Below are 915,441 nucleotides of genomic sequence, written 5' to 3'. Positions count from 1 at the left end.
TCCCGGTGCTGGACCAGTGGAACTACCCGCGACACCGCCGAGGTGTCACCGAAGTCCCGGGCCTCTACGCTGTGGGGCTGCCGTGGCTGACCAAACATTTGTCCGCGACTCTGTCAGTGGTGGGCGACGATGCGGAGTTCGTGGCCGGGCACATCGCAGGGCGGTGACCGGGCCCGCCGTCGCCGCGCTTACAAGTAGTCTCCGGCCCGTTCGCGGGCGATTTCGAGCAGCGTGGAATGGAAGGCAACCTCTGCCGGGGCGTATACCTTGTCCTGGCGCTGGGCCAGGAGCACCCGCCGCAGGGGCGCGGCGGAGCCCAGGCTGATCACCCGGACGTCCGGGTGCTGCAGGGCCACGGCCGTCTTCGGCACCATGGCCACACCCATCCCCACGCTCACCATCGCCTGCGCCTCCTGATAGTCGTTGGCCAGGAAGCCGATGGTCGGTTCGAACCCGGCCTCGTGGGCGGAGCGCTGCAGCACCTCGACGACGGGGTGGGCCTCCGCCCGCACAATCCACGATTCCTTGCGGAGCTCCTCCACCCGGATCTCGTCGCGGCCAGCCAGCGGGTGCGCGCGGGACACCAGCAGGACGGTGCTCTCCTGGAACACCTCCGTGATCCGGATGGAATCGTCATGAAAGCGGTTCCAGGGGTAGTCCCAGAGCAGGCACAGCCCGGTCACTCCGGACTGCAGGTCGCTCACCAGGTCATCGAAGCGCGCACTGCGGACGGACAGGCCGATGGCCGGGTACCGCTTCTTGAAGGCCCGGATGACCACCGGCAGGAAGGACCCGGCCAGCGTGGGGAACGTCCCGACGGTCAGCGAGCCGCGCTTGAGGCCGGCGATCTGATCCAGGTCGGACTGGGCGGCGCGCATCTGTCCGATGACTTTGCGCGCGTGGCCAGCGAGGATCTGCCCTGCTTCGGTGGGCACTACCCCGCGGGAGCGCCGGTTGAGGAGCGGCTGCCCGACTTCCTGCTCAAGCTTCCGCAGCTGCTGCGAGACGGCGGAGGGCGTGTACATCATCAGCTCGGCCGCGGCGGTGATGGATCCCTGCTCCACGACCTCCACCAGCAGGGCAAGGCGCCGGATATCGAACAATTCATGCTCCGGATCGTTAAGCAACGCTATGCCCTTCTGTTGAATCGGTTAATTCTATACATTCTTGCTTCCATTCGCGGGGTGGCGGGAGCATTTTTCGACGGCGGCACCTCCCTAGGCGAGATCAAGTGTGCTTCAGTGGCAATGAATGAAGCATCACTACAGTCCCGTGCAGAAATCCAACCTTGTCTTCATTTGTGATCTGGATCAATCTCGAATCAAGCCCTTGAACACCTGGGCAGAACCGAAGCAAGGAACAGACCATGAAGATCGAAGCGGAGTGGATGCGCGGAGGCACCAGCAAATGCTGGGTCTTCGAAACCGGCCAGCTGGACGAGACCGGCACCAGCCCGGACATCCTGCTGCCCCGGCTGTTCGGCAGCCCCGACCACCGGCAGATCGACGGCGTGGGCGGCGCCACCTCCACCACCAGCAAGGCGATGATCCTGCACCGCCCCGCCGAGGCCGGCGTCGACGTCGAATTCACCTTCGCCCAGGTGGGCATCGAGGAAGCCGCCGTGGACTGGGGCAGCAACTGCGGCAACTGCTCCGCCGTCGTCGGCCTGTACGCCATCGAAAAGGGTTGGGTGATCCCCGACGGCGACGTCACCCGGATCGTCACCCGGAACACCAACACCGGCCAGATCATCATCCAGCGGGTCTCGACGCCGGCCGGCGCCCTGCCGATCGTCCCGCAGGCCCAGATGCCCGGCGTCCCGTTCCCGGGCTACCGGGTGGGGCTCGGCTTCCTGGATCCGGCCGGCAAGACCACGGGCCGGCTGCTTCCCACCGGATCGGCGACGGACACCATCACCGCCGGCGGCACCCGCTGGACCGTGTCCATGGTCGACGCCGGAGCACCCGTCGTGATGCTGCGTGCCGAGGACCTGGGCCTGGACCCGGAGCGTCACGCCAGCTGGACCGCCGGGCTGGAGCTGCAGTTGGACACCCTGGAGCACATTCGCCGCCAGGCAGCCGTCCGGATGGGGCTGGCAGCGACGCCGGGCGAAGCCGCCCGCGCCGTCCCCAAGGTCGCCGTCGTCGCCGCCCCGGCGCCGTCCGACGCCGAGTCCGACGTCGCCGTCGTCATGCTTTCGATGGGCAAGCCGCACCCGGCCCTGGCCATCACCGGCAGCATCGCCCTCACCCTCGCGGCCCGCACCCCGGGCACGCTGCTGGGCGACATCACCGGCGGCGCCGCCGACCCCACCCTGCGGCTGCGTACCCCGGCCGGGGTGATCGAGACCTGGAGCGAGGAGCGGGACGGGTCGCTGCTGGTCGGCGTCGACCGCACCGCCCGCACTATCGCCACCACCACCATCCACCTTCCCGAGGCCCTCGGCACCGCCGTCGACGCCTCCCTTGCCAGCGCTACTCGATGAGGAGACAGCATCATGACTAACATCGCAGAAAAGACGCCAGAAAAGTCCGCTGAACGGGCCCCAGGACAGACCGACCTACAGGCTGCCCCCGGCGGCACCCGCGTCGCCGAGCCGTCACGGCGCCCCGATCGCCGCCGCCGTGTCCTGCTGGTGGCGGTAGCCACCCTTACTATGCTGGGTCTGGCGGCCCTCCTGTTTGGAGGTGTCCTCTTTAACCCCGCGGCCGCCTCTGAATCGGAGCCGACCATGACCGCCACCCAGATCATTCCGCTCGTCATCCTTGTGGTGATGTTCGTCGTCGCCACCAAGTGGCCGCTGAACATCGGCGTCATGGGGCTGGTGGCGTCCTTCGGCGTCGGCTACTTCATGCTGGGCATGAGCGACAAGGAGATCCTGGCAGACTTCCCGGCCAGCATCGTCCTGACGATCATCGGCGTGACCTACTTCTTCAGCATGGCCCAGCGGAACGGGTCCATCGACATCATTGTCCAGACCTGCGTGCGCATGGTGCGGGGCAAGACCATGCTGCTCCCCTGGGTATTCTTCCTGCTGGCCGCGGCGCTGACGGCGCTGGGCACCTTCTCCCCCGCAGCAGTGGCGCTGCTGGCGCCTGCGGCCCTGGGACTGGCCTACGAGTCGCGCATCCACCCGGTGGTGATGGGCGCCTTCGTGATCAACGGCGCCCACGCCGGCGGCTTCTCCCCGCTGTCCGTGGCCGGCGTGCTGGTGCACGACATCGCGCTGAAGAACGGCTTCCCCATCTCGCAGGGCGGGCTCTTCCTGGCCAGCTTCGCGCTGAACTTCATCCTCTCCGTGCTGACCATCGTGGTGTTCGCCCTGCTGGGCAAGCTGCGTGACAAGCACGGCAACGAGTACACCGGCCTGGACACGGCCCGCGCCGGCCGTCCCACCGGCCAGCAGATTTTCACCCTGTTCCTGATCGCCGCGATCCTGGTGTGCACCCTGGGCTTCCACATGCCGATCGGCTTCGTGGCCCTCTCCGCCGGCCTGCTGCTGGCGTTCGTCAACATCAAGGAACACAAAACGTTCATCGGGGGCGTGTCCTGGTCCACCGTGTTGCTGGTGGCCGGCATGATCACCTACGTCTCCCTGCTGCAGCACGTGGGCGTCATCGACACCCTTGCCGAGATGGCCCTGGCCCTGGGGGCGCCACTGCTGATCGCCCTGGTGCTCTGCTACGTCATCGGCGTCGGCTCCGCCTTCGCATCCTCGACGGCGCTACTCACCGCGTTCATCCCGATGGCCGGCCCGCTGCTGGCCACCAGCTCGCTGAGCGCCTCCGGCACGGTCGCGGCCCTCGCCATCGCGGCCACCGTGGTGGACGTCTCCCCCTTCTCCACCGACGGTGCCCTGGTGGTGGCCAACGCCCGGGACAACGACCGCCAGCGCGTCTACCGCCAGCTCATGATGTATGCCGGGGCGGTCGTCCTCGTGGCGCCCGCGCTGGCCTGGGTTCTGCTGGTGCCGACCGGGATTATGTAGGAGGGACGCCCGGATCCCGGGGCCCGCGCAGGCACGTAGGACTGCCGGACCGACTCCGGCAAGCGCACGGGACATCCCTGCACTCCAACGCAACAGGAAACCCGATAGACGGGCGCAGGTAATCCCCGTACGTACCAAAGGCAGGACGGCTCTGACAGCCGCCCTGCCTTTGGCTTGCCGGGAAGCGTTGGTCCATATCAACAGTGACTCAGCATCGGCGCTCCGGTCCGGACGGGTGCGGATGTCACGCGCATCGCGCCCGCGGAGGGCGGCGGCTTCGACGTAGCCACCATGCAGGGAAGCTGGCGGGCCCGGAACGTGGTGCTCGCCACCGGCGGCTACCAGACGCCGAAAGTCCCCGCGCTGTCGGCGCAACTGCCCGGCCACATCGTGCAACTTCACACCGACGGCTACCGCAACCCGGGCCAACTGCCTGACGGTGCCGTGCTCATCGTCGGCACCGGCCAGTCCGGCGGCCAGATCGCCGAGGAACTGCTCGCCGTCGGCCGCGACATCCACCTGGCGGTGTCCACGTGCCCGGAAGCACCGCGCCGTTACCGCGGCCAGGACCTCCTCTATTGGATGATGCATCTTGCCCAATTCGGCCCCGACTACGGACTGAACGGCCTCACCGTGGGGCCGCTGCCCTCCCCCGCGGCGAGGTTCGCCTGCAACCCGCTGGTGTCCGGTGCCGACGGCGGCCACGACATCCACCTGCGGGACCTCGGCCGGCGCGGCGTCCGGCTGCACGGCCATTTGGAAGCAGCCGACGACGGCGACCTCGTCTTCAGTGATGACCTTCCGGAACGGCTGGCCCTGGTGGAGGGCGCGTTCTACCAGCGGATGAAGCCGATGTTCGACAGCTATATTGCCGCCGCTGGCATGCCGGCACCGGAGCCGGAGCCGCCGCGCAAGGACGACTGGCTTCCTTCGGAGCCGGCGCGGCTGAACCTCGACGCCGCCAACGTCACGTCGGTCCTCTGGGCCACGGGCTACCGGCTGGACTTCAGCATCCTGGATATCCCGGTGCTGGACGAATGGAACTACCCCCGGCACCACCGCGGCGTCACCGAACACCCGGGCCTGTACGCAATCGGGCTGCCGTGGCTGACCGGGCACGGCTCGTCCATCGTGGCGGGCGTGGGCCGCGACGCCGACTACATCGCGCAGCACATCGCGGAGAACAATCCACAGAACATCGCCGCCCGGTGAAGCCGGCGTTCCAGGGGTTGGCTACCCCCCGCAAAGCCCGTCGAAGTCCACGGGTGCGGCGAGGCCGGCCGAGCTGAACCATTCCCTGGCCCAGGCCTGGACCGAGGGGATCGCGAGTTGCTCGGCAACAAGCTCCGGCGGGCCGCCGAACACGGACTTCCCCTCCGCCAGGAGGTCCCCGCTGCCGCTGCCGGCGAGCAGCCCGAAGAGGGCAGGCTGGTCGAGGAAGGGTAGCTTCCCGCCGTCCCCGTCGGTCAGTACGCCCCAGACCGAGGTGAACAGCGAAAACTCCTCCGGTCGTTCCCCGTGGTCGGCCACGACCGGGCAGGCTTCGGCGTCGAGCTGGATCCGCCGGTAGTTGGGCTCTGTTTCGTCGAGGGCCATCAGTTGGACGTCGTCCAGCCACGACAGCCAGACCGCTGTGCACTCCCCTACCAGCGGATACGGGGCGGCGGCGATGTAGCCGGCCTTGCTCACGTGGGCGGAGTGGCCAACGGCGATGTTGTGGAGCTGGCCTCGGACCAGCGGCAGGACCGCGCTGACAGGCCGGCGGTAGTTGGCGAATTTCCGCCGCATCACGTCGGGGCTTGAATTCGAGCCGATGGAGACCACCAGGGAGCGGGCTTCCAGCGGTGCCGCGCCGGCTTGCGCGAGGGCTTCCTCCAGTCCGTCTGAAGGCTCAAGGGGCCGGAATTCATTGCCGTTTATGACCCCCGAGGCCCCGGGCGGGTCCCACGGATACAGCAGCGGATCGAGATGGCCGGCGCCACCGGCCCCACTCAGTTCCATGGAGTCAGCAGGATGAAGCCGTCGGCGTCGTGCTGGGGACTAATCAAGGTGGCCCGCTTTCGTGGTTCGGGACTTCCAGTGTCCCGCACTTTTGCTAAACCGGCAGTGTTCTCCTGCATTCAGGAGCGACGGTCCAGCAATCCCGCCCCGTGGTTCAACCTCTCCACGTTGAGGCCATCAGCCGTCCTGCTCAATGGGTCCAAAGCAACTATTCACCGCGAGGTTTCGACAAGCCGACTAATCGGAACGGTCTAGCCAGACGTGTTGTCCTTAAAGGTGACCTGGTACCCAAGCGAACCGAACAGGCTGGTTAGCGTTTCCTTGGTATTCTCGGCAGCCCGCTCCCGCAGCTCGGACTTCTCCGCAGCGGCAGCCATTCTAGTTTCGGCGAGCTTATAGAGCTCCGCCTGCTGCGGTGCATCGAACACATCTGCGATCCGGTCGACCAAGCCACGATCGTCTTTGTACACCTTGAACCGGTCGTGGTCGATATTTGGCTTGTCGAGCGCTGGCTCGGGGAGCCGCAGTTCCACCGACTTGCCGTCCGGAGACAGTGTCAGGTCCTTTTCTGCCAAGCCTGCGAGATCGACGTGAGCATTGACGGTGCCCGCCGCGACAAACAGAGTCCGCCTTCCGGCGATAAAGTCGGGCATCCCCTCATCCTCGTCTCCGGTGTCGACTACCAGTTCAAAGGTGCCGATCGCGCTGTGAAGCTGGCTCACATCCCTGACCGACTTGAGAAGAACCGTCTGAGTCCGATCGCCCTGGCCCGATGGGAACGGACTGTACCCAAACACGTTCGCTACACCGAGCACGGCCAGCGCCGCGACAACCACAGCCGCGACGCGCTTGAACAGTTTTGGTGCCGGCATCGGACCCCTTTTTGCCTTGAAACGGCTTGGGTTCCGTTCCTTTCGGTTTGCCCGTCCGGCGAGTGCGGGGGGCTGATTCAGCATCAGTGTAGCGCTCGTGCTCGACTCGGCTTGCTTGGGCACGCCGAGCTCGCCGCGCCGCCAGCGTCGGCATTTATCTAACTCGTCAAGACACCCCAATTAGCCTCGAGCAGGCGGATGAATTCTCGGGCAGGAGGTGTGGGGTTTGCGCCGAATGGCCGTCCAGCAAGTCTCGTCAAGCACGGGACCCGGGTGTCCCCACGTCCACGCGGGACGACAACGAATAGCCTTGACCATCCGGGCAAGGGCTCCGGTCTGCGGTCAGCGGTTACTATGGGTGTCGCTGCCACCGTCTATGGTGGGAGTCGGTTTGGGGAGGGGACAAGACGTGACCACTGATAACAAGGCACTCGTGCCGGTATGGACACTCGCTACGGAGGCCGTGACCATGGCGGACGTACTAGGCGATGAGGGCATGACACGGGCCCGGCTCGCTGAGCTGAGGACAGTCCTAGCTATGCTCGCGGATTCCCCCATTGTCACGCTGGAGGCGCATCCGCTTTCGAAGAAGAGCAATCGGAACGGCGGGATTGTGCTGCATGCTGCAAGTCCGCTTGCAAAGCAGTTATCGAACCTTGTGACAGAGACAGCGAAATCGGCGCCTCCGACGCTGAACGTCGCGGCTACCGGTGAAGTGCTCTACCGAATGGTGGTGCCGGCAAAGGTCGCCGCGCAGGTCGGTAAAGGTCTGGTGAATCCCATGGCCTCGAAGGCAGTTGCAGGGGGTGTTTACAGCGCGCTCCGCGACTCCACCGGCGTCGTGGCTAACGCCACGTTTGTGCCCGTTGCTGGCAAGGCCGCAGTTGCAGGTGCTGCGACCGGCTCGGCCGCAACCGCCGGCGTGGCGGTCGCGAGCGCCGGGGCATTGACAGTGGCCGCGCCACTTGTGCTGATGGCCATCGCGGTCAGCGCCAGCGCCTACGCCGATCACCAGCGCCAGAAAGCGATCGAGCGAATTACCGACCTCTTGGAGCAGTTGCACGACGACAACCTCGATAGCGAACGCAACGAGCTAGAGGCTTGTCCTGATGCGATCGACAAAGCGACGTCGATCCTCCTCGACCAGGGCCGCATTGGCCTATCGCTAGGACTGGATTCTTCATCGCACGCGATCAGCACGGCGATTGCAGCAACCCGGAGGCGGCTCAAAAAGTGGCAAGCCGGACTCGATTCACTGCCCGACGGACCGGTCGAAGTCGGTGCATTGACGAAATCATTCCCCGGTATCGATGAAGAGGGCGGTGCGTTCCGCGCACACCTAGAGATTGCACGACTGGCCATTGCACTCAAACGCCGAGTGCTCGTGCTTCAAGCAGTTGAACACGCTCAACAGGACACGAACAATCCATTCAAGAGCTTCATCGGATCATTGCGCGACGACGAACGTGGGATAGATGAGTTGGAATCAGGCATCAGCTCAGTTCTTCTCCGACTGTCAACTCTCGAGTTGAAGCGCGACGGCGGTTTCCGGATCCCCGCGTTCACTTCGGGCGAGGTCGACCACCTACTCAAGGCCGCATATCTTCTTCGCGCCTTGGGCGATGGCATCAATGGTGGATTCCAACAAGCTGACGTTGCCATTGAGATCGAACGAAGCGGCGACGGATCGCTCGTAGTATTCCCTGCACTCGCTGCCTAACCGGAGACCGCATGCACTTCCGCCGGCGCATCGGCGACACCTGACGAACCACCGACGATACGGAGCAAACCATGGCTGTAAAAGCAGATAAAGCCGCAACCCTATTAAAGAACGGCGGGGACAAACTAAAAGCCGGCAGCGCCAAGCTCTACGCCCTCGCCAAGGACCCCGAGGTTCAGGCCAAAGCGGCGAAACTGCTCCAGGAGGGCAAGAGGATGTATCGGGCAGCAACAACCCCCGAGGCCAAGCAGGCCTACCGCCAGGCAGCGGAATTCATTAACAAGTCGCGGAAGAAATAGCCCGGGCTGAAGACCCACCAAGCTCTTTGCTTGGCATTCGCGGAGAGAACGGACTTCGATTCCAGGGCCTCAACGCATGGGATGTTTGCGTAATATGGCGGGAGCTGCTCGCACTGCTACTTGCCTTCGGGCGGGTCATCAACCGTGTGCTCCGTAAGCCAACATAGGTTGGCATTTTTGTCGTGGAACGGGTAGGTCTGTGAATGGTCCAGACTTGCCAACGCGTAATCGATGCTCATGTGATCAGCGCTTGCCATGATTAGCAGCGCTTCCTGCCAGGTCAGGTTAGCCCCGAGAAGTTCATCCGCCCCGGCCACGAACGGCTCGCCCTGCCTTGTGATTTCGTACCGCTTCATCGTGCTCTTTATCTGCGTGGAAGAACTTGTAGAGCGAACTACCCCCACGTATCAGCCCGTCAGGTGCACCACATCACTGCGCAGCTCAAGTCGCTCGGTGTCCACGCCATACTGGAGGCCTTCATTGAGCCGCGCGGTGATTCCGGCAGTCCTGCGCTTTCCGCCAAAGAGTCGGATCGTCTCTCGGTGCAGCTCGCTGACTGAGATTCCGCCGGACAGCCGGACAATTTCCACCATCGCATTGCGAAGCTCCACCACGCTGATGTGTTCGGGCTTCCGATCGGCGTCTTGCCCGTTGGTCCGGAACTCAGACCATTCCTCCCGGTCAATGGACGCGTGCCAGATAAAGCCGTCATCATCGCAGCGGTGCATTGACGTATCCAGGACATCCAGCACAGAATTCGCGCGTTGGGCGTTCACCTTATTCAGGCTGAAGGCGGCACAAGTTAGTTTGGCCAGCCGCTCCTGATGGATCGGCCCCTCGGCCTCCACGATGGCGCGGATCGCCTCCCGGACGGAAGCAGCCGACCGACGCGACGGCAGGCTGTCCAATACATCAATACTGCCGAACCGCCGGACTGTCCAAGGCTCATACGCAGGACGTTCCGGTTGGACGACGTCCGTCGCGATCCTGGAGCCGCCCACCTGCGCCGCCAGCAACGGCGCAGGATCTGCCCCAAGAACATGGCTGTGGACACCGCTCGTGGTGGCCGTCGGCAAGGCGACAGCTGGCACACCGCCCGGAAGTTCAACAACGGCGATGGCCGGCGTCGAACTGGGCAGAACTGAACCCGCCTCAGCGAACGCCTTCTCCAACTTGTCCAACACTGCTTCGCGATCGCTGATCCAAGCTGGCAGCCACACTCGCTGAACCGAAGGCCAGCGCATCATGCGGGTAAGCACATCCCCCGGAAGCCCGTCCCGGTCCCCCGCAGTCCGCCGTGCGGCCCAGGCCGGGCTATCCAGCAGGATGGCCATGAACGGCCGGTCCGGCCTATCCAAGGAAGCCATACTGATGTCGACCTTGAAGTCGGACAGCCCGACGTCGGTGGCGACGGCGTACCCGCGGTCCCGGAGCGCGTCGGCGATCTCCTCACGGTGAAGGTCCACCGCGATGGTGCGGCGCCCGTCGTAGGGTAGTGCGCCGGTTCCGTGTTCGGCAAGATCGAGGTACGAGCGCAAGTGCTTGATCCCCACGGAGCTCGTCTCCTCGGCCCGCAGCTCGGACGGACTGAAGCTGGAGAAGACAATGACCTGCCGCCGCGCACGAGTTACAGCCACGTTGAGCCGCCGTTCGCCACCGGCCCGGTTCAACGGGCCAAAGTTCAGCGGCAGGTAGCCCTTGTCATTCTTGCTGAAGCCCGTTGAGAAGAGGATGACGTCCCGCTCGTCACCCTGGACGTTTTCGAGGTTCTTCACAAAGAGACCTTCAGGGTCTTCGTCCAAGGCCTTGATAATGCGAGGGTCTTCTGTGTCTCGCAGAAGGCTTTCGATCAGGGCCCGCTGTTGTAGGTTGAACGTCACCACTCCCACGGAGGGCGACTCTGTGCCGACGTCGAACCGCCGCAGCACTTCCGCCACGACTGCCTTCGCCTCGATGGGGTTGGTCCGCAGCACCTTCGACGTTCCGGACCGATGGAACTGGCCTTCCACGCGCACGAAGTTCACGCCGTGACCCCGCAGTCCGGGGTCCGGGGCTCCGTGGGAGGGACTGGGGAAGGACGACAGCTTGCTCTCGTAGTACTGCTGGTTGCTGAACGCGATGAGCGATTCATCCTGGCTGCGGTAGTGCCACGACAGCCACTGCCGCGGCACGCGCGCCTCGACACATTCGGACAGGATGGACTCCATGTCCTCGACGGCGGCGACTTCGTTCTCTGCATCGTCGAGGGAATCGCTGGACGATTCCGCAAACGACGTCGGTGGCATCTGCTTGCTGTCGCCCACGACCACCACCGAGGCGCCGCGGCCCATTGCACCGACAGCGTCTGCCACCCGGATCTGCGACGCCTCATCGAACACCACAATGTCGAAGAGGTCGGCTCGTGCCGGGAAGAAACGTGCGACGGAGTCCGGGCTCACCAGCGTGCAGGGCATGATCTGGGTGATGAGGTCGGCGTAGCTTTCCATCAGCTTGCGGACGGTAAGGCCGCCGCGTTGCCTGGTCAGCTGTCGTTGCAGCTCCCCCATCCGTCCGGACGTCGACGTCGTCGAAACCCGCCGTGAACTCACGACGCCGGCGGCAAGGTTGCGCTTTAGGAGTTCGCGAACCAGCGCGGCTCGGGTGCTGAACCGGTCGATTGTTCGCTCGTGTGCTTGGGCGTCAAAATCCTGCAGCCCGGTCGCCAGGCTGCGTTCTGCCAGGGAGCTTTCGGCCAGTCCGCGTTCGAAAGCCGTTGCGGCGTCATCCGCGTCAAGTTCGCCGTCCAAAATTGCCGCCCGCACTCCGTGCAAGCCCACGGCTCGCAACGGTTCCGCATGGCGCAGCAGTTCCAGCCACCGCTCCAGGGTGCGGGACCCTGTGGCGTCGAGGCCGCGGGCGGCTCGTGTGCTGGCCCAGACATCCAGGAATCCGTTGCCTCCCGTCCAGCGGTTGAGCTCGGATTCGTCAACAGCCGGAAGTTCCGTCAAGGCTTCCCACGCTGCAGCGAGCTCGTAGAGCCACGCGATCACGTTCTCGTGGACGGGCTGGCCGCTGTCGAGGAAGGTGCGCAGCGCAGCTTGGAAGGGGACTGAGTTGTCGCCGGCGTTGGGTTGGACGGCTTGCGCGGCCCAGCGCAGCCACCCGAGCCGGTGCTCCAGCGCTTGCTGGCCGGCCTCGGTCAATGGATTCCAGCCCTGAGGAACTGCCATACCGGGAACGGCCTGGGCTTCGGTCTGAAGTCCGCGGATTTGCTGCTGCGCGGCAACCAGGTTCTGCAACAGCGGCACCAGCTCCTTTGGCCGGACATTTGATCCGGGGTGCACCACGGTGTTAAGTTCCGCGACCACTGCCAGCATCCGCTTCTTTCGTCCGAAGAATCCGCTAGCCGCCGCTTGCTCCGCGCGGCCGAGGATGTCTTGGAGTGAAAGATCCATGGCCTCCGGTCCAACTTTTTCCAGACCGGGGTGGTTCACGGCTGCGAAGGCAGAGACCAGCTGCTCCAAGTGCTGAGCTCCAGCGGACCACTGTCCAGACCTAACGACGTCGAGGGTTTCCACGGGTACGCTGCGGTCCTCGAGGAGCGCAGCAAAGATGCGGAGTTCGGAAGGAGACGTGGCCGACGAAACGACGCCGGTTAGCCCCTCGACGGAACGAACGACGTCGAGCGCCGCGTCGATGCGCTGTCCGGCGCCGGTCAGTTGATCTTTTGCGTCAGCGCTGGCGGCGGACTCGACGAACCGCCAGGGGTGATTCGTGGAAGGACGTGCCCGGTCGGTGTACTCGGGCAGCTCCCGCAGCACTGCACGGACGGGCTCAAGGACGGTCTCATTCGCGGAAGCCGTGAACTCCACAGTCAGTGGGAGCGCCGAATTATCTGTATCGAACGTCAAAGCTTTGGTCCGGGCGCTGTACAGGGAGAGCTGAGCGCCGTTTTCCTCGTGGAGACGGCTGGCATAGCGGATGAGACCGCGGCGCGCGGAGGCGAGGTCGGTCGAGGCGGTGTCGAGCTGCTGGGCGTCGGAATCCAGACGCAGCTCCAACGCGTGCTTGATTTGGGCACGGACGGCAGCAGGTTTACTCCCCTTGTCGTGCAGATCAAGTGAGAACGGGCCCATGCCCACCTCTTCGAGGCGCTTCTGCACGACGTCCAGGGCGGCGCGCTTTTCGGCTACGAACAAGACACGCTTACCCTCAACGATCGCGCGGGTGAGCAGGTTAGTGATGGTCTGGGACTTGCCGGTGCCGGGCGGTCCTTCGAGCACGAAGGTCTGGCCAGCTACCGCCGATGCGACAGCCTGCAGCTGCGACGAGTCGGCCGGGATGGGGCACTGTGCAGACAGAGCATCGAGGTCCGCCTCCTCTGCCGCCTTTATCGGGTCGTTGAAAACCTCCGTCGGGCTGCTGATGAGGTGGTCCACGAGGCGGTTTTTGGCGAACTGCTCCCAGCTTTCGTCCAGGTCTTTCCATAGCCGGAACTTTGCGAACTGCAGCATGGACAGGTCCACCGTGTTCTCCACCCGGAAAGCCAGCCCCTTGGCAGAGACAGCTTCCCTGACTGCCTTGAAAGCAGCGTCCAAGTCGATGCCGGAACCGTCTTCCGCCGGCTCCGCCAGACCGGGAATTCGAAGCCCATGGCTCTGGGCAAGCTTTTCCAGCAGGCAGTAGTTGGGCGTTGACTGCCCAGCCTCGTCCAGCGTGACCCGGTACAGCCCATTCTTTCCGGCCGAGGCGAGGTTGACGGGGACGAGCACCAGCGGCGAGCGGAGGGTACGGCCATCGAGTTCCCACAGGAGGCTGCCGAGGGCCAGATACAGGTTATTGGCGCCGGTTTCCTCTGTCTGGGTCTTGGCCTTGTAGGCCAGCCCGCGCATTTTGGAGTTGTAAGCCTCCTCGGAGACCTCCGCGTAGACGGCCTTCTTTGCGCTGAGCATGCCAATCAGTTCGTCCTGCGGGAGATCGCGGCCGAAGCGGATGCCTCGTTCCTGGTTGACGGCGCTGATCTGGTTGGACGGAATCAGGCTGATGGATGTGCCATTGTTGACGAGATCTTCGAACGGGCCAATCCATGTGCTTGGAACTGCCAGGGGAAATCGTGCCGTGTCCGTGAAGTTGATCAGCCTGTTTCTGAGGCTGAGATCCAGCAATGCGTTCTTCCACTGCGTGACTCGCGCAGGAACATCTGACGCGGTCCCATCATGCCGGGCGCCCTTGCCTTGTTTCTCAGGAACAACGGGGGCAACTTTGGGCTGCGGGACGTAGTTGGTGACTACGTTCTCGCCGGACTCACTAGTGGTCCGAGCTGGCAAGGGGTGGATGCCATCAAAGCGGGCCCGCCGGATGTCGGTAACCGCTTGAATCTTCTCTTGTCCCGCTTCGATGTAATCGGACTCAGGGCTGCTGCGTAGCGACGCTGGCGTGATGAGCTGACGGCCGGTCAGCATAGTGGTTTCAATGAGGCCGATGAAACCACGCTGAACAAGGCTGATGAGTTCGGGCACATCGTCGGAAGCTGCCGTTGAAAGCGATGTGTCCTCCCGCCAGTACCCAAGGAAGGCGTGCCCGTTCACGAGCCACAGGAGCGGGGCGATGCCGCAGAACTCCAGCGCGGCCGCCATGACAATCGTCGTATCGAGGCAGGTTCCGAGGCGGTCTTCCAGAACTTGCGCAGGGGTGCGGATCTGTTGGCCCTGAACGCCCCAACTGGCGGGTGGCATGCTGTAGCGGATGTCGCGCTTGCTTGCCGCCTGGGCAAGCGCGAAGACAATTTCGTCCACCCGCTCGGCGCTGTCCATGTAGCCGTCGAGGCTGCTGCGGCCAGTAGCTTTCTCCAGAAGGTCGGCGGCCTCGGAGACCAGCTTGGAAATGGCCGGGTGATGCGGCTGCACGAAGGCAGCCAAGAACTCGTACGAAACCAGACCTCTGCCGGCTATCCATAGCTGGGCCGGGAGGAGCTGAAGGCGCGCTTCGGCCTTGCCCAGTTCCTTTGCCGCCGGCCCGGCCGCAAAGGACTCGATCGTGACAACCACTCTGCCAGGCTGCTTGTCGGAAAGCTCATACATCGTGGCCGCGGAGACGTGCACGTCAACATCGTCCAAGACGATTGCCTGCCCAGCCGCAAGGTCAACGTACTGCTGAAAGTCCTCTGAGATCCTGCCCGTGCTGGCAAACACCTCCACGCGGACCACAGCACCGCGGATCTCCGTGCCCGGGTTCGTGATCTTGATCTGACGCACGAACTTGAAGCCGTTGTGCACCATGGAATAACTGAGCGACTCGGCTGCGGTAATCTCCACGGTGACGGGGTGTTGCTTCACCGGGTGGTGGGGCGCGCGGTTCGGGTCTGTAAGCTCTTCTGCTGCGTTCCCACTGCCAGTATCCGGCACATCGATGGCGTCATCTGCAGCGTCGCGCGTCTTGTATTCATCGAGCAGGGCGGTCAGCGCTTGTGCGGCGCCTTTCAGCTCCAGGTGCTTGGCGAGACGGCCAACCGTATCCAGAGCGCGAAACGTGTCGGCGTCATCGAAAGTCTCGTTGTGGGCCCAAAGGTTACGGGTCTGGCGAAGCTCGGAGGTGTAGCTCCGGGCGTCGTGGCTAAGGTTGAAGGGGTAACCTAGCGTTCCCAGGGACTCGGTCATGACGCGCAGCTGCACGCTGAGATCCGTGGGCGAATATGTCATCGGCGGTCTGCCAGCGCTAGCGTCCTTGTGCTCCAGAAGCTTCGGCCAGGAAATGCCAGGCGCAGCAACTTCCAGAACTGAAGCAATGTAGGAACGAAGGCCGGCTGCCAAGGTATCCAGAGCACGGCCAACGTACTCGCGGTTAGAAAGCCCCATTGTGTTTCCCCCATCTGCGGCATTTGAGCCACCATCAATTCAACTCAGAGTAATGCGTGAACGGGGGTCTCCCAACCGTAACTTCGTCATTCAATTAAGTCTCGCATCACAACCGCCACTCATTTTCCTGCAGCGCCTTGCCGACGCTCTTCAACTTGGGTCAAGGTCTGCCGGCTGCCGCAGTTCCGGAGACTGAATCAGGTGCCATGTTCACCCTGGTCTAAGAGCCGCACAAATAAACAGAAACACCTTAGAGAATCTTTGGGGTCAGGTGTCCAACGGGCATGGGAGCCTGCTTGGATCTGCCCCACGGTGTGTTGCTCACCGTACGCGCTGCCGGCTGATAGATTCACGGAGCTGGCGGTCTAAGCGTCTTTGCCCGGACAACGCGGAAACACAGTCGCCCCTGAACGGACCCCGAGTCTCGGCCCACTCTCCGGAGGTAATACGCAGTGAAGAAGATCGACGGTATCGCCAAGTCTGTGAACGACATTCTTAAAGGCAACCGCTACTCAATCGACTACTACCAGCGCGAGTACAAGTGGGAACCGAAACAGCTAAAGGAACTTGTAAACGACCTGACTGGAAAGTTTTCCGAGGCCTGGGATCCAACGCACGAACGGAGTCAGGTCGAGAAGTATCCGTACTACTTCCTTGGATCCATCATCATCTCGGAGAAAGATTCAGTCCCGTTTATCGTTGACGGCCAGCAGCGACTTACGAGTTTGACCCTCCTCCTGACTTTTTTGCGGCGACTGCAGGGAGAACGGCACGACCAGGTATTGATCGACGATTTACTCATGGTCGAGAAGTACGGAAAGAAGTCGTTCAACCTCGACGTTGCAGACCGGGTTTCTTGCATGACCGCCCTCTTTGAAAGCGGAACATGCACCCCCGCCGAACATGCCTCCGAGTCTGTCCGAAATCTCGCTGCGCGCTACGACGAGCTCGACGATGTCTTCCCGGAGGAGCTCCGGGAAGACGCTCTACCGTTCTTCATAGATTGGCTGATCTACCGCGTTCAGATCGTTCAGATAACCGCCTACACGGACGACGACGCTTACACCATCTTTGAGACCATGAATGATCGTGGACTCAAATTGACTCCCGCAGACATGCTGAAGGGCTACCTTCTGGCCAACATCAGTGACGGCCCGCTGAGAGCAGGGGCCAATGACCAGTGGCGCCACCGGATGCTCGAGCTGGGCGACTTGGATCGAGACGGGGACTCCGACTTCCTCAAGACTTGGCTTAGGAGCCAGTACGCACTTAAGATCCGCGAACGCAAGAAGGCGGCAAAGCCCGAGGACTGGGACCGGATTGGAACAGAGTTTCACAGGTGGCTTCGGGGCGAAGCCAAACGAGTAGGTCTGACCAAGTCAGCCGGGTTCTACGATTTCATTTCGACCGACCTTGACTTCTACAGCCGGCAATATATTCGCGTGGTCAACGCGGCGACTTGGAAACAGACTGCGCCTGGCTTGGAGTTCATCGGCTACAACGCCGATCGCGGATTCACCCTGCAGCATCAGCTTCTCCTCGCGCCACTCACGCCGGACGATTCAGACCACGTCGTAGACACCAAGCTTGAACTCGTCGGAAGATATCTCGACATTCTGCTGGCATGGAGGACCTGGAACTCTCGGAGCATCGCTTACTCCACAATGTCCTATGCAATGTTCGTAATCATGAGAGATATCCGCCAATTGAGCGTCAGCGAGTTGGCAAAACGTCTACATGCCTCGCTGCTCGCGGAATCAGAGACATTCGAGAGTAATGACCACCTTCGCCTGCATCAGCAGAACCGTTTCCAGGTACACAGGTTGCTGGCGCGTATTACAGACTACGTTTCATTGCAGTCCGGCGAAGCTCCCAAATACCGCGAGCTGACTAATGCAACAAAGGTGCGATACGAGGTCGAACACATCTGGGCCGACCATGCAGAGCGGCACACGGAAGAGTTCGCCCACGCACATGACTTCGGGGAGCATCGAAACCTTATCGGTGATCTGCTGCTGCTCCCCAAGTCCTTCAACGCCAGCTACAACGACGACGAGTATGAGAAAAAGCTTCCCCACTACCTCTCGCAAAACATCCTGGCGCGATCGCTTCATAGCCAGGGATATGAGAAGAGCCCAGGCTTTATGCAGTTCGTGAAGAAGACAAATCTCCCCTTCAAGCCCTACACGTCTTTCAAGAAGAAGGACGTAATAGAGCGGGGCCATTTGTACCGCGAAATAGCCCAGAAAATTTGGGATCCGGCAGATCTGCTCTCCGTCGCGAACCTCGTCTAAACGGGGTGGTATCAACGAGAGGCCTCGGCTCCAGTCTCGAACACACTGCGGACTCCCTTATGGTTCTCTTTTCCAATCTGTCGCGCCACCTCCCGTCCCTCGTAATTCACAATCCGGTCGGCCCGAGCACTGAGTTAGGGCCGGCTCGGACACCGCGGGCTGCGCAGTATGCCTAAGAGGTGCGCTGGTAGATCACATTAAACGATTTAACCCTGCGGAACTCTTGAACACTTTGACCAAGGTAGAGCTGCTTCTCCGACTTCTCGAACATGTCCAGCCCACGTCCAAGCGAAATGTCCCATCCGGTATCAGTCCTCACCCAACGGTCGTGTAGCTCCGCCGGTTCCAAGAGCTGCACGTCCATCTTTATCCCGGCAGCCTCGACCGATCCCTTGATCTGCACGAGGTCTCCAAGCTGTCTCTGTGCATACCCCGGGTCGTCATCTTGCACTGTCTTCACTAAGAGATTCACTTCATCACCCGGTTGGATCAGTCGCGCCCAAGTGGCGATGAAGTCGACCAGGTTGCGCATTTGGTGCGGGGTGCGAAGATACGGATCTTCCAAGACGACACTCGTCGCCCCGGCCAGATAGGGGCCGAATATCCTCTCGTAGCTCGCCCCAGTTTGGCCGTTTTGGAAAGTTAGAGTCTGCCCCAACGGTTGCGACGACGGCCGCGGGGCAACCGTCGCAGCTTCGTCTTCAGATGGGGCATGGGACGTCGACGGACCACCGCCGTTATCTGTCCCACCTCCGCCTTGCTGCGTGTTGCCACCGTCGGATTCCGGCTGGCCGCCTAGCCGGTTGTAAATACTGGGGTACCGAAGTTCCTCGGCCGTAGCGACGCCTTGCCACTCGCCCTCGAGCGTCTCGTAGCCGAACTTCACCGCCGACATGGTTTTATCGATTCGGAGGATCTGGTCCTTGACTCGTTTCCTTCCCTCAATTGCCAGGCGCAGTATCTCTTCGATCTCCTCTACGCTGGCATCACCGTGCGGGTACAAGATTTTCATGAGTCCCGAGAATGTCTTATGTATACCGTCGCGGTCTCGAGTAGAAATGTCCGCCGAGAGCGTGAAGAACTCCGTGTAGCGGTCGGAGTAGTCGTGGGCCCGCTGGGATTTCAGGATCTCAGCGATGTAATCGACTACGAACCCGTATCCGGCGGAGAACATCTCACCACGGATGATGTCCACTTCCCAGCCGGGGATGTAGTGGTGCAATCGATCGAGGAAAGCAGCATCGTGGTACGACGGCGGCAGCTCGTCGAAGAGGTCCGAGTGCTTCAGCATATGGGGAACCGTGTGCTGAGTGTTGCCCACAAAGACCATTGAAGCCTCTGCACCGAGTGTCTCCACGCCCCGCGAGAACGTCTTGTTCGCCATGTAGTTCTTCATAATGTCGACCAGAGCTTTGTCCGACTTCTTTGTCTTGCCTGCAAACTCGTCGAATGCCACGGCGTCCCAGTAGCCGACGAGTCCCAGCCGCCCGTTGGCGTTGTTCACGAAAAGCTTCGGGACCGTGATTTCTCCACCGGAGATCAGCATCCCGTGCGGCGAGAACTCCGAATAGATGTGGGATTTGCCGGTGCCTTTGGGACCCAGCTCGACCAGGTTGAAGTTGCGTTCGCAGTAAGGAATGAGCCGAATCAGCTGGATGAGTTTGGCGCGGCGGTCGAACATCTCCGGATTGAACCCGATCGACTGGATCAGCAAGTCAATCCACTCGTTGGTGGTGAACTCAGCCCGGTTCGACAAATAGGCGTCCAGGTCAAAACTGGAGAGCTGGATCGGCTTGAGGGAGGCAAGGATCCACGGGCTCTGGCCTTTGTCGGGCGAGTGCTCGTACTCGACGTCTGCCAAGCACCATACTCCGCTGACCAGCAGCTTGGGGTGCTGCTTTACCGTCCCCGCGTCGACAAGCACCTTGCTCAGTTTCAGGTTCGAGAAGCTGGCTTCATAGACATCGTCCTTGTCGTTAAGCGTCACGCTGATCTTGTCGATGACTTTGTGGCGTCCACGTTCGCGGATGGTCGAGCGCACGAGCTCGGATTCGTTGCGGTGCACGTAGTGGTCGGCGAGGATCCTTCGCACGGATACGATACCGCCCTGGATCTGTGCCTCGTCATCTGTGGCACAGTACTGTCCAAGCAGATATTCCAAGACGTATGAGGGCACAATCGCGTTGCCTTTGACCGTTTTGACGAGGTCTTTACGCACCACAGAGCCCGCAAAGACGCTGTTAATCTTTTGATCGAGCGACACAGTGGTATGCCCCTTTCCCTGGTTCGTATCGAGGACGGTCTCAGCATCCATCAGAACCCCGTGAACTTGTTGTGTAGCGCCGTCCCGAATTTGGAGTAGTTGGCCTTGACCCCGTCGTCCAGGTCTATGTCGATCTGTTCCGTCGCCAGCGGGTACAGCACGCTCTGCTCCCACGCCTCCAGCTCCAGCAGCATCTTCCCGATCTGCTCCGATTCCTTCCGCGCAGCCGTCTGCTCCTTCGCCGTCGACAACGTCGACACCCCCGTCTGGTCCAGGTTGGACCGGCGTGCCCGCAGCTTCGCCTGGAACTCGTGCAGGTAATCGTTCAGCACCACGCTCACCGTGTCGGGCCGGTATCTGTGCATGTAGATCAGCGCGTTGAAGGAGCCCTTCGGCGAGGAGAACATCCAGTAGATCGGACGCTTCTTGTACCGCTGCACGTGGTCCTTGTAGAAGTCCTGCACAAAGTACTTCCGGATGTCCTTGCCCAGTGCATCTTCGACGGACCGAAGGTTCTCCTCGAAATGCTCCTCACCGAAGGAGGCCTTCAGGAACTCGCGGAACCGCTCGACGATGTCGTCATCAAACCAACCGTCCGACAGCACCGGAAGCACGTTGTCCTCATCCGGCATAAACGAGGGCGACGGCACCCTCGCTAGATACTCTGCCAACGAGTCACCATGATCTGCCAACACCAGACCGGGCGCGTCCAGACTGAATCGTCCGAACATACAACCGACCGCGTATGAGACGAAACTGTTGATCGCATCCCGTCCCAGAAGTCGATAGCCGTCGGATTGATCGACACCTCCGCCGAAACGGTATGCAGGGTTGCACGTAAGCGTTACGTCCGCTGGTTCGATCTCGGCGTTGATGGTCGATGAGAGTCCGTAGGCTTCCAAGACGGCGGCGTTGTTGCGGGTCTCAAGATCGGATACTTCCTCAACTCTCCTTTGCCATGATTCAGTCACGGCTGAAACCGACTCACTGATGCTCTTGAAATGGCCCGCCGCCAAGAGAACGCTCCCTTCGAACCCAGGCGAGTTTTCGCTCTCATCCCAGTCTTGGCGTGCTAATTCCACCAAACGCTCTAGGTCTGGGTCTCGCCTCGGGGTGCCAGCATTCTTGAGTGGAAAAGCGGCGATCTGTCCCACCCCGTAATGAAGTGACGTGCATAGTATGTCTGTGAACCGCTCAGCCACAGCGGAATTCAAGATCCCGGCAATACGGAGGGACTGCAGGTCATCGTAAATCATTGGCCCTGAGTCTGTAGGAATGGCACCGCTAGGAACAACTCGAACGGCGAGTTTGTTACTCGAAACATCATTCCACGAAAGACCGGCACGAAAGTATTCTCCTTCGTTCCTTATTGCAGCAAGCGGCTTTCCCGATACGTCTCGACGGCTGCGCAACTCATTACCATTGTTTTCCCAATTGATCACAAACTCATTATTTCCATACCACTTACGATACGCCCCGCCTTTAGTGATGGAAAACCATTTGCTCCCCGAATGCGAAGCGAGCTTGGCCTTCGAGACTTCCCAGAAGTATCGGTAGTAGGCGTCAGTTCCGCTGCAGCTCAATCCCTTCTTCGCTCGGGCGCCAATCATTTCGCTTCCATTGAATGCCTCTGCCACCTGCGGCGAAACCCAATATGCCACTGGCGACCCGGGGATCTTAGCGAGGGCCGAAAAGCTCGTCCGATATAGAAATTCTTTGTCAATTCCACGACAAACATTCAGTAGCATTTCGGATTTATGAGTCTCGTTTGAGCCGCCCGTCAACCGAATGAAAGACCCAACCCGGTCCGCTGTTGCTCCCCTGACTAAGGTGAACGCTGCGGTTGCAACGACTTCACCACCGATGCTGTCGAATGCCCTTGTGCCGAAATGCGCCAGGGAGTGCACGCCACTATTTGCAGAAACCCGTGATCTGAGATTGGTGTAGGTTGTGAGAAATAGCCAGCCTTGCATCGTTATCATGGAAACGGCACCGAAGCGCAAGCAGGTATTCAAACAACGTTCGATGAACATTGCGAAGAGGTCTGCCTTCGAGTCCGGGTACTCCCGCTTGGCGAACTCCGCGAGCTTTGACCCCATATTGCCGGATCCCATGTAGGGCGGGTTGGCGACGACCACGTGGTACCGGGTCGAGAGATACTCCGACTGGCGGAGCACGGTCCGGGCCCGGTCCAGAACCTCCCCGGCGAACAGTGTTTCGGCTTCCCCGAGCGACTCGACATGGGCAGCAAGGGGTGCGATGAGCTCCTGGTTCGGGCGGATCAACGACCCGAACGTGTCCGCGTCCTCAAACGCCTGCCAAAACGCGACCTCCGCGTGCTTGTCTCCGCCCCGGGTCACGAGCATCTCCAGCTCATCAGCGGTGAACCGGACCGGCTCCAGCACGCAGATATTCGGTGCCGTGCCCTTCCCCGGATTCAGGAACGACTTCTGCTGCGCCCTGGCCTTCATCACCAGCGCGAACGCCGCCAACGCACCGGCCCTTGGATCAATCTCCGCCCCAAACAAATTGTGCTTCAGAATCAGGCCCGGGATGTCCGAGGGCGCGTAGCCGGCCTCCTCATACATCAGGAACAACAGATCAAACGCATACGTGAGCATGTGCCCGGACCCGCACGCCGGATCCAGGACCTTCAACTCCTCCGGACCAGTAATCTTCAGGAAGTCCGTCTCCGGCTCCACCGGAGCAATGTAATACTCCATCCGCGACGCCAGATCCGAGGCCGGGTTGTTCAGCAGCCACAGCCGCCCCAGCGAGTTCTCCACCAGATACTTCACAATCCAGTGCGGGGTAAACAACTGCGTCGCCGCCGGGATCTCCACCGCCGTCGCCTTCTTGTTCTTCTTAAACCCCGCGAAGACCTCGTCCTTCCGCGCGGCAATATAGAACTGGTACAGCCAACCGATCACCTCAACATCCGAGCAGACCTCAGGCGTCAGCGTCCGCAGTATCCGGGCCACAATCGACCGGTCCGAGAGCAGGTCATCCGGAACCAGCAGCTCCGTGAAATCCCCCGTCCGCTCAAACATGAACGGCATCGGCCCCGCCCAGTGATTGCAATACGCCGCCAGCAGAAGCTTAAACGCCTCCCCCTGAGCATCCCCGGACACCACAGAACCCGACAATAAACCAATTACCCGGTCCCGGACCTTCTCCCCCACCACCTCAACATCAATATGGCCGGCCTTCGCGTCCGCCAACACCTCCGGCTGCCCCGCCACAGCACCCCCCGCAGGGGACACCACGCCCACACCCGTATAACCATTCACGTCCATAAACCGCAACGCGACCAAACGGTTAAACCACGTATACGCCACCTGATCGACCACAACATCACGGCCCGAGCGCGCAACCACACTCTCAAGACGCCGGACCGCCTCAGGAAACTCCACCCGCTCCACCGACCCAGGCAACAACACCCCAGCCAACCGGGCCCCAACAACACCCACCAACTCAACCCGAACACCCGCAGCAAACCCACGCAACAACGACAAATCCATGTCTATCCCCTATGAGTCAAAATCGCTGGTGAAGGAGCGGCTGAGCTTGAGTGTTTTCGATGCATAGACGCCCCAGTGTGTGGTCTTGAAGGCCTTTGCCATGAGGCGGAGCTCGACATTCTCCTTCATGAGGTCATCGGCGTCTTTGCTCAGAAGTAGCTGCAGTGACACCATCCGCTCGCGCTTGTCGAGGCCAGCCAGATCAAAGTCGTGGATCACTTCATTTGAGATGAGCCGGTCACCGAAATAGAGACCAACCTTCAGTTGCCGCGCTTGGACTTTGTCGCTGACAGGCTCCTTCTGGAACAGACCGACGACAACCTGATTGGTTGTAATCGAATCCTTCTCCTGCATGATTTCGACGTCGACGAGCGAGACGTCCCCCGCCTTTTTCTTGTTCACCCGCAGTACAGGCACTACTACCTCCTGCAGCGAGGCGCCGCCGTGCACAAAACGGGCACCTGCTCCCTGACGCTTCAGTCTCTTGATGGATTTCGGGATCTGAATTTCAATATCACCCTCGAGGCCCAGTTGAGCTGACGTGAATGCCCGGAGCCCGTGCAATGGTTTCAGGTTGCGTCCGAGCACGAAGCGTCGGTTCTCGAAGAAGAACTCGTCGCCGTGCGGGGTCTCAGACAGAAAATCGCTGGCGTCGATGGGCTTGTCCTGGTAAATGAACCCGTGATCAGCCGTGATGAGCATATTGCTGACGTTGGCGCCCGCTGTCTTCTTGACCAGCGAAACCAGATCAACCAACGCTTGCTCGGCTGCATGGAATGCAGACGTCTCTGTAGCAAGCTTGTCGCCGGTGTGGTCGATGGTGTCGTGGTAGATGTAGACGACCTGGTTGTCCTTGAAAAGAGCCCTCTGCTCGTCACGAGTCAGATCACGAAAGGAGGTCGCCTTGATTGCTGTGCCGCCGACGGACAGCAGGATCTTGGACCGATTTTCGGTGCCCCCGGACGGCGCCCCGTCCAGCAGGACCAAAGCATTCTTTCCGGCCTGCTGCTCCAGCTTTGAATGCGGCAGCAGCGAAGCCATGCCCAGCTGGGTGTAGCTCGGGAGGACGCCCAGCTGCGCGTCAAGAGCAGCCTCATAACCGCTTTCCTGGCGCACGCGGGAGCCGAGCTCCTCGGCGATCTCATAGCGCATGGCGTCGGAAATGATGACGCAGACCTTGTTCTTCTTGGCCAGCTGCGGTTGGACATACTTGGCGAAGAAGTCGCGTTGTGATGGGACGACAGCGGATTTCCACTCCTCCAGAGCGTCCACTCGCACCTGCCACGCGTCGTTCAGCGGAATCAGGAACTTGTTGGAGTAGTGGCTCTCGACGACGTCGCGGAGCTGCTCAAGCGGCTGGCCGAATTCGGTCTTTCGCACCCGGTAGGTAAACCGTCTGTACAGGCTGTCGATCCGCCACCATGTCTGCGAGTACTTTGTCAGCCCGTCGTCAAAGGAGTTGATTTGCAGCTGGAAGGCATTGACTTCCTCAAGGAGGGCGACGCCAGCCTCGATAGCGAGATAGAGGTCCTGGTAGTCGGGCCACCACAGCGAACGGCGCCGGTGCCGCAAAACGTTACCGGCGTCCTTGCTGGCCAGATTCTTCTGGGCCGCCAGACGGGCCATCTCTGAAATGATCTTCTGGTCCACGACTTCGAAGGCCAGATTTTCGAGCAACTCAGTGTAGGGAGTGCCCTCTATGGCCTTGTCGATTTGGAGGACCTTGGAGGCGTCGCCCGACAGCGTGGTGAAGGCTTGGGAATGCCTTATGTCGTGGCTCCAGGAGCCGAAGAACAGCCGCGCGTTGCGGGCATGATGGCCCGCCTTGGGCTCATGTCCCGGCAAGGTGGATTTGAAGAGCCAGAGCGCGAAATCCTCAAGGCTGGGTTCGACCGAGTCGTAACCGTAGATCGACTGCAGCCCCTGGAATAGGAAGCCCGTCAGCTCGGAGTCCGCGATTTTCTTCATCCGAGCGGTCTTGTTCTTTGCGGAGTCATCCAGCAGAATCCCTACGATCTCGTCCAGCCGGTGGTCCGAAGCATCGCAACTGACTGCCAGCATCTTCGCTTTGACGTCCACCGCGGAGTCCGAATCTACGAGCATCGCTTTCAAGGCTTGCCGGTTCTTGTCGTCGCCAAAGAAACCTGGATGCTGTGGCACCAAGTACTTGAGGTCCTGCGGCAGGCCGCTGACGTCGGCGGCAAGGTCAACTTTGTTGGCGCTGAACTTTGCGTAGAAGAGTTCGACGTCGTAGAGCCAGTTGTCTATCCCTTCCTTGACTGGTCCTGTCCGGTAGAGAACGTAGCGCGGCACGGGATTGCTACGGAGGGCTTCAAACTTCCGCGCGAACTCGTCGTTCTTGACCTCTCGCTTCTCAACGCCATCTTCTTCGAACGAGTCGAAGTCAGCCCGGAACTCGCCGGCCGGATCGTTCCACACGACAATGCGCGACTTTCTCAACGCCTCGTTGAGATGCTGATGGATCTCACTCATTAGCTTCCAACCCCACAATCTTCTTCAGCGCGGCTCCGAATTTGGGGTAGTTGGCCTTGACTCCGTCGTCCAGGTCGATACCAATCTGCTCGGTCGCCAACGGGTACAGCACGTTCTGCTCCCATTCCTCCAGCTCCAGCAGCATCTTCCCGATCTGCTCCGCTTCCTTACGGGCAGCCGTCTGTTCCTTCGCCGTCGACACTGTCGACACCGCCACCTGGTCCAGACTCCCCCGGCGGGCCCGCAACTTCGCCTGGAACTCATGCAGGTAATCGTTCAGCACCACGCTCACCGTGTCCGGACGGTACCGGTGCATATAAATCAGCGCGTTGAACGAGCCCTTCGGCGAAGAGAACATCCAATAGATCGGACGCTTCTTGTACCGTTGGACGTGGTCCTTGTAGAAGTCCTGCACGAAGTACTTCCGAATGTCCTTGCCCAGAGCATCTTCAACGAACCGCAGGTTCTCCTCGAAATGCTCCTCACCGAAGGAGACCTTGAGGAACGCCCGGAATCGTTCGACAACGTCATCCTCAAACCAGCCATCGGAAAGAACCGGCAGAACGTTATCTTCATCCGGCATGAACGACGGCGACGGCACCTTCGCCAAATACTCCACCAACGAGTCACCCTGATCAGCCAACACCAGCCCCGGGACATCGAGGCTGTAGCGACCGAACATGCATCCCACCGAGTAGGACAGTAAATCTGGAACCCTCAGTCGCGCCGCAAGCGAGTTCGCTGTGCCGGTAGTCGCTCGGTCAGACTCATCCAGTGTGTGCGCGCTCGTTATTGAAGCTTTTCGGGTATCTACGTCGGTCGACACCTCTGAGCCCAAACCAAATGCCTCAGCGAAGTACTCGTTGTTGGCGAGCTCCAAGTCTCTGGATGTCCTTAGCAGCGATCGATCGTTCTCCACGAGGCGGCAGAGGCTCATCTGCAACGTGTCGCGAGAATGGGCGGAGCGAATCAAAGCATTCTCAGTGAACTGCCACGATGTTTCATAGGCATCCCAGTCTGCTTTTGAGATTTCAATCAGCTGTTTCACTACGTTCACATGAGACGCCTGTCGCATGGAGACAACAGGAATCCTCGCAATATCCCCCGCTTGAAAATTCAGTGTGGGGGCCAGAACTCGCAGGGCTGCAGCCGCGACCGTCGAATTCAGGAGCCCCAACAGGGAAAAGTGGGTCAGCTCATCTTCCGCAAAGACAGACATGCCTGCCACATCGAATATGAATCCCTCGGGATAATGCCTAAAGGAAGGAACGCTTGTGCCAATTAGAGACCATGAAATTGACCGCCGGAAGTAGAACGCGGTGTTCTTCGCGACGAAACCGGCATTGCCATTTAGATATGGATATTTCCTTATTATATTTGCTTTTATCTCAGTTCCGTCATTTTCCCAGTCAACGATGAACTCCTGGTTTCCGTACCATCGCCGGAAGTCGCCTCCTTTATTATAGGGGAACCATTTCTTAGCTGTTGACGCGGCATCCTCCGTAGACGCCAGATCAAAGCCTATTCGCCTGTAGGAAACCTCGTGCCACCGCCGCACAAACTGTCCGTTGTCAGTGGTTGCGAGACCCTGTCTAGGCGAAGCAATCTCAGCCAAAGAATTATTGACCTCGAAGATCTTGAGAAAGTCACTCGAAAGCCAATAGGCCACGGGCTCACCGTCGATCACCTTAAAGTCTCCCATTCGGGCTAAGTGGCGATTGGAAGACGTAGGATCTGCAACCGCTGCTGCAGCCGCCTTCTGAATGGCCGCCGGACCGCCCGATTCCTGAACCAGGCCAATGAACACTGTCGGATTCTGCGCGTACGGCCTTTTACGCAGCAGGAATGCACAGATCTGAACGGTTGCCTCCGCAAAGCCGGAAAGCGGTAGTTCCACCAGGGCGACGAGCGAAGCCGCAATCCCAAGTCGCTGTCGCAGCTTAAGGTGCGAAGAAATGTACATCCAAACATTAGGCGACATTATCCCCATATACGAGTCATTCAAGCCTAATTCACATGCTCGCACAATGAACGCAGAGAATAGATCCTTCTTGCTCTCCATGTACTCGGAGGAAAGGAAAGTCAGCAGAGACGAGCCCATGTTCCGGGAGCCCATGTAGGGCGGGTTGGCGACGACCACGTGGTACCGGGTCGAGAGATACTCCGACTGGCGGAGCACGGTCCGGGCCCGGTCCAGAACCTCCCCGGCGAACAGTGTTTCGGCTTCCCCGAGCGACTCGACATGGGCAGCAAGGGGTGCGATGAGCTCCTGGTTCGGGCGGATCAACGACCCGAACGTGTCCGCGTCCTCAAACGCCTGCCAAAACGCGACCTCCGCGTGCTTGTCTCCGCCCCGGGTCACGAGCATCTCCAGCTCATCAGCGGTGAACCGGACCGGCTCCAGCACGCAGATATTCGGTGCCGTGCACTTCCCCGGATTCAGGAACGACTTCTGCTGCGCCCTGGCCTTCATCACCAGCGCGAACGCCGCCAACGCACCGGCCCTTGGATCAATCTCCGCCCCAAACAAATTGTGCTTCAGAATCAGGCCCGGGATGTCCGAGGGCGCGTAGCCGGCCTCCTCATACATCAGGAACAACAGATCAAACGCATACGTGAGCATGTGCCCGGACCCGCACGCCGGATCCAGGACCTTCAACTCCTCCGGACCAGTAATCTTCAGGAAGTCCGTCTCCGGCTCCACCGGAGCAATGTAATACTCCATCCGCGACGCCAGATCCGAGGCCGGGTTGTTCAGCAGCCACAGCCGCCCCAGCGAGTTCTCCACCAGATACTTCACAATCCAGTGCGGGGTAAACAACTGCGTCGCCGCCGGGATCTCCACCGCCGTCGCCTTCTTGTTCTTCTTAAACCCCGCGAAGACCTCGTCCTTCCGCGCGGCAATATAGAACTGGTACAGCCAACCGATCACCTCAACATCCGAGCAGACCTCAGGCGTCAGCGTCCGCAGTATCCGGGCCACAATCGACCGGTCCGAGAGCAGGTCATCCGGAACCAGCAGCTCCGTGAAATCCCCCGTCCGCTCAAACATGAACGGCATCGGCCCCGCCCAGTGATTGCAATACGCCGCCAGCAGAAGCTTAAACGCCTCCCCCTGAGCATCCCCGGACACCACAGAACCCGACAATAAACCAATTACCCGGTCCCGGACCTTCTCCCCCACCACCTCAACATCAATATGGCCGGCCTTCGCGTCCGCCAACACCTCCGGCTGCCCCGCCACAGCACCCCCCGCAGGGGACACCACGCCCACACCCGTATAACCATTCACGTCCATAAACCGCAACGCGACCAAACGGTTAAACCACGTATACGCCACCTGATCGACCACAACATCACGGCCCGAGCGCGCAACCACACTCTCAAGACGCCGGACCGCCTCAGGAAACTCCACCCGCTCCACCGACCCAGGCAACAACACCCCAGCCAACCGGGCCCCAACAACACCCACCAACTCAACCCGAACACCCGCAGCAAACCCACGCAACAACGACAAATCCATTAGGGGGTCACCTTGGTTCCACTAGAGATTTCGGCCTTCAGGGCTCGGCGAACAGCATCCACAAAATCCTCGATGTCAGCGGTTGTCTCAATAAGCTGGATGTCCGAGTCCAACTCAAGGGAGCCGAATGGCACAATCTTGACGGGCTTATTGGGCTCGGGATCGCCGTTCGGATAGGTTGGCGATCCAGTGGGACGCTCCTTTGGGTTTTGAGCCAGGATTTGGAACAACGCGGGCTTCACGTCATCCTGGAAAGCACTCGCTTTGCCTTTCAGAGTGACGATCTGTTTCTCCGCCGCGATACCGGCTTCAAAGCTTTCAACGCGTTTGAGCACATGTGCCTGCGCGTCGTCCGTTGCCTTCAGGAAATGATCACCGCCGGTAATCGCCGTGGCTGCCTTTCCGACAGCTCCCTGGGCATCTGAGCGGGCCGCATTTACGGCACCTTCCAGCACCTCACGGAGCTGCTGAAGCTGAATGTTTAAGGCGGGTATCTTTCCACCGCGGAAGAGCGTCGGATCGTCCAGGAGCTTCTCGATGATTCCGGGCAGCTCCGAGTCAATTTGCGCGAGGTTTGACTGCTCGCCCCTCAGCAAGGCGGCCGCGTCATCGTAGATTTTCTTCTGCTGTCCATTGAGGAAGCCTTCGATGGGGTCAATGAGATCGGCCTTGAAGTCTTGCAGCTCGTCCATGTGAGTGCGGAAGGACGTGAGGTACCAATCGTCTGACTGACCGCACACCTTGGCCAGCGCCTCCGTGGCGTCGGAGAGGGAGCTCATGAACGGATAGTTGAACTTGGCCCGGTCCGACGTCAGCTTGTCGCGCAGGGACTGCAAACGAGCTTTGGTGGCAGCTGCCAGTTCCACGGGGTCAGCGGTCGGCTGCGGCTCGAGAAAGAAGTCCTTATAGAAATCCGCCAACGCGCGGACGTCCGCTGACCGGTAGGCGACAGGAACGGTCAGAACCAGGACTGGGAAGCGGGCGGTGTTCTTCAGATCTGATCCCGCCTCTGTGCGGGCCAGCTTCACGCCGTCACGGCTCACCGCAACCTTGCCAAGGCCAATCAACTTTGCAAGCTGCACCTGAATTGCAACGGTCGACCACCCGTACGGCTTCTGCACGAAGTGTTCGTCGACCGACTTGACTGTGACTTTGGCAGCTTGGGCGTTCTGCAGAGTAACCCAGTTCAGGATTTCTTGTTCGCCTGCCGAGACCATTTGGGCAGCGTCGCTTTCGAGCGCGCCGTCGAGGACTTTGAGGTTCTTCTGGATCTGGTCCTCAGTGAATTTCGCGCTGCCAAGCATCGAGAGCATCGGGTATGTCCGGGCAATAAGATCCTGGAATGCCAAGTCAATCCGCGCGGCCGGGTCTTCTGAAGTCACGGCGATCTCCGAGGCGTTGGCCACCATTGTCGCTTTCGCAACCAGGTTACGAAGTCGGCCGACCACTTCTTTCCGCCTCTCGGCGAGCTGCCGCCCCTTGACTTCCAGAATGTGCCGCACAGCGTCGGATTGCTGGCTGGAGCTTTTCAATTTGAGGTACTTCTCAGTCCTGAGATACAGCCGCAAATCTGCCATGAGCCTGCCGTCGTCGGCGATGACTACGCGAAGCTCATCCTTGCCGGAGCTGTGGGCCTTAAGGGTCTCGAGCGAGTCTGCGTACTCGTATTCCGGGCTGATGAAGTGGAGAGTCAGCTCCTTCTGCTGACCATAGGGGCTATCGTCAAGTCGTACCCCGAACGGGAAATCCTGGCCATTGGAGACGTAACGCACCTTCGATGACTTCAGGATGTCGCCGGTGAGGAACGCCGCGAAATCCGATCCGAACTTGTTTGAGTCCAGTGGAACCGACTTGATCTCCTGCTCAATGTCCTTTTCATCACTTGTCAGGTATTCATAGGTAGAGCCGTTGAGCTGGATGAACGTTTGCTGCTCCAGGAGATTCAGCGCGTCCTTCACTTTGGTGGAAAAGTCGACCATGTTCAGGCCGAACCGGCTGTACAAGAGGATGGTGATATTCCGCGGTGTGGCCTTGAAGTCCGGCACGTACTTCACTAGGAAGAGCGCTTTGAGCACCTGCACCGCGAACAGATTCTGCGGGCTGACGTGGTCCTCAGCGGTCATGATGGCCCCTTGGACCTGCGATTTTAAGGAATGTCGAATTCCCTCGAACATGCGGTCAAAGGTCGCGAGTTCGCCGACCGGGGTATCTTGCAGCTGTTGGATGACGTCCTGGAAGACTCCGAGCATGGACCGAGCTCCGACCGCAAGGTTGTTGCCCTCAAACGCATTGTGGGCGGACAGCCCCTTGAGGGCGTCCTGGAACAGCGTGTATTGGTAGGTGATGAAGGGGTAGCTCGATGTGAAATTCTCTTCATCCTGGAAGATGCGGTACTTACGTGATCCATCCGCGAAATCGAAAAGCGTTTTGAAGTTGTTCGCTTCGGCCGCGTAAATTCCGCCCAACTGGATTGATCCGCTGGCGGTTTTTTCCAGCAGGCGTTTCTGAATGACTTCTTCCACATCCGCACTTGTGAGCTTTACCCGGTTCTTGAAGCGCGCCTGGATCTTGGAAAAGTCGTTACCCTGTTTGCTCGTCCGGTCGCCGATGACGGCGTCGACGTCCTCCTGGGAAGTGACTAGTACCCATGCCCGGCCATTGCATCTAGTGGCGAGCGTCTCCGCGACAGTCTGGAGATTCAGCATGAGCTTCGTATTGTCCGCAATGAACTGCCCGACCTCGTCGACGAAGAAATTGAGCCGGTAGTTTCCGTCCTGGCTATCCAGCCACTCCCTAACGTCGTTCGCAAAGTCTTCGATAGAGACGCTGTACTCGGAACGGTACTTTGAAAGGATCTGCGTGGGCGCTGTTTCATCCTGGCCCGTTACACGCGCGTAAGCCTTAGCGATATTGCCTTCTTGGAGGATGCCGAGGGTGCGCCCCTCTTCCCACGCTTTGGACGAAATCTCTTGGTAGACGCCCTTGAAACTGTCGAAAATGCCCTCTTTGACGAGGTCCCTCTCGAACTTTGCCACGTGACCCAGCTGCCCGTAGAAGCCGCAGGACTCGTTGAAGACTTTCACGAAGACGCTGAGCAGCGCATCCGGCTGGTCCTTGCTCTGCAAGGTCGCCTTCTGGTCGATGTTGAAGAGAATGCTCTTCGCCGGGATCTGCCGGGACTTTTCTATCGCCGCACGGAGGATGCCATTGCCGGCGGTCTTCTGGATGAAACTCTCGACTACTTGGTCCCTCGAGACCTTTTGCCCTTCGACGTCGCCGAGTAGGTGAGCCAGCATCTTGAGCATGTGGGACTTACCGGATCCGAAGAATCCAGAAACCCAGGCGCCGTTCGCGCCGGCGTAGTTGTTGTAGGCGTCCAGGAGGGATTCCATCCGCTGGCTGGCCTCGTTAGTGAGCACGTACTCACTAACTTCCGTGCCGATCTGGGACTCGTCGTCGGCTTTGACGACGCCCTCAATCGTTCGCGAAATATCTTTCGCAAAGATGTCATGAAGCTTCATGGTTCCCCCTAGTTAACGTGATAGTCGAAGATGTTGAACGCGCGGTAGTACTGGTCATCGGTGAGCTGCCCGAAGAGGACTAGCGAGGACCCCTGCGAAGCTGACTGGCGATATTCCCCCGGGAAGAACATCAGCATCGGTTTGTCTTTCGAGATGCTTAGGAGATTGTTGAGCACCGTGTGCGACCGGATGTAGGGAAAGACTTCGCCAATCCCGGTGAGGAAGAAGATGTCGTGCGGCGCTTTGAGTTTCTCCCTTACGCGCGGAGCGAGCTCGTGCGCTGGATCGAAGATCTGCTGGAACAACTCTCGAAACTCGTCCTTGGAGTGCTGGGATTCCGCCTCCAGAACACTGTCCCATAGCTCCCGTTCTTGGAGGATCTCGACTGTAAGGTCGTAGAGATTGATCTCCAGGACTTCGATGCCGTCGACTCTAAGACGGCTCTGAAGTCGCTTCTGAACCTTCTCCATCGCGAGAGCCTCAGCTGGCGCGAAGGGACAGATAAAGAAGGGAACTTCGTTCCCGGGCACCTTGTTGTCAAGGAAACGCCGGCTCGTGAGCGCCTTGAGGAGGTGCTCTTCGCGTTTAGCGAGGGGCATATCTGAGACCTTCTTATGCATGCATCAAACTTTCAATTTCGAAATCCGCGATGGGGAAAACCAGGAACGACCCCGGACCGCGTCGGCGTAAGGCTTCGGCCACCCGTTCTCCTATCACTTGAGGAAGGATATGGCCTGCCTCTGACACTATTTGCGCTTCCCGGAGCATCCTGAACAAATTCTGCCGAAGCTTGTTCTTCGTGCTGGGCTTGAGGTCCTCCAACTCACCGTGCCAGAACGACTTCTTGACGAAGAACGTATCCAGAGCACCGGGGCCCAGCTCGTTGCTCATGGATAGGTATCTCTCTCTAACTTCCTCTTCGGCGAAGTCAGCGACGAAGGGGTACTGGAGGCAGATAGCCAGCCATACGAGCTGTTGGCGCTCGGGGGCGTTGCCGCCGACCACGATCTCCAGCTCGGCGTCAGTCAGCATGCTGGCACGGTCCATCGCCTCGCGGCTGATGCGCGCGACGGCGGACGCGGTGCGCTTCTGGATGAGGTTGTTCGCTCTCACCGAGGCTCTGGCCTCCCGCCAGTCACCGAGCCGCAGATACTCCGCAGCTAGGACACGGCACTCGTTCGCCAGAAGTCCGCCCGTGGTGAAGGACAGCTTGTAACGTGTCTCGTCGCTCAATCCGACGGTCCACCTTCGGCCGCCCCGCCGGCAACAACCCACGAATCTACGTCGCTGAGCTTGAACTTCCACAGCCTTCCGACGCGATGAGCCGGCATATTCCGCTTTGCGAGCCAGGCGTACACGGTGTCCTTGCTGACGCCTAGGTGCTCCGCCACGTCATCCACCGATGACCAGGGCTCAGTCATGGAGACATGACTTGGGTGTTTGCGGCATAGGCCCGATCTTATCTGACGAGGTCGGGTTCGTTCGTAGTTGGGCCGTGCCGCGGGCGAGGTGTCCCCTCGCATCCGAGGAGTCAACGACGCTTTCCGGTCCCTTGTGAGGTCCCAAGTCTTACGCGCCGCCAGGCCCGATCGGTCTCCAAATCTTCGCGAGGAGAATCGCTGAGCAGTGACCAATGGTCTTCGCCCCGAGTCGCGGCGCTTGAAAATTTCGCGCTACTGCGTGCGTTCGTGATCTGCAGAACGGCAGGACGCTCTTTCAGACGCTTGTTGACGGACCTTACAAGAGACTCGACACGACGTGACGCGATCGGGACGCTGGCCTTCGTGCTCGTTGGGCCGGACCCGATCGCACGCTTCGACCCCGCATTGCTGACGACGGGTTGCCCGACACCGCCGCAGAAATTGCCCTTTCGATCAGCGTGCTTGGTCGCCAGTCCACCGGGGGACACTTGCGCCAACAACTTGAGGCAGACCCGACATTGCCCCTTGCCGCCCTTCGGCCGAGCGACTTTGACCATGCCAACCCCTTTGTGCCCTCACTTGATCTTTTGGTTCAACCTACAACACGTTCTGGTAGCACGGACGTGTTCACCCAGGAATGTCGGACGTTTCTGCTTTAATTTGTTCGATAAGTCACAGGGGGAAGCATGACCGCGCAATTGCAGGACACCGATAGAGACGCGTTTGAGGCCGAGAAGGCCCTCGAGCAGAATTACTTCGACTCAACCAAGATGGTGTACGACAAACATCTCGAGGACGCCTCCAAGGCTGTGGTCAGCGGCAACACTCATGATCGAGCCGCGCAACGCGCTGCGCTTCAGAACCGCAAACGGCTGGAGCCATCCGAAGCAGTTGCGACTGCGCGCATGGACCTGGACGACGGCGACACCATCTATCTTGGAAGCGTTGCCATCCGCGACCACAATTATGACCTCTTGGTTAGCCCTTGGCAGTCAGAAATCGGCAACTCCTTCTACGAGGCCACGTCTGAAGACCCTCACGGAGTGTCACGCAAGCGGGTGTTCACCTCAACGCGCAACCGGATTGATTCCTTTACCGACCAGATTTTCCAAGAGCTCTCTGATGATCTCGCGGCGGAGACGTTTGTAGGTCTGGACCCCCTCCTTGAGGATCTTGGACGCGACCGTGGCGAGTTCATGGCCGATATCGTTCGCACGATCACGGCAGACCAGAACAGGATCATCCGCGCGAACAAGGACCAGTTGCTGCTGATTCAAGGCGGTCCAGGGACGGGCAAGACTGCGGTGGCACTACACCGGGTCTCATGGATCCTGTTCACCTTCCGCGAGGAGCTGCAACCGAAGGACGTTTTGGTCGTGGGCCCAAACCCCACCTTCACCAAGTACATCAAGCGCGTCCTGCCTACCCTCGGCGACGTTGACGTGGTGCAGCAGTCTCTCGCGCAACTCTTGGCCGGCGACCTTGCACCTCGTGGCCACGACCGCACCGACGTCGCCCGCAAAAAGGGTTCGGCTAAAATGGAATCCATCGTTTACAAAGGCTTGGCTAATCGGGAGCGAATCCCGGCTAGCGGCCTGGCTGTAAAAAGGACGGACTCCAAGACCCGCACTTTGCAGGTGACCAATCTCGAAGTTGGTGACACCCTGGCCGGGCTGAAATCAAAAGTCACATATGCGCGGCGTCGAGCGCAGTTCAAGGCTGCCGTTCAAACAATGCTGTTGTCAAAAAACTTCGGCGGACGGCTGGATCCCCTTTCTCTCATCGATCAGGATTCCCTAGAGGAGCAAGTAGACAGGGTCTTGCCCCGATTGTCGCCTCAGCAGTTCGTTAGGGATCTGTACGGATCTATGGACCGGCTTGTCCGTGCCGGCGCAACCGCGGCGGAGGCGGAACTGCTTTTTCGTCCGCCGTCCGCGCGGATGGGCGACGAAGTCTGGACCATGGCGGATCTAGGCGTAATCGATTCCGCGTCCGCCGCGATAAATGGTACATCCTTCCGATACGGCCACATCGTCGTCGACGAAGCGCAGGACTTGTCCTACATGCAGCTTCGCGCGGTTCGCCGCCGAAGCTTGAACGGATCTATGACTGTTGTTGGTGATATAGCACAGGCAACGTCGGCCTTCGCCCGCAAGGACTGGAACCAGGTCCTGACCACTCTCGGCGAAGATGAAAACTTCACTGAAGCTGAGCTAAAAGTCGGATATCGAGTTCCCGCACCGGCTCTTGCGGTAGCTGCCAAGGTCCTTGAATCGGCCGCTCCTGGATTGTCCGCACCGCAGGCCTTTCCTCGCCCCGTCGAAGAGGAACCTCGGTGGCATGTGGCTGAAGAAAGCGAAATTATGGACGCCGTCATATCGGCCGTACAGACCCATAGTTCGCGCGGCCTGTTCGTAGGTGTAGTCGTCCCACCTGCCCATATGGACCCAGTTCAGAATGCATTCAGAGCGGCCGGAATGAAATTCAGTGAATCCGCTGACGGCGGCTTGTCGCAGGGTATCAACCTAGTGTCTCCTGAAGAATCCAAAGGCCTCGAATTCGACGCTGTCGTGGTAGTAGAACCGAAGACCATCCTCGACATGGCCCAAGGTGCAAAGCTCTTGTACGTGGCCCTAACACGGACCGTGCACCACCTCGACATCGTTCTTCGTACGGACCGAATACCAGCGATGCTCCGAGAGTTCATCCCGAATCGGGTTACTCCGGGCTCTGACGTCAGTGTCGACGAAGCGGAAATCGAACAGCAGGACGGAGACGACGACGGTGTTGCCCCCGAACAGCCGGAGACCTCCAACGACGACACCATGGCTCTTCCTCCTGGGAACGATGACTCTGATCCGGCGGACGCCGCACCTCGTGGCAACATCCCCGACGACACGACAGACATCGCGTGCCCTATCGCCGGCGGCGAGCTGAAACCCATGCTCGAACGCATCGCACAGGGCATAGCTACAGACTTCTTCGACGTCCTTCGCGAGATGAGCCCGGGTGTGCAGCAGCGAGTGGTCGACCTTCTCTGGGACAAGTTGGAAGGAACCGGCCCGGCAGACTAGTTGGTCTGAGTGTTTGGCAAGTGGGGCCCGATATAGCCGACGACGATCTTTCCACACGTGCCGGTGGCGTCGATATAGTGCAATCGTGGTGACACCATGCCGTGTTTTGCGATCCGGAAGTGGGCACCCATGAACGCTTTTCCACTCGGATCAACCTCTACTGGCACGGGGAGCGTTCGCGGCCCCGAATAGCTTGGATTCTGCTTCACGGTTTCGCTTTCATCACGTGCGTGACGACCGGGTGGATACGTTCGTCCCCCGCTGGGCGGGCACTCCAAATATGTGTGCACTCCGCCAACGTCCATGCCTTCCGCTTTTAGTCGCGCATAGTCGTTCAAAGCCGCCAAAATGCTCCACGTCATCACGCACCACTGTCCCACCGCGTCGTGATTATCGAGGGAAGCCGTCGTGTCTTTGTTTCCCGTGTAGACCACGAAGGGAAGTTCCGTAAAGGATTCGACCAGGCTGTTGAAGTTCTCGGGAATGGCCAGCTCAGCCGCTGCAGTGTCTTCCAGTTCGGTCCAGTCGACGTCGGCGCCGGAGCCAGCTAGCAGTGCCCGCAGCTTCAACTCGGCGTCCTGAGCTCCGCGGGCAGTAGCCGTCTGCGCCTCAAGCAGTTCCCAGGTTTCCCACGCGTCGAGCTCAAGGTCGTCTATGAGGTGGCGCAGTCTGTCTTGTTCAACCATCGCTGCATCCAATGCGGCCGATGACTGGTCAATTTTGGCGAGGAGCCGTGTATTCATCTTTTCGGCATCACGTCCGGCTTCCAAAAGTCCACGGACTACCTCGACGGAAACCGCCGATGGCGCGCTTCCCGTAAATTCCTCCACAAGTGCCCTGAGGGCAAGGTATATTTCGGCTTGTGCCCCAACCGTGGCTTCAGGTACCAGAGGCTCTGCAGGTCGCTCCAGTTCAGACGGAACTGCGGTCTGCTGGTCCTGCGCCGACTGCGATTCAGAGTGGCTGGTGACTGTGCCATCGTTGGGCGACGGCGAGGATTTTGGCGCCACGATTTCTGGAGCCGTCGCAGCGGCCTTCACCGTAGACGAGGGCGAGAGTTCCATGAGGAGCTCTGCTTCTTCCAAACGGCGGTCTAGGAGACGAACCCCGTCGTCCAACAGTGCTGCTTGGGTAACTTCGCGGGCCCTGTAGCTCAACGTCTTGCGAAGTCGGCCGACATTCTGCGTCGCAATGGACTCGGAGGTCAGAAATCTATGGCGGGCCGCGTCCTGCGGATCAAGGATGTTAAGCTCTGGAAGATAGGTTCTGAGCATGCCGGGCCGGACACCGAAACTCTCTCCCACACGTTGGTTGAAGATCGTTGTAGCGACAGGGTCCAGCACGTAGCCGGATGCCTGGCCGATGGTCTGCTTCAGGAGATCTCCGACGAACTCTTTCCAGGCCTTCATCGGTAATCCCGCGCTGCTGCCAGCGATGAAGGAGAGGGTTCGACGTCCGGGGCGCCCTAGTAGCCGGATCAGCTCATCCACCTGCTGTGGACGAATTATCACCGGACGCTTCGTGAGCCTAACGCCACGATCAGAGCACGAGTAATGTTCGATGAGCGAGCTGACGAGCCTCGGCGCGCCCGCCCAATTCGGCCCTTCGACATCCATCCAGAACCACGGTCGTCCGTCCGAAGGCTGCCTCACAGTGAGCGTGGAGACCCAGTTGCCAGCCGGACTCTCTTCCGTGAGGATCAGCCGCTGAGTCCCCACAAATTCTGCCGACTCCGGAGCAATCCATTTAACTCGCGCGTTTGCTGAGACCGTCACTTCGCTGTTGGGTACGAGTGCTTCAACATCGAGATTCTTGTCGCGCAACCACTCCACAGTCTTGTCGATAACGCCTTGGACCACATTATCTTCAGGTTGCGGATTGATAGTTAGCAGAGTCCGATAGCTCAGCACGCAGGTTCCCCTTTCGGGCATAGATGAAGTGAAATCATACTTGTCGCCATCGACGGCAGTAGTCCTCCCACGCCCTATTGCTGACCGCGGAATGGATCGGTTGCTCCGCGTAGCCTGAACACGTGCAACAATCTAGTATTCAATTTCCAATGATGGACTATTTTGGGGGCCGGACGTGCCAGAAGATGCATACGGACACTGGGATTCTGGGACTTATTCAGGCTCGTCCCCGGTAAATGCACCGGCCACCAACATCCAGCTCGGAGCTCTGACGGATGTTTTGCGCAAGATGGGGATCTTCAGCGATGAGGACAAACTAAGGACAGTCTCCCAGCTCGTCGGACGCGAAGTAACGGTCTTGCGCGGACTGCGTCGTGATGAAGCGAACGACCTTCTGAAGCTCCTAAGAGTGGCTCCCGACGGCAGAGAGACAGCCTTGGCCGCGCAGTCTTGAGCTCGACATTCGACCGCTGTACCCGATTCTCCACTGTCGAAGGCAGAATCCATGCTGATTAAGCCCTTGTTGCTCCCCCGAGACCTCCATGTCTTGGACTGCCCTGTAACTCACGTCCGCAGGTCGGAGGTCCACCTCCTCACCGCCAAACGTAACGCTTGGAACAGCACGACGATCAATCAGTACAAAACCAGCTCCGCCATCTTCACCAATGCGATCTCCGCACGCAAAGCGGCTGAGCGACAAAGGAAGCCCGGCACCTATTTCGAGATTGATGAAATTCCGTCGCTCATATTCGACATAGCACAGCGCAGCCTTGTCGTCTGCCAGCTCAATGCCTCTCCTCTGTTCAGGTCCTGGAACATACCCAGGGTGATGATCGCCCGTGACCACCCAATTACGGGAATTGAGGTCTTCAACATGTTTGCTGGCGGCAACTACAGGGAGTCAATTTCAGGCTGGCGAGCTATGGAGGGGGAGCCCCACGTTATCCTCGGAATCGTGGAAGGAGATGCGCTGGCCAGTTCAGCAGGCAGCGGGCAGCTTCAGCTAGAACGCTCCTCCGTGGAATCAGGCGGTTGGATGTCGTTTCGTGTCGTGCGAAAGACGCGTGCCAATCCATCGCATATAGAACGCGTCATCGGCGAACTCGGCCACCTGACTCAACAACAACTTCGTGTCCACGAAATCGCAGACAGATTTCATGTTACGAGCGCGAATGTCCTCGACATGTTGCAGATAATTGGAGCTCCGGCGAAGGGTCCACGCAGCTGGGTTGACGTTGCCGCCATCGAGCAGATACGGCCGCTCGCTCGGAAACTACTGCGCGACCGGGTCGCACAGCCATAATTGACTTCCTGATTTGAGCCAAGCCCGCCAGGCACCCTATGCCTCCCTGAAACGCGCATAAGCAGCTTCTAGGAGCGATCTGCTGGGACGCTCAGCACGCTTCGATGGGACACTCATGAGCGGTTGCCTGTGCCGCTCTTGGAGACCATACTTCAGCATCGGACCGTCAACCTCGGCCAGAATGTCGGTCCGTATTTCGACTACGAGGTCGGGCCGGACTCCTAAGATTTGCGAATCAAACGCCGCATGGTGAATTTTGCACATTGCCATGCCATTGACCACCGTCGGAACACCGTCGTCGTGCGCGTCCGGGATGATGTGGGCGGCATCCAGCAGTACCTTATGCCTGAGGTTACAGATAGCGCAGCGCGTTCCATATGCGTTGATGACCGTTGACCGAAATAGGCGCTGGTGAAGCCGGGTGCGGGCAATCCGAGTCCCATAGCGTTTTATGGCGTCGACCTCCATCGGAGAGTCCAGATTCGCGTCGCCCTCCAGAAATGCCCGCTGTGGGTCAATGTCCACGACAAACTGCTGCTGGTCCACCTCCTCGTCCACCAAGAACACCGGGAAAACCGGCTGAAATAAACCAGGCGCGACTCCGAAAAACCAGATCAGCGGGAGTCCCGCGTCCATGGCCGTGCGCAACGCCCGGTTGTCGGAAGCGTCGGCATCATCCCCCTGCCACTTGTAGCGCAGCATTCCGTCCGACCCGACTTCGTCCTCGTAGGGCCTCTCCTGCCCGGGGCGTCGAAAAGTTGTAGAAATCGACAGTGCTGCATCCAGCTGGCGAGGCTTCCAGATCCCCCGCTGCCTACTTTTCAACGGCAGCCTGGCACCTTCGAATTCAAAATCTTCCAGATCGAGATAGCCGATGGAATCCTGACCATCATTGGTGCGGACTGCTAACCAAGCCTGCGCTGCCCGTCGGAGGCGGGAATCCAGCGAGTGGGAAGAAGTATCCAAATAACGGAGAACGTCAGACTTGGGCACCTTGAATGCGCCGCGAGCACCGCTGCCCGTGTCTACGTAGACGTTTGGAAATACTCCCCGCTGCACATAGTCGGCCGCAGTGCTCTGATGACGGCCAATCATGACAGCAACTTCCGTTGTGCTCAGGTGGGGCCCTGCGCTCACGGGAGCTTCAGGAAAGTCACGTTTCATGTCGCCAGGATAGCCGGGATGCGCAGACGAGGGCGTAGCAGCGACTTATGTCGGGTCTCAGTTTCCCAACATATGTGACGAGTGTTTGCCAGCAAACCAACGCCCCGTTTCGCGGGATTTGCGAAATTCACCGATGTATCCAAGCGGGGCTGACGTCACATCCACGCGCCACGAGCGCCCATCAGAACGGTCGGGGAGACCATCCCCACGTAGATGCAACGACTCGTACCATCCGTACGCGTCTGGCAGGAGAAGGTGGGCACGCGGCACGGAGTTAGCATCGTGGCCCCCTGCGAGCCGAATCGGCTGCGGACCAGGTCCCAGCAGTAGCCTCCGCAAATGCTCGTTAAGGTGCAGTGAATCTGAACCACCGGACGACATTGCTGACCACCTACGACGACTACCAACAGCTTGAGTAATCGCTGAACTGCGGAGCAAAATTTGCGACGGGTCGTAAGCCTCATCACCCGTGCATCGGCGATCGAGGACTCTCGTTACCACCATATTCGCAGCCTCGGGCACATTCCTGTTGAGTATCAGTGCCGCCACATCAGCTCCGTAAAGTCGTTTCAGCCCGGAGAGTACGCCACCATCTCCAGGCATTCCGGAGTTTACCCAGCGGGCTATGCCCAGGGTCGGATTCGACCAAGCCAAGTGGCCCAGCACGATCGCGCACAGTGAAAACCAGTATGTTATGAAATCGGCCATACGGCCCGAACCCGCCGGATCTTTCGGCGGCAGCCAATCTTTTTCTGGAGATCTCAGAGCGTTCAAAACCAACGAGAGATCGTATTCAGAGTTGCCGAGGCCACTATGCCAACCCGAATTAAAGTCGTTCGATTGCCATCCGAAGTCACTCAGTTCCCGCACTTCGTGCACCGAATCGACAAGCTCGCACAACCGTCCCAAGAGAAGCTTCACTAGGTTAAGGTCGGCCGGCCTCATGTTGGCAGGTTCGGCTAATAACGAACTAGTTGTGATGCCCAGCAGGCACTGACTAGCCGATGCAACGTTGGCGGCATGCTTGTCCGGCTCGCGATTGGGCATGATTCCGGGCCCTGGCGGAAAATCACTGGAGGACTTCAGACCCAACACGTCATACAAGAAATGCGACAACCTACCGCGGAGAACTTTTGTAAAGACACTAGGACGTCCGTCGACCGACTTTACTGACGCAACGGAAGCGAGCTCTGCGATCCCCCGGAGCCGGGCAATGTCCTTTGGCTCCAAGAGCGCAATCTTCACGGCAATCTCAGTCTCAATTTCTCGACTCGACATCATTCCCTATTGTTCGTGTGTGCTACCGATTTAATGAGCTTACGTAGCATCTGCGCACCTCACGGGAGGCGCGCTAATCTGCACCCCGCACCCACAACCGCGACGGCCTCCCCCGCGTCCCGTCGGACATCTGCCCGGTCCCCTTCAGCTGCGGCTCCATGAACCGCCGGAACGTGTCCCGCATCAGAGCCGAGCCCGCTATCGTCTCATGCAGCTCCCGCAACTCCTTCAGAGTGAACGGCTCGGTCAGCAGCTCCCCCGGGTCCGGTGCATCCGCGTAGGCAACCCGCAGCCACTCCACCGCCTTCGCCACGATTTCCGCGTGGCCGTAGGGCAGCCCGGCGATCAGCTGCGGCTCCCCCGTCACGGAAGCGAGCCGGACGCCGTCGGACTTTAACGCCTCCTCCAGGGCCGCGAGCGGCACCACGTCCACGTGCGCCACAGACAACACCCAGCCGCGGTCGTCGCGCGCCGGGTCGTCGAAGACCTGGAGCTGACGCGGCACGCGTCCTGAGATTCCGGCCTTCTCCCGCAGGGAGCGCAGCACCGCCGCCGCCAGGGTCTCGCGCTCCCGCAAGAAACTGCCGGGCAGCGCCCACCGTCCGTGCTGATGATCCTCCGCGCGCCGCACCAACAGCACGCAGACGGAATCGTCCGCCACCGTCAGCACCGCCGTATCCACCGCCACCGAGGGGCGCGGGTAGTCGAGCAGGGAGGCGCCGGGGCCGTTCTGGGAATCCTTCACAGGACTATTTATTTCAGTATTGCGCTAAAGATGCAAGCCGTGCATACTGAAGTCAATTAGCGCAGAAATGATCTAAAGCAACCGGAGGTTCCCCATGAAAGTCCCCCAGCTCCACGTCGGCGCCGGCAGCAGGCTCGGCCCGCTCAGCATCTTCCCCGTCTGGACCTCCGGCTCCGGCAGCCTCGGCATCAGCACCGGCACCCACGCCGACGTCGCCGTGACCGAACTCGCCAGCGGCCCCCAGGTCGCCCGGCTCACCGTCACCAACAACGGCCCGCACCCGGCCCTGCTACTGGAAGGCGAGTTGCTCGAGGGCGGTCAGCAGCACCGGACCTGCGCCCGCGACGTCGTCCTCGGTCCCGGCGAAACCCGCGACATCGACACCTTCTGCGTCGAGGCCGGCCGCTGGGAAGCCGGCCAGTCCAGCCACCGCCGGCAGGCACGGCGCGCCCCGCTCAATGTCTGGTCCGAACTGGCCAACAGCCTCGACGGCCGGCGCGGCGGCGACCGGCAGGGACGGATCTGGGAGCGGGTCAGCCGCTTCGACGCGGCCCGCGGCCCATCGGTGACCAGCTCGCTGCTGGACCACATGGACCTGTTCAAGGACAACGCGCACAACCGCTTCGAAGCCGCCGACGCCCCGGCACCGCTGGAGGGCCAGCGCGGCGTCGTCATCGGGCTGGGCACGCAGCCGCTGCTCCTGGAGGTCTTCGGCACCGGCACGCTGTTCCGCCGGCACTACCGCCAGCTGATCGACTCCGCGCTGCTGGACCTCGAGCTCCTCTCACCCCAGGCGCTGGCGTCCGGTCCCATGCCGGGCCAGCGGGCCCGCGACTTCGCCGCCCACGTCCAGGCGATGGACTTCGGCACGTTCGACGGCGGCGCCGCGGCTGTCGAGGTCCGAAGTCACGGCTCCCTGCGGAGCCGCAATGTCACCCGCGCCGCCGGCACGGTTTCCGCGGCCGGCATCGCCGTCGAGCTCCCCAAGCGCCGCCCCCAGCTGGCCCACCTGACCGGCTGGAACACCAAGCACCCCCTGATGGAGCTGGCATGAAACTGACCCCCTTGCAGAATGACCGCGCGGCCGGAGTCCTCGTCGCACTGGCCGCCGGCGACGCCCTCGGAGCCGGCTACGAGTTCGGCGCGCCGCTGCCGGACGGCGCCGAAGTCACGATGAAGGGCGGTGGGCCGTTCGGGTTCGCGCCGGCCGAATGGACGGACGATACCTCCATGGCCATCCCGATCGCTCAGGCGTTTCTCGAGGCAGCGTCCGACGCCGGATCCTCCTTCCCCGCGGCGCTCACCACGATTGTCCGGGTCTGGACCGCTTGGGCCGCCGGGGCCAAGGACGTGGGCGACCAGACCAGCTCCGTGATCGCCGCCGCCGGTCGGCTGGCGTCCGCGGCGGGGCGGAGCAAGGTGAGCGCCGGTGATTTCGGTGCCGCGGCCGCGGACTTCCACGCCCGCACGGGCCGCAGCGCCGGCAACGGCTCGCTGATGCGCACTGCACCGCTGGCGCTGGCCTACCTGGACCGGGACCCGGCTGAGCTGATGGCCGCGGCGGGGGTGCTCAGCGCGCTGACCCACGCTGACCCGGATGCGCAGGAAGCCTGCGGGCTCTGGTGTGTGGCCATCCGGGAGGCGGTCCTGACCGGACGGCTGGACGTGCGGGCCGGGCTGCCGCTGCTGTCCGCCGAGCGGGCGGCCCTGTGGCTGGGACGGATCGAGGTGGCCGAGCGGTCCCGGCCGCGGGACTTCGCCCGCAACGGCTGGGTGGTCGAGGCTTTCCAGGGCGCCTGGAGCGCCATCCACTTCGCGGGCCTGTACGCCTCCGGCCCGGCGCACCTGCGGGCGGCGCTGGAGGAAGCCGTCCGCGGCGGCCGGGACACCGACACCGTCGCCGCCATCGCCGGCGACCTGCTCGGCGCCGCGTACGGCTACACGGCGGTGCCGTTCGAATGGCGCCGGCGCCTGCACGGCTGGCCCGGGCTCCGGGTCCGCGACCTCATGATGCTCGGCGTGGAACTGGGCCGCGGCGAGGGCCGCCGGCCCGCGTCCTGGCCGCGCGCCGAGTCACAGGATTACAGCATGTGGGGCCGCACCGACGCGCTGGTCCAGCACCCGCACGACGCCGGCGTCTGGCTGGGCGGAGTCGGATCCTTGGGGCGGGTGGCGGACCTGGGGATCGATGCCGTGGTGTCGCTGTGCCGGTTGGGAACCGGGATTGCTCCCTCCGTTACGCCGGAAGACCATGCCACTTTCTGGATCGTCGACTCCCCTGTGCAGGATGACAACGCGCATGCCTCGTTTGTGCTCCAGGACGCGGCGGCCGCCGTCGAACGCTTCCGCGCGGAGGGCAAGACGGTACTGCTGCACTGGGTCCGGGCGGAGTCCCGGACACCGACAGTGGCCGCCCTGTACGGGGCGCGGGTCGCGGGGGTCTCTCCGATTGAGGCACTGACTGATCTGCGGCGGGTGCTGCCGGGGGCGAACCCGAACCCTCTGTTTCTTAGGCTGCTGACGGAGGCCGAACAGATGTCGACGCTGAAGGCGTGCGAGGCCACGGCCTCAAGTGGCCAATAATGTCCGACGCTACTGGTAGGAATGTGATCATGACTACAACTCCTGAACTCAGTCGGGAACAGCGCGACGCTGCCATGGTGGAGCGCTACGCAGACGGCGAGACCCTCGATGCCCTACCGCGCGGTCACGGATCGTGGATGAACTCCTTCCGTTCCGTGCAGGATTAGGAGTCAAACATGGGGGAAAGTACTTTGCGGGCAGTCGAAACGACCCGTTGCTTCCGTTCGCCGGAAACAATGCGCAGCGAAATGGCAAGCGCCGCTTACGCCGCCGGAGAACCTCTCCGCGCCATCGCTGCCGGTCTGGCTTGCACCGTCGACGAACTCTGCAATTCCTTGGCCAAGCAGCTAACCACGAACATCGAGCTTGAGCGCGCCCGTTCTGTTCGGCAGCGGAGCCTGGCTACGGACGAAGTCGTCTACGAGAACCGCGGCCTGCTGTACCGGTTGAACGACGCAGGAATTGCCTGGTCTGATACGCCGAAGGTCCTGATGGCGCTTGAGACGGACATTGACGTGGAAGTCGCCGTCGAGCTCGTGAACATTCCCGGAGTCTATTCCGATCGGATGGACAGGGCACTACCTCCAAGAGCCTTGAGCGACAAGCTCAGTCTCTTGTACATCGCGGGCAAACACCACGGAATCGAACCGGACTATCAACTGGCGCTCGGCACCATGCCGATCGAGGAGCTGGCCGCCCTTCGGTCACTTACGCAGCCCAACCTCTCCCCGCGGCGCCTGGCGGAGTTCGCCGCCGTGGCGGAAACAACCAAGCTCGCCATACGGGCCCGAGAGGTGCAGACCGTCTCCTACTCGGACTACGCGAAGACGGCGGAGACGATTTCTTTGCGCCTGGGAAACTTTAGAGTTGCCGCCGCTGACAAGTGGCCGGCACCGGCTACCGTGCTACTACGCCGTTACGGTCATGGTTTCTGGGAGGACGCGCTGCATGCTGCAGGCCTGCGCCTGCCAAGTTCAGAGTCCAGATTTACCGAAGACGACTTCCTCGAAGCGCTCGACGGATTCACGGAGGAATGCATCGATTTTGAGCATCCCATGAGCATTGCCATCTACGACCGGTGGGTCTTCTCCGAAGCGTCCATGCGAAACGACCGTCCGTCGGCGGTGGAAATCGTCCGTCGCTACGGCAGCTGGGCTTCGGCCATGGAGGTCATCCTCCCGGAGGAGGAGGACGAAGACGAGGACCCGGCCGAAGTGCTCGAAGAAGATATCGAGCAAGGCGCGCTGGTGGGCCCGCCATCCGCTGTCCGGCGCGCGATCCACGCGCCGCAACAATCACTGGGGTTTTGAGCGTGAGGACACTTTCATCAGAGGCTGACGTTCCTCCGCGCGACGTGATTGGGCAGGTGACCAGATCCTTCCTGGCCGGGGATCCACTGCGGTGCATCGCGGACGCCGCGAAAATGAGTAGCTGGGAGCTTCTGGGAATCCTCGGTAACCGGGTCGCGGACCGGGGTGAGGAGCAGCGGTCCAGGGCCCTCCGGAATCGATGCAATGCCACCTTGGCAGCCCTTTACCAGGAGCGCGAACGTTTCGAGCAGCTCCACGGCGCCGGTATCGACTTCGTGGATATACCCAAGGTTCTCGCCGCGCTCGGAGCACCCGTCGACGTCGACATTGCCGAGGAAATGCTCCGGACTACGCACACGTTCAAGGAACTTGCGCACCGCGCCTACCAACTGCATAGGGGTGAGGTGGAGTTTGTTCCACCCATCGAAATGCTCAGCTTGCTCTACGTGACGGGCCGCCACCGCGGAGTCCAACCCGATTATGAAATGGCTCTGGGGATGATGCCGCTCTCATCGGTCGCCGAGATCCGGGACTTCCTGGGTCCGGGCAGCCCCTACGGCCAGTCAGCCGAAATCCTGGCGGTCATTGAAACAACAGCGCAGGCCATCCACGCCGGCGATGACGCCGGAATCTCGTTCTCAGACTACGAGGAGATAGCGGAGACAATCTCGGCCGACTTTGGAGACGAACTGCCCGGTCGCGGAGACCTTTGGCCGATACCGGCACGAACGGTGCGGCGCCACTTGGGCCAAGGGTTCTGGGACACCGCGTTGGCTGCCGCCGGGCTGCAGCCGACGTTGGACCCAGTTAGCTTCAGCGCGTCTGATTTTGTTGAGGCGGCCCGTAGATTTAGAGACGAGTACCGCTACTTCGGCTCCCCGAAAGACGTGGCTAGCTACGACAGTTGGACGACTGTCGAAATGGCCGCCGGCCGCCATCGCCCGTCCGTAGTCGCCATCCGAAGGCACTTCGGCGCTTGGGAGTCGGTGATCGGCGCCGTAATGCCGTCGGAAGTCGAGGATGAGTACGACGGTATGGTCAACCACATCAGAGCCGAGAACGACGTCCAGGAAGGCTGGGCGAAAGCGGGCGAACTGATCAGTGAGGTTCTCGCAAACATGCCGTGGAACTCATTCCTCAGCATTCAATACGCCGAGGACACCGGAGGACTGACACCGTACGCCCAAGCAGTTCCCAGCGCCGATGGGGTCTGGTTCGAAATTGTGTCCGAGCAGTATTTGCCAGCCGACACGTGGCCCATAGATGCCGGCTACCTGACCGGGAATGGCTGGTCTGTTCCGAATAGCGATTTTCCAAACTGGTTCAAGGACGGTATCCCGCACATTGAAGCGGGGCACCAGATACTCGAAGGCTTCAGATATGGCCGGGGTTGCCACGACGCAAGGAAGCTTGAATGGCATACCGGCGAATTTCCGACCGGCACCGGTCCGGACGGCGGCGTCACCCTTGCCGATGCTCTTGCCGGCGCAGTCCAGACACTTCAGAACGCGGCCTGAGCAATTCCGCAAGCCTTTGCTCGGCGACCCGCCGCATGCATCGAAAATTTTGACAACCATTGGGGATCACGGCATGACGACACAGCAATTTGCATCGGCTCAGGCCGCCCTCGCCGAATTGGAACGGCTGGTGCAGGAGGCGAAAGCGGGAGACCCGTTCGCGCCGGTGACCGTGCTCGTCCCGTCCCGGGCCAGCGCCCTCGATATTCCGCGCTATTTGGCGAGGGAGTCGGGCAGTGGTGTCGTCGGAGTCCGCGCATTCACGCTCATTGACTTGGCTATTGACCTCTTTGCACTGAGTCCGGAGGCCAGTGGCCGAGGTTTGTTGGACCCCATGATCAGGCAGGGCGCTCTGACGGCAAGTCTCGCCCGCAACCCTGGAGTCTTTATGGAGGTTGCAGACCAGCCCGGCACCGCCGCAGCCCTGACCAAGACCTCCTCGGGGCTGGACGGCGTCAACGTCGATACTGCGGCGTCACTGCCTGAGCTCGTCCAGGACGTGCTTCGCCTGAACGACGGGGCCATGGCCGCCCTCAAATCGGCATGCTTCACCGAGGCCGAGGCACTCTCGGGAGCGGCGAAACTCCTCAGCCAGCCGGGGGCTCTGGACCAACTCGGTACAATCATCGGTTTCATGCTTCCTGCGGACCAGGGGCCCAGCACCGCGCACCTGCTCGGCACGCTGTCCGCTGCGGGTATGCAGTCGCTGGCGGCGGAAGGTTCGGTCCGCGGGGTGGACAGCATCTACAGCGCTTCCGATTCCGACGATGAGTGCCGCGCCATCGTGCGCTCCGTTGCGGAGTTGCTCGGCTCCGGCGTCGCTGGGCATCGCATCGGGGTTTTCTACTCTGCGTCAGACCCGTATCGCTCCTTGCTGGCCCGCCGGCTGGATGAGGCCGGCATCGAGTTCAGCGGCCCCGCGGCCCAGGATCTTCGCGATTCGCCCCAGGCCCGCGGCTTGCTGAGACTGCTGCAACTGGACCCTAGCGCTTTGGACGTGAGGGCTGTTCTCAACACCATGGCCGAAGGCAGTGTCCACTGGAGCACCAATGACCTTCCGTCCGCCGCCGCCTGCGAGCGCCTGTACCTGAACCCGCCGCGAGACGAGGAAGCACCGGAGAGCGACGTGGTGCTGGACGAGAAGTCCCACGAGCGAAAAGCCCGAAGACTGGCCGAGCTGGCCCAGTTCGTCAGTTTCCGCAACGCTCTGTCCGGAGGGTTGGCTCGCGTCGCGAAGGCCTCCTCATGGCCTGAGGCAGCAGCGGAACTCCGAGACTTCATCCAGGAGTTCCTGGGCCCGCGGTCGGCTTCAGAGCACCCGCGGGTCAGCGCCGCCCGGGGTGAAGTCTTCGAAATAGCGGACAGCCTATCCCTGCTCGACGGAGTGGCGCCCGCGCCCAGCGGTGGCGCGTTGCGCACAGCGCTGGAACAAGGAATCAACCGCCGCTCCGGGCGGAGAGGAAAGATCGGCGTCGGGATCTCGGTTGGGACAATCGCCGACGGCGTTGGGCGGGACCTCGACGTCGTGATCCTGGCAGGAATGGCTGAGGGCCTCGCGCCCTCCAAAGTCCGAGAGGATCCGCTGCTCCCTGACCACTTCAAAGTCGAACTGGGCACCGGACTCCCAACGGCGGAACAGAGAATTGCCCTGACACACCAGCAGTTTCTCGCGACGCTGGCCAGCGGATCCCGGACGCTAGTGTTCTTCCCGCGCGGAAATCTTCGAGGCGGGGGATCCTACGAGATGTCCCGCTGGATCTCCGCCGGCCTCGAAGATCCAAAGTCTGTGGTGGAACTCAGGTCGTACGAGCACGGAATCCGGACGGGCGCCGGAACAACAAACGGCTTGGCCCCCACTGCACAGGAGTGGCGGCTCAGGTCCTGCCTGAGCGGCAAACGCAATGAGCTTGCATCCGACGACAGCGTGCTCCACCGCGCCCTGGAAATCCGCCACGACCGCCACCACGGCGCGTTCTCGCGCTTCAACGGGGATCTGTCGCGTTTTGCTGGAAACTTCTTCAATCCGGCCAAGGCCATCTCACCCACAAGCCTCGAGGACTGGGCGACCAACCCCTTCAGCTACTTCATGAAGCGGGTCCTGAAGGTCAGCGTGTTTGAGGACATTCAATTAGAGCTGCAGATCAGTCCGATACAGCGCGGAGAGCTCATTCACAAAGCCCTCGAAACGTTTGTGCTCGGAGCAACCGAAGGTGCGCAAGCATCCACTGAGCAGGACCTCACTTCGATAGGCGAAGTCCTCTTCCAGAAACCCGAAAACTCAGCGTGGCTTGGCCACCTCTGGGATCGGGATAGGAGCCGAATGCTCGCGGACCTGCGGCGGGTGTTCGCGGCGGACCAACGTGACGCTGCCAAGGGGTGGACCTATCAGCAACCGGAGGCAGGGTTCGGGCCGGCCGAATACGGCAAGCAGTATCAGCATGAGCCGGTAAACCTGACGCTGCTCGACGGACAGGAGATTCAGTTCCTTGGCTTCGTTGACCGGATCGATCGGCACGAATCCGGGGCCGTTCGGGTCATCGACTACAAGACTGGTGGCACCAGCAGATTCAAGGGAATGTCTCAAACAGATCCTACGGCTGGCGGGAAGAAGTTTCAGCTGCCCGTCTATGGGCTCTTTGCGCGCAGACTCCAGGCCGACACTGCAGTTCCGGTCCAGGCCCAGTACTGGTTTGTGTCGCAGGATGCAGACCCGATTGGGTATGCAGTCGACGACGCGGTGCTCCATCAGTTGAGGACGGACGCCTCCGTGATCGTCTCCGCTCTGCACCGCGGCGTCTTTCCGCACAAGCCGGAGGAGTCGAGTTTCTCCAACTTCACTAACCTGGCCGGTACCGCCGGCGCCAAACATACTTGGCAGCGGCTTTCAAAAGCCTCCGAATTGGTCTCACTCGCTATCCTGAAGGACGACAAATGAGCAGCGCAACAGTTCTTCCCCCAGCTCTGGAGCTGCGCGATGAAAGCCACCGCGTTATCGTGCGCACGATGCTGGACAAAACAGTTTTCGTTGAGGCGGGCGCCGGCAGCGGCAAAACCCGGGAGCTTGTGGAACGCATCTGCGCTCTGGTGGATTCCGGCGTCGAGCTCCGTGGCATCGCGGCCATTACATTCACCGAGAAAGCAGCCGGCGAGCTGCGGGAGCGCGTCCGCAAGCGGCTCGCCGCAGCTGCTGAGTCCTACGAGGCCAGGGAAAACACTAGGGCGCTGCGGGCGGCGGCCCTCAACCAGCTGGACACGGCACCCATCGGGACCATCCACTCCTTTGCGGCCCGGCTGATTGGCGAGAACCCAGTGGCGGCAGGTGTCCCGCCGATGATCGACGTCGTCGACGAGCTGCGGTCCCAAATCGCGTTCAACAAACGCTGGGAGGCTGTGGTCGCCGCCCTGTTCAACGAGCCCCGCGCGGACAAGGCGCTGAGGGTGCTGCTGGCCGTCGGTGTCACGCTGGACAACCTCCGCGACCTCGGACGGGCCCTCGACTCAAACTGGGATCGTCTGAAGCACAGCCCGTCGGAGACCAGATACATCCCCGAGCTGAACGCCGGGCCGGTTATCCGGCAATGCTCTGACGTCCTGGCCATGCGGGAACATTGCACCAATCCGAACAACGTCCTGCTGGCCAAAGGCCTGAGCGGGCTTGAGGCCTGGCTAGTGCAACTCCAGGAAGCACAGTCCGCTGACGACCCGAACATGTTGATGAGTGTCCTGCGCAAAGTTCCGACCGCCCATCTCAAGGGCGGAGCCAAGGGCGACTGGCAGATCCCCGTCGACCAGGTGCGAAGTGCCGCACAGGATGTTGTGGCAAATGTCGCGGAGCTGATTGCGAGCATTGTGGGACCCTCGCTGGAGAACGTCACGTCCATCATGTCCGGGATCTTCCTGGACGAGGCGGGGAAACGTCAGCGGCGGGGTGAGTTGGAATACCACGACCTGCTGGTCCACGCCCGCAATCTGCTTGTTGGCGATGAGCGACGCGAGATCCAGGCCGCCGTTCGCCGCCGCTACCACCACGTCATGCTCGACGAGTTCCAAGATACTGACCCTATCCAGGCTGAGATTGCCCTCCGGATCTGCTCCGACGAGGTGTGCGGGCCCAGCGGCTGGGAGAAGCTCCCGATACCCCCCGGGCGGCTCTTCACCGTCGGCGATCCAAAGCAGTCCATTTATCGGTTCCGCCGGGCTGACATCGCCACATATATGACGGCCCGAGGGCGTGCCGAAGCGGATACGGCGGCGGAGGTCGCACGGCTCAACACAAACTTCCGGTCCACTCCCGCCGTTCTTCGCTGGGTCAATCACACGTTTGCACAGTTGATCGAGGCCAACGGAAGCATCCAGGCGGACTATCAGCCTCTCCATGCAGACCCCTCCAGGCCCGAGGTGGATGGCTCCGCTGGTCCCCCCGTAGCTGTCATCGGACGCAGCGGCATGCTGCCGGGCGCGGACGGAGAGAAGCCCAGCGCCCAGGCCCGGCATGCGCAAGAAGCCGCAGACGTGGCTTCAGCCATTGGTTTGGCGTTGGGTCACGGCGGCACGCCGTGGCAGAAGCAGTCCGGGGCCCCCTCCTACGCTCTCTCCAACCTGGAGTCCCGGGACATCTGCATCCTCCTGCCCACCCGGACGTCCCTCTCTCACATTGAACATGCCCTGGACTCGGCGGGCATCGAGTACCGGGCTGAAGCTTCCTCATTGGTCTACGGAACACAGGAGGTCCACGATCTGCTCCTCCTGCTCCGGTCCCTCGCCAACTCGGCGGACCAGGCGTCCCTGGCGCTGGCACTGCGGACGCCCTACCTCGGATGCGGTGACGACGATTTGTACGAATGGCACGCCGGAGGCGGGTATTGGAGCATCCATGGAACGGCTCCCGAGGCCTTAGCGGGATCGTCTGTAGCCCGCGCGCTGGCCTATTTGAAAACGCTCTCCTGGGATCTTTCCTACAGTCCCCCGTCGGAGATCATGGAACGCATTCTGGCTGACCGCCGGGTGCTCGAGTCCGCGACGGACTCGCCACGCTACCGGGACGTCTGGCGCCGCTTGAGGTTTGTGGTCGATCAAGCGCGCGCGTGGTCCGAAGCGACCCACGGCGGCCTGCGCGACTACCTGCTCTGGGCCGCCGTTCAGCAGGAGGAGAATGCCAAGGTCAAAGAAGCCGTGGTACCCGAAACAGACGCCCAAGCGGTCCGGATCATGACCATCCACGCCTCCAAGGGGCTTGAGTTCCCCATGGTGGTACTGGCCGGGGCGGGCAGCACCAGAGGCGGCTCGTCGGACATGGCACTCTGGGACGAGTTCGGTCAGTTGCAGGTGCACATCTCGGGCAACATCGAGTCGGCTGGCTATCCCGAGGCCAAGGAGGCGGAGGCCGAACTGCTCGCTGCGGAGAAACGCCGGCTGCTGTACGTGGCCTGCACACGGGCCACCAGCCACCTCGTCGTATCCCTCTACAGCGGAGGCCCTTCGAGCCTCAGCGGGATGCTGGGCTCAGTCGACGATCCGGAAACGGTGCAGGAACTGGAGTTCCCCGATGCGTTCCCCGCCCGCGAGAAATCCCAGCACGGAGTGTCTCCTGTACCGGCGTTCGACGATTGGCAGGACATGAGAGCTCGGTGGGTTGCGCAATCCGCAATTCCTGCCAGCACGTCTGTGACTGCACTGACCAAGGGCGGCTCTGTACCGGCCGTCGAAGCGGCGGGTGCGCAGGACGAGCCGCTGCAGGAACTGAGCTTCGCCGACGACGCCGGTGCCGGTTCGCCATTCGCAAGCGGCGCGGTCGGTATGCACGGAGCTGACTTCGGCACGGCATTGCACCGCCTCATGGAAGTGTCAGGTCTGCAGGCCGATGACGGCTTCGGAGGACTGGCCCGGACCGTGGCCCTGCAATTCGGGCTGGAGTCCGCGGCTGACCTTGAAGCCTGCGCCCGATCGGCGATGTCAGCTGTTCCCGTCCGACGAGCAGCCGAGCGCCGGCATTGGAATGAGCTGCCCGTTGCAGTCGAACGCGACGGGGTAGTGATCGAGGGCATCATCGATCTGTTGTACCGGGAGGACGACGGCAGCCTGGTCATCATTGACTTCAAAACGGATGTGCAAATGTCGGAGGCGACTCAGTCCGCATATTGGAAACAGCTCAGCCTGTATGCCGAAATGCTCGCCGAAACCACCGGCGAGCGAGTGAGCGAACTCCTATTGGTGCTGTGCAGACCCAATTTCGCTGACGTCCGCCGGCAGAAACTCGAGAATCTGCCAGTGCCGGTTTCCTGATGCGGCAGAGAGAGGTACAACGATGAGATGCATTCCAGCCGAGCCTGAGTTCAGCGATGGCCAGTTGGCCGAGAAAGCCGTGTGGGAAGCACTGAAGGCCAGCCTGCCGGAGGAGGCAGTGCTGGCGCATTCTGTCCAGGTTCGGGACGGCAGATCAGAGCACGAAATTGATCTGCTCGTCCTTTGGCCCGGCGTCGGTATGGCCGCCATTGAAGTCAAGGGCGGCCAGATCTCCGTTGACGATGCCCAGTGGTACCAGTCGGATAGGAGCGACAAGCGCAAAATTCAGAGCCCGGTTGCCCAGTCGCAGGGTTCCCAGCACGCCTTCAAGAACTGGATCAGCGGCCAAATAGGGTCTCGCCTGACTAGTCGCTTCGCTTACCTCGTGGCCTTTCCATACACAAAGGTTCCTCAGACGTGGAACATGGCTGGTTGCCCGCGAGCCTTGGTCCTGGACCAGACGGATATACCCTCCGCCGCTGAACTTGTCCGTCGAGCAATCGAACAGGAAGGAGGTGGCGCTACTCCACTGGCAGCGGCTTTCACTGAGCGAATCGTTCGCCACCTAAGCGGAACTCTTGAGCCCGCCGGCGCCCACCAGGACCCTGCGCAAGACGAGTACTTGCAGGACCATCTGACCGAAGGACAGGCAGTGCTACTCCGCGCAACGCGGTCACTGCGCCGTGTGCAGTTCACCGGAGGCGCCGGCAGCGGTAAGACATGGCTGGCTGTCGAAAAGGCAAAAGTGCTCGCCAAGTCCGGGAAACGGGTTGGCCTGTTCTGTTACAACAAGGGCCTCGGACAGTACCTTCAGGACCAGGTAGAGCCCTGGCGACAAGCCAAGCCGGTGTTCACCGGGGAGTTCCACGACTACGCCCGCGGGCTCGGCGTGCCGGACGGCGTCGGCCAGGCCTACTTCGACGAGGAAATGCCCCGGCAACTCAAATCGCTTGCTGCCACCATGGACGCGTCGCTGAAGCTGGACGCCGTCGTCGTGGATGAAGCTCAGGATTTCGCGCCACTGTGGTGGGAAGCGCTGTTGGCTTGCACGAAAGACCCGGACACCAGCGAAGTCTTCGCGTTCCAGGACGATCATCAGGACGTCTACAGCCGTTGGACCGGTGCCTTGGGAGAGTTCGGTCATCCGGCGGTTGGTCTGGTGCCCATCCACATAGACGAAAATCTCAGGAACACCCGAAAGATCGCGGATACATTCAAGTCGTTCGCCGGTGAGCATTTCACTCCGAGAGGCAGCACCGGACTGCCTGTCCGTCGAGTTGAATGTGCGACCCAGGACGCCCTGGACGCCGCTGAGGACTGTGTCGATGGCCTTATCGAGGAAGGGTGGGCGAACAACCAAATCGCCCTGCTGACGACGAAAGCACGGCACCCCATCCATCGAGAGTTCTTCGAGACCGGCACGACCGAGGACTATTGGCGCGAGTTCCATGCGAACGAACGAGAATTCTACGGCCACGTCCTGGGCTTCAAGGGTCTGGAGCGCTCCGTAATAGTGTTGTGCGTGAACGGTTTCAAGGAGCCTAAGCGTGCGGCGGAGCAGCTTTATGTGGGCCTATCGCGGGCACGGAGCCTCCTGGTCGTAGTCGGCGACTCCGGGCTGCTGGCGGAGGCGGGCGGTTCTGAACTGGGCAGGATTCTGTCGAGAGCGCAGATCTGGAGGCCCGCTGACGTATCGAGATGAGCGCCAGCAGATGCCGGTCCTGACCAGATAATGTCCGACCCTCACCACCAGCGGTGGCGACACTCCGGGTTCTGGCACGCCCATTTTGGTGTGCCCCACTCGACTTTGCCCGTGGCGGGGTAGATGCGTTGTTCTTCGACGATCACGCAGCCAGCAAACTCAGTCTCGGACATCTCTTGGCGCGCCGACGGCATGATCATCCCGTAGGCAATCCGCCATCCCTCGTGGCCGCACACCGGGCACCGCCGCGTGGCGGCGCGTTTTGTCGTCGGGTCGGGGGCGGGGGTTGATTCATCGGGAGTCATGGAAGCACTGTAGGCGGACGCTCTGACAGAAAAGGCATCTAGTGGGTTACAAAAACTTCTGGGGCGTTTCACTTTTGGCAACCCAGCCAACGAACGACAACCTAGGAGCCGGGGGCTACCTGGCCCGCCCCCTCGTTCGCTATGGAGTTCAGCGGATTGTGGCGGCGTTCTGTGATCGTTTGGCGTCAACCAGGCTTTGAGTTGTATTGCATGCCATCTTTTTTCCGACACACTATTGGTTACCGCACACACGCACGCCTATCACTCGGTCGTGCCGTAAGTTCGTCCTATGGAGCAGAACAAGGTCGCACGAGAGCAACAGATTGCCGTATTCGGCGAGAGCGGAAGCGGCAAGACGGTGCTTTTGTCCTCCTTCTACGGGTTAGCGGTGGAGCAGCTGCTCTCCGGAACGGAGCAATTCGACGTTCTCGCAGGCGATAACGCTCAAGGTCGACGTTTGCATCAGAACTACCTCGGCATGAAGAATTCAGCCGCGCTACCGATGCAGACTCGGTTTTCCGCGACGGCTTACGCGTTTTCGATCAAACGCAAGCCGGGGACGGCTTCCAAGGCGAGGAAAAAGGCTCCCGAAGAACTGCGCCTGGTGTGGCACGACTACCCCGGCGAGTGGCTCGAAACGGAGCCGCAGCCGGAAGAAGAAGATCGCCGGATACACACGTTCCGAGCTCTGCTGGGTTCCGATGTCGCGCTCGTGTTGGTGGATGGCCAGCGGCTTCTCGACAACGCGGGCGAGGAGGAGCGATATCTCAAAGCGCTTCTGACCAACCTCAGCAATCAGCTGCTCAAGCTGCGTGACAACCTTCTGCAAGATGGCAAACCGCTGGTGACGTTCCCGCGGATCTGGCTGATGGCACTGTCGAAAGCCGATCTGCTGCCGGACATGGATGTGATCGATTTCCGGGACCTGCTCGTAGAGAAAGCCGGATCAGAGCTGAACAAACTGCAAGAGGTGATCGCAACGTTCGTGGAAGTTCCTGAGGCGTTGTCAGTGGGCGACGATTTTGTGCTGCTGTCCTCTGCACAGTTCGAGCCCGGGAAAATTGAGGTGGCCAAGCGTGTGGGATTGGATTTGATCCTGCCGATTGCGGCAATGCTTCCCTTCTCTCGTTACGTCCGCTGGGCGCTCGCAATGCGAAAAGGCGCAAACGTGGCCGAGCATTTGCTGCGCGTCGCCAGGCCGGTGGCCGATTTCATTAGAAACGATAAATTGCCCGCTCTCCTAGTACGACTTCCTGGCCCGTTCGGCAACGCTGTGGCCTTGATAGGGCCATTTCTTATACAGACCGTGCTCGATCTCACCGATACCAAGGTGCTGGACTTGCATACTGAGGCGAAAGCAAAGCACGACTTCCTCAGCGAAACGTTGACCGGCTTCCAGCTGCAGCTAGACCATGGTGATGGTGAGAAGGTCCTGCTGAGGAGCCGCTCGTGACCTCCGACAGTAGTTCCGCAGACCATGAGATTGCCTTCGTTTGGGCAACTCGCGGGAAAAACTGGGGCTTCCGTTTCCTGCGCACTGCAGGTCGGTCGAACCCACTTGAGATTTACGAAGCCGCGTTTTCCGGAATCGAGGACACCACGGAAACCTTCCGAGCAAACGCAGACACGGTTGCGTTTCGGTTTCTAGATCCGGAGAAACGTCGCGATGCAGCAGGCAGAGTCATCCCGCACGAGTTCGTGCTGCTTCCACCACTGCCTGGCACGGTCAGCTCAGTAGACGACGGGTTCCATCTGGTCTGGCCTCTCGTCAAAGATGACTTCGCCCGTGACTGGGAGCAACCTGGTCCGCGCACCAACGGTTCTTGATCGTCAACGGACCTGAGGACCCCACTGAACAAGCGCATTCTCGCAACCCTAGGGATATTAGACGTCTCACCGTCCGAACCACGACCGGGACGACGCCAGAACACTAAGTTTCGCCGAAGGGTATCAGTTCGTCCGCGGTTGGCGATTCCCGTGACTACGTCTCGAAATATTATGACTGAACCGGTGTATTCACCGTTAGTTGCGAGACCCGTCGAAGCCAGCACTGATCGGCTACGCACGCGTTTTCGACGCGCCAGCAGTCCACCGATCGGCAACTGGCGGACTTTTCTGGACGGTTGCAGGCGCTCACGGACTAGGCGCGTTGCATCCTCCTCGAGCGACGCCAGAACGCCACAAAAGAGCGATCAATCCACCCCCGTTTACGAAACGCAACGCGATCCCCCACCCACCCCTTACTGTTGATCCTGCACGCAACGAAACCGTTTACGTAAACCGTTTTCCGAAACCGATTACGTGACAGGGGCACAAGACAACAGACACCCTCAGGGAGGAGGAACAGTGGTCACCATCCGCGATGTCGCCAAGCACGCCGGCGTCTCCCCTGCCACCGTTTCCCGGGTTGTTAACGGGCTCGTCGGCTACTCCGACGAAACAAGGGAACGCGTCGAAACCGCGGTCAAGGGCCTCAGCTACGAGACGGACTACCTCGCCCGCGGCCTCAAAACCCGGCAGACCTCCGTGATCGGGCTCCTCGCGCCCATGGTCTCCGACGCCCTCGCCTCCCAGGTCATGCAGGGCGTCGAGGAAGAAGCCCAGGAACGCGGCTACGCCGTGATGCTCGGCCGCACCGGCGCCAAGTCCGCCTACATCGCCGGCTACCTCCGGACCCTGCGCACCTACCGGGCCGCCGGCGTCATCCTCATCTCCGCGGTGATCACCCCGGAGACCAGGCAGCTGCTGGGGCCCAACGTCCCCATCATCTCCGTCGCCATCAGCGACAAATCGGGCTCCCCCAGCGTGGCCATCCACGACGAACAGGCAGCCTACGACGCGACCCGTCACCTGCTGCGGCTCGGCCACCGACGCATCGGCCTCCTCACCGGCGACCCGGCGTCGGTCTATGTCGCCCAGCCCCGGAAACGCGGCTACCTCCGCGCCATGACCGAAGCCGGCTGCACCCCCGTCACGGCCACCGGCAGCTTCTTCTACGAAAGCGGCGCTCCCGGCGTCGACGAGCTGCTGCAGCAGGAACCCGGCCTCACCGCGATCTTCGCGATGAGCGACGAGATGGGCGCCGCCGTCGTCAACGAACTGCAGCGGCGCGGGCTCCGGGTGCCGGAAGACGTCTCCGTCCTGGGCTTCGACAACACCTCCACCGCCCTGCACGTGAACCCGCCGCTGAGCACCATGGCGCAGCCGCTCGAGGAGATGGGACGGATGGCCGTGAAAAAGCTGCTCCGCTCCCGCGATCTGGGGCCGAAGATCATGCCGCACCGGCTGATCGAGCGCGGCTCCACCGCCCCGCCCAACTCAACACAGCCCAGTCCAACGCCGCCGGGACAGCCAGAACCCACCACCTAGCCCTCACAAAACCACCGGCGACAGCCGGCACTCCCCCGTGCCACAAACCAGCCACCGCCGCAGTTCCGCATGCACCAAACCACCCGCACCACCCGCAACGCACCACCCCCAATGAACAAGGAGCAACACATGAGGCAGCGCCGCCGCACCTGGCAGACTCTTCTCGCCACCACCGCAACCCTGACCGTCGCCGCCGTCGCCCTCACCGGCTGCGGCGGTGCCTCCTCGGACGCGAAGAGCACCCCGAAGGCCGCCGCCGCGTCCTTCGAGGGCAAGGGCCCCATCAACTACGTCTCCAACCGCGACGCCTCCGGTGCCGCGAACAAGACCATCGAGGAGTGGAACGCCGCCCACCCGGAGGAGAAGGTCACGTTCATCGAACTGCCGGACTCCGCGGACCAGCAGCGCCAGCAGCTCATCCAGAACGCGCAGATCAAGTCGGACACCTTCAGCGTGCTGAACCTGGACGTCGTCTGGACCTCCGAGTTCGCCGCCAACAAGTGGATCCTGCCGCTGCCCGCGGACGCCGTCCCCACCGACAAGATGATCCCCGCCACGGTCAACGCCGCGACGTACCGGGACTCCCTGGTCGGCGCCCCGTACTACACCGACGGCGCCCTGTTCTACTTCCGCTCCGACCTGCTCCAGGCCGCCGGCATCGCCGCCCCGCCCAAGACCTGGGACGAGATGAAGACCGCCTGCAAGGCGATCCTGGCGCTCCCCGAAGCCGCCGGCATGTCCTGCTACACCGGCCAGTTCGACAAGAACGAGGCCCTCACGGTCAACTTCTCCGAGGCCGTCGCCTCCGCCGGCGGATCGATCGTCGACGCCGACGGCAAGCCCACCGTCAACACCCCCGAAGCCAAGGAAGGCCTGAACCTGCTGGTGGACGGCTTCAAGGACGGGCTCTTCCCGTCCGACGCCATCACCTACCTCGAGGAGCAGGGCCGCCGCGCCTTCCAGGACGGCAAGCTCGTCTTCATGCGCAACTGGCCGTTCCTGCACGCCTCCCTGAGCGCCACCGACGGCTCCAGCAAGGTCAACGGCAAGTTCAGCATCACGTCCATCCCCGGCACCGACGGCCCCGGCGTCTCCACCCTCGGCGGCCGCAGCCTCGCCATCTCCCCGTTCACCCCGAACAAGGCCACCGCGCTGGAGTTCGTCAAGTTCTTCACCAGTGAGGAACAGGCCCAAAAGCGCCTCGCGCTGTCCTCCCGCGCACCGGTGTACGCCTCCCTGTTCGAGGACCCCGCCGTCGTCGCCAAGCGCCCGTTCTTCCCCACCCTGCTGACCTCGCTGAACAACGCCCAGCCGCGCCCCAAGGTGGTCCAGTACGGCGCCACCACCAAGGCGATCCAGGAAGAGGCCTACGCTGCGATCACCGGCGCCAAGGACACGGACACGGCCCTGAACGACATGCAGGCCAAGCTCACCGAGCTGGCCAAGTAAACCAGCAGTAAACCAGCAGTTCAGACCCCACGCCTGGCCGGCCGGTCCACCCCGGCCGGCCAGGCAGCTGCAACTCCAGTTAGGTACCCAGCATGACGACGACGACCGCCCCGCCCGCCGGCGCGCAGACCGGCACGCCCCAAGCAGGCAGCCCGCGCAGACGCGGGAAACGCTCCCCCGGCGAAGGCCGCATGGCCGCGATGCTGCTCTCCCCCACCATCCTGGTGCTGGCCCTGGTGATTGTGTACCCGCTGCTCTCCGCGGTGCACCAGTCCCTGTTCCGCGCCGAATCCGGCCTGGACGCGGACGGCTTCGTCTCCGACGTCGAATCCTTCGTGGGCCTGGCCAACTACGCCGACCTGTTCGTGGGCGAGTCCGGCCGGCGCTTCCTCAACGCCTTCGCCAACACCACCTTCTTCACCGCCACCACGGTGTTCCTGGAGACCGTCCTGGGCCTCTGCCTGGCCCTGGCCATGAACCGCGCCTTCCGCGGCCGGTCCTTCCTCCGCGCCAGCATCCTGGTCCCGTGGGCCGTCCCCACCGCCGTCTCCGGCCTGCTGTGGCGCTGGATCTTCCAGTCCGACGGCATCGCCAACAACCTGCTCGGCAGCGAAATCCTCTGGACCGCCGAGGGCAACGCCTCCAAGGTGGCCGTCATCATCGCCGAAGTCTGGAAGACCGCCCCGTTCATCGGCCTCCTGGTCCTCGCCGGCATGCAGGTCATCCCCGGCGAAGTCTACGAAGCCGCCCGCATCGACGGCGCCGGCTGGTGGCGCCAGCTCGGCTCCATCACCCTCCCGCTGGTCAAGCCCACCCTCCTGGTGGCCGTGCTGTTCCGCATGCTCGACGCCCTGCGCATGTTCGACCTGCCCTTCGTCCTGATCGGCCCCGGCAAGGAATCCGTGGAAACCCTCTCCATGCTCGCCTGGGACGAATCCAACCAGCTCCGCTACGGCTCCGCCTCCGCGTTCGCCGTCATGCTCTTCCTGTACGTCGCCGTCGTCGCGATCGTGTTCGTGAAGGTCCTCGGCGCCGACGTCACCGGTGCCAAGGAACTGAAGCTGCTGTCGAAGAAGACCGCCCGGAAGACCCGCCTCGCGGCAAACCAGACGCCGGCGACCGCTGACCAGCCGACCTCAGACCACGCTGACCACAAGAAGGCCGAGGCCACCCGATGACCATCTCCGACCTCCGCAACGCCGCGGCCGATTCCGGCACGGGTTCCGGCGCACCCAAGGCTAGTGCCGCCGTCGGGCCCCAAAAGCCCAACCCCAAGCGCACCTGGCGCTCCTACAGCGTCTACGCGGGCCTGGCGCTGATCTTCGCGTACTGCCTGGCGCCGTTCTACTGGATGCTGGTCTCCAGCCTCCGCCGCACGGCGGACATCTTCGACAACACGCTGCTGCCGGCCCCGTTCTCGCTGGAGAACTACGCCAAGGTGTTCGACGGCTCCACGATGTTCGGCCAGGCGCTGCTCAATTCCCTGATCGTCGCAGGCACCACCACCACGTTCGCGCTGGTCCTGGGTGTGTTCGCGGCCTACGCCATCTCCCGGCTGAACTTCCGCTTCAAGTCGGTGATCCTGGGCGTCATCATCGCGACGTCGATGTTCCCCGGCATCTCGGTCGTGGTCCCGCTGCTGCGCCTCTTCACGGACATCGGCTGGATCAACACCTACCAGGCGATGATCGTGCCGAACCTGTCCTTCGCGATCCCGCTGGCGGTCTGGAACCTCACCACCTTCATGAAGGCCCTGCCGTTCGACCTCGAAGAGGCGGCCATGATCGACGGCTGCACCAAGTGGCAGGCGTTCCGCCGCGTGCTGCTGCCGCTCGCCGCGCCGGGCGTCTTCACCACCGCGATCCTGACCTTCATCCACAGCTGGAACGAGTTCATCATCGCACTGTCCATGATCAACGACCCCAAGATCCAGACCGCCACCGTCGCGATCTCCAAGTTCACCGGCGCCACCGAATTCCAGGCGCCCTTCGGCGAGCAGATGGCGGCCGGCGTGATCGTCACCGTCCCGCTCGTGATCATGGTGCTGGTCTTCCAGCGCCGGATCGTCGAGGGCCTCACCGCGGGCGCCAGCAAATGAGCCCTGATTTGGTCGAGGAAACCGCCCTCGCGCCCGCCGCTTGGTGGGAATCCGCCGTGATCTACCAGGTCTACCCGCGCTCCTTCGCGGACGGCGACGGCGACGGCGTGGGCGACCTCGCCGGGCTGATTGCCCGGCTGCCGTACATCGCCGCGCTCGGGGTGGACGGCATCTGGATGACCCCGTTCCAGCCCTCCCCGCAGGTGGACCAGGGCTACGACGTGTCCGACTACTGCGGCGTGGACCCGCTATTCGGCACCATGGAGCAGTTCGATGAGCTGCTGGAGCTCGCCCATTCGCTGGGCCTGCGCGTCCTGCTCGACGTCGTGCCCAACCACTGCTCGTCGGCGCACCCGCTGTTCCAGGCGGCTTTGGCGGCCGGGCCGGGCTCGCCGGAGCGGGACATGTTCCACTTTGTTGAAGGCGCCGGCGGCGACGTTCCGCCGAACAACTGGCAGAGCGTCTTCGGCGGCCGCGCCTGGAGCCGCGCCGACCTGGAGTCCGAGACGGACACCGACTGGTACCTGCACCTCTTCTCCCCCGAGCAGCCGGACTGGAACTGGCGCAATCCCGCCGTCGGCGAGTACTTCGACGGTGTGCTGCGCTTCTGGTTCGACAAGGGCGTGGACGGCCTCCGGATCGACGTCGCGCATGCCCTGTTCAAGGCCGACGGCCTGCCGGATTCGCCCTCCGCGGGCGGCGTGGTGGACGGGCTGCGGTCCAACCCGCAGGTCTCAGACCAGGAGGAAGTCCACGAGGTGTACCGCCGCTGGCGCACCCTGGCCGACAAGTACGAGCCGCACCGCCTGCTGGTGGGCGAGGTCAACCTGGAGCCGGCGCGCGCCGCCCGCTACACCCGCGCGGACGAGATGCAGCAGGCCTTCGCCTTCGCGTTCGTGAAACTCGGCTGGGATCCCGAGGCCTGGGCCGCCGTCGGGAACGAGCTCGAGGCCGCCCGGCAGCTGCACGGCGCCACGCCCACATGGGCGCTGGAGAACCACGACATCGTCCGTTCCGTGACCCGCTTCGGCGGCGGGGAGGTTGGTGCGCTGCGAGCCCGCGCGGCGCTCGTGGCGCTGCTGGGCCTGCCCGGCCCGGCGTACCTGTACCAGGGCCAGGAGCTCGGGCTGCCCGAGGTCGACGTGCCGCTGGAGTCCCGGGTGGATCCGATGTGGGCCCGCGGCGGCGTCTGCCGCGACGGCGCCCGGGTGCCCCTGCCATGGACCGAGGGCGAGGCGCTGAGCCACGGCTTCTCGCTGGCGGAAGCTGCCGCGCAGCCATGGCTGCCGGTCCCTGCCGGTTGGGGCACGCACGCGATCGAGCTCCAGCAGCAGGACCCCGAGTCCTCGCTGGCGCTGGTGACCAAGGCGCTGGAGCTGCGCCGGCTGCTGTGGAAGACGGAGGTCTTCGGGCCGAACGACGGCGGCACCTGGCGCATCGAGGCGGGGAACCTGCTGATCTGCGAACGCAGCGCCGACTTCTTCGTCGCCGTCGCAATGGGAACCGAGCCGGTGCGGCTGCCTGCCGGATCGGTCCTGCTCAGCGCCGCGCCGCTTGCGGAGGACGGCTGGCTGCAGCCGAACAACGCGGCCTGGGTACTGCGGGACTGAGACCTGCGGCTCCCGGGAGGTTACATTTGAATTCCCTGGGTGATGCCGACGAGGACAACTGCGGCACGGGTAGATCGGTGCGGCGGCTATATAACCCTAAGCGGTGCGGATGCGGTGCGGAGAGTGAGTCATCGTATATATTGCAAGGCATGGCTCATCCTCTACCCCCCGACACAAATCCGCGCGATGCCGTCATTTTGTTGTTCCAAGAACTGGTGAAGCGGGCGGAAGCAGCCAAACTCGAGGCAACTTACGTGCCATATGAAGACATATTAGAATTAGACGATGATCCGGGCTATGTCGAGCTTTATCTTCCTGCCGGGCACTCTACTCGTCGAATCCTCGTAAACAGCGGCCGCGTCAAGCAACTCTTAAAATTCGATCTCTCATCCATCCGCGCGCTTGGTGAATATACGGGCGTAATCGACTCGACTACGGGAGTCATAGAGGTTTCGCTCAGCAGTGGAGATCCGCGGACAGGACCGATTTCGAGAATTCCTTTGTGGGATCTGCCTGGAGCGGAAATCCTAGACGAAGAGTCTGAAGTCAATGTAGAACCGGACGATGAGGGCGAGATTGTCGTTCCGAGGCGCCCGACGGAGTGGCGTCTGCGCGTTGAAGACGGCCCCAGAAGCGTCGAGATATCCCCGACGTCAGAACTCGCTGCGGGTCTTTACGGGAGTAGGAACTTCACACTAAAAATAGCTGGCTACGAGGTAGATCGCCACGATCGCGCGTTATCAGTTCTGACCCGCGTGGGCAATGCGTTCCTTTTTGACCTAGATGTAAGATACGGCATTGCTCTTCAGCTTCTCAAGCGAAGAAATCGGCTTCGGCCTCAAAGGCAAAAACCAGTCGAGCATGCCCCGGATTTCCCGCGAAATGAGTATTCACAAGAAGCCCTAGCGTTGTATCAGTATGGGCGAAGTGCAAGCGGGCTGCCGCTCCTACAGTTTTTGGCCTACTACCAGTCACTTGAATATTTCTTTCCCGTTTTCGCCCGAGAAGAAACCGTGAGCTCGCTGCGGGCTGCCCTACTGAACCCCCGATTCAATCCAACCCATGATGTCGATGTGAACCGTCTCATTAATTTAGCCGCCCCTGCCGTCAAAGCTGGCGTTGGGGAACGCGAGCAGCTTCGGGCAACCGTCCGTGCTTCAGTCGCGGCGAGCGATTTACGCAGCTTTATTGAAGCTTCGAATATTTACGAGGAGCATTTCTGTGCAAGCAAGCAAACAATCACCGGGGCAGGCGCCATTAAGCTGAAAGGTGACCAGATGGACCTACGTGACCAGATCGCGGAACGGATTTACAAGATCAGGTGCCGAGTTGTCCACACCAAGCAGGACGGATCTGGGCAAGGGGAAGAGCTACTGCTCCCGTCAAGTCCTGAAGTCGACGCGCTCGGGCCAGACATTGACATGCTGAGGCTAATCGCACAACAAGCGTTGGTTGCGCGCGCAAAGCGTGCGTAGTAGCGATTATCTCGGGCCCTTCGAAGAAGGGGCCCGAGCGGTCCGACGCGGGCGGGCGGACTACGCTACAGCTGGGCGGTCGCTTTCGGACTGCTACTGGCGAAACTGCTGAGCCTGTGGCTGGTGCTCCGGATCCTGTTGCCTCGGGGACACGCCCCTGCCGGAAAGCGGCCGGTTCTCCTGGCTTGGGCCGCCGCGACGCTTGCCCTCGACGGGTTCGCGCTGTGGTTATGCCTCGTCTACGCCCCCGCCCGGTTCTTCACCAGCCTGTCCGTCATCGTCCGCCAGGTTCCCGACGTCGGCATCTTTCTTGGTGCCGGTTCTGGCGCTGGCTATCCTGTGGCCGGTCCCGCGAACAGTGTGGCTGATGCGGGCCTCGCGGGAAGCACCCTGAGAAGAGATGCTGACCCGCCTGCCGCGGCTTCCTCGCCCAAAGCGGAGCCGCCGGCCCCTCTCGGGCCCCGTATATAGACTGCTCGGGTATGTGTCCCTCGACTTATAGGAGAAGTTCATGAGCTACAGCGGAAGCCCGTCCGAGAAGCCGGTCGCAGCCGGTGACCTGGACCGCAGCCATATCGGTCAGACTGTGAGCTTTGAATCCAACGACTTCACAGTTGTCTTCGGAACACTCTCCGGCGTTGCCCGCACGGACGCCATGGTCTACCTGTCCCTTCGGGGTGTGGGCGGCGGCACCCATCTGAAGGACGAGTACGACTTGCCCGTCGGCCAGAACGTCTACGTTCAGTTGGATCCCCTGAGCAGTGCCAGCAAGACCCTCTCGGAGGCGGAACGGGTCATCAAGGAGAAGTTCGACGAGATCAAGAAGAACCTCCGGGACCGGGAACAGAAACCCGGTTCCGAGTAACCGGCATCCAGCCACAGAGGAACCCCGCCGTGCCCGGCACTGCGGGGTTCTTTTGTTTGTCACCGTGCCCAGGGCGCCGCCCATAGGATGAGGCATGGACTTCGAGGGCACGTTCTGGACGGTTTTGGGGGCCGGGCTGGTTCTGCTGATGCTCGTTGATGTCTTTCGTACGCTCCTATACCCGCATGGGTCCGGCCCCTTGGGCCGGGCGATCATGCGCGGATCCTGGCTGGTGTCCAGAAAACTGCGGGGCCGGGGCTCCTTCATCGCAGCACCTTTGGCCATGGCCGCGGTCATTGGCGCCTGGGCAAGCCTGGCAGCCATCGGCTGGGCCCTGCTCTATCTGCCCCACCTCCCGGCCGGCTTTGTCCACGGACCCGGGGTTCCACAGCGGGGCGACTTTGCAGAAGCGCTCTACATTTCCCTCGTCACTCTTTCCACTTTGGGGTTCGGCGACATCGTGCCGGCGGATTCGCTGCTCAGGCTGGTTGTGGCCCTCCAGGCCGTGACCGGTTTCGGGTTGTTGACGGCAACGGTCACTTGGATCCTGCAGACGTACCCGGCTCTGAACCGCCGCCGGACCCTTGCCCACCAGCTGAACCTGTTCAGGGAAGCTGCAGGTCCGTCGGGTGTATTGTCGCTGGATCCCGGGCATGCGGCCGGACTACTGGAATCAATGGCCGGAAACGTGGCGTCGGTGAGCATAGATCTGGTTGCGTTCCATGAAACCTATTACTTCCGTGAAATTGAACAGCGCGGCTCCCTTCCGGCCACGGTGGCCTACGCCCAGGAGTTAGCATCGCAGGCCCAGCGCAGCGACAGCCCTGAACTCCAGTTCGCCGGCCGGATGCTCCACGCGTCGCTGGATGCTCTGGCAGAGGTCCTTCGCGGCAAATTCGGCCATTCAGGAGCCACGTCCTCCGATGTGTTCGACAGTTACGAGCTGCACCACCGGCACCTGCGGCGCGGCGAACCGGATACGGACCAACCCTAGACATGTGACCAATCAGTCACCTATTCTGGAGCTGTGGACGCCGTATTCAGGGCCTTGGCCGACTCCACCCGCCGCGATCTCCTGGATGAGCTCTTCAGGAACGACGGGCAGACCCTCCACGCCCTTGAGGCCCGCTTCGAGATGACCCGCTACGGCGTGATGAAGCACCTCAGGGTCCTGGAGGAAGCCGGCCTGGTGGTGACCCGCCGTCGGGGGCGCGAGAAACTCCATTTCCTGAATCCGGTGCCCATCCGGCTGGTCCACGACCGCTGGGTGAGCAAGTATGCCGAACCATGGGCCGCTGGCCTCAGCGACCTCAAAACCAGATTGGAAAGTCCCATGGAAAAGATCTTCGAAATCTACATCAAGACCACCCCGGAGCGGCTCTGGGAGGCCATCACGGACGGCGGGATCCGCAGCAAGTACCAGTTCGGGTCCGTCGTCACCTCGGACTGGACGCCCGGATCCCGGTTCCAGATGGCAACCAAGGGCGGGGAACCCCTGGGCGAGGGCGAGAACCTGGAAGTGGACCCGCCCCGCCGGCTCGTCCAGAGCAAGCGCGCGCTCTGGGGCGAGGACGTCAAGGCCGAAGGCACGTCCCGGATCACCTGGGAGATCGAGCCCGTGGGCGATTCCTGCCGCCTGACCGTCACCCACGACCAGCTCCGCGAAGGCGCCAACGACCAGCTCTTCGGCGGCTGGCCGATGATCCTGTCCGGCCTGAAGACCTGGCTGGAAACCGGCGAGCTCCTGACCACGCCCGGCTCCCTCATGTACACCTGAGCCGGCCGGCGGGCGCAAGCCGGCCGCCGCCGTCGTGGTGGGGCCGGCGCTTTACCAGGTGGCCGCGCCGGTGGTCCCGCGCCACGTGGTCAGTGGCGGGGCGGCGGCGGCACCTGGCGGTCCTTGCCGATGTTCTGGGTCCCGACCGGCGCGCCCTCCCGGGTGTTGGTTCTCCTGTTGATCAACCAGGTGACGAGCCACAGCACCATTCCGATCGCCATCAGTCCCCCGGCGATCTGGTACTGGATGACGTTGCGGCCCACCCATGGTCCGGCGAGGAAGGCGCACAGCAACGCCGCGACCAGGGGTAGCTGCCCCGGCGAGGTGAAGAACACCTCACGGTTGGGGTCCCGCTTGCGGCGCAGGACAAGGCAGGCCACGTTCACCAGGGTGAACACGCACAGCAACAGGAACGCCGTCGTGCCCGAGAGGTTCGCCACGACGTTGCTGTTCGGGTCGGACGTGACGTACCAGATCAGCCCCAGCGCCAGGACGGTGGAAAACAGGATCCCGGCCCACGGCGTCCGGCGTCCGGGGAGCACCCGTCCCAGCGGCCGCGGCAGGACATCCTGGCGGGCCATGCCGTAGATCAGTCGGCTGGCCATCAGCATGTTGATCAGGGCGGTGTTGGCCACGGCGAAGACGGCGAGGAACGGGAAGACCTTGTCGATGGGGAAGTCCGGCGCCCCCTTGGACACCACCTCAAGGAGCGCGGCGCCTTCGGCCTCCCGGATCCCCGCGAGCTCGGTGGGCGTGAGCACGCTGACCACGGATACGGCCACCAGCATGTAGAGGATGACGGCGATGCCGAGGCCGGTCAGCATGGTCCGGGGGAAGATCCGCTCGGGGTTCTTCGTTTCCTCGACCATGTTTACGGAGTCCTCAAAGCCGACCATCGCAAAGAACGCGATGGACGTGGCCGCCGTGACCGCCAGGAACAGGCCCTTGTCCTGGTTGTCGGCGAAGACCGTGATCTCGGCGGGATTCCCCGTCCCCTGTGCCATCACGTAGAAGCCGACGCCGATCACGATGCACAGGGCGATCATCTCGACGAGGGTGAGCACTACGTTGAACTTCACGCTCTCCCCCACGCCGCGCAGGTTGATCGCGGCCAGCAGCAGCATAAAGCCCAACGCAACGGCGGTGACCGCACCCCGTCCGGGCATCTCCATCCAGCCGTTGATCGCCAGGCCGCCAAAGAAGTTCTGGGCTAGGACATTCGCGGAGGTGGAGGCGCTGGTGATGCCGGAGCAGACGACGGCGAACGCGACCAGAAAGGTGACGAAGTGGATCCCGAACGCCTTGTGCGTGTAAAGCGCCGCGCCGGCTGCCTGCGGGTATTGGGTGACCAGCTCCAGGTAGGAGAAGGCGGTCAGGGTCGCGACGACGAACGCGAGCAGGAACGGCAGCCAGACGATGCCCCCCACCGTGCCGGCCATGGTTCCGGTCACGGCGTAGACGCCGGCGCCGAGGATGTCACCGACGATGAACAGGAGCAGGAGCTTGGGCCCGAGGACCCGCTTGAGCGTGGGTTCGTCACCTTCGGGCGTTACATCGAAGACCTTGTCGGACGTGGTGCTCATGGTTGACCTCCGCAGCGAGTACCCGGCTCCTGAGAGCGGCGGCCGGACTCCCGGCCTCGATGTGACCTACTTCACTGTGATCTTCCCGGCTGGGTTTGGCAACTCCGCTGACGGAAGCGGCCGAACTGGTGAAGTGGTGGGGTCCGCAGGACTTCACCATCCCGGCAGTCGAACTAAGCCTCACAGCAGGCGGCATCACCAACGTGTGTCATACCTCCCTTCCGCGCGTTCCTTAACGCCGCGCAGGACGCCGACTTCCATGTAGTGGTGCAATGGGTCCGCGATGAGAAAGTCGATGCCGCGGGCCAGCAGCATCGCCCCGGGCACATGCTGAAGGGCGAAAACGACGGCCTTGGTCAGCGCCGGAGCGTCCGCCGCGGCGCCCTGGGCCGCAGCACTGAGGTAGCCCATCCCCCGCCATCGAATGATGAGGCGGGTGCGGTTCCCCGGGAGAGGGCGCAGCACGAACGCCTCTCCTGCGACAAGGTGCCGGTTGGGCTCGATCTCTGACACGGGGGCATAGACGCCACCGCCGTAAGGGACCAGGTCGCCGACCTTGAGGTCCTGCAGCTCCGGGTGGATGCGCGTCGCCGAGTGCTTTCCTTCGACGTACCGGGCGTGAAACATGGCCCGCTCCACCCGGTCGTGGGTGTAGAACCCGGCGCGGTAGATCCCCATTTGCACTATCCAGGGCCATACGCGCTCCGGCGGCACGTTGATGGTGATGGCCCGCGTGCTTTGAAACGTCGGACGAGGCACCCGGTCATCACCCGGCAACGGCTCAACGGCCTCCTCACCCTGAGTTCCCCACCGCAGCATCGACGGACGCCACACCAGATAGGCCGCTATCTCAACGACCAGTGCTACTCCGAAAACCAGCAATCTCCTGCGGTTGACCATCCCACGCACCAGCCCTGTAGCTGCGAGTCCTAACGGATGCCCGTCCATAGCTCCCGCTCCCAGGTGCGCGGATCGTGGACCACGCGGGTATCGGTGTTGAAGACAATGGTGGTCCTGCGTTCGGGATCGTAGCCGGGCCAGCCTGGATCGCCGGTGGTGGCGAAGGAAACCCAGGCGGCGTGCAGCGCGTCAGCCAGTTCCTGTGGCGGGTCTGCCCCGAGCAGCGGCCCGAACAATCTGGAGTCCCTGTCCAGGGTGTCGAAGACGAACGGGATCTCCATGCTGTGGACGGCACCGAGGCCGGGGGCGGGCCAAGCGAACTCGTACATGTACGTCCGCGCTGAAGTCGCCGAGGCGGCCGTTGCGTGGGCATCGGCTAAACGGATCGCCGGAATCCGCACCCACCAGTCGGTTTCCACGGCGGCGAGCAGATCTCCTGGCGAACTGTCCGGATAGTGGGCGCGGTATTCGCGGAGTGCGGTCTCAACGGGAAGCCCGTAGGCGCCGAGGGGCGGGAAGCCGTCCACGCTTCTGGATTCCGCCAGGTCCTGCTCGGTGACCTTCCCGATCACGCCGGTAATGGCAAGAAACAACTTCCAGTCCTCGGTGTTGGTCCCGACCATGATGTCCACCATCGAGCCCGCTCCGGCGGCGATCCCTTCGATGGGTCGCAGCGGCACCGTGACGCCGTCGATTGTCGGCTGCCAGAGCATACTGCTGGCCAACACCTCAGGTCCCCAGCGCTCCGGGTCCGGACGGCCAAACAGGTCCGCCTTCAACTCCGCCTGCGCCGCGAGGAACCGCTGGGCCGGTACCGCCGCCATCGCCTCCCGGGTTGGCGGGACGCCCAGCTTCTCTGCGAGGAACCCGCCGATGCGTTGGGCGGTCTCGGAGGATAACGCGTGGTGGGCTGCCCCGCTCTGCAGGATAGCCCTCCGGAACAAACCCTCGGCCCGGGGCATCGAGAGCAGGACGCCAATGCTCATCGCACCCGCCGACTCGCCAAAAACGGTGACGTTACCGGGGTCACCGCCGAAAGCTGCAATGTTCCCCCGCACCCACTCCAGGGCCGCGATCTGGTCGAGGAGACCCACGTTGGCCTGTCCGTCGCCGAGGTCCAGGAACCCGTCGGCGCCCACCCGCCAGTTGATCACCACACAAACGACACCATCCCGGGCGAAATTCCGGCCGTCGTACGCCGCCGTCGAACCGAATTCGAACGCGCCGCCCTGAATCCAGACCATGACCGGCAGGCCGGCGCTGCCGGGGTCCGGTGTCCAGACATTGAGATTCAGGCAGTCCTCGCCGGCCTGCGCGGTATCCCACTCCGTGCCCGCACTCTCCGGGGGAGCCAGCTGGAAAGGGGCTGAGCCGTACTGCGTGGCATCGCGGGTTTCCGACCAGGGCTGGACGGGCTGCGGCGGGCGGAGCCGGTTCGCCCCGGACGGGGGCGCACCGTACGGGATGCCCAGGAAATGGTGCACGCCTTCGTCTGCGCTGCCGCGCAGCGGGCCAAGTGTGGTGCTGACGACGCTGTCCATGCCTGCCACCTTCATGTCCGGGGACGTCCGGGGTCGGCTTCCAGCCTTGCAGGCCGCAGTGGCGTGGTTGAAGGGCCGAAGGTCATGTACTGGATCGGCCTTCGCCCCCGCGCCTTGCCGCCCTTTAAACCCCGGCGGTAGCCTGAAGATCAGATGACGGGCCGCGCGGCGCCCACGGGCTCCGACCCGCCACCGGAAACGGGGAGGCGCGATGTCTGCACTCGCACAGGGCCGGGAAGCCTACGCCGAACGGCGCTGGCCGGACGCCGTCGGGCAGTTCACCGCGGCCGACCACGACGCCGAACTTCCGGCCGGCGATCTGGAACAGCTGGCCACCTCCGTCATCCTCACCGGCCGGGGCTCCGAGGGAGTGGACATCCTGGCCCGGGCGCACCTGAAGTACCTCGCCGACGGCGACTACCCCGCCGCCGCCCGCTGCGCCGTCTGGACCGGGATGAACCTCATCCTGCTGGGCGAACCGGCCCGCAGCGCCGGCTGGCTCGCCCGCGCCCGCCGGATCGTCGAGGACCTGCCCGAGCCCTGCCGCTTCGAGGGCCTGTTGTCCGTCCCCGCCGGGCTGGGCGCCCTCTACCAGGGCGACGGCGACGGCGCCGCGGCAGCTTTCACGCGGGCCGCCGACCTCGGACGGGCACGCGGCGATCCCGACTCGGCCGCCCTCGGCACGCTGGGGCTCGGGCAGGCCAAGGTCCTGCTGGGTGAGATCGACGACGGCCTGGCCCTGCTCGACGAAGCCATGGTGGCCGTCACCGTCGGGGAAATCTCCCCGGTCCCCGCCGGAATCATCTACTGCGCAGTGATCGAAACCTGCCATCAGGCCTTCGACCTGCACCGCGCCCACGAGTGGACCCGGGCCCTGGACCGGTGGTGCGACGCGCAACAGAAGCTGGTCGCCTTCAGCGGCCAATGCCAGATGCACCGGGCCGAGCTGTACCGGCTGCACGGCGCCTGGGCCGAGGCGCTCGACGCGGCCACAGCGGCGCAGGACCTCGCCTTCACCGGCGACCGGATGGCCACCTACGGCGGCTTCTACGAACAGGGCGAAATCCACCGGCTCCGGGGCGACTTCGACGCCGCCGAAGCCTGCTACCTGCACGCCCAGGACACCGGTTTCCCGGCACAGCCCGGGCTGGCGCTCCTGCGCCTGGCCCAGGGCAGGCCGGAGCAGGCCCAGTCCCTGCTCCGGCCAGCCATGGACGGCGTCGGCCCTGCCTACCGGCGTCCGATGCTCGCCGCCCGGGTGGACATCGAACTGGCAGCAGGCGACGCACTGGCAGCACGGGCCGCCGCGGAGGAACTGGCCGCGCTTTGCGCCTCGATCGACATGCCCATGCTGCACGCCTTCGCCGATCAGTCCCAGGCCGCGGTCCTGTTCCACGAAGGCGACCCGGCTGCTGCCTTGGTCCCGCTGCGCCGCGCGTGGTCCCGCTGGCTCGATCTCGACGCACCGTTCGAAGCGGCCCGCTGCCGCGCCCTCCTGGCCAGGGTGTGCGACGCGCTCGGCGATGAGGAATCCGCCCGGCTGGAGCGCGAGGCGGCGCGGGCAGTCTTTTCCGAGCTGGGCGCCGCGCCGGCGCTGGCGGGGCTGGAGCAGTCGCTGCCCGAAGCGCCGGGCACCCGGACCGCCCCGGCGCCCACCACCGTGAACGGCGCCCATCACGCCGCCGACGCCGGGCCGCTCACCGCCCGCGAAACCGAGGTGGTCCGGTTTGTGTCCGCCGGACTGAGCAACCGGAACATCGCTGCCGAGCTGTTCATCAGCGAAAAAACAGTGGCCCGGCACCTGAGCAATATCTTCACCAAGCTGGACCTGACCTCCCGGGCGGCGCTGACGGCCTACGCCTACGAGCACGGCCTCGCCCGAACCTCCCGGCCTGCATAAGATTGCCCACTCCGGATCTAGCCCCAGGCCCAGGGAAATGGGTGATTCGCCCGATTCGCCGCGACGCGACGAAAATTAGCGTTAATGGCATGAACGTTTCAGTGCTCGCAGGAATGGTTTCCACCGGCCTCTTCGCGGTGAGCTACCTGCCCATGCTGCTCAAGGCCCTCCACACGAGGGATCTTGACTCTTACAGCCTCGGCTACCTCGCGCTGAGCAACGTCGCCAACGCGGTGCACTCCGTGTACGTCTTCAGCCTCCCGCCGGGGCCGATCTGGCTGCTGCACCTCTTCTACGTCGTTGCCTCCGCGCTGCTGCTCATCTGGTACCTGCGGTTCCGGTCCGGACCCGCCGGCACCCCCTGTACGCAGCAGGCGCAGCAGGCACAGCGTTCATGACCACCCCGCTGCACAAACAACTCCAAGGAGGCACCACGATGAACACCACCCCAGCAACTGACACCGGCGGCGCCGTCGGTCCGGGCAAAGTCGGCACTGGCAAAGTCCGCACATCCGCCGTCGACACGGTCATCATCGGCGCCGGACAGTCCGGCCTGGCGCTGGGCTACTACCTGGCGCAGAAGCACCGGGACTTTGTCATTCTCGACGCCGGCACGCGGGTTGGCCAGGCGTGGCGGGACCGTTGGGACTCACTGCGGCTGTTCACGCCCGCCAAGTACAACGGCCTGCCCGGCCGGCCCTTCCCGGGCGACCCCCTCGCCTTCCCCACCAAGGACGAGCAGGCGGACTATCTGGAGGACTACGCCTCCCGGTTTCATCTGCCGGTCCGCCTCAACACGGCCGTCACCCGGCTGAGTCACGACGGGCACCAGTTCCAGATCACGGCCGGGACGCAGCGCTGGACGGCGTCGAAGGTTGTCCTCGCCACCGGCGCCTGCCAGCTGCCCAGGACACCGGGTTTCGCGGCGGAACTGCCGTCCGACGTCGTGCAGTTCCACTCCCGCGACTACCAGAACCCGGCCCAGCTCAAGCCCGGACCCGTCCTGGTGGTGGGGGTGGGCAACTCCGGGGCGGAGATCGCGCTGGAGACCAGCCGCACGCATGAAACCTGGCTGGCCGGCCAGCCGAGTGGCGAGCTCCCGTTCCGGCACGGCCGGACCGCGGCCCGCTTCTTCCTCCCGGTGATCCGCTTCGCCGGGATGCATGTACTGAACACCAACACGCCGGTGGGGCGCAAGGTGCTGCCGAAGATGGCTGCCACGGCTACGCCGTTGATCCGCACCAAGCTAGCGGACCTGGCCGCAGCCGGCGTCCACGTGGTGCCGCGGGTCACCGGAGTCCAGGACGGCGACTTAATCCTCGACGGCGGCCGGGGACTTCGGGTGGCAAACGTCATCTGGTGCACCGGCTTCACCGAGGCCTACCCATGGCTGGACATCCCGGCGCTGCCCGCGAACTGGCGGGAGCAGCAGCACCGCGGGATGGTGGATGCCCTGCCGGGCCTGTACCTGCTGGGAAAAGAATTCATCTTCGCAGCAGCATCGGATACCCTCCCCGGCGGGTGCCGGGACGCCAAATACCTTGCGAAGCGGCTCGCCGCCACCCGGGCTCCGCAGCACGCAGCGGAGATCCAGAGCGGGCTGGCGGCATAACGCATGCGGCCACTTCCGGGCCGGGCCGTATGCACCCGCCAACCGGATCCACTTCCGTCAGCGTCCGCAGGATGCCAGAGTTGAACGATGAACAAGGAAACCGGAAATGCGGAAGCCGGCGGGCTGGTCCTGGACCTGGAATGCACGCTGGATGCTCCCCCGGAAGAAGTTTTCAAGATGCTGACGGAGTCGACCGAACTGGTGAAATGGTGGGGCCCGCACGGCTTCACCATCCCCGCCGCCGATGTGAGCCTGACGGAAGGCGGCAGCTACCGATTGCGTATGACGCCGCCCGACGGCGATGCGTTCCACCTCTCGGGCGAGTTCCTGGAAATCGATCCGCCATGGCGTCTGGTGTACACGTTCCGCTGGGAGGAACCGACGCCGGACGACCGTGACACAGTCGTCGACCTCGCACTGGGGAGTACCGGGGAAGCCACGCGCCTGGTGCTCTCGCAGGGACCATTCCTGACAGAGGAACGGCTTGCCCTGCACCGAAGCGGATGGACCGAGTCGTTCGAGAAATTGCAGACGGTACTGGAAAGTCGCACTTGAGGAGGACTGGTCCGACACCAGTTGCGCTATCACTCGTGGTTGCTCAGAGCGCTCAGAGCAACGGTAGGTGATAGCGCAACTGCGGCGTTGATAGGTGCCAGGCTCAGGGCTAGGCGCGTTGGGAGACGTTGATGATGTTTCCCTCGCTGTCCAGGAACCAGGCTGCCTTCCCCCAGTCGGCGGTGGCGATGCCGTTTTCCGTCTTCAGGCCGGGAAAGTCGTACTCTTCAAAGACGACGCCGCGGCCGCGCAACTCCTCCATCTCCTGTTCGAGATTGTCTGTTTCCCATCCCATCTGGGTGTTCTTGGCTGTCCCTGCATTGTCCGTCTGGTAAATGAGGAAACCCGTTCCTTGGGCGCAGCTGTACATCAGGCTCCCCTCCTCCATGGAATCGGAGGGCTCTATTCCCAGCTTGTCCCGGTAGAACTCCTTCGCCCGGTTGATGTCCTTCGCGGGGAGGACAGCGATGATGTTTGAATCCTTGAGCATGATGATTCCCTTCTATGCGTTGATGATCGCAGCGATGGCGTGCTCCCCCCGGTTTGGGTCCCGGACTGCTGGTCCGGAGCCGTGTCCGCCCCGTGAGCCGGGGCAGTCACCTGGGACTCTTCAACGCCACCACTCATCACCGGCGCGAGGGTCCCCGAAGCTTATGTGGCCATTATGGACCGATCTGGTCTCGCGGAAAATGGGCTGCAGGCAGTCCGGCCGAACGGTCCGGGGACGGCCGGCGGCGCCGAACGACGCCGTCTGGGTGGTGCGGAACTGGCCCGGATCGTGGCAAAGTTTCCGCCATGACAGCTTTCAACCAGTCCGACGACCTCCGTGGAGCAGAATTCGTCGATGCGAACCTGCGGGGAGCCCGGTTCGTCCGGTCCGACCTGTCTGGCACAGTGATGCGCGGGGTGGACATTTCCGGGTCAGACATCGATGCGCCGTGGCTGTTCGACGGCGGGAACGCCCTGCGCGTCAACGGCGTCAATGTGGTCCCCTTCGTCGAAGCCGAACTCAACCGCCGCTTTCCCGGCCGCGCCGAAAGACGGGCCGGCGATCCTGATGGTCTTCGAGCCGCCTGGGCAGCACTGGAGCGGACCTGGTCTGCTACGCTCGACCGCGTCGCCGCGATGCCCGCCGGCACGGTCGCTCTCTCGGTCGACGGCGAGTGGTCGTTCGCCCAGACACTGCGCCACCTGGTCATGGCCACCGACACGTGGCTGCGCCGGGCCATCCTGGAGATCGAGCAGCCGTACCACCCCATTGGCCAGCCGAACTTTGAGTACGAACCGGACGGCAACGACATGTCGGTCTTCTCGACGGCCGCACCGACGTACGCCGAAGTGCTCGAGGTCCGGGCAGGCCGGGTGGCCATGGTGCGTGACTTCCTCGCCACCGTCACCCCAGCTGAACTGTCCGCGGTGCGCAAGAATCCGTGGGCACCACGGCAACCGGAGACAACCCTCTCCTGCCTGCACACCATTCTTGACGAGGAGTGGGAACACCACCGCTACGCCGTCCGTGACCTGGAGGCCATCGAGGCGGGACTCGACGCGTAAACCCTGACGTCCGACGGCGGTCTTGCCGGCCGCCGTCGTGCGTTGATTTTATTCAGGCAACCGCCATGGCACCGATCTGCTGCATGAGGGTCATGTTGTCCGTGGTGCCCCAATGCTCTGCCACTCGGCCGTTCTCGACGCGGATAATGTCCGTGCAGTCGAACTCCACATTCTTGCCTGATGCCGGGATGCCCGCCAACTCACCTTTGTGGGTGCCGGCCAGGACCACGTGGCAGGCCTCCAGGTTCCCGGCGGCCAGCGAGGGCTTGATTTCCTTGACCTTGATGTCAGGGAAAGCCGACCTGATGGTACTCACGAAGAATTTCACGCCGTCCTTGCCGGGTGGTTGCCCCGGAAGGCCCTTCTCGTGGTCAACGAAGCTGTCCGCCGTCAGTTCATCAACGAGGGCGAGGTTGCCGCTCTCCATCACATCCCGATAAAACCGCTCAATCAGTCCAACATCTTCAGCCATTTCCGACTCCTAGCAGGCACGAGACCGATTTGGATCCCCCAGACGTTTGGCGCCCGCCACGGCCTGCCACCGCCGGACGTGCCACATTTCGTGGGCTGGCGCCGGGCGCTGGGAAGTAGTGTCAAAGGTTCGTGGGTCGGGCGATACGCCCCCCGTTAAGGCCGAACTTAATCCGGGGTTCTGGGCGTGTCAAGATGCCGTGACTGCCGCCGCCGAAGGCCCATCTGGTCCGCGAAACTACCCGCGGGGAGACGGCATCCGGGCCCGCGGCCCTCAGCCCCGCCGCTCCCGCCACAGCAGCGACACCACCAGCACCACTCCGCCGAGTCCCAGCATCGCCAGCACCATAATTTCCCAGTTGGCCTGGCTGACGCCGGTGCCATAGAAGATCCCGATCAGCACCGTGGCCGTGATCGCCCCGACGTACCGGCAGGTCTGGAAGATCCCGGCGGCCACCCCACGCTCCTCCGGCCGGGTGGAAAGGTACATGCCCTGGTTGTACGCGATGCTCGCCACCCCGTACGGCACACCCAGCAGTGCGGTCAGCGCAACCACCAGCGGGATGGCGAACGAGGCGGTCAGCAGCCACATCGCCGCCGAGGCCACCATGAGCAGCACGACGCCGGCGACCAGCACACGCTTGACCCCGAACCGGTCCATCGCGCGGACGGCCACCGGCGTCGAGACCACCGAGACCGCGGCCAGCGGCAGCACCAGGAGCCCGACGACCCGGGGATCGTAGCCGCCGGCCTCCTGCAGCAGCTGCGGCAGCCCGAAGAAGGCGAAATAGTAGACGCAGCTGAACAGTGCGAAGCCCAGATAGACCAGCAGCAGCGGCCGGTTCCTGCCCAGCAGCCGCAGGTCCAGGAACGGCGGGGCGAAGCGCAGCTCGCGCCAGACGAAGAGCACGGCCAGCAGGGTGCCTCCGCCGAGCAGCCACCAGCGATAGCCCGGCAGCACGTTGAGCAGCGCCATCATCACCAGGACCATGGAGCCGATGAAGGCCAGGATGCCGGGAATGTCCGAGTCCCGCAGCAGCTCCGAGGCCCGGCCGCGTTCCCGGGCCCCGTCCGCCGGGGCGAACCGCCGGACCAGGAGGATCGCGGCCAGGGCCAGCGGGACGTTCAGCAGGAACAGGGCCTCCCAGCCCACGAAGCCCACCAGCAGCCCGCCCACCACGGGCCCGACGGCCGCCGCCGAGGTGTTGGCCATCTGGATCCGGCCCAGCGGCCGGGTGGACTTCACGTTCGCCTGCTTCGCCAGCGCCCCGACCATCACGACGGCGCTCGGGTACGCGGCCGCGGTGCCGAGGGCCATAACGGCGCGGGCCACGCAGAGCACCGCAAAGTTCGGCGCCAACGGGGCCAGCGCGCAGGTCACCGCCACCAGTGCCATGCCGAGGAGGAACAGGCGCCGCGGCCCGAACCGGTCCGCGAGCCGGCCCATGAGCGGCTGCCCCGCCGCGGACGTGAGGTAGAAGGAGGTGATCACCCAGGTGACGGTGGCGACGTCGAGCCCAAAGTCAGTGCGCAGCACCACCAAGGCGACGGCGATCATCGAGGAGTTCAGCGGGTTCAGGGCCGTGCCCAGGCTGAGTCCGGCGACGGCGAGGCCCGTCCGGGGAGAGTTGCTCACGGCAACAGTCTGTCTCACGGCGGGCGCCAAAATCGAACCGGGGTTCACTTTCCGCGGCGAGGGGCCGGATGGCGCGTCACGCAGCGCAGGCTTTTGGCCCGGCCGGGGCGGGGGTCCCGCGGAATGCCGCGGAAGTCCTCGCTGCGGGGAGGCAAATGGCTGCCTCGCGTGACGCCTGCCCGGGGGCCATCACCGTTTACGGGCGACGACGTCGTAGATGTGCCAGTGTTTGGGGCCGCGGAACGACTGGCCGTCGGCGTCGTACACCTCGAACTTCACGATCTCCAGCCCGGCGAAGAGCTGCCGCGCCTCCGGTTCGGAGTGGAAGTTCCATTCCGGGATGTCCGCCCAGGAGTCCCGGTCCCCAAAAAGGTTCACGGCCAGGACGCCATTGTGCTGGAGGGCATCCAGCACTATGGCCCAGAACCCGCCGAAGGTGTCCGGGTGGATGAAGGGCAGCGAATAGCCGGCGAAGATGAGATCGGCCGGCGGGAGGATCCCGAGTTCCTGGAATGCCCGCACCTCGATGCTGAGCCTGCCGTCGGCGTCCGGAGCGATCGCCCGAAGCCGGTCCGGGGTGTCGGGCAGGGAGTCGACGGCGTGCACATGCCAGCCGTTGTTCAGGAGGGCCAGCGTTTCCTTGCCCGCCCCGCAGCCGAGGTCAATGGCTCGACGCCCGGTTCCCGGACCGGCGAGCGCCATGGCGTCGAGGCAAAGGGACCGCACGGGTCGGTCTGCCTGGGCCGCGTTGTAGTCGGCCCAGACCTTGCTGTCTGCGACGCTTCCCACGGGTTAATTTTTCCACTCGGGCGGCGGCGAAACCACAGGTCCCGGCGAAGCCACAGCCCTACGCCGCGACGTGCGACGCGGCCGGATGCCCCCAGGCCAGCTCGCGGAGACGGATCAGGTCCAGCGCCGGCTGGGCGGGCGGGACGCCCGGGCGTTTCCGCGGAACCAGGACCCGCAGGGCTGCAGGTTCCACCGTGCACCGCACCGGGGTGGGAATCAGCAGCGCCTCGCCGTCCACGCCGACCGGGATCTCGGGCACGTCGGCGTCGACCACCACCTCCACTGCGGTCCGCTGGACCAGGCCGCGTTTCGTCGCCCGGCGCAGCAGGCCGACAGCCTCGCGGGTGCTGGACGCGGAGAGTGCCACCGCGCCGAGCACGCCGCGGTCGAGCCGGGTGCGGCGGCCCAGGCCCGCGAGGTCGTGGCTGCCGTACGGGCCGTTGCTCACGAGCACGGCCTGCGGCCCGTCCACGGTGGTGCCGTCGAACTTGGCGTGCAGCCGGGCCCCCTTGTCGCCCTTGATCAGGTCCGGGAGCATCTGCAGCACGGTGCCGGTCTTGTCGTCGCGGTACTCCGGGCTCTGCACCACCTCGGCGTAGACCCCGAAGGAGGAATTGTTGACGAAAGTGCGGCCGTTGATCTTGCCCAGGTCGACGTGCAACTCCACACCGTCGCGGAGGGCGTCCAGGCAGCCCGTGGGGTCCTCGCGGTCCAGGCCCAGATCGAGGGCGAAGTGGTTGCGGGTGCCGGCGCTAATCACCAGGAAGGGCAGGTTGTGTTCGGCCGCGATGCCGGCCACCAGTGCCTGCGTCCCGTCACCACCGGCGACGCCGAGCAAGTCGGCTCCGCGTTCCACTGCCTGCCGGGCCAGCGCATCCACATCCACCTGTCCGGGTCCCTCGAGCAGCGCCACCTCAGCCCCGAGTTCCTCAGCCTTCCGCTGCAGGTCAAACTTCACCACTTTGCCCCCGCCGGAGCGCGGATTCATCACCAGGAAGGGATGCCGCCAGGCCGGAGCGGGGTACTCGGTCATCTTCGATCCTGCCCGGGGTTCCCGCAGGGCCGCGCGGGCAAAGACCACGGCCACAAACACCAGCCCCACGGCGATCATGACCTCCAACAGCAGGCCCGCCTGGACGTACAGGAACACGACCACCAGCGGGGCGAGCACCGCGAGCGCCAGCGCACACCAGCGCAGGAATCCGCGGCTGATGAGGAACCAGTAGATTCCGGCCACGGTCACGACGACGGCGCCGGCACCGGTCAGGAGCAGCGCCACAATGCCCGCCACGCCGGCGGCCGTCAACGGGACCAACACCGCGCACACCACCGCGAGGTAGGCGGCCCGCGCCCACCACCGCCGGGTCGACGGGACCTCTTCGAACGGAACGACAGTCATAGCTGGCTCCTTGCCGTGTCCGGCCCCGGCCGATCGCACCCGACCGCGGCCCAGCCGTCAGGTCTTGATCTTCGCGACGGTCATCAGGATCGCCGAGTCCTCTTCAGCTTCCAGGCTGTGCAGCCCGTCCGGCACGATCAGTAGATCCCCGGTCTTCCCCTGCCAGGATTCCTTGCCGGCCCTGAGCCGGACGCAGCCGCGGAGTACAAACACGGTCGCTTCGCCCGGGTTCTGGTGCTCGCTCAGCTGCGTCCCCGCCCGGAACGCCATCACCGTCTGGCGGAGGGTCTTCTCATGCCCGCCGAACGCCGTATCCGCAGCACGTCCGCTCGGTGCCGCCACCGCAGCCGCTATCTGCTGCCGGGCAAGGGCATCGAGCGATATCTTCTGCATGGGGCCACCCTACTCAGAATCGTGCCCGCTGCCGAGGGTCCTTTGCCCCGGTCGCGGCCGGGGTGTTCGGTTTGCGGCACGTCGCACGCTTTGGCACCCTGCCCGTGGGACATGCCCATTCTTCCCGCCCAGGAGTAGGCATGGCGGGAATATGTCCACTGGCCGAGGCGGAGGGGGGGCATGTCCCGTGCCCCGGGGAGCACCAGGTAGCCCAGGCCACCCCGCCCGCGGGACATGCCCATTCTTCACGCCCAGGAGTGGGCATAACGGGAATATGCCCACTCGCCGGGGCGGAGGCGGGGCATGTCCCGTGCGAAGGGGAGGCGTTCCCGCTGAACTCCCGCGTGGAGCAACCTGGGCCACGGCCTACCCTCAGTACACCACCCGGAAATTGCTGAACGCCCCCGTGGCCCGGGAGATTGATTCATCCACGTTCTCCACCCGCCCCGGAGCCTCCGGCGAGCGCAGCCAGCGCCGGAACTCCAGCACCACGGACTGGGGTCCCTCCGCCGCAATGCCCACGGTGCCGTCGCTGTTGTTCCGCACCGTGCCGGTCAGGCCCAGCTCCTCGGCCTTGCGCACGGTCCAGTAGCGGAAGCCGACGGCCTGCACCACTCCGTCCACCCGTGCAGTCAGCCGGACCCACTCGCCGGAATCACCCTTCGGAATCTCAGCCATGCTCCCAATTTAGCGCCCATCCCGGAGCCCGCCGCCAGAGGAACTGCGCACTTTCCACATAGGGACCTTCGCCCCTTACGATCCGCAGAGTGCAGCCGGAAGGATGGGCAAGTGCACTGTGGGGACTTGTCGAGAAAATGGCATGGCACATAGAAGTGCTTCACCCGCCCGCCGTGCCGCATTGCCCGAAAGGACAAAAACGATGGCAGGACAATTCGAAATCTTCACGGACGCTGAGGCGAACGTCCGTTTCCGGCTCCTCGGCGCCGACGGAACGGTATTGGCGATATCCAAGGCCTTCGCGGACAAGCGGGCAGCCGCGGACGGCATCATGGCAGTTCGCGAATGCGCCGGCACGGGCCTGATCAGGGAGTCCCGCTCCAACGCCTGGGGCGGCACCGGCACCACCAGGGCGGGACTGCCGACGCCGTCGCGGCGCCGGCACCGGCATATCCCCGCCGTCTAAAGCGGCGGATCGGCAACACACGGGCGGGCAGTCCGGAATAGGCAGCCCGGCATAATCGAGGGCGCTGTGGACGAGGCACGGGCCACATCAGCGGCTGCCGAAGGGACTTCGGCGACACCACCGTTGTCCGTGACCTGTCCTTTGACGTGCACGCCGGGCGGCCTTCGGGTTCCTCGGCAGCAACGGTTCCGGCAAGACAACCACCATCGGGGCCGTACTCGGTATCAACGAGCCCACCGCCCAGGAGTCCGGCATCTTCCTGGGCGTGCTGATGCCGCTGAACGCCGCGCCGCTGACGCCGATGCCCTGATCATCACCGCTCCCCAGCACGTGATCGCCCCGCCGGCGAGTCCCCGCCGACGTCGTGCCGCTAACGGGATTTCCGGCTACTTTCCGGTCGAGGTCCCGGTCGGGGTCCCGGGCGAAGCCGTTGAGCTCCTTCCCGGCCGCAGGGACGTGATCATCTTTCGGATGTCCTGGTACTCGGGGGTGGCCGCGTACAGCCTGGCCTTCTCCAGATACGGCAGCGCGGGGTCCCCGGGCGTCGCGTTGTTCTCCGGGTTGTACGTCCCGCCAAAGAACGCGCCGCTCGGCGGCCACAGGAAAAGGTGGAACATCGGGCACGCCAGGTCGCCGGACTCTTCGGGGACCATCGTGATGCCGTAGGCCGCGATGGTGGACCGCGTGGCCACCGCGTCAGGGTCGTCCCCGCGGGACTCGAACACGTAGCGGGGCACCCCGCCGTCGCCTCCCCCGCCCTCGGCGAGCGCAACCATCGGCGCGGAATCGTAGACCTGATACGGACTCTTGCCGACGCACTCCGCACCGGTCACAATGTTGGTCCGCAAACCGGCAATCGATTTCCCCTCGGCGTTGAACACGTCCACGAAATCTCCGCCGAGCGCCCCGCCGGGATCCTTGACCGTCCAGCCCGCGGGGTAGTCGAACGCGAGAGCACCGTCCGTCGTTGTGAACGTCTTCCAGCCCGACGACGGCGTGGCCTCGGACGGCGACCCGGACGGCGTCGGGCTGGCCGGCGAGGTGGCGCCGCCTTGGGTCTGGCCCGGGGCCGAGGTCCCGCCCGGCGGGGCCGGCAGCAAACCGCATGACGCGAGCAGCAGGACCAGCCCCAAGGCGCCGGCCGTGGCGCGCACCTTGGCGTCCAGGGCAGTGCCGGGTGCTCGCGCCGGTTTCCTCACGTGGCTACTTTCCGGCCGGCCGCAGTGAAGTGATGGCCTGCTTGACGTTTTTGTACTCGGTGGTGTCCATGTACACCTCGGGGGTGTCGACGTTCGGAGGACCGCCCGGGGTGGTGTCGAAGGGGTCGTAGACACCGCCGAACATGGCGCCGCTGGGCGGCCAGGTGAAGACCTGGGAAATCGGGCAGGCGGTGTCGCCGGTGGGCTCCGGTCCGGAGGTGATGCCGTAGGCCAGGCTGAGGGACCCCGCCGGGTCACCAGTCTCGGGGCCGGTCCGGCCCTCGTAGACGAACCGCGGCGTGACTCCGCTCTGGGCCAGCGCCGGGACGGGCTCGGTGTCGTACACCATGAAGGGGAACTTCGCCGTGCATTCGGAACCGGTGGCCACGTTGGTCCGCAGGGTAGCCATTGTCTTGCCGTAGTCACTCACCAGACCTACAGCAATACCGCCCTCAGCCGGTTCATCGGCCGGGTCCTTGATAGTCCACGACTCCGGGTAGTCGAACGCGAGCGTGCCGTCCGACGTCGTAAACGTCTTCCAGCCCGCCGGGACCGTTGCCGCGGGCGAGGTGGCGGTGCCCGGCGACGCTGTGGCCGTGCCAGATGAGGATGTGGCGGGCGGGGAGCCCGTGGCGGGGGCCGGCGCCGGTGACCCGCACCCTGCGAGCAGCGCCGCCGCGCAGAACGCGGAAATGACAGTGGCCAACGATGCGGCTGGGCGCATGACACCCTCCCCCTGGGAATATTCAGTGATTGGTCCATTCTCGGTGCTTCCCGCGGGGAAACTAGGGCCTTTGGACCCTTGGTCATTGCGACTGCGCGCGTCCGGCGGCCCTAGTATCGCCGGCCGTGATGCTTCCCACGTTGACATCCCGCCAATTTCAATTGGCCGCGGAAGCTTGCTAGAGCTTAAGTAATGCAAGATGTCCTCGATCCCGCCATGCCCTTTCTGGCCCCCATCCTCGCCGTGGCCCTCGCCGTCGCCGCCGGGCTCCTCGCCTCCTGGCTGCTGCGCCGGATTGTGCTCCGGTTCAACCGCAATCAGCCCGCCCTGCGCGAGACCTCCCGGGTGGCCCGCCTGCCGTTGCGTTTCGCGCTCTGCCTGATCGGCGTCCGGATCGCCCTGGGCCTGACGACGGAGGATGCCGAATGGCGCCGCAACGTGGACCACGCGCTGCAGATCGCGCTCATCGGGTCCATTGCCTGGCTGGCCATCGCCGTGCTCCTCATCATCGAGACCATGGTGCTCACCCGCTACCGGGTGGACGTGGCGGACAACCGCCGTGCCCGCAGGCTGCGCACGCAGGTGATCCTGGCCCGGCGGATCGGGGTGGCCCTGATCGTCATTGTGGCCCTCGGCATCGCGATGCTCACGTTCCCCGCGATCCAGGCCCTCGGCGCGGGGCTGCTGGCCTCCGCCGGTGTGATCTCGATCGTGGCCGGCCTCGCAGCACAGACCTCACTGGTGAACGTCTTCGCCGGCATCCAGCTTGCCTTCACGGACGCCATCCGGGTGGACGACGTGGTGGTGGTGCAGAAGGAATGGGGCCGGATCGAGGAGATCACCCTGACCTACGTCGTGGTCCACATCTGGGACGACCGCCGGCTGATCCTGCCCTCCACCTACTTCACCACCACCCCGTTCGAGAACTGGACCCGGCGGCAGTCCGAGGTCATGGGCACGGTGGAGTTCGACCTCGACTGGCGCGCCCCGGTCGAGGACATGCGCGCCGAGCTCAAGAAGGTCCTGGCCACAACCGACCTCTGGGACGAGCGGGTGGGCATCCTGCAGATCACCGACGCGACCGCCGGCTTCGTCCGGGTCCGCATCCTGGTCAGCGCCGCGGACAGCGCCCAGCTCTTTGACCTGCGCTGCCTGATCCGCGAGGAACTCGTGCTGTTCCTGCAGCAGGAACACCCGACGGCGCTCCCCCACGTCCGGCTCGAATCGCTCGGTGCTGTTTCACTCGGTGCCGGGACGTCCGGCACCTCGTCCGACACACCCGGTTCAAACCCCGCCAAGCGGCCCGGCAAGGTCTCCGCCGCGGACCAGCCCAGCCGGCACCCGTCCGATCCGCACGACTCCCAGCTGTTCACCGGATCGATCGAGGCGATCCAGCGCTCCAAGGCGTTCACCGGCCCCAGCGAGGAAGTGTACGAGGACCGGGACAAGAGCATCGCCGCGCAGAACTGACCCGCCAGCGGGGTCTTCCCTGCCTGCGGTAACTGTTCAATAATCAGACGTTGGTGAGTCAGCGTCGGCGCTGGCCACCGAGCCTGCTGGACCAGCTGAGGAGTTCGGATGACGGTAGAACAGCCCACTGAAGAATCCGTTAGGGCTCCTGGCCGCGACTGGTTCCAGAGCGCCGTCGTCTATCAGATCTATCCGCGTAGCTTCGCGGATTCCAACGGGGACGGCATCGGGGACCTGCGCGGCATCATCAGCAAGCTGGACTACCTGCACGGGCTCGGCGTCGACGTCGTCTGGCTGTCCCCGATCTACACCTCCCCGCAGGACGACAACGGCTACGACATCAGCGACTACCGCAATGTCGACCCGCTTTTCGGGACCCTCGAGGAGCTGAGGGAACTGACGGACGGGCTGCACGCCAGGGGCATGAAGCTGGTCATGGACCTGGTGGTCAACCACACCTCGGACGAGCACCCCTGGTTCATCGAGTCAAGGTCCTCCAAGGACAACCCCAAGCGGGACTGGTACTGGTGGCGGCCGCCGCGCGAGGCCGCGGACGGATCCGCCGACGGCCCGGGCGTTGCGCCGAAGAACACGGCGCCGAACAACTGGGGTTCGGCGTTCTCCGGCCCGGCGTGGGAGTTCGACCAGGCCACCGGCGAGTACTACCTCCACATCTTCTCCCGGAAGCAGCCGGACCTGAACTGGGAAAACCCGCAGGTCAGGGCCGCGGTCTACGAGATGATGAACTGGTGGCTGGACCGCGGCGTGGACGGCTTCCGGATGGACGTCATCAATTTCATCTCCAAGGACACCGCCCTGCCGGACGGCCCGATCGCCGCCGGGATGCTTTACGGCGACGGGACCCCGTTCTACATCGGCGGCCCGCGGATCCATGAGTTCCTGCAGGAAATGCACCGGGAGGTCTTCGCCGGGCGGACGGGTCCGCTGCTCACCGTCGGCGAAATGCCCGGCGTCACCGTGGACGAGGCCATCCTGTTCACCGACCCGGCACGGGCGGAGGTGGACATGGTGTTCCAGTTCGAGCACGTGGCCCTGGACCAGGAGGACGGCAACAAATGGCGGCCCAAGAAGCTGAAGCTCACGGACCTCAAGGCGACCCTGGGACACTGGCAGACCGGCCTGGCGGAGCGCGGCTGGAACAGCCTCTACTGGGGCAACCACGACCAGGCCCGGGCGGTGTCGCGCTTCGGCGACGACGGGCCGTACCGTGAGCTCTCCGCGAAGATGCTCGCCGGTATCCTGCACCTGCACCGCGGCACGCCCTACGTCTACCAGGGCGAAGAACTGGGCATGACCAACATGACCTTCGGTGCGATCAGCGACTACCGCGACATCGAGGTCCTCAACCACCACCGCGAAGCCACCACCCACCTGGGCCACACCGACGCCGAGGTCCTCGCCGCGCTGGCGCCGCTGAACCGCGACAACGCGCGCACGCCGGTCCAATGGGACGCCTCGCGGCACGCGGGTTTCACCACGGGTTCGCCCTGGATTGCGGTCAACCCGAACGCCAACCACATCAACGCCGCCGCGCAGGTGGACGACCCGGACTCGGTCTACAGCTTCTACCGGTCAGTGATCGCTTTGAGGCACAGTGAACCGGTGGTGTCGCACGGGGACTTCACGATGCTGCTGCCGCGCGACGAGCACGTCTACGCCTTCGTCCGCTCGCTCCCGGACACCCGGCTGCTGGTGCTGGGCAACTTCTCCGGCCAGGACCAGGACGTAACGCTCGACGACGCCGATGTGCCGCTCGCCTGGGGCAGCGCGGAACTGGTTTTGGGCAACTACCCTGCCGACGCCGCGGTGCCCCGGCTGCACCTGCGGCCCTGGGAGCTGAAGGTCTTCCGCGCCGGAGCGGCGCGGCCGGACCGGTAAAGGCCGGCAGGGCCAGTCCGGCGCAACACGAACCATCCATCAAGAGTGAGGGAGCCTGGCATGACCATTCCACCGCCACACGAACCGGAGCCGTTTCCGCCGGAACCCGGGCCCACCACGCCCGAGCCGCAGCCGGGGGACCCGTTCCCGCCGGAGCCTGGTCCGGTCACTCCCCCGCCGCCGATCCCGGAACCTGGCCCCGCACCAACCCCCGGCCCGTTTCCCACGCCTGGCCCGCTGCCGATTCCCGACCCCGGCCCGGTCCCGCCGAGGCCGGACCCGACACGGTTCTAGCGACACGCCATCCCGCCCGCGACGCTCCATCCTGCCCGCGCTACGCAGAAGACCCCTCGCCACCCGTATTCGGGTGTCGAGGGGTCTTTTGACCGTCGGCGGGAAGAACGCGCGTCGGCGGCTACGCGAAGACGATGTCGCGGGTCCGGTGGTCGTAGTGGATAACCAGCTGGCCGCCGGAGTGGTGCACCTCGTGGTTGGCGCCGTCGAACGCGCCAAAGGCACCGAAGTTCTCGTCCCAGGAGCGGTTCAGCGCGATCTTGAAGCTGTAGTTTCCGGCCGGGAGGTCTGCCGCGATCTTCCAGAGCTGATCGACCTGGTCCAGTTCCATCTGGGATTCGTCGTACTGCGGGGCCCAGTTGGCCGGTGCGCCCAACAGGACGTTGAAGTCGCCTGCCACGGCCACTGCTTCCGGCTGGTCGATGGCCTCGACGCTGACGGCCGGCGCCGCAGCAGCTGTAGCCTCGGCGGATGCCGCAGCAGCCGGGGCGCTAGCTGGCTTGCGCTTACGGACCGCCTTGGCGACCGGAGCCACAGCCTCTTCGACCAGCTTGGCAGCCTTGCCGGCGACCTTCTCGGCAACCTTGGCGGCCTTCGGCGCCGCCTTAGTTGCCGGCTTCCCGGCGGGCGCCGACGGCAACGGGGTGTCGGCGGGAACGGGCGTTCCGGCGTCGAGCGCTGCGGCGAAAGCGGCAGGGTCTGCGAACGCCACCGTGGCGCGCTGGCCGTCCTCCGTGATGGTCCAGCCCGCACGGCCCTTCACCAGCCAGCCTGCCTTGACCAGCTTCGCCGTGGCGGTGGTCAGCGTCTTGTGGCCGCGGGGAATTCCGCCGCTCAGCAGCTCACGCTCGAACTCGTTGAGCGGAACGCGGGTGATGGCCTCGCCCAGCACCGCTCCGGCGTTCAGCTTCTCATCCGTCCACACCCCCTCGGTCAGAACGTCCAGCACGGCCTTCAGTCGTCGGTTGGTGTTTTCGGCAGTGTTCGCGCCCATGGGTCTCCTCTAGAAGCAATTGATCCACCTGCATTTTGCCAAGAATGGATGCGTTTCCGCGAGTAGAAACAGTTAACTCTGTGTGTCGTGACCCACTATTACACCCCATCGCGGTGGGGGCGAGGGGCCGAAGGCAGGGGTACTCGCGAGTAGCTTTTCGCCAGGGCGTCCCCGCCCTGCCGCAGGCCCTCCTTGCAGGCGGCTCTGGGATGCCGCCGGTGCGGCGCCCCTGGCGCACCCCGACGTCGGGTGCGGCTAGTCCTCGGCGCTCCAGTCGGCGCCGGTCTCGGCCATGTAGGCGGCCACCGCCGCGTCGATCGTGCGGTAGAAGTGGCGGGGATCGATCTGGCGGGTCAGTTCGTAGCGCTCGATCTTTGTCCGGACGCCGTGCTTGAGCTCCGCGAACACCAGCGACGTGCCCTGCGCGTTCAGCTCCTCGTCCAGCTCAAGCAACACGTCCGAGGCGGTGGTGTCCACGTCCGTGATGGGCTCGGCCGCGATGACGATCCACCGCGGCTTGGGTTCGGTCCGTGCCAGCCGCCGGATATTTTCGCGGAACGGCCGGACGTTGGCGAAGAACAGCGGCGCGTCGAACCGGTAGATCACCAGGCCGGGCAGGTGCTTAGCGTCCGGGTGGAAGTGCACGTCATGGAACCCCTCGACGCCGGGCACCCGGCCGATCACCGTCTCGTAGGGCCACCACGCCCTGCGAAAGATGTTGAGGATGGACAGCCCCACCGCAATGCCGATGCCGGGCAGGACCCCCAGCAGCGTCACCCCAAGGAACGCCGCGATCGAAAGATTGAACTCGGTCTTGCGCTGGTGCCAGAGGCGCATCGTGCCGGGGATATCGGCGAGGGATATTGATGCGGTGATCACAATGGCCGCCAGGGCCGGCTGCGGCAGGTTCCGAAACAGCCCCGGCAGCAGCACCAGCATCAGGATGATCAGCACGGCGCCCGTCACGCCCGTGAGCTGGGTCTTCGAGCCGGAGCGTTCCGCCACGGCGGTCCGGGAGCCGCTGGTGCTCACCGGGAAACCCTGGAACAGGCCCGCGGCGAGGTTCGCCGCACCGATGCCGATCATTTCCTGGTTGCCACGGATCTCGTCGCCGGATCGCGCGGCGAACGCCGACGCCGTCGAGATCGTGTCCGTCAGGGACACCAGCGCGATGCCGAGGGCGCCGGCGAACATCAGGGCAATGTCCGAGAACTCCAGGTAGGGGATGGTGAACGGCGGGAAGCCCTGCGGGAGCTCCCCGACCAGTGATACGCCCCGCTCGGCGAGGCCGAAGAGCGTCGCCGCCCCGATCGCGAGCACCACCATGACCAGCACCGACGGGACCTTGGGCAGCCACCGCTGCAGCGCAAGGATCAGCACAATTCCGGAGATGCCGACGGCGGCCGCGGCCAGTACCGCCTCGCCGCTGGCCAGCCCCTGGATGAACCCCACGAGATCCCCGATGAAGTTATCCGCGCTCACCGAAAAACCGAAGAGCTTCGGGAGCTGGCCGACCAGGATGGTGACCGCGAGACCGTTCATGTACCCGATCATCGTGGGTTTGGAGATGAGGTCCGCGATGAAGCCGAGCTTCGCGACGGAGGCGAGGACCATGATCACGCCGACCATAAGCGCGAGCATCGACGCGAGGACCACGGCCTTCTGCGGATCGCCGTCGGACGCGACGAGCGGCAGGACGGTCGCCGCGATCATCGGGCCCAGCGAGGAGTCCGGCCCCAGCACCAGGATGCGGGACGGGCCGAAGATCGCGTAGGCGAACAGGCACAGGACGGTGGTGTACAACCCGGTGATCGGAGGCAGCCCCGCCAGCTCCGCGTAGGCCATGCCCTGGGGAACCAGCAGCGTCGCCAGGACAATTCCGGCGACGATGTCCTTGCCGAACCAGCTCCCCTGGTACGACGCGGCGACGTCGACGCCTGGCATCAGTTGGCGCAGCCAGCCCGTCCGCGACTGTCGGGTCTCGGTCATACCTGCACTTTGCCGGGCGGGGGCGCCCGGTACATCCTCCGCCGAGGGTGACCCGGAAACAGCAACGCGCAGGCGGGGCTGAGCAGACACGGGTCGGTTGTGCGCCCGGACCGAGAGGCCTAGAGTGGCCATCGGCCACCTTCGTGCCGCCCCGGTGCACGGACACGCGCCGGAGGCCGCTCCCACCGTTCTGATCGAGGAGATATCTATGGAAACCCGCACGCTCGGTTCACTCACCGTCTCCGCCCTGGGTCTGGGCTGCATGGGCATGAGCGAGTTCTACGGCCACGGGGAGGACAGCGAATCCGTCGCCACCATCCAGGCCTTCCTCGACGCCGGCGGAACCCTGCTCGACACAGCTGACATGTACGGCCCGTTCACCAACGAAGAGCTCGTCGGCCGGGCCATCGCCGGCCGGCGCGACGACGTCGTCCTGGCCACCAAATTCGGCAACGAACGCCGGGCCGACGGATCCTGGGTGGGCATCAACGGCTCCCCCGACTACGTACGCGCCGCTTGCGACGCAAGCCTGCAGCGGATGGGCGTGGACCACATCGACCTGTACTACCAGCACCGGGTGGATAAGAACGTCCCGATCGAGGAAACCGTCGGGGCCATGGCTCAGCTGGTCCAAGCCGGCAAGGTCCGGCACCTCGGCCTGTCCGAGGCCAGCGCCGACACAGTACGCCGGGCCCATGCGGTGCACCCCATCGCCGCTCTGCAGACCGAATACTCGCTGTGGGAACGCGAGCCGGAAACCAAGGTCTTCCCGGTCCTGGCAGAGCTGGGCATCGGGTTCGTCCCCTACAGCCCGCTGGGCCGGGGCTTCCTGACCGGCCAGTTCCGCAGCCCCGATGACTTTGCGGCGGACGATTTCCGCCGGTACTCCCCTCGATTCCAGGGCGAGAACTTTGACCGAAACCTGCACCTCGTGGATCGGGTCAAGGAGTTGGCGGACGCGAAAGGCTGCACCCCGGCGCAGCTGGCACTGGCGTGGCTGCTGGCCCAGGGCGAGCACATCGTGCCCATCCCCGGCACCAGGAAGCACGACCGCCTGCGGGAGAACCTGGGCGCCGCCGACGTCGAGCTCTCCGCCGAGGACCTGATCCGCCTGGACGAACTCGCTCCGGCCGGGGCGGCAGCCGGTGAGCGGTACCCGCAGATGGACTCGATCGACGTCTAAGCCGGCCCCAGCGGACAACCAACGCGGGGTCACTTCCGGCCCATGGGATGCCCCGGGATGGGCCGGAAGTGACCCCGCGTTGCCTGTTCTTAGTGCCCGGAGGCGGCCAGTTCGGCCAGCAGCTCCGTCTTGCGTTCCTCGCTGGCGAAGGACGAGCGGATCGAGTTGGCCGCCATCCGCACGCAGTCGAACTCGGACAGGCCGATCACCGATTTGAGCTGCGCGAAGTTGTCGTCCACGTACCCGCCGAAGTACGCCGGATCGTCCGAGTTCACGCTCACGTTCAGCCCGGCCGCGAGCATCGCCGGCAGCGGGTGCTCCTTCAGGGTGTCCACGGCCCGGAGCCGGACGTTGGACAGCGGGCACACGGTCAGCGGCATGAGTTCGTGCACCAGCCGTTCCACGAGCTCGGGGTCCTCCATGCAGCGGATGCCGTGGTCGATCCGCTCCACCTCCAGCAGGTCCAGCGCGTCGATGATGTACGACGGCGGGCCCTCCTCGCCGGCGTGCGCGATCCGGTGCAGCCCGGCGGCCTTGGCCCGGGCGAAGAGCCGCTCGAACTTGGCCGGCGGGTTGCCCACCTCTGCCGACTCCAGGCCAATCCCGGCAATCGGTGCGCCCGTGGCGAGCAGCTGCTCCAGTACCTTAAGTGCGGCTTCCTCGGACAAGTCACGCATGAACGCCGCAATCAGGAGCGTCGAGATCCCGAACTCCTCACGCGACGTGGCCAGCACCGACGCCACGCCGTTGACACACGTTTCCAGCGACACCCCGCGTGAGAGGTGCGCCTGCGGGACCAGCATGATCTCGGCATGCCGCACCCCGGCGAGCGCGGCCCGTGACAGGTACGCCCGTGTCATGTCCGCGAAGTCCTGTTCGGTCTGCAGCACCGCCATGTTGGCGTAGTACAGGTCAAGGAACGACTGCAGGTCAGTGAACTCATACCGCGAGCGCAGCTCGTCCAGATCCGCGTACGGCAGCCGGATGCCGTTGCGTTCGGCGAGCGCGAAGATCAGCTCGGGCTCGAGGGTGCCCTCGATGTGGAGGTGGAGCTCTGCGACGGGCAGCGGGCCGTGCACCTCCTCAGGGACCTCGGCGAATTCGGGAACCTCGGGGGTGGCTGGTGCTGGGCTGTCCTGCGCAGTGCCCTCGGTGGCAGCGGCGCCGTCGTTAGTTTCCATTCGGTAAGGATATGCCCGCGCGCGGCAGACCCGGATAGAGTCAATTGGATGCACATTGATCAGCATGCTTCCGAATCCGCCGGCCCGGCCATCCCGGGGCTGGACGCCAGCCACCCCACGGACGGCTTTGTCCGCGTGCGCGGAGCCAGGGAGAACAACCTGCGGAACGTGGACGTGGACGTGCCCCGCGACGCGATCGTCGCGTTCACCGGGGTTTCCGGTTCCGGGAAGTCCTCGCTGGCCTTCGGCACGATCTACGCCGAGGCCCAGCGGCGCTACTTCGAGTCCGTGGCGCCCTATGCCCGGCGGCTGATCCAGCAGGGCCACAACCCCAAGGTGGAAATGATCACGGGGCTGCCGCCCGCCGTCGCGCTCCAACAGCGCCGCGGGACCCCCAGTTCCCGCTCGACGGTTGGTACGGTCACCACGCTCTCCAATTCGCTGCGTATGCTCTTCTCCCGCGCCGGCAGCTACCCCGACGGCGCCACCCCGCTCGATTCGGACTCGTTCTCCCCCAACACCGCCGCCGGGGCGTGCCCGGAGTGCCACGGCCTGGGCATCGCGCACACTGTCACCGAGTCCTCCCTGGTCCCGGACACCTCGCTGAGTATCCGCGACGGCGCCATCGCTGCGTGGCCCGGCGCATGGCAGGGCAAGAACCTGCGCGACATCCTCACCCATCTGGGTCACGACGTCGACACCCCCTGGCGGAAGCTGCCCAAAAAGGACCGCGACTGGATTCTCTTCACCGAGGAGCAGCCCGTCGTCGAGGTGACACCCCAGCGCGACCGGGTCGCCAAGCCGTACAAGGGCCGCTTCTGGAGCGCCAAGAGCTACGTGCTGCACACCCTCGCCGATTCCAAGAGCACCGCCATGCGCGACCGCGTGCTGCGGTTCATGGAAACCGGCCCCTGCCCCGTCTGCGGCGGCAGCGGCCTGACCCCCGCGGCGCTGGCCGTGACGTTCGCCGGCAGGACCATCGCGGAGCTCAACGCCGTGCCCATGAGCGAACTGGCCGAGATCATCCGCCCCACCACCGAACTGGCCGCCGCGGGGACCGCCTCGCGCAAACAGAGCTCCGGCGAGGGCAACGAGGTGGCCGTCGCCATCACACGCGACCTGCTCCAGCGCGTCACCGTGCTGCTGGACCTCGGCCTGGGTTACCTCGCGCTGGGCCGGTCCACCCCCACCCTCTCCCCGGGCGAGATGCAGCGGCTGCGGATCGCCACCCAGCTGCGCTCCGGCCTGTTCGGCGTGATCTACGTGCTGGACGAGCCCTCCGCCGGCCTCCATCCGGCCGACGCCGAGCCCCTCCTCGCGGTCCTGGACCAGCTCAAGTCCTCCGGGAACTCGGTGTTCGTGGTGGAGCACAACATGGACATCGTCCGCCGCGCCGACTGGCTGGTGGACGTCGGCCCGCACGCCGGCGAGGGCGGCGGCGAGGTGCTCTACAGCGGCCCCGTCGCCGGGCTCGCCGACGTGGACGCGTCCGTGACCCGGCCGTTCCTGTTCCCGAACGGGTCAGGTCCGGACGCGGCTGCAGCGGACGACGACGGCGGCAGCGGTCGCCGCCGCGACGCGGCCGGTTCATCGGCGGCCGGTAACCGCCGGGAAGCTGCCGGCTGGCTGGAGCTGCGCGACATCTCCCGCCACAACCTGCGGGAGCTCGACGCCGACTTCCCGCTCGGAGTCCTGACTGCGGTCACCGGCGTCTCCGGTTCCGGCAAATCGACCCTGGTCAGCCAAGTCCTCGCGGAGGTGGTGGGCGCCCGGCTGCATCCGGAATCCGGCACCGCGGCGAAAGCCACCGATGACCCGGAGTCGTCCGACGCCGAGTCCGCCGGGCTGCCCACCGCCCCGGTCAGCGTGGGTCCGGTCGCCGGGCTGGACCAGCTGGACCGTCTGGTCAAGGTGGACCAAAAGCCGATCGGCCGCACCCCGCGCTCCAACCTCGCCACGTACACCGGACTGTTCGACGCCGTCCGCAAGGAATTCGCTGCCACGGATGAGGCCCGGTCCCGCGGTTTCGGTGCCGGCCGCTTCTCCTTCAACGTCGCGGGCGGCCGCTGCGAGATCTGCCAGGGCGAGGGCTTCGTCGCCGTCGAGCTGTTGTTCCTGCCGGGAAGCTACGGCCCGTGCCCGGAATGCCACGGCTCGCGCTACAACCCTGAAACCCTCGAGGTCACCTACCGCGGCAAGAACGTGGCGGAGGTCCTAGGCATGACGGTCAACGCCGCCGCCGAGTTCCTCGACGCCGTCCCCGCCGCCGCGCGCAGCCTGCAGACCCTCCGCGAGGTGGGCCTGGGCTACCTCCGGCTCGGCCAGCCCGCCACGGAGCTCTCCGGCGGCGAAGCCCAGCGCATCAAGCTCGCCACCGAGCTGCAGCGCGCCCAACGCGGCCATTCGCTGTACCTGCTGGATGAGCCCACCACAGGGCTGCACCCGGCCGACGTCGAACTACTTATGGCGCAACTGCACCGGCTGGTGGACGCGGGAAACACCGTGATTGTGGTGGAACACGAGATGGACGTGGTGGCCGCAGCGGACTGGGTAATCGACCTTGGCCCTGCCGGGGGCGACGCCGGCGGCAAGATCATCGCGGTGGGGACGCCGGCCGCCGTCGCGCGTTCCAAGAAGAGCCGGACGGCGCCGTACCTCGCCGCGGTACTCGGCTGAGGCGGGCGCGCCCCCGGAGGCCGCGGACTGATTTTACCCGGGGTGCCGCGGAAAATAACTTCTTGATAACGGCGGGGCCCTGTCTTAGCCTTGGGTTCATGCCCGGACACCGGGCATGAATGCCCGGTGCTGCCACCACCAGATACTGCCCGACCGGTAGACACCGTACTGACCTCTATTGTCAGGGGCGGGCAGTAGTGCGACAACGTCCGGGGACGGACCGAGCACCGGTGGCCCTCAGGAGCATCGATCCCATGAAAAAATCAACCTACAGCACTGCCGCGCGCCGCGGTGTCACTCTTGCGGCCGCCTCCATCGCCGGCGTCGCTTTGTCCGCCTCGGCCGCCAACGCAGCCGTCCCGGCAACAGCCCCCGCCTCCGCCTGGGATTCCCTGGCCCAGTGCGAAAGCGGTGGCAACTGGGGCATCAACACGGGCAATGGGTATGCGGGCGGGCTGCAGTTCAGCCCCGGCACCTGGGCCGCTTATGGCGGATCGGGGTCCGCGGCCAGCGCCAGCCGGGAACAGCAGATCGCCGTTGCCGAGAAGGTCCAGGCCAGCCAAGGCTGGGGAGCGTGGCCGGCCTGCGCCGCGAAACTGGGCCTGAGCGGCGGCGCAATCGCTCCGCAAAGCACGCCCAAGTCCCTAGCTCCCGCTGCCGTTCCGGCGCCGGCCAAGGCGCCGGCCAAGGCGCCGGTCCGGACCGCGGCTCCCAAGGCCGCCGCCCCCAAAGTTGCAGCCACGGCACCGCGCCACGTGGCGGCTGTCGCCCTGAGCGGCCAGACTTACACCATCCAGAGCGGCGACACCCTGAGCAAGGTCGCCGAGCAGCTCAACATCGCCGGCGGCTGGCAACTGCTGGCCGACGCCAACGCCAACACGATCAGCGATCCTGATCTGGTGTTCCCGGGCCAGGTGCTGCAGCTGCCGGCCTGACCTGTCGGGCTAGTCAGCCCGGCTGCTCTGCTCGGCTGGCTGATGTCAGCAAGCGCTTAAACCACGACGCCGGAGCGTCCCCTCAGGGGGACCCTCCGGCGTCGTGCTGTGTTCTGGTGGTGCGCTGCTTGCTGTCCGGACTGTGCTTGCCCGGACCTAGGCGGCCAGCGGAATCTCCCGGACGATCCGCACCTTCCAAGCGGTGTCGTCGCTCGTGTCCAGCAGGGCAACGGTGCCCATGGCCAGATGCAGCGCCACCCGCTTAGCTGCGAGGAGTTCGAGATAGAGGTTCTCGTTCATGCGGGCCGGGGCGTCGATGACGTACTTCACGGCGTCGCGGACCTTGCGGTAGTTGTCGCTTTTCTCGCGGTTGAGATGCAGTTCCAGCATCCGCCGCTGCTTGATCTTCGGCTCATGTCGGTTCAACCACGACACTGCAGCGTGGACCGCCACCACGAGGGTCAAGGAGATGACGTAGATCTCCCAGCCGCTGGAGAGCAGGAACAGGGGAAGGTTGGCGATGGCCACGCCCGCGATGAACAGCCGGAGCGCCAGCAGCCGCCGCATGGTCAGCGCCACGGAGGCCAGCGCCGTCCGGAAGCCGTGCTGCTCCTTGCGGGCCGCCGCAGGATCGATCGTGAACTCTTCCAGGACCAGGATGCCCTGTGCTTCAGGGCTCAACATTCGTCCGTACTTGGGCAGGTTTCCAGGCGCAGGCGGCGCCGCAGGTGCAAGGATTAAATTGGTCGACATTGGCGTGCCTTCCGCGGCGCAGGGATGGTTTGTGCTAGTTTACGCGTCAACCGAGGGGCCTGTCTGTCCCATTCCGAAATGTGAACACGCTCACCCGCGGCCTCCCGCAATTGGTGCATTGGCTCCGTGGCCTCAAACTGGAGAGATGCAGACTTTTCTCCCCTTCCCCGATTTCCAGCAGAGCGCCGCGGTTTTGGACCGCGCACGGCTCGGCAAGCAGCGCGTCGAAGCGCTGCAGACCCTGCGTGCGCTGGTGATCCCGGAGTACGGCTGGCAGTCGCACCCGGCCATCCGGATGTGGATGGGGTACGTTCCAGCACTGACTCTCTACGGCCTGGCCATGGTCGACGAGTGGACCGCCCGAGGCGGCGAGGACACCACCCGCGAGAAGATCATGGAGTTCGCGCCCCAGGCGGCCCACCCCGACTATGCCGCGAAGATCCCGATGCCGCCGTGGCTCGGCGCCCCCGAGGTGCACCTCAGCCACCGCTCGCGGCTGATCGCCAAGGACCCGCGGTTCTACACGGAAGTGTTCCCCGGTACCGATCCTGACCTGGAGTACGTCTGGCCCGAGCCCAAGCATGAGCTGGTGCCGGAGGATCCCTCCGGCGACCGCATGTGGGTCCTCCGCCTGCCGCTCGGGGACACGGAGCCGGACAAGCTGGACACCGTCAGCCTGCCGCCAGTGGGCAAGGCCAAAGCCGCCCCCGCGGGCGAAGAGGAATACCAGTTCGTGTACGCCGACTCCGGTTCACGCCGGCCCAAGGTGCGCAAACTCCCGCCGAAGCAGCTCGTCAAGAAGCCCACCCGCAAACGCCAGCACCAGGAAGATGCGTTCACCACGCTTCCGGGCAACTCAACGATTGCCGTCCCGTTCGACGGCGGCGCGTCCTTCGCCGTCGGCAAGGTCCTGGGCCGTCCGATCACCGTGGAGGGCCGCTTCGCACGGAACTTCAAGGTGGACGAGATCCTGAGCCGCTCGGACTTCGATTACCCGGCGCTGCTGCAGGATCCGCGCGTCTTCTTCCCGATCCCGGCGCGGTAGCCTTCACAATATTTCGGGTGCCGCCCGCCTATACCCTGAATCGCTACGGACGGTGTGCGGTGAACGTGAGGGTGCCGATGCCGCGTCCCACCGGTTCTCCGTGATACCCGCCGAACACGTCATCGACGGCGAGTCCTGCGTGGTCCAGCATGGCGCGGAGCTGTCCTTCTGAGCGGAAACGGATAGGCCCGCACTCGACACGTTCGATCCCGTCCGGACTGATCTCGTGCGCGCAAAAGTCCACCAAACCGGTCCGTTCATCTACCTGAGTGGTTTGGTACCAGTGCTGGCTGGCGCCTTGCGGGAGATGGACGATCTTGTGTGTGCGTTCCTTCGTCCAGGCTTCCCAGCCGCGGGCGTTGGGATCGCGTGAATCGAAGGCCAGGCGACCTCCCGGGACAAGGTGGGCGGCGATGTCAGCGAGTGACCGGGCAAGCTCGTCGTCGTCGAGAATCTCCTGAACGACGTTGGAGGTCATGAGGGCAACGTCGAACAGCGCAGTGGACGGAATGGCACGGGAGTTGCCGTCGATCCATGCGACGCTGCCAGCACCCGGCTTCGCGCGGGCTGCCTGGAGGGATGGCTGGTCGGGGTCAACGCCGGTAACGATGCACCCTGCTTTCGCGGCGGCGATTGTTAGTCCGCCGGTCCCGCAGCCGAGGTCAAGGAGGCGCGCGCCGGGAACGGTCGTCGCGAAGCCCAGGAAAAAGTCATCGCTGGGGCCCCAGTTGTTGACCGCGTCGTACAGGTCTGATGCGTGGTTCTCCGTCATCGTGTCCACGCTATAGAGCCTCCGGGCCGGTAGCCGCAGCGGATTGTGGCGTGTCGGCGCACTGGGACTGGTTGGCCCATGCTGTCGCCGTGGCCCGGGATATTGACCGACCGCTTAAGGGCATCGGCTAAGGGCGCAGCACCGGTGAGGCCTGGGCGACCACTAGGGTGGCGTCTATGCGTATAACAGCAGAAGTTTCAGGCTCTGCGCCGCGAAGCCCGGAACAGTAATGGCTGACCTGATTCTCTTAAACGGGCCGCCCGGCATCGGGAAATCGACTCTGGCCAGGATGTTCGTCGACCGCCACCCGGGTACGTTGAATTTGGACATCGATCAGGTCCGCTGCCTGATCGGCGGGTGGCAGGACGATTTCCGGGCCACAGGGGAAATAGTCCGCCCCGTGGCGGTGAGCATGGCTGCCGCTCACCTGGCCGCAGGGCGGGACGTCATCATGCCGCAGTTCCTGGACTCGGATGAAGAGATCGCAGGATTCCGCGCCGCCGCAGAGGATACCGGCAGCGGTTTTCACGAGATTGTCATCATGGATACGAAACAGCGCGCCGTGGAACGGTTCGCAAACCGAGGGGCAGGGCAGGACGTTCCCTGGCACGAACAGATCAAAGCAATCGTGAACCTGGGCGGCGGCCCGCAACTGCTGGAGTCCATGTACGACGGCTTGGTCAGCGGACTTCGGAAGCGACCATCCGCAATCCTCATCCACAGCACTCATGGAGCTATTGAGGAGACCTACGCGAGCTTGATCACCGCGCTTGCTCCGGCCCGCTCCCCGACCGGTGCTTTTCGTCACCGCTAGGCTCAATGCCAACAGGATGATTGGGGAAAAGCATGGGAGTCGTTGACGACGGGCCTGCGGTCATGGAGCCGAAGCTTCGCCGCTACCCAGCGTTCGTTCGGTTCTGGCTGGCCTCGACGGTGTCCGATTTCGGCACCTATATTACGACCCTGGCATTGTCTGTCCTGATTCTGGTGACGATGAACGGCACACCATTGGACCAGGGCCTCATCAACGCTGCCAGGTGGACTCCGTATCTACTGTTCGGGTTGGTCGCCGGCGTCTGGATTGACCGCTTTCCCCGACGCACGGTACTCATCGGCGGAGACCTGGGTCGGGGCCTGATCCTCGCTGGCGTATGCGTGACAGCAGTGATGGGGACCCTCTCAGTTCCGACGCTGATGGTCCTGATGTTCACCTTCGGAACCCTCGCGCTGACCAGTGACGCCGCGTATCAAAGCTTCCTCCCCCAATTGGTCCCCAGATCCCTGCTGACCCAGGCGAACGCCCGGCTACAGCAAAGCGATACCGTGGCCCAAACCACGGGAAGCGCCGTAGCCGGTGGTCTGGTGGCCGTGGTGACCGCCCCCGTGGCTCTTCTTGTGGATGCCGTCTCGTATTTCTTCTCGGCAGCCGTTCTCCTTAGCCTGGAACGGCCATCCGGTCAGGCGCCAGTTCGCAGCAAGTTAAGACTTCATCAGAAGGTCGCGGAGGGTCTCCGGTGGGTCTACGGCCATCCCCAACTGGCGCCTTTGGCCTGGAGTACCCACATCTGGTTCATCGGTTCCGCCATCCTCGGGACCGTCCTGCCGACTGTGATTCTGAATGACCTTCACCTGGGTGCCTTGGGGTTGGGTTTGGTGCTGGGGTGTTCCGGAATCGGCGCCGTCGTCGGCACCACACTGTCCACCCGGCTGGGGCACCGACGGGGTACGGGCAACGCCATGGTCGCGGCGCGACTGGCACAACCCTTTGCTGTTGCGTTGGTGGCGCTGGCGCCCCTCGCGGCCGGCGGGGGCCACGCTGGAGAGGTTCATGATTCTCCGCTGCAGTGGCCGGGCGAGTTGTGGGCTGCGTTTGCCCTGGCCGGTTTGGGCCAGCTGCTGTTCGGCTTGGCCATGGGAGTCGAAGGGCCACTGGAAATGGGCTACCAGCAGGCTGTAACGCCGGACCGGCTGATAGCCCGCATGAGTGCCACGAGGCGTTCGGTGAACCGGGGAATGATTGTGATCGGAGCTCCCTTGGGCGGTGTCATAGCCATCGCCGCGGGCACCGATATGGCGCTCTGGGCAGCCGTCGCCTTCCTCCTCCTGGCCTCTCTCGTGCTTCTGTTCTCGAGGTTCAGAGACGCGCGGATAGAGGATCAGCAACTTTCCGACGAAGAAGCACTTATTCCCTAGTCAGTGAGGCGGCGTTGGCGCGGCTACGACGGGCTTTGGCGGTGCGGGTTCGCAAAGACGAAAAGTTCGCTCGTTTCGTTGCAATCGCCCTAGGTCGGCGCCGGCCTCGGCCGCCGCTCGAAATTACATCGTGAACTGTCGGATTGCGCCGGGAATATACGACAGGGTGGTGAACAGCGCCAGGGCGGCGATGCCATACCCAACAACCAAAGCAGCGATTGCCAGCCCACGGCCTCTTTCACCGCGCGATTGGATCTGATTCAGCGAAACGTGTCCCGCGCCAACGGCGAATACGGCAAGGACCGCCACACCGAACACCCAGAGTCCTGCCGCCGCTATGGCCGCAAAGACAATGGCTGCGACAGCAAGTTTGTTCAGCCGACCGGTTTTCGCGCGAGCCGGCACCGAAGTTGAAGACATCTGGTTCCCCCACCCTTGTCAGTTTGGATTGAGTCTAACCGCAGCCTGCCACCGGGAGAACGACCTCCCCGGTCCATACAGACCTTGAATATTGCCAAGCTATCTACTTAGTGACACTATCTATCCGTGGATTACGTCGACTTTGACCAGGAGCTGACCCGCGCAGCGCTGCCCCAGGCAGTGCTCGCGGTGCTCACCCACGGGGACAACCACGGCTACGCCATCGCCGAAGTCCTCCGCCAACACGGCTTCAGCCGCATCAAAGGCGGGACGCTCTACCCCCTCCTCAAGAGACTGGAAGACCAGGGCTTCGTTGAACACACGTGGCTGCACGAACAGGCAGGTCCTGGCCGCAAGCAGTTCACCCTCACCGGGCAAGGACGCAACGAGCTGGAGCGCTCGGCAGCAGCCTGGCAGCAAATGAGCCAGGCCCTCACCGACATCCGAACGACCCGACAGGAACAACCATGAGCTACGAGCGGCGCCTGGCCTTCAACCTCAGAATCCGCGGGTTGGCCGAACCCGAAATCGCCGAAGTTATCGATGAGATGCGTTCGCATCAGGCCACCACAGCAACTCCTGCGGAAGCTGAATTCGGCCCAGCCGAGGAGTACGCGAAGCAGTTCCCCAAGATGAAGAGACGGTCGCGGGGACAAATCATTTTGACGATTGGGACGGCCTTGGCTTTCGCCTACGTTCTCTTCGCAGCCCTCCTGGCACTTCTTTTGAGGGTCGACATTCGCGAGTACGTCGGTCCGATCACCCTCCTGCCGGGGCTCGCGCTGATCCTGGCCGGTATCGTGGCAGGGTTTCTCACCGACTACTTCCAGCCCGTGCAGAGCTCCCGCGGTGCCCGCTAAGGTCACCGAATTTTGAAACCCAGCACCCTGCTTCTGGCTATGCTGTCCCGATGACTGACATTTCCCGCGACCCGATGTGGTACCTCTTCGATTACGGAATGGTGGTTTCCACGGCGCCGCAGCCTCATGACTGGCGCGCCTTGGAGCACGAGACCGGCTTGGATCTCCAGCCGAAGACCAGTTCCTACTGGACCAACCGTGAGAGCTTTGATGCCGGAAGCGTAAGCCCGGATGAATACTGGACCGGCGTGCTCGGACGGGCAGTGGCCCCGGAACAGGTCAGCCAGCTGGAAGCCCTCGACGCGGCACAGTGGTCCCACCTGAATGCCGACACCGTATCGGTCCTGGAAACTTTGCAGGAAGCCAGCGCCAATCTGGCCCTCCTCTCCAACATGCCCGCCCCGATGTCGCACCGGTACCTGGCCGGTTCACATTGGACAGGCTTCTTCTCGAAAATGTATTTCAGCGGACAGATGGGCTTGGTCAAGCCCGACGTACGGATTTTTGAACACGTCGTGGCCGACCTAAATTCGCCGCCGGAGGACATCGTTTTCATCGATGACAACACGCTGAACATCGAAACGGCGGAAAAGCTGGGGTTTCAAACGGTGCTGCACACCCAAGAGACGGATCTTCGGGAAGAGCTTTTGAGGCGCCGTACCTAGAGACCAGCATCAGCCAAACGCTCCCCAGGGGCTGCCATTCGGGGCGTGGCGGCGCCCCGATTGCTGGCAGACTGGGCCTATGACTGTACTCATGGCCGGTTGCGGCGATCTGGGCACCGAGGCCGGGCTGCGTTTCGCCGCGGCCGGCCACAGAGTGGTGGGCTGGCGGCGTTCGCCCGGGAAACTGCCCGCCGCCATCGAAGGGGCCGCGGCGGACCTAAGTTCCGGCGAACTGCCGGCCGTCCCGGCGGACACCACCGCCGTCGTCGTCGCAATCGCGGCGGACTCCCCCACGGAGGCCGCCTACCGGGCGGCGTACGTGGACGGGCTGTCGAACGTCCTCGACGCCGTCCTGGTCTCGGGGGCGCCGGTCCGGCGCGTGCTCTTCGTTTCCTCGACTGCTGTCTACGGCGACGCCGGCGGGGATTGGATTGATGAACGCACGACGCCGGAACCCGGCGGGTTCTCCGGGCGCATCATCCGCGAGGCCGAGGAGCTCCTTTTCAGCCGGCTGGACGGCACGGGCATCGTGCCGGTGGTCCTGCGGCTCGGAGGCATCTACGGCCCGGGGCGGACCCGGCTCATTGACCAGGTGCGCGGCGGGTCGGCGGTGATTCCGGTGGAGCCACGCTTCACGAACCGCATCCATCGGGACGACGCCGCAGCAGCGATCGTCCACTTGTGCACCATGGGCCCTGTCCCGGCAGCGGTGTACCTGGGGGTGGACAACGAACCTGCCGAGCTGGGCGAGGTGCTGCGCTTTCTGGCCGCCGAGCTGGGACTCCCCCAGCCGCCGTCGGGCGGGGTTGAAAAAGCCGGCGGCGAACCGTCCCGCGGGGGCAATAAACGCTGCAGCAACGCGCTGCTGCGGAGCACCGGATTTGAGTTCGCCTATCCGAGCTTCCGGGAAGGCTACCGGGACATTCTGGCCGGCGTGGGCGTACGGTACCCGTAAGCCTTCCCCGTTCAAGCCACCAGCACGCATTATCAATGAGGGGAACTATGGAACTTCCGCAGATCATCGAGGCCGCCGGCCGGTACATGGACGTCGCCGGCGTGGCCGTCATGGTGATTGGCGCCATCGTCTCCATCCCGCTGGCGCTGCGGGGATTCCGGCCGAGGAAGCTGCCAGAGGGGGCCGAGCCGCTCTCCGTCTACCGCTCCTACCGGCAACTGCTGGGCCGTTCGATCCTGCTCGGGCTGGAGCTTCTCGTGGCGGCCGACATCATCCGCACAGTCGCTGTCGCACCCACCTATGAAAGCGTGGGGGTGCTCGCCATCATTGTGCTGATCCGCACGTTCCTCAGCTTCTCCCTCGAACTCGAAATCACCGGCCGGTGGCCCTGGCAGAAGGAACCCGACGGGTCCCCGGCTGCCGCGCGGGTGGGCTGATTGCCGTTTGAACAATTAGTGGACGTTTCTATGGAGCTCGACCCCTGGCCCATTGCCCCACACCTCCCGACGCCGATCATCATGGATCAACGGTGGACGGATGCGGTCTTCCTCCATTGGCGCATTCCTGACGCCGTGGCCGCCTCGTTTATGCCTCCCGGGGTGGTTCCGGACAACTTCGACGGGTCCGCCTGGGTGGGGCTGATCGGTTTCCGCATGCAGGGGGCTGGGCTGGGCCGTGGTCCCGGGATTCCTTACTTCGGGAGTTTCAACGAGATCAACGTGCGCCTCTACTCCCGGGAGCCGGACGGCACCAGGGGTGTAGTTTTCCTCAGCCTCGATGCATCGCGGCTGGCTGTGGTGCTCGCTGCGCGGGCTGCCGGGATACCCTACGTGTGGTCGCGGGCGGGCTTTCGGGGTGCGGAGGGTTTCGGTCCGGAGGTCCGGTCCGCCGGGTATTGGGTCCGGCGGTTCCGTGGCGGGGCGAGGACCGGTTTCAGGGTTGCCCCGGAGCCCGACGTCGAAGCAACCGATCCGTTGTCCCTCCACCTCACGGCCCGGTTCGGTCTGCACACCCGGTTCCGGGGCCGGACCCTGTATGTTCCCAACACCCACAGCGCGTGGCCGCTGCACCGGGCGCAGCTGATTTCTTGTGAGGACCAGCTGGTTGCAGCGGCCGGGATCGACGTCGAGGGACCGCCCGATTCTGTACTCTTCTCCCCCGGCGTCCGTACCCAGTTTGGCCGGCCACGGTTGCTCGTCTAGCCGGCTTTACCCGGTTGAGCGACATTCATCCGACCGAAATCTGCGCCCGAGGCCGGGCCGCACTCTTTTTGTCGGTGGTCACTGATGTACTGGTTTTATGGAAGCCGTCAGGGATTTCATTACCGTCGAGGACTCGGGCCGGGGCAACGCACCGGCCCGCCACGCCGGTGCGGGCCGCGTTGAGGAATTGCACTCCGCGGACGCTCCGGTCAGCACGGACAGTTTGAGCGGCGCCCTGGCGTTGTTGCGGGATGCGGGTTCGACGGCGGCCGGGGATTCGGCGTTGATGGGGTTCCGGGAGGCGGCGGATTTCGCCGGCACGGTCGAGGAGTTCTCACGTATCGCGGAGTACCTCCAGCTCGTGGCGGCCGGTGCCGTGGACCGGACCAGGACCCAGGCCGCTGCCGCGGCCACGAGAGCCGGCACGGGCTGGACCACGGGCTGGCGCGATGACACCAGCTACGGGATCCCCGCCACGCCGGATGATGTTTTCGGGGCTGTGGGCACGGCCTCCGCCGCGGCAGCCGTGGCGGGGTCCGCGGCGGATTCAGGTGCCGCGGCGGTGGATGACGGGTACCGGAACACCACGGAGTTCCTGCGGGCGCGGCTGCGGATCAGCGCCGCCGAGGCCCGCCGCCGACTTTCCCTCGCCGGGAGCCTCCTGCCGCGGCAGGGATTCACCGGGGAACCCCTGCCTGCCGTCCACGCCGAGCTCGGGGCCGCCGTCGCCGCCGGCGAGGTCCCGTCCCGGTCCGCGACCATCATCACCCTGGCCCTGGACCGCGTCCGGCACGTCTGCGACGCCGACGCCGCCGACCGGCTGGAGCACGCCCTGACCCGCATTGCTGCCGAGAACGACCCGGACGTCCTCTCCCGCGTGGCCCGGAACTGGATTGACGCGCTGGACCAGGACGGCGCCGAGCCCTCCGAGGAACTCCTGCGCCAGCTCCAGGGCGCCTTCATCCGCAAACCCCGCCACGGACTCCACCACCTGGAAATCTTCGCCACCGCCGAACAGTTCGAACACCTCCTCACCGTCATGAACACCGCCACCAAACCCCGCACCAGCACGTCAGTACAGGCAGGGAACCCCTCCGGCGGCACGGACACTGAACCGGAGAGTCCAGCAGCGGCCGGCGGTGCCCACGACAACGCCGGTGTGGACGTCCCACTGGACCTGCGTTCGCGCCCGCAGAAACTCCTCGACGGCCTCGTCGGCGCCAGCAAAGTCGCCCTCGCCGCCGGCACCCTGCCCGCAGCCGGAGGGCTCCGCCCGCAGGTCATGGTCACCATCGACTACCGCGACCTCCTTGCCCGGCTCTCCAGCACCGACGACGAAGCCGCCCGCGGCGCAACGACGGCGCACACCGGGAACCTGCTCTTCACCGGCCCCGTCACCGCCTCTACCGTCCGGAAGATCGCCTGCGATGCGGACATCATCCCCGTCCTCCTGGGCGGCGACGGCCGGATCCTGGACATCGGCCGAGCTTCCCGGGTCTTCCCGCCGCACATCCGCAAAGCCCTTACCGCCCGCGACCAAGGCTGCGCCTTCCCCGGCTGCACCATCCCCGCGACCTGGTGCGAAGCCCACCACATCACCTACTGGTCCCGCGGCGGAACCACCGGCACAGAGAACGGAACCCTGCTCTGTTCACACCACCACCACCTGATCCACAAAGAACAATGGATCATCCAGCTCCGCAGCGGCATCCCCTGGTTCATCCCGCCACCACACATCGACCCACACCAAAAACCCCGACGAAATTACTACTTCCACCCCACAGACCTTGGCACCGCAGCCTGATTCTTAGGTTGAAAAGTACCGGCTGCAGCGGGTGGGGAGAAATCCCCGGAAACCAGATATCTCGATCATGGAGATAAGATCGAACTGTGAAGGATGCAACACCGGAGGGCCCTGGACCCTCAAGTGCTCCTGTCCCGGCGGAAGTGGCGCAGCTCGACTCCACGGGATTTAGTTCAGCAGTCCTGCACTGGAGCGGCGTCGCAACCGCGTCAGCGCTGATCGTGGTCCCACTCTGGATGTTGTTCGGCAACAGCGCAGTCCTCGGCGGTCACCCCGCGCTGCCCATCCTGCTCTCGGCCGCGGCCGCACTGGGCTTCCTCTGGATGTTCAGACTCGCCAAACGATTGACACTGCCCGAAACATGCGGCCTGAACAAACCCGGAACCCTGCTACAACGTCAACAGCCACAGGGTAGGCTGTCGCGCTGGCAGCTGCTCCGCGGCGTTGTGGCACGAGTTGTTGCCTTGGGCCTCGTCGCGGGGTTGGCGTGGCTCAACCCGTTTACGTACCAGCCCGGCGGTACTGCCGGCCAGGCCATGGAGACAACCGGGACCACGCAGACCACCACCACCGAAGACGCCACCACCATCACCCTCGCCCCGGAAGGGAAGGCCAGCGCGGGCCTCGTCTTCTACCCGGGGGCGCGGGTTGATGCGCGCGCCTACCAGGACATCCTGCGCCCGCTCGCGAACGCCGGCTATCTGGTCGTCATCTTGAAAGTACCTCTGGGCATCGCCCTGCTGAATACAGGCCAGGCCCGCGGAGCCATGGACCGGCATCCGGACATCACCTCGTGGGCAGTCGGTGGCCACTCGCTGGGTGGAGTGAGTGCAGCCGGCTTCGCGTCGTCGAACGCCGACGTCGCCGGACTCCTGTTGTTTGCCTCGTACCCCGCGGAGAGCATGACGGATTCCAGCCATCTTTCGGTGCTGTCCATTTCCGGCTCAAACGACGGCCTCACCACTCCGGACAAGATCGCGGCGTCAAAGCCCCTGCTCCCGCCGGCCACCGTCTACGCAACAGTGGAGGGCGGCGTGCACGCCTTCTTCGGTGACTACGGCGATCAACCCGGGGACGGCGAGCCGGGCATCTCCCGCCAGCAGGCGCAGCAGCAGATCGCCGCCGAGTCGGTCCGCTTCATGGACGGGCTCGCGTCAACCGGCTGACAGTCGATGGCTCAATACCGGGTCACAGCCGGCAGGACTCTGCCACGATGGAAGCATCCGCATCGCACTGCGAACAAGGAGGCCCGGCATGCTCAACCGTTTCTACGTCAATCCGATCCTGCCCGCCCAAAACGGCCATCGCGCCCGAAAGTTCTACCGTGACGTCCTCGGCCTCGACCTGCTGACCGGCCCGACGGAGGATCCCATGGTTTTCGGGGCAGCCGAGGGCTCGCGCGTTGCCCTGAGCGAAATGCCCGACCGTACTCCACCGCCGTACCCCATGATCAGTTTTATGGTCACCGGCATCGAGGAAGTCGTCGCGGAGCTCAAGGCCCGGGGTGCCAAGTTCCAGCCGCTCGGCCCCGCCAGCTTCGCCGGAGTGGAGGGCAAAGCCAGCGGGGACGTCATGGACTTCGGTCAGGCGAAATCAGCGTTCCTGAAAGACTCCGAAGGCAACGTGATCGCACTCAACGAATTCACCGGCTGAGATCCCCGGACGCGCCCGTCGACACGGAGCGATACGAGCAGGCTTCACGAAACCTGCCCCTACCGCCCCGCGGCGTAGCCCTGAGCGCCCCGGGGATTAGCCGCGGCCTGCAGGACCCCCGTCGACGGGTCCCGCACGACGGCGGAGAGGCGGCCCAGCGTCCAGCCGCCCGCCCTGGTGACCACATGCCCGCGGCGCTCAAGTCCCGCAATCACGTCCTCACCGAGCCGGTCCTCGACGACGGCGCCGCCGGGCTCCCACGTGCGCGGCCAGAATGATCCGGGCATCGACGTCGTATGGAACGTCGGCGCGTCGACGGCCTGCTGCGGCGAGTAGCCGCCAACGATCGTGCGCAGCAGGTACGGCAGCTGCCACTGGTCCTGCTGGTCCCCGCCCGGCGAACCCAAGGCGGTCACGGCCCTGCCGTCCCGCAGCACGAGCGTCGGCGTCAGCGTTGTGCGAGGGCGCTTGCCCGGCGTCAGCGTCGATGGCGTGTCCCGCTCCAGCCACGTCATCTGCAGCCGGGTGCCGAGGCAGAAGCCCAGTTCCGGGATGGCAGGCGAGGACTGCAGCCAGCCGCCCGAAGGCGTGGCCGAGACCATGTTGCCCCAGCGGTCCACGACGTCGATATGGCAGGTGTCGCCGCGGGTCTCCCCGCTCGGTGCCACCGTCGGCTCCCCCACCCCAAGCCCGGCGGCCCCGGCGGAACCGGAGCCCTCTCCCGCGAGCGCCGGCGGGGTGTACTGCGTCCGCAGAGGCGGCAGATACGGCTCATAGCCGGGCACGGTGCCGGGGCGGAATTCGTGCGAGGCCCGCTCCCCGATCAGCGCCCGGCGGCCGGCGCAGTACTCGGCGGACAGGAGATACTCCAGCGGAACTTCCGTGTCGCCGTAGTACGCTTCCCGGTCCGCGAGCGCCAGCTTCTGCGCCTCGAGAATGGTGTGCGCCCCGAGCTCGGTGGACGGATCCAGGTACCGGTCATCGAACCCTTCGAGGATGGCGAGCGTCTGAAGCAAGGCCGGGCCCTGCCCCCACGGCCCGGTCTTGGCGATCGTGTGCCCCCGGAATTCCACAGTAGCGGCGGCTTCGTAGCCCGCCTCGAACCCGGCGAGGTCCTCCATCGCCAGCACGCCGCGGTGATCCGTCCCTGAGGAGTGCCGGTGCGGAGCCTGGACGGACTCCACCATCGCTTTGGCCACAAAGCCTTCGCGCCATTCCCGGCGGGCTGCGTCGATCCTGGCCTCACGGGAGGACCCACGCGCGCCGCTTTCCGCCCCGGCCGTCTTACCCGAACTCCCAATCGGACTGGCAACGGTGACCGGCCCGGCAGCCCCGGCATCGACCAGCCGCTGCAGCGTCCGGGCATAGGCCGGATTCCGGACCAGTTCCCCCTCAGCCAGCATCCTTCCGCCGGGCATCCACAGCTCCGCCGACGTGGGCCAGTGCGTCTGGAACAGCTCCGCCACGGCCGCGATGGTCGTACCGACCCTGCCCAGCATCGGGTGCCCGTCGCGGGCGTAGCCGATGGCAAATTCCAGCACGTCACCCAGTTCCCAGGTCCCGTGGTCCCGCAACAGCAGGAGCCAGGCGTCGACGGCGGCGGGAACCGCGGCGGCCAGCGCACCTGAGCCCGGCACCAGGTCCAGGCCTTCGGCGAGGTAGTGCTCCACGGTGGCTCCGGCCGGGGCAGGCCCCTGGCCCATGAGGACCACCGGTGTGCCCGGTTCCTCCGCGGTGACGAAAACTCCGGTCATGTCCCCGCCGGGGCCGTTCAGGTGCGGTTCGACGACGTGCAGCACAAAGGCTCCCGCCGTCGCGGCGTCGAACGCGTTGCCGCCGCGTTCCAGCACCGCTTGGGCGGCCGCCGTCGCGAGCCAATGTGTGGAGGCGCTCATCCCAAAGGTGCCCTGGAGCGTGGGGCGGGTGGTGAACGGATCTGGGCGGGTGAACTCCACAGCGGACTCCGGCGCGGCCTGCAGCGTGCCCGTGTGTGGGGAGGCCGGGGAACCGGTGCCGACGTCAGCCAAACAGGGCCGCCACCCGGGTGAGGGTCTCGTACACGCCGTACCCCAGCGGCACTCCCACGAGGGCCCAGGCGACCACCAGCTTCCCGGCCGACGGGTTTACAGGTGACGGGTTCACAGTCGTCTGCGCAGTACTCATTTCAGGCCTCCATGGCGGGTTCTTCGGTGCGGACACGGTCGGGGCGCGGTTCGTGGAACCGGGTATCGACCGGTTTGACCAGCAGGTTGGCCACGAAGCCGATCACCAGCAGCCCCACCATGGTCAGCAGCGCGGGCTGGTAGGACGCCGCGGTCAACTGGCCGGGCTTGCCCTGGGCATCCAGGAAAGCATTGACGATCAACGGCCCGGCAATACCGGCCGCGGACCACGCGGTCAGGAGCCGGCCGTGGATCGCCCCGACCTGGAAGGTGCCGAAGAGGTCGCGCAGGTAGGCCGGGACGGTCGCGAAGCCGCCGCCGTAGAAGGAAATGATGACGAACGCGAGCGCCACGTAGAGGAACGTAGTGCCGGATCCGCCCAGGGCCAGCACTGTGTAGAGCACGGCCCCGACGCCGAGGTACATCATGTAGATGCGCTTGCGTCCGGTCACGTCCGACGTCGCGGACCAGGCGAAGCGGCCGGACATGTTGCCGATCGAGAGCAGCCCCACGAAGCCGGAGGCGACGGCGGCGCTCACCAGGGACACGCCGTCGGACTGGCGGAAGAAGTCCTGGATCATCGGTGCAGCCTGTTCCAGGATGCCGATGCCCGCTGTGACGTTGCAGAAGAGGGCGATCCAGACGAGCCAGAACTGCCTGGTCTTTACGGCGTTCCGGGCGGAGACATTGTCCGTGGTGACGAGCGTGGCGGCCTTGACCTTGCCCGGGTCGAAGCCGGCCGGCTTCCAGCCCTCTGCCGGCACCTTGATGGTGAACGCGCCGAACATCATGTAGGCGAGGTACACGACGGCGAGGGTCAGGAAGAGCTTGCCGACGGATTCGCCGCTGGCCACCCAGCCTTTGGAGCCGGAGTTGGGATCGTACATCTTCAGCAGCGCGGTGGAGACGGGGCTGGCGATCAGGGCACCGCCGCCGAAGCCCATGATGGCCATGCCGGTCGCGAGGCCCGGGCGGTCGGGGAACCACTTGATCAGAGTGGAGACCGGCGAGATATAGCCGATGCCCAGCCCGATGCCGCCGATGAAGCCGTAACCGAGGTAGACCAGCCACAGCTGGCCGCTGAAGACCCCGAGCGAGCCGATCAGGAAGCCGCTGGCCCAGAACACGGCCGAGGTGAACATCGCCTTGCGCGGGCCGTTCTTGTCCACCCACGTGCCCATGATCGCTGCCGAAAGGCCCAGCATCACGATCGCGATCGAGAAAATCACGCCGATTTCGGTCAGGCTGGCGCCGAAGTGCTTCACCAGCGCCGTTTTGTAGACACTCGTGGCGTAGGCCTGGCCGATGCACAGGTGCACGGCGAGCGCTGCTGGCGGCACCAGCCACCGGTTGAATCCCGGCGGGGCGATTGTTCGGTCTCGGTCCAGCCAGCCCATAAGTGCTCCCCTTGCTTGTCGAAGACGTCGGTGTCCCTGCGGCATAGAGGCGAAAGGCCCTCGATTGGGCCGTTGCCTCCGGCAATCATGGTGCAGATCGACAGCAAACGTACTACTTCTGCGACGAGCGGTAGGAATTCCGCGACGAACGGTCGCCCAGGATTCGGTGACCTACGTTTCCTGACCCACTTCCTGCGGAGCTACTTGCCGAGCCCAGCCCTCCGGAGTGCCTCGGCCATCGCCGTGTTGGCCGGTGCGGGCGCCGCCTTCTGCGGCTGCTTGGCGGGCGTCCGCCGCTCGGGTGCCGGCTTCCCGGTCGGCTGTTTCGACGGCGTCTGCTGTTTCGACGGCGTCTGTGGAGCCGACTGCCGCGGGCGATCCGGCCGCACTGCCGGCCCTCCGGGGGCGGCCGGCCCGCCAGCCGCACGCCCGCCGGCCGGGTGGCCGCCCCCGCGCGCCACGGCCGCCGCCGGTTCGTCGTCGAGCCTCAACGTCAGGGAAATGCGTTTCCGTTCCGGATCGGCCTCGAGCACCTTGACCCGCACCACCTGGCCGGATTTGACCACGTCCCGGGGATCGGAGACGAAGCGGTTGGCCAGCGCGGAGACATGCACCAGGCCGTCCTGGTGGACCCCGACGTCGACGAACGCGCCGAACGCCGCCACATTGGTCACAGTCCCCTCGAGCACCATCCCGGGCCTGAGGTCCGAGATCTTCTCGATCCCCTCCGAGAACGTCGCCGCCGCAAAGGCCGGACGCGGGTCACGGCCGGGCTTCTCCAGCTCGGCGATGATGTCCTGAACCGTCGGCAGGCCAAACGAGCCGTCGACAAAGTCCTGCGGGTTCAGCGCCGCGCAGCTGCCCGAGCCCGGCCCTGTTCCGGCGGCGGCTTTGATCTTCCGCGCCACCGGGTACGCCTCGGGGTGCACGCTGGAGGCGTCCAGCGGCTCCGCTCCCCCGGTGATGCGCAGGAAGCCGGCGCACTGTTCGAACGCCTTCGCGCCGAGCCGCGGCACCTTCTTCAGCTCGCTGCGCTTGCGGAAGGGACCGTGCTCGTTCCGGTAGGCCACGATGTTCTCGCTGAGCAGCGGCCCGACGCCGGCCACGCGGCTGAGCAGCGCCGGCGAGGCGGTGTTGACGTCCACGCCCACCGCGTTCACGCAGTCCTCGACCACGGCGTCGAGGCTGCGGTCCAGCTTCGCGGCGGTGACGTCGTGCTGGTACTGCCCGACGCCGATCGATTTCGGTTCGATCTTCACCAGCTCCGCGAGCGGGTCCTGCAGGCGCCGCGCGATGGACACGGCGCCGCGCAGGGACACGTCCATGCCGGGCAGCTCCGCGGCGGCCAGCGCCGAGGCGGAATACACGGACGCTCCTGCTTCGGACACCACAATTTTCTGCGGTTTGGTGCCTTTCGCCTGGTCCGAGCCGGCCGTGAGCTGCTTCAACAGTTCGGCGGCGAGTTTGTCCGTCTCCCGGGACGCCGTGCCGTTGCCGATCGCCACGAGTTCAACGCCGTGCTTCCTCGCCAGGTTCACGAGCGTCCGCAGCGCCTCGTCCCACTTCCGGGCCGGGGCGTGCGGGTAGATGGTGTCCGTGGCCACTACCTTGCCGGTGCCGTCCACCACCGCCACCTTCACGCCGGTGCGCAGTCCCGGGTCCAGGCCCAGGGTGGCGCGGTTTCCGGCGGGCGCAGCGAGGAGCACATCCCTCAGGTTGGCGGCGAAGACCCGCACGGCCTCGTCCTCGGCGGCGGCGAACATCCGGCTCCGCAGATCAGCGGTCAGCCGGGCCAGCACTCGCGAGCGCCAGGCGAGCTGCGCGGTCTGCAGCAGCCAGGCGTCGGCGGGCCGGCCGCGGTTGGCAACCCCGAGGAACCGGGCCACAGCGGCTTCGTAGCGGCCGCGCGCGGCGGTGAGGGCGGCGTCGTCGTTCGGTTCAGCCTCGGCGAGATCCAGCTCCAGCACGCCGTCCTTTTCGCCGCGCAGCAGCGCCAGGACGCGGTGCGAGGGCATGCCGGCGGGCTGCTGGGAGAACTCGAAGTAGTCCTTGAACTTCTGCCCCTCGGCGTCTTTGCCCTTTTTGACGCGGGACACCATCCTGCCCTGTGTCCAGAGCCGCTCCCGCAGCGTGGCGGCCAGGTCGGCGTCTTGGGCGACGCGTTCCACCAGGATGGAGCGGGCACCCGCGAGCGCCGTCGCGGCGTCGCCGATGGAGTGCCCGGCGTTGAGATACTTGGCCGCTTCGCGTTCCGGGTCCAGCTCCGGACGCTTCAGCAGGGCGTCGGCGAGCGGTTCCAGGCCGGCTTCGCGCGCGATCTGCGCCTTGGTCCGCCGTTTGGTCTTGAACGGCAGGTAGATGTCCTCCAGCCGCGACTTCGTGTCGGCGCCGAGGATCGCGGCCTGCAGTTCCGGCGTCAGCGCACCCTGAGCGGCGATCGCTTCGAGGACAGTCCGACGGCGGTCCTCCAGCTCACGCAGGTAGCGCAGCCGCTCCTCCAGGTCGCGGAGCTGGGTGTCATCGAGCGTCCCGGTGGCTTCCTTGCGGTACCGGGCGATGAACGGCACGGTGGATCCGGCGTCGAGCAGGTCCACCGCGGCCTTGACCTGCCAGGCCTGCACGCCAAGTTCGGCGGCGATCTGCGCGGCGATGCCGGACTCCTGCGTGTGCGGGGTCTGGGTCTTGGCGGACGGCGTCGTGGGAGACGGTGCGGAGGCTGACGGGGAGGGGCGCTGCGGGAGTTGAGTCACCCAGCCATTTTGCCTTACCCGGGTCAGGGACCGGCGGTGCCGGCAGCAGGGTGGGGCTGTTCGACGTCCTGAAGGACCTCGTTGCGGCGGAGGAACCACGGTTTGAACGGCGGATCAAAGCGCGCGAATCTGGGCGGTCCCAAGGCCGTCAGACCGGCCAGCACGAGGGCGGCTTGGAGTCCCTCGTTGCGCCGTTCAAAGGCAGCTTCCGAGCCGCTGCCCGAGAATCGAAGGGCAGCCGTCAGGGACCCCGGGACAGTCCGGATCCTAACCTCCGGATTCGTCGGGACCGGGGCGGTCTCCGCCGTCAGGCCGGCAGGGAGCACAAAGGCGACCACATAGTCAGCGGTACCGTCGCTTCCCGGCAGCGGACCGCTCTGGAGCACGGGGGCGGTCATGGCAAGCTTCTGCGAAGGACCGGTCTCCTGGAGCACCGGGGCCGTCATGGCCAGCTTCTGGCGGGCGTTGTTGCTGCCACTGATGTAGTTGAACAGGGGCCGGAAAGCATCATTCCCCGCCCGGTTAAACGTCGCGCTGACCTGTATCTCGGCCACAACGTACGCGGGATACCGGCGCAACTCGAAGTGCGCGAAGCGCTGGACCAGCTCATAGGGCTGCTGTTCGGTCATGGTCCTCAGACAATACGCCGGGCTTCCGACAAGAACCAGCCCATCCGGCCGGTGTGGCCGTCGGATTGTCAGAGGGCTTTGATAGCTTGAAGAACATACGGCGAGGCTGCGCTGACTGCACACCCCAGGCGGCAGAACCTTCCATACGGCAGTAAGCATCGGGGGCACAGTGTTTTTTCTTGAACCGGAAGTGCCGGGTTCCGCACAGGACCTGGTCTATTCCGCGAGCGACCTCGTCACGGCCGCCGGCTGTGAGTACCAGCTGCTCCGGAAACTCGACGAGAAGCTGGGCCGCTCCCCCAAAGCCGCCTTCGACGACGATGAGATGCTCAAGCATGCCGCCGTATTGGGCGACCTCCACGAGCACCGGGTCCTCGACGGGTTCGTCGCGGAGTTCGGCCACTGGGATCCGGCCGCCGGACACGGCGTGTACGACGTCGTCCCGGCCGAGGCCATGGACCGCGCGACTTTGCTGGCCAAGCACAGGGAGTCCATCGACGCCCTGAACTCCGGCGCCGACGTGGTGTTCCAGGCCGCCTTCTTCGACGGCCAGTTCCATGGCCGCTCAGATTTCCTCGTCCGCCAGGCCAACGGCAGCTACGCGGTGTTCGACACCAAGCTGGCCCGCCACGCCAAGGTGACGGCCCTGCTCCAGCTGGGCGCCTACGGCGACCAGCTGCTGAAGGCGGGGATTACGCCGGATCCGGCGGTAACGCTGGTCCTTGGAGCCACGGTTCCGCTGCCGGGCGGCGGCTTCGAATACGTCAGAAGCCACCACAAACTTTCGGAGATCCTGCCGGTGTTCCGGGAGCGGCGGGACCGCTTCCTGGCGCTGACCTCCTCGCATCTGGCGCAGCCCGGCCCCGTGCAGTGGGATGCTCCTGGCATCACCGCCTGTGGCCGCTGCGACTACTGCCAGGAGCAAGTCGTTGCCACCGATGATCTGCTGCTCGTGGCCCGGATGAACTCGGCCCAGCGCAAGAAACTCCGCGCCGACGGCATCCGCACGGTCCGGGAACTCGCGGAAGCCACCCTGGTCAATCCCAACGCCTCACTGCTGCGACTGCAGGATCAGGCCAGGATGCAGAGCGGCATCGGCGGTGCGGATGGGGAGGTGTATTTCGTCAAGGACGGTTCTGGGCACCGCATCCGCTTCGGCGTGATCCCGGAGAACTCGCTGGCCGAGCTGCCCCCGCCCAGCGAGGGCGACATCTTCTTCGATTTCGAGGGCGATCCGTTGTGGCAGGAAAGCGCCACTGGAGTCTGGGGCCTGGAGTACCTGTTCGGTGTCATCGAGGCGCCGACGGGTCCGGGTGTTCCGGGAGTGTTCAGGCCGTTCTGGGCGCACAGCCGGGAGGCGGAGAAGCAGGCCTTCCTCGATTTCCTCGAGTATGTGGAGAAACGCCGGCGGGACTACCCTGACATGCACGTCTACCACTACGCCGCCTACGAGAAGACGGCGCTCCGGAAACTTTCCGTGATGCACGTCGCCGGCGAAGACACTGTGGACCAGTGGCTGCGGGACGGGCTCCTGGTGGACCTGTACCAGACCGTCCGGAACAGCATCCGGATCTCCGAGAATTCCTACAGCATCAAGAAACTCGAGCCGCTCTACATGGGGACGAATCTGCGTTCCGGGGACGTGAAGGACGCCGGCGCCTCGGTGGTTGCCTACGCCCATTACTGCGACGCGCGCGACGACGGCCGGGCCGAGGAAGCCGCCACCATCCTCGCCGGGATCTCCGACTACAACGAATACGACTGCCTCTCCACCTTGGAACTCCGGAACTGGCTCCTGGGCCTGGCCCGGGAGCGCGGCATCAAGCCGCTCGGCGGGATCGGACTCGGCGGCGGCGCCTCCCCCGCCACGACGGCGGCCGGTGCGGACACCGGCGCAGTCACCGGACTGGCTGACGCCGACCTGGATCCGCTGGAAGTGGCGCTGGCAGAACTGGCGGCTCCCGTCGTCGGGCTGACCGAGAATGACCGGAAGGCGGTATCCATGCTGGCCGCGGCGGTCAGCTATCACCGCCGGGAGCGCAAGGCGTTCTGGTGGGCGCACTTCGACCGCTGCGAGAACGGCCCGGACACGCATCACCAGCAGGACCGCAACGTTTTCCTTGTTGAGGACGCGGAGGTGCTCGAGGACTGGTGGAAGGACGGCGCAAAGCTTCCGGAGCGGAGGGTGAAGCTGATCGGCACGGTCAGTCCGGGCTCGGACCTCCGTGAGGGCAGCACATGGTTCCGCATGTACGAACCGCCGCTTCCGGCCGGGCTCGAGGGGACGGGCATCAACGGGACCGGGCGTAACGGCTGGTTCGGCACGGAGGTTCTGGAGCTGGGCCACGAGGATGGCAGGGACACCGTCATCATCCGGGACAAGCTGCGCAAGACCATCGAACCGTACGCCCAGGTCCCCGTCGCGCTGACCGAAGACCAGCCCATCCAGACCAAGGGCCTCGAGGACGCCTTGGCGGACCTTGCCACGGGAGTCACCGCGGCGTTGCGGGCCGGATCCGCCTTCCCGCATCATCCCGCCCTGGATCTGGTCCGCCGGGTTCCGCCTCGGCTGGCGTCCGGGGCTCCGCTGCCTGCGCCCGGCGAAGGCCCGGACCGGTTCATCGATGCGATCACGGCGGCCGTCGAGGCCCTGGATCATTCCTACGTAGCGGTCCAGGGTCCTCCCGGGACCGGCAAGACCCATGTGGCGTCGCACGTCATCGCCCGGCTGGTGGCCCGCGGGTGGAAGGTCGGCGTCGTCGGCCAGTCCCATGCCGTGGTGGAGAACCTGCTGAAGACCGCTGTGGGCAAGGCGGGCGTCGATCCGTCCGTGGTCGCCAAGGAAGTGAAGCACTCGGAGCCCCTCCCTTGGGACCAGCGCTCCGCCAAGGATGTCGCACGGCTGCTCAGCTCACCAGGCGGGGCGCTCGTCGGCGGTACGGCGTGGACCATGACGGGCGCCACCGTTCCGGCCGGGTCTCTGGACCTGCTAGTGATCGACGAGGCCGGACAGTTCTCGCTGGCCAACACCCTGGCCGTGGCCCGGGCCAGCAGCCGGCTGCTGTTGCTCGGCGATCCCCAGCAGCTGCCGCAGGTCAGCCAGGGCGCCCACCCAGAACCCGTGGACGAGTCAGCCCTGGGCTGGGTTTCCGCCGGTCATGCCACCCTGCCGCCGGAACTTGGCTATTTCCTGGCCGACTCGTGGCGGATGACGTCGGAGTTGTGCCGGGCCGTCTCCGAACTCTCCTATGAGGGCAAGCTGCACTCGGCTCCGGCCGCTGACCTACGGCGGCTCGAGGGGGTTCCGGCCGGGATCGAAACCGTCCTGGTAGAACACGGCGGCAACATCACGTCGTCCGCCGAGGAGGCTGCCGAGGTCATCCGTCAGGTGCGGCGGCATCTGGGGCTGAGCTGGCATTCGGAGCAGGGTACGCGGCCGCTGGGCGTGGCGGACATCCTGGTGGTGGCGGCCTACAACGCCCAGGTCAACGTCATCCGCGACGCCTTGGATGCCGCGGGGCTCCCCGGCGTGCGGGTGGGAACGGTGGACAAGTTCCAGGGCCAGGAGGCCGCCGTCGTGATCGTGTCCATGGCGTGCTCGGCGGTGGCCGAGGCGCCGCGCGGCATGGAGTTCCTGCTCTCGCGCAACCGGATCAACGTGGCGGTCTCCCGCGGCCAGTGGCGTGCCGTCGTGGTCCGCGCACCCGAGCTGACCAACTACCTCCCCACGCACCCGGAGGGCCTGGAGCAGTTGGGCGGGTTCATCGGGCTCTGCCAGCGGTCAGTCGTCGCGAGCTAAGCGGGACATGCCCATTCTTGGCACCCGCCAAGGGACATGCCCATTCTTCGCGCCCGCACCCACGGGACATGCCCATTCTTAAGCACGAGCAGTGGGCAGAATGGCATTCTGCCCACTGTTCGTGGCTCCCGCGGAACATGTCCAGTGGTGTGACCGGCTCCCGCGGGACATGTCCAGTGGTGCGGGTAGCTCCCGCGGGACATGCTCATTCCTTGCATCTGCGCCCACGGATCATGCGCATTCTTCGTGCAGCCACCCCAAGTCCTGAGCCAGCCGCGACGTCCACCCGAGGGACATGCTCATTCTTGGCACCTGCGCCCACCGGACATGTCCATTCTTAGACACGAGCAGTGGACAGAATGGCGTTCTGCCCACTGTTCGTGGCTACCGCGTGACATGTCCAGTGGTGTGACCGGCTCCCGCTGGACATGTCCCGTGGTGCGCGTGGCGCCGGGCGCTGATTAGTTCTGGTACGCCGGGTAGTCCGTGTAGCCCTTGGCGTCGTCGGTGTAGTACGTGGCCGGGTCCGGCTCGTTGGTCGGGAGTCCTTCGCGCCAGCGGCGGACCAGGTCCGGGTTGGCGATGGCAGGCCGTCCCACGACGACTGCGTCAGCGTGCCCATCCGCAACCAGGGCAACAGCTTCCTCGCGGGTCGTGAGAACACCGAAACCGGAGTTCAGCAGGAAGGTTCCGCCGAAGCGTGTGCGCAGGTCCTGCACGAGCTCGCTCGTCGGGTCCTTGTGCAGCACGCTCAGGTACGCCAGCCGCAGGGACGCCAGGGCATCCACAAGGACCTTGTAGGTCTCGTTGACATCCGCGGCGTCGGGCTCCACAGCGCCCTGGACGTTGTGTTCCGGCGAGATCCTGATGCCGACCCGGTCCGCGCCGACGGCGTCTGCCACGGCCCGTGCTACCTCAATGACGAAGCGTGCCCGGTTCGCGGGCGAGCCGCCGTAGACGTCGTCGCGCTGGTTGGAGGACGGAGCCAGGAATTCGTGCAGCAAATAGCCGTTGGCGGAGTGCAGCTCGACGCCGTCGAACCCTGCGCCGATCGCGTTGAGGGACGCCGTGACGAACTCCTGGACGATGCCCGGAAGCTCAGTAGTGGACAGGGCGCGGGGCACGGGGAAGGGCTTCTTGCCCTCGTATGTGCGGGTCTGGCCGTCGATCGCGATGGCGCTGGGCGCGACCACTTCGTGGCCGCCGTTGGTGTCTTCATGCGTGACGCGTCCGGCGTGCATGACCTGGGCGAAGATGCGGCCGCCCTCGGCGTGCACGGCGGACGTGACGTTGGCCCAGCCCTTGAGCTGTTCCTCGGTCACCAGGCCGGGCTGGCCCGGGAATCCTTGGCCGGCCCGGCTGGGATAGGTTCCCTCGCTGACGATCAGTCCAAGCGACGCGCGCTGCCGGTAATGCTCGACCACGAGAGGCCCGGGGATGCCTTCCTTGCCGGAGCGGACGCGGGTCAGCGGCGCCATCACGAGTCGGTTGGGCAGTTCCAGCTCGCCGAGGGTCATGGGAGAAAACAGCATGCAGTTCCTTTCACAAGACATTGAGGTCTGTATGCGCCAACTGCAAGGCGCCTGCAACTATTCCATGTGCGACTCGGATCACTACGGGTGGACGATGATCTTCACCGCTGTGTCGTTGTGGTTGATCAGGGTGTCGAAGCCCTTGTCCACGAGGTCATCCAAGGCGATTCGTCCCGTTATGAAGGGTTTCAGGTCGACTTTCCCGTCCTGGACGAGCTTGATGGCGGCCGCGTGGTCGCCGCAGTAGGCGATGGTGCCGCGCAGGTCGATTTCCTTCAGGACCACCTTTTGCATGTCCACAGTGGCCGGATGTCCCCAGATGGACACGTTGACCACGACACCGGCCGGCCGGACGACGTCGAGCATGGTGTCCAGCACGGCGTTCACGCCGGCACATTCAAAGGCTGCATCAGCCCCTGCCCCCTCAGTCAGTTCCAGCACACGCGCCTTGACGTCATCCGAGCTGGGGTCCAGAACATGGTCAGCGACCCCCGAGGAGACCGCCTTGTCCTTCCGCGCGGCCGACAGCTCGGTGACGATCGTGGTGACGCCCAGGCCCTTGAGGACCGCTGCGGTCAGCAGCCCGATGGGGCCGGCACCACCGACGACGGCGGCGTCCCCGGCTTTGACGCCGCTGCGCCCGACGGCGTGATAGGCCACCGCGAGGGGCTCGATGAGGGCGGCTTCGTCGAGCGGGATGTCGCCGACGGGGTGAACCCAGCGGGTGTCGACGACGATCGTCTCGCTCAGGCCCCCGCCGCCGCCCGCCAGGCCGATGAAGCCCAGCTTGGTGCACAGGTTGTAGTGACCGCTGAGGCACGGGCCGCATTCGTTGCAGACGATATACGGCTCAACCACGACACTGTCCCCGACGGCGAGCCCGGTCACGCCCTCGCCCAGTTCCTCGACCGTGCCGGAAAATTCATGTCCCAGGGTCACCGGGGCGGCTTCGTGGGAAAGAACGTGGGGGCTTCCGGGCGGGGGTGTGAAGATGGGGCCTTCGAGGAATTCGTGGAGGTCCGTGCCGCAAATCCCGCACCAGGCGACGGCGATTTTCACCGCCCCCGGGCGCAGCTCCGGCACCGGAATATCTTCGATCCGGAGGTCCTCACGGGCATGGAATCGTGCTGCTTTCATGGTGTTCTGCCTTCGCACTCCGGGCCGTGGATGCGCCCGAACAGGCTCATCCACGGCATGTCGTTGGATTGTCAGAGAAAGTGGCCGTCACCCCCAGTGTGGTTCCCGGAGGGTGGGATTGTCACGGACCGCCCGGGTCAGGGGGCCGGAGGTGCGACGCCGGGGCAGCCTTGGCCTTGCGGGTTGCGGAGGCAGTCGTCAGCGTAGTTCCGGGTGATGGAACGCCAGACGCTCACAGTTTGCGGGGGTGCATTGAATTGCCCCTGGCCCGGGATGGGCAAGGGCAACGGCGGGCCGCCGTTGACAGAGTAGGTCCCCTGGAAGTGGGTGGTCAGCACCACGGGGAAATCACCAGTCTGGGTGTAGACGTGGCTGGTGGCGGTCTTTTCGCCCCAGCGGTCCTGCGGCAGGGGTCCGCCGGCGGCAGTCTGGGGTCCCAGCGAGGTGTCGTCACCGTAACTCCAGGTGTATTGGACGGGCTTGGCGACGACGTGGACTTTCTGGGCCAGAATGGTGACGTCGAATTTCTGCTCCACGGCTTCAGCGAAGAAGTTAGTTTCGGCGCCCCTGAGTGTGTGCGGGCTCGGCTGGGCTGTGACCGATCCTGCCGCGATCGGTAGCCGCTGGAACTCCGTTTGGATCACGGCGGCGATCCTGGGGAGCAAGTCCTCAGGCCTCGGGTCGAAGAGACACGTGGGTCCCGAGTGAAAAGTCCAGGTTGGATTCGGCACTCCCGCCGGCGCTTTCAGCCAGACGACCGGGATTCCTTCTTTTCCGTCGGGGCCATTCTTGCAATCCACGAGGACAGCAAGGCAGTCCGTGTCGAAGTCGCCGCCGCCCAAGTGGCACTGAAGTTCGTACTTGTATTGGTTTGGGTCGGCACGTACTGTCCCCGGCCCAGCCCAGACGAATCGACCAGTGCCCGCGTCGATCGCCCAGCCACCGACATCGACAGTGTCCTCACCCCAGTCGCCGGTTATAGGCGGCGAGTCAGTGGCACCAAACGCTGGCACGGGTAGTCCTACCAGGCCTGCGACTAGTGCCGCCGGCCAGACCAGTCGGAACCACCACGACGCTTTCATTGGCTAGCCGACTATTGGCTGAATGTTATTTACGTACCAGGCGCCATCGCGGAAAACCGCGAGCATGAGATTGCCCGTATCCTCGGGCTTTGGTGCGGCTTGATGCAGTGTCCCGTCCGCGTTGTAGTAGGAAATCGACGCTTGTGACCCTTGGACAGCGACCTGATAGTTCCCATCGGGTGCCACGATAAACGTCGTGCTGACAGAAGGCGTATCCACCTTGCCGCCAACAAGCCATCTCCCTTCGTCGTTCCAACCTGTCATGACCGCCTTTGCCCGCTCGCAGGCTCGACAAGTCGGACTCGTGATATCCACAATCCGCGATACGTCCCCCGTCTCGTACCCGTAACTAAGCAGCTGAAACCAGTACCGCGCGAACGCTTCGAGTCCCTCCTTCGTCTCCGCCTTCGCGGCTTCGGGCAGCACCGGAATTGGGACGTTCTGCGCCCTGCCGGAGGCGTCCGCCGGCTTGTAGCTGGCCGTCGGCGTCGGGGTGGCAGTGGGGGTGGGCGAAGCGGCCGGGCTCGAAGTCGCAGGGGCGGCCGATGCACTTGGAGTGGTTCCTCCGCCGGTGCAGGCTGTGACAGGCAACAGGGTCATCGCAACCAGGAGGGCGTACATGCGTCTGCGGCGGCCGAAAAAAGTGCGAGATGTCATGGTCAGCTATTCCCCCCGATAGAAATCAAGACGCCTGCAGCCAAACAATGCCTTAAGGGTAACCGACATCACATTTCGGGCATCAAGGTTATCCACAGGCGTTCGCCTGACCCCGCCTCACACCGATTTCCCGGCGCAGGACTCTGGCGCTTTTCTACATGGCCCAGAACAATGAACCCATGATGTTCGAACATGCAGATGACGACCCCATCCTCGTACTCGATGACGATCAGTGCTGGAAGCTCATTGAGGCCACCAAACACGGCCGGCTCGTGGTCATCGTGGGCGGCGAACCCGATATTTTCCCGGTGAACTACGCCGCGAGCGGCCGGAAGCTCTACCTCCGGACGGCTCCCGGCAACAAACTCGCCGAACTGACCATCAATGCCAAGGTGCTGTTCGAAACTGACGGCATTCTCGCCGACGAGGCCTGGTCGGTGGTCCTTCGCGGCACAGCCCGGGTGCTTGACCAGTCTGCAGACATCGCGGACGCAGAGGCCCTGGGGCTCAAGCCGTGGGTGCCCACCTTGAAGGACTTCTATGTCGAGATCGAGCCCACGACGGTCAGCGGGCGCCACTTCCAGTTCGGCGAGCATCCGGAGCGGGAGATCTAGCAGCCGTACGACGGCGGCAACGCCGCCTGCCCGACCTGGCCACCGCCGTCGGGCGCTCCACGGCCCTTTCCCACACGGCGCCTTCCCACACGGTCCGACAGGCCCTGCCGGCATACGAACCAGCCCCGCCGCCTAGACTTAATTCATGGCGGACAAGCTGACACCCGAGCGGCGCAGCTGGAACATGTCCCGCATCCGCGGGAAGAACACCAAGCCTGAACTGTTGGTCCGGAAGCTGCTGCACGCCAAGGGCTACCGCTACCGGCTGCACGGTACAGCCCGGGGCGGACGCCTGCCTGGCAACCCGGACCTGGTCTTCGCCGGCCGCCACAAAGTCATCTTCGTCAACGGCTGCTTCTGGCACTTCCATGACTGCCGGGTGGGGCAGCACGCACCCAAGGCGAACGCTGAGTTTTGGGAGACCAAACGCACCAGAACGCGGAACCGCGATGCACTGCAGCGTGCACAGCTGGCGGGCATGGGTTGGGAAGTCCTCACCGTCTGGGAGTGCGGGCTCAAGGATCTTTCCGCGCTGGAAAGGCAACTGGACGAGTTCCTGCTGGCCAGCAGCCCGCACACCACCGCAGCAGAACCACGTGCCGCAGCACGTCCTGTCACAGCACCGCTCGCCGCAGAAGCACCCGCTGCCGGCCTCGAAGACTAGACCCGGTGGTGGTCGATCAGCCAACCGGCCATTTGACGGGCGCGGCCGGCAGCGGCAAGGTCCCCCTCGGCGGCTGAAACGATCGAGCCCTTCATCAGGATGTGGCAGGACCGGGAAAATTCCTCCGGATCCCTGAGCCGCGCTTGCTCCGCAAGGTGCTGCACGTGTCCACGGATCTTCGCGAGGTAGTCGATGCTGGCCTTGCCCAGCGGGTGCCGGGGTCCCATCTCAAGCAGCACGTTGACGAACGAACACGCCTCGAAGTCCTCGCGCGCAAACCAGTCGGCGAATACATCGAAGATCGCCAGCAGTTGCTCCTCGGGTTTGGTTCCCCTCCGCAGCGCTTCGGAGACAATCTTGTCCAGGGTCCATTGCTGGTCCCTTCGCGCCAGGAAGGCGAGCACCAGCTCATCCTTGGAAGCGAAATGCCGGTAGAAGCTGGCCTTCGCCACGCCCGAGCGGCTGATCAGTTCGTTAACGCCAACGCTGCGGACGCCGCGGGTGGAGAAGAGTTCGTAGGCGGCCGCGAGAATACGGTCCCGGACCCCGGGCACAGCAGATCCGCCGTCGGCCGCACCACGCGGCCGCGGTCCTGAAACTCCGGAACTAGCTGAGAGCGACATAAGAATCTCTTTGCGTCCATACGAGACAGACTGTTCTGCCTCGGGTAATATCCGAATCTGGGGACAAGGACTCTATCGGGTCCGCACTTACTCGTACTTCTACTCAACGGGAGAGCGCCAGATGCCGCACTTGCTGAGGTCCACCAAAATGCCGAGGACTATCGCTCGACCCTCGAAATCATCCCCTGATTTTCGGCCGCAGGAGTACCGGCGGTCCCCCGCGGTCGATCCAGATCTCGAACCCCTGCGTCGACAGGTATCCACGATCATTGATGCGATTCTCTCCGACACCAAGCCCGAAGAGGCGCACGTGCGCGAGAAACTTCGCTGGCATGTCGCCAACAACCCCGGCCAGCCGGAAAAGGCGCTTTTGAACCACCTTCTGTCTGTTTCCGTGGAGCAGGAAGCCGGCTAGCCGCGACCCGCCAGGGAGTAAGTCAGCGGCTGATGGTCGCCTGACGCACCACTTCGCCCCAGGACTGCTGTGCCAGGTCCGCGACGGATGCCAGGATTTCCGACGGCGGCCTCGACAGGTCCAGCGGGAACTCCACAACATCGATGTCAGTGTTGAGGATCCGGCGCAGCTTGATCTCTCCGGCGCCCGGATACACCAGCCAGGCTGTCGGCACGCGCAGGGACGTGCAGTACGCCAGCATCCGGTAGTGGTCCCCCGAGAGTGACGCCCCGGCGTCGGCCGCGGCCTGGTACTTCGCGTCGTAGACCATCACCGGCCGTCCTCCCAGCAGGTGGACCGCCCCGGGCTGCACGACGATCCGGTCCGAATCGCGGACGGCCTCGTTGAGCAGGGCGTTGTACCGCAGCCGCATCTCCCCCGGGTACGCCGCCATGGCCTCGCGCAGCGCTGTGCCGACGAAGTCCTCGAACACGACGGACATGTCCACCACGAACGACGCCGACTGTTGCGTGCCGTCGCCGGCCTCCGCCGAGGCATGGCGCAGGATCACCTCGGCGAGCCGCAGTGCAGCCTGGTACCGGGTGTTCATCCGGCTGGCCCGCCACGCCGGCAAGGGAGCGCCGGACTGCAGCCGGGTCACGGCGGCGAGCTTGCCCTTGAGCTGGCGGAGCCGGCTCAGCACCTCGGGCCGCACCCCCGGGACCTGGGACATCCGTTCCAGCGCCGCCCGCAGGATGCGGTTCTCCGCGATGTCCTCGGTGAACTCGTCGTAAGACACCTCGAGCGGCACGAGCATCCCGGGCCGGCGCGAAATCTGGTCCGAAATGCGGATCCGGCCCTTGACCGTCCGCAACGATTCGTCGACGTTCAGGTAGCCCTGCAACACGCCGCGGCTGAGCGCACGGTCCGAGAGCTGTGCCAGCGACTCCGCCAGCGCACTCCACAGATCCGCCTCCTCGACCGCGGCGACGGAATCCTCCCGGAAGCCCTGGTCGCCGGCGTAGCCGAGCAGGAACAGGAGCCGGTCAAGGCCGAGCCGTTCTTTGGGCCGTACTTCGAGCTGCACCGTCGGCGTCCGCACCGAACCGACTTTCCCCACGGGCTCGATCCGGTACAGGCCCATGCCCATCGGCGAGGCCTTGGCCAGTCCGCTGCCGTTGAGGTAGGCCGCGCTGTCCGGGTCCAGCCGGTCGACGACGCCGCCGGAGAGCTCGTCGAGGACGATCCGGCGGACCGGCTGCGAACCCGGTGCGCCGTGGCTGGCCGGCTTCGGCTGGCTAGACGCGCGCAAGGCGGTCAAGCAGCGGGTCCAGTCCGAACCGCTCCTCCAGCTGGGCCCGGTTCAGCTGGCCATGGTAGTGCTCCTCCAGCAGCGGCATCAGCTCGTACTTCCAGATCCGGCGTAGGCCCTTGGGCGTCTGGGCGGACTTCTTCATGAAGTAGGACGGGCCGATCATGAGGTCGCGGTCCCACTCGTCGATGGCGTCGTTGAGCGCGTCCATCAGCAGGGCCGGCGTCGTATCCAGGTCGCGGGCCTGCAGGAACCGCAGCAGCGAGCCCTTCACCGGCTCCGTCTTGGGGTGCAGCTCAATGAAGGAGAAGCGGCGGCGGATGGCGGCGTCCATCATCGCAATGGACCGGTCGGCGGTGTTCATCGTGCCGATGATGTAGAGGTTGTCCGGCAGCGTGAAAGGCTCGTTGGGGCTGTACTGCAGGTAGATCCGGTCGTCGCGGTATTCGAGCAGGAAGTACAGTTCGCCGAACACCTTCGCGAGGTTCGCCCGGTTCATTTCATCGATGATCAGGAAGTACGGCTTGCTCTCATTCCCGGGCTTGGCCGCCTCTTCCGCGATCCGGCGCAGCGGCCCGGCCACAAGCTTGAAGGACACCTGGCCTTCCTCGGTCTTGTCCGGGCGGAAACCCTCGAAGAAGTCCTCGTACGCGTACGAGGGGTGGAACTGCACCAGCTTGACGCGTTCGTCGGTGGTGTCACCGGCGAGCTGGGCGGCCAGGTGCTTGGCAAGGTAAGTCTTGCCCGTGCCGGGCGGACCGTACAGCACCAGCTGGCGGTTCTCCTCCAGCAGTTCGGCGATCTCCTGCAGCGGCTCCAGGTCCATGTGCAGGGACGCGGCGAACTCCGGTGTCAGCGGGCGGAACCCTTCACAGGCAGGCTCGACGACGGCGGCCGGCTCGTTGTCGTCGCCGGGCTCAGCTTCCGCTTCGGCGGGCAGCAGCGCTTCGAGGGCCTGGATGACGCGGGTGATGTCCACAATGATGCCGGAGGTGGCCAGCTGCCGCTGCACGTGGCGGGGCAGTTCAGTCATGTCGTGGGTTTCGTCGAACCAGCGGACCTTGCGGCGCAGCCGGCGGTTGTCCTCGTGGTGTTCAGGCTCGCCGAGGACCACACCCACCCGGACGGTGCCGGAGCTCTGGTAGAGCGTCAGGTCGCCGGGCTTCATCACGGTCAGGAAGGCGAACACAGCCGTCTTGGTGTCCTCACGTTCGACGTAGCCGAGGTGCTTGTAGTCCTCGTCCACGGCGTGCTGGACCAGCCCGGCGGTGACGCCGGGGTCCAGCAGGCGGAGGTGCTCGACGTCGAGCGTCACCGATTCCTCGGCCTGCCAGGTGCCGAGGAGTTCGGCGTTGTCGTGGTGGGTGCGCAGCAGCCAGGCGCGCCGGCCGGGGTCGCCGACCTTCCGCCACTGACTCACGAGCTGCCGGGAGTACCAGTCGATCCTTTGGCCGGCCTGCTCGTCGAGGTGCAGCCGGATGCGGTGGATGTCCGCGGAAATTTCCTCGTCGGTGTCGCCCTTCGCCCCGCCCACCAGGGAGGCAAAGGCGTCGCGGATTTCCTGGCGCTCGACGTCGGCCACGACCGGCTCGAAGTAGCTGGGCCAGACCAGGAACTCGATGCTGCGGCGGATGGCCGGTTGGTCATCGGGTGTGCCGGCCACCAGCTGGTGGAAGGCCAGCGGATCCTTGACGGCCGCCGCGACGGCGCCTGCCGGCCGCTGCGCGACGTGCTGCACGAACCGGCAGAGCCATTTCAGGTGGTCCCAGATGGTCCAGTTGAACTCCGCGGTGCGGTCCCGGATGACACCGTGATCCGTCATGCCCGCGAACAGCTCGTCCGGCAGTTCGAGCGGCGGCTCCAGCCAGGACGCGGCCTCCGCCACCCGCGCGCGTTTGACCTTGAGTGATTTCACCTCGTGGGCCAGCGGCAGGGACTGCAGGAAAAGCAGCTCCACGGCCAACTGCTTGGCGCCCCGGGAGGCGTCCTGGAGGTTCTGCCGCAGGTTGGTCATCATGGGGGCTTTGGGGTCCGGGACCCCGCGTTCGAGGCGGTCGAGCAGCTCCGCGGCGGCCTGCACCGACCACGTTTTGGTGCGTCCGTCCAGGGCAGACGGTTTACCGTGCAGCCCTGGCCCCAAGACAAACCACGCAGCGTCTTCGATCTCCTTGGAGATGCCGAGGGCGCGGTGCATGGCGGGCTTTTTGGATGGGGTCATGCTTTCAATTTACAGGCTTAAGCTGACAACCCGCATCACGCGGCGCCCGGATGCTACTGAGAAGTAGGTTCGAATGAGCGGCCTGCCCTCCCTTCAGCCGTTCCTACTTGGCTGCGGCATGCCGCTTGACGCCAAAGGTGAAGTAGCTGCCCGGGCCGACGAAGTTGATCAGCGTGGCAACCCGCCACATCGCCTTGCTGCCGCGGATCTGATCCGCGGGGCGCCGGGTGATGTCCGTCTGGGCCGCGACAAGCAGCGAGAGCTGGACGACGGCGGCTGCGATGGTTCCGAACTTCGCCGTCGGCGAGAGGTCCTTCCATGCCTTCTTCCGGGCGATCATCTTCCTCTTATTGGCAATCATCTGTGCTCGTTTGTTCACCATGATCTGTGCTCCTTGGCTTCGGGGCTCACTGCCCGCGGACAGTTCATTCTAGGGACGATCCGAAGAGCGAGGTAGAGGCCATAGGACCGGTTCCGCTTGCCCGTTGGGACGGGCTGGCTCACCCGGAGTGAACCGGCGTGAGGCGGGCGAGCTTCCCTTTCTGCTCCGGCGTAAGCCTGAGCACCCGCCCCGTGGCCTCGTCCACGAACGCCAGATGGCTCGTGGCCCGAACGCAGTCCTCACGGGTGACGGGGTCCTGGACGAGGTAGTGGATGTCGAAGCTGGCACCCTTCACCGCGCCGATCCACAGCTGCACCAGGGCCGGCACATTGCGGTATTCGAGGGTCCGGACGTAGCGGATCTTGTGCTCCACGATCAGCGCCAGCGTCCCCTCCGGGACCTCGTTGAACAGAGGTACCGGAGGCTCGATGCCCGGCAGCCCGGAGCCCCGCGGCGGGCCGAAGGCCGCGATGCGGGCTTCCTCGAGGATCCGGACGATCTGGACGTTGTTGATGTGGCCGTAGGCGTCCATGTCGCCCCAGCGCATCGGGATCTGCACCTCGATGCGCCGGGACACAGACTCTGCGGACTCCGCCCCGGCGCCGGCGGCGCTCAGCTGTGTACCGCCGTCGCGTCGTCAGCCGTGTTTTCCGCGAAGGCCATCTCTGCGTCCTCGCCGGCGAACTGGGACATGTACAGGCGGTAGTAGGCGCCCTTGAGGTCCAGCAGTTGGGCGTGGTCGCCCTGCTCCACGATCCGGCCGGCCTCCATCACCAGGATGGTGTCGGCATCGCGGATGGTGGAGAGGCGGTGGGCGATCACGAAGCTGGTGCGGTCGGTGCGGAGGGCGGCCATGGCCTTCTGCACGAGCACTTCGGTGCGGGTGTCCACCGAACTGGTGGCCTCGTCCAGGATCAGGAGCGACGGATTGGCCACGAAGGCCCGGGCAATGGTGATCAGCTGCTTCTCGCCTGCGCTGACGTTGTTGCCTTCCTCGTCGATGACGGTGTTGTAGCCGTCCGGAAGGGCCCGGACGAAGCGGTCCACGAAGGTGGCTTTCGCCGCCTCCATCACCTGTTCCTCGGTGGCGTCCAGCTTGCCGTAGCGGATGTTGTCGTAGATGGAGCCGCCGAAGAGCCAGGCATCCTGGAGCACCATGCCCACCTTGGCGCGCAGCTCAGCACGGCTCAGGTGGGTGATGTCGACGCCGTCCAGGGTGATGCTGCCGCCCTGGAGCTCGTAGAACCGCATCACGAGGTTCACCAGGGTGGTCTTGCCGGCACCGGTGGGACCCACGATCGCGACCGTGTGCCCGGGCTCTGCGGTGAAGGACAGGTCCTCGATCAGCGGCTTGTCCGGGGTGTAGCTGAAGGTGACGTTGCGGAAATCGACGTGGCCGTCGGTCTTGGCCGGCAGCTGCTCGGTGGCGGTCTCGGCGTCCTGTTCCTCGGCGTCGAGGAATTCAAACACGCGTTCCGCGGAGGCGACGCCGGACTGGAGCATGTTGGCCATGCCCGCCATCTGGCCCAGCGGCTGGGTGAACTCGCGCGAGTACTGGATGAACGCGGTGGCGTCGCCCAGGCTCATCCCGCCGGACGCGACGCGGAGGCCGCCGACGACGGCGATTCCAACGTAGCTGAGGTAGGACACGAACTGCATGACCGGCATGATCATGCCGGAGACGAACTGCGCGCCGAAGCTGGCCTTGTAGAGGGCGTCGTTCCGCTCGTCGAAGCGGTCCAGCATGTCGGCGTCGCGGCCGAAGACGCGGACGAGGTCGTGGCCGGAGAAGGACTCCTCGATCTGGCCGTTGAGCTCGCCCGTGTTCTTCCACTGGGCGGCGAAGAGCTTCTGGCTGCGGGAACCGATGATGCCGGCGGCGACAGCCGAAAGCGGCAGTGCGACCAGGGCAATCAGCGCCAGCTGCCAGGACACGATGAACATCATGATGACGATGCCGATCACCGTCAGCGCCGAGTTCACCAGCTGCGCGAAGGCCTGCTGCAGGGCCTGCTGGATGTTGTCCACGTCGTTCGTGACACGGGAGAGGATGTCGCCGCGCTGCCGGGTGTCGAAGTAGTTCAGCGGGAGCCTGTTGAGCTTCTTCTCCGTGTCGTCGCGCAGCTGGCGGACCACCCGCATGACCAGGATGTTCAGGACGTAGCCCTGCAGCCAGAGGAAGATGTTGGCGACGAAGTACATCACCAGAACCACGCTGATCAGGAACGCGAGCTCCTGGAAGTCGATGCCGACACCGGGGATGACATCCATCTTGGCAAGCATGTCCGCGAAGTTGTCCTGGCCCTGGGCGCGCAGGCCCTCGACGAACTGCTCTTTGGTGCCGCCGGCCGGCAGCTGCTTGCCGATGACGCCGCCGAAGATCACGTCCATCGCCTGGCCAAGGATCCGGGGCGCCACAACGTTGAGGACGACGGCAACCGTCACCATCGCAAGCACGGCGATGATGCCGGCCCGCTCCGGCTTCAGCAGGCCCATCAGCCGCTTCGCGGAGGGCCAGAAGTGCTGGGCCTTCTTGGCCGGAATGTCGCCGAACATGCCGCCGTCGGCTTCGCCCGGCCGGTACTCCTCTTCATAGAAGTCATCATCGTCCGGCTCGGCGCCGGTAACGTGCGCGCCGGAGAGCTGCGATTCGGGAACCAGCGGTTCGGGGGTCTGCGAGTCGGGCGCCGTGGAGGCCGGCTCTGAGGAGTTCCGCTTCCGGGAGTCGGGCGAGACGTTCTCTTTGGTGCTCATGCCACTGCCTCCGCGGTCAGCTGGGATTCGACAATTTCCTGGTAGGTGCTGGAGCTCTCCAGCAGTTCTTCATGCGTGCCGCGGTCCACGATCCGTCCGTTGTCGAGCACCAGGATCTGGTCGGCGTCGGCGATGGTGGAGACGCGCTGGCCGACAATGATCACGGTGGCATCGGTGGTCTTCGCCTTGAGCGCGCGGCGGAGCCTGGCGTCAGTGGCGACATCGAGCGCGGAGAAGGAGTCGTCAAACAGGAAGACCTTGGGCTCGGTGACGAGGGCGCGCGCGATGCAGAGCCGCTGGCGCTGCCCGCCCGAGACGTTGGTGCCGCCCTGGGCAATCCGGGAGCCGAGCCCGTTCTTCTTCTCGCGCACAAAGTCCGCCGCCTGGGCCACCGTCAGGGCGTCCCAGAGTTCCTCGTCCGTGGCCTCGGGCTTGCCGAAGCGCAGGTTGTGCTCGATGGACCCCGAGAACAGGTAGGGCCGCTGCGGCACCATGGCGACGCGCTGGGTGATTTCAGCCCGGTCCAGGTGGGTGACCGGGACGCCGTCGAGCAGCACCTCCCCCGAGGCTGCGTCGTAGAGCCGGGGCAGCAGGGCCAGCAGGCTGGACTTGCCGGCACCGGTGGATCCGATGATCGCCACAGTCTGGCCGGGCTCGGCAGTGAAGCTGATGTCGCTGAGCACCGGCGCTTCGGCGCCGGGGTAGGCGAACGACACGTTCCGGAATTCGACGCGGCCGGCCTTTTCAGCCGGCGCCACGGGGGCGAGCGCCTCGTGGATGGAGGGTTCGACGTCGAGCACCTCGCCGATGCGGTCCGCGCAGACCGAGGCGCGGGGAATCATCATCGCCATGAAGGTACCCATCATGACCGCCATCAGGATCTGCAGCAGGTACTGCAGGAAGGCCGTGAGCGCGCCGACCTGCATTTCACCGGCGTCGACCCGCTGGCCGCCGAACCAGAGCACTGCGGCGGTGGAGATGTGCAGGATCATGCCAATGGCCGGGAACATCAGCACGAAGAGCGAGCCGATCTTCAGTGACACGTCCGTCAGTTCCTTGTTGGCCGCGCCGAACCGCTCGGCTTCGTGGGGTTCGCGCACGAAGGCGCGGACGACGCGGATGCCGATGATCTGCTCGCGCAGGATCCCGTTGAGCCGGTCGATCTTGACCTGCATGGACCGGAAGAGCGGCATCAGGCGGACCACGAGGTAGCCCACCACCACGATGAGCACCGGCACGGAGACCCAGACCAGCCAGGACAGGTTGAGGTCCTCGCGAAGGGCCATAAAGATGCCGCCGATGCACATGATGGGGGTGGCCACCATGAAGTTCAGGCCCATCAGCATGAGCATCTGCACCTGCTGGACATCGTTGGTGCCGCGCGTGATCAGGGTGGGGGCGCCGAAAACGTTGACGTCCTTCGCGGAAAAACTAGTGACCTTGCGGAACACGCCGCGGCGCAGGTCGCGGCCGAACGCCATGGCGGCCTTGGACCCGAAGTACACCCCCGCGATCGCGGTGGCGACCTGGATCAGCGCCACGCCAAGCATCACGCCGCCGGTCCGCCAGATGTAGTCCGTATCGCCGCGCGAGACGCCCTCGTCAATGATCTGGGCGTTCAGGCTGGGAAGGTACAGCGCCGCGATGGTGGAGGCGAGCTGGAAGAAAATGACTGCCCAGATGTATGGCAGATACGGCTTCGAATAGCGCCGTATGAGAGTGACGAGCATGCCCACGAGTCCTTAAGGAAATACCGAATAAATGAGGCTGGAGAAGGTTCTGGCGAGGGAACATCCACCGGATGCTCCTATTACTAGCAGAGGGGGCCGACAGCCATAGCCATCCAACTCTACGAAACGACCGGCCCGCGGGGAACATCGGCGACGGAAAATCATCCAAACGGCGTACTTTTCGTAGCTTTGACGGACTTCCTCACCTTGGGTCCCAGTAGTTACCCGTAGTTACCAGTAGTCACAGTAGTACCGGCAAAAAAAGAACCGGTAGCCCACGGGGTAGCGATTACTCGTGTCCGCGAGCGTTCATCGACCTAGCGTGAAGTTGTCAGCAACTGGACAACTCTGCAGGGGAAACGAAGGTTATCTGGGAATCTTCGATGAGCGGTCGGCTCGGCCACGAGCCCCCACCCCCAGCAGTCTGGTCAGTCCAAAATGATCCAGAAAGAGCACTGCCATGAAGAAAGTCCTTGCAGCGGCCGGCATTGCCGGCCTTGCCCTACTAGCGACCAGCGCCCCCGCTTTTGCCGGCCCAGACGACAAGATCACCATCTGCCACGCGACCGGCTCGGACTCTCATCCATACAACGAAATTACGATCAGCGAGAACGGACTCAACGGACACAACGCCCAGGGCGTGCACGACGACGACATCGTTCCGGCCCCGGCCGGTGGGTGCCCGGGTGGCGACAACGGGAACAACGACGACGATGACAACGGCTCGGATTCGAAGAAAGTCACCATTTGCCACGCAACGGGATCTGAGGAGAACCCCTACAACGTCATCACCATTTCCGAAAAGGCGTGGCTGAACGGGCACAAGGACGGCCACAACGGCAACGCCGACATCTACCCGGTCCCTGCCAAGGGCTGCCACGAAGCTGATGACGACGACGAGGAAGAGAACCCGGGCGGCGGTGGCGGAACCACTGAGCCGCCCACGGTTGTTCCTCCGGCGGTTGTTCCTCCAGCGGTTGTTCCTCCAGCGGCGGTGCCGCCCGGAGCGGGCGCAGCCGCTGTAGTGCCTTCGGGCGCCGGGGCCGCCGTTGCGGTCAACCGCGGGTTCAACGCTCAAACCGCCGTTTCCAACAGCTCCGACGCCGGGCTTCCGGGGTGGGCGGCTGGCCTGGCGGCACTGCTCGCGGCCGGTTCTGTGGTCGCCTTGCGGCGCCGGGGACGCGGGCAGGGCGCGGACGCAGCCATCTAGCGGTTGCGTTGGCGAGGGGACACCGGATCCAAGCGGGTCCGGTGTCCCCATCGTTCCGAACTCACGAAGGAGCTCCGATGCCCTTCCGCCACTCCACCGCCCGGCACTCCCTGGCCCGTGGCGCAACGACCGCGAAACACCAGACCTGGAACCGCGGCGATCTGCTGATCCTGGCCTGCGGACTGGCCGCTTTCCTGGTCTTGGCCTATCTGTCCGGGCAGGGAACGCCCGCCCGGTCCGATCTGGCAGCCAGCCTGCCGGCAGCACCGGCACTTGTGGCTCCGGCAAGCCCCAGTCCCGGCCCGCTGGAGACGGCCGCCGTCGCTCCGGGCAAGGTTGCGGCCGGCAGCGCAGCGCAAGCGGCGCCTGCACCGCCACCTGCGCTGCCCCTGGCGGCGGCACCCGTCCGCATCGTCTACCCGTCGGCAGGCTTCGACGTCGTGGTCCACTCCCTGGATCCAAGCCCAGCCGAAATCGAAGCCCAAACCATCGTGCCGCCCGTGTCCTTGGACGGTTACTGGGTCACAAACTTCGGCGTTCCCGGGGCGGGATCCACCAACACGACCTACATCATGGGCCACAGCTGGGAAGGCCGGGACGCACCGTTCAACCGGCTCAGTTCGGCCGCAGCCCCCGGGGACATCTTCGAAGTGACGACGGCCGCCGGACAGATCCGCTACCGGGTTGACTCCATCTCCACCGAAAATAAGTCCTCACTCAAGGACAATCCGATCTGGCAGGTCGTTCCCAACCGCGTCGTCATCATCAGTTGCTACACGGAAGACCTGTTCGGGAAAAACGTTGTGATCGTGGCCTCTCCGTTCCCCGAACCCGGGCCATAACCAAGCTCCCCCGTTCAGTTGCCCCGGCGCTGGCTTTCCCGCTGCCGGCCGAGGACGTCAATGAACTCCCGGTCGAGGTCGACGATTCCGGTCCCGGCCAGCGGGCTGGCGGATGACGCCGCGGCGGGGGCCGCCGACTCGACCGCAGTCGCGGCGGACGGGGCCGGGCCGCCGTCGTCGATGCCGTCATCGCCTTTGGCGGAGGGACTGACGATGTCCACGGTGCGCCGCAGCGGCTGTTCCTTGATGAAGAGAATCGCCACCAGTGCGACCAGGCCGATGACCGCGGAAATCATAAAGATCTGCGCGGTGGCGTCACCGTAGGCGGCCCGCATGATTTCCCGGACGGGCTCCGGCATGTCCTTGAGGTCCATGCTGGCGCCGGCACCGCCGCTGACGGTAATCCCCGCGGCGGCGAGTCCCTCGGTGGCGAGTTCCTTCACCCGGTTGGCCATGACGGCGCCCAATACGGAGACACCGATGGCACCGCCGACCGACCGGAAGAACGCCACCGAGGCGCTGGCGGTTCCGATATCGCTGGCCCGCACGGTGTTCTGCACCGCCAGGACGAGGTTCTGCATCAGCAGGCCGAGGCCGAGGCCGAGGATCGCAGTGTAGACACCGGTCTGCCAGAGCTCAGTGGTGTGGTCGATGGTTCCGGTCAGCCCCAGGCCAGCGATCAGGAGGATGGCGCCCGCGAGCAGGTACCGCTTCCATTTTCCGGTCCGGCTGATCAGCTGCCCGGAGACGACGGAACCGATCAGGTTGCCGGCGATCATCGGGAGGGTCAGGAGCCCGGCTTCGGTGGGTGATGCGCCGCGGGCCACCTGGAAGTACTGGCCGAGGAAGGCGGAGGAACCGAACATCCCGACGCCGACGGCGATTGAGGCCAGGATGGCGAGTGCGGTGGTGCGCTGCGAGATGATCTTCAGCGGAATGATGGGCTGCGGCACCCTGGATTCCACCAGGACTAGCAGGGCCAGCAGGACCACGCCGCCACCCACCATGGCCGCGCTCTGCCAGGACAACCAGTCGTAGTAGTCCGGGTTGCCGGCGAAGGACACCCAGATCAGCAGCAGGCTCACGCCGGAGGTCAGAAGGATGGAGCCGAGCCAGTCGATCTTCGCGGGGCGCCTGACGTGCGGCAGTTTCAGGGTGACCTGCAGCAGGATCAGGGCGATCACGGCGAGCGGGACGCAGACGAAGAACGTCCAGCGCCAGCCCAGCGGGCTGTCCACGATGAAACCGCCGAGCAGCGGTCCCCCGGCAGTGCCAACAGCCATAACGGCGCCCATGTAGCCGGAGTACTTGCCGCGGTCGCGGGGCGGGATGATGGAGCCGATGATGGCCATGGCCAGCGCGGTGAGCCCGCCCATGGCGATGCCCTGGATGACGCGGGCGGTCAGCAGCAGCGGGATGGTCTCCGACAGGCCCGCCATGACGGACCCGGCCACGAAGATCACGATGCTGAGCTGGACCAGGAGCTTCTTGTTGAAGAGGTCGGCCAGCTTGCCCCAGATTGGGGTGGTCGCGGCATTGGCCAGCAGGGCAGCGGTGATGACCCAGGCGAAGTCAGTCTGGGTTCCGTGCAGCTCGGACATGATCGTGGGCAGGGCGTTCGCCACGATCGTGCTGCTGATGATCGCGGTGAAGAATGCGGCCAGCAGGCCGGTCAGGGCTTCCATGATCTGGCGGTGGGTCATCACCGCCGGCGGTGCGGGGGGCTGTTCTGTGATTGCTGCCATGGGGCGCTCCTCAAACAATTTCGGTCGTGGTGGTGGATCCGGCCGTCGTTGCCCGGGCTGATGTCCTGAGGGACTCAGCAAGTTTCTGGAGGGTGTTCGTTGTCTCTTCGACGTCCTGCTCGCTCCAGTCCTGCAGGAAGCCAAGGAGTGTCGCGGCGCGCTGGTCCTCGATGAAGCGGAGTTTCTCGACTCCTGACGCGGAGAGCGCGATCAGCTGCGCCCGTCCGTCCAGGGGGTCGGGCCGGCGGACCACGTAGCCCTGCTCCTCCAGTTCGGCAATGTGCCGGCTGAGGACGGGGGCGCTGACTCCGAGCCGGTCCGCGAGCCTGGTGGCCCGGGATTCCCCCTCCCCCACGAAACGCAGGACACCCTGGAGTGCCACTCCGGTGTCCTCGCCGCGGAGTTTCAGGGCGGCGACGCAGCGGACGGCGCGTTGCAGGTCGAAGATCTGGTGGACGAGTTTGGCTGCGGTGTCCGGCGCGACTGCCATCACGGCTCCCTATTTCTTGCCTTTATTGGCTTTGCTTGCCTTAGGCAACAAATATAGCAGGAATTTAGTTACTTTGGGAAACTAACCCTGTTTTGCGATGCCCGCGGCTTAAATGCCAAGCGCGGACCGGCAGCAGTGCTGCCGGTCCGCGCCGGGCATTTTGAGCAAGGAGCTGAGCTTGGCTCAGGCCTCCAAATGGGTGGGGGCGAACATCTTGAGCAGGGTTTCGACGACGACGACGTTCGGCCCGTCGGCGGCGAACCCCGCCCTGAGCGCGTCCCCGACATCCTCGGGGGCCACCCGGACTGCGGGGACGCCGAAGGCCTCGGCCAGCTTGACGAAGTCGGGACGGGCGAGCTCGGTGGCGGTGGCCTTGCCGAACGCGCCGACCATGTATTCGCGCAGGATGCCGTAGCCGCCGTCGTCGACAATCAGCCAGGTGACCGGAACGTTGTGCTGCTTGGCCGTGGCCAGTTCGGAGATGGAGTACATCGCCGAGCCGTCACCGGACACCGCGAGCACGCGGGCATTTCCAGCAGATGCGCCGCCGGGCGTGCCGGTGGTTTCCAAGCCGACTGCGCCGCCGATCGCCGCGGGGAAGCCGAAACCGAGTCCGCCGGCGCCCTGGGCGGAGTGGAACTGGCCTTCGCGGGCGTCCCAGCAGCTCCAGGCCCAGTAGGCGGAGATGGTCATGTCCCAGAACGTCTGCATGGCGGAGGGAACGGCTTCCCGGATGTCAGCCATGAACTTCAGTTCCTTGCCGAGGTCCTGGGATTCCAGCCGGGCCTTGACTTTGGCCAGGGTTTCCTTGACCAGGGTCTCCGGTGAGGTGCCGTGCCAGTCCGCGCGCTCTCCGTGCGGTTCCGTCAGGGCGGCGTCGAGCGCGGCGAGTGCCTGGCCAGCGTCGGCCCGGATACCCAGGCCGGGGCGGTTGGATTCCAGCACGCGGGGTTCGGCGTCGATCTGGATGATCCGGCCGCGCGGCTCAAAGGTGAAGTAGTTGGAGGTGACCTCGCCCAGGGAGGAGCCGATGACGATCAGCACGTCGGCGTCCTCGAGCAGCTCCGTCATGTGCTGGTCCTCGATCCAGGCCTGCAGCGAGAGCTCGTGGCTCCACGGGAATGCGCCGTTGCCGCCGGGGGTGCAGATGACCGGCGCGCGGAGCTTCTCCGCAATGGAGAGAAGCGACTTCTCGGCCCGGCCGCGGCGGGTGCCGCCTCCGGCGATGATGGCGGGACGTTCCGCCGTCGAGAGCCATTTCACTGCCTCGCGGACGAGTTCCACGCGGGGCGGATTGTCGGCGGCTTCGGCGAGGGCGTCCTCCACCGGGGGCACCATGATGGGATCCAGCAGGACGTTCTGCGGGATTTCCAGCCAGACGGGGCCCTGCGGCGAGGAGATCGCCTCGGTCCAGGCGTCCTGGATGGCGGAGGGAATGCCGGAGGCGTGCTGGATCAGCCGCTGGCTCTTGGTGACGTTGGCGGCCGAGGCCTTCTGGTCATCGAGCTGGTGCAGCATGCCCTTGCGGCGTGCGCCGAGTCCTTCCAGCGGGATCTGGCTCGCGACGACCACCATGGGAACGCCGGTGGCGTAGGCCTCCTGCAGCCCCGCCAGGGAGGTCAGTGCGCCGGGGCCGGTGGAGAGGAAGAGTACGCCGACCTCGCCGGTGGCGCGGGAGTAGCCGTCCGCGGCGAAGGCCGAGTTGTTCTCCACCCGGGAGGAGACGAAGTGCAGGTTGCCGCGGCCCATGGCGTCGAAGAGACCCAGGGCGTGCTGGCCCGGAATGCCGAAGACGGTTTTGGCGCCGAGCGCCTCGAGTGTCTCGACGACGAGGTCGCCGCCGTTGCGCACGCCGGTCACTGGGAGACCCCGCTCTCAACACGCTGGGACGCCGGCGTTGCGAAGCCGGCCGGGCGGCGGGATTCCTGGCCGAGGGCCTGCGCGGCGTAGCCGGTGGCCGCACCGAACCGGTCGCCTTCGACCGCACGGTCTGCCATCAGCGTGACGAGTTCGTAGGCCACATGGCTGGCGGCGACGCCGGTGATGTCTGCGTGGTCGTACGCGGGGGCGACCTCGACGACGTCGGCCCCGACCAGGTTCATGCCGCGGAAGCCGCGGATGATTTCCAGCAGCTCGCGGCTGGTGATGCCGCCGGCTTCCGGGGTTCCGGTGCCGGGCGCGTGGGCCGGATCCAGCACGTCGATGTCCACGGAGATGTACAGCGGGCGGTTGCCGATCCGGTCGCGGACCTTGGCGACGGTTTCCAGCACACCCTGGTAGTAGACGTCGGCGGAGGTGACGATGCCGAAGCCGAAGCGGTGGTCGTCGTCGAGGTCCTTCTTGCCATAGAGCGGGCCGCGGGTGCCGATGTGGCTGATGGCCTCGGTGTCCAGGATGCCTTCCTCGACAGCGCGGCGGAAGGGCGTGCCGTGCGTGTATTCCGCGCCGAAGTAGGTGTCCCAGGTGTCCAGGTGGGCGTCGAAGTGGAGCATGGCGACGGGCTCTCCGGCGCGTTCCGCGGCAGCGCGCAGCAGGGGCAGGGCGATGGTGTGGTCCCCGCCGAGGGTCACCAGTTTGCTGCCGGAGGCGGTCAGGTCCAGGGCGTTCTGCTGGATGGTCTCGATCGCTTCATTGATGTTGAAGGGATTGACGGCCATGTCGCCGGCGTCGGCCACCTGGATGTTTTCGAAGGGGCTGACGTCCCAGGCTGGGTTGTACGGGCGCAGGAGGCGGCTGGCTTCGCGGATATGGTTGGACCCGAAGCGGGCGCCGGGGCGGTACGAGACCCCCGAGTCGAAGGGCACGCCCACAACGGTGACGTCCGCCTTGGCGACCTGGTCCAGCCGCGGCAGGCGCGCATAGGTGGCGGCTCCCGCGTAGCGCGGGATGCGGGATGAATCGATGGGGCCAAGGTTGCCATTGGCCTCGATGCGCAGCTCTTCCAAAAGAAAGCCTCTCCTTCGAGGATTGACCGACGGGTGTGACAGCCATCATACACTCGAAGTTGTCTCTTGTGCATCAAATGTTTACCTATGCTTCCTGGCGACGCCGGGTTCTGACGCTCCAGCCCAGTTACTTCCACCCGCAGGCCGCCCGCGCGGAGCGATTCCGCGGAATACCGGGTGTTGTGTTGGGCTGGGGCCGGTGCTGCCGAAAGTAACTGGGCAGGAGCGCGGCCCCCCTTTGCTTCGGGCGGGTGCCCCGAGCCACGAAGTTGTGGGCGTGACTTATCCAGATAGCCCAATCCGCCGGCACTCCCCAGCCCGTAGCGGCCGTGTACTGGGTGGATGGACCGCTTGGACTTCCTGACCCAGCTCGGCGGCGTCGCCCGGACCGGACAACTTTTGGCCGCCGGCTACTCCCGGACGGACATCTCCCGGCTTGCCACGATTGCCCGCCATCCCCGGCGCGGCGTCTTCATCCTCCCCGAGTGCCAACCCGAGTTCGAGGCCGCGATCCGGCACAACGCCCGGGTCAGCTGTGCGAGTGCGGCGGGACACTATGGCCTCTGGCTGCGGGAGGCCCCTAAGCAACCCCACCTCGCCTGCAACCACGGCCACGGCGGGGGCTTCATCCGGCACCGGACGGTCAGGTTCGACGGTCACCCCTCGCTGCCGCTGGCCGGGATCGAGGACGTGGTGCTCCATGCAATGACCTGCCTCGCTCCCCCGGCATCGACGGCCATCGCCACCTCTGCCATGCGCCTGCATGGCGTCCCGCTCGAGCTGTTGAAGGCCCAGCTCACGGCAGACCGGTCCGGCCGGGCCCTGAAAGCGCTGCACCAGCTGGATCTCCGGGCCGAATCCATTGTTGAGGTCGACGCCCAGCACCTGTTCCGGTCCAACGGAATTGGCTACGAGGCGCAGGTCTACCTGCCCGGAATCGGCCGGGTCGACTTCCTGATCGAGGGCTACCTGATTGTCGAGGTTGATGGCTTCGCGTTCCACTCCAGCCGCGAGTCCCTGCGCCGGGACCTCGGCCGGAACAACGCCTCAACCCTGAGCGGCTTCGCCGTGCTCCGGTACATGCCCGAGCACATCTGGTTCGAACCGGAACGCGTCCTGGAAGCACCCCGGAAGGGAGTAGCCGGGAAGGAACGCAGCCCAAACCTCAACCCGGGCCCAGGACCCTAGCGGCTCGCGGCGGGGACCAGCACCCAGAGGACCTCGACGGCTTCATCCGTCGGGTTCACCCACGTGTGCGGCTCACGGCCCGGGAAAGTCACGGTGTCCCCCGTGTGCAATTCGAATTCCTCATTGGTGAGGATCAGCCGGATGCTGCCGCGGACGACGTGGAGCACATCGACGTCGCAGTCCACCGCGTAGAGTTCCGACTCGCCGCGGCCGCGGGGCTCGATCACGGCCTGGATGATCTGCACGCGGCGTTCTGAGCGCGCGGTCAGCAGCCGCTCCACGATCCCCTCGCCGCCGAGCGAGATCCGCGGGCCTTCGTTCTTCTTGGTGAGATGCGTTTCGGGGGCGGCAAAAAGATCGCCGATCGAAATGGAAAGCACCTGGCACAGCGTCACAAGGGACGCCACCGAGGGAGAGGTAAGGTCGCGCTCGACCCGGCTGAGGAATCCCTTGGTCAACCCGGTCGCGTCGGCGACCTGCTCGATGGTGAGCCGCTGCGACTGCCGGGCGGCACGGATCCGGGAACCGATGGCAACGGGAACGTTGCTCGGTTCTACTGGTAGAGCCTTCATTTAGGAACCTTTCACGGCCGGCCGCTTGGCCCCATCGTTGGAGCAATACTAGCGGGACGGTGTCCCGTGGAGGCCGGATGTACCCGCGACGCGTAATGCGTCTTGACTGTTACCCGGGTCACAACATACTGTTTGGCAACAAGTGTTGCCTATGAGGCAATTGCTGCCGAATAGACACGGTGGAGTAACTTACCCAAGTGACATTTCCGCCGGCAATCCGTCACCGTACCCGTCAAGAAGCACCTGATTCTCCGGCGCCCTGTTGAGCGCCGGCCGGGTCAGCCCTGCTCCGAACAGCTCTGAGGAGCCCTTAATGGACGCAAGTTTCGTCAACATCGCCATTGTGGTGGTGTACCTGGTCGCCATGCTGGCGTTCGGGTGGTGGGGTAAGTCCCGCACCAAGAACAACAGCGACTTCCTGGTGGCCGGCCGCCGCCTCGGCCCGTTCCTGTACACCGGAACCATGGCCGCCGTCGTGCTCGGTGGCGCCTCCACCGTCGGCGGCGTCGGCCTGGGCTACAAGTTCGGCATCTCCGGCATGTGGCTCGTGGTCGCGATCGGCGTCGGCGTGCTGCTGCTCAGCCTGCTCTTCGCCGGCACGATCCAGAAGCTCAAGATCTACACCGTCTCCCAGATGCTGAGCCTGCGGTATGGCAGCCACGCCACCCAGACCTCCGGCATCGTTATGCTGGCCTACACGCTGATGCTCTGCGCCACGTCCACCGGCGCCTACGCCACCATCTTCGTGGTGCTCTTCGGCTGGGACCGCGCCCTCGCCATCGCCGTCGGCGGCGCGATTGTCCTGGTCTACTCGACCATCGGCGGCATGTGGTCCATCACTCTGGCCGACCAGGTCCAGTTCGTCATCAAGACGGTCGGCATCTTCCTCCTGATGCTGCCGTTTACGCTCAACGCCGCCGGCGGCCTCGACGGCATCCGTGCCCGCGTGGACGCCAGCTTCTTCCAGATTGACGGCATCGGCATCCAGACGATCATCACGTACTTCGTCGTCTACACCCTTGGCCTGCTGATCGGCCAGGACATCTGGCAGCGCGTCTTCACCGCCAAGACCCCCACGGTCGCCCGCTGGGGCGGCGCCACCGCCGGCATCTACTGCATCCTCTACGGTGCGGCCGGCGCCCTCATTGGCCTCGGCGCCCGCGTCGCGCTGCCGGACATCGACGTCAAGGCCCTCGGCAAAGACGTTGTCTACGCCGAGGTCGCCACCAACCTGCTGCCGATCGGCATCGGCGGCCTGGTCCTCGCCGCGGCCGTCGCCGCCATGATGTCAACGGCTTCCGGTGCCCTGATCGCCGCCGCCACCGTGGCCCGCGCCGACGTCCTGCCGTTCGTCGCGAGCTGGTTCGGCAAGAACATCAACACCGACGACACCGACAACCCGGAGCACGACGTCAAGGCAAACCGCATGTGGGTCCTCGGGCTCGGCATCGTGGCGATCGTCATCGCCATCATCACCAAGGACGTCGTCGCGGCCCTCACCATCGCCTACGACATCCTGGTCGGCGGGCTCCTCGTAGCCATCCTCGGCGGCCTGGTCTGGAAGCGCGGCACCGGCGTCGCAGCGGCCGCCTCCATGGCAGTGGGCTCGGTCATCACGCTCGGCACCATGATCATCCTGGAGATCAACGCCGAGGTGCCGCTGGACGGTATTTACGCCAACGAGCCGATCTACTTCGGCCTGCTGGCCTCCGCCGTGGTCTACATTGCGGTGTCACTGCTGACCAAGCCGACGGATCCCGCGGTCATGGCCAACTGGCACCGCCGGGTCGCCGGCGGCGCCGCCGAGGACGAACAGGTTCCTGTCCTGACGCACTAGCAGCCAAACATACGACGACGGCGGTGCTTCCCTTCCGGGAGGCGCCGCCGTCGTCGTTGGTTTCGTCAGTTTCGTCATGGTTAGGCCAGAGGGAGAGCTGCTTACTCCGGTTCTTCCGGCGGGCGGAATTCGTCCCCGTCCAGGGGCACCACCGGCTGGTCTTCCCCGAGGAAATCGTCTTTGTCCAGCGGGACCAGCCGCTCAGCCTCCTCGAGCAGTTCCTCCTCCTCGGTCTCCGATGCATCGACCGGGGTGTCCTCCGCGTAGTCATAGGCCGGATCGGATTCGACCGTATCCCTTGCCGGCTGGACGGGGTGGGATCCGCTGTTGTCCATGGTGCAACCTCCGTAGGGCCTCGGTGGCGGCAGCGGCTCCGGAGAACCCGCCGTGGCTTTCATTCGAACACCGCGGACCCGGACGGTCAAGGGCTCTACGGCCCGGGGACGGCCTGCGCACAGCCCGGTTTGCGCCCCGGCCCGGACCTACCCCGCGGCGCCCTACTTTTTACGGTCCGCCTAAACTCCCCGCTGAGGATCGCCAGCCGAAAATACGCGGAAATAAGCGGTACGCTGGAGACGCAATGGGGCCGAACCATGCCCTTTCAAGCCCAGGAGCTTCCGTGTCCCAGCACGCCACATCCGATCCGTTCAACACCGGACCCCGCCGCCCGGAACCCCTCCACCCCGCACCGCGCCACGAGGCGCCCGCCGCGGCACCGAGCTCCGCGGACATCAAGCGGTGGCGGCAGTATCTCGCCGACGAACGGGCCGAAGCCGCCGTCTACCGGGACCTGGCCCAGAACCGCAGCGGCGAAGAGCGCGCCATCCTCCTCGCTTTGGCCGAAGCCGAAGGCCGCCACGAAGCCCACTGGCTCCAGCTCCTCGGCGACCACGCCGGCCGCCCCCGCCCCGCCTCGCTTCGCAGCCAGTTGCTGGGCTTCCTGGCCCGCCACTTCGGCTCGGTATTTGTCCTGGCCCTTGCCCAGCGGGCGGAAAGCCGTTCGCCGTACGCCACGGATCCCTCCGCCACTCCGGCTATGGTCGCCGACGAGCAGATCCACGAGGAAGTGGTCCGCGGGCTCGCGACCCGGGGCCGCAACCGGCTGGCCGGCACCTTCCGCGCAGCCGTCTTCGGCGCCAACGACGGGCTGGTCAGCAACTTGTCCCTGGTCATGGGCATGGCCGCCTCCGGCGTAGGCAGTTCCGTGGTCCTGCTCAGCGGCGTCGCCGGGCTGCTGGCAGGAGCGCTGTCCATGGGCGCCGGCGAATTCATTTCCGTGCGCTCACAGCGTGAACTCCTGGCCGCGACCCGCCCCACCCAGATCACCCTGGCCGCCGCACCCTCGCTGGACATCGAACACAACGAACTCCTGCTGGTTTACCTGGCCCGCGGCATGTCGCGGGAGGCTGCCGAGCACCGCGTTGCGGAGCGGATGGGCCTGCGCGACTGCGACTGCGATCCCAGCCTGTCCCTGCAGCCGGAGGTCCCGGAAGCCCGTGACGAGCACGAAGCGGTCGGCACTGCCTGGAGCGCGGCGGCGTCGAGCTTCTGTTTCTTCGCTTCCGGGGCGATCGTGCCGATTATCCCCTTCGTCCTGGGCATGACCGGAATTGCGGCGCTCGCGCTGTCCGCCGCGCTCGTGGGCCTGGCGCTCCTGTTCACCGGCGGCGTCGTCGGGCTCCTGTCGGGCACCTCACCGGCAACCCGCGGCCTTCGCCAGTTGGCGATCGGCATGGGCGCGGCAGGCGTGACGTATCTGCTGGGCATGGCCTTCGGCGCCGTGGTCGCCTAGTGGAGGGTCCTGAGTTCCGGGACCGGTCACCGCGGCACAGCCGCTCCCGAGCCACATGGCGGATCCTCCGCGGCCTCGCGACCGCAGCCCTGATTGCCGGCGCCGCGTTCCTGGCCGCCGGTTTCATCTACGGGGATCCGCGTTTCGCCGGACTCTTCGAAGTCAGCCGCGGCACCGGCCCTGGCACGGCGATGGCAGGCCAGCCCGGCCAGCCGGCGTCGGCGGAGGCGGTGCGGACCGATACTCCCCCGCCCGGCGTCGAAGAGCAGGCCGAGCCGCTCGGACACCCGCTGAAACCGGCCGTCGCCAGCAGCTCGTACAGGTTCCTGGCCATGAACGACGACGGCACTCCTGTGGGCTATTCACCATGCCGGCCGCTGCACTACGTGGTGAACGCGGCACTGGCTCCGGAAGGCGCCGAGCGCCTGGTCGAGGACGCAATCAGTACGATATCCCGAGCTACCGGCATCAAGTTCGTCAACGACGGTGCGACCACCGAGGCGCCCTCCCAGACTCGCGCCCCCTACCAACAGGCCGCGTACGGGGACCGCTGGGCGCCGCTGCTGATCGCCTGGACCACCCCGGACCAGGCCCCGCAGCTCAAGGGTCCGGTGATCGGCACAGGGGGCAGCACCCACTTCAGCTTCGGTGACGGACCCAAGAGCTTCGTCACCGGAAGCCTGGAACTCGATGCCCCGCAGATCGCCGAGGACCTCGGCCAGCGGGATGGCGCCGCGTATGCCACCGCAGTGATCCTGCACGAACTGGGCCACGTGATGGGGCTGGAGCATGTGGACGACCCGGTACAGCTCATGTATCCCGAGATCGGCGCCCCGGACGGCCTGGCCGCCGGTGACCTGAACGGCCTGTACGAGCTGGGCAAGGCGCAGTGCCGCAAGGATCTCTAGGCGGCTAAGTGTCCAGGACGGCGAGCGCCTCTTCCACCGTGTCCACCAGGAAGATCCGGTTCTCCATCCCCCGTCCGGCCGCGAGGCTCTGCAACAGTGGCCACGCCGGGTAGCGCCGCAGCCAGTGCTCCTGCCCCACCAGCACCATCGGCATGATGGTCTCCGGCGTGCCGTAGTAGTTTTCGCAGGCGTCCTGGAAGATCTCCTGCACCGTCCCCCCGGAGCCGGGCAGGAACACGATGCCGCCGTTGCACAGCTCCAGGAGAATGGCCTCGCGGATGGCGTTGGCGAAGTACTTTGCAATGTGCGTGGCGAAGAAGTTCGGCGGCTCGTGCCCGTAGAACCAGGTGGGAACACCCAGTGAAGGCGTGCCGCCCGGATGGCGTTCGACGACGGCGGCGGCGGACCGCGCCCACGCCGAAACAGAGGGCCGGAACCCGGGAACCGCAGCGAGGTCGTCCAGGGCGCGCCGGAAGTCATGCTCTGGGGCATCGCTCAGGTAGGCGCCGAGGTTGGCCGCCTCCATGGTGCCGGGACCGCCGCCGGTGGCAACCACCCGGCCCTCCCGTGCCAGCAGCCGCCCCAGCAGCGCGGCCTCCTCGAACACGCCGGAACCGCGGTGCGCTGCGTGCCCGCCCATGACACCCACCATGGTCCGGCCGGCGCAGAAGTCCGAGCGCGTCAGCTCATCGAGGGCATCGCCGATCGAGTGGTCGTGCAGGGCCGCGGCCAGGGTCGCGTCCAGGCGATGGCGCTGCCCCGGCCGGATGCTCCACTGGTACACCCTGGCATCCGGGGTGTCTTCATAGCGCGAGTCGGCGATCCCCTCGTAGAGCTCCTGCGGGGTGTACAGCCGCCCGCGGTAGGGGTTGAACGGCACCGCCTCAAGCTTGGGGAAGATGAGGGCGCCGCGGCTGCGCAGTGAATCTTCCACGCCGGGGTCGAAGGTGCACCCGAGGAAGATTCCGCCCTGCGCCCGCATGGCCTCGAGCTGCGCCCTCCGTCCGCGGAGGTCCAGCGACTGGGCGTGCCAGCCCTGCATGGACCGCGACCCGGCCGCGACCAGCCGGTCGAAGCTGTCCAGGCTTTCGACCTCCAGCGTGCGCGGGCTGGGGTGCAGACTGCGGGCGGCACTCATCCGGGGCGCCTAGTGGAGTTGACCCGGGCCGGAACCGGATCCGGCGCCGGATGCGGCCTCGGAGGTCATGTAGGCGTCAAGTTTGGCGAGGGTCTTCTCCAGGTTGGCAGGGTGCCGCCGCAGGTAGCCCGCGAGCCGCAGGAAGAATTTGCCGCGGACCAGCCGGGCGTCCCATTGTTCCGTGACAAGGGTGCCCGGGTTGCCGGCGTCATCCGTGACGGGCTCCAGGAGATAGCGCCAGACATGGCCGTAGAAGTGCCGCCACGCGATCCGTCGGCCTTCCTCGAACTCGCAGACGGTGTTCAGGATCTTGTAGTCCAGCTTCATGTTCATCTCCATGCCGAACTTGGCACCAAGCGCGAGCCGCTCGGGGCCGCGCGGCTGGGCACCCTTGACGGTGTCGGAGCCATCGATCACGCTGTGCAGTGCCGGCGTGGCGAGCACCTCGAAGATGGCTTCCGGAGCGGCCGCGATGAAGCGGCTGCGGGACACGAGATATCTGTTCGTCATCCGGCAATCCTAGCTCCGGCCGATCTGATGCAGAATAAATCATGCAGACTCCGCCCCTCCCCCGCAGCAGCCGGCCCCGCATCGGCATTCCCGTCCGGCTCAGCAGCTCCGCGGACCCGGATCCGCGGGTGGCGGAGGCCAACGGGCTCTTCGACTACATCGTGGACCTGGTGCGCGACGGCGGCGGCGAACCGGTGCTGCTCACGTCACCGGTAGAGCCTCTCGAGGCGCTCGACGGCGTCATCCTGCCGGGCGGTGGAGACCTGGACCCCGGGCTCTACGGCGAAGCGCCCGGTGACGCCTGCTACGACGTCAGCCACGCCCAGGACGAACTGGACCTCGCCGTCGCGCGGCGGTCGATCGGCGCCGGGCTGCCGGTGTTCGGCGTCTGCCGGGGGCACCAGTTGGTCAACGTCCTCTACGGCGGCACCCTGATCCAGGACATGGATCCGGGAACCGTGGCGCACCGGGAGCCCGCGCCCGTGCACGGGGCAGGCCCGTGGGCCTGGCACGCGGTCGAGGTGCGGGGCGGAACCAAGGTGGCCGGACTGTACGGTGCCAACCGGGACGGCGCCCAGGTGGACGCCGAAGGTGGGAACCCCACCAATATCACCGTCAAAATTGCCTCCGGCCACCACCAGGCAGTAGCCAGGGTCGCCAAAGGACTCATAGTGACAGCGGTGGCCGAGGACGGGACCATCGAGGCGCTGGAGGACCCGGAGCGCTGGGTCGCGTCAGTGCAGTGGCACCCCGAGGCACTGGAACTCCCGGCCGCAGAACGGCTGGCACCGTTCCGCGCCTTTGTGGAGATCTGCCGGGGACGATAGATCCACGTATTTTGTCCTGACACCACCCGCTACCCCTGATAGCATTTACTTAGGTAGTATGTCCTATCAAGAGAACATACGCCGGACTAGTGAACGGCGGCCCCACCGGGTTTCCGGTCCGGGGCACAAGGGAGCGCTTGAACAGTGGCTATACAAAAAGTGGCTAATCAACTTAATCTCAACATCGACCGGTCCTCCCCGATACCTCTCTACCACCAAGTGGTCCAGGGCATCGAGGCCGCGATCCACGGCGGTGTCCTCCCCCCGGGCAGCCGGCTCGACAACGAGATCGACCTTGCCGCCCAACTGAACCTCTCGCGCCCCACCATGCGCAAGGCCATGGACGAGCTGGTCCGCTCGGGCCTGCTGGTGCGCAAGCGCGGCGTCGGCACCCAGGTGGTTTCGAGCCAGGTCCGGCGCCCCCTTGAGCTTTCCAGCCTCTTCGATGACCTCAGCAACAACGGCAGCAAGCCCACCACGGACGTGCTGAGCTTCTCCCATGACGAGGCCGACGCCGCCACCCGGGCGGCACTCCAGCTTCCCGCCGGCGCGAAGGTCTACCACTTCACCCGGCTCCGGAAGGTCGGCGGGAAACCGCTGGCCCTGATGGAGAACTGGGTCCGCGATGACATCACCGCCATCGACGAAGCGCTCCTGGGCTCACAAGGCCTCTACGGGATCCTGCGCAACGGCGGCGTGAACTTCCGGCTCGCCTCACAGCGGATCGGCGCCATGATCGCCAACGACTACCAGGCGGCACTCCTGGAAACCACCCCCGGCTCGGCCCTCGTCACCATGGAGCGCACTGCGGTGGACGACACCGGGCGCCAGGTGGAGACCGGCCACCACGTCTATCGCGCCGATTCCTACAGCTTTGAAATGACGCTCGTCCAGCGCTAGGCGCTGCCCGCGCCGGACTCCCTGGGAACTGCCCGGCGCACTGAAGCTCCCCACCCGCATACACCCGCGCCTTCCTCCGGCGCAGCAACGAAAGGGCAGAACTCATGGCCAACTGGGTCTATCCGCTCGGCACCGCCACCCAGGGAAAATGGGACGTCTCGATTGGCACGTCCGATTCCACCGTGGAGGTGGAGGGCTGGGCCCACACAGGGCTGAAAGTCGCAACGCTGGGGGCGGCGGCCGCCGTCGAACTTCCCGCCGCGGACGAGGAACGCATCATGGTCCCGCTGAACGGCTCCTTCACGGTGTCGGTTGAGGGCGGGGAGTACCGGCTGGCCGGCCGGGACAGCGTCTTCAGCGGTCCCAGCGACGTCCTCTACACGGGAACCGGCAAGGCCGTGACCATCAGTTCGGCCGACGGCGGACGCGTGGCCGTGGCCACAGCTCCCGCAAGAGCGTCCTACCCCACCCGCCTCATCACGGCCGCCGAGACGCCGGTGGAACTGCGCGGAGCCGGCAACTGCTCCCGCCAGGTCCACAACTTCGGCACGCCCGCGGCGCTGGAAGCGGACCGCTTCATCGTCTGCGAGGTCCTGACCCCGGCCGGCAACTGGTCCTCCTATCCCCCGCACAAGCACGACGAGGAAAAAGACGGCGAGACCAGCCTCGAGGAAATCTACTACTTCGAAACCCGGGCCGCGCAGGGCCACCCTTCGCGGCCGGGCCTGGTGGACGCGATCGGCTACCAGCGGGTCTACGCCTCAGACGAGCGGCCCATCGACGTCTCCGCGGAGGTGCGGACCGGCGACGTCGTGCTGGTGCCCTACGGCTGGCACGGCCCGGCCATGGCGGCACCGGGCTACGACTTGTACTACCTCAACGTGATGGCGGGCCCCGGCCCGGTCCGCGACTGGCTCATCAGCGACGACCCGCACCACGGCTGGATCCGCCAGACCTGGGAAGGCCAGGACATCGACCCGCGGCTGCCGTTCGGCGCCTGAGAGGGCCGCCTGAACGGCACTCCTGAACTGCGCGGTCCCCGCGGAAGCCAGAGAACCCCGGAGCCATGAGGGCTCCGGGGTTCTCTGTCTTCTTCGGCGCTCCACCCCGGTGACGGAACCGGGGTGGAGCGCCCCGTTCAGAGCGCCCGTTCAGTGGGCCACGGTCTGGACCACGCGGACCGGCACGCCGGTGGCGAGCGATTCCTGGGCGGCGTCCGCCACGCGGGAGGCAGCTACGGCATCTTCCGGGGTGCAGGGGTTCTCCCGGCGCCCCAGGATCAGCTCCACGAAAGCCGCCATCTCGGAGCGGTAGGCCTGGTCGAAGCGCTCGGCGAAGGTGCGGTGGGGCTCCCCGGCCGGGAACGAGATCCCGGCTTCGGCCGAGGCCAGCGCCGTTTTGTCGTCCAGGCCGACCATCAGCGAACTGCGCGAGCCCTGGATTTCCAAGCGCACGTCGTGGCCGGCACCGTTGTACCGGGTGGCCGAGACCGTGCCGACGGTGCCGTTGTCAAACGTCACCAGCGCGAGGGCCGTATCCACGTCGCCGGCCTCCCCGATGGCGGGATCCCCGTTGTTGGAGCCCCTGGCATAGACCTCGACGATTTCCCGGCCGGTGAGCCAGCGCAGGATGTCGAAATCGTGGACCGAGCAGTCCCGGAAGAGCCCGCCGGAGCCGGCCAGGAACTCGACCGGCGGCGGCGTCATGTCGCACGTGACGGCGCGCAGCGAGTGGATCCAGCCAAGCTCGCCGGCCTGGTAGGCACGCCGGGCCGCCTGGTAGCCGGCGTCGAAGCGGCGCTGATGGCCGATCTGGACCACTCCTTGCCGCTCCCGGATGTAGTCGAGCACCGGCAGGGCGTCCGCCACGTTCAGCGCCACGGGCTTCTCGCAGAAGACCGGGATCCCGGCGTCCACCCCGGCCTTGATCAGGTCCGGGTGGGTTCCGGTCCCCGTGGCGATGACGAGCCCGTCCAGCCCGGAGGCGAGGAGCGCCTCCACGGACGGAACGAACTCGGCACCGAGTCCGGCGGCTATGGAGCGGGCGTGGTCTTCGGCAACGTCCGTAAGCCGGAGCCGGACGTTGATGCCCTGCGGATTCAGGACGTCGTTGAGCGAGGCGATGTTGTTGGCGTGCATGACGCCGATCCGCCCTACTCCGACCAGTCCGAGGATGACGTCTTTCATACTTGTGCTCCCGTGTGTAGTGCGGGCACGGTGAATGCTGCCCGGAAGGCCTCGAGGGCCGCGTTGCTGTCGCCGCTGGCCCAAGCTTCCATGCCCACGGTGCCGTCGTAGCCGGCCTCCGCGAGCGCCGTGGCGACGCCCGCATAGTTGATCTCCCCGGTTCCGGGCTCGCAGCGCCCGGGAACATCCGCCACCTGGATTTCGCCAAGGTACGGCAGGGCGTTCCGGACGAGCTCGATCAGGTTTCCCTCCCCCATTTGGGCGTGGTAGAGATCAAGCATGAGCCTCGCATTCGGGTGCCCGGCGGCCTGCACCAGTGCCAAGGTGTCTTTGGCACGGGCCAGCGGGATGCCGGGGTGGTCGAGGATGGTGTTGAGATTCTCGAGGCAGAAGGTCAGCCCGTACCTCTCGCCGAGCTTGCCCAGTCGTTCCAGGGTCCGGGCGCCGGTGGTCCACATCTGGCCGGTGGCACGGTAGACCGGGCGGGCCGCCTGGCCGTCGATGAGTTCTGCCGGGTGCACCACCATCCGGCTCACGCCGAGCTCCAGGGCGGTGGGGATCAGCGACTCCGCCGTCCGGACGACGTCGTCGGCCGTGTCGGGATCCACGAGGCTGCCGGCGGTGTATCCCGTCATGGAGGAAAACACCGCCCCGGTGGCCTTCAGGGCACCAATGTCCTTGGTCCGGGAGTCCCAGAGTTCGACGTCGAAGCCTGCCTCGTGGATCCGCCGCACCCGCTCCGTGAACGGGAGGTCGGTGAAGACCATTTCCGCGCAGACGGCAAGACGCATCAGAGGACTGCCGTCTCTTTGACGGACCCCGTGGCGGCGGCCACCGTGTTGACTGCCACTGCTTTGACTGCCACTGGGGTCCCGCGCTTGACCGATTCGATGCAGGCAAGCGCCATGGCCAGCGCCCGCCGGGCGTCCGCTGCTCCGGGCGTGAGCGAGTAAGCGGCCGACGACGGCACGGTATCGTCACTGCGGCCGTCACGCCGTGCGCGCACGGCCTCGGCGAAGTCGGAGAGTTCATCCGTGTACGCCTGCCGGAAGAGCTCCACGTTGAGCCGCGGAGTGTCGGCCGACATCCCGTCTGCGGTGTACCGGCGCGTCGCGGTTTCCGTGGCACGCCCGGCCTGCACCATGCCCTTGGAGCCAAAGACTTCCCCGCGGATGTCGTAGCCATAAAGGGCGCTGAAGTTTGCCTCGGCCACGGCGATGGCACCGTTGCTGTAGCGGATGGTGACGACTGCCGTGTCCAGGAAGCCCTGGTCGCGCAGTCCGGGTTCCACGAGCGCGTCGGCAATGGCGTAGACCTCCACCGGCTCGGCGCCTTCGTTGAACCAGTTGAGCGTATCGAAGTCGTGGATCAGGGTTTCCAGGAAGACGGTCCACGCCGGGACCCTGGCCGCGTTCGGGATGCTTCCCGTGCCCGGATCCCTCGTCAGCGAGCGCAGCAGCTGCGGCGTCCCGACCGTTCCGGCGGCCAGATCCTTTTTGGCGGCCTGGAAGTCCTCCGCGTACCGGCGGTTGAAGCCGATCTGGAAGTGCACCCCGGCTGCCTCCACGGCGGCGAGGGCGGCGTCGAGTTCATCGAGGCCCAGTCCGGCCGGCTTCTCGCAGAAGACGTGCTTGCCGGCGGCGGCGGCCTGGGCGATGAGCGAGGAGTGGAAGCGTGCGGGGCTCGCGATAATCACCGCGTCGATCTCCGGGTCGGCAAGGATGTCGGCGGCGTCGGCCGTCACCTTGCCGGCACCGAGGACGGACGCCAGCGCGGCGGCGGACTCAACATTGGGGTCTGCGATGGCCGCGAGCTCGGCGCCGGGGACCCGGCGGGCGATGCTCTCGGCGTGGAAAGCGCCCATCCAGCCCGAGCCGATCAGCCCGATCCTCACGGGCAGGGTGGCGTCGGACGGGGTGCGGTTCAGGTAAGCCAAAGGCTTTTCCTTTCGAAAATCGGGACGGCTGGTGCTAGTAGGACTTGCCGGTGGTCTGGGCCACGTCGGCGACCTCGCTCTTGACTTCCTTGACGATGTCGCTGTGGCCGCCAAGTTGTTCGAGTTCGTGCGCGAGTTCGGCGAGTTCGGCGCCGCCGGCCATTTGGGCGGTGAGCTCGTCGAGGGTGATGTCTTTTTTGTCGTAGTAGCCGATTGATTTGCCGCGCTTGAGCAGCAGGAACCGGTCGCCGACCGGGAAAGCGTGGTGCGGGTTGTGGGTGATGAAGATGACCCCGAGGCCGCGGTCGCGGGCCTGCAGGATGTAGCGGAGCACGACGCCGGACTGCTTCACGCCCAGGGCCGCGGTGGGCTCGTCGAGGATCAGGACCTTCGCGCCAAAGTACACGGCGCGGGCGATCGCGACACACTGGCGTTCACCGCCGGAGAGCTGGCCGATGGGCTGCTCCACGTCGCGCAGGTCGATGCCCATCTCGGCGAGTTCCTTGAGCGTGATCTCCTTCATCTTGTCGACGTCCATGCTCTTGAACGGGCCGAAGCCGGACGTCAGTTCGGACCCGAGGAAGAAGTTCCGCCAGATCGGCATCAGGGGCACGACGGCGAGGTCCTGGTAGACGGTGGCGATGCCGGCGTCCAGTGCGTCGCGGGGGGAGGAGAATTTGCGTTCCTCGCCCATGATGTTCAGGATCCCGGCGTCGTGCTGGTGCAGGCCGGCGATGATCTTGATCAGTGTGGACTTGCCCGCACCGTTATCGCCAAGCACGCAGGTCACACGGCCGTTGTCGACGGCCATAGTGACGTCGGACAGGGCGATGATGTTGCCGTAGTGCTTGCCGACCCCCTCGAGGGAGAGCAGGTGCACCGGGGTGTGGGTGAGGGGGTCTTTTTCGTTCTGGAGCAGCGTCTGCTGGTCGATTTCGTTGGCATTCATTTCTCTAAGCCCCTTTACTTGAGTTCCGCGCGGCGCTTGACGATGAGGTTGACAATGGTGGCCAGCAGCAGCATCAGGCCGAGGAAGAATTTGAACCAGTCCGGGTTCCACTGCGCGTAGACGATGCCCTTGTTGGCCATGCCGAAGATGAACGCGCCGATCGCGCCGCCGATCGCCGAGCCGTAGCCGCCGGTCAGGAGGCAGCCGCCGATCACAGCGGCGATGATGTAGAGGAATTCGTTGCCCACGCCTTCACCGGACTGCACGGTGTCGAAGGCGAAGAGGTTGTGCATGCCCAGGATCCAGGCGCAGAACCCCACGGCCATGAACAGGCCGATCTTGGTGGCCTTGACCGGAACACCCACGGCGCGGGCAGCGTTCGCGTCCCCGCCGACGGCGAAGATCCAGTTCCCCACCCGGGTCCGCATCAGCACCCAGGTGGCCACCGCGACCAGCGCGAACCAGATGAACACCGTGATCTTCACGTCGACCCCGCCAATGCTCACCGAGGAGGCGAACACCGCCCGGGCCGAGGCGAAGCCGTCCATGTTCGAGATCGAGGGTGAGGACACCGAGCCGCCGATCAGCCGGGTCAGGCCCAGGTTCAGGCCGGTCAGCATCAGGAACGTGGCCAGGGTGACGATGAAGGAAGGCAGCTTGGTCTTGATCAGGATCCAGCCGTTGATGAAGCCGATGGACAGGGACACCAGCAGGGCCAGGCCCACGCCGACCCAGACGTTGGTACTGAAGTTCCAGCTGAACAGCGACGCCGTCAGCGCCGAGGTGATCACGGCGACACCGGTGGAGAGGTCGAACTCCCCGCCGATCATCAGCAAGGACACCCCCACCGCCATGATCCCGATCGTGGAGGAACCGTACAAAATGGTCGCCAGGGCCCCGGGCTGGGTAAAGGTCGGGGACACCAACGCGAAGAAGATGAAGAGGACGATTGCGCCCACCAGGGCACCGACCTCGGGACGTCCCAGAAGTTTCTGGAACGGGCTGCGCTTGGCGACGCGCTCATCGGGCGCCGGTGCTGTGGTCTTTGTCTGGGTGATGGTCATGATAGTTCTCCTTGCTGCCAGGCCGGCCCTGGGCCGGCCCGGCCAGCGGGCTGTTAGCGGATACCCTGCTCGGCGAACTTCAGGACATCGCCTGCGTTTGCCTGATCGATGATGGCGGGGCCGGTCAGGACCGCCTGACCGCCGCCGATGCTGAATCCGCCGCGCTTGTTCTGCCACAGCGCATCAACGGCACCGTAGCCCTGGAGCCAGGGCTGCTGGTCCACCGTGAACAGCACGCTGCCGTCGGAGATCTTCTGCGCCAGTTCCTTGTTCAGGTCGAAGCTGGCAACTTTGGCGGTACTTCCGGCGGTCGCCACGGACTTCAGGAGCGTCAGGGTGATGGGAGCACCCAGCCCGATGATGACATCAGCATCCTTGGATGCCTGCAGCTTTGCAGTCGCGGTCGACTCGACCGACGTCATGTCCGCACCGTTCACGTACAGGATCTCGGTCCCGGGTACCTTTGACTTCACGCCGGCGCACCGGGCTTCCAGGCCGACATGGCCCTGCGCCTGGATAACGCAGACGGGGTGCTTGAACCCGCCCTCGGCCAGCTTGGTACCCACGGCCTGGCCGGCAAGCTGTTCGTTGGAACCGAAGTGTGTGAAGGCTCCGAGCTGGGTGGCGACTGATTCGCCGGCGTTCAGGCTGACAATCGGGATGCCCGCGTCGGAGGCCTTCTTCAGGGCATCCTTCAGTGCGTCCGGCGTAGCCAGTGTCACCGCGATGCCGTCCACTTTCTGGTCCACGGCCTGCTCGATCAGCTGGGCCTGGCGGCCGGCCTCCGGATCGCCCGTGTACAGCAACTCAACGTTGTCCTTTGCAGCTGCCTCTTCGGCTCCCTTGCGGACCGTGTCCCAGAAGGTGTCACCGGCCGGAGCATGGGTGATCAGCGCGATCTTCATCCGCTCTGTGGTGGCGACCTGGCCACCGCCGGCCGCATTGCCTGAGTCTGCGGGCTTGCCACCGGTGCTGGAACACGCGCTCAGGGCCAGCATGGGTACTACGGCCGCCACGAGGGCCGTCTTCCGCCACGAGAACTTGGTCACGATCAATCTCCTTTGATCCGGGCCACGCCGACCGCTTCGTTGCGTCAGTCCGTGAGCCATCTACAACTGATCATGGTGACTTGGCTCACTAATGTCAATAGTTTGTCCTGACATTAGGATGTAATCACGTAACGATTGACCCGTGCCCCGTAAAGAAGCACCGGATTGCAGGCATTCGGCGGAGCAGCACCGCCCGGAAAACGACGGCGACGGCGGCCCCGAAAGGCCGCCGTCGTCGTTAGATCCACACTGCCGTGAGGCCCCTAGGCCCGCTGGAGCTCCGCTTCCCGCTCGGAATCCACGCCAGCTTCACCCGTTTCCGGGCCTCCAGTGACAGGTCCGGCGTCATGCCGCTTTGCCGCGGCCGCCGCGAACACCATGACGGCAAGGCCCAGTAGCGTGATGCCGGCACCCGCCCAGATAGGCGAGGTGTAGCCGAGCCCGGCGGAGATGGTCACGCCGCCCATCCACGCACCGAGCGCGTTGCCCACGTTGAAGGCCCCGATGTTGGCGCCGGACGCCAGCGTGGGCGCCGTCGTGGCGTACTTCATGACCCGCATCTGCAGACCGGGGACGGTGGCGAAGCCGAAGCCACCCAACAGCACCATGGAGGCGATGGTCAGCTGCTGGTTGCCGGCAGTGAGGGCGAACGCCACGAGGACAACCACCAACGCGGAGAGCGCCACCAACAACGTGCGGTCCACGTTCCGGTCGGCCGCCTTTCCTCCGGCGGTGTTGCCGATAAAGAGGCCCACACCGAACAAGATGAGCAGCCACGGCACGGTGGAGGCCGTGAATCCGGTGACCTCGGTCAGCGTGAACGCGATGTAGGTGAAGGCGCCGAACATGCCGCCGTAGCCAAGGATGGTGACCAGGATGGAGAGCCAGACCTGGCCGGACCGGAAGGCGCGGAGTTCGCCGCGCAACCCGCCGGAGGTAGCGTCACCGGAGCCCGTATTGGGGACCAGCGTCAGGATCCCCACGAGCGCAAGGACGCCGATGCCCGTGATGGCCCAGAACGTGGACCGCCAGCCGGCGGCCTGGCCCAGCATCGTGCCGAAGGGAACGCCCAGGACGTTGGCCGCCGTGAGCCCGGTGAACATGATGGCGATCGCGCCGGCCTTTTTGGTGGGGGCGACCATACTGGCGGCGACCACCGCGCCGATGCCGAAGAAGGCGCCGTGCGCGAGCGCCGCGATGATGCGGCCGGCCATCATCGTCCAGTAGTCGGGCGCGACGGCGGAGACCAGGTTGCCGGCAATGAAGAGCACCATCAGCACGGCCAGGACGGGCTTGCGCTCGAAGCGGGTCACCGCGGCCGTCAGGAGCAGGGCCCCGACGACGACGGCGAGCGCGTAGCCGGAGATGAGCCAGCCAGCCGTGGCCTCGCTGACCCGGAAGTCTGCGGCCACCTCGGGCAGCAGGCCCATGATGACGAACTCGGTGAGTCCGATCCCGAACCCGCCGAGGGCGAGTGCTATCAGGCCAATGGGCATGGAGAAGCTCCTTCAAAACTGTACGGAAAGAATTGCGAAGCGTAAGCTATTAGTTGCAGACGCGTTATTTATTGTTGCACAAGCAACTATGCCGCGCAAGCAACTAATTTGTGGGCTGTGGGTGTTCCGTGATTTTTCGGGACCGGGCAGGCCGATCTGAAGGGAAGAACTGATGGGCATCAAGGACGACGCCGTCGAGGTCCGGGCGCAAGGCTGGCGGACCCTGGCGGCCTTGCACGGACTGATCGAGGCGGAGCTGGAACGCGCGCTGCAGGCCGCGGCGCAACTGTCTGTCGTGGAGTACACCGTGCTGGATGCGCTGAGCCGCCAGGACGGCTGGCACATGCGGATGCAGCAGCTGGCCCGGGCAACCGCGTTGAGCGCCAGCGCCACCACACGCCTGGTCAACCGGCTCGAGGACCGGGGCCTGCTGACCCGGATCCTGTGCGCCGATGACCGGCGGGGAATCTACACCGAGCTGACCCCGAGCGGGATCAAACTGCTGGAGGAGGCAAGGCCCAGCCATGACGCCACACTGGAGCGTGCGCTGGCCGAGGCGCAGGAGGTGCCGGAGCTGGCGCCCCTGGTAGATGCGCTCCCCCGGCTCCACGCAGGCGTCTAGCTCCGTCTGGCCCCAGCAGAAAGCCCCGCACCGCGGCAGCCCAACTGACTAGCAGCAGGGGCCGTTTTGAGCTCTCAAAACGGCCCCTGCTGCTAGTTACTTGGGTGGTGCCGGGGGGGCTTGTTCTGCCGGGGCTACGCGGCGGCGGGTTGTTTGGCGGCTGCGTTCTTGAAGTAGTGCTCCACGTCCTCAAGGCTCTTGTCCTTGGTTTCCGGGACCACGCGTTTCACCCAGACGATCGCAACCAGTTGCATGGCCACGAAGATGAAGAACGTCGTTGAAACGCCGATCCAGGCGACCATCTGCGGGAAGAAAAAGCCGATCAGGAAGTTGATCATCCACAGGACGAACACACAGATGCCCATGCCGATCCCGCGGACATGCATCGGGAAGATCTCGGACATCGTCAGCCACGTAACCGTGCCGATGCAGGACTGCATGGAAGCCAGGAATGTCACCATGAACAGGAGCACCAGATAGCCGCGGAGGGGGCTTTCCGGGATCAGCATCGAGATCAGGCCAATGGCCAGCAGCGAGGATGACGTACCAATCAGGCCGACCACCAGCATGGGTTTCCTGCGGACCCGGGCCATCAGGGACATCCCAACGATGACGGCGACCACGGAGGTGACGCCGTTGACGACGTTGGCGATGAGGGCGCCCTGGTCCCCGAAGCCGGAGCTGGAGAGGATCGAAGTGCCGTAGTACATGATGGCGTTGACGCCGCTGACCTGGTTAATGACCGCCATGCCCAGTCCCACGACGAAAATCCTGCGGATCCACGGCACGGTGAGATCGCGGAAGGTCCCGAGCCTGGATTGGTAGTCTTCCCTCGCAGCCTGCCGCACGTCATCGAACTCCATCGAGACATCGGCCGACGCGCGGGACTTGCGCAGGACGTCCAGGACCTCGCCGAAGCGTCCGGCAGAGGCCAGCCAGCGGGGGCTTTCGGGCAGGACCAGCATTCCGAACCACAGCACGACGGCGGGCAGTGTCGCGATGACCAGCATCCAACGCCACACATGGGAGGCCTCGGGGAAGGCGTTGCCCAGGACTGCGTTGAAGGTGAAGGCCAGGAATTGGCCCGTGACGATCATGAGCTCGTTCTGCGTGACGATCCGGCCGCGTTGGGCGGCCGGTGACATTTCCGCGAGGTAGACGGGAACGATCACCGAGGCACCGCCGACGGCGAGGCCCAGGACTGTCCGTGCCAGCACCAGCAGCTCCGTCGTGGGGGCGAGGGAACAGGCGACTGTGGAGAACGCGAAGACGAGGGCCAGCGCCATGATGGTCTTGCGGCGGCCGAAGCGGTCGGACAGCCGGCCGGCCGTGATCGCCCCGAAAGCGGCGCCGAACAGCAGAGTCGAGGTGACCAGGCCTTCAGTCAGCGGCGTCAGCCCGAGGTCGCGTTGCATAAACGGCAGCGCGCCGTTGATGACGCCGGTGTCGTAGCCGAACAGCAGGCCGCCGAAGGTCGAGAACAGCGCAACCCGCCGCATGAACTTCTTGGGGTTCGCGGGCGTTCCGGCCGTGCCGCCGGTGCCGCCGGTGCCGGCGGTGCCGGCGGTGCCGGCGGCCGCAGCGTGGGCCGAGGAAATAGTGAGCGTATTTTCCGTTTGCTTCATAGGGCGGCCGCTACCGTGCTTTGGCGATGTAGTTGTTCATCGTGTCCAGCTGGTAGCGGGAGACCTCGGCGGCGTCGTCATCCTCGGCGAAGACGCTGGAGACCATCACGGTGTCCTCGCGGTCGAGGAACCCGATTTCCTGCAGGCCGCCGAAGAACTCGTCCCAGTTGACGTCGCCGTCGCCGATTTTCAGGTGCTGGTGCACCCGGACCGGGTTGCCGGGCGGGTTGGTGATGTAGCGCAGCCCGTGTGAGGCGTGGTGGTCCATGGTGTCGGCGACGTGGACCAGGCGGAGCTTGTCCCCCGCCGCGCGCATGATCTCCAGCGGTGCGTTCTTCATGTGGAAGCTGTGCGAGGCCACGTAGACCAGTCCGACGTTCTTGGAGTTGAGCCCGCGGATCACCCGGATCGCGGCCAGGCCTTCCTCGACGAAGTCGTCGGGGTGCGGGTCGATCAGGAGGTCGATGCCTTCGCGCTCGATGATGGGCAGCAGTTCTTCCATGGAGCGGTAGAAGGCGCGTTCGGATTCCTCGGCTTTCTCCGGCCGGCCGCTGAATTCGGTGTTCATCGTGCTGACGCCCAGGTCCACGGCGATCTGGATGGCCCGCTTCCAGTAGCGGACGGCGGCTTCGCGGGCGTCCTCGTCCGGCCCGGACCAGCGGAGCACCGGCAGCACGGAGGCGATTTCGATTCCGGCGTCCTTGCAGGCGGCCTTGAGCTGGCCCACCAGTTCGTCGTCGGCCTTGGGGTGGTTGTAGAACGGGATGAAGTCGGCGTGCGGGGTCATCTGCATGTACTTGTAGCCGAGGTCCGCCACCACCCGGGGAAATTCGAGCAGGCTGTGCGAGTGGTGGAACGGCGTTGGATCAAGTGCGATTTTCACGTGGAACACTCCATTGTGGATCAGTCGGGCTGTGCGTGGAACGGACGGGAAGGGGGCCCTGCCCCCTTCCCGTCCGTCCTAGCGGTACAGGGCGGGCTTGGGGTTCAGCTTCACGGCGACCTTTTCGCCGTTCTTCTGCGCTTCCTTCTGCGCTTCCACGCCGGCCTCGCAACAGGCCGCGGTGGCGTACCCGTCCCACGCTGTCGGGCCGCCGATTTCTCCGCGGAGGGCGGCGTCCACCCAGGACTGGATTTCGACGTCGTAGGCTGCGCCGAAGCGCTCCTCGAAGCCGGGGGTGATGTTTCCGCCCCAGCGGCCGGCACTGCGCGTGTACGGGCCCTTGTCGCCGCCGATGCTGACGATGCCGTCTTCGAAGGAGGCCTGGGTGGCCACTTCGTAGCCGAACTTGGCGTTGACGAAGATCTCGACGTCGGCCAGGACACCGGACTCGGTTTCGATCAGCACGTGCTGAGGGTCGTGCTGGCCGGCCGGGGCGTTCTTCGTGGCCTTGCCCAGGCGGACCTGGACGGAGGTGATCTCCTCGCCGGTGAAGTAGCGGATGGCGTCGAACTCGTGCACCACGGAGTCGTTGATCAGCATCTCGTTGGTGAAGCCGGCCGGAGTGGTCGGGTTGCGGTGCTGGTGGTGCAGCATCAGCAGTTCGCCGAGTTCGGAGTTCCGGATGATGCCGCCCAGGGCGGCGTATTCGGCGTCGAAGCGGCGCATAAAGCCGACCTGGATGCGCTGGTGGCCGAGCTTTTCCTCGGCCTGGACGATCTTCCAGGCGGAAGCGGCGTCCGGCGTGAGCGGCTTCTCGCAGAGGATCGGGATGTCCTTGGCGATCGCCTTGAGCAGGATGTCTTCGTGCAGGAAGCCGGGGGTGGCGATCAGGACGGCGTTGACGTCGCCGTTGTTGAGCGCCTTGTCGGCGTCGGCAAGGGCGACGGCGCCCGGGATGCCTTCGATGGCCGCCTGCGCGCGGGCGAGGTCGACGTCGACGACGGCGGCAACTTCGGCGCCGTGGATGCGGGTGTTGAGGCGCTGGATGTGGTCTGCGCCCATACGGCCGGCGCCAATGACAGCTACGCGGAGGGTCTTGGTCATGGTCTTGTCCTTAGGTTCTGGTTGGCGTCTAGTTGACGACGGTGCGGGAGCCGCAGGAGAGCAGATAGTTCCGTGTGCGCTTGGCGATAGGCATCGGGACGTCGAAGGCGACGGGGTACATGTCCTGTTCCACAATGCCAAAGATCGGCCGGTTCAGCGCCTCCACGGCTTCGATGACGGCGCGCAGGTCCGGCAGGCCGTTCGGCGGTTCGGTCATCACGCCGGCCAGGTTGGCGGCGGCCCAGGTCATGTTTTCGTCGTTGACCTTTTTCAGGATGTCGGGGTTGATCTGCTTGAGGTGCAGGTAGCCGATCCGGTCCGGGTAGTTCTTGATCAAATCCAGGCTGGAGGCCCCGCAATATTCGGCGTGGCCGGTGTCCAGACAGAGGTTGAGGTACTTCGCGTCGGTGGCGGCGAGGAGGGTCTCGATGTCCTCCTGCGCGCCGACGTGGGAGTCCGCGTGCGAGTGGAACTGCTGCTGCAGGCCGAAGTCCTCCAGCAGGGTCTTGCCCAGCCGGTTGTGGCCGGCGAACAAGTCGCTCCACGCCTTTTCGGTGAGCTCGCCGCTTTCCAGGGCCTCGCCGGTCACGTCGTCGCGCCACATGGCCGGGATGACCACCATGTGCTCCCCGCCCATCGCGGCAGTGAGTTCGGCGACCTTGCGGGCCGGCTCCCAGGCGGTTTCCCACTGGTCCAGGCCGCGGTGGAACGCGGTGAACACGGTGCCGGCCGAGATCTTCAGATCGCGGGCTTTGAGCTCCTCCGCCAGCCGGGCAGGGTCGGTCGGGAGGTAGCCGTAAGGGCCCAGTTCGATCCACTTGTAGCCGGACTCGGCTACCTCGTCCAGGAAACGTTCCCACGGGGTCTGCTGCGGGTCATCCGGGAACCAGACGCCCCACGAGTCCGGCGCGGTGCCGATGATCAGCTTGTTCTCAGTCATTTCCATTCCTTCTCATCGGTTGCTCCACAGGTGCCGTTCTGGACGCTCAAAACGGCGGTTGTGGAGCAGCCGATGGGGGTTGTCGGGGATTGGTCGGGTCGCCTAGTTGGACGGGAAGTTGTAGGAGGCGCCCGAGGCGTGGGTGGGTTCCGGCCAGCGGGACGTGACCACCTTGCCGCGGGTGTAGAAGGAGACGCCTTCCGGGCCGTAGATGTGCTTGTCGCCGAAGAGCGAGGCCTTCCAGCCGCCGAAGGAGTGGTGCGCCACCGGGACGGGCAGCGGCACGTTGATGCCGATCATGCCCACGGTGACGGAGCGCTGGAACTTCCGGGCGTTGGCGCCGGAGGAGGTGAAGATGGCGGTGCCGTTGCCGTAGGGGTTGGAGTTGATCAGGGCGATGCCGGCGTCGAGGTCCTCCACCCGGACCACGACGAGGACCGGCCCGAAGATTTCCTCGCTGTAGGCAGTCATTTCGGTCTTGACGTGGTCGATGACGGTGGGGCCGACCCAGAAGCCGTCCTCGTGGCCGGGGACGACGAGGTCGCGGCCGTCCACCACCATCGCCGCTCCCGCGGTTTCGGCTTCGGTGACGATCCGGACGATGCGCTCCTTCGAGGCCGGGGTGATGACGGGTCCCATCTCGGCGCCCGGCGCGGTGCCGTTGTTGACCTTGACGGCGAGGGCGCGTTCCTCGACCTTCTTGACCAGCAGGTCGGCCGCGTCACCGACGGCGACGGCGACCGAGATGGCCATGCAGCGCTCGCCGGCGGAGCCGAAGGCGGCGGCAGCGAGGTGGTCAGCCGCGTTGTCGAGGTCGGCGTCGGGCATGACGATGGCGTGGTTCTTGGCGCCGCCGAGGGCCTGGACGCGCTTGCCGTGGGCGGTGGCGGTCTCGTGGACGTACTTGGCGATCGGGGTGGAGCCGACGAAGGAGATGCCGTCCACGTCCGGGTGCGTCAGGAGGCCGTCGACGGTCTCCTTGTCGCCGTGCAGGACCTGGAAGACACCGTCGGGCAGGCCCGCGTCCTTCCACAGCTTGGCCAGCAGCATCGACGCGGAGGGGTCCCGTTCGGAGGGCTTGAGGATGAAGGCGTTGCCTGTGGCGATGGCCATCGGCGCCATCCACAACGGCACCATCACGGGGAAGTTGAACGGGGTGATGCCGGCGACGACGCCGAGCGGCTCGCGGAAGGAGAACACGTCGATGCCGGTGGAGACCTGGTCCGAGTAGTCGCCCTTGAGCAGGGTCGGGATGCCGCAGGCGTACTCGATGACCTCCAGGCCGCGGCCGATTTCACCCTTGGCGTCGGAGAGGACCTTGCCGTGCTCGGCGGTGATCAGCTCGGCGAGCTGGTCAACGTGGGCCGCGACGAGTTCGCGAAACTTGAACAGCACGGCGGTGCGCTTGGCCAGGGAGAAGTCGCCCCAGGAATCGGCGGCGGCGCGGGCGGCGGCGACCGTGGCGTCCAGGTCCGCCCGGTTGGCCAGCCGCAGCTCTGCGGTGACGGCGCCGGTGGCGGGGTTGTAGACGGGCTGGGTGCGGGTGCCGGTGCCCGCGGTTTCGGCGCCGTTGATGAAGTGGTGGATGGTTTTGGTGGTGGTGAGGGTGGTCATCAGAACGTCCTTGGAGTTGGAGTCAGTGGTGGCTGAGGGCCGGTGTTCAGCGGCCAGTTCAGCCGAGCAGCTTGCGCTGGCGGTTCTTGTGGTCGGCGTAGGTTTGGAAGGCCTGTTTCGTGGAGTCGAGCTCGGAGACCTGGGAGACGGGCACGTCCCACCAGGACTCGGAGCTGGGGGCATCCAGCAGCGGATCCGATTCCACATGGATGACGATCGGGCCGCCGCGTTCCGGGGCGGCCTTGGCATCCCGGACCGCCTGTTCGAGTTCGGCGATGGCCTTCTCCCCCGGTTCGATCCGGATCACCTTCACGCCGAGGCTTTCCGCGTTCAGGGCCAGGTCCACAGGGAGCCGGTCGCCGTCGTCGAAGCTGTGGTGCTCCTCGTCCAGGGCGCGGTACTGGGTGCCGAAGCGCTGCGAGCCGAGGGATTCGGAGAGCGAGCCGATGGAGGCGTAGCCGTGGTTCTGGATCAGGATCACGATCAGCTTGATCCGCTCGGCGACGGCGGTGACGAGTTCGGTGTGCATCATGAGGTAGGAGCCGTCCCCCACCATCACGACGACGTCGCGCTGGGTCCCGCCGCGCGCGGCTTCGGCCAAGGCGGCGCGCTTGACGCCGAGGCCGCCGGGGATCTCGTAGCCCATGCAGGAGTAGGCGTATTCGACGTGGTAGCCGAACGGGTCCCGGACGCGCCACATCTTGTGCAGGTCACCGGGCAGGGACCCGGCGGCGCAGATGACAACATCCTGGGCGTCCATGGCGCGGCTTGTGGCGCCGATGATCTCGTTCTGCGCAGGCAGCGGGGTGAAGCGGGTGTCGAAGGCCTCGTCCACCGTGGCGTCCCAGCGGGTCTTCTCGGCCGCGATCTGCCGTTCCAGGTCGGCGCCGATCCGGTAGCCGCCGAGGGCCTGGTTCAGCTTGACGAGCGCCTTGCGGGCATCCGCGACGATCGGCAGGGACGTGCCGTGCTTGTAGGCGTCGATCGGGGCGACGTTGATGTTGATGAATTTCACGTCCGGGTTCTGGAAGGCGGTCCGGGACGCAGTGGTGAAGTCCTCGTAGCGGGTGCCGATGCCGATGATGAGGTCCGCCTCGGCGGCGATGGCGTTGGCCGCCGTCGTGCCGGTGGAGCCGATGGCGCCGAGGGAGAACCTGTGGTCCCAGGGCAGGACGCCGACGCCGGCCTGGGTGTTGCCCACCGGGATGCCGGTCATCTCGGCGAGCTTCGCGAGTTCCTCGTGGGCGTAGGAGTAGAGCACACCGCCGCCGGCGATGATCAGCGGGCGCTTCGCGGCGCGGATCGCGTCTGCGGCGCGGCGGATGTCCTCATCGTCGGCGTCGGGGCGGCGGATCCGCCATTCGCGTTCGGCGAGGAATTCCCCGGGCACGTCGAAGGCCTCGGCCTGGACGTCCTGGGGCAGCGAGATGGTGACGGCGCCGGTCTCGGCCGGGTCGGTTAGGACGCGCAGGCCGTGGTGGAAGGCGGAGAACAGCTGCTCGGGCCGGGTCACCCGGTCGAAGAACTTCGACAGCGGCCGGAAGGCGTCGTTGACGGTGATGTCGTAGGCATAGGGCTGCTCGAGTTGCTGCAGCACGGGGTCCGCCGCACGGGTGGCGAAGGTGTCACTGGGCAGCAGCAGGACGGGCAGCCGGTTGGTGGTGGCCAGCGCTGCGCCGGTGAGCAGGTTCGAGGAACCCGGTCCGATCGAGGTGCTGATCGCGAAGGTCTGGCGGCGCCGGGTGTGCCGGGCGTAGCCGACGGCCTGGTGGGACTGGGCCTGTTCATTGCGGCCCTGGTAGTACGGCATGATCGCCGGATCGAGCTGCTGGTACTGCTTGAGGGCCTGCCCGACGCCGGCGACGTTGCCGTGGCCAAAGATGCCGAACATGCCCGGAATCAGGCGTTCCCGGAAATCCTGGCCGCCGACCGTGTCCACGGTGTACTGCTTGGACAGGTATTCGACGACGGCCTGTGCCACCGTCATGCTGCGTGTTCCTGAGGCAGTTCTGGTTCCCATGGAAAGTTACTCCGATACTTCTGCGGTGCGGGTGGATGCGGTGCGGGTGGATGCGGTGCGGCCTGATTCGGTGTGGTGCAGGAGCGAGGCGGCAGTGGCCACGGCCCCCGCGACGTCCCCGTCCGCCGGGTAGAGCAGGGTCCGGCCAACCGTGAGGCCCTGCACGCCCGGCAGGGCGAGGGCGTCCTGCCAGCTGGCGAAGACCTCGTCCTGGCTGCTGTCCGGGTCGCCGCCGAGGAGCACGGTGGGCATGGTGGTGGCCGCCATGACGCGTTCCATCTCGGCCACCACGGGCAGTTTCATCCACGTGTAGGCGCTGGTGGAGCCGAGGCCTTCGGCGATGGCGACAGACTTGATGACGGCGTTGGTGGAAAGGTCGTTGCGGACCTTTCCGTTTTCGCGGATGGAAAGGAACGGCTCCACCATCGCGATGAGTTTGCGCTCGGCGAGGGAGTCGATGGCCTGGGCTGTTGCCTCGAGCGTGGCCACGGTGTCCGGATCGCCGAGGCAGATGCGCGTGAGCATCTTGCCGCCGTCCGCGCCGAGGGCTTCGAGGGCGGCGGCGGTGTGGCCGGTGAAGCGGTCGTCGAACTCATTCACCAGGCCGGAGAGGCCGCCGCGGTTCATCGAACCGAAGAGCAGCTTGCCCTCGAGCGCGCCCAGCAGGAGCAGGTCGTCCATGATGTCCGGGGAGGCCAGGACACCGTCCACGTCCGGATTGGCCAGGGCGATCTGGAGCCGGTCCAGCAGCTGGCGGCGGTCGGCCATGGCCACGGGGTCGCTGCCGACCGCGAGGGCGCCGCGGGCCGGGTGGTCGGCGGCGACGATGAAGTTCTGTTTGCCCGCCTTGACGCCGGGATGGCGGCGGCGGGTCTGCGCGGCCCGGGCGATCGCAGCCGGATCCTCGAGGCGGATGACGCTCAGGTGCTCGTAACGGCGCGGATTGTCGTCCACCGTGAGGGTGGCGGCGGCGGGGTTGACACTCACAGGGTTGCTCCTTCGGTGGCGTAGGTTCCCGGCACAAGGCGGCCGCGTTCGGCGAGAAGGCCGGCGACTTCCTCCGGCGTCGGCATCGCATCGGCGCAGGACAGGCGGGAGGCGACCAGGGCGCCGGCGGCATTGGCGAAGTCGAGCACCTGCGCCAGCGGCCAGCCGGACAGCAGTCCGTGGCAAAAGGCCCCGCCGAAGGAGTCGCCGGCGCCGAGGCCGTTGACGGTTTCCACCGGCACCGGGGCGGAGACGACGCGCTCGGTCCGGGTCTTGGCCATCACGCCTTCCGGTCCGAGCTTCACGACGGCGATCTCGACGCCGGCCGCGAGCAGGCGGTCGGCCTGTTCGTCCGGGGTGCCTTCGCCGACGGCGACGGCGCATTCCTTGTCGTTGCCGATGGCCACGGTCACGTGCGGGAGGATCCTGGCGACCTGCTCCCGGGCGTCGGATTCCGAGGCCCAGAACATCGGCCGGTAGTCGAGGTCCAGGATGGTGAACTGGCCGGGCTTCAGCCCGGTGCGGGGCCTGGCCTCATGCGCCTTGATGTGGGCGGTCCGGCTGGGCTCCTGGCACAGTCCGGTGACCGTGGACCAGAAGATGCCGGCGTCCCGGATGGCGGAGAGGTCCAGCTCCTCGGCCTTGATCTGCAGGTCCGGCGCCGTGGGGACCCGCCCGTAGAAGTAGAGCGGGAAGTCCTCCGGGGGCTTGATTGCGCAGAACGTGACCGCCGTGGGCCACTCTTTGACTGCCGTGACGAAGGAATCGTCCACGTTGAACTTGTGCAGCTCGCGGTGCAGGTATTTGCCAAAGGCGTCGTCGCCGGTGCGGGTGATCACGGCGGCGCGGCGGCCGTGGCGGGCGGCGGCGACTGCCACGTTGGAGGGCGAACCGCCAAGGTACTTTCCGAAGGACGTGACGTCCTCCAGATCCACCCCGATGTCATTCGGGTAGATATCAACGCTGATGCGCCCGATCGTAAGAAGTTCGTGGGTCACGGTGATCGCGGACCTTTCTGGTGGAAACTCGGGACCTTTGCGCAGCCTGAGCTTCGGTGCTTAGGAAGCCGGCGTGAACCGGGCCACATCCACTACTTTGCCTTAGAATCCATGTGCTGTCAAAGGTTTGTACTGACATATTTACAACATGACACGACCGGGGCATATGCCCGCGGCGGACCGCCATTTTGGCGACCCCTGCGCGCCCCCGCAGGCTACGTGCGAGGCTTCGCGCCCGGCACGCCCAGCTCGCCGGTGACGTACTGTGCCCGGCCAAATCCGAACGACCAGTCCCCCGCCGCGTTCTCGACGTAGCCGATGAACACGTCCTCGCCGGCGACTCCAACGGCGGCCAGCATTTCCGCGATGGCAGCAAACAGCGACTGCTTTGCCTCCTGCCCGCGCCCGGCCTGGGTAAAGATCTGGATCATCACGAGATCCGGCGTCCGCTCGAAGCCGAGCCCGGCGTCCTGGGCGACGATCTGCCCCGCGGGATGCTCGGTCAGCACATGGAAGTAGTCCCGCTCCGGAATGCCATATTCGGCAAGGATGGCGTCGTGGATGCTCTGGCTGATCGCGCGGAGCTGTTCGGGGCTGCGGCCCTGGTTGACGTCTATTCGCACGAGAGGCACTCGCTGCTCCTTCATTAGTTTGTCCTGACATACTAACAAAGTTAGGATCGTGGGTACAATACTGGTCTGCGACAAAAAACGCGGGGTCCCTTCGCGCCTTTCCCGGGTAGGGGATGGACGCGAAGTGACCCCGCGTTGTCTGATCGTGCGACGGTGGGTGTGGCGGGGCTACCCTGTGACGGCGGAGCTCCGGGCTGTCCCGTCATAGCCGCCGGCAGGGGGCGTCAGCCCGTAGATACCGCCGATCGTCGGCGCGACGTCGGCGGTCCGGGCAGCTTCGGAGGACACCGACCCTTTCACTACCCTCGGGTTACCGCCGGAGACGAAGAAGGGAATTGGCTCCGTGGCGGGGTGCCCGTGGTTGCCCGGGATGGGGTTGGACGCCACGTACGGGTCGGAGAAACGCCACCCCGCGCGGCAGTAGGCCACCAGGTCTCCGGCCTCGCCGCCCAGCCGGAGGTCTTCCGGCCTGTTGACCGACAGCACGCCCTCATGGGCCGCGACCAGCTGTTCGACGGCGGCCAGCCCGGCCGCGCGGTCCTCTTCGGGGCCGGTCCAGTAGAGCAGGTCCGCGCCCCCGTTCTGGGCAACCGCGACGTTCGCCTGCAGCTCCGGCCTGGACTGCAGGATGAGGTTGATCGAGATGACGTTGCTGGGAATGGACCAGTCCATGGAATGGTCAGCGAGGACCATCAGCACACTGGAATCCCATTTGCCGGCGCTCTTGAGATGGTCGACGAACCGGCCCACCTGCACGTCGGTGTCCGCCAGAGCAGCCTCGCGCGCCGCCCGCAGCGTGGTCCCGGAGAGGTCTGAGTGGCCCACGCGGTCGATGTCGCCCAGGCTGGTGAAGACAAAATCCGGGTCCGGGCCGCTCACCATCGCCAGCAGGGCGTCCATGGTGGCGGCGTCGGGAGCGTGCCCGGTGACGGGAAGCAGCGGCTGGGGCTCCCAGCGGTAGCTGGCTCGTGCACCGAAGATGCCGTAAAGGTATTTCTTGCTGAGCACCGATCCGGTGGTGAGGCCACGCTCCTGCAAGCGTTCCAGGAGGGTCGGGAAGCGCAGATCGGTGGACCGGTCGAGGTCGCGGACCACACCTTCAGCCCGGTCGAAGACGGAGTTGGCAGGCACACCCGAACGGTCCGGGCGCACCCCCGTCATCATCATGACGTGGTTGGGAATGGTCTCCATCACCGGCAGGGAACGTGCAGCCGGGAAATTGGTGCCCGCATCGCGCAGTGCCGCCAGCCTCGGCGTCAGGGCGGGTGTGATCTCGTCGGGCCGGCAGCCGTCCACCACCAGCACGTAACTTCGGGTCCGTCCGGCGGCCGGCGCGGCCCAGGCGGTGCCCGGCGCGGCGGAAAGCACGACGGCGGCGCCTCCCGCAGCGGCGAGTTGCAGGAACTGCCGGCGGCCCGGCGTCGGACGGTTGGTTGATGAACGGCTCATGCGAGACCTCCCTGGGCGGGCGTGACCTTGCCCGTCGTGGTTTGAACATTGAAGGAAGTGGACAGGGTGGATCCGGACCCGGCGGACGTGCGCTCGGCAAGGACGTACCAGTCCATCCTGACTCCGGCGGCTGTCACGTCCAGGACGGAGTAGCCGTGCGAGTCGAAGTCCAGGTACTTCACGTGCGGGTTGGCCGCCTTGATGGCGTTCTCGACGCCGACGGATCCGGTCCGGGGCGGAACATTCAGGATGTCGTCGAGGTTGTCGCTCGTGACGGAGGTGCAGACCAGTTCCGCGGCCACGGAATCGCCGGTGGCCGGGTAGCTGGCCGGATCCGCGGGGATGTCGCAGGCCCAGCCGGAGTGGATGTCGCCGGTGAGGAACACTGTGTCCTTCACGGCGTTGTCCCGCAGGTGGCGGACCACGCGGTTGCGGTCCGCCTCGTAGCCGTCCCACTGGTCCACGTTGTAGGGCACCCCGCTGATGCTGGTCCCGCCCATCAGCTTCTGCACTCCGGCCAACTCTGCGCTGCTCAGCGTCGAGGGAACCCGGACCGGCGCGATCATGACAGGGTTCCCCACGAGCTTCCACTGCGGGCCCGTGGACTTGAGGTTGCCCAGCAGCCAGTCCATCTGGGCGGCGCCCGTGATTGTGCGGGCGGGACTGCTGATCGCGGGATCGGCACCGTTGGCGGCCTGCTGGTCGCGGTAGGTGCGCAGATCCAGCATGGACAGGCTGGCCAGCGAGCCGAAGTCCAGCCGGCGGTAGAGCTGGCCGCCGGGCTCGTAGCGCACCGGCATCCACTCCGCGTAGGCCTGGTGCGCGGCGGCGAAGCGCTCACTCCAGGCGCCTTCGACTCCGGGGGTGTGGTTTTCGGCTCCGCCCTTCCAGGCGTCGTTGGCCGATTCGTGGTCGTCCCAGGTCACGATGAACGGGGCCGCGGCATGCAGGGCCTGGAGGTCGGGGTCGGTCTTGTACTGGGCGTGGCGGCGCCGGTAGTGCTCCAGCCGGGTCATCTCGAAGGCCGGGTCGTGCGGGCGGACGACGACGTCCCGGGCCTGGTAGTCCCCCGGCGCGTATTCGTAGAGGTAGTCACCAAGGTGCAGGACGGCGTCGAGATCGCCCCGCGCGGCCAGGTGGCGGTAGGAGGAGAAGTAGCCCGCCTGCCAGTTGGCGCAGGACACCACACCGAACTTCAGACGGTCCACCGCCGCCCCCGCGGCCGGAGCGGTCCGCGTGCGGCCTGCAGGAGAGATCTCCTCCCCAAGAGCGAACCGGTACCAGTAGCTCGTGGCGGGCAGCAGCCGGTCTGCAACGACCTTGACGGTGTGGTCGCGGGCCGGGCCGGTGGAGGCGGTACCGCGGGCCACCACTTTTGTGAAGGCTGCATCGGCCGACACTTCCCAGCTCACGGAAACGTCCGGGCCGGCACCGCTGCCGGGTAGTGATTCCGGGGTGGGCGTGACGCGGGTCCACAGCAGCACGCTCCCCGGCATGGGATCTCCTGAGGCGATCCCGTGGCCAAAGAGGCCGGTTTGGGAGGCTGAAAATGCGCCCGCGGGAGTGCTGGCGGCCATGGCTCCGGCCACGGCGGCGACCCCTGCGGAACGCAGTACTTGACGACGAGTAAAGGTAGTCATGCCTTCCAGTATCTCCACGCCGGATCGGCCAAACGGCGGATTTCCTGCCCCATTGGCCGGACGTTTGCCGAGAGTTCACCGTGGCGCAGTGCCCATTCCCGCCGACGGAGCGATACACCCCTTGCGTTGCCGCGGCACCCGTCTTATCCTTAAACAACCAGAAGGTTGATAAACCTTTGAGTTGATTACAGGCGGCAGGAGGTGGCGCTCCCAATGGACGAACGCGACGACGGAATGCTCGACTCGGCGTTCCTGGCACTCGCCGACCCCGTCCGCCGCCGCATCATCTCCCGGCTCAGCCGGGGTCCGGCCACCGTGAATGAACTGGCGGAACCTTTCGCGATCACCAAGCAGGCGGTCTCGAAACACATCCAGGTCCTCGAGCAGGCACAGCTGGTCACGCGCACGCGCGACGCCCAGCGCCGGCCCGTCCACCTGAACCCCGCGCGGCTGGAGGCGCTCACCGCATGGATCGGCCAGTACCGGCTGGTCCGCGAGGAGCAGTTCCGCAGCCTTGACGCCGTGCTCCAATCCAATGCCGCGGCACGCGGCACACAGGCAAAGGATTCATCATCATGACCAACGCCCTGAAACTCAGTGTCCCGGAGGGACTGCCCTTCATCGATTGCGAGCGGGAGTTCGATTATCCCGTTGCCGACGTCTTCCGGGCCCACAAGGAGCCTGCCCTGGTCGCCCAGTGGCTCGGCCCGCGGCGGCTGAAGATGGACATCGACCATTACGATTTCCGCACCGGCGGCAGCTACCGGTACACCCACACGGGACCGGACGGCGACTCGTACGGCTTCAACGGCGTCTTCCACACGGTCCGGGAAAACGACTTCGCCATCCAGACCTTCGAGTTCGACGGCTACGCGGATGTGGTCAGCATCGAGTTCCTGACCTTCGAGGATCTTGGCGGCGGCCGCACCCTGCTGAGGGCCCACGGGGTCTATCCCAGCATGGAGGCGCGCGACGGCATGGCGCAGTCCGGCATGGAAGGCGGACTGTCCGAAGGCTACGAGCGGCTCGACGAGCTCCTGGCCGGCGCGAAAGTCTAGGAGCGCCGTCGTACTTAAACAACCAACGCGGGGTCACTCCGCGCCCATCCCACGAGGTGGAATGGGCCGGAAGTGACCCCGCGTTGCTTTGGTGCCTGGTGGTGCTTCGGGCCTAGAGGGCTGCGAAGACCTCGCGCAGGAGCTTGGCGGTCTCGGACGGCGTCTTGCCGACCTTGACGCCGGCAGCCTCGAGGGCTTCCTTCTTGGCCTGGGCGGTGCCCGCGGAACCCGAGACGATGGCGCCTGCGTGGCCCATGGTCTTGCCTTCCGGAGCGGTGAAGCCGGCCACGTAGCCGACAACCGGCTTTGTGACGTGTGCCTTGATGTAGTCGGCGGCACGCTCTTCGGCGTCGCCGCCGATTTCGCCGATCATCACGATCGCCTTGGTCTCCGGGTCAGCTTCGAAGGCTTCGAGCGCATCGATGTGGGTGGTGCCGATGACCGGGTCGCCGCCGATGCCGATGGCGGTGGAGAAGCCGAGGTCGCGCAGTTCGTACATCATCTGGTAGGTCAGGGTGCCCGACTTGGAGACGAGGCCGATGGGGCCCTTGCCCGTGATGTTGGCCGGGGTGATGCCGACGAGGGCCTCACCCGGGGTGATGATGCCGGGGCAGTTCGGTCCGATGATGCGGGTGACCTGCTTGCCGTTGGCGTCGACCTTGGACTGGGCCAGTGCCCAGAACTCGGCGGAGTCCTGGACCGGCACGCCTTCGGTGATGACGACGACCAGGCCGATGCCGGCCTCGATGGCTTCAACGACGGCGTCCTTGGTGAAGGCCGGCGGAACGAAGACGATGGAGACGTCGGCGCCGGTCTCGGCCATGGCTTCCTTGACGGTGCCGAAGACGGTGATCTCGGTGTCGCCGTGCAGGACCGTGGTGCCGGCCTTGCGGGCGTTGACGCCGCCGACGACGTTGGTGCCGGCCTTCAGCATCAGGGCGGTGTGCTTGGTGCCTTCGCCGCCGGTGATGCCCTGGACGATGACCTTGGAGTCCTTGTTCAGATAAATAGACATAGTCGAGTCCCTCTACTTCGCTGCGTTGGCGAGCTCGGCAGCCTTGTCGGCGCCCTCGTCCATGGTGGCGGCCAGGGTAACCAGCGGGTGGTTGGCCTCGGCCAGGATGCGGCGGCCTTCCTCAACGTTGTTGCCGTCGAGGCGGACTACCAGCGGCTTGTTCGCGGAGTGGCCCAGCTCGGCCAGTGCACCGACGATGCCCTTGGCGACGGCGTCACAGGCGGTGATGCCGCCGAAGACGTTGACGAAGACGGACTTGACCTGCGGGTCGCCCAGGATGACGTCGAGGCCTGCTGCCATGACCTCGGCGGAAGCTCCACCGCCGATGTCCAGGAAGTTGGCGGGCTTGACGTTGCCGTGGTTCTCGCCGGCGTAGGCAACGACGTCGAGGGTGGACATGACCAGACCGGCACCGTTACCGATGATGCCCACGGAGCCGTCCAGCTTGACGTAGTTGAGGTCCTGCGCCTTGGCCTTGGCCTCGAGCGGGTCAGCAGCGTCCTTGTCTTCAAGGTGCGCGTGCTTCGGGTGGCGGAAGTCTGCGTTCTCGTCGAGGGAGACCTTGCCGTCGAGGGCAACGATGTCACCGGCGCCGGTCAGGACCAGCGGGTTGACCTCCACGAGGGTGGCGTCTTCCTTCTTGAAGACGTCCCAGAGCTTCAGGATGACGCCGGCGACCTTGCCGCGCAGTTCCTCGGCGAAGCCTGCAGCGGCGACGATTTCGTCGGCCTTGGCCTGGTCGATGCCGACGGCCGGGTCGATCGCGATCTTGGCCAGGGCTTCGGGGCGCTCAACGGCGAGCTGCTCGATTTCCATGCCGCCTTCAACCGAGCACATGGCCAGGTAGTTGCGGTTGGCCCGGTCCAGGAGGACGGAGAAGTAGTATTCCTCGGCGATGTCTGCACCCTGGGCGATCATCACGCGGTGGACGGTGTGGCCCTTGATGTCCATGCCGAGGATGTTGGTGGAGTGTTCAAACGCCTCGTCAGCGGTCTTGGCGACCTTGACGCCGCCGGCCTTGCCGCGGCCTCCGGCCTTGACCTGTGCCTTTACGACAGTTACGCCGCCGATTTTTTCGGCAGCTGCCTTTGCTTCTTCAGGGGTGTGCGCCACGATGCCAGCAAGCACGGGTACACCGTGCGCCTCGAACATATCGCGCGCCTGGTATTCAAACAGGTCCACGGTTTAGTGTCCTTCTACGTCGAAGTAGTTTCTGTACAGCCGGACCCCACGTTATCGCGGTTACCGGGCTGCGGAATAAACGCACCCTGCGACTAGCTTGGAAACGAGCCACACGGCGCAATGCTCCTTTCGGAACTCTAGTCCTTCCTTGGGAGCAGCCCGTTCCAGAGTACCCGTTATGTGAGTAAGGACACTATTCTATTGAGCGTAGAAAAACCCCTAGATTACGGGGTTTTTGGGGCTCCTGAGGGGCTCTGCGAGGTTTGTTTCCCGGTGTTGGGAATCAGTTCGTAACGGTCCCGCGTAACGAAGAAAGCGACGCCCGCGGAGACGTTTCCGCAGGCGACACCGCCGTTGTAGGCGGAGCAGCGCAGGCCGTTGCGCTCAAGCCCCTGGCCCTCGTCGAGGACCGGCAGTTGGGAGATCGGGCCGGTGCGGCTTCCCTTGGGCCCGAATTCGGCTTCCTGCTGTGTGACGCCCGAGCGGCATTCGCCGTACCCGGCTTTCTCCGGCGTCAGCAGCACCGCGCCGCCAAGGTAGCCGAGGCCCGTCCCGCCACAATCGTCAGCGATGTCCTGGGCCTCCGGCCTGGGATACGCCGCGAGTTCGCAGTGCGCCACCGGGACGGTGGCCATCTTGTTGTTGGCGGAGTCCGAGAAACCGTTCTGTTCATACGGCAGGTTCACGTGCCCGCCCCTGGCCGAAGTCAAAGAACAGGCCACGTTCCGGTCCGCGGTGGCGAAACTGATGATGTCCTGGCCTGCCACGAACTTCGTTGCGTCCGCCAGGGGGGCTTGCCTTAGCTGTTCCAGCGCAGGCAGCGGCGCGGGCGGAACGTAGTCCGGGTCCTTCTGGGTGATGGTGCACCCCGAGGAGGCCAGCAGGGTGAGGGCGGCCAGGATCCCCAGAAGTGTCCGTCGCATGGGCTCCATTATGCCTGCAGGAATGCAAGGCGCCCGGCGGCTGGCGGCGTCATCCGACGACGCCGGGTGTCCCTTCGTCGCGTATCCCTAACCCGGGTGTCCCGCCGCCGGCGGTCGCTATGATGACGTCGACGGCGGCGCCGAGGCTGTCTTCAGCCTCGAACTGGCCCTGCATGGCCTGCGCCCGGGCGCGCCAGGCCGGATCTCCCAGCACGGTGTCGACGGCGGAGCGGATTGCCGCGGTGCTGGGTGTCTCGGTCTTGAGGTTGACGCCGACTCCGGCGTATTCCACCCGCGCATTGACGTCGCTCTTGCCCTCGTTGATGCCCGCCGCCACGAGCGGGACCCCGTGGGACAGGCTCAACAGCACCCCGCCGAAGCCTCCGTTGGTGACGAAGACGTCCGTGGCGGGAAAGACCCGGGCGAAGTCGACATAGTCCTCGACCACGACGTTGGGCTGCGGATACCGCCGTCGCAGTTCATCAGTGTTCGCGCCGCCGGTCGCCACGATGATGAGGGAATCGGTGTCCTTCAGCGCCTCGATGGCGGGGATTATCAGTTTTTCGGGGTCCCTGTTGTCCACAGTTCCCTGGGTGACGACCACGGTATGGCGGTGCGTTGCGGCCGCCGGCGCGGCGGACACCGGACTGTCGGCTGCGGCCGGCCGGTGAGGCAGCAGCGCGCCGACGTAGTGGACCTTCGGGTTGACGCGCCGCCGCGGAAAATCCAGCGACGCCGTGCCCGTCTGGATGATCGCATGGGACCACAGGTAAGTCTCGTCGGTGATGGGGGTCCCCCGCCGGGTGTTGAGGCCGTAGCCCTGCAGTTGCCGCGCGTAGCTGGTTCGCGCCGGCTTGGTGACGAACTGGTCCGAGACCAGGCGGGCGCCGGCATGGAGGACCTTGTCGGCCGGGGTCCGTGCGGGCGCGAAGCCGAAGAACATCGGCGGCACCAGCGGGTCGCTTTCCATGTTGCCGATGGGGACGAAGCTGACCACCGGCTTGCCCAGCACCACCGCCACGAGCCTCTGGATGAACATGGTGTTGTCCATAACGACGGCGTCGAAGGGGAAGCGCTGGTGGACGTCCCTGATGTCCTCGAAGAAATTGGTGACGTTGCTCGCGAAAATCCGTTCGCCGTCGAAGCGGATGGCCATCGGGCCCTTGAGCCGGGCGCGCTCCGGGTAGAGCTCATTGAGGTTCTCGCCCGTGTGCTCAACAGCGCGTTCGAACGGGTAGTGCGGGATGCCCAGCTCGTCCAGCCTGCCGGCAAGCGTGCCGCCGGTGTACCAGCCGACCTCGTGGCCCTCGTCCTTCAGCCGGACACCGATGCCCGTCATGGGGTTGAAGTGTCCGGCGATCGCCTGGCTGGCCAACAGAATTTTCACGCTGCGCCCCGTCGTTTGTTGAGCTGGCGCGCCGGAGCGGAATGCCGCCTCGTGGCGCCCGATTCTCCGACTGTAGGCGGGGCGGCGCCGCGGGACAATGCGCCCCGCCAGCCGCTTTTCCGGGCGGGTGTCAGGCGTCGAGCTTTGTCAGCGGGGCGTAGCGGAGCAGGAGCCGCTTCTCGCCGACGCTGAACTTCACCTTGGCGACGGTCTTGTCTCCCGCCCCCTCGACGGCCAGCACGGTGCCGTTGCCGAAGCTCGTGTGGTTGACCTTGTCTCCCACGCTGACGGCGACGACCTCCTTCTGCGGCTGGACCCGGTTCTTGGCGATGGCCGCCGGAACATCGGCGTTGAAGCCGGCCGAGGGGCTGGCCTCCGTGCCGCGCGCCGTGCCGGCTCCCCAGAAGGATCCGCCGTACCGGCTCGAGCCGATGGACGCGCCGCTCCCCCAGCCGCCGGTCTGGCGGGTGGAGCCCTCACGCTTCCATTCCACGAGCTCGGCCGGGATTTCCTCGATGAACTGGCTGGCCGGGTTGTACTGGCTCTGGCCCCACATGCTGCGCACCTCGGAGCGGGTCAGGTACAGGCGCTTCCGGGCCCGGGTCAGCCCGACGTAGGCCAGCCGGCGTTCCTCGGCCAGTTCCTTGGGGTCGGTGGCGGAGCGCTGGTGCGGGAACAGCCCGTGCTCCATACCGGTCAGGAACACCACCGGAAATTCCAGCCCCTTGGCGGTGTGCAGGGTCATCAGGGTGACCACGCCCAGCCGCTTGGCTTCGGCGACGGCGGCGGCCAACTGGTCGGGGCTGCCCGCGGGGGCGTCCGGGATCTGGTCGGCGTCGGCCACGAGGGAGACGCCTTCCAGGAAGGCACCGAGGGAACCTTCGGGGTTGTCCCGCTCGTATTCCCGCACGACGGCGACGAGTTCGGCGAGGTTCTCCACCCGGGACTCGTCCTGCGGATCCGTGCTGGAGCGAAGGGTTGCGAGGTAGCCGGTCTGTTCGAGGACAGCCTCCAGGGCTGCAGCAGCCCCGGATCCGGAGGCCACCTCGGCCAGGTCGTCGAGCAATTTCACGAAGCCCTGGACCGCGTTAACGGAGCGGGTGGCCATGCCGGGAGCCTCGTCGGCGCGGCGGGCCGCGGCCATAAACGAGATCCTGTCGCGCTGCGCGAGTGATGCCACGGCCCCCTCGGCCCGGTCGCCGATGCCGCGTTTGGGCTCGTTCAGGATGCGGCGGAGGTTGACGTCGTCGTCGGGGTTGACCAGTACTCGCAGGTAGGCGAGCGCGTCCTTGATTTCCTTGCGCTCGTAGAACCGGGTCCCGCCGACCACCTTGTACGGAAGCCCGACGCGGACCAGGACATCCTCGATGGAGCGTGACTGGGCGTTAGTGCGGTAGAAGATGGCGACGTCGCCGGGGCGGAGGTCGCCCTCGTCCTGCAGGCGGTCGATTTCCTTGGCGATGAACTGGGCTTCGTCGTGTTCGTTCTCGCCCACGTAGCCGACGATCTTCTCGCCATCGCCTTCCGCTGTCCACAGCCGCTTCTCCGGCCGGTTGGGGTTGCGGGCGATGACCGAGTTGGCGGCGCTGAGGATCGTCTGGGTGGAGCGGTAGTTCTGCTCGAGCTTGATGGTGCGGGCTTCGGGGTAGTCCTTCTCGAACTCCACGATGTTGCGGATGTCGGCGCCGCGGAAGGCGTAGATGGACTGGTCGGAGTCGCCGACGACGGTCAGCTCAGCCGCGCCGGGGCCTTCGCCGACGATCTCGCGCACGAGGGCGTACTGGGCATGGTTGGTGTCCTGGTATTCGTCGACCAGGACGTGCCGGAACCGGCGCCGGTAGGATTCGGCGAGCGCGGGGAAGGCGCGAAACATGTAGACCGTTTCGGCGATCAGGTCGTCGAAGTCCATGGCGTTGGCCTGGCGCAGGCGCTGCGTGTAGCCCTTGAAGACCTCGGCGACGGCCTGTTCGAAGGGGTCGTTGTAGTTTGCGCTGGAGGAGTAGCTGTCGGCGTCGATCAGCTCGTTCTTGAGAGCGGAAATCTTGTGCTGAATGGCCTTGGGGGCAAAGCGCTTCGGATCTAGGTCCAGGTTCTTCGCAACAAGCGTGATGAGGCGCAGCGAGTCCGCGGAGTCGTAGATCGAGAAGTTGGAGTTAAGGCCGACATTCTTGGCTTCGCGGCGCAGGATCCGGACGCAGGAGGAGTGGAAAGTGGACACCCACATGGTCTTGGCCCGGGGGCCCACCAGGGCTTCGACCCGCTCGCGCATTTCGGCGGCGGCCTTGTTAGTGAAGGTGATGGCAAGGATCTCGCCGTGGTGCGCGCGCCGGGTGGCGATCAGGTAGCCAATGCGGTTGCTGAGCACGCGGGTCTTGCCAGAGCCGGCGCCGGCGACGATCAGCAGGGCGCTGCCGGCGTGCTTGACGGCCTCCTCCTGCTGCGGGTTCAGCCCCTCGAGGAGCTCAGCCGCGCCCGGGAGCCGGTGGTGGTCCGGTTCGCCGGACGGGTTATCCCCGTGGCCGCCTTTGGGCCCGGCGCCGTGGGCAGAATCCAGTGCCGCCATCCCATGGCCGGCAGGCGTTTTGGTGCGCGCCGCCGTGGTCGAGGCAGCTTGGAAGGGTCCGTCGGCGTAAGGGTCAAACAACATATCCATGGTGTTAACAAGTCTAGGCGGTGCCACTGACAGTCAGGTCCGCCCCCTCGGGACATGCCCTCCCCTGCCCCCAGCCACTGGACATACTGCCCATATGCCCACGCCCCGCAGCCAACAATGGACATGTCCCGCGGCCCTCACTGCGCCCCCTCGGGACATGCCCTCCCCTGTCCGCAGCCACTGGACATAATGCCCACATGTCCATGCCCTCCGGCCAACAATGAGCATGTCCCGCGGCCTTCTAGGGGCACCCGAGGGACATGCCCTCCCCGGGCCGCGCCCACTGGACATATCACCACTATGCCCACGCCCCGCAGCCAACAATGGGCATGTCCCGCGGGTTGCTGCCGGAACCTACCGGACGGAGCCGGATTCGAGGGCGGCGCGCAGGTGACGGACCGCCGTCGTGCCTCCGGCGACGAACCAGTCGAGGCCATTCACCCGGACGACGTCGGCCGCGCCGCCGGCCGCGAGGACGATGGCTTTCCCGGGCAGCCAGTCCCATTCCGGGCAGCTGTGCTGGAACCAGCACCCCAGTTCGCCGTCGGCCACGCGGCTGAGGTCGCAGGAGCCGGAGCCAAACATCCGCAGCGCGGCGGCGGAGGTGGCGGCGGCGTGCCACGGCATCGCGCACATCGGGTCGGCGAGCCAGGTGGGGTGGATGTAGGTCGCGGCACCGAGTTCGGACAGGGGCGTGTCGGAGCGGCCCGTGCCCGGGGCACCGTTCGAGCGGAAAGTGGTCAGCCGTTCACCGTTGAGCGTTGAGGCACGGCCTGTTCCGCCGAGCCAGAGCTTGTCTTCCTCAGGCTGGAAGATCCCGCCGAGCACCACACCGGAGGAGTCCTTGAGGGCAATAGCCGAGCACCAGTAGGTGGATCCATGCAGGAAGTTGTAGGTCCCGTCCACGGGGTCGATAACCCAGGTCCGGCCGCTGGTGCCGTCGACGGAGGCGCCCTCCTCGCCCAGGATGCCGTCGTCGGGCCGGCAGCGCTGGAGCTGTTCCAGCACATATGCCTCGGCGGCGTGGTCCGCGGCGGTGACGACGTCGGAAACCGATGTCTTTTGGCGGCCTTCCAGACCGGCCTGACGCATGAGGAGCGCCAAGGTCCCGGCCTCGCGCACGAGGGCCTCGGCGAGCTGGTAGTCGTCCAGGGCGGGGTTGAGTTCAGCGGAGCTGTGCCGGCCGAGCCGGTGCTTTCCTAGTTCGGTCACGCGCTCCAGCCTATCTGCGCCTGCCGGCAGTGAACAGGCGGACGGCGCCGGGCCTCGGGACCCCGGCGTCCGGTTGCACGCGTGCCCGGGCGATAATGGTGCCATGGCCAAGACACCCGCACAGCGGATCAAGAAGCACGGCGCGAACGCCGTCGTCCCCCAGCACCAGCTGCCGTCGGTGATCAACCCGAGCACCAGCCGGACCCCGCAGAAGGCGCAGAGCAACAGCAACCTGATCCTGATTGCGGGTGTTGTGGCCAGCCTGTTCCTCTTCTGGTACCTCCACCTGCTCACCCTGAACCAGCTCACGCAGCTCAGCGGCGGCCTTGCCATGCCCGATTCCCTGGTCGGGGGCTTCGACCCGGGCTATGTTGAGCAGCTGCGCTCCGCGATGGATGAGGACGCCAGAGGGCAGCTCAATTACATCCACAAGACCGCCGGCTCGCTGTTCCCGCTGATCTTCGGCTTCACCTGGCTCCTGCTCATCGGCACGAACGTGGCACGCAAGGGACTGCGCTGGGCGCTGTGGGCAGTGCCCCTGCTTTTCGCGGCAGTCAGGCTGTGGGGCAACGCCGTGATCGATTCGATGCTGTCCGCCCACACTCTCGACGCCGGCCAGGTCGCCCTGGCATCGGGCCTCACTGTCGCCGGTTGGGCGCTGCTGGTGCTGAGCCTGGTCGTTGGAGGCGCCGCGGTGTTCCTTGGCCGCAAGCCCGCTGCGGCGACGGCCCCCACCAAGGGACATGCCCAGCCCTAGGCCCGGCCACTGGACATAGCCCCACTATGTCCATCCGTCCGGGCACCCGGAGGGCATGCTCAATGGGGCGTGCCACGGGACCTACGGGACATGCCCAGCCTTAGGCCCGGCCACCGGACATAGTGGCACTATGTCCATCCGTCGCGGCACAGGGAGGGCATGTCCAGCGTGGTGCGGCAGGGAAAGCCGCAACGCACCGCCAGCTGGGCTCAATGCTGATTTGCGAGGTACTCCCGGGCCTGGTCCGCGCGCTGGGGTGCGCCCGCAGTTTCGAATTGCTCGGCAGCGCGCAACAAGTATTCATCCGCCGCGGCGAAATCGCCGGTGTCTTTGTATGCCCGGCCAAGCAAAAGACATGCCTCACCGGAACGCTGCGGCGAAAGGCCATTTTCCAGCTCGCAGAGTCCTTCCAAAAGGCTGATGGAGGCGGGAATATCCCCCGAAAGGTAGGTCCAGTGTGCGCGGTTCAACTTCAGGAGGTGGTGATCGTTCGCGCTACCGCCGATGACGTCCGTGGCCAGTTCTGCCCGTTCGATGCAGCGGAGCGTGTCGGAGTCCGCAATGTCAGCGGCCAATCGCATGGCCGCAGAGGCCTTGTTGAACTTCGCCCAGACATCAAGATTATTGGCCGGCGAAAAGGTGTCGGCCGCAAGCTCGTGGTAGCGCAGCCCCTCCTCGATCATGTTGCAGAGGAACGCCACATTGCCAATAGCCCAATACGCCTTGCCAACCAGTTGGTCGTCGACTTCGTCCGAAACGATGTCGGCGAGTACATTGCATTCGTCCCAGGCATCCGCCAGTCTTCCACAGTCTGCCAAGGCCGCGATTAGAGCGTGGCGAGCCTTGACGTTGGTCTCAATGTCGGCCTCTTCGGCCGTGAGATTCGCCGCCGTCCGTGCGGACTCGACAGCTTGTTCGAGTAGACCAGCCCGCTGTCTGGCTGTCGCCAGAAGAATGTGCGCTTTCGCCTTGGCCTGCGCCGTGGGCGCGCCATAGGGCCCCGCAGCCAAGGCCACGGCCAACGTGGCCGACTCGCCAAACTCACCGGCGTCCAACAGATTCTCCACTTGGAAGAACCTCATGTCCCACCCAGCGGCTTCTTCCCCTCCAGCCAAGGCTATAGCCGCGGCCTCATCGGCGCTTCGTGCTGCCGCTTTGAAGTCGTGATCGTCCCGGTACTGCCGGGCCTGAAGCTCAGCGGCGAAATATGCGGGAGGTAGGAAGTTTTGTTGCATAAGCCAATTATCCGTCGCCAAGGACGGAGAAATGTACATGACGTGTAAGTGGGAGCGTCGCAGTATTCGCGCAGGAGTCGTGCAGGCACGCATAAATAACACAGGAGTTATGGTTAGGAGACATTTTATTCTTTCTAGGCGTGTCGGGTGCCCCTATACTGAACTCGCACCACATGAGTCACATCAGCCCCTTATGTATCAGGAGTCCAAATGAAGAAAACCCTCGCTACACTCCTCGTCGCCGGTGCGCTGGCCGCCGCGGGCCTGTCCGCAACTGCTGCCGTCTCGGCAACCGGAAACTCGGGTCAGGGCTCTGTAGTAGCCATCGAATGGTGGCCGCACTCCACTCCGAAGAACTAGCGGAGACGGCGTTGTCGAACGGTGGGTGTCGGATTCCGATACCCACCGTTTTTCGTTCAAAAGTGCCTACCGGCTCCCCTGCCCTATCCTCGCGTCGATGTCAGACGCCGGAACGGGCCTGCCGAAGTAGTAGCCCTGGCCGCTTGAGCAGCCCAGCCGGACCAGCTCCGCGGCTTGTTCCGCCGTCTCGATGCCCTCGGCCACAGCCTTAAGCCCGCAGGCGTGGATCAGGTGCAGCACCGCCTCGACGAACTTGCTCTGCTCCGTGTCGGTGCCCAGACCGTCGATCAGGCTCTTGTCGATCTTGACCACGTTGACCGGCAGTTTCCGTAGGTAGCTGATGGACGAATAGCCGGTGCCGAAGTCGTCGATTTCGAGCTGCACACCCAGCCGCCGCAGCCCACTGAGGGAATACCTGTCCACGTCCCCTCCGTTGACGGCCATGGACTCCGTCAACTCCACGATGAGGTTGGCGGCGTCCACGCCTGTTTCGTGCAGGATGTCGCGGACGTGTTCAATCAGATCGAGGTTCTGCAGCTCGGTGGTCGAGATGTTGACGCGGACGTTGAAGTCGGCGTCCACGTTCAGGTCCTGCTGCCAGCGCCGCAGCTGGCGCACCGCGTTCCTCAACACCCAGTGGCCGAGGTCCACGATCATCCCCGTCTCTTCAGCCAGCGGGATGAAGGAATCTGGCATCAGGAGGCCGCGCTCCGGGTGGTTCCAGCGCACCAGCGCCTCAACGCCTTCGATCTTGCCGGTGGCCAGTTCCACAACCGGCTGGTAGTGCAGCGTGAGCTGGTCCTGGAGGATCGCCTCGCGCATTTCGGTGATCATGACGCTCTGCAGCCGGCGGGCGTAGAGCAGGGCCGGCTCGAACACCTTGATACTGCTGTGCGGCTGGGCCTTGGCCGCGTACATCGCGGTGTCTGCTTCCATGACCAGGTCGTCGACGGACTGCCCGGGCTCCGCCACCCGCAGTCCGATGCTGGTACCGCAGGTGATGCGCAGATCCCCGATTTCCAGGCTCTCGCCGAGCGCCTTGAGGATTCTGTTGGCGACCCGGCGTGCCCGGACAAGGTTGGACTTCGGCAGCATGACGGCGAATTCGTCGCCGCCGAGGCGCGCGACTGTGTCTGTGTCCCGGACTGCGTCCTGCAGCCGCTTCGAGATCACCCGGAGGACGTCGTCGCCGGCGCTGTGTCCCAGAGTGTCGTTGATGCCCTTGAAGGAGTCCAGGTCGAGGACCAGCAGTGCCGGCGGCATTTCGCCCCGGGACGTTTCGGCAAGGGCGTGGCTCAGGACGGAGTTGAGCGCCGTCCTGTTGGCGAGCTGGGTGAGCGGGTCAGTCAGCGCCATCCGCTCGAGCTCGACCTGCGCTTCGCGCAGCATCGCCGTTCGGCTTTCGACGCGTTCCTCAAGTTCCTGGTAAATGGTCTGCAGGTCGTCGGCCATCAGGTTGATCCCGGCAATGACCGCGGCGACGTCGTCCCTGGCACCGGAATGGGGAATCCTGGTGGTCAGGTCGCCTCCTGCGATGCGGACGATGCCTTCGACGAGGGCATGCAGTCGGGGGTCCGGCGGATCAGTCTTCACTCGTGTATTGCCCTAACCAGTCGATGGCCTCGGCCTCGGACGTGAAGAACTGCGCGGGGATCGTCTCGGTCTTGGAGCGCAGCAGGTAGTGCGCGATCACGCGGTCCACGGGGCTTTCACCGACGAGGGCGAACGCTGAAGCGGCGATGGATCCTGCGTAGACCTGCCGGGCTTCGACGCTGACGCCGACCACGCCGGTAATAACGAGCATCACCGGCATCCGTCGGCCGTTGGCCATCGCGCGGACCGTGGCGCCGGCAACACGCGCCTCGGGCCCATCGATTTCCTCGTTGGCCGGGAGCGCGACTTCGATGATGCCGCCGTCGAGCATCCGGACGCCGATCGGGGCACCGGTGCGGATATCCAGCCCGCCATTGTGTTCGGCCGCGGGCTCCTGCGGGAGCAGTTGGCCGGATTCCGCCGTAGCCTCGATCGTCATAGGTCCGCAACCCAGCGGCAACAGGCCGACGCCGGAAAGTCGCCGGTCCCCCGGCTACTCGCACGTCGGACAATGCCCTCCGCCAGGACCCCCACGGCAGTCGCTGCGGCACGGCGCGGCAAGGCTAGCTGATCAGACATTCGTCCCCATTGGACTCCAAGGTCGGCAAGTTGGCCAGCGCCGGAGTCACGTAGCGCGGGCGGCACCGGAATGTTCCGGTGAATGCCCTCATGATAATCCACGGCCGGGCCATTGTGAGACATAAGACACCCCGGAACAATAGCGCCGTCATGAACGGCCGACGTCGGGCGACCGTGCCGGGACTCCTCGTCCCCTGGTGGACCCGGTCAGTGCCCGCCCGCCCGCCTCCGCTGGACCCCGGCAGTGCCCGATCGGACCCGTTTCGCGGCGGCCCGCTGCTCCCCCAACCGCTGCGCAACGACCAGCCCCACGGCCGCCATGCCGATCGTGATGGGATACCCCATGAGCCGCTCCAGCGTGCCTGGCTCCGGCACGTCCATCCCCGTCACTCCGCCGGTGATCAGGGCGCCGAGAGACACGACGCCGCAGGCCAGGATGGGCCAGCCCAGCGGTGTCTGCCGAAGCCACAGCCAGCCCAGCAGCAGCAGGGCAAGGCTCCCGGCGGCGAAATACATGATGGCGCCCACCGCGTGCCACACGGAGCCGGCGTCCTCGGGGACCAGCCCCACCAGGACGGTGCCGGCACCGGCGGCGGCCGTGAGGGTACGTGCCGAGATCGCGGCAGCCCACGGAACCCGGCCGTCCGGCACCCTCGTAATCTGCGCGGATGGCCGCGCTGCCGTGCACAGCAGCACCGAACTCAGCAGCAGTGCGCCGACCATCATCCCGATGCCTTGAACCACGAACGAGGCGTTCATGAGCACGTGCGCCGGCGAGCAGACGTCCCGGCCGTCGAAAACCGCGCAGCCCGCGGCGCCCAGATCGCTGATGAAGCCAGTTCGGCGGCTGTACGGCTGCTGCCCCGCCCACGCGCCGATCACGGCTGCCTCCGCCACGAAATACTGCAGCACGCTGAGCAACGCCAGTGCGCCCGCGTAAAACCGCGTGGACGGCAGATCGGGGATATAGATGATGTCCTGGGACGGGGAGTCAGCGGGGGCGGCCATGCCAAGAGCGTAGTACGGCCCGTCACCTTGTATGCTTGTATCCGTGTCCGAACGGGCCGGCCAGCGGCCGTCCAGCACGGATGCCCGCCCTCGTAGCTCAGTGGATAGAGCACGGCTCTCCTAAAGCCGGTGTCGTTGGTTCGATTCCAATCGAGGGCACTTGAACCCCCAGCCGCCGGACGCCGCTCCGGCCTTCGATCTCCGCGCCTACCTGCTGGGCTCCTGGACCGTGGAACGCACCCTCCTCGACAGGTCCGCCGGCACCCGCGGGTCCTTCACCGGCGTTGTCCGCTTCACCGAAACGCCCGACGGCGGCCTCCGCTTCCGCGAAGAGGGCACTGTCTCCTGGGCGTCCGTCCCTGGCGGGCCGGCGGGCATACCGTTCTCGGGGCCGGCCAGCCGGGAATACCTGTTGCGGCCCACCGGCGCCCCGGACACGATGGACATGTTCTTCCCCGACGGCCGGCCGTTCCACCGGATGGGATTCGGGCCGCAGAGCGGCAGGGACGAGCACTGGTGCAGCCCGGACAGCTACAGCGTGCACTACACGTGGACCGGTCCGGATGAGTTCCGCTACCAGTGGGATGTCACCGGCCCGGCCAAGGACCAGTTGCTGACGTCCGTGTTGCGCCGGACGGCGGACACGGGATGAACGCGATGAACGCGCCGGGCACGAACCCCCTCATCGTTGTCTCCGCCGTCTGTGTCTTCGACGAGGCCGGGCGCCTCCTCACCGTCCGCAAACGCGGCACGGACAAGTTCATGCATCCCGGCGGCAAGCCAGAGGCGGGCGAGACGGCCGCCCAGACGGCGGCACGGGAGCTGGCGGAGGAAGTCGGGATCGTCGTCGCGGCGGACGAACTGGTGCTCCTGGGCATCTGGTTCGCGGACGCCGCCAACGAGGCCGCGACGCAGATCCAGGCCACGGTTTTCACCGCCCCCGGGGTCTGGCATGCCCACCCCTCCGCCGAGATCGCGGAGATCCGCTGGCTGGACCTGGCCGAGAAACTGCCGGACGACCTCGCCCCGCTGCTCACCGACCACGTCCTGCCCGCCCTCTCGGGCCAGCCCGGCTAGGGCCCGGGAACACTACAGCCCGGGCACGGACTCCTCCGCCACGGCGCTGGCTTCGGCGAACTGGGTCCGGTACAGCTCCGCATAACGGCCCTCGGCGGCCAGCAGCTCGCTGTGCGTTCCACGCTCCACGATCCGGCCGTCCTCCACCACCAGGATGGCGTCGGCGGCCCGGATCGTCGAAAGCCGGTGCGCAATCACGACGGCGGTGCGGCCCTCGAGCGCGGCGCCGAGCGCCTCCTGGACGGCGGCCTCATTGGTGGAGTCCAGGGCGGCGGTGGCCTCGTCCAGGATGACGACGCGCGGCTGCGCAATGAGCAGGCGGGCGATGGTGAGTCGCTGGCGTTCCCCGCCCGAGAGGCGGTAGCCGCGCTCCCCCACCACCGTGTCCAGGCCGTCCGGCAGCGACCGGATCATGTCTTCCAGCCGGGCCTGCCGCAGCACATCCCACATGAGCTCGTCGCTGGCGTCCGGGCGGGCCAGGCGCAGGTTGGAGGCGATGCTCTCGTGGAACAGGTGCCCGTCCTGGGTCACCATGCCGAGGGTGTGCCGCATGGAATCAAACGTGAGGTCACGGACGTCCACGCCGGTGCCGGGAACGGCTCCGCCGAAGCGCACGGCACCGGAATCGACGTCGTAGAGACGCGACAGGAGCTGCGCAATCGTGGACTTGCCGGCGCCCGAGGAGCCCACGAGGGCGACCGTCTGGCCCGGTTCCACCCGGAAGCTGATGCCGTGCAGCACCTCTTCGCCGCCGCGGGTGTCGAGCGTTGACACGTCCTCCAGCGAGGCGAGCGACACCTTGTCCGCCGAGGGGTAGGAAAAGCGGACGTCGTCGAACTCCACGGACAGCGGCCCGGGCGGCGACGACACGGCGTCGGGCTTCTGCTCGATGAGCGGCTTGAGGTCCAGGATCTCGAAGACCCGCTCGAAGCTGACCAGGGCACTCATGATCTCCACGCGGGCATTGGAGAGCGCGGTGAGCGGGGCGTAAAGGCGGGTCAGCAGCAGGGCCAGCACCACGACGTCGCCGGCGGCCAGTTGCCCCTGCAGCGCCAGGAAGCCGCCCAGCCCGTAGACCAGGGCGAGGGCCAGCGCGGAGACGAGCGTCAGCGCCGTGACGAAGGTGAACTGCAGCATGGCGGTGCGGACGCCGATGTCCCGCACGCGGCCCGCGCGGACGGCGAATTCCCGGGACTCCTCGTCAGGGCGGCCGAAGAGCTTCACGAGCGTGGCGCCGGGGGCGGAGAAGCGCTCCGTCATCTGGGTGCCCATGTTGGCATTGTGCTCGGCCGCCTCGCGGCGGAGGTCGGCGAGCTTGGAGCCCATCCGGCGGGCCGGAATCAGGAAGATCGGCAGCAGGATCATGGCGAGTACGGTGATGAGCCAGGACTTGCCCAGCATCACCGCCAGCGTCAGGGCGAGGGCCACCACGTTGCTGACGACGCCCGACAGGGTTCCGGCGAAGGCCGACTGCGCGCCGATCACGTCATTGTTCAGCCGGCTCACCAGCGCCCCGGTGCGCGTGCGGGTGAAGAAGGCGATCGGCATCTTCTGCACGTGGTCGAAGACCCTGGTCCGCAGATCGACGATCACGCCTTCGCCGATGGTGGAGGACAGCCAGCGGGTGACGAGTCCCAGCCCCGCCTCGGCAACAGCCACAATGGCGATCAGCACGGCCAGCCAGACCACGACGTCGGTGCCGGCCCCCGCGATAATCGCATCCACCACTTGCCCGGCGAGGACCGGGGTGGCGACGGCCAGCACGGCCATCACGACCGACAGCAGGACAAAGGCGATCAGCTTGCCCTTGTGCGGACGGGCGAAGCCGAACACACGCTTGAGCGTTTCCTTCGAGAACGGCTTCGAGCCGCTTGAGGCGCGCGTGATGTTGTAAAGGGAGCTCCACGCTACCCGGTCCATGCTCATGTGTTGTTGCCTTTCAGGGCGGTATGGCCCAGGAGTTCGGTGACGACGCCGCTCTCCACGTTCCAGCGCGCGTCGAGGCGCACGTTTTCCAGCAGCCGGCGGTCGTGGGTGACCAGCAGCAGGGCGCCGTCGTAGCTCTCAAGGGCCTCTTCAAGCTGTTCGATCGCAGGGAGATCCAAGTGGTTGGTGGGCTCGTCGAGCACCAGCAGGTTCACGCCGCGCGCCTGCAGGAGGGCCAGCGCGGCCCGGGTCCGCTCCCCAGGCGACAGGGAGTCGACCGGCCGGGAGGTGTGGTCTGCCTTGAGGCCGAACTTGGCCAGCAGGGTCCGGACTTCCGCCGGGGTCTGGTCCGTCAGCACGGCTTCGACGGCGTCTGCCAGTTTCAGCTCACCGGTAAGCAGTCCGCGGGCCTGGTCGATCTCGCCGACGGCGACGGACGCGCCCATCGAGGCGTCACCGGAGTCCGGCCGCTGGACGCCCAGCAGCAGGCGGAGCAGCGTGGACTTGCCGGCACCGTTGGGGCCGGTAATGCCGATCCGTTCCCCGGCGTTGAGCTGCAGGTTAACTGGACCGAGCGTGAAATCGCCCTGGTGGACAACGGCATCGCGGAGCGTCGCCACAACAGCGCTGGAACGCGGCGCCGCCCCGATGCTGAACTGCAGCTGCCATTCCTTGCGGGGTTCCTCGACTTCTTCGAGCCGGGCGATGCGGGATTCCATCTGGCGGACCTTCTGGCCCTGCTTTTCGGACGACTCAGTGCTGGCCGCGCGGCGGATCTTGTCGTTGTCCGGGTTCTTCTTCATCGCGTTCCGGACGCCCTGGGAGCTCCACTCGCGCTGGGTGCGGGCCCGGGAGACCAGATCGGCCTTGGTGTTGGCGAACTCCTCGTACCGTTCACGGGCGTGCCGGCGTGCCACGGCGCGTTCCTCAAGGTAGGCCTCGTAGCCGCCGTCGTACACCGCCACGGAGTTTTGCGCGAGGTCCAGTTCCACAATGGTGGTCACGCAGCGGGCGAGGAACTCACGGTCGTGGGAGACCAGCACGACGCCGCCGCGGAGTCCCTGCACGAACGCCTCGAGCTTGGCCAGCCCGTTGAGGTCCAAGTCGTTGGTGGGTTCGTCCAGGAGCACGACGTCGAAGCGGCTGAGCAGCAGTGCCGCGAGCGCCACGCGGGCCGCCTGGCCGCCGGAGAGCCCCGTCATGTCGGCGTCCTGGCCGACGTCGAGGCCGAGGTCCGCCAACACGGCAGGGACGCGGTCTTCCAGGTCGGCGGCGCCGGACGCCATCCAGCGATCGAACGCAATCGAGTAGTCGTCGTCGGCGCCGCTGGCACCGCTGCCCAGGGCCTCTGCCGAGGACTCCATCTCCAAGGTTGCCTGGGCGCAGCCGGTACGCCGGGCAATGTAGGCCCCCACCGTTTCGCCGGCGATCCGTTCGTGTTCCTGGGGCAGCCAGCCCACGAACGCGTCGGCGGGGGCAAGACTGACCGTGCCTTCCTGCGGCTCGTCCACACCGGCAAGCAGCCGGAGCAGGGTCGACTTGCCCGCACCATTGGCTCCCACGACGCCGACGACGTCGCCCGGCGCGACGGTCAGAGAGAGTTTGGAGAAGAGTGTGCGGTGGTCGTGACCACCGGCGAGGTCCTTGGCAACAAGGGTTGCAGTCATTAGTCCATCCTCTCACCGCGGCCCAAAACCGATGGCCGGAGGGCGCTCCGGGCGGCCAATAACGGCCGGGCATAAAAGAACCCGCTGGTCCGGACTTGGGGGGTGTACGGACCAGCGGGTTCGAGCATCTAGCATAGTTGAATCAGCACCTCGCGTAAAATCAGTGCAGTTCTTGCTCCACCGAACTTCAGAAGCACCCCTTCCATTCGACTCCGCAGGAAGCCATAGATGCCACTACCCGCCAAGGCGTTTCAACTCTGGCTCCATGGCGTTGCCCCGACGGCGAGCACGGCCGACATCTGCAGGATCTCCGGGATCAAGCGCACCACCCTCGCCCAGCAGCTGGTACGGGGAAAGGTGGCGGAAACCACGCTGGTAAGCATCAGCCGCGCCCTGAAACGCAGCCCCCTGGACGACCTCGGCTCGTTTGACAGCTTTAAGGGCCTTGCGGAGCAGCCGCAGCCTCCCACCGCTGCCGAACTCGTCAGCCAGATCGCGACGATGGACCTGCTCCGCGCGGTGATTTCCCGCTCGTCCCCGGCGTATGGCGGTTTCGGAGACAGCGGCAGCACGCTGACACCCCCGCTCAGCGCAGCCCCGCACGCCACCTCCGTCCGGAACTGGGTGGACGCGATCGACGACGGCGAATTGCGGCACCGCGTATCGGCGGCCACGGGAGTCGCGCCGCAGAACTATTCGGCCCAGTTGACAGCGAACCGGCTGTCCCCGGAACTGGCGGTCGCAACCTCCCGCGCGGCTGGCGTAGGCTTCACGGGCGGACTCGTTGCCACCGGACTATTGACGGAGCAGGAGGCCGGCTGGGCGCCGGAAGCAAGGCAAGCCGCCCTGGACGCGCTCTCGGATGGCGAACTCACGGCCCTGGCCGGCGAGCGCCTGCAGTCCCTTGGCAGGACCCTGCGCCGCCAGGAGCAGGAACACGAACAGACAAAAAAGATTTGGGAGAACCTTGGATGATCGCGATCCTGCAGTGGACCACCTTGGCGGTCTGCGCCCTCGTCGCAATTTTCCGTGTCCCCAGTGCCCTCCGGGGTGAGAACCGGTCAATTTTCGGTATTTTCGCGCTGTCAACGTTTGCGATCATGTTGAGCATCAACGCCGTCTATCTTCCAGTGGACGCATGGCTGGGTTCGCAGAACTACACGAATCTCATCCTCCGCTTCCTCATTTACGGCGTGGTTCTCCTGTCCGGCTACAAGATTGCCAAGGGCTTCGACGCACAACGCAGCGTCCGGCTTATTGTCGGTCCGGTTGGCGTCGCAGTGCTTGGTCTCGTGGTGGTCGCCACGGTAGTCCCGTTCCTCCTTGCCAACACGGCCGGGAGCTCGACCGGACTGAGCGCCCTACCGGACCAGAGTGCCAACAACGTCGACCTCATCAGGCTCTATACGGTTGCCGGCAGGTTCTACCCGTCCTTCGTGGCCGCATGCCTGCTGCCGGCCACCATCAGGACCATAAGAAGCGGACTCCCGAGGCTTCCCAGGAGCGGGGCCGCGGTCCTCGCCGTGGGATCCAGCGCCATGATCCTCCTGTCGCTCAGCGACCTGCTGCCGCGCCATCTCGCGTATCTGCAATACTTCATCAGCTCCACCGCCATTCTCGGCCTCATCCTGGGGCTCACACTGATGTGGCTCAGCCGGGTGCTGGCAACCAAGCGTCCCGCCCGCAGGTAGCCCAGCCCCCTGTCGAGCACTCCATGCGGTCCGCGCCGGACGCATGACCCCCTTTAAGTGGAAACACAACAGAAAGTCTTGGAACCCCCGATGATCGCGATCCTGCAGTGGACCACGTTGGCGGCCTGCGGTGTCCTGGCCGCATTCCGCGTCCCCACCGCGCTCCGGGGTGAGAACAGGTCGCTATTCTTCATCTATGCACTCATGACGGCCGCCATCCTCTTGAGCATCGAGGCGCCGTACGTGGCCGTTGACCAGGTCTTGGGCGGCGTGAACCTTGCCAACCTGTTGCTGCGCTTCATCATCTTCGGCGCCATCTTCGCCCTCGGTCTCAGGATCGCGCGGGGCTTCGGCGCCGACGACGCCCTCAGGCTCATTACCGGACCCGCCGGGACAGCGTTCGCCGCGGCCGCATCCCTGGCAGTGGTGGCGGTCTTTTTGATGATGGATACCGCGGGTTCGTCCGCAGGACTGATCGGGGTCTACGACAAAGATGCCCGCAATGCGGCGCTTGTCGAATACTACGGAGCCGCCGGACGCCTGTATCCGGCGTACATCACACTTGCCCTCCTTCCGGCCATGGTGAGGACGGTCCGCAGCAGTCTGCCGGGCCTCGTGCGGCTCGGCGCCGCGCTACTGGCCCTTGGGTCCATTGGCGTCACCTTGGGCCTCCTCTCTCCCGTGATTCCTGCGCCACTGGGTTATCTGCGCTTCGTCTTCAATTACACGGCCATCCTCTGCCTCCTGACCGGGCTTGCCACGTTCTGGCTGTCGAAGGCGGTGGCCAAGCGGACGCGGAAGATGCAGACTAACGTCACCGGATAGTCATTGTGTGCTGAGCCGCCAAGCGATTTGGGAGATCCCTGCTGATGGCAACCCTTGAGTGGGCGACACTGGTGGTGTGCTGTGCGGCGCTTCTCCTGCGGGTCCCGGACGCTGTTATGGGCCGGAACAGAACCGTCTTCGGAATCCTCGTGCTGGCCACGCTATGCAGCCTGCTCGCCGTCTCCGAACTGTACGTGGTGATTGATGGCGCCCTGGGCGGACGGCATGTGACGAGCCTGATTCTGCGGTATCTCGTCTTCGCGACTGTCCTGCTCGTGGGCCTCCGCATCACGAGGGGTCTCGCCGCAGCCAGAGGCTATGGCCTCATCGCAGGCGCTACCGGGCGCTGGGTCCTGGCGCTCTGCTGCCTGACGGTGCTGGTGACGTTCCTCCTGATAGTCAGCACCTGGGGGCCCGCGGGGCCGCAGGTCGCCTCCGATATCGGCAGGAACGCCTCCCGGGCCCCCTATTACACCGCTGCCGGCAGGACGTACCCCGCGTTCGTATCGCTCGTTCTGGCGCCCCCGTTGCTGGCCACGGTCAGGAGCCGGCAGCCGCGCTTAGTCAGGGCCGGAGCCCTGCTGGTCCTCCTCGGCGCCCTGTTCGCGATCCTAAGCCTCCCCGCCTCCTTGGCCCCGGCCGCCTGGGCCGAGGGGTTGCGCTTCGTCAACTACGCGGCGGTGCTGGGCTACGTCGCGGGCCTTGCCGTCCTGTGGTTCTCCGGGCTGATCAGCAACCCATCAGGTAACACTAAGACAACATTACGCCGCAACCACGGCTAGGCATTCACAAAATCATTAGACCGTGAGAGAATCATGAATGTGTGAAAGCGGCATTCGCTTCGTGAACGGGAACAATCCGTGCGGAGCCGAGGCAGCCGCCCAAGCGCCATTGGGGGGATGAGTGGTAGCGGTCCGGCTGGACCGCTCCCACTCAGCCTGTTTAACGGCCCAGGAGGCAGCCGGGGCCAGCGTCAGGCTCCGCGGCTCCCGACCTCAGCGCACAAACCGCAGAGTCACCAGCTGGAACGGCCGGAGCGCCAGTTCCGCCGAGTTCCCCGCCAGGGCTACGCCCGGCGAATCCGCCGGGCGCTCCAGCAAATCCACGGTCTGGACGTCGTTGACGTCGAAGCAGGCCGCCACGAGCCCTGCGGACCGCTCCCCGAGCGATTCATAGACCCGCACGATCACGTCGCCTGAGCCGTCCTCGGCGAGCTTCACAGCTTCAACGACCAGGGCCGGGTTGGAGACCTCAATGAGCGGTTCTGCGCCGTGGGCGCCCTTGTGCACCCGCGGGGAAAGGTTCGTTCGGTAGCCTTCCCGGACGGCGTCGGCGATGCTGGCACCGGGCCGGATCGTGACGTTCAATTCGTGCAGGCCGCGGTCTGCACCGGGGTCGGGGAACTTGGACGAGCGCAGCAGCGAGAGTCGCACGGTGGTGGTGGTCCCGCCGTCGTCCTCCCGGATGTTCCGGGTGACGTCATGGCCGTAGGTCGACGAGTTGGAAATAGCCACGCCATAGCCGGGTTCGGCGACGTGGATCCACCGGTGGGCGCAGATCTCGAACTTCGCTGCCTCCCAGGAGGTGTTCACGTGGGTCGGGCGGAACACATGGCCGAACTGGGTCTCCGCGGCCGAGCGGTCTGCCCGGACGTCGAGGGCGAACCCGAGCTTGAGCAGCTTTTCGCTTTCCTTCCAGTCCACGGCAGTGGAAATCGCCAAAGATTCCGCTCCCGGCCCCAGCGAGATCCGCTGCTTCACCGCAGAGGTTCCCGCCAGCCGTTCCACCACGACGACGGCTTCCTCGCCACTGTGTTCCACCGCCATCGAGCGGACGGCGGTGAGCCGGACGACGTTGCGGCGGTAGAAAGCGTCGATGTCCCAGGCATCCCATTCGTTGGGGGTGTCCCGGTGCAACTCCAGCAGGTTCCCGAACTGCCCCGGGGCGACCGCGTCGCGCCCACTCGCATGGTCGACCAGGGATTCGAGCAGGCCGCTGGCGTTGATGACGGCGCGGATGACCCCGTTGTCCAGGATGTAGCCGCCGGCAGACTCAGTGACCCGCACCGGCTGACCGGCGAGGACCGGCTCGGCCGCGCCGAGAGCGGCGACCCCCTTGCGCCCGTGCGGAGCGGCGTTGAGCAGGAAGTCCGTGTCCCCGGCCCCCAGCAGGGCCCCGGCGGCGTCGGCGATGATCGCCTCAAGGTGTTTGCCGACGGCGGCGTAATTCCGTTCGGCGTCCTGGTGCACCCACGCGATGGAGCTGCCGGGGAGGATGTCATGGAACTGCTGCAACAGCACCAACCGCCAGAGGCGCTTGAGCTCTGCCGCCGGGTAGCTGTATCCGGTGCGCACCGCGGCCGTGGCGCACCAGAGCTCGGCTTCGCGCAGCAGGTGCTCGCTGCGCCGATTGCCCAGCTTTGTCTTGGCCTGGCTCGTGTAGGTGCCACGGTGCAGTTCGAGGTACAGCTCACCGACCCAGACGGGCAGTGCCTCGTATTCGGCCTGGGCACGGGCGAAGAAACCGGCCGCAGAGCCAAGCTCCACCTTCGGCGAACCCTCAAGGTCGGCCGCGCGGCGCGCCGCCGCCAGCATCTCGCGGGTGGGGCCCCCTCCGCCGTCGCCGTAGCCGAACGGGACCAGCGAGGTGGTGCCGCGGCCATGGTCCCGGTAGTTCCGCTCGGCGTGGGCGAGCTCCCGTCCGCTGAGTTCCGAGTTGTAGCTGTCCACCGGAGGGAAGTGCGTGAAGAGCCGGGTGCCGTCGATTCCTTCCCAGTTGAAGGTGTGGTGCGGCATCCGGTTGACCTGGTTCCAGGAGATCTTCTGGGTCAGGAACCACTTGCTGCCGGCGGCCTTGACGATCTGCGGCATGGCGGCCGAATAGCCGAAGGTGTCCGGAAGCCACGCTTCCTCGCATTCCACGCCGAACTCGGCCAGGAAGAAGCTTTTCCCCTCCAGGAACTGGCGGGCCATGGCCTCGCCCCCGGGCATGTTGGTGTCCGATTCGACCCACATGCCGCCCACTGGGACGAACTGGCCGGTCTTTACCTTCTCCCGAATCCGTCCAAAGAGTTCCGGGTACAGTTCCTTGATCCACGCCAGCTGCTGGGCCGATGAGCAGGAAAACACGAACCCGGGATCCTCGTCCATCAACGCCACGACGTTGGAGAACGTGCGGGCGCATTTACGGATGGTTTCGCGGACGGGCCAGAGCCAGGCGGAGTCGATGTGCGCATGCCCGGTGGCGAGCAGGCGATGTGCCGAGGCGTAGGCGGGCCTGGCGAGGACACCGGCGAGAGCCTCCCGTCCCGCCGCAGCTGTGCCCGGGACGTCGTCGGGGTCCATAACGTCCAGCATCCGTTCCAGCGCACGGAGGATTTCGTGGCGGCGGGGCAGTTCCATCGGCAGCTCGTGCATGAGCCCGCTGAGGGTCCAGATGTCCTGCTGCAGCTCCCAGACCGTCTGGTTGAGTTCGGCGATGGCGATCCTGCCGAGCCGGTACTTTGGTTCATTGCCCGAGGTCGCCTTGTCCCCGTAGCGGGTGGCCGCAAAGGTCCACCCCTGCGACAGGTCGGGGTTGGCGGCCGCCTCGACGTAGAAATCCACGGACATGCCGCTGCCCAGGAGCTTGAGCGGAATGTACTGGTTCCGCGGCGAGATGGCCTTGACGATGGTTCCGTCCCGACGCCAGGCGATTCCTTCGCATTGGAAGCCTGGCGAATCGCTGCTAAATCCCAGGTCCACGATTATTTCGACCGAGGTGTCCGCCGCCGTGCCCCAGCCGTCCGGAACCTGCCCCTCCAGGCGCAGCCATTTGGTGCTCCACGGCCGCCCCCAGGCCGAGCCGTGCTCCTGCGGCGTGAATTGCTGCCGGAGGGCCTCCAGAACAGGTACCGGCTCATCCGGGACGTCCCAGCTGCTCAGTGTCAGCGGAACGCTGCGCGGGTAGACCGCGGGGGCGAGGCGTTCGCGGACAAAGCGGTCGAGCCGGACTTCCGTGAGACGACGGTCGTCGTGCAATGTGATCCTCTTAGCGCTGGCGTGGATGACGCTGAAATGCATCCAATCGATGGATATAACTTACTTTGCCGCCGGCCCTCAAGCCAAGGAACAGAGAACGTGGTCACCGGGCGACGGTTGCCGGCAACCCAACGCGGTGGGGGCCCGCATAAACATTCAGCGATGTGCCGCGGCTGAATCCGGCCAGCGTCATGCCGCTCGCCTCGGCCAGCTCCACGGCCAGGCTCGACGGCGCGCTGACCGCGGCCAGGACGGGAATACCGGCCAGTGCGGCCTTCTGCACCAGTTCGAACGACGCTCGACCGGAGACCTGAAGCACGGTTCCGCGCAGCGGCAGCAGGCCCTCGCGGAGGGCCCAGCCCACAACCTTGTCCACGGCGTTGTGACGTCCCACATCCTCGCGCAGGCACAGGAGTTCCGCGGAGCCGCCGTCGGCGATCCGGAACAGGCCGGCGGCGTGCACGCCGCCCGTGACGTCGAAGACGGCTTGGGCTTCCCGCAGCTGGTCCGGCAGCGACGCAAGCGTGGCCACGGGGACCACCAGCGGGTCGGCCGCGGGGCTGAAATGCGAGGACTTGTGCACGGCCTCTATGGAATCCGTGCCGCAGATGCCGCAGGAGCTGGAGGTGTAGACGTTCCGTCCCGTGTCGGGGCGTGCGACGTCTGGCCTGAGCTGGGCTTCCACCACGTTGAAGGTCTGGACGCCGTCCGCGTCTTCCCCTGCGCAGAACCGCAGCGAGACGAGCTGGTCGGGGCTCCAGATGACGCCTTCAGACACGAGGAAGCCCGCCACGAGGTCAAAGTCGTTCCCGGGGGTCCGCATGGTGACGGAAAAGGACAGGCTGCCGATCCGGATTTCCAGCGGTTCCTCGACGGCCAGAACATCTTCCCGGTGGCGGACCGGGAATTCGAGGGCCTGCGGCGACCCGTCCAGGACATACTTGTGCACCTTGCGGCGCTGCGTCACGCGGCCCATCAGGTACTCCTAACCAACATATCTCCATCATGGCAAGCGCCGGGCCGGGTGGCCAGCGCGCGTTCAAGGCCGGGCACTACCCCAGCAATTCGCTCCAGTCCACGGTGCCGCCGGTGCCGGTGGGCTTCCGTGCGGCCCGCTTGGGGGCGGGCTTCTCCTTCGTCGCGGCCAGGTCCGGCAGGGCCTTGCCCCACGGAAGGGCGAAGGCCGGGACCGGTTCCCCCAGCTGCACGCCGTGCGGCGGTACCACCAGCACACCGTCGGCTGCGGCCAGTCCGCGCATCATTCCCGGGCCTGTGTGCTGCGCGGGAGATGCCATGCCGTACACCAGCCTGAAAGGCATCAGCCGGGTCCTGCCGGGGTCCGGGTCGATCATGGAGCCGCAGGGCACCTCGGTGACGGGCGGCAGCGTCCGGTGACCCAGCGCAGCCAGGAGCGGGGCACCGATGGTTGAGAGGGCCATCATGGCCGCGAGCGGGTTCCCGGGGAGCCCGATTATGAACCTGCCGTCGGGCAGTTCGGCCAGTACGGCGGGATGGCCGGGCCGCATGGCAACCCCATCGATGAGCAACCGTCCGCCCAGCTCGGCGACCGAACGCCGCAGGTGATCCGTGCCGGACCGGCCGGTGCCGCCCGTGGTGATGACGACGTCGGCGGGCAACAGTTCAGCGGCAGGAACCAGGTCGGTGGCGGATCCCCCCGAAGGCTGCGGCGTGATCGGCTCGCCGGCTCCCTCGGCGGGCTCGGTGTCCTCGAGCGCCGCGAGCCATTCGGCGTAGCTGTCGCCAATTTTTGTTTCGCCGGCACAGGTCCCGCCGAGCATGTCCACAACCGCCCCGAGCTGGGGACCGAACGTGTCGCGCACCTCACCAGGGCGCGGGATCCCTGCCGTGACCACCTCGGAGCCGGTGAACACCAGCCGGACCAGCGCTTTGCCCAGGACCGGGAGGGCGTCGTGGCCGGCGAGGGCTGCGAGGGCCAGATGGGCGGGGTTGAGCAGCGTGCCGCTCTTGATCAGCACGTCGCCGGCGGCGGCCTCCTCGGCTGCTTTCCGGATGTGTTCGCCGTTCCGCGGTTCGCCGGGTTTAGCGGCGCCGGCCAGCCGCAGGACCGGGAGACCATCCTCATCGGCGGCGATCTCGCCGCTTTCGCTCCGCAGCACGGCCTTTGCGCCGGGCGGGATCAGTCCGCCCGTGGCGATCGGGCTCGCCTGGTGGGGGGCCAGCCGCTGGCCGGGTTCCGCGAGGATCCAGGGTCCGCTGCCGTTGACGGCCCAGCCGTCCATGGCGGACGAGGCGTAGTGCGGCATGTCGACGAGGGCTTCCACGTCGGCGGCGAGGGTTCTCCCCAAGGCGTTCCGAAGGGCAACGGGCGCGGCGGGGATGGGAGTCGCGCAGTCGAAGGCGAGCTGCCAGGCCTCCTGCCAGGTGTGCGCGAGGTGCCGGTGCGGCACCTCCGTGTCTCCGCCGGGGCCGGAACTGGCGGCACCGCCGTCGGGAGTTGCGCCGGCGGTGCCTTCAACGGGCGTGTCACCGGCACGGTCATCCCCGGTGGCAGCAGCGCTGCCGTGAGGGGGTGCAGGCGTCATGCTCCGGAGACTTCGTTGGCTGCGTAATCCGTGGCAAGTTTGCGGGCTACGCCCATCGCGGCCTGCATCGAGACGGCGTCAGTGGCCTGGCCGGAGCCCGAGGCCAGGCCTGCGGCGAAGCCGGCAATGAATGTCGTCAAAGGTGCAGCCGGGCGGACCACTGAGTGCGCGGCGACACCGGCTAAAGCCAGCACCGCGTTCACATCTACCTCGACATCTTCCAGTTCCAGGGCCTGAAGCAGTGCGCGGCACCAGTCTTCCAGTGTTTCATCCTGGCTCTTCACCGCTTGCCTCCAAGGTCGAATTCTGCTGGGGAGCCCCGTGCCGGCTGGCTGCCGTGTGGCTGTCGCGGCCATGGCTGCCGGGCGGAACGGTTACCCCTAATGCGGACGCATCGTCCCAGGTGTCCACGTCATCCGTGGACCCCTCGGGGACGGGGACTTCCCGCACCTCCAGACTAGCAAGAAGGGCGAAAACCGAGGCATTATCGAGGGCGCCGCGCTGCCCGGCTTCGGTAACGCTCCTTTCTAGCGCGGCCGTGCCATATAAACCCACCAGCGGTTGACGCCGCCCGTCAGCGGCGACCGCCATCAGCCCGTCAGCCGAAGCGTCTTGCCCTGCCGCTTCCAGCAGCGTCCTGACGGCGGCGCCCGCCCGGGGCATGTCGCAGGCGAGGACAAGGGTGAACGGCGCCGCCGGCAGGTGCCGGCTGTCCGCGCCGCGGTGCCGTTCCAGGGCGGAAAGCCCTGCCGCGATGGCAGCGGCCGGCCCGGCAAAGGGCGGGTCCTCCCTGCAACTCAGCACTCCTTCCGGCAGCGTTCCCGGGTCGGGCCCGACGACGGCGACTGCTGCCGCGCCCCGCGCGGCCTGCAGGGCGCGCTCGAGGAGGGTGGCGCCGTCGTGCATCAGCCCTGGCTTGGGCACACCCCCCAGCCGGGAGGACCGGCCCCCGGACAGGATGACAGCATCGAATTCCACCGGACCAGCCTAACGCGCTCCGACACTGGCCGTCGGGCTCAGAAGGTCAGGCGCCGGCGAGCCGATTCAGGCGGCGGATTCCGGTAGCAGGAATGGATCCCAGGCAGGGGTGGGCTTTTCCAGCTCCTTGATCTGCCAGGTTGTGCCCTTGGGCGGCGCGGGGCTGAAGCTGAGCTTCCATCCCATTTCGCCCGGCGTGTGGTCGCCTTTGGCATTGTTGCAGCGCAGGCAGGCAGCAACGAGGTTTTCCCAGGAATCCGCACCGCCCCTGGATTTGGGCTGGACATGATCGATGGTGTGGGCGGCCTTGCCACAGTACGCGCAACGGTGCCCGTCGCGGCGGAGCACACCGCGGCGGCTGACCGTCGTCAGGGTGTTGTACCGGGGCCTGATGTAGCGATTCAGGAGAATCACCGAGGGCCGGCCAAGGACGTCCTGCGGTCCGACGACAGGATCGTCGCCCTCCGCCACGACACTGGCCTTTCCAGTCAGGACAAGGACGAGTGCCCGGCGGAAGGTCACTACCGCCAGTGGTTCATATCCAGCATTCAGAACGAGAGTGCGCATCCGCATACCTCTTCACGGCCGCACCCGCCAGGGGCACGAGGGCCGGCTGCCCTCTGCATGGTCGGGCTATGGATCGACAAAACAAGAGTAAACACCGAGGTGCCGTTTCACCGAATCCTTTCTTGCCGTCCGTGGTCCGTGTCGGCCGAAGTTCACGTTGCGGGAACGCAAAGGACCCCTGCCAAATGGCAGGGGTCCTTTGCGTTGTAACAGTTGGTGTCTTTAGCCGCCGACGCGGATGAAGACCGGGCCGGAGCCGACGTTCACGCTCTGCAGGGAGGTGGTTCCACCGTTCCAGCCGCCGTGAACGGCCATGCCGTTGCCGACGTAGACGGCGATGTGGGCCATGCCAGCGCCACCGTTCTGGTAGTACGCGAGGTCGCCCGGCTGTGCCTCGGCGGCGCTCACGGTGCGGCCGAGGGACAGGTAACCTGCCGGCCAGCCGTGGTAGTTGATACCCGCAGCGGCCAGAGCGTTCGTGGCGAGCGCGGTGCAGTCCTGGCCAACGCCGATCTGGGCGTAGGCGGCAGAGGCGATCGTGGCGCCCATGCCGCTGGCGACGTTGGTACCGGCCACGGCAGCGGTGGCGCCGATCTTGGTGCTGGCGGTCTTGGCGGTCGGCGTTTCCTGGACCTTTACGACGGGCTTCGGGGCCTCGACGACGGGGGCAGCAGTGGTGGTGACAGCCGGCTTCTCGTAGGAGATCGCAATGCTGGAAGCAGCCGAGATGGTCGCGGGGGCCGCGGACTGGACTTCGAGCGTGGAAGCGGAGGTGGACTCGCGCTGGACATTGGCCTCAGCAGCGTTGGCCGCGATGCCGCTGGTCAGGACGAGGCCGGAAGCTGCAGCGATGACTGCTGCCTGGCGGCCCATGCCACCGGCGTTGTCTCCGACAGTCTTAGCAATAACAGCCAGCGAGTTGGTCTTGGTGACCTCGGCGCGGTGCCGTGCGTTTGCACGAGTAGTCATTAAGTTCTCTCTTTCGTGATCCTGTGGCCGCGCTTTCAGGCGCAGGCTGAGGACGCTCCGGCATCTTGGGGGTACGCCGGATCGCCCCGAATGGGTTAGTTAGCGAAGGGTGTACTGCGAAGACGCGCCAAAAGCAGAAACTGCGTGCAGGTGCATAGCCTGCGGGCCGGACTCAGCAGAGATTGAGGCGGCGGTGTGAGATCCGTTCCGGGCGCCGGCAAGGGCGGCCCGGGAGTCGGATTTCAGCGGGCTCGTAAGAGCCGCGCAAGCGCGGTGACGCGCAGCATTGTGGCGTGAAGACACGAAAGTAGCCTCTCCCAATGCCTGCGAGGTGAGCTGTCGGATTCGGATGGGAGTCACCCGGCCGCGCCGCTTCCTGGGAAGCTTTGCGACTTAACCCCAAGGCCTTCTTTCGAAGACCAAAATTGGTTCCCCCGCCCCTGCCAGACGATGTAATGCGAACGGACCTTGAGCGGTGGCAGAGCTAGGCAATCCACTCAAGAGCGCCAACTTCGGAAAAGTTGGCGTAGGTCAAACGTACAACAGTTGGGACTCAATGTCACATTCGGATCACGGCGTGTCACAAGAATGCGAGAGCGTCCGATCAGCTTTGTTAAAGCCAGCCGGTCGGGTCAACAACTTCGCCGTTGACCATGACCTCGAAGTGAAGGTGGCAGCCTGTGGAGGCGCCGGTGGTGCCGCTCATCGCCACGACATCGCCGCGGGAGACCTGCTGGCCCACCTTGACGGTGTCTGAGGACAAGTGGTTATAGGTGGTCTCCAGGCCGTTGCCGTGGTCGATTACTACGCGGTTGCCACCACCGTAGGGGTGCCAGCCCGTGAACGTCACGGTTCCGCTGGCAGCAGCCATGACGGCCGTGCCGCACTGGGCGGCATAGTCCTGGCCGCGGTGGAACTCGCCGGAACCGCCGGTGATGGGACTGACGCGGTATCCAAAGGGTGACGCGGTTTTCAGCTGGGCCAGCGGCGCCCCGAGGCTGCCTGCGGAGGCCGCGCGGGTGATCGAACCCACGGACTGGGCGCTCAGCAGCTGCTTGAGCTTTCCGTCCGGGTCGCCTTGGGTGGTGACGGCGGTCCGGTTGAAGTCGATTTTTGCCTCGCCGGCCGTGACATCCGGCTGGACCGCGGCCGAGATGGATCCCGTGGATCCAGTGTTGGTGGCCATGACGGGGCCCGTGGCGGGGACGGTAACGGTGAGGACCAGACCCGTAGCAGCCAAGGCAATGCCGGCTTTTTGCCCCACGCCACTGGCGGCGGCAAAGTCTGTTACCTGGCGGAACGGGCTGCGGCGGCCTCTGCGTTCGTCACGGTGCGGGTCACGTGGGCGGTCTGCCATGATGGCGACGGCCGGACGCGGCTCCGGAGCGGGACCGGTCGCACGACGGCGGCCCCTGGTGGTCTGGGTGGTCAAGAACGGTTCCTCTCTGGAGAGCCTGCGAAGTTAGCTGTCGGATTCGGGTCAGAGAGATCAAAGACCCGGTCCGCCGTGGCAGGCGTCCAGACACAGAGGCATCCAAAGAGTCCCTCGGTGGTGTGCGCTTGCCGCTGACGGACTTCACCCCAAGGCTGCTGAACAGCCGGAAGTGGTTCCCCCGCCCCTGCCAGAAGGTGACTCTGCTACTGATCCGCTGGCAGAGCTCGGCTTCGGATCAGATAACGCTTTGGTATCGGTACTAGTGTTCAACTATAGGCGATTAAGCCTTGCAGAGATAAATCCGTTATCGAGCCTGTGCACAACTCATGGGTCGTCCGATGAGCAGTGGGTTAAGGGCTGTTAACCCACGGTAACGAAGACGTGGGCCGCAACCTCGGGCGGAAGTTCCAGGGCGCCTTCGATGTCCGGTACCCGGACGGAGATGTACTCCCCGACCCGCTCCAGCGACACCAGGGCGCCGGGCCGGATGCCGCCTTCCTCGAGTTGGACGAGCAGTTCCGGTTCCACCTGGATGGGCTCGGCCAGCCGGTTGACCATGACCCGGGATTCCGGACCGTAGCCCGCCATGGCTTCGAGCAGGTTCACAACCCCATCCCCGTAGGGCTGGGAAGGCAGGCCACCAAGTTCCGCGAGGCCCGGAATCGGGTTGCCATAGGGAGACACGGTGGGGTGATTCAGCAGCTCGAAAATCCGCCGCTCCACCCGCTCGCTCATGACGTGTTCCCAGCGGCAGGCTTCCTCATGCACATAGGCCCAGTCGAGCCCGATGACGTCCGCCAGCAGGCGCTCGGCAAGGCGGTGCTTGCGCATGACTTCGATGGCACGTTTCCGGCCGGTTTCCGTCAGCTCAAGGTGCCGGTCGCCGGAAACAACCACCAGGCCGTCGCGCTCCATGCGGCCGACGGTCTGGGAAACAGTGGGACCCGAGTGACGCAGCCGTTCGGCGATGCGGGCGCGGAGGGCAACGATGTTCTCTTCTTCAAGTTCCAGAATGGTCCGAAGATACATCTCGGTGGTATCGATCAGATCCGTCATTCAGCTCAGCTCCTCGAGCGCCGTCCTTGCGTGTTCCCACCGTACCGCGTGCTGCTTGCGCCCTGGCGGGGTCCGCCGTACGTTCGCAGGTCAGCTTAGCCTATTTTGAATTACTCCGGATAATCTCAGTGACCGGACTATGACGGACTTTTTTGCCTCCCCCGCCGGGCAGTCAGGCAGAATGAAACGCAAGGCTCCGTTGCAGCCACCCTGCCGGGCCACCTGCCGAGCCACGCTTTGTACCAGCCGAAAATTGGAGCCACTGTGAGCGACACCAGCATCACGATTCCCGCCAACCTCTTGCCCAAGGACGGCCGGTTCGGCGCCGGACCGTCCAAGGTCCGCCCGGAACAGATGGAAGCCCTTGCCGCGGCTTCCGGGCTGCTGGGTACATCCCACCGCCAGGCGCCGGTCAAGAACCTCGTGGGATCGGTCCGGAACGGGCTTAGCCAGTTCTTCCGCGCACCCGAGGGTTATGAGGTCATCCTGGGCGTCGGCGGGTCGACCGCATTCTGGGACATTGCCAGCTTCGGGCTCGTGGAAAACAAGGCCCAGCACCTGTCCTTCGGCGAATTCGGCTCGAAGTTCGCCTCCGCCACCAACAAGGCACCCTTCCTCGCGGACTCCTCCATCATCAAGTCCGAGCCGGGGACCCGCCCGGCGGCGCAGGCTGAGGCCGGCGTCGATGTTTACGCCTGGCCGCAGAACGAGACGTCCACTGGCGTGGCCGCCCCGGTCCGGCGTGTGGCCGGCGCCGATGCAGGCTCCCTCGTGCTGGTTGACGCCACGTCGGCGGCCGGCGGGCTGGACGTCGACGTCGCTGAAGCGGACGTCTACTACTTCGCCCCGCAGAAGAACTTCGCGTCCGACGGCGGCCTGTGGCTCGGCCTGTTCTCCCCGGCCGCGCTCGAGCGCGCGGCACGGATCAAGGCCAGCGGCCGCTGGATCCCGGACTTCCTGGACCTCCAGACCGCCATTGACAACTCGCGGCTGAACCAGACGTACAACACCCCCGCGCTGGCCACGCTCGTCACCCTCGACGCCCAGGTGCAGTGGCTCAACGCGAACGGCGGGCTGGACTTCGCCTCCGCCCGGACCGCGGATTCCGCCGGCCGCATCTACCGCTGGGCCGAGGCCTCGGAATATGCCACCCCGTTCGTGGCGCAGGCCGAGGACCGCTCCAACGTCATTGCGACTATCGACTTCGACGACGCCATCGACGCCGCGGCGATTGCCAAGGTGCTCCGCGCCAACGGCATCGTGGACACCGAGCCCTACCGCAAGCTGGGCCGCAACCAGCTCCGCATCGCAACGTTTGTGGCGATCGAGCCGGACGATGTGTCGGCGCTGCTGGAATGCATCGACTTCGTCGTGGGCGAGCTGAAGAAGTAACTCCCCCCGCAACCGGCGGAGCTGGCAGCGTCAGCTCCGCCGCGGTCGACGGCGTCGTCCGGGTCCTCTACCCGGGCGGCGCCGTCGTCGTTAGCGACCGCCCGCGTCCGGACCGGCTTCGCCAGGGCCGGTTGAGTCCGGGCCCGTTCCGCCTGGGCCGGCAGCCACGACGCGGAAGTGGCGCAGCCCGCGGGCCCTGCGGTCGAACCTGATCCTGAGTTGCTTGGCGCGGATGATCCACACAAGCCCGATCAGGGCCGCGATGAGGCCGGAGGCCGCCGCGACGCTCAGCGACCAGCGGGGACCGGCGACGTTCGCGACCCAGCCCACGAGGGGCGCCCCGATGGGCGTCCCGCCCATGAAGATCGCCATGTAGAGGGCCATCACGCGGCCCCGCATTACGGGATCCGTGGTCGTCTGGACGTAGCCGTTGGCGCTGGTCATCATCGTGATGGCGAAGAGCCCCACGGGAACCAGCGCCACGCCGAACCAGAAGTAGCTGGGGGCCAGCGCTGCGACGCCGGAGGCCACGCCGAAGGCGCCGGCGGCCCCGAAAATGATCCGCAGCCTGGGTTTCTTGCGCCCGGCGGACAGCAGGGCGCCGGCAACGGAGCCGATGGCCATGACGGAGTTCATCAGCCCGAAGGCGCTGGCGTCCAGGCCGAATTCCGTTCCGACCATGGCCGCGATGAACAGCACGAAGTTCAGGCCCAGGGTGCCCACGATGAAGACCCCTACCAGCACCACCACGATGTCCGGCCTGAAGCGCACGTAGCGCAGCCCCTCCCGGATCCGGCCCTTGCCCGCCGCGGCCCGGGGCAGTTGGCGCAGCGACGCGGTGGGAATCTTCCACAGGCTCAGCAGCAAAGCCACGAAGGTCAGGGTGTTGATCAGGAAAACCCAACCGGGACCGACGGCGACCGTGAGGATGCCGGCCACAGCGGGGCCGATCATCCGGGCCACGTTGAAGGACGCACTGTTGAGGGCCACGGCGTTGGGCAGGTAGTCGTCCCGGACCAGTTCGGAGACGAAGGTCTGGCGCACGGGGGCATCGAGGGCGGAAACGACGCCCAGCAGCAGGGCAAAACCGTAAACGTGCCACAGTTCGGCGGCTCCGGACACCACGAGAATGCCGAGGGCTGCACTCAGCAGCGCCATGGCGGACTGGGTCAGGACGAGCAGCTGTTTGCGGTTGAAGCGGTCGGCCATCAGCCCGGCCACCGGGGCGAGGAAGAGCTGGGGCCCGAGCTGCAGGGCCATGGTGATGCCCATGGCGCCGGCATCGTGTTCGGTCAGGTGGTCAAAGACCAGCCAGTCCTGGGCAGTGCGCTGCATCCAGGTCCCGATGTTGGAGATGACGGCCCCGATGAACCAGATCCGGTAGTTCAGGATATGCAGGGACTTGAAGGTGGACATCATGTCCAGCCCTCACTGCGCGGCGTCCCTGAGAGTTCCAACCGCTAGTCAGCCTCCGCGGCGGTCGACTCGCCTTCCGGAGCGTCTCCGGCGGCGTCTTCGGAGTCGTCTTCGGAGTCGTCTTCGGAGCCTTCCGGCGCGGCGTCAGCGCCGGGGGCGGCCTCGTCTGTGTCCTCCCGGGGCGCCACTGGCGCGGTTTCTCCGGGTTCGTCCTCGCCCTGCTCATCGCCGGGGCGGACCCGTTCGGCCCACGGAATCCATTCGGGCGCGAGGATCGAGTCTTCGGAAGGCAGCAGGCCCAGCTCGTCGACCGTAACAGCCTTGGACCTGGAGTTCCGGGTCAGCACGGCGTACCACTGCCAGCCGCCGTAGCCGGCGAGCTTGGACTCGAAGAGGTGCGTGACCAGGCGGTCGCCTTCGCTCTTGGCCGCAAGGTGCTGGCCGATCTGTTCGGCCGGGGCGATGCCCTCGATAGCCGCGCGGGCGACGTCGACGGCGGCGGCCAGGAAGGCATCCGGCTTGCCGGTGCGCCAGACGGGAACCCCGGCGCGCGGCTTGGAGCCCACTTTGGTTCCGGCTTTCTTGTCCCCGGCGGCGCTGTCCCCGGAGGCGGGCGCGGTCTGATCGGTTTCCGGAGTCATCGCCGGGCCTTACGCGTCCAGCTCGTCGGCAACCTTACGCAGGGCGACGGCGATCGCCTTGCCCTTGTTGCCTTCCGGGTACTTGCCCGCGGACAGCGTTCCGGACAGGTTGTCCAGCACGCTGACGAGGTCCTGCACCAGCGGGGCGAGGTCCTTCGCGCTGGGCCGTTTGGCCTTGGCGATGGACGGTGTCTTGTCCAGCACCCGCAGGCCCAGGGCCTGGGCACCCTTGCGCCCGTCGGCCACGCCGAATTCAACCCGGGTGCCGGCTTTGAGCTCGGTTACGCCCTCAGGCAACGCTGACTTCGGCAGGAAGACTTCCTGACCGTCCTCGCCCGCGAGGAATCCAAAGCCCTTTTCCTTGTCATACCACTTGACCTTGCCGGTAGGCACGTAATCAACCTTCTTCGTTCTGCGGGTGACACGGCCGGCGGTCACCGCATCCGCATTGATATGCGGGTTCAGGGTATGACTGCCCGGACCGTGTTGGTCTGTTCCCTCAAGGTTATCCTGCCCGGCCCACTTTGGCCGTTTGGGGCGCGGAACAGGCCGGACTGTTAGCGTTAGCTCCATGACTCCATTGCGATTCCGGCGGCCACTGTTGATCGTCGCGGCCGTCGCCGCTGTGCTGTCGCTCGCGGCAGTCGGCGTCGTGATGGCGATGGCCTTCAACAATGCCGTGTCGCCGGTGTGGATCACCTCCACGGCCCTCTACGGGCTTCCCGTGGCCTTCCTGCTGATGCTCTTGCTTGTGGTCGACGGCGTGGCAGCCCGCCGGCGCACACGAGGGCCGGACGAAAGGTAGCCTTGCACTGATGTCCCTTATCCGCGCACTGAGCAAGGAACTGCAGGCACGCAGCGATGATTCGTTGCGTGCCTTGTTCTCCGCGCGGCCGGACCTCATTTCCCCGGGCGTGCCGGACTTCGCGGCACTCGCCGCCCGGGCAAGCGGCCGCGTCAGTGTGCAACGCGCCCTGGAGCGGCTCAACCGCCCGGAAATGCAGGTCCTCGAAACCCTGCACCTGTGCACCAACACCGATACCGGGCACAGCGCCTCCGCCCCGATGCTGAAGAAGCTGATCAACGGCTCCACGCTGGCCTCTATCGAAAAGATGCTGCATTCGCTGCAGGAACTGGCCCTCGTCCACCGGGCGGAGCCACCGCACGGCGCCCCGGCCGCCGGGCCGAAGCAGCGGTATTACCTGCCGGTGGGCAGCCTCAAGGACGTGATCGGCATCTATCCGGCGGGGTTGGGGCGCAGCTACACCGAACTCGTGCGGCTCCAGCCGGCCTTCGCGCAGCGCGTGGTCCAGCTCGTCGCGGAACTCCACCGCAGCGGCGCGGCGGTCTCCCCCGCGACCACGCCGATGGAAGCCGCCCTGTCGCTGCAGCACTGGACGGCCACACCGGAGTCCCTCCGGCAGATCCTGGACACCGCCCCGGAACGCACCACCGCGCTGCTCGCACGCTTCGGAAACTGGGCCATGGGCGCCGTGCCCCAGGCGCAACGGCGCGCCTCCGTGCTGCACGAGCCCGCCGACGTCGGGCCGGTGGGCTGGCTCCTCGCCCGCGGGCTGCTGGTGCCGCTGGACGCGGCCCACGTTGAACTTCCGCACAGCGTCGGCGTCTCGCTGCGCGGCGGCTTTGTCATCGAGAAGTTCGCGCTGACTCCCCCGGTGCCACGGCTGGGTTCCACCACGGCCGCCCTGCGCCGCAATGCCGCGCTGGGCGCCATCGCCGAGACATTGCGGCTGGTCGGTGAACTGCTCTATATCGTCCGCGAGCAGCCCCTCGTCACCCTGCGCAGCGGCGGCGTGGGCGTCCGCGAGCTGAAGCGCCTCGCGGACGGGCTGCGTCTCGAGATGCACGACGCCGGTGTGCTGGCGGAGTTGTGCGCCCTGGCCGGACTCATCCGCCTGGACGTGGACAGTTCCGCCTGGGTCCAGCCGGCGCAGCTTGAATGGCTGACGCTTCCGCGGCAGGAGCAGTGGCTCTGGCTCGTCAATGCCTGGCTCGCCAGCGAGCGGGCGCCCTCCCTCGTCGGACAGCCCGTCAACGGCCAGTCCGCTGCCATGGCCGGCCACCGCGGCGCCGCCGGCAGTACCATCAACGCCCTTTCGGCCGAAGCCCAGCGCCCGGACGCCCCGGTGGTCCGGAAACGGATCCTGGAAATTCTGGCTGAACTGACCCAGGAGGCCGCGGCGTCGGACGGGCAGGCCCCGGTGCTGGACGCCGCCGCGGTGCTGGAGCGCGCCGACTGGACCCAGCCCCGGATGGCACGGCGTTTCAGCTCCCTGATCCGGGGTGTCCTGGCCGAGGCGGAGATGCTCGGCCTCATCGGTTCGGGCGCCCTCAGCCAGATCGGGGCGGCAATCGCCGCCGAAAATCCTGACGAGGCGCTGGGAATCCTGGGCGAACACCTGCCGGCGGCCCTGAACCATGTGCTGCTCCAGGCCGATCTCACCGCCGTCGCGCCCGGCTACCTCGCTCCGGAACTGACCGAAAAACTCCTCACCATGGCCGACGCCGAAGGCCAGGGCCCGGCCACGATCTACCGTTTCTCCGTCTCCTCGGTCCGGCGCGCGCTCGACGCGGGCCAGGATGCCCAGGCCTTGCTGGATTTCCTGGGCCTGCACTCGGCCACAGCAATCCCGCAGCCGCTGAAGTATCTGATCGAGGACACGGCATCCCGCCATGCCAGGCTGCGGGTGGGGGCCGCCACGAGCTTCATCCAGAGCGACGACGAGACGGCGCTCCTGGAACTGCTGAACACGCCCGGCGCGTCCGGCCTCGGCTTGGTCCGGATCGCACCCACCGTCCTTGTCTCGCACGCCGCGCCCCGGGACACAGCGCATGTCCTTCGGAGCCTGGGGCTGTCCCCGGCGGTCGAGGAATCCGAGGCCGGCGGCATCCGGCTGCGCCGCACCACCGCGCTGCCCGGCAGCGCCCGGCCGGTCTACAGCGCCCCGCGAACCGCCCCTCCGGAAGCCGACGTCGACGCCCAGCTGGCGGTGCTGCGCAGCGGACGGCCCTCAGCGGGGGGCGCCGCCGGACATCCCGCCGCGGCCCCCGGCAGCGAGGAGGCAACCCAGCTGGGCCTGGAGACCTTGCAAAAGGCGATCCGGCTCAAACAGCGCGTGGTGATGAACGTCGTCGATAGCCTGGGGAATTCCGTGCGGGAAACTGTTGTTCCGGTAGCTGTGAACGGTGGACGGGTCCGGGTGTTCGATCCGGAGAAGGACACCGAACGTGTACTGTCCATCCACCGGATTATTGACGTAGAAGCCGCAGAGGAATTGCTCCAGTGAACGACGGACCGCTGATCGTCCAGAGTGACAAGACCATCCTGCTCGAAGTCGACCACGAACTCGCCACCGAAGCACGCCACGCCATCGCCGCCTTCGCCGAACTGGAACGCGCCCCCGAACACGTCCACAGCTACCGGCTCACGCCGCTGGGCCTCTGGAACGCCCGGGCCGCCGGCCTCGACGCCGAAAAAGTGCTGGATACACTGCTGAAGTACTCGCGTTTCCCCGTGCCGCATTCCCTGCTGATCGACGTCGAAGAGACCATGTCCCGGTACGGCCGGCTGCGGCTCGAAAAGGATTCCCAGCACGGACTGGTCATGCGCACTTCTGACTATCCGGTGCTGGAGGAAGTCAGCCGCGCCAAGAAGATCGCACCTCTGCTGGGCCCGAGGATCGACGGCGAAACCGTTGTGGTGCACTCCTCCCAGCGCGGGCAGCTCAAGCAGCTGCTGCTGAAGATCGGCTGGCCTGCCGAGGACCTGGCCGGCTACGTCGACGGCACGCCGCACCCCATCATGCTCGACGAGTCCGGCTGGAAGCTCCGCCCCTACCAGCAGCTGGCGATGGAGAAGTTCTGGGCCGGCGGCAGCGGCGTCGTCGTGCTCCCGTGCGGGGCAGGCAAAACACTGGTGGGGGCCGCCGCGATGGCCACCAGCTCCACCACCACCCTGATCCTGGTGACCAACACGGTGTCCGCCAGGCAGTGGAAGGACGAACTCCTCAAGCGGACGTCCCTCACCGAGGAGGAGATCGGCGAATACTCCGGCTCCGTCAAGGAGGTCCGTCCCGTCACGATCGCCACGTACCAGGTCCTGACCACCAAGCGGGGCGGGCTGTACCCCCATCTGGAGCTGGTGGACGGCAACGACTGGGGACTCATCATCTACGACGAGGTCCACCTCCTGCCCGCCCCGATCTTCCGGATGACGGCGGATTTGCAGGCCCGCCGCAGGCTCGGCCTCACCGCCACGCTGGTCCGCGAAGACGGCCGCGAGGGCGAGGTCTTCAGCCTGATCGGACCCAAGCGCTACGACGCGCCGTGGAAGGACATCGAGGCGCAGGGCTACATCGCGCCCGCCGACTGCGTCGAGGTCCGGATCGACCTGCCCCGCGACGAACGCGTGGCCTACGCGATGGCCGAGGACGCCGACAAGTACCGGCTGTGCGCCACGTCCGAATCCAAGACCCTGGTGGTGGAACAGCTCGTCGCCGAGCATGCCGGCGAGCAGCTGCTGGTGATCGGCCAGTACATCGACCAGCTGGACGAGATCGGAGAGCGCCTGCAGGCGCCGGTCATCAAGGGCGACACATCCGTCAAAGAACGCCAGAAACTCTTTGATGCCTTCCGCGCCGGCGACGTGCAGACCCTCGTGGTGTCCAAGGTCGCCAACTTCTCCATCGACCTGCCCGAGGCGTCCGTCGCGATCCAGGTCTCCGGCTCCTTCGGCTCCCGGCAGGAGGAGGCCCAGCGCCTTGGCCGGCTTTTGCGGCCCAAGAAGGACGGCCGCGCGGCACGCTTCTACTCCCTGGTGGCCCGGGACACGCTGGACCAGGACTTCGCGGCCAAGCGCCAGCGCTTCCTGGCCGAGCAGGGCTACGCCTACCGGATCATGGACGCCAAGGACGTCGGGACAGTGAGCTGACCGCCCGGAACTCCTGGGCCCCGGGCAGTGCGCGGCGTACCGGCAACCGGGCGTGCCGGGAACACGCAACGCACATCTGGCATTCAGAAAACTCCCAGAGTCTGGGAGGATCATGGGAATCATGAAAAAGAACGGTCCCGAAGCCAAGCTGCTCGTCGTCGATGATGAACCGAACATCCGCGAGCTGCTGTCCACGTCCCTGCGCTTTGCCGGCTTCGAAGTCGTGTCGGCGTCCAACGGGCGCGAGGCCTTGGCGGCGGCGGATCTCCATTCCCCGGATCTGGCCGTCCTGGACGTCATGCTGCCGGATATGGACGGCTTCACCGTCACCCGCAGGCTGCGCGCTGCGGGCAAACACTTCCCCGTCCTCTTCCTGACCGCCAAGGATGACACCGAAGACAAGGTGATGGGCCTGACCGTGGGCGGCGACGACTACGTCACCAAGCCGTTCAGCCTCGACGAGGTGGTGGCCCGCATCCGAGCCGTGCTGCGCCGCACCCAGCCGTTGCAGGACGACGACGCGGTCATCCGCGTCGATGACCTGGAACTCGACGACGACGCCCACGAGGTGCGCCGCGGCGGCACGGTGATCGAGCTGTCGCCCACCGAATTCAAGCTCCTGCGCTACCTCATGCTGAACCCCAACCGCGTGCTGTCCAAGGCCCAGATCCTGGACCACGTCTGGGAATACGACTTCAACGGCGACGCCTCGATCGTGGAGTCCTACATTTCCTATCTGCGCCGCAAGGTGGACATTGATCCCGACGCCCCGGCGCTGATCCAGACCAAACGCGGCGTCGGCTACGTGCTGCGGACGGCCGAGAAGCGCTGACCCTGTTGCTGCACCGTTGGAAGTCGGCGTCGCTGCGGTCGCAGCTGGTCGCCATTATGACCGCGCTGATGCTGGTGGCCCTCACCGCCACCGGCGCCGGCACCCTGACCCTGCTGCATAGCTACCTGCAGGGGCAGGTCGACGACAAGCTGCGGGCCGCGGTCGCCTCGGTCCGCCAGCAGCAGTCCTTCAGCCAGCTGCAGGACCAGAACCAGAGCATCCCCACGGACTACTCCCTGATGCTCTTCGCGCCGGGGCAGCCGCCGGTGCCGTTCGGCGGGAACAAGGAAGTCCGCCCCGACATCACCAGCATCACCGCCGCCGAGACCGCGGACCGGCAGCAGAACCCCTTCCAGGTCCGGGGCACGGACGGACGCAACTGGCGGGTGGTCGCGCTCAATGTTGTGGACAGCAACAACCGCAGCTCCGTGGTGGTCATCGGGCTCCCCTTGTGGCCGGTCGATTCCGTTATGGAACATGCCGTCCTGGTGGTGGTCGGCGTCGGGCTGCTGACCCTTGTCCTGGCCTTTTTCATCGCCACCTGGAGCATTTCCCGGTCGTTCCGGCCGCTGGCCCGGGTCGAAAAGACCGCCGCGGCCATTGCGGCGGGCGATCTCTCACGCCGGGTGGAAATCGAAAACCCCAACACGGAGGTGGGCCGGCTGGGCAGCTCCCTCAATGCCATGCTTGCCCACATCGAAACGGCCTTCGCCGCCCGGATGGCCTCCGAGGCCCGGATGCGCCGCTTCGCCGCCGACGCCTCGCATGAACTGCGCACCCCGCTCGTGACGATCCGCGGCTTCTCCGAGCTGTACCGGCACGGCGCCCTGTCCACCCCGGAGGATGTGGCGACCGCCATGGGGCGGATCGAGAGCGAGGCCAAACGGATGGGCGCCATGGTGGAGGACCTGCTGCTGCTGGCCAGGATCGACGAGCAGCGGCCGCTCCAGCAGAAGCCTGCCGATCTGCTGCTGATTGCCAACGACGCCGTCGTGGACACCCAGGCGAGCGACCGCGGCCGGGTTATCACCCTGACCGGGCTCGACGGCGGCGCCCCCGGCCCGGCCCCGGTCCTGGGCGATGAGGCCAAACTGCGCCAGGTGGTCGGGAATCTTGTGGGCAACTCCCTGCGCTACACCCCCGAGGGCACGCCCATTGAACTGGCAGTCGGCGTCCGGACCGCCGGGGACGGCACCCGGCAGTCCGTCATCGAGGTCCGCGACCACGGCCCCGGAGTCCCGGACGAGGAAGCAGCGCGCATCTTCGAGCGGTTCTACCGCGCCGACACTTCCCGCACGCGGGAGACCGGCGGCAGCGGGCTGGGACTGGCGATCGTCGCGGCCATCGTCGGCTCGCATTCCGGCACGGTCAGGGTCACGAAGACGGACGGCGGCGGCGCGACCCTGGTGGTCAGCCTGCCGTTCCTGGACGACTCCCTGGCCGACCAGGGCTCCAGTGCCGGTGCCGGCGCCCGTGACGGCGCCGCGGAGTAATCCGCCGGTGTCTGTGCGGCTTTTCCACATACCGTGGCCCGCCCCGTGCCCGGGGGCCGCGGCCTGCCTAGGCTCGAAGTGTCCGGAGAGCCCGGATCAGGCACTGTAGAGAGGCCACGCCATGAGCATCATCTCCGTTGATACGGAACTTCTCCAGCTCAAGTCAGCAAACGTCAAAGCCACGGTCGACCGGATCGGTGCCGACGTCCAGGCCATGAAACGCGGCCTTGACGAGCTGCAGGGCACGTGGCGCGGTGCGGCCGCGACCAACTTCCAGGCCCTTGTCGCCGAGTGGACGCTGACCCAGGGGAAAGTCGAAGCATCCCTCGCGTCGATCAACCTGGCGCTGAACTCCGCAGCGGCGAGCTACGCCCAGGCCGAACTGACAAACACCCAACGGTTCAGCTGACCGGCCTTCCGGTACGCCGGTGGGCGGCTCAGGCTTCGGGGGTGCCCTGGTGGAAGCGGAGCCGCCATTGGGCGCCGTCATGGACCCACAGGGAGCTGCGCAGGGCCGTTCCCGTGCGGGTGTGGGTGCGGTAGGTCAGGAGGATGGTCTGTTCGCCCAGACGGTCTGCGCCCAGCATTTCCAGCTCGGCGGGACCGCCCGGGTTCTCTTCCAGGGACATCATCATGGCGTCCCGGGTCCAGATCCGTCCCGAGCTGCCGATTTCGGTGAAGTCCGGGTGCAGCAGCACTCCGGTACGTCCGAGGTCGGCGCGTGTTTCCGGCTGGAGGAGTTCGCGCTCGAGTGCCTCGACGATCGTTTCCGGGCTCGCGTCCGTGCCTGGTGCGGGCGTGATGTCCTCGTCGAGTTCGCTGAAGAGGTCGGGTTCGTCGAAGAGCGTCGGTTCGCCGAACAGCGGCTGCCGGCCGGTCGGAGCCTGCGCCGCGCGGGGCGCCGCCTGCCCTCCAGCCGGTGCTGCCTGTGCTGCGGGTCCCGGTGCTGCTGCCATAGCCTCTTCTGCGGCGCCGAACCCGGGGCCCTGGCGCACAGCGACTCCCTGCTGATAGGCCGTGGCCGCGGCCCTGGCACGGTCATCCGCCGCCTCGTTGAGGTCATGCCCGGCGTGGCCGCGCACCCATTCAAACTTGTATTTGCGGCCGACCAGCGCCTGGTCGATCTCCTTGAGCAGCTCGACATTCATGACCGGCTTGCCGTCGGACTTGCGCCACCCCTTCCGCTTCCAGCCCGGCATCCATTTGGTGACGGAGTTGATGACGTACTGGCTGTCGCAGAGGATGTGCAGGTCTTCGCCCGGCAGATGCGCGGTGGAGCGGAACAAATCCAGCACGGCCATGAGCTCGCCCATGTTGTTGGTGCCGTGCGGCCATCCCCCGGCTCGCCAGCAGTCGTCGTTCACGTACCAGGCCCATCCGGCCGGGCCGGGATTTCCTAAAGCCGAACCGTCGGCTGCCGCTGTAATCGTCACTGCACCATCCTGCCAGACCTCCGCCCCCACAAATGCCCCGCTGCCACTGCGCCACCGGCTCCGCCCCTTTCACGAGGCCCAACGCCGACGGCGGCCCCACCCGAAGGAGGGACCGCCGTCGTTTTGTACTAGACGTTCAGTGCTGATTGCTCAGCGACATCCAGTGCTGCTTGCTATGCGCGGTTAGAAACCGCCCATGCCGCCCATGCCGCCCATGTCGTCGCCGCCGCCCATCGGGGCGCCAGCCTTCTCGGGCTTGTCGGCCACAACGGCCTCGGTGGTGAGGAACAGGCCGGCGATGGACGCCGCGTTCTGCAGGGCAGAGCGGGTGACCTTGACCGGATCGTTGATGCCGGCAGCCAGCAGGTCGACGTACTCGCCGGTGGCGGCGTTCAGGCCGTGGCCTGCGGGCAGGCCGCGGACCTTGTCCACCACAACGCCCGGCTCGAGGCCGGCGTTGAAGGCGATCTGCTTCAGCGGGGCGTCGATGGCGACGCGGACGATGTTCGCACCCGTTGCCTCGTCGCCGTCGAGCTGCAGGTTGGCGAACGCCTTGGCACCGGCCTGGATCAGGGCAACGCCACCGCCGGCGACGATGCCCTCTTCGACAGCAGCCTTGGCGTTGCGGACGGCGTCCTCAATGCGGTGCTTGCGTTCCTTGAGTTCAACTTCGGTTGCGGCACCGGCCTTGATGACTGCAACGCCGCCGGCCAGCTTGGCCAGGCGCTCCTGCAGCTTCTCGCGGTCGTAGTCCGAATCGGAGTTCTCGATCTCGGCGCGGATCTGGGAAACGCGGCCGGCGATCTGGTCTGCGTCGCCTGCGCCCTCGACGATGGTGGTCTCGTCCTTGGTCACAACGACCTTGCGGGCGCGGCCCAGGAGTTCGAGTCCGGCGGTCTCCAGCTTGAGGCCGACTTCCTCGGAGATGACCTGGCCACCGGTGAGGATGGCGATGTCCGCGAGCTGCGCCTTGCGGCGGTCGCCGAAGCCCGGAGCCTTGACGGCGACGGACTTGAAGGTGCCACGGATCTTGTTGACGATGAGCGTGGCCAGGGCCTCGCCCTCGATGTCTTCGGCAATGATCAGCAGCGGCTTGGAGGACTGCATGACCTTTTCGAGGACAGCAACCAGTTCCTTGACGTTGGAGATCTTGGAGTTGACGATCAGGATGTACGGATCCTCGAGGACCGTTTCCTGGCGCTCAGCGTCGGTGACGAAGTAAGCGGAGATGTAACCCTTGTCGAAGCGCATGCCTTCGGTGAGTTCCAGCTCCAGGCCGAAGGTGTTGGACTCCTCGACGGTGATGACGCCTTCCTTGCCGACCTTATCCAGGGCCTCGGCAATCAGGGCGCCAATCTCGTTGTCACCGGCAGAGATGGACGCGGTGGCGGCAATCTCTTCCTTGGTTTCGATTTCCTTGGCGGAGGCCAGGAGTTCGCGGGTGACAGCCTCGACGGCCTTCTCGATGCCGCGCTTGAGGGACAGGGGATCAGCGCCGGCCGCGACGTTGCGCAGGCCTTCCTTGACCAGGGCCTGTGCCAGCACGGTGGCGGTGGTGGTGCCGTCGCCGGCGACGTCGTCCGTCTTCTTGGCAACTTCCTTGACCAGCTCGGCGCCGATCTTCTCGTAAGGATCGTCCAGCTCGATCTCCTTGGCGATGGAAACACCATCGTTGGTGATCGTGGGGGCGCCCCACTTCTTTTCGAGGACGACGTTGCGTCCACGCGGGCCGAGGGTGACCTTGACGGCGTCGGCGAGGATGTTCAGGCCCCGCTCAAGACCGCGGCGTGCCTCTTCATCAAATGCAATGATCTTGGCCATAACGGCAGTAGTCCTTTCGGGACAGTCGTTAAGAATGAACCTTCGCTGCGGTGCCCGCGACGGACGATCCCTGGCCCGGCGGCCTCTGTATGCCGTTGGGCCCGGGATCTCACCCCAGCCAGGTGTTTCTTTCGCTCCAGGATCGGCTGCTTCAACTCCGCTGCCGGGCGAACCGGGCGTCGTTTTAGCAGTCAATACGCGGGAGTGCTAACTCAATAATTAGCACTCCCCCGGGGAGAGTGCAAGCAGTGGCCGCGCAGGATGACCCACCATCGGCATGCTGGCGGCACTCCGGCAAGGCTCAATACGCTACGGGCGATTAAGACCCGCTGCTGCTGGCAGTTTCGTTGCCGCTCATCGTCGCGGTGTTGTCCGGGCCGTAGGTGTAGACAACATAGTTTGCGGAGCTGACGTCTCCATTCGAATCGAAGCCCACCGGCCCGGATTCCCCATCGTAGTCGGGGCGCTTGCCCGCCCGGATGGAGTCGAGGCATTCCTGGTAGCTCTTGCATACCGCGGCTTCGCCTGACGGCGCACTGTTGCCTGACGTCTGGGCTGTTCCGCCCGAGACGGCGATCAGGCTGGCCGCAATGGACGTTCCGGCGTCGTCCTGGGCCGCGGCCGCGGCAATGGCGGCAAGGTTGACGGCGTCGTACGTCTCTGCGGCGAATGTCATGTCCTTGAGTCCCGGATCCACGGCAACCAGCTCGCCCTGGAAGTGGGCGGAGGCAAAGGTCCCCGGCAGGATCCCCCGCGCGCCGTCGAGGGCCCTGGAGCCGAGGCCCGAACCGTACTGGCTGACCGCCCCGTCGCTGAGGATGAGCTTCTTGCCGGCCAGGCCTGCGTTGTTCAGCTCGGCGATGGCGCCCTGGGCGCCCGCGCGGGAAACCAGCACGACGGCGTCGGGAGCCGCTGCTTTCGCCGCGGCAGCAGCCGTCTGTGCCTGGCCTGGGGCGAACCCGGCCACGACGAGGGGCCCAACGCCGCACGCCTTGGCCGCGGCGGCCACCGCGTTAGACACGTCTTTGCCGTAGGTGCCTTCCTCATACACAACCGCGATGGTCGCCGCGCCGCTGTCCTTGGCGAGCTTGACGAGAACGGGGGCCTGGGCGATGTCGGCTGCCGAAGTGCGGAAATAGTAGCCGTTGCTCTCGTATCTGCTGAGCCCGCCGGCGGAGTTCGCGGGGGAAATGATGGCCACCTTGGCGTTGGACAGGACGTCGATGGCGGCGGGCGCCCGGCTGGAGTCCGTCGGACCGATGACGACGTCGGCTTTGGCGGCAACTAACGCTTTGGCCTGCGCCGCGGTGTCACCGCTGACGGTCGCCGGGAGAAGCTCCACCGGTTTGCCCTTGTGGCCGCCTGCGGCATTGATTTCCTTGACAGCGAGCTTCGCTGCGGCGAGCTGGGGGGCGTTGAGGAAGTCCTGCGGGCCAGTGTTGTCAAGGATGAGTCCGATTCGCAGGGTTCCGTCGCCGCTCGCGTCGGCCTGCCCGACGCGGGCGCCCCCCGCCGGCCCCAGGCACGCGGTGGTGGCCAGGACGGCAACGGCCGCCACCGCCAGGGCCCGGGCCCGCCGCAGGGCCACCGCCCGGGTGCGGACCGTGTTGCGGATCGTGCTGCCGGCGGACTGCCGGCCGGAAGTCGTTTCGGCAGGGTCCTGCGACACCTGTGCTCCGGCGGAGAAGACCACTAGGCGGGCCGGACGCTTTCGGCCTGCGGGCCCTTTTCGCCTTCGCCGATTTCGAGTTCCACCCGCTGCCCCTCATCCAGGGCGCGGTAGCCCTCGCCCGCGATCGCTGACCAGTGCACGAAGACATCAGCGCCGGAATCGTCCACGGTGATGAAGCCGTAGCCCTTTTCGGCGTTGAACCACTTGACGGTTCCCAGTGCCATGATGTCCACACTTTCAATCGGCTTGGGCGGCCCACCACAATGTGCGCCGCGGGATGCGAACCGCAGAATGCTTACCGCAGAATGCGACCCGCAGAATGCTTACCGCAGAATGCACGACTCAGGTGCCGTCCGCGGGATGCAAAAGTTGTCCGCAAGTACTCTATCCACACCCTCCCGCCAGCGCGCAGGGAGCCGGCGGGTCGCTGCGGGAATAGTTATTCAGGCGTAACCGGAAGGGGCTACTGGAAACCGGGCCCCAGCACCACAACGAGCGGCATCTGGAATTCGGCCGAGTCCACTACGGTCTGGATACCGAGGAGTTTGCCCAGGGCCTCGGCATTGCTCTTCTGCGCGGCGCCGCTGTAGAAGACGACCGAACGCTTCTGGGGCGCGCCTCCCCAGTTTCCAAGCGTGCCGAGGGTCCAGCCGGCGGTGGAGACCGTTCCGCCAACGCGGTTCGCCAGCCCCGCGGTGGTGGTGCCGTTGAAGATCGCCACCGGCTGTGTCTTGTCGACGGCGGCTGCGGTCGGCGTCGGTGTCGCGGAGGGGGTGGCAGACGCGGAGGGTGTCGCGCTGGGAGCCTGACTGGAGGCTGTCGGGGCGGGTGACGCGGCGGCGCTGCTGCCGCCTTGCTCGGCCGATACCGCCACAGTGTTTCCGCCGGAGGAAAATCCGAGCTTCGGCAGGATCAGGAAGGCCACGAGGCCGACAGCCAGGGCCGCGGCGCCGACGGCCAGGATGGGTGCCAGACGGCGGCGGCTGGAGGCGGCGACGGCCCGGTGGACACCCTGGCGAGTGGAGGTCTCCGGGACCCGGTCAAATTCATCCCGAGCGTATTTGGTCATGGTAAAACGACGTCCTTGCTGATTTCTGACGAATTGTCCACGCCGACCCTACCGCGGGATTCCGCGCATCCGGCTGTGCTTTTACGCGTCTGAGCCCAAGCGGCGAGCAGTGCGCGCACGTTGGCGTGACGTACGTAGTCTACGCAATCTCTTCACCAACATGGGATCGTGGGCCAGCGCATCCTCGGTGTCGATGAGGGCATTGAGGATCTGGTAGTAGTGCGTGGCGGAGAGGTCGAAGAGCTCGCGGATGGCCTGCTCCTTCGCGCCGGCGTACTTCCACCATTGCCGTTCCAGCGCCAGCATCTGCTGGTCCCGGCCGCTCAGCGGCGACTCGTCGCGGACATCCGCGGCAACGGACTCAGCCGTCGAAAGGTGCTCTTGCGCTTGTTCGGCCACGACACACTCCCTGCTCGTTCCGGCACTGCTGGTTCCGGTGAAAAGTCCTCCCCCATGCTACGGGCGAATAACAGGCTTGTCATTCGCCGCCCTGCGAGAATGGGCCTTGTGCCGAACTCCGATTCCCTTGATTCCGATGCCCTGTTCGAGCTGGAGCCCCCGGCGGCCGAGGCTGCCGGCTTCGCCGAGCTGGCCGACAGGCCGTTGGATGAGCTCGTGGCTCCCGGCTGGGCCGAGGCACTGGCGCCGGTCGAAGGGCAGTTGCGGGGTGTCCTGGCTTTCCTCGGCGGGGAGGTTGCCGGTGGCCACGCGGTCCTGCCGCCGCCGTCGAACATCCTGCGGGCCTTCCGGCAGCCGATGGCGGATGTCCGTGTGCTGATCGTGGGCCAAGACCCGTATCCGACGCCGGGCCACGCCGTGGGGCTGTCCTTCGCCGTGGACGGAGCCACCCGGCCCATCCCGCGGAGCCTTGCAAATATCTACAAGGAACTCGACGCCGATCTAGGGCTGCCGCCGCGGATCCACGGCGACCTCAGCAGCTGGGCGGACCAGGGTGTGCTGCTGCTCAACCGAGTCCTCAGCGTCCGGGCAGGGGCGGCTGGCTCGCACCGGAACAAGGGGTGGGAAGCAGTCACGGCGGCGGCGATCAGCGCCCTGGCGAACCGCTGCACCGAGAGCGGTGCAGCCGCGCCACTCGTGGCAATCCTATGGGGCAAGGACGCCGAGACCGTACGCCCGTTGCTGGGTGCCACCCCGGTGATCACCAGCCCCCATCCGAGCCCGCTCTCGGCCGCGCGCGGCTTCTTCGGCTCCCGGCCGTTTAGCCGCACCAATACGCTGCTTCAGCAGCAGGGCGACGGCACGGTGGATTGGGAACTGCCCCCGCTTCCCTAGCCGGCGTCACAGTCAGGGTCCGGCTCAACCTTCTTGGCTAGGCTTGGTCCCATGACATCAGTGCCCGCCGCCACCTCGGCCACCCGGAATTCCCGCCCGCAGACCAATCTCACCGTCCTGCGGCGCGAGCAGCTCTCTCCGCACATGGTCCGGATCATTGCGGGCGGCCCGGGCTTCGCCGGCTACGCCAACAACGCCTTCGTGGACCGCTACGTCAAGATCGTGTTCCCGCAGCCGGGAGTCGCCTACCCGGAACCGCTGGACCTATGGGAGATCCGGGAGTCCATGCCGCGGGAGCAGTGGCCGCACACCCGGACGTACACCGTTCGCTGGGTCGACGAGGCAGCAGGGGAACTCGCTATCGACTTCGTGATCCACGGGGATGAAGGGCTGGCCGGACCTTGGGCCGCGTCCGCCCAGCCCGGCGACGCGTTGGTGTTCACCGGCCCGGGCGGCGGGTTCAATCCGGATCCGGCCGCTGACTGGTACCTGTTTGCGGGCGACGAGTCCGCGCTGCCGGCCATTGCCGCCTCGATCGAATCGTTGCCGGCGGACGCCCGCGGCATCGCCTTCCTCGAGGTGGACGGCGACGCCGACATTCAGGCGATTGCCTCGCCGGACGGCGTCGAACTGCGCTGGCTTTTGCGCGGCGGCGTTCCGGCCGGGGGCAGCGACCTGCTGGTCACCGCGGTGCGCGACGCCAAGTGGCCCGAGGGCCGGGTGCAGGTCTTTGCGCACGGCGAGCGCGGCTACATGAAAAGCCTGCGGGAAGTGCTTTACGTGCAGCACAGGCTCGAACGCTCACAGGTCTCACTGTCCGGCTACTGGGCGAAGGGCCGGGTGGAGGACGACTTCCAGGCCGAGAAGAAGCTCCCCGTCGGACAGATTTAGCAGCAAGATCTGACGGCACGACCTACCGGCGCCGCGGAGTTTCCCCATCTTCGCCCCACCGTCGCCGGGACACACCGGCGCGGAGGACTGACTCGCCGTGGTGCACCCGCAAAGGTGGGGAAACCCGGCGCCTGGCGGCCGGAGGGGCTGTCCTCGCGGAGCTAGCGGCGCCGCGCCCGGCGTCGTTCGTTGCTGGCCTGGCCGCGGGTCAGGGGCCGGGCGAGAGTGTCACCGAGCACGATGCCGGCCGCGACGCCCATCACAATGGCACCGGCATTGAGCATGCCCCCCGCGCCCAGCAGGATTTCCGATTCCTCGATGGTCAATACATACATGGAACGGAATATGGTGAGTCCGGGCAACAGGATCAGGGCGGCCGGAACGGCCACCACCAGCTGAGGGGCTCCCATCCGGAGCGCCACCACCCGGCCCAGCAGGCCGATGACGACGGCGGCCACGGCCGGTGAAAAACGCTGGCCGATGCCCAGGTTCTCGGCTCCGATCAGGACCAGATAGCCCACCACGCCCACGGCCGCTGTCGGCAGCAGCAGGGTCCAGCTGGTCTGTTCGGTGATGCCGATCATGAGCACCGCGATGGCGATCAGCAGGATCACCACCCACAAGGGATACGTCGGCGGGAATGTTTTGGTGACGTCAATGGATTCCATCGCCATCATGGCCCCCACCACAAATCCCACTGCGATGCCGGCCACGAGCGCACCGAAGGTCAGCATGGTGGACAGGAACCGGCCGGCCGCCGTGACCGGGAAGCCGTTGATGGCATCCTGGACCGAGGAGACCAGCCGCCCGGTCGGCAGGAGCAGCAGGATGCCGCCCACCACCACGATCTCTGGGGCGATCTGGATGCCTACCACGCTGCCGAACCGCCAGAGCAGCAGCGCGATGAAGGTGACCAGGAAGGAGCATGAAGCCGTGATGAAGAAGTCCGGGGTACGCCAGCGGCCCAGCTGCCGGGCCAGCAGGCTGACCAGAAGGTTGGACACGAACGCCACCGCGGAGGCGCCGGGTCCGCCGCCCAGGACACCGACAAAGGCTGCGGAGAAGATTCCGAACGCCACGGTGACCATCCAGCGGGGGAAGGGCTTGGCGCTGCGGGTGATCTCCTCCAGCCTGCGCACGGCCTCATCCCGGCCCACCCCGCCGGCCACGATTTCCGTGACCAGTTGGTGGACCTGGGACAGTCCGGCGTAGTTGTTGGTCCAGGACCGCACGACGCGCAGCAGCGAAATCGGAGTCTGGTCCTTGGGCGCGTAGTTGATGGCCACCGACTGGTTGGTGATGTCCACCTCGATGTGTTTGAGACCTAGCGCCGCCGTAATGGCGATGATGCTGGTTTCCACTTCGAGGGCGCCGGCACCGTAACGGAACATGGACTCGGCCAGGTGCAGTGCGAAGTCGATCGTCTTACGGGCCGAGGCGTCAACCCCGCCCACCTGGATCATCGGGTTGGCGTAGGGGCTGCCGGCGAGCCGGTCCACGATGCTCATCGGGGCGGTGGGCGGGTTCTCCCCTTGGACCAGCCGGCGCAGCATCCGCTTGGCCGCGGCGTTCTGCCGCACCTGCGTGGCCGACATCGGCTCGGTCTTGGGCAGCCCATCGGTATGCGGCCTGCGGCGGCTGTCGGGTTCCTTGGTCATTCCGGCGTCCTCAGTTTCCGTGGCAGCCGGTTTAGTAGAACTGCTGGCCCGTGCGGCGGGTGTAGAGCTGGCGGGCAACCCGCTCCCCCGCGGCCATCCAGGCCTTGTACTTCAGAGGGCTCAGCACCTGGTCGTAGCAGCCGACAAAGTCGGTCACCGTCTTGCTGAAGCTGGTCTTGAACAGTCCCAGGCCGTGGAACGGGTTGGACGTGTCCTTGAGCTGGTCGCTGGGTGGTGTCCCGCAGAAGTCGTACTCGGTGCAGCCGAGGTCCTTGAGCTGGTTGATGGCCGTCCACTGCACGAGGTGGGAGTCGCCGTACTGGCCGCGCTTCTGCAGCGAGCCGCCGTCCTTGTAGGTGCCCTTGCGGCCGTAGTTGATGACGAAGGCGCCAACCGACGGCACGCCGTTCTCGTAAACGAACAGCAGCCGGCCCTGGCCCCGGTTGATGAAGTTGGTCCAGAACTGGCGGTAGTACTCGTATTCGCGGACGCGGACCTGGGACTTGGCTTCCACGGTGTTGGTCATCAGCGCGTACATGGCGCGGAAGTTCTCTTCGGTGGGCTCCACATTGCACACCTCCACACCTTCGCGGAAGGCGCGGCGGACGGCGTTGCGGCCGCGCGAGTGCAGGTTGCGCAGCAGCTGGTTCTCTTCCGGGGAGATGTCCAGCAGGGCCGTCGAGTCGTTGGGCTGGAGGTTGTGGGTCTTGACGAGGCCGGCGCTTTCGATCACCCTTCCGGCGGCCTCGGAGCGCACGATGTCCGGCTCAATCTTGATGGCGAAGACCCCCAGTCGGGCGCGCTTCACGAACTCGGCGTTGGCCGCGGCGATGCCCGGGATGTCCTCGACGGAGGCCACATCCGGGCCTTTGATCAGGTACCAGAGCTTGCCCAGCAGCGGAAAGGACTTCTCCAGGGCGAGGTTGTAGCTCGTATAGTCTGCCGTCTCGTAGACGAGGTGGAGAGGTTTCCAGCCGAAGTGCTGCTTGACCTCGGCGAACGCCTCCGATTGCAGGAGGTTGCCGCCGTTGGGATTCGCGGTGACGTGGGCATCCCAGTTGGCGATCTCTTCGGCAGAGGCAAAACGGGCAGTGAATTCACGCAAGGGTGCGGTATCCAATCATTGCGGTACGAGCGTCGGCGGCATGCGGACATGCAGGTTCAAGTCTATCCGCCAGGGCCCGTGCTCCAGCCCGGAAAGGAGCCGCTACGCTGGAAGCATGCCGCCTGACCACCAATCATTAGCCACAGGATCCGGACGCCGGGGGCACTCCACCGGAATGCGCGCGATGGGCCCCCAGCTGCTGGGACTGCTGGTCTTTCTCGCGGCCTCCGCCCTTGTCGCGGGGCTCGGCGGCCTTGCCACCGCCAGCAACGTCAACGGCTGGTACGCCACCGCGGACAAGGCGCCGTGGTCGCCGCCGAACTGGGTGTTCGGACCGGTCTGGACGCTCCTCTACACCGCAATGGCGGTAGCCGCCTGGCTGGTCTGGCGCCGCCGGGCCGAGGGTACCCGGCACGCCCTGACGGCCTATGCCGTCCAGCTGGTACTGAACCTGCTGTGGACGCCGGTCTTCTTTGGCCTGTACCCGGTGCTCGGCACGTCCGCGCTGTGGATCGCCTTCGGCATCATTGTCGCCCTGGCGGCAGCTGTGGCGGTCACTGTTCTCTACTTCGGACCAATCAGCCGGACGGCCGGGCTGCTGTTGCTGCCCTACCTGTCCTGGATCGTGTTCGCCGCATCGCTGAACCTGTGGGCGGCACTTTACAACTGAGTCAGCACTCCACGACGTTCACGGCGAGCCCGCCCATCGCGGTCTCCTTGTACTTGGAGCTCATGTCCCGGCCGGTCTCGCGCATGGTCACGATGACCTCGTCCAGGGACACACGGTGCGTGCCGTCGCCCCACAGGGCCATCTTGGCGGCGTTGATGGCCTTCGCCGCTGCGATCGCGTTGCGTTCGATGCAGGGGATCTGCACGAGCCCGCCGATCGGGTCACAGGTCAGGCCCAGGTTGTGTTCCATCGCGATTTCCGCGGCGTTTTCCACCTGCTGCGGGGTGCCTCCCATGACTTCGGCGAGGCCGGCGGCAGCCATCGACGACGCCGAGCCCACCTCGCCCTGGCAACCGACCTCGGCTCCGGAGATCGAGGCCTGTTCCTTGTAGAGCACGCCGATGGCGGCGGCGGTCAGCAGGAACTTGACCACGACGTCGTCGCGATCGGCCTGGGTGGCCTTGTCCATGCCCGGGGCGAAGTGCAGGGCGTAGTAGAGCACTGCGGGGATGATGCCGGCGGCCCCGTTGGTGGGGGCAGTGACCACGCGTCCGCCCGAGGCGTTTTCCTCGTTCACGGCGAGGGCGATCAGGTTGACCCACTCCTGCCAGTACTTCGGGTCCCGGTCCTTGTCCTCTTTCATGAGGCGTTCGTGCCAGTCCGGTGCCCGGCGTCGGACCTTGAGGCCGCCTGGCAGCAGCCCCTCGCGTTTGAGGCTGACCTCGACGCAGCCTTCCATCACGGAGTAAATGTGCAGCAGGCCTTCGCGGATTTCTTCTTCAGTGCGGGAGGCACGCTCGTTGACGAACATGATCTCGCCGATCGAGAGGCCTTTGGACTGGCAGCGGCCCAGCAGTTCCGCGGCGGTGCGGAAGGGCAGCGGCAGTTCCTTCTTGGATTCGTCGAGTTCCTTGAGCGCGGCATCCTCCTCGCCTTCGCGCACGATGAATCCGCCGCCCACGGAGAAGAACGTGGCGGAGCGCAGGACCTCGCCGTCGGCGTCCGAGACGGTGAACGTCATGCCGTTGGTGTGCCGCGGGAGGATGGTCAGGGGACGCAGGATCATGTCCTTCACCCCATAGGGCAGCGGCACGCCGTTACCCTCTCCGGCGCCGGCAAGCTGCAGGATGCCCGATTCGGCGATGGCGGCGAGCCGCTCCTCCACTTCCTCGGGGAGGATCAATTCCGGGTGGAAGCCTTCCAGGCCGAGCAGGATCGCGGTCATGGTGCCGTGTCCGTGGCCGGTGGCGGCGAGGGATCCGTAGAGGTCCACGCGCAGCCCTGCCACCCGGTCCAGCACTCCGGAAGTTTTCAGTTCTTCGGCGAACACCGCGGCGGCCCGCATGGGGCCAACGGTGTGTGAACTGGACGGTCCTATTCCGATGGAAAAGAGGTCGAAGACTCCAACGGCCATTGTCGGTTCCTAACTGGCTTTAACTGTGGCCCGGCAGGGGGTCCTGCCGGAAGGCGGTGTGGCCGCCGGTTGGCGGCAGCGCCGCCGGATGCACGACGCCGGGCGGCAGCTTGTGGCGGCGGCCCGGCGTCGTGATCTGTACTGCTACTACTTCTGTAATACGTCCCTTAGGCGAGGTTATCAACCGAGGGATAGAGCGGGTGGGCGGCGGCGAGGGCCTCCACCCGGGCACGCAGCTCGGACAGGTCCGCGCCGGCGTCGGCGATCAGGGCCTCAGCGATGATATCCGCAACTTCCACGAACGCCGCCTCGCCGAACCCGCGGGTGGCCAGAGCGGGCGTGCCGATGCGCAGGCCCGAGGTGACCATCGGCGGGCGCGGGTCGAACGGCACGGCGTTGCGGTTGACGGTGATGTCGATTTCCGCGAGGCGGTCCTCGGCCTGCTGGCCGTTCAGTTCGCAGTCGCGCAGGTCCACGAGGACGAGGTGGACGTCGGTGCCGCCGGAGATCACGTTGATCCCCTTGGCAGTGACATCCGGCTGGACCAGCCGCTCGGCGAGGATCCGGGCGCCGGCGAGCACGCGCTCCTGGCGTTCCTTGAACTCGGGGGACGCGGCGATCTTGAACGCCACGGCCTTGCCGGCGATGACATGCTCCAGCGGGCCGCCCTGCTGGCCCGGGAACACAGCCGAGTTGATCTTCTTGGCGATGTCGGCGTCGTTGGAGAGGATGATGCCGCCGCGCGGACCGGCGAGGGTCTTGTGCGTGGTGGAGGTGGTGACGTGCGCGTGCGGCACCGGCGAGGGGTGCAGCCCGGCGGCGACAAGCCCGGCGAAGTGCGCCATGTCCACCATCAGGTAGGCGCCCACGGAGTCGGCGATCCGGCGGAACTCGGCGAAGTCCAGCTGCCGGGCGTACGCGGACCAGCCGGCGACGATGAGCTGCGGCTTGTGCTCCTGGGCCAGGCGCTCCACCTCGGCCATGTCGATCCGGTGGTCCTCCTCGCGGACCTGGTACGGGATGACGTTGTACAGGCGGCCGGAGAAGTTGATCTTCATGCCGTGCGTGAGGTGGCCGCCGTGGGCCAGGTTCAGGCCCATGATGGTGTCGCCCGGACGGATCAGCGCGTGCATCACGGAGGCGTTGGCCTGCGCGCCGGAGTGCGGCTGGACGTTGGCGTACTCGGCGCCGAAAAGGGCCTTGACCCGGTCGATGGCGAGCTGTTCGATGACGTCGACGTGCTCGCAGCCGCCGTAGTAGCGCTTGCCCGGGTAGCCCTCGGCGTACTTGTTGGTCAGCACGGAGCCCTGCGCCTGCATAACGGCCTTGGCCGTGTGGTTCTCCGAGGCGATCATCTCGAGTCCGTCCCGCTGGCGGGTCAGCTCGGCGTCGATCTTCGCGGCGATCTCCGGATCCAGTGCGGACAGTTCGGCGTCCAGGCTCGGGGAGATTACCTGCTCAAACGCCGCTACCTGCGCCGCGCTCACAGCTCGCCGCCGTTCTTGGACGCGTACTCCTGCGCGGAGAGCAGCGGGCCGTCCGATTCGGCGGCAACCTTGAAGAGCCAGCCGGCGCCGTACGGATCGCTGTTGATCAGCGAGGGATCGTCGACGACGGCGGGGTTGGTCTCGGTGACCTCGCCCGTGACCGGGGCGTACAGGTCCGAGACGGACTTGGTCGACTCGACCTCGCCGCAGGTCTCCCCCGCGGTCACCGTGGCGCCCACCTCGGGCAGGTCCACGTAGACGATGTCGCCGAGGGCATCGGTGGCGACAGCGGAGATGCCGATGGAAACAACGTTCCCGGCCTCCCGTGCAACCCACTCGTGCTCGTCGGAGTACTGCAGTTCAGGGGCAACTTTTGCCATGTGTTTTTCCTTTACGTTTGAAAAGTCGTGGGCTAAATCAATTGTGGCTGGGTTTGGGTGGCGGATGAGGCAATTCCTCCGCGTGCTCGGTCGCGAAGGCGCCCGCTGGGCGGACGCGACGCTCCCCACCGTCTCCCTAGCCTCGCAAGCTCGGCCAGGGAACCCTGACGGTGTGGGCCCCCCTTAGACGCACGCTTCCGGAATCCCCTCATCCGCCACTATTCAGTTCAGTTTTCGGGGCCAACAGATCTCCGGAAAGAACCTTTGCCGTTCGTATTCTTCGAGGGACGGGCTGCTCCCCGGCTTAAGCGTGTCATCAAGCTCAACCCCCGCAATGATCGAGCTTGCCCTTACACACTCTCGGGACAAGCCGACCCTCGGCAGGCTGTTCATCCCCCAGCACCTTTGGCTTTCGAAGGCGCCGGTTCCCGTTGGTCCTGTGGTGGTTGGTTGTCCTACGGAGTTAAACCTCGGGTGAGGCCGGGCCCTTCGGGCCCGGCATCCGGCAGCATGCGTCTAAGGGAGCGTCACGTCCGCCCAGCGGGCGTCTTCGCGACCGAGCATGCAGAGGATGTCGGGCCCGAAGGGCCAACACAACCCCGGCCCCGGGTACCGCTGTGGCACCCGGTCCCGCTGGGGTACTTGTTGGGCTACTTTTGGCGCTTGTAGAAAGGCAGTGCGACAACTTCGAAGGGCTCGGCCTTGCCGCGGAGGTCGATGTCCAGGGCGGTGCCGGGTTCGGTGAACTCGACGTCGACGTAGGCCATCGCGACCGGGTAGCCCAGGGTCGGGCTCGGCTGGCCGGAGGTGACTTCGCCGACGGTGTTGCCGTCCTTGAGCACCGGGTAGTGGCCGCGGCCGGCCCGGCGGCCGAGGCCCTTGAGGCCGACCAGCTTGCGGCCCGTGGAGGACCCGGCTCCGGCTTCCTTCTTGGCGGCCAGGGCGGCCTTGCCGACGAAGTCGCCTTCCTTGGACAGGGCGACGATCGGGCCCAGCCCGGCGGCGTACGGGTCGCCGTCGAGGGAGAGCTCGTTGCCGTAGAGCGGCATGCCGGCTTCGAGCCGGAGCGAGTCGCGGGACGCGAGTCCTGCGGCGGTCAGTTCGCCGTCCTCGGCGATGGCGACGAGCGCCTGCCAGAGGGCGGCGGCGTCGTCGTTGGCGACGAAGATTTCGAAGCCGTCTTCACCGGTGTAGCCGGTGCGGGCCAGCAGGAGATCCTGGCTGGTGCCCCCGAACATAAACGGGACCTCGACGGCGGCGTAGTACTTCAGGCCGGTGACGAGCTCGTGCTGCGCGGCCGGGACCAGGCGCAGCAGGATCTCCTCGGCCTTGGGCCCCTGCACCGCGATCAGCGAGGTCCGTGCGGACGCGTCCTCGACGGTGACGTCGAACCCGCCTTCTTTGGCAGAACCTGCACGCTCGGCCAGGGCCGCGGCTACGACCTTGGCGTTGCCCGCGTTGGGAACCACGAGGAACTTCTCGTCGTCACGCCGGTACGTGATGAGGTCGTCGATAATGCCGCCGTCCGCGTTGCAGATCAGCGAGTACTTGGCCTTGCCGATCGCCATCGCGGAGATCTTGCCGACCAGGGCGTAGTCCAGGAAGGCTGCGGCGTCGGGGCCGGTGACCCAGACTTCGCCCATGTGGGAGAGGTCAAACAGGCCCGCGGACTTGCGGACGGCGTGGTGCTCGGCGAGTTCGGAACTGTACTTCAGTGGCATCTGCCAGCCGCCGAAGTCCGTGAAGGAGGCGCCGAGCTTCTTGTGCTCTTCGTAAAGGGCCGTGTAGTTCTCAGTCATCGTTCGCTGTCCTTCAGTTGGCGGAGTCGTCGGAGTGGTCCTCGAAGGCTTCGAGGGGAGGGCACGAGCAGATCAGGTTGCGGTCCCCGGCGGCGCCGTCGATCCGGCCGACCGGCGGGAAGTACTTGTCCTGCTTGAGCGTGTGGACCGGGAAGACGGCCTGCTCACGCGGGTATTCGCGGGTCCAGTCGGTGCTGATGACAGCGGCGGCGGTGTGCGGGGAGTTGCGCAGCGGGCTGTGCTCAACGGTGAAGTCGCCGTGGGCAACCTGGTCGATCTCGGCGCGGATGGCGATCATCGCCGTGATGAACCGGTCGATCTCGCCAAGGTCCTCGGACTCGGTGGGTTCGACCATCAGGGTCCCGGCCACCGGGAACGCGAGGGTGGGGGCGTGGAAGCCGTAGTCGATCAGGCGCTTGGCCACGTCCTCGGCGGTGACGCCGGTTTTGGCAGTGAGTTCGCGCAGGTCCAGGATGCATTCGTGGGCCACGAGTCCGCCTTCGCCGGTGTAGAGCACCGGGAAGAAGTCGTTCAGGCGGGCCGCGATGTAGTTGGCCGCGAGCAGCGCCGACTTGGTGGCCTCGGTCAGTCCCTGGCCGCCCATGAGCTTCACGTACGCCCAGGAGATCGGCAGCACACCGGCGGAGCCGTAGCGGGAGGCGGAGATCGGCGTGCCGCTTTCGCCGTTGGCCGGATCCGCTGCGTTGCCGGGCATAAACGGTGCCAGGTGTGCGCGGGCCGCGACCGGGCCGACGCCGGGGCCGCCGCCGCCGTGCGGGATGCAGAAGGTCTTGTGCAGGTTCAGGTGCGAAACGTCGCCGCCGAACAGGCCGGGCTGGGCCAGCCCGACGAGGGCGTTGAGGTTGGCGCCGTCAATGTAGACCTGGCCGCCGGCGGCGTGGATGGCGTCGCAGACCTCGCGGACGTCGGCGTCGTACACACCATGGGTGGACGGGTAGGTGATCATGATGCAGGACAGGGCGTCCTTGTTCAGCTCGATCTTGGCCTGCAGGTCGGCGTGGTCGATCGTGCCGTCCGAGGCGGTCGCGACGACGACGACCTTCATGCCGGCGAGCACGGCCGAGGCCGCGTTGGTGCCGTGCGCCGAGGCGGGAATGAGGCAGACGTTGCGCTGGGCGTCACCTTTGGAGAGGTGGTAGCCGCGGATGGCCAGCAGGCCGGCGAGTTCGCCCTGGGAGCCGGCGTTGGGCTGGATGGAGACCTGGTCGTAGCCGGTGATCTCGGTCAGCTGGGCCTCGAGATCCTCGATCAGTTCACGCCAGCCCGCAGTCTGGGATTCCGGGGCGAAGGGGTGGATGGAGGCGAATTCCGGCCAGGAGATGGCTTCCATCTCGGCGGTGGCGTTCAGCTTCATGGTGCAGGAGCCCAGCGGGATCATGGTGCGGTCCAGGGCAAGGTCGCGGTCCGAGAGGCGGCGGATGTAGCGCAGCAGCTGGGTCTCGGAGCGGTGAGTGTTGAAGACCGGGTGCTGCAGGTAGTCGGAGGTGCGCTCGACGGCGGCGTCCAGGGCGAAGCCTGTGTCAGTGCCTGCGGCCGCGGCGGTCACCGTCGCCCCGAAGGCGGCGACGACGTCGGCGACGTTTGTCCCCGTTGTGGCCTCATCGGCGGAGATGCCGACGGTGTCCGCGTCGATGCCGCGCAGGTTGATGCCCTTGGCCTCGGCGGCGGCGACGATTTCCGCGGCCTTGCCCGGCACGGAGACGGTGACGGTGTCGAAGAAGGAAGTGTGCAGCACGTCCAGGCCGGCGGCCTTGAGGGAGGCGGCGATGGTCCGGGCGTGGCCGTGCACGGTTTCGGCGATGGCCTTCAGGCCGTCGGGGCCGTGGTAGACGGCGTAGAACGAGGACACGATGGCCAGCAGCGCCTGGGCGGTGCAGATGTTGGAGGTGGCCTTCTCGCGGCGGATGTGCTGCTCGCGGGTCTGCAGGGCCAGGCGGTAGGCCGGGACGCCGGCGTTGTCCTTGGAGACACCGACGAGGCGGCCGGGCATGGAGCGCTCCAGGCCCTTCTGGACTGCCATGTAGGCGGCGTGCGGGCCGCCGAAGAACAGCGGGACGCCGAAGCGCTGGGCGGAGCCGACGGCGATGTCCGCGCCCTGCTCGCCCGGGGAGGTGATGAGGGTCAGGGACAGCAGGTCGGCGGCGACGGTGACGAGCGCGCCGCGTTCCTTGGCCTCGGCAATGACGGCGGTGTGGTCGAACACGCGGCCGGAGACACCCGGCTGCTGCAGGACGACGCCGTTGATGACGCCGTCGGGCAGTCCCTTGGAGAGGTCTGCGACCTCGACCTCGAAGCCGAGGGCTTCCGCGCGGCCTTTGACGATGGCGATGGTCTGCGGGAGGCAGTCGGCGTCGAGGACGGTCTTGCCGTCGTGGGCCGTCTTGTTCTTGTTGGCGCGGCGCATCATCAGCACGGCCTCGGCGACGGCGGTGGCTTCGTCCAGCAGCGAGGCGTTGGCGATCGGCAGGCCGACGAGGTCCTGGACCATGGTCTGGAAGTTCAGCAGCGCCTCGAGCCGGCCCTGGGAGATCTCCGGCTGGTACGGCGTGTAGGCGGTGTACCAGGCCGGCGCCTCGAGGATGTTCCGGCGGATGACGGCCGGGGTGACGGTGTCGTAGTAGCCCTGGCCGATCATCTGGACGGCGGTCTTGTTCTTCGCGGCCAGCTGGCGCAGTTCGGCGAGGACCTCGACTTCGCTGAGCGCTGCGCCGAGCGAGAGCGGGGAGTCCTGCCGGATGTCCTTCGGTACGGCGGTGTCCACGAGGGCGTCGACGGTGTCGTAGCCGACAGCCTTCAGCATGGCGTCGACGTCGGACTGACGGCGGGCGCCGATGTGCCGGTCAACGAAGGACGTGGAGGCTGAGGTAACAGTCACAAGGAACTCCATAACTAAGGCGGCGCAGGGTACGCCACATTGATTCGGGTTCCTCCCCGCTCTGTATTGGACCTGAGAGTTTCCGCGCAGCCGTGCTCTCGCATGGCTCCGCTTGCACCGTCGGTGAGCACAGCATGTCTAAAGACAGCCTGCTACTTTCCAGAGTTGCCTTGCCGCGGCGGTACATGGGCCTGAGAGATTCCTGGGGAGGATTTGCTCCTACGGCGCCTGCTTGTACCTACAAGCAGAACTCTCCCGCCGCAGATCAAAGGCATATTTACTTGGCGTGACAACAGTCACAGCTCTCATTGTCCTACGCCCGGCCCGCGTCCGCAAACCAGCGACCGGGCATCGGCGAGCGTTACGCGCGGGGACCGCCGTCCGGCGCGAATTCGCGGGAACGCGGCGGCCTCGCCGGAACGTTCCGGCGACGCCGCAGAATTCCGGCGAGTTCGACGGCGCCCGGGCGGACTGGCCGCTTCGGGCTCAGCCGCGGAGCCGCTCGAGGGCGGTGAGCAGGCTCTCGACGTCGGGGCCGACCTCCGGCAGCGGCCCGCCCGGCCCGCGGGCCAGCATGGCATTGAAATACAGCCCGTCCCCCATATAGAGCACCGGTTTGGCCATCGCGGGACCGACGTCGGCCGCCAGCAGTTCCAGCCAGGACGCCTGCACGGCGGCAATCCGCCGCAAGGTTTCCTGATGGGCCACTTCGGCCAGCCGGGTGGCGGCGACGAAGACCCGGTCCAGCGGCGTGTCAGCCCAGACCGAGGACTTGATGAAGAACGCCGCAGCGCCTTCGGGGGCGGCGGCCATAGCAGCGAGGTCCTCGGCGAGCAGCCGGTCCAGCCGCTCCAGCAGGACGGCGATCATCGCCTCCTTGTTCGGGAAGTGGTACAGCAGCCCGCCCTTGGAGACGCCGGCCAGCCTGGCCACGGCATCCAGCGTCGCGGCACGCTCGCCCTCTTCGATCAGCAGGGATTCGAAAGCGTCGAGGACGGCTTCGCGGGCGACGGGTTTTCTGGCCATGCGTCCTATCATGCCCCCTGGCGGGGGCTTCATTTCTTAACTGTACCGTCCAGACGGTACAGTTAAGTGGATGAGCAACACTTCCTTCACCCGCAGCACCACCGGCGCAGTTGGCAAGTCCGCCGCCGGGGCCACAACCAACCATGCACCGCGCGCGCCGTGGCGCGACTGGCTGGCGCTGGCGCTGTTGATGTTTCCGGTGTTGCTCGTCGCCGTCGACAACACTGCCCTGACCTTTGCGCTGCCGGCCATCGCGCGCGGCCTCGACGCCACCGGAGTCGAGCTGCTCTGGATTGTCGACGCGTATCCCCTGGTTCTGGCCGGTCTTCTCGTGGCCATGGGCAGCCTCGGGGACAGGATCGGCCGCCGCCGGCTGCTCTTCATCGGCAGCACGGGTTTCGCTGCCGTCTCGGCGGTCACCGCCTTCGCCCCCAGCGCCGAATGGCTGATCGCCGGACGCGCAGGGCTGGGGTTCTTCGGCGCCATGCTGATGCCGTCCACCCTGTCCCTGATCCGCAACATCTTCCCCGAGCCCAACCGGCGCCGGCTGGCCGTAGCCATCTGGGCCGCCGGCTTCTCCGGCGGCGCCGCGCTGGGCCCGATCTTCGGCGGCTGGCTGGTGGAGCACTTCTGGTGGGGCGCAGTCCTGCTCGTAGCCGTGCCGATCATCCTCCCGCTGCTGGTCCTGGGTCCGGCCCTGATCCCGGAATCCCGCGACCCGAACCCGGGCCGCGTGGACGTGCCCAGCATCGTCCTGTCCCTGCTGGTGATGGTGCCGGTGGTCTACGGCATCAAGATCCTGGCCACCCACGGACCGGCCGCTGAACCACTGGCCGCCATCGGCTTTGGCCTGCTGATGGGCTACGTCTTCATCCGGCGCCAGCGGCAACTCCTGTCGGGCGGTCCGGCGCAGAGCAACATGCCCCCGGCCGACGCCGGGGCACGGAACCGCACCGCTCCGCTGCTGGATATCAGCCTCTTCGGCAACCGGGTCTTCAGCACCGCCATCATCGCGAACGTGCTGGCACTGTTCTCCTTCAACGGCTTCATCCTGTTCCTTGCCCAGCACCTCCAGCTGCTCGAGGGGCAGTCCCCCTCGGCATCCGGCGTTGCCATGGTTCCCGCCCTGATCGCCACAGTGGCGGCGGGACTGCTGGTGGTGCCGCTGGTGAAGAAGGTCCGCCCTGGTTTCGTCGTGGCCGGCGGACTGCTCCTCAGCGCCGCCGGCTACTTCCTGGTGGCCTTCGGTGATCACGGCAACGGCCCGGCGCTGCTGCTGGCTGCCCTGCTCGTGCTGTGCCTCGGCGTCGGCGCCGCGGAGACCATCTCCAACGACCTAATCCTCGGCGCCGCTCCCGCGGAGAAATCCGGCGCAGCGGCCGCGATTTCCGAGACCGGCTACGAAATAGGCTCGCTGCTCGGCACCGCCATCCTCGGTTCCATTCTGACGGCCTCCTACCAGGGCAATCTCCGACTGCCCGCCGGCGTCGCCGAGGCTGCCCCTGCCGAGGCGTCAGCCCAGGCCGGCGAGACGCTTGCGGGGGCGGTGGAGCTGGCCCAGGCTCTCCCGGGACCGCTGGCGGACGCAGTGATGACCGCTGCCCGGGCTGCCTTCGACTCGGGCGTCCACATCACGGCGGCCATCGCGCTGGTCCTGATGGCGGGAGCCTCGGTCCTCGCCGCCGTCGTCCTCCGGAAAGTGCCAACCGCGCGGTAGCCCTGCGGCCCGCGGGCTTAAATGGCGAGCGCCCGGCGCCGGTGGGAACCGGAGCCGGGCGCTGACAAACTGCCGGGGGACGCTACTTGCTGTCCGCCGTGGTGACACTGGCGCTGGCCCGCATCGTCTCGGCGTTGACCATCCAGGCGTACTGCTCGAACTTGGCGATGAACTCGTGCAGCAGATCCGCCGTCGTGGGGTCCTCCTCGTCCACTGCGTCGTGGACTTTGCGCATGGTGCCGACAGCGGCTTCAAGCGCCGCGACGATCCGCTCGATGGCGTCCTTGGTATTGATCAAACCGGCCGGGAATTCGGCAAGCGAGGTGGACTTGGACACCGTGGAGCTGCGGCCGTCCGGGAGGGCGTGCAGTGCGCGCATGCGCTCTGCCAGGTCATCCGCGAAGGTGCGGGCCGAGTCGATGATCTCGTCGAGCTGCAGGTGGAGGTCCCGGAAGTTCGTCCCGACGATGTTCCAATGCGCCTGTTTGCCCTGAACGTGGATTTCGATCAGGTCCACGAGCACTGCCTGCAGGTTCGTCGTGAGCGTTGGTGATGCCTTCATGTGTCCTCCTGAGTAGTCCCGGTATCGCCGCGCTTCTGCTGAAGCTGCCGTTTGAAGCTGCCGTTGAAACAAGTGACAAAGCGTGCGATACCGCCAGATACGATGCTAACGACGCTACCCCAGGGCATGGAGGGACCGCGACGCTCCGGGAAGGATTTCTCGGTCAGCTTACTAAGTTGGCTTACTACCGGCCGGGAAAGGCGTTCGCGGCCGTTCAGACCGCTTCGTTCAGTACCGGCCCGTGCGGGAAGATGGCCCTGGTGATGCCGCCCGCAGTGGTCTCCGCCAGCTGGGCGAGGTAGTCGTTCCGGCGTTTCGGCGTGATCCGCGACTGGGGCTCGAAGCCCTGCCCGGGATCGTCCGAGTAGTGCGCGGTCAGGCCGTCACGCATGAGCCGGATGGCCTCGGCCCGCTGCTGGGAGACCGCCGCGTGGGTCGATCCAAGTTCCGCGGCCAGATCCTTGACGGTCCGGTCGCCAAAGTAGATCTCCTCGACGACGTAGCGCATCCGCTCGGGAAGGGACTTCACCGCGGCGCGGAGGTACTGCAGCCGCTCGTCCGCGAGCACGGAGTGCTCCGGGGTAAGGGTCTCGGCGGCCAGCGTGTCGACAACGGCCTCGTCCAGTGGCGTCAGCGTCCTGGAGGCATCGGCCAGGGCCGCCTCGACGACGCTCTGCTGCACACCCAGGGCCGCGGCAATCTCGTCGACGCTGGGGGTGCGTCCGAGGGCTGCGGCGAGGGTCTCCTGGACCGACATGGTTTCTTTGATCCTGCGGCGCGCCGAGCGGGTGGCCCAGTCGCTGGCTCGCATCTCGTCGGCAAAAGCGCCCAGGATCCGCCGGCGCGCGAAAGCACCGAACGGCACACCGAGGTCCGGGTCGAAGGAATCCGCCGAGGTGATCAGGGCAATGGCGCCCGCCGACGCCAGGTCATCGCGGGAAAGGTGTGACGCCTTTGAGCACAAGTCTGAGACGAGGTAGCCCACCAGCGGAAGATGCTGTGTGACCATCTCGTTGCGTTCCACGCGATTCAATAGAGTGTCCCCCCATGAGACAGGATGCGGCAGCCTTAAACGAACGAGAGCCGCCCCCGAAATGGGCCCCGTGCTTTCCCCATGAAAGTCGGTGTTTAAAACCCGGGTGCGGCACCCAAGACGAAACCTATCACCTGATCCCCGCTCTGCGTGTAACCTCAGGGAAAAGCTTGGCTGAAAATGCGGTAAGGCTTCTCGGCCGGGGTGGCAAGGGGAATGGGGCCCATGGGTGCAGGTGATCTTTCGGCAGCTCTCTGGCAGGAACGCCGACAGCTGGAATTGCTGTTGTTCAGGCTGGAAACGCAGCGGCTTCATGTCCTGGCCGGCAACCTCCAGTGGTTGAGCTTCACCGCTTCCGAAGTGGAGAGTGTCCTTGATCGGCTGCGCTTTGAAGCACTGGCCCGGAGTGTCGAGTCGGCCGCTGTGGCAGCCGAGTGGGGCTTGCCCGCGCAGGCGACCCTGAATGAGCTTGTCGCAGGGGCACCTCCCGGCGCCTGGGCTGAAGTCCTGCAGGATCACCTGGACGGGCTGCGCGAACTGCTCCGGCAGCTCGACGACGCCGCCCGCACCAGCGTAGACACTCTGGGCAATCTCAACCGTCCGGTGGCCGGCGCGCCCGCCGGACCGCGCAACGGCGACCCCGTGTCTTTGCCGGCGGACACCGCAGGGGTTCTTGATCAGCTGACGACGGCGGGAAACATTGAGCGCGCCCTGGCGGTCACCCGCCGGACCAACCAGCCCATGCTGGACCACTACCTCGGCGGCCACCGCGATTGACCGGTGGCCGCACCCCGGGACTCGGGACTCAGGACGGCCCGGCAGTCAGTCCGCGGGGGCGACCGGCGCTGTGGAGGGGGCCGCCGGCGGCAAGAGCCCGCGCAGCGCGTCTTCCGTGTCCTGGCCGGCGTCCGCGCCGGCCTCAGCTGCCGCCAGGTTCGCCGCGGCAATGGCTTCGATGACTTCCCGGCGCTGGATCGGCACTCCACGGGGCGCCTCAATGCCTATCCGAACACCGTCGCCGCGGCCTTCGAGAACCGTGATGACGATCCCATCGCCGATCATGATCTGTTCGCCCGGCTTGCGTGTAAGTACCAGCATCCTCTCAATCTACCCTTCGCTGTGCGGCGCTGCCGACGAGTCCCGCTGCGTGTGCCCGGATCGTGCCGCGCATCTCAGATCCTGGCCGAACGGGCCTGGCCGGAATCGATCCAACCCACCGGCAGTCCCAGCGTGTTGACGGTTTCCGGGGTGGCCGTCTCCGCGGCCCCCACGACGGCTACCGCAGTGATGTCCAGTTGGGCGGCGAGCACGCCCACCCAGCGCTCTGAGTCCTCCTGTTTGCGTCCGGCGTCGACCACCACCCACAGCTGGTCGGCGGACAGTGCGGCGACTGCCTGGAGCCGCGCGAGCGCATCGCGGGCTTTCCCGAGGCCGAAGGCCACGAGCACGGTCTGGTCCGTCAGCACGGCATGGGCGCGGGCCGCCGTCGCGCCCTGGCGTCCTTCGACGTGCAGATGACCGTAGGCGGACAGCTTCCCTGCCGTCCGCACATCGGCGCCACCGGCCGCCGTGGACATGGCCAGGGCTGTGTCCAGCGCGTCGTCGCCAAGGCCCACAAGGACCACCAGATCGCCTGTACCGCTCAAAGGCACCGGCACGGACTCGCGCAACGGTACCGGCGCCGACTCAGCCCGAGTCACAGCGCCCGCAGCCAGGGCTGAGGCAGGGGCAGGGGCCGTTCCGGACGCCTGCCGGTTGCGGCCGCCGGGGACACCGGGCGCGTCGGCCGGGCCGCGCAGCCCGGTGCCGAGCTGTTCCAGCAGTTCGGCGAAGTCCGGGGACTCCGTTGAGAGACCGGGGTTTCCGGGGCGGTGCAGGCTCAGTTCGGCGGCATCGGCTTCCTCGAGCAGGGCCGCAATCGCTGCCCCCTTCAAGTCGTGGGCCGGCGCAGCCACCGCGGGCTTCGCGGCCCCGGCTGGCCGTGCGGCGGGCACGTCGGCCTCGGACAGGATGTCGGGATCCGGAACCACCTCACCGGTGACCACCTCGTGCCCGGTCACCACCTCGACGATCGCCTCGTAGCGGTCGCCGGCGAAGAGTCCGGCGATCCCCGGACTGATGACGCGTTCCGCGGAGACAATGCGCGCGGCGGGGCCGTGCTGCTGTTCCGCCTTGCGGCGGATTTCCTCCAGCGAGGCGCCTTTAAGCCGAAAGCGGTTCTGCATGGCGAACGACTCCTACTGTTTCGATCCGGACGTTGGCTGAGGTGACTTCGCGGTAGGACAGTACCGGCACGGAGCCGGGCTGCGCTCCCACAAGGCGGCGGATGGCGGGGCGGAGCGCCGGCGCGCAGACCAGCACGGCCGGCCGGTTGGCGGCCGCCGCGGAGTCGACGGCGGAACGCACCGAGCGGAGTACGGCGTCGAGCCGGTCCTGGCCCATCACGATCTGACTGCCGCCCTCGGCGGGCCGCATGTCCTCGAGCATGTGTTGTTCCAGGACGGGGTCGATCATGATCACGTTCAGCACAGGGCCATCCATGAACTTGGCCGTCAGCGCCGGGCCCAGGGCCTGCCGCGCGGATTCGACCAGTGATTCCGGGTCGGTGGAGACCTTGGCGCGGAGGGTGAGGGCCTCGTAGATCCTGGCCAGGTCGTTGATGGGCACCTGCTCATCCAGCAGGCCCTGGAGCACGCGCTGCAGCTCGGCGAGGGAGAGCAGCGCGGGAGTGAGTTCGTCGACGGCGGAAGGGCTCTGTTTCCGCACTCCCTCGGTCAGGACCCGGACGTCCTCGCGGGACAACAGCCGGGCGGCGTTGGCGGTGACGATCGAGGACAGGTGGGTGACCAGGACGGAGACGCGGTCGATCACGGTGGCGCCGGTCATCTCCGCATTGTGCCGCATCTCCGCCGGGATCCATTTCCCGGCCAGGCCGAACACCGGCTCGATCATCGCGACGCCGGGGAGCGAGTCGAGACTGTCGCCCAGTGCCAGCATCTGGCCGCTCGGGGCAGTGCCGGCGCCCGCCTCGACTCCGGCGATCCGGATCGAGTAGCTCGCAGGGGGCAGGTCGACGCTGTCCCTGGTCCGGACCGGGGGGATAACCAGGCCAAGTTCCATGGCAATCTTGTGCCGCAGGGACCTCACCCGCGCCAGCAGGTCATCCGAGGCACCGGAGACCATGTCCACGAGGTCCGGGGCGAGCAGGATCTCCACCGGGTGGACGCGCATGTCCTCAAGCAGCTTCTCGTTCGGATCCATTTCCGGGAAGTTCAGCGCACTCGCCTCGGCGTCACGGGTTTTTGCCTCCTGCGCCTTCTGGGCCGCGATCCGGCGCGACGCGAAGATCAGCCCGGCACCGACCAAGATGAACGGCAGCGGCGGCATCCCGGGAATAAGTGCCATTGCGACGGCGGCGACGCCGGCGATCATCAGCGCATTGGGTGACTGCATCAGCTGGGTGGAAGCTGTGCGTCCCATGTCCGACTCGGCGTTGGAACGGGTCACGATCATGCCGGTGGACACGGCCATCAGCAGTGCCGGGATCTGGGTCACAAGGCCGTCGCCCATGGTCAGGATGCCGAAGGTGTTTACGGCGTCGCCGATTTCCATGCCGCGCTGCAGCATGCCGATCGCGATACCGCCGACGAAGTTGATGATGATGATGATGAGCCCGGCGATCGCGTCACCCTTGACGAACTTCGAGGCGCCATCCATGGCGCCGTAGAAGTCGGCCTCGGCCGAGACTTCGGCACGGCGTTCCCGGGCCTGGGTATCTGTGATCAGCCCCGCGTTGAGGTCGGCGTCGATCGCCATCTGCTTGCCCGGCATGGCGTCCAGGGTGAAGCGCGCACCGACTTCGGCCACGCGCTCCGCGCCCTTGGTGACCACCACGAACTGGATGACCACGAGGATGAGGAACACGACGGCGCCGATGATCATGGAGCCGCCCACGGTGACCTGGCCGAACGCCTCGATGACCTGTCCCGCGTGCCCCTCCCCCAGAATCAGCCGGGTGGAGGCGACGTTCAGGCCCAGCCTGAAGAGGGTGGCGACCAGCAGGAGCGACGGGAAAACGGAGAAATCCAGCGGCTTCTTCACGAACATGCTGGTCAGCAGCACCAGGAGCGCCAGCAGGATATTGCAGACGATGAGGACGTCCAGCAGGGGCGCGGGCACCGGAACAATCAGCAGCAGCACAATGCCGACGATGCCGATCGGCACTGTCAGCGGGGCGAACCTGTTCTTCATGGTGCGGTCCTTTCACAGACGCTGGCTGGAGGAAAGTTCATGGGGCCGTGGCCATCCGGTGCATGCCGCGGGCGGCGCCGCGGGCCTTGAGTGACATCACGAAGGCCAGGACCCCGGCCACCGCGCGGTAAAAATCCACCGGGATCTCCTGGCCCAGCTCGCAGGCGCTGTGCAGGGCCCGGGTCAGCGGAATGTCCTGGACCATTGGCACGTTCTTTGCCTCCGCCTCTTCCCTGATCCTGGCCGCAATGTGGCCGGAGCCCTTGGCCACCACGCGGGGCGCGGACTTTCCGGGTTCGTATTTGAGCGCCACCGCGAAGTGTGTGGGGTTGACCAGCACGACGTCGGCGTCCCCGATCGCGGCGATCATCCGGTTCCGGCTCATCGCCATTTGCCGGGCACGCCGCTGGGACCGGATCAGCGGGTCGCCTTCGCTGCTTTTGTTCTCGTCCTGGACTTCCTTCTTGGACATCCGGGTCTTCTTGCGGTTGCGGCGCATGACGACGAAGAAATCGGCCGCAGCCAGCACGATGCCGGCCGCTACGGCGAACTGGACCAGCGACGCGATACCGCCGCCCGCGGCCTGCACGACCCCCGAGACCGGCATGCCTCCAGCCGTCAGCAGCACCGGAACCAGCCCCTGCACGACGCTGTAGAGGACCAACCCCACCACACTGGCCTTCAGCAGCGCCTTGACCCCGCCCCAGATCGCCTGCGTGCCGAAGACGCGCTTCAGGCCACTGAGCAGTTTGAAGTGCTCGAAGTCCAGCTTGAATTTCTTCATGTGCACGCCGCCCTGCAGCGCGGCCGCGGCGAGGACCACGATAAACACCGCAATCAGCATGGGGCCGATGATCCCGGCCGTGGAGGCGAGTCCGTCCTCCAGGGCTTTGACGGCCTTGCCCGGGTCCGGGGCAGCAACAATGCTGCGGACGCTGAAGAGTTGGTCCGTGGCGGCGTTGGAGGCGCGTTCGACGGTGGCCGGAATCATGATGGCAGCGGCGCCGACGCCGACCCACGCGGTGAGGTCCTGGGACCGGGAAAGCTGGCCCTGGGAGCGGACCTCTTTCATCCGTTTGTCGGTGGCGTCCTCGGTTTTTTCCTGTGAATCTGACATCAGCCCACCCCCAGCACTGTCTTGGCGGCCTGGTTGGCGAGGCTGGAGACGACCCTGGGCAGCGCCAGGAACATAAATCCGGCCAGCATCAGCGTCATCAGGATCTTGAGCGGGAAGCCGAGCGAGAAGGCGTTGAGCGCCGGGGCCACGCGGGTGAGCAGGCCCAGTCCGACGTCGGCGAGGAACAAGACCACCACCAGAGGTCCGGCGATCTGGACGGCGGCGAGGAACATGCCGGTGACCGCCGACGTCATGGCCTGGACCGGCTGGGCCAGATCGATGCCGCCGGCCAGTGGCAGGGCCACGAAGCTGCCCGTGAGCCCGGTGATGACGAGCTGGTAGCCGTCCGAGGCGAACAGCAGCGCGAGGGCGGCCATCTGCAGCAGCCTGGTGAACTGGGCGCCGTTGACGTTCATCTGGGGGTCGAAGCTCTGGGCCAGCTGGAACCCGCTGAAGAGGTCGATCAGGCTACCGGCGGACTGGACGGCGGAGAAGACCACCAGCACCAGGAACCCCAGGGCCAGCCCGGTGACGAGCTCCAGGACCACGCCCGTGATGAAGCCGGCCGTGTCCCGCGGCCTGTAGCCTGCGGACACCCATTGGGAGACCGCCAGTCCGAGCCCCAGCCCGAGCATGGCCTTTACCCGGCCCGGGAAGGCCTGTGAGGCGAAGGGCGGTGCCACGATCAGGAAGGCCGTCATCCGGACGGTGGCCAGCAGAACCGCTTCCAGCCACGTCGGGTCGATCGGTATGCCCACCTCACAGGCCTCCGAGCAGGGCCGGGATCTTGGCGAAGAGATCGTTGGTGAAGGCGACCATCTCCGAGATCATCCAGTGGCCGCAGATCACCAGGGCGACTGCCACGGCCGCGGCCTTGGGCACGAAGGACAGAGTGGCTTCCTGCAGCTGTGTAATGGACTGCAGCAGCGCGATGGCGAGCCCGACGACGAGGGCGGTCACCAGGACGGGAGCGGAGAGCTTGGCCGCGACGATCATGGCCTGGAGGCAGATGTCCAGGACGGCGTTGGCGTTCATCCGGTGCCTGCATAGCTCTGGATGAGCGCGGTGATGATCAGGCCCCAGCCGTCCACCAGGACGAAAAGCAGGATCTTGAAGGGCAGGGAGATCATCACCGGCGGGAGCATCATCATGCCCATGGACATGAGGGCTGCGGAGACCACGAGGTCGATCACGAGGAAGGGGATGAAGATGACGAAGCCGATGATGAACGCGGCGCGCAGTTCCGAAATCATGAAGGCGGGGATGAGGGTCTGCATGGGGACGGCCTCGGGGGTGGCCGGATTCTCCGCTGCGGCGGCCCGGGACATCAGGGCGATGTCCTCTTCCCGGGTGTGGGCCAGCATGAACTGCTGCAGGGGGCCGCTGGCGGCGTCTACGGCCCCGTTGAAGTCCAGGTTGCCGTTGAGGTAGGGCTGGATGCCGATCGTGTTCATCTCGTTGATGACCGGCCACATAACAAAAATCGAGAGGAAAAGGGCCAGCCCGGCGAGGACCTGGTTCGGCGGGATGGACGGCAGCGACAGGGCGTTTCGGGTCATCGCCAGAACCACGAAGATCTTGGTGAAGGACGTCATCATCAGCAGCAGCGCCGGCGCCACCGAGAGCAGCGTGATGCCGAGCAGGGTCAGGACGGCCGTGGACGGTTTGCCGTCGAGTCCGTTGATCTCGATGTTGACGTTGCCGCCGCCCGGGTTCGCCGGATCCGTGGGAGCAACCGGCGGGGTTGGGTCAACCGGGGCGGCGTGGCCGGCCGAGGCGTTCAGCCACAGCAGCAGCAGCGTAAACAGGACGACGGCGATGCCGAGGACGAGGGCCCTGCCGGGCCGGGCCGTGCCGAACCGGACCGTCTCAGCGGCGGCGGCGGGCGAGAGCGTGGGGGCAGGCGGGAGCGCCGGGGCGGAGCGCAAAGTCAGGAAGCTCAATTGCGGCGTCCGCCCCTGAGAGCGGCAGCGGCCTGCTTCCATGTGGAGCCGGCAAGGATTGAACCGTGCAGGGGCGCGTGGCCGTGAGGGCCGGACGGGTTGCCGCGCTGCGCGGATCCGCGCGCGTGCGAGTCCCGGTGAAGGGTGCTGCGGCGGGACAGCGGGGCATTCCCGGGACTGGAACCGGCCGGCTCTTCGCTGCCGTCGCCGGGAAGTTCCTCGAAGCTGGACTGCCCGCCGGGAAGCGAGCCGAACCCGGAAAGGATCCGGGCAAATTCGCCTGCTCCGCGGCGGGTTTCGGGAACCGCGGCTTCCTCGGCTTCGGCCGGGATGTCGCCGGTGTGCAGGACGTTGACTGCGTGTTCCGTGACGCCCAGCAGGAAGCGCCGGCCGGAAGCGTCGACGACCACCACGGAGGCCTTCTGGCCCAGGCTCTGCCGGCTGACAATGGTCAGCGCGCGGTCAGCCCGCCGCCGTCCGGTGCCTTTGCCGAGCCGGCGTTGCAGCAACCACATGAGGCCAAGCACCGCGCCCAGGGCCACGAATACCCGCAGCCCGAGGATCAGTGCGTCCATTCAGCTGAGCCCCTCGGCAACATCGAGGATTCGGGTGATCCGGACAGCGTAATCCTGGTCCAAGACCACCACTTCGCCGTGGGCGATCAGCCTGCCGTTGAGCAGGACGTCCGCCGGGGCACCGGCGGAGCGGTCGAGTTCAATGATTTTGCCTGGTTCGAGCGAGAGCACGTCGCGCACTGACATCCGGGTGCGGCCGATCTCCACGGTCAGGGCCATTTCGATGTTGTTGATCCGCCCGAGCCGGCCGGCCACGGCCTCGCCGCCGGCGAACACGTCCCCGGCGCGTTCCTGGCTGGTGCCGTGCTCGCGGAGGCGGACGGCGAACCAGGCAGCGGCAGTGGAGCCGTCGGAGAGCTCGAAGACAGCGGTGTCGGGATCCGCAAGCAGCCCGGAGGCGTCGGACTCGCGCAGGTCGCTCAGGACACCGGCGCCGAACACGGAACTGGCGCTTTCCATCGCGGGACGCAGCACGTCAGTCACCGAAACGTGGCCGGGCTGGGTTCCCGCCATTCCACCTGCCGCTTCGTCGAGGAACGTTCGGTCGCTCAACATCAAGGCGAGATCGGCGGTGACGGAGCCGACGAAGGTTGCGGTGACGGCCTGGCGGGCGTAAGGCGCGGCCGCGCGGGCCGGCACCAGGGCCAGCACCTTGAGGGCTACCGGGCTCGGCAGTTCTTCAACGAGCCGTTCCGCCGACGATTCGTGCCTGGTCAGGGTGATGCTCATCGGTGATTCTCCTCGATTGTGACAATGACAGCGGCCGCGCGGGATCCGTTGCGGGCCGGGGCGGCAGTTGCGAGCCGGGTGCCGTCCAGGGTGAGGTCAAACGGCCGGTTTTCCAGGTGCGGCAGCGTCAGGACGTCGCCGACGGCGAGGCCCAGGACCTGGCTGGGGGTGACGAACGACGTCGAAAGCCGGACGGAAAGTTCCACCGGAACCCGTTCCAGCTGGGCGGTGACTCGTGCCGCGTTGTCGCCACGGTTGTCGGTTGGGTTGACCTTCTTGAGGCGCCCCAGCAGGATGCTGGCGGGGACTGCCAGGGTGGCGGGGGCGCTCATGTCGCCGACGTTCATGGTGAATGCCGCCACGATCATCAGTTCGCTGGGGGCTGCCGCCTGGGCGAACTGGGAGTTGTACTGGATGGTGTCCACCCGGATGGTTTCGCTCAGCAGCGGCCCTAGGGAGTAGCCGAGGTCTTCAAGGGCCTCGTCCATCAGGCCTTTGACCAGGGCCTGTTCGATCTGCGTGAACTTGCGGTCCGGCATGGGCGAATCGTTCGAGGCGCCCAGCATCCGGTTCACCCAGCCGAGGGCGGCCGGGGCGGGGAACTGCACCACGAGCTTGGAATCGTGGCCCTCGACCGTGCACAGGACCATGGCGGTGACCGCGGGCAGGGAGGCGGCGTACTCGTCGTAGCTGAGCATGCTGACGTCTTCGAGCCGCACCACGGATTTGACGCGGACCTTAGCGGTCAGCTGGGTACCCCACTGGCGGGCGTACGTTTCGAATGCGAGTTCCAGGACGCGGCTGTGTTCGCGCGCGAGCGTCGCGGGGCGTCGGAAGTCGTAGACGCTGACCGTCCGCTCCCGTGCCACTTCCCGCTCATCCAAAACACTCACGGTTGCCACTATCGGCAAGGGATCCCGCGGCGTAAGGAATATGCCGGAGGCAATACAGCGGGCAATTCAAGAGGCGATACAGTATGCAATTCAATAGGCAATTCAGCCAGCAGTAGAGGCTCTACTGCCCGCTAAGCTTCAGCACTTCGGGAATCAGCGCCCGCACGACGTCGGGCTGGTCCGAGATGATCACGATGTCCACGCGTCGGTTCAGCTCCATGAGTTCCGGGGTGGAATCGTCGTTGACCTGCCTCGCGGAGCCGAAGGCGACTGCCCCGATGGTCCCCGGGGCGATCCCGCCCCGGTCCACCATGAAGCGCAGGACATTCACGGCACGGGCCGAGGAGAGCTCCCAGGTGGACGGGTAGGCGGTCACCCCGTTGGCGGCGTGGCCCTCGACCATGACCTCCAGTGCGGCCGGTCCGAGGATGGGAGAGATGATTGCCAGGACCTGGGAGGCCCGCTCGGTGAGTTCGGGCCGGTCAGGTGCGAAGAACGTTTGGGAGCCGACCAGCTTGACCGTGAGACCGCGCTGGTCAATCTGGAACTCAACGTTCTCGGTGAGCCCGGCGGCCGCCAGGCCGGCCTTCATCTGCTCCTCAAGGGCGCGCAGCCGGTCCACTTCTTTCAGGGCCGCCTCGAGGGCGTCCGGTGCCGCCGCTGAATCCTGCGTCTTCATCGCGGCGAAGGCTTCCAGTTGTTCGTTCACGAATTCCGGCGGGACCACTGTGCCCTCGGCCGTATCCACTGTTTCGCTAGCGACCGCCCCGAAGCCGGTGGCGAGGGAATTGCGCAGCTTCTCGAACTTGTTCGCGTCCACCGTGGACATGGCGTAAAGGACGATGAACAGGCACATGAGCACCGTGACCATGTCCATGTAGGACGCCATCCAGCGTTCGTCGACGTGGTGCGCTTCGGGTTTCTTGCGTGGGCGCCGGCGGCCACTCACGCGGCGGTATCCATCGTTTCAGCGTCGCCGGCAGCGGCCTTGCGGCCGCCTCCGGAGCTCTTGAGCTGGTGCTCGGGGACCATCGAACGGAGCCGCTCGGCGAGCAACAGCGGCTGGGCGCCGGCTTGGACGGCGAGCATCCCTTCCATGAGCAGCGTCCGGCGTTCAATGTCCAGCTCGGACAGCCGCGCAATGCGGCCGCTGAAGGGAAGCCAGATGAAGTTGGCGGACAGCAGGCCCCACAGCGTGGCAACGAACGCGGCAGCGATCATATGCCCCAGTTCGTCCGGCTTGGACAGGTTTTCCAGGACGTGGGTCAGGGACACGACGGTTCCGACGATGCCGACGGTGGGGGCATAGCCGCCGAGGGACGCGAAGAACTTCGAGTTGGAGTGGTCGGTGCGGGCCTTCGTGTCGATCTCGTCCTCCATCTGCATCCGGAGGTCTTCGGCGTCGGTGCCGTCCGCAATATTCTGCAGCGCACGGGCAAGGAAGGGATCGTTGACGCTGGCTGCCTCTTCCTCAAGGGACAGCAGGCCCTCGCTGCGCGCCTTTTCCGCGAACCGGACCATCTGGTCGATGCTGTCCTGCGGCTTCGCGGTCTTACCGATGAACATTCCAGGCACGGCCTTGAACGCCTGGACGACGTCCTTCAGGGTGTTGCCGGCAAGTCCGATGGCCAGCGTGGCTCCGAAGACGAGGATCATGGGGGCGGGCAGCAGAAGCGAGGAGAGGCTGCCGCCTTCCAGCAGGACCATAACGATGAGGGAGCCAAAGGCGAGGAGCAGTCCGATGACTGTTGCGGGATCCATGGATTACTTTCTTGGTGGCTCAGGTGCGGGGCGGCGGCCGTCATCCGAAGGGTCCGACGGCGGCACGAGGCTCAACGGGTATCCCGTCACGGCGGGGAAATCCCGTGCCTTGCTCAGGACGTACGCCCGGTAGTCGGCGATGAGTTCGACCACTTCCGCCAGGCTTTCCAGCACCACGTATGCGGCGCCGTCGAGCGTCACCAGATGGGTGTCCGGGCTCTCGTGGATACGCTCGATCAGGTCCGGATTGACCGCGAAGCGCGTTCCGTTGAGGCGTGTGACGACGATCATGGGCCGATTCTGCTCTGTTTTTCTGCTCAGCGTTGGTTCCGCTTAGCGTGGTTCAGCAAGGGAGGGTGTTCTCCTCCTACTGTCGGCAGGGGTGGCCGTTTCGTTAGGCGGGGGCCTTCGCTGAACTGCGGAGCCCGTGGACGAACTCGAGTTTGTCGATCACCGGGCCAGGGAGGACAAAGGGGTACAGATCGTCCTTGCCCATGCTCCGGTTGACCTGGTTCAGTGCGATCGAGAGTGGCAGCCATTCGGTTTCCACAAGGACGCGGAACGACGACGACTCCGGCTTAGTTGATATCAGGCCGAATTCCCGGGCGGTTTCGATGGTGTCGCTGATATGCAGGTAGTGCGCAAAGGACTCGGCAAAGTCCTCGTAAGGGTGCATTGTTGCGTACTGGGAGATGTAGTGCTTTTGCCAGTCCGCCGGGGCGCCCTCCGAATAGTGGCGGTCAATCTCTGCCTGGTAGTCCTTGGTGTCGTCGCCGAAAAGATCCCGCCCCGCGCGGGTCCGTTCGTCATTGCTGAAGACGAGCGCGTCCTCAAAATAGTGGCCCACTTCGTGCCGGAAATGACCGAGCATCGTGCGGTACGGCTCATCGAGCCGGGCGCGTATTCTTTCGCGGTGAGCGTGGTCGCTTTCTGCAAGGTCTATGGTGATGATCCCGGTGGCATGTCCGATGACCACGTTCTCGTTGGCGCTGGACAGCAGGTCGAAGGCGAGGCCCTTATCGGGGTCTTCGGTGCGGGTGACGATTGGCAGGCCCAGCCCGTCGAGTTCGGTGATGAGCTGACGCTTGGCCCGCTCAGCGACAATGAACTGCGAGAGTCCCTTGGCGTCGTTGTCGTTCGGACGGGTCCGCGTGAGGTCGCAGCTGAAGCACTGGCCGCCGCTTTTGGGGGCAAGCCACGTGCAGCCGGAGAGCCTTAGATTCGTGCAGGCGTACCAGACCGTGGCGGTGGCATCCCGGTACCGCCCTTGCCCATCCACGGCGACGATGGTGCGGAGCTCCCGCAGGTATCCCAGGTTCGTTCCGCAGTGCAGGCAGACCGAGTTTTCAAAGTACACGGCCGAGCCGCAGGCACTGCAGGATTGTTTTTTCACCTCATGATCCTACCCGCGCCAAATGCCGCAGCACCCGGCGCCCGCGGGGGCACCGGGTGCTGCGTGGGGGTCGGAGGCTAGCGCTTGAGGTTGCCGAGCTCCTGCAGGACCTCGTCCGACGTCGTAATGATTCGGGCGTTGGCCTGGAAGCCGCGCTGGGCGACGATCAGGTTGGTGAATTCCTGGGACAGGTCCACGTTGGACATTTCCAGCGATCCGGCGGCGAGGCTGCCGATGCCGGCGTCGCCTGCTCCGCCGAGCTGCACGCCGCCGGAGTTGGCGGTGGCCACGTACGAGGATCCGCCGGCTTTCTCCAGTCCCGAGGGGTTGGTGAAGTTGGCCAGCGCGATCTTGGCGAGGACCTGCTTGACGCCGTTGCTGAAGGAACCGATCACGGATCCGTCGTTGCCGATCGTGTAGGACTCCAGCTTGCCGGCCGCGGAACCGTTCTGGCCGCTGACAGCGAGGGAGGTCATTCCGGCGAACGCCGAGATCCCGCCGAGATTGACGGTGATGCCGCCGCCGACGGCCAACGTGGCATTCGCCGGCGTCAGGTTTCCGCTGGCATCCTGGGTCAGCGTTGTGGTGGTCGCGCCCGAGCCGTCGTTGCCGGTGACGGTCCAGTCGTTTCCCGTCCGGGTGAAGGTGAGGGTGAGGTCCCGCACCGCACCGGCGCCGTCGTAAACCTTGACGACGCGCTCGAGCGGAGCGCCGACAGTGCCGTCGCTCGGCAGGTTGCCGTCAACCGTCACGGAATTCGTCGCCTTGGCAGGCACCAAATTGTTCGCGTTCAGTGTGATGCCGCTGACCGGGCCGCCGGTGTTGAGCACTCCGTTCACGGCAGACCAGCCCTGCAGGATGCCGCCGTCGGGGCTGACCAGCTGGCCGGCGGCGTCGGGGCTGAAGGCGCCGGCGCGGGTGAAGAGCTGCTGGCCGCCCTTGCTGGTGACGAAGAAGCCGTCGCCGGAGATCATCATGTCCGTGGCGCGGCCGGTGCTCTGCGAAGAGCCCTGGGCGAAGTTGGTGCTGACGCCGGCGACCCGGACACCGAGGCCGATCTGCGCGGGGTTGCTGCCGCCGGTTTCGCCCTGCGGCGCGGAAGCCCCCTGCGTCATCTGCGAGAGGGTGTCCTGGAACTGTGTGGAGGAAGCTTTGAAGCCAGCCGTGTTGACGTTGGCAATGTTGTTGCCGGTGACGTCCAGCATGGTCTGGTGGGCACGAAGGCCGAAGATTCCGGAGTACAGCGAGCGGAGCATGGGAACTGCCTTTCTACGGGTGGAAAACTGGTCAGGAAGCGGCCGGCGCGGTGAGCCCGGTGATGGAGTCTAGGGGGATGGACAGCTCGCCGACCTTGACGGTCGGAACTGCCCCGGAGTAGGACACGGAGCTGGCGATCCCGGTGCCGGTGGTGCCGTCCTCAAGGATGTAGCCGACGGAATGGCCGATCAGCGCAGCGGCGGCCTGCCGCATCTGCAGGGAGAACCCTTCCTTGCTGTTCGTGGTCAGTTCCTGCATCTTCTCCATCATGGAGAGCTGGATGGTCTGGCTCATCATCTGGTTGGTATCCATGGGCGCGCTCGGGTTCTGGTTCTTGAGCTGAGCGACCAGGAGGGACATAAAGACCTCCGAATCCATGGTCTGCACGGGTGCCCGCACGGCAGTTGCCTGGGCGGTCTCCCCGGTGGCCGTGACCGGCTGCGGGGCGATGGGCTGGATCGTCATGAGTCGCGTTCCTTCGTGTCAGACAAGAATGTCGAGAGTGGTCTGGGGTCCGTTGAGGATTCTTGCGTCGCGCAGGGCGGCGCCGTCGGCGAGGGCTTCCCAGCGGTGGCCGGGGCGCGGATCGCCCGGGCTGTTCCGGTTGCCTGTCCCGGAGCCGGAGTCCCGCCCGGCGCCGTCCTGGCCCGCGCTGCCCTGGCTGGTTCCGTCCCGGGCTGCGTTGCCCGGTCCGCTGTGCTCGGAGACGTCGAGGCTGGCACCGAAGCCGGCATCCGCGAGTTCCTTGCGGAGCTCCGGCAGGATCCCCCGGATGGCCTCGCGTCCGGCGTCGCCCGGGGCGAAGAGCTCGATCCGGACGCCGGCGGCATCAATGTGCGCCCGGACCGTCATCGGCCCCAGGTCCTCGGGGGTCACTTGCAGCGTCATGATGTGCTGCCCCTGGGGGGCTCCCGCGAGCGTGAAGAGCGGTTTGGCCAACTGCGGCTGGAGCGTGGCGCCCGGCTGGGGAGCCGGGGGGGCTGCGGGTTGTGGTGCGGCAGCGGGTGACGACGTCGGCTGGGCGGCCGGCGCCGCGGCGGCCGCTGCGGTTCCGGTGGCGGCCAGGGCGTCCACTGCTGCCGTGGCGGGAGCGGCGGCGGGCGTGGTCCCGGTGCGGGCGGGGCGAGAAGTGGCGCCCACGGCTGGCGCTGCGGCCGGGAAGCCGGCTGCACTGCCGGCGTCGGTCACGGTGCTTAGGGGTGCCGTCGACGACGGCGCCCCGGCCGTCGCCGGGGCCGGGTCCGGCGCCTGCGCGTTGCGCAGTACAGCTGCCGACGACTGCGCGCCCGTGGCTGGCGCCGTGAGCGGGCCGGTTCCCGCGCTGCCGGAAGGGACGCCGACATTCAGCGTCTGTTCGGCTGCGGGCGCCTGCATGGTGAACGCCGCTGCAGTGCTGTTGGCTCCTGGCACTTCTCCGGCGGCGGGCGGGGCGGCCGGAGGGACACCAGTACCAAGGCCTGCGCCCGGAACGGAAGTGATGGCGGCCTGCGCTGTCTCCGGCGCGGCCGTCTGGAAAGCCGCTGTCTGCAGGGCAGCCGACTGGAGGGCCGCCGTCTGGACGGTCGCCGCCGACAGCGCTCCCGGCACGGCAAGCCGAGGGTCGGCACCGGTGGCTGGCGCCGCAGTCACGGGGACCGCTGACGGTGCCTGGTCGTCCTGCACCGGGAGAGCCGCTGCCAAGGTCAGCGCTGCCTGCTGATCGGCGGGGCCTCCGGCGACATGCCCGGAAGCGTGCGCGGCGGAGCCTGCAAAGGCCGTGCCGTCATCCCCGGAGGCAAGGGCCGGGTTCTGCACAGCGGCCGAACCGTATTCGCTGCCCTGCGCGGCGCTGTCGCCGGAAGTGCCCCCGCCGGCGTCGTCCGGCTGTCGATGCGCGGCGTCGGCAACACCGTGGACGTCGTTGAAGACCGCGTCGAAAGACTTCGTATCGTCGTTCCCCGCCTCGGTCCGGGAGCGTGCGCCCTGCCCGGAACCGCGGCCCTGGACCGGCGCGGCCAGCGCGGAAGCCAGATCCATGCCTTTCATGATGCAGCTCCTGCCGGGACAATGCGCCGGATGGAGGTCAGGTTGGACTGCTGCTCCCAGGCGTCCCGGATCTGAATGGTCTTGCCGGGGACCGGTGCGTCGATGGCCTTGCCGTTGCCCAGGTAGATGGAGATGTGGTCCCCGCCGAAGCTCACCAGCAGGTCGCCGGGCTTAGCTTCGGCCAGGGACGCCACCGGCGTCCCCTGGCGCATCTGGTCACTCACCACACGGGGAATATCGATGCCGAGGTCCTTGAAGACCCGCTGGGTGAAGCCGGAGCAGTCCATGCCGGTGGCCGGGTTGGTTCCGCCCCAGACGTAAGGGACTCCGATGTACTTCTTGGCCATGGCCACGACGTCGTTGCCTGTCGCCGCGCCGGGCGCGGGCGCGGTGATGCCCTTGAGCGCGCCGATCGCCGTCGTGCTTCCCAGCCCCAGGCTGTTGGTGAGGGAGGAGATGTCGGTTCCGTTGGTTCCGCCCAGCGCCGCGGTCAGCGCCTCGGTGAAGGACGCCGCGTCTCCGTTCCCCGTCCCGGTGGCGAGCGAGGTTGCGGCCGCCGACTTCAGGGCAGCGGCATCGGTCTCGGCCGCCGCGGGCCGCGTCAGGTCAGCAATCATCGACTGGATGCCCTGCATCCGGCCGATTGCCTCGGTCATGCTCATGACCTCACCTCCTGCTCTTCTCGGTGCCAGACGGTGGAGGCGATCTCGTCGAGGGTCGATTGTTCGGCGCGCAGGTCCGCCATATGGACCTCTGCGTCGTGGCGGGCCTGCAGTTTCTCCAGGCCGACGGAGCGGGTGCGGGCGGCGATGAATTCCTCGCGGGCGGTGGCTTCCTCGGTCTCCGCGATCCGCGAGAGGTTCTGCAGGTCTGCGAGCATGCTGTGCGAGGAGGACCGCGCCGCCGCTACTGCCCGCAGGGACGCAGAGCTGGAAATCGGTGCATCGCCCTCGGCGAGATTGCGGCGCGCTGACGCTTCGCGGGCCCGCACGGAGCTGGAGCGCAAGCGGGCGCTGGCCAGCCCGGTGGCCGCCTGGTCCTGCTGGATCTGGCGGAGGCGCAGGAGTCCTGCCAGTGAAAATTGGCGGTTCATGCTGCTGCTCCCAGGATCGAGGTGAGGTGGTTTAGCCGCTGCCAGGACTCAGGATGGGCAGTGGATTCGTCCATCGGCTGTTGCAGGAAAGCGCTGACGTGCTGCTCGTGGTTCAGGGCCGCGTCCACCAGCGGGTTGGTGCCTGCCTGGTAGGCGCCGACGTCGATCAGGTCCTGCGCGGCCTTGCGGGCTGCAAGGACGCGCCGCAGGGCCGCCGCCGCTTCAAGATGCGGTCGGGCGTTGACCTTCGTGGCGACGCGGGAGACCGAGCCGAGCACGTCCACCGAGGGGAAGTGTCCGGTGACGGCGAGCTTCCGGTCCAGGACGACGTGGCCGTCCAGGATCGAGCGCGCTGCGTCGGCGATCGGTTCGTTGTGGTCATCGCCGTCGACCAGCACGGTGTAGATGCCGGTGACGGAGCCGGACTCGGCGGTGCCCGCGCGTTCCAGCAGCCGGGCCAGGATGGAGAAGGTCGACGGCGGGTAGCCGCGGGTGGCGGGCGGCTCGCCGGCGGACAGCCCAATCTCGCGCTGGGCCATTGCCACGCGGGTGAGGGAGTCCATCATCAGTACGACGTCCTGGCCGTTGTCCCGGAAGGATTCGGCGATGCGGGTCGCGGTAAACGCTGCGCGCATCCGCATCAGGGCGGGTTCGTCCGAGGTGGCGACAACAACGACGGAGCGGGCCAGCCCGGCAGGGCCGAGGTCGTCCTCGAGGAACTCGCGGACTTCACGGCCTCGCTCCCCCACCAGGGCGATCACCGAGACCTCGGCGTCGGTGCCGCGGGCGATCATCGAGAGAAGGGACGACTTTCCAACGCCCGAACCTGCGAAGAGTCCCATGCGCTGGCCCTTGCCCAGAGTCGTCATGGTGTCCAGCACACGTACCCCGGTCTGCAGGGCCGTGTTGATGCGGGCGCGTTTCATGGCATTGGGGGCTTCATTGTCGATCGGCACGCGGGGGCCGCTGTTGAGCGGACCCTTGCCGTCGATGGGCCGGCCGAGTCCGTCAATCACTCGGCCAAAGAGCCCCGGCCCGGTGGGAACGAGGACGGTGCCGCCCTTGGCCCGGACGGGATCCCCCGCCGCCACACCGGCGAGCCGGCCCAGCGGCATGCAGCGCACGGAGCTGTCCAGGGCCGCCACCACCTCGGCGTCCAGTCCCGGGTTCGAGCCCACGGTCACCAGGTCGCCCAGGGCGCAGTCGAGTCCGGAAACTTCGAGGCCGAGGCCCATCACAGAGGTCACGACGCCGACGCGCTGCGGCGCTGCGGCCCGCAGGGCGGCAGCGTAGTCTGCGCCCTTGGGACGCCACCCGGCGATCATCGCTGGTCCCCCGGCGACGTTTCTGCCCAGTCCTGGTCGCCCAGCAACGCCGTGCGGGCGCGTGCCAGGGCGCTGCCGAGGCTGGCGTCGAGCCAGCCCTGCTGGTATTCGACCTTCGCGTCGCCGCGGTTGAGCGACTGATCCGCGAGCAGCGGCAGGCCGGCCGGCAGGTCCTGGCCTTCCCTGGCCAGGACCTCGATGTCCGTCGGGTTCAGCCGGATGGCCAGCACTGTGGCGGCGTCGTTTCCGGAGAGGGCACGGTCCAGGGCAGCGCGTGCGGTCCTGGTTCCTTCAGCCAGTTCGTAGCCCAGGATGGCCTCGGCGAGTTCCAGTGCTGTGCGAGCGAGGACTTCCTCGGCGTCGTGCAGGGCCTGCACGTTCCGGTGCGCGAAGTCGGTCCGTGCCACGGCCAGGGCGCGGACTGCGCGGTCGAGGTCCTGCTGCCCGGAGGCCAGTGTGGCGGCCTGCTCGGCAGACATGCGGTCGCGCCAGCGGCGCTGTTCCTTGGCTGCGGCCCGGACGCCGGCTGCGTAGCCGGCGGCGTGGCCTTCGGTGTAGCCGGCCTGTTCGCTGGCGGGTCCGCTGGCGCGGAGCGACGGGAAGATGATCCGGGCCGGGGCGCTGTTGGTAGCGGTCCCGTCAGTAGACATAGTCTTCTTCGTCCCCGCGCTGGATGGTGATCTGGCCTTCAGCCTCGAGCTCGCGGATGGAACGGACCACCGCGGCCCGGGCTTCCTCGATCTGGGAGGCGCGCAGCGGCCCCAGCGCGGCGATCTCTGATTCGAGGATTTCCAGGTTGCGGCCGGAGACGTTGGTGGTGATGGTCTCCAGGACGGGCTCCGAGGCGCCCTTCATGGCCACGGCCAGCACGGATGCGTCGAGGCCGCGGAGGACCAGCTGCACGTCACGGCGTTCCAGTTTCACGATGTCGTCGAAGGTGACCATCTGGGCACGGATCTCCACTGCGAGGTCCGGATCCAGCAGGTCCAGGCCATCCAGCACGGAGCGTTCCGTGCCGGCGTCGGTCCGGTTGATGATTTCCAGCAGCGGCTGGATGCCGCCCACCACCTTGGACGCCTGCTGCGAGACGGCCGCGCCGCCACGCAGTTTGAGGGTGTCGGCCACGATCCCGATTGCCTCGGGCGCACCGGAACCCATGGTTGCGATGCTCAGGGCGACGTCGGCCCGCAGGGAGCCGGGCAGTCCGGACATCACGGCCGAGGCCTTGCGGGGGCTGAGGTGCGCCAGGACCAGGGCGATGGTCTGCGGCAGCTCGCCGTCGATCAAGGCGAGGATCTGGACCGGTTCGATGTCCTCCAGGAACTCAAAGGACTTGCCGGCCATGTTGACTGTGAGGCGGTTGAGCAGTCCGGCGGCTTTTTCCGAGCCGAAGGACGCTTCCAGTAGGCCTTCGGCCAGCTCACGTCCTCCGCGGGCCTGCCGGGGGCTGGACATCGCTGCTTCGTGGAAGTCCTTCATGATCTGCTCGGCGACTTCGGGGTCCACCTTGCGAAGCCGGACGATTTCCGCCGCGATGTCCTCGGCCTCGGCGTCGTTGAACTGGGCCATCACCTTGGCGGCGTTGACCGGACTCATCTGCATAAGTACGACGGCGACACGCTGGGTACCGGTGAGGGTCGTTTCGGCTAGTTTCATACCGGCTGCCTGTCATCCATGAGGCCGCGCAGGTAGTCGGCCGCTTTCTCCGGGTTGGAGGCAACCATGTTGTCGATCTCGAACCGTCGGCGCTCGGCCTCCACCTGGGCAGGTGGCGGCACCATCGGCGGCAGGGCGGTGAGCGGGATGGCTGACGTAACGGGTGCCGGGGGCAGCGCGGTGACGGTTGGCATCACCGGAATCATCTCCAGGTCGAGGCGTTCGCCGAGGTCCACCGGTTCGCGCTTCTGTCGGCGGCGCAGCACCATGGCGACGACGAGGGCCAGGACCAGCAGGCCCAGCAGGATGCTGCCTGCCGTGACCAGGGTGCCGAAGAATGCGGACTGCTTCTGGGCTTCAAGGTCGGCCTTGGCGGCTTCGAGGGACGCGGCCGCCTGGTCCGCCGCGGCGGTGCTGAACGGCACGACTTCGACGGTCACGATGTCGCCCCGGTCGGCGTCGACCCCGGCGGCGGCGGTGACGAGTGCGGTCAGCGAGGCGAGGTTGAGTCCGCCGGCGGCGGCCTGGTCGACGGCCACGGAGATGGTCTGCCGCTTGACGGCGCCCGCCGGGATCATCCGGTCCTCGGTGATCTTGTTGACGGCGTTGTTCTTGGTTTCGGTGGACGAGTCGAAGCTGCCGTTGCCGCTCGTGCCGCCGGGAACCGCAATGTTGTCCGGGCCGAGGACGCCTGCGGCGCCTCCTCCGGTGCCGGTGTACTTCTCGGTCTTGGAAGACTCGCTGAGCGGAAGGGCGCCTTCTGCGTTGGTGAAGGTTTCGCTCTTCTGCTGGGCGGATTCGCCTGTGACGTCCGCTGCCACGGCCACTGTGGAGTTCCCGGGGCCCACTACGCGGTCCATCACGGCCTTCACAGCGTCGGAGGTGCGCTGCTGGTAGTCGGTGGCCTGCTTGGACGCGGATCCCGCGGCGCCGCCGCCGACGGAGGACAGGACGTTGCCCTGCGAGTCGACGACCGAGACGTTGGCGGGTTTGAGGTTTTCGATGGCGGCAGAGGTCAGGTGGACGATCGCCTGGACCTTGTCGCCGGAGAGTGTGGAGCCGGGGGCGGTCTCCACGAAGACGGAGGCTGTGGTGTCCGGGGTTTTGGAGACAAAAACGGTCTTTTCCGGAATCGCGAGCCTGACCGCGGCGGTCTTTACGCCGTCCATGGCGGAGATCGTGCTCGCGAGTTCCCCTTCGAGGGCGCGCTTGTACGTGACGGACTGCTGGAACTCGGACGAGGTGACGCCCATTTTGTCCAGCAGGGAGTAGCCGGTGGCGGCGGCCGTGGGGAGCCCCGCGGCGGCGGCCTTGAGGCGCTCGTCGTAGACCTTGTCCTGCGGTACGAGGATGGTGGAGCCGCCGTCGCTGAGCTCGTATGGCACGTTGTCTTTGCGCAGCTGCTCCACGATGCCGCTGGCGTCGGTGTCCTTCAGGCCGGAAAACAGCGGGGTCAGGGCGGGCTTGGAGAGCCAGGCGGAGAGTGCGATGATGCCGACCACCAGCAGGGCGGCGCCGATCACGGCGACTGTGCGCTGGCCGGTGGTGAAACTTTTGAGGCCCGCACCGAAGCGCTGGAAGAAGACCGTAATCTGCGGAGGCATCAGGCCTGCATCCTCATGATCTCGTTGAACGCGTCAACGCCCTTGTTGCGCATGGCGGCTACGAGCTCGAGGGTGATCTGGGCGCGGCTCGCGGCAAGGGTGGCATTGTGGATGTCGTCCAGGTTGCCGGTGACGGCGGAGACGGCAAGCTCTTTCGACGTCGACTGCAGCTGCTGGAGGTTGTCCACCGCACCGGTGAGGGACGCGCCGAAGGCGGATCCGTCAGTGCCGGTGGCAGCGCCCACACCGGAGATGTAGTCAGTCGGCATGACGCCCTGGACGGGAGCGATTGGGGAAACAGGCATCAGGATCTTCCAATCTCAAGGGCGGCCAGGTAGCTTTCACGGGCGCGGTCCACAACCTGCGCGTTCGCCTGGTAGCCGCGCTGGGCGATGATGAGGGCGCCCATCTGCTCGGCCATATCGATGTCCGGGTACTTCACGTTGCCGTCGGCGTCCGCCAGGGGGTGGTCCGGCTGGTAGACGATCCGGCCTTCGCCGTTGCCGAACTGGGTGCTCTTGACGTAGACACCGGTGCCCTCGGCGCCTTCGGCGGCCTCGACGTACTTGGCCTGGAATGCCGGCCCGTTGGTGCGGGAGGCGTTGTTCATGTTGGCCAGGTTGTCCGACACGGCGTCGAGCCATTTGCGGTGCACGGTCAGGGCCGAGCCGGCGATGCCGATTGCGTCAAAAGTCATTAGTTGGTCCTCATCGCGGCGCGCACTGCATTGAATTCCCCGCCGATGGCGCGGGCGGCGAACTGGAAGCGCAGCACGGTGTCGATGTTGGACAGGGTCTCGGTGTCCAGGTTGACGTTGTTGCCGTTTAACTGGGTGGGCTCAAGCGAGGTGCCGGTGGTGGCGCCGACGCTGCCGTCACCGGAGCGCACGGAGTCCGCGAGGGCTGCCTCGAAGCTGACGCGTTTCGCGTGGTAGTTCGGCGTGTTGACGTTCGCGATGTTGTTCGCGATGGCGCGCTGGCGCAGCGCCAGGCCGTCCATGGCGCTGGCCAAGGCGGCGGAAGTCACGGATTCGAGCACAGAGTCCTGCCTGGGATGGTGGGGTGGCCGATCCGTGGCCGTTAAACGAGCGATCCGTGCTCTATCAGTGGTTATCGGCACTGGTCAGCCGCGCGTTAGCAGAAATATGAAAGGTTTTGTGCAGGTTTTTTCCTGGGCGTTTTACCCGTTGGTCTGCGGGCTATTTCGGCTCAACTTAAGAGGCAGTTCAGCCGTTTACGTCGAGGTAGACAGCACCGGAGGGATCCCCGACGCCGGGAACGGAGGTGACCGCGTGCAACTGCTTCGCGACCTCCAGTCTGGCTTCCTCGAGCCTCTTGGCGACGCGTTCCTGGGCCGCCGAGAGCGCGAGGGCGCGGCGCCGGGCTTCGGCCGGCAGTGCCCCGGGAGGCACCGGCGGCTGCCAACGCTCCTCCGGCAGGGGCACCGCCCCGGACTGGGGCGCGGCGGACAGCGGGCCGAGCGGGTCCTTCAGAGTGCGCTCCGCGGCGCCGACAGCCATCTCGAGCACGTCCAGGATGGCATTCCAGGCCGCCAGGGCGGTGTCCGCGGGCGTACTCAGGGTTGATTCGGAGTACTGGCTACCGGCTCCCCCTAAGCCGGTCACCACGTCCGTTTGGTTACCCAAAGCCGAGGCTCCCTCCACCTGTTCCGGGCCGGGTGTTCCAGGCGCCCGCCGAGGCAAAGCCTGTGGGGGCGGTTGCGAATGCAGCCGGACCTGCCGGCGCCGGCGCGGGAATCGCGGCGGCGGCCTCATGCCAGGCCTGGCGCAGGGGTTCCAGGAGTTCCATGGCTTCACGGGTCAGTGCCGGATCGCGCTGGATGTTCGCGTTGACCAAGGCGGTGAAGGCGTAGTTGTACAGGCCAAGGAGGCCGTCGGCACCGTCCCAGGCGTCCGTCTTGAGCGAGGAGATGAGTTCGGCGATGATTGCTTGGCCGTGCAGGAGATTCTCCGAAGCGACGGGCCAGTTGGCTGATTCCTGTGCGGTCTCTGCCCGGCCAAGGTCCAGCATGAGTCGGTCGTAGAGCATCGTGAGCAGCCGTGCCGGCGGGGCCGAGAGGACGGAATCGGCTAGGTACTGGTTCCGCTGGGCGGCATTGCCGTAGCCGCTGCCGAAGGACGCTGTGGTCATGCTGAGTTACTTCCTGAAGAAAGGCCGCCGAGCTGCGCGCTGAGCCAGGACTGCTGCGCCTTCATGTTGCTCAGCGCCACTTCGAGGCCCGAGTACGTGCGCTGCAGCGTGGCCTTGCGGGATTCGAGCCTGGTGTCCCAGTCGCTGATCCGGTCCGCAAGGTCACGGACTTCGGACTGCTGACCGGTGATCTTCTTGGTCAGGGTGCCGTCGAACTTGTCCGAGGCATTAGTCGCAGCCGCGGCGATACGCGTGGCGATCTCCTGGACCTTGGCGGCGGTGCCAGCCGGGTCCGAAGCAAGAGCCGCCGAGAACTTCTTCTCGTCAAATTCCATGGTGCCGGTCTTGGTGATGCTGATTCCAATTTCCGACGGCGACCGCGGCGGAGTGCCCACCGGCAAGGACGCGGCGGACAGGATGCTCTGGTTCACGGAGCGCACCGCGCTGTCGCCGGCCAAGATACCGGCAGTGGTTGAGGTGCCGCTCGTGTTGGTGGTGCTTGTGACGGCGGTCTTGCTTGCCACGTAGGAGAAGATGCCATTGACGCCTGAGACGAGGTCGGAGGCGAGCTTGGTGATGCCCGCGTCGTCGCGGGCCACGGTGAGCGTGACGGGAGCAGCTGTCACGTCTTTTGCGGTGATGGACACACCGGGCAGCAGGTCGGTGAAAGTGTTCGTCGATGACTTCACCACCTGGGCTGCCGTGGTTCCGGGCCAAAGTGAAATTTCGGCGTCCTGCGCCGTCTTGACGTTCGCGTAGGCGGTGCCGGGATCGCTGATGGTGAAGGAACCGGCTTCGCCGGACTTGGTGGCGGTGAACTGCAGGCGGTATTCCCCACCACCGACGGCTACCTTGCTGGCTGTGACGCCGGCTCCGGCCGCGTTGACAGACTTTACGACGTCGTCGAGGTTGCTCGAGAGCGGCTCGATCGTGTAAGACTGGCCACCGCTGTTGATGGTCATGGTGGTGTACGGCCAGCCGACCACTGCGTTCACTATGGGTGTGACGGTGATTTGGGTCTGCGCCAGCTTGGTCACCTGAAAGTCGAGCGCACCGGCTTTGGCGGCGGCCGTGGTGGTGGCCGTGACCTTGTCGCTGCTGGTGGTTGCGGTGTTGAGGTCCAGGGCGCCGGGCTTGGCTGCGGCGGTGGACTGGGTGGCGAGCGCGGCAACCCTGCTGTTGAGGCCCTGCAACGCTGACACCATGGACTGAAGGTCCTGGGACTTGTACTTCAGCAGCGTTTGCGGGACGGCCTCAACCTGCATCACGGAGCTGATGAGCGCGGTGGTATCGAGCCCGCTGGCTAGTCCGTCGAGTGAGATTCCCATCGCTGCCTTTCATTGCCGCAAATGACTGCTGGTGCCAAATATTCGGAAGTTCAAATGTTGCGCGTAAGGGCCGGACGATGGATTACTCGCATCGTCCGGCCCTTCCGCAGGAACTTGATCGGGATTAAGTCTTCGTCCGATCAGGGTGGCAGCCTCATTTCTGGACTACCGGACTTGCCGGAACCGGTTTAGCGCAGGAGCGAAAGAACGCCCTGGCTGGACTGGTTTGCCTGGGCCAGCATTGCGGTGCCGGCCTGGGACAGGATGTTGGCCTTGGTGAACTTGACCATTTCCGAAGCCATGTCGACGTCGGCGATGCGGGACTGAGCGGCCTGCAGGTTCTCACCGGCGATGTTCAGGGTCTTGACGGCGTGCTCAAGGCGGTTCTGGGTTGCGCCGAGGTCCGCGCGCTGGGTCGAGATCGCTGCAATGGCGGTGTCGAGCGTGCCGACCGTGGTCTGTGCCGCGGCGTTGTCCGTAACGCTGAAGCCCGTGGTAGTTCCGTCGCCGAGGCCGACAAGCGTCGTCGCAACGTTGGCAAGGTTGACCTTGATCGTGTCGTTGGCAGTGCCGCCGGTGCCGACCTGAATGTTCAGGGTTGCGGGCGTGCCCGACAGGAGGCTGGTGCCATTGAAGTTGGTCGACTTCACCATGCGGTCCAGCTCCGCGCCGAGGGCGTCGCCTTCCTTCTTGATAGCGGTGCGGGCAGCGCCGTTGTTCGTATCGTTCGCACCCTGGACAGCAAGGTCACGCATACGCTGCAGGATGGAGTGCACCTCGGTCAGGGCGCCTTCAGTCGTCTGGATGACGCTGATGCCGTCCTGGGCGTTGCGGGCGGCCTGAGCCGAACCGGTGACCTGCGACTTCAGGCCCTCGGAAATGGACAGGCCTGCTGCGTCATCGCCGGCGCGGTTGATGCGCAGGCCGGTGGACAGCTTCTCCAAGGACTTGGAGAGGTCGTTCTGCGTGGCGTTGAGGTTGCGGTAAGAGTTGTTTGCCGCGAGGTTGTTGTTAATAACGAAGCCCATGATGTTTCCTCCGTGATTTGGGACTGTAAGCGATGGCCCATCCGTGGGCCTTCAGGAGTAGTTATCGCCCTTTCGGAAGCACAGGTAAGGAAAAATCCAAAATTCTTTTCGCGACCGCCTTCCCTTCCATTCCGCCTGTAATCCGCTTTATTCCCGCTAACGAATTCCGCTCCCCTGCCGATAGTTTCTACGAACCCTGCTGATGGCTGCAGCCGACACCTTATGTACTGCATGCCCGGCACCACCGCGTTAGTCACTTTGAGGGAGCCGTCCGGACCATGGCCATCCACGAACTTTCAGCCCTGCTGTGGCGGGAGCGTGAACTCCTGGACGTTCTCACCTTCAAGCTTGAGGAAGAGCAACTGCTGCTCACCTCGGGCAAGTCCCGCTGGCTGCCCCACGGCACCCGGGAAGTCGAGCAGGTCCTCGGGCACCTGTCCCAGGCGAGCCTGGCGCGCACTATCGAAGCCGCCGTCGTCGCCGAGGTCTGGGGCCTCCCCACCGATGCGACCCTGGCTGAACTGGCTGCCGCGGCACCGGAAGGTGCCTGGGCCGAGATCCTCACCGCACACCTCACCGCCTTGACCCGCCAGACGGCCCTGATCAAGGAGCTGCGCGACTCCAACGAGCAGTACCTGCGTACCGCTGTCCGCTCCACCCAGGAGTCCTTGGCCGATCTGCGCCCCGCTGCCGCGGCCGGCACCTACGACGCGCACGGCAAGACCGGGGACACCGCCGGCTCCCGCATCTTCGACAAGCAATTCTAAGGAAGCGACAATGAGCACCTTTGGCGCCCTGAACACCGCCTACCGTGGACTGACCGCAGCCCAGCAGGGTATGAACGTGGCCGGGCAGAACATCGCCAACGCCGCCACCGAGGGGTACACGCGGCAGCGCGTCGACCAGTCGTCTGTGGCAGCGCCCGCCCGTGGACTCTTCAGCGGCGGAGCGTTGCAGGCGGGCCAGGGTGTGTCCGTGAACGCTATCGCCCGGCTTGGCAGCAGCTTCCTCGACGCCGGAGTCCGCTCCGCCGGCGCCCAGGCCGGCTACGCCAGCGTCCGCTCCTCCGCGCTGCAGGGCATCGAGGGCATCCTGCAGGAACCCGGTGACAACAGCATCTCCACCGCGTTGCAGGGCTTCTGGTCAGCATGGCAGGGCGCGGCAAACCAGCCGGACAAGTCCGGTCCCAAGGGTTTGCTGCTGAACGCTGCCAATTCCGTGACGGACAAGATTTCCTCCGCCTACAAAGCCCTCGACTCGCAGTGGAGCAGTGTCCGGGGCGAGGCACAGGACACGGTGGCGGCCGTCAACGCAGCAGCCGCCCAGGTCGCTTCCTACAACACGACCATCCGTTCCACCCTTGCCGCCGGCGGATCGGCCAACGAGCTGATCGACGCCCGGGCCAAGCTCACGGACCAGATCGCCGGCCTCGCCGGCGGCACCGTCCGCGAACAGCCCGACGGCACCGTCGATGTCCTTGTTGGCGGAAATGCCCTCGTGACGGGCGGATCCGTCCGGACCCTGGCCCTCTCCGGCACTCCCGCCGACCGGATGGGAACGTCGGTGCAGCTTCGCTGGGAAAACCCGCCCGGCATCGCAGCCCCCGACGGCGGCGAACTCGCCGGCGCCCTCGCCGTTCTGGCTCCGGCCTCCGGAGGTACGGGCGGCGCCATTGCCGAGGCAGCCGAGTCTTACAACAGGTTCGCGACCGCTCTCGCAACGGCGGTCAACGACGTCCACCAGGACGGAGTCACCGGCGCAGGCGCCTCCAACGTCGACTTCTTCACGATCGTCGGCACGGGACCTGCCGCGCTCAGCATCTCCGGCCCTACCAGCACCAACAACATCGCCCTCAGGTCTTCGGCGGGCGGTGCACTGGACACCAGCATTGCGGACGAGATCTCTCAGCTAGGCACCGGCGCCGGCTCTCCCGACAGGATCTGGTCGGGCATCGTCACTGGAATCGGCGTCCAGTCCCGGGGAGCCCAGCAGCACGAGGCACTCACCTCCGCCGCCCAGGCCTCCGCCCTGACCGGCCGCGCGTCCCAGGCTTCCGTCAGCCTGGACGAGGAAAACGTCAGCCTGCTCACCAACCAGCATGCCTACCAGGCCGCTGCCCGCGTAATGACCGCCGTCGACGAGGCCCTTGACGTCCTGATCAACCGCACCGGATTGGTAGGAAGGTAGACCCATGCTGAACCGCGTAACGAACCTGACCATGAGCGCGAATGCCCAGCGGACCCTGCAAACCCAGCAGTCCAGGCTGTCCGAACTGCAGGAAAAAGCCACCACACTCAACAAGATCTCCCGTCCCTCGGACGATCCTGCGGCGACCGCCAAGGCGCTGGAGACCCGCTCCCTTCTTGCGGCCAACGCCCAGTACGGGCGGAACATCGACGACGGCAACACCTGGCTGACGGCAGCGGATTCCGCGCTCGAGCAGGCCACCAACGTGATGCACCGGATCAAGGACCTCACCGTCCTGGCAGGGAACGGCTCGCTGAACCAGTCCGGCAAGGATGCCATCGCCGTCGAACTGGAGTCCCTGAACAAGGATCTGGTTTCGATCGCCAACAGCAAGCACCTTGGCCGGAACATCTTCGCCGGGAACTCTGATAACCCCGAAGCCTTCAGCGGCGCAATTCCTCCCGCGTACAACGGCGCCGGCCTCAGCCCCGTCGAACGTCGCTTCAGTGCGACCCAGACGGTTCGTGTCGACGCCGACGGCCAGAAGGTCTTTGGCAGCGGCCCGGGATCAGTCTTCGCCTCCGTCAAATCCATTGCCGATTCGCTGAGGGGCGGAACGGCCCCCAGCGAATCGCAACTCGGCAACGTGGGTACTTGGTTTACCAGCATCGTCGACGGCCGTGCTGAGATTGGAACACGCCAGGCGCAGCTGGAACGCGCGGGCAACGTCAACACAGAATTGGAGGCCACCTTGGATGCCCAGCGGACTGGCATTGAAAAGGCAGATCTCGGCAGTGTCATCATGGAGCTGAAGCTCCAGGAAACCAACTATCAGGTGGCTCTGGCCGCCACGGCACGGGTTCTGCAGCCCACGCTGATGGACTTCCTGCGATGAACACGCCTGTGGCTGACGCGCCCGTCACCAACACCCCGGTGACGTTCATCGCGCCCATGCCGGGCCTCGAGAAAGTCCAGGACTTCGCCCTGCGCAGCGTCGAAGGCGCCGCAGGTCTCTACGCACTCGAAGCCGGGTCACCCAGCCCGGTCCGGCTCTTCCTCGCCGACGCTGCCGTGTTCGTTCCGGGGTACGCCCCATCGATTCCGGAGGCCACGTTGCAGGCCCTTGAGCTGGAGGAGGACCAGGAGGCTCAGGTCCTCGTGGTGCTCAACCACTCCCCCGCCGCAACCACGGTGAACCTCATGGCGCCGATTGTGTTCAACCCGGCGACACGCCGCTGCGCCCAATTGGTCCTGGACGGCCGCGAATATCCGCTCCGGGCGGACCTCAACTCGCTCTAGCCGGAATCATCCCGCCTGCAGCCACGCCTCACCAGAAATGCGCGACGTCGATCACAAGCCGTGAGCCTGCGTCCGGCCCGACCAGGGTGAACACGCGGAACGGCAACCGGGCCCGGACTCCAAGGCCAAGGGTTGAGTACCCCTCGAAGCTTCCCGCCCACGCCACCTGCCGGAACGTCTGGTAGCCGGTGACGTCGGTCAGTTCATTCGGGTTTGCCGGGTTGTACGTGGCGTTGCCGCTGTCGTCATAGGCCGGGGCGTTGACAGTGACCTGAAGGAAAGCCTGGCCCCGCAGCGCGACCGGGAGGCCGGAACCGTCCTGTGTCACTTGCGGCACGTAGCGGACGGTATTGCCCCCAGCCGGCCCGTTGAGGTCAATGACCAGACGGTCGAAGCAGTAGTGCTGGCCGGTGCGGACGTTCGTCACTTTGGCCTGGCTCATGGCGGGGTCCTCTTTGGCCAGCGACCCCCACACGAGCCCGCAGTACGGCGCTGCTGATGCGGGTCCGGGCGCCACGAGCCCCGATCCGACAGCCAACAGGACCGCTATCAACCACACCCTGAACTTCTTCATTTGGGCCGCCCCTCAAGCGCTGAGATAGCTCCAGAATAGGAGCGATTCCTGCCCGAATCGAGGCCCTGGGCCGGATCGGCGTCCAACCGTTAAGCGGGGCGGCTCCGGGTCACGGGACGGTTGCGCCGCCGTCGTATCCCGTTCGCGGAAGCCCGTGGAAACGGCGAAGCGCCGGTCCCCGTGCGGGTTCCGGCGCTTCGCTTTGCCTTAGTGGTGGTGCGCGGTGGAAGGTCCCCTAGCCTTCGCAATCGCGGCAGTACTTCAGGCCATTCTTTTCCTTGGCCACCTGGGACCGGTGACGGACCAGGAAGCAGGATGAGCAGGTAAATTCGTCGGACTGCTCGGGAACAACAATGACCGTCAGTTCCTCGCCGGAAAGATCGGCACCGGGAAGGTCGATGCCTTCGGCCGTGTCGTTCTCGTCGACGTCGATGACAGCAGTCTGCGCGCCACCGCCGCGGGACGCCTGAAGGGCCTCCAGCGACTCAGCGGGAGACTCTTCTTCTGTCTTGCGTGGTGCGTCGTAATCGGTAGCCATTTGGGGGTTCACTTTCGTTGCTGCGCAGCGCCATTTCAGGCACCTCAGTGAAGCAGTTTAGGACATTATGCACGCAGTTGAAGAATAGTGTGGTTAAACCGACACTTTGCGTCGCCCGGGTAAATCCGGAGCGCCCCTGGCGCAATGCGGACCCGTCAGGCCACCGGCCAGACGATGAGTGTCTTCCACTTTGCCGGGTCAGGCTCGGCGGCCGGGTCGCTGAGGTAGTACTCCCACATCATGTCCCCCGGGGTCAGTCCCTCGGCCCGCATTTTCCCCGTGATGGCGCTGTACGTCTCCGGTAGTTTCTCGTACGGCCCCACGTGCATCGCTTCCATGGCGCGGCCGGCGGGAAGGGATCCCGCTGTCACTCCCCCTTCGCTGCCCGGCCACGGCAGCGGCGCCGCCACCGGAAAGCCCGCCTCCACGTCGACGACGTCGGTCGGCATCCCGTGGTAGAGGGCGAACGGCGGGCCGGCCAGTTGGACCTGCTGCTGTTCTGCCACGGCCAGCACGGCCTGGTAGGCGCGGCCAAAGAACTCTTTCAAGGTGTTCATTGGAACGGATTCGCGCAGCACCGCCGTCGGCTGTTCGTCGAGTTGGGTGGACTTGATGTCCGGCGTCTTTTCCGGATTCGCTTGGGTCATGAGCCCAGACTCCGCCGCACCGTTTCAGCGGTCTAGGGCCTAACGTCCCGCTGGCGCAACGCCCTGCCGGAAACGCAAACCCTGCGGGGACATGGATACGATGCACTCGGCACCCTCCAACGCGAGACCGGAAGGCGGCGGTGCCTGCTGACGTTTGGGGGAACACAGTGAAACGACGTACGGGAATCTTTCTCGCCGCGACAGTCCTGATCGTGGGGGTCTCGTTCTTCCTCATCCGGGCCGCCGATGACCGGACCACCGACGACATGATCTCCCGTGCCGACCGTCTCGCGATCCCGTCCAATTGAACCCGACAGGACACCATTGTGCGAAGGGAGCAGTTCCTGTGTATCAGTACCAACCCGTGTCCGAGCATCGCCCGGCGGTGGGACACCGGAACGGAGCTGACCCCAGCGGACCTCCAGGCCATCGCTGCACCGGCATCCCTCGTCCTGAAGATGGACGGGACCTGCCAGCGGCGCCCCAATTCCGGCGGCAATGTCCCTGTCTGCACCGGCACCGCAACGGACGGCGACTACGACTACAGGCTGGCCGTGGCCAGTCCCGGCCCGGGGGAACCGGTTGAATTCATCCTTGAGGTCAAACCAGCCAGCGGGTAACCGGGAAACTGGCACTAGTCGATGCCTAAGTACTCGCCCGCTGCCCTCTGGGAATGATCATGAACGGCGCCCCCGCACGGGCTGTCTTCGTCTGGAACGGACAACGCGGGGCGGCGGCCCTGCATCTCTGCGCAGCCTTTTCAGGCATGAAAAACCCCCCATCCCGGGCACATCGCCGGAATGGAGGGATGAGTGGGGCCCCCTGTCGGATTCGAACCGACGACCCCCGCTTTACAAGAGCGGTGCTCTGGCCAACTGAGCTAAGGAGGCATTCCTGCGCGCCAGCCGGCACCGGGCCGCAAAGGACCTGGCGCGATGGCGCTAGATAAGGTTAGCCCACGGATGCCCGGTGATAAAAACAGCCCGGCCCCGGACGAATCCGGAGCCGGGCTGTTTCTTATCACCGGGCAGGCTGTGGGCTGGGCCCTTTACTGCTTCGCGTCGATCGCGGCCTGCAGGAACTGCTCGAACGGGGTCTGGGCGCTCTCGCCCTTGCCCCACTGCTGGCCGTCAACGAAGACGGTGGGTGTGCCGGTGACGCCGATGGAGGCAGCCTGCTGGGTGGTGTACTTGACCCACGGGCGGAAGGTCTTCTGCTCCACGCACGTATCGATGCTCTTGGCCCCGACGTCGGTTGCCATCTTCTTCAGATCCGCATCCGAGATGCCGGCGCCGCCCTCTTGGGGCTGCTTCTCAAAAAGCACATTGACGAAGTCGGCGTACTTCTCCGGCGATTCGTTCACGACGCATGCCGCCGCGTTGGCCGCGCGGGAGGAGTAGTTGGTGGTGGAGCGGGTGTCCAGGAAGCCCAGCGGACGGTACTCCACGGTGATCTTGCCTTCGTTGCGAAGGTTCGTGAGCGTCTCGTTGTACTGGGTCTCGAAGTTCTTGCACACCGGGCAGATGAAGTCGATGTAGAGAACCACCTTGACCGGCTTGCCGGCCTCGGCTTCGGCGCCCGGCGCCGTCACCACTGCCGGCGGGGTTGCGGCCGGAGCGGGAATGTCGGCGATCCGGACGGTGGCGGGTTCCGTCTTCGCCACCTCGGTGTTGGCCAGCAGCGTCACGCCGCCGTAGACGTTGCCGTTGGCAGGGGTGGGTCCCTCGTCCGCGACCGGCGCGTTGTTCTGGATGTTTGAGGTAACCACCAGCGCCACCACAACAATGATGGCGACGACGGCGACGACGATGCCCCAGCCGATGAGCAGCTTGTTGCGCTTGTCCTTCTTCAGCTGCGCCTCGCGGATCTCACGGGCTTTCTCGCGGGCCGCGGCAGTTCGCTCTGACTTGGACTGACGGGGTTCGTTTGCGGGGCTCATTGGTTCCTCGGGTCGATCGGCCTGTGGTGTCCACTGGGTGGCAATTCATCATTTTAGGGGAGAAAACTGGGAAGTTGCGCTTTCAACCTTCCCCCACGCGTCCCAACGGACGAATAGCACAGAAGATTCCGCACGGCTAGGGTGGATAGGAGCCACGAGCAATCCCCAGGGGGCACCAATGCAGGCCACAAAACACGCCGAATCGGATCCAAAATCCGCAGACGAGTCCGCGCACGGCACCAGCAGCACCGATCCGGACGCGCAATATGACTTCATGGTGGTGTCCAACCGCCTGCCTGTCGACCGGTGCTCCCCGGATGAGCCTGGTTGCGAGGACGGCTGGCGCCGCTCCCCCGGCGGCCTGGTCACGGCCCTTGCACCCATGATGACAAAGACCGACGGCGCGTGGGTGGGCTGGCACGGCGCACCGGACGAGCACCTCCAGCCGTTCACCCACGGCGGCATCGACCTCGTTCCGGTCCAGCTGAGCACGCAGGACATCGAACTCTTCTACGAGGGCTTCTCCAACGCCACGCTCTGGCCGCTTTACCACGACGTGATTGCGCCGCCGGAGTTCCACCGGACCTGGTGGGACTCCTACCGCAAGGTCAACCGCCGGTTCGCGGACGCTGTCATCCACCACGCCAGCCCCGGCGCCACGGTCTGGGTCCAGGACTACCAGCTGCAGCTCGTTCCGAAAATGCTCCGCGAGGCGCGCCCGGATCTCACGATCGGCTTCTTCAACCACATTCCCTTCCCGCCGCCGGAGATCTTCGCGCAACTGCCCTGGCGCCGAGCCATCATCGACGGCCTGCTGGGCGCGGACCTGGTGGGCTTCCAGCGCAGCAGCGACGCCGGCAACTTCATGCGCTCGGCCCGCCGGTTCCTCGGCGCCAGCGTCAAGCAGCAGCAGGTCCACGTCAAGGGCACCGACGGCGAGACCACCCACATTGCCCGCGCCCAGGCCTTCCCGATCTCCATCGATGTCAAAGCGATCAGCGAGCTGGCCGGCAACCCGGAGATCATCGAGCGCGCCAAGCAGATCCGCCGCGACCTCGGCAATCCCAAGACCATCCTGCTGGGCGTCGACCGGCTGGATTACACCAAGGGAATCCGGCACCGGCTGAAGGCCTACGAGGAGCTCCTGCAGGACGGCGAGGTCACTGTGGAGGACGCCACCCTGATCCAGGTGGCCAGCCCCAGCCGCGAGCGGGTGGAGCAGTACCGCCTGCTGCGCGAGGAAGTGGAAGGCACCGTCGGCCACATCAACGGCACCTACGACACGATGCAGAACACCGCGGTCCGGTACCTGCACCACAGCTACCCGGTCGAGGAGATGGTGGCGCTGTACCTGGCGGCCGACGTTATGCTCGTCACGGCCTTGCGGGACGGGATGAACCTGGTGGCCAAGGAGTATGTCACGGCCCGTACCAACAACGACGGCGCCCTGGTGCTGAGCGAGTTCGCGGGCGCCGCGGACCAGCTCAAGCAGGCCCTGCTCATGAACCCGCACGACATCGACGGCCTCAAGGACACCATCATGAGGGCCGTGGACATGCAGCCCGCCGAAGCCGCCCGCCGGATGCGCGCGATGCGCAAACAAATCCTGGACCACGACGTCGATCTTTGGTCCGCCGACTTCCTGAACGCGCTCAAGGAAAAGGTGATCCGCGATGACTCCTGAGCTATCACCGGAGCAGACCCCCCTTTCGCTCTCCCCGGACCTGCTGGAGGCAGTGCACGCCATCGCCGCGACGGAGCACCTGCTCGTCGCTATGGATTTTGACGGCACCATGTCCCCGCTCGTGGACCATGCCGGGGACGCACGCGCCCTCCCCCGCTCGGCAGCGGCTTTCGCCGCCCTCACGGAACTACCGCGGACGACGACGGCGCTCATCTCCGGCCGGGCGCTGGACAGCCTGCGGGCGGTCGCCTTCCCCCCGGAGAAGACCCTGCTGGTCGGCAGCCACGGCGCGGAGGTCTGGATGGGACCCGGTTCCTCGAAGCTGGAACTCGACGACGCCCGGCGGGAACTGCTCGCCCAGGTCCGGCGCGAGCTGGAGGGCATTGTGGAAGAGGCGCCAGGCACCCTGCTGGAAGACAAGCCGGCCGGCGTCGTACTGCACACCCGGCTGGCCACGGCGGACGTCGCCGAGGACGCCGTCGCGGCGGCCCGGGCCGTCCTGCAGGACCGGCCCGGCGTCTTCCTGAAGAGCGGCAACCGTGTGCTGGAGACCTCCGTGATCCATGCCTCGAAAGGGGAAGGCATAGCGTTCCTCCGCCAGGCGACAGGCGCGACCGCCACCATCTTCGCCGGCGACGACACCACCGACGAGGACGCCCTTGCCCGGCTGCTCCCAGGGGACCTCGGCGTGAAGGTGGGCCTGGACTTCACCCAGGCCCAGTTCCGGGTCGAGGCTCCGGTCCACGTGGCGGAGTTGCTGGAAGCCCTGCTGCGGGAACGGAAGAGCGCCCTCGGCCTCTGATCTCTAGCTCATGCGGGCCCGGTAGTCGGCCGAATCACATGTGACATCTGTAACATTTTGGCCCATTTGCCATAAATCTGACATACTCTGGTTGTGATGTGGCGCACAAGTACCGTGCGGCGTCATTGGATACTCCTCGGCTTCGGCCGGGGAGTATGCGCACGATCAGGTGCTGACAATTGAATTAACAACTGAAGAATAAGACCATTCACTACGGATCGTCCGGCACGTACCTGCCGGTGAAGGGATTGATAACTGTGGCTACAGTTACTTTTGATAACGCAACACGTCTGTACCCGGGCACGGATAAGCCCGCTGTTGACAAGCTCAACATTGAAATCGCCGACGGCGAATTCCTGGTCCTCGTTGGACCCTCCGGCTGTGGCAAGTCGACCTCCCTACGAATGCTTGCAGGTCTTGAGGACGTCAACGCCGGCCGGATCCTGATTGGCGACCGCGACGTCACCGACGTTCCCCCCAAGGACCGCGACATCGCCATGGTTTTCCAGAACTACGCGCTGTACCCGCACATGACGGTTGCCGACAACATGGGCTTCGCCCTGAAGATCGCCGGCGTCAGCAAGGAAGAGCGCGCCGAGCGTGTCCGTGAAGCTGCCAAGCTCCTGGACCTCGAACCGTACCTGGACCGCAAGCCGAAGGCACTCTCTGGCGGCCAGCGCCAGCGTGTCGCCATGGGCCGCGCCATCGTGCGTAACCCGCAGGTCTTCCTTATGGATGAGCCGCTGTCCAACCTTGACGCCAAGCTGCGCGTGCAGACCCGCACCCAGATCGCGTCCCTGACCCGCCGCCTGGGCGTCACCACTGTCTACGTGACCCACGACCAGGTCGAGGCCATGACCATGGGTGACCGCGTCGCCGTGCTGAAGGACGGCCTGCTGATGCAGGTCGACACCCCGCGCAACCTGTACGACAAGCCGAAGAACGTCTTTGTCGCCGGCTTCATCGGCTCCCCCGCGATGAACCTGCTCGAGCTTCCCGTCGTCGACGGCGGCGTCCAGTTCGGCGGGACCGTGTACCCGGTGCCGCGCGATGTCCTCGAGGAAGCCCACGGCCAGACTGTCACGGTCGGTTCCCGCCCGGAAGACCTCGAGACCGCACCGGAGGGCGAAGGCCTGCACGTTGAGGTCGACGTCGTCGAGGAGCTCGGCGCCGACGCCTACGTCTACGGCCACACCACGCTGGACGGCCAGAGCCACGACATCGTGGCCCGTGTCGACGGCCGCCGTCCCCCGATGAAGGGCGAGTCCATCTGGGTCCGTCCGCAGTCAGGCCACGTACACCTGTTCGACACCAAGACGGGTCTGCGCCTGGGCGACTAGTCCCCACCGGCACAGCACTACGCACCCGACGGCGGTCCTCCTCACTGGAGGGCCGCCGTCGGGCTTTAACTGGCGTTGCAGCAGCCATTCGTTAGGGCGGGCGCCCTTAGTACGGAAGAATTGGTTTATGACCGAGCAAAGCCCCAGCACCGAGGACAACAGTGCCCATTGGCACGACGAACCTACCGACTACGGCCAGATCGGCAAACTGCCCCGGTTCGAAGCCGCCAGCGCCAATGACAGCAAGGGGTCCGTGGCCTCGAGCTCGCTGAGCATCACGGCCGCCGCCACCGAGCCGGAGCTCCTGGACCTGCCGTGGCACATCGCGCTGGAGGACTGGCCTGCGGAATACCTCGCCGCCCTCCCCCGCGGCATTTCCCGCCACATTGTGCGCTTCGCCCATCTTGGCGGCTCGGTCATCGCCATCAAGGAAACCTCCGAACACGTGGCCCGCCACGAGTACCACATGCTCCGCAAGCTCGCCCGGCTGGACGTCCCCTGCGTGGAACCCGTCGCCGTCATCACGGGGCGCACCACCCCGGAGGGCCGGCCGCTGAACCCCGTGCTGGTCACCCGGCACCTGAAGTTCTCCATGCCGTACCGCGCGCTCTTCTCACAGATGCTGCGCAAGGACACCCTGACCCGCCTGATCGACGCGCAGGCCCTCCTGCTGGTCCGCCTGCACCTGATCGGCTTCTACTGGGGCGACGTCTCGCTGTCCAACACGCTGTTCCGCCGCGACGCCGGCGCATTCGCCGCCTACCTCGTGGACGCGGAGACCGGCGAGCTGTATCCGGACCTCTCCACCGGCCAGCGCGAATACGATCTCGAAATCGCCCGCGTCAACATCGCCGGGGAGCTGATGGACCTGCTCGACGGCGGACTCATCGAGGAAAAAGTGGACCCCGTGGCCACCAGCGAACTCATCATGGACAGCTACCGGCGCCTTTGGACCGAGCTGACCGAGAAGGAATCGTTCGAGATCGGCGAACGCTGGCGGGTGGCCGCCCGCATCCGCAAGCTCAACGAGCTGGGGTTCGACGTCGAGGAATACGCGATCAAGACGACGCAGAACGGCTCCACTATCCAGCTCCAGCCCAAAGTGGTCGACGCCGGCCACCACCAGCGCCGGCTGCTGCGCCTGACCGGCCTGGACGCACAGGAAAACCAGGCCCGCCGGCTCCTGAACGACATGGATTCCTTCCGTGCGGACAACAACCCCGGGATGGACGAGGAATACAGCGCCCACCTGTGGGTCAGCCAGATCTTCGAACCGATTGTCCGCTCCATCCCCCGCGACCTGTCCGGGAAGCTGGAGCCGGCGGAGGCTGTGCACGAGATCCTCGAGCACCGCTGGTACATGTCGGAGAAGGAGAACCGGCACATCCCGCTTGCCGAAGCAGTGCAGTCCTACATTGACTCCGAGCTGCGCCACCGCAGGGACGAGGCCGCCATCATGCTCAACCCGGACACGGGACTGCTCAAGATCCTGGAAGTGGAGACTGAGGAATCGCGCTACGGCGCCGACGAGTCCATCGACGAGTACCCGGACGCCGACGACTAGGGGCGCGCCCAAGTGACTGGCAGCAGGGGCCGTTCTGGACGCTCAAAACGGCCCCTGCTGCCAGTCAGCTGGGGCCGTTAACAGCACACCCGGGCTAAATCGCCTTGCCGGGATTCAGGATGCCCGCCGGGTCGAACAGTTCCTTGATCCGGCGCTGCAGTTCGCGCACGGGCTCCTTCTGCTCCAGGCCCAGCCAGCGCAGCTTGAACTGGCCGATCCCGTGCTCCCCCGTGATGGTGCCACCCATCGCGAGAGCCACGGTGATGGATTTGTCCAGCGCGGCGCCGAGCCGCTCGATGGCGTCAGCGTCGGCAGCGGCGTCCACCCGGTCCACCCAGAACGTGGGGTGCAGGTTCCCGTCGCCGGCGTGCGCCACCACCTTGAGCCGGACGCCGTACGCCGTTGCCATGGCCTCCAGCTCGGCGACGTAGTCCACCAGCCGGGAGCGCGGAACGGCGACGTCCTCACCCACCCGGTATTCGTCGTCGACTTCCACGCCCCGGCTGTTGCGCCGCAGGTCCACGAGACGCTCCGCCTCGGCGCTGGCCTCCATCGTCACCACTGCCCCGCCCGCCACGAGGACGGGCCGGATCGCCGCCGCCTCCGCCGCTGCGCCGAAGCCGTCGGTCTGGATCAGCAGCAGGGACTGCCCCCGGGCGGCGAGGTCCGAACCGTGGATCTCGTCGAGCTGGGCCAGGCTGCCGCTGTCGAGGAGTTCCATGATGGCCGGCTGCACGCGGGCCCGTCCCACGGCCAGGACGCCGGCCGCGGCGCTGCGGAAGTCCGGGTAGAAAGCTGCGATGGTGTGGACGTCCTGCGGGAGGTACTTGAGCCGGACGGTGACGCCGACCACGATTCCCAGCGTCCCCTCGGAGCCGACGAACAGACCGGTGAGGTCGTAGCCGGCGACGCCCTTGAAGGTCTGGTGGCCGGTGTGGATGAGGGAGCCGTCCGCCAGCACGACCTCGAGCGCCAGCACCGAGTCCCGGGTGACCCCGTACTTGGCGCAGCGCAGGCCCCCGGCGTTGGTGGCAACGTTGCCGCCGATGGTGGAGAGCTTGAAACTGGCCGGGTCCGGGGCGTACATCAGCCCGTGCGCGGCGGCGGCGGCGTTGAGGTCGGCGTTGATCACCCCGGGTTCAACCACGGCCGTCTCGTCGTCGGGGTTGAGGTCCAGGATGCGGTTCATCCGTTCCAGGCTCAGCACCACGCAGTCCTTGCTGGCGTGCGCGCCACCCGAAACGCCGGTGCCGGCGCCGCGGGCCACCAGCGCCACGCCGTGGGCGGCGCAGGCGCGGACGGTGGCCTGGACGTCTTCGATCGATTCGGCATGGACCACGGCCTGCGGCAGCTGGTAGTCCAGAACCGGTGCCTGGTCCACGGCATAGACGCCAAGGGTGGAGGCATCCAGCGCGATCTTCGCCGGGTCCAGGGCAGAAGTGAGCTCGTCGATGATGCTCATACAGTCTCCAGTTCGTCGAATCCGGCCTTCAGTCTATGGCGCGGATTCGGGTGCGCAAGATTGGGCTGCCCTGGGCGGCGTGGCTCCAGGCAGCGGCGTGCCGGGAAGCACCCACACCCCGGCCGCGGGGCCGCGGGTGCAGATCAGGGCGCCTGGGGCCGCGCCACCCACCCTGATCTGCACGTCCCCCGGGGGAGCTGTGCTGAAGGAGGCTGTGCTGAAGGGGGCCGTGCTGAACTGATCAGTGCTGAAGACCGGATCCCCGTCGAGCGCGCCGAACTGGGCGTCGGTGAGTATCCCTGCCGGAAGCTTCACCTCCGCGGCAGCCCTGGCCACGACGACGAGCACGGAACTCCGTGCCGTTTCGCGCACAAACGCCAGCGCGTCCCCGTGCGCGTGCAGCCAGCGGATTCCGCCGCCGGCCAGGGCGGGCTGGTCCCGGCGCAGCGCGGCGAGTGCGGCGTAGTCCTCGCGGAAGTCGTCGAGGATCCGGTCCGGGTCGTTCCAGGGCATCGGCGTCCGGGAGGCTTCCCCGTTGTGTCCCTTGAGCCCGAATTCGTCGCCTGCGAATACGACGGGGACGCCGGGCAGCGTAAACATCAGCGCCGCCCCGAGCCGCTGGCCGCCGTCGATCATGACTGTCGCCGCCCGGGCGGTGTCGTGGCTGTTCAGCGCGTTCATGTTCTGCTGCCGGACGGCCCAGCTGAAGGCTGCCGACAGGTCCAGGTGGGTGGCCAGGAAGTCCTCGGCGCGTGTCCGGTTGGGGCCGGGCAGGGGCGTGCCGAAGAAGTTGACGTGTGCGGCGTCTCCGGCGAGCCAGGACCAGAGCGGCCGGGTGAAGTTGGAGTACGTCATGGCGCCGTGCCAGTGTTCGCCACTAAAGTCCGGGGCGGCGTCGTTGGTGGCCTCGGCCAGCAGGGCCGCCTCCGGGTTGATGGCGCGGACCCGGTCGGCGATCAGCCGGGCCACGTCCTGGTTCAGATCCGTCGCGCCGAGCCGTCCGGTCATGTTGCCGACGTCGATCCGCCAGCCATCCAGGTTGAAGGGCGGCTTGAGCCAGCGGGCGACGGGTGAGTCGTCAGCCAGGACGAATCTTTCCTTGAGGCCCGGCGAGGCCCAGTTGAGTTTCGGCAGCGAAGGGACGCCGTACCAGGCTTCGTACCCTGTGCGGTCCTCGTTGAAGTGGTAGTAGCCCGCCTCCTCGGAATCCGGTTCGGCGAGGGCATGCCGGAACCATTCGTGGGCGTCGCCGGAGTGGTTGGCGGTAAGGTCGCCCATCACCTTCAGGCCGCGGGCGTGCGCCGCCTCAACGAGCTCCACCAGGGCCAGGTCACCGCCGAGCAGCGGATCCACGGACGCAAAAGTCGAGGCGTCGTAGCGGTGGTTGGAGCGCGCCGGGAAGAACGGCGTCAGGTAGATGACGTCCGCGCCGAGCTGCCGGATGTGGTCCAGGTGCTCCGTGATGCCGTGCAGGTCGCCGCCGTAGAACTGCACGGGCGTCTGCGCGGAGGCGCCCTGCACCTGGGTGCTGTCCCAGTCGCAGGGCACGGCCCAGTCCGGGACCGCGTGCGCCGAGCCCCGGGCCGAGCGGGCGAAGCGGTCCGGGAAGATCTGGTACATCGTGCCCCGGCGGAGCCACTGCGGCGCTGCCGGGAACGTGGTCAGCCTGAAGTCCGCGTAGTCGGAGACGTCCCGGCTGAAGAGGCCCTGGGCGTTCAGGCTCCAGTAGCGCAGCTCTCCTGCCGCCGCGCCCGACCCGCCGTCGTCGGCAGCTGTGTGCCCGGCCGGGACCTCCAGCAGGAAGCGGTACCGGGCCACCGGGTTGGTGACTGTCATGGCCGCCTGCCACCACACCCAGCCGTCCGCCTCACCGAGGTTGGAGCACGGCGCATAGCGCGGCTCGCCGTCGTGGATCGAACGGAGCCAGACCCGTGCGGCGCGTCCCCAGCCGGCGGGAACGCGGACCCGCAGTATGGCCTCGTCACCGAGCGCCGCCTGTTCCGGGGCGTGCAGGCCGGACCCGTCGTGGTGCGGCAGCAGCCCCAACGTGCCCGTCCCGGCCCTACCGAACCCGTTGCTGCCCGGCCCGGTCGTGCCCAGCCCGGTCATGCCTAGCCCTTCACCGAGCCCTGGGTGAGCCCGCTAACGATGTAGCGCTGCAGGAAGAGGAACAGGGCCATTACGGGCACGGCGGCGAGCACGGCGCCGGCGGCGAAGACGCCCCAGTTTTCGGACCGCTGCTGGGCCACGAAGGAATACAGGCCGACGGCGAGGGTCTGGCTGTCCGGGTCCGTGAGCACCACGCTGGCGATCACGAATTCACCGGAAATGCCGATGAAGGACAGCAGGCCCACCACGGCCAGGATCGGTGTGACCAGGCGCATGATGATGCCGAAGAAGATCTGCGTATGGCTGGCGCCGTCGATCTTGGCCGCCTCGTCGAGGGACTGCGGGACGGTGTTGAAGAAGCCGTACATCAGGTAGGTGTTCACGCCCAGGGCGCCGCCGAGGTAGACCATGATGAGGCCCAGCTGGCTGCCGAGGCCGAGCGCCGGGATGACCTCGGAGATGCCGCTGAGCAGCAGGAAGATCGCGACGACGGCGAGCAGCTGCGGGAACATCTGCAGCAGGAGCAGGCTGAGCAGGCCGATCCGGCGGCCCTTGAAGCGCATCCGGGAGAACGCATACGCCGCCATTGCGCCGAGGAACACGGTGGCCGCGGACGTCACGACGCCCACCACCATGGTGTTCACGAACCAGCGGGCATAGGGCCGCGAGGGGTTATTGAACAGTTCGACGAAGTTCCCGAAGTCGATGCGGCTGAACAGCGCGTTGGAGCCCACCAACGTGCCGGTGGAGTTGAACGCGGCGGAGAGGACGTAGAGCAGCGGGAAGATCGCGAAGATCGTCACGGCTATGCCTACGAGGTGGCGCCAGCCCTTGTCCTTGAACCAGACGCCGAAGGGGCGACGGCGGTGAAGCGCCTTCAGGTCTTCGACCGTTGTGCGGTGGGCTGTGTGATCGACGTCGGCCGGTTCCTGCGTTGTACTGACGGTGCCTGGTGACCCGTTCATGAGTTCACGTCCTCGAGTGCCTTGGTCTGCTTGAAGCTGATGGCCGAAACGGTGGCCACAATGATGAAGATGATGATGGCAAGGGCGCTGGCGAGGCCGTAGTCGCGTCCCGTCCCCTGCCCGAAGGCCACCTTGTAGACGAGGGTGATCAGGATGTCCGTGGCTCCGATGTCGCGGTCGGTGTCCGCGAAGCGCGGGCCGCCGCCGGTGAGCATAAAGATCACGTTGAAGTTGTTGAAGTTGAAGGCGAAGGAGGAGATCAGCAGCGGCGCGATGGAGACCAGCAGCAGCGGGAGCTTGATGGACCGGAACACCCGCCAGGGGCCGGCGCCGTCCATCCGGGCGGCCTCGTCCAGCTCCGTGGGCAGCGACTGCAGGGCGCCGGTGCAGACGAGGAACATGTACGGGAAGCCCAGCCAGAGGTTGACCACCAGCACACTGATCTTGGCCAGGAACGGGTCCGTGAGCCAGCCGATCGTGGCGCCTCCCAGCAGCGTCTGGTTGAGCCAGCCGAACTGCGGGTTGAGGATGCCGGACCAGACCAGCCCGGAGAGGAACGCCGGGAAGGCGTAGGGAAGGATCATCAGGATCCGGTAAACCTTCTTGCCCCGCAGGTCCTCCCGGTTGAACGTCATGGCCAGGAAGAGGCCCATCGCGAAGGTCAGCGCCACCGAGGCGATGGCGAAGGTGAAGGTCCAGAGGATGACGCCGAGCAGCGGTCCGCGCAGGCTGGGATCGGTGAAGGCGCGGGCGAAGTTCTCCATGCCGACGTCGATCTTCCAGCCGGTGGTGAGCGTCTCGCCGTTGCCGGCAGCGAAGGCGCCCTTGCCGTTGTCCCGGTACACGGTCCCGCTTTCGGTGTCCGTGAAGGTGTCCGCGGCGGCGTCGTAGGTCAGGGCCGGTTTGAACTGGTAGGCGTTGCTGCCGTCTGCCGTGCGCAGCGTCCCGTCGGCGGGGTCCTCGGAGACCGGAACGGTGATGCCGAGGATGCTCTGCTGGTTGGCGACGATCTCCTGGAAGTTCAGGGTCCGGTAGCCGTCCACGGCATTGGCCTTGCCGGTGGAGTCCGTGCCGGCGTCGGATATTTCCTCGAGGGGGGTTTCCGTATTGCCGAGCGAGACTTTGCCGTCCGGATCGGTGAACAGGAGGTAGAAGGAATTGTCCTTCGCCAGGACAGCGGCTTTGTAGGCCGGGGAATCGGGGACGCGTTTTTGCGCGGTCAGCTGGATGGCGGCGATCGCATCATCCTTCGTGCTGTTGTGCCCGTCGCCGTAGTTCGTGAAAGCGATGTAGCCGCTGAACATGACCACGAACACCTGGAAGACCAGCAGGAACAGGACTCCGGGGGCGAGGTACTTGGCAGGGAGTCCACCCTTGCGCAGGTAGATCCAGTTGATCGCCAGGACGACGGCGGACGATACCGCCAGCGCGCCCCACGACTCGCTGAGGAAAAGCATCATCAGGACGTAGACGGCCAGCGCGTCGACGAGGCCCAGCAGGACGATCTTGGCGACCGTCCCCTTGGTTGTGTCAGGGCCGAAGCGGCGGCGCTTCTTGCCCGGGCGGCCGGGCCGACCGGCGGCGCCGTCCGGGGCTGTTGCCGTGCCCTTTGCGGCGGCCGGGGTGCCGGCCTGGCGGAGTTCGGTGTCTGTCATGGCTGTCTACAGTCCTTGGGGGCAGCTGGTGGTGGTGCAGGAACGGGCCGGGCGGCATCACTGCCGCCCGGCCCGGTACTTGCCGGTCCGTGACGATCCCTCGGAGTACCGGAGAGTCAGGAACCGGCGCGGGAACTAACCCGCGATTTTGGCCTTGATGCTGGCGGCCATCTTGGCCCAGTCGGCGGCGGGGTCGCCCTGGCCCTTGATCAGGGCAAGCTCGGTTGCTCCCCAGTCAGCCCAGACGGCGCTCATTTCCGGGATGGCCGGCATCGGGACGCCGGTGGCGCCGATCTTGCCGAACGCTGCCACGACGGGATCGCTGGCGGCCTTCTCGAAGGATGACTTCAGTGCCGGCGGACGGCCTCCGGCCTTGTACATGGAATCCTGGGCGGCCTCGGAGGTGAGGTAGTTGGTCACGAACTCGTTGGTGGCCAGGGCGTTGGCGCTCTTGGCGCTGATGAAGAAGCCGTTGACGCCGATGAACGGCTGGGCCGGCTTGTCACCTGTAGTCGGCAGCGCGTCCACGGCGAACTTGATGCCCTTCTTCTGCACGTCCGGCACGTTCCACGGGCCCGTCAGGAAGTACGGGGACTCGCCGGCAAGGAACTTCTCCTTGGCGATGTCGCCGGTGATGTTGGAGTTGATGATCTTCTCGCCGGCGTCGCCCCAGGCGGCCAGCTTCTTGGCGAACTCGACGCCGGCGGCGTCGCCGATCAGGAGCTGCTTGGGATCGTAGCCGCCGTCGGCAGCCTTGCCGAAGACCTGCGAGCCCATGGAGGCCTGCAGCGGGTACAGGTGGTACGGATCGCCCTGCTTGGGATCCATGCCGACCAGGAACGGGAACGTCGCCTTGCCGTCGGCGACGGCCTTCTTGCCGTTGGCGACAACCTCGTCGAAGGTCTTCGCGGCGGCGGGAACGATGTCAGTGTTGCGCAGCAGCGCGATGTTCTCGATCGCGTACGGAACCCCGTAGACGGAACCGTTGAAGGTCATGGCCTTGATCGAGGAGTCCTGGAAGCCGGAGGTCTTGTCGCCCAGCTCAACCGGGGCGATGACGCCGTTCTGGACGAATTTTCCGACCCAGTCGTGCGGGCCGACGATCAGGTCCGGGCCCTTGCCGGTGGGGACCTGGGTGATGAAGTCGTCGCGGACTGCTGCGAAGTCCTTGACCACGAGCTTCACTTCGATGCCCGTGTCAGCCTGGAACTTGGCGGTGATGTCCTTCAGCGCGGGCGAGCGCTCGGCATCGACCCACATTGTGATGGTGCTGGCCCCGGAGGCCTTGAGGTCCGGTTTGGCGGTGGCCGTGGCCGGGGCGGTGGCCGCTGCGCCGCCGCAGGCGCTCAGTGCCAGCGCGGCAACTACGGAGATCGCGCCGGCCGTGAATACACGGCGGCTGGTCCCGGTTGTGAGGGTGTTCTGCACCTTCATTGGTGTCCCTTTCATGAATCCTGCATCCACGCTGAAGGCTCCGTCCGAAGCTTCTGGCGAAGACTCCGGAGGCCTGGTGGCATCGTCGGTGATGTGGCTCACAGCTGCAAGCGCTTCCAAGTTACATGCTCAGCGTGACTTTGGAAAGTCACACTACCGGCGAGTATTGGACGGGGTCGAATCCGCCTCGAGGACCCGGCGCGTTCCAGCATCGGCGCACTTCAGCGAGATGGCGGGGCTGGAGCCCGAGGAACCTCCATTTGCCGGCGGAATCCGGCTTCGCCGCGGCCGCCGCTGGAAGCGTTTTCATTTTGGCTGATTCGGCCTTACGATTACCGGCATGTCCGTTGATTCCACACTCATCGCCCCCGCCGAAACCGCCGCGGCCCTGGCCGGTCCTTTGACCGGTCCGTTGACGCCGGTGCACGCCGCAGACCACCTCCCCGGGTGGTGGCGTTCCGCCGTCATCTACCAGGTGTACCCACGCTCGTTCCGTGACCTGAACGGGGACGGCATCGGCGACCTCGCGGGGATTACCGCTGAACTTCCGAAGCTGGCCGAACTGGAGATCGACGCGGTCTGGCTCTCTCCGTTTTATCGTTCGCCCCAGCGCGACGCCGGCTATGACGTCAGTGACTACTGCGACGTCGACCCGCTGTTCGGCACATTGGCGGACTTCGACGCCATGATGGCTGAAGCCACGCGCCTGGGCCTGCGGATGATTGTGGACCTCGTACCCAACCACTGCTCGGACCAGCACGTCGCCTTCCAGGCCGCACTGGCCGCGCCCGCAGGCAGCCCGGAACGGGACATGTTCATCTTCCGCGACGGCCGCGGAACGTTCGGTGAAGAACCCCCGAACAACTGGGAATCCCACTTCGGCGGCCCGGCCTGGACCCGGATCACCGAGCCGGACGGCACGCCCGGCCAGTGGTACCTGCACCTGTTCGACACGTCCCAGCCCGACTTCAACTGGGACAACGATGCCGTGCACGAGGAATTCGAACGCGTCCTGCGGTTCTGGCTGGAACGCGGAGTGTCCGGCTTCCGTGTGGACGTCGCCCATGCGCTCGTCAAGGCCCCCGGCCTGCCCGAGTGGGGCGGCCGCGCCGACGGGAACAGCAGCGACGGTTTCCCCGGCCACGACGCACCGATGTTCGGCCAGCCCGCCCTGCACGACATCTACCGCAGGTGGCGGCGGATCCTCGCCGAATTCGGCCCGGACCGCATCCTCTGCGCCGAGGCGAACGTGGACCCGCTCCCCCGCCTGGCCGACTGGGTCCGGCCGGACGAAATGCACCAGGCCTTCAACTTCCCGTACCTGCACGCCGGACTGGACGTCCACCGCATGCGCGGCGTCATCACCGAGTCCCTGACGGCGCTGGACGCCGTCGGCGCCCCCAGCACCTGGGTGCTCTCCAACCACGACGTCGTCCGGCACGCCACCCGCTTCGGCTACAACGGCCACGCACCGCGCGACGGCGATGGGATCGGCAGCTTCGATCCGCAGCCGGACGAGGCCCTCGGCCGTTCCCGGGCCGCGGCTGCCTCAATGTTCATGCTTGGACTGCCCGGCGGCGCCTACCTCTACCAGGGCGAGGAACTTGGTCTGCCCGACGGAATCGACATTCCGGACGGCCAGCGGCAGGACCCCACCTTCGCCCGCACCGGCGGCGAACGGCTGGGCCGCGACGGGTGCCGCGTTCCGCTGCCGTGGAGCGCCGGCGAGCCCAACGCCGGATTCGGTTCCGGCGCCGCTCCCTGGCTTCCGCAGCCGGTGAGCTTCACAGGGCTTGCGCGTGACGTACAGGCCGCCTCGCCGTCGTCGCATCTCAACCTGTACCGCCGCATGCTGGCGGCCCGGCGGGAACTGCGCCTTGGCCAGGGCTCACTTGCCTGGGCAGAGGAATGGTGCACGGACACCTGCCTCGCGTTCCTCAACGGCAGCACCCTGGTGCTGCTGAACGTGGGGCCGGATTCTGTAGAGCTCCCCGCCGGACAGGTGCTCCTGCGGAGCTCGCTGGATTCCGCAGGGGATGGTGCCGGGTCATCTGCCCGGGCCGGCTCCGTGCATCGGTTAAGCTCAGGGGAAACTGTTTGGCTGAATATCTACATCGAGGACGCGGAGAGCTAAGAATGCCCGGCATCAAGGACGTTGCGGAGCGCGCTGGCCTCTCCATAGCCACCGTTTCGCGCGCCTTGAGCGGCAAGGGCAATGTTTCGGCCCGCAGCCGCGAGCTCGCCCAAACTGCCGCTGCCGAGCTCGGTTTCGTCCTCTCCTACCACGCCTCCAGCCTGGCCTCCGGGCGGAACCACAACGTCGGCGTCGTGGTTCCGTCCGTGCACCGCTGGTTCTTCTCGTCGGTGGTGGAGGGCGTCTCGGCTACCCTTCTCGACGCCGGCTACGACCTCACGCTCTACAACGTCAGCGAGGGGCAGGAACGCCGGCACAGCGTGTTGAACGACTTCCTGCTGCGCAAGCGTGTGGACGCGGTGATTGCCGTGTCGCTGGAGCTCAGCGAGGCCGAGATCCAGCAACTGCTCGCGATCCACCGGCCCATCGTCGGGATCGGCGGGCCGCTGCCCGGGGCCTCGACCATCCGCATCGACGACTCGGGCATCGCCCAGTCCGCTGCCCGGCACCTCATCCAGCTCGGCCACAGCAAGATCGCCCACATGACCGGGGACGCCGCCTACGAGCAGGACTTCCGCCTTCCGGGCACACGCCAGGGCGGCTTCAAGAAAGCCATGAAGGGCGCTGGGCTGGAAGTCCGTCCGGAGTGGCAGGTCTCCGCGGACTTCACCATCCAGGGCGCTTACGCCAGCGCCAGGCGCCTGCTGGGCGGCTCCGAGGAACGCCCGACGGCGGTCTTCGCCGCATCCGACGAGATGGCGATCGGCACAATTCTCGCGGCCCGCGACTTCGGGCTCCGCGTGCCGTACGACCTGTCGGTCATTGGCATCGACGGCCACGAACTCGGCGAGGTCTTCGGGCTCACGACAATCGACCAGGACGCCCGCGGCCAGGGTGCGTTGGCAGTCCGGCGCCTGCTGGCAGGACTCGACGGCGTCAGTGATTCCGCGTCGCCCGACACTGAGTACCCGACGCGCTTCGTGATCCGTTCCAGTACAGCTGTGCCGCCCGTGGACACGGCGCCGCTCCGATAGCACGGTGCTGGCCCCTGCGGCCGCACAGGTCTCCCCGGCCGCGGTCCTTCCCAGCTACTCGCTCCCTTGCCCCGCTCCCCGGGAAGAAACGCCCTGTATTCCGGGGAAGCCGCCGGGAGCAAAGGACCGGCCTGCCTGGTGACTGGGCAGGAGCGCGGCGCGTGGGCCGCCGGCCGGGCCTCCTTAGGCGCCGGCGCCACCCATGAAGCGCACGAAGCGGTCCAGCACTCCGGGCCAGCCGGCGGCGTAATCCGCCCGCGTTCCGGCCGGGTCCTCGGCGCCCTCCCACCCGGTGTGGACCAGGCGCAGCTCCGTGCCCTCCTCGACGGCCCGGAAGGCGACGCGCAGTTCCGTGGACCACACAGCGGACGAGCCGGGGTGCCAGCTGGCATGGAAAGAAAGCGGGGGCTGCCAGTCGTCAATGGATCCCCAGATGGCAGTTCTGCCGTCATCTGCGGTCTCCAGGATCAGGTTCTCCTCGAACTCCACATAGGAGCCGGCACCGAAGACGCCGTGCTCCTCCAGCGGCCACCACAAGTGGGTGTGTTCGGTGAAACCCACAAAGGCACGGGCGACTGCGCCCGGCACAACAACGCTGTAGACGACGGGGTCCAGCCCGTCTGCCGCTGCCGGTTCCGGCGTCTCGTCCGCGTCAGGGGCTGCGTGGCTGAAGAGGTTATCCATGGGCACCAACTCTACCCGCGGCCGGGCGCTGCCTCAGCTCCAGCGGGAGATCGCCGGTGCTTCCGGTGCCTGGGTGTGGTGGGTCGCTAGTTGGCGGCGGTGTTGGCGCGTGGCATTGCCGTGAACTGCTGCCCCGGCAGGACCTGCGGTGGGTAGCGTGTGTGGCCGGCGGGCTCGCCCTCGAGCTCCTGGCCTGGATCCACGGCAGGAAATTCCCCCGCTGAGCGGCGCCGTTTTGTGGTTTGTGGGTTAAATGCGGGAGAGCCCCAACCGTGTGGTTGGGGCTCTCGACCGTGTAATGATGTTCCGGCGGTGACCTACTCTCCCACACCCTCCCGGGTGCAGTACCATCGGCGCTGTGGGTCTTAGCTTCCGGGTTCGGAATGGGACCGGGCGTTTCCCCCACGCTATGACCGCCGTAACCCTTGCTCCCGTACCGTTCCGCCCCTGGGGGTGGTGGTGGGAAATCTGTGGTTACAACTGTGGTGTTGTATTCAGTTGTTTTGGTTCTCAAGCAACGGGTTTGTTGGTTGGGAACCACATAGTGGACGCAAGCAGTCTTGTTTCTTTTTACCACCCTTGGCGGGTAAACCTCTTTTGAAGGATTGGTTTACCCAGGTGGTGTGTGGTGTAAGTTATCGGCCTATTAGTACCGGTCAGCTTCACGAGTCTTTAGTCCTCGCTTCCACATCCGGCCTATCAACCCAGTGGTCTGGCTGGGGGCCTCTCACACACAAGGTGTATGGAAATCTCATCTCGAAGCGAGCTTCCCGCTTAGATGCTTTCAGCGGTTATCCCATCCGAACGTAGCTAATCAGCGGTGCACTTGGCAGTACAACTGACACACCAGAGGTTCGTCCGTCCCGGTCCTCTCGTACTAAGGACAGCCCTTCTCAAATTTCCTGCGCGCGCAGCGGATAGGGACCGAACTGTCTCACGACGTTCTAAACCCAGCTCGCGTACCGCTTTAATGGGCGAACAGCCCAACCCTTGGGACCTACTCCAGCCCCAGGATGCGACGAGCCGACATCGAGGTGCCAAACCATGCCGTCGATATGGACTCTTGGGCAAGATCAGCCTGTTATCCCCGAGGTACCTTTTATCCGTTGAGCGACGGCCATTCCACAATGTACCGCCGGATCACTAGTCCCGACTTTCGTCCCTGCTCGAGATGTCTCTCTCACAGTCAAGCTCCCTTGTGCACTTACACTCGACACCTGATTGCCAACCAGGCTGAGGGAACCTTTGGGCGCCTCCGTTACTTTTTAGGAGGCAACCGCCCCAGTTAAACTACCCATCAGGCACTGTCCCTGACCCGGATTACGGGCCGAAGTTAGATGTCCAAAGTGACCAGAGTGGTATTTCAACGATGACTCCACCCGAACTGGCGTCCGGGCTTCAACGTCTCCCACCTATCCTACACAAGCCACTCCGAACACCAATACCAAACTATAGTAAAGGTCTCGGGGTCTTTCCGTCCTGCTGCGCGTAACGAGCATCTTTACTCGTACTGCAATTTCGCCGAGTTTATGGTTGAGACAGCGGGGAAGTCGTTACTCCATTCGTGCAGGTCGGAACTTACCCGACAAGGAATTTCGCTACCTTAGGATGGTTATAGTTACCACCGCCGTTTACTGGGGCTTAAATTCTCAGCTTCGCCTTGCGGCTAACCGGTCCTCTTAACCTTCCAGCACCGGGCAGGAGTCAGTCCGTATACATCGTCTTGCGACTTCGCACGGACCTGTGTTTTTAGTAAACAGTCGCTTCCCCCTGGTCTCTGCGGCCCCTGCACGCTCCGGACAGCAAGTGTCCATCACGATGGGGGCCCCCCTTCTCCCGAAGTTACGGGGGCATTTTGCCGAGTTCCTTAACCATAATTCTCTCGATCGCCTTAGTATTCTCTACCTGATCACCTGTGTCGGTTTGGGGTACGGGCGGCTAAAACCTCGCGTCGATGCTTTTCTCGGCAGCATAGGATCACCGAATCCCCCCCTACGGGGGTCCCATCGGGTCTCAGGCATCATGAACGGCGGATTTGCCTACCGTTCGCCCTACATCCTTAGACCGGGACAACCATCGCCCGGCTCGGCTACCTTCCTGCGTCACACCTGTTAATACGCTTGCCTCCCAGGATCAGGTCCCGCGCTCCACCAAAACCCTTCACCCACAAGGGGTGTCGGGCAGGTTTCGGGCGGTTAGTATCCCCTGTTCAGCATGGGCGGTTTTTCGCCGGTACGGGAATATCAACCCGTTGTCCATCGACTACGCCTGTCGGCCTCGCCTTAGGTCCCGACTTACCCAGGGCAGATTAGCTTGACCCTGGAACCCTTGATCATTCGGCGGACGGGTTTCTCACCCGTCTTTCGCTACTCATGCCTGCATTCTCACTCGTGTAGGCTCCACCGCTGGTTTACACCGCGACTTCACTGCCCACACGACGCTCCCCTACCACTCCAGACGCCTGAACCAACCCCGCAAGGGGGCGGCTTAGCTAATATCTGAAATCCACAACTTCGGCGGTGTACTTGAGCCCCGCTACATTGTCGGCGCGGAATCACTTGACCAGTGAGCTATTACGCACTCTTTTAAGGATGGCTGCTTCTAAGCCAACCTCCTGGTTGTCTTCGCAACTCCACATCCTTTCCCACTTAGCACACGCTTAGGGGCCTTAGTTGGTGGTCTGGGCTGTTTCCCTCTCGACTATGAAGCTTATCCCCCACAGTCTCACTGCTGCGCTCTCACTTACCGGCATTCGGAGTTTGGCTGACGTCAGTAACCTTGTAGGGCCCATTAGCCATCCAGTAGCTCTACCTCCGGTAAGAAACACGCAACGCTGCACCTAAATGCATTTCGGGGAGAACCAGCTATCACGAAGTTTGATTGGCCTTTCACCCCTACCCACAGCTCATCCCCTCCATTTTCAACTGAAGTGGGTTCGGTCCTCCACGACGTCTTACCGTCGCTTCAACCTGGCCATGGGTAGATCACTTCGCTTCGGGTCTAGATCACGCCACTGCAACGCCCTATTCAGACTCGCTTTCGCTACGGCTTCCCCACACGGGTTAACCTCGCGACGTAACACTAACTCGCAGGCTCATTCTTCAAAAGGCACGCCGTCACAACTACAAGGTTGCTCCGACGGATTGTAAGCACACGGTTTCAGGTACTGTTTCACTCCCCTCCCGGGGTACTTTTCACCTTTCCCTCACGGTACTGGTCCGCTATCGGTCATTAGGGAGTATTTAGGCTTATCAGGTGGTCCTGACAGATTCGCACGGGATTTCTCGGGCCCCGTGCTACTTGGGATACTTCACCGGGCGGTACACAACATTTCGGTTACGGGGCTCACACCCTCTCTGGCCGGCCTTTCAAGACCGTTCACCTATGCCTGTACTACTCACCCCACTGCCCCGGCAGAGACAGAATGGGAAGTCCCACAACCCCGACCATGCAACGCCCGCCGGCTATCACACATGGAACGGTTTAGCCTGATCCGCGTTCGCTCGCCACTACTGACGGAATCACTATTGTTTTCTCTTCCTGCGGGTACTGAGATGTTTCACTTCCCCGCGTTCCCTCCACGCACCCTATGTGTTCAGATGCGGGTCACCAGGTAACTCGCGCCCCTGGCGGGGTTTCCCCATTCGGACACCCTGGGATCACAGTCCGGTTATCGACTCCCCCAGGCTTATCGCAGATTCCTACGTCCTTCTTCGGCTCCTAATGCCAAGGCATCCACCGTGTGCTCTTAAAAACTTGACCACAAAAGATCAAAAACGCTAATTTTCGAGAGAACCACGAAAACCAACCCACACACCCCAAAGGGCGCCCGGGCCAGATCCAGGTTCATATTCTTGGAAATTGCTTCTTATAAAAGATGCTCGCGTCCACTATGTAGTTCTCAAACAACAACCCCGTACCACACACCCCACACACTCACGTGCGCGCTCGGTGCAGCCAGGAAACCAGAAACACAAGTCCCACACCCCGCACCCCACCCCAAAGGGCGAAGCACAGACCATGGTCCTGTTGTCTCAGGACCCAACAGTGTGCCAAACACTACCCAGCGAATCATTCCGGCCGCGTTCCAGGACCACCGCACTCCCAAAGGAGGACGCAGGGTCCGTACTTGCCGCCGGCATGTGCCGCCAGGCACCTATTTGTTGATATTCCACCCGTGAGCACCCGCCGCAGAACTAGCGTCTGCGCAACGGGCATATACTCCTGACAACCCCTCCACACCCAAATGCATGAGGCAAGGTGGTTGTAGGTGCTCCTTAGAAAGGAGGTGATCCAGCCGCACCTTCCGGTACGGCTACCTTGTTACGACTTAGTCCCAATCGCCAGTCCCACCTTCGACAGCTCCCTCCCACAAGGGGTTAGGCCACCGGCTTCGGGTGTTACCAACTTTCGTGACTTGACGGGCGGTGTGTACAAGGCCCGGGAACGTATTCACCGCAGCGTTGCTGATCTGCGATTACTAGCGACTCCGACTTCATGGGGTCGAGTTGCAGACCCCAATCCGAACTGAGACCGGCTTTTTGGGATTAGCTCCACCTCACAGTATCGCAACCCTTTGTACCGGCCATTGTAGCATGCGTGAAGCCCAAGACATAAGGGGCATGATGATTTGACGTCGTCCCCACCTTCCTCCGAGTTGACCCCGGCAGTCTCCTATGAGTCCCCGCCATAACGCGCTGGCAACATAGAACGAGGGTTGCGCTCGTTGCGGGACTTAACCCAACATCTCACGACACGAGCTGACGACAACCATGCACCACCTGTAAACCGACCGCAAGCGGGGCACCTGTTTCCAGGTGTTTCCGGTTCATGTCAAGCCTTGGTAAGGTTCTTCGCGTTGCATCGAATTAATCCGCATGCTCCGCCGCTTGTGCGGGCCCCCGTCAATTCCTTTGAGTTTTAGCCTTGCGGCCGTACTCCCCAGGCGGGGCACTTAATGCGTTAGCTACGGCGCGGAAAACGTGGAATGTCCCCCACACCTAGTGCCCAACGTTTACGGCATGGACTACCAGGGTATCTAATCCTGTTCGCTCCCCATGCTTTCGCTCCTCAGCGTCAGTTAATGCCCAGAGACCTGCCTTCGCCATCGGTGTTCCTCCTGATATCTGCGCATTTCACCGCTACACCAGGAATTCCAGTCTCCCCTACATCACTCTAGTCTGCCCGTACCCACCGCAGATCCGGAGTTGAGCCCCGGACTTTCACGGCAGACGCGACAAACCGCCTACGAGCTCTTTACGCCCAATAATTCCGGATAACGCTTGCGCCCTACGTATTACCGCGGCTGCTGGCACGTAGTTAGCCGGCGCTTCTTCTGCAGGTACCGTCACTTTCGCTTCTTCCCTACTGAAAGAGGTTTACAACCCGAAGGCCGTCATCCCTCACGCGGCGTCGCTGCATCAGGCTTTCGCCCATTGTGCAATATTCCCCACTGCTGCCTCCCGTAGGAGTCTGGGCCGTGTCTCAGTCCCAGTGTGGCCGGTCACCCTCTCAGGCCGGCTACCCGTCGTCGCCTTGGTGAGCCATTACCTCACCAACAAGCTGATAGGCCGCGAGTCCATCCAAAACCACAATAAAGCTTTCCACCCCCCACCATGCGATGAGGAGTCATATCCGGTATTAGACCCAGTTTCCCAGGCTTATCCCAGAGTTAAGGGCAGGTTACTCACGTGTTACTCACCCGTTCGCCACTAATCCCCCAGCAAGCTGGGATCATCGTTCGACTTGCATGTGTTAAGCACGCCGCCAGCGTTCATCCTGAGCCAGGATCAAACTCTCCGTTGAAGTAAAACAGACACACCATGCGCCCCCGGGAAAACGGGATGCACACAATGCACAAAATTTGAAACCAGCTGTAAAAACCAGACCATCCACGGGGTGGACAACCCGGTCAATTCAACCAATTCAATACAATAAATTGGTATCAACAAACTTGGCACACTATTGAGTTCTCAAACAACAGACACACCCGGCACCACCACAACCTCAGCCGTGGATCGCTCCGGAGCAACTTATCTAACTTACCGGGCCGCTTCACCCTTGTCAATTCGGCGTCCCGATCCAGTCTCGCCGTGAGGCATCTGGGTCTTCTTGGCCGATCAACTCCGGGGAGCAGCGCGGAAATAAACTCTACCACCACTTCGCCCTGGTGACAAAGGCGCCTCGGCAGCACCCTCCGACGGGACACCAAAAAGCCCGGAATCACGGGGATTCCGGGCTCTTCGGCGGACCTCAGCCTGGCCGCTGCCGGAGCAGCGGGCCCGGCGTCAGCGCACGGGTTTGAAGTACGCGGCCCCCAGGGGAGGCAGCGTGACGGTGAGAGTGGCCGGCTGTCCGTCGATGTCCACGTCCGTTGCCGTCAGAGTGCCCCCGTTCAGGACGCCGGATCCTCCATACGTGTCGGCGTCGGTGTTCAGCACTTCCTGCCACTCGCCCACCGCGGGAACGCCGAGGCGGAAGTCGTTGTGCGGCCCTCCGGAGAAGTTGAAGGCGCAGACCAGCGGGTTGCCCGCGGCATCCCGGCGGATGAACGTCAGGACGTTGCGGTCCGCATCCCCGCCGTTGATCCACTGGAAGCCGGCAGGGTCGTTGTCCTGTTCGTAGAGCGCCGGCGTGGCGCTGTACAGCTCATTCAGGTCCTTGGTGAGCAGCTGCATCCCACGGTGCGCCGGGATTTCGGCCAGCCACCAGTCCAGGCCGTGCTGCTCGGACCATTCGGCTTCCTGGCCGAACTCGGTGCCCATGAAGATCAGCTGCTTGCCCGGGTGCGCCCACTGGTAACCCAGGAAGGCGCGCAGGTTGGCCAGCTGCTGCCAGCGATCCCCCGGCATCTTGCGCAGCATCGAACCCTTGCCGTGCACCACCTCGTCATGGCTGATCGGCAGCAAGAAGTTCTCCGTGTAGGCGTAGACCATGGAGAAGGTGACAGTGCCGTGGTGCCACTTGCGGTTGAACGGATCCTCGGAAATGTATTTGAGCGAGTCGTGCATCCAGCCCATGTTCCACTTGATCCCGAAGCCCAGGCCGCCCTGGCTGGTGGGCGCCGTGACACCTGGGAACGCTGTTGATTCCTCGGCGATCATGACCGCACCGGGGTGCGTCTTGTAGACCGTGGCGTTAACCTCCTGCAGGAAGGAGATCGCCTCGAGGTTCTCCCGTCCGCCAAACCGGTTCGGCTGCCATTGCCCCTCCTCGCGGGAGTAGTCGAGGTAGAGCATGGAGGCGACGGCATCCACGCGCAGGCCGTCGATGTGGAATTCGTCGAGCCAGTACAGCGCGTTGGCGACGAGGAAGTTGCGGACTTCGCGGCGGCCGAAGTCGAAGATCAGTGTCCCCCAGTCCGGGTGTTCGCCAAGGTTCGGGTCGGCGTGCTCGTACAGGGCTTCGCCGTCAAACCGGGCCAGAGCCCACTCATCCTTGGGGAAGTGCGCCGGCACCCAGTCCAGAAGCACGCCGATGCCGGCCTGGTGGAGTTCGTCCACGAGGTACCGGAACTCGTCGGGGTGTCCGAAACGCGACGTCGGCGCGAAGTAGGACGTGACCTGGTACCCCCAGGATCCGCCGAAGGGGTGCTCCGCCACCGGCATGAACTCCACATGGGTGAAGCCGAGCCACTTGACGTAGGCGACAAGTTCCTTGGCCAGTTCCCGGTAGCTGAGGCCAACCCGCCAGGAGCCGAGGTGCACTTCATAGACACTCATCGGCGAGTTGTGCGGATCCCGTGCTGCACGGGCGTCCATCCAGTCCGCGTCCTTGAAGGCGTAGGAGGGCTCGACGACGCGCGACGCCGTCAGCGGTGGAACCTCGGTTCCAAACGCCAGCGGATCCGCCTTCTCCACCCAGTAGCCGTCTTTGGTCCGGAGCTCAAATTTGTAGCACGCCCCTGCTACAACGCCCGGGATAAAGAGTTCCCAGACCCCGGAGGAGCCGAGGGACCGCATCGAGTGCTGCCGCCCGTCCCAGCCATTGAAGTCGCCCTTGACGCGCACCGCTTGGGCGTTGGGCGCCCACACCGCGAAGGACACGCCGTCGACGTCGCCCATCGTGGACTTGTAGTGCTGGACATGCGCCCCGAGCACGTCCCAGAGACGTTCGTGGCGGCCTTCACCGATCAGGTGCAGGTCCAGTTCGCCGATGGTGGGCAGATACCGGTAGGGGTCATCGGCCGGCTGCGGCGTCTGGCCCTCGTAGGTCACTTCCAGCCGGTAGTCCGGCACGTGGCCCGACTCCAGCGGCTCTAGCACGGCAACCCATACCCCGCCCGACTCGTGCGTCATCGGGAAGGTGCCGGCGGCGGTCACAACGGAGACGGCTTCGGCCAGGTGCTTGACCGTGCGGATGGTGACGTGCCCGTGGTCATCGAGGTGCGCGCCCAGGACCGAGTGCGGCGCATGGTGTTCGCCGGAGGCGACCCTGGCCAGGGTGTCCGCATCCACTGGCATGGGACTTCCTGGACGATCGATACGTGCTGAACCTGTCATTTTGATACCTTCCGCTGCGGCTTCGGCCGGGACGCCGGAGCCAGTACTGCCGAGGAGACGACGTGATGCGTGGACCGGAATGGAGAGCCAGTCCGGTCTGTTCCGTAGTTCGTAGATGACTTCGTAGAGGGCTTTGTCGAGCCAAAGCGCCACGAAGAGGGGCGAATCACGGTCGATGCTGCCGGGGATGACTTCCGCGTAGCCGGCCAGGAAGGCCTCGGCGCAGTCATCGACCCAGGATTCCGGGACGTCCGCGGCCGGGTGCTCCCGGACGGCCGCGCCGGCGGCGTAGTCAAAGGACCGCAGCATTCCCACGACGTCGCGCAGCGGGACGTCCGGGAAATTGCGTTCCGAAATCGGCCGGAGCGGCTCGCCCTCGAAATCGAGGATGGCCCAGCGCGGGGCTTTCCCGGGTCCGCCCGGAACCTGGAGGATCTGGCCCAGGTGCAGATCGCCGTGGATCCGTTGCAGGGGGCCGGCGCCGCTGCCTTCGAGCCGGACGAGGAGGCTGTCCAGCGCTTCACCGTAAGGGCCGACGGCGGTTCCGGCCTGCGCCCAGGACTGCCGCACGCGCTCGGCCACGCCGGGCGCAATGTCGCGGCCGGGAACGGATTCGGAGGCGACGCCGAGTGCCTCTGCCAGCCGGCGGTGTACCGCGGCGGTGGCGGCGCCCAGCGCGTGGGCCTCCGCGGTGAAGTCCTGTCCGCTGCTCGCCGCGTCGACGGCGAGCCGCCAGGCATCCAGCCCGCCGGCAAGGAACTCGTGCGCCACTGCCAGTTCGCCGAGCGCGCGGCCGGTGCCGTGCTGCCCGGGCGGGTACTCCCACTCGCCGGTGACCCAGCCGAGGGTGGCGGGTACTTCGACGGTGTGTCCTGCGGTCAGGGCAGCACCGATTTCCACCTCCGGGTTCTGGCCTTCGGAGAGCACCCGGAAGAATTTAAGGATCGCAGCCGACTCGCCGTCGTCGACGATCACCGAACTGTTGGACTGCTCCCCGGAGAGGACCTTCACGACGCCGGTGGCACGGGGCAGCACGTAGCCGGACTCAACGAGGTGGCCCGTAGCATTCCCGGACGGAGTGCTGCCGCCGTTGCGCATCAGTTCCAGCCACGCCGCGATGAACGCAGGGTCGTGGACGCCGTCGTAAATCCACCGGGCGTCGGGCGCCCCGTCGGCCTCCGATCCCGCGGGTCCGGCGGAACCGGCGGGTCCTGAAATCTGCCCGATCAGCGCTGATTCCGCCCCCGCCAGGGGCGCGCTGCGGATGCTGAGCGGGACCTGGACGACGTCGGTGCGGGAGCCGTCCGGCGTCGGGTAGCTCACGGCCAGCAGCAGCACCTCGAGCCCGGCACCGTCTGCACGGTCAGGTCCGGCAAATCCGGCAGGACCGCCGGCGAGGCTCAGGCCCCCGGCCGGCTCGAAGCTGAACGCCGCGCTCTTCACGGGGAACCAGCGCTGGAGTGGAAGCCAGCCGCCGAGCAGTCCGCTCAGGGCAGGGGCAAGGGTCGGTCGGGTCATCTCAGCCTTCGATGGACAGGATAGGCATGGCCTGCGTGTGGGGCGACGCCGGGTTCGAGGAGGCCGAGCGGATCCGCAGCCAGAAGAAGTCGTGGCTGCCCAGGGTCAGCGTCAGCGTTCCATCCTCGGAGATGGCCGGGAACGCCTGCCCGCCGAACACGTCCCGGAGGCCGCGGCCGGCGAACCTCGGAACCCGCAAAGTCGTGGCCACCGGATGCTGGGACAGGTTGAAGGCGCACAGGATAGTTTCGCTGTCCTCGCCGGCCGAGTTGCCTTCCTTGAGCTCGCGCAGGTAGGCGAGGACGACGTCGTGGTCCGCTTCGACGTGCTCGAAGGCGCCCAGGCCGAAGGCGGGGTGGTTCTTCCGGACACTGAGGATCTGACGGGTCCAGCGCAGCAGCGAGCCGGAGTGGGCCGCCTCCGCTTCGACGTTGGCCATGCTGTAGTTGTAGACCAGCGACTGGATCACCGGGAGGTAGAGCTTGCCGGGGTCTGCGTGGGAGAACCCGGCGTTGCGGTCCGGGTTCCATTGCATCGGGGTACGGACCGCGTCGCGGTCCTCGAGCCAGATGTTGTCGCCCATGCCGATCTCGTCCCCGTAGTACAGGAACGGGCTGCCTGGCAGGGAGAGCAGCAAGGCATTGATGAGTTCGATCTCGGAGCGGGAATTGTCCAGCAGCGGCGCGAGCCGGCGCCGGATCCCGATGTTGGCGCGCATGCGCGGGTCCGGGGCGTACCAGCCGAGCATGGCGGCGCGCTCGTCGGCGGTGACCATTTCTAGTGTCAGCTCGTCGTGGTTCCGCAGGAACGTGCCCCACTGGGCGCCGTCGGGGATGTCCGGGGTGTCCTTCATCGTTTCGATGATGGGCGCTGCCTTCTGGTCCCGCAGCGCGTAGTACAGCCGCGGCATGATCGGGAAGTGGAACGCCATGTGGCATTCCGGTTCCTCCTGCGTGCCGAAGTACTCCACCACTTCAGCCGGCGGCTGGTTGGCCTCCGCGATGATCACACGGCCCGGGTAGCTTTCGTCGACCATTTTGCGCAGCTTGCGCAGGAACTCGTGGGTCTGCGGCAAGTTCTCGCAGTTGGTGCCCTCTTCCTCGAAGAGGTACGGGATGGCGTCCGCACGGAATCCGTCGATCCCTTGGTCCAGCCAGAACCGCACGACGTCGAAGAGCGCGTCGATGACTTTGGGGTTCTCAAAGTTCAGGTCGGGCTGGTGGCTGAAGAAGCGGTGCCAGAAGAACTGGCGGCGGATCGGGTCGAACGTCCAGTTGGATTCTTCGGTGTCCACGAAGATGATGCGGGCGTCTTCGTACTTTTCGTCCGTGTCGCTCCAGACGTAGAAGTCGCCGAAGGGGCCCTCCGGGTCCTTGCGGGATTCCTGGAACCACGGGTGCTGGTCCGAGGTGTGGTTCAGCGGGAGGTCGATGATCACCCGAACGCCGCGGGCATGGGCCTCGGCGACGAGCCGCTTGAAATCGCTGATCGTGCCGAATTCGTCGAGGACGGAGTTGTAGTCGGAGATGTCGTAGCCGCCGTCCCGGAGCGGGGACTGGAAGAAGGGCGGGAGCCAAAGGCAGTCGACGCCGAGCCACTGCAGGTAGTCCAGTTTGTCGATCAGCCCGTGGAAGTCACCGGATCCGTCCCCGTTTCCGTCCGCGAACCCCCGGACCAGCACTTCGTAGAAGACCGCCTTGCGATACCAGTGCGGATCATGCTGGAGGCCGGGCGCGTTTAGTTCAAAAGTCCCTTTCGGGCTGAAGTGCTGGTTGGGGTTCGTCGGGCTGAAACTCACTCGTGCTACCTCCGGATGTTCAAAATGTGCGCGGGTTCAACATGGGCGTCGAGGCGAACATAGTTGTACTCGCCCCATTCCCAGCTTTCGCCGGTCAACAGATCATCCACCATGAAGCGGCCGTTGTGCGTCAGGTTCTCCGGGTCCAGCTCCAGCGCCGCCAGGTCCAGGGTCACCGTGCTTTCACGGATGCCGTGCGGGTCCACGTTGACGACGACGATGAGTGTGTCTTTCGTGCCGTCCGGAAGGGTCTTGTGCTTCGAGTAGACGACAGTGGCGTTGTCCGTGCTCGCGTGCACCGTCAGGTTCTGCAGGTCCCCGAGGGCGGGGTGTGCCCGGCGGATCGCGTTGAGCCGGGTGAGGTACGGGGCCAGCGTCCGGCCGGACTCTGCCGCAGCGTCCCAGTCACGGTCCTTGTACTCGAACTTCTCGTTGTCGATGTACTCCTCGGCGCCGGGCCGGGCCACGTGCTCGTAGAGTTCGAAGCCGGCGTAGACGCCCCAGATGGGACTGGCCGTGGCAGCCAGCGCGGCCCGGATCTTGAATGCGGGCGGCCCGCCGTACTGCAGGAATTCGGTGAGGATGTCCGGGGTGTTGACAAAGAAGTTCGGCCGGAAAAATGCGGGCGATTCGTGGCTGACTTCCTGGAAGTACTCCTCCAGTTCCTCCTTGGTGTTCCGCCAGGTGAAGTAGGTGTAGGACTGCTGGAAGCCTGCCCGGCCCAGTGCGTGCATCATGGCCGGGCGGGTGAACGCCTCGGCGAGGAAGACGACGTCGGGGTGCTTCTTGTTGACCTTGGCGATCAGCCACTCCCAGAACCACACAGGTTTGGTGTGCGGGTTGTCGACGCGGAAGATCTTGACGCCGTGGTTCACCCAGAGCAGGACGATGCGCAGGATCTCGTTGGAGAGGCCTGCGGGATCGTTGTCGAAGTTGAGGGGGAAGATATCCTGGTACTTCTTCGGCGGATTCTCCGCGTAGGCGATGCTGCCGTCAACACGGGTAGTGAACCACTCGGGGTGGCTTCCGACCCAGGGGTGGTCCGGTGCCGCCTGCAGCGCGAGGTCCAGGGCGACTTCCAGCCCCAACTCCCCGGCCCGCGCCACGAAGGCGTCGAAGTCTTCAAATGTGCCCAGGTCCGGATGGATGGCGTCATGGCCGCCCTCCTTGGCACCGATGGCCCAGGGGGAACCCGGATCGTGCGGCCCGGCCAGCAGGGTGTTGTTCGGGCCCTTGCGGTGCTGGATGCCGATCGGGTGGATCGGCGGCATGTAGATGATGTCGAAACCCATGGCCGCGACGGCGTCGAGCCGCTTGGCGGCCGTGCGGAACGTGCCGGAGGTCCACTCGCCGGTGGCGGCGTCGCGGACGGCGCCTTCGGACCGGGGGAAGAACTCGTACCAGGAGCCGCGGCCGGCAAGCTCGCGCTCCACCAGCAGGGGGTAGTTCTCGGAGACGGTGACCAGTTCGCGGATCGGCTGGCGGTCGACGACGGCGGCCACGTCCGGGCTGAATCCGGCCGCGAGACGCTCCTCGGGCGTCTTGCCGGCGTCGTTGAGCCCGACGACGGCCATCCGCAACGTCCGCCGGTCGGCGGACGGACGGGAGGAGTCCTCGGAGGCTTCGGAGAGCAGCGCGGCACCCTCGGCCAGCATCAGGTCGACGTCGATGCCGGCTTCGATCTTGACCTCGGCGTTGTGGTGCCAGGTGCCGTAGCGGTCGTGCCAGGCCTCGATCACGAACGACCAGTTGCCCGTGGCGGTCGGGGTCAGCAGGCCTTCCCACCGGTCGGTTCCCTTGCCGCGGTTGCCGCGGGGCGGGGCGAGACGGACGCGCTGGCGTTCTTTTCCGCGGGGATCCAGCAGGACGGCGCTGACGCCGAGCAGGTCGTGGCCTTCGCGGAAAGCAGTGGCACCCACCACCAGGGTTTCTCCGACGACGGCCTTGGCGGGGAATTTCCCGCCCTCGACCGCAGGCTGAACGGCGGTGATCGGAAAACGGCCAAAACGAAGGCCTTCCGTGATCAGGGCCTTCGGCTTTTGCTTGGACACGGCACTGGTTCGCGAGTTAGTCGTCACAGGCTCGACGTTATCGACAAATCGGCCAGATTGCTAAGGCTGCTCAGTTTTTCCGGAGGATTTCCGGAAGCCGGTCCGTCATTTATACAAAAGAGACTTAAAGCGGTTCCGGGCCCCCGACTTGTCGGTTAGTGTTTCGCTGGTGAAGGCAATCCGCAGATTTACCGTCCGAACCGTTCTTCCCGAGCCGATCCGGCCGCTGGCCCGGCTGGCCACCAATCTTCGGTGGTCCTGGCACCGGCCCACACGACAGCTTTTCGAGGGCCTGAACCCGAAGATCTGGGCCGAGAGCTCCCACGATCCGGTGAGCTTCCTCGGCCTCGTCAGCCGGGAGGAACTGCAGCGTCTCGCCGCGGACCAGGACGTGGTGCAGCGGGTCCACGCTGCCGCCGAAGACCTCGACCAGTACCTCGAACAGCCCCGCTGGTACCAGAGCCTCGGCGACGGTGCCCCGGCGTGCATCGCCTACTTCTCCCCCGAGTTCGGCATTACCGAGGTGCTGCCGCAGTACTCCGGCGGCCTCGGCATCCTCGCCGGCGACCACCTCAAGGCAGCCTCGGACCTGGGAGTGCCGCTGATCGGCGTCGGCCTGCTGTACCAGGCCGGCTACTTCAAACAGTCCCTGTCCCGTGACGCCTGGCAGCAGGAAACGTATCCTGTCCTGGACCCCGACGGGCTGCCGCTGACCCTGCTGCGCGAGGCCTCCGCCGACGGCAACGGCAAGCCCATCCAGATCTCGCTGCCGCTCCCGAACGGGCGCCGCCTGCTGGCGCACGTCTGGCGCGCCGACGTCGGGCGTGTGCCGCTCCTGCTCCTGGACTCCAACGTTCCGGGCAACGACGAAGCCGCGCGCGGCATCACCGACCGTCTGTACGGCGGCGGCGGCGACCACCGCCTCCAGCAGGAACTCCTGCTCGGCATGGGCGGCGTCAAAGCCCTGCGCGCCTTCCAGAAGCTCACCGGCAGCCCTGCCCCGGAAGTGTTCCACACCAACGAAGGCCATGCCGGTTTCCTCGGAGTGGAGCGGATCCAGGAAATGATGTCCGCCGCGGACCCGCTGAGCTGGGAAGAAGCCCTGGCCGCCGGCCGCGCGTCCACCGTGTTCACCACCCACACCCCGGTCCCCGCCGGCATCGACCGCTTCGAGGTCTCGCAGATCCAGCACTTCTTCGACGCCGGGCTGGCGCCCGACGTTCCGGTGGCCAAGATCCTGAACCTCGGCCGCGAGGACTACACCGACGGCAATCCGTTCGTGTTCAACATGGCCGTCATGGGCCTGCGGCTGGCCCAGCGCGCCAACGGTGTCGCCAAGCTGCACGGTGTGGTGTCGCGCGGCATGTTCTCCGCGCTGTGGCCGGGATTCGACCACTCCGAGGTGCCCATCACGTCGGTCACGAACGGCGTGCACGTGCCCACCTGGGTGGATCCGCGCGTCTCCGCACTGGCACGTGACCAGTTCGGCGCCGACGCGGAAGAGCAGGGCCGCTGGGACCTTGCCTACAACGTCAGCGACGAGGACGTCTGGGCCCTCCGCCGCGAAATGCGGGTGTCCCTCGTGGAGGACGTCCGCCGCCGTCTCCGGGCCGCCTGGAAGAAACGTGGCGCGGCCGACGCCGAGCTCGCCTGGACCGATTCCGTGCTGGACCCGGACATCCTGACCATCGGTTTTGCCCGGCGCGTGCCGACCTACAAGCGGCTCACCCTGATGCTGCGCGAGCCCGAGCGGCTCAAGGCGCTGCTGCTGCACAAGACGCACCCGATCCAGCTGGTCATCGCGGGCAAGTCGCACCCTGCCGACGACGCGGGCAAGAAGATGATCCAGGACCTCGTCCGGTTCACCGACGATCCTGCGGTGCGGCACCGGATCGCGTTCCTGCCCAACTACGACATCGCCATGGCCCGGACCCTGTTTCCGGGCTGCGATGTGTGGCTGAACAACCCCCTGCGTCCGCTGGAGGCGTGCGGAACCTCCGGCATGAAGGCGGCCCTGAACGGCTCGCTCAACCTCTCCGTCCTGGACGGCTGGTGGGATGAGATGTACGACGGCGAGAACGGCTGGGCGATTCCGACAGCCAACAACGACGCGTCCCCCGAGGAACGCGACGACATCGAGGCCGCTGCGCTGTACGAGCTGCTGGAGACGCAGGTGGCCCCCCGCTTCTACGGGCTCACGGTCTCCGACGGCGCCGGCGCGGCCGGGCCTTCCGCGTCCGGGCCGCAGGCGGTCCCCACGCACTGGGTCTCGATGATCAAGCACACCATGTCCCACCTGGGCCCGGCTGTGTCCGCGGACCGGATGCTCAAGGACTACGTCAACGTCCTGTACCGGCCGGCCGCCGTCGCCGGCCGCCGTGCGGTGGCGGACAATTTCGCCGAGGCCAAGGCCCTCGCGGCCTGGACGTCCCGGGTCCGGGCCGCGTGGCCCCAGATCCAGGTGGAGCATGTGGACTCGGTGGGTGTCTCGGAGGACCCGCAGATCGGCGACATGCTCCAGGTCAACGCCTACATCGCCCTGCGCGACCTCACGCCGGATGACGTGTCCGTCGAGGTGGCGTACGGCAAGGCCGAGGACAGCGACGAACTGGCCGACGTCACGGTGGCGGAGCTGAAGGCGATTGAAGACCTCGGCAAGGGCCGGCACCTTTTCAGCGGCACCGTGGTGATCGACCGGTCCGGTTCCTTCGGTTACACAGTCCGGGTGCTCCCGAAGCACACGGCACTCGCGTCCAAGGCGGAACTGGGCCTGATCGTCAACGCCTGACCAGTAGCTCCGCCAACCGCGTGCCCGTTAGAGGCAGACGGCGATGACGGCCAGGTTCTTTCCGGAATAGCGTTCGGCGTCCTGCAGGATTTCGCAGATGACGCCGAAGGAACGGTCGGCGCGGAAGACGGCAGGGACTTCCCAGATGAACGTGATCGGGGCCTGGCCGTCGTCGGAAACCGCGTCGGCGAAGTCGTGCAGGGAATCGTTGAGGGCGTCGAGGTTCACTCCGTAGTCCTCCGGGAAGTCCAGCGTCTCCGCGAACGTCTCGAGGACAGTCCGCTTGGTGTCAGCGGCGGGAATCAGCACCGTGCGCCGGCCGGCGTCGGCCACCAGGGCCTGCAGTTCCTCGATGGTCCAGGTGTCTGCGGAATAGATCTTCATGGGTTCCCTTATTTGCCTTCGATGATGAATGTGAACGAGTTGTAATGGTCCGCGGTGTAATATTTCTCGCCCGCTTTTCCGGCCACGATCCGGCGTGCTCCGCGGTCGGATTCACCCGGTGTCGGGACCGTGTATTCCTTGTAATAGCCGGAGGACTTCCGCGGAAGAATGCGCTCGAAATTGCCGAAAGTGACATCGTCGCGGTTGTAGGGATAGGGTCCGCCCCGGGCGATGAGCGCCAGTGTCCGGCGGGCTTCGTCGGGAAGTTCCGAGGCCCGCACTTCCGGCAGGCCGGACGTGTTTGTGACGTCCGGCGCCGGGGACTGTGCGGTGCCCGGCAGGCTGGTGCCCGGCAGGCTGGTGGCCGGCTGGCCGGCGTCGGGCGGGGCCGATCCCGTCTGCGGCAAACCGGCAAGCACGAACGCCAGCACCACCAGCCCGGCCAGCAGGGCAAGCAGGGCCGTCAGCCGCTGGAGCTTCACTTGTGGTTCCCCTATGCCTGAATCGAGGGCCGAACTATGTGCGGTAGATGTTGATGGAATTGGCCTGCACGACGTCGCGCTCCCCCGAGGCGACGCGGACGCCCTGGCGCCGGTCATGGAGCCCTGACGTGGTCAGGCGCAGTTCGAAGAGCCGGTGGCCGGTGCCGTCCTCGTTGCTGAGCGGCGGCAGCGTCACCTTGACGTCGCTGGTGCCGCCGTTGACCACCACGAGTCCGTCCACGTGGCCGTCGTCGGAACCGAGCAGGAGCTGCACCACCCGGTGCCCCGGATCCTGCCAGCTGTGGCCGGCCATCGGCTCGCCGCGCTCGTCGAACCAGTGGAAGTACGACTGTTTTTCGCGGGTCGGGTAGTCGTGTGGCTGCCCGGCCAGGAATTCCTTGCGGAGCCGGATCACGCGTTTGGTGGTGCGCAGCATCGAGTGTGATTCCGGGGTGCTGGTCCAGTCGATCCAGGTCATCGGGTTGTCCTGGCAGTAGGCGTTGTTGTTGCCCTGCTGGGTGCGGCCGATCTCGTCGCCGGCGGTGATCATGGGCACGCCTTGGGAAATCATGAGCGACGCCATCAGGTTGCGGCTGGACTGCGCACGCCGGGCGAGGATGTCCTCGTCCTCCGTGGGGCCCTCGAAGCCGTGGTTGTAGCTGCGGTTGTCGCCGTGGCCATCCCTGTTCTGTTCCCCGTTGGCCTCGTTGTGCTTGCGGTCGTAGGACACGAGGTCGGCCAGGGTGAAGCCGTCATGCGCCGTGATGAGGTTGACCGAGGCGAGCCGGGACCGGCCGGACGGCTCAAACAGCCGCGCGGAGCCGGAGAGTGCATCGGCGAGGCGGGCGACCGAGCCGCCCTGACCGCCGGCGTCGATCGCGGCGCGGTCGGCGAGCCAGAAGCTTCGGACGGCGTCGCGGAAGTGATCGTTCCAGTCCACCCAGCCGGCCGGAAAGCGGCCGGTCTGCCAGCCGCCATAGCCGATGTCCCAGGGCTCTGCGATGAGTTTCGTGGCGGACAGCACCGGGTCGGCGCCGATCGCGACCAGGAACGGGTGCCGCGGATCGAATTCGTTGGCGGCGTTGCGGGCCAGCGTCACCGCGAGGTCGAAGCGGAAGCCGTCGATGTGGAATTCCGTCACCCAGTAGCGCAGGGAATCCAGGACCAGCTGCACCACCCGGGGCTCGCCGAAGTTCAGGCTGTTGCCGCAGCCGGTGGTGTCCACGTACTTGCCGTGGCCGTCGTTTCGGTAGTAGGTCATCTCGCCCAGTCCGCGGAAGCTGAGCGTCCGGCCGTCCGGGCCGCCCTCGGCGGTGTGGTTGTAGACGACGTCGAGGATCACCTCGAGGCCGGCGGCGTGCAGCAGCTTGACCATGCCCTTGAACTCGTCCTGGACTGCCTGGGCGCCCGCCGCCTGCGCCGCCTGCGTGGCGTAGCCGGGGTGGGGGGCGAAGAACGCGGCTGTGTTGTAGCCCCAGTAGTTGGTCATGCCGAGGTTCTGCAGGTGCGGTTCGTCCACGTGGAAGTGCACCGGAAGGAGCTGGACGGCGGTGACCCCCAACGCGATCAGGTGCTCGATCATGGCCGGGTGGGCCAGCCCGGCGTAGGTGCCCTGGAGGTCTTCGGGGATGTCCGGGTGGAGCTTGGTCTGGCCGCGGACGTGCGCCTCGTAGATGATGGTGTTGCGCCACGGAACCCTGGGACCGCGGTCGTTGCCCCAGTCGAAACCGCTCTCCATCCGGACGCTCGTGATGAAATCGTCGCGCTCATCCACGGCCCGGCCATAGGGGTCCAGCAGCAGCGGCTGCTCGCCGATGACGTCGAAGTCAGTCGAGGGCATGGACAGCGGGAGCGCCTCGTGGTCCGGGGAGGCCCGGAACCCGTAGCGCGAACCGGCCGGGATCCCTTCGACGATGCCGTGGTGCACGCCGTCGGTGACGTTCGGCAGGGTCTTCAGTTGCCAGGTGCCGCCGGGCGCCTGGTAGGCGATCTCGAGGGTGGTCACGCCCGGTGCGTAGACAGCGACATTCGCGAAGGCACCCCGAGGGTCGTCCGTTGCCGGCGAACCGGTGACCGGAACGCTGATTCCCAGCGGAAACGCGCGCGAGGCGTCTACGGTGGAAGCTGTGTCTACGTAGGGCATAACCATTGCTTAAAGTTTAGCGGGGCCGAACAAATGACCCCGGTTCCTGATTTCCTGACGAAGTGCAGTGTACGGAATAGACGCGTTGCATACTGGAACAAGCGCCGAAATTGGAGGTAATAGTGCGGATTGCACTCGCTCAAATCATTACCGGACGCGATCTTGCCGGAAACCTGGCCCTCGTGGCGGACTACGCGGCCCGGGCCAAAGCCGGCGGGGCCGAGCTCGTGGTGTTCCCCGAGGCCACCATGCGCGCCTTCGGCAACTCGCTCCTGGACATCGCCGAGCCGCTGGACGGCCCGTGGGCATCGCAGGTGCGGGCCATCGCGGCGGAACAGGACATTGTGATCGTCGCGGGCATGTTCACCCCGGGCTCCGCGGACGACGGCGGCAAGGTGCGCAACACGCTGCTGGTCACCGGCCGCGGCATCGAGTCCAGCTACGACAAGATCCACCTCTTCGACGCCTTTGGCTTCGCGGAATCAGACACAGTCGACGCCGGCACCTCGCCCGTCACGTTCGAGTTCGACGGCGTGACGTTCGGCCTGGCCACCTGCTACGACATCCGCTTCCCGGGCCTGTTCACCGAAAACGCGGACCGCGGCGCCCAGGTCAATATCGTCTGCGCGTCCTGGGGCTCCGGCCCCGGCAAGGCCGAGCAATGGAAGCTTCTGGCCCGGGCCCGCGCCGCGGATTCCACCACCCTGGTCCTTGCCTGCGGCCAGGGTGATCCGGCCAGCCAGGGAATCGAGCCCAAGGGCGCGGCGCCCACCGGCGTCGGGCACTCCGTCGTAGTCTCCCCCTTCGGAGAAGTCCTGGAAGAGCTCGACGGCGCCCCCGGCCTCCTGTTCGCCGACCTGGACCCCGCCGTCGTCGACGAAGCCCGCACCAAACTCCCGGTCCTCGCCAACCGCCACAAGTTCTAGGCAGCTTCCGCCGGTTAGCCGTGGTCACCTTCGCCATGGTTACCTTCGCGGACACCGGAGCTTTGCCGTGGTCACCTCCGCGGACACCGGCGCCTTGCCGTCGCTTAGACACCTCCCGACGCCTACTTCGGCCGCTGGGCGGCCTCATCCGGCTCTGGTCGGCGATGCGCTCCTTGCAAGCCCCCGGCACCCGCTCGAATTCAACTCACCTGTGTCGAGGTACTTCGGGAAACGACGTTCCCTCACCTTTCGCCGTTTAACGGGAAACGCTCCCTCACGAGACGTGAGAGAGCGTTGCCCGAATTGTCGCCATAGGTGCGGGAGCGTCAGAGCCGGTACCGGCGGAGCCAACCACGACTAAGCGACGGCAAAGCTTTGGTGCCGGCGGGACCGAACCACAACTCAGGTGACGACAACCGCCACCTGAAGCGAAGGTTACTTAGCCGCCCGTTGGCGGGAGATCTCGTAGAGGGAGATGCCGACGGCCATGGAGGCGTTGAGCGATTCCATGGCGGAGTCGATCGGGATGGAGACGATCTGGTCGCAGTTCTCGCGGACCAGGCGGCTGAGGCCCTTGCCCTCGGAACCGACGACGATGCAGACCGGCTCTGTGGCCAGCGCAAGGTCGGGCAGCGAGACGTCGCCGTCGCCGTCGAGCCCCAGAACATAGATGCCCATGTTCTTGAACGCCTTCAGCGTGTTGTTCAGGTTGGCCGCGCGGGCCACGGGGACGCGGACGGCAGCGCCGGCGCTGGTCTTCCAGGCCGAGGCGGTGACGCCGACGGACCGGCGCTCCGGGACGATGACGCCGTGGCCGCTGAACGCCGAGACGGAGCGGATGATCGCGCCAAGGTTGCGCGGATCAGTGATGCCGTCGAGCGCGACGAAGAGCGGCGCGTTGGCGACGTGGCCCTTCTTCCAGGACTCGATGGTCTCTTCCGCGAGTTCGTAGGCGTCCTGGTACTCATACGGCGGGATCTGCAGCACAAGGCCCTGGTGGATGGCGTCGTCCGTCATCCGGTCGAGTTCCGGCTTGCCGGTTTCGAGCAGCGGGATGCCGCGCTCTGCCGCCAGCTTGAGGGATTCCTTGACGCGGTCATCCATCTCGATGCGGATGGCGACGTGCAGGGCCTTGGCCGGGATGCCGGCGCGGAGTGCCTCGACGACGGAGTTGCGCCCGGTGACGACTTCCTCCGTGGCGCGGCCCTTGGGGCCGGAGCGGGCACCGGGGTTGCGCGGGGCTCCCGGGCGTTTGGCGGCGGAGCGTTCCGCGAGCTGCTTGTTCTTGTGGGCCTTGTGATACGGGCGGTCCTCCGCCTTCGGCGTCGGCCCCTTGCCCTCAAGAGCCTTGCGGCCATGGCCCCCGGTTCCGACGGAGGGGCCCTTCTTCAGTTTGACCGAGCGGCGACCGTTGTTGGCCATGAGTTTCACCCTTTTAACTACGCGATTCGTTGATAAGTCTGAACTCCAGTCTACTGACTCGCGTTAAATCCTCGACCGCAGGGTGTGGCGGTGCCCCGGTTCAGCGCCCACAACGGCATAGGGTCAGCCGCGTTTGAGGCTCCAGTTTGCGCCGTCGGGGCCGTCCTCGACGACGACGCCGGCGGCGGCGAGAGTATCGCGGATGGCATCCGATGCAGCCCAGTCCTTGCTGGCCCGCGCTTGCGCCCTGGCCGAGAGCTGCGCCTCAACGAGGACGCCAAGCGCGGTGGTGCCCTGTTCATCCACTGCCGGCGCCGCAGCGTCATTGAGACCAAGGACACGCAGCATGTCGGTGACGCTGGCAAGTGCCGCCCGGGCGGCGTCGAGCTCCCCGGCGGTCAGCGCGGTATTGCCCGCCCGCACGGTGTCGTGGAGTACCGCCAGTGCCTGCGGGACGTTGAGGTCATCGTCCATCGCGGAGGCAAAGGCGTCCGGGACGGTGCCGTAGCTGGCGAATCCGACGCTTGCGGGGGTGCCGCCGTCGACGCCAGCAAGGGTCCGGAGAGCGCGGCTGATGAAACCGTCGATGCGTTCCATGGCCGCTCCGGCTTCCTGCAGGGACGTCGGCTGGTAGTCCAGCACCGAGCGGTACTGCGCCTGGCCGAGGTAGTACCGGACCACACGCGGCGAGGCGAGTTCCAGCATTTCGGCCGGGCTGACGGTGTTGCCGATCGACTTGGACATCTTTTCGCCGGCGTACGTGACCATGCCGTTGTGCATCCAGAAATTGGCGAAGCCGTGGCCGGCAGCCTGGGACTGGGCCATCTCGTTTTCGTGGTGCGGGAACCGCAGGTCCAGCCCGCCGCCGTGGATGTCGAACTCGGTGCCGAGGTACTTGGTGACCATCGCGGAGCATTCGAGGTGCCATCCCGGACGGCCGGCGCCCCACGGCGAGGCCCAGCTCGCCGTCGTCGGCTCCCCCTCCTTGTGGCCCTTCCAGAGCGCGAAGTCGCGCGGATCCTTCTTCCCCCGGGGGTCGGCGTCGGGAGCCCCCTGCATGTCGTCGATCTTCTGCCGGGTCAGCGAGCCGTACTTGGCCCAGGAGCGCACGTCGAAGTACACGTCGCCGGAATTATCCAGGGCGGGGTACGCATGGCCGCGGTCGATCAGCTGCTGGATCAGGGCGTGCATTTCCGGGATGTGGCCGGTGGCGCGCGGTTCATACGTGGGGCGGGAGACGCCCAGCGTGTCGTAGGCCTTGAGGAATTCCTGCTCGTAGCGGTAGGCAAGTGCCCACCATTCCTCCTCGCGGACAGAATCCGGCTCGTCTTCAAAGTCCGGGGCGAAGGAATCCGCCGACTTGGCCAGGATCTTGTCGTCGATGTCGGTGACGTTGCGGACCGCGGTGACGCGGAATCCGCGGTACTGCAGCCAGCGGGTGAGCTGGTCGAAGGCGATGGCGGAGCGGATGTGCCCGACATGCGGCATGCCCTGCACCGTGGCACCGCAGTAGTAGAGGCTCACTTTGCCCGGAACCAGGGGGACGAAGTCGCGGACTTCGGCGGATGCAGTGTCATAGAAGCGCAGGGTCACCGCTCCAGATTAGCCGATGGCGTTCCCGCCCCGGAGTGCGGACCGCGCCGGATGCCTACTTGCAGTGCTCGCCGATCTTGTTCATCTGTTCGGCGAGCTGTTTGGTCTGTTCGTCGCTTTTGGCGCCGAGGGAGGACCCGGAGACGTCCTTCATAACGTCAGCCATCTTCTGGATGGGCGCCGCCACCTCGGGCGCCACCTTGTCCGCGACTTCCTGGTAATGCTTGGCGATCTGTTCCGCCTGCTGCTGCTGGTTGCCGGTGGGGACGAACGTGTCCTTGTTGAGGAACGCGCAGCTGTCCGGGATGCTCATCTTCGGCGTTCCGGCGCAGCCTGTCAGCAGCAGTCCGGCCACAAGTACGACGGCGGGCAGCAGCTTTGTCACGGGGAGTCTCCTGGTGTCTTGCGGATGGGATCTGCAATCAAGCCTAGGCGACCGACCCCGGATCCGCCGAGGGGGCGGGGTAGACGAGGGCCGTTGCCGTGGCGGAAATGCCCTCGCCGCGGCCGGTGAAGCCCAGGCCGTCGCTGGTGGTGGCCGAGACGCTCACGGGAGCGCCCGCGGCCTCGCTCAGGACCCGCTGGGACTCTTCGCGGCGGGGGCCGAACTTGGGCCTGTTGGCCACGAACTGCACGGCGATGTTCCCGATCTCGAAGCCTGCGGCACGGACAATCCGCGCGGCTTCGGCCAGTAGGGTCACACCGGAGGCCCCGGCGTACTTCGGCCGGTCGGTACCGAAATGCGTCCCGAGGTCCCCGACGCCGCAGGCGGAGAACAGTGCGTCGGCGGCGGCATGGGCGACGGGGTCGCCGTCGGAATGGCCGGACAGTCCGCGTTCCCCGTCCCAGAACAGCCCGCCAAGCCAGAGCGGCTGGGGAGCGTCGTCGGGGGCGTAGGCGTGGACGTCGATGCCGATGCCCGTCCGCGGGATGACGGGCATCGGGGTGTTCTGGGTTCCGGACATGTTCAGCCTTCCACCCAGCGGGCACCCAGCGGGCCTTCGAGGAGCCCCTCGGCGATGATCAGGTCCAGCGGTGTGGTGATCTTCAGCGATTGGCTGGCTCCGCGCACCGCGTGGACGGGTACGCCGAGGAGTTCGACCAGCATGGCGTCGTCCGTGACGGCGGCCGCCTGGCCGGCGTCGAACGAGGCCGCTGCCTCGTGGGCGCGCCGGAGCGTGGCAAGCTCGAAGCCCTGCGGGGTCTGCACGGCCCGCAGGGTTTCCCGGGCCGCGGTGCCGGTGACGAGCTCGGGGGCGATCGCGGCGCCGTCTCCGGCGGTCGGTTCCACGGTCTTGACCGTGTCGACGACGGGGATGACCGGGATGACGGCCAGGGCGCCGGCAGCGAGGGCATGGGACACCCGGTGGAAGACGGCCTCGGGCGTCAGTGCGCGGGCGGCGTCGTGGACCATGACGGCTTCCGTGGCCGGCAGGAGGGCTGCCAACGCGGCGCGGACCGACTCGGCGCGGCTGGCGCCGCCGTCGACAATGGTCACGACCGGAAGCTGGCTGGAGTCCCCCGCGTCAGGCGTGCGCAGGCGTTCGGCCTTGAGGTCCTGCGCGAAGCCGTCGCAGAGCGCGTGGAGTTCCCGGTCGCCGGGCGGGATGGCGACGCAGATCTGCTGGGCGACGCCGGCCGCCGCGACGCCGCGCAGGGCGTGGGTGAGGATGCTGTCTCCGCCCAGCGGAACCTTGGCTTTGGGCATCCCGTAGCCCAGTCGCTGGCCGGAGCCGGCGGCCACGACGATGACCGCGGTGACGGGGTTTCTCGGTGCAGAGTCCATGCGCACAAGACTACGTCCCCGCGCCCGGCGCATCCCACTGAGCTATTAGTTCTGGTGCTTTGGGGGCGCTCAGAGGGACCACAAGTGACAGAGCAACCAGGGGTGGCGGCTGAATGCGGGCAAGAAGAAACCCCGGCAGCGGTTACGCCACCGGGGTTCGATTCTTGTCTTTTCGACTGTTACTTAGGAAGCCAGGACCTCGTCGAGAACGCTTGCAGCCTTCTCTTCATCAGTCTTCTCAGCCAGCGCCAGTTCTGAAATCAGAATCTGGCGGGCCTTGGCCAGCATGCGCTTCTCTCCTGCGGAGAGACCCCGATCGTGATCGCGGCGCCACAGGTCGCGGACGACCTCTGCCACCTTGATGACGTCACCGGAAGCAAGCTTCTCCAGGTTTGCCTTGTATCGACGTGACCAGTTGGTGGGCTCTTCAGTGAACTCGGCCCGCAGCACTTCAAACACGTGCTCCAGACCTTCTTTGCCCACTACGTCCCGGACCCCAACCAGGTCAACGTTTTCTGCTGGAACTTCAATGGTCAGATCACCCTGAGCCACCTTGAGCTTGAGATACATCTTCTCTTCGCCCTTGACAGTGCGCATCTTGATTTCTTCAATTTTGGCTGCACCGTGGTGAGGGTAAACTACTGTCTCGCCGACCTCAAAAACCATGTGGACATTCCCCTTTCCCGCAGACCAGTTTATCACGTTTAAGGCATACGTCTGCCATGGAACGCACCCAAGAACCGCATGAATACGGGGAAAATGGCCTTAAACAGCCCCTCCAAACCCTTGACGAAAGCGGATATTAGTGCATTGCACTCCCTTTGCCAAGGGCCCGCACCATCCCCGCAAACGGCCTTCCGGCCGCGGATCCGGCGGCATCGTGCACGGCAATGCGCAACGCTGTTCGTGCGGCTATGTGAACGGCTCTGTGTACCGCCCGAATCATCGTTTGGCGCGGATTGCCGATAGGCTATGGCTGAATAATGTTCCAAGACTCTCAAGGAGTGCGTGACGTGGGTTTCACTGCGATGAACCGGGGCCAGCGCGGCAAGCTGGCAATGGCAACGGCGGCTGTGGCCATCGGCCTGCTGTCCGTAACGGGCTGCGGCTACATCAACCCCCAGCAGACCACCGAGCATTACGCTGCTTCGGACGGAACGCAGGCCAATGTTGGCCCGCTGCAGCTCCGCAACATGATGATCATCTCCGGCGGCGAAGACAAGCCCGGCCGCGTGCTCGGCGCTGTCTACAACTCGTCCTCCGAAGACGTGACGCTGACCATCGTCGGCGCCGCCGGTTCCCAGACACGGGTCCCGGTCAAGCAGAACTCCTACACGCTGCTCAACGATTCCACGGACGAGGCCATCCTGAGCACCACCGGCGGCGCTCCGGGATCCCTCGTTGAGGTCAGCATCTCCGAGGACGGCACCAACCAGAACGCCAAGTTCAAGGTTCCGGTGCTGGACGGCACGATTTCGGACTACGAGCAGTACCTGCCGGCAGGCAGCGAGCCCACGGGTTCGGCCACGCCGACGTCGACCCCGTCGCCAACGAGCAGCGCAAACCACTAGCTTCCACACAAAAGGAGGGGCACCCGGCCGGGTGCCCCTCCTTTCGTCTGTGCCCTCCCCGGCCCGGCTGCCGCCGCCGGGCTGCAGTTCCTCCCGGCTTAGGGGTCGAACTTGTAGCCGAGGCCGCGGACCGTGATCAGGTGCCGCGGCGCCGAGGGGTCCGGCTCGACCTTGCTGCGAAGCCGTTTGACGTGGACATCCAGGGTTTTGGTGTCCCCCACGTAGTCCGAGCCCCAGACCCGGTCGATCAACTGCCCGCGGGTCAGGACCCGGCCGGAGTTCCGCAGCAGCATCTCCAGCAGCTCGAATTCCTTCAGCGGGAGGGAGACCTGCTCGCCGCTGACAGTGACCACATGCCGCTCAATGTCCATCCGGACCGGTCCCGCCTGCACAGTGCTGGACACCAGTTCCTCGGGCTCGCTCTGGCGCCGCAGCACGGCCCGGACACGGGCCACCAGTTCCCGGGACGAGTAGGGCTTGGTGACGTAGTCGTCGGCGCCGAGTTCCAGCCCCACGACCTTGTCGATCTCCGCGTCCTTCGCCGTCAACATGATGACCGGGACCGACGAGCGCTGCCGCAGTTGCCGGCAGACCTCAGTGCCCGACTGCCCGGGCAGCTGCAGGTCCAGCAGCACCAGGTCGGCGCCGTTGCGGTCGAATTCGGTGATGGCGTCAATTCCGTTGTCCACCACCTCCACCTCGAACCCTTCCTTGCCCAACAGATAGGACAACGGGTCGCTGAACGACTCTTCGTCCTCGACAACTAGAATCCTGCTCAAGCGGTAGCTCCTTGCTCATGGGCGCCTGCGGCGTCGCGTCGTATGGATCGTGGGTTCGGGGACGGGTTGTGCTCCGCAGCATGGGAGGCCGCACGGGCCGCCGGGCCGCGCGCCTCGGCACCGTCGTCGTCCTGGCCTTCCAGCTCCGGAAGCCGGATGGTGAAGGTGGAGCCCTGGCCGGGCTTGGACCAGAGGGTCACCTCGCCGCCGTGGTTGGCCACGACGTGCTTGACGATGCTCAGGCCCAGGCCGGTGCCGCCGGTATGGCGGGACCGTGCGGCGTCCACGCGGTAGAAGCGTTCAAAGACGCGTTCCTGGTCCTCCGGGCTGAGTCCCTCGCCCTGGTCCGTCACGGACACGGCCACGAGGCCGTCCTTGGACCGGATGCCGATCCCGACCCTGGTGTTTTCCGGGGAGTAGCGGATGGCGTTGTCGATCAGGTTGCGCAGCGCCGTCACCAACTGGTCCTGGTCGCCGTAGACCTTGGCGTCCGCATGCCCGCCGACCACCAGCTCGATGGACTTGCTTTCCGCCGGCAGCTGGGACCGGTCCACCGCCTCAGCGACCACGGTGTTGATGTCCACCGCCCGTCCCTGCTGCGCGACGTTGGCGCCCTGCAGCCGGGAGAGCTCGATGATGTCCTGCACCAGGGCGGCCAGCCGGGCGGATTCCTTGTGGGTGCGTTTGGCGAAGCGTCGCACGGCCTCCGGGTCATCCGCAGAGGACTCAAGCGCCTCCGCCAGCAGCGAGATGGCCCCGACCGGGGTTTTCAGTTCGTGCGAGACGTTGGCGACGAAGTCGTTCCGGACTTCCTCCGTGCGGGTGACCTCGGTCCGGTCGTCGGCGAGCAGGAGGATGTACTCCTCCGCAATGACGGCCGCCCGCACCTGCACCACGATGGTGCCCTGGCCCAGCGGACCCCTCGGCAGTTCGAGGAGCCGTTCGAGGATGACGCCGTCGCGCCGCACTTTGGCCGTCATCTCCAGCAGCTGCTGGTGGACCAGGGTGTGGCCGCGCACCAGGCCGTAGGCGTAGGCGGCGGGGCTGGCCCGGACGACGCCGTCGATCGCGTCCACCACTACGAAGGCCCGGCCGACGGCGGCGAGCACCTCGGCGGCTCCCTCTGGAAGTGACGGATCCTCGAACTCGACGTCGACGAGTTTGCGCTGCTGCTCGCTGACCCGGAACGCGAGCACGCCGAAGACGCCAAGCGACAGGCCGACCAGGCCGGCGATCACGCCGATGAGCATTGGATCCACGGCTCCAGCTTATGCTCTGGTCCGCGTCAGAAACGGAAATCTCCCGCTATTCGCGCCGCGGTTCAGCTAACGTTCACCTATTGGGGCGTAACAGTTCACCGGACGCTGGAACACTTGACAGTTGGAGTGCCGAGAGGTGACCGAAATGGGCCCGCCGCTGCTGGTGGCTGGCAATATTTCCGAGGAAAGGACGCACACGTGCGCAAGGTTTTTCAGGAAGAGCTCGCCCAAGTGGGGGAACAGCTCGTCGAAATCTCGAAGCTGGTCAGTGAGGCCATCGGGAAAGCAACGACTGCCTTCGAGGGCGCCGACATCGATCTGGCCGAGGATGTCATCGCGGCCGACGCGCGGATCGACTTTCTGCAGAACAGCCTGGACGAGCGTGCCATCGACATCCTCGCCCTGCAGGGTCCCGTGGCCAGCGACCTGAGGATGATCGTGGGCTCCCTCCGGATGAGCGCATCGCTGGAGCGGATGGGCGACCTCGCCCGCCATCTCGCCCAGCTCGCGCGCCTCCGCTACCCCGCAACCGTGGTTCCCGCCCAGCTGCACGAGACCTTCAAGAGCTTCGCCGCGTACGACCTGCTGATCGCGGAGAAGCTCACCGTGCTGCTGGAAACCCGGGATCTTGAAGTGGCCCGGGACATCATGAAGGCCAACACCGCCGTGAACGATCTGCACCTGAGCGTGTTCCAGGCGATCGCCCGGAGCGACTGGCAGGAGTCCCCCGCGACGACCGTCGACGTCGCACTGGCCAGCCGCTACTTCGAGCGCTTCGCGGATCACGGCGTCTCCGTCGCGCAGAAGGTCACCTACCTGGTCACCGGCGCCTGGCAGCCGAACGGCATCGAACACAGCTAGCTCGTAACGCACGACGCCGGCCGGTCACCTTGGGGGGTGACCGGCCGGCGTCGTTAATTCCGGGTGTCGGACCGGGCTATTTCTTGCCTTGGTTGGCGACGGCCTGGATGGCCTCAGCCGCGGCCTCGGGATCGAGGTAGGTGCCGCCCGGATTCAGCGGCTCGAAGTTCTCGTCCAGGTCGTAGACCAGCGGGATGCCGGTGGGGATGTTCAGCCCGGCAATGGCTTCGTCGCTGATGCCGTCGAGGTGCTTGACGAGGGCGCGCAGCGAGTTGCCGTGGGCCGTGACCAGGACAGTCTTGCCGGCCTTGAGGTCTTCCTTGATGTCCGATTCCCAGTAGGGCAGCAGGCGGACCAGGACATCTTTGAGGCACTCGGTGCGGGGCAGGGCGTCGCCGAGGTCCGCGTACCGCGGATCATGCGCCTGGGAGAACTCTGAATCGTCGGCCAGGGGCGGCGGCGGGGTGTCGTAGGACCGGCGCCAGGTCATGAACTGCTCCTCGCCGTATTCGGCCAGCGTCTGGGCCTTGTCCTTGCCCTGCAGGGCCCCGTAGTGGCGCTCGTTCAGCCGCCAGTCCCGCTTGACCGGGATCCAGCCGCGGTCCGCCTTGTCGAGGGTCATGTTGGCCGTGTTGATGGCCCGCTTCAGGAGCGAGGTGTACACGATGTCCGGGAGGATGTTGTTCTCCACGAGAAGCTCGCCACCGCGGATCGCCTCGGCCCGGCCCTGGTCGTTCAGGTCAACGTCCACCCAGCCGGTGAACAGGTTCTTGGCGTTCCATTCGCTGTGGCCGTGGCGCAGCAGAATCAGCTTGTAAGTCATGGTTTTTATCCTAGCGGAGCGGTCCCGGACCGTGCCGTGCGTTACATCACGGGCCCAGGACCGCAGGATAGGGTGGTCTGGTGGTGCAGAAGGCTGAGCGGGTGGCGCCCCCGCAGACCCCATTCATGGAAAAACGCAGCGTCGAAAAGCGCGGCCCTGCGCAAAGCGGACCGCGCGCCGGCAGGCCGGTGGGCAACATTACCCGCGGCACCACCAACCCCAACCGGATGCGCCGACTGGACCGCTGGCTGACTGGTCCGCAGGCCTGGCGGCTGCGCGCGGCCGCCAATCCCCTTGTGGTGGATCTGGGCTACGGCGCCTCCCCGGCCACCGCCGTCGAACTCTTTGAAAGGCTGTCCGCGGTCCGTCCCGATGTGCGGGTGGTCGGCGTCGAAATCGAGCCCGAGCGGGTCCGGCTGGCCAGGGAACTGGAACGCCCCGGACTGAGCTTCCAGCTGGGCGGGTTCGAACTGCCGGTGGCCGGCCGGCCCGTTCTCGTGCGGGCATTCAATGTGCTGCGGCAATACGAGGAAGCCGACGTCGCGGCGATCTGGCGGCTCGTGCAGGGCCGGCTGGCGCCGGAGGGGCTGTTCATTGACGGCACGTGTGACGAGATCGGCCGCCGGGTGACGTGGGTGGCGCTGGACGCCCAGCGGCCGCTGAGCCTGAGCCTGTCCATGCGGTTTGGCAGTTTTGCGCTGCCCTCGGAGGTGGCCGAGCGGCTGCCGAAGGCGCTTATCCACCGGAACGTTCCCGGCGAGAACGTCCACGCCTTCCTGCAGGCAATGGACAAGGCCTGGCTGGAGGCGGCGCCGCTGGCCTCGTTTGGGAACCGGCAGCGCTGGACGGCCATGTGCCGGGCACTGCGCGACGGCGGCTGGCCGGTCCTTGACGGCCCGTCCCGGTGGCGCTTGGGCGAACTGACGGTCGGCTGGGACGCAGTCGCGCCTGGTTAGGTCACCAGGGGCCGTAGGGACCCATGTTGCGGCTCCCGCCGCGGCCGGCGTCCTTGACCGCCGGGCGGACGTCGGCGAGGTAGACGGACGCTGCCGTCACCGCGACAAGTCCGAAAAGCCCCAGTGGGCCCAGGAGGCCTCCGCCCCCGCCGCCCAGGAGGGAGAGCAGGCCCACGGCCAGGGCGCCGCCGGTGACGGCCAGCCAGAAGGTCTTGGTGCGCTTGGACACGGCTTCGAAGGCATTCGCCTTGTGACGCAGGCAGTCAAAGAACGCCCACACCTCGAGGGCGAGTGCTACGAGGGCCAGGAGAAAATAGATCCCTGTTTCGACATAGTAAATAAGCGCTCTTCCGTCCATCCCCCCAGCCTAGCCGTCCAACGTCGCCAAGGCCTGTTCCAAATCGGCCCAAAGATCCTCGACGTTTTCGATCCCGATGCTCATCCGGACCAGGTTGTCCGGCACACTGGCCGGCTCGGCCAGGTGGCGGCGCCGCCGTTCGATCAGGGACTCCACGCCGCCCAGCGAAGTGGCCGGCAGCCACAGCTTAAGGGCCTGGATCATCCTGTCCGCCGCGTCAGCTCCGCTGAGGCCGCCGTCGAGGCCACCGTCGCCGCTGCCGCTGTTTCCGCCGCCGGCGATCGGGGCCATTTCGATGCACAGCACCGAGCCGAACCCCTTCATCTGGCTTTTGGCCCGTTCGTGGCCGGGATCCGAGGGGAGGCCCGGGAAACGGATGCTGCCGACCCGGGGGTGCGTGCTCAGCCGCTCGGCCAGCACCGCCGCCGAGGCCTGCGACCGCTCGACCCGCAGGGCCAGCGTGCGCAGCCCGCGCAGCGCCAGCCAGGCCTCGAAGGGTCCCGCGATGCCGCCGTGGATCGTGCGGTGGTGCAGCAGCGAGGCGCGGAGTCCGGCGTCGGACGTCACCAGGGCGCCGAGCACAACGTCGGAGTGGCCGGAGAGGTACTTCGTCACCGAATGCAGGACGACGTCGGAACCCAGCGCCAGCGGCTGCTGCACGAGGGGGGTGGAGAACGTGTTGTCGGTGACGACGACGGCGCCCGCCGCGTGCGCGGCGGCGGTCAGCGCACGGATGTCCGCGACGCCCAGCATCGGATTGGTGGGGCTCTCCAGCCAGAGCATGCTGGCGGGCCGCCCGTCCGCCGGGGCGAGCTGCGCCAGGACGGCGTCGGTGTCCGCAATGTCTACCGTCCGCAGTTCCAGGAAGCCTTTCTCGGCAAGTTCCGTGGCCATCACCAGGGAACCTGCGTAGCTGTGGGACGGCATGACCAGCACTCCCCCGGCGGGAACCAGGGACAGGGCCGAACTGACGGCAGCGAGGCCGGAAGCGTAGAGCAGGCCCGGGAGCGCGGCGCCTTCAAGCTGGCCGAGGGCTTCCTCGAAAGGGTCCCAGGTGGGGTTGGAATACCGCCCGTAGCCGCGGTCGCCGTCGCCCAGCGGTCCGGTGCCGAAGTAGGTCGAGGAAAGCACCAGCGGAGGGTTGACCGGCTCATCACGCTGGCGCGGCGGCCGACCCGCCGCCACAACGACTGTTTCTGCGGAGAGCGCGGCTGCCTGTTCTTCGGAAAGACTCATGGTCACAGGGTACTTCGGGGCCCCGCAGGGCACCCAAGGCGTTACGCCGCGGCACGTTTCTGTCAGGGATTGTCGGTAGGCTAGAACAGTGACCACCCAGAACCCCGGACTGTTTATCGCCTTCGAAGGCGGCGACGGCGCCGGCAAGTCCACGCAGGCAGCTGAGCTGGCTGCGGCCCTTGAGTCGCGCGGCCTCACCGTGCTGCGGACCCGGGAGCCTGGCGGCACTCCGATCGGCGAGAAACTGCGCTCCCTGGTCCTGGACCACGGCCACGGCCACATCGACGCGCACACCGAAGCCCTGATCTTTGCGGCGTCCCGCGCCGCGCATGCCAGCCAGGTCATCCGCCCCGCCCTCGAACGCGGCGAAATTGTCCTCACCGACCGCTACATCGACTCCTCGGTGGCCTACCAGGGCGCCGGCCGCGACCTCGGCACCGACGCCGTCCGGGATATCAACAATTGGGCCACCGCGGGCCTGCAGCCGGACCTTACGGTGCTGCTCGACGTCGACCCGGAAGTCGGCCGCCGCCGCCGGACGGCGGGCGACGCGGCCGAGGACCGGCTGGAATCCGAGGCCGATGAATTCCACGCCAGGATCAGGACCGCCTTCCTCAACCTCGCCGCGTCCCGGCCGGAGCAGTACCTCGTCCTCCCCGCCCACCTCCCGGTCGACCAACTGGCTGCCAGGATCCTCGAGAGGGTGGAGTCCCTGCTGCCACTCCACCGCGCGGTGAAGTCATGAGCGTCTGGGAGGACCTCCAGGGCCAGCCCGCCGTCGTCGAGCAGCTGCGCCTGGCAGCCCGGGGTGAGGGCCTGACCCATGCCTGGCTTTTCACCGGCCCGCCGGGTTCCGGCCGGTCCAACGCGGCGAAGGCCTTTGCCGCCGCGTTGAACTGCGACCAGGAAGACGTCAGCCTGCGCGGCTGCGGCGAATGCCCAGCTTGCTTGACGATCCTGGGCGAAACACACTCCGATGTGGCCTTTGTGCGCACCGAAAAGGTCACTATCACGATTAACGAAGCCCGCGACCTGGTCTCTACCGCCGGGAACCGGCCCTCCTCGGCCCGCTGGCGCATCATCGTCGTGGAGGACGCGGACCGGATGGCGGAACGCACCACGAATGTGCTGCTCAAGGCGATCGAGGAACCCACCCCCCGCACCATCTGGATGCTGTGCGCGCCCTCCCCCGCCGACGTACTGGTGACCATCCGCTCCCGTTGCCGCCCGGTGGCACTGCGGCTTCCGCCTGCGGCCGACGTCGCGGCCCTTCTGGTCAAGCGCGACGGTATCGACCCGGCGGTCGCCGAAAGCGCGGCCAGGGCAGCGCAAAGCCATGTCGGGATCGCACGCCGGCTGGCACGGGATCCCGAAGCCCGCGACCGTCGGCTCGAAACAGTGCGGTTCCCGCTCGGCCTCCGAGGTGTCACCGCCGCGGTGCTTATGGCCGAGAAGCTGGTCAAGATCGCCACCGAGGAAGCCAACAGCTCCAACGAAGAGCGCGACGCGGCCGAGAAAGCCGCCTTGCTCGCCACGCTCGGCGCGCCCGAAAGCGGCACGCTGCCGGCAGCCATGCGCGGGCAGGTGAAGCAGCTCGAGGACGACCAGAAACGCCGTGCCAAGCGTTCGGTGACCGACTCACTGGACCGCACGCTGACCGACCTGCTGTCTTTCTACCGGGATGTGCTGATCATCCAGATGGGGAACGCCGTGGAACTGGTCAACGTTGAACTCAGGAGTGAACTCGTTGAGTTTGCCAGCCACTCCTCCGCAGAAACCACCCTTGCCCGCATGGATGCCATCAACAAGGCCCGCAACCGGATCACGACCTCCAACGTGGCCCCGCTGCTGACCATCGAGTCCATGGCCGCCAGCCTCATCTGAGGGAACATGCAGTGACCCCTTCCCCGGTGAACCGACCATCCGACCCGCCCCGTCCGCCCGCATGGCGGGAGGCGGAAGCCCCTCCGCTCCGATCCGATCCTCCAAGGAGAACCGTATGAAGTCTGCACGAGCAGTGTCCGCCAGATCCCGATCCGTAGCGATCGGCCTGCGGGCAGCCGGCGCCATGGCCCTGGCCCTGGTGCTCGCCTCGTGCAGCCTCTTCGGCGGCGACAGCGGGGCGAAGAGCCCCAGCACACCGAATCCTGAGATCGCCGACGCCGCGCCCGCCGATCTCCGCAGCTACTACACGCAGAAGGTCGAGTGGGTCCCGTGCGAGTCGGACTTCACCTGCGCCAAGATCAAGGTCCCGATGGACTACAGCAAACCGGATGGAGACAGCATTGAAATCGCGGCCCTGAAGCTGTCTACCAAGAGCAACAGCAAGAAGGGCAGCCTGCTGGTCAACCCCGGCGGCCCCGGCGGCTCCGGCTACGACTTTGTCCGCGACGCCGGTTCCACCAACATCTCGGAGAAGGTCCGCACCAACTACGACATCGTCGGTTTCGATCCGCGCGGCGTGAACCGCTCCGCCCCGGTCACATGCCTCACCGACCAGGAACGCGACGCCTCCCGGGCGAAGACCTATGCGCTTGACACCGACGCCGGGCTGGCCGAGGCCCTCGCAGACAACAAGGCCATCGCCGCCAAGTGCGCAGAAAAGACCGGCCCCGTGCTCGGCCACCTCGACACTGTCAGCGCCGCCAAGGATCTCGACATTCTGCGCGGTGTGCTCAATGACGGCAAGCTCAACTACCTCGGATACTCCTACGGCACCTTCCTCGGCTCCACCTACGCCTCACTCTTCCCGGACAACGTCGGCCGGATGGTCCTCGACGGCGCGATGGATCCCTCGCTGAGCTACGAGGAGCTGACGAACGGACAGGCGAAGGCGTTCGAGAAAGCCATCCTGGCCTACGTCACGCATTGCCTCGACAGCAGCGGCTGTCCGCTCAGCGGTACCCCGGAGGAGGCTGTTGGCCAGATCCAGGACATCATCAAGGCTGTGGAGGCGGACCCAATGTCCGCGAAGGACGGCCGCGTGGTCAACGCCTCAATGTTTGTCAGCGGCTTCATCCTGCCGTTCTACAACGATGACAACTGGCCCGTGCTGACCCAGGCCCTGGGCAGCGCGCTCAAGGGTGACGTGTCGCCGATGCTCCGGCTCGCCGACTTCGGCGCCGACCGGGAGCCGAACGGCAAGTACTCCGGGAATTCGACGTTTGCCTTCGGCGCCATCAACTGCCTGGACTACCCCATGGTGACGGACACGGCCGGAATGCGTGCGGATGAGCAGCAACTCCGCCAGGCCTCCCCCACGCTCGGCTACTACTTCGCCTACGGTGGCACCAACTGCAAGGACTGGCCGTACCAAAGCGTTCGGACCCCGGCACCTGCGGAGTACAAGGGTTCCACCGACATCGTCGTGATCGGCACTACGGGCGACCCGGCTACCCCCGTGGAATGGGCCAGCGAGCTGCGCAAGCAGCTGGGAACAGCCGCACTTCTGACGTGGAAGGGCGAGGGCCACACGGCCTACGGCCGCTCCAACGACTGCATCGGCAATGCCGTGGACAGTTACCTGGTGGACGGCAAGACACCGGCCGACAACACCGTCTGCTGAGGCGTCCGACACTCATTTTGACCCGGGCCGGACGACTCTACTACAGTTGTCTCTGGCATGAATCGCCCGGGTCATCCGGGCACTTGATGCGGTTGCTTCCTTAGCTCAGTTGGTAGAGCGTCTCACTCGTAATGAGAAGGTCGCCAGTTCGATTCTGGCAGGAAGCTCGAGAAGAACCCCTGGAAATCAACGATTTCCGGGGGTTCTGTCGTTTTTTGACGGTGGGACTGGGTGGCGACCATGCAAGCGACGGCTCCCTGCCTGGGATAAGGGAAAAAGACCCTATCTCCGGGCGTGCCGGATATGCCAAAGTGTCGCCATGCCTACACTTCTAGGGATTTTCGTCATCGTGCTGATGATCGCCTACTGGCAGTGGACGCTGGCCGGGATCGCCCTTTGGATCTTCTTCCGCATCATGTGGCGCCATGTCAGCAAGGCCGCCGCCCCGCATCCGAAGCCGAAGCAGCAGCGGGCACTCAAGCCCGAGCCCGTCCGGACCAAGCCGGTACGCGAGGGCGTCCTGCAGTCCCCACCTAGGCCCAAACCTGTGCCGGCGCGTGAACTGCCGGCACAGGACTACCTGCCCAGATGGACCACCACGCGCCGGTTTTACACCAATCGCGAACATGACGACTGGCAGCGGCTGTTCGACAACGTGGCTTAGCATAGCCCCGCGCCGTCAGGGAAACACGCGGTAGGGCCCCGGGGCGGTGCCCTACGAAGGCAGTTCAGTTCGGCGATTTAGGTCGGCGTCCTGCCGATCTGCCGCCAACGCTCCCCGCCAGGGTCCCAGCCAGGCGCCCTCCGCGCCTCTACGATGGATCGGGTGAAGACCACAAAAGGGGCCTGCTACACGGTCACGGCCGCGCTGATGCTGGCATCCGCGCCCCTGATCCTCGCATTGCCGGCCATCGGCGCCCCCTGCGACCCCGTGGGAGGGATCGTCCCGGCCCTGATCTGCCCGTCGTCCCCGGACCGCCCAAAACCCAAGGCAACGCCTGTTCCGACAGCAAGCGCCACCGGCGTTCCGACCTCACCCACGGCCCCGCCTGGAAAGGGCCCGGCTCCGCGCCCCTCAGCGGTACCTGCTCCGACAGGAACCCAGGCGGCTGCAGCGCCTACCGCCGACCCCGGCGCCCAGCCGCCGGCCGGGACTTCGCCGACCACCACTTCTCCGGCCGATGGCAGCATGGCCACCCCGGCCCCGTCAGCGCCCGCCCCGACGGCAACGGCAGGCGTTTTCGCCGCCGAGTCGCCGGCCTCCCGGGACCTGGATGGCCGCATCGTCGCCGGCGCGCTCCTGCTGGCACTCGGTGGCCTGCTGGCCATCGCGTGGGTTTTCCTGGACATCCGGACCTCCGCCTGACACCAAGCGGTTCTGCCGGGCCCTTGTCCCGCCGCGCTACGTCCGCGAGCCTTGGGAAATGAACCGGCCCCACCAAAACTTCCCAACCCGCGGGCGGGCCAAGGGGCCTGCACGTGACGGGGCGCACCGGCGCGTGCTCTGGGGCCCGGTGATCGGACTCGGGCTCGTCAGCCTGGCCGCCGACGTCGTTTCCGACGGCGCCCGGCCGCTGGCTGGTCCCCTGCTCGCCCAGTTGGGTGCCTCCGCACTGGCCGTCGGTCTGGTGACGGGTGCCGCCGAAGCTGCGGCACAGGGACTCAGGCTGATCTTCGGCCCCTGGGCAGACCGCACCCGCAGATACTGGACGTTCACGCTGACCGGCTACGCCCTCACCGCTGTCTGCGTTCCCCTGCTCGCCGTCGCACCTCTGGCCGGAACGTCCGGACTGGTTCTGGCTTCCGTGCTGATCATCGGCGACCGGATCGGAAAAGCCGTCCGCAGCCCGGCAAAGACGGTGTTGCTGGCCGCGGTCGCCAAACCGGTCGGCCGGGGCCGCGGCTTCGCCGTCCACAAGTCCCTCGACCTTGTCGGAGCCCTGCTCGGACCCATCCTGGTCGCCGCGGTCCTCACGGCCACCGGAAACCTCTCGGCAGCCTTCGCTGTGCTGTCCATTCCCGCGGCGGCGGCCATGTTCCTGCTGTTGTGGCTGCGCCGCCGGATCCCGGATCCCGGCACCGGCCGGCCCCCGGCGGTCCCGGCCGGCCCGCATCAGGAAACTGCAGTCGATCCGGCGCCTGCGGGTGTGGTCGGCCGTCCGGCGTCGTTGTTCACCCGGAGCTTTGTCCTGTTCGCTGCCGCCGCCTTCTGCTGGAGTGCCGGCCTGGTTGCCTTCGGGGTTATCTCCTTCCACCTCACGACGACGGCGGCCGTTCCGGTGTCCGTGGTCGCGCTGCTGTACGCGGCTGCGATGGCGGCGGCTGCCCTCGGCGCCCTTGCCAGCGGAGCCCTCTACGACCGGTCCGGAGCCTGGGTGCTCCTCACGATTCCCGTGCTAACCACCGCCGTGCCGGTGCTGGCCCTGGCCCCGGCGGCCGGGCTGGCGTTCACCGGGGTACTCGCGTGGGGCATCGCACTGGGCATCCAGGACTCGACCGTCAAGGCGCTGCTCGCCGACCTGGTGCCGGAACAGCGCCAGGGAACGGCGTACGGCGTTTTCGCTGCTTTTCAAGGGGCCGGGGCGCTGGCGGGCGGGGTCCTGTACGGCGCCCTCTATGACACCCGTCCACTGCTGATCGCGTCAGTGGCGGTCCTGCAGCTGCTCGCGTTCGTGGTGCTGGTTGTCGCCCTGCGCGGCAAGCGCGGTCCCTAGCCGCAGCCGTCGCTGATCGGCACGGCCAGGGACCGGGTTAAGCGGCCCAGACCGAGGCCGCGCCGGAATGGCCTGTGATGATGCTCTGGTAGATAAAGAAGGCCCCCGCAGCCGCCGCGAGAACCAGAAGGGCCAACCGGACGCCGCGGTTCGTCCGCAGGCGGCCCAGGAAGGAGAAGTGCCGGCCTATGGGGTCATAGCTCGCGATCAGCGCCGCGGTGACGACCACGAAGAAGACCACGGATACGGCCTTGAGCACGTCCCCCTGCTCCGCATGTTCCCTGATCAGGGCCGAAGCGGGGCGGGTCTCCTCTAGCTGCTCCCCTGCCTGCGCCGTGAGCAGGGACAGCGGAACAAGGCCCAGGGACAGCACTCCCAGCGGCCAGGCCAGCTGGCTGCGCCACCGCGGCACCGCGGCAAACACGATAGCGGCCAGTCCGGCGATCGGCGCCAGCACCACGACGGCGTGGATGAGCAGGATATGCGCCGGGAGCCCCGCAATTTCGATCATGAGTGCCTTGCCTCCTGGAAAATGGTCCGGTGGCGGCGGAATTGCCGGGGCCGGGCTTCTATGATTCTTGCATGGGAGATCAGGGGCTGGCCGACGTTGCCGCACAGCTCTATGCGCTTCCGTTCGACGAATTCGTCTCCGCCCGGACAGCCGCAGCCAAAGACGCGGCCGCCGCGAAAGAGCTGCGGTCCTTTGCCGCAGAAGTGCGGTCCCTGCCCAAGCCGTCCGTCGCGGCATGGACGGTGAACATGCTCGCCGCCCGGCGGCCGGAGACCCTCCGCGACCTCGCCGGGCTGGGGCAGTCGATGCGCGCCGCGCAATCCTCCCTCGACGCACCGGAACTCCGCCGGCTCGGACAGGAACGACGCCAACTGCTAAGCGGCGCGGTCAAGGAAGCACAGGCAGTCACCGAACAGCTGGGCCGGAAGATCAGCGGCGCGATCGCGGCGGAAGTGGAAGCAACGCTGCGCGCGGCCACAGCCGATGCAGGGGCAGCGGCAGCCGTGCAGTCCGGCCGTCTCCTCCGGGCACTGTCCGCCGACGGCGTCGACGTCGTGGATCTTTCGGGTGCGGTTGCGCTGCCCGGGCTCGTGGTCCCGGCGGGTCCCGCGCCCAGCCCATCCGACGAGGCGGTCCCGACCGAAACCACACGCCCGAACGAGGCGGAGCAGCCCCGCCTGCGAGCTGTCCGCCCCGAACCCCGGAAAACCTCTCCCTCCGCGCTGGAACGGGCCCGGTCGCTTCTCCAGGAGGCCGAAGAGGCCGCCGAAGCCGCCGCTCTGGAAGCTCGGCAGGATGAGGAGGAGCTTGCCTCGTTGACCGCCCTGACCACGGAACTCTCCGACACGGCGCGCAGGCTGCGCGGGCAGCTTGCCCAGTGCGAACAGGAACTCAAAGCTGCCGGGAAACGGCGCGAACTGGCCCTGGCCGAGGCCCAGCAGGCGGCACGGGCTGCGGAAAAGGCGCGGCGCACCGCGGACCTTGCCCGGGAACGGGTGCTGCGGCTTGGCAACACGCCGGACCCATGAGCTCATAGTGTCGGAGGCCGGCTGCACACTTAATTCATGGAAACCACGCAGTACTTTGAAGTCACGTATCTGGACACGGATTGTGGCCGCATCCGCGCCGAGGCTTTCGATGCCCTTGCCGACGCCGAACGTTTCGCCAGCCGCCAGGCCGCCGGCGAGCATGGCTGGGCCACCATCGACGCGGTGCCGGTAAGGGAAAGCCGGAAGGCCGCTTAGCTGCTTCTCACGATCCGATGGATCCCCGGCTGGCGTGACCAATACACCCACACTGGGCGGTTGCCGCTGGGGCCCGTCTGGGCATCAGCGGGACCTCGACAGGGGTTTGGGCCGGGCCAATAATTGTAAGGGGACGTCTGCTCATAGCGGGGCGCGGGATTTCCGTCCCCGCCTGCGGGCGGGATCCGAATGCCCTCGGGAGGGCAACATGACTGATTTCGTTGTGTATCTCGACACCTCCGAGGTCCGCCCCGGGAAGCTTGGCGAGCTCAAAGTCGCGATGGCGGACCTTGCGAGCTTCGTCGAAGCCAATGAGCCGCGGATCATCGCCTACAACGTTTACTTCTCAGGCGACGGCAGCCGCATGAGTGTTCTTCACATCCACGAGGACCTAGCGTTGCTGAATTTCCACATGTCGGTAGCCGGCCCCCTCTTCCCGCCGATAGCGCCTCTGGTCAACCTTCTGACGATTGAAATCTTTGGCGCGGTCAACGACGCACTTTTGGAACAGCTTGTGGCCAAGGCCCGTATTCTGGGCGGGACCGTCATCATCCACGACTTTGGTTCAGGATTCGCCAGGGTGTGAGCCGGCCAAAGCCGACCCCCAGGGCGGGACCGCAGAGGTCACCGGGCAGCAGAAAGGCCCCCACCCTGTCGGGTGAAGGCCCTGCTGCGGTTCACGCCGATTTAGCCGGCAGTCCGGCCGGCTAGGCGCGTGGCTTAGGCGAAGTCCGAGACTGCCGGGTCGGGGCCGATGCGGCCGGCGCCCTCAGCTGAGTTGTCCAGGCCGTTGATGGCCTGCACATCGGTCTCATCCAGGCTGACATCCAGCGCTGCGTAGTTCTCACGGATGCGGGATTCCGTGACGGACTTGGGGATGACAACGTTGCCGATGGCCAGGTGCCAGGCGATGACCACCTGCGCCGGGGTGGCGCCGTGCTTGGCCGCGATCTGGCCGATCACGGCGCTCTCCAGCAGCTCCCCGCCCTGCCCCAGCGGCGACCAGGCCTGAGTGAGAATGCCCTTGGAGGCATTGAACTCGCGCAGCTCGGCCTGGTTGAAGAACGGGTGCAGTTCAACCTGGTTGATGGCCGGCACGACGCCGGTCTCGTCAATTAGGCGCTGCAGGCCCTCCTTGGTGAAGTTGGAGACGCCGATCGTCTTGACGCGTCCCTGCTTCTGCAGCTCGATGAGAGCCTTCCAGGTGTCCACGTACTTGTCCTGCTTCGGCTGCATCCAGTGGATCAGGTACAGGTCCAGCGTCTCCAGGCCCAGACGCTCCATGGATTCTTCGAAAGCCTTCAGCGTGGACTCGTAGCCCTGGTCCGCGTTCCACAGCTTGGTGGTGATGAAGATTTCCTCGGGAGTGAGGCCCGATCGCTCGATCGCACGCCCCACCCCCGCCTCGTTGCCGTAGATCTTGGCGGTGTCGATGTGGCGGAAGCCGGCTTCGAAGGCCTGGACGACCACCTTCTCGGCGACGTCGTCTTCAACCTGCCACACTCCGTAGCCGAGCTGGGGAATGGTGTTGCCGTCATTGAAAGTCAGTACCGGTGAGAAAGTCATCCAGCCATCCTGCCAACGCCCGCCCCGGACCGCCAGCGCAAAGGGCACAGCTAAGCTAGGCGCTTAACCGGGAATTTAGGTAGGCAAGCGCGGAGCGACGCGGCATCTCAGTCCGCGGCGGCTGCCTCCGCAAGCCGCCGTTCGGCGTCGCTGACCTGTTCCAGCACCGACGCTGCGCGGCGCCGTACCGACGCCGCGCCGGCGGGGACGGGACCGACGGCGAGGCGGAGCATCGCAGCTGCTTCGGCTGTGGTCGCCAAGGAGTTTCCGGCCGTGGACAGGGCGCGGTGGACTCCGGCCAGGGTTCCCGGGATGTCGAGTCCCTCGCTGGGGGCGCGGCGCTGGGCCTCGACACAGACCTGCCGGACCCGCCCGGAGAGCGCGGACAGCTCGTTGGCGATCTCCAGGAGCTCTGCATAGAGGGCCTCGTCCTCCACCCCCTCGAGGACCTGGTGGTAGCGGTCCAGGCCCCTGATGAAGCGGTCGTTTGCCCGCCGCCAGAGGCCCTTGCCGAGTTCGGCGTCGTCTTTGCGCCCCTGCCGGGCGGTGCTGAAGAATCCCAACGGTGCCCTACAGGTACTGGCCGGGGCCGTGGTCCGGGTCAGCGGGCACGGGAGCCCGTGAAGGGTCCTCACCGGGCCTGGGCGCGGCGGCCCGCTGGGGCTCGCCGTTCTCCCCGATGATGACGCCGGGGGCGATCACTGTTCCGGGCGGCAGCTGGCGGAGCTGAGCCTGGGCGACGGCGTGGTCCCGGGCGGCATGCTGGGCTGCGAGTGCAGTCTGGATGCCGTGGAAGAGGCCCTCCAGCCAGCCGACCAGCTGGGCCTGGGCGATCCTCAACTCCGCGTCCGACGGCGTTCCGTCCGCGGGGAAGGGCAGGGTGATCCGTTCCAGCTCCTCGACGAGTTCCGGCGCGAGGCCGTCTTCGAGTTCTTTGATGGAGCGGTCATGGATGCCGGCCAGCCGGACCCGTGCCGCGTCGTCGAGCGGTGCGGACTTCACCTCGTCCAGGAGCTGCTTCATCATGGTGCCGATGCGCATCACCTTCGCGGGTTCATCGACCAGATCCTGGAGCTGGCTGGGCCTGGGCCGAGTGGCCCCCTCGGGCCGGCCCGGCTTCTCCGGTGGTCCGGGCTGGTACCGCCCCTGTGTCCCCTGACCGTCGTCGGCAGCCGGCCGGGGATCCAGCGTGGCGCCCTCGACCGGGGCCTGGTCGGCGGGCTGAGTGTCGTGCGGATCGCTCATGGCTTCATACTCTCACGAGCCCGGAGCCGCGCACGCGGCCCGCCCCGGAGGGAGCTTCCGGGCGCACTGTGGGGCGCAACAAAGGCCCGGACACAAGTGCCGGCAACCGGCGAAACACACAGCAGAGGGCGCCGCCGGGCACTGGTGTGCCCGGCGGCGCCCTCTGTCGGCGGCAACGCTGACCAGCCGGAACCGGTCAGCAGCACCGGCCCTGCGGGTTGGCGTCCTGACGGTCCGTCTGGTCCCGCCAGAACTCCCGCTCGGTCATCGGCGGCGAGCCGTGACCGGCTTCGGCGTGGTGCGCCAGGTACTTCTCGTACGCGTCCGCCCCCATCACGCCGCCCAGATACCGCGAGAATCCCCGGAAGCCCGCAAGTATTGCGTTCATGTCTGACTCCGCCTTAGTGGTGGCCGGCTTTTTCGGCCCGCCGGTCCGCCGGCAGTTGGTTCCACGTGGCCATGAGCTCGCGCTCGGAAGCCGAGGGCACCGGGCCCGCCGGGGCGAAGGCGCGGGAAGGCAGTGCCGGATCCTCATTGTCGGTGTTGATCACGCCGGCCTTGGCGTTGCGGAACGCCTTGTAGGTGGCGATGAGCGCCGTCGTGATGACGATGATGCTGAGCACCACGAAGATGACCGAGAGCCAGCCCTGGATCGCAGTATTGCGGATCACGGCTTCCATGGCCGGGACGGTCTTGGCCGTACCGAAGGAAGTCTTCCCCTCTGCAAGTGCCTTGGAGAAGGCGGCGTTGTTGGCAAAGTAGCCCACTGCCGGAGTGGACGAGAAAATCTTCTGGTAGCTCGCCGTGATGGTGACGACGGCTGCGAACGCCATCGGGATCGCCACGATCCACAGGTACTTGAAGGAGCCCTTCTTCGCTGCGATGGCCAGGCAGACGGACAACGCGATGGCGGCCAGCAGCTGGTTGGCGATGCCGAACAGCGGGAACAGCGTGTTGATGCCGCCCAGCGGGTCCGTGACGCCCATCAGCAGCACGGCGCCCCAGGCAGCGACCATCACGGCGGTGGCGAGCCAGGCGCCGGGACGCCAGGAGTGCTCCTTGAACTTCGGGACGAAGTTGCCGATCGAGTCCTGCAGCATGAAGCGGGCAACACGCGTGCCAGCGTCGACCGCGGTGAGGATGAACAGGGCCTCGAACATGATGGCGAAGTGGTACCAGAAGCTCATCATGGCGGTGCCGCCGATGAACTGCTGCATGATGTGGGCCAGTCCGACGGCGAGGGTCGGGGCGCCGCCGGTGCGGGAAACGATGCTGGCCTCGCCGACGTTGGCGGCCGTCTCGGCGAGCATGTTCGGGCTGATATTCACGCCGGACAGTCCCAGGCTGTTGACCCAGGCGGCCGCGGTTTCCACTGTTCCGCCGGTCAGGGCGGCCGGGGCGTTCATCGCGAAGTAGAGCCCGCGGTCGATGGAGATCGCCGCGACGAGGGCCATGATGGCCACGAAGGACTCCATGAGCATGCCGCCGTACCCGATGTACCGGGTCTGGCGTTCCTTTTCGATCAGCTTTGGCGTGGTGCCGGAGGCAATGAGGGCGTGGAATCCCGACAGGGCGCCACAGGCGATGGTGACGAAGAGGAACGGGAACAACGCTCCCGGGAAGACGGGCCCGTTGTCGCGGCTGGCGTACTCACTGAAGGCCGGGACCGAGATTTCCGGACGGACCACGATGACGGCCAGGGCCAGCATCACGATCACGCCGATCTTCATGAAGGTAGAGAGGTAGTCCCGGGGAGCCAGGAGGAGCCAGACCGGCAGGATCGCGGCGACGAAGCCGTAGATGATGAGGGCCCAGGCGATGGTGACCTTGTCCAGCGTGAAGAGCGCGTGGCCCCATTCGGTGGCCGCGACGGCGCCGCCGCCGATGATGGCGGCCATGAGCAGGACAAACCCGATCAGCGAGACTTCCATGATCTTGCCGGGGCGGATGAAGCGCAGGTAGACGCCCATAAAGAGGGCAATCGGGATGGTCATGCCGACGGAGAAGACACCCCAGGGGCTTTCGGCCAGGGCGTTGACGACGACGAGGGCCAGGATGGCGACGATGATCACCATGATCAGCAGGGTGGCGATCAGCGCGGCGGTGCCGCCGATGACGCCGAGTTCCTCACGGGCCATCTGGCCGAGCGAGCGTCCGCCGCGGCGCATGGAGAAGAACATCACGACGTAGTCCTGGACGGCACCGGCGAACACAACGCCGATGATGATCCAGATTGTGCCCGGGAGGTAGCCCATCTGGGCTGCGAGGATCGGCCCCACCAGGGGTCCGGCGCCGGCGATGGCGGCGAAGTGGTGACCGAACAGGACGTTGCGGTCCGTGCGGACGTAGTCCTTGCCGTCCGCTTTGTACTCCGCGGGCGTGGCCCTGCGGTCGTTCGGCTTCAGCAGGTAGCGCTCAATAACCTTGGAGTAGAAGCGGTAGCCGATCAGGTAGGTGCACACCGCGGCGAACACGAACCAGATGGCGTTGACCGTTTCACCCCGGACGATCGCCAGCATGAACCAGGCCACGGCGCCCAGCAGGGAAATTGCCACCCAGATCGCGATTTTGGTTGGCGTCCACTTGCGTTCTTCCGCCTCGCGCACGGACTCGTCCACGGCTGTGGGCGGCAGTGCCGGGTCCGGCGTAATGCCGTCCTCGACCAGTGTGTTCTTTGGCTTGCCATCTGGCATTGTGCCCATGTCTCCTCCTTGAGAAACCCCAACCGGGCAAATCCACTCGACAGATGTGCCCCAAGGCACCCTACCAACGGCGGGGACGCCTGGGTATGCCCTTGCGCCGGGCGGCCCCGTGGGGGCGACGAACGGTTGGGCAGGGGCGTTGAACGGCGAGAGTGTTACCGGCTGGCGTTAATATTGGCACCGCTGGCCACGGGAGGCTAGGCGGGCGGCCCGACCAGCTGCATCAGCCGGGCCTCGCAGAGATCCAGCCAGCGCACCTCGGCCTCGGTCTGGAAGATCAGGGAATCCAGCACCAGCAGCCGGGCTGTATCCATTGGCCGGCGCTGGGACGCCATTTCACGCCGGGCTTTGGTGTAGTCCTGCAGAGCCCGGATGGAGACGGCGCGCTGGGCATGGATGGCGGCGCCGACGTCGACGCCGGGAAGCGTCAGTGCCAGGGCGAGCTTGATGGCCAGTTCGTTCCGCGGAGGGCTCGTTCGCGGCACAGGGGACGTGAACCAATTGCGGACCTCGGCACGCCCCTCGGGGGTAATGCTGTAGATGACGTGGCCTTCACCGTCGGCGCCGTCTTTGCGGGCAAGGCCGTCGCGCTCCAGGCGGTCGAGGGTGGTGTAGACCTGCCCGATGTTGAGGGGCCACGAGGATCCGGTGCGGTCTTCGAATTCGACCCTGAGCTGGTAGCCATAGCGTGGGCGGTCCTGCAGGAGGGCGAGGAGGCTGTTACGGATGGACATGATGCTCCCGAAGGATAGCGGGACGACAGCATACACGCGCCCCAAGACGCGTGTATACCGCGTATGGAATCACCTTACAGTCATTCGCTGTGGAGTAGCAATTCGGTGTATGTCAAGGCCGGCATATGTTTGTCACATGACCAGCAGGATCTTTCCCACATGGTCGCCGCTGTCGAAATAGCGGTGCGCGTCCGCGACCTGCTCCAGCGGGAAGGTCTTCGCCACCAGCGGCCGGACCCGACCATCGGCCAGCAGGGGCCAGACCGCGTCGCGGACGGCGTCCATGATCACGGACTTCTCCTCCACCGGCCGTGGACGCAAGGCCGTCGCAATGATCGCGGCACGCTTGCTCAGCAGCTTGCCGAGGTCCAGTTCGCCCTTGGCGCCGCCCTGCAGTCCGATCACCACCAGCCGCCCGTAGTCCGCCAGCGCGTCCACGTTCTGCTGGAGGTACTTGGCCCCGACGACGTCGAGAATGACGTCCGCGCCCTTGCCGCCGTTTTGCGCACGCAGGCTCTCAGGGAAGTCTTCCTCGGCGTAGTTGATCGCGATGTCCGCGCCGAGGAAGGCTTTGGCGGTGCCGACCTTCTCCGCGGTGCCGGCCGTGGTGGCCACCACGGCACCCAGGGCCTTCGCTAGCTGGATGGCCATCGTGCCGATTCCTCCGGTCGCCCCGTGGATGAGCACGGTCTCGCCCGGCTGCAGCTGCGCTGTCATGACCAGGTTGGAGTAGACCGTGGCCGCAACTTCCGGCAGCGATGCAGCGGTGACCAGATCGACGCCGTCGGGGATCCTCAGAACCTGGCCCGCTGGCACAGCCACCTGTTCGGCGTAGCCGCCGCCCGCCAGCAGGGCGACGACCTTGTCCCCGACGGAGAACGGCTTGGTCACCCCGGGTCCGAAACCGGCAATCCGGCCCGAGACTTCCAGCCCGGGAACCTCCGAGGCGCCGGGCGGGGGCGGGTAGTAGCCCTTGCGCTGCTGGACATCGGCGCGGTTGAGCCCGGCGGCGACGACGTCGATCAGCACCTCGCCGGTGCCGGGCACCGGGGGCGGGACGTCGCGGACCTCCAGGGCCTCGGGTCCGCCGGGCTCTGAGATATAGACAGCCTTCATGGAGAACTCCCGATTCCTAACAGACTTCATGCAGCCTCCCTTGCAGGGAGGCGCCTGTGGCACACCACGTCCGAGGCGCCTTCTCCCAGAGTAGGCGGAGGAACTACGGCTGTCCGCGAGCGCAGCTGCGTTTTTTGTTGCTGCCGACTGCCTATGAAACACTACTCGTTAGGGAAGGTTGTCCGAGCGGCCGATGGAGCTGGTCTTGAAAACCAGTGTGCGGTAACCCCGTACCAAGAGTTCGAATCTCTTACCTTCCGCGAATAATGCCCCTGGTTTTGCGCCTTGCCGCCGAGCCGGGGGCATTTTTGCGTCAGGGGCGCGGCGCGGGCGCTGTGGCGCAGCCTGCGGCGGGGGCAGATGAGGGCGGATCCGCGCCCCGAATCCGCCCTGATCTGCCCGCGCGGACCTGCCGGAGTGGGACGGACCGCTTGGCCGGTGCCGTGCATCGGGGCCCATTGAAACCGTCGGCCCCCGGGCATAGTCTCACTGTGTCTTCATCACTACCCCACAGACGCGCTGGCCCGGCAGAGCATGTCCCTGCCGCACAAGAAAGCGGGACCCACCATGCCAACACCCGACCACCCCAACGGAGCGCCGTGCTGGATCGACCTCATGACCTCCGATGTCGCAAAGGCTAAAGCGTTCTATGGCGAGCTATTTGGCTGGATTTTCGAGACCGGCGACCAGGAGAAATACGGCGGCTACATCACGGCGCTGAAGAACGGCAAGTCCGTCGCCGGAATGATGCAGAAGCAGGAAGCCCAGGCCGGCTTCCCGGACGTGTGGTCCACCTACCTGCGCACTGACGATGCCAGGGCCACGGTCAAGAGCGCGGCGGAGCACGGCGGACAGGTCCACATGGAACCCATGGACGTGCCCGGACAGGGCAGCATGGCCATGGTGGGCGACGCCACCGGCGCGGCTGTAGGCATCTGGCAGCCCGGCGAGATGAAGGGCTACGAGCTCGCGGCCGAACCGGGCACCCCCGCCTGGCACGAACTCCACGCCCGGGACTACGCCAAAGCCGTGAAGTTCTACCAGGACGTATTCGGTTGGGAAACCGAAGTCCTGAGTGACAGCCCGGAATTCCGCTACACAACGCTGGGAGCCGGAGACGACGCCAAAGCCGGGATCATGGACGCCTCCGACTACCTTCCCGCGGAAGTCCCCGCCAGCTGGCAGGTCTACTTCGCCGTCGAGGACACGGATGCCACCATCGAGAAGGCCGTCGCGATGGGAGCCGAAGTGATCGACGGACCCGACGACAGTCCGTTCGGCCGGCTGGCCACCCTCTCCGACCCCACCGGCGCGATGTTCAAAATTGTGGCCGATACCGGACAGGGAACCGAGGCCGCCGCGGACGCCTAGATGTGGGGCGGACAGTCCATTCCCGCCTAATTATCAAAATTGTTGTAAGAAATACCGGCCAGCCCCTTTCCGAAGGGCTACTGGCCGGTATTCTGCTGTGGAGCGTCCGGCGGAGGCACCAGCCGCCCACTCATAGGCACCACCAGAAACCCGGCCCCGGGCGTTCGAGTCGCTCCGGGGAGGCTGTGACGCGTTCCGCTGGGGAACGTCTCGCCGAATGCACATGCCGTACACATCGTGTTCATTCACCCCTGTTTTGCTGTGCCGGAAACTGCTTGACCAGGAGCAGCGACCGGCGAGTCCGCGGGCATCACCCGGACACATTCCACCCAGCCCTTACCCGGGCAACTAATGAGAGTTAGAGCGGATGAAACACATACCTTGGAAGACCGCGCTGGGCACAGCGCTGTCAGTGGGGCTCATCGCAGCGCCGCTGGCAGCCGTCCCGGCGTTCGCCGTGGAGGCCTCCCCGGCTGCCGGCACCTCGCCAGTCATCATCAATGAGGCGTACCTCAGCGGCGGCAGCGCCGGAGCAGCCTACAAGAACAAGTTCGTTGAGCTGTACAACACCTCGGACGCCGCGGTTTCACTGGACGGCTGGTCGCTGCAGTACCGCTCAGCCACGGGTACCGGCGTCCCGAGCACCGTTGTACCCCTCACCGGAACCATCGCGGCCAAGGGCCTCTACCTGCTCAAGGGCGGGAGCAACGGCACAGTTGGACAGGACCTGCCCGCCGCGGACGCCACGGGCACCGGCTTCAACCCCGCCATCGGCGGCGGAACCATCGTGCTGGCCAAGCAGGCAACTGCGGTATCGGGTCTCGCCACCGGCTCGGTCATCGAGCCCGCCAACGTTGCCGACCTCCTCGGGTACGGCAGCTCACTGACCTTCGAGACCCAGGCCGCCACCGCGCCGTCGGGCACCGGTGACGTCAAGAGCCTGAACCGCAGCAACGGCATCGACAGCAACAACAACGCCGCGGACCTTACCCTGAACGCCGCAATCACCCCCAAGGCCGCCAACGGTCCCGCCGCCCCCGTCGATCCTCCGGTCGATCCGGGCCCGGTCACTCCCCCGGCGGTCAAGACCATTGCCGAGATCCAGGGCAGCGGCACGGCCAGCCCGCTGGTCGGCTCCGCCGTCACCACCCGCGGCAAGGTCACCGCCGCCTTCCCCACCGGCGGATTTGCGGGCTACTACATCCAGACCCCCGGCACCGGCGGCGACCTGACGGCGGCCAACCACTCGGCGTCGGACGCCATCTTCGTCTTCTCGTCCGCCACGGCCGGTTCCGTCCAGATCGGCGACTACGTCGAGGTGACCGGCGCGGTCAGCGAATACTTCGGCATGACCCAGGTGACGGTAGCCGCCGCGGCGGACCTGAAGAAGCTCACCGAGGCAGCCCCTGAGGTCAAGGCCACCGGCTTTGCCCTGCCGGCCGAGGAAACTTTCCGCGAATCCCTCGAAGGCATGCTGCTCGCCCCGCAGGGACCCGTGACGGTGAGTGACAACTACTCGCTGAACCAGTACGGCGAAATCGGACTGGCCGGCGGCACCACCCCGCTGGAACAGCCCACCGCCGTCGCGGAATACGGTTCCGCCGCGTACACCGCCACCGTCGCCGCGAATGCCGCCCGCGGCATCAAGCTCGACGACGGCGCCACCACCAACTTCCTCAAGGACGCCACAACCAAGGCCCTGGAACTGCCGTACCTGACCACGGCGGATCCTGTCCGCGTCGGTGCACCGGTGAGCTTCAAGACCAACGTGGTGCTCAGCTACACCAACAACTCCTGGAAGTTCCAGCCGCTGACCCACCTGACCCCCGCCAACGCGGACACGGTCCAGCCGGCCGGCTTCGGCGCCACCCGTGCGGAGGCCCCGGCAGCGGTGGGCGGCAACCTCAAGATCGCCTCGTTCAACGTGCTGAACTACTTCCCGACCACCGGCGACACGATCTCCGGGTGCAAGTTCTACACCGACCGGGCGGGCAACCCCATCACCGTCAGCGGCGGCTGCAATGTCCGCGGCGCCGCCAACGCTGAGAACCTCAAGCGCCAGCAGGACAAGATCGTCGCCGCCATCTCCAAGTCCGGCGCCGACGTCGTCACCCTGATGGAGGTCGAAAACTCGGCCCAGTTCGGCAAGAACCGCGACGACGCCCTGTCCAAGCTGGTTGACGCCCTGAACATCGCCACGCCCGGCATCTGGGACTACGTCCGCACTCCCGCGAACGCACCGCCGCTGACCGACGAGGACATGATCCGCACCGCGTTCATCTTCAAGAAAGCCGCCGCGGAGCCGGTGGGCGAATCCGTCATCCTCAACGACACCGTCGCCTTCGCCAGTGCCCGCAAGCCGATGGCACAGGTGTTCAAGCCCGTCGGCGCAGCCGACGACAAGAAGTTCATCGCTATCGCCAACCACTTCAAGTCCAAGGGCTCAGCCGCCACCCCGGATGACACGGACAAGGGCCAGGGCGCCTCGAACCTGGCCCGCACCGCACAGGCCAAGTCCCTGCTCGCGTTCTCTAACGACCTGCAGGCCTCCAAGGGCACCGACAAGGTCTTCCTGATCGGCGATTTCAACTCCTACGCCAAGGAAGACCCGATCAACGTCCTCACGGCCGCCGGGTACATGAACCAGGACGAAAAGGCCAAGAACGCCGATGGTTCCGCCAAGCACTCCTACCTCTTCGGTGGCATGGTGGGCTCGCTGGACCACATCCTCGCCTCCCCAGGCGCCAACGCCGTCGTCACCGGCGCCGACATCTGGAACATCAACTCCGTGGAGTCCGTCGCCCTGGAGTACAGCCGCTACAACAACAACGTGACCGACTACTACGCCGCGGACCAGTTCCGGGCGAGCGACCACGATCCGGTGGTGGTGGGACTGAACCTTCCCGTTACCCCGGCGAGTGTTGACCTGAACTTCCTCGGGATCAACGACTTCCACGGCCGCATCGATTCCAACACCGTGTTCTTCGCAGGGACCATCGAGAAGCTGCGGGCACAGGCTGCCCCCGGTGCCACCGCGTTCCTGTCCGCGGGCGACAACATCGGCGCCTCGCTGTTCGCGTCGGCCGTTGCCAAGGACCAGCCGACCATTGATGTGCTGAACGCCCTGGAACTGCGGACCTCGGCCGTGGGCAACCACGAGTTCGACGGCGGCTGGGCCGACCTGCGCGACCGCGTCGTCGCGGGCGGCAGCAACGCCAAGTTCCCCTACCTGGGCGCCAACGTCTACAAGAAGGGCACCACCGAGCCGGTCCTGCCGGAGTACACGGTGCTCGACATGAACGGCGTCAAGGTCGCCGTGATCGGAACCGTCACGCAGGAAGTGCCGTCGCTGGTCACCCCCGCGGGCATCGCCGATCTCGAATTCGGCGACGCCGTCGACGCGATCAACCGCGTCGCAGCGAAGATCAAGGCCGGGAAGCTCGCCGACGTGATCATCGTGGAGAACCACGACGGCGCCGGCTCCGGTGTACCGGAAGGTTCCACCCTGGCGCAGGAAGTCGCCGCCGGCGGCCCCTTCGCCCGGATGGTCACCGAGGTAACCCCGGATGTTGCCGCCATCTTCAACGGCCACACCCACAAGCAGTACTCCTGGGATGCTCCGGTCCCGGGCGTTGAGGGCAAGACCCGCCCGATCGTCCAGACCGGCAACTACGGCGAGTACATCGGCCAGATCCAGCTCACCATCGACACCAAAACCATGTCGGTCACCGGCTACAAGGCCGGCAACGTCAAGCGCACCACCACCGCTGACCAGCCGGCTGACGTTCTGGTCCGCGACTACCCGCGGGTCGCCGCCGTCAAGACGATCGTTGACAAGGCCCTGGCCGACGCAGCAGTGGTCGGCAACCAGCCGGTCGGCAAGGTAACCGCGGATATCACCACCGCGTTCACGGCTGCCACCGCCACGACCCCGGCCGGACGCGATGACCGCGGCAGCGAGTCCACCCTGGGCAACCTGGTGGCGGATTCACTCGTGGATTCGCTCAAGGCTCCGGAACTCGGCGGTGCCGAGATCGGCGTCGTCAACCCGGGCGGCCTGCGCAACGAGCTGTACTTCGCGCCGGACGGGACCATCACGTACGCCGAGGCCAACGCGGTCCTGCCGTTCGTGAACAACCTGTGGACCACGTCGCTGACCGGTGCGCAGTTCAAGACGCTCCTGGAGCAGCAGTGGCAGACCAACCCGGACGGTACGGTTCCCAGCCGCGCCTACCAGCAGCTGGGCCTGTCCAAGAACGTCAACTACACCTACGACGCCGCCCGCGCCGCCGGTGACCGGATCACCTCGATCCGGATCAACGGCGCAGTGATCGACCCGGCGAAGTCCTACCGGATCGGAACGTTCAACTTCCTGGCAACGGGCGGCGACAACTTCCGCATCTTCAAGTCCGGCACCGACACCAAGGACTCCGGACTCGTGGACCGCGACGCGTGGATCAAGTACCTGCAGGCCCACAACCCTGTGGCGCCGGACTTCGCACGCCGCTCCGTTGCCGTGGTGAACACCACCGCGGCAGAGGTCAAGGGCGGGGAAGCCGTCACCCTGGCGGTCTCCAAGCTGGACCTCACCTCGCTGGGCAGTCCGGCCAACACCTCGCTGCGCGCCGAGTTCACGGATGCAAAGGGCACCGTCACGGACCTGGGGTCTGTACCGGTTTCCGCAGGTGCCGCCAGCGTGGACGTGAAGGTCCCCGCCGGCGCGGCCGCCGGCACGGGCACACTGGTGCTCACCGCCGTCGAGTCCGGCACCGTGGTGAAGACCAGCGTCCTGGTTGCGGCCAGCACGCCGGTCCCGCCGAAGTGCACCGCGCCGGTCAAACCGCAGCGGCCAGCGGACCTCGTGGGCCAGGCAAACTACGGCCAGGCCATGGCCGCCTACCGCCACTGCCTCAAGGGGTAGGTAGTTTCGTAGCCCTGCACCAGTGAGCATGCCCTCCCCCGGGCTGCAGCAACGGACATATCGCCCATATGTCCACTGCGCAGCCCGGACGGAGGGCATGCTCATTTCCCGGGTGCAGCCGCCGCCCCGCGGAGTGATACCCATGTGACAGGAGGGGCACAAGTTGCGCTGGTAGCATGTGCCCCGTGCGAAAAGGAAGATTTAATCGGGCTGTCGGCATCGTCATCGCCCTGACAGCAAGCGGTGCGGCCGCACTCCTCTGGTTTGCCGTCGCCGCCGGCGGTCCGGCGCTGAGCGAGTCCCCCGCCCACGGCCTGTTGCTCGGCTTCTGGAGCATCCTGTACAACACGGATGCACCGGCCCCCCGCGTGCTCCTGGCCGCCATAGCCCTGGCACTCCTGATGGCAGCCTTGGTGGCCACAGTGGACCGCAGGATCGCCAACCGCTCGCGCCGGTCCCTTGACCCGCTCACCGGACCGCTGGCACCCCGGGTGGTCATGTCCGCAACGCGCGGCGTCCACGCCGGTCCGGTAACGGTCACGGTGCTCATCCCGGCCCACAACGAGGAAGCCTCGCTTCCCCTGACCATCGCCTCCCTGCTGAAGCAGTCCCGCCGTCCGGACCGCGTCATTGTAGTGGCGGACAACTGCACCGACGCCACCGTAGCCCTGGCGCGCCAGGCCGGCGTCGACGTCGTCGAATCGGTGGACAACACACAGAAGAAGGCCGGCGCACTCAACCAGGTGCTGAAGCGGCTGCTTCCCGGGCTTGGCGACAACGACGTCGTGATGGTCATGGACGCGGACACCCGGCTCGACGACGGCTTCCTCGCGGCGGCGGTGGACCGCTTCAGCCACGACCGGGCGCTCATGGCGGTCGGCGGCCTGTTCTACGGCGAGGAAGGCCACGGACTCATCGGCCAGTTCCAGCGCAACGAGTACCTGCGCTACAGCCGGGAGATCGGGCGCCGGCGCGGCCGCGTTTTCGTACTGACCGGGACCGCCTCCATGTTCCGGTCCCGGGCCCTGCGCACCGTGGCGGAGAGCCGCGGAGCCTCAATCCCCGGCACCCCCGGCGACGTGTACGACACCGCCGCGCTGACCGAGGACAACGAACTGACCATCGCGCTGAAATCCCTCGGCGGGCTGATGGTCTCGCCCGCGCAGTGCACCGTGGTGACGGAGCTGATGCCCAGCTGGACAACGCTCTGGGCACAGCGGCTGCGCTGGCAGCGCGGGGCGCTGGAGAACATCGGCGCCTATGGCATGACACCGCAGACCCTGCGCTACTGGGCCCAGCAACTGGGGATCGGGTACGGCGTGATCGCCCTGGGCTCCTACCTGCTGCTGATCTTCCTGATGGTGTTCTCGCTGGACACCTGGATCTGGTTCCCGTTCTGGCTGGGGCTGGGCGTCCTGTTTATGGTCGAACGCGTCGCCACGGTGTGGAAGGGCGGATGGCGGGCCCGGCTCCTCGCACTGACCCTGTTCCCGGAACTGTTCTTCGACATGTTCCTCAATGCGGTCTACCTCAAGGGCGTCGCCGACATCTCACTGGGCCGGACAGCCAGCTGGAAACACGTCACCCATGTCCGTCCGCTCGAGACCACGGGGGCGGAACGCTCATGACCGGTATGGCCGTTGCTATCCCCGCGGGAATGCTGTTTCCCGAGTCACTCCTGCATTCCCACTGGTTCGCCATCCTTGCCACTTTCGTGGCGATCAACACCGTGATGTACGCCGCGCTGGCTGTGGCCAAGATCCTGCCCAAAGTGAACCCCTCCGACTGGATCCGCAAACGCAGTGAGCGCTCCGAAACGCGCAGCATCGACCCCGGTTCGTCCCGCTGACCACGCCGTCCCAGGGAGGGACATGCCCTCCTCCGGGCCGCGGCGATGGACACATTGCGCATATGTCCAGCGCTCGGCCCCGACGGAGGGCATGCTCACCTTTCCTGAGCCGCGGACAGCCCCCAGCTAGCGCCCGAGAATGGCCCGGGCAATCTCGTCGGCGTCCCGCAGCGTGCGCTGGCCGCTGCGGTACACCGGTCCGCTCTTCTGCCGGGCCTCAGCCGCAATGGCGGTTCCCCACTGGACGGCGGACAGCTGCAGTCCGAGGACATAGAGTCCTTCCGTCACCGAGCCATTTGCGCCCAGCGGCCGGTACGGGTGCGGGGCCACGTCCAGTCCCGACGTCGGCACGGGAGTCCCCTCCACCGTCATCATGAGCCGGGGCCGGACCAGGCCTTCGGCGAGCAGCTGCTCCAGCAGGGGCGACTCGTTGACCGCCACCCGGTTGGCCGGCGCCAGCGCCTCGACCATAGCCACGGCATTCACCACTTCCCCGGCGCCGTCTTCCGCGCGGTTCCCCACCCAGGGCGACACCGCCGTGAACGTCCCGGCTTTGCGGTCCACCCCGAATTTCGGGTCCGGCCCGACGAACCGGACCACTCCGGCGCTGACCAGGGCAGCGAGCTGTTCGGCCCGCAGCGCCGGCGGCCCGCTGGCCAGGCCTTCCACAAACGATTCGAACCAGCCGCGGAGCCCGGCAACCCACGATTCATCGGTGATCCCGCCGTCCGCGACGGCGGTCTTCAGGACCGCGCGGCCGTGGTGCAGGGCGCCGATGGTCATCTTCACCGGGTCGTCCTCCCCCAGTGCGGAACGCCGGGCGTCGTCGAGCAGATACTCGACGACGGCGCCGTCGAGTTCCGCGCGGGAGCCGAACGACCGCCCGGCCAGCGGCGCCGCGAGTCCCAGCAGGTTCAGCCGGTGGGCGGGACGGACGTGGATGTCCAGGACGGTGTCCACCAGGTTTTCCCATTTCGCGGCGGAGTGCGCATGCGGGTGCAGGGCGTGCTCCAGTGCCTTCAGGAACTCCTTCGCATCCGTCAGGATGGCCCCCGGCTGCGAGCGCGCCAGCGTTGAGTAGTAGGCCCACAGTGCGTCGCGGTGCAGGAGGGGCCAGAGGTCGTGGTCGAAGGCGGGCCGGATTCCGGTCTCCGCGAATTTCGCCAGCGCGCTCTCGGTGCAGTATCTCAGCGTCACGGCGTCGGGGTAGTACCCGGCGAGGGTGGCCTTCGCCCGGTACGGGGTGCCGCGCCGTGAGGCCGCGATGATGAGCGGTTCGCGGCCGGAGGGAAGGTAGCTGAGCCGGCCGTCCGCGCCGGGCAGGAACCTGCCGCCACGGCCTTCGGTCAACTGGCCCATGGCATCAAAGAAATTCAGTCCCATGCCGCGCACCAGCACCGGTTTGACGGCCGGCACCAGCGACCAGTCGACGTCGGCCGGCGCGGCCGGCGGCAGGTACAGCAGCCCGAATTCCTCCGCCGCGGCCTGGAGTTCGCGCTGTTCGGGGCTGAGCCTCGATTCGAGGTGGCCGAGGGCCAGCACCACGGAATCGACGGTGAGGACCCCGCCGTCGGCCAGTTCGACGTCGAACGTCACCCGGCTGCCGTCCCCGTCACCGGTTGCGCGGGCGGCCGTGTGGCGGACGGACGTCGCCGTCGTGCTGTGGAAATCCACCGTGGCGCCGGCGGGGAGGCGGGACAACAGCTCCTCCAACGTGGAGCGGAGGTAGCGGCCGTACAGGGCCCTGCTGGGGAAGTCCGCCGAGTCCAGCCCGGTCAGTTCGGCCCGCTCCTCGGCCGTGAGGGCGGGGTGGGGCTGCTCCCGCTGCAGTTCACGCCAGCGGTCGAAGGTGTGCCCGGCCAGCGGCCGCGCAAGCCCTGGTTCTTCTGGAATGACCGTGGGATAGAACGACTGGGTGTTCATCAGGTAGAGCCGGGACTGTCCGGGCTGCCAGACATGCCCCGGGCCTGCGGGATACGGATCAACGACGTCTATGTGCAGGGCGGCGTCCGGCCCGGCGGGCACCCAGTTGGCCAACAGCCGCTCCAGCACGCTCGTGCCCCGGGGACCGGCGCCAATCACTGCCGTCCGGATGCTCTGCGATATGCCCACGGCATCCAGCGTATCCGCTGCGGGCCCGCGCTCCTGACCCGCCTGACGGTCGCGGGACTCGTTCCGCGGGGCGCCCGCTTGACTTGCTACCGGCGCGCCGATGTTGCTTGGATGGAAAAATGACCACCACTGAAGCTGCTCCCCCGCCCGCGTCCGACCGTCCCGCCGGGGCCGCCACCGAGGGAACCGCCCCCGAACCCGTCGACGAGAACGTCTGGCTCGAGGAGATCTACGGCGCGGAACAGCTTGCCTGGGTCCGGGAACAGAACGCCCGCACCGAAGAGCTCTTGGAGGACGCGGAGTACGCCGCACTGGAAGGCAGCATCCTCGAGGTCCTGGACTCCACCGACCGGATCGCGATGGTGGGCAAGCACGGGGACTGGTACTACAACTTCTGGAAGGACCGGCAAAACCCGAAGGGCCTGTGGCGCCGGACCACCTGGGACAGCTACCGCGGCGGAGCACCGGACTGGGATGTCCTGCTGGACGTGGACGCCCTGGCCGCAGCGGACGGCGAGGAATGGGTCTTCCACGGCGCCAGCTTCCTGCGCCCGGCCGACGGCGAGCCGCACCGGCTGGCGCTGCTTGCCCTCTCCCCCGACGGCGGCGACGCGAACCGCTACCGCGAGTTCGACGTCGAGACCCGCAGCTTCGTGGACCCCGCGGCCGGCGGCTTCGACCTGCCGACAGCGAAGGGCAACGCCTCCTGGCTGGACGCGGACACGCTACTGGTCGCCTCCACGGCCGAGGGGCTGCCCAGCACCACATCCTCCTATGCCCGGACCGGCGTCAAGCTGCGCCGCGGCGGATCCCTGGCCGCAGCGGAACGGCTGTTCGAAATCCCCGAAGACCACATGATGGCGCTCGTGGCGCACGACTCCACGCCGGGCCACGAGCGGACCTTTGCCGTGGACTGGATCAGCTTCTTCGAGAAGACCACCTCGGTGTTGCGGGACGGGCAGTGGGTGCAGATCGACGTTCCGGTGGACGTGAACCTCAGCTCGCACCGCGAATGGCTGCTGTTCCGGCCCCAGAAGGACTGGACCGTCGGCGCAGCGACCTACCCGGCGGGGTCCCTGCTCGCCGCCGGCTTCGAGGCCTTCCTGGCCGGCAGCCGGGACCTGTCCGTGCTGTTTACCCCGGACGAGCGCACGTCCCTGCAGTCTTGGAGCTGGACGCGGGACTTCCTGCTGCTGAACCTGCTCCGCGACGTCTCCTCGGAGATCCGGGTCCTCGATCCGCACCAGCCCGGCACGGACACCGCCTGGGCCTCGACCGTGCTGGATGCCTGCCCGCCGCTGCACGACGTCAACGCCTACGCCGTCGACGACGAGGACACCGCCGGCGGCTCGGACGACGACGATACTGACGGCACCGATGCTGCCGCCCCTGTGTCCGAGACCGAGGCGCCCGGGGCCGGGAACGACTTCTGGCTCGTGGCCACCGGTTTCACCACGCCCAGCACGTTGACCCGCGGCACCCTGAAGCGTGCCGCCTCCGGCGGGGTGGACAGCACACACGAGGTGGTCCGGACTTCGCCGTCGTTCTTCAACGAAGAGGCCTACGAAGTCCAGCAGCACTTTGCGGTGTCCAAGGACGGCACCCGGGTGCCGTACTTCCAGGTGGCGGCGAAGGATCTGGTCCTGGACGGCCAGAACCCCACGCAGCTTTCCGGCTACGGCGGCTTCGAAATCTCCCGGACCCCCGCGTATAGCGGCGCGATCGGCCGGGCCTGGCTGGAACGCCGCACCGAGGAATCCGCCGGGCACGAGGGGGACGCCCCGCATACCCGGGGCGGCGTCTACGTGGTGGCCAACATCCGCGGCGGCGGCGAGTACGGTCCCTCGTGGCACCGCGCGGCCCTGCAGGAGAAGCGGCACCGGGCCTACGAGGATTTCGCCGCTGTGGCTGCGGACCTGATCTCGCGCGGCGTAACGTCGCGGGCGCGGCTCGGCTGCGTGGGCGGATCCAACGGCGGCCTGCTGGTGGGGAACATGCTCACCCAGTACCCGGAGCTCTTCGGCGCCGTCTCCTGCGGGGTCCCGCTGCTGGACATGCGCCGCTACACCAAGCTGTCCGCCGGCTACTCCTGGATCGCCGAATACGGCGACCCGGACGTGCCGGACCAGTGGGAGTTCATCAAGACCTTCTCGCCCTACCACCTCCTCCGGGACGGGGTGGACTACCCGGAGGCGTTCATCTGGACGGCCACGTCGGATGACCGGGTGGGCCCCGTCCAGGCCCGCAAGATGGCCGCCCGCATGCAGGCGATGGGCATTCCCAACGTCTGGTTCCACGAGGCGCTGGAGGGCGGCCACGCGGGAGCCTCGGACAACCGCCAGGCGGCGGCCCTGCAGAGCCGCAGCCAGCACTTCCTGTGGCGGGCGCTGGCAGGCCGGAACGCCTGACCCAGGGCACCTGCCAGCGAGGCCAACGCGGGGTCACTTCGCGCCGGTGTGCGGGCCCGGCATGGGCGCGAAGTGACCCCGCGTTGGCCGTTTTGCACTGCATGGCACCTTCTGCGTATCCTTGGTTGGCTAGTTAATAGCAATTGGAGACGTGCCAGAGCGGCCGAATGGGCTTCACTGCTAATGAAGTGTGGGGCACAACTCCACCGGGGGTTCAAATCCCCCCGTCTCCGCGTTTGGCCCCGGTCCCTGGACCGGGGCCTTTTGCGTACCCGGCCCCGGCCAGTGGCGGCATCCTCTCCGGCGCCCGCCGCCACGGTACGTCCGGGGGCCGGACAACAGACGTATTCCGGCGGCCCGGATGGCAGGATAGGCCCATGTCGAGCAACCCCATGTCGAAAAACAGCGCATTTGACGCGATCATCGTCGGCGGCGGCCACAACGGCCTCGCCGCGGCTGCGTACCTGGCCAGGGCCGGCCGGCAGGTCCTCCTGCTGGAAAAGCTTGAGCATCCCGGCGGCGCAGCCGTGTCCGCCCAGGCGTTCGACGGCGTCGACGCGCGCCTCTCGCGGTATTCCTACCTCGTGAGCCTCCTCCCGCAGCAGGTCATCGCCGATCTGGGTCTGCGCATCCGGCTGGAGCGGCGGCGGTACTCGTCCTACACGCCGGACCCGCACGACGGCGGCCGCGCGCTGCTGGTCGACAACGGGGATGCCGCGGCCACCGCCGCATCCTTTGCCGCCGTCGGGACTCCCGACAGCGAATTCCGGGCCTTCAACGAGTTCTACGCCGGCTTCCGGCAGCTCACCGAGGCCCTCTGGCCCACCATGACCTCGCCGCTGCCGACGCGGTCCGAGGCGAGGAACCTCGCGGCCCGGGCCGGCGCGGAGGCGGTGTGGGATGCCCTGACCGAACGGCCCATCGGGGACACCATCGCCAAGTCACTCCAGCACGACCTGGTCCGCGGCGTGGTGCTGACGGACGCCCTGATCGGCACGTTCGCCCGGGCAGACGACGAGGACCTGCAGCAGAACATCTGCTTCCTGTACCACCTGGTCGGCGGCGGAACGGGCGACTGGGACGTGCCCGTCGGCGGCATGGGCGCGGTGTCCGGGGAACTGGAACGCGCCGCCCGCGAGGCCGGGGCGACCATCCTGACATCCGCGGACGTCACCGCCGTCAGCCCCGGAGGTACGGTCAGCTACCGCCACGACGGCGCAGAGCACACGGCCACCGCTTCGTGGGTCCTCGCCAACGTGGCCCCGGTGGTCCTGGACCGGCTCAGGAGCTCCGACCCCTCCAGCGGCACTGCCCCCACCACGAACCCGAACCATCTCCGGGAGGGTGCCCAGGTCAAGGTGAACCTGCTGCTGAAGCGGCTCCCCCGGCTGCTGGATGAAACGGTCAGCCCGGAAGCGGCCTTCGGCGGGACGTTCCACATCAATGAAACCTGGTCGCAGCTCGACGCCGCCTACCTCGCCGCCGCGGCCGGCACCGTCCCGGACCCGCTGCCGTGTGAGATCTACTGCCATTCCCTCACGGACCCCAGCATCCTGTCCCCGGAGCTGCAGGCCGCCGGCGCGCAGACCCTCACCGTGTTCGGCCTGCACGTCCCGGACCGGCTGATCACGGCGGAGAACAATGAGCGGCGCCGGGCGGAGCTGCAGGCGGCCGTCCTGAAGTCGCTGAACTCGGTCCTGGCTGAACCCATCGAGGAACTGCTGCTGACGGGCCCGGACGGGCAGCCCTGCATCGAAACCAAGACCACCCTGGACATCGAACGGGCGGTCGGCATGCCGCGGGGCAACATCTTCCACGGGGGCCTGGACTGGCCGTTCGTCGAGGACACCGCGCCCCTGGACACCCCGGCGCAGCGCTGGGGCGTCGCGACGGATGACCCGCAGATCCTGCTCTGCGGCTCCGGCGCCAGGCGCGGCGGTGCCGTGAGCGCGATCGGCGGGCACAACGCGGCCATGGCGGTGCTGGAATCCGGGCCGGCCGAATCCGGGCCGGCCGCCCGGGACTGAACCCGGCGTCGTGGAGATTCCCGCATGAGTGAGCCCTCGCCGCCGTCCGGCGCATCCGCGGACAGGTGGAGTCCCCGCCTGGCCCTCCTCGTCGCCGCCACCTTTTTTATGGAGTTCCTGGACGGCACCGTCCTGACCACGGCGATCCCCAGCATCGCGGCGGACTTCTCGGTCCCGTCAGCGGACGTCAACGTCACCATGACCGCCTACCTGATGACCGTGGCGATGGGCATCCCGCTCAGCGGGTGGCTGGCGGAGCGGCTCGGGGCGCGGCGCGTGTTCTGCCTGGCCATTGCCGTGTTCACCGTGGCCTCGCTGCTGTGCGCGCTCAGCCAGGACCTCACCATGCTCACCCTGAGCCGGGCGCTGCAGGGCGCGGGCGGCGCCATGATGGTCCCGGTGGGCACCCTCGTGGTGCTCCGCGGAACGGCTAAGAAGGATCTGCTCCGCGCCACGGCCTACCTGGTGTGGCCCGGCCTGCTGGCCCCGGTCCTCGCCCCGCTGGTGGGAGGCGCGCTCACAACGTTCCTGTCCTGGCACTGGATCTTCCTGGTCAACCTTCCGCTGGGGCTCGCCGCGTTCGTCGCGGCGCTGCGGCTGGTCCCGAGCACCAAGGGCGACCGTTACCGCCGCCTGGACTGGCTGGGGCTGGCGCTCACGACCCTGGGCGTGGGGTCCGTCATGGTCGGTCTCGAGCTGGCCGGCGGCCGCGAGTCCGGCGCTTTCGCAGCCATCGGCATCACGGCAGGGCTGGTGTTCCTCAGCGCCGCGGCCTGGTGGATGCGGCGGACGCGCTCCCCCCTGTTCGACCTGGGCGTCTTTTCCACCCGGACGTTCCGCTCCACGGCGACCGGCGGCTTCATCTACCGCCTGACCATCAGCGCCGTGCCCTTCCTGCTGCCCCTGATGTTCCAGAACGGCTTCGGCTGGGATCCGCTGCGCGCCGGGGTGTTTGTCGCGGCGGTCTTCATTGGCAACATCGGGATCAAACCGGCCACGACCCCGCTCATCCGCCGCTTCGGCTTCAAACCGGTCCTGGTCTTCGCCTCGCTTGCTTCTGCGGCCACCTTCGCGCTGTGCGCCCTGCTCGACGCCGGCACGCCGCAACCGCTGATCTTCGCCCTGCTGGTCGCCAGCGGAGCCTTCCGGTCCATCGGGTTCTCGGCCTACGCCTCGGTGCAGTACGCCGACACCGTTCCCGCCCAACTGCCGTCCGCCAACGCCGTCTCCGCGACCATGGTGCAGCTCGCGACGGCGGCCGGGATCGCGATCGGGGCGCTCCTGATCCGGGTCTTCGAGGCCAGCGGCCCCCTGATGGCCCAGGCGGGCGCCTCCGGAGGGGACCCCGCGGGACCTTACCGGGCGGCGTTCCTGGCGATTGCCGTGATCATGCTCCTCAGTACCCTGGACAGCCTGACGCTGCCCCTCCATGCAGGGGCCGAGGTCAGCCGGCCTGGCCAAGCACCAACGGCAGCACGGCCCCGGCGCCCGCGAGCCTGAGGGCCCGGCCGGCCACCGTCACGGTCCAGCGGCTGTCGACCAGGTCGTCGATCAGCATGACGCTCTGGCCCTGGATCCCGGCCAGGGCCGCTTCCAGTTCCGGTCCCACCACGAGACGGTCCCAGACACCGGCAAGCCGGTACGCGCTGTTGCCCCCGCGCCCTCCGGTCGGTCCGCCGTGCTCAAGCTGCAGCTGCCCCAGGTACGGGATCCGGCCGATCTCCGAGATGCCGCGGGCCAGCGAATCCACCAAGGCGGGCTTGCTGCGGGACGGAACGCTGATGATGGCGGCCGGCCGCCCGGCCCCGCTCCAGCCGGGAGTCCGGCTGTCACCCGCGCCCCACTCGCGGAGCACCTGCACACACGCCTGCAGCATGCCGGGGTCCACGGTGCGGTCGGGGGCACCGGCGGCAAAGGCTTCGCGCAGGGCTCCGCCCCAGCCAAGGTCCGTAAGCCGCGCCAGTGCCCGGCCGCCGGCGACGCTCTCTTCGGGTTTGATCTTGCCCTTCACGGGAACGCCGAGGCGGTCCATGCCGCTGGGCCACTGCAGCCGCGGTTCCAGCGGGACACCGGCGCGGCTCAGCGTCTGGCCCGCGGCTTCGGTGGCCGAGGCGGCAATGTCTGCCGGGAACCACGTGCCGGCGCAGTTGTCGCAGCGGCCGCAGGCACGGGCGGTCTCATCGTCGAGGACCGAGGTGATGTATTCCATCCGGCAGCCCGCGGTGTCCTGGTAGATCACCATGGAGTCCTGTTCGTCCACCCGGGCCTCCGCGATCCGGCCGTAACGCTCGGCGTCGTAGGTCCACGGCTGGCCGGTGGCGCGCCAGCCTCCGCCGACCCGCTCGACAGCACCGTCGACCGCCAGGACCTTCAACAGCAGCTCCAACGGTGTCCGGCGCAAGTCCACGCGTGCCTCCAGCGCCACCGTGGACACAGCGGTCCCCGCTTCGGCGAGCGCCGTCAGGACGGCACCGGCTTTTTCCTCCGACGGCATGGACGCGGTGGCGAAATACTGCCAGATGTCGCGGTCCTCGGAACCGGGCAGCAGGAGCACATCGGCGTTGGCGGCGCCACGGCCGGCGCGGCCGACCTGCTGGTAGTAGGCTACCGGGGACGACGGCGCCCCCAGGTGCACCACGAACCCGAGGTCCGGCTTGTCGAAGCCCATGCCCAGGGCGGACGTGGCAACGAGGGCCTTGACCTGGTTGTCTTTGAGGAGCTGTTCCGCCCGTTCCCGGTCCGCCGGGTCGGTGCGTCCGGTGTAGGCGAGGACCTCGTGGCCGGCTTCGGCCAGGAGCCGCGCGGTGTCCTCGGCCGCGGAGACCGTCAGGGTGTAGATGATTCCGCTGCCGGGCAGGTCTGTGAGGTGCGTGAGCAGCCAGCCGAGCCGGTCGCGGGAGTCCGGCAGGCTCAGCACACCCAGCCGGAGGGACTCGCGGCCCAGGGCGCCGCGGATGGTCAGCACACCGGCGCCGAGCTGCTCCTCGATGTCGTGGACCACCCGGGAGTTGGCCGTGGCAGTGGTGGCCAGGACCGGGACGGTATCCGGCAGCTGGGTGATCAGGTCCGCGATGCGCCGGTAGTCCGGGCGGAAATCATGGCCCCAGTCGGAGATGCAGTGCGCCTCGTCAATGACCAGGAGACCGGTGCGGCGGATCAGCTCGGGCAGCTGGTTCTCGCGGAAGGAGGGGTTGGTGAGCCGCTCCGGCGAGACCAGCAGGACATCGACCTCGTCCGCCGCCAGCTGTTCGCGGACGGTGTCCCAGTCCAGCTGGTTGGCGGAGTTGATGGCCACCGCCCGGACCCCGGCCCGCGCCGCTGCGGCCACCTGGTCACGCATCAGCGCCAGCAGGGGGGACACGATCAGGGTCGGCCCGGCGCCGCGCCGCCGCAGCAGCAGGGACGAGACGAAGTACACCGCCGACTTTCCCCAGCCGGTGCGCTGCACCACGAGGGCGCGCCGGCCGCCGTCGACAAGGGCCTCAATCGCCTCGAACTGGCCGTCATGGAACTCCGCGTCCGGGTGCCCGACCAGCTCGCGCAGGACCTCCTGGGCCTGCTCCCGCGTCCCCGGTTGTCCGGCGGATGCGGCGTGCGGAGCGGACAGGACTGCAGCGTTCTGGTTATTGGCCATTGCTTCAGTATCCCAGCCCCCTCCGACAGCCACGAAGCCACGGGCGCCGCTATGTGGACAATCACTGCGGTTGCCCCGGCAGTCCGGCGGCTGACGGAATCCGCCACCGCTCCTCCACGGCCCGAATCGGCTTCAACGTAAGATAAGACGCGTGACTACGGAAAAGACAAAGACTTTTGACCTCTCGGCCTCCTTCAAGGCCTACGACGTGCGCGGCATCGTCGGCGAATCGATTACCGCGGAAATCGTCGAGGCTGTGGGCGCGGCGTTCGTCGACGTCCTGCAGCTGGAGGGCAAGACGGTTCTCGTCGGCGGCGACATGCGCCCCTCCTCCCCCGAATTCAGCAAGGCCTTCGCCAACGGTGCCGCCACCCGCGGAGCCAACGTCCAGCTGCTTGACCTCATCTCCACCGATGAGCTCTACTACGCCTGCGGTGCGCTCAACGCAGCCGGCGCGACGTTCACTGCGAGCCACAACCCAGCGGAGTACAACGGCATCAAGATGGCCAAGGCCGGCGCCGAGCCGATCTCCTCCGAGTCCGGGCTCAAGGAAATCCAGGCGCGGGCCGAGGAATACCTCAACTCCGGGTCCATCCCCGCCGCCCCCAGCCGCGGCCTGATCGGTGTCCACGATGTCCTGAAGGGCTACTCCGAGTACCTCCGCAGCCTCGTGGACCTCCGCGGCACCCGCCCGCTGAAGGTCGTCGTCGATGCCGGCAACGGCATGGCCGGCCTCACCACGCCGGCAGTCCTCGGCGACGCCTTGCTGCCCAAGCTTCCCCTTGAGATCATTCCGCTGTACTTCGAACTCGACGGTTCGTTCCCGAACCACCCCGCCAACCCGCTGGAACCGGAAAACCTGCGTGACCTGCAGGCCGCCGTCGTCGAGCACGGCGCGGACATCGGACTGGCGTTCGACGGCGACGCCGACCGCTGCTTCGTCATCGACGAGAAGGGCGAACCCGTCTCCCCGTCCGCGATCACCGGCATGGTGGCCCGCCGCGAGATTGCCCGCGCCCAGGGCCTCGGCGAGTCAACTCCTACCGTCATCCACAACCTGCTGACCTCCCGCGCCGTCCCCGAACTGGTGGAACGCCACGGCGGCCGGGCGGTCCGCACCCGCGTCGGCCACTCCTTCATCAAGGCCGTGATGGCCGCAGAGGGCGCCATCTTCGGCGGCGAACACTCCGCCCACTTCTACTTCCGCGACTTCTGGAACGCAGACGCCGGCATGCTCGCCGCGATGCACGTCCTGGCAGCCCTCGGAGAGCAGGACGGTCCGCTGTCCGAGCTCGGCCGCGAATACGAGCCCTACATGTCCTCCGGCGAGATCAACTCGGAAATCGAGGACAAGGCCGCCGCCGTCGAGCGCGTCCGGCACGACTTCCACGACGAGGACGTCGAGGTGGACTACCTCGACGGCAGCACGTTCATCGCCACTGACGGCAGCTACTGGTTCAACCTGCGCCCTTCCAACACCGAGCCGTTCCTGCGCCTCAACGTCGAAGCGACCGACGCCGCCACCATGGAACGCGTCCGCGACCGAGTCCTGGCGCTGGTCCGGGGCTAGGACCGTGTCGGAACTGCCGGCGGAAACCGCAGCCGAGCCCGCACCGGCGTCCACTGACGGGTCGTGGCGCGACAGCGTCCCCGAGGCCAGCGCCACCGATCTGGAGAACCTGCTCGGCACCGGGGTCGGAGCCGCCCAGGAGCAGCTTGAGCGCAACGGCGGGTTCCTGCCGTTCGCCCTGGTGGTCGAGAACGACGGCGAGGTCCGCCTTGTCGCCGTGACCCCCGCCGACGCGGCCGAGGGCGCTGATGCGGACTTCGACGCGGACTCGATGATCAGCGACCTCACCGAGCTGCTGCGCCAGCACCGGGACGAGTTCCGCGCTGCCGCGATCGTCTGCGACATCACCCTGCTGGAGGAAGCCTCGGACGCCATCCACGTGGCCGCGGAGCACCGCGACGGTTCCCTCTTCGCGGCGGTCCTTCCGTACGCAGCGAACCCCGCAACGCGTGAGCTCGAATTCGGGGAGCTCTCCGCCGATACCAACGAGCCCGGCGTCTGGGTGGACTAGACCGCCCGTAAACTGGTGTTATGAAGATCAACGCCTTCGCGGATGTGAGCCTGCGCGCCATGATGGTGCTCGCGGCCGCTCCCGACGGCGGGCTCCTCACCACCCAGAGCATCGCAGACGCCGTCGCGACGCCGTACAACCATGTCAGCAAGGCGATGGCGAAGCTGCGGGAGCTGGGCATGATCGACGTTGAGCGCGGCCGGCACGGCGGTGCCCGGCTCAGCAGCGCCGGCCGGCTCGCCACCGTGGGCCAGCTCCTGCGCCAGCTGGACACCCGCACCGATCCGGCCGACTGCGCCGGCGCCGGCGGGGCGTGTCCGCTGATCAACGAATGCCGCCTCCGCGGAGCCCTCGCCCGCGCCCGCGAGGCTTTCTACAGCGAACTGGACGGCATCGTCGTCGCGTCGCTGCCAACCTCCCGGCAGATGGCGCCGGTGTTCCAGGCGATCGGGCTGCGCCCCGGGCTTTGAGCCGACGCGCCGCCACTCTCTGCCGGCCACCTCCAAAACCACCGCGGCACCGGACCCGCCACGCCCGGGAATCCCGTCGATTTGAACTTGTTTTCTACGCCATGTAGAACTGAGCTATAAATACACGCATTTTAAATGCTGGTATTTGCATCGGTCCGGTTGCAGACCCCGGGCCACTACCTCAGGAGTCAATATGCTCTCGGACAAGTCCTTCCCCGTCATCGAGGCCACCCTGCCGCTGGTCGGATCCCGGATCGGTGAAATCACCCCCAAGTTCTACGCCCGCCTCTTCGCAGCGCACCCGGAACTGCTGGACGGGCTGTTCAGCCGCTCGAACCAGCGCAACGGCAACCAGCAGCAGGCCCTGGCCGGAAGCATCGCCGCTTTCGCCACCCACCTGGTGAACAACCCCGGAACCCTGCCGGAGACCGTGCTGGCCCGCATCGCCCACCGCCACGCCTCTCTCGGCATCACCGAACCGCAGTACCAGGTGGTCTACGAGCACCTGTTCGCCGCCATCGCCGAAGACCTGGCCGAGGTCATCACCCCGGAGATCGCCGAGGCCTGGACCGAGGTCTACTGGCTCATGGCGGACGCGCTGATCAAGCTGGAAAAGGGCCTCTACGCCGCCCAGGCCAACGGCACGATGTGGAGCCCGTGGCGGGTCGCCGCCAAGACCGCCGCCGGCACCGGTTCCATGACGCTCACCCTGGAACCGGCGGACGACACACCCATCACCTCCGCCCTCCCGGGCCAGTACGTCAGCGTGAAGGTCACCCTCCCGGACGGGCTCCGCCAGGTCCGCCAGTACTCCCTCTCCGGCGACGCGGGCACGAGCCGCAGCTTCACCACCAAGAAGGACGACGGCGGCGAAGTCTCCCCGGTGCTGCACAACAACGTCCAGGTGGGCGACATCCTCGAGATCTCCAACCCCTACGGCGAGATCACCCTCAAGGAAGGCGAAGGCCCCGTCGTCCTGGCCTCCGCCGGCATCGGCTGCACGCCCACCGCGTCCATCCTCCGCTCCCTCGCGGACTCCGGCTCGGACCGCCAGGTCCTGGTCCTGCACGCGGAAAGCGACCTCGAGTCCTGGGCGCTGCGTTCCCAGATGACGGACGACGTCGAGCGCCTCGACGGTGCCGACCTCCAGCTCTGGCTCGAGCGGCCGGTCGCCGGAACCAGGGAGGGCTTTATGTCCCTGCGCGAAGTGGACCTCCCCGCCAATGCCTCGCTGTACCTGTGCGGTCCGCTGCCGTTCATGAAGAGCATCCGCAACGAGGCCATCAACGCAGGCATCCCCGCAACGAAGATCCACTACGAGGTCTTCGGCCCGGACATCTGGCTCGCCAGCTAATTTCCCCCATCGAGTGCTCCGCAGCTGCCCTTTTGAGGGGTCAAAACGGCAGTTATGGAGCAATCGACGAGGGTTCGACGGCGGCCCGGCACCTTTCGCAGCAAAGGTGCCGGGCCGCCGTCGTGGTTAACCTGGCCAAACAGCCCGGCCCTGTTCACGACGCCGGCGGCGCCCCGGTGATTGTGTGGCCGAAGCGCAGGAGGTTGCCCGGGTCGTAAGCGGACTTCGCGGACCGCATCCGCTCGTAGACGGCGGGAGACCAGGCCCTGGCCCGGTCGGCCTCGTCGCCGGGCTCGCCATGGAAATTGACCAGGGTATATCCGGTTGAGTGGGGAGCCATCGCGGCAAGGATCCCGCGGATGGAGGCCGCCACCGCCTCCGCAATGGGCGGTGTCTTGAAGCCGACGAGGAACAGCATGAAGGCCGCGTCCCGTCCCGACACCGCATCCGGCGGCCCAGCCTGGGACAATGCGGCCCGGGACAGTGCGCCGCCGAACGGCCGGATCTCCACCAGCAGCAGCGGACAGCCCGAACGGTCCCCGGTGAGTTCAAGCAGGTCCGCAACAGTCTCGTCGCCGAAATCCTTCAGGATCGCTCCGCCCTCCGTGAAGGGCAGCGGGTCCGCCGGATCCATGTGGATCTGGTCGACATCGAGGTAGCTCATGGGCCCGGCTGTGTCCATCAACGGAGTCGACACCGCACGCATCGGGGCAAGCAGCGCGTCGCCGTCCTCGCGGTTGCCCAGGAAGGCAAAGCGCAGGTGCACGACGAACTGGTTCCGCAGCGGCTCGGGTACGAAGTCCATGTCCGGAAGACGCAGCAGGGAGATCGACGGCGAGGCGTCGTCGGGCAGCGTGGGCAGCCACTGACGGAAGGCAGCCAGGATCGTGGCCGCGTCCGCCCCGGGATAGATGATGCCGCCCCCGTAAAACTCACTGACCGGAAAGAGGCTGAACTCTAGTGCGGTCACGATCCCGAAGTTGCCCTTGCCCCCGCGCATCAGTGAAAACAGCTCGGCCTCGGTGTCGGCATCGATTCGGCGCAGCGCACCGTCGGCGGTGACGATGTCCATGCTGCGAACATGGTCGGCCGCGAAGCCATGGGCGCGGCCGAGCACGGGCAGACCCCCGCCCACCGTGTACCCGACGACGCCCACATCGGTACTCGAGCCGTGCAATCCGACTAATCCGTGCGGCACGCTCGCCTCTAGGACGGTGCGCCACTTCACACCTGCGCCGACGCGTGCCGTACGTTCAACCGGATCGATCCGCAGGTCCTGCAGGCGCCGCGTGTTGATGAGCAGACCGCCGTCGATCGCGGAAGAGGCGCCGTGCCCGGTGGACTGGACGGACACGGGAAGCCGGCGTTCCGCCGCCCATTTCACCGCGGCTGCGACGTCCTGCGCATCCGCGGCACCAAGCACGACGTCGGGCCGGTGCACCGTTGCGACGTTGAAGGCGAAGGTCTCCTCCGCGAATTCGAGGCTGTCCGGCAAGGCGACCGGACCGCTGACCGCATTGGACAGGGCCTGGATGTCGTCGATGGCAAGCATGATGGACTCCTGAGCTCTCGCGTGCTGCGAGCAGGTCGGGGCACAGCAGCGCACGCGTCGAGTGCCCCCAGCGCCCTCCCCAGTCGGCGGGCGGCCCGGCTGATGAATGCGTTGAGCCTAGGACGCCCCCGCGGCTGCGGTCTAGGGACCTAAGTCCCCCGCGTCCGGTTCGCCGGCCCAGAGACTCGATGGGGAGTACGACGGCGGCCCCGCACCTTTCGCAGGTGCGGGGCCGCCGCCGTCGTGTTTTGCTGGCTGCTAGTGCGCTGCCAGGCGTGCCTTCAGGCTGTCGAGCTCGGACCGCAGAGCATCGGGCAGGGAGTCGCCGAACTTCGCGTACCACTCCTCGATCGAGGCCAGCTCGGCATCCCACTCCTCGCGGTCCACGCGGACGGCGTCCTCTACGTGGGCGTGCGTCAGGTCCAGGCCGGAGATGTCCAGCGAGTCCCCGGTCGGCACGAAGCCGATGGGGGTCTCGACGGCGTCCGCCTTGCCTTCGATGCGCTCGATGGCCCACTTGAGGACCCGGGCGTTGTCGCCGAAGCCGGGCCAGGCGAAGCCGCCGTCAGCCGTGCGACGGAACCAGTTGACCAGGAAGATGTGCGGCAGGCGTTCCGGGTTGGCCTTGCCTGAAACGCTGATCCAGTGCTTCAGGTAGTCACCGGCGTCGTACCCGATGAAGGGCAGCATGGCCATCGGGTCGCGGCGCAGCACACCCACCTGGCCGGCAGCGGCCGCAGTGGTCTCCGAGGAAAGGGTGGAGCCCATGAAGATGCCGTTGGTCCAGCTGCGAGACTGGGTGACCAGCGGAACCGTCGTCTTGCGGCGGCCGCCGAAGAGGATCGCGGAGACTTCCACGCCGTCAGGGCTGTAGTACTCCTCGGCGAGCATGTCGATCTGCGAGATCGGCGTGCAGAAGCGCGAGTTCGGGTGCGCTGCGGGCTTGTCGGAATCGGGCGTCCAGGAGTTGCCCTGCCAGTCGGTCAGGTGCGCGGGCGTCTCGTCAGTCATGCCCTCCCACCACACGCCGCCGTCGTCCGTGAGGGCGACGTTGGTGAAGATGCTGTGGCCCTTGGCAATGGCGCGCATGGCGTTGGGGTTGGTGCCCCAGCCGGTGCCCGGAGCCACGCCGAACAGGCCGGCCTCCGGGTTGACGGCGCGCAGTTCGCCTTCCTTGCCGATCCGCATCCAGGTGATGTCGTCGCCGAGGGTTTCGACCTTCCAGCCCTCGATGGTCGGATCCAGCAGGGCGAGGTTGGTCTTGCCGCAGGCGGAGGGGAATGCCGCGGAAACGTAGTAGTTCTTCTTCTCCGGCGAGGTCAGCTTGAGGATGAGCATGTGCTCGGCAAGCCAGCCCTCGTCGCGGGCCATCACGGATGCGATGCGCAGGGCGTAGCACTTCTTGCCCAGGAGGGCGTTGCCGCCGTAGCCGGAGCCGAAGGACCAGATGGAGCGCTCCTCGGGGAAGTGCACGATCCACTTGTCCGGGTTGCAGGGCCATGCGACGTCGGCCTGGCCGGGGGCCAGCGGTGCGCCGAGGGAGTGCAGGGCGGGGACGAAGAACGCGTTGGTGGCGGTGATCTTGTCCAGGACCTCGGTGCCGATCGTGGCCATGATGCGCATGGAGGCGACAACGTAGGCGCTGTCCGTGATCTCCACCCCGAACTTGGGATCCTCGGCGTCAAGGTGCCCCATGACGAACGGGATGACGTACATGGTGCGGCCGCGCATGGAGCCGCTGAACAGTCCACGCAGCTTCTCCTTCATCTGGGCCGGAGCCATCCAGTTGTTGGTGAAGCCGGCATCGCGTTCGTTCTCGGAGCAGATGAAGGTCTGCTCCTCGACGCGGGCCACATCGGCGGGATCGGAGAATGCCGCGAAAGATTTGGGGAACAGCTTCTCGTTGAGGCGGGTGAGCGTGCCGGCGGCAACGAGCTCGTCCGTGAGCCGGGTGTTCTCTTCTTCGGAGCCGTCTACCCAGTGGATCCGGTCCGGCTGAGTCAGTTCGGCTACCTCTTCAACCCATGCCAGCAAGCCGGCATGCGTGGTGGGTGCCTTTTCAAGCAACGGCAGTCGCGCCAGATCTCCCATTACGGTTCCCTTCCTCGGGTTCAGTGGTGTTTCCTAAATGTAGGGCTAGATCACCCCCCGAAATCGGGGCAAGATGTGGGATGTCTGGGGGCCGCGAAATCAAAAACCCCGGAAATTCAAGGAATCGACGTTACAAAAAGTCCCGATTTTGTGACTAAGGTCACGTAGACCGGTCTAGTCAGCCAGATTACACCCGTTTCGATTTGTAACTACGGCCCCACCTCGCGTAAAGTAATTCGAGGTTCGGGGAGCGAGAAGTTCCAAGAACAGAGAATGCGCCCATAGCTCAGCTGGATAGAGCGTCTGTCTACGGAACAGAAGGTCAGGGGTTCGAATCCCTTTGGGCGCACAGAAAAAAGATCCGCACCGGTCCGCCGGTGCGGATCTTTTGTTTAACGCCCGACGGCAGTGACAGCTTCAGGCGGCGACGGCGCGGGCCCGCCCTGCGACGGCGGGGCGCGCGACGGGTCATAGGCGGTCTCGCCTGGCGGCTGGGCCCGGGGGCACTTTGACACGAACACGCCGCGAACGCCCGGCCCGAGGTCCGAAATCTCGTCCAAAGTCGCCCCGGACGGCGAGCCGTAGTGTCGGGAGCTTCCCTTCGTTTGCGGGGTCGATGGGCAGCGTCTGCGGCGCGGGTTCCTGGCGGGCGCCTGCGCGATCGACGGGTCGGCGCACATCATCGCGTCCACTCCAGCGTCACCCGCTCACTCGTTGGTCCTGTAACACCATCGACTGCTCCGTAACCGCCCTTCTGGGCGGCCAAAAGGGCGGTTACGGAGCACTCGACGGGAGTTCGACGGCGACAGCGGGGCGCGGCGGGGCGGCGCTACGGCGCGAGGGCCTGGCTGATCCGGTCCCGGATACCGTCAAAGTGGCCGTTGAGCCGCTGGGCCGCGAGAACCTTGTCCGCGCTCGCCACCGCCTCGTAGATCCCGCGGTGCACGGCCGCAGTTTCCTGGAGGCGTGCTACCTCCGCTGCGCGCAATTTAGCCCCGCCCGCCTCAACACCTCCCGATGCCGCAGCGCCCACGTCAACTCCGCCCGCCTCCAGCCCGCCCAATTCAAGCTGGATCCGCCGGTACACCTTCCAGAAGACACCCAGCAGGCTGACCAGCAGCTCGTTGTTGAGCGGCTCGAACAGCCGGCGGTGAAATTCGGCGTCGGCTTCGAGGAAGTGTTCCCCCGCGGCTGCCAGCGATTCCATTCGGAGCACGGATTCCTCGACGGCCGCCAGGCGCTCCGCGGTCATCAGGTCCATGGCGCGTGCAATCAACCCGGACTCCAGCGCCTGCCGCACGTCCACGAGCTGCAGGGCCTCCTGCCCATGGTGCCGCAGTGACAACCGGCCACGGAAGGTGAGCCCGTCGGCCAGGGCGTCGAAATTGTTGGGGGCCACGAACATCCCGAAGCCATGGCGGATTTCGATCACCCCCAGGGCCTGCAGGACCTTCAGGGATTCCCGCAAGGTGTTCCGCCCCACGCCCAGCACTGCGGAAAGCTCATTCTCGGTCGGCAGCGCATCCCCGGCTTCCAGCTCACGTTCCAGGATCAGATCCATGATGTCCACCTGCAGCGCCCGCAGCCGGGCCTGCGCACTGAACCTCGCCGGAGGCAGAGACCTGCCGGCAGCCGCACTCGTGCCGCGCACGCCCGCACCGCCGACGGTCGCGTTGCCTGACGTCATCGCCTTCTCCTCCCCCAATGCTGTTCCCAACAGTAGTAGTGGTCCCACGTCCTGCAAAGGGCCTCCAGCGCGGTTCCCGGGCCCGACTCCGGGCGTAGGCTTTTGCCATGACGGCACAGTTTGAACGGGAATTCGATGTCATTGTGATCGGCGCCGGCGCCGTGGGCGAGAACGTGGCCGACCGCGTGGTGCAGGGCGGGCTGACCGCCGTGGTGATCGAAGCCGAACTGGTCGGCGGCGAATGTTCCTACTGGGCATGCATGCCTTCCAAGGCGCTGTTGCGTCCCGGCACGGCCCTCCACGGCGCCCAGACCGTCCCCGGCGCCGAAGAGGCCGTCACCCGGACCCTCGACGCAGCCGCCGTGCTGAAGCGCCGCGACCACTTCACGTCCAACTGGCAGGATGACAGCCAGGTCAAGTGGCTCGAGGATACCGGGATTGAGCTGATCCGCGGCCACGGCTGGATCACGGAGACCCGGAAGGTTGAGGTCGCCGGGCTGGACGGCAACAGCTACGCGCTCACAGCACGCCACGCCGTTGTGGTGGCCACTGGGTCATCGCCTACGGTGCCGCCCATCGAAGGGCTGTCCGACGTCGACTACTGGACCACAAGGGAGGCGACCTCCACGTCCGAGATCCCGGACCGGCTGGCGGTCCTGGGCGGCGGCGTAGCCGGCACCGAACTCGCCCAGGCCTTCGCCCGGCTCGGCGCCGCCGTGACCCTGGTGGCCCGGGGCAGCCTGCTTCGCGCATTCCCGGCGGAGGCCGCCTCGCTGGTCGCGGCGGGGCTGCGGGCGGACGGCGTCGATCTCCACCTCCACACCGGGACCCATAGCGTCCGGGAGAACGACGACGGCACCCTCACCCTCGAGCTGGAGGGCGGCGCCACCGTGACGGCGGACAAGCTTCTGGTCACCACCGGCCGGCATCCCGCGCTGGAAGGGGTCGGGCTGGAGAGCGTCGGCCTCGGCGCTGCGGACGGGAAGGAACTGCGGCTCGGCACCGACTCCACTGGCCTGGTCTCGGGCGGCACCGGGAACGACGTCGACCCGTGGCTGTACGCCGCCGGCGACGCCGGAGGGAAGGTCAACCTGACCCATCAGGGAAAGTACGGGGCGCGCGCCACGGGCGACGCGATCTCCGCCCGGGCCAAGGGTGAGCTCAGCGGCGGGGCAGCCCCGTGGAGCCGCTACGCCAGGACCGCGGACGACCACGCCGTGCCCAACGTGGTGTTCACCGATCCGGAACTGGCCAATGTGGGCCGGAGCGTGCGGCAGGCGGAGCAGGACGGCTTCAGGGTGTCCTCCGTGGAGCTGCCCATCCAGGTGGCAGGGTCCTCACTGCACGCCGATCGATACGAGGGCTGGGCCCAGCTGGTGGTCGACGAGGACCGGAAGGTGCTGCTGGGCGCCACCTTCGCCGGCCCGGATGTGGCCGAACTGCTGCACGCCGCCACCATCGCCATCGTCGGTGAAGTGCCCCTGGACCGGCTCTGGCACGCCGTGCCCGCCTACCCCACGATCAGCGAGGTGTGGCTGCGCCTCCTGGAGGAGTACGGGCTCTGATCCGGCGCGCCGGCCGGACGAAGGACCGGCACGGTCTGCTTGATCACATTCACCCCCTTCTATTTGAACTGACTAGTCAGTTTAGTTAGCCTTGTCGTAGACATTCTTCTGCGAAAGGCTCCCCTTGCTCCGCGTGCAACAGCTCTCCGTGAACGGCAGACGGGACGAGCTGCTGCCGGCCACCTCCCTTCAGGTCCGGCGCGGCGAACTCCTGCTGGTCTCCGGCAACCGCCAGGACCGGCGCACCGCCCTGGCGCTGGCCCTGAGCGGACGGCTGAAACCTTCGGGCGGCGACTTCGAGTGGGACGGCAGCACCAGGATCAAGACGCTGCGGCAGGCGAGCGCCGTCGTTGACTCCCCCGGCGTGAACGAACCCGAGCAGCACCTCAGTGTCCGCGATCTCGTCACCGAGGATCTGGCCCTGGTTCCGCGCCGCTACCGGGGTTCGCTGCTCAGCAAGCCCTGGCTCAAAGTCAACCGCTTCGAGGACATCGCGGGGTTGTGGACCGAACAGCTTCCGGCCGCCCGGCGGGTCGAGCTTCTCACCGCCCTTGCCCTGGCAAACCCGGCCACGGATCTGCTGGTGGTCGATTCCCCGGACCGGCACGGCGCCGATCCCGAGGACTGGCTGCCGCGGCTGGAGGAGCTGGCTTACGACGCCGGCCGTCCCCTCGCCGTCGTCGCCACCGTCATGAGCTTTCCGGCAGGCTGGACCGGACCCGCAGCCGCCATCGGCAACGCGGGCATCGGCAACGCGGGCCCCGACGCAGACGCCGCCCCCGAACCCCTTGAAGCATCCAACTCACCCGAAACTGAGGACGCAAAGTGACTGTGCTGCGGCTGGCCCGCTCCGAACTCAAACGCATGACCGGCGGTTTGCTGCCCAAGCTGACCATCCTGGCGCTGATCATGGTGCCGCTGCTCTACGGCGCGGTGTACCTGTACGCCAACTGGGACCCCTACGGAAAGCTCAACCAGATCGATGCGGCGCTGGTGGTGGAGGACGCTGGCGCCACGTCCGCCGACGGTACCCGGCTTGAGGCCGGCCGCAAGGTGGCCGAAAGCCTCGTGGACGGGCACGTCTTCAACTGGCAGACGGTCTCCGGCACTGAAGAAGCCGACCAGGGCGTGAGCACGGGCAAATACGCCTTCGCCCTGAAGATCCCCCGGGACTTCTCGGAGAACCTCGTCTCACCCGGCAGCTTCGACGCCGCCAACCAGGCCATGCTCAACGTCACCACCAACGATGCGAACAACTATCTCCTGAGCACCATCGTGGACAAGCTCACCACCGCCGTGCACACCACCGTGGCCACCGAGGTCGGCGAGGAGACCGCCAACCAGCTCCTCACCGGCTTCGGAACCATCCACTCCCAAATGCTCAAAGCCTCCGACGGCGCCGGTGAACTCGCGGGCGGCGTCGCCAACCTCCACGACGGGACGGTCACCCTGCACCAGGGCACGGGGGACCTCAGGAACGGCGCGGCCGAGCTCTACACCGGCCAGCTGAAGCTTCGGGACGGCGCCAACGCCCTCAGCACGGGGGCAGCGGAACTCAACGGCGGGCTGGCCCAGCTCAAGGACAAGACCGCCACGCTGCCGGCCGATTCCCGGGCACTCGCGGACGGCGCCGCGCAGGTGGCCGCCGGCAACGCCGCCCTCAATTCCAAGGTGCAGGGCCTCGCCGGGCAGCTGGCCGCCTCCGAACGGGCCTCCGCCCAGGCGGCCGCCCTGGCGGAGCGCGGACGGGTGGCCGCTTCCACCAGCCGGCTCGTCGCCAACGGAACCATCACCCCCGCCCAGGCGGAGGCTGTCCTTGCGGACTTCGATGCCAACCCGGCCCCACCGGCACCTCCCGGGCCCGCGGCGGCCTCCCTCCAGGCCGCGGCGGCGCAGACCCGGCAACTGGCGGACGGGTCCGCTGCCGTCAGCGCCGGGGCGGCCAAGCTGGCCGCCGCCACCCCAGCCCTCGGCGGCGCCATCAGCCAGGCATCCGCCGGCGCCGGCCAGCTTGCCGGCGGCGCCGCCACTCTCGCCGCCGGGCAGCAAAGCGCACTGGACGGCGCAGCGAAACTCTCCGAGGGCGCGCAGACGCTCGACGACGGCGCCGCCCGGCTGGAAAGCGGGGCGGCCACGGCCTCCGAGGGCGCCGGAACCCTCGCAGCTGAACTCGCCAAGGGCGCCGGCCAGGTCCCCAACCCCGACGACTCCCAAAAAGACAGCCTCGCCAAGGTGATGGCGGATCCGGTCGCCGTCAGCAACGTCTCCCAGGCCAAGGCCGGCTCCTACGGCGCAGGCCTGGCACCATTTTTCCTCACCCTCGCGCTCTGGATCGGCGTCTTTATGCTGATCCAGGCCATGCGGCCCGTCACCCAGCGGGCGCTGGCATCAAACGCCCCGGCGTGGAAGATCGCCGTCGGAGGCTGGCTCCCGTTCCTGGCCGTCTCCGCCGTCCAGGCGAGCCTGCTCACCCTCGTGGTGGACGTGGGGCTGGGGCTCAACCCCGCCCACCCCTGGCTGATGTGGTTCCTGATGCTGGCCGCCGCGATGGCGTTCAGCGCGATCATCCAGGGCGTCGTCGCATTGCTCGGATCCCCCGGCAAACTCGTCGTGCTCATCCTGCTGGTGCTGCAGCTGGTCTCCTCCGGGGGCACGTTCCCCTGGCAGACCACGCCCCAGCCGCTCCACGTGGTGCACCAGCTCCTGCCGATGGGGTACGTGGTCAACGGCATGCGGCACCTGATCTACGGGGCAGACCTTGCCGTCATCCTGCCCACGATGCTGGGGCTGCTTGGCTACACTTTGCTGGGAACGGCACTGTCCACCCTGGCCGTCCGGAAGCACAAGTACTGGACCCTGAAGACCCTGAAACCGGAGATCGCCGTATGAGCAGCCGCACGGACAAAACTGCTGTGGAAACTGCCGCGGAGACGCCGGCAGGGACCGCGAAGAAGCTCCGGCCGTCCCGCACCAACGCAACCAAACAGAAGCTGTTCGAGGCCTCGATGGAGCTGATTGGCGAGCGCGGCGTGGCGGGGGTGACGGTCGACGAGATCGCGGCGGCCGCCGGAGTCTCCAAAGGCACGGTCTACTACAACTTCGGCAGCAAGTCGGACCTGATTGCCCAGCTGCTGCGGCACGGCGTGGACATCCTGCTGGCACGGCTGCTGAGCGTCAGGGACGATTCCGCGGACCCGCTCGCGGCGATGGACGAAATGATCGGCCAGGCCATGGACTTCATGGATGAATACCCGTCCTTCGCCCGGCTGTGGGTCAGCGAGAACTGGCGGACCCCCAGCGAGTGGCAGGACACTTTCGCCGAGCTGCGCGGACGGCTGCTCTCCGTGGTCGGTGCGGCGATCGATGGAGTGGCTGCCGCCTATCGGGTGGACCCGGGGGTGTCCCGGGGCAGCCTCGAGACAGCCATCTTCGGGGCCTGCTTCGTGGTGGGCCTGGACCGGCAGACCTACAACCCGGAGCGGACCAGGGAACAAAGTGTCACCGCGATCATGGCGTCCATGCGCGGCTACATCGTGAAGTAGCCCCTTTCGGGGATGATTATTCACATGGGCCACATGGGTAACAACGGCAAGATTGCCATCGGTGCGTTTCTCGCCGCCCTGGCGCTGCTCGCGCTGGCCGGCATCACCCTGCACGAGACCGTGTTCCTGTGGTTCCTGGCGGCCTCCGCGGTGGCCTACGTGGCGTGCGTCTCCGAGGTGGTTATCCGCCGGCGGCACCGGACGCTGGCCGCCAGCGGAGTCGGGAGCATCCTGTTCATCGCTTTCGGCATCGCGTTCCTCCGGCAGTGGGGCCTGGCCTTCAACGCCGATCCGGACGCAATGTCGGCTCCGGTGGATACCGCCTATCCGGACCTGTACTTCTACCTTGCTGCTGCCTCCGGCGCAGCCACCCTGCTGCTGCTGGTGGCCGGAACGGTCCTTCCTGGCAGGGGCTGGCGTGCGCGTGCCGCCGGCTCCGCCCCGCGGCGGCGTCCGGCGTCGGGCGCGAGACGCCAGGCGCCCCGGAGTTCCGGCACGCGGCGCGCACCGTCCCGGACCTCCACCCCGCGGCCGACGCCGAGGCCGGCAGCACCCCGGGCGGCAGCACCCCGGGCGGCGGCCCCACGGTCGGCAGCACCCCGGGCGGCCGCCCCCCGGACCCCTGCACGCCCCGCCGCGAAGGCGGGGGCCGCCAAAACCGGGGCGGTCAAGGCAACGGGAACGAGGGCGCAGCCGGCCAGTACTCAGTCGGCCCGGGTTCCCGCCCCGCGGGCGGCATCCCCGGGGCTCAAGCGGCCGGCTTCCTCCGCCGGGGGGACCGCTGCGGCCAAGTCCCCCGCCACTTCAGCCGCGCGCCCATCGGCGCGGACATCCCCGCGCCGCTGAGCCCGCGGGCAGCGGTCCCGCTGCCGGCTGTCCCGCGCCCGGACATTCCAGAGGCGGACATTCCAGGGGCGGAGCACCGCCGTCGCCACCCCGGCGAGCAGCAGAAGCCCGCCGGTCACCTCCGCCGGGGTCGGCACTTCACCCAGGATGAGCCACGCCGTCGTCATCCCGACCACCGGAACCAGCAGGGTGAACGGCACGACAGCGGAGGACGGGTACAGTCCCAGCAGCCTGTTCCAGATCCCGTAGCCCACCAGGGAACCAAAGACAGCCGTATAAAGTGCGCTCAGCACCGTGACGGGCTGGACTTCCACCAGGGCCTGCACCACCGTGGTGGGCCCGTCAACCAGCAGGGACAGTCCCAGCAGGGGCAGCGGCACCACGGCCCCTGACCACACCACGAGCCCCAGCCCGGACGCCGCTTTCGCCTTGCGGGCGACGATGTTGCCGGCGGCCCAGGACAGCGCCGCGGCGAGCACGATCATGAGCGGCAGCACCGGGGCGACCTGGCTGCGGCCGACAGCCACAACAGCGAGCCCGGCCACGCCCAGCACAACGCCGGCGACCTGCCGCCGGCTGGGCCGTTCTCCGAGGAAGCCGGCCGCCAGGAGCACGGTCAGCAGGACCTGCGCCTGGAGGACCAAGGAGGCCAAGCCCGCGGGCATACCCAGGGCCATGGCCAGGTACAGCAGGCCGAACTGCCCGGCGCTCATCAACAGCCCGACGCCGACGATCGCCTTCCAGCCCACGTCCGGCTTTCGGATGAAGAAGATGCAGGGAACGACCACCAGGGTGAACCGCATCACGACGAACAGCAGCGGCGGCATCTCCGCACCGTCCGGGTGCAGGCCGAGGTCGATCGCGACGAAGTTGGCTCCCCAGAGCACCGCAACGAGCAGGGCGAGCGCGGAATGGCGGGTGTTCACCCTGCCACTATGCCGGTTCCCGCCCTGCTCCGCCGCAGTGCCGGGCCCACGTGTCGAAGGTTAGCCGGAGGCTGAACGGTCAGAGGTTCCGGGGATTGTCCTCGCGGGGCTTGTCGGTACGGGCCGGTTCAGTGGGGGCCTGCTGATGGGATTCCTGGCTGCCGTCCGCATTGGGGGCCGGGGCGGCGGGGCCAGGGTTCCGGTCGCCGCGGTCGCGGCGCAGCTCTTCGCTGCCTGCGGCTTCGCGGGGCGTTTGGGTATCGCGTTCGGTAGTGACGACGTCGGGGTCCAGTTCGTCCGCTTTCCGCAGCTGCTCCTGGGCGCCCGCACGCACGTGCTCGGCTTCCCGCTGCCGTTCGCGGGCTTCCTCCCGCAGACGCTCGGCCTCGACTTCTGCCTGCTTCGCGTCGGCCTCGGCGCGGGCGGCCTTCGCCTCGCGCTCCCTCGCACCGATCTCTTCGGTCTTGGCCTGTTCGCGCATTTCAACGGCCTTGTTGCGGTTGGCTTCCACCTTGCGCTTGCGGCTGACCATGGTGACCACGACGACGATCGCGATCACAACAACGATGCCGATGATGATTCCAATAAGCTGCCCTGAATCCACGATGATTCCGCCTTTTCTCTCGATCGCCATAAGTCCACGAGTCAACAGGATCAGTAAACCGCAGAATCGCCTGCATGACTATGCGTTGGGGCGGATCGTCCAGGAAGCGGCGCCGGCGCGTTATTTGGCGCGGGGAACCTTGAAATGTGTGAGTCTCGCGTCCTGGCCGTCCAGTTCGGCCCAGGTTTTCTCGGTCTCCATGATGGTCAGCGCGCTCGTGGGGTACCGGGTGGCAGCGTCCATGTAGGCGTCGTGGTTGGAATCCCTGGAGGCAAGATGCATGGCGAGGTCCTGCACGCCGGGCATGTGCGAGATCACCATAAGAGTGGTCACGGTATCCGGGACGTGGTTGATGACTGTCAGCATCCGCTTGGCCGAGGCGGCGTAGAGTCCGTCCTCCAGTTTCGGCGTCGGAGCTTTGTCGCCGAGTTCGCTGCAGACCCACGTGCACGTCTGCCGGGTGCGCAAGGCGCTGGAGCAGAGGATGAAGTCCGGGACCACACCGTGCTTCAACAGCCATTTTCCGGCCTGCGGAGCATCGCGGTGACCGCGCTCTTCGAGCGGCCTTTCATGATCCGCGACGCCGCCGGGCCAATCCGACTTGGCATGCCGCATGATCACCAGCCGTTTGATGTGATGCGCGCTCATGGCTCAATCCTAGTGCGGCGGCTGGTCCCCGGGCGCGCATCCCACCACCGGTCGCTCAGTCGTCCAGGACGAAGGTCACTTCAAGCACGACGTGCCAGGCCACAACAGCGCCGTCGCTGATTTCGACTTTCTGTTCCTTCACCCACGCCCCCGTGACATTGCGCAGGGTCTTGTTGGCCCTGTCGACGCCTTCCTTGATGGCGGCATCAAACGAGGTCTTGGAGTTCGCGCTCAGGGTAGTGATCCGTGCAACAGACATGTCTTCCTCCCAATAGTCGGCCCAACGCTCCGAGACTACGCCGGACCCAGCAAACGCAACAGAGCCACCCGAACCCACCATCCGCGGAGGCCAATACCCGTCAGCCAGCCCACCCAAAGCCCGCCCGCCTCGTCGTGCGGGCGCTGTAGCGGGAGCGGCACATCGCGCGTCGAACCCGAGCCGGGAAACGCAAAAACGCCCGCCCCAGCAAAGGGACGGGCGCTTGCGCGGGCTGAAAGCTAGATCGAGTATTCCGGAGCGGCCCAGACTACGACTTCGGGGTGCTCGTAGAAGCGGTAGCCCTGGCCGCGCACGGTGCGCACGGTGTTGGCGAGGCGGCCGAGCTTGGAGCGCAGGCGGCGGATGTGGACGTCGATGGTGCGCTCGTTGGGCACCTCTTCGGCATTCCGCCACAGGCCCTCGAGCAGCTCGTCGCGGCCCACGGTGCGCGTGCCGTTCTCGACGAGGTAGTTGAGGAGTTCGAATTCCTTGAACGTGAGGTTCAGGGATTCGCCGTCGAGCGCCACCTCACGACGGGCAAGGTCGATCAGCACGCCGGAGGGGCGCGGGTCCTGCGGCTGCTGCAGGCGGGCGGTCTCGGACCGCTGGCGGGCACCCACCGTGGGGTCACCGAAGGTGGAACGGACGACGTCGAGCGCGGAGCCCGGGGCGCTGGCCGGGGCGACGGCGACGGCGGCGTAGCTTTCAGCCCCGGAAACCAGGGACTGGGCGTAGGCCCGGATCTCCTGGGCGAGCTTCGCGATGGAGGTGCCTGCGGCCGCAGCGGTTTCCTCGTCGATCCCCATGTACAGCACGAAGCCGCGGGCGACGTTGTCGTTGGGGACGGGGCGGACGGGGCTGCCGTCACCCGGGGTGATCACGGGCGTCGGGGCCGTGGCCGGCGCCGGCGGAACAGCGCGGAGCTGCCCATAGGAGTTGGGGTTATATCCCTGCGGTGCATAGCCCGGGGCGGGGAAGCTGGCGCCGGATCCGGCAGGGGCGAAGGACGGGCGGCTGCCGAAGCCCTGGCGGATACCGGAGGCCTGGCCGGCCTTGCCGGCGTTACGGACGGAGATGTGGACGTATCCGGATGCAACTGACATGGATTGCTTACCTCAATGTGAATGGCCGTCATCGCGGCTCGAATGCTACTTTTCCCCGCAATGAAATCTGGGGAGGGGCGCCCTACGCTGGGCTGGGGGCGAATGCCTAGAAACTTTCGGGGTGTAAAAGTTAGGCGTGCATTCGACAACAACGCTTATCGGTATCAGCGGGTGTGCTGATCCAAAAAACTGCGACTGCAGGTGCTGTTGAGTTCTTGTTCACAATTGAAGTGTGCAACGTAACAATGAAAACTTGCAAGTAACAATGGACCCGAATGTCCACCATGCGAGACGAAACGCTGATATGTAGCGTAGATCACAATTCTGCCCGGCCAATAAAATAACAATCGTTCTGGTTATCTAGCGCCGCCGTGGTGTCTTTGACCGAATATTGTTCGTGCAACTAGGGCTAATAAGCAAAATAGTTCACGGTAAGCCAACCCGGACAGACAGTTCGCCTGCTTATCAATAGCCGCAGGCCGTCCCACAGAGTGGTCACCGCGGAATTCCAAAAATTGCGGCCGGACCAGCGCTCCCCGGGATGTCCAGCTCGCTAGGCTGGGATTCACAGGTGCCGCACAGGATCCCCAAAGGCGGACCTAACCGGCAGATCGGAGAGTAGTCCCATGGCCACTTCGCACTCCATGACCAACAATCTCCCCCAGCTGACCCATCCGGATGGCTCCCCCATCCGCGCCCTGGTCGTGGACGATGAGCCCAGCCTCTCCGAACTTATGAGCATGGGCCTGCGCATGGCGGGCTGGTCGGTTGCTGTCGCCGCGGACGGCCCGGAAGCCGTAAAGCTGGCCAAGGAGTTCCGTCCCGACGTGCTGGTGCTCGACGTGATGCTTCCCGGGTTCGACGGTGTGGAACTGCTGGGCAGGATCCGTGCCTTCACGCCGGAAGTCCCGGCCCTGTTCCTGACAGCGAAGGACGACGTCCAGGACCGCATCGCCGGGCTGGCTGCCGGCGGGGACGACTACGTGACCAAACCGTTCAGCATGGAGGAAGTGCTCCTGCGGCTGCACCGGCTGGTCCAACGTTCCGGGGTGGCCGCCATGGATACCGCCGAACTCGTCGTCGGAGACCTCGTCCTGAACATCGATACGCGGGAAGTGCGGCGGGCGGGGGAAGAGCTCCACCTCACGGCAACCCAGTTCGAGCTGCTGCGCTACCTCATGGAGAACCCGAAGCGAGTCGTCAGCAAAGCCCAGATCCTGGACCGGGTCTGGGACTACGACTTCGGCGGTCAGGCCAACATCGTGGAGCTCTACATCTCTTACCTCCGTAAGAAGGTCGACGCCATCCACCCGCCGATGATCCACACGGTGCGGGGCGCCGGCTATGTCCTGAAGCCGGCGGACTGATACGTGCCCGAACCCTCCGGTACCACCAGCCCTTCCAGGCTCAACTGGCGCGACCCGGCCACGTGGCATCTGCGCACCCGGCTTGTCCTGGTCGCCATGGCACTGCTCGTGGCGATCTGCGGAGCCATCGGCATTGTCAGCTACGCCTCGATGGACCTCTTCCTGACCCGGCAGCTGGACAAGCAGTTGCAGCAAGCCTCGGACCGCGCCCGCGATTTTGGCCGCTCCGGCGGCCGCTCCGATCCCCTTGAGGCACGCGGCCAGGGGGTCGGCACCCTCAACGCCAGGATCGTGGACGATTCGGTCCGCAGCGCCGGTTTTATCGCGGAGGACGCCACCCGCAAGTCGCTCACCAACGAAGACGACGAGATCCTCCTGAAGCTTTCTCCGCACGACGAGCCCGTCAACCGGACCCTGTCCGCCGGTTTCTACCGCCTGGTTGCTGTGCAGGCCCCGGATGGCAACGTGATGGTGACCGGGCTCCCGCTCGCGGAGAAACAGAACACGCTGGCCTCCCTGGTCTGGACCACGGTGTTCGTATCCGCCGGCGGCCTCGTTGTGATCGGTCTGGCCGGGACGGCGCTGATCCGCCGGACCATGAAACCGCTGGACCAGCTCTCCGACGTGGCGACGAGAGTCTCGCGCCTTCCGCTCGACGCCGGAGAAGTGGGACTTGCCGTCCGCGTACCGGCGTCGGCGGCCCATCCGGGAACCGAGGTGGGCAGCGTTGGCCATGCCTTGAACCTGATGCTGGACAACGTCTCCAACGCGCTCGAAGCCCGGCAGGAGAGCGAGATGAAGGTGCGCCAGTTCGTGGCGGATGCCTCACACGAACTGCGCACGCCCCTGACCGCCATCCGTGGCTACACCGAGCTGATGCGGATGACCGAACATTTCACCCCCGACGGGCAGAAGTCCCTGGCCCGCGTGCAGAGCCAGTCGGAGCGGATGACCACCCTGGTGGAGGACCTGCTCCTGCTCGCCCGGCTGGATGAAGGCCAACCGCTCAAGCTCGGAGATGTGGACCTCACCCAGCTGGCCGTGGAGACAGTGAGTGACGAGAAGGTGATGGCCCCTGACCGGGTCTGGCAGTTGGAGCTCCCCGAAGAGCCCGTGGTGGTCCGCGGCGACGCCACCCAGCTTCACCAGGTGCTGGCCAATTTGCTCTCCAACGCCCGCAAGCACACGGGACCCGGCACGACGGTGGTTACCGGCGTGCAGCGCACCCCGGACGGGAGTGCCGTGGTGACCGTGACGGACAACGGGCCCGGGATCGCCCCCGAGTTTGTGGGCCGCGTCTTTGCCCGCTTCACCCGGGCGGATGCCTCCCGGAAGAATCCGGTGCCAGTGACGACGCCGGCAACCGTCCGCCTACCCCTGCCGCACCTCCCGCTCCGCCCGCCCCGGCCCCCGTCCGCCACGAGTGCTTCCACAGGGACCCCTCCGCCGACTTCCGCCGAAGGAACCAGCGGGCTGGGACTCTCGATCGTGCAGTCGATTGTTGAGGCCCACGGGGGGACGGTCAGCGTGACGTCGGTGCCGGGCAGGACCGAATTTGTGGTGCGGCTGCCCGCGCCCGGCCCGGCTGTCGAAGAGGTTCCGGCGGCGCAAGCCGCCACACCGCCGTCGTGATCCCCGTTACCCAAATGTGACTTAAGCATCCGGGTCCTGTACGGTTTTTAGGGTGCGGCCATCACTGACGCCGCATATCCGGATGCACGCCAAACTCTGCCGCCTCCCGGATTCCGCTGGACCAGGCAGAGGCGGGGGACCCAGAGTTCCCGGGCATTTCTGCATCTTGCACCCTTGGGGTGAAGCCGACACGTGAGATTCCGTGCGGCCGGATGACCTCATCCGAACCCGACAGCTAACTCCGCAGGCGTTGAGAGGCGAACATGACTGACTTTAAGCCACAAACGCGCCCTGAAGGCGTTACCACGAAGACCCGCTCCGAGCCGTCGCGCCACCGCGCCGAACCGGCCAAGCCCGCTTCAGGCCTGTCCCGGTTTGCCAAGAACTTCGGCTCCAGGGGCCGCCGGGCGGCTGTTGTTGCCGCGACCTGCGCGGTGCTTGTGGGGGTCGGCGCCGCCGGACACGCGTCCGAGACAGCTGCCCGCAATGCCAGCGCGGGCACTTCCACTGACGCAGCCACCACGGCGGATCCCCTGACGCCCCTCGATTTTGAGCGCGTCCGTGTCGTCAACCAGACCACCATCCCCACCGGCGATGTCGCGGCCCAGCCTGCCGAGGTCAAGCCTGCCGAAGCACCGGCCCCGGCAGCTGCGCCGGCACCCGCACCGGCACCCGCGCCCGAGCCGGCACCGGCGCCCGCCCCCGTTGCCATCGACGACCCTGCCGGCGCGCAGGCCTACGCAGCCAGCCAGCTGGGCTCCCATGGCTGGGCCGCAGACCAGATGCAGTGCCTCAATAAGCTCTGGACCAAGGAGTCGGACTGGAAGACGACGGCCACCAACAAGAGCAGCGGGGCCTACGGTGTGGTCCAGTCCCTGCCGGCCGAGAAGATGGCCAGCGCGGGCGCTGATTACCGGACCAACTACCGGACCCAGATCAACTGGGGCCTGAATTACGTCAAGGAACGTTACGGCTCACCGTGTGGTGCCCTGAACTTCCACTACGCCCACAACTGGTACTAAACACCAGACCCGGCGGACGCGAACGTCGGAATGAAGTGCCCTTGTAAGAGCGCTAAAGCGAGGCCCCGGATCCGCTGGATCCGGGGCCTCGCTTGTGTCCGCGACAATCCGCGGGAACCCGGGCCTTACCCCGGGTCGGTTCGGTTAGGGGTGTCTAGCCGTTGGGACGGTTGGGCAGGTACTGCACCGCCCATTTATTGCCGTCGGGATCTGCGAAGTAGACGAAGTGCCCCCAGTCCTGGACATCGACGTCGCTGACGTCCACGCCGTTGTCCTTGAGCTGTTGGTGGGCGGCCTGAATGTCGCTGACCACCAGCTGCAGGCTGGGGGCCGTGCCGGGCGGGGCGTCGTTGAGGCCCTCGCCAATGGCGATCGAGCAGCCTGAACCGGGCGGGGTCAGCTGGACGAAACGGATGCCGTCCATGGGCCGCTCGTCGTAGTCGGCGTTGAACCCGACCTTGTTGACGTAGAAATCCTTGGCGCGGTCCACATCGGACACGGGGACAAAGACGAGTTCAAGTTTCCAGTCCATGGGGCACAGGCTAGTCCCGGACAGCGTTTTCCGGTAGGGCAACCCCAACCGCGGGAAACCCGCAGCGGGGGCGGCGTCGAAACCGGCGGCTGGTTAGCCGGCCACGCCGTAGAGGCGGTCGCCGGCGTCGCCCAGGCCCGGAACGATGTAGGACTTCTCGTTGAGCTTCTCGTCGATGGAGGCGAGCACGATCGTCACATTGGCGTCGGAGAGCTCCTCCTCCAGCTTCGCCAGGCCTTCCGGAGCGGCCAGCAGGCAGATGCAGGTGACGTCGGACGCGCCGCGCTTGAAGAGGAACTTGATGGCCTCGCGCAGCGTGCCGCCGGTGGCGAGCATGGGGTCCAGGACAAAGATCTGGCGGTCGGTGAGATCCTCGGGGAGCCGCTCGGCGTACGTGATGATGTCCAGGGTCTCTTCATCCCGGGCCATGCCCAGGAAGCCCACCTCGGCGGTGGGGACCAACTTGGTCATGCCCTCGAGCATGCCGAGTCCCGCCCGGAGGATGGGGACCACCAGCGGGGTGGGCTTGGTGAAAGCGGTGCCGATGGTGGTGCTGACCGGTGTCTCGATGGTAACCGGTTCGGTGCGGACTTCGCGGGTGGCCTCGTACGCAAGGAGCGTGACCAGTTCCTCGGTGAGCTGGCGGAAGACCGGGGACGGGGTGTTCTTGTCCCGCAGAACGGTGAGCTTATGGGCGACCAGCGGGTGGTCCACAACGAAAGTGCGCATGGGTCAAAACTATCACCCGGCGGCTGGTGGCCCGCCCGTGGGACCGCGGGCGCCGACGTCGTCCTTGCCACCGGACCGGCGGTCTTTGCCGGTGCTGCTGGCGGTCCCCCCGACGCCGTCTCTGAGGTGCGCGGGGTTGTCGAACGTGGGCGCGGGACCCGCGTGTTCCCGGTGCCGCAAGACATGGAAGAGCCTGTGGGCCATGATCACGATCGCCACCCACGCCAGCCCCAGCAGCCATCCGAAGATCACATCGGTCATCCAGTGATGGCCCAGGAAGACCCTGCTCATCCCCATTGCTGCCACGAAGATCACACCGGCAGCGATCAGGGCGACGCGCGCAATGGTGCGCTGCACCTGCAGGCAGGCGAGGTACACCACGAGCCCGATCACCACCGTGGTGTTAAGCGTGTGTCCACTGGGGAACGACGGCGAGTCCTCGTAGGGAGGCACGGCGTCCGCGTGGTCCGGGCGGTTCCGGCCGATCAGTTTCTTGCCCATCGTGGTGGCCGTGGTGGACACAGCGGCGGCGGCGCCGATCAGGATCAGCGGCCGCCAGGTCCGGGAGGCCCAGATGAGCCAGGCAGTGAGGATGCTGGCCAGGATGGGCATGCCGACGCCTCCGCCGATGTTCGTGAACCCTGTAACGAAGGAGTCCAACCCGGGGCTGCGGAGCTGTTCCATTAACGCCAGGGTTGGCTTGTCCAGATTCGCCAGGCCGGCGTCGTCCACCACGTTGTCATAGACCTCGGCGCTGAGCACCGCCAGGAGAACCACCAGCACGCCGCCCACGAGCATCGTGATCCACAGGGCGGCGTACGGCACAACCCACTTGCCCCAGCGCCGCATGAGCCAGCTTTCCGTCCTGGTGGTCACGGCCATCTCCTGACTACTTCGTGCTGCACAGCTTGCTTAGTGTTCGAAACTATCATTGAGCCATGACTTCCCCTGAGCCCCGCCATGCCGACTGGATGGGCCTTGCCTTGGGCGAGGCGCGTGCCGCGCTGGCCACGGCGGACGTGCCGATCGGCGCCGTCGTCATTGGTCCCGACGGCACCGTGCTCGGCCGCGGGCGCAACGAGCGGGAGGCCATCGGGGATCCGACGGCGCACGCTGAGATGGTGGCCATCCGCGCGGCTGCCGCGCGGCTGCAGGAACTCAGCGCCCGGGGCGGGAAGGCCGGTGACGGCTGGCGCCTGGAAGACTGCACCCTGGTGGTGACGCTCGAGCCCTGCGCCATGTGCGCCGGTGCCGTGGTGCTGGCCCGGATTCCCCGGGTGGTGTTCGGTGCGTGGGACGAGAAGGCGGGGGCCGCCGGTTCCGTGTTCGATGTTCTCCGCGAGCGCCGGCTCAACCACTGGGTTGAAGTGTACGGCGGGGTCCGGGAACAGGAATGCGCGACGTTGCTCCGGGACTTCTTCGCCGGGCACCGGGGCGCCTGAGCCTTCGCCATCGCGCCTCCCCGTGCCCGCGGTGTCCCCGCCGCGCTAACTGGCGGCGGCCGAGCCTGCTGCGGCAGCCGCCAGGTTGTCGATCCGCTTCTGCCGGGTGGCTGGTGAGTCAAGGCTGAACGCGCGGAAGTCCCCCAGGTCCTCGCGGATCCAGTCCTCGGTTTCGCCGATCCGCCGGGTCACGGCCGCCGTGGGCGCGCGGAACAGCCAGGGCACGATCCGTTCCCTGCCGGGATCGTACTGCCACAGCCCGATGATTCGGCCCCGGTCGAAGATGGGATGGTCCGGGAGGTCCGCCTGAAGCGCCAGCGAGCCGAGGGCCTGTGTGTGCTGGTCCTCGTCGGCCAGGAGTTCGGCGGCATTGCGCCGCAACAGTGCGAGGGAATCCGTTCCGGCGAGCAGTTGGATCTGCTCGTCGGCCGGCTCTTCGAAAACGGCGAGCTTTTCGACATCGTCGGGCAGCATCCACAGCGTCACCCCGGCGGCCGTGGGAACCTCCACCGCGCCCGCCGCGGCCAGCGCCGCCTTGCTCTGGACAACGGTGAACGCCGTGAACCATTGCGATTGTTTGAACGTGGCCCCGCCGGTCCAGCCCAGGTAGCGGCGGATCAGCTCGGCGCGGGCTTCGTCCTCGTCGAGCGGGCTCGGCGGCAGGTTCCAGAGCTCGTAGGCGTAGCGCTGCTGGTCCAGGCGCCCGTTGGCCGGGACCCGCCGGATCCGGCCCTGCGCCTGCAGGATGCCGAGGGCCGTGGGCAGCGTGGTGGTGGCGCCCTTCTTTTTGCCTTCCTCGCCGAGGTTCCGCACGGATTCGCCGAGTTCCTCCTTGAGCTGCCGCGGGTCCAGCGGAACGGCTGCCTCGGTCAGCGTGTGCAGCACCTGTTCCTCCAGCAGGGTGATTTCGCCGCGGTCCACCCCGAGCCTGCCGACCACTTTGAAGGCGGCCTCGGCGGCGTCCCGTCCGAGTTGCAGCGCCCAGGCGAAGTCGTCCCGGCCCAGGACGTACGTGCAGCCTCGCGCCGTCGGAAGTTCCAAGATCCGGTGCGCCAGGACGTCGGCGTCCACTTGGTCGCGCCGGATGCCGGCGCGGGCGAAGAGCGTCAGGTAGGGGTTGGCGCCGCCCACGGAGCGGGCCCAGCCGGCGCGGGCAAAGACCTGCTCCGAGGTGCTGCCGGCCAGCGACCCGTCCAGGCCCTGTTTGTGCCAGGCCCAGGCGCGGAGCCGCTCGCGGGTGAGGGTCCGCGCCGGCGGCGCGTTCGCGGTCAGGGGCTGCGTGGTGAGGGGCTGGGGCGTCATGGGGTCATTGTCCAACAGCTTGTGCGGCAGGGGAATCTTCCGCGGCCGGCTTTTCGTCCCCGGCGGCCGCCGGCGGCGGGGACGGGTGTCCCGGGTTCACCACTTCCAGCACGGTCCGGGCCGTGGCATTCCAGCCGGGCAGCCGGTCCCGCGCGTCAACCGCCGCGGCCCGCCAGCGGGTGCGCAGTGCCGGTTGGGCCAGCCAGCGCCGCAGCACGTCCGCGAGGGGAGCCGGGTCCGTGTCCAGGACGACGGCGGTTCCCGGGAGGGTTGCCGTACTGTTCTCTGCTGCGCGCGCGGCAGCCGGCCCGGCCGCCGGCGTGCCGGCCGCGAGCGCTTCGACGGCGCCGGTGCCGGCCCGGACGACGACCGGCACTCCCCTGGCAATCGATTCCGTGACCACGAGCCCGAAAGTCTCGGCCCGCGAGATGAGCAGGCTAAGGTCGGCCGCGGCCCATTCTGCATCGAGGGCACTGCCGCGCAGCTCCCCCGGGATCCGGAGGCGGTCCTGCAGGCCCAGCCGCGTCACCGCGTCCCGGAGCTGCGCGGCGTAGGCCGGGTCCGCGGTGTCGGAACCGATCAGCGACGCCGTCCACGGCAGGTCCGTCAGGGCTGCGAGCGCGGCAAGGAGCAGTGACTGGGCCTTGTTCGGCAGCAGGGCGGCGACGGCCAGCAGATGCGGCGGCTCCGATCCGGGGGCCAGCGCGGCGGTGTCCGTGCCTGGCAGGGCAACCCGGATTCCGTCGAGTGCGTGCCTGGCCCGGATTGCGGCCGCAGCCGAGGTGCTCGTGCAGATGACCCCGGCAGCCGCCCGCAGCGCGCGGCGCTCCAGCCCGGCTTCATCCTGCCCGGTGTCGTCCAGCGGCATGTGCAGCAGGATCCAGGCGGGCCGTCCGGCGGCTGCGGCGGCTGCCAGTTCATCCGGTGCCCCGCAGGCGAGGAGCCCGTCGACGATCGTGACGGTGTGCCCGGCGGCGGTGCGCCCGGAGGCTCCGCCGTCGTCGCGGAGCAGTGCGGCCAGCCGCCGCCGGTCCTCCGGGCTGCCTACCGGCCAGCCGCCGTCGAGCGGAAAGGTTTCCACGTCCACGCCCAGCCCGGCAAGTTCGCGGGCGAGGGCTGCGTTGTAGACGTTGCCGCCGGAGTTGTGGCGCACGCTGCCGGGCACGACAAGCCGGACGCGGAGGCTGCCCGGCTTCAGCGTGGTCCCGGCTGGCGGCGTGTTCCTGGCCGGCACGGAGGTCCTAGCTGGCCTCGAAGTCGAGCGAGTAACTGGCCCAGGCGTCGGGGGTTTCGCGGAGGGTAACGTCCAGCCCGGCCAGCTCCCGGCCGTCGGCGCCATTGCGGATCTTCGCCGCAACGGCGTCGGCGACGTACTGGGCCAGGGCCTCTGTGGTGCTGAGCCTGCCGGCGAAGTCCGGGTGCTCGTCCAGGTTCTTGTAGTTCAGGCCTTCGAGGACGGCATCCAGCACTTCGCCGGCCTCGCCGATGTCCAGGACGATCGAGTCGTCATTGAGAGTGCGGCGGCGGAAGGTCACCTCCGTGACGAAGGTGGCGCCATGCAGGCCCTGGGCGGGGCCGAACGCCGGGCGCGGGAGGCTGTGGGCGATCATGAAGTTGCGGCGGACGGTCAGGCTGAACACGGGTTTACCTCGTGGCTTCTGTTGTGGCGGGGTATTCGATGACGTGGCAGAGCGCGTTCAGCGCGCCGTCGGAGAGCTGCCGGACGACGTCGGGCAACTCGTCGAGGGTGGAGGAACCGGTGAGGAATACGTCGAACCCCGGATCACGCAGCAGGGAGACGGCGAGCTGGAGCCGGTCGGCGTTGGTGCGGCGGTGGCGGCGGGCGCGGGCCACGACGCCCACCTGGCTGGCGCGGATGGAGAGCCGGCGGGCGTGGAAGTCCTCCCCCAGCGGCACGGTGACGTTGCGGTCGGCGTACCACGACATCTCGATGACGTCGCTGTCGTCCCCTGCCAGCTGCAGGGCCCGCGCCAAGCCTTCCTGGGAGGCGGAGCAGTGGATCACGATGTCGCAGTCCGGCAGGGCGTCGTCGGGGTGGCTGAACTCGACGCCGAGCGTTTCGGCTAACGCCCGCTTGGCCGGGTCGACGTCGACCAGCTGGAGCCGTCCGAGCGGAAAGGAGGCCAGGAGCCTGGCCACCATGCCGCCGACGAGACCGGCGCCGATCACGGCGACCCTGTCGCCGAGGCGTGGCCCGGCCTCCCAGATCCCGTTGATCGCGGTCTCGACCGTGCCGGTCAGCACGGCGCGGCGGGCTGGGACGTCCTCCGGAACCTCGGTGAGCGACTCCACCGGCACGATGTAGCGGTCCTGGTGCGGGTACAGGCAGAAGACGGTCTTGCCGAGCCATTCAGCCGGGCCGTCCTCGACGACGCCGACGGAGAGGTAGCCGAACTTCACCGGGGACGGAAAGGAACCTTCCTGGTTCGGGGCGGCCATTTCCTCCGCCACACACTCCGGGACGCGGGCGTTGTGCACGACGAGTTCGGTGCCTTTGCTGATGCCCGAGAACAGGGTGCGGACCAGCGCTTCGCCGGGGCCGGGCGCGGGCAGGTCCTCGCGCCGGAGCTCCCCTTGCCGGGGGCCGATGGTCCAATATGCGGTGGCTGTGGTGTGCTGGTCGGAAGTACTCATCTTGCTGAAGAATCTAGTGCCAGTCGCTGACGCAGGGAAGCTTGTCCCTTACGGGCGGGTCCCGTTCCGGCGCTTCCGAGGCGCCCCGTGCCGCCGTTTTGTGGATCAGCGCTTGGCTCCGGTAACCTATTCAGGTTGGTGACGTGTCCGAGCGGCCGAAGGTGCAACACTCGAAATGTTGTTTGGTGTAAAAGCCAACGTGGGTTCAAATCCCACCGTCACCGCCAAGTATCGAGGCCCCTGGTTTCCTTTGATTACAAGGGAAGCAGGGGCCTTTGCTTTGCCCGGAACGGACCCGTTGGCAAAGAATTGGCAATGCTTTCCTCCTGCACGCTCCAGCCGTCACACGCCGGTCCTGAATCGAGCTGCCATCTCACGGGGTCTTCTCCCCGGTTGCAACCACTGAGCAGGACGGGTCGGCTTCAATACCCAACCGTGGCGCCAGCGCAGCGTGCGCGACCGGGTGGAAGTCCCAGAGGTCAGTTGTCATCGACGCGGAAGTGTCCGTTGAGGATCCGTTGGCGGACCCGCTCAACATCGCACTCGACAGGGTTTTCGCTGAGATCGATCTTGGCCTCGTCCGTGCCGACGCCCGGAGTGTCGCGGATGCCGATCCGGAAAAAGCGTCCGTCGTCCAGTTGGCCGCTCAGATTAGCGTCAATCCCCTCCACGCGGAGGCAGTCTACGGTTCCGTGCACGGCAGGCTCCCCGGGCAGCTTGAAGGTGATGTTGCCGCTGGCTTCGAGCCGGTCTCCGGCGGAGGGCACGTTGGCGCTGACGGTGATTTGGGCCGTGCCGTCCCCGAAGCGGATCGTGCCACCACCCGTGGCCCCGTCGAAGGGGGCAGCCGCGGTCGCGGGCGACGTTAAGGCGAGAAAGCTGGCGGTGAGCAGCGCGATGACATGTGGCTTTTTCATGGTGGCCTCCTGGGTACTGGGGATGTACGTTGAGGTGCCCCTGCGGGGTGCTTGACCTCCCCGGCACGTGGGCCTGAAGGCGCGAAGGCTCTGATGCTAGCACCGTGTCCGGGGACCAGGAAGGCGGCCGGTTAACCTACCGCGGGGCCCCATTAGCTCTCGAGGCTGCTCATTGCTCCTGTTCGCAGGGTGGCCACGAGGAGTCCGTGGCTGGTCTCGACTGCTACGGGAATCGGGGTCTGCGGTGTATCGCCGTGCTCGGCGAGTAGGTCCAGCAGGATCTTGTAGCCCCTTTTGTGTCGGGTCCGGTCTCCGTCCCTCCGGCTAGCGGTTCTTGGTGCGGGCGTAGGACTTTTCCGGGTTCCGGGCGCAGTCAGCGACCATTCCGCGGCTCACGAGTTCGGCCAGCAGCACGGCGAGGCGGTAGTCGGTGGTGTCCTCCAGTGCCAGCTTGAGGTACCGGGCAGCGAATCTGGACTTGCCTTTGAGCCATTCCAGCCAGCCGATCAGGCACAGCATCGGGGCGCGCTTTCCTTCGGGGGCTGCCTTCATCAGTTCGAAGGCGACTTCCTGGGCGGTGTCCACACGGGCCCAGTCCGGGCGGCCCCGGAACACGCCCAGCATCACGGGCGTGAATTGATCAGGTGCGTTGGTGATGACGTCCCTCATCAGGTAATCCCGGGTGATCGCGTCCTGAAAAGCTCCTGCCAGTTCCTGCGCGGTCCGGGCTGTCAGGGAGGCGGGGTTCCGCAAAACCTGAGCCCATTGCTCCCGGATGCGTTCCAGCCCTTCACCCCGTCCGTCCGGGCTGTAGGCCGGGATGGTGTCACAGGTTCCGGTGGTACCGGTGAACGGGGCCGGTTTGGTGAATCCGGTGATATTGCTTCCGGCGTAGACCAGGGCGGCGTTTCCGGTGCTGGCGGTGAACTTTTCCAGCGACTCCTCAGTGCAGCAGCCCAGGTCCGTGCGGAGGTAGTTCATCCAGACTTCGCAAGCGTCCGTCCATGCGTCCCGCAGCGGCATTACCGCAGTGTCCGATTCGTAACGCAGTGCCGCGACGTGATCGGTGTGCGGTCGGGGGCTGTTGGAGCGGAGCGTGGCACCGAGCCGGTTTCCCTGCATGGTCAACACGTGGCGGTATCGCTAACACTCATTACAAGAAAACGTCCATCCTGGGGTTGCGTTAAGGCTGGCCGGCGCCTCTTGGGGGCAGACGCCGGCCAGCGCTCACAGTGGAAGGCCCGCCGGAGGACTGGTGGGGGGTCCAAGCTCCGGCGGCGCCTGCAAAGCGGTAATCGCTGGAGAACCCCGAAAGGTTACGCACCCACCGGAATCTTTTTCGGGATCGTTGCCTCGGTGCTGAATGGGGACTGGCGATGCAGGGCGGGTGACGACCCGCTCCAAGGTTTTCCCAAGGTCGCAGGACTAGAACTTGTACCCCTCAGGGTGACCATAGATTCAGCCGCCACCCGTTGAACGTCAGTGCGCACATCCGCATGCACATCCCCCATTTTCAAGCGTGGTTTCCCGGGACTTTTCTCCCAGATGACAGAGAGGTCATCATGCGCATAGTCGCCAGAATCCTCACTCCCTTGATGGTGGCTGGACTGCTTGTGGGGCTCGCCGCTCCGGTCGCGAGTGCGGCCGTGGTGCAGGTCAGCGCAACGGTCGAAACTGCCCCGATACACGGATCAGGGGATGCCGCGGACGACCCGGCCATCTGGATGCATCCCACCGATCCGTCGAAGAGCACCATCATCGGCACGGACAAGAGCACTGATGGGCGTGGCCTTGTCGTCTACGACCTGTCCGGACGGGAGTTGTTCTACTACCCCGACGGACGGATGAACAACGTTGATGTCCGGTACAACTTCCCCCTCGGCAGCAGCCGCGTCGGCTTGGTCGGTGTCTCGAACCGGGCACGGAGCCTTGACTTCTACAAGGTCAACGAGTCGGATCGCTCGCTGACGAAGGTCGGCAGCTTCGCCCCCACCGCCAGCATCGCCACGCCACGCGGGTTCTCCTTCTACCACTCCCCGGACACCGGTAAGTACTTCGCTTATGTCACCGATATCGGCAAGGTCGAGCAGTGGGAACTCGATGGCTCCACCGGATCAGTTAAGGGACGGCTCGTGCGCAGCTGGACGGTGAGCGGTCCCGCCCACACCGAGGGCCTGGTGGCCGATGATGAGATGAAGCGGCTCTACATCGCCCAGGAGGACATCGGCGGGATCTGGCGCTACGGCGCCGAGCCTGGGGACTCGACCGCCGGGACGAGAGTTGTCAGCACCACCGAAAATGGCGGCGACATCGTCCAGGACGTCAAGGGCATCAGCATCTACTACGGCAGCGGTGGCGCCGGATACCTGCTGGCCGCCAGCCAGGGCTCCAACCGATTCCACGCCTACGCCCGCGACGACAACAGACCGCTCGGGGCCTTCGCCATCCCGGCCGGAAACGGGATCGATGCTGTCACCGGCATGGACGGGGTAGACGTCACCAACTTCGGCGTCGGCGGGCCCTTCCCCCAGGGCTTCTTCGTCACACAGGACACCGCCAACGACGGCGGGCAGCGCCAGAACTTCAAGGCGGTGCCATGGCAGTCCATCGCTGCCGCTTACACGCCGGCTCTACTCGTCGACGCTGCCTACGACCCGCGCAAGATCGGGGCTGGGACCCCCACTTCCCAACCGCCGGACACGACGATCACGAGCCAGCCAGCCAGCCCGACGAGCTCCACATCGGCTCAGTTCGGCTTCACCTCGACGTCGACCGGCGCGACCTTCGCCTGCTCGCTCGACTCGGCAGCATTCGCCAACTGCATCAGTCCGGTGTCGTACACAGGACTGTCTGCTGGCGTGCATACCTTCCAGGTTCGTGCATCCGACCAGAACGGCGCCGACCCGACTCCCGCCAGCCATACGTGGACCGTGGACACGACCCCACCGCCGGCGGACACGGTGCCCCCGGAGACGACCATCACGTCGGGACCACCTGCGGCATCGACGTCGACCAGCGCCTCCTTCGCATTCACCTCGAGTGAAGCCAACTCGACGTTCCAGTGCAGCCTGGATGGTGCGCCGCGCGTCGCATGCACCTCGCCCCAGACCTACACCGGATTGTCGATCGGATCCCACACATTCGGGGTCTGGGCCACCGACGCGGCCGGCAACACCGATACGACGGCAGCGACGCAGACCTGGAGCGTCAGCCCCAGCGACCCGGGAGGCGGCAGCGGCATCATCGTCCGTGAGTCGGTCAGCCAGGCAACGAACACCACAGCGGGCACCACACTCACGATCCCCAAACCCGCCAACGTCGCCCCAGGAGATCTCCTGGTCAGCTGCCTCGCCCTGAACGGCGGCAGCATCACCACGACGGGCGTCCCGGCCGGCTGGACACGGCTGGCCGCGGTGACCACCATCGCAAACCCGAAAGTCTACGGCTACTACAAAGTGGCCACTGCGTCCGAGTCGGCAGGCTATTCCTGGACGACGACTTCGACGACGAGCGGAGGGGGTATCGCAAGGTATTCCGGCGCCTCAGGGCTTGACACCGCCGCGACGTCTGCATCCGGTGCGGCGGCATCCTCGGGAACCGTCCCGGCAGTAACGAGCACAACGGCGAACGCGATGCTCGTCGGCTGCATGAGCGTCAACTCCAGCTCGGCCAGCCTCACTCCGCCGGGCGGCATGGCCCAGGCAGTCGAGGCTGGCGCACGCCGCTTCGAGATTGCCGACGGCATTCAGTCGATCGCGGGGCCAAGCGGGGCGAAGACGTGGACTTTCAGCGCCGCCCGCGAGTGGGCCGGCTGGCTGGTAGCGCTTCGACCGAAGACGCCGTAACTACCCCCGCCCCGGCTCTCAGGGGCGGGGTGAGGGGACTGCGTATCGGAAAATAGCTAGCAGGTCGAATGCGTCTTCTCCCTGCGCGTCTCACCCTTCGTGATGACCATCTGGGAGTTGGTGCGGCATGTCACGCCACCCTCAGTAAATGTGTTCTGGCTACTCAACTTTGTCACGTTGTCCGTCAGGTTGTAGTGCGTTTTATAGTCGAACGACGACTGGCCGTCAGTCGTCTGATCGCGGGTATTGGTCGTGTAGTGGCCTTCGACGTTTCGGGTGGCGCCACGGTACTCAGAGGTGTAGGACCCATCGGCGTTGGTAAATTCGGTGCGTTCCACCTGGGCGCGGTTGCCGCCCGGGTCGGCCGGCGGCGCGGCCAGCGCGGGCGAGGCAGTGAGTGCGAGAGCCAGGCCAGCGCCGGAGGCGACGACCAAGCGGGTCAAAAGGTTCATGGTTAGGGTCCTTCCGCATCTTTGTCGGACGGCCCCAACCGCAGTGAGAGGACTCTAACGTTCCCGTATAGCTCCGTCAACCAGTCGCGCCGCCGCCCCCGAGGGAGCCTGCGGGCCGTCATCGGCGTCGCTGCTCCAGGCAGCGGTGGCGAACTTGACGGACGATGCGGCTCGAACGCCCTAGGCATGGGTGGCCGGCGCGGCAAAAGCCGGGCTACTTCACCTGCCCGCTCCGACCTGCAGCCAGCCATCTAGCCAAAGATTCCTGCAGCTGGCTCCATCGTTTTGAGACCATGGAGCCAGCCGTTGCGGAATCCAACTCGATCGGAACACCGAAATGGTCTCTCCCCAGAAGATGCCCGGGTCAGATCCCAACGTCAGGCTAGTCGGCTTAGCTTTGACGGGCAATAGCGCCCATTTGACTTGAAAATCGGCCCGTCCTGTGATGTCTAAATCTTCGCTTTCCAGGCTTTGCGCGCATTTAAGACATTCATCAGCCCGCCGGGGCCACAACGTCCTCCAGCACCGAGCGGTCGAAAAAGCGGACTTCGCCTGTTTCAACGAAGTAGACAGGCACCACGGACGTGCTCGGGTCTTTCGAGGTCTCGTAGATTTCGGCCGGGCTCCCGTGCTTGCGGGCGATTGTTCCGACCAGGTCCGTACCGCGAACCTTGACGGTTCGAAATTTGTAGCTCATTGGGGCTCCCTTGGTGACGTGAGACACACCCTACTCCTCGCTCCCCAGAGCGTCATGGAAGAACCCGCGGCCCGCACTGGTGCACAATGCGTTCATGACCAATGACGCTCCCCGCCCGGTCTACTTCCTTTCGGACAGCACGGGCATCACCGCAGAGACCCTCGGCAACACCCTGCTGACGCAGTTCCCCGAGAACGAATTCGACCGCATCACGATCCCCTTCATCACCACCGCCGACCAGGCCAGGGCCGTCGTCAAGGTGATCGACCACCGTGCCGCCACCGGTCTGCAGCCGATCGTGTTCTCCACCGCCGTCGGAAGCGACATCCGCCACACCCTGGGCACGTGCAACGGGATCATCGTGGACCTCATCGGGACCCATGTCGGGCAGCTGGAGCGCGCCCTGGGAACCGAGGCCAGCGGGGAACCGGGCCGGGCCCACGGGCTGGGCAACGCCGCCCGGTACCAGTCCCGGATGGCCGCCGTCGAATACGCCATGGAGCACGACGACGGCCAGAGCCTGCGCGCGCTTGAAAAGGCCCAGGTCATCCTGGTGGCCCCGTCGCGGTGCGGCAAAACCCCCACCACCATGTACCTGGCGCTGCAGCACGGCATCTTCGCCGCGAATTTCCCGCTGGTGGACGAGGACTTTGAACGCGAAGGGCTGCCCAGGCCGCTCCGGCCGTTTGTTTCAAAGTGTTTCGGCCTCACCACCAACCCCCTGCGCCTGAGCCAGGTCCGCACCGAACGTCGCCGGGGCTCGCCCTACGCGTCGCTGCGGCAGTGCGGCTTCGAGCTGCGCAGCGCCGAACGCCTGTACGTGTCGCACGGCATTCCCTACCTCAATTCGGCCAGCGTCTCCGTTGAGGAAATGGCAGCCACTATCCTGCAAAAGATGAATCTCAAGCACTAGGGCAAGGGCTTCACAAGTGTTGCGTGGACCACATCAGGTGGAATCACCGGCGGAGACCTGTCACTGTGGACAGGAATTGCGCCCATCAACCGGCGACCGCCCGGGCGGGCGGCGATACCGCATGCCATCATCTGCAAAGGAGCAGTAACCATGACGACAGACATCCTGTGGTTCTCAGAACTCGGCCTCAAGGACCTGGACCGGGTGGGCGGCAAGAACGCCTCCCTCGGCGAGATGGTGCAGAACCTGACGTCTGCCGGCGTCCAGGTCCCGGACGGCTTCGCCACGACCGCCGACGCCTACCGCAGCTTCCTGGCGGACTCTGGACTGGACCAGAGGATCGCCGACAGGCTGGTCGGCCTGGATACCGATGACGTGACGGCGCTGGCGGCAGCCGGCCAGGAGATCCGCAAACTGATGCGCGATACGCCCTTCCTGCCGGACTTTGAAGCGCAGATCCGCGCCTCGTACCAGAAGCTGGTGGAGAAGCATGGTGGCTCCGAGGACCTCTCCTGGGCCGTCCGCTCCAGCGCGACGGCGGAAGACCTCCCCGACGCCTCTTTCGCCGGCCAGCAGGAAACCTTCCTGAACGTCCGCGGCATTGAGAACATCCTGCAGGCCATCAAGGATGTCTTCGCGTCCCTGTACAACGACCGGGCCATCGCCTACCGGGTGCACCACAAGTTCGAGCACGCTGAAGTGGCACTCTCGGCGGGCGTCCAGCGGATGGTCCGTTCCGACGTCGGCGCTTCCGGCGTGATGTTCACGATGGACACCGAATCCGGGTTCCAGGACGCCGTCTTCGTCACGTCCTCCTACGGCCTCGGCGAGGCCGTCGTCCAGGGCGCCGTCAACCCGGATGAGTTCTACGTCTACAAGCCCGCCCTGGAGGCAGGCCGCCCGGCGATCCTCAAGCGCGGGCTGGGCGAGAAGGCCCTCCAGATGACGTACACCAGCAACCGCGAGGTGGGCCACACCATTGACTTCGTTCCGGTTGAGGCTTCGCTGCGGAACCGCTTCAGCCTCACCGACGACGACGTCGAGCAGCTCGCCCGCCATGCCGTCGCCATCGAAAACCACTACGGGCGCCCGATGGACATCGAATGGGGCAAGGACGGGATCGACGGCGGCCTGTACATCCTGCAGGCACGCCCGGAAACCGTGCAGTCCCGCAGGACCTCCGGCAGCCTCAGCCGCTTCCGCCTGAACGGGACGGGCCGGGTGCTGGTCGAGGGCCGCGCCATCGGCCAACGCATCGGTGCCGGCAGCGTCCGCATCCTCACCGCGATTGACCAGATGGCCGCCTTCAAGACCGGCGATGTCCTCGTCGCGGACATGACCGACCCGGACTGGGAACCGATCATGAAGCGGGCCTCCGCGATCGTGACCAACCGCGGCGGACGGACCTGCCACGCGGCGATCATCGCCCGCGAACTGGGGATTCCCGCCGTCGTCGGCACCGGGGACGCCACGGATGTCCTCTCCGACGGGCTCGACGTGACCGTTTCCTGCGCCGACGGCGAGACCGGTGTCATCTACGAGGGCCTGCTGGACTTCATTGTTGAGGAAACCGAGATCACCCAGCTGCCCGAGGCCCCGGTCAAGGTCATGATGAACGTGGGCACACCCGAGCAGGCGTTCACGTTCGCGCAGCTGCCCAACCACGGCGTGGGCCTGGCCCGGCTGGAATTCATCATCAACCGCCAGATCGGCATCCACCCCAAGGCGCTGCTGAACCTGGAAGACCAGCCCGCGGACGTCCTTGCCGAAATCCGGGACCGGATTGCCGCCTACGACAGCCCGCGCGACTACTACATCAAACGCCTGGCCGAAGGCGTGGCCACCATCGCCGCGGCGTTCGCGCCGGAGCCGGTGATTGTGCGGATGTCCGACTTCAAGTCCAACGAGTACGCGAACCTCATCGGCGGGCCCGCCTACGAGCCGCATGAAGAGAACCCGATGATCGGTTTCCGCGGTGCCTCCCGGTACCTGGAGCCGTCCTTCCGGGACTGCTTCGACCTGGAGTGCGAGGCCCTGTCCTTCGTCCGCAACGAAATGGGCCTGACCAACGTCAAGCTGATGATCCCGTTCGTTCGCACCGTGGACGAGGCCAGCGGCGTCATCGACCTGCTCGCCGAGAACGGCCTGCGCCGCGGCGAAAACGGCCTCGAGGTCATCATGATGTGCGAACTCCCGTCCAACGCACTACTGGCCGACGAGTTCCTGGACTACTTCGACGGCTTCTCCATCGGCTCCAACGACATGACCCAGCTGACCTTGGGCCTGGACCGGGATTCGGCCATCGTGGCCGGAAGCTTCGACGAGCGCAACCTTGCCGTCAAGAAGCTCCTGAGCATGGCCATCAAGGCCTGCAAGGCCCGCGGCAAGTACGTGGGCATCTGCGGCCAGGGGCCCAGCGACCACGCGGACTTCGCCGAGTGGCTGGTCGAGGAAGGCATAGACTCCGTCTCGCTGAACCCCGACACCGTGGTGGACACCTGGCTGCGCCTCGCCGGCGCTGCCGTCGCCGCCCCGGTGAACTGACGGGTTGAGCTGACGTCGAGAACTGACGCGGTGAGCTGAATTCACAGCGAACAGAGATGCCCCCGGTCCCCGGACCGGGGGCATCTCTGTTTAACGGCCAGCTTGCCCCCTCGGTTCGTTGGACGGCTGCACAAGGCGGAACTGTTGTTGCCGTCAGTTGCTCCATTGAGGAGCTACTTCCCCACAGGGGAAGCTGAATCCATCAGCGTTCCGCACCAATGACGTTCAGGACACAACGTGACTTTGCAGCAAGATCGGGCCAACGGCGCCCCCGGACTTTGGCCCGACGTACGAACCGGCGACCGTCTTGAGGACCTCGCCGCAGACGCACTGTGCCCGGACAACTGCCACTACTGCTCGGGTCCCGAAACAGACTGACGCCTTCCGGGGCGCTTTTCGCAGCCCGGTAGAACTCGCCGGTAGAATCGGGAGTCAGCCCGCAGGCAGTAAGGCCCGCGGGAGCAACCACGGCCGCAGCCGGTGAAGGGAGTGTTCCGTGCGCACAGCCGCCAGAGCCCCGTTCCACGCCCTGCGTTCGGCCATGGTGGCACTCACGGTCCTCTCCCTCGGCGCCGGGGCGCACACGCTGGCCGGCGGCCAGCTCCCCTCCCCCGGCATCCTGCTGGCCCTGTTTGCCCTGACCGCGCTGGCTTCCACCACCGCCACCCGGCTGAAGCTCAACTTCCCGGCCATGGCGGGGCTGCTGGGCACCGGGCAGCTGGTGCTGCACAACGCGTTCACCGCCTTCAGCGCTCCTGCCATTTCCCCCGCCCAGCCCGGGGCCGCGTCAGTACCCGTGGGAATGGCAGCGCCGCACCACCCCGGACCGCTTCCCCTGCCCGTCGGTGACGGCCAGCTCGCAGCATCGGTGCCGGACGCACAACTCGCCCTGCTTTCGGTGCTGATGCTGGCCGGCCACGCGCTGGCAACCCTCCTCTGCGCTGTCCTGCTCGCCAGGGGCGAGGCGGCCCTGTGGGCCCTCGCTGCCTGGCTCCGCCCGCTGCTCGGGCTCCCGGTCCCGGTGGCGCCCGCAGCCGTGGCGGCACCGCCGGCCGCCACCTGCTGGCTGGCGGACGCCGCGCCGCTGCCGTGGCGGAACCTCCGGCGCGACTGCCGCCGCGGGCCGCCCGCCGCCGTCGTATATTCCTGACTCGCACCCGGCCGCGGCCGCGTCGTTGCCAAGACATCCCGCCCAGAACATCGGTGCCCGGAGCACCAGCATAGCCGCCGCGCCACCCTCCCATCTTTTGCGATGCCCCTGGGCAGCGCATGCCTGAAAGGCAACCCTGTGAAGACTTCTTCCCTACCCGTCCTGCGCCGTACCCTCACTGCCACTGCCGTGGCCGGCGGAACCGCGGCGCTGATGCTCGCCGGCGTTTCCGGCGCCTCGGCCCACGTCGGCGTCACGCCGGATAAGACCACGGCGAACTCCTACGCCCTGCTGACTTTCGGAATCCCGCACGGCTGCGAGGAATCCGGCACCACCAAGGTGACCATCACCCTGCCCGCCGAACTCAACGATGCGCAGCCCACGGTCAACCCGAACTGGACAGCCGAGAAGGTCACAGAACAGCTGGCCGAGCCGAAGAAACTCGCGGACGGCGCCTCCATCACCAAGCGGACCAGCCAGATCGTCTACACCGCCAAGGCACCGCTGGAACCCTCCCTCCGCGACGCCCTGGTGCTCTCCGTCAAGCTGCCCGACGTTGCGGGCAAAACCCTGTACTTCCCGACCCTGCAGAACTGTGAGGTCGGCCAGACCGACTGGTCCCAGCTCCCCGCCGAGGGACAGGACCCGCACTCGCTCAAGGCACCGGCGCCGTCCGTGACGGTCACGGCTTCCGCTGCGGCCGACGGGCACACAGCCCATGCCGCCGCTTCGGACACCACCCCGGAGACCGTCCAGGCGGCTGCGGTGAACGACGACGGCGCCCAGGCCCGCAGCTGGGCGGGGCTGGTGGCCGGCGTCGGCGGCCTCGCCCTCGGCGGGCTCGCCCTGGCCCGCGGCCGGAGCAACAAACCGGTTCCGGCCGGGGCTTCGGCACCCGGCTCCGCACCCAAGGAGTAGCTGACCGCGGTTGATGCCCGGAAATCACAATCCGGGCATCAATCGGGCGCGGCCGTCGTGGCATCGTTGACTCAGGCCACAACGGGCACGAAGGTGGTGCCATGACGGCTCAGCGAATCAACAACAGACTGGCATTTACCACGGCGGCAGCCGTGGCAGCGCTCTTCCTTGCCGGCTGCGGCACCGGCACGCCGCAGTCCCAGACGTCCAGCACCCCGGCGGCCTCCCCCGCCGATTCCGCGAGCCAGCCCGCCGCCTCCGGTGCGGCCGCCGGCCCCGCCGCGTCGACTCCCGCTTCGGCGGCGCCCGCGCCCGCCGGCCCGGCACTGTGCAAGGCCGCCGGGCTGACGGCCACCACGGATTCCACCGGCGGTGGCGCGGCCGGCAGCGTCTACATGCAGCTGCTCCTGACGAACACGGGCTCCGAACCCTGCTTCCTGTCGGGCTTTGCCGGCGTCTCCCTCACCGCCGGTGCCGATGGAGCCCCGATCGGCGCCGCAGCGGCCCGGGACACCACCCCCGCCACCGAGGTTCTGCTCGAACCGGGCCAGGCCGGCGCCGCCACCTTGCGCTATACGCAGGCCGCCAACTACCCGGACTGCAGTCTGACTCCTGCCGCTGGCTTCCGCATTTACCCGCCGGAGGACACCGCCTCACTGTTCCTCGCCCAGCCCAGGGACGCCTGCGCCAACGCCGGCATCAACCTGCTCACCATCGGCGCCTTCCAGGCCCAGTAGCTCCGCTGCCGCCGAGGCGGGACGTCTGGTGACACCCCGGATTGCGGCCCGCCATTTCTTGTCGTTGCCTTAGGGCATGATGGAGGAATGAAGGGGCAGCACGCCGGCGGCACACTCGAGGCAGACGCCATGGACCGGTTCAGCAGGCCGACCCGGGAGTGGTTCCTGGGTGCCTTCACGGCGCCCACCCCGGCCCAGAACGGCGCCTGGAACGCGATCTCCTCCGGTGCGCACGCGCTCGTGGTTGCTCCCACCGGTTCCGGTAAAACGCTTGCGGCCTTCCTCTGGGCGCTCGACCGGCTGCTTGTCTCGGCCCCCGCCGAGCCCGAGTCGCTGCCCGGCCTGGACACCGCAAGAAGCGCCCGGCGGAAGGCGCCCAAGCGCAAGACCAGGGTCCTCTACATTTCGCCGCTCAAGGCGCTCGGCGTCGACGTCGAACGCAACCTCCGAGCCCCGCTGATCGGGATCACCCAGACCGCCAAACGCCTGGGCCTGCCTGCGCCGCTGATCACCGTGGGCGTCCGCTCCGGCGACACCCCGGCGTCGGACCGCCGCGCGCTGCTGAGCAACCCGCCGGACATCCTGATCACCACTCCCGAGTCGCTGTTCCTTATGCTGACGTCCAAGGCGCGGGAGACGTTGAGCGAGGTGGACACCATCATCGTTGACGAGGTCCACGCCGTCGCGGGTACCAAGCGCGGCGCGCACCTGGCCGTGTCGCTGGAACGCCTCGACGCCCTGCTGCCCAAGCCGGCCCAGCGGATCGGCCTCTCGGCGACGGTGGAGCCCAAGGAGCTGGTGGCGCAGTTCCTCGCCGGCTCCGCGCTGGTGGAGATCGTGGCCCCGCCGTCGAAGAAGAACTGGGATCTGACCGTCTCCGTGCCGGTGGAGGACATGTCCGATCTGCAGGGCGCGGCCGGCGCGTTCGACTCCGGCCCGGCCTCAGGGCTGCAGCCGCAGGCATCGATCTGGCCGCACGTCGAGGAAAAGATCGTGGACCTGGTGCTCGCCAACCAGTCCACCATTGTGTTCGCCAATTCCCGCCGGCTCGCCGAACGGCTGACCGCCCGGCTCAACGAGATCTACGCCGAGCGCCAGCTCATTGACGCCGGCGGCGGCTGGGCCGAGTTTGGTGCCGGTGCGCCGGACTTCGAAGCGGTCCCGGCGGCAGCGCCGGCGGGCGGCGCTGCCGGGGCACCAGGGCCGGGATCCCCGACGTCGACGGCGACCCCGGCCCACATGATGGCGCAGGCCGGCAGCACCGCCGGCGCGGATCCTGTCCTGGCCCGCGCGCACCACGGTTCGGTCTCCAAGGACCAGCGGGCCCTGATCGAGGACGACCTGAAATCCGGGCGCCTGCGCTGCGTGGTGGCCACTTCCTCCCTGGAACTCGGCATCGACATGGGCGCCGTGGATCTCGTGGTGCAGGTGGAGTCCCCTCCGTCCGTGGCCAGCGGGCTGCAGCGGGTGGGCCGCGCCGGCCACCAGGTCGGGGAGGTCTCCCAGGGTGTGCTGTTCCCCAAGCACCGCGCGGACCTGGTGCACACCACCATCACGGTGGAACGGATGCTCGCCGGCAAGATCGAACGGCTTTTCGTCCCCGCGAACCCGCTGGACATCCTGGCCCAGCAGACCGTCGCGGCCACGGCCCTGGGTTCCATCGATGTGGAGGACTGGTTCGCCACCGTGCGGCGGTCGGCCCCGTTCGCCTCGCTCCCCCGCTCCGCCTTCGAGGCAACCCTGGACCTGCTCGCCGGCCGCTACCCCTCGGACGAATTCGCGGAACTGCGGCCCCGCATCATCTGGGACCGGAACGCCGGCACCATCGAGGGGCGCCCCGGCGCGCAGCGGCTGGCCGTCACCTCCGGCGGCACCATCCCGGACCGCGGGCTCTTCGGCGTCTACATCATCGGCACCGAGGTCGAAGGGACCGGTTCCTCCGGCGCCAAGGGCTCCGCCGGCGGCGACGGCCGGGCTGCCAGCCCGGCCGCAGCCGCAGCCAAGGGCGGCCGCCGGGTCGGCGAACTCGACGAGGAAATGGTCTACGAATCCCGCGTGGGTGACGTGTTCGCACTGGGTGCGACCAGCTGGAAGATCGAGGACATCACCCACGACCGCGTCCTGGTCTCCCCCGCCTTCGGCCAGCCCGGGAAACTCCCGTTCTGGAAAGGTGATTCCCTCGGCCGCCCGGTGGACCTGGGCCGCGCCCTCGGCGCGTTCGTGCGCGAGCTGTCCGCGTCCGACGTCGGGCCGGCCACCGAACGCTGCAAGGCCAGCGGCCTGGACGATTTCGCCGCCAACAACCTGATCCAGTACCTCGGCGAGCAAAAGCTGGCCACCGAGGTGGTCCCCAGCGACACCACCTTGGTGGTGGAGCGCTTCCACGACGAGCTCGGCGACTGGCGGGTGGTGCTGCACAGCCCCTTTGGCATGCCGGTGCACGCGCCGTGGGCCCTCGCCGTCGGGCAGCGGCTGCACCAGCGCTACGGCATGGACGGTTCCGCAATGGCCGCCGACGACGGCATCGTCCTGCGGGTACCCATGATGGAGGATGAGCCGCCCGGCGCCGAGCTCTTCCTCTTCGATCCGGAGGAACTCGAACAGATCGTCACGGCGGAGGTCGGCGGCAGCGCGCTCTTCGCCTCCCGCTTCCGCGAGTGCGCCGCCCGGGCCCTGCTCCTGCCCCGGCAGAACCCCGGCAAACGGCAGCCCCTGTGGCAGCAGCGGCAGCGCTCAGCCCAGTTGCTCGACGTCGCCCGGAAGTACCCCACGTTCCCGATCGTCCTCGAGACCGTCCGAGAATGCCTGCAGGACGTCTACGACCTCCCGGCGCTGAAGGATATCGCCGCCTCGATCGAGCGCCGCGAGCTGCGGATCGTGCAAACCACCACCCAGCAGCCCTCACCGTTCGCCAAGTCCCTGCTGTTCGGCTATGTCGCGCAGTTCCTTTACGAGGGCGATTCCCCGCTCGCCGAGCGCCGGGCCGCGGCGCTGGCGCTGGATTCGACCCTGCTCAATGAGCTCCTTGGCCGGGTGGAGCTGCGGGAGCTGCTCGATGCGAAGGTCATTGACGCCACCGAGAGGGAGCTGCAGCGCCTCGCGCCGGACCGGAAGGTCCGCGGGCTCGAAGGGGTCGCGGACCTGCTCCGCCTGCTCGGCCCGCTCACCCCGGAGGAGGTCGCCGCACGGCTCGAACCGGCGGTTGAGCCCGGGGCGGCCGCTGGGCCTGCTCCGGAAACTGGGCCGGGCGTTGACGCGTGGCCTGTAGAGGCTCCGGAGGTCGAGGTTCCGGAGGTCGCGGCCCCCGTCGCCGACGCCGCCGCCCACCTCGTGGCGCTCCACCGCGCCAACCGCGCCATCAAGGTCAACGTCGGCGGCGGCGAGCGCTACGCCGCAGTGGAGGACGCCGCCCGCCTGCGCGACGCCCTCGGCGTCCCGCTGCCGATGGGGGTGCCGCTGGCCTTCATCGAGCCGGTCGCTGATCCTTTGGGTGACCTCGTCTCACGCTACGCCCGCACCCATGGCCCCTTCACCTCCGCCGAGGCGGCCGCCCGGCTGGGACTCGGCGTCGCCGTCGTCGGCACAGCGCTGAAGCGGCTCGCCGCGGACGGACGCGTCGTTGAAGGCGAGTTCCGCCCGCACGCCGCGCCGTCGGCACCGGCGCCCGACGATGAGGCCGGCGACGGCGACGCGGCTGCCGCGACGGCCGCCGCACCCGCGGCCCCGTCACTGGCCGGCGTCAGCGAATGGTGCGACGCCGACGTCCTGCGCAAGCTCCGCCGCCGTTCGCTCGCCGCGCTGCGGGCCGAGGTGGAGCCCGTGGACGCCGCCGCGTACGGCCGTTTCCTGCCGGCCTGGCAGAACGTCCGGGTCCCGGGCAAGCGCGGGCAGTCGGCGCTGCGCGGCCTGGACGGGATCATCACCGCCGTCGACCAGCTCTCGGGCGTGCCCATTCCGGCCTCCGCCTGGGAACCGCTGATCCTCGCCAGCCGGGTGTCGGACTACCAGCCCGCCATGCTCGATGAGCTCATGGCAGCTGGCGAAGTGCTCTGGTCCGGCGCGGGCGCGCTCCCCGGCAACGACGGCTGGGTGAGCCTGCACCTGGCCGATTCCGCCGAACTGACCCTGAACCCGGCCATCGAGTTCGAGCCCGGCGACGCGCAGCAGCGGCTGCTGGACCACCTGCGCAACAACGGCGGCGGCTATTTCTTCCGGCAGCTGACCGACGTCGCCGGCGGCATGGACTCGGTGCTCAGCGACCAGGACGTCGTCTCCGCGCTCTGGGACCTCGCGTGGGCGGGGCGGATCACGGGCGACACCTTTGCCCCGGTCCGGGCGATGATTGCCGGCGGCCACACGGCGCACCGGCAGGTTGCCCGCGCCCCGCGGGCCCGGGCTCCCCGGATGAGCCGGCTGGGACGCGCCCACGGGACCGGTTTGCTGGGTTCCCCCGGGCTGACCGGAGGGCGGTACGGCTCCGTGACCGGCACGGCTCCGACTCCGCCCCTGGCCGCGGGCCGCTGGTCCGCTCTTCCCGCCCCCGAACTGGATGCCACAATCCACGCCCGGGCCACCGCGGAACTCCTCCTGGACCGGTACGGCGTGGTCACCCGGGGGTCGGTCATGGCCGAGAACATCCTGGGCGGTTTCGGCCTCATGTACAAGGTCCTGGCCCGGCTGGAGGAAGCCGGCCGGTGCCGCCGCGGCTACTTCATCGAGCACCTTGGCGCGGCACAGTTTGCCGTGCCCGCGACCGTTGACCGGCTCCGCTCCTACGCCGAGGATACCGAGCTGCACAAGCCCGAGCCGGTGGCCCTGGCCCTGGCCGCCACGGACCCCGCCAATCCCTACGGCGCCGCCCTGCCCTGGCCGGCCCTGAACGTCGAGGCGGGAACCGGCCACCGCCCGGGCCGGAAGGCGGGTGCCCTTGTGGTGCTGGTCGACGGCGCCCTGGTCCTGTACGTGGAACGCGGCGGCAAGACCCTGCTGGCGTTCAGCGAGGACACGGAGGTCCTGGCCGCGGCCGGCGCGGCCCTGGTGGGCGTGGTCACCCGCGGCGCGGTGGACAAACTGATCATGGAAAAGGTCAACGGCCACGGCATCCTGGACACACCCGTCGCCGCAGCCCTGGCCCACGCCGGCGCCTATTCCACTCCGAAGGGACTGAGGATCCGTGCCTGAGGGCGATTCGGTCTTCCGAGCGGCCGCCCAGCTCCATGCCGCGCTGGCGGGCCAGCAACTGATCTCCTCCGATTTCCGCGTGCCTCGGTTCGCCACCCTCAAACTGGGCGGCTGGACCGTGACCGAGGTGGTCCCGCGCGGCAAACACCTGCTGATGCGGGTGGAGGGCCCGGCACGGCAAGGTGGCAGCCCGGCGGAACCGGACCGGCTGACAATCCATTCCCACCTCAAGATGGAGGGCACCTGGCAGGTCTACCCACCGGGTGGCCGGTGGCGAAAACCGGGCTTCACCGCCCGCTGCGTGCTGCGCACCGCGTCGGCGGACGCCGTCGGATTCTCGCTCGGCATCCTCGAGGTGGTCCGCACCTCCGAGGAAGACTCCATCGTCGGCCACCTGGGCCCGGATCTGCTCGGTCCGGACTGGGACCTCGCCGAGGCGGAGCGGCGGATCCGCGCCGCGCCCGACGTTCCGATCGGCGTCGCGCTGCTGGACCAGCGGAACCTCGCGGGGATCGGCAACATCTACCGCTGCGAGGCCTGTTTCCTGGCCGGTGTGCACCCGGCGGCGCCTGTCTCGGCCGTGCCTGACGTGGCCGCGATCATCGCCCATGCCAGGCTCCTGCTGGAGGCCAATCTGGGGCCCGGACGCCGGACCACCGTCCTGAACCCGCGCGGTGCTGCCGTGGGCCGGACGTCAGGGCTGCCCGGCTACTGGGTCTACCGGCGCGAACACCAGCCCTGCCTCAAGTGCCGGACCCCGGTGCGGCGCGGAGTCCTCGCCACGGCCACCGGCACGGAGGAACGGGACATCTATTACTGCCCTGCGTGCCAGCCGGCGCCGGGCGCGGGCTAGCTGCATGCTGCGGCTCAGGGTGCGGCGACCGCAGGGCCGGGTGCCGCCACCGGGAGCGCGGGTTTCTTCAGCTCCGGCACGGTGAACCGCGGCAGCAGGAGTTGCACCAGCGGGCCGATCGCCAGGGCGTAGAGCACGGTCCCCACGCCGACGGAGCCTCCGAGCAGCCAGCCTGCGGCGAGCACCACGACTTCGATGCCGGTGCGGGACGTCCGCACGGACCATCCCGTCCGCCGTGCGAGTCCGGTCATGAGCCCGTCCCGCGCCCCGGGTCCCAGCCGGGCCCCGATATAGCAGGCGGAGGCGATTCCATTGAGCAGGATGGCGCCCGCGAGCATCCCGGCCTGCCCGCCGAGGTGGGAGAACTCGGGGATCAGCGCCAGTCCGACGTCGGCGAAGACGCCCACCAGCACGGCGTTGCACAGGGTGCCGATGCCGGGCCACTGCCGCAGCGGGATCCACAGCAGGAGCACCAGGAAGCTGACGATCACCACCACCGTGCCAATGCTCAGCCCGGTCTTGACCGCGAGTCCCTGGTGGAACACGTCCCAGGGGTCCAGGCCCAGGCCGGCACGGATGAACATGGCCAGGGATATGCCGTACATGGCGAGGCCGATAAGGAGCTGAACGAGTCTGCGGGTCATCATGGACCTAATCCTCCCGGAAAACTGGCCTTGCATTCCATAGCCAGTTTGAAATACTGGCCCTATGTCCGGATCCCTGAACCCCAGTTCGCTGGCCCGGCTGCTCGGCGAGTGGAACCTCGGCGCGGCACCCGCGTATCGTGAGCTCGCCGACGTCGTCCGCCTTCTGGTCCTGGACGGACGCGTGCCGCTCGAGGTTGCGCTGCCCAGCGAACGGGCCCTCGCCGCAACCCTCGGCATCAGCCGGACGACGGTCACCGCAGCTTACTCATCGCTGCGCGAACAGGGCTTCCTCAGCAGCGGCCAGGGCAGCCGCGGCCGGACGTGCATCCCGCAGGCCGGTCCGCACGGCGGCAGCAGCGGCGGGACAAACCTCAGCGGCGCTCCGGGCCTGGCCGTTCCGGATGGAATTCTCGACCTCGCGTACGCCTCGCTTCCGGCCAGCGGCGAGGTGGTGCACCGGGCGTTCGCCTCGGCCCTGACCGAACTTCCCGCGCTGCTGCCCGGGTTCGGCTACGACGCCCTCGGCGTGAACCCGTTGCGGGAAGCCATCGCGGGACATTACGCGGCGGCCGGCGTGCCCACCACCGCGGAGCAGATTCTGGTGACGTCCGGCGCGCAGCACGCGCTGAACATCGTGCTCCGCACCCTGGCCGGCCGGTCGGACAAGGTCCTGGTGGAGCATCCCAGCTACCCGAACGCGATCGACGCCATCCGGGCCGCGGGCTGCCGGCTGGTGCCGGTGGCCATGCCTGCCGCCCGTTTCGCCGTCCGGCCGGGGCCGGCTTCCGGCGGCCCCCCGGGCTGGGACCTGGCGGCTCTCGAGACCGCACTGATGCAGCAGCGGCCCGCCATGGCCTACGTTGTTCCGGACTTCCACAACCCCACCGGACGGCTGATGTCCGATTCCCAGCGGCGCCGGCTGGTCCGCGCCGCCGCAGCAGCGGGCACCGTCCTCGTCGTCGACGAGACACTGCGCGAGCTGAACCTCGACGGCGCCGCCTCCACACCGCTGGCCGCCTTCAGCCCCGCCGTGGTTTCCATCGGTTCCCTCAGCAAGTCGCACTGGGCGGGGTTGCGGACCGGCTGGATCCGGGCCGATGAATCCCTTATCCAGCGTTTCGCCGCCGCCCGGACCACCATGGACCTCGGCGGCCCGGTGGTGGAACAGTTGGCGGCGGCCCACCTGGTCAACGCGCTCTCCGAACCGCTCCCGGCCCGACTGGCCACCTTGCGGGACAACCGTGACGCCCTGCTGGACCTCATCGCCGGGCACTTGCCGGACTGGCAGGGCGAACGGCCCGACGGCGGCCTGTCGGTGTGGTGCCGCCTTCCCGCCCCGATCAGCACCGCGCTGGCCGTGGTGGCCCCGGACTTCGGCATCCGGCTGGCGGCCGGGCCCCGCTTCGGCACCGGCGGCGCCTTCGAGCACTACCTCCGGGTGCCGTTCACCCTGCCACCGGAGCAGTTGGAAACCGCCGTGCGGGCCCTCCGTGCTGCCCAGGACAAGCTGGCGGCTTCGCCGCAGTTGCGGCGCAACCTCCCTGCCCCGCCGGCCGCGGCCATCGCCTGAGCCGGCCCCGGCCGGAGGTTCGTGGCCCGGGCAGCGGGCCCGGAGGCCCAGGGGCGGAAGATACCAGCGGGCTAGGCGTAGACCTTCTCCAGGTACGCACCCCAAGCCTTCGCCGTGGTTTCGGAATCCCCGCTGCCGCTGAAATCGTGGACAGTCATACCGACCGTGGCGCCGAAGGCATTGCGTCCGAAGAACCGGTACATCGTGTCCGCGGTGCGCAGGCCGAGGAAGTTCTCGTTCGCGAAGTCCACTTCGCCCGAGAGTTTCCCGACGCCGTCGAGCTCCAGCTCCACGGTACTGCCGGCCGCCGCCGCCTCAACGCCCAGCGCCTTCTTGAGCCGCACAAAGCCGTCCGGGGTTGCCGAGGAGGCAGGGGCCTGGACGTCGGTGAAGACCACGGGCTTGCCGTCGAAGTACTGCAGGTACTGGCCGAGGGTGTGCAGGTAAAACGCGGTGTGCTTGCTGGCGCCGTCGTACTGCTGGTCCCAATCCTCTGCGAAGATGCCGCTGTGGACGTAGTGCAGCCGGGCGCGGCCGCCGTCGAGCGGTTCCAGGACGTGCTCCAACTGGTTGAACCAGCCGTCCGGCCCGTCCATCCGGGACACCAGATGGGCAGGGTACTCCTCCACAGTCCGCACGGCCGGCCACTCGTCCGTGGGGAACATCCACGCCGGCGTGCCGGCGGTGACGGCTTCCCAGACCCGCTCGGGGGTGCCGGGCAGTTCCGTGTCAACGATGATTTCGAAGTTCCGCTTGTCAGTCATTGTCCTGCTCCTTAGCTGATGGGGTTTCAGGTGATGCCTTGGGTGGTGTCTTGAGGGAAGGGTGTAGCGCGACTACGAGGCGGTGCTTGCGTCCGCCGCCCGCAGCCGTGGCCGGCCCCTGGGCCGACGGTCCGCCGTCGTGGTATTTGTCCACCAGCCGGGTCACGGCGACGCCGAGTTCCTCGGCGAAGGCGGCCCGGTCCGCGGCCGTGCGGAAGGTGATCTCGCCATCGATGGCGAAGGTGGCCAGTGGCTGCTTGGCCGCTGCGGCGCCGGCGATCAGCCGGCCCGTCTCCTGGACCATGCGGCTGGCGAGCGCCAGCAACCAGAAGGCCGAAAAACGGTCGGAGAACCGCTGCGGGTCCGGGGCCACCGAGGCCAGCGCGGCAGGGGAAATAAGGTAGGAGGCGGCGCTTGCCCGCAGGATGCGCTCTGTGACGTTGCCCTTCCGGCGCTCCTCCACAAGTTCCACCAGCCCGTGCCGCTCCAGGGCCTTGAGGTGGTAGTTCACCTTCTGCCGCGGCAGGCCAACCTTGTTTGCGAGCTGCGTGGCCGAGCCGGGTTCGGCGAGTTCCATCAGGATGCGGGTCCGGATCGGGTCGAGCGATGCCTCCGCCGCGGCCGGGTCCTCGATCACTTCGATGTCCAACATGCTTCCAGTCTGGCAACCGACAGTTTTATTTGTCAAGAACTATTTTACCGTCGGTGCCTTCCTGCCCCGAGGTCGCCGGAAGCTGGCCGGTTCGCCGTAAGCTCCGGCGACTTCGCGGGCATCCGGCGAAGTCGCGGCGCGTCAACCCCGGCAAAGTAGAATGGACCGGTGATGCAATCCCCCCTGCCCGTGCGCGACGGCGTCAACGCGACCCGCCTCCGCCTCCCGGACGAGGGGCCCTGGGACACCGCCATGGACTACATGATGCACCGCTGGGGCCACATCGACCCGCAGGGCATCGAGGACCGTTTCGACGCCGGCGAGATCGTTGGCGAGGCCGGCATCCCGCTTGACCGCGCCACCCCGCTGCGGAACCACACCTTCATCTGGTACTACCGCACGCTGCCTCCGGAGGAACGGATCCCGGTCGAGCTGACCATCCTGCACCAGGACGAGCACCTCCTCGTGGTGGACAAGCCGCACTTCCTGCCCACCACCCCCGGCGGCACCTACATCCAGGAGTCCGCGCTGGTCCGGCTCAGGAACCAGCTGAACCTGCCGGACCTCATTCCCATGCACCGGCTGGACCGCATGACCGCCGGAATCCTGCTGCTCTCCACGAATCCCGAGACCCGGGGCAAGTACCAGGTGCTCTTCGAGAAGCGCCAGGTCCAGAAGGAATACGAGTGCGTGTCCGCCGCCGAGCCCGCGCCCGGCCACCCCGCCGTCGACTTCCCCGTGGTGGTCCGGAACCGGATGACCAAGTCGCGCAGCTACCTGCTCGCCGAGGTGATCGACGGCGAACCCAACGCCGAGACCAGAATCGAACGGCTGCGGACCTTCGACGACGGCACCGCCACTATCGCGGCCGACGGCGCCGCCATGCGCCGTGCGCTGTACCGGCTGGAGCCGCACTCGGGCAAGACCCACCAGCTCCGGGTGCACATGGCCTCGCTGGGGCTGGGGATCGTCAACGACGCCTTCTACCCGGAACTGCTGGACAAGGCCCCGGACGATTACTCGAAGCCGCTCCAGCTCCTCGCCCGCGGGATCCGGTTCGTGGACCCCATCACCGGGGTGCCCGTGGAGTACCGCAGCGGGCTGGAGCTCACCGAGGCCCGCTAGGCCCCGCAAGCATCCCTCCCGGGAAGCCGCACAAGCCCGCACCCGTCATGGACAGGCGTCCGGCCGGAAGTGCGGTACCTTGTGCCCATGGACTTCGGCAACGCTGACAGCTGGGGGGAAGCGATCTATTTCTGGATCATCCCGGTGGTCATGGGCGATGCCATTTTCCCGCCGCTCCCGTCCGAGATGGTGGTCATCACCGGCGGCGCCCTGTCCGCCGTCGGCCGCGCCAACGTGTTCCTCGTGGTGCTCCTCGCCGCGGCGGCCTCCTGGCTCGGCGACATCCTGGTGTTCCAGCTCTTCAAACGGCGCCTGAGCCATGTCCTGGACCGCTGGCGCTGGGGCAGATCATTCCACCAGTCCGTGCACACGGCGATCGGGAAGGCCGGCCGGTCCACCACCTACGGGGCCATCATCGGAATCCGCTTCATCCCCGGCGGACGCCTGGCGACCACGGCCGCCGCCGGCATCGCCAACGTCTCCACCCGCGGCTTCAGCCTCTGCGCAGCCCTCGGCGGCCTCCTCTGGGCCATCTGGTCCGTCGGCCTCGGCTATGCCACCGGTGCCGCCACCGGACTGCCGTTCTGGGCGAGCTCACTGATCGGGGTCGGCGTCGGGATGGTGGTCGGCGCCGTCGTGGGCGTGATTGTCACGCGGAAGCGCGGCAGCCGCTCCCCGGTCGTGGACGGGCCCGAGGAGGAACTGGACTTCTGAGGCGGCGCCCGGCACCTGCCTACACGGGCGCCCAGCGGCCGCGGTTGCGGCGGAGCACCATCAGGTTGCCGGTCACTGCAACGCGTTCGACGGCGTCGCGCATCATCGCTGCCGACTCCAGCGCCTGGCTGTTCTCGCCGCTGTAGGAGGTGGGCTCGACGAGGAAGCGCAGGTTCAGCTGCGGAACGCCCCCGGCCAGGTCGAGCTGGTTCGCTTCAACGTGGTGCCGCGTCTCCAGCGCTTCGACGGCGGCTGCCATCACGGCCTCCGGCGGGTTGCCCGGCTTGAGCCCGGTGATCTTCAGTCTGGTCTGGAACGACGGCATGCCCCAACCCTATCGGGACCGCGGGGCGGACCCCCAGCCGGGGTCAGCCGGTGTTGCGCAGGCCGGCCGCCACGCCGTTGACCGTGATGAGCATGGCGCGCTGGAGGCGTTCGTTGATCTCGCCGTTGGGCATGCTCTCCCCTGCGGCCTCGGCGCGGACCCGCCGCAGCAGTTCCACCTGGAGGTAGCTGATCGGGTCGAGGTACTGGTCCCGGATCTCCAGTGAGCGCTTCAGCGTGGGCTGCGCGTCGAGCAGCAGGTCCTCGCCGGTCAGGTTCTGGATCTCGGTGACGGTCAGCTCGTATTCGGCCCGGATGACACGGAACAGGTGGTGCAGCTCCTCCGGCACCAGGGTCGAGACGTAGTAGCCGGCAATGTCCATGTCCGTCTTCGCCAGGGTCATTTCCACGTTGGAGAGCACCGAGCGGAAGAAGTGCCAGCCGTCCATCATCTCCACCAGCTGGGCCGAGTGGCCGGCCTCGCGGGCGGCCTTGAGGCCGGAGCCGACGCCGAACCAGCCCGGGACGATCTGCCGTGACTGCGTCCAGCCGAATACCCACGGGATGGCCCGCAGGCCCTCGAGGCCCGCGCCGGAATCGGGCCGCTTGGACGGCCGGGAACCGATGTTGAGGGACCCCAGCTGTTCCACCGGGGTGGACGCCATGAAGTAGGCCGGCAGGTCCGGGTCATCGATCAGCGTCCGGTACCGGCCGAAGGCGGCGTCGGAAATGGTCTCCATGACGTGGCCGTAGCGTTCGCGCTGGTCCTCCGAGGTGCGCGGCGTGCGGTGCAGCGCCGAACCCTGCATGACCGCCGCGAGCGAAAGCTCGAGATTCTCGCGGGCGAGTTCGGGCAGCGAGTACTTGTCCGAGATGACCTCACCCTGTTCGGTGAACTTGATCTCGCCCTCCAGCACCCCGTTGGGCTGGGCCATGATGGCGTCGTAGGTCGGGCCGCCGCCGCGGCCCACGGAACCGCCGCGGCCATGGAACAGGCGCACCCGGACACCGTGCTTCGCGGCGACATCCCGGAGTTTGCGCTGGGTCTTGTGGATTTCCCACTGGCTGGTCATCACGCCGGATTCCTTGTTGGAGTCCGAGTAGCCAAGCATGATTTCCTGCACGTCGCCGCGCAGCCGGACCAGCTCGCGGTACGAGGGGTCGGAGAGCAGCGCATCCACGATCTCGGCCGAGGCCCGCAGTTCCTCCACGGTTTCCAGCAGCGGCGCGAAGCCGATCCTGGCGTACGGGGCTTCGCCGAAGAGGCTGACCAGCCCGGCTTCGCGGGCCAGCACCGCCGCGGCCAGGACGTCGTCCGCGCCGCGGGTCATGGAGATGATGTAGGTCTCGATCACGTCCGGGCCGTAGGTGCGCAGGGCGCGCCGGATCTCGCGGAAGACATCGTACGTGCCGTCCGCGACGCCGTCGAGCTTGATCGGATGACCGGAGAGCGGGCGGCGGGAGGCAAGCTCGGAACCCAGGACCTCGAGCCGTTCGGAACGGCTTAGTTCCGCGTACCGGACGCCGGGCCCGCCAAGACGGTCCATCAGCTGCCCGACGGCGTCATGGTGGTGGTCTGCGTGTTCGCGGATGTCGAGTGTAGCCAGGTGCAGGCCGAAGGAGGCGATGGCGCGGCGGACCCGGGCCAGGGCGCCGTCGGCGGCGAGCGCGGCGTGGTGGTTGCGGAGCGAGCGCTCCAGCAGGCCAAGCTCGGCCAGTAGCTCCGCGGTGGCGGTGTAGTCGCGGCCCGGCTCGTGCGCCGATCCGGCCGAGACGCGCCGGGCGGTGTTGATCAGCTTGGCCTTGATGCAGGTGAGTTTGAGCCGGTAAGGCTCCTGGGCGTTCAGTTCGAGGACGCGGCGGTCCAGGCCCGGCAGGTTCCCCAGGTCGACGTCGATCGAGTCCAGCAGTTCCTGGTCCGCCCCGGCGAGCGCCGTCGAGTTGGACAGGATGGAGATCAGCCCGTCGATCAGGCCGATGCTGATCCGGACGGCGTGCTGGTTCTGGATCTGCAGGATTTCGCGGGTGACGGCGGCGGTCACGTTGGGGTTGCCGTCCCGGTCGCCGCCGATCCAGGAGCCGAAGCGCACGGGGGCCTTCTCCGCGGGAAGGCTGACGCCGTGCTCGGAGAGCAGTTCGGAGAGATCCGAGAGCATCTCCGGCATGGCGTCGCCAAGGATGCCGGTGAGGTAGTAGATCGCATTCCGGGCCTCGTCCACCGGGGTGGGCCGGACCTGGCGGAGTTCGTCCGTCTGCCACATCTGGTCGATCACTTCGGCGAGCTGGCGGTCCTGGCGGCGGCGCGCGGACGTGCCCTCCGCGGTGGACACAGCGAGGATGTCGGAGAGCCGGCGGACCTTGTCCAGCACCGAGCGGCGTGACGCCTCGGTGGGGTGCGCGGTGAAGATGGGCCGGACGTCGAGCTCGTTGACGACTTCCTGGAGCACCGCAGGGCCTGCCTGGCCGGCGATGTCGGTGACGGCTTTGGCCAGCCAGCCGTCCTTTTCCTGCCGGGTGCGCAGCCCGCGGACCCGGTGGACCTGCTCGGCGGCGTTGGCCAGGTGGAAGTAGAACGCGAAGGCGCGGACCAGGTCGGTGGCCTGCTCGAGGGGCAGGGAGCCGAGCAGCTCGCGGACCTGGGCGACGACGTCGTATGAGCTCCACGGCCCGGTGGCGTCCGCACCGCCGCGGGCGGCTTCCTTGGATTCCTTGGTCAGCAGGCGCACCTGCTCCACCAGGTCCAGGAGCTCGGGGCCGTGCTGGCGGACGAGGGATTCGCCGAGGAGGGTGGACACCCGGCGGACGTCGGCCCGGAGTTCGGCCGCGAGGTCGGCGCCGGAATGCATTGCAGTGTCAGCCATGGAAACTATCTTTCGAGAGGACTTGGCTCGTACACTGCGCTGGATACTGTGAGCCGGGTTACTTTCTTCCTTAAGGATGCTACCCGCAGCCGCGGCCGGCGGGGAATCCGTCTCAGATAGTGTCGGCGGCCCCGGTTTGATGCTCGGCGGGCGGCTTCGCGGGCAAAGTGATCCGGCCGCTGTAGGGGTCGCCGTGATCCTGGCCGGTGCCGGACTGGCTTGATTCATGCCGCTGCTGCTTGAGTTCTTCCCGGGCCGCGGCCGCTTCCTGGCGGGTGGGCGCACCGGTGGCCGGGTCCATCATGCCCAACACACTGCCCAGGGTGCCGGTGGCGCCTTTCGGGTTCCCGCCCCGCCGGAGCGCGGACATCCCCGCCAGAGTGAATCCGACGATCACCGCCAGGCAGGCGAGAACTGTCCCGAGGGTTTCCAGAGCCATGCACCCACCGTACGCCCGCCGCAGCTGCCGGACCAGATCCGCCCCGGCCACCCCTGCCACGCGCCCGGCCGACGGGCCGCGGTTCCCAGGACTCGCAGCACGGTGAACGGTCCTACCGGGCGACCTTGAAGTTGAATGTTCCGGTTCCAAGCGCGCCCCAGACCCGCAGCCAGAGCGGCAGGATCATTTCGGCACCGCGGGCGGTGGTGATGTCCCCCAGATCGATGATGTCCCGGTGCCCGAAATCCTTGAGCAGCCCGCTCACGATCCCCTTGGCATCCGCGTCGTTTCCGGAGAGGAAGACGGAATGGTCTCCCCCGGCCACGCTCACCGGGTCCACCATCACGCTGGCGGTCATCGTGTTGAGGGTCTTGACTACACGGGCCTCGGGAAAGGCACGCTGGATCTGCTCACCGAGGCTGTCAGTGTTCACCGGGCTCAGCGACGGCGGAAACCCTTGCGAGAAGTCCAGCGGGTTCGCGATGTCCAGAAGCACCTTGCCGCTCAGGTTTTCCGCACCGGCCGCGGTGAGCGCCTCGAGGGAGCCCCCGCCGTTGGTGGCATTGACGACGACGTCGGCGCGCCCGGCTGCGTCCGCGAAAGTGGCGACGTCGATCCCGGCGTGCCCCGCGTGCCACACGGCAAAGGGTGCGCCGCCCATCGCGCCGGGCTCGGTCCTGGCCAGGGTGGTCCGCGGATCGCGCGTGCCGATGACCACGTCGTGCCCCAGGGCGGCCAGCGCCGCGGCGATCGTCTGGCCAACGCTTCCGGTTCCCAGTACAGCAATTTTCATGGCATCCTCATTCCGAATCAGCGGAGTAGACAGGTTCGTCTACGTGTGGGCAAGACGCTATCAGACAGACCTGTCTACTGCAACAGAAGCCGTGCGGCATGTCCGCCCGAGTTCGGCTGACAAAGTTTGAAATCTGTCAGTTGATTGTTGTACTCTTGTTCCATGACAACTTCCACACTCGGCGCAATGCGCACCCTGGGCTCCACGGGTCCCGCCACCGCCCCCATCGGCCTGGGGCTGATGGGCATGTCCGATCTCTACGGCCCCGCCGACGACGCCGAGAGCGTCGCCACGATCCAGGCTGCCCTCGACGCGGGCGTGACCCTGCTGGACACCGGGGACTTCTACGGCATGGGGCACAACGAGCTCCTGCTCCGCGATGCCATCCGGGGCCGCCGGCGCGAGGAGGCCCAGATCAGCGTCAAGTTCGGCGTCCTGCGCGATGCCCGAGGCGGCTGGAATGGCGTTGACGCCCGGCCGGCAGCCATCAAGAACTTCCTCGCCTACACCCTGCGCCGGCTCGGCACAGACTACGTCGACATCTACCGGCCCGCCCGCCTGGATCCATCCGTTCCCGTGGAGGAAACCATGGGAACACTGGCCGAGCTCGTGAAGCAGGGCCTCATCCGCCGCATCGGCCTCTCCGAGGTGGGCGCCGACACCCTGCGCCGCGCCCACGCCGTCCACCCGGTCTCCGACCTCCAGATCGAATACTCGCTGATTTCCCGCGGCATCGAAGCGGACATCCTCCCCACGGCCCGGGAACTGGGCGTCGGCATCACCGCGTACGGCGTGCTGTCCCGCGGCCTGGTGTCGGGACACTGGCCCGCCGCCGGAACCGGGAACCGGCGGGACTTCCGCGCCCATCTCCCCCGGTTCTCCGGCGAGAACCTGCAGCGCAACCTCGAGCTGGTCGAGCGGCTGCGCCTCATTGCCGAGAGCAAGGACGCCACGGTGGCCCAAGTGGCCGTCGCCTGGGTGCTGTCCCGCGGGGAGGACATCGTCCCCCTGGTCGGCGCCCGCCGCCGCGAGCGCCTCACCGAGTCCCTGGGAGCGGCCGGCCTGGTGCTCTCCGACGCGGACCTTGCCGCGATCGAGGCCGCCGTTCCGGCCGACGCCGCCGCCGGCACCCGCTACGACGCCGGCCAGATGGCCATGCTCGACAGCGAACGCCGGTGACCCCTGCCGCCGTCGTCCTGACGGAAGAGCGCATCCTCGACGCCGCCGAAGACGTCCTGCGGCGCTTCGGTCCGGCCAAGGCCACCGTGGTGGACGTCGCGAAGGCCCTCGGCGTCAGCCACGGCAGCGTCTACCGTCACTTCCCCACGAAAGTGGCGTTGCGGGACGCGGTGGCCCGGCGCTGGCTGGACCGCCTGGTGGATCCGCTGGATCCCGTCAGGGACACGGACGGCCCCTCGGCCGAACGCCTGCTCCGCTGGCTGGAACGCCTCGCGGCCATCAAACAGGGCATGGCGCTGAACGATCCCGAACTGTTTGCCACGTTCAGCCAGCTGACTGCGGAGGCGCGGGAAGTCGTGGCGGCCCACGTTGACCATCTCGCCGCCCAGCTCACGGAAATCGTGCAAGGCGGCGTCCGCAGCGGCGAGTTTTACGCCGCGGACCCCGTGGCCTCCGGCCGGGCGCTCCTGCACGCCACGGCGAGGTTCCACCACCCGCTCCACGCCGCGGAATGGGCCGACCCGGCGATCCACGAAGACCTCATAGAGGTATGGAAGCTCCTTGTCCACGGGCTGGCGGTGCGCCGCTGACGGCTGGGCGCCCGAGGGGCGCAGCACGCACTGTCCAACCGCGCCAGTGGACACAGACCGGACATAGACAGACTTGTCTGTGTAGCATGGAGCCATGACGCCGCCAGCAGCCGCAGCACCGCGGGCCGCCCGCACACCCGCAGGTCAGGCCAGGGACAAGATCCTGGCCACGGCATTCCGGCTGTTCTATGCCCACGGCCTCCGGGCCGCAGGCATCGACACGATCATCGCCGAGTCAGGCGTCGCGAAAGCCACGTTCTACAAGTATTTTCCGGCCAAGGACGACCTGATCCTGGCGTACCTGGAGAGGGTCGACGGCATCTGGACCGGCCAGCTCCACGCCGCGGCCGAAGCAGCCGGGCCCGCCCCTGAGGACCAACTCGTGGGGCTGTTCGACGCGCTGACCAGCGCCTGCCGCCGCGACGGCTACCGCGGCTGCGCCTTCATCAACGCCGCCGCCGAATCTGCCTCCGGAACCCGCGTCCATGAACGGACTGTGGCCCACAAAGAGCAGATCCGGGCGTGGATCCGGGACCTCGCCGTCCAGGCCGGCGCCCAAAATCCGGACCAACTCGCCCGCAGCCTGACCCTGCTTCTCGACGGCGGCCTGGCCAGCGGCGTGCTCGACGCCGACCCCGCAGCCGCCGCGGCCGCCCGGGACACGGCAGCGCAGCTCGTCGCGGCAGGCCGCAGAACCGCCCCCACTCCCAACTGACTCGCAGCAGGGGCCGTTTTGGAGCCTCAAAACGGCCCCTGCTGCCAGCTACTTGCACCGATGCCCCAGGAGGAACCCGTGAGTCCTACGCACCGCGATCCCGAAGCCCAGCTCGCCCGCTGGCAGCGCTTCAGGAACAGCCGCAACACGGCCCTGGCCAGCGACTACGGCTGGCTGACACTGACTTCCTTCCAGTGGCTGGAAGAACGGCCGGCCGCCGTCGAACTCGTTCCCGGGCTCTGGTCCACGGACGGCACGACGGCGTTCCTCACCGCCGCAGCGGCTGACGGACTCACGCTCGTGGAGACCGGCTGGGCCGTGGACGGCACCATCACCGCAACACTGTCCGACGAGGAGTCCCTGTTCTGGGTCCAGTACGGCGGCGAGGACGGCCGGCAGGTGGTGGTCGAACTGGCCATGCGCGCCAACAAGTACGCCGTGCGCACCCGGGATTCGACGTCGCCCGTGTTCACGGAGTTCGACGGCGTCCCCACCTTCGACTACCGGCCCGATCTGGTGGTCGAGGCCAGCTTCCGCCCCTACCCCGAGCCCGTGGACGTGCCGATCGGCACGGCCAACCCGCTGGTCGACGGCATCCACCGCTCGGTCGGCGAGCTCGTGTTCCGGCTCCCCGGCAAGGACCACGAGTTCCACCTGCAGGCCGAGGAGGAAAAGCTCGGGGCGCTGACCGTGACGTTCCACGACGAGACCAACGGGGAATCGACAGATGAGTGGCGGAAGGTCTCCACAGCCCGGCCGCGGCCGGACAACACGGTGATCCTGGACTTCAACCGCGCCATCAACTACCCCAGCGCGTTCACCCCGTACGGCACCTGCCCCATGCCGGTAAAGAACAACAGCCTGGACTACCGGATCGAGGCCGGGGAGAAGGAGCCGGCGCTGTTCTAGACGCCGGCTCCTGACAACCGCGGCTAGACGCCCGGTCTAGACGATCGCGGAAACCCCGGTCACGGCCCGGCCCACGATCAGTGTGTTGATCTCGAACGAACCCTCATAGGTGTAGATCGCCTCGGCGTCGGCGAAGATCTTGGCCATCCGGTAGTCGGTGACGATCCCGTTGCCGCCCAGCAGGGACCGGCCCATCGCCACGGTTTCCCGCATCCGGGCGCTCACATAGGACTTCGCCAGGGCCACCTGGGGCATGTCCGCGGCGCCCTGGTCCTGGAGCTGGGCGATCCGGACCATCATCCCCATGCTGGCCACGGCGTTGCCGAGCATCGTCACCAGCTGCTGCTGGACCAGCTGGAATTTCGCCAGCGGCCGGCCGAACTGCCGGCGTTCGACGGCGTACTGCCGGGCGACGTCGAACGCGGCCAGCTGCTGGCCGACCCCCTGCCAGGCGACCATGATCCGCGACCCGCGGAGCAGCTCGTTCGTGTCCTCGAAGCTGTTGATCCCGGCGAAACGGTCCGCCTCGGCCACTTTCACGTCCTTGAAGACGATGTCGGCGTTCTGCACAGTGCGCAGAGCGATCTTGTTCTCGATCCTGCTCCGGCTCACACCCGGCAATGTGGCGTCGACGATGAAGCCGCGGACGGCGCCGTCGGCCTCGTCCCGGGCCCACACCAGCATGTAGTCGCAGAACGTCCCGTTGCCGATCCAGCGCTTGGCGCCATTGAGCACCCAGGTGTCGCCGCCGTCGGGAGCCCCGCCGGGAACGCGACGGGCGAGGGTCTCCATGCCGCCGGCCACGTCGGAGCCATGTTCGGGTTCGGTCAGCGCGAAGGCGCCGGTGGTCCGGAGGTTCGCGGCGTCGTCGAGCAGGCGCGCCTTTTGCTCCTCGGAGCCGAATCCGTAGAGGGATTCGACAAAGAGGTCGTGGTGGACCAGGAAAAACGTTGCCAGGGAGGTGTCCACCCGGGTGATCTCGGCGATGACCAGTCCGGCGAACAGGTTGCTGTAGCCGCGCTGGGCCGGCGCGCTGAGCTCGAGGGCAGCAAGCTTGGGGAGGATGTGCGCGGGGAACTCGGCCTTGTTCCACCAGTCACCGGCAAAGGGTGCCACCTCGCGGGCCAGGAAATCCCGCAGCTCGGCGAGCTTGGCCTGTTCGGCAGCGTTGAGCATCGACTCGAAGCCGAAGAAGTCGGCCGTCGGCAGCCCCTCGACGGAGGCAGGTGGCGCGGAGACAGCCGGCGCGGAGGCAGCCGGCGCGGAGGCAGCCGGCGCGGATGGGTCGGCAACCCCGGCGCACATCACTTCGGCCCCATCCGGATGGCACCGTCAAGGCGGATGGTCTCGCCGTTGAGCATGGCGTTGTCGACGATGTGCGCGGCCAGGTTCGCGTACTCGGCGGGGCGGCCCAGCCGGGACGGATGCGGTACCTGCTGGCCGAGGGAATCCCGGGCTTCCTGCGGCAGCCCGGCCATCATGGGCGTCTCGAAGATGCCCGGCGCGATGGTGACCACCCGGATCAGCGAGCGCGCCAGTTCACGGGCGATCGGCAGCGTCATCGCGTGGACCGCCCCCTTGGAAGCGGCGTAGGCCGGCTGGCCAATCTGGCCGTCGAACGCAGCGACAGAGGCTGTGTTGATGATGACGCCCCGCTCCGGACCGCCGAGCCCGGTCACGGCCGGCTCGGTCGCCGCCATCGCGGCCGCGGCCAGGCGGATGACGTTGAAGGTGCCCACGAGGTTGATCTGGATGACGCGGTTGAAGCTCTCCAGCGGCAGCACGCCGTCGCGGCCCAGGACCTTGCCGGGGGTCGCGATTCCGGCGCAGTTGACGACGATCCGCAGCGGGCCGAGGGCGACGGCGGCGTCGACGGCGGCCTGCACCTCGTCTTCGCTGGTGACATCGGCGGGAACGAAGACCGCCTTGTTCGCCGCCTCTTTTCGGTCTCCGGCGGCGGGGGCCTCCACATGGGCTTCTACATGGGCTTCGCCCCGGGAGTTCAGCTCGGCGGCGAACGCGTCACCGGCGGAGCTTGGCAGGTCCACGAGGACCACGGAGGCGCCGGCGTGGAACAGGCGCCTGGCTGTCGCGGCGCCCAGGCCCGAGGCCCCGCCCGTGATCAGCGCGACTGTACCTTTGATGTCCATGCATCCTCCTTGATGTGGAACCGGAACCCGCCACGACACTGTGTGCAGTGTCACGAAGTTGCAGGGAACATTAGTTAGTGAATGTTAACTGGAATACGGAAATTCCGCACCTTCAGCGGCCCCCCGCCCGCCGAGATGCGGGCCGATTCCGGCCGCGGGGCCGGAATCGCCTCCCGCGGCGCTGCCACGATCCCGCTGCGGACGCACTGCCGCTACTAGGCTGGAGTCATGACCCCAGCAGAGATTTCCACCGCCCCCAACTGGTCGTTCCGTGCCGACGAAGCGGCCCGCTCTGTGACCAGGCTGTTCGGGCAGCGGCTCTTCTTCCTGCCGGGGACACACATCGCCGCGATCGTGCGGCCCTCCGGCCGGTTCAAAAATCTCGCCAGGCCCTGGCACTACTGGTGGCAGGCGCACTACGTGGACTGCCTCGTGGACACGGGCCGCCGGGAACTCGGCAGCGAGGGCCGGCCTGGAACACGATTCGACGGCGAGAACCGGCCCAGCGCCGGCCGGCTGGCCTCCCAGCTGGTCACCGGGATCCGGCTGCGGAACTTCCTGACCTTCGTCAACAACTACTACGACGACATGGCCTGGCTGGCGCTCTCGACGCTGCGGCTGAAAAAACTCGCGGAGGACAGCCGCAAGGCCGCCGGACGCCGCCGCAATGCCAAGGTCCTGAAAAGCCTGACGCTGCAGTTCGATTCCGCCTCCACGGACGACCTCGGCGGCGGCACGTTCTGGAGCAAGAAGCGGGATTTCAAGAACACACCGGCCACGGCACCCGTGGCGCTCTACTACGCTCGCACCGGCAGGGCAGCCAAGGCGCAAGCCCTGCTGGACTGGCTGGAGGCCCGGCTTTTCGACCCGGAACGGGGCATGTACCTGGACGGCCTGCGCATCGCCCCCGGCGGCGACGTGGTGCTGGAAAGCTCCATTTACACCTACAACCAGGGGCCCGTCCTCGGCGCGCTGCTGGAGCTCGGCGGCGAAGCCAACCTGGCCCGCGCCTCCGCGCTCGTGGCTGCCGTGGCCCGCAACCTCACCCTCCCCGCCCCGCTGATGGGACGCAGCGCCACGGTGCTGCGCTGTGAGGGCACGGGCGACGGCGGCCTGTTCACCGGCGTCCTCGTCCGGTACCTGGCACTGGCCGCCGTCGACGAGCGGCTTCCCGCCGAGGCACGGAACACTGCGGCGACCCTTGTCAACGACACCGCCGAGGCCTTCTGGGAGGGCCGCCGCATCGTGTCGGCCCAGGAACCGCTGGCCCGCAAGGGTGGCCGGATCCTCTTCTCCACCCGCCCGGAACTGCCGGCGCGGCGCAGCTACCCGGCGGGCGCCGCCGTCGAGCTTTCCACCCAGCTGCAGGCCTGGATGGTGCTGGAAGCCGCGGCCTCGATTACCGGCAGGTCCGCAGCCACAGAGGAGACTGCGGCGGAGACCGCCGAGGCCGCGGACGCGGAGACCGCCGAGGCTGCGGACGCCTCGACGGAAGCATCGGGGGGCGGGGCCGCCGGACCGGCGGCGCGGGCGACACCTGCTGCGATGACCGGCACGCCGGCAGAATCACGCACGGAATCGCCTGCCGGCAATTAAGTCACGCAATAGTTTCGTAATTGATGTGATCCTGATCACTTATGGGGCTCTCAGCTTGGTTGCTTAGGTTTGGCTAACCTACAGTTTTTCCTAGTGAGCATGCCCTAACTTCCCCGCTCACAGGGGGCTAGGGTTCCTAAGAACTTCCTTGCAGAAAGCAGCCCCCATGAAGATCCGCACCAACGCGCTGGCAGGTATCGCGCTTGCCGCCACCGCCGCGCTCGGCCTGGCCGCCTGCGGCTCCGGCGCCTCGACTTCCCCCAGCAGCGCCGCTGACGGCAAGATGTCCGGCGAGATCACGGTCTACAACGCCCAGCACGAATCCCTGACGAAGGAATGGGTGGACGCGTTCACCGCGGAAACCGGCGTCAAGGTCACCCTGCGCCAGGGCTCGGACACCGAAATGTCCAACCAGATCATCCAGGAAGGCAAGGCCTCCCCCGCCGACGTTTTCCTCACCGAAAACTCCCCGGCCATGGCCCAGGTCGAAAACGCCGGACTCTTCGCCGACGTCGACAAGGCCACCATTGACCAGGTGCCCGCCGAGTTCCGGCCCTCCACCAACAAGTGGACCGGCATCGCGGCCCGCTCCACCGTGCTGGTCTATGACAAGGCCAAGCTCACCGAGGACCAGCTGCCCAAGTCCATGCTGGACCTGGCCAAGCCGGAGTGGAAGGGCAAGTGGGCGGCGTCGCCGTCCGGCGCCGACTTCCAGGCGATCGTCTCCGCCCTGCTCGAACTCAAGGGTGAAGCCGCCGCGGAGGAATGGCTCCAGGGCATGAAAGAGAACTACAAGGCCTACAAGGGCAACAGCACGGCCATGAAGGCGGTCAACGCCGGCGAGGTCGATGCGGCCCTGATCTACCACTACTACTACTACGGCGACCAGGCGAAGACCGGCGAGAACTCCAAGAACGTCACGCCGTACTACTTCAAGAACCAGGACCCGGGCGCGTTCGTGTCCGTCTCCGGTGGCGGCGTGCTGCAGTCCTCGAAGAACGCCGCAGCGGCCCAGGCCTTCGTCAAGTTCATCACGGGCAAGAAGGGCCAGGAGGTCCTGCAGAAGGGCACTTCCTTCGAGTACGCCATCGCGTCCGGTGTCCCGGCCAACGAGAAGCTGGTCCCGCTGACGGAACTGCAGGCCCCCACCGTGGATCCGGCCAAGCTCAATTCCGCAAAGGTCACCGAGCTGATGACCAAGGCAGGACTGCTGTAGCTACGTGACAACCAAGCTGGCGGCTCCCGGAACTTCCGGAAGCACGACGACGGCGGGCCGGGGCAAACGCCCCCGCCCGCCTTTCGGCGTTTCCGCGGTGTCCATCATCGCCGTCCTCATTGCCCTGTTTTCACTGATCCCGCTCGGCTACGTCATAGTCATGACGGCGGCCACGGGGTGGGAAACCGCCGTTGAACTGATCTTCCGCGAGCGTGTAGGTGAGCTCCTGCTCAACACGGTGCTGCTGATGGCGGTCACCGTGCCGCTCTGCCTGGCCCTGGGCGTGGGCGGCGCCTGGCTGGTGGAACGGACCACGCTCCGCGGGCGGAAGTGGTGGGCCGTCCTGCTCGCGGCACCGCTGGCCATTCCCGCCTTCGTCAACAGCTACGCCTGGGTCTCCGCCGTGCCGTCCCTCGAGGGCCTGTGGTCCGGCGTGCTGATCGCCACGCTGTCGTATTTCCCGCTGGTCTACATCCCGGCCGCCGCCACGCTCAGCCGGCTGGACCCGGCCATCGAACAGTCCGCCGCGGCCCTCGGCCTCGGCGCCTGGCGCGCCTTCTTCCGGGTGGTGCTGCCGCAGCTGCGCATCGCGATGACCGGCGGCGCGCTGCTGGTGTCCCTGCACCTGCTGGCCGAGTACGGGGCCTTCGCGATGATCCGGTTCGACACGTTCACCACGGCGATCATGGTGCAGTACCAGTCCACTTTCAACGGCACCGCCGGGAACATGCTGGCCAGCGTCCTCGTGTTCCTCTGCCTGATCCTGCTGCTGGTGGAAGTCCGCAGCCGCGGCAGCGCCCGGTACGCAAGGATCGGTTCGGGCGCCCAGGCCGGCGCCCTGCGCCTTCCGCTGCACGCTTACCAGTTCCCGGCCCAGCTGTTCCTGGTCGCACTTACCGCGCTGGCTTTCGGGCTGCCGCTGACGTTCGTGCTGCGCTGGATCATCTCCGGCGGCCCGGAGATCTGGGCCGCGGACGAGTTCCTGCCCGCCCTGCTGCAGACCCTGATGTACGGCCTTGCCGGCGCCCTGGCCACCACCGTTGTCGCGTTCCCCATGGCGTACCTGGCCGTGCGGCACCCCAGCTGGTTCAGCAAGGCCCTGGAGCTGTCCAACTACATCACCAGCTCCCTGCCGGGGATCGTGGTGGGCCTGGCCTTCGTGACGGTGAGCATCAAGGCGGCGCCGGACCTCTACCAGACCTCGACCCTGCTGATCGCGGCCTATGTGCTGCTCTTCCTGCCGCGGGCGCTGGTCAACATCCGTTCCGGCCTGGCCCAGGCGCCGAAAGAACTTGACGAGGCCGCCCAGGCGCTCGGCAAGCCCCCGCTGATGGCCTTCCTCCGCGTGACGCTGCGGCTCACCGCCCCGGCCGCCGCGGGCGGCGCCGCCCTGGTGTTCCTGGCGATCGTTAACGAACTCACGGCGACGCTGCTGCTCTCCCCCAACGGCACCCGGACGCTCGCCACCGAGTTCTGGAGCAAGAGCAGCGAAATCGACTACGCCGGCGCCGCCCCCTATGCCCTGCTGATGATCCTGATTTCGGCACCGATGACCTACCTCCTCTTCCAGCAGTCCAAGAAAGCAGCGGGACAGTGACCGACCACAGCCCTTCCCGGCTCCCGGAACCGCGGATCGCCGCTTCCGTAGCCACCAGCACCAACAGCCACCTGGATATCGACTCCGTCACGAAGAACTTCGGGACCCAGGCCGTCCTCCAGGGCGTCAACCTCTCGGTCGCCAAGGGCGGCACGACGGCGATCGTGGGGCCCTCCGGCTCCGGCAAGACCACGCTGCTGCGGCTGATCGCCGGTTTTGAGCACCCGGACACCGGCAGCATTTCGCTCAACGGCGCCAAGGTGGCCGGGGAGGGCGTCTGGGTTCCGGCGCACAAGCGCCACGTGGGCTACGTGGCGCAGGACGGTGCGCTCTTCCCGCACCTGAGCGTCGGGCAGAACATCTCCTTCGGACTCGACGCCGCCAAGCTCCCCGGCGGGCACCGCGGCGTGAAGGCCCGGGTGGCGGAACTGCTGGAAATGGTGTCGCTGGACCCCGGCATGGCCAAGCGCCGCCCGCACGAGCTCTCCGGCGGGCAGCAGCAGCGCGTCGCCCTGGCCCGTGCCCTCGCCCGTGAGCCGGAACTGATGCTGCTCGATGAACCGTTCTCCGCCCTGGACGCCGGCCTGCGCGTGGCCACGCGCCGGGCGGTGGGCAAGGTGCTCCACGACGCGGGCGTCACCACCATTCTCGTCACCCATGACCAGGGCGAGGCGCTGTCCTTCGCGGACCAGGTGGCCGTGATGCGCGGCGGGCGGCTGGCGCAGATCGGCAACCCGTTCATCGTCTACACCCGCCCCGCGGACCGCGCCACCGCCGAGTTCCTGGGCGACGCCGTGATCCTGGACGCGTGGATGGAAGGCTCCCTGGCCACGTGTTCCCTGGGCGGCATCCCCGTGCGCCGGCCGCCGGCGCAGGGCCGGGTCCAGCTGATGCTGCGCCCGGAGCAGATCCGGATCGCCGAGGACGGCCCCATCCGCGGCGTCGTTGTGGACACCGACTACTTCGGGCCCGAAACCACCGTCCGACTCAAGCTCGCGGTACCGCCCGTCCTCGCGGAGGGCGCCGTGGCAGACCACCGCTACCCCGGCGGCGGCGAAATCATCACGATCCGGCACTGGAACGCCTCGATCGCCCGCCCCGGCACCGAGCTGTGCCTCCGCGTCGTCGGCGAGGCAGTGGCTTTCCCGGTGGACGACCTGCCCCCGGCGTAGCCGCAGCCGGCACGGCCGTTCCTTCACCGAAGAGCCATCGCACGCCGGGACGCACCCCCGACGGCGCCCGTTGAGCCCGTGCGGCTCCCGGCATAGGGTGGGGCGCATGACTGTTCAGCCAGCGCTCCACCGCCAGCACTGCTCCGTTGCCGCCCCCACCCAGCTGTGGCTCGACGCCGACGGGCGGCTGGCCGGAGCCGCCGGCGGCACTGGCGCCCCTGGCGATTCCAGCCCCTCCGGCGCAGAGGGCGGTGGCTGGTTCACGGGCCTGCTGCACGGGGACACCCGGATGCTGTGCCGGGCAGAGGTCCGGGTGAACGGCATGGAGCCGGAACCCGCCACGGTCGAGGCGGAAGCCGGCGGCGTGCTGCGCGTGCGGGGACTGGTCCGCGGCATCCCGGGGCCCACGGAGGACCCCGCCGTCGAACTGCTCCAGATCTGGACCGTCACGCCCGGCGTCGTCCGGCACTCCCTGCAGGTGGCCACCTCCCTCGATTCGCTCGACGTGGAAATCGAAATCCGGCTCGCCGCGGACTTCACGGACATGGCCGCCATCCGCCTCAGCCGCTTCCGGGATCCCTCCGAGCCGTTCGCGGCGGACGATTCCACGCTGCGCTGGCGCGACGGCGGACGGACTTTGACCGTCGCGGCCCCGGGCTGCGTCGCCGCTGGTGAGAGGCTCCTCTGGCGCGGGACGGCAGGGCGGGGACGCCCGTTCGAAGCGGAGTGGCAGGCTGTTCTGGCCGACAGCGAAGACGCAGTGGTGGCCGGCCGGCCGCCCGCCTCGCGCCGGGTCCGCACCGAGCCGTCCGGCGCCCTGGGCTTGCTGCTGGACAACGCCCTCGATGATCTCGCCGGGCTCCGCCTGGCCACCCGGAAGCTGCCCGACGCGCCGTTCCTCGCCGCCGGGGCGCCCTGGTACTTCACGCTGTTCGGACGTGACTCGCTCTGGGCCGCCCGGCTGCTCCTGCCCCTCGACGCCGGGCTCGCCGCCGGAACGCTGCGCTCCCTGGCAGCGTTCCAGGGCACCCGGGATGACCCGGCCGCCGCCGAGGAACCCGGCAAGATCCTGCACGAGCTCCGGTCCAAGGAACTGGTGCTGGAGAGCCAGAGCCTGCGCCTGCCGCCGGTGTACTACGGCGCCGTGGATTCAACCCCGCTGTGGCTTTGCCTGCTGGCCGAACTTGGCGGGTCCGGACTGGACGACGCAGCGGTCCGTTCGCTGCTGCCCAACGCCGCACGGGCGGTGGAATGGCTGCTGGCCGCCGGCGGCGCGCCCGGAAGCCCGAACAACGGATTCCTCAGCTACCAGGACGCAACCGGCCACGGCCTCAGCAACCAGGGCTGGAAGGATTCCCGGGATGCCATGCAGTTCCGCGACGGCCGCCAGGCCGACGGCCCCATCGCCCTGTCCGAGGTCCAGGGCTACGCCTACCAGGCCGCCGTCGACACGGCCGATCTGTTCGACGCCTATGGCGAGCCCGGCGGCCAGGCGCTGCGGGACTTTGCGGAGGCGCTGCAGCAGAATTTCCGCGAGCGCTTCTGGGTCGAGGACGACGGCGGGCCCTTCCCGGCCATGGCCCTCGACGGGCGCGGCGATCCCCTGGACGTCCCCGGGTCCAACATGGGGCATCTGCTCGGCACCGGAATCCTGGATGCCTCGGAATCGCGGCTCGTGGCGGACCGGCTGCTGAGCCCCGAGCTGTTCTCCGGCTACGGTGTGCACACGATTTCCCGGCGGGCCGCCGGCTTCTGGCCGTTCAGCTACCACTGCGGCTCGGTCTGGAGCCACGACACCGCGATCGCGGTCCGGGGGCTGCTCGCCGAGGGCTTCCTCCCCGAAGCCCGGACCATCGCCGAGGGCCTCCTGGCCGCATCCGGCTCCTTCGGCCACCGCCTCCCGGAACTGTTCGCCGGCATCAGCGCGGAGGAGGCCGGGCACGCGGTGCCATATCCGGCGTCGTGCCATCCGCAGGCGTGGTCCTCGGCGTCGGCCGTGGTGGTCGCCCAGGCCATGGGCGTCGGCTTCTAGCGACCGCCAGAAAACTTGCCCGCCGGCCAGGGCGGCCAGGATTCTGGCGGTCAGGATTCTGGCGGACGTTTTTTCTGCGGGTACGGCGTTTCGTGCCGGGCGAGCATCTCGACGAATCCCGCGATCTTCTTCTCCCGGGTGGCGGCCTGCTTGACTCCGTTGGTCCGGTAGATCAGGGCGAACCTGTTCACCGAGGTCAGTACGTCGAACATCGCCTGTGCCCGCGGGTCGGCAGCGATGGCCGCTGCCAGGTCCGCCGGGACTTCCGCCGTCGCCGCGCCGGAGTAGGCAACTTCCCAGCGGCCGTCCGCTTTGGCGCTGTCGACGGCGGCGCGTCCGGCGGGAGCCATCCGCCCCTCGGCTTCCAGGCGCCCGATCCGTTCGACGTTCCGGGCGGACCACACGCTTTTCGGTCCCCGGCGGGTCATCCGCTGGAAGGAACTCTCCGCGTCGCGGCGCCGTCCCTGGCCGTCGATCCAGCCGAAACACAGCGCTTCCTGGAGTGCTGCCTCGTAGTCCAGCTCCGTCACGGAACCACCCTTCTTGTGCAGCACCAGCCACACGCCGGGGCTCTCCGCGTGATGCCGTTCCAGCCAGGCGCGCCACTGGGCGGCGTCCTTCACCAGCAGTTCCACAAGTTCATCAGCCATGGGACCATTGTGCTCCGCACCCCCCCACAAGCGTCCGCTTTGGTGGGACGATATCCCTGAGAGCCGGAATCCGTTCCAACCCTGAGGAGCAACGATGCTGCGAGTCCGCCCGATCCACTTCACCTCCCGCCTGGACGAATGGGAGCGGCTGCTCACCAGCCTGGGCATGGTCAAGACCGTTGACGAGCCCACCTGGCGGGAGTTCGACGCCGGCTCCGGCCGCCTCGCCCTCCACTTCACCGAGCAGGGCTCGGCCGCGGACGGCACCACCTCCCTGGGCGTCGAGGTGGGTGACCTGAAGGAATTTGCCCGGCGGACCAAGGAAGCCGGAGCGGCTGAAAGCACCACGGCAGGCGGCACCACCGCGGAACTCATCGAGGCGGACCACGGTCCGTCCTGCCGGGTCACCGCCGCTGACGGTTTCAGTTTCCTGGCCGACCCGGCTTCCCGCGCCAGCGACGGGAGCTGGAGCGGGTCGCCGGAAGCGGACCCCGGCCTCGCCGTCGTCGGCGTCTGGTTCGCCGAGGACGCCGTCGCTGCGGCCCAGACCCTGCGCAACATCGGCGCCCGGCCCCGCCCGGTCCCGGGCACCGCTGGCGACGCCGGCATAGACTCAGACACTGCCGAATCGGAATCGTTTGCGGCGAAGAACGGCGGGATCCTCATGGTCGGCGCAGGAACCGGCACCGGCAGTGCGGGCCTGGGCTTCGAATACACCGGGGACTTTGACGCCCTGCGCGAACGCCTCGAGGAGGCCGGACACGAGGCCGCGGTCCTCGAGGAAGCCTTGATCCCCACCCTTCATGTCGCCAATCCCGATGCGGACGGTACCGCCGCTCACCCGCCGCTCTGGATCTCCGCGGCACCGGCTGCCGGTTGAGTGTGACCACAACGCAGCGGCGGGGATGGGGTAGAACTTAACCATGAACGTTCGCACCCCTGACCCGAACCCCGGCTGGCTCTCCGACGATGATTTGTTCGAGGCCCGCGGCCGGTTGCCCATGGTCTACGTCGAGGCCGTCCCGGTCCGGCTGGATCCGCTCGGGTTCGTGAACGAGGTCGGCACGCTCCTGCAGGCCGACGAGGACGGCACGATGGTCCGCTCGCTGGTTTCCGGCCGGGTGCTCTACCGGGAGACCATCCGTGCTGCCCTGCTGCGCCATATGGAGAAGGACCTGGGCCCGCTCGCGTTTCCGCAGCTGCCCATCAGCCCGGTGCCGTTCACGGTGGCCGAGTACTTCCCGTCCCCGTCCCACACCGGGTTCACCGACGACCGCCAGCACGCCGTCGCGCTGGCGTACATCATCCCGGTCACCGGCGAATGCACCCCGCGCCAGGACGCCCTGGAACTGACCTGGATGACGCCGCAGGAAGTCATGAGCTCGGATGTCCAACTCGAATTCAGCGGCGGCCGCGGCGCCCTGATCCGGCAGGCACTGGCCTTCGCGGGCGTCGGGAACTGACCGCCGCCGGCTGAGGGAACTGACTTCCGCCGGCTGCCCACACGCGCCTTTGTAGACTGTTGGGCGGACCGCAAAAGAATTTAAGGACTCCAGATGACCCACCCCCCGGCCGCCCCGAACTACATCGAACAGCAGGCTGGATCTCTGCAGAGCGGCGATCATCTGCTCCTGCCCGACGGCAACCGCTCCGCCGAAATCCAGCGCGTCGACGTCGAAACCGACGATTTCGGTATCCCCGCCATGGTCCTGGCGACCCTCACCGGCGGCGGCGGACTCCGGATCGCGGCGGCCTCCACCGTTCTGATTCTGGAGGCGGCTGCCGAGGCTGAAGAGACCCAGTTCGAAGACTCCGGCTCCCCGCTGCAGCTCGTCGAACCGGCCACGGATGATGACGGCACCCGCGGCGGCACAGGCGATCCGGACAGCAGCCAGGAGCCCGTCGGCGGCACCGCCGCTGCCGCCGTCGTCGTGCCGCCCCTGCCGCCCATTCCGCCCGTGGTGAGCGGCCCCAGCGAAGAGGACCTGGCGCTGATCCCTGCCCTGGAGGGCACGCCCGAAGCCGTGGTGGAGGCGGCGGCCCGCGCCCACCCGAAGTCCGTGGGAGTGCTGCTGCTCAGCGAACGGCTGGCCAAGGGAATCAACACCAAGTCCGGCAGCTGCCTCAAGGACCTCAACGACCTCGCGCAGGAACTGTTCATCATCCTCAAGGACGCCAAGAACGCCCTCGCCGTTGCCGATCTGCTCAATGTGCTGCCTTTCGACGGCAACCGCGGGCGCTGGTCGTCGGTGGAGGGTTCGCTGGCCCTGTCCAGCTTCATCTGCCGCCAACTCGGCCAGGAGGAACGGGCCGCGGTCTACGAGAAGTTCCTCCGGGCCCCCGACGCCATGGAGACGGACCCGTTCAAGGCCCGGATCAACGCCAAGGTCCGCCAGCGCTCGCTCAACGAACCGAACCTGTACGACAAGGAAATCTTCCGTGCGATGGACAACTCGAATCCGGATGCGGAACGCGAGTGGCGGCTCCTGCGGCTCGAGGCGCTGCTCTTCCTGCGCGCCCACGGCGGATCGGAAACCATCGGCGCCCCGGAGCTGGACCGCCGCATCGGCAACGAACTTGAGTCCGTCCGTTCCTGAGGCGTTTGGCCCCTATCCCCTCAGGGCAGTGCGTTGTAGATTCACCCCATGACGAACAATCTGAGCGTTGTGATCAACTCCGACGCGCAGCAGGTTTGGACGATGCTGCGCGAGCCCGCCAAGGTTGCCCAGTGGCACGGCTGGGAAGCCGACGACCAGGCGGCCGAGATCAATGAGATCTACTTCAGCCCCAATGTGGTCGAAGGCGCCGACCACACGTCCCTTGTGGTCGATGGCGGGGACGTGTTCACCTTGAAGCCCGTCCCGACCGGCACGGAGCTCAGCGTCACGCGGGCCGCCGTGGACCACAATTCCGAGTGGGCCGCCTGGGACGAGGACATCACCCAGGGCTGGCTGACGTTCATCCAGCAGCTCCGCTTTGCCCTCGAACGGCATCCGCACGGCAAACGCCGGACCTTTTTCTTCTCCGTCCCCGGCAGCGAGGGGTCCGCCATCGAAAAACTGGGCCTGTCGGATGTGCCCAAGCCCGGCGAGCCGTACTCGCTCACCCTGGCCACGGGCGAGGAAGTCTCCGGCAAGGTCTGGTTCCGCAGCAACCACCAGGTGGGGCTCACGGTCCACCACTACGCAGAACACGGCGAGGGCCTGGTGATCGTCGCGGACCAGCCCGCCATCAAGGACATCAGGCCCGAGGGCGGCTCACTGGTCATCGTCTCGACGTACGACCTCGGTGCGCACCAGCTGGAGTCCATCCGCAGCTACTGGGACAAGTGGCGGGCTGAGAACTACCCCACATCGGATCCGCTGCACTAAAGGTTGCAGGCTGTTAGCTGGCACACTTGAACGGTGCCAGCCAATCCTGACTTTGCGTCCCTGCCCCCCGAACCTGCCCGGCAGTCCGAGTTTTCCTTCCGGGTGGGCAAGCGCCTGAGTGAAAGCTGCTCGCCGTCGGCCGATCAGGTTGCCGCCAACGGCGGGGAGTTCCTTGGCCGCACCGGCACCATCACCACGCCGCATGGCGAGATCCAGACGCCGGCGTTCATCGCCGTCGGCACCAAGGCCACGGTCAAGTCGGTGCTCCCCGAGTCCGTCGCCGACCTCGGGGCGCAGGCCGTGCTGGCCAACGCCTACCACCTGTACCTGCAGCCCGGCGCGGACATCCTGGATGAGGCCGGGGGCCTGGGCGCGTTCATGAACTGGCGCGGACCCACGTTCACCGACTCCGGCGGGTTCCAGGTGATGAGCCTGGGCTCGGGGTTCAAAAAGGTCATCGACATGAAATCGGTGGACAATTCCGGACCGGACGACGCCGTCGCGCCCGGCAAGGAACGCCTGGCCCACGTGGACGAGGAAGGCGTGTGGTTCAAGAGCCACCTCAACGGCGACCGGCACCGCTTCAGCCCCGAAATCTCCATGAACGTCCAGCACCAGATCGGCGCGGACATCATGTTCGCCTTCGACGAGCTGACCACACTGCAGAACTCCCGCGGCTACCAGGAAGAGTCCCTGGAGCGCACCCGCCGCTGGGCCGAGCGCTGCATCACGGAGCACTTCCGGCTCACCGCCGAACGCGCGGGCAAGCCCTACCAGGCCCTGTTCGGAGTGATCCAGGGTGCCCAGTACGAGGACCTGCGCCGCAAGGCCTGCCGGGACCTCGGCGCGATGAACTTCGACGGCTTCGGCATCGGCGGGGCGCTGGAGAAAGAGAACCTCGGCACGATCGTGCGCTGGTGCAACGAGGAGCTGCCGGAGAACAAACCCCGGCACCTGCTGGGCATCTCCGAACCGGACGACATTTTCACCGCAATCGAAAACGGCGCGGACACGTTCGACTGTGTCTCCCCCACCCGGGTGGCCCGCAACTCGGCGTTCTACCACCCCACTGGCCGGTACAACCTCTCCGGCGCCATGTACAAGCGCGACTTCGGCCCGCTGCAGGAAGGCTGCGACTGCTACGCCTGCCTGAACTATTCGCGGGCCTACATCCACCACCTGTTCAAGGCCAAGGAGATGGTCTCGGCCACCCTGATCTCGATCCACAACGAGCGTTTCGTGGTGAAGATGGTCGACGACGCCCGCCTGGCCATAGAGGCCGGCAACTTCTTCGAGTTCAAGGCCGAGACGCTGCGGCAGTACTACTCCTAGGTTCCGGCGCCGGCGTCGGCGGGGTCGCGCGTCGACGTCGCCGGGGTCGCCGGAAGCGTGCGGGATCGCCGGAAGGTTCCGGCGATCCCGGAGCTTTCCGGCGATCTCGCGGTTTACCGGGCGATCAGTTCGTGAGGTGCAACGACGCCGAGAGCGCCGCGTCGGCGTCCCGCAGCACCTTGGCCGCCACCTGGAGGCCCTCAATCCGGCCGAGGGAAACGTCCTCGTGCTCGATGTTGACCAGCATGTCTGGGTCCACCTCGTACAAGGCCCGCAGGAACTCGGTCCAGTAGGCGGTATCGTGCCCGCGGCCGAGGGCCACGAAGTCCCAGGCGGAGTTCTTGGGCCACTCGTTGGCCCACTCGTCGCCGCCGAGGTTGGTGCGGTTTTCCTCGGGTGAAAGCCTGCGGAAGCTGTTGTCGAGGACCCCGTAGAGTGCTGCGTTCGCAGTGTTGACGCGCACGTCCTTCGCCGCCGCCTGGAAGACCAGCGGGCCGAGTTCGCGGACCACGGCGACCGGGTCCATCTGCTGCCAGAACAGGTGCGAGGCGTCCAGCTCGACGCCCACATGGGTCGCGCCGGTGAGCTCGATGAGCTTGTGCACGTCGGCGGTGTTGAACACGAGGTTCTGCGGGTGCAGTTCGAGGGCCACCTTCACGCCGTGGTCGGCGGCGAGGCGGTCGGTTTCCTTCCAGAAGCCGGCTGCGATGCCCCACTGGTAGTCGAGCACGTCCAGGGCGGCCGAGTTCCAGGCGTTGACCACCCAGTTGACCGTGGTGGCCCCCGGTTCTCCGCCGGGCAGCCCGGACATGGTGACCACGCGGTCCTGCCCCAGCCGCTGGGCCAGACGGATGCTGCGCCGGATGTCCTCGGCATGCTTCTCGCCGATCTCGCGGTTGGGGTGCAGCGGGTTGCCGTTGCAGTTCAGGCCGGCGATCGAGACGCCGGTCCCCTCGAAAATCGCGAGGTAGTCGTCGCGGGCCGCATCGCTTTCAAGGATCTGGTCCATATTTGGAACGTGGACGGCAGGCAGGAATCCACCAGTGTTGATTTCGATGCCGGTGAGCCCCAGGCCGGCGATGACCTTGAGGGCCTCGGGAAGGGGGCGGTCGTGCAGGATTGCGTTGTAGACGCCGAGTTTCATAACGTGATTTTCTTTCCGTTGTTCAGTGCGGATTCCGTGACGGCGCCGAGCAGTTCCATGTTGCGCACGCCCTCGTCGAAAGTGGCGCAGCGGGGCAGGGAGTCCGCTTCGCTGAGGCCGGCGACCTCCTCCAGGAATGCCCGGGCCTGGTAGCCGAACGCGTCGTTCTGGCCGAATCCGACGCTGGGCGCGTCCATAGCCAGGCCACCGGCGATGTAGGGGTGTCCGGGGCCGAGGATGACCTGGCGGTAGCCGTTTTCGTTGGCCGGGCCGTCGTTGAGGAACAGTTCGATCTCTGCCGGCCGGCGCTGGTCGAACCGGGCGGCGCCGTTCTCGCAAAAGACCTCGAAGATGAGGCTGTTGGCGTGGCCGGCCGCCACCCGGGAGACCTCGAAGCCGCCGGCACCGTTCTCGAATTCGGCAGAGAAGACCGCGTAGTCGTCGTTGTCGACGGGCTCGAACGTGTCGCTGACAGCGGCGTGGTCATGGCCCATGACGGCGCCGAGCGGCAAGGGGCGCTTGTCAATCACGGTGCTGAGGCGTCCGCCGCTGATGGACTTGATGTCGCCGCAGAGGAATTCGGCCACGTAAGTAAGGTGGCTTCCGACGTCGGCCAGCGCGCCGGAGCCGGGACCGCCCTTGTACCGCCAGCTCATAGGGGCCGAGGGGCTGAACCCGTAGTCGGTCCAGTAGCGGCCGCTGAAGTGGAGGACGTTGCCCAGGACACCGGACCGAATGAGGTCGCGGATGTAGGCGATGCCGGGGGTGCGGCGGAACGTGAACCCGATGCGGGCGATCGAGCTGGCGTTGCGGGCAGCGTCCGCCATGGCGCGGGCGTCCTCGAGGGAGTCGCTCAGCGGCTTTTCGCACAGCACGTGCTTTCCGGCGGCCAGGAGGCCCTCCACCACTTCACGGTGAAGGGAGTTCGCAATGACGACGCTCACGACGTCGATGTCGTCGGCTTCGGCGATCGCCTGCCACGACGTGTCATTGCGTTCGTAGCCGAAGCGCTTCGCTGCGAGGGAACCGAACTCGGCGTTGACGTCGCCGATGGAGACCAGCCGGATGGGCGGAAGGACCGGGCTGTAGAGCGCCGATGCCGTGCGGTACGCGGCCGCGTGGGCCTTGCCTGCCATGCCGGCGCCGATTACGGCGACTCCTAGACTGTCAGCCATCGATTTCTCCTTTGAAATTCGGCCAGGCCGCGGCCCGACTCTTGAAAATTGGAGCGCTACAAAAAGTTTCGCTGACTAGAAGATTAGCTATGTGAATATGTCCTGTCAATGGTTGACTGGTTATCCTCGGATGAGACATGAAAGGCTCTCCAGATGACGCTGAACACCTCACGAAACCGCCGCCCGACGATCTACGACGTCGCCAAGAGCGCGGGCGTCTCGCCATCACTGGTGTCCCTGGTGCTGCAGAACCCGTCAAAGGTCAGCGAGAAGCGCCGGACGGCTGTCCTGGCGGCCATGTCCGAGTTGGGCTACCGGCCCAGCCGGGCGGCGACGACGCTCGCCAGCAGCCAGACGAAAAGCATCGGGCTGGTCATTGACGATTTCCGCAACCTTTGGTTCGTGGACCTCCTGCGCGGGCTGGAATCCGCCCTCTCCCCCCACGGCTACCAGGTCACGCTCGCGGACTCACGGCCGGGCGAGAACCGCATCACGGAAGCGACGGACGGCCTGCTGTCCATGCACGTGGAGGGGCTGGTCATCGCGGCAGAACCAAGCGAGGCGATGATGGCCGGAACCTGGGTTCCCGCCGTCGTCGCGGGCTGGCGGGATGGTGTCCCCGCCGGGGCCGGCCTCATCACGAATGACGACGACGGCGGCGGCCGGATGGCCGCTGAACACCTGCTGGGGCTCGGACACACCCGCATCGGGCACCTCTCGGGCACCGGAGGCGCCGCCGCCCATCGGAGGGAAGGCTTCCGCGGCCGCATTCTGGAAGCCGGCGTAGAGGTCCGGATCGCCGGCGAGTCCCAGGGGACCTCCGAGGAGGACGGCTACGCGGCGGCCTGCTGGATGCTGGACCACCACCCGGACACGACGGCGCTGTTCGCCGCCAACGACTCCATGGCACTGGGTGCCCTCGCCGCCGCCAAGGCCCGGGGCCTGTCCGTCCCCGCGGACCTGTCCGTGATCGGCTACGACAACTCCCAGCTGGCCAAGTCGCGGTATCTGGACATGTCCACCGTGGACAACCGCAGCGACATCGTCGGCGTCGATGTCGCCAACGCGCTGCTGGCGCGAATCCAGGACCCCACGCTCGAGCCCGAACGCAAGCTGATCGAGCCGGCCCTCGTCGTCCGCGGCACCACGGCCCGCGTTTCCGGCTGACGGCGTCCGCTCGGTCTGCGGCCCGGCAGCGAACCAGCGACCCCCGCCTTCCCGATGCCGGCGGCCGCGCGCTGCGGCCCGGACCCTATGCCCCGTAGCTCGGTTCGCGTTTCTTGATCCAGCCGATCGCGGCCGCGGTCACCGGAACGAAGAGGAACTCCACGAGGGTCTTGTAGAGGAAGCCCACGGCGACGTAGTTCACGAACATGCCGATGTCGGTAATCCCGATCACGGAAGCCGCGATACTGCAGAAGATCAGGGTGTCCACGAACTCCCCGACCACCGAGGAGCCCATGATCCTTGCCCACAGGGACTTCTCCCCCGTGCGGGCCTTCATCTTCACGAGGATCCAGGCGTTGATGGTCTGCCCGGCCAGGAACGCCAGCAGCGAGGCGAGCACGATCTGCGGAACCGGTCCCAGGGCGCCTTCCAGCGCGGCCTGCTTGGCGGTGCCGAAGTCGTCGTCGAACCCTGGCAGGGCGATGACGATCCAGTAGCACAGGGACGCGAAGACCGAGAGCGCGAAAGTGGTGATGATGGCCTTCCGCGCCACCTTGAACCCGTAGACCTCGCTGATCACGTCGCCAAGGATGTAGGCCAGCGGGAAGAGGAAGAAGCCGCCGTCGGTGATGATCGGGCCGATCGCCACACCTTTGGACGCCCCGATGTTGGACAGGATCAACACCACGGCCATGACGGCCAGGAGGATGCCGAAGTACGGGGAACCGATCGAGGCGAATTTCGGCGGCGCGGCGGCCGGAAAAGTCTTGGCGGAGGTCATGGCTGTTCCATTCATAGTGGTTCGCCTGGTGCCCGGATCCTCATGGAGGACAACGTGGCAGCCGGCTGTATTAGCACTGGAAGGCTCCGTGCAGGCTGGCCGCCGGAACCGCCTTCCATTCTCTCACCCCGCCCCGCTGTTAACCACGACGGCGGACCGCCGGCTGCCGGAACCGAAGTCCAGCAGCCGGCTGCCCGCCGTCGTAAGCGCCGTCCGTTTCCGAGCGGCGGGTGGCCCTAGCGGCGCGAGGCGTCGACGAGGTCCTTGTCGTCGTCCCTGCGTCCGTCGCCCGTCACAGCCGTGCCAGCGGCAGGCTCCCACGCGTGGCCCTGTTCGTGGTCCAGGTGCGTGGACTTCTTGTTCTTCAGCGCGAAGATGTAGACCAGCAGCGAGAGGCCGATGGCCACCGTGACGTAGGTGAAGAACACGTCCACCTGGCCGGCCTTCTGCAGCGCTGCGCCAATCAGTGGAACCGTGCCGCCGAACAGCGAGTTGGCAATGGCGTAGCCCAGGCCCACGCCGAGGGCGCGGATGGAGGCAGGGAACAGCTCGGCCTTCACGAGGGCGTTGATCGAGGTGTAGCCGCCGACGATCAGCAGGCCGCCCATCATGAGCAGGAACGCGGTGAACGGGTCCTTGGTCCCGGCCAGGGTGGACAGCAGCGGCCAGGTGAACAGCAGGCCGGTGATGCCGAACCAGAGCAGGAGCGGCTTGCGGCCGACCTTGTCGGAGATCATGCCGTAAACCGGCTGGAGCAGCATAAAGATGAACAGTGCCCAGAAGTTGATCACCGACGTGTCGGTCTTCGCGATGCCGGAGGTATCGTTCATGAACTTCAGGATGAAGTTGGTGTACGTGTAGAACGCCACCGTGCCGCCGAGGGTGACGCCGATGCAGATCAGCAGGGGCTTCCAGTACTGGGTGAAAAGCAGCTTCATGGTGCCCGGCTGGGCAACGCCGGCAACGGCGGGAATTTTGGCGGCCTCGACCTGCTCCTCGGACACGGTTTCTTCCATCGAGCGCCGCAGCCACAGGACCACGAGCGCCGCGACGCCGCCGATTGCGAACGGGATGCGCCATCCCCACTCGGTCAGCGCTGATTTGTCCATGGTGTTCTGCAGGATGACCAGGACCAGCAGCGCCAGCATCTGGCCGCCGATCAGCGTGACGTACTGGAAGCTGGAGAAGAATCCGCGGCGCCTGGAGGTAGCGGCCTCGGACATGTAGGTGGCGCTTGTGCCGTATTCGCCGCCAACGGAGAAGCCCTGGATCAACCGCACAACGATCAGCAGGATCAGCGCCCAAACACCGATCTGCTGGGTGGTCGGCAGGATCGCGATGGCGAAGGAACCGGCCGACATCAGCGTCACACTGAGCGTCAGCGCAGCTTTTCGGCCCTTGCGGTCGGCGTACCGGCCGAAGAACCAGGCGCCGATCGGGCGCATGAGGAACGACGTCGAGAAGACGGCCATCGCCTCCAGGCCGGCCTGGAGCTCGTCCTTGGAATTGAAGAAGTGCGACTGGAAATAGGCCGCGAAGACTGTGTAGACGTAGAGGTCGTACCACTCCACGAGGTTGCCGGCGGAGCCTTTGAGAATATTGCTTACGGCTCGTCTCGTCTGTGCCGATTCGGACAGCTGGGTGCTCATCAATGAACCTTCCTGGATCCGGCGCCGCAAGAAAGCAACACCGTCCGCCACCTTATTCGCGGTGATCCGGAACACGTGGGTTTTGTTCATATTGGTCATGCGCACAATACGGACGGTTTTCCGGGAATGGCAGGATGGGACCATGACTTCCACCGCCTTTGACTCCGCCGCCCTGGCGGCCCCCGCCCACGACGACGCCCCGGCTGCTCCCGCCGTCGCCTTGACCATCGCCGGCTCCGAAGCGACCGGCGGCGCCGGCGCCCAGGCCGACCTGAAGACCTTCCAGGAACTTGGCGTCTTCGGCATCGCCAACCTGACGTGCATCGTGTCCTTCGATCCGCAGGACAACTGGAACCACCGCTTCGTCCCGGTCGACCAGCAGGTCATCGCCCACCAACTGGAGGCGACGACGGCGGCCTACGGCGCCGCGTCCGGCGCACCGTCGACTCTGGACACGGTGAAGATCGGGATGCTGGGCAGCCCGGCAACGATTTCGACCGTGGCCTCGGCCCTGGCCGCGGGCGGGTTCACCAACGTCGTCCTGGATCCGGTGCTGATCTGCAAGGGCCAGGAGCCGGGCCACGCGCTGGACACGGACCAGGCCCTCAAGGCTCAGATCCTGCCCCTCGCCACGTTTGTCACGCCGAACCACTTCGAGGCCGAGTCCCTCTCCGGCCTCGAAATCACCGACCTCGAATCGCTCAAGGCCGCCGCGGTCCGGATCCACGAACTCAGCGGCGCCGCGGTGCTCGCCAAGGGCGGCGTGCGCCTGGCCGGGCCGGACGCCGTCGACGTCTACTACGACGGCGAGACGCTGGAAGTCCTGTCCGCCCCGAAGGTGGGCGAAGTGGCAGTGTCGGGTGCCGGCTGCTCGCTGGCCGCCGCAGTGACGGCCGAACTGGCCAAGGGCGCGACCCCGCTCGAGGCTGCCCGGACGGCCAAGGCGTTTGTGACCGCGGGAATCCGCAACCGGGTGGCTTCGGGAGCGCCGTTCGATGCGCTCTGGCAGGGCGGCCCGCGCTAACGCCGTCCCACCGGGTCCCGGCGCGCGGTCTGGGCCCAGTTCGCGGAAGGTCGGTTATTCACGCGCCGGCTGCGCGGGGGTCGGACACCCTGCCCATAAAGAGGGGCAGCCCGCTCGCGACGTGGACGATCTCATACAGGAACGGCCGGTCGAACCGGATCACCTCGGTCGCTGCCACTCCGCTGACTGCCCGGGCGTTGATCTGGCTCACGGCGGCAGCAATCGTGCCCTTCTCGGCCACGGTGATGCTGGCGGACTGTGCGGCCGCCTGGATCTTGAGGCCGTGCTGGATTGAGCCGAAGTCGGTCTGGGTCTGGAGCATCGTCTGCAGCCCCAGGTCAGTGAAAACCTGGCGCAGATCAAAGTCGCTCTTGTGGTCCCACCGCGGCAAGACGATCTGCACGGGCGCCGGGTCGGCGGCTTCAAGGGCCAGGGCTGCGTCGACGGCGTCCTGCGCCCCGGGCCCCGAAGTCCCGGAATCCGGGAGCACGAGCCGCATCACAAATCCCTCGGCGTAGGGCAAATCGACGGCCTGCCAGCCTGCACCCCGGGCGTAGGCAAGGTCCTGAACGCCCGACATGGTGGGGACGGAAACCTGCCCGCCGTCGGACGTCGTAAACGGCAGGTCAGAAGTGTCCGCCGGGTCGAAAGGGACCTTCCACGCCGAGGCGAAGTACACCGCGTTGAGCACGCTGAAAGTGTCCCTGCGGTCGTACTTCGCGGGCGCCTCCTTGATCCGTCCGCCGGTGTTCTGGTTCACCCAGGCGTCGATTGCCGGCTTGGTGGCGGCCTCATCCTGGAAGTCCACCGGGTATACGCCGGTTCCGTAATACCGCGCCAAGGACTGCAGATAGCGTTCCCCCGTGGGCTCGCCCTTGTCCACGAACAAGCCGTTTGCCGTGTGCAGGACCGGCCGGCGCGGCGGGTCCTTTTCATCCACCGAGCCTGGGTCGCCGTCGAAAGCTTCCAAGGAAGTCAGCAGCGCGTTCAGGGCTTCGTCGCGATGCTCCGCGGGGAAGCCCAGCACACTGTCCATCTCGGCAGCGGTTGCGCCGGATGCGCCCACCCGCAGCATTGCCAGGGCAACCAGCAGGCTGCCCGGGGACGAAACCACGTTTCCACTTCCGGCGTCCCCGCCGTCTGTCAGAAGGGCGGCGCCCAGCTTCCGCGCCGATGCCCGAAGGAGAGCCAACTCGGCCGGATAGGCGGACTCTTCCGCCGAGACGCGTTCGACGCCGTCGGCCTGCACCAGCGCCGGAGGCGAGGCGGAACAGGCCGTCAAGGCCAGCGCCAGGGCAGCCCCCGCGGCAACAAGCCGCGCTGTGGTCTTCTGTCTCATCGCGCCCCCAAGGCCCGCACAACAGCGAAAGTAGAAGGGCGGAGATCCCGCCTACGGCCAGTCAAGCACCGGGCCCGGCAAAGCGCGACCGCGCCCGGGTCACGATTTGACGCCGTTTTCCCGCCCAAGCACCAGCCCCCAGCCCGTCCACCCACGTCGCGCAGCCCAGTTTCGCCGGAAACAGTCCAGTTCGCCGGGGAGCTCCGGCGAACTCGCACGTTTCCGGCGAACTCGAACCGCCTTAGCCCCGGGGAATGTTGCGCAGGTTGCTCCGCGCCATGCTGACGGCCTCTCCGGCACCCCGGTTGAGGACCGCCTTGGACATGGCCGTGGCGAAGCCCAAGATCTGGGCGCCCTTGATCTTGGGCGGGAGGGACAGCGCCTTGGGGTCCGTGATGAGCTCCACCAGCGACGGCCCGGGGTGGGCGAAGGCTTCCCGGTAGGCCGCCTCAATCCGGGACGGGTCCGTGACCCGGACGGCGTGAAAGCCCAGGGCGCGGGCCACCGCGGCATAGTTGGCATCGGGGACGTCCACGCCGAAGTCCGGGAGCCCGTCCACCAGCATCTCCAGCTTGACCATGCCCAGGGTGGAGTTGTTGAACACCACCACGTTGACCGGGAGCCGGTGCGCTGCGACCGTGATCAGCTCCCCCAGCAGCATCGACAGGCCGCCGTCGCCCGAGACAGAGACAACCTGCCGGCCGGGGTAGGCCAGCTGGGCACCGATCGCATGCGGAAGCGCGTTGGCCATGGAACCGTGGAGGTACGAGCCGATCAGCCGGCGGGTGCCCAGCGGGCTGATGTACCGGGCGGTCCAGACGTTGCACATGCCCGTATCGGCGGTGAAGATCGCATCCTTCGCTGCGACCTGGTCCAGCAGCGAGGCCGCGTACTCCGGGTGCATCGGCTGGGTCTTTTCGACCCTCCGCGTGTAGGCGCCGACAGCCTTGTTCATCAACCGGTCGTGCTTCTTGAGCATCGCCTCGAGGAAGCGCCGGCTCTTCTTCGGCTTCAGCAGGGGCATGAGGGCCGCGAGCGTTGGCAGTACGTCGCCGTGGACCGCGATGTCGACGTCGGTCCGCCGGCCCAGGTTCTGCGCGGCCCGGTCCACCTGCGCCGTGCGGGTTCCGGGCAGGAACTGGTCGTAGGGGAAGTCAGTGCCGAGCAGGATCAGCAGGTCCGCGTCCTGGATCCCCTCGGCCGCGGCGCCGTAGCCCAGCAGCCCGGTCATGCCGATGTCGTAGGGATTGTCGTACTGCATAAAGTCCTTGCCGCGGAGCGAATGCCCGATCGGCGCGGCGAGCAATTCGGCGAGGGCGATGACCTCGTCGTGGGCACCCTCGACGCCAGCCCCGGCGAAAATCGCGACCTTCCCGGCGTCGTTGATGGCCTCCGCCAGTTCCCGCACGCTGGCCGGGTCCGGCACAAGCGTGGCCGGGCGGAACGCGGCGGGAGCCGGGGTTGGAGCGGTCGCCTCCACCCCGGCGATGTCGCCGGGGAGGGTCACGACGGCGACGCCGCGGAGCGCGACCGCGTGCTGGATGGCGCTGTGCATCACGCGCGGCGCCTGCTCGGCGGTGCTGATGAGTTCGGAGTAGACCGAGCACTCGTTGAAGAGCCGGTCAGGGTGGGTCTCCTGGAAGAAGCTGCTGCCGATCTGCTTGCTGGGGATGTGCGAGGCGATGGCCAGCACCGGGGCGCCGGAGCGGTTGGCGTCGTAGAGCCCGTTGATCAGGTGCAGGTTGCCCGGCCCGCAGGAACCGGCGCAGACCGCGAGCTTGCCGGTCAGCTGCGCCTCCGCCGCTGCGGCGAACGCGGCGGCCTCTTCATGCCGGACGTGGATCCAGTCGATCCCGCCTTTCGCGGCGCCGCCGGTCTTGCGGACGGCGTCGACGATCGGGTTGAGGCTGTCGCCGACAATTCCGTAGATCCGCTGCACGCCGGCGGCTTGGAGTTGTTCGATGAGCTGGGTTGCAAGTTCCTTGGCCATGGCTGGGCGCTCCCGCAGTCGAATCCACTAGCTGACACGGCCAATATAGTCCGCTGAGCTTTCAGCCACGCACAGCAGACGCCCCCTCACCTGATGTGAGGAGGTCAGCTGCCCGAGTGCGCCTGCAGGAAGGAGTAGACCTCGGTCTCGTCCACGCCGGGGAAGGCGCCCGGGGGCATCGCCGCGAGCAGGTGCGAATGGGCCCGCGCCGAGGGCCAGGCATTCCCGGCCCACTCCGAGGTCAGGGCGGCCGGGGGCCTGCGGCAGCAGCTCTCGTCCGGACAGGTGGATTTGGAACGCTCGGTGGTGTCGCGGCCGCGGAACCACTTCACCTGCGCATACGGCACCCCCACGGACAGCGAGAACTCGCCGTTGGCGGAGCGCTCGGTCCGGGCCGTGCACCAGTAGGTCCCGGCCGGGGTGTCCGTGTACTGGTTGTAGGCGCTGAACTTGTCCGGCACGTCGAACACCACCCGGGAGGTCCAGTTCTTGCAGGAGGGCTGGCCCTCGATGGCGCCGGTGTGGTCCTGCGGGAACGTCACGCCGTCGTTCTCGTACGCCTTGTAGATGATGCCGCTCTTGTGCGTCTTCTGGAAGTGGGTGCGGATGTCCAGGTGCTGGGTGGCGAGGTTGGTGAACCGGTGCGCGGCGGTCTCGTAGGACACGGCGAAGGCATCGCGGATGTCCTCGACGGCGATTTCTTTTGCCTGCTTGGCGCGCTGCAGGAATTCCACGGTCGCCTGCTCGGGCAGCAGGAGCGCGGCGGCGAAGTAGTTCGTGGCCACGCGCTGCATCAGGAAGTCGCCGTAGTTCGACGGCGTCTGGTGGCCCAGGACGTAGTGGCCCAGCGCCTGCAGCAGCACGGACCGCGGGTCGTGGTCGCTGCGGGCGTTCTGCGTCAGGTAAATCCGGCGGTTCTTCAGGTCCGTCACCGAGCGGGTGGAATGCGGCAGGTCGCCCACATGGTGGAGGCTGAAGCCGAGGTGCCCCGCGATGTCCGCGATGACGTGATGGGACAGCGGTCCGGACGTGTGGCCCACGGAGGCCAGGACCTTCTGCGCCTCCGCCTCGTACTCCGGGAAGTAGTTGTTCCGCTCGCGCATCATGGCGCGGAGCTCTCCGTTGGCACGGCGCGCCTCTTCCGGCGTCGCGACCTGCTCGTTCAGCCGGCGTTCCAGCTCGTGCTGCAGCCCCACCATGGACTCCAGCACGTCCATCGGAAGCCGTGAGCTGATGCGGATCTTGGGCAGGTTCAGGGACTCGTAGATGGGGCTGCGCTGGTAGCGTTCCAGCTCGATCTCCAGTGCGGCGCGGCGGTTGGGTGGCTCCGCGCCGAGCAGTTCGTCGATGCTCACGCCGAGGGCCGCCGCGAGCTGCTGGAGCAGGCCGAGTTTCGGCTCGCGCTTGCCGTTCTCGATCAGGCTCAGCTGGCTGGGGGCCGTGCCCACGGTGGCGCTCAGGTCATCCAGCGTCAGCCCGGCCGCCTTGCGCAGGTGGCGGACGCGGCGGCCCATGCTGATGACATCCACCTCGGGCGCTGCCGAGGACGGGGACGAGACGGGGCGGTTCCAGCTGGCGGGATGCATTTCTTGAGAATACGCGAAGAAGTGCATTTCTTTCCAGAGTTTTGGTCTAGAAAGCCCCTTGAAAGTACAGAAAAGTAGGTCTTACGGAAATCCCCAGCCGCTCCCCCACCTCGCAAGCTCGGTGAGGGACCCCGGCGGCCGGGGGCCCAACACCGCTCCGGATCAGCCGGCTTGACCTGCGAGGAAGCAGCCAAGCCGGCCCCGGACCCCCACCAAGGAGACAAAGATGACTGCAGCATTTGAGCCCACCCAGCAGACGCCCGAAGAGCAGGCCGCCGCCCTGGAGCTCGAGTGGGCTGCCAGCCCGCGCTGGGAAGGTGTCACTCGGGACTACAAGGCTTCCGACGTCGTCCGCCTCCGCGGCCGCGTCTCCGAAGAGCACACGCTGGCCCGCCGCGGCTCCGAGAAGCTGTGGAAGCAGCTCACCGAGGAGCACAAGGAAGGCAAGTACACCAACGCCCTCGGCGCGCTGACCGGCAACCAGGCCGTGCAGCAGGTCAAGGCCGGCCTCCGCGCCATCTACCTCTCCGGCTGGCAGGTCGCCGCCGACGCCAACAACTCCGGCCACACCTATCCGGACCAGTCCCTCTACCCGGCCAACTCTGTTCCCACCGTGGTGCGCCGCATCAACAACGCCCTGCTCCGCGCCGACCAGATCGAGTTCTCCGAAGGCGTCCAGACGGTCGAGGACTGGATGGTCCCGATCGTCGCCGACGCCGAGGCCGGCTTCGGCGGACCGCTCAACGCCTACGAGCTGATGAAGTCCATGATCCAGGCCGGCGCCTCGGGCGTGCACTGGGAAGACCAGCTCGCGTCGGAGAAGAAGTGCGGCCACCTCGGCGGCAAGGTCCTGATCCCCACCCAGCAGCACGTGCGCACGCTGAACGCGGCCCGCCTGGCAGCCGACGTCGCCGGCACCCCGTCGGTCATCATCGCCCGCACCGACGCCGAGGCCGCCACCCTGATCACCTCCGACGTCGACGAGCGGGACCAGGAATTCATCCTCCGCGAAGGGGGACAGCCGGTTCGCACCGCGGAGGGCTTCTACAAGGTGCGCAACGGGATCGAACCCTGCATCGCCCGCGCCAAGGCCTACGCCCCCTACTCCGACCTCATCTGGATGGAGACGGGCACCCCGGACCTGGAACTGGCCCGCAAGTTCGCCGAATCCGTCAAGGCCGACTTCCCGGACCAGATGCTCTCCTACAACTGCTCCCCGTCGTTCAACTGGAAGAAGCACCTCGACGACGCCACCATCGCCAAGTTCCAGCGCGAACTCGGCGCCATGGGCTTCACCTTCCAGTTCATCACCCTGGCCGGCTTCCACGCCCTGAACTACTCGATGTTCGACCTCGCCCACGGCTACGCCCGCGAAGGCATGAGCGCCTACGTCGAACTCCAGGAGAAGGAATTCGCCTCCGAATCCCGCGGCTACACCGCAACGAAGCACCAGCGCGAAGTCGGCACCGGCTACTTCGACGACATCGCCACCGCGCTCAACCCGAACGCATCCACCCTCGCATTGGTCGGATCGACCGAAGAGGGCCAGTTCCACTAACGCTTACGACGGCGGCAGCTCCGCCAGCGGTCCGAACACTCCTCCGCGTGCTATTCCCCATTGCCGCCTTCGCCACCACGCACCTCGGCGGGGCGGCAATGGGGCCCCATTTACGCACGCTTCCGGAGCATCCGGCCCGCCGCCTCCAGCGCACGTCACCACTCGCCGTCGTTCTTCCTATTTAGGAGATTTGAAATGAACAGCTTCACTGACAACTTCACCATCAACGGGATCACGCTGACCGCGCAGCCGATTTGCCGGCAGGGCGAGGTTCTTACTCCGGACGCGCTGGCGTTTGTCGCCAAGCTGCACAAGGCCACCGCGGGCCGCCGGCTGGAGCTGCTGCAGGCACGCCGTGACCGCCGCCAGCAGATCGGCAAGGGCCAGGACCCGCGGTTCCTCCGGGAGACTGAGTCCGTCCGAAACGATCCGAACTGGCGCGTCGCTCCCCCGGCCCCGGGCCTGACGGACCGCCGCGTCGAGATCACAGGACCGGTGGACAAGAAGATGACCATCAACGCGCTGAACTCCGGTGCCAAGGTGTGGCTCGCGGACATGGAGGACTCCTCCACGCCGTCCTGGCGCAACGTCATCCAGGGCCAGCTCAACCTCACCGACGCGCTGGAGCGGAGGATCGACTTCGTCACCCCGGAGGGCAAGGAGTACAAGCTCCGCGCCGCCGAGGACCTGCCCACGATCGTGGTCCGGCCCCGCGGCTGGCACCTGCCGGAGAAGCACATGCTTATTGACGGCACCCCGATTGCCGGCGGAATCGTCGACTTCGGGCTGTACTTCTTCCACAACGCCCGCCGGCTGATCGCCCAGGGCAAAGGCCCGTACTTCTACCTGCCGAAGATCGAGAACCACCTTGAGGCCCGGCTGTGGAACGACATCTTCGTCCTCGCCCAGGACCTGCTTGGCATCCCGCAGGGCACCATCCGCGCCACCGTGCTGATCGAAACCATCACAGCCGCGTTCGAGATGGAGGAGATCCTCTACGAGCTGCGCGACCACGCCGCGGGCCTCAACGCCGGCCGCTGGGACTACATCTTCTCGCTCATCAAGAACTTCCGCACCCGCGGACCGCGCTTTGTCCTGCCGGACCGCAGCCAGGTGACCATGACCCAGCCGTTCATGCGCGCCTACACGGAGCAGCTGGTCCGGGCCTGCCACAAGCGCGGCGCCATGGCGATCGGCGGCATGGCCGCGGCCGTCCCCAACCGCAAGGACGCGGACGCCAACGCGATCGCCATCGAGAAGGTCCGTGCGGACAAGACCCGGGAGGCCGGCGACGGCTTCGACGGCTCCTGGGTGGCCCACCCGGACCTGGTTCCGGTTTGCCGCGAAGTGTTCGACGGCGTTCTCGCCGACCGCCCGAACCAGCTGGACCGCCTCCGCGAGGACGTCACTCCGGACGACCGCGCTCTGCTCGACATCGCCTCCACCACCGGCACCATCACCGAGCAGGGCATCCGGAATAACATCGAGGTCGGAATCCGCTACATCGAGTCCTGGCTCCGGGGCAACGGCGCCGTCGCCATCCACAATCTGATGGAGGACGCCGCCACTGCGGAGATCTCCCGCTCGCAGCTGTGGCAGTGGATTTTCTCCCGCGCCATCACGGACCAGGGCGACGTCATCACCCGCGAATGGGTCGAGGACATGGTGGACGAGGAGTTCGCCGGGCTGGAACGTTTCGAGGGCGACCGCTTCGCCGATGCGCGGGACATCTTCGAGGAAGTCACGCTCACGCCGTCGTTCCCGGCCTTCCTGACGCTTCCCGCTTACGACCGGTTCCTGCATGAAGCTCGCGACGGCGCGGAAGTCCCCAGCGAGGACCCGGCGCTCGTCCCCGCCTAACGGCAGGGCACAGATTTCCGTTTGCTGGGCCGCCATGCCCTTCGCAACAGGCACCCCGAGATCCGGGGCGGCAGCCCAGCAACGGAAGACCCCTCCGACCACGGCGTCGAGGTGACAGTTCAGGCCCATGGTCCCGACGGACATGGGGCTGAACTGTCACCTCGGCGTTCACTTCGACATCCTTCAGTGCGCCTTCGGGACGTGCCGGAGCGAAAGTGCGGTGCCGAGGATGAACAGCACCACCGAGCAAAGCACCATCAGCAGCGGGCCGGTCCAGGATCCGGTGACGCCGTTCGCGTAGCCCAGCAGGGTCGGTGCCAGCGCGCCGAAGGAGTAGCCCACACCCTGCACGACGGCGGACATCCGTCCGGCGGAGGCCTGGTCCCGGGCCAGCCGGATGATGGCAATGAAGATCAACGTGATGCCGCCGCCCTGGGCGATACCGCCAAACGAGGACCACAGCCACCAGAGCTCCGGCGCCAGCAGCAGGCCCAGCGGAACGGTCACCCAGAACACACCGAGGGTGAGCCCGACCGCCGTCGTACTGGCGAAACGCGCCGCGAGCGGAACGCCCAGCCCTCCCACGATCGCAAGGATCTGGAACAGCGAGGATCCGGCGCCGGCGCCCGCGGCCGTCATGCCCAGTTCGTCCGCGAGGATGCTGGGCAACCAGGCGGTCACACCGTAGTAGGAGAACGCCTGTCCTGCGAAGCCCACGGTCAGCCCGACCGTGATCCAGCGCGACGCCGGCTTGGCCCCGGCGCGCACCGGCCCCGGGCCGGGAACCGGTTCGGGGCGGAACGCCCGGCCACCGAAGGCGAGCACCCAGACGACCAATGCCGCGATGGCGAAGAGCCCGCAGGAAGCGAGGGCCAGCCGCCAGCCGAACAGCTCGGCCAGCGGAGCCATCACCATGGCCGTGATGAAGGAGCCGATGTTCAAGGCGGCGGTGTAAATGCCCATCGCTGTGCCCTGCCGGGCCGGAGCGAAGTCCCGCCGGATGATCAGGGGTACGGCGATGTTGCCGATCGTAATGGCGACGCCGAGAATCACCGTGCCCATCATCACGACGGCGCCGTTGCCCGCCGAACGCACAACCACGCCGAGCAGCACGCCCAGGAGGGTGAGGGTAACGGCGACTTCCGCGCCGAGTTTGCGGCCGGTCAACGAGGCCAGCGGCGAGGCCAAGGCGAAGCACAGCACCGGGATGCCGGTCAGGAAGCCCAGTTCCACCGGGGAGAACCCGAGTTCCTGTTGCATCAGGCCGACCACCGGCGCCACGGCCACGAACGGGCCGCGCATGTTCAGTGCAATGAGCCCGATGGCGGCCAGCAGGATCCAGCTCCGCGGCACCTTCGCCAGCACGCCGGCGCTCATGGGTGCCGCCGCTCGGCCGGCAGGCAGAAATATGCTTTCATCAGGTCCATTGCTATCACGTGCCCGCGCCGGACCCTTCGATTGTGACTCCCCCGGGGTCAGCGACCGCGTCAGCCCGCGGACTGCAGGGTCGCCTCGATCACCGCGGGCGAAAGCACAAACTGCGTGACCATCTGGCTGGCGCCCAGGATGGCTGCCTGGTCCCCCGCCATGGAAAGACCAATCCGCAGATGGGTGGTCGCAAGCGGCAGCGACCGCCGGTAGACCACTTCACGAACGCCCGCCATGAGGTGTTCACCGGCCTGGCCCAGGCTTCCGCCGATCACAATGACCGACGGATTGAGCAGGTTCACCACGGTGGCCAGCACGTCACCCAGGTCCCGCCCGGCCTGACGCAGGGCCTGAATGGCCTGTAAGTTCCCCTCGGCCACGAGCCGCAGCACGTCGCCGCCGTCGTCCGCCGTCACGCCTTGGAGCGTCAGGGACTGCGCGACGGCGGGGCCGGAGGCGAGCGCCTCGAGGCAGCCGTAGTTGCCGCAGCGGCAGAGCACATTGTCGCCGCGCGGCACCCGGACGTGGCCGAGGTCCCCCGCCGTGCCGTCGGCGCCGCGCTGGAGCTGGCCGCTGCTGATGATGCCGGCGCCAATCCCGGTGGCGACCTTGATAAACAGGAAGTTGCCGTGTTCCGGCCAGTAGGAGGCCTGTTCGCCGAGGGCCATGATGTTGACGTCGTTGTCGACCAGCACGGGGACCGGAAGCGAGCGCTGGACGTGCCGGACCACGTCGAACCCGTCCCAGCCGGGCATGATCGGCGGCTTCACTGGCATTCCGGTGGCGTGTTCTACGGGGCCGGGCAGGCCGATGCCGATGCCGGCGAGGTCCTCCGTGCCGCGGCCCGCCCGTCTGAGCAATTTGGTCCCTTCCGACACCACCCGGTCCAGCACGGCTTCCGGGCCGTCGGCTACGTCCTGGCCCAGCCGGCGCTCCGTCAGCACAGACCCATTCAAATCCGTGACGGCTATGTTCACGTGGGTGGCGCCGACGTCGACCGCCAACACCACGCGGGCGGCGGGGTTGAAGGCAAAGCGCGACGGCGGCCGGCCGCCGCTGGAACTGGCCTCGCCTGCCGGCCCTACCAGTCCGGATTGAATCAGCGCGTCAATGCGGGAAGCGACTGTGGAACGCGCCAGGCCGGTGGTGAGGGCCAGCTCGGCGCGGGTGCGGGCCTTGCCATCGCGCAGAAGTTGAAACAGGTCTCCTGCACGGGACATGCTGCCCGCTGCCTCGGGTGCGGCGGCGTCGGTGCCGGTAGGCGAAGTCATGTGTCAGTGATAGCACGGGCACTTCTGCGTGTCACGTTCTCAGAATCCGGAACCCAGTTTCCAACTTTTGCTTGACGATCGACAAAAGTCGTCCTAGCTTGAGTGTGAGGCAGCTCATACCCCAACGACGAGGAGAGACAGTGCCATTCTCGATCCCGCTCTACGCGGTCGACGTCGAAAGCTCCGCATCCGCAGCCCTCCCGGAGGACTGTGATCCCATGGCGTCCACCCGGTAGGGCCAGCTATGCCTCCCGAGGAATCCATGCGCGTCCAGGAACCCACTCCCGGCCGGCAGCCGCTCGGCGTAGCCATGATCGGGTACGCATTCATGGGTAAGGCCCACTCGAACGCCTGGCGCAACGTGGCCAGCTTCTTCCATGTCCCTGCCTTCGAGCAAAGGGTCCTGGTCGGGCGGGACGCGGAGCGGGTCGCGGACGCCGCGGAGAGATACGGCTGGTCCGAATCCGCCACGGATTGGCGGGTGGTCATTGCCCGCGATGACATCCAGATCATAGACATCTGCGCCCCAGGCGTGATGCATGCCGAGATTGCCACCGCCGCCCTCGCCGCAGGCAAACACGTGCTAGTGGAGAAACCGCTGGCGAACACCCTGGCCGAGGCCGAAGCCATGGCCGTAGCCGCCCGCGACGCGCAGTCCCGTGGTGTGCAGTCAATGATCGGCTTCAACTACCGCCGGGTCCCGGCCTTGGCCCTGGCCCGCGAACTGATCTCAGAGGGCAGGCTGGGCGCCGTCAAGCAACTCCGGGCCGCTTACCTGCAGGACTGGCTGACAAACCCGGAATCGCCCATGACGTGGCGCCTGCGCAAGGACACTGCAGGGTCCGGGGCGCTCGGCGATATCGCATCACACGCCATCGACCAGGTGTTGTTCCTGCTCGCGGACCAGGTCACAGACGTTTCCGGACGGCTGCACACTTTCACCTCGCACCGCCCGGGCGCCCACGGACTGGAAGAAGTCACCGTCGACGACGCCGCTTGGGCGACGCTGACGCTGGCGTCCGGCGCCATCGCATCAATTGAAGTCTCACGCGTGGCCACAGGAAAGAAAAACTCGCTCAAGCTGGAAATATACGGCGACCGGGGCTCGATCCTGTTTGACCTCGAGAACCTCAATGAACTCGACTTCCTGGACGCCACGCTTCCGGCACGGGAGCAAGGCTACCGCCGCATCCTGGTCAACGAACCCGGACACCCGTATATGGCCGGCTGGTGGCCGCAGGGCCATGTCATCGGCTGGGAACACACATTTACTCACGAAATCCGCGACTTCCTCGTGGCGGTGGGCACGGGAACCCCGCCCTCGCCGTCGTTCCAGGACGGGCTGACTGTCCAGCGTGTCCTGGCCGCCGTGGAGGAAAGTGCGGCGGCCGGCGGCTCCCGGGTCAAGCTGGACAATTTCCAGGCAGCCTCCGCCCCCACCACCGTCCCCCAAGGAGCATGACGTGACACGCCCGTACACCCTGTTCACCGGCCAGTGGGCCGATCTGCCGTTCGAGGAAGTCGCGCGCCTGGCCTCCGGCTGGGGCTATGACGGACTAGAGATCGCCGTCTCCGGGGACCACCTGGACGCCTGGCGCTGGGACGAGCCGGGCTACGCCCAGTCCAAACTTGCCGTCCTGGAAAAATACAACCTCAAAGTCTGGGCCATCTCCAACCACCTCAAGGGCCAGGCCGTGTGCGATGACCCGATCGACTTCCGCCACAAGGCAATCGTCGGCCCCAAGGTCTGGGGCAACGGCGACCCCGAAGGCGTCAGACAGCGCGCCGCGGAGGAAATGCAGCACACTGCGCGGCTCGCCAGGGCCTTGGGCGTGGACACCGTCGTCGGGTTCACTGGCTCCTCGATCTGGCAGTACGTCGCGATGTTCCCGCCCGTCCCGGCCGCCGTGATCGACGCCGGCTACCAGGACTTCGCGGACCGCTGGAACCCGATCCTGGACGTGTTCGACGAGTGTGGGGTCCGGTTCGCCCACGAGGTCCATCCCTCCGAGATCGCCTACGACTACTGGACCACCGTGCGCACCCTTGAGACGATCGGCCACCGCGAGGCCTTCGGGCTGAACTGGGACCCGTCCCATTTCATGTGGCAGGGCATCGACCCGGTGTCCTTCATCTGGGATTTCAAGGAGCGGATCTATCACGTGGACTGCAAGGACACCAAGCTCCGGCCCACCGGCCGGAACACTGTTCTGGGCTCCCACCTGCCCTGGGGCGACCCGCGCCGCGGCTGGGACTTCGTCTCCGCCGGCCGCGGCGACGTGCCCTGGGAATCGTCCTTCCGCGCCCTGACCGCGATCGGCTACGACGGCCCCATCTCCGTCGAGTGGGAGGACGCCGGCATGGACCGCCTCCACGGGGCTCCAGAAGCCCTGGCCGCCCTCAAAAGATTCGACTTTCCGGCGTCGAGCAGCTCCTTCGACGCCGCGTTCAGCGCCGCGGACCCGGCCAAACGGCCGCAATAGTGGGCGCTCGCGTATCACTGAACGGAGCACAAGCAGCCCTTGTCACAGTTAGCCCGGAGGACGCATCGATGGAGAACCACAACTCCCCGGCACCACCGCCGATCCTGGAAGTCCGCGGATTGACCAAGAGTTTTTTCGGCATTCCCGTCCTGGAAGACGCCCATCTCAGTCTTCACCGGGGCCAGGTGCACGGCCTCATGGGGGAAAACGGGGCCGGGAAGTCCACCCTGATGAAGGTTCTGGCCGGCGTGTACCAGCCAGACGCCGGAACCGTGCTCCTGGAGGGCCAGGAAGTTACCTTCAGCCACCCCACCAAAGCCCACGAAGCCGGACTGTCATCCGTGTTCCAGGAATTCAACCTCCTGCCTGACCGGACAGTGGCCGAGAACATCTACCTCGGCCGGGAGCCGCGCCGAGGACTGCTGGTAAACAAGGCCCTGATGAATTCGAAAACGGCGGAGCTGCTGGGGTCCTTGGGCATCACCGAGATCCGGCCCACCACGCAAGTCAGGAGCCTGACTGTGGCCGAGCAGCAGGTCGTCGAGATCGCGAAAGCGGTCAGCTATGACGCCCGGATCATCTCCATGGATGAGCCCACAGCCGCCCTTGCCGGCGCCGAGGTTGAACTTCTTTACGGGATCGTGGCGCGTCTTCGTGAGCGCGGAACGGCCATCCTCTACGTCTCCCACCGCCTGAGGGAAGTATTCGACCTCTGCGACGTCATTACCGTCTTGAAGGACGGCAGGGTGGTGAGCACCCAGCCCGCGGCCGAACTGGACGACGCCGCGCTGGTCCGGTTGATGGTGGGCCGGCCAATCTCGGCCTTCTTCCCGGACAAGCTGCCCCGGGAGCAAGTGGAAGCCGACGGCGCTGAGAAGGAGCCGATCCTCGAGTTGGACGGCGTTGGCAATGGCCAGCTGGACGGGATAAGCCTCAGCATCCGGCCCGGCGAGATTGTCGGTTTGGCGGGGCTCCAAGGGTCCGGCCGTACGGAATTGCTTCACGGCATCTTTGGCGCAGCACCCTTCACACGGGGAACGATGAAGTTGGCGGGCCGGGAGGTGATGCCCAAGTCGCCGCGCCAAGGCGTGCGGGCACGGATGGCACTGATCACCGAGGACCGCAAGGCTGAGGGCCTGAGCCTGAACCAGTCCATCCTGGACAACGCCCTCAGCGTGATCCGGTCCGTGTTTCCGCGCCGCACCGGGTCCGTCAGGACGGAAATCCCAGGCGTGTTTTCCTCCCTCGAGGTGATCGCCCGCGATCTGGACCAGGAGGTGCAGTACTTGTCGGGCGGCAACCAGCAAAAAGTGGTCCTCGCCAAGTGGCTGGCGATCCGGCCCCGGCTTGTCCTGCTGGATGAACCCACCCGCGGCATTGACGTCGGGGCCAAAGTTGCCGTGTACCGGCTGATGCGGCAGCTGGCGGCGGAGGGGAAGGCCATCCTGATGGTGTCCAGTGAGCTTCCGGAAGTCATCGGCATGTCTGACCGGATTCTTGTCATGCGCGATGGCCGGCTGGCCGGCGAACTTCCCGCCGGAACGTCTGAAGAAGCCATCCTGCAGATGGGAACCGGCGCCAGGACAGCACCCGAAGGAGAGGCATGACACAGCGAGTGGGATTCTTCCAGAAACTGTCCTCCACGCAGATCGTCTACGTCGTCGCGCTGGTGACCCTCCTCCTGGGCGCATTGCTGGTGAACTCCGTGGGTCGGAGTTTTTTCAGCGCGGGAAATATCTCCAGCATTCTGACCGGAACCAGCGTCCTGGGCTTCATCGCGATCGGTCAGACGCTCGTCATCCTGGCCGGCAGCCTGGATCTGTCGGTTCCCTATGTCACCAGCCTGGCCAGCCTTATCGCCGCCGGAGTGATGGCCAACAACCCCAACAACGTCCTGTCCGCAGTTCTGCTGACGCTGGGGGCGGCAGCCGTCATTGGCCTGGCGAACGGACTGATCGTCGCCCGCCTCCACGTGCACGGGTTTATCGCCACGCTCGGTGTGGGCCTGATAATCAGCGGCTTCCTTGCCACCAACTTCAAGGGCAGCTTCGGCCAGACACCGCTGGCGTTCCGCTTGGTGGGGGCCACGGGGCTCGGCCCGGTTCCGATCTCGACGATCATCATGCTGGCCTGCGCGGGCCTGGCCGGCCTGCTCCTGCACCGCACACGCGTCGGGCACCATCTGTACGCCGTCGGCGGCGACATCGCCGTGGCTCGTACGTCGGGAATCCGCGTTGATGTGCCGGTCATTACTGCGCACGTCATCTGCTCGGTACTGGCAGCCATGGCAGGACTGCTGCTTGCCAGCAGGCTTGGCGTCGGCAGTCCCACAGTGGGTTCACAGGGCGGCTACGACCTGCTCTCCATCGCCGCAGTCGTGCTCGGCGGCACGTTGCTCTCCGGTGGCAAGGGGACTATCACAGGCACCCTCGGGGGCGTGCTGATCTTTGCCATGCTGGACAACATCATGTCCGTCATGCAGGTCAACCCGTTCCTGAAGGACGTCGTCAGGGGCGTCGTCATCGTCGCGGCCGTCGCCGTCTATGCCGGGCGCCGGATCGTGAGTAGACCGGAACGGTTCGCCTCGAAAGGTCCCGCGGGAACGCCCGCGGGCCAGCCTGTGTCCGTGGAGGGGCCATGAGTACGGCACTGAACTCCGAGCGTGGCGCGGTTCTCAAGCAGAACCGTGCGAGCCGTTCCGAGCGGCTCCTGCGGGCCGTGCGCACTCCCGGCGGCGCCGTCTTCGTCCTGCTGATCGGCCTCCTGGCCGCCATCATTGTGCTCAATCCGTCTTTCGGCGAGCCGAGCTCCTTCATCCGGTTCATCGGCAGGACTGCCCCCATTGCCATCGCCGCCATCGGCCAGTACTTCGTCATTGTCGGCGGGGAATTCGACCTGTCGATGGGCTCGGTCGTGACCATGCAGGTCATCGTTGCCGGCAACCTGATCGGGCAGGACGATTCCAAGGTGATCCCGGTGCTGGTCCTGATGATTATGCTGGGCGCCTTCATCGGGCTGGTCAACGGACTCATCACCACTTTGCTGCAAGTCCCGAGTTTCATTGTGACGCTCGGCATGATGCTGGCGTTGCTTGGGCTGGTCCTCTATTGGACCGGCGGAGCGGCGCAGGGCAACCCTGCGGCCAGCTTCCGGCAGATCGGGCGCGGCGGTATCCAGGGCGTGCCGGTCCTGGACATCATTCCCTATCCGGTCATTATCCTCACAGCGGTGGCCGTGGCGGCGTCCGTCCTGATGCGGCGCCCGTTCGGCCGCATGTTGATCGCGGTGGGCGACAATTCTGTTGCGGCCGCCCTGGCCGGCTCAAGCGTGTGGTGGGTGCGGACGCGGGCCTTCATCATGTCGTCGCTGTCGGCAACCGTGGCCGGAATCCTGCTCGTGGGTTACGCGGGCGTCCACCCGTCGGTGGGGCGCGGCTACGAGTTCACGGCCATCACCGCCGTCGTTCTTGGGGGCGTCGTGCTGGGCGGCGGGCGGGGCTGGGTCCTGTCCGCTGCGGCCGGGGCGTTCGCCCTCGAGTCGCTATTCACCCTCCTGAACTTCATGGGGGTCCAGGCGACCTGGCGAGACACGGTCCAAGGAATCATCATCATCATCGCAGTGGCCGCCGCATCCAGATCATGGCAGCGCAAGCGCAAGGGGGCCAGTTCCGCTGCCCATGACGAACAGCACCAATTGGCCGCAGCACCCACGCCCGACGAGGGCACCGAACAAGGAGGAGAAAGAGTCTGATGCGCAATAACTCTGTCCGCGTGATCGCCCTTGCCGCAGCATTGCCGCTGGCGGTCCTGACCGCGTGTACCACCACCGACCCGTCCGTCACCCAAACGACGGGGGCCGGCACCGGCTCTCCGGCAGCCAGCAGTCCGGCGAGTAAAGATTGGTTTGACCAGACGCTCTACGACACCCAGAACCAGCAGCGCTCCGCCACCTTTGAAGGGGACCCGGAGCAGCCTTACCTGCAGTACATCGCCGGCCCAATGACGGACACGTCCAAGTTCGCCGCCCAGGGAGCCCAGAAGGTGTGCTTTGCGAACGCCTCCATCTCCAACCCCTGGCGGCAAACCGGCTGGATCACCATGAATCAGCAACTCAAGGAACTCCAGGCCTCGGGCGTCATTTCCGAAATGGAAACCCGTGACGCCAAGGACAATGACAACACCCAGATCGCGGACATCGACTACTTCATCGCCGAAGGCAAATGCGGTGCGTTCGTCATTTCTCCCAACTCCACGGCAGCTCTCACCCAAGCCGTCGAACGTGCCTGCCAGACAGGGAAACCCGTGGTGGTGTTTGACCGGGGCGTGGAGACCAAATGCGCCACTACGTTCATCCACCCGATCGGCGGCTTCGCGTGGGGCATCGACACCGCCACTTTCCTCAGTGAGAAGCTGAAATCGGGCGACAAGGTGGTGGCCTTGCGTATCCTCCCGGGTGTGGACGTGCTGGAGCACCGCTGGGCGGCGGCCAAGAAGATCTTCGAGGAAAAGGGCATCCAGGCCAAGGACTACTTCACCGGCGCGGATCCCACGGAGATTAAAAAGATCATCTCCGACGAACTGGCCACGGGTGACGTCAAGGGTGTCTGGATGGACGCCGGCGACGGCGCAGTGTCTGCCCTCGAGGCTTTCGAGGACGCCGGCAAGGCCCTGCCTGTGATGACCGGCGAGGACGAGATGAGCTTCCTGACCAAGTGGAAGCAGACCGGGATTGCCGCCATGGCCCCGGTCTATTCCAACTTCCAGTGGCGGACCCCGCTGCTGGCCTTGGAAAAGATCTTCAAGGGCGAGCAGGTTCCGACCGAATGGGTCCTCCCGCAGAAGCCCATCCTGGCAGACGAACTGGACGACTGGCTGCAGCGCAACGAGGGCATGCCAAGCGGGCACTACGCCAAGTTCGGCGGCGAGGACCTGGACGGCTACCCCGAGGTCTGGCAACAGCGGCAGATGCCCTGACCGGGACTGGCGGTCCCGGGGGGTTCCCGCGGGACCGCCACAGCCTGGAATCGGCAGCAGGACAAGTAGAAGGGAGAAAGCAGCTTTGGCACGTCTGGCCGGAATCAGCACGTGGGTCTGGGAATCCCCCTTGACCGACGCCAACCTCCCCGGGCTGCTGGCGAAAATCGCCGGCCTGGGTTTTGACGCCGTCGAACTTCCGCTGGAAAACGCGGGCGACTTCTCTTCCGGCACGGTGCTCAACTCCCTTGCGGGTACCGGCCTGAAACCTTTTGTAGTGGGAGCCATGGCGCCGGGGCGGGACCTGGTGGCCGCGGATCAAGCCGCCGTGGAAAGGACACAGGCCTACCTGGGCGACTGCATCACGATGGCCAGCAGCATCGGTTCGCCGACCGTGTGCGGGCCCTTCTACGCCCAAACCGGCAGGGTCTGGCGGATGTCGGGGGACCAGCGGCGGGACGCCTACGCCGAGCTGCGCCGAAACCTCCAGCCGGTCGCGGCCCGGGCCCAGGACTCGGGGGTGGTGCTGGGCATCGAACCCCTGAACCGGTACGAAACGTCGCTGATCAACACAGTGGAGCAGGCGCTTGAGGCGCTGGAGCCACTGCTCGGGAACGGCGTCGGCCTCGCGCTGGACACCTACCACCTTCACATCGAGGAGCGCTCGGTGGCTGCGGCCGTCCGGGCCGCCGGGGAACATTTGGTCCACGTGCAGGTCTGCGGAAACGACCGCGGCGCCCCCGGCGGGGACCAGACGGATTGGGAAGGCTTCCTGCAGGTCCTGGATGAGGTGGGCTACGCGGGACCACTCAACATCGAGAGTTTCACCGTTGAAAATGCCGCCATTGCCGTCGCGGCATCGATCTGGCGGCCGCTGGCCCCGAGCCAGGATCAGCTGGCTGAAAATGGATTGGCCTTCCTCCGCGGCCTGTACCGGGACAATGGAGTATGACCCACGTAATCCGGAGAGCAACCGCGGACGACGCCGGCAGGCTGGCCCGGCTTGCCGCCGTCACCTTCCCGCTGGCCTGCCCGCCCGGTTCGACGGCGGCGGACATCGCCGCGCACCTGGCGGCCACCCTCAGCGAGGACCATTTCCGCGCCTACCTGGCCGATCCGGAGATCACCATCCTCGTGATCGACGCCGACGGCGAGCTCCGCGGCTACAGCCTCCTCGCCGCCCGACCCGCCAGGGACCCGGACGTGGCCGGCGCCTTGAGCATCATGCCTTCGACCGAGCTGAGCAAGTGCTACGTCCACCCGGACCACCACGGGCTGGGCGCCGCCGCCGAGCTGATGCACGCCAGCGTCGTCGAGGCCGCGGGGGCCGGCGCCCGCGGCCTCTGGCTCGGCGTGAACGAGCTGAACGCCCGCGCCATCCGGTTTTACGAAAAGTCCGGCTTCCGCAAGGTCGGTACGAAATCGTTCAAGCTCGGCAGCACCGTCGAACACGACTTCGTGATGGAGCGCCCGGTCACGCAGTGAGCGCCCCGCCCCTCAGTGACCAAGCCGACAGGCCGTCCGGGAATGGCCCCGCACCCGGCGGGGTTGACGCCAGCATGAAGATTGAGATCTGGTCCGACGTGGCCTGCCCCTGGTGCTATATCGGCAAGCGCCGCTTTGAGACCGCCCTCGCGGCCTTCCCGCACCGGGATTCCGTCGAGGTCCAGTGGCGCAGCTACCAGCTGGATCCGTCGCTGCCGGAGCACTATGACGGCACCGAGCTGGACTACCTGAGCACCCGCAAGGGCATGGCCCCGGCCCAGGTTGCCGGCATGTTCGCGCACGTGGCGGAGCAGGCCAGGGGCGAGGGGCTCAACTACCGCTTCGACGATGTCGTGGTGGCCAACAGCTTCACGGCCCACCGGCTGATTCACCTTGCCGCGTCCCACGGGAAGCAGGACGCCGCGAAGGAACGCCTGCTCAGCGACCACTTCGAGCAGGGCAAGGACATCGGCAGCCGGGACTACCTCACGTCCCTTGGCCTGGACCTCGGGATCGACGCCGTCGAACTGGACGAGCTGTTCACCACCGACAAGTACGCCGACGACGTCCGGCTGGACTTCGAGGAAGGCCGGGCCCTTGGTATCAACGGTGTCCCGTTCTTCGTGATCGACCGGAAATTCGGGCTCTCCGGCGCCCAGCCCGCCGAGACCTTCACCGCGGCCCTCGAGCAGGCATGGCAGGAAAGCCAGCCGCTGGTCATGGTGGGAGCCGCTGACAGCGGCGAAGCCGGTACCGCATCTGCCGAAGGCGAAGCCTGCGGCCCGGGCGGCTGCGCCATCTGACGCTCCGCGGACGTCGAACTCGCCGGAAGCGTCCGGGGTCGCCGGACGTTTCCGGCGACCGGGCCGGTTTCCGGCGAACCCGGACTTTGGCCGCGGCCACAACCGTATTTGCTGACAGATCGCGCTAAAGTGTCTGTATGCCCAGGATTTCGGCCGCGAGCAACGCCGCCCAACGCGCCGAGACCCAGCACCGCATCCTGACGGCATTCGGTGAGCTCCTCTTCACCCACGGCCTTCCGGGGCTGACCATGACCGACGTCGCCCGTCACGCCCGGATCGGCCGCACCGCGGTGTACAACTACTACGCGGACATCGAAGAGCTCCTGATCGCCTACGCCCTGGATGAGACTGAGCGGTTCCTGGTTGATCTGCGGGAGTCCCTGGACTCGCTGGAGAACCCCGTGGACCGTCTGGCACTGTACGTGCGGGCGCAGGTCGAGGACCTCAGCCGGCGCCACCTGCCGCCAGGACCCGCGATGGGCGCTGTGCTCTCCCCTGCGTCGTTCGCGAAGCTTGCGGACCACGTCGGGGAGCTTAGCGTGCTCCTGCAGGGCATCCTGCGCGACGGCGTCGCCCAGGGTTTCCTGCCGGAGGCGGACATCACCCAACTCGCGCAGCTCATCCATGGAACCCTGTCCTCCAGCGCCGCCCGTGGTGACGGTGCGGGGGAGGACGCGGAGGCGGAGGCCCGGCTGGCCCGCACCGTGCAGTTCGTCCAGCTCGGCGCCGGGGCCCGCTTCGGCGACGACGGCCGTCCCGTCCGCCTGACGCCGCGTGAGCCCGCAGTGCCGGGCGGCAGCTAAGGCTAGCTGCCGGGAGTAGCCGTCGGCATGACGGGCCACTCGGATTCGTCCACAATCCGCCGGTCCTCGCGCGGGCAGCTGAGTTGGCCCGGCGTCTGGTCGACCAGCTCCGGTTTCGCCAGGTCCTTGAAGTCCCCGGTGAGGATGATGTCCACGCTCGGGTCCGTCCGGGCGTCCTGGAAGTAGTCCGAGCCCGGCAGGTTGCGCTGGACGCTGAACGCCGCAGACTGGCCCGCGGCGCCAGAAACAATCAGCGCCACGCCCCGGTAGCTGGACGTCGTATTGGCGACGGCCCCGACCATGAATTTGCGGGCAGCGAACTCATCGGCCACCGTCCGGGCCAGGCCCGGACGGGACGTCGAGTTGAAGACGTTGAGATTGATCTTCTCCGGAGGGGTGTAGTCATAGACCGCCACGGGGCAGACGGGCGTGGCAGCCCGGCTCCGCTCCGCCGTCGGGATCTTGATCTGGCCGTTCATGATGGCCAGCGAAACGACGATCGCGGCGGCCACCACTCCGAGCAGCAGCACCAGGACGGCGCCGTGCAGGATGCGGCGCCGCATCCTGACGGGATTGTCCCGGAGGTCGTCATCTTCCACGAAGGTGGCGCGCAAATCCGCGCCGGAAATGACCTGGTGCCCGTGCAGGACGGTGACGTCCTTCGGCTTCCTAGCCATTTATCACCAGGACGCGCGCGTGGATCGCCGTGCGCTGGTGCAACGCGGTCCGGACGGCGCGGTGCAGGCCGTCCTCCAGGTACAGGACGCCCCGGTACTCCACGACGTGCGGGAACAGATCGCCGAAGAACGTCGAGTCCTCCGCCAGCAACGCCTCAAGGTCCAGCGTGCGTTTGGTGGTCACGAGTTCGTCCAGCCGGACCGGCCGCGGCGGCAGCGCTGCCCAGTCCTTGGGCGTGTTGTAACCATGGTCGGGGTACGGGCGTCCCTCGCCCACGGCTTTGAATATCACCCTGCAAGCCTAAGGAACTTGGCGTGCCAAGGGAATCTTCGACTCCCCGCGCCGGGAGGTTGTAGCCAAACGGTAACCATTTGTCACACCGCCCGGCCTTTGATGTCACAGTCAATACCTTGCTGGCGGCACGGTCCACAACACATGCAAAGACGCCCGCCGGCTGGGAGAATGGAGCCATGACGACTCCCGAGACCCCAGCTTCCCACCCGCCGTCGGCTCCGCCACTGGCGCTGCTGCTCGACGTCGACGGGCCCGTGGCGAGTCCTGTCACCCGCGCGGTGCAGCCTGCGATCATCGCCGACCTCCTGGCGCTGGCTGCGGCGGGGATCCCGGTCATCTTCAACACGGGCCGTTCCGCCGCGTTCATCCGCGAGCAGGTGATGGAGCCGATGATCGCTGCCGGGATGCCGACCGACATCCTCATTCACGCCATCTGCGAGAAGGGCGCGGTCTGGTTCAGCTACACCTCCGCGGGCCCCGGCGCCGTCCACGTAGATCACGACTTGGCCATCCCGCGGGCGTTTGGCGACGACGTCCGCCGGCTAGTGGCCGAGGACTACGCCAGCCATATGTTTTTTGACGAGACCAAGCTGGCGATGGTGTCCGTGGAGCAACACATCTCGGTCGAGAACTCCGACTACCGGGACGAGCAGCAGCTGTTCGACGCCGATGCCATGGAGCTGATGGGCCGGCATGGCCTGGGAGTGGTGCGGCTGGACCACCATGCCCCTGATTCCGATGACCGGATCGACTACCGGGTGGACCCCACCATCATCTCTACCGACATCGAGTCGGTCCGGCTCGGCAAGGACCTCGGCGCGAGCCGGGCCGTGGAGCTGCTCGCCGCCCAGGGCGTCACCCCGCAGGCCTGGCGCACTGTGGGCGACTCCCGCACCGATTACGCCATGGCCGACTGGCTGCACCACAATGACCACCCGGTGAAACACGTCGACGTCCGTCCTGCCGACGGCGTCCCGGTGAAACCCTACGAGGTGCTCACGGCGGCGGATCTCGGGCTGGGTGCGGACGTCATCCACGACGACGCCGGGGCGGCCTTCCTGCGCGGCTGGCGCTCGGCCCTTGCCGGCTGAACTAGCAGGCTGAACCACGCTGTAACGCAGGGTTGAAGGCGTAAGGCAAAGGGGCGCTTGCGGCCCCTACCGGCGGCGTTTCAGCCGCGGATTATCAGGGCGATTTTGGGGCGGGCGATATTATGCAAGCAGGGAGACATTCACACAAAGAATTACGGAGAACCGACATTACAGAGTCATTGGTCCAGGACGAGATCTACTACGGCAGCCAGGCATCGGTAGAAGCCCACGACGAGGTCACCTCCGCGGCCGCCGTCGCGCGGTTCCGGACCCGCCAGGACGTTGTGCGCCGGCGGGGCCGGTACGGACTGATCAATGAGAACCGCACGCCGTACCAGGCCATGGTTGAGGACCTGATGTTCATCCGAACGGTGCTTGACGGCGCCGGCCTCGACTATCTCCTGGTCCGCGGGAACAACCACCGGCCGGTCATTGCCGTGGACTGGAAGGACCGCAAGGAACTCCGGGATGCCCTTGTGGCGGCCTGCCACGATGAGCCCTTCTACTCGATGAGCGTCGACGCGAAGAAGAAGTCCTCGGTGCTGGTGGCCGACGGGGAGCTCTCCCCCAACCGGCAGTCCCGGATTTTCCGGCTGTACCGGCCCCGGGTCGAGCCCGAGGGCGGTTTTGAGTTCGGCGCGTCGGCCGGGGTGCAGCTCGAACTGTGGAGTTTCGAAGGAGACCAGCTCATCCTCCCGATCGAGAACTCGCTGACCCGCCGCACGCTCCTGGCCCAGGACGCCGTCCGCGGAACCGTGGAGCGCTACGGCCGCACCTGGCCGACGATCGAGAACATGTTCGCGGACCACGCCAGTGACATCAGCTTCGATATCGATCTTGTGTTCTCCTGGGTCGACGGCAGCTCCCCGGAATACATCGCGGCCCGTCGCGCGCGAATGGCCGGCGTCGTCGTGGGTGAAGGCGACGACCACGAGGCCCGGTTCCGCCAGATCGACGAGCTCAAGTATGCGCTGCGCTCGGTGTACATGTTCGCGCCCTGGATCCGCAGGATCTTCATCGCCACGGATTCCCCCGCCCCCTCCTGGCTGGCCGACCACCCGAGCGTCACGATTGTGCGCAGCGAGGAGTTCTTCGCGGATCCCTCAGTGCTGCCCACCCACAACTCGCAGGCCGTGGAGTGCCAGCTCCACCACATCGACGGCCTGTCCGAGCACTTCCTGTACTCGAATGACGACATGTTCTTCGGCCGCGCCGTCGGACCGGACATGTTCTTCACACCCGGCGGCATCACGAAGTTCATCGAGGCGGAGACCCGGATCGGCCTCGGGGACAACGACGCCGAGCGCAGCGGTTTCGAGAATGCCGCCCGCGTGAACCGGAAGCTTCTGTGGGACCGCTTCGGCCGGATCACCACCCGACACCTGGAACATACGGCCGCTCCGCTGCGCCGCAGCGTCGTGGCCACGATGGAGCAGGAGTTCCCGGCGGAGTTCGCCAAGACGGCTGCCAGCACGTTCCGCGCAGCCGACAACATCTCGGTGACCAACTCGTTCTACCACTACTACGCGCTGCTGACGGGCCGGGCCGTCACCCAGACGGCGGCAAAGGTGCGTTATGTGGACACCACCGCCCGGGCCGGGCTCAACTACCTGCCCAAGCTGCTCGCCAAGCGGAACATGGATTTCTTCTGCCTCAATGACGGCAGCTTCCCGGAGGTTGCGGCCGAGGAACGCGCCGAACTCGTGACGGACTTCCTGGAGAAGTACTACCCGATCAAGGCTCCCTGGGAAAAGTAAACGGTTCCAATGGCGGCGGGCCCTCAGTTTCTGGCGGTCAGCCGCCGGTGGCCGGTGATCCTGGCCTGGTCCTCGAGCTTCGCCTTGCCCGGGATACGGATTCCTGCCGCCAAGATCCTCCGCTGGACTTCCGCGGCGGTGACCAGCTCGCCGACAGCCGGTGTGTCGCCGAGCAGGACCACGGAGTGCACAATCGTGTGTTCGTAGACGTGGACGAGGTTGAACGCCTGGCCGCCGTCGCGTCCGCGGGTTCCGCCCACCGGAACGTTGAGGTCCTGCGTGTAGCACGTGGCTGACGCGACGGAGACCGGGATCCCGGCGAAGGTCGCCGTCGTCGAGTAGTGCAGGTGGCCGCCCAGGATGGCCCGGACGTCGGAGTTCCGCAGGACCCCGGCGAGTGCCGACTGGTCCCGCAGCTCCACCAGGACGGCGAGGTCCAGGACCGAGGGCACCGGCGGGTGGTGGAGGGCAAGGATCGTTCCGTCCGGGGCGGGGGTGGCGAGTTCAGCCTCGAGCCACTCCAGCTGTGCAGGGCTCAGCTCGCCGTGGTGGAAGCCTGGAACCGAGGTGTCGAGAGTGATGATCCGCAGCCCGTTGACGAAGTAGGTGTGGTCCACGGGCGCATCGTCCGCCGGGAGGTCCAGCAGGCCGGTGCGGAAGTTTTCCCGGTTGTCGTGGTTTCCCATAGCCCAGATGACTTTCGCGCCCAGCGCCTGGCAGGCGGGCTCGACGATGGCCCGCAGCTTCGCGTAGGCCTCAGGTTCGCCCCGGTCGGCGAGGTCGCCGGTGAAGATCACTGCTTCGGGGCGGGCGCCGGAGGCCTGCACTTCGTCGAAGAGTTGTCGGAGCAGGGCGTCGCTGTCGACCACACCGTGCAGCGGTGCCGTACCTCCCAGCAGATGGGGGTCACTCAGATGGAGTAGAAAATGACGTGGCCGGGGGTGCTCGGCCTCGATGGGCTCCATTGCTACCTTCCTGGTTGGGTGGAGGCTGTAGCCCCCGACTTCCCTCTCAGTAATGTCTATCCAATCAGACATTCGGCCAACAATGCGCAAACTCCAGTAGGCATGTTTGAAAAGACGGCAACAACGAGTAATCCGGCGGACACATACCTGCCCCGGTATGTGTCCGCCGGACCCTGCTTACTCAGGTACCTGGCGGCTAGCTCAGGTAGCCGTTCGGGTTCAGCACGTACTTCGTGGCCGCGCCGGCGTCGAACTCCGCGTAACCCTTCGGCGCGTCCTCCAGCGCGATCGCCTTCGCGTTGACGTTCTTGGCGATGTGGACCTTGTCATGCAGGATCGCCATCATCAGCTGGCGGTTGTACTTCATCACCGGACACTGGCCGGTGGTGAAGCTCAGCGACTTGGCCCAGCCGGTGCCAAGGCTGAGGGAGAGCGCGCCCTTCTTGGCCGCCTCGTCGATGCCGCCCGGATCCCCGGTGACATAGAGTCCCGGGATGCCGAGCGCTCCGCCGGCCGCGGTAATCTCCATCAGCGAGTTGAGCACCGTTGCCGGAGCTTCCTTGGCGTCGTGGCCGTGACCCCTGGCCTCGAAGCCGACGGCGTCGACGCCGCAATCGACTTCCGGGACGCCCAGCAGCTGTTCGATCTGCTCGGCGGGCCCGCCCTGGGTCAGGTCCACGGTTTCACAGCCGAAGCTGCGCGCCTGGGCCAGCCGGTCAGCGTTCAGGTCCCCAACAATAACGACGGCGGCGCCCAGCAGCTGGGCGCTTGTGGCCGCAGCCAGCCCGACCGGGCCGGCTCCCGCGACGTAAACCGTGGAGCCGACTCCTACACCGGCGGAGACGGCGCCATGGAAGCCGGTGGGGAAGATATCCGACAGCATCGTCAGGTCCATCATCTTCTCGAGGGCCTGGTCCTTGTCCGGGAACTTCAGCAGGTTCCAGTCCGCGTACGGCACCAGGACGTAGTTCGCCTGGCCACCGACCCAGCCGCCCATGTCGACATAGCCATAGGCGCTGCCGGGGCGGTCAGGGTTGACGTTCAGGCAGATGCCCGTCTTCCGCTCCTTGCAGTTGCGGCAGCGTCCGCACGCGATGTTGAACGGGACGGAGCAGATGTCCCCTACCTTGATGAATTCGACGTCCGGTCCGACCTCCACCACTTCGCCGGTGATTTCATGGCCGAGGACCAGGTCCGAGGGGGCTGTCGTGCGGCCACGGACCATGTGCTGGTCGGAGCCGCAAATGTTCGTGGCAACGGTTTTGAGGATTACGCCATGGCGCACCGAACGGCCCACGTTGGCGGGGTTGACCCCCGGACCGTCTTTGAGTTCGAAGCTGGGGTAGTCAATGTCGATAAGTTCGACCTTGCCCGGCCCCTTGTAGGCAACGGCTTTGTTCCCTGTCATCACTTTCCTCCTGGTTTCACGGACCCCCAATAAGAGTGTCCAGTTGTGATTCACGAAGCGTGCTGATGCACCGTCCCCCGGCTCTCGGCGGCTGCACCGCCGATGCCCGGACGCGCGTCGGCGCCATGGGCGTGCCCGGTTTTCTTGGAAGGTCCGGCCAGTCTAGGCGGTAAGCATGCTTAGGGATAGGGGCCGTTGGCCCCTTGTGGTCTGGGAGTCTGCTCTCAGCTGAGAGCGGACTGAACCGCCTCAATGACCTCCGGCGCGTCCGGCTCCACCGTGGGGGCGAAACGGGCCACGACGTCGCCGTCGCGGTTCACCAGGAACTTCTCGAAGTTCCATTTCACTAGCCCCGGCAGGACGCCGTTCCGGAATTTGGTGAGTTCGGCGTAGATCGGATGCTGATTCTTGCCGCGGACATTGGCTTTGGTGGTCAGCGGGAAGGTGACGCCGAAGTTCCGTTCGCAGAATTCGGCGATCTCGGCGTCGGCGGCGGGCTCCTGGCCCGCGAACTGGTTGCAGGGGACACCGAGCACCTGAAAGCCCTGGTCACGGAACCTGTTGTGGAGGGCCTCAAGTCCTGCGTACTGCGGAGTGAACCCGCACTGGGATGCGACGTTCACCACCAGCACCACTTCGCCCTTGAAGCGGCCAAAGTCGGTGTCCGTACCGTCGATCAGGGTGAGCGGGATGGTGTGGAGAGCGGTCATGGAGGGTTCCTTGCGAATTCGTCGGAGTGAAGATCGTGTCCGGAGGGTGTCCGGAATTGGTCACGACAGTCATTCGACGCCAACGCCCGAGGGTATGGGTTTATGCCTGCTACGGTCCGGGTGTCAACGACGGGTCCGTGGTCGCCGACGGTTCAGTGGACTGCGTGGGCGGTGCAGGTGCCGACGTGGGCTCCGGCGCGGGCGGCGGTGGCGCCGGTGGCGCCGGTTCCACGACGGGCGGCGGCGGCGCAGGCTCCTCAACGGGCGGCGGTGGCGGCGGTTCCACAGCGGGAGGCGGCGGCGCGGGCTCCACAACGGGCGGTGGCGGTGGCGGTGGCGGTGGCGGTGGCGGCGCAGGCTCCTCAATGGACGGGAGCGGCGGCACTGTCGGCGCGGTGGGCTCCGGCGACGGAGTCTGCGTCGGCGTTTCCGTAGGTGGCGGCGTTGTGGTGCCGGGCGCCGTGGTCGGCGGCGGGTCGCCAGGGGTCGGGGTGTCGCTCGGCGGCTCGGAGCCACCCGGCGCCGTGGTTTCCCCTGTTGATCCGCTCGACGGCTCGCTGGGTTCTGGCGTTGGCGTGTCCCACCGCGTCTTCGTCGGCGAGAGGGAGTCCCCGGTCGACGGAGTGGGGGTGGCCGCGGCAGAGGTGGAGAACGGTGTGCTGGCCCACGCCGAGGCGGGCGATTCGTGGGCTCCGCCGGCCACCACGTGAGTCCCTTCTTCGGACACCGGGATCGCCCAGCCGAGGGATGTGTTGGACGGCTTGCCGGCGTCGGGTGCGTAGCTGGTCATGTCGATGGTGCCCAGCTGGTCCGTCTGCTTGATCGGCAGCAGCGTCCAGTCGTGCGGGTTCTTGTGGGAGCCGTTCAGGATGGTCTCAAAATGCAGGTGGCAGCCGGTGGACGATCCGGTGGTTCCCACCCGGGCAATGACCTCGCCCACCCGTACCGAGTCGCCCTTCTTGACGGCGATCGCTTCGAGATGGTTGTAGGTGGTGATGAGCCCATTGCCGTGGTCGATTTCCACGCGGTTCCCGCCACCCCACGGGTGCCAGCCCACTGCCCGCACAACTCCGGAGTCGGCCGAATAGACACGTGTGCCACAAGCCGCGGCGTAGTCCTGCCCCCAGTGGAATTCACCCGCTGTCCCCGTGATGGGGCTGGTCCGCAGGCCGAACGGCGAGGACTCCGAAAGCGATTCGAGCGGCGCCATAAGGAAGCCTTCCGCCGGCCGCTTTAGCCCGGCGGACGCAACATTGAGTTCACCCGGAACACCATCTTTGGAGGTCGTCTCGACTGTGGACCGGGTGTAGGCCACGAGCGCCAGGGTGTCCGCGGTGAAAGAGGACGAGGCCAGGGCCTCGGCGCCCGAGCCGGTCGGGGCGCCGGTGGTTCCCGGGTCCAGGACGCCGGGTCCCACAACGCCGGAGGCCGGAGACGGGGACGGCGTAACAGCGAGTCCGGCGCCGGACAGACCCTGGACTCCGAAGGTCAGGACCGCCAGTGAAAGGCAGAAGCCCCCGGACAAACAGCGCACGGCGGTGATACGCGCCCTGACTGCCTGCTCACTCGATGAGGTTCCCCAGTGTTTTCCCACGACGTGACTCCTGCACTCTGTCCGCCAGTCCCCTGGTTCGCGGACTCACTTTCTTATGGGACCACAATCGGGCGGCACTGGGAACCGTAAAAACTACCCCTTTCAAACTCGAGTGGTGGCCCAGTAGTACTGGGCATGGGGGCAAGTACCGGCCCTGGCAGCGTTGGGCGGAGAATGGAGCATGCGCAATCTCCTGAGGGAATGGCAGGCCGAACTCAAGCAGACGTTTACCGGAACCCGGGACACCGTGCCGGAGTGGGTGCCGCGGCTGGCGGAAGGCGACGATCCTGGCTACCACCGGCCGGGTTCCGCGGTCTGGGCCGTCCATGGGGACATGCCGACGATTGTGGCCGGCATACGGGCCCTGCTGATGCAGGCGCTTCATCCTGGCGCACTGGCCGGTGTCCACGACCACTCCCGGTTCCGGGAGGATCCACTGGGCCGGCTTGCTGGAACCATCCGCTGGATCTTCACAGTGTCCTATGGATCAACCGCCGCGGCCCGTGCAGCCTCCGACTGGGTGCTCCGCCTGCACGGATCCGTGCGCGGGGACTACGTGGACGGGCACGGGATTCCCCGCAGCTATGCGGCGAATGATCCGGAACTTCTCCGCTGGGTCCATATTGCATTCACCGATGCTTTCCTCTCGGCACACAAGATCTGGGGCCGGCCCATCCCCGGCGGTCCCGATGCCTACGTGCGCGAGTGGGCGCAGGCCGGCGAGCTGATGGGGGTTGACGCGCCGCCGCGCAGTGAGGAGGACATGCGCCGGCAGCTGGACCACTGGTACGACGCCGGCGAGCTCCGTTCCGACGAAAGGGTCGCCGAGACTGTGGCGTTTATCCGCAATCCGCCGCTCCATCCCGCGCTCAGGCCGGGCTACCGGGTGCTCTTCGCGGCGGCCGTGGTGAGCCTCCAGCCCAAGTACCGCGCGCTGCTGGGCCTCCGGACCGCACGGCTGGGCCCTCTCCCCCTGCCCGTGCGCCTGGCCACCAAGGTGACACTCGGCGTCGTCCATCTTGCCCTGGGCCGGACCGGACCCAGCGAGCAGGCTGCCCGGGCCCGGCTCCGCAGGCTGGGCTACCGGGCCTGAAGGCGGATGCGGACCGCGTCCGGGCCAGGCTTCCGGGTTGTTGGCCAGCACCCCGCATTTGGCTGCTCACCCGCTTTCCGGGGCAGCCCGGACACAAAAAGGCCCCGGTCCAAGGGACCGGGGCCAACCGCGGAGAATGGGGGATTTGAACCCCCGAGGGCGTTAACCCAACACGCGTTCCAGGCGTGCGCCATAGGCCGCTAGGCGAATTCTCCAGTAGCTTCTGAATCAAAAGCAGATACTAGACTACCTGAACTTCCCGGCATCGCCCAATTGGCCCCTCGGACCCCCGCGCCACGGGACATGCCCCGCCCCCGACGCAGCCGGTGGACATAGTCCAGCCATGCGCACTCCCAGCCGCCAGGAAGGGGCATGTCCCACTGGAAAATCCGGGCCCACGGCGCACGATTCGGGGCACACTCAATCGTCGGGTAAACTTGCTGACGGCCCCTCATGTGGCGTCATCCTGTTGAACTCCCCCAGGACCGGAAGGTAGCAAGGGTAAATGGGCTCTGGCGGGTGCATGAGGGGTCTTTTATGTCTGTGCCGATTGGTAGGGTTTAGCTGTGACTGTTACTACCGCTCTTTACCGTAGATACCGCCCCGATTCGTTCGCGGACGTTATCGGGCAGGAACACGTCACCGAGCCGCTGATGACGGCCCTGCGCAAGAACCGCGTGAACCACGCCTACCTCTTCTCGGGCCCCCGCGGTTGCGGAAAAACCACCTCGGCCCGCATCCTGGCCCGTTGCCTCAACTGCGCCGAAGGCCCCACGGACACCCCCTGCGGCAAATGCCCCAGCTGCATTGAGCTCGCCCGCGGCGGCTCCGGTTCCCTCGACGTCATCGAAATCGACGCCGCCAGCCACGGCGGCGTGGACGACGCCCGTGACCTGCGTGAACGGGCCACCTACGCACCCGTCCGTGACCGCTACAAGATCTTCATTATCGACGAAGCCCACATGGTCACGTCCGCCGGGTTCAACGCGCTGCTCAAGATCGTCGAAGAACCGCCGGAACACATCAAATTCATCTTCGCCACCACGGAGCCGGACAAGGTCATCGGCACTATCCGCTCCCGCACGCACCACTACCCGTTCCGGCTGGTGCCGCCGGAGCCGCTCATGGCTTATCTCGAGCTGCTCTGCCAGCAGGAGAACGTCCCCGTGGCGCCCGGCGTGCTCTCGCTCGTCATCCGCGCCGGCGGCGGTTCCGTGCGCGACTCGCTCTCCGTCCTGGACCAGCTCATGGCCGGCGCCGGACCAAACGGCCTGGACTACGAACTCGCCGTCGCCCTCCTGGGCTACACCCACGCCTCCCTGCTGGACGACGTCGTGGAGGCGGTGGCCGCGTCCGACGCCGCCACCGTGTTCCGCGCGGTGGACCGGGTCATCCAGACCGGACATGACCCCCGCCGCTTCGTGGAGGACCTGCTCGAGCGCTTCCGGGACCTCATCATCGTCCAGGCCATGCCGGAAAGCGCCCAGTCGATCCTCCGCGGCATGCCCGCTGACCAGATCGCGCGCCTCCAGAACCAGGCCCACAACCTCGGCGCCGCCGAGCTGTCCCGGGCAGCGGATGTCACCAACACCGCCCTGACGGAGATGACGGGCGCCACATCGCCGCGGCTGCACCTCGAATTGCTCTGCGCCCGCATCCTGCTGCCGTCCTCCGAGCAGACTGAGCGGGGAATTGCCGCCCGCATCGATCGTGTGGAGCGTCGCCTGAATTACGCCGGGAACGACGTCGGGGCTCCCGCCACGGCACTCCCGGCTCCGGCGCTTTCTGTTCCGGCAACCGCGGTTCCGGCCGCTGCCGCCACGCCGGCGCCGGCGCCGGTTCCGGCCGCTGCAGCTCCGGCGGCCGCGGCACCTGCCCTGGCCCCTGCGCGTGACGCCGAACCGGCCCGGGAAACGCTCACCCCTCCGCGTGTCAGCACGGGCGACTGGCCCGTCGACGAGCCAGCGGCGGCCAGCCGTGTCCCTTCCGGGAAGGCCACCTCACCTGTTGCGCCCGCGCCGGTGCAGCCAGCGCCGGCAGCCGTTGCGTCATCCGCTCCCGCCGGCACGACCCCTGCGCCGTCTGCGCCGGCCGCGCCAGCTCCGGTCCAGAACCAGCCGGCACCGTCGGCTCCTGCTGCAGCGCCCGCCGCGGCCGGCGCCGGGTCCGGTCCCGACGTCGAGGTCCTCCGCCGTGCCTGGCCGGAGATCCTGCAGACGCTGACCAAGATCAAGCGGAGCACGTGGGCCCTCGTCGAACCGAATGCCCAGGTGGGCCACTTTGAGGACCACGTCCTGACGCTCGCCTTCACCACCTCCGGGCTGGCCGGCGCGTTCGGCCGGGCGGACCACTCCGAGAACCTGCGGCAGGCGATCCACAAGACGATTGGCATCGAGTGCCAGATCACCGCAGTGGCCGGCGGAAGCAACAGCGCAGCGAGCTCTGAGCCAAACCCAAAAGCACCCGTTAGCCGGGACGTCCCGGCCACGGCTACCGACGTTGACTGGGGCCTGCCCCCGGCCGATGCCCCGGCTCAGTCCACCCCCGCCCAATCCGTCCCGTCCAACCCCGGACCGCCGCAGACGGTGCGCACCGCACCGGCGCCGCCGACCCCGGCTGCCGTCATTCCGGACGCGCCTGCTGCCCCGGTTGCTCCTGCTGCCCACGCTCCTGCCCAGCAACCCGAAGCTCCGGTCGCCCCGGTGCAGGCACCCGCTTCCCAAGCGCCGTCCCCCGCCCCGGAGGCTGTTGCCCCCGGGGTAACCCCGTCCACCGCTCCGGCAACCGAACCGCAGGTAACGCCGTCTGAGGCCGCCGGGTCCTACGCTTACCCCGACGATGACTGGGGCCCGCCGCGCGACGAGGATGCTCCGCCGCTGGACGAGGAGCCGCCCATGGACTGGGATCCGTCGGCGCCCGCCGTCGCGCGGCCCGTCCAGCCGGCCGCCGCGTCCGCCGGCCAACGGAAGGCCTCGCCGGCTCGTTCCCGCGCTGCGTCCAAGCAGCCCCAGGCCAGTGACCCGGCCCCCCAGGAGCCGGACACCGCCAACGACCCGTGGGCCCGCGCTGTCGAGGAGGCCCCGGGGATCTGGGCGGTCGGCACGGCTTCCAACGTCGGGAGCCACCGCCCGGAGGAGTCGGTGACGCCCGAGCCCACGCCTGAGCCGGAACCGCCGCACTACGAACCCGCGGCGGCCCAGGTCCCGCATTACGCCGCAGCGGTGTCGGCTTCCGCCGCCTATGAGCCCGTGGAGTCATCATCGAACGGCTGGGGAGACTCCGCCGAGTTGGTACCGGCCGGCGTCGCGCCGGCTTCAGCCTCAGCGGGCGCTGCCCTCGCCACAGCGGCACCGTCAACAATTGCGGCCCCGGCATCCCAGACTGAGCCAACGGCGACGGGCCGGCAAAGCCTCTACCAGCGGCTGTCCAACAGCCCCGAAGCCGAAGCCGGACGTGCCAAGGCGCCGGCCCGCGCCGCTGCCGCCACCACCACGTATGTCCAGGACATCCCGAGCGCGGACGACGAAACGATCGAGGAATCGGGCGTCTTCGGACGGGCCGCCGTCGAACGTATCCTGGGCGGGAAACTAGTGGAGGAGCGGTCACTGGACGGAAGCCCGCTCCCTCCGCGCTTCTAGCCGCCCCGCCGGGCCCGCCGCCCGTCATCACCCCAAACGAACGAGGACATTGTGTACGAAGGTGCAGTTCAAGAGCTGATTGACGAGCTCGGACGCCTTCCCGGAGTCGGTCCCAAGTCCGCCCAGCGGCTGGCTTTCCACATCCTTGAGGCCGACCCGCAGGACATGAAGCGGCTCGTGGACGCCATCACCACAGTCAAGGAACGGGTCAAGTTCTGCACGGTGTGCGGCAACGTGACGGAGCAGGAACTGTGCAACATCTGCCGCGACCCGCGCCGGGACCCCTCAATAATCTGCGTCGTCGAAGAATCCAAGGATGTCCTCGCCGTCGAACGCACGCGCTCGTTCCGCGGCCGGTATCACGTGCTGGGCGGGGCGATTAACCCCATCGCCGGCATCGGCCCGGAGCAGCTCCGGATCCGCGAACTCCTCACCCGGCTCAACGACGGCGCCATCCAGGAAATCATCATCGCGACCGACCCCAACCTGGAGGGCGAGGCCACGGCCACCTACCTCGCCCGTATGCTCAAGTCGATCGGCATCGCCGTCACCCGGCTGGCATCGGGCCTGCCGGTGGGAGGCGACCTTGAGTATGCCGACGAAGTCACCCTCGGCCGCGCCTTCGAGGGCCGCCGCAACGCTTTGAGCTGAGCGGAGTCCAACCCATGTCCCGGCCGGCCCCGATCCACACCGAACGCCTGGTGCTGCGCCCAGTCGCAGTGGAAGACGCGGCGGCGGTCATGCGATTCCGTAGCGACCCTGTGGCCACGCAGTATCTGTCCCACGAACCCTTGGGTCCCGAGGAGAATATCGCCAGGCTGGTCCGGGTGGTTGGTGCCGCTGAAGCGTCCGGCGTGGATTGGTTCAACTTCGGCTGGGCCATTGAGCTCCGCGAGACGGGCGAGGTCATCGGTGACGGCCGGACATGGAACTCGGAAGAGCCGCCGGCGCCGGGCAAGATACCCGCCGACTGCGGGAGCCTCGGGTATGTCCTCCATCCCGACCACCACGGCCGTGGTCTGGGCCGCGAGGCAGCGGGCGCCCTGGTCAACTGGCTCTTCGAAGAACGCGGAACACAAACGGTGTTCGCGGGAGTGTATGAGCCCAATCTCCCCTCCCGACGGCTCTTGGCCGGCCTGGGCTTCCGGCAAGACCGCCATTTCTCAGCCTCGCAGGACACAACGGGCAAGAAACTTCCGTCCCGGCGCTACAGACTGGACCGGCCTTCCCTCCCGGCCGGCCCCCGAACCGGGCGCTCCGCCGTCCCGAGACAACCCGCAATGGACATGCCCAGCGCACACGCCCAGGAATGGACATAGTGCCAATATGTCCGTCCGCCGACCCTGGCGGAGGGCAAGCGCAGACGGGCGGGAGCGCATGTCCAGTCGTGGCCCGCGGCGGAGGGCATGTCCGGCGGAGCCGGAGCCCAGGTGTCTGGCATACGGTCACAATTCAGCAACCGGGGCCCCGCGGCGATAAACTGGGCGGAGAAGTTACGCCGTCGCGCCGTTTGGTTGCTTGGCCCATAACCCCGATCCAGTGAGGGTGCGCGCATGAGTTTGCCCATTACCGAAGTCCACCCCGGACCGCAGCCACAGGAGCTGCCCGTCTCTGCCAGCACCACGAAACATCTTGTGGTGAAGAAGTTCGGCGGTTCCTCCGTGGCGGACGCGGAGGGCATTAAGCGCGTGGCCCGGCGGATCGTGGATGCCCAGAACGCAGGCGACGAAGTGGTCGTCGTCGTGTCCGCCATGGGCGACACCACCGACGAGCTCCTTGACCTCGCATCGCAGGTCACCGATTCTGCCCCGGCCCGGGAAATGGACATGCTCCTTTCCGCCGGGGAACGCATTTCCATGGCGCTGCTCGCCATGGCCATCAACAAGTTCGGCGCCTCGGCCCAGTCCTTCACCGGCTCGCAGGCCGGCATGATCACCGACGGCATCCACGGCAAGGCCCGGATCATCGACGTCGACCCGCACCGCATCCGCACGGCCCTTGATAAGGGGCATGTTGCGATCGTCGCGGGGTTCCAGGGCATGAGCCGCACCACCAACGAAGTTACGACCCTGGGCCGCGGCGGCTCGGACACGACGGCGGTGGCGCTGGCAGCCGCCCTCGACGCAGATGTGTGCGAAATCTTCACCGACGTCGACGGGATCTACACCGCCGATCCGCGCGTTGTCCCGTCCGCCCGAAAGATCGACCGGATCTCCAGCGAGGAGATGCTCGAACTAGCGGCGTCCGGCGCCAAGATCCTGCACCTGCGCTGCGTCGAGTACGCGCGACGCTTCGGTGTGCCCCTTCACGTCCGGTCCTCATTCAGCCAGAACGAAGGCACCTGGGTTCTGCCCGGCGCCGACGACAAGATCACAACCCAACAGGGAGTCGCCTTGGAGCAGCCAATCATCTCCGGAGTTGCACACGACCGTTCGGAGGCCAAGGTTACGGTTGTCGGTGTTCCCGATATCCCCGGCAAGGCCGCAGCGATCTTCCAGGTCATCGCCGATGCGCACTCAAACATCGACATGATCGTCCAGAACGTCTCCACCCACGGCACCGGCCGGACCGACATTTCCTTCACGCTGCCGATCGTCGAGGGCGCAGATGCCCTGGCCGCCCTGCACGCCGCGCAGGACCGGATCGGCTTCGAGAGCATCGAGTACAACGAGAAGATCGGCAAGCTGTCGCTGATCGGCGCCGGCATGCGCTCCCACCCGGGCGTCTCGGCGCGGTTCTTCGCGGCGCTTTCAGAAGCAGGCATCAACATCAACATGATCTCGACGTCTGAGATCCGGATTTCCGTCGTCACGCACGCGGACCTTCTGGACGACGCGGTGCGCGCCATCCACAAGGCCTTCGACCTGGACAGCGAAGACGAGGCGACGGTTTATGGCGGTACCGGCCGCTGAGCCACCCCGCTGGCACCACGACTTAACTGACAAAGGGAGCGGCGTCCGCCGCTCCCTTTGTCATGCCCCCGGTGTTCTCTCCCCAGCTCGTCGCTGTTCAGACTTCCTCTTTGGGGAGGTCTTCCTTCCGGACCGCGTAGCGATGTCCCTGCGCATCGGTCTCCACTTCGAAACCGGCAAGGTCCGTTGCAGAGGCCTGCTCGTAGTCGTCATGTTTGTGCACGACCGGCGCGGCGGGGTCTCCCCGCGAGGCCGGGCCGAAAAGGAAGCGTGCCCACGAGGACGGGTGCAGGTGCTGCCTCAGTGCAGCTTTCCTCAGAGCAAGTGCCACAATTCCCACCCCCTCTCCAGCCTTGGAGTCATGCGGAACGGCTGTGCCAGTGCCCTCATTTTACGCCCGACGGCGGGAAAAGGCATGGGCGGCGGCGGGCCGGAACGCAGTCCACAGCCTCGCTAGCGCAACGACTTGTCCCCGGGGTCGCGGGGCACGACGTAAGTGCTGCCGTCGGGGCGGCGCAGTGTCTCCCACTGCATGGTTTCGGCTTCGCGCTGGGCCAGCAACTGCCTGTTCTGCTCCGTCATCTCGTGGCCAAGGGCGCTGCGGTTGGCGGGTCCGAAAATCATCCGCAATTTCCCCATTTTGTGCATGAACCTCTGGGAGGCGTTTCCGGTGCTTTCCTCTGCCATCACTATCCACTCCTAAGAACAAGACGTTCCCATCAGTGTACGCTAATGATTAGTGCACTAACTATCTACGGGAGGGCCCACATGACAGATGTGACCGAACAAACCCAGGATGACCTCCTGCTGGAACACCAGCTCTGCTTCGCCCTCACTGTGGCCTCCCGCAGTGTCGTCGGCGCCTACAAACCGGTCCTGGACAAGCTGGGGCTGACCCATCCCCAGTACCTCGTGATGCTGTGCCTTTGGGAATCAAGCCCGCGTTCCGTTCGCGACATCAGCGGCGCCCTCGCCCAGGAGCCGGCGACCATCTCGCCCCTGCTGCGCCGTCTGGAAACGGCCGGGCTCATCACCCGCCAGCGTGTTCCCGGTGACGAGCGGACCCTGGCCGTGGGCCTGACTCCACAAGGCGCAGCGCTCCGGCAACAGGCCACGGCCGTGCCGGGTACCATGATGGACCGGCTGGGCCTGACCCGCGAACAGGTCACCCACCTGCATGCCGCCATGATGGATCTGATTGCGGCCACACAGACCGTCCCCGAGGACCCGGCCCGGCGGTAGACTGGGCAAAACACAGGAGGTCAGCTGATGCGCAAGCTATTGAGCCACGCGGCACTGGTTCTGATGGTGGCGGCCGGGCTGGCGGCCTGTTCCCCAGGCGGCGGGCCCGCCCCGACGGCAACCGCGCCCACTGGCACGGAGAGTCCGTCCGCGACGGGCACCCCGTCGCCGGACACCGAGACCAAGACCCCTGCCCCCTCGCCGTCCGCCGCGCCCGTGACCTCCGGCCCCGGGCAGGGCAACGCCGAACTCTCGATTATGGTCAAGCCTTCCGAGACCGGCACCCCCGCGAACTTCACCCTGGTCTGCGTCGACGGCGTCCCCGCCGCTGAAAGCCAGCATCCCAACGCTGCCGCGGCCTGCCTCGCCCTGAAGACCAACGCCGCAATCCTCAGCCCTGCGCCCCGGCCCACGGACCAGGCCTGCACCATGCAGTACGGCGGCCCGCAGCTGGCAACAGTGACCGGCGTTGTGGACGGCCGGCCGGTCGAAACGAACTTCAGCCTGCGCGACGGCTGCGAGATCGCCACCTGGAACGCCGCCAAGGACGTCCTTGGCACCACTGGCGGAGCTGTCTAAGCTGCAACACCTCCGCCAGGACGACTGGCTGACCCGCCAGGCCGCCCATCAGACGCGTGTCCGGCGCTATGCCGACCCTTACCTCGCCCGGAGGTCGGCGGGCAAGAAGCACCCGGTCGAGGACTTCCTCTTCACCTACTACACGCAGAAGCCGGGCAAGCTGATGCGCTGGCACCCGGGCGCCGGCGCCGTGTTGTCCGGGCCCGCCGCGGCCGAGCGGACCACCTGGAAGTACTACCGCATGCCCGACGACGGCGAACTCGCCGCCGCCGGGCTGCCGGCCGGCACCCCCGCTGTCACGGTCGACGTCGAAGCATTCGTGCGGGACCGCCGGGACGCCCTGCAGTTCGCCGGGATCATCCTGGCCGGGACTGCGGCGAGGCCGGCCCAGTTCGGCTGCTTCGGGCTGCACGAATGGGCGATGGTCTACCGGCAGGACAAATTCGAGCTCCGGCATGAATACCTCCAGCTGCGGCTCGGCCCCGGACGGACCGACGAGGTCGTGGAAGAGAACAGGATCCGCTGCTCGCACTTCGACGCCTTCCGGTTTTACACCCCGGATGCCGTGCCGCTGAACAGCCTGGAACCGAGCCGCGAGAACCAGCGGGCCATGGAACAGCCGGGCTGCCTGCACGCCAACATGGACCTGTACAAGTGGGCCTACAAACTGGCGCCGCTGCTCCCCAGCGAGCTCGTGATGGACTGCTTCGAGCTCTCCTGGCGGATCAGGGCCATGGACATGCAGGCGTCCCCCTATGACCTGAAGGCGTGGGGGTATCCCGCCATCCTGATCGAGACCCCCGAAGGCAAGGCCGAGTACGTCGAGTACCAGCGGGCTTTTTCCGCCGAATCGCAGGAGCTGCGGCAGCGCCTGCTGCGGGAACTGTCGCCCTTGCTCCAGTTGGCGGGTTCCGTCCGGAACCCAGCCCCCGAAAGCCCGGAAGGACCACAATGACAGCCGCTCACGATAGTCACCGCCGCCACGAGATCGACCTGACCGTCCGCCTGACCGAGGCCCCGGGCGCCCCGGAATACGTGTTCCGGCTGGCGGCCAGCAACGGCGCCCTTGCCGATGAGTGCACGCTGCCGGATTCCGCGGCCGCCCTGGCGGCAGTGGAGCGGCACGGGGAGGACATCTTCTTCCCCAAGCCCGGTCCGCCGAAGATGTGCACCCAGCAGTATGGGGGCCCGCAGGTGGCCGTGGTGACCGGTTGGTTCCTGGGCAGGGAGGTCACCAGCCAGTTCAGCCGCACCGACGGCTGCGAGATTGCCCGCTGGCGCACCATGGCGCCGCTGCTGGGCGGGGTTGCAGGCTCCACCGGGGCAATTTGAGCCCGCGGAACCCCGCAGGCGTCACCACTTAACAGGCAAAGGCAATGGCCGGCGGTGCGAACCGCCGGCCATTGCCTTTGTTGTCAGGTTTAGTTGCGCCTAGATTGCGTAGTTGGGCCGCTCAAGCTCCTGGTTCTGGAACTTGGACTGCGCAGCTGCGCTGCCTGAAGTCGGCGCCACGGAGGCAACGCCTGCAGCATTCACGACGAGGCTGACAAACGTCGGCTCGCTGGCACCGGCAAAGGTGATCCGACCGATGTAGGAGCCGGGCTTCAGACCCAGCCAGTTCAGCGTGATCTTGCCCGTTTCACCGTTCGGCAGCACCAGCGGGTTCGGCGTGATGGTCGCATTGTTCTCGTTGGCACCGAGGATCGCGGCATCAACGCTTGCCTTCGTGGCCTTGCCGCCCGCGCTGGAGTACAGGTTCGCGTAAATCGTGTAGTCGCCTGCGGCCGGGTTCGAGATCGACAGTGTCTCGCTGGACGACGACGTCGCCACCTGCTCGACACCACCGGGCGTGACGACCCACATGTCGAAGTCCGCGGCCGGGTCGGAGGAGATGACCGAGAACTTGGCCAGCGGAGCACCGGCCTTGACTGTCACCTTCTTGACGTAGGTCGAGGCATCGGGGCGGCCAGCGAACGGACCGGGGACCAGCTCCACGGCAGAGGAATCCGCCTTGGACAGGCCGTCGAGGGTCATGTTGATCGGGCTGCTCGAGCCGGACACAACGCTGATGTCGCCCGAACCGGTGCCGGCCTCGGTGCTCAGGAAAACATCCTTCGCGGCGACGACAGACTGCGGCCGGACTGCGATCGGCGAGGTGACGGTCTTTCCTGCACCCTCCCAGCTCATCGAACCCATGGCGAACTTGCCCAGGGCAGCGTTCTTGTTCTCAAAGGTGACCTTGAAGGTCTTCTTCTCGCCGGCGGCCTTGAAGTTCAGGGCTGCCGGAGCCACGTTGACCTGGATTCCGGGCACGTTGGCTTTGACCTTGTAGACGCCCGGGGTGAGGGCGGTGACCGTGCGGGTAACCTCGATCTTGCCGGTGAGGTTGCCCAGCGAGAAGGACGCAACGTTCATGTCGCGCGGCAGCGTGCTGGACGGCAGGCCGAGGTTGATCCCGGTGCCCTGGATGAACTTCCAGTAGTCCTCTTCGTTGGCGTCGTAGACAAGACCCGGGTCGACCATGCGTGCCGGATCCACCTGGCCCGCGCCCGTGGCGTGGACGTCGGTGTTCTTGGAGCCATCAGCGTTCACGACGTTGCCGGCTGTGGTCATCATGGCGGACTTGACCGTTGCCGGGGACCACTTCGGGTTCTTGCCCAGGAGCAGCGCGCCGAAGCCTGCGACGTGAGGTGCTGCCATGGAGGTACCGGACATAAACCCGAACTTTGCGCCGTCAGCGCCGATCGGCGAGACACCGGCGAGGACTGCAACGCCCGGAGCCGCAACATCAGGCTTCAGCAGGTCCGAATCGGTGGCCAGCAGCGGCCCTCGGGAGGAGAAGCCGGCGATCTGCGGCTGCGCCTCCAGCGGGAGTCCGGTGGTGTCCTTGTTGACCAGGGAAACCTTGATGTCCGGGGTGGCAGTTACCTTGGCCTTGATGGCCTCGGTGGCCGGCGGGTTCACGTGGACAGTCGGGACTGCGTGCTGATCGGTGTCCAGCGAGGAATTGCTCAGGTTCACCAGGATCATGCCGACGCCGCCGCCGCGGGCGACCTCGGCGCTCTTGGCGACGCGGTCGACAACGCCGCGGTCGCAGACGACGACCTTGCCGGCGACCTTCGCCGGGTCCAGGGTGCCGGGACCGCACAGGGCCGGGTTCGACGGCGGGGTCGCCGCGGCCGCGTTGACAGCCAGCACAACGCCGGCGTCCTTGACTTCCTTGTTCATGATGCTGGCGCCGCGGAACTTGGTGCCGTCAGCGAATTCAACCGTGCCCTGAAGCTCCTGGGAGAAGCTGCTGGCCGCAACCGTGGTGACCCAGGGGCCGCCGTGGTTGACAGTACTGGCCGTCGGACCGGAGTTGCCGGCCGAAGCGGCGACGAAGATGCCTGCGGAGGCAGCGTTCAGGAAGGCAATCGAGACCGGGTCAATAACGGACGTTGCGGAACCTGAGATCGAGTAGTTCAGCACGTCGACGCCGTCTTTGACGGCACGGTCGACGGCGGCAACGGACGAGGAGCTGTAGCAGCCGCCCGTGTTGGGGTCGGTGTCTTCCCAGCAGACCTTGTAAACGGAGAGCTTGGCGGCCGGCGCTACGCCGCTCGTCAGGCCGAAGCTGCGCCCGTCGACGAAAGTCTCGACGTTGGCGTTGCCCGCCGAGGTGCTTGCCGTGTGGGTGCCGTGGCTGGCGACATCGACCGGAGAGAGCAGTTCTTCCGGAGCGCGGTTGCCCGGGGGCGTGAACTTCAGGAAGTCCTCGGCGAAGTAGTGCGCGCTCAGGACCTTGGAGTTACAGGCAGAACCGTCGAAGTCCTGGCCCTTCTGGCACTCACCGATAAAGGTGTCGCCGTCGGACTTGAGCATTGCGATCTTGCCGTCCGCCGTCCGGTACGGCACACCGACGACAGGCTGGCCGACGAGGGGCTTGACCTCTTCCCCGGCGAAGAACGCGCTGGACGGGGTGTAGCCGGTGTCGATGACGCCGACGACGACGCCCTTGCCGGCGCCGTCCTGGCCGCCGAACTTCGTGTTCCAGGTTCCGTTGGCTCCGCTGAGCTTCAGGAAGTCGGTGCTGGAGTAGTCCGGAGCGTTTTCCGTGTCAGGGGCAACCGTCAGTACGCTGGGGTCCTTGGCCAATTTGAGGGCCTGGTCCGCGGTGAGGTTGGCGCTGAAGCCGTTGAGGACGGCGGTGAACTGCCGATTGATCTGGACGTTCTGCGTGCCCGCGACGTCGGCCTGCTTCTTTTCGAGGTGCGCCTCGTACTTCTTGACTTCGGCCCTGTTGGTGTCGAGCTTCTTGCCCGATTCCGGCTTGGTTGACGCGAGGCCGGGCGTGCCGCCGTCATACGTGGCTGCCGGCTTCTCGGTCAGGACAACGATGTAACGGCCGTCCTTATAGCTGCTGGCATCCAGATTCTTCTGGGCCACCGCCGCAACGGCGGAACCCTGCACTGGGGCCGCGGTGGCGGGCGAGATCGCGACTGTCGACAAGAGCACCGGCAAGCCCAGGGTCAGTGCCACGGCCCTCCGGAGTCCCCCGCTTCGAAGGAAGCTCTTTCCTGGTGTATTCACGTGTTGTTGAACCTTTCATAAGGAACGGTCCCGACGTTGCTGCCGGGTCAAGGGACTGGCAGGACAGAAAGAGCTGAGACTCTCAGGGCCCCGACGGATACCAGCCGATTCATACAGTACAGACTGAGAGCCAGTTATGACATAGAACACAAAGGGTAAATCAAAATTTGTCACACCCTTCGACAGAACTCCCGCGGCCGGCGGGGTGAAAGAGGGTGGCGAAGGCCCCGCGGAGCCACGCGCACGCGGGCGCGGGGCCGCTCCGGGCCGGCTACTGCCGGGGCGTCCGGACAACCTCGCTGATCCAGGCGCGGGTCTTCGCATCGACCGGCCCGGCCACATTGCTCTGCCGGGCCCTGCGGTCCGCTTTGATCTTCTGCAGGACCATCCGTCCAAGTCCCGCGAACACAGCGGCGGCAACAACGGGCAACAGCACAGATTTCGATTTCTCAGACATAAGCACATGCTACTGACGGGGCACAGGGGTGACCATAGCGTCGCCGCAGGTCACCCGCGTGACAACGCCGGACAGCGGGGAGCGTTCCGGCCGGCCGCCCCGGCAACCGGGCGGGCAACGTTCACACTCCCGGCCGAATGCGGCCGGGAGCACTGGGGCCGGTAGAATAGGCATGCAAGCTCGCGGAGCGCCCTTTCACGCTGTATTCACCACACTGTCCTCACACACAGCGGATCGGCGTGAGACGGCACCCTCCGCTGCGCCCTTACCCAATGCTCACGCACAGGAGTTGCCGGATGCCCCGGATCGTTGTCGACGTCATGCCCAAGCCCGAGATTCTCGACCCGCAGGGGAAGGCCATCGTGGGTGCACTCCCCCGGCTGGGCTTCACCGCTTTTAGCGCTGTCCGCCAGGGGAAGCGCTTTGAACTCACCGTCGACGGCGAGGTGACCGAGGAGATCCTGGCCCAGGCCCGGAACGCCGCGGAAACCCTGCTGTCCAACCCGGTCATCGAGGACGTCGTCAACGTCGAGGTCGTCGAGGCCTGAGATGACTGAACTCCCCCTGATCGGCGAGGCCATCGCCGTCGCGGCCCACCCGCAGCTCGCTGGTGCGAAGATCGGCGTCGTTACCTTCCCCGGCACCCTGGACGACCGCGACGCCGTCCGTGCGGTCCGCCTGGCCGGCGCCACGCCCGTGGCCCTCTGGCACGCAGACACCACCCTCGGCGACGTCGACGCCGTCGTCATTCCCGGCGGTTTTTCCTACGGCGACTACCTCCGCGCCGGGGCCATCTCCCGGTTCGCGCCGCTGATGTCCAGGATCATCGACGCCGCCAACTCGGACGCCAAGCTGCCGGTCCTGGGCATCTGCAACGGTTTCCAGATCCTCACCGAATCGCACCTGCTGCCCGGTTCGATGATCAAGAACGACCACCTGAAGTTCATGTGCCGCGACCAGGTCCTGCGCGTGGAGAACAACACCACCGCCTGGACCGGCGACTATGCCGTCGGCCAGGAAATCACTGTGCCGCTGAAGAACCAGGACGGCCAGTACATCGCCGACGAGAAGACCCTGGACGCCCTGGAGGCGGAGGGGCGGGTGGTGTTCCGCTACGTCGGCTGGAACCCCAACGGCTCGCGCCGCGACATCGCCGGCATCTCCAACGCCGCGGGCAACGTGGTGGGCCTCATGCCGCACCCGGAGCACGCCGTGGAGGCAGGGTTCGGCCCCGAAGACGGCTCCGGCACCGAAGGCCTCGGCTTCTTCACCTCTGTACTGAACAAGATCGTGGGAGACAACAAATGACGGAGACGTCGACGGGCCGGACGGCCGGCACCGCCACCGAGTCCAAGAAGTTCAACATCGACACCGTCGAGAACGCGGCCAAGACCCCGGACGTGGAGCTCCCCTGGGCCGAGCTGGGCCTGAAGCAGAACGAGTTCGACGAGGTCGTCAAGGTCCTGGGCCGCCGCCCCACCGGCGCCGAGCTCGCCATGTACTCCGTTATGTGGAGCGAGCACTGCTCCTACAAATCCTCGAAGAACCACCTGCGCCAGTTCGGCGACAAGGTGACCGACGAGATGAAAAAGGACATGCTCGTGGGCATCGGCGAAAACGCCGGCGTCACCAACCTGGGCGACGGCTGGGCCGTGACGTTCAAGATCGAGTCCCACAACTCGCCGTCGTTCGTGGAGCCCTACCAGGGCGCGGCAACCGGCATCGGCGGCATTGTCCGCGACATCATCTCCATGGGCGCCCGCCCGGTGGCCGTCATGGACCCGCTGCGCTTCGGCGCCATCGACCACCCGGACACCGCCCGCGTTATGCACGGCGCCGTGGCCGGGATTGGCGGCTACGGCAACTCGCTGGGCCTGCCCAACATCGGCGGCGAAATGGTCTTCGACTCCGTCTACCAGGGCAACCCGCTGGTCAACGCCCTGGCAGTCGGCGTGATGCGCCACGAGGACATCCGCCTCGCCAACGCCTCCGGCAAGGGCAACAAGGTGGTGCTCTTCGGTGCCCGCACCGGCGGCGACGGCATCGGCGGCGCCTCCGTGCTGGCCTCGGAGTCCTTCGACGACACCAAGCCGTCCAAGCGCCCCGCTGTCCAGGTGGGCGACCCCTTCGCCGAGAAGGTCCTGATCGAGTGCTGCCTCGAGCTGTTCAAGGGCTCCCTCGTGGAGGGCATCCAGGACCTCGGTGCCGCAGGCATTTCCTGCGCCACGTCCGAGCTCGCCTCCAACGGCGACGGCGGCATGGAAGTCGAGCTGACCTCGGTCCTGCTGCGTGACCCCACCCTGACCCCGGGCGAAATCCTGATGTCCGAGTCGCAGGAACGCATGATGGCCGTGGTCACCCCCGAGAACATCGCCGCGTTCGAAGCGGTCATGGACAAGTGGGCCGTGGAGTACTCCTGGCTGGGCGAGGTGACCGACACCGGCCGCCTGATCATCACGTGGGAAGGCGAAGTCATCGTCGACGTCGACCCGCGCACGGTCGCCCACGACGGTCCGGTCTACGACCGCCCCTACGCCCGCCCGGAGTGGCAGGACGCCGTGCAGGCCGATGTCTTCACCGGGTCCGTGCAGGATGCCGGACGCCCCTCAGCCCCGGCTGAACTGGCCGCCGCCATCACCGAACTCGTTGCCTCTCCGAACATGTGCAGCAAGTCCTGGATCACCAACCAGTACGACCGCTACGTCGGCGGCAACACCGCCATGGCGTTCCCGGACGACGCCGGAGTGGTCCGGGTGGACGAGGAAACCGGCCTTGGCGTGGCCCTGGCCACCGACGCCAACGGCCGCTACACCTACCTCGATCCGTACCACGGCGCGCAGCTGGCCCTCGCCGAGGCGTACCGCAACGTCGCCACCTCCGGCGCCGTGCCGATGGCGGTCAGCGACTGCCTGAACTTCGGCTCCCCCGAGGACCCCGACGTCATGTGGCAGCTCGCCGAAGCAATCCGCGGCCTGTCCGACGCCTGCATGGTGCTCGGCATCCCGGTCACCGGCGGCAACGTCTCGCTGTACAACCAGACCGGCACCACGCCCATCCACCCCTCCCCCGTGGTTGCTGTGCTCGGCAAGTTCGACGACGTCGCGCGCCGCACGCCGTCGGGCTGGAAGGAAGACGGCCAGGCCATCTACCTGCTCGGCACGACGGCGGCGGAACTGGACGGTTCGGAGTGGTCCAACATGCGCGGCCACCTCGGCGGGCTGCCGCCCAAGGTTGACCTGGCCGCCGAACGCGAACTGGGCGAGATCCTGATCAACGCCTCCCGCGACGGCATGGTGGACTCCGCTCACGACCTCTCCGAAGGCGGCCTCGCGGCAGCCCTCGTGGAGTCCTCGCTGCGCTACGGCGTGGGTGCCCGGATCGCCCTGCAGGACGTCCTGGACCGCGACGGGGTGGACCTGTTCACGGCGCTGTTCTCCGAGACGCAGGGCCGGGCCATTGTGGCCGTGCCCCGCTCCGAAGAGATCCGCTTCAAGGACATGTGCACCGCGCGCGGCTTCGCACACATCCGGATCGGCGTTGTGGACGCCGAGGGCGGCACGCTGGAGATCAACGGCGTCGAGACCCTGAACCTCGGGTCCCTCCGCGAAGCCCACGAGGCCACCCTGCCGAAGTACTTCGGCTAGTCCCCACCGCCCCCGTCGACTGCTCCGTAGCTGCCCTTCTGGACCCTCAGAACGGCAGTTGCGGAGCAGTCGTTTGGGTTTAACCGCCGGGACGCCAGCCAGCCTGAACGAGTGCGGTCCGGACCTTCGCCACCGCGGCCCTGGCGTCGTCGTGCATGTGGCGTTTGGAGATCCGGACCTCGGTCCAGCCGAGAGCCGTGTACCGCTCGGAACGGGCAATGTCCCGGACAATCTGCCCCTCGTCACCGTGATGCTCGCCTTCGTACTCGATGCCGATCCGGTACTTCCGGTAGGACAAGTCGGGTTCGTGGTGCCGTGCTCCGCCGTCGTCGATGATCGGCACATTCAGTTCCGGTTCCGGAAGACGGGCCCGGACAATGGCAAGCCTCAGCATGGATTCCTGCGGCGAATCCGAGCCCACGCGAATCAGTTTGATAGCCTCCCGCGCCCTCCGGATTCCGCGTTTTCCCCTGTGGCGGTCGATCATCCGCTGCAGGTCCCCGAGGCTGCACAACGGCAAGTCCCTGCCATCGAACTCACGACGGGGCACCCGGACACAGCTGTCGCCGGCCACCACGAGTTCGTCTACGCTCAGCATTTCGGCCAGATCCAGCCAGGTCCGCTCCGGGGTGGTGATCGGAATCCCATCCAGGAGTGTCACCTCGTCGTCGTAGAGTTTCATCCGGTGAACGATCACATGCGGCCGGTTGAGATGGGCCGCACCTTCGGGCCTGATCACGTGGTACATCTCGGGTCCCTCCTTTGCTTGCCGTGCCGGAAGCGAACCAAGCTCCGCCGCGGTGTGGTGCGACGCGGCGCATCGCTCATTGACCTCAATGAAAGGCCGCACTCTCACGCTCAGGGGAAGCCCCGGCACCGGATCCTGGGAACGAATGCCCCTGCCGAGCGCTGCGAGGGAGCGGTGGCGGAGCCGCTTGGACGACACCCCGACTGCTGCCGCTTCGGCAACGGTGAAGGGTCGTCCGTGGAAATCATCCGGCAGCGGGCTCGCGGTTTTCATGGCTTCATAAGACCAGAACCGCGTCGACGCCGCAGAAGTTATCCACAACGTCCCATCCTCTGCTCCATAAGCGCCGTTATGACGCCTCAAAAGGGCGGTTACGGAGCAGTCGACGGGGGTTAATCGTCGCTGCGGAGTTCGCGCTGGCGGGCGCTGAGCAGTTCCAGTTCGGGCCGCGCGGCCACAAAGCGTTCGACGGCGGCAAGCACCTCGACGAGATGCGCACGGTCCGCCGCGACCAGCCCCACACCAATCAGGGCCCGCCGGTACTGGTCCTGCAGTCCGGCCTCGGTCACGGAAACGTCGAAGCGGCGCTTGAGCTCGGCCAGCACCGGGCGCACCACGGAGCGTTTCTCCTTCAGGCTGTGGACATCGCCGAGGAGGACATCGAATTCAATCCAGCCGATCCACATGATCCAAGCCTATCCATTGCTCCGTAAGGGCCGTTTTGAGGGTTCAAAAGGGCGGGTACGGAGCAACGGACACGGGTCAGATGGTGAGTTCGCCCATCCGGTCCCAGCCCTCGCCGTCGAGCTGGCGGCTGATGATCCGGGGTGTTTCGGCCAGGGCCTGGGGCATGTCCGCCATGGCCTTCTTGAAGTGGGCGCTGTTGACATGGTCCCCGGCGGCGTCGTCCTTGAAGGCCTCGACCAGGACAAATTCGTTGGGGTCCTCCACACTGCGGGACCAGTCGAACCAGAGGTTCCCGGGTTCCTGACGGGTGGCCCGGGTGAAGTCCTCCACGAGCCCGAGCCAGCGCTCTGACCAGTCGGGCTTTACCTTGAATTTGACGACGATGAAGATCACGGGAGAGTGCCTTTCGGTACAGCGGGACGGTGTTCCATTCTTGCAGGAGGCTCAGCAGGCCCGGATCGCTTCCCGGGCCAGTTCCTGCTGCCGCGGGGTGCCGACGCGTTCGGCCCACTGCTCCGCGAGCTGGAACTCCACCATCGCCTCCGTGCAGCGGCCTGCGTCGTGCAGCGTCCAACCCAGGTTGTTGTGCAGGGCCACGAGCCACTGCTTGGTCCGCTCGTCGTGGACCGTGGAGGCGTACTCCAGGGCGCTCCGGGTCCAGGTCTCGGCGTGGGCGGAGTCGGCAATGGCCAGCATGTGCAGCGCATCCACGGCCAGGAATTCCTCGCCCAGATGGTCTGCGAGTTCGGCGGCCTGCTCAAAGAGCGGCACGGCCATCTCGGGGTGGCCGCTGGAATTGAGCACCCGGCCGCGTTCCAGCAGCACCCGGACGGCCACGGTGGGTTCGTCGCCGTCGATCGCGTCCAGGAGCGCGTCGGCTTCCTCATACCGGCCCTGAAGCCCGATGGCCCGGCCCAGCTGGGTGGAAAGCTCGGCCCGTTCGTCGGCATCGAAGCGGTCCTCGGAGGCGGCCGCGCGGAAGCGGGCTTCCGAAAGGGCAGGGTCATCGAAGTCCCATAGTTGGTCAAGGGTCTGTTGATTCAGCATTCTGCCTGCTCTCAGTCCACACCTGCGGCCAGTTCCTGTGCACTCCTAATGTAACGGGAAGTGATGTGAGCCCGCGCCCGCTTCGTCAGGGCGCCGCCCGCCGCGTAGAACCAGTTGGACGGCCCACCGAACGCCGTGATGTGGATGTAGACCCGGCCCTTCGCATCGACGGAAATCTCGAATGCTTCCTCACCGCGGACCGGATGCCCGGGAAGGGTCCCGTAGCCAAATCCGGCGGACTGCGGGGCGCCGCCGGGCACCGGGCGCCGGACCCAGACCACCTCGCAGGGTGCGTCCAGCCGGAACGGCCCGACGCCGAAGCCGGTCACCACGCGAGTGCCGGGGACCACGACGTCGGATTCCGCGCGGACCCGCAGCCCCGCCCGCTTCTGCAGCTGCCAGGTCAGCATGCCCTGGACCACGCGGCGATACGTGGCCATTCCCTCGCCCACAAAGGCATGGGTGACCAGGCAGTCGGCGTCTGCGGGCGGAGGCCCATGCTCCGTGGAACCGATCCCTGCATAGTTCAGCTCCCCGGCCGCGATCCGCGCGCTCACGATCGGCCGCCGGCCAGCCGCGCCCAGCCCAGCTGCTCCTGCTGGCGCCGGCTCAGCGAAGCCACCACCAGGTCGTACGAATCCTCGACCATGTCGCGCACCATCGAATCGGGCAGGGACCCGTCCAGGCGCACTCCGTTCCAATGCTTTTTGTTCAGGTGCCACGCCCCGGTGATTTCCGGGTGCGCGGCGCGCAGCTGCTCCGCCAGGGCAGGCTCGCATTTCAGGCTCACGGAAAAATCGTGCTGGTCCATCGCGGACAGTGCGAACATCTTGGCTGCGTGGCCGGCCCCGCCGGAGACTGCGGCCCGCACCTTGAAGACGGACGTTTCCGGTCCGAACGGGAAGTCCTCGAAAGCGCCGGGAAAGCCAAGGCAAATTCCACGGAGTGCTGCTACATCCATGATCCGAGCCTACTGGCCGGCCCGGACACTCTGCCGGGACCTTGCTGCTCCACCCCGAAGGGCCCTCAGAGGCCGAAGCGCCTGGCGTCCTGCGCCGGGCAAGCGTTCATGATGACGTCGAGGCCGGCGGCCTTCGCGCGGGCCGCCGCCGCTTCATCGATGACGCCCAGCTGCATCCAGATAGCCTTCGCGCCGACGGCGATCGCCTGATCCACTACTGCCCCCACTTTCTGGGAATTCACAAAACAGTCGACGACGTCGATCGGCTGCTTCTCGGCCGGGATGTCGGCCAGGGCGGCGTAGCCGGTCTCCCCGTGCACGGGATCAGCGGGCAGATTCACCGGGATAATCTCCATCCCGAGCCGGTCCCGGATGAACAGGGACGTGTCATAGGCGGCACGCCATTGATTCGTTGACAGGCCGACAATGGCCCACCGCCCCTTGGTGCGCATGAGTTTTTCGAGGACTGCCGGATCGTTGACGTGGGCCATGTGCACAGCCTATCCGCCGCGGCGCCGGGTCCCGGTCAGTTGCGGGGCATCCGCGGGTCCTGCAGCGAACAATTGACTGAAGCCCCAGCGCCGAATGACTGATCGCCGAATATTACGCGACAAATCCCCGGAATTTGAGGAAATGCCCGCGATCCGTTTTAGTTGGGAAGGACCATCCCGAGCGGCCAAGAGACCTGGATCAATGAAGCCGCAGCAACCCTGATTGCAGGGTGCTACCGCCAGGACCGATGGAGTATCCCTATGACAACTACCCTTATCTCGCCTGCGCCCAGGACGCGCCCCACGGCCCCGGAGGCCGCCCCTGCCACCGAAGCCGAGCGTCTCTCCTTCTGGGAGGCGGCCGCCCTCCGGCTCGACTGGGAGGACGCGCCCGGGCAGGACAAGCCCTGGCACACCACCCACCGCCGCGTTCCGGCCGACGTCGATGCCGGCACCGGCCCGGACATCAGCTGGTTCGAGGGCGGAAGGCTCAACGTCGCCTACAACTGCGTCGACCGCCATGTAGCGGCGGGACGCGGGGACAAGGTGGCCCTGCACTTCGAGGGCGAGCCGGGCGACCGCCGCACCATCAGCTACGCCGAACTGCAGCGCGAGGTCTCCAGGGCCGCCAACGCGCTGCTGGACCTCGGCGTCACCAAGGGCGACCGGGTGGTCATCTACCTTCCGGTCATCCCCGAAACCGTGATCATCACGCTGGCTGTGGCCCGGATCGGCGCCATCCATTCGCTCGTCTTCGGCGGCTTTTCCGCCGAGGCGCTCAAGTTCCGGGTGGAGGACACCCTCGCCAAACTGCTGGTCACCACCGACGGCCAGTTCCGCCGCGGCACGGCCGTGCCGGTCAAGGACAACGCGGATGCGGCCGTGTCCGGGGACAACGCGATCGAACACGTCCTGGTGGTCAACCGCACCACCGCACCGGAACTTCTGGACACCGTCCCGATGACCGCGGGCCGCGACGTGTGGTGGCACGACGCCGTCGGGACCGCCTCCGATGTCCACGACGCCGAGGCGTTCGACGCCGAGACGCCGCTGTTCATCATGTACACCTCAGGCACCACCGGAAAGCCCAAGGGCCTGGTCCACACGTCCGGCGGCTACCTGACGCAGGCGTCCTGGAGCTTCGAGCACCTGTTCAGCAACCCGGACCCCGCGCTCCGGGACCAGGACGTGCACTGGTGCACGGCCGACCTCGCCTGGGTCACCGCCCACACCTACGAGCTGTACGGCCCGCTCTCCAACGGCGCCACCCAGGTGATCTTCGAGGGCACCCCCAACACCCCGCACCCGGGCCGGCACTTCGAAATCATCGAACGCTACGGCGTGACGCAGTACTACACCGCGCCCACCCTGGTCCGGTCCCTGATGGGCTGGTTCCCGGACGGCGTCCCGGCCGGCTACGACCTCTCCTCCATCCGGCTGCTCGGTACCGTCGGCGAGGCCGTGAACCCCGAGGCGTGGCGCTGGCTCAGGGACAACGTCGGAGCCGGCACGGCCCCCGTGGTGGACACCTGGTGGCAGTCGGAAACCGGCGCCACCATCCTCTCGCCTGCCCCGACTGACACGGAGTTCAAGCCCGGCTGCGCGGCCCGTCCGCTGCCCGGCGTCGGCACCCGGATCGTCGACGACGCCGGCAACACTGTGCCCCCGGGCGTTCAGGGCTTCATCGTGGTGGATGCCCCCGGCCCCGCGATCGCCCGGACCGTGTGGGGCAACCCGCAGCGCTACTTCGACTCCTACTGGCGGCAGTACGCGGCGCAGGGCTGGTTCCTCGCCGGCGACGGCGCCAAATACGACGACGACGGCGACATCTGGATTCTCGGGCGCGTGGATGACACCCTCAACGTCTCCGGGCACCTGCTCTCCACGATCGAGATCGAATCGGCCCTGGTCTCCCACCCGGACGTTGTGGAGGCTGGCGTCTGCCCGGTCGCGGACCCGAAGACCGGCCACGCGATCGTCGCTTTTGTCGTGCTGAAGGATTCGGCCGCGACGGAAGGCATCGCGGCCGGACTGAAGGCACACGTCGCGAAGGCGATCGGGCCGATCGCCAAGCCGCGCGACGTCGTCGTCGTTCCTGATGTGCCGAAGACCCGCAGCGGCAAGATCATGCGCCGGCTGCTGACCCAGCTGTTCGAAGGGATCGCGCTCGGGGACACCACCTCGCTCCAGAACGAACCATGCATCGCGGACATCCAGGATGTCCTGCGAATCCGCAATACCCAGAAGTAAGGAACACCCATGACTGACATCAGCAGCGTCGCCCGTCTTTCCGAACCACTCAAGTTCGCCTATTGGGTTCCCAATGTTTCCGGCGGCCTGGTGGTTTCCACCATCGAACAGCGCACCGGCTGGGACTTCGACTACAACAAGAAGCTCGCCCGGATCGCCGAGGACTCCGGCTTCGAATACGCCCTCACCCAGACCCGCTACGCCGCCTCCTACGGCGCGGACAAGCAGCACGAGGCCACGTCGTTCAGCCTCGCGCTGCTGGCCGCCACCGAGCGCCTCAAGGTGATCTCCGCCGTCCACCCGGGCATGTGGCACCCCGGCGTCCTGGCGAAGTTCATCATCACCGCGGACCACATCTCCAACGGCCGCGCCGCCGTAAACATCGTCTCCGGCTGGCTCAAGGACGAGTTCACCAACTTCGGCCTCGAATGGCTTGAACACGACGAGCGCTACGTCCGTACCGAGGAGTTCATCAAGGTCCTCCGCGGGCTCTGGACGGAGCAGGAGTACAGCCAGGCAGGCAAGTACTACAACATCAACAACTTCACCCTGCAGCCGGCCCCGGTGGACGTGCCGGGCCGGGCGCACCCGGAGATCTTCTTCGGCGGGAACTCCACGGCCGCGCAGGCCACGGCCGGCCGGGTGGCGGACTGGTACTTCTCCAACGGCAAGGACCTGGAAGGGTTCAAGGAGAACATCGCCGGCGTGGTCGCCGCGGCCGGCGCGGCCAGGCGCGGCACCGGGGACGCCCTCCCCTCCCTGGATTTCCCGAAGTTTGGCCTCAACGGATTTGTCATCGCCCGGGATTCCGAGAAGGAAGCCCGGGACACGCTCCGTGAGATCGTCGGCAAGGCGCACAAGCCCGCCGTCGAAGGGTTCCGTGCCGCCGTCCAGGAAGCCGGAGCGTCCACCAAGGACGGCAAGGGCATGTGGGCCGACTCCAGCTTCGAGGACCTCGTCCAGTACAACGACGGCTTCAAGACCCAGCTGATCGGCACGCCGGAGCAGATCGCCGAGCGGATCGTGGCGTACAAGAAGATCGGCGTGAACCTGTTCCTCACCGGCTACCTGCACTTCCAGGAGGAGGTCGCCGCGTTCGGTGCGGACATCCTGCCGATCGTGCGCGAACTCGAGGCGGAGCTCGCGCGCAAGCACGGCGTCGAGCTGGACCTGTCCCAGACCCCGGCGGCCAACGGCACTACCAGCAAGCTGGTGAACGCGTAATGGCTGACCGCAAGTTCGGTTTCCGCACCCGCGCCCTGCACGCCGGCGGCACCCCCGACGCCGAGCACGGCGCCCGCGCCGTGCCGATCTACCAGACCACCTCGTTCGTCTTCAAGGACACCCAGGACGCCGCGAACCTCTTCGCCCTGCAGAAATACGGCAACATCTACTCCCGGATCGGCAACCCCACGGTCGCCGCGTTCGAGGAGCGCATCGCCTCCCTCGAGGGCGGCATCGGTGCGGTGGCCACGTCCTCGGGCATGGCCGCCGAATTCATCACCTTCGCCGCCCTGACCCAGTCCGGGGACCACATCGTCGCCGCCTCCCAGCTTTACGGCGGCACCGTGACCCAGCTGGACGTCACCCTGCGGCGTTTCGGAGTGGACACCACATTCGTCCCCGGCACCGACCCCGCTGACTACGCCGCCGCCGTCCGGGAAAACACCAAAGCGATCTTCGTCGAGGTCGTGGCCAACCCGTCGTCGGAAGTCCAGGACCTGGAGGGGCTGGCCAAGGTAGCGCATGACGCCGGCATCCCGCTCGTCGTCGACGCCACCTTGAGCACCCCGTACCTTGTGCGGCCGATCGAGCACGGGGCGGATATCGTGATCCACTCCGCCACCAAGTTCCTCGGCGGGCACGGCACCACCCTCGGCGGCGTGATTGTCGAGAGCGGCCGCTTCAACTGGGGCAACGGCAAGTTCCCCACGATGACCGAGCCCGTGGCCTCCTACGGCAACGTCTCCTGGTGGGGGAACTTCGGCGAGTACGGCTTCCTCACCAAGCTGCGCTGCGAGCAGCTGCGCGACATCGGCCCCGCCCTGTCCCCGCAGTCAGCCTTCCAGCTGCTGCAGGGCGTGGAGACGCTCCCCCAGCGGCTGGACGAACACCTTCGGAACGCCCAGGCCGTGGCGGAATGGCTGGAGGCGGACGAGCGCGTGGCCTACGTGAACTTCTCGGGCCTGCCCTCGCACCCGCACTTCGAGCGGGCCAGGAAGTACCTGCCGCTGGGTCCCGGCTCGGTGTTCTCCTTCGGCGTGAAGGGCGGCCGGGCCGCTGGCCAGAAATTCATCGAGTCACTGCAGCTGGCCTCGCACCTGGCCAACGTGGGCGACTCGCGGACCCTCGTAATCCATCCCGGGTCCACCACCCACCAGCAGCTCAGCCCCGAGCAGCTCGAATCCGCCGGCGTCCCCGAGGACCTGGTCCGCATCTCGATCGGGCTCGAAGACATCGACGACATCCTCTGGGACCTGGACCAGGCCCTGGATGCGGCGTCGGTCGTCGAGGCCGACTCGGATCAACTGTCGGCCGATACCTGCACGATCGGAGCACTTTCATGAGCAGCGAAGCAGTACGGACCTGGACCGGCCCCTCGGCGCCGGAGCGGCTGAACCTGCTGCGGCAGGCGAAGTCCATCGCGATTGTGGGCGCCTCGGACAAGCCGTCCCGGGCAAGCTACTTCGTGGCGACCTACCTGCAGTCCTCCACGCGGTACAAGGTCTATTTCGTGAACCCGGTCGTGAAGGAGATCCTGGGCGAGCCGACCTACGCCTCGCTGGCTGACCTGCCGGAGAGCCCGGACATCGTTGACGTGTTCCGCAGGCACGACGACCTGCCGGGCGTCCTGGACGAAGCCGTCGCGGCCGGCGCCAAGACCCTGTGGCTGCAGCTCGGCTCGTGGCACGAGGATGTCGCGAAGGAAGCCGAAGCTGCCGGGCTTGACGTCGTGATGGACCGCTGCGTGAAGATTGAGCATGCCCGGTTCCATGGCGGCCTGCATCTGGCCGGCTTCGACACCGGCGTCATTTCCTCCAAGCGGCAGGTCCTGGCCTAACAGTCCGCCGCGGACTGTCCGCGGCCCGTTCTTGCTGCCGAACTCGCGGGTACCGTGCGGGCTCGCCGTAACGTACCGGCGTGCCCGCACGTTACCCGCGATCTGGCCGGACTAGCTTGAGGGAACGGTGGGAAGCACGCCGGGCAGCGTCGGCTCCGGCAGCGGATTCGCCGGGAGATCCCTTTCCCCGCCCGAGCCGGGGAGCGCGGGGACGCCCGGGGTGACCGGACGGTGGGGTGGTGTCGGAAGGACTCCGCCGCGGCCAATGGCAGGCGGCGTGGCGGCGCCGGGCTTCGCAGGAACTCCCCCGTCAGATCCGGGAGCCTGCGGGACAGTGTCTGCCGCCGGCGGCGTGGTGGCGCCCGCCTTCGACGGCACGGGAGCCGCCGGGATGTCCGCCGGTGAGGGCTTGGCAGGTTCCGGAGCCACATCGGATTTCCCGCCGGAAGGCTGGAAGATGAGGCCCACCGTGTGGCTGACACTTTCGCGGAAATCCCCGCTGGAGGCCGCCACAGCGCCGGCACCGAGGGTCATGGCACCCACGACGGCGCCGCCGACGATTGCCAGCCTGCGCTTCCGGCCGCGGCGCTCGGCGAGGCTCGTGACCCCGGCCGGCAGCGCTTCGTCGGAATACTCCGGAGCGGACGCGACGGCGGGCATCGCCGTCGTCGTCGCGGCGGAAGCTCCGGCCGCAGAACCGCGGGCGCTGAATCCGGGGGCGCCGGCGGACAGCAGCTCCGCAAGGTCGGCGCGGGGCGCGGGAGCCCGGTCCGGTACCAGGGCGCGGAGCTCCTCCAGCGAACTGCGGAGTCCGGTGGATGCTTCGAGTCCGGAATCACGGAGCATCGCCTGGATGCTGCCATCCTGCTGGGGTTCGCGTGTTCCGGTCATGATGCTGCGTGGTCCTTTTCGGTGACGAGTTCGCGCAGGGCGCTGAGCCCGCGTCGTTGAAGCTGTTTGATGGCCCCCGGCGTCTTGTCCATGATGCGGGCCACCTGATCGATGGAGAGGTCCGCGACGATCCGCAAGACCAGAACTTCCCGTTGCTCGTCGTTGAGTTGGGAGAGGGAATCTGCAATGCCGCCCAGGGAACCCATGGCCTCGTCCTCGGCGGAAACGGCGTACCGTGTGTCGTCCAGGGGATCGTATTCGGCCAGGTAGGGCGTGCGCTCGGCCCGCCGGTGGTGATCGACCAGCCTCGCGTGGGCGATGGAGAAAATAAAGGTCCGCAGGCCGCTGTGGCCGCCGGTGACCTTGGCAAGTTTCGGCAGGACATCGACGAAGACGTCCTGGGTGAGGGCCTCGGCGTCATCCACCCCGCGGGCCCGGAAGTATCCGAGCACCGCAGGTGAAATGACGGTGTAGACAGCGCTGAATCCTGAAGGGTCGCCAGCTAAGGCTGCTGACAATTCGTCATCGCTTAGCTGTTCCGCCAAGAGGCTGTCCTTCCGGTTACTGCTGGGGTGCGGCCCCGGCAAGTCTAGCGGCCGCACCCCCGGTGCCTCCAAAGAGGCGTTCAATGCCTACTTGTTGAGCTCAGGCAGCTCGTCCGACGGCACAGCCGGAACGGCCGGAACGGTGGAGGCGCCGTCGGCACCCGGGACAGCAGGAACGGCGGCGGTTACGCCGGCGTGGGCCTTGGCCTCGGCAGCGCCCTTGGCGTTGGCGGCACCATCGACGGAGACACCGTCCTTGTCAGCTTCGAGGGAGCCCTCTGCGGAGCCTTCGGTGCCCTCAACGCTGACATCACCCTCGGCGGAGCCATCGGCGGACGGGGAAGCCGGAACGGCCGGGACGGCCGGAACAGCCGGGGTGGCGGGAAGCTCAGGAGTCGCCGGAACCTCGGGGGTTGCCGGGACAGCGGGCGTAGCGGGGGTCACTTCAGCCTGCTGGGTGTTCGAAACCTGGGCCGCGTTGGCCAGGCCGATACCGGAGAATCCTCCAACAGCGAGAATCGCGGCGCCGACAGCAATCTTGGTGGTCTTGCTAACACTCTTCATAAGAAACGTACATCCTTTGTTTTTTGTTTGAAGGCCGGCTGAAGCCTGATGGGGGCAGTCAACAGCCCGCTCGTTCATTGGAAGGCTGGCCAGCGCCCGATGGGGGCGGGCGCTGGCCTGCACTTGCATTGGAAGGCCAGCCGGATTCCTGGTGGGGGGTCCATCCTCCGGCGGCGCTTACAAAGAGGTAATCGCTGGGGCACGCCAAAAGGTTACGCACCGGTCCAAAGTTTTTTTCGGCACGGCTTTTGTGGAGTTAACGACGACGGCGGCGGGCCCCCTGAGAGTGCCCGCCGCCGCCGCCGCCGTCGGCCGTATCAGAACTGTCAGGAACGGAATAGTCCGCTGTAGGCGTTGAGGGCAACCTGACCGCCCAGGTGGGCGTAGAGGACATTGCTCCCCGCCGGGATCTCCCGGCTTTTGACCAGGTCGATCAGCCCGGCGAGGGACTTGCCCTCGTAGACGGGGTCGGTGATCATGGCTTCGAGCGAGGCGCCGAGGCGGATGGCTTCCAGGGTGGACTCGACGGGAATTCCGTAGAGGTCCCCGGCCCAACCCTCCATGACATTGATTTCGTCGTCCCGGAGCTCCCGGCCCAGGCCGATCAGCTCGGCGGTGTTGCGGGCGATGCGTTCGACCTGGTCGCGGGTCTTCGCCAGGGTCGCCGAGGCATCGATGCCGATCACGCGGCGCGGCTTGTCCTGGCCGGCAAAGCCCGCGATCATCCCCGCGTGCGTGGATCCGGTGACGGTGCAGACGATGATCGTGTCGAAAAAAATGCCGAGCTCCCGCTCCTGCTGTTCCACCTCGTAGGCCCAGTTGGCGAAGCCCAGCCCGCCCAGCCGGTGGTCGGAGCCGCCGGCAGGGATCGCGTACGGCTTGCCGCCGGCGGCCTTGACTTCCTCAATGGCGTTCTCCCAGCTGCTGCGGACGCCGATGTCAAAGCCCGCGCTGTCCAGGCGCACGTCCGCGCCCATGATCCGCGAGAGCAGGATGTTGCCGACGCGGTCAGACAGAGGGTCCGGCCAGTCGACCCAGTTTTCCTGGACCAGGCGGGCCTTGAGGCCGAGCTTCGCGGCCACAGCCGCGACCTGGCGGGTGTGGTTGGACTGGTAGCCGCCGATCGAGACAAGGGTGTCCGCGCCCTGCGCCAGGGCATCCGGGACGAAGTACTCCAGCTTGCGGGTCTTGTTCCCGCCAAACGCGAGGCCGCTGTTGACGTCCTCCCGCTTTGCCCAGATCTGCGCCCCGCCCAGATGCGCGCTGAGGCGAGGCAGCGGGTGGATGGGGCTCGGCCCAAACATCAGGGGGTAGCGCTCAAAATCGGTGATAGCCATCGACGGCCCTTCGCTCGCGGTGGGAAACGGCATTTGCACGCCAACATGCAATATATTGCATTCTCCGGTACCCACCCCGGTTGGGCAAGGGGATATACGATATGTTGCATGCCAGTTCCCCCGCTCGCCGGAGTCCACAAGCGGCCGCTGCTCCGGGACAACGTTTTTGAATCGCTCCGGAACGCCATTGTGGACGGCACCTTCGAGCCCGGCGAGCGGCTGAAGGACACGGAACTTGAAGCCTGGCTGGGCGTCAGCCGCACCCCGATCCGCGAGGCGCTGCTGCGGCTGGAACGCGCCGGGCTGGTCATTGCGCTGCCGGGAAAGGCGACCATCGTCGCCCCGTACGACCAGGCCTCAACCCTGAGTTCGCAGCAGGTGGTCGCCGGGCTGCATGAGCTGGCCGCGCGGCTGGCCGTCCCGGTCCTGGCCGAGGACCACCTCTCCGCCATGGCCGGGGCCAATGCGCGCTTCGAACAGGCACTGCGGGACGCGGACGTCGAGGCGGCACTCCGGGCCGACGACGATTTCCACGCCGTCTTCGTCACCGTCAGCGGCAACCCCGTGCTGCGGGACCTCCTGGAGCAGACCACCCCCGTCCTGCGCCGGGTGGAGCGGATGCGCTTCGGCTCCTTTGCCGCCCGCGGATCGGTGGCCCAGCACGCTGAGATCATCAGGCTCGCGCGCCTTGGCGACGCCGAAGCCGCCGCCAGGGCGTGCCGGGAGAACTGGCTTTCGCTGCGTTTTGCGTCGGCCGAGTAGCTCTGGCCCAACCACGATTAACTACGACGGCGGCGGGCCACCCTTCCAGGTGACCCGCCGCCGTCGTACATCAGTTGTTGCGTCAGCCAGTATCAGTCGTTGATCAGGTCGTTGATCACGATGGTCTGGTCGCGGTCCGGGCCGACGCCGATCGCCGAGAAGCGCGTGCCGGAGAGCTTCTCAAGGGCCAGCACGTAGTTCTTGGCGTTCTCCGGGAGATCGTCCAGCGTGCGGGCGCCGGTGATGTCCTCGGTCCAGCCTTCGAAGAATTCGAAGATCGGTTTGGCGTGGTGGAACTCGGTCTGGGTCATCGGCATTTCGTCGTGCCGGACGCCGTCGACGTCGTAGGCAACGCAGACCGGGATCTGTTCGATGCCCGTGAGGACGTCCAGCTTGGTGACGAAGTAGTCGGTGAAGCCGTTGACGCGGGAGGCGTGGCGCGCCAGCACGGCGTCGTACCAGCCGCAGCGGCGCGGCCGGCCGGTGTTGACGCCGAACTCGCCGCCGGTCTTCTGCAGGTACAGGCCCATCTCATCGAACAGTTCCGTGGGGAAGGGGCCTGCGCCAACGCGGGTCGTGTAGGCCTTGATGATGCCGATGGAGCGCGAAATGCGGGTGGGGCCGATGCCCGAGCCCACGGAGGCGCCGCCCGCCGTCGGGTTCGACGACGTCACGAAGGGGTAAGTGCCGTGGTCGACGTCCAGGAACGTGGCCTGGCCGCCCTCCATGAGGACCACCTTGCCCTCGTCCAGGGCCGTGTTCAGGACAAAGGTGCTGTCGATGACCAGCGGGCGGAGGCGCTCGGCGAAGGACAGGAAGTACTCCACGATCTCGTCCACCTCGATGTCGCGGCGGTTGTAGACCTTGACCAGGAGTTCGTTCTTCTGGCGCAGCGAGCCTTCGACCTTCTGTCGCAGGATGGAGGCGTCAAAGACGTCCTGGACGCGGATGCCGAGGCGGGCCACCTTGTCCATGTAGGCCGGGCCGATGCCGCGTCCGGTGGTGCCGATGGCGCGGCTGCCGAGGAAACGCTCGGTGACCTTGTCCAGGACCTGGTGGTAGGGCGCAACGAGGTGCGCGTTGGCGGAGACACGCAGCTTGGAGGTGTCGGCGCCGCGGGCTTCGAGCCCGTCAATCTCCTGGAACAGGGCCTCAAGGTTCACCACGCAGCCGTTGCCGATGATCGGAACCGCGTTCGGGCTCAGGATGCCGGCCGGAAGGAGCTTAAGCTCATACTTCTCACCGCCCACGACGACTGTGTGCCCGGCGTTGTTGCCGCCGTTGGGCTTGACGACGTAGTCGACTCGGCCACCAAGCAGGTCAGTGGCCTTACCTTTGCCTTCGTCGCCCCATTGGGCTCCGACGATCACGATTGCTGGCATGGGATCCTCCCCCATTCGTTCGGGCCGGGTTCCGGGTGATCCACAGAGGTGGTCACCGCAACCGAGCGCCGTTCATGAGAATGCCCCGAATCTACCGCTGTGCTCACACCCAACGCCAGAGTTCCGGGGCTCTTACCACCCAAGTTTAGCCGATTGCGGTGGCGGCGGGTCATTCGACCATCCACTGGACTCATCGCCGGGAAAAATGTGACTGTCTGCACAGACTTTGGTCCCGGCGGCCGCCCGCGCCCCCCCGCATCGCCCTCTCCCGGCCGGATTCCCGGGGAGGAGCCGCACGCCGCGGCGCCGTGTGGCTCCGGGAACCGGGCCTCCGGCAGACTCTTCATTTCGCAGGGCTTGATAGACTAGTAAAGATCGATCAGGAATCGGTCCACACCACATTTTCAAACCACACCGTACTTGGCGTGCCCCGGTGCCCGGCGTGCCCGCGTACGGTCTGGCAGCTTTACCAATCCCGCAGGAGACTCAGCAATATATGACAGCCTTGGCCACTGAAAATTCCCGCGAACAGCTTCTGAGCCGCCGCTACGAACCTAGCGTCGCGGCCGTCAACGAGCTGTGCGACACGCTGCAGGCAACCAAAGCTGGCACGAATGTCCCCTACGTCGACCCGATGCACGACGTCGACGAGTGCCGCATCATCAGCCTCTTCTCCAACATCGGAACCGAGGACGAATCGGGTTTCATCACCGCCGGCGACGACGAGGCCGCCACCCGCCTGCTCGGCGTCCAGTGGAAGCTGGGCCTGCGTCCGGAGTACGTGATGCCGTGGAACGTCCACCCCTGGCACGTCCCGGGCGAGCCCAACGGCAAGTTCACGCCGGACCAGATCTCCGCGGGCCTGAAGCCGCTGCTGAAGTTCCTCGCCCTGGTGCCCCGCGCCTCCGTGATTGTGGCTCACGGCACCGAGGCCAACCGTCTCGCGAACCTGCTCCTCAAGACCGAAGTGCCCATGATCTGGCGCCGCGGCCTCAAGACCTACAAGGTCCGCTCGCTCAGCGGCCGCGCCTTCGCCGGCACTCCGGCCCGCCAGGAGCAGTACCTCGAAGAGATGGGCACCGTCTACGCAGACGCGATGGCCCGCACAGGCCTCGCCAAGACCAGCTGACCTTCCGCATTAACGACGGCGGGCGCCCACCTTTCGGTGGACGCCCGCCGTCGTCGTTTAACCCGTGCGTTGCTGGTTAGCGTTTCTCGGCTTCGATGGCTTCCTTGGCGGAGGGGTCGGAGTCCTTGAGGAACTTCTCGATCCGCTCCGGTTCCTCGGCCTCGCCGATCGCCGCGGACGCCCGGCCCAGCGAATACAGGGCGCGCAGGAAGCCGCGGTTGGGTTCGTGCTCCCACGGGATGGGCCCGACGCCGCGCCAGCCGTTGCGGCGCAGCGAATCCAGGCCGCGGTGGTAGCCGACGCGGGAGTAGGCGTAGGAATCGATGGTCCGGCCCTCTGCCCACGCTTCCTCGGCCAGCACGGCCCAGAGCAGCGAGGACGTCGGGTGCTTCGCCACGAGGTCCAGGGCCTCCTGGCCGAGCGCGAGGTGCTGGTAGACCTCGGTTTCGGCCGGCAGGAGCGTAGGCTCGGGGCCCATCAGGTTCTTGCGGAACTCGTCCGACATGCCTAGAACGTCTTGCCGGTGGAGCCGAGCTGCTGGGCAGCCTCGACGACGCGGGCCGCGAGGCCGGCCTCGGCGGAGGCGCCCCAGACGCGGGGATCGTACAGCTTCTTGTTGCCGACCTCGCCGTCGACCTTCAGGACGCCGTCGTAGTTGCGGAACATGTGGTCCACCACCGGACGGGTGTACGCGTACTGGGTGTCGGTGTCGATGTTCATCTTGATCACGCCATAGGAGACCGCGTCGGCGATTTCCTTCTCGGAGGAGCCGGAGCCGCCGTGGAAGACGAGGTCGAACGGGTTGGCCTTGCCGATCTTGGCGCCCACCTGCTCCTGGATGTCCTTGAGGATTTCGGGGCGGAGCTTGACGCCGCCGGGCTTGTAGACGCCGTGCACGTTGCCGAAGGTCAGCGCCGTGATGTAGCGGCCGTTTTCGCCGGAACCGAGCGCGTCGATCGTGGCCAGGGCATCCTCGACGGTGGTGTAGAGCTTGTCGTTGATGGCGTTCTCGACGCCGTCCTCCTCGCCGCCGACGGTGCCGATCTCGACCTCGAGGATCATCTTGGCGGCAGCGGTGCGCTCCAGCAGTTCACGGGCGATGCGCAGGTTTTCCTGCAGGGTCTCGGCGGAGCCGTCCCACATGTGCGAGTTGAAGAGCGGGTTGCGCCCGGCTTTGACCTCGGCCTCGGAGGCTGCCAGCAGCGGCAGGACGAAGCCCTCGAGCTTGTCCTTGGGGCAGTGGTCCGTGTGCAGGGCGATGTTGACGCCGTAATTCTTGGCGACCTCGCGGGCGAACGCGGCGAAACCGAGCGAACCGGCCACCATGTCCTTCGTGGAGGCGCCGGACCAGTAGGCGGCGCCGCCGGTGGAGACCTGGACGATGCCGTCGGACTCGGCCTCGGCGAAGCCGCGGAGGGCCGCGTTGAGGGTCTGGGAGGAGGTGACGTTGACGGCGGGGAACGCGAAGCCGCCCGTCTTAGCGCGGTCGATCATCTCGGAGTAGATCTCTGGGGTTGCAATGGGCATGCTGACTCCTAAAGTGAATTTCGTCTGCGGGCTGTTGACCCTGGAGTGAACCTCGTCGGCTAGGAACCATCCTAGCCATTCCCGCGCCGGTGGCAGTGTTTCCGGTCACTCGGGCCTGTAATACTCGCCCCTGGCGTCCGGTGTCCTGTACTACCCCGGGATTTGGTTGAACACGTGCCGGCGGATCCAGGCGTGCATCGCGATGGCCGCGGCCGAGGCGGCGTTGATCGAGCGGGTGGAGCCGAACTGCTCGATCGACAGGGTATCCACCGCCGCTTCGTGGATTTCTGCTGTCAGGCCGGGCCCCTCCTGCCCGAACACCAGGACGCAGTCCCTGGGCAGTTCATAGGTTTCCAGCGGGACGGAGTCGGGGAAGATGTCGATGCCGATGATCGCCAGGCCCTCCCCCTGCGCCCAGGCCACGAAGTCGTCAACGGTGGGGTGGTGGCGGACGTGCTGGTAGCGGTCGGTGACCATGGCGCCGCGGCGGTTCCACCGGCGCCGTCCGATGATGTGCACTTCCTTCGCCAGGAACGCGTTGGCGGACCGCACGACGGTGCCGATGTTCATGTCGTGCTGCCAGTTCTCGATCGCGATATGGAAGTTATGGCGTCGGGAGTCCAGTTCCGCGACGATCGCCTCGTGCTTCCAGTAGCGGTACTTGTCCAGCACATTGCGGCGGTCCCCGTCCGCCAGAAGGTCCGGATCCCAGTGCTCGCCCTCCGGCAGTTCGCCTTCCCAGGGGCCGACGCCGACCTCCGCCTTGGGCTCCAGCTCGCCGTCCGGGGCGGCCGCGGTACCGGCAGGGGGTTCGCTGGGGGTCTCGGGTTCAGTCACGACTCAACATTAGACTGGGACCGGAAGCGGCACACTATCGGCGGAGGGCACCATGGCGGACCAGTACGAAGACCACGGGACAGACCAGCGTTCAGACTCCGGCGACGTGCGGTCCACGTCCTCGGTGTACCGCAGCGGCCAGGAGATCGAGTGCTGGCTGACCGACATGGACGGCGTCCTGGTCCACGAGAACCAGCCCATCCCGGGCGCCTCCGAACTCATCCAGCGCTGGGTGGACACCTCCAAGCGCTTCCTTGTCCTGACCAACAATTCCATCTTCACGCCCAGGGACCTCGCCGCACGGTTGAAGAGTTCCGGCCTGGAGATCCCGGAGGAGAACATCTGGACCTCGGCCCTGGCCACCGCCCAGTTCCTCAAGGACCAGGTGCGCGGTTCGGATTCCGGCAACCGGGCCTACACAATCGGCGAGGCGGGCCTCACGACGGCCCTGCACGAAGCCGGTTTTATCCTCACCGACCAGGACCCGGACTTCGTGGTGCTCGGCGAAACCCGCACCTACTCCTTTGAGGCCATCACCATGGCCATCCGGCTGATTTTGGGCGGGGCGAGGTTCATCGCCACAAACCCGGACGCCACCGGGCCCTCGAAGGACGGCCCGATGCCTGCCACCGGCGCCATCGCGGCGCTCATCACCAAGGCGACCGGCCGGGAGCCCTACATCGTGGGCAAGCCGAACCCGATGATGTTCCGCTCGGCCATGAACCAGATCGACGCGCATTCGGAAACCACCGCCATGATCGGTGACCGGATGGACACCGACATCATCGCCGGCATGGAGGCGGGGCTGCACACGGTGCTGGTGCTCAGCGGGATCACCCACAAGGACGATATCGCCGCCTACCCGTTCCGGCCCAACCAGGTCCTGAACTCTGTCGCTGACCTGAAGAACCAGATCTAGGGCGCCGCGCCAGGACCCTGGAACACCGGAACGCTGAAACGCCGGAACACTAGAACGCGGTCTTCTTGCCTCCGCCGGAGGGCAGCGGAAAAAGCTCGTCCTGCAGGCCCTCGATGACCGGCCGGTAGACGAACGGATTCCAGCCCGGGCTGGCGTGCGCCGGCCGGGCGCCGTCGGTCCGTTGCGAGTCGGAGGCCATGTTGTCCTTGAAGGTCAGGGACCAGGAGTCGCGGGCCGTGTCGTAATCCACCGTCCGGTCGCGGGGATTGCCGATAAACGCCATCTTTGTCCCGCCGAGCTTTCCGGCGAACCGGGTGGCGTCGAAGTGGTAGATGTAAGCGGACTCGGACTGGATCAGTGTGCTGGAGGGCGCGATCGGCGAGAGCTGCTCCAGGGTCTGGTCCAGGACCTGCCCCCAGCTGCGCTCGTCCTTGTGCAGCATCCGCTCGCCGAGTTCATAGCCGCCACGCAGCACCGTGGGGAACCGGAAGCCGCTCTCGTAGAGGAAGACCACGCCCTCAAACCAGCTCTGGTCCAGCACGTCGTACTTGCTGTACGGGCTGGAATCCAGCAGGATAAACGCCACCTCAATGCCGTGAAGCTCCCTTAGGCGGGCGGCGACCTGGGTGGCCACCATGCCGCCGAAGCTGTGGCCGTAGAAGTAGAGCGTGTCCAGCTGGTTGGCCCGGGCGTGCTCCACTACCGCGATCACGATCTGGTCGATGTCGAGTCCCACGTTGGAGTATCCGACGGCGGCGAGCCGGCCCCGCTTGTTCAGCGCCCCCCGCAACGCGTTCAGGATCCACAGGGCTTCCTCCCAGCTGGTCTTGTAGCCGGGAAAGAGGAACCAGCTGGCGTGCGGAAAGTACTTCTCTGCCGTCTCGTCGGGCACCGTGAGGATCCGGTGGACCCGGCGCTCGGCCTGCACCCGCCGGGTGAACAACATGTCGGCGGCCAGCACGGAGGCGGAGCCCGTGCCGATCAGGAAACTCCGCCGGGAAAGTCTCTTGAGTTCGGCGGCGTGCCGGAGCACGCGGGCGTCGGCGTCGCCGGCCCCGCCCACATCCTCAACTTCAGGCTCATGCGGCACATCTCTACCGTAGCCACCGGGGTAGCCGGATCAGAAACGGCACCGGATAACAGCTCAGCCACAGTCCGGCGGCCGGTGCTTCCTAGGCGGGTTCGGGGGTGCTGCCGACTTCACGGCGGCTGATTTCCAGGCCGATCTCGTCGTAGGTGGCCAGGAGTTCCGAGCGGGCCATATCGGCGGGATTGTCCAGGAGCCCAAACACGGAATCGCTGGCGGCCAGCAGTTCGTCGTCCGAGTAGCCCGTCAGCGGGCGCGTACCTGAGGCGTCGATGGAGGCTGTGAATTCCCCGGCCAGGTCCAACGGCTGCAGCGCGGCGGACGGATCGAAAATGTGCGTGGAAAGCTCCAGCGAGACACCGTTTCCGGTCCGCAGTGCGCCCGCGACGTCGCCCGGGGCGGCGCCGCCGTCGATCGCGTTCAGGTCGTTGCGGAGTCCGGCCAGCGCGGACGACTCGACGAAGGCAGCACTCCCCAGCTCAACCCGGACGTGGGAGGTGATCCCCATCTGGCGGATGCGCTGGATGGTCTGCATAAGGGTGGGACGGGAGGCCTGTGTGAGGCTGCCAAGAACGTCGATCCGGACAGTGTCGGAAACGGTATCGACTTTGACGTGGGCATTAAGAGACTGGTCCATAGGTACTCCAAAAAAATAAGGAATCTATGGCCGACGGCTCAACCTCACCCAGCGTATAGGCCAACGGCGGGGCGCACAAGTCATATTGCGCTACCGGTTCAGCCGGCCTCTTGCCGGCCCGGCTCCTCGAAGTGGGTCCGGGACGCCGTGCCGCCCACGGACTGGACCAGGGAGGTGGCGATGTCACGGAGCTTGACGTTGCCGTTGCTCGACGCGTCGGTGAGGATCCTGACGGCCGTCTCCTGGTTGCAGCGGTTCTGCGCCATCACGATCCCGATGGCCATGTCGATCACGGTGCGGGATTCAAGGGTGGCCCGGAGATTTGTGGCGCTGTCCGTGTGCAGGGAAAAGCGGACGGCCAGCCGCAGCGCCTGGGAGATTTCGCGGGTGTAGCCGCGGGCCCGGGCGGCAACATCGCCGTCGAACTTGTGCGGCACATCCGAGTAGAGGTTGAGCGCCGCCTGGGCCTCGCCCTGCAGGTGGAACGGCACGGAGAGCACCGAGCGCAGCCCGTGTGAAGCGACGGCAGTGGCGTAGTCCGGGCCCCAGCGGTCCTCGTCAAACAGGTCCGGGACGTAGACTTCGCGCTCTTCCTGCGCCGCCGTCAGGCACGGGCCCTGCGAGAGCCGGTACTGTATTTCGTCCACCTCACGGGCGGAATCGCTGCTCCAGCCGATGGTCGCGGCCTTGCGGTCGCGCAACAGCGTGATCCCGCACAGCGCATCGTCCCCGGCGCCCGCCACCTGGTGCGCGGAGAACCGGGCCAGCTCGTTGAGGAAGTCCTCGAAATCGGCGCTGTCCAGGATGAGGTTCTGGATCTGGTTGACGGTGCTGAGGGGTTCTGTTCCGAGGAGTTCTTCGGGAAGGAGCATGGCGCGTGGTCTCCGAGGGCGTGTTTTGGCGGATGTTAGAAATGATAAATCACACCCCAACCACCGTCTACACGTGTCCGCTGAGGGGTGAACCGCCTAGCTGAGGCCGAGTTCGTCCTTGCCGAAGGCGAAGAGGTACGGAACGCCGGCCTCGGCCTCGATCTTTTCCTTGGCTCCGGTGTCACGGTCCACGATCACGGCGACGGCGACGACGTTGCCGCCCGCCTTGCGGACACCCTCGACGGCGGTCAGCGCGGAACCGCCTGTGGTGGACGTGTCTTCCAGCACCAGCACCTTGCGGCCCTCGACGGAGGGGCCTTCCACTTGGCGGCCCATGCCGTAGGACTTCTGCGCCTTGCGGACCACGAAGGCGTCCACGGGTCGTCCGGCGTCGACGGCGGAGTGCATCACGGCGGTGCCCACGGGGTCGGCACCCATGGTGAGCCCGCCTGCGCACTCAAAGTCGATCCCGGCGTCGTCCAGCAGTGAGAGCATGACCTGGCCGACCAGCTTTGAGGCCTCGTGGTGCAGCGTGATCCGGCGGAGGTCGATGTAGTAGTCGGCTTCGGCGCCGCTGGAGAGGATGACCTTGCCGCGGACGACGGCCAGCTCCTTGATCAGTTCAAGCAGGCGGGCACGGGCGGCAGCGGCGTCAGCTGCAGGGGCACTGGTGGCAGTCATGGGACCCAGTTTAGTGGCTGGGCGGCACGGGATTCCCCGCCGCCCCGTTAGATGTCGGGCAGCCTCGGGAAGATTCCCGGGCAGCCGGCGCCGGGCCTTATTACTCTAGGCAGCCACGCCGGGCAGGAGTCCGATGGAACCATGACGGCAGGAACGGATCCTTCCACCCGCTGGCCCATCATCCCCAAAGACGTCGGCAGCTTCCGGGTCCGGCCGAACCTGGTGGACTATGACGCCGCGCGCGCCGCGTTCTCCTGGGACGAAGCCCGCCGCGAGCTGTCCGGGCTGCCCGGCGGCCGCGGCGTCAACATCGCTTACGAGGCGGTGGACCGGCATGCCGCCGGCGGGCACGCGGGGCACGAGGCGCTGCGGTTCGTCCGGGCCGACGGCAGCAGCCACTCCCTCACCTTCGCGGAACTCGCCGGGCAGACCAACCGCTTCGCCAGCGTGCTCCGGAGCCTCGGCATCGGGCGGGGCGAGCGCGTCTTCTCACTCACCGGCCGCGGTCCGGCGCTCTACATTGCCGTGCTGGGAACCCTCAAGAACGCCAGCGTCTTCTGTCCGCTGTTCTCCGCTTTCGGCCCCGAACCCGTCCGCCAGCGGCTGCACCTGGGCTCCGGCCGGGCCCTGGTCACCACACGTGCGCTGTACCGAAAGAAAATAGCCCAGCTCCGCGACTCACTCCCGGAGCTCCGGCACGTGCTGCTGACCGATGCAGATGGCCGCCCGGAGCCGGGCACCCTGGACCTCACCGCGCTGATGCGCGCGGCGCCGGCCGACGGTGAGGCGGCCGCGACACAGGCCGAGGACATGGCGCTGCTGCACTTCACATCCGGGACCACCGGAACGCCCAAGGGCGCCATTCACGTGCACGACGCCGTCACCGCGCACCATGCGACCGGCACTACCGCCCTGGACCTGCATCCGGAGGACATCTACTGGTGCACGGCCGACCCGGGCTGGGTCACCGGCACCTCGTACGGCGTGATCGCGCCGCTGACCCACGGAGTGACGACCATCGTGGACGAGGAGGAGATGGACCCGGACCGCTGGTACCGGATCCTCGCCGAACAGCACGTCACGGTCTGGTACACCGCGCCCACAGCGCTGCGGATGCTTATGAAAGCCGGCGCGGACCGCGCCCGGGGCCATGACCTGTCCGCCCTGCGCTTCGTCGCCAGCGTCGGTGAACCGCTTAACCCCGAAGTCGTCGTCTGGGGCCAGGAGGCCTTTGGCCAGCCCGTGCATGACAACTGGTGGCAGACCGAAACCGGCGGGATCATGATCTCCAACTATGCCGCCACCGAGATCCGCCCCGGTTCGATGGGCCGGCCGCTGCCCGGCGTCGAGGCGGGCATCGTGGCCCGGGACGCGCAGGACAAGCCGGTCGTCCGCGACGGCGAGGCGGTCCTCGTGACGGCGCCGGACGCGGTGGGCGAACTGGCCCTGCGTCCGGGCTGGCCCTCCATGTTCCGCGGCTACCTGCACGAGGAGGAACGCTACCGCCGCTGCTTTGCGGGCGGCTGGTACCTCACCGGCGACCTCGCCAAGCGCGACGCCGACGGGTACTACTGGTTCGTCGGACGCGGCGACGACGTGATCAAGTCCTCGGGGCACCTGATCGGCCCCTTCGAGGTGGAAAGCTGCCTCATGGAGCACGACGCCGTGGCCGAGGCAGGGGTGATCGGGGTCCCCGACCCGGTGGCCGGCGAGGTGGTCAAGGCCTTCGTGGAGCTGCGGCCCGGCCGGCAGCCGTCCGAGGAACTGCAGCTGGAGATCATCGGCTTTGCCCGGAAGAAGCTCGGCCCCGCCGTGGCGCCGAGGCTGCTGGAGTTCACCGTTGCCCTCCCCCGGACCCGCAGCGGCAAGATCCTCCGGCGGCTGCTCAAGGCCCGCGAGCTGGGCCTGCCGGAAGGCGACACGTCCACCATTGAGACACCTGCTGGGGCGCCGGAGCCGGAGGCACGGAAATGACCGGACCGCTCGAGCCTCCGGCCCGCCCCCTGGACCCGGCGCACGGCCGGCACCTGCTGCTGCAGATGCTGCGTGTTCGCCGGCTGGAGGAAAAATGCGTCGAGCTCTACAGCGCCGCCAAGATCCGCGGCTTCCTGCACGTGTACATCGGCGAGGAAGCGGTGGCGGCAGGCGTCCTGGAAACGCTGGAGCCGGACGACGCCGTCCTCGCCACCTACCGGGAACACGGCCATGCCCTGCTCCGCGGGGTCCCTGCCGGGGCGATCCTCGCCGAGATGTACGGCTGCGTCGAGGGCTGCTGCCGGGGCCGGGGCGGCTCCATGCATCTCTTCGACGCCGCCACGCGCTTCTACGGGGGCAACGCGATCGTTGCCGGCGGGCTGCCGCTCGCCGTCGGAATGGCGCTCGCGGACAAGATGTCCGGCCGCTCCCGCGCCACTGTGTGCTTCTTCGGTGAGGGCGCCGTCGCGGAGGGTGAATTCCACGAGAGCCTCAACCTCGCCGCGCTCTGGCAGCTTCCTGTGCTCTTCTGCTGCGAAAACAACCTCTACGCCATGGGAACCGCGCTGGGCCGTTCGGAATCCCAGACGGACATTGCCCTCAAGGCCGCCGGCTACGAGATAGCGGCCTGGGCCGTGGACGGCATGGACGTCCTCGCCGTCGAAGACGCCGCCCGCCGCGCCGTCGAGGCGGTCCGCGCCGGGGGCGGACCGCACTTCCTCGAACTGCGCACCTACCGATTCCGGGCCCACTCGATGTTCGACCCGGAACGGTACCGGGACAAAGCCGAAGTAGCCCAATGGCTCGAACGCGACCCCATCGCCCTGCTCCGCGCCTCGATGGAGGCCGCAGGCCAGCTCTCCGCCCAGGAGTGGAGCCAGCTGCAGGCGGACGCCGATGCCGAGGTCACGGCCGCCGTCGGGTTCGCCGAAACCGGGACGCTCGAACCCGTGGAGGACCTGGCCCGCTTCGTCTACAGCGAGCGCACTGGCGACCGCGCCGGGGAGCGTGCCGGGGACAACGGGGCCGGCGCTGGCGGCCGTCGGAGCCGGCCATGAAATCCAGCTACCGCGAGGCGCTCCGGGCCGGGATCCGCGACGCGATGCTCCGCGACGAAAGGGTCTTCCTGATGGGCGAAGACGTGGGCTCCTATGGCGGGTCCTTCGCCGTAAGCCTGGGGCTGCTGGAGGAATTCGGCCCGGACCGCATCCGTGACACCCCGCTGTCCGAGTCCGGTTTCGTCGGCGCCGGCATCGGGGCGGCCTTGGCCGGAATGCGTCCGATTGTGGAGATCATGACCGTCAACTTCAGCCTGCTGGCCCTCGACCAGATCGTGAACAACGCGGCCAGCCTGCTTCACATGTCCGGCGGACAGTTCAACGTCCCCATCGTGATCCGGATGACCACGGGTGCCGGCCGCCAGCTGGGCGCCCAGCATTCGCACAGCCTGGAGGGCTGGTTCGCGCACATCCCCGGCCTGCGCATCCTGGCCCCCGCCACCCTGGCCGACGCCCGCGGGATGTTGTGGACAGCGCTGCAGGACCCCGATCCGGTGCTGATCTTCGAACACGGCTCGCTCTACAACGTCGCCGGCGAACTCGACGACGATGCCGGGGCCGTGGACATCGACACCGCCGCCGTGCGGCGGCCCGGCACGGACATCACGCTGATCACCTACGGCGGGACACTTCCCGCCGTTCTCGACGCCGCCGGCCAGCTTGAGGCCGGGGGTATCGACGCCGAAGTGCTGGACCTGCGCACGCTCCGCCCCCTCGACGACGCCGCCATCCTCGCCTCCGTCCGCAAGACCCACCGCGCCGTGGTGGTGGATGAAGGCTGGCGCAGCGGCAGCATCTCCGCCGAAATCAGCGCCCGGATCACCGAAAACGCGTTCTACGACCTGGACGCGCCGGTGGGCCGGGTCTGCAGCGCCGAAGTGCCGATCCCCTACGCCAAGCATCTGGAACTTGCGGCACTGCCGTCTGTGGACCGGATCACCGCGGCGGCCCGGCAGGCGGTCAGCGCCGGTGGCTGACTTCCTGATGCCCTCGCTCGGGGCCGACATGGAACACGGCAAGATCGTCGAATGGCTGGTCAAGCCCGGCGACTACGTCCGCCGCGGCGATCTCGTGGCAGTGGTGGACACGGACAAGACCGTCATGGACGTGGAGTCCTTCCAGGAGGGAGTGGTCGCCGAACTGCTCGTGGATCCCGGGGCGACGGTTCCGATCGGGACGCCGCTGGCCCGCATCACCCCGACTCCGGCGGAGACCGGGACCGGGACCGGGACCGGAGCCCCTGTCCCGCCGCCCGCCCCTGTCCCGTCATCCGCCGCCGGGGCGCCCCCGGCCCGGGCTGCCGCCGCGCCGACCGCCGCTGTACAGACCGCCGCTGTACAGACCGCCCCGGGGGACGCTCCCCCGATCGCGCCGCCGCTGCGGCATCTGGCCCACAGGCTGGGAGTCGATCCGGCCAGGATCCACGGGACCGGCAAGGGCGGCGCCATCACGCGGGCCGACGTGGAGCACGCCGTCGCGGCGAGGCCGTCCGCCGGACGCGTGCGTTCCTCGCCCCGGGCCCGGAGGCTCGCCGCCGAACTCGGCGTCGAGCTTGCGTCCGTCAGCGGCACCGGCCCGGAGGGTGCCGTGACCGTGGCGGACGTCCAGCTCGCCGCAGGCAGCAGGACACCGGCCGCGGTTCCGGTCGCCGGGGGCCCCGGGGAAGGTGTCCCGGAGGCAGGTACGGCCGGGACCGCTCCCCCGCCGGAAGGACAGGCAACGGAGGCGCCCCAGGCGGGCAAAACAGCAGAGGCCCGCGAGCGCGTTGCCAGCCTGCGCCGCGCCGTCGGCGCCCTGATGTCGCGGTCGAAGAAGACCATCCCGCACTACTATCTGAGCACCACCCTGGACCTACGGGCCGCCGTCGAATGGATGCAGTCCGTCAACGCGCAGCGCCCGGTGGCCTCCCGGCTGGTCCCCTCGGCCCTCCTGCTGAAGGCCGCGGCGCTCGCGGCCAAGGACGTGCAGGAGGTCAACGGCTTCTACGACGACGGCGGGTTCCGCCCCAGCGCGTCCGTGCACCTCGGCGTCGCCGTGGCCCTGCGGCAGGGCGGCATCGTGGCCCCCGCCATCCACGACGCCGACACGCTGGCCGTGGACGTGCTGATGGAGCAGTTGCGGGACCTCGTCAGCCGTGCCCGCGCCGGCCGGCTGCAGCGCGCCGAGATGGCGGACCCCACCATCACAGTGACCAATCTCGGCGATCTGGGTGTGGAGAGCGTCTTCGGTGTGATCTATCCCCCGCAGGTCGCGATGCTCGGCTTGGGCAGGGTCATGGAACAACCCTGGGCGCAAAACGGCATGCTCGGCATCCGTCCCGCCGTTATTGCCACGCTCTCCGCGGACCACCGGGTCAGCGACGGCCTGCGCGGCGGCCGCTACTTGACCCGGATCGACGAGCTGCTGCAGAAGCCGGAGGAACTGTGAACAGGCGGGTTCGGAAAACGGGTGGGATCGAAAAACGGGAGGAACCATGAAGGAAGACGAAGCCCGGGCGGCGGTTCAGGCCGCGATCGGCAAGGTGGCGCCGGACGTGGACCTGGCCGAGGTGGATGAGGACTCCCGGCTGCGGCAGGATCTGGAGCTCGACTCGCTGGACTTCCTCCGGCTCGTCGAAACGATCGACACGGCCACCGGCGTCGACATCCCGGAGCGGGACTACCCGGACGTTGCCACCGTCAAGGGGCTGATCGGCTACCTGGCGGCCCACGGCTGAAGCATCCGTTGCTCCACGCCCGCCCTTTTGGAAGCGCTAAAGGGCGGCTGCGGAGCAGTGGGCGGGGACGGCGGGCCGCACTGAGCGGCCCGCTACGAACGCTGCGGGGTGCGCCGGGCGAAGGCGGGCGCGTGTTCGGGCCGCGGCCCGAAGGCGATGAAGCGGGGGATGATGGTCCGGAACGCCGGAACGTGCCGGGCGACGAAGAGTGCCGCAGCCGGAAACTTTGTCCGTTTCCCGGACAGGATCGGGCCGAAGATCGCGTGTTGCATGACCCGTTGGGCGGACTGCACAATGACGGTGGGCAGCCGCCGCCGTCGTTCCACTTTCTCCAGGTCTGCCGTTGTCACCCGCCCCCGGAGCAGTGGGGGGGCCAGGAACTCAGCGGCGGCAGCAGCGTCCTGGATGGCGAGGTTGATTCCGACGCCGCCGGCCGGGGACATCGCATGCGCCGCATCCCCGATGCACAGCAGCCCGTTGATGTGCCATGAATGCAGCCGGTTCAGGCGCACATCCAGCCAGTGGAGGTCGTCGAGGGACGCGATGGCGTCAACACGGTCCGCAAGGTCCGGGCGGAGCGCCGCAACCCGCCGCCGGAAGCCCTCGACGCCTTCCGCGCGGATCCGGGCGTCGGCGCCCTTGGCCGCGAGGTAGCCCATTTGGTAGTAGTCGTTGCGGAACAGGGCCAGCAGTGCCTCGCCGGGGCCGAACGCCGGGACGAGCCCCGCCACCTCACCCGTTTCGGAGGGATAGCGGGGCAGCCGGAACCACCAGGTGTCGAAGGGCACCGGGAACTCCTGTGGCGCCAGCCCGGCCGCGGTGCGCAGCGCAGAATGGCGGCCGTCTGTGGCAACAACGAGGTCCGCCAGGAGTTCGTCATGTGCGCCGTCGGGGGTCCGGAAGCGGACTCCGCGGACCCTGCCCCCGTTGCGGACCAGCCCGGTGGCCGTGTGGCTCATGAGCAGCTTGAATCCCGGTTCCTGGGCGGCGGCTCCGGCGAGGAAGCTCAGGAAATCCCATTGCGGCATCATGGCGATGTAGTTGTACGGCGGCGGCAAGGCATCAAAGTCGCCCATGGTCACGGGCGGCCCGCCGGGGACCGGGAATACGACATTCTTCAGGCGGCTCTGCGGGAGCCGGCGGAATTCGTCGCCGAGTCCTAGTTCGTCAATGAGCCGGATGGTGGACGGATGCACGGTGTCGCCGCGGAAGTCGCGCAAGAAGTCCGCGTGCTTCTCCAAAACCGTTACCCGCACCCCGGCCCGTGCCAGAAGCAAGCCAAGCATCATCCCCGCAGGTCCACCACCCACCACCGCACATCCGGTCGTCTCCATGGCCATACGCTACGCCTGCCCGCGGTGGCGCGGGAGGGGTTATTTGCGCACGTTTCGGGTAGGCACGGCGGTTCCGGACCGGCGCGCCGGGGATCCGCGTAGCGCCGGTCCGAAACCCTGGCGCCTCAACAGGCCCGGCGCGGCAGGCCTCCTGACTGCGGAGGTTGGCGCAGGGCGTTGGAGCGGCGCAGCGCCACGCTGACGGACTTAGTTGAGCATGGTTGACACTGCTGACTAGGCTGGATCACATGCGCGAACTCCAGGCCAGGATCATTGAAGAAATGGGCGTCCAGCCCCGGATCGACCCCGCCGGGGAGGTGCGCAAACGCGTCACGTTCCTCAAGGAGTACCTCAAGGCCACGCATACCAAGGGCTTCGTCCTGGGCATCTCCGGCGGTCTGGATTCCTCGCTCGCGGGCCGGCTTGCCCAGTTGGCTGTCGAGGAGCTCGCGGCCGAGGGTGTGGACGCCAACTTCGTTGCCGTCCGCTTGCCCTACGGTGTGCAGCACGACGAGGACGACGCCCAGGCGGCCCTGGACTTTATCCAGGCCAAGACCGAGTGGACGTTCAACATCTCCGCGGCCGTGGACGGGTTCGAGGACGAATTCGAGAAGACCGTGGGCAACGGGATCTCCGACTTCCATAAGGGCAACACCAAGGCCCGCACCCGCATGATCGCGCAGTACGCCCTCGCCGGCGAGCACAACTACCTGGTCATCGGAACGGACCATGGGGCGGAGTCGGTCACCGGCTTCTTCACCAAGTTCGGCGACGGCGGCGCGGACATCCTGCCGATCTTCGGACTCAACAAGCGCCAGAACAGGGCCCTGCTCGCCGAACTTGGCGCCCCGGCCCGGGTCTGGGAGAAGGTCCCGACGGCAGACCTCCTGGACGGCCAGCCGGGCCGCACGGATGAGGACGAGCTGGGCCTGACGTACGACCAGATCGACGACTACCTCGAGGGCCGCGAGGTCCCGGACGCCGTGGCCGCGTCCATCGAGCAGAAATATCTCCGCACCCGGCACAAGCGCACGGTCCCGGTCACCATCTTTGATACCTGGTGGAAGTAGCCGGCACCCCGCGCTCCGGGGGCATTTTGAGCCCCCGCTGGACCGTTTAGCGGCCATCGCCCGGCGTGTCCGTGTCGATGTGCCCCCGGACAGCAGCCGGTAGCCCCCTGGCCCGGTTTAGCGGCCCTGCAGCAGCGTCGAGATCCGGTGCGCCTCATCCATCAGCAGGCGGCCCAGCAGCTCCTGCCGTTCGCCCTTGAAGCGCGGCTCAATCCCGGTCAGGGACAGCGCCCAGGCGGGGCGGCCGCGCTGGTCGAAGACTGCGGCTCCCATCCCCCAACTGCCTTCGAGCACCAGCCCGGGATTCACCGAATAGCCGGCCTGCCGCGTCGCTTCAAGGTTCGCCCGGACCAGGTCCTCGGTGTGCGCCGCCGCGAAATCGCCGGCGTGCTCTGCCCAGCCGGCCAGCAGCTCCTCCTGCTCGTTCTCGGGCAGGAACGCCATGATGGCGGTGCCGGCGGATGCCACCCCGAGCGGGAAGCGGACGCCTTCGTGCAGCACGAAGGACCGCACCGGGAAGCTCCCCTCCTCCCGCAGCAGGCACACAGTTTCGGCCCCGCGCCGGATGGAGAAGAACGCGCTTTCGCCGGTCTCCTCGGCGAGCCGGCGGAGGCTGGGCCGGGCGATGTCCTCCAGCGGGAAACGCGCGGAGGCCACGGAGCCCATCAGCAGGATCTCCGGCCCCAGCACCCAGTTGCCGCTCTGCGGGTCCTGGTCCAGCAGCCCCTCGGCGGCCAGCGAAGACAGCAGCCGGTGCACGGTGGGGCGCGTTAGCCCGGATTCCCGGACGAGTTCCCCGAGCGGGGAGCCTTCCGGTTTCCGTCCGACAATGCGCAGCAGGGACGCGACACGGCTGACGACCTGAGCGCCCTGGACCGGTAGAGAATTCATCTTTTTCCTCGCGAAGTTGCGTTTGACCGCCCAAATTATCCATATTGTGGACAGTCTCAAGCCTACCGTCCACACTGTAAAAACGGCACCCTGAAGGCCAAAACCACCCGTTGACAGCCCCCTTTTCGGCACCGTAGGCTCCAACAGCAGAACTACGGTCCACAACGTGGATTGCACCAAGAGCTCAATGAGGAGAAGCAATGTCAAAGGTGAAATCCGGGGCGGCCGCCGCGCTGCAGGACGTACTGCGGGACGGCATGACACTCGCCGTCGGAGGCTTTGGCCTGAGCGGCATCCCCGCCGACCTGATCGAGGCCGTGCGCGATTCGGGCGTCAAGAACCTCACGGTCGTGTCCAACAACATGGGCGTGGACGGCAAAGGCCTCGGCGTGCTGATTGAAGCCGGCCAGGTCAGCAAAGTCATCGCGTCCTACGTGGGCGAAAACAAGCTCTTCGCCGAGCAGTACCTCGCCGGCAATCTGGAAGTCGAGTTCACCCCGCAGGGCACCCTCGCCGAGCGCCTCCGCGCCGGCGGCGCCGGCATCCCGGCCTTCTACACCAAGACCGGCGTCGGCACCCTCGTCGCCGAAGGCAAGCCGCTCGCGGAGTTCGACGGCGAAACATACGTCCAGGAACGCGCCATCAAGGCCGACGTCGCACTGGTACACGCCCACACCGCCGACACCGACGGCAACCTGATCTACCGCTACACCGCCCAGAACTTCAACCCGGTGGTCGCCACGGCCGGCGCTGTCACCGTCGCGGAGGCCGAGGTGATCGTGGAACCCGGCCAGCTGGACCCGAACCACATCGTCACCCCCGGCGTCTTCGTCCAGCGGCTGGTCCAGGCCAGCGGCCGGGTCAAGGACATCGAACAGCGGACCGTCCGCCCCCGCACCGAAGCCGCATCCGTTCCGGCCTAAGCGCCGCCCCTACTTTCTTCAGGAGAATCACCATGGCTTGGACCCGGAATGAAATGGCCGCCATCGCGGCCGAAGAACTCAACGACGGCGACTACGTCAACCTCGGCATCGGCATCCCCACGCTGGTCGCCAACAACCTGCGCGACGGCGTCCGCGTCGTCCTGCAGAGCGAGAACGGCCTGCTCGGCATGGGCCCGTTCCCCTACGAGGGCGAGGAGGATGCGGACCTGATCAACGCGGGCAAGCAGACCGTCACGGTCCTGCCCGGAGGGAGCATCTTCGACTCCGCCACGTCCTTCGGCATGATCCGCGGCGGACACGTCAAGGTCGCCATCCTCGGCGCCATGCAGGTCTCCGGCGCCGGCGACCTCGCCAACTGGACCATCCCCGGAAAGATGGTCAAGGGCATGGGCGGCGCCATGGACCTCGTCGCCGGCACCCCGCGCGTTGTGGTCCTCACCGAACACAACGCCAAGGACGGCACCGCCAAGATCGTCAAGGAGTGCACCCTGCCGCTCACCGGCCTGAGCTGCGTCGACCGGATCATCAGCGACCTGGCGGTGTTCGACTTGGATAGGGTCGACGGCGTCCGGCGGCTCACGCTTACCCGCCTCGCCCCGGGCGTCACAGTGGCGGAGATTCGTGAAAAGACGGAGGCGGAGTTCGACGTCGCCCCCTCCCTCGACGAAAGCGCCACCTTTGAAGGCGCCACGGCATGAGCCTCAAGGAGCAGTTCGGCAAAGATGTCCTGCTGACCGGCTGGGGTCACAGCCGGTTCGGCAAACTCACGGACGAGACCCTCGAATCCCTGATCGTCCAGGTCGCCACGGAGGCGATCGGCAACGCCGGGATCGAGCCGGGCCAGATCGACGAAATCTACCTCGGCCAGTTCAACTCCGGCATGATGCCGCTGGCGTTCCCGTCCTCGCTGGCCCTGCAGGTCTCCGAGCAACTGGCCAACGTCCCGTCCACGCGGGTCGAGAACGCCTGCGCCTCCGGCTCGGCCGCGTTCCAGCAGGGCACAAAGTCGCTGCTGGCCGGCACCGCGAAGACCGTCCTCGTGGTCGGCGCCGAAAAGATGACGCACGCGGGCGCCGACGTCGTGGGCGCGGCCTTGCTCGGCGCCGACTACGACATGGCCGGCAAGGCCTCCAGCACCGGGTTCACGGGGCTCTTTGCCGAGGTGGCGAAGCACTACGAGAAGCGCTACGGACCGGTTTCGGACGTCCTGGGCACCATCGCGGCGAAGAACCACCGCAACGGCGTCGACAACCCCTACGCCCAGCTCCGCAAGGACCTCGGCGAGGAGTTCTGCCGCACCGTCTCGGACAAGAACCCGATGGTCGCCGACCCGCTGCGCCGCACGGACTGCTCGCCCGTGTCCGACGGCGCGGCCGCCGTCGTGCTCAGCGTCGCCCCCACCGGCGGCGCCACGGCACCCGTGCGGCTTGCCGGCTTCGGCCAGGCGAACGACTTCTTCCCGACCGACCGCCGGGACCCCACCGCGTTCGCCGCGACCCGGGCTTCCTGGCAGCGCGCGCTGGGGATGGCCGGCGTCGGCCTCGGGGAGTTGGACTTCGCCGAGGTCCACGACTGCTTCACCATCGCCGAGCTGCTGATGTATGAGGCGTTGGGGCTGACCGAACCGGGTCAGGGTTCCCGCGCCGTGCAGGAAGGCTGGGTCTTCAAGGACGGCAAGCTGCCCATCAACGTCTCCGGCGGACTCAAGGCCAAGGGCCACCCCGTCGGCGCCACAGGTGTCTCCCAGCACGTCATCGCCGCCATGCAGCTCACCGGCACCGCCGGCGACATGCAGCTGCCCGCGGCCCGGCGTGCCGCGGTGCAGAACATGGGCGGCGTCGGCATCGCGAACTACGTCAGCGTGCTCGAAGCCGTCTAGGGGCAAAGAGCCGCGGTTCCTCCCCACCTTTGGCGTGCTCCACCGGCGTGTTCCGGCCTGCAGCGCGGCCCCGGGGCGCAAAGGTGGGGAGGTTCCGCACCGTCACCGCGGCTGGTCGCGCTCCCGGATCAGCTTCGCGATGGCGCCGAAGCCCAGCCGTTCCGCGTTTTCCAGGGCTGTCCGGCCCTTGGGATCGCGGATGGCGGGGTCCGCGCCGGCTTCGAGGAGCTGGCGCACAACCTCCTGCTGCCGAGGACCCCCATCATTGAGCAGGATGACTTCCTGAAGGGCTGTCCAGCCCAGATTGTTGACGTGGTTGACGGGAACGCCGGCGGCTAGAAGGATCCGCACGGTGTCCACATGCCCGTGTTCACTCGCGGGAATCAGGGCCGTGCCGCCGAAGCGGTTGGTGCTGGCGACGTCGGCCCCGTTCGCGAGGGTCAGCTGCAGGATCTCGTTGAGTCCCTCGGCTCCCGCGTAGAGGAAGGCCGAGTCCTGGATGGCATCCTTGGCGTTGACGTTGGCGCCGGCCCGGATCAGCCTGGTCGCCGAGGCAACATCGTTCGCCTTGGCCGCCCTGACCAGCTGCCGGTCAAGCTCGGCCTGCGCCTCCGGAGTCAGCGCCGGCCGGGTTGGGGCCGGGGGCGGTGGGGCCGGGGGCGAGGTCTGGACCGGCGGAGGAGGCGCCTCCCGCCCCCGCGGCTCCTCAGTGTCCGCGTCGCAACCGGCGAGCGCGGCTGCCACCACGACGGCCAGGCACACACCGACGGCCCCTACCAGCCTCCGCCGCGCACCGCGCACTGCCCCCGGTCCGAGCCGCGTCTTGCGCCTCCCCATAGACCAGAGCCTACTGCGCCGTGCCGGCAATGGCCGTGGCTCCGGAGTCCGGCGGCCCGGGAGTAGACTCCGGGCATGGGATCCGTCGACGACGCCCTGGCCGCCCTGCCTGGACCTGCCCGCGATGCCCTGCAGCGGGTCATCGACATCGCGCGGGCTTCGGCCCCCGACGCCGTCGACGGTGTCAGCTATGGCATGCCCGCGCTGAAAGTCCACGGAAAGCCGCTCATTGGCGTGACGGCGAGCGCCAAGCATCTCTCCGTCTTCCCGTTCTCGTCCGCGGTCGTGGCGGCCGTCGCGTCCCGGCTTGATGGTTTCTCCGTGTCCAAAGGAACCATCCGCTTCTCAGCGGACCACCCCATCCCTGACGAGGTCCTGGCGGAAATCGTCCGGCTCCGGCTCGCGGAGATCACCTAGACTCGAGTGAATCCCCTGCCCGCAATCTGAGGAGCCTCCATGCGCGCCACGATCATCCACGCCCCCGGTGACATCCGGGTCGAAGACCGCGACTACCCCACCGTCCAGCTGCCCACCGACGCCGTCGTGAAAGTCACCGCGTCGTGCGTCTGCGGCTCGGACCTGTGGCCTTACCGGGGCGTGAAACCCACCCGCCGGCCCACTGCGATCGGCCACGAGTTCATCGGCACCGTGGAGAGCATCGGCTCCGGGATCACCGGCCTGGAAGTCGGCGATCTCGTGATCGCGCCGTTCGTGGTCAGCTGCGGGGCCTGCCCGCAGTGCCTCAACGGCGTCACCGTGGCCTGCGAGCACCTCGCCGGCTGGGGCGGCAAGGACGACACCGGGCACGCGATCGACGGCGGCCAGGGCCAGGCGGTCCGCGTCCCGCTGGCCGATTCCACCCTCGTCAAGGTTCCCGGCATCACGGAGCCGGATGACGCCCTCCGCAAGAGCCTGCTCACGCTGTCCGATGTGATGGCGACCGGCCACCACGCGGCCCTCGCCGCAAAGGCCGGACCGGGCCGGACCGTCGTGGTGGTGGGCGACGGCGCCGTCGGACTCTGCGGGGTGCTGGCCGCCAAGCGGCTCGGGGCGGAAAGGATCATCGCGATGTCCCGCCACGCGGACCGGCAGGCGATCGCCCGCGAATTCGGTGCCACCGACATCGTGGAAGAGCGCGGGGACGAGGGCGTCGCCAAGGTCCGCGAACTCCTCGGCGGGGTGCTGGCCGATTCCGTCCTTGAGTGTGTCGGCACCAAGGAAGCAATGGAGCAGGCGCTGCACAGCACCCGCCCGGGCGGGGCGCTGGGCTTCGTTGGCGTCCCCACCGGCGGCAGCGAGGTCCCGCTGCGCTACCTCTTCGACACGAACATCTCCATCGGCGGCGGCATGGCCCCGGCCCGGACCTACATCCCGGAACTGCTGGCGGACGTCCTCGACGGCACCATCAACCCGGGCCGCGTCTTCGACGTCGTTATGCCGCTGGAGGAAGCGCCGGAGGCCTACCGCGCCATGGACGAACGCCGCGCCATCAAGGTCCTGCTGACCCCCTGACCACGCCCGACGGCGGCGGCGCGGGACTGGTGCGCGGGCCCCGGCAGGGTCCCGCCTGCCGCCGCGCGCAGGGGCCCTTGGGCCGGCTCTTGTTCTCCCGAGGCCCGAGGGTCTAGCGTGAAGCGCATCAGCATCCGCCGCCGATGAGGAGCCGTCATGGCCAGGTTCGTGCAGATCATCGAATTCCAGACCGCCCGCATTGAGGAAATTGAAGCCCTGGGCCGGCCGTCCAGGACCGAAGGAAGCACCGCTCCCACCTTCCGCCGAATCCTGGCCACCGCGGACCGTGACCGCCCCGGAACGTATCTCACCATCGTCGAATTCGACTCCTACGATTCGGCCATGGAGAACTCCGGCCGGCCGGAGACCTCCGACTTCGCCGCCAGGATGGCGGCCCTCTGCGATGGGCCGCCGGTGTTCCGGAACTTGGACGTGATGTGGGAGGACGACGGTGCCACCGCGGATAACCCGTAGGCGCAAACCATGGACTCTGAACACAATGCCGCAGAGCCCCTTGTGCTGGACCTCCGTGGGGCCGGCGCTGCGCCGCTGCGGCTGGTGGGCGGCAAAGCCCTGAACCTCGGGAAGCTCGTGGCGGCCGGGTTGCCGGTGCCGGGCGGGTTCTGCCTGACAACCGTCGCCTACGACCTGGCGGCACCGCCCGGGCTCGGCGCCCTCGCCGCCGAACTCGACGCTGTCGGTCCCGGAGCGGCGACGGCGTCGGGCCCGGCAACGCTGGCCCCGGGTGAAGTCAGCCCGGGTGAACGCAGCCCGGCCGCCGCGCGGGCCAGGCGGCTCATCGAGGAATCGCCGATCCCAGCCGAGGTGGACGCCGCGGTCAGGAAAACCTACGAGGCAATGGGCGGCAGCGTTCCGGTGGCGGTCCGGTCCTCGGCCACGGCAGAGGACCTTCCTTTCGCCAGTTTCGCGGGCCAACAGGACTCCTTCCTCGATATCACCGGCGCGGATGCGGTGGTCGAGGCGGTCCGGCGCTGCTGGGCGTCGCTGTGGAGCGAGCGGGCCGTGGCCTACCGCGCCGCCAACGGGATCAGCAACCGCGATGTCGGGCTCGCCGTCGTCGTCCAGGTCATGGTCGACGCCGCCACGGCGGGGGTCCTGTTCACCGCAAATCCCGTCACCGGGACCCGGACGGAAACGGTGATCAACGCGAGCCCCGGCTCAGGCCAGGCCGTGGTCTCGGGGGCGGTCAACCCTGACCAGTTCGTGCTGGAGACGGCGTCCGCCCAGGTCACACGGAGCACCCCGGGAGGGCCGGAATCCGGACGGAGTCCGAGCCTGAGCGGCCCGCAACTCCAGGAACTCACCGCGTTGGGGGACGGCGTCCAGCGCCTCTTTGGGGCGCCGCAGGACATCGAGTGGGCCATTGAAGCTGGCGGCAAGATCTGGCTCACCCAGTCACGCCCGATCACCACGCTGTATCCGCTGCCCGAACCCGCACCCGAAGACGCCGCAGCCGGGGCCGCGGCCCCCACCCGGGTCTACCTCTGCGGCACCCTGTTCCAGGGGCTGACCCGGCCCATCACGCCGTTGGGGCTGGCCGTCCTCGAGAAGATGCGCAACAGCAAGGGACCCTGGCGGTACGTCAACCCCGGGCTGCGGATGTACGTGGACCTCACGTCGGTGGCCCGCAGCAAGTCGGGCCGGGCCTATCTGCTGCGGGTACTCCCGCTTGCGGACGGGAGGTCCGGGGCCGTGCTTCCGGCACTGCTCGAGGATCCAAGGTTCGGCATCATCGAGCGCTCGTTCCGGGAATCCGTCCGCAAGGCCGTCCTGAGGCGCGACCGCCCGCAACCGCCGGAACGCAAAGGCAGCACCGAGCAGACAGCCAGCCTGGCTCTCATCGCGGGCCTCATTCCGGCCATGGTCCGGCCCGCATTCCGGCCCGCCGCCGAGCTGCGCCGGGCGATGAATTACGGGAAGCAGCTCGAATCCAAGCTGGTCCTGGCCGAACCCGCCAGCTCGGCCGAGCGGCTCGACTTCATCGAGCAGATATTCGGCCGGACGATCAACGGGCTGATTCAGGCCACGCTGCCGGGCCCGTCCGTTGGCTACATCATGCTGGCCGTTGCCCGCCGGCTGCTGCGCGGCATCGCGCAGCCCCGGGAGCTGGAAGCCGTGCTTCGCGGGCTCCCCCATAACATCACCACCGAAATGGACCTGGAACTCTGGCAGCTCGCCGTGTCCATCGGCGACGACCCGGTGTCGCGCGGGGAGTTCCTGGCGAAACGGCCCGAGGAGTTGTCAGCCGCCTATCTTGCCGGCCGGCTGCCGCCCCAGGCGCAGTCAGGAGTGCGCGGCTTTCTCGCCCGCTACGGCCACCGCGCTGTGGCGGAGATAGACCTCGGCATGCCGCGGTGGTCCGCGAAGCCCGACCATATCCTCGGCATGATTTCCAACTACCTCCGTGTCGAGGATCCGGAACAGGCCCCGGACCGGCAGTTCGCCCGGGCCGCCGAGCATGCGGAGGACCGGATCCGCAGCCTCGTGGAGCGGGCCCGGGACCGGAGTCCGTGGCGCGCACGGGCACTGGCGCTGAGCCTGCGCCGCGTGCGGCAGCTGGCCGGATTGCGCGAACTGCCCAAGTTCTACATCGTGTTGATACTCGGCGAGATGCACCGGCAGCTTCTGCGGATCGGCGCCGACATGGCATCGGCCGGCACCGTCGCGGCCGCGGACGACGTCTTCTTCCTCGACTTCGACGAGATCCGCGTCGGCCTGCGCGGCGCGGACCTGCACGGCATCGTCACGGCCCGCCGCCGGCTGTACGACACCGAACTGCGACGCCGGCGTATCCCCCGGCTGCTGCTCTCCGACGGCACCGACGTCGAGGCCGCGTTAATGGCGAAGTCTCCCCCATCCGGTGCCCTGGCCGGGACGCCGGCTTCGGCCGGCACCGCCACGGGCCGGGTCCGGGTGATCCTGGACCCGGTGGGCGCCCACCTGGAACCCGGCGACATCCTGGTGGCCCCGTCCACGGACCCGGGCTGGACGCCGCTGTTCATGACGGCCGGTGCACTTGTCATGGAGATGGGCGGGATCATTTCCCATGGCGCCGTGGTGGCCCGCGAGTACGGCATCCCGGCGGTCGTGGGCGTCCCGGACGCCACCACGCGGCTGCACACCGGCCAGACGGTCACTGTTGACGGGGCCGCCGGAACTATCGATGAGGAGCGGTGATCCGGCCGAAGCGGACAGCTGTCCCGCTGTAGTCCGGGCCGTGGTCACGGTCGGGCCGGCAGCACAGGTGTAGCACAGCCGTGCCAGATAGAATTGGCCCATGACCACACCGGTCCACTGGCCAACGCACCACGGGCGGTCGCTTCAGCGCCCGCCACACCGGTCAGCGCAAAAACCCTCCGGCACGTTCGGCCTGGCCCGCAGGGCGAGGAACCTCCTGCAACGGGTGCCGGTGTGGACCTGGCGGGTGCTGATGCATTCGGTGAAGGCCAGCGAGAACTCCCGCTTCAACGTCGACCCGATTACCGGCGTCGAATACTTCCATGACATCGATTTCGTGGGCGACGGCATCCGGGCCCACCGCCTCGACGTCATTACGCCCTCCGTCGTCAACCCCTCCCCCGTCACCCCCTCCCCTGCCGGCGGCGCCGGGACTGACGATGCCGGTTCCGGCAGTTCCCCGGGAACGTTGGCCGTTTACGTGTACTTCCATGGCGGCGGCTGGACGTCCGGCGACAAAGCGTCGCTGACCAAGTACTGCGCGAGCCAGGCCGAGGGCGGCATGGTGGTGGTCAACGTGAACTACCGGAAGGCGCCGCGGTTCCAGATGTCCCACGTCCTGGCGGACGCCAATGCCGCACTGGCGTGGGTCCGGCAGAACATCGCCGGCTACGGCGGCGACGCATCGCGGATCGTGCTCGGCGGCGACTCCGCGGGCGGGCAGATCGCGGCGCTCCTGACCGCGGCCAGTTTCCAGCCGGAACTGGCGCGGCACCACGGCCTGACACCGGCAGTGCCCGCGTCCGATTTCAAGGGCCTGGTCCAGCACTGCAGCGTGGTGGACTTCTCCGTCTTCTTCGAAAAAGGCTTCGTGCTGAGCTTGAACTTCATCCGTATGCTGTTGCCCGGCCTCCATCCCGGCGGCCGCACGGGGGGCCGCACCGGCAGCCTTGTCGACGGCCTGCGCCGCGCCTTTGGCGGGGTTGGCCGCTCGGGCTCCGACACCGGGCACCTGGAGGCCCTCCGCAGGGGCGCGGGATTCCTCTCGCCGATCGAATGGCTGGATTCCCGCTTCCCGCCGGTCTTTGTGACTACCTCGGAGCGGGACTTCTTCTTCGCCGCCAACATGAACTTCATTGCTCGGCTTCGTGAACATGGCGTCCACGTGGACAGCCTGATCTACGGCTGGGACAGCTCCAACACCGAACACACCTGGCAGCAGGACTTCCGCTACCCGGAATCGCAGGAAGTGTACCGCCGGCTTCACGCCTTCGTGCACAAAGTGGCCTGAGCGGCGTCCGGGCCGGCCCGGCGGCAGCCTCTCGGGGCTATGTTTAGTCCATGGTGTCTGCCGACAGCAACGAACAGAACAATCCAGAACCTGAGGGGTTCGGATCCGCGCTGGTCGATGAAGCGGCCAGACGCGATGCTGCCCTGGGCGACGTCGACTGGACCGCCCTGCCCGACGGCGCCGTGCGGGGCACGTTCGAAGCCCCCAGCGGAACACTTGCCACCCTGTCCATGGGCACTCCGGGAAATCCCCGGGTGCTCTTAATCCCGGGGGCCACCGGATCCAAGGAAGACTTTGTGCTGATGCTCCCCGAGCTGGCCGCCGCCGGATATTACGTCCTGACGTGTGACATTGCCGGCCAGTACGAATCGGCAGCGGCTGGCCCCGAGAACCTCGCGCCTCCCAGGGGCCACTACGACTACGAGCTGTTCACCAATGACCTGATCGCCATGCTCGACGCCGAGGACGGGCCCGCGCACGTCGTGGGGTATTCCTTCGCCGCGATCTTCGCCCAGCTGGCCTTCTCCCGGCGGCCGGAAAAATTCCGCAGCCTCACCCTGCTCAGCTGCCCGCCCGAACCGGGCCAGAGTTTCCGCGGGGTCCAGCGGGTCGGACGCATCAGCGGCTGGATCAGGCCACGGATCGGCGCCGCGCTGATGATACTGGGCATCCGCGTCAATGTCGTCCGCGTCCCGCCCAACCGGATACGGTTCGTGAATTACCGGTTCCGGTTCACCCGCCGGAGTTCCGTGCGCGACATCATCGGACTGATGCAGCACGCGCCGGACCTCAGGGACGAGTTGGCCGCCGCGTCGCTGCCGAAGTTCGTCGCCGTCGGTGAACATGACCTTTGGCCGCTCGCGCTGCACCGCCGCTTCGCCCAGTCCATCGGAGCGCGCATCGCGGTCTACCGGGGCGGGCATAGTCCGAGCGAGACCTCGCCGCACCAAATGAGCCGCGACCTGATCGCACTCTACGGATCCGCTTAACGGGGGTGGCCGCGTTCCCACTGCCGGCGGCGCCGGCGCCGCCGGAAGGGGCTTTCCTGCTTGAACTCGACACGGAACGTGGTCCACGCCATCGACAGCCTGCGCCCCACTGAATGCCTGCTCGCCAGCGGCCGCGCGGAGACCTGCACCCTCAGCGACGGGTCAGCGATGACCGTCACCTCGGGCGGGATCTGGTAGGAAATGTCCAGGTCATCGTGGACCGGCGGAAGGCCCCGATGGACGGAGCCCCGGATCCGGTCCCAGACGTCCGACCGCATGGCGAAATTCGAGCCAAACAGCGGAGGATGCCCCAGCAGCCAGCCGATGGCCCAGAAATACCCGGCAATGTAGACGCTCCGTCCCGCCCACCGGGCGAACCTGTTGCCGCCGTAGAAGTCGCCGGGGCCGGACACGGCCGACAGCGGGCCGGCCTTGTCAAGGATGGCCGCGACCCGCTCGAGCCAGTCGGCCGGCGGAATCGAGTCCGTGTCCAGCCTGGCGATCAGTTCGCCGCGCGCTTCATCGAAGCCGTGAGCCGTGCAGGCTGCAATTCCGGGGAGTTCGACGGCGATCCGCCGGGCGCCGGCCGCTGCGCAGACCGCCGCGGTATTGTCCGTGCTGGCATTGTCCACAACGACGATTTCGTCGGCCGGACGGGTCTGGCCGGCCAGTGCCGCGAGGCACGCGGCGAGCATGTCGGCGTCGTTCCGGGTCGGGATAACCACCGATATTGTTGCCATGGTGCCCCGACTATAGCCCCGGGACCGGACGAAATGCGCCCGTTGGCCTCTTGCACCCAGGCCCCCGGACCCGTAGGTTGGGCAACAGCGGACGAATGTCTCCGCAGCCGTTGGCCTCCGGGCCGCCGGAGATCAGCAGCATTTCAGAAGGATATGGCATGGCTACAGGCACAGTTAAATGGTTCAACGCCGAAAAGGGTTTTGGCTTCATTGCCCCGGATGACGGGTCAGCCGACGTTTTCGCCCACTACTCGGCAATCGCCAGCAGCGGCTACCGCTCCCTGGACGAGAACCAGAAGGTCGAGTTCGACGTCACCCAGGGCCCGAAGGGCCCGCAGGCTGAGAACATCCGCCCGCTCTAAGCACTCCGGATAGCAGCACCGGCCAGCCGGCCGCCATGCTTTCCCCAACACCACAAACGCCCCGCTCGAGGAATCCTCGGGAGGGGCGTTTGTCGTGGACGCGTCTGGCGGTCAGCCGACGTGGACCCACGGGCGCCGGGTCACGTCCGGTTCCGCTTCCCGCAGCACTTCACGGGTCACCGGCGCGATTTCCCCTTCGCCAAACGCCAGGAAGCGAAGCAGGTTGGTGACCGGGTTGCCCTCGGTCCAGCGGAAGTAGACATGCGGCATCAGGCCCGTCACATCGCGGATGTGAAGCAGGACAGAGGCGATCGTGTTCGGCACCACGGGTCCGTGGACTTCCAGGATCCGGTAGCCGTGCCGGGTGACGCCGCGGACGAAGAGTTCGGTCTCGAAGTCGGAGGAGTCGTCCACGACCACCTCGAGGAACAGGGCCCGGTAGTCCACCGGCAAATGGCTGACCTCCATGGCGGACTCCAGTTTCTGCCGGTAGGCCTCCGCGCTCAGTCGGAGCGGTTCATGGGCGATGATCCGGATGGGCCCGTCCAGTTCGTCGGACATGAATTCCAGCGCCTCAGAGTCCAGATGGACCCGGGTGGCGTGCAGTTCAAAGGAACGCCCGACCCGGGACAGCAGCGAAATGACAATGATCCCCAGGATGAACACGGAAGCGATCCGGATACCCTCCGGCCGTTCGATGATGTTCGCGACGGTGGTGTAGATGAAGACGACGGCAACGACGCCGAACCCGACCGTGCGTTTGCGCTGCCGCTTACGGCGGGCCGACAGCGTCACGGCCACCGCGGCCGAGGTCATCAGGACCAGGACGCCGGTGGCGTAGGCGCCGCCCTGCGCGTCGACGTCGGCGTCGAACAGCCAGGTGACCAGGAATGCGACGAGGGTGAACACCAGCACCAGCGGCCGGACCGCCCGGGCCCACTCGGGGGCCATCCCGTAGCGGGGCAGGTAGCGGGGCACCAGGTTCAGCAGCCCGGCCAGCGCGGAAGCCCCGGCGAACCAGAGGATCGCGATGGTGCTGATGTCATAGACGGTGCCGAACCCTACTCCCAGGTAGTCGTGGGCCAGGAACGCCAGCGCGCGCCCGTTCGCCTGCCCGCCGGGCTGGAATTCCTGCTCCGGGATGAGCACCACGGTGGTGAAACTGCTGACGATCAGGAAGCTGCTCATGATGAGCGCCGCCGTCGTCAGCAGCTTGCGGGTTCCCGCGATGCGGCCGGCGGGGTTGTCCTCGGTATCGCGTGCGTGGCCCCGGATCTGCGGCATAACGGCAACGCCCGTCTCGAACCCGGAAAGACCCAGTGCCAGTTTGGGGAACACGAGCAAGGCAAACCCGACCGCCAGCAGGGGGTTGCCGTGGGACGTGGAGATTGCCTGCCACCAGTTGTCCACGGCAACGGGGTGCGTGAACACCTCAACGACCGAAACTGCCAGCACAACGACGTTCAGGCTCAGGTACACGGCAACGATCAGGACCGCGACGCCGATGGCCTCCTTGAAGCCGCGCAGGAAGACCGCACCCAGCATCGCCAGCAGGAACAGCGTGATCAGCACGTTTTGTCCCTGCAGCCAGCTGGGGGCGATCGGGTTCTGGATCAGGTGGGCGGTGGCGTCGGCCGCCGACAGCGTCATGGTGATCATGAAGTCCGTCGCGGCGAAACCGAGCAGGACCAGGACGAACAGCTTGCCGCCCCATCGCGGCATGAGCCGTTCGAGCATCGCGATGGAGCCCTCGCCCCGGTGGCTCTCGCCCGCCACGCGGCGGTAGACGGGCAAGGCGCCCAGCAACGTGATCGCGACGAGCACGAGGGTCGCGAGCGGCGAAATCACGCCGGCGGCGAGCGCGGCGATCGCCGGCTGGTAGCCCAGGGTGGAGAAATAGTCGACGCCGGTCAGGCACATCACCTGCCACCAGGTGTGCTTTTTCTCGTGGGCCGTGGGCACACCGCCCGGGCCCTGGTGGCTGCCCTTGCTGTCCTGAAGCCCGACCAGCAGCCAGTTCTTCACGGTGGATTTGGTTCGCGGCCGCGGCGCCGACGGGTCTGCCGGCGGCCTGCTCAGCGTGGTCATGTTTTCCTTCCGTCACGGCGCGGTCCCGGATGGCGGTGCGCCGGATAGCCCTCATTTGCGAAACTAGCAGCGGCCACGCGCGAAGTCCGTGCCGGGACGGGGATCTTGACGAATCCTTGACGCGGGGCCGCCCCGCCCGATACCGCCAGGAATGGAAGAATGGCTCCATGGCACGTGGAACGCTGCGCATCTTCCTGGGGTCAGCACCCGGCGTGGGCAAGACGTACGCGATGCTCAGGGAGGGGCACCGGCTGCGCGAAAGCGGCGAGGACGTCGTCATCGCGTTTGCCCGGGACCGGGGGCGCCGCGACACCCGCGCCTTGCTGGCAGGGCTTGAGCAGATCCCGGCCAAGCGGGTCCCGTATCAAGGGCTCCACCTCGAAGAGCTGGACCTGGCAGCGGTCATCCGCCGCGGGCCCGCCACGGCCATCGTCGACGACTATGCCCATGCCAATCCCAAGGGCAGCCCGAATGCCCACCGTTGGCAGGATGTCGATGAACTGCTCGACGCCGGCATTAACGTCCTGACCACCTTGGACATCCAGCATCTCGCGTCCCTCAGCGACGTCGTCAGCGCCATCACCGACGTCCGGCCCGCGGAGAGCGTGCCCGATGAGGTCGCCCGGCAGGCGGGACAGATCCAGCTGGTGGACATCTCCCCCGAACTCCTGCGGCAGCGCCTCGCTGACGGCAAGATCGTCGCAGCCGACAGGGTCGACTCTGCGCTCGCAGACTACTACCGTCCGGGCAACCTGGCGGCCCTGCGGGAGCTGGCCCTGCTGTGGCTGGCGGACCGGGTGGACGAGGGGCTCGCCGCGTACCGGACGGGAAACGGAATCGACGCCAGCTGGGCGGCCCGGGAGCGGATCGTGGTCGGGCTGCCCGGCGGGCCGGAGGGCGAAACCCTGATCCGCCGCGGTGCCCGCATCCTCAACCGGGTCAACGGCGGTGACCTGCTCGCGGTGCACGTGCGCGCAGCGGAATCTGCGGCCGCAGAATCGCCGCAGGAGCTGGAGTCACAACGCCGCCTGGTCCAGGACCTTGGCGGCAGCTACCACCTCGTGGCCGGGGAAGACCCGGCCGCGGCGCTGCTGGACTTTGCCCGCAGCGTCAACGCCACCCAGATCGTCGTTGGAATCCCCCGCAGCGGGCGCCTGACCAGGCTGCTGGCCGGCCTTCGTGGCGGCAGCACGGGAGCCCGGGTGGTCCGCGACGCGGGCGCCATCGACGTTCACATCGTGTCCGGGCCGCCTGAGGGCCGAGGCCCCGTTGTGCGCCGGCGGCAGGATCTGGGCCGGGCCCGGGTCACGACAGGCTTTGTGATGGCCATCCTCCTGCCCGCCGTCCTGCAGCTCCTGCTGGCAGTAAACCCCGACAAGAACCTGGCCGCCACCGTCCTGGTCCAGCTCAGCGGCTCCGTCGCCGTGGCGCTGGTCGGCGGCCTGTGGCCCGCTATCGTCGCGGCGCTCTGGAGCAGCCTGCTGGTGAACTACTTCTCCACCCCGCCGTTGGGCAACCTGACCATCAGCGATTCCGAGAACGTGCTCGCCCTCCTGGTGTTTGTCGGGGTTTCCGCCGCAGTCGCCACTGTGGTGGATCTCTCCGCGCGGCGTTCCAAGGAAGCGGCCCTTGCGAGGGCGGAGGCCGCCACTCTCGCGGACCTCTCGCGCGGGGCGGCCGGTTCGGAGGACACCATTGTGGGACTGCTGCAGCAGGCCCTGGACGTCTTCCAGGTCAGGGGCGCGGCCCTTCTGACCCGTCCGGACGACGACGCCTTCCGCGCCGGGGCCGCTGCCACTGCCACTGCCACGTCCGGCCAGGGCGGGGGTTGGCGGGTTGTCGCCAGCGCCGGCGAAGTATCCGGCGTCAGTCCCGGCGCCGGCGATAGCCCCGGCATCGGAGGAATCCACGGAGAGAACGTGGAGCGGATTGACGCCACCACATGCCTTGTCCTGTCCGGCAGGGTGCTGCCGGCCAGTGACAGGCGGCTCCTGGGCGCCTTTGGTGTCCATCTGGCGGCCCAGCTGGAACGGCGGCAACTGCTGGCCAGCCGATCTGAAGTCCTGAAGCTCGCTGAAGGCAACACCATGCGAACGTCGATCCTCCGCGCAGTCTCGCACGATCTCCGCACTCCGCTGGCCGGCATCAAGCTCGCAGTGGGTGGCCTTCGGCAGGAGGGTGTCCGCTACACGCGGGAGGAGGAAGGGGAACTGCTGGCGACTATCGAGGACTGTTCGGACCGGCTGGAAGTACTGGTGGGGAACCTGCTGGACATGTCCCGGCTCACGTCGGACTCGATCAAACCGTTGCTGCGGCCGGTGCGGTGGTACGAGGTCATTCCCGGCGGGCTGCACGGGATCGCTCCGGGCCGGGTGCGTGTCGAGCTCCCCGCCAACATGCCCGAGGTCGATGCCGACCACGGCATGCTGGAGCGTGTCATTGCCAATATCGTGGAGAACGCGGTCAAGTACGCCCCCGGGTCCGACATTGTCCTGGCCGGTTCCGCCGGCGGACTGGGCCCGGCCACCGCGAGTGGCCGCCCGGCCGGCGAGCTCCGCATCATCGACCACGGAACGGGCATCCCGGCGGAACGGGTCGTGGACATGTTCCGCCCCTTCCAGCGCCTCGACGATGCCACGCAGGCCACAGGAGTGGGGCTCGGCCTCGCTGTGGCGAAGGGTTTCACCGAGGCGATGGGCGGCAGGCTGAGCGCCGAAGCGACGCCGGGCGGCGGCCTGACCATGGTGATCAGCCTTCCGCTGTCCTCCGGCGTTCCGTTCCGCGCCGAACCGGACCAGGCACCCCTGGTCCCACAATCTGCGGTCATTGGCCGGCTCCATAAGCCGCCGCTCCTCGCCTCCGGGACGGACCCGGTATGACCTCCGTACTGGTGGTCGACGACGACACCTACTTGCTCCGCGCCCTGCGGATCACGCTGCAGGCCCATGGCTACGAGGTCGTGACGGCCGCCGACGGCCGTTCGGCACTGCTCGCTGCCCAGCAGCAGCCGCCGGCCCTCGTGATCCTGGACCTCGGACTTCCTGACATGGACGGATCGGCGGTGCTCCGGAAGCTCCGCGGCTGGAGCGCAGTGCCGGTCCTGGTCCTGTCCGCCCGGCACGGGTCCGAGGACAAGGTCGAAGCGCTCGACGCCGGCGCCGACGACTACATCACCAAGCCTTTCGGGCTGGAGGAGCTCCTGGCGCGCCTGCGTGCCCTGCTTCGCCGCAGCGCCGAGGCGGGGCAGCCGGCGGTGGTCACCACCGAAGCGTTCACCGTGGACCTCGGCAAACGCCGGGTCCTCCGCGACGGCCAGGACATCCGGCTGACTCCGACCGAGTGGAAGATGCTGGAGGTGCTGGTCCGCAGTCCGGAGAAACTCGTCACCCAGCAGCAGCTCCTGTCCGAGGTGTGGGGTCCGGCCTACGCCAAGGAGACCAACTATCTCCGCGTCTATATGGCCCAGCTTCGGCGCAAGCTGGAACCGGAGGCAGCCGCCCCGCGGCACCTGATCACCGAGGCAGGGATCGGTTACCGGTTCCTGCCCTGATCAGTCCCGCGGGCCCGTTGACCCCGGCCCTTCCTACACAAACGCGGACTTGCCCGTCACGGCCCGGGCCACAATCAGCGAGTTGATCTCGTAGCTGCCCTCGTACGTGTACAGGATCTCGGCGTCGCCAAAGAGCTTGCCCATCTCGTAGTCGCTGCTGATCCCGTTGCCGCCCAGCAGCGAGCGCCCCATCGCCACCGATGCCCGGGCCAGCCGGGTGGTGGTGGACTTGGCCATCGCGGCCTGGACCATTTCGAGCTTGCCGTCTTCCTGGATCCTGGCCAGCTGCGCCATCAGCGACAGGGAGGCGGACGCGTTGCCCAGGATCTCGGCCAGCTGCTGTTGGATCAGCTGGAAGCGTGCCAGTTCCTTGCCGAACTGCTTCCGCTCCAGCGAGTAGGAACGCGCGACGTCGAACGCGGCCAGCTGGATGCCGGCCGCCTGCCAGCCCACCCAGGCGCGGGAATCGCGGAGCAGCTCGTTGGCCTTGGAGAAGTCCGTGGCCCCGGGCAGGAGGTTGGACTCCGGGATACGGACCTCGTCGAGCACGATGTCCGCGTTCTGCATGATCCGCAGCCCGATCTTGTTCGCGATCTTCGTGGCGGCGTAGCCGGGGCGGTCCGTCTCCACGATGAAGCCCTTGATCTGATGGTCCGCGACGTCCCGCGCCCAGACCAGGGCGAAGTCCGCAATCGTGCCGGCACCGATCCAGCGCTTGGCCCCGCTGATCACCCACTCCCCGCCCTCGAGCCGGGCGGTCGTGGCCAGCCCGCCGGCGATGTCCGAGCCGTGGTCCGGCTCGGTCAGGGCAAAGGCGCCGATCTGCGTGAGGGCGGTGAGCCCCGGCAACCAGCGGGCCTTCTGCGCCTCGGAGCCGAGCTGGTCGATCATGCCGACAATCAGCTCGTTGTGGATCCCCACGAGGGCCGAGAGGGACACGTCGGCGCGGGCCACCTCTACGTACATGAGGCCCTTAAACAGCTTGGAGGTGCCGTCGGTCTGGAGGCCGCCGAGGCCGTATTTGCCCAGTTCGGCGAGCAGCCCGAAGGGGAATTCCTCGCGGTTCCAGTAGTCGATCGAGGCAGCCCGGATCCGGGACTGGAGAAAATCGCGGATCTCCAGATAGCGGGCCTGTTCCGCCGGAGGCAGCAGGTCGACGATGTACATCAGATCAGCGTCCGGGAAGGGCGGCACGGCTACGGCCCCCCGCGCTGATTCGTCCTCGGTGATTTTCTGTCCGCTGGCACGTCCTTGTGGCTGCACGGGCAAGCATCCCTTCGTAGTGATCCGGTCATGAACCCGGCCTGCTCTTCCAAACCCTTGGATGTCCTAGTATATTGCACAGTGATGGGGATCACTGAGGCAACGGGTGATTCCAGGGCAACGGCGCCGGGCTTGAACCGGCTGCGCCACCAGACTTCGAAAGGTGCACCATGACAGTCACTGAGGATTTCCGCGCAGCACGCGACCGCATGCTTGAGCTCCGAACGGACTATGACGCGGCGCGCAGCGAATTCCAGTGGCCGCGCTTTGAGCACTTCAACTTCGCCCTGGACTGGTTCGACCAGATCGCGGCGGACCCGGCCAAAGCGGACAACCCGGCCCTCGTCATCGTCGAGCAGGACGGCTCCGCCACCCGGCGCAGCTTCGCGGACCTGTCCCGGCGCTCCGGCCAGGTGGCCAACTGGCTGCGCGGCCAGGGGGTGCGGCGCGGCGACCGGATGATCATCATGCTGGGCAACCAGGTGGAACTCTGGGAACTGATGCTCGCCGGGATCAAGCTGGGCATCGTGATGATCCCGACCACCACCCTGATGGGGCCGGCCGATTTGAAGGACCGGGTGGAGCGGGGCGGTGCGAACTGGGCCGCCGTCGGAAGCGCCAATATCGGCAAGTTTGCCGAGGTCCCGGGCGACTACACGCTGATCGAAGTCGGCGCGGGCAACCCCGAGACGGACAAAGCCGCCCTGCAAGCCGCTCTGCAAGCCGCCTTGCAATACTCAGAGTCCGCCGGCGCAGACGAGGACTTCACACCTGACGCCCCGACCCTGGCAGACGAGACCCTGCTGCTCTACTTCACCTCGGGCACCACCTCCAAGGCCAAGCTGGTGGAGCACACGCACACCTCCTACCCCGTGGGCCACCTGTCCACCATGTTCTGGATCGGGATGGAGCCCGGCGACGTGCACCTGAACGTGGCCTCGCCCGGCTGGGCCAAGCACGCCTGGTCCAACGTATTCACACCGTGGATCGCCGAAGCCTGCGTCTTTATCTACAACTACGAGCGGTTTGACGCCAAAGCGCTGATGGAGCAGATGGACCGCGAATCCGTCACCAGCTTCTGCGCCCCTCCCACGGTCTGGCGGATGCTGATCCAGGCCGATCTGACCCTGCTCAAGAACCCGCCGACCAAGGTGGTGTCCGCCGGCGAGCCGCTCAACGCCGAGGTCATCGACCAGGTCCAGCGTGCCTGGGGCCAGACCATCCGCGACGGCTTCGGGCAGACCGAATCCACCGTCCAGATCGCCAATACCCCCGGCCAGCCGATCAAGATCGGCGCCATGGGCAAACCGCTTCCCGGTTACGACGTCGTCCTCGTGGACCCGGCGACCGGCGCGGAGGGCGACGACGGCGAACTCTGCCTGCGCCTCGACCCGCGGCCCGTCGGGCTGATGAAGGCGTACTACGGCGATCCGGAGAAGACGGCGGAGGCGTTCCGCGACGGTTACTACCACACGGGCGACATGGCGAGCCGGGACGAGCGCGGCATCATCACGTACGTGGGCCGCGGCGACGATGTCTTCAAATCCTCCGACTACCGGCTGTCCCCGTTCGAGCTGGAAAGCGTGCTGATCGAGCACCCTGCGGTGGCCGAGGCCGCCGTCGTCCCCTCGCCCGACGCCCTCAAGCTCTCCGTGCCCAAGGCGTATGTGGTCCTGGCGGCCGGGCACGAGGCCGGCCCGGAGCTGGCCGAGGACATCCTGCGGTACTGCCGCGACCATCTGGCACCGTTCAAGCGGATCCGCAGGCTGGAGTTTGCCGAGCTGCCCAAAACCATCTCGGGCAAGATCCGGCGCGTGGAACTGCGGCACAGCGAGGAGCTGCGCCACGGCGGGGGGACGGTCCCGGCGGGCCTCGGCACGGAGTACTCCGAGTCGGACTTCCCCGGACTGAAATCCCCTGCCGAAAAGCTAGGCTGAACCCCATGAGACTGAGCACAAGAAGCTGGGGGTGCCGTGGCAACGCCGCTGCCGCGTGATCCGATCGCCGACGCCCGGCTGAACTGGGAGCGCCACGGCTGGTCCGACGTCGCCGCGCCGATGGCAGCCATCACCGCCATCATGCGCACGCAGCAGCTCCTGCTGGCACGGATCGAGGGCGTCCTGAAGCCGTTCGGGCTGACGTTCGCCCGCTACGAACTGCTCGCCCTGCTGAGCTTTGCCCGCAGCGGCGCACTGCCCATGAACAAGGCCAGCGCACTGCTGCAGGTCCACCCCACCTCGGTGACGAACGCCGTCGACCGGCTGCAGCAGGCCGGGCTGGTGATCCGCTCGCCGCACCCCACGGACGGGCGCACCACTCTCATCGAGCTCACCCAGGAGGGGCGGACGCTGGCGAAAAATGCGACGGCGGCACTCAACTCCGAGGTGTTCGCCCAGTCCGGCTTCGCGGAGCAGGATGTCGACCAGCTGATCCGGATCCTGGGCACCTTCCGCCGCAACGCCGGGGACTTCAGCGAGTGATCCACCCGGCCGAAAAGCCGCACCACCATTGACCGCCCGTCACAATGCAGTGCCGGGTTCCGCGGCACCAGGAGACGACTCATGCAGCCGAACGCCTATTCCCGCCCCGATGACCGGGAGCTGCTCCGCGCCTCCCTGCGCCTGCTCGCCGGCAGGTTCCGGCCCGCTGTGCTCTTCGCCGGGCTGGCCAGCGGCGAGCGGCTGCAACTGACGGATTTCCTCGGCACCGCGACGTCCAGCCTGCATCAGGTGGTGGTAGTCCCCGGGGCCGGCCTAGGCGGCCGGGTCTTCACGCAGCGGCGGCCGTTCCTGGTGGACGACTACGTCGCCTCGGAGGGCATCACCCATGAATACGACCTCGCCGTCCGGCGGGAGCGGCTGACGTCGATGGCGGCCGTCCCCGTTGTGGTCCGGGGCAAGTCGCGTGCCGTGCTGTACATCGCGAGCCGGGACAGCGCCCGGCTGGGGGAAAGCGCCGTGTGCGAGGCGATGGCGGCCGCCGCCGAGATCGCCGGTGAACTGCGGGTCCGGGACGAGGTGGACCGCAGGGTCGCAATCATCGACACGGCACGGGCCGAACCTGCCCTGACCCACGACCGGAGCTGGCTGGAACACATCCGGGAGGCCCACGCCGAGCTGCGGTCACTGGCCGGCACTGTTTCGGATCCGCACCTGGCCCGCCAGCTGGACATCATCGGCAGCCATCTGGCGCCGCCGCCCGCCGAGGGGGTCCACCCGACAGCCCGGCTGGCCCGGCGCGAGCTCGACGTGCTGGCACAGGTGGCCCTCGGCTGTTCGTACCAGGAAACCGCGGAACGCCTCGGGCTGAAAGCGGTGACCGTCAAGAGCTATCTGCAGAACGCCATGGCCAAACTGTCCGCGCACAACCGGCTCGAGGCCGTGTCCGCCGCCCGCCGGCTGGGGCTCATTCCGTAGAGCGGGGGTCGCCGGTTCCACCGGCAACCCCCGCTCCCGGACCACGGATCCCCCAGTGCCAGAATCCGCAGGCCGGCCCGAGCCGCTAGGGCGCGGAGACGGGCTCGACGACTCCTGCGCCGTCGGCGTCCCGCGCGGCCGGCTGGCCTTTGCCGTCTTCCAGCCCCCGCTTTTCCCGGTTGGGCAGCGCCAGGGTGCAGAGCACGCTGAACACGCCGATCCCTGCGAGCAGGAACCCGACGGCGGCGGCGCCGTTCGTTCCGGCCAGCTGGGCGGCCACCAGCGGCACGATGCCGCCGCCGACCACACCGGCGAGGTTGTAGCCCATGCCGGCACCGGTGTAGCGGTAGCGCGTCTCGAACAGTTCCGGCAGCAGCGCCCCGGCGGGACCGTAGGCGATGGCGAAGATCACCAGGGTGACCGTGAGGCCGACGGCGAAGGCAAAGACGCTCTTCGCGCTCAGGATCGGGAAGAGCGCCAGGGACCACGGCACGGCGAGGACGCACGAGGTGGCGATAACCTTCTTCCGGCCGAAGCGATCCGAGAGCATCCCGGAAGCCAGCGTGGCTGCGGCCACGAAGACCGAAGCGACCATGCCGGTGCTGAGTACTTCCACCCGGCTCAGCTGCATGCCGGTGGGGCTTGTCGCGTAGCTCGTGAGGTAGGCCGTGCCCATGTAGAAGAAAGCGAACAGGAGGGTCAGGGAACCGCCGGCGAGCAGGATTTCGCGCGGCTGGCGCTTGATCGACTCGAGGACGGGCAGCTTGGTGGTGGTTTCGGTGGTCTTGGCTGCGTTCTTGAACACCGGGGTTTCCTCAATGCTCAGACGGACCCACAGGCCTACGAGCACCAGCACGGCACTGAGGATGAACGGCACGCGCCAGCCGATGGAGATGAAGGCCTCAGACTTGTCCCCGAGGGTGAGGTTAGTGATCAGGAACGTGCCGCTGGCCAGGGCGAAGGCCACGGAGGGGCCGATCTGCGGGAAGGAGCCGAAGAGCCCCCGCTTGCCCTTGGGCGCGTATTCGGCGACCAGCAGGGTGGCTCCGGCCCATTCTCCGCCGACCGCGAGGCCCTGCACGAAACGCAGCACCACCAGCAGAATCGGGGCGGCGACGCCGATGGTGTTGGCATCGGGGATGAACCCGATCAGCACTGTGGCGATGCCCATCATGAGCAGTGTTGTGATGAGGGTCTTCTTCCGGCCGATCCGGTCGCCGAAGTGGCCGAAAATGATGGCCCCGACGGGACGCGCGAAGAAGGCAACGGCGAACGTGCCGAAGGAGGCGACGGTGCCGGCCGCAGCGCCGAGCGCGGGGAAGAAGACGACCGGGAAGACCAGGGCGGCGGCGGTGCCGTAGATGAAGAAGTCGTAGAACTCGATGGTGGTCCCGGCGAAACTGGCAAAAGCTACCTTGCGCAGGGTTTTGCGGCTCGGTGGCGCTTGCACCCCGGCCGGCGAAGTCGGTGGAACTGAGGTCATGGCAATCTCCTTTGATGTCAGCCTCGATGCATGGCTGTGTGACTTAGCTCACCGTAACGAAAGCGTGGACATCCAACTACCTCCGAAAAGAGGTAGTTCCGATGAGCGCGGGACCGTTCCGGCGGTCACCTAGACTTCGTCAAGAAGCCAACAAAGTAACTGAGGAGCGCAATGATTCCGGAGATCAATATCTGGGCGGTACTGCTGGCCACGCTGTCCAGCATGGTGGTCGGGTCTGTCTGGTACACGCCGAAGGTGTTCGGGAACTACTGGATGCGCGTCGCCAAAGTCACGCCCAGCGGTGACACCAAGGACGCCGTCAAACCCATCCTGATCACCCTGGTGGTCAGCTTCGTCAGCGCACTGGTCCTGGCCGGCTCGGCCGCCATCTCCCAGCACTTCTACGGCGGAAACTTCCTGGTCAACTCCCTGGTTACCGCCGTGATCCTCTGGGCCGGTTTCACCGCGGCCCGGTTCGTCACCCATGACGCCTTCGAAGGCCGCCCTGCCGGGTTGACCGCGCTGAACTGCGCGCACGAGTTCGTGACCCTGACGGTCATGGCCCTCATCATCGGGCTGTTCGGCATCAGCGCGGCCTGATGTCCTGACCGGCCGGCCCGGTGCGGCGGGTCCAGCGTGGCGACGCGGGGGCTGCGGGAGCCTATTTTGCCCCGAACCTGACCGGAGTATCGTGGTTCGAAGCCGGACGGCGCCGTCCGGCCAGGCAGCAATTCGTGCGTACCGAGCGTCGAGCGGCAAGCGCCTAGGAGGGGCAATGACTTCGCCCAGCGTCCCAATACCGCAGCCTCCCCCGAAGCCGGTGGTCGGCAACCTGCCCGACATCGATTCCAGCAAGGGGCTCCTGGGAGTAGCCGAGGTGGCCGAGCGGTATGGCCCCATAGTGCGAATCCAGTTCTTCAACCGCAGCGTCATCGCCATCTCCTCCCAGCAGCTCGTCAACGAAGTGTGCGATGAGTCCCGTTTCGGCAAAGTGCTGGGCGTATCCCTCCGCCAAGTTCGCGAGTTCATCGGCGACGGCTTGTTCACCGCGGAAACACAGGAACCCAACTGGCAAAAAGCGCACCGGATCCTGATGCCGGCTTTCGGGCCAGCGGCGCTGAAGCGGATGTTCAGCGGTATGGACGACATCGCCGAGCAGCTGCTCCTCAAATGGGAGAGGCTCGGCCCCGCCGCCCGGATAGACGTTCCGGACAACACCACCCGGCTGACCCTGGACACCATCGCCCTGTGCTCCTTCAGCTACCGTTTCAACAGCCTCTACCGGGAGGAGCTGCATCCCTTCGTGGGGGCGATGGTCCGGGCCCTCGTCGAATCCGGGCAGCGGGCGCGAAGGCTCCCGGTCCAGAACAAGATCATGCTGCGCCGACGCCACCAGCTTGAAGAAGACAACGCCCTGATGTTCGGGGTCGCCGACCAGATGATCAGCGACCGCCGGCGCAATCCCAGCCCGGCAGGCAGCGAAGACATCCTGGACACCATGCTCAACGCGGCGGACCCGGTGACCGGCGAGCGGCTGTCCGAGGACAACATCCGCTATCAGATGGTCACCTTCCTGGTGGCCGGGCATGAGACCACCAGCGGCCTGCTGTCCTTTGCGCTCTACGAGCTGCTGCGCCATCCCGGTGTTCTGGCCAAGGCGCGCGCCCAGGTGGACGAGGTCCTCGGCGCCGAGAGCGCCCGGTTCGAGCACCTGCCCCGGCTGGGTTACCTGGACCAGATCCTCAAGGAGACGCTCCGGCTCTGGCCCACCGCCCCGGGGTTCAACGTCGCCCCGTTCGTGGACACGACGCTGGGCGGCCGCTACGAGGTCCCGGCGGGCCAGCCAATACTGGTCCTGCTCCCGCTGCTGCACCGCGACAAGGCGGCGTGGGGCGAGGACGCCGAGATCTTCGATCCGGACAGGTTCTCCCCGGAGCGGGCCGCGGAAATCCCTGCCAATGCCTGGAAGCCCTTCGGCAACGGCCAGCGCTCCTGCATCGGCCGGGGATTTGCCCTGCAAGAGGCCCTGCTTTTCCTCGCCAAGCTCCTGCAGCGCTTTGAGATCACGCCCGCGGACCCGGGGTATGAACTGCGGATCCACCACACCCTGACCATGAAGCCCGAAGGGCTCTTCATCCAGGTGCGACGGCGGGACGTCACGATCGCGGCCGGCCCCCAGGCCGCCGTCGAACGTGCCCGGCAGGCGGAGGCGCCGGCAACAGCAGAGCCCAACGGCGTCCCGGTCCGGGTGCTCTACGGTTCCAATGCAGGCACGTCCCAGGACCTCGCCCAGCGCATCGCCAACGACGCCGGACGGCGCGGCTACAGCCCCACCATCGGACCGCTCGACGACGCAGCCGGCGGACTGCCCACGGTCGGGCTCGTCGCCATCGTGGCTTCCTCCTACGAGGGGCGGCCGCCGGACAACGCACAAAAATTCGTGGCCTGGACCGGGCGCCTGCAGCCGGGCGACCTCGCCGGAGTGCGGTACACGGTCTTCGGCAACGGCAACAAGGACTGGGCGCGGACCTACCAGGAGGTGCCCAAGGCCATCGACGCGCGGCTCGAGGCTGCCGGCGCCACACGGATCTACTACCGGGGCGAAGCCAACGCCCGGGGGGACTTTTTCGGCGATTTTGAAGAGTGGTACGCGGGATTCTGGGCCGCCGTGGACGCCGCACTCGGGCAGAAGACCAGCACACCGGCCGCACAGCCCCAGCTTGAACTCCAATTCGTCGGCAACGTCCGGGATCCGCTGTTGCGCCAGAACGGACTGGCCCTCGGTACCGTCGTCGCGAACCGGGAGCTGGTCGATCTGGCCAAACCCGGCGCCCGGTCCAAGAGGCACGTCGAGATCGCCCTGCCCGAAGGGATGAGCTACCGGACCGGGGACTATCTGGCCGTCCTGCCGCTGAACCCCAGCACCCTCGTCCAGCGCGCCTTGGCCCACTTCAACCTCGACTACGACTCGCACGTCCAGTTGAGCATGGAGCAGGGGGACACGTTCCTGCCCACCGGCGCTCCCGTGGCTGTGGGCGAACTGCTGAGCAGCTACGTCGAGCTCGCAGTCCCCGCAACACGCACGCAACTGGAGGGCCTGGCTGATGTCGCGACGGATCCGGCACAGCGCGGGGAACTCGAGGCCCTGGCGGAGAACCGCGAGCGCCATGCCGCCGAGATCCTCGACAAACGCGTCTCTGTCCTGGATCTGCTGGAAATGTACCCGTCAAGCCAGCTGTCGTTCACTTCGTTCCTGCAGCTGCTGACCCAGCTGACCCCTCGGCGGTACTCCATTTCCTCGTCCCCGCTCTGGAGCCCCGACCACGCGACGCTGACCTTCTCCGTCATCCAGGCTCCGGCATGGTCGGGACGCGGCGTCTTCGAGGGCGCCTCGTCCACCTTCCTCGCCCTGGCCAGGCCCGGGTCAAGGGTCGCGGTTACGGTCCGCGCCTCGAACGCGGCCTTCCACCCGCCGTCGTCCTTGGACGTCCCGCTCATCATGGTCTGCGCCGGAACCGGGCTGGCACCGTTCCGCGGATTCGTCCAGGACCGGGCGCTGCGGGCCGAGGCCGAGGACACGACGCCGGCCCCCGCCCTGCTGTTCTTCGGCTGCCGGGCGCCGGACACCGATTTCCTCTACCGCGCGGAACTTGCATCATGGGCAGACCAAGCCAACCTGGACCTCCGGCCGGCCTTTTCCGCCGCACCCGAGGACGGCGTGAAATACGTCCAGGACCGGCTGTGGGCGGACCGGGCCGACGTCGTCGAGCTGGTCAGACAGGGCGCCACGGTCTACGTCTGCGGCGACGGCAAACACATGGCACCGCAGGTCCGCGAGACGTGCGCGCTGATCTACCAGGAGGCGACCGGCGCCTCCAAGGCGGTGGCCGAGGCCTGGATGGACGAAGTGGAACGCACCCACGGCAGGTACGTGGCCGACATCTTCACGTGAGGACGCGGCGCCGGTCAGCGGTGCGTGAAGTCCGGCTGGCGCTTCTCGGTGAAAGCCGCCATCCCTTCCTTCTGGTCCTCGGTGGCGAACAGCGAGTGGAACACCCGGCGTTCAAACAGCACACCCTGGGCCAGCCCGGTCTCGAAGGCGGCGTTGACTGCTTCCTTGGCCACCATCGCCACGGGCTTGGACTTGGAGGCAATCACCTCGGCGGCCCGGAGGGCCTCCTCCACCACGTCCGCGGCCGCCACCACGCGGGACACAAGGCCGGCGCGTTCGGCTTCCTCGGCGTCCATGAACCGTCCGGTCAGGATCATGTCCATCGCCTTGGACTTGCCGACGGCGCGGGTGAGGCGCTGCGAGCCGCCCATCCCGGGCAGCACGCCCAGGTTGATTTCCGGCTGGCCGAACTTGGCGTTGTCGCCGGCAATGATGAAATCGCACATCATCGCGAGCTCACAGCCTCCGCCGAGGGCGAAGCCTGACACTGCCGCGACCACGGGGATGCGCAGCCGGGTGAAGTCCTCCCAGCCCCGGAACCAGTCCGCCGCGTACATGTCCATGTACCCCTTGGACTGCATTTCCTTGATGTCTGCACCCGCGGCGAAGGCCTTGGCGGAGCCCGTCAGCACCACGGCCCCCACCTCGGGGTCGGCGTCCATGGCGGACACCGCGGCCACGAGTTCGTCCATGGTCGCCTTGTTGAGGGCGTTCAGTGCCTCGGGCCGGTTGAGCGTCACGAGCCCCACCCGGCCGCGCCGCTCCACCAGAATGTTTGTGTACTGCTCCGTCATGCCTGTCCCCTCAGCTGTTCAACGATGGTTGGTGTTCGGCCGTTCAGTGGCCGGACTTGTCCCGGATGTCCGTGATGATGCCGGAGAAGTCCCGTCCGGCCCCGCCTTCCGCGGCAAAGGTATCGTAGATTTCCGATGCCAGCGGACCCAGCCGGGCGGCGACGCCGGTGCTTTCCAGCGCGTTGAGCGCCAGCTTCAGGTCCTTGGCCATGAGGGCTCCCGCGAAACCGGGCTGGTAGTCGCGGTTGGCGGGGCTCGTGGGAACCGGCCCTGGAACGGGGCAGTTGGTGGTCAGCGCCCAGCACTGGCCCGAGGCCGCGGAGGCGACGTCGAACAGGGCCTGGTGCGTGAGCCCCAGCTTCTCCCCGAGCACGAAGGCCTCACTGACGGCGATCATCGAGACGCCGAGGATCATGTTGTTGCAGATCTTCGCCGCCTGCCCGGCACCGTGTTCCCCGCAGTGCACTACCCGCTTGCCCATGACTTCGAGCATCGGCCTGACCGCTTCGAAGTCTTCGGGAAGTGCCCCCACCATAAACGTCAGTGTGCCGGCCTCGGCCCCGACGACGCCGCCGGAGACCGGGGCATCAACGGCCCGGTGGCCTGCGGCGAGAGCCAGGTCGGCGGCCTCGCGCGCCTCGTCCACGTTGATCGTGGAGCAGTCCAGGAAGAGGGTGCCCGGCCGGGCCACGTCCAGCAGGCCCGGCTGGCTCTGCTTTCCCGGCCCGCCGGGGCTGCCGCGGTAGGCGTCGAGGAGGTGCGTGCCGCTGGGCAGCATGGTCAGCACGACGCCGGCGCCCGCCACCGCCTCGACCGCAGTCTCCGCGGTGGCGATTCCGTGCGCCCGGGCCGTCTCCAACGCGGCCGGCACCACGTCGAAGCCGGTCACCGTGTAGCCGGCCTTGACCAGGTTGATGGCCATCGGCCCGCCCATGTGGCCAAGGCCCAGGAAGGCGATGGTGCCCGTCGGCGCCCCGGGCTGGCCCGCTCCGGCCGGCGATGTTTCAGACATTGTCCCGCTCCTTCGACAGCTTCAGTTCACGGTCGCCCAGCGGCGAAAAATAGGATTCGACGTCGTTCCGGCTGACCTCCGCCAGGCTGGCAGGCTGCCAGTGCGGGTCGCGGTCCTTGTCCACCACCTGCGCGCGGATGCCTTCACGGAAGTCGGGGCCGGCCAGGAACCGCAGCCCCACCCGGTATTCCTGCTCCAGGGCTTCCTCGAGGCTCAGGTCCTTGGCCCGGCGCAGGGATGCCAGCGCCACTTTCACGGCGGTCGGCGACTTGCCCTCGATTGTGTCGGCGGCATCGGCCGCTTCCGCTGCGTTCTCTCCGCCAAAAGCCCGCAGCCTCTGCAGGATCTCTTCGGCGTCGTCGCTGGCGTAGCAGGCGTCGATCCACTCCCGCTGCGCCGCGAGGACGGAACCGGGGGCTTCCTCGACGAAGCGTGCGACGGCGGTGTCCGCCGGCTCGCTCTCCAGCGCCACCTCAAGGTCAGCCAGGCTGGCTGACGGCACGAAGTGGTCCGCGAGCCCCAGGAACAGCGCATCCGCGCCGCTCAGGTGCGCTCCCGTGAGGGCCGCGTGGGTGCCGGTCTCCCCCGGCGATCGGGACAGCAGCAGGGTTCCGCCGACGTCGGGCACAAATCCGATCGTGGTCTCCGGCATGCCCATCCGGGTGCGTTCGGTGACGATCCGGACTGAGCCGTGCGCGGAGATCCCCACCCCGCCGCCGAGGACCAGTCCGTCCATGAACGCCACATACGGCTTGGGGTACTCGGAAATCAGCAGGTTCAGCCGGTATTCCTCTGCCCAGAAGGCAGCGGTCGCGTCGCCGCCGTCGAGCATGTCCCGGTAGATGGCAACGATGTCGCCGCCGGCGCACAGCCCGCGGTCACCGGCGCCGCGGACCAGGACGGCCGCCACGGCGTCGTCGTCGGCCCAGAGGGTGAGCTGGTCCAGCATGGCCGAGGCCATGCCCGCGGTGAGCGCGTTGACGGCCCGGGGCCGGTTCAGCGTGACGACGCCGAGCCGGCCGCGCCGTTCGAACAGCACTTCCGCCGGCGCCGCGTCCTCGGAGTGCTTGCCCGCCATCAGCTGCCTTCCGGCATCACGAAGCTGGCACCGGTGCGGATGCCGGAGGGCCAGCGCGTGGTGACGGTCTTGGTCTTGGTGTAGAAGCGGAACGCGTCGGCGCCGTGCTGGTTGAGGTCACCGAAGCCGGAGGCCTTCCAGCCGCCGAAGGTGTAGTAGGCGATCGGCACGGGGATGGGCACGTTGATGCCCACCATGCCCACCTGGACCCGGCTGGCGAAGTCACGGGCCGAATCGCCGTCGCGGGTGAAGATGGCCACGCCGTTGCCGAACTCGTGCTCGCTGCACAGGCGCAGGGCCTCGTCGTAGTCCTCAGCGCGAAGGACGCTCAGGACGGGGCCGAAGATCTCTTCCTTGTAGATCGTCATGTCCTTGGTGACGTTGTCGAAGAGCGTGGGGCCCACCCAGAAACCGCCCTCATAGCCTTCGACCTTGAGGCCGCGGCCGTCGGCCAGCAAGGTGGCGCCCTCGTCGACGCCGGCCTTGATGTAGCCCTCGATCCGTTCCTTGGCGGAAGCTGCCACCACCGGGCCGAAGTCGGAATCCTTCGCGAGGCTGTGGCCAACCTTCAGGTCCGCGATCCGTTCCTCCAGCTTGGCGACGAGCGCGTCGCCGGTTGCCTTGCCGACCGGCACGGCCACCGAGATGGCCATGCAGCGTTCGCCGGCGGAGCCGAAGCCTGCCCCCATCAGGGCGTCCGCGGCCATGTCCAGGTCCGCGTCCGGCATGATCACCATGTGGTTCTTGGCGCCGCCGAAGCACTGGGCGCGCTTGCCGTTCGCGGCGGCCGTGGCGTAGATGTACTGCGCGATCGGCGTGGAGCCGACGAAGCCGATGGCCTGGACGCGGGGGTCTTCCAGCAGCGCGTCCACCGCTTCCTTGTCGCCGTTGACGACGTTGAAGACGCCAGCGGGGAGACCGGCCTCGGTGAAGAGCTCGGCGAGGCGCAGCGGCACGGAGGGGTCACGTTCGGACGGCTTGAGGATGAAGGAGTTGCCCGCGGCGAGGGCCGGGCCGGACTTCCAGAGCGGGATCATGGCCGGGAAGTTGAAGGGGGTGATGCCGGCGACGACGCCGAGGGGTTGGCGCAGCGAGTGGACGTCGATGCCGGTTCCGGCGCTGTCCGAGAATTCGCCCTTGAGCAGGTGCGGGGCGCCGGCGGCGAATTCGACGACCTCGATGCCGCGCTGGATGTCACCTTTCGCGTCGAGGAAGGTCTTGCCGTGTTCCGAGGACAGCAGGGTGGCGAGCTCGTCCAGGTTCTGGTTGACCAGGTCGACGAACTTGAGCAGGATCCGGCCGCGGCGCTGCGGGTTCATGGCCGCCCATTCGAGCTGGCCCTTTTCCGCGTTGGACACGACGTTGCGGACCTCTTCGGTGCTGGCCAGCGGCACCCGGGCCTGGACCTCGCCCGTGCACGGATCGTAGACGTCGCTGAAGCGCCCCGAGGTGCCTTCAACATGCTGGCCGTCAATGTAATGGGATAGTTCGCGAACCATGATGGAATGCTCCTTTGCACCGTGTGGCTGACGTGGTGACGGCAGGACCGCCTGTGACCCACGTCATCTGCTGCTCCTGAATATACTCGGACTTCCTACTAAATTCCAGAGGGGCCGGGGCCGGCGTGCAGCTTCGCCCGGCAGCCAAGTTCGGTAAGTTAGGGACTGTGAAGATAGCTACCTGGAATGTGAACTCGCTCCGTGCCCGTGCCGACCGCGTTGAAGCCTGGCTTCAGCGCACCGACTGTGATGTCCTGGCCATCCAGGAGACCAAGTGCAAGGACGACAACTTCCCCTGGGAGCTGTTCGAGAACATGGGCTACGAGGTTGCGCACTTCGGCCTGAGCCAGTGGAACGGCGTGGCGATCGCCTCCCGGGTGGGGCTCGCCGACGTCGAACGCACCTTCCTGGACCAGCCCGTGTTCGGCAAGAACGGCAAGGACGCCGTGCAGGAGGCCCGCGCCATCGGCGCCACCTGCGGCGGAGTCAGGGTCTGGAGCCTCTATGTTCCCAACGGCCGGGCCCTCGACGATGAGCATATGCCGTACAAGCTCAGCTGGCTGGACGCGCTGCGGACCCACGCGGAGGGCTGGATCCGTGAGGACCCCCAGGCGCAGATCGCCCTGATGGGCGACTGGAACATCGCCCCGCAGGACGACGATGTCTGGGACATCGACTACTTCCGCACCGAAGGCCTCACCCACGTCAGCGAACCGGAGCGGGCGGCCTTCCACGCCTTCGAGAACGCCGGCTTCCAGGACGTTGTCCGCCCGCACACCCCCGGGCCCGGGGTCTACACCTACTGGGACTACACACAGCTGCGCTTCCCGAAAAAGGAAGGGATGCGGATCGACTTTGTCCTTGCCTCCCCCGCGCTGGCCGCCCGGGTCACCGGCGCCGCGATCGACCGCGAGGAACGCAAGGGCAAGGGGGCCTCTGATCACGCCCCCGTGATCGTGGAGCTGAGTGACTGATGAGGGCACAGGGAAGCGACGGAATCCAATGACGGGAAACCTCTACCACGGACAGGCGGGGCTGCCGTTCTCCTCCGCGCTGCGGATCTACGAGCCCCTGGAGGCGTTCCCCGAGGAACAGCAGGAGGCCCTCCGCGAGGCAGGGTCCCGGGGCGGCTCCCGCGCGGCAGTCGAAAACGCCGAGCTGCTCGCCTCCCTGGGCCGCATCACCCGCCCTGGCGGGGACCCGTTTCCCACCGGGGCGACGGATCTGGTCCGCGTCCTCGCGGCGCCGCGCCCGGACAACGCTTTACCGGCGGCGCCAACCGCCGACGCCGGCACCTCCGGCGCCGGGCATCCGGACGGCCTGCTGTACTGCCCGAGCCAGCTGGTGCTCCGGGCCGGGCTGGCCGCCAACGCCCTGATGGAGGGCATCCACGGGCCTTTGGCGCAACTGCTGATTCCGGAGGAGCAGCGCGACAAGCACCAGGAACGGATCGATGACGTGCGGGCGCACGCCGGGCTGGGCCGCGTGCACACCCGGGCTTCCACCTGGGGCATCCCGTTCAGCTGGTTCTGCCTGTTCCAGGAATCGGACCCCACGGACGTGGTGGAATCCGAGGGGCACATTGTGACCGTGCGGATCCGGGCGACCATCGGCGAAGCCCTCGAGCGGGTCCGCTATGCGGTGGCCCACCTGGCCCTCGCCGCACCGGACCTGGACATGCTCGAGGACCTGACCCAGCTCACTGAATGGCTGGAGCTCTTCCACCCGGAGTCGGTGGTGGAACTGGACTACGGCGCGGTGGCGGACAAGGTCTACCCCGATGAGTCACCCATGGATGTCAGGCTGGGCATCGAGTGCCTGGCCGAAGGGGACATGACGGGCGCGGCCGCGGCCTACCGCCGGCTGGCATCCCGCTGGATCCCGATCCGGCAACTGGCCCGCGCTTCCTGACTGTCCCGCGCTACCGACGCACCTGCCGGTACCGCACTGATCAGGCGTGCTGCGGAGGGACCGGCTCCTGGGCCGTTGCACCCGGCGCGGCGGCCATCCGGGTTTCGGCGCCGCGGGGCGGTGCCGTTGTGCTTCGGACAATCAGCTGGTGCGGGGCAACCGTGGAGCGCACTGCCCCGTCCACGCCGTCGAGTTCGTCCAGCAGCATCTTGGTGCCCAGTTCGGCCTGCTCGTCGGGGCGCTGCCTGACGGTGGTGAGGCCCATGGCCTCGGAAAAGTCGTGGTCGTCGATCCCAATCACGGAGAGTTCCCCGGGGATGCGGACTCCGGCCCGGGTGGCCTCGAAGATGATCCCCATGGCCATCTCGTCGGAGGCGCAGAAGATGGCAGTGGGCTTCGGCCCGGGCCTGTCCCAGAGCCGGCGGAAGGCGTTCTGGCCGCTGGGGACCGTAAAATCGCCCCATTCGTCCCATTCCTCCCGGACGTTCAGGCCGGCTTCCGCCATCACATCCTGGAAAGCCTTGATCCGGACCCGGGGGACGTCGAAGTTGAGGTCGGTTTCGTCGTCGCCGTGCAGCAGGGCGATTTCCTTGTGCCCGAGGCCGATCAGGTGCCGCACGGCCGTTGCGGCGGCCGCGTAGTCGTCGATGCCGATGTAGGGACATTCTTCGACGTGCCCGCCGACGACGACCAGCGGGATGTCGATCTTCTGGAGGTGTTCAATCTCTTCATGTGTCAGCGCCATACACAGGACCAGCAGCGCGTCGATCTGTTTGTAGACCATCGTCTTGCTGAAGAGCCGCTCACGGTGGCTGCCGTGCCCGCCCAGATTGAACAGTGAAAGGTTGTACTGCCGGGCATGCAGTTCCCGGTCCGCGCCCTCGATGGCTTTGGAGAAAAACCAGCGGCTGACGAACGGGGCAAGCACGCCGATGGTCTTGGTGCGCCCGGTTGCCAGCCCGGAGGCCGATGAGGATGCGACATAGCCTAGATCCTCCGCGATGCCCAGGATCTTCTCCCGGGTGGCGGGCGAAACCCTGGGCAGTCCCCGGACGGCGCGGGACACGGTGGCGGTGGACACTCCGGCAGCCAGGGCCACGTCCTCGATGCTGACGCCCGAATGGCCTCCGCGTTGCGCCCTGTCTGTCGTCTTTGCCACCGTGTCCCCTTATCGACTGTCTGCTGCTGCCTGATGCCGGACGCAGGAGTTCCTTGCCCGCCCCCGCGGCCTCAGAGCCGCAGCTCCGGTCCTCAGTTGCGCCTGGTTGCCGTCCTTTCGGGCAGGCGGCGGCGTAGCCGGATCAGTCCGTACACGGCCAGCACCATGGCCAGCAGGCCCAGGGCCCAGCCCAGCGCCGGCTGGCCGGTCACCTCCATCCAGACGGTGACGACGAACAGCACCAGGGCCCAGAAACCGAGCAGCCCGATGATGATGTCGAAGTCCTCGCCGGAGCGGACACGACGGTGTTCGCTCCGGACCAGACCACGGCTCGGCTTGCCGTTCATTGCCGGGCCGTCATTTCACGGCACCGGCGGTGAGGCCAGCGACGATCTTACGCTGGAAGACCAGCACCAGGATGACCAGCGGAATTGTGACGATCGTTCCGGCCGCCATGATCGCGGTGTACGGAATCTGCTGCGGCTGGGCCCCGGCGAAGTTGGCAATGGCCACTGTCACCGGCTGGGTTTGGTCGTTCGAGAGCTGGCTGGCAATCAGGAACTCGTTCCATGAGGAGATGAACGCCAGGATCGCGGTCGTGAAGATGGCCGGTGCGGCCAGCGGCATGATGACCCTGCGGAACGCCTGCCCCTGGGTGCAGCCGTCCACGCGGGCCGCTTCCTCAAGCTCCCACGGCATTTCCCGGAAGAACGACGTCATGGTGTAGACCGTCAGCGGGAGGACGAAGGAGATGTTCGGAATGATCAGCGCCTGGTAGGTGCCGATCCAGCCGATATTCGTGAACAGCTGGAACAGCGGGGTGATGAGGGCGACACCGGGGAACATGGACGCCCCCAGGATGAAGCCCAGCACCAGGTACTTGAACCGGAAGTTCAACCGGGCCAGGGCGTAGGCCGCGAACACGCCCAGCACCAGCGAGATCAGGGTCACCGTCACACCGATGAACACACTGTTCAGCAGCGCCTGGCCGAACCTGTTGCCGAACGAGGTATCGAAGGCGGTGCGGAAGTTGTCGAGTGTCACGTGGGTGGGCAGGAGCGAAGTGTCGTAGGTGTAGCCCACATCGCGGAACGCCGTCACCACCATCCAGTACGCCGGGGCCAGGCACCAGAACAGGATCACGGCGGCGCTGATGTACGTCCGGGCGCTCGCCCATTTCTCGCGGTTCTGGGCTGCCTTGCGGCCACGGTCCTGCTCGGCCCGGAGTTCGGTCGCGGCGGTCATTTCTTCCCCTTACCTGCGCCGGTTTGCTGCTCCACGACGTTCGCTCCGAGGAAGCGGACAAAGATGAAGGCCACAATGAAGATTATGATGAATGTAATGGTGGACAAGGCTGCGGCGGAGTTGAAGCCCTGCCTGATCTGGTTGACCACCAGAATGGAAAGCGTGGTGGTGTTGTTGGAGCCTTCCGTCAGGATGTACGGGAGGTCGAACATCCGCAGGGCATCCAGCGTCCGGAAGAGGATGGCGACCATCAGCGCCGGCTTCACCAGCGGCAGGGTGATCATCCTGAACCGCTGCCAGGCGGAGGCGCCGTCGACCTTGGCCGCCTCGTAGACTTCGGCCGGAATCATCTGCAGGCCGGCCAGGATCAGCAGCGCCATGAACGGCGTCGTCTTCCAGGTGTCGGCGATGATGACCGCCCAACGGGCCGGGATTTCGCTGCCCGTCCACAGGATGGTGGTGTTGAAGAGCTTGTTGCCGATGCCTTCAAAGGCGAAGATGAACAGCCACAGCTGGGCCGTGACGGCGGTCGGGATGGCCCACGGCACCAGCACGGCTGCGCGGACCAGGCTCCGGCCCCGGAAGGTCCGCGCCATGATGATGGCCATCCAGAAACCAAGGATGGTCTCCAGGGTCACCGTGACGATGGTGAAGTAGAAGGTGGTCCCGGTGGCTGACCAGAACTGCGCGCCCAATGTTCCGGGCGGGCAGGCCACGGTTCCGCCGCCCGGGGCGGCACACTGCTGGAAGAGCCAGTTGGTGTAATTCGAGAAGCCGGCAGGTCCGCCCTCGGTGAATAGACCCGTGGCGGGGTCAAGGCCGGCATCCTTCTGGAACGACATCACGATGGCGGTGATGATCGGGTAGACGATCACGATTGCCAGCGCAAAGATGGTTGGTGCCAGCAGCCACGAGGCCCACTTGCCCTGGCTCGCTATCGCGTTGTCCTCCCCCACGCCCTTGGGGCCGTGGTGGATCGGAGCACTGCCCGACGCCGGTTCTTTGACCGGCGTCGGGCCTAGTTCTGTAGCCATGGCTGAACTACTGTCCCGCGCTAGCGGACTCGATGGACTTCTGCATGTCGGACAAGGCCGCATCTACGGTCTTTTCGCCCTTGATCGCAGCGTAGGCATTTTCCTGGATGGCCTTGGTGACGGCCGGGTAGAACGGGGTAACCGGACGCGGCACGGCGTTCTCGATCGAGGTCTTCAGCACCGGCAGGTACGGCAGCTTCGTGACGAGCTCCTGGTCGTCATACAGCGCGCCGAGGACCGGGGCAAGTGAACCCTGGGTGGCGTAGAACTTCTGGGTCTCCTCAGAGGTGAGGAACTTGAGGAAATCCAGGGCCGTGGCCTTGTTCTTTGAGTAAACGCTCATTCCGGCACTGTGCCCGCCCAGGGAGGATGCACCGGGGCCGTCCGCGCCGACCAGCGCGGTCATGCCGAGGACGTCCTTCACCTTGGAGGAACCTTCCGTCGTCGCCAGGTTGTAGACGTAGGGCCAGTTGCGGTGGAACAGGAGTTTGCCGTCCTGGAAGGCCTGGCGGCCCTGCTCCTCCTGGAAGGTGATGGCTTCCTTCGGGATGCTTCCGTCGGCGTATGCCTTGGTCAGAGTTTCGAGGCCGGCCTTGGCCTCAGGGGTGTTCAGGCTCGGCTTGCCTTCCGCGTTCAGCACGGAGCCGCCGGCGGAGTTGATGGCCTCAGACGTGTTTACGGTGAGGCCCTCGTACTTGGCGTACTGGCCGGCGAAGCAACCGATGTTGTTCGCCTTGGCGATGGAGCACATACCCATCATCTCGTCCCAGGTCTTGGGCGCCGTGGGGACGAGGTCCTTGCGGTAGTAGAGGATGCCGCCGTCGGAGTTTTGCGGGGCCGCATAGAGCGTGCCCTTGTAAGAGGCACTGTCGACCGTCGGCTTCAGCATCGCCGAGGTGTCCAGCTTCATTTTGTCCTTGAGCGGCTGGAGCCAGCCCTTGGCGGCGAACTCGGCGGTCCACACAACGTCGACGCTGACGACGTCGTAGTTTGCGTTCTTGGCCTGGAAGTTCTGGACCAGGTCATCGTGCTGCTGGTCGGCCTGGTCGGTCTGCTCCTTGAACGTGACCTTCTCGTTCGGGTGGGCAGCATTCCACTTCTCGATCAGCGGGCGGACCACGTTGCTGTTGTCCTTGCCCTGGACGTACGTGATGGGGCCGCGGCCGTCGAGGCCTTGCTCTGCGTCGGCGCCGGCGGTCGAACCGCCTCCACCGCCACAAGCGGAAAGGGTAAGGGCTAGAACGCCTGCTGTGGCTACGGGAAGTAGAAACTTCGATGTTTTCATACTGGGGGGCTCCTCGCTGAGTACCGGACAAAAAACGGCGGTGCGTTGCTGTGGTGAGCATCACAGTAATCAACTTCCGGTGAGGAATGCAAGCGTTTACATCGAACCTTTATGGAAAGGAGATCCTATTCCGATCCGCCGTTGGATGCGACAATCCGCGCCATCTCAGGGGATGGCGGCCCGTCGGCCCGCTCGCGACGGGCGCGCCAAGTTGTTGCGGAAAGCTCACGGCCGGAGTCAGCGGACCCGTTCGGCCCGCCCGAACCTTGACCGCGCGCCGGAGGCGATGTGGATGAGTACCGGAGTGCGCTTGCCTAGTACGACGTCGAGTGCCTCCACGAGGGCGGACACGTCGGCCGCGAGCCGGTGCGGGGCCACGCCCTGGCGGGGCTGGATCCTGATCCGCAGGCCCGGTTCGCCGCGGAAATCGTACGTGGCCACCGTTGTTCCGGCCAGGTCCGGACGGTCCGCCAGGGCGGCCCGGAGCGCCTGCTCGGCCACGCCGCTTCCGATCCTGACGTTTCCCGGAACTTCGCCCGGGTCCTCCTCGGACACCAGCAGGTTGGACCGGCCCTTGCCCTGCTGCGCGACCCACGCCACCATGGCGCCGATCACCAGGAGCAGTACGAGTACCACCACAATCCAGAGCCAGCTCTCCGAACGCCCCGGGAAGCGCGTACGTTCGAAGAGATCACGCCAGATGCTCCAGACGCCGGCGGACCAGCCCTGCCACCACACAGCGACCGGCGGCACCGTGGCAAGCAGGATCAGCAGGGCTCCGATGGCGAGGAGCTTCAGGCCGAGGACGCCGATGAGTATCCTGTTGAGGATCCTGGGAGTGCCGTTCATGCGCCGACCACCCCGGTCGATGCCACATTGATCCGCACATCCGGCGAGGGGGACAGTGCCATGTCCCGGAGCTCATCCTGTACGGCGCCGAGGACGGCATCCGGGCGCAGCGGTACGCCGGAGGTCGGCCGGACGTTGACCTGCACCTGCTGCCGGGACACCGTCACCATCACCTGTTCCTGGCTCACGTTGGCTGCCACCCGCGCGCGGCGTGCCAGCGCGGAGGCAATCACTTCGTCGTCCACGACGACGGCGGCGCGGCGGTCCCGCAAGATGTGGCGGGCCCGCCGTCCGGGCAACACCGCGTTCAGGAAGAAGAAGAGCCCTGCCATCACAACTACTGCGCCGATGACGCCGAGCAAGAGTGGCGGGACCCCGTTTGGGAGTGCCACAGCCTGCTCCGCCGCGGCCAATGGGTCAACCAGCCAGGGCGGCTGTCCGACGGCCCGGACCGCGGTTTCCAGGAGGGCATAACCGCACAGCCCGGCCACGAGTCCGGCGGCGATAATGGAGGCGACGGCCCTTGAGGAGTGGGTCTCGCGTTTCAGGATCGCCTCCATGCCGGCGACGCCGTCCCGGGCAGGGGCTTCACTGCCGACCGAGGGTGCTGCGCCGGGGGCTGGCGGGGCGTAGCTTCCGTGGCCGGGATCGTGTCCGGTGTTGTGGCTCAATGGACGCGCCCTCCTTCACTCATGCTGGCGCCGCCGATCCGAATGTCCACCCTGCTCAGCCGGGCACCGCTGAGCTCGGTCACGCGGTGCAGGATGTCCGCTTTGGCGGCCACGGCCCGGTCCCAGATGGAGCCGCCGAGGCCTGCGACCCGTCCGGCGTCCCGCACGACTGTGGTGAGCGGGGGCACGGTGATCGGTGAGACCAGGGACAAGGCCAGGAGCCCGTCGTCGTCGGACCACTCCGCCCGGACTTCCTGCGGCGGAACGCCGAGGGCTTCTGCCGCGGCGGCCTGCGCCACACTGGTCAGCGCCTGGGTGCTGATCCGGGTGTGCCCGGCCATCGCGGCGGCGTGGGCAGCAGGTGCCGGGCCGCTCATGAGGAGGAACGCCGGCCCGTGAGGGCGTCAAGCACGCTGCGAAGGTCCAGTTTCCCTTCCGCCGCGCGGCCCAGCAGGGCTCCGATCCCCATGAACAGCAGGGCGCCCAGGAATCCCCAGACGCCAAACTGGAACGACATAAACGCCACGAACGCGCCCACTGCGATCCCCACCACGGTCAGGTTCACTGGATTGCCTCCCTCGCGGGCCGGGTCTCCGCCGCGGTGCCGGGCTTCGCCGGGCCGGGGACGTAGACATCGTTGATCTCGATGTTGACTTCGATGACCTGGAGTCCAACGAGTTCCTCGACAGCCGCATACACGGCGGCACGAATCTGGTCTGCCAGGGCGTGAAGGGGCGTGCCATAGAGCGCCACCAGGTCAATGTCGACGGCGACCTGGGTTTCGCCGACCTCGGCGCGGACGCCGGCGGCGTGATCCGAGCTGCCCACCGCGTCACGGAAGGCGCCGAGCGCGCGGGACGGACCGGAACCCAGGGAGTAGACGCCGGGGACTGCGCGGGCGGCGATGCCTGCAACCTTCGCGACGGCGTTTTCGGAAATGACGGTGCGGCCGGCGCCGGGCATCGGCGCGGCCGTGGCTGGCTCGGGCACCGGGACCGCTCCGGGCTGAGGATTCTGGTATTCCATGAGGCACTCCCCCTTCTCTTTGTGACCACCCTAGTACCTGCACCCGGCAAGGTGGCCGCCTGGCCCGGGGAAGGCCGTGCCCCGTCCGGGAAATCGCGCCGGTGCCCGGCCCGCCTAGGCTATCGCCCCCGGAAGCGGGCTGAACAGGCCCGCTACCCGCAGTTCGTGGCGAGCCAGGTCTGCACCGGAGCCATGGCGTTCTGGAGTTTTCCGCTGGAGAAGACCGTCTGGTCCTTGATGCCGGCGATGGCCACCTGGCTGAGGGTGGTGAAGTCCGCCTTGATGCTGTCCGGGGCGCGTTCCGCAGTGCGGGTCAGCTCGGCTTTGGTCTGCTCCAGCTGGGCCGCCGAGCTCTGCGCCGCCGAGAGCGGAAGCAGGGTGGATCCGGTGGCCTGTTCGGAAATGGTTGTGCAGGCCTCGGCTGCCGTGGCGAAGTCGCCCCAGGGGCCGGAGGACTTGCTGGGGCTCGCGGTCGCGGACGACGGCGAGGGGCTGGCGGCCCCGGACGACGGCGCGCCGCCGGCTTCCGGCGCCGAGCAGGCAGTGAGGGCGAGGGCCGCCAGGAGGGCGCATACGGTCAGCGGGCGTGCAGCATTATTCGAAATCACGTTGTTGGAATCACTTTTCGGTTGAGATTGCACCGCCGGCCCGATCACGCTGCCGGCGGTCTTGGCGTTCTTTCCCCAGCGTGCGAGTCTAGCCCGGCCGGTTGGCCAGCCCCCAAACCGGCCGCCGCCGTCGGCCTTCCATCGGTTGCTCCGTAACCGCCCTTTTGAAGGCCCATAAGGGCACTTACGGAGCAGTCGACGGGGTCAAAAGAAGAAAAGCACCAGTTCCGAAGAACTGATGCTTCCCAGTGGTGGCTCCGACCGGCGTCGATCCGGTGACCTTTCGATTTTCAGTCGAACGCTCTACCAACTGAGCTACAGAGCCTAGGTGACGTGTCACCATGAGAGCCGGAATTTCTTCTGGCAATCAGAGCGACCCTGACGGGACTTGAACCCGCGACCTCCGCCGTGACAGGGCGGCGCGCTAACCAACTGCGCTACAGGGCCTTGCTATTTATTTCTTGTCTGCGGTATCGCTACCGCAATTTTTCAAGGCCTTTAGCCTACCAGACTTTCACACCCGGTTTGACCAGTTCCTTGCGTACCCCCAACGGGATTCGAACCCGTGCCGCCGCCGTGAAAGGGCGGTGTCCTAGGCCGCTAGACGATGGGGGCCAGGACGCCATCCGGTACAAACCACTAAACAAAGGCAAAAATTAAGGGCCGAAGCCTTCCGTTTTTGTCCTTTCGGGTTCCTCCGAACTGGACTATAAAACTATAAGGGCAGACCCCCGGATTATCCAAAATCGGCGGACGCCGCCCATTTCGCGGTGCTCAGCTTCGCTGGGCTCGGTCCTGCTGCGTCCGCTCCACATCGGCGGCCGACGCCAGATCCCCCTTGGCCCGCAAACCCGCGACGACGCCGTCAATGTCGGCATCCGTCCGGTTCTGGCTGAGCTTGCGTTTCGCTTCAACCCTCGTGATGACAAGCTCGACGCCGACAATCGCCCGGAGCTGGCCGGCGATGAAACGCGCGGGCGCATCGTCCACGGCCCAGGGCCGGTCCGAGGCTGCCTCGTGCAGCGTGGTCAGCCGCCGCACTAGGTCTTCCACCCAGGCCGGGTCGTCGTGGATGACGAGCCTGCCGTAGGCGTGGGCGGTGGTGTAGTTCCACGTCGGCACCACGCGGCCGTGCTCGGCCTTGGTGGCGTACCAGTTCGGGGAGATGTACGCGTCGGAGCGCTGGATGATGACCAGGGATTCACCCAGCGCCGGCAGCCGCCACTGATCGTTGTTGCGGGCAACATGGCCCAGCAGCGCCCCGCGCTCGCCCACCTCCGGGTCATAGACGAACGGCAGCAAGGTGGCGAGCAGGCCCTGCTCCGTCGACGTCACCAGGTTGGCCGCCCCGGGGTTCGAGAGCAAATCCCTGACAGCGTCCTGGTCGGCGGCGAAATGCGAGGGGACGTACATGGACGGTTCCTTTGTCGGCTGTGTTCTGCGGTGTTAAAACGGGACTGCTGACTATCTCAGGTTACGAGCATGACAGCGAGCGTGATCATGACCAAGGCGATACCGCCGTCGAGCACGCGCCAGCTGCCCGGCCGGGCGAACAGCGGGGCGAGGAACCGGGCTCCGGCGCCCAGTGCGGCGAACCACGCCACGCTTCCCAGCCCGGCTCCGGCGGCAAACCACCACCGCCCGTCGGCACCATGGGTGCCGGCCAGGGACCCCAGCAGCAGCACGGTGTCCAGATAGACGTGCGGGTTCAGCCAGGTCAGTGCCAGGCAGGTCCCCAGGGCGGCCGCCCACGTTCCCGTGTTGCCGGCCGCCGGCTGGGCCACCTGCGTTCCGCGGATTGCCCGAGCTGCGGCCATCGCCCCGTAGGCCAGGAGGAAGGCGGCCCCCGCCCAGCGCACGGCCTCGAGGACTCCGGGTGCCTGCTCAATGAGGACGCCCACGCCGGCCACGCCCAGCACAATCAGCACGAGGTCCGATATGGCACACACGGCAACAACCAGGAGGACATGCGAGCGCTGGACGCCCTGGCGGAGCACAAAGGCGTTCTGCGCGCCGATGGCGACGATGAGGGACAGCCCGCTGGCCAGGCCCGATGCGAGGGAAAGGATCACGGGATCAACGGTAGGGGCGCCACGAACATGAAACCAGTTAACAAATCTTGGCCAACATAAGATGAGCTAATGATCGACATCCAGCCGGACCAGGCCCGGACCCTGGCCGCCATCGTGGCGCACGGAAGCTTCGAGGCCGCCGCCAGCCACCTCCTGGTCACGGCGTCGGCGGTGAGCCAGCGCGTCCGCGCCCTCGAAGTCGCCGTCGGCCGGCCGGTATTGACACGGACCCGCCCTGTCGGGCTCACCCCGTCCGGGCAGGCGGTGGTGCGCTTCGCCCGGCAGCTGGACATGCTCTCCGCCGATCTGGCCGAGGAGCTGCAGCCCGGCACGCAGCCCGCCAGCATCCGGCTGACCCTCGTGATCAACAGCGACTCCCTGCACACCTGGGCACTCCCCGGCCTGGCCGCCGTGTCGGACAAGGTCCAGCTGGAGATCCTGCGCGAGGACCAGGACTATTCGCTGGAGCTCCTGCGCAGCGGCGCCGCAGCCGCCGCCATCACCACCACGGCAAAGGCTGCGCCGGGCTGCTCATCCCGGCGCCTGGGTGTCATGCGCTACCTGCCGGTCTGCGCGCCAGGCTTCGCCGCGCGCTGGTTTCCCGCCGGCGCGACGGCGGACACGCTCGCCGTCGCACCCGTCATCGTCTTCGACCGCAAGGACGATCTGCAGGACCGCTACCTGCGGGGCGTGAGCCGCAAGAACCTCCAGCCGCCGCGGCATTATGTCCCGGCTGCCCACGAGTTCGGGGAGGCCATCCGCTGGGGTATGGGATGGGGGCTGCTCCCCGAAATCGAGGTCTCGGAGGAGCTGAAGCGCCACACCCTGGTCTCCCTGGACCCTTCCGCGCACGTGGATGTACCGCTCCACTGGCAGCAGTGGCGGCACGGATCGGCGGCCCTCGACGAGGTTGCGGCGGCCATCCAGGCTGCCGCACGCCCGCTGCGGTGAGTCCTCCGCGGACCGGAGCACGGCACTTGGCAGCAACTCGCCTAGACGTGACCGATTTCCGCCAGTCCCAGGGCCCCTGCACGGGCTAGATTGGCAGCATGGCAACAACCGCCCAGACAGGCTCCCCCCAACCGGACAGCGCGCGCCCGGACCGCACCCACGAAGTGCCGCCGCACGCCCCCGCCCCCCGGCCCGCAAACCCGACAAACCCGGCAAAACCCGCGAAGAAGCTCCTGCCCCCGGGCCAGATCAGCAGGCTCGGCATCGCCGCCGTGGTGGTCACCGTGGTGTTGTGGGCCTCCGCCTTCGTGGGCATCCGGGCGGTGGGGCCCAGCTTCTCCCCCGGCTCCCTGACCCTCGGCCGGCTGGCGATCGCCGCCGTCGTCCTTGGCCTGGTGGTGCTGCCGCAGCTGCTGAAGAACCGCAACCTCCCCAGGGGCCGCGAGTGGTGGCCCATCCTGGCCTACGGCGTGATGTGGTTCGGCGGCTACAACGTCGCCCTGAACGCCGCCGAACACCTCCTCGACGCCGGCACGGCCGCGCTGCTGATCAACGTCAACCCGATCCTGGTGGCCATCATGGCCGGGGTGATCCTCAAGGAGGGATTCCCCCGCTGGCTGATCATCGGCAGCCTCGTCGCGTTCGGCGGGGTCGCGGTGATCGCGCTTGGGTCCGGGCAGCGGTCCACGGCCGACGTCGCCGGCGTGCTGCTGTGCCTGCTGGCGGCGGCCCTCGCAGCGGTCAGTGTCATCGTGCAAAAACCGGTCCTGCGGAAGTTCCCGGCGGCCCAGGCCACCTGGTTTGGAATTCTGGTCGGCGCGGTCTGCTGCCTGCCCTTCAGCGGCCAGCTGATCACGGAACTGCAGGCGGCCCCGCTGCCGGCGACGCTGGGGCTGGTCTATCTCGGCATCTTCCCCACAGCAATCGCCTTCACCACGTGGGCCTATGCGCTGTCCCTGATCGACGCCGGCCGGCTCGCGGCCACCACCTACCTCGTGCCCGGCACCACGATCCTGATCTCCTGGCTGGTGCTCGGCGAGATCCCCACGATCTGGGGCCTGGTGGGAGGCGTCATCTGCCTCGTGGGGGTGGGGCTGACCCGGCGCCGGTCCCGCTGATTCGGCGCTAAAGTTTCAGCTATGCCCGCTTCCCTGCCGCCAGGCCTGCCAATCGTTCCGGACGGCCCGGAGAACCCGGAGAACACCGACGACGGCGGGAACGGCTCCGGCCACGATCACGCCCCGTTCCCGATGTCCGAGGCGGACTTCGAAGCTGCGGTGAGCGATGCCCTGGACCAGATCCCGCCGGAGCTGGCGAAGACCATGAACAACGTGGCCATCTTCATCGAGGACGACTACGTCCCGCAGCCGGGCGAGGACCCTGACACCGTATTGCTGGGACTCTACGAGGGGGTGCCACTGACCGAACGGGACTCCTGGTGGGACGCCGGTTCCCTGCCGGACCGCATCACCATTTACCGGCAGCCGATCCTGGAGATCTGCGAATCGCGTGAGGACGTGATCGAGGAGGTGACGGTCACCGTGGTCCATGAGATCGCGCACCACTTCGGCATCAGCGACGATCGACTGCACGAGCTCGGCTGGGGCTAGCCTTGTAGGCATGGGACACGACCACAGCCACTCGCACGGCATCTCTGTAACCGGCACTGCCAAGCACCGGAAGCGCCTGGTCGCCGTCCTCGCCATCACCCTCGCCGTCGTCCTGATCCAGATCATCGGCGCACTGATTTCCGGGTCATTGGCCCTGCTGGCCGACGCCGGCCACATGCTTTCCGACGCGGCCGGCGTCTTCATCGCCTTGCTGGCCGCCTGGATCGCCTCCCGGCCGGCCAGCGACCAGCGCACGTACGGCTACCAGCGCGCGGAGGTGCTGGCCGCGCTGGCCAACGCGCTGGTGCTGATCGTCATCTCGGTGGTCATTTTCACGGAAGCCGTCCGCCGCTTTGGCTCCACCCCCGAGGTGCAGACCGACGTCATGCTTTACGCGGCCGTCCTGGGCGCCGTCGCGAACCTCGTGTCCCTGCTGATCCTCCGCGGCGCCCAGAAGGAGAGCCTCAACGTCCGTGGCGCCTACCTGGAGGTCCTGGGCGACCTGCTGGGCTCCTTCGCGGTCATCGCCGCCGCCGTGGTCATTATGGTCACGGGGTACCAGGCGGCGGACACCATCGCCTCGATCGTCATTGCGCTGATGATCCTGCCGCGGGCCTGGCACCTGCTCCGCGACGTCGTGGATGTGCTGCTCGAGGCGACCCCCAAGGGTGTGGACGTGCAGCTGATCCGCGAGCACATCCTCTCCGTGGAGGGCGTGGTGTCCGTGCATGACATCCACATCTGGACCATCACCTCCGGCGTCCCGGTGTTTTCCGCCCACGTGGTGGTGGAGGATGCGGCGCTGGGGGCCCGCGGCGCGGACCAGGTCCTGGACAAGCTGGTCAGCTGCCTGGGCTCGCACTTCGATACCGAGCACTGCACCTTCCAGCTGGAACCGGCCTCCCACGCGGAGCACGAGTCACACCAGCACGCCTGAGTCCGGAAACTACGGACCGGCGGCGGCAGCCCACGACACGCCCCGCCAAATGTGACCAAATGACATAGTTGTTGTTTATGTTATTGATGTGACCAGTGTTGCCAAAGTGGCCATGGGCACGTAGCCTCGACCGTGCTGGGGGATCAGCCGGGCGTTTCTCGCGCCGGAATACGCGCTCGCCCGCTCCAGCCCGACACTGCAGCGAGGTTTGCCCATGACTTGGACCGGTTCCGGCCGAACGACGGCCGCGGCATGCGCCGCCGTCGTGCTCCTGGGAACGCTGGCGATTCCAGCGAACGCCGCACCGCCCGCGTCCGTCCGGGGCCCTGCCGTTCAGGTCGCTGCCGTTCAGGTTCCGGCTGAGCCGGGGATTCCATCTCCGGATGAGATTGCCGCCGCCAAGGCCAGTGAAAGCGCGACGGCGGCCCAGGTCGCCGCGATCGACCGGCTCCTGGCGGACGCGTCCGCTGCGCAGGATGCCAGCCTCGCGGCTTCCCTGCAGGCCAATAACGCCTATGGTGAAGCGCTCGTGGAACTGGAACTCCGGCGCGACGCCGCCGCTGTTGCCGCCGCCAGGGCCTCGGCAGCCGGCGAGCAGCAGGAGAAAACGCGCAGGCAGATCGGCCAGCTCGCCGGCGATCTCTACCGCAACGGCGGGCTGAATCCCGCCCTGAGCAGCTTTGTCACCGGGAGCGGCAACGCCCTGCAACAGGCTGCCACCCTCGAGGCCGTGACGGCCGGCCGCACCCGGGCCTTCCAATCCGCAGAAACCGCTGCCGTTGCCGCCGAGTCGCTGACGGCTGCCGCCGCCGACGCCAACCGGGCCGCCGACGAGGCCGCGCGGACGGCGGAGGCCCGCAAGCTCGACGCCGAACGTGCCAACGACGCCCAGCGCCAGGCCGTGTCCGAGGCCAGCGCGCAGCGGACCGTGCTGGTGGACCAGCTCGCGAACCTCAAGAACACCACCGTTGCCCTGGAATCGGAGCGCGTGGATGCCCTGGACCGGCAGCGCCAGCAGGACCGGCTGGCGGCAGTGACCGCCGCAGCCGGGCAGGGTCAAAGCCAGGTGCCCGGCCCCGGCAACCCCGCGCCGGTCATTCCGAGTCCGCAGGCGCCGGCCCCGGTTCCGCCGGCCCCGGTTCCGCCGGCCCTGCCCGTTCCGGACCCGACTTCCCCGGCTCCGGTCGCGCCCGCCCCGGTTCTACCACCGGCGCCCACGCCGCCACCGGCGCCCGGCGGCTCCAACCAGACAGCGATCTCGGTGGCTCTCGGGAAGGTCGGCGCGCCCTATTTCTACCAGTACGGCGGAACCGGGGCCCACGGTTTCGACTGCTCCGGCCTCGTGCAGAACGCGTTTGCCGCGGCCGGAAAGTACCTTCCCCGCACCGCGTCCCAGCAGTTCGCCCAGGCCCCCGTGCATGTTCCGCTCTCCCAGGCCCAGCCGGGCGACCTGCTGGTCTGGGGTTCGGCCCCGGGTTTCTACCACGTGGCGATATACCTCGGCGGCGGCCGCGTGGTCCAGGCGCTGAACGAGGACGCCGGGATCACCGTGACGGACCTGGCTTCCATGTCCGGGATGCAGCTTCACCCCGTGGCCGCCCGGTACTGAGCTTCCCTTTCCCTGGGCGGAGCCAGCCGGATCCGGATCCTTAGGAGAGCACGTCCTTCGTGATGAACCTGCCATAGGCGAGCGCCCCGAAAACGGCGACGTAGCCGCCCTGCAGCAGCAAGTTAGTGAGGAAGGAGTCCCACACGACGGGCTGGCGGAGCAGGTCGGCAAAGTCCAGCCAGTAGTGGCTGAACAGCCAGGGGTGCAACCATTCCAGTTGCGGCAGCGCGTCCAGGACCTGTGAGACGACCGCGAGCACGACGGTGGACGCCATCGCACCCACGGGTACGTCCGTGAGCGTGGACATAAAGAGCCCGATCGCCGAAAGGCCCATCAGCGAGACGGCTAGATAGGCGGCAATCAGCAAAAGCCGCACCATTGCCTCAGCGGCGCCGATGGCATCCCCGGACAGCAGCGTGACCGGCCCCACCGGAAAAAGGGCGGCTCCGATGGCGGCACCGACGAGCGCAACCAAAAGCGGTGCCGCGACGGCGAACACCACCGCCCCGGCGTACTTCACCAGCAGCAGCCGGACCCGGCCCGCCGGCGCCACCAGCAGGTACCGCAGTGTTCCCAGCCCGGCCTCGCCGGCCACCGTGTCTCCCGCCACCACCCCCACGGTCAGCGGCAGGAACAGCGGAACGGACACGAGCATGGCGGTCACGCCAACGAAAAGACCGTTTTGGGTAATCCGGTCCAGGAACGCCGGACCCCGGCCGGCCGGTACCGCGGAGGACACCCGGACCGCCACGGCGATCAGGATCGGTATGGCCGCCAGCGCACACAGCATCGCCCAGGTACGGCGTCGGCGGAAGAGGACCCCGAGTTCGGACGCGAGCAAGCCACTGCCCCGTTTGTCCGGCCGGGTGGTCGCCGCAGCCGCACCGTACCGGGATTTTTCACTGGCGGCCGTTTCTTTACTGGACAACTCTTTACTGGACAACGTCGAAGCCCTCCCCCGTCAGCGCCACGAAGCGCTCCTCCAGGCTGACCTGTTCGGTGGCGAAGCCCCGGACCCGGACTCCGGCAGCCACCAGGGCGGCCACCACCGCCTCGGGCGCCACGGCACCGTCGGCCGCCGCGGGGAGCGGGGCGTAGAGCAGGTCGCCGGCCCAGTTCGAACCGGCCCAGTCGGTCCAGTTGGAGCCGGCGCCGCTGGACCCCGCACCGTTGGAGCCGGCGCCGCTGGACCCCGCACCGTTGGAGCCGGCGCCGTTGGGGCCGGCACCGCCCGGCGGCCCGGCAGAGGCACGCCCGCCCACGGCCGCGCTCAGGCCCAACCGGGCCAGCACCTCTGCCGCGGCCCCCGCATCCGGCGTCAGTACCCGGATTCGCGCCTGCCCGCCCTGGCGCAGCTCGGCGAGAGTTCCCTGCGCCACCAGCCGGCCCGCGCTCATGATGGCCGCGTGCGTGCAGATCTGTTCCACCTCGGCGAGCAAATGGCTGGAGACGAACACGGTGGCGCCGTCCGCCGCGAGCGAGCGCACCAGGCTGCGGACCTCCCGGGTGCCCTGCGGATCGAGCCCGTTCGTGGGTTCGTCGAGTACGAGGAGTTCGCGGGGCGACAGCAGTGCGTTGGCAATCCCCAGCCTCTGCTTCATGCCCAGCGAATAGGCCCGGACTTTCTTGTCCGCGGCGTGCGTGAGCCCCACCCGTTCCAACGCCGAATGGACCCGGGCTTTCCGCGTGGCGGCAGGAACACGCGGGTCTGCGGCGTCGAACCGGTGCAGGTTGGCCGCACCGGAGAGAAAAGGATAGAAGGCCGGCCCCTCCACCAACGCACCCACGCGAGGCAACACCTCGCGCAGCCGCCCCGGCATCTCCTGGCCGAGGAGCCAAACAGAGCCGCTGCTGGCCGCGGCGAGGCCGAGCATGAGCCGGATGGTGGTGGTCTTGCCGGAGCCGTTGGGACCCAAGAAGCCGAAGACCGAGCCTTTTGGCACCGCCAGGTCGACGCCGTCGACGGCCAGCTGGTGGCCAAAGCGCTTGCTGAGACCGATGGTCTCGATGCTCAGCTCCGTCACCGGCCCGGCGGCGGTCACCAAACGGTCACCGCTGGGCGGCAGCGGCCTGCAGCCGCTCCAACGGCACGGAACCGGCGAGGATACGCCCGTCATCGAGAATCAGGACATTCACCAGCGATGTGGACACCAGCCGTCCGCCCGGGACGGCGACCGCAGCCTGTTCCAGCAGCGCGGCGGCACCGGACCCGGTTCCCTCGGAAGCGGAGCGGCCGGGCTGCAGCGGGTTGGCGGCCGCGGGGTCCGGGGCCCCGGTCTGGGGCGGGGTTCCGCCCGGAAGCGCGATGGCTCCTGCCGGGAATTCGAGCACCGATTCCCAGCCGGTCCCGGTGACGGCAGGCCGCTTCCCGTCCTTCGCTTTGGGGGCGTCCGACGGCGGGGTGGCTGCGTCGGACTTATGGTCCGGCAGCGGGATCTCCGTGACGGTGGCCCCAGGCGGCGGGGTGAAGTTGAAAATGGAGGAATCCGGGGTTTCAAGCTTGAGGCTCGTGAAGGCGACGCTGAACGCCGGCTCCGACTGTCCCCGCGCCCTCAGTTGGACGCCGAGCGGGAGTCCGGTTTCGCCATCGACCGCAATGGCGACGGACTCCACCAAGGTGGTGTCCGACTTTGGGGTGAGCACGAGGTTGTAGGCGGCCCGTCCGGCAACTTGGGTATCCGGGCCAACGGTCACCTCGGTACTGGCGTCGAGTTTGGCGAGCAGCTTGTCAGCCATTTCCTCGGGAGTCGGCACGGTTCCGGGATGGGCCGGGTGGCGGTCTGCCGCACCGGCAGGCAGCTGGGCGTGGGCGGCGGTGTTGTCCTTGGAGTTGTAGAACCAGAGGTCCTTGCCGTTCTTGATCGCGTCGCGCTCCGCCATCCGGTCCATGATCTGCACCCGGGCGTTCTCCGGCGCGTCAAGGTAGACACGGGCGGTGTGGGGTCCGGTCAGCAGCTCCAGCCAGGCGGTCTCGGGGGAACCAGCACCGGGCCCGGACTTCGGAAGTTCCGGCAGGCCGATCTCGGAGCTTTGTTCCAGCGTCCCGGACAGGGATTTCTCGTCGTGCTGGGCGATCATGAGGAGCACTTGCTGCGGAGTCTTCTCCGGCAGCGGGTCTCCGGCGCTCGCGGGAACAGATCCGGACAGCACGCCGGCCGCGATCACGGCAGGCACCGCCACGGCGGGCATCCAACGCAGCCATTTGCGCGTCATTGCGACCGCGCTCCAACCTTGCAGCTCATGAGTCAACACTACGCCCGGAAGCGGCCCGGTTCACCCCTCCGGCAGACATTGCCGGCGGACGCATCAGGGCGGCCGGCCCCGATGGCGCGACCCTGCGGAGCGGCCCCGGCGGAGCGGCCCGGCGGGGTGGCTAGGCGAAAACATTCAGCGTCAGCTCGACCGCCCCGAGCAGGAGCGCGAGCACTGAGGTTCCGAGTCCGGCCACGAGCAGCAGGCCGGGGTGGGCGAGTCCGACGGTGACCCGCCTGAGCCGCGGCCTCCCGCGCAGGAATTTCTTGGGCAATCGGGCAGGCGAGGGGTCCTGTTTCCAGCCGCGCAGCCGGCGCAGGAACCACGCGCAACGGATGATGAAGGCCAGCCAGAGCACGGACACGACGAGGGGAACCGCGGCCAGCAAGAGGTTGAATCCCAGGGCAGTGACCTCCCGTTCCGAAGCGCCGACGAGGGACTGGATGGTGGTGGAGATTGAGGCGCTCATGACCACCGAAACACCCCACACCAGGAACGCGGCCGTGAGGGCGAGGAAGCGGACGAAGAAGTGGCCCAGCACGGAGTCCCTGCGCGGCTTGAGATGCCGCCGCGGAGTGGCCTGCAGCAGCGCGATGGTGGCGAGCAGCGTGGGCAGCGCGGCCATCCCGACCATCACGTACCAGGACCATCCCGCGAAGTCGAAGAAGTCGTCTGCGACGATCAGGGCTGCCCAGAACCCCGTCCAGGCCCAGCCTGCGGTGAGCGGGTGGCTGACCAGGAAGGCGGGGAGCCAGGGGTCGTCGACGCCGGCAGCCGCCGGCTGGGGCTCCCCTGTCTGGGGCTCCGCTGTCTGCGGATCCGCCGGCGGATCCGGCACGTCACTCATGGGCCCGCTGCTGCTGCGGCCCCGGAGGCCCGGTGTCCGGCGCAACGGTGCCGGCGGCGCCGTCGACCGTGATGCTGTGCCCGGTGGCGATCAGCGAGGTGGCGTCGGGGACCCCTACCACCGCGGGGATCCCGTACTCCCGGGCCACGACGGCGCCGTGCGAGTTGGGTCCGCCCATTTCCATCACCAGCCCGCCGGCTGTGAGGAACAGCGGCGTCCAGCCCGGATCTGTGGAAGGCGCCACCAGGATCTCGCCGGGCTCCAGCCGCGCGCCCTGCGGCTCGAGGATGACGCGGGCCCGGGCGGTGACCGTGCCCGCCGACGCGGGGGTCCCGGTCAGGAGTCCCGGGGTTCCGGCCTCCCCGGCAGTGCCGGCCTGCAGCGCCTCGGGCACCGTCCCGTCCGAAAGCAGCACCCGGGGGATGTGCCGGCGGCCCAGTTCCTGCTGGTAGTCCTCCCGGCGCTGTGCCACGAGGTGCTGCAGCGGCCTCCCGGCGAGCCCGTCGCGAGTCTCGACGAGGTCCAGGAAGAAGACGTCGTCCGCCTCGCCGATGCGGCCGGCGGCGGCCAGTTCGGTCCCGATGACCTGGAGCTGCCCCCGCACCGCGGCGAGGGCTTCGACGATGTGGTACTTCGGCAGTTCGCGCAGGCCGGCGAACATCCGGGTGCGTTTCAGGGCCGCCCGCACCAGCGCAGCGCGCAGCCTGCCCCGCTCCCCCGCGGCGGCGGCAAGCCGTTCCACCTGCGCCTCAGCCTCCCGTTCGGCCTTGCTGAACTGCCGGTCCGGCGCCAGGCCCGGGTCGTCGAGCCGCAGGTAGTTGGCGAGGACCCCGAGAATGTGGGACGGATCGTCCGACCAGCGCGGCATGCCCAGGTCGATTTCCGCCACCGCCCGGTGCCCGTAGCGGGCCAGGAACCCGGCAAGCCCGGACTGCACGACGGCGGGAAGCTCCCGGGCCCGGTAGCGGCGGGCCAGCGCCGGCACGCCCGCGCCATCGATCACAGCGCCATCGAACACAGCTGCCGCTGCGGCGTCGGCCCGGATGGCGGCGGCAAGCTGCCAGAGAGCCAGGTCCATTTCGGTGGTCACGTTGTTGGGAAGTCCCCGCAGGACCGGCTGCAGGGCCCCCGTGCCGGCGCCGTGTCCCAGCAGCCTGCCGGCGCCGGCCAGCAGCGCAAAGCCCAGGGCCGGCAGCGGCAGGATGTTGGGTACCACCGGGAACAGCTCGTGCCCCAGGATGCGCTCCACGTGATCCAGCCGCTGCACCGGGGTCGACCCCGCCGGCACTACCAGGGCGGCCCGGAACCGTTCACCGAACCGTTCCGCCCGGCGCAGCGCAGCCTCGGGCCGGAACAGTGCGCGGAGCAGCGTCTCCGGAACCCTGGCGCGCGCCGCCACCGGGCCAACGTGCCGCAGCACCCGCCACGGGGATCTGCTGGTGACCGAGAGGCGGGGGTCCGTGAACAACCGCCGCAGCACGGCCGCGGACCGCGCCTCCATGACGTCGAACACGCGCGGCACGATGGCCCGTCCAACGGCGCTGCGGACGACCGGGGTCAGGTCGAAGAAGAGTCGCTGGCCCGCCTGGACGTAAGGCGGCGGCCCGTCGTGGGGCGCCGGGACGTCGAAGTTCGCCGCGCGCGCCACGGACGAGGCAATCAGCCGGAAGCCTGCCAGTCCCATCGGGGTCAGCGGGCGCGTCAGGCCCTGGGCCAGGCTGAAGCACAGGTAGACCCGCGTCCCTTCCCGGACGCGTCGCCGCTCCGGCAGCGGGTAGAGGGTGGTGATGGGCCGGGACTGCGTCAGCCACGGCACTCCGCCGCCGTCGACGGCCCATTCGAGGTCCTGCGGCGCGCCGAAGTGCAGCTCCGCGCGGCGGCCAAGGCGCTCCAGGGCCAGCAGCTGGGCGTCGTTTACGCAGGGCTGCGAGGCGGAGCCGTACTGTTCGACCCGTTCGGTTCCGCCGCCGGGAAGCGGCCGGATGGCCACACTCTTGCTCCCGATCCGGCGCTCAAGAATCTTCTGGGTGCCGCTGTCGACGACGAAGTGGTCCGGGTTGACCGCCCCGGAAACCACCGCCTCGCCGAGGCCCGGGCTGGCGTCGACGACCGCTTCGTGCCGCCTGCCGGTCACCGGGTTCGCGGTGAACAGGACCCCGGCCACGGCCGCGTCCACCATCCGCTGGACCACCACGGCGAGCGATACCGTCGAAGGGCTGATCCCGTGCGTGGCGCGGTAGCTCGCCGCGCGGTCCGTCCAGAGCGAGGCCCAGCATTGCCGGACCGCAGCCAGGACGGCGTCGATGCCCACGACGTTCAGGAAGGTGTCCTGCTGGCCGGCGAAACTGGCGAACGGCAGGTCCTCGGCGGTTGCGGACGAGCGGACCGCCACGGGCACGTCCGTGCCCAGAGCGGTGTAGGCGCTCCGGACGGCGTCGGCGATGTCAGCAGGGATGTCCGCGGCGCGGACCAGCCTGCGGGCGGCGGCGGCCAGCCGGGCGATCCCCGCAAGGTCGTCCGGGGCCGTCCCGGCTAAGTCGGCATGGACGACGTCGAGCCCGGCGGACGCCGTTGCCCGACGGTAGGCCTCGGTGGTCAGGCAGAACCCGGCCGGAACCGGCAGCCCGGACCGCATCAGTTCACCCAGGTTGGCCGCCTTGCCTCCGACGTCGGGAAGCAACTCCGCGCTGACCAGCTCAAGTTCGAGCACCAGCCCTTGCTGCCGTTCCTGACGCCGGTCCTGAGATGGCGCACTTGTGCCGGGGAGCTGCTCCACCTGCCGGCCCTCCCTTCAACGCCCGCCCGGAGTCTGTTCCGGGCTACGAATCGCCGAGAATGGGCCCGAAGTTGACCCGGTCCGCCAGCCGGGGATCGTCCCGGTCGGGGACCACCATGACGGGGCCTTTGGCGTGGTGCAGGATGCCGTCCGAGGTGGAACCGAGCAGCATTCCGGCGAAGCCGCCGCGACCGCGGGTGCCGACAACCACCAGTTCCACATGCCGGCTGGCTTCGACGAGGACGTCCACGGGCGAGCCGTCCACGAGCTGGGTCTCCACCTTGAGGCGGGGAAAGTGGCTCCTGATCCAGGCGGTGCCGGCGTCGAGCTGGACCCTGATGTCGGCGAAGAGCGCGTCACGGTCCATGGGTGCGGGAACCCATGCCAACGACCCGTTGTATTGCGGAACGGCGCACACCACCCGCAGCGGAGCCGAGAGCCGCTCCGCCTGGGCCGCGGCTTCCAAGACGGCCACCCGGGCCTGTTCGGAACCGTCGACCCCCACCACCACAACGTTTTCGACCGGAATGTGCCCGGACTTCGCCCGTTCCGCCAGGACATGCTTGTCGTCGGTGGTTTCGCCCAGCCGGTCAGAGCAGATCAGGGGCACGGTGACTGTGGGGCATTTGGCGTGCGCGGGGAGGGCGCTGCTGACGGAGCCGAGCAGCCGCCCAACGAAGCCGCCCCGGCCCCGGGTGCCGAAGACCAGCAGCTCGGCGGTTTCGGACATTTCCAGCAGAACACCGGAGGCATCGCCGTTCTCGACGGAGGCGTCGACGTCGATCAGGTACCCGGCGACCTTGTTCACGGCCTGCTTCAGGATGGCCTCCGCGCCTTCGCGGATCACCGAGTCGTCCACGGTGGCGTACCCGCCGTCGAGCCCTGACGCCGCGAAGATCGGAACGGAATAGGCGGTCACGATGTGCAGCGGACGATTGCGGCGCTCGGCTTCGCGGGCGGCCCACACCAGGGCACATTTGCTGTGGTCTGAACCATCAACGCCGACCACGATCCCCCGGGGAGCTACGGACCCGGACGGGACATCCCCTGCCGGATCCGGATGCACCTGTTCTCGGCCCATGGGGTCCGCCTCCTCGCGATTCTTGCCTGATGTTGCGGCTATTCTGCCAGACGTGCCCGCGCGCAGCGTCCATTGGCGACGCGGCCGAAGAATCTGCGGCCAGTACCCCTGGTTTTCCTAACTATTCTCGGTTTGACGGGAACAAGCAAGCACGTTGGACCCAGGCCCGGACTGGGGACTTCCCCATGTTTTACGCAGTGTTTACACAACGCCCGGTGGCCCGGGATGACGGCGGCAAGGCCTGGCCCGCCGTTTGAAATGCCGGGAAATCCCGGGATCCATGAATGTTCGATCCGCTCTATCCAAGGCCGGAAATGTTGGGTATTCTTCGATGCGTTGCTGAACCGAGACTCGTCTTTCAGAACGCTGCCCCTGCTGGTGCTGCGGACTGAAACGGGATTCCGGAACGCGCAACGGAACGTTTCCGGGGCATCGGCCGCGGAACTTGCACCATCCGAGGAAGGACCCTGCAGTGTCGAGCATGCCTATGTCCGGGGGGATCGAGCGGACCGCCGCCGTCGTAATCGGCACGGGCCTGTCCGGGCTGGCGGTTGCCAGCGAACTGCAGCGGCGCGGCGTGGACTCCATCATCGTGGACGGACTCGACCTGCTGGGCGCCGGCCATCCGGCCAACACGTCATCGCTGCAACGCTGCGATGCGGCCGACGCCGCGAGCCTGCGGGAACGCAACGAGATCCTCCGGCACCTGCGGAACTACGCCACCAGCCACAAGCTGGATGTGCGGAACAACATCCGTGCCCTCCAGCTGGACCACCTCGACGCCGGCATTGCGGGGCCCACCCAGCAGTGGGCAGTCCGCACGCCGGGCGGCGTCCTGCTGGCGGACCACCTCGTGCTGACCCGCTGCGCCCACAGCCAGCTGCGCCGGATGCTCTCCGAACTGGGCATGGCCGCGGGCCAGAACCTGATGGCCGCCATGCACGCCCTCGGGATGTACCTCGTGGGCGTCGGCGAACTCATCACTCCCACGCCGAAGGAAGTGCTGCGCCAGGCAAAAGTGGTGGGCCAAGCGATCTCCGCCAAGGTCTACCCCGATGGCTTCCCCGCCGTCCTGCCCGGTGGCTATGCCCTCGCCGCGCCGGCCTAGCCGGAACACCCCTCCCCCATCCAAAGGCAACTCCCCCAAGGCAACGCGGGGTCAGTTACGGCCCATCAGGGTGGGTCGAATGGGCGCTAAGTGACCCCGCGTTGCTTCTGTTCAGTTCCCGGCGCCCTGGTGCTCGGCGTCCTGGCCGTCGTCGACCTGCTCGTCACGGCCGGCGAGGCGGCGCTTGGCCATCAGGCCCAGGACAACCACAATGCCGATGGCCGTACCCACGAAGATCACGATGCTCCAGGGGAAGGGCTCGGAGGAATCGGCCGGAAGGGACGGCGCCGGCGTGGTGCCGGGCTGGGCGGTTCCCATCGTGGGAACCGCGGCAGCCGCCGTCGAGCCCGCCGCTCCGGTGGTGGCTGTGAAGGCGAAGTTGCCTTCGATCGGGTGCGAGTCCGAGCTGACCACCCGCCACACCACGGTGTAGGCGCCGGCCGGGGCCCCCGGCTTGAGCTTCTGCGAGGCGACGTTGTCCACGATCTCCACCGCGCCGTCGGCCCAATTGACGCCGGCGGCATCGTTGACCAGCATCTGCGAACCCAGCGCCAGCGGGTTCTTGTTGAACGTGACCGACACCTTCTCCGGCGGCGCCGCCACGGTGGCGCCGGAGGCCGGGCTGGTGGACTCGGCGGCGTCGTGCGCCGAGGCGGGAGCAGCAGCACCCAGCAGGGCGGCGGCGAGGATCACGGCCCCCAGGAGGGCACCCTGAAGCTGTCGGATGAGGCGCATGGTCTGGCTACTCCTAGTGTTGTCTTCCTTACAGACTAGGCGAATTCGGCCGGACGCCCGGTCTGCGCCCAATAGGATTCAAGTAACCACAAACGTCTCCCGGAGGACTAATGCAAGACCTGATGCTCAAGCAAGGCTCCGCACTCGACCGGTATTTCAAGATATCCGAACGCGGGTCGAACTTCTCCCGGGAAATCCGGGGAGGCTTCGCCACGTTCTTCGCCATGAGCTACATCGTGGTGCTGAACCCGCTGATCCTCTCGGTGCCCGATTCAACCGGCGCCACCCTCGGCTTCCCGGCCGTCGCCGCCGTCACCGCGTTCGTTGCCGGCATCCTGACGATCCTGATGGGCGCGTGGGCCAAGCACCCCTTCGCGCTGGCAACGGGCCTCGGCGTCAACGCCTTCGTCGCCGTTACGGTGGCCACCAACCCCGGCCTGACCTGGCCGGACATGATGGGCCTCGTGATGCTCTCCGGCATCACCATGCTGATCCTGGTCCTCACCGGATTCCGGACCGCAGTGTTCAAAGCGGTCCCGGAGGGCCTGAAGACCGCGATCGTCGTGGGCATCGGCCTGTTCATCGCCCTGATCGGCCTCGTCAACGCCGGCTTTGTCCGCCGCATCCCCGATGTCGCCGGGACCACCGTCCCGGTCGGCCTGGGCTTCGACGGCAAGCTGCTCGGCTGGCCCACACTGGTCTTCGTCTTCGGTCTGGTCCTCACCATCGCCCTCGTGGTCCGCAAGGTCAAGGGCGCGATCCTGATCGGCATCGTCGCCTCGACCATCCTGTCGGTGATCCTGGAATTCACGCTGCACATCGGCCCCAGCTTCGACGGCAAGACCCACAACCCGCAGGGCTGGTCCCTCGTGGCCCCGAAGTTCTCCGAATGGGCAGCCCCCGACCTGTCGCTGATCGGCAAGGCCAACCCCTTCGGCGCGTTCGAGCACCTCGGTTTTGTCGCTGCGACCCTGCTGGCGTTCGTGATCCTGCTGAGCATCTTCTTCGACGCCATGGGCACCATGGTGGGCCTGGCCACCGAGGCCGGCAGCATCGACAAGGACGGCAACATCCCCAACGTTGACCGCGTGCTGCAGGTGGACGCGCTCGGCGCGATCGTCGGCGGCGGGGCCTCGGTCTCCTCGAACCAGATCTACGTCGAATCCGGCGCCGGCATCGGCGAAGGCGCCCGGACCGGCCTGGCCTCCGTCGTCACCGGCCTGCTGTTCCTCGTGGCCATGTTCTTCACCCCGCTGATCAACCTCGTGCCGTTCGAGGCAGTGGCACCGGCGCTCGTCGTCGTCGGCTTTATGATGGTTTCCCAGGTCGGCAAGATCGACTGGCAGGACCTGGGCATCGCGATCCCGGCCTTCCTGACCTTCACGCTGATGCCGTTCACGTACTCGATCGCCAACGGCCTTGGTGCGGGCTTCATCATGTTCGTCCTGATCCGCACGTTCCAGGGCCGCGCCCGCGAGGTGCACCCGCTGATGTGGGCTGTGGCCGCGGCCTTCCTGCTGTTCTTCGCGATCGGCCCGATCGAGGCCGCGCTGGGGCTGCACTAGCCACTCCCCCACCCCGCCGAGTTCGCACTTCGCAGCGCCGTTTTCCGGAAATTTCCCCGGAAACACTGCCGCGAAGTGCGAACTCGGCGGCGTTTAAGTGCAGGTTCCGGGATTTCGGACACCACCACGGCGGCGCGGCTGGTTTTCCGGCCCGGGCTGCTGTGAGCTAGGGGCATGGTTTCTCCCGCTCCCTCCGTCGACGTCCCGCCGCAGCCCTGGTCCGGACGGTTCGACGGCGACGGCCCCGAACACCGCCGCTGGTGGCAGTCCGTCACCCCGTACGCGCGGCGCCGCCCCCAGCCCGGGCGTTCCGACTCCTCCCACCGCCCCGCTGTGATTCTCGGCTTCGGCAGCGACGCCGGGGTGCGCCGCAACAAGGGCCGCACCGGTGCCGCCGCAGCCCCCGCGGCGATCCGCGCCGCGCTCGGCCCGCTCGCGTTCCACCTGGACCGGGAGGTGCACGACGCCGGCGACGTCACCGTGGCCGGGGATGCCCTGGAGGCAGGGCAGGCGCGGGCCGGGCTCGCCATCACCGCCCTGCTCGACGCCGGCCAGCTTCCCGTGGTGCTGGGCGGCGGGCATGAGACGGCGTTCGCGAGCTACCTGGGCGTGGCCGGTTCCGCGGCGGTCCGCGAGGGACTGCGCGTGGGTGTGCTGAACCTGGACGCCCACTTCGACCTCCGCGACGAGGCAGTGCCGAGTTCCGGCACCCCGTTCCTGCAGATGGCCCGCGCGGAAGCCGCCGCGGGCCGCGAACTGAAGTACGCCGTCGTCGGGATCTCCGAGCCGAACAACACCCGGGCGCTCTTCCGGACCGCCGAGGAACTCGGTGTGGACTACCTGCTGGACGAGGACTGCTCAGCGGAGGCCGCACGGGTGTTCGTGGCGGCGTTCCTGGCGCAGGTGGACGCCCTGTACCTGACGATCGACCTGGACGTGCTGCCGGCCTCGGTCGCCCCGGGCGTGAGCGCCCCCGCCGCCTACGGTGTGCCGCTGCCCGTGATCAGCGCCGTGTGCCGACAGGTGGCCAAGAGCGGGAAGCTCCTGCACCTTGACGTGGCCGAGCTGAATCCGGAATTCGACGTCGACGGCCGGACCGCCAAGGTGGCCGCGCGGCTGGTCAATACGCTGCTGGGGTAGGCGGCAACCCGGCACCGCGGCAGGCCCCCGTCAGATCGATGTTTTCGGCGCTTTGCCCTCGTCGCCGTACTTCCGCGCGGCCTTCTTTTCGCGCAGCCGGTCCAGCCGGTTCATGACGGGTGCCGTGGTGGCCCCGTGCAGCACGATGGACATGGCCACCACCAGGCCGATGAAGGCCCACAGCTGCTCCCCCTGGGCGGCGAAGTCGCCCTTGCTGAGCGCGTAGGCGAGGTAGTACAGCGAGCCGATGCCTCTGATGCCGAAGAAGGCGATGGCGATCCGCTCCCGCGGGCCGGTCTTGCCCCGTGCCAGGCCAATCCAGCCGGCCAGCGGACGGACGACCAGCAGGAACGCCAACGCCACGAGGATCTCCGCCCAGCCGATTCCGGCCAGCAGGCCCCGCGCGATCGCGCCGCCCAGGAGCACCAGGATGACCACCGTCATGAGCCGTTCGAGCTGCTCCACGTAGGAGTGCATCACGCGGTGGAACCCGTGCGTCCGTTCGGCGGCCCGGATGGTGACGGCACAAACAAAGACGGCGATGAACCCGTAGCCCTCCAGCATCTCGGTCACCCCGTACGCCAGGAAGGTCGCGGCCAGCGCCACAAAGCCCTCGGAGTGGCCGGACAGCCGGATGCTGTCACTGGCGGAGAAGAACAACCGACTCAGGGCCTTCCCGGCCAGCCAGCCGAGGAGGATGCCCATGCCGATCCGCCACAGGACATCGGTGGCGAACCAGGACACGAACCACTCCGACGGCGAGGGGCCCACCAGGCTGATGGCGATGGCCAGGTACACGAACGGGAAAGCCAGCCCGTCATTCAGTCCGGCCTCGGAGGTGAGTCCGAAGCGGATCTCGTCCTCACCGCGCTCGGTTTGGTCCTCGTCATCTGCCGGCTCCCCCACCTGGACTTCCGACGCCAGCACGGGGTCGGTTGGCGCGAGCGCCGCCGCGGCCAGCAGCGCGGCTCCGAGCCCCAGCCCCAGCACCCCCAGGCCCAGCAGGGTGAGGGCCACGATGCAGATCGGCATGGCCGCGCCCAGCATCCGCCAGGTGGTCGACCATTCCCGCCTTCCCACTGGCCGGTCGAGCGCGAGGCCCGCGCCCATCAACGAGATGATGACGCAGATTTCGGTCAGGTGGGTGGTGAACTCCCCGTACTGCAGGGGGTCGGGGTCCGGCAACTCCGGGATGAGCGTGAAGGCCAGTATGCCGGCGGCCAGGAAGACCATCGGCATGGACAGCGGCGCATTGCGCAGCAGCTTGGGCAGAAGGGCTGCGGCGAAGACGGCCAGGCCTGCCGCCGCAAAAATGATGCTGGGAGCCTCAAACAACTGCGTATCCCTCCTGCCGGGCCCGGGTGCCCGGGGATGCGTGGGGCGCCGTCCCTGCGGAACGGCGCCCCACCACCACGATACGCGCGAGCGGCGCGAAGACGGCTGCGGCTAGCTGCGCCGCACCTCCACACCATCGGATTTCAGGAAGAGCTCGGTTTCGGACGGTACCGCCGGGACGAGCCACAGCACATTGCCGCTCAGTGAGACTTCTTCGACCTCACCGGCGGCCAAGACCTGCGCGTGCTTGAGGATTTCAACCCGATCACCGGCCTTCAGGCTCCGCCAGTCGGAAACCGCCGCGGCCGTGGCCTGGCGCCTGGACATAACCGTCCCGCGTGCTTTCATGAACTTCTACCCCTTTGTATATGTTCTTTGTCACAACGTCGTTGGTGTGACTTTCCATTTGTACTACAGTTCCCGGGCCCCCGCTGGCCGTGTTGCCGACTATTTCGGGGGGACCGGAAATTGTTCATACAGACTGCATTTTGTTTTTCTTCAGGCGAGATTTCCGACGGCGGATTCGGCGGCCGCGCGGACCTTGCCCGACGCCACCAGGGCATCCGCGGCTTCCAGCTCCGGAGACAGGAACCTGTCCGTGCCGGGACCCTCGACGACGTCGCGCAGGGCGGCGATCACGGCCGTGCCCGCCGGGCCTGGGGTGAGTTCGCCGTCGGACAGCTGGGTGCGGATGTCCAGGGCCCGGGCCGAGGTCACCAGTTCGATGGCCAGGACCCGGCGCAGGTTCTCCACCGCGCGGCGGAGCTTGCGGGCCGCGTGCCAGCCCATGGAGACGTGGTCCTCCTGCATCGCGGAACTCGGGATCGAGTCAACCGACGCCGGGACGGCCAGCCGCTTGTTGTCCGAGACCAGCCCGGCCTGGGTGTACTGGGCGATCATGAGGCCCGAGTCGACGCCGGGGTCCGAGGCCAGGAAGGCCGGCAGCCCGTGCGAGCGGGCCGGGTCCAGCATCCGGTCGCTCCGGCGCTCGGAGATGGAGCTCAGGTCCGCTACGGCGATGGCCAGGAAGTCCAGCACGTAGGCCACCGGGGCGCCATGGAAGTTGCCGTTGGAGCTGACCCTGCCGTCGGGCAGGACCACCGGGTTGTCGATCGCGGCAGCCAGTTCGCGGGAGGCGACCAGGGCGGCGTGGTCCACGGTGTCGCGGACGGCGCCGGCCACCTGGGGTGCGCAGCGCAGCGAGTAGGCGTCCTGGACCTTGGTGTCGTTGATCCGGTGCGAGGCCACGATCGGCGAGTTGGACAGCACGCGGAGCATGTTGTCCGCGGAGGCAGCCTGGCCCGGATGCGGGCGCAGCGCTGCGTGCAGCTCGGGCAGGAACACCTGGTCGGTGCCCAGCAGCGCCTCGACGCTGAGCGCGGCGGTGATGTCCGCCGTCGTGAGCAGCTGGCGGATGTCCGCGATGGCCATCAGCAGCATGCCGAGCATGCCCTCGGTGCCGTTGACGAGGGCCAGGCCCTCCTTTTCGGCCAGCGTGACGGGTTCGATCCCGTGCGCGGCGAGGAGTTCGGCGACGGTGCGGCCGCCCTTGGCGCCATACAGTTCCCCGTCCGGGCCGGTGGCTTCGCCTTCGCCCATCAGGACTAGGGCGCAGTGCGAGAGCGGCGCGAGGTCGCCCGAGCAGCCGAGCGAGCCGAATTCGCGGACCACCGGGGTGATGCCGGCGTTGAGCACGTCCACCATGGTCTGCAGCACAACGGGCCGGACGCCGGTGCGGCCGGAGGCCAGGGTCTTGGCGCGCAGGAACATGATGCCGCGGACCACTTCGCGTTCCACGGCCGGGCCCATGCCGGCGGCGTGGCTGCGGATCAGGGACTTCTGCAGCTGGGTGCGCAGCTCGTTGGGGATGTGCCGGTTGGCCAGGGCCCCGAAGCCGGTGGAGATTCCGTAGGCGGGCGTCTCGGAGTGGGCGAGATCGTCGATGTGCGCGCGGACCCTGGCGACGGCGTCGAGGGCGTCCTGGGCGATGGTCACGTGGGCGTCGTGGCGGGCGACGGCGACGACGTCCTCGGGGGTGACGCCGCTGGAGCCGAGGGTGACGGTGAGCGGTGAGTGGGTGGTGAGAGTCATTGAGATCTACCTAAATCTGATGGTTGAGCCCGGTTTCCCCATCGATTGCTCCATAACGGCCCTTTTCGGAGCTCAAAACGGCACTTACGGAGCAATCGACGGGGGTTGGGGGTTTGGTTAGAGGGAGTCCGTGGGGAGCATGGGGATGCGGACGCCGCGTTCGTTGGCGACCTCGACGGCGCGGTCGTAGCCGGCGTCGACGTGGCGGATGACGCCCATGCCGGGGTCGTTGGTGAGGAGGCGTTCGAGCTTCTGCGCGGCGAGGTCGGTGCCGTCGGCGACGGAGACCTGGCCCGCGTGGATGGAACGGCCGATCCCGACGCCGCCGCCGTGGTGGATGGAGACCCAGGTGGCGCCGGAGGCGGTGTTGAGCAGGGCGTTGAGCAGCGGCCAGTCGGCGACCGCGTCGGAGCCGTCGGCCATGGCCTCGGTCTCGCGGTACGGGGAGGCGACGGATCCGGAGTCGAGGTGGTCGCGGCCGATCACGATGGGGGCCTTGACCTTGCCCTCCTTGACCAGCTGGTTGAACAGCAGGCCGGCCTTGGCGCGGTCGCCGTAGCCCAGCCAGCAGATGCGGGCCGGCAGGCCTTCGAACTCGACGCGCTCCTGCGCGGCGTCGATCCAGCGGTGCAGGTGCTTGTTGTCCGGGAAGAGCTCCTTGATCGCCGCATCCGTGACCGCGATGTCCTCCGGGTCGCCGGAGAGCGCCACCCAGCGGAACGGGCCGAGGCCCTCGCAGAAGAGGGGCCGGATGTAGGCCGGGACGAAGCCGGGGAACTCGAACGCGCGGTTGTAGCCGCCCTTGCGGGCCTCGTCGCGGATGGAGTTGCCGTAGTCGAACACCTCGGCGCCGGCGTCCTGGAACTCGACCATGGCCTGGACGTGCTTGGCCATCGATGCCTGGGCCTTCTTGGTGAAGCCCTCGGGATCGGCGGCGGCCTCGCGGTGCCATTCCTCGACCGTGATGCCCTCGGGCAGGTAGCTTAGCGGGTCGTGGGCGGAGGTCTGGTCCGTGACGATGTCCACGGTGAGCTCGCCGGCGTTGTGGCGGCGCAGGATCTCGGGGAAGACGGTGGCTGCGTTGCCGACGTAGCCGACGGACAAGCCGCGGCGTTCCTTCTTGGCCGCCAGCACCTTGGCGATGGCGGTGTCGAGATCGGTTTCCACCTCGTCGAGGTAGCGCTTGCCGGCGCGGCGGCGCAGGTGGCTCTCGTCGACGTCGACAATCAGGCAGGCGCCCTCGTTCAGGGTGACGGCGAGCGGCTGGGCGCCGCCCATGCCGCCGCAGCCGCCGGTGAGGGTCAGGGTGCCGGCGAGCGTGCCGTTCTCGTCGCCGGTGAGCTTGCGGGCGATCGCGGCGAAGGTCTCGAAGGTGCCCTGCAGGATGCCCTGGGTGCCGATGTAGATCCAGGACCCGGCGGTCATCTGGCCGTACATCATCAGGCCCTCGGCCTCGAGCCGGCGGAACTCCGGCCAGTTGGCCCAGTCGCCGACGAGGTTGGAGTTGGCCAGGAGCACGCGCGGCGCCCATTCGTTGGTGCGGAAGACACCGACGGGCTTGCCGGACTGGACCAGGAGGGTCTCGTCCTTTTCCATGGTTTCCAGGGTGCGGGTGATGGCGTCGAACGCGGCCCAGGACCGGACGGCGCGGCCGGTGCCGCCATAGACCACCAGGTCATCGGGGCGCTCGGCCACCTCGGGGTCCAGGTTGTTCATGAGCATGCGCAGCGGGGCTTCGGTCTGCCAGCTCTTGGCGGTGAGCTCGGTGCCGCGGGCTGCTTTGACCGGGCGGGCACCGGTGGTGAAATCGGCGGGTGCCATGAGGGGCTCCTTTGTTGTCTCGGGTGGTTCGGGGATAGGAGGTTCTATATCAACTAAAGCCTGTCCGCAGCGGCGGAAACAGGGGGTTCGGGCTGGTCCTGTCCGGAATACCAGACAAGCCCAGCTCCCCCCGTTGCGCGCCGTAGGCGATAGCGCAACCCGGGGAAAGCGGACGCGTGCGCGGGTCAGGCGGAGGGGCGGCCGTGGATCCGGATGGAGAGATCGTCCGCGACTTTCCGCACCCGGGCGGCCAGGGCGGCCCACTCCTCGGGCGGCAGCTTGTCCTCGAGGAAGGTCACGGCGACTGCGGCGGTGGGCCAGCCGACGTGGTCCGTGACGGCGGCGGCGATCGAGCCGAAGCCGGGCGTCACCTCCCCGTGCTCGGTGGCATAGCCGCGCTGCCGGACCTGGTCCAGGTGCGAGGACAGCGCCGAGTATTTCATGATGGGCGACTCCGTCTCGTGACGGGCCGTGAAAGCGGCCGCGTTGGGGTACAGCGCCCGGACCTGCGACTTCGGCAGTGCCGCGAGAATAGCCCGCCCGCTGGCGGTGAGGTGGCTCGGCAGCCGGACGCCGACGTCGGTCACCAGCGATGGCCGGTTCTTAGCCCGCTCCTCCACGATGTAGAGCACATCGCGGCCATGCAGCACAGCGAGGTGCGCACTTTCGCCGATCACATCCACGAGGGAGGCGAGCAGCGGCCGGCCCAGGCGGGACAGCGGCTCCTGCCGCGAATAGGCCGAGCTGAGCTCGAAGGCGCTGATTCCGAGCCCGTAGCGCTGTTCCTCGTGAAGATGCAGCACGAATCCGTTTGCCTCCATCACGCCAAGGAGGTGGTAGACGCTGGAGCGCGGAAGCCCCAGCGCAGTGGCAATGTTCGACGCCGCCATCGGCCCGCGCTTGGAGGCCAGAAGCTTGAGGATGCGCAGGGTATTTTCCGCCGCCGGAACCTTGGACGCCACCTTGGCCGGCGCGGCTGCGGGCGTCGCTGCAATGGCAGGCGTGGTGGTGCTCGTGGCTTGCATGGCTCCTCTTCAATGGCGCGGTGTCCGGTATCCCGTACTTAAGCATGCGCCCTCGCAGGGGTCCCGAACAGGAATCGCCGCGTCAGCATGTCTGGAATTCCAGACCTTCCCGGAGTGCCGGCGGGCCTTCCGCCCCTACCCGTCCGGCTCCAGCGGTGTTTCGCTGGACGTGCGCGCGCAGGGAGACAGCAGTCCGCCGTGAACAAGTCGCGGCTGACGGGCGGCGGGACGGAGAGAAATGAAACCGGACCTCTCGGGCCACGTGGCATTGGTGGCCGGCGCCACGCGCGGCGCGGGCCGCGGTACCGCCGTCGCTCTCGGTGAGGCCGGCGCGACGGTGTACTGCACCGGACGGTCGGCACTGGGCCGTCGCTCGGACTACGACCGGCCCGAGACCGTCGAGGAAACAGCGGCCCTCGTGAGCGCGGCTGGAGGCGAGGGGATCGCCGCCGCCGTCGACCACCTCCAGCCTGCGGAGGTGGAAGCACTGGTGCGGCGGATCGACGCGGAGCAGGGCCGGCTGGACATCCTGGTGAACGACATCTGGGGCGGTGAGCGGCGGATTGAATGGAACACGCCGGTCTGGGCCCACGATCTGGACGCCGGGCTGCGGATGCTCCACACGGGCGTCGACACGCACCTGATCACGAGCCATTACGCCCTGCCGCTGTTGATCCGCCGGCCCGGCGGCCTCGTTGTGGAGATGACCGACGGGACACGCGAATACAACGCCGGGCATTACCGGGTCTCGGTGTTCTACGACCTCGTCAAGGCCGCAGTACTCCGGCTGGCCTACAGCCAGGCGGAGGAACTGAAGAAGTACGGATGCACGGCGGTGGCCCTCACGCCGGGCTGGATGCGGTCCGAAATGATGCTCGAAGCGTTTGGCGTCACGGAGGCGAACTGGCGTGATGCCGCCGCTGTCCAGCCGCACTTCGCCGCGATTTCGGAAAGCCCGCGCTTCGTCGGCCGTGCAGTGGCTGCCCTCGCGGCCGACCCCGGCGCGCTGGGCCGCAGCGGCGGCTCCTTTTCCTCCGGCGGCCTGGCACGCGAGTACGGCTTCACTGACATCGACGGCTCCCGGCCCGACTGCTGGCGGTATCTGGTCGAAGTGCAGGACGCCGGCCTGCCGGCGGCTGCCGCCGGGTACCGCTGACCCGCCGCCCACACCCCCGGAAGCTGGCCGCCGGGCCCGGGATGTCTGAAATCGAAGACACCGTCTGCCCGTGAGGCTCATCACAGCCCGCCCCAACATGGTCTGCTGGTTAGCGATCCCCCTCCCAATGACGAGAAGGTATTCGCATGCAACAAGCCACCACGGACATCAAGCCAACGCCTCCTTCGGGACCGGCCGGTACCCCAGGCACGGCCGGCAGTGCGGTCGGCGCCGCCGTCGAAACTGTCCTGAACCGCGGACTCAACGTCCGCCACATCCGCTTCATGGCACTGGGCTCGGCGATCGGCACCGGACTTTTCTACGGCTCCGCCTCGGCCATCCAGAAGGCCGGCCCTGCCGTGCTGCTGGCGTACATTATCGGCGGCGCCGCCGTGTTTATGGTGATGCGCGCCCTGGGTGAAATGGCCGTCCGGCACCCCGTGTCCGGTTCCTTCGGCCAGTACGCCAGCCGCTACCTCGGCCCGCTGGCAGGCTTCGTGACCGGCTGGACCTACGTGTTCGAGATGGCGATCGTGGCCATCGCGGACGTCACCGCCTTCAGTATTTACATGGGCTTCTGGTTCCCTGAGGTCGAGCGCTGGATCTGGGTCCTGGCGATCATCTTCTTCCTCGCGGCGCTGAACCTGCTCAGCGTCAAGGTCTTCGGCGAACTCGAGTTCTGGTTCTCGCTCATCAAGGTGGTGGCCATCATCGCCATGATCGCGGGCGGCGCCGCCATCATCGTCTTCGGCTTCCAGGCCGGCGGCGCCACGGTCGCGCCCGGCCTGGGCAACCTCGTGGAACACGGCGGGTTCTTCCCGCACGGCTTTGAAGGCCTCCTTGCCTCGTTCGCCGTCGTGATGTTCGCGTTCGGCGGCATCGAAACCCTGGGCATCACGGCCGGCGAAGCCGCGGATCCGAAGAAAGTCATCCCCAAGGCCGTCAACACCGTCCCGGTGCGGGTCCTGCTCTTCTACGTACTGACCCTCGGTGTCCTGATGAGCCTGTTCCCCTGGAACGAGATTGGCACCAACGGCAGTCCGTTCGTGCAGATCTTCAGCGGGCTGGGCATCCCCGCGGCGCCCCACATCCTCAACGCCGTGGTCATCACCGCCGCACTGTCCGCGATCAACAGCGACATCTTCGGAGCCGGCCGGATCCTCTTCGGCCTGTCCCGGCAGGGGCATGCCCCCGCGAGCTTCGGCAAAGTCTCCCGCCACGGCGTGCCGTGGATGACCGTGGTGATGATGGCGGGCATCCTGCTGGTGGGAGTGGTCCTGAACGCCGTCATCCCGGAGAACGTCTTCCTGCTGATCGCCTCGATCGCGACCTTCGCCACGGTCTGGGTCTGGGTGATGATCCTTGCGTCCCATGTGGCGATGAAGCGCGAGATTGCCCTCAAGGGACTGCCGGCGTCGGAATTCCCGTCGCCCTGGTGGCCCGCCGCCTCGGTGGCGACGATCGTTTTTATGGCCCTCGTCATCGGAATCCTGGGGGCGTTCGAGGACACGCGAGTGGCACTGTATGTGGGCGCCGCCTGGCTCGGACTGCTCGTCATCGGGTACCGGCTCTGGGTCCGCGGCCACGGCCGGCTCCGGGCCGAGCTCGCGGACGAAACGGCGCAGCTCCCCCAGGTTCCGGCGCGGAGCTAGGGACGACGGCGGGACAGCCGGCAGGACCTGCGGCGGACCATGCGCCGGCCTCCCCGCGGGGCTAAAATCAGTCATGGTCCCCGCCCCCAACCTGCTGACCTTTGCCCTTGCGGCCCTCCTCCTGATCGCCGTGCCCGGACCCAGCGTTCTGTTCGTCGTCGGCCGGACGCTGGCCCTGGGCCGCAGGGGCGGGCTCCTGAGCGTGCTGGGCAACGCCGTCGGCGAACTGCTGCAGATCGCCGCGGTGGCCCTGGGCGTGGGCGTGGTGCTGGCCCAGTCCGTCCTGCTTTTCAGCGTGGTCAAGTTCGCCGGCGCGGCCTATCTCATCTACCTCGGATTCCAGGCCATCCGGCACCGCGGCGGAGGCCCGACGGCGGCGGCGCCCTCGCGTCCGGCGTCGACTTTCAGGATCCTCCGGGAGGGATTCATCGTGGGTGCCACCAACCCGAAGTCGATTGTCTTCTTTGTGGCCGTATTGCCCCAGTTTGTGGACTACTCGGCTGGCGCCATTCCGTTGCAACTGGCAACGCTGGGGGCACTGTTCCTCGCGATCGCGCTGGTCTCCGACAGCGGCTGGGCGCTGATCGCGGGGACGGCGCGGCGCTGGTTTGCCAGCTCGCCCCGGCGGATCGCTGCCCTGGGCACCACCGGCGGGGCGATGATGATCGGGCTGGGCGGAACCCTGGTCCTGGTCGGGAACGGTGCGGAGCCCCCGCCCGGCAAGTAGTCGGCTCCGGAGCCCAAGTGGTGACCGGCCTGACCGGGGTAGGAGTTACTCGTGTGACGAAAGGGGCGCGGGGCTACAGTTGCTTCACGGCGGTACCGGACCGGCCGGAATGCTGGCTGGAGAGCCCTCCCGCAGCCGGCCCGGATTCGCCCAAAACCCAAGTGGCGCGCCCTCTGAAGGAGTGGTTCCGATGGAGTCCCCAGCATCTCCACAGGCACAACGCGAACGACGCCGCGTGGCCCGTATCCTCTCGGGAACGGTTGGCCGCGCAATTACACCGCGGATTCCGTTCCGGGTAGGACAGGTGCTGATCGGCGATGACCCATTTAACGGCCGGCATCTGGGCACAGTCACGGTGATTGACGCCCCCTACGTCGGCCTCCGGACGGCCGGCACCCCGCCGGGCGCCGTCACCTTCTACGACTACCGGCAACTCCGGTACCCCGACTAGTGGACGGGCCCGACGACATGAGCTCAGCGAACGTTTCCTCGCACTTCCTGACCATCGCGGAAGTCGCTGCGGCCATGCGTGTATCCAAGATGACCGTGTACCGGCTGGTGAAGTCACATGCCATCGCCGCCGTACGGGTGGGCCGGTCGTTCCGTGTTCCCGAGGAAGCGGTCAACGACTACATCCGCCGGTCCACCGAACCCGCCACCCCCGACCAGGGACCGGGTCCGGGTCCGGGTCCGGGTCCGGGTCCGGGTCCGGGTCCGGGTCCGGGTCCGGGTCCGGGTCCGGGTCCGGGTCCGGGTCCGGGTCCGGACAAGCCTGCCGGCTGAACTTCGGGTTACCGGGCGGACCAGCCGCCGTCCATCGTGTAGCTGGCGCCGGTGACCATCCCGGCGTCGTCGGAGGCCAGCCAGGCCACCAGGGAGGCGACCTCCTCCGGCTCGACGAGGCGCTTCACGGCGGCCTCGGTCAGCATGATCTTGCTGAGCACCTCGGCCTCCGGAATCCCGTGCACCTTGGCCTGGTCTGCGATCTGGGACTCGACCAGCGGCGTCCGGACATAGCCGGGGTTGATGCAGTTGGAGGTGACGCCGTGCGCGCCGCCTTCCAGCGCGGTGACTTTGCTCAGGCCTTCCAGCCCGTGCTTGGCGGAGACGTAGGCGCTCTTGAACGGCGAGGCGCGGAGCCCGTGCACGGATGACAGGTTGATGATCCGGCCGAAATTGTTCGCGTACATGTGCGGCAGTGCGGCGCGGATGAGCAGGAACGGCGCTTCGAGCATCAGCGTGATGAGGCGGCGGAAGTCCGCCGGGTCGAAGTCCTCGATGGGGCTGATCCGCTGGATGCCGGCGTTGTTGACAAGGATGTCGCAGTCCAGGCTGACGGCCTGGAGGGCATCGACGTCGAGCAGGTCGACCGCCCAGGAGGTGCCGCCGACCTCGTCGGCGAGGGCTGCGGCCGCGGCCTCGTCGACGTCCGCGATCACCACTTTGGCGCCGCGTGCCGCGAGGGCGCGGACACTGGCAGCACCGATTCCGCCGGCTCCGCCGGTCACCAGGGCCTTGCGCCCGTTCAAGCTGCTCTCCATGTGTGCACTCCTCAGTTCGCGGTCTCTAACGGCCCAGAGGAGGTGCGATGCACAGCGCTGAGCAGCTTCACTGAGTATTGCCGCACAAAGTGGGTGTTTCAATGGTCAAACCAGCACCCCTTATGTGCAGAATTGCAGATATGAATGCAAACCCCGATGACCTGCTTGTGCTCCTGGCGGTCTCCCGCTCCGCAAAGTTCACGACGGCGGCGCAGTCCCTGGGGCTGAACCACACCACCGTGTCGCGCCGGATCGCGGCGCTGGAAAAGGCGCTGGGCGGGCGAGTGCTGTCCCGCGCGGCCGGCGGGTGGGAGCTCACCGACCTGGGTGCGGAGGCGGTCCAGGTGGCCGAGCGGGTGGAGGCGGCGATCCGGAGCCTGGAACAGCCCGGCAGGACCCCGGACCCGATTACCGGCGTCGTCCGGATGACCGCGACCGACGGCTTCAGCGCGTACATTGCGGCTCCTGCGGTGGCCAGGCTGCGCCGCGACCACCCCGGGCTCAGCGTCGAGATCATCACCGTGACCCGGCGCGCACTCCAGCAGCGTTCCGGCCTGGACATCGAGGTGGTGGTGGGCGAACCGCAGGTGCACCGGGCCGCGGCGGCCCGGCTCGGCGAATATATGCTCGGGATGTACGCCTCCCGCGATTACCTCGCCGAGTACGGCACCCCCGAGACGATCGAGGAACTGACCACCCACTCACTGGTCTACTTCGTCGATTCCATGCTCCAGGTGGACGACCTGGACGCCCCCCGGCGGCTGGTGCCGACCATGCGGGACGGCCTGAGTTCCACCAACGTCTTCGTCCACGTGGAGGCGACACGCGCCGGTGCCGGGATCGGGTTCCTGCCGTGCTTCGCGGCGGACCTGCATCCGGACCTCGTCCGCCTGCTGCCGGACGAGTTCGCCGAACTGCTGCCGTACTGGATGGTGCTGCGGCCCGACTCCATGCGCCGCCCGGCTGTCGCGGCGGTGGTGCAGGCTCTGCGGGAACAGACCAAGGCCCACCGTGAGGCACTTCTGGGCCGGGGCGGGACCGCGGCAACTGCTCCGTAACCGCCGTTTTCGGGCGGCAAAGGGCCGTTACGGAGCAGTCGACGGCGTCAGGTCCACCGTTTTCGGGTCATGGCGGACCGGGGCGCCGGCGGCAAAGGCCCGGACCTTGGCGTCGTCCCAGATGTGCGCCGGCACCGCCCCGCCCAGCAGCCGCCGCGCCAGCCCGGGGTCGCCGTCGAACGGGACATCGCTGCCGGCCATGATCATGTTCCCGAAGCGCCGGCCCTTGAGCATGGCCGGGTCCGCGATGATCACCGTGTGCTTGAAGGTGTCCGCGATGGTCGCGGCGTCCTCGCGGGCGTTCCTCAAATCCGGTGCGTCGCCGGAGTTCACCACGTAGATCCCGCCAGGAGCCAGGACGCGCCGCGCGTGCTCGTTGAACTCCCTGGTGGTGAGCGGCCGCGGTGTGAGCGAGCCCGCAAAAACATCGCGGATGATCAGGTCCCGGGTCTGCGGCGTAAGGCTTTCGGTCACCGCACGGGCCTCCCCCACCCGCAGGCGCATCAGCGGCGCCTTCGGCAGGTCAAACCAGCCGCGGACGTACTCGGCCAGCTTGCCGTCGAGTTCCACCACCACCTGGCGGGCATCCGGGTAGGCGGCGTGGAAGTAGCGCGCCAGTGAGCACGCTCCGCCGCCGAGGTGCAGGGCACGCAGCTTTGGCTTTGATTCCCGCGGCCAGCGCGATTCCACGAGGGCCGAGATCCAGCGCATGTATTCGAAGTCGAGGAACAACGGATCCGCCAGATCGATGTGCGAACTCATCACGCCGTTGATCCGCAGCAGCCAGCCGGTGGAGTTGTCCTGGTCGGCAATCAGCTCGCAGTCGCCGGTATCGATGTAGTAGACGCCTTCCACCGGACCCTCGGGGCGGCTGCCCCTGGGAACTTCCACCACTCCGGCCGTCTTTTCGGTGCTGTTCCGGCTGGCCGCCCTGCCCCGCTTCGCCATCAGCCGTCCACCGTTTTGCTCATGTTTCAAGCCTAGTTCACCAGCCGCGGCGTCATTCGCCGCCCCGGGCGACGAGCCATCGTCCATCCGGCATCCCCAAAGAATTAAACCAAGGGTACTTACTATTTATTAGTAACCATGCTTACTATTTAAGTTCCAGTTAGTGCTGGTTCGTGATCAGCAGCCGATCTTGAAAGAGAGCGAAGATGACAGAGAACCAATGGCCCCAGGACGGTAGCTACCGCACCCCCACGGCCACCCAGCAGACTCCCCTCCGGCCCGAAACCACGTTTCCGCCGGTTTCAAACGGCAGCACTTCAGGCACCTCCGCCGTCGATGGCGGATCCCGGACCGACGCCGCCAAGGACGAGGCCGCGGAGCTGAAGCGCCAGGCTGCCGATTCCGCCCAGACCGTGGCAGAAACGGCCAAAACGGAGGCGGCCAACGTGGCCGCCGAGGTTAAGACCAACGCCCGGGATCTCCTGCACCAGGCAAAGTCGGACCTGACCGACCAGGCCGGCGCGCAGCAGCAAAAGGTTGCCGCAGGGCTGCGCTCGGTTTCCACTGAATTGCACAGCATGGCATCCGCTTCCGACCAGCCCGGTGTGGCCACCGACCTCGTGCGCCAGGCCGCCGAGCGCTCCTCCGCCGTGGCGTCCTGGCTCGATGGCCGCGATCCGGGTTCGCTGCTGACTGAGGTGAAGTCCTTTGCCCGCCAGCGGCCCGGCAACTTCCTGCTGCTCGCGGCCGGCGCGGGCGTACTGGCCGGACGGCTCAGCCGCAGCCTGAGCGCCGGAGCGCCGGAAACAACCGCAACCGCCACCGGCGCTGCCACCACCCCTGCCACCCGGGTCCCCGACACCGGGACGGCCGTTCCGCCGCCGCCCGTGCAGATGCCCGCCCCCGAAACCACGACGGCGGGCTTCGCGGACACTTACCCGCCCAGTCCGCTCGACGACGGCGCCGGGCAGGACCGCTGGGCCTCCGAGCCTGTGGCGTCTGATCCGCTCCAGGATGACGCCTTCCGCGATGACCCCTTTGACGGTGGTCGTCGATGACCAGCGAAATGCCCCACACTGCAGCGCATGCGAAGGCCGAGACGTCGTCCCTGGGCGATCTCCTGGGCGACGTAACCCGGGACATGTCCACTTTGATGCGGCAGGAAGTCGAGCTGGCCAAGGTCGAACTCAAGCAGTCCGCGACCCGCGCCGGCAAGGGCGCCGGGATGCTGGCGGGCGCCGGCGTCGCGGGCCACTTTGTCCTCTTGTTCCTGTCCCTGGCGCTCTGGTGGGCGCTCGGGACCCTCATGGGGCTCGGCTGGTCCGCCGTCGTCCTCGCCGTCATTTGGGGAATTGTCGCCGCAGTCCTGGCCGCCAGCGGCCGCAAGGAGCTCAACGCGATCAAGGGCATGCCCCAGACGGCCGCCACGCTTCAGGAAATCCCGCCCACGCTCAAGCCCACCACCTAAGTACAGCGAGGAAACACGATGAGTGAAAACCCGGATGTCATCCGAGCAGATATTGAAGCAACCCGCGCGCGGCTGGGCACGAACGTCGATGCCGTGGCGGACAAGGTCACCCCGTCCCACATCGTCCAGCGGCAAACCGACAGAGTCAAAGAAAACGTCAGGGACGCCGTGTTTGGAGCGAAGGAGAACGTCATGGGAGCTGCCGACCGCACCGCCGGCACCGCCGGAGCGCACCTCAGCGACGCCGGGGCTGCGATCGGGGATGCCCCCACGCAGGTCAAGACCAAAACCCAGGGAAATCCGCTGGCCGCTGGCCTGATTGCGTTCGGAGCCGGCCTGCTGGTCTCGTCCCTGATCCCGGCCAGCACTAAGGAACGTGAGGCGGCGGATGCCCTGAAGACCGCGGCCGAACCGCTCACCACGGAACTGACCGAGGCCGCGAAGCATGTGGCCGAGGGGCTCAAGGAACCGGCGCAGGAAGCCATGGAGAACGTCAAGGCAACTGCGGCCGACGCCACCGAGCACGTCAAAGCCGAGGGCCAGGGCGCAGTGGCGGACGTCAAGGACCGCACTGCCGAGGCCAAGGACAACGTCCAGCAGCGCTAGTCCCGTTTGGACCCGGCCGGCCGCCCTGCGCACACGCGCCCGGGCGGCCGGCCGGTGTGCTTAAACCGATGAAAGAAGATCTCCGATGGCCCACAACCCTGCCAAGGCAGACAATGACTCCATGCCCGACGCCGAAACCCGGGAGAGCAGCACCGCCAAGGCCCGCACGGCGCCGGCACCGGACGACTCCCGCAAGCCGGGCAGCCCCACAGACGTCACCAAGCCCTCGTGGAAGTACATTGCCAAGAAGACGCTGCGCGAGTTCACGAAGGACCAGTGCCCGGACCTCGCAGCGGCCCTGACCTACTACTCCGTCCTTTCCATTTTTCCGGCGTTACTGGCCCTGGTGTCTCTGCTGGGCATCTTTGGGCAGGCCGAGAAGACCACCTCCGCGCTCCTGGAGATCGTGGCCGGTTTCGCGCCCGCCGACACGGTCGACGCCATCCGCCAGCCGGTCGAGCAGCTCAGCAGCAGCTCCGCCGCCGGACTGACGCTGGTACTCGGAATCCTCACCGCCCTCTGGTCCGCCTCAGGTTATGTCGGGGCGTTTGGCCGGGCCATGAACCGGGTCTACGAGATCGACGAGGGCCGGCCGTTCATCAAGCTTCGGGGCACCATGCTCGCCGTCACCATTGCCACCGTGCTGATCGTCCTCGTGCTGTCAGCCATGCTCGTCCTCAGCGGTCCGGTGGCGGAGTCCGTCGGCAACGCGATCGGCCTGGGCGGAGCCTTCCTGACGGCGTGGAACATCCTCAAGTGGCCGGTCATCCTGTTGCTCGTGATCCTCGCGATTGCCATCCTCTACTACGCCACCCCGAACGTGAAGCAGCCCAAGTTCCGCTGGATGAGCCTGGGATCCGCCATCGCCCTGGTGATCTTCCTGCTGGCTTCCCTGGCCTTCGGCTTCTATGTGGCCAACTTCAACAGCTACGACAAGACCTACGGCGCGATCGGCGGCGTCATCGTCTCGCTGCTGTGGCTCTGGATCCTCAACATGTCGCTCCTGTTCGGGGCGGAATTCGACGCCGAGATGGAGCGGGGCCGCCAGCTCCAGGCCGGCATCGCAGCCGAGGAGACCATCCAGTTGCCACCCCGCGATACGAAGCAGAGCGACAAGCTGCAGGCGCGGGAGGAGGAAGACATCCACCGCGGCCGCGAACTGCGCGAACGAAGCAGTGCTGCCGAAGCAGGGGCCGCTTCCGATGCCGGGCACAACCCCGGCACGGAACCGGGCAACCCGCGGGACCAAAGCCCCTAGCCCTTTCCGGCCCCACGCGTTCTACTGGGGCAAAGTGCCGCCCGGGGGCGGACACTGCTGACCGGGAGGACGAATGACGGCACCCGCCGCTGGGCACCACCGCACCACGGTGGCAGTGGGCTATGACGGGTCGGAGGCCGCGAAGGAGGCCGTCCGGTGGACCGCGCAGTATGCCGCCGCCGCAGATTACAAGATCAGGGTGATCCATGCCTGGGTGTGGCCAATGTTCACCAAGAAGCTCGGTCCGGTCCGGGGCGTGGAGGGCAGCGGGCTGCGGCACGCCGCCGAGGCGACCCTCGCTGAGGGCGTTGACGTGGCACGTACCGCCCTCGCCGCTGCCCGGACCGCCGCCCGGGCCCCCGCCGCGGCGGACAGTACCGAAACCGCACACGACGTCGAAGGCCTCATGGAAACAGGGCTCCCGGCCCCAGTGCTGCGCGATGGGGCCGGTGACGCCCGCCTCCTCGTGATCAGCAGCCGCGGACTCGGCGCAGTGCTGGGGCATGTTGCCGGATCGGTCTGCCTCGAGCTGGCCGGGTCCTCCCCGTGTCCCTTGATGGTCATCCGCCACATGCGCAGCCCCGGCCAGGCCGCTGGCCCCGTCGTCGTCGGCGTCGACGGGACGTCCCGGAGCTCCGCCGCGCTGGCCGGCGCCGCCCGGCTGGCGGCCCTGCTCGGGGCAACCTTGCAGGTGGTCCACATCGACCAGACCCGCGGCAAGGCACGCGAAGGGCACGGCAGGCATGCCAGGCACGGCCAGGAACTACTGGACCATGCCCTCGAGGACGCCAGGAAGCTTGCACCGGAGCTGTCGATCTCGGGCGTCCTGCGGGAAGGCCACGCGGCCTCCAAGGAGCTGCTCGCGGCCGCCGGCGACGCCGAAGTCCTGGTGATCGGAACCCATAACCGCGAGGGCGGCCCGGGCAACACGGTCACGGCCGTCCTGAACAAGGCGAGGTGCAATGTCCTGATCACGCGCTGACCCGCTCCACCGGACCACCGCCTTCAGAGGGGAGCTGGAGGTTCTAGCAGAGGAGGAAGCCCGTGCGAGCCTGGCGGGTAGGACAGCCAGGGCCGATGAGAAGCGGCCCGCTCGTGGCGGATGAGTGCCCCGATCCCCGGGCGGGCCCCGGGGAGGTGCTGGTACGGGTCCGGGCGTGCGGAGTGTGCCGCACGGACCTGCACCTGGCCGAAGGTGACCTCGCCCCGCGGCATCCCGGCGTCATTCCCGGCCACGAGGTCGTCGGCGAGGTCATCGCGTGCGGGCCCCGCGCCACGAGGTTCTCGCCCGGCGACCGGGTCGGCTTGGCCTGGCTCGGCGGGACCTGCGGCTCCTGCCGCTTCTGCCTGCGCGGAGAAGAGAACCTCTGCCTCTCCCCCGTGTTCACGGGCTGGGACCGCGACGGCGGCTACGCGGAACTGATCACAGTGGCCGAGAACTTCGCCTACCGGCTCCCGTCGGGGTTTTCGGACGAGGAGGCGGCGCCCCTGCTGTGCTCGGGGATCATCGGCTACCGGGCGCTCTGCCGCGCCGAACTGCCCATCGGTGGCCGGCTGGGGATCTACGGCTTCGGCGGATCCGCACATCTGGCGGCGCAGATCGCCCTTTACCGGGGCGCCCGCGTGTACGTGATGACGCGGTCTGCGGAAGCGCGCAGCCTGGCCCTTGAGCTGGGCGCGACTTTTGCCGGCGGCGCCGATGAGCAGCCGCCGGATCCGCTGGATTCCGCCATCCTCTTCGCTCCGGCCGGCAGCCTGGTTCCGGCGGCCCTGCGTGCCCTGGACCGGGGCGGCACCCTCGCCGTGGCCGGTATCCACCTGAGTGACATTCCGCCGCTGCATTACGACACGGATTTGTTCCAGGAACGCCAGCTGCGCAGCGTTACGGCCAACACCCGGGCCGACGGCGAGGAGTTCTTCCGCATCGCCGCGGAGATCCCGCTGCGCCCCACCACGGTTTCCTATCCGTTCTCCGCCGCGGACCAGGCTCTGCTGGACCTGGCGGAGGACAGGATCACGGGTGCGGCCGTGCTGCGGATGGACTCCCCGTAACCGCCACTCCCCTTAACCGGCACGTGCGCGGCTGCCGGGTCAGCCCTCCTGGAGCAGGAATTCGTGTTCCTGGCCAGCCCGGAGCAGCACCCGCCGGGTACCCACCCGCACCAGCACCGGGGCGGCGTCGCCGGGAGCCGCGGCCACCCTCAGCCGGTCGCGCTCCAGATGGATGGTGAGCAGCTGGTCCCGGTAGCGGACATGGAAGTCCACGCGGCTGAGTTCGGCGGGCAGCCGGGGCGCGAAGTCGAGGGCGTCGCGCGTGATCCGGAGCCCGGCGAAACTGCGCTGGACGACGTCGATTGTCCCGGCCATGGCACCCAGATGGATGCCGGACCTGGTGGTCCCGCCCTGGGTGTCATCCAAGTCCGCGTCCAGGGCTTCCCGGAACGTCGCCCATGCCTTCTCGGGGTCCCGGTGGGCCAGCACCGAGGCATGGGCCACCCGGCTGAGCGTGGATCCGTGAGCCGTCCTGGCCAGATAGAAGTCCACCGTGGCGGCCATCTGCGCAGGAGTGACGCTGTAGCCCATCCTGGCGAGGAACTGGACCAGCTGTTCCTCGCCCAGGACGTACAGCAGCATCAGGACGTCGGCCTGTTTGGCCAGCCGGTAATGGTTGGTACTGTCCCCCTCCGCTTCCAGGATCAGGTCCAGCCGCTCGATGAGCCCGTAGGTGCGGCGGTAGTGCTTCCAGTCAAGTTCCCGGAGCCGGACATAGCCGTCGAACTGGCTGATGACGCCGTCGTCGTGGAACGGGACGAACATGCGTCGGCTGAGGTGCTCCCAGGCCTCGATCTCCGCGGCGGTGATCAGAAGCCTGGCGCGCAGTTCCTCCATGTCGAAGCCCTGCACAGAATGCATGATCCAGACGGCCTGGTCGAACACCCAGGCGGCCATCACGTTGGTATACGCGTTGTCGTTCAGTCCGCCGCCCGGGCTGCCGGGATGCCCGGTGTGGTATTCGTCCGGGCCCATGACGCCCCGGAGGTGGAAGCGGTCTTCGGCGGGGTCGAAGTCCGCCATCGCCGCGAACAGGCGTGCGACGTCGACGATGATTTCCGCGCCGTGCCCGGTCAGCCAGCCGCGGTCTTGGGTAGCCTCGAAGTACTGCCAGGCGTTGTAGGCGACGGCGAGGCCAACATGGCGCTGGAGCCGGGAATAGTCCTGCATCCAGTGCCCGGACAGCCGGTTGAACAGCAGCTTCGGCGTCTGTTCGGTGCCGTCCGCGCCGCTTTGCCACGGGAACAGCGCACCCTTGAGCCCTGCCGCTCGGGCCGCGTCGCGCGCCGCGCCGAGCCGCCGCCACCGGTAGTCGATCAGCTCCCGTGCGAGGGACGGCAGCCGGGAGTTCAGCAGCGGGAGGACGAAGAGTTCGTCCCAGAAGACGTGTCCGCGGTAGCCCTCGCCGTGCAGCCCGCGGGCCGGAACGCCGGCGTCGAGTTCTGCGGTGTGCGTGGTGAGCGTCTGCAGCAGGTGGAAGACGTGCAGGTTGAGGATGAGCTGCGCCTGCGAGCTCGCGTCGAACTCGATGACGAAGGGCTGGAGCAGGACCGCCCACGCGGCCTCGTGCTCGGCCTGCAGGGCGGCGAAACTGCCCGCGGAACGGGCCAGAGCGGCGCGGGCGGCCGTCGATGGCGAGGCGATGGCGTGGTCGCGGGACGAGGCGACGGCAACGGTTTTCAGCACCGTCAGCGGCTCCCCCTCGGCGAGGTCAACATCGAAGCGGTGGGTGTACAGCCCGCCCAGCTGTTCCGGAACCCCGGCACCGGCCGGTCCGGCGGCCCCCGAGACCTCCGTCCGGAGCGCGAGGGCGATCCCGATCCCGCTGGTGACGGTCCGGACTTCCACGGTGAGGCCTGCGGCGCCCGGGCCGGGCTCCGCGGCGGTGACTTTGACGGAGCCCAGATGCCGGCTGGACAGTTCCGCGTCCTCGGGCACATTGGAGTTGGTGACGTCCGTGTCGCAGCCGCTGCGTACGCTGATGGCCCCGCTCCAGCCGACCGCCGTGACGACCGTTTCCAGCGCTGCGAGGTTTGGTGTGGCCATGGACACGAGGCGGCGCTGCAGCAGCTGGAGCCGCCGGCCGGCGTCGTCCTCCAGGAGCGCTTCCCGGGTCAGCACCGAGTGCTTCAGGTCCAGGGTGCGCCGCTCGCTGCGGAGCGAGAGTCCGCCCTCGGACCACCACGCGCCGTCGCCGACCCGGAGGTCCAGCGGCAGCCAGTCGGGGATGTTGACCATGTGCTCGTCGAGCGTTTCCTGGCCCATAACAACGCTGGGCAGGCTGTTGTAGACGCCGGCAAGGTAGGTCCCGGGATAGTGCAGGGCCCCGGCGCGGTGCTCGGGCGCGGCGCCGCGGGTGGCCAGATAGCCGTTGCCCAGGGTGGTGAGCGCCTCGCGGTGGCCTTCGTGCGCGGGGTCAAAGCCCTCGTAGACCAGCAGCCACGGGTGGGTGATGACGAGGCCGATGTCCAGCTGGCTGACGTCCTCGACGACGACGTCGGCGCCCGCTTCCTCCAGCGGTTCCCGGCGCCCGTCCCGGTCGATGCCGACGACCAGCCCGAAGCCGCCGCGCCGGCCAGCTTCCACCCCGGCGACCGAATCCTCGATGACCATGGCCCGGGCGGGCGGGATCTGGAGCCGTCGCACCGCTTCCAGCTGCAGCGCGGGGGCCGGCTTGCCCCCGACGTCGCGGTCCAGGGCCGTCTGCCCATCGATGATGTGGTCGAAGACGTCCGCGAGCCCCGCGGCAGCCAGCAGCGTGCCCGCGCCCCGGGCGCAAGTGGCCAGCACCACGGGGATCCGGCCCGCTTTCAGCCTGCCGAGCAGGTCCACGGTTCCCGGGAAGGCCCGGACGGGGTTGTTGCCGAGCATCTTGCCGAACAGTTCGTTCTGGCGTGCCGCGAGCCCGAAAGCTGTCCACTGCCCGGAACCGTCCGCGGGTGAGCCTTCGGGGATGGTGCCGGAGCGGGAGCCGAGGAAGGTGGCCACCGCGTCCTCCCAGGTCCGGCCGGCCACCAGGTCCCGGAAGTCGTCGGCGCTGAACGGGTCCCGGCGGGTGCCGGCGGGAAGCCGCGGATCCTGGAGGACGTCGTCGAAGAGCTGCTTCCAGGCAGCCGCGCGGAGCTCCGCGGTGTCCGTGACCACTCCGTCGAGGTCGAAGATCACGGCATCAACAGGCGCCAGGGCGGCGGCAAGGGTGGGCGACTCCGTCATGCCACAGTCGTATCAGTCATCCGGTCACCGCGGCAGTGGCGTCCTGCCGAACCGCACTGCGTCCCCGGGCTTCCCTCGCGGCCATCAGCCCAGCACCGCGTCGAGCGTGGTGAACGCGTAGCCGGCCTTCCGGATCCGGTCGATCATCCCCGGCAGGGCGTCGGCGTCGAGGGTGGTCCCGTCGTCGGGGTTGGAGCCGATGTGCATAAGCACGATCTCCCCGGGCTGCAGCCCGGCAAGGGCGCGGTCCGCCACGATCTGTGCCGTGATCCCTCCGCTGCTGCCCTTCCAGCCCAGAGTGTCCACGCTCCAGCGGACGGGCAGATAGCCGTGGGCGTTGACCGTGGCGATGGTCCGGGCGTCGCGATCGCCAAGGGGGAAGCGGAACAGCGGACGGGGGTCTCCGCCGGCGGCCCGGATTGCTTGTTCGGCTCCCGACAGTTGCTGCCCGATCGCGGCGTCGGTGAGCCTGGTGAAACCCGGGTGGGTCATGGAATGGTTGCCCAGCCGGTGTCCGCCCGCCACGATCGCGGCGACTCCGGCCGGGTTGGCGGCGGCCCAGTTGCCGGTGAGGAAGAAGGTACCGCGGACGCCCGTGGCGGCCAGGGTCTGCAGGATACTTGGCAGCCCGGCCGAGTTGGCGCCGGCGTCGAACGTCAGCGCAACCACCGCCCCGGCCCCTGGAATCACTTCAAGGTCGCGGCCGGCGAGCGCGGCGGGAAAGGGTGCGGGCGCTGGCGGCGGTTCGGGAGGTGGCGGCGCGGGCGCGGCCGGAACGGTATTGCTGGCCGGAGGCCCCGGTGGGCTCGCCGGCGGTGAACTGGCTGCCGGACTCGCCGTCCCGTCGGCGGGCGGCGTCGGACTTACCGGCGGGCTGGCAGTGGCCGGCGGCGGCGACGTCGGGGCCGCTGAGGGCGGAACGGAGGAGAAGACCACCGCCAGGACCGCCGCGGCGGCCAGCAGGAGCACTGCAGCCGCGGCCGCGACCCAGCGGCGCCGCCCGCCCCGGAAGATCGCCCACATGCTTTACTGTCGCGCCACCGGCCGCAGCCGGGCAAGGGCTGAAGTGCCCGGGACAGGCCAAGCGTCCCAAGCAACGCGGGGTCACTTGTCGCCCATGTTGGCCCCTCGAATGGGCGCGATCTGACCCCGCGTTGGACTGGTTCTGCGGTGGCCGGGGTGCCGGCGCCGCGTAACGTGCACCCGCACGGCCTTCCACGGGAGGGGTCCGCAGTAGGATGCAACTAGTGGAAGAGGCATGTAGATAGCGCGAATGCTAAGGCAGGATATCCGTGAAACTCTTGCTCCGGTATCCGCTGGTTGCGGGCACGATAGCTGCCCTGCTCGCGGTGCTTGTACTGTTGCTGTCCGGGCAGCCGCTGGTCGCCCAGGTCGCGGCCAGCGTCTATGCCCTGGCCGTGGCGGTCTACCTGGCCGTCGGCATGGTCCGCCGGCTGATGGGCGGCCAGTGGGGCATCGACATCCTGGCGGTCACTGCGATCGTCAGCACGGTCCTGGTGGGCGAGTACATCGCCTCCATGATCATTGTCCTGATGATGGCCGGCGGGACAGCCCTCGAGGACTACGCCGCCGGCCGGGCCAAGAAGGAACTGACCTCCCTGCTGGAGCGCGTCCCGCAGACGGCCCACCGGGAACGCAACGGAAACTCCGCCCCCGGACTTGACGCGGCCGGCACCGACGACGGCGGCACCCACGCAGGCGGCCAGCACGAGGATATCGCCGCCACCGACGTCCAGGTCGGTGACATCCTGCTGGTCAGGCCGGGTGAAGTTGTGCCGCTGGACGGCATCCTGCTCTCGGAATCCGGCACGTTCGACGAATCCTCACTCACCGGCGAAAGCCTGCCCGTGGAGCGGGTCGCCGGCGACGCCCTGATGAGCGGTTCCCTCAACGGCGAGGCCGCGGTCCGGATGCAGGTGTCGGCCCTGATGGAGGATTCCCAGTACAGCCGCATCGTGGCCCTGGTCAAGGAAGCATCGGAGAGCAAGGCACCCATGGTGCGGCTGGCTGACCGGTATGCCGTACCGTTCACGGCCCTCGCCTACGCCCTCGGCGCCGTCGGCTGGATCATCAGCGGGGACCCCGCCCGGTTCGCCGAAGTGCTGGTGGTCGCCACTCCCTGCCCGCTGCTGATCGCCGCGCCCGTGGCGTTCCTCGGCGGGATGAGCCGCGCCGCGCATTCCGGCATCATCGTCAAATACGCCGGGGTGCTGGAGCAACTGAGCCGCATCAAGACGGCCGCCTTCGATAAGACGGGCACCCTGACCTACGGCAGGCCCGCCCTGGTCGGTGTGCGGACGTCCGGGTCCCTGACCGAAGATGAGGTCCTGGGCCTGGCGGCCTCCGCCGAACAGTATTCCTCCCATGTGCTCGCCGCCTCGGTGATGGACGCGGCGGGGAACCGGGGCCTGGTCTTCGAAACTGCGACGGAGGCCACGGAATTCGCCACGCACGGCGTCCGGGCGCGCTTTGACGGCCGCGACGTGGTGGTCGGCAAGCCCAATTTTGTCGCCGAATCGGCCTCCGGCGTCGTCGAGACGGAACTGGCCAGCGGCGAACTCGCCATCTACGTGGGCGTGGGCGGGGAATTCGCCGGCGCCCTGGTGATGAGCGACCCGATCCGGCGGGAAGCCCGGCGCACGCTGACCGAACTGCAGTCGATGGGCGTCACCCGGACGGTCATGCTGACCGGCGATGCGCTCGCCACCGCCGAGCACATCGCGGACGAGGCGGGACTGACCGATGTCCGGGCCGAGTGCCTGCCGCCGGACAAGGTCGAAGCAGTCCGGTCCCTGCCCCTGCGCCCCGTCCTGATGGTCGGCGACGGCGTCAACGACGCCCCGGTCCTGGCGGTCGCCGACGTCGGAATCGCGATGGGCGCCCGCGGCTCGACGGCGGCGGGCGAGTCCGCCGACGTCGTGATCATCCTCGATGACCTGTCCAAGGTGGCGTCCGCCGTGCGGATTGGCCAGCGCACCGTGAAGGTGGCGCTGCAGAGCATCTGGATCGGCATCGCACTGAGCGTCGCGCTGATGGTCGCGGCGGCGGCCGGCTACGTCCCGGCCATCGCCGGGGCCCTGTCCCAGGAACTGGTGGACCTGGCCACGATCCTCAATGCGCTGCGGGCCCTCAGCGCCGGCAGGACACGTGCCGGAACCAGGGGGCAGGACACCGGGGCCAAGGGGCAGAAGGCTGCCGGCGGCACTACCGGGGCGGTGGCTGCTTCTCGGCTTCCGCGATCCGCGGGACAGTCCTGAGGTAGCTGTCCGGGTTCAGCGAGATCGAGTCGATGCCCTCGCCGACCAGGAACGCCGCGAACTCCGGGTGGTTGCTGGGGCCCTGGCCGCAGATGCCGATCTTGATTCCGGCGGCGTGGGCCTCGCGGATCGCCTGGCTGATCATCGCCATCACGGCCTCGTCCCGCTCGTCGAAGAGGGCGGCCAGCTGCGCCGAGTCCCGGTCCACGCCCAGGACCAGCTGGGTGAGGTCATTGGAGCCGATCGAGAAGCCGTCGAAGCGGGTGGCGAACTTCCCGGCAAGGACCACGTTCGAAGGGATCTCGCACATCATGTAGACCTGCAGGCCGTTCCTGCCCCGGACCAGGCCGTTCTCCGCCATGACGGCCAGCACTTTTTCCGCTTCCTGCGGGGTCCGGCAGAACGGGATCATCACGATGACGTTGCCGAAGCCGAGTTTCTCCCGGACCCGTTTGAGGGCAAGGCATTCGAGGGCGAAGCCCGCGCGGTACCGCTCGTCGTAGTAGCGCGAGGCGCCGCGGAAGCCGAGCATCGGGTTCTCCTCCGGCTCCTCGAAGGCGGAGCCGCCGATCAGGTGCGCGTACTCGTTGGTCTTGAAGTCGCTGAGCCGGACGATCACGGGCCGCGGATGGTACGGGGCGGCGATTTTGCCGATGCCAAGGGCGAGGGCGTCCACGAAGTATTCCTTCGGGTCGGCGTAGCCGCTGGTGAGGGCACGGAGCTGTTCGGCGTCCTGCGGGTCGGTGACCCGTTCGGGGTGGACCAGCGCCATCGGGTGGACCCGGATCAGGCTGCTGATGATGAATTCCATCCGGGCGAGTCCGACGCCGTCGGCGGGCAGCCGCCACCACTGGAAGGCGGCCGCGGGGCTGGCGATGTTCACCATGACCTTGGTGCGTGTCTCCGGCAGTTCGCCGAGGTCCACCTCCTCGGTCTCGTAGGCCAGCAGGCCCCGGTACACGCGGCCCTCATCGCCCTCGGCGCAGGAGATGGTCACGGCCCGGTCTTCGGCCAGGACGGCGGTGGCGTTGCCGGTGCCTACAACGGCGGGGACCCCAAGTTCGCGGCTCACGATCGCCGCGTGGCTTGTGGGTCCGCCGCGGTCGGTCACGATGCCGGCCGCCCGCTTCATGATCGGAACCCAGTCCGGGTCGGTCATTTCGGTGACCAGGATGGCGCCGTCGCGGAAGTTTTCGATGTCCGCCGCGCTCCTGATCACACAGGCCGTGCCCTGCGCGATGGAGTCGCCGATCGCGGAGCCGCGCGCCAGCACGGTGCCGTGTTCCAGCAGGTGGTGGAGGGTGAACCGGGAGCCGGATTTCTGCGACTGGACCGTCTCCGGCCGGGCCTGGACCATAAACAGTTCCCCGGTCACGCCGTCCCGGGCCCACTCCATGTCCATCGGGCGGGCGTAGTGCTCCTCGACGCTCACGGCCCACCGCGCCAGCGCGAGGATCTCGGCGTCGTCCAGCACAAACGCGCGGCGTTCCGCTTCCGAGGTGTCCACCATCTTGGTCCGTGCGTGGCCGCCCCGGCTGTAGACCATCTTCCGGTCCTTGGAGCCCAGGGTCTTCTCGATGATCGGAGTGAGTCCCGGCTCGGCCAGCAGCGGTTTGAACACGAGGTATTTGTCCGGATTGATGGTGCCCTGGACAACGGTTTCGCCCAGTCCCCAGGCGGCGCTGACCACGGCCACGCGGGGGAAGCCGGAATCGGTGTCGATGGAGAACATCACCCCGGAGGCGCCGACGTCGGAACGCACCATCCGCTGCACCCCGATCGAGAGCGCGACGTCCAGGTGGTCAAAGCCCTTGACCTCTCGATAGCTGATGGCCCGGTCGGTAAACAGCGAGGCGTAACAGCGGCGGCAGGCGTCCAGGAGCTCCCGTTCCCCGGCGATGTTCAGGAAAGTTTCCTGCTGGCCGGCGAAGCTCGCGTCGGGCAGGTCCTCGGCGGTGGCGCTGCTGCGGACCGCGACCGAGAGGCGGTCCTGGCCGGCCCGCTCCCCCAGTTCCCGGTAGTGGGACCGGATGGACCCTGCGATGTCCGCCGGGAACTCACTGTCCAGGAACAGCTCCCGGATGGCTTCCCCGGTGGCGCGCAGCGTCATTTCACCCGAGCGGTAGGACCGGATCCGCGAGCGCATCTCGTGCTCGATCCCGTTGGCCTCGAGGAACCGGCGGTAGGCGTCCGCGGTGGTGGCGAAGCCGTCCGGCACCCGCACACCCTTGGCTTTCAGGGACTGGATGAGTTCGCCGAGGGAAGCGTTCTTGCCGCCCACCTGCGGGACATCACGCAAACCGATCTCTTCGAACCAGAGCACCGGGGAGTCAGCCATGCACCCATCCTGTGGCGGCGGGCTGTCCGCGGTCAGAGTCTTTGGTCCTTTGTGGCCGGCGTGGCCTGCCCGGCCCGGCGGTGCCTCACGATCTTGTACAGCCAGTCCGCGACCAGCACCCCGGGAATGGCGGCGAGCGCCACGACCAGCCCGCCGGGCGACGGCGGGGCGTGGCCCAGCAAGGTGGCCACCGGCCCGAGGAACAGGAACACCGCAAGCAGCCCCAGTTCGGCCAGCACCGCCCAGACCAGCAGACGGTTGCTGAACCAGCCGAGCCGCCACGGCGGCACGGAGGCGCTGCGGCAGGCGAAGGCATTCGCCAGCTGGGCCAGGACCACGGTGGTGAACGCGGCGCCGGAGGCTGCCATCAGCACGTCCGACGGCGGCAACTCGGCCCCGGGCGTCCAGCCGGCGCCGAGCAGCACGGCCGTGTACGCCGTCATCTCGAAGAGTGCCTCCACCGGGCCCAACAGCCCGAACACCCGGAACATCAGCGCCTTGTCCATCAGGTGCCTCCGTTCCGGCGGCCGCTTCAGCGTTCCCTTGCTCGGGGCCTCGCTGCCCAGGGCCAGCGCCGGGAGCAGGTCAGTGCCGATGTCGAGCGCCAGGATCTGCAGCACGCTGAGCGCCAGCGGGAACCGCCCGCCGGACAGCGCCCAGATCACGAAGGGGGTGAGTTCGGCGACGTTGTCCGTCAGGTGGTAGGTCAGGAAGCGCCGGATGTTCGCGTACGTGGCGCGGCCCTGCTCCACCGCGGCGATGATGGTGGCGAAGTCGTCGTCGAGCAGCACAAGGTCTGCCGCCTCCCGGGCCACGTCCGTGCCGCTGAGCCCCATGGCCACGCCGATGTCCGCCTGCTGGAGGGCCGGTCCGTCGTTGACGCCGTCGCCGGTCATCGCCACTACGTGGCCGCGGTGCTGGAGCAGCCGGGCCACCCGGAGTTTCTGTTCCGGGGTGACGCGGCTGACCACGACGCCGTCGCGGTCCAGCAGCGCCGCCAGGACGGCGTCGTCCTCGGGCAGGTTGTGTCCCTCCAGCACCAGCTCGGGTGAACCGAGCAGCCCGGTCTCCCGGGCGATGGCAGCCGCCGTGAACGCGTGGTCGCCGGTGACCATGGCCACCTTGATGCCGGCCCCGCGGGCGGCCTCGAGCGCCAGCCGGACCTCTGCCCGGGGCGGGTCGTGGAGGCCAATCAGCCCCAGCAGCATCAGGCCGCTCTCGATCTCTTCGAGCTGGACGCCGGGCCCGGGCGGCGCGGGCAGGGTGCGCTGCGCGACGGCGAGGACCCGGAGCCCGTGCGAGGCCATCTGGTCGACTTGGGCCCGCGCCCGCGCGGCGCCCGCCGCCCCGCCGTCGTCCTCCGCGCCGTCCCCGCTGCCGTGGGTGCACAGCGGGATCACCGACTCCGGCGCCCCCTTGACGTACAGGGTGGTGCCGACGATTGCGGATTCCCGCAGTCGGCGCGGGTCGAAGGCAAAGCGCTGGGACGGCTCCGGCTCGCCGGGCTCCTGCCCCGGTGTTTGCCCCGCGCCCGCCAGCCTTGCCGCGAGCGCATCGATGGCGGCCTCCATCGGGTCGCCCTCGGCGATCCATTGACCGCCGTGGAGCACCGCGCGCCCTTTCGAGGCGGCCACCGCTGCGGTGCTGAGATGCCGCGCCTCGGCGGCTCCCGGACCCGTGACCTCAGCCTCCGGCCCGTAGCCCGCGCCGATGACGCTGACCAGGCCGGCCGGGGTCCAGACCTCGACGGCGTTCATCCGGTTCTGCGTCAGTGTGCCGGTCTTGTCGGTGCAGATGAAGGTGGTGGAGCCGAGGGTCTCCACGGCCTCCAGGTTCCGGACCAGCGCGTTGCGCTGGGCCATCCGCTGCGCCCCGACGGCCAGGGACAGCGTCACTGTGGGCAGCAGGCCTTCGGGCACCAGCGCCACTGCGACCCCGATCGCGAAGAGGAACGCGTCGCGCCAGGAAATCCCGACCAGCAGCGAGAGCACAAAGAACAGCACGCCGATGCCCAGGGCCATCGTTGCGGTGATGCGGACAATGCGTTGCAGCTCCAGTGCCAGCGGCGTGGGGGGCGCCTCAACCCTGCCGGTCAGGGCGGCGATCTCTGCGAGCCTGGTGCCGCCGCCGGTGACCGAGACAATGCCCTCTGCCTCGCCGTTGACCAGGAAGGTCCCGCCAAAAACGGTGTCCCCCGGCGCCTTGGTGACGGCTTCGCTTTCGCCGGTGAGCATCGACTCGTCCACTGAGCACCCGGCGGCCAGAACCAGGCGGAGGTCCGCCGGAATCCGGTCCCCGGCCAGCAGCAGCACGGCATCGTCCGGGACCAGTTCGGTGGTGTGGACTTTGACGGTCCGGCCGTCCCGGCGGACCGAGACCATGGCCGGCAGCAGTTCGCGGAGCTTGGAGGCCGCATGCTGGGCCCGCTCCTGCTGGATGTAGGCGAACACCCCGTTGACCAGGACCACGATGACGATCGCGACGGCCAGCTGCGGCATTCCGGCCATGTAGGCCAGCACGGCGGCGCCCCAGAGCATGATGGCAAAAAAGTGGGTCATTTCGGCCAGCAGCCTCCGCCAGCCGGGGACCGGCCGGCTGGCGGGCAGCGAGTTTGCCCCGAACTGCTGCAGCCTCCGGGCAGCCTCCGCCGAGCTCAGGCCCGGCGCGGCGCTGACTGCCCCGGAGGCCGGCCCGCCGGCGGGTAGCCCGGGCGTCACTGCTGCCTGGGGCCGCTCAGGCGCAGCACCGTAAACCGGCCCCGGTCAGGTAGCTCATGGGTCGAGAGTGCTCCCGGTCGTTGCGGCTGGTTAGGGCCAAAGGTCACGCGGCGACCTTGCGTAAATGGTCGGCGCGCGCTTGTGTACCCCTGGTTGGCTGGAAATCCCGGAGATTAGACTCAGGGCATGTCAGATCATGGGGGGATCCGGACTCAGCACGGACGAGTCCTGTTTGTTGTGACCGCACTTCTTGTCCCGCTGGCCGGGTGCGAGTATGGCAGCCCGGATGAGGGGCCGGCTCAATCTTCCCAACAAGCTACGGCGCCGCCCCGCACGCTCGGGGAAAACATCGATGAAGTGGCCCGGCTGCTGGATGCATCGCCAACGGACCCCGGTATGCCGTCGGAAGCAGAGCCCGCTGGAAAGCTGTCCCTGGTCCTTGCCCCCGGGGACTATACGGTCACCGGCGCCTGCGCAGGCGTGTACGGCGCCAGGTTGACGTTTGTCAGAGGCGACGAGGGACTTCCGGAGGCTACGGAATTCAAGTGCGACGCCACACTGGAGCGATTCCTCAGGCATACCGGCGGTCCCATCACCATCAGTGCGGTCCCGGCATCGGGGAGGCCGGCCGCAGCCGGTCTTACTCTCGGGCCCAATACTGACCCGCAGATGTCAGCGCTGGAAGATTTGTCCGAGTGGGCTTCGCAGAAGCTGCAGCCCGAGCTCAAGGGAGAGCTGCGTGGTTTCACTGCTTCGGATGCTCCCACCGGCTTTGGGACCTCTGCTGAACCTGGCACTTACGACCTGCACTTCCTGTGCGAGGGACCACCCAAGGCCGGGTTGTCCGTATCCACCTGGGCGGGCGACGAAGGTCTCGCCCCTGTGCAGGTTGACTGCAACGGGGACATCTTTGAAGCGACCGTGCAGCTGGGCACCGAGGGAGCAGATTTCAAGATGGACCCCGGCAGTGGCCCGGCCGCCCGCTACGTCTTCAGGCTCGTTCCCTCTACGTAGCTTGGTCCGGGCCGGCGCCTTGTGCAGGCTTGAGGCGGGGAAACAGCGCCTCGGCATTGCCGCGGTCTATCGACGCGCGCAAGGAGGTGGCCATCGGGTAACGCTCGTACTGCGCGTTCAGGAAATCGATCCCCGGTGACGGGGCAAACGGGAAGTCAGTGCCGTATGTGATGCGGCCAGGATCGGCGACCTCGAGCAGGCTGGGCAGCGCCGACGGGCTGGCGGACAGCGCGACGTCGTAATAAAACCGCCGCAGGACGGACTGCTCCTTATCGGTCAGCGCCGCCAGCGCGCTGAGAGCCAGGTCCCTATTGCTAAGCATCGTCAGCAGGATCCTGTAGGCGATGTAAGGCACGAAGCCGCCCGCGTGGGCGAGGATGAACTTGATTCCCGAATACTTCTCCATCGCACCGGACAGGATCAGGCTGAGAGCAGTGCGGGTGGTATCGAGCAGGAAATCCGCGGCGAAAGCGGGTATGCCCGGTACCGCCGGCACGGGCAGTTCGCCGGGATGGATGAACACTACGGCCCGGCGGTGGTGCAGAAACTCCAGCAAAGGCTCGAAGCCCGGATCGCCCAGGTAGCGTCCGTCGTTGTTGGCCAGCAGCACGATTCCGTCCGCGAGCAGGGTGTCCAGAGCGTACCGGGCTTCCGCGAGGGCACCTTCCACGTCCGGCAGCGTAAGGGTCGCGAAGAAACCAAACCGCTCTGGCCGCCCGGCCACCACCCCGGCACTGTATTCGTTGACCTCCCGCGCCCACTGCCGCGTCTCCACTGCGTCCCCGAAATACACTCCGGGCGTGGACAGGGACAGGATGCCGGTCTGCACGTCGTGCCTGTCCATGAACTTCATCGCTGAACGTTCGGACCACGACGGCAGACTTAAGCCGCCGGACCGGATGCCCTTGTCGTGCATCCAGTGTGCGTAGCCCGGCGGAACGATGTGCTGGTGTGTGTCGATGCGGTACGGCCGGCTCATCCGGATCCTTGTCCACGTGCCCGTCGCGTTGATCCGCCGGACCCCGAAAGATCAGCGGATGTGAACAATCTACTCTCTGGACGCACCCCGGGCACGGGCCTCAGACCGCTGGCCCCTGAAACTGCGTTGTGCCGGCTCCTGGGTGTTCCGTTCTGCGTCGGGATGTGCTCAGGCCGCTTCTGGTCCTGATCTGGGGTGGCCACCCAGACGGTCCGGGTGGCGCGGGGTTCCAGCCCGACGCCGTCGGGGAACCGTTCCAGCAGGTCCTCGACGGCGTCGCGGTCGTCCGCGGTCAGGGCCGCCAGGTGCGCGAAGCGCCCGAACCACTGCCGGGCGTACTCCCGCGCGGCCGCGGCCACGGGTGCGACGGCTGCTACCTCGGACCGGGCGACGCAGAACCCGGCGGCCTCGATGACCGGCGTCCAGTCCGGGTGGTGGTTCCACCCCTCGGCCGCCGCAGCGGCATGGCAGCGCTCCTCCAGCAGCGCATCGGGCGGATAACTCAGGAATCGGGGCAGGGCGGCGAGCTCGACGACGACCAGGACCCCACGCGGCGCAAGTGCCCGGCGGACCCCCGACAGGAGCCGGGCAGGGTGGGCGACGTGGTGCAGCGAGGACGAAGCCCACACCAGGTCAGCCGGCGCCCCGGCGAGTGCAGGGAAGCCGCCGTCGAGGTCGGACTCGACCGCGGCGAAGCCCTGCCCGCGCAGCAGCTCGAGCATCTGCGGGTCGTTGTCGACGCACGTCACCGCGGCGTCAGGGAACCGCCCGCGCAGCAGCCGGCTGCCTGCGCCGGTGCCGGCGCCAAGGTCAACGATGCTGCGCGCAGCTGGCACCCCGGCCAGGTCCAGGACGGCTTCGAGGTGCCCGCCGAAGACTTCGGCATCGAGGTCGAGGACGCGGTGCTGGTCATGGCTGCCAGGCCGCCGGTGGTCGTGGTCCCGCGTCTGGTGGAGCTGGTGATCCATGCTCGTCATCTTCCTGCTGTGGTGGCAGGACCCGGGCCGGCGGCGTTCTGCCCATCATCGATGCCATGGCGTCGGTGGTCCAGCACGGTGCTGGAGACGGCTGCTTCCGCGGTGGCCGAGAAGGGTCCGAAGTGCCCCTCAACGGCCCACCGGGTTTCCTCTTCGATGAGGTCGGCGTTGATCCTTGCGCCGGCCATAACCCCCTCGGCCGCGGCGGTGATCACTTGGGCCATGAGGTTGGAGACATTTCCCGCTGCGTACACCCCGGGGACGGCGGTCGCACCCATGGCGTCGGTCTCGATGAAGTCTCCGGCCCCGGACGGGTGGACCTGAGACGTTAGCCCGAGTGATTCCAGAAGCTCGGATCTGGCCTCCATCCGTGTTCCGACAGCCAAGGCCTCGACGTCGAACGAGGTGCCCTGGCGGAGCGTGAGCCCCGTGAGGACGCCGTCGACCGCGTCGACGGAAGCCACAGCCCCGTCGACGACCGTGATGGACCGGGCGGCGAGCTTATCCCATTCCTCGTCGGTGGGCTCCACACTGTCGTTGAGGAAGAGGGTGACATCCTGGGACCACTGCCTGAACAGCAGTGCCTGGTGGACGGACAGCGGGCCGGTGCCCAGAACCCCGATCCGTTGCCCGCGGATTTCCCAGCCATGGCAGTAGGGGCAGTGCACAACGCCCTTTCCCCATTGCTCCCGCAGCCCGTCGATGGGAGGCAGCCCGTCTGTCAGGCCGGTGGTGACGAGGAGGCGCCTGCCGGAGAACCGGCGGGCGTCTCCGAGAACCACCTCGAATCCATCGTGGGTCCGACGTGCCGAAACGGCATCGCCGTCAATGACCGTTCCTCCGTAGGAGCGCACTTCGCTGCGTCCGATGGACAGGAGTTCCCGGGGGTTCATTCCGTCCCTTGAAAGGTACCCGTGCACACCCGCCGCGGGTGCGTTGCGTGGAGTTCCGGAATCGATGACCAGCACAGAGCGCAGCGCCCGGCCCAGCGTCGTGGCCGCGCTGAGTCCCGCAGCGCCGCCGCCGACTATTACAACGTCATACCGTGTGGGGTCCATGTGGTTTGTCCTTCGTCGCGTCCTGAGTGTTCGCCGCCAGCGCCTTTGGGCGGTTACACCAGCTTTCCCCGCATGAACGAATTTTGACAAACATGATTGCCGTTATGGCAAAGTGGGGGCATGGCAGATGAACTTGACGATGTGCTCGGGGCGGTCGGCCCCCGGCTTCGGGCCCTCCGCACGGAACGGAACCTCACCCTCGGCGATGTGTCCTCCGCATCCGGCGTGTCGGTGAGCACCCTGTCCCGCCTCGAATCCGGCCAGCGCAGGCCAAACCTTGAGCTCCTGCTGCCCCTCGCGAGGCTGTACGGTGTCCCCCTCGATGATCTGGTGGGCGCCCCGCCCACCGGGGACCCGAGAATCCACTTGCAGCCCATCACCCACGCCGGCATGACGGCTGTTCCGCTCACGCGCCGCCCCGGCGGACTGCAGGCCTTCAAGATGGTGCTCGACGGCGACGCCCGCGGGGCAGAGCCCGACCCGCGGGTTCACGAGGGGTACGAGTGGCTTTACATCCTCAACGGACGGCTCCGCCTGGTGCTGGGCGACAAGGACTTTGAACTCCGCCCTGGCGAAGCCGCGGAATTCGACACCCGCACACCGCACTGGTTCGCCAGCGCTGACGGCAGACCCGTCGAGTTCATCAGCCTGTTCGGGCAGCAGGGCGAGCGGATGCACGTGCGCGCGCGGCCCAAGACGTCATAGCCTTGGTTCGCCTAGGATCCTGAGAGGCGAGCGACTAATGGCTTGCCTCTGCATGACTAGTTGCGGCCAGAATGCCTTGCCCGCCGTTCGATCACGAAGCGAACCGTTTACGAGTCGGCTATGACCCGCAATGGTCTTTCGTCCGCTGTCGGAACCTCGAAGTGGTCGAAGTACTCGGCCGCCAGTTCCTCGCTCAAGCTGAAGTCGTCAGGGTGGTTTGCCCCCCGGGCACGAATGCGGGCCAGCACCTCGTCTCGAGGCGTGGCCAAATAGATGGTCTCCGGCTCCACTCCCAGGGGCCTGAGCAGACGGCGGTAGTCCTCACGCATGGCCAGCGACCAGAACGAGAAGTCGAGAACCACGTCTTCACCTGACTCGACGAGGGCGACCAGGCGACCCCGGAGAGCTGCATCAATCTCGCGTTGATTTTCCACCCCGAGGGGCATGGCGCGCAGTCCCATCTGCCACGCGGTTCTTTCGACAGAGAGCCGGGTCATTCCGGCAGCCTCCAGCTGCCGGGCGATGGTGGATTTACCTGCGCCGGCAGGGCCGCACATGAAAACGACTCGACTCATTCCACGATCGTACGGGCCAAGGGCGCGCATGGCTGAAGAACGAGGCGCGGGCCGGGCTTCACTGCCTCCAACTCAAAGGTCCCCTTTTCGCGGCCGGGAGCCGTTCTGGCACGACGGAACCGGGCGGGACCGGCAGAGGCTACCGGGGCATCAGCTCAGATCGGCTGCCCGGAGACGAGATGTGCAACCTCATCCGCAAGGTCCGTGACCGGTCGACGCCCATCGAGTTCATGCGTTGCACCTTTTCGGAGCAGTGGTTCGACGTCGAGAACATACTGGCGGATCGCGGTCTGGTCATCCTCTGAATTGCCATAGGGATTGTCCGCACGAGCCGAGACTCGATCAATCAGGACATCCACAGGTGCGCTCAGCAGAACAACGGCAGAGAAACGGTCGTAGAAACGTCTTTGATTCTCGACGGTGCCCGAGACAATCACGGACAATTCGGACGCGAGAAGTGCCGACATGCGGGGTTCATCCCACGTGTCGTCAGGAAGCACCCAGCCGTCGTAGTCGGTGTCGACCGTTCGGTAACCGCGCCGGGACAACTCTTGCAGCACCGTTGTTTTTCCTGCCCCTGACATGCCGGTGATTAGGACTCGAGCCATGACAGCCAGCCTATTCGGTGTGCCGTCCCAGCGACCGGAGGTAGGCGCCGAAGCCGTGCGGCGCCCTGGCGTGTACCCTCCCCGAGGTCAGCACGCGCATGCTGTCGGTGGCCGTCACTGTGAAGGCCCGGTTCCGGAGGCTTTGCACCAGCGTCCGGTCCTCGTGCGAGGCGAGCTTCGGGAAGCCGCCGGCGGCCAGATAGGCAGAGGCCCTGACCCCGAAATTGGCTCCGTAAATGTGCGGGTGGTCCTCCTCGAACGCATGGCGCTCCAGCCAGCGCCGCCGCAGTTCCGGGTCCATTCCATCGGGGTCCGGTTCCACGGAGCCCAACACGGCGTCGGCTCCGGCCTCGGCGAATTCCAGCTGGCGGACCAGCCAGGTGTCCGGAACCTGCGAGTCAGCGTCTGTGTTGGCCAGCCAGGTCCGTCCGGCCCACGGCGGCGGTGTCCACCGCTTGCCGGGCGGCCTGCGCCGGGCTGCACCGATGCCGGCGGCCCGGATGCCGGCCGCACGGCTTGCCCCGGCGTTGCGGAAGCCGACTTCGAGGGCGCTGAAGCGTCGGTCCGCGGCAACGAACTTGGCGGCGATGCCGGCGGAGCCGTCGGTGCAGCTGTCCAGCACCACGGTCACCCGGACCTCCACGTCGGGCCGGAGCCGCTGAAGGGAGTCGGCGGCACGCTTCACGGCCAGCAAAGCGCGGCCGAGGTGCTGCTCCTCGTTGTGCGCGGGCATCACCACGCAGATCCGGTCGATGCTGTGTCCGCGGGGCAGCGGCAGGGCGAGGGCGGCCATCTAACTGTCCGTGCCCGGCACGACGGCGGCTGCCGGCCGCTGATCCTCTCCGGGGCCGGGCGCGATCAAGACCTCCAGGATGAAGTCGCGTTCCCGGTACAACCCCGCGTCGGCCCAGCCGAGCTGGCGGCGTGCGGCGGCATGGACGGAGTCGCCGTCGAGCTCCCAGCCGGAGATGGGGTGGCGCCAGTGGCACAGTGCCAGGGTGCCGCCGGGCAGGAGTGCGGCCTCGACCCGTTCGAACAGCTGAGCCAGCTCGCCGGGCGCGAGGTAGTAGCCCACCTCGGAGACCACGATCAGGTCGAAGCGGCCGTCGGGCCAGTCCTGCGGGACCGTGAGGTGGCGGGTCCGGGCTGCGGGCAGGTGTTCGAGGCACCGGGCGGCGTGGGCCAGCGCTGCGCTGCTCGCGTCGACGGCCAGGAAGCTGGCGCAGCGTTGCGCGAGTTCCACGCTGAGTGTCCCGATCGAGCAGCCGATCTCGAGTCCTGCCGTGTAGTTCAGGCCGGGCAGGGCCGCGAGGGTGAGGGTGCGTTTGCGGTGTTCGTACCAGCTGGTGGTGTACTCCCACGGGTCGTCGGTTCCGCTGTGGACGGCGTCAAAAACGCCTTCCGCGTCCGCCGCGGCGTAAGAGCCGCCGTCGGCCGTCGGACGCTGCCACGCAAACGTCTCAAACGGCCGCTCAAAATGCTCCAGGAATGCCGGCGGGAGCAGCACCTCGTCGCCCGGCTGCCCGGACAGGGCGCGGACCTGCGAGGCGTGGGCGGCCATGGCCGCCGCCTTGGCCAGCCGTTCGGCGGGGTCCAGCGGCAGGCGCAGCCAGGTGTGCCAGGTGGGGTCGGTGGCGTCCGCCCAGAGCCAGTACCAGATGGGGTATTCCAGCAGTCCGTGCCCGCCCGCGCCGGCAGCTTCGGCCGCGGCGGAGCCGAGGGTGTCGTGGTCCGTGTGGCCGTCGTGCCGGTAGGGTGCCACCAGCGTGATCCGGTCCGCCGGCAGTCCTGCCCCGGCCGTCACGTCGGCAATGGCATGCCGCAGGGCGTCCAGCACTTCCGCCCGGTGTGCGGCGAGGTTGCCGTCCGGCAGGGCGAGGAAGCGCCAGTCCGGATCCGGCAGCAAGTGTGTGAGCGCGCCGCCGAACTCCTGGAGCCGGACGGCGGCGAGCTGTTCCGAAGTCGTGGTGGGCGAATCCGGATGGGAGGCCTCCCCCGCCGTGCACAGCAGGACCATCACCCGGGCGCCGAGCCGCCGCAGCCTGGCCATCAGCCCGCCGGCGCCGAGGGATTCGTCGTCCGGGTGCGCGGCCAGGACGATGAACGCCTGGCCGGCGAGCTCCCCGGCGTCGAGCGGCAGCTCCGGGAGCGCGGCCAGTCCGCTGGCAGCCCAGGCGTCCTCTCCGGTTCCGGGGTCGTGGTGCGTGAAGCTCACCATGGGTGGTCGCCCTTGAGTGTGAGGGCACCGAGCTGGGCGTCGTCGCGCATGCCGTGGTGCTGGCGGATGTACAGGGCAAGGTCGGCCATGCGCTTTCCGTAGACCGGGTCGAAGGCGAGCGGGCCGGGGCCAAGGTTCTGGCTGACCAGCGTCTGGATGCGTTCGACGGCGGTGGCCACACTGCCGCGGACGCGCAAGGCCTCGCTCCAGGCGCCGGCGCCCGAGAGTCCCCCGGCGTCGATTGCTGCGGCGGTCCGGGCGAGGTACCCGGCCAGGGCGGTGAGGGTGCGGTCGATCTCGCCGAGGTGGGCGAGCGCGAGCTGGTCCGGTTCGCGACCGCCGTCGGCCGCCGTAAGCAGGGATTCCTTGAAGCCCCGGGCCACCGCGACGGCGCCGCCCAGCCAGCACGCGGCCACGCCCATACCGCCCCAGGCGAAGCCGGGCCGGCGGTAGTACCAGCCGGCGTCACCCAGGGGCACGGCCGGGACGGCGTCGAAGTGCACGGTGCCGCTGGGGATTTCCCGGAGTCCCCGGCTGGTCCATTCCGGGTCCGCGAAAGTCACGCCGGGGGCATGGAGGTCGACGGCGAAGGCGGCCCGGCCGCCGTCGTCCAGGTGGGCGGTCACGACGGCGTGGTCCAGTTGGGAGGCGAGGGAGCACCAGGGTTTGGAACCCTGCAGCAGGAAACAGCCGTCCGCCGGTTTGGCCTCGAGCCGCAGGCCCGCGGCTTCGGCGGCGAAAACACCCCAGGCCCCGTCGAAGTGGACACCGTCAAAGTCCGGGCAGTCCCAGCCTTCCACCGCCGCGTGGCCGGCGGCCTGGGCGAGGATGGCCGAGGCGTCCAGGTGCGGTTCGATGGCCCGGCCGGCGGCGACGTCGACGGCCGTGACGGAGGCCAGGATCTCCCACAGGAAGGCAGTCCGGCCCTCGCCGGGGTTCGGGGCGGCTTCTGCGGCGGCTTTGGCCAGCTCCAGCAGCGCCGGGACGTCGCCGACGGCGGCCCGGGCGTCGTCCAGCAAGGGGCTGAGCCCGGCCAGGTCCTCCGGCGCAGAACTGATCCTTACGGCACGGGGCCGCTGGGAACCGGGAGTCCTGTTCATTCGGGCCTGTTCTCCTTTGAAGTGCTTCTGGTACTGGCGGCTTCAACGCCAGCCAGCCGGGCTACTGCTCAGTAATCACAGTCCGCCCAGTAAATCTAAGCACACTTAGCACTTTCACAATTCCGGGCAGACCACGGCCCGGCGGGACGCCCACCGCCGCTACAGCACCCTCGCCAGGGCGAAGCCATCCCAGCCTTTGGAGCCCACAGTCTGGATGACGGTGCCGTCCAGCCTTGGGTCCTCGCCCAGCATTTTCAGGGCACCGATGATGCCCGGGGCGTTGACCGGGTCCAGGGAGGGCTCCAGCACGGCGCCTTCCCAGACCACGTTGTCCATCACGATGGCAGTGCCGGGCCGGCCAAGGCGGATGGCCCAGTCGAGGTAGTGCGGGTTGTTTTCCTTGTCCGCGTCGATGAAGACGAAATCGAAGGGCTCAGCCCCTTCGTCGGCGAGCGCCTGCAGCGTGTCCAGTGCGGCCCCGACCCGGATCTCCACTAGGTGGCCCAGTCCGGCGGCGTCCACGTTGGCGCGGGCGACGTCGGCGTGCTTGGGGAGGTATTCGCACGTGAGCAGCCGCCCGCCGTCGGGCAGCCCCTGGGCCATCCAGATGGTGCTGAACCCGGCCAGCGTTCCGATCTCCAGCACGCGGCGGGCGCCGGAGAGCTGGACGAGCAGTTTCAGCAGTTTGCCGGCGTTCGGGGCGACTTCGATGGGCGGCATGCCCGCCTCGAGGGCGGTGGCTACGGCGCGCTTCAGGGAACTGTCAGGGCGGACCACAGCCGCGGAGAGGAAATCCTCGACGGCGATCCAGCGGTCAGTGGGCTGGTGCTCGAACATGCCCCTTAGTCTTCCAGCTGGTCCGTCCCGGCGGTAGGTTCCGGGCCGCCCGGAATCCCGGACCGCGCCCGGGCCCGGCTGCCTGGCTAGTCGCCGAGGGCCTGTTCCAGCCGGTCCAGTTTTCCGGTGAGTTCACCCGTGTAGCCGGGCCGGATGTCCGCCTTGATGACGAGGGAAACCCGGCTACCGTACCGGCCCACAGCCTCGGTGGCGCGCTTCACGACGTCGAACACCTCGTCCCACTCGCCTTCGATCGTGGTGAACATCGAGTCGGTGTGGTTGGGCAGGCCGGACTCCCGGACGATCCGGACGGCTTCTGCGACGGCATCGTGGACTGACGCCTCATCCGCGGGGACGGCGGCGGAACCGGCGGGTGAGCTATCGGCCGTGCGTGCGGGACGGCCTGAGGGTGCGACGGAAAATGCAAGCAACATGGCACCAGTCTTGCATGTGGCCCGGTTGCCTGATGGCGCGGACGGAGCCCCGATCCGCAGCCGGTCCCGTCATATAAATGACTACCCGGTAGTAACCTCCCGGCTAGGGCTCCGCGTTGCTAACCTGAGCAAATGAACCGGGTAGCAGACCGCAGGCCGCTCCGCGCCGATGCCGCGCGGAACGTGGACAAGATCATCACCGCGGCCCGCCAGTGCTTCCGCGAGCACGGCCCGGAAGTCCCGCTGCAGACGATCGCCGTGACCGCCGGGGTCGGCCCGGCCACCCTGTTCAGGAACTTCGCCGACAAGGAAGAACTGGTCCTCGCGGCGCTGCACCGGCAGCTCGGGCTGTTGGTGGATCCCGTCATCGAAGAGGCCCTCGCCGGCCCGGACGCCGCCGATGGTCTCTTCCGGGTGATCGACGCTCTGATGGGCGTGGCCAGCGAGGAAGCCAACCTCCTGGGGGCCGTCGCCGGCCGGCGCGGGCTGCTCACCGGCATCACGGGCGACCTGATCGAATCCGTGGCCGTGCTCTTGGGCCGCGGACAGGGCCAGGGAACCCTGCGCAGCGACATTTCGATGACGGACCTGATCCGCCTGCTGGCCATGCTGATCGGCGTCGTGGACACCATGGAGGCGGGTTCGGACGCCTGGCGCCGCCCCGTCGCCCTCGTCGAGGACGCCATCCGCACGGAGCGCCCGGACCGGCCGCTGCCGCCCCAGTCGCCGCTGCCGGGCACCGCGTTCGACTTTGTCCTCGGCTAATCCCTGTGACATGGGAAACCGTGGCGGGCGCCGTCGGAGGCGTGCTGCTCGTTTACGCCGTGCTGCTGCTCCTCCTGTGGGGCTATGCGCGCCGGCATCCGGAAACGGTCGCGATGAAGGACGCGCTGCGGCTGCTGCCGGACCTTCTGCGGCTGCTGCGGCGGCTGCTCGCTGACAAGTCGCTGGGCGCCGGTGTGCGGATCCGGCTCGCCCTCCTCCTGCTGTACCTGCTCTCGCCGATTGATCTTGTGCCGGACTTCCTGCCGGTGATTGGCTACGCCGACGACGTCGTTATTGTGGCCCTCGTGCTGCGTTCGGTGATCGCACGGGCGGGCGAGGAGGCCGTGCGTCGGCACTGGCCGGGAACACCCGACGGGCTGCAGCTCATCCTCCGGCTCGCCGGCCTCGGGGCGCTGCGGTAGGAGCTCAGGCGCTAAAGGCCGTCTCGGCCGGAGCGCCCTCGAACCTCCGGAGGATCTCCTCGGCCACGATCCGGAGCTTGACGTTCCTGGTGTTGGAGACCTGGGCCAGCAGCTCGAACGCTTCCGACTGCGAGCACCGGCTCTGCGCCATAAGGATGCCGGTGGCCAGGTTGATCACGGTCCGCGACCGCATGGCCTGCAACAGGTCGCGGTTCACGCCCTGGACGGATTCGAAGCGGACGGCCAGCCCCACGACCTTGGCGGCGCGGACTGCGAGCGACTCGCAGGCTGCCACGGCGCCGTCGTCGAACGCATCCGGCGACGTCGAAAAGAAGGTCAGCGTGGCCACCGTGTCCCGGTCCTCCAGCAGCGGCACGGCGAGAACGCTGCGGTACCCGCGCTGGGCAACTGCCCGCTGGTAGCGCCGCCATCTCGGATCCATCGTGGTGTCCGGCACCAGAACTGCCTGCCGGGTCCTCCGGGCCTCCAGTACCGGGCCCTCGGCGAGGCCGTCCTGCAACCCCTCCAGCAGCAAGGCCTCGGGGTTGCCGGCGACCAGGACCACTGGCCGGCGCCGCCGGGCAACCCGTACCGAGCACAGCACCGCCTTGCCGGTTTCGGCCGCGGCGAACCCGGCGGCCAGTACGGAGAGTTGGCAGAGGAAGTCCTCCAGCACGTCATTTTCGAGCAACAGATCCTGCAGACGCTCCGCAAGCCGCGTTTGGGGCATTAGTCCTCCGCGGGCTTTTCTTTGGCCTCCTGCAGGTGGTGCTGCAGTTTCTCCTCGGCTTCCCGGCGCCGGCGCGACACATCGCGCAGTTCCCTGGTGGACTCGGCTCCGGGCGGAACGAACGGCTCGTGCGGTTTCGGATGCTGGCCCTTGCCGGGCTCAGCAGCGTCCGGATCGTCTTTGTCGCTCATAACCGAATGCTTTCACGGGGCCCCGGCGGCAAGTAGGGACTAAAGACCGTTGCGGACCGGCTAGCCCCAGCCCAGCAGCCGGAGTCCGGCAGCAGCGCCGGCCCCGGCGATGACAACCACGAGAAAGGGCGCCCGGAAGCAAAGGGCGATGCCGGCAGCGGCCAGCGCTCCCAGGCGTGCGTCCAGCGCCAGAGTCTGGCCGGAGGCCACGGTGTTCACAATCGTCAGGGACGCCAGCAGGCCAATAGTCATGGTCCCGGCGATCCTCGACATACGCGGGTCGCGGAGCACACTGGCAGGGACCAGATAGCCCAGGAGTTTCCAGGCATACGCCAACAGGCAGGACAGCAGCAGCCACATCCACAGGGTCATGCCGCGTCCCCCGATGGACGCGGGTGCGGGTGTTCGGCGTAGGGGTCCACGTCCGGTTCCAGGCCTTCGTCACTGCGGCCATGGCTGAACCAGCCGATCGCCGCTGCGACCACGGCCGCCACCAGGATGGGCACTCCCGCGGGCACGAACGGTACGGCCAGGACGGTGGCCAGGGCGCAGACGACGGCGATCGCCACGGGTTCGCGTCCCTTTAGCCGGGGCCAAAGCAGTCCCAGGAACGCCGCCACGGCGGCGCCGTCGAGGCCCCACTGCTTGGGGTCCCCGAGGGCCCCTCCGGCCAGCGCCCCCACGGCGGTGAACAGGTTCCAGAGGACGAAGATGCCCAGGCCGGCCGTCCAGAAGCCGCGCTTCTGCTCGAGGGGGTCCGTCTGTCCGGTGCTGGTGGCGGTGGATTCGTCTATGGTGACGTGGGCGGCAGCGAACCGCAGCCAGCCGCGCGGCTGCAGCAGGGCGTTGATCTGCATGCCGTAGATGCCGTTGCGCATGCCCAGCAGAGTGGCCGCTCCCATGGCTGCGATGCCGGAGCCTCCCCCGGCCACCACCCCGATGAAGGCGAACTGCGAGCCGCCGCTGAACAGCAGCAGGCTCAGGGCCATGGTCTGCCAGAAGTCGAGTCCGGAGGTGACGGACAGGGCGCCGAAGGACACTCCATAGAGCCCGGTGGCGATGCTGATGGACAGGCCGACCTTCACCGCCGGTGACTGCAGGAGTTTCACGGCCGGACCGGTTTCCGCGGCGCAGGGTTCGTCAGGCTCCAGGCCAAGGCAATGAGCGGAACCTGCAGCGGCAGCCGCAGGGAGTGTATCCGCCGCTGAGCGGCGGTACCGTCCGGGCCGTAGGCCTTGCGCAGCGCGTGCACGTGCCCGGCTAGGAAGAGGGTGAACATCGCCGTGACGCAGCCTGCGGACGCGCGCCGGGTCATTGGGAGCAGGAGTCCGACGGCGGCGGCCGCCTCCAGCAGGCCGCTGAGCGCCACCCATTCCTCCCGGGACAACACGGCGGCCGGGCCGTTGGGATGCTCGCCGGAGTCGTCGCGGCAGAGGAAGTCCGGCACCACGGGGCTAAAGAAACCGGGGTCATCGAAGTGTTTCCCGGCGCTGGCCAGCAGCAGGGCACTCATCGCCACGGCGGAAAGCGTCTGGGTGTCCCGGCCGGACCAGCGAGATGGCATGGAACAACTCAATCACAGCCGGGGACCCCCCGCGAACCGCGGCCGCCTTCCCCAAAACGGGACTTTCCGCAGGGGCCCGGCGCTCTAATCCGGCGTAGCTTGTTGGGTATGAGCAGTGTCGTGGAAATGACCGGTGTCGTGAAGCGCTTCGGGGCCGTGACGGCCCTGGACGGACTGGATTTCGAAGTGGCCGCCGGCGAGGTGCACGGCTTCCTGGGTCCGAACGGATCCGGCAAGTCCACCACCTTGCGGCTCCTGCTGGGCCTCTTGCGTTCCGACGCCGGTTCGATCCGGGTGCTGGGACTGGACCCCTGGCGCGATGTGGCAACGCTGCACCGCAGGCTGGCCTACGTCCCGGGGGACGTGGCCCTGTGGCCCAACCTGACAGGAGGCGAGGTGATCGACCTGCTGGGGCGGCTGCAGGGTGGCCAGGACCGCGCCCGCCGGGAACGGTTCCTGGACCTGTTTGAGCTGGATCCGAGCAAGAAGGCCCGCACGTACTCCAAAGGAAACCGGCAGAAAGTGGCCCTCGTCGCCGCCCTCGCCACCGACGCCGAACTGTTCCTGCTGGACGAGCCGACCAGCGGGCTGGACCCGCTGATGGAGGACGCGTTCCGCGGCTGTGTCCGCGAACTGCGCGCAGAGGGGCGCACCGTGGTGCTGAGCAGCCATATCCTCAGCGAGGCCGAGGCGCTCTCCGACCGGGTCAGCATTATCCGCGCCGGGAGGGTCGTGGAGACCGGGCCGCTGGAGCAGTTGCGGCATCTGACCCGCACGGCGGTCACGGCCGACGTCGCCGCGGTGCCGCCGGGGCTGGACCTCCTGGCCGGCGTCCACGACGTGGTCGTGACGAACCACCGGGTCAGCGCCCAGGTTGAGCCTGCCGGTCTGGGGCCGTTCCTGCAAGCACTGACCTCGGCGGGCCTGCACGCGCTGACCAGCCAGCCGCCGACACTGGAGGACCTGTTCCTTCGCCACTACGGCTCCGCGAACAGCGTCGACGCCGGTGCGGGCCCCGGCGCGGGGCCCGGCGTCGCCTCAGTCCCCCGGCGGTCCGGCGATGTCTGAGACCTTGGCCGGAACGGGCGTCCTGATCCGGCTCGGACTGCGCCGGGACCGCTGGCTGCTTCCCATCTGGATCATCGGCTTTGCCCTGATCGCCTACTCGACGGCGCTGGCCGGGGCCGAGCTGTACCCTGACATGGCGAGCCGCGTCGAGGCCTCCACGGCCCTGAATGCGACCGCCTCGATGGTGGCCCTGTTTGGACGGATTTACGATCCCACCTCCATCGGCGCTCTGTCTCTGATCAAGTACACCGCGTTCATGACCGCCATCCTGGCCGTCCTCATGGTGATCCTCGCCATCCGGCACACCCGCGGCGACGAGGAGAGCGGACGCCTGGAGCTGCTCGGCGGCGGACGGCTGGGCCGCGACGCCCCGCTGGCGTCCGCACTCACCATCAGCTTCGGTGCCAACGTGGTGCTCGGGTTGCTCTCGGCGGCCGCGCTGGCAGCCGGCGGGTTACCGGCGGCCGGCTCCCTGGCGTTCGGTCTGGGCTGGACAGCGACGGGAATGGCGTTCAGTGCCGTGGCGGGCCTGGCTGCCCAGCTGACCGCCAGCGCCCGGGCCGCCACCGGGCTCAGCATCGGTTTCGTCGCCGTCACCTATGCGCTGCGCGCCGTCGGGGACCTGGCCGAGCCCGGGCCCTCGGTGTTTTCGTGGCTGTCGCCCATCGGCTGGAACCAGCAGATCCGGGCCTTCGCCGGGGACCGCTGGTGGGTGCTCGCGCTCCCCGTGGCGCTGTGCCTTGTGCTTATCCCGGCCGCTTTTGCGCTCCGCGCCAGGCGCGACCTCGGCGCAGGCCTCCGCGCGGAGCGCCCGGGTCCGTCCGCCGGTTCGCTCTCCGGCGTCTGGGACCTGGCGGTGCGGCTGCAGTACCGCGTCCTGCTGGCCTGGGCCGTGGCGTTCCTCCTGTTCGGCGTCGTGATCGGATCCCTGGTCAGCAATGTGGGAGAACTGCTGAATTCACCGAACGCCCAGGACCTGATCAGGCTGCTGGGCGGCCGGGAGGCACTGACGGACGCCTTCCTGGCGGCGGAGATCAGCATCATGGGAGCGCTGGCGGCCGCGTTCGGGGTGTCTGCGGCCAACCACCTGCGCAGCGAGGAGTCAGCGGGCCACACCGAAGCCCTCCTGGGCACGGCCACAACACGCGTCCGTTGGGCGAGCAGCCACTTCGCCTTTGCCCTGGCCGGGGTCGCTGCGCTGCTCCTGCTGGCGGGGGTGTCGATCGGCGCAGGCGCCGCCTTCGCCGTCGACGATCCCGCGCTGGTGGGCCGCAGCACTGTCGCCGCACTGGCCCAGATCCCGGCCGCGTGGGTGGTGACCAGCGCCGCGCTGGCGGTGTTTGGCTGGGCGCCCCGGCTGGCCGGGGCGGTCTGGGGTCTGCTGCTGGCGCTGGTCGCCCTGGGCGAATTCGGGGTGCTCTGGAAAGCCCCCGAATGGCTTATGGACCTCTCCCCGTTCCGGCATTCCCCATTACTCCCGGTGGACTCCGGGGGCGTGCCGGTCCTGGCCGCCCTCATCGTCGCGGCGGCGGCTCTTGCGGCATTGGGCTATGCCGGCTGGAGGCGCCGCGACCTCGCGGCCTAACCAAGTGCACTGCCCGTGGTTGAGGCTCTGGCCCGCACTTAAATCCTCTCCAGACGTCAACCTCTGCCGGGTTCTGCGGCCCCACCGGTTCGATAAAAAATGTCGTTGCCTCGTGATCTGATGTGAGTGTGGACAACACGGCAGCGTGGAGTGCGGAATGCAGGGAGGCCTTGGCGGGCGTCGCCGCTTCTACTGCCGTGCTTGGTGCCATTATTGGGCCCGGCGTGGACCCTGTCCTTCAGCCTGGGGCCGACCTGCTGTCCGGCGCTGATCCGCTGCAATGCTCGGATCCGTTGCGGGATCTGGCGGATGCCTGCCTGGACGGGCTCGCCGAAGTCGCCCGGCTGGAAGCCCGGGCCGCGGCCCTGAAGGTGCGGCTCACCGCGGACTAGGTGAGCGCGGCCGGGGCTCTGACGCCGCCCGCAGCGTCCCCGCAGGAGCGCACCGCCCAGGAGATGGCAAGGCCCGCACGTGGCGGGAGCGCCACCACCCGGTCAGCATCGAAATACGCCACGCCAGGTGCGCGGCGGACCGGCGGGTGGAGTTCGTCCCGGACCGGGACGGCATGGCCTGGCTCAACGCCTACCTCCCGGCCGACACCGCCGCCGGGATCTGGGAGCGGACCACCACCGCGGCCCGCGCCCTCCAGGGCCCGGACGAGGCCCGGACCCTGACCCAGCTCCGCGCCGACATCGCCGCGGCCCTGCTCCTCACCGGCAACGGGACCGCAAGCGCCGGCCCGGGGACTCCGGACGGGATCGCTGGCGGCGGGACCGGGATGGTTGGCCTGGTCGGGGATGTGCCGGTCCCGCGGGCGCAGGTCCTGATCACCGTCCCGGTGATGTCCCTGCTGGGCGCCAGTGACGAACCGGCGATGCTGGACGGGTACGGGCCGATCCCGCCGTCCATGGCCCGCCGCCTGATCGCCGGCGGCGCCGACTCGTTCCACCGGGTCCTGACCGACCCCCGCGACGGCGCACCGCTGGAGATCGGCCGGAGCAGCTACCGCCCGACGAAGGTCCAGCGCCAGTGGCTCCGCCTCCGTGACGGCAAATGCCCGTTCCCCGGCTGCAACAGCTCCTCCCTCGACAACGAAGCCGACCACCTCCTGGCCTGGGCCGACGGCGGCACCACCGGGATCGCCAATCTGGGCCAGCCCTGCCGCAAACACCACCGCCTCAAACACCGCTCCGCCTGGACACCAGCCGGCGCCACCATGAACGACCCGCCGGGATGGATCTCGCCCTCAGGCCGGCACTACCCGAGCGAACACCAGGACTGGGAACCACCCCACTGGCCACCCCGAATTTTCGCAACGAACGGACTCCCGGGCTGGGCACCCCCCTCGGATGCTGACCTGGACGCTGGCCTGCCACTAAACGAGAACCTGCCGTCGAACGGGGTACTGGCCCTGCGCCGGATCCCGGCCCGGATCCCCAACAGGAACTACTCGTGGACCCTATGGCAGCGTGGCTCCAATTCGCGGCTTAGCCTGTTGCCTGGTCCCGGACGCGGCCGGGTTAGAGGCTCCGGGCGCCGGCCGACAGCTGGGCGAGGACCTGCGCGGGCCGGTTAGTAGTGATCTCGTGGATCCCGAGCCCCTGGCAGAGCGCGACGTCGTTTTCCGAATCGACGGTCCACACCCGGAAGCGGCGGCCCGAGCCGAGCCAGCGCCGGATGGTCCGGGAATGCTCACGGACGTAGTCGATGCCCGGTCCGGCGAGCCCGGTTTCGCAGTCGTCCAAAATCCGCTCGGCTTCGGTTTGCGCAGCCCTCATCACGTTCGCCAGTGCACCGCCGGTGATCGCTCCCAGGCCTAGCTCCTCCCGGATTTCCTCGACGTTGACGTCGTCCACGAGCTGGCACACGGCGGAAGCCGGCACCGCCTTCAGCAGGTGCTTCACCGAATCCGGGCTGAAGCTCATGAAGGACACGTTGATGTTCCCCAGCCGGGACGTCGCCGGGTCCCAGCCTGCGGACAAGAGGACCTCCAGGACCCGGTCCTCCAGCTTGAGCTGGAAGGGGCTGGGGTGTTTGAACTCAATCGCCAGGCCGATCTCCCGGGCGGCGTTCCGCAGCAGCGCCAGCAGCTCAGGGAGGGTCAGGAACTGGGTGGACCTGCCGCCGTATTCGTCCGGGATCCTGGCTCCCTTCCAGGAGGAGAAGTCCAGCTGCCGGAGCTCGTGGAGCGTCCGGTCAGCCACGGGGCCCGTACCGTCCGAGGTGCGGTCCAGGGTGGCGTCGTGCAGCAGCACCGCATGCTGGTCGCGGGTGAGGTGGATGTCGCACTCCACGCCGTCGGCGCCGTCGGCGATCGCCTGCAGGTACGCGGCCCGGGTGTGCTCTGCGAAGGCCTCGCTCGCGCCGCGGTGGGCGTAGACCAGCGGACGGGCTGCGGTGGACTCGTCAGTCGTCATGCTGACACGTTAGCGGACAACCCCTGCCAAAGCGGGGCTAGGCTGGGCACATGCAGGTGAACACTGAGCCAAGTACCCGTCCGAAGGGCCCCGCTGGCGCCGGGGAGGCCGCGGCCGGCGCTTCCGCGCGCCGCCAGACGCTGGCCGCCATGGACGCCGAGAAGGCGTCCGCGCTGCGGAAAATGAAGCTGCTGGCGCTCTCGCTGCTGATCCTGATGGCCGTCATCTTTGTGGTCGCCTTCGCCTTGCAGAAGCAGTACCCCTGGCTGGAATACGTGCGCGCGGCGGCCGAAGGCGGCATGGTAGGCGCCCTCGCCGACTGGTTTGCCGTGACAGCCCTGTTCAAGTACCCGATGGGCATCAAGATCCCGCACACCGCCATCATTCCGCAGCGCAAGGACCAGATCGGCGCCTCGCTGGGCGAATTCGTGGAAACCAATTTCCTCTCCGAACAGGTGGTCCACGAAAAGCTGGCCTCCGTTGACATCGCCCGCAAGGCCGGCGCCTGGCTGTCCGGGCCCGGCGGCGCCGAGCGGGTCGCCAAGGAAGGCGCCGCCGTCATCCGCGGCGCCTTCACCGTCCTCAACGACGACGACGTCCAGGCCGTGATCGAGGGCATGGTCCGCAAGCATCTCCTCACCCCGCCGTGGGGTCCTCCGGTGGGCAGAGTCGCTCAGCGGATCTTCGAAGACGGGCACCACCACGCGCTGGTCGACGTGCTCGTGGACCGCACGGTGGACTGGGTGCGGGACAACCAGGAGACGGTCAACCGGCTGGTCACGGACCGTTCCCCGACCTGGGTGCCGTCGTTCGTCGACGGGCTCGTGGGCGACAAAGTCTACGTGGAGATCCTGAAGTTCACCCGCGCCGTGCAGTCCGACCCGCAGCACCAGGTCCGCCTGTCGATCGACAAGTACCTCAAGGACCTCGCGCAGGACCTGCAGCATGATCCGGTGATGATCGCCCGGGCCGAGGGTATCAAGGCCCAGGTCCTGGGCGATCCCGAGATCCGGGAACTCGCCTCCCGCACCTGGGGCACCATCAAGGCCGCCCTGCTCTCCGCCGTCGACGACCCGGACAGCGAACTCACCGTGCGGTTCAAGGCCGCCGTGCATGACTTCGGCACCCGGCTGGTGGTTGACCCCGAACTGGCCGGCAAGGTGAACAAATGGATCGGCGACGCCGCGGGGTACCTCGTCAGGACCTACCGCTCGGACATTGCCGGAGTGATCACCGATACCGTGGCCCGCTGGGACGCCGAGGAAACCTCGCAGAAGATCGAACTCCAGATCGGCAAGGACCTGCAGTTCATCCGGATCAACGGCACCGTGGTGGGAGCCCTCGCCGGGCTCGCGATCTTCACGGTGGCGCATCTGGCCTTCGGCTGACAATCCGGCGCCCCTGCTAGGCGGCCGCGCTGGCCTTCACGGTCCTCGCCCGGCCCGGCACGGCGAAGATCGTGAAGGCCAGCGCGGCCAGCGCCGTGACCACCAGGAGGGTCAGCCCGATCGAGTAGCTGTGAGTGGCGGCGTCGTACGTCGCTCCCATGATTAGCGGCGGGAAATAGCCGCCGAGGCCTCCGGCCGCGCTCACCACGCCGCTGATGCTGCCGACTTTCCCCGCCGGTGCGAGCACCCCCACCCAGGCGAACACCCCGCCTGTCCCGAGGCCCAGCGCCGCCGCCATGGCGACGAACGTCAGGCCGGCGGGGACTTCGCCGTCGGGCTGCAGGTTCACCACCCAGGCCAGGACCGCGACGCCGGTCAGTGAGGTGATCACAATCGGCTTGGGCCCGAACTTGTCGGCGAGCACGCCGCCCAGCGGCCGTGCCAGCACAGCTGCGAGCGCGAAGCCGGCAGTGCGTGCCCCGGCACCGCTCGGATCGAAGCTGTACACGTCCCGGAGGTACGTGGGCAGGTAGGTGGCGAAGGAGACGAAACCGCCGAAGACCACGGCGTAGAGGAAGCACATCTTCCACGTGACCGGGGTCTTCGCGGCGTCGAGCAGTTTGGGCAGAACCGGGAGGTTGTTGCGGGTCCAGCCCGGGGCTTCCTTCATCAGGAACCACACCAGGGCCGCCATGACCGCGAGGATCGCCGCGATCAGCAGGTGCGTGGGCAAGTAGCCGATGCCTGCGACCAGCCGCGGGTTCAGGAACGCCGCCAGCGCCGTGCCGCCCATCCCCGCGCCGAAGACGCCGGTGGCGAAGCCGCGCCGGGATGGCTCGTACCAGGCACTAACAAAAGGGATCCCGACGGCGAAGACCGTTCCCGCGACGCCCAGCAGCAGCCCGGCACCCAGCACCAGGGCAAAGGAACTGAGGAGCCCACCGACCGCCACGAGCAGGATCGGCAGGATGGAGGCCAGCAGCACGAAGGTGAACATCGCCCGGCCGCCGTACTTGTCCGTCAGGGCGCCAACGACGATCCGGCCCAGAGAGCCGACGAACACCGGCATGGCCACCAGCACGCCGGTGGCGGCCGGGGTGAGCTGAAGGTTCACCGTGTAGAAGGCGCCGAGGGTGGCCACGGAGTTCCAGGCCCAGAAGCCGGCCACCGACGCCGACGTGGCGAGCACCAGGTTGCGCGTCCGCCCGGCGGGAGCGGACCGGGTCGGGGTCTCGGATCCGGCCATCAGCGGTTCCTGGTGTCCCGGTCGCGGGTTCCGACGGCGGACCAGCCGCGGCGGGCTGCCGTGCCGGTGGTCCGCGCGGTGGGGGCGCCTGTTGCCGCGCCGGCCCGCTCCGTGTCCCGGGACCGGTACACGATGTAGGGCCGGAAGAGGTAGTGGAACGGGGCGGTGAAGGCGTGGACCAGCCGGGTGAACGGCCAGATCACGAAGAGCGCCATACCCACCAGCGTGTGCAGGTGGAAGGAGAACGGCGCCGCGGCCATGGCCGCAATGTCCGGCTGCAAGATGAACAGCGAGCGGAACCACGGGGCCACGGTTTCGCGGTAGTTGTGCCCGTGCTCGCCCTCGAAGACGCTGGCCAGGGTGGTCCACAGGCCAAACACAATTGCCGCGGTGAGCACCACGTACATGGTTTTGTCGTTGTTGGTGGTGGCCATAAAGACCGGCCCTGTGGTGCGGCGGCGGTAGATCAGCAGGAGGATCCCGCCCAGGGTTCCCACGCCCGCGATCCCGCCGACGAAGAGGGCGTTGAAGTGGTAGAACTCCTGACTCATCCCCGCCGCCTGGGTCCACGCCATCGGAATGACCAGGCCGAAGAAGTGCCCGGCGATCACGGCGAGCAGGCCGAAATGGAACAGCGGCGAGGCGATCCGCAGCAGCCGGGACTCGTACAGCTGCGAGGACCGCGTGGTCCAGCCGAACTGGTCGTATTTGTAGCGCCAGACCAGCCCGCCGACCAGGACCACCACCATGACGTACGGCAGGACGCCCCAGAGAACGATGTCCAGTGCGTAGAGTTCGACGGCGGATCCGGGCTCGGCTTCGGACGGCAGCATGCTCAGGCCCCCTTCACGGGCAGCAGGCGCGGATCGTAGGGGTCCAGGCCCACCGCTTCGGTGGGCGGTCCGTAGCCGGCCATCCGCATGACGGCCTGCTCGTCCGCCGGGGATTTACCGGGCAGGGTGGCGCAGACGGCCTGCAGGATCCGCGCGTGCGGCAGCTCGTCCCGCAGCAGCCCGAAGCGGAGCATCTCCAGGCTCGCCCGGAAGCGTGTCAGCAGCCCGCGGCCGGCAGCGAGGTCCACCAGGGCGGCGTACTCGAGGACCATCGGGAGGTAGTCCGGCAGTTCACCGTGGGTGTCCACCAGGATGTCGCTCTGCCGGTACGTTTTCTTGAAGTTGCCCAGCACCTCGCCGCGGCGCCGGGTGTCCCCGTCCGTCCAGTAGGACAGGTGCAGGGCGTGGCGCTTGCCGAGGTCGAACTCCCGCACGTACTGGGCCTGGATTTCCATGGGTGGCCTGGATTCCAGCGACTCCAGGACCTCCTGGAAGTCCTGCACCGCGCCCGGGAACTCGCCCAGCGCCGCGCGCATGAGCGGCACCCGGCCGATGAGTTCCTCATCCGGGTAGGACAGGCACCAAGCCGCGGCGAGGTAGACGACCTGCACGCGCCGGGTCACGGCTGGTCCCCCGCCGGAGGGGCCGCTGCGGAGCCGGCGGGCTCCGCACCAGGTTGCTTCTCCGGAAAAAGCCCGGAGGGTGCCCCCGTGCCGTCCCAGTTCAGCAAATTAACCCTGCCCCGCAGGGTTGTTTCACCCGGCGCGGAACCGGAGGTCTGCCGGTCGCGGAGGGCGTTGAAGGTTTCCACCGCCACCGGGACCGGCCGGCCGCTGGCCTCGCCGAACGGCGCCGAATCCTGCATGCCCGGCCCGCCCTCGAAGTCCAGCGAGCAGCCCATCTCCTCGAGGTCGTGGGCCTGTTCCACGTGGGCCTTGGGAATGACGTAGCGCTCCTCGTACTTCGCGATCGCCATCAGCCTGTACATCTCGTACATGCTCTGGCTGTCCATCCCCACGGCCTCGGGGATGGAGTCGTCGGGGTCGTTGCCGAGGCTGATGCCGCGCATAAAGGAGCGCATGGCCGCGAGTTTCTTCAGCACCGCGGTGACCCGGTCGGCGTCCCCGGCGGTGAAGAGTTCCGCGAGGTATTCCACCGGTATGCGCAGCGCGTCGATGGCGCCGAACAGGTTGCCGTGATCCTCGCCGTCGTGCCCCTGGTCGCGGAGCAGGTCCACCACCGGGGACAGCGGCGGCACGTACCAGACCATCGGCATGGTCCGGTATTCGGGGTGCAGCGGCAGGGCCACCTTGTAGACCTTGGCCAGGGCGTAGACCGGCGAGCGCCGGGCGGCGTCGATCCAGTCCTCCGGGATGCCCTGGGCCCGGGCGTCGGCCTGGACGGAAGGGTCGTTCGGGTCCAGCAGCACATCCATCTGGGCGTCGTAGAGTTCCTGCGGGTCCGCGACGGCGGCCGCCGCGGTGACGGCGTCGGCGTCGTACAGGAACAGGCCCAGGTACCGCAGCCGTCCGACGCAGGTCTCGGAGCAGACTGTCGGCAGGCCCACCTCCACCCGCGGGTAGCAGAAGGTGCACTTCTCGGCCTTGCCGGTCTTGTGGTTGAAGTAGATCTTTTTGTACGGGCAGCCGGTGACGCACTGGCGCCAGCCGCGGCACTTGTCCTGGTCCACCAGGACGATCCCGTCCTCCACGCGCTTGTAGATGGCGCCGGAGGGACAGGAGGCCATGCAGGAGGGGTTCAGGCAGTGCTCGCAGATCCGCGGGAGGTAGAACATGAAGGTCTGCTCGTAGGCGAACTTGATCTTGTCTTCGGATTCGCGCCGGACCTTCTCCACGATCGGGTCCAGGTGGCCGTTCTCGGCGGAGCCGCCCAGGTCGTCGTCCCAGTTCGCGGACCAGGTGATCTTGGTGTCCGCCCCGGTGATCAGTGACTTGGGCCGGGCCACCGGGAAGTCGTCTCCCAGCGGCGCGTCAACAAGGGTTTTGTAGTCATAGGTCCAGGGCTCGTAGTAGTCCTTGAGCTCTGGCTGGACCGGGCTGGCGAAGATCCCGAGCATCTTCTTCACCCGGCCCCCGGCCTTGAGGACCAGCTTGCCGCGCTTGTTCAGCACCCAGCCGCCCTGCCACTTGTCCTGGTCCTCGTAGCGGCGCGGATACCCCTGCCCGGGGCGGGTCTCGACATTGTTGAACCAGACGTATTCGGTGCCCGCACGGTTGGTCCAGGCCTGCTTGCAGGTCACGGAACAGGTGTGGCAGCCGATGCATTTGTCCAGGTTCATGACCATGCCCATTTGAGCCATGACACGCATCAGTACTGCACCTCCTGGGAACGACGCCTGACGGTGGCCACCATGTCTCGCTGGTTTCCGGTGGGGCCGAGGTAGTTGAACGCGTAGGCCAGCTGTGCGTAACCGCCGATCAGGTGCGAGGGTTTGACCAGCAGCCGGGTGACGGAGTTGTGGATGCCGCCGCGCCGGCCGGTGGCCTCGGACTTGGGCACGTCGATGGTGCGTTCCTGGGCGTGGTGGACGTAGACCACGCCGGCGGGCATCCGGTGGCTGACGATCGCGCGGGCCACGAGGACGCCGTTGATGTTCAGGCATTCCACCCAGTCGTTGTCCCTGACCTGGATGGACTCGGCGTCGGCTGGGCTCATCCAGACGGTCGGCCCGCCGCGGGACAGCGAGAGCATGAGCAGGTTGTCCTGGTATTCGGAGTGGATGGACCACTTGGAGTGCGGGGTCAGGTAGCGGACCACCACCTCCATGGACCCGTCCTGGCCGAGCTTGGGTTCGCCGAAGAGCCGGTGCATGTCCAGCGGCGGCCGGTAGATCGGCAGGGCCTCGCCGATGTCCCGGATCCAGTCGTGGTCAAGAAAGAAGTGCATCCGGCCGGTCAGGGTGTGGAACGGCTTGAGCCGCTCGATGTTGATGGTGAACGGCGCGTAGCGTCGCCCGCCGGTCTCGGAGCCGGACCATTCCGGAGAGGTGATCACCGGAACGGGGGCGGCCTGGGTCTGGGCGAAGGTGATGAATTTTTCCTCGGAGCCCTCAGAGAGATCCGCCAGTTTCCTCCCGGTGCGGATTTCCAGGTCCTTGAAGCCCTGGACGGACAGCGCGCCGTTGGTGGTGCCGGAGAAGGCCAGGATGGCCTCGGCCATTTTCGCGTCGGTGTCGATCGCGGGGCGGCCGTCCGCGGCGCCGCCGAGCATCACGCCGTTGGCACGGCTGAGCCGGTCCAGCGCTCCGGCCAGTTTGTAGGTGACGTTCTTGACGGTGAAGCCCAGTTTGTCGGCCAGCGGCCCGACGGCGGCCAGCTTGTCCGCGATGGCCGTGTAGTCCCGTTCCACCACCGAAAAAATGGGCATGTTCTGCCCGGGCACCGCGGGAATGGACGTGTCCCGCCAGTCCCGCACGATCCCGCCGGGCTGGGCGAGCTGGCCGGGGGTGTCGTGCTGCAGCGGCACGCTGACCAGGTCCCGGCGGACGCCAAGGTGCGTTTTGGCCTGACGGGAGAACTCCTGGGCCAGCAGGTGGAACATGTCGAAGTCGGTTTTGGTTTCCCACGGCGGGTCGATCGCCGGGGTGAAGGCGTGCACAAAGGGGTGCATGTCGGTGGAGGACAGGTCGTGCTTCTCGTACCAGGTGGCGGCCGGGAACACGACGTCGGAGAGCAGGGTGGTGGAGGTCATCCGGAAGTCCGCGGAAACCAGCAGGTCCAGTTTCCCTTCCGGCGCCTGCTCGTGCCATTTCACGTCCTTGGGCTTGAGCCCCTCGGCATGGTCCTTGCCGAGGACGTTGTTGTGGGTGCCCAGCAGGTTCCGCAGGAAGTATTCGTTGCCCTTGGCCGAGGAGCCGAACAGGTTGGAGCGCCACAGCACCAGGGTCCGCGGCCAGTTTTCCGGGGCGTCCACGTCCTCAATCGCGGGGTTCAGGGTGCGGTTCTTCAGCGCGTCCGCGATGTAGCCGGGGGTGTCCTGCGCGGTGCCGGCGGCGACGGCGGCCTCCGCCTCGTCCGCGAGGTCCAGCGGGTTGCGGTCGAACTGCGGGTAGAACGGCATCCAGCCGAGCCTGGCGGACTGCGCCAGCGCGTCCGCGGTGTGCATACCGTCCAGGGCCCCGGTGGAGAGCGGGGACTTCAGCGCGTCCGCGGAGTAGCCGTCCTGCCGCCACTGGTCCGTGTGCATGTACCAATAGCCGGTGCCGATCATGGTCCGGGGCGGGCGGGACCAGTCCAGCGCGTTGGCCAGGGACAGCCAGCCGGTCACCGGCCGGGTCTTTTCCTGGCCCACGTAGTGCGCCCAGCCGCCGCCGTTGCGGCCCATGCAGCCGGTCAGCATCACGAGCGCCAGGACCGCCCGGTAGGTGGTGTCGCCGTGGAACCACTGGCAGATCCCGGCGCCCATAATGATCATGGACCGGCCTTTGGACTGTTCGGCGTTCCGGGCGAATTCGCGGGCCACGCGGATGCAGGCCTGCGCCGGAACGGACGTGATTTCCTCCTGCCAGGCCGGGGTGTAGGGCGTCGCGGCGTCGTCGTAGCCCGCGGCCCAGTCCCCCGGGAGCCCGTCGCGGCCCACGCCGTACTGGGCAAGCATGAGGTCGAACACGGTGGTGACCAGCTGGCCTTCCACCTCCACGACCGGCACGCCGCGCCGGAGCACGCTGCCGGCCCCGCCGGCGTCCTCGAAGCACGGCAGCAGGATCTCGGCGCTTTCGCCGGAGACCTCGCGCAGCGACAGCGCGGGATCGATCCCCTCGAGGTCCAGGTTCCATTTGCCCTCGCCGCTGCCGGAGTAGCGGAAACCCAGGGAGCCGTTGGGGACGGCGGCCCGGCCGGCCTTCTTGTCGAACAGCACGGTGCGGAACGCCGCGTCCTCGGCCAGCGACTCCGCCGGGAGGTCCTGGGCGGTGAGGAACTTGGCCGGGGTGAGCGAGCCGTCGTCGCGCCGTTCCAGCCGGACCAGGAACGGCAGGTCGGTGTACTGGCGGACGTAGTCGGAGAAGAACGGCACGTCGCGTTCGACGAAGAATTCCTTGAGCATGACGTGCCCCATCGCCATGGCCAGCGCGGCGTCGGTTCCGGCCTGGGCGGGGAGCCATTCATCGGCGAACTTGGTGTTGTCCGCGTAGTCGGGGCTGACTGTGACCACCTTGGTGCCGCGGTACCGGACCTCGGCCATCCAGTGCGCGTCGGGGGTGCGGGTGACGGGGACGTTGGAGCCCCACATCATGAGGTAGCGGGCGTCCCACCAGTCGCCGGATTCCGGGACGTCGGTCTGGTCGCCGAAGACCTGCGGGCTGGCCACGGGGAGGTCGGCGTACCAATCGTAGAAGGACGTCATCACCCCGCCGATCAGCTGGATGAAGCGGGTTCCGACGGCGTGCGAGACCATGGACATCGCGGGGATCGGCGAGAACCCGGCGCAGCGGTCCGGCCCGTAGTTCTTGATGGTGTTCACGTGAGCGGCGGCCGCGATTTCGGTCGCTTCCTGCCAGGAGACGCGGACCAGGCCGCCCTTGCCGCGGGCCTGCTGGTAGCGGCGGCGCCGTTCCGGATCCCCGACGACGTCGGCGAAGGCCAGCACCGGGTCGCCCAGTCGGGATTTGGCCTCGCGGTACATCTCGACCAGGACGCCGCGGGCGTAGGGGAACCGGACCCGGGTGGGCGAGTAGGTGTACCAGGAGAAGGCAGCCCCGCGCGGGCAGCCCCGCGGCTCGTATTCCGGGCTGTCCGGGCCCACCGAGGGGTAGTCGGTCTGCTGGGATTCCCAGGTGATGATGCCGTCCTTGACGTACACCTTCCAGGAGCAGGAGCCGGTGCAGTTCACCCCGTGCGTTGACCGGACCACCTTGTCGTGGCTCCAGCGGTCCCGGTAGAAGATGTCGCCTTTGCGGCCGCCCTCCCGGAACACCGCCCTGCCGTCCTCGGTCTGGTCCCATTTCGTGAAGAATCGGCCCAGCTTCAACATTGCATCCGAGGCGGGTCCGTCCAACCCCGCGGCGCCTCCGGCAGTCATGCCCTCAAGCTATGGGCCGGAATCTGGCCCGGATAGGGCCTTACGGCACTGGGCAAGGCCGGACGGCTGGAGCCCACGGGCCGCCTCTAAGCGAAGGACTCCAGCTCGACGCCTGCCTTCTCCAGCGCGGCGCGGACGGCGGCGGCCACGGCCACCGAGCCCGGTGTGTCGCTGTGCAGGCACAGGGAATGCAGCGTCAGTGTGACCACCGTGCCGTCGACCGCCAGGACTTCGCCTTTGAGGGCCAGTCGAACGGCCCGCTCGACGATCTCCTCGGGGTCTTCAATCACGGATTCCTCCTCCGTGCGCGGCACCAGCGTGCCGTCCGGGAGGTAGGCCCGGTCGGCGAAGGCTTCATGGAACACCGGGTTGCCCGCTTCCCGGGCGATCCCGAGCAGGGCGGAACCCTCCAGGCCCAGGATGGGAAGGCCCGGATCGTAGGCCTGGATGGCGGCGACGACCGCGGAGGCCTGCTCGGCGTCGCGCACGGTCCGGTCGTAGAGCGCGCCGTGCAGCTTGACGTAGTCCACCGAGGCGCCGACGGCGTGCGCCACCCCGTCCAGGGCGCCCAGCTGGTACAGCACGGCGCCGAAGAGGTCATCGAAGGTGATGTCCATGGCCCGAAGGCCGAAGCCGGCTAGGTCCGGATAGCCGAGGTGGGCGCCCACGCGGACGTCGAGCTCGTAGGCTTCACGGCAGGTGTCCAGCATGGTCACGGGGTCCCCGGCGTGCAGCCCGCAGGCCACGCTGGCGCTCGTGACCAGCGGGAGCATCGCTGAGTCGTCGCCCATGGTCCAGGTCCCGAAGGACTCCCCCAGATCAGCGTTCAGATCCAAAACGTGCCGCCTTCCTGGGCCGGGTTGGTCTTTGTGTCCTTCAGGGCCGTGCCCTTAACGTCGTAGTCCTGCACCGTTGCCGGGCCGCCGGCCTGCGGCGGGCCGCCCAGTTCCCCCGGGATGACCAGCGGCAGCGGGCCGAACGCCTCTTTGGCGTTCGCGACGACGGCGCGGCCCATCACCCGGTTGCCCACGCCGCCCACGACGGCGCCGATGCCGAACGGCAGCGCCCGGCCCAGCCAGGCAGTGCCCTGTTGTTTCAGCAGGGTCCGGAGGAACATGGTCTGGATGCGTTCCCGCACCGTGCCGAAGCCGGCCAGCGGAACCCGGCGGGCGAACAGGGAACCCCAGGCCTGGGTGGGGCCCTTGCCCTGTCCCGCAGCCTGGCCGCTCAGCGAGCTCAAAAGCGCGGTGCCCTCCTCGCCCAGCATGATCGCCATGACCAGGGTGCTGGCCTTCTCGGGGTCCACCAGCCGCACACCGTGGAGTTCGGCGAGGGAGGTGGAGAAGAGCGCGGTGGCTTCGAGGAAGCCGACGGTCGCGGCGGCAGAGAGGCCCAGCGCGGCGGCGGTCCCGACGCCGGGAATGACGGCTGCCCCGCCCACGAGTGCGCCGCCGCCGGTGACGGCCAGGAGGTAGTCCCGTTCCAGCGTCGCTGCGAGCTGTGCCGCGGTGGCGTGCGGATGCCTGCGCTGGAGCCGGCGGAGGTTCGCCAGCACGAGCGGGCGCTGGACTTCGACGGCCCGCAGGAGGACGTTGTGGATGCCCGGCTTGGGCTTGCCGTCAGCGTCGAACATCGCGTTGTGTGCCGACTTCTGGGCAATCTTTACTGCCGGGTTGCTTCGCTTGGCCATCATCGCCTCTCGTGAACCGTAAGTGTGCTGAGTTTCGTCCGGTGTTAACACTAGGCCACCGGCCCGTCCGGCCGCGCCTCAGCCGCCGTGGGACAAGCCGGCTACAGCGCCCACGATTCAGCGACCGCCACGAACGCCGACGACGCCGGGCCGAGCGGCCCCGCGTACATGGTCGCGGCGCCGGGCCATTCGACCCCGAATTCCGTGAGCCGTCCGGTGCTGCACGGCAGGTACACGTTGCTGAGCGCGGCGCTGGAGTCGCCGAGCTGGAAGTTCGGGGCGGCGAACTGCCGGCGGTCCAGGACCCCGTGGATCTCCAGCGCGGCTTTCCGTCCGGTCGCGCGGAGGCCCTGCCCGGCGTCGAGCTCGACGTCGAACTCGTCGCGGGTGTGGCTGATGCCGCCAAGCGGGAACCGGGCGGCCTCCGGGAAATGGCAGGTCAGTTCGGTGGCCAGCGAGGCGGCAAATGACTCATCGGCGCCGTAGCTCCGCCACCCCTGAGGGGTTGCAACGAGCAGGGCATGGCCGGCGCCCCAGCGCGACCAGTCGGCCATCCAGAACGACGCGAAGCAGCTCGCCGCTTCGCCCGGCAGTATCCGTCCGCCGGAGTTCACCGGGTGCAGGGCGAGCCCCGCATTGGTGCCAATGAATGCCAGGTTTCGCCGCGAAGTCGCTATGGCCGATGCGGCCGATGTGTTCATGACAGGAGCCTATCCGGGGGCGGCCGTCCCGGGGAAAGCGCCCCGCCGGTCCGGGACGGGGTGCCCGCGTTTAGACTGAATCCATGCGTTCACTGAGGGCCTTCCGTCCGTTTGTGCACCGGGAATACCGTGTGCTGATTGCGGCCCTGGCCATCTCCATTTTCGGCTCCGGAATGTGGGCCGTGGCCATGGTCTACGAGGTGATCCATCTGGGCGGGGGCCCGCTGGAGCTCTCCCTCGTGGCGGCAGCGGGCAGTGTGGGCCTCGTCGCGTTCCTGCTGGCGGGCGGCATCGCTGCGGACCGGTTCGCGCAACGGCTGCTGATCATCGCGGTGGAGGGCGTCAACCTTGCCGTCATCGCCAGCATCAGCGGACTGGCCATGCTGGGCTGGCTGCAGCTCTGGCATCTGGCGCTCGGCGCTTTTGTCCTGGGCGTCGGGGCCGCGTTCTTCTTCCCGGCCTACTCCGCCATCCTGCCCAGGATCCTGCCGCCGGAGGACCTGCTCGCCGCCAACGGCATGGAAGGGACCATGCGGCCCATCCTGCAGCAGGCCGCCGGACCCGCCGTCGCGGGCATCCTGGTCGCCTCCCTGTCCCCCGCGCACGCCGTGACGGGGGTGGCGGCCTGCCACCTGCTGGCGTTCTGCATCCTCAACCTCCTCGGGCGCCAGCCCCTCCCGCAGGCGGACGGGGCGCAGGCCACTGAGGGCGGCGCCGGTCCGGTCCCGCGCGCCAAGACATCCGTGCTCCACGACCTCCGCGAGGGCGTCAGCTACACGGCCCGCACGCCTTGGCTGCTGTGGACCCTGCTGTGGGCCTGCATCTCGGTGCTGTTCCTGATCGGCCCCATCGAGGTGCTCCTGCCGTTCGTGGTCCGCGACCAGCTGGGCGGCGACTCGCGCATGTTCGGCTTCCTGCTCGCGGTCATGGGCGTCGGCGGCGCCGCAGCCTCGCTGGCCACGGCCTCGTTCCCGCTTCCGCGCCGCTACCTCACCGTGATGATGGTGAGCTGGGGCGCCGGCACCCTGCCGCTCGCCGCCGTCGGCATCATGGACAGCTTCTGGGCGCTGGCGGCCGCCCTGTTCATCTTCGGGGCCACCGGGGGCATGGGCATGGTCATTTGGGGCACGCTCCTGCAGCGCCGCGTGCCGCCGCACCTGCTGGGCCGGGTTTCCAGCCTGGACTTCTTCGTGTCGCTGGCGCTCATGCCGGTCTCCATGGCCCTCGCCGGCCCGGCCGCCGAGGTGCTGCCCGTCGGGCTGATCTTCCTGGTCGCAGGTACCGTGTGCCCGGTCATGGCCGTCGTCGCCATGATCGCTGCGCGGATGCGGGCCGACGAAGAAGCCCACCCCCTGGAGGACGGCCGTGAGAGCACCGAAAGCACAAGCGCAAGCAACGCGGGGTCACTTAGCGCCCATGTCGGTGGGGACGATGGGCCGTAGGTGACCCCGCGTTGCTTTGGGTGTGGGTCAGACCGCCGCGCGCACGATCGGGATTGACGACGTCGGGAGTCCGCTCGGGAAGATGGTGGGCTCGGGCGCCGCGACCGGGGCCAGCTGCACCCGGGCCGGGTCGCCGTCGACCGTGAGCAGTTCCCCGCGCACATCGATCTCCAGCGGCGCGCCCTGACGCACGGCCAGGGTGATGGCGCCCTGTTCCAGCTCGATCTGCAGGAGCCGGCCCTGGATCTTCAGGTGGAAGGACAGCCCGTCCCATTCGGCGGGCAGCCGCGGGTCGAAGTACGGCACCGCGCCCTGGTCCCGCAGGCCGGCGAAGCCGCTGACCAGCGAGCTCCAGACCCCGCCGGTGGAGGCGATGTGGACGCCGTCGATCGTGTTGCCGTGCGTGTCGTCCAGGTCGATGAACAAGGCGTGGGTGAAGTGGTCCAGCGCGGCCCCGCCGTAGCCGACCTCGGCCGCCATGATGCCCTGCACGCAGGCGGACAGCGTGGAATCCCCGGTGGTGATGGGGTCGTAGAAGTCGAAGGCGCGGCGCTTCTCCTCCGCGGTGAAGTCCTGCCACTGCAGGAACATGGCCAGCACGCTGTCCGCCTGCTTGAGGACCTGGTGCCGGTAGATCACCAGCGGGTGGAAGTGCAGCAGCAGCGGGTACTTGGACCGCGGCGTGCTCCAGTCCCACGGCTCCAGGGTCATGAAGTCGTTGTCCTGCGAGTGCACCTGGAGGTCCTCGTCATAAGGCAGCTGCATCCGGTTGGCGGCCTGCTCCCAGAACTCGCGTTCGGCGTCGTCGATCTCCGGGTGGTCCAGCGCGGCCGCGGCACGCAGGTTAAACCGGGCCATGACGTTGGTGTACAGGTTGTCGTTGACGACGGCGGTGTACTCATCCGGACCGGTGACGCCGTGGATGTGGAAGAGCCCGTCCTTGCCGAAGAAGCCCAGTGAGGCCCACATCCGGGCGGTCTCGATCAGCAGTTCGGAGCCGAGGGTTTCCCGGAACGCCTGGTCGCCGCTGGCCCAGATGTAGCGGTTGGTTGCGAAGGCGATCGCCGCGGCGATGTGGAACTGGGCCGTGCCGGCGGCATAGTAGGCGCTGGCCTCGAGCCCGTTGATGGTGCGCCAGGGGAAAAGTGCGCCGTCCACGCTCAGCTCCTTGGCGCGGATCTTGGCGTCGGGCAGCATCTCGTGGCGGAACTCGAGGACCTGGCGGGCGCTGCCCGGGCTCGTGTACGTCAGGTAGGGCATGAGGTACACCTCCTGGTCCCAGAAGTAGTGCCCGTCGTAGCCCGAGCCGGACACGCCCTTGGCCGGGATGCCGGCGACGTTGGCACAGGCAGTGGCCTGGGCGAGCTGGAAGAGGTTCCAGCGGACGGCCTGCTGGAGTTCGGTCTGCCCGGCGAGGACGATGTCGCTCGTGGCCCAGTAGTCGCGGTAGTGCGCGGCGCTTTCGGCGAAGACGTCCGCGAGCGGCCTGAGGCCGGCTTCGGCGTCGTCGGCCAGGTCCGCGGAGGACTGCCCGACGGCGTAGCTGACGCTCTTCTCCAGCACGAACGGCTCGTCGGCGCCGACGGCCAGGACGTAGCGGACGCTGCTGTCGTCCTCGTGCACCTGGGTGTCGAAGGGCTGCACGCCGGCGTTCGTCCAGTGGTCAACGGCCAGGCCGATGCGCTGCTTGGATTCGGCGGTCTCCCAGGACAGGCGCAGCGAGCCGTCGCCGCCGTCGAGCCGCACCGGCAGCAGCACACGCCCGGCGTGGCGGCCGGCACGGCGCGGGTCATGGGCCGAGTGGTCCTCGACCGGCTGGTCCTGGCGGTTGATCACCGAGGAGGTCACGTCTGCCGAGACGTCCCGGTCCGCGGCAAGTTCCAGCGAGATGCCGAGCGCACCGCGGGACTGGTACCCGACGGCGCGGCGTTCAGTGGTGGTCACGGTGGCACCGGAGCGGCACTGCCAGGTGATCCGGCATTCGTAGACGCCAGTGGCGAAGTCGACGCTCCGGCGGTAGTCCAGCACGGTGGATTCGTCCAGGCTCAGGGTTTCGCCGTCGATGATCACCGTGAAGTTGTTCGCGTCCGGGATGTAGAGGATCCGCTGGCCGGTGCGGGCGAATCCGTAGGCGTTCTCCGCGTGCTTGATGTCCCAGGTTTCGTGGAAGCCGTTGATGAAGCTGCCCGGCAGCTCGGCGTCGGCGGCTGCCCAGTGGGCACCGCGGATGCCGAGGTGGCCGTTGCCCAGGCTGAAGAGCGTCTCCAGCGTCCCGGCGTTGCCGGGGAGGTGGACGGTCTCAACGAGCTGCCAGGGGTCGTTGGGGAACCGTGCGCGGTCCGAGGTAATAAGTGCCATGGTTGCGGATTTCCTTAAGGCGGTCAAAGAAGATGGTGCGCGGTGAAGGTGCTGTGCGGGAAGGTGCTGCGGCGAAGGGTGCTGTGCGGGCCCTGCCGGGCGGAACGGCAGTGCTAGAGAAGCTCGTCGAGGTCGTTGACCACGAGGGTGGCTCCCGCGGCCAGCAGGGTCTCCCGGCCGGCGCCACGGTCCACGCCGATCACCGAGTGGAACCTACCCGCCTTCCCGGCCTGGACCCCGGAGACGGCGTCCTCGACGACGACGCAGTCCTCGCTGGGCAGGCTGAGCAGCCGGGCGGCGTACTCGTAGGTTGCCGGGCTGGGCTTGCCGGGCAGCCCTTCGGCGACGGCGACGACGCCGTCGACCACCACCGGGAAGTAGTCCGAGAGCCCGGCGGCCTTAAGGACGGCCGGGGCATTCCGGGAGGAGGAGACGACGGCGACCTTGAGCCCGCGGGCCAGCGCGGCGTCGATGAACCGCACGGAGCCTTCGTAGGGCTTGACGCCGCCAGCCTCGACGATGTCGTTGAAAACCTTGTTCTTGCGGTTGCCCAGGCCGTGGACGGTGTCGTGCGCCGGGTCGTCATCCAGCGGGCCCTCCGGCAGCACGATGTTGCGGGAGGCCAGGAAGTCGCGGACGCCGTCGAAGCGCGGCTTGCCGTCGATGTGGTCGAAGTAGTCGCTTTCGCGGTAGCCGGGCGCCTCGGGGACGGTCGCGAGGAAACCGTCGAAGAGTTCCTGCCATGCACGCTCGTGCACGATCGCGGTGGGCGTCAGGACGCCGTCGAGGTCAAAGAGGATGGCGGAGGCAGTGGTCCAGCTCGACGGTGTGCTGTTGGAAGCTTCAGTCATGGTCGATTGTCCTTTCAGGCGGCGGTATCTAAGCCGGTGTCTAAATCGGGGGCGCCGGTGGGCGGGTTGTGGAGACTCGCAGTCCCTGCCGTGCAGGGCGCGCCCGCCCGTGCGGGTGCTGGTCAACGACGGCGGCGGGTGCTCTTGCGCTCTATCAGTTTGGTTTCCAGCATGTGGCTGGACGGGGGGTTGGGAAGCCCCGAGCGGTGGAGTCTGTCAATCAGCAGGTTGGCCGCGAATGCGCCCTGATCGGCTACGGGCTGGGAGATAGTGCTCAACCCCAGGAACCAGCTCATCTGATGATCGTCTATACCTATGATGGACATGTTTTTGGGCGCAGACAAACCGTGATCCCTCAGGGCCATGAGGGCGCCGAAGGCTGTTTCGTCGCAGCCGGCGAGGATTGCGGAGGGCATCCGGCGGTTTTCGATCAGCTCGATCATGGCCAGCCGGCCGCCTTCAATGCTGGACCCGGCTTCCAGCACCAGGTCCGGATCGACCGTCACATGGTGCGCTTCCAACGCCTGCTCGAAGCCGCGCAGCCGCTCGTTCGCGGTGATCAGGGAGGGCTCGCCGGTCTCCCGGCCGGAGAGCATGGCCACGTCCCAGTGGCCCAGGTCCAGCAGGTGTTCGGTCGCGGCGCGGGCCGCGCCGGCGTTGTCGATCCCGACGTTGTCCCAGGGCACGTCATGCATGCCCACGCTTGCCACGGCCAGCCCGGAGGCTTCGACGGCGGCCAGTTCGGCTTCGCTGAGGGCGATATTGAGGAGCAGGATGCCGTCGACGCGCTGGGACAGTCCGGCGAGGTCGCTGAAGAGTTTGTTGTGCACACTGGGACGGTTCCGGAGGCTGATCAGAACGGTGTCGTAGCCGGCGCCGGCGAACACTTCCTCCGCCGCTTCCACGGCCTGTGCGAAGAACCATGCGGTGGCGGTGGGGGCGATGATGGCGACGGAACCGGTGGTTCCGCCGGCCAGCCGGGAAGCGGCCGTGGAGGCTTTGTACCCGAGTTTGGCAGCAGCGTCGCTGACTTTTGCCTGGGCGCTGGCGGAGACGTTCGGAAGGTTCCGGAGGGCCCGGGAGACGGTGCAGATGGAGAGTCCGGAGAGTGCGGCGACGTCCTGGATGGTGGCGCGAGGCGCCTTGGCCTGCAGCACGGGCTCAGCCCTTTCTTCCCCCTGAAGTAGTGGGCCGTAAACATGGCCAACGTTGAGTGTAAACGCTTACAAAATTGGTGCGCAAGTGGATAAACGTAGAAAAGGCCTTTTGGCCCTGCCGCGCCGGCACAGCGCGGGCTAGGCCGGAGCAGTTCCGCTGTCCTGCCGCAGCACGTAGTGGCGGAGGAACGCGCTGGCGTCCACCAGTTCGGCCGCAGAGATGGAGTGGCCCATTCCGGGGTAGGTCCGCGCCGTGAGTTGCGTGTGTTCGTGGAGCCACTCTTCGGTGTGTTCCGTGGCGGCGTCGTTGATCACCACGTCGTCGCGGTCCCGGCCCCAGAAGAAGGGCGGGCGGGACTCGAACGATTCGCTCATCGCCAGGAGTTCGTTTTCCAGGACGAACCCGGACAGCCCGACGACGGCCCGGAACTGTTCCGGCCGCAGCCGCAGCAGGGTGCTGGCCATGGCCATTCCCTGCGAGTAGCCGAACAGGCTGACGCTGCTGTGTTGGGCTTTGACGGATTCGATCCAGCCGAAGACGGCATTGGTGGAGGAGATGACGTCGGCGAAGTCATGGGTCAGGAAGTAGTCCAGCAGGAACCAGCCGTAGCCGTCCCCGATCACCTTGGGCCCGCGCAGCGCGGCGCAGGTGAAAGCGGGCGGCAGGGACCCGAAGAGCCGCGTCATCCGGGATTCGTCCCGGCCGTAGCCGTGCATCATCACCAGCAGCGGCGTGCCGGCGCGTTCGTGTTCCGGCTTGGACCAGACGACTGTCTCCATCGGGACAGCCTAGCTTTCGGTGATCACCAGCGCGGTACTGTGCCCGCCGAATCCGAAGGCGTTGGCGATGCCCGCCCCCGCCGTTTGGCCCGTGGCTGTTCCCCGGATGAGGTTAAGGTCAATCCCGCCGTCGGGCTCGTCAAGGTTGCGGGTGCCGGGGAACGCCCCGGTTTTCAGGGCCTGGATCATCACGATGGCGCCGAGCGCCCCGGCACCGCCGAGGAGGTGCCCGGTGAGGGACTTTGTGGAGGTGACGGGAACCTGGTTTCCGAGCACGGCCGTGATGGCTTCCGCCTCCAGGCGGTCGCCCACGGGAGTGGACGTTGCGTGGGCATGGACCAGGCCGATGTCCTGCGGCCCCAGGCCCGCGGCCGCGATCGCCCTCTCCATGACCCGGCGCTGCATGGCGGGATCAGCGGCGACGATGTCGACGGCGTCGGACGTCACCGCGGTTCCGGCCACGACGCCGAGGATGTCGGCCCCGCGGGCGCGGGCGTGGTCTTCGCGTTCCAGGACCAGGATCGCCGCACCTTCGGCCAGAACGAAGCCGTCCCGGTCCTTGTCGAAGGGCCGCGATGCGGACTGCGGATCCCCGTTGCGGGTGGAGAGGGCGCGGATTTGCGCGAACCCGCTGACGATCAGGCCGTTGATGCAGGAATCCACGCCGCCCGCGATCACCACGTCCGCCGCCCCCGCACGGATCATGTCGGCCGCCTGGGAGATGGCCTCGGCCCCGGAGGCGCAGGCGCTCACCGGGGTCCGTGCGCCGCCTTTGGCGCCGACGTCGATGGAGACCCAGGCCGCGGGGGCGTTGGTCATGATGCGGGTGAGGGTGTGCGGGGACACCCTGCGGGGGCCGTTCGCATCAAGCGTCCGGGTCTGTTCCAGGGTGGTGTCGAGTCCGCCGTAACCGGAACCTATCACCACGGCCAGGCGCTCCGGGTCAGCCTCCGGCCGGCCTGCCTGTGCCCACGCTTCCCGGGCTGCAATCAGCGCCAGGTGTCCGCACCGGTCCATCCTCTTGAACTCGGGGGTGGTGAGCCGGGAAGCGACGTCAACATCCGCCCTCCCGGCCATGCGGACGGGGAGGCCCTGGGCCCAGTCCTCCTCCAGCGCCGTGATTCCGGAGCGCCCGGCGAGCAGCGAGGCCCAGGTCTCGGGCACGGTCGCGCCGACAGGGGTAACCGCGCCCAGTCCGGTGACAACGACTCGGGGGGAAACTTCAGGCATGGGTACCGGTATCTCTGTGAGGCAATTCGGGTGACCCGCGGGATGGCGGGTCCGGGCGGGCGTGCGGACCGTGTCGGGCGGTGCCGGCGTGCGGCGCGCATGGCGGCCACACCCGCACCCTTTAAGAGTACGTGCGGAGATCCGCTGCGGAAACGGACACCCGCACGCCGGATCCGCGCCGCAGCCGTCCGAAACCGCCGCGGAAAACCCTTTGACGTGCGAAAACTGGCCGGAGTGGCGCCGCCCAGATCGTTGAAACTACACGGACCGGGCTGTAGCCTGACGCTGGACAGCATGCTTAGTAATACCAATCCGTCCCACCGGACACAAGGAGCAAGTCATGAGAATCGGTTCCTCCATTTTCCTTATTGCCCTCGGCGCCATCCTGGCCTGGGCCATCGCCCCCGGACTGATCCCGAACGTGGACCAGACCATGGTCGGCTACATCCTGATGGTGGTGGGCGTGATCGGCCTGGTCGCCTCCCTGATCCTGGCTTCCCCGGGCCGCAGCCGCACCCGCCGGGTCAGCGAAACCCGCTCCGTCGTGGACCCTAACACCGGCGAGACCATCACCCGGAACGAGAGCCGCGACGCCGGCATCTAGCCCGATGGCGCACCCTGCAACACGCGCCGCCCGAACGACCCGCACGCCGGGCCGGACTTCACGTCTGGCCCGGCGTGCGGCATTTCCGCACTCCCCCCGCCCCACCCCGGGGACATGCCCAGCCCGGGTGGCCACGGATGGACATGGCACCAAAATGTCCGCTCCCCGGCGCGAAGACTGGACATGTCCCCCGGATCACCAACTCCAGCCCCGGGCATCCCTGGCCCGCAACCGGCACATGCCCAGCCCGCGGCTTCACGGGTGGACATGGCACCAATATGGCCACTCCCCGGCGAGAAAACTGGACATGTCCCCGGGAGGCGCGGTGACCTTTCTGCGTTCATGTTGTTTTTCATTGACAAAGCCACAGATTCAAAGATAAAGTCAATCAACTCCACCGGCTGTGATGGCTATCACGGAAGTGGCAGGAAGGCCCGCTGTACTGACGCAAGGGAGAGCCAGTGTTCGCCGAAGAACGCCAACAGTTGATCGTTGGGCTCATCACTGCCAGCGGCCGCGCCAGCGTCACCGACCTCGCCGAGCGTTTCAGCATCACCACCGAAACCGTCCGGAGGGACCTTGCCGCCCTCGAAGCCGCCGGCAGTGTGCGCCGGGTCCACGGCGGCGCTGTGTCCCCGGACCGCTTCAGCACGAATGAGGAAAGCATCCTTGTACGGACCGACCAGCGGCAGCCGGAGAAAACCCGGATCGCCGAAGCCGCCCTGGCGCTCATCCCGCAGAACGGCACCGGCAGCATCCTGATCGACGCCGGATCCACCACCGAGTCCCTCGCGGAACTCCTGGCCGCCCGGACTGCGGCAGCCACGACCATTGCAGGGCCGGCCGCGGAACTCGTGGTCATCACCCACTCCCTGCCCATCGCAGCCAGACTGTCCGCCGAACCCGGCATCGCCCTGCATCTCTTGGGCGGCAAGGTCCGCGGGCTGACCCAGGCCGCCGTTGGCCAGTCCACCGTGGAAGCCGCCCGCCGGATCCGCCCGGACATCGCCTTCATCGGCACCAACGGCATCCACGCAGCCTTCGGGCTGAGCACTCCCGATCCTGAAGAAGCCGCTGTCAAGGCTGCCTTCGTCCAATCAGCGCGCCGCATTGTGGTGCTGGCTGATGCCTCCAAGCTGGACGCCGAAACCCTGGTCCAGTTCGCCTCGTTGAAAGATCTGGACACCTTGATCACTGACACGAAACCCAGCCAGGACCTGGCCGATGCACTGGCGGACGCCGGGGTGGAGGTGGTGGTCGCATGATTGTCACGCTGACCGCCAACCCGAGCCTGGACCGCACAGTGGCACTGCCGGGCCCCCTGCTCCGCGGCGAAGTCCAGCGGGCCGTCTCCGTCCGGCAGGAATCGGGAGGCAAGGGAGTCAACGTCTCCCGCGCGCTCGTCGCCTCGGGGCTCAAAACGGTCGCAGTGCTGCCCGGGGCCGAGGCGGACCCCGTCCTCGCAGGCCTGCGGGCAGGCGACGTCCCGTTCGCCGCCCTGCCGATCGGCGAGCCGCTGCGCAGCAATGTGGCGCTCACCGAACCCGGCGGCATCACCACCAAGATCAACGAACCCGGCCCGGTGCTGAGCGCGGACCAGCAGGAAGCCCTGATCGGGCTGCTGCTGGACCGCTCCCGCGGCGCCAGCTGGGTTGTCCTGGCCGGATCGCTCCCACCCGGGGTCCCGGCCGACTTCTACGCCACCGTCACCCGGCGGCTGCGCTCCCTGGATCACGGCGACGAGGCCCCCCTCATCGCCGTCGATTCCTCCGGCGAACCGCTCGCCGCCGCGATCTCCGGCGACGCGCTGGGGAAACCGGATCTCCTCAAACCCAACGCCGAGGAACTGGTGGAACTGGCTGCCGCAGCCGGATTCGCCACGCACAAGTCCGCCGAGGAACTCGAAGCGGATCCGGAGGCTGCCGCGGTGGCCGCCGCCGCCGTCGTGCGTTCCGGGGTGGGTGCCGTGCTGGCAACGCTCGGCTCCAAGGGTGCGGTGCTTGTGACGGCCGACGGCGCGTGGCTGGCCACGCATCCGCCGGTCACAGCAGTGAGCACGGTAGGCGCCGGCGATTCCTCGCTGGCCGGCTATTTGCTCGCCTCCAGCCAGGGCGCCGCCCCGGCCGATTGCCTCCGTCAGGCGGTGGCCCATGGTGCCGCCGCCGCTTCCCTGCCGGGCTCCACAGTCCCGGCAGTCCACCAAACCACCCCCGATGCCGTAACCATCACGGCCCTCCGGAAGGATTGACAGTGACTCAGCTCATTACTACCGACCTGGTCGAGCTCGACCAGAACCTGGGCAGCTCGCCCGAGGACGTGATCCGGCACCTGGCAGGCAGAGTTGCAGCCAACGGACGCGCCACCGAAGTCGAAGGCCTGTTCACCGACGCCTTCGCCCGGGAGTCCAAGACCGCCACCGGCGTCCCCGGCGGGATCGCGATCCCGCACTGCCGCTCGACGGCGGTCACCGAACCGACCCTGGCGATGGCGCGGCTGTCCCAGCCGGTGGATTTCGGCGCCAAGGACGGCCCCGCGGACCTGATCTTCTTCATCGCGGCACCCGAGGGCGCGGACCAGGAGCACCTCAAACTGCTCTCCAAGCTGGCCCGCTCGCTGATCAAAAAGGACTTCACCGCGGCCCTCCGCGCCGCCGGCTCAGAAGCCGAGGTCGTCGAGCTCGTTGAAGGCGCCCTCGCGGACAAGCCCGCCGCGGCAGCCCCGGCGGCCGCCGCCGGCGCCACCGCAGCGGGCGCCACCGCAGAGCCCGAAACAGCCGGGGCGCCCCGGCCCAAGCGACTCGTCGCGGTCACCGCCTGCCCCACCGGCATCGCGCACACGTACATGGCCGCCGACTCACTCGTCGCCGCGGCCAAGGAAGTCGGCGTGGACCTGCAGGTGGAAACCCAGGGGTCCTCCGGCGCCAAAGCCCTTGATCCCGCCGTGATCGCCGCCGCCGATGCAGTGATCTTCGCCGTGGACGTGGACGTGCGCGGCAAGGAGCGTTTCGCCGGCATGCCGGTCATCAACGCCCCGGTCAAGCGCGGCATCGACGAGCCGGACAAGATGGTCGCGGAAGCACTCGCCGCCGCGGACAACCCGCACGCCCGCCGTGTGCCCCACTTCGGCGCCGAAGAACAGGCCGAACACGAGGCCGAGGAAAAGGGCGAGCACATCGGCACGAAGCTGAAGAAGGCGCTCCTTACGGGTGTCAGCTACATGATCCCGTTCGTCGCGGGCGGCGGTCTGCTGATCGCCCTCGGCTTCCTGCTGGGCGGCTACGACATCACCGCCTTCGCGGACAAGATCCTGGCGGACAACAGCCTCTTCAACCTGCCCACCGAATACCCGGAACTCGCCTGGGGCCCGCTGGGCGCCTTCCTGGGTGCCGTGTTCTTCAAGATCGGCGCTCTGTCCCTCGGCTTCCTCGTGCCCGCGCTGGCCGGCTACATCGCCTACGCCATCGCCGACCGGCCGGGCATCGCCCCGGGCTTCGTCTCCGGCGCCGTGGCCGTCTTTATGGGAGCAGGGTTCCTCGGCGGCATCGTCGGCGGCCTGATCGCCGGCTACGTGGCACATTCGATCGGCAAGCTCACCGTTCCCCGCTGGCTGCGCGGCCTGATGCCGGTGGTCATTATCCCGCTCGTGGCGTCCATCGCCGCCTCAGGCCTGCTCTTCGCGTTCCTGGGCAGGTACGTCGCGGCGGTCACCGTCGGGCTCAACGAATTCCTGTCCGGCCTCACCGGTGCCAGCGCCATCGCTCTCGGCGTCATCCTCGGCCTGATGATGTGCTTCGACCTCGGCGGCCCGGTCAACAAGGTCGCCTACGCCTTCGCCGTCGCCGGCCTCGGCGCAGCATCCATCGAAAACCAGGCCCCGTGGCAGATCATGGCAGCCGTTATGGCCTCCGGCATGGTCCCGCCGCTGGCCATGGCACTGGCTGCTACCGTGCTGAACAAGAAGCTCTTCAGCCTCGCGGAACAGGAAAACGGCAAGGCCGCCTGGCTGCTGGGAGCCTCCTTCATCTCCGAAGGCGCCATTCCCTTCGCCGCAGCCGACCCGCTGCGCGTCATCCCCGCCAGCATGCTCGGCGGCGCAGTGACCGGTGCCATCTCGATGGCGGCAGGCGTGGGGTCGAAGGCCCCGCACGGCGGAATCTTCGTCTTCTTCGCGATCGACAACTTCCTGATGTTCGTCGTCGCCATTGCGGCCGGTACCGTCGTGAGTGCCTTCGCAGTGATCGGGCTCAAGCGCTGGGCAGTCAAGAAGCCGGTTGGTACGGTGGAATCGGTTCCCGTCGCCGCCTGAGCCAGTCGTCGCCGACAGTAGTACCAGACGATTTTTCCCAGCAGATTTTCACAGCTGATAAACACCCAAGCTGACATCAAGGAGCAGAAATGACCGAACGTAACGCCACCATTGCCAGCCGCGTCGGGCTGCACGCCCGTCCGGCCGCCATCTTCGCCGAGGCTGCGGGCGAGTTCGACAGCCTCGAGATCACGATTGCCCGCCTGGGTGAGCCGGAGGACGAGGCCATGGACGCGGCCAGCATCCTGTCGCTGATGAGCCTGGGCGCCTCGCACGGCGAGGTTGTGGTGTTGCGTGCCGAGGGTGAAGGCGCCGACGCCGCCCTGGAGCGCCTGGTCCAGATCCTCGAAACGGACCACGACGCCGAGTAGCGGCCACGGCCTGCGGCCGCCGTCCGGTTCAGTCCCTGTCGGGGACGGAACCGGACGGCGGCCGCAGCTGTTTAAGGGCGAGCCTGCGCCCGTTCCGCGATCTGCTTGACGTCGGCCACGAGCCGGTCCCACATGCCCTGGGAATGCTGGGCGGCCTCGGCGCTGGCGTTGTTGACCTGCACGAGCGTGAGCCGCGTCGTCCCGCCCAGGTCCTCGAGGGACCAGGTCACTGTGTGGTAGTTGGCCGCAACGTCCTCGCGGCCGCCAAGGGGGCTGAAATGGGTGTGGACCAGGCGTTGCCCGGGTGCCAACTCGAGGATCTCGCCCTTGTCCTCGTAGTTTTTGCCATCCCACTCGCCGCGCCACACGATGGGCCCGCCCACCGCCCAGTCAGTGACGAGCTCTGTCCCGAACATGAACTCCTTCACAGCCGCCGGGTCAGTGATCACTTGCCAGACCCGGGCCGGCGGAGCATCGATGGTGACGGTCGACGACGCCACATAATCTTCTGCCATGGTTTCCTTTCCTTGCCGGTCGAGCGGGAAGCCCGCCCGGCACCGAGACTACTCCGGGAGCCGGCATACGGACAGGGGAAACTGACAGTCGGCTCCCACCTAGGTTGCGCTAAGCAGACTTAGTACATGCTTGTCACAGCCTTGCTGCGCCGATAGTTTGGAATCCGCGGCAACACTACCGTGGCCTGCCGCTGGAGCATTCCCGGCCAAAGGAGGCAACCCGTGGCAAGCGTGCAGGAAAGCATCGAAACCGGCGAACGGCGGTCCACCGTCGCCGCGGGTGAAGCGGACAATTCCGCCGTCGGGTCCGACACGCAGCTGCCGAGGTGACCATGCCAACGACGAAGAATGCCCCGCGGGGCGCCGGGACCCCCAGCATCAAGGACCCCGAAGTCTACGAAGCGTTGCTGGAGGACGGGGCGTCGAAGCAGAAGGCCGCCCGCATCTCCAATGCCGCGGCCGCCAAGGGCCGGTCGGCCGTGGGCCGCAAGGGCGGGAAAGCCGGTGACTACGAGGACTGGACTGTCCCCCAGCTGAGGCAACGCGCCAAGGAGCTCGGGCTCAAGGGCTACTCGGCGAAGAAGAAAAGCGAGCTCATTGCCGCGCTCAGGAATTCCTGATCCCGGTGGCCGCCGGCCGGACCTCACACCGCTCAGGCCTCTTTCCGAGCGCTCCTCGCGGAAGCCTTCGTGGCCGCAGCCTTCGCGGCAGCAGCCTTCGTGCCCGCAGGTTTTGCCGCAGCGGCGGCCCCGGCCTTGGTGGCCGTCCTGGTGGCGGTTTTGGGCGCGGCCCGGGAGGCCGTCTTCGGAGCAGCCTTGGCCGTGGTCGACTTCGCGGCAGCCCCGGCGGCGGGCTTGGCGGAGTCGTCCCCGGACGCCGACCCTCCCCCTCGTTTCTTCTCCAGGCTGCGCTTGAGTGCCTCCATCAGGTCGATCACCTCGCCGCTCCCGGCCTCTGCCGTGGGGACGCCGAAGGTCTCCTCCGTGTCCAGCGACTCCCCCTTCTCCAGCTTTGCCTCGATGAGCTGGCGCAGCTGCAGCTGGTAGTCATCGGTGAACTGGTCGGGCTCGAAATCCGCTGCCATCGAATCGACCAGCGCGGCGGACATTTCCCGCTCCTGCGCGGAGATCCGAATGGGGGTCTCGAGGGAGGGAAAGCCGGCCTCCCGCACCTCGTCGGCCCAGAGCAACGCCTGCAGCACCAGCACGTCGCCGCGGATCCGCAGGGCCCCCAGCCGGGTCTTATCGCGCAGCGCGAACTGGACGATCGCCACCCGGTCGGTGTCCTCGAGCGCCCGGCGCAACAGGACATAGGCCTTGGGCGACTTGGAGTCCGGCTCGAGGTAGTAGCTCTTCTCGAAGGTCATCGGGTCGAGCTGCTCGGCCGGGACGAACTGCACGACGTCGATCTCGTGGCTGTTCTCGGCCGGGATGGACTTGAGCTCCTCGCGGCTGAGGACCACCGTGCGGCCGTCGTCCTCGTAGGCTTTGTCGATGTCCTCGTAATCCACAATCTTGCTGCAGACCTCGCAGCGGCGCTGGTACCGGATCCGTCCGCCGTCGGCGTTGTGGACCTGGTGGAGGCTGATGTCGTGGTCCTCGGTCGCGCTGTAGACCTTGACGGGCACGTTGACCAGCCCGAACGCTATCGCGCCTTTCCAGATGGCTCTCATGGATCAAGTGAACCTCACAGTTGCGGGGAGGTGAAGCCCCTTGGCTGAATCCACCCCGGCCAACGGCAGGGAGCGTGTCCGGGTTGGCGGCCGCGAACTGGTGGTCACCAACCTCGACAAGGTCATGTATCCGGAGACCGGAACCACCAAGGCCGATGTGCTGGCCTACTATGCCGCGGTGGCGCCCGTGCTGATCCCGGCCGCCGCGAACCGCCCGGCGACCCGGAAACGCTGGGTGCACGGTGTGGGGACCGCCGATGCCCCCGGCGAGATGTTCTTCCAGAAGAACCTGGACCATTCGACGCCGGGATGGGTGCCGCGGGCCTCCATCACCCACAAGGAGAGGACCATCCAGTATCCGCTGGTCAACGACCCTGCCACGCTGGCCTGGCTCGCCCAGATCGCGGCCCTCGAGATCCACGTGCCGCAATGGCGAGTGGATTCCCACGGGAACCGGATGCCGCCGGACCGGCTGGTGCTGGACCTGGATCCCGGCGAGGGTGCCGGGCTGGCCGAGTGCGCTGAGGTCGCGAAGCTCGCCCGCGCCATCCTGCAGGACGTGGGCCTGGATCCTGTGCCCGTGACCAGCGGCAGCAAGGGCATCCACCTGTATGCCGCGCTCGACGGAACGCAGAGCTCCGAGCAGATCTCCGGGTTCGCCCACGAACTGGCCCGCTCGCTGGAAGCCGACCACCCGGAGCTCGCCGTCAGCGACATGAAGAAAACACTGCGCACGGGAAAGGTCCTGGTGGACTGGAGCCAGAACAGCGCGGCCAAGACCACGGTCGTCCCCTATTCACTGCGAGGGCGGCTCCGGCCCACGGTGGCGGCGCCCCGGACCTGGCGTGAACTCAGTTCGCCGTCCCTTCACCAACTCGGCTACCAGGAGGTCCTGAAACGGGTGAAGTCCGGCAAGGATCCTTTCGCCGTCATTTCCGGCAGGGGAAGGCCGGGGGCACGGCCCGACGGACATCCGGCCGAGGCCGGGGAAACAGCCCGCGACGGCGGAGACTACGACCCGCGGCTGGGGGCGTACCGGGCCAAGCGGGACGCAGCCTCGACCCCGGAGCCGTTTACTGCGGAAAGGTCCAGGATGGACGCCGGAGACGGCACGCTCCGGGAGAAGTTCGTCATCCAGGAACACCACGCCAGCCGGCTGCACTTCGACCTCCGGCTGGAGCGCGACGGCGTCCTGGTGTCCTGGGCGCTGCCCAAAGGCGTCCCCACCGACAAGACCAAGAACCACCTCGCGGTCCAGACCGAGGAACATCCGCTGGACTACCTGGACTTCGAAGGCACCATCCCCAAGGGCCAGTACGGCGCCGGGACCATGAGCATCTGGGACAGCGGGTACTACGAGGTCGAGAAGTGGATCGCGGGCAAGGAGGTCATTGCCACCCTCGCCGGACAGGACGACGGCGGCCTGGGCGGCGCCCGCAGGTTCGCGCTGATCCACACCGGCCGGGGCGATGACCAGTGGCTCATCCACCTGATGGACCCGCATGGTGCCGACAAGGGGCCCGGCGCCCCGCCGCAGGAACCGGCGGCGGATCAAGGGCCCGCCGCCGCTCCCCCGGAAAGAGCCCAGCCAGCCGCCCCGGATCTGAAGGACTTCATTCCCATGCTGGCCAGCACCGGAAGTATCGCCGACCTGCCGGAGAAGGAGTGGCAGTTTGAACTCAAGTGGGACGGTGTGCGGGCCCTGATCGTCGGGGAGGAGAAAACGATCCGCCTGATCAGCCGCAACGGCAACGACATGACCGCGTCGTACCCGGAACTGACGGACCGCACCTGCTGGCCGGAGCAGGATTTCATCGCCGACGGCGAGATCATCGCCGTCGGCCCCTCTGGGCGCCCGGACTTCGGGCTGCTGCAGGGGCGGATGAAGCTCACGAAGGCCTCCGACGTGGCGAAGGCGCGGGCGTCGACGCCCGTGCGGCTGATGCTGTTCGACCTCCTGTCCGAGCACGGCAGGGACCTCCGCCGTCGTCCGCTCAGCGATCGCCGGGCCCGGCTGGAAGCGTTCTTCACCGCGTCCGGTTGCCCGGTGGAGCTCTCCGGGGTGATCGACGGCGATATCCGGCACATCCTCGAAAGCGCCGAGGAGCTCGGGCTCGAGGGAGTGATGGCGAAGCGCACGGACGGCCGCTACGTCGGGCAGCGCAGCAGGTCCTGGCTCAAGCTCAAGTTCGAACGCACCCAGGAGGTGGTGGTGGGCGGCTGGCGGCCGGGCAAGGGCGAGCGCGGGCAGTCCGTGGGCTCGCTCCTGCTCGGGATCCCGGACGGTTCCCGGCTCCGCTACGTCGGCCGCGTCGGCAGCGGCTTCAGCACCCGCGAGCTGCAGGAACTCCGCCAGCAGCTCGACACCCTCCCGCGGAAGACCTCGCCGTTCGAGGAAGTGCCGGCGGCGGACGCCTCGGACGCGCACTGGGTGAGCCCCCGGCTCGTCGGGGAGGTCACCTACGGGGAATGGACCGGCAGCGGCAAGCTCCGGCACCCGGTCTGGCGCGGCTGGCGGCTGGATAAAACGCCGAAGGACGTGGTGGTGGAGGACGGCTGATGGCAGCGAAAAGCCCGGGGCAACCCTCCGGGGCCGTCCCGGGCTGCTGATGCCGGGCTGTTGCCGCCGGCGCTGGAGCGCCAGCGGGGGGTCAGGACGAGTGCGGGGTGTCCGGCGGGGTGATCCGGTGGACCGCGTTAACCGCGGCCCCCTGCGCCAGGCGCCCATGCTTGACGTCGTGTTCCTTGGGGTGGCGGTGCTTGCCGTTGCCGTCCGGCCACTGTTTCCCTTCGGCTGCGGAAGGCGGGGCGGGGCGTTTCGTTTCCGGACCGGGCGCCTCATCCATGGACTCCGCCAGGTGACTGGCAACCTCGGGTTTGATGTCGTCTCCGAACTGGTGTTCCGCCATTGCTCTTCCTTCCGCTGTCGAATCGGGCTGTCGAATTACGCCGTCGAAATTAGCTGTGAAATGAAGTGTCCAACCATCGTAGGTCGGGTGGCTTGCGATGTCTGTAGGGCTACCAGCGGACTTTCTTTTCCGTCGGTCCCTGCTTGCCGCTGACGTGCGTGGGCTTGTGGCTGTGGCCCACGCTTTGTGAGCCGGCGCCACCCCGCGACTTGCTGGCGAGCATCTCTTTCTGGGCGTCGGTGAGGCGCGACTTAATGCCTTTGTCCTGTGCCGGCTTCGCCTGGGACTTTCCGTCCACTTCGGCTCCGCTGTTGCTGCTCTTCTTGGTGTCTTTGTCAGTCATGGACTGTTCTCCTTGTGCGGCTTTTTTGATCAGTGCTGACTCCAACCCTAAGCGCATTCCTGCTCCCGCGGGTACCCCCTTTTCGCGGTGCAACGGGCCGCCCGGCGGGCTTCCCGGAGGCCCGATTCGGGCCGAAAAACCGGCTCCAGACCGCCGTATGGGGAAAAACTTTGCGCGGGCCCCGGTGCGGGCCGGGGATTCCCAGCATTGGCGCGGTGAAACAGCGGAAAAGAAATCCGCCAATTAGCCCCTTCCCGGGGCCGAAACACCGGATCATACGGCACCAAACTCGGAAACACCATAGAAATCACGTAAAATTGAAAGCCTGCCCAGAGCGGGGCAGCTACAAGTCGCAAGCAAATGACCTCCTTAGGAGCGGCCCAAATGCCCAAAGACCGAAGCACGACCGACTCTTCAGCAGGCGTGATGAACGCCAGCGGAACCTACCAAGCTGCACCCACGGGTGTAAAGAAACCAAGGCTGCGGACGCGGCGTCGACTCAAAGAGTCCGACGTCAACGTCGTCAACAAGCCGATGCTCAAGAAAGCACTCGGCGGCACCATCGTGGGTAACACCATGGAGTGGTACGACGTCGGCGTGTTCGGCTACCTGATCACCACCATGGGACCGGTGTTCCTGCCCGAGGCGGACAAGAGCGTCCAGACGCTGTTCCTGCTGGGCACCTTCGCCGCAACCTTCATTGCCCGCCCCCTCGGCGGAGTCATCTTCGGCTGGCTCGGCGACAAGGTGGGCCGCCAGAAGGTCCTCGCGTGGACCCTGATGCTGATGGCTGCGAGCACCTTCGCCGTCGGCCTCCTGCCCGGCTACGCGCAGATCGGCATGTGGGCTGCTGCCCTGCTGGTCCTGCTCAAGCTCGTCCAGGGCTTCTCCACCGGCGGCGAGTACGCCGGTGCCACCACCTTCGTGAGCGAATACTCCCCGGACAAGCGCCGCGGCTTCTTCGCCAGCTTCCTGGACATGGGCAGCTACCTCGGCTTCGCCCTCGGCGCCGCCCTCGTCTCCGGCCTGCAGCTGACCCTGGGCCAGGGCGCCATGGAGGAGTGGGGCTGGCGGATCCCGTTCCTCATTGCCGGCCCGCTGGGCCTGATCGCGATCTACTTCCGGAACAAGATCGAGGAATCCCCCCAGTTCCAGGCCACCCTGGACGCCCAGGAAAACGTCGCCAAGGACGCTGCTTCCTCTGACGCCGCCGCCTCCAAGGGCCCGGTGGGCATTGTTAAGGCCTACTGGCGTTCACTCATTGTGGCCATGATCCTGGTGGCTGCCGCGAACACCGCAGGCTACGCCCTGACGTCCTACATGCCGACGTACCTCACCGAGTCCAAGGGCTACGATCCCGTGCACGGCACCCTGCTGACCATCCCCGTGCTGGTCATCATGAGCCTCTGCATTCCGCTGACCGGAAAGCTGTCTGACCGGATCGGCCGCCGCCCCGTGCTGTGGATCGGTGCGCTCAGCACCGTGGTCCTGGCCGCCCCGGCCTTCCTGCTGATCGGCGTCGGAGAAATCTGGTCCACCCTCCTGGGCCTGGGCATGATCGCCTTCCCGGTGACGTTCTACGTGGCCAACCTGGCCTCGGCCCTGCCGGCGCAGTTCCCGACGGCGAGCCGTTACGGCGCCATGGGCATCGCGTACAACTTCTCCGTGGCCATCTTCGGCGGCACCACCCCGTTCATCGTCGCCGCCCTCATCGGCGCCACCGGTGATGACATGATGCCGGCGTACTACCTGATGGCTACTTCCGCCATCGGTGCCATCGCGATCTACTTCCTCAAGGAATCAGCCCAGCGGCCCCTGCCGGGTTCCATGCCCAGCGTGGACACCCAGGCCGAGGCCAGGGAGATCGTTGCGACCCAGGACGAGAACCCGCTGATCGACCTCGTCGAAATGGACATGCCATTCACCACCGCGGCGGCAGATTCGACTGCCGGTCCGACGGCGGCGCGTGACACCGAAAAGGTTCCGGCCAAGGCCTGAGCTTGCCCCCTCTGGCAGCACGGCCGGGTTCATCCTGAGCCCGGACGGCTAAACCAGGACCTGTAGTCAAGTCCCGCCCATTGAGGCCTGCCTTGCGTGATTTACCCGTTGGGGGAACCACGCAAGGCAGGCCTTAGGCGTGTCCGGCTATTGCGGCTCGGCAGCAAGGAGCTCAGCGTGCTCCGCCGGCGTCAGGTCCTTCTGCCCGTCCATGACCGGCGGCGGGGAGAGCTTGTACGCGGCGTAGTACAGGCCGGCGGCAAGCGCCATCGTGATCAGCGGGGTGAGCTGCGAAACCACAGGCAGCGCCGTTTGCTCGGTCAAAAGGATGCCGGTCGCGGAGGCTATCACCCAGGCGATGGCCCCGGCGGTGACCGGCTTCAGCCGTCCCGGCCGGACTTCGGGCAGGTACCGGTCCTCTTTCCAGTTGATGGCGATGTACGTTAGCGCAATCGCCACCCAGGCCGTGACGAAGACACCCTGCCAGGCGAGCGCCTTCAGCAGGTAGCTCAGCACATCCGTGAGCATCAGCAGGTAGGCCAGCACGCCAGAGACGATTACCCAGACATACCGTGGGAGGTTCAGGCCAAACGCGCGGTGGGCGAACGCCGACAGGTTCGTCGAGGCGAGGAAGTAGTTGGCCGTGTTGATGCGGGTCTGCGAGATGAAGATGACCAGCAAGCCCCAGATTCCCAGCGACGAAATGAACGCTGTGACCACCCCTGTTTCGGAGGCCTCCAGGCCCCAGGCGCTCATGATGTAGATGCCGACCAGTCCGTTCAGGCCGAACGTGAAGGCATAGAACACCCAGCCGAAAGTGACGCTGCCCAGGAATCTCCGGTCCTCACGCTTGCCCATCCGGGCGTAATCGAACGTGTACATCATCATGATGTAGACACCCATGTAGATCAGGTAGGAGGTCAGCCAGCCGGGCAGCGCGGAGCTGGCCGCGGCCTCGCCGATCCAGTTGGTGGGCACGCCGCGGATGACCGTCGCGGCGATGACCACGGCGATGAGCCCCGCGAAATAGAACGGCAGCAGGAACCCGTTGAGCCGGTCCAGCCAGTGCTGGACACCGCCGACCGCGAGGGGAACGGCGTAGATCACCACAGCGGCGTACCAGATCAGGATGTCACCGCCAAAATACTCGTGGAACGCGACGGCGATGATGGAGCCTTCGAAGACGGCGTAGTAGATCGCCGTGGCCGCGAAGATCAGTGAAGCGAGCGCGGAACCCAGCAGCCCGAACAGGGTGCGGGAGAAGACACTGACTGTCAGTCCCGTCCGGGCGGCGTAGCGCGACAGGACCAGGTTGATGATCCCGTAGGTGGCGATGGTGAGGACCATGCCGATGATGGTGTTCGGTACCCCCACGGCACCGGCCGAGGCGACGGCCACGTAGATCCAGAACATGGCCGAGAACAGGGCCCACCAGGCCATGGTCAGCGACCATTTGCCGACCCGCTGATCCGCGGGCATTACTAGATTTGAGTACGACAAAGCGACACCTCTGGTGTTGTAGGAATGCATTTATGGAGCCAGTGGCGGGCGCCACGGGGCTATTTGTTGGTTACCCCCAGATGGAGCGGCGGCGGGCTTTGCCTTCCGCCCGCGCCGCGACGGCTTCCTCCATGGTCACGGCGACAAACCGCGTTTTGGTGCCGGGAGCGCTGCGGGCAAGCTGGTCCATATCAGCGCTGATCACGGTTGCGACCATGGCGTACCCGCCCCCGGACACGGCGTCGCGGTGCAGGACGATCGGTTCGTTGCCACCGGGGATCTGGATGGAGCCCACCGCATATCCGGCGTCGACAATATTGGACGGATCGGAACCGGCGCCGAAGGGCTGCTCCCGCTCCTCCCATTCGACAGCCGGTCCGCTGTAGCGCAGGCCGGTCCGGTCGGCCACCGGGGTGAGCGTCCAGGTCGAGTCCAGCAGGGTCGCCAGACCGGACTTGGTCAGCCGGTGGTCGTAAAGGCCAAGAAGGACCCTGATCTCCGTTTCGGCAGGAAACTCCGGCCGAAGTTCCGGAGCGATTCCGGCGAGGACTTCCCCGGACGCCGTGTCGCCGACCGGGACCTCGTCCCCCGCGGCGAGCTTGCGCCCCTGAAAGCCGCCCAGGGCGCCAAGGGCGTAGGTGGAGCGGCTGCCGAGCACCAGGGGCACGTCGATGCCGCCGCGGACAGCCACGTAATAGCGTGTGCCGCCCTGGAGGAAGCCGAACGAGACCTCGTCTCCGGCGGCCAGTTCGATTGCTTCCCACTGCGGGGCTGCGGCCCCGTTGACTTTCACGTCCACAGGGGCGCCTCCGACGGCGATCACCGCGGGGGCGGAGGTGCGGAATTTCGGGCCCAGGTACGTGCATTCCAGTACCGCTTCCTCGGCACTGTTGCCCACCAGGGCATTCGCGATCTCCGCGGAGAGCTGGTCCATGGAGCCGCCTTGCGGGATTCCCACGTTGTAGTGGCCGAATCTTCCCCGGTCCTGGACCGTCGTTGACAGGCCGGGTTCCAAGATCTCAAGAGTCATTGAGGTTCTCCAATAGCTTGGTGTTGTAGCTCTCCGGATCGCCGAGGGCCTCGGCCAGGTCGAAGGTGACCGGCACCTGCTTGTAGACGAAGGTGCCTGCTTCCACCTGATCCTTGATGCTCTTGTATTCGTCCTCGATCACCGGCCGGAACTTGACGATGTCGCCAGGTTTGAAGAAGACCATGAAGTCCTTGAAGTCGGCCAGGGACTGCGCGGGGTCGAAGATCGGAGCCGCCGCGATGCCGAACATCTGGTAGCCGCCGGCGCCGCGGACGGAATAGATGCAGGCGAAGCAGCCGCCGTGACCGACGGTGAGGGGCGGCGTGTCCGTTCGTGGGCTGAGGTACTTGGGCACTTCCAGCTGCTGCTCCCTGGGCACCATCTGGAACATAAACGGCAGGCCGGCGACAAACCCGACCATGGAGACCAGCCAGGGGCTGCTGTGGTGGCGCCTGATGAACTCGGCGGAATCGGAGAGGTTGTTGACCTCGGCCGCGAAATCCAGGTCCGTGCCCTCGGGCCGCTGGTGGCCGCTGCGGAAGCGGGCGCCGGTTTCCCTCGTAAACGGGTCGTCGTACCAGACAGGCACTTCGATCAGCCGGGTGTTCAGCACCGGGTGGGCGGTGTTGTCCACTTCGACTTCGATCTCCCGCATGGCCGCTTCCAGTTCCGCCGCGTCGAGCAGGTCGGGGTCGAAACGGACCAGCAGGGACGCGTTGGCGGGGCAGATTTCAGTCACGCCGGCGAGCGCCCGGGCGCCGAGCCTGGTTGCCATCGAGTTGGATTTGAAGTTCGCCGCGAGGCTCATCGCCTCGGAGATTTCGACGAAGAGGAACTCGTCGCCGCCCCAGGTGTAGCGGGCCGTGCCTTTGAGCGAGCCGGCGCCCAGCGTGTCACTCATGACAGGCCCCCCAGGATCTCCGGGGTGGTTTCGATGAACTTGGTGTGGTGCTCCACCGACTTCAGTTCCGGCCGGTGCAACACGGCACTGAGCAGCGGAATGGTGGTTGATACGCCTTCGATCGTGATCTCGTCGAGGGCGCGGATGGACCGGCCGATGGCCTCGTCACGGGTTTCGTCCCAGACGATGATCTTCGCCAAGAGCGAGTCGTAGAACGGCATCACCGTGGACCCGGCGACGAAGCCGGAGTCGATGCGGACGCCGGGCCCGCCCGGCCAGTCGAGGCGCTCCAGGAGCCCGGGGCTGGGCATAAAGCCTTTGGACGGGTCCTCCGCGTTGAGCCGGAATTCGAAGGCGTGGCCGCGGAAGACGACGTCTTCCTGCCGCATCCGCAGTGGCTCCCCGGCGGCGATCAGCAGCTGCTCCCGGATCAGGTCAAGGCCGGTGACCATTTCCGTGACGGGGTGTTCCACCTGGAGACGGGTGTTCATCTCGATGAAGGAAACTTCGTGGTTGACGGCGTCGTACAGGAACTCGACCGTGCCCAGACCCTTGTAATGGCACTGCCGGGCGAGCTCCACCGAGGATTCCAGCATGTGCCGGCGGACGTCGTCCGGCAGGTCAGGGGCGGGCGCCTCCTCCAGGATTTTCTGCTGCCGCCGCTGCATCGAGCAGTCCCTGTCCCCGAGATGGACCACGTTGGTGCCGTCGCCGAGGATCTGGACCTCGACGTGCCGGGCGCGTTCCACGAACTTCTCCAGGTACACGGCGGCGCTGCCGAACGCGGCGGCCGCTTCGGCCTGGGCCACTTCGACGGTCGAGGCCAGGTCTTCGGCACGCGTCACGAGCCGGATCCCGCGCCCGCCGCCGCCTGCCGCCGCCTTGACCACGAGGGGGTAGCCGATCTCGGCTGCGATCTCCAGCAGGGCATCGCCGGTGGGGGCCTCGCCGTGTGTTCCGCGCAAGGTGGGAACCCCCGCCGCCTCGGCCGCCTGCCGGGCCCGCGCCTTGTCGCCCATCAGTTCGATGGCTTCCGGGGACGGACCCACCCAAATGAGCCCCGCCTCCACGACGGCCCGGGCAAACGCGGCGTTCTCGGACAGGAACCCGTAGCCGGGGTGCACGGCGTCGCAGCCGAAGTCTGCCGCCGCCTTGAGGACGGCGCCGTGATCCAGGTAGCTCTGGCTGGCGGGGGCCGGTCCAATGACCGCGTATTCATCCGCCAGGCGGGCCGCCAGCCCGTCGACGTCGGGTTCGCTGGCCACCACCACCGTGGGGATCCCCAGTTCACGGGCTGTGCGGATAATCCGTACTGCGATCTCCCCCCGGTTGGCTATGAGCAGTTTCTTCATGGTTTTTCCTCTATCACTGCAATCACGTCACCCGGATTGACGGTGCCGGAATCCGACACCTCAAACTTGACCAGGTTTCCGGCAACTTCTGTCTTGACCTCGCTGAACTGCTTCATGATTTCGACGACGCCGATCGTCTGGCCCGCCTCGACGTCGTCGCCTTCCTGCACATAGGGATCCTTGTCCGGGCCGGGCTTGCGGTAGAACACTCCGGGAAGCGGCGAGGTGACTTGGTGTGACATGGTGTGCCTTTCAGTTGCGGTGGGGTGGGCAGTGCATGGCAGATCATTTGGCTACCGTCCGCCCAGGGCCGACCGCACGGCTTGCGCCACGGCCGGCGAGTTGGCGGCGTCGGAGTGGACACAGATGCTGGTGAAGTCGATGCTGACGGTTGAGCCGTCCGACGTTTCCACGAGTCCGTCGTCCAGGACCCTCCGCACGCGCTCGGCTGCTTTGGCGGGGTCTGTGGCCTCGGGCCGGCGCTGGATGATCAGCTGGCCGGCGGGGTTGTAGTTCAGGTCCACGTAGAGTTCGCCGACGAACGGCACCCCCATTTCCGCGCAGACGCTTTCGTGGGCTGTTCCCGCGAGCCCGAACATGGGAACTCCGTACAGCGCGGCGACCTTCGCGGCGGACCGCATCAGCTCGGGATCCCGGGAGAGCATCCCGTACAGGGAGCCATGGGGTTTGATGTGGTTGAGTTCCAGTCCGGCCTTTTTCAGGAAGCCCACCAGCGCGCCCGTCTGGTAGAGGATGATCGACTCGACTTCGGCCGGAGTCAGTTTCATCTCCCGGCGGCCGAACCCGGTCAGGTCCGGCAGGCCGGGGTGCGCACCGATCCGCACGCCATGCGCCTTGGCCGCGGCCACGGTTTCTTCCATGGTGTCCGGGTCCCCGGCGTGGAAACCGCAGGCCACGTTGGCGACATCGATGATTTCCATCAGGGCCAGATCATTGCCGAAGCTGTGCAGACCAAACGCTTCGCCCATGTCCGAATTGATCTCAATAGGTTTTTTCTCGCCGGGTTCTTTCTCGCCGAGACCTGTGACATTGCCCACATTAACATTGTTCATGCGTTCAACATTAGGGACTGCCCCACCCCTTACATAGGGGGCAAATGTCCACTAACTTTGATGGCAGGTGTGCACGTTGCACACCAAGTTTTTCGGGGCGACGGCGCACCGGGGAGGCAACATGAGGGTCTCGGATCTGTTGGCGGAGGACACCCTCCAGCTCAGGCTGCACACACCGTCCACGGCGAAGAGCCTGTCGACGTCCATCAGCTACAGCGCCCCGGCGGAATTCCTGGATCCCACGCCCTTCCTGGGTGCCAACTGCCTGCTCATCACCCACGGGATCGGCTTCAACTTCTTCGACCAACGGACGTGGGACGCCTACGTCGAACGGCTGGCCGGTGTTCCCGTGTGCGCCATCGCCTTCGTCACGGGAGTGGCGCACCGGCTGATTCCCAAACCGCTGGTGGAGGCCGCCAAGGCCCACGGGATCCCCCTGTTGGAGGTGCCCAGCGTCGTCCCGGCCCTGCAGCTGCAGCGCTTCGTCACCAGCGTCCTCGAAGCCGAACGGTTTGCCCTGACCCGGCAATCGTGGGAGCTGGCCGACCTGTGCGCAAAAGCGGCGCGGTCCGGCGGATCCCTCCGGGCCGTGCTTGCGGAGGTGGCGGCCGCGGCCGAGGGCCAGTGTGCCATCTTTGACACCACCGGCGCCTTGATCAGCTGCTGGCCGGCCAGTTCCCGTTGGGCCGCGGAGGACCTCCGCCATAACCGGGGCGCCCAGAGTTCCAGCTTCGCGCTCCCCACGGGCGGCACGGACCATTTCCAGCTGGTGGTCCGGGGCGGGACAACCGGGGAGCCGCTCGCCACGCTCATCGGCCCGGCGTCGTCCATCCTTGCCATGCAGCTCAACAGCGCGTTCAAGGCCAGCGCGCCGCACCAGGCCAAGCTGGAGCGGCTGATGCAGCAGCTGGAGGACTGGCAGGGGGTTGCGCTGAAGGAGCTGACCCGGACGTTCCGGGCCACGGGCCTGGACCCGCACGCGCCCACGTTCCTGTTGGTCGCCGAGCCGGACAAAGCCCAATTGCCGCACGCCTGGCGGATTCGGCTGGCCGTGCAGGAGCACCTGAACAACGCCCACGTCTTCACTTATCGAGGCTCGATCTACGCCCTGGCCCAGGCCCGCACGGACACCGGGGCGGACTGGGAAGGGATCCCGGACCGGCTGCTGGGCTCACTCCGGCCGATAGTTCCCGGGCTTCGCCTGGTCATCAAGGGGCCGCTGCGCAGCGTGGATGAGCTGCGGCTCGGCCTCGCCCATGCCCAGCGGCTGGTGCGGCAGGTGGGCATGCCCACCGTTGCGGCGTCGATGAGCATCGAGTCCCTGGTGCTGGCGACCGCCGGAAGCGGCGCACACGCGGCAGCGGAGAATCTGCTCGCACCGCTCCTGGAATATGACCGGGTTAACAACGGCCGGCTGCTGCCTACACTCCGGGCCTATCTGGACCACGACGCCCAGCCCTCCAAAGCCTGCCGGGCCCTGTACATCCACCGGAATACGCTGAGCAAGCGGCTGGCGCTGATGTCGCGGCTGTTGAATGTGCGCCTGGACACTTTGGAAGGGCTGACGACGTGCATGCTTGCCGTCCGGATCACCGACGACGCGCCCTGACCCGCGGCCATGGCCCGCAGCCCGGTCACGCGGGGCACTGGTGCGCCGCACTGGTCCTCCGCGCAAGGTTCCGCGAGCGGGCCGGTGCCTACTTGGCGCGGCGCGGCGGCCCGGCCACAAACCGGGCCGGGAGGACCCGGGCGGCCGCGGTCAGCACCTTGTAGCGCTTGGACGGAATGGAGACGGCCTTGCCCTTTGCGTTGTCGGCGAGGCCTTCCCGCACCACGCGTTCGGCCTGCAGCCACATCCAGCGCGGAGTTGCCGTCTTGTCCATGCCCATCCGGTCGTGGAACTCGGTGTGGGTGAAGCCGGGGCAGACGGCTGTCACGGCCACGCCCTGCTTGGAGTAGGCGAGGTTGGCCCAGCGGGAGAAGCTGACAAGCCAGGCTTTTGCCGCCGAATAGCTTCCGCGGGGCAGGAACGCGGCCACGCTGGCGACATTGATGATCCTGCCGGACTGCCGGCTGAGCATGCCCTGCAGGGCGGCGTGGGTCAGCTGCATGGCGGTCTCGACGTGCAGCTTGAGGTGCTTGGTCTCTTCCTTGATGTCGTTCTCCGCGAAGGAGCGCAGCAAGCCGATTCCGGCGTTGTTGACCAGGATTTCCACCGGACGCGCCGGGTCAGTGAGCCGGGCGACGACGGCTGCCACACCGCAGTCGTCCGTCAGATCCGCGGCGAGGACTTCGGCCCGGATGCCGTACCGTTTCTCCAGCTCTTCAGCCGTGGCCCGCAGCCGTGCGGCATCGCGGGCCACAAGAACCAGGCTGTGCCCCTGTGCGGCGAGCTGGCGGGCGAATTCGGCCCCGATGCCGGCGGTTGCTCCGGTGATCAGGGCAGTGCTGTCAGCAGGTGTCGCGGCAGGTGAAGTCATGGCAACAGCCTAACCCTGCGGGTTAAGCCAGGGCCTGCCCGGCGGCAAGTTCGCCCTCCGCGGGGCCGCCCGCGGCGTCCAGGTGGCGGTTCTGCAGCTCTTCGGCGGCCAGCTCGTACCAGGTGTGCGCGCCGAATGACGGGTTGCTGGTGTCGAGGTGCCGGTACAGGGCGTCTGCCAGCTGGCCCAGTGCGACGTCGGACAAAGCCCGGACAGTGGAGGCCGGGTCAAGCGTCCCCTCGAAGTATTCGGAGAGCTCCGCGCCGTTGACGGTGCTGACCTCGTCGGGGATCGGGCTGCAGGCCCCGTCCAGTCCCGGGTTCAGCCTCCCTGCGCCGGCGACGTCCGCGAAGCCATCATCGAAGGGCCCGGCGCCGGGGTCAAGCAGCGGGACCGGAGCGGGCTCCCCCTCGAGCCCGGCAAGGACTTCGCCGTCGGAGCCGACGTGCAACAGGCAGATAGGCAGCTCCGCGGGTTCCGCGAGGATGACGGGGAAGGGCTGATTTCCGGCCGCAGCCTGCTCCGGGGACCCGGCGTCCGGCTGCAGTGCATCAGTACTGGCAGCGGCGATGGACCTCAGCTGCAGGAGGATCTCCGGGTCCAGGTGGGACGCGCCGTGAAGGTCGATGACGACATCGGTGCCTGCACCGATGCGGCCCGCCCGCCGCATGATGTGCAGCAGCGAGGGGAATTCTGTTTGGGTAAGGCAGCCGGTGACTTCGAGGGTCACGTGTCCGGGGTCGACATCCACACGGACAAGCACACGCAGTTTATGGTTCACGGGGTTCTCCAAAGGGACACGTCCAAGAGCCAACTGCATAACTCTGCTAAAACTTTACGGGCTTGTTGCCCCGGTCACAAGCCCGGCGCCGCCGCAATGGCCGTGCGGTGTCAGGCTCCGGCCGGGGGCCGCTCCGGCCAGTCGATGTATTGGGTGTAGGCGTCGTGCTTGCGCAGGTACCTGTACATAAAAGGGCAGTTGGGGATGATCCGCTTGCCGGACGCCACGACGTCGTCCAAGGCGAAGTGAGCCAGTACCTTGGCGAGTCCCTGGCCCTGGAATTGTTCCGCCGTATCGGTGTGGATGAAGTCCACATGGCCCGGTTCGTCGATGAAGCGGATCTGGACGGCCAGCTTTCCGCCAACATGGAGCTCATAGCGGTGCAGCTCGTCATTCCGGGTGGTGGATACGTTCGGGCTGAACGTGTCTTCAGTGGCTGCCGAGTTCTCCGTCATGGTTCGACATTGGCACTTAATGGCGGGCGTGGCAATGGCGGTCCCGATCCGGCGGGACCCTGGCCGGCCACGAGCCGGACGGGGATCCGCCCCAGCAGGAGCACGGCGAGCGCGAAGCACGCCGCTCCCCCGCCGAGCAGTCCCAGCGTCAGTCCGCTGAGCGCCGCGTCGGCCACCGGAACAAAGACCACGACGGCGGCCGTCACCACGGCGGCCGCCGGACGGGACCGGGCGGTGCCGGCCGACGTCGGGCGTTCTTCGAGCCGGCCGAAGAGCGCCACTACGGGCAGGAGCAGGCCGATCACGGCCAGCAGCACGAGCGGCCGCCCCCACCACCAGGCGGCAGTTCCGCCCGCGGGCTGCGGAAAGTCGGTCAGAAGCAACAGCCCGGACAGCGCCGCGAGCAGGGGCAGGTGCCAGAGGTAGACGGTCATGGACCTCCGCCCGGCCAGCCCGATGAACCGCCGAAGCGGCACCAGCGACGCGATTCTGGCCAGCACGGGCCGGAAAAGCTGCAGGGCGGCGGCCTGCGAGAACCCGAGCAGCAACAGGGTCAGGTTGGGCGGATTGAGGTTTACCAGCATGTTGCCGGAGTACAGTCCCAGCCACACGAGCAGCCCCAGGACCAGGTTGCTGCCCAGGATGATGCCCGCCAGCGCGATGCGCCCGGGGACCAGCGGCCCGCCGTCGGCGAGGAAGAATCCCAGCTGCTGCACGGCGCACCAAAGGAAGACCATGTTGAGGTACGCCAGCATCGGCATCATGCCCCGCAGGCAGTCCACCGTCACCACCAGCGACGTGAGTCCCGCCAGGGTCAGCCAGGGCGCGCGGGCGTGCAGCCGCGCCAGGAACGGAAGGTTCAGCTGCGCCGCGAGGTAGGCGGCGAGGAACCACAGCGGCATGCCGGCACCGGACACCAGCAGCTGGATGACCTGCGGGTCCACCCCGGCCAGCCGCGCCGCCCAGAGCCCGGTGAACATGATGGCGAGCAGCACAGCGGCGGGGCGGATGAGCCGCAGCATGCGCGCCTGCATGTAGTCGAAGGTGTTGCCGCCCCGGGCCCGGAGGCGGCGCCAGGACTGCAGCCCGGTAATGCCGCCGGCGACGAAGAAGAGCGGCATGACCTGCAGGACCCAGACCACCGGTTCGAACCATCGCTGGTTGCCGAGGGTGTTGTCGGAGGTCGCGGTGCCGTCCGGGTGCAGCACGGGGCTCACCATCATGGTGTGCGACACCACCACGAGTGCAAGGCAGAAGAACCTTGCGAGGTCGATCACCAGGTCGCGGTCGGGCCGCATGGCCTGCCCGCTCCCTGCCCGCTGCCGTGGAACCATTGAGCCCCCAAGGAACCTGCCAACGCCGCGTGGGCTGTTGGGCGTCAACGCTTCTGTGTGTGCCTTCATTGTCGGCCTTGTCCGGGTGCCCGGCCAGTGCCGACAGGCCCACTTTTGCGTCGGGTTCAGGTGGTCAGCAGCCCCAGCACACCGAGGGCGACGGCGAGCAGCGGCGTCGCACCTTGGGTGGCGGCGGCACGGAGGTACTTGCGTCCGCTCAGGGCGAGAACGATCGAGGCCAGGAGCATGGATCCGCAACTGCTGAGGACCAGGGTCCACCCGACCGTGGAGTACCCGAGGGCGATGGCGCCGGTGCCGGCCAGGGCACCGGCGGCGAGGAAGAGATTGTAGAAGCCCTGGTTGTAGGCCAGCGGCCGGGTGGTGTCGGCGTCCGCCTGCGAGGCCACACCGAAGCGCTTCCACGTGGCTGGCCTCGTCCAGGTGATGGACTCCATGGTGAAGATATAGACGTGCAGCAGGGCCGCAAGCAGCGCAAAAACGAGGGAGGCCAGGATCATGTCCTGATCCTAGCCTCCCCCGCTTTCGGAGCGGTTGTGAGGAGCTAGCGCGAGAGTGTGGCCAGGGCGGTGGCCGCGAAAGTCCCGGCCGAGGCGTCCCACTCGGCCAGCAGTCCCTGCAGGTTTTCGCCGTCCCTGCGGTGGGCTCCCGTGCGTGCCTCGAGGGTTTCCAGGACGCCGGTGCGCAGCTCCGTGTTGAAGTTGACCTTGCCCACGTTCATGGCGGCGGCCTTGACGAGCTCGGCGGCCGGGATGCCCGAGGCGCCGTGCAGCACCAGGGGAACGCGGGTCCGCACCGCGATGTCCTGCAGCACGTCCCACCGCAGCTCCGGTTCGCCCTGGTACCGGCCGTGGACGTTGCCCACGGCCACGGCCAGCAGCTGGGCTCCGGTGCGGACCACGAAGTCCTCCACCTGGGCGGAGTCGGTGAGTCCGGCTGCCGGGGCGCTGCCAGCGGCGTCGGCTCCAAAGGCCTTGTCCTCGTCTCCGGCCAGGCCGCCGAGTTCGGCTTCGATCACGATGTCCCCGGAGCCGGTGCCGGCGCCGCCAGCCGCCGGCAGGTCCAGCGCGGCGCGCGCGGCCTGGACCAGGGCGATGTTGTCCTCGTACTCAAGCGACGATCCGTCCACCAGGACGGAGTCTGCGCCGGCGGCGACGGCGTCGGCAATCACCCGGAGGTCGGCGGCGTGGTCGAGCTGGATGGCGACCGGGACGGACGCCGCGTCCGCGAGACCGCGCAGCGCCGCAATCAGCCGAAGTCCGTTCGGGGTGGCCGCCGTGCTCGGTGAGACCAACAGGATGGCGCCGCGACCGGCGTCTTCGGCCGCCGCCACCACGGCGAGGGCCGTCGTGAAGTCATAGCAGGTGAAGGCGGGGACGGCCGATCCCTGCTGGAGGGCTGACGCGACAAGGTGATCGAGACGGGCACGCATCAGGCGCTCAGGCCTCCCACCAGGATCCAGGCCACGAATGCCAGCGCGAAGCCGGCGAGGCCAAGGATTGTGGTGAGCACAGTCCACGTGCGCAGGCCGTCGGCGACCGTCAGTCCGTAGTAGCGGACGACCACCCAGAAGCCTGCGTCCGTCACGTGCGAGAGGCCGAGGGAGCCGAAGCCGATGGCGATCACGATCACGGCAATCTGCGCCGGTGTGTAGCCGCCGCCGGCAACCGCGGAGGAGAGCAGGCCGGCCGTGGTGACGATCGCGACGGTGGCCGAACCCTGCGCGGCGCGCAGGGCCAGCGAGATGATGAAGCCAAGGAGCAGCAGCGGCACGCCGAGCGTGTCGAGGGATTCGGAGAGCGCCTTGCCGATGCCACTGACCTGCAGGACACTGCCGAACACTCCGCCGGCCGCGACAACCATGAGGATGGAGGCGATCGGGGGCAGGGCGCCTTCGAAGATCTCCCCGGTTTCGTTCAGCGACCACCGGCGGCGGACGGCCAGTAGGAAGAAGCTGAGCGCAACTGCCACCAGCAGGGCGAAGACGGGGTTCCCGACGAAGGAGGCGACGCCGTACCAGACACTGTTCTTGTCGATCACGAGCGTGCCGACGGTGCCGAGGAGGATCAGCGCGATCGGGGTGGCGATGAGGAAGATGATCAGGCCGGGACGGGGCGGGGCGGCAGCCTTGCTGCCCGGACCCTCGTGGCCGACACGGACCACGGTGGCGGAGCCGAACTCGTCCACCTGGGCTTTGACGGAGGGCAGCAGATCGTAGTTCTTGCGGTTCATGATCGAAGCGACCCAGTATGAGAGGAAGCCGAGCGGCACGCAGATCGCCAAGGAGATAAGGGCGATCAGGCCGATGTCGGCGCCGAGCACGCCTGCCCCGGCGACGATCCCCGGGTGCGGCGGCACCGCCACATGGATGGCCAGCATGATGCCGGCCATGGGCAGTCCGAACTTGATCGGGTGGACGTTGGCGATCTTGGAGAAGGCGTAGACGACCGGCACCAGGACGATGATGCCGACTTCGAAGAACACCGGAATTGCCACCAGGAAGCCTACGGCTGTGAGGGCCACGGCCACGCGCCGCGCACCGAGTTTGGCGGTGAAGTGGTCCGCGAGCGACTGCACGCCGCCGGAGACCTCGATCATCCGGCCCAGGATGGCTCCGAGGGCGATCAGCAGGGCAACCTTGCCCATGGTGCTCCCCACCCCGTTCGCCACCACGGTGAAGACGTCCTTCAGCGGGATCTGCGCGGCCACGGCCACCAGGATGCTGACGGTGAGCAGGGCCACGAAGGCCTGAATCTTGAAACGGATGATCATAAGCAGCAGCAGTGCGACGCCGGCTACGGCGATGGTCAGCAACAGCGGAGTACCCAGCTCCACGGCAGGTTTGATGACGGGGGCATCGGCCGCCCGCACCATCAAAGAGTTGATCAGGGGGTTCATCTGGGGTGTGTCTCCTTTGACGTCGCCATTGCGGCGAGCGGATGAATCGGGCGGCGGAGGAGGGGGTTCCGCCGCCGCCCGTCGAGGGGTTGGTTAGTTGGTACGCCTGGCGGGGGCGACAACCTTGATGACGGCGGAATCGTCGGCGGCGGCGAGCCCCTGGGCCTGGCCGAGCAGGTAGAGCTGCTCGGCGGCGGCGGCCACCGGGGCTGCGAGGCCTGCGGCGCGGGTGGCCTTGCCGACGATGCCCATGTCCTTGACGAAGATGTCCAGGCGGCTGAGGACCTCGGCGCCGTTTTCCGTGTAGGCCTCGAGGATGCGGGGGCCGCGGTTGGACAGCATGAAGGACCCGGCGGCACCGGCTTCCAGGGCCGCGAGGGTCTTGGCCTGGTCCAAGCCAAGGGCGTCCGCGAGCGCCATTGCCTCGGCGGCGGCGGCGATGTGGATGCCGCAGAGCAGCTGGTTGACGGTTTTGAGGGCCTGGCCGTCGCCGGGCTTGTCGCCCACGACGGTCAGGGTGGAGGCCAGAAGTTCCAGGACCGGCCGGGCCGTTTCCAGCGCCTGCGGTTCGGCGCCGACCACGATCAGCAGGTCGCCTTCGCCGGCGCGCTTCGGCCCGCCGGAGAGCGGGGCGTCCACGAGGGAAACGCCGAACTCCGCGAGGCGGGCGACTGTGGCCGGAATGGCTTCGGTGCCCACGGTGCTGCCGAGGATCACGACGGCGCCCGGCTTAAGCACGGAGGCGACACCGTGCGCGCCGAAGAGGACGTCGTCCAGCTGTTCGCCGTTGCGCACGGCCAGCAGCAGGGCGTCGGCGCCCTCGGCCGCCGCACGGGCGGAGGAGAAGGTCCTGATGCCGGCCTCTTCGGCGAGTTTCAGGCGCGGCTCGGCGATGTCGAAGCCGTGGACGGTCAGCTGGGTTGCCAGCCGGGCAGCCATGGGCAGCCCCATGGCGCCCAAGCCGAGGACGGTGACTTTGTAGTTCATGATCTTCTCCGTTGAAATGAGGGGCTAGAAAGTATTGCTGAGCTTGCGGGTGACCTGGGCCAGGGATTCGTCGTCGCCCACGTTGCCGGCGAAAACGATGTAGGGGATGCCCTTCGCGGGTCCGTCCACCGGCTCCCACAGGCTGACGATGCCCGGCAGCATGGGGCCGCGGACGATCGCGTGGCGGATCTCCAGGCCGTGGGCGGCCACGTCCGAGGATGTGATGCCTCCCTTGGCGATGACAAAGCGCGGCGGGAATGTCTTGAGCGTCCGGTTCACCACTGCGACGACGGCGGCGGACACCGTGCGGGCAATCCGGAGGCTCTCGGCGGCGTCGTCCGTTTTGATGAGCAGCCTGCTCGTGTGGACGATGACGTCCGCGCTGTGCAGGGACTCCACGACGTCCCGGACGATTCCGTCCAGGTAGCTCTCCGCGTCCCCGCCGAGCAGCTGTTCGACGTCGATCTCCACGATGCGCGCGGCGCTGTGCTGTTCGACGAGGGCCTTGAGCTGGCGGGTGGTGACACCCACGTGCGAGCCGACAACGATCAGGCCGCCGGCGCCGGAGGGCGTGTTGCCCGCGTAGGCCTCCTCGCCGCTGAGCGCGGGGCGGATTTCCTGGCCGATGCGGCCCCGGACGAACGGCGGTCCCACCCGGTAGAGCAGCTTCTTGCCGCGGCGTTCGGCTTCCTCGAGGCCCAGGGCGAGGGCGTGGAAGTCGTTTTCGGTCACGATGTCGGCGACGATCGGCGTGGAGCCGGCGGCGGAGTCGATGGCGTCGGCGATCGCCTTGGCCGAAATCTCGGGATCGCCGTCCGGGCCGGCGGCCCGGATGATGTTCAGGTCCAGCACGATCACCGAATCGGCCTGGAACCGGCCGCCGGACTTCTCTTCCACGTACTTCGCCAGTTCGGAATTGGCGAAGCCGAAGCTCGCGTCCCGGGCGAATTCGGTCTCGGCCACCGGGGTAAGTTTGCCTGCGTCCTCGCCGGTCCCGCGCATGTAGTGCACGCCGCCGATCGTCACGCGTCCGGCGTCGGGGAACGCGGGGACGATCACGACGCCGTCCGTCGCCTCGCCGCTGACGGCGGCGATGGTCGCCGCGATGGTGTCCGGTTCCAGCGGGTAGTGGCCGCGGAGGGTGGAGTCGCTGCGGCTGACGAACGCAAGCCGCAGGCTTGACCTAGCATCGCGGGAACTGACACCGCTTGAACCCGAAGCGCTGGGACCGGCACCGTCGGATTCGAGGGCGGCCGCCGCGAGGGCGTTCCGGACCACTTCTTCATTGCGGGCGGCCGCTTCGGCAGGGTCCAGGCTCCGCGTGTTGGTCAGGACGTAGACGGCGCCCTGGCGGCGGCCGTCGATGCGGTGGTTGAAAGCCCACGTAAAGTCGGCGACCTCCCAGCGGGTGAGGACCGGCAGGTCCGCGACGGACTGCGTGCCGGTCGGGTCGTCGTCGAGCACCACCAGGATCCGGGGGGACGACTCGGAAGAAGCCTCGAGGGCGCCCGCCACGGTCCGGGCGGGAATCCGGACTTCTGCCGGGAAAGCGGCCAGCACATCTGCTTCGAAAAGCTCTGATTCAAAGGGCACTTGCACTCCATTGTGGGAAAGTCTGCTGCGTTCGGGTCATTTGTAAGATGTCTGACATCTAACATTTGAATGCTAGTGTGGCATATGGCACAAAGACGCGCAAGTAGACTTGTCCATCAGGCAAATCGGTGACGGCGAATGGGGAAAATTGGCTAGGAAATCGCTGGTCGGCGTCGTCGCAGACGAACTGCTGGACCGCATCATTGCCGGCGAATTCCCGCCCGGCGCATCCGTCCCCGGCGAGCTGGAGCTGAGCGCGCGCCATGAGGTGAGCCGCATGACGGTCCGCGAGGCGATGAAGACCCTTGAAGCCCAGCAGATCCTGAGCGTGGAGCGCGGCCGGGGGACGTTCGTCAATCCGCTGAGCCGCTGGGCCTCCCTGGAGGCTGTGCTCCGGGCGGCCTCAGAGGGGAAGAACGACGCGGCGGCCGCGGTCCAGCTGATCGAGCTGCGCCGGATGCTGGAATCGGGCGCCTGCGAACTTGCCGCCGGCCGGATCAGCGACTCCGATCTCAAGACCCTTTCCGGGCAGCTGGAATCCATGCGTGCCGCGCACGAACAGCACGATCTGGCCGCATTCGTGGCCGCGGACCTGGCGTTCCACGACCTGATCCTGCGCGCCTCGGAGAATGTTTTTGTGGCCGTGCTGTTCGCACCGCTGCACCGGGTGCTGGAGAAGCGGCGGACCCAGACGTCGGAGGTGCGTGAAATCCAGGCGCACGCGATCGGCCATCACCAGAAAATCGTGGATGCGCTGGCGACGCGTGACCCGCACCGGGCGCGGGATGCGATGGACGCGCACATGCAGCAGACGCTGGATGACCTCAAGACTTTCGTGCTGGCGGCCCGCCCGGCCTGACTGGGCGGCGGAACGTGTCGGGCGGCCGGAATGCGGGGCAGGGCTCAGCCGGAGCTCAGGCGAGCGAGAGGAAGAGCTTCTCGAGTTCGGCCCGGTCCAGGCTGGGGTCCTCCTGCTGCATGCACTGCTGCAGGCCGGTGGCGATGATCGAGAATCCGGCCCGGTCCAGGGCACTGGAAACGGCGGCCAGCTGGGTGACAACGCTCTTGCAGTCGCGGCCCTCTTCGATCATGCGGGTGACAGCGGCGAGCTGCCCCTGGGCACGGCGAAGCCGGTTGATGACGGGCTTCATGTCGGCGGGATCGAGTTCCATTTGTTCCTCCGGGATCTTCAGGGTTCATTCCATGATATACCCCCCTGCGTATTGCCGATACCCGGCAGGGTATGACTGGGGCGCCGCCCGCCCCGGGCCGGGCGCCTGGCGGAACGACGTGCGCCCCCTCGGAAAGAGGGGGCGCACGTCGGATGTTCCGGGCTTCGGACTACACGGCCGTATAGCCGCCGTCGATCGGGATGGTCGCCCCGGTGATGAACTTCGCCTTGTCGCTCGCGAGGAAAGTGATGAGGTCGGCGACTTCCTGCGCCTCGCCGACGCGACCGGCCGGATGCAGGTTTGCATACTGCTCGAGGGTCGGCTCGTCGATGAGAGGAGTGCGGATGACGCCCGGGGCCACTGCGTTCACACGGATGCCCTCCTTCGCGTACATCGTCCCGGCGGCGCGGGTCATGTTTACGACGCCGCCCTTCGAAGCCGAGTAGGCGATGTTGTTGGAGACCGCCACGAGGCCGAACATCGAAGCAAGGTTAACGACGACGCCGCCACCGCCCTGCTTGAGGAACTGCCCGATGACGTACTTGTTGGTGTAGAACACGCCCGAGTAGTCGATGCCGTTGGTGCGCTCCCAGTTTTCGACGGTCGAGGTGACGACGTCACCCTCGCCGCCGACGTTCGTTAACCTCGCGGCGCTGGCCACGCAGATCGGCCCGGCAAGGCAGGGTCTGATACCCCACTCCCGCTAGGGACCTTAGGACCTAGTGGAACCAGAATTTTCGGCGTATTGCTGGGAGTGTGAACGCCGCCGGTTTCCTGGATCCTGGCGCCGGCCCGGCCGGCGGATGGCGTCCCGCGCCGGGTCAGGGGAGGCCGGGCCGGGCGCCGGATGCAGCCTGGCGAAGGAACGCAGGCCTGTGGAGCCGTTACGTCGCCATGGGGGATTCGTTTACGGCGGGCCTCGGGGACCCGGAACCGCTGAGCCCGGGCGGCATGAGGGGCTGGGCTGACCGTATCGCCGAGGAACTCAGCGAGGGCAGGGCGGACTTCCGCTACGCCAACCTCGCCGTCAACGGCCTGGTCCTGCGTGAAATCCTGGACCGGCAGCTTGGACCCGCGATCGCGCTGAAGCCGGACCTGGTCACCCTCTCGGCCGGCGGAAACGACCTTGTCTTTCACCGGAGGGATCCTGACCGGCTCGCTGCCACCCTCGACGCTGCGGTGGGCATGCTCAGTGCCACCGGCGCCACCATCGTGCTGTTCACCGGCCCCGACTGGGGCGACACGCCGCTGCTGGGCCATAACCGCGGCAGGGTCGCCGTCTTCAACGAAAACATCCGGACCATCGCCGCACGCCACCACGGGGTGATCGCCGACCTTTGGGCCTTGCGGCAGCTCTCGGACCCGCGAATGTGGGACCCCGACCGCCTGCACTTCTCGCCGATCGGGCACCACACCATCGCGGCCATGGTGCTGGAGTCCCTCAACGTCCCCCACACACTGAGGCCGCTGGAACCGAAGCCGATGCCTGTTGCGAGCTGGCGGGACAGCAAAGCCGGGGACCTCGCCTGGTTCACCACCTACCTGCTGCCCTGGATGGTCAGCCGCGTCCGGAAACGGCCCGACGCCCTGCCCCGGACGCCCAAGCGCCCCGAGCCGGGACCCGTCTTCGGATCCTGATGGGCGGACTCCCGCCCCTAGTCCCGCCGCGATCTGTCGGCTAATCTGCAGGAACGGCCCACCGCCGGGTCTCGATGGCGATCACGAGGAGCGAAGTTGTCTAATCACACTTACAGCATTTCTGAAATTGTCGGAACGTCGAACGAAGGCGTTGATGCCGCCGTCCGCAACGGCATCGCCGAGGCGGCCAAGACCCTGCGGAACCTGGACTGGTTCGAAGTCAAGGAAATCCGCGGACACCTCGAAAACGGTGCGGTGGCCGACTGGCAAGTGACGATCAAGCTCGGGTTCCGGCTGGAACGCTAGCCTCCGACGCCGGCCCGCACGTTCCGCCACCCTGAGAAGGACCACCGCGTGCAGTACACGCAACTGGGCCGCTCCGGCCTGAAAGTCTCCCGGCTCTGCCTCGGAACCATGAACTTCGGCCCAAAGACCGCGGAGGCGGATGCCCACTCCATCATGGACTCGGCGCTGGGCGCGGGCATCAACTTCTTCGACACCGCGAACGTCTACGGTGGCACGGGGCACCGGGGCCGTACCGAGGAAATCCTTGGGCACTGGTTCGCCACCGGCGGCCAGCGCCGGGAGCGGACCGTTCTGGCGACCAAGCTCTACGGCACCATGACGGACCTTCCCAACGAGTCCCGGCTATCGGCGCTGAACATCAGGCGCGCCCTCGATGCGAGCCTGAAGCGGCTGCAGACGGACTACATCGACCTCTACCAGTTCCACCACGTGGACCGGAATACCCCGTGGGACGAAATCTGGCAGGCTGTGGAAGTCGCGGTCCAACAGGGAAAGATTCTCTACTCGGGCAGCAGCAATTTCGCCGGCTGGCAGCTCGCGCAGGCACAGGAGGCCGCCTCGCGCCGCCACAGCTTCGGCCTGGTCAGCGAGCAGTCCATCTACAACCTGCTGACCCGGAACGTCGAACTGGAGGTCATTCCGGCTGCACAGCATTACGGGCTCGGACTGCTCCCCTGGTCGCCGCTTCAGGGCGGACTCCTGGGCGGCGTGCTGAAGCCAGGGCACGACGGCGTGCGCCGTGCCGATGGCCGTTCCCTCGAAACCCTCAAGAAGCACCAGGACCAGATCCGCCAGTTCGAGGATTTCACCCAGGACCTGGCGCGCGAACCGGGGGACGTCGCCCTGGCGTGGCTGCTGCACCAGCCGGCCGTGACCGCGCCGGTGGTGGGCCCGCGCACGCAGGATCAGCTCGATTCGGCCCTCCGCGCCCTGGACCTGGCGCTCGAGCCCGACGCCCTGCAGCGGCTCGATGACATTTTCCCCGGATACCGGACGGCGCCGGAGGATTACGCATGGTGACCCGTGAAATTATCGCGCTGTGCGGGCGGCCAGCCACGGAGGGAGGGGTTCATTAAGCAGCCACAAACGGGGAGGAAAATCCCGCCGGCAGCCGCGGCGAGGAGACTTCCCACCCTCCCGAATGGCTCTTTGATACTAAGCATGATTAGTATTGGGGGAAGAAGGATGTAGCGCACCCGGCAACCCGGGTGCCTCCTCAATGAAGAAGAAGGAACGATAAAAATGGGTTTTTTCGCATTTCTGATTCTGGGCCTCATCGCCGGCGCAATCGCTAAGGCAATCCTCCCGGGCAAGCAGGGCGGTGGCATTCTCATCACGCTGCTGCTCGGCGTGGTCGGCGCCATCCTTGGCGGCTGGATTGGCGGACTGCTGTTCGGCACGGGCATCAACGAGTTCTTCTCGCTGTCGACCTGGCTCCTGGCCATCGGCGGTGCGATCATCGTCCTGCTCGTTTACGGCATGATCACCAAGCGTTCGGCCCGCTAAAGCCAACGCGACCGGAAAACCGGTCCCGGGATTTTTCCCGGGGCCGGTTTTTTGGCACACGGCCCACCAGCTTTCTACCCAGCACCATCGAGGAACAGGAGTACAGCATGAAAGGCAAACTTCTTTTCGGAGCAGGAATCGCAGCAGGCTACGTTCTCGGGTCGCGGTCCGGACGGGCCGCTTACGAGAAACTTAAGGCACGGGCGTCGGCCCTCTGGGAAAGCCAGCCGGTCCAGGACAAGGTGGCCGCGGCAACTGATGCGGTGAAGGAAAAGGCCCCCGAGGTGTCCGAAAAGCTCGGCGAAGCCGCCCGGCGGGCCGGGACGGTCATTAGTTCCGCCGTCCATCGTGATGCGTCCACGAAGGGTTCCACCGGTGCAACGCCGGCAGGCGAGGGCGCGGACATCCCGGCGCACAGCACCCATCCGGAGACCGTCAACCTCGGGACGTCCGCTGCCACAGCGCGGACATCCGACGTCGATTCGGACCCGGCACTGTCCGACCGGCATGGTCAGGACTGGTCCGACGAAGGCGGGGCCACCCGGGCCGGAGCCGCGACCAACGTCGATCCCGATAAGGCGTCCTAGCCCAACCAGCTAAGAGGGCACAGCAGGCACAGGCGTTCCGATGACGATCGTGGCGTCCAGCTCCGCGGAGCTGGCCACCCGGGCCGTCAGTCCGCTGCGGACGAAAAGATCCGCGGTCTGCGCAGCCTGCCGCCGGCTCGTCTCGATCAGCAGGTGGCCGCCCGGGGCCAGCCACTGAAGCGCCCCGGCCGCCACCAGCCGTTGCACCCGAAGCCCGTCTTCACCGCCATCGAGGGAAACCCGTGGCTCGTGGAGGCGGGCTTCCTGCGGCATGGTGCCGATTTCGCCGGAAGGGACGTACGGGGCGTTGACGGCGAGGACATCCACCAGGCCGCGCAGCCGCTCCGGGAGCGGCGCATACAGGTCCCCTTCGTGGACCTCACCGCCCAGCGGTACGATGTTGCGGACCGCGCACTTCACCGCGGCCCGGTCGACGTCGGAGGCGTGAAGCTCCACGGGACCGGCCAGCGCCGCGAGCGCAGTCCCCACCGCCCCGGAGCCGCAGCACAGGTCGACGACGACCGGCGCCCGTCCGGAGCTGCCGGATTCGCCCAGGAGCCGCGCTGCCTCCCGGACCAGGAACTCGGTGCGGCGGCGGGGCACAAAGACTCCGGTGTCCACTCCGATCCGCAGTCCGCAAAACTCCGCCCAGCCCAGGACGTGCTCAAGGGGCAGGCCGGAGACCCGCTGCTCCACGAGCGCGTCGAGGTGATCCGGCGTCGTGGCGGCCTCGGCCAGCAGCCCGGCTTCCTCCTCGGCGAAGACGCAGCCGGCCGCCCTGAGCCGCTTGACGATAGTGCCCCGCTTGACGATAGTGCCCCGCATGATGACCGTAGGCCTGGGCGCGGGAAGGGCCGTCATGCCAGAGTCCCCTTCCGTTCATGGTGCCGGAAATCTCATGCTACCGAAATGGCAGGACGGCACCACAGGACATGCCCATCCCCAGCAGCCAGGACTGGACATAACACCACCATGTCCAACCCTCGAAGCGGCAGGAGAGCATGTCCTTCGGGAGTGCCGGCGGATGGACATGCCGGGAACCCGTGACCGCGGGACATGCCCATCCCCAGCAGCCACGACTGGACATAACCCCACTATGTCCAACCGTCGGAGCGGCAGGAGCGCATGTCCCGCGCAGGGGCCTGCAGATGGACGGGCCGGCACTGTCTGACCGGAGGACATGCCCATCCCCAGCACCCATGACTGGACATAACCCCACTATGTCCAACCGTCGGAGCGGACGGAGCGCATGTCCCGCTGGCGTGCCGCTACCTGGCGCGGACCCGACAAATAGACCTGAAGATTACCTGACCATTCGCTGGAAAAACTCCCGCGCAAGCGCTTACAGTTGTGACTTGGCTCTCAGTAGCCGGTCTCCCGCATCCACCCCTTCGTCGAGGCAACGTCGCTTACCGGAAGGTTCCCATCGTGTTAATCCGCAGTACCAGTGCGGGCAAAAAGCCTGCGCCCAGCCACCGACAGTCGCGTGCCGCACTCCTCCGCACCGGAACCGCGGTGGCGGCGGCGATCGTTACCGCGGCAGCCGCCGTCGTGATCCCGATTACGGCCGCGCAGGCCGCCCCGGCCCCGGACGATCCGTCGGCCGTCCACTCGCTCCGGGGCCCGGTGACCGACGAACGGTTCTATTTCGTGATGGCGGACCGCTTCAACAACGGCAGCACCGCGAACGACGACGGCGGCCTTGGCCCGGATCCGATGGTGTCCGGCTTCGACCCGACCAAAAAGGGCTTCTACAACGGCGGGGACCTCAAAGGCCTGCGGGACAAGATCGACTACATCCAGGGCCTGGGCACCACCTCGATCTGGCTGACCCCGAGCTTCAAGAACAAGGCGGTCCAGCCGGAGGACAAGTCAGCCGGCTACCACGGCTACTGGGTCACCGACTTCACCCAGATCGATCCGCATCTGGGCACCAACGCTGAGCTCAAATCGCTCATCGACGAGGCCCACGCCCGCGGCATGAAGGTCTACTTCGACATCATCACCAACCACACCGCCGACGTGATCGGCTACGGGAAGGACGGCGACCGCGCCGCCTACAAGTCCAAGGACGCCGCGCCCTACCTGACCGCCGCCGGGGTCCCGTTCGATGACCGCGACTACGCCGGAACGGGCAGCTTCCCTGCCCTGGACGCGGCGAAGTCCTTCCCCTACACCCCGGAATTGGACGCCGGGGAGACGGACCTCAAAGTCCCCGCATGGCTCAACGACCCCACGCTGTATCACAACCGCGGCGACACCACCTTTGAAGGTGAAAACTCCTTCTACGGCGACTTCTTCGGCCTCGACGACCTGTTCACCGAACACCCCACCGTGGTCAACGGAATGATCGACGTCTACACGCAGTGGATCGGCGGCTTTGGTGTGGACGGCTTCCGGATCGACACCATGAAGCACGTCAACGACGAGTTCTGGCAGCAGTTCGGCCCGCGGGTCCTCGACTACGCCAAAGCGCACGGCAAGGACGAGTTCTTTATGTTCGGCGAGGTCTTCGACACCTCCAAGAGCTTCACGTCGCAGTTCACCACCCGCAACAAGATGCAGGCCGTGCTCGACTTCCCGTTCCAGGACGCCGCCCGCAACTTCGCCTCGCGCGGCCAGGCCGCGAAGGGCCTCGAGTCCTTCTTCGGCGGCGACGACTGGTACACCGACGCGGACTCCAACGTCTACGAGCTGCCCACCTTCCTGGGCAACCACGACATGGGCCGGATCGGCAGCTTCATCACCGCGGACAACCCGGACGCGGACGACGCCGAACGTGTGGCCCGGGACCGGCTCGCGCACGAGCTGATGTACTTCTCCCGCGGCAACCCGGTGGTCTACTACGGCGACGAACAAGGCTTCACCGGCCCCGGCGGGGACCAGGACGCCCGCCAGACGCTGTTTGCCAGCAAGGTCCCGGACTACCTGGACGATGACCTGCTCGGCACCGACACCACCCACGCGGGCGACAACTTCAACCCGGCCCACCCGCTCTATCGCGGGATCAGCGGACTCGCTGCCCTGACGACGGAGCACCCGGCGCTGCGGAACGGTGCGCACCAGAACCGCTATGCCTCCGAGGGGCCGGGCATCTACGCCTTCTCCCGGACCGACGCCACGGCCCAGCGCGAGTACGTGGTTTCCATCAACAACAGCGAACAGCCACAGACCGCCGCCGTGCCGACTTATGTGGGCAAGCGCACGTTCAGCCGGATCTACGGGGACGCGAGCGCCGAGGTCAAGACCTCGGCGGACGGGAAGCTGACGGTCACGGTGCCGCCACTGTCCGCCGTCGTCTACGAGTCCGCCGGCCGCATCCCGCAGTCCAAGGCGGCCCCCGCCGTGACGCTGCAGGAACCGGCAACCTCAGCCGCGGACAACAGCCGCGTCCGGGTGGCGGCCGACGTCGACGGCAGCTCCTTCTACGAGGTCACCTTCGAGGCACGCACCGGCGGCGGCAAATGGACCTCCATCGGCACTGATGACACGGCGCCGTACCAGGTCTTCCACGACGTCTCCGCGCTGAAGGCCGGCGCGGCGGTGGAGTACCGTGCCATGGTGCTGGACAACGGCGGGCACTCCTCCGTGAGCCAACCCCGCAACGGCACCGTCCCGGCGCCGGTTTTGAGCCTGGTGTCCCCCAAGGAAGGCAGCAGCGTAAAGGGCAAGGTCGAAGTCAGTGCGGTCGCCAGCCCGGAAAAAGCCGACTACACGATCCGGTTCGAGCGCAGCATCAGCGGCGGTGACTGGTCGGAAATCGGCCAGGACAGCTCCTCCCCCGCCTACACCGCCGTCGACGACCTGGGCACCCTGGCACTGCCGGACGGCACCCAGCTCCGCTACCGGGCCCTGATGGACGTGCCAGGCGTGGGCGCGGTGGCCAGCGGGACCCGCACTGTCGTCGCCGGGGAGCTTCCCCAGCCTGCATCGGTCACTGTCGCCGGGAGCCTCAACTCGGAAATAGGCTGCCAGGGTGACTGGCAGCCGGACTGCCGGGCCGCCTTCATGACGCTGGATCCGGCAGACAAGATCTGGCGGTTCACGGCGGACCTGGACGCGGGCAGGTACGAATTCAAGGCCGCCCTCAACGGATCGTGGGACGAGAACTACGGTGCGGGTGGAGCGCTCAACGGCAACAACATCGTGCTGGACCACCCCGGCGGCCCGGTGACTTTCCGCTATGACAACAGCACGCACCTGCTGAGCGCCGTGTATGCCTCTCAGCAGCCGGGGGCCGTCGCGGCTGCCGGGGACATGAACTCGGAACTTGGCTGCGCGGGCGACTGGATGCCGGACTGCGACTTGGCCCAGCTGACCCTGGACACCAAAGACCTGGTCTGGAAGCTGACCACCACCCTGCCCGCCGGCAGCTACGGGTTCAAGGCGGCCCTCAACCGCTCCTGGACGGAGAACTACGGGGCCGGGGGCGCTCCCGGCGGCGGCAACGTCAGCATCACGCACGACGGGGGGCAGATCACCTTCCGGTACGACCACTTCAGCCACCTCATCACCGCCGGCTGATTCACCCCTGACCGCGGGACATGCCCATCCCCCGCACCCAGGACTGGACATAACACCACTATGTCCAGCCCTCGAAGCGGCAGGAGGGCATGTCCCGCGGCGGGATCGCCACGGCTGTCAGCGCCTCGAACCTGCCCACTCCAGCAGGCGGTCCAGGGGCCACGTGGTGACGATCCGCTCCGCCGGCACATGGTTGCGTTCGGCCCGTTCGGCACCATACTGCAGGAAATCGAGCTGGCCCGGGGCGTGGGCATCGCTGTCGATGCTGAACAGGCAGCCTGCGTCGAGGGCCACCTCGATGAGGGCGCCCGGCGGGTCCTGACGTTCGGGCCGTGCATTGATTTCAACGGCGACGTTGTGCTCCGCACAGGCCGCGAACACCGCTTCGGCGTCGAACTCCGACGCCGGGCGGGTGCCCCGGCCGCCTTGCACCAGGCGGCCGGTGCAGTGGCCGAGCACGTTGGTGTGCGGGTCGGCGATGGCGCCGAGCATCCGGCGCGTCATGGTGCGCTTGTCGGAGCGAAGCTTCGAATGCACGCTGGCGACCACGACATCCAGCCGGTCCAGCATCTCCGGAGTCTGGTCCAGGGTGCCGTCCTCGAGGATGTCGACCTCGATGCCCCGCAAGAGGCGGAAGCCGCCGTCGTCCGCATTGATCTCATCGACAATGGCGAGCTGTTCGGCGAGCCGCCCGGCGCTCAACCCGTTGGCGACCTTGAGGTTGGGGGAATGATCCGTCAGCGCGAGGTACTCGCGGCCAAGCAGCCTGGCGGCGCCCACCATGGCCTCGATCGGGGATCCGCCGTCCGACCAGTCGCTGTGGCTGTGCAGGTCACTGCGCAGCGCGGCCAGCAGCTCGTGGCCGCCCGGCACCAGAGGCTGGGCCCCCCGGCTCCTCAGCCCGGCCAGATACTCCGGAACGTCGCCGTCGAGCGCCTGGCTGATGACCTGGAAGGTCCGGTCGCCGATCCCTTTGGTCCGCTTCAGCCTGCCGTCACGGGCCCGGGCGGCCAGTTCCTCCGGCCCGAGGCCGGCGATGGTCCCGGCGGCTTTGCGGAACGCCTGGATCTTGAACGCCGGTGCGAGCTCGCGTTCGAGCCAGAAGGCAATCTCATTGAGCGCGTCCACGGCATCCATGGCACCATCTTGCACCCCTGGCCGGCGCAGTGGGACCCCCGGGCCGCCACGGGGGCCCAGAGCTTTGGCTGAGGGCAACGTTCTGAGAGACTTGTCCCGGCCGGGGCCTGATCCGGTGGGGAACTACGCCGGCGGTCCATGGGGATGGCCAGCCCGGCAGCTGGGAATCGTCAGAAATATGGTGCTGCTCGACCGGTCTACGCTCATGGTGGTCTTCGCCGTGATGACGCTGACGATGCTGGTCCTGTTCTACTTCGACACGTACCGCAAGAGCCGGGCCCCCTTCGCGGGGTGGTGGTGCGGCGCTGTCGCCTCGTTCTTCCTGGCCGCCGCGTTCTACTTCATGGGCGAGGTCCAGGGGGTGGCCTGGTCCCCCAGCGCGGGCAACGGTGTGATGGTGCTGGGCTCCGGTTGCGTCTGGGCCGGCACCCGCTCGCTGGCAGGCCGAAGGATCCGGCCCTGGCTGCTGGGGATTCCGGCGACGGCTGCCGTCCTCGTCGACGTCGCCGTCCGCTACTCAGACCATGCCCGGCTCGGCAGCATCGTCCTGTTGGCCCTGATGGGGACGGCGATCGGCCTGGCGTCCGTGGAATTGTGGCGCGAACGGGCTGAATCCTGGCACCTGGTCCGGTCCCTCGCCGTCGCGACGGCCGGCTGCGCCGCCTATTACCTGAGCCGGACGGTGGGCCTTGCCGTGCTGGGCCCGGCGGATCCGCTATTCCAGGTGCTGTTCGGCACCGGCGTGACCCTGCTGATGGCGATGGTCCTGCTGGTGGTTGTTTCCTCCAGCATCACTTCGCTGAACTACGCCCGCCGGACCGAGGACCTGAAGGAGCTGGCCTCCCGGGACGGGCTGACCGGGCTGCTGAACCGCGGGGAATTCATGCACCAGGCCCACCGCAGGCTCCGTGCCAACCTCGCCGCCGGCGTCGACACGGCGATTGTGATGGCCGACCTGGACCGGTTCAAGGCAATCAATGACCGTTTCGGGCATGACGCGGGCGACGGCGTCATCCGGGCTTTCGCCGACGCCTGCCGCTCGGCGGTGCGCGACGTCGACCTGGTGGGCCGCTACGGCGGCGAGGAGTTCGCACTGCTGCTCGACGGCGTCGACGCCGAAGAGGGCGTCCGGATCGCCCACCGGATCAACGCCTCGATGGCCGAACGCAGTTCCCTGCCCGACGGCGTGGAACCGCCAACGGCGAGCTTTGGCGTGGTGGACTCACGCGACCGGAACGCCGGGCTGCAGCGCCTGCTCCGGGAAGCCGACCGCGCCCTGTATGAGGCCAAAGCGGGAGGCCGCAACCGGGCGGTCATCGGGTTCACCGCCGCGGGCGCCCCGGCGGGCTGAGCTGCCCGGAGGTTGAGCCGCCTTGTCGCTGAGCTGCAGGCAGGGCTCAGGATGCGCGCGGAAGCTTTGCGGCGAGCCGTGCGGCCGCGGCAGCCGAAGGCCGTGCCGCGGGGTCCATGGCGGTCATGGCGGCCAGCAGCGACACCCAGGGCGCGCCGAGTCCGGCCGGGATGCCGGGATCGCGAAGGGTCCGGGCCACCAGGGATTCAATCGGAGTGCCGGGGAACGCCTTGGCCCCGGTGAGGCACTCCAGCAGCACCAGCCCCAGGGAGTAGATGTCGCCGGGCGCACCGGGATGCCGGCCGGCTGCCTGCTCGGGGCTCATGTAGTGCACGGTGCCGGACGAATCGCCAGGTTCCAGTTCGGCTCCGGCGGGGGTGGCGATGCCGAAATCGGCGATCCGGACCGCGGAACGCCGCAGTTCACTGACCAGGATGTTGGCGGGCTTGATGTCCCGGTGGACCAGCCCGCGGGCGTGGACGTGCGCCAGCCCGGACAGCGCCGACTCGGCCCAGCGGGCCACGTCGCCGGCGGCGGCAGCGCCGCTGCGGATCCGCTCGGCGAGGCTTCCGCCGTAGACATACTCCTCGACGAGGAACGGGCGGCCCGCCCACTGGTCACCCGCCGGGACGACGCCCTCGGCGACGAACGTGACGATCGCGGGATGGTCCAGCGAGGCCAGGACACGCGCCTCGGCGTGGATCCGTTCCGTCTGCCGCGGGTCGGGGCCCTCGGCGACCTTGATGGCGACCGGCCGCCCGTCCTGCAGGTCCGTCCCGCGGAACACCGTCGCGGTGGCACCCCGGCCCAAAAGCTCGTGGACGAGGAAGCGCCCTTCCGGAGCGTCCGGAAGCGCCAGCACGTTGGCGCCGAGTCCGGCAGCGGGGACCGCAGCGGCGGCGGGGCGTTCAGCCAGGGCTTGCGTGGAGGGCGGGGTCAACGGCTGAGCCCGGACAGGACGCCGGGCGTGTGCACGATGCCGTCCAGCTGGAAGCCGCAGCCGCAGCGCCAGAGCGGCGGCAGCTCTGCCGCAGCATCGGCCGGCGCGAAGGAGTACACGGACCTGGTGGCCTGGGCCGGGGCCTTCCACTCCATCGGCATCCCGCAGTGCCTCGGTGCGTCCAGAGCCTGCGCGGGAAGCATGGCGGCGGGTACTGCTTCAGCCACGGCGCCGCCGGAAAAACAGATATCAGACATAGTTGGTAAGCATACATATAACTAGTCAGGCTAGCTAGTTGCCATGCCGATCAACGGACGCCGTGGCTCACTGGCTCGGCAATGGCTTCGCTCATGCGACGCAGGAACCGGACCACAGTCCTCGCCTCCTCGTCGCTAAGGCCTTCCGCGACGGCCATCATCCTGCGGTGCATCTCCCCCAGTGTGGCGCGGACCTCGGAATCCGTTGCCGCCGTGGGGACGATCACGAGCGAGCGCCGGTCCGTGGGGTGCGGCTCGCGGCGGACATGTCCACTGCTGACGAGCCGGTCGATCAACGAGGTGGTGGAAGCCGTGGTGATTCCCAGGACGCGGCTGAGGTCCTTGGGCCCCGCCTGCTCGCCCGCGGCCTGGGCGCGCAACAGGTACCTCAGTGCCAGAAGGTCCGTCTCGCCCATCCCCATGGAATCCCTGGTGGATCGCCGCCTGGCGACTTCGACGTTGCGGTACTCACGAAGGGCCTGGAGGACGGCGCCGGGCGGGTCGAGACCGTCGTCGGGTCCATACCAATACCCGGAACCGGAGGGGCTGTTCGCGTTCATCCGGCAATCCTAGCCCAACTGATTACTAGCCCATCGTGCTATCCCGAGGGCAGCGGGGTACTGCCAGGTCCTGGTACAGCGGAGATGCCCGCGGTGAGCTGAGCCCCGGCCCCTACCAGCTGGCACCGGGCTCGTACGTCCCGGCGCTCCACTCCTGCCCTTCGGGGTCAAGCACCCTTGCCCTGCGCGTGCCCCATTCCGTCTCTTCCGGCGGGATCACGGCACTCCCCCCGCCCGACAAGGCTTTCCGGTAGAAGTCATCAACGTCATCGACCAGGAGATAGAGCCCGCTGCCCGTGGATCTGCCGGTCAGTGCGGGCCGCTGGTAGTCCGCATCGGCGCTCGAGACCATGATGACGGCATCACCCATGCGGACCTCGGCGTGTGCGACTGCGCCGGGACCGGAATCCTGGCGGCGGACCAAGGAAAACCCGACGTGCTCCATCCATGACAGTGCCGCCGGCGCGTCACGGTAACTGAGGTAGGCGAAAAGCCGGGCGTCCATGACGGCATAATAACCCCGGCGTCGCGCTCGGGCCATCGCTGCCAACGTCGAGATCAAAGGGGTTCCCCCCCGTTAGGGTGCAGCGATTCAGACGCCCTTTACCCCCTCGTCCGGCTCCCAGATCGGCCATTGCCACTGCTGCGTGTCCTCATCAGTGCTTAAAGGCGGCGTTGTCAGGTAGGCGTCAATTCCCTGGGCGGTCACTTCCTCCACAAGGATGCGGACCATGGCCTCCGCCATGGCTCGCGGCAATTCACCTTGTGTGTCCAGGCAGGCCATGGGGCCCGCGTCGGTAAGGTAGACGGGCGAATACCAGTTGGCGGTGTACTCCTCTCCCGCGGAGTCCTCCTCCAGTGTTAGTTCTCGGCCGCTGGTGCCAACGAACTTGCACCGGATTATCGCTCTGTGGAGTGCCTGGGCGGCTTGTTCCGTCTGGTCGGACTGGACGAGGAAGACGGGGGACGGCCCGTTCCAGCCTTCCTCCGGGTCCGGGTAAGCCTCTCCCTGGGCGTCAAAGATGTCCGGGTCCACTGTCACATTGACCATGCTGTCCCCCTGATAGGTACTGTGCTCGCGCACTGTTGGGGCAAAGCTAGCATGAGGGCCCGGCACCCTGAAGGAAGGTTCAAAGCAGGGCGACGGGTCTTCGCCGTTAGACCGGCTGGACGAAGTATCGCGCGCACTTGAGTCCGCCCAGGCTCCCGGTCTGGAGGCCACCCGGTGCAATGTCTCCAAGATGTCCGCACGGAACGCCCAGTCCATACTCGAGAACCGTTAAGAAACGCACACAAAAAACCCCGGCACCCTGTCGCCAGGATGCCGGGGTTTTCCCACTCTTCGCTAAAAGAGTGGGCCCTGTGGGGATCGAACCCACGACCCACGGATTAAAAGTCCGATGCTCTACCAACTGAGCTAAAGGCCCCAGCCGAATGCCCCGAAACGGCGGATGAATCCGCTGCTTCAAGGCCGATCAGCCCAGTCCATTTCTGGACGTTAATACTGTACCCCAGACCGCGCCCGGTTTTTCGCACCGGCGGGGACGCCGCCGTCGTGCGTCGGACGGGCCCCGGTGTGCCGGTCACGCGACGGCCAGGCCGGGGTCCGCCCCTGCGGGCCGCACGCTCGATTCCCCGACAGCACTGGAGTAGCGTGGTGGCATGAGCGAGCAAGCAGGATCCAGCGCCCCCGGACCGCACCGGCACCACAAGCCGAAGGCCTTCGCCCCCATCGACTTTGAGCCCTTCGCGGGCGGAGCCGATCCTGCCCGCATCTCCGAGGCCGCCCACCTCGCCGCACAGGCACTCGTGCGCCGCGGACGCGACAGCGATGACCCGGTCGTCACCAAACGGCTCGTGAAGCTCGCCGATGAACAAGGACTGGAGGCCATCGCCGAAATGTGGGCAGAAAGCCCGGCACGCTCGCTCCCGGGAGCCCTCTGGCGCCTGTATGCCCTCCGGGCCGCTACGATCCAGGATCCCGAGCGGATCTCCGTGTACTTCAGGGCCGGCAAGGACACCGCCCAGGTCTCGCACGTGGTGGCCGGCGCCGCCGAGCCTCCCGGAGCGGACGAGATGAAATCGATGGCGGACGCCATCCTCTCGGGCGCGTTCGACGGCGAGTTCGACGTCGCGCTGGAACGTTCCGCCGCGTTCTGCCGCGTGGTGGCGCTGGGCCAGGCCACCCTCGCGGACGGAGCCGAGCACGGCAACGAAAGCCACGCGAGCAAGCTCACGCGCAATTCGCACCTCCTGGTGAAGACCGCAGAAGACCTCGAGCACGCCGCCAACGCGTGGCGGCTGGGCGAACTGGACTGAGCCTTATGGCACGCCGCCGCACCCCCGGTAGGCATGCCACGTGCGGACTGTCAATGTTGACTTGTCCCCACCCAAGTAGAAAACTAAAAGCGGTGCCGAGCCGCGAAACCCCCGGGCTTCAACATTTAGCCGCCTAGAGCGGCCTACCGCCGAGAGGCGTATCCGGTTCGGCACCATTTTTCTGCCCTTTTTGGCCCGGCTGTCAGCTGGTTGCCGGGCAAGCTGTGCGTATTGGCAGCCGCCGGAGGCCACCGCCCGCCGTCCGGGGCACCTTTGGACCCAATTCCGGACCCCGGGTCAGGCGTCCGCGGCGTGTCGGTGTCAAAGCGCCCCGGACCGCAGCCCCCAGGCTACGGTCAGTTCCCGGCGAGCTCCGCGTACAGCTTCTCGACGCGAGCCTTGATGTCGTTCCGCATCAGGCGCATGCGTTCCATGCCTTCGATGCCGCGTTCAGAGGGCTCGTCCGTAGCCCAGACCTCGACCCGCTTGCCCTCGCGGGGTTCGACTTTTGCCTCGCTGCCCAGGACTACCACGACGTCGGCAGCGTTCAGCTCTTCGTCCGTGACCGGTTTCGGGTGTTCGCCGGCGATATCGACGCCGAGTTCCGCCAGCGAGTCCACGGACTGGGGGTTCAGCGACGTGCCGGGCTTGGTCCCGGCCGAGTGCACCGTGACCGTCCCATTTGCGAGCCGTCTCATCAGACCGGCGGCGAGCTGGGACTTCCCGCCGTTCTTGCTGCAGACGAACAGGACGCTGGGCTTTGTCGTGGTTTCAGTCATGCGCTTAAGTCTTCCCTAAATGAATCGGCTTCCTGACCGGGCGGGGCCGCCGCACCCCGTGTCGACAACGACGTCGGAGGTGCGAACCACGTCGCCCTGCCCCGGATGGTCAGTTTTCGCCGGACCGGCCGTGGGCAAGCCCGGTGGGGAACCCGACGAGGACCGGTTCGGGAGCGGCGCAGCAGCCCCCGGAGGTCTCGGCGGCTGAAGCCGCGGCGGCGGACGCCGGTACGTCGCAGCTGGTGCCGCTATCCGAGGAGCAGACGCCGGTCTCCGGCAGTTCGAGCTGGACAGTGTCCGCGGCCTCGCGGTCGCCGGCGAGGGCGGCCGCGACGGAGCGGACTTGTTCGTAGCCGGTGGCCAGCAGGAAGGTGGGCGCCCGGCCGTAGGACTTCATGCCCACGATGTAAAAGTCATTGTCCGGTTGGGCCAGCAGAGCCGCGCCGTGAGGGGGGACGGTGCCGCAGGAATGGAATTCAGGGTCGATCAGCGGGCCGAGCTCCACAGGTGCTTCGACGGCAGGGTCCAGGTTCAGCCGGAGTTCACGCAGGATATCCAGATCCGGGCGGAAACCAGTGCACGGAACGACGACGTCGGCGTCGAGGGTCCGGCCGTCCACGGATTCGACGGTCACGTGCGAGGCGAGGGATTTCAGCGAGCCGATGCCGAATCCGGTGTGCAGTTCGATGGTCCCGGCGTCGACCAGGCGGCGCAGGCGGGCACCGAGCTGGCCGCGGGCGGGCAGCCCGTCGGCGTCGCCGCCACCGTAAACCTTCTCGGCGGACGGTCCGCGGACCGCCCACAGGATCCGGGTGCCCGGTTCTTGCTTGGCCAGGTCGGCGAGGCTGATCAGGGTGTTGGCGGCGGAGTGGCCGGCACCGACGACCAGGACACGGCGGCCGGCAAACGCGGTGCGGTCACGGCCGGTGACGTCCGGGAGCGGCGCGGAGATCCGGTCCGCGGCAGAGTCTTCGCCGATGGCCGGAAGCCCCGAGGTTCCCAGCGGGTTGCGGGTGGACCAGGTGCCGGAGGCGTCAAGGACTCCTGCCACAGCGTGGTCGCGGACCTCTTCGTCCCCATGCTCTACCCGGACGGTGAACGGGGTGGTCTCGCGGTTGCGCGTGTGGGTCTTGTCCATGCCGGCTCGGGTCACGGCGATAACTTTGGCACCGGTCTGCAGCCGCGAGCTGATGGCCGGGAGCGCAGCCAGCGGGGCGAGGTAATTGTCGATGAGTTCCCCGCCGTAGGGCAGGGCCGTGGGCCTGGGCGATTCCCAGCCGTCGGCTTCAAGCAGGCGCACTGCGGCGGCATCGAGGTTGTACCGCCAGGGGGAGAACAGCCGGATGTGGCGCCACTGCTCGATGGCGGCCCCCGCGGACGGGCCGGCTTCGAAGATCAGCGGCTCGATCCCGCGCTCGAGCAGGTGCGCCGCTGCGGCGAGGCCGACGGGCCCGGCGCCAATGACAGCTACGGGAAGGTTGGTGGTCACAGCCATGGTTTCCTCTGTTTCATCCGGTGGGGTAGCGGTTCATTGCGGCGTGCCTGCCGGCCCTTGTGGGACCGGCAGGCACGGAGGAGGTGATCAGCAGCAGTCCAGGTCGTCGTCGCAACAGTCCTGGCTGGTGTCGGTGCAGATCGCGTCGGTGCAGCAGTGGGTATCCATTCAGCTCACCTCCTCTCTTCCGCGGGGGTCAGGCGTGGGTGGGGTCCTCGACCAGGGCGGTGGCGATGCTGTCGGCGTCGTCCAGCGCGGCGAGGTAGCGTTCGGCGTCGAGGGCGGCGGCGCAGCCGGTCCCGGCGGCGGTGATGGCCTGCCGGTAGCGGTGGTCCACGGCGTCCCCACAGGCGAAGACGCCGGAGCGGTTGGTGACGGTGGTGGGTGAGTCCACCTTGATGTAGCCCTCGGCGTCGAGGTCCACCTGGCCGTGGAGCAGCTCCGTGCGCGGGACGTGGCCGATCGCGACGAAGATGCCGGTGGCGGCGTGTTCCCTGGTTTCGCCGGTGCGGGTGTCGGTCAGGGTGACGCCGGTGACTTTGCCGTTGCCGTGGATAGCCGTGACGGCGGAGTTCCACGCGAAGCTGATCTTGGGGTTGTCCTTGGCGCGCTGGGCCATGATCCGGGATGCGCGCAGCTCGCCCTTGCGGACCACCACGGTGACGGTCTTTCCGAAGCGGGTCAGGAAGGTTGCCTCCTCCATGGCCGAGTCCCCGCCGCCGACGACGATGATGTCCTGGTCGCGGAAGAAGAACCCGTCGCAGGTGGCGCACCAGGAGAGCCCGTGGCCGCTGAACGTTTTCTCTTCGGGCAGCCCGAGTTCCTTGTAGGCGGAGCCGGTGGCGAGGATGACGGCGGGCGCCTGGTGGGTCTCGCCGGCGCCGGTGACCACGCGCTTGAGGTGACCGGTGAGCGTCACCTCCGTGACGTCGTCGAACACCACCTGCGCACCGAACTTCTCGGCCTGCTGCTGGAGCCCGTCCATGAGCTCGGGACCCTGGATGCCGCCGGGGAAGCCGGGGAAGTTTTCCACTTCGGTGGTGTTCATCAGGGCGCCTCCCGCGGTGACGGCTCCGGCGATGACGAGCGGTTTGAGCCCGGCGCGGGCGGCGTAGATCGCGGCAGTGTAGCCGGCGGGGCCGGACCCGATGATGATCAGCTGTTCAGTCATGGCCGGGCTCCTACCTGGCGGCGGGCGTGAGGGACGCGATCAGGTCCTCGATGCGGGCCTTGATGTCGTCGCGGATGGGGCGGACGGACTCGACGCCCTGGCCGGCCGGGTCCTCGAGTTCCCAGTCCTCGTAGCGCTTGCCCGGGAAGATCGGGCAGGTATCGCCGCAGCCCATGGTGATGACGACGTCGGATTCCTTGACGGCCTCGGTGGTGAGGATCTTGGGGATCTCCGCCGACATGTCGATTCCGAGTTCGGCCATGGCCTCGACGGCGGCCGGGTTGACCTTGTCGGCGGGCTGCGAGCCGGCGGAACGGACCTCGATGCGGCCCTCGCCCAGCGTGGTGAGGAACGCGGCGGCCATCTGGGAGCGGCCGGCGTTGTGGACGCAGACGAACAGGACGGACGGCTTCTTGGCGGTTTCGGTGCTCACGGGGTTACTCCTGGATCAGTTAGGTGGATCGGTTTTTTCTGAGATTTTCGTCCCCGTACCACTTCCACCGACTGGACATTGATGTCTATCGATGTCTGTAGTATCGAACGAAAGATCGACACTTGTCAATATAAGCGGGCTTTTGGGTTCTAGGCGGCGTGCAGGCGGGGCGCCAGGTCGCCGATGCGGCGGGCGATATCGGCGAAGGCGCCCTCGAAGGCGTCCTCGGTGTTTAGCCGGAGCGGATCCGGAATCGACCAGTGAATCCCTCCCACTTTGGGGATTTCCTCGTGGGCGTTATCGCACACGGTTACAACGAAGTCTTCATCGTCCGCCACTTCATCCAGCCTGCGCGGGGGAAGGTCCGCGAGGGCGACGCCGTGGCGGCGGGCGACGTCGATGGCGCCGGCGGCGATGCGGTCCGCGGGGTGGGTGCCCGCGGAAGTCGAGGGGATCTCGCTGACCTGCCGCCAGAGTGCGACGGCAAGCTGGGACCGTGCACTGTTTCGCGTGCAGACGAACAATACGCGCCGGGCCTCGTGTTCGGCCCCGGGCACCAGGCCCTCCAGGGCGCCGGGAGCCAGCCGGATGTAGCTGCGGCGCCGGTCAGCCTCGGAGCGGTGGCGGGTTGCCAGCCCCGCCTCTTCCAGCGTGCGCAGATGATGGGACAGCAGGTTTGACGGCATCCCCAACCCGGCCTGCAGCTCCGTCGGGGAGAAGTCTCCCAGGGTCAGCAGATCAACGATGCGCAGCCGCGCAGGATCGGCCAAGGCCGCATGTTTGGCTACCCGCGCCCGAAAACCGTCCGCTGCCTCAATATTCATTGGTTCAATTTTGACTGAGTTAATTCTTTCGGTCAAGCTGTTCCCATGACTTCCATCCAGCCACCGCTGTGGCGTCGTGCCGTCGCTGAACTGCTCGGCACCGGCTTGCTCGTGACCATTGTGGTCGGTTCCGGGATCGCGGCACAGCAGCTCTCCCCCAATGACCTAGGCCTGCAGCTGCTCCAGAACAGCACTGCCACGGTGCTGGGCCTGACGGTGCTGATTCTTGTATTGGGCCCCGTGAGCGGCGCGCACTTCAATCCCGCGGTCTCACTCGCCGACTGGATCATGGGCCGGCGCAGCGGCACAGGCCTGTCCCTCACGGAGCTCGGCACGTATGTGGCTGCCCAGACCTTGGGGGCCGTGAGCGGCAGCGTGGTCGCGAACGCCATGTTCGACGTGGGAACCTCCATCTCCACGAAAGAGCGCGCAACCGCGGGCCACCTGTTCGGTGAGGTCATTGCCACCGCAGGGCTCATCCTGCTGATCTTCGCCCTGGCCGCCACCTCCCGCGGCGCCCTCACCGCGCCCGCGGTGGGCGCCTACATCGGGGCCGCGTACTGGTTCACATCCTCGACGTCGTTCGCGAACCCGGCCGTAACGGTGGGTCGCATCTTCAGTGATACCTTCGCGGGCATCGCCCCGGCGTCCGGTCCGGGATTCGTTGTGGCGCAACTGGTCGGCGCGGCGGTAGGCCTTGGCCTCCTCCTCATCCTGTTCCCCTCCGCGGCCCGCACCGCGGACGACGTCGTTCTTCCGCGCAGTTCAGCGGCGGCCCGCTCCTAGCTTTTGCCGGGTCGTTCCCGACGCAGCCCCCCGCGGCGCACACATTGATGGTTGTCAATATCGGGGCATAATGGGTAGATGAACTCGCTGCCCACACTTGAGCCGGCCACGGATGAATCGTGCTGCGCCCCGGCGGGCGCGCCCGCCCTGGGCGCTGAGGAGGCAAAGCAGAAGGCCTTGGTCTTCAAGGCGCTGGCCGATCCCAACCGGCTGCGGCTGCTCTCCATCGTCAAGGCAGAAGCAACAGGCGAATCCTGCGTGTGTGACCTCACCGAACCGCTGGACCTGGGCCAGCCCACGGTCTCCCACCATCTGAAGATCCTGGTCGACGCGGGCCTGCTGCACCGCGAGAAACGTGGCACCTGGGCCTATTACTCCCTGGTTCCGGGCGCCCTGGAACAAACGGCCGGCCTCCTGGCCACCCTGTGACCGCGCCAGAACAGTCCGCTGCCACGATCCGTCCCATGCGCGAGGACGACTGGCCGGCCGTCCAGCGGATCTACCGCGAGGGCATCGCCACAGGGAACGCCACGTTCGAATCAGAGGCGCCCGAGTGGGAACGTTTCAACGCCTCGAGGCTGCCCCGCCACCGGCTTGTGGCCGAAGCACACGACGGCGGAATCCTTGGCTGGGCTGCCGTCTCCCCCGTCCCTGCGCGCCCCGCCTACTCCGGCGTGGTGGAGCACTCTGTGTACATCGCAACCGAAGCACGCGGGAGGGGCCTGGGCGCCGCGCTGCTGCGGGCATTGGCGCAATCCACGGAGCGTGACGGGATCTGGACCATCCAGGCCAGCGTCTTTCCCGAAAACGAAGCCAGCCTCAAACTCCACCTTGCCAACGGCTACGCCGTCGTCGGGCGCAGGCACCGAATTGCCAGAATGACCCACGGCCCGCTCACCGGGCAGTGGCGCGACACAGTACTCATCGAGCGCCGCTCCCCCGCCATCTGACCAGCCACGCCGTCATATTCCGGGGGCCTGCCGGGCGCCTTCCCGGCGCTTTCGAGCCGGACGGTAAAGTAAGCCCCATGCGCGGGTCATCATCACCTCACACGCCCGGCAAACAACACCCGTGCACCTCCCTCCCGAAGACCGGTAATCACACGTGAAGCTGCGCCTTTTCCCCCAGGAGCCCGCCGGGCTGAACCTCCTTGCCCAGCTGGCACGCCAGATTGTGCTCGCCACAGGCACCCTCTCGGAGATCCTTGGGGCGCCCGCCACGGAGAACGACCGGCTGGTGGAAGACATGCACAACCACGAGGCCAAGTGCGCGGAGCTGCATTTTGCCCTGCTGACCCACATGCGGACCACGTTCGTGAGCCCGCTCCCCCGCGAGGACATGTATGCCCTGTCCCGGTACCTCAACGAGGCAATGGAGAAACTTGATGCCGCCGCGGAGCTGGTGTCGCTCTACAAACTCGACCGCCTGCCCAAACGCGCCGCGGACCAGCTGGAAATCATCAGCCGGCAGGCGGAGCTCACCGTGGACGCCATGCGGAATCTGGACAACCTGGACGATCTTGAGGATTACTGGATCGAGATCCTCCGCCTCTCCAAGCGCGCAGAACGGTCGCACCGGGTCTGGGTCGCGGACATGCTCAACGAGATGAAGTCGGCGCGGTACGCCCGCACCAGGGACATCGCCGACGAACTGGTCGGCGTCACCAGGGACATGCGCCGGATCGCGACCCAGGTGGGCAGCATCATCGTCAAGGAATCCTGACGTGACCATGTTCCTGTTTGCCCTGGTGGTCGTCTTCGCCGGGGCATTCGCCTTCCTGAACGGTTTCCGGGATGCCTCGGCGTCGGTAGCACTGGCCGTGCGGACCCGGGCCCTCACCCCCACCGTTTCGGTACTGCTGGCCGGGTTCTTCAACTTCATCGGCGCCGGACTCAGCGCCGCCCTGGCCCTCGCCGTGAGCCGGACGTGGGTGCAGCTCCCCGCCGGCGAAAACGGGCTGGCCATCCTGATGGCGGGCCTTGCCAGTGCCGTGCTCTGGGGCCTCTACACGTGGTGGCGGGGCATCCCGTCGTCGTCGACCCACGCGCTGGTCGGCGGGCTGGCCGGCGCCGGCGTCGCAAGCGTCGCCGTCGGCGGGAACGCCGTGGGCGGCGTTGACACGTCATTGCTCTTCCAGGTGGTGCTGCCGCTGCTGATCTCACCTGCACTGGCCTTCGCGGGCGCCTACCTGCTGGTCTGGCCCGCAACCTGGGCCGCGCGGTACACACCGCCGAATGTCGTCAACAGCCGCTCGCGGCGCGCCCAGAGCATCGCCGCGGGAGCCGTGGCCTTCGCCCACGGCCTGCAGGACGGCCAGCGCACCAGCGCCGTCCTGATCCTGGCGCTGCTGGCGTCCGGGCTGTCCGACGTCGGCGAGATGCCGGTCTGGGTGGCCGTGTTCACCGCGGTTCTGCTGACCGCCGGGACCCTGGCCGGGGGCTGGCGCATTTCGTACACCATCGGTTACCGGCTGATCCGGATGGATCCTATGCGCGGTTCCCTGGCGCAGCTGCTCAGCTCAGTCATGCTGCTGGTCGGTGCCATCGGGCTGCACCTGCCCATCTCCACCACGCACACGGTCACCTCGGCCGTGCTGGGGTCCGGATCCAACCAGCGATTCCCCGACACCAACCGGAAAGTGGTGATCGAGGTGCTGATGTTCTGGGTGCTCACGCCGCTTGTCACCGCGGCCGCGGCCTTCGTGCTGGCGCTTGCCTTGTCACCGCTCGCGGAGCTCTGAGGACACGTCGATTGCTCCGCAGGCGCCCTTTTGAGGGTTCAAAAGGGCGCCTGCGGAGCAATCGATGGGCGGGGTCTATCCGAAGCGGCCGGAGACGTAGTCCTCGGTGGCCTTCTGGGTCGGGTTGCTGAACATGGTGTGGGTGTCGCCGTACTCGATCAGCTTGCCCGGCTGCCCGGTGCCGGCGATGTTGAAGAAGGCAGTCTTCTGGGACACGCGGGCGGCCTGCTGCATGTTGTGGGTCACGATCACCACGGTGTACTCGTCCTTGAGCTCATTGATGAGGTCCTCAATGGCGAGCGTGGAGATCGGGTCCAGGGCGGAGCAGGGCTCATCCATCAGGATGACCTGGGGCTCCACGGCGATGGCGCGGGCGATGCAGAGCCGCTGCTGCTGGCCGCCGGAAAGGCCCGAGCCGGGCTTCGCGAGGCGGTCCTTGACCTCGTTCCACAGGTTGGCGCCGCGCAGTGAGCGTTCCACGAGGGCATCGGCCTCGCCCTTGGACATCTTCTGGTTGTTGAGCTTCACGCCGGCCAGCACGTTGTCCCGGATGGACATCGTGGGGAACGGGTTGGGGCGCTGGAACACCATGCCGATCTGCGAACGGACCGTCACGGGGTCCACGCCGGGCCCGTAGAGGTTGTCGCCGTCGAGCAGCACCTCGCCCTCGACCCGGGCGCCGGGGATGACCTCGTGCATGCGGTTCAGGGTGCGCAGGAACGTGGACTTGCCGCAGCCGGACGGACCGATGAAGGCGGTGACGGACTTGGCGTCGATGTTGATGTTGACGTCTTCGACGGCAAGGAATTTGCTGTAGTAGACGTTCAGGTCCTTGACGTCGATGCGCTTAGACATGATGTTCCTTCACTTGCTGGAGATACGGGCTGAAGAGTTGGGTTGCCGGTGCCGGGCTAGCGGCCGGTCTTGGGGGCGAACATGCGGGCGATCAGGCGGGCAATCAGGTTGAGCAGCATCACCAGGATGATGAGGACCAGGGCCGCACCCCAGGCACGCATGGAGGACGGGTCCGGGTTGGACGGCGACGTCGGGTTGAGGATCTGTGTGTAGATGAACGTGGGCAGTGAGGCCATCCAGCCGCTGAACACGTTGTAGTTGATCGACGTGGCGAAGCCTGCGGTGACCAGGATCGGCGCGGTTTCACCGATCACGCGGGCGATCGCCAGGGTGACACCGGAGGCGATGCCGGAGATCGCCGTCGGGATGACCACCTTGAGGATGGTCCGCCATTTGCGCACGCCCAGGGCGTAGGCCGCCTCGCGGAGTTCGTTGGGGACGATCTTCAGCATTTCCTCGCTGGAGCGGACCACCACGGGAATCATCAGCACCGAAAGCGCGACGGCGGAGACGGCTCCGGTTTTGGTGCCCGGCCCCACGATGGCGAAGAAGAACGCCGCCGCGAACAGGCCGGCCACGATCGAGGGGATGCCGGTCATGACGTCCACGAAGAAGGTGATGGCGCGGGCCAGCGGGCGGTCGTTGCCGTATTCCACCAGGTAAATGGCGGTCAGCAGGCCGACGGGCACAGAAATGACCGTCGCGACCGCGGTGATCAGCAGGGTGCCGATCAGCGCGTGGAAGATGCCGCCGACCACCGGCGCGCCTTCCTCGACACTCTTGTTGTCGAAGGCGCCGGTGACGCCGTTCATCGACGTGGTCAGGAAGCCTGGGTCCATGAGCCCGGGAAGCCCGTTCACGAGCACTGTCCAGATCACGGAAATCAGCGGCAGCAGCGCAACCAGGAACGAACCGACGACGAGGCATGTGGCGAGTTTGTCCTTGGCCTTGCGGCTGCCCTCAACGGCGGCACTCCAGCCGACAAGGCCGGCCGCGAAAAGAATGGCGGAGACGATTCCCCAGCCGAAGGCGTTGAAGCCGATCAGGGCCATGATGGCGGCCCCGAGGACCAGAGCCAGGCCCAGGACAACGTAGGGCGCCCACTTGGGCAACTGGCCCTTGGTGAGGGCCGAGCGCTTCTTGACGGGGGTCAGGGTGGCGGTCATTTAGTTGGCTCCCGAGAATTCTTTGTGCCGGGTGATGATCCACCGGGCAATCATGTTCACGCCGAGGGTGATGACGAACAGGACAAGGCCTGCCGCGATCAGGGTGCTGACCTGAAGCCCGCTGGCCTCAGGGAAGTTCAGCGCAATCTCGGCGGCGATAGTCTGGTTGCCCGTTTGGATCAGGCTCGCAGTGAGGGCACCTGAGGACAGCACGAGCGCGACAGCCATGGTCTCGCCCAGGGCACGGCCCAGGCCCAGCATGACGGCGCTGACGATTCCCGGGCGGGCGAACGGCAGGACAGCCATTTTGATCATTTCCCACCGCGTGGCGCCGAGCGCCAGGGAGGCTTCCTCATGCAGCTTGGGGGTCTGCAGGAAGATTTCGCGGGTCAGGGAGGTGATGATGGGAAGGACCATGACGGCCAGCACGATTCCCGCGGTCAGGATGGTCTTGCCGGTGGCGGAGGCCGGGCCCTGGAAAATCGGCAGCCAGCCCATGTTGCTGGCCAGCCAGTTGTAGGCCGGCGAGATCTCCTTGGCCAGGAAAGCGGCACCCCAGGCGCCGTAGACCACGGAGGGGATGGCGGCGAGGAGGTCCACCACGTAGCCGAGGCCCGAAGCGAGCCGCCGCGGGGCGAAGTGCGAGATGAACAGCGCGACGCCGATCGCGACCGGAGTGGCGATCACCAGGGCGATCGTGGCCGCGATGAGGGTGCCGATCACGATCGGCCAGATGTAGGCGAAAAATCCTTCGCCGCCCTTGATCTTGTCAGGGGAGGCTGTGAGGGCGGGGAATGCCTGGACTACGAGGAAGAGCGCCACGCCGAAGAGCACGGCCAGGATGAGGCACCCTGCGGCCAGGGTGGCTCCGGAAAAGACTTTGTCTCCGGCACGGCCTGCGCCCCGTGACGAGGTCAGGGAGGTGGTGGTCACTTCAGGGTCCTTCGGCTTCGAATCTTTTTGGTACTTCGGACAAAACGCTCAGGTTCCCTGCCCCGGGCGGACGGTCGGTGACCGCCTGATCGGAACAGGGAACCTGGGTCAGGCTGGTGTTTCCACTATGCCTTGCGGCGGAAGGTATCCCTAGGACTTGACCTTGATGGCCTCGAGGGACTTGAGCGCCTTGTCCTGCAGGGTCTTGGACAACGGTGCGGACTTGGCGGCGTCGGCGGCAGCCGTCTGGCCGGCGTCGGACACTACGTAGCTCTCGAAGGCCTTGACCAGGTCGACAGTTTCCTGCTTGTCGTAGCTGGAGCAGACGATGTGGAAGGACACGAGCACGATCGGGTAGGCGCCCTCGATGGTGGTGGTGCGGTCCAGCTTGATGGAGAGGTCGTTGGCGTTGCGGCCTTCAACCGGCTTGCCGGCGTCAACTGCCTTCGCGGCCGCCTCGGCGGAGATTTTAGTGAAGGACTCGCCCACCTTGATCTGCGCGACGCCGAGCTTGCCGCTGACGGCGGAGTCGTCGGCGTAGGTCACGGCGCCCGGGGTGTCGGTGACAGTCTTGACGACGCCGGAGGTGCCCTTGGCGTTTTCGCCCTTCAGGGTTGCAGGCCAGATGCCGGCGGGCTTGTCGGTCCAGGCCTCGGGTGCTGCGGCGGCCAGGTAGTCCGTGAAGTTGGAGGTGGTGCCGGAGTCATCCGAGCGGTTCACCGGGGTGACCTTGAGGTCCGGAAGCTTCGCGTCCGGGTTCAGCGCGGCGATGGCAGGATCGTTCCACGTGGCGATTTCGCCGCGGAAGATCTTGGCAACGGTGACGGCGTCGAGGTTCAGTTCCTTGATGTCGGGCAGGTTGAAGGCCACGGCGATCGGGGAGATGTAAACCGGGATGTTGAGGGCGCCGTCGGGGCCGCACTGGGTGGTGGAGCTGGCGTACTCTTCGTCCTTGAGGTAGGCGTCGGAGCCGCCGAACTGGGCGGAGCCGTCCAGGAGTGCCTTGCGGCCTGCGCCGGAGCCGTCCGGGGAGTACTGAACCGATGCGCCCTGGTTGGCCGAGGCGAAGTTGGTCTTCCACGCGTCCATGGCTGCACCCTGTGCGGAGGAGCCGATGCCGGTAAGCGTGCCGGTGACCTTGGGTCCCGATGCCGTGGCGGTTGCGGGGGCGGTGCCCGTTGCGTTGTCAGAACCACAGGCGGTCAGCGCGAGAGCGCCGGCTGCGATGACAGCGATTGCCGCGTGGCGGCCGAAGCGGAGTGCCTTCACTAGATGTACCCCTTCCAGGGATTTTCTATGCGTGCCGGGCCGGAGAAGACCGGGCAGGGATGCGTACGGTTTGTACCTTTACTGAAGGTAGGTGCCCCAGATGAAGAGAATGCCGGTCCAAGGTAAACGAAGGGTTAACGACGCCGGGACATTGGCTTACATCCGCCGGGTCCCTCTTGCGTTAGCTGCGTCACGTCCGTAGGGGTTGTGGCGCGAACTGCGCACCAGCGGCGAACAAATAGACTGGAGCGCATGGCCCCCGCCCCTGGACTCTCAGCAAGCGCCCGGTTCCTGCGCGGGCGGGTCCGCACCGGCCTGGTCCGGAGCCGGAACTCCCTGGTGCCGGCCATCCAGATGACCGGCTGCGCCGTCGGCGCCTACGCGTTCGCCGAGTACGTCCTGGGCCACAGCGGCCCGCTGTTCGCCGCCACGTCCTCCCTCATCTCCCTCGGCTTCTCCCGCGACCCCAGGCTGCGCCGCGTCGTGGAAGTCGGCCTGGGCTGCACCATCGGCATCGTGGTCGGGGACCTGCTGCTGCACTGGCTGGGCGCCGGAATCTGGCAGGCCGCCGTCGTGCTGCTGTTCTCGATCCTGCTGGCGCGGTTCCTGGACAGCGGCACGATCTTCACCACCCAGCTGGGGCTGCAGTCCCTGCTGGTGGTCCTTCTGCCGGCGCCGGCCGGGGGGCCGTTCACCCGCAGCATCGACGCGATCGTGGGCGGGGTGTTCGCCCTGCTGGTGACGATCCTGATCCCCAAGGACCCGCGGCGGGAACCCCGCAACGACGTCAAGAAGCTCCTGCACGAGCTCGCCGAAGTGCTGCGCGAGTGCGCCTCCGCACTGAGTTACAGCGACTCCACCCAGGCCTGGCACGCGCTCATCCGGGGGCGGAACTGCCAGCCGCTGGTCGATGCCATGCGGCAGTCCCTGCGGGCCTCCGGTGAGGTGGCCACGCTGGCGCCGGCCTACCGGCGGCACCGGGATGAGCTGGACCAGATGGAGCAGTCGCTGGACTACATCGACCTGGCCCTGCGCAACAGCCGGGTCTTTGCCCGCCGCCTGACCAGCGCCATCAACCATGCGGCACTGTCCGACGAGGCCACCCAGAACATCGCCGACGTCCTGCAGGACACGGCCGACGCCGTCGACGAGCTCTCCCTGGGCCTGGCGGAAGTGCACGACGGCGTCCGCCGCGCGCACCTGCGGACCGCCCGGACGGAGCTGCGCGAAATCGCCGGCCGGCTGCACCCGCGGCTGCTTGACGTCCAGCGGCTGGAAGGCGAAACGGTGGTCATGCTGTTCCGCCCGCTGATGGTGGACCTGCTGGAGGCCGCCGGGGTGGACTCCCGGGAAGCCCGCGACATCCTGCCGCCGCTGTAGCATCGCTCTGCGCCGGCGTCTGGCGGGCACCGGGTTGTCGCTGGGCGCGGATAGGGTGGACCAATGGCTACCAAGACTTCCCGGAACACCAAGGCTCCGGGCTACAAATGCGCCGAGTGCGGCTGGACCACGGCCAAGTGGGTTGGCCGCTGCGGCGAGTGCCAGGCCTGGGGCAGCGTGGAGGAAACCGGCGGCGCCGTGGCACGCACGACGGCGGCCACCACCGTACTGGAACCGGCCCGCCGGATCTCCGAGGTGGACGCCACCACCGCGGCCTTCCTGCCCACCGGCGTGGACGAACTGGACCGCGTCCTCGGCGGCGGGCTGGTTCCCGGCGCCGTGATCCTGCTCGCCGGCGAACCCGGCGTCGGCAAGTCGACCCTGCTGCTGGACGTCGCGGCCAAGTTTGCCCGCACCGCGCAGGATGTCCTCTACATCACCGGCGAGGAGTCCGCCGCCCAGGTCAAACTCCGTGCCGACCGGATCGACGCCGTCGCCGAATCCCTGTACCTCTCCGCCGAAACGGACCTCGGCCAGGCCCTGGGCCAGGTGGAGAAGCTCGAGCCACGCCTGCTGATCGTGGACTCGGTGCAGACGCTGAGCAGCGCCGACGTCGAAGGCAGTGCCGGCGGCGTTTCGCAGGTCCGTGAGGTTGCGGCCTCCCTGATTGCCGCCGCCAAACGCCGCAACATGACCACGCTGCTGGTGGGCCACGTGACCAAGGACGGCTCTATCGCCGGACCCCGGCTGCTCGAGCACCTCGTGGACGTGGTGTGCCAGTTCGAGGGCGAGCGCCACTCCCGGCTGCGGCTCCTGCGGGCGGTCAAGAACCGGTACGGCCCCACGGACGACGTCGGCTGCTTCGACCTGAATGAGGACGGCATCGTGGGCCTGGCCGATCCGAGCGGGCTGTTCGTCTCCCGGACCAAGGAGCCCGTGTCCGGCACCTGCATCACGGTGACCCTCGAGGGCCGCCGGCCCCTGCTCGCGGAGGTGCAGTCCCTGCTGGCCGAAAGCGCCAGTTCGCAGCCCCGCCGGGCAACCAGCGGGCTGGACAGCTCCCGGGTGGCGATGCTCCTGGCCGTCCTCCAGCAGCGGGCCGGCTGCCTCCTGAGCAAGGACGATTCCTACGTGGCAACCGTGGGCGGCGTGAAACTCAGCGAGCCCGCCACGGACCTGGCCGTCGCGCTGGCCGTTGCATCGGCCAAGTCCAAGAAACCCCTGCCGCAGCGGCTCATCGCTTTCGGCGAAGTGGGCCTGGCCGGTGAAGTCCGTCCGGTGCCCGGCATCAACCAGCGGATCCAGGAAGCCCACCGGCTGGGGTTCACCCACGCTGTGGTCCCCGCGAGCCCGAATGGCCCCGGCCCGGTGCCTGCGGGCTTCTCGGTGCGGGAAGTAGGGCACCTGGCCGAAGCACTGGGACTGCTGATCAGCTGAGGCTTTCAATGCCCCTGTTCCGGTGTGGCCTTCTGCCCGGCTCCGGCACTTTTCCCGGTGCCTTCCTTCCGGGTGACGTTCCTGCCCGGTTACTTCGCGGGCCGGCCCCGGGACGCGGCGGGAAAGCGCGGTTTCGCGGGTGCCCCGGTTCGTCCCGGTTCGCGCCGAGCCGGGTAACTGGGCAGGAACGCGGGCCGGCGGCCCGAATGGCGACTTATGACCCTATCCCCCGCCCGGTATCCGTTAGACCATAGCTAAGGGGGCGGTACGGGAACGGTCACGGGCGAAGGGAACTGGCCATGATGGGACGCTACTGGGACGGCCTGGGCCTGATGTGGCTCTGGGGCCTGCTGTTGCTGGTCGGGATCGCCGTGCTGGTGCTCCTCGCGGTCCGGCTCTTCACCGGCGGAAGCGGCCGCAGCGGCCCCGCCCAACCGGGCGGACCCGGACCTTACGGAACCCCGCCATATGGAACCCCGCCCTACGGCCCGCCAAGCGGCCCCGGTATTCCGGGCGGCAAAAGCCAGGCGCGGCTGATCCTGGATGAACGCTTCGCGAGGGGCGAGCTCACCCCGGAGCAATACCGCGAGAATTTGAAAGTGCTCGGCGAGGAGCCGTAGTGCGGCCGATCAGCCGCCGCGACGCCCTGCTCCTGGGCGGTCTGGGGACGGCGGCTACCGTGGCAGGCGGGGCCGGGCTGTGGTGGTCCCTCGCCTCCAGTCAGCAGCCGACCGGCGGCACACCTCCCGCCCAGGGTTCCGGGCTCCGCAGCCCTCCTGAACTCCGCAGCGCGGACGGCAGGCTGCAGCTCACCCTTGATGCTGCTCCCGGGCAGGTGGAGCTCGGCGGACGCCCCGCCGGCGCTCTCTGCTACAACGGCACGGTCCCGGGCCCCACGCTCCGCCTGCGACCGGGCGACGAGCTCACCATCAGGCTCGTGAACAGCCTCGGCGAACCGACGAACCTGCACGTCCATGGCCTGCACGTGTCCCCGCAGGCCAACAGCGACAACGTGTTCGTGGCGGTCAGGCCCGGAGAGGGTTTCGACTACAGCTACCGGCTGCCTCCGGACCACCCGCCTGGCGTGTACTGGTACCACCCGCACCACCACGGCATGGTTGCAGGGCAGATCTTCGCGGGGCTTTTCGGGGCGATCATCGTCGAGGATCCCGAAGCCATGCCGGTGAACCGGGAAAGGGTCCTGCTGGTCTCGGACACCACCCTGGACAGCGCCGGGAACATCGCCGCGGCGTCCTTCATGGAACGCATGGCCGGCCGGGAAGGCGAACTGCTCCTGCTCAACGGGCAGAGCATCCCGCTCCTGACCGCCCGCCCGGGCGAACGGGAACGATGGCGGATCGTGAACGCCTGCGTGGCCCGCTTCCTCCGGCTCCGGCTGGACGGACAGCAACTGCAGTTGCTCGGCTTGGACTCGGGGCGGTTTCCGGATCCGGAAACCGTCAACGAACTCCTGCTGGCGCCGGGCAACCGAGCGGACGTGCTGCTGACGTACACCGCCGGCGAATCGGCCCTGCAGGCCCTCCCCTATGACCGCGGCGGCATGCCGGGCATGATGGGGCAGGGACGGGCCCCCGCCGACGGGACGGCCGCTCTGGCGATCGTTCGGGTGGACGGCGAACCCGGAGCCCCGCCGGGCACCGTCACCGCCCGGCCGGCCCTGGAGGACCTGCGCTCCGCACCTGTGGCCGCCCGCCGGCAGATAATCCTGGCCATGGGCGGGGGGCCGGGCGGCATGGGCGGGGGCATGGGCGGCATGCGCTTCACCATCAACGGCCGTGAATACAGCGAGGCCCGCACGGACACGGTCGTGGCGGCCGGTTCGGTCGAGGAATGGACGCTGGTCAACACGAGTCCCATGGACCATCCCTTCCACCTCCATGTGTGGCCGATGCAGCTCATCGAGGACAACGGCCGGGTGCTGGATGTCGTGGACCGGCGGGACGTGGTGACCGTGCGCGCAAACGGGCGCGCCACGGTGAGGATCCCTTTCCGCGACTTCAGCGGCCGCTCGGTCTACCACTGCCACATCCTGGACCACGAGGACCTGGGCATGATGGGGGTGATCGAGGTCCGCTGATAGCGGGAACCTCTTGCCAGACATACCCCCTAGGGGTATGTTGGAGCTGATCCCGAACATACGATGAACCTCCCTGGGAGTGCATCATGGAACACCGGCACGGAAGCCACCCCGTCGGCAGCCAGCAGCTGAACCACGCGAACGCAGAACACGCAGGGCACCGGCCCCATGGCAGGCCTGCCGGCCCGGCCGCCCCACCGGACGACGAGCACGTCGTTCATCGCCACGGCCAGCACGCCGGGCACAGCGTGGCGATGTTCAAAAACAGGTTCTGGGTGACCCTTGCCCTGGCCGTTCCGGTGGTCTTCTTCAGCCCCATGTTCGGGCAGCTGCTCGGTTACGAGCCACCCGCGTTCCCCGGCTCAGCCTGGATTCCTCCCGTGCTGGGAACCGTTATCTTCTTCTACGGCGGCCGGCCGTTCCTCAAGGGCGGCCTCAATGAGCTGAAGGCCCGGACACCGGGAATGATGCTGCTGATCGCCATGGCCATCACGGTGGCGTTCACCGCCTCGTGGGCGACCACGCTGGGGATCGGCGGCTTCGATCTCGACTTCTGGTGGGAACTGGCCCTGCTGGTCGACATCATGCTCCTGGGACACTGGCTCGAAATGCGCGCCCTCGGCTCGGCGCAAGGCGCCCTGGATGCCCTGGCGGCACTGCTCCCGGACGAGGCCGAGCTCATCACCGGATCCGGAACGGAGATCGTGGGCGTGTCGGAGCTCCGGAGCGGCGATACCATCCTGGTCCGCTCCGGAGGCCGGATGCCGGCAGACGGAACCGTGATCGAGGGGCAGGCCGAATTCGACGAATCCATGATCACGGGCGAGTCCAAGACCGTCCTGCGCGCCCCCGGCGATCCCGTGGTCGCGGGGACCGTAGCCACGGACAACAGCCTCCGCGTCCGGGTAACGGCCATCGGCGAGGACACCGCCCTCGCCGGGATCCAGCGGCTCGTGGCCGAAGCCCAGGCGTCTTCATCGCGGGCGCAGGCCCTCGCCGACCGTGCCGCCGCCTTCCTGTTCTACTTCGCCGCCGGAACCGGCGTCCTCACGTTCATCGCCTGGACGCTGCTGGGCAGTGTGCCCGACGCCGTTGAGCGCACCGTGACGGTGCTGGTGATTGCCTGCCCGCATGCCCTTGGCCTGGCCATCCCGCTGGTCATCGCGATTTCTACGGAACGGGCGGCCCGGGCCGGTGTGCTGATCAAGGACCGGATGGCGCTCGAGCGGATGCGGACGGTCGACGTCGTGCTGTTCGACAAGACGGGGACGCTGACCAGGGGCGAGCCGGAACTCAAGGGCGTTGCCGCCGCCGATGGGACCGACCGGGACGGGCTGCTCACGCTGGCCGCCGCGGCGGAGTCGGACAGCGAGCACCCGGTGGCGCGTGCCATCGTGGCCGCCGCCCGCGGGCGCGACTTGCCGGTCCCGCAGGCGAGCGAATTCACCTCCCTGACCGGCCGCGGGGTCAGTGCCACTGTCGGCGGCCGGACGGTCCGGGTGGGCGGTCCTGCCCTGCTCCGGGAGCTGGGGGCGGAGGAGCCGCCGGATCTGGCAGCCGTCACGGCGGCCTGGCGGGACCGCGGAGCCGCGGTGCTCCATGTCGTGGACGGCACCACCGTGCTGGGTGCCGTGAGCCTTGAGGACGGGGTCCGGCCGGAATCCCGCCAGGCCGTCGTGGCCCTGCAGCGCCGCGGCATCAAGGTTGCCATGATCACGGGCGACGCCCGGCAGGTTGCCCAGGCGGTGGCCGCCGAACTGAAGATTGACGAGGTCTTCGCCGAGGTCCTCCCTGCGGACAAGGACAAGAAGGTCGCCGAACTGCAGGCCCGCGGCCTCAGGGTGGCGATGGTGGGAGACGGCGTCAACGACTCCCCCGCCCTGGCCCGGGCCGAGGTGGGCATCGCGATCGGAGGCGGGACGGACGTCGCGGTGGAGTCCGCCGGCGTGGTCCTTGCCGGGAACGACCCCCGGGCGGTGCTGTCCATGGTGGACCTGTCCCGGGCCAGCTACCGGAAAATGTGGCAGAACCTCGTGTGGGCCACGGGATACAACATTATTGCCGTGCCGCTGGCGGCCGGCGTCTTGGCCTTCGCCGGGATCGTCCTGTCGCCCGCCGCCGGCGCCGTACTGATGTCCGCGTCCACGATCGTGGTGGCCCTTAACGCCCAGCTGCTGCGGCGCCTGAAGCTCAACCCCGCCGACGTCGGCTGACCGGAAGGAGACACTCCGTGCCGGAAAGCACCCGCCGCGAGTCATCCTTCGGGCGCTCCTATGCGCGGGTGGGTCCGCGGATGGACGCCCGCGGGGCGGCGGACCACCGCAGGCGGCTGGTGGCAGCGGCGCGCGGAGTCGTCGTCGAAATCGGGGCGGGCTACGGGGCAACGTTTCCGTTCTACCCGGCCGCGGTGACGGGCGTGCTGGCCCTCGAACCGGACCCCACACTCAGGGAGCTCGCCCGGGCCGCCGCCAGCCGGGCGCCGGTGCCGGTGACCGTGGAGGACGGCGTGGCGGAGTCGCTGCCGGCGGCGGACGCCTCGGTCGACGTCGTCGTCTCCAGTCTGGTGCTGTGCAGCGTGGCGGACCAGTCCGTTGCCCTGGCGGAGATGGCCCGGGTCCTGCGGCCGGGCGGCTTGCTGCTGTTCTATGAACATGTCCGCTCAGCCCACCGGGTGCTGGGGGCCGCCGAAGACCTGGTCACCCCTTTGTGGAGCCGGATGGCAGGCGGATGCCACCCCAACCGCGACACTGCCGCCGCGATCGCCGGGGCAGGCTTCACGGTGCAGGGCCTGGAGCGGTTCGGCTTTTCGGTCCTCCCCGGCAACCCGCGGCTGGCCCACGTCCTGGGGCAGGCCAGCAAACCCTGAGCGCAGCCCCCGCGTGGCATGCCCCGCGCGACGCTCCTGCCCAGTTACTTCGGCCCACGGCGCGCTGCGGCCCGGGATTCCTTGGTTCCCAGCTGAAAGGGCGACCTCCCGGGGCTTGCAACTGGGCTGGAACGCCGGGCAACGGGCGCCACCGGCTGGACTCCACGCAAAAGGGGTGCCTGCCGCGATGGCAGACACCCCTTGCGTGAGTCAGTGAGACCGGTGTGAGGCCCGGAGCCTAGGCCTTCTTGGGCGGCAGTGCCAGCTTGAAGACCTTGGCCCAGGTGGAGCCGACCTGCTTCCAGATGGGCCCGGTGGTGTACGGCAGTCCATACCGCTTGCAGATTTCCTGGACCTTCGGCGCCACCTCGGCGTATCGGTTGGACGGAATGTCCGGGAAGAGGTGGTGCTCGATCTGGTGAGAGAGGTTACCGGTCATCAGGTGCATGAACTTGGAACCGGAGATGTTGGCTGAGCCGATCATCTGCCGGACGTACCAGTCGCCGCGGGTCTCGCCTTCGACCATTTCCTCGGTGAACGTATCGGTGCCCTCGGGGAAGTGTCCGCAGAAGATCACCGCGTGGGCCCAGACGTTGCGCACCGCGTTAGCGGTCAGGGTGCCGTAGAGCGCCTGCTTGCCGGATCCGGTCAGCATTGCGACGGCGGGGGTGGCGGCGTAGTCCTTTGTGAACTGCGTGAGCGCCTTGCGGCCGAGGGCCTTGAGGTCCTTGGTGAGGGCCTCCTTGGACTTGTTGCCCTCCTTGTAATCGTTCAGCTCGAGATCGTAGATCGCGATGCCCCACTCGAAGACCGGGGCCAGCAGGGCGTTGTAGAGCGGGTTGCCCAGGTTGAACGGCTTCCACTCCTGGTCAGCGTCCATCCGCAGGAGGTTGTATCCGACGTCGTTGTCCTTGCCGACGACGTTGGTCCAGCGGTGGTGCAGGTCGTTGTGGGTGTGCTGCCACGAACGCGCCGGGGTCACGAAGTCCCACTCCCAGGTGGTGGAGTGGATGTCCGGGTCCCGCATCCAGTCCCACTGGCCGTGCAGGATGTTGTGGCCGAGCTCCATGTTTTCCAGGATCTTGGCCAGGCTGAGCAGGGTGGTCCCGGCAACCCAGGCTGCCTTGTGCTTGCTGACCAGAAGCGTGGCGCGCCCGGAAATCTCCAGGCCGCGCTGGATCTTGATCATGCGGCGGATGTAGGCGGCGTCAGACGATCCGCGCTTGGCAAGGATGTCGTCCTTGATGGCGTCGAGTTCGCGGCCCAGCTCGGCGACCTGTTCGTCGGAGAGATGCGCGGCAGCCGGGGGCCGAACCGTGGGGCTGCCGGTCTCGGCGAGGGCGCCGCGCCGCGTCTTCACGGCAGCAGGCGTCTTGGCAGCGTCATCGGCGCCTTGGGGAGCGTCCTCGGAAATGTCAGTCTTGTCGGAAACAATCGTCATGCGGTGGGTACTCCTCAGAGGTCGAGGTTAACGGGTCCGGCGGCTGCCGAAACACACGTCTGGATTAGTTGGCCGGGCTCGCCGTGGACTTCGTCCGTGCGCAGGTCACGGACCTGGCCGGCCCGGAGGGGGATAAGGCAGCTGTGGCAGATGCCCATGCGGCAGCCGCTGGGCATCAGGACGCCGGCGTCCTCGCCGACGTCGAGCAGCGGGGTGTCGCCGTCGGCTTCGACCTCGCGGTCAGACGCCTCGAACGTGACCAGGCCGCCGTCATGCCCTTCCCCGCCGGCGAGCTTGGTGCTGAAGCGCTCGATGGTGAGGGTGGCTTCCGAAGGTTCTTTGGTTGCGGTCTCCGCCTCCCAGAGCGCCTCGGCGTCGTCGAGGAAGCTCTCGGGGCCGCACGCGTAGGCTGCACGCTGGCGCCAGTCCGGGCAGAGCTGCTCGAGTCCGGCAATGGAGCTGAAGTCGATCCGGCCGCGTGCGCCGGTGAACCAGTGGATGACGCGGAAGTTGGGGAACTGGTCCGCCAGTTCGGCCAGTTCCTCGTGGAAGATGGCGTCCGCCGGGGTTCGGGCTGTGTGGATAAGGACGACGTCGGAGTCCGGGCGGTGCGGGACGAGAGTGCGGATCATGGACATGACCGGCGTGATCCCGCTGCCTGCAGTGAGCATCAGCAAGGGGCGCGGGTGCTCGGGGAGGACGAAGTCGCCCTGCGGCGGCGCCAGGAAGAGCACGTCGCCGGGTTTGGTGTTGCGCACGAGGGTCCCGGAGACGGCGCCCATGTCGCTGACGGTGATGGCCGGGTCCTTGCCGGCGGGGGCGCTGAGCGAGTACGACCGCCAGTGGCGGACGCCGTCGAGCTCGACGCCAATGCGGGCCCACTGGCCGGCAAGGTGCGCTTGCCAGCCGCGGCCGGGACGGAAGAAAATGGTGGCGGAATCGGCCGTTTCTGGAACCACCCGGGTGACCACGCCGCGCAGTTGGCGGGCAGAAAACACAGGGTTGAACAGCGACAGAATGTCTTCTGGAGCTAGTGGGGTGGTCAGTAGAGATGCGGCGCGCGCCAGCTTACGGAGCCGGATCATTTATCAATCTTATGTCAGAAAGGGTCATACTTCTTCACCCAAGGCATACGATCGACCAGAAGAAACTATCCCTACGCAACAATTTTACGGAACCAGCCACATGAACGCTCCCTCGACCGGCGCCCCCGGCTCCCCCGCCTACGACCCCCCATGGCTGGCCCTGCCCCGCGAGGTCAGCGACGTGCTCCGGCCGATGATGCCGGGCATAGTCGAAGCCATCATTGATGCCGTGCCGCAACTCGTGCCGGCCTACGCCAGGCCGATCGAAGGCCGCTTCGGGCGCGGGCTGCGCCGCGGCGTGGCGGCCGCACTGGACCGCTTCCTGCAGTTGCCGGGGACCCGGCTGCCCGCACTTTCCGAAGAGAGCAGGCAGCTCGTGGCAGGGCTGGGGAGCGGCGAGTTCCGGCAGGGCAGGAGCATGGACGCGCTGTTGAGCGCCTACCGGATGGGGGCCCGCGTTACCTTCCGCGAGATGTCCCGGGTGTCCGTGGAGCACCATCTCGGCCAGACCGTCGTGGTGGATCTGGGCGAATCGATCCTGGCCTACATCGACGAGTTGTCGGCGGTCAGCGCCGAGGCGTATGCCTTCGAACAGTCCGAGCGGGCCGGCGCGGTGGACCGCCGGCGCACCGAACTGCTGGACCTGCTGCTGCTGGGACAGGCCGATGAGGCCGCCCTGCGCCAGACGGCGGCGATGGCCGACTGGTCCCTGCCGCAGCGGATGGTGGTGGTGACCCTGCCGGTGGAGCGGTCCGCGGGACTGCGGCTCCGGCTCGGCCCGGGAACGCTGGTTATCGAACGTGAGACCGACGCCGTCGCCCTGGTTCCGGCGCGGAAGTCCAAGTCCGCACGGGCGGACCTGGAGAAGGCGCTGCGGGGCCGCGGGGCCGCTGTGGGGCCGGCAGGCGGCTGGGAGAAGGTCCCCGATTCCTTGCGGCTGGCAGTGCTGGCAGCCTCGGTCCTGCCGCCGCGCGACGGCCCGGAGGATCCGCCGATCTGGGCTGACGAACACCTGGCCGAGGTGATTCTCGGTGCGGAGCCCTCCGCCATCGCGGAACTGGCCAACCGCCGACTGGCACCGCTGGAAGGGCTGCGTCCGGCCCAGCGCGAGCGACTCGCCGAGACGCTGCTTTCCTGGCTGCGGCACTGGGGCCAGCGCGCCCCGGTGGCGGCAGAGCTCGGCATCCACCCGCAGACCGTGGGCTACCGGGCGGCGCAGTTGCGTGAGCTGTTCGGCGACACCCTGGAGGACCCGAAGGCGCGGTTCGAACTGGAGCTGGCGCTGCACGCCGGCAGGCGTTAGGCGCGGCAGGCGTTAAGCGGCTCCGCCTAGCTGGCGATCGCTTCCCTGCTCTGCAACCGCATCTCCAGGTCGTTCATCACGATCGCGGCCAGGTCCTCCAGCGTCCTGGTGTCGGCGGCGCTGAACTCCCGGGGTTCCCGGTCCAGGATGCAGAAGGTGCCCAGGTTGTAGCCGTCTGGCGTCCGCAGCGGGACGCCGGCGTAGAACTGCAGGCCGAACTCGCCCGCCACCAGCGGGTTGGCGAGGGTGCGGGGATCCTTGGTGGCGTCCTCGACGATCCAGGCGTCGTCCTGCAGGATCGCTGAGGCGCACAGGCCCGGGTCGCGGCCGATCTCCGTGACGTCGGTGCCGTGGTGGGCCTTGAACCAGATGCGGTCGTGGTCCACCACACTGACGATTGCCACGGGAACCGAGAACATCCGTGCCGCGAGGCCAGCGATCCGGTCGAAGGCGCCGTCCGCCGGGGTGTCGAGGATCCGGTAGCGTTCCACGGCGCGCATCCGGGCTTCCTCGTCGGTTTCGGCCGGCGATTCCTCCTGGCGGTGGCGTGCGGCGCCGTTGATGACTTCCTGGCGCAGCGCGAGCGAGACTTCGCGTGCAGGCGGCCGGTCTGCCGGGTCGCGGGCAAGCATGGAGGACAGCAGCGACGTCCAGATGGGTGCAATCTCTTCGGGGATGTCGGGATCGTGGAGTAGCCGGGCGACGGCGGACTGGATCGGCGCGCCCGGGTAGGCCATCTTCCCGGTCAGCGCTTCGAGCAGCACCAGGCCGAGGGAATACACGTCGCTGAGCGGCCCGGCGGGTTCGCCGGCGGCCTGCTCGGGGCTCAGGTAGGCGGGGGTGCCGGAAGTTCCGCCGTCGTCCCCCACCGGGCCTTTGCCCATCATGACGGCGACGCCGAAGTCGCTGAGTTTCGCCCGGGGGCGCCGGTCCCGGCTGCTGTAATCCACCAGCAGGATGTTGGCCGGTTTCACGTCGCGGTGCACGATTCCGTGATGGTGGATGTAGGAGAGCCCGTCCGCGAGGTCGTGGCCGATCAGGGCCATGTGGGCCGCGGAAAGCGGCCCTTGGGCGGCGCGGTGGCGCAGGTCCGGTCCACGGACCAGTTCCATCACCAGGTAAGTGAGGCGGGCCTCAGGGTCACTCAGGTCCGCGCCGGCGTCGAACAGTGTCACGAGGGCATGGTGGCTCATCCCGGCAAGGATGCGGATCTCCTGGCCCTGCCGGCGGGTGTGTTCAAGATCGTCCGCGTCATCCCGGAAGAGTTTGATGGCCACGTCGCGCTGCAGGAGTTTGTCAAAGGCGCGGTACACGGTGGACTGGCTTCCCCTGCCAATGAGGGTCTGGATCCGGTAGCGGCCGCTCAGCAGAAATCCGGGTTCCATGCCAAGTTTTCTGTTGTAGTCAGTCAAGGATTGTTCGTTGTCCCTTGTATGCGGGGCCCGCCGACGGAGTCGTGCGGGTCAGTCCAAAAAGCAGGAATTGTGGGGCACCCGCATGATGGCAAGGCTACTTATGATACCGCGTAAACGTGGTTCAGGAAGACCTCTCACGGACCAATTTTCCTGTCCGCCTACGGGGGTGTGGTCCTCTATTTGGCGGGGTTGTGCGTGCCGATCGGCAGCAGGGTCAGGTCCGGGTGGTTCTTCTCGATCCGGCGCAGCGCCCACACGTCGTTGAAGAGGGCGAGGTATTCGCCGTCGGAGCGCAGCAGCACCTCGGCGCCGGGCACGGTGGCGAGCGCCGCCATGGCGTCCGCCGTCGAGATCCGGGCAATCGAATAGGGCAGGCGTTCCAGCCGCATCGGTGCGCTGAAGTCATGCGCCATGCGGTCCTCCACCACTTCGAACTGCATGGGGCCGACGGCGGCAAGCACGGGCGCCTGATCGCCGCGGATGTCCGAGCGGAGCACCTGGATGACACCCTCGTGTTCCAGCTGCTCGATGCCGCGGCGGAACTGCTTGAAGCGGCTGGGGTCCTTGGAGCGCGCCACCTGGAAGTGCTCGGGGGCGAACAGCGGGATGGCGGGGAACTCCACCGGGTGCTCGAGGAAGAGGCTGTCGCCGACCCGCAGCGAGGAGGCGTTGACGAGGCCCACGACGTCGCCGGGGAAGGCCTCGTCAATGACCTCGCGTTCCCGGCCGAAGACCTGCTGGGCGTACTTGGTGGCGAAGGACTTCCCGGTCCGGCCCTGCGTGACCACCATGCCGCGTTCGAAGATGCCCGAGCAGACCCGGATGAAGGCGACGTGGTCCCGGTGCGCCTTGTTCATGCCGGCCTGGACCTTGAAGACGAAGCCGGCGAAGGGCGCGTCGACGGGCCGCGCGGCGCCGTCGACGTCGGGCCGCGGGGCGGCCGGCGGGGCGAAGTCGACGAGCGCGTCGAGGATCTCCTTGACGCCGAAGTTCAGGGCGGCGGAGCTGAAGAGGATCGGTGTGGCCTTGCCGGCGTGGAAGGCGTCGACGTCGAACTCGAGGTTGGACTCGATGACCAGCCCTGCCTCGTCGACGGCGTTGGACCAGTCATCGCCCTGGCTCGCCGCGGCCTCCTCCGGGGTGAAGTACTCGGTGAGGGCGATGTTGGCGCCGGCGTTGTTGCGCTTGAACTGCGCAAAGCGGTCGTTGCGCAGGTCCCAGACACCGCGGAAGTCACCGGAGATGCCCACGGCCCAGGTCAGCGGCATCGGCTGGAGGCCGGTGCGCTCGGTGATCTCATCCATCAGCGCCAGCGCGTCCAGGCCCGGCCGGTCCCATTTGTTGATCACGGTGATGATGGGCAGGTTGCGCTGCTTGCAGACCTCGAAGAGCTTCATCGTCTGGGTTTCCAGGCCCTTGGCGGCGTCCACGAGCATCACGGCGCAGTCGACGGCGGCCAGTACCCGGTAGGTGTCCTCGGAGAAGTCCGCGTGGCCGGGGGTGTCCAGCAGGTTGATCACGGTGTCCCGGTAGGCGAACTGCAGGGCCGCTGAGCTGATGGAGATGCCCCGGTCCTTTTCCATCTGCATCCAGTCCGAGACCGTTTCCTTGCGGTTGGCCTTGCCGCTGGAGGCGCCGGCGGTGCCGATCACCTTCGCGTGCAGCGCGAGGGCTTCGGTCAGCGTGGACTTGCCGGCGTCGGGGTGTGAGATGACCGCGAAAGTCCGACGCCGGGCCGCCTGCTTGTGAATCTCCTGGACTCGGGCGGGGCTAAGGACTTCTTGAGACACGGTGCTACTTTCGCTGCGGCTTTGAATGATTGCGGTCCCGGGCCTGCGGGATCCGGCTGGTGCGCGGGTTATTCGGAGGAGCGCGGGCTGTTCGGGAGTTCTGCGGAACTGCTGGAGTTAGTTGGGGCGCGGCGCCGGGCAGACGGTGCACCCCAAGGCTCCAAGTTTATCGCAGCACGTGCCGCAGCCGCGAAGTGGTCCCGGCCAGGGAGCATCAAGGGTCAAAAGTGCGGTCGCGCAAAGGGCTCCTGCCAGGCATTCCGGAGGCGTTCCGGCGGGCGTCTTTTTGGACCACTTTGGGGCTTGTCCGTGCGGAAGTTGGCCCGCTTTACCTCTACTATGGTGAGAGCGGGGAACCGAGTACTTTTGATCCTGCCGGCAACACAGGGAAAACACTGGAAACCGGCGCACCTGCGGGCAGAGGCCCGCACCTTTGAAGGGAATATCTATGGCTCGGAGCCCTGAAGATTCACTCAAGGCGACGCTGGGCCGAGTGGCTCCGGGCACCGCCCTCCGCGACGGCCTGGAGCGCATCCTCCGCGGGCGGACCGGCGCCCTGATCGTGCTGGGTATCGACAGGACCATCGAATCCATCTGTTCCGGCGGCTTCGACATCGGCATCGATTTCTCCCCCACCCGCCTGCGGGAACTGGCCAAAATGGACGGCGCCATCATCTGCGACAAGGACGCCAGCAACATCCTGCGTGCGGCCGTCCAGCTGGTGCCCGACTCCAGCATCGAGACCCAGGAATCCGGCACCCGGCACCGGACCGCCGAGCGGGTGGCCATCCAGACGGGCGTCCCGGTGATCTCGGTCAGCCAGTCCATGCAGATCATCGCCCTCTACGTGAACGGGCTGCGGCACGTCCTGGAGGGCTCGGAAAAGGTCCTGGCCCGCGCCAATCAGGCCCTGGCAACCCTGGAACGTTACCGCTCGCGCCTGGACCAGGTGACCAGTTCCCTGTCGGCCCTGGAAATCGAGGCCATGGTGACGGTCCGCGACGTTGCCGTGACCCTGCAGCGCCAGGAGATGGTCCGCCGGATTTCGGAGGAGATTTCCCAGTACGTGCTGGAACTCGGCGAGGACGGCCGGCTGCTCTCGCTCCAGCTGGACGAGCTGACCGTGGGCCGCGGCCCCGGCAGCGACGTAATCATCCGCGATTACTCGGGCCCGGACACGTCCGCCGAGGACATCGACCTCGCCGTAAAGTCGCTCGTGAACCTGGGACCCACCGAGCTGATCGACCTGGGCAAGATCGCCGGGATCGTTGGCTTCGCCGGCGGCGAGGCCAACCTCGACGCCGTCGTCCAGCCGCGCGGCTACCGGCTGCTCTCCGGGCTGAAGGCTGTCCCGAAGGCCGTCGCAGACCGCCTGGTGGACCATTTCGGCGGCCTGCAGTTCCTGATGGCGGCCACGATCGATGACCTCATGACGGTGGATGGCATCGGCGACCAGCGCGCCCGGACGGTCCGTGAGGGCCTGAGCCGGATGGCCGAGGCCAGCCTTTTGGACCGCTTCCTCTGATTCCCGCCGCCCCCGTCGATTGCTCCGTAGGTGCCCTTTTGGACCCTCAAAACGGCACCTACGGAGCAGCCGACGGGATCAGTTGAGCTGGAACACGGCTTTGGGGCTGGTCTTGTTCGCCAGCCGCGCGGTGAAGACGTAATAAGCGCCGCCCGCTCCCGGTTTGGCCTCGATCGGCGCACAGCCCTGGAGTGTGCGGTTGCGCTGCCAGGGGAAGTTTGCCGTCTCGCTTTGCCCCGGCGCGACGGTCTTCACGAGGTCGGTGGCATCCGCCTGGCAGTCAGTGGAGGAAAAGATCCGGTCCGAACCGCTGGTCACGAGGAATTCCATCTGGGAAGTGCCGATATTGATCTCGCACGGAACCCGGTTGCCGTTCGTAACCTTTAGCGTCAGCACCGGGTTCTCGCCTTCGGCGTAGGCGGGCTTGTCCGTGGCGGCGGTGACGGTCACGAGATTCTGCTCGCACCCGTTCCCCTCCGGAGTGGCCGAAGGTGAAGCCGTGGTTTCCGGTCCGGCGGCGGGTCCCGTTTCCTGGCCCGACGGCGCCGCTTCTCCACCGGAGGAAGACTGCCCGGCGGAGGAAGACTGCCCGGCGTTGAGGACACTGGAGACGGCGGCGAACCCGCCGATGACGACGGCGATCACGAGCAGCAGGGCGGCGCCCACGAACAGCCGGCGGCGGCGGTAGACGGGGCTGACCGGTTTCCGGGCCGGCTTGCGGGCAGGCTTGCGCGCCGCCGTTGCTCCGCTGCCGGAAGCCCCCGGCCGGGAACCCCGGGTTCCTGAATTGTCTTGCCTGCCCATCCTTCTAGGCTAGAGAACCGCGCCGGGTATGGAGCCCTCCCACGCCGCGGGCGGACTGTGGCCCTCATCTATTACGCTGAATCCATCAAAGCTCTCGCCGACTCCCCCGCTGCCCCCGTTGTTGCCGCCCGCCCGGAAGATACTCCGGCGGCCCTCCCGCTGCCCGCCATTCATGACGCCCTCGCCGCCTGGTTCGAGGCGAACGCCCGCGACCTGCCGTGGCGCGCTGCTGACTGCACACCGTGGGGCGTGCTGGTCAGTGAGATCATGCTGCAGCAGACCCCGGTGGTGCGTGTGCTGCCGGTCTGGGAGGAGTGGCTGAAGCGCTGGCCCGAGCCTGCCGACCTGGCCCGTGAGCCCGCCGGCGAAGCGGTCCGGGCCTGGGGACGGCTGGGATACCCCCGGCGCGCGCTGCGGCTGCACGCGGCCGCCGTCGCGATCGGCGCCAGCCATGGCGGCAGGGTCCCCGGCACGTACCCGGACCTGCTGGAGCTGCCGGGGGTGGGGAGCTATACCGCTGCGGCCGTCGCGGCTTTCGCCTTCGGGCGCCGTGAAACCGTGGTGGACACCAATATCCGCCGCGTGCATGCCCGGCTGTTTTCCGGCGCGGCCCTGCCGTCGCAGGCGCTGACCGCCGCCGAGATGCGGCTGGCCGCGCAGGCGCTGCCCGACGACGTCGGCTCCTCCGTCCGCTGGAACGCATCCGTCATGGAACTCGGGGCGCTGGTGTGCACTGCGCGGTCGCCGAAATGCCGGGAATGCCCGGTCAGCTCCTCCTGCGCCTGGCTGGCCGCCGGCGAGCCGCCGCCGACGTACATGCCGAAGGGGCAGTCGTGGCACGGAACCGACCGCCAGGTGCGGGGAGCCGTGATGGCCGTGCTCCGCGTTGCCGAGTCGCCGGTGGCCCCGGAGTTGTTCCAGCGGGCTCCGGTGGACCTCGGCTTCGAACCGGACGGGATCGGAATTCCGCTTGCCGCCCTGCACCGGCTCAACTCCGCCCCGGAGCAGCTGGAGCGCGCCCTGGCCGGGCTCCTCGTCGACGGGCTGGCCGTGCTGCATCCTTCCGGTTTTCAGCTTCCCGCCTGATCCCGTCCACCCTGATCCGCCCGACCGAAGGCCCTAGCTGAACGGGACTCCCGGAACTACCCTGAAACATGCGCACGTTCGCGGCAGTGGCGGGTCTGGGTTGCGCGGCACTCCTGGTCACCGGGTGCCAGACCGAGGCGGCATGCCCCGCGATCGCCCAGGCTCCGGTGGTTGCCCTGACCGTGGCGCGCGAGTACGCCGGATCCGTGAAAACCCTCCGGCTGAAGGCCTGCCAGGACAGCCGGTGCACGGAGGCCGAACTTGGGCTCCTGCCCGGCAGCACGTCGGTGGATCAGGGCTGCGAAGCGGGGTCCGGCGGCGGGGACCGGCCCTGCTCCGCAACCTCCTCGCCGGACGGCACCCTGACGGGGATGCTCCTGCTCGATCCGCTGACGGAGTCCCCCATCGAGGCTGCTTCAAGCGGCACCGGCACCGACGGGCTGCCCCTGGCGGTCCGGACCCTGACCTTCACCCCGCGGGTTGCGTACCCCTACGGCGAGCAGTGCGGAAGGTTCATCTCGGCTGGGGTGCTGCTGGATGCGGAAGGCCTCCGGCAGTCCGGCTAACCCGCCCGGAGCAAGGAGTACAGCGTGAACTCGAAGAACATCAGCCACTGGATCCGGGCAGGGCTATGGGCGCTGCCGGTATCGGCGCTCGTTACTGCCTGGGCGACGCTTGAGCCGCAGCCGGACCAGGAGAAGGACCCGGATGCCTGGGCCCGGTTCGTCAGTTCCGATTCATACCAGGTCAGCCATATCTTCGGCAGCACGGCCGGCACCATCCTCGCGATCTTTGGCGTCTTTGCCCTCGGCTGCTGCCTGGCAAACAGCCGGGTTGGGCGGCTGGCGCTGGCGGCGATGGTCACCGCCGTCGCCGGCACGGCATTGCTGCTGGTGCCGGCCGCGGTTTCCACCTTTGCCACGCCGGCAATCGGCAGAGCCTACCTGGCCGGACACCACGACGTGATGCAGCTGGAATTCCCTTGGTCCATGACTGGGGCGTTCCTGCTTGGCCTCCTGCTCGCCCTCCTTGGCAACGTGCTGCTGGGCGTCGCGGTGTGGCGTTCCCACGTGCTGCCCCGCTGGGCCGGGGCGCTCTGGGTGGCCGGCGCCGTCGTGTTCTATGCCCTGGGGGTTGTTCTGGGCCTGGCGACGACGGGAAGCAGCCTGCCGACCCAAGCCGCGGGGGCTTTGCTCATGGCGGCTGGCGGCGGGTGGATCGCATGGAGTTGGTCCCGGGAAGCCGCGCCGGCACCGGACCTGACCGCGGCCGGTACGGCGTGAGCACCGGCAGCTAGGGTTCCCCGAAGCCCGCCGTGATCAGTCCGCGCAGATAGTCCACGGCCTTGGCGGCGTCCGGGCCGCTGGCTTCGACGTGCAGCACCGTGCCCTTCGCCGCGCCGAGCATCATGAGCTCCGTCATCGACGCGCCGTCGGCGCCGTTGATGGTCACCTCGGCGTCCAGGCCGGACAGCCCGCCGGAGATCTTCGCGGCCGGACGGGCGTGCATGCCGGCCTGGTTGACCAGTTCAAAGTCCCCTGTCGCCTCCGGGGGACGATGCTCATGCGTGTGCGACGGCGCGGCCGGCGGCCTGTAGACGGCTTCCGCGGCCTCCTTCACACCCGCGGCGTCCGCTCCGGCCTGGGCGGCCACGGCGGCGGCAACGAGCCCCTCGACAAGGGGAGCATCTGCCAGGAGCACGGACGTAGGATCCGCCAGGAACTCCAGCGCGGACTCGGCGGTCATCACCGCCGAACCCAGGTCCGTCAGGACGACCGTGCCGTCCTTGTTGGCGTCCGCTGCCTGTTCCAGCGCGGCCATGACCCGCTCGAGGCTGGTGCCGATCCGGCCGTCGTCGGTACCGCCGGCGGAAAGGATCAGGACATCGGGCGCCATCTGGGCGGCAAGCTCGACGGCGCCGTCGGCAATCTTTTCACTGTGGGAGACGACGACGAGCTTGACCGTCATTCGGCTGCCCCGACGGCGGCCCGCAGGATCAGGGCGCTGGAGACGGCTCCCGGATCCCGGTGGCCGATACTCCGTTCCCCCAGGTAGCTGGCGCGCCCTTTGCGGGCGAGCATGGGGTCGGTGGAGACGGCTCCGGCCTCGGCCGCCTCCGCGGCGGCCAGCAGGACCTTGCGCACATCGCTGTCCCCGGCAGCGGCAGCGGCGGCGTCAACAGCTGGGGTCCAGGCATCAACCATCGTCTTGTCGCCTGATTCGGCCTTTCCGCGGGCCACGATCCCGTCCCTCGCGGCCTGGAACGCTGAGGCGAGCGTGCCGGCGTCGATGTCGGCCGCCTCGCCCAGCGCCGTGGCCGCCCGGAGGAAGGCTGTGCCGTACAACGGCCCTGCTGCCCCGCCAACCTTGGACATCAGGGTCATCGCGGTCAGCTTCAGGGCGGCCCCTGCCGTTTCCGGCGGCGTCTCGGCTATCTTGACCATCACCGCCTTGAAGCCGCGGTCCATGTTCTCGCCGTGGTCAGAATCGCCGATCGGCCGGTCCAGCTCGATGAGTTCTTCCCGGTGCTCCGCCATGGCCTGGGCTGAAAGGGTCAGCCACCGCACTGCCCAGGTGACGTCCAGCCCCATGGTCAGACGCCCCAGCGGAGGGCCGGGGTGTGCACGGGCGCATCCCAAAGGGCCGTCATCTCATCATCGAGGCGAAGGACGGTAATGGAGCAGCCCTGCATTTCGAGGGAGGTGATGTAGTTTCCGACCAGCGAGCGTGCCACGGTGATGCCCTGCCCGGCCAGCTGCTGCGCGGCACGGCGGTAAACAATGTAGAGCTCGCTCTGCGGGGTGCCGCCCATGCCGTTGACGAACAGGAGCACTTTGTCTCCGGAGGCGAGCCCGAGGTCGCTGACCACCGGCTCCAGCAGGCGGTCTGTGATCCCGTCGGCGTTCTCCATCGCGATGCGGTGCCGGCCGGGTTCACCGTGGATGCCGATGCCGATTTCGATTTCGTTTTCCTCCAGCACGAAGCTTGGTGCCCCCGCGTGCGGGACGGTGCAGGCGGTCAGCGCGACGCCCATGCTGCGCACGTTCTGGTTGACCCGGTCTCCCACGGCGGCGACGGCGTCAAGGCTGTCCCCGCGCTCGGCGGCGGCACCGGCGATCTTTTCCACGAGGACCGTTCCGCCTACGCCGCGCCGCCCGGCGGTGTACAGCGAATCCTGCACCGCAACGTCGTCGTTGACCAGCACGGTGCGGACGTCCACGCCTTCGGCCTGGGCCAGTTCGGCCGCCGTCTCAAAGTTAAGGACGTCGCCTGTGTAGTTCTTCACGATGTGCACGACGCCGGCGCCTGAGTTGACGGCAAGGGTGGCCGGGAGGATCTGGTCGGGCGTGGGCGAGGTGAACACGGCGCCCGGCACCGCGGCGTCGAGCATTCCCATGCCGACGTAGCCGCCGTGCAGGGGCTCATGCCCGCTGCCGCCGCCGGAGACCAGTCCGACTTTTCCTGCCACCGGCGCGTCTTTGCGCACGATGTATTTGGGGTCCGCAAAAACGGTCACGAGGTCGGCATGGGCAAGCCCGAAGCCCTCCACTGACTCGTCAACCACGGCGCGGGGATCATTGATGAGCTTCTTCATGGCTGTGCTCCCTGGATGGTGTCCTGGCTGCTTGCTTAGACCCTACTACCGGGGCCCATGCCAGCGGTAGGCTCCGGATTCACAACCTCTGACGCGGAAACGGGGTTCTCCCGGACGGCAGTCCTCCCCGGCAACCGCGGGCGCATCAGCTTGGTTTGTCCGCCCACAACGGGAAGTTTGGCCAGGCGTCGTTGCCGAGCCAGGAGAAGGGCGGCGCATTGAGCCGCCCCCCGTTGATCTCCGGCGCCGGGTCCCCGTCGTCCCCGGCGCCCGGATCCGTGGCGCCCGGATCGGTGGCGCCCGGATCGGTGGCGCGTCGCGGCGCCGGGTCTGCGATTGTCATTTGGAATGCGGAGAAATCTGGAAAAATCACGCGATCGTGCAATTTCTTGCCTCCGAAACTCGGGAAGTCCACCCCCTGGACCGGCATCAGTTTATCCATCAAATTTATTGATGGGAAGACCCGGTTTCGCATGCCCGGCAGGGCAGCTTTTCCCGCCCGACCGGGCACGCCGGCAGCAACGTTCCCGGCGTTCCATTGCGGTGCTCAGCGGCGGGCTACAACACCTTGATCATTCTGGTGTTGCCGAGGGTATTGGGCTTCACCCGGGCCAGGTCCAGGAATTCGGCGACACCCTCATCGTGGGAGCGCAGGAGTTCGGAGTACACCACGGGATCGACGGCGCTCTGGTCGGCCATCACTTCGAAGCCGTGCTTCTTGAAAAAATCCACCTCGAAGGTCAGGCAGAACACGCGGGAAACGCCGAGAGCCCGGGCGTCCTCCAGCAGGCGTTCCACGAGCAGGTGGCCCACGCCCTTTCCCCGCCAGGCATCCGATGCTGCGAGCGTGCGCACCTCGGCGAGGTCCTCCCACATCACGTGCAGCGCCCCGCAGCCGATCACTTCGCCGTCTGGGGACTCGGCGATCCGGAACTCCTGCAGGCTTTCGTAGTAGGCCACGGTTTCCTTGGCCATCAGGATCCGCTGATCGGCAAGCGGGGCCACAAGCGTCTTGATCGCCCCGACATCGCTGGTGCGGGCAAGGCGGATGCGGATTGGCTCAGTCACAGCCCAATCCTACTGGGGGACGCTGTCGCGTCCCTGCCTGAACCCAACTGGCTGGGAGTGGCCCGGCCTAGAGACCGAGCTCAGCAGGCACTGGCAGATCCTTGTCGAGCAGGTTCCTGGCGAGGAAGTGCTCGACGACGCCGTACCAGACCTTGGCGTGCTGCGGCTGCAGGATCCAGTGGTTTTCGTCCGGGAAATAGAGGAAGCGGTGCTCGGTCGCGCCGTTTTCGTCGGCCGCCAGCTGGGACTTGGAGAGGAGTTCGTACCAGAGTCGCAGGCCCTCGCCGATCGGGACGCGGTAGTCCTTGTCGCCGTGGATGACGAGCATCGGGGTGCTGATGTTCTCCACGTGCAGGTGCGGGGAGTTCTCCAGCGCCATCTCGGCCGTCATCTCCCGGAGCCAGTATTGCGCGGCGTCAGTGGTGGGGCCGAACTGGTCCAGCGCCCAGAGGCTGGCGTGGGTAACGATTGCCTTGAACCGGTCCGTGTGGCCGGCCACCCAGTTGGCCATGTAGCCGCCGAAAGAACCGCCCATGGCAGCCGTGCGGGTCTCATCAATGTCCGGCCGCTGCACAACGGCGTCGGTGATGGCCATCAGGTCGGTGAACGGGGCCTTGCCCCATTCACCCCAGCCGCGCTGGATGTGGTGCTGGCCGTAGCCGGTCGAGAGTGCCGGGTCCGGCAGCAGCACGGCGTAGCCCCGGGCGACCAGCAGCCAGGGATTCCAGCGCCAGGTCCAGGCGTTCCAGGAGCCCAGCGGGCCGCCGTGGATCCAGAGCAGCAGGGGTGCCGGGTTTCCGGCCGTGGCGCCTTCGGGGAGCGCCAGGTACGCCGGGACGCGGGTCCCGTCTGCCGCCGTCGTCTCGATGCGTTCCAGGGAGCCTTTGTAGTGCGGGCGCTCTGCGGGGGCGGGCAGGCGGACGACGTCGCCGCTGGCCAGGTCGATCCGCACCGCTTCCGCCGGGAATTCGTAGGAGCTGCGCAGCGCATAGGCGGTGCGCCCGTCGGGGGCGACCACGACGTCGGTATACGCGGCGGCGTCGGCGGTCAGGCGGGCCACCTGGCCGGCTCCACCGTCGCCGGTCACGCTGATGCGGAAGACCGGAGAGGCCCCGTCTTCGTCCGCGGTGGCGAGCACGGCCGATCCGTCCCGCAGCCACGCGGCGGGGCGCGCCCAGCGGTCCCAGTCGTGCGCGAGCGGCGTCAGGGCGGTTTCGGCCGCGGGCGCACCGCCGCTCACGTCGAGCAGGTGCAGCTTGACCTGCGGGGCCGCCTCCGGCGTTGTGTCGGTCTCACTGAGCACAACGAGCGTCCGGTTGTCGGGGCTGACCGGCCCAGGGAAATAGCTCATTCCCTCGGTATCCAGCAGCACCTTGCGGGTGCCGGTGGCGACGTCGATCGCGACCAGCATTGACCGTGAATCCGCGCGGGCCAGCGGCTTGTCGAAGCTGCTGTAGATGGTCTTTCCGTCCGGGCTGACGACAGCATCTGCGTCACGGAGCCCGCTCCCGGCGTCGGGCGTCAGGTTGCGGAGTTTGAGCGGCGCCGCGGCGTCAACCGTTGCCGGTTTGCCCGGTTCCTGTTCCTCGCCCGGCTCGACGGCGAAAAGCCTCGGCTGGGCGGGCCCCAGGTCGGCGTCCCAGTAGCGGACGGGATAGCCGCTGTGCAGGATGGCGGCGACCTTGTTGTCCTTGCGGGCCTTGCGGCGTTCCTCGTCGTTGTCCTCGTCCGTGGAGCCCGCCAGCACGGAGGCGTTGACGAAGAGGGCGCCGGTGTCTTTCGCGGCCAGGAGTCCGCTGACTCCTCCGGCCCTTGTGAGCACGACGCGGGCCTCGCCACCGTCCGCGGGCAGCATCCAGAGGGCGTTCACGGGATCGGCCTCGGGGGTTTCCGGGTCGGGGCGGGCGGAACTGAAGTACAGGTCACCGCTGGCGGCGAATACTGCCCCCGCCTCCCCCTTGGCGCTGCGGGTGATCCGGCGGGCGTGCTTCTGCCCTTCCGGGTCGAGTTCCCAGAGCGCGGTGCCGTATTCGGTGCCCTTGGCGTTGAGGGTGGCCACGGTGGTGACCAGCCTCCTGCCGTCCGGGCTCAGCGCCAGGCCGCTTACCTTCGGGATGGCGAGGTAGTGGTCCAGGTCGTGGAACGGTGTCTCGGGTTTTTCGCTCAGGGTCTCTGAATCGTTGGAAGCCATGCACCGATTCAACACCCCCTGTGCGCTGGATCACACCAAGTTCACTAAGAGTGAAACGGTACTTTCAGACTCGGCGTGGCCCCGCCTGGCGCACCCGCGGCCCGGGCGCCTGGGCAGCGGAAACGCAAAGACCCCGCCACTCCCTGGCGGGAATGACGGGGCCTCTGAGTTGGCGCCTAGACGCTCGGAGCGATCTCCGGGATGCGCGGCTTGGCGTTGCCCGCGAACGTGAACTTGGCGTCGTCGCCTTCGCCGTCCACATCCACTACAACGATGTCGCCGGCGTGGATTTCGCCGAACAGGATCTTCTCGGAGAGCTGGTCCTCGATCTCGCGCTGGATGGTCCGGCGCAGCGGCCGGGCACCCATTGCAGGATCGTAACCGCGGGTTGCCAGCAGGATCTTGGCTGCGGGCGTGAGCTCGATGCCCATGTCCTTGTCCTTGAGCCGCTTCTCCAGCCGGCCGACGAACATGTCCACGATCTCGATGATCTCGTCCTGTGTCAGCTGCGGGAAGACCACAACGTCGTCAACACGGTTCAGGAACTCGGGGCGGAAGTGCTGCTTGAGCTCCTCCGTGACACGGGCCCGCATCCGGTTGTAGCCGGTCTGCGTGTCCGTGCCCGACTGGAAGCCGGTGGCAACGCTCTTGGAAATGTCCCGGGTGCCGAGGTTGGTGGTCATGATGATCACGGTGTTCTTGAAGTCCACCACGCGGCCCTGGGAGTCGGTCAGGCGGCCGTCTTCCAGGATCTGCAGCAGCGAGTTGAAGAGGTCGGCGTGCGCCTTCTCCACCTCGTCGAACAGGACCACGGAGAACGGACGACGGCGGACCTTCTCGGTCAGCTGTCCGCCTTCCTCATAGCCCACGTAGCCCGGAGGGGCACCGAAGAGACGCGACACCGTGTGCTTCTCCGAGTACTCGGACATGTCCAGGGTGATCAGGGCGTCTTCCTCGCCGAACAGGAATTCGGCCAGGGCCTTGGCGAGCTCGGTCTTGCCGACGCCGGTGGGGCCGGCGAAGATGAACGAACCGCCCGGACGCTTCGGGTCCTTCAGGCCTGCACGGGTGCGGCGGATGGCCTGGGACAGGGACCTGATGGCCTCGTTCTGGCCGACGACGCGCTTGTGCAGCTCGTCTTCCATCTTCAGCAGTCGCGAGGACTCTTCCTCGGTCAGCTTGAAGACCGGGATGCCGGTCGAGTTCGCCAGCACTTCGGCGATGAGGTCCTCATCCACCTCGGAGATGTCGTCCATGCCGCCGGTCTTCCACTGGCGTTCCTTCTCGGCACGTTCGGCAATGAGCTTCTGCTCCTTGTCGCGCAGCGAGGCGGCGCCTTCGAAGTCCTGCGCGTCAATCGCGGATTCCTTCTCCAGCTTCATGGCGGCGATCTTCTCGTCCATGACCTTGAGCTCCGGCGGGGCTGTCATCCGGCGGATGCGCAGGCGGGCGCCGGCCTCATCGATCAGGTCGATCGCCTTGTCCGGCAGGAAGCGGTCCGAGATGTAGCGCTCGGAGAGGCTCGCGGCCGAGGCGAGGGCGCCGTCGGTGATGGTGACGCGGTGGTGCGCCTCGTACCGGTCGCGGAGGCCCTTGAGGATCTCGATCGCGTGAGCGACGGAGGGTTCCTTGACCTGGATCGGCTGGAAACGGCGTTCCAGCGCGGCATCCTTCTCAATGTGCTTGCGGTACTCGTCCAGCGTGGTGGCACCAATGGTCTGGAGCTCGCCGCGGGCCAGCATGGGCTTCAGGATCGAGGCCGCATCAATGGCGCCTTCAGCTGCACCGGCACCCACCAGGGTGTGGATCTCATCGATGAACAGGATGATGTCGCCGCGGGTGCGGATTTCCTTGAGGACCTTCTTGAGGCGCTCTTCGAAGTCACCGCGGTAGCGGGAGCCGGCTACGAGGGACCCGAGGTCCAGCGTGTAAAGCTGCTTGTCCTTGATGGTCTCCGGAACGTCGCCGCGGACAATCGCCTGGGCAAGGCCTTCGACGACGGCGGTCTTGCCGACGCCGGGCTCACCGATCAGCACGGGGTTGTTCTTCGTGCGGCGGGAAAGGACCTGCATAACGCGTTCCATTTCCGATTCGCGCCCGATGACCGGGTCCAGCTTGTTCTCGCGCGCAGCCTGGGTCAGGTTGCGGCCGAACTGGTCCAGGACGACGGAACCGGCGGGAGTGCCTTCGGCCTGCCCTGGGCCGACGCCGGCACCGGTGGTTTCCTTGCCCTGGTAGCCCGAGAGCAGCTGGATGACCTGCTGGCGGACGCGGTTGAGGTCCGCACCGAGCTTGACCAGCACTTGGGCGGCGACGCCTTCGCCCTCGCGGATGAGGCCGAGCAGGATGTGCTCGGTGCCGATGTAGTTGTGTCCCAGCTGCAGGGCCTCGCGGAGCGAGAGTTCCAGGACCTTCTTGGCGCGCGGGGTGAAGGGGATGTGTCCGGACGGGGCCTGCTGGCCCTGCCCGATGATCTCCTGTACCTGCTCGCGGACGCCGTCGAGCGAAATGCTCAAGGACTCGAGGGCTTTGGCAGCAACACCTTCACCTTCATGGATCAGACCCAAGAGGATGTGTTCGGTACCAATGTAATTGTGGTTCAGCATGCGTGCCTCTTCTTGGGCAAGCACAACTACGCGACGGGCACGGTCCGTAAATCGCTCAAACATTTCGCCACACTCCTAGCTACGACGTACTTTGATGCTACGTGGCCGGGTTCAAGATTTGGGGCTTGTTCGCCACAGGGGAAACCCGGACGCCGGAGCGGCGTCACATGGGGCCGCGAACCCAGGCCGGCCATGGCCGTGCGACGGCCTTGCGACGGCCTTGGCGGGCGGTTCTGCGCCGCCGGCGGGTGGAGCGGCCGGCGACGCCTCCGGCCACTGCGGGCACACATGACAATGCCCCCGCCTTAGGGCGGGGGCATTGTCATTGGTATTGCGGCCTGACGCTGCGTCGTCGACGCAGGGTTCCCGGCTCGACTGTTAGGAATTCGCCTTTTGGTACGCTTCCTGAATTTCAGCCTGGATACGGCCGCGGCTGTTTACCGCATAGCCGTTATCGCGCGCCCACTGACGGATCTGGGCGGAGTCCTGATTCCGGCCGGATGCAATCTTGGTGCGTGTTGCGCGGCCGCTTGAGGTCTTGCGTGCGTGGCCTACAAACTTCTCGACTGCCGAACGGAGTTCTGCAGCATTGTCGGCCGACAGGTCGATTTCGTAACTGACGCCGTCAAGGCCGAACCGGACAGTCTCGTCCGCGGATCCCCCATCCAGATCATCGACAAGGATGATTTTTACTTTCTGTGCCATTAAAGACTCTCTTTCCAAATGGATGAGTATTTAGGAAAAGCAGGATGTATCTGGTTGAAAGTATCCTCTGCTTAATGGCAACGAGTCAAAGCGAAAAAGAGTTTCCAAAGGAAAACCCAAGGCGGAATAGTCTGCTATTAGTTCTTGCCGTTGGAATGGCCGTCGTTGCGGAGGGTATCCGCCCCGGAGACATTTCCATCGGCCTCCGCCTGGGCACGGGCTTCGGCCTGGCGCTCCGATTTGTCGGCATTGAAAATCGATTTCATGGCGAACCAGAAGATCAGCCCGACCACCACGGAGGGAAGCAATACGGCGACGTACTCCATGGTCAGTGCCCTTCGGGCTTCAGCAGCGGGAACAGAATCGTCTCGCGGATACCGGCGCCGGTGAAGAGCATGACCAGCCGGTCGATGCCCAGGCCGATTCCGCCCATCGGCGGGGCTCCGTACTCCAATGCGCGGAGGAAGTCGTCGTCCAGCTGCATCGCCTCGACATCGCCGGCGGCGGAACGGCGGGACTGCTCTGTGAGCCGTTCGCGCTGGATCACCGGGTCAATCAGCTCGGAGAACGCGGTGCCGCGCTCCATGCCGCCAATGATGAGGTCCCACGCTTCGATCAGCCGGTCATCCTCGCGGTGCTGGCGGGCCAGCGGCTGCGCGGACGGCGGGTAATCGTAGACGAAGGTCGGGTTCAGCAGCGTCGGTTCAACGAGCTCGCCGAAGAGTTCCACTACGAGTTTCTCGGCGTCCCAGTTGGCGTCCACCTTCACCTCATGCTTGGCGGCCAGCGCCAGAAGCTCGGCGGCGGGGGTCGCAGGAGTGATTTCCTGGCCCACGAAGTCGGACAGCCCCGGGTAGACAGCCATCCACGCCCAGTCGCCGTCGAGGTTGATCTCTCCGGCTTCGGTCTGCAGGACGCGGCCCACGCCGGCGGCGTCGGCGGCGTCGAGAATGAGTTCCTTGATCCGGTCCGCCATAACGAACTGGTCGGCCCAGGCCTCGTAGCTCTCCAGGGTGGTGAATTCGGGGCTGTGGGTGGAGTCCACGCCCTCGTTGCGGAAGACGCGGCCCATGTCGTAGACGCGGTCGATTCCGCCGACCACGGTGCGCTTGAGGTACAGCTCGGTAGCGATCCGCAGCGTCATTTTCTGGTCGAAGGCGTTCATGTGCGTCTCGAAGGGGCGGGCAGTGGCGCCGCCGTGGACCAGCTGCAGCATCGGGGTCTCCACCTCGACGTAGCCCTGGCGGTGCAGGGTCTCGCGGATGGAGCGCGTAATCGCTGCCCGGGTGTAAACCATTTCGCGGGCCTCATCACGGACGATCAGGTCCACGTAGCGCTGCCGGACGCGCGTTTCCTCGTTGAGCTCCGCGTGCAGCACGGGCAGCGGGCGCAGGGCCTTGGACGCCATGGACCAGGACCCGGCCATGACGGAGAGCTCGCCGCGCCGCGAGGAGATGACCTCGCCCTTGATGAAGACGTGGTCGCCCAGGTCCACAAGGGCCTTCCAGTCGGCGAGCGCGTCCTCGCCGATGTTGGCCAGGCTCAGCATGACCTGCAGCCGGACAGCCTTGCCGTCAACCCCGCCCTCCTGGAGCGTGGCGAAGCAGAGCTTGCCGGTGTTGCGGATGAAGACGATGCGGCCGGTCACCCCGACGACGTCGCCGGTGGTTTCGTCAGCCTGGAGGTGCGCGTACTTTTCACGGACGTCATTCAGTGAATGCGTGCGTTCCACACCTACCGGATACGCCTCGATACCGCGCTCGATCAGCTTGGCGCGCTTCTCCATGCGGATGCGCGTCTGTTCGCTGGCGTCGTGGGAATCGGCGGCGGTGTTCGGGGCGGAGGTGTTTTGGGAAGTCACAATCCCCAAGTTTACCGGGGATTCCGCCGGGGCAGATTCCGCCCGGCAAAGGCCCCGCGGAACAGGCCCCGCGGAATAGACTCAGGGCTGTGGAGACGCGGACCATCAGCACGGACGACGGCGAGGGCCATCTCGAGGTGCTCTCCTTCCGTCCGCCTGCCGGAACGGCCCCGGCGGGAGCGCCCGTTGCCGGGCCACCGCCCGGCCCCGGCATCGTCGTCGTGCACGGCACCTCGATCACCGCCGCGCTGTACCGCCCGTTCGCGTGGAACATCAGCCGCCTGCTGGGCCGCCAAGTGCACTGCTACAACCGTCGCGGGCGGGCCGGGTCCTCCCCGCAGCCGCCCGGCTACTCGGCGGCCACGGAGGTCGGCGATCTGGCTGCGGTAATGCGGGAGACCGGGTCGAACGACGTCGTGGCGCACAGCTATGGCGGTTTCGTGGCCCTGGAGGCGGCACGGACGGTGCCGATCCGCCGGATGGTCACCTATGACGCGGCAGTGTCCCTCTCCGGGAACCTCACCCGGCGTTGGCGGCCCGAGCTGGAGCGCTCGGTCGCCGCCGGGCAGCTCGACGAGGCCTGGGCGCACATGGTCCAGGGCCTTGAGGTGGGCGGGCCCGTCGCCAAGCTTCCGCTGGGCGCGCTGCGGATGCTCAGCATCCTCTCGGCACGGACCAGCATGGGCGCCGAGATGCGCGAACTGCTGCCCACCGCCGTCGCGGAGATAAGGGCGGTGCTGGACGCCGACGCCGAACTGGACGACTTCGCGGCCGTGACCACCCCGACGCTGATGCTGAGCGGCGGGTGGAGCCCGGACTACTTCACCGAAACGGGCCGGCAACTCGCCGCCGCCGTCCCTTCCATCAAGTACGCCGTGCTGCCAGGCCAGCTCCACGAAAGCCCGCTCCGTCCCGGAATCCGGCTGCCCCGGGCGGTTGCCCGGTTCCTCCTGGCCGGGGAGGGGAGCCTGCAGCCGCTCCGGTCGCGCAGGAGGCGGTTCAGGCTGGGCCGCTGAGGGGCGCGCCCTTACAATCGGTGGGCGACCCCTTCGAAAGGACACCCTTGGCCAAGCTCTACTTCCGCTTCGGCGCGATGAACTCCGGCAAGTCAACGGGCCTGCTGCAGGCAGCCTTCAACTATGAGGAACGCGGCCAGCGGGTCCTGCTGGCCAAGCCGGACGTGGACACCAAGGGCGACGCCGACGTCGTCTCCCGTCTGGGCATGACCCGTTCGGTGGACTTCCTGATCCCGGCCGGAGCCTCTGCCCGCGAGTTGTTCACCGCCCAGGCCCAAGGAGACGACCCCCATGCGCTGCTGGAGCATGTGGACACGCAGCCGGTGGCATGCCTCCTGGTGGACGAGGCCCAGTTCCTCGAACCCGCCCAGGTGGACGACCTCTTCCGGATCGCCGTCCTGGACAACGTTCCCGTCCTGGCCTACGGAATCCGCACGGACTTCCGCACCCGGGCGTTCCCGGGATCGCTGCGGCTGCTCGAGATCGCGCACACCCTTGAGGAACTCAAAACCATCTGCCGCTGCGGCCGCAAAGCCATCTTCAACACCCGCCGGGCAGGCGACGCGGTGGTCTTCGACGGCGACCAGGTCGCGATCGACGGCCAGGACGTCTGGTACGAATCGCTCTGCGGCTCCTGCTACCTGGAGGTCTCCGGCGGGCGGCTGGGCAACTAGCCGTCCACGGCCGCGTCGACCCCCTACTACGCCGTAGCTGCGGCCTCCGCTAGGCTCGGAGCATGACCCGCGAGAACATCAGAACCCCCGACGGTGGAACGATCGAGCTATTCAGCACGGGTGCCGAGCTTGCTTCGGCGGGCTCCGGCGTTGTCGTCGTTCCGGCGTCCATGGTGACCGCCTCCGACTACACCCGCTTCGCGCAGAAGCTCAGCGCGTCCCTGGGGCGCCCGGTGCACACGTTCAACCGCCGTGGCCGCGGCTCCTCGTCGCCGCAGCCGGAGGACTACACCCTCGATGTGGACATCCATGACCTCGATGCGGTGATGAAGCACACCTCCAGCACGGACGTTTTCGGGCACAGCTTCGGCGGAGCGGTGGCACTGCACGCCGCCCGCACCCTGCCGGTGGAACGCCTCGCCGTCTACGACCCTGCGGTCTCCGTGAACCACAGCGTCACCGCAGACTGGACCACCGAATACGAGAAGGCGACGGCGGCCGGCGACGACGACCGCGCCCTCGCGGTCCTGCTCCGGGGCCTCGAGACGGGCAGTGCACTGTCCCGGATGCCGCTGTCCATGCTGACGCTGGCGAACAAACTGGCCGCCGGCACCCCGATCGGAAAGCAGATGCGCGAACTGATGAAGACCGGTGTCCGGGAGATCAAGGCCATCATCGCCGCGGACATGCCGGCCGAGCCGTTCCTGGAACTGCCGCTGGAGACCCTGATCATTGTCGGGGAGAAGAGCCCGGCGTACTTCGGTGTGGCCTGCGCCCAGATCCACGAGGTGCTCTCCGGCTCCAGCTACACGATCCTGCCGGGCATGGGGCACGACGGCGTCAACAAGGCACCGGACAAGCTCATCACCGCGCTCAGCGAGTTCTTCGCCAGCTGACCGCACTCTGCCCGCACCAAACAACGCGGGGTCACTTATCGCCCATTCCGGAACCCGGATGGGCGACAAGTGACCCCGCGTTGGGTTAACCTCGTCAGTGGGCGGCGGCGTGTTCCGCTGCGGGGTGATCGACGGCGGCGGTCTTGCGCATCATGGCGGCCAGCACGACGGCGGCCACGGCGATGACCGATGCCGTGAGGAACGCCGCATGCATGCCCGCGACCATTCCTGAGCCGGCGGATACCACCGCGTAGATCGAGACGAGCAGCGCAGTTCCGGCGGCCCCGGCGACTTGCTGCAAGGTGCTCATGATGGCCGAGCCGTGGGAATACAGGTGCGGCGGCAGCGGGTTCAGTCCGGTCGTGAAGGCCGGCGTGAAGATCAGGGCCAGTCCCAGGCTGAGGCCCACGTGCAGCGCGATGATCCACCCGACCGGAGTGCCGGCGTCGAGCAGGGAGAACTGGAACAGGGCCAGCACCAGCAGGGAGGAGCCGGTGACCGTCAGCGGCAGCGGCCCGACCTTGTCGAAGAGTCGGCCAATGAACGGTCCCAGCAGCCCCATCGCGAGGCCTCCGGGCAGCAGGGTCAGCCCTGTTTCGAGGGACGTCAGGCCGCGGACCTCCTGCAGGTACAACGGCAGGAGGATCACTGCACCGAACAGGGCGATCATGGCCACCACGAGCAGCAGCACCGACACCGTGAACATCCTGAACGTGAATGCCCGCAGGTCCAGCAGCGGCGCCGCGGACTTCTGCAGCCGCAGCTGCCGGAAGACGAACGCCACCATGGCGATGACGCCCACGGCCAGGGCAATGATGGCGGGCGAGCCCGGGCCGCCCGCGCCTCCGCCGATCTGGCTGAGCCCGTAGACAAGCCCGCCGAAGGCCGGGACGGTGAGCAGCACGGACAGGACATCGAGCCGGGTCTTCTCTTTTTCACCAATGTTGGTCAGGAACCGGGCGCCGATGGCAAAAGCCGCCAGGGCGATCGGGAGCACAAAGACGAACATAAAGCGCCAGGAGAAGTGCTCGAGGATCAGTCCGGAAGCGGTGGGGCCCATGGCCGGGGCCACGGAGATGGCGATGCTGACGTTGCCCATCACGAAGCCGCGGCGTGTCACAGGGACCAGGGTGAGGATGGTGGTCATCAGCAGGGGCAGCATGATCGCGGTGCCGCCGGCCTGGATGATCCGGGCGAGCAGGAGGATTTCGAATCCCGGAGCCAGCGCCGCGAGCAGCGTGCCGCCGGAGAACAGGCCCATGGCCAGCATAAAGACGGCACGGGTGGTGAGCCGCTGCAGGATGAAACCGGTCGTCGGGATCACAACGGCCATCGTGAGCATAAAACCGGTGGACAGCCACTGCACGGTCGGGGCGGTGACCCCCAGATCCACCATCAGCCGCTGCAGGGCGACGTTCATGATCGTTTCGTTCAGGATCACCACAAACGTGGCCACCAGCAGGGTGGCGATGACGGTGACCGATTCCCGGGACATCTTCGCCGGGAGTTCGGCAGCCCCGCCGGCAACCCGGGGCTGCGCGGCCGGCGTGGTCTCCACGGGATCGCCGGGGGTCTTTGAAGAGACGTCTGTAGACATAGGGGTTCCCTCAGGGAGTCTTGAAGTGGGATTCTGCGGCCAAAGCCGCTACTGAAGGTGCTAACCCGGGATTCGCCGCGGTAATTCCCGACGCTGGAGAAAATTTCCAGCGGCCGAAATTGGACGTGGCGGCAGGGCTGGCAGGGCTGCTCAGGAGTCCAGCGGGACGTTGTCGATCAGCCGGACCGGGCCCACCTTGGCTGCAATGAGCGCCAGGCCCTCGCCGCGGAACGGTGTGTCCCGGCAGTTCTCCGCGAGAGGTTCGAGGGTGCGGGGGTCCACGACGTCGAGATAGTCCAGGTCCACGAGCGGCTGGGACTCCACGAGCGCCTGCACCGACTCAAGGTCCAGCGGCTGGTGGGCGTTGGCCCGCTCCTCGATGAGCCGGAGGGCCCGCGAGAGCACCAGCGCCGCCTCGCGTTCCTCGGCGGAGAGGAAGCGGTTGCGGCTGGACAGTGCCAGCCCGTCCGCGGAGCGCACAATCGGCACCGGGATGATCTCCACGGGGAAGTTCAGGTCGGCCACCATGCGCTGGACCAGGGCCAGCTGCTGGGCGTCCTTCTGGCCGAAATACGCCCGGTAGGCAGGCAATTCGGCCCCGGCTGCCGCGCCGGGCATTCCGTAGTGCAGCAGTTTGGCCACCACGGTCAGGGCGCCGTCGAAATGCCCGGGGCGGGAGGCGCCCTCCCACTTCCCGGCCATCGGGCCCGCGCTGATCCGGACCAGGGGTTCCCCGCCGGGATAGACCTCGTCCACGTCCGGAGCGAACACCAGGTCCACGCCCGCGGCGTCCAGGAGCGCCAGATCCGCGTCCAGGGTCCGGGGGTACCGTTCAAGGTCCACGGCCTCGCCGAACTGCAGCGGGTTCACGAAAATACTCACCACCACCACATCGTTCTCCTCGACGGCGGTGCGCGCCAGCTCGGCGTGGCCCTCGTGCAGCGCCCCCATGGTGGGCACCAGGCCCTGCGAGGTGCCGCCCTTCGCCTTGAGCAGCCGGGCGCTTTCCGTGCGGAGCCGGGCAGCCGTGGTCACGAGTTGGATCGCCAAGTTATGGACCTTCCTTAGGGTTGCCGGCCGTCGTGGCCGGGGCCCTCGAGCGCCTGCGCGATGGCGTCGAGTTGCTCCGGCTTCAGCAGCCCGCGGCGTCCTGCCCGGCGGGCGGTCGCCCGGGCCATGGCCAGGTACGCCTCCAGAATATCGCCGCCGGAGCCGCCGTCGTGCTCCCGCAGGGACTCGGCGTGTGCTGCCACGGTGCCCGCATCGCCGCGGGCCACCGGCCCGGTCAGTGCCGATTCGCCCGAGGCGAGGGCGTTTTCCAGGGTCGCGCGCAGCAGCGGGCCAAGCATCCGTTCAGGGGCATCGACGCCGACCTCCCGGAGCAACTCCGAGGCCTGCGCCACGAGGGTGACGAGGTGGTTCGAGCCGTGGGCGAGGGCGGCATGGTAGAGCGTGCGGTCGGCTTCCGCGATGGCGACGGGCTCCGCCCCCATCTCCACGACAAGGGCCTGTGCGATGGGCAGCATTGCAGCATCCGCCGTGACGCCAAAGGTGCAGTCCAGCAGCCGGGTGAGGTCCAGGCTCATCCCGGTGAACGTCATCGCGGGGTGCAGCGCCAGCGGGACGGCACCGACGGCGCGGACGGGATGCAGGATCCCGACGCCGAAACGTCCGGAGGTGTGTGCCACGAGCTGGCCGGGCTGCCAGGCGCCCAGCTTCGCCAGACCCTCGACCAGCGGGCCGAGCGCGTCGTCGGGAACGGCCAGCAGCACCAGTTCGGCGCGTTCGACGATGTCCTGCACGTCCAGCACCGGGACACCGGGGAGCAGGGTTTCCGCGCGTTCGCGGCTGGCGTCCGAGACCGCGGAGACACCGATGATGGCGTGCTCCGCGCCGCGCAACGCGGCGCCCAGGACGGCGCCGACCTTGCCGGCGCCGACGATTCCGATGCCGAGTCGTCCTGGTTTAACCATGCTGCCGGTCGTCCTGCCTGTTGGGTTCTGCCGTGGGGGAAAGTTCTGCGGTCCGGGAGGGATCGCCGGATTGGAACGGTTCAGCCGAGAGCGCCCGGACCTGGTCCAGCCAGTGCTCGCTGGTCTGCCGTTTGCGCGCGGCCCGGGCGCGGGCCGCCTGCGCGTCCAGCAGCGCGCGCCCCTCGTCGAGGCCGGCCTGGATGAGCCGCGGGGACACCGGCCCGGCCGTCGTGTGCAGGACAAGGTCCGCTACGCGGAATCGCCGCGCCAGGGGGCCTTGCTCCAGCGCCATGGATTGGGTGCGTTGGTGCGGGACCACAACGAGGTGCCGCCACCAGCGGCCCGAGCGGATCAGCAGGGCCGTGTCGGTGGCGGTGAAGCCGTTGCGGCGCCAGCCCAGGGGCGCGAGCAGCCGGGCGCGCCGCGGGGTGGTGACGAAGCCGGCGTCGTCCGCTCCGGGCTCCCCCGCACTCCCCCTGGTCTCGTCCGGGCCTGCGATGCCGGTGATGCCGGCCCTGAAGGTCCCCACCGGGTCCGGTGTGCCCGGGTCGGGCAGGACGAGGGAGAGCATGGTGAGCACGTCGGGGAACTTCCCCACCGGAAGCAGCGTGGTCCGCGATGAGCTCTCGCCGTCGACTCCGGCCGCACCGTAGCCGGCCACATTGACTTGGATCCGGTACCAGCCGAAGATCCGCCAGAGGGGCGGCTGGCTGACCCGCAGCGCCTGGATCCGGCCCGGCGGCAGGGTCTGCGCCTGTGTGTCCAGCAGCCCGTAGCGCAGCCGGATTCCGTCCGGGGAAATGGCTGCGGTGAAGTTGTAGCCCCGGTTGATGGCGTTCCAGTACGCGGCTGCCATGCCCAGCGCGGCCGGGATCAGGAAGAGGTAGAAGCTGCGGTTCTCGGTCAGGGCGGAAAGCGCCACGGAAACCACACCGCCGACCACAATGAACACGCTCTGCTCGCTCAGGACCAGGGATCCGATGAGGCGCCGCGGCGGGACGGTCAGGACCGTGTGCTCGGGCGCCTCTGCGGCGGCCTCCCCGGGGTGCGCAGGGTCCGGCACCACACCGGCAGCGCGGGCCAGGATCGCGGCGCGAAGCTGCCGTGCCTCGTCCATGCGGAGGTAGGCGAGCCGCACCGCGGACTCCCCGGCGTCGGCCACCTCGAACTTCAGCTCGGCCAGCCCGAAGATCCGGGCCAGCAGGGGCTGCACGATGTCGATCGCCTGGACGCGGTCCAGCCGGGCCTGCCGCTGCTGTTTGAAGAGGAAGCCCGTGTTCAGCCGGACGTAGCCTTCCGCCACCTGGTAGCGGGTGAAGTACCAGCTCAGGATGTAACCGAGGACGGTGAGCAGCAACAGCACACCGCCGCCGAGCAGCAGCCACGGCGCCCGGCCGGCGAGCTGTTGGTCGATCAACGGCCCGCCCCGGAGCATCCGCTCGAAGGTGTCTCGGAAGAAGAAGAATCCTATGGCGGCCAGCGCCACCCAGCCGCGCACAAAGGGTGAGGCCGGGTGCACACGCAGCCACGCGCCGTCCGGGGTTCCCGCTTGGGCCCCGGCGGGGGCCGCCGGGGCGGCACCCGGCTTCACGGTGCCCCCATCACGGCGGGGGCCTTCACTGCTGTGCCTTCACTGCTGTTCCTTCACTGCTGTGGTTTTCACTGCGTGGCCTGCACGGCGAACCGTCACAGCCCGGCCAGCCGGGCTTCGCCACGGGCGGAGAGCTGCTCCCGGAGCCGCGCCCCTTCCGCGGCGGGCAGGCCTGGGATTTCCGCGTTGGTGCCGGCGGAGGCGGTGTGCAGTTTCAGCGTGCACAGCCCGAGCCCGCGTTCCACCGGTCCGGCGCCGATGTCCACGTACTGCATGCGGCCGTAAGGGACCACGAGGGTGCGCTGGAAGAAGATGCCGCGGCGGATGAGAAGGTCATCCTCGCGTTCGGCGTAGCCGATGGACCGCACCTGGCGGGGAATGAGCAGGAGCCGCCACAGTGCCACGAACAGCATCACCGCAGGGATGGCAACGGCCAGCCAGAGCGGGAACGACTGCCAAAAGCCGTTGAGGACAAGGATGAGGGGAACGCACAGCAGCCCCACCACGATGAGGTTGCCAAGCGCCCAGCCTGCGAGGCGTACCGTGACGTACTTCGGTGAGACGCGCAGCCACGTGATGCCCGGAGGGTCAATCGCCTCGGTACGCATATTCGCCTTCCGACTTGGGCTTGCGCTTTTCCTGCAGACCCGGGGCCGACTCGCCCTCGCCGTCCTCTGGGGGTATCCGACAGAACCGTTCCACCATCAGGCCGACCACGATCATGGCCAGGCCGCCGCCGGCCATGATCAGGGCCTGCCAGGCGAGTGTCTGGTCGCTGCGCAGGTTCCAGAGCCGCAGCTGGTCAACGAAGATCCCGGCATGCCAGCCCAGCAGCACGCTGCCGGTGTAGGCGCAGGCCTGGGCGAGGACCAGTGTCCAGGCAGCCAGGATGGGGTTGAGCATTTTCTTCTTGTTGCCGTTGCGCCAGCGGCGCACCCTGATGCCCAGCACGAGGGTGAGCACAACGATCACAGCCATCGTGATGAGGCCGGTGAGGGGCAGCACAGGGGTGTTCAGGCCGTAGCGGGTGGTCAGCACGGCGGCGAGCCAGCCGAGGACCCCCACCGCAGAACCGATGACAAGCAGGGTCAGGGGGTTGGTCAGCTTCATCACTCCACCACCCCGGCCACGCCGTGGAGGTTTTCGAACCCGTCGAACGGCACGAGGTCGGCAAAATCCGCTGCTTTGGCTGCCAGTTCGCCCACGCGTTCGCCATCGAGCTCGGCCGCCGGGTCTATGAGCGACCACGGATACAACACGAAGGCCCGCTGGGCCGCGCGGGGGTGCGGCAGGGTCAGGTCCGGGTCGGAGCTGACCAGGTCCCCGTAGGTGATGATGTCGACATCGAGCGTGCGCGGGCCCCAGTGCACTTCGCGGACGCGGAGGTGCTTTTGTTCCACTGCGTGGCAGTGCTGCAGCAGTTCAAGGGGTGTCAGGGTTGTCTCCACCGCGATCACCATGTTGAGGAAGTCCGGCTGGCCGGAAGGTCCGCCGACGGCTTTCGTCTGGACGATCGGCGAAATCGCCAGGAGCCGTACCTCGGGCGGGTCGACGATGTCCGCGACCGCCGCCGAGAGCGTGTCGCTCCGCGCCCCCAGGTTGCTGCCGAGCGCGAGGACGGCCCGGGTGTAGTTCATGGCTGCTCCTGCCGGGTCCGCCGGACACTGACGGAGACATCGCCGAACTCGACTTCGATCGGAGCCTTGGGTTTGTGCACGGTGACGTCCACCGCGGCGACGGGGAACTTCCGCAGCACGTCCTCGGCGATCCGCACGGCCAGCGCCTCGATCAGGTTTAGCGGATCCCCCGTGATCCAGCCCCGGATGCACTCTGCCACTTCACCGTAGTGGGCGGTGTCCAGGACGTCGTCGGAGGCGGCGGCGCGGCTGAAGTCCAGGTGCAGTACGGCATCGACGACGAACGGCTGGCCGTTGCGCCGCTCGAAATCAAACACTCCGTGATGGCCGACGGCGGTGACGCCGCTCAGCGTGATCTGATCCATGGCTGGTCTGTCGGTTCAGCCGTGGCCGGGGGCAGCCGGCAGGGGCGGAGCCATGCGTGCTGCGGTTTTGACGGCGTCGAGGCTGGGCCCGACGTCATGCACGCGGACAGCCCAGGCGCCCCGGTAGGCGCTGATGGCGGTCACGGCGGCCGTGGCGGCGTCGCGTTCGGCCGGCGGGGCGGCCTTGCCGGCCACGGTCAGGAGGCTGCCGAGGAAGCGCTTGCGGGAGGCCGCCACCAGGACTTTGTGGCCCATGGCCTGCAGGACGTCCAGGCGCTGGAGGAGTTCCCAGTTCTGCTCCTCGTTCTTCGAGAAGCCAAGTCCCGGGTCCAGGATGATTTGCTCCGGGGCGACGCCGGCCGCGTACAGCTTGTCGCGGACACCGGCCAGCTCGGCCGCAACTTCATCCGCCACGTTCCCGTATTCAGCCAGGGAGTCCATCGTGCTGGCGTTGCCGCGGCGGTGGGTGAGGACGTACGGGGCCTTGCTGCGTGCCACGAGTTCGGCCATTTCCGGCTCCATGCTAAGTCCGGACACATCGTTGATGATCGCGGCCCCGGCGTCGAGCGCCGCCGCAGCCGTGGCGGCGTGCGTGGTGTCGATACTGACCAGGGCACCTGCCTTCACCAGCGCCTGGATCACGGGCAGCACCCGCCGCTGTTCTTCCTCGGCGCCGACCTCGGCCGCTCCCGGGCGGGTGGATTCGCCCCCGACGTCGATGATGTCCGCTCCGCCGTAGAACATCCGCAGGCCGGCCGCGATGGCCGTGTCCGCGGTGGCGTGCTTGCCGCCGTCGCTGAAGGAATCCGGGGTGACGTTCAGGATTCCCATCACGAGCGTCCGGTCCGTCGGGAGATCCTTGAATTGCGCTGCCGGGCGCGACTTGCGCAGTACGGGCAGGGGCGAGGTCGCGGGTCCGGTTCCGGGGGCTGCTGCGAGGGAATCCATTGTTCTGTGTTCTTACCTTCCGATAATGAGGCTCATGGCTTCGGCACGGGTGGCCGGGTCATGGAGTTGCCCGCGTACCGCGCTGGTGACGGTCTTGGCGCCGGGCTTGCGGATGCCGCGCATCGACATGCAGAGGTGTTCGCATTCGACGACGACAATGGCCCCGCGCGGCTTGAGGTGGGTGACGAGGGCTTCGACGATCTGGGTGGTCAGGCGTTCCTGGACCTGGGGCCGGCGGGCGAACATGTCCACCAGCCGCGCGAGTTTGCTCAGCCCGGTGACTTTCCCGTCATGCGAGGGAATGTATCCCACGTGGGCGACCCCGTGGAACGGCACGAGGTGGTGCTCACAGGTTGAGTAGAACGGAATGTCCTTGACCAGGACGAGCTCTTCGTGGTCCAGGTCGAATTGGGTGGCCAGGATTTCAGCCGGGTCGTGGTGGAGCCCGGCGAACATTTCGGTGTACGCCTTGGCGACCCGCTTCGGGGTGTCCAGGAGGCCGCTTCGGTCCGGGTCTTCGCCGATGGCCAGCAGGATCTCGCGGACAGCCGCCTGGATCCGGGTCTGGTCCACGGTGATGCCGGGAACGGACCCTCCCGCCGCCAAATCATCGGTGGCGGGAGCGTCGTCGTCGTCATTGAAGAAAGAAGTCACGAAAGAAGCCTAGCCGGGATGGCCGTCAGGCCCGAGATCCGTTACACCGCCCTGGAACGAATCCTGCCCGACAACGCCCTGGGCGTGCGGCGGCAGGGCGTCCAGCGGTTCCTCGAGGCGGGCTTCCTTGGCTTCTTCCTGGGCTTCGCGTTCGGCTCTCTCCATGCGGGATTCCACCGGACCGATTTCCTGGATCGGTCGGGTCTCCTTGGAGAGCCAGATCTCGCGGAAATCACGCTTACGGATGCTGGTGAAGACCTGTGCGATTTCGGCCTGGTTCAGCGTTTCGCGTTCCAGCAGTTCGAGGGCCAGCTCATCGAGGACATCGCGGTTCTCGGTCAGGATGGCGTAGGCCTCGTCGTGGGCGCCCTCGATCAGCCGGCGCACTTCCTCGTCGACGATGTAGGCGATCTGGTCGGAGTAGTTGCGCTCGTGGCCGGCGTCGCGGCCCAGGAAGGGCTCGCCGCCGCCCTGGCCGAGCCGCACCGCACCCACCCGCTCGCTCATGCCGAACTCGGTGACCATCTTGCGGGCGATCCCCGTGGCCTTTTCGATGTCGTTGGACGCGCCGGTGGACGGGTCGTGGAAGACGAGTTCCTCGGCGACGCGGCCACCCATGGCGTAGGCCATCTGGTCGAGCAGTTCGTTGCGGGTGATGGAGTATTTGTCGTTTTCCGGGACCACCATCGTGTAGCCCAGGGCACGGCCGCGGGGCAGGATGGTGATCTTGGTGACCGGAGCCGAGTTCCGCAGCGCCGCGGCCACCAGGGCGTGCCCGCCTTCGTGGTAGGCGGTGACTTTGCGTTCGTGTTCCTTCATGACGCGGCTGCGCTTCTGCGGGCCGGCCATCACACGGTCAATGGCTTCGTCGAGTGCGCGGTCGTCGATCAGGTTGGCGTTGGAGCGCGCGGTCAGCAGGGCGGCCTCGTTGAGGACGTTTGCGAGGTCCGCGCCGGTGTAGCCGGGGGTCTTCTTGGCGACAGCCTTCAGGTCGACGTCGGGAGCCATCGGCTTGCCCTTGGCGTGGACCTTGAGGATCTGGTCGCGGCCGATCAGGTCCGGGGCCTCGACGGAGATCTGGCGGTCGAAGCGGCCCGGACGCAGCAGCGCCGGGTCGAGGACGTCAGGGCGGTTCGTGGCGGCGATCAGGATGACGTTCGTCTTGACGTCGAAGCCGTCCATTTCGACCAGCAGCTGGTTGAGGGTCTGCTCGCGTTCGTCGTTGCCGCCGCCGATGCCGGCGCCGCGGTGGCGGCCGACGGCGTCGATCTCGTCCACGAAGATGATGGCCGGCGAGTTGGCCTTGGCCTGCTCGAACAGGTCGCGGACGCGGGATGCGCCGACGCCGACGAACATTTCCACGAAGTCGGAACCGGAGATGGAGAAGAAGGGGACGCCGGCCTCGCCGGCGACGGCGCGGGCCAGGAGGGTCTTGCCGGTGCCGGGAGGGCCGTAGAGCAGCACGCCCTTGGGGATCTTGGCTCCGACGGCCTGGAACTTGGCCGGTTCCTGGAGGAATTCCTTGATTTCTTCGAGTTCCTCAACGGCCTCGTCGGCTCCGGCGACGTCGCTGAAGGTGACTTGGGGCATGTCCTTGTTGACCATTTTGGCCTTGGACTTGCCGAACTGCATGACCTTGGAGCCGCCGCCCTGCATGCGGGAGAGCAGGAACCAGAACAGGACGCCGAGGAGGAGGACCGGGATCAGGAGGGAGAACAGTCCGGCGAACCAGTTGCTCTCGACCGGCTGGTCGGTGTAGCCGCTCGGGGGCCGGGAGTCGGTGACAGCCTTGACCACATCGTCGGCGCGGGCGTTGACGTAGTAGAACTGGATGTTCTTGCCCTTGTCCTGGCCGTCGACCTGCAGGTTCTCCTTCAGGACCAGGTCCACCCGGTTTTCCGCGTCGAAGATCTTGGCCTGTTCGACCTTGCCGCCATCGGTCAGCAGCGCGAGACCCTTGTCGGTGTCGATCCGGGTCGAGCCGCCCGGGGAGAGGGTGGCAAAGGCCAGCAGGAGCATGCCGATGACAACGACGATCCAGATGCCCGGGCCCTTGAAGAAACTCTTAGCTTTCATCTGTTCGGGGCAGACCCCGTCCCTCCTGGTAGTGCTGCACGGCGACCGATCTGCGCGCGTGTGGTGCTGCATCAGTTTCTAGCTATACACCGTCGCAGTGAGTCACGCACGGTGTAGCCCAAAAGTTCCCTGAGGGCGTAGCGGGCCGGGGCAGGACCGGCCGCTGGCCGGTCCTGCCCCGGCCCTGTCCTGCCGGACGTAGCGGCAGTCTGCTACTCGTAGACGTGCGGAGCGAGGGTGCCGACGAAGTCCAGGTTGCGGTACTTCTCGGCGTAGTCCAGGCCGTAGCCGACAACAAACTCGTTGGGGATGTCGTAGCCGACGTACTTGACGTCGATCTGGACCTTCGCGGCCGTGGGCTTGCGGAATGCGGTGCAGATTTCCACCGACGCCGTGCCGCGTGACTCCAGGTTGGTCTTGAGCCAGGACAGGGTCAGGCCGGAGTCGATGATGTCCTCCACGATCAGCACATCCTTGCCCATGAGGTCCGTGTCGAGGTCCTTGAGGATCCGGACCACGCCGGAAGACTGGGTGCCGGAACCGTAGGACGAGACGGCCATCCAGTCCATTGAAACGTGGCTGTGAAGGGCGCGGGCGAGGTCGGCCATGACCATCACGGCGCCCTTGAGCACGCCGACGATCAGCAGATCGCGGCCTTCGTAGTCCTTGTCGATCTGGGCAGCGAGTTCGGTGATCCGTGACTGGATCTGCTCCTTGGAGTACAGAACGTGCTTGAGGTCTGCCTGGACGTCGTTTGAATCCACCAATAACTCCTGTGTAGATGCGGGGGCGACTATATTTTGGGCGGTTTTTGAGGCCGGAATACAAGCTTCCCACAGCGGGCCGCTTCGCGGGGAACACCGCCGGGGCCGGGCTGCCCCTCGGCGAGGAGCTGCGCGAGCGAGAGCCGGTACACGCTGACCCCGCCTGGGAGCTCCACGGGACCGGCCGATCCCTGCCGCCGGAGCAGTGCTTCCGCGGCAAGCAGGCGCTGGTAGCTGGGCTGCTGGCCCCCGACGGCGGCCGCGGCTTTCGCGATGACGCGGAACCTTACGGCCGGCGCCAGTTCGCGCAGGGCCTCCTCCGGGAGGCTGATGGTGTCCCCGGACTGTTCCCGGAGCCGGAGGTAGGTGTCTTCCGCCACGTCTTCGAGGTAGTCGGCGTCAAGCTGCAGGATGGCGGCAGTCCGCGCGAGCGATTCGGCCACCCCCGGGCCCAGTTTCTCCTCCAGCAGCGGCAGCACCTCCACCCGGGTCCGGGACCTCGCAAACGACGGATCGGCGTTGCTCGGATCGTGCCAGGGGTCGAGGCCCTCCACCTCGCAGATCGCCACGGTGTCCGCGCGGCGCAGCCCCAGGAACGGCCGCAGCAGGCGGTCCCGCGCGGGCCGCATCCCCGCCAGGGAACGCGTTCCGGAGCCGCGGGCGAGTCCCAGCAGGACCTGTTCGGCCTGGTCGTCGAGGGTGTGGCCGAGCAGGATTTTCACGGCGCCGGTCTCGTCGGCTGCTGCTTCGAGGGCGGCGTGGCGGGCGTCCCGGGCCGCCGCCTCGGGACCCATGCCGGTGGAGGCGACGTCGACGGTCCTGATCTGCACGGGCGAGAGCCCGAGTTCCTGCAACGCCACCGCGGTGGCTGCGGCGACGTCGGCGGAACCGGGCTGCAGCTGGTGGTCCACCACGACGGCGCCCACCGAGACGGGGTGGCCGTCCACATGCCCCCGGCGGGCGAAGTAGGCGGCGACGGCGGCGAGGGCCAGGGAGTCAGGCCCGCCGCTGCAGGCGACGAGGACCCGTTCCGGATAGCCTGCAGCAGCCAAGGCATCCTGCAGCATTTTCCGCGCGGTGCCGACGACGGGCGCGAGCCGGCCCGGACGGCGCCGGCCGCTGGAAACGTGTCCGCTGGAAACGGGGCCGGATGCCACGGGAACTAGTGCCCCATCCGTTCGAGCCACAGCCTGGAATCGTGGATTTCGGCCTCGCTCGGCAGGTGGTCCGCGGACTCCCAGACCTTGTTGAAACCCTCCATGCCAGCAACGTCCACCACTTCGCGGACAAACTTTGCGCCGTCGCTGTACTGCCGCATCTTGGCGTCCAGGCCGAGCAGGTTGCGGATGAACTTTTCGATCACGCCGCGGTCCGTGGCCCGGGAGTTGAAACGCTGCCGGATGGTCTTCACAGACGGCACGATGCTGGAGTCCACCGCGTCCATCACCACGTTGGCGTGGCCTTCGAGCAGGCTCATCAGGGCGGTCAGGCGGGAGATCGCGGCCTTTTCCTCGGGGTTTTGCAGCAGGTCGAGGATGGCGCCACGGCTGGGGGCGGTTCCGGACGCGGTGCGGTCCTTGAGTGATTTCGCGGCAGCGGAGGCCCGCTCCATCAGGGAGTCGACGTTGCCGAGCAACTGGCCGCTGAGGTTTTCGATCTCGTCCAGCATGTAGTGCCGCAGCCAGGGCGCGGCGGCAAACTGCACGCGGTGGGTCTGTTCGTGGAGGCAGACCCAGAGCCGGAAATCTTCGGGTTCGACGTTGATTTCACGCTCGACGGAGATGATGTTCGGCGCCACGAGGAGCAGGCGTCCGGCGGCAGGGGCCGTGGAGTTTTCGGCGAGCGCGGAGAAAGGATCGTATTGGCCCAGCACCTTGCTCGAGAGGAAGGCAAGGATGGCGCCGAGCTGGCTGCCGGTGATGGCGCCGCTGACGCTGGCCGCGCCGGGGTTCAGGGTGCCGCGGCGGCCCTCGAGCATCTTTTCCATCGCGGGCTGGAGCATGACGGCGAAGCTCTGCGTGTTGGCCTTGGACCAGGAGGCGCGGTCCACCACGAGGACCGAGGAATCACGCAGGTCGCGGGCGGCTTCCAGTCCGGTGATGTCATGGACGTGCGGCACGGAGATGTCCGCCATGAGCCGCAAATTTTCGACGGCGGCGCCGATCTCGGCCGACCCCAGGGTGGGTCCGGCAGGCGCGAGGCGGGCGGCGGTGGAAGCGGCGAGCTCCCAGTTGATGAGGGCTTGGGCTTGGGCTGATGTCTCGCGGGCAGAGGACTCCATAGGTCCCATCAGATCACAGCGGCCCGACAATCCGCCTTAAATTCGTCGGGCGGCGAACGCCGGAGGGCTCATCGCCGTCGTCCAGGCCATCCGCTGCTCCCCACCGGCCCCCTCGCCTCGCAAGCTCGGCCAGGGAACCCTGCCGGCGTGGGCCCAACCGCCGTTTTGGCGGCCCATAGGGGCGGCTGCGGAGCAACCGAAGGGTCGACGCCGGCCCCGGGCCCCTCAGCGGCAGCCGCAGCCGGCAAGGACGGAGGCCGTGCGGTCCAACGCGGCCTTGTTCGCCGCCCCGGGTGTCAGGCCGTTGCCGATGAAGGAGAACACCAGGAGCCGGCCGTCGGCGTCCACCACGTACCCGCTCAGCGCGATCACCGTATTCAGCGTTCCGGTCTTGGCCCGGACCAGTCCCGCGCCGCGGGCCGTGGCCGCATCCATGTAGCGGTCGCCCAAGGTTCCGGTGAGCCCGGCGACGGGGAACCCGGCCAGCCCTGCCCGCAGCCGCGTGTCCGCACCCGACGTGATGGCCCGGACCACTTCAGAGAGCTGGCGGGCGGAGACCTGGTTGGCCAGCGCCAGTCCGGAGACGTCTGCGGCGCGCAGCGTGCCGGCGGGGATCTGCAGTTGTTCGAGCTGCTGCAGCACAGCCGCGACCGCGCCCTCGTTGCTGCCCGGCTTCCCGGTCGCGAGCGCAGCCATACGGCCGACCGCCTCGGTGAGGTAGTTGTCCGACGTGCGCAGGAGCAGGTCCACCTGCTCGCCCACGGTGGCGGACTGGACCTCGGCCAGGACCCTGGCGGCGCCAGTGTCCGTACCGCCGTCGCCATCCGTTCCGGCGGGAACCCGCGCGACGCCGGGTGTCACCGTCATCCCGGCCGCGGCGGCAGCGGCGGCGAGCTGGGCGGAGAACGCCTCGGCGGCGCTCATCGCGGCGTCCTGGGGGCGCGGACCGGTGGTCTTGGCCGGCTCGAAGCGGGCCGAGTTGAGAGCCAGCGGGAACAGCGGGGCCACCTCGCCGGCGGCAACGTCCTCCGGGCTCCAGGCCGGGTTCAGCGCGGGGCCGCTGAACAGCGAGTCGTCCAGCAGCACGGTCAGGGGGACGGAGACGCCGTCGTCCTGCAGGGCCCGGACAGTCGCCTGCGCCAGGCTGGCGAGCCCGGCACGCCCCATCACCGCACCCGGGACTGATTCGCCCGCGCCGAGGAGCACGTCGCCGCCGCCCGTCAGCACGACAGACCCGGGGGCGGCGCCTGCCACGGCCCTGGTGCTGAAACGCCGTTCCGGGCCGAGTGTACGCAGGGCCGCGGCGGCCGTGAGGAGCTTCATGTTGGAGGCGGGAACGCGGAGTGCGTCGCCGGCCCGGTCGAAGAGGACCTCCCCGGTGGCGGCGTCCTGCACCACGCCGCTGAAGCTTCCGGCGCCGTCGGCCTTGAGGGTTTCGTTGAGTTGGGCGGCGAGGGAGCCGGGTTCCGGGACGGGGGCCCCGGCAGCGAGCGGTTCGATCCCGTCCGTCGTGCCGGCGCCGGCGGCCAGCGCGCCGGGGACCTGGTGCCAGGCCGGGGCTGGCTGTGTCGCACCTGCGGGGGCCTGGGGGCCGAGGAAGGCCGGCGCGACGGCGAAGCCCGCGGGGAGGACCAGTGCCGCGACCAGCAGGGTCTGAAGCAGCAGCGGGAGGATCCGCCGCAGCGGCCCGGACACCGGGGCCATGCCTGCCCGGATCGTTCTGCGTTTCATGCTGCTGCTGGTCCTTTAGTCCTGAAATGTCCCCACTAGTTCCTGAAACCTGGGCCTCTCGCTATATCCTCAATAGTAGTCGGCGGCACCGGCACTGCTTTTTGGAGATGTCACGGGTGCCGCGAACCCCCTGAATTCGTCTAGGAGCAGTCCATGAAGCATGACGTGACCATCGAGATCCCCAAGGGATCACGCGTCAAGTACGAAGTCGACCACGAAACGGGCCGCGTCCGCCTGGACCGCGTCCTGTTCACCTCCATGCAGTACCCCACGCACTACGGTTTTTTCGAGAACACCCTTGGTGAAGACGGCGATCCGCTGGACGCCCTGGTGCTGCTGCAGGACTTCGACCTGCACCCCGGCGTCATCGTTGAGTCCCGCCCCATCGGCGTGTTCAACATGACCGACGACGGCGGCGGCGACGCCAAGGTGCTCTGCGTGCCGGCCGACGCCCGCTTCGATCACATCAACGAGATCAGCGACGTCAGCGAATTCCTGATCAAGGAAATCGAGCACTTCTTCACCCGTTACAAGGACCTGGAGCCGGGCAAGTGGGTCAAGGCTGAGGGCTGGGGCGACCGCGCCGCCGCCGAGGCCGAGCTCGAGGCATCCATCAAGCGTTACGTTCCCCACACGCACTAGCGTTAGTAAGCAACGCGGGGTCACTTACAGCCCATCCGGCCGACGGATATGGGCCGTAAGTGACCCCGCCTTGCTGTTTAAGGTGCTGCTGAGCCGCGGCGGCAGTTGTCAGTGGCGGGTCAGGAATGTGTGAAATCGTTGTCTGATGAACGCCGAGCCTTCCTTTAGTCCCCCCTGCGGTCCGGTCACCGGGTGGCAGGACGGTGAAGTGGTACGCGCCACCGGGATCCCCTACGCCACCGCGGGACGGTTCCAGCCCCCGGTGAGTGCACCGGACTGGACCGAAGCACTCGCGGCCACGTCCCTTTCCCCGGCGTGCCCGCAGGGTCCCGTACCGTTCCTGGACGACATCCTCGGCACCCGTTACGGGGAGCTTCCCGGCAGTGAGGACTGCCAGCGGCTCTCGATCACCATGCCGGCCGGCCTCGCCGCGGATGAGCGGGTCCCGGTGATGGTGTGGCTCCACGGCGGCTCGTACACCTCCGGCTCGGGTGACCTTGCCATCTTCGATCCCAGGGCCCTCGTCGCGGAAAACCGGGTCATCGTTGTTTCGGTGACGTATCGCCTGGGCCTGTTCGGCTACCTGGCCACCGGAACGGGCCGGCCCGCGAACCTCGGCCTGCTGGACCAGCTCGAGGCGTTCCGCTGGGTTCAGCGCAATATCGGGGCCTTCGGCGGCGATCCGGGACGGGTCACGGCCTTCGGGCAGTCCGCCGGGGGCGACGCCGTCGCCCACCTCATGGCAACACCGGAAGCCCCCGCCCTCTTCCAGCGTGCCATCATCCAGAGCGCACCGCTGGGCATTACCAGGGGCCGGGAAAAGATGAGCACCGCCATGGGCATCGCTGCCGAAACCGTCTCCGAAGACACCCCGGCGATGGACGTCGTGGCGATCGAAGGGCACGTGTCGCAGGTCGCCCGGAAGTTCGGTCTGATCGCGGCCATGCCGTTCGGCACCCAGTACGGGCACGCCCCCCTGCCGCCGGAATCCGGCATTGAGGCAGCCTGGAACGCCACGGCCCCCGGGATCGAGGTCCTGATCGGCCACACCTCCGACGAAGCCCGGCTGTTCTTGCCTCGCAACCGGGCCCTCAACCGCCTGGCCAGGATCCCCGTACTCGGTGCAGCCTCCGTGCGGGCCGTCAACTGGGCCGTGACAGAGGCGGTCTACGGCAGGTCCGCCCGGAAGTTCGCCCGACGGCACGCCCAGGCGGGCGGCTCGGCCTACAGCTACGTGCTGAGCTGGGCTGCGCCGGGAAACGTCTACGGTGCCGCGCACACCGTCGACCTGCCGCTGCTGTTCGGCAACAAGCAGACCTGGGCGGGAGCGGGGCTGCTTGCCGGGGCGTCATGGGAGGAAATCAACGCCCAGGGCCGGGACCTCCGCGCCCTCTGGGCACGTTTTGCCGCCGGGGACGGCCTGGACAGCCGCGGCGGACTGCCCGGCGCCCTGCGGTATCACGCGGTCTGAGCCGGAAGACGGCTGATTCCATGCGCCTGTCCGTTCTGCCCCCGGGCCCGCGGTGAAGACCCTCGGCGTGGACCTCGCCGCGGCCACCAGGAAGACTGCGGCCGCCGTCCTCGAATGGAGCGACGGCGGCGCCCGCCTGGCGCACCTGGCCCTCGACGTCGGTGACGGCGAGATTGTGCGGCTCTTCGGATTGAGCGACATGACGGGGATCGACTGCCCCGTGGGCTGGCCGGACGCCTTCCTGCCGTTCATTGCCGGCCACCTTGCCTTCGAGCCGCAACCGGTGCTGGACCATGACGGAATCGCAGGCCGCCGGCTGCTGGCCTACCGGGACACGGACCGCTTCGTTACCGCCCGGACCGGGCTGATCCCGCTCAGTGTGTCCGCCGACCGGCTGGCGCACCCGGCGATGCGCTGCGCCGTCATCCAGGCCAAAATCGCCGCGGAACACGGCCCCCAGGCCAGGGACGGCAGCGGCCGGCTGGCCGAGGTCTACCCGGCGGCGTCCCTGAAGTCCTGGGGCTTGCCCGCCCGGGGCTACAAGGGACGCGGCGGCGCGGAAACCCAACGGCTGAGCGAGCTGCTGGCCGGGCTGCAGCAGGCAGCACCCTGGCTGGACCTGGCCGGACACGAGGAACACCTGGCAGGCTCCGACGACATGTTCGACGCGCTCATCGCCTCCCTCACCGCCCGGGCCGTGGCCCTCGGCGCCACCATCCGCCCGGATGACACCCAGGCCAGGGCCGCCCGGACCGAGGGCTGGATCCACCTGCCCGCCGGCGGGCTTGGCGGGCTCAGCGGCGTCCAACCGTAGCGGGCCGGCCACCCTGCTACGTGGGTTGCCCCGGGCCCAGGGTCCAGCCGCTGATTTCCTTCGAGTCCTCGCCGTGGTCCCGGGTCTGGTTGTGCGCCCGGATCCTGCTGTCCTGCAGCGCCTGCCGCAGCAACGAGTGCTTCTCCGCCAGGCCCGGCACCCGGTCGATCGCGTCGATGGCGAGCTGGAAGCGGTCAATCCCGTTGAGCATGGCCATGTCGAACGCCGTCGTTGTGGTGCCTTCCTCCTTGTACCCGCGGACGTGCAGCCCCTCCTGGTTCGTCCGCCGGTACGCCAGCCGGTGGATCAGTGACGGATAGCCGTGGTAGGCGAAGATGATGGGCTTGTCCGCTGTGAAGATTCCGTCGAAGTCCCGGGACGTCAGGCCGTGCGGGTGCTCGCTCGAGTCCTGGAGCCGCATCAGATCGACCACGTTGACCACGCGGATCTTCAGCCCGGGAGCCCCGGCCTTCAGCAGTTCCGCGGCGGCGACCGTTTCCACGGTGGGCACGTCCCCGGCACAGGCCAGCACGACGTCGGGCTCCTCGCCGGGGACTTCTGACCCGGCGAACGCCCAGATTCCCAGGCCGCGCTGGCAGTGGTGCGCGGCGTCGGCGGGTCCCAGCCAGGTCGGCGAGGGCTGCTTGCCGCTGACCACGATGTTGACGTAGTCCCGCGAGTCGAGGCAATGTTCCATGACAGACAGCAAGGTGTTCGCGTCCGGCGGCAGGTACACCCGGATGATTTCGGCCTTTTTGTTTACGGCGTGGTCGATGAAACCAGGATCCTGGTGCGAAAAGCCGTTGTGGTCCTGCTGCCACACATGTGAGGGCAGCAGGTAGTTGAGCGAGGCAACCGGTCGGCGCCAGGCAAGTTCGCGGTGTACCTTGAGCCACTTGGCATGCTGGTTGAACATCGAGTCGACAATGTGGATAAAGGCCTCATAACAGCTGAAGACACCGTGCCGTCCGGTCAGCAGGTAGCCCTCCAGCCAGCCCTGGCACAGGTGTTCGCTAAGGAGTTCCATGACCCGACCGGCGCGGGCAAGGTGCTCGTCGACTTCCTCGATCCGGTATTGCCACACTTTGTCCGTGACCTCGTAGACGTCCTGCAGGCGGTTGGAGGCCGTCTCGTCCGGACCGAACAGCCGGAACGTCTCGGGGTTCTGGCCGATCACGTCGCGAAGCCAGGACCCCAGCGTGATCATGGCGCTGACCCGCTCCACTCCCGGCTGGGGCACCGGGACAGCGTGGTCCTCGTACCTGGGCAGTTTGAGGTCCCGCAGCAGCACGCCGCCGTTCGCGTACGGGGTGGCGCTCATCCGGAATCCGCCCGCAGGAGCATTTGCCGCGACGTCCGGCCGGAGGCGCCCGGCGGCGTCGAAGAGTTCGCCGGGCCGGTAGGATTCGAGCCATTCCCCCAGCTGTGCCAGGTGCTCCGCATTCGTGCGCACTTCGGACAGCGGTACCTGGTGGCTCCGCCACGTTCCTTCCACCTGCAGCCCGTCGACCATCTTGGGCCCGGTCCAGCCCTTCGGCGAGCGCAGCACGATCACGGGCCAGCGCGCTGCCGGCGCGTCGGCCGACCCGTCGCCCTGGGCGGTTCCTCCGCCGCCGGCTGTTCCGCCTCCGGGTTCGGCCCTGCCGCTCCGGCGGGCCGACTGGATGTCCCGGATCTCGGTAAGGCAGTCGTCCAGTACGGCGGCGAAGTCCCTGTGCGCGGCCAACGTGTCGTCCGGATCGCCAACTGTCACAAAGTGCGGCTCGTGGCCGTAACCGCGTAGCAGCTGCTCCAGCTGGGCTTCGGGCATGCGGGCCAGGATGGTGGGATTGGCGATCTTGAAGCCGTTCAGATGCAGGATGGGCAGCACCGCGCCGTCATGCACCGGATCCAGGCAGTTGTGGGAATGCCAACTCGCCGCCAGGGGGCCGGTTTCGGCCTCACCGTCTCCGATCACGACGGCGGTGATCAGTTCCGGGTTGTCGAACACGGAGCCGTAGGCGTGCGCCAGGGAATAGCCGAGCTCTCCACCCTCGCTGATGGAGCCGGGGGTTTCCGGGGCGGCGTGGCTGGGGATGCCGCCGGGGTAGGAGAACTGCCGGAAGAGCTCAGCCATGCCCTGTTCGTCGTCGCCGACGTTGCTGTAGATCTCGGAGTACGTGCCTTCGAGCCAGGCGTTCGCCACCACGGCGGGACCGCCGTGTCCCGGGCCGGCAATGAACAGCATGCTCTGGCTGTCGCGCCGGATGACCCGGTTCAGGTGGGCGTAGACGAAGTTCAGCCCAGGAGTGGTGCCCCAGTGGCCCAGAAGCCGGGACTTGGTGTTGCCGGCGCTCAACGGTTCCCGCAGCAACGGGTTGGATCGAAGATAGATCTGCCCGACGGACAGGTAGTTTGCGGCCCGCCACCACCGGTCCACAAGCTCCAGTTCCGCGTCACCGGGCCGGCCACTACTCGCGTCACGTTTCATTGCAGTCCTCGTTTCACTCGGCCGCCGTCGGTGGCGCAGTACTCAGAAAACAACGTCCGCTTCCGGCTTCCAAGCCGCAAGCGGGCCATTCGATTCTGTGGTTTCACCGGCTGTGATTGGTCATGTGACGAGGCCGGACTAAGACATTTGCCACGAATCTACCACCGGGTAGTGTGGTCCCAGAATGTTCACGCTGACCATCAACCAAACAGACAGCCGGCGCGACGGCGACTGCGTGCCGCAACTCCTTAAGGACCTGCGGCACATCCCGGCGCGCCTCGACTTCGACCGTTCGGTGGAGGACGAAGTCCAAGGCATTGTGGACTCCCCGCACCAGGCCGTCGAGGCTGCGATGATCGCGCTGCGGACCGGCAGCTGGTACGTCGGGATCGGCGTCGGGCCGGTCAATGAGCCGCTGCCGAACCAGATCAAAGACGCCTCGGGCCACGGGCTGATTTACGCCCGCCGGGCCGTGGACCGGCTCCGCAACGGCAAGGACCGCATCCCGGTGGCCGTGGAGGGCCCGCTGGCCGACCTGGCAGCGGAGTCGGAAGCCGTGTTGCGGCTGCTGGGGCATATCGTGCACGACCGCAGCCCCGCGGAATGGCGGGTGCTGGACCTTATGACGCCGGGCGTGCGCGGGCAGCAGAAGGCAGTGGCCGAGGAGCTCGGCATCACCACCCAGGCGGTCAGCAAGGCCGTGGCGCGGGCCCAGTGGAATGAGGAACACGCTGCGCGTCCCGCCGCGGCGAGGCTGCTGGGCCTCATCCTCGAAGTGCGCTGACGGCACCTCCGCCGGGCCGCGCTGCTACAACAGCAGGCTGCGCAGAACGTGCGCGGCGCCGTCGTCGAAAACGGAGTGCGTGACCTCGTCGGCGGCGGCGATGACTTCCGCGGGCGCCTGGCCCATAGCAACGCCGCGGGCCGCCCACGTAAGCATCTCGATATCATTGCGGCCGTCGCCGACGGCGACCGTGCGGTGCGCCTCGATGTCCAGCCGGCCGCGGAGGTGCTCCAGCGCACTCGCCTTCGTGACGCCGGCGGCGGCGATGTCCAGCCACGCGGTCCAGCCCACCGAGTACGTCACACCGGCCAGGCCGATGTGCCGGACGGCGGTGTTGAACTCCTCGGGCGTGTTCTCGGCGCTGAAGACCACAACGCGGACCGCGGTGGCTTTCAGCATCGTCTGGAAGTCGACGCCGATTGCTTCCACGCCGAAGCTCATGTCCTGGAAGCGCTCGGTGGAGAGGAAGTTACCGTCCACGTCCTCGAGCGCATACTTGGCCGACGGCAGCCGCTGGCGCAGCGCACGCAGCACGGGACCCGGGTCGAACGTGGCCTTGTGCACGATCTCGTAGCCGTCGCTGAGGCTGGAATCCAGGCGCAGCGTAACGCCGCCGTTGGAGCACACGGCGTAGCCGTTGTCGATGCCGATGTGCTCGATGATGGGCAGCGCCGCGTTCAGTGACCGGCCGGTCGCGATGGTGACGTGGTGGCCTGCGGCCACGACGTCCTGCGCGGCTTCGCGGACGGGCACTGACATGTGGCCGTCGTGGTCGACGAGCGTGCCGTCGACGTCGAGCGCGACCATCAGCTTGTGGGCCGCTGCGTTCTGCTGGTTCTGGTTGTTGTCTCGCCGGTCATCGTTGCCGGCGACTGAGGATTCAGTCAATGTTGTCATCTCACAAGTAGAACAGACACCCCCGACAGCCGCTAGGACGCAGGCCACAGCACGCGGTGAACCGGGGGTGAACAGTTGTTGACGCCCGTTCCCCGCGGCGCAGCGAGGGGAACGGGCCCGGACTTCAGGTCAGATGACCGGGAAGACCGTCATGCCGCCGAGGTACTTCTGCAGTGCCTTCGGGATGCTGACGGAGCCGTCCGGGTTCTGATGGTGCTCCAGGATGGCAACGATCCAGCGGGTCGTGGCCAGGGTGCCGTTGAGCGTGGCGACGGCCCGGGTTCCCTTGGGGGCCCCGTCCTCGTTCAGCACACGTTCGCGGATGTTCAGCCGGCGCGCCTGGAAGGTGGTGCAGTTCGAGGTCGAGGTCAGCTCGCGGTAGGCGCCCTGCGTCGGGACCCAGGCTTCACAGTCGAACTTGCGGGCGGCGGAGTTGCCGAGGTCTCCGGCGGCGGTGTCAATCACCCGGTAGGGCAGCTCGCACTTGGCCAGCATCTCCTCTTCCCAGGCCAGCAGCCGGGCGTGCTCGGCCGCGGCCTCCTCGACTGTGGTGTAGATGAACATTTCCACCTTGTTGAACTGGTGGACGCGAATGATGCCGCGGGTGTCCTTGCCGTGCGAACCGGCCTCGCGGCGGTAGCAGGAGCTTTGCCCGGCGTAGCGGATCGGACCGGCGGAGAGGTCCAGGATCTCGTCCGCGTGGTAGCCGGCGAGGGCCACCTCGGACGTGCCCACGAGGTAGAGGTCATCCTCGGCGAGGCGGTAGATCTCGGCGTCGTGCTTGACGTCGAAACCGGTGCCCTGCATGGTTTCCGGGCGCACCAGCGTCGGCGTGATCATGGGCACGAAGCCGGCGTCGATGGCCTGCTCCATGGCCATCTGCAGCAGCGCCATCTCCAGCCGGGCGCCAACGCCGCGCAGGAAGTAGAAGCGCGATCCGGAAACCTTCGCCCCGCGTTCCATGTCGATGGCGCCGATCAGCTCACCGATCTCCAGGTGGTCCTTGGGCTCGAAATCTGTGAATTCGCGGGGCGTGCCGACGGTCTTGACCACGATGTAGTCGTCTTCGCCGCCCTCGGGGACGCCGTCGACGATGAGGTTCGGGATGCCTCGCAGCAGTTCCTCGTGGGCGGCCTGTGCGACGTCGGCCTCGGCGGAGGCGGCCTTGACCTCGCCCGCGAGGGCCTTGACCTCGGCCAGCAGCGCCTGCTTTTCCTCGCCCTTGGCCTGCGCCACCTTCTTGCCGAAGGCATTCTGCTCGGCCCTCAGGTTTTCGAAGCGGATCAGGGCGGCACGCCGGGCCGAGTCCGCGGCGATGATCGCGTCCACCACGGATTCGTCGGCGCCGCGGGCGCGCTGGCTGGCCCGGAACTTATCCGGATTTTCGCTGAGGTCTTTTACGTCGATCACCAGACAAGAGTATCCAATCCATCCAGCATTACCGGGCAATTGTCGGGCAGTCGGCCTCCGGCCACCGGCGGGATAGTGTTGGAGCACAATGCGCGACTGGCTGCTGTACCTCGTCATCGCTGGAGTCCTGGCGTTCGCCGTATCCAGCTGGTGGGGAGTGCGCAAGCTCAAAGCCAAGCACACGCGCAGCGCAGTGTGGGAGGAAACGCACAGCCCGGGCCTGGGCCAGCAGAAGGTCGCTGTGGTGATGAACCCCATCAAATCCCGGTCCGACGAGGCCCGCACGGTGATCGAAAATGCGTGCGCCGCGGCCGGCTGGGTGCCGCCGCGGTTCTTCGACACCACCGCCGAAGACCCCGGATTTTCGCAGGCGCGGGCCGCCGTCGAGTACGGCGCCGACGTCATCCTCGTGGGCGGCGGTGACGGCACAGTCCGGGTGGTTGCGGATGCCCTCGCCGGCACGGACATCGCCATGGGCCTGATCCCGCTTGGCACCGGCAACCTGCTGGCCCGCAACATCCACCTCGATGTGGGCGACCTGCAGGGAAATGTCCAGACCGCCCTGTTCGGGCACCAGCGGTTTATCGACACAGCGCGGATGAAGGTGGAGAACTCACGGACCCACGAGGCGGCGGAGCACACCTTCCTGGTCATTGCCGGCATCGGCATGGACGCGGAGGTCGTGGGCGACACGAACGACGGGCTGAAGAAGGCCGTGGGATGGCTGGCCTACACCGAAGCTGGCGTGCGGCACCTCCCGGGCCGCCGCAAGAAAGTGTCCATCTCGCTGGACGACCAGCCGGAGCAGAGCCGGAAAATCCGCAGCGTCCTGTTCGCGAACTGCGGCCTGATCCCCGGCGGCATCGACTTCATCCCCCAGGCCATGATTGATGACGGGATGCTCGACGTCGTGGTGATGAGTCCGCGCAGCGCGATCGGCTGGTTGGCGATGTACTGGAAAATCGTGCTGAAGCACAAGAGAAACCTGCCGGTGATGACGTATTACCGCTCCGGCAAGATCACGATCCGTTGCGCAGAGCCGATGCCAACACAGGTCGACGGCGACCCGACGGGTGCTGCCACGAAGGTCACCGTGCAGGTTGCCCCCGGCTCGCTGCTTGTGCGGGTCAAGGAAGGTGCGGAGGGGGATTAGGCGCAGGCTCCCCGGGGAGTGGCTTACTTCTCCACGGCGTCTTTGTCCGCGGCTGCGGCCTTCTTCGCTTCTGCTGCCGCTTTGGCGGCGCGCGCCTCGGACTGTTCACGGATCATGGCCTGCTCCTCTTCGAAGCGCAGCCGGTCTGCACGGTCGGCGTCGTCGCCGTCCCAGTCCTGGTTGTCAGCGGTCGGCTTGGGATTCACGATCATTCCCTGGCCGTCATTTTCAAGGCTGGTTCCTGCCATGACCTGCTCCCTCGGTAGAGGACTTCCCCAATATGGATCAGGCAAGCATACGCACAGTTTCATAGGCGCGGAAGTGCCAGATGTGGCATTTGTCTACGCTGTGGGCGAAGCCCCGGACGTATATTCCGGCACCACAGATGCTCCGGACAGTATGTCTTTGACCCAAGCATGGGCGGCCCGGAATGCCTGGTCCGAGGTGTGGGGCTCCACAACAGTCCGGTGCCCGTCGGCGCGGCCGTAGGAACCCAGGAAGCGGGTGGCAGGGCTGATCCGGTGCAGGCCGGCGAGGGCATCCGCCACGCGGGCGTCTGCCACGTGGCCGTCGGCGTCGATGCTGAAGAAGTAGTGGCCGAGGTACTGGCCGGTGGGCCGCGACTCGATCCGGCTGAGGTTCACGCCGCGGGTGGCGAACTGGTCAAGGATCTCCATCAGCGCGCCGGGGCGGTCCTCCGGCAGCGGCACCACCACGGTGGTCTTGTCGGCACCGGTGGGCTCGGGCAGCTCGCCGGGCCGGCCGACCAGCACAAAACGCGTTACCGCGCCGGGGTTGTCGCCGATGTTCTCCGCGAGCACCTCGAGTCCGGGCTGCTCGGTTGCCACGATCGGGGCGCATATTGCCGCGTCATAGTGGGGGTCGCCTTCCAGCAGGCCCATGGCCGCCGCGGCCGTGGAGGAGCCCGGAATATATTCCACGTTAGGAATATTATTGTCGGCCCAGAGCCGGCACTGGGCCCAGGCGTGTCCGTGGGTGGAGATCCGGCGGATGTCCTCGATTCTGGTCCCGGGCCGGGCCACCAGCACGAAGCTGATCGACACAAGGGCTTCGCGCAGGATCCGCAGTTCCTGTCCGGTTGCGATCGCGTCCAGGGTAGCGGTGACGCCGCCCTCCACGGAGTTTTCGATCGGCACCATGGCCGCGTCCGCCGAGCCGTCACGGACCCTGTCCAGCGCGGTATTGACGTTCGACGACGGAACGCGGACAGCATCCTCCGCGCCGGGAACCTGCATCAGGGCCGCCTCGGTGAAAGTGCCCGCGGGTCCGAGGAACGTGTACGTGAGGGGTGATGCGGGCATCGGCGCTTCTTTCTTCAACTACAGGATGACGGGCTTGAGTCCGTTGTCGGACACCAGCGGCATACCGGTTTCCAGCCATTGGTCCATGCCGCCGGCCACGTTCAGGGCGGAGTACCCCTGCCCGGAAAGCCACTGGGCGGCGCGGAAGGAACGGCCTCCGGTGCGGCAGATGACGTACAGGTCCTCGTCGGGGTCGAGTTCCTCGAGCCGGGCCGGAAGCTGGTCCAGTGGGATATGCAGCGCACCGGCGGCGTGGCCCGCGACCCATTCGTAGTCTTCGCGGACATCAAGGATCCTGGCCCCTTCGGGGATGCCGGACACGGTCACCGTGTCAAAGTCGCTCATGGTCGTCCCTTCGCAAAATGCATGGTCTGCCTCCAGCGTATCGCCAGCCGCCGGTGCCGCACCCCTACCCGGCAGCACGTTACGCTTCTGGGATGGCGCAAAGGAGACCCGAGGCAGCTGAACGGCCCGCGATTCGGGTGGCTCCCCGCTCCCCCGACCACGGGACATGCCCTCCCCCGGCCGCGGCGACTGGGCATAACGCCACCATGTCCAACCGCCCGCACCACCACTGGACATGTCCCACGTTAGGCCGCCCTGGAAACCCGCTGGAGCCGCGTAACCGTGGCTGAGATCCACGAACTCTCCGCCGTGGAGCTGCGCGACGCCCTGCGTTCCGGCGAGCTGTCCTCGCGGCAGGCCACGGGGCATTTCCTGGACCGCATCGCCGCTGAAAACCGCCACCTTGGCGCCTTCATCACCGTCACCGCGGAACAGGCCCTGCTGGACGCGGCCGCGGCGGACGAGTCCCACGCCCGGGCCGTGCGCGGGGGGACCGTCCTGGCGCCGCTGCACGGGATGCCGGTGGCCTTCAAGGACCTGTCGGACGTCGCCGGCGTCGTGACCACCCACGGCAGCGCCGCCCTGGACCACAAGCCCGCCCTGACCGACGGCGCCCTCGTCGCCACCCTTAAGGGCGCGGGCGTGGTCTCACTGGGCAAGACCCAGGTTCCGGAGTTCGGGCTGACGGCGTACAGCGAGAACCGGATCGCGCCACCCTCGCGGAATCCCTACGCCCTCAGCCGCAGCTCGGGGGGTTCCAGCGGCGGCAGCGCCGCAGCGGTGGCAGCCGGGCTAGTTCCCTTTGCCCCCGGTTCCGACGGCGGCGGTTCGGTCCGCATCCCTGCCGCCGCGTGCGGGCTCGTGGGCCTCAAGCCAGGCCGCGGGCTGGCTCCGGCGGGCGAGAGCACCGGCGACCCTGCCGGACTGGTGGTGTCCGGGCCGCTGGCCCGTACTGCGGCGGATGCCGCGCTGCTGCTCGACGCCATGGTCCCCCGAACCGGCCCCGGACCCGGCAAGTCCGCGCCCGGCTACCTTGAACTCGCCGCCCAGGACCCGCCCAAGCTCCGGATCGGAGTGAGCCTGGATAGCCCCTGGCAGACGATCTTCCCCTTCACCCCCGACGCCGAGGCGATGGACGCCCTTGCCGAAGGCATCCGGCGGCTGGAAGCGGCGGGGCACGAAACCTCGGAAGCCTCCATCCGCTACGACAACCGCTACCCGGGCGCGTTCACCACAGCCTGGACCGCCGCCGTCGGGGATGCCCGGATCACGCCCCAGCGCGAGGCGCTCCTGGCGCCGCTGACACGGACATTCCGGCGCCGCGCGCAGCAACACGGGCCCGCCAAACTCGCCGAATCCCTCGGATTCCTGCACCAGTTTCGCCGGGACACGATCGCCCAGTACGCCGCCTGGGATTTGATGCTGATGCCCGCGCTGGCGCAGACCCCACGCCCGGTGGGCTGGTTCACCGGGGCCGCCCACGGCGACGGGTACTGGCCGGCGGCCGAATGGGCGGGGGATGCCGACGGCGATTACCGCAAGCAGTGCGAATACGCGCCTTGGTCGTCCATGGTGAACGTGTGCGGGCTGCCCGCCATCAGCATTCCGGTGCACTGGACCGGCGGGGCAACGGGTGCCGGGCTGCCGATGGGGGTCCAGCTGATCGGGCCGATGGGTTCCGAGTCGCTGCTGCTGCAGCTGGCCGCACAAGTAGGGTGCTAGCCTCCCGGCCCGCCCGGCGTAGGTGAATTACGGGGCCGGTGCCGCTACGGTTTAGCAGAGCAAAGCCACGACGTGTTCCAGCCTGGAACCACATGAGAGGGATCGATGAAGATTACCGGCGCAGTACTTGAGGAAATCGGCCGCCCCCGACCGTTCGCGGATTCCACGCCCATCACCATCTCCGAGCTGGAGCTTGACGGCCCAGGCCCCACGGAAATCCTGGTCAGGATCGAGGCTGCCGGCATCTGCCACTCGGACCTGAGCGTTGTGGACGGCAACCGGGTGCGTCCGGTGCCGATGCTGCTGGGGCATGAGGCCGCGGGGCGGGTCGTCGAGGTCGGCTCCGAGGTGACGGACCTCGCCCCGGGCCAGCGCGTGGTGATGTCCTTCCTGCCCCGCTGCGAACAGTGCGAGAACTGCGCCGAAGACGGCCGGCTCCCCTGCACGGCAGGTTCGAAAAGCAACGGTGAAGGCACCCTTCTGCACGGATCGATGCACCTGGACCGCGGCGGCGAGAAGATCTTCCATCACCTGGGCGTCTCGGGCTTCGCCACGCATGCCGTAGTAGACCGCGCCTCGGCCGTCCCGGTGGGCGATGACATCCCGGCGGACGTCGCCGCCGTCCTCGGCTGCGCCGTGCTGACCGGAGGCGGTGCCGTCCTGAACGCCGCCCGGCCCGGGCCGCAGGACAGCATCATGATCGTGGGGCTTGGCGGCGTGGGGATGGCCGCGCTGATCACGGCAATCTCCCAGGGTGTGTCACGGATCGTTGCCGTGGACACGCTGGAGGAAAAACTCGAGCACGCCCGCCGCCTCGGAGCCCACGAGACCTACACGCCGCAGCAGGTCCTGGCGGAAGGCGTCAAGGCCAGATACGTGATCGAATGCGCCGGGAACCCGCGCGCCTTCGAAACGGCGTTCGCCGCGACCGCCGTGGGCGGCACCACCATCACCGCGGGACTGCCGCACCCCGACGCCCGCGCCCAGATCTCGCCGCTGACCGTCACCGCCGAGGCCCGCACAATCGTCGGCAGCTACCTCGGCTCCGCAGTGCCCTCACGGGACATTCCCAAGTACGCCCAGCTCTGGCGGGAAGGGAAACTGCCGGTCGAAGAGCTCATCTCCTCGCGCATCGCGCTGGCGGACATCAACCAGGCCATGGACCAGCTGGCCGACGGAAAGGCTGTTCGCCAGGTCATCATGTTCGACGCCGGGTAGCCGGCCCCGCACCGCCCGCCACCCCCAGGTTGCGCTATCACTTGCGGCTGCTATGCCGCCCTCAAAGGGTCCAGATCAACGGCAATTGATGGCGCAACGGTACGGAAACGGAGGGCGAAACGCCGGGCGTATGACTTGCCCCTGGGCCCCGCGAATGTGACAATCACGCGTCACAATGTCAGCATTAAGTAAATGAGCACAACTCATTTATCCCGTCCCCCCGCTACAACGCCGGGCGATACGTCCTTTTTTGGCCACCCAAAGATGCTGGCCAGCCTCTTCTCCGTAGAGATGTGGGAGCGCTTCTCCTTCTACGGCATGCAGGGCATCCTGCTCTACTACATGTACTTCACGGCCGCTGAGGGCGGCCTGGGGATCGACAAGGCCCTGGCCGCCGGCCTCGTCGGCGCGTACGGCGGCGGCGTGTACCTCTCCACCATCCTGGGTGCGTGGCTCGCGGACCGTCTCTTCGGTTCCGAAAAGGTGCTGTTCGGCTCCGCGATCCTGATCATGGCCGGCCACATCGGCCTCGCCCTCGTGCCGGGCATTCCCGGCCTGATCACCGGCCTGGTGCTTGTCGGCGTCGGCTCCGGCGGCCTGAAGGCCAACGCCACGGCCCTGGTGGGAAGCCTCTACCGGGAGAAAGACGAACGCCGCGACGCCGGATTCTCCATCTTCTACATGGGCATCAACGCCGGCGCGCTGATCGGCCCGCTTGTCACCGGCTGGCTGCAGGAAAGCCAGGGCTTCCACTGGGGCTTCGGCGCCGCCGCCGTCGGCATGGGCGTCGGACTGGTCATCTACGCGCTGGGCCGCAAGAACCTGCCCGAGTCGGCGCACCAGGTGCACAACCCGCTGCCCGCCGACGAGCGCACCAAGTACGGCCTGCGCTTCGGCGCCATTGCCGCCGTGATCGCCGTGCTTTTGGCTACCGGAATCGTGAATGCGGAGAACCTGGCCATGTCCATGGCCTACGCGGCCATCGGCGCGTCCGTGCTCTACTTCGCCCTGATCTTCAGCAGCAAGAAGGTCAACGGCACCGAACGCCGGCGCGTCGGGGCATTCATCCCGCTGTACATCGCCTCGGCCGCATTCTGGGCACTGTTCCAGCAGCAGTTCACCTTCATCGCCGTGTACTCGGAGGAGAAGCTGGACCGGAATCTGTTCGGCTGGGAAATGCCGGCGGCCTGGGTCCAGTCCATCAATCCGGTGTTCATCATCATCTTCGCCGGCGTGATGGCTGCCCTCTGGACCCGGCTCGGCCGTAAACAGCCCGGCTCGGCGCTGAAGTTCTCGATCGGCCTCTTCGTTATGGGCCTTGCCTTCCTGGCCTTCATCCCGCTGGCCGGCGTCGGCAAGACCCCGCTGCTGGCGCTGGTGGGAATCCTGTTCCTGTTCACGCTCGCGGAGCTGTTCCTGTCCCCCATTGGCCTGTCCGTGACCACCAAGCTGGCGCCGGAAGCCTTCCGCACCCAGATGGTGGCGCTGTTCTTCCTCTCGGTGTCGCTGGGCACCACCCTGGCCGGCATGCTCTCCGGCCTGTACAACCCGGAGGACGAACTGCCTTACTTCATCGGCATCGGCGGCACGGCCATGCTGCTGGCCGTCGGTCTGGCCGCGGCCTCGCCGGCGATCAAGAAGCTGATGGGCGGCGTACGCTGAGCCGATGAGCCCCAGGCACCACGCGCCGCCTGAGTCCCGCGTTTAGATCCCCGCCGCAGGCGAGCGTCCGACGTCGAACTCCTGCCGGCGGGCGATGTCACCGACGGTGTGGTGCGGGTGGGCGGAACAATCCGCCGCCCGCACCAGCCGCAGTCCCTGGCGGTCGTCGCGTACCTCGACTGTCTGGAAGACGCCGGTTTCGACGGCTCCCCTCGGTTCCTGGGCCGGGACACGTAAGGCCGGGACGTGCTGACCTTCCGGCCCGGGTTCGGGATCGAGGCCGCGGCGCTGAGCCACGAGCGGATGCAACACAACGCCAGCGCCCTCGGCGGCGGCTGGGCGCGGATTTGGGACGACGGCGTAGGCGGCTCTTACCTCGGCCGGAGGCGCCTAGACCCCGTACCCCCGGTAGGTTGAGCTGCCGATGGCCAGCCCCACCACGATGAGCACAATCACCAAAATGGTCAGCGCGATCCCCACATAGCCCATTATCAGGCCGGCGATGGCCATGCCCCTGCCCGCCGGCTCACGCTTGAGGGCCATGTGGCCAAGAATGACCGCCGCGAGCTGCGGCAGGAGGAAGAAGCCCAGCCCCACGAAGGCGGCGATGCCGCAGCACAGGCTGGCGATGCTCAGGCCCTTGGGTTCCGGCGGCACACCGTAGTAGGCCGGCTGGCCGTAGGCGTTGAACGGGGTGCCCGGCTGGCCGTACTGAGACGCCGTGCTGTACGGCTGCTGGCCATAGGGCTGCTGGCCGTACTGCGCCGGCGTGCCGTACTGGTCCGTGGGCTGGGTGAACTGCTCGCCTGCCTGGTCCGGCGTTCCGGACGGCTGGTAGCCGTAGCCCTGCTGCCCGTACCCCGACGTCCCCGGCGGCGGCGCAGGAACGTCGGACTCGTACGCCGGAATGTGCGACGGCGGCCGGTAGCCCTCAGGAGTCTCGTCTTTGTCCGGTTTCGGCTGGTCAGTCATGGTTTTCCCCTCGCGAAGTCTCTGGATTCAGCGTACCGCCGCTCCGCTCCAAGGGGCAGGATATTTCTTGCGTCACAGGGGCCGTAATCCGCCGAAATCATGTCCCCTTCCGCGCCCGTCTGGCATGCTGGTGCCATGGCTAGCCGCGCGGGCACTGTTGCCCAACCCCAAGACCTTGTTGATCTCACTGCGCTCCTGGATGCGTACTACGACGTTTCACCGGATCTGGGTGATCCCGGCCAGCGGGTGGCCTTCGGCACCTCCGGGCACCGGGGATCGAGCCTGAAGGCGTCCTTCAACGAACCCCATATCCTCGCCATCACGCAGGCGATCGTGGAATACCGGGCGGGCCAGGGCATCACCGGCCCCCTTTACATGGCGAAGGACACCCACGGCCTGAGCGAACCGGCGCAGAACTCCGCGCTCGAGGTGCTGGCAGCCAACGGCGTGCACGTCCTCATCGACGCCCGGCACGGCTACACGCCCACCCCCGCCCTAAGCCATGCGATTCTGACTCACAACCGCAATGCCGCCCCCGGCGCGCCGCAGGCTGACGGGATTGTGGTGACCCCCAGCCACAACCCGCCCGGCGACGGCGGATTCAAATACAACCCCCCGCACGGCGGCCCCGCCGACACCGACGCCACCGGCTGGATTGCCAACCGCGCCAACGAACTCCTCGAAAACGGTTTGCGCGGCGTCAAGCGGATCCCCGTGGCCGACGCCCTCGCCGCCGGGACCACCGGCAAGTTCGACTTCCTCAGCAGCTACGTGGACGACCTCCCCTCCGTGCTGGACCTGAATGCCATCCGCGAGGCGGGCGTCCGGATCGGCGCGGACCCGATGGGCGGGGCGTCCGTGGATTACTGGGGCGAGATCGGCGAACGCCACCACCTGAACCTCACCGTGGTCAACCCGACCGTCGATCCGCAGTGGGCGTTCATGACGCTCGACTGGGACGAAAAAATCCGGATGGACTGCTCCTCGCCGTCGGCGATGGCCTCGCTGATCAACCGGATGGCTGTTGGTGCGGACGGGTCCGCACCCTTCGACGTCGCCACCGGCAACGACGCCGACGCCGACCGGCACGGGATCGTTACTCCGGACGGCGGGCTGATGAACCCGAACCACTACCTCGCCGTCGCCATTGACTACCTCTACCGCCACCGGACCGGCTGGAACCCGCAGTCCGTGATCGGCAAGACCCTGGTCTCCTCCTCGATCATCGACCGCGTGGCCGAAAGCCTGGGCCGCAAACTGGTCGAAGTCCCGGTGGGCTTCAAATGGTTCGTCCCGGGGCTGCTGTCCGGAGAAGGCGCCTTCGGCGGCGAGGAATCCGCCGGAGCCTCCTTCAACAAGATGGACGGCAGCGTCTGGACCACCGACAAGGACGGCATCCTGCTGGCCCTGCTGGCCTCGGAGATCACGGCAGTAACGGGCAAGTCACCGTCGCAGCTGTACAAGGGCCTCACCGACCAGTTCGGCGACCCGGTCTACGCCCGGATCGACGCGGCGGCCACCCGGGAGCAGAAGACGGCCCTCGGCAAGCTCTCGCCCTCGGACGTCACCGCGACAGAACTCGCGGGGGAAACCATCACCGCCAAGCTGACCGAAGCGCCCGGCAACGGGGCGGCGATCGGCGGGCTCAAGGTGGTCACCGAGAACGCCTGGTTCGCGGCCCGGCCCTCCGGCACCGAGGATGTCTACAAGATCTACGCCGAGTCCTTCAAGGGCGCCGAGCACCTCAAGCAGGTCCAAGCCGAGGCAAAGGCGCTGGTGGACGGGGTCATCTCCTAGCGGCGGGCGTTCGGGCCGGCCGTGCGCAGGCCCGACGCTCCCGGTCCGTTCAGACGGGTTCTGCCTCGAGGTTGCCGGCGAGCACCGAGCGGTCGCGGCCCAGGGTCTTGGCCCGGTAAAGAGCGGCGTCCGCGGAGGCGATCATCGCGTCAAGATCCACACGGCCGGGCGCGGTCGACGAGATGCCGTAGCTGGACGTAGGAAGGCGGGGGATGACCGTCGACGCCGACGCCTGCAGCCGGGCGCTGATGTCCCTGGCAATTTCAGCGGCCGTTTCCGGCGTCACGCCCGGCAGGAGGATGATGAATTCCTCGCCGCCGTAGCGGCCCACAAGGTCGGTGGAACGGACGGTGGACGTGCAGGCCTCCGCGAATGCCTGCAGGGCGGTGTCACCCGCCGAATGGCCGAACTCGTCATTGATGGCCTTGAAGTGATCCAGGTCCGCCAGGATCAGCGACGCCGTGGTCCGGGCCCTGGTGAGGCGGCGCAGTTCGTCCTCGGCCAGGTCCAGGAACGCCGTGCGGTTTAGCAGCCCGGTCAGCCCGTCCACGGTGGCGCGGGCACGGAGATCCTGGGTCTGCTGCTCATAGCTCAGCTCCGCCATCGTGAAGGACGCCACAACCATGATCACGGCCGAAGTGACTGTCGCCGGGACGGATCCAAAGACGGTCAGAAACACCGCCCCGTCGGGTCCCTCGAGAATATAGGTGACCAGACGGCCCAGATAGAACGCCGCGAGGAAGCCGGAGCCCACGGCCAATGTGCGGTGCACGCGCGAGAAGTGCCGGTCCAGCAGGAACAGTTCGCGGCAGGCGAGGCCAATCAGCAGGCCCATGAATCCCAGATAGGCCGGGCCGCCTGACCACACGTTCGTGGCAGGCTGGTCCAGCGCCGACGCCAGGGCAGTAATGGCCGGCCCGGCCGCCAGATACCAGATCTTGGGGACCGTGGTGCGCAGCGAACGGGCGCCCGCCCAGATGCTGGACGCGCCGGCTACGAGAAACACGTTCCCCAACGGGTTGGCCCAGACCTGGTGCGGCGTCCCGTCCAGCAGATACGCAGCATTGCCGGACAGGAAGAACAGGAGCGCCAGGCACCACGAGCCGCTGTAGGTGGACCGTGTCCGGCGGAAAGTGATGAAGTAGAAGAGCAGCAGCAGGGTCAGGTCGACCACCGCCAGGGCGACACGCAAAGATAAGGTGTCAAGCGTCATGTAGTGGGCCCCCCGGTCCGCTCGCAATAGCCCGATGTGCGTCGACTACGCGCCGCAGGTGAGCTTAGTATGGCACCCCGGCGGACAAAGTGTGACACCCGTCTCTCATATGACTTTGCGGCCGCCGAGTTGGAATCCGCCAAGGGCAAGCCGGGCGGGATCCCCCGGGCCTCTGGCAACGGGCGTGAAGCGGACTAAACTGGAATCGGCCCCGGATGCGGCCTTGCGCTCAACCGCAGAATTGCGTCCCGAGTGCCTCCGGCCTGTCCCCCATGGTGCCGGAGGCACCTCCGCGTAAAAAAGAGTGCCGGAGGCACCTCCGCGTCAAAACACTGGAGGCACCTCCGCGTCGGGGCGAGCCGCGTCAGACGGTGCGGACGACGTCGTCGTATGCGAACTTCGGCTTCGCCGCGCCCCAGGCGTCGGCCGCAGGCTGTCCGATGTTGACGACGAGGAAGCTCTTCTGGCCGCCGTCGGGGAAGAACGCCTCGTCAATCGCGGTGAAGTCCGCGCCCGTCATGGGTCCGGCGGAGAAGCCGAGGGACCGGACAGCGAGGATGAAGTAGCCGGCCTGCAGGTGGGCGTTGTTGTTGCCGGTGGCCGCGGCGAGGTCCGGGGCGGCGTCGTACATGGCCTTTGGCGCGTTGTAGCCGGGCAGGAAGTTGTCCCACTGTTCCTGCCAGGACGTGTCGTAGCTGAGGATGGCGACTAGCGGTGCGGTGGCGGTTTTAGCGCGGTTGCCGTTGGCGAGGGTTTCGACCAGGGTGGCGCGGGCCTCGTCGGACCGGACGTAGGTCACGCGCAGCGGCTGGGAGTTGAACGCGGTGGGACCGAACTTGGTGAGTTCGTAGATGGCCCGGGCCTGCTCGTCGGTGACTTCCCCGGTGAAGGCGTTGGCGGTGCGGGCCTCGGCAAAGATGGCGTCCACTGCGGCGGCGTCGATTACTGCTTCGTCATGGGCGATGGTCATAAGCGTCCCTTTCGCTGGGCGTGCCCGCCGGGGGCGGCGGCCACTGGTTCCTGTCCATAGTTGCAACTTCAACTTGTGTCCCGCACTTCCCGCAACGCCCCGTGACTTCCGGCACACCGGCACCCGGCGTTGGTTTCGGCGGCGCGGGCGCCGACGCATGCTGGAAACACCGGCGCGGTAAAGTTGCCCCCGGAAGATTCCTTCCCGCCCCGCCACACATTCTCTGAAAGGCCCCGGCAATGAGCATGCTCGGTACCAAATGGAAGCTTCACGGCAACGGCAAGTCCATCCGCCCCGGTGAGGTCGTCAGGCCGGATGAGCGCCTTGCCTGGCCGCTGACCATCGGCGTCGGGATGCAGCACGTGGTCGCCATGTTCGGCGCCACCTTCCTGGTCCCGATCATTACGGGCATGCCCCCGGCCACCACGCTCTTCTTCTCCGGCATCGGCACGCTGCTGTTCCTGGTCATCACGAAGGGACAGGTCCCCAGCTACCTCGGGTCCAGCTTCGCCTTCATCGCACCGATCATGGCCTCGCAGCAGCAGTACGGCGTCGCGGGCGCGCTCGGCGGCGTTGTGCTGGCCGGCGTCGGGCTGGCGATCATCGGCGCGGTGGTGCAGAAGTTCGGTGCCGGCTGGATCAACCGCCTGATGCCGCCCATCGTCACCGGCGCCATCGTGGGGCTGATCGGCCTCAACCTCGCCCCGGCAGCCAAGAACAACTTCGACGCCGCCCCGATCACTGCCCTCATCACCCTGGCCACGATCATCGTCGTCAGCGTCTTCTTCCGCGGAATCCTGGGCCGGCTGAGCATCCTCGTCGGCGTTGTGGTGGGCTACGTCGTGGCGATGATCCGCGGCGAAGTGGACTTCGCCAAGGTGGACTCCGCCGCCTGGGTGGGGCTGCCGTTCTTCCAGACCCCAGAATTCCATGTCGGCGTCGTTGGGCTGTTCGTGCCGGTGGTCCTGGTCCTCGTGGCGGAGAACATCGGCCACGTGAAGTCGGTGTCCGCCATGACCGGCCAGAACCTCGACGGCGTCTCCGGGCGGGCGCTGCTGGCCGACGGCGCCGCAACAGTGCTTGCCGGCATGGGCGGCGGGTCTGGCACCACCACCTACGCGGAAAACATCGGCGTTATGGCCGCCACCAAGGTCTACTCGACGGCGGCCTACTGGATTGCCGGTGCCTTCGCCGTGATCCTGAGCTTCTCGCCCAAGTTCGGCGAGCTCATCGCCACCGTCCCGGCGGGCGTGCTGGGCGGCGCGGCGACGATGCTCTACGGCATGATCGGCGTCCTGGGCGTCAAGATCTGGGTGCAGAACAAGGTGAACTTCTCCAACCCGATCAACCTGACCACGGCCGCCGTCGCGCTGATCGTTGGCATCGCCGACTACACCTGGACCATCGGCGAACTGGTGTTCACCGGCATCGCCCTCGGCTCCGCAGCGGCGCTGGTGATCTACCACGGCATGACGGCGATCGCGAAGGCCCGCGGAACCGTGGCCGAGCCGGAAACTGAAGGACCCGTGGCCGCCGCCACGGCCGCCGTGAAGCGCGCACCGAAGAAGCGCCGCTAACGCCGCCGCGAACTACAGGCCGAAGGCCGGGGTCCGGACACCACGTGGGTGTCCGGACCCCGGCCTTCGCTGCCTCGCGCGGCGGCGCGGCGGCGTTGGAGTCGCACGGCCGCTTTAGCCGGCGTCGAAGGGTTCCTCGTCGTCGTCGCCGTCCTTAGCGGATTTGCTGTCGGGCAGGTCCGTTCCCGATCCGTCCGGAAGGCCGGCCGCATCCTGGCCGGGCTCCGAGGAGAACGGCCGCCCGGCGTCGGGCTCTTCGGTGTTGGTCGCATCCATCTCCGCCTCAGCGGACGGCATGGCCACCTCGGAATTCTCCGTGGCGTCTGCGTCGTAGCCGGGGGTTGTGCTGGCGTTTTCTGAACTCATTTGTTCCTCCGTTCCTCCGAAGCGTCCTGCCCCGGGTTCTCCTGCACTGTCTTGGTCTTCGGCGCCGAACTGGCTCAGGTCCGGTACCCCGGCGGGGTAAGTCTCGCCGTTCGGGCTGTCCTGGCTGAGTCCAGCGGCCTCGAAAGCTTCTTCTTCGCGGGGCTGGGCGAACTTCCTGGCGTCTCCGCCTGGCAGCTCCTGCTCCCCCGTGGGCGTTCCGTAACCGCCTGTTTCCTCGATCGGTTCCTGCTGCTTTTCCTCGGTCATGCTGTTCCTCCCGTAGTGGAAACGCGAACTGCGTGGTGTCTTGGATCTGCCGGAAATGCCGGAAAGGGCTTCAGAGGCCTTTGCCGCCAGTGACGGGCAAGACGGCGCCGGAAATGTAGGAACCGTGATCGGAGGCCAGGAGCACGTAGGCCGGGGCGAGTTCCGCCGGCTGTCCCGCGCGCTGCAGCGGCGTGTCCTGGCCGAAGGACGGCAGCTTCTCAGGCCACTCGGTCGCCGGGATCAGCGGCGTCCAGATAGGTCCGGGGGCCACGGCGTTGACGCGGATCCCCTGCGGGCCGAGCTCCCGGGCCAGAGCCTTGGTGAACGCGACCTGAGCGGCCTTGGTCATGGCGTAGTCGATCAGCTCGGGCGAAGGGTTGAACGCCTGGATCGATGCCGTCGTGATGATTGACGCGCCAGCCTTCAGGTGCGGCACCGCAGCCCGCGCAGTCCAGATCAGCGAGTAGAGATTGGTCTGGAAGACGCGGTCAAACTCCTCGGTGGGGAGCGACTCAAAGCTGTGGCGGTTCTTCTGGTACGCGGCATTCAGCACAACGACGTCGAGGCGGCCAAATTCGGCGAGCGCGTCTTCGACGATCCTGATGGCGAAATCCTCCTTGCGCCCGTCCCCGGCGATCAGCAGCGCCTTGCGGCCGGCTTTGCGGATCCACGCAGCAGTGTCCTGGGCGTCGGCTTCCTCCTCCGGCAGATAGGAGATGGCGACGTCCGCCCCCTCACGGGCGAATGCGATGGCCACGGCCTTGCCGATCCCGGAGTCCCCCCCGGTGATCAGCGCCGCCTTCCCCGTGAGGGCACCGCTGCCTTCGTAACTTTCCTCGCCGTGGTCCGGCTGAGGGTCCATCGGCGCGGTGAGGCCCGGCTGCTCCTGCACCTGCTCCGGGAAGGGTCCGGAGTGGTAGCCGCGCCGGGGGTCGCGCGGCTGGTCCTGCTGATTGTTCGACTGACTCATAGTCCACCTGCCAAACTTGTCGGTTTTCCAAGGCTGCTCCCGGGCCGCGGGCGGTGGCCCGGACCTGTGGAACTGTCCCACGAAGTAAACAATTCCACCCTACCCGGAAAATTGATCAGCACCCTTAGTATCAGCTTGAATTTCGTAACACTCAAGCCTAGGTTGAGATTTGACTGCCACCGCAGCCAGACCATCATCCAGTGGAGGCTCACATGTCCGATTTGGAGCCGGAGTCCGCTCCCAGAGAGTCCGTGACGGGGCGTATGACTGAGTCCGCGAAGGGCGGGCGCAATGAGTCCACCATCGAAAAGCTGGACCGCAACTGGATGGAACTGCTGCAGGAACTGCGCGTGCTTCAGACCGGAGTGCAGATCCTGGCGGGCTTCCTGCTGACCCTGCCGTTCCAGTCCAGGTTCGAGACACTGGACGATTTCCAGACCACCCTCTACCTGGCCAACGTGGCGCTGGCCGCGCTCACCACGGCCCTGATCCTGCTGCCCGTGAGTGTGCACCGCCGCCTGTTCCGCCTGCACCTCCGTGCGGCACTGGTGTCCAGCGCGGACAGAATCGCCAAGGTTGCCCTGGCTGGCGTCGGGCTTCTCAGCGTCGGCACCTCCGCGCTGGTCTTCGACGTCACGGCGGGCCGGACAGCAGGCCTGGTTGCCGGAACGGTGCTGCTGGTCGTGCTGCTGATCCTGCTCGTCTACGTGCCCAGCAGGCTCCGCAGGCAGGCCGAAAAGGGGAACTGACGTGGCCAGCGCCGGAAGCCGGCACCGCAGCAATTCGCAGTTACGGACGCCGGGGAGCTGGGTGAAGGGCCACGGCCTGCTGCTGGCCAATGTCGGCCTGTTTGTGGTGTTTTTCGGCGGCATGATCTTCAGCGGAACGGCCGACTACAGCGCAGACCAGCTGGCCCACGGAGAATCTGCCGTGACGGTGCTGGGGTACGTCGGCACCGGCGCTTTCCTTGAGGCGACGTTTGAAAACTGGGAGTCCGAGTTCCTGCAGATGGGCATGTACGTCATCCTGACGGTGTTCCTGTTCCAGAAGGGATCCTCAGAGTCGAAGCCTTTGGGCCGGGAGGCCCCGCAGGACGCGGACCCCCGGGACGCGACCCTGAAACCGGCCACCCCTTGGCCCGTGCGGCGCGGAGGATGGGTCCTCAAGCTCTACGAACACTCGCTGTCGATCATGTTCCTGCTGTTCTTCCTGGCGTCCTTTGCGCTCCACGCCATCGGCGGCGCGGAGGAGTACAGCTCCGAGCAGCGGAGCCACGGCCAGGCTCCCGTCACGGTCCTGGAGTACCTGGCAACGAGCCGCTTCTGGTTTGAGTCCTTCCAGAATTGGCAAAGCGAGTTCCTGGCCGTCGCCGTCCTCGTCGGCGCGTCGGTGTACCTCCGCGAGCGGGGCTCCCCCGAATCCAAGCCGGTCGCGGAGCCGCACTATGAGACAGGCGCCTGAGCGTTCAGGCCCCTTCAAGCACCTGGCTCGTGGCCCAGGCAAGGTATTTCGCGGCGTTGGCGACGGCGTCGTCCGGGCTCCCGGCCAGGTCCAGCAGCTGCGCCGCCGCCACCACACCGTGATTGGCAAGGTCCTCCGGAGTGACCAGGATCCGTCCGGCAACCACTATCACCGGGATTCCAAGGCGCTGCGCGGCATCGGCGAGCGCAATCGGAGCCTTGCCGGTCAGCGACTGGGAGTCCAGTGAGCCTTCACCGGTGATCACAAGGTCAGCCTGCACGAGTTTGTCAGCCAGCCCGGTGAGTCCGGCCACGAGCTCGAAGCCGCCTTCCAGCGCGGCGTCGCTGAAGGCCAGGAACGACGCCGGGAAGCCGCCGGCTGCCCCGGCGCCCGGGATGTTGACGTCCCGGCCGGTGGACTGGCGCAGCACCGAGGCCCAGTTGCGGAGTCCGGCGTCCAGCAGTTCCACTGCGTCCGCGTCGGCGCCCTTCTGCGGGCCGAAGACATGGGCTGCCCCGTCGGGACCGACGAGCGGGTTCTGCACGTCGACAGCGATCCGGAAGGTGGCCGAGCGGAGCCGCGGATCGAGGCCGCTGACGTCGAGCTGCACCACTTCGGCGAGCGAACCGCCGCCGAGCGGCACCACGTTGCCGGCGGCGTCGAGCGGTTTCAGGCCCAGCGCGCGCAGGGCGCCGCTCCCGCCGTCGCTCATTGCCGAGCCGCCCAGGCCCAGCACGATCTCCGTTGCGCCGGCGTCGAGGGCGGCGGCGATCAGCTGGCCGCAGCCGTAGCTGTGCGCGCGGAGGGCGTTGGCCGGCGTGGGCTCCATGTGCGCCAGCCCGGAGGCCTGCGCGGTTTCGATCACGGCGGTAGCCCCGCCGAAGGCGTCCTTCCGGATCGCCCAGGCCGCGCCGACCGGCGCCAGGATCGGGCCCACTACTGCGTTCAGCCGCTCCTCGTACCCTGCGGCGACGGCCGCCTCGAGGGTTCCTTCGCCGCCGTCGGCCACCGGAAACTGGATGGTCTCCGCGTCGGGATAGACGCGCAGGGCTCCTTCGGCGATGGCGGCGGCGGCTTCGGCGGCGGTCAGGGAGCCCTTGAACTTATCCGGGGCGATCAAAATGCGCATGGTCCTATCCTGCCAGCAGCCCCGGACAGTGGCCGCACCGGCCCGGCGGGTTTCGGCCCGGGCCCGGCCGCCCCGACTGGCTGTCCCGCCGGGTTCAGCCGCTCCAGCCGCCGCGTTCCAGCAAGACTTCCTTGAGCAGGTCGGCGCGGTCGGTGACGATCCCGTCGACCCCGAGGTCCAGCAGCCGGTGCATTTCCGCGGGATCGTTGACGGTCCAGACGTGCACCTGCAGACCGTGCCGGTGCGCCCGCCTGACGAAGCCGGGCGTCACGACGGTCACGGCGCCGTATCTGACCGGGACCTGGAGGGCGTGGACGCCGCGGAGCGCACGTCCCGCGGTGAGGCGCAGCAGGGGCGCGGGCAGCACCGGCCCCAGCAGGACGAAAAGGGCGTTGGACACGATCCCGGCCGAGCCCGCGGCCGGGCGGCTTAACTGCTTCAGCACGGCACGGCGCCGGCGGTCCGAGAAGCTGGCGATCAGTACCCGGTCATGCAGGCCGAACCGTTCGATCGCCGCGGCCAGGGTATCCACCGAGTTCCAGTCCTTGACGTCAAGGTTGAACCGGACATCAGGGAAGGCCTCGGCTAGTTCTTCGAAGAGCGGGATGGGCTCCGCGCCCCCGATCCTCGCCCGGGCCACGGCTTCCGCCGGGAGCTCCGAGATCCGGCCGCGGCCGTCCGTGACCCGGTCCAGGGTGTCGTCGTGGAACAGCAGCAGGACGCCGTCGGCCGTGGTGTGCACGTCCGTCTCCAAATGCCGGAACCCCAGTTCGACGGCGGCGCGGAACGCCGCCATGGAGTTCTCCAGGCCGTCCCGGGAGAAGCCGCGGTGGGCCATGGCCACGGGAAGATCCGGGCCGTCACCGGCGCCAGGGCCGGAGGCAAAAAACGGGTGTGGGGTGCTCACTCCTGAAGCCTAGCGGAGCCCTGCGCGGCACGGCAGCACACGCCTCGGCACCCCAAGCGCCGGGAACGCCGAGGTGCTGAGTGGCGCAGCCCGGCAGGGGCTGGATCAGTTGGTGTGCGGGAAAATCTCCACGCCGTCGCTGCAGTGCACCAGCGTGCGGCCCCGGCCGCCGTCGAGGTCCACCCAGACGGCGGTGTGGTCCGCCGTGACGGCGTCCACCCGGCCTGCCGTCTCGTAGCCGGGCGCCAGCCGGACGCTGACCCGGTCGCCCCGCTGCAGGCTCTTCCAGTGCGCGTCCGGTGCCGCCGGGCGCAGGGGCGTGTCGTCCATGTTCTTCGTGCGGTACCTGGCCATGATGTCCCACTGTCAGTCGGCTGATCCGTCGTGAGGTTTCAGCGTAGGACGCCAAGGTGAACGCCAGTTGACCGGAAGCTGGGAGTCCGGTGTCTGCTCGGGCGGGACGGGTGGCCGGCGGGATGCTTGTCAGGGGCTCCGGGTCAAGGGAGTCGGACACCCAGTGCGGCCAGCTTGGCCTCGAGGATCTGGGCGACGCCGTCGTCGTCGAAGTGCGGGGCCTGCTGCCCGGCGGCGAGGATGGCTTCAGGGTGGCCGCTGGCCATTGCGTAGCCGTCGCCTGCCCAGCGCAGCATCTCAATGTCGTTGGGCATGTCCCCGAAGGCCACCACATCCGCGGAGGCGACGCCGAGGGAAGCCGCGTATTCGGCGAGGGTGACGGCCTTGTTGACGCCGGGCAGGGACAGCTCCAGGAGGGCGATGTTCGGCGCCGAGTGGGTGGCGGCGGCAAGGTGCGCTACGGCGGGCGTCACTTCGGCGAGGAACTCGTCGGCATTGCCCTCGCGGACAATGGCAAGGAATTTCACGACCGAGTCCGTCGCGGTGAGCGTGGTGTGCAGCGGCGCCGGGGTGACCTCGGCGAGCAGTTGGCTGGAGCCGTTCTCGATGAACCCCGGTTCCAGGTGGAAGCCGTCCAGTGTCTCGGCGGCGAACCGGGCGGAGGGGCGCAGCCGCTGGATGATGCGGCGGGCCTCGAACACGGCGTCGAGCTGCAGGCCCCGGGCCGAGATCAGGCGGTCCGCCTCGAGGTCCCAGACGACGGCGCCGTTGGAGCAGATGACGGTTCCGGCGTGCCCCAGCCGGTCCTGCAAAGGGTGGAGCCAGCGCGGCGGGCGTCCCGTGACGAAGACCAGCTCGATGCCGGCTTCCCGGCAGGCGTGGAACGCGCGGACGGTCCGGTCACTGATTTTTCCATCGTGGCCGAGGATCGTTCCGTCAATGTCACTTGCTACCAGCCGCATACCGCCAGTCTACGTTGGCGGCGCCGGCTCGGTCCCGGGCCTGGCCTCACACGTGCCTTGCCCGCCCTCGCCGACGTCGAAATCGCGGGACAAGTGCCAGGTCGCCGGAAGGAAACGGCGACCCCGCGGGTTTCCGGCGAACGCGGCGGCGCAGCACGGGCGTGGGCGCAGGTACGCCGCTCCGCCGGCAACCCGGGCCTAGTGGCGTTCGTAAATCCCGGTCAGGCTCGCCCGGGCCAGGGTGTGCGGGGCGAGCTTCGCTTCGAGCTTCGCGGGGTGGGCCCCGGCGTCGAGCCCGGAGTGCGCGACGTCGAGGGCATGGACCGTGACGATGTACCGGTGCGGGCCGTGGCCTTTTGGCGGGGCCGCCCCCATGTAACCGGTGCTGCCGCCGTCGTTCTTCAGCTGGAAGGCGCCCGGCGGCAGGTGCCCGCCTTGGCGCGAACCTGCCCCGGCCGGCAGAAACGTGGTGTTCGCGGGGAGGTCCAGCACGGCCCAGTGCCAGAACCCGCCGCGGCCCGGGGCGTCCGGGTCGAACACGGTGACGGCGTAGCTCAGGGTTCCGGCCGGGGCGCCGTTCCAGCTCAGCTGCGGCGACTCGTCCTTGGCGCCCGCGCCGGTGGAGGCGCCGCGCTGGGCCGGCGGCAGGATCTGGCCGTCCTGGAATGACTCACTGCTGACGCGGAAGGACGGGGCCTCGTGGTGTGTCATGGCTGCCTTTCAGTTGCTGGGAAGTTCTGCACTTTCAGGGTCTCTGCCAGCGGCGTCCCGGGGCGCCTGCGCGCCCAGCTCCATCCGGTTCAGTTCCGCACGGGTGGGCGGGTTGGCGCCGGCCCGGGACACGGTGACGGCGGCGGCCCAGGCGGCGTGGGCCAGGAGCTCCCGGAGGCTGCCGGCGGACAGCCCGCGCAGGTCCTTGCGGTTCTGCGCCCCGTCCAGGCCCAGGTCCACAATCGCGGAGAGGAGCGCTGCCATGAAGGAATCCCCTGCGCCGACAGTGTCCGCCACCTTCACGGACGGCGCCGGGAACTGCGCTTCGCCGGCGGCATTCACGCCCCACGGCCCCTGCGCGCCGCGGGTGACCACAACCATGGCGGGGCCCTCGGACCCGCCGAGCGAGAGCCAGCGCTTGGCCGAATCCAGCGGATCCTCGCCCGGGTACAGCCATTCGAGGTCCTCGTCCGAGGCCTTGACCACGTCAGCCAGCGTGACGAACTTTTCCGCCTGCCGGCGGGCGTAGTCCACGTCGGTGATGATGCTTGGCCTGCAGTTGGGGTCAAAGCTGATGGTGGCCAAAGGATGGGCATGCTCGACGGCGGAGAGCACATCGGCCGCCCCGGGAGCCAGCATGGTCGCAATCGAGCCGGTGTGCAGCAGGGTCGTTGCCTGCAGCATGAACGGCAGCCGGTCCGCGAGCCCGGGAAGCTCCCAGGCGAGCTCGAACGTGTAGCTGGCGGCGCCGTCGTCGTCGATCAGGGCGGTGGCCACGGACGTGGGGAGCTCGTCCGGTCCCACCGGAAGGAGCACCGAGCTGGACTTCAGGTGGGCCGCCACCGATTCACCGTAGGCGTCGCGGCCGTAGCGGCCGATGAACTGCACCGGATGATCCAGCCTGGCCAGTCCGACGGCGACGTTGAGAGGGCTTCCGCCCACATGGGCCTGGATTCCGGTGGAGCGCTGGACCACATCAACCAGGCCCTCGCCAATAACTGTGAGCATGCTCATACTCTGCCAGAGAACGCGGTCCGGCGCCCCAGTGTTTCGGTGCGCGGTTGTTCCGGTCTGGGGTCTCTCGTTCAAGCCGTCGGGCCCGCCGGCACGGGGGTGTTGTCCACCGGAATTCCTGCCCGTTCGGCGTCGTCGAATTTAGCGTCGATGTGGACCACATCCCTGCCCGCGCGCTGCAGCAGGCTCGCGGCGGTCCCGGCCCGGTAGCCGCTGGTGCAGTGCACCCACAGCCTCCCGGCAGGGACGGAATCCAGCCGACGCAGCAGCTCATGCAGCGGGATGTTGAGCGCCCCGGCCACCCGCGAGGCGGCGAACTCGTCGGCCCGCCGCACGTCGACGACGGTGTCCCCGGAAGCCCGGCCGGCGAGCACAGCGTCCCAGCCCACACGGGGGTAGGAGGCGAGGGCGGCGCGGGGTGCAAGCGCGTGCGGATCCGTTCCGAGGGCGGCGTCCGGGCGCTCGATGCCGATCCGGGAAAGGTCGCGGATGGCCTTTTCCACGTCGCCGCGGGATCCCACGAGGGTCAGTTGCTCGCCCCAGGGCAGGATCCAGCCCAGGTAGGTGCTGAAGCTGGTGCCGTATTCGAAGCTCACGCTGCCCAGCAGGTGGTTGCTGGCGAAGGCCACGCGGCGGCGCAGGTCCACCACCCACTCGCCGCCCTCCAGCCGGCGCATAAGTTCCGCGGCGTCGAGCGATTCGGGCACTGCCAGGTCCGCCGGGCCGGGCCCGGCGGCGTTGGTGACCCCCATGTGGGCGTAGTAGGAGGGGTAGGCCGTGAGGTTGGAGATGAGTTCCTGGACGAAATGGTCCTCATCCGGATCCGTCAGGGCGTGGTTGCTGGTGAGCTGTTCGCCGATGGTGGATCCTCCGGCGCGGCTGGCCGGACCCGAGGAGCAGAAGGAGCCGAACCCGTGGGTCGGGAACAACGCGGCCCCGGGCGCGGCCTCCGCGGCGAGGCGGCGCACCGAGGCGTACTGGTCATGCGCCAGGCCGGGCGTGTCCTCGGCGGCGACAAGGTCCGTGCGGCCGACAGAGCCGTAAAGCAGGCTTCCGCCGGAGAAGACGGCTTGCTGCTCGCCGTCGTCCACGATGAACGACAGGTGCGTGTGGGTGTGGCCCGGGGTGGCGACGGCCCTGACCGTCAGCGCACCGACCTGGACGACCTGCCCGTCCGTGATCGGCTTCCGCTCGAACGTCACCGGGTCTGCGGCGTTCACGAGGTAGCTCGCGCCGTGCGCCCGGGCCAGTTCGAGCCCGCCGGTCAGGTAGTCGTTGTGGATGTGGGTCTCGGCGACGTGCGTGATGGTGACGCCGGCGTCGCGGGCGGCCTCCTCCACGCGGTCCGTGTCCCGTTGCGGGTCGATGACCAGCGCAGAGGTGCCGTCATGGACGAGGTAGCTGCGGTCCCCGAGTTGCCTGGTCTCAATGACGACGACGTCCATGCTTTCCTCCTGCCGGGCCGCGCAGCCGCGGTCGACCGGGCGGTGGCGGGCTGCGCCCTCTTCATCATCAAACCCCCTGGGGTATGAACGCAAGCCCTCCCTTGTTGAGAAAGACGACTGTTGAGAAGAACGACTGCTAAGAAGAACGACTGCTGAGAAGAACGACGTCGACCGCGGCGGGCGCCGCCCGGCGCCGCCGAACGGGGTTCCGGGTCGCGGTGCACGGTTCGGGGCTACCCGGCGGTGCCGTCCTGTTGGTAGACGTCGGGGATCCCGTCGTGGTCCGAGTCGACTTTCTCCTCTTCTTCGGCCTGCCGGTACTGCCGGTTCCGGGTCCGCAGGACCGCTGTGGCAAGCAGGGCCGCCAGCACCGAGGCCGCGAGGATGCCCACCTTGGCGTGGTCGTCGTGGACGCTGCCGTGGCCGAAGCTCAGCTCTGCCACGAGGAGCGAAACGGTGAATCCGATGCCGGCCAGCAGGGAAACCCCGAAGACGTCGATCCACTTGAAGCTGGTGTCCAGCCGCGCCTTGGTCATTTTGGTGAGCAGCCAGGTTGTGCCCATGATGCCGATCGGTTTGCCGAGGACCAGCGCCAGGATGATGCCGACGGCCACCGGACTGGTCAGCGCCGAGCCCAGCCCTTCCCAGCCGCCCACCGCCACACCTGCGGAGAAGAACGCGAAGATCGGGACGGCCACACCGGCCGAGATCGGGCGGAACCGGTGCTCGAAGACCTCCGCGAGACCCGGGCCGGCCTCCGGGCCTCCGCTGGCCTGGGACCGCAGGACCGGGATGGCGACGCCGAGCAGCACGCCTGCCACTGTGGCGTGGATGCCGGACGCGTGGACCAGCGCCCAGGTGACGGCGCCCAGCGGCAGAAGAATCAGCCATGCGGCCGAGGCATTGATTTTGAAGAATCGCCGGTATTTGTGCGCCAGGTAGGTGTAGATGGCCAGCGGAATCAGGGCCAGCAGCAGCGGTATCGGGTGGAGTTCGCTCGTGTAGAAGACGGCGATGATGGTGATGGCGATCAGGTCGTCAACCACGGCCAGGGTGAGCAGGAAGATCCGGAGGGCGCTGGGCAGATGCGAGCCGATGATGGCCAGCACCGCAACGGCGAACGCGATGTCTGTGGCAGTGGGGATGGCCCAGCCGCGCAGGGTCTCCGGGCTGGCAAGGTTGACGATCGTGTAGATCAGCGCCGGGATGGCGACGCCGCCCACTGCCGCTGCCACCGGAACGATGGATTTGTTGATCTGCCGCAGGTCCCCGGCGATGAACTCGCGCTTGAGTTCGAGCCCCACGAGGAAAAAGAAGATGGCGAGCAGCCCGTCGGCCGCCCACGCGCCCAGGCTCAGTTCCAGATGCCACGGTTCGTAGCCGACCTTGAAGTCCCGGAGGGCGAAGTAGCTCTCGGAAACCGGCGAGTTGGCCCAGATAAGGGCGATCAGGGCTGCCGCGACGAGCAGGGCGCCGCCGACTGTCTCCTTGCGGAGGATCTCGCCGATCCGAAGGGATTCGGCGTAGCTGCCGCGGCCAAAGATGGTCAGAAGCGGGGGGCCGGGGGGAGGTGTGGTGTTCATGCGAGGGTCCTAAAAGTTGGGTCGGCAGAACTATGCCGACCAGACTTCCCGGCGCACCTGAACCCCAGTCTAGTGTCTCAGGGCATAGCCGGGTTCAGCCGAGCAGTATTTGCACCAGTTCGCGGCACTTCCGGTAGGCAGCGGCCTTCGGGTCGATCAGCGCGAAATGGTCCCCCGGGACCTTCAGGAGCTGGACCGGGGCGCCGGCCGCCTTGGCCGCCGCCGCATAGGAATCGGACTGGCTGACGGGTACCGTGTCATCGTCCGTGCCGTGGACGGCATACACGGGGACCTTCAGCGGCACCGCGCTCATCGGATCCGCGTATTTATGCCGTTTCGGGTATTTTTCCGAGGAGCCGCCCAGCAGATTGCTGACTGCGCCGTTGCTCAGGTTCAGCCGTTCGGCTTCGGCGAGGTTGAGCACCCCGGACTGGCTGACCACACCGGTCAGGTGCACCGCGCCGTCGTCGTCCTTGCGGAGCAGCTGGCGGTCCGCATCGGGGGCGCCGAGCTGCGCGAGGCGGCTGCGTCCCGCCGCCCAGACTGCGAGGTGTCCCCCGGCAGAGTGTCCCAGGGCCACCACCCGGTCCAGCCCGAGGCCGTGTTCACCGGCAATGTCGCCGAGCTTGTCGATTCCGGCGAGAACGTCGGAGAAGGTATGGGGCCAGCCGCCGCCGTTGCCGGCGCGGCGGTACTCAAGGTTCCACGCGGCCATGCCGTGCGCCGCAAGGTCCCTGGCCAGTGGTTCGCCGAGCTCCGCGCCGTACTGCGATCGCCAGTAGCCTCCGTGAATGACCACCACCACGCCCTTGATGGCGGCAGCATCCGGCAGGAAGAGTTCCCCCCACTGGCTGGAGTCATCGCCGTAGCTATACCTGTGCCGCTTCACACTGTCCTCCTTGGGGCCCGGTGAACAGGCGGCGGAGACCGCCCCCAGGGTCACCGTCGCTGCGGCCGCGATCAAAGCCCGACGCCGCACATCAGCCATGTGCCGAGCCTACCCTGAGCGCCGCGCGGCACAGCGTAAGGCCGTGGCCGGGTTGGCTGTGCGCGGGCGGCCGACGCGCGGGTCTCAGCCCGCCGGCGTCGCACCCCCGCCGTAAGCTGGACGCATGGCGAGCAATTGGGATCGACTGGACAAGAGCCTGCGCGAGTCCGTGCAGGAGAACGTGGAACTCTATGAGCGGGTGCGCCCCGCCCTGAAGCTGGTCACCCGCGAGGTCCTGCTGACGCTGCGGAGCATGCTCAAGGGCACTGAGGTGACGCCGTTGTTCGTCACCGGCCGCACCAAAACGGTCGAATCCTTCCGCGAGAAGATCTCCCGGACGGAGGAGCCGCTGGAGCCGGGCGGTCCGCCGGTGCTGAAGTTCCCGGACCCGTTCCGGACCCTGAATGACATGGTGGGCGTCCGCGTCATCACGAAGCTGCCGGCGGAAAACGCGGTGGTGGCCAACCTGATCAAGCGCCAGCGCCAGCTCTTCGACTGCCGCGGCGACCGCGAAAAGGACATCGGCTCGATCGAGTCGGGCACGTACGGCTATTCCAGCCGCCACCTGATCCTGCGGACCATCCAGAACGAGGCAGTCAAGGAGTACCAGCAGGCGTTCAACCCGGACGTCCCGCCGAACGGCAGCTACTTCTTCGAATGCCAGATCCGCACCGTTTTCGCACACGCCTGGAGCGAGATCGAGCACGACATCCGTTTCAAGGCCGAAGATCCGCGGGCCTGGACCCCACATTTCGACCGCCAGTTCACTGCCACGGCCGCCATGCTGGAAACCGTGGAGGGGGCTTTCGCGGACCTGCACGAACGATACGAAGAGGTCCGCAGCTACTGGGACATGGACGGCGAAGGCGCCGCGCAGCTCACCCCGAACCGGATCCGCGACGTCTGGCGCACGCTGCTGCCGCACGTGGACCGGAAGGTCGACGACGACTGGGGCTGGGCCGCGGAGCTTATGGCCGCCCACGGCCTCAACCAGACGATGCAGCTCGCCGGGCTGCTCAGCGCCAACCGGATCACCGAGGTCCGCAAGGCCCTGGACCACCGCTACTCCCCCGGCCCGGACCGGCTCCTCGATGACCTGCTGCTCTGGCAGTACGGCACCAAGCACATCGACCTCACCGCCGAACCGGCCGACGCCGTCCCGCACCCGCGGCGTGACAGCCTCCTGCGCCGGCTCAAGCAGATCGAGCGCTACCGCCTGACGCAGGGGTAGGGCATCCGGCGCGGAGACCAGACCGGCATCGAGTCCACGGGTGGTAGGTTCTGGGGACTATGACCTCGAGTGCGCGGATGACGATCATGGCCACACTATTGACGGCGGCCGGGCTGTTCTCGCTGCTGACGGGCGTCCTGGAGACAGCGCGGGTCTATTCCATCGAAGCAGCCGTCGATACCGGCCTGGCGAAGCTGGGTCTTGCAGCCATGATCATCGGCGGCCTGACCACCGCGGCGCTGGGTCTTGGCGTTCTGGTCGGACGCGGGCGGCCATCCCTTCCCCGGACCGTCGCGGTCGTTGCCGGATGGCTCATCATCTGGATTCCATTGACCATTGCCTTGGAAATCGCCACAGACGGGTTCTTGGAGTCCCAAATTGCGGCGACTGCCGTCTGCGTCGTCGGCATTCTCGAAGCTGCTGCAGCCGTCATCCGGCCGCGACGCAACGCCGCCGGGATCACGAACGCCGAGTGAATCCCCGTCTGCGCCTAGAGTTCGGTGGGCTCGAGCCGCTCTTCGAGCACTCCGGGAGATGAACCCCCTGATCGGTCCAGCGTCACGCGGTAAGCGGCTTTGCCGGGTGCTTCGGTGACCACCTCGGCCAGTTCCGTTCCCCGGTAAAGCAGGCCCACGCCGTCGTCGGTGCAGTGGGTCTCGCCCAAGGTTCCGTCCGCCACCAGGCGGTGCACGAGGGGACGCCGTGCGGCTTCGGAGTCGTAGTGGACGCCATTGTCGTAGGGCAGCAAGCCCAGGCCGTTGTTCACGGCACGAAGCTCGGGACCGAACGAGTCGGTCGTCCCGCCGTTGAACCAGCAGATCGAACCTGCCGAAACCCCGGCAAGGACGACTCCGGCTTCCCAGACGCGCCGGAAGATCGAATCCAGTTCGTGGGCGCGCCAGACGGCGAGGAGGTTGACCACCGAGCCGCCGTTGACCCAGACAACATCCTGGCCGAGCAGGTACTCCTCGACGTTGGCAACGTTGGGCATGGTGAACAGGTTCAGGTGCGTGAGCTGGAAGCCGGCTGCGTTCCCCGCCTCGCTGACCTCGTTGTTGAACCACCGCTGGTCGCCGCTGGCCGTTCCGACGTGCGCGATCCTGGGCGCCCGCCCGGTGACGCCGGACAAATCGACGGCGTGATGGACCAGCTTGTTGAATTCCAGGCGGGTCCGCGCCCCCGGCTTGTAACCTCCGGAGGTTGCTAGGATGGTCGGGCTGTCGGCAGCCATAGGTATTGTCTCCTTGGTCGGGGAAATGCGGTCTTGGAGTCGAGCGTACCGAAGCGCCCATCGTCACGGCGTTCCGGCCCCCGCCCGGCGTTTCCCCGCCTGCCCGCCTGCCTGCCTGCCTGCCTGCCTGCCTGCCTGCCTGCGCGAATTCTCCCCACTTTGAAACAGCGACGCCGGTACTCACCGGCGATTCGGCGCGACACACTGGGTGCCCGTTCCAATGGTGGGGAAATTCCGGCGTCGAGGGCGGCTGCCCACGGCCTACCTGTGGGCGTACGTGAGGCAATCGGCGTTGTCGACACCCGGGCCCACGTGCACCTCGGTCGCTTTGCACATCAGGTGGTCGTTATGCGCGCATTCAGAACGCTGGCAGGCGCCGACGTCGGCCAGCACCTTGGGCAGCCCGCCATGCACGCCGATATCGATGAAGGTGGCGCAGGAGGCGTGATCTTCAGCGCCACCGACGGTAATGGCGGCGGCGTTGCAGTTGGAGTGGTCGTTGAAGGAGCAATTGGTCACGCTGCAGTCGGCTACGTGCGTCGTCATTGGATCTTCCTCCGGGGAGTCGGCCACCCGGGCCGGGCGGCTCCGTCTGTCCACGGTAGGCCTGTCCACGGCAAACAAAAAAGGCCCAATCGTGTGCCCTAATACCGGGACCGGGCACGGGGTCGGCGCGTCATGCCTCCGGGCGCTGGAACCGGGCGACGTACTTCCGCTGCCACGGAGTCTCGACGGCGCCCCGGCGGTAGCGGGCGCGCACGAAGGCCACGGCCTCCGCGGGCGGAACGCCGTCCATGACAGCAAGGCAGGCCAGGGCGGTGCCGGTCCGGCCGCGGCCGCCCCAGCAGGCGACCTCGACCCGCTCGTCCTCGGCGCGGCGCCAGGCCTCCGTGAGCGCGTCCAGGGTGTCCGCGTCGTCGGCCGGCAGGCGCAAATCCCGCCAGCGGACCCATCTGGAATCCCACGCCACCGGCGCCGGGCGCCGTCCCAGCAGGTACAGGCCAAACTCGGGCCGCGGGCCGGCCGGAAACGGCTGGAGCAGTCCGCGGCCGCGGATGAGCCGCCCGGAGGGAAGCTCCAGGACTCCCTGCTGGCCCGGATCCCAGGTCTGCGTCATGTTCCCGAGCGTAGCCCTTCCGCCTGCAACCCGCACCGTGTGCGTTCCTGCCCGGTTACTCCCCCGGCCACGGCGCAAAATGCCCGGCAAATCCGCGGGGCACGCCGGGCATTTCCGGGTCCGGCGCCCAGCAACTGGGCAGGAGCCCGCCGGTCCAATGCGGTACGGCGGGAGAAGTTCTGGCGGGGCGACCCGTCCGTCCTTAGAGTGACCGGAGGAACCCAAAGCCCGCTGAGAGGAAGTCCCGTATGTCGTTCCAGGCCTATCTCGACACCATCGAAGACAAGACCGGCCTCACACCGCGCCAGCTCGTGGAGATCGCCGAGGAAAAGGGATTCGCGGGCCCGTCAGTGAAGGCGGGGACCATCCTCGAATGGCTCAAGCAGGACTACGGGCTGGGCCGCGGCCACGGCATGGCGCTGGTCCACGTCATCAAGAACGGGCCCCGGATCGATTCGAAGCATGTCGGGTCCTCCGGCGTGCACCGCGATGGGTCGGACACGCTCTGGCTGGACGGCAAGGCGAGCAAACCAGCGCCCTGACAACACAGGGCGTTCCTTACAAGCCAGGATGGGGCCGGAAACGCGCTGACACGCCGGTCCTTTGCGCGCGTCGGCGGAGGCAACCGGGCAGGAACGCAGCCCAGCCGCCGGAGCCGGGCTTCCCACGGCCTTGCCATGGTGCCGGTACTTCCCGGTGATGGCATCCAGCGAGGCGACGGTGGAGCCGTCCCACAGGTGGCGGGCGAACGGCACTATCGCCACCAGCACCCCGACGCCGATCGCCAGCTTGTGGCAACCGCGGGAAGGCAGGGCCAAAAAATCTGACATAAACGGCGCGGGGCAGTCACGAACTGGCTCTCGGTCGTCCGCACTGGCACCATTTCTTGGATGCTTGAGGCAACCAAATCACGTGAGTCCACCCCGGAGACCGCCGCCGCCGCGGTCCCGGCTAATCCCGCCCTCGCCGCCGAGGCCAGGATCGCCCGCATCGCGGTCACCGTCTTCCCGTTGCTCGTCGTCGCCGCGGGCGTCGCCGGCTACCTGCTGCCGGGCGTTTTCAAGCCTCTGGGGCCCGGCGTGCCGTATCTGCTGGGCATCATCATGTTCTGCATGGGCCTGACACTGACCCCGCCCGACTTCGCGTCCGTGGCCAAGCGTCCCTGGGCCGTGGTCCTCGGCATCGTGGCGCACTACGTCATCATGCCCGGCGCCGGCTGGCTCATCGCCGTCGCCCTGGACCTCCCGCCGGAACTGGCCGTGGGGCTGATCCTCGTCGGCTGCGCACCCTCGGGCACCGCCTCCAACGTGATGGCGTTCCTGGCCAAGGGCGACGTTGCCCTCTCGGTCGCCGTCGCTTCCGTGTCCACGCTGATCGCCCCGGTCGTGACGCCGCTGCTGGTCCTGTTCCTGGCCGGGTCTTACCTGCAGATCGACGCCGGCGCCATGGTCCTGGACATCGTCAAGACGGTTCTCCTGCCCGTGATCGCGGGCCTGCTGGCACGCCTGTTCCTCAAGAAGCTCGTGGCCAGGGTGCTGCCGGCCCTGCCCTGGGCCTCCGCCGTCGTCATTTCACTGATTGTCGCGATTGTGGTGGCCGGCAGCGCCAGCAAGATCGTCGCGGCCGGCGGGATCGTGTTCCTCGCTGTGGTGCTGCACAACGGCTTCGGCCTCGGCCTCGGCTATCTGGCCGGCAAGCTGGGGCGCTTGGATGACAAGGCCCGCCGGGCGCTGGCCTTCGAGGTTGGCATGCAGAACTCGGGTCTGGCCGCCACCCTGGCGACGGCGCATTTCAGCCCGCTGACCGCGCTGCCGTCCGCGGTGTTTTCGCTCTGGCACAACATCTCCGGCGCGATCGTCGCCGCCTGGCTGGCGCGGCGCCCGCTGCGAGACGCGTAGCTTACTGCGCCCGTCCGGGCACCTAGCCGCGGAGACGGGAGAGCAGCCGGGCGACGGCCTGCCCGGCGAGGGCATCCGCCGTCGCGGGCGTCCCCGGCGCCAGGACGTCGACGCCGTCCGGCGGCACGGTGTCCGAGAGGAGCAGTTGGGCAACGCCGCGGTCCACGAGTTCCATCATTGTCTCGAGGTCGGCGGCGGTGCGCTCGGCCGGAACGGAGCCGAGGATGACGCCGTCGGCGCCGCCGGCAAGCATAAACTGACGCCAGCTCTCTCCCACGAGGATGACCGGCTGGTAGCCGTGCCGGGGAAGGATGCTGGCCGCGGCGGTGGCCAGATCCCGGTCCCGGGCGTCCTCGAGGTCGGTGATGGCCAGGGCGACGACGTCGGTGCGGCCGCGCCGCATCCCGCGGGCGGCCTGGTTGGGCACATAGCCCAGTTCATGGGCCGCGGCATGGACGCGGTCCTGGGTGGGCTGGCTGATCCGGGTGTTGCCGCCGGGGCGGCCGGACAGCACATAAGAGACCGTGGTCAGGGACACTCCTGCGGCCTCCGCGACGTCGCGGATGGTGGGCTTGGATCCGTGCCGCACTGATGACTCCCGGGTACTTCTCCGCCACGGATTCGCGGCTGCTGAGGGCTGATTCCCCCTGAATTCTAGCGGGAGATCTCGCAAGGGGCCGCCAGTCCGCCTGGTCCTTTGTTAAGGGGTGTGTACTGCCCTGCTCCGCCGACCGTCCGAAAGGCGTAGCGTTCAAAGATGGCAGAGGACAGATACACCACCGAGCGGGATTCCTTCGGGCGGCTCCTGGCAGACCGCGAAGTCTGGCGGCAGGCCGGCACGATCCCGGCGGCCGGCGAGCTCACCGCTCGCTGGCTGGAGAGCCGCAGCGAGTACCAGCCGGGGACCTTCACTCCCGGTTTCGACGCCGAAACGAGGGCCATCGCTGCAGGGCTCGCGGAACTGAACCGGAACAGCCTTTTCACCAGGGAGTCGCAGCCCGGCTTGCTCGCCGAGGGCCATGCGCAGCGGGCTTACGTGACGGGGTTCTGCAGTGCGGAGTCGGCGTCGGCGCTCTTGGACCTGTCCACCCGGACCGGCCTGGTCACCGTGGCGCACGCTCCCGGGGAAACCAGCCAGGCCTCCATCCCGGTGACGCTGTGGAACGACGACGTGGTGACGGTCCTTGGCAGCAGTGAAGGCCCGGTCAGCGAAGAACAGCTCCGGGACTGGACCGAGGAGGCCAACGAGACCCTCGCCCTGCTGCTGGCCGAGTCCTGGTACGTTGAAGTCTTCGACCCGGTCTGGGGCCGGAACGGGGTGCTCTTGCCCGCGGTACTCGAGGCGTTGCAGGGCGCGGAACCGGGCAGCCGGGCTTAGTCCCCGCCGATGCCGGCGGCCTCGTCCAGGGTGTGCGGCTCGAAGTGCTCCAGCATGTCCTTCATCGCCTCGATGCCCTGGGTGTACACGGCGGACGCCCGCCACTGCTCGACCTGTTCCAGGGATTCCCACGGGCCGGTGCTGATGAACCGGTTCCGGACGTCGTGGTCATGCATCAGCACAGCCTTCGCATGCGGGAAGTCCTCCTGGGTCTTCCGGGCCAGATCCCGCCACGCCTGCACGAAATCATTCTCGCGGCCCGGGTGCACCAACCAGATTCCCAGCGTATAAACCGACACGTCGATCGCCTCCAAAGTCTGCACGGGGTGGATACCCCCGATTATCGGCCCGCCCGAAAGCCGGCCGGTAGGGCCGATTTACCCGATGCCGGACTCCCCCAGCGGGAAAACGCCGTGGGAAAAGCCCGTGGGAAAAATCGGTGCGCGGGACGCCGGGAGTTTGTAGTCTGGGGCCATGACTGCGACCAAGGAGAAGGTAGACGGGTTCTTCGAGCGCTACGCCGCGGCGCTGCTGGCACGCGATGCCAAGGCGATCGCCGGCATGTACGCGGTGCCGTCGCTCATCCTGTTCCCCGGCACGTCGATCCCGGTCAGCGACTCCCGCCAGACCGAGGAGTTCTTCGCTTCCGCCTTCGGCCAATACGCCGGAGTGGACGACGTCGACCAGCAGATCGTGATCATGGGCGAGGCACCGGGCACCGTCTGGGCGGACGTCACGTGGTCCTACGCCGGCCGGCAGCCCGAGCGGTTCTGCTACCAGCTGATCGAATCAACCGACGGGTACCGGATCGCCGTACTCACGCTGATGGCCTGAGGCCGGATGCCGGTGTCCGGCGCCGCCTGAGTCCGACCGGCCCCCAAAACAAACAACGCGGGGTCACTTAGCGTCCATCCTTAGGCTCGGGATGGGCGCTAAATGACCCCGCGTTGTCCGATCAGATCAGGCGGAGACCCGGTCCACCAGGGCGGAGTGGGCCTCGCGGACTGCCGGGACGCCGTCGCCGTCCTGGCCGTACAGCCAGTCGTTGTACTGGAAGTCGTTGTCCTTCCGGCTCTTGAAGAGCAGGTTGCGCAGGGTCCGGGCCAGCCCGGAGACGTGCCAGGATTCGCCCCAGACGCGAGCGGTGCGCTGGACCCGAGCGGTGCGGCCGGCGCGAATGGTGTTGAACTCCTTGATCGCACCGTCCCAGGCTGCCGGGTTGACGCCGTCGGCGGTGAAGACGGTGCCGACGGTGGCGTCCTGCAGCACAGCGGCGTCCTCAAGCGCCTGGCAGGCGCCCTGGGCGAGGTACTGGAGCATCGGGTGCGCGGCGTCGCCCATCAGGACCATCCGGCCGGCGACCCAGTTTTCGATCGGGTCGCGGTCGTACATGGGCCAGCGGATGCCGGTGGCCAGGTTCTTCAGCGCTTCCTGGACGGCCGGGACGCAGTCCTTGTAGGCGACCTCCAGCTCGTCGACGCCGCCGTACTGCTCTTCGCCGCGCTCGAAGGAGGCGGACTTGAAGACGGCAACGGTGTTCAGCAGCTCGCCTTTGCGTAGCGGGTACTGCACGAGGTGGCAGTCCGGGCCGAGGTAGACGATGACGTCCTCGAGGTCGGCCTTGGGCGTGTCCGCGGTGATCGGGACGGTGCCGCGGTAGGCGACATAGGCGGAGGGGACCGGCTCGTCGCTGGCCACGAGCGGGCGGAGGGTGGACTTGAGCCCGTCGGCGCCGATCACGACGTCGGCCTCGTAGTCCACGCCGGCGGCGGTGTGCGCGACACCGCGGCCGTTGACGGTTTCCACGCTTTCGACCATGACGTCGTTGACGAGCTTGACGCCGGCCGCCTCGCAGCCTTCGAGCAGGACGCGGTGCAGGTCGCTGCGGTGGATCACGACGTACGGCGCGCCGTAACGGTCAGCGAATTCACCGTTGAGGGTCTGGCGGGTGAGCTCCTCACCGGTGACGGCGTCGCGGAAGACCAGGTGCTTGGGCTGGACGCCGATTTCGAGGGCCTTCTCCAGGAGGCCCCAGCGCTTCAGCACGCGGGAGGCGTTGGGTGCCATCTGCAGGCCCGCGCCGACCTCGCCGAATTCGGGGGCCCGCTCCACCAGGGTGACGTTGGCGCCGTTCTCCCGCAGCGCAAGGGCCCCGGCCAGTCCGGCCATTCCCCCTCCGATGACGAGGACATCGGTGGACTCTGCACCGGTGGACTGGACGTGCTCAGACATTGCTTGCTCCTGTTGATGAGGGTGAGATTGACGATTTGGCTTTGAGTTTGAGGCCGACGGCGGCCAGCAGGACCGCTGCGATCGCGGCTGCCCCGGCGAAGGCGAGGAAATTGGAATTGACGCCCAGCCCGGCTGCCAGCAGGAGGCCTCCGACCTGGGGCGCGGCGACGGCGCCGATGCGGCCCGTCCCCAACGCCCAGCCCAGCGCGGTGCCGCGCAGGTGGCCGGGATAGTGGCTCGCCACTGCGGCGATGATCAGGCATTGCGTGCCGTGGGTTCCGACGCCGGCGAGGACCAGCATGAGGTACACGACGGTGACCGGGGGTCCCGCGACCAGCACCATCAGTGCGCCGGCGGCGACGGCGGCCGCGGCGATGGCGGTCGGCACCGGGCCGAAGCGGGTCCCGGCCCAGGCCGTGATGACCGAACCGGCCACCGCCCCGAGGTTGAGGGCCAGGGCGAAGGTCAGGGCGGAACCCAGGTTGTAGCCGGCAAGCTGCATGAGGTTGGGCAGCCAGGTGCCCAGCCCGTACCAGGCAAACAGTGTGGCGATCGTCGCCAGGGCGAACAGTATGCTGACCCCCAGGTACGGGGCGCGGAGCAGGGACGAGAAGCCGGACGGCTCCTTGAACTTCTTGCCCGCCGCCTTGCGGGCGGCCTTATCTGCGGCGCTGGCCGGGGTCAGCGTCTCCGGAAGGTATTTGAGTCCCAGCGGCACCACGATCACCAGGGCCAGCCCGGCCACGAGGAACATGGATTCCCAGCCGAAGGCGGGGATCAGCTGGATGCCGACGAGGGCGGCAATGGATCCGCCGATCGGGACTCCGGACATCATCAGGGTGGCGATGGTCGACCGCCATTTGGTGGGGACAAGTTCGGCAACGAGGGCGTTGGCCGAGGGCACCAGGCCGCCGAGCCCGATGCCGGCGAGGAGCCGCAGGGCGCCGAAGACGGCGGCGTTGGGGGCGAACGCGCACAGGACGGTGAAGACCGAGAAGACGACGGCGCAGCCCAGGATGGTGCGGCGGCGGCCCCAGGAGTCGGCCATGCGGCCGGCGAAGATCGCCCCGATCATCATGCCGAGGAAGGCCATGGAACCGATGGTTCCGGCGGTGGCCTTCGTCAGGCCCCAGCCGGTCTCCGAGATCAGCGAGGACTGGACGGTGCCATAGACGATCAGGTCGTAGCCGTCGAAGACCACCAGGAGCCAGCAGACGAAGACGGCGGCGGCCGAGCCCTTGGAGAACCGGGATGCTGGCCCGTCAGCGGAAGTGGGGGCGGGAGCCCCCGGCGAGGACCGGTGCGGCGCTGCAGCGGAAGGTGTGTGATTCATGCCACTAACTGTCCTAGCCGCCGCAGGTGAACCACAATACAATTCTGATGTGCAGAACAAGCCCGCGTCCAAGTCGTCCAGGAAGCCCGTGCAGAAGCGGCCGACCTATTCAATCGAGGCGGTCGACAACGCGCTGCAGCTCCTGCAGCTGCTCCGCGACGTCGGGACACTTCGGCTCAAGGACGCCGCCGAGGAGCTGGGGGTGGCCCCGTCCACCGCCCACCGCCTCCTGGCGATGCTGGTCTACCGGGGTTTCGCGGTGCAGGACGAAACCCGCCGTTACGTGCCGGGTCCGGCGATGGGCGTCGGACCCGCCGGGCTGAGCTGGACCAGGCTGCTCCGCTCGCTGGCCCAGCCGCACATGGAACTGCTCTCCGCGCGGCTCGACGAGACGGTCAACCTTATGGTGCGGGTGGGGACGAAGGTGCGCTTCCTGGCCACCGTCGAGGGAAACAACGTGTTGCGGGTTGGTGACCGGCAGGGGACCGTGATGCCCGCCAACAAAACTTCCGGAGGCAAGGCCATGCTGGCCGAACTGGAACCCCAGATGATCGACCAGCTCTTCCGCAGCAACAATGCCGAGATCGGCGGGGACACCATTCCGGCCCCGGAGTACGCTGCGTTCCTGCGCGAGCTGGAGTCCATCCGCAGCAACGGCTTCGCCGCCAACTTCGAAGGCACCGAGGATGGTGTGAGCGCCCTCGGCATGGCCCTGCACAACCGGCACGGCCACGTGGTCGGCGCGCTCAGCGTCGCCACTCCCGCGACGCGTTTCCGCAGGGTGTTCGACGCCGGACTCGTCCCCGCCATGCGGGAAACCTGCCGGCAGCTGGAGATCGATATCGCGGCCAATCCGGCCGAGCCGGACTGACAGTCAGCCCAACGATTCTGTCCAGCAGAATATGTTGGGGGTCACACTGCCCCCGTCCGTAGAGTCGAACTACGCCAATGAACTGTTCTGACCCTACCGAGGAGGCCTCCGTGTCCATCAGCGCCGAGAACACGACTCACGAATCAGTGGCCGCCGGGCACACTGCCCCGGAGCCGACGCCCGAAGAAGCCGCCCAGCTGCAGGAGCTCTACCGGGATTTTGACCGCGAGAACCTGATCCCGTTGTGGACCGAGATCGCGGACCTCATGCCCATGGTCCCGAGCCCCAAGGCGGTGCCCCACGTCTGGCGGTGGAGCGACCTGTATCCGCTGGCCGCCCGCGCCGGCGACCTGGTCCCCGTGGGCCGCGGCGGCGAACGCCGCGCGATCGCCCTGGCCAACCCCGGCCTCGGGAACACCCCCTACGCCACCCCCACGCTGTGGGCAGCCATCCAGTACCTCGGCGCCCGCGAGACCGCTCCGGAACACCGCCACTCCCAGAACGCCTTCCGCTTCGTGGTCGAGGGCGAAGGCGTCTGGACCGTAGTGAACGGCGACCCGGTCCGGATGTCCCGCGGCGACTTCCTGCTGACCCCGGGCTGGAACTTCCACGGCCACCACAACGACACCGATGAGCCCATGGCCTGGATCGACGGCCTGGACATCCCGTTCGTGCACTACGCCGACGCCGGCTTCTTCGAGTTCGGCACCGAGCGCGTCACCGACGAAGCCACCCCGGACATCTCCCGCTCCGAGCGGCTCTGGGCGCACCCGGGGCTGCGTCCGCTCTCCGGGCTGGATGACACCACCAGCTCCCCCATCGCCGCCTACCGCTGGGAATACACCGACCGCGCACTGCGGGAGCAGCTGCTGCTCGAGGACGAGGGCCACCCGGCCACCGTGTCCCAGGGCCACGCCGCTGTCCGCTTCACCAACCCCACCACCGGCGGCGACGTGATGCCCACCATCCGGGCCGAATTCCACCGCCTCCGCGCCGGCGCTATCACCGAAGCTGTCCGCGAGGTCGGCTCCAGCGTCTGGCAGGTCTTCGAGGGCCGCGGCTCCGTGGTCCTCAACGGCGAAACCAGGACCCTGGAAAAGGGCGACCTGTTCGTCGTCCCGTCCTGGACTCAATGGTCGCTTCAGGCCGAGACGGAGTTCGATCTCTTCCGCTTCAGCGACGCCCCCATTTTCGAACGGCTGAACTTCAACCGCACCTACATCGAAGGACGCAACAACAAATGAGACTCCTCACCCTCCGCACTGAAACCGGCACCAAGGCCGTGCGCCAGGACGGCGACACCCTGACCGAGATCGACGGCTTCGCCGACGTCGGAGCGCTGCTCCGCACCGAAGGCTGGGAAGCGACCGCGCAGAACGCCTCCGGCGCCACGCACCCGCTCGAGGGCGCTGACCTGGCCGCCGTGGTCCCTTCCCCCGGCAAGATCATCTGCGTGGGCCACAACTACCGCAACCACATCAAGGAAATGGGCCGGGAAGTCCCCGAGTTCCCCACCCTGTTCGCCAAGTACCAGGAATCCCTGATCGGCCCGAACGACGACCTGGCGCTGCCCCAGGAATCCGACACGGTCGACTGGGAGTCCGAACTCGCCGTCGTGATCGGCAAGAAGGGCCGCCGGATCAGCGAAGCCGACGCCGCCGGCCACATCGCCGGGTACGCCGTGCTGAACGACGTGTCCATGCGCGACTACCAGTTCCGCACCATCCAGTGGCTGCAGGGCAAGACCTGGGAGAAGTCCACCCCGTTCGGCCCTGCCCTGGTCACCAAGGACGAGTTCAACGGCGGCCTCATGACCACCGCGGTCGACGGCGAAATCCAGCAGCAGACGCCCACCAACGACGTCGTCTTCACGCCGGAATTCCTGGTCTCCTACATCTCCACCATCATCACGCTGAACCCGGGCGACGTCATCGCCACCGGCACCCCCGGCGGAGTGGGCCACGCCCAGGACCCGAAGCGCTACCTGCAGGAGGGCCAGATCCTGGTCACCAGCATCGAGGGACTGGGACAGCTGAAGAACCGCGTGGTCAAGGAAGCCTGATGGTTGCCCGCCACGACCAGACGACGGACCCGGAGCTGCTGGCGGGCCTGCTGCAGGCGCGCCGGGGTACGGCGTTCTTCGCCCGCAAGCTCAACGAGCTCAGTGACGCGGAGCTCGACGGCGACTCGCTGCTGCCGGGCTGGACCCGCCGCCACATCACGGCGCACATCGGCTACAACGCCCGGGCCATTGCCCGGCTCATCGAGTGGGCGGCCACCGGGGTGGAAACCCCGATGTACGCCTCCACCGACGTCCGGGACCACGAGATCGACTTCGGCGCCACGCTGAGCCCGATCGCACTGCGGCATCTCTTCGACCACTCCGCCGTGCACCTGAACGTCGAATGGCGGGACCTGCCCGAGAACGCCTGGCGCCACTTGGTCCGGACCATCCAGGGCCGCGAGGTGCCCGCCACCGAAACGGTCTGGATGCGCAGCCGCGAAGTCTGGATGCACGCCGTCGACCTGGCCAACGGCGCCGCCTTCACCGACATCCCGGCCCCCGTGCTGGAACGGCTCCTGAAGGACATCACCGGCGCCTGGAAGACCCGCGGCACGGATACGGGTCTCGTGGTCAAGGTGACGGACCGCGACCTCACGCTCGGGGACACGACGTCGGCGTCCCCGACGGTGGTGTCGGGACCGCTGGCGGCCGTCGTCGAATGGGCCGCAGGCCGCGGCAACGGCGGCGTCACCGCCGTCGGGCCGGGCGCTGGATCCAACTGCACGGTTCCGGCCGCGCCCAAGTGGATCTGAGGCCAGCTAAACGATCGACAAAGCGGGAGGCCCCTCCGCTTGAATTGTTCAGGCGAAGGGGCCTCCCATTTTCGTGTTTGGTCGCCTCCCTCCGGGGGCACTTTGAGGTCGATGGTGATGAGCAGCAGGGCGATCGGGGCGATCAGGACCGCAACGCCTGCGGCCCAAGAAGGAAGACCATGGCGTAGCAGGTGGAAAGCATAGGCTTCGGCTGGGGCCGGCCCTGCCCGGCGCCCGCGCCACAGGGTCACTTCCCGTGGACCGTTCCGCGCCGCGGACGGCACTGGCATGCTGGTGAGGTGACATCGATCTCGACGGAAAGTCCGCGCACCGCGCTCAGCTGGAAGCTGGTGCCGGCGGGGCTTGTCTCGGCGTCCGGCGTGCTGCTGTTTGGCGCCGGGAATGACCTTGGCTACGGCGTGCTTGCCCTGGGCCTGGTCACGGCGGCTTTCATCGACCGCGCGTTGATGCGGCACCTTGCGCTGGTCGCCGCGGGCATGGTCATCATCAGCGCGGTTCCGCTGAACGCTGACTTGAGCACGCAGCACATAGTCCTCATGGGTGGCGCCCTCGCCCTTGCCGTACTCGTGCCGTGGCTGGTATCGCGGTTCGTGTACGGCGAGAAGATCATCAGGTTCCCTGTGAAGACCGGCCGTAAATGGCCGTTTACCGCGAAGCTGTACCTGGCCGGCGTCGTGCTGCTCGGCTACTTCCTTCTGCCCGTGTACCTGATCAGCACCGGGGTCTACCAAAACTGGCCGGACGCAACCGACCCGGCCATCTTTTGGCGGCTCTTTCTCGGAGTGAACGCTGTCGGCATCTGGGACGAGTTGTTCTTCATCTGCACTACGTTCACGCTGCTGCGGCAACACTTTCCCGACTGGCTGGCCAACATCCTGCAGGCCGTGATCTTCTCGTCCTTTCTTTGGGAGATCGGCTACCAGTCGTGGGGGCCGCTGCTGACGTTCCCGTTCGCGCTGCTGCAGGGCTACACGTTCAAACTGACGAAGTCCCTCACCTACGTCGTGGCTGTGCACCTGACGTTCGACTTCGTGCTGTTCCTCGCGCTGGTCCAGGCCCACAACGGCGACTGGCTGCCGATTTTCCTGTACTGAGCAGGCAGCCGGCGGCAGGGACTACGGGCCGCTCACCCGTGGCGACGGCGGGCGGCCCATCCAGAGTGAGCGGAGGATCCCGCGCTCCCGCCCAGTTACCGACCCACGAAGCGGTGCAGGCCAGGCGACACGCGGGTGTCGGAGCCCATCGCGAGTGGTAACTGGGCAGGAGCGCAGTTTCGCCGGTGCGCGGAAACAGATCCGGAAGGTAAAGCGGAAGCGCTCCGCCACGTTGCCGCAGGTCCTTAACTGGCAAGGTGCCGCGGGAAAGTCTCCCCGCGGCACCCGAATTACTGTGTGAACCGTGTTGCCCTGTGGATCGTTGTGCCTACGCCGGAACAGCTGCCGGCGTAGGTTCACGGACCAGTTCGCTTGCCAGGTCGGCGGCCAGATCTTCGACCACCTGCCCGTACAGCACCGCGCCCTTGGCAGCGCTGGAGCCCGCGGCCGATGACAGGCAACCGGTGGCGGGTGTCCGCTCCGGCACTACCGGCAGCCTGTCAAAGCGCGGCAGGACCGCGGCAGGACCGTCGACCAGGCGGCCCATGGCCACCCGGGCCGGTTCGAGGTGGAGCATAAGCGAGGTTTCCAGGACCCCGCCGTGCTCGATGTCCCAGCCCGGGAAGCCCTCGGGGTAGACCTGCGTCAGCGTGTCCTGGCTGACAAAGTCCCAATACGACAGCAGCAGCACGCTCTGCTTGGCCCCGGGCGCGATCCCAAGCTCGTCCAGGGCCAGGTCGATTCCCTCGTACAGGAACTGGTAGTTCTCGAAGTGGCCGTTGATGAACACCACATGCCGGACGCCCTGGTTGAGGAAGGACTTGACCAGGTTGCGCGCCACGCCGATGAGGGTGGCACCATCCAGACTGACCGTGCCCGGGAGGTGGTTGCCGCCGCCGGACTTCTGCTGCGACTTGTACCCGTAGGCGATCGGCTGGGCAACCATTGCACCCAGCCGCCGGGCGACGCCCTCCGCGAAGTAGGAGGACAGGATGGTGTCCGTTCCCAGCGGAAGGTGCGGGCCGTGCTGTTCCAGGGAGCCGACGGGAATGAGGACGATCGCCTCCCCGGATGCCAAGGCTTCGCGGTAGGCAAAGGCATCCAGGTCCTCCAGAAATACTGACTTTTCCATGCTGGTGGTGCTCCTCGTTAAGGTCCGAGCCGGTGGCGGCTGCCGCCGCCACCGGGTATCGGGCGCTGGTGATGTTGCGGGCCGGGCCGAAGGGGAAACCGGTGGTGTAATCGGCACCGCCGGGGTGATCTCCTGGCTAGAGGCCGGCCGGGGCGGCGGTGGTGGTGGCCGAGAGGTCGGGCACGCGCGGCGCAGCCTCTTCCGCGGTCGCCCCGGCGCTGCTTGGCACCTGCAGGAACTTCCGGTGGAATCGCGGTCCCATCAGGGCGTAGGCCGTTGCGCTGGAGAGGCCGCCGGCCAGCCAGGACAAGTCCCATCCGCCGAGGGCGACGGCGACCGGGCCCTGCATGGCCGGGACCAGCCCGTACATAAACAGCCACGTCGCGAAGATGCCGATGAGCAGGGATGCGATGCCGGCGGGGTTCACGCCAGGCAGGCGCTTGGTGCCGACGGCGTCGAACAGCCGGGCCGGGTCGCTGGGCCAGCGCTTCTCAATCCAGAAGTAGTGCACCAGCATGACGCCGCCCCAGGCAGCCACCCACGCTACGAGTCCGATCAGCCACGCATCCAGGACGGCGGCGAAGTCCTCCTGGAAGATGAAGAAGACGACGGCGGCAAGAGAGAACACACCGACGAACAGGTTGAGCTTGCGGCGGCTGATGGTGATGTCGAGGGCCTGTGTTGCGACCGAGAAGGTGTAGATGTTCAGGATGTTGGTGGCGATCGGTCCGTGCAGGACCATCAGCAGCACCGGGAGCGCCATGACGCCGAAGTTCTGGACGATGAGTTTTCCGGGGTCGATCTCACCGCTGTTGGTGGCCAGGCTGGCGCCCAGGATCCCGAGCCAGACGACGGGGATGAACTGCCCCAGGACCGAGGCCAGGTAGACCTTTCGCTTCGGCACTTCGGTGCTGACGAAGCGGGAGTAGTCGGCGGCGTAGGTGAACCAGGTGATGCCCCAGCCGATGCCGATCGCCGTCATGACGGCGCTCATCGCGGCGATGCGCTCCGAGCCTTCGAGGATGTTGCCGGCCGGGCCGGAGTAGGACCAGTTGATCTTCATGCCGAACCAGGCGACGGCGGACATCACCGCGAGGATAATGATGGTGGGCGGCACGGTCCACTTTTCGAAGGCGGCAATCGCCTTGTAGCCAAACCACGCAATGGCAACCTGCGCGGCCATGATGGCAGTCGCGACGCCGATCTTCCAGCCATAGTTGTGGGCGGTCGGGTCCACCCAGCCGAGCGTCCCGAACAGCGCCATGACCAGGTCAAGGATGATCCACGTGTTGACCGCGCACCAGCCGATGACCAGCAACGCCTGGATGGCCGCCGGAAGGTAGTTCCCGCGCCGGCCGAAGGCGGCCCGGGCCAGGACCATGCCGGTCGCACCCGTCTTCTGGCCCAGCAGCACGAAGCAGCCGAAGAGCAGCATGCCGATCAGGTTCCCCAAAACCAGAACGGTGACGGTGTCGGCGAAGCCGAGGCCGAGGTGGATGCCGAGGGCGCCGAGCACCCAGTTGATCGGGGCGAGGTTGGCACCGGCCCAGATCCAGAACTGGCCTGATACTTTCCGGGTCCGCTGGGATTCGGGAATGGGCTGGAGCCAGGCTTCGCAGTCTTCGTTGACCGCGGGGGCGTGGCTTGCCGAAATCTTAGGGGGGGTTTCACGCATTGGAGCCTCCGTGAGTGAGTGGGGTCCTTCCAGATTATGTGGCACATGCCACATACGCCTATATATGATGTGTCTAGTTAATACTTGCTTCACGCGACGGAGTGTCATGTCAATACGTCTTCAAGATGTCCTGAACCACCCAACGCTGTCCGCCGCCGATCCGGTCGTCCGGGCGGCGGCCGGCACCGCCGCCAGGACCCAGCTCCGGTGGATCCACTCCAGCGAGATTCTTGACATCGCCCCGTTACTCGACGGCGGGGAGTTCCTGCTGACCGGCGGGGAGGCCCTCGCCCTCGCCTCCGACGAACGGCGCGTCACTTACATCCGCGAGCTGGCCGAGCGGGGCGTGGCTGCCCTCGCGATCGAAACCGGCCCCGCCCTGCCTTCGCTCCCGTCCTCGATGGTGTCGGCCGCCGAGGCGGTCGGCCTTCCGCTGATCGAATTGCGCAAGGTGGTCCCGTTTGTCAGTGTCATGCAGGCCATCAACTCGTCGCTGGTCAGCGAGTCGGTTTCGCAGCTGCGGCGGGCCGATGAGGCCAGCCACGCCATGGCCGTCGAGTTGGCGCACGGCGGCAGCCTGGACCGGATTCTGGCCGTACTTGCCGGCATCACCCGTGCCGAGGTGACCCTGGCGTCCCTCACGGGCGCGACCCTTGCCAGTGCATCGCCCGGCAATGCCGAGCGGGCCGAGACGGCCGGACATAGCGAGACCGCCGACGCCGGCAGCGCCGCAGGGGGCACGGCCGCGCCCCACGAACATGCGCGGCTGATCCACATCGACGTTCCTGTGCGCGGAATCCTTGCGGCGCAGTTGTTGCTCAGCGTCCCAGCGGACGAGGACGAGAACCTTGCCCGGACAGCCGGAAAGCGCTCCGTGGACATCCTGGCGCTGGCCATGCTGCAGCGGATGTCCCCCGGGCTGCGGGAGGTTGCCGGAGCAGCACTGATCCGCGCGATCGATTCGGGCAGCCAGCCCTGGCGGCTGCAGCAACTGGCATCAGCGGCCGGAATTCCGGTGTCCGCCCCGCTCGTGGCCGTGGTGGTGCGCTCGGACATTTCACAGCAGCTACGGACATCCCTGGAGCAGCACCTGTCCCGGGCGGCGCAGTCCCACGCCACGTACGTCGACAACGCCGAGCTTCTCGCCGTCGCCAGTCTGGCGGGCGATGCTTCGGAAGAGAGCCGGCGGCGGCTGCTGGCAGGTCTGGTGGAGCTTTCGGCGATGGCCGGAACGCTCGCGGCCGTGGGTCCGCTGGTGGCCGGTATTTCGGACGCGCCCTGGTCGCTGTCCGAAGCCAAGCTCACGCTGGAGCTGGCGTCTTCCCCGCAGCAGGCCCCGGGAAGCGGCGGTCTCCACCAGTCCGTGATCGACGCCGAGGCGTTCGCGGTGGAACGCCTCACCGTTCAATCGCTGGACCCGTACCAGCGCCGGAACTTCGTGCGCCAGCAGCTGGGCGCGCTGCTGGATCATGACGCACAACGGAATTCCCGGCTGCTCGACACCCTGGCCACGTGGCTGGACTGCGGATGCAACACCGCCCACGCGGCCCGCGAGCTTCATGTGGAACGGCAGTCGATGCACCAGCGGCTGCGGCGGATCTTCGAGCTGTGCGGTGGTGACCCGCGGGACACGGGCCGGCTGGCGGCCCTGCATTTGGCCACGCGGCTGGCCACGCTCTCCTGACCCTCCTGCGGACCGGGCCGCCTAGCTCTGCGCCTGCTCCGGACCCGCGGGAGGGCGGCCGCCAAGACGGGTGGTGACGAGGCGCGCGGCAGCGGCGCACGCCTCGCCCAGGCTCTGCAGCCGTTCGCGGGAAACGCGGAACCGGGGGGCCGGGATGAGGACGGAGGCCACGATGTCGCCGCGGTGGTCGAAGACAGGTGCGGCAACGCCGACTTCGTCGATGGATGATTCACCGTAGTTGATGGCCCAGCCCCGGGTTGCTGCGTCGCGGAGTTTGATCTGGTAGCCGTCCAGGCTGGCATCATCCAGCCCCGGATACGTGATGGTGCCGCTGCGGAGCAGGGCACGGACCCGTTCGGCGGGTTCGGCGGACAGGAAGACCTGGACGGAAGCGCTCATGGCGTCCTGGTACCGGGCCCCCAGCGGGGTGGTGTGTTTGATCTGCTGGCGGCTGGCGATCTGCTCGACGCACATTGATTCCGTGCCGTTCCAGACCATCAGTGCGCTGGTTTCACCCGTCTGTTCGGTGAGTTCGCGCAGGACGGGGTAGGCCACGCGCCGCTCCTCGAGTTCAGCGAGCAACGGGCCGGCGACGGCGATCAGCCCCAGGCCCAGGCGGAAGCGGCGTGTTTCCGGGTCGCGTTCCACCAGGTGTTCCTGCTCGAAGGTGGCCAGGATCCGGGAAACGCTGCTTTTGTGCAGCCCGACCCGGTTGGCGATCTCCGTGACACCGAGCAGCGGTTCATCAGCGGTGAAAGTCCGCAGCACGGCGATGGCGTTGACGATGACGGAGGTGCCCTTGGTGTCGCCGTTTCCGGTGGTCCCGGGAGATTCTGCTGGGGTCATGGTGGTTCCCATCATTCCGCATGAGGGCCGAAAAGCGGCGCCACGGTGGACGTGGCGCCGCTTCTGGTGTTCGTCCCTTTCGGGCGGGCGTGGGACGGTCAGGCGCCCACGATGTTGTATTCCGGGCCGAACGGGAACTTCGTGATGTTCTCGGCCCCGTCCTCACCAACCACCAGGATGTCGTGCTCGCGGTAGCCTCCGGCTCCCGGCTGGCCGTCCAGGACCGTGATCATGGGTTCCATGGAGACCACCATGCCAGGCTCGAGAACGGTGTCGATGTCCTCGCGGAGTTCCAGTCCGGCTTCGCGGCCGTAGTAGTGGCTCAGGACGCCGAAGGAGTGTCCGTAGCCGAACGTCCGGTTGGCGAGCAGTCCGTGGCCCACGTAGATCTCGTTCAGCTCGGCGGCGATGTCCTTGCAGACGGCCCCCGGCTTGATGAGCTCGAGGCCGCGCTTGTGGACCTCCACGTTGATGTTCCACAGCTCCAGGGAGCGGGCGTCGGGTTCGCCGTAGAACAGGGTGCGCTCCAGGGCGGTGTAGTACCCGGAGGTCATGGGGAAGCAGTTCAGGGACAGGATGTCGTGTTCCTGGATCTTCCGGGTGGTGGCCCAGTTGTGGGCGCCGTCGGTGTTGATGCCGGACTGGAACCACACCCAGGTGTCGCGGATTTCCGAGTCCGGGAAGGTCCGGGCGATCTCGTGGACCATGGCTTCGGTGCCGATCAGGGCGACCTCGTATTCGGTGATGCCGGCGGTGATGGCGTTGCGGATGGCCTCGCCGCCGAGGTCTCCGATGCGGGCTCCGTGCTTGATCACCTCGATCTCCTCGGCCGACTTGATCATCCGCTGGCGCATGGCGGCCTGGGCCACGTCCACCAGGGTGGCCGAGGCAAACGCCGCCTGGATCTTGTTCCGGTTGTCGAGCGGGAGGGAATCGTCTTCGACGCCCAGCCGGCGCGGGCTGATGCCGCGGGTGCGCAGCGCCTCCTGGATGGCGAAGATGTAGTTGTCCCGGCGCCAGTCCGTGTAGACCACGTTGTCGCCGTAGCTGCGGCGCCACGGCATGCCGGCGTCGATATTGGCCGTGACGGTCACGGTGTCATCCTTGGTGACCACCATGGCGTAGGACCGGCCGAAATAGGTGAAGAGGAAGTCGGAGTAGTACTTGATGGAGTGGTAGCTGGTCAGGACGACGGCGTCCAGGTCCTTCTCTGCCATGATCCGGCGCAGCCCGCCGAGCCGGCGCTCAAATTCGGCGCTGGAAAAGGTCAGCTTTTCCTTCTGGCCGTTGTGCAGGACTTTCAGACGCTCCAGTTCGGCGATGGACGAGGCGTTGCCCGAGGTGGTGATAGTCATCGTGATGGTGCCCTTCTGCGATGGGGTTCCAGGGGAAGTTGGGATTCGCGTTGCATTCAGCGCAACACTGTTGCATCAGAATAGGCGTGACGCGTGACACAGTCAATGGCCTTTGTTTTCTTGGCGTGATTTTCTCGCGCACACAGAAGTCGTGGAGGGGAACAGGCGCCGAAAGGCGGCCGGGCGGACTGCCGACGAGTCGTTGCTTAAGGTGTTACTTTGTTGCACATAATGCGACGCCTGAGGCCGGCTTGGAAAAAGCTTGGGCCAGCGGGCGCCGCCGTTCCCCCCAGGGGAGGCACAGTGGCACACTTAGTGGACTATCGAGTGACTGGGGGGATCCACGTCAGGAGATCGCCATGCGCATTCTGGTAGGCACACACAGTTCCGGCCACCCGACGGCGGGCAGGCCATGATGATCGGGTGGGCCTACCTGATGGCGGGAATCATGACAATCGACGCGCTCCTGTTCGGATTGCTCCTGATGAACGTGAAGTGGCCGAAGCGCTGGAAGAAAAGATGACTGAGGCGCGGCGCACGCCGCCCAGGCTGCCGCGCCCCCAGGGGCCCTAGAGAACCTGCCGGACGCTTTTCTCGAAGCTTGAGACGTGCTCGAGGGCAAGCTTTGCGGCAAGATCAGCGTCGCCGTCGGCGACTGCCTCAAGCAGCCCGACGTGTTCGGTGATGTGTCCCGCCACCGAGGGGAGCTTGTCCAGCACCAGGCACCAGATCCGCGTGGCGAGGTTGTCGTAGCGGATCAGGGTGTCTTCCAGGTGGGGATTGCCCGCGGCGCGGTAGATCAGCCGGTGCACGGTGAGGTCGTAGCGCATGAGCTCGCGCTTGTCGCGTGGTGTGGCATCGAGACCGGAGATGGCCCGGGCGACCTCCCGGAGCTCCTCGCGCATTTCCGAGCTGGCGTTCGTTGCGGCGCGGCGGGCCGCCAGCGGTTCCAGCAGCTCGCGGATGTCCGAGACATCCGCGAGTTCCGTGATGTCAACGATGGTGGCGAACGTTCCCCGGCGCGGGTATGAAACAACCAGATGGTCAACCTCGAGGCGCTTGATGGCCTCCCGGACGGGAGTCCGGCCCACCCCAAGTTCAGTGGCCAGCTGGCCGTCGTTGATCGGGGCGCCGGGCTTGATCTCAAGCATGATCAGCTTGTCCCGCAGTTGGCGGTAGGCCGCCTCGGCCAGGGAGATCTCCCCCTCCTCGGCTGCCGGCATAAGGTGTCCTGCGCTCAACGGATCTCCCCTTCCCCAGCGGCCCATCCGGCGGTTTTGGCCGGGAACCTATTGACTCTGTTGTGATTTCCACCATACCATTGATCCCACACTGATATATCAATTAGTCAGAAGTAGTATTTCAAAGGAGCAGTCGTATGGTTGGGCAGCTGAATCACCGGTTATCAGAAGTGGACATCGAAGTAGCGGAAGCTGTGGACAGGGAGCTCCTGCGCCAGCAGTCCACCCTCGAGATGATCGCCTCCGAGAATTTCGCCCCCGCCTCGGTCATGGAGGCGCAGGGCTCGGTCCTGACAAACAAATACGCCGAGGGCTACCCGGGTAAGCGCTACTACGGCGGCTGCGAGCACGTCGACGTGATCGAACAGCTCGCCATCGACCGTGTCAAGGCCCTGTTCGGCGCGGAAGCCGCGAACGTGCAGCCGCACTCCGGGGCCCAGGCGAACGCCGCCGCCATGTTTGCCCTGCTGGAGCCGGGCGACACGATCATGGGACTCTCGCTCGCACACGGCGGACACCTCACCCACGGCATGCGCATCAACTTCTCCGGCAAGCTCTACAACGTGGTCCCGTACCACGTCAGCGAGCACAACCACCTGGTCGATATGGCCGAAGTCGAGGCCCTGGCCCTCGAGCACCGGCCCAAAATGATCGTGGCCGGCTGGTCGGCCTACTCCCGGCAGCTGGATTTTGCCGAGTTGCGCCGGATTGCCGACCTCGTGGGCGCCTACCTGATGGTCGACATGGCGCACTTCGCCGGTCTCGTGGCTGCCGGGCTGCACCCGAACCCGGTGCCCTTTGCCGACGTCGTCACCACCACCACGCACAAGACCCTTGGCGGCCCGCGCGGCGGGGTGATCCTGAGCAGGGAGGAATTTGCGCGCAAGATCAACAGCGCCGTCTTCCCCGGCCAGCAGGGCGGCCCGCTGGAACACGTGATCGCGGCCAAGGCCGTCGCCTTCAAGATCGCGGCCTCGGCCGGGTTCAAGGAACGCCAGGAACGCACCCTCGAAGGCGCCCGCCTTCTCGCGTCCCGGCTCCTCAAGGACGACGTCGCCGCCGCCGGGATCTCGGTGGTCAACGGCGGCACCGATGTCCACCTCGTCTTGGTGGACCTGCGGCACTCGGAGCTGGACGGGCAGCAGGCCGAAGACCGGCTACACCAGATCGGCATCACGGTCAACCGCAACGCCGTACCGTTCGACCCCCGCCCGCCCATGGTCTCCTCCGGGCTCCGGATCGGCACCCCGGCACTGGCCACGCGCGGCTTCGGCGCCACCGAATTCGCGGAGGTGGCGGACATCATCGCCTCCGCCCTCACTTCACCGGCCATCGACAACGCACTCAGCGACGAAACCGCCGCCGGCCTCCGCCGGCGCGTCAGCGCCCTGGCGGACAAATTCCCCCTCTACCCGCACCTTGGCGGCAAGACGGCGTCACCCGCGCTTGAGGCAGAACTGATTGGAGCAGCACAATGAGCACGGAACAGCTTCCGGAACACCCGGAATTCCTCTGGCGGAACCCGGAGCCCAAGTCCTCCTACGACGCCGTGATTGTCGGCGGCGGCGGGCACGGCCTCGCCACCGCCTACTACCTGGCCAAGAACCACGGGATGACCAACATCGCCGTCCTGGAAAAAGGCTGGCTCGCAGGCGGCAACATGGCCCGGAACACCACGATCATCCGCTCCAACTACCTCTGGGACGAGAGCGCGGCGATCTACGAGCACGCCCTGAAGCTGTGGGAGATCCTGCCGGAGGAGCTCGAGTACGACTTCCTGTTCAGCCAGCGCGGCGTGATGAACCTCGCCCACACCCTGGGCGACGTCCGCGAAAGCATCCGCCGCGTAGGTGCGAACAAGCTCAACGGAGTCGACGCCGAATGGCTGGACCCGCAGCAGGTCAAGGAACTCTGCCCCATCCTGAACATCAACGACAACATCCGCTACCCCGTCATGGGCGCCACCTACCAGCCGCGTGCCGGCATCGCCAAGCACGACCACGTCGCCTGGGCCTTCGCCCGCAAGTGCGACGAACTCGGCGTGGACATTATCCAGAACTGCGAAGTCACCGGCTTCCTCAAGGACGGCAACCGCGTCGTCGGCGTCAAAACCAACCGCGGCACCATCCACACCGAAAAGGTCGGACTCTGCGCCGCCGGGCACAGCTCGGTCCTCGCGGAAATGGCCGGGTTCCGGCTCCCCATCCAGTCCCACCCGCTGCAGGCACTCGTGTCCGAACTACACGAGCCCGTCCACCCGACCGTGGTCATGTCCAACCACGTCCACGTCTACGTCTCCCAGGCGCACAAGGGCGAACTCGTGATGGGCGCCGGCGTCGACTCCTACAACGGCTACGGGCAGCGCGGCTCCTTCCATGTGATCGAGCACCAGATGGCCGCCGCCGTCGAACTCTTCCCGATCTTCGCCCGAGCCCACGTGCTCCGGACCTGGGGCGGGATCGTGGACACCACCCTCGACGCCTCCCCCATCGTGGGCACCACCCCGGTGGAGAACATGTTCGTCAACTGCGGCTGGGGCACGGGCGGCTTCAAGGGCACCCCGGCGGCGGGACTGACGTTCGCGCACACCATCGCCACCGGAACACCGCACACCCTCAACAAACCCTTTGCCCTCGAGCGCTTCGAAACCGGCGCCCTGATCGATGAACACGGCGCCGCCGCCGTTGCCCACTAAGAAGATTGCCCACTAGAAAGAGGTACGGACATGCTCCTGATCCCCTGCCCCAACTGCGGCCCCCGGGACGAGACCGAATTCCACTACGGCGGCCAGGCCCACATCGCCTACCCCGAAAACCCGGCGGAACTCACCGACCGTGAATGGGCCGAATACCTGTTCTACCGCGACAACACCAAGGGCGCCTTCGCCGAGCGCTGGCTCCACAGCACCAGCTGCCGGCAGTGGTTCAACATGCTCCGCGACACCGTCACCTACGACATCCAGGCCGTCTACCCGATGGGGCAGCTCCGCCCTGACAAGGAAAACACCGCCACGGGAACCACAGCCCCCACACTCCCCAGCCCCGTCTCCCCGGAAGGAGCAAGCAAATGACCGCTCAGCCGCAGCCCGCGCGCCTCAGCACCGGCGGACGCATTGACCGCAGCGTCACCTGGCGCTTTGCCGTGGATGGCCGTGAATTCACGGGCCACCCCGGCGACACCCTCGCCTCCGCCCTGCTGGCGAACGGCCAGATCTCCGCCGGCAACTCCCTGTACGAGGACCGGCCCCGCGGCATCATGTCCGCCGGCGTCGAGGAATCCAACGCCCTCGTCAAGGTCGCCGCCCGGTTCCCGGGCCACGTGGCCGAATCCATGCTTCCCGCCACCACCGTGTCCCTCGTGGACGGGCTCAGCGCCGAACTGCTCAACGGGCTCGGCAAGCTGGATCCCGCGGAGGACCGCGCCGAGTACGACAAGAAGTACGTCCACACCGACGTCCTCGTCGTCGGCGGCGGCCCGGCAGGACTGGCCGCGGCGCGCGAAGCCGTCCGCAGCGGCGCCCGCGTCATCCTCATCGACGACCAGCCGGAACTCGGCGGCTCGCTGCTGTCCGGATCCACCGAACCGGCCCTTGCGGAGACCATCGAAGGGGTCCCCGCCCTGGACTGGGTGTCCAACGTTGAAGCCGAGCTGATCTCCGCGGCCGAGTGCACGGTCCTGAACCGCACCTCGGCCTTCGGCTCCTACGACTCCAACTACGTCATCGCGGCCCAGAACCGGACGGACCACCTCCTGTCCCCGGCCGCGCCCGGCGTATCCCGCCAGCGGATCTGGCACATCCGTGCCAAACAGGTGATCCTGGCCCCGGGCGCGCACGAACGCCCCTTGGTGTTCGAAAACAACGACCGCCCCGGCATCATGCTCGCCTCCGCGGTCCGCACCTACCTCAACCGCTACGCCGTCGCCGCGGGCTCCCGGGTGGTCGTCAGCACCACCAACGACAGCGCCTACGCCCTGGCATCCGACCTCCGGGCCGCGGGCATCCGGGTCGAGGCCGTCGTCGACGCCCGCCCGCAGCTAAGCGAAAAGGCAGCCGCAGCGGCCGCAGCCGGCACACGGGTGCTGATCGGCAGCGCCGTCGCCGACACCTCCGCTGCCGTCTCCGGCGACGGCCGGCTGACCGGCGTCACCATCCGGAGCATCGACGACGACGGCGAACTCACCTCCGGCGTCGAACAGCTGGCCTGCGACCTGCTCGCCGTCTCCGGCGGCTGGTCCCCCGTGGTGCACCTGCACTCCCAGCGCCAGGGCAAGATCCGCTGGGACGATGAGCTGGCCGCCTTCGTGCCCAGCAGCATCGTCCCCAACCAGCAGGTAGCGGGCGCGGGCCGGGGCAGCTTCGGGCTCGCAGACTGCGTCGCCGAGGGCATCTCCGCCGGGGCGGCGGCAGTCAGCGCCGCCGGCTTCGAGCCTGAAAACTCGGGCGGGTCGTCCGTCCTGGCTGAGCCGAAAGCATCCGCCCCGACTCGCCAGCTGTGGCTGGTCCCCGGGCAGGAAGGCGGACCGGACGACTGGCACCACCACTTCGTCGACTTCCAGCGCGACCAGTCCGTGGCCGACGTGCTCCGCTCCACCGGCGCCGGCATGCGTTCGGTGGAACACGTCAAGCGCTACACCTCGATCAGCACCGCCAACGACCAGGGCAAGACCTCCGGGGTGAACGCGATCGGCGTCATCGCCGCGGCACTCCGCCAGGCAGGCGAAGCGTCCCGGGGCATCGGGGAGATCGGCACCACCGCGTACCGTGCCCCGTTCACCCCGGTGGCCTTCGCCGCCCTGGCCGGACGCCAGCGCGGCGAGCTCTTCGACCCGGCCCGCCTCACGTCGATCCACCCCTGGCATGTCGCCCAGGGTGCCCTGTTCGAGGATGTCGGCCAGTGGAAGCGCCCCTGGTACTACCCGCAGGCGGATGAGGACATGGACGCCGCGGTCCTGCGCGAATGCGCCGCCGTCCGGGAATCCGTGGGCTTCATGGACGCCACCACGCTGGGCAAGATCGAAATCCGGGGCAAGGACGCCGGCGAGTTCCTGAACCGCATCTACACCAACGCGTTCAAGAAGCTCGCCCCGGGTTCCGCCCGCTACGGCGTGATGTGCACTCCGGACGGCATGATCTTCGACGACGGCGTCACCCTCCGCCTCGACGAGGACCGGTACTTCATGACGACGACCACCGGCGGTGCCGCCAAGGTCCTGGACTGGCTGGAGGAATGGCTGCAGACCGAATGGCCTGGCCTGGACGTGCACTGCACCTCCGTCACAGAACAGTGGTCCACCATCGCCGTCGTCGGACCGAAGTCCCGCGACGTCGTGGCCAAACTGGCCCCGGAACTGGCGGCCGACGGCGGGCTCGACGCCGAGGCCTTCCCCTTCATGACGTTCCGCGAGACCACCCTGGCCTCCGGTGTCCAGGCCAGGGTCTGCCGGATCTCCTTCTCCGGCGAACTGGCCTACGAAATCAACATCCCGTCCTGGTACGGGCTGAACACCTGGGAATCCGTGGCAGCGGCCGGGGCGGAGTTCAACATCACCCCGTACGGCACCGAGACCATGCACGTCCTGCGTGCGGAGAAGGGCTACCCGATCGTCGGCCAGGACACCGACGGGACCGTCACACCGCAGGACGCGGGGATGGAGTGGGTGGTCTCCAAGGCCAAGGACTTCATCGGCAAGCGTTCCTACACCCGCAAGGACGCCGCCCGCACCGACCGGAAGCACCTGGTCAGCGTCCTCCCCGTGGACGGCACCATCCGGCTCCCCGAAGGCACCCAACTGGTGGAACAGGGCATCACCGTCAACCCCGCCTACGGCCCGGTCCCCATGCAGGGGTTCGTGACGTCCAGCTACCACAGCGCCGCACTGGGCAGGTCGTTCGCCCTCGCCCTGATCAAGAATGGCCGCAACCGCATCGGCGAAACTCTCGTGGCCGCCGCCGGCGACCAGCTGGTTGACGTGGTTGTCGCAGAAACCGTACTTTTTGACTCTGAAGGGACCCGCAAAGATGGCTGACACAGCAGCACTCGAAAATTCCAAGAAGATCCAGACCCTCCGGCAGAGCCCGGCGTCGCTGCTGGCCGCAGCTTTTGCAGCGGGATCCGTGGCGGGCACGGTGGAGCTGCGCGAGGTGCCGTTCCTGACCATGGCTGGGTTCCGGGTCGATCCGGCGGGCGACGGCGGGGAGCGGCTGGGAGCCCTCACGGGAGGCCTGCCCTCCGCGTCCGGGGAAGTCCGCAGCAGCGGCGACACCGCGGTGCTGTGGCTGGGCCCGGCAGAATTCCTGCTCGTGGCACCCGCCGCATCCCACGAAAGCGTGGGCGGCGAACTCCCCCGGACGCTCATCGCAGCACTCGGGGACGACGCCGGCCAGGTGGTCGATCTCTCCGCCAACCGCACCACGCTCGAACTCTCCGGTCCGCGGGCGCGGGCCGTCCTGGAAAAGGGCTGCTCGCTGGACCTGCACCCCCGGGTCTTCAAGACCGGAACGGCGCTGTCCACGGAAATCGGCGGCATCCCGGCCATTCTGTGGAAGACCGCGGAAGAGACCTACCGGGTCTTCCCGCGGGCCTCCTTTGCGGAGTTCCTCGGCCGCTGGCTCCTCGATGCCATGCGCGAATTTGCGACCCCCGAGGTCCCCTGATGGCGCTCAGCGTCCTGGACCTGTTTTCTGTTGGCATCGGGCCGTCCTCCTCCCACACGGTCGGCCCGATGCGGGCAGCAAAACGCTTCGCCGACGGGCTCAAGAGTGACGGGCAGCTGAGTGCAACCACGCGGGTGCAGGCCGAATTGTTCGGCTCTCTGGGGGCCACCGGCCGGGGGCACGGCTCGGACAAGGCCGTGGTCCTGGGTCTCCAGGGCCACGACCCCGAGACAGTGGACACCGGCACTGCCGATGACGAGGTGGCGGCCGCGGCCCTGGACGCGGAGCTGCGGCTCGGCGGCCACCACCGGGTGGACTTCAACTGGGACGAGGACGTGGTCCTGCACCGGCGCAAGTCGCTGCCGGCCCACCCCAACGGCATGACCTTCCGGGCGCTGGACCATGCCGGGGCTGTCCTCAGCGAACGGAGCTTCTATTCCGTTGGGGGCGGCTTCGTTGTTGATGGCGATGCCGACGCCGGCGACCAGGTGGTGCGGGACGACACCGTGCTGCCCTACCCCTTCACGACGGCCGACGAGCTCCTGGACATCTGTAAGCGGGAGGGCATGTCCATCTCCGACGTGATGCTCGCCAACGAACTGGTCTGGCGCAGTGAGGCCGAACTCCGCGAAAAGCTCCTGGCACTGTGGGCTGTTATGCGCCAGTGCGTGGACAACGGCTGCGCGGCCGAGGGCATCCTGCCCGGCGGGCTGAACGTCCCACGCCGCGCCCCGGCCCTGTTCCGGACGCTGGCGGCCGCCGCCACCAGCGCCGGGGACCGGGCAAGGACCCCCGCGCTGGCCCAGGTGCCCGCCGACCCGCTGCTCGCCATGGAATGGGTGAACCTGTTTGCCCTGGCCGTCAACGAGGAAAATGCGGCCGGCGGGCGCATCGTCACCGCCCCCACCAACGGCGCAGCCGGCATCGTCCCCGCGGTGCTTCACTACTACGTCAAGTTTGTTCCGGGAGCCGACGACGACGGCGTCGTCCGCTTCCTCCTGGCGGCGGCCGCCGTCGGCATCCTCTTCAAGATCAACGCCTCCATCTCCGGGGCGGAAGTCGGCTGCCAGGGTGAAGTCGGATCGGCCTGCTCCATGGCGGCAGCGGGGCTTTGCGAAGTGCTGGGCGGCACCCCGGAACAAGTGGAAAACGCCGCCGAAGTCGGGATCGAACACAACCTCGGCCTGACCTGCGATCCCGTCGGCGGGCTGGTGCAGATCCCCTGCATCGAACGCAACGCGATCGCCAGCGTCAAAGCCATCAACGCCGCCCGCCTGTGCCTCCACGGCGACGGCAGCCATAAGGTCTCGCTGGACAAGGCCATCAAAACCATGCGTGAAACAGGAGCGGACATGAAAACCAAGTACAAGGAAACCTCCCGCGGAGGCCTCGCCGTGAACGTCGTGGAGTGCTGATCATGGCCGGCGACCAGACACCCGAAACCGTGGAGCACATCCTGACCCTGGACTGCCCGGAAACGCGCGGTATCGTCCACGCGGTCTCCGGATTCCTGCTGGACCAGGGCTGCGACATCCTCGAGAGCAAACAATTCGATTCACAGCTGGACGGCCACTTCTTTATGCGGCTCCACTTTGCCTCGGCGGGGGACCAGGCCACGCTCGAGTCGCTCAGGGACGCCTTCGTGCCCGTCGCCGAGAAATTCGGCATGCACTGGGAACTGCGGCGTCACGGGGCCAAACGGCGGGTCCTGATCATGGTCTCGAAATTCGAGCACTGCCTCAACGACCTGCTGTACCGGGCACGCACAGGGGAACTGCCCGCCGAGATCGTCGGCGTCGTCTCCAACCACCCCGATCATCGGCGGACCGTCGAATGGCACGGGATCCCCTTCTTCCATGTGCCCGTCACGCCGGACACCAAGCCTGCGGCCGAACAACGGCTTCTGGAACTGATCGACCGGATGGACGTCGAACTGGTGGTTCTGGCCCGTTATATGCAGGTCCTCAGCGACGACCTCACCCGCCTGCTGGATGGCCGCGCCATCAACATCCACCACTCCTTCCTGCCCAGCTTCAAGGGCGCGAAGCCCTATCACCAGGCCCACGCCCGCGGTGTGAAGACGGTCGGCGCCACCGCCCACTACGTCAACGCCGAGCTGGACGAGGGGCCCATCATCTCCCAGCAGGTGGTGGACGTGGACCACACTTACGGGCCGGACGAGCTGGTGGCCGCCGGCCGGGACACGGAATGCAGGGCCCTGTCCAACGCCGTCCGCTGGCACTGCGAGGGACGCGTGTTCCTGCAGGGCAACCGGACCGTCGTGCTGCGCTAGCCTCGCCCCACCCGGCGCGCCGCGCTCCTGCCCAGTTACCGGCCGCCGCAGCCCCGGAATCCGGCGTTTTCCCCGGGACACGCCGGTGCCGGACTGTGCCGCGAAGAAGCAACTGGGCGGGAGCGCAGCCGGGCAGTGGGAACAGGTGACCTCAGGCCGTCGGTGCCAGCTCGGCGGCGGGCACCACGACGGCCCCGGTGGCGGTCGAGTCCGGGTTCAGCATCCAGCCGACCCGTTTGGCGGAGTTGAGCACCACAACGCTCTCCACGAGCTGGATGCCGGGGATCCGCAGCTGGAGTGCCTGTTCGGCGTTCATAACGTCCGCCAGGGAATGCAGCCACATCAGGATCACAAAGTTGGTGCGGCCGGTGGTGGAGGCGGTGAGCCGGATGTTGCGGAAGTTGCGCAGCTCGGCAGCGGCGGCCTCATGGCGGCCGGGCGGAACGTTGGCGAGCCACTGGCAGGTGACCGGGTACCCCGAGTATTTCTGCGCGATTTCACACCGGAAAGAGAGAACGTGGCTGGCCAGGACCCGATTCAGCTGGCGTTGGACCGTAGCGGGGCTGCGGCCAAGGGCGCGGGCGATGTCAGCGGCGCCCGCGCGCCCGTCCCTGGCCAGGAACGGAATCAGGTCCAGGTGGCTCCGCGGCAGCGGCGCACCCTGGTTTGCCGCCGGTGCCGCGCCGGAAGCCTCGGGCCCCGCCAGCGCCCGAAGCGCGGCAATCTGCGCCTTGTCCAGCACGTTCAGCCGCCACGCATAGCCGCCGGAGTGCAGCCGCGTGCACAGCGCCGTCTGGTACTTGGTGAGGCCGGGGATCTCCTTGAGGCGCTCCAGGACGACGTCGCTGAACTGGGCCAGGGTGGGCGTGATGACCGTGAGCATAAGGTCACGGTTGCTGGCCGCCTCCTCCACCGTGACCACTTCCGGGATCGCCGCCAGCGCTGCGGTCACCGCGGCCCGCGACGTCATCTCGCAGTCCACATCAACAAGCGCCAGGCACATCTGCTTCGGATCGCCGATCAGGTGGGCCGTGCTCCAGGCGGTTCCGGAGGATTTCAGCCGTTCCCAGCGGGCCGCCAAAGTGGTCGCATGGACGCCCAGGATGCCGGCAGCATCCGACCAGCTGATCCGCGGCGCTATCTGCAGCGCGTGGATCAGCTGCAGGTCTTCCTCGCTGATCTCCACAAAAGCCCTCCGCCAATGAATGATTCCTGTACTTACCCTCACATTTTTGCATTTTTTCAGTCATTTTCCTCCCTGTGACTCCAGTCACTCCACAATGGTTCGTAAGCACCTGCCAACCGTTCAGGAAGAGGGAACATATGTCGGTCACCGCCGATGCCAAGGAACTGCAAGGCCACATCACCCGGCTCCGCCACGAGTTGCACCAGGAACCGGAGATCGGCCTGGCCCTCCCCCGCACCCAGGAGAAAGTCCTCAAAGCCCTCGACGGCCTGCCGTACGAAATCACCCTCGGCGAGACCACGACGTCGGTCACCGCAGTTCTGCGCGGCGGCGCACCGCACGCGTCGGCCAACAAGCCCGTCGTCCTGCTGCGCGCGGACATGGACGGCCTCCCCGTCCAGGAACGTACCGGCGTCGGCTACTCCTCCCGGCTCGACGGCGCCATGCACGCCTGCGGCCACGACCTCCATACCTCGATGCTGGCCGGTGCCGCCACCCTCCTGGCCGAACGGCGCGAGCAGCTGGCCGGCGACGTCGTCCTGATGTTCCAGCCCGGCGAGGAGGGCTACGACGGTGCCGGCCACATGATCCGCGAAGGGGTGCTGGACGCGGCGGGCAGGCGCGCGGACGCCGCCTACGGCATGCACGTGTTCTCCTCGCTGGAACCGCACGGCCAGTTCGCCACCAAGCCGGGTGTGATGCTGAGCGCCTCTGACGGACTGTTCGTCACGATCCTGGGCGCCGGCGGCCACGGCTCCGCCCCGCACGCGGCCAAGGACCCCGTCACCGCGGCGGCGGAGATGGTGACCGCGCTGCAGGTCATGATCACCCGGCAGTTCAACATGTTTGACCCGGTAGTCCTGACCGTCGGCGTCCTGCAGGCGGGCACCACCCGCAACGTCATCCCCGAATCGGCGCGCATCGAGGCAACCGTCCGCACCTTCTCCCACGCCTCCCGCGAGCGGATGATGACCGCCGTTCCCACCCTCCTGAAGGGCATCGCCCACGCCCACGGCCTGGAGGTGGAGGTCGACTACCGCGGGGAATACCCGCTCAGCATCACGGACGAAAACGAGACCATCACCGCAGAGAGGACCATCCAGAACCTGTTTGGTCAGTCCCGGCTGACCCGCTGGGCCACGCCCCTCAGCGGATCCGAGGACTTCTCCCGGGTGATGGCGGAGGTGCCCGGCACGTTCATCGGGCTCAGCGCCGTCGCGCCGGGCGCGGACCACACCGCCGCCGCGTTCAACCACTCCCCCTACGCCACGTTCGACGACGGCGTCCTCACCGACGGTGCGGCGCTTTACGCAGAGCTCGCCATTGCCCGGATCGCTGCACTTGCCGCCGGCACCCCAACGTCCGCCGCTTCCTAGCCCTACATCTTCGGAGACATCATGACCACCATCACGAACCCGCCGCTCATCAGCCGGGCGGCCACGCGGAAGACCCTCCTGGGTACGGGCATCGGGAACGCCGTCGAATGGTACGACTGGGCGATCTACGCCACGTTCACGCCGTTCATCGCCAGCCAGCTGTTCAGCAAGGCGGACCCTGCCTCGGCGGTTCTGGCAACGCTGGCGATCTTCGCCGTCGGTTTCGTGGCCCGGCCGGTCGGCGGTTTCCTGTTCGGCTGGATCGGCGACCGCGTCGGCCGCAAGACGTCCATGACGCTCGCCGTCGGGCTCGCGTCGCTGGGCAGCCTGATGATCGGCGTCGCGCCGTCCTTCGCAAGCGTCGGGTTCTGGGCGTCGCTGATGCTCCTGGTGGCCCGGCTGATCCAGGGCCTGGCCCACGGCGGTGAGCTGCCGTCGTCGCAGACCTATCTCTCCGAGGTGGCCCCGAAAGAGAAGCGCGGCCTGTGGGCCACCCTGATCTACACCTCGGGCACGGTGGGAATCCTGGCCGGCACGCTGCTGGGTGCGGTCCTCAACATGACCCTCAGCGCCGATGCGATGAATGACTGGGGCTGGCGTATCCCCTTCCTGGTCGGCGCCGTCATGGGCCTCTACGCGCTGATCATGCGCTCCAAGCTGCACGAGACCGAGGCTTTCGAAGGCGAGACGGCCACCGAGAAGCGCGCCGCCATCTGGCCGCAGATCGTGAAACACCGCAAGCAGGCGCTCCAGGTCATCGGGCTGACGGTGGGCCTCACGGTGATCTACTACATCTGGGGTGTTGTGGCCCCGAGCTACGCCGCCACCACGCTGAAGATCGACCGCGGCGAGGCGCTCTGGGCCAGCGTGGTCGCGAACATCGTTTTCATTGCCGCCCTGCCCTTCTGGGGCAAGCTGTCCGACCGGATCGGCCGCAAGAAGGTGCTCTGGGCCGGCGCTGCCGGAAGCGCCGTCATGCACTTCCCCATGACCTGGCTGCTGAAGGATTCAGCCTGGCAGCTCGCCGTGGCCATGTCCGTCATGCTCATCTTCATTGCCGCCAGCGCCGCGATCGTTCCGGCCGTCTACGCGGAACTGTTCCCCACGAGCATCCGGACTATCGGCGTCGGCGTCCCGTATTCCATCTGCGTGGCAGTCTTCGGCGGGACCGCCCCGTACCTGCAGACCTGGCTCGGGACCATTGGCCTCTCCAACCTGTTCAACGTGTACGCCGTGGTGTTGCTGCTCATCAGCGTGCTGTTCGTCTTCACCATCCCGGAGACCAAGGGCAAGGACCTGACGCACTAGGCGAGTCGCAAGGACGCGCCAGGAATAGTCCTTTAGACCCGAACGAAAGTGCCCCCTACCGTGCAGGCGGGGGGCACTTTCGTTGGGCTGACGTTGGAGAGCCCTTGCGCAGATTTCAGCGGGTGTCCGGCGTTTCGCCGTTTCCGACGGCGTCAATCCAGTCGATCGCCTCGTCCGAGAAGTAGAATCCCGAGGGCCCGTTCTCGCCCACCCACCAGGCACCCGACGCAACCGACCCGCCAGCATCCTCGATCTCATCGAGGATCTCCGCCGGCACTGCATCGCCGTTGTTGTCGATCAGCCATTCCCGCGTTGAGGGCTTCAGCTTCGGCCACCATTGCTCAATGCTCATGGCCGCAGTCTGCCATGGCGCAGCGGGTGCTGAAAGAGTCCGGCCCTAAAGTGCCGGGCCTGGTGAGCGTCACCGTATGCTGATCAGAATCCGGCGAGAACACCACATCGAGGATGGCTAAACGGGCGGCAAGCGCCGGCGCCGGAGTCGCGACCGGTAGCCTCCAGCATGCCGGAGTGCCAGTATGTTGAGAATCAGGCTCGACGGGGGGCTGCCCGGCTCCAGAAGGGATAGGCGGTCATGACCTACATCTACAGCTTCGGTGATGTAGGACCAGGTGACGTGGCCGCGGCCGGCGGCAAGGGCGTCGGCTTGGGCGGCCTCGTTCGGGCCGGGCTGCCGGTCCCTTCTGGGTTTGTGCTGGGCACCGCTGCCTATGCCGACTTTGTGGAAGCCAATCACCTTCAAGCCGGCATTCAAGAGCTGGCCGCGCTGTCACCGACGGCGGCGCCACAGGACTACGAGGATGCCTCGACGCGGATCCGTGCCCTGTTCACCGGCGGAACAATGCCTGCCGGGATCGCGGGTGAACTCGGCGCCGCCTACAGGCTGCTGGGCGACGGGGATGCAGCTGTGGCGGTGCGCTCCTCCGCCACGGCCGAGGACCTTCCATCGGCAAGTTTCGCCGGGCAGCAGGACACCTACCTGAACGTCGTCGGGATAGAGGCGCTGGCTGCGGCCGTGACCGATTGCTGGGCTTCCCTGTGGACGCCGCGTGCCATGGCCTACCGGGCCCGTGAAGGCATCGGGCCGGACACTGTCCGCCTCGCCGTCGTGGTCCAGCGGATGGTCGAGGCCGAGGCCGCCGGGGTAATGTTCACCGCCAATCCGGCCAACGGGCGCCGCGACCAGACAGTTATCAGTGCCGCATGGGGCCTTGGCGAGTCCGTCGTCAGCGGATCGGTCTCCACGGACGACGTCGTCGTCGAGGCCGGCACGGGCTGGGTCCTGTCGCGCCGGACGGCTGACAAGGAGGTCATGACTGTTTATGCGGACCACCACACGCGGGAGCAGCCGGTGCCGACGGCGCGCCGTCGCCAGCCCGTCCTGGACAACAAGGCGGCGGCCGCGCTGGCCGCCTTGGGGACAAGGATTGCTGGTCACTTCGGAACACCCCAGGACATCGAGTGGGCCAGGGCCGGCGGCGAATTCTTCATCCTCCAATCCCGGCCCATCACCGCACTGCCCGAACCGGCAGCCGACATCCCGGACACGTGGCCGGTGCCCTACAGGCACGGGCTCTACTTCCGTGCGAGCATCGTGGAGCAGATGCCTGACCCGCTCTCGCCGCTGTTCGCCGACCTCATAGACGGCTCGGTGTCCCGGTCGCTGCGTGCCCTGATGGCTGGCGCCGTCGGAAAGGATGTCATCCGCGAGGGCGACGTCGGACTGCCCACCATTAACGGCTACGCCTATTACTACTACCGCAATTCGGGAATGTGGCGGGTGATGGGCAAGTCGCTGGCCGCGATGCGCGCGCTGGCCCGCGGCAAGGCGCACATGGGAGTGGCCGGCTGGCGGGAATTCTCGCATCCCCGTTACGTGGAGTTGATCAAGGACTGGTCGGCGAGGCCTGTCGGGGAGCTCTCCGGGGAGGAACTGCTCGAAGGTGTGCAGACGCTTCTGGACGCCGGCACCGTGTACTACACGGCCGTGCAGTCCATCATTCCGATCGCTGCAACCAGCGAAATCTCCTTTCGGGCCTATTACGACAAGTTCGTGCGGCGCGACGGGGACCCCTCCGCCCTGACGTTCCTCCTGGGCTACGACAGCGAACCCATCCGGGCCGAGAAGTCGCTGTACGACCTCGCGGCCTGGGCCCGGGAAGTTCCGGGGCTGGCCCCGGCGATCCTCGCTGCGCCCACCGCGGCACTGGCCGTGTCGCAGCGCACCGGGTCCCCGCCTGCCGGGCTGGACCCGGCACTCTGGCAGCAATGGCATCGCCGCTTCCAGGAACACCTCGGCCGGTTCGGCCATGCTGTCTACAATCTGGACTTCGCCAGCCCGGTGCCGGCCGACGATCCCTCGCCGCTGTTGGAGACGGTGAAGTATTACCTGCGGGGGCAGGGCAATGACCCTTACGAGCGCCAGCGGCTGTCGGCCGCCCGCCGCGAGGATGAAACGAGCCGAACGATCGCGCGGCTCGGGCCGAAACGCCGGGCCGCGTTCCTGCGGCTGCTCCGGTGGGCACAGCGCGCCGCCCCGATCCGCGAGGATGCCCTCGCCGACGTCGGCCTGGCGTGGCCGCTGCTCCGGCGGATGCTGCTCGAACTCGGACAACGGCTGGTTGACTCCGCCGTCATCGCAGAGCCCGCCGACGTGTTCTGGCTGCGCCACCAGGAGCTGCGCAGCGCCGTCGAGTTCGGCCTCGCAGGACCAGGCACACCGGCGGCCGTGGCAATTACCGGAGCAGACAAGCCAGTCCGGGCCGGCGCCGTTGAGGAACGCAAGATGCTGTGGCGGGGCCAGGCCAAGGCCGCAGCCCCGCAACTACTCCCGGAGAGCCCGTGGATGGAACGGGCCTTCGGGTCAATGATGCCGGCAGCCCCACAAGGAGCGCCCGGCGACGTCATCAAAGGCGCCGGTGCCAGCTCGGGCCAGGTCAGCGCCCCGGCCCGCGTCCTGAGAGGACCAGAGGATTTCGCCCGGATGTTGCCCGGCGACGTACTGGTGGCCCGCATCACCACACCGGCATGGACCCCGCTCTTCGCAATGGCCTCCGGCGTCGTTACCGACGTCGGCGGCCCGTTGAGCCACAGCTCCATCGTGGCCCGTGAGTACGGCATCCCGGCCGTGCTCGGTACCGGCGTTGCCACGCAGCGGATTGCGAGCGGCTGGCAGATCCGCGTCGACGGGGACGCCGGCACCGTCACGATCGAGCATCCGGCCGCTTCGCAGGGTCAGTGAGACGGGAGGAACCACGGACGGCGGCGCCGGGCTTCGGGCGTCAGCGGCGCCAGCAGTACGGCGTCGTCGTCGATACCCGGAGCAGGCCGTAACGTTCCAGGATCGGCCGTGAATATTCGGTTGAATCGCTATGGATGAGGCTCTTGCCCAAGGCCACCGCGGCCCGGGCCCGCGCCGCGGTGACGGCACGGTAGATCCCCCGGCCGCGCCACTCTTCGAGGGTGGCCCCGCCCCAGATGCCCGCGAAATCCGTCCCCGGAACCGGTTCAAGCCGACCCGCGCTGACAATCTTCCCCTCATGTTCGGCAACCCACAGTTCCATCCCATCGTCGCGGGCCACGCGGCGCAGGATTGCTTCGGCGTTGCCGTCGGAGGCGGGACTGCCGAAGACCTCGTCCTGCATGGCGCTCATGGCCCGGATGTCCGGTTCTTCTGTAACCCTTCGCAGGTTCACGCCGTCGGGCAGGTCCACGTCCACACACAGCGCCCTGGCCGGCCCCACCATGACGGACTCGGTCTCTTCCGGCTCAAAGCCGCACCCGAGCAGCGCCTCATGGAGTCCGGGCGCAGAATCGTGGCCGCGCGTCTTCCACTCGACCCGAACGATTGAGGGGTCCTCACGGAAGGACGCCAAGGCTCCGGCCACCCAGCCCGCGATCGTTGCTGCGCCGGCGCCGTCCAGGTTTTGGTAGGTCACAAAACCACGGCCGCCGGCGAAGGTCACAAGCCGCAAGGGGCCAAGGCATTCGACGGCGACCGCGCTGGGGGTCTCCGCATCCGTCCGCAACTGTTGGTCGTACGCCGTGAGAAGTTCTGAAATAGTCATCGGGCCCCACGGTACAACGGCGGGACAGAGCGCCGGCCGGTGCGGCCCACGCGTGTCGGCGCCCATAGCGCGGCGTCCCAAGCCGGAATCGGCCCGGCTATAGGGTGTGAAGTGCATCTCTCGCAGAGAGGTTCTGTGGGGAGTTACCGAACGGGGCAGAGATGAGAGTTTTCAGGCGCGTCGTCATGCCCGTGGCATGGCTGGCAGTGTTCGCCGTCATAGCCATGGCGCTGGTCAAGATAGCGTTTATCGACGGAATGCGACCAGGACAGGCGCTGAACGGACCGTCGGCGGAGGTCGCCATCCCGGTGGTTCAGGCCTCCCGGGCGACGGTGACCAATTCAGTCCAGATCAAGGCAACCGTGCAGAGCGATGCTGCCGTGGGCGTCCGCAATACAACGGCCGGCGTCGTGACGCACTTGTTTCTCGCCGCGGGCGGCAAGGTGACCTCCGGCGATCGTCTCTATCAGGTCCGCACTGAAGTTGCGGCCGAGTCAACAACGCCGGACACCGGCAGCCAGCCGCCGGGCCGTACCGGCCCCGCTTACACCTACGCCGATGTCCTTGCTCCGGCGTCAGGCGTGCTGGAGAGCCTCACTGTGCTGCTCAACCAGCAAGTGGGAGTGGGCGAGACCGCGGGTGCCGTCAACCCGGGCACCTTCACCGTGAGCGGATCTGTCGACGCGGCCCAGCAGTATCGGCTGCTGGCCAAACCGAGCTCAGCGGAGATCGCCGTCGTCGGAGGTCCCGCCCCGTTCTCCTGCCCCACAGTCGCGCTGAAGGGCGCAACCAGTGGCGTGTCAGGGGGCACCGGAGGCGCGTCCGGCGGCGTGAGCCGCTCGGTGCCGTACGCCGCCGCCATCCCGGGCGGAGGCAGCGCGCCCGAACAGGGCGGCGCGCCGACCGGCACCATCAGCTGCGCCGTTCCCTCCGGCGTCGAGGTGTTCGCCGGGCTCGGCGCGACAATGACCGTCACTGCGGGCCAGGCCACCGACGTCGTTACGGTGCCGCTCACTTCGGTCCGGGGAAGCGTCAAGGAAGGGTCAGTGTGGCTCGCTCCCGCCGGTACCGTCCCGGACGCCGCAACCGGAACGCCGGCCGGGTCCCAGGCCGGGTCCCAGGCCGGAGAGCCACGGGAGCGGAAAGTGCAGCTGGGCCTCAACGACGGCTCCATGGTGGAGATCGTCTCCGGCCTTGCCGAGGGTGAAGCCGTGCTTGAATTCATTCCCGGCGCCCCCGCCAGGCCGCAGCCTGGCCAGCAGTTCGCCGGGCCGGGTTCCTACCCGGCCGGGGGGTGACCATGGAGGAACTGGTAGCCCTCTCGGGTGTGACCCGGACCGTCCGCCTTCCCGACGACCAAGAGCTGCATATTCTCCGGGGTGTGGACCTCGCCGTCCACGCCGGGGACCACACGGCGGTGATCGGTCGATCCGGGTGCGGGAAGTCCACCCTCCTGAACCTCCTCGGGCTGCTGGACCTGCCCACCAGCGGAGAACTCCGATTCCAGGGGACCCCTGTGGAGCAGATGCGCGGCAACGAGCGGGCGGTACTGCGCGGGTCCTCGGTGGGGTTCGTGTTCCAGCAGTTCAACCTCCTGCCGGGCCGGAGCGCGCTGGACAACGTGATCACTCCCCTGCTGTACGCCAAGGGAGCCCAGTTCTGGCGGCGCAGGGAACTGGCCATGGACATGCTGGACCGTGTGGGCCTGGCACAGCGCGCCGACACGCTGCCGAACATGCTCTCCGGCGGCGAACAGCAAAGGGTCGCGATAGCGCGGGCGCTCGTTCGCCGGCCCCGGCTGATCCTGGCGGACGAACCCACCGGCGCCCTCGATATTGATACCGGCCAGGCCGTCATGGCACTGCTCGATACGGTGGCCACCGAATCGGGAGCCGCGCTCATCACGATCACGCACGACGTCAACGTCGCAGCCCTGGCCCGGGCGTGCTATCGCCTCGACGCAGGCGTGCTCACCCCCGCCGAGATCCCGGCAGGGGTGCCCGCGTGACCGGCGTCGTATCCGCCCTGGTAGAGGCGTGGCAGGAACTCCGAATCAACAAAACACGCATTCTCCTGGCCCTCGTGGGAGTGGCACTGTCGGTCGCTGCCCTCACGTCAGTCGTCGGCGTCGGCGACCTGGCGCGGGAAGGATTCAAGGCAGATTCCGAACGAAACGGCGGCCGTTCGGCCACCCTCGCGATCGGGGTTTACGGCCCCAGCCAACCCGATCCGCAGAAACTGGAAGTCGCCTACCGCGGCATCATCGAGCGCTACGGAATAACGTACTTTTCGCACGCTTCCCAGGCGCAACTGTCCTTTCAGTTTCCCCGGGGCGTCCAGCCGGTGCAGCTCCAGGTGATCGATCCGGGCTACGGGGTCATTCACCGGATCGACGTAAGCCAGGGAGGCTGGTTCGCGGCGAACGACGAGGAACGGCTGGCACCCGCGCTGGTTGTCTCGGAGAGCTTCTACAACGCCGCCGGGCGGCCAGACCTGGCCACCAGTCCCAAGATCACCACCTCCGGAGACCTGAAGACAACAGCCGTGATCATCGGCGTCGTGCCCGATCCCTATCCTGAGAACCCGCCGTCGGCCTTCATGCTGACGGGCGCTGCCGAGCGGTCGGGGGTCTTGACCGGCGGCGCGGCAGGGCCCGGGCAGCAGTTCAAAATCTGGGTCCAGGACGAACAGGCAGCCTCGCTCAAGGCAGCCATCGCCTCGGACCTCGAACAGCAGTTCCCCGGCATGCAGTCCGCGGTGGACCGGTCGGATTACGCCAGCTACGGGGATCCATTCGCGCCTGCCCAGCTGGTCGTTGGCGGTGTGGCCGGACTCGTTTTGCTCCTGGGGGCGGTCGGAATGCTGAACATCTCCATGGTCACCGTGCGGTACCGGGTCCGGGAAATCGGGATCCGGCGAAGCTTTGGGGCCACGTCCCGGCGCATCTTCCTGGGCGTCATGATGGAGTCCGTTGTGGCAACGGCGGTGGCCGGGGTGATTGGGGTCATGCTCGCCGTCGCGGTGGTCAAGAACCCCTGGATCGAATCCAAGATCGCGCCGAGCCTGACGGAATATCCGCCATTTCCGGTGGACGCGGCCCTCCTCGGCCTTGGGGCGGCCGTTCTTGTCGGCGCATTGGCCGGGGCCATCCCCGCCGTCGTCGCGGTCCGCGTCAAGGTCATCGATGCAATCCGCTTCTAGCAACGTAACGGGAAGGAACCCCGACATGACTGAGACGGCTGCAACAGAATACACAACAGAACTGGCGGAGATTCTGGAACTCCGGGACGTTCCCGCCGCAGCGGTAACCCGGATCGTGCGCGACGTCCAGCGCCGGATCGCCGAATCCGGGGAGGACCCTACGGCCGCGTTCGGAACACCCAGCCAGTACGCAGACAACTTCGCGCCGAAGTCGCGGCTGGCACGGTTCTGGGCCCTGGTCATCACTTCAGTGGTTCTGGCCTCCGGCGGAACACTCGTGTTGATCTCCGGAGTCTTCGGACTGCAGTCCCCGGCCCACGGGTTGTGGGGCCTTCCACCCTGGGCACGCATTGCGATCGGCGCGGCGGGAATCGCGTCGTTCATGGCCTTGGTCCTGGCCGAAGCGGCGCGTTCACGACGGCGGTCCCGCAGCCCGCACCTCTGAACGGCAACAGACACCGGCGCCGAAACGCCCAGCCAACAGCGCTGATGCGTTCCCGGTCAGGCATCCGTTGCGATGGCCGGAAGCTGCGGCGTAGTCTCCGTCCTATCAGGCCATCCGGCGGGAGGATCCATGGACGGCTATGCCGAGCTACGGGCGTTCCGCGCCAGCCACCCCTACCGATCGCTGACAGTCGGCGGCGTCGAATGGAAGTACATCGCGGGACCCGCCGGGCCGCACACCGCAGGGGATTCCGCCTCAGCTGAGGGCGCCAGACCCGCGCTTCTGGTCCTGGGCGGCGGGTTCTCTTTCGGCGATTCCGCGTTCCGCACGATCACCGCGTTCGAACCCCGCTTCCGGGTCATCTCCCCTTCCTATCCCGCGGTGCGGACCATGGCCGAACTTCTGGAAGGGATCGTGGCCATACTCGACGCGGAGCGGATCACCTCTGCGAGCATTTTCGGCCACTCCCTTGGCGCCGGCGTCGCGCACGCCTTTGCCCGCCGCTATCCGCAGCGGGTGGACAAGCTCATCCTTTCCGGCTTCGGTCTCTATACGCGGGGCCACACGCGGCTGGTGCGCGTTTTTGTCCGTGCCTTCGCGTTGCTGCCCAAGGCCGCCCTCGCCGCGTTCTACCGTCCGAGGATCACTCGCCTTACCGCGGGGGCGGAAGACAATGAGCGTGCCTTCCTCCGCGCCTACACGGAGGACCTCTTCGCCGCCCACACCAAGGAATCGGCACTGGCGCGCCTGGAAGTGCTTCTGGATCTGGTGGCTCATCCGGACCGTTACGCCGCCGCGTCGACCTTCGAGCGTCCGGAGGATGTGCTGCTGATCGCCGCTTCGGACGACCGCGGCTTCACGCCGCGCGAACGCGAAGCCCTGCTGGCCGCTTATCCCGGCGCCCGGGCGTACGTTTTCGGCGAAGGCGGGCACTGGGCGGCCGCCACGCACCCGACCGAGTACGCCGACGCCGTCGGCCGGTTCCTCGACGGCCGCCCCCTTCCCCCGGGCCGGAGTGAAGGCCGTTCCCCGCACCTCCCTGCGCCGGAACGCAGCCCGGACGAGCGGGAGGCCGGGCCGCCGTCGACGCTGGACGCCCGGCTTGAGGCCTTCCGTGCCGGCCACCGGTACCGCACGCTCGACGTCGACGGCGTGCAGTGGCGCTACCTCGCCGGAGGCTCGGGCGGGCAGACGGTGCTTCTGCCAGCCGGGGGCACCCGCGTCCCGGCCATGTACCTGCTGCTGATCGAAGCGCTGGAACGGGACTTCCGCGTGCTTGCACCGGCCTATCCTCCCGGTGCCGGCATCACCGGGCTCGCCGACGGCCTGGCGGCGATCCTCGACGCCGAGGGAGCCGGGCAGGCGGATGTGTTCGGCTCATCGTTCGGCGGTTTTGTGGCCCAGGCGTTCGCCCGCCGGCATCCCGGCCGCGTGCGGCGCCTCGTGCTCGCGAACACCGGGAGCCCCGCCGCGCCCCCACTGCCGATGCTCCCGCTCCTCATCCGCATCCTCGCCGTGCTTCCGGAAAATGCCGTGCGTTCGTTGACCGGCTGGAACTGGCGCCACTGGTTCGCCCCGGATTCGCAGGGCGACGCGGTGTTCTGGAACAAGCTGCTCACGGACATTCTCGGCCGGCTGGGCAAGGAGGACCTGCTGTCCGGCCTGCGGGAGATAAACGAATTTATGCGTCTGCCGGCCGCGGGAGCGCAGGCGCCCACACTCGCAACGCCCCCCATGCCGGTGCTGCTGATCGAATCGGAGCAGGACAAAGCCTTCTCACCCCAGGCACGTGCGGCCCTCCGTGCCCTCTACCCTCAGGCTGAAGTCCGTATTTTCGCGGGCGAAGGCCACGGGGTGATGGCAACGCGGTCCGCCGAGTACATCCATGCCGTGCGGGAGTTCCTGCTCCGCCCCTGACGTTTTGCAGGCTCCAGACGGAGCCTGCCTGCCCAGTGGTTTCATTAGCCCCTGAAAACCGTGATGGCGATCTTGCCGCGCACGTGCCCTGCTTCCAGGCGCCGCATGGCATCCGGCACGTCGGCGAGCGTGAACGTCCTGTCGATGGTCGGCGTCACGGCGCCGGACTTGAGGAGGGGGTTGAGCCGCTCGAGGTCGCTGGCGCGTTCCTTGGACGCGAGCATGGCCAGGCGCTGGCGCACGAACAGGGACACGAGGGGTGCCCGCAGGCTCCGGCCGAAGCCTCCCGTCCACTTGCCGCCTTCCTCGCCTCCGACGACGACGGCCGTCCCGGTGGGCGTGAGGGCCCGGCGCAGCCGGGAAAGTTTCGGGTTGCCTCCGATGTCGAGGATCAGGTCGTAGTGACGCGAACCGTCGGCGAAGTCATCCGTCGCGTAGTCCAGGACGTGGTCCGCTCCGAGCGACCGCACCAAATCGGCCTTTCCGGCGCTGCTGACGCCCGTGACCTCCGCACCAAGGGACTTGGCCAGCTGCACGGCGTAGGTGCCGACGCCGCCTGAGGCGCCCAGGACCAGCACCTTCTGGCCGCGCTCCACTTGTCCGGCGTCCAGGGCCTGGAGGGCAGTGCCCGCAGAGATCGGCACCACGGCGGCCTGCTCGAATGACAGGTTGGAGGGTTTGTGGGCCAGCTTGTCCTCCAGCGCGGCGGCGTACTCGGCGAACGACCCCCGGGACATCCCGTACACCTGGTCACCCACGGCGAACCGGGAAACGGCGGAGCCAACAGCGGCGACGGTGCCGGCGACGTCGATTCCCGGTACGCTGTTCTTCGGCCTGCGGAACCCAAATCCGAGGATGCGCAGGAGGTAGGGCCGGCCCGTCGTCATGTGCCACGTCCCGCGGTCCATCCCCGCCGCGTGCACACGGATCAGCACTTCGTTCTCGGCGATGCGCGGCCGCGCGGTCCGGCCGGAACGGAGGACGTCCGCGGAACCGTACGCGTCCTGCACGATGGCTTTCATGGTGTCGTCAGCGGCAGCCTGGTTGCCTGCGGCCGGCGCACTGATGTGGTTCGTCATGTCAGGGCCTTTCAAGGGAAGTTTTCGTACTTAGTACGGTTAATGTATCGTACTAAGTACGAACGGTCTATGGCCTGATGAAACGTGGAGTGTTAAATGCCTGCAGGAGCTAGCCCAAGCCGCCCCCGGCTCAGCCGGGAGCTGGTGTTGCGCGGCGCCGTCACGGTTGCCGACGCCGGTGGAATTGGAGCCCTGACGATGCGCTCACTCGCCGACGCACTCGAGGTCAAGCCGATGTCGATCTACCACCACGTGGCCAACAAGGATGAGGTTCTCGACGGCATCGTGGACATCGTCTTCAGCGAGATCGACCTGCCGGTGATCGGCGGCGACTGGCGCGTTGAGATGCGGCGGCGGGCCGCCTCCGCCCGCGAGGCGATGCGGCGCCACCCGTGGGCAATCGGCCTCGTCGAGACGCGGACAAGCCCCGGACCGGCAACGCTGAAACACCACGACGCCGTCATCGGCACGCTCCGCGCGGCGGGCTTCTCGGTGGAGATGACCGCCCACGCCTACGCCGTGATCGACGCCTACGTTTACGGGTTCGCCCTCTCCGAGGCCACCCTGCCGGTCAACGGCCCGGAACCCCTGGCCGAGGTTGCCGAGCGCATGATGAGCCACTATTCCTCGGGGGACTACCCACACCTCGCCGAGTTCTCGATCGAGCATGTGATGAAGCCCGGCTACGACTACGGTGCGGAGTTCGAGTTTGGGCTCGACCTGGTCCTCGACGGCCTCGCAAGGTCTGTGCAGCCCGCTGCGGGCACCCGCAACACCTGACCGCGACGGACGTTGCGGGACCGTCCGCTGTCAACGTCCCCGCAGCGGCCAGGGTCTCCATCCCGCGGCTACTTCCCGCAGCCTGGTCTCGGCGACCCGGAGACGGGCGCCGGCGGCCGGGGCGGGTTCACTTTGGCCGCTTTCCGACCCGGAACCGTCGAACGCGTTCAGAGTGTATTCGCTCCAGCGCTTGCGGCCCACCGGGTAGCGTTCGCGGTAGCCGCCAGCGGCGACCGAAAGTACCAGAAACTCCAGCCGGTCCGCTGTTGTCTCGACTGTTTCGTCGCAGGCGTCGCAGCCGCATACCGGAAACGGGAAGTCGTGCAGCACTCCGGCATGCACCGCCACCCCCGGATACCCGGTCAGCACGAACGTCAGGGGCGCTGCTCCGGAACGCCGCGGCGTGACCTTGACTGACTCCAGCACGTCCTTGACGTCCAGCAGCATTTCCCCAGCATGCACCGGATCGTCGTCAACGTCGACGTCGTAGACGTCCCTGAGATGGTCGATCAGGGCGCGGGCGACGCCGTGGAGCCCGGCGAAACGCTCGGGGTGGCTGTCCACGCTGTACGAATCGGGATCTGGCCCGTCATCGCCCCATTGCCGGCCGTACGGAATGGGCCGCCCCTCGGGCGAAAAGTAAGTCATCTGAGGCAGGTGCGGCCGGACATAGCGGGGCTGTCCAGCCGACGGGGCCACCGGGATCGGCTGCGCTGCCGGGGCCTCATCCAGCTCTTCCTGGGCCCAGACCGCCAGCATGGAAACGAGCTCCTGTATGGATTCGTCGTCGGCGCTGACCAGCCCATCAAGTAGCCGGTCAACCTCGAACTGCCTTTCCCGGTTCCCCACCGTGGGAGGGGCCCCTTCGTAGGCGTACCACCGCGCGTCCGGCCGCAGCCCGGCGATGGTGTTCCCGGCGAAGACGGCCGCCGCAGCACTGAGCGCGCCTTCGTGAGCAAGCTGGGCACCGTGCCAACGCAGGAACCAAATGAGCCCTTCAGGGTCTGAGGCCAGTTCTCCGGCGTGCACTCCGTTGCGTTCACAGAATTCGATGAAAGGTGCGTAGCCGCCCACATGCCTGACGGCCGCCGTCGGGCCCTCCGTTGACCGGTACAGCGCCCTGCCGCGCGCCATCGACTCCGGCAGCCTGCCCGGCATCCCTTCGAACAAGTCCTCCGTCGGCCCCATGAGGCGATCCTAGTCCCGGGGCCTGGCATACTCGGACGATGGCGGTCTACTTCGAATGCACGACGCGGACAAGCATGCCCAAGGCCGAATTGTTTGACCTGGCCCGCAGCATCGACGCCCACAAGGACTCGATGGCGCGGTCACGGGAAGATGCCGTTGCCGGCGTCAGGACCGGCCTGATCTCCCTGGGGGAAGAGGTGACCTGGCGGGCCTGGCATTTCGGTGTCCCGATTCGGATGACGAGCCGCATCACGCAGATGGAGGCTCCGGATTCTTTCGTTGATGAGCAGGTCAAGGGCCCGTTCCGGCGGTTCCGGCACGTCCATGAGTTCGGCGAGGATCCCGAAGGAACCATCATGGTGGACCGGATCGAGTTCGTGGCCCCGTTCGGCCCGCTCGGACGTGTGGCCGAGAAGCTGGTTCTGGCCCGCTATCTCCGGAAGCTCATTGAGGCGCGCAACCGGCACCTGACCGCGGCCCCGCAGCGCTGACCGCAAGTGCTTAGCGGCCCTCGCTGAGCTCGGGCGGTGCTGGAGTGCTGGCCGGTGCCCGGTCGTGGGTGGCCGCCCACGTTGCGAGAAGCTGAAGGCTGTCGTGAGAGACGGTGCCGGCTCTGGCGGTGTACGCCAGGAACATCAGTCCACTCCCTGCTGACAAGGGCATCGCTTTGAAATCGAGTTCGAGATTCCCGACGATGGGGTGGTGGATGCGTTTTGTTCCGGTGCTGTGGAGGCGGACACGGCGCCTGAACCAGCGCCGCCCGGCCCTTCGCGAGCCCGTCGGCGGTTCAGAACCTAGCCCAGGTCTGAGACTCCGGTGTATGTCGCGTAGGTGGCGGGTCCCGTTCGTTCGTACACCTGGAGGGTGAGTCCGCCAGGGGTGGTCTGACTGCTGACGAGGCGCAGCCCCGCTGATGCGCCGCCGTCGGGGAAGAGGCGGCGGCCATGACCGACGATGACCGGAGCCACCACGAGCCGAAACTCGTCGATCAGCCCTGCGGCCAGCAGGGATTGGACCAGCCGGGCGCTTCCGTGGATCTGGAGCTCCCGGCCGGGTTGCTCTTTGAGTTCCGCGACCTGGTCTGCGACATCGCCCGACAGGATGGTGGTCGGATTCCAGCTGCCCGCCGTCAGAGTGTGCGAGGCGACGTATTTCGGCAGGCCGTTCATGAGCGCAGTGAATGGATCGTCCGGATCTGTGATCTGCGGCCAGTCCCTCGCGAACGCGTCGTAGGTGCGTCGGCCGAGCAGGAGCGCGTCCGCCTGGCCGAGCCATTCCGCGGCCTGCCGGATGAATGCTCCGTCCATGAGCGGGACAAGCCATCCACCCTGGGTGAACCCGTCGCTGGTGTCTTCCTCAGGCGATCCCGGGCCCTGCGATACGCCGTCGACACTCACGAACTCGAATACTGTCAGCTTCATCGTTTCTCCTTTGCCGACCCGATCATCCGGGACGGCCTGTGGTGTGAGTGATGGCGGGCTGGGGTGGAAACCGGGCCCTACGGCGAGGCTATGCAACGCGGGCACCGTATGCAACGGCGTACGACGTTCCTCCCACGGCCTACACGACGGGCTAAATTGCGGCAGTTCCGGGGACGGTGGCCGCTCAATTAATCCACTCGGTGTAGCATCTGACCTTCCAGCCCGTTTACTGCAGGCCCTCCTGGGCGGCCGCGGGCTGCGCCATCACCTCAGGCATCCGCGCAATCCCGCCGCTACTAAAGGAGTTCCCGTGAGTGACCCCGACGACCAGATAGGTCGCCGCCGTCCCCCTGCTGAGGCTGATCTCGTCGCCGGCAGCAGCGGAAGCCAGCGCAGCACCGCCGAGCAGCCAAAACCGCACCCGGCGCACCAGACGAACGTGGCTGCGCACGGGGCAGGCAGGGATGTTGCCATTGCCCTCCTGATCGGGCTCGCGGCCGGACTGTTGGGGCTGGCGCCCTGGCTGATCACCGGCGCGCGGCTCCCGCTCCAGAACTTGTGGGGCACGCAGGTGATGCCGGCGCAGATGCCGCTGGCACTCCTGCCCCTGAACCAGTACGAAAGCACCACACTGGTGGCCCTCATGGTCACGGGCGGGGCGTCCGCAGGATTCGCGGTCCGGTGCTGGTCGCCCGCGCGGCGGCTCCTGGCCACGTGGTGCGCGGCCGTGGCTGTGGCGGCGGTGCAGGTCGCCTCGGCGGCTCAGGCGTTCACGGTGCTCGCCGGCGGCCTGGCGCCCGGGCAGCTGTCAAGCCTCTACCTGGCCGGCATGCTCGCCGGGGTGGCGGCCGCGATCGCTGCGGGGCTGGTGTCGCTGCTGCTCCTCGCGGCAAGATCCATGGCGCTGGCTGCCCTGGGCGTTGGCCTTGCGGCTGTGCCGCTGGCGTCCTGGCTGGCTGCCGGCGTAAGTGCGGTGGCCGGCATCGGCAACTTCCCGGCGTTGTTGGCGATGGCGTTGCGCTGGCTCCCGGCAGTGCTGGTGGGCGCCGCACTCGCGTGGTGCGGACTGCGCCCGAAGATCCGGGCCCTGGTGTGGTTGGTCGATCTGGGTCTGCTCTGGGTGGTTCCCGCGATCTTCTCAGCGGTACGCAGCATGCTGGGCACGCGTGTCCTGGCGGGAGACCTGCAAGGGATGGCCGCGCTGGGCAAACAGGTTTTCACGTCGGCACTCGGCCCCGCCGGCGGGGCGGGGCCGGCACTGGTCCTGGCACTGGTGATCGCAGTGATCGGGACGGTCGTCCGGGAACAGAACCGGAAAAATCAGCCCCGGACGGGTCACCCGCCGACGTAAGCCGCGAGGTGCTCCCCTGTCAGGGTGGACCGCGCGGCGACCAGGTCCGCCGGGGTGCCCTCGAAGACGACCCGGCCGCCGTCGTGTCCTGCACCGGGACCCAGATCGATGAGCCAGTCGGCGTGCGCCATGACCGCCTGGTGATGCTCGATCACGATGACCGATTTTCCGGACTCCACCAGGCGGTCGAGCAGGCCCAGCAGGTTCTGGACATCAGCGAGATGCAGGCCGGTGGTGGGCTCGTCGAGGACGTAAACGTCGCCCTTCTCCGCCATCTGGGTGGCAAGTTTGACGCGCTGCCTTTCGCCGCCGGACAGTGTGGTGAGCGGCTGGCCGAGGGTGAGGTAGCCAAGCCCGACGTCCACCAGCCGGTCCAGGATCTTGTGCGCCGCCGGCGTCTTCGCCTCGCCGGCACCGAAGAAGTCCTCGGCCTCCGTCATCGACATTGCCAGCACCTCGGCGATGTTGCGGCCGCCCAGCTTGTATTCCAGGACTGAGGCCTGGAACCTCTTGCCCTCGCAGTCCTCGCAGGTGGACTCGACCGTGGCCATCACGCCCAGTTCGGTGAAGATGACGCCGGCACCATTGCAGGTGGGGCAGGCGCCTTCCGAGTTGGAGCTGAACAGCGCCGGCTTCACGCCGTTGGCCTTGGCAAACGCCTTGCGGATCGGCTCAAGCAGGCCCGTGTAGGTCGCGGGGTTGCTGCGCCGGGACCCCTTGATGGCGCCCTGGTCGATCACCACAACACCCTCGCGGCCTGCCACCGAGCCCTGGATCAGCGAGCTCTTCCCCGACCCCGCGACACCCGTGACCACACACAGCACACCAAGCGGAACGTCGACGTCGACGTCCTTCAGGTTGTGCGTCGAGGCGCCCCGCACCTCCATCGCGCCGGAAGGCTTCCGCACCGATCCCTTGACCTTGGCCCGGTCATCGAGGTGGCGGCCGGTGATGGTGTCACTCGCCCGCAGCCCCTCCACGCTGCCCTCGAAGCAGACGCGGCCGCCTTCGGTGCCCGCGCCGGGGCCCAGATCAACGACGTGGTCGGCGATGGCGATGGTCTCCGGCTTGTGCTCGACGACGAGCACGGTGTTGCCCTTGTCGCGCAGCTGCAGCAGCAACTGGTTCATCCGCTCGATGTCGTGCGGGTGCAGGCCGATCGTCGGTTCGTCAAAGACGTACGTGATGTCCGTCAGGGACGAGCCCAGGTGCCGGATCATCTTGGTGCGCTGGGCCTCTCCCCCGGACAGCGTGCCCGCCGGCCGGTCCAGCGAGAGGTAACCGAGCCCGATTTCTGCGAACGAATCGAGCAGGTGCTGCAGGCCCTTGAGTAGCGGCGCGACCGAGGGCTCGTTGAGCTCGCGGACCCACGTGGCGAGGTCGCTGATCTGCATCTCGCAGAGGTCGGCGATGTTCTTGCCCTGGATTTTCGAGGACCTGGCCTCGGGGCTGAGCCGCGTGCCGTCGCATTCGGGGCAGGCCTGGAAGGTGATGGCGCGCTCCACGAAGGCCCGGATGTGGGGCTGCATCGCGTCGACGTCCTTGGAGAGCATCGATTTCTGGATCTTCGGGATCAAGCCCTCGTAGGTGAGGTTGATGCCCTCGACCTTGATCTTGGTCGGTTCCTTGTAAAGGAGGTCGTGCATTTCCTTTTTGGTGTACTTGGCGATCGGCTTGTCCATGTTGAACCCGGCGCCGCTGAAGATGCGGCCGTACCAGCCGTCCATGCTGTAGCCGGGGACCGTGAGGGCACCCTCGGCCAGCGACTTGGTTTCGTCGTAGAGCGCGGTGAGGTCAAAGTCGGAGACCGAGCCCATGCCCTCGCAGCGCGGACACATGCCGCCCAGGTAGACGACGTTCTGCACAACGCTCTTCTCGACCCTGCCGCCGGCTTTTTCGGTGCTCATCACGCCGCTGGCCTTCCGCGTCGGGACGTTGAAGGAGAACGCCGTGGGCGGGCCCACGTGGGGCGATCCCAGCCGGCTGAAGAGGATCCGGAGCATCGCGTTGGCGTCGGTGGCCGTGCCCACCGTGGAGCGGGGGTTCGCGCCCATCCGCTCCTGGTCGACGATGATCGCCGTCGTCAGGCCTTCGAGAAAGTCGACGTCGGGCCGTGACAGGTTGGGCATGAACCCCTGCACAAAGGCGCTGTAGGTTTCGTTGATCATCCGCTGCGACTCGGCGGCGATCGTGGCGAACACCAGCGAGCTCTTGCCCGAGCCGGAAACGCCCGTGAACACCGTCAGGCGGCGTTTGGGGATCTCGATACTGATGTCTTTGAGGTTGTTCTCGCGGGCTCCCTGCACCCGGAGCAGATCGTGGCTGTCCGCTACGTGCAGTGCGGCCGACTGCTGGTCCGACTGTGAATCCGACTGTGTTTCCGACGTCGTAGACATGCTCATCGTGTCTCCATCTCTCGGGCACGCTGCCTCCTGATGCCCCTGACGGTCATGCTAGCAGCGGTTCATTGCCCCCGCGGCTCCAAATTGGAGATGTCCGTCAGCCAGATCAGGGCGGCGCTCCTGGAGGTAAAGAATGCGTGCGGGTAATGGGTGTGCCGGCTCATGGCAGCCGCGACCACCCGGTCCACGGCGTTGGATCCGAGGACGGCGATGGCGAGAACGCCCGTCGTCCGGGCGAACTCGTACCGGGCCGCTGCGGTGATCTCCACATCGGTCATTTCCGAGAGCATCGGCATCGGGGTTCCGCCGCTGATTCGCTCCACTGCCAGCATGGCGTCCCTGGCGTCCTCGACGTCGACAAACGAACCTGGAAGCCAGACGGATTCAATGATTCCTGCGCGCACGCTCAAGGAATTCTTCCCTTCGGCGGCGACAGCTCGTTCAGGCATCATTGGGCTTATTGTAGGCCTGAACTGGGACGACGCCCTGCAGCCGACACCAAAAGGCCCTGCCTGTCCCGAACTATCGGTCCGGACCGGCAGGGCCCCTTGCACTGGAACTACAGCGTTGCGGTGTCAATCACGAAGCGGTACCGCACGTCGGAGGCGAGCACGCGCTCGTAGGCGTCGTTGATCTTCCCCGCCGGGATGACCTCGATCTCTGCGCCGAGCTGGTGCTCGGCGCAGAAGTCGAGCATTTCCTGCGTTTCCCGGATACCGCCGATCATGGATCCGGCGAAGGACCGGCGGCCCATGATGAGGGCGAACGCGTTCACCGGGAGCGGTTCCGCCGGGGCGCCAACGTTCACCAGGGCGCCGTCGAGGGTCAGCAGCTGCAGGTAGGAGCTGATGTCGATCGAGGCACTGACGGTGTTGATGATCAGGTCGAACGACCCGGCGAGGTCCGTGAAGGTGTTCTCGTCGCTGGTGGCGTAGTAGTGGTCCGCCCCCAAGCGGAGCCCGTCCTCCTGCTTCTTCAACGACTGTGAGAGGACCGTGACCTCGGCGCCCATGGCGTGGGCGATCTTGACGGCCATGTGTCCCAGCCCGCCAAGGCCGACGACGGCGACCTTCTTGCCGGGGCCCGCGCCCCAGTGGCGCAGCGGGGAGTAGGTGGTGATGCCGGCGCAGAGCAGCGGGGCGGCGACGTCGAGCTCGATGCCCTCCGGGATCCGCACGACGAAGTCCTCGGTCACCACCACGTGGGTGGTGTACCCGCCCTGGGTGATGGTCCCGTCGCGGTCCACGGCGCCGTAGGTGCCCGTGTTGCCGGCGAGGCAGTACTGCTCCTCGCCCTTCAGGCAGTTGACGCACTCGCGGCAGGAGTTGACCATGCAGCCGACGCCGACGCGGTCGCCGACGGCGTGCTTGGTGACGGCCGAGCCGACTTCGGTGACGATGCCGGCGATTTCGTGGCCCGGGGCCAGCGGGTACTGCTGCGGGCCCCAGTCGCCGCGGACGGTGTGGATGTCCGAGTGGCAGATGCCGGCGAACTTGATGTCGATCAGGACGTCGTGCGGGCCAACGTCCCGGCGCTCGATGGTGGTGGCAACGAGGGGTTCCGTCGCCGAGGTGGCGGCGTAAGCGTTAACGGTAAGCATGGATCTCCTGCTGGTGGCTGGTTTGGGGGGGTCACCCCGGCGTCCGGCACGGGTCAGGTGCGGCCTTTCGGCCCGGACGTCTTCGGGGGCACTGTCCATCAAACACCACTGACCTGTTCGCGAGGGAGGCCCTGCTGAAAGGGGTACTGGCAGGGTCTCCCTTAAGCCACGGCACCCTCTACCGTTGAAAGTATGGACAACCAGAGCGAGACCCGGGACTTCCTGGCCACCCGGCGGGCGAAAATTACCCCGGAACAGGCGGGTCTCCCCGACTACGGCGGCAACCGCCGGGTCCCCGGACTGCGCCGCGGCGAAGTGGCCATGCTGGCCGGGGTCAGTGTCGAGTATTACACCAGGCTGGAACGGGGAAACCTCTCCGGGGTGTCCGAAGGTGTGCTGGAGGCCCTCGCGGGTGCGCTGCAGCTCGATGAGGCGGAGCGGGCGCACCTGTTCGATCTGGCCCGGGCCGCCAGCGCCGGGCGCAGGCCGCAGCGCCGCCGTGCCGCCACCCAGGCGGTCCGCGCGAGTGTCCAGTACATGCTCGACGCGATCACCGACGCCCCGGCGTTCGTCCGCAACGGGCGACTGGACGTCCTCGCGGCCAACCAGCTCGGCCGCGCCATGTACTCCGACCTGTACGGCGGCCCCGCCCGGCCGGCCAACTTTGCGCGGTTCCTGTTCCTGGACGACCGTTCCCGCGGGTTCTACCCGGACTGGGAGCGCGCTGCGAATGACACTGTGGCGATCCTGCGCACCGAGGCCGGCCGCGACCCCTACGACCGCGGCCTCACCGACCTGGTGGGGGAACTGTCCACCCGCAGTGAGGAGTTCCGGACCCGGTGGGCTGCCCACAACGTGCGCCTGCACTACACCGGCCGCAAGCACTTCCGGCATCCCGTGGTGGGGGACCTCCACCTTATGTACGAGGCCCTGGATCTTTCGGCCGACGCCGGACTGTCACTGCTGGTCTACACGGCCGAGCCCGGTTCGCCGACCGGCGACGCGCTGCGGCTGCTGGCCAGCTGGGCCGAGACCCAACATGCCGCTGACCAACCGCTGAAGCAAGGCTAAGGGGCAGCCAGCTGTCGGCTAGGTGCCGGCCACCATGCGGCCGATGATCAGGCGCATGATCTCGTTGCTGCCTTCGAGGATCTGGTGGACCCGCAGGTCCCGGGCGATCTTTTCCAGTCCGTACTCTGAAAGGTAGCCGTAGCCCCCGTGGAGCTGGATGGCGCTGTTGGCGACGTTGAACCCGGCATCCGTGGCGACCCTCTTGGCCATGGCGCAGAGCTTGACGGCGTCGGGCGCGCCGCGGTCCAGGGCGTCCGCTGCCCGCCAGAGCAGGGTCCGGGCGGTCACCAGCTCGGTTTCCATGTCGGCCAGCTGGAACAGCAGGGATTGCTGGTTGATCAGCGGTCCGCCGAACGCCTCGCGTTCCTTAAGGTAGGCCACCGACTTGTCCAGGGCAGCCTGGCCGCCGCCCAGGGAGCAGGCGCCCATATTGACGCGCCCTCCGTTGAGCCCCTTCATCGCGATCCCAAACCCGCTGCCTTCCTCCCCGAGGCGGTTGGCAATCGGAACCCGGACATTGTCGAAAATGACCTGGCGGGTCGGCTGGGCGTTCCACCCCATCTTTTTCTCGTTCGGACCGAACGACAGGCCCGGGGTTTCCGCCGGGACAACGATGGCGGTGATGCCGCGGTTTCCGGTGTCGGCGGTGCGGGCCATCACGATGTAATAGCTCGATGACCCGGCCCCGGAGATGAACTGCTTGACGCCGTTCAGCACGTACTCTTCGCCGTCGCGTGTTGCCCTGGTGCTCAGCGCGGCAGCGTCGGAGCCGGCGCCGGGCTCGGTAAGGCAGTAGCTGCCCAGCGCTTCCATGGAGGCAAGCTGCGGCACCCACTGGGCGCGCTGCTCATCGTTGCCGAACGAGTCGATCATCCAGACCACCATGTTGTGGATGGAGATGTAGGCGGCAATCGTCGGATCGGCCTTGGCCAGTTCCTCGAAGATCAGCACCGCATCGCTGCGCGTTAGCCCGGAGCCGCCGAACTCCTCCTGCACATAAATGCCGCCCATACCCAGGGCGCCGGCTTCCCGCAGCACGTCCACTGGAAAGTGTTTGGTCTCGTCCCATTTCGCGGCGTTCGGTGCCAGGGCCGCGTTGGCGAAGTCCCGCACCATCGCAACCAGCGACTGCTGGTCCTCGTTGAGTTCAAACATACCCAGTCCTCCAAAGCGTAGATTTGGACTCAATTTAGTACGACGGGCCAATTATTACTAGGACTTCCTACTAAGTATTCCGGGCGATCCCCTACGGACCCGGCCTGGCCCCGGTCCGCCGCTGCTTGCCGGCTGCCGGTGAACGACCGCCAGGCCACAGGAACCAGGTGCGGCCATGGCTGCCGCTGGCTACCCGATCAGGGCCAGCACCGCTCCAGCGCTAACGACGCCGCCGGCCTCCGCGCGGAGGCCGGTCACGGTCCCGTCGCGGTGGGCCGCGACCTGGGTTTCCATCTTCATGGCTTCCAGCACGACGACGGGGTCCCCCGCCGAAACTTCGGCGCCCGGTTCGACGAGCCACTTCACGACCGTCCCGGCCATGCCGGCGCGCAGCTCCCCCGGATCAGCGGCGGCTGCGCCGCCGTCGTTTGCTCCGCCGTCGGAAGCCCCTTCCACGGAGACTCCAGCAGGCACCGGCCCGCCGGAGCGTGCCCAGCCGTCCAGCAGGTCCGCGGGCAGCCCGACGGCCATCCGGCGGCCGTCCACCTCGACCGTAATGGTGCGGCGTTCGCCGTCGGGCGCGGTGGTGCTGTAGCCGGGGTCGGCCGAAATGGAAACACTGTCCGCGAAGTCGGTTTCGATCCAGCGGGTGTGGATGCCGAGGCCGGTTTCGGAGGTGAAGTCCGGGGATTCGAGCACGGCACGGTGGAACGGCAGCACGGTGGCCACCCCGGTGATGCTGATTTCGGCGAGGGCGCGGCGGGCGCGGCGCAGCGCCTGCTGCCGGTCGGCGCCGGTGACGATCAGTTTGGCCAGCAGCGAGTCGAACTGCGGCGGTACGAAGGAGCCGGAGCGGACTCCGGTGTCGAGCCGGATGCCGGGTCCGGTGGGGGCGGAGAACTCGCTGACGGTGCCGGGCGAGGGCAGGAAGCCGCGCCCCACGTCCTCGGCGTTGAGCCGGAATTCGAAGGAGTGCCCGCGCGGCGCCGGGTCCGCTGTGATGCGCAGCGGCTCCCCCGCGGCGATGCGGAACTGCTCCTGCACGAGGTCGATGCCGGTGGTTTCCTCGGTGATGGGGTGCTCCACCTGCAGGCGGGTGTTGACCTCGAGGAACGCCACGGTGCCGTCCGCGGCGACGAGGAATTCGACCGTGCCGGCGCCGGAGTAGCCGGCTTCGCGGCAGACGGCCTTGGCGGCGTCGTAGATCTGCCTGGTCTGCTCCTCGGTGAGGAACGGCGCCGGCGCCTCCTCCACAAGCTTCTGGTGCCGGCGCTGGAGTGAGCAGTCGCGGGTTCCGACGACGACGACGTTGCCATGCGTGTCCGCGAGAACCTGCGCCTCCACGTGCCGCGGCCGGTCGAGGTAGCGCTCCACGAAGCATTCACCGCGGCCGAAGGCTGCGACGGCCTCGCGGACGGCGGAATCGAACGCTTCCTCGACCTCGTCCAGGGCGCGGACCACCTTCATGCCGCGGCCGCCGCCGCCGAAGGCGGCCTTGATGGCGATCGGCAGGCCGTGCTGTTCCGCGAAGGCGCGGGCCTCGGCGGCCGACTCCACCGTGCCGTCGCTTCCGGCGACCAGCGGGGCGCCGGCCCGGACGGCGGTCTCCCGGGCAGTGATCTTGTTGCCCAGCAGGCGGATGGCGTCCGGCGTGGGACCGATCCAGGTGAGCCCGGCGTCGAGGACGGCCTGGGCGAATTCGGCGTTTTCGGACAGGAAGCCGTAGCCGGGGTGGAGGGCGTCGGCGCCGGATTCCGCCGCCGCGGCGAGCAGCTTGGGGATGTTCAGGTAGGTGTCCGCCGGCGAGTTGCCGCCCAGGGCGTAGGCCTCGTCCGCGGCGGAGACGTGCAGGGCATCGGCGTCGATGTCTGCGTAGACCGCGACGGAGGCCAGCTGGGCGTCGTCGCAGGCCCGGGCGATCCGGACGGCGATTTCACCGCGGTTGGCGATCAGGACCTTGCGCATCAGTTACTCGCTTCTTGTTCGGGGGTGGTGTGTTCAGTAGTCGCGGCGGCGTGGTCGTTGGTGCCAGCCGGCACCCAGCGGAAGCGGATCTTGCCGCCGATCGGGACCTGGGCGGCGCGGTCCAACTGGGAGTCGACCACGACGGCGATCACCGGGTAGCCGCCGGTGATCGGGTGGTCGGCCAGGAACAGCACGGGGAGCCCTTCCGGCGGGACCTGCAGGGCGCCGGCGACGGTGCCCTCGCTGGCGAGTTCGCCCTGGCGGGAGCGCTGCAGCGGGGTTCCCTGCAGGCGCATGCCGACGCGGTTGGACTGCGGCTTCACTTCCCAGTCCTGGCCGCAGAAGGATGGCAGCGCGTCGGCGTCGAACCAGTCGGCGCGGGGGCCGGGAACGACGTCGAGAACGGTGACGCCGGTGCCCGGGAAGTCCGGCTGCAGTTCAGGGTGTCCGACGACGCCGGATTCGGCCTCGCCTCCGGCGGCGAGGAGCTGGCCGGCGGCCAGCGGTGCGGGGCCGATCCCGGACATTGTGTCCGTGGAGCGGCTGCCAAGCACCGGGGCTGCGTCGACACCGCCGCGGACGGCGAGGTAGCTGCGGAAACCGCTCTCCGGGGCGCCGATCGTCAGGGTTTCGCCGTCGAGCAGGGCGAAGGGCGTGGCCATCGGGACGGTCCGCCACGCGGGTTCGAAGTCGTCATCGGCCGAGTCGGCCCGGGACAGTGTCTCGATGGCCAGTTCCGCGGGGGCCCCGGTGACGGCGAGGACCTGGTCCCCGACGGCCTGCACCGACACGCCACCGGCGACGGTCTCCACCGCGGCGGCCGACGGCGCGTTGCCGACCAGGCGGTTGGCCCGGCGCAGCGAGGCCCGGTCCAGCGCGCCGGCCCCGGAGACGCCCAGGCCGGAGTGGCCAAAGCGGCCGAGGTCCTGGATCAGGCTCTGCAGGCCGGGGGAAACGACCCGCAGGCCGGACGCCACTTCCGCGGCGGGAACGCTGGGGGCGCGGTCCTGGGCCGGGCGCTCCGGCCCCAGCGTTACGGTGTCCCGCACCGCGCGGAACTGGACCCGGTGGCCGGGGGCGGCCAGGGCGGGCTGCTCCCGGTCCAGGTCCCACATTTTGGCGCCGGTGCGGCCGATCAGCTGCCAGCCGCCCGGCGAGCGGCGCGGGTACACGGCGGAGTAGTTTCCGGCCAGCGCCACCGAACCTGCGGGAACGGCGGTCCGCGGGGAACTGCGCCGCGGCACCTCGAGCGCCTGGTTCTCCCCCACCATGTAGCCAAAGCCCGGGGCGAAGCCGGCGAAGGCCACGGTCCAGATCTGGCCGGTGTGGGCGGCGATCACGCCCTCGGTTCCGAGGCCGGTCAGCTCCCCAACCTCGGCGAGGTCCTCGCCGTCGTACACGGTGTCGATGAGCACCAGCTCGCCGTCCCGCTGCACGGGGGCGGTGAGGTCGAGCTGGAGCAGGGCGGCCGCGATCCGCCGGGCCGACACCGGCGAATCCGCGGTGACCAGCACGGTCTCGGCCGCGGCCAGGACGTCCAGCTGGCCCGGCAGCGGGTGCTCGAGCAGCAGCGCCTGGAGTGCCAGCACGTCCTGGGTTCCGGAGAGCTCGGCGAGGACCGCGCGGGTTCCCACGGCCCGCACGGAACCCACTTTGGAACCTGCCGCCTTCTTTGGTGCCAGGGTTTCCCCCGCTGTCTCAATCATCAGCTGCCTTCGTCGTTGCCGGTGCCTCGAATGGGATCCGCGCCGCTTAGGCGTGGGCTTCCTGCATGAGTCGCTCTTCTTCCTTGGTCTGCGGGTTCCGGCCCAGGGCCAGGCCGACGACGGTCACGACCGAGGCGACCGCGAGGTAGCCGGCAATCAGGTACCAGTTGCCGGTGGCGGCGTAGAGGGCGGTGAAAACCAGCGGCGCGACGGCGCCGCCGATGACGCCGGCCAGCGTGTAGGCCAGCGAGCTGCCGGCGTAGCGCAGCCGGACGGGGAACTGCTCGGTGATGTAGGCGGCCTGCGGGCCATACATGAAGGCGTGGAAGGCCAGGCCGATCACGACGCCGAGGGTGAGCATGGCGACGGACTTGCCCTGGATCATCCAGAAGAACACCGGGATGTAGAGCGCGGTGCCCACCGCGGCGACGCCGTACACGAGGCGGCGGTTGAAGCGGTCCGTGAGGGCGCCGGCGGCGGGGATCAGGAACAGCTGGAAGGCGGAGCCGATCAGGATGGCGGCGAGGACGTTGCCGGTGGTCATGCCCAGTTCCTTGGTGGCGTAGACGGCCACGAAGACGGTGAAGAGGGCGTAGAGCACGTCGGGGCAGACGCGGGAAAGGGCGGCGGCAACGAGGGCGCGGGGTTCCTTGGTGAAGACATCCTTGATGGGGGCCTTGGGCTGCTCGCCGTGGGCCTGGATGGCCTTGAAGACGGGGGTTTCCTCGAGCTTGAGCCGGATCACCAGGCCGAAGACCACCAGGAGTGCGGAGGCGAGGAACGCGACGCGCCAGCCCCAGGAGAGGAAGGCCTCGTCGGTGAGGGTCGCGGCGAGGATCGCCAGGACACCGTTGGCCATCAGGTTGCCGGCCGGCGGGCCGATCTGCGCGGCGGAGGACCAGAAGCCGCGTTTGTTGGCGTCACCGAACTCGCTGGAGAGCAGGACGGCACCGCCCCATTCGCCGCCGACGCCGATGCCCTGGGCCAGGCGCAGCAGCACCAGGATGATGGGGGCGGCGACGCCGATGGTCGCGTAGCCCGGCAGGAGGCCGATCAGCACCGTCGCGATGCCAATCAGCATCAGGGTGAAGACGAGGACGTACTTGCGGCCGATCTTGTCACCGAGCCGGCCGAAGACCACACCGCCGATGGGGCGGGCCAGGTAGCCCACGGCGAACGCGGAGAAGGACAGCAGCAGGCCGACGAACTCGTTGTTTCCGGGGAAGAAGATCTTGGGGAACACCAGGGCCGAGGCCACGGAGTAGATCGCGAAGTCGTAGTACTCCAGGGACGTGCCGGTGAGGCTCGCGGCGTAGGCCTTGAGGGCGCCGGGCGGCACCTTCCTCTTGCTGGCGGCCGGGCTGGCCTGGTGCGGTGCGGTCATGATTTTTCCTCCAGGGTGCGGGATGCTGCCTGTACTGGGTGGTTGTGGTGACGTGGCGCCGGTGGGACGACGCGCGCCGGTGAAGCGGTGGTTCGGCCGGTTCAGACGAATGCGACCGTGGTGATGCCGGCGGCGGTCAGCGCATCGCGCACTGCGGCTGCCATGGTGACGGCTCCCGGGGAGTCGCCGTGCACGCAGATGCTCTCCGCGCGGATCTTCAGGATGGAACCGTCGATGGTGCGGACGGCGGAGTCGGTGGCCATCCGGAGGACATGCTCAGTGACCTCCGCGTGGTCGTGCAGGACGGCTCCGGGCAACGTCCGGGACACCAGGGTGCCGTCCGGGTTGTAGGCCCGGTCCGCGAAGGCTTCGGTCACGGCGCGGAGCCCGGCGGCCTCGGCCAGCCGGAGCACTTCCGAGCCCGGCAGGCCCAGGATGGGCAGGTTCGGATCGACGGACTTGACGGCGTCGACGACGGCCCTGGCCTGCGCGGTGTGTGCCACGATCGCGTTGTAGAGGCCCCCGTGCGGCTTGACGTAGGTGACCTTGCCGCCTTCTGCGGCGGCCAGCGCCTGCAGGGCCCCGATCTGGTAGACGACGTCGTCCGCGAGTTCGATCGGGTCGATGTCCAGGAAGCGGCGGCCGAAACCGGCGAGGTCGCGGTAGCCGACGTGGGCGCCGATCACGACGCCGGCGGCAACAGCCTCGCGGCAGGTCCGGCGGATCACGCTGGGGTCGCCGGCATGGAATCCGCAGGCCACGTTCGCGCTCGAGACCGAGCGGAACATCGCCGTGTCGTCCCCCAGGCTCCAGCGTCCGTAGGACTCGCCTACGTCGCTGTTCAGGTCGATGGTTGCCATTTGTGATCCTCGTCTCATTGATAGCCCCCTAACTAGGATGCACTAAATCTACGGATTGTTCAACAATCCTTCGATTCCACGATGTGACGATCGTGTAAATTCTGAAGTATGACGAGCCCCAAAGCAGGAACCAGCGGAATCTCCGGCCAGACTCCGGCCACTCCTGCCCGCTCCGGCACGAAGCGGGCCGCCGCGGCCGGGGCCGGCGCGGCCCTGGCGGCGGCGGCCCGGCTGCGTGTGGCCATCCCCTCGGTCGCGGACCGGGTGGCGGCGGAACTGCGCCTGCAGCTGGCGGAAGGGCTGCTGCTGCCGGGGGCGAGGCTGACCGAATCAACCATCTCCGAGGAGCTGGGCGTGTCGCGCAACACCGTCCGCGAGGCCTTCGCCGAACTCGCAGCCGAGCGCCTGGTGGTCCGGCATCCGAATCGGGGCGTGTTCGTCGCGAGCCTGGGACCGGGCGACATCCACGATGTCTACACCGTGCGCCGCGCCATCGAAGTGAGCGCCATCCGCCGCGGCGGCAGCCCGGAACGTGTGGCGGCGGTCCGAGCGGCCGTCGAGGAAGGCCGGGCCGCGGCAGCCGTGGACGACGAGGAAGCACTGGGCAACGCCAACCAGCATTTCCACGGAGCGATCGTGGCCCTGGCCGAAAGCCAACGCCTCAACACGATCATGGGCCAGGTCCTGGCCGAGATGCGCCTGTTCTTCCACAAGGCCACCCTGGAAGCGCACTTCTACCGCAGCTACCTCGACGACAACGAGGAGATCTGCAAGGCGCTCGAAGCCGGCGAGGTGGACCGCGCCGGGGACCTCCTGCTGGCCTACCTCGACCGCTCGGAAGAGAAGCAGAGCGCCGTCCACGGGGACTGAGCGCGGCGGATTGTCACCGGGGATGCGGGTTCCGGCAGGCGGCGCAGTCGCGGCGGCGCACGTCCCGAGTACGCCGGTGGGCCGCAACCATTGACAGGACGTAATGCCCGTCACATAATTGTGGAACCGATTCCATGGAATCGATTCCATGAGCAGTTTCACAAGCAGTCCCACAATGAGGTGCGCAGCAGTGACAGGACCATCCATCACCATCAAGGACGTGGCGGCTCTCGCCGGCGTCTCGCCGGCCACGGCGTCCAGGGTGCTGTCCGGAAACCCGGCCACGTCGCCGCAGTCCAGGCAGAAAGTCGCCGCAGCGGTCACTGAGCTCGACTTCCACCCCAACGCCCAGGCGCGCGCACTCCGTTCCACCAGAACCAATGTCATCGGGCTCCTCGTGTCGGATGTGCGCAACCCGTTCTTCGCCGATCTTGCCCACGCGGCCGAGCAGGCCGCCCTGGCCGAAGGACTCGTCACTCTGCTGGGAAACGCCAACGAGAGCATTCCGCAGCAGGACCGGTACCTGGACACATTTATCTCCCAGCGTGTTGACGGTGTGATCGCCGCTCCGCAGGGCGAAGGAAGTTCCAGCCTTCGCGCGCTGCTGGAACGGGATATCCCCACGGTGTTCGTCGACCGGACCGTTGACGGCATCGACGTGCCCAGCGTGACCACGGACAGCGCTTCCGGCATCCGCCAGGCGGTGGAGCACCTGGCCGGCCAGGGCCACGAGCGGATCGGTTACATCGCAGGCCCGCAGACCACGTCCACAGGGCGCGAACGCCTCCGGTCCTTCTCCCGGGCCGTCAAGGACATCGGGCTCAGCAGCGATCCGGAATTGACGTATTTCGGAGACTTTCAGTCAGCCAGCGGCTCAGCCGGCGCCGAACACCTGCTGGCGCTCCCGCAGCCCCCAACTGCAATGCTGGCCGCGGACAGTCCCATGGCAGTCGGCGCGCTGGCAACGTTGAACCGGAAAGGCCTGCGCATTGGCCGCGACATGGCCCTTGTTGCTTTCGACGACATCGAGTGGTTTTCCCTGCTTGACCCGCCACTGACCGTCATCTCGCACGATGTGGAAGCCATGGGCCGAATAGCGGTCGGGTTGCTGCTCGACGTCATCGACGGACATCGGCCGGAATCAGTCGTCCTCCCCAGCAAACTGATCATCCGCGCCTCGTCGGGCACGCCGGATCCCATCCCGGGCCAGCCGTGAGCGCGGCCCTTACCCCCACCGCCGGGAGTCTCGAATTCCGGCCTGGGGCACACCGTCCGACACCACCGAAGGAGCAGGTCCAATGAGCACGGTTTTTGTGGTCGGAAGCCTCAATATCGACCAGAACGTCCGCGTCAGTTCATTACCCCGGGCAGGCGAGACTGTTCGGGGCACGGACGCCACGTTCAGCCCCGGCGGCAAGGGCGGCAACCAGGCTGTCGCGGCCGCCCGCGCCGGCGCCCATGTGAAATTCACCGGAGCCGTCGGAGACGACCCCCACGGACGCCGGATTCTGGACGTCCTGTCCGACGCCCGCATCGACCACACACAGTTGCGGGTCGTCGGCAACGCCCCCACGGGGACAGCGATCATCGCCGTCGACGACCGCGGTGAGAACCAGATCATCGTCAGTCCGGGGGCAAACTCCAGCCTCACCGCCGACGACGTCGAAGCGGGGCTCGGCGCCATGCAAGCGGGCGACATCCTGGTCCTGCAGCTGGAAATAGCGTCGGTGCTGGTCCGGCAGGCAGCCGCCGTCGCCCGGAGCCGCGGGGCCTTCGTCATCCTCAATGCAGCCCCCGCCCCCGGACGGATCGACGGGCTGCTCGACGACGTCGACCTTCTGGTGGTCAACGAACAGGAGATCCGGGCCGTAGCGGAGATCCTCGGAATGCCGCCGGGGAACCACCTGGAGCTCGTCCAGTCACTTCCGCCGGTTCTCGGGGCGGCAATCGTCTGCACGGCGGGCGCGGAAGGCTCGTTTGCGGTCCTCGACGGCGGCCTGGTACACGTGCCCGCATCCGCCGCGGCCGCCGTCGATACCACCGGCGCGGGTGACACCTTTGTCGGCTACCTCGCCGCCTCCCTTCTGGCCACGCCCGGGGACCTGGCCGGCGCGATGCGCCGCGCATCCAGCGCTGCAGCGTTGGCAGTCACACGCACCGGCGCCATGGAATCGATTCCATGGCAGCAGGAACTACAAGCAGCCCCGACTTCCGCATTGCCCACCAACTTCGTTTCGAACTAAGGAGACCCATGAAAATCGCACTCGGCAACGACCACGCCGGCTTCCCCTTGAAGGCGTTCGTCCAGTCAGTCCTGGAGGACCTCGGTCACGAGGTCATTGACTGCGGCGCCCCCAGCGAAGCCCCGGTCGATTTCCCGGACATCACGCGCGCCACCTGTGAGCTCGTGAAGTCCGGCCAGGCAGACAGGGTCGTGCTCGTCTGCGGAACGGGAGTCGGCGCCGTCATGGCGGCGAACAAGATTCCGGGGATCCGCTGCGCGCTGGGGCACGATGTCTACTCTGCCCATCAGAGCGTGGAACACGACGATGCGAACGCAATCGCCATGGGCGCCTGGCTGATCGGCAGGGCCACCGCCAAGGAAGTCCTCCAGTCCTTCCTCGACGCGAAGTTCGACAACGACGAGGACACCATCCGGCGCGTCCGGAAGTTGCGCGAACTGGAGCTCGAAGGAGCCCGGGAACTGGCCGCGGAAATCTGATCCGGCCGACCACACCAGAACTTCACCTGGCCTTCGGCATACCGCCCAGGGCTGTCCAGCAATATCAAAGGAGATATAGAACATGACGGCAGAAATCACCGATCGGCCGCGCCAGGCCGCCCACGGTTCCCCCGGAAAGATCAAGACCGCGATGGCTTCGGCCGCCGGAACCTGCGTTGAAAACTATGACTTCGTCGCGTACGGCACGGCCGCGGCGCTGTACTTCGGCAAGGTCTTCTTCCCCAACACGGACCCCGTGGTCGGAACACTCCTGGCCTTCGCCACCTTGGCGGTGGGATTCCTGATGCGGCCCATCGGCGGAGCCGTCGGTGGATACCTCGGCGACAAGTACGGCCGCAAGCCCGTGCTCGTCGGCGCGCTGCTGACCATGGGCATCGCCACCGTCCTGATCGGCTGCCTCCCAACCTACGCGCAGGTCGGCATCCTCGCACCCATCCTGCTGGTCATCATCCGGATGATCCAGGGACTCGCTTTCGGTGCCGAGTGGGGCGGCGCCGTCATGATGACGTTCGAGCACGCACCGTGGAAGCAGCGCGGCCGCTTTGCCGCCATCCCGCAGGCGGGCAACCCGCTCGGCATCACCCTGGCCAACGCCGCCTTCCTGCTTTCGGCCTCGCTGCAGACCGACTGGGCCTGGCGGCTGCCGTTCCTCGCCAGCGCCATCCTGATCGTCGTCGGCCTGGTTGTCCGGATGAAGCTTGAGGAATCACCCGAGTTCGAACACACCAAGGCCACGGGCGCGATCGTCAAGAACCCCCTGGCCACCGTGGTCAAGAACGACTGGCGGAACATCCTGCGGGTGATCTCACTGCGGATCGTGGAGAGCTGCGCGTACTACGTCACGGCCACGTACCTGCTCTCCTACATCACGAAGAACAACCCCGACGACCGCGCCATCGGCCTCACCGGCATTGTGATCGCCAGCCTCCTTGCCATCCCGGTCACGCTGGCCGCCGGCGCGCTCACCGACCGCATCGGCCGTCGCAAGCTCTACCTCGGCGGAACCATCGCCGTCATCGTCTTCGGCTTCCCGATGTTCCTGCTCAGCAACACCGGCAATCCGTTCCTGATCGTCCTGGCCTTCGTGATCGGCATCGGCATCATCCACGCAACGTTCACCGGAACGCAGGGCGCCTGGTTCGCGGAGCTGTTCCGGACGAACACCCGGACGTCCGGCGCCTCCATCGGGTACCAGGTTGCCGCCTCGATTTCAGGATTCGCGCCCTTCCTGGCCGTGCTGCTGGCCTCCGCCTTCGGGTGGGCAGGCGGCGCCTCGCTGTATGTCCTGGTGGGTGTTATCGGCCTGCTCGGCGTGCTGAACACCCGCGAAACCTGGGGCGCCAAGGAAAAGGCCGAAGTCGACGCCATCATCGCCGGCGGACCGGCCGCTTCCGCAGCGGACCAGCCGGCAGCGTCCTCTGTCCGCTAGGCAGCTGTCACAAAGTGGCCCGCGCCCGCCCATGCCGGGCAGGCGCGGGCCGCTTGCGTAGCGTCCCAGGGCAGCATGCTGGCTAGTTTCCCCCGCTTCGGGAGGGCAGCCGCCCGCGCACGGAGGCCGCTCCCCAGACCGTCAGCAGGCAAGCGACCAGCAACAGCCCTGCCTCACCCAGGTCGATCCCGCCCAGCCACGTGGTCACGGGATCACTGAGCCCGAATGCTGCGTTGAAGAAGCCGCCCAGGGTGATGAACGAAATGAACAGGGCTGACGCCGCGGAAATGCCCGTGATCAGCGCATTGAAGCCCAGCCGCCGGCTGGAGTTGTGGATGGCCGAGCTGTACATGCGCATCATGGCAACCCCGTTGGTGGTGTCGCACAGCGTCATGGCCGCCGTGAAAGCCAGCGGCAGCGCCAGCAGGGCCAGCGGGGAAACTCCGGCCAGCGAGGCCGCCGTCGCCATGACCAGCAGCCCGATGGTGGTGGCGGTGTCGAACCCCAGGCCGAAAAGGAACCCGATCACATAGATGTTCCGGGGCCGCCGCACGCCGGCCAGGGGCTTCGCCAGCAGCCGGGCCACGAATCCGCCGACCTCAAGGTCTTCGTTGTTCACGTCCCCACCGCCCCGCACGCTCCGGTAGGCCTTCGCGGCCCGGAGGAAGGCCGACCCGTTGAACAGCCCCATCGCCAGCAGGAAGATCCCCGAAACGCCGCTGCCGATCAGTCCCAGCACAAGGTTTGCGGTGGAGCCGCCCTCCATGAACTGCCCCACCAGCGCGGCGCCGCCCACCGCGAGGACCCCGGCCAGGATCACCACTGAACTGTGGCCCAGGCTGAACGCGAACCCGACGCTGACCGGGTCCTTCCGCTGGGCCACGAACTTTCGGGTCGAATTATCGATGGCCGCGAGGTGGTCCCAGTCGTAGCTGTGTTTGATACCGGCCAAATAGGCGGTCAGGACCAAGCCGAGAGCCAACGGCTCCCCCGCCGCCACCGAGCCGGCCAGGAGGAGCACGACGGCGGCAGCGTGCAGGGCGACGACGGCACCGAACGTCACCAGCAGCCGGGTCCGCACCGGGAGCTCCTCGCGCTGACGGTACATGGTGGCGAATTCGGTGAGCGTCGTCATCAGTATTTCCTTAGGTCCAGGGGTGCCGTGCCATGCCACCGCTGACGGAGCAGGGCGCTGCACGCGCCCAGAAGCCTGTTGAGTTCTTCAGTGTTGTTCGAGAGGGACCGGAGCACAAGACCGCTGATCCCATCAACTGTGGCAGTCAGGGAAACTCCTGTGTAGGCATCGTGCCCGCCGGTCAGCACATGCAATTCGTCGGCGAGGGACTGGTCAACGCGCCGATCGACAACGATCAGTGATCCCACGTGGCTGAAGCCCTCCATAAAACCCATGCCGGTGACGTCGTGCTGCGGCGGCCGGATCAGCAGATTGTCGAGCGCCAGCAGCCCTCCGCCTTCCTCGGATTCGATCCGGATTTCGGTCCGGAGCCGCAATTCCTCGTAGCGGAACGACGCCCCGTCCGGCGACCAGCCCGGCGTGATGACCTCGGACATGACCAGGCTCGACGTCGGGTGCATGGTGATGTGGGTGTTCTGCCGGTAGCTTGCCTCCCGGTAAGCGATCAGCTGGTCCGGGGCCAATTCCAGCTGCGCTCCTGCCGCCAGGCGCAACCGCATCCGCTGTTCGGCCAACGAACCCGGCGTCCGGTAGACCTTGGTGGCCGACTGCGTGGTGAGCAGCAGCTTCGCACCCTCCTCCACCTCCACGTCCACGACATAAAGGTCCGCCCCCAAATACGCCCCGCCAGGATTCACCACCACATAACAAACCTGCCCGGACGCATCCAAGTAGTGCGGCCGCAACAACCGCAGGGCGCCCTGATGAAACTGCTGCACAGCCACAGACCGTCCATTCCGCTCAGCGACGACGAGTTCGAGCTCCCCCCTGGGTGCGGCGACAGCGAGGGACTCAGCGGCCGCCGTCGTGCTCATGACGCCAGGTCGAGCATCAGGACATCGCGCCGCACCCATGCGATGACGCGCTCGAGCCCTTCGTCCGTCTTGAGGTTCGTGAAGCAGAACGGCTTCCCGCCCCGGAATTCCTTTGAATCCCGCTCCATCACAGAGAGGTCCGCGCCGACGTGCGGTGCGAGGTCGGTCTTGTTGATGATGAAGAGGTCGGACTTGATCATGCCCTGGCCGGCTTTCCGCGGGATCTTCTCGCCCTGGGCGACGTCGATGATGTAGATGGAGAAGTCCACCAGTTCGGGGCTGAACGTGGCGGAGAGGTTGTCCCCGCCGGACTCCACGAAAATCACCTGCAGGTCCGGGTGCCGTTTCTTCAGCTCCTCGATGGCCGCGGTATTCATGGAGGTGTCCTCGCGGATGGCGGTGTGCGGGCAGCCGCCGGTTTCCACTCCGATGATCCGGTCGATCGGGAGGATTCCGTTGGCGGCGAGGATCTTGGCGTCCTCGATGGTGTAGATGTCGTTGGTGATGGCGGCCATGGAGATCTCCCGGCTCAGGTGGCGGGTGAGGCGCTCCACGAGCTGGGTTTTGCCGGCGCCCACCGGGCCGCCGATGCCGATTTTGATCGGTTCAGACATATTCTTCTCCAGACATATTTCGTTGCTTGGTCAGCTCATGAACATGCGGGCACGCTGTCGCTCGTGCCGCATCTGCGAAATTTCGAGTCCGGGACTCACGGCGCCAAAATCGGACCGGTCCAGGCTGTCGGCCTGTGAGACCGCGGCCGCGACGTCGTCGGCCGCCTTCCGCAGCAGCCGTTGGCCGGCGTTCTGCCCCAGCGGGATCGCCCGGACGGCGTTCTGCGTCAACGACGTGACGGTGGCGAACAGGTAGGCGGCGAGGGCCTCGGGGAACGGAACCTCCAGGGATCGGGCGACGACGGCGAACGCCAGCGGCTGATGGCCGGCGGCGCGGCCGGAACCCACCAGCGCCCGGTATTCCGCGAGCTCAGCGGACGGAAAGATCTCGGCACCAATCTCCAGCAGGCGGCCGCCCATCTTGATGCTGGCCTCGCGCAACTGCCGGGGCAACAGCTGGGCGGTCAACAACTCATCCAGGTCCGCAAGCAGGTCGCCCTCATAGAGTAACCGGATGGCCAAGGCGTCCGAGTAGGTCAGCTGTTGGGACATGAACGCGGCCAGCCACACGCCGAACGTCTCCTCATCGCGCACGAGACCGCGCTCAAGGTACGTCTCAAACCCCAGCGAGTGGGCAAACGCCCCGGTGGGCAGCGCGGAATCCGTCAGCTGCTGCAGGGCCAGCTGGTAGGGCGCGGGACTAGTGGCTGTGGTCGGCATGGCGGAAGGGGACGGGCATCACGCGCTCCTGGCGGTCATAGGGTGCTCCGACGTGTTTCAGGTAGTCCTCCACGGTGTGGTCGTACTGGCAGACCATCACGGCGGCCCCGTACTCCGGGGACGCCTCGAAGAACTGGGCCTGCAGGTGCCGGTTGCCGAGGGAATGCGCCACCACGCCCATCTCGTGGATGGAGCGCGGGGTGATCACAAGGACATCCGTGGGCAGCACCGACACCACGATCATGTTGGTCTCCGCGACATGCAGGATGTCGCCGTCGCGCAGATCCCCGGAACCCGAGGGGAGTCGGATGCCGATTTCCTTGCCGTGGTCCGTGGTGACGCGCTGGACGCGTTTGACCAGCTGGGTGCTGGGCAGCACGACCTTTTCACGGTGCAGCCCGGCATACGGGTCCGGGACGGGAGGAAGGTCGTGGGTGTTGCCGAGGACCTTTTCGATGATCATTCCTGTCTCCTCTGGAAGCCTAGAAAAGGAAGTAGCGCTGCGCCATGGGCAGCACGTCCGACGGTTCGCAGGTGACGTTCTCGCCGTCGACGCTCACCTGGTACGTTTCCGGGTCCACCTCGATGTCCGGCATGGCGCCGTTGTACTTGAGGTCCGCCTTCGTGAGGCGGCGGATGCCGGACACGGGACGGATGACCTTCTCCAGCCCCAACTCCGCCGGGACCCCGGCGTCGATGGCGGCCTGGGAAAGGAAGGTAATGGAGGACTGCTGCAGGGCCTTGCCGTAGGCGGCGAACATGGGCCGCATGGTGCGCGGCTGCGGGGTGGGAATGGAGGCGTTGGCGTCCCCCATCAGCGCGTAGGCGATCTGCCCGCCCTTGATCACCAGCTCCGGCTTGACCCCGAAGAACGCCGGATCCCAAAGCACCAGGTCCGCGAACTTGCCGGCCTCCACGGAGCCGATGGAGTCAGCCATGCCCTGCGCGATGGCCGGGTTGATGGTGTATTTCGCCACGTAGCGCTTCAGGCGGAAGTTGTCGCTGTCAGCGCCCAGGCCTGACGCCGCCCCGTGCACGCCCGCTGCGCTGTCCCCCCGGGGGTCTTTCAGGACACCCCGCTGCCGCTTCATCTTGTCCGCCACCTGCCAGGTGCGGATGACCACCTCGCCCACCCGGCCCATGGCCTGGGAGTCCGAGGAGGTGATCGAGAAGATCCCCAGGTCCTGCAGCACGTCCTCGGCGGCGATGGTTTCCGCGCGGATGCGGGAGTCCGCGAAGGCCACGTCCTCCGGGATGTCCGGGTTGAGGTGGTGGCAGACCATAAGCATGTCCAGATGCTCTTCGATGGTGTTGCGCGTGTACGGCAGCGTGGGGTTGGTGGAGGCCGGCAGGACGTTGGGCAGCCCGGCGATCTTGATGATGTCCGGGGCGTGTCCACCGCCGGCGCCCTCGGTGTGGAAGGTGTGGATCACGCGCCCGTCAATGGCCCGGATGGTGTCCTCCACGAAGCCGCACTCGTTCAGGGTGTCAGTGTGGATGGCCACCTGGACGTCGAAGCAGTCCGCGACTTTGAGCGATGTGTCGATGGAGGACGTCGTGGAGCCCCAGTCCTCGTGGACTTTCAACCCGATCGCGCCGGCGCGGATCTGCTCGGCCAAAGGTTCGACGGCGGAGGCGTGCCCCTTGCCGAACAGGCCGATGTTGATGGGGAGCCCTTCGGCGGCCTGCAGCATCCGCTGGATGTGCCATTTCCCGGGGGTGACGGTGGTTGCCTTGGTTCCTTCGGCGGGGCCGGTGCCCCCGCCGATCATGGTGGTCACCCCGCTGCACAGGGCGGCGGAAACCTGGTCCGGGGAAATGAAGTGGATGTGGGAGTCCACGCCGCCGGCGGTCAGGATTTTCCGTTCGCCGGCAATGATTTCGGTGCTCGCCCCGATTACGATGTCCACGCCGTCGGTGATCTGCGGGTTGCCGGCCTTGCCGATCCGGAAGATGTGGCCGTCCCGGAGCGCGACGTCGGCCTTGTAGATCCCGGTGTAATCCAGGATCACGACGTTGGTGATGACGGTGTCGGGAACGTTTTCGTCCCTGGTCAGCTGGCCGTTCTGGCCCATGCCGTCGCGGATCACTTTGCCGCCGCCGAACACAACTTCCTCGCCATAGACAGTGAGGTCCTTCTCGATCTCGAGGAAGAGCTCGGTGTCGGCGAGGCGGATGGCGTCGCCCGTCGTCGGGCCGTACAGGTCCGCGTACTGACGGCGGGACAATTCGAAACTCATCTTCGTCCCTCCAGTGTTCCGTTCACCGCGTTGCTGAGGCCGTAGACCTCGCGCCGGCCGGCGAGTTCGATCAACCGGACGGTCTTGCTATCCCCCGGCTCGAAACGGGCGGCCGTGCCCGCCGGAATGTCCAGGCGCCGGCCGTAGGCGGCCCGGCGGTTGAACGAAAGGGCGGCGTTCGCCTCGAAAAAGTGGAAGTGCGAGCCCACCTGCACGGGACGGTCACCGGTGTTGGTCACCACGACGTCGATCGCCTCACGCCCCGCATTGACCACCACAGGATCCGGGCCGAGAACGTATTCTCCGGGAATCATCTGAGCTCCTAACGGATCGGATCGTGGACGGTGACGAGCTTGGTGCCGTCCGGGAAGGTGGCCTCAATCTGGACGTCGTGGATCATCTCCGGCACGCCCTCCATGACGTCCCCGCGGCCCAGCACGGTGGTGCCGTAGCTCATCAGGTCCGCCACCGTCCGGCCGTCCCGGGCACCCTCGATCAGCTCGTAGCTGATGATGGCGACCGCCTCCGGAAAATTCAGCCTCAGACCGCGGGACTGGCGGCGGCGGGCGAGGTCGGCCGCGACCACGATCATGAGCTTTTCCTGCTCACGGGGCAGCAGATGCATAACGGGCTCCCTTCACACCGGCGGCCACGGGCCTGGCGGCGCCGCGGTGAAGCCAGAGTAGACGGGGAACGTTTCCTGCACGTTTCTTACGTCACAAAACTGGCTGGGGGCCTTTGCCCACGCTTCCCGACCGGCCGGCGGCCGTGTTCGTGGCTTTTAGTTGTCAGTAAACTGGGACGCATGACCGAGCAGGAGCCGGCCCCGCCCGGGGCAGCTGCGGCTCCCGATTACGACGCTGACCTCCGCGAGGACGTGGCCGGCAACCCGCTGCCGCCCGCCGTCAACGCGACGCTGCGCAGTCCTGCGCAGCGGTCGCGCACGTTCGCCGGGATCCTGGTGAACACCGCCCTGGCCAACATCACGACCAGCTACCTGTGGTTCGCCTTGACCTTCTGGGTGTACCTGGAGACGCGCAACGTGATCGCCACCGGGGTCATCGGCGGTGCGTACATGCTGTTGATCGCCCTTTCCAGCATCAGCTTCGGCACCTTCGTGGACCGTTACCGCAAGCTTGCCGTGATGCGCTTCGCCGCCGGCTTCACCCTGGTCATGTTCGTGCTGTCCGGGGCCATGTTCCTGCTGACCCCGGCCGCCGCGCTGCTGGACCTGACGCAGCCGTTGTTCTGGGTCTTCGCCCTGATCATCCTGGTCGGTGCGGTCGTGGAAAACATGCGCAACATTGCCCTTTCCACCACGGTCACCATCCTTATCGAACCGGACCGCCGGGCGAACGCCAACGGGCTGGTGGGCATGGTGCAGGGACTGATGTTCATCGTCACCTCGGTGCTCTCCGGACTCTCGGTCGGGCTGCTGGGCATGGGCTGGACGGTCGCCGTCGCCGTGGTGCTCACGGCGCTGGCATTCGCGCACCTGCTCACGCTGCGCATGCCCGAGGAAGTGCGCGCTGCCGCCACGGACGCGCACGGCGGATTCGACCTGCGCGGCTCCCTCGCCGCCGTGCTGGCCATTTCCGGCCTGTTTGCGCTGATCCTCTTCTCCACGTTCAACAACTTCATCGGTGGCGTCTACATGGCGCTGATGGATCCCTACGGCTTGGAGATGTTCCCCGTGGAGCTGTGGGGGACCTACTTCGCGGTCGGCGCCACCGGATTCATCGTGGGCGGCGCGCTGATCGGCAAGTTCGGGCTCGGGTCCAACCCGTTGCGCACCATGCTCATCGCGGTGATCCTCATGGGGGTCCTCGGTGCGGTATTCACCCTGCGCGAGTGGGCTTGGCTCTACATCGCCGGCATCTGGCTGTACCTCGTCCTGGTCCCGTTCGTGGAGGCCGCGGAGCAGACGGTCATCCAACAGGTGGTGCCCCTGAATCGGCAGGGCCGGGTATTCGGATTCGCCATGGCGTTCGAGTCCGCGGCAGCGCCGATCACCGCGTTCCTCATCGCGCCGATCGCCCAGGTCTGGATCATCCCGTACGCGCGGTCCCCTGAGGGTGCAGCCCAGCTGGCCCCGCTGCTGGGCGAGGGTACCTCCCGCGGCATCGCCCTGGTGTTTCTGGTGGCCGGGATCATCATGATCGCCGCCGCACTGCTGGCCTTCCTGACCCCGGTGTACCGCCGGGTCTCAGCGTCGTATGCGCGGACGGCTGCAGAAGCGTCAGCGACGGCGTCTCCCGGATAAGCCCGGCCGGCGCCGCCCGCCCCAGTGAATCGGGGCGCGGTCGGCTGCATACGGCGGGAGGTTCCGGCACCGGCCGCGCTTGTTAGGCTGGTCGGATGAAACTTCGCCTCGCCGCCCTGTCCGCTGCCGCTCTTCTGATTGCCCTGACCGGCTGCGGCCAGGTGCAGGACGCCGCGAACAAGGCCGTCAGCGACGGCGCATCCCAGGTGGCCACGGCGGCCGGCAGTGAAGTGAAGAAGCAGGCCTGCGCCCTCGTTGCGGACGGCCTGGTCAGTGTCCAGGACAAGGAACTGCTGGGCGGTCTGGTTGCCGGCGCAGAGACCGCAGGCGCACCCGCCGAGCTCACCACCCCGCTGCGCCAGATCGCCGATTCCGGCGACCAGGTTCCGGCCGACTCCGTCAAGGCCCTGCAGGACGCCTGCGCCAAGTAGCGGCCAGAGCCTAAGGCAGCGCTTTAGCGCTTGCCCTTCTTCCGGGATCCCTTGCCGCGGCCCTTGTCCGGGTTCGGCGCGTAGCGCTGCGCCACCTTGGGCTTCTTGACCGCGGGACCCCGCCGGTCCGGCTTCGGTTCCTTCTTTGGCTTTTCCTGCTGGGCGGAAGGCTGCCGGGAGCTGGCAGCGGTGCGGCCGCGCACGATCCCGATGAACTCTTCGATCACCTCATCCGTGCTGTCGCTTGGCCAGGCCAGGGCGATCTGGGTCGTGGGTGCTCCGGTGAGCTTCCGCGCCACGGTGTCCTTGACGTTGAAGTGCCGTGCGACGGACATCGGCAGGATCACCAGGCCGGCGCCGGTGGCCACCACCTGCAGGGCCATCTCCGGTCCGCCAAGTTCCGCCACGTCCAGGAACGTCTCCTTCGACAGGTCCGCCAGGGCCACCTCCTCGAACACCGAGATCTCGTGCCCCTTGGGCGCCACCACCACGGGCTGTTCCTCGTACAGCGGGATGACATTCAGGCCCTCCCGCTCCACCGGCAACCGGACGAAGCTCAGGTCAGCGGAACCGTCGCGCAGAACCGTGAGCTGCGCGCCGTCGTCGGACATAAAGGAGCGCAGCGGCACATCCAGCACCCGCTCTTCCCAGCGCCGGACCCACTTGCCCGGGGTGACGCCGGCGACGTAGGCGAAACGCAGCTCCCGCGCTGGTGCTTCGGCCTGTTCGTCGGCGGTTTCGTCGGTGGTCTGGGGTGCTTCTTCTGCTGCGGACACATGTTCACAGTACCGCCCGGCCCGGCGCATGGCGGGTGTCAGTGTTCAGCGCCGGTGCCCAGTCAGCCGTTGGCCGGATACCCTTGAAGCATGACCTCTGCAAACTCCCAGTCCATGAAGCCGGCCACCGTTGCCAAGAAGCTTGGCATCTACCTGCCCGCAACACCCCAGGAGTTCCAGGATTCGGTCATCAGCCGCGCCGATTTCGCCGAGCTCCAGGCCAACCCGCCCGAGTGGCTGGCGGAACTGCGCCGCAACGGCCCGCACCCCCGCCCGGTGGTCGCACAGAAGCTCAACGTCTCCATCAGCGGCCTGGCCCGCGGCGGCGTTGAGGAAGCGCTCACGACGGCGGAAATCACCGCGCTGCTGCAGGCTCCCCCGGCCTGGCTGGTCGCCGAACGCTCCACCCACGCCGCCGTCCGCGCCGAGGCCCAGCGGGTCAAGGACGAGGCTGCGAAGAAGGACGCCAAGAAGGCACGCACCGCGGCCGAGTAGCCGCTGCTGCGCCCCACAGCCCGGTCAGTATCCCCGGCCGGGGTGAGCCGTGGCCCGGCTAGTCCTGGTGGAGCTGGACGAAGTTCCCGCACCCGTCGTCGAACACCGCCGTGGTGCCGCCGGGACCGTCGGATGGCTCGCCCTGGAATATCACGCCTTTGGCCGTGAGCCGCTTGAACTCAGCCCGGACATCGGGCACGCCCAGGACAATTGCGGGCATCCCGGCGTCGTGGCAGCCGTTCATGTAGGCGGCCCCGATCGGGTTGTCGCTGGGCTCCAGCAGGAGCCCGGCTGATCCGCCGCCGGACCCTGCCGGGTCTTTCACGATGAACAGGTTGTGCTCCGGCATGGCCAGGAGGCTCTCGAAGCCCAGGATTCCGGTGTAGAACTCGAAGGCGGCGGCGGGGTCCTTGACGTGGATACTGCACATTTTCAGTCGCATGGGCCCTAGGCTACGCCGGGACGGCCCCGGGTGTGAACCAGGCCCACCGCACCGCGCCACCGCACAGTTCCGGGGCCATTGACGGCCCGCCATCCATGGATTCCAATGGAATCAGCGGAACCGCGCCCGCCCGGGCCGGATCCCTGGAGGTGTTGGAATGCCGTTCCTTTTCGAGCCCGCCCCATTCCCGCTATGGCAGTTGTTTGCGCTGGCCATCATTGCCGTGTGCGCATCAGGGGCCTGCGTTTTTCTCATCAGGAAGCATCAGGCCGACGGCAACGACGGCCTGACGGACTCCGTCTTCTGGGATGGCTTCGCCGGGCTCGCCATCGTTGCGCCGGCCGTTATCCTCCCCGCCCTGGCGGCCCCGTGGGCGGGACTGCTGCTTGGAGTGCTCGCCGCTGCCGCTGCGGTCGCCTCCTACTTCTGGACTCCGCGGGTCCTCAGCCGGCAGGAGGCCCGGCGCGCCGCCCGGGACATTGCCGCGAGCAACGCGGCGGCCGCGGCGCGGCACCGCCGGGTCCTGGCCCGATGGCAGCGCTACGAACTGGACCCCGCGCACAGTATTGACTACCCCGCCATGAGTGACGCGCGCCAGCCGGAGACCGCCGCCCTGATCCGGGCGATGAAGGCAGCCGAGCGCCTCCGGGGCGGAACGGACGCCGCCTATGCCCCGGCCGTCGACCGGCTGGAACAGGCCCTCGCCGACGCCGAACGGGCCGCCGGAGTCCGGCCCGCCCCGCCGGACTTCCCACCACGGGCCCGGCGCTCGGCTGACGCTGTGCACCTTGCCCGCTGGGCTCCACTGCCTGCATTCCACGGTCATCCCGCGAAGGAAGCCCCATGACAGACATCACCATCATCGGCAGCGGCAACATGGCCCGGGCGATCGGAACCCGCGCCGTGGCAGCCGGACGCTCGCTCCAGATCCTCAGCCGGTCCCCGGAACACGCGGCCAAACTCGCGGCCGAGCTCGGCGCTGACACCACCTCCGGGGGGCTCGGCGACATCCCGGAGGGGGACATCGTGGTGCTGGCCCTCTACTTCGGACCGGCCCAGGAAGTCGCGACGCACTACGGCGACACTCTGAGCGGCAAGACCGTCGTGGAGATCAGCAACCCGACCGACCCGGAGACCTTCGATTCACTTACCGTCGAACCGGGGTCCTCGGCCGCCGAGGAAATCGCCGCCCTGCTGCCGGGCGCCCAAGTGGTCAAGGCCTTCAACACCACGTTCGCCGGCCCGCTGACGGCAGGCGCCAAGGGCGGGATGCCACTGGATGTCTTCATCGCCTCGGACTCCGAAGACGCCGCCAACACAGTGGCGTCGTTCGCTGCGGCCGCCGGACTCCGCCCGCTGCGGGTTGGCGGGCTGAGGCATGCCAGGGAACTGGAGGGATTCCAGCTCCTCGTGATGGCCCTGCAGGCCAACCCCGCATACGGGGATTTCAACTGGGCCACCGGGCTGAAGATCATCGACTAGGCCGGCGTCGGCATGCCCGGCGCATCCGGGCACTGCCGGGTCCAGGACCTAGAGTTCCACCGTGCCGCTTTCGCCGACGCTCATGCGGCTGTTCGTGACCTTGGACTTGACCCACTGCAGCACCGTCGCGGCGGTTCCGCCCGGGCTGGTCCAGTATTCGGCGGAGTCTGAATCGACGTGCAGCAGCACCACTTCTGGGGTGTCCGGACCGTCCGGGAACCAGGCCTCCACCATCTGGTTCCAGAGCTCGTGGATCTTCTGCCGGTCAGTGACAACGTGAGCCGTTCCGGCGACGGACACCCACTCAGTCCTTTTGCCGAAGGAGACGTTCACGCGCGGGTTCGCCCGGACCTGGGCAACCTGGGAGGTGGCGGCGGACGTGAAAAACCACATGTCGCCGTCGTCCTGCACTTCCTGGACGGCCAGCGGCCGGCTGACCAGCGCGCCTTCGTCGTTGACGGTGGTGAACATCCCGATCCGTGAGTCGTTGATGATGTCCGTGACTTTGCTGATGTTCTCTGCATCCGACATGGTGCCACCTCGTTCTGTTCCGAACGGGGGAAGGTCCCCCTTCCGCCAGCCTATTGGTAAGTGTGCTTACTTTCCAATGGCGGGCGGAAGGAGGACCTTCCCGGCACGCAGTTGCGAACGCTTAGTAGCCCCTCGGCAGGACCTTGCCCTTGAAGAACTCCGGGCGGATCTTGTACATGACCAGCATGAGCACCACACCGAGCAGGATTACACCCATGCCCAGGACGAACACGAGGCCGATCCCGCCGACGGAGGATCCGGACCCGTAGGCCGGGTCCATGGAGTCATAGGCGGTCTTGAAGAACATCACCAGCAGGATGACGCCGCCCAGGAGCGGGGACAGGAACTTGAAGAAGAACGCCCGCGCCCCGCTGAAGGCTTCGGCCCGGAAGAACCAGACACAGGCCAGGGCGGTGATGCCGTAGTAGAAACAGATCATCATGCCGAGCGCGGTGATGGTGTCCCACAGGGCGTTCTCGGAGGTGGTCCGCGTGATGACATAGAACCCCGCGGCGGCGATGGCCGCCGCGATCGTGGCGTAGCTGGGGGACTTGAACGTGGGGCTGATCTTGCCGAACTGGGTGGGCAGCGCCTTGTAGTGCCCCATCGCCAGCAGCGTCCGGGCCGGTGAGACGAACGTCGACTGCAGGGACGCGGCCGAGCTGCTCAGGATGGCCAGGGACATCAGGATGGCGAACGGGCCCATGACCGGTCCGGCGAGGACGGCGAAGATGCTGCCCTGGTTTTCCGGGTTTCCTGCCCCGAGGCCTTCCTGGCCGATTCCGGCGTACGCCAGGGTGGCCAGTGCGACGGTCATGTAGATCACCACGATGACCAGCACGGTGACGGTGGCCGCGCGGCCCGGGGTCTTTTCCGGATTGCGGGTTTCCTCGTTCATGGTCAGGGTGACGTCCCAGCCCCAGTAGATGAAGATCGAGAGGGAGACGCCGGCGGCAAAGGCCGAGAAGGATTCGACGGCGAACGGGTTGAACCACTCGGGGGTGATCGCCGTGGCATCGAAGGCTGTGCCGTTGGCGACGTGGCTGAAAGCGGCGACAGCAAACCAGCCGAGCACCAGGAGCTGGAACGCGACCAGCACGTACTGCACACCCTTGGTGGTTTCCATGCCGCGATAGGAGATCCAGCAGGCCAGCGCGATGAACACCAGCGTGGTGGCGATGTTCAGCGGCAGGTTCAGGGTCAGGTCAGCCAGCTCGGGGTTGCCGGACAGCTGGGCCAGCATGAGGTAGAAGAAGTCCACGGCCACTGCTGCCAGGTTGGAGAGCACAATGATCGTCGCCGCGATCAGTCCCCAGCCGCCCATCCAGCCGATCCAGGGTCCGAAGGCGCGCGAAGCCCAGGTGAACGAGGTTCCGGCGTCGGGCATGGCGTTGTTCAATTCCCGGTAGCCGAAGGCAACCAGCAGCATCGGAATAAAGCCCACCAGGAAGATGGCCGGCAGCTGGACGCCGACCTCGGCGACCGTGGGGCCCAGGGCCGCGGTCAGCGTATAGGCGGGGGCAATGCAGGACACACCAATCACGACGGCGCCGATCAGGCCCACCGATCCGGCCTTGAGGCCCTTGGCGCTCAGTCCTGCGTGTGCGTCGTGCGTGGCCTTGGCCGTCACGTGTTCAGTGCTCATTGGAGTGCCTCTCCGGACGTGTCATTCGACGTTGAATGGTTGTGGTGCTTGAGTTCATAGCCGCTGGGCACCACGAGCATCGGCACCGGCAGTGCCCGCAGGATCCGGTTCGCGGTGCTGCCCAGGAAGATGGAGCGGGCCTGGGCCAGGCGGCTGGAACCGATCACCAGGACCTCGCCGTCTTCCCAGTCGAGGTCGTCCACAGCCTCTTCGATGCTCCGGCCATGCGCGACAGCGACGTCCGTCTTGGCCGCCAGCTGGACACCGGACGGGTCGACCGGTGCGGCTGCCGCGACGGCCTTCTCCGCGTACTCGCGGGCGGCCTCAGCCGCATCGGCTGAGTTGCCGCCGTCGAGTGCAAGCAGGGACACCACCCGCAGCGGGACCTTCCGGTTCGCCGCCATGCCGATGGCGAAATCGAGCAGCTTCTCGGCACCCGCCCTGGTTCCGAGGCCGCAGCTGATCCGGGTCAGGGCCTCCGTGCGGTGGTAGCCGTGGGGAGCGAGGGCCACCGGCACGGTGGAGGCGTGGAGCAGCGCACTGGCCACGGAACCGATGGTGAACCGCTTGAAGAGCCCGTTGCTGGTTGCCCCGATCACCAGAACGTCCGCCCCAAGTTCCTCGGCCGCCGCGATCAGGGCCTGCGCATCGGAGTCGCCGCTGCGGATATGCGCCTGCGCAGGGACGTCGGCCGGAACAAGCGCAAGGGCTTCGTCGAGCCATTCGCGTGCCTGCTCGTTCAGGAGGGTCTCGAAACCGGCTTTGGGCGCATGCGCGGCGCCGAACTGCTGGACTTCGGGCACCACCAGAACGAGATCCAGGCTGGCACCGCGGCCACGTGCCAGCGATACGGCCAGATTGACGGCATCATGGCCCCTGGCATTGGCTGAATACCCCACTACGTAACGCATCTGGCCGATCCTTTCTGAACTGTTGGGCTGGTTAACGGGAAGCATCCGGCTAGTTGGAGGCCACGGAGGTGCGGTCGGCGGCTGCCACGATCCGGGCCGCTGTCTGGCGTCCCATCCGGACCGCGCCGTCGACGTGCTGGTAGCCCTCGGCAGCGAGGTCCGAGCAGGACCAGTAGATGGGGCCGACCGGCGCGTGCTGGTCCTTGCCGTAGCGGTGCAGGCCGCCGAGGTCGTAGCTGGCGGCATAGGCACCGCGGGTCCATTCCTCAGAGCCCCAGTCGGATTCGTAGTAGACCTCCGGTTCGAGCGCCTTGTCCCCCAGGAACCCGGCCACCGATTCGAGGATGGCACGGCGGCGTTCTTCGGCGCTGAGCTCGAACATGGCATCGGCCTTTTCGTCCGAGACGAAGCCGACCAGCGTCCCGCGGGAGTCCCCGTGGTTGGTGTTGTCGTAGACCTCCTGGACCAGGGCGCCGGCTCCGAAGCACGTTCCCGAGAGGCCGTCCTCGCGCCAGAACGGCCTGCTGTAGACGGCGTGGACCTTGATGACCAGGCCGAGCGACTGGTGCTGGTGCATCTGGTGCTGCCGGCGCGGCAGCGGCGGGTTGAAGGAGACCCGGGAATAGAGGTTCGGCGGCACGGCCATGATCAGGAAGCGGGCGTTCACCGTGGCGCGCTCCGAAACTGCGGTCACCGTGTGGCCGCCGGCGCCTTCCCCAGCGGCTGCCGCACGCCAGTTGATGGTGCGTACGGGGCTGTCCAGCACGACGTCGTCGCCCAGTTCTTCGGCGATCAGCAGGGAGACCTGCTGCATGCCGCCGATGACGCGCTTGTCGAGGATGAAGTCCTCGTCGGTGAGGTGTGAGAAGGAACCGGCGGAGGCTGCCATCAGCACTGCCTGCAGGGCGGAAAAGGCGTGCGCAGGCTTGGTCAGCATCCCGCCGGCGATGAAGAGGCCGATATTGTTGCAGGCTTCCTCGTCCGGGGAGTTCTGGCGCAGCCAGTGGTGGAAGGAGATGGTGTCCAGTTCTCGGGCCTTGGGGTGCGCCCACGGCTCCGTGGGGCCGATCTCCGCGGCAAGGGAATCCAGCAGGGCGGTGAGCTTGTCCATTTCGGCGGCAGTGGTGTCGCTGACCGGGAAGGAGTCGCCCGTGTACAGGGTGCGCTTGCCGTCGGCACCGATATAGACGGATTTGCCGTCGCGGTAGCGGGAGTAGGTCTTCAGGCCAAGGTCTTCGAGGAGCGCCAGCAGTTCGGTCTGGTCCGGCGAGACCCATTGGCCGCCGATTTCCAGCATGGCGCCGTCGACCGTGTCGGTCCAGGTGCGTCCGCCGACGCGGTCGCGGGCCTCCAGGACGGCCACACTCAGGCCCGCCTTCTTCAGTTCGCGGGCTGCGGTCAGCCCTGCGGGGCCGGCTCCGACGATGACGACGTCGCGGTCAAGTTCCAGCATGATGTCCTCTCTGCGGCCGCGGAAGTGATGCGGACCACTAAATGAATGTCGTTCATTTAGAATTGACTATAGACCCTTCGGATGCGTCTGGGAAGACCTCCCGCCCAGGAAATTTCGCCCGGAAAGTGCCCGTAAAGTAGGGGCACAATGGGAGCACCCCCAGGACAGCGACAGCGGAAAGGCCAGCAATGCCGGCATCAACCAGCGCCCCTACAGATCCGCACCGGCACGATGCCAAACCGCGCCGAAGGGTGGGCCGGCCGGCCGCTGCCGTTCTCGACCAGGACGGCATTACCCTGGCGGCGCTGCAGCTCATCGGGAAGAGCGGCTATGACGGGTTCACCATGGCGGCCTTGGCACGGACGCTGAACGTGGCGCCGTCGGCCCTGTACAACCACGTCTCGTCCAAACGGGACGTCCTGGTACTGGTCCAGGACCACCTGACGTCGTTCGTGGATGTGTCCGCCTTCGACGGCGAACCGTGGGACCGGGCGGTGCGCAGCTGGGCCTGGAGCTACCGCGACGTGTTTTCCAAGCACACACCGCTGATCCCGGTGATTGCCGTGCTGCCGGTGACCGATGCGCCCAAGACGCTGGCCATGTACGAGGCCGTCAGCGCCGGTTTCAGCCGGGCCGGCTTCCCGCAAGAGCGGATCGTTTCGGCGATTGTGGCCCTGGAGTCCTTCATCTTCGGCTCCGCGTATGACGTCACCGCCCCGGCGGACATCTTTGACTCCGGAAGCATGGCGGAATCGACGCCGAACTTCACGGCAGCCGTGGCGCGCTTGGCCGATCAGGGGTTCGAAAACCAGGCCGACGTGGCCTTTGAACTGGGCCTTGAGGCCCTCATCACCGGACTCGGGGCCCTGCGGCAGTAGGCTGCCGGCTTCGTCCGGCCGGGAAGTCAAGCCGGGGAGTTAAATGGAAGAACCCCGGTCCGAAGACCGGGGTTCTAATGCGTGCGCGAGGGGGGATTTGAACCCCCACGCCCTTTCGGACACTGGCACCTGAAGCCAGCGCGTCTGCCGTTCCGCCACTCGCGCGCAACTTCTTCCACTCGATTCTTGGCCCGGAATCCGGACCGCCAACCTCGTAAAAGCAGCGAGATCAAGCATAACGGACAACTGCGGGAAAACACCAATCGGCCCCCGGAGCGGTACCGGAGGGAGGCGGAGCGCGGCGCTGTCGGCGCATGTCAGGGCCGGTCCGCCGTAATTTTCCGGCACGGAGTGGCGACGCGCATTAAGGCCATTCCCAGACTCGCCCAGTAGTATCTGATGTAGGAGTGCCCGTTAACAGCGGGCTCCCGCAAATGTGGGAAACCGAGTTCCGGAACGAATGCTGCCCTGCAGCCGTCACGAAAGGAGAAGGACCATGGGATTGCTGGACAAAGTCGAGCGCGGCATCGAAAAGGCCGTCCGCGGAGTCTTCTCCACCGGTTCTCGCGCCCAGGTTGAGCCTGTCGAGATCGCGAGCCACCTCCGCCGTGAGGTGGACAATAAGGCCATCACTATCGCCGCGGGGCGGACCCTGGCCCCCAACGTCTTCGATGTCCTCCTCAGCGACGACGATTTCCAGCGGGCCCAGGAATGGGGAACCCCGCTCGCCGAAGAACTGTGCGACGTCGTCATTAACCACGTGCGCAGCCAGGGCTACACGCTGCAGGGTCCGGTCCGGATCAGTTTCCGCCGCGACGAGGAACGCCGCGCCGGAGACTTCGAGATCAAGTCGCGGACCGAAAAGTCCTCGTCGCCCGCCGCGCCGGCCCAGCCCGCCCACACCGGCATGCCTGCCGCGCCCACGCGCCAGCCCTCCCGGATGCAGCCCGTGCTGGACATCGACGGGCAGCGCTACTCCCTCAACGCGCCCTCGATCGTCCTGGGCCGCTCCTCCGACGCAGACATCCTCATTGACGACACCGGCGTTTCCCGCCGCCATCTGGAAATCCGTACGGGGCCGGGCACTGCCCAGGCAGTCGATCTCGGCTCCACGAACGGCAGCTACGTCAACGGCCACAAGATCGTGGGCTCCTCGGAACTCACCGACGGCTCCACGATCACGATGGGACGGACCAAGATCATCTACCGCCTTTTGCCCGCCAGCCCAGGCGGCCGCCAGTGAGCGAACTGACCATCACGGCCCTGCGCTTCGGCTTTCTCCTGCTCCTGTGGGTCCTCATCTTCAGCATCGTTGCCGCCATGCGCCGCGACCTCATGATCGGCCGCAAGGCAGCAGCAGGCGCCCCCACGGCGCGGCAGGTCCGCAAGAACCCCGCCCTGGCCGAGCCGGCCGCCCCGGTCAGGCAGCAGCCGCGCCAGCTTGTCGTGACCGAAGGTCCGCTCAAGGGCACGACGATCCCGCTGGCAGCCAGCCCCATCCTGCTCGGCCGCGCCCAGGAAGCCACCCTCGTGCTCGAGGATGACTACGCCTCGGGTCGCCACGCCCGCCTGTTCCCGCAGGGCAGCCGCTGGTTCATCGAGGATCTTGGCTCCACCAACGGCACCTACCTGGCCGATCAGCAGCTCACCAGGGCACTGCCCGTGGAGCTCGGTGTCCCCGTGAGAATCGGCAAGACGGTCATCGAATTGAGGCCGTAGCCATGGCTGCCCCGGATCTTCCCGCAGACAGGGCTGAAGGCAAAACAACTGCCCCCACGCGGCCCCTCATCATGCGTTACGCCGCGCGTTCCGACGTCGGCCGTGTGCGTGCGAAAAACGACGACTCCGCCTACGTTGGCCGACACCTCGCCGTCGTCGCCGACGGCATGGGCGGACACGCCGGCGGTGATGTCGCCTCCGCCGCCACCGTGCTGGACATGATCCATCTCGACAAGGATGACTACGACGGCGATGCCGGCACCGTCCTGGCCGACGAGATCCAGACTGCCAATTCCCTGCTCTCCGAGCTCGTCCACATCAATCCCAAGCTGGCAGGCATGGGCACTACCGTCACGGCCCTCCTCCTGGCCGAAGGCAAGCTGCACTTCGCCCATATTGGCGATTCCCGGGCGTACCGGCTGCGGAACGGCGAATTCGAACAGGTCAGTGTCGACCACACGTTCGTCCAGCGCCTCATCGATGAAGGCCGGCTCCGGCCCGAGGAAGCGGAAACTCATCCGCACAAGAACGTCCTGATGCGCGTTCTCGGCGACGTCGATGCGAGCCCGGAACTGGACCTGGATACCCTCGATGTCGAACCGGGTGAGCGCTGGCTGCTCTGTTCCGACGGCCTGAACTACGTAGCTGGCCACGTCGTGGAGCGCACAGTCCGCGAAACCAGAAACCTCCGCGAATGCGTTGAACTCCTGGTTGATCTCACCCTCGAGGCCGGCGCCCCGGACAACGTCACGGTCGTGATGCTGGAAATCGCCGAACAGACGACCGACGACATCCGGACCGCCGCCGTCGAGATTATCCCCGCCCAATCGCCCTCCACGGTGACCGCGACGGTGTCCGGAGACGCCCCGCGACGGACCGGTAGCACCTTTGGGGCCGCGAAGACTGTCGAAGCCCCGCAGAAGACCTCCGACGCCGGCACAGCCGGCGGATCCCCCGTGGCCGCGCTGGCCGGCGACGCAGCAAGCCCGGTCCCGCCCAAGGAACCGGACGCTCCAACGGAAGGCGGCGCGGCGGAGGAAAATCCGGACCGCGGCGCCACCGGCAAGGCAGAACCAGCGACTTCGACCGATCCGCACCTGGGCGAACATCTTTCCGCCGAAGTGCTCCGCGAGGAACTTTCCGGCCGCCCCCACGAGCTCGTGGGTGCTGCGGCGGCTGCCGCGGAATCCGGGTCTATCCCCACCATCGCGGGGCGCACCATGGCCCGCCGGGCGGCCACGGTTCTCACCCACAAGTCGGAGCAGGCGAAGGACGAGGCCGATGAGTACAGGCCGGTCGGCCGGCCCCGCCGCTGGGTGACAGTCTCCATCGCCGCCGCCATCGTGGCCCTTCTGACGGTGGGTCTGTGGCTGGGCTATGCCTGGACGCAGACGCGGTACTACATCGGGGAGCATAACCAGCACGTGGCCATCTTCAACGGGGTCTCCCAGCGCCTGGGGCCCATCCAGCTTTCCACCCTCGAAGCGGAGACCGAAATCCGGATGTCAGATCTCCCCGAATTCTCGCAGCAGCGGGTGCGCCAGACCGTCCCGGCCCGGGATCTGTATGACGCCCAGCGGATCGTAAAGAACCTCGAACGCACCGGTACCATGGCCCCGGCGGACGAGTGCATCACTCCCTCGCCGACGCCCCCCACCCCCGCCGCGACGGCGAGCCCGGGTGCCACGGCGAGCCCCGGCGCGGCCGGCACTGCCACACCGTCCCCCTCCGCCCCGGTCTGTGAGGTGGGCCGGTGACCCCCATCGATCCCACGCCCAGGCCGCGGCGCAATATCGAACTCGTCCTGCTGGTGCTGGCCCTCGCCGTCGGCATCGGCGCCAACGCCCTGGTGGGCGTGGACAAGCAGAAGGCTTTCGATACGGATTTCTGGTTCCAGTCGAGCCTGCTCGCCGCAGCCGCCCTGGCATTCCACATCGTGCTGCGCTTCCGCGCAAAATATGCCGATCCGGTAATACTTCCGCTGGTGGTGGGCCTCAACGGCCTCGGGCTGGCGATGATCCACCGGCTGGACCGTGTCGGGGAAGACACCGGCAACAACCAGTTGCGCTGGACCCTGGTGGCGATGGCCGTCTCGATTGCCGTCATCTGGTTCCTTAAAGACCACCGGGTCCTCCGCCGTTTCACCTATATCTCCCTCGCCGTCAGTGCGGTCCTGCTGATCCTGCCGCTGGTGCCCGGAGTATCGGCCGGTGAAATCCTGGGGGCGCGGGTCTGGATCAAGTTCGGCTCCATGACCTTCCAGCCCGGTGAAATCGCCAAGATCACCCTCGCAATATTCTTCGCCGGGTATCTTTCCTCCAACCGGGACCTCATCCTGCTGGCCGGCCGGAAGGTCGGGCCCATCCAGTTCCCGCGGTTCAAGGACATGGGCCCAATGCTCGCCGCCTGGCTGGTAAGCATCGGCGTGCTGATCTTCCAGCGCGACCTGGGCTCCTCGATCCTGTTCTTCGGCCTGTTCCTCGTGATGATCTACGTCGCCACGAGCCGCATCAGCTGGGTGATCATCGGCGTCGGGCTCATCGCTGCCGGCGGATTCGTCGCCTCCCGCGTCTTCTCCCACGTCGCGCTCCGGATTGACGGCTGGATCAACGCGTTCACCGACGAGGTCTACGGCCGGGAGTTCGGCGGCAGCCTGCAGATTGTCGAAGGGCTGTTCGGCATGGCGAACGGCGGACTAGTGGGCACCGGCCTCGGCCAGGGACGCCCCAATCTGGTTCCCTTCGCCAACAGCGACATGATCATTGCCTCCTTCGGAGAGGAACTGGGCCTGATCGGTCTCTTCGCGATCGTGCTGATGTACCTGCTTTTCTTCACCCGGGGTTTCCGCGCAGCGCTCGGCACCCGGGATGCGTTCGGGAAGCTGCTGGCCACCGGGCTCTCCTTCGCCGTCGCGCTGCAGTGCTTCGTCGTGATCGGCGGCGTCACCCGGCTTATTCCGCTCACCGGCCTCACCACCCCGTTCCTGGCCGCGGGCGGCTCATCGCTGCTGGCGAACTGGATCATCGTCGGCCTGTTGCTGATGATCTCGCACTCGGCGCGCGGCCCGGTGGATACCACCCCGCTGGCTCCCGGCGAAGAACCTGATGCACAGAAAGTCACTCCTGCCATGCCTTCCAAGCCGGCCGCCGTTCCCCGCACCGGACGGAACAGTCCGGACGCTCCCACCGAGGCGGTGAAGCTGTGAACCAAGCCATCCGCAACGCCTGGATAGCCTCGATCGCCATGTTCGTGCTCATCTTCGGCGCCCTCAGCTACGTCCAGGTCATCGGCGCAGACGCCCTGGAGGCCAATGCCTGGAACAAGCGCACCCTCCTGGCGAACTACTGCAACGACCGCGGTGCCATCATCGTTGGCGGCGCCCCCGTGGCGGAGTCCGTACCCGCCACGGAGAGCTGCAAGTTCCAGCGCACCTACACGCAGCCCGAGCCGTACGCCGGCATCACCGGCTACTTCTCCAGGAGCTTCGGCGTGACCGGGCTGGAGAGCTCAATGAACAAGGAGCTCGCGGGCAGCTCGGACCAGCAGTTCCTGGACCGGGTCGGCCAGCTCTTCCTGGGCAACCAGCCCAAGGGTGCCTCCGTGGAACTCACGCTCGACCCCAAAATCCAGAAGCTCGCCTTCGACCTCATCCCGGACGGCCAGCGCGGATCGATCGTGGTGACCAACCCGAAGACCGGCGCGATCATCGCCATGGTGTCCAAGCCTTCTTACGACCCCAACCTGATCGCCACGCATGATCCGGTGGCTGAGGCCGCCAACTTCGCCGAGCTCAACAAGGTCCCCGGGATCAACCTGAACCAGAACGTCAGCGGCCCTACCGGGGCCTTGCTGGCACCCGGGTCGGTTTTCAAGATCATCGACACATCCGCCGCGCTCAGATCCGGGAAATACAACAAGGACAGCATTCTGCCCAACCCGGCGGAAATGACCTTCCCCGGCATCCAGTACACGTTGCCCAACTACGCCGGCGGCAACTGCTACACCCGCGATACGGCGACTTTTGCCTTCGCCCTGCAACAGTCCTGCAACACCCCCTTCGCCAGCATCGCCCTGGACCTGAACCAGAAGGCCATTGCGGACGAGGCGGAGAAGTTCGGCTTCGGGGAAAAATTCGGCGACCAGCTAAAGCTGGACTCCGCGGCGAGTTTCTTCCCGACCGAAGAACTGGATGACGCCAGCCTCGCCCAGTCGTCAATCGGCCAGCGGGACGTCCGGGCCACCCCGCTGCAGATCAACCAGATGACCGCCGCGATCGCCAACAACGGCGTGCAGATGCAGCCGAACCTGATCAGGGCCGTGCGTTCCCCCGACCTGCGGCCTATCAGTGAGCCCAAGCCACAGGTCCTGCGGACCTCCACCACGCCGGACATTGCCCGGCAGATCAACGAGTGGATGGTCAGCGTCGTCGACGACGGCATCGCCAGCAAGGCGGCAGTCCGCGGCGTGAAGGTGGCCGGCAAGACCGGTACCGCAGAACTTGGAGACGGCTTGAACAACTCATGGTTTACCGGGTTCGCCCCGGCGAATGACCCGCAGGTGGCTGTCACAATCGTCATTGAAGGCGTAGACATCACCACCGGCGCAAAGCTAACCAGTCCGAACGCGAAGAAGATTTTTGAGGCGGTGTTGAATAAGTGAGGCCTTCATCAGGAATCACCCTCGGCGGCAGGTTCCAGCTGACCACGCGTATTGCGATCGGCGGCATGGGAGAAGTCTGGAAAGCCAAAGACCTGATCCTTGGCCGCATCGTCGCCATCAAGGTGCTCAAGGAGGAGTACACCGGCGATCCCGGCTTCCTCCAGCGGTTCCGCGCCGAGGCACGCCACACCGCGCTCCTCAACCACGTGGGCATTGCCAACGTCTTTGACTACGGCGAGGAAGAAGGCTCCGCCTACCTCGTTATGGAGCTTGTCCCGGGCCAGCCGCTAAGCAGCATCATCGAACATGAGCAGGTGCTCTCCCCGGACCGCACCCTCTCCATGATCGCCCAGACGGCGCGCGCCCTTTCGGTGGCCCACGCCCAGGGCCTGGTCCACCGCGACATCAAGCCGGGCAACCTCCTGATCACCCCGGACGGCCGCGTCAAGGTCACGGACTTCGGCATCGCCCGCCTCGCTGACCAGGTCCCGCTCACCCAGACCGGGCAGGTCATGGGCACCGCCCAGTACCTGGCACCGGAGCAGGCCACCGGCCAGCTGGCTACCGGCGCCTCGGACATCTACGCCCTCGGCGTGATCGGGTACGAATGCCTCACCGGCCACCGCCCGTTCTCCGGTGAATCCCAGATCGCCATCGCGCTGGCCCAGGTCAACGATGCCCCGCCGCCGCTGCCGGAAACCCTGCCGAAGCCGGTCCGGGCCCTGCTGATGTCCATGCTGGCCAAGGATCCCAAGAACCGCCCGGCTGACGCGCTCAAACTCTCCGAGGCCGCCGAGGCGATCCGCAACGGTGACATCCCCGCAGCGCACGCCGCCGTTCCGGGCATGCTCCTCTTCGAGCAGGCAACCGGCCCTATCACCGCGCCCGTGGACCTGCCCACGGCCGCGACTGGAGTTATCAGCACTGCAGACCGCACGACGTCGGCCACGTCGGCTCTGCCAGTGGTGGGGGCCGCCGGCGCCGGCGCAGCGGCAGGGCTCGCTGCCGGAGCCGCGGCCGCCAGTGCCTACGGAGCCCGCAACACGCTCTCGCGCGCCGACGCCCTCGCCGCGGAACGCACTTGGGTCCAGGACGAGGACGACGACTACGACGAGCCCGTCGACGAGCCCGAACGCCGCGGCCGCAGCCCCTGGACCTGGCCCCTGATCGCCCTGATCCTGCTGGTGCTGTTCTCACTGGTGGGCGTGGTGCTGACCCAAGCCGGGATCCTGTTCCCGGAGACACCGGCGAGCAGTGCCACCACCAGCGCGCCGACCACCACCCAGGCGTCACCCACGTCCACGAGCGCCAGCCCCACGAGCAGCTCCGCGACCCCGACCAAGTCCACCCCTGCGGCCATCAATCTGGTTCCGGAAAGTTACTTGGGCCGGCCCTACAACGAGGTCCGCAGCGAACTGATCGGCCTTGGGTTGGGCGTCACCGGAGCGGAAGTCTTCGACGATTCCGCCCCCGGAACAGTTATTAACATCGACCCGGCCGGGCGGGTCCAGCCGGGCACGACCATTACCGTGTCGTACTCCAAGGGCCCGCAGTCCGTGACAGTCCCGCCACTGCAGTCCGGCGCAAGCGAAGCTGCCGTCCAGCAGGCCATCGAGGGTGCCGGTCTCCGCTGGGCCAAGGGCGACGCCGTCGACCCCACGAACAAAAAGGAGCAGCCGGGCACGTTCGTCAGCTCCGATCCCGCGTCCGGCAGCAAGGTGCCTGCCGGCTCCCTCGTGACTTACCACCTGGCCAAGGCCGCCGCAGGCGCTTCAAGCTCAACCCCGAGCCCAACGGGAACGTAGGCCGCCATGCCCAATTCACCCCGCACCCCATCACACCGGGAGGACCGCGGCCCCGTAAACACGCAGCGCGTCCTCAGTGGGCGTTATGAGCTGGGTGAGCTGATCGGCCGCGGCGGCATGGCCGACGTCTTCCGGGGCATCGACACCCGCCTCGGACGCACCGTGGCTGTCAAGCTGCTGCGTCCGGACCTGGCCAGGGACCCCCAGTTCCAGGCCAGGTTCAAGCGCGAGGCACAGGCGGTGGCCGCCCTCAACCATCCCTCGATCGTTGCCATCTATGACACCGGGGACCATGCCGTCCCCGGTGACCACGAGGACACGGTCCGGGTGCCGTACATCGTTATGGAGTTCGTTGCCGGGAAGACCATCCGGGACCTGATCAGGGCCAAGGACGTCAGCATTGACCAGGCCATCGACTTCACCCTGGGAGTGCTTTCCGCCCTGGATTACAGCCACAAGGCCGGGATCGTCCACCGCGACATCAAACCCGCCAATGTGATGTTCTGCCCGGATTCCAACAGCGTGAAGGTGATGGACTTCGGGATTGCCCGCGCCATGGCCGACTCCGCCGCGACCATGACGCAGACCCAGGCCGTAGTGGGGACCGCCCAGTATCTCTCACCGGAACAGGCGCGCGGCGAGACTGTGGACGCCCGGAGCGACCTGTACTCCGCCGGATGCCTGCTGTACGAGATGCTGGCCGGCCGGCCGCCGTTCATCGGCGACAGCCCCGTTTCCGTTGCCTACCAGCACGTGCGCGAAATCCCCGAACTGGCCAGCAGCTTGAATCCGGACGTCTCCGAGGCGCTGGACAGCGTGCTGATGAAGGCCCTGCAGAAGAACCGCGCGGACCGCTTCCAGGACGCCGCGGCCTTCCGCCGCGCCCTCCGGGCGGCGCGGAGCGGAGTCGGCGTCGTACCGCCGGCCGCGAGCGAAGCCGCCACCGACCCCCACAACACCGTTCCGACGGCGGACAGCACACCCACAGCCGCTTTCTCGGTCACCGGCGCCAAGTTCCTGGACGAGACGCCCACCGGCAGGCTCCGGCCGCCGCAGGATTCTTTGGCTGATGACGACGCCTTGGAGGCCCAGGGTGTTGCCTATGATGCGGCTGATACAGGCAGCCTGCCGCTGGTCCTGCCGCCCGAGCGCGAACACACGCCGCGCCAGAAGTCCCGACGTCGGACGTGGATCGCGGCACTGGTGATCGTCACGGTCCTGGTTCTGGCCGGCGGCGGTTTGTGGCTGTACAACATGATGAACCAGGCTCCGCCGCCCGTGGCAAAGGTCTTGGTGCCATCGGTGACATCGCTGACCGAGAGTGAAGCCCTCCAGAAGCTCTACAACGCCGGGCTCAAACCCCAGCTCAGCCGGATGCAGCACGAGACTATCGCCAAGGGCATCGCCGTCGGCACTGTGCCGGCGACAGGGAGCTCACTGGACCCGAATTCGGAAATCACCCTCAACATTTCCGAAGGCCCCAGCGTCATCACCATCCCCGCGGACCTGCCCGGGCGGACCGAAGCTGCTGCCCGCGATGTGTTGCGCCAGAAAGGCCTTGCCGGAGCACCCGGCACCACGATGGCCAACAGCGCCACGGTCCCGGCCGGCATCGTGATCACAACCAACCCGGCGCCGGGGCAGAATGTTGCGGCCGGCAGCGCAGTGGAAATCATCGTGTCCACCGGCAAGGTGGCGGTCCCCCAGCTCGTCAGCCTCCCCATCGCCGAGGCTGAGGCCGCACTGAAGGCCCTGGGCCTCGGCATGAACGCCACTGAAGTCGAAAACTCCCAGGTGGAACCTGGCAAGGTCACCGGACAAGCTGACGCCGCCGATGCCTTGGTCGAACAGGGCAAGACCGTCGGCGTCACCGTGGCGAAAGCCCCCGCGCCCCCGCCTTCGCCAAGTCCAACCCCGACGCCGACCCCGACGCCCAGCAAGGGCGCCAAGGAAGGCGGATCGCTCCTGGGCGGGTTCTCCCGCTAGTGCTTGATTAGCGGGCTCAGGGCCGAGGCCCGCTGCGCAGCTCCGGCCATGCCGAGGGACTCAAGCCAGTTGCCGAGCATCTGGTAGCCGCCTTCGGTGAGCACGGACTCCGGGTGGAACTGGACGCCGCAGAGGGGCGCCGTGCGGTGCTGCAGCCCCATGACCACTCCGGTGGCCGTCTCCGCGGTGATCTCCAGGACGTCCGGGATACTTTCCCGGACGGCGGCGAGGGAATGGTAGCGGGTCGCGGTGAAGGGCGACGGCAGCCCGGTAAACACACTGTTGCCGTGGTGCTCCACGAGGGATGTCTTGCCGTGCATCAGCTCGGGCGCGTGCGTGACAGTTCCCCCGTACGCTTCAGCCAGTGCCTGGTGGCCCAGGCAGACTCCCAGCATGGGCTTGTTGTGGCTGCCGCACCACTTAATAAGTTCAATGCAGACCCCCGCCCCGGCAGGGTTCCCGGGACCCGGGGAGATGAGGACGCCGTCGCGGGCTTCCGCGAGCTCGATCGCCTCGGCCAGGGTGACGTCGTCGTTGCGGACCACAGTGGTCTCCGCGCCGAGTTCCTGCAGGTACCCCACCAGGGTGTAGACAAAGCTGTCGTAGTTGTCGACGACGAGGATCTTGGTTGTGCTCATGGATGCCTTGCTGAACCAATCGTTGAATCAGTGAACTGGGTGAATTGTGCCATCCAGGGAAAAAGGAACTGAACCATCAATACCAGCACGCCTGCGGCCAGCACCAGCGCGGTGGCAATGCGAAGCCACAGGGGGCCCGGCAAATGCCGAAAGATCCAGGCGTACACGGCTCAGACCTCCCCGGCGGCGCGGCGGACCTGGCCGGCAATCTCGGCCGGCGGACCGGCCGACGTCGGCTGCCAGAACTCCAGCAGCGAGTAGGCGATGATCCGTTCCTCGGAGCCGAAACGCGGATTGCAGCTGGTCATCGTCAGGTAGCGCTCCGTGGGGGTGGCCGCCGCCTGCGTGGGCACTGGGAACAGGACGTCCGTCCGGTCGGGAAGGACGACTTCGCTGTTGCGGAAGCTGTACACGTAATAGCCGTCTCGGGTCTGGATGTAAATCCGGTCCCCGGGGACCAGCGTGTCAATGTTGTCCAGGACCGCTCCATGAGTCTGCCGGTGTCCGGCCACCGCTACATTCCCCACAGCACCTGGCATCGCCGTTCCTTCGTAATGGCCTATTCCGAGTGTGTCCAGCACGGCAGGCGAGGTTCCCTGGACCAGGGGCCGGGTGTAGTCCGCGCCGAACCGGGGGACATACAAAATGCCGATGGTTGCACCCTCGTCAGGTTCCGCGGAAACCTTCGGTTGCCCATGGTCGACGCTGGATGCCGGGCCGGAAGCGGCCGGGATCTCGAGGTTACGGGTGAATTCCTTGACGGCGTCCCGCTGCCGGGCATCGGAGGCCACGTTGGTCCACCACAACTGCCACGCGACGAACAGGAGAACAATCACACCGGCGGTGATGAGCAATTCGCCCAGGACCATGACGGTGCGGGCGAAAATGCCACCTCTGCGGGCAGACCCGGCAGCGGATTTCTCCTGCAGCTGCAGCATGTGGCTCCTCTTCCCGGACATTCGCGGCGAACACCACTGTGGACTGAACTCCAGCTAGAATTGGCTCCGAATAAGAACTCAAACATGACCAAGAGCGCGCTGACCGCCGGTGTATTCCTTCTCGCAGGATATCAAGCCAGGGTCCCGCTCCTGTTCCAGTCGCCCAGGAGGACCCGTGCCCGAGTCAAAGCGCCGTAAGAGGACTGGCGACGCAACGCCGCAGACTTCCGCCCAGGCCTACAAGCCCAACCCCGTCTGGTTCAAACCGGTGATGTTCGGCCTGATGATCATTGGCCTCCTGTGGATCATCACCTTTTACATCAGTGAAGGCACCCTACCGGTAGCCGCCTGGGGATCAGGGAACATCATCGCCGGCTTTGGCATCGCGATCATCGGCTTCCTTATGACCACCCGCTGGCGTTCCTGAGGCCCGCTGCAAACCATGAAAGACCGGTACACCCTGTGTACCGGTCTTTCGCGTTAACGAGATGTCGGACCGGGGGCCGATAATGCTGGGACGGAGAACAATGCGAGGGAAGGAACCCGGATGGCCCCGGCAGTAATCGGTTCAGTGATCGGCGACGACGGACTGGCCCGGCCACCGTGGGCGGCCGTGGATCCGCTGCTGCGCGAGTACTACGACACCGAGTGGGGACTTCCGGTGCGCGACGAGCAGGGACTGTACGAGCGCATCAGCCTCGAGGCCTTCCAGGCCGGACTCTCCTGGGCGACGATTCTCCGGAAGAGGCCGGCGTTCCGGGCTGCCTTCCACGATTTCCATCCCGAGACGGTTGCTTCCTTCACCGAAGCGGATGTTGAGCGTCTCCTGCTGGACGCTGGGATCGTCCGTAACCGGCTCAAGATCAGGGCCGCCATCACCAATGCCCAGGCCACGATTGCCCTGCGGGACGACGGCGGGCTCGTTGACTTCGTTTGGGCCTTCCAGCCGGATACCACGCCGGAACCGACCTCCCATGAGGAAATCCCCACTACGTCGGCAGAGTCGATCGCCCTGTCCAAGGCGCTGCGGAAACGGGGATTCGCGTTCGTCGGCCCCACAACGATGTATGCCCTCATGGAAGCTGTCGGCATGATTGACACGCATCTGCTGGACAGCCACCGACGTGGCGCCTCCGGCATCTGGCCCCGTTGAGGGCACACTGTGCACAACTCCCCGATAAGTTATCCACAATGTTGATAACTCAACGGGAGCATCATCGGGGGTTGCCGGATGACCCCTGCACTGTGGCCTCCAGGACCACGCCTCGCCCGATGCACCCGGCCTAATTACAAGCCTGTGAGTTATTAACAGTGTGGATACCCTGTGGATAAATCGCCGACCCGGACCCGCACCGGTCTCCGGCACTGGAATCGTGCGCCAATACGCGAGTTTTCCCCGCCTTTTCACCCCATCGTGCGCCGCGGCGGAGTTATCCACTTAACAACACCCCGGTACCCACAACTTATCCACAGCTGGGGATAAGTGCCGGATCAGAAGGGCATTTGTGCAGTCGAGGCGCCCCGTGGCGCGCAATCAGCCCCTGACCACACGGAGGGGACGTTATTAACACTGTGAATAACCCTGTTGAAATCAGATTTGATCCGGCCCTCGGTGTCGTTGTCCGCCGCCCGCCCCGGTGCAGCCAACATCTCCGCCCGCCTGGAAGTGGGCATCTCCGCGGGTTGCGAGCGGGGTTGTCCACTTAACCACAGGGCCACCCACAGGAGTTATCCACAATTGTGGAGATCCCCACGGCCGCCCGTGCAAAATCGCCAGTTGTGGCCCTCAGATCCGACACCGTGGCATGAACTACAGCGATGTAAGTTACCAACAGTGTGGATAACCCTTGTGGACAACTTTTCGACCCCAGGGCTCTTCACTCCCGTTCCGGGCGGTGCCGGTCGCCGTGGCCGCAGCCCAGAAGTACGCACCGGGCAGGACGGGCTGTGGAAAACGGGATGTTGCTGTGGGAAACGTCGTTCGACGCGGTGTTCCGGGGTGCCAGGCCTGTCTGCGGGACCCCGTCCACTCAGCCGCCTGGGGGGCGCGACGCTCCTGCCCAGTTAATTCCCCCACCACACCGGCGCTGCCGCGGAAACCCGCCGTTCCAGGCGGCCGAGATCCCTCCGCGCACGGAGTAACCGGGCTGGAGCGTCATCTGGCGGATGCGGATGTGGCAGGGCAGGGCAGGCAGGCCCTGGTCAGGCGGTAGCGACCCGGAGGGCGGAGACGGCAATCAGCAGGACGAGAACCAGGAGAAGGCCACCCGCCTGCAGCAGGCCCTGCCGGGGGCCGCGGGGTGTGTACGCAATGACGGCCGCACACAGGGCACCTGTGATGGCGCCACCAAGGTGGGCTTGCCAGGCAATCGAAGGGACAACGAAGCCGATGGCGCCGTTGATGAGGATCAGCACCCAGAGTTGTCTGGTCTCGCCACCGCGGCGGCGTTGGACCACCAACATGGCGCCGAAGAGGCCGAAGATGGCGCCGGAAGCCCCCACGACGCCGCTCAGCGGCTGACCCGGGACATACCCAGGAGTGAGCAGGAGGTAGCCGACGGATCCGCCAAAAGCGGACAGCAGGTAGACGGCCAGGAAACGGATCCGGCCCAGGAGGGGTTCGAGTGCCTGGCCAAACATCCACAGCATGTACATGTTGAGGACGATATGGAGGATGAAGCCTTGGGAATGGAGGAATGCGGACGTCACCATCCGCCACGGTTCGAAGACCCCGTACTCCGGGGAGGCATAGACCGTGGCGAACGCGAGGTTCCGGTAGATCCCGTCGTTGGGGACCAGCCACTGGAGGACAAAGGCCAGGGCACAGAGCCCAATGATGAAGTAGGTGACCAAGGGCTTGCCGGCGGTCACAGCACCGCCGTAGACGGTCTTGACGTCCGGCGTCGTGCGTTTTGATTCGTTGACGCAGTCAACACATTGGAATCCGACGGCGGCCGCCCGCTGGCAGTCGGGGCACGCGGGGCGCCCGCAACGCTGGCAGCGCACATAGGCGGGCCGGTCCGGGTGCCGCGGGCACACCGGGATCTGCGCGGACGGCTCTGCCGCCGGAATTCCGTAGCTCATGCGCTGGGCTTAGAGCTTTTCTACATCAATGCTGTTGATGGTGACGTCCTCGACCGGGCGGTCGCCCATTCCGGTGCGGACACCCTCGATGGCGTCGACAACCTTCTTCGATTCCTCGTCCGCCACCTCGCCGAAGATGCTGTGCTTGCCCTGCAGCCAGCCGGTGGGGATGGTGGTGATGAAGAACTGCGAGCCGTTGGTGCCGCGGCCCATCTGGATGCCGGCGTTCGCCATGGCCAGCTTGTAGGGTTCGTTGAACGTCAGTTCCGGGTGGATTTCGTCATCGAACTTGTAGCCGGGTCCACCGACGCCGCGGCCCAGGGGATCGCCGGCCTGGATCATGAAGTCTTTGATGATGCGGTGGAAGATGGTGCCGTCATACAGGGGCGTGCCGGTCTTGTCCTCGCCGGACTCCGGGTGGGTCCAGGCCTTCTCGCCCGTGGCCAGTCCGGTGAAATTCTCGACCGTCTTGGGAGCGTGGTTGCCGAAGAGGTTGACGACAATGTCGCCCATGCTCGTGTGGATGGTTGCTTTTGCGGTTGCGATGGCAGTCATAGGCCCTATTCTTCCACGACGGGCCCCGGTGCACAGGGCCGGTCCGCCAGTTCCGCGCTGGGTGAAATCCGCCCAAAATAGGCCCGGAAGAATAGCCGGTGAGGTCTGGGACACGTAGGCTAACTCCAGAACCGTCACATTAATCGGGAGGTAGTTGTGAAGAAAACGGATCGTATTGCCCGTGAGCTGGAGCAATCAGTCAGCACCGGAGTAGAGAACGCCAAGGATTGGGCAACCCCCCGGGTGGAAGCAGCAGTCAGCTGGGCTGTTCCGCGTCTGCAGCAGGGCCTGGATACCGCTTCTCCCAAGATCCAGGAGGGGCTCAAGTCTGCAGCCTACAACCTCGCCGACGGCGTGGCGACGGTAACCCCGCGCCTCCAGGACGGGCTGGCTCATCTCGCCCCAAGAATCAACGAGGCCGTTGAGAGCGCGACCCCGCGCCTTCACGAGGCCCTGGACAAGGCCACGCCGGTCATCGCCAACGCACGCGACCGCGTCGTCGTCGAATACCTGCCGAAGCTCTCGACCCAGATCGGCCAGGCTTCCGACGTCGTCCACCGGACGCTCGAAGGCGCTCCGGCCCACGTCGACGCCGTTGCGCAGAAGCTCAGTGATGCGGGGATCATCCACGCTGTCCAGGAACAGACAAAGACGGCCCGACGCCACGTCAAAGTTGCTGCGAAAAAAGCCGGAAAGGCCGTCAATATCGAGGTGGCCAAGCAGCAGAAGCCCAAGCACCGCGGGTGGCTGATCTTCGGCATCATCGCCGCGGCCGCTGCCGCCGCGGCCGCCGCCTGGAAGGCCTCCAAGCCGGTCGAGGATCCCTGGAAAACGCCGTCTCCGGTGACGCCCGCCCCCGTGCCGGCCACCACTGTCAGCGACGTCAAGGATTCCGTGCAGGAAGCTGCCGGCCAGGCCGGCGCGGCCACGGTTGCCGCCGCGGACGCCGCAGCTGATGCCTCGGCTGACGTGGCCGAGTCCGCCGAGGATGCCACTGACAAGGCCAAGCATGCAGCAACGGACGCTGCCGAAGACATCAAGGACGCGTCCGCCAAGGTTGCCACCGATGCAAAGACCGCAGTCAGGAACATCGCTGCGAGCCGCAACAACGGGTCGGCCAAGAACACCGGCGCCTAAGCAGTCTGACCTGGCTTCAGACAGCCATTGAGGGAGGGATTCCGCCGCAGGCGGGATTCCTCCCTTTTTGTGCGCGAGCTTGTGTGCGATGTTTACCAGTTCGTAGCCGGGGCGGTGCCCGGCACCGGGCGGAAAAAACCCCGATGATGCTAAATTTGGGGGGATGTCACCCGAAAAGTCCTCTCAGGATGCCTTACACGATGCTGTGCAGATGCCGGCCGTGTCTATTGTCATCCCGGCGTACAACGAGGAAAGTGTCATCCGGCAGTGCCTCATTGCTGCCGTTTACCAGTCTGTTCCTGCCCACGAGATCATCGTCGTCGACAACATGTCGAAGGACCGCACGGCAGACATCGTCCGGCAGATGCAGCTGGAATATCCGGAGAGCCCCATCATCCTGCTCAGCCAGGATCTGGACCAGGGCCTGATCCCCACCCGCAACTTCGGCCTCGACCATGCCACCGGCGACATCCTGGGCCGGATCGACGCGGACTCCGTGCTGGAGCCCGACTGGGTCGAACAGGTGCAGAAGGCATTCCGGGACAAATCCGTCCACGCGGCGACCGGCCCGGTGGTCTATTACGACATGCCCATGCGGCGTTTTGGCCTGAAGGCCGACGACAAGATGCGCCAGCTGATGCTCAGGCTTGCCAAGCACCAGTACCACTTCCTCTTTGGGTCCAATATGGCACTCCGCCGCTCCGCCTGGGAGATCATCCGCGCCGAAACGTGCCGGGACGAGAAGGATGAGATGCATGAGGACATCGATTTGTCCCTGCACCTGGCGGAGAATGAGCTCCGCATCCAGTACTGGCCGCAGATGGTATCCGGCATGTCCGCACGCCGGCTGGAAGACTCCCCCCGCGACTACCGCTATTACGTGACGCGCTTCGACCGCACGTACAAGGCGCACAACGTCAAGAAGATGGCGCTCAAGGCCCCCATGGTGGTCTTTTTCTCGGTGTACTTCCCGGCGAAGCTGCTGCGCGCGATCCACACGGTCAATACGGCCCAGCCTGCCCGCCGCGGCGGCCAGTAGCGCAAGGCGCGGCCTTCGTCAGTCAGTCGGTCAGTCAGTCCCCAGCTCCGCCAGGGGGGCAGTACCGCGCCGTACGGAGCGGGAACCCCGCTGTCCCACGACGACGACGGCGAGCCCCACCAGGATCATAGCCAGCCCGGCGTAAGTTCCGGCGGGCAGTGTCTCGGACAGGAACGCTGCCGCCAGCAGGGCGGCACCGGGAATCTCCAGCAGGATGATCATGGACACCAGCAGCGGACTCATCGTGGCCAGCAGGTGGTTGAAGGCTGTATGCCCGACCAGCTGGGCGCAAACCGTAATCGCCAGGATGCCAAACCAGCCGGCGGCCTCGAAGCCCGCAAGCGGCTGTTGTGAGAACAGCGCCAGGACGGCGACCACGGCCGCGCACATCCCATAGCAGAGGGTCGTGTAAACGCCGGTGCCCATGGTCTGCCGGGCCTTGCCACCGGCCATGGTGTAGATACCCGCCAGGGCGCCGCCCGCCAGCGCCAGGAGGTCACCCAGCAGCGCCTCCGAAGAGGTGCCCATGTCGAACCCGGTAATCGCGACGACGCCGCCGAAGGCAATGCCCAGCCCGACCAGGACCGGCCAGCGGTGCCTGACGCCCCGGAAAAGCTGGAAGATCGCGATCCAGCCGGACTGCAGGCAGACGAGGGCAGTCGCTGCGGCGACGGAGGTCAGCTGCAGCGAGGTGATGAAGCAGGCGAAGTGCAGCGCCAGGGCCACGGCAGCCGCGAGCGACCAGCGGAACTCCTTGCCGGTGACGCGGCCGAACTGGCGGGGATCCCGGACCAGCACCGGTCCGGCCATGACGACCGATCCGATCGCGTTGCGCCAAAAGGCGATTGCCAGCGCACTGACCGACGTGGCCCCCAGGGTAGCGGCTATGAGCGGCCCGGAGGAGGCCACACCAAGGACGCCCAGGGCGGCAAGGAAGAAGTTCACGGTCCAACAGTAGTGGGGCCCTGAGGTGCTCAGCGGACGCAAGGGTTCTTGACGGTGAAATATGGCGGTGCCAGTCTTAAATCCGGTCTCATCACCATCCGCAAAGGAGATCATCATGGCTTCAACCATCCGCAAGAGCCTGGACGATCCGGAGGAAACCCGCCCCGTCAAAGACGGGATGGGCCAGGTGGAGATTGTGAACATGGACGCCGACGCCGTGGCACGGGTGACGTTCCTGCCGGGCTGGAAGTGGTCCTTGCACGTCAAGCCGATCGCGCAGACAGACAGTTGCAAGGTTGCCCACAAGGGGTACACCATCTCGGGCCGCCTCAAGGTCGTGATGGACGACGGCGAGGAGAACGAGTTCGGCCCGGGTGATTTCGGGGTCATCCCGCCAGGGCACGACGCGTGGGTCGTCGGTGACGAACCGTACGTTTTCATCGATTGGCAGGGCATGAGCGATTACGCCAAGCCCAAGGAATGAGGACACCTGCCCGCACAATCCAGGCCTGATATGCAAAAAGCCCCGGACCGCATCGTGCGGTCCGGGGCCTTTCCTATGGTGGAGGCACGGGGACTCGAACCCCGAACCCCCTGCTTGCAAAGCAGGTGCGCTACCAATTGCGCCATGCCCCCATAAGAAGCAACCCGACAATCATACCCTAGTTCAGCGAGCTCTTTTCCAACTCCCGATCCAGGTAATCCGGGCTAATCAACCGTATCGGTTGATTCGCTCCAGACTGTTTTCCGGGCTTCGGATTCCTGCACTTTCTTGTAGAGCAGGACGCCTGCGATCGTAGCTGCAACAACGAGCAACTTCTTCACATGCACCCCGTTCCGGTTCTGCGATAAATCAATATCAACCGAACCTCCACTTGAATCAGTACAGATTCCGTGGGCGTACCAGGACTTGAACCTGGGACCTCTTCGTTATCAGCGAAGCGCTCTAACCGCCTGAGCTATACGCCCCGATGCCTCATCGGGCCGAGATACGACTTTACAGCACATCCCGGCCCGATCTCAAATCGAGGCATTTCCCCGGAGAAAATCAGGGAAAACTATGGGTTCTAGTCGTCCGTCAGGGTGACGCCGATGCCGCCCACGAGGGTGGCCGAGATGTTGTACAGCACCGCCGAGAGCATCGACAGCGCCGTCAGCAGAACAACGTTGATGACGGCGATGATGGTGGCAAAGGATGCCACCTGCCCCAGCGAGGCGACCTTCTTCAATTCGAAGCCGCCACCCTCGGAGCCGGCCAGCGTCCCGAGGAGGCCATCAACCTGATCGAAGATTCCGGTCAGGTCCAGGACAGTCCACAGCACGATTGCGGCCACGACGGTCACGATGCCGAGGGCCACGGAGAGCAGGAAGGCCATCTTCAGCACGGACCAGGGGTCGACCTTGCTCACCAGCAGGCGGGCGCGGCGGACCTTGGCTTTGGGTGCGGGCTTGATCAGTCCTGCGGTGTTCTGGCCCGGACGGTTCTGGTCCGGACGTTGTCCTGGGGTAGACGGGCGCTGACCCGGAACAGCCGGGCGCCCCTGTGCGGGACGCTGCCCCGGCACCTGGGGCCGTTGGGCCGAACCGTTGGCGCCGCCGGCTACTCCGGGGCGCTGTTCGGGGCGGGACGGGGCGCTGACCCGCGGGGCGGAGGCAGGCTGCCGCACCCCGCCGGGAACGCCGCTGTTCGGCTTGGGATATGAGTCGGAATTACTCACGCGTTACCTCCGGTGTTGTCTTCGTCCAGCTCGGCATTGCCTGATGACTCATCTGACTCCGGGGCCGGTGCTGATTCTTCCGCTGCGGACCCCTTGAGGGATCCGTTATCTTCAGCCAACGTTACGTCATCCGCCGCCGATGGCTGGCTTTCGGCGCCATCGACTGCATCTTCGCTTTCGGCAACGTCGTCGGTTTCCAGGCCCCGTTCGCTGTTGCGCGCCACTTCGATGATGCGGTCGTTCTTGTCCGGTTTGGCGAAGATGACACCCATGGTGTCGCGGCCCTTGGCCGGCACTCCGGCCACGGAGGAACGGACCACCTTGCCGCCTTCCATGACCACCAGGACTTCGTCTTCTGCCTGGACGATCAGCGCGCCCACGAGGTGCCCGCGCTCCTCCTGGTACTTGCCGACCTTGATGCCGAGGCCGCCACGGCCCTGGAGGCGGTATTCCTCGACGGCGGTGCGCTTGGCATAGCCGCCTTCGGTGACCACGAACACGAAGGATCCGTCCGTGACGACGTCGGCCGCCAGCAGTTCGTCGTCCTCACGGAACTTCATTCCCGTGACGCCGGAAGTGGCCCTGCCCATCGGGCGCAGCGCCTCGTCGGTGGCGGTGAAGCGGATCGACTGGCCCATGCGGGAGACGAGCATCAGGTCGTCCGTCTCGGAGACAAGCTGGGCGGAGACCAGCTCATCGCCGTCGCGCAGGTTGATCGCGATGACTCCCGCGGAGCGGTTGGTGTCGTAGTCCTCCAGACGGGTCTTCTTGACCAGGCCGCGCTTGGTGGCCAGAACCAGATACGGCGACTGCTGGTAGTCCCGCAGATCGAGCACCTGTGCGATGTGCTCGTCCGGCTGGAATGCGAGCAGGTTTGCCACGTGCTGGCCCTTGGCGTCGCGTCCGGCTTCCACGAGCTCGTACGCCTTGGCACGGTAGACCCTGCCCAGGTTGGTGAAGAACAGCAGCCAGTGGTGGGTGGTGGTGACAAAGAAGTGTTCGACGACGTCGTCGCCGCGCAGCTGTGCGCCCTTGATGCCCTTGCCGCCGCGCTGCTGCGAGCGGTAGTTGTCGCTGCGGGTGCGCTTGACGTAGCCGCCGCGGGTGATCGTGACGACCATTTCCTCTTCGGGGATCAAATCCTCTATCGACATGTCGCCGTCGAAGCCCAAAAGAACCTTGGTGCGGCGGTCATCGCCGTGCTTGGCGACGATCTCGCCGAGCTCGGTGCTGATGATCTCGCGCTGACGCTCCTCGGAGGCCAGGATCGAGTTGTACTCGGCGATCAGGACCTCGAGTTCGGCATGCTTGTCCTGGATCTTCTGGCGCTCCAGGGCTGCGAGGCGGCGCAGCTGCATGTCCAGGATGGCCGTGGCCTGCCCCTCGTCGATGTCGAGCAGTTGCATGAGTCCGTCGCGCGCGGCCTGGGTGGTGGTGGACGCACGGATCAGGGCAATGACCTCATCGAGCGCATCCAGCGCCTTGAGAAGGGCCCGCAGGATGTGCGCTTCCTCCTCCGCCTTCCGCAGCCGGTACCGGGTGCGGCGGGCAATGACGTCCATCTGGTGTGTGACCCAGTGCCGGATAAAGGCATCGAGGCTGAGCGTGCGGGGAACGCCGTCGACGATTGCCAGCATGTTCGCGGCGAAGTTGTCCTGCAGCTGGGTGTGCTTGTAGAGGTTGTTCAGCACCACCTTGGCCACGGCGTCGCGCTTGAGCACGATCACCAGGCGCTGGCCGGTGCGGCCCGAGGTCTCGTCGCGGAGGTCGGCGATGCCCGAGATCTTGCCGTCCTTGACCAGCTCGGCAATCTTGATCGCCAGGTTGTCCGGGTTGGCCTGGTAGGGCAGTTCCGTGACCACGAGGCACGTGCGGCCCTGGAGTTCCTCCACGTTGACGACGGCGCGCATGGTGATGGAGCCGCGGCCGGTGCGGTAGGCGTCCTCGATGCCCTTGTGGCCCAGGATGGTGGCGCCGGTCGGGAAGTCGGGTCCCTTGATGCGCACGATCAGCTCTTCGAGCAGTTCCTCGCGGCTGACCGTGGGGTTGGCCAGGTACCACTGGACGCCGTCGGCCACCTCGCGGAGGTTGTGCGGCGGGATGTTGGTGGCCATGCCGACGGCGATGCCGGAGGAGCCGTTGACCAGGAGGTTCGGGAAGCGGGCCGGCAGGATGGTGGGTTCCTGGTTCTTGCCGTCGTAGTTGTCCTGGAAGTCGACGGTTTCCTCGTCGATGTCGCGGACCATCTCCATGGCGAGGGGGGCCATCTTCGTTTCGGTGTACCGCGGGGCTGCGGCGCCGTCGTTTCCGGGAGAACCGAAGTTGCCCTGGCCCAGTGCCAGCGGGTAGCGCATGGTCCAGTCCTGGATCAGGCGGACCAGGGCATCGTAGATGGCGGTGTCGCCGTGCGGGTGGTACTGGCCCATGACTTCGCCGACCACACGGGCGCACTTGTTGAAGGAGCGCTCCGGGCGGTAGCCGCCGTCGAACATCGCATACAGCACACGGCGGTGGACTGGCTTGAGACCGTCGCGGACATCCGGAAGGGCACGGCCCACGATGACGGCCATGGCGTAGTCGAGGTAGGAGCGCTGCATTTCCGTCTGCAGGTCAACCTGTTCGACGCGGTCGGTCAGCACGTCCGTGTCCAGGATGGTGCCCTCAATTACGGGCTCGCCGTCGGCCGGTCCGGCCGGAACTTCTGGTGTTTCGTCACTCATAGTCTATATTTTCCGTTTCAGGTATATATCAGTCCGGGAATACTAAAAGCCGCTGTGGCCGCTAGATATCCAGGAACCGAACGTCCTTGGCGTTCTGCTGAATGAAGTTTCGGCGCGATTCAACGTCCTCGCCCATCAGGGTGGAGAAGGTCTGGTCCGCGGCCAGAGCGTCGTCCATGGTGACTTGCAGCAGGGTGCGGTGGTCCGGGTCCATGGTGGTGTCCCAGAGCTCGGTGTAGTCCATTTCGCCGAGTCCCTTGTAGCGCTGGATGCCGTTGTCCTTGGGGATGCGGCGGCCGGCGGCCTGGCCGGAGAGCAGCCGCGCATCGCGTTCCCGGTCGCTGTACACGTAGTCGTGCGGCGCGTTGGACCATTTGATCCGGTACAGCGGCGGCTGCGCGAGGTAGACGTAGCCGTTTTCGATCAGCGGGCGCATGTAGCGGAACAGCAGGGTCATCAGCAAGGTGGTGATGTGCTGGCCGTCGACGTCGGCATCGGCCATCAGGACGATCTTGTGATAGCGCAGCTTGCTCAGGTCGAAGTCCTCGCCGATCCCCGTGCCGAACGCGGTAATCATGGACTGGACTTCCGCGTTGCCCAGCGCCTTGTCCAGCCGGGCCCGCTCCACATTCAGGATCTTGCCGCGCAGCGGGAGAATGGCCTGGGTTTCGGGGTTGCGGCCGCGCTTGGCGGAACCGCCGGCGGAGTCGCCCTCCACTATGTAGACCTCGCACTTTTCCGGGTTCTTGGAGGAGCAGTCCGAGAGTTTGCCTGGCATGCCGAAGGACTCCAGCGGGCTTTTGCGGCGGGCGTTGTCGCGGGCCTTCCGCGCGGCCATGCGGGCCTGGGCAGCGGAGATAGCCTTGCGGATTACGTCGCGGGCGGGGCCCGGGTTGCGTTCGAGCCAGTCGCCAAGTCCGTCCGTGACGACCCGCTGGACAAAGCCCTTCACTTCGGAGTTGCCAAGCTTGGTCTTGGTCTGGCCCTCGAACTGCGGTTCGGCGAGTTTGACCGAGATGACGGCCGTCAGGCCTTCGCGGATGTCGTCGCCGGTGAGGTTGTCGTCCTTTTCCTTGATGATGCTCTTCTCCCGCGCATAGCGGTTGATGAGCGAGGTCATCGCGGCGCGGAAGCCCTCTTCGTGGGTACCACCCTCGTGGGTGTTGATCGTGTTGGCATACGTGTGGACGCTCTCGGAGTAAGCGTTGGTCCACTGCATCGCCATTTCCAGGGCAATGTGCCGTTCCGTGTCCTCGGTTTCGAAGGCGATGACGTCCTCGTGGACCACATCAACCTTCTTGCCGGAGTTCAGGTGCTGCACGTAGTCCAGCAGCCCGTTGTCGTACTGGTAAACCACGGTGTGGAACTCTGCGGGAACTTCACCCTCGGTCGGGACGACGTCGAGGTCCAGGTCCCCGTCCTCGGACGGTTCTTCCGCGGCCCGCCTTTCATCGGTGAGCGTGATGCGCAGTCCCTTGTTCAGGAAGGCCATCTGCTGGAAGCGGGCGCGGAGCGTTTCGAAATCGAAATCCGTGACTTCGAAGATTCCGGCATCGGGGTAGAACGTCTGGGTGGTGCCGGTTTCGTCAGTCTCCTCACCCTTGACGAGGCCTCCCTGCGGCTTGCCGCCGTCGGCGAAGGACATCCGCCAGACGTGGCCCTGCCGGCGGACCTCGGTGTCGACCCGGCTTGAGAGCGCGTTGACCACGGAGATACCCACACCGTGCAGGCCGCCGGACACGGCATAGCCGCCGCCGCCGAATTTGCCGCCCGCGTGCAGGATGGTCATCACGACCTCCACGGTGGGCTTGTGCTCCGTCGGGTGCATGTCAACCGGGATGCCGCGGCCGTTGTCGACCACCTTGACTCCGCCGTCGGCCTGCAAAACGATTTCGATGTGGGTGCAGTACCCGGCCAGGGCTTCATCGACCGAGTTGTCCACCACCTCGTAGACCAGGTGGTGCAAACCGCGCGGTCCCGTGGAGCCGATGTACATGCCGGGACGTTTCCGGACAGCTTCCAGCCCTTCGAGCACCGTGATGTCGCTGGCGCCGTAGCCGTGGGGAGTTGCGGCTTCCGGCGGGGTGTCCGCCGCTCCAGCCACTACTGGTTCCACTGCCGGGATCTCTGCATTGTCGTTAGCCACAGGCGCTTTCGACTCCTCTTTTTCGTTAAAGTCCGGCCGTTGCCCCTTCCCGGAGGAAACAGCTACTGCCAACGGGCACGTCACTGATGGCACCGGTCATGCTGCTGGCTCGAGGATCCGTCTACCGCACGCGGATATTGCGTCGGAAACGGACTCAGTCAACGTTTCACCGGCGCCCAGTTATCTTCCACGATTCTACCGTGTTATAGGGGCGAATCCCGCATTCTAGAGGCCTAAACGGGAAGGAAAGTGCCGCTGGGAGGCCAGAGACTCCACCTGCAAGGCCCCAGGAGTACCGTGCTGGGGTTCCTATACGACTCCCGGGCGTCTGAGCGCCCTACACGCCGTTTGCGGATTTTTCAATAGTTTTGCAAGGAGTGCTTCAGATCCGGTGCCTTCGGGGCTGCCGGAGGGACAGGGAGTTATCCGTAAGTATCCCTGGGTCCACGCCCGTTGACGGTCCGGCCACCCTTGCGCCAGCTGGGCGCCGCAGGCCCGAGGACCTGGATCTTGGTCACGACACCGTCGCCGAGTTCGGTGCGGAATTTCTCCAGCAGGCTGATGCTGAGCAGGCGGAGCTGAGTGGCCCAGGCGGTGGAATCACAGCGGACGTGGAGGGTGGTGTCCGTAAAACTTTCCGGCGTGCAGTGTGCGGAGATCTCCGGTCCAACAAGTGTTGCCCACTCGGCCATCACCGAGCCGACTGCCACAGGAGAGCTCCAGCCGCGCTCGGCTACGAGGCGGCCAACCACCTTACCGAGACCCATCGGGTCACGGCCGGTGCCGTGGAATTGTCCGAAACCGCGCGTGCTGCCGGTACTCCGGCCAGGCTTCTGCGGGGTTGCGCCGGGGCGCGGCGGGGCCTTGCGCCGGATTTCGCCTCGGGCCGCTGCCGCTTCGCGCATTCTGTTCAGCGCCGACTGGGCAGCATCGATGTCATCGGGATCGCGGCCCGGTTGCAGGCCGCCGTCGGTATCCTTATTCATCGATCTTCCCGCTCATCGATTCCTCGTCGATCCCTCCGGGGATGACTTTCACCCGCCGGCCGGCCAGCTCCACCGGAATATCATCCTCGACGGCGGCAGTCACGAGCACCTGCTCGGCGCCGGATACTATTGCCGCCAGTTTACGCCGCCGCTGGACGTCAAGCTCGGCAAAGACGTCGTCCAGGATCAGGATGGGGGCGGACCCTCCCGTGCGGGCATCATCGAGCATCACGTAGTACGAGGCCAGGCGCAGCGACAAACACATGGACCAGGTTTCACCGTGCGAGGCGTAGCCTTTCGCGGGCGCCGTGCCGAGGATGAGCTCCAGTTCGTCGCGGTGTGGGCCAACGAGGGAAATTCCGCGTTCCAGTTCCTTGCGGCGCGACAATGCGAAGGCCTGGACGTAGCGCTCCGTGAGTTCATCAACGGAGAGCCCACGCAGGTCCTCGGCCGGCCCGTCGGCCTGAGCTGATGCGGGAGCAGAAGCGGAAGCCGGCGCGGCGCCGTCGTCCTCCAACGCCCCCTGCAGCGTGGACCTGTAGATGGCGCCCGCTTCCTTAGACCCGTCAGTGAGCTGCGCGTACGCGCTGTTGAGGTGCGGGCGGAGCCGTTCCACCAGTTCGAGCCGTGCATGCAGCAGCTCGGCCCCGGCCCGCGCCATGTGCTGGTCCCAGACGTCCAGGGTGGCCTCGTGCCCGCTCGTGAATTTGCCGGCGCGCGCGGATTTCAGCAGCGCATTGCGCTGTTTGAGCACCCGGTCGTAGTCGCTGCGGGTGGCAGCATGCCGCGGGATGAGGCTGACCAGGAGCTCGTCGAGGAAACGTCGCCGGCTGGACGGATCGCCCTTGACCAGGGCGAGGTCCTCGGGGGCGAACAGTACGGTCTGGCAGATGCCAAGGATGTCCCTCGCGCGGACCGGATTACTGCGGTTGATCCGGGCGCGGTTGGCGCGCGAGCTGTTGATCTCGAGTTCGAGCACCGTGGGCTGCCCGCCGCGGACCAGTTTGGCGCGGACCAGGGCACGTTCGGTGCCGAAGCGCAGCAGCGGGGCATCGGAGCTGACCCGGTGGGAGCTCAGTGTGGCCAGGTAGCCAATGGCTTCCATCAGGTTGGTCTTGCCGATGCCGTTTGAACCTACCAGCACGGTGACGCCAGGCTCGAAACTCAGTTCCACCTGGGCATAACTGCGGAAATCTGTGAGCGAAAGTTGTTCTAGGTACACGCCGGGTTCAGGATTTCAGGGCAGGACTATTTGGCCGGCCGGGTCGCATGCCCGCCGAACTGGTGGCGCAGCGCGGAGACCATCTTCATCGCCGGGGAGTTGTCCTCGCGGGAGGAGAAGCGGGCAAAAAGTGCCGCCGTGATGGCCGGGGCGGGCACGGCGTTGGCGATGGCCTCTTCGACGGTCCAGCGGCCCTCGCCGGAGTCCTCGACGTAGTCGTCGATCGACTCCAGTCCCGGATCCTCGTCCAGGGCCTTGACCATAAGGTCCAGGAGCCAGGACCGGACGACGGTCCCCTTCTGCCAGGCGCGGAAGGTGCCGGGGAGATCGGTGACGATGTCCTTGGCGGCCAGGAGTTCATAGCCTTCGGCATAGGCCTGCATGAGTCCGTACTCGATGCCGTTGTGGACCATCTTGGCGTAGTGCCCCGCACCGATCCCGCCGACGTGGACGAAGCTGTCCGCGCGGTCGCCCTCGGGACGGAGCGCGTCGAAGACGGGCATGGCGCGTTCAATGTCGGCGGCATCCCCGCCGGCCATCAGGCCATAGCCGTTCTGCAGGCCCCAGACCCCGCCGGAAACACCACAGTCAGCGAAACGGATGTCCTTTTCAGCCAAGGCGGCGCCGTGTTTCTGGTCCTCGGTGAAGCGGGAGTTGCCGCCGTCAATCACGAGGTCGCCGGCGTCGAGCTTGGTGCCGAGTTCGGTGATAACCGCGTCGGTGATGTCGCCGGAGGGGACCATCACCCAGATCAGACGCGGCGCCGGCACGGCGGCGATCAGCTCGTCCACGCTCGCGACGTCGGTGATGTCCGGGTTGCGGTCAAACCCGGTGACTTCGACTCCACCCTTGCGCAGCCGTTCGCGCATGTTGAAACCCATTTTTCCAAGGCCGATCAGTCCGATGTGCACGGTATGAACTCTTTTCTGCGCTGGGTGTCGGGTGTCGGTTTTGGGCCCAGAACGACAACAACTGCCTGGGCCCACGCCGCCAGGGTTCCCTGGCCGAGCTTGCGAGGCGAGGGTGGCGGTGGGGACTAGTTGGGCAGCCGGACCGGCATGACCAGGTAGCGGTAGTCGCCCTGGTCCTCGCCGTCGGCGTCGTTCTGTGCCGTGATCATGGCCGGTTTCGGCGCACTGGTGAACGAGAACCGCACGAACTTCGTCTCGATGACGCTGAGGCCCTCGATCAGGTAGTGCGGATTGAAGGCGACGGTGATGTCCTCGCCGGTGAGCTGCGCCTCGAGCTCTTCCGAGGCCTGGGCATCTTCGCCGGTGCCGGCGTCGAGGTGCAGCTGGCCCTGGGTGAAAGCGAGCCGGACCGGGGTGTTGCGTTCGGCCACAAGCGAGACGCGGCGTACTGCCTCGACGAGTTCCGAGGTCTGCACGGTCGCGTGGATCGGCGTGGACTCGGGGAAAAGCGAGCGGATCTTGGGGTACTCGCCGTCGACCAGGAGCGATGTCGTGGTGCGGCCGCCGCTTTCGAAGCCGATGAGACGGCTGTCGTCGTCGGCGAGGGCAAGGTTGATGTCCCCGCTGCCGCCCAGGGTCTTGGCAACCTCGTTGAGCGTTTTGGCTTTGACCAGTGCGCTGGTGGAGATGCCGGGGGTGACCGGCTTCCAGGGGACTTCGCGCATCGCCAGACGGTAGCGGTCGGTGGCCAGCAGGGTGATGAGGTCGTCCTCGATTTCCATCCGCACGCCGGTGAGGATGGGCAGGGTGTCGTCCTTGCTCGCCGCGATGATCACCTGGGAGACCGCCTGGGCGAAGGAATCGCCCTGGACAGTGCCACTGATGGGGGGCAGGGCGGGCAGCGGCGGGTATTCGGCTTCCGGCATGGTGGCCAGGTGGAAGCTGCTTCGACGGCAGGTGAGGGTGACTTTGTTGCCGTCGGTCTCGATGTCGACCGGTGCGGAGGGCAGACTGCGGCAGATGTCAGCCAGCAGGCGTCCTGAGACCAGGATCGTGCCTTCGGTGGTGATGTCAGCAGGGATTTCGAGCCTGGCGGAGGTCTCGTAGTCGAAGCTCGAGAGGCTGACGGTACCGGCTTCAGCCTTGAGGAGCAGGCCGGAAAGTACTGGTACTGGCGGCCGCGGAGACAACGACCGGGCGGTCCAGGTCACGGCTTCTGCCAGGACGTCCCGTTCGACTCTGAACTTCACGGAAGGGTGCCGCCTTTCATTGCTGCTGTCATCGCTGGTAGCCGGGCCACGGGCCCGGCAGGAAATTACAAAAGTGTCCAGGACGGACACACTGCAGACAGCTTAGCCGCAAGAAGTGTGATTCTCCCATCCCCGGGTTACATCCGTGTGGTTCGGCCGGCCCCGCCGGTGGCCGCTTTCCGGCCGGGGCCGGGACGGTCCTGGGCTGTGTGCGGGGGGCGGAGGGAAGTTGTTATTTGAGGGAATTTCATTTTCTAGGGATTAGTAGTGTTAATAACTGCTGTGGATACTGTGGATAACCCTGTTTGGCGGTGCGATTCCGGGGTTAAGCCCTGTTCATGGACTGTGGGTGGAGCAGGTTTTAAACAGGGTGTGGATGGGGATAACATTTTTGGCCGTTCCGCTGATCCACAGACGCCTTAAGGGTTTTAAGCCCATTAACCGCGGTTGTCCCCTTAACTATCCACAGGCTTGTCCACAGGTGCCTGTTAATAAGGTAAGAGAGCGCGGCCGGTCACGTCAGGAATCAGCTCAGGAGTTGCGCTGCTGCTGCTTGATCCGGTTGGTCAGCTCGGTCACCTGGTTGTAGATCACGCGGCGTTCGGCCATCAGCTCACGGATCTTGCGGTCGGCGTGGATGACAGTGGTGTGGTCGCGGCCGCCGAGCTCCTGCCCGATCTTGGGGAGGGACATGTCCGTGAGCTCGCGGCAGAGGTACATGGCGATCTGCCGGGCAGTCACCAGGGTCCTGGTCCGGGACTTGCTGCAGAGCTCTTCCATGCTGAGCTTGAAGTAGTCGGCAGTCTGGGTGAGGATCTGCGCGGACGTGATCTCCTGGGCACCGTCATCGGTGATGAGGTCCTTGAGCACCATCTCGGCCAGGGCAACGTCGACCGGCTGGCGGTTGAGGCTGGCGAAGGCCGTCACACGGATCAGTGCACCCTCGAGTTCCCGGATGTTGCTGGAGATCTTCGACGCGATGTATTCCAGTGCATCGTCGGGGGCGGACAGACCCTCGCTGAGGGCCTTCTTCCGGAGGATCGCGATCCGGGTCTCGAGTTCCGGCGGCTGGATATCGGTCAGCAGGCCCCACTCGAACCGCGACTTCATCCGGTCCTCGAAGCCGGCGAGCAGCTTGGGCGGCTGATCGGAGGTGATGACCACCTGCTTGTTGTTGTTGTGCAGAGCGTTGAAGGTGTGGAAGAACTCCTCCAGCGTCCGGTCCTTGCCGGCCAGGAACTGGATGTCATCGATCAGCAGGACGTCGACGTTGCGGTACGTCGTCTTGAAGCTGGTGCCTTCATCGTCGCGGATGGAGTTGATGAAGTCGTTGGTGAATTCCTCGGAGTTCACGTAGCGGACCCGGATCCCGCTGTAGAGCCGGCGGGCGTAGTGGCCGATCGCGTGCAGCAGGTGGGTCTTGCCCAGTCCCGAGTCGCCGTAGATGAACAGCGGGTTGTAGGCCTTGGCCGGCGCCTCGGCCACAGCGACGGCGGCGGCGTGGGCGAAGCGGTTGGACGAGCCGATCACGAACGTGTCGAAGACATACTTCGGGTTCAGGCGGCCAAATTCGTGGGACGTGCTCGGCAGCATCGGCTGCGGCTTCAGCTCCACCGAGGGATCGGCCACCAGGGACAGCTCGACGGCGGGTTCCGGCTCCGTGTGGAGTGGCACCAGATCGGTGTCGACGTCGATCGCGCAGCGGATTTCGTCGGAGAAGACGTTCCGGAGGGCGTCGTCGAGAGCTTCCTTCACCTGCGTCTGCAGTACTTCGCGGGTGAGCTCATTCGGCACGGCCACCAGAAGGGTGGAACCGATCAGGCCCTGGGCCTGGGCGAGGATGACGAAGCCACGCTGCCGGGGTGATACACGGTGGTCGTTTTCCAGCAGGCTCACAACCCGCCGCCAGGAACTTCCGACAGTGTTGGCTTGGTTGGCTTCGTCTACTGTCAT

813 protein-coding genes, 15 tRNA genes, 3 rRNA genes, 1 other RNA gene, 4 pseudogenes and 4 riboswitches (1 of these 840 only partly in view) are annotated in these 915,441 nt (G+C 67.0%); of the genes and pseudogenes, 359 read left to right on the top strand and 477 right to left on the bottom strand.

All coding sequences use genetic code 11. The features are described 5' to 3' along the window. Positions 1–167, top strand: the 3' end of a protein-coding gene (locus tag LDO13_RS04185) for an NAD(P)/FAD-dependent oxidoreductase (protein ID WP_224048808.1). The gene continues 1,099 nt to the left of window position 1, outside the view; the window shows 167 of its 1,266 coding nt (coding positions 1,100–1,266); its start codon lies beyond the left edge, outside the window; the stop codon is at positions 165–167. Positions 168–188: 21 nt separating this feature from the next. Here LDO13_RS04185 and LDO13_RS04180 read toward each other — a convergent pair whose 3' ends face one another. Continuing rightward, positions 189–1,127, bottom strand: coding sequence for a LysR family transcriptional regulator (locus LDO13_RS04180; RefSeq protein ID WP_224048807.1), 939 nt, complete (start codon positions 1,125–1,127; stop codon positions 189–191). A gap of 239 nt (positions 1,128–1,366) precedes the next feature. Between LDO13_RS04180 and LDO13_RS04175 the strand changes: the two genes are divergently transcribed. The 3 genes and pseudogenes from LDO13_RS04175 to LDO13_RS04165 form a co-directional block, all read left to right on the top strand. Then, on the top strand, positions 1,367–2,485 hold the full coding sequence (locus LDO13_RS04175; protein WP_224048806.1) for a PrpF domain-containing protein: 1,119 nt from the start codon (positions 1,367–1,369) through the stop codon (positions 2,483–2,485). A 246-nt stretch (positions 2,486–2,731) separates the two neighbouring features. Beyond that, a complete protein-coding gene (locus LDO13_RS04170) occupies positions 2,732–3,988 on the top strand; it encodes an SLC13 family permease (RefSeq protein ID WP_224049659.1) in 1,257 nt (418 codons plus the stop codon). 210 nt (positions 3,989–4,198) lie between these two features. Then, a pseudogene (locus tag LDO13_RS04165) lies at positions 4,199–5,200 on the top strand (NAD(P)-binding domain-containing protein); the annotation flags it as partial. A gap of 21 nt (positions 5,201–5,221) precedes the next feature. Here LDO13_RS04165 and LDO13_RS04160 read toward each other — a convergent pair. Both LDO13_RS04160 and LDO13_RS04155 read right to left on the bottom strand, forming a co-directional pair. Continuing rightward, positions 5,222–5,989: a hypothetical protein gene (locus LDO13_RS04160; protein WP_224048805.1), complete on the bottom strand. Its 768-nt coding sequence runs from the start codon at positions 5,987–5,989 to the stop codon at positions 5,222–5,224. Between the two features lie 251 nt (positions 5,990–6,240). Beyond that, on the bottom strand, positions 6,241–6,861 hold the full coding sequence (locus tag LDO13_RS04155; RefSeq protein WP_224048804.1) for a DUF4230 domain-containing protein: 621 nt from the start codon (positions 6,859–6,861) through the stop codon (positions 6,241–6,243). Positions 6,862–7,270: 409 nt separating this feature from the next. Between LDO13_RS04155 and LDO13_RS04150 the strand changes: the two genes are divergently transcribed. Then, entirely contained in the window at positions 7,271–8,581 is a 1,311-nt protein-coding gene (locus tag LDO13_RS04150) for a hypothetical protein (RefSeq protein WP_224048803.1), read from the top strand. 71 nt (positions 8,582–8,652) lie between these two features. Then, positions 8,653–8,880, top strand: coding sequence for a hypothetical protein (locus LDO13_RS04145; RefSeq protein WP_224048802.1), 228 nt, complete (start codon positions 8,653–8,655; stop codon positions 8,878–8,880). A gap of 116 nt (positions 8,881–8,996) precedes the next feature. On the opposite strand, the gene LDO13_RS04140 is transcribed toward LDO13_RS04145, so the two are convergent. Both LDO13_RS04140 and LDO13_RS04135 read right to left on the bottom strand, forming a co-directional pair. Then, positions 8,997–9,236, bottom strand: a complete 240-nt coding sequence (locus LDO13_RS04140) for a hypothetical protein (RefSeq protein ID WP_224048801.1) — start codon at positions 9,234–9,236, stop codon at positions 8,997–8,999. 51 nt (positions 9,237–9,287) lie between these two features. Next, positions 9,288–15,713 carry a DUF3320 domain-containing protein gene (locus LDO13_RS04135; RefSeq protein WP_224048800.1) on the bottom strand — a complete coding sequence of 2,142 codons (6,426 nt, stop codon included), beginning with the start codon at positions 15,711–15,713 and terminating at the stop codon, positions 9,288–9,290. A gap of 452 nt (positions 15,714–16,165) precedes the next feature. Between LDO13_RS04135 and LDO13_RS04130 the strand changes: the two genes are divergently transcribed. Next, positions 16,166–18,007, top strand: a complete 1,842-nt coding sequence (locus tag LDO13_RS04130) for a DUF262 domain-containing protein (protein WP_224048799.1) — start codon at positions 16,166–16,168, stop codon at positions 18,005–18,007. A 172-nt stretch (positions 18,008–18,179) separates the two neighbouring features. Here the strand turns inward: LDO13_RS04130 and brxL are convergent, their stop codons facing one another. The 8 genes from brxL to LDO13_RS04090 are packed head-to-tail and all read right to left on the bottom strand — an operon-like array spanning position 18,180 to position 34,749. Continuing rightward, positions 18,180–20,321 (bottom strand): BREX system Lon protease-like protein BrxL, encoded by a 2,142-nt coding sequence (brxL, locus tag LDO13_RS04125; protein ID WP_224048798.1) that lies wholly within the window; start codon positions 20,319–20,321, stop codon positions 18,180–18,182. Beyond that, positions 20,321–23,791 carry a BREX-1 system adenine-specific DNA-methyltransferase PglX gene (gene pglX, locus LDO13_RS04120; protein WP_224048797.1) on the bottom strand — a complete coding sequence of 1,157 codons (3,471 nt, stop codon included), beginning with the start codon at positions 23,789–23,791 and terminating at the stop codon, positions 20,321–20,323. The genes brxL and pglX (LDO13_RS04120) overlap by 1 nt, the downstream gene beginning before the upstream one ends. Before the next feature lie 9 nt (positions 23,792–23,800). Continuing rightward, entirely contained in the window at positions 23,801–26,284 is a 2,484-nt protein-coding gene (pglZ, locus tag LDO13_RS04115; RefSeq protein WP_224048796.1) for a BREX-1 system phosphatase PglZ type A, read from the bottom strand. After that, entirely contained in the window at positions 26,277–29,807 is a 3,531-nt protein-coding gene (pglX, locus tag LDO13_RS04110) for a BREX-1 system adenine-specific DNA-methyltransferase PglX (protein ID WP_224048795.1), read from the bottom strand. Before pglX (LDO13_RS04110) ends, pglZ begins: the two co-directional genes overlap by 8 nt. Continuing rightward, on the bottom strand, positions 29,807–33,328 hold the full coding sequence (brxC, locus tag LDO13_RS04105) for a BREX system P-loop protein BrxC (RefSeq protein ID WP_224048794.1): 3,522 nt from the start codon (positions 33,326–33,328) through the stop codon (positions 29,807–29,809). The genes pglX (LDO13_RS04110) and brxC overlap by 1 nt, the downstream gene beginning before the upstream one ends. Positions 33,329–33,336: 8 nt before the next feature. Next, positions 33,337–33,948, bottom strand: coding sequence for a DUF1788 domain-containing protein (locus LDO13_RS04100; RefSeq protein ID WP_224048793.1), 612 nt, complete (start codon positions 33,946–33,948; stop codon positions 33,337–33,339). Next, positions 33,941–34,561, bottom strand: a complete 621-nt coding sequence (locus LDO13_RS04095) for a DUF1819 family protein (RefSeq protein WP_224048792.1) — start codon at positions 34,559–34,561, stop codon at positions 33,941–33,943. The genes LDO13_RS04100 and LDO13_RS04095 overlap by 8 nt, the downstream gene beginning before the upstream one ends. After that, a complete protein-coding gene (locus LDO13_RS04090) occupies positions 34,558–34,749 on the bottom strand; it encodes a helix-turn-helix domain-containing protein (protein WP_224048791.1) in 192 nt (63 codons plus the stop codon). Before LDO13_RS04090 ends, LDO13_RS04095 begins: the two co-directional genes overlap by 4 nt. A gap of 686 nt (positions 34,750–35,435) precedes the next feature. On the opposite strand from LDO13_RS04090, the gene LDO13_RS04085 reads away from it, so the two are divergent. Next, positions 35,436–37,823: an AAA family ATPase gene (locus LDO13_RS04085; RefSeq protein ID WP_224048790.1), complete on the top strand. Its 2,388-nt coding sequence runs from the start codon at positions 35,436–35,438 to the stop codon at positions 37,821–37,823. Here LDO13_RS04085 and LDO13_RS04080 read toward each other — a convergent pair. Beyond that, entirely contained in the window at positions 37,820–39,733 is a 1,914-nt protein-coding gene (locus tag LDO13_RS04080) for a hypothetical protein (RefSeq protein WP_224048789.1), read from the bottom strand. The two genes, LDO13_RS04085 and LDO13_RS04080, sit on opposite strands and share 4 nt — an antisense overlap. Before the next feature lie 505 nt (positions 39,734–40,238). On the opposite strand from LDO13_RS04080, the gene LDO13_RS04075 reads away from it, so the two are divergent. Then, complete coding sequence (locus LDO13_RS04075) at positions 40,239–41,036, top strand: hypothetical protein (protein ID WP_224048788.1); 798 nt, start codon at positions 40,239–40,241, stop codon at positions 41,034–41,036. Positions 41,037–41,072: 36 nt separating this feature from the next. Here the strand turns inward: LDO13_RS04075 and LDO13_RS04070 are convergent, their stop codons facing one another. Beyond that, positions 41,073–42,200, bottom strand: a complete 1,128-nt coding sequence (locus LDO13_RS04070) for an HNH endonuclease (RefSeq protein ID WP_224048787.1) — start codon at positions 42,198–42,200, stop codon at positions 41,073–41,075. A gap of 1,351 nt (positions 42,201–43,551) precedes the next feature. Next, a complete protein-coding gene (locus LDO13_RS04065; protein WP_224048786.1) occupies positions 43,552–44,223 on the bottom strand; it encodes an NUDIX hydrolase in 672 nt (223 codons plus the stop codon). A gap of 94 nt (positions 44,224–44,317) precedes the next feature. Between LDO13_RS04065 and LDO13_RS04060 the strand changes: the two genes are divergently transcribed. The 8 genes from LDO13_RS04060 (at position 44,318) to LDO13_RS04025 (ending at position 57,617) form a co-directional block, all read left to right on the top strand. After that, a complete protein-coding gene (locus LDO13_RS04060) occupies positions 44,318–45,277 on the top strand; it encodes a DUF6569 family protein (RefSeq protein ID WP_224048785.1) in 960 nt (319 codons plus the stop codon). Continuing rightward, positions 45,274–46,806, top strand: coding sequence for an ADP-ribosylglycohydrolase family protein (locus LDO13_RS04055; RefSeq protein ID WP_224048784.1), 1,533 nt, complete (start codon positions 45,274–45,276; stop codon positions 46,804–46,806). The genes LDO13_RS04060 and LDO13_RS04055 overlap by 4 nt, the downstream gene beginning before the upstream one ends. Positions 46,807–46,835: 29 nt before the next feature. Then, positions 46,836–46,973, top strand: coding sequence for a hypothetical protein (locus LDO13_RS04050; RefSeq protein WP_224048783.1), 138 nt, complete (start codon positions 46,836–46,838; stop codon positions 46,971–46,973). A 9-nt stretch (positions 46,974–46,982) separates the two neighbouring features. Next, complete coding sequence (locus LDO13_RS04045; RefSeq protein WP_224048782.1) at positions 46,983–48,116, top strand: hypothetical protein; 1,134 nt, start codon at positions 46,983–46,985, stop codon at positions 48,114–48,116. A 2-nt stretch (positions 48,117–48,118) separates the two neighbouring features. Beyond that, entirely contained in the window at positions 48,119–49,633 is a 1,515-nt protein-coding gene (locus LDO13_RS04040) for a hypothetical protein (protein ID WP_224048781.1), read from the top strand. Further along, positions 49,590–52,568, top strand: a complete 2,979-nt coding sequence (locus LDO13_RS04035) for a PD-(D/E)XK nuclease family protein (RefSeq protein WP_224049658.1) — start codon at positions 49,590–49,592, stop codon at positions 52,566–52,568. The genes LDO13_RS04040 and LDO13_RS04035 overlap by 44 nt, the downstream gene beginning before the upstream one ends. Further along, entirely contained in the window at positions 52,565–55,915 is a 3,351-nt protein-coding gene (locus LDO13_RS04030) for a UvrD-helicase domain-containing protein (protein ID WP_224048780.1), read from the top strand. Before LDO13_RS04035 ends, LDO13_RS04030 begins: the two co-directional genes overlap by 4 nt. 64 nt (positions 55,916–55,979) lie before the next feature. Then, positions 55,980–57,617: an NERD domain-containing protein gene (locus LDO13_RS04025; RefSeq protein ID WP_263422141.1), complete on the top strand. Its 1,638-nt coding sequence runs from the start codon at positions 55,980–55,982 to the stop codon at positions 57,615–57,617. 41 nt (positions 57,618–57,658) lie between these two features. Here the strand turns inward: LDO13_RS04025 and LDO13_RS04020 are convergent, their stop codons facing one another. Continuing rightward, on the bottom strand, positions 57,659–57,922 hold the full coding sequence (locus tag LDO13_RS04020) for a hypothetical protein (protein ID WP_224048778.1): 264 nt from the start codon (positions 57,920–57,922) through the stop codon (positions 57,659–57,661). A gap of 289 nt (positions 57,923–58,211) precedes the next feature. Between LDO13_RS04020 and LDO13_RS04015 the strand changes: the two genes are divergently transcribed. From LDO13_RS04015 to LDO13_RS03965, 11 genes are all read left to right on the top strand, one after another. Continuing rightward, positions 58,212–59,375, top strand: coding sequence for an ATP/GTP-binding protein (locus tag LDO13_RS04015; protein ID WP_224048777.1), 1,164 nt, complete (start codon positions 58,212–58,214; stop codon positions 59,373–59,375). Then, entirely contained in the window at positions 59,372–59,749 is a 378-nt protein-coding gene (locus LDO13_RS04010; RefSeq protein WP_224048776.1) for a hypothetical protein, read from the top strand. Before LDO13_RS04015 ends, LDO13_RS04010 begins: the two co-directional genes overlap by 4 nt. A gap of 519 nt (positions 59,750–60,268) precedes the next feature. Beyond that, positions 60,269–61,291 (top strand): substrate-binding domain-containing protein, encoded by a 1,023-nt coding sequence (locus tag LDO13_RS04005; RefSeq protein ID WP_224048775.1) that lies wholly within the window; start codon positions 60,269–60,271, stop codon positions 61,289–61,291. Positions 61,292–61,420: 129 nt separating this feature from the next. Continuing rightward, positions 61,421–62,740: an ABC transporter substrate-binding protein gene (locus LDO13_RS04000; protein WP_224048774.1), complete on the top strand. Its 1,320-nt coding sequence runs from the start codon at positions 61,421–61,423 to the stop codon at positions 62,738–62,740. Between the two features lie 92 nt (positions 62,741–62,832). After that, the gene (locus LDO13_RS03995; protein WP_224048773.1) at positions 62,833–63,918 is read left to right on the top strand and encodes a sugar ABC transporter permease; all 1,086 of its coding nucleotides are present in this window, start codon (positions 62,833–62,835) and stop codon (positions 63,916–63,918) included. Beyond that, positions 63,915–64,838 carry a carbohydrate ABC transporter permease gene (locus LDO13_RS03990; protein ID WP_224048772.1) on the top strand — a complete coding sequence of 308 codons (924 nt, stop codon included), beginning with the start codon at positions 63,915–63,917 and terminating at the stop codon, positions 64,836–64,838. The genes LDO13_RS03995 and LDO13_RS03990 overlap by 4 nt, the downstream gene beginning before the upstream one ends. Next, a complete protein-coding gene (locus LDO13_RS03985) occupies positions 64,835–66,448 on the top strand; it encodes an alpha-amylase family glycosyl hydrolase (protein ID WP_224048771.1) in 1,614 nt (537 codons plus the stop codon). The genes LDO13_RS03990 and LDO13_RS03985 overlap by 4 nt, the downstream gene beginning before the upstream one ends. A 149-nt stretch (positions 66,449–66,597) precedes the next feature. Beyond that, positions 66,598–67,923, top strand: coding sequence for a hypothetical protein (locus LDO13_RS03980; RefSeq protein WP_224048770.1), 1,326 nt, complete (start codon positions 66,598–66,600; stop codon positions 67,921–67,923). Positions 67,924–68,434: 511 nt separating this feature from the next. Continuing rightward, a complete protein-coding gene (locus tag LDO13_RS03975) occupies positions 68,435–68,788 on the top strand; it encodes a hypothetical protein (protein WP_224048769.1) in 354 nt (117 codons plus the stop codon). A gap of 94 nt (positions 68,789–68,882) precedes the next feature. Next, positions 68,883–69,782 (top strand): potassium channel family protein, encoded by a 900-nt coding sequence (locus LDO13_RS03970; protein WP_224048768.1) that lies wholly within the window; start codon positions 68,883–68,885, stop codon positions 69,780–69,782. Positions 69,783–69,815: 33 nt separating this feature from the next. Further along, positions 69,816–70,565 carry an SRPBCC domain-containing protein gene (locus LDO13_RS03965; protein WP_224048767.1) on the top strand — a complete coding sequence of 250 codons (750 nt, stop codon included), beginning with the start codon at positions 69,816–69,818 and terminating at the stop codon, positions 70,563–70,565. Positions 70,566–70,654: 89 nt separating this feature from the next. Here LDO13_RS03965 and LDO13_RS03960 read toward each other — a convergent pair whose 3' ends face one another. The 3 genes from LDO13_RS03960 to LDO13_RS03950 form a co-directional block, all read right to left on the bottom strand. Next, positions 70,655–72,148, bottom strand: a complete 1,494-nt coding sequence (locus LDO13_RS03960) for an APC family permease (RefSeq protein WP_224048766.1) — start codon at positions 72,146–72,148, stop codon at positions 70,655–70,657. Positions 72,149–72,343: 195 nt separating this feature from the next. Further along, positions 72,344–72,826 carry a hypothetical protein gene (locus LDO13_RS03955; RefSeq protein ID WP_224048765.1) on the bottom strand — a complete coding sequence of 161 codons (483 nt, stop codon included), beginning with the start codon at positions 72,824–72,826 and terminating at the stop codon, positions 72,344–72,346. 251 nt (positions 72,827–73,077) lie between these two features. Continuing rightward, positions 73,078–74,589, bottom strand: a complete 1,512-nt coding sequence (locus tag LDO13_RS03950; RefSeq protein ID WP_224048764.1) for a carboxylesterase/lipase family protein — start codon at positions 74,587–74,589, stop codon at positions 73,078–73,080. Positions 74,590–74,800: 211 nt separating this feature from the next. Here LDO13_RS03950 and LDO13_RS03945 point away from each other — a divergent pair, with 211 nt between their 5' ends. The 4 genes from LDO13_RS03945 to LDO13_RS03930 all read left to right on the top strand — a co-directional run bounded on the left by LDO13_RS03945 (position 74,801) and on the right by LDO13_RS03930 (position 78,656). Further along, positions 74,801–76,489, top strand: a complete 1,689-nt coding sequence (locus LDO13_RS03945) for a response regulator transcription factor (protein ID WP_224048763.1) — start codon at positions 74,801–74,803, stop codon at positions 76,487–76,489. Between the two features lie 89 nt (positions 76,490–76,578). Next, the gene (locus LDO13_RS03940; RefSeq protein ID WP_224048762.1) at positions 76,579–76,887 is read left to right on the top strand and encodes a hypothetical protein; all 309 of its coding nucleotides are present in this window, start codon (positions 76,579–76,581) and stop codon (positions 76,885–76,887) included. Positions 76,888–76,925: 38 nt separating this feature from the next. Beyond that, positions 76,926–78,101 (top strand): NAD(P)-binding domain-containing protein, encoded by a 1,176-nt coding sequence (locus tag LDO13_RS03935; RefSeq protein ID WP_224048761.1) that lies wholly within the window; start codon positions 76,926–76,928, stop codon positions 78,099–78,101. An 87-nt stretch (positions 78,102–78,188) separates the two neighbouring features. Next, positions 78,189–78,656: an SRPBCC domain-containing protein gene (locus tag LDO13_RS03930; RefSeq protein ID WP_224048760.1), complete on the top strand. Its 468-nt coding sequence runs from the start codon at positions 78,189–78,191 to the stop codon at positions 78,654–78,656. 109 nt (positions 78,657–78,765) lie between these two features. Here the strand turns inward: LDO13_RS03930 and LDO13_RS03925 are convergent, their stop codons facing one another. Then, positions 78,766–79,146, bottom strand: coding sequence for a VOC family protein (locus LDO13_RS03925; RefSeq protein WP_224048759.1), 381 nt, complete (start codon positions 79,144–79,146; stop codon positions 78,766–78,768). Positions 79,147–79,451: 305 nt separating this feature from the next. Between LDO13_RS03925 and LDO13_RS03920 the strand changes: the two genes are divergently transcribed. Next, positions 79,452–80,210: a DinB family protein gene (locus LDO13_RS03920; protein ID WP_224048758.1), complete on the top strand. Its 759-nt coding sequence runs from the start codon at positions 79,452–79,454 to the stop codon at positions 80,208–80,210. Positions 80,211–80,262: 52 nt separating this feature from the next. Here LDO13_RS03920 and LDO13_RS03915 read toward each other — a convergent pair whose 3' ends face one another. From LDO13_RS03915 to LDO13_RS03890, 6 genes are all read right to left on the bottom strand, one after another. Continuing rightward, entirely contained in the window at positions 80,263–80,682 is a 420-nt protein-coding gene (locus LDO13_RS03915; protein ID WP_224048757.1) for an ester cyclase, read from the bottom strand. A gap of 273 nt (positions 80,683–80,955) precedes the next feature. Beyond that, complete coding sequence (locus LDO13_RS03910) at positions 80,956–82,317, bottom strand: MFS transporter (RefSeq protein ID WP_224048756.1); 1,362 nt, start codon at positions 82,315–82,317, stop codon at positions 80,956–80,958. A 189-nt stretch (positions 82,318–82,506) separates the two neighbouring features. After that, positions 82,507–83,106, bottom strand: a complete 600-nt coding sequence (locus LDO13_RS03905) for a methyltransferase domain-containing protein (protein WP_224048755.1) — start codon at positions 83,104–83,106, stop codon at positions 82,507–82,509. 58 nt (positions 83,107–83,164) lie between these two features. Continuing rightward, positions 83,165–84,505, bottom strand: a complete 1,341-nt coding sequence (locus tag LDO13_RS03900) for a diacylglycerol kinase family protein (RefSeq protein ID WP_224048754.1) — start codon at positions 84,503–84,505, stop codon at positions 83,165–83,167. A 57-nt stretch (positions 84,506–84,562) separates the two neighbouring features. Next, positions 84,563–84,898: a cupin domain-containing protein gene (locus tag LDO13_RS03895; RefSeq protein ID WP_224048753.1), complete on the bottom strand. Its 336-nt coding sequence runs from the start codon at positions 84,896–84,898 to the stop codon at positions 84,563–84,565. A gap of 372 nt (positions 84,899–85,270) precedes the next feature. Continuing rightward, positions 85,271–85,576, bottom strand: coding sequence for an acylphosphatase (locus LDO13_RS03890; protein WP_224048752.1), 306 nt, complete (start codon positions 85,574–85,576; stop codon positions 85,271–85,273). A gap of 202 nt (positions 85,577–85,778) precedes the next feature. On the opposite strand from LDO13_RS03890, the gene LDO13_RS03885 reads away from it, so the two are divergent. After that, complete coding sequence (locus tag LDO13_RS03885; protein ID WP_224048751.1) at positions 85,779–86,042, top strand: YegP family protein; 264 nt, start codon at positions 85,779–85,781, stop codon at positions 86,040–86,042. Positions 86,043–86,128: 86 nt separating this feature from the next. Then, positions 86,129–86,283: pseudogene (locus tag LDO13_RS03880) on the top strand (ATP-binding cassette domain-containing protein); the annotation flags it as partial. 145 nt (positions 86,284–86,428) lie between these two features. Here LDO13_RS03880 and LDO13_RS03875 read toward each other — a convergent pair. Both LDO13_RS03875 and LDO13_RS03870 read right to left on the bottom strand, forming a co-directional pair. Further along, positions 86,429–87,241 (bottom strand): hypothetical protein, encoded by an 813-nt coding sequence (locus LDO13_RS03875; protein WP_224048750.1) that lies wholly within the window; start codon positions 87,239–87,241, stop codon positions 86,429–86,431. 4 nt (positions 87,242–87,245) lie between these two features. After that, entirely contained in the window at positions 87,246–87,965 is a 720-nt protein-coding gene (locus LDO13_RS03870; protein ID WP_224048749.1) for a hypothetical protein, read from the bottom strand. A 192-nt stretch (positions 87,966–88,157) separates the two neighbouring features. Here LDO13_RS03870 and LDO13_RS03865 point away from each other — a divergent pair, with 192 nt between their 5' ends. Beyond that, positions 88,158–89,435 carry a mechanosensitive ion channel domain-containing protein gene (locus LDO13_RS03865; protein ID WP_224048748.1) on the top strand — a complete coding sequence of 426 codons (1,278 nt, stop codon included), beginning with the start codon at positions 88,158–88,160 and terminating at the stop codon, positions 89,433–89,435. Between the two features lie 108 nt (positions 89,436–89,543). Further along, entirely contained in the window at positions 89,544–91,334 is a 1,791-nt protein-coding gene (locus tag LDO13_RS03860; protein ID WP_224048747.1) for an alpha-glucosidase, read from the top strand. 415 nt (positions 91,335–91,749) lie between these two features. Here LDO13_RS03860 and LDO13_RS03855 read toward each other — a convergent pair whose 3' ends face one another. Together LDO13_RS03855 and sulP are read right to left on the bottom strand one after the other, a co-directional pair. Next, complete coding sequence (locus LDO13_RS03855; RefSeq protein ID WP_224048746.1) at positions 91,750–92,622, bottom strand: glycosidase; 873 nt, start codon at positions 92,620–92,622, stop codon at positions 91,750–91,752. Positions 92,623–92,877: 255 nt separating this feature from the next. Then, positions 92,878–94,611: a sulfate permease gene (sulP, locus tag LDO13_RS03850; RefSeq protein WP_224048745.1), complete on the bottom strand. Its 1,734-nt coding sequence runs from the start codon at positions 94,609–94,611 to the stop codon at positions 92,878–92,880. A gap of 208 nt (positions 94,612–94,819) precedes the next feature. Between sulP and LDO13_RS03845 the strand changes: the two genes are divergently transcribed. Then, the gene (locus LDO13_RS03845; RefSeq protein WP_224048744.1) at positions 94,820–95,794 is read left to right on the top strand and encodes an aldo/keto reductase; all 975 of its coding nucleotides are present in this window, start codon (positions 94,820–94,822) and stop codon (positions 95,792–95,794) included. Positions 95,795–95,883: 89 nt separating this feature from the next. Here the strand turns inward: LDO13_RS03845 and LDO13_RS03840 are convergent, their stop codons facing one another. Continuing rightward, on the bottom strand, positions 95,884–96,975 hold the full coding sequence (locus tag LDO13_RS03840) for an adenosine deaminase (protein WP_224048743.1): 1,092 nt from the start codon (positions 96,973–96,975) through the stop codon (positions 95,884–95,886). Between the two features lie 48 nt (positions 96,976–97,023). Here LDO13_RS03840 and LDO13_RS03835 point away from each other — a divergent pair, with 48 nt between their 5' ends. Beyond that, a complete protein-coding gene (locus tag LDO13_RS03835) occupies positions 97,024–99,651 on the top strand; it encodes an excinuclease ABC subunit UvrA (RefSeq protein ID WP_224048742.1) in 2,628 nt (875 codons plus the stop codon). A gap of 254 nt (positions 99,652–99,905) precedes the next feature. After that, positions 99,906–100,586 (top strand): transglycosylase family protein, encoded by a 681-nt coding sequence (locus tag LDO13_RS03830; protein WP_224048741.1) that lies wholly within the window; start codon positions 99,906–99,908, stop codon positions 100,584–100,586. Positions 100,587–100,742: 156 nt separating this feature from the next. Here the strand turns inward: LDO13_RS03830 and LDO13_RS03825 are convergent, their stop codons facing one another. After that, positions 100,743–101,270, bottom strand: coding sequence for a hypothetical protein (locus tag LDO13_RS03825; RefSeq protein WP_224048740.1), 528 nt, complete (start codon positions 101,268–101,270; stop codon positions 100,743–100,745). A gap of 214 nt (positions 101,271–101,484) precedes the next feature. Between LDO13_RS03825 and LDO13_RS03820 the strand changes: the two genes are divergently transcribed. Next, positions 101,485–102,384 (top strand): MSMEG_6728 family protein, encoded by a 900-nt coding sequence (locus LDO13_RS03820; RefSeq protein WP_224048739.1) that lies wholly within the window; start codon positions 101,485–101,487, stop codon positions 102,382–102,384. A 43-nt stretch (positions 102,385–102,427) separates the two neighbouring features. Here the strand turns inward: LDO13_RS03820 and LDO13_RS03815 are convergent, their stop codons facing one another. After that, positions 102,428–103,156 (bottom strand): class I SAM-dependent methyltransferase, encoded by a 729-nt coding sequence (locus LDO13_RS03815; protein ID WP_224048738.1) that lies wholly within the window; start codon positions 103,154–103,156, stop codon positions 102,428–102,430. Between the two features lie 229 nt (positions 103,157–103,385). Here LDO13_RS03815 and LDO13_RS03810 point away from each other — a divergent pair, with 229 nt between their 5' ends. Next, entirely contained in the window at positions 103,386–103,970 is a 585-nt protein-coding gene (locus LDO13_RS03810; protein ID WP_224048737.1) for an AAA family ATPase, read from the top strand. Positions 103,971–104,002: 32 nt separating this feature from the next. Then, on the top strand, positions 104,003–105,349 hold the full coding sequence (locus LDO13_RS03805) for an MFS transporter (RefSeq protein WP_224048736.1): 1,347 nt from the start codon (positions 104,003–104,005) through the stop codon (positions 105,347–105,349). A gap of 123 nt (positions 105,350–105,472) precedes the next feature. On the opposite strand, the gene LDO13_RS03800 is transcribed toward LDO13_RS03805, so the two are convergent. After that, on the bottom strand, positions 105,473–105,769 hold the full coding sequence (locus tag LDO13_RS03800; protein WP_224048735.1) for a DUF4190 domain-containing protein: 297 nt from the start codon (positions 105,767–105,769) through the stop codon (positions 105,473–105,475). Between the two features lie 126 nt (positions 105,770–105,895). Between LDO13_RS03800 and LDO13_RS03795 the strand changes: the two genes are divergently transcribed. The 9 genes from LDO13_RS03795 (at position 105,896) to LDO13_RS03755 (ending at position 112,908) form a co-directional block, all read left to right on the top strand. After that, positions 105,896–106,240 (top strand): PadR family transcriptional regulator, encoded by a 345-nt coding sequence (locus LDO13_RS03795; protein ID WP_224048734.1) that lies wholly within the window; start codon positions 105,896–105,898, stop codon positions 106,238–106,240. Continuing rightward, positions 106,237–106,629 (top strand): hypothetical protein, encoded by a 393-nt coding sequence (locus LDO13_RS03790; protein WP_224048733.1) that lies wholly within the window; start codon positions 106,237–106,239, stop codon positions 106,627–106,629. Before LDO13_RS03795 ends, LDO13_RS03790 begins: the two co-directional genes overlap by 4 nt. A gap of 50 nt (positions 106,630–106,679) precedes the next feature. Then, positions 106,680–107,294: an HAD family phosphatase gene (locus LDO13_RS03785; protein ID WP_224048732.1), complete on the top strand. Its 615-nt coding sequence runs from the start codon at positions 106,680–106,682 to the stop codon at positions 107,292–107,294. A 79-nt stretch (positions 107,295–107,373) separates the two neighbouring features. Beyond that, positions 107,374–108,249, top strand: coding sequence for an SDR family oxidoreductase (locus LDO13_RS03780; RefSeq protein ID WP_224048731.1), 876 nt, complete (start codon positions 107,374–107,376; stop codon positions 108,247–108,249). A 47-nt stretch (positions 108,250–108,296) separates the two neighbouring features. Next, on the top strand, positions 108,297–108,686 hold the full coding sequence (locus tag LDO13_RS03775) for a DUF1622 domain-containing protein (protein ID WP_224048730.1): 390 nt from the start codon (positions 108,297–108,299) through the stop codon (positions 108,684–108,686). A 30-nt stretch (positions 108,687–108,716) separates the two neighbouring features. Then, positions 108,717–109,451: a DUF2071 domain-containing protein gene (locus tag LDO13_RS03770; RefSeq protein ID WP_224048729.1), complete on the top strand. Its 735-nt coding sequence runs from the start codon at positions 108,717–108,719 to the stop codon at positions 109,449–109,451. Between the two features lie 97 nt (positions 109,452–109,548). Further along, the gene (locus tag LDO13_RS03765) at positions 109,549–111,255 is read left to right on the top strand and encodes an HNH endonuclease signature motif containing protein (RefSeq protein WP_224048728.1); all 1,707 of its coding nucleotides are present in this window, start codon (positions 109,549–109,551) and stop codon (positions 111,253–111,255) included. 86 nt (positions 111,256–111,341) lie between these two features. Then, a complete protein-coding gene (locus LDO13_RS03760; RefSeq protein WP_224048727.1) occupies positions 111,342–112,421 on the top strand; it encodes an alpha/beta hydrolase in 1,080 nt (359 codons plus the stop codon). An 88-nt stretch (positions 112,422–112,509) separates the two neighbouring features. Further along, positions 112,510–112,908: a VOC family protein gene (locus LDO13_RS03755; protein WP_224048726.1), complete on the top strand. Its 399-nt coding sequence runs from the start codon at positions 112,510–112,512 to the stop codon at positions 112,906–112,908. Between the two features lie 59 nt (positions 112,909–112,967). Here the strand turns inward: LDO13_RS03755 and LDO13_RS03750 are convergent, their stop codons facing one another. The 5 genes from LDO13_RS03750 to LDO13_RS03730 all read right to left on the bottom strand — a co-directional run bounded on the left by LDO13_RS03750 (position 112,968) and on the right by LDO13_RS03730 (position 119,846). Beyond that, on the bottom strand, positions 112,968–114,803 hold the full coding sequence (locus tag LDO13_RS03750) for a gamma-glutamyltransferase (RefSeq protein WP_224049657.1): 1,836 nt from the start codon (positions 114,801–114,803) through the stop codon (positions 112,968–112,970). 124 nt (positions 114,804–114,927) lie between these two features. Then, on the bottom strand, positions 114,928–115,071 hold the full coding sequence (locus LDO13_RS03745; protein WP_224048725.1) for a hypothetical protein: 144 nt from the start codon (positions 115,069–115,071) through the stop codon (positions 114,928–114,930). A 1-nt stretch (position 115,072) separates the two neighbouring features. Beyond that, on the bottom strand, positions 115,073–116,467 hold the full coding sequence (locus LDO13_RS03740; protein WP_224048724.1) for an OFA family MFS transporter: 1,395 nt from the start codon (positions 116,465–116,467) through the stop codon (positions 115,073–115,075). 200 nt (positions 116,468–116,667) lie between these two features. Continuing rightward, entirely contained in the window at positions 116,668–119,118 is a 2,451-nt protein-coding gene (locus tag LDO13_RS03735; protein ID WP_224049656.1) for a Tex family protein, read from the bottom strand. Between the two features lie 122 nt (positions 119,119–119,240). Beyond that, a complete protein-coding gene (locus LDO13_RS03730; RefSeq protein WP_224048723.1) occupies positions 119,241–119,846 on the bottom strand; it encodes a heme-binding protein in 606 nt (201 codons plus the stop codon). Between the two features lie 169 nt (positions 119,847–120,015). Here LDO13_RS03730 and LDO13_RS03725 point away from each other — a divergent pair, with 169 nt between their 5' ends. Then, the gene (locus tag LDO13_RS03725; RefSeq protein ID WP_224048722.1) at positions 120,016–123,645 is read left to right on the top strand and encodes a bifunctional RecB family nuclease/DEAD/DEAH box helicase; all 3,630 of its coding nucleotides are present in this window, start codon (positions 120,016–120,018) and stop codon (positions 123,643–123,645) included. A 461-nt stretch (positions 123,646–124,106) separates the two neighbouring features. Here the strand turns inward: LDO13_RS03725 and LDO13_RS03720 are convergent, their stop codons facing one another. The 4 genes from LDO13_RS03720 to LDO13_RS03705 form a co-directional block, all read right to left on the bottom strand. After that, the gene (locus tag LDO13_RS03720) at positions 124,107–125,177 is read right to left on the bottom strand and encodes an alkene reductase (RefSeq protein ID WP_224048721.1); all 1,071 of its coding nucleotides are present in this window, start codon (positions 125,175–125,177) and stop codon (positions 124,107–124,109) included. 81 nt (positions 125,178–125,258) lie between these two features. Further along, positions 125,259–126,314 carry a 2,3-butanediol dehydrogenase gene (locus LDO13_RS03715; protein WP_224048720.1) on the bottom strand — a complete coding sequence of 352 codons (1,056 nt, stop codon included), beginning with the start codon at positions 126,312–126,314 and terminating at the stop codon, positions 125,259–125,261. 137 nt (positions 126,315–126,451) lie between these two features. Further along, positions 126,452–126,958: a hypothetical protein gene (locus LDO13_RS03710; protein ID WP_224048719.1), complete on the bottom strand. Its 507-nt coding sequence runs from the start codon at positions 126,956–126,958 to the stop codon at positions 126,452–126,454. Positions 126,959–127,399: 441 nt separating this feature from the next. Next, on the bottom strand, positions 127,400–128,053 hold the full coding sequence (locus LDO13_RS03705; protein ID WP_224048718.1) for a DUF6318 family protein: 654 nt from the start codon (positions 128,051–128,053) through the stop codon (positions 127,400–127,402). Positions 128,054–128,232: 179 nt separating this feature from the next. Between LDO13_RS03705 and LDO13_RS03700 the strand changes: the two genes are divergently transcribed. Both LDO13_RS03700 and LDO13_RS03695 read left to right on the top strand, forming a co-directional pair. Continuing rightward, positions 128,233–128,667 carry a pyridoxamine 5'-phosphate oxidase family protein gene (locus LDO13_RS03700; RefSeq protein WP_224048717.1) on the top strand — a complete coding sequence of 145 codons (435 nt, stop codon included), beginning with the start codon at positions 128,233–128,235 and terminating at the stop codon, positions 128,665–128,667. A 145-nt stretch (positions 128,668–128,812) separates the two neighbouring features. After that, complete coding sequence (locus LDO13_RS03695; protein ID WP_224048716.1) at positions 128,813–129,331, top strand: very short patch repair endonuclease; 519 nt, start codon at positions 128,813–128,815, stop codon at positions 129,329–129,331. On the opposite strand, the gene LDO13_RS03690 is transcribed toward LDO13_RS03695, so the two are convergent. Beyond that, positions 129,328–129,954, bottom strand: a complete 627-nt coding sequence (locus LDO13_RS03690; RefSeq protein WP_224048715.1) for a TetR/AcrR family transcriptional regulator — start codon at positions 129,952–129,954, stop codon at positions 129,328–129,330. The two genes, LDO13_RS03695 and LDO13_RS03690, sit on opposite strands and share 4 nt — an antisense overlap. 148 nt (positions 129,955–130,102) lie before the next feature. Between LDO13_RS03690 and LDO13_RS03685 the strand changes: the two genes are divergently transcribed. After that, positions 130,103–130,369 carry a hypothetical protein gene (locus LDO13_RS03685; protein WP_224048714.1) on the top strand — a complete coding sequence of 89 codons (267 nt, stop codon included), beginning with the start codon at positions 130,103–130,105 and terminating at the stop codon, positions 130,367–130,369. 22 nt (positions 130,370–130,391) lie between these two features. Here the strand turns inward: LDO13_RS03685 and LDO13_RS03680 are convergent, their stop codons facing one another. The 6 genes from LDO13_RS03680 to LDO13_RS03655 form a co-directional block, all read right to left on the bottom strand. After that, on the bottom strand, positions 130,392–131,594 hold the full coding sequence (locus LDO13_RS03680; RefSeq protein ID WP_224049655.1) for an McrC family protein: 1,203 nt from the start codon (positions 131,592–131,594) through the stop codon (positions 130,392–130,394). Between the two features lie 52 nt (positions 131,595–131,646). After that, on the bottom strand, positions 131,647–133,878 hold the full coding sequence (locus LDO13_RS03675; protein ID WP_224048713.1) for an AAA family ATPase: 2,232 nt from the start codon (positions 133,876–133,878) through the stop codon (positions 131,647–131,649). A gap of 103 nt (positions 133,879–133,981) precedes the next feature. After that, complete coding sequence (locus tag LDO13_RS03670) at positions 133,982–134,260, bottom strand: hypothetical protein (protein ID WP_224048712.1); 279 nt, start codon at positions 134,258–134,260, stop codon at positions 133,982–133,984. 118 nt (positions 134,261–134,378) lie between these two features. After that, positions 134,379–134,807: a thioesterase family protein gene (locus LDO13_RS03665; RefSeq protein WP_224049654.1), complete on the bottom strand. Its 429-nt coding sequence runs from the start codon at positions 134,805–134,807 to the stop codon at positions 134,379–134,381. A 65-nt stretch (positions 134,808–134,872) separates the two neighbouring features. Beyond that, complete coding sequence (locus LDO13_RS03660; protein ID WP_224049653.1) at positions 134,873–136,816, bottom strand: ABC transporter ATP-binding protein; 1,944 nt, start codon at positions 136,814–136,816, stop codon at positions 134,873–134,875. 194 nt (positions 136,817–137,010) lie between these two features. Then, positions 137,011–138,744, bottom strand: a complete 1,734-nt coding sequence (locus tag LDO13_RS03655) for an ABC transporter ATP-binding protein (protein WP_224048711.1) — start codon at positions 138,742–138,744, stop codon at positions 137,011–137,013. Positions 138,745–139,204: 460 nt separating this feature from the next. Between LDO13_RS03655 and LDO13_RS03650 the strand changes: the two genes are divergently transcribed. Beyond that, on the top strand, positions 139,205–139,954 hold the full coding sequence (locus tag LDO13_RS03650; RefSeq protein WP_224048710.1) for a hypothetical protein: 750 nt from the start codon (positions 139,205–139,207) through the stop codon (positions 139,952–139,954). Positions 139,955–140,031: 77 nt separating this feature from the next. Beyond that, positions 140,032–140,796 carry a class F sortase gene (locus tag LDO13_RS03645; RefSeq protein WP_224048709.1) on the top strand — a complete coding sequence of 255 codons (765 nt, stop codon included), beginning with the start codon at positions 140,032–140,034 and terminating at the stop codon, positions 140,794–140,796. Between the two features lie 14 nt (positions 140,797–140,810). Here the strand turns inward: LDO13_RS03645 and LDO13_RS03640 are convergent, their stop codons facing one another. The 4 genes from LDO13_RS03640 to speB all read right to left on the bottom strand — a co-directional run bounded on the left by LDO13_RS03640 (position 140,811) and on the right by speB (position 145,976). Beyond that, positions 140,811–142,541, bottom strand: coding sequence for an MFS transporter (locus LDO13_RS03640; protein WP_224048708.1), 1,731 nt, complete (start codon positions 142,539–142,541; stop codon positions 140,811–140,813). A gap of 10 nt (positions 142,542–142,551) precedes the next feature. Further along, positions 142,552–143,031 (bottom strand): MarR family transcriptional regulator, encoded by a 480-nt coding sequence (locus tag LDO13_RS03635; protein WP_224048707.1) that lies wholly within the window; start codon positions 143,029–143,031, stop codon positions 142,552–142,554. A gap of 183 nt (positions 143,032–143,214) precedes the next feature. Then, positions 143,215–144,891 (bottom strand): thiamine pyrophosphate-binding protein, encoded by a 1,677-nt coding sequence (locus tag LDO13_RS03630; RefSeq protein ID WP_224048706.1) that lies wholly within the window; start codon positions 144,889–144,891, stop codon positions 143,215–143,217. Further along, complete coding sequence (gene speB / locus LDO13_RS03625) at positions 144,888–145,976, bottom strand: agmatinase (RefSeq protein ID WP_224048705.1); 1,089 nt, start codon at positions 145,974–145,976, stop codon at positions 144,888–144,890. Before speB ends, LDO13_RS03630 begins: the two co-directional genes overlap by 4 nt. Positions 145,977–146,318: 342 nt before the next feature. On the opposite strand from speB, the gene LDO13_RS03620 reads away from it, so the two are divergent. Beyond that, positions 146,319–147,164 carry a DUF559 domain-containing protein gene (locus tag LDO13_RS03620; RefSeq protein ID WP_224048704.1) on the top strand — a complete coding sequence of 282 codons (846 nt, stop codon included), beginning with the start codon at positions 146,319–146,321 and terminating at the stop codon, positions 147,162–147,164. On the opposite strand, the gene LDO13_RS03615 is transcribed toward LDO13_RS03620, so the two are convergent. After that, entirely contained in the window at positions 147,161–147,736 is a 576-nt protein-coding gene (locus LDO13_RS03615) for a cupin domain-containing protein (protein WP_160667531.1), read from the bottom strand. The two genes, LDO13_RS03620 and LDO13_RS03615, sit on opposite strands and share 4 nt — an antisense overlap. A 313-nt stretch (positions 147,737–148,049) precedes the next feature. Between LDO13_RS03615 and LDO13_RS03610 the strand changes: the two genes are divergently transcribed. Then, positions 148,050–149,573, top strand: a complete 1,524-nt coding sequence (locus LDO13_RS03610; RefSeq protein WP_224048703.1) for a sodium:solute symporter — start codon at positions 148,050–148,052, stop codon at positions 149,571–149,573. A gap of 101 nt (positions 149,574–149,674) precedes the next feature. Here the strand turns inward: LDO13_RS03610 and LDO13_RS03605 are convergent, their stop codons facing one another. Further along, positions 149,675–149,908, bottom strand: a complete 234-nt coding sequence (locus LDO13_RS03605; RefSeq protein ID WP_224048702.1) for a hypothetical protein — start codon at positions 149,906–149,908, stop codon at positions 149,675–149,677. A 284-nt stretch (positions 149,909–150,192) separates the two neighbouring features. Between LDO13_RS03605 and LDO13_RS03600 the strand changes: the two genes are divergently transcribed. After that, positions 150,193–151,365: a VIT1/CCC1 family protein gene (locus LDO13_RS03600; protein WP_224048701.1), complete on the top strand. Its 1,173-nt coding sequence runs from the start codon at positions 150,193–150,195 to the stop codon at positions 151,363–151,365. Beyond that, a complete protein-coding gene (locus LDO13_RS03595; RefSeq protein WP_224048700.1) occupies positions 151,365–152,273 on the top strand; it encodes a matrixin family metalloprotease in 909 nt (302 codons plus the stop codon). The genes LDO13_RS03600 and LDO13_RS03595 overlap by 1 nt, the downstream gene beginning before the upstream one ends. Before the next feature lie 4 nt (positions 152,274–152,277). Here LDO13_RS03595 and LDO13_RS03590 read toward each other — a convergent pair whose 3' ends face one another. Next, the gene (locus tag LDO13_RS03590) at positions 152,278–153,411 is read right to left on the bottom strand and encodes a Rossmann fold nucleotide-binding protein (RefSeq protein WP_224048699.1); all 1,134 of its coding nucleotides are present in this window, start codon (positions 153,409–153,411) and stop codon (positions 152,278–152,280) included. 9 nt (positions 153,412–153,420) lie between these two features. After that, entirely contained in the window at positions 153,421–153,921 is a 501-nt protein-coding gene (locus LDO13_RS03585) for an SRPBCC family protein (RefSeq protein WP_224048698.1), read from the bottom strand. A 41-nt stretch (positions 153,922–153,962) separates the two neighbouring features. On the opposite strand from LDO13_RS03585, the gene LDO13_RS03580 reads away from it, so the two are divergent. From LDO13_RS03580 to iolB, 3 genes are all read left to right on the top strand, one after another. Further along, positions 153,963–154,748 (top strand): gamma-glutamyl-gamma-aminobutyrate hydrolase family protein, encoded by a 786-nt coding sequence (locus LDO13_RS03580; protein WP_224048697.1) that lies wholly within the window; start codon positions 153,963–153,965, stop codon positions 154,746–154,748. A 159-nt stretch (positions 154,749–154,907) separates the two neighbouring features. Next, entirely contained in the window at positions 154,908–155,648 is a 741-nt protein-coding gene (locus tag LDO13_RS03575; RefSeq protein WP_224048696.1) for a GntR family transcriptional regulator, read from the top strand. 104 nt (positions 155,649–155,752) lie between these two features. Then, positions 155,753–156,649, top strand: a complete 897-nt coding sequence (gene iolB, locus LDO13_RS03570; RefSeq protein WP_224048695.1) for a 5-deoxy-glucuronate isomerase — start codon at positions 155,753–155,755, stop codon at positions 156,647–156,649. 150 nt (positions 156,650–156,799) lie between these two features. Here iolB and LDO13_RS03565 read toward each other — a convergent pair whose 3' ends face one another. The 7 genes from LDO13_RS03565 to LDO13_RS03535 form a co-directional block, all read right to left on the bottom strand. Continuing rightward, complete coding sequence (locus tag LDO13_RS03565) at positions 156,800–157,834, bottom strand: Gfo/Idh/MocA family oxidoreductase (protein WP_224048694.1); 1,035 nt, start codon at positions 157,832–157,834, stop codon at positions 156,800–156,802. Further along, positions 157,831–158,625: a TIM barrel protein gene (locus LDO13_RS03560; protein WP_224048693.1), complete on the bottom strand. Its 795-nt coding sequence runs from the start codon at positions 158,623–158,625 to the stop codon at positions 157,831–157,833. Before LDO13_RS03560 ends, LDO13_RS03565 begins: the two co-directional genes overlap by 4 nt. Continuing rightward, positions 158,625–159,770, bottom strand: coding sequence for a Gfo/Idh/MocA family oxidoreductase (locus LDO13_RS03555; RefSeq protein ID WP_224048692.1), 1,146 nt, complete (start codon positions 159,768–159,770; stop codon positions 158,625–158,627). The genes LDO13_RS03560 and LDO13_RS03555 overlap by 1 nt, the downstream gene beginning before the upstream one ends. Before the next feature lie 34 nt (positions 159,771–159,804). After that, positions 159,805–160,719, bottom strand: a complete 915-nt coding sequence (locus LDO13_RS03550; RefSeq protein WP_224048691.1) for an ATP-binding cassette domain-containing protein — start codon at positions 160,717–160,719, stop codon at positions 159,805–159,807. Between the two features lie 14 nt (positions 160,720–160,733). Beyond that, a complete protein-coding gene (locus LDO13_RS03545) occupies positions 160,734–161,783 on the bottom strand; it encodes an ABC transporter permease (protein ID WP_224048690.1) in 1,050 nt (349 codons plus the stop codon). Positions 161,784–161,836: 53 nt separating this feature from the next. Next, positions 161,837–162,832, bottom strand: coding sequence for a substrate-binding domain-containing protein (locus tag LDO13_RS03540; protein ID WP_224048689.1), 996 nt, complete (start codon positions 162,830–162,832; stop codon positions 161,837–161,839). A 263-nt stretch (positions 162,833–163,095) separates the two neighbouring features. Then, positions 163,096–164,328 (bottom strand): MFS transporter, encoded by a 1,233-nt coding sequence (locus LDO13_RS03535; protein WP_224048688.1) that lies wholly within the window; start codon positions 164,326–164,328, stop codon positions 163,096–163,098. A 172-nt stretch (positions 164,329–164,500) separates the two neighbouring features. On the opposite strand from LDO13_RS03535, the gene LDO13_RS03530 reads away from it, so the two are divergent. Next, complete coding sequence (locus tag LDO13_RS03530) at positions 164,501–164,950, top strand: MarR family transcriptional regulator (RefSeq protein WP_224048687.1); 450 nt, start codon at positions 164,501–164,503, stop codon at positions 164,948–164,950. 134 nt (positions 164,951–165,084) lie between these two features. Here the strand turns inward: LDO13_RS03530 and LDO13_RS03525 are convergent, their stop codons facing one another. The 11 genes from LDO13_RS03525 to LDO13_RS03475 form a co-directional block, all read right to left on the bottom strand. After that, positions 165,085–166,575, bottom strand: a complete 1,491-nt coding sequence (locus tag LDO13_RS03525) for a sugar porter family MFS transporter (RefSeq protein WP_275960338.1) — start codon at positions 166,573–166,575, stop codon at positions 165,085–165,087. Positions 166,576–166,585: 10 nt separating this feature from the next. Continuing rightward, entirely contained in the window at positions 166,586–167,458 is an 873-nt protein-coding gene (locus LDO13_RS03520) for a sugar phosphate isomerase/epimerase family protein (RefSeq protein WP_224048686.1), read from the bottom strand. A gap of 78 nt (positions 167,459–167,536) precedes the next feature. Further along, entirely contained in the window at positions 167,537–168,562 is a 1,026-nt protein-coding gene (locus LDO13_RS03515; protein WP_224048685.1) for a Gfo/Idh/MocA family oxidoreductase, read from the bottom strand. Between the two features lie 28 nt (positions 168,563–168,590). After that, on the bottom strand, positions 168,591–169,502 hold the full coding sequence (locus tag LDO13_RS03510; RefSeq protein WP_224048684.1) for a sugar phosphate isomerase/epimerase: 912 nt from the start codon (positions 169,500–169,502) through the stop codon (positions 168,591–168,593). A gap of 102 nt (positions 169,503–169,604) precedes the next feature. Further along, positions 169,605–171,116 carry a CoA-acylating methylmalonate-semialdehyde dehydrogenase gene (locus tag LDO13_RS03505; protein WP_224048683.1) on the bottom strand — a complete coding sequence of 504 codons (1,512 nt, stop codon included), beginning with the start codon at positions 171,114–171,116 and terminating at the stop codon, positions 169,605–169,607. Positions 171,117–171,174: 58 nt separating this feature from the next. After that, positions 171,175–173,103 carry a 3D-(3,5/4)-trihydroxycyclohexane-1,2-dione acylhydrolase (decyclizing) gene (gene iolD / locus LDO13_RS03500; protein ID WP_224048682.1) on the bottom strand — a complete coding sequence of 643 codons (1,929 nt, stop codon included), beginning with the start codon at positions 173,101–173,103 and terminating at the stop codon, positions 171,175–171,177. 39 nt (positions 173,104–173,142) lie between these two features. Beyond that, positions 173,143–174,123: a deoxyribose-phosphate aldolase gene (locus LDO13_RS03495; RefSeq protein ID WP_224048681.1), complete on the bottom strand. Its 981-nt coding sequence runs from the start codon at positions 174,121–174,123 to the stop codon at positions 173,143–173,145. Next, positions 174,120–175,121, bottom strand: a complete 1,002-nt coding sequence (iolC, locus tag LDO13_RS03490) for a 5-dehydro-2-deoxygluconokinase (RefSeq protein WP_224048680.1) — start codon at positions 175,119–175,121, stop codon at positions 174,120–174,122. Before iolC ends, LDO13_RS03495 begins: the two co-directional genes overlap by 4 nt. Positions 175,122–175,336: 215 nt before the next feature. Beyond that, the gene (locus LDO13_RS03485) at positions 175,337–175,753 is read right to left on the bottom strand and encodes a tautomerase family protein (protein ID WP_224048679.1); all 417 of its coding nucleotides are present in this window, start codon (positions 175,751–175,753) and stop codon (positions 175,337–175,339) included. A gap of 168 nt (positions 175,754–175,921) precedes the next feature. Next, positions 175,922–177,202: an alkaline phosphatase family protein gene (locus LDO13_RS03480; RefSeq protein WP_224048678.1), complete on the bottom strand. Its 1,281-nt coding sequence runs from the start codon at positions 177,200–177,202 to the stop codon at positions 175,922–175,924. Further along, the gene (locus LDO13_RS03475; RefSeq protein ID WP_224048677.1) at positions 177,199–178,842 is read right to left on the bottom strand and encodes an alkaline phosphatase D family protein; all 1,644 of its coding nucleotides are present in this window, start codon (positions 178,840–178,842) and stop codon (positions 177,199–177,201) included. Before LDO13_RS03475 ends, LDO13_RS03480 begins: the two co-directional genes overlap by 4 nt. 213 nt (positions 178,843–179,055) lie before the next feature. Here LDO13_RS03475 and LDO13_RS03470 point away from each other — a divergent pair, with 213 nt between their 5' ends. Continuing rightward, the gene (locus LDO13_RS03470) at positions 179,056–179,421 is read left to right on the top strand and encodes a metalloregulator ArsR/SmtB family transcription factor (RefSeq protein WP_224048676.1); all 366 of its coding nucleotides are present in this window, start codon (positions 179,056–179,058) and stop codon (positions 179,419–179,421) included. After that, positions 179,418–179,900: an SRPBCC family protein gene (locus tag LDO13_RS03465; RefSeq protein WP_224048675.1), complete on the top strand. Its 483-nt coding sequence runs from the start codon at positions 179,418–179,420 to the stop codon at positions 179,898–179,900. Before LDO13_RS03470 ends, LDO13_RS03465 begins: the two co-directional genes overlap by 4 nt. 112 nt (positions 179,901–180,012) lie before the next feature. On the opposite strand, the gene sucD is transcribed toward LDO13_RS03465, so the two are convergent. The 6 genes from sucD to LDO13_RS03435 all read right to left on the bottom strand — a co-directional run bounded on the left by sucD (position 180,013) and on the right by LDO13_RS03435 (position 188,272). Then, positions 180,013–180,915, bottom strand: a complete 903-nt coding sequence (sucD, locus tag LDO13_RS03460; RefSeq protein WP_224048674.1) for a succinate--CoA ligase subunit alpha — start codon at positions 180,913–180,915, stop codon at positions 180,013–180,015. Between the two features lie 12 nt (positions 180,916–180,927). Next, positions 180,928–182,097, bottom strand: a complete 1,170-nt coding sequence (sucC, locus tag LDO13_RS03455) for an ADP-forming succinate--CoA ligase subunit beta (protein WP_224048673.1) — start codon at positions 182,095–182,097, stop codon at positions 180,928–180,930. Positions 182,098–182,321: 224 nt separating this feature from the next. After that, the gene (locus LDO13_RS03450; RefSeq protein WP_224048672.1) at positions 182,322–183,029 is read right to left on the bottom strand and encodes a hypothetical protein; all 708 of its coding nucleotides are present in this window, start codon (positions 183,027–183,029) and stop codon (positions 182,322–182,324) included. A gap of 40 nt (positions 183,030–183,069) precedes the next feature. After that, entirely contained in the window at positions 183,070–184,407 is a 1,338-nt protein-coding gene (locus LDO13_RS03445) for a nucleotide disphospho-sugar-binding domain-containing protein (protein ID WP_224048671.1), read from the bottom strand. Positions 184,408–184,537: 130 nt separating this feature from the next. Next, entirely contained in the window at positions 184,538–187,060 is a 2,523-nt protein-coding gene (gene pcrA, locus LDO13_RS03440; RefSeq protein ID WP_224048670.1) for a DNA helicase PcrA, read from the bottom strand. A gap of 354 nt (positions 187,061–187,414) precedes the next feature. Continuing rightward, entirely contained in the window at positions 187,415–188,272 is an 858-nt protein-coding gene (locus tag LDO13_RS03435; protein ID WP_224048669.1) for an inositol monophosphatase family protein, read from the bottom strand. A 103-nt stretch (positions 188,273–188,375) separates the two neighbouring features. Here LDO13_RS03435 and LDO13_RS03430 point away from each other — a divergent pair, with 103 nt between their 5' ends. Further along, positions 188,376–189,029 carry a hypothetical protein gene (locus LDO13_RS03430; protein WP_224048668.1) on the top strand — a complete coding sequence of 218 codons (654 nt, stop codon included), beginning with the start codon at positions 188,376–188,378 and terminating at the stop codon, positions 189,027–189,029. A 209-nt stretch (positions 189,030–189,238) separates the two neighbouring features. Here LDO13_RS03430 and LDO13_RS03425 read toward each other — a convergent pair whose 3' ends face one another. After that, on the bottom strand, positions 189,239–190,264 hold the full coding sequence (locus LDO13_RS03425) for a hypothetical protein (protein ID WP_224048667.1): 1,026 nt from the start codon (positions 190,262–190,264) through the stop codon (positions 189,239–189,241). A gap of 210 nt (positions 190,265–190,474) precedes the next feature. On the opposite strand from LDO13_RS03425, the gene LDO13_RS03420 reads away from it, so the two are divergent. Then, on the top strand, positions 190,475–190,624 hold the full coding sequence (locus LDO13_RS03420; protein WP_224048666.1) for a hypothetical protein: 150 nt from the start codon (positions 190,475–190,477) through the stop codon (positions 190,622–190,624). A 66-nt stretch (positions 190,625–190,690) separates the two neighbouring features. On the opposite strand, the gene LDO13_RS03415 is transcribed toward LDO13_RS03420, so the two are convergent. The 3 genes from LDO13_RS03415 to LDO13_RS03405 all read right to left on the bottom strand — a co-directional run bounded on the left by LDO13_RS03415 (position 190,691) and on the right by LDO13_RS03405 (position 193,804). After that, the gene (locus tag LDO13_RS03415) at positions 190,691–192,217 is read right to left on the bottom strand and encodes an EAL domain-containing protein (protein WP_224048665.1); all 1,527 of its coding nucleotides are present in this window, start codon (positions 192,215–192,217) and stop codon (positions 190,691–190,693) included. Beyond that, positions 192,207–192,656: a hypothetical protein gene (locus tag LDO13_RS03410; protein ID WP_224048664.1), complete on the bottom strand. Its 450-nt coding sequence runs from the start codon at positions 192,654–192,656 to the stop codon at positions 192,207–192,209. The genes LDO13_RS03415 and LDO13_RS03410 overlap by 11 nt, the downstream gene beginning before the upstream one ends. Before the next feature lie 347 nt (positions 192,657–193,003). After that, entirely contained in the window at positions 193,004–193,804 is an 801-nt protein-coding gene (locus LDO13_RS03405) for a DUF998 domain-containing protein (protein ID WP_224048663.1), read from the bottom strand. Positions 193,805–193,890: 86 nt separating this feature from the next. On the opposite strand from LDO13_RS03405, the gene LDO13_RS03400 reads away from it, so the two are divergent. The 3 genes from LDO13_RS03400 to LDO13_RS03390 all read left to right on the top strand — a co-directional run bounded on the left by LDO13_RS03400 (position 193,891) and on the right by LDO13_RS03390 (position 194,881). Beyond that, positions 193,891–193,963, top strand: a tRNA-Arg gene (locus LDO13_RS03400). Position 193,964: 1 nt separating this feature from the next. Then, a complete protein-coding gene (locus tag LDO13_RS03395; RefSeq protein WP_224048662.1) occupies positions 193,965–194,456 on the top strand; it encodes a DUF6314 family protein in 492 nt (163 codons plus the stop codon). A 5-nt stretch (positions 194,457–194,461) separates the two neighbouring features. Beyond that, positions 194,462–194,881, top strand: a complete 420-nt coding sequence (locus tag LDO13_RS03390) for an NUDIX domain-containing protein (RefSeq protein ID WP_224049651.1) — start codon at positions 194,462–194,464, stop codon at positions 194,879–194,881. Positions 194,882–194,893: 12 nt separating this feature from the next. On the opposite strand, the gene LDO13_RS03385 is transcribed toward LDO13_RS03390, so the two are convergent. After that, complete coding sequence (locus LDO13_RS03385; protein WP_224048661.1) at positions 194,894–196,807, bottom strand: ABC transporter ATP-binding protein; 1,914 nt, start codon at positions 196,805–196,807, stop codon at positions 194,894–194,896. After that, complete coding sequence (gene abc-f / locus LDO13_RS03380) at positions 196,804–198,474, bottom strand: ribosomal protection-like ABC-F family protein (protein WP_224048660.1); 1,671 nt, start codon at positions 198,472–198,474, stop codon at positions 196,804–196,806. The genes LDO13_RS03385 and abc-f overlap by 4 nt, the downstream gene beginning before the upstream one ends. A 228-nt stretch (positions 198,475–198,702) precedes the next feature. Here abc-f and LDO13_RS03375 point away from each other — a divergent pair, with 228 nt between their 5' ends. From LDO13_RS03375 to LDO13_RS03360, 4 genes are all read left to right on the top strand, one after another. Next, the gene (locus tag LDO13_RS03375; RefSeq protein WP_224048659.1) at positions 198,703–199,449 is read left to right on the top strand and encodes a hypothetical protein; all 747 of its coding nucleotides are present in this window, start codon (positions 198,703–198,705) and stop codon (positions 199,447–199,449) included. After that, positions 199,446–200,165: a hypothetical protein gene (locus tag LDO13_RS03370; RefSeq protein WP_224048658.1), complete on the top strand. Its 720-nt coding sequence runs from the start codon at positions 199,446–199,448 to the stop codon at positions 200,163–200,165. The genes LDO13_RS03375 and LDO13_RS03370 overlap by 4 nt, the downstream gene beginning before the upstream one ends. Before the next feature lie 90 nt (positions 200,166–200,255). Further along, positions 200,256–200,990, top strand: a complete 735-nt coding sequence (locus LDO13_RS03365) for a hypothetical protein (protein WP_224048657.1) — start codon at positions 200,256–200,258, stop codon at positions 200,988–200,990. 44 nt (positions 200,991–201,034) lie between these two features. Continuing rightward, the gene (locus LDO13_RS03360) at positions 201,035–201,772 is read left to right on the top strand and encodes a hypothetical protein (RefSeq protein WP_224048656.1); all 738 of its coding nucleotides are present in this window, start codon (positions 201,035–201,037) and stop codon (positions 201,770–201,772) included. Positions 201,773–201,985: 213 nt separating this feature from the next. Here the strand turns inward: LDO13_RS03360 and LDO13_RS03355 are convergent, their stop codons facing one another. The 9 genes from LDO13_RS03355 to LDO13_RS03315 all read right to left on the bottom strand — a co-directional run bounded on the left by LDO13_RS03355 (position 201,986) and on the right by LDO13_RS03315 (position 212,578). Then, positions 201,986–205,009: a glycoside hydrolase family 38 C-terminal domain-containing protein gene (locus LDO13_RS03355; protein WP_224049650.1), complete on the bottom strand. Its 3,024-nt coding sequence runs from the start codon at positions 205,007–205,009 to the stop codon at positions 201,986–201,988. 103 nt (positions 205,010–205,112) lie between these two features. Continuing rightward, entirely contained in the window at positions 205,113–205,985 is an 873-nt protein-coding gene (fdhD, locus tag LDO13_RS03350) for a formate dehydrogenase accessory sulfurtransferase FdhD (protein WP_224048655.1), read from the bottom strand. A gap of 76 nt (positions 205,986–206,061) precedes the next feature. Continuing rightward, positions 206,062–207,573 carry a molybdopterin-binding protein gene (locus tag LDO13_RS03345; RefSeq protein ID WP_224048654.1) on the bottom strand — a complete coding sequence of 504 codons (1,512 nt, stop codon included), beginning with the start codon at positions 207,571–207,573 and terminating at the stop codon, positions 206,062–206,064. Further along, positions 207,570–207,857 carry a DUF6457 domain-containing protein gene (locus tag LDO13_RS03340; protein ID WP_224048653.1) on the bottom strand — a complete coding sequence of 96 codons (288 nt, stop codon included), beginning with the start codon at positions 207,855–207,857 and terminating at the stop codon, positions 207,570–207,572. The genes LDO13_RS03345 and LDO13_RS03340 overlap by 4 nt, the downstream gene beginning before the upstream one ends. Continuing rightward, a complete protein-coding gene (locus LDO13_RS03335) occupies positions 207,841–208,551 on the bottom strand; it encodes an NTP transferase domain-containing protein (RefSeq protein ID WP_224048652.1) in 711 nt (236 codons plus the stop codon). The genes LDO13_RS03340 and LDO13_RS03335 overlap by 17 nt, the downstream gene beginning before the upstream one ends. 66 nt (positions 208,552–208,617) lie before the next feature. Further along, positions 208,618–209,118: an HNH endonuclease gene (locus LDO13_RS03330; RefSeq protein ID WP_224048651.1), complete on the bottom strand. Its 501-nt coding sequence runs from the start codon at positions 209,116–209,118 to the stop codon at positions 208,618–208,620. Between the two features lie 222 nt (positions 209,119–209,340). Beyond that, positions 209,341–210,087, bottom strand: coding sequence for an NlpC/P60 family protein (locus LDO13_RS03325; protein ID WP_224048650.1), 747 nt, complete (start codon positions 210,085–210,087; stop codon positions 209,341–209,343). Positions 210,088–210,394: 307 nt separating this feature from the next. After that, positions 210,395–210,578: riboswitch (cyclic di-AMP (ydaO/yuaA leader) on the bottom strand. A gap of 122 nt (positions 210,579–210,700) precedes the next feature. Further along, positions 210,701–211,519, bottom strand: a complete 819-nt coding sequence (locus tag LDO13_RS03320; protein ID WP_224048649.1) for a M23 family metallopeptidase — start codon at positions 211,517–211,519, stop codon at positions 210,701–210,703. 4 nt (positions 211,520–211,523) lie between these two features. Continuing rightward, positions 211,524–211,762: riboswitch (cyclic di-AMP (ydaO/yuaA leader) on the bottom strand. A 120-nt stretch (positions 211,763–211,882) separates the two neighbouring features. After that, positions 211,883–212,578, bottom strand: a complete 696-nt coding sequence (locus tag LDO13_RS03315) for a metal-dependent transcriptional regulator (protein WP_224048648.1) — start codon at positions 212,576–212,578, stop codon at positions 211,883–211,885. Between the two features lie 264 nt (positions 212,579–212,842). Between LDO13_RS03315 and serC the strand changes: the two genes are divergently transcribed. After that, complete coding sequence (serC, locus tag LDO13_RS03310) at positions 212,843–213,970, top strand: phosphoserine transaminase (protein ID WP_224048647.1); 1,128 nt, start codon at positions 212,843–212,845, stop codon at positions 213,968–213,970. Positions 213,971–214,060: 90 nt separating this feature from the next. Here serC and LDO13_RS03305 read toward each other — a convergent pair whose 3' ends face one another. Genes LDO13_RS03305 through LDO13_RS03295 form a run of 3 tightly spaced genes read right to left on the bottom strand, consistent with a single transcriptional unit; the run spans position 214,061 to position 216,420 of the window. Further along, positions 214,061–215,386, bottom strand: a complete 1,326-nt coding sequence (locus tag LDO13_RS03305) for an MFS transporter (RefSeq protein ID WP_346347036.1) — start codon at positions 215,384–215,386, stop codon at positions 214,061–214,063. Between the two features lie 44 nt (positions 215,387–215,430). Beyond that, a complete protein-coding gene (locus tag LDO13_RS03300) occupies positions 215,431–216,027 on the bottom strand; it encodes a DUF3027 domain-containing protein (RefSeq protein WP_224048645.1) in 597 nt (198 codons plus the stop codon). A gap of 9 nt (positions 216,028–216,036) precedes the next feature. Beyond that, on the bottom strand, positions 216,037–216,420 hold the full coding sequence (locus LDO13_RS03295; RefSeq protein WP_024366560.1) for a cold shock domain-containing protein: 384 nt from the start codon (positions 216,418–216,420) through the stop codon (positions 216,037–216,039). Positions 216,421–216,598: 178 nt separating this feature from the next. On the opposite strand from LDO13_RS03295, the gene LDO13_RS03290 reads away from it, so the two are divergent. The 6 genes from LDO13_RS03290 (at position 216,599) to LDO13_RS03265 (ending at position 223,712) form a co-directional block, all read left to right on the top strand. After that, positions 216,599–216,832 (top strand): hypothetical protein, encoded by a 234-nt coding sequence (locus LDO13_RS03290; RefSeq protein ID WP_224048644.1) that lies wholly within the window; start codon positions 216,599–216,601, stop codon positions 216,830–216,832. A 10-nt stretch (positions 216,833–216,842) separates the two neighbouring features. Then, the gene (locus LDO13_RS03285) at positions 216,843–219,335 is read left to right on the top strand and encodes a helicase-associated domain-containing protein (RefSeq protein WP_224048643.1); all 2,493 of its coding nucleotides are present in this window, start codon (positions 216,843–216,845) and stop codon (positions 219,333–219,335) included. After that, entirely contained in the window at positions 219,332–220,978 is a 1,647-nt protein-coding gene (locus LDO13_RS03280) for a DNA repair helicase XPB (protein ID WP_224048642.1), read from the top strand. The genes LDO13_RS03285 and LDO13_RS03280 overlap by 4 nt, the downstream gene beginning before the upstream one ends. Before the next feature lie 121 nt (positions 220,979–221,099). Continuing rightward, positions 221,100–221,810 carry a response regulator transcription factor gene (locus LDO13_RS03275; protein WP_069952599.1) on the top strand — a complete coding sequence of 237 codons (711 nt, stop codon included), beginning with the start codon at positions 221,100–221,102 and terminating at the stop codon, positions 221,808–221,810. A gap of 5 nt (positions 221,811–221,815) precedes the next feature. Beyond that, on the top strand, positions 221,816–223,303 hold the full coding sequence (locus tag LDO13_RS03270; RefSeq protein ID WP_224048641.1) for a HAMP domain-containing sensor histidine kinase: 1,488 nt from the start codon (positions 221,816–221,818) through the stop codon (positions 223,301–223,303). Between the two features lie 121 nt (positions 223,304–223,424). Continuing rightward, positions 223,425–223,712: a WXG100 family type VII secretion target gene (locus tag LDO13_RS03265; RefSeq protein WP_224048640.1), complete on the top strand. Its 288-nt coding sequence runs from the start codon at positions 223,425–223,427 to the stop codon at positions 223,710–223,712. Positions 223,713–223,740: 28 nt separating this feature from the next. On the opposite strand, the gene LDO13_RS03260 is transcribed toward LDO13_RS03265, so the two are convergent. The 6 genes from LDO13_RS03260 to LDO13_RS03235 form a co-directional block, all read right to left on the bottom strand. Continuing rightward, entirely contained in the window at positions 223,741–224,736 is a 996-nt protein-coding gene (locus LDO13_RS03260; protein WP_224048639.1) for a ribonuclease HI family protein, read from the bottom strand. Positions 224,737–224,919: 183 nt separating this feature from the next. Further along, the gene (groL, locus tag LDO13_RS03255; protein ID WP_224048638.1) at positions 224,920–226,557 is read right to left on the bottom strand and encodes a chaperonin GroEL; all 1,638 of its coding nucleotides are present in this window, start codon (positions 226,555–226,557) and stop codon (positions 224,920–224,922) included. 319 nt (positions 226,558–226,876) lie between these two features. Beyond that, positions 226,877–228,139, bottom strand: a complete 1,263-nt coding sequence (locus LDO13_RS03250) for an ABC transporter substrate-binding protein (protein WP_224049649.1) — start codon at positions 228,137–228,139, stop codon at positions 226,877–226,879. Positions 228,140–228,249: 110 nt separating this feature from the next. Next, positions 228,250–228,453 (bottom strand): cold-shock protein, encoded by a 204-nt coding sequence (locus LDO13_RS03245; protein WP_224048637.1) that lies wholly within the window; start codon positions 228,451–228,453, stop codon positions 228,250–228,252. Between the two features lie 239 nt (positions 228,454–228,692). Then, complete coding sequence (locus tag LDO13_RS03240) at positions 228,693–229,298, bottom strand: LytR C-terminal domain-containing protein (protein ID WP_224048636.1); 606 nt, start codon at positions 229,296–229,298, stop codon at positions 228,693–228,695. An 81-nt stretch (positions 229,299–229,379) separates the two neighbouring features. Next, entirely contained in the window at positions 229,380–229,697 is a 318-nt protein-coding gene (locus tag LDO13_RS03235) for a DUF3263 domain-containing protein (RefSeq protein WP_224048635.1), read from the bottom strand. 108 nt (positions 229,698–229,805) lie between these two features. On the opposite strand from LDO13_RS03235, the gene LDO13_RS03230 reads away from it, so the two are divergent. Together LDO13_RS03230 and LDO13_RS03225 are read left to right on the top strand one after the other, a co-directional pair. Next, positions 229,806–230,591 (top strand): uracil-DNA glycosylase, encoded by a 786-nt coding sequence (locus tag LDO13_RS03230; protein ID WP_224048634.1) that lies wholly within the window; start codon positions 229,806–229,808, stop codon positions 230,589–230,591. 51 nt (positions 230,592–230,642) lie between these two features. Next, entirely contained in the window at positions 230,643–231,482 is an 840-nt protein-coding gene (locus LDO13_RS03225; RefSeq protein WP_224048633.1) for a siderophore-interacting protein, read from the top strand. 161 nt (positions 231,483–231,643) lie between these two features. Here LDO13_RS03225 and LDO13_RS03220 read toward each other — a convergent pair whose 3' ends face one another. Both LDO13_RS03220 and LDO13_RS03215 read right to left on the bottom strand, forming a co-directional pair. Then, the gene (locus LDO13_RS03220) at positions 231,644–233,140 is read right to left on the bottom strand and encodes a threonine/serine exporter family protein (protein ID WP_224048632.1); all 1,497 of its coding nucleotides are present in this window, start codon (positions 233,138–233,140) and stop codon (positions 231,644–231,646) included. A gap of 31 nt (positions 233,141–233,171) precedes the next feature. Next, positions 233,172–234,245: a peptidoglycan bridge formation glycyltransferase FemA/FemB family protein gene (locus LDO13_RS03215; protein ID WP_224048631.1), complete on the bottom strand. Its 1,074-nt coding sequence runs from the start codon at positions 234,243–234,245 to the stop codon at positions 233,172–233,174. Between the two features lie 184 nt (positions 234,246–234,429). Between LDO13_RS03215 and LDO13_RS03210 the strand changes: the two genes are divergently transcribed. Next, positions 234,430–234,915, top strand: a complete 486-nt coding sequence (locus LDO13_RS03210) for a TspO/MBR family protein (RefSeq protein ID WP_346347026.1) — start codon at positions 234,430–234,432, stop codon at positions 234,913–234,915. A 1-nt stretch (position 234,916) separates the two neighbouring features. Here the strand turns inward: LDO13_RS03210 and LDO13_RS03205 are convergent, their stop codons facing one another. The 6 genes from LDO13_RS03205 to LDO13_RS03180 form a co-directional block, all read right to left on the bottom strand. After that, a complete protein-coding gene (locus LDO13_RS03205) occupies positions 234,917–236,329 on the bottom strand; it encodes an L-serine ammonia-lyase (RefSeq protein WP_224048630.1) in 1,413 nt (470 codons plus the stop codon). 167 nt (positions 236,330–236,496) lie between these two features. After that, on the bottom strand, positions 236,497–237,816 hold the full coding sequence (gene glyA, locus LDO13_RS03200; protein ID WP_275960311.1) for a serine hydroxymethyltransferase: 1,320 nt from the start codon (positions 237,814–237,816) through the stop codon (positions 236,497–236,499). After that, positions 237,813–238,196 carry a glycine cleavage system protein GcvH gene (gene gcvH / locus LDO13_RS03195; protein ID WP_224048629.1) on the bottom strand — a complete coding sequence of 128 codons (384 nt, stop codon included), beginning with the start codon at positions 238,194–238,196 and terminating at the stop codon, positions 237,813–237,815. The genes glyA (LDO13_RS03200) and gcvH overlap by 4 nt, the downstream gene beginning before the upstream one ends. A gap of 650 nt (positions 238,197–238,846) precedes the next feature. Further along, complete coding sequence (gene gcvT / locus LDO13_RS03190) at positions 238,847–239,995, bottom strand: glycine cleavage system aminomethyltransferase GcvT (RefSeq protein ID WP_224048628.1); 1,149 nt, start codon at positions 239,993–239,995, stop codon at positions 238,847–238,849. Positions 239,996–240,008: 13 nt separating this feature from the next. Then, positions 240,009–242,891 (bottom strand): aminomethyl-transferring glycine dehydrogenase, encoded by a 2,883-nt coding sequence (gene gcvP / locus LDO13_RS03185; protein WP_224048627.1) that lies wholly within the window; start codon positions 242,889–242,891, stop codon positions 240,009–240,011. Positions 242,892–243,060: 169 nt separating this feature from the next. Next, positions 243,061–243,159, bottom strand: a riboswitch (glycine riboswitch). A gap of 218 nt (positions 243,160–243,377) precedes the next feature. Next, a complete protein-coding gene (locus tag LDO13_RS03180; protein ID WP_224048626.1) occupies positions 243,378–243,917 on the bottom strand; it encodes a TetR/AcrR family transcriptional regulator in 540 nt (179 codons plus the stop codon). A gap of 70 nt (positions 243,918–243,987) precedes the next feature. On the opposite strand from LDO13_RS03180, the gene LDO13_RS03175 reads away from it, so the two are divergent. Next, the gene (locus tag LDO13_RS03175) at positions 243,988–245,634 is read left to right on the top strand and encodes an MFS transporter (protein WP_224048625.1); all 1,647 of its coding nucleotides are present in this window, start codon (positions 243,988–243,990) and stop codon (positions 245,632–245,634) included. 82 nt (positions 245,635–245,716) lie between these two features. On the opposite strand, the gene LDO13_RS03170 is transcribed toward LDO13_RS03175, so the two are convergent. Together LDO13_RS03170 and LDO13_RS03165 are read right to left on the bottom strand one after the other, a co-directional pair. Further along, positions 245,717–246,196 (bottom strand): DNA starvation/stationary phase protection protein, encoded by a 480-nt coding sequence (locus LDO13_RS03170; protein WP_224048624.1) that lies wholly within the window; start codon positions 246,194–246,196, stop codon positions 245,717–245,719. A 214-nt stretch (positions 246,197–246,410) separates the two neighbouring features. Continuing rightward, positions 246,411–247,229 carry a sigma-70 family RNA polymerase sigma factor gene (locus tag LDO13_RS03165; RefSeq protein WP_224048623.1) on the bottom strand — a complete coding sequence of 273 codons (819 nt, stop codon included), beginning with the start codon at positions 247,227–247,229 and terminating at the stop codon, positions 246,411–246,413. Positions 247,230–247,454: 225 nt separating this feature from the next. On the opposite strand from LDO13_RS03165, the gene LDO13_RS03160 reads away from it, so the two are divergent. Further along, positions 247,455–248,006, top strand: a complete 552-nt coding sequence (locus LDO13_RS03160) for a flagellar protein FlgN (RefSeq protein ID WP_224048622.1) — start codon at positions 247,455–247,457, stop codon at positions 248,004–248,006. A gap of 45 nt (positions 248,007–248,051) precedes the next feature. Here the strand turns inward: LDO13_RS03160 and LDO13_RS03155 are convergent, their stop codons facing one another. The 30 genes from LDO13_RS03155 to LDO13_RS03010 form a co-directional block, all read right to left on the bottom strand. Further along, a complete protein-coding gene (locus tag LDO13_RS03155; protein ID WP_224048621.1) occupies positions 248,052–248,327 on the bottom strand; it encodes a carbon storage regulator in 276 nt (91 codons plus the stop codon). 74 nt (positions 248,328–248,401) lie between these two features. Continuing rightward, positions 248,402–249,454 carry a hypothetical protein gene (locus LDO13_RS03150; RefSeq protein ID WP_224048620.1) on the bottom strand — a complete coding sequence of 351 codons (1,053 nt, stop codon included), beginning with the start codon at positions 249,452–249,454 and terminating at the stop codon, positions 248,402–248,404. Then, on the bottom strand, positions 249,432–251,480 hold the full coding sequence (locus LDO13_RS03145; RefSeq protein ID WP_224048619.1) for a flagellar biosynthesis protein FlhA: 2,049 nt from the start codon (positions 251,478–251,480) through the stop codon (positions 249,432–249,434). The genes LDO13_RS03150 and LDO13_RS03145 overlap by 23 nt, the downstream gene beginning before the upstream one ends. Positions 251,481–251,517: 37 nt before the next feature. Next, positions 251,518–252,597, bottom strand: coding sequence for an EscU/YscU/HrcU family type III secretion system export apparatus switch protein (locus tag LDO13_RS03140; RefSeq protein WP_224048618.1), 1,080 nt, complete (start codon positions 252,595–252,597; stop codon positions 251,518–251,520). Then, positions 252,597–253,355: a flagellar biosynthetic protein FliR gene (locus tag LDO13_RS03135; protein WP_224048617.1), complete on the bottom strand. Its 759-nt coding sequence runs from the start codon at positions 253,353–253,355 to the stop codon at positions 252,597–252,599. The genes LDO13_RS03140 and LDO13_RS03135 overlap by 1 nt, the downstream gene beginning before the upstream one ends. Position 253,356: 1 nt before the next feature. Continuing rightward, positions 253,357–253,632 carry a flagellar biosynthesis protein FliQ gene (fliQ, locus tag LDO13_RS03130; RefSeq protein WP_224048616.1) on the bottom strand — a complete coding sequence of 92 codons (276 nt, stop codon included), beginning with the start codon at positions 253,630–253,632 and terminating at the stop codon, positions 253,357–253,359. Next, positions 253,629–254,396, bottom strand: a complete 768-nt coding sequence (fliP, locus tag LDO13_RS03125; protein ID WP_224049646.1) for a flagellar type III secretion system pore protein FliP — start codon at positions 254,394–254,396, stop codon at positions 253,629–253,631. Before fliP ends, fliQ begins: the two co-directional genes overlap by 4 nt. Positions 254,397–254,536: 140 nt before the next feature. Further along, positions 254,537–255,115, bottom strand: a complete 579-nt coding sequence (gene fliO, locus LDO13_RS03120; RefSeq protein ID WP_224048615.1) for a flagellar biosynthetic protein FliO — start codon at positions 255,113–255,115, stop codon at positions 254,537–254,539. After that, positions 255,116–255,844, bottom strand: a complete 729-nt coding sequence (gene fliN, locus LDO13_RS03115; protein ID WP_224048614.1) for a flagellar motor switch protein FliN — start codon at positions 255,842–255,844, stop codon at positions 255,116–255,118. Next, complete coding sequence (locus tag LDO13_RS03110) at positions 255,841–256,737, bottom strand: flagellar motor switch protein FliM (RefSeq protein WP_224048613.1); 897 nt, start codon at positions 256,735–256,737, stop codon at positions 255,841–255,843. The genes fliN and LDO13_RS03110 overlap by 4 nt, the downstream gene beginning before the upstream one ends. A gap of 121 nt (positions 256,738–256,858) precedes the next feature. After that, positions 256,859–257,686 (bottom strand): flagellar motor protein MotB, encoded by an 828-nt coding sequence (locus tag LDO13_RS03105; RefSeq protein WP_224048612.1) that lies wholly within the window; start codon positions 257,684–257,686, stop codon positions 256,859–256,861. Then, positions 257,683–258,498, bottom strand: a complete 816-nt coding sequence (locus tag LDO13_RS03100) for a MotA/TolQ/ExbB proton channel family protein (RefSeq protein WP_224048611.1) — start codon at positions 258,496–258,498, stop codon at positions 257,683–257,685. The genes LDO13_RS03105 and LDO13_RS03100 overlap by 4 nt, the downstream gene beginning before the upstream one ends. Positions 258,499–258,501: 3 nt before the next feature. Continuing rightward, positions 258,502–258,789 carry a flagellar FlbD family protein gene (locus tag LDO13_RS03095; protein ID WP_224048610.1) on the bottom strand — a complete coding sequence of 96 codons (288 nt, stop codon included), beginning with the start codon at positions 258,787–258,789 and terminating at the stop codon, positions 258,502–258,504. Positions 258,790–258,892: 103 nt separating this feature from the next. Beyond that, a complete protein-coding gene (locus LDO13_RS03090) occupies positions 258,893–259,891 on the bottom strand; it encodes a putative zinc-binding metallopeptidase (RefSeq protein WP_224048609.1) in 999 nt (332 codons plus the stop codon). A 77-nt stretch (positions 259,892–259,968) separates the two neighbouring features. After that, positions 259,969–261,147: a flagellar hook protein FlgE gene (locus tag LDO13_RS03085; RefSeq protein WP_224048608.1), complete on the bottom strand. Its 1,179-nt coding sequence runs from the start codon at positions 261,145–261,147 to the stop codon at positions 259,969–259,971. Positions 261,148–261,178: 31 nt separating this feature from the next. Further along, positions 261,179–261,613 carry a flagellar hook capping FlgD N-terminal domain-containing protein gene (locus tag LDO13_RS03080; protein ID WP_224048607.1) on the bottom strand — a complete coding sequence of 145 codons (435 nt, stop codon included), beginning with the start codon at positions 261,611–261,613 and terminating at the stop codon, positions 261,179–261,181. A gap of 18 nt (positions 261,614–261,631) precedes the next feature. Further along, positions 261,632–263,173 (bottom strand): flagellar hook-length control protein FliK, encoded by a 1,542-nt coding sequence (locus LDO13_RS03075; protein WP_224048606.1) that lies wholly within the window; start codon positions 263,171–263,173, stop codon positions 261,632–261,634. Then, positions 263,170–263,835 (bottom strand): C40 family peptidase, encoded by a 666-nt coding sequence (locus LDO13_RS18625; protein ID WP_275960300.1) that lies wholly within the window; start codon positions 263,833–263,835, stop codon positions 263,170–263,172. The genes LDO13_RS03075 and LDO13_RS18625 overlap by 4 nt, the downstream gene beginning before the upstream one ends. Further along, positions 263,832–264,266 (bottom strand): flagellar FliJ family protein, encoded by a 435-nt coding sequence (locus tag LDO13_RS03065; protein ID WP_224048605.1) that lies wholly within the window; start codon positions 264,264–264,266, stop codon positions 263,832–263,834. The genes LDO13_RS18625 and LDO13_RS03065 overlap by 4 nt, the downstream gene beginning before the upstream one ends. Further along, a complete protein-coding gene (locus LDO13_RS03060) occupies positions 264,263–265,591 on the bottom strand; it encodes a FliI/YscN family ATPase (protein ID WP_224048604.1) in 1,329 nt (442 codons plus the stop codon). The genes LDO13_RS03065 and LDO13_RS03060 overlap by 4 nt, the downstream gene beginning before the upstream one ends. Continuing rightward, a complete protein-coding gene (locus LDO13_RS03055) occupies positions 265,588–266,241 on the bottom strand; it encodes a FliH/SctL family protein (RefSeq protein WP_224048603.1) in 654 nt (217 codons plus the stop codon). The genes LDO13_RS03060 and LDO13_RS03055 overlap by 4 nt, the downstream gene beginning before the upstream one ends. Continuing rightward, positions 266,231–267,247 (bottom strand): flagellar motor switch protein FliG, encoded by a 1,017-nt coding sequence (gene fliG / locus LDO13_RS03050; RefSeq protein WP_224048602.1) that lies wholly within the window; start codon positions 267,245–267,247, stop codon positions 266,231–266,233. Before fliG ends, LDO13_RS03055 begins: the two co-directional genes overlap by 11 nt. Then, positions 267,244–268,851, bottom strand: a complete 1,608-nt coding sequence (fliF, locus tag LDO13_RS03045) for a flagellar basal-body MS-ring/collar protein FliF (protein ID WP_224048601.1) — start codon at positions 268,849–268,851, stop codon at positions 267,244–267,246. Before fliF ends, fliG begins: the two co-directional genes overlap by 4 nt. Continuing rightward, positions 268,851–269,156, bottom strand: a complete 306-nt coding sequence (gene fliE / locus LDO13_RS03040; protein ID WP_224048600.1) for a flagellar hook-basal body complex protein FliE — start codon at positions 269,154–269,156, stop codon at positions 268,851–268,853. Before fliE ends, fliF begins: the two co-directional genes overlap by 1 nt. Further along, entirely contained in the window at positions 269,156–269,548 is a 393-nt protein-coding gene (locus LDO13_RS03035; protein ID WP_224048599.1) for a flagellar basal body rod C-terminal domain-containing protein, read from the bottom strand. Before LDO13_RS03035 ends, fliE begins: the two co-directional genes overlap by 1 nt. Next, positions 269,548–269,889, bottom strand: coding sequence for a flagellar basal body protein (locus LDO13_RS03030; RefSeq protein WP_224048598.1), 342 nt, complete (start codon positions 269,887–269,889; stop codon positions 269,548–269,550). Before LDO13_RS03030 ends, LDO13_RS03035 begins: the two co-directional genes overlap by 1 nt. 187 nt (positions 269,890–270,076) lie before the next feature. Continuing rightward, a complete protein-coding gene (locus LDO13_RS03025; protein ID WP_224048597.1) occupies positions 270,077–270,496 on the bottom strand; it encodes a hypothetical protein in 420 nt (139 codons plus the stop codon). Continuing rightward, positions 270,489–271,001 carry a flagellar export chaperone FliS gene (locus LDO13_RS03020; protein ID WP_224048596.1) on the bottom strand — a complete coding sequence of 171 codons (513 nt, stop codon included), beginning with the start codon at positions 270,999–271,001 and terminating at the stop codon, positions 270,489–270,491. The genes LDO13_RS03025 and LDO13_RS03020 overlap by 8 nt, the downstream gene beginning before the upstream one ends. Next, positions 270,998–272,329 carry a flagellar filament capping protein FliD gene (fliD, locus tag LDO13_RS03015; protein ID WP_224048595.1) on the bottom strand — a complete coding sequence of 444 codons (1,332 nt, stop codon included), beginning with the start codon at positions 272,327–272,329 and terminating at the stop codon, positions 270,998–271,000. The genes LDO13_RS03020 and fliD overlap by 4 nt, the downstream gene beginning before the upstream one ends. A gap of 188 nt (positions 272,330–272,517) precedes the next feature. Continuing rightward, the gene (locus tag LDO13_RS03010; protein WP_224048594.1) at positions 272,518–273,357 is read right to left on the bottom strand and encodes a flagellin; all 840 of its coding nucleotides are present in this window, start codon (positions 273,355–273,357) and stop codon (positions 272,518–272,520) included. 278 nt (positions 273,358–273,635) lie between these two features. Between LDO13_RS03010 and LDO13_RS03005 the strand changes: the two genes are divergently transcribed. From LDO13_RS03005 to LDO13_RS02990, 4 genes are read left to right on the top strand one after another with little or no spacing between them, the layout of a single operon-like run. Then, on the top strand, positions 273,636–274,124 hold the full coding sequence (locus LDO13_RS03005; RefSeq protein WP_224048593.1) for a flagellar protein FlgN: 489 nt from the start codon (positions 273,636–273,638) through the stop codon (positions 274,122–274,124). A 10-nt stretch (positions 274,125–274,134) separates the two neighbouring features. Continuing rightward, positions 274,135–275,544: a flagellar hook-associated protein FlgK gene (flgK, locus tag LDO13_RS03000; protein WP_224048592.1), complete on the top strand. Its 1,410-nt coding sequence runs from the start codon at positions 274,135–274,137 to the stop codon at positions 275,542–275,544. Between the two features lie 4 nt (positions 275,545–275,548). After that, positions 275,549–276,439 carry a flagellar hook-associated protein FlgL gene (gene flgL, locus LDO13_RS02995; RefSeq protein WP_224048591.1) on the top strand — a complete coding sequence of 297 codons (891 nt, stop codon included), beginning with the start codon at positions 275,549–275,551 and terminating at the stop codon, positions 276,437–276,439. After that, positions 276,436–276,843, top strand: coding sequence for a flagellar assembly protein FliW (locus LDO13_RS02990; RefSeq protein ID WP_224048590.1), 408 nt, complete (start codon positions 276,436–276,438; stop codon positions 276,841–276,843). Before flgL ends, LDO13_RS02990 begins: the two co-directional genes overlap by 4 nt. 28 nt (positions 276,844–276,871) lie before the next feature. Here LDO13_RS02990 and LDO13_RS02985 read toward each other — a convergent pair whose 3' ends face one another. The 3 genes from LDO13_RS02985 to LDO13_RS02975 form a co-directional block, all read right to left on the bottom strand. After that, complete coding sequence (locus LDO13_RS02985) at positions 276,872–277,417, bottom strand: hypothetical protein (protein ID WP_224048589.1); 546 nt, start codon at positions 277,415–277,417, stop codon at positions 276,872–276,874. Positions 277,418–277,652: 235 nt separating this feature from the next. Beyond that, a complete protein-coding gene (locus tag LDO13_RS02980) occupies positions 277,653–277,955 on the bottom strand; it encodes a DUF4193 domain-containing protein (RefSeq protein ID WP_056741192.1) in 303 nt (100 codons plus the stop codon). A gap of 155 nt (positions 277,956–278,110) precedes the next feature. Continuing rightward, a complete protein-coding gene (locus LDO13_RS02975; RefSeq protein ID WP_224048588.1) occupies positions 278,111–278,602 on the bottom strand; it encodes a GyrI-like domain-containing protein in 492 nt (163 codons plus the stop codon). A 167-nt stretch (positions 278,603–278,769) separates the two neighbouring features. Between LDO13_RS02975 and LDO13_RS02970 the strand changes: the two genes are divergently transcribed. Together LDO13_RS02970 and LDO13_RS02965 are read left to right on the top strand one after the other, a co-directional pair. Then, on the top strand, positions 278,770–278,910 hold the full coding sequence (locus LDO13_RS02970) for a hypothetical protein (protein ID WP_224048587.1): 141 nt from the start codon (positions 278,770–278,772) through the stop codon (positions 278,908–278,910). A gap of 18 nt (positions 278,911–278,928) precedes the next feature. After that, the gene (locus LDO13_RS02965; RefSeq protein ID WP_224048586.1) at positions 278,929–279,222 is read left to right on the top strand and encodes a hypothetical protein; all 294 of its coding nucleotides are present in this window, start codon (positions 278,929–278,931) and stop codon (positions 279,220–279,222) included. Positions 279,223–279,415: 193 nt separating this feature from the next. On the opposite strand, the gene LDO13_RS02960 is transcribed toward LDO13_RS02965, so the two are convergent. Together LDO13_RS02960 and LDO13_RS02955 are read right to left on the bottom strand one after the other, a co-directional pair. Further along, a tRNA-Thr gene (locus LDO13_RS02960) sits at positions 279,416–279,492 on the bottom strand. A 158-nt stretch (positions 279,493–279,650) separates the two neighbouring features. After that, on the bottom strand, positions 279,651–280,541 hold the full coding sequence (locus tag LDO13_RS02955) for a DsbA family protein (protein ID WP_224048585.1): 891 nt from the start codon (positions 280,539–280,541) through the stop codon (positions 279,651–279,653). 274 nt (positions 280,542–280,815) lie between these two features. Here LDO13_RS02955 and LDO13_RS02950 point away from each other — a divergent pair, with 274 nt between their 5' ends. The 4 genes from LDO13_RS02950 to LDO13_RS02935 all read left to right on the top strand — a co-directional run bounded on the left by LDO13_RS02950 (position 280,816) and on the right by LDO13_RS02935 (position 285,931). Then, positions 280,816–282,225, top strand: a complete 1,410-nt coding sequence (locus tag LDO13_RS02950; RefSeq protein WP_224049645.1) for a trehalose-6-phosphate synthase — start codon at positions 280,816–280,818, stop codon at positions 282,223–282,225. Next, positions 282,215–283,027 (top strand): trehalose-phosphatase, encoded by an 813-nt coding sequence (otsB, locus tag LDO13_RS02945; protein WP_224048584.1) that lies wholly within the window; start codon positions 282,215–282,217, stop codon positions 283,025–283,027. Before LDO13_RS02950 ends, otsB begins: the two co-directional genes overlap by 11 nt. Positions 283,028–283,284: 257 nt before the next feature. Beyond that, positions 283,285–284,367 carry a sn-glycerol-3-phosphate ABC transporter ATP-binding protein UgpC gene (ugpC, locus tag LDO13_RS02940; RefSeq protein WP_224048583.1) on the top strand — a complete coding sequence of 361 codons (1,083 nt, stop codon included), beginning with the start codon at positions 283,285–283,287 and terminating at the stop codon, positions 284,365–284,367. A 127-nt stretch (positions 284,368–284,494) separates the two neighbouring features. Further along, a complete protein-coding gene (locus LDO13_RS02935) occupies positions 284,495–285,931 on the top strand; it encodes a DUF4032 domain-containing protein (protein ID WP_224048582.1) in 1,437 nt (478 codons plus the stop codon). Positions 285,932–286,025: 94 nt separating this feature from the next. Here the strand turns inward: LDO13_RS02935 and LDO13_RS02930 are convergent, their stop codons facing one another. From LDO13_RS02930 to LDO13_RS02910, 5 genes are all read right to left on the bottom strand, one after another. Beyond that, a complete protein-coding gene (locus LDO13_RS02930) occupies positions 286,026–287,393 on the bottom strand; it encodes an FAD-linked oxidase C-terminal domain-containing protein (RefSeq protein WP_224048581.1) in 1,368 nt (455 codons plus the stop codon). Between the two features lie 33 nt (positions 287,394–287,426). Further along, positions 287,427–289,502, bottom strand: coding sequence for a glycoside hydrolase family 13 protein (locus tag LDO13_RS02925; RefSeq protein ID WP_224048580.1), 2,076 nt, complete (start codon positions 289,500–289,502; stop codon positions 287,427–287,429). 2 nt (positions 289,503–289,504) lie between these two features. Next, positions 289,505–290,467 (bottom strand): sugar ABC transporter permease, encoded by a 963-nt coding sequence (locus tag LDO13_RS02920; protein WP_224048579.1) that lies wholly within the window; start codon positions 290,465–290,467, stop codon positions 289,505–289,507. Further along, positions 290,464–292,122, bottom strand: a complete 1,659-nt coding sequence (locus LDO13_RS02915) for an ABC transporter permease subunit (protein WP_224048578.1) — start codon at positions 292,120–292,122, stop codon at positions 290,464–290,466. The genes LDO13_RS02920 and LDO13_RS02915 overlap by 4 nt, the downstream gene beginning before the upstream one ends. 135 nt (positions 292,123–292,257) lie before the next feature. After that, entirely contained in the window at positions 292,258–293,556 is a 1,299-nt protein-coding gene (locus LDO13_RS02910; protein ID WP_224049644.1) for a maltose ABC transporter substrate-binding protein, read from the bottom strand. Between the two features lie 340 nt (positions 293,557–293,896). Between LDO13_RS02910 and LDO13_RS02905 the strand changes: the two genes are divergently transcribed. Together LDO13_RS02905 and LDO13_RS02900 are read left to right on the top strand one after the other, a co-directional pair. Further along, positions 293,897–295,690, top strand: coding sequence for a glycoside hydrolase family 13 protein (locus tag LDO13_RS02905; RefSeq protein WP_224048577.1), 1,794 nt, complete (start codon positions 293,897–293,899; stop codon positions 295,688–295,690). A gap of 2 nt (positions 295,691–295,692) precedes the next feature. Then, on the top strand, positions 295,693–296,724 hold the full coding sequence (locus LDO13_RS02900) for a LacI family DNA-binding transcriptional regulator (protein WP_224048576.1): 1,032 nt from the start codon (positions 295,693–295,695) through the stop codon (positions 296,722–296,724). Between the two features lie 183 nt (positions 296,725–296,907). Here the strand turns inward: LDO13_RS02900 and LDO13_RS02895 are convergent, their stop codons facing one another. The 7 genes from LDO13_RS02895 to LDO13_RS02865 all read right to left on the bottom strand — a co-directional run bounded on the left by LDO13_RS02895 (position 296,908) and on the right by LDO13_RS02865 (position 311,303). After that, a complete protein-coding gene (locus LDO13_RS02895) occupies positions 296,908–297,408 on the bottom strand; it encodes an SRPBCC domain-containing protein (protein WP_224048575.1) in 501 nt (166 codons plus the stop codon). A 304-nt stretch (positions 297,409–297,712) separates the two neighbouring features. Next, positions 297,713–297,829, bottom strand: a 5S ribosomal RNA gene (gene rrf, locus LDO13_RS02890). Between the two features lie 204 nt (positions 297,830–298,033). Beyond that, positions 298,034–301,170: ribosomal RNA gene (locus LDO13_RS02885) — 23S ribosomal RNA — on the bottom strand. Positions 301,171–301,689: 519 nt separating this feature from the next. Then, positions 301,690–303,213 (bottom strand): 16S ribosomal RNA (locus LDO13_RS02880). Together the 16S, 23S and 5S rRNA genes form the textbook arrangement of a ribosomal RNA operon. A 482-nt stretch (positions 303,214–303,695) precedes the next feature. Next, entirely contained in the window at positions 303,696–307,427 is a 3,732-nt protein-coding gene (locus LDO13_RS02875) for a 1,4-alpha-glucan branching enzyme (RefSeq protein WP_224048574.1), read from the bottom strand. A 1-nt stretch (position 307,428) separates the two neighbouring features. Continuing rightward, positions 307,429–309,225: a maltose alpha-D-glucosyltransferase gene (treS, locus tag LDO13_RS02870; protein WP_224048573.1), complete on the bottom strand. Its 1,797-nt coding sequence runs from the start codon at positions 309,223–309,225 to the stop codon at positions 307,429–307,431. A gap of 5 nt (positions 309,226–309,230) precedes the next feature. Then, positions 309,231–311,303, bottom strand: coding sequence for an alpha-1,4-glucan--maltose-1-phosphate maltosyltransferase (locus tag LDO13_RS02865; protein ID WP_275960282.1), 2,073 nt, complete (start codon positions 311,301–311,303; stop codon positions 309,231–309,233). Positions 311,304–311,445: 142 nt separating this feature from the next. On the opposite strand from LDO13_RS02865, the gene glgP reads away from it, so the two are divergent. Beyond that, complete coding sequence (gene glgP, locus LDO13_RS02860) at positions 311,446–314,064, top strand: alpha-glucan family phosphorylase (RefSeq protein WP_224048572.1); 2,619 nt, start codon at positions 311,446–311,448, stop codon at positions 314,062–314,064. Between the two features lie 27 nt (positions 314,065–314,091). Here the strand turns inward: glgP and LDO13_RS02855 are convergent, their stop codons facing one another. From LDO13_RS02855 to glgX, 3 genes are read right to left on the bottom strand one after another with little or no spacing between them, the layout of a single operon-like run. Further along, a complete protein-coding gene (locus tag LDO13_RS02855; protein ID WP_224048571.1) occupies positions 314,092–314,448 on the bottom strand; it encodes a barstar family protein in 357 nt (118 codons plus the stop codon). An 8-nt stretch (positions 314,449–314,456) separates the two neighbouring features. Beyond that, positions 314,457–314,930, bottom strand: coding sequence for a ribonuclease domain-containing protein (locus tag LDO13_RS02850; protein ID WP_224048570.1), 474 nt, complete (start codon positions 314,928–314,930; stop codon positions 314,457–314,459). Between the two features lie 34 nt (positions 314,931–314,964). Then, on the bottom strand, positions 314,965–317,079 hold the full coding sequence (gene glgX / locus LDO13_RS02845) for a glycogen debranching protein GlgX (RefSeq protein ID WP_224048569.1): 2,115 nt from the start codon (positions 317,077–317,079) through the stop codon (positions 314,965–314,967). Between the two features lie 116 nt (positions 317,080–317,195). Between glgX and LDO13_RS02840 the strand changes: the two genes are divergently transcribed. Next, positions 317,196–317,999 carry a carbon-nitrogen hydrolase family protein gene (locus tag LDO13_RS02840; RefSeq protein WP_224048568.1) on the top strand — a complete coding sequence of 268 codons (804 nt, stop codon included), beginning with the start codon at positions 317,196–317,198 and terminating at the stop codon, positions 317,997–317,999. Positions 318,000–318,434: 435 nt separating this feature from the next. Here the strand turns inward: LDO13_RS02840 and rlmB are convergent, their stop codons facing one another. The 6 genes from rlmB to LDO13_RS02810 all read right to left on the bottom strand — a co-directional run bounded on the left by rlmB (position 318,435) and on the right by LDO13_RS02810 (position 323,466). After that, positions 318,435–319,421, bottom strand: coding sequence for a 23S rRNA (guanosine(2251)-2'-O)-methyltransferase RlmB (gene rlmB / locus LDO13_RS02835; protein WP_224048567.1), 987 nt, complete (start codon positions 319,419–319,421; stop codon positions 318,435–318,437). A 123-nt stretch (positions 319,422–319,544) separates the two neighbouring features. After that, a complete protein-coding gene (cysS, locus tag LDO13_RS02830) occupies positions 319,545–321,014 on the bottom strand; it encodes a cysteine--tRNA ligase (protein WP_224048566.1) in 1,470 nt (489 codons plus the stop codon). A gap of 55 nt (positions 321,015–321,069) precedes the next feature. Continuing rightward, on the bottom strand, positions 321,070–321,399 hold the full coding sequence (locus LDO13_RS02825; protein WP_224048565.1) for a hypothetical protein: 330 nt from the start codon (positions 321,397–321,399) through the stop codon (positions 321,070–321,072). A gap of 43 nt (positions 321,400–321,442) precedes the next feature. Next, entirely contained in the window at positions 321,443–321,979 is a 537-nt protein-coding gene (gene ispF / locus LDO13_RS02820) for a 2-C-methyl-D-erythritol 2,4-cyclodiphosphate synthase (protein ID WP_224048564.1), read from the bottom strand. 2 nt (positions 321,980–321,981) lie between these two features. Continuing rightward, positions 321,982–322,800 carry a 2-C-methyl-D-erythritol 4-phosphate cytidylyltransferase gene (locus LDO13_RS02815; protein WP_224048563.1) on the bottom strand — a complete coding sequence of 273 codons (819 nt, stop codon included), beginning with the start codon at positions 322,798–322,800 and terminating at the stop codon, positions 321,982–321,984. A 183-nt stretch (positions 322,801–322,983) separates the two neighbouring features. Continuing rightward, complete coding sequence (locus LDO13_RS02810) at positions 322,984–323,466, bottom strand: CarD family transcriptional regulator (RefSeq protein ID WP_024367191.1); 483 nt, start codon at positions 323,464–323,466, stop codon at positions 322,984–322,986. Positions 323,467–323,828: 362 nt separating this feature from the next. On the opposite strand from LDO13_RS02810, the gene LDO13_RS02805 reads away from it, so the two are divergent. Further along, positions 323,829–324,371: a hypothetical protein gene (locus LDO13_RS02805; RefSeq protein WP_224049642.1), complete on the top strand. Its 543-nt coding sequence runs from the start codon at positions 323,829–323,831 to the stop codon at positions 324,369–324,371. A gap of 98 nt (positions 324,372–324,469) precedes the next feature. On the opposite strand, the gene LDO13_RS02800 is transcribed toward LDO13_RS02805, so the two are convergent. Together LDO13_RS02800 and LDO13_RS02795 are read right to left on the bottom strand one after the other, a co-directional pair. Continuing rightward, a complete protein-coding gene (locus LDO13_RS02800; protein ID WP_224048562.1) occupies positions 324,470–325,150 on the bottom strand; it encodes a response regulator transcription factor in 681 nt (226 codons plus the stop codon). After that, the gene (locus LDO13_RS02795) at positions 325,147–326,400 is read right to left on the bottom strand and encodes an ATP-binding protein (RefSeq protein WP_224049641.1); all 1,254 of its coding nucleotides are present in this window, start codon (positions 326,398–326,400) and stop codon (positions 325,147–325,149) included. The genes LDO13_RS02800 and LDO13_RS02795 overlap by 4 nt, the downstream gene beginning before the upstream one ends. 207 nt (positions 326,401–326,607) lie before the next feature. Here LDO13_RS02795 and phoU point away from each other — a divergent pair, with 207 nt between their 5' ends. After that, positions 326,608–327,270 (top strand): phosphate signaling complex protein PhoU, encoded by a 663-nt coding sequence (gene phoU / locus LDO13_RS02790; RefSeq protein ID WP_224048561.1) that lies wholly within the window; start codon positions 326,608–326,610, stop codon positions 327,268–327,270. A gap of 76 nt (positions 327,271–327,346) precedes the next feature. Here phoU and LDO13_RS02785 read toward each other — a convergent pair whose 3' ends face one another. Next, positions 327,347–328,093 carry a phosphoglyceromutase gene (locus tag LDO13_RS02785; RefSeq protein ID WP_224048560.1) on the bottom strand — a complete coding sequence of 249 codons (747 nt, stop codon included), beginning with the start codon at positions 328,091–328,093 and terminating at the stop codon, positions 327,347–327,349. A gap of 125 nt (positions 328,094–328,218) precedes the next feature. Here LDO13_RS02785 and LDO13_RS02780 point away from each other — a divergent pair, with 125 nt between their 5' ends. Then, positions 328,219–329,049, top strand: coding sequence for a class I SAM-dependent methyltransferase (locus tag LDO13_RS02780; RefSeq protein ID WP_224048559.1), 831 nt, complete (start codon positions 328,219–328,221; stop codon positions 329,047–329,049). Between the two features lies 1 nt (position 329,050). Here the strand turns inward: LDO13_RS02780 and LDO13_RS02775 are convergent, their stop codons facing one another. Continuing rightward, positions 329,051–329,407, bottom strand: coding sequence for a DUF2516 family protein (locus LDO13_RS02775; protein WP_224048558.1), 357 nt, complete (start codon positions 329,405–329,407; stop codon positions 329,051–329,053). A gap of 9 nt (positions 329,408–329,416) precedes the next feature. Further along, a complete protein-coding gene (locus LDO13_RS02770; protein WP_224048557.1) occupies positions 329,417–330,643 on the bottom strand; it encodes a PLP-dependent transferase in 1,227 nt (408 codons plus the stop codon). An 88-nt stretch (positions 330,644–330,731) separates the two neighbouring features. On the opposite strand from LDO13_RS02770, the gene tmk reads away from it, so the two are divergent. From tmk to LDO13_RS02735, 7 genes are all read left to right on the top strand, one after another. Further along, complete coding sequence (gene tmk, locus LDO13_RS02765) at positions 330,732–331,388, top strand: dTMP kinase (protein ID WP_224048556.1); 657 nt, start codon at positions 330,732–330,734, stop codon at positions 331,386–331,388. Beyond that, complete coding sequence (locus LDO13_RS02760) at positions 331,385–332,527, top strand: DNA polymerase III subunit delta' (protein WP_224048555.1); 1,143 nt, start codon at positions 331,385–331,387, stop codon at positions 332,525–332,527. Before tmk ends, LDO13_RS02760 begins: the two co-directional genes overlap by 4 nt. Before the next feature lie 115 nt (positions 332,528–332,642). Beyond that, on the top strand, positions 332,643–334,208 hold the full coding sequence (locus LDO13_RS02755) for an alpha/beta hydrolase (RefSeq protein WP_224048554.1): 1,566 nt from the start codon (positions 332,643–332,645) through the stop codon (positions 334,206–334,208). Positions 334,209–334,302: 94 nt separating this feature from the next. Then, positions 334,303–334,375 (top strand) — tRNA-Thr (locus tag LDO13_RS02750). A gap of 152 nt (positions 334,376–334,527) precedes the next feature. Further along, positions 334,528–334,872, top strand: coding sequence for a hypothetical protein (locus tag LDO13_RS02745; RefSeq protein ID WP_224048553.1), 345 nt, complete (start codon positions 334,528–334,530; stop codon positions 334,870–334,872). A gap of 162 nt (positions 334,873–335,034) precedes the next feature. Continuing rightward, positions 335,035–335,574, top strand: a complete 540-nt coding sequence (locus LDO13_RS02740) for a hypothetical protein (protein ID WP_224048552.1) — start codon at positions 335,035–335,037, stop codon at positions 335,572–335,574. Positions 335,575–335,632: 58 nt separating this feature from the next. Beyond that, a complete protein-coding gene (locus LDO13_RS02735) occupies positions 335,633–336,922 on the top strand; it encodes an MFS transporter (protein ID WP_224048551.1) in 1,290 nt (429 codons plus the stop codon). A 37-nt stretch (positions 336,923–336,959) separates the two neighbouring features. On the opposite strand, the gene LDO13_RS02730 is transcribed toward LDO13_RS02735, so the two are convergent. Then, positions 336,960–337,433, bottom strand: a complete 474-nt coding sequence (locus LDO13_RS02730; RefSeq protein WP_224048550.1) for a hypothetical protein — start codon at positions 337,431–337,433, stop codon at positions 336,960–336,962. 71 nt (positions 337,434–337,504) lie between these two features. On the opposite strand from LDO13_RS02730, the gene LDO13_RS02725 reads away from it, so the two are divergent. The 3 genes from LDO13_RS02725 (at position 337,505) to LDO13_RS02715 (ending at position 339,263) form a co-directional block, all read left to right on the top strand. Further along, positions 337,505–338,461 (top strand): hypothetical protein, encoded by a 957-nt coding sequence (locus LDO13_RS02725; protein WP_224048549.1) that lies wholly within the window; start codon positions 337,505–337,507, stop codon positions 338,459–338,461. A 36-nt stretch (positions 338,462–338,497) separates the two neighbouring features. Continuing rightward, positions 338,498–338,677: a hypothetical protein gene (locus LDO13_RS02720; protein ID WP_224048548.1), complete on the top strand. Its 180-nt coding sequence runs from the start codon at positions 338,498–338,500 to the stop codon at positions 338,675–338,677. Between the two features lie 208 nt (positions 338,678–338,885). Next, entirely contained in the window at positions 338,886–339,263 is a 378-nt protein-coding gene (locus LDO13_RS02715) for a hypothetical protein (RefSeq protein WP_224048547.1), read from the top strand. A 134-nt stretch (positions 339,264–339,397) separates the two neighbouring features. Here the strand turns inward: LDO13_RS02715 and LDO13_RS02710 are convergent, their stop codons facing one another. The 7 genes from LDO13_RS02710 to LDO13_RS02680 form a co-directional block, all read right to left on the bottom strand. After that, a complete protein-coding gene (locus LDO13_RS02710) occupies positions 339,398–340,243 on the bottom strand; it encodes an aldo/keto reductase (RefSeq protein ID WP_224048546.1) in 846 nt (281 codons plus the stop codon). A 107-nt stretch (positions 340,244–340,350) separates the two neighbouring features. Next, positions 340,351–340,806, bottom strand: a complete 456-nt coding sequence (locus tag LDO13_RS02705) for a hypothetical protein (protein WP_224048545.1) — start codon at positions 340,804–340,806, stop codon at positions 340,351–340,353. A gap of 7 nt (positions 340,807–340,813) precedes the next feature. After that, entirely contained in the window at positions 340,814–341,488 is a 675-nt protein-coding gene (locus LDO13_RS02700) for a bacterial proteasome activator family protein (protein WP_224048544.1), read from the bottom strand. A 196-nt stretch (positions 341,489–341,684) separates the two neighbouring features. Beyond that, the gene (locus LDO13_RS02695) at positions 341,685–341,876 is read right to left on the bottom strand and encodes a YbdD/YjiX family protein (protein WP_224048543.1); all 192 of its coding nucleotides are present in this window, start codon (positions 341,874–341,876) and stop codon (positions 341,685–341,687) included. Between the two features lie 13 nt (positions 341,877–341,889). Then, complete coding sequence (locus LDO13_RS02690; protein ID WP_224048542.1) at positions 341,890–344,190, bottom strand: carbon starvation CstA family protein; 2,301 nt, start codon at positions 344,188–344,190, stop codon at positions 341,890–341,892. Positions 344,191–344,387: 197 nt separating this feature from the next. Next, positions 344,388–344,924 carry a PadR family transcriptional regulator gene (locus tag LDO13_RS02685; RefSeq protein ID WP_224048541.1) on the bottom strand — a complete coding sequence of 179 codons (537 nt, stop codon included), beginning with the start codon at positions 344,922–344,924 and terminating at the stop codon, positions 344,388–344,390. 132 nt (positions 344,925–345,056) lie between these two features. Next, positions 345,057–346,040 carry an NAD(P)H-quinone oxidoreductase gene (locus LDO13_RS02680; RefSeq protein WP_224048540.1) on the bottom strand — a complete coding sequence of 328 codons (984 nt, stop codon included), beginning with the start codon at positions 346,038–346,040 and terminating at the stop codon, positions 345,057–345,059. A 172-nt stretch (positions 346,041–346,212) separates the two neighbouring features. Here LDO13_RS02680 and LDO13_RS02675 point away from each other — a divergent pair. The 5 genes from LDO13_RS02675 to LDO13_RS02655 all read left to right on the top strand — a co-directional run bounded on the left by LDO13_RS02675 (position 346,213) and on the right by LDO13_RS02655 (position 354,181). Continuing rightward, positions 346,213–346,300, top strand: a tRNA-Ser gene (locus tag LDO13_RS02675). A gap of 307 nt (positions 346,301–346,607) precedes the next feature. Beyond that, on the top strand, positions 346,608–347,411 hold the full coding sequence (locus tag LDO13_RS02670; RefSeq protein WP_224048539.1) for a VOC family protein: 804 nt from the start codon (positions 346,608–346,610) through the stop codon (positions 347,409–347,411). 367 nt (positions 347,412–347,778) lie between these two features. Then, on the top strand, positions 347,779–352,332 hold the full coding sequence (locus tag LDO13_RS02665) for an ExeM/NucH family extracellular endonuclease (RefSeq protein ID WP_224048538.1): 4,554 nt from the start codon (positions 347,779–347,781) through the stop codon (positions 352,330–352,332). A 185-nt stretch (positions 352,333–352,517) separates the two neighbouring features. Continuing rightward, the gene (locus LDO13_RS02660) at positions 352,518–353,960 is read left to right on the top strand and encodes a glycosyltransferase family 2 protein (RefSeq protein WP_224048537.1); all 1,443 of its coding nucleotides are present in this window, start codon (positions 352,518–352,520) and stop codon (positions 353,958–353,960) included. 29 nt (positions 353,961–353,989) lie between these two features. Further along, positions 353,990–354,181, top strand: coding sequence for a hypothetical protein (locus tag LDO13_RS02655; RefSeq protein ID WP_224048536.1), 192 nt, complete (start codon positions 353,990–353,992; stop codon positions 354,179–354,181). A 126-nt stretch (positions 354,182–354,307) separates the two neighbouring features. On the opposite strand, the gene LDO13_RS02650 is transcribed toward LDO13_RS02655, so the two are convergent. Then, positions 354,308–356,293 (bottom strand): FAD/NAD(P)-binding protein, encoded by a 1,986-nt coding sequence (locus tag LDO13_RS02650; RefSeq protein WP_224048535.1) that lies wholly within the window; start codon positions 356,291–356,293, stop codon positions 354,308–354,310. A 119-nt stretch (positions 356,294–356,412) separates the two neighbouring features. Here LDO13_RS02650 and LDO13_RS02645 point away from each other — a divergent pair, with 119 nt between their 5' ends. The 4 genes from LDO13_RS02645 to LDO13_RS02630 all read left to right on the top strand — a co-directional run bounded on the left by LDO13_RS02645 (position 356,413) and on the right by LDO13_RS02630 (position 362,228). After that, positions 356,413–358,701: a prolyl oligopeptidase family serine peptidase gene (locus tag LDO13_RS02645; RefSeq protein ID WP_224048534.1), complete on the top strand. Its 2,289-nt coding sequence runs from the start codon at positions 356,413–356,415 to the stop codon at positions 358,699–358,701. A gap of 145 nt (positions 358,702–358,846) precedes the next feature. Further along, positions 358,847–358,934: transfer RNA gene (locus LDO13_RS02640), tRNA-Ser, on the top strand. A gap of 144 nt (positions 358,935–359,078) precedes the next feature. Continuing rightward, positions 359,079–360,728, top strand: a complete 1,650-nt coding sequence (locus LDO13_RS02635) for an NAD(P)/FAD-dependent oxidoreductase (protein ID WP_224048533.1) — start codon at positions 359,079–359,081, stop codon at positions 360,726–360,728. Between the two features lie 24 nt (positions 360,729–360,752). Next, positions 360,753–362,228, top strand: a complete 1,476-nt coding sequence (locus LDO13_RS02630; RefSeq protein ID WP_224048532.1) for an MFS transporter — start codon at positions 360,753–360,755, stop codon at positions 362,226–362,228. Here LDO13_RS02630 and LDO13_RS02625 read toward each other — a convergent pair. Continuing rightward, positions 362,173–364,362 carry a RecQ family ATP-dependent DNA helicase gene (locus LDO13_RS02625; RefSeq protein WP_224048531.1) on the bottom strand — a complete coding sequence of 730 codons (2,190 nt, stop codon included), beginning with the start codon at positions 364,360–364,362 and terminating at the stop codon, positions 362,173–362,175. The genes LDO13_RS02630 and LDO13_RS02625 overlap by 56 nt on opposite strands. A gap of 151 nt (positions 364,363–364,513) precedes the next feature. Here LDO13_RS02625 and LDO13_RS02620 point away from each other — a divergent pair, with 151 nt between their 5' ends. The 4 genes from LDO13_RS02620 to LDO13_RS02605 all read left to right on the top strand — a co-directional run bounded on the left by LDO13_RS02620 (position 364,514) and on the right by LDO13_RS02605 (position 368,267). Then, on the top strand, positions 364,514–365,932 hold the full coding sequence (locus LDO13_RS02620) for a phosphomannomutase/phosphoglucomutase (RefSeq protein ID WP_224048530.1): 1,419 nt from the start codon (positions 364,514–364,516) through the stop codon (positions 365,930–365,932). A 4-nt stretch (positions 365,933–365,936) separates the two neighbouring features. Further along, entirely contained in the window at positions 365,937–366,443 is a 507-nt protein-coding gene (locus LDO13_RS02615) for a hypothetical protein (protein WP_224048529.1), read from the top strand. Between the two features lie 20 nt (positions 366,444–366,463). Beyond that, entirely contained in the window at positions 366,464–366,913 is a 450-nt protein-coding gene (locus tag LDO13_RS02610) for an Rrf2 family transcriptional regulator (protein ID WP_224048528.1), read from the top strand. Between the two features lie 193 nt (positions 366,914–367,106). Further along, complete coding sequence (locus tag LDO13_RS02605; RefSeq protein ID WP_224048527.1) at positions 367,107–368,267, top strand: globin domain-containing protein; 1,161 nt, start codon at positions 367,107–367,109, stop codon at positions 368,265–368,267. 154 nt (positions 368,268–368,421) lie between these two features. Here the strand turns inward: LDO13_RS02605 and LDO13_RS02600 are convergent, their stop codons facing one another. Together LDO13_RS02600 and LDO13_RS02595 are read right to left on the bottom strand one after the other, a co-directional pair. Continuing rightward, positions 368,422–369,819 carry an FAD-binding oxidoreductase gene (locus LDO13_RS02600; RefSeq protein ID WP_224048526.1) on the bottom strand — a complete coding sequence of 466 codons (1,398 nt, stop codon included), beginning with the start codon at positions 369,817–369,819 and terminating at the stop codon, positions 368,422–368,424. A gap of 258 nt (positions 369,820–370,077) precedes the next feature. Beyond that, positions 370,078–371,910 carry a phosphoenolpyruvate carboxykinase (GTP) gene (locus LDO13_RS02595; RefSeq protein WP_224048525.1) on the bottom strand — a complete coding sequence of 611 codons (1,833 nt, stop codon included), beginning with the start codon at positions 371,908–371,910 and terminating at the stop codon, positions 370,078–370,080. Positions 371,911–372,185: 275 nt separating this feature from the next. Between LDO13_RS02595 and LDO13_RS02590 the strand changes: the two genes are divergently transcribed. Beyond that, positions 372,186–372,259 (top strand) — tRNA-Arg (locus LDO13_RS02590). 480 nt (positions 372,260–372,739) lie between these two features. Here the strand turns inward: LDO13_RS02590 and LDO13_RS02585 are convergent. Continuing rightward, a complete protein-coding gene (locus LDO13_RS02585) occupies positions 372,740–373,597 on the bottom strand; it encodes an FCD domain-containing protein (RefSeq protein ID WP_224048524.1) in 858 nt (285 codons plus the stop codon). 107 nt (positions 373,598–373,704) lie between these two features. Between LDO13_RS02585 and LDO13_RS02580 the strand changes: the two genes are divergently transcribed. The 4 genes from LDO13_RS02580 (at position 373,705) to LDO13_RS02565 (ending at position 378,704) form a co-directional block, all read left to right on the top strand. Beyond that, on the top strand, positions 373,705–375,162 hold the full coding sequence (locus LDO13_RS02580; RefSeq protein WP_224048523.1) for an NAD(P)/FAD-dependent oxidoreductase: 1,458 nt from the start codon (positions 373,705–373,707) through the stop codon (positions 375,160–375,162). Positions 375,163–375,286: 124 nt separating this feature from the next. Beyond that, positions 375,287–375,991, top strand: a complete 705-nt coding sequence (locus tag LDO13_RS02575) for an ABC transporter ATP-binding protein (RefSeq protein ID WP_224048522.1) — start codon at positions 375,287–375,289, stop codon at positions 375,989–375,991. Next, positions 375,988–378,051, top strand: coding sequence for a YhgE/Pip family protein (locus LDO13_RS02570; protein WP_224048521.1), 2,064 nt, complete (start codon positions 375,988–375,990; stop codon positions 378,049–378,051). The genes LDO13_RS02575 and LDO13_RS02570 overlap by 4 nt, the downstream gene beginning before the upstream one ends. After that, complete coding sequence (locus tag LDO13_RS02565) at positions 378,048–378,704, top strand: TetR/AcrR family transcriptional regulator (protein ID WP_224048520.1); 657 nt, start codon at positions 378,048–378,050, stop codon at positions 378,702–378,704. Before LDO13_RS02570 ends, LDO13_RS02565 begins: the two co-directional genes overlap by 4 nt. Positions 378,705–379,408: 704 nt before the next feature. Here LDO13_RS02565 and LDO13_RS02560 read toward each other — a convergent pair. The 5 genes from LDO13_RS02560 to LDO13_RS02540 all read right to left on the bottom strand — a co-directional run bounded on the left by LDO13_RS02560 (position 379,409) and on the right by LDO13_RS02540 (position 383,090). Next, positions 379,409–380,476, bottom strand: coding sequence for an EamA family transporter (locus LDO13_RS02560; protein ID WP_224048519.1), 1,068 nt, complete (start codon positions 380,474–380,476; stop codon positions 379,409–379,411). A gap of 79 nt (positions 380,477–380,555) precedes the next feature. Continuing rightward, positions 380,556–381,110, bottom strand: coding sequence for a hypothetical protein (locus LDO13_RS02555; protein ID WP_224048518.1), 555 nt, complete (start codon positions 381,108–381,110; stop codon positions 380,556–380,558). 90 nt (positions 381,111–381,200) lie between these two features. Then, a complete protein-coding gene (locus LDO13_RS02550) occupies positions 381,201–381,728 on the bottom strand; it encodes a histidine phosphatase family protein (RefSeq protein WP_224048517.1) in 528 nt (175 codons plus the stop codon). Between the two features lie 55 nt (positions 381,729–381,783). Next, positions 381,784–381,987, bottom strand: a complete 204-nt coding sequence (locus LDO13_RS02545) for a dodecin family protein (RefSeq protein ID WP_024366200.1) — start codon at positions 381,985–381,987, stop codon at positions 381,784–381,786. Positions 381,988–382,226: 239 nt separating this feature from the next. Beyond that, positions 382,227–383,090, bottom strand: coding sequence for a winged helix-turn-helix domain-containing protein (locus LDO13_RS02540; protein ID WP_224048516.1), 864 nt, complete (start codon positions 383,088–383,090; stop codon positions 382,227–382,229). Positions 383,091–383,716: 626 nt separating this feature from the next. Between LDO13_RS02540 and LDO13_RS02535 the strand changes: the two genes are divergently transcribed. The 3 genes from LDO13_RS02535 (at position 383,717) to LDO13_RS02525 (ending at position 387,111) form a co-directional block, all read left to right on the top strand. Then, a complete protein-coding gene (locus LDO13_RS02535) occupies positions 383,717–384,457 on the top strand; it encodes a response regulator transcription factor (protein ID WP_224048515.1) in 741 nt (246 codons plus the stop codon). 3 nt (positions 384,458–384,460) lie between these two features. Further along, entirely contained in the window at positions 384,461–386,089 is a 1,629-nt protein-coding gene (locus LDO13_RS02530) for a HAMP domain-containing sensor histidine kinase (protein ID WP_224048514.1), read from the top strand. Positions 386,090–386,166: 77 nt separating this feature from the next. After that, positions 386,167–386,354, top strand: a riboswitch (cyclic di-AMP (ydaO/yuaA leader). Next, positions 386,353–387,111, top strand: a complete 759-nt coding sequence (locus LDO13_RS02525; protein ID WP_224048513.1) for a hypothetical protein — start codon at positions 386,353–386,355, stop codon at positions 387,109–387,111. Its footprint overlaps the riboswitch before it by 2 nt. A 154-nt stretch (positions 387,112–387,265) precedes the next feature. On the opposite strand, the gene LDO13_RS02520 is transcribed toward LDO13_RS02525, so the two are convergent. From LDO13_RS02520 to LDO13_RS02510, 3 genes are all read right to left on the bottom strand, one after another. Continuing rightward, the gene (locus LDO13_RS02520; RefSeq protein WP_224048512.1) at positions 387,266–387,643 is read right to left on the bottom strand and encodes a VOC family protein; all 378 of its coding nucleotides are present in this window, start codon (positions 387,641–387,643) and stop codon (positions 387,266–387,268) included. 93 nt (positions 387,644–387,736) lie between these two features. Then, on the bottom strand, positions 387,737–388,372 hold the full coding sequence (gene upp / locus LDO13_RS02515; protein ID WP_224048511.1) for a uracil phosphoribosyltransferase: 636 nt from the start codon (positions 388,370–388,372) through the stop codon (positions 387,737–387,739). Between the two features lie 12 nt (positions 388,373–388,384). Next, positions 388,385–389,221, bottom strand: a complete 837-nt coding sequence (locus LDO13_RS02510; protein WP_224049640.1) for a phosphatase PAP2 family protein — start codon at positions 389,219–389,221, stop codon at positions 388,385–388,387. Positions 389,222–389,310: 89 nt separating this feature from the next. On the opposite strand from LDO13_RS02510, the gene LDO13_RS02505 reads away from it, so the two are divergent. Beyond that, positions 389,311–389,814, top strand: coding sequence for a nucleoside deaminase (locus LDO13_RS02505; protein ID WP_224048510.1), 504 nt, complete (start codon positions 389,311–389,313; stop codon positions 389,812–389,814). Positions 389,815–389,859: 45 nt separating this feature from the next. Here the strand turns inward: LDO13_RS02505 and LDO13_RS02500 are convergent, their stop codons facing one another. Genes LDO13_RS02500 through LDO13_RS02485 form a run of 4 tightly spaced genes read right to left on the bottom strand, consistent with a single transcriptional unit; the run spans position 389,860 to position 393,771 of the window. After that, on the bottom strand, positions 389,860–391,116 hold the full coding sequence (locus tag LDO13_RS02500) for a crosslink repair DNA glycosylase YcaQ family protein (RefSeq protein ID WP_224048509.1): 1,257 nt from the start codon (positions 391,114–391,116) through the stop codon (positions 389,860–389,862). A 4-nt stretch (positions 391,117–391,120) separates the two neighbouring features. Continuing rightward, the gene (locus tag LDO13_RS02495) at positions 391,121–392,350 is read right to left on the bottom strand and encodes a glycosyltransferase family 4 protein (protein ID WP_224048508.1); all 1,230 of its coding nucleotides are present in this window, start codon (positions 392,348–392,350) and stop codon (positions 391,121–391,123) included. Positions 392,351–392,357: 7 nt separating this feature from the next. Beyond that, complete coding sequence (locus tag LDO13_RS02490) at positions 392,358–392,756, bottom strand: 6-carboxytetrahydropterin synthase (protein WP_224048507.1); 399 nt, start codon at positions 392,754–392,756, stop codon at positions 392,358–392,360. Between the two features lie 4 nt (positions 392,757–392,760). Continuing rightward, positions 392,761–393,771: a zinc-binding alcohol dehydrogenase gene (locus LDO13_RS02485; RefSeq protein WP_224048506.1), complete on the bottom strand. Its 1,011-nt coding sequence runs from the start codon at positions 393,769–393,771 to the stop codon at positions 392,761–392,763. A 137-nt stretch (positions 393,772–393,908) separates the two neighbouring features. On the opposite strand from LDO13_RS02485, the gene LDO13_RS02480 reads away from it, so the two are divergent. Next, positions 393,909–393,998, top strand: a tRNA-Ser gene (locus LDO13_RS02480). A gap of 252 nt (positions 393,999–394,250) precedes the next feature. Here the strand turns inward: LDO13_RS02480 and LDO13_RS02475 are convergent. Beyond that, the gene (locus LDO13_RS02475; RefSeq protein ID WP_224048505.1) at positions 394,251–394,688 is read right to left on the bottom strand and encodes a hypothetical protein; all 438 of its coding nucleotides are present in this window, start codon (positions 394,686–394,688) and stop codon (positions 394,251–394,253) included. A 324-nt stretch (positions 394,689–395,012) separates the two neighbouring features. Next, positions 395,013–395,810 (bottom strand): DUF4192 family protein, encoded by a 798-nt coding sequence (locus LDO13_RS02470; RefSeq protein WP_224049639.1) that lies wholly within the window; start codon positions 395,808–395,810, stop codon positions 395,013–395,015. Between the two features lie 440 nt (positions 395,811–396,250). On the opposite strand from LDO13_RS02470, the gene LDO13_RS02465 reads away from it, so the two are divergent. Continuing rightward, positions 396,251–398,533, top strand: coding sequence for a phytase (locus LDO13_RS02465; protein WP_224048504.1), 2,283 nt, complete (start codon positions 396,251–396,253; stop codon positions 398,531–398,533). Between the two features lie 56 nt (positions 398,534–398,589). On the opposite strand, the gene LDO13_RS02460 is transcribed toward LDO13_RS02465, so the two are convergent. Next, positions 398,590–398,985 (bottom strand): hypothetical protein, encoded by a 396-nt coding sequence (locus tag LDO13_RS02460; protein WP_224048503.1) that lies wholly within the window; start codon positions 398,983–398,985, stop codon positions 398,590–398,592. Between the two features lie 493 nt (positions 398,986–399,478). Further along, on the bottom strand, positions 399,479–399,682 hold the full coding sequence (locus tag LDO13_RS02455) for a hypothetical protein (protein WP_224048502.1): 204 nt from the start codon (positions 399,680–399,682) through the stop codon (positions 399,479–399,481). Positions 399,683–399,776: 94 nt separating this feature from the next. Here LDO13_RS02455 and LDO13_RS02450 point away from each other — a divergent pair, with 94 nt between their 5' ends. The 8 genes from LDO13_RS02450 to LDO13_RS02415 all read left to right on the top strand — a co-directional run bounded on the left by LDO13_RS02450 (position 399,777) and on the right by LDO13_RS02415 (position 411,978). Then, positions 399,777–400,595, top strand: a complete 819-nt coding sequence (locus tag LDO13_RS02450; RefSeq protein WP_224048501.1) for a pyruvate, water dikinase regulatory protein — start codon at positions 399,777–399,779, stop codon at positions 400,593–400,595. Positions 400,596–400,745: 150 nt separating this feature from the next. After that, positions 400,746–403,139: a phosphoenolpyruvate synthase gene (ppsA, locus tag LDO13_RS02445; protein WP_224048500.1), complete on the top strand. Its 2,394-nt coding sequence runs from the start codon at positions 400,746–400,748 to the stop codon at positions 403,137–403,139. A 237-nt stretch (positions 403,140–403,376) separates the two neighbouring features. Beyond that, positions 403,377–403,517, top strand: a complete 141-nt coding sequence (locus LDO13_RS02440) for a hypothetical protein (protein WP_224048499.1) — start codon at positions 403,377–403,379, stop codon at positions 403,515–403,517. A 118-nt stretch (positions 403,518–403,635) separates the two neighbouring features. Next, positions 403,636–404,289, top strand: coding sequence for a hypothetical protein (locus LDO13_RS02435; RefSeq protein WP_224048498.1), 654 nt, complete (start codon positions 403,636–403,638; stop codon positions 404,287–404,289). A gap of 138 nt (positions 404,290–404,427) precedes the next feature. Beyond that, entirely contained in the window at positions 404,428–405,207 is a 780-nt protein-coding gene (locus tag LDO13_RS02430; RefSeq protein ID WP_224048497.1) for a YcnI family protein, read from the top strand. A 101-nt stretch (positions 405,208–405,308) separates the two neighbouring features. Then, positions 405,309–405,944: a DUF4232 domain-containing protein gene (locus tag LDO13_RS02425; protein WP_224048496.1), complete on the top strand. Its 636-nt coding sequence runs from the start codon at positions 405,309–405,311 to the stop codon at positions 405,942–405,944. 87 nt (positions 405,945–406,031) lie between these two features. Next, positions 406,032–411,125, top strand: coding sequence for a DEAD/DEAH box helicase (locus tag LDO13_RS02420; RefSeq protein WP_224048495.1), 5,094 nt, complete (start codon positions 406,032–406,034; stop codon positions 411,123–411,125). Next, positions 411,118–411,978 (top strand): DNA-formamidopyrimidine glycosylase family protein, encoded by an 861-nt coding sequence (locus tag LDO13_RS02415; protein ID WP_224048494.1) that lies wholly within the window; start codon positions 411,118–411,120, stop codon positions 411,976–411,978. Before LDO13_RS02420 ends, LDO13_RS02415 begins: the two co-directional genes overlap by 8 nt. 14 nt (positions 411,979–411,992) lie before the next feature. Here LDO13_RS02415 and LDO13_RS02410 read toward each other — a convergent pair whose 3' ends face one another. Further along, entirely contained in the window at positions 411,993–412,625 is a 633-nt protein-coding gene (locus LDO13_RS02410) for a hypothetical protein (RefSeq protein ID WP_224048493.1), read from the bottom strand. A gap of 61 nt (positions 412,626–412,686) precedes the next feature. Between LDO13_RS02410 and LDO13_RS02405 the strand changes: the two genes are divergently transcribed. Next, positions 412,687–414,195 (top strand): PLP-dependent aminotransferase family protein, encoded by a 1,509-nt coding sequence (locus LDO13_RS02405; protein ID WP_224048492.1) that lies wholly within the window; start codon positions 412,687–412,689, stop codon positions 414,193–414,195. 71 nt (positions 414,196–414,266) lie between these two features. On the opposite strand, the gene LDO13_RS02400 is transcribed toward LDO13_RS02405, so the two are convergent. Beyond that, a complete protein-coding gene (locus LDO13_RS02400; RefSeq protein ID WP_224048491.1) occupies positions 414,267–414,959 on the bottom strand; it encodes an SRPBCC domain-containing protein in 693 nt (230 codons plus the stop codon). Beyond that, positions 414,952–415,611 (bottom strand): helix-turn-helix domain-containing protein, encoded by a 660-nt coding sequence (locus tag LDO13_RS02395; protein WP_224048490.1) that lies wholly within the window; start codon positions 415,609–415,611, stop codon positions 414,952–414,954. The genes LDO13_RS02400 and LDO13_RS02395 overlap by 8 nt, the downstream gene beginning before the upstream one ends. A 171-nt stretch (positions 415,612–415,782) precedes the next feature. On the opposite strand from LDO13_RS02395, the gene LDO13_RS02390 reads away from it, so the two are divergent. Both LDO13_RS02390 and LDO13_RS02385 read left to right on the top strand, forming a co-directional pair. After that, positions 415,783–416,736 carry an RluA family pseudouridine synthase gene (locus LDO13_RS02390; RefSeq protein WP_224049638.1) on the top strand — a complete coding sequence of 318 codons (954 nt, stop codon included), beginning with the start codon at positions 415,783–415,785 and terminating at the stop codon, positions 416,734–416,736. An 87-nt stretch (positions 416,737–416,823) separates the two neighbouring features. Beyond that, on the top strand, positions 416,824–417,450 hold the full coding sequence (locus LDO13_RS02385) for a VTT domain-containing protein (RefSeq protein WP_224048489.1): 627 nt from the start codon (positions 416,824–416,826) through the stop codon (positions 417,448–417,450). A 19-nt stretch (positions 417,451–417,469) separates the two neighbouring features. Here the strand turns inward: LDO13_RS02385 and LDO13_RS02380 are convergent, their stop codons facing one another. The 4 genes from LDO13_RS02380 to LDO13_RS02365 all read right to left on the bottom strand — a co-directional run bounded on the left by LDO13_RS02380 (position 417,470) and on the right by LDO13_RS02365 (position 421,867). Next, a complete protein-coding gene (locus LDO13_RS02380; protein WP_224048488.1) occupies positions 417,470–417,775 on the bottom strand; it encodes a hypothetical protein in 306 nt (101 codons plus the stop codon). A 43-nt stretch (positions 417,776–417,818) separates the two neighbouring features. Further along, positions 417,819–420,635, bottom strand: coding sequence for a phosphoenolpyruvate carboxylase (ppc, locus tag LDO13_RS02375; RefSeq protein WP_224048487.1), 2,817 nt, complete (start codon positions 420,633–420,635; stop codon positions 417,819–417,821). A gap of 112 nt (positions 420,636–420,747) precedes the next feature. Continuing rightward, entirely contained in the window at positions 420,748–421,074 is a 327-nt protein-coding gene (locus tag LDO13_RS02370; RefSeq protein WP_224048486.1) for a hypothetical protein, read from the bottom strand. Positions 421,075–421,186: 112 nt separating this feature from the next. Next, a complete protein-coding gene (locus LDO13_RS02365) occupies positions 421,187–421,867 on the bottom strand; it encodes an NAD(P)-binding domain-containing protein (RefSeq protein WP_224048485.1) in 681 nt (226 codons plus the stop codon). A gap of 162 nt (positions 421,868–422,029) precedes the next feature. On the opposite strand from LDO13_RS02365, the gene LDO13_RS02360 reads away from it, so the two are divergent. From LDO13_RS02360 to LDO13_RS02345, 4 genes are all read left to right on the top strand, one after another. Then, positions 422,030–423,046, top strand: coding sequence for an aldo/keto reductase (locus LDO13_RS02360; RefSeq protein ID WP_224048484.1), 1,017 nt, complete (start codon positions 422,030–422,032; stop codon positions 423,044–423,046). Next, on the top strand, positions 423,043–423,636 hold the full coding sequence (locus tag LDO13_RS02355; RefSeq protein ID WP_224048483.1) for a TetR family transcriptional regulator: 594 nt from the start codon (positions 423,043–423,045) through the stop codon (positions 423,634–423,636). Before LDO13_RS02360 ends, LDO13_RS02355 begins: the two co-directional genes overlap by 4 nt. Positions 423,637–423,730: 94 nt before the next feature. After that, positions 423,731–424,351, top strand: a complete 621-nt coding sequence (locus tag LDO13_RS02350) for a TetR/AcrR family transcriptional regulator (RefSeq protein ID WP_224048482.1) — start codon at positions 423,731–423,733, stop codon at positions 424,349–424,351. 78 nt (positions 424,352–424,429) lie between these two features. Next, positions 424,430–425,260, top strand: coding sequence for a DUF1684 domain-containing protein (locus LDO13_RS02345; protein WP_224048481.1), 831 nt, complete (start codon positions 424,430–424,432; stop codon positions 425,258–425,260). 36 nt (positions 425,261–425,296) lie between these two features. Here LDO13_RS02345 and LDO13_RS02340 read toward each other — a convergent pair whose 3' ends face one another. Continuing rightward, positions 425,297–426,436 carry an acyl-CoA dehydrogenase family protein gene (locus tag LDO13_RS02340; RefSeq protein WP_224049637.1) on the bottom strand — a complete coding sequence of 380 codons (1,140 nt, stop codon included), beginning with the start codon at positions 426,434–426,436 and terminating at the stop codon, positions 425,297–425,299. A gap of 128 nt (positions 426,437–426,564) precedes the next feature. Next, complete coding sequence (locus LDO13_RS02335) at positions 426,565–427,410, bottom strand: SDR family NAD(P)-dependent oxidoreductase (protein ID WP_224048480.1); 846 nt, start codon at positions 427,408–427,410, stop codon at positions 426,565–426,567. Positions 427,411–427,638: 228 nt separating this feature from the next. On the opposite strand from LDO13_RS02335, the gene LDO13_RS02330 reads away from it, so the two are divergent. The 5 genes from LDO13_RS02330 (at position 427,639) to LDO13_RS02310 (ending at position 435,023) form a co-directional block, all read left to right on the top strand. After that, positions 427,639–429,006, top strand: coding sequence for a glycoside hydrolase family 76 protein (locus LDO13_RS02330; RefSeq protein WP_224048479.1), 1,368 nt, complete (start codon positions 427,639–427,641; stop codon positions 429,004–429,006). 166 nt (positions 429,007–429,172) lie between these two features. Further along, on the top strand, positions 429,173–430,222 hold the full coding sequence (locus tag LDO13_RS02325) for an iron ABC transporter substrate-binding protein (protein ID WP_224048478.1): 1,050 nt from the start codon (positions 429,173–429,175) through the stop codon (positions 430,220–430,222). 4 nt (positions 430,223–430,226) lie between these two features. Then, positions 430,227–431,819, top strand: a complete 1,593-nt coding sequence (locus LDO13_RS02320; protein WP_224048477.1) for an iron ABC transporter permease — start codon at positions 430,227–430,229, stop codon at positions 431,817–431,819. Next, on the top strand, positions 431,816–432,991 hold the full coding sequence (locus LDO13_RS02315; protein ID WP_224048476.1) for an ABC transporter ATP-binding protein: 1,176 nt from the start codon (positions 431,816–431,818) through the stop codon (positions 432,989–432,991). Before LDO13_RS02320 ends, LDO13_RS02315 begins: the two co-directional genes overlap by 4 nt. Before the next feature lie 106 nt (positions 432,992–433,097). Next, positions 433,098–435,023, top strand: a complete 1,926-nt coding sequence (locus tag LDO13_RS02310) for a glycogen debranching N-terminal domain-containing protein (RefSeq protein WP_224048475.1) — start codon at positions 433,098–433,100, stop codon at positions 435,021–435,023. 50 nt (positions 435,024–435,073) lie between these two features. On the opposite strand, the gene LDO13_RS02305 is transcribed toward LDO13_RS02310, so the two are convergent. After that, positions 435,074–435,673 carry a YdeI/OmpD-associated family protein gene (locus LDO13_RS02305; protein WP_224048474.1) on the bottom strand — a complete coding sequence of 200 codons (600 nt, stop codon included), beginning with the start codon at positions 435,671–435,673 and terminating at the stop codon, positions 435,074–435,076. Between the two features lie 94 nt (positions 435,674–435,767). Here LDO13_RS02305 and LDO13_RS02300 point away from each other — a divergent pair, with 94 nt between their 5' ends. The 5 genes from LDO13_RS02300 (at position 435,768) to tgt (ending at position 440,376) form a co-directional block, all read left to right on the top strand. Beyond that, positions 435,768–436,553: a VOC family protein gene (locus tag LDO13_RS02300; protein WP_224048473.1), complete on the top strand. Its 786-nt coding sequence runs from the start codon at positions 435,768–435,770 to the stop codon at positions 436,551–436,553. 43 nt (positions 436,554–436,596) lie between these two features. After that, positions 436,597–437,136, top strand: coding sequence for an NUDIX hydrolase family protein (locus tag LDO13_RS02295; RefSeq protein ID WP_224048472.1), 540 nt, complete (start codon positions 436,597–436,599; stop codon positions 437,134–437,136). A gap of 93 nt (positions 437,137–437,229) precedes the next feature. After that, positions 437,230–438,270: a DUF6707 family protein gene (locus LDO13_RS02290; protein WP_224048471.1), complete on the top strand. Its 1,041-nt coding sequence runs from the start codon at positions 437,230–437,232 to the stop codon at positions 438,268–438,270. 48 nt (positions 438,271–438,318) lie between these two features. Then, positions 438,319–439,044, top strand: a complete 726-nt coding sequence (locus LDO13_RS02285) for an SRPBCC domain-containing protein (protein ID WP_224048470.1) — start codon at positions 438,319–438,321, stop codon at positions 439,042–439,044. A gap of 33 nt (positions 439,045–439,077) precedes the next feature. Further along, positions 439,078–440,376 carry a tRNA guanosine(34) transglycosylase Tgt gene (tgt, locus tag LDO13_RS02280; RefSeq protein ID WP_224048469.1) on the top strand — a complete coding sequence of 433 codons (1,299 nt, stop codon included), beginning with the start codon at positions 439,078–439,080 and terminating at the stop codon, positions 440,374–440,376. A gap of 124 nt (positions 440,377–440,500) precedes the next feature. On the opposite strand, the gene LDO13_RS02275 is transcribed toward tgt, so the two are convergent. Both LDO13_RS02275 and LDO13_RS02270 read right to left on the bottom strand, forming a co-directional pair. Next, a complete protein-coding gene (locus LDO13_RS02275; RefSeq protein WP_224048468.1) occupies positions 440,501–441,520 on the bottom strand; it encodes a sugar phosphate isomerase/epimerase in 1,020 nt (339 codons plus the stop codon). Continuing rightward, complete coding sequence (locus tag LDO13_RS02270; protein ID WP_224048467.1) at positions 441,517–442,695, bottom strand: Gfo/Idh/MocA family oxidoreductase; 1,179 nt, start codon at positions 442,693–442,695, stop codon at positions 441,517–441,519. The genes LDO13_RS02275 and LDO13_RS02270 overlap by 4 nt, the downstream gene beginning before the upstream one ends. A gap of 153 nt (positions 442,696–442,848) precedes the next feature. Between LDO13_RS02270 and LDO13_RS02265 the strand changes: the two genes are divergently transcribed. After that, entirely contained in the window at positions 442,849–443,862 is a 1,014-nt protein-coding gene (locus tag LDO13_RS02265) for a LacI family DNA-binding transcriptional regulator (RefSeq protein WP_224048466.1), read from the top strand. A gap of 85 nt (positions 443,863–443,947) precedes the next feature. On the opposite strand, the gene LDO13_RS02260 is transcribed toward LDO13_RS02265, so the two are convergent. Then, positions 443,948–444,643 (bottom strand): queuosine precursor transporter, encoded by a 696-nt coding sequence (locus LDO13_RS02260; RefSeq protein WP_224048465.1) that lies wholly within the window; start codon positions 444,641–444,643, stop codon positions 443,948–443,950. Positions 444,644–444,879: 236 nt separating this feature from the next. Further along, a complete protein-coding gene (locus LDO13_RS02255; protein ID WP_224048464.1) occupies positions 444,880–446,292 on the bottom strand; it encodes an MFS transporter in 1,413 nt (470 codons plus the stop codon). 142 nt (positions 446,293–446,434) lie between these two features. Here LDO13_RS02255 and LDO13_RS02250 point away from each other — a divergent pair, with 142 nt between their 5' ends. Next, entirely contained in the window at positions 446,435–447,316 is an 882-nt protein-coding gene (locus LDO13_RS02250; RefSeq protein WP_224048463.1) for a hydroxymethylpyrimidine/phosphomethylpyrimidine kinase, read from the top strand. 58 nt (positions 447,317–447,374) lie between these two features. On the opposite strand, the gene LDO13_RS02245 is transcribed toward LDO13_RS02250, so the two are convergent. The 3 genes from LDO13_RS02245 to LDO13_RS02235 form a co-directional block, all read right to left on the bottom strand. Beyond that, positions 447,375–448,655, bottom strand: a complete 1,281-nt coding sequence (locus LDO13_RS02245) for a serpin family protein (protein WP_224048462.1) — start codon at positions 448,653–448,655, stop codon at positions 447,375–447,377. Between the two features lie 241 nt (positions 448,656–448,896). After that, positions 448,897–450,645 (bottom strand): pyruvate dehydrogenase, encoded by a 1,749-nt coding sequence (locus tag LDO13_RS02240; RefSeq protein WP_224048461.1) that lies wholly within the window; start codon positions 450,643–450,645, stop codon positions 448,897–448,899. Positions 450,646–450,749: 104 nt separating this feature from the next. Beyond that, entirely contained in the window at positions 450,750–452,258 is a 1,509-nt protein-coding gene (locus LDO13_RS02235) for a helix-turn-helix transcriptional regulator (protein WP_224048460.1), read from the bottom strand. Between the two features lie 199 nt (positions 452,259–452,457). On the opposite strand from LDO13_RS02235, the gene aceA reads away from it, so the two are divergent. Both aceA and aceB read left to right on the top strand, forming a co-directional pair. Continuing rightward, positions 452,458–453,789 carry an isocitrate lyase gene (aceA, locus tag LDO13_RS02230; protein ID WP_224048459.1) on the top strand — a complete coding sequence of 444 codons (1,332 nt, stop codon included), beginning with the start codon at positions 452,458–452,460 and terminating at the stop codon, positions 453,787–453,789. 195 nt (positions 453,790–453,984) lie between these two features. After that, complete coding sequence (gene aceB, locus LDO13_RS02225) at positions 453,985–455,649, top strand: malate synthase A (RefSeq protein ID WP_224048458.1); 1,665 nt, start codon at positions 453,985–453,987, stop codon at positions 455,647–455,649. A gap of 183 nt (positions 455,650–455,832) precedes the next feature. On the opposite strand, the gene LDO13_RS02220 is transcribed toward aceB, so the two are convergent. Further along, complete coding sequence (locus tag LDO13_RS02220; protein WP_224048457.1) at positions 455,833–457,026, bottom strand: MFS transporter; 1,194 nt, start codon at positions 457,024–457,026, stop codon at positions 455,833–455,835. Positions 457,027–457,136: 110 nt separating this feature from the next. Continuing rightward, complete coding sequence (locus LDO13_RS02215) at positions 457,137–458,348, bottom strand: ROK family transcriptional regulator (RefSeq protein ID WP_224048456.1); 1,212 nt, start codon at positions 458,346–458,348, stop codon at positions 457,137–457,139. A gap of 244 nt (positions 458,349–458,592) precedes the next feature. Here LDO13_RS02215 and LDO13_RS02210 point away from each other — a divergent pair, with 244 nt between their 5' ends. The 10 genes from LDO13_RS02210 (at position 458,593) to LDO13_RS02165 (ending at position 468,895) form a co-directional block, all read left to right on the top strand. Continuing rightward, positions 458,593–459,810 carry a Gfo/Idh/MocA family oxidoreductase gene (locus tag LDO13_RS02210; RefSeq protein ID WP_224048455.1) on the top strand — a complete coding sequence of 406 codons (1,218 nt, stop codon included), beginning with the start codon at positions 458,593–458,595 and terminating at the stop codon, positions 459,808–459,810. A gap of 1 nt (position 459,811) precedes the next feature. Continuing rightward, positions 459,812–460,831, top strand: a complete 1,020-nt coding sequence (locus tag LDO13_RS02205) for a sugar phosphate isomerase/epimerase family protein (protein WP_224048454.1) — start codon at positions 459,812–459,814, stop codon at positions 460,829–460,831. Positions 460,832–460,899: 68 nt separating this feature from the next. After that, the gene (locus LDO13_RS02200) at positions 460,900–462,438 is read left to right on the top strand and encodes a sugar ABC transporter ATP-binding protein (RefSeq protein WP_224048453.1); all 1,539 of its coding nucleotides are present in this window, start codon (positions 460,900–460,902) and stop codon (positions 462,436–462,438) included. After that, positions 462,435–463,472 carry an ABC transporter permease gene (locus LDO13_RS02195; protein ID WP_224048452.1) on the top strand — a complete coding sequence of 346 codons (1,038 nt, stop codon included), beginning with the start codon at positions 462,435–462,437 and terminating at the stop codon, positions 463,470–463,472. The genes LDO13_RS02200 and LDO13_RS02195 overlap by 4 nt, the downstream gene beginning before the upstream one ends. Next, positions 463,469–464,581, top strand: coding sequence for an ABC transporter permease (locus LDO13_RS02190; protein ID WP_224048451.1), 1,113 nt, complete (start codon positions 463,469–463,471; stop codon positions 464,579–464,581). Before LDO13_RS02195 ends, LDO13_RS02190 begins: the two co-directional genes overlap by 4 nt. Further along, positions 464,581–465,804 (top strand): substrate-binding domain-containing protein, encoded by a 1,224-nt coding sequence (locus LDO13_RS02185; protein WP_224048450.1) that lies wholly within the window; start codon positions 464,581–464,583, stop codon positions 465,802–465,804. Before LDO13_RS02190 ends, LDO13_RS02185 begins: the two co-directional genes overlap by 1 nt. A gap of 130 nt (positions 465,805–465,934) precedes the next feature. Next, positions 465,935–466,756 carry a sugar phosphate isomerase/epimerase family protein gene (locus tag LDO13_RS02180; protein WP_224048449.1) on the top strand — a complete coding sequence of 274 codons (822 nt, stop codon included), beginning with the start codon at positions 465,935–465,937 and terminating at the stop codon, positions 466,754–466,756. Then, the gene (locus LDO13_RS02175) at positions 466,753–467,289 is read left to right on the top strand and encodes a GNAT family N-acetyltransferase (RefSeq protein ID WP_224048448.1); all 537 of its coding nucleotides are present in this window, start codon (positions 466,753–466,755) and stop codon (positions 467,287–467,289) included. The genes LDO13_RS02180 and LDO13_RS02175 overlap by 4 nt, the downstream gene beginning before the upstream one ends. A 74-nt stretch (positions 467,290–467,363) precedes the next feature. Beyond that, the gene (locus LDO13_RS02170) at positions 467,364–468,092 is read left to right on the top strand and encodes a DsbA family oxidoreductase (protein ID WP_224048447.1); all 729 of its coding nucleotides are present in this window, start codon (positions 467,364–467,366) and stop codon (positions 468,090–468,092) included. 137 nt (positions 468,093–468,229) lie between these two features. Then, positions 468,230–468,895 (top strand): TetR/AcrR family transcriptional regulator, encoded by a 666-nt coding sequence (locus tag LDO13_RS02165; RefSeq protein WP_224048446.1) that lies wholly within the window; start codon positions 468,230–468,232, stop codon positions 468,893–468,895. Between the two features lie 2 nt (positions 468,896–468,897). Here the strand turns inward: LDO13_RS02165 and LDO13_RS02160 are convergent, their stop codons facing one another. Both LDO13_RS02160 and LDO13_RS02155 read right to left on the bottom strand, forming a co-directional pair. Further along, entirely contained in the window at positions 468,898–469,572 is a 675-nt protein-coding gene (locus LDO13_RS02160; RefSeq protein WP_224048445.1) for a LytR C-terminal domain-containing protein, read from the bottom strand. Then, on the bottom strand, positions 469,565–469,864 hold the full coding sequence (locus LDO13_RS02155) for a type II toxin-antitoxin system VapB family antitoxin (RefSeq protein WP_120954228.1): 300 nt from the start codon (positions 469,862–469,864) through the stop codon (positions 469,565–469,567). Before LDO13_RS02155 ends, LDO13_RS02160 begins: the two co-directional genes overlap by 8 nt. 179 nt (positions 469,865–470,043) lie before the next feature. Here LDO13_RS02155 and LDO13_RS02150 point away from each other — a divergent pair, with 179 nt between their 5' ends. Together LDO13_RS02150 and LDO13_RS02145 are read left to right on the top strand one after the other, a co-directional pair. After that, positions 470,044–470,958, top strand: coding sequence for a hypothetical protein (locus LDO13_RS02150; protein ID WP_224048444.1), 915 nt, complete (start codon positions 470,044–470,046; stop codon positions 470,956–470,958). Between the two features lie 122 nt (positions 470,959–471,080). Then, positions 471,081–472,715, top strand: coding sequence for a stealth family protein (locus LDO13_RS02145; protein ID WP_224048443.1), 1,635 nt, complete (start codon positions 471,081–471,083; stop codon positions 472,713–472,715). Between the two features lie 23 nt (positions 472,716–472,738). On the opposite strand, the gene LDO13_RS02140 is transcribed toward LDO13_RS02145, so the two are convergent. From LDO13_RS02140 to LDO13_RS02125, 4 genes are all read right to left on the bottom strand, one after another. Next, entirely contained in the window at positions 472,739–473,680 is a 942-nt protein-coding gene (locus LDO13_RS02140; protein WP_224048442.1) for a phosphodiesterase, read from the bottom strand. A 196-nt stretch (positions 473,681–473,876) separates the two neighbouring features. Beyond that, entirely contained in the window at positions 473,877–475,088 is a 1,212-nt protein-coding gene (gene fdhA, locus LDO13_RS02135) for a formaldehyde dehydrogenase, glutathione-independent (RefSeq protein WP_224048441.1), read from the bottom strand. A gap of 224 nt (positions 475,089–475,312) precedes the next feature. Further along, positions 475,313–475,798 (bottom strand): glutathione peroxidase, encoded by a 486-nt coding sequence (locus LDO13_RS02130; RefSeq protein WP_224048440.1) that lies wholly within the window; start codon positions 475,796–475,798, stop codon positions 475,313–475,315. A 109-nt stretch (positions 475,799–475,907) separates the two neighbouring features. Next, positions 475,908–477,392, bottom strand: a complete 1,485-nt coding sequence (locus LDO13_RS02125) for a M23 family metallopeptidase (protein WP_224048439.1) — start codon at positions 477,390–477,392, stop codon at positions 475,908–475,910. 181 nt (positions 477,393–477,573) lie between these two features. On the opposite strand from LDO13_RS02125, the gene LDO13_RS02120 reads away from it, so the two are divergent. Further along, positions 477,574–478,485, top strand: coding sequence for an oxygenase MpaB family protein (locus LDO13_RS02120; protein ID WP_224048438.1), 912 nt, complete (start codon positions 477,574–477,576; stop codon positions 478,483–478,485). Between the two features lie 130 nt (positions 478,486–478,615). Here LDO13_RS02120 and LDO13_RS02115 read toward each other — a convergent pair. After that, positions 478,616–478,700 (bottom strand) — tRNA-Ser (locus LDO13_RS02115). Between the two features lie 227 nt (positions 478,701–478,927). Between LDO13_RS02115 and ffs the strand changes: the two genes are divergently transcribed. The 5 genes from ffs to LDO13_RS02090 all read left to right on the top strand — a co-directional run bounded on the left by ffs (position 478,928) and on the right by LDO13_RS02090 (position 485,035). Then, an RNA gene (gene ffs / locus LDO13_RS02110) (signal recognition particle sRNA small type) lies at positions 478,928–479,024 on the top strand. Positions 479,025–479,051: 27 nt separating this feature from the next. Continuing rightward, positions 479,052–482,123 carry a DNA polymerase III subunit gamma and tau gene (locus LDO13_RS02105; protein WP_224048437.1) on the top strand — a complete coding sequence of 1,024 codons (3,072 nt, stop codon included), beginning with the start codon at positions 479,052–479,054 and terminating at the stop codon, positions 482,121–482,123. Between the two features lie 51 nt (positions 482,124–482,174). Then, on the top strand, positions 482,175–482,774 hold the full coding sequence (gene recR, locus LDO13_RS02100) for a recombination mediator RecR (RefSeq protein WP_069950546.1): 600 nt from the start codon (positions 482,175–482,177) through the stop codon (positions 482,772–482,774). A gap of 89 nt (positions 482,775–482,863) precedes the next feature. Further along, positions 482,864–483,442 (top strand): GNAT family N-acetyltransferase, encoded by a 579-nt coding sequence (locus LDO13_RS02095; protein ID WP_263422140.1) that lies wholly within the window; start codon positions 482,864–482,866, stop codon positions 483,440–483,442. A 234-nt stretch (positions 483,443–483,676) separates the two neighbouring features. Next, positions 483,677–485,035 (top strand): aspartate kinase, encoded by a 1,359-nt coding sequence (locus LDO13_RS02090; RefSeq protein ID WP_224048435.1) that lies wholly within the window; start codon positions 483,677–483,679, stop codon positions 485,033–485,035. 97 nt (positions 485,036–485,132) lie between these two features. Here the strand turns inward: LDO13_RS02090 and LDO13_RS02085 are convergent, their stop codons facing one another. Together LDO13_RS02085 and LDO13_RS02080 are read right to left on the bottom strand one after the other, a co-directional pair. Beyond that, positions 485,133–485,366: a hypothetical protein gene (locus LDO13_RS02085; protein ID WP_224048434.1), complete on the bottom strand. Its 234-nt coding sequence runs from the start codon at positions 485,364–485,366 to the stop codon at positions 485,133–485,135. Between the two features lie 122 nt (positions 485,367–485,488). Then, positions 485,489–485,722: a hypothetical protein gene (locus tag LDO13_RS02080; protein WP_224049862.1), complete on the bottom strand. Its 234-nt coding sequence runs from the start codon at positions 485,720–485,722 to the stop codon at positions 485,489–485,491. Between the two features lie 81 nt (positions 485,723–485,803). Here LDO13_RS02080 and LDO13_RS02075 point away from each other — a divergent pair, with 81 nt between their 5' ends. The 4 genes from LDO13_RS02075 to LDO13_RS02060 are packed head-to-tail and all read left to right on the top strand — an operon-like array spanning position 485,804 to position 488,188. Then, a complete protein-coding gene (locus LDO13_RS02075; protein ID WP_224048433.1) occupies positions 485,804–486,277 on the top strand; it encodes a MarR family transcriptional regulator in 474 nt (157 codons plus the stop codon). Positions 486,278–486,304: 27 nt separating this feature from the next. Continuing rightward, entirely contained in the window at positions 486,305–486,856 is a 552-nt protein-coding gene (locus LDO13_RS02070; protein WP_224048432.1) for an SSI family serine proteinase inhibitor, read from the top strand. Then, positions 486,840–487,811, top strand: a complete 972-nt coding sequence (locus tag LDO13_RS02065; protein WP_224049861.1) for a 3-methyladenine DNA glycosylase — start codon at positions 486,840–486,842, stop codon at positions 487,809–487,811. Before LDO13_RS02070 ends, LDO13_RS02065 begins: the two co-directional genes overlap by 17 nt. Further along, positions 487,808–488,188 (top strand): serine protease inhibitor, encoded by a 381-nt coding sequence (locus LDO13_RS02060; protein WP_224048431.1) that lies wholly within the window; start codon positions 487,808–487,810, stop codon positions 488,186–488,188. Before LDO13_RS02065 ends, LDO13_RS02060 begins: the two co-directional genes overlap by 4 nt. 99 nt (positions 488,189–488,287) lie before the next feature. Here the strand turns inward: LDO13_RS02060 and LDO13_RS02055 are convergent, their stop codons facing one another. After that, entirely contained in the window at positions 488,288–491,377 is a 3,090-nt protein-coding gene (locus tag LDO13_RS02055) for a S8 family serine peptidase (RefSeq protein WP_224048430.1), read from the bottom strand. Between the two features lie 322 nt (positions 491,378–491,699). Then, positions 491,700–491,885 (bottom strand): hypothetical protein, encoded by a 186-nt coding sequence (locus tag LDO13_RS02050; protein WP_224048429.1) that lies wholly within the window; start codon positions 491,883–491,885, stop codon positions 491,700–491,702. Between the two features lie 296 nt (positions 491,886–492,181). Between LDO13_RS02050 and purS the strand changes: the two genes are divergently transcribed. The 3 genes from purS to purL are packed head-to-tail and all read left to right on the top strand — an operon-like array spanning position 492,182 to position 495,529. Continuing rightward, positions 492,182–492,433, top strand: a complete 252-nt coding sequence (gene purS / locus LDO13_RS02045) for a phosphoribosylformylglycinamidine synthase subunit PurS (protein ID WP_056427643.1) — start codon at positions 492,182–492,184, stop codon at positions 492,431–492,433. Position 492,434: 1 nt separating this feature from the next. After that, on the top strand, positions 492,435–493,193 hold the full coding sequence (purQ, locus tag LDO13_RS02040; protein ID WP_224048428.1) for a phosphoribosylformylglycinamidine synthase subunit PurQ: 759 nt from the start codon (positions 492,435–492,437) through the stop codon (positions 493,191–493,193). Continuing rightward, positions 493,190–495,529, top strand: a complete 2,340-nt coding sequence (gene purL, locus LDO13_RS02035; protein ID WP_224048427.1) for a phosphoribosylformylglycinamidine synthase subunit PurL — start codon at positions 493,190–493,192, stop codon at positions 495,527–495,529. Before purQ ends, purL begins: the two co-directional genes overlap by 4 nt. Positions 495,530–495,608: 79 nt before the next feature. Here the strand turns inward: purL and LDO13_RS02030 are convergent, their stop codons facing one another. The 7 genes from LDO13_RS02030 to LDO13_RS02000 all read right to left on the bottom strand — a co-directional run bounded on the left by LDO13_RS02030 (position 495,609) and on the right by LDO13_RS02000 (position 499,463). Continuing rightward, positions 495,609–496,550 (bottom strand): hypothetical protein, encoded by a 942-nt coding sequence (locus LDO13_RS02030; protein WP_224048426.1) that lies wholly within the window; start codon positions 496,548–496,550, stop codon positions 495,609–495,611. Positions 496,551–496,669: 119 nt separating this feature from the next. Next, complete coding sequence (locus LDO13_RS02025; protein ID WP_224048425.1) at positions 496,670–496,963, bottom strand: DUF503 domain-containing protein; 294 nt, start codon at positions 496,961–496,963, stop codon at positions 496,670–496,672. Between the two features lie 76 nt (positions 496,964–497,039). Then, complete coding sequence (locus tag LDO13_RS02020) at positions 497,040–497,357, bottom strand: putative quinol monooxygenase (protein ID WP_224048424.1); 318 nt, start codon at positions 497,355–497,357, stop codon at positions 497,040–497,042. Positions 497,358–497,408: 51 nt separating this feature from the next. After that, positions 497,409–498,011: a hypothetical protein gene (locus LDO13_RS02015; RefSeq protein ID WP_224048423.1), complete on the bottom strand. Its 603-nt coding sequence runs from the start codon at positions 498,009–498,011 to the stop codon at positions 497,409–497,411. Positions 498,012–498,022: 11 nt separating this feature from the next. Beyond that, positions 498,023–498,568 carry a DUF1990 domain-containing protein gene (locus tag LDO13_RS02010; RefSeq protein ID WP_224048422.1) on the bottom strand — a complete coding sequence of 182 codons (546 nt, stop codon included), beginning with the start codon at positions 498,566–498,568 and terminating at the stop codon, positions 498,023–498,025. Continuing rightward, positions 498,565–498,972 (bottom strand): MmcQ/YjbR family DNA-binding protein, encoded by a 408-nt coding sequence (locus tag LDO13_RS02005; protein ID WP_224048421.1) that lies wholly within the window; start codon positions 498,970–498,972, stop codon positions 498,565–498,567. The genes LDO13_RS02010 and LDO13_RS02005 overlap by 4 nt, the downstream gene beginning before the upstream one ends. Positions 498,973–499,037: 65 nt before the next feature. After that, positions 499,038–499,463, bottom strand: coding sequence for a CoA-binding protein (locus LDO13_RS02000; RefSeq protein ID WP_224048420.1), 426 nt, complete (start codon positions 499,461–499,463; stop codon positions 499,038–499,040). A 261-nt stretch (positions 499,464–499,724) separates the two neighbouring features. Between LDO13_RS02000 and acs the strand changes: the two genes are divergently transcribed. The 4 genes from acs to LDO13_RS01980 are packed head-to-tail and all read left to right on the top strand — an operon-like array spanning position 499,725 to position 504,774. Further along, positions 499,725–501,713 (top strand): acetate--CoA ligase, encoded by a 1,989-nt coding sequence (acs, locus tag LDO13_RS01995; protein WP_224048419.1) that lies wholly within the window; start codon positions 499,725–499,727, stop codon positions 501,711–501,713. A 9-nt stretch (positions 501,714–501,722) separates the two neighbouring features. Further along, a complete protein-coding gene (sfnG, locus tag LDO13_RS01990; RefSeq protein WP_224048418.1) occupies positions 501,723–502,937 on the top strand; it encodes a dimethylsulfone monooxygenase SfnG in 1,215 nt (404 codons plus the stop codon). Continuing rightward, positions 502,937–504,280, top strand: coding sequence for an O-acetylhomoserine aminocarboxypropyltransferase/cysteine synthase family protein (locus LDO13_RS01985; RefSeq protein ID WP_224048417.1), 1,344 nt, complete (start codon positions 502,937–502,939; stop codon positions 504,278–504,280). Before sfnG ends, LDO13_RS01985 begins: the two co-directional genes overlap by 1 nt. Further along, positions 504,277–504,774, top strand: coding sequence for a CoA-binding protein (locus LDO13_RS01980; RefSeq protein ID WP_224048416.1), 498 nt, complete (start codon positions 504,277–504,279; stop codon positions 504,772–504,774). Before LDO13_RS01985 ends, LDO13_RS01980 begins: the two co-directional genes overlap by 4 nt. 111 nt (positions 504,775–504,885) lie before the next feature. On the opposite strand, the gene LDO13_RS01975 is transcribed toward LDO13_RS01980, so the two are convergent. The 4 genes from LDO13_RS01975 to LDO13_RS01960 form a co-directional block, all read right to left on the bottom strand. Next, positions 504,886–505,665 (bottom strand): hypothetical protein, encoded by a 780-nt coding sequence (locus LDO13_RS01975; protein WP_224048415.1) that lies wholly within the window; start codon positions 505,663–505,665, stop codon positions 504,886–504,888. Next, positions 505,662–506,210, bottom strand: a complete 549-nt coding sequence (locus LDO13_RS01970; protein ID WP_224048414.1) for an RNA polymerase sigma factor — start codon at positions 506,208–506,210, stop codon at positions 505,662–505,664. The genes LDO13_RS01975 and LDO13_RS01970 overlap by 4 nt, the downstream gene beginning before the upstream one ends. 87 nt (positions 506,211–506,297) lie before the next feature. Continuing rightward, positions 506,298–506,774 (bottom strand): hypothetical protein, encoded by a 477-nt coding sequence (locus LDO13_RS01965; protein ID WP_224048413.1) that lies wholly within the window; start codon positions 506,772–506,774, stop codon positions 506,298–506,300. A 326-nt stretch (positions 506,775–507,100) separates the two neighbouring features. Continuing rightward, positions 507,101–508,111, bottom strand: a complete 1,011-nt coding sequence (locus tag LDO13_RS01960; RefSeq protein WP_224048412.1) for a 1-aminocyclopropane-1-carboxylate deaminase — start codon at positions 508,109–508,111, stop codon at positions 507,101–507,103. Between the two features lie 108 nt (positions 508,112–508,219). Between LDO13_RS01960 and LDO13_RS01955 the strand changes: the two genes are divergently transcribed. Next, positions 508,220–508,873, top strand: a complete 654-nt coding sequence (locus tag LDO13_RS01955; RefSeq protein ID WP_224048411.1) for a GntR family transcriptional regulator — start codon at positions 508,220–508,222, stop codon at positions 508,871–508,873. Positions 508,874–508,965: 92 nt separating this feature from the next. Here LDO13_RS01955 and LDO13_RS01950 read toward each other — a convergent pair whose 3' ends face one another. Beyond that, complete coding sequence (locus tag LDO13_RS01950; protein ID WP_224048410.1) at positions 508,966–510,255, bottom strand: adenylosuccinate synthase; 1,290 nt, start codon at positions 510,253–510,255, stop codon at positions 508,966–508,968. A 496-nt stretch (positions 510,256–510,751) separates the two neighbouring features. Between LDO13_RS01950 and LDO13_RS01945 the strand changes: the two genes are divergently transcribed. Further along, on the top strand, positions 510,752–511,384 hold the full coding sequence (locus LDO13_RS01945) for a uracil-DNA glycosylase (RefSeq protein ID WP_224048409.1): 633 nt from the start codon (positions 510,752–510,754) through the stop codon (positions 511,382–511,384). Positions 511,385–511,460: 76 nt separating this feature from the next. Here the strand turns inward: LDO13_RS01945 and LDO13_RS01940 are convergent, their stop codons facing one another. From LDO13_RS01940 to LDO13_RS01930, 3 genes are all read right to left on the bottom strand, one after another. Further along, the gene (locus LDO13_RS01940; RefSeq protein WP_224048408.1) at positions 511,461–511,889 is read right to left on the bottom strand and encodes a DUF3151 domain-containing protein; all 429 of its coding nucleotides are present in this window, start codon (positions 511,887–511,889) and stop codon (positions 511,461–511,463) included. 2 nt (positions 511,890–511,891) lie between these two features. Continuing rightward, positions 511,892–512,911, bottom strand: a complete 1,020-nt coding sequence (gene fbaA, locus LDO13_RS01935) for a class II fructose-bisphosphate aldolase (protein ID WP_224048407.1) — start codon at positions 512,909–512,911, stop codon at positions 511,892–511,894. Positions 512,912–513,061: 150 nt separating this feature from the next. Further along, positions 513,062–513,685 carry a TrmH family RNA methyltransferase gene (locus tag LDO13_RS01930; RefSeq protein ID WP_224049860.1) on the bottom strand — a complete coding sequence of 208 codons (624 nt, stop codon included), beginning with the start codon at positions 513,683–513,685 and terminating at the stop codon, positions 513,062–513,064. A 115-nt stretch (positions 513,686–513,800) separates the two neighbouring features. On the opposite strand from LDO13_RS01930, the gene LDO13_RS01925 reads away from it, so the two are divergent. Continuing rightward, positions 513,801–514,667, top strand: coding sequence for an HAD-IIA family hydrolase (locus tag LDO13_RS01925; protein ID WP_224048406.1), 867 nt, complete (start codon positions 513,801–513,803; stop codon positions 514,665–514,667). A gap of 49 nt (positions 514,668–514,716) precedes the next feature. On the opposite strand, the gene LDO13_RS01920 is transcribed toward LDO13_RS01925, so the two are convergent. From LDO13_RS01920 to pyrE, 4 genes are all read right to left on the bottom strand, one after another. Next, positions 514,717–515,757 (bottom strand): thioesterase domain-containing protein, encoded by a 1,041-nt coding sequence (locus LDO13_RS01920; RefSeq protein ID WP_224048405.1) that lies wholly within the window; start codon positions 515,755–515,757, stop codon positions 514,717–514,719. Positions 515,758–515,839: 82 nt separating this feature from the next. Further along, positions 515,840–516,391: a hypothetical protein gene (locus tag LDO13_RS01915; RefSeq protein WP_224048404.1), complete on the bottom strand. Its 552-nt coding sequence runs from the start codon at positions 516,389–516,391 to the stop codon at positions 515,840–515,842. Between the two features lie 98 nt (positions 516,392–516,489). Further along, complete coding sequence (locus LDO13_RS01910) at positions 516,490–517,263, bottom strand: GAF and ANTAR domain-containing protein (protein WP_224048403.1); 774 nt, start codon at positions 517,261–517,263, stop codon at positions 516,490–516,492. Between the two features lie 96 nt (positions 517,264–517,359). Next, complete coding sequence (gene pyrE / locus LDO13_RS01905; protein ID WP_224048402.1) at positions 517,360–517,944, bottom strand: orotate phosphoribosyltransferase; 585 nt, start codon at positions 517,942–517,944, stop codon at positions 517,360–517,362. A gap of 141 nt (positions 517,945–518,085) precedes the next feature. Here pyrE and acsA point away from each other — a divergent pair, with 141 nt between their 5' ends. Genes acsA through LDO13_RS01880 form a run of 5 tightly spaced genes read left to right on the top strand, consistent with a single transcriptional unit; the run spans position 518,086 to position 523,692 of the window. Next, on the top strand, positions 518,086–519,918 hold the full coding sequence (gene acsA, locus LDO13_RS01900; RefSeq protein WP_224048401.1) for an acetate--CoA ligase: 1,833 nt from the start codon (positions 518,086–518,088) through the stop codon (positions 519,916–519,918). Beyond that, positions 519,915–520,976 (top strand): pyruvate dehydrogenase (acetyl-transferring) E1 component subunit alpha, encoded by a 1,062-nt coding sequence (gene pdhA / locus LDO13_RS01895; RefSeq protein ID WP_224048400.1) that lies wholly within the window; start codon positions 519,915–519,917, stop codon positions 520,974–520,976. The genes acsA and pdhA overlap by 4 nt, the downstream gene beginning before the upstream one ends. Then, positions 520,973–521,953 (top strand): alpha-ketoacid dehydrogenase subunit beta, encoded by a 981-nt coding sequence (locus tag LDO13_RS01890; protein ID WP_224048399.1) that lies wholly within the window; start codon positions 520,973–520,975, stop codon positions 521,951–521,953. Before pdhA ends, LDO13_RS01890 begins: the two co-directional genes overlap by 4 nt. Continuing rightward, on the top strand, positions 521,946–523,403 hold the full coding sequence (locus LDO13_RS01885; protein WP_224048398.1) for a dihydrolipoamide acetyltransferase family protein: 1,458 nt from the start codon (positions 521,946–521,948) through the stop codon (positions 523,401–523,403). The genes LDO13_RS01890 and LDO13_RS01885 overlap by 8 nt, the downstream gene beginning before the upstream one ends. Positions 523,404–523,449: 46 nt before the next feature. Continuing rightward, complete coding sequence (locus LDO13_RS01880) at positions 523,450–523,692, top strand: acyl carrier protein (protein ID WP_224048397.1); 243 nt, start codon at positions 523,450–523,452, stop codon at positions 523,690–523,692. Between the two features lie 92 nt (positions 523,693–523,784). On the opposite strand, the gene LDO13_RS01875 is transcribed toward LDO13_RS01880, so the two are convergent. Further along, complete coding sequence (locus tag LDO13_RS01875; RefSeq protein ID WP_224048396.1) at positions 523,785–525,026, bottom strand: FAD-dependent oxidoreductase; 1,242 nt, start codon at positions 525,024–525,026, stop codon at positions 523,785–523,787. Between the two features lie 248 nt (positions 525,027–525,274). Here LDO13_RS01875 and nadE point away from each other — a divergent pair, with 248 nt between their 5' ends. Further along, entirely contained in the window at positions 525,275–526,096 is an 822-nt protein-coding gene (gene nadE, locus LDO13_RS01870; RefSeq protein ID WP_224048395.1) for an ammonia-dependent NAD(+) synthetase, read from the top strand. Positions 526,097–526,213: 117 nt separating this feature from the next. Here nadE and LDO13_RS01865 read toward each other — a convergent pair whose 3' ends face one another. Next, positions 526,214–526,987: an IclR family transcriptional regulator gene (locus LDO13_RS01865; protein WP_224048394.1), complete on the bottom strand. Its 774-nt coding sequence runs from the start codon at positions 526,985–526,987 to the stop codon at positions 526,214–526,216. A 200-nt stretch (positions 526,988–527,187) separates the two neighbouring features. On the opposite strand from LDO13_RS01865, the gene LDO13_RS01860 reads away from it, so the two are divergent. The 3 genes from LDO13_RS01860 to LDO13_RS01850 are packed head-to-tail and all read left to right on the top strand — an operon-like array spanning position 527,188 to position 529,810. Further along, positions 527,188–527,910: a CoA transferase subunit A gene (locus LDO13_RS01860; protein ID WP_224048393.1), complete on the top strand. Its 723-nt coding sequence runs from the start codon at positions 527,188–527,190 to the stop codon at positions 527,908–527,910. A gap of 32 nt (positions 527,911–527,942) precedes the next feature. Continuing rightward, positions 527,943–528,629, top strand: coding sequence for a CoA transferase subunit B (locus tag LDO13_RS01855; RefSeq protein WP_224048392.1), 687 nt, complete (start codon positions 527,943–527,945; stop codon positions 528,627–528,629). Then, positions 528,626–529,810 carry an acetyl-CoA acetyltransferase gene (locus tag LDO13_RS01850; RefSeq protein WP_224048391.1) on the top strand — a complete coding sequence of 395 codons (1,185 nt, stop codon included), beginning with the start codon at positions 528,626–528,628 and terminating at the stop codon, positions 529,808–529,810. The genes LDO13_RS01855 and LDO13_RS01850 overlap by 4 nt, the downstream gene beginning before the upstream one ends. Before the next feature lie 102 nt (positions 529,811–529,912). Here LDO13_RS01850 and LDO13_RS01845 read toward each other — a convergent pair whose 3' ends face one another. Beyond that, positions 529,913–530,647 (bottom strand): ankyrin repeat domain-containing protein, encoded by a 735-nt coding sequence (locus LDO13_RS01845; protein WP_224048390.1) that lies wholly within the window; start codon positions 530,645–530,647, stop codon positions 529,913–529,915. Positions 530,648–530,722: 75 nt separating this feature from the next. Here LDO13_RS01845 and LDO13_RS01840 point away from each other — a divergent pair, with 75 nt between their 5' ends. The 6 genes from LDO13_RS01840 (at position 530,723) to LDO13_RS01815 (ending at position 537,637) form a co-directional block, all read left to right on the top strand. Then, a complete protein-coding gene (locus LDO13_RS01840; protein WP_224048389.1) occupies positions 530,723–531,064 on the top strand; it encodes a DUF1801 domain-containing protein in 342 nt (113 codons plus the stop codon). A gap of 39 nt (positions 531,065–531,103) precedes the next feature. Next, positions 531,104–532,159: a zinc-dependent alcohol dehydrogenase family protein gene (locus tag LDO13_RS01835; protein WP_224048388.1), complete on the top strand. Its 1,056-nt coding sequence runs from the start codon at positions 531,104–531,106 to the stop codon at positions 532,157–532,159. Positions 532,160–532,315: 156 nt separating this feature from the next. Continuing rightward, positions 532,316–532,633 carry a hypothetical protein gene (locus LDO13_RS01830; RefSeq protein WP_224048387.1) on the top strand — a complete coding sequence of 106 codons (318 nt, stop codon included), beginning with the start codon at positions 532,316–532,318 and terminating at the stop codon, positions 532,631–532,633. Between the two features lie 9 nt (positions 532,634–532,642). Beyond that, positions 532,643–535,357: a PEP/pyruvate-binding domain-containing protein gene (locus tag LDO13_RS01825; RefSeq protein ID WP_224048386.1), complete on the top strand. Its 2,715-nt coding sequence runs from the start codon at positions 532,643–532,645 to the stop codon at positions 535,355–535,357. Between the two features lie 100 nt (positions 535,358–535,457). Continuing rightward, positions 535,458–536,648, top strand: a complete 1,191-nt coding sequence (locus tag LDO13_RS01820; protein WP_224048385.1) for an alpha/beta hydrolase — start codon at positions 535,458–535,460, stop codon at positions 536,646–536,648. Positions 536,649–536,698: 50 nt separating this feature from the next. Continuing rightward, complete coding sequence (locus LDO13_RS01815; protein WP_224048384.1) at positions 536,699–537,637, top strand: alpha/beta hydrolase; 939 nt, start codon at positions 536,699–536,701, stop codon at positions 537,635–537,637. On the opposite strand, the gene LDO13_RS01810 is transcribed toward LDO13_RS01815, so the two are convergent. Continuing rightward, the gene (locus tag LDO13_RS01810) at positions 537,634–538,377 is read right to left on the bottom strand and encodes a glycosyltransferase family A protein (RefSeq protein WP_224048383.1); all 744 of its coding nucleotides are present in this window, start codon (positions 538,375–538,377) and stop codon (positions 537,634–537,636) included. The two genes, LDO13_RS01815 and LDO13_RS01810, sit on opposite strands and share 4 nt — an antisense overlap. A gap of 158 nt (positions 538,378–538,535) precedes the next feature. Between LDO13_RS01810 and LDO13_RS01805 the strand changes: the two genes are divergently transcribed. After that, entirely contained in the window at positions 538,536–538,739 is a 204-nt protein-coding gene (locus LDO13_RS01805; protein ID WP_013599688.1) for a cold-shock protein, read from the top strand. Between the two features lie 111 nt (positions 538,740–538,850). On the opposite strand, the gene LDO13_RS01800 is transcribed toward LDO13_RS01805, so the two are convergent. Next, positions 538,851–540,827, bottom strand: a complete 1,977-nt coding sequence (locus LDO13_RS01800; protein WP_224048382.1) for an amino acid transporter — start codon at positions 540,825–540,827, stop codon at positions 538,851–538,853. A 167-nt stretch (positions 540,828–540,994) separates the two neighbouring features. Between LDO13_RS01800 and LDO13_RS01795 the strand changes: the two genes are divergently transcribed. Together LDO13_RS01795 and LDO13_RS01790 are read left to right on the top strand one after the other, a co-directional pair. Continuing rightward, positions 540,995–543,706, top strand: a complete 2,712-nt coding sequence (locus LDO13_RS01795) for a DUF4118 domain-containing protein (RefSeq protein WP_224048381.1) — start codon at positions 540,995–540,997, stop codon at positions 543,704–543,706. Continuing rightward, entirely contained in the window at positions 543,703–544,377 is a 675-nt protein-coding gene (locus LDO13_RS01790; protein WP_224048380.1) for a response regulator, read from the top strand. The genes LDO13_RS01795 and LDO13_RS01790 overlap by 4 nt, the downstream gene beginning before the upstream one ends. Before the next feature lie 33 nt (positions 544,378–544,410). On the opposite strand, the gene LDO13_RS01785 is transcribed toward LDO13_RS01790, so the two are convergent. Beyond that, the gene (locus LDO13_RS01785; RefSeq protein WP_224049859.1) at positions 544,411–545,544 is read right to left on the bottom strand and encodes an acyl-CoA dehydrogenase family protein; all 1,134 of its coding nucleotides are present in this window, start codon (positions 545,542–545,544) and stop codon (positions 544,411–544,413) included. Between the two features lie 266 nt (positions 545,545–545,810). On the opposite strand from LDO13_RS01785, the gene LDO13_RS01780 reads away from it, so the two are divergent. From LDO13_RS01780 to LDO13_RS01770, 3 genes are all read left to right on the top strand, one after another. Further along, a complete protein-coding gene (locus LDO13_RS01780) occupies positions 545,811–547,577 on the top strand; it encodes an AMP-binding protein (protein ID WP_224048379.1) in 1,767 nt (588 codons plus the stop codon). A 36-nt stretch (positions 547,578–547,613) separates the two neighbouring features. After that, positions 547,614–548,120, top strand: coding sequence for a MarR family transcriptional regulator (locus LDO13_RS01775; RefSeq protein WP_224048378.1), 507 nt, complete (start codon positions 547,614–547,616; stop codon positions 548,118–548,120). 81 nt (positions 548,121–548,201) lie between these two features. Next, positions 548,202–549,056 carry a LuxR C-terminal-related transcriptional regulator gene (locus LDO13_RS01770; RefSeq protein ID WP_224048377.1) on the top strand — a complete coding sequence of 285 codons (855 nt, stop codon included), beginning with the start codon at positions 548,202–548,204 and terminating at the stop codon, positions 549,054–549,056. Positions 549,057–549,141: 85 nt separating this feature from the next. Here the strand turns inward: LDO13_RS01770 and LDO13_RS01765 are convergent, their stop codons facing one another. Continuing rightward, entirely contained in the window at positions 549,142–550,539 is a 1,398-nt protein-coding gene (locus LDO13_RS01765) for an MFS transporter (RefSeq protein ID WP_224048376.1), read from the bottom strand. A 171-nt stretch (positions 550,540–550,710) separates the two neighbouring features. Between LDO13_RS01765 and LDO13_RS01760 the strand changes: the two genes are divergently transcribed. Together LDO13_RS01760 and LDO13_RS01755 are read left to right on the top strand one after the other, a co-directional pair. Beyond that, on the top strand, positions 550,711–551,139 hold the full coding sequence (locus tag LDO13_RS01760; protein ID WP_224048375.1) for a DUF1761 domain-containing protein: 429 nt from the start codon (positions 550,711–550,713) through the stop codon (positions 551,137–551,139). 175 nt (positions 551,140–551,314) lie between these two features. After that, positions 551,315–554,491 (top strand): cytochrome P450, encoded by a 3,177-nt coding sequence (locus tag LDO13_RS01755; RefSeq protein ID WP_224048374.1) that lies wholly within the window; start codon positions 551,315–551,317, stop codon positions 554,489–554,491. A 14-nt stretch (positions 554,492–554,505) separates the two neighbouring features. On the opposite strand, the gene LDO13_RS01750 is transcribed toward LDO13_RS01755, so the two are convergent. Genes LDO13_RS01750 through LDO13_RS01735 form a run of 4 tightly spaced genes read right to left on the bottom strand, consistent with a single transcriptional unit; the run spans position 554,506 to position 558,874 of the window. Next, positions 554,506–555,285 carry an enoyl-CoA hydratase gene (locus tag LDO13_RS01750; protein WP_224048373.1) on the bottom strand — a complete coding sequence of 260 codons (780 nt, stop codon included), beginning with the start codon at positions 555,283–555,285 and terminating at the stop codon, positions 554,506–554,508. Between the two features lie 43 nt (positions 555,286–555,328). Further along, entirely contained in the window at positions 555,329–556,297 is a 969-nt protein-coding gene (gene mmsB, locus LDO13_RS01745; RefSeq protein ID WP_224048372.1) for a 3-hydroxyisobutyrate dehydrogenase, read from the bottom strand. Further along, the gene (locus LDO13_RS01740; RefSeq protein ID WP_224048371.1) at positions 556,290–557,375 is read right to left on the bottom strand and encodes an enoyl-CoA hydratase/isomerase family protein; all 1,086 of its coding nucleotides are present in this window, start codon (positions 557,373–557,375) and stop codon (positions 556,290–556,292) included. The genes mmsB and LDO13_RS01740 overlap by 8 nt, the downstream gene beginning before the upstream one ends. Next, positions 557,375–558,874, bottom strand: a complete 1,500-nt coding sequence (locus LDO13_RS01735; RefSeq protein ID WP_224048370.1) for a CoA-acylating methylmalonate-semialdehyde dehydrogenase — start codon at positions 558,872–558,874, stop codon at positions 557,375–557,377. The genes LDO13_RS01740 and LDO13_RS01735 overlap by 1 nt, the downstream gene beginning before the upstream one ends. A gap of 167 nt (positions 558,875–559,041) precedes the next feature. Between LDO13_RS01735 and LDO13_RS01730 the strand changes: the two genes are divergently transcribed. Both LDO13_RS01730 and LDO13_RS01725 read left to right on the top strand, forming a co-directional pair. Continuing rightward, positions 559,042–559,848, top strand: a complete 807-nt coding sequence (locus LDO13_RS01730) for an exodeoxyribonuclease III (protein WP_224048369.1) — start codon at positions 559,042–559,044, stop codon at positions 559,846–559,848. Between the two features lie 28 nt (positions 559,849–559,876). Further along, positions 559,877–560,785, top strand: coding sequence for a hypothetical protein (locus LDO13_RS01725; protein ID WP_224048368.1), 909 nt, complete (start codon positions 559,877–559,879; stop codon positions 560,783–560,785). A 40-nt stretch (positions 560,786–560,825) separates the two neighbouring features. Here the strand turns inward: LDO13_RS01725 and LDO13_RS01720 are convergent, their stop codons facing one another. From LDO13_RS01720 to LDO13_RS01645, 16 genes are all read right to left on the bottom strand, one after another. Beyond that, complete coding sequence (locus tag LDO13_RS01720; protein WP_224048367.1) at positions 560,826–561,944, bottom strand: LacI family DNA-binding transcriptional regulator; 1,119 nt, start codon at positions 561,942–561,944, stop codon at positions 560,826–560,828. Positions 561,945–562,036: 92 nt separating this feature from the next. Continuing rightward, positions 562,037–562,291, bottom strand: a complete 255-nt coding sequence (locus tag LDO13_RS01715; RefSeq protein ID WP_224048366.1) for a hypothetical protein — start codon at positions 562,289–562,291, stop codon at positions 562,037–562,039. Positions 562,292–562,301: 10 nt separating this feature from the next. After that, the gene (locus LDO13_RS01710) at positions 562,302–563,189 is read right to left on the bottom strand and encodes a carbohydrate ABC transporter permease (RefSeq protein ID WP_224048365.1); all 888 of its coding nucleotides are present in this window, start codon (positions 563,187–563,189) and stop codon (positions 562,302–562,304) included. Next, positions 563,186–564,223, bottom strand: coding sequence for a sugar ABC transporter permease (locus LDO13_RS01705; RefSeq protein WP_224048364.1), 1,038 nt, complete (start codon positions 564,221–564,223; stop codon positions 563,186–563,188). The genes LDO13_RS01710 and LDO13_RS01705 overlap by 4 nt, the downstream gene beginning before the upstream one ends. Positions 564,224–564,230: 7 nt before the next feature. Continuing rightward, entirely contained in the window at positions 564,231–565,508 is a 1,278-nt protein-coding gene (locus tag LDO13_RS01700) for an ABC transporter substrate-binding protein (protein ID WP_224048363.1), read from the bottom strand. A gap of 237 nt (positions 565,509–565,745) precedes the next feature. Then, positions 565,746–566,357, bottom strand: coding sequence for a hypothetical protein (locus LDO13_RS01695; protein ID WP_224048362.1), 612 nt, complete (start codon positions 566,355–566,357; stop codon positions 565,746–565,748). Then, positions 566,354–566,917, bottom strand: a complete 564-nt coding sequence (locus tag LDO13_RS01690) for a DUF6286 domain-containing protein (RefSeq protein WP_224049858.1) — start codon at positions 566,915–566,917, stop codon at positions 566,354–566,356. Before LDO13_RS01690 ends, LDO13_RS01695 begins: the two co-directional genes overlap by 4 nt. A 107-nt stretch (positions 566,918–567,024) precedes the next feature. Continuing rightward, complete coding sequence (locus LDO13_RS01685) at positions 567,025–567,405, bottom strand: hypothetical protein (RefSeq protein ID WP_224048361.1); 381 nt, start codon at positions 567,403–567,405, stop codon at positions 567,025–567,027. Then, the gene (locus tag LDO13_RS01680; RefSeq protein ID WP_069950472.1) at positions 567,402–567,593 is read right to left on the bottom strand and encodes a hypothetical protein; all 192 of its coding nucleotides are present in this window, start codon (positions 567,591–567,593) and stop codon (positions 567,402–567,404) included. Before LDO13_RS01680 ends, LDO13_RS01685 begins: the two co-directional genes overlap by 4 nt. After that, positions 567,590–568,054 (bottom strand): Asp23/Gls24 family envelope stress response protein, encoded by a 465-nt coding sequence (locus LDO13_RS01675; protein ID WP_224048360.1) that lies wholly within the window; start codon positions 568,052–568,054, stop codon positions 567,590–567,592. Before LDO13_RS01675 ends, LDO13_RS01680 begins: the two co-directional genes overlap by 4 nt. Positions 568,055–568,206: 152 nt before the next feature. Continuing rightward, the gene (locus LDO13_RS01670; protein ID WP_224048359.1) at positions 568,207–568,662 is read right to left on the bottom strand and encodes a hypothetical protein; all 456 of its coding nucleotides are present in this window, start codon (positions 568,660–568,662) and stop codon (positions 568,207–568,209) included. Positions 568,663–568,911: 249 nt separating this feature from the next. Beyond that, positions 568,912–568,987, bottom strand: a tRNA-Phe gene (locus LDO13_RS01665). 48 nt (positions 568,988–569,035) lie between these two features. Further along, positions 569,036–569,109: transfer RNA gene (locus tag LDO13_RS01660), tRNA-Asp, on the bottom strand. Between the two features lie 95 nt (positions 569,110–569,204). Then, a tRNA-Glu gene (locus tag LDO13_RS01655) sits at positions 569,205–569,277 on the bottom strand. A gap of 159 nt (positions 569,278–569,436) precedes the next feature. Then, on the bottom strand, positions 569,437–570,075 hold the full coding sequence (locus LDO13_RS01650) for an FMN-binding negative transcriptional regulator (protein ID WP_224048358.1): 639 nt from the start codon (positions 570,073–570,075) through the stop codon (positions 569,437–569,439). 56 nt (positions 570,076–570,131) lie between these two features. Further along, positions 570,132–570,734 carry a LysE/ArgO family amino acid transporter gene (locus tag LDO13_RS01645; RefSeq protein WP_224048357.1) on the bottom strand — a complete coding sequence of 201 codons (603 nt, stop codon included), beginning with the start codon at positions 570,732–570,734 and terminating at the stop codon, positions 570,132–570,134. Positions 570,735–570,803: 69 nt separating this feature from the next. Here LDO13_RS01645 and LDO13_RS01640 point away from each other — a divergent pair, with 69 nt between their 5' ends. The 5 genes from LDO13_RS01640 to LDO13_RS01620 all read left to right on the top strand — a co-directional run bounded on the left by LDO13_RS01640 (position 570,804) and on the right by LDO13_RS01620 (position 575,841). Further along, positions 570,804–571,685: an ArgP/LysG family DNA-binding transcriptional regulator gene (locus LDO13_RS01640; RefSeq protein ID WP_224048356.1), complete on the top strand. Its 882-nt coding sequence runs from the start codon at positions 570,804–570,806 to the stop codon at positions 571,683–571,685. Positions 571,686–571,783: 98 nt separating this feature from the next. Then, positions 571,784–572,803, top strand: coding sequence for a DMT family transporter (locus LDO13_RS01635; protein ID WP_224048355.1), 1,020 nt, complete (start codon positions 571,784–571,786; stop codon positions 572,801–572,803). A gap of 21 nt (positions 572,804–572,824) precedes the next feature. Next, positions 572,825–573,295, top strand: a complete 471-nt coding sequence (locus LDO13_RS01630) for a metallopeptidase family protein (protein WP_224048354.1) — start codon at positions 572,825–572,827, stop codon at positions 573,293–573,295. 10 nt (positions 573,296–573,305) lie between these two features. After that, positions 573,306–574,232, top strand: a complete 927-nt coding sequence (locus tag LDO13_RS01625; RefSeq protein WP_224048353.1) for a cation diffusion facilitator family transporter — start codon at positions 573,306–573,308, stop codon at positions 574,230–574,232. Between the two features lie 214 nt (positions 574,233–574,446). Then, positions 574,447–575,841 carry a C40 family peptidase gene (locus LDO13_RS01620; protein WP_224048352.1) on the top strand — a complete coding sequence of 465 codons (1,395 nt, stop codon included), beginning with the start codon at positions 574,447–574,449 and terminating at the stop codon, positions 575,839–575,841. Between the two features lie 40 nt (positions 575,842–575,881). On the opposite strand, the gene LDO13_RS01615 is transcribed toward LDO13_RS01620, so the two are convergent. From LDO13_RS01615 to LDO13_RS01590, 6 genes are all read right to left on the bottom strand, one after another. Further along, a complete protein-coding gene (locus tag LDO13_RS01615) occupies positions 575,882–576,631 on the bottom strand; it encodes an ABC transporter permease (RefSeq protein ID WP_263422178.1) in 750 nt (249 codons plus the stop codon). Positions 576,632–576,773: 142 nt separating this feature from the next. Further along, complete coding sequence (locus LDO13_RS01610; protein WP_224048350.1) at positions 576,774–577,883, bottom strand: ATP-binding cassette domain-containing protein; 1,110 nt, start codon at positions 577,881–577,883, stop codon at positions 576,774–576,776. A 7-nt stretch (positions 577,884–577,890) separates the two neighbouring features. Continuing rightward, positions 577,891–579,054 carry a hypothetical protein gene (locus LDO13_RS01605; RefSeq protein WP_224048349.1) on the bottom strand — a complete coding sequence of 388 codons (1,164 nt, stop codon included), beginning with the start codon at positions 579,052–579,054 and terminating at the stop codon, positions 577,891–577,893. 160 nt (positions 579,055–579,214) lie between these two features. Continuing rightward, positions 579,215–579,940 (bottom strand): hypothetical protein, encoded by a 726-nt coding sequence (locus tag LDO13_RS01600; protein ID WP_224048348.1) that lies wholly within the window; start codon positions 579,938–579,940, stop codon positions 579,215–579,217. Beyond that, a complete protein-coding gene (locus LDO13_RS01595; protein WP_224048347.1) occupies positions 579,933–582,650 on the bottom strand; it encodes a PEP/pyruvate-binding domain-containing protein in 2,718 nt (905 codons plus the stop codon). The genes LDO13_RS01600 and LDO13_RS01595 overlap by 8 nt, the downstream gene beginning before the upstream one ends. A gap of 109 nt (positions 582,651–582,759) precedes the next feature. Next, positions 582,760–583,797 (bottom strand): universal stress protein, encoded by a 1,038-nt coding sequence (locus LDO13_RS01590; RefSeq protein ID WP_224048346.1) that lies wholly within the window; start codon positions 583,795–583,797, stop codon positions 582,760–582,762. Between the two features lie 481 nt (positions 583,798–584,278). Here LDO13_RS01590 and LDO13_RS01585 point away from each other — a divergent pair, with 481 nt between their 5' ends. Beyond that, the gene (locus tag LDO13_RS01585; protein ID WP_224049857.1) at positions 584,279–584,905 is read left to right on the top strand and encodes an FAD-binding protein; all 627 of its coding nucleotides are present in this window, start codon (positions 584,279–584,281) and stop codon (positions 584,903–584,905) included. Positions 584,906–585,016: 111 nt separating this feature from the next. On the opposite strand, the gene LDO13_RS01580 is transcribed toward LDO13_RS01585, so the two are convergent. Further along, the gene (locus tag LDO13_RS01580) at positions 585,017–585,640 is read right to left on the bottom strand and encodes a copper resistance CopC family protein (RefSeq protein WP_224048345.1); all 624 of its coding nucleotides are present in this window, start codon (positions 585,638–585,640) and stop codon (positions 585,017–585,019) included. Positions 585,641–585,762: 122 nt separating this feature from the next. On the opposite strand from LDO13_RS01580, the gene LDO13_RS01575 reads away from it, so the two are divergent. Continuing rightward, positions 585,763–587,205, top strand: a complete 1,443-nt coding sequence (locus tag LDO13_RS01575) for an NCS2 family permease (RefSeq protein WP_224049856.1) — start codon at positions 585,763–585,765, stop codon at positions 587,203–587,205. A gap of 174 nt (positions 587,206–587,379) precedes the next feature. Further along, positions 587,380–588,345 (top strand): formimidoylglutamase, encoded by a 966-nt coding sequence (gene hutG, locus LDO13_RS01570; RefSeq protein ID WP_224048344.1) that lies wholly within the window; start codon positions 587,380–587,382, stop codon positions 588,343–588,345. Between the two features lie 30 nt (positions 588,346–588,375). On the opposite strand, the gene LDO13_RS01565 is transcribed toward hutG, so the two are convergent. The 5 genes from LDO13_RS01565 to LDO13_RS01545 all read right to left on the bottom strand — a co-directional run bounded on the left by LDO13_RS01565 (position 588,376) and on the right by LDO13_RS01545 (position 594,617). Further along, positions 588,376–589,680 carry a cation:proton antiporter gene (locus tag LDO13_RS01565; RefSeq protein WP_224048343.1) on the bottom strand — a complete coding sequence of 435 codons (1,305 nt, stop codon included), beginning with the start codon at positions 589,678–589,680 and terminating at the stop codon, positions 588,376–588,378. 111 nt (positions 589,681–589,791) lie between these two features. Continuing rightward, positions 589,792–590,028 carry a hypothetical protein gene (locus LDO13_RS01560; protein ID WP_224048342.1) on the bottom strand — a complete coding sequence of 79 codons (237 nt, stop codon included), beginning with the start codon at positions 590,026–590,028 and terminating at the stop codon, positions 589,792–589,794. Between the two features lie 150 nt (positions 590,029–590,178). After that, on the bottom strand, positions 590,179–591,771 hold the full coding sequence (gene hutH / locus LDO13_RS01555) for a histidine ammonia-lyase (protein ID WP_224048341.1): 1,593 nt from the start codon (positions 591,769–591,771) through the stop codon (positions 590,179–590,181). A gap of 117 nt (positions 591,772–591,888) precedes the next feature. Continuing rightward, positions 591,889–593,592 (bottom strand): urocanate hydratase, encoded by a 1,704-nt coding sequence (locus LDO13_RS01550; RefSeq protein WP_224048340.1) that lies wholly within the window; start codon positions 593,590–593,592, stop codon positions 591,889–591,891. A 185-nt stretch (positions 593,593–593,777) separates the two neighbouring features. After that, complete coding sequence (locus LDO13_RS01545) at positions 593,778–594,617, bottom strand: IclR family transcriptional regulator (RefSeq protein WP_224048339.1); 840 nt, start codon at positions 594,615–594,617, stop codon at positions 593,778–593,780. A gap of 238 nt (positions 594,618–594,855) precedes the next feature. On the opposite strand from LDO13_RS01545, the gene LDO13_RS01540 reads away from it, so the two are divergent. The 5 genes and pseudogenes from LDO13_RS01540 to LDO13_RS01520 form a co-directional block, all read left to right on the top strand. After that, positions 594,856–595,773, top strand: coding sequence for an SDR family oxidoreductase (locus LDO13_RS01540; protein WP_224048338.1), 918 nt, complete (start codon positions 594,856–594,858; stop codon positions 595,771–595,773). A 146-nt stretch (positions 595,774–595,919) separates the two neighbouring features. Continuing rightward, positions 595,920–597,425, top strand: a complete 1,506-nt coding sequence (locus LDO13_RS01535; protein ID WP_224048337.1) for an amino acid permease — start codon at positions 595,920–595,922, stop codon at positions 597,423–597,425. Between the two features lie 73 nt (positions 597,426–597,498). After that, on the top strand, positions 597,499–598,152 hold the full coding sequence (locus LDO13_RS01530) for a LysE family translocator (protein WP_224048336.1): 654 nt from the start codon (positions 597,499–597,501) through the stop codon (positions 598,150–598,152). A gap of 190 nt (positions 598,153–598,342) precedes the next feature. Then, complete coding sequence (locus LDO13_RS01525; protein WP_224048335.1) at positions 598,343–598,603, top strand: hypothetical protein; 261 nt, start codon at positions 598,343–598,345, stop codon at positions 598,601–598,603. A gap of 17 nt (positions 598,604–598,620) precedes the next feature. Beyond that, a pseudogene (locus LDO13_RS01520) lies at positions 598,621–598,797 on the top strand (helix-turn-helix domain-containing protein); the annotation flags it as partial. A gap of 146 nt (positions 598,798–598,943) precedes the next feature. Here LDO13_RS01520 and LDO13_RS01515 read toward each other — a convergent pair. Continuing rightward, positions 598,944–599,693 (bottom strand): 3-hydroxybutyrate dehydrogenase, encoded by a 750-nt coding sequence (locus LDO13_RS01515; protein ID WP_224048334.1) that lies wholly within the window; start codon positions 599,691–599,693, stop codon positions 598,944–598,946. A gap of 140 nt (positions 599,694–599,833) precedes the next feature. On the opposite strand from LDO13_RS01515, the gene LDO13_RS01510 reads away from it, so the two are divergent. Then, positions 599,834–600,751 carry a LysR family transcriptional regulator gene (locus LDO13_RS01510; RefSeq protein ID WP_224048333.1) on the top strand — a complete coding sequence of 306 codons (918 nt, stop codon included), beginning with the start codon at positions 599,834–599,836 and terminating at the stop codon, positions 600,749–600,751. Between the two features lie 27 nt (positions 600,752–600,778). Here LDO13_RS01510 and LDO13_RS01505 read toward each other — a convergent pair whose 3' ends face one another. Further along, positions 600,779–601,699 carry a fused MFS/spermidine synthase gene (locus LDO13_RS01505; protein WP_224048332.1) on the bottom strand — a complete coding sequence of 307 codons (921 nt, stop codon included), beginning with the start codon at positions 601,697–601,699 and terminating at the stop codon, positions 600,779–600,781. 206 nt (positions 601,700–601,905) lie between these two features. Between LDO13_RS01505 and LDO13_RS01500 the strand changes: the two genes are divergently transcribed. From LDO13_RS01500 to LDO13_RS01475, 6 genes are all read left to right on the top strand, one after another. Further along, complete coding sequence (locus tag LDO13_RS01500; protein ID WP_224048331.1) at positions 601,906–602,757, top strand: hypothetical protein; 852 nt, start codon at positions 601,906–601,908, stop codon at positions 602,755–602,757. Next, a complete protein-coding gene (locus tag LDO13_RS01495) occupies positions 602,754–603,167 on the top strand; it encodes a phage holin family protein (protein ID WP_224048330.1) in 414 nt (137 codons plus the stop codon). The genes LDO13_RS01500 and LDO13_RS01495 overlap by 4 nt, the downstream gene beginning before the upstream one ends. A gap of 18 nt (positions 603,168–603,185) precedes the next feature. After that, positions 603,186–603,773: a DUF3618 domain-containing protein gene (locus LDO13_RS01490; RefSeq protein ID WP_224048329.1), complete on the top strand. Its 588-nt coding sequence runs from the start codon at positions 603,186–603,188 to the stop codon at positions 603,771–603,773. Between the two features lie 85 nt (positions 603,774–603,858). Continuing rightward, positions 603,859–605,031, top strand: coding sequence for a YihY/virulence factor BrkB family protein (locus LDO13_RS01485; RefSeq protein WP_224048328.1), 1,173 nt, complete (start codon positions 603,859–603,861; stop codon positions 605,029–605,031). Positions 605,032–605,104: 73 nt separating this feature from the next. After that, positions 605,105–606,013 carry a universal stress protein gene (locus LDO13_RS01480; RefSeq protein ID WP_224048327.1) on the top strand — a complete coding sequence of 303 codons (909 nt, stop codon included), beginning with the start codon at positions 605,105–605,107 and terminating at the stop codon, positions 606,011–606,013. Positions 606,014–606,108: 95 nt separating this feature from the next. Then, positions 606,109–607,083, top strand: coding sequence for a zinc-dependent alcohol dehydrogenase family protein (locus LDO13_RS01475; protein ID WP_263422139.1), 975 nt, complete (start codon positions 606,109–606,111; stop codon positions 607,081–607,083). A gap of 39 nt (positions 607,084–607,122) precedes the next feature. On the opposite strand, the gene LDO13_RS01470 is transcribed toward LDO13_RS01475, so the two are convergent. Both LDO13_RS01470 and LDO13_RS01465 read right to left on the bottom strand, forming a co-directional pair. Further along, positions 607,123–610,296, bottom strand: a complete 3,174-nt coding sequence (locus tag LDO13_RS01470; protein ID WP_224048325.1) for an HAD-IA family hydrolase — start codon at positions 610,294–610,296, stop codon at positions 607,123–607,125. An 84-nt stretch (positions 610,297–610,380) separates the two neighbouring features. Beyond that, positions 610,381–611,319 carry a polysaccharide deacetylase family protein gene (locus LDO13_RS01465; protein ID WP_224048324.1) on the bottom strand — a complete coding sequence of 313 codons (939 nt, stop codon included), beginning with the start codon at positions 611,317–611,319 and terminating at the stop codon, positions 610,381–610,383. A 269-nt stretch (positions 611,320–611,588) separates the two neighbouring features. Here LDO13_RS01465 and LDO13_RS01460 point away from each other — a divergent pair, with 269 nt between their 5' ends. Beyond that, entirely contained in the window at positions 611,589–613,574 is a 1,986-nt protein-coding gene (locus LDO13_RS01460; RefSeq protein WP_224048323.1) for a heavy metal translocating P-type ATPase, read from the top strand. Here the strand turns inward: LDO13_RS01460 and ppsA (LDO13_RS01455) are convergent. Next, complete coding sequence (ppsA, locus tag LDO13_RS01455) at positions 613,522–615,912, bottom strand: phosphoenolpyruvate synthase (protein WP_224048322.1); 2,391 nt, start codon at positions 615,910–615,912, stop codon at positions 613,522–613,524. The two genes, LDO13_RS01460 and ppsA (LDO13_RS01455), sit on opposite strands and share 53 nt — an antisense overlap. Positions 615,913–615,944: 32 nt before the next feature. Next, entirely contained in the window at positions 615,945–618,629 is a 2,685-nt protein-coding gene (locus tag LDO13_RS01450) for a cation-transporting P-type ATPase (RefSeq protein WP_224048321.1), read from the bottom strand. Between the two features lie 669 nt (positions 618,630–619,298). On the opposite strand from LDO13_RS01450, the gene LDO13_RS01445 reads away from it, so the two are divergent. Then, a complete protein-coding gene (locus LDO13_RS01445; RefSeq protein WP_224048320.1) occupies positions 619,299–619,643 on the top strand; it encodes a hypothetical protein in 345 nt (114 codons plus the stop codon). Here LDO13_RS01445 and LDO13_RS01440 read toward each other — a convergent pair. The 3 genes from LDO13_RS01440 to LDO13_RS01430 are packed head-to-tail and all read right to left on the bottom strand — an operon-like array spanning position 619,636 to position 622,657. Continuing rightward, positions 619,636–620,622 carry an amidohydrolase family protein gene (locus LDO13_RS01440; protein ID WP_224048319.1) on the bottom strand — a complete coding sequence of 329 codons (987 nt, stop codon included), beginning with the start codon at positions 620,620–620,622 and terminating at the stop codon, positions 619,636–619,638. The genes LDO13_RS01445 and LDO13_RS01440 overlap by 8 nt on opposite strands. Beyond that, positions 620,619–621,590: a methyltransferase gene (locus tag LDO13_RS01435; RefSeq protein WP_224048318.1), complete on the bottom strand. Its 972-nt coding sequence runs from the start codon at positions 621,588–621,590 to the stop codon at positions 620,619–620,621. Before LDO13_RS01435 ends, LDO13_RS01440 begins: the two co-directional genes overlap by 4 nt. 5 nt (positions 621,591–621,595) lie before the next feature. Then, on the bottom strand, positions 621,596–622,657 hold the full coding sequence (locus LDO13_RS01430) for an NAD(P)/FAD-dependent oxidoreductase (protein WP_224048317.1): 1,062 nt from the start codon (positions 622,655–622,657) through the stop codon (positions 621,596–621,598). A 120-nt stretch (positions 622,658–622,777) separates the two neighbouring features. Between LDO13_RS01430 and LDO13_RS01425 the strand changes: the two genes are divergently transcribed. Continuing rightward, positions 622,778–623,362: an XRE family transcriptional regulator gene (locus LDO13_RS01425; RefSeq protein ID WP_224048316.1), complete on the top strand. Its 585-nt coding sequence runs from the start codon at positions 622,778–622,780 to the stop codon at positions 623,360–623,362. A 107-nt stretch (positions 623,363–623,469) separates the two neighbouring features. On the opposite strand, the gene LDO13_RS01420 is transcribed toward LDO13_RS01425, so the two are convergent. The 7 genes from LDO13_RS01420 to LDO13_RS01390 all read right to left on the bottom strand — a co-directional run bounded on the left by LDO13_RS01420 (position 623,470) and on the right by LDO13_RS01390 (position 629,134). Continuing rightward, a complete protein-coding gene (locus tag LDO13_RS01420) occupies positions 623,470–623,937 on the bottom strand; it encodes an ATP-binding protein (protein ID WP_224048315.1) in 468 nt (155 codons plus the stop codon). Positions 623,938–624,092: 155 nt separating this feature from the next. Continuing rightward, entirely contained in the window at positions 624,093–624,545 is a 453-nt protein-coding gene (locus LDO13_RS01415) for an AAA family ATPase (protein ID WP_224048314.1), read from the bottom strand. Between the two features lie 10 nt (positions 624,546–624,555). Next, on the bottom strand, positions 624,556–625,338 hold the full coding sequence (locus tag LDO13_RS01410) for a glycosyltransferase (RefSeq protein ID WP_224048313.1): 783 nt from the start codon (positions 625,336–625,338) through the stop codon (positions 624,556–624,558). Next, the gene (locus tag LDO13_RS01405) at positions 625,339–626,763 is read right to left on the bottom strand and encodes a bifunctional PIG-L family deacetylase/class I SAM-dependent methyltransferase (RefSeq protein ID WP_224048312.1); all 1,425 of its coding nucleotides are present in this window, start codon (positions 626,761–626,763) and stop codon (positions 625,339–625,341) included. Next, positions 626,757–627,863: an acyl-CoA dehydrogenase family protein gene (locus tag LDO13_RS01400; RefSeq protein ID WP_224048311.1), complete on the bottom strand. Its 1,107-nt coding sequence runs from the start codon at positions 627,861–627,863 to the stop codon at positions 626,757–626,759. The genes LDO13_RS01405 and LDO13_RS01400 overlap by 7 nt, the downstream gene beginning before the upstream one ends. Before the next feature lie 159 nt (positions 627,864–628,022). Next, complete coding sequence (locus LDO13_RS01395; protein ID WP_224048310.1) at positions 628,023–628,700, bottom strand: O-methyltransferase; 678 nt, start codon at positions 628,698–628,700, stop codon at positions 628,023–628,025. Positions 628,701–628,786: 86 nt separating this feature from the next. Next, complete coding sequence (locus LDO13_RS01390) at positions 628,787–629,134, bottom strand: thiamine-binding protein (protein ID WP_224048309.1); 348 nt, start codon at positions 629,132–629,134, stop codon at positions 628,787–628,789. Positions 629,135–629,266: 132 nt separating this feature from the next. On the opposite strand from LDO13_RS01390, the gene LDO13_RS01385 reads away from it, so the two are divergent. Together LDO13_RS01385 and LDO13_RS01380 are read left to right on the top strand one after the other, a co-directional pair. Next, positions 629,267–629,899: a TetR/AcrR family transcriptional regulator gene (locus LDO13_RS01385; protein WP_224048308.1), complete on the top strand. Its 633-nt coding sequence runs from the start codon at positions 629,267–629,269 to the stop codon at positions 629,897–629,899. A gap of 5 nt (positions 629,900–629,904) precedes the next feature. Beyond that, positions 629,905–630,321, top strand: coding sequence for a YkvA family protein (locus LDO13_RS01380; protein ID WP_224048307.1), 417 nt, complete (start codon positions 629,905–629,907; stop codon positions 630,319–630,321). A gap of 4 nt (positions 630,322–630,325) precedes the next feature. On the opposite strand, the gene LDO13_RS01375 is transcribed toward LDO13_RS01380, so the two are convergent. The 5 genes from LDO13_RS01375 to LDO13_RS01355 are packed head-to-tail and all read right to left on the bottom strand — an operon-like array spanning position 630,326 to position 632,806. Next, entirely contained in the window at positions 630,326–631,051 is a 726-nt protein-coding gene (locus LDO13_RS01375; RefSeq protein WP_224048306.1) for a GAF and ANTAR domain-containing protein, read from the bottom strand. Then, positions 631,051–631,242, bottom strand: coding sequence for a hypothetical protein (locus LDO13_RS01370; protein ID WP_224048305.1), 192 nt, complete (start codon positions 631,240–631,242; stop codon positions 631,051–631,053). Before LDO13_RS01370 ends, LDO13_RS01375 begins: the two co-directional genes overlap by 1 nt. A 60-nt stretch (positions 631,243–631,302) precedes the next feature. Next, positions 631,303–631,614, bottom strand: coding sequence for an AzlD domain-containing protein (locus LDO13_RS01365; RefSeq protein ID WP_224048304.1), 312 nt, complete (start codon positions 631,612–631,614; stop codon positions 631,303–631,305). After that, on the bottom strand, positions 631,611–632,351 hold the full coding sequence (locus tag LDO13_RS01360) for an AzlC family ABC transporter permease (RefSeq protein WP_224048303.1): 741 nt from the start codon (positions 632,349–632,351) through the stop codon (positions 631,611–631,613). The genes LDO13_RS01365 and LDO13_RS01360 overlap by 4 nt, the downstream gene beginning before the upstream one ends. After that, positions 632,348–632,806 carry a hypothetical protein gene (locus LDO13_RS01355; RefSeq protein ID WP_224048302.1) on the bottom strand — a complete coding sequence of 153 codons (459 nt, stop codon included), beginning with the start codon at positions 632,804–632,806 and terminating at the stop codon, positions 632,348–632,350. The genes LDO13_RS01360 and LDO13_RS01355 overlap by 4 nt, the downstream gene beginning before the upstream one ends. Before the next feature lie 108 nt (positions 632,807–632,914). Here LDO13_RS01355 and LDO13_RS01350 point away from each other — a divergent pair, with 108 nt between their 5' ends. The 3 genes and pseudogenes from LDO13_RS01350 (at position 632,915) to LDO13_RS01340 (ending at position 637,035) form a co-directional block, all read left to right on the top strand. After that, the gene (locus LDO13_RS01350; protein WP_224048301.1) at positions 632,915–633,874 is read left to right on the top strand and encodes an ABC transporter ATP-binding protein; all 960 of its coding nucleotides are present in this window, start codon (positions 632,915–632,917) and stop codon (positions 633,872–633,874) included. Further along, positions 633,867–635,459: an ABC transporter permease gene (locus LDO13_RS01345; protein WP_224048300.1), complete on the top strand. Its 1,593-nt coding sequence runs from the start codon at positions 633,867–633,869 to the stop codon at positions 635,457–635,459. Before LDO13_RS01350 ends, LDO13_RS01345 begins: the two co-directional genes overlap by 8 nt. Before the next feature lie 254 nt (positions 635,460–635,713). Next, a pseudogene (locus LDO13_RS01340) lies at positions 635,714–637,035 on the top strand (DUF222 domain-containing protein). Here the strand turns inward: LDO13_RS01340 and LDO13_RS01335 are convergent. Continuing rightward, complete coding sequence (locus LDO13_RS01335) at positions 636,980–637,876, bottom strand: glycerophosphodiester phosphodiesterase family protein (RefSeq protein ID WP_224048299.1); 897 nt, start codon at positions 637,874–637,876, stop codon at positions 636,980–636,982. The pseudogene LDO13_RS01340 and the gene LDO13_RS01335 sit on opposite strands and share 56 nt — an antisense overlap. Before the next feature lie 50 nt (positions 637,877–637,926). On the opposite strand from LDO13_RS01335, the gene LDO13_RS01330 reads away from it, so the two are divergent. After that, positions 637,927–639,264, top strand: coding sequence for a DUF445 domain-containing protein (locus tag LDO13_RS01330; protein WP_224048298.1), 1,338 nt, complete (start codon positions 637,927–637,929; stop codon positions 639,262–639,264). A gap of 16 nt (positions 639,265–639,280) precedes the next feature. Here the strand turns inward: LDO13_RS01330 and LDO13_RS01325 are convergent, their stop codons facing one another. The 8 genes from LDO13_RS01325 to LDO13_RS01290 form a co-directional block, all read right to left on the bottom strand. Further along, positions 639,281–640,510 (bottom strand): MFS transporter, encoded by a 1,230-nt coding sequence (locus LDO13_RS01325; protein ID WP_224048297.1) that lies wholly within the window; start codon positions 640,508–640,510, stop codon positions 639,281–639,283. Next, on the bottom strand, positions 640,510–641,343 hold the full coding sequence (gene narI / locus LDO13_RS01320) for a respiratory nitrate reductase subunit gamma (RefSeq protein ID WP_224048296.1): 834 nt from the start codon (positions 641,341–641,343) through the stop codon (positions 640,510–640,512). Before narI ends, LDO13_RS01325 begins: the two co-directional genes overlap by 1 nt. A 2-nt stretch (positions 641,344–641,345) precedes the next feature. Beyond that, entirely contained in the window at positions 641,346–641,966 is a 621-nt protein-coding gene (gene narJ, locus LDO13_RS01315; protein ID WP_224048295.1) for a nitrate reductase molybdenum cofactor assembly chaperone, read from the bottom strand. Beyond that, positions 641,963–643,672, bottom strand: coding sequence for a nitrate reductase subunit beta (gene narH / locus LDO13_RS01310; RefSeq protein ID WP_224048294.1), 1,710 nt, complete (start codon positions 643,670–643,672; stop codon positions 641,963–641,965). The genes narJ and narH overlap by 4 nt, the downstream gene beginning before the upstream one ends. Next, complete coding sequence (locus tag LDO13_RS01305; RefSeq protein WP_224048293.1) at positions 643,672–647,382, bottom strand: nitrate reductase subunit alpha; 3,711 nt, start codon at positions 647,380–647,382, stop codon at positions 643,672–643,674. The genes narH and LDO13_RS01305 overlap by 1 nt, the downstream gene beginning before the upstream one ends. Positions 647,383–647,468: 86 nt before the next feature. Next, positions 647,469–648,218, bottom strand: coding sequence for a 5-oxoprolinase subunit PxpA (locus LDO13_RS01300; RefSeq protein ID WP_224048292.1), 750 nt, complete (start codon positions 648,216–648,218; stop codon positions 647,469–647,471). Continuing rightward, on the bottom strand, positions 648,209–649,072 hold the full coding sequence (locus LDO13_RS01295; protein WP_224049855.1) for a hypothetical protein: 864 nt from the start codon (positions 649,070–649,072) through the stop codon (positions 648,209–648,211). The genes LDO13_RS01300 and LDO13_RS01295 overlap by 10 nt, the downstream gene beginning before the upstream one ends. Positions 649,073–649,173: 101 nt before the next feature. Continuing rightward, positions 649,174–649,773, bottom strand: a complete 600-nt coding sequence (locus LDO13_RS01290; RefSeq protein WP_224048291.1) for a hypothetical protein — start codon at positions 649,771–649,773, stop codon at positions 649,174–649,176. A gap of 83 nt (positions 649,774–649,856) precedes the next feature. Between LDO13_RS01290 and LDO13_RS01285 the strand changes: the two genes are divergently transcribed. After that, positions 649,857–651,215: an MFS transporter gene (locus LDO13_RS01285; protein WP_224048290.1), complete on the top strand. Its 1,359-nt coding sequence runs from the start codon at positions 649,857–649,859 to the stop codon at positions 651,213–651,215. 27 nt (positions 651,216–651,242) lie between these two features. On the opposite strand, the gene LDO13_RS01280 is transcribed toward LDO13_RS01285, so the two are convergent. The 5 genes from LDO13_RS01280 to LDO13_RS01260 all read right to left on the bottom strand — a co-directional run bounded on the left by LDO13_RS01280 (position 651,243) and on the right by LDO13_RS01260 (position 657,591). After that, positions 651,243–653,573 (bottom strand): glycosyl hydrolase family 65 protein, encoded by a 2,331-nt coding sequence (locus LDO13_RS01280; RefSeq protein ID WP_224048289.1) that lies wholly within the window; start codon positions 653,571–653,573, stop codon positions 651,243–651,245. Between the two features lie 113 nt (positions 653,574–653,686). Next, positions 653,687–654,424 carry an HAD-IA family hydrolase gene (locus LDO13_RS01275; protein WP_224048288.1) on the bottom strand — a complete coding sequence of 246 codons (738 nt, stop codon included), beginning with the start codon at positions 654,422–654,424 and terminating at the stop codon, positions 653,687–653,689. A gap of 122 nt (positions 654,425–654,546) precedes the next feature. After that, positions 654,547–655,581, bottom strand: a complete 1,035-nt coding sequence (locus LDO13_RS01270; protein ID WP_224048287.1) for a LacI family DNA-binding transcriptional regulator — start codon at positions 655,579–655,581, stop codon at positions 654,547–654,549. A gap of 138 nt (positions 655,582–655,719) precedes the next feature. Then, the gene (locus LDO13_RS01265) at positions 655,720–656,361 is read right to left on the bottom strand and encodes a dienelactone hydrolase family protein (protein WP_224048286.1); all 642 of its coding nucleotides are present in this window, start codon (positions 656,359–656,361) and stop codon (positions 655,720–655,722) included. 9 nt (positions 656,362–656,370) lie between these two features. Next, positions 656,371–657,591, bottom strand: coding sequence for a beta-ketoacyl-[acyl-carrier-protein] synthase family protein (locus LDO13_RS01260; RefSeq protein WP_224048285.1), 1,221 nt, complete (start codon positions 657,589–657,591; stop codon positions 656,371–656,373). A 340-nt stretch (positions 657,592–657,931) separates the two neighbouring features. Between LDO13_RS01260 and LDO13_RS01255 the strand changes: the two genes are divergently transcribed. From LDO13_RS01255 to LDO13_RS01235, 5 genes are all read left to right on the top strand, one after another. Then, on the top strand, positions 657,932–658,195 hold the full coding sequence (locus LDO13_RS01255) for a DUF6458 family protein (protein WP_224048284.1): 264 nt from the start codon (positions 657,932–657,934) through the stop codon (positions 658,193–658,195). Positions 658,196–658,656: 461 nt separating this feature from the next. Next, positions 658,657–659,460 (top strand): DeoR/GlpR family DNA-binding transcription regulator, encoded by an 804-nt coding sequence (locus LDO13_RS01250; RefSeq protein ID WP_224048283.1) that lies wholly within the window; start codon positions 658,657–658,659, stop codon positions 659,458–659,460. Next, positions 659,457–660,443, top strand: a complete 987-nt coding sequence (locus LDO13_RS01245) for a hexose kinase (protein ID WP_224048282.1) — start codon at positions 659,457–659,459, stop codon at positions 660,441–660,443. The genes LDO13_RS01250 and LDO13_RS01245 overlap by 4 nt, the downstream gene beginning before the upstream one ends. Before the next feature lie 2 nt (positions 660,444–660,445). Continuing rightward, the gene (locus LDO13_RS01240) at positions 660,446–662,500 is read left to right on the top strand and encodes a fructose-specific PTS transporter subunit EIIC (protein WP_224048281.1); all 2,055 of its coding nucleotides are present in this window, start codon (positions 660,446–660,448) and stop codon (positions 662,498–662,500) included. Positions 662,501–662,589: 89 nt separating this feature from the next. Further along, positions 662,590–662,871, top strand: a complete 282-nt coding sequence (locus LDO13_RS01235; protein WP_223983348.1) for an HPr family phosphocarrier protein — start codon at positions 662,590–662,592, stop codon at positions 662,869–662,871. 71 nt (positions 662,872–662,942) lie between these two features. Here LDO13_RS01235 and LDO13_RS01230 read toward each other — a convergent pair whose 3' ends face one another. After that, positions 662,943–663,386 carry an SRPBCC domain-containing protein gene (locus tag LDO13_RS01230; protein WP_224048280.1) on the bottom strand — a complete coding sequence of 148 codons (444 nt, stop codon included), beginning with the start codon at positions 663,384–663,386 and terminating at the stop codon, positions 662,943–662,945. A 332-nt stretch (positions 663,387–663,718) separates the two neighbouring features. Between LDO13_RS01230 and LDO13_RS01225 the strand changes: the two genes are divergently transcribed. Further along, positions 663,719–664,006, top strand: a complete 288-nt coding sequence (locus tag LDO13_RS01225; RefSeq protein WP_224048279.1) for a Rho termination factor N-terminal domain-containing protein — start codon at positions 663,719–663,721, stop codon at positions 664,004–664,006. A 32-nt stretch (positions 664,007–664,038) separates the two neighbouring features. Here LDO13_RS01225 and LDO13_RS01220 read toward each other — a convergent pair whose 3' ends face one another. Further along, positions 664,039–665,058, bottom strand: a complete 1,020-nt coding sequence (locus LDO13_RS01220) for a Ku protein (protein WP_224048278.1) — start codon at positions 665,056–665,058, stop codon at positions 664,039–664,041. 124 nt (positions 665,059–665,182) lie between these two features. Between LDO13_RS01220 and LDO13_RS01215 the strand changes: the two genes are divergently transcribed. After that, positions 665,183–667,618 (top strand): ATP-dependent DNA ligase, encoded by a 2,436-nt coding sequence (locus LDO13_RS01215; protein ID WP_263422177.1) that lies wholly within the window; start codon positions 665,183–665,185, stop codon positions 667,616–667,618. Positions 667,619–667,709: 91 nt separating this feature from the next. On the opposite strand, the gene LDO13_RS01210 is transcribed toward LDO13_RS01215, so the two are convergent. Together LDO13_RS01210 and LDO13_RS01205 are read right to left on the bottom strand one after the other, a co-directional pair. Next, on the bottom strand, positions 667,710–667,967 hold the full coding sequence (locus LDO13_RS01210; RefSeq protein ID WP_224048276.1) for a hypothetical protein: 258 nt from the start codon (positions 667,965–667,967) through the stop codon (positions 667,710–667,712). 109 nt (positions 667,968–668,076) lie between these two features. Beyond that, on the bottom strand, positions 668,077–668,310 hold the full coding sequence (locus LDO13_RS01205) for a hypothetical protein (RefSeq protein ID WP_224048275.1): 234 nt from the start codon (positions 668,308–668,310) through the stop codon (positions 668,077–668,079). A 384-nt stretch (positions 668,311–668,694) separates the two neighbouring features. Between LDO13_RS01205 and LDO13_RS01200 the strand changes: the two genes are divergently transcribed. After that, entirely contained in the window at positions 668,695–670,308 is a 1,614-nt protein-coding gene (locus LDO13_RS01200; RefSeq protein WP_224048274.1) for an MFS transporter, read from the top strand. Between the two features lie 147 nt (positions 670,309–670,455). Here LDO13_RS01200 and LDO13_RS01195 read toward each other — a convergent pair whose 3' ends face one another. The 6 genes from LDO13_RS01195 to pxpA all read right to left on the bottom strand — a co-directional run bounded on the left by LDO13_RS01195 (position 670,456) and on the right by pxpA (position 676,164). Next, on the bottom strand, positions 670,456–671,787 hold the full coding sequence (locus LDO13_RS01195; RefSeq protein ID WP_224048273.1) for a permease: 1,332 nt from the start codon (positions 671,785–671,787) through the stop codon (positions 670,456–670,458). A 91-nt stretch (positions 671,788–671,878) separates the two neighbouring features. Continuing rightward, the gene (locus LDO13_RS01190) at positions 671,879–672,838 is read right to left on the bottom strand and encodes a biotin-dependent carboxyltransferase family protein (RefSeq protein WP_224048272.1); all 960 of its coding nucleotides are present in this window, start codon (positions 672,836–672,838) and stop codon (positions 671,879–671,881) included. Next, positions 672,828–673,739, bottom strand: coding sequence for an allophanate hydrolase subunit 1 (locus LDO13_RS01185; RefSeq protein ID WP_224048271.1), 912 nt, complete (start codon positions 673,737–673,739; stop codon positions 672,828–672,830). Before LDO13_RS01185 ends, LDO13_RS01190 begins: the two co-directional genes overlap by 11 nt. Further along, positions 673,736–675,091, bottom strand: a complete 1,356-nt coding sequence (locus LDO13_RS01180) for an acetyl-CoA carboxylase biotin carboxylase subunit (RefSeq protein ID WP_224048270.1) — start codon at positions 675,089–675,091, stop codon at positions 673,736–673,738. The genes LDO13_RS01185 and LDO13_RS01180 overlap by 4 nt, the downstream gene beginning before the upstream one ends. Next, a complete protein-coding gene (locus tag LDO13_RS01175; protein WP_018774875.1) occupies positions 675,088–675,333 on the bottom strand; it encodes an acetyl-CoA carboxylase in 246 nt (81 codons plus the stop codon). Before LDO13_RS01175 ends, LDO13_RS01180 begins: the two co-directional genes overlap by 4 nt. 51 nt (positions 675,334–675,384) lie before the next feature. After that, complete coding sequence (pxpA, locus tag LDO13_RS01170) at positions 675,385–676,164, bottom strand: 5-oxoprolinase subunit PxpA (protein WP_224048269.1); 780 nt, start codon at positions 676,162–676,164, stop codon at positions 675,385–675,387. Between the two features lie 121 nt (positions 676,165–676,285). Here pxpA and LDO13_RS01165 point away from each other — a divergent pair, with 121 nt between their 5' ends. Then, positions 676,286–677,773 carry a PucR family transcriptional regulator gene (locus tag LDO13_RS01165; protein WP_224048268.1) on the top strand — a complete coding sequence of 496 codons (1,488 nt, stop codon included), beginning with the start codon at positions 676,286–676,288 and terminating at the stop codon, positions 677,771–677,773. Between the two features lie 88 nt (positions 677,774–677,861). Here the strand turns inward: LDO13_RS01165 and LDO13_RS01160 are convergent, their stop codons facing one another. The 9 genes from LDO13_RS01160 to LDO13_RS01120 all read right to left on the bottom strand — a co-directional run bounded on the left by LDO13_RS01160 (position 677,862) and on the right by LDO13_RS01120 (position 686,710). Continuing rightward, complete coding sequence (locus LDO13_RS01160) at positions 677,862–678,644, bottom strand: SDR family oxidoreductase (RefSeq protein ID WP_224048267.1); 783 nt, start codon at positions 678,642–678,644, stop codon at positions 677,862–677,864. A 22-nt stretch (positions 678,645–678,666) separates the two neighbouring features. Further along, a complete protein-coding gene (locus LDO13_RS01155) occupies positions 678,667–679,425 on the bottom strand; it encodes a hypothetical protein (protein WP_224048266.1) in 759 nt (252 codons plus the stop codon). 110 nt (positions 679,426–679,535) lie between these two features. After that, positions 679,536–679,880, bottom strand: a complete 345-nt coding sequence (locus LDO13_RS01150; protein WP_224048265.1) for a GNAT family N-acetyltransferase — start codon at positions 679,878–679,880, stop codon at positions 679,536–679,538. Beyond that, on the bottom strand, positions 679,877–681,178 hold the full coding sequence (locus LDO13_RS01145; protein WP_224048264.1) for an acyltransferase: 1,302 nt from the start codon (positions 681,176–681,178) through the stop codon (positions 679,877–679,879). Before LDO13_RS01145 ends, LDO13_RS01150 begins: the two co-directional genes overlap by 4 nt. 161 nt (positions 681,179–681,339) lie before the next feature. Beyond that, the gene (locus LDO13_RS01140; RefSeq protein ID WP_224048263.1) at positions 681,340–681,732 is read right to left on the bottom strand and encodes a DUF1304 domain-containing protein; all 393 of its coding nucleotides are present in this window, start codon (positions 681,730–681,732) and stop codon (positions 681,340–681,342) included. Between the two features lie 44 nt (positions 681,733–681,776). After that, positions 681,777–682,664, bottom strand: a complete 888-nt coding sequence (locus LDO13_RS01135; RefSeq protein ID WP_224048262.1) for a class II fructose-bisphosphate aldolase — start codon at positions 682,662–682,664, stop codon at positions 681,777–681,779. Beyond that, positions 682,664–684,130: a GntP family transporter gene (locus LDO13_RS01130; RefSeq protein ID WP_224048261.1), complete on the bottom strand. Its 1,467-nt coding sequence runs from the start codon at positions 684,128–684,130 to the stop codon at positions 682,664–682,666. The genes LDO13_RS01135 and LDO13_RS01130 overlap by 1 nt, the downstream gene beginning before the upstream one ends. Before the next feature lie 93 nt (positions 684,131–684,223). After that, positions 684,224–685,117 carry an NAD(P)-dependent oxidoreductase gene (locus LDO13_RS01125; protein ID WP_224048260.1) on the bottom strand — a complete coding sequence of 298 codons (894 nt, stop codon included), beginning with the start codon at positions 685,115–685,117 and terminating at the stop codon, positions 684,224–684,226. 24 nt (positions 685,118–685,141) lie between these two features. Then, positions 685,142–686,710, bottom strand: a complete 1,569-nt coding sequence (locus LDO13_RS01120; protein ID WP_224048259.1) for a four-carbon acid sugar kinase family protein — start codon at positions 686,708–686,710, stop codon at positions 685,142–685,144. Between the two features lie 148 nt (positions 686,711–686,858). On the opposite strand from LDO13_RS01120, the gene LDO13_RS01115 reads away from it, so the two are divergent. Then, a complete protein-coding gene (locus tag LDO13_RS01115) occupies positions 686,859–687,569 on the top strand; it encodes a FadR/GntR family transcriptional regulator (RefSeq protein ID WP_224048258.1) in 711 nt (236 codons plus the stop codon). A gap of 55 nt (positions 687,570–687,624) precedes the next feature. Here the strand turns inward: LDO13_RS01115 and LDO13_RS01110 are convergent, their stop codons facing one another. Together LDO13_RS01110 and LDO13_RS01105 are read right to left on the bottom strand one after the other, a co-directional pair. Continuing rightward, complete coding sequence (locus LDO13_RS01110; protein WP_028270603.1) at positions 687,625–687,882, bottom strand: metal-sensitive transcriptional regulator; 258 nt, start codon at positions 687,880–687,882, stop codon at positions 687,625–687,627. Positions 687,883–688,051: 169 nt separating this feature from the next. Then, positions 688,052–688,543, bottom strand: coding sequence for an SDR family oxidoreductase (locus LDO13_RS01105; protein WP_224048257.1), 492 nt, complete (start codon positions 688,541–688,543; stop codon positions 688,052–688,054). Positions 688,544–688,776: 233 nt separating this feature from the next. Between LDO13_RS01105 and LDO13_RS01100 the strand changes: the two genes are divergently transcribed. From LDO13_RS01100 to LDO13_RS01080, 5 genes are all read left to right on the top strand, one after another. Then, positions 688,777–689,520: an SGNH/GDSL hydrolase family protein gene (locus tag LDO13_RS01100; RefSeq protein WP_224048256.1), complete on the top strand. Its 744-nt coding sequence runs from the start codon at positions 688,777–688,779 to the stop codon at positions 689,518–689,520. Between the two features lie 96 nt (positions 689,521–689,616). Next, on the top strand, positions 689,617–689,826 hold the full coding sequence (locus tag LDO13_RS01095; RefSeq protein WP_056428140.1) for a dodecin: 210 nt from the start codon (positions 689,617–689,619) through the stop codon (positions 689,824–689,826). A gap of 48 nt (positions 689,827–689,874) precedes the next feature. Further along, a complete protein-coding gene (locus tag LDO13_RS01090) occupies positions 689,875–690,846 on the top strand; it encodes an aldo/keto reductase (RefSeq protein WP_224048255.1) in 972 nt (323 codons plus the stop codon). Between the two features lie 222 nt (positions 690,847–691,068). Then, positions 691,069–691,332, top strand: a complete 264-nt coding sequence (locus LDO13_RS01085) for a GlsB/YeaQ/YmgE family stress response membrane protein (RefSeq protein WP_066432543.1) — start codon at positions 691,069–691,071, stop codon at positions 691,330–691,332. 107 nt (positions 691,333–691,439) lie between these two features. Further along, positions 691,440–691,919, top strand: coding sequence for a YtxH domain-containing protein (locus LDO13_RS01080; protein WP_224048254.1), 480 nt, complete (start codon positions 691,440–691,442; stop codon positions 691,917–691,919). Between the two features lie 9 nt (positions 691,920–691,928). Here LDO13_RS01080 and LDO13_RS01075 read toward each other — a convergent pair whose 3' ends face one another. Next, positions 691,929–692,744 (bottom strand): putative protein N(5)-glutamine methyltransferase, encoded by an 816-nt coding sequence (locus tag LDO13_RS01075; protein ID WP_224049854.1) that lies wholly within the window; start codon positions 692,742–692,744, stop codon positions 691,929–691,931. Between the two features lie 690 nt (positions 692,745–693,434). Between LDO13_RS01075 and LDO13_RS01070 the strand changes: the two genes are divergently transcribed. Next, complete coding sequence (locus LDO13_RS01070) at positions 693,435–696,443, top strand: alpha-amylase family glycosyl hydrolase (protein ID WP_224049853.1); 3,009 nt, start codon at positions 693,435–693,437, stop codon at positions 696,441–696,443. A 117-nt stretch (positions 696,444–696,560) separates the two neighbouring features. Here LDO13_RS01070 and LDO13_RS01065 read toward each other — a convergent pair whose 3' ends face one another. Continuing rightward, a complete protein-coding gene (locus tag LDO13_RS01065) occupies positions 696,561–697,580 on the bottom strand; it encodes a PHP domain-containing protein (RefSeq protein ID WP_224048253.1) in 1,020 nt (339 codons plus the stop codon). A gap of 178 nt (positions 697,581–697,758) precedes the next feature. Between LDO13_RS01065 and LDO13_RS01060 the strand changes: the two genes are divergently transcribed. Then, positions 697,759–698,931: a GGDEF domain-containing protein gene (locus LDO13_RS01060; RefSeq protein ID WP_224048252.1), complete on the top strand. Its 1,173-nt coding sequence runs from the start codon at positions 697,759–697,761 to the stop codon at positions 698,929–698,931. A gap of 46 nt (positions 698,932–698,977) precedes the next feature. Here the strand turns inward: LDO13_RS01060 and LDO13_RS01055 are convergent, their stop codons facing one another. From LDO13_RS01055 to LDO13_RS01030, 6 genes are all read right to left on the bottom strand, one after another. After that, the gene (locus LDO13_RS01055; protein WP_224048251.1) at positions 698,978–699,871 is read right to left on the bottom strand and encodes a serine/threonine-protein kinase; all 894 of its coding nucleotides are present in this window, start codon (positions 699,869–699,871) and stop codon (positions 698,978–698,980) included. After that, complete coding sequence (locus LDO13_RS01050) at positions 699,868–700,128, bottom strand: hypothetical protein (RefSeq protein ID WP_224048250.1); 261 nt, start codon at positions 700,126–700,128, stop codon at positions 699,868–699,870. Before LDO13_RS01050 ends, LDO13_RS01055 begins: the two co-directional genes overlap by 4 nt. Positions 700,129–700,178: 50 nt before the next feature. Further along, positions 700,179–700,688: a MarR family transcriptional regulator gene (locus LDO13_RS01045; protein WP_224048249.1), complete on the bottom strand. Its 510-nt coding sequence runs from the start codon at positions 700,686–700,688 to the stop codon at positions 700,179–700,181. A 112-nt stretch (positions 700,689–700,800) separates the two neighbouring features. Further along, positions 700,801–701,193, bottom strand: coding sequence for a VOC family protein (locus tag LDO13_RS01040; protein ID WP_224048248.1), 393 nt, complete (start codon positions 701,191–701,193; stop codon positions 700,801–700,803). 87 nt (positions 701,194–701,280) lie between these two features. Beyond that, a complete protein-coding gene (locus tag LDO13_RS01035; RefSeq protein WP_224048247.1) occupies positions 701,281–701,739 on the bottom strand; it encodes a hypothetical protein in 459 nt (152 codons plus the stop codon). Between the two features lie 303 nt (positions 701,740–702,042). Next, positions 702,043–702,115, bottom strand: a tRNA-Lys gene (locus LDO13_RS01030). Between the two features lie 235 nt (positions 702,116–702,350). On the opposite strand from LDO13_RS01030, the gene LDO13_RS01025 reads away from it, so the two are divergent. Then, positions 702,351–703,007, top strand: coding sequence for a hypothetical protein (locus LDO13_RS01025; protein ID WP_224048246.1), 657 nt, complete (start codon positions 702,351–702,353; stop codon positions 703,005–703,007). 356 nt (positions 703,008–703,363) lie between these two features. Here the strand turns inward: LDO13_RS01025 and LDO13_RS01020 are convergent, their stop codons facing one another. The 5 genes from LDO13_RS01020 to LDO13_RS01000 form a co-directional block, all read right to left on the bottom strand. Continuing rightward, entirely contained in the window at positions 703,364–703,786 is a 423-nt protein-coding gene (locus LDO13_RS01020; protein ID WP_224048245.1) for a low molecular weight phosphatase family protein, read from the bottom strand. A gap of 109 nt (positions 703,787–703,895) precedes the next feature. Then, positions 703,896–705,281, bottom strand: coding sequence for an FAD-dependent oxidoreductase (locus tag LDO13_RS01015; protein ID WP_224048244.1), 1,386 nt, complete (start codon positions 705,279–705,281; stop codon positions 703,896–703,898). A gap of 196 nt (positions 705,282–705,477) precedes the next feature. Next, positions 705,478–706,452 carry a thioredoxin-disulfide reductase gene (trxB, locus tag LDO13_RS01010; RefSeq protein WP_224048243.1) on the bottom strand — a complete coding sequence of 325 codons (975 nt, stop codon included), beginning with the start codon at positions 706,450–706,452 and terminating at the stop codon, positions 705,478–705,480. A gap of 10 nt (positions 706,453–706,462) precedes the next feature. Beyond that, positions 706,463–706,885, bottom strand: a complete 423-nt coding sequence (locus tag LDO13_RS01005) for an arsenate reductase ArsC (RefSeq protein WP_224048242.1) — start codon at positions 706,883–706,885, stop codon at positions 706,463–706,465. A 149-nt stretch (positions 706,886–707,034) separates the two neighbouring features. Further along, on the bottom strand, positions 707,035–707,709 hold the full coding sequence (locus LDO13_RS01000) for a helix-turn-helix domain-containing protein (protein ID WP_224048241.1): 675 nt from the start codon (positions 707,707–707,709) through the stop codon (positions 707,035–707,037). Between the two features lie 45 nt (positions 707,710–707,754). Between LDO13_RS01000 and LDO13_RS00995 the strand changes: the two genes are divergently transcribed. The 5 genes from LDO13_RS00995 (at position 707,755) to LDO13_RS00975 (ending at position 711,235) form a co-directional block, all read left to right on the top strand. Then, entirely contained in the window at positions 707,755–708,495 is a 741-nt protein-coding gene (locus LDO13_RS00995; protein WP_224048240.1) for an MIP/aquaporin family protein, read from the top strand. A gap of 78 nt (positions 708,496–708,573) precedes the next feature. Next, positions 708,574–708,924 carry a metalloregulator ArsR/SmtB family transcription factor gene (locus LDO13_RS00990; RefSeq protein ID WP_224048239.1) on the top strand — a complete coding sequence of 117 codons (351 nt, stop codon included), beginning with the start codon at positions 708,574–708,576 and terminating at the stop codon, positions 708,922–708,924. 35 nt (positions 708,925–708,959) lie between these two features. Continuing rightward, positions 708,960–709,445 carry a GNAT family N-acetyltransferase gene (locus LDO13_RS00985; RefSeq protein ID WP_224048238.1) on the top strand — a complete coding sequence of 162 codons (486 nt, stop codon included), beginning with the start codon at positions 708,960–708,962 and terminating at the stop codon, positions 709,443–709,445. A gap of 154 nt (positions 709,446–709,599) precedes the next feature. Continuing rightward, positions 709,600–710,217: a nuclease PIN gene (locus tag LDO13_RS00980; protein ID WP_224048237.1), complete on the top strand. Its 618-nt coding sequence runs from the start codon at positions 709,600–709,602 to the stop codon at positions 710,215–710,217. A gap of 7 nt (positions 710,218–710,224) precedes the next feature. Then, positions 710,225–711,235 (top strand): inorganic phosphate transporter, encoded by a 1,011-nt coding sequence (locus LDO13_RS00975; protein WP_224049852.1) that lies wholly within the window; start codon positions 710,225–710,227, stop codon positions 711,233–711,235. Between the two features lie 75 nt (positions 711,236–711,310). Here LDO13_RS00975 and pstB read toward each other — a convergent pair whose 3' ends face one another. The 4 genes from pstB to pstS all read right to left on the bottom strand — a co-directional run bounded on the left by pstB (position 711,311) and on the right by pstS (position 715,458). Then, entirely contained in the window at positions 711,311–712,090 is a 780-nt protein-coding gene (pstB, locus tag LDO13_RS00970) for a phosphate ABC transporter ATP-binding protein PstB (protein ID WP_224048236.1), read from the bottom strand. Between the two features lie 56 nt (positions 712,091–712,146). Then, a complete protein-coding gene (pstA, locus tag LDO13_RS00965; protein WP_224048235.1) occupies positions 712,147–713,256 on the bottom strand; it encodes a phosphate ABC transporter permease PstA in 1,110 nt (369 codons plus the stop codon). Beyond that, the gene (gene pstC, locus LDO13_RS00960; RefSeq protein ID WP_224048234.1) at positions 713,257–714,189 is read right to left on the bottom strand and encodes a phosphate ABC transporter permease subunit PstC; all 933 of its coding nucleotides are present in this window, start codon (positions 714,187–714,189) and stop codon (positions 713,257–713,259) included. Between the two features lie 150 nt (positions 714,190–714,339). Next, entirely contained in the window at positions 714,340–715,458 is a 1,119-nt protein-coding gene (gene pstS / locus LDO13_RS00955) for a phosphate ABC transporter substrate-binding protein PstS (RefSeq protein WP_224048233.1), read from the bottom strand. Between the two features lie 252 nt (positions 715,459–715,710). Here pstS and LDO13_RS00950 point away from each other — a divergent pair, with 252 nt between their 5' ends. From LDO13_RS00950 to LDO13_RS00925, 6 genes are all read left to right on the top strand, one after another. After that, positions 715,711–716,838 (top strand): FUSC family protein, encoded by a 1,128-nt coding sequence (locus LDO13_RS00950; protein WP_224048232.1) that lies wholly within the window; start codon positions 715,711–715,713, stop codon positions 716,836–716,838. A gap of 63 nt (positions 716,839–716,901) precedes the next feature. After that, positions 716,902–718,275, top strand: coding sequence for a DNA repair protein RadA (radA, locus tag LDO13_RS00945; protein WP_224048231.1), 1,374 nt, complete (start codon positions 716,902–716,904; stop codon positions 718,273–718,275). A 299-nt stretch (positions 718,276–718,574) separates the two neighbouring features. Beyond that, entirely contained in the window at positions 718,575–718,895 is a 321-nt protein-coding gene (locus tag LDO13_RS00940) for an SHOCT domain-containing protein (RefSeq protein ID WP_224048230.1), read from the top strand. Further along, on the top strand, positions 718,895–720,373 hold the full coding sequence (locus LDO13_RS00935) for a multicopper oxidase family protein (protein WP_224048229.1): 1,479 nt from the start codon (positions 718,895–718,897) through the stop codon (positions 720,371–720,373). Before LDO13_RS00940 ends, LDO13_RS00935 begins: the two co-directional genes overlap by 1 nt. A gap of 86 nt (positions 720,374–720,459) precedes the next feature. After that, complete coding sequence (locus LDO13_RS00930) at positions 720,460–722,586, top strand: heavy metal translocating P-type ATPase (protein WP_224048228.1); 2,127 nt, start codon at positions 720,460–720,462, stop codon at positions 722,584–722,586. A gap of 17 nt (positions 722,587–722,603) precedes the next feature. Further along, positions 722,604–723,239 (top strand): methyltransferase domain-containing protein, encoded by a 636-nt coding sequence (locus LDO13_RS00925; protein ID WP_224048227.1) that lies wholly within the window; start codon positions 722,604–722,606, stop codon positions 723,237–723,239. Positions 723,240–723,477: 238 nt separating this feature from the next. Here the strand turns inward: LDO13_RS00925 and LDO13_RS00920 are convergent, their stop codons facing one another. Beyond that, positions 723,478–724,680 carry an acyl-CoA desaturase gene (locus tag LDO13_RS00920; RefSeq protein WP_224048226.1) on the bottom strand — a complete coding sequence of 401 codons (1,203 nt, stop codon included), beginning with the start codon at positions 724,678–724,680 and terminating at the stop codon, positions 723,478–723,480. Between the two features lie 14 nt (positions 724,681–724,694). Then, the gene (locus LDO13_RS00915) at positions 724,695–725,765 is read right to left on the bottom strand and encodes a ferredoxin reductase (protein WP_224048225.1); all 1,071 of its coding nucleotides are present in this window, start codon (positions 725,763–725,765) and stop codon (positions 724,695–724,697) included. A 100-nt stretch (positions 725,766–725,865) separates the two neighbouring features. Between LDO13_RS00915 and LDO13_RS00910 the strand changes: the two genes are divergently transcribed. Further along, positions 725,866–727,068: a helix-turn-helix domain-containing protein gene (locus LDO13_RS00910; protein WP_224048224.1), complete on the top strand. Its 1,203-nt coding sequence runs from the start codon at positions 725,866–725,868 to the stop codon at positions 727,066–727,068. Between the two features lie 26 nt (positions 727,069–727,094). Here LDO13_RS00910 and LDO13_RS00905 read toward each other — a convergent pair whose 3' ends face one another. Next, a complete protein-coding gene (locus tag LDO13_RS00905) occupies positions 727,095–728,453 on the bottom strand; it encodes a GAF domain-containing serine/threonine-protein kinase (protein ID WP_224048223.1) in 1,359 nt (452 codons plus the stop codon). A 206-nt stretch (positions 728,454–728,659) separates the two neighbouring features. Next, positions 728,660–730,273 carry a peptide chain release factor 3 gene (locus tag LDO13_RS00900; RefSeq protein WP_224048222.1) on the bottom strand — a complete coding sequence of 538 codons (1,614 nt, stop codon included), beginning with the start codon at positions 730,271–730,273 and terminating at the stop codon, positions 728,660–728,662. A gap of 448 nt (positions 730,274–730,721) precedes the next feature. On the opposite strand from LDO13_RS00900, the gene disA reads away from it, so the two are divergent. Then, on the top strand, positions 730,722–731,798 hold the full coding sequence (gene disA / locus LDO13_RS00895) for a DNA integrity scanning diadenylate cyclase DisA (protein WP_224048221.1): 1,077 nt from the start codon (positions 730,722–730,724) through the stop codon (positions 731,796–731,798). A 78-nt stretch (positions 731,799–731,876) separates the two neighbouring features. Here the strand turns inward: disA and LDO13_RS00890 are convergent, their stop codons facing one another. Then, entirely contained in the window at positions 731,877–732,602 is a 726-nt protein-coding gene (locus LDO13_RS00890) for a hypothetical protein (protein ID WP_224048220.1), read from the bottom strand. Positions 732,603–732,761: 159 nt separating this feature from the next. Here LDO13_RS00890 and LDO13_RS00885 point away from each other — a divergent pair, with 159 nt between their 5' ends. The 3 genes from LDO13_RS00885 to LDO13_RS00875 all read left to right on the top strand — a co-directional run bounded on the left by LDO13_RS00885 (position 732,762) and on the right by LDO13_RS00875 (position 734,971). Continuing rightward, on the top strand, positions 732,762–733,688 hold the full coding sequence (locus tag LDO13_RS00885; RefSeq protein ID WP_224049851.1) for an A/G-specific adenine glycosylase: 927 nt from the start codon (positions 732,762–732,764) through the stop codon (positions 733,686–733,688). Between the two features lie 68 nt (positions 733,689–733,756). Then, a complete protein-coding gene (locus tag LDO13_RS00880; RefSeq protein WP_224048219.1) occupies positions 733,757–734,254 on the top strand; it encodes a hypothetical protein in 498 nt (165 codons plus the stop codon). 24 nt (positions 734,255–734,278) lie between these two features. Next, on the top strand, positions 734,279–734,971 hold the full coding sequence (locus LDO13_RS00875) for a hypothetical protein (protein WP_224048218.1): 693 nt from the start codon (positions 734,279–734,281) through the stop codon (positions 734,969–734,971). A 10-nt stretch (positions 734,972–734,981) separates the two neighbouring features. Here LDO13_RS00875 and dhaM read toward each other — a convergent pair whose 3' ends face one another. From dhaM to lysS, 10 genes are all read right to left on the bottom strand, one after another. After that, entirely contained in the window at positions 734,982–735,656 is a 675-nt protein-coding gene (gene dhaM / locus LDO13_RS00870; protein ID WP_224048217.1) for a dihydroxyacetone kinase phosphoryl donor subunit DhaM, read from the bottom strand. After that, positions 735,653–736,279 carry a dihydroxyacetone kinase subunit DhaL gene (dhaL, locus tag LDO13_RS00865; RefSeq protein ID WP_224048216.1) on the bottom strand — a complete coding sequence of 209 codons (627 nt, stop codon included), beginning with the start codon at positions 736,277–736,279 and terminating at the stop codon, positions 735,653–735,655. Before dhaL ends, dhaM begins: the two co-directional genes overlap by 4 nt. A 2-nt stretch (positions 736,280–736,281) precedes the next feature. Next, complete coding sequence (gene dhaK / locus LDO13_RS00860) at positions 736,282–737,283, bottom strand: dihydroxyacetone kinase subunit DhaK (protein WP_224048215.1); 1,002 nt, start codon at positions 737,281–737,283, stop codon at positions 736,282–736,284. 145 nt (positions 737,284–737,428) lie between these two features. Then, positions 737,429–737,626: a hypothetical protein gene (locus LDO13_RS00855; protein ID WP_224048214.1), complete on the bottom strand. Its 198-nt coding sequence runs from the start codon at positions 737,624–737,626 to the stop codon at positions 737,429–737,431. Between the two features lie 215 nt (positions 737,627–737,841). Then, positions 737,842–738,351 (bottom strand): amino-acid N-acetyltransferase, encoded by a 510-nt coding sequence (locus LDO13_RS00850; protein WP_224048213.1) that lies wholly within the window; start codon positions 738,349–738,351, stop codon positions 737,842–737,844. Between the two features lie 67 nt (positions 738,352–738,418). After that, entirely contained in the window at positions 738,419–740,542 is a 2,124-nt protein-coding gene (locus tag LDO13_RS00845) for a prolyl oligopeptidase family serine peptidase (RefSeq protein ID WP_224048212.1), read from the bottom strand. Between the two features lie 176 nt (positions 740,543–740,718). Next, on the bottom strand, positions 740,719–743,211 hold the full coding sequence (locus tag LDO13_RS00840; protein ID WP_224048211.1) for an ATP-dependent Clp protease ATP-binding subunit: 2,493 nt from the start codon (positions 743,209–743,211) through the stop codon (positions 740,719–740,721). A 315-nt stretch (positions 743,212–743,526) separates the two neighbouring features. Continuing rightward, entirely contained in the window at positions 743,527–743,853 is a 327-nt protein-coding gene (locus LDO13_RS00835; RefSeq protein ID WP_224048210.1) for an Lsr2 family protein, read from the bottom strand. Between the two features lie 137 nt (positions 743,854–743,990). Next, positions 743,991–744,179 (bottom strand): hypothetical protein, encoded by a 189-nt coding sequence (locus LDO13_RS00830; RefSeq protein ID WP_224048209.1) that lies wholly within the window; start codon positions 744,177–744,179, stop codon positions 743,991–743,993. Positions 744,180–744,181: 2 nt separating this feature from the next. Next, a complete protein-coding gene (gene lysS / locus LDO13_RS00825) occupies positions 744,182–745,714 on the bottom strand; it encodes a lysine--tRNA ligase (RefSeq protein WP_224048208.1) in 1,533 nt (510 codons plus the stop codon). 89 nt (positions 745,715–745,803) lie between these two features. Between lysS and LDO13_RS00820 the strand changes: the two genes are divergently transcribed. From LDO13_RS00820 to LDO13_RS00810, 3 genes are all read left to right on the top strand, one after another. After that, the gene (locus LDO13_RS00820; RefSeq protein ID WP_224048207.1) at positions 745,804–746,730 is read left to right on the top strand and encodes an alpha/beta hydrolase; all 927 of its coding nucleotides are present in this window, start codon (positions 745,804–745,806) and stop codon (positions 746,728–746,730) included. Positions 746,731–746,777: 47 nt separating this feature from the next. Next, positions 746,778–747,404, top strand: a complete 627-nt coding sequence (locus LDO13_RS00815) for a thymidine kinase (protein WP_224048206.1) — start codon at positions 746,778–746,780, stop codon at positions 747,402–747,404. 62 nt (positions 747,405–747,466) lie between these two features. Continuing rightward, positions 747,467–748,300: an alpha/beta hydrolase gene (locus LDO13_RS00810; protein ID WP_224048205.1), complete on the top strand. Its 834-nt coding sequence runs from the start codon at positions 747,467–747,469 to the stop codon at positions 748,298–748,300. Positions 748,301–748,394: 94 nt separating this feature from the next. On the opposite strand, the gene LDO13_RS00805 is transcribed toward LDO13_RS00810, so the two are convergent. The 15 genes from LDO13_RS00805 to dacB form a co-directional block, all read right to left on the bottom strand. Further along, complete coding sequence (locus tag LDO13_RS00805) at positions 748,395–749,897, bottom strand: DHA2 family efflux MFS transporter permease subunit (RefSeq protein ID WP_224048204.1); 1,503 nt, start codon at positions 749,895–749,897, stop codon at positions 748,395–748,397. Positions 749,898–750,047: 150 nt separating this feature from the next. Further along, on the bottom strand, positions 750,048–750,947 hold the full coding sequence (gene panC, locus LDO13_RS00800; RefSeq protein WP_224048203.1) for a pantoate--beta-alanine ligase: 900 nt from the start codon (positions 750,945–750,947) through the stop codon (positions 750,048–750,050). 14 nt (positions 750,948–750,961) lie between these two features. Continuing rightward, on the bottom strand, positions 750,962–751,870 hold the full coding sequence (locus LDO13_RS00795) for a DUF2520 domain-containing protein (protein ID WP_224048202.1): 909 nt from the start codon (positions 751,868–751,870) through the stop codon (positions 750,962–750,964). Continuing rightward, positions 751,863–753,461: a PH domain-containing protein gene (locus LDO13_RS00790; protein ID WP_224048201.1), complete on the bottom strand. Its 1,599-nt coding sequence runs from the start codon at positions 753,459–753,461 to the stop codon at positions 751,863–751,865. Before LDO13_RS00790 ends, LDO13_RS00795 begins: the two co-directional genes overlap by 8 nt. Before the next feature lie 95 nt (positions 753,462–753,556). Continuing rightward, positions 753,557–754,069, bottom strand: a complete 513-nt coding sequence (locus tag LDO13_RS00785) for a PH domain-containing protein (protein WP_224048200.1) — start codon at positions 754,067–754,069, stop codon at positions 753,557–753,559. Beyond that, positions 754,050–754,571 (bottom strand): DUF3180 domain-containing protein, encoded by a 522-nt coding sequence (locus LDO13_RS00780; protein WP_224048199.1) that lies wholly within the window; start codon positions 754,569–754,571, stop codon positions 754,050–754,052. The genes LDO13_RS00785 and LDO13_RS00780 overlap by 20 nt, the downstream gene beginning before the upstream one ends. Beyond that, positions 754,571–755,098, bottom strand: coding sequence for a 2-amino-4-hydroxy-6-hydroxymethyldihydropteridine diphosphokinase (folK, locus tag LDO13_RS00775; RefSeq protein WP_224048198.1), 528 nt, complete (start codon positions 755,096–755,098; stop codon positions 754,571–754,573). Before folK ends, LDO13_RS00780 begins: the two co-directional genes overlap by 1 nt. Beyond that, a complete protein-coding gene (folB, locus tag LDO13_RS00770; protein WP_224048197.1) occupies positions 755,095–755,463 on the bottom strand; it encodes a dihydroneopterin aldolase in 369 nt (122 codons plus the stop codon). Before folB ends, folK begins: the two co-directional genes overlap by 4 nt. Positions 755,464–755,478: 15 nt before the next feature. Beyond that, the gene (folP, locus tag LDO13_RS00765) at positions 755,479–756,411 is read right to left on the bottom strand and encodes a dihydropteroate synthase (RefSeq protein WP_224048196.1); all 933 of its coding nucleotides are present in this window, start codon (positions 756,409–756,411) and stop codon (positions 755,479–755,481) included. A gap of 12 nt (positions 756,412–756,423) precedes the next feature. Further along, positions 756,424–756,984 carry a GTP cyclohydrolase I FolE gene (gene folE, locus LDO13_RS00760; protein ID WP_224049850.1) on the bottom strand — a complete coding sequence of 187 codons (561 nt, stop codon included), beginning with the start codon at positions 756,982–756,984 and terminating at the stop codon, positions 756,424–756,426. Between the two features lie 90 nt (positions 756,985–757,074). Next, on the bottom strand, positions 757,075–759,141 hold the full coding sequence (ftsH, locus tag LDO13_RS00755; protein ID WP_224048195.1) for an ATP-dependent zinc metalloprotease FtsH: 2,067 nt from the start codon (positions 759,139–759,141) through the stop codon (positions 757,075–757,077). Between the two features lie 212 nt (positions 759,142–759,353). Continuing rightward, on the bottom strand, positions 759,354–759,905 hold the full coding sequence (hpt, locus tag LDO13_RS00750; protein WP_069950289.1) for a hypoxanthine phosphoribosyltransferase: 552 nt from the start codon (positions 759,903–759,905) through the stop codon (positions 759,354–759,356). Positions 759,906–759,934: 29 nt separating this feature from the next. Beyond that, positions 759,935–760,972 carry a tRNA lysidine(34) synthetase TilS gene (gene tilS, locus LDO13_RS00745; protein ID WP_224049849.1) on the bottom strand — a complete coding sequence of 346 codons (1,038 nt, stop codon included), beginning with the start codon at positions 760,970–760,972 and terminating at the stop codon, positions 759,935–759,937. 95 nt (positions 760,973–761,067) lie between these two features. After that, positions 761,068–762,186, bottom strand: a complete 1,119-nt coding sequence (locus tag LDO13_RS00740) for a zinc-dependent metalloprotease (RefSeq protein ID WP_224048194.1) — start codon at positions 762,184–762,186, stop codon at positions 761,068–761,070. Between the two features lie 225 nt (positions 762,187–762,411). Further along, a complete protein-coding gene (gene dacB, locus LDO13_RS00735) occupies positions 762,412–763,917 on the bottom strand; it encodes a D-alanyl-D-alanine carboxypeptidase/D-alanyl-D-alanine-endopeptidase (protein ID WP_224048193.1) in 1,506 nt (501 codons plus the stop codon). A 153-nt stretch (positions 763,918–764,070) separates the two neighbouring features. On the opposite strand from dacB, the gene LDO13_RS00730 reads away from it, so the two are divergent. The 3 genes from LDO13_RS00730 to LDO13_RS00720 all read left to right on the top strand — a co-directional run bounded on the left by LDO13_RS00730 (position 764,071) and on the right by LDO13_RS00720 (position 766,844). Beyond that, the gene (locus LDO13_RS00730; RefSeq protein ID WP_066432436.1) at positions 764,071–764,559 is read left to right on the top strand and encodes an inorganic diphosphatase; all 489 of its coding nucleotides are present in this window, start codon (positions 764,071–764,073) and stop codon (positions 764,557–764,559) included. A gap of 145 nt (positions 764,560–764,704) precedes the next feature. Next, complete coding sequence (locus LDO13_RS00725) at positions 764,705–766,030, top strand: carboxylesterase family protein (RefSeq protein WP_224048192.1); 1,326 nt, start codon at positions 764,705–764,707, stop codon at positions 766,028–766,030. A 52-nt stretch (positions 766,031–766,082) separates the two neighbouring features. After that, positions 766,083–766,844 carry a DUF429 domain-containing protein gene (locus LDO13_RS00720; protein WP_224048191.1) on the top strand — a complete coding sequence of 254 codons (762 nt, stop codon included), beginning with the start codon at positions 766,083–766,085 and terminating at the stop codon, positions 766,842–766,844. A 16-nt stretch (positions 766,845–766,860) separates the two neighbouring features. On the opposite strand, the gene LDO13_RS00715 is transcribed toward LDO13_RS00720, so the two are convergent. Further along, the gene (locus tag LDO13_RS00715; RefSeq protein WP_224048190.1) at positions 766,861–769,314 is read right to left on the bottom strand and encodes a phosphoketolase family protein; all 2,454 of its coding nucleotides are present in this window, start codon (positions 769,312–769,314) and stop codon (positions 766,861–766,863) included. Between the two features lie 184 nt (positions 769,315–769,498). Between LDO13_RS00715 and LDO13_RS00710 the strand changes: the two genes are divergently transcribed. Further along, positions 769,499–770,098 carry a helix-turn-helix domain-containing protein gene (locus LDO13_RS00710; protein ID WP_224048189.1) on the top strand — a complete coding sequence of 200 codons (600 nt, stop codon included), beginning with the start codon at positions 769,499–769,501 and terminating at the stop codon, positions 770,096–770,098. A gap of 24 nt (positions 770,099–770,122) precedes the next feature. Here LDO13_RS00710 and LDO13_RS00705 read toward each other — a convergent pair whose 3' ends face one another. Together LDO13_RS00705 and serS are read right to left on the bottom strand one after the other, a co-directional pair. Further along, a complete protein-coding gene (locus LDO13_RS00705; RefSeq protein WP_224048188.1) occupies positions 770,123–770,995 on the bottom strand; it encodes an HAD family hydrolase in 873 nt (290 codons plus the stop codon). Between the two features lie 129 nt (positions 770,996–771,124). After that, positions 771,125–772,405: a serine--tRNA ligase gene (gene serS, locus LDO13_RS00700; protein WP_224048187.1), complete on the bottom strand. Its 1,281-nt coding sequence runs from the start codon at positions 772,403–772,405 to the stop codon at positions 771,125–771,127. An 88-nt stretch (positions 772,406–772,493) separates the two neighbouring features. On the opposite strand from serS, the gene LDO13_RS00695 reads away from it, so the two are divergent. Further along, complete coding sequence (locus LDO13_RS00695; protein WP_224048186.1) at positions 772,494–773,558, top strand: diacylglycerol kinase family protein; 1,065 nt, start codon at positions 772,494–772,496, stop codon at positions 773,556–773,558. Between the two features lie 23 nt (positions 773,559–773,581). Here the strand turns inward: LDO13_RS00695 and LDO13_RS00690 are convergent, their stop codons facing one another. From LDO13_RS00690 to LDO13_RS00680, 3 genes are all read right to left on the bottom strand, one after another. Further along, the gene (locus LDO13_RS00690; protein WP_224048185.1) at positions 773,582–773,806 is read right to left on the bottom strand and encodes a hypothetical protein; all 225 of its coding nucleotides are present in this window, start codon (positions 773,804–773,806) and stop codon (positions 773,582–773,584) included. A 93-nt stretch (positions 773,807–773,899) separates the two neighbouring features. After that, on the bottom strand, positions 773,900–774,880 hold the full coding sequence (pheA, locus tag LDO13_RS00685) for a prephenate dehydratase (protein WP_224048184.1): 981 nt from the start codon (positions 774,878–774,880) through the stop codon (positions 773,900–773,902). 18 nt (positions 774,881–774,898) lie between these two features. Then, positions 774,899–775,225, bottom strand: a complete 327-nt coding sequence (locus LDO13_RS00680; protein ID WP_224048183.1) for a rhodanese-like domain-containing protein — start codon at positions 775,223–775,225, stop codon at positions 774,899–774,901. Positions 775,226–775,507: 282 nt separating this feature from the next. Here LDO13_RS00680 and LDO13_RS00675 point away from each other — a divergent pair, with 282 nt between their 5' ends. The 3 genes from LDO13_RS00675 (at position 775,508) to LDO13_RS00665 (ending at position 779,827) form a co-directional block, all read left to right on the top strand. Next, on the top strand, positions 775,508–776,947 hold the full coding sequence (locus LDO13_RS00675; protein WP_224048182.1) for an amidase: 1,440 nt from the start codon (positions 775,508–775,510) through the stop codon (positions 776,945–776,947). 105 nt (positions 776,948–777,052) lie between these two features. Beyond that, positions 777,053–778,165, top strand: a complete 1,113-nt coding sequence (locus tag LDO13_RS00670) for an alcohol dehydrogenase catalytic domain-containing protein (protein ID WP_224048181.1) — start codon at positions 777,053–777,055, stop codon at positions 778,163–778,165. 192 nt (positions 778,166–778,357) lie between these two features. Next, positions 778,358–779,827, top strand: coding sequence for a peptide MFS transporter (locus LDO13_RS00665; RefSeq protein ID WP_224048180.1), 1,470 nt, complete (start codon positions 778,358–778,360; stop codon positions 779,825–779,827). A 42-nt stretch (positions 779,828–779,869) separates the two neighbouring features. Here the strand turns inward: LDO13_RS00665 and LDO13_RS00660 are convergent, their stop codons facing one another. Further along, the gene (locus LDO13_RS00660) at positions 779,870–780,124 is read right to left on the bottom strand and encodes a hypothetical protein (protein ID WP_224048179.1); all 255 of its coding nucleotides are present in this window, start codon (positions 780,122–780,124) and stop codon (positions 779,870–779,872) included. Positions 780,125–780,217: 93 nt separating this feature from the next. Then, positions 780,218–780,799 carry a DUF4190 domain-containing protein gene (locus LDO13_RS18570; RefSeq protein WP_263422137.1) on the bottom strand — a complete coding sequence of 194 codons (582 nt, stop codon included), beginning with the start codon at positions 780,797–780,799 and terminating at the stop codon, positions 780,218–780,220. Between the two features lie 135 nt (positions 780,800–780,934). Between LDO13_RS18570 and pgm the strand changes: the two genes are divergently transcribed. Further along, positions 780,935–782,596: a phosphoglucomutase (alpha-D-glucose-1,6-bisphosphate-dependent) gene (gene pgm, locus LDO13_RS00650; protein WP_224048178.1), complete on the top strand. Its 1,662-nt coding sequence runs from the start codon at positions 780,935–780,937 to the stop codon at positions 782,594–782,596. 49 nt (positions 782,597–782,645) lie between these two features. On the opposite strand, the gene LDO13_RS00645 is transcribed toward pgm, so the two are convergent. After that, positions 782,646–783,809: a GGDEF domain-containing protein gene (locus LDO13_RS00645; protein WP_224048177.1), complete on the bottom strand. Its 1,164-nt coding sequence runs from the start codon at positions 783,807–783,809 to the stop codon at positions 782,646–782,648. A gap of 364 nt (positions 783,810–784,173) precedes the next feature. Beyond that, positions 784,174–784,779, bottom strand: a complete 606-nt coding sequence (locus LDO13_RS00640; protein WP_224048176.1) for a malonic semialdehyde reductase — start codon at positions 784,777–784,779, stop codon at positions 784,174–784,176. A gap of 239 nt (positions 784,780–785,018) precedes the next feature. On the opposite strand from LDO13_RS00640, the gene LDO13_RS00635 reads away from it, so the two are divergent. Next, positions 785,019–786,356, top strand: a complete 1,338-nt coding sequence (locus LDO13_RS00635) for a solute carrier family 23 protein (protein ID WP_224048175.1) — start codon at positions 785,019–785,021, stop codon at positions 786,354–786,356. 114 nt (positions 786,357–786,470) lie between these two features. Here the strand turns inward: LDO13_RS00635 and LDO13_RS00630 are convergent, their stop codons facing one another. Then, positions 786,471–786,989, bottom strand: a complete 519-nt coding sequence (locus tag LDO13_RS00630; RefSeq protein ID WP_224048174.1) for a hypothetical protein — start codon at positions 786,987–786,989, stop codon at positions 786,471–786,473. Positions 786,990–787,059: 70 nt separating this feature from the next. Beyond that, positions 787,060–787,959, bottom strand: coding sequence for an SDR family oxidoreductase (locus LDO13_RS00625; RefSeq protein WP_224048173.1), 900 nt, complete (start codon positions 787,957–787,959; stop codon positions 787,060–787,062). 263 nt (positions 787,960–788,222) lie between these two features. Between LDO13_RS00625 and LDO13_RS00620 the strand changes: the two genes are divergently transcribed. Continuing rightward, positions 788,223–788,708 carry a DUF6328 family protein gene (locus tag LDO13_RS00620; protein WP_224048172.1) on the top strand — a complete coding sequence of 162 codons (486 nt, stop codon included), beginning with the start codon at positions 788,223–788,225 and terminating at the stop codon, positions 788,706–788,708. Between the two features lies 1 nt (position 788,709). After that, positions 788,710–789,420: a DUF6766 family protein gene (locus LDO13_RS00615; protein WP_224048171.1), complete on the top strand. Its 711-nt coding sequence runs from the start codon at positions 788,710–788,712 to the stop codon at positions 789,418–789,420. Between the two features lie 4 nt (positions 789,421–789,424). Here the strand turns inward: LDO13_RS00615 and LDO13_RS00610 are convergent, their stop codons facing one another. The 9 genes from LDO13_RS00610 to LDO13_RS00570 all read right to left on the bottom strand — a co-directional run bounded on the left by LDO13_RS00610 (position 789,425) and on the right by LDO13_RS00570 (position 798,414). Then, positions 789,425–790,549 carry a glycerate kinase gene (locus tag LDO13_RS00610; RefSeq protein WP_224048170.1) on the bottom strand — a complete coding sequence of 375 codons (1,125 nt, stop codon included), beginning with the start codon at positions 790,547–790,549 and terminating at the stop codon, positions 789,425–789,427. A 94-nt stretch (positions 790,550–790,643) separates the two neighbouring features. Beyond that, a complete protein-coding gene (locus tag LDO13_RS00605) occupies positions 790,644–791,387 on the bottom strand; it encodes a glycerophosphodiester phosphodiesterase (protein ID WP_224049847.1) in 744 nt (247 codons plus the stop codon). 174 nt (positions 791,388–791,561) lie between these two features. Next, the gene (locus LDO13_RS00600; RefSeq protein WP_224048169.1) at positions 791,562–791,810 is read right to left on the bottom strand and encodes a hypothetical protein; all 249 of its coding nucleotides are present in this window, start codon (positions 791,808–791,810) and stop codon (positions 791,562–791,564) included. Positions 791,811–791,953: 143 nt separating this feature from the next. Next, the gene (locus LDO13_RS00595; RefSeq protein ID WP_224048168.1) at positions 791,954–792,772 is read right to left on the bottom strand and encodes an HAD family hydrolase; all 819 of its coding nucleotides are present in this window, start codon (positions 792,770–792,772) and stop codon (positions 791,954–791,956) included. A 198-nt stretch (positions 792,773–792,970) separates the two neighbouring features. Then, positions 792,971–793,483 carry a YbhB/YbcL family Raf kinase inhibitor-like protein gene (locus LDO13_RS00590; RefSeq protein WP_224048167.1) on the bottom strand — a complete coding sequence of 171 codons (513 nt, stop codon included), beginning with the start codon at positions 793,481–793,483 and terminating at the stop codon, positions 792,971–792,973. Positions 793,484–793,492: 9 nt separating this feature from the next. After that, positions 793,493–794,491 (bottom strand): carbohydrate kinase, encoded by a 999-nt coding sequence (locus LDO13_RS00585; RefSeq protein ID WP_224048166.1) that lies wholly within the window; start codon positions 794,489–794,491, stop codon positions 793,493–793,495. Positions 794,492–794,568: 77 nt separating this feature from the next. After that, positions 794,569–795,942 (bottom strand): MBL fold metallo-hydrolase, encoded by a 1,374-nt coding sequence (locus LDO13_RS00580; RefSeq protein ID WP_224048165.1) that lies wholly within the window; start codon positions 795,940–795,942, stop codon positions 794,569–794,571. Between the two features lie 233 nt (positions 795,943–796,175). Next, complete coding sequence (gene nhaA / locus LDO13_RS00575; protein WP_224048164.1) at positions 796,176–797,525, bottom strand: Na+/H+ antiporter NhaA; 1,350 nt, start codon at positions 797,523–797,525, stop codon at positions 796,176–796,178. Positions 797,526–797,619: 94 nt separating this feature from the next. Then, on the bottom strand, positions 797,620–798,414 hold the full coding sequence (locus LDO13_RS00570; RefSeq protein WP_224049846.1) for an alpha/beta hydrolase: 795 nt from the start codon (positions 798,412–798,414) through the stop codon (positions 797,620–797,622). Positions 798,415–798,637: 223 nt separating this feature from the next. Here LDO13_RS00570 and LDO13_RS00565 point away from each other — a divergent pair, with 223 nt between their 5' ends. Continuing rightward, on the top strand, positions 798,638–799,744 hold the full coding sequence (locus LDO13_RS00565) for a RelA/SpoT domain-containing protein (protein WP_224048163.1): 1,107 nt from the start codon (positions 798,638–798,640) through the stop codon (positions 799,742–799,744). Between the two features lie 77 nt (positions 799,745–799,821). After that, positions 799,822–800,220, top strand: a complete 399-nt coding sequence (locus LDO13_RS00560; RefSeq protein ID WP_224048162.1) for a hypothetical protein — start codon at positions 799,822–799,824, stop codon at positions 800,218–800,220. 14 nt (positions 800,221–800,234) lie between these two features. Here the strand turns inward: LDO13_RS00560 and LDO13_RS00555 are convergent, their stop codons facing one another. The 3 genes from LDO13_RS00555 to LDO13_RS00545 all read right to left on the bottom strand — a co-directional run bounded on the left by LDO13_RS00555 (position 800,235) and on the right by LDO13_RS00545 (position 802,092). Next, positions 800,235–800,975 (bottom strand): peptidase E, encoded by a 741-nt coding sequence (locus tag LDO13_RS00555; protein WP_224048161.1) that lies wholly within the window; start codon positions 800,973–800,975, stop codon positions 800,235–800,237. Between the two features lie 261 nt (positions 800,976–801,236). Beyond that, positions 801,237–801,521 (bottom strand): DUF1540 domain-containing protein, encoded by a 285-nt coding sequence (locus LDO13_RS00550; protein WP_056428399.1) that lies wholly within the window; start codon positions 801,519–801,521, stop codon positions 801,237–801,239. A gap of 130 nt (positions 801,522–801,651) precedes the next feature. Continuing rightward, on the bottom strand, positions 801,652–802,092 hold the full coding sequence (locus LDO13_RS00545; RefSeq protein ID WP_224048160.1) for a protein phosphatase: 441 nt from the start codon (positions 802,090–802,092) through the stop codon (positions 801,652–801,654). A 248-nt stretch (positions 802,093–802,340) separates the two neighbouring features. Between LDO13_RS00545 and LDO13_RS00540 the strand changes: the two genes are divergently transcribed. Beyond that, entirely contained in the window at positions 802,341–802,634 is a 294-nt protein-coding gene (locus tag LDO13_RS00540; RefSeq protein ID WP_224048159.1) for a DUF4287 domain-containing protein, read from the top strand. A 348-nt stretch (positions 802,635–802,982) separates the two neighbouring features. Further along, a complete protein-coding gene (locus LDO13_RS00535; protein ID WP_224048158.1) occupies positions 802,983–803,990 on the top strand; it encodes a bile acid:sodium symporter family protein in 1,008 nt (335 codons plus the stop codon). A gap of 22 nt (positions 803,991–804,012) precedes the next feature. On the opposite strand, the gene LDO13_RS00530 is transcribed toward LDO13_RS00535, so the two are convergent. Then, positions 804,013–804,579: a LacI family DNA-binding transcriptional regulator gene (locus LDO13_RS00530; protein WP_224048157.1), complete on the bottom strand. Its 567-nt coding sequence runs from the start codon at positions 804,577–804,579 to the stop codon at positions 804,013–804,015. 168 nt (positions 804,580–804,747) lie between these two features. On the opposite strand from LDO13_RS00530, the gene LDO13_RS00525 reads away from it, so the two are divergent. Continuing rightward, positions 804,748–805,368 (top strand): hypothetical protein, encoded by a 621-nt coding sequence (locus tag LDO13_RS00525; protein ID WP_224048156.1) that lies wholly within the window; start codon positions 804,748–804,750, stop codon positions 805,366–805,368. Here the strand turns inward: LDO13_RS00525 and LDO13_RS00520 are convergent. Then, positions 805,365–805,691: an antibiotic biosynthesis monooxygenase gene (locus LDO13_RS00520; protein WP_224048155.1), complete on the bottom strand. Its 327-nt coding sequence runs from the start codon at positions 805,689–805,691 to the stop codon at positions 805,365–805,367. The two genes, LDO13_RS00525 and LDO13_RS00520, sit on opposite strands and share 4 nt — an antisense overlap. Before the next feature lie 151 nt (positions 805,692–805,842). Here LDO13_RS00520 and LDO13_RS00515 point away from each other — a divergent pair, with 151 nt between their 5' ends. After that, positions 805,843–806,202: a hypothetical protein gene (locus LDO13_RS00515; RefSeq protein ID WP_224048154.1), complete on the top strand. Its 360-nt coding sequence runs from the start codon at positions 805,843–805,845 to the stop codon at positions 806,200–806,202. Between the two features lie 126 nt (positions 806,203–806,328). Here the strand turns inward: LDO13_RS00515 and LDO13_RS00510 are convergent, their stop codons facing one another. Beyond that, entirely contained in the window at positions 806,329–807,600 is a 1,272-nt protein-coding gene (locus LDO13_RS00510; RefSeq protein WP_224048153.1) for an FAD-dependent oxidoreductase, read from the bottom strand. Then, complete coding sequence (locus tag LDO13_RS00505) at positions 807,593–808,933, bottom strand: aromatic acid/H+ symport family MFS transporter (RefSeq protein ID WP_224048152.1); 1,341 nt, start codon at positions 808,931–808,933, stop codon at positions 807,593–807,595. The genes LDO13_RS00510 and LDO13_RS00505 overlap by 8 nt, the downstream gene beginning before the upstream one ends. A 49-nt stretch (positions 808,934–808,982) precedes the next feature. Here LDO13_RS00505 and LDO13_RS00500 point away from each other — a divergent pair, with 49 nt between their 5' ends. From LDO13_RS00500 to LDO13_RS00480, 5 genes are all read left to right on the top strand, one after another. Next, positions 808,983–809,804: an IclR family transcriptional regulator gene (locus LDO13_RS00500; RefSeq protein ID WP_224048151.1), complete on the top strand. Its 822-nt coding sequence runs from the start codon at positions 808,983–808,985 to the stop codon at positions 809,802–809,804. 110 nt (positions 809,805–809,914) lie between these two features. Then, a complete protein-coding gene (locus LDO13_RS00495) occupies positions 809,915–811,048 on the top strand; it encodes a cupin domain-containing protein (RefSeq protein WP_224048150.1) in 1,134 nt (377 codons plus the stop codon). Next, on the top strand, positions 811,045–811,866 hold the full coding sequence (locus tag LDO13_RS00490; RefSeq protein WP_224048149.1) for a fumarylacetoacetate hydrolase family protein: 822 nt from the start codon (positions 811,045–811,047) through the stop codon (positions 811,864–811,866). The genes LDO13_RS00495 and LDO13_RS00490 overlap by 4 nt, the downstream gene beginning before the upstream one ends. After that, positions 811,866–812,621, top strand: a complete 756-nt coding sequence (locus LDO13_RS00485; protein WP_224048148.1) for a maleylpyruvate isomerase family mycothiol-dependent enzyme — start codon at positions 811,866–811,868, stop codon at positions 812,619–812,621. Before LDO13_RS00490 ends, LDO13_RS00485 begins: the two co-directional genes overlap by 1 nt. Positions 812,622–812,920: 299 nt before the next feature. Then, positions 812,921–813,736 carry a CPBP family intramembrane glutamic endopeptidase gene (locus tag LDO13_RS00480; RefSeq protein ID WP_224048147.1) on the top strand — a complete coding sequence of 272 codons (816 nt, stop codon included), beginning with the start codon at positions 812,921–812,923 and terminating at the stop codon, positions 813,734–813,736. Between the two features lie 328 nt (positions 813,737–814,064). Here the strand turns inward: LDO13_RS00480 and LDO13_RS00475 are convergent, their stop codons facing one another. Beyond that, a complete protein-coding gene (locus LDO13_RS00475) occupies positions 814,065–814,868 on the bottom strand; it encodes a creatininase (RefSeq protein ID WP_224048146.1) in 804 nt (267 codons plus the stop codon). A gap of 136 nt (positions 814,869–815,004) precedes the next feature. Further along, positions 815,005–816,543, bottom strand: coding sequence for a cytosine permease (locus LDO13_RS00470; RefSeq protein ID WP_224048145.1), 1,539 nt, complete (start codon positions 816,541–816,543; stop codon positions 815,005–815,007). A 106-nt stretch (positions 816,544–816,649) separates the two neighbouring features. On the opposite strand from LDO13_RS00470, the gene LDO13_RS00465 reads away from it, so the two are divergent. Continuing rightward, positions 816,650–818,227, top strand: coding sequence for a PucR family transcriptional regulator (locus tag LDO13_RS00465; protein WP_224048144.1), 1,578 nt, complete (start codon positions 816,650–816,652; stop codon positions 818,225–818,227). A gap of 21 nt (positions 818,228–818,248) precedes the next feature. Here the strand turns inward: LDO13_RS00465 and LDO13_RS00460 are convergent, their stop codons facing one another. From LDO13_RS00460 to LDO13_RS00450, 3 genes are all read right to left on the bottom strand, one after another. Then, positions 818,249–819,073, bottom strand: a complete 825-nt coding sequence (locus tag LDO13_RS00460) for an IclR family transcriptional regulator (RefSeq protein WP_224048143.1) — start codon at positions 819,071–819,073, stop codon at positions 818,249–818,251. 98 nt (positions 819,074–819,171) lie between these two features. Then, entirely contained in the window at positions 819,172–820,428 is a 1,257-nt protein-coding gene (locus LDO13_RS00455; protein ID WP_224048142.1) for an aminopeptidase P family protein, read from the bottom strand. A 569-nt stretch (positions 820,429–820,997) separates the two neighbouring features. Next, positions 820,998–821,651, bottom strand: coding sequence for a GntR family transcriptional regulator (locus tag LDO13_RS00450; RefSeq protein WP_224049845.1), 654 nt, complete (start codon positions 821,649–821,651; stop codon positions 820,998–821,000). 155 nt (positions 821,652–821,806) lie between these two features. Between LDO13_RS00450 and glyA (LDO13_RS00445) the strand changes: the two genes are divergently transcribed. The 7 genes from glyA (LDO13_RS00445) to purU are packed head-to-tail and all read left to right on the top strand — an operon-like array spanning position 821,807 to position 830,617. Further along, entirely contained in the window at positions 821,807–823,147 is a 1,341-nt protein-coding gene (gene glyA, locus LDO13_RS00445; protein ID WP_224048141.1) for a serine hydroxymethyltransferase, read from the top strand. Then, a complete protein-coding gene (locus tag LDO13_RS00440; protein WP_224048140.1) occupies positions 823,144–824,364 on the top strand; it encodes a sarcosine oxidase subunit beta family protein in 1,221 nt (406 codons plus the stop codon). Before glyA (LDO13_RS00445) ends, LDO13_RS00440 begins: the two co-directional genes overlap by 4 nt. Positions 824,365–824,394: 30 nt before the next feature. Then, entirely contained in the window at positions 824,395–824,739 is a 345-nt protein-coding gene (locus LDO13_RS00435) for a sarcosine oxidase subunit delta (RefSeq protein WP_224048139.1), read from the top strand. After that, positions 824,736–827,696 carry a 2Fe-2S iron-sulfur cluster-binding protein gene (locus LDO13_RS00430; protein ID WP_224048138.1) on the top strand — a complete coding sequence of 987 codons (2,961 nt, stop codon included), beginning with the start codon at positions 824,736–824,738 and terminating at the stop codon, positions 827,694–827,696. Before LDO13_RS00435 ends, LDO13_RS00430 begins: the two co-directional genes overlap by 4 nt. Next, a complete protein-coding gene (locus tag LDO13_RS00425) occupies positions 827,689–828,324 on the top strand; it encodes a sarcosine oxidase subunit gamma family protein (RefSeq protein WP_224048137.1) in 636 nt (211 codons plus the stop codon). The genes LDO13_RS00430 and LDO13_RS00425 overlap by 8 nt, the downstream gene beginning before the upstream one ends. Next, positions 828,324–829,739: an L-serine ammonia-lyase gene (locus LDO13_RS00420; protein WP_224048136.1), complete on the top strand. Its 1,416-nt coding sequence runs from the start codon at positions 828,324–828,326 to the stop codon at positions 829,737–829,739. Before LDO13_RS00425 ends, LDO13_RS00420 begins: the two co-directional genes overlap by 1 nt. Positions 829,740–829,741: 2 nt before the next feature. Then, positions 829,742–830,617: a formyltetrahydrofolate deformylase gene (gene purU / locus LDO13_RS00415; RefSeq protein WP_224049844.1), complete on the top strand. Its 876-nt coding sequence runs from the start codon at positions 829,742–829,744 to the stop codon at positions 830,615–830,617. A gap of 151 nt (positions 830,618–830,768) precedes the next feature. Here the strand turns inward: purU and LDO13_RS00410 are convergent, their stop codons facing one another. Continuing rightward, entirely contained in the window at positions 830,769–831,803 is a 1,035-nt protein-coding gene (locus tag LDO13_RS00410) for an Lrp/AsnC family transcriptional regulator (RefSeq protein WP_224048135.1), read from the bottom strand. Positions 831,804–831,940: 137 nt separating this feature from the next. Here LDO13_RS00410 and LDO13_RS00405 point away from each other — a divergent pair, with 137 nt between their 5' ends. Further along, a complete protein-coding gene (locus tag LDO13_RS00405; RefSeq protein ID WP_224048134.1) occupies positions 831,941–833,179 on the top strand; it encodes a M20 family metallopeptidase in 1,239 nt (412 codons plus the stop codon). Between the two features lie 21 nt (positions 833,180–833,200). Beyond that, positions 833,201–834,487 (top strand): MFS transporter, encoded by a 1,287-nt coding sequence (locus tag LDO13_RS00400; protein ID WP_224048133.1) that lies wholly within the window; start codon positions 833,201–833,203, stop codon positions 834,485–834,487. Positions 834,488–834,602: 115 nt separating this feature from the next. On the opposite strand, the gene LDO13_RS00395 is transcribed toward LDO13_RS00400, so the two are convergent. Next, positions 834,603–834,839 (bottom strand): hypothetical protein, encoded by a 237-nt coding sequence (locus LDO13_RS00395; protein WP_224048132.1) that lies wholly within the window; start codon positions 834,837–834,839, stop codon positions 834,603–834,605. 240 nt (positions 834,840–835,079) lie between these two features. On the opposite strand from LDO13_RS00395, the gene LDO13_RS00390 reads away from it, so the two are divergent. Then, positions 835,080–837,746, top strand: coding sequence for a PEP/pyruvate-binding domain-containing protein (locus LDO13_RS00390; RefSeq protein WP_224048131.1), 2,667 nt, complete (start codon positions 835,080–835,082; stop codon positions 837,744–837,746). Positions 837,747–837,786: 40 nt separating this feature from the next. Here the strand turns inward: LDO13_RS00390 and LDO13_RS00385 are convergent, their stop codons facing one another. Further along, positions 837,787–838,572: a GNAT family N-acetyltransferase gene (locus LDO13_RS00385; protein ID WP_224048130.1), complete on the bottom strand. Its 786-nt coding sequence runs from the start codon at positions 838,570–838,572 to the stop codon at positions 837,787–837,789. Between the two features lie 161 nt (positions 838,573–838,733). Between LDO13_RS00385 and LDO13_RS00380 the strand changes: the two genes are divergently transcribed. The 5 genes from LDO13_RS00380 to LDO13_RS00360 all read left to right on the top strand — a co-directional run bounded on the left by LDO13_RS00380 (position 838,734) and on the right by LDO13_RS00360 (position 844,135). After that, the gene (locus tag LDO13_RS00380; protein ID WP_224048129.1) at positions 838,734–839,870 is read left to right on the top strand and encodes a hypothetical protein; all 1,137 of its coding nucleotides are present in this window, start codon (positions 838,734–838,736) and stop codon (positions 839,868–839,870) included. A 2-nt stretch (positions 839,871–839,872) separates the two neighbouring features. Then, the gene (locus tag LDO13_RS00375) at positions 839,873–840,580 is read left to right on the top strand and encodes an ABC transporter ATP-binding protein (protein WP_224048128.1); all 708 of its coding nucleotides are present in this window, start codon (positions 839,873–839,875) and stop codon (positions 840,578–840,580) included. Next, positions 840,577–841,773: an ABC transporter permease gene (locus LDO13_RS00370; RefSeq protein WP_224048127.1), complete on the top strand. Its 1,197-nt coding sequence runs from the start codon at positions 840,577–840,579 to the stop codon at positions 841,771–841,773. Before LDO13_RS00375 ends, LDO13_RS00370 begins: the two co-directional genes overlap by 4 nt. A 25-nt stretch (positions 841,774–841,798) precedes the next feature. Further along, a complete protein-coding gene (locus LDO13_RS00365) occupies positions 841,799–842,218 on the top strand; it encodes a hypothetical protein (RefSeq protein WP_224048126.1) in 420 nt (139 codons plus the stop codon). Between the two features lie 129 nt (positions 842,219–842,347). Next, positions 842,348–844,135: an alpha/beta hydrolase gene (locus LDO13_RS00360; RefSeq protein ID WP_224048125.1), complete on the top strand. Its 1,788-nt coding sequence runs from the start codon at positions 842,348–842,350 to the stop codon at positions 844,133–844,135. A gap of 44 nt (positions 844,136–844,179) precedes the next feature. Here LDO13_RS00360 and LDO13_RS00355 read toward each other — a convergent pair whose 3' ends face one another. After that, positions 844,180–845,214, bottom strand: a complete 1,035-nt coding sequence (locus LDO13_RS00355; protein WP_224048124.1) for an NAD(P)-dependent alcohol dehydrogenase — start codon at positions 845,212–845,214, stop codon at positions 844,180–844,182. A gap of 96 nt (positions 845,215–845,310) precedes the next feature. Here LDO13_RS00355 and LDO13_RS00350 point away from each other — a divergent pair, with 96 nt between their 5' ends. Beyond that, positions 845,311–845,994, top strand: a complete 684-nt coding sequence (locus LDO13_RS00350) for a TetR/AcrR family transcriptional regulator (protein WP_224048123.1) — start codon at positions 845,311–845,313, stop codon at positions 845,992–845,994. A 30-nt stretch (positions 845,995–846,024) separates the two neighbouring features. Here the strand turns inward: LDO13_RS00350 and LDO13_RS00345 are convergent, their stop codons facing one another. Continuing rightward, complete coding sequence (locus LDO13_RS00345; RefSeq protein WP_224048122.1) at positions 846,025–847,182, bottom strand: DUF6226 family protein; 1,158 nt, start codon at positions 847,180–847,182, stop codon at positions 846,025–846,027. A gap of 38 nt (positions 847,183–847,220) precedes the next feature. Between LDO13_RS00345 and LDO13_RS00340 the strand changes: the two genes are divergently transcribed. Next, the gene (locus tag LDO13_RS00340) at positions 847,221–847,673 is read left to right on the top strand and encodes an SRPBCC family protein (protein WP_224048121.1); all 453 of its coding nucleotides are present in this window, start codon (positions 847,221–847,223) and stop codon (positions 847,671–847,673) included. Between the two features lie 303 nt (positions 847,674–847,976). Here the strand turns inward: LDO13_RS00340 and LDO13_RS00330 are convergent, their stop codons facing one another. Beyond that, positions 847,977–848,603 carry a dihydrofolate reductase family protein gene (locus LDO13_RS00330; protein WP_224048120.1) on the bottom strand — a complete coding sequence of 209 codons (627 nt, stop codon included), beginning with the start codon at positions 848,601–848,603 and terminating at the stop codon, positions 847,977–847,979. A gap of 310 nt (positions 848,604–848,913) precedes the next feature. On the opposite strand from LDO13_RS00330, the gene LDO13_RS00325 reads away from it, so the two are divergent. Then, entirely contained in the window at positions 848,914–849,954 is a 1,041-nt protein-coding gene (locus LDO13_RS00325; RefSeq protein ID WP_224048119.1) for a hypothetical protein, read from the top strand. Here LDO13_RS00325 and LDO13_RS00320 read toward each other — a convergent pair. The 3 genes from LDO13_RS00320 to LDO13_RS00310 form a co-directional block, all read right to left on the bottom strand. After that, entirely contained in the window at positions 849,939–852,356 is a 2,418-nt protein-coding gene (locus LDO13_RS00320) for an excinuclease ABC subunit UvrA (RefSeq protein WP_224048118.1), read from the bottom strand. The genes LDO13_RS00325 and LDO13_RS00320 overlap by 16 nt on opposite strands. Positions 852,357–852,418: 62 nt before the next feature. Then, the gene (locus LDO13_RS00315) at positions 852,419–852,808 is read right to left on the bottom strand and encodes an STAS/SEC14 domain-containing protein (RefSeq protein WP_224048117.1); all 390 of its coding nucleotides are present in this window, start codon (positions 852,806–852,808) and stop codon (positions 852,419–852,421) included. Positions 852,809–852,915: 107 nt separating this feature from the next. Further along, on the bottom strand, positions 852,916–853,956 hold the full coding sequence (locus LDO13_RS00310) for an NAD(P)-dependent alcohol dehydrogenase (RefSeq protein ID WP_224048116.1): 1,041 nt from the start codon (positions 853,954–853,956) through the stop codon (positions 852,916–852,918). A gap of 192 nt (positions 853,957–854,148) precedes the next feature. Between LDO13_RS00310 and LDO13_RS00305 the strand changes: the two genes are divergently transcribed. Continuing rightward, complete coding sequence (locus LDO13_RS00305) at positions 854,149–855,027, top strand: helix-turn-helix transcriptional regulator (RefSeq protein ID WP_224048115.1); 879 nt, start codon at positions 854,149–854,151, stop codon at positions 855,025–855,027. Between the two features lie 18 nt (positions 855,028–855,045). Here LDO13_RS00305 and LDO13_RS00300 read toward each other — a convergent pair whose 3' ends face one another. The 5 genes from LDO13_RS00300 to LDO13_RS00280 all read right to left on the bottom strand — a co-directional run bounded on the left by LDO13_RS00300 (position 855,046) and on the right by LDO13_RS00280 (position 862,097). Next, on the bottom strand, positions 855,046–856,182 hold the full coding sequence (locus LDO13_RS00300; RefSeq protein ID WP_224048114.1) for an acyl-CoA dehydrogenase family protein: 1,137 nt from the start codon (positions 856,180–856,182) through the stop codon (positions 855,046–855,048). 189 nt (positions 856,183–856,371) lie between these two features. After that, positions 856,372–858,147, bottom strand: a complete 1,776-nt coding sequence (locus LDO13_RS00295; RefSeq protein WP_224048113.1) for a biotin carboxylase N-terminal domain-containing protein — start codon at positions 858,145–858,147, stop codon at positions 856,372–856,374. Beyond that, the gene (locus tag LDO13_RS00290; protein ID WP_224048112.1) at positions 858,147–859,853 is read right to left on the bottom strand and encodes a 5-oxoprolinase/urea amidolyase family protein; all 1,707 of its coding nucleotides are present in this window, start codon (positions 859,851–859,853) and stop codon (positions 858,147–858,149) included. The genes LDO13_RS00295 and LDO13_RS00290 overlap by 1 nt, the downstream gene beginning before the upstream one ends. Before the next feature lie 46 nt (positions 859,854–859,899). Beyond that, entirely contained in the window at positions 859,900–861,237 is a 1,338-nt protein-coding gene (locus LDO13_RS00285; RefSeq protein ID WP_224048111.1) for an MFS transporter, read from the bottom strand. Between the two features lie 101 nt (positions 861,238–861,338). Continuing rightward, positions 861,339–862,097 (bottom strand): 5-oxoprolinase subunit PxpA, encoded by a 759-nt coding sequence (locus LDO13_RS00280; protein ID WP_224048110.1) that lies wholly within the window; start codon positions 862,095–862,097, stop codon positions 861,339–861,341. Between the two features lie 108 nt (positions 862,098–862,205). Between LDO13_RS00280 and LDO13_RS00275 the strand changes: the two genes are divergently transcribed. The 5 genes from LDO13_RS00275 to LDO13_RS00255 all read left to right on the top strand — a co-directional run bounded on the left by LDO13_RS00275 (position 862,206) and on the right by LDO13_RS00255 (position 867,139). Beyond that, the gene (locus tag LDO13_RS00275; protein ID WP_224048109.1) at positions 862,206–862,967 is read left to right on the top strand and encodes a GntR family transcriptional regulator; all 762 of its coding nucleotides are present in this window, start codon (positions 862,206–862,208) and stop codon (positions 862,965–862,967) included. Positions 862,968–863,157: 190 nt separating this feature from the next. After that, positions 863,158–864,183: a LacI family DNA-binding transcriptional regulator gene (locus LDO13_RS00270; protein ID WP_224048108.1), complete on the top strand. Its 1,026-nt coding sequence runs from the start codon at positions 863,158–863,160 to the stop codon at positions 864,181–864,183. Positions 864,184–864,265: 82 nt separating this feature from the next. Continuing rightward, positions 864,266–865,210, top strand: coding sequence for a ribokinase (locus LDO13_RS00265; RefSeq protein WP_224048107.1), 945 nt, complete (start codon positions 864,266–864,268; stop codon positions 865,208–865,210). Between the two features lie 8 nt (positions 865,211–865,218). Further along, positions 865,219–865,689 (top strand): RpiB/LacA/LacB family sugar-phosphate isomerase, encoded by a 471-nt coding sequence (locus LDO13_RS00260; protein ID WP_224048106.1) that lies wholly within the window; start codon positions 865,219–865,221, stop codon positions 865,687–865,689. Between the two features lie 82 nt (positions 865,690–865,771). Next, complete coding sequence (locus tag LDO13_RS00255) at positions 865,772–867,139, top strand: MFS transporter (RefSeq protein ID WP_224048105.1); 1,368 nt, start codon at positions 865,772–865,774, stop codon at positions 867,137–867,139. Between the two features lie 82 nt (positions 867,140–867,221). Here LDO13_RS00255 and LDO13_RS00250 read toward each other — a convergent pair whose 3' ends face one another. Genes LDO13_RS00250 through LDO13_RS00215 form a run of 8 tightly spaced genes read right to left on the bottom strand, consistent with a single transcriptional unit; the run spans position 867,222 to position 873,348 of the window. Then, positions 867,222–868,274, bottom strand: a complete 1,053-nt coding sequence (locus LDO13_RS00250) for a nickel transporter (protein ID WP_224048104.1) — start codon at positions 868,272–868,274, stop codon at positions 867,222–867,224. Continuing rightward, positions 868,274–869,149, bottom strand: a complete 876-nt coding sequence (locus tag LDO13_RS00245) for an urease accessory protein UreD (protein WP_224048103.1) — start codon at positions 869,147–869,149, stop codon at positions 868,274–868,276. Before LDO13_RS00245 ends, LDO13_RS00250 begins: the two co-directional genes overlap by 1 nt. Then, on the bottom strand, positions 869,146–869,763 hold the full coding sequence (ureG, locus tag LDO13_RS00240) for an urease accessory protein UreG (protein WP_224048102.1): 618 nt from the start codon (positions 869,761–869,763) through the stop codon (positions 869,146–869,148). Before ureG ends, LDO13_RS00245 begins: the two co-directional genes overlap by 4 nt. 30 nt (positions 869,764–869,793) lie before the next feature. After that, positions 869,794–870,483 carry an urease accessory protein UreF gene (locus tag LDO13_RS00235; RefSeq protein WP_224048101.1) on the bottom strand — a complete coding sequence of 230 codons (690 nt, stop codon included), beginning with the start codon at positions 870,481–870,483 and terminating at the stop codon, positions 869,794–869,796. Beyond that, positions 870,464–870,946 carry an urease accessory protein UreE gene (ureE, locus tag LDO13_RS00230; RefSeq protein ID WP_224048100.1) on the bottom strand — a complete coding sequence of 161 codons (483 nt, stop codon included), beginning with the start codon at positions 870,944–870,946 and terminating at the stop codon, positions 870,464–870,466. Before ureE ends, LDO13_RS00235 begins: the two co-directional genes overlap by 20 nt. A gap of 19 nt (positions 870,947–870,965) precedes the next feature. Further along, complete coding sequence (gene ureC, locus LDO13_RS00225) at positions 870,966–872,723, bottom strand: urease subunit alpha (protein ID WP_224048099.1); 1,758 nt, start codon at positions 872,721–872,723, stop codon at positions 870,966–870,968. After that, entirely contained in the window at positions 872,720–873,037 is a 318-nt protein-coding gene (locus LDO13_RS00220; RefSeq protein WP_224048098.1) for an urease subunit beta, read from the bottom strand. The genes ureC and LDO13_RS00220 overlap by 4 nt, the downstream gene beginning before the upstream one ends. Before the next feature lie 8 nt (positions 873,038–873,045). Further along, positions 873,046–873,348, bottom strand: coding sequence for an urease subunit gamma (locus LDO13_RS00215; RefSeq protein WP_224048097.1), 303 nt, complete (start codon positions 873,346–873,348; stop codon positions 873,046–873,048). Positions 873,349–873,528: 180 nt separating this feature from the next. On the opposite strand from LDO13_RS00215, the gene LDO13_RS00210 reads away from it, so the two are divergent. Then, positions 873,529–874,986, top strand: a complete 1,458-nt coding sequence (locus LDO13_RS00210) for an MFS transporter (protein ID WP_224048096.1) — start codon at positions 873,529–873,531, stop codon at positions 874,984–874,986. A 95-nt stretch (positions 874,987–875,081) separates the two neighbouring features. Then, the gene (locus tag LDO13_RS00205) at positions 875,082–875,417 is read left to right on the top strand and encodes a hypothetical protein (protein ID WP_224048095.1); all 336 of its coding nucleotides are present in this window, start codon (positions 875,082–875,084) and stop codon (positions 875,415–875,417) included. 23 nt (positions 875,418–875,440) lie between these two features. Here the strand turns inward: LDO13_RS00205 and LDO13_RS00200 are convergent, their stop codons facing one another. Continuing rightward, entirely contained in the window at positions 875,441–876,193 is a 753-nt protein-coding gene (locus tag LDO13_RS00200) for a LysR substrate-binding domain-containing protein (protein WP_224048094.1), read from the bottom strand. Positions 876,194–876,283: 90 nt separating this feature from the next. Between LDO13_RS00200 and LDO13_RS00195 the strand changes: the two genes are divergently transcribed. Beyond that, a complete protein-coding gene (locus LDO13_RS00195; protein WP_056428648.1) occupies positions 876,284–876,688 on the top strand; it encodes a DUF5997 family protein in 405 nt (134 codons plus the stop codon). Between the two features lie 58 nt (positions 876,689–876,746). On the opposite strand, the gene LDO13_RS00190 is transcribed toward LDO13_RS00195, so the two are convergent. Beyond that, positions 876,747–877,130, bottom strand: coding sequence for a VOC family protein (locus LDO13_RS00190; protein ID WP_224048093.1), 384 nt, complete (start codon positions 877,128–877,130; stop codon positions 876,747–876,749). A 157-nt stretch (positions 877,131–877,287) separates the two neighbouring features. Between LDO13_RS00190 and LDO13_RS00185 the strand changes: the two genes are divergently transcribed. Both LDO13_RS00185 and LDO13_RS00180 read left to right on the top strand, forming a co-directional pair. Beyond that, a complete protein-coding gene (locus LDO13_RS00185) occupies positions 877,288–877,977 on the top strand; it encodes a hypothetical protein (protein ID WP_224048092.1) in 690 nt (229 codons plus the stop codon). Further along, positions 877,974–878,612 carry an NAD(P)-binding domain-containing protein gene (locus LDO13_RS00180; RefSeq protein WP_224048091.1) on the top strand — a complete coding sequence of 213 codons (639 nt, stop codon included), beginning with the start codon at positions 877,974–877,976 and terminating at the stop codon, positions 878,610–878,612. The genes LDO13_RS00185 and LDO13_RS00180 overlap by 4 nt, the downstream gene beginning before the upstream one ends. Positions 878,613–878,660: 48 nt before the next feature. Here LDO13_RS00180 and LDO13_RS00175 read toward each other — a convergent pair whose 3' ends face one another. The 4 genes from LDO13_RS00175 to LDO13_RS00160 form a co-directional block, all read right to left on the bottom strand. Continuing rightward, positions 878,661–879,143: a pyridoxamine 5'-phosphate oxidase family protein gene (locus LDO13_RS00175; protein ID WP_224048090.1), complete on the bottom strand. Its 483-nt coding sequence runs from the start codon at positions 879,141–879,143 to the stop codon at positions 878,661–878,663. Positions 879,144–879,264: 121 nt separating this feature from the next. Then, positions 879,265–880,788: an APC family permease gene (locus LDO13_RS00170; protein WP_224048089.1), complete on the bottom strand. Its 1,524-nt coding sequence runs from the start codon at positions 880,786–880,788 to the stop codon at positions 879,265–879,267. Then, the gene (locus tag LDO13_RS00165; protein ID WP_224048088.1) at positions 880,785–881,699 is read right to left on the bottom strand and encodes a universal stress protein; all 915 of its coding nucleotides are present in this window, start codon (positions 881,697–881,699) and stop codon (positions 880,785–880,787) included. The genes LDO13_RS00170 and LDO13_RS00165 overlap by 4 nt, the downstream gene beginning before the upstream one ends. 49 nt (positions 881,700–881,748) lie before the next feature. Continuing rightward, entirely contained in the window at positions 881,749–883,152 is a 1,404-nt protein-coding gene (locus LDO13_RS00160) for an NAD(P)/FAD-dependent oxidoreductase (RefSeq protein ID WP_224048087.1), read from the bottom strand. 188 nt (positions 883,153–883,340) lie between these two features. Here LDO13_RS00160 and LDO13_RS00155 point away from each other — a divergent pair, with 188 nt between their 5' ends. Beyond that, complete coding sequence (locus tag LDO13_RS00155; protein ID WP_224048086.1) at positions 883,341–884,030, top strand: TetR/AcrR family transcriptional regulator; 690 nt, start codon at positions 883,341–883,343, stop codon at positions 884,028–884,030. 82 nt (positions 884,031–884,112) lie between these two features. Here LDO13_RS00155 and LDO13_RS00150 read toward each other — a convergent pair. Beyond that, positions 884,113–884,195, bottom strand: a tRNA-Leu gene (locus tag LDO13_RS00150). 331 nt (positions 884,196–884,526) lie between these two features. Between LDO13_RS00150 and LDO13_RS00145 the strand changes: the two genes are divergently transcribed. Genes LDO13_RS00145 through pknB form a run of 7 tightly spaced genes read left to right on the top strand, consistent with a single transcriptional unit; the run spans position 884,527 to position 894,199 of the window. Further along, positions 884,527–885,273: a DUF3662 and FHA domain-containing protein gene (locus LDO13_RS00145; protein ID WP_224048085.1), complete on the top strand. Its 747-nt coding sequence runs from the start codon at positions 884,527–884,529 to the stop codon at positions 885,271–885,273. Further along, positions 885,270–885,749, top strand: coding sequence for an FHA domain-containing protein (locus LDO13_RS00140; protein ID WP_224048084.1), 480 nt, complete (start codon positions 885,270–885,272; stop codon positions 885,747–885,749). The genes LDO13_RS00145 and LDO13_RS00140 overlap by 4 nt, the downstream gene beginning before the upstream one ends. A gap of 2 nt (positions 885,750–885,751) precedes the next feature. Then, positions 885,752–887,506 (top strand): PP2C family serine/threonine-protein phosphatase, encoded by a 1,755-nt coding sequence (locus LDO13_RS00135; RefSeq protein WP_224048083.1) that lies wholly within the window; start codon positions 885,752–885,754, stop codon positions 887,504–887,506. Beyond that, complete coding sequence (locus tag LDO13_RS00130) at positions 887,503–888,954, top strand: FtsW/RodA/SpoVE family cell cycle protein (RefSeq protein WP_224048082.1); 1,452 nt, start codon at positions 887,503–887,505, stop codon at positions 888,952–888,954. The genes LDO13_RS00135 and LDO13_RS00130 overlap by 4 nt, the downstream gene beginning before the upstream one ends. Further along, complete coding sequence (locus tag LDO13_RS00125) at positions 888,951–890,408, top strand: penicillin-binding protein 2 (protein WP_224048081.1); 1,458 nt, start codon at positions 888,951–888,953, stop codon at positions 890,406–890,408. Before LDO13_RS00130 ends, LDO13_RS00125 begins: the two co-directional genes overlap by 4 nt. Then, a complete protein-coding gene (locus tag LDO13_RS00120; RefSeq protein WP_224048080.1) occupies positions 890,405–892,213 on the top strand; it encodes a protein kinase in 1,809 nt (602 codons plus the stop codon). Before LDO13_RS00125 ends, LDO13_RS00120 begins: the two co-directional genes overlap by 4 nt. Before the next feature lie 6 nt (positions 892,214–892,219). Further along, the gene (gene pknB / locus LDO13_RS00115) at positions 892,220–894,199 is read left to right on the top strand and encodes a Stk1 family PASTA domain-containing Ser/Thr kinase (RefSeq protein ID WP_224048079.1); all 1,980 of its coding nucleotides are present in this window, start codon (positions 892,220–892,222) and stop codon (positions 894,197–894,199) included. Here pknB and LDO13_RS00110 read toward each other — a convergent pair. From LDO13_RS00110 to LDO13_RS00100, 3 genes are read right to left on the bottom strand one after another with little or no spacing between them, the layout of a single operon-like run. Then, positions 894,196–894,837, bottom strand: a complete 642-nt coding sequence (locus LDO13_RS00110; protein ID WP_224048078.1) for an aminodeoxychorismate/anthranilate synthase component II — start codon at positions 894,835–894,837, stop codon at positions 894,196–894,198. The two genes, pknB and LDO13_RS00110, sit on opposite strands and share 4 nt — an antisense overlap. Beyond that, positions 894,834–895,004 carry a hypothetical protein gene (locus tag LDO13_RS00105; RefSeq protein WP_224048077.1) on the bottom strand — a complete coding sequence of 57 codons (171 nt, stop codon included), beginning with the start codon at positions 895,002–895,004 and terminating at the stop codon, positions 894,834–894,836. The genes LDO13_RS00110 and LDO13_RS00105 overlap by 4 nt, the downstream gene beginning before the upstream one ends. Positions 895,005–895,007: 3 nt before the next feature. Beyond that, on the bottom strand, positions 895,008–895,775 hold the full coding sequence (locus LDO13_RS00100) for a class E sortase (RefSeq protein ID WP_224048076.1): 768 nt from the start codon (positions 895,773–895,775) through the stop codon (positions 895,008–895,010). Positions 895,776–895,950: 175 nt separating this feature from the next. On the opposite strand from LDO13_RS00100, the gene LDO13_RS00095 reads away from it, so the two are divergent. Further along, positions 895,951–896,202, top strand: a complete 252-nt coding sequence (locus tag LDO13_RS00095) for a cell division protein CrgA (RefSeq protein WP_224048075.1) — start codon at positions 895,951–895,953, stop codon at positions 896,200–896,202. 120 nt (positions 896,203–896,322) lie between these two features. Continuing rightward, positions 896,323–896,928 (top strand): DNA-3-methyladenine glycosylase I, encoded by a 606-nt coding sequence (locus tag LDO13_RS00090; protein WP_224048074.1) that lies wholly within the window; start codon positions 896,323–896,325, stop codon positions 896,926–896,928. Between the two features lie 1,049 nt (positions 896,929–897,977). Here LDO13_RS00090 and LDO13_RS00085 read toward each other — a convergent pair. Together LDO13_RS00085 and LDO13_RS00080 are read right to left on the bottom strand one after the other, a co-directional pair. Next, positions 897,978–898,859 carry a rhomboid family intramembrane serine protease gene (locus LDO13_RS00085; protein WP_224048073.1) on the bottom strand — a complete coding sequence of 294 codons (882 nt, stop codon included), beginning with the start codon at positions 898,857–898,859 and terminating at the stop codon, positions 897,978–897,980. Between the two features lie 9 nt (positions 898,860–898,868). After that, entirely contained in the window at positions 898,869–899,414 is a 546-nt protein-coding gene (locus tag LDO13_RS00080) for a peptidylprolyl isomerase (RefSeq protein ID WP_224048072.1), read from the bottom strand. A gap of 156 nt (positions 899,415–899,570) precedes the next feature. On the opposite strand from LDO13_RS00080, the gene LDO13_RS00075 reads away from it, so the two are divergent. Then, positions 899,571–900,551: a hypothetical protein gene (locus LDO13_RS00075; RefSeq protein ID WP_224048071.1), complete on the top strand. Its 981-nt coding sequence runs from the start codon at positions 899,571–899,573 to the stop codon at positions 900,549–900,551. 163 nt (positions 900,552–900,714) lie between these two features. Then, the gene (locus tag LDO13_RS00070) at positions 900,715–901,590 is read left to right on the top strand and encodes a glycosyltransferase family 2 protein (protein ID WP_224048070.1); all 876 of its coding nucleotides are present in this window, start codon (positions 900,715–900,717) and stop codon (positions 901,588–901,590) included. A gap of 30 nt (positions 901,591–901,620) precedes the next feature. On the opposite strand, the gene LDO13_RS00065 is transcribed toward LDO13_RS00070, so the two are convergent. Then, positions 901,621–902,535 carry a DMT family transporter gene (locus tag LDO13_RS00065; RefSeq protein ID WP_224048069.1) on the bottom strand — a complete coding sequence of 305 codons (915 nt, stop codon included), beginning with the start codon at positions 902,533–902,535 and terminating at the stop codon, positions 901,621–901,623. Positions 902,536–902,650: 115 nt separating this feature from the next. Here LDO13_RS00065 and LDO13_RS00060 point away from each other — a divergent pair, with 115 nt between their 5' ends. Continuing rightward, positions 902,651–903,019 (top strand): cupin domain-containing protein, encoded by a 369-nt coding sequence (locus tag LDO13_RS00060; RefSeq protein ID WP_224048068.1) that lies wholly within the window; start codon positions 902,651–902,653, stop codon positions 903,017–903,019. 76 nt (positions 903,020–903,095) lie between these two features. Here LDO13_RS00060 and LDO13_RS00055 read toward each other — a convergent pair. The 11 genes from LDO13_RS00055 to dnaA form a co-directional block, all read right to left on the bottom strand. Then, positions 903,096–903,171 (bottom strand) — tRNA-Ala (locus tag LDO13_RS00055). Between the two features lie 72 nt (positions 903,172–903,243). Further along, complete coding sequence (locus tag LDO13_RS00050) at positions 903,244–903,360, bottom strand: DLW-39 family protein (RefSeq protein ID WP_224048067.1); 117 nt, start codon at positions 903,358–903,360, stop codon at positions 903,244–903,246. Between the two features lie 70 nt (positions 903,361–903,430). After that, positions 903,431–903,504: transfer RNA gene (locus tag LDO13_RS00045), tRNA-Ile, on the bottom strand. A 98-nt stretch (positions 903,505–903,602) separates the two neighbouring features. Further along, positions 903,603–904,253, bottom strand: coding sequence for a DUF3566 domain-containing protein (locus tag LDO13_RS00040; protein ID WP_224048066.1), 651 nt, complete (start codon positions 904,251–904,253; stop codon positions 903,603–903,605). Then, positions 904,250–906,973, bottom strand: coding sequence for a DNA gyrase subunit A (gyrA, locus tag LDO13_RS00035; RefSeq protein WP_224048065.1), 2,724 nt, complete (start codon positions 906,971–906,973; stop codon positions 904,250–904,252). The genes LDO13_RS00040 and gyrA overlap by 4 nt, the downstream gene beginning before the upstream one ends. 61 nt (positions 906,974–907,034) lie before the next feature. After that, on the bottom strand, positions 907,035–909,119 hold the full coding sequence (gyrB, locus tag LDO13_RS00030; RefSeq protein ID WP_275960064.1) for a DNA topoisomerase (ATP-hydrolyzing) subunit B: 2,085 nt from the start codon (positions 909,117–909,119) through the stop codon (positions 907,035–907,037). A 422-nt stretch (positions 909,120–909,541) separates the two neighbouring features. Next, positions 909,542–910,105: a DciA family protein gene (locus LDO13_RS00025; RefSeq protein WP_224048064.1), complete on the bottom strand. Its 564-nt coding sequence runs from the start codon at positions 910,103–910,105 to the stop codon at positions 909,542–909,544. Next, positions 910,098–911,327, bottom strand: a complete 1,230-nt coding sequence (gene recF, locus LDO13_RS00020; protein ID WP_224048063.1) for a DNA replication/repair protein RecF — start codon at positions 911,325–911,327, stop codon at positions 910,098–910,100. Before recF ends, LDO13_RS00025 begins: the two co-directional genes overlap by 8 nt. Before the next feature lie 26 nt (positions 911,328–911,353). Then, positions 911,354–912,238 carry a phosphogluconate dehydrogenase (NAD(+)-dependent, decarboxylating) gene (gene gnd, locus LDO13_RS00015; RefSeq protein WP_224048062.1) on the bottom strand — a complete coding sequence of 295 codons (885 nt, stop codon included), beginning with the start codon at positions 912,236–912,238 and terminating at the stop codon, positions 911,354–911,356. Between the two features lie 125 nt (positions 912,239–912,363). Next, a complete protein-coding gene (gene dnaN / locus LDO13_RS00010) occupies positions 912,364–913,488 on the bottom strand; it encodes a DNA polymerase III subunit beta (protein WP_224048061.1) in 1,125 nt (374 codons plus the stop codon). Between the two features lie 531 nt (positions 913,489–914,019). After that, the gene (dnaA, locus tag LDO13_RS00005) at positions 914,020–915,441 is read right to left on the bottom strand and encodes a chromosomal replication initiator protein DnaA (RefSeq protein WP_056428740.1); all 1,422 of its coding nucleotides are present in this window, start codon (positions 915,439–915,441) and stop codon (positions 914,020–914,022) included.

Source organism: Arthrobacter sp. NicSoilB4, from assembly GCF_019977335.1.
GTDB lineage: Bacteria > Actinomycetota > Actinomycetes > Actinomycetales > Micrococcaceae > Arthrobacter.
Note: the sequence above shows the minus strand (reverse complement) of the source record. Positions and strands in the feature narration are given on the sequence as shown.

Bases quoted from the DNA above. Each gene is read 5' to 3' on its own strand.
- LDO13_RS00555 (WP_224048161.1), bottom strand. From the start codon at position 800,975: ATGGCTGCCGACAGCCCGACCATCCTAGCAACCTCCGGAGGTTACAAG.
- LDO13_RS00210 (WP_224048096.1), top strand. From the start codon at position 873,529: ATGACCGAGCAGGAGCCGGCCCCGCCCGGGGCAGCTGCGGCTCCCGAT.
- LDO13_RS00060 (WP_224048068.1), top strand. From the start codon at position 902,651: ATGGCTTCAACCATCCGCAAGAGCCTGGACGATCCGGAGGAAACCCGC.
- LDO13_RS03780 (WP_224048731.1), top strand. From the start codon at position 107,374: ATGACTGTACTCATGGCCGGTTGCGGCGATCTGGGCACCGAGGCCGGG.
- LDO13_RS00180 (WP_224048091.1), top strand. From the start codon at position 877,974: ATGACAGACATCACCATCATCGGCAGCGGCAACATGGCCCGGGCGATC.
- LDO13_RS00600 (WP_224048169.1), bottom strand. From the start codon at position 791,810: ATGGCCAGGTACCGCACGAAGAACATGGACGACACGCCCCTGCGCCCG.
- LDO13_RS01675 (WP_224048360.1), bottom strand. From the start codon at position 568,054: ATGGAATACCAGAATCCTCAGCCCGGAGCGGTCCCGGTGCCCGAGCCA.
- tilS (WP_224049849.1), bottom strand. From the start codon at position 760,972: ATGCTGCAGGATGCCTTGGCTGCTGCAGGCTATCCGGAACGGGTCCTC.
- LDO13_RS03930 (WP_224048760.1), top strand. From the start codon at position 78,189: ATGAACAAGGAAACCGGAAATGCGGAAGCCGGCGGGCTGGTCCTGGAC.
- LDO13_RS01465 (WP_224048324.1), bottom strand. From the start codon at position 611,319: ATGTGGGCGATCTTCCGGGGCGGGCGGCGCCGCTGGGTCGCGGCCGCG.
- sucD (WP_224048674.1), bottom strand. From the start codon at position 180,915: ATGTCTATTTATCTGAACAAGGACTCCAAGGTCATCGTCCAGGGCATC.
- LDO13_RS02385 (WP_224048489.1), top strand. From the start codon at position 416,824: ATGGACTTCGGCAACGCTGACAGCTGGGGGGAAGCGATCTATTTCTGG.
- LDO13_RS00145 (WP_224048085.1), top strand. From the start codon at position 884,527: ATGGGATTGCTGGACAAAGTCGAGCGCGGCATCGAAAAGGCCGTCCGC.
- LDO13_RS00535 (WP_224048158.1), top strand. From the start codon at position 802,983: ATGCTTGAGGCAACCAAATCACGTGAGTCCACCCCGGAGACCGCCGCC.
- LDO13_RS01975 (WP_224048415.1), bottom strand. From the start codon at position 505,665: ATGACCGGAACACGCGAACCCCAGCAGGATGGCAGCATCCAGGCGATG.
- LDO13_RS01335 (WP_224048299.1), bottom strand. From the start codon at position 637,876: ATGACGACTGACGAGTCCACCGCAGCCCGTCCGCTGGTCTACGCCCAC.
- LDO13_RS01495 (WP_224048330.1), top strand. From the start codon at position 602,754: ATGACCAGCGAAATGCCCCACACTGCAGCGCATGCGAAGGCCGAGACG.
- LDO13_RS02240 (WP_224048461.1), bottom strand. From the start codon at position 450,645: ATGGCCAAGGAACTTGCAACCCAGCTCATCGAACAACTCCAAGCCGCC.
- LDO13_RS02695 (WP_224048543.1), bottom strand. From the start codon at position 341,876: ATGAACGCAATACTTGCGGGCTTCCGGGGATTCTCGCGGTATCTGGGC.
- LDO13_RS00275 (WP_224048109.1), top strand. From the start codon at position 862,206: ATGACGAGCCCCAAAGCAGGAACCAGCGGAATCTCCGGCCAGACTCCG.
- LDO13_RS02340 (WP_224049637.1), bottom strand. From the start codon at position 426,436: ATGCTCAACGCTGCCGAACAGGCCAAGCTCGCCGAGCTGCGGGATTTC.
- LDO13_RS03465 (WP_224048675.1), top strand. From the start codon at position 179,418: ATGACCAACGCCCTGAAACTCAGTGTCCCGGAGGGACTGCCCTTCATC.
- LDO13_RS00160 (WP_224048087.1), bottom strand. From the start codon at position 883,152: ATGCTGGAACTTGACCGCGACGTCGTCATCGTCGGAGCCGGCCCCGCA.
- LDO13_RS00395 (WP_224048132.1), bottom strand. From the start codon at position 834,839: ATGAGCATTGAGCAATGGTGGCCGAAGCTGAAGCCCTCAACGCGGGAA.
- LDO13_RS01710 (WP_224048365.1), bottom strand. From the start codon at position 563,189: ATGACCGCCGCGACCGAACTCCGGGCCGAGCAGGACCGTGGCCGCAAG.
- LDO13_RS02685 (WP_224048541.1), bottom strand. From the start codon at position 344,924: ATGTCCATCCGTAACAGCCTCCTCGCCCTCCTGCAGGACCGCCCACGC.
- LDO13_RS03020 (WP_224048596.1), bottom strand. From the start codon at position 271,001: ATGACCACAGCGTCCTTCGGCAGCGGCTACGGCAATGCCGCCCAGCGG.
- LDO13_RS00260 (WP_224048106.1), top strand. From the start codon at position 865,219: ATGAAAATCGCACTCGGCAACGACCACGCCGGCTTCCCCTTGAAGGCG.
- purS (WP_056427643.1), top strand. From the start codon at position 492,182: ATGCCCCGGATCGTTGTCGACGTCATGCCCAAGCCCGAGATTCTCGAC.
- LDO13_RS02295 (WP_224048472.1), top strand. From the start codon at position 436,597: ATGAACGTTCGCACCCCTGACCCGAACCCCGGCTGGCTCTCCGACGAT.
- pstA (WP_224048235.1), bottom strand. From the start codon at position 713,256: ATGACCGCCACCCTGACCCCCGTCAAGAAGCGCTCGGCCCTCACCAAG.
- LDO13_RS02350 (WP_224048482.1), top strand. From the start codon at position 423,731: ATGACGCCGCCAGCAGCCGCAGCACCGCGGGCCGCCCGCACACCCGCA.
- LDO13_RS00545 (WP_224048160.1), bottom strand. From the start codon at position 802,092: ATGACGCAGACCTGGGATCCGGGCCAGCAGGGAGTCCTGGAGCTTCCC.
- LDO13_RS00635 (WP_224048175.1), top strand. From the start codon at position 785,019: ATGAGCATGCTCGGTACCAAATGGAAGCTTCACGGCAACGGCAAGTCC.
- LDO13_RS01820 (WP_224048385.1), top strand. From the start codon at position 535,458: ATGACCACACCGGTCCACTGGCCAACGCACCACGGGCGGTCGCTTCAG.
- LDO13_RS00255 (WP_224048105.1), top strand. From the start codon at position 865,772: ATGACGGCAGAAATCACCGATCGGCCGCGCCAGGCCGCCCACGGTTCC.
- LDO13_RS01365 (WP_224048304.1), bottom strand. From the start codon at position 631,614: ATGACCCTGTGGATGTGGCTGCTGCTGTCCTGCCTGTTGGCGTATGCC.
- LDO13_RS02260 (WP_224048465.1), bottom strand. From the start codon at position 444,643: ATGACCTCCGCCAAGACTTTTCCGGCCGCCGCGCCGCCGAAATTCGCC.
- LDO13_RS01790 (WP_224048380.1), top strand. From the start codon at position 543,703: ATGACCTCCGTACTGGTGGTCGACGACGACACCTACTTGCTCCGCGCC.
- LDO13_RS03410 (WP_224048664.1), bottom strand. From the start codon at position 192,656: ATGACGATCGAGGCTACGGCGGAATCCGGCCAACTGCTCCCGCAGGAG.
- LDO13_RS01235 (WP_223983348.1), top strand. From the start codon at position 662,590: ATGACCGAACGTAACGCCACCATTGCCAGCCGCGTCGGGCTGCACGCC.
- LDO13_RS02265 (WP_224048466.1), top strand. From the start codon at position 442,849: ATGACGCTGAACACCTCACGAAACCGCCGCCCGACGATCTACGACGTC.
- LDO13_RS00085 (WP_224048073.1), bottom strand. From the start codon at position 898,859: ATGAGCTACGGAATTCCGGCGGCAGAGCCGTCCGCGCAGATCCCGGTG.
- LDO13_RS03080 (WP_224048607.1), bottom strand. From the start codon at position 261,613: ATGACGATCCAGCCCATCGCCCCGCAGCCGGTCACGGCCACCGGGGAG.
- LDO13_RS00715 (WP_224048190.1), bottom strand. From the start codon at position 769,314: ATGAAACGTGACGCGAGTAGTGGCCGGCCCGGTGACGCGGAACTGGAG.
- LDO13_RS03275 (WP_069952599.1), top strand. From the start codon at position 221,100: ATGAAAAAGAACGGTCCCGAAGCCAAGCTGCTCGTCGTCGATGATGAA.
- LDO13_RS02710 (WP_224048546.1), bottom strand. From the start codon at position 340,243: ATGACTTTCTCACCGGTACTGACTTTCAATGACGGCAACACCATTCCC.
- LDO13_RS02535 (WP_224048515.1), top strand. From the start codon at position 383,717: ATGGCCACTTCGCACTCCATGACCAACAATCTCCCCCAGCTGACCCAT.
- LDO13_RS01000 (WP_224048241.1), bottom strand. From the start codon at position 707,709: ATGAATATTGAGGCAGCGGACGGTTTTCGGGCGCGGGTAGCCAAACAT.
- LDO13_RS01490 (WP_224048329.1), top strand. From the start codon at position 603,186: ATGAGTGAAAACCCGGATGTCATCCGAGCAGATATTGAAGCAACCCGC.
- LDO13_RS02900 (WP_224048576.1), top strand. From the start codon at position 295,693: ATGCCCGGCATCAAGGACGTTGCGGAGCGCGCTGGCCTCTCCATAGCC.
- LDO13_RS00175 (WP_224048090.1), bottom strand. From the start codon at position 879,143: ATGTCGGATGCAGAGAACATCAGCAAAGTCACGGACATCATCAACGAC.
- LDO13_RS03370 (WP_224048658.1), top strand. From the start codon at position 199,446: ATGATCGCGATCCTGCAGTGGACCACCTTGGCGGTCTGCGCCCTCGTC.
- LDO13_RS02605 (WP_224048527.1), top strand. From the start codon at position 367,107: ATGCTCTCGGACAAGTCCTTCCCCGTCATCGAGGCCACCCTGCCGCTG.
- LDO13_RS02540 (WP_224048516.1), bottom strand. From the start codon at position 383,090: ATGTCAGTTGCATCCGGATACGTCCACATCTCCGTCCGTAACGCCGGC.
- LDO13_RS03010 (WP_224048594.1), bottom strand. From the start codon at position 273,357: ATGGGCTTCGTTATTAACAACAACCTCGCGGCAAACAACTCTTACCGC.
- LDO13_RS00155 (WP_224048086.1), top strand. From the start codon at position 883,341: ATGCCGGCATCAACCAGCGCCCCTACAGATCCGCACCGGCACGATGCC.
- LDO13_RS01850 (WP_224048391.1), top strand. From the start codon at position 528,626: ATGAGCCTCAAGGAGCAGTTCGGCAAAGATGTCCTGCTGACCGGCTGG.
- LDO13_RS00665 (WP_224048180.1), top strand. From the start codon at position 778,358: ATGAGCACAACTCATTTATCCCGTCCCCCCGCTACAACGCCGGGCGAT.
- LDO13_RS01985 (WP_224048417.1), top strand. From the start codon at position 502,937: ATGGCTGACCGCAAGTTCGGTTTCCGCACCCGCGCCCTGCACGCCGGC.
- LDO13_RS00300 (WP_224048114.1), bottom strand. From the start codon at position 856,182: ATGTTTGAACTCAACGAGGACCAGCAGTCGCTGGTTGCGATGGTGCGG.
- LDO13_RS01125 (WP_224048260.1), bottom strand. From the start codon at position 685,117: ATGAACTACAAAGTCACCGTCCTCGGCTTGGGCGCCATGGGGCTGCCC.
- LDO13_RS00465 (WP_224048144.1), top strand. From the start codon at position 816,650: ATGTCAATACGTCTTCAAGATGTCCTGAACCACCCAACGCTGTCCGCC.
- LDO13_RS01635 (WP_224048355.1), top strand. From the start codon at position 571,784: ATGGCAACAACCGCCCAGACAGGCTCCCCCCAACCGGACAGCGCGCGC.
- LDO13_RS00250 (WP_224048104.1), bottom strand. From the start codon at position 868,274: ATGACGACGCTCACCGAATTCGCCACCATGTACCGTCAGCGCGAGGAG.
- nadE (WP_224048395.1), top strand. From the start codon at position 525,275: ATGCGCGAACTCCAGGCCAGGATCATTGAAGAAATGGGCGTCCAGCCC.
- LDO13_RS02680 (WP_224048540.1), bottom strand. From the start codon at position 346,040: ATGAAGGCTGTCTATATCTCAGAGCCCGGCGGACCCGAGGCCCTGGAG.
- LDO13_RS02910 (WP_224049644.1), bottom strand. From the start codon at position 293,556: ATGAAGGTGCAGAACACCCTCACAACCGGGACCAGCCGCCGTGTATTC.
- LDO13_RS03990 (WP_224048772.1), top strand. From the start codon at position 63,915: ATGACCATCTCCGACCTCCGCAACGCCGCGGCCGATTCCGGCACGGGT.
- LDO13_RS01585 (WP_224049857.1), top strand. From the start codon at position 584,279: ATGCCTATGTCCGGGGGGATCGAGCGGACCGCCGCCGTCGTAATCGGC.
- LDO13_RS02380 (WP_224048488.1), bottom strand. From the start codon at position 417,775: ATGCCGTCGTTCCAGACCAGACTGAAGATCACCGGGCTCAAGCCGGGC.
- mmsB (WP_224048372.1), bottom strand. From the start codon at position 556,297: ATGTCTGAAACATCGCCGGCCGGAGCGGGCCAGCCCGGGGCGCCGACG.
- LDO13_RS04015 (WP_224048777.1), top strand. From the start codon at position 58,212: ATGGAGCAGAACAAGGTCGCACGAGAGCAACAGATTGCCGTATTCGGC.
- LDO13_RS03430 (WP_224048668.1), top strand. From the start codon at position 188,376: ATGGCCAAGACACCCGCACAGCGGATCAAGAAGCACGGCGCGAACGCC.
- LDO13_RS04160 (WP_224048805.1), bottom strand. From the start codon at position 5,989: ATGGAACTGAGTGGGGCCGGTGGCGCCGGCCATCTCGATCCGCTGCTG.
- LDO13_RS02585 (WP_224048524.1), bottom strand. From the start codon at position 373,597: ATGACGTCAGGCAACGCGACCGTCGGCGGTGCGGGCGTGCGCGGCACG.
- LDO13_RS00595 (WP_224048168.1), bottom strand. From the start codon at position 792,772: ATGCGGCTGGTAGCAAGTGACATTGACGGAACGATCCTCGGCCACGAT.
- LDO13_RS00690 (WP_224048185.1), bottom strand. From the start codon at position 773,806: ATGGCAGGAACCAGCCTTGAAAATGACGGCCAGGGAATGATCGTGAAT.
- LDO13_RS03895 (WP_224048753.1), bottom strand. From the start codon at position 84,898: ATGCAGAAGATATCGCTCGATGCCCTTGCCCGGCAGCAGATAGCGGCT.
- pcrA (WP_224048670.1), bottom strand. From the start codon at position 187,060: ATGGATATGTTGTTTGACCCTTACGCCGACGGACCCTTCCAAGCTGCC.
- LDO13_RS02545 (WP_024366200.1), bottom strand. From the start codon at position 381,987: ATGTCTGTTGCACGGATCACTACCCTGAGCGCGAACTCCAAGACCTCG.
- pyrE (WP_224048402.1), bottom strand. From the start codon at position 517,944: ATGACTGCCACCAGTGCCCCTGCAGCTGACGCCGCTGCCGCCCGTGCC.
- LDO13_RS02285 (WP_224048470.1), top strand. From the start codon at position 438,319: ATGACGAACAATCTGAGCGTTGTGATCAACTCCGACGCGCAGCAGGTT.
- ureG (WP_224048102.1), bottom strand. From the start codon at position 869,763: ATGTCTGAACCGATCAAAATCGGCATCGGCGGCCCGGTGGGCGCCGGC.
- LDO13_RS02120 (WP_224048438.1), top strand. From the start codon at position 477,574: ATGCGCAATCTCCTGAGGGAATGGCAGGCCGAACTCAAGCAGACGTTT.
- LDO13_RS03525 (WP_275960338.1), bottom strand. From the start codon at position 166,575: ATGAAGCAAACGGAAAATACGCTCACTATTTCCTCGGCCCACGCTGCG.
- ispF (WP_224048564.1), bottom strand. From the start codon at position 321,979: ATGTCCGGAACCCAGAACACCCCGATGCCCGTCATCCCGCGGACGGGC.
- LDO13_RS01445 (WP_224048320.1), top strand. From the start codon at position 619,299: ATGTCAGCGCTGGAAGATTTGTCCGAGTGGGCTTCGCAGAAGCTGCAG.
- LDO13_RS02070 (WP_224048432.1), top strand. From the start codon at position 486,305: ATGCGCAAGCTATTGAGCCACGCGGCACTGGTTCTGATGGTGGCGGCC.
- LDO13_RS01355 (WP_224048302.1), bottom strand. From the start codon at position 632,806: ATGCCATCTCGCTGGTCCGGCCGGGACACCCAGACGCTTTCCGCCGTG.
- LDO13_RS01330 (WP_224048298.1), top strand. From the start codon at position 637,927: ATGCAGGTGAACACTGAGCCAAGTACCCGTCCGAAGGGCCCCGCTGGC.
- fliE (WP_224048600.1), bottom strand. From the start codon at position 269,156: ATGCCTGTTTCCCCAATCGCTCCCGTCCAGGGCGTCATGCCGACTGAC.
- acsA (WP_224048401.1), top strand. From the start codon at position 518,086: ATGACGGCAGGAACGGATCCTTCCACCCGCTGGCCCATCATCCCCAAA.
- LDO13_RS00590 (WP_224048167.1), bottom strand. From the start codon at position 793,483: ATGACACACCACGAGGCCCCGTCCTTCCGCGTCAGCAGTGAGTCATTC.
- LDO13_RS03205 (WP_224048630.1), bottom strand. From the start codon at position 236,329: ATGGCCGTTGGAGTCTTCGACCTCTTTTCCATCGGAATAGGACCGTCC.
- flgK (WP_224048592.1), top strand. From the start codon at position 274,135: ATGAGCACCTTTGGCGCCCTGAACACCGCCTACCGTGGACTGACCGCA.
- LDO13_RS00880 (WP_224048219.1), top strand. From the start codon at position 733,757: ATGCGCACGTTCGCGGCAGTGGCGGGTCTGGGTTGCGCGGCACTCCTG.
- folK (WP_224048198.1), bottom strand. From the start codon at position 755,098: ATGAACTACACCCGGGCCGTCCTCGCGCTCGGCAGCAACCTGGGGGCG.
- LDO13_RS02985 (WP_224048589.1), bottom strand. From the start codon at position 277,417: ATGAAGAAGTTCAGGGTGTGGTTGATAGCGGTCCTGTTGGCTGTCGGA.
- LDO13_RS03470 (WP_224048676.1), top strand. From the start codon at position 179,056: ATGGACGAACGCGACGACGGAATGCTCGACTCGGCGTTCCTGGCACTC.
- LDO13_RS02920 (WP_224048579.1), bottom strand. From the start codon at position 290,467: ATGAACGGGTCACCAGGCACCGTCAGTACAACGCAGGAACCGGCCGAC.
- LDO13_RS03285 (WP_224048643.1), top strand. From the start codon at position 216,843: ATGTCCCTTATCCGCGCACTGAGCAAGGAACTGCAGGCACGCAGCGAT.
- LDO13_RS01475 (WP_263422139.1), top strand. From the start codon at position 606,109: ATGAGAAGCGGCCCGCTCGTGGCGGATGAGTGCCCCGATCCCCGGGCG.
- LDO13_RS00785 (WP_224048200.1), bottom strand. From the start codon at position 754,069: ATGCGTACCGAGGCGATTGACCCTCCGGGCATCACGTGGCTGCGCGTC.
- LDO13_RS02185 (WP_224048450.1), top strand. From the start codon at position 464,581: ATGCGCAATAACTCTGTCCGCGTGATCGCCCTTGCCGCAGCATTGCCG.
- LDO13_RS00625 (WP_224048173.1), bottom strand. From the start codon at position 787,959: ATGAGTCAGTCGAACAATCAGCAGGACCAGCCGCGCGACCCCCGGCGC.
- LDO13_RS02500 (WP_224048509.1), bottom strand. From the start codon at position 391,116: ATGACGCCCCAGCCCCTCACCACGCAGCCCCTGACCGCGAACGCGCCG.
- LDO13_RS01135 (WP_224048262.1), bottom strand. From the start codon at position 682,664: ATGCGTGCCCGTCTCGATCACCTTGTCGCGTCAGCCCTCCAGCAGGGA.
- LDO13_RS02555 (WP_224048518.1), bottom strand. From the start codon at position 381,110: ATGGCGATCGAGAGAAAAGGCGGAATCATCGTGGATTCAGGGCAGCTT.
- LDO13_RS02925 (WP_224048580.1), bottom strand. From the start codon at position 289,502: ATGACCGGGCTGGGCACGACCGGGCCGGGCAGCAACGGGTTCGGTAGG.
- LDO13_RS02460 (WP_224048503.1), bottom strand. From the start codon at position 398,985: ATGAACCTTTTGACCCGCTTGGTCGTCGCCTCCGGCGCTGGCCTGGCT.
- LDO13_RS03835 (WP_224048742.1), top strand. From the start codon at position 97,024: ATGCACATTGATCAGCATGCTTCCGAATCCGCCGGCCCGGCCATCCCG.
- LDO13_RS01630 (WP_224048354.1), top strand. From the start codon at position 572,825: ATGCCCGCTTCCCTGCCGCCAGGCCTGCCAATCGTTCCGGACGGCCCG.
- nhaA (WP_224048164.1), bottom strand. From the start codon at position 797,525: ATGAACACCACACCTCCCCCCGGCCCCCCGCTTCTGACCATCTTTGGC.
- LDO13_RS04155 (WP_224048804.1), bottom strand. From the start codon at position 6,861: ATGCCGGCACCAAAACTGTTCAAGCGCGTCGCGGCTGTGGTTGTCGCG.
- LDO13_RS03985 (WP_224048771.1), top strand. From the start codon at position 64,835: ATGAGCCCTGATTTGGTCGAGGAAACCGCCCTCGCGCCCGCCGCTTGG.
- LDO13_RS01265 (WP_224048286.1), bottom strand. From the start codon at position 656,361: ATGGAGACAGTCGTCTGGTCCAAGCCGGAACACGAACGCGCCGGCACG.
- LDO13_RS03785 (WP_224048732.1), top strand. From the start codon at position 106,680: ATGACTGACATTTCCCGCGACCCGATGTGGTACCTCTTCGATTACGGA.
- LDO13_RS02145 (WP_224048443.1), top strand. From the start codon at position 471,081: ATGCAAGCAGGGAGACATTCACACAAAGAATTACGGAGAACCGACATT.
- LDO13_RS01050 (WP_224048250.1), bottom strand. From the start codon at position 700,128: ATGTCTGATATCTGTTTTTCCGGCGGCGCCGTGGCTGAAGCAGTACCC.
- LDO13_RS00185 (WP_224048092.1), top strand. From the start codon at position 877,288: ATGCCGTTCCTTTTCGAGCCCGCCCCATTCCCGCTATGGCAGTTGTTT.
- LDO13_RS03770 (WP_224048729.1), top strand. From the start codon at position 108,717: ATGGAGCTCGACCCCTGGCCCATTGCCCCACACCTCCCGACGCCGATC.
- LDO13_RS01175 (WP_018774875.1), bottom strand. From the start codon at position 675,333: ATGTCACACCAAGTCACCTCGCCGCTTCCCGGAGTGTTCTACCGCAAG.
- LDO13_RS02475 (WP_224048505.1), bottom strand. From the start codon at position 394,688: ATGAAAAAGCCACATGTCATCGCGCTGCTCACCGCCAGCTTTCTCGCC.
- LDO13_RS01040 (WP_224048248.1), bottom strand. From the start codon at position 701,193: ATGGACGCCCGGCTTTTCGCCTACCTCAGTTACCGTGACGCGCCGGCG.
- LDO13_RS03550 (WP_224048691.1), bottom strand. From the start codon at position 160,719: ATGAATGCCAACGAAATCGACCAGCAGACGCTGCTCCAGAACGAAAAA.
- LDO13_RS01580 (WP_224048345.1), bottom strand. From the start codon at position 585,640: ATGCGCCTCATCCGACAGCTTCAGGGTGCCCTCCTGGGGGCCGTGATC.
- LDO13_RS03180 (WP_224048626.1), bottom strand. From the start codon at position 243,917: ATGGCCAGAAAACCCGTCGCCCGCGAAGCCGTCCTCGACGCTTTCGAA.
- LDO13_RS03290 (WP_224048644.1), top strand. From the start codon at position 216,599: ATGACTCCATTGCGATTCCGGCGGCCACTGTTGATCGTCGCGGCCGTC.
- LDO13_RS00380 (WP_224048129.1), top strand. From the start codon at position 838,734: ATGAGAGTTTTCAGGCGCGTCGTCATGCCCGTGGCATGGCTGGCAGTG.
- LDO13_RS02630 (WP_224048532.1), top strand. From the start codon at position 360,753: ATGAGTGAGCCCTCGCCGCCGTCCGGCGCATCCGCGGACAGGTGGAGT.
- LDO13_RS00670 (WP_224048181.1), top strand. From the start codon at position 777,053: ATGAAGATTACCGGCGCAGTACTTGAGGAAATCGGCCGCCCCCGACCG.
- aceA (WP_224048459.1), top strand. From the start codon at position 452,458: ATGACTGCAGCATTTGAGCCCACCCAGCAGACGCCCGAAGAGCAGGCC.
- LDO13_RS02030 (WP_224048426.1), bottom strand. From the start codon at position 496,550: ATGAAAACCGCGAGCCCGCTGCCGGATGATTTCCACGGACGACCCTTC.
- LDO13_RS02050 (WP_224048429.1), bottom strand. From the start codon at position 491,885: ATGTCTGAGAAATCGAAATCTGTGCTGTTGCCCGTTGTTGCCGCCGCT.
- LDO13_RS00110 (WP_224048078.1), bottom strand. From the start codon at position 894,837: ATGAGCACAACCAAGATCCTCGTCGTCGACAACTACGACAGCTTTGTC.
- LDO13_RS00450 (WP_224049845.1), bottom strand. From the start codon at position 821,651: ATGCCGGCAGCCGAGGAGGGGGAGATCTCCCTGGCCGAGGCGGCCTAC.
- LDO13_RS01965 (WP_224048413.1), bottom strand. From the start codon at position 506,774: ATGAAGAGTGTTAGCAAGACCACCAAGATTGCTGTCGGCGCCGCGATT.
- LDO13_RS00220 (WP_224048098.1), bottom strand. From the start codon at position 873,037: ATGATTCCCGGAGAATACGTTCTCGGCCCGGATCCTGTGGTGGTCAAT.
- LDO13_RS01625 (WP_224048353.1), top strand. From the start codon at position 573,306: ATGGGACACGACCACAGCCACTCGCACGGCATCTCTGTAACCGGCACT.
- LDO13_RS04070 (WP_224048787.1), bottom strand. From the start codon at position 42,200: ATGAAACGTGACTTTCCTGAAGCTCCCGTGAGCGCAGGGCCCCACCTG.
- LDO13_RS00640 (WP_224048176.1), bottom strand. From the start codon at position 784,779: ATGACCATCGCCCATGACGAAGCAGTAATCGACGCCGCCGCAGTGGAC.
- LDO13_RS03325 (WP_224048650.1), bottom strand. From the start codon at position 210,087: ATGACTACTCGTGCAAACGCACGGCACCGCGCCGAGGTCACCAAGACC.
- LDO13_RS03745 (WP_224048725.1), bottom strand. From the start codon at position 115,071: ATGAGTACTGCGCAGACGACTGTGAACCCGTCACCTGTAAACCCGTCG.
- LDO13_RS03155 (WP_224048621.1), bottom strand. From the start codon at position 248,327: ATGCTGGTACTTACACGCAAGCCGGGCGAACAGATCATGATCGGCGAT.
- glgX (WP_224048569.1), bottom strand. From the start codon at position 317,079: ATGGTTATGCCCTACGTAGACACAGCTTCCACCGTAGACGCCTCGCGC.
- LDO13_RS02245 (WP_224048462.1), bottom strand. From the start codon at position 448,655: ATGAGACAGAAGACCACAGCGCGGCTTGTTGCCGCGGGGGCTGCCCTG.
- dhaM (WP_224048217.1), bottom strand. From the start codon at position 735,656: ATGACGGTCAAGCTCGTCGTCGTCTCCCACAGTGAAAAGATTGCCGAC.
- LDO13_RS03005 (WP_224048593.1), top strand. From the start codon at position 273,636: ATGGCCATCCACGAACTTTCAGCCCTGCTGTGGCGGGAGCGTGAACTC.
- LDO13_RS02330 (WP_224048479.1), top strand. From the start codon at position 427,639: ATGACCCCAGCAGAGATTTCCACCGCCCCCAACTGGTCGTTCCGTGCC.
- LDO13_RS03885 (WP_224048751.1), top strand. From the start codon at position 85,779: ATGGCAGGACAATTCGAAATCTTCACGGACGCTGAGGCGAACGTCCGT.
- LDO13_RS04020 (WP_224048778.1), bottom strand. From the start codon at position 57,922: ATGACTCCCGATGAATCAACCCCCGCCCCCGACCCGACGACAAAACGC.
- LDO13_RS02485 (WP_224048506.1), bottom strand. From the start codon at position 393,771: ATGAGTACTTCCGACCAGCACACCACAGCCACCGCATATTGGACCATC.
- LDO13_RS00510 (WP_224048153.1), bottom strand. From the start codon at position 807,600: ATGTCTGAGCACGTCCAGTCCACCGGTGCAGAGTCCACCGATGTCCTC.
- LDO13_RS01350 (WP_224048301.1), top strand. From the start codon at position 632,915: ATGAGCAGTGTCGTGGAAATGACCGGTGTCGTGAAGCGCTTCGGGGCC.
- LDO13_RS01690 (WP_224049858.1), bottom strand. From the start codon at position 566,917: ATGGAGGCGATCCTGAAACGCGAGACCCACTCCTCAAGGGCCGTCGCC.
- LDO13_RS01695 (WP_224048362.1), bottom strand. From the start codon at position 566,357: ATGAACGGCACTCCCAGGATCCTCAACAGGATACTCATCGGCGTCCTC.
- LDO13_RS00290 (WP_224048112.1), bottom strand. From the start codon at position 859,853: ATGATTGAGACAGCGGGGGAAACCCTGGCACCAAAGAAGGCGGCAGGT.
- LDO13_RS02980 (WP_056741192.1), bottom strand. From the start codon at position 277,955: ATGGCTACCGATTACGACGCACCACGCAAGACAGAAGAAGAGTCTCCC.
- LDO13_RS01785 (WP_224049859.1), bottom strand. From the start codon at position 545,544: ATGTACATCGTCGACCTGCTGCCTCCGGCGGAACAGGCCCGCTATCTG.
- LDO13_RS02930 (WP_224048581.1), bottom strand. From the start codon at position 287,393: ATGAGCATCATCGACGAGCTCACTTCTGCCCTGGACCCGGCGAAGATC.
- LDO13_RS03845 (WP_224048744.1), top strand. From the start codon at position 94,820: ATGGAAACCCGCACGCTCGGTTCACTCACCGTCTCCGCCCTGGGTCTG.
- LDO13_RS01845 (WP_224048390.1), bottom strand. From the start codon at position 530,647: ATGGGGAGGCGCAAGACGCGGCTCGGACCGGGGGCAGTGCGCGGTGCG.
- LDO13_RS03170 (WP_224048624.1), bottom strand. From the start codon at position 246,196: ATGAAGGCATCACCAACGCTCACGACGAACCTGCAGGCAGTGCTCGTG.
- LDO13_RS00620 (WP_224048172.1), top strand. From the start codon at position 788,223: ATGACTGAGTCCGCGAAGGGCGGGCGCAATGAGTCCACCATCGAAAAG.
- disA (WP_224048221.1), top strand. From the start codon at position 730,722: ATGGCTCGGAGCCCTGAAGATTCACTCAAGGCGACGCTGGGCCGAGTG.
- LDO13_RS03530 (WP_224048687.1), top strand. From the start codon at position 164,501: ATGGGCATCAAGGACGACGCCGTCGAGGTCCGGGCGCAAGGCTGGCGG.
- LDO13_RS01415 (WP_224048314.1), bottom strand. From the start codon at position 624,545: ATGGCTCGAGTCCTAATCACCGGCATGTCAGGGGCAGGAAAAACAACG.
- LDO13_RS01915 (WP_224048404.1), bottom strand. From the start codon at position 516,391: ATGGACCAGTCTCTTAATGCCCACGTCAAAGTCGATACCGTTTCCGAC.
- LDO13_RS01855 (WP_224048392.1), top strand. From the start codon at position 527,943: ATGGCTTGGACCCGGAATGAAATGGCCGCCATCGCGGCCGAAGAACTC.
- LDO13_RS03960 (WP_224048766.1), bottom strand. From the start codon at position 72,148: ATGAGCACCACGTCCGACAAGGTCTTCGATGTAACGCCCGAAGGTGAC.
- LDO13_RS03975 (WP_224048769.1), top strand. From the start codon at position 68,435: ATGAGCTACAGCGGAAGCCCGTCCGAGAAGCCGGTCGCAGCCGGTGAC.
- LDO13_RS00740 (WP_224048194.1), bottom strand. From the start codon at position 762,186: ATGGAGTCCTCTGCCCGCGAGACATCAGCCCAAGCCCAAGCCCTCATC.
- LDO13_RS02520 (WP_224048512.1), bottom strand. From the start codon at position 387,643: ATGGACTGGAAACTTGAACTCGTCTTTGTCCCCGTGTCCGATGTGGAC.
- LDO13_RS02715 (WP_224048547.1), top strand. From the start codon at position 338,886: ATGACTGATTTCGTTGTGTATCTCGACACCTCCGAGGTCCGCCCCGGG.
- LDO13_RS00810 (WP_224048205.1), top strand. From the start codon at position 747,467: ATGACCCGCGAGAACATCAGAACCCCCGACGGTGGAACGATCGAGCTA.
- LDO13_RS01375 (WP_224048306.1), bottom strand. From the start codon at position 631,051: ATGCCCCAAACGCGGCTTGCGGAGCGTCTGCAGGATCTGTTGCTCGAA.
- LDO13_RS00245 (WP_224048103.1), bottom strand. From the start codon at position 869,149: ATGAGCACGACGGCGGCCGCTGAGTCCCTCGCTGTCGCCGCACCCAGG.
- LDO13_RS01325 (WP_224048297.1), bottom strand. From the start codon at position 640,510: ATGGCCGGATCCGAGACCCCGACCCGGTCCGCTCCCGCCGGGCGGACG.
- LDO13_RS01825 (WP_224048386.1), top strand. From the start codon at position 532,643: ATGGACTCTGAACACAATGCCGCAGAGCCCCTTGTGCTGGACCTCCGT.
- LDO13_RS00100 (WP_224048076.1), bottom strand. From the start codon at position 895,775: ATGCTGCAGCTGCAGGAGAAATCCGCTGCCGGGTCTGCCCGCAGAGGT.
- LDO13_RS02720 (WP_224048548.1), top strand. From the start codon at position 338,498: ATGGAAACCACGCAGTACTTTGAAGTCACGTATCTGGACACGGATTGT.
- LDO13_RS00705 (WP_224048188.1), bottom strand. From the start codon at position 770,995: ATGACAACATTGACTGAATCCTCAGTCGCCGGCAACGATGACCGGCGA.
- LDO13_RS03475 (WP_224048677.1), bottom strand. From the start codon at position 178,842: ATGACTACCTTTACTCGTCGTCAAGTACTGCGTTCCGCAGGGGTCGCC.
- LDO13_RS02190 (WP_224048451.1), top strand. From the start codon at position 463,469: ATGAGTACGGCACTGAACTCCGAGCGTGGCGCGGTTCTCAAGCAGAAC.
- LDO13_RS03385 (WP_224048661.1), bottom strand. From the start codon at position 196,807: ATGAGCATGGACCGGGTAGCGTGGAGCTCCCTTTACAACATCACGCGC.
- LDO13_RS01505 (WP_224048332.1), bottom strand. From the start codon at position 601,699: ATGGCGAAGCGGGGCAGGGCGGCCAGCCGGAACAGCACCGAAAAGACG.
- LDO13_RS00680 (WP_224048183.1), bottom strand. From the start codon at position 775,225: ATGAGCGACTTTGACACGGTGACCGTGTCCGGCATCCCCGAAGGGGCC.
- LDO13_RS02255 (WP_224048464.1), bottom strand. From the start codon at position 446,292: ATGAGCACCCAGCTGTCCGAATCGGCACAGACGAGACGAGCCGTAAGC.
- folB (WP_224048197.1), bottom strand. From the start codon at position 755,463: ATGGATCAGATCACGCTGAGCGGCGTCACCGCCGTCGGCCATCACGGA.
- LDO13_RS03545 (WP_224048690.1), bottom strand. From the start codon at position 161,783: ATGACCATCACCCAGACAAAGACCACAGCACCGGCGCCCGATGAGCGC.
- LDO13_RS03605 (WP_224048702.1), bottom strand. From the start codon at position 149,908: ATGGACAACAGCGGATCCCACCCCGTCCAGCCGGCAAGGGATACGGTC.
- LDO13_RS00560 (WP_224048162.1), top strand. From the start codon at position 799,822: ATGACGATCATGGCCACACTATTGACGGCGGCCGGGCTGTTCTCGCTG.
- LDO13_RS03900 (WP_224048754.1), bottom strand. From the start codon at position 84,505: ATGACTGTCGTTCCGTTCGAAGAGGTCCCGTCGACCCGGCGGTGGTGG.
- LDO13_RS03140 (WP_224048618.1), bottom strand. From the start codon at position 252,597: ATGTCAGATTCACAGGAAAAAACCGAGGACGCCACCGACAAACGGATG.
- LDO13_RS00830 (WP_224048209.1), bottom strand. From the start codon at position 744,179: ATGGAGTACGTCGCCGTATTGCTTCCCTCCGTGGTGGTCGGGCTGATC.
- LDO13_RS01500 (WP_224048331.1), top strand. From the start codon at position 601,906: ATGACAGAGAACCAATGGCCCCAGGACGGTAGCTACCGCACCCCCACG.
- LDO13_RS02310 (WP_224048475.1), top strand. From the start codon at position 433,098: ATGACTGTTCAGCCAGCGCTCCACCGCCAGCACTGCTCCGTTGCCGCC.
- purL (WP_224048427.1), top strand. From the start codon at position 493,190: ATGACGGAGACGTCGACGGGCCGGACGGCCGGCACCGCCACCGAGTCC.
- fbaA (WP_224048407.1), bottom strand. From the start codon at position 512,911: ATGCCCATTGCAACCCCAGAGATCTACTCCGAGATGATCGACCGCGCT.
- LDO13_RS01840 (WP_224048389.1), top strand. From the start codon at position 530,723: ATGGGATCCGTCGACGACGCCCTGGCCGCCCTGCCTGGACCTGCCCGC.
- LDO13_RS02410 (WP_224048493.1), bottom strand. From the start codon at position 412,625: ATGATGACCCGCAGACTCGTTCAGCTCCTTATCGGCCTCGCCATGTAC.
- LDO13_RS03405 (WP_224048663.1), bottom strand. From the start codon at position 193,804: ATGGCCGCCCCCGCTGACTCCCCGTCCCAGGACATCATCTATATCCCC.
- LDO13_RS02935 (WP_224048582.1), top strand. From the start codon at position 284,495: ATGACCGAGCAAAGCCCCAGCACCGAGGACAACAGTGCCCATTGGCAC.
- LDO13_RS03750 (WP_224049657.1), bottom strand. From the start codon at position 114,803: ATGAGCGCCTCCACACATTGGCTCGCGACGGCGGCCGCCCAAGCGGTG.
- LDO13_RS02795 (WP_224049641.1), bottom strand. From the start codon at position 326,400: ATGCTCATCGGCGTGATCGCCGGCCTGGTCGGCCTGTCGCTTGGCGTC.
- hutH (WP_224048341.1), bottom strand. From the start codon at position 591,771: ATGACTCTCACCACCCACTCACCGCTCACCGTCACCCTCGGCTCCAGC.
- LDO13_RS01800 (WP_224048382.1), bottom strand. From the start codon at position 540,827: ATGACCACGCTGAGCAGGCCGCCGGCAGACCCGTCGGCGCCGCGGCCG.
- LDO13_RS01810 (WP_224048383.1), bottom strand. From the start codon at position 538,377: ATGGCAACAATATCGGTGGTTATCCCGACCCGGAACGACGCCGACATG.
- LDO13_RS03740 (WP_224048724.1), bottom strand. From the start codon at position 116,467: ATGGGCTGGCTGGACCGAGACCGAACAATCGCCCCGCCGGGATTCAAC.
- LDO13_RS02905 (WP_224048577.1), top strand. From the start codon at position 293,897: ATGTCCGTTGATTCCACACTCATCGCCCCCGCCGAAACCGCCGCGGCC.
- gcvT (WP_224048628.1), bottom strand. From the start codon at position 239,995: ATGACTGAGAACTACACGGCCCTTTACGAAGAGCACAAGAAGCTCGGC.
- LDO13_RS01440 (WP_224048319.1), bottom strand. From the start codon at position 620,622: ATGAGCCGGCCGTACCGCATCGACACACACCAGCACATCGTTCCGCCG.
- folP (WP_224048196.1), bottom strand. From the start codon at position 756,411: ATGGATTCCCTCGCAGCAGCCCCCGGAACCGGACCCGCGACCTCGCCC.
- LDO13_RS00855 (WP_224048214.1), bottom strand. From the start codon at position 737,626: ATGACAATCGCAGACCCGGCGCCGCGACGCGCCACCGATCCGGGCGCC.
- LDO13_RS01955 (WP_224048411.1), top strand. From the start codon at position 508,220: ATGCCAGTTCCCCCGCTCGCCGGAGTCCACAAGCGGCCGCTGCTCCGG.
- LDO13_RS03210 (WP_346347026.1), top strand. From the start codon at position 234,430: ATGGGCCCCCAGCTGCTGGGACTGCTGGTCTTTCTCGCGGCCTCCGCC.
- LDO13_RS02000 (WP_224048420.1), bottom strand. From the start codon at position 499,463: ATGGCCCACGTCAACGATCCGGCAGTCCTCGAAAAACTCATGCGCACC.
- LDO13_RS01890 (WP_224048399.1), top strand. From the start codon at position 520,973: ATGAAATCCAGCTACCGCGAGGCGCTCCGGGCCGGGATCCGCGACGCG.
- ureC (WP_224048099.1), bottom strand. From the start codon at position 872,723: ATGAGTTTCGAATTGTCCCGCCGTCAGTACGCGGACCTGTACGGCCCG.
- LDO13_RS01875 (WP_224048396.1), bottom strand. From the start codon at position 525,026: ATGGAGACGACCGGATGTGCGGTGGTGGGTGGTGGACCTGCGGGGATG.
- LDO13_RS01130 (WP_224048261.1), bottom strand. From the start codon at position 684,130: ATGAACCCCCTGATCAACTCTTTGATGGTGCGGGCGGCCGATGCCCCC.
- LDO13_RS01065 (WP_224048253.1), bottom strand. From the start codon at position 697,580: ATGGATGCCGTGGACGCGCTCAATGAGATTGCCTTCTGGCTCGAACGC.
- LDO13_RS03515 (WP_224048685.1), bottom strand. From the start codon at position 168,562: ATGACCAAGACCCTCCGCGTAGCTGTCATTGGCGCCGGCCGTATGGGC.
- LDO13_RS01470 (WP_224048325.1), bottom strand. From the start codon at position 610,296: ATGACGGAGTCGCCCACCCTTGCCGCCGCCCTGGCGCCTGTTGATGCC.
- LDO13_RS02775 (WP_224048558.1), bottom strand. From the start codon at position 329,407: ATGGACGGAAGAGCGCTTATTTACTATGTCGAAACAGGGATCTATTTT.
- LDO13_RS01200 (WP_224048274.1), top strand. From the start codon at position 668,695: ATGCCCAAAGACCGAAGCACGACCGACTCTTCAGCAGGCGTGATGAAC.
- LDO13_RS02975 (WP_224048588.1), bottom strand. From the start codon at position 278,602: ATGACCCAAGCGAATCCGGAAAAGACGCCGGACATCAAGTCCACCCAA.
- LDO13_RS02690 (WP_224048542.1), bottom strand. From the start codon at position 344,190: ATGGGCACAATGCCAGATGGCAAGCCAAAGAACACACTGGTCGAGGAC.
- LDO13_RS00295 (WP_224048113.1), bottom strand. From the start codon at position 858,147: ATGCGCAAGGTCCTGATCGCCAACCGCGGTGAAATCGCCGTCCGGATC.
- LDO13_RS02450 (WP_224048501.1), top strand. From the start codon at position 399,777: ATGACCAATGACGCTCCCCGCCCGGTCTACTTCCTTTCGGACAGCACG.
- LDO13_RS02325 (WP_224048478.1), top strand. From the start codon at position 429,173: ATGAAGATCCGCACCAACGCGCTGGCAGGTATCGCGCTTGCCGCCACC.
- LDO13_RS02220 (WP_224048457.1), bottom strand. From the start codon at position 457,026: ATGAGCGCCGGCGTGCTGGCGAAGGTGCCGCGGAGCTGGATCCTGCTG.
- LDO13_RS00460 (WP_224048143.1), bottom strand. From the start codon at position 819,073: ATGACCCCAGCAGAATCTCCCGGGACCACCGGAAACGGCGACACCAAG.
- LDO13_RS01945 (WP_224048409.1), top strand. From the start codon at position 510,752: ATGACAGCCTTGGCCACTGAAAATTCCCGCGAACAGCTTCTGAGCCGC.
- fliQ (WP_224048616.1), bottom strand. From the start codon at position 253,632: ATGAACGCCAACGCCGTCCTGGACATCTGCCTCCAGGCCATGATCGTC.
- LDO13_RS01305 (WP_224048293.1), bottom strand. From the start codon at position 647,382: ATGACTGCCGGAGGCGCCGCGGGGTTGGACGGACCCGCCTCGGATGCA.
- LDO13_RS01835 (WP_224048388.1), top strand. From the start codon at position 531,104: ATGCGCGCCACGATCATCCACGCCCCCGGTGACATCCGGGTCGAAGAC.
- LDO13_RS02420 (WP_224048495.1), top strand. From the start codon at position 406,032: ATGAAGGGGCAGCACGCCGGCGGCACACTCGAGGCAGACGCCATGGAC.
- LDO13_RS02725 (WP_224048549.1), top strand. From the start codon at position 337,505: ATGGGAGATCAGGGGCTGGCCGACGTTGCCGCACAGCTCTATGCGCTT.
- LDO13_RS03855 (WP_224048746.1), bottom strand. From the start codon at position 92,622: ATGGGCGCGAACACTGCCGAAAACACCAACCGACGACTGAAGGCCGTG.
- LDO13_RS01220 (WP_224048278.1), bottom strand. From the start codon at position 665,058: ATGAGAGCCATCTGGAAAGGCGCGATAGCGTTCGGGCTGGTCAACGTG.
- LDO13_RS03940 (WP_224048762.1), top strand. From the start codon at position 76,579: ATGAACGTTTCAGTGCTCGCAGGAATGGTTTCCACCGGCCTCTTCGCG.
- pstB (WP_224048236.1), bottom strand. From the start codon at position 712,090: ATGTCTAAGCGCATCGACGTCAAGGACCTGAACGTCTACTACAGCAAA.
- LDO13_RS00630 (WP_224048174.1), bottom strand. From the start codon at position 786,989: ATGACCGAGGAAAAGCAGCAGGAACCGATCGAGGAAACAGGCGGTTAC.
- LDO13_RS03695 (WP_224048716.1), top strand. From the start codon at position 128,813: ATGGCGGACAAGCTGACACCCGAGCGGCGCAGCTGGAACATGTCCCGC.
- LDO13_RS02600 (WP_224048526.1), bottom strand. From the start codon at position 369,819: ATGCTTGCCATCGACGACATCCAGGCCCTGTCCAATGCGGTCAGCGGT.
- LDO13_RS01600 (WP_224048348.1), bottom strand. From the start codon at position 579,940: ATGAGTGACGTGCCGGATCCGCCGGCGGATCCGCAGACAGCGGAGCCC.
- LDO13_RS00835 (WP_224048210.1), bottom strand. From the start codon at position 743,853: ATGGCACAGAAAGTAAAAATCATCCTTGTCGATGATCTGGATGGGGGA.
- LDO13_RS00345 (WP_224048122.1), bottom strand. From the start codon at position 847,182: ATGGGGCCGACGGAGGACTTGTTCGAAGGGATGCCGGGCAGGCTGCCG.
- LDO13_RS01140 (WP_224048263.1), bottom strand. From the start codon at position 681,732: ATGATCCTGGCCTCCCTCGTTTTTGCGCTGCTTGCGGCCCTGCTGCAC.
- LDO13_RS01925 (WP_224048406.1), top strand. From the start codon at position 513,801: ATGGCGGACCAGTACGAAGACCACGGGACAGACCAGCGTTCAGACTCC.
- acs (WP_224048419.1), top strand. From the start codon at position 499,725: ATGACAACTACCCTTATCTCGCCTGCGCCCAGGACGCGCCCCACGGCC.
- LDO13_RS02700 (WP_224048544.1), bottom strand. From the start codon at position 341,488: ATGAGCGATCCGCACGACACTCAGCCCGCCGACCAGGCCCCGGTCGAG.
- LDO13_RS02655 (WP_224048536.1), top strand. From the start codon at position 353,990: ATGCTGTTTCCCGAGTCACTCCTGCATTCCCACTGGTTCGCCATCCTT.
- LDO13_RS00425 (WP_224048137.1), top strand. From the start codon at position 827,689: ATGGCTGACACAGCAGCACTCGAAAATTCCAAGAAGATCCAGACCCTC.
- LDO13_RS00525 (WP_224048156.1), top strand. From the start codon at position 804,748: ATGGCAGAGGACAGATACACCACCGAGCGGGATTCCTTCGGGCGGCTC.
- LDO13_RS04100 (WP_224048793.1), bottom strand. From the start codon at position 33,948: ATGCATAAGAAGGTCTCAGATATGCCCCTCGCTAAACGCGAAGAGCAC.
- LDO13_RS02785 (WP_224048560.1), bottom strand. From the start codon at position 328,093: ATGACTTACAAGCTGATTCTGCTGCGCCACGGCCACAGCGAATGGAAC.
- fliG (WP_224048602.1), bottom strand. From the start codon at position 267,247: ATGAAACTAGCCGAAACGACCCTCACCGGTACCCAGCGTGTCGCCGTC.
- LDO13_RS00265 (WP_224048107.1), top strand. From the start codon at position 864,266: ATGAGCACGGTTTTTGTGGTCGGAAGCCTCAATATCGACCAGAACGTC.
- LDO13_RS02550 (WP_224048517.1), bottom strand. From the start codon at position 381,728: ATGAGCGCGCATCACATCAAACGGCTGGTGATCATGCGGCATGCCAAG.
- ftsH (WP_224048195.1), bottom strand. From the start codon at position 759,141: ATGAAAGCTAAGAGTTTCTTCAAGGGCCCGGGCATCTGGATCGTCGTT.
- LDO13_RS02745 (WP_224048553.1), top strand. From the start codon at position 334,528: ATGCCTACACTTCTAGGGATTTTCGTCATCGTGCTGATGATCGCCTAC.
- LDO13_RS03870 (WP_224048749.1), bottom strand. From the start codon at position 87,965: ATGCGCCCAGCCGCATCGTTGGCCACTGTCATTTCCGCGTTCTGCGCG.
- LDO13_RS03360 (WP_224048656.1), top strand. From the start codon at position 201,035: ATGGCAACCCTTGAGTGGGCGACACTGGTGGTGTGCTGTGCGGCGCTT.
- fliO (WP_224048615.1), bottom strand. From the start codon at position 255,115: ATGGACGCACTGATCCTCGGGCTGCGGGTATTCGTGGCCCTGGGCGCG.
- LDO13_RS04145 (WP_224048802.1), top strand. From the start codon at position 8,653: ATGGCTGTAAAAGCAGATAAAGCCGCAACCCTATTAAAGAACGGCGGG.
- LDO13_RS00405 (WP_224048134.1), top strand. From the start codon at position 831,941: ATGTCGGTCACCGCCGATGCCAAGGAACTGCAAGGCCACATCACCCGG.
- LDO13_RS00795 (WP_224048202.1), bottom strand. From the start codon at position 751,870: ATGGTTAAACCAGGACGACTCGGCATCGGAATCGTCGGCGCCGGCAAG.
- LDO13_RS04140 (WP_224048801.1), bottom strand. From the start codon at position 9,236: ATGAAGCGGTACGAAATCACAAGGCAGGGCGAGCCGTTCGTGGCCGGG.
- LDO13_RS03935 (WP_224048761.1), top strand. From the start codon at position 76,926: ATGAACACCACCCCAGCAACTGACACCGGCGGCGCCGTCGGTCCGGGC.
- LDO13_RS03100 (WP_224048611.1), bottom strand. From the start codon at position 258,498: ATGGATCCCGCAACAGTCATCGGACTGCTCCTCGCCTTTGGCTCCCTC.
- upp (WP_224048511.1), bottom strand. From the start codon at position 388,372: ATGCGCACTTTCGTTGTGGACCACCCGCTGGTCGCCCATAAGCTCACC.
- LDO13_RS01865 (WP_224048394.1), bottom strand. From the start codon at position 526,987: ATGAATTCTCTACCGGTCCAGGGCGCTCAGGTCGTCAGCCGTGTCGCG.
- iolB (WP_224048695.1), top strand. From the start codon at position 155,753: ATGGCCAACTGGGTCTATCCGCTCGGCACCGCCACCCAGGGAAAATGG.
- LDO13_RS04175 (WP_224048806.1), top strand. From the start codon at position 1,367: ATGAAGATCGAAGCGGAGTGGATGCGCGGAGGCACCAGCAAATGCTGG.
- LDO13_RS01045 (WP_224048249.1), bottom strand. From the start codon at position 700,688: ATGAACGCGAACAGCCCCTCCGGTTCCGGGTATTGGTATGGACCCGAC.
- LDO13_RS01405 (WP_224048312.1), bottom strand. From the start codon at position 626,763: ATGGTGAGCTTCACGCACCACGACCCCGGAACCGGAGAGGACGCCTGG.
- LDO13_RS03815 (WP_224048738.1), bottom strand. From the start codon at position 103,156: ATGACGGAGAACCACGCATCAGACCTGTACGACGCGGTCAACAACTGG.
- LDO13_RS03655 (WP_224048711.1), bottom strand. From the start codon at position 138,744: ATGCTCGTCACTCTCATACGGCGCTATTCGAAGCCGTATCTGCCATAC.
- LDO13_RS01025 (WP_224048246.1), top strand. From the start codon at position 702,351: ATGAGCGAGCAAGCAGGATCCAGCGCCCCCGGACCGCACCGGCACCAC.
- LDO13_RS01275 (WP_224048288.1), bottom strand. From the start codon at position 654,424: ATGACTGAAGCTTCCAACAGCACACCGTCGAGCTGGACCACTGCCTCC.
- LDO13_RS01750 (WP_224048373.1), bottom strand. From the start codon at position 555,285: ATGACGGAGCAGTACACAAACATTCTGGTGGAGCGGCGCGGCCGGGTG.
- LDO13_RS03920 (WP_224048758.1), top strand. From the start codon at position 79,452: ATGACAGCTTTCAACCAGTCCGACGACCTCCGTGGAGCAGAATTCGTC.
- LDO13_RS01080 (WP_224048254.1), top strand. From the start codon at position 691,440: ATGAAAGGCAAACTTCTTTTCGGAGCAGGAATCGCAGCAGGCTACGTT.
- LDO13_RS00915 (WP_224048225.1), bottom strand. From the start codon at position 725,765: ATGATCCGGCTCCGTAAGCTGGCGCGCGCCGCATCTCTACTGACCACC.
- LDO13_RS01715 (WP_224048366.1), bottom strand. From the start codon at position 562,291: ATGAACGGCAAGCCGAGCCGTGGTCTGGTCCGGAGCGAACACCGTCGT.
- LDO13_RS00780 (WP_224048199.1), bottom strand. From the start codon at position 754,571: ATGAAGCTGACCAACCCCCTGACCCTGCTTGTCATCGGTTCTGCGGTG.
- aceB (WP_224048458.1), top strand. From the start codon at position 453,985: ATGAACAGCTTCACTGACAACTTCACCATCAACGGGATCACGCTGACC.
- LDO13_RS01020 (WP_224048245.1), bottom strand. From the start codon at position 703,786: ATGACTGAAACCACGACAAAGCCCAGCGTCCTGTTCGTCTGCAGCAAG.
- LDO13_RS01480 (WP_224048327.1), top strand. From the start codon at position 605,105: ATGACGGCACCCGCCGCTGGGCACCACCGCACCACGGTGGCAGTGGGC.
- LDO13_RS02015 (WP_224048423.1), bottom strand. From the start codon at position 498,011: ATGCTGAATCAACAGACCCTTGACCAACTATGGGACTTCGATGACCCT.
- LDO13_RS01770 (WP_224048377.1), top strand. From the start codon at position 548,202: ATGCAGCCGAACGCCTATTCCCGCCCCGATGACCGGGAGCTGCTCCGC.
- pdhA (WP_224048400.1), top strand. From the start codon at position 519,915: ATGACCGGACCGCTCGAGCCTCCGGCCCGCCCCCTGGACCCGGCGCAC.
- LDO13_RS01760 (WP_224048375.1), top strand. From the start codon at position 550,711: ATGATTCCGGAGATCAATATCTGGGCGGTACTGCTGGCCACGCTGTCC.
- LDO13_RS01550 (WP_224048340.1), bottom strand. From the start codon at position 593,592: ATGGCACCCGCCGATTTCACCACCGGTGCCCGCCCGGTCAAAGCAGCC.
- LDO13_RS01260 (WP_224048285.1), bottom strand. From the start codon at position 657,591: ATGCCTGAAGTTTCCCCCCGAGTCGTTGTCACCGGACTGGGCGCGGTT.
- LDO13_RS03345 (WP_224048654.1), bottom strand. From the start codon at position 207,573: ATGACGCCTGCACCCCCTCACGGCAGCGCTGCTGCCACCGGGGATGAC.
- LDO13_RS00610 (WP_224048170.1), bottom strand. From the start codon at position 790,549: ATGCGCATTTTGATCGCCCCGGATAAGTTCAAGGGCTCCCTGACCGCC.
- LDO13_RS02170 (WP_224048447.1), top strand. From the start codon at position 467,364: ATGAAGATTGAGATCTGGTCCGACGTGGCCTGCCCCTGGTGCTATATC.
- LDO13_RS02150 (WP_224048444.1), top strand. From the start codon at position 470,044: ATGACGACTCCCGAGACCCCAGCTTCCCACCCGCCGTCGGCTCCGCCA.
- LDO13_RS01420 (WP_224048315.1), bottom strand. From the start codon at position 623,937: ATGAGTCGAGTCGTTTTCATGTGCGGCCCTGCCGGCGCAGGTAAATCC.
- LDO13_RS03980 (WP_224048770.1), top strand. From the start codon at position 66,598: ATGGCTCATCCTCTACCCCCCGACACAAATCCGCGCGATGCCGTCATT.
- LDO13_RS02075 (WP_224048433.1), top strand. From the start codon at position 485,804: ATGACAGATGTGACCGAACAAACCCAGGATGACCTCCTGCTGGAACAC.
- LDO13_RS03245 (WP_224048637.1), bottom strand. From the start codon at position 228,453: ATGGCACTGGGAACCGTCAAGTGGTTCAACGCCGAAAAGGGCTACGGC.
- LDO13_RS03950 (WP_224048764.1), bottom strand. From the start codon at position 74,589: ATGGACAGCGTCGTCAGCACCACACTTGGCCCGCTGCGCGGCAGCGCA.
- LDO13_RS02525 (WP_224048513.1), top strand. From the start codon at position 386,353: ATGACTGACTTTAAGCCACAAACGCGCCCTGAAGGCGTTACCACGAAG.
- LDO13_RS03765 (WP_224048728.1), top strand. From the start codon at position 109,549: ATGGAAGCCGTCAGGGATTTCATTACCGTCGAGGACTCGGGCCGGGGC.
- dhaL (WP_224048216.1), bottom strand. From the start codon at position 736,279: ATGGGGCTGGACGTCACCTGGGCAGTGCGGTGGCTGACCCTTTCAGCC.
- LDO13_RS01605 (WP_224048349.1), bottom strand. From the start codon at position 579,054: ATGACGCGCAAATGGCTGCGTTGGATGCCCGCCGTGGCGGTGCCTGCC.
- LDO13_RS18570 (WP_263422137.1), bottom strand. From the start codon at position 780,799: ATGACTGACCAGCCGAAACCGGACAAAGACGAGACTCCTGAGGGCTAC.
- LDO13_RS03675 (WP_224048713.1), bottom strand. From the start codon at position 133,878: ATGACCCCATCCAAAAAGCCCGCCATGCACCGCGCCCTCGGCATCTCC.
- LDO13_RS03830 (WP_224048741.1), top strand. From the start codon at position 99,906: ATGAAAAAATCAACCTACAGCACTGCCGCGCGCCGCGGTGTCACTCTT.
- LDO13_RS01385 (WP_224048308.1), top strand. From the start codon at position 629,267: ATGAACCGGGTAGCAGACCGCAGGCCGCTCCGCGCCGATGCCGCGCGG.
- LDO13_RS00725 (WP_224048192.1), top strand. From the start codon at position 764,705: ATGAACGCCGAGCCTTCCTTTAGTCCCCCCTGCGGTCCGGTCACCGGG.
- LDO13_RS01535 (WP_224048337.1), top strand. From the start codon at position 595,920: ATGCAACAAGCCACCACGGACATCAAGCCAACGCCTCCTTCGGGACCG.
- LDO13_RS02950 (WP_224049645.1), top strand. From the start codon at position 280,816: ATGGTGGTGTCCAACCGCCTGCCTGTCGACCGGTGCTCCCCGGATGAG.
- LDO13_RS02645 (WP_224048534.1), top strand. From the start codon at position 356,413: ATGACCACCACTGAAGCTGCTCCCCCGCCCGCGTCCGACCGTCCCGCC.
- LDO13_RS03865 (WP_224048748.1), top strand. From the start codon at position 88,158: ATGCAAGATGTCCTCGATCCCGCCATGCCCTTTCTGGCCCCCATCCTC.
- LDO13_RS00340 (WP_224048121.1), top strand. From the start codon at position 847,221: ATGGCGGTCTACTTCGAATGCACGACGCGGACAAGCATGCCCAAGGCC.
- LDO13_RS03860 (WP_224048747.1), top strand. From the start codon at position 89,544: ATGACGGTAGAACAGCCCACTGAAGAATCCGTTAGGGCTCCTGGCCGC.
- LDO13_RS00995 (WP_224048240.1), top strand. From the start codon at position 707,755: ATGACTTCCATCCAGCCACCGCTGTGGCGTCGTGCCGTCGCTGAACTG.
- LDO13_RS00235 (WP_224048101.1), bottom strand. From the start codon at position 870,483: ATGCCGACCACAGCCACTAGTCCCGCGCCCTACCAGCTGGCCCTGCAG.
- LDO13_RS03265 (WP_224048640.1), top strand. From the start codon at position 223,425: ATGAGCATCATCTCCGTTGATACGGAACTTCTCCAGCTCAAGTCAGCA.
- LDO13_RS03685 (WP_224048714.1), top strand. From the start codon at position 130,103: ATGCCGAGGACTATCGCTCGACCCTCGAAATCATCCCCTGATTTTCGG.
- LDO13_RS02270 (WP_224048467.1), bottom strand. From the start codon at position 442,695: ATGGCTGACAGTCTAGGAGTCGCCGTAATCGGCGCCGGCATGGCAGGC.
- LDO13_RS03425 (WP_224048667.1), bottom strand. From the start codon at position 190,264: ATGCAACAAAACTTCCTACCTCCCGCATATTTCGCCGCTGAGCTTCAG.
- LDO13_RS00420 (WP_224048136.1), top strand. From the start codon at position 828,324: ATGGCGCTCAGCGTCCTGGACCTGTTTTCTGTTGGCATCGGGCCGTCC.
- LDO13_RS02670 (WP_224048539.1), top strand. From the start codon at position 346,608: ATGCCAACACCCGACCACCCCAACGGAGCGCCGTGCTGGATCGACCTC.
- LDO13_RS02610 (WP_224048528.1), top strand. From the start codon at position 366,464: ATGAAGATCAACGCCTTCGCGGATGTGAGCCTGCGCGCCATGATGGTG.
- LDO13_RS01100 (WP_224048256.1), top strand. From the start codon at position 688,777: ATGGGGGATTCGTTTACGGCGGGCCTCGGGGACCCGGAACCGCTGAGC.
- LDO13_RS01015 (WP_224048244.1), bottom strand. From the start codon at position 705,281: ATGGCTGTGACCACCAACCTTCCCGTAGCTGTCATTGGCGCCGGGCCC.
- narH (WP_224048294.1), bottom strand. From the start codon at position 643,672: ATGCGTGTCATGGCTCAAATGGGCATGGTCATGAACCTGGACAAATGC.
- LDO13_RS01225 (WP_224048279.1), top strand. From the start codon at position 663,719: ATGCCAACGACGAAGAATGCCCCGCGGGGCGCCGGGACCCCCAGCATC.
- LDO13_RS02025 (WP_224048425.1), bottom strand. From the start codon at position 496,963: ATGTGGATCGGCTGGATTGAATTCGATGTCCTCCTCGGCGATGTCCAC.
- fdhA (WP_224048441.1), bottom strand. From the start codon at position 475,088: ATGACAGGGAACAAAGCCGTTGCCTACAAGGGGCCGGGCAAGGTCGAA.
- LDO13_RS03945 (WP_224048763.1), top strand. From the start codon at position 74,801: ATGTCTGCACTCGCACAGGGCCGGGAAGCCTACGCCGAACGGCGCTGG.
- LDO13_RS01910 (WP_224048403.1), bottom strand. From the start codon at position 517,263: ATGCTCCTTCCCGAAGAACTCCTCGGAACAGAACCCCTCAGCACCGTC.
- LDO13_RS03055 (WP_224048603.1), bottom strand. From the start codon at position 266,241: ATGTCTACTGACGGGACCGCTACCAACAGCGCCCCGGCCCGGATCATC.
- LDO13_RS01815 (WP_224048384.1), top strand. From the start codon at position 536,699: ATGGTGTCTGCCGACAGCAACGAACAGAACAATCCAGAACCTGAGGGG.
- LDO13_RS00605 (WP_224049847.1), bottom strand. From the start codon at position 791,387: ATGGCCCACCGCGGCTTCTCCCGGGACGGCCTGGAGAACTCCATGGCG.
- LDO13_RS03615 (WP_160667531.1), bottom strand. From the start codon at position 147,736: ATGAAGGCTCTACCAGTAGAACCGAGCAACGTTCCCGTTGCCATCGGT.
- LDO13_RS02335 (WP_224048480.1), bottom strand. From the start codon at position 427,410: ATGGACATCAAAGGTACAGTCGCGCTGATCACGGGCGGGGCCTCGGGC.
- LDO13_RS02080 (WP_224049862.1), bottom strand. From the start codon at position 485,722: ATGGCAGAGGAAAGCACCGGAAACGCCTCCCAGAGGTTCATGCACAAA.
- LDO13_RS03065 (WP_224048605.1), bottom strand. From the start codon at position 264,266: ATGAACCGCCAATTTTCACTGGCAGGACTCCTGCGCCTCCGCCAGATC.
- LDO13_RS00990 (WP_224048239.1), top strand. From the start codon at position 708,574: ATGAACTCGCTGCCCACACTTGAGCCGGCCACGGATGAATCGTGCTGC.
- LDO13_RS01880 (WP_224048397.1), top strand. From the start codon at position 523,450: ATGAAGGAAGACGAAGCCCGGGCGGCGGTTCAGGCCGCGATCGGCAAG.
- LDO13_RS00330 (WP_224048120.1), bottom strand. From the start codon at position 848,603: ATGAAGCTGACAGTATTCGAGTTCGTGAGTGTCGACGGCGTATCGCAG.
- LDO13_RS00840 (WP_224048211.1), bottom strand. From the start codon at position 743,211: ATGTTTGAGCGATTTACGGACCGTGCCCGTCGCGTAGTTGTGCTTGCC.
- LDO13_RS01085 (WP_066432543.1), top strand. From the start codon at position 691,069: ATGGGTTTTTTCGCATTTCTGATTCTGGGCCTCATCGCCGGCGCAATC.
- LDO13_RS01620 (WP_224048352.1), top strand. From the start codon at position 574,447: ATGACTTGGACCGGTTCCGGCCGAACGACGGCCGCGGCATGCGCCGCC.
- LDO13_RS02565 (WP_224048520.1), top strand. From the start codon at position 378,048: ATGAGCAGCCGCACGGACAAAACTGCTGTGGAAACTGCCGCGGAGACG.
- LDO13_RS03660 (WP_224049653.1), bottom strand. From the start codon at position 136,816: ATGTTCGGCGACATTCCGGCCAAGAAGGCCCAGCACTTCTGGCCCTCC.
- LDO13_RS03890 (WP_224048752.1), bottom strand. From the start codon at position 85,576: ATGGCTGAGATTCCGAAGGGTGATTCCGGCGAGTGGGTCCGGCTGACT.
- LDO13_RS00385 (WP_224048130.1), bottom strand. From the start codon at position 838,572: ATGACTATTTCAGAACTTCTCACGGCGTACGACCAACAGTTGCGGACG.
- LDO13_RS01295 (WP_224049855.1), bottom strand. From the start codon at position 649,072: ATGGCCAAGCGAAGCAACCCGGCAGTAAAGATTGCCCAGAAGTCGGCA.
- LDO13_RS00490 (WP_224048149.1), top strand. From the start codon at position 811,045: ATGAGACTCCTCACCCTCCGCACTGAAACCGGCACCAAGGCCGTGCGC.
- purQ (WP_224048428.1), top strand. From the start codon at position 492,435: ATGACTGAACTCCCCCTGATCGGCGAGGCCATCGCCGTCGCGGCCCAC.
- LDO13_RS01390 (WP_224048309.1), bottom strand. From the start codon at position 629,134: ATGTTGCTTGCATTTTCCGTCGCACCCTCAGGCCGTCCCGCACGCACG.
- LDO13_RS00360 (WP_224048125.1), top strand. From the start codon at position 842,348: ATGGACGGCTATGCCGAGCTACGGGCGTTCCGCGCCAGCCACCCCTAC.
- LDO13_RS02470 (WP_224049639.1), bottom strand. From the start codon at position 395,810: ATGCAGGGAAACCGGCTCGGTGCCACGCTCCGCTCCAACAGCCCCCGA.
- LDO13_RS01685 (WP_224048361.1), bottom strand. From the start codon at position 567,405: ATGAGCGGCCCGGCACCTGCTGCCCACGCCGCCGCGATGGCCGGGCAC.
- LDO13_RS03160 (WP_224048622.1), top strand. From the start codon at position 247,455: ATGGGTGCAGGTGATCTTTCGGCAGCTCTCTGGCAGGAACGCCGACAG.
- LDO13_RS03610 (WP_224048703.1), top strand. From the start codon at position 148,050: ATGGACGCAAGTTTCGTCAACATCGCCATTGTGGTGGTGTACCTGGTC.
- fliF (WP_224048601.1), bottom strand. From the start codon at position 268,851: ATGCCTCCGCAGATTACGGTCTTCTTCCAGCGCTTCGGTGCGGGCCTC.
- LDO13_RS01545 (WP_224048339.1), bottom strand. From the start codon at position 594,617: ATGCAAGCCACGAGCACCACCACGCCTGCCATTGCAGCGACGCCCGCA.
- LDO13_RS01735 (WP_224048370.1), bottom strand. From the start codon at position 558,874: ATGGTTCGCGAACTATCCCATTACATTGACGGCCAGCATGTTGAAGGC.
- LDO13_RS00515 (WP_224048154.1), top strand. From the start codon at position 805,843: ATGACTGCGACCAAGGAGAAGGTAGACGGGTTCTTCGAGCGCTACGCC.
- LDO13_RS00890 (WP_224048220.1), bottom strand. From the start codon at position 732,602: ATGGGCAGGCAAGACAATTCAGGAACCCGGGGTTCCCGGCCGGGGGCT.
- ppsA (WP_224048322.1), bottom strand. From the start codon at position 615,912: ATGGCTGACTCCCCGGTGCTCTGGTTCGAAGAGATCGGTTTGCGTGAT.
- LDO13_RS01950 (WP_224048410.1), bottom strand. From the start codon at position 510,255: ATGCCAGCAATCGTGATCGTCGGAGCCCAATGGGGCGACGAAGGCAAA.
- LDO13_RS00090 (WP_224048074.1), top strand. From the start codon at position 896,323: ATGGCCCCGGCAGTAATCGGTTCAGTGATCGGCGACGACGGACTGGCC.
- LDO13_RS01940 (WP_224048408.1), bottom strand. From the start codon at position 511,889: ATGTCGGACGAGTTCCGCAAGAACCTGATGGGCCCCGAGCCTACGCTC.
- LDO13_RS01980 (WP_224048416.1), top strand. From the start codon at position 504,277: ATGAGCAGCGAAGCAGTACGGACCTGGACCGGCCCCTCGGCGCCGGAG.
- LDO13_RS00645 (WP_224048177.1), bottom strand. From the start codon at position 783,809: ATGACGCTTGACACCTTATCTTTGCGTGTCGCCCTGGCGGTGGTCGAC.
- LDO13_RS02005 (WP_224048421.1), bottom strand. From the start codon at position 498,972: ATGGATGTAGCAGCACTCCGTGGAATTTGCCTTGGCTTTCCCGGCGCT.
- LDO13_RS03645 (WP_224048709.1), top strand. From the start codon at position 140,032: ATGCCCTTCCGCCACTCCACCGCCCGGCACTCCCTGGCCCGTGGCGCA.
- LDO13_RS02235 (WP_224048460.1), bottom strand. From the start codon at position 452,258: ATGCACTTCTTCGCGTATTCTCAAGAAATGCATCCCGCCAGCTGGAAC.
- LDO13_RS03840 (WP_224048743.1), bottom strand. From the start codon at position 96,975: ATGGAAACTAACGACGGCGCCGCTGCCACCGAGGGCACTGCGCAGGAC.
- LDO13_RS02290 (WP_224048471.1), top strand. From the start codon at position 437,230: ATGACCCACCCCCCGGCCGCCCCGAACTACATCGAACAGCAGGCTGGA.
- LDO13_RS00365 (WP_224048126.1), top strand. From the start codon at position 841,799: ATGACTGAGACGGCTGCAACAGAATACACAACAGAACTGGCGGAGATT.
- LDO13_RS04075 (WP_224048788.1), top strand. From the start codon at position 40,239: ATGCTGATTAAGCCCTTGTTGCTCCCCCGAGACCTCCATGTCTTGGAC.
- LDO13_RS02400 (WP_224048491.1), bottom strand. From the start codon at position 414,959: ATGACTGACAAGCGGAACTTCGAAATCATCGTTGACACGGAACTGCCC.
- LDO13_RS01510 (WP_224048333.1), top strand. From the start codon at position 599,834: ATGAATGCAAACCCCGATGACCTGCTTGTGCTCCTGGCGGTCTCCCGC.
- LDO13_RS03650 (WP_224048710.1), top strand. From the start codon at position 139,205: ATGAAGAAAGTCCTTGCAGCGGCCGGCATTGCCGGCCTTGCCCTACTA.
- brxC (WP_224048794.1), bottom strand. From the start codon at position 33,328: ATGAAGCTTCATGACATCTTTGCGAAAGATATTTCGCGAACGATTGAG.
- brxL (WP_224048798.1), bottom strand. From the start codon at position 20,321: ATGGATGCTGAGACCGTCCTCGATACGAACCAGGGAAAGGGGCATACC.
- LDO13_RS00320 (WP_224048118.1), bottom strand. From the start codon at position 852,356: ATGAGCATGTCTACGACGTCGGAAACACAGTCGGATTCACAGTCGGAC.
- LDO13_RS03590 (WP_224048699.1), bottom strand. From the start codon at position 153,411: ATGAGTGCCGCCCGCAGTCTGCACCCCAGCCCGCGCACGCTGGAGGTC.
- LDO13_RS00280 (WP_224048110.1), bottom strand. From the start codon at position 862,097: ATGGCAACCATCGACCTGAACAGCGACGTAGGCGAGTCCTACGGACGC.
- LDO13_RS02405 (WP_224048492.1), top strand. From the start codon at position 412,687: ATGTCCGGATCCCTGAACCCCAGTTCGCTGGCCCGGCTGCTCGGCGAG.
- LDO13_RS00310 (WP_224048116.1), bottom strand. From the start codon at position 853,956: ATGCTTACCGTTAACGCTTACGCCGCCACCTCGGCGACGGAACCCCTC.
- flgL (WP_224048591.1), top strand. From the start codon at position 275,549: ATGCTGAACCGCGTAACGAACCTGACCATGAGCGCGAATGCCCAGCGG.
- LDO13_RS03670 (WP_224048712.1), bottom strand. From the start codon at position 134,260: ATGGTGAACAAACGAGCACAGATGATTGCCAATAAGAGGAAGATGATC.
- LDO13_RS03035 (WP_224048599.1), bottom strand. From the start codon at position 269,548: ATGACTTTTGACGCAATCGGCATCGCCGGCTCGGCCCTGACCGTGCAC.
- LDO13_RS00195 (WP_056428648.1), top strand. From the start codon at position 876,284: ATGACCTCTGCAAACTCCCAGTCCATGAAGCCGGCCACCGTTGCCAAG.
- LDO13_RS02625 (WP_224048531.1), bottom strand. From the start codon at position 364,362: ATGGCCAATAACCAGAACGCTGCAGTCCTGTCCGCTCCGCACGCCGCA.
- LDO13_RS03560 (WP_224048693.1), bottom strand. From the start codon at position 158,625: ATGCGTCTTGCCGTCTGCGCGGAAATGGTCTTCACCGACCTCCCGTTC.
- LDO13_RS01165 (WP_224048268.1), top strand. From the start codon at position 676,286: ATGAGGGTCTCGGATCTGTTGGCGGAGGACACCCTCCAGCTCAGGCTG.
- LDO13_RS02095 (WP_263422140.1), top strand. From the start codon at position 482,864: ATGCGATTCCGTAGCGACCCTGTGGCCACGCAGTATCTGTCCCACGAA.
- LDO13_RS04055 (WP_224048784.1), top strand. From the start codon at position 45,274: ATGAAACTGACCCCCTTGCAGAATGACCGCGCGGCCGGAGTCCTCGTC.
- LDO13_RS00805 (WP_224048204.1), bottom strand. From the start codon at position 749,897: ATGTCTACAGACGTCTCTTCAAAGACCCCCGGCGATCCCGTGGAGACC.
- LDO13_RS02855 (WP_224048571.1), bottom strand. From the start codon at position 314,448: ATGAAGATCTATTCCGCAGACACCTGGACCATCGAGGAACTGCAGGCC.
- LDO13_RS03330 (WP_224048651.1), bottom strand. From the start codon at position 209,118: ATGCGCACTCTCGTTCTGAATGCTGGATATGAACCACTGGCGGTAGTG.
- LDO13_RS01145 (WP_224048264.1), bottom strand. From the start codon at position 681,178: ATGCGGCCCGACCGCGACCTGGTGATCGACCTCGCAAGGTTCTTCTGC.
- LDO13_RS02360 (WP_224048484.1), top strand. From the start codon at position 422,030: ATGACAACTTCCACACTCGGCGCAATGCGCACCCTGGGCTCCACGGGT.
- LDO13_RS02250 (WP_224048463.1), top strand. From the start codon at position 446,435: ATGACTTCCACCGCCTTTGACTCCGCCGCCCTGGCGGCCCCCGCCCAC.
- LDO13_RS04050 (WP_224048783.1), top strand. From the start codon at position 46,836: ATGACTACAACTCCTGAACTCAGTCGGGAACAGCGCGACGCTGCCATG.
- LDO13_RS02915 (WP_224048578.1), bottom strand. From the start codon at position 292,122: ATGACAGACACCGAACTCCGCCAGGCCGGCACCCCGGCCGCCGCAAAG.
- LDO13_RS01740 (WP_224048371.1), bottom strand. From the start codon at position 557,375: ATGGCGGGCAAGCACTCCGAGGACGCGGCGCCGGCGGAAGTGCTGTTC.
- trxB (WP_224048243.1), bottom strand. From the start codon at position 706,452: ATGACTGAACAGCTGATCATCATCGGGTCCGGCCCCGCCGGCTACACT.
- LDO13_RS00285 (WP_224048111.1), bottom strand. From the start codon at position 861,237: ATGACCGCACCGCACCAGGCCAGCCCGGCCGCCAGCAAGAGGAAGGTG.
- LDO13_RS04035 (WP_224049658.1), top strand. From the start codon at position 49,590: ATGCTCTTGCCGGCGCAGTCCAGACACTTCAGAACGCGGCCTGAGCAA.
- LDO13_RS01210 (WP_224048276.1), bottom strand. From the start codon at position 667,967: ATGGCGGAACACCAGTTCGGAGACGACATCAAACCCGAGGTTGCCAGT.
- gyrA (WP_224048065.1), bottom strand. From the start codon at position 906,973: ATGAGTGACGAAACACCAGAAGTTCCGGCCGGACCGGCCGACGGCGAG.
- LDO13_RS01960 (WP_224048412.1), bottom strand. From the start codon at position 508,111: ATGGCTATCACCGATTTTGAGCGCTACCCCCTGATGTTTGGGCCGAGC.
- sfnG (WP_224048418.1), top strand. From the start codon at position 501,723: ATGACTGACATCAGCAGCGTCGCCCGTCTTTCCGAACCACTCAAGTTC.
- LDO13_RS03915 (WP_224048757.1), bottom strand. From the start codon at position 80,682: ATGGCTGAAGATGTTGGACTGATTGAGCGGTTTTATCGGGATGTGATG.
- LDO13_RS00355 (WP_224048124.1), bottom strand. From the start codon at position 845,214: ATGACGAACCACATCAGTGCGCCGGCCGCAGGCAACCAGGCTGCCGCT.
- pglX (WP_224048795.1), bottom strand. From the start codon at position 29,807: ATGGATTTGTCGTTGTTGCGTGGGTTTGCTGCGGGTGTTCGGGTTGAG.
- hutG (WP_224048344.1), top strand. From the start codon at position 587,380: ATGGTTTCTCCCGCTCCCTCCGTCGACGTCCCGCCGCAGCCCTGGTCC.
- LDO13_RS04085 (WP_224048790.1), top strand. From the start codon at position 35,436: ATGACCGCGCAATTGCAGGACACCGATAGAGACGCGTTTGAGGCCGAG.
- LDO13_RS02580 (WP_224048523.1), top strand. From the start codon at position 373,705: ATGACGGCACAGTTTGAACGGGAATTCGATGTCATTGTGATCGGCGCC.
- LDO13_RS03390 (WP_224049651.1), top strand. From the start codon at position 194,462: ATGAACGCGCCGGGCACGAACCCCCTCATCGTTGTCTCCGCCGTCTGT.
- LDO13_RS00585 (WP_224048166.1), bottom strand. From the start codon at position 794,491: ATGCTCACAGTTATTGGCGAGGGCCTGGTTGATGTGGTCCAGCGCTCC.
- LDO13_RS00350 (WP_224048123.1), top strand. From the start codon at position 845,311: ATGCCTGCAGGAGCTAGCCCAAGCCGCCCCCGGCTCAGCCGGGAGCTG.
- LDO13_RS02060 (WP_224048431.1), top strand. From the start codon at position 487,808: ATGACAGCCGCTCACGATAGTCACCGCCGCCACGAGATCGACCTGACC.
- rlmB (WP_224048567.1), bottom strand. From the start codon at position 319,421: ATGGCCAACAACGGTCGCCGCTCGGTCAAACTGAAGAAGGGCCCCTCC.
- LDO13_RS02780 (WP_224048559.1), top strand. From the start codon at position 328,219: ATGGAAAAACGCAGCGTCGAAAAGCGCGGCCCTGCGCAAAGCGGACCG.
- LDO13_RS02160 (WP_224048445.1), bottom strand. From the start codon at position 469,572: ATGGCTAGGAAGCCGAAGGACGTCACCGTCCTGCACGGGCACCAGGTC.
- LDO13_RS01195 (WP_224048273.1), bottom strand. From the start codon at position 671,787: ATGCCCGCGGATCAGCGGGTCGGCAAATGGTCGCTGACCATGGCCTGG.
- LDO13_RS01725 (WP_224048368.1), top strand. From the start codon at position 559,877: ATGACGGGAAACCTCTACCACGGACAGGCGGGGCTGCCGTTCTCCTCC.
- LDO13_RS02505 (WP_224048510.1), top strand. From the start codon at position 389,311: ATGACTTCCCCTGAGCCCCGCCATGCCGACTGGATGGGCCTTGCCTTG.
- LDO13_RS02210 (WP_224048455.1), top strand. From the start codon at position 458,593: ATGCCTCCCGAGGAATCCATGCGCGTCCAGGAACCCACTCCCGGCCGG.
- LDO13_RS00950 (WP_224048232.1), top strand. From the start codon at position 715,711: ATGGCCCCCGCCCCTGGACTCTCAGCAAGCGCCCGGTTCCTGCGCGGG.
- LDO13_RS03810 (WP_224048737.1), top strand. From the start codon at position 103,386: ATGGCTGACCTGATTCTCTTAAACGGGCCGCCCGGCATCGGGAAATCG.
- ppsA (WP_224048500.1), top strand. From the start codon at position 400,746: ATGACGACAGACATCCTGTGGTTCTCAGAACTCGGCCTCAAGGACCTG.
- LDO13_RS01190 (WP_224048272.1), bottom strand. From the start codon at position 672,838: ATGACTCTTGAGATCTTGGAACCCGGCCTGTCAACGACGGTCCAGGAC.
- LDO13_RS03225 (WP_224048633.1), top strand. From the start codon at position 230,643: ATGACATCAGTGCCCGCCGCCACCTCGGCCACCCGGAATTCCCGCCCG.
- LDO13_RS01075 (WP_224049854.1), bottom strand. From the start codon at position 692,744: ATGCGGGGCACTATCGTCAAGCGGGGCACTATCGTCAAGCGGCTCAGG.
- LDO13_RS04000 (WP_224048774.1), top strand. From the start codon at position 61,421: ATGAGGCAGCGCCGCCGCACCTGGCAGACTCTTCTCGCCACCACCGCA.
- LDO13_RS02955 (WP_224048585.1), bottom strand. From the start codon at position 280,541: ATGAGCCCCGCAAACGAACCCCGTCAGTCCAAGTCAGAGCGAACTGCC.
- LDO13_RS00025 (WP_224048064.1), bottom strand. From the start codon at position 910,105: ATGAATAAGGATACCGACGGCGGCCTGCAACCGGGCCGCGATCCCGAT.
- LDO13_RS02130 (WP_224048440.1), bottom strand. From the start codon at position 475,798: ATGACCGCTCTCCACACCATCCCGCTCACCCTGATCGACGGTACGGAC.
- LDO13_RS00940 (WP_224048230.1), top strand. From the start codon at position 718,575: ATGATGGGACGCTACTGGGACGGCCTGGGCCTGATGTGGCTCTGGGGC.
- LDO13_RS00975 (WP_224049852.1), top strand. From the start codon at position 710,225: ATGTTCCTGTTTGCCCTGGTGGTCGTCTTCGCCGGGGCATTCGCCTTC.
- LDO13_RS03825 (WP_224048740.1), bottom strand. From the start codon at position 101,270: ATGTTGAGCCCTGAAGCACAGGGCATCCTGGTCCTGGAAGAGTTCACG.
- LDO13_RS03580 (WP_224048697.1), top strand. From the start codon at position 153,963: ATGCAGACTCCGCCCCTCCCCCGCAGCAGCCGGCCCCGCATCGGCATT.
- ppc (WP_224048487.1), bottom strand. From the start codon at position 420,635: ATGGCTGACACTGCAATGCATTCCGGCGCCGACCTCGCGGCCGAACTC.
- LDO13_RS00400 (WP_224048133.1), top strand. From the start codon at position 833,201: ATGACCACCATCACGAACCCGCCGCTCATCAGCCGGGCGGCCACGCGG.
- LDO13_RS03665 (WP_224049654.1), bottom strand. From the start codon at position 134,807: ATGCGCTGGGGCGACATGGACGCCTACGGCCACATCAACAACGTCCAG.
- purU (WP_224049844.1), top strand. From the start codon at position 829,742: ATGGCCGGCGACCAGACACCCGAAACCGTGGAGCACATCCTGACCCTG.
- LDO13_RS01640 (WP_224048356.1), top strand. From the start codon at position 570,804: ATGATCGACATCCAGCCGGACCAGGCCCGGACCCTGGCCGCCATCGTG.
- LDO13_RS03705 (WP_224048718.1), bottom strand. From the start codon at position 128,053: ATGACATCTCGCACTTTTTTCGGCCGCCGCAGACGCATGTACGCCCTC.
- LDO13_RS01345 (WP_224048300.1), top strand. From the start codon at position 633,867: ATGTCTGAGACCTTGGCCGGAACGGGCGTCCTGATCCGGCTCGGACTG.
- pknB (WP_224048079.1), top strand. From the start codon at position 892,220: ATGCCCAATTCACCCCGCACCCCATCACACCGGGAGGACCGCGGCCCC.
- pxpA (WP_224048269.1), bottom strand. From the start codon at position 676,164: ATGAACAATGTTAATGTGGGCAATGTCACAGGTCTCGGCGAGAAAGAA.
- LDO13_RS03375 (WP_224048659.1), top strand. From the start codon at position 198,703: ATGCCACTACCCGCCAAGGCGTTTCAACTCTGGCTCCATGGCGTTGCC.
- LDO13_RS00305 (WP_224048115.1), top strand. From the start codon at position 854,149: ATGGACAACCAGAGCGAGACCCGGGACTTCCTGGCCACCCGGCGGGCG.
- LDO13_RS02395 (WP_224048490.1), bottom strand. From the start codon at position 415,611: ATGTTGGACATCGAAGTGATCGAGGACCCGGCCGCGGCGGAGGCATCG.
- LDO13_RS01290 (WP_224048291.1), bottom strand. From the start codon at position 649,773: ATGAACACATCGGCCGCATCGGCCATAGCGACTTCGCGGCGAAACCTG.
- LDO13_RS00475 (WP_224048146.1), bottom strand. From the start codon at position 814,868: ATGGAAAAGTCAGTATTTCTGGAGGACCTGGATGCCTTTGCCTACCGC.
- LDO13_RS03365 (WP_224048657.1), top strand. From the start codon at position 200,256: ATGATCGCGATCCTGCAGTGGACCACGTTGGCGGCCTGCGGTGTCCTG.
- fdhD (WP_224048655.1), bottom strand. From the start codon at position 205,985: ATGGGCCGCGTGACGCAGCGCCGCAAGGTGCACAAGTATGTCCTGGAC.
- LDO13_RS01285 (WP_224048290.1), top strand. From the start codon at position 649,857: ATGCGTTCACTGAGGGCCTTCCGTCCGTTTGTGCACCGGGAATACCGT.
- LDO13_RS03995 (WP_224048773.1), top strand. From the start codon at position 62,833: ATGACGACGACGACCGCCCCGCCCGCCGGCGCGCAGACCGGCACGCCC.
- LDO13_RS03805 (WP_224048736.1), top strand. From the start codon at position 104,003: ATGGGAGTCGTTGACGACGGGCCTGCGGTCATGGAGCCGAAGCTTCGC.
- LDO13_RS01280 (WP_224048289.1), bottom strand. From the start codon at position 653,573: ATGGCACTTATTACCTCGGACCGCGCACGGTTCCCCAACGACCCCTGG.
- ureE (WP_224048100.1), bottom strand. From the start codon at position 870,946: ATGATCATCGAAAAGGTCCTCGGCAACACCCACGACCTTCCTCCCGTC.
- LDO13_RS02990 (WP_224048590.1), top strand. From the start codon at position 276,436: ATGAACACGCCTGTGGCTGACGCGCCCGTCACCAACACCCCGGTGACG.
- LDO13_RS01590 (WP_224048346.1), bottom strand. From the start codon at position 583,797: ATGGGCCGAGAACAGGTGCATCCGGATCCGGCAGGGGATGTCCCGTCC.
- LDO13_RS01435 (WP_224048318.1), bottom strand. From the start codon at position 621,590: ATGGATCACCAGCTCCACCAGACGCGGGACCACGACCACCGGCGGCCT.
- LDO13_RS01805 (WP_013599688.1), top strand. From the start codon at position 538,536: ATGGCTACAGGCACAGTTAAATGGTTCAACGCCGAAAAGGGTTTTGGC.
- LDO13_RS03240 (WP_224048636.1), bottom strand. From the start codon at position 229,298: ATGACCAAATACGCTCGGGATGAATTTGACCGGGTCCCGGAGACCTCC.
- LDO13_RS03585 (WP_224048698.1), bottom strand. From the start codon at position 153,921: ATGACGAACAGATATCTCGTGTCCCGCAGCCGCTTCATCGCGGCCGCT.
- LDO13_RS00435 (WP_224048139.1), top strand. From the start codon at position 824,395: ATGCTCCTGATCCCCTGCCCCAACTGCGGCCCCCGGGACGAGACCGAA.
- LDO13_RS03420 (WP_224048666.1), top strand. From the start codon at position 190,475: ATGAAGAAAACCCTCGCTACACTCCTCGTCGCCGGTGCGCTGGCCGCC.
- LDO13_RS02140 (WP_224048442.1), bottom strand. From the start codon at position 473,680: ATGGAGCCCATCGAGGCCGAGCACCCCCGGCCACGTCATTTTCTACTC.
- LDO13_RS01765 (WP_224048376.1), bottom strand. From the start codon at position 550,539: ATGACCTCAGTTCCACCGACTTCGCCGGCCGGGGTGCAAGCGCCACCG.
- LDO13_RS01795 (WP_224048381.1), top strand. From the start codon at position 540,995: ATGGCACGTGGAACGCTGCGCATCTTCCTGGGGTCAGCACCCGGCGTG.
- LDO13_RS00070 (WP_224048070.1), top strand. From the start codon at position 900,715: ATGTCACCCGAAAAGTCCTCTCAGGATGCCTTACACGATGCTGTGCAG.
- LDO13_RS02635 (WP_224048533.1), top strand. From the start codon at position 359,079: ATGTCGAGCAACCCCATGTCGAAAAACAGCGCATTTGACGCGATCATC.
- LDO13_RS03635 (WP_224048707.1), bottom strand. From the start codon at position 143,031: ATGGCAGTCGCGCCGGACACCGCAGCCAAACTCGTCCACCAGATCTTC.
- dhaK (WP_224048215.1), bottom strand. From the start codon at position 737,283: ATGAAGAAGCTCATCAATGATCCCCGCGCCGTGGTTGACGAGTCAGTG.
- LDO13_RS01035 (WP_224048247.1), bottom strand. From the start codon at position 701,739: ATGGTCAATGTGACAGTGGACCCGGACATCTTTGACGCCCAGGGAGAG.
- LDO13_RS00910 (WP_224048224.1), top strand. From the start codon at position 725,866: ATGAACGCTCCCTCGACCGGCGCCCCCGGCTCCCCCGCCTACGACCCC.
- LDO13_RS02275 (WP_224048468.1), bottom strand. From the start codon at position 441,520: ATGAAACTCGGCGTCTACAACGCAATCCTGCACGACCGCCCCCTTCCC.
- LDO13_RS00135 (WP_224048083.1), top strand. From the start codon at position 885,752: ATGGCTGCCCCGGATCTTCCCGCAGACAGGGCTGAAGGCAAAACAACT.
- LDO13_RS02215 (WP_224048456.1), bottom strand. From the start codon at position 458,348: ATGACTTCGCCTACCGGCACCGACGCCGCCGCACCCGAGGCAGCGGGC.
- LDO13_RS02425 (WP_224048496.1), top strand. From the start codon at position 405,309: ATGACGGCTCAGCGAATCAACAACAGACTGGCATTTACCACGGCGGCA.
- abc-f (WP_224048660.1), bottom strand. From the start codon at position 198,474: ATGACTGCAACCCTTGTTGCCAAGGACCTCGCCGGTGGTCACGACCAC.
- LDO13_RS00985 (WP_224048238.1), top strand. From the start codon at position 708,960: ATGCGCGAGGACGACTGGCCGGCCGTCCAGCGGATCTACCGCGAGGGC.
- LDO13_RS00455 (WP_224048142.1), bottom strand. From the start codon at position 820,428: ATGACTATCACCACCTCGGGCAACGCCTCGTCCATCGCCGAACTGGAG.
- LDO13_RS04030 (WP_224048780.1), top strand. From the start codon at position 52,565: ATGAGCAGCGCAACAGTTCTTCCCCCAGCTCTGGAGCTGCGCGATGAA.
- LDO13_RS02090 (WP_224048435.1), top strand. From the start codon at position 483,677: ATGAGTTTGCCCATTACCGAAGTCCACCCCGGACCGCAGCCACAGGAG.
- LDO13_RS03715 (WP_224048720.1), bottom strand. From the start codon at position 126,314: ATGAAAGCAGCACGATTCCATGCCCGTGAGGACCTCCGGATCGAAGAT.
- LDO13_RS03690 (WP_224048715.1), bottom strand. From the start codon at position 129,954: ATGTCGCTCTCAGCTAGTTCCGGAGTTTCAGGACCGCGGCCGCGTGGT.
- LDO13_RS02595 (WP_224048525.1), bottom strand. From the start codon at position 371,910: ATGGGAGATCTGGCGCGACTGCCGTTGCTTGAAAAGGCACCCACCACG.
- LDO13_RS03925 (WP_224048759.1), bottom strand. From the start codon at position 79,146: ATGCTCAAGGATTCAAACATCATCGCTGTCCTCCCCGCGAAGGACATC.
- LDO13_RS01400 (WP_224048311.1), bottom strand. From the start codon at position 627,863: ATGAACAGGACTCCCGGTTCCCAGCGGCCCCGTGCCGTAAGGATCAGT.
- LDO13_RS00440 (WP_224048140.1), top strand. From the start codon at position 823,144: ATGAGCACGGAACAGCTTCCGGAACACCCGGAATTCCTCTGGCGGAAC.
- LDO13_RS01245 (WP_224048282.1), top strand. From the start codon at position 659,457: ATGATTGTCACGCTGACCGCCAACCCGAGCCTGGACCGCACAGTGGCA.
- LDO13_RS00215 (WP_224048097.1), bottom strand. From the start codon at position 873,348: ATGCATCTGCTGCCCCGTGAGCAGGAAAAGCTCATGATCGTGGTCGCG.
- LDO13_RS18625 (WP_275960300.1), bottom strand. From the start codon at position 263,835: ATGAGCATGACCGAGGCAATCGGCCGGATGCAGGGCATCCAGTCGATG.
- LDO13_RS00565 (WP_224048163.1), top strand. From the start codon at position 798,638: ATGGCGAGCAATTGGGATCGACTGGACAAGAGCCTGCGCGAGTCCGTG.
- LDO13_RS02305 (WP_224048474.1), bottom strand. From the start codon at position 435,673: ATGGCTGATGAACTTGTGGAACTGCTGGTGAAGGACGCCGCCCAGTGG.
- pheA (WP_224048184.1), bottom strand. From the start codon at position 774,880: ATGCCCGCATCACCCCTCACGTACACGTTCCTCGGACCCGCGGGCACT.
- LDO13_RS03450 (WP_224048672.1), bottom strand. From the start codon at position 183,029: ATGGAGCCCATGCGACGGACACTTCTGGGGATCCTGGCCGCCCTCACC.
- pglZ (WP_224048796.1), bottom strand. From the start codon at position 26,284: ATGAGTGAGATCCATCAGCATCTCAACGAGGCGTTGAGAAAGTCGCGC.
- LDO13_RS00205 (WP_224048095.1), top strand. From the start codon at position 875,082: ATGAAACTTCGCCTCGCCGCCCTGTCCGCTGCCGCTCTTCTGATTGCC.
- LDO13_RS04135 (WP_224048800.1), bottom strand. From the start codon at position 15,713: ATGGGGCTTTCTAACCGCGAGTACGTTGGCCGTGCTCTGGATACCTTG.
- LDO13_RS00315 (WP_224048117.1), bottom strand. From the start codon at position 852,808: ATGATGCCTGAACGAGCTGTCGCCGCCGAAGGGAAGAATTCCTTGAGC.
- LDO13_RS02760 (WP_224048555.1), top strand. From the start codon at position 331,385: ATGAGCGTCTGGGAGGACCTCCAGGGCCAGCCCGCCGTCGTCGAGCAG.
- groL (WP_224048638.1), bottom strand. From the start codon at position 226,557: ATGGCCAAGATCATTGCATTTGATGAAGAGGCACGCCGCGGTCTTGAG.
- LDO13_RS03565 (WP_224048694.1), bottom strand. From the start codon at position 157,834: ATGAAAGACGTCATCCTCGGACTGGTCGGAGTAGGGCGGATCGGCGTC.
- LDO13_RS01185 (WP_224048271.1), bottom strand. From the start codon at position 673,739: ATGAGTGACACGCTGGGCGCCGGCTCGCTCAAAGGCACGGCCCGCTAC.
- LDO13_RS01755 (WP_224048374.1), top strand. From the start codon at position 551,315: ATGACTTCGCCCAGCGTCCCAATACCGCAGCCTCCCCCGAAGCCGGTG.
- LDO13_RS01780 (WP_224048379.1), top strand. From the start codon at position 545,811: ATGACAGTCACTGAGGATTTCCGCGCAGCACGCGACCGCATGCTTGAG.
- LDO13_RS00695 (WP_224048186.1), top strand. From the start codon at position 772,494: ATGCGCGACTGGCTGCTGTACCTCGTCATCGCTGGAGTCCTGGCGTTC.
- gcvH (WP_224048629.1), bottom strand. From the start codon at position 238,196: ATGGCAAAAGTTGCCCCTGAACTGCAGTACTCCGACGAGCACGAGTGG.
- LDO13_RS01160 (WP_224048267.1), bottom strand. From the start codon at position 678,644: ATGACTTCACCTGCCGCGACACCTGCTGACAGCACTGCCCTGATCACC.
- LDO13_RS01430 (WP_224048317.1), bottom strand. From the start codon at position 622,657: ATGGACCCCACACGGTATGACGTTGTAATAGTCGGCGGCGGCGCTGCG.
- LDO13_RS02770 (WP_224048557.1), bottom strand. From the start codon at position 330,643: ATGAGTCTTTCCGAAGAACAGGCAGCCGCGCTCTCCGCAGAAACAGTC.
- LDO13_RS01215 (WP_263422177.1), top strand. From the start codon at position 665,183: ATGTATCCGGAGACCGGAACCACCAAGGCCGATGTGCTGGCCTACTAT.
- LDO13_RS01150 (WP_224048265.1), bottom strand. From the start codon at position 679,880: ATGACGGAGAACTCGGCAGCCACTGAAGACACGTTCAGCCCGAACGTA.
- LDO13_RS03800 (WP_224048735.1), bottom strand. From the start codon at position 105,769: ATGTCTTCAACTTCGGTGCCGGCTCGCGCGAAAACCGGTCGGCTGAAC.
- LDO13_RS01530 (WP_224048336.1), top strand. From the start codon at position 597,499: ATGGTCCCCGCCCCCAACCTGCTGACCTTTGCCCTTGCGGCCCTCCTC.
- LDO13_RS03790 (WP_224048733.1), top strand. From the start codon at position 106,237: ATGAGCTACGAGCGGCGCCTGGCCTTCAACCTCAGAATCCGCGGGTTG.
- LDO13_RS03085 (WP_224048608.1), bottom strand. From the start codon at position 261,147: ATGCTCCGCTCGCTGTACTCCGGAATCTTCGGCCTTCGTGCCCACCAG.
- LDO13_RS02895 (WP_224048575.1), bottom strand. From the start codon at position 297,408: ATGGATAACCTCTTCAGCCACGCAGCCCCTGACGCGGACGAGACGCCG.
- LDO13_RS02665 (WP_224048538.1), top strand. From the start codon at position 347,779: ATGAAACACATACCTTGGAAGACCGCGCTGGGCACAGCGCTGTCAGTG.
- LDO13_RS00540 (WP_224048159.1), top strand. From the start codon at position 802,341: ATGTCGTTCCAGGCCTATCTCGACACCATCGAAGACAAGACCGGCCTC.
- LDO13_RS01255 (WP_224048284.1), top strand. From the start codon at position 657,932: ATGAGAATCGGTTCCTCCATTTTCCTTATTGCCCTCGGCGCCATCCTG.
- iolD (WP_224048682.1), bottom strand. From the start codon at position 173,103: ATGACGGTGGCACAGGCCGTCGTCGAATACCTGTCCAAGCAGTACACC.
- LDO13_RS03510 (WP_224048684.1), bottom strand. From the start codon at position 169,502: ATGACTGAGAACAAGCTGATCATCGGCACCGCGCCGGACTCGTGGGGC.
- LDO13_RS03755 (WP_224048726.1), top strand. From the start codon at position 112,510: ATGCTCAACCGTTTCTACGTCAATCCGATCCTGCCCGCCCAAAACGGC.
- LDO13_RS01425 (WP_224048316.1), top strand. From the start codon at position 622,778: ATGGCAGATGAACTTGACGATGTGCTCGGGGCGGTCGGCCCCCGGCTT.
- glyA (WP_224048141.1), top strand. From the start codon at position 821,807: ATGGTTGGGCAGCTGAATCACCGGTTATCAGAAGTGGACATCGAAGTA.
- LDO13_RS01180 (WP_224048270.1), bottom strand. From the start codon at position 675,091: ATGAAGAAACTGCTCATAGCCAACCGGGGGGAGATCGCAGTACGGATT.
- LDO13_RS03955 (WP_224048765.1), bottom strand. From the start codon at position 72,826: ATGGGGATCTACCGCGCCGGGTTCTACACCCACGACCGGGTGGAGCGG.
- LDO13_RS00375 (WP_224048128.1), top strand. From the start codon at position 839,873: ATGGAGGAACTGGTAGCCCTCTCGGGTGTGACCCGGACCGTCCGCCTT.
- LDO13_RS02300 (WP_224048473.1), top strand. From the start codon at position 435,768: ATGCTGCGAGTCCGCCCGATCCACTTCACCTCCCGCCTGGACGAATGG.
- LDO13_RS03775 (WP_224048730.1), top strand. From the start codon at position 108,297: ATGGAACTTCCGCAGATCATCGAGGCCGCCGGCCGGTACATGGACGTC.
- LDO13_RS01230 (WP_224048280.1), bottom strand. From the start codon at position 663,386: ATGGCAGAAGATTATGTGGCGTCGTCGACCGTCACCATCGATGCTCCG.
- LDO13_RS02875 (WP_224048574.1), bottom strand. From the start codon at position 307,427: ATGACCCGACCGACCCTTGCCCCTGCCCTGAGCGGACTGCTCGGCGGC.
- LDO13_RS01525 (WP_224048335.1), top strand. From the start codon at position 598,343: ATGGAGTCCCCAGCATCTCCACAGGCACAACGCGAACGACGCCGCGTG.
- LDO13_RS00920 (WP_224048226.1), bottom strand. From the start codon at position 724,680: ATGACGATTGTTTCCGACAAGACTGACATTTCCGAGGACGCTCCCCAA.
- LDO13_RS03970 (WP_224048768.1), top strand. From the start codon at position 68,883: ATGGACTTCGAGGGCACGTTCTGGACGGTTTTGGGGGCCGGGCTGGTT.
- LDO13_RS03700 (WP_224048717.1), top strand. From the start codon at position 128,233: ATGATGTTCGAACATGCAGATGACGACCCCATCCTCGTACTCGATGAC.
- LDO13_RS02390 (WP_224049638.1), top strand. From the start codon at position 415,783: ATGCAATCCCCCCTGCCCGTGCGCGACGGCGTCAACGCGACCCGCCTC.
- LDO13_RS03820 (WP_224048739.1), top strand. From the start codon at position 101,485: ATGCAGACTTTTCTCCCCTTCCCCGATTTCCAGCAGAGCGCCGCGGTT.
- LDO13_RS00470 (WP_224048145.1), bottom strand. From the start codon at position 816,543: ATGCGTGAAACCCCCCCTAAGATTTCGGCAAGCCACGCCCCCGCGGTC.
- LDO13_RS04060 (WP_224048785.1), top strand. From the start codon at position 44,318: ATGAAAGTCCCCCAGCTCCACGTCGGCGCCGGCAGCAGGCTCGGCCCG.
- LDO13_RS01700 (WP_224048363.1), bottom strand. From the start codon at position 565,508: ATGAAAACATCGAAGTTTCTACTTCCCGTAGCCACAGCAGGCGTTCTA.
- LDO13_RS03315 (WP_224048648.1), bottom strand. From the start codon at position 212,578: ATGACGGATCTGATCGATACCACCGAGATGTATCTTCGGACCATTCTG.
- fliN (WP_224048614.1), bottom strand. From the start codon at position 255,844: ATGAGCATCACCCTGACCAGGCACGAATCGTCGGCGGAACGGCTCGTT.
- LDO13_RS00165 (WP_224048088.1), bottom strand. From the start codon at position 881,699: ATGCGTTACGTAGTGGGGTATTCAGCCAATGCCAGGGGCCATGATGCC.
- LDO13_RS01540 (WP_224048338.1), top strand. From the start codon at position 594,856: ATGAAACCGGACCTCTCGGGCCACGTGGCATTGGTGGCCGGCGCCACG.
- LDO13_RS01650 (WP_224048358.1), bottom strand. From the start codon at position 570,075: ATGTACGTCCCCTCGCATTTCGCCGCCGACCAGGACGCTGTCAGGGAT.
- LDO13_RS03480 (WP_224048678.1), bottom strand. From the start codon at position 177,202: ATGAGCCGTTCATCAACCAACCGTCCGACGCCGGGCCGCCGGCAGTTC.
- narI (WP_224048296.1), bottom strand. From the start codon at position 641,343: ATGCTGCCGTCCGAAGCCGAGCCCGGATCCGCCGTCGAACTCTACGCA.
- LDO13_RS03300 (WP_224048645.1), bottom strand. From the start codon at position 216,027: ATGACTCCGGAAACCGATCAGACCGCGCCCGCCTCCGGGGACAGCGCC.
- LDO13_RS01515 (WP_224048334.1), bottom strand. From the start codon at position 599,693: ATGGAGAGCAGCTTGAACGGGCGCAAGGCCCTGGTGACCGGCGGAGCC.
- LDO13_RS03145 (WP_224048619.1), bottom strand. From the start codon at position 251,480: ATGAAGAACAGGTTCGCCCCGCTGACAGTGCCGATCGGCATCGTCGGC.
- LDO13_RS02510 (WP_224049640.1), bottom strand. From the start codon at position 389,221: ATGCGGCGCTGGGGCAAGTGGGTTGTGCCGTACGCCGCCCTGTGGATC.
- LDO13_RS02465 (WP_224048504.1), top strand. From the start codon at position 396,251: ATGCGCATAGTCGCCAGAATCCTCACTCCCTTGATGGTGGCTGGACTG.
- LDO13_RS03620 (WP_224048704.1), top strand. From the start codon at position 146,319: ATGGACCGCTTGGACTTCCTGACCCAGCTCGGCGGCGTCGCCCGGACC.
- LDO13_RS02815 (WP_224048563.1), bottom strand. From the start codon at position 322,800: ATGGACTCTGCACCGAGAAACCCCGTCACCGCGGTCATCGTCGTGGCC.
- LDO13_RS03640 (WP_224048708.1), bottom strand. From the start codon at position 142,541: ATGGCAGCAATCACAGAACAGCCCCCCGCACCGCCGGCGGTGATGACC.
- pglX (WP_224048797.1), bottom strand. From the start codon at position 23,791: ATGGATTTGTCGTTGTTGCGTGGGTTTGCTGCGGGTGTTCGGGTTGAG.
- LDO13_RS04090 (WP_224048791.1), bottom strand. From the start codon at position 34,749: ATGACTGAGCCCTGGTCATCGGTGGATGACGTGGCGGAGCACCTAGGC.
- LDO13_RS03060 (WP_224048604.1), bottom strand. From the start codon at position 265,591: ATGATCGCCGGGTGGCGTCCCAAGGGCGCAGACTACGCTGCCGCCCTG.
- LDO13_RS02165 (WP_224048446.1), top strand. From the start codon at position 468,230: ATGCCCAGGATTTCGGCCGCGAGCAACGCCGCCCAACGCGCCGAGACC.
- LDO13_RS00080 (WP_224048072.1), bottom strand. From the start codon at position 899,414: ATGACTGCCATCGCAACCGCAAAAGCAACCATCCACACGAGCATGGGC.
- fliD (WP_224048595.1), bottom strand. From the start codon at position 272,329: ATGGGAATCTCACTCGACGGACTAGCCAGCGGGCTCGATACCACCGCG.
- LDO13_RS03150 (WP_224048620.1), bottom strand. From the start codon at position 249,454: ATGCAGAACCGCTTTCGGCTTAAAGGCGCCTCGCTGGAGGAAATCCGC.
- LDO13_RS01205 (WP_224048275.1), bottom strand. From the start codon at position 668,310: ATGACTGACAAAGACACCAAGAAGAGCAGCAACAGCGGAGCCGAAGTG.
- LDO13_RS02195 (WP_224048452.1), top strand. From the start codon at position 462,435: ATGACACAGCGAGTGGGATTCTTCCAGAAACTGTCCTCCACGCAGATC.
- LDO13_RS00580 (WP_224048165.1), bottom strand. From the start codon at position 795,942: ATGGACGTCGTCGTCATTGAGACCAGGCAACTCGGGGACCGCAGCTAC.
- LDO13_RS03535 (WP_224048688.1), bottom strand. From the start codon at position 164,328: ATGCCCATTGGCCTGATAGCACTCGCCCTCGGCGGGTTCGGGATCGGA.
- otsB (WP_224048584.1), top strand. From the start codon at position 282,215: ATGACTCCTGAGCTATCACCGGAGCAGACCCCCCTTTCGCTCTCCCCG.
- sulP (WP_224048745.1), bottom strand. From the start codon at position 94,611: ATGACCGAGACCCGACAGTCGCGGACGGGCTGGCTGCGCCAACTGATG.
- LDO13_RS01830 (WP_224048387.1), top strand. From the start codon at position 532,316: ATGGCCAGGTTCGTGCAGATCATCGAATTCCAGACCGCCCGCATTGAG.
- LDO13_RS04170 (WP_224049659.1), top strand. From the start codon at position 2,732: ATGACCGCCACCCAGATCATTCCGCTCGTCATCCTTGTGGTGATGTTC.
- LDO13_RS00430 (WP_224048138.1), top strand. From the start codon at position 824,736: ATGACCGCTCAGCCGCAGCCCGCGCGCCTCAGCACCGGCGGACGCATT.
- LDO13_RS00845 (WP_224048212.1), bottom strand. From the start codon at position 740,542: ATGGCTTCCAACGATTCAGAGACCCTGAGCGAAAAACCCGAGACACCG.
- LDO13_RS00505 (WP_224048152.1), bottom strand. From the start codon at position 808,933: ATGAATCACACACCTTCCGCTGCAGCGCCGCACCGGTCCTCGCCGGGG.
- LDO13_RS01410 (WP_224048313.1), bottom strand. From the start codon at position 625,338: ATGGCCGCCCTCGCCCTGCCGCTGCCCCGCGGACACAGCATCGACCGG.
- dnaA (WP_056428740.1), bottom strand. From the start codon at position 915,441: ATGACAGTAGACGAAGCCAACCAAGCCAACACTGTCGGAAGTTCCTGG.
- LDO13_RS03220 (WP_224048632.1), bottom strand. From the start codon at position 233,140: ATGACCAAGGAACCCGACAGCCGCCGCAGGCCGCATACCGATGGGCTG.
- LDO13_RS02805 (WP_224049642.1), top strand. From the start codon at position 323,829: ATGAACCGGGGCCAGCGCGGCAAGCTGGCAATGGCAACGGCGGCTGTG.
- LDO13_RS02365 (WP_224048485.1), bottom strand. From the start codon at position 421,867: ATGAAAATTGCTGTACTGGGAACCGGAAGCGTTGGCCAGACGATCGCC.
- LDO13_RS00905 (WP_224048223.1), bottom strand. From the start codon at position 728,453: ATGGAACCCGGATTTCTGCTGAGCGGCCGCTACCGGATCCAGACCCTC.
- LDO13_RS01705 (WP_224048364.1), bottom strand. From the start codon at position 564,223: ATGGCTACAGAACTAGGCCCGACGCCGGTCAAAGAACCGGCGTCGGGC.
- LDO13_RS03305 (WP_346347036.1), bottom strand. From the start codon at position 215,386: ATGTCCACCTTCAAGTCCCTGCATATCCTGAACTACCGGATCTGGTTC.
- LDO13_RS03075 (WP_224048606.1), bottom strand. From the start codon at position 263,173: ATGAAAGGCATGGATCTGGCTTCCGCGCTGGCCGCGCCGGTCCAGGGC.
- LDO13_RS03175 (WP_224048625.1), top strand. From the start codon at position 243,988: ATGAGCAACACTTCCTTCACCCGCAGCACCACCGGCGCAGTTGGCAAG.
- LDO13_RS00190 (WP_224048093.1), bottom strand. From the start codon at position 877,130: ATGCGACTGAAAATGTGCAGTATCCACGTCAAGGACCCCGCCGCCGCC.
- LDO13_RS00930 (WP_224048228.1), top strand. From the start codon at position 720,460: ATGGAACACCGGCACGGAAGCCACCCCGTCGGCAGCCAGCAGCTGAAC.
- LDO13_RS02735 (WP_224048551.1), top strand. From the start codon at position 335,633: ATGAACCGGCCCCACCAAAACTTCCCAACCCGCGGGCGGGCCAAGGGG.
- LDO13_RS02730 (WP_224048550.1), bottom strand. From the start codon at position 337,433: ATGATCGAAATTGCGGGGCTCCCGGCGCATATCCTGCTCATCCACGCC.
- radA (WP_224048231.1), top strand. From the start codon at position 716,902: ATGGCTACCAAGACTTCCCGGAACACCAAGGCTCCGGGCTACAAATGC.
- LDO13_RS02175 (WP_224048448.1), top strand. From the start codon at position 466,753: ATGACCCACGTAATCCGGAGAGCAACCGCGGACGACGCCGGCAGGCTG.
- LDO13_RS00485 (WP_224048148.1), top strand. From the start codon at position 811,866: ATGGTTGCCCGCCACGACCAGACGACGGACCCGGAGCTGCTGGCGGGC.
- LDO13_RS01575 (WP_224049856.1), top strand. From the start codon at position 585,763: ATGCTCAAGCAAGGCTCCGCACTCGACCGGTATTTCAAGATATCCGAA.
- LDO13_RS00550 (WP_056428399.1), bottom strand. From the start codon at position 801,521: ATGACGACGCACGTAGCCGACTGCAGCGTGACCAATTGCTCCTTCAAC.
- LDO13_RS03720 (WP_224048721.1), bottom strand. From the start codon at position 125,177: ATGCTGTTTTCTCCCATGACCCTCGGCGAGCTGGAACTGCCCAACCGA.
- LDO13_RS02200 (WP_224048453.1), top strand. From the start codon at position 460,900: ATGGAGAACCACAACTCCCCGGCACCACCGCCGATCCTGGAAGTCCGC.
- LDO13_RS01615 (WP_263422178.1), bottom strand. From the start codon at position 576,631: ATGCTGTGTGCGCTGGCGGCCATACCGATCCTGATCGCCGTGGCGGTC.
- LDO13_RS02810 (WP_024367191.1), bottom strand. From the start codon at position 323,466: ATGGTTTTTGAGGTCGGCGAGACAGTAGTTTACCCTCACCACGGTGCA.
- LDO13_RS02370 (WP_224048486.1), bottom strand. From the start codon at position 421,074: ATGGCTCTGGAAACCCTCGGGACAGTTCTCGCCTGCCTGGCGGTGATC.
- LDO13_RS00170 (WP_224048089.1), bottom strand. From the start codon at position 880,788: ATGAGCACTGAACACGTGACGGCCAAGGCCACGCACGACGCACACGCA.
- LDO13_RS02455 (WP_224048502.1), bottom strand. From the start codon at position 399,682: ATGAGCTACAAATTTCGAACCGTCAAGGTTCGCGGTACGGACCTGGTC.
- LDO13_RS01060 (WP_224048252.1), top strand. From the start codon at position 697,759: ATGGTGCTGCTCGACCGGTCTACGCTCATGGTGGTCTTCGCCGTGATG.
- LDO13_RS00710 (WP_224048189.1), top strand. From the start codon at position 769,499: ATGTTCACGCTGACCATCAACCAAACAGACAGCCGGCGCGACGGCGAC.
- LDO13_RS03095 (WP_224048610.1), bottom strand. From the start codon at position 258,789: ATGATCGTCGTCACACGCCTCAACGGAACGCGCTTCGCGGTCAATCCG.
- LDO13_RS01110 (WP_028270603.1), bottom strand. From the start codon at position 687,882: ATGGAACTCGATCCCGCCGACATGAAGCCCGTCATCAACCGGCTTCGC.
- pgm (WP_224048178.1), top strand. From the start codon at position 780,935: ATGGCTAGCCGCGCGGGCACTGTTGCCCAACCCCAAGACCTTGTTGAT.
- LDO13_RS03730 (WP_224048723.1), bottom strand. From the start codon at position 119,846: ATGACCGAACAGCAGCCCTATGAGCTGGTCCAGCGCTTCGCGCACTTC.
- LDO13_RS01485 (WP_224048328.1), top strand. From the start codon at position 603,859: ATGGCCCACAACCCTGCCAAGGCAGACAATGACTCCATGCCCGACGCC.
- LDO13_RS04045 (WP_224048782.1), top strand. From the start codon at position 46,983: ATGGGGGAAAGTACTTTGCGGGCAGTCGAAACGACCCGTTGCTTCCGT.
- LDO13_RS01370 (WP_224048305.1), bottom strand. From the start codon at position 631,242: ATGAGCGACAAAGACGATCCGGACGCTGCTGAGCCCGGCAAGGGCCAG.
- LDO13_RS00390 (WP_224048131.1), top strand. From the start codon at position 835,080: ATGACCTACATCTACAGCTTCGGTGATGTAGGACCAGGTGACGTGGCC.
- dacB (WP_224048193.1), bottom strand. From the start codon at position 763,917: ATGAAACGCAGAACGATCCGGGCAGGCATGGCCCCGGTGTCCGGGCCG.
- LDO13_RS03505 (WP_224048683.1), bottom strand. From the start codon at position 171,116: ATGACCACCCTCACCACCACCAAAACCATCCACCACTTCATCAACGGC.
- LDO13_RS01560 (WP_224048342.1), bottom strand. From the start codon at position 590,028: ATGAAAGCACGCGGGACGGTTATGTCCAGGCGCCAGGCCACGGCCGCG.
- LDO13_RS01395 (WP_224048310.1), bottom strand. From the start codon at position 628,700: ATGTTCGAGCACCAGCCCACTGACCGCTGGATCGCCGTCGAGGATTTC.
- LDO13_RS01860 (WP_224048393.1), top strand. From the start codon at position 527,188: ATGTCAAAGGTGAAATCCGGGGCGGCCGCCGCGCTGCAGGACGTACTG.
- LDO13_RS00730 (WP_066432436.1), top strand. From the start codon at position 764,071: ATGAAGCATGACGTGACCATCGAGATCCCCAAGGGATCACGCGTCAAG.
- LDO13_RS02755 (WP_224048554.1), top strand. From the start codon at position 332,643: ATGAAGTCTGCACGAGCAGTGTCCGCCAGATCCCGATCCGTAGCGATC.